Here is a 910,702-nt window from a genome sequence, read left to right as displayed (position 1 = left end):
GACGACGCTCGCCGACCTGCTGGTGGGATTGCTTCGGCCACAGTCGGGCCGCGTCGTGGCAGGCGGCTGTGTGCTCGACGAGACCACCCTGCCGGCATGGCGCACGCAGCTCGGCTACATCTCGCAGGATCCGTTTCTTTTCCACGACACGGTGCGGCGCAACCTGCTCTGGGCGCGGCCCGAGGCGAGCGAAAGCGACATGTGGGACGCGCTGACGCTGGCCGGCGCCGATGGGATCGTGCGGCGGATGGACGGCGGGCTCGACGGTGTGGTCGGCGAGCGCGGCACGCTGGTCTCGGGCGGCGAGCGCCAGCGGATCGCGCTGGCGCGGGCCTTGTTGCGCAAGCCCAAGCTGCTGGTCATGGACGAGGCGACCAATGCCATCGACATCGCCGGCGAGCGGGCGCTGCTGGAGCGCCTGCTGGCGACCGCGCCGCGGCCGACGATCGTGATGATCGCGCACCGCGCCGAGAGCCTGGCGCTATGCGACCATGTCGTGCGGATGGAGAACGGCGAGCTCCACGACGACGTGCCGGCTCAGGCGGCCGGCTGACCCGGCTTGAGGGCCTCGGTCAGGCGGCGCCAGACCCAGGACGGCAGCCGCAGGATGGGATAGAGGAAGTAGAGCGGCCGCGGCAGTTGCACGGCCTGGAAATCCGTCCAGCCGACCGATTTGCTCTGCAGTTCGGCGAGCCAGTGGCCGAAGCCGGGCGCCAGCAGGAAATGCGAGCCTTCGATCTTGAAATTGTGCAGCAGCCGCTCGCCGGTCATCGCTTCGAGCGCGATCGCCACGAGCCAGCGTGTCGCACGATCGGCCCGCATCTCTTCGGCCAGCGGCGCGGGCAGCGGCAAGCCGAACAGATCTGCGCACAACAGAAGCGCCTGCGCCGCCGCGCGGCCGGCACGATGGGCATCGGCGACCGCATAGAGTCGCGCGATCTCGGCAGGCGGCTTGCCCGACAACCAGGCGGCAAGATCGGCCAGCCATTTCATCCGCGCCCAGGCATGATGGGCGCCATGCAGGCAGAGATAGGCGAAGAGATCCTCGTCGCACAGCGTGCGCAGCGGCGGATGGCGCGGCGAAATCGCGACGCTGTTGGCGGGGGAGCGGGCGGTGACGTCGGCCAGCTGGGTGCGGTTGTCCGACAGCCGCCAATGCAGCTCGACATGGCTGTGGCGTGCCGCATTGTGGAAGATGCCTTCGCGCGCGAATTCGAGCCAGGCATGGAAGCGCTCGTCGGCGAAGCTGGCCGGCGGCATGATGCGCGTATAGCCCGCGCCTTCGAGCAGGGCGCAGGCCTGGCGGACATCGGACGGCGTCACCAGCAGATCGATGTCCCAGGCGTGTTTGATGCCGAGATTGCCGTAGGCCAGCACCGCGAGCGCGCTGCCCTTCACGAACAGCGCGGGGATTCCGGCCGTGTCGAACGCGGCCTGCAGGCGCAGAGCCTCGGAGGCGAGCTGCAGGGCCTGCTTCGCGATGGCGCCCGCCTCGATCGTGAGAGCGGCGGCGGCGTCCGGCGGGACGGCGATTTCCGCACTCTTCAGGCCGTCATTGGCAAGCCCGGCGATGCGCTGGCGCCGGACGAAGCGCAGGAAGGCGTCCCAGTCGATGGCGCCGGCCGCCGCGGCGCGGATCGCGCGATTGCGCCGCTCGCCCGGCGGCCAGATACAGCACGCGGCGCCGAGGCGGAACTCGGCCGGCAGTGCGGCGGCGTTCACAGAAACCGCGCGACTTCGACGAAGCCCTCACCCACCGGAAAGCCGGTCACCTCGACCGGCCCGGCATCGAGCCAGGCATGCGCCGCGAGCGGCGCGTCGGCCATTTTGGCGACGCCGAAATGCATCACGCTGCCGATGCCGCGCCGGCTCAGCATCGCCTTTGCCGCGATGGCCTGCGGCAGGCAGACGGCACGGAACGGCGTATAGCGCGCGGCGCGCGTCACGGCCCAGCCGATCTCCCGGGCTTTCGCGCACTGTGTTTCGGAGAGCACCGGGCCGCCTGGCGCGCCCGAGCCGGCGAGGACGCCAAAGCGCGCCGCGAGAATGCGGAAGGGCACGAAAAAGAGCGCGATCCGGGCCAGGGCGAGGCAGATCACGGCCTCGAGGACCTGCAATTTGCGGCGGACCGGCAGACGATAGAAGCGGCGCGCCATCCAGCGCAGGAAGCGCGGCCGCCAAGCTGCAAGCGGGAAGGCCCGCGGCTCCCTCTTCTGCGCGGCGGACACGTCAGGTTCGCGCGCTTCAGCCATTGCCGACGGTGACGAGACCTTGTGCGATCATCTCGTCGAGAAAGGTCTTGGTTTCTTCGCGGCAGCGCGCCTGGTCGACGTCGAACTGCTCGGTGAGGCCGTTAACCAGCCCGTCGAGCGTGATCGGCGTGTTCAGCAGGGTCCAGATCGCAGCACCGACCTTGTCGAATTCGAAATATTGCCAGTTCTGGGTGTGCAACAGCACGACTTCGCCGCCGACATCGGCTTCGATGACGTCGCTGGTTCGCGCGTACAGGCTGTCGGAAGACATTGTTCAAGGTTCCAAACGAAACGGATGCATGACCCTATACCGCAGGCCGTTGCCGGGCAAACTGCAGCACCCGGCTCCAGCAACTTCCCTGCCCGGCCCAACTCCGTTATGCAAGCCCAATGAGTCCCCAAAAGCCTGTCCCAGGCATCCCCGGCGCCGTCATCCGGCGCGTCGACGCGCTCCCGGCAGATCTGCCGGGCAGCGCGCCCGCCGGTCCGCAGATGCAGGCCAAGCCGGGCCAGCTCCTGCTGGTCTATCCCGGCATCGGAAGATTCCTGGCGCGGGACGGCGCGGTCATCGAGTTCGCGCATGACGACGACGCGGACAGCGGTGCGATCGCGCTGTTTCTGCACGGCACGGCGCGCGGCGCCCTGATCCATCAGCGCGGCGAGCTTCCGCTGCATGCGGCCACGCTGGTTCCGCCGGGCGGCGATCGTGCGCTCGCGATCTGCGGCCATTCGGGCGCCGGCAAGTCGACGCTGGCGGCGGAACTCAGCCGGCGCGGCTGGACGTTGGTGGCCGACGACACCACGCGCGTCACCTGGAACGGCGATCATCCGCTCGCCTGGCCGAGCCGCGACAGCATCAAATTGTGGAAGGACGCCTGTGAAGCCGCCGGCATCGACACCGCGGCGCTGGAACCGGTGATGAAAGATATGGAAAAGTTCTACATCCACGTCGCATCGCGCGATGAACCCATCCGGCTCGGAACGATCCTGGAACTTGCCGCCGACGCCACGGGCAGCCCTTTGTCGGCCGGCGACAAGATGGCGCTGGTCAGCCGCAACACCTACCGGCCGAGTCACATCGTGCCGCTGGGGACGCAGAACGAGCATGTGCGGATCGTTGCACGCATCGCGGCCGCCTGCGTGACCCTGCGCCTGCAAAGCGATCGCTCGCGGCCGGTGCAGGCACTGGCCGACGCGGTCGAAGCGGCGGTCCGCTGACATGACGGCGCTCGCCGGCAGATGGAATTTCGACGGCAAGCCGGACGCCGGGCGCGCCTGCGCGAACATGCTGGCGGCACAGGCGATCTACGGACCGGATGACAGCGCCCAGACCGACATGGGCACTATCGCGCTGGGGCGGCGACTGTTCCGCACGCTGCCCGAAGACGTCCACGACAACCAGCCCCTGAGCGGCGGCGAGGGACGCTTCGCCATGGTGGCCGATGTCCGGCTCGACAACCGGGACGAGCTGATCGCGGCGCTCCGCATCGCGCCCGAGCAGGCGCGGGAGCTGGCCGATTCCGCCATCCTGCTGGCGGCGTGGGCGCGCTGGGAAGACACCTGTTTCGACCGCTTGTTCGGCGACTATGCCTTCGCCCTGTTCGATTTTGCGCAGCAGAAGCTCGTGCTGGCCCGCGACCCGCTCGGCAACCGGCCCCTGCACTATCATCGTGCCGACCGCTTTGTCGCGTTCGCGTCGATGCCCAAGGGCCTCCACGCGCTGGCCGAAATCCCGCGCCAGCCGGATGAAGAGCGCGTCGCGGAGCAGCTCGCGCTCCTGCCGGAAACGGGACCGGAAACCTATTTCCGGGACGTCCGGCGGGTCGAACCGGGCTGTTTCGTCACCATCACGCCGACCAGCCTGATCGCCCGCCGGCATTGGGAGCCCGTGCGCAAACCGGTCAATCTCGCGAATGCCGACGCCTATGCCGAGGAGTTGCGCCATCGTCTCGACGAGGCGGTGCGCGTCCGCCTGCGCGGTGCGGGCGGCGAGGTCGGGGCCCATCTCAGCTCCGGCTTCGACAGCGCCATCGTCGCGACCAGCGCCGCCATCCAGCAGGCCAAGCGCGGCGGCCGGGTCGTGGCCTACACATCCGTTCCCCGCGAAGGCTATGACGGAAAGGCGCCGCGCGGCCGGCTGGGCGACGAAGGCACCATCGCGGCGCGCACCGCCGCGATATATCCGAACATGGAGCATGTTCGGATCCGCCCGTCGGGACGCACGCCGCTCGACAATCTCGACCGCAGCTTCTTCCTCTATGAGCGGCCGGTCCTCAATCTGTGCAATGCGGTCTGGTCGGACGGGATCAACGACGCAGCGAAAGCACGCAAGCTGCGCGTGATGCTGAACGGCCAGATGGGCAATATGAGCATCAGCTATGACGGGCTGACGCTCCTGCCGGAGCTGCTTCGCCGCGGCCGGCTCGTCAAATGGCTGCGGGAAGGCCGCGGCATCGTCCGCCGCCGGCACCTGCGCTGGCTCGCCGTTCTGAACGTCTCGTTCGGACCCTATACGCCGACGCCGCTGTTCCGCTGGATCAACAGGGTCCTGGAAGACCGCAATGCGACCATCGACGTCTACAGCGCGCTGAGCGCCGCGCGCCGCGAGGAACTGGATATCGAAAAGCGGGCCCGCGCACGCGGCCTCGACTTGAGCTACCGGCCCCGGACGAACGGATTCGAAACGCGGTTATGGGTGCTGCGTCGCGTCGATCTGGGCAACTACAACAAGGGGCAGCTCGCAGGATGGTCGGTCGACCAGCGCGATCCCACGGCGGACCGCCGGCTGCTGGAGTTCAGTCTCAATATCCCCGAGGAGCAGTTCCTGGCGAACGGCCAGATGAAGGCTCTCACGCGCCGCGCCTTTGGCGCGCGGCTGGTGCCGGAGGTACTCACGGACCATATCCGCGGCTATCAGGCAGTCGACTGGCATGAGGGTCTGGAGGCGGCACGCCCCAAGCTCCTCGAAGAACTCGGCCGGCTTGAGGACTGTGGCCCGGCTGCAACGGCGCTCGATCTTCAGCGCCTGCGCCAGCTGATGGCGGACTGGCCGGAGGGCGGATGGGAAAAAGTTAACGTGATGGTCCCGTATCGTTTGGCGCTGTTGCGCGGGATTTCCAGCGGTCATTTTCTCCGCCGCGCCAGCGGAAGCAATGCGTGACGGCCTTGTCGGGCAAGCGCTTGCTTTACAATGATTTTGCCCGCAAAGCTTGCGCGAGAAGCAACTATTCTGTAGTGTCTGAGTTACCATGAAGCCTTTACAGGCGGAAATTCACCAGTTTTCTGGAATTTGGGAGCAGGGGTCTACGCATGAGCGAGAATCGCAACGACATCACGGCGCAGGTCGAAACGACCTCGGCACGTGCGGAATGGCAGCGGCCGGCCTTGCGCAAGCTCGATGCCCGCGACGCTGAACTCACGGGTCTCAATCTTACGGACAACGCCGTCTTCTCGTAAGACGACGCGAAGTTGCTGCTCAAAACCGCGCACGGTTGTGCGCGGTTTTTTGCGTTCAGACCATTGCAAAGCAAAGCCGGCCTTTTGTGAGATGATCAAAAAAAAGCCTTGGGCGGAATATCCGCCCAAGGCTTCTGTTTTATTACTGCCTCCAAGAGGCAGCGTCGGTCAGTGCGTGGCCGTCGTTCCCGGCAGGGTATTGGTGCCGTTGCCGTCGATCTGGTTGTTGCCATAGGACAGCAGCGAGCCGGCGGCCTGGATCAGGCTGGTGCCGTTTCCTGTGATCGTCGAATAGCCCACCTTCACCGAAGAGCCCGAACCGGCCGTGATGATGCCGAAGCCGGCATTGTTGGAGATCCGGTCGCGGATCAGCATGGCCGTCACGGGGGTCGTACCCGCCACGGTCAAGCCGGTCTGGCTGCTGGCCAGGGTGCTGTCGCTGATCGTGGCCGTGACCGCGCCGCCGCTCATGCCAGTGCTGTTGATCGTCACGCCTTGCGCGTTGTTGACGACCTCGACCCGGTCGAGCGTCACGTTGACCGTGCCGCTGCCCGTCGGCGCGACATTGATCGCAGCGCCGGTTCCCGTGGCCCCGGTACCGGAGCCGTTGGTCGTGATGGTGGTGTCGGTGATGATCAGCTGCTGCGTCGTGGCACCCGCGGCCGGCACGAAGGAAACGCCATAGCCGTTGGGCGAGCCACCCGTGAAGTTGCGGATTTGGCAGTTCTGGATTTCCAGCACCCGTCCGGCGATGAACCTCACGCCGGCAAGCGAGTTGGAGCCGATCGGGCCGCCGTCGATCTGCAGGCCGGTCAGGATGACGACGTCGTTGGCGCCGGCATTGACCGTGATGCCATTGGTTCCGGCGACCAGGATGCCGCCCTCGCCCGCGCCCTCGGAGCATTCGAGAGTGATCGCCTTGGTGACCGTGAGGGCACCGAAGCCAGCCGGATCGAGGCAATCGATCGAACCGCCCGGCGCGGTCTTGGAGATCGCACCGGGAAACGTCTTGCACGGTGCGGTGCGGCTGCAGGGATTGACGTCGTCGCCGACGCCCGACACCCAGGTGCGCGTCGCCTGCGCCTGGGCAGGGGCGGCCCAGACCAGCGCAACGAGCGCCACAGCCGCCAAGCCGGTCAGTTTCGAGAATTTGAGCATTCTTACCTCCTCCACAGGCACGCGAAATGCGGCCTTAATTTCATTATTTCCATCGAAGTTAATGCGTGGCCGTCGTTCCCGGCAGGGTATTGGTGCCGTTGCCGTCGATCTGGTTGTTGCCATAGGACAGCAGCGAGCCGGCGGCCTGGATCAGGCTGGTGCCGTTCCCGGTGATCGTCGAATAGCCCACCTTCACCGAAGAGCCCGAACCGGCCGTGATGATGCCGAAGCCGGCATTGTTGGAGATCCGGTCGCGGATCAGCATGGCCGTCACGGGGGTCGTACCCGCCACGGTCAAGCCGGTCTGGCTGCTGGCCAGGGTGCTGTCGCTGATCGTGGCCGTGACCGCGCCGCCGCTCATGCCAGTGCTGTTGATCGTCACGCCTTGCGCGTTGTTGACGACCTCGACCCGGTCGAGCGTCACGTTGACCGTGCCGCTGCCCGTCGGCGCGACATTGATCGCAGCGCCGGTTCCCGTGGCCCCGGTACCGGAGCCGTTGGTCGTGATGGTGGTGTCGGTGATGATCAGCTGCTGCGTCGTGGCGCCCGTGGCCGGCACGAAGGAAACGCCATAGCCGTTGGGCGAGCCACCCGTGAAGTTGCGGATTTGGCAGTTCTGGATTTCCAGCACCCGTCCGGCGATGAACCTCACGCCGGCAAGCGAGTTGGAGCCGATCGGGCCGCCGTCGATCTGCAGGCCGGTCAGGATGACGACGTCGTTGGCGCCGGCGTTGACCGTGACGCCATTGGTTCCGGCGACCAGGATGCCGGCCTCGCCCGCGCCCTCGGAGCATTCGAGGGTGATCGCCTTGGTGACCGTGAGGGCACCGACGCCAGCCGGATCGAGGCAGTCGATCGCGCCGCCGCCTGCGGTCTTGGAGATCGCGCCGGCAAAGGTCCTGCAGGGTGCCGTACGGCTGCAGGGATTGGCGTCGTCGCCGACGCCCGAGATCCAGGTGCGCGTCGCCTGCGCCTGCGCCGGAGCGATCCACATCAGCGCAACGAGCGTCGCCGCGAACATGCCGGACAGTTTCGTGAATTTGAGCATTTTCGTCTCCTCCACAGGCACGCGAGCGCGGCCATGCCACCTTGTGCCATCGAATATGTCGGGGCTTTGAACGGAATCCCCCCGGATTGGGCGTTCGTCTAGCACAGGTTTGCGCCGTTAACTACTCGTTCCGCCGGGGTCCATCGCCAAATATTCGCGCGCGGTTCTCATAGTGGAGAAATAATATTGTGGGCCACAATCTAATGCCTTGAAGGTTCCGTGAATATTGGCGCGCGGACCCGGTTTCCGGGAACAATACCGAGTTCTCGCGACAGGCCGCCACGGATTTCAATCACCGCGCGAATGGGTTCCGCCGCCGCGATCTCGGCGGTTGAATAAGGCACCGCGTTCGCCGCAATGGTCGAGATGGTTCCATCGGCCCGGACGAAGATTATGTCGAGCGGCAGCGGCGTGTCCTTCATCCAGAACGCGGTCATCACGACGGTGCGGAAATCGAACAGCATGCCGGCGTCGCGTGCCAGATGGGTGCGGCGCATCAGGCCGGTCGCCCGTGACGTCTCGTCGGCCGCGACCTCCATCTGGAAAGCGTGTTCGCCATGGCCGGTCTGGATGACGACCGTCTCGACCGGCAGCCGCGGCGCCGCGCTGGCCGGAACCGCGGCCAGCAGGACGAGCGCAAAGGCGGCGAATGACATGCGCATGGCGGCGATATCCCTCGGCTGCGAGACGCTTTGTGGCGTCGCTTCCTGCGCGACCGTATAGTGCCCGGAGCGGGAGTGCATAGATGCCGGCAGGCCAGGAAGCGGTTTTGGGACAAAGCGTAGCGGCACCGTCACATCCGGTCCGCAAGGCGCTCGGCGCCCATCTGATCGCGGCGGGCAAGCTCGCGCCGGCAGGCGCGCAGCGCGCGGAACGGCTTGCGGCGGAAAGCGGCGAGCGGCTCGAACTCGTACTGGCACGGCTCGGCCTGGCATCGGAACGCGATATCGCGGAGAGCCTCGCGGCGCTGCTGGGCCTCGACCTCGCCGTGGCGGCCGATTATCCCGGCTCGCCGCTGTTCGAGGAACGGTTGAGCCGCCAATTCCTGCGCGAGGCGCAGGTGCTGCCGCTGGCGGACGGTGCGAGCGGGCTCGTCCTCGCCATGGTCGACCCTCTGAACGACTATGCCGCCGAGGCGGCGCGCTTCGCATCCGGCAAACCCGTCCTGCGGCGGGTCGCGCTGCCGGCCGATTTCGAGACGGCGTTCGCCCGGCTCTACGGCAGCGGCAAATCGGAAATCCACCAGATCGCGCACGAAACGCGCGACCGTGCGGAGGAGAGCGCCAGCGACGACGTCGACCGCATCAAGGACAGCGCGAGCGAGGCGCCGGTCATCCGCCTGGTCAACCTGCTGATCACGCGTGCCGTCGAGGTGCGTGCTTCCGACATCCATATCGAGCCGATGGACGGCGAGTTGCGGGTGCGCTACCGCGTCGACGGCGTCCTGCATGAAGTGGAGTCGCCGCCGCGCAATCTCGCGGCCGCGGTGCTGTCGCGCATCAAGGTGATGGCCAAGCTGAACATCGCCGAGCGCCGCGTCGCGCAGGATGGGCGCATCCGGCTCGCGGTGCGCGGCAAGGACATCGACTTCCGCGTCTCGATGATGCCGACGATCCACGGCGAATGCGCGGTGCTGCGCATCCTGGACCGCGGCAACCTGAAGCTCGACTTCGTCGAACTCGGCTTCGATCCGGATACGATCGCCACGATCCGCACCCTGCTGGCCCAGCCGCACGGCATCATCCTGGTGACCGGTCCCACCGGCAGCGGCAAGACGACGACGCTCTATGCCGGGCTGTCGGAGCTCAACACGAAGGACCGCAAGATCCTCACCATCGAGGATCCGGTCGAATACCAGATGGCCGGGGTCAACCAGGTGCAGGTCAAGCCGCAGGTGGGCCTCACCTTCGCGAGCGCGATGCGCGGCTTCCTGCGCCAGGATCCGGACATCATGATGGTCGGCGAGGTGCGCGACCTGGAGACCGCGCAGACCGCGGTCCAGGCCGCACTGACCGGTCATCTCATCCTTTCGACCTTGCATACCAACGACGCGCCCAGCGCGGTGACGCGCCTGCTCGACATGGGGATCGAGGACTATCTCCTGACCTCGACGATCAGCGGCGTCCTGGCGCAGCGGCTGGTGCGCACCTTGTGCCCGCATTGCCGCCGGGCCTATCAGGCCGACCCCGCCCTGCTCGCACGGCTGCAGATCGCGCCGCAGCCCGGCGGCACGACGCTTTTTGCGGCGCAGGGCTGCGCGCAATGCAACGGCACGGGCTATGCCGGCCGCACCACCATCGTCGAGGTGCTGGTGATGTCGGACGCGCTGCGCCACCTGGTGCTCGAACATGCGGAAGCCGGCGCGATCCGCCGTCAGGCCGCGACGGAGGGCATGCGCAGCATGCATGCCGACGGCATGGCGAAGGTGCTGGCGGGGCTGACGAGCGTCGAGGAAGTCCTGCGCGCGACGCGGGCCGCCTGACGATGCCGCGCTTCCGCTATCGCGCCATGACGGCCTCGGGCAGCATCGTGACGGGCGTGCTGGACGCCGCCACGGAAGCGGGCGCGATCGAGGAGATCCGCAATCGCGGACATTATCCGATCCATGCCGAGCAGGGCGTTGCCGCCGGGCGCACGTCGTGGCGCGCGCGGCTGCGCAAGGACCTGTTGCCGCGCAAGCGCTTCTCGCCCCGCAGCCTGGTGGTCGCGACGCAGGAATTGTCGGCGCTGCTGCAGGCGGGGCTCGAACTAGACCGTGCGCTGGAGATCCTGGTCAATCTCGACGAGACCAAGCCGATGCGGCCCGTCTTCGAGCGCATCCTCGCGCAGGTGCGCAGCGGCGCGACCTTCGCCGACGCGCTGGCCGAAAGTGCGGCCTTCCCGAAATTCTACGTCAACATCGCGCGGGCCGGCGAGCAGGGCGGCGATCTGCAGGCGGCGCTGGAGCAGCTCGGCGAATATCTCGGGCGCTCGCTCGCGGTGCGCGAGGCGGTGATCTCGGCGCTCATCTATCCGATGATCCTTCTGGCGACGGCGGGGCTGTCGATCATCGTCGTGCTCGTCTATGTGCTGCCCGCCTTCAAGCCGATGTTCGCGGAAGCCGGCAAGGCGCTGCCGCCCGAAACGCAGTTCGTCATCGCCGTGGGCGATTTCGTCACCACCTGGTCCTGGGCGATCCTGCTCGGCCTGGCGGCGCTCGGCCTCGCGCTGCGGCGCGGCCTGCAGGATGCGGCGTTTCGCAGGCGCTGGGACGGCGCCCTGCTGCGGATTCCCTTGATCGGGAGCCTGCTCGCCAAGATCGATGTGGAGCGCTTCGCGCGCACCTTGGGAACGTTGCTGAAGAACGGCGTTTCGCTGCCCCAGGCGCTGATCGTCACCGGCGACACGCTGGGCAACACGGTCATCGCCGGCGCGGTGCACGGCGCGGCGACGGGCCTCAAGGAGGGCGACTCGCTGTCGCGCCATCTGCGGGCAACAGGAACCTTTCCGGCCCTTGCGCTCGACATGATGCGGGTGGGAGAGGAGAGCGGGCAGCTCGACGGCATGCTGCTGCGCCAGGCGGACCTCTACGAGCGCGAGGTGCGGCACACGATCGACCGGCTGGTCGCCCTGCTGGTGCCCTGCATGACGGTCCTGATGGGCTTGATCGTCGCCGGTCTGATAGGCTCGATACTGGTCGCGATCCTGAGCGTGAACGACGTGGCGATCTGAAGGGCAAGACGATGAAGACCTGGACACGGAAAACCCGCCGCCGCGAGGAGGGCTATACGCTGGTCGAGCTGCTGGTGGTGCTCGCCATCATCGGCCTGCTGGCGACCATCGCGACGCCGATCCTGCTGCGCTATCTCGGCTCCGCCAAGATGAGCACGGCGCATGCGCAGATCGAGAGCCTGTCTTCGACGCTCGACCTCTACAAGATGGACGTGGGACGCTATCCGACGACGCAGGAAGGGCTTGCGGCGCTCAAGGCGAAGCCGCCCGGCGCCGACAACTGGAACGGGCCATATGTGAAAGCCACGACCAGCCTGAACGATCCCTGGGGCCATCCTTACGTCTATGTGACGCCGGGCAAGCACAACAACGACTACGACCTGTCGAGCAACGGGCCCGACGGAGAAGCGAGCAATGGCGCCGATCCGCCCGTCAAGAACTGGTGAGGCCGGCTTCACGCTGGTCGAGCTGCTGGTCGTCCTCGCGATCATAGGCCTGCTGGTCGCCGCGATCCCCATCCTGCTTCAGTCGGCCTTGCCGGGCACCCGCTCGCTGGCCGCGGCGCGGGCACTGGCGGGCGACCTGCGCGCGGCGCGCGGCAATGCGGTCGCCGGCGGCGGCGCGACGTCCGTCCGCTTCGATGCGGCGCATCAGGTCTATCTGATCGAGCCCGGCGACCGCCGGCGGACGCTGCCCGGCGGCGTTCCGTTCGTGCTCGTGCCGGGAAGAGCGGCAGCCGAGATCGGCTTTGCCGCCGATGGAAGCTCGACCGGCGGCGCGATCCTGGTCGGACAGGAAACGCGCAAGCATCGGGTCGCCGTCGACTGGCTCACCGGACGGGTCAGCATCGATGAATGAGCGGCGCGAGCGCGGCTTCACGCTGGTGGAACTCCTGGTCTCGCTCGCGATCCTCAGCATCGCGATGACGGTGCTGTTCGGCGCGATCTCCGATTCGCTCGACCGGACCCGCAAGGCGCGGGACGACGCCACCGCAGCGGCGCTGGCGCAATCCCTGCTGGCGCGCGCGGCCAGCGACGATGCCTTGGCGCCCGGGCAGGCGAGCGGGATCTATTCGAACGGATTCCGTTGGCGCCTGAACGTACGTCCCTATGGCGACACGGACGACGCGAAGGCATGGAAGATGTCCGCCTATGCCGTGCGCGCCACCGTCTCGTGGCGCGATGGCGAGCGCTCGCTCGCCGCACTGCGCCTCGTTGCGCCGGTGAAACCGCCGTGAAGGCACAGGCGGGATTCACGTTGATCGAGCTTCTCGTCTCGATGACGCTGCTCGGCCTGTTGTTCGTCCTGCTGCTGGGCGGCCTGCGGTTCGGCAGCCGCGCCTGGGAGCACAGCACCGCCAACGCCGACGCGGGCGATACGGTCCGTTCGGCGCAGAACCTCCTGCGCAGCGAGATCGAGCGCGCCTGTCCGCGCCGCATCGCGTCCGCCGCGCCGCCAGGCGGTCCGCCGCGCGTGCAATTTTCAGGGACGCAGGCGTCGCTGCGCTTCCTTGCGCCTCTGCCAGGCGCCGCCGGAGACCGCAGCTGCGCGAACCTCCTGGTCGCGATGCGGCCGGACGGACCGCTCAGGCGCCTGTCGATGGCGTTCGGCGCGGCCGGTGGGGATCTGTTGCGCCATGTGCAAGGCGTCGAATTCGGCTATCGCGCCACGGACGGCACCTGGACGACGGATTGGAGCGGCCGGAGCGAGCTGCCCACTGCCGTGCGGCTGCGCGTGACGTTCTCGAAAGGCGATGTGCGGGCCTGGCCCGAACTTTTCGTCGTGCCTCGCATTTCGGCCGAGGCCGATTGCACCTATGATCCCGCCACAAAATCCTGCAGAGGCCCTTGATGGACGGCGCTGAGCCCGGTCCGAGCGAATGGATCTATCGGCTGCGCGCCGGCTGGCGCTGGTGGCTGGACGAGCTCGCGTCGCTGGTGCCGCGGCGGTTGCGCGACGCGTTCGAGACCGGGCGCGACGCGATCCTGATCGAGGTCCGGCCGGCCGAGCTCATCGTGGCGCGGCGGACGACGGCGTTCGAGACGATGATCGCGCGCATCCCGCGCGATGCCTTCGCGGCCCGGACCTTGCGCCTGTCGACACCCCGCGCCACCGGCCTCGCCGCATGGCTGGCCGATCCGGTGATCCTGCAATTGCCGGCGGAGGATGCGCTGGTGCGGCCGCTGCGCCTGCCGCGCGGCGCGGCGCGCAACCTGGACGACATCCTGCGCCACGAGGTGGTGCGCCAGAGTCCCATCGGGACCGAGGACATCTATTACGACTATCGCGTGGCGAACACGGACCGCGACGGGCTCGACGTCGCGCTGCGCATCATCCGCCGCGAACCGGTGGACGATGCCGTCGCATTGTGCCGCGAGGCCGGCATCGCGCTTTCGGCGGTCGCCTTCGACGGCGATGCGCGCAAGGCCGATGGCGGGACCTTTCCCGCCGACCCCGCGGCGGCGCAACGCCTGCGCTGGGCCCCACGGATCGTGCCGATGCTCGCCGGCCTCGTGCTGCTGCTGGCGGCGGGCATGGTGGCGAGCCTCTATCTGCGCGGCGAGGCCGTCGCCGCCGACCTGTCCGACCGGGTCGATGCGGCGCGCGCAAGGGCGATGACCGTCGAGCGATTGCAGCACAGGCTCGATGCCGCCAACCGCCGCGCCGTCTTCCTCGCGCAGCAGAAGCGCAATCCCGCCGCCATCGCCGTGCTGGCGCGCGTCGCGCGTCTGCTGCCCGACGACACCTGGCTCTACGAGTTCGAGCTGAACGGCGACGAGGTCCGGCTGCATGGCTTCTCGCCGGAAGCCGCGTCGCTCATCGCACTGTTCGATGCCGCCGCATTCTTTTCCGATGCACAATTCCGCAGCCCGCTGATGCAGGGGCCGAGCCCCGGCCTGCAGCGCTTCGATCTGTCGGTGCGGCTGAAGAAGGGGGCGACGTGACGCCCGCGCGCCAACGCCTCATCGCTCTCGGCATCCTGGCGGTCGTCCTCGGACTCGCCTGGCTGGCCGTGGTGCAGCCCATCGCCGATGCCTTCGCCGCACAGCGCGATGGGATAGAACAATCGCGCCGGATGCTGGCCGCCTATGAGGGCCGCATCGCGATGCGGCCGCTCGTCGAGGCGAAGCTGGCGCAGATGCGGAGCCGCGAAACCGGCAGCACGGGACTCGTCGGCGGCACGAGCGCAGAACTCGCGGCCGCGAATATCCAGAACGTGATGAAGACGCTGATCGAAAGCGCCGCCGGCCAGATGCGCAGCGCGCAAAATCTCGCCCCCGTCACATCCGGTGGCTTCCAGCGCATCGAGATCCAGTACGACCTTTTGCTGCCCATGACCCGGCTCAAGGACATGGTGTATCGCATCGAGACCGTGACGCCTTATCTGTTCCTGGACAGCGTCGATCTGCGCGCGCCCGAGACATGGGACGCCAGCGGCCTTCAACTCGATCCGCCCAATATCGACGTGCATTGGACCGTGCGCGGCTACCGCTGGACGGGCGTGCAATGAGGCTGGCGCCGTCCGCGGGTCTGCTCGTCCTGGCGCTGCTGCTGGCCGGCGCGATCGCGTATGAGGCCATCGCACCGCTCGAACCCGTGCAGGTCGCGCCGGCGCCGCCGCTTGCGCGACCCCGGGCCGAGCTGCCGGTCCCCTTTGTTCCGCCCGCGGAGGAGAGCTTCGCAGACCTCGACGCGCGGCCGCTGTTCGCCTCGACCCGCAAGCCGCTCAACGATCCGGCGCAGGCCAATGGCGCGGCCTCGGCAGCGTCGGATTTCTCGCTGGTCGGCGTGATCATGGGCAGCGAGCGTGCCGTCGCCCTGCTGCGCATCAAGAGCACCGCGTCGACGATGAGCGCCATCGTCGGCGGAACGGTGAACGGCTGGCGTGTCGCGCGGATCGATGCGACCACGATCACGCTGCGGGCCAATGGCAGCGAGGTCACCGTGCCGCTGGAAGGTCCCGCCGACCGGCCGCCGAGCGCGCCCCTGCCGCAGGCCAGCGCACCTATCACCCAGGCACCGGCGGCAGCAGCGCCGACGCCGCCGATGACGACCGGGGCGCCGTCCGCCACCACGCCCCGCCCCGTCGCCGCGACGCCCGCCGCTCCGGCCAAGCCGCTTCGCGAAACCGTGGTGCCCGACGCGCTCAAAGGCGCCATCATCAATCCGGCGACCGGCGAACCAACCCTTTGACACTGCGACAGAAAAAGAGCCTATAGCGCCAGGAGGGGCGAGATTTCCATGGCCGTCGAATTCAGGCGCAGGAGCGTTGCCGCGGTCGTCTTGACGGGCGCGCTGTGCCTTGCCGCCTGCGCCGACCAATACGCCAAGCCGCCTGAGACCGTGCCCAGCGCGGCTGAACTGGCCCGGCATGCCAACGATCCCGCACCACCGGCTCCGCCACAAGCTGCGCCCGCAGCGGCCGCGGCGCCCCCTGCACCGGACGACGCCACGCCGCCGGAGATCATCAAGGGCACCGGCGATCTCGTCGGCCATCGGGTCCCCCACGCCGCGGAGGCCGCGACCACCGATGAGGGCGGCATCACGCTCAACTTCATCAATGCCGATGTGCGCGACGTCGCCAAGGCCGTGTTCGGCGATTTCCTGAACGTGAACTATACGATCGGCGCCGGCGTGCAGGGCACGATCACGGTGCAGACCTCCAAGCCGCTGTCGCGCGCCGAGGTCCTGCCGGTGTTCGAGCAAATCCTGCGGATGAACGGCCTCGCCATCGTCAAGAACAACGGCGTCTACAAGCTCGTGCTCAATGCCGATGCGCCGCGCGAGGTCGCGTCGCCGGCCTCCAGCGGCACGGCGGATGGCGGCGCGGAAGCGGGCTACGGCACCCAGATCGTGCCGCTGCACTACATCGCGGCGGGCGAGATGCAGCGCCTGCTCGACGGGATGGCGCCGGCGCAGGCCATCGTGCACGCCGACAGCGGCCGCAACCTGCTCATCGTGCAGGGCACGGCGCAGGAGCGCCAAGCCGTCGCCGAGGAGGTCGCATTGTTCGACGTCGACTGGCTGGCCGGGATGTCGTTCGGACTGTTCACGCCGAAATACACCGACGCGCGCGGCCTTGCGAAGGAACTGAGCCAGATCCTCGGCGGCGCCGGCGGGCCGCTCGGCGGCATCGTCAAGCTCATCCCGATCGAGCGGCTCAACACCGTGCTCGTGATCTCGCCCCAGCCGCGCTATCTCGACCAGGTGCAGCATTGGGTCGCGCGGCTCGACCGGCCGGGTGTCGGCAGCGACCGGCGCATCTTCGTCTATGCCGTGCAGAACGGACGCGCCAGCGACCTCGCCGCAACGCTGAAGAAGGTGCTTTACGGCGGCAGCGGCGGCACCAAAGACAGCGGCAACGGCGAGAGCGGCGACAATGGCGAGACCGCCGATCATCCGCCGGCTCCGTCACCGAGCGGCGGCTCCTTCGCGCCCAGCCCACCGCCCGCCGCACCCCCGCCCAGCGGCGGCGGCCTCATCACCGAGAGCGACAGCGCGGGCACGCCGCAGGGCGCCGCGACCATCACGGCGGACGAGAACAACAACGCGGTGGTGATCTACGGCACGCCGCAGGAATACGCGACCATAGAGGCGGCGCTGCGCCAGCTCGATGCCGCGCCGCTGCAGGTGCTGTTGGAGGCGGCGATCGCGGAGGTGACGCTCACCGACAAGCTGTCCTATGGCGTGCAATACGCCTTCAGCGACAGCCACAACCAGATCGTGCTGTCGAACTCGGGCTCGGCCGCGATCGGCTCGTCCTTTCCCGGATTCTCCTATGCGTTCGCGGGCAGCAATATCAAAGTCGTGCTCAACACGCTGTCGCAGCTGACGCATGTCGAGGTCCTGTCGTCGCCGCAGATCATGGTTCTCAACAACCACCAGGCCCAGCTGCAGGTCGGCGACCAAGTGCCGATCGCGACCTCCCAAGGCCAGGCGATCGTCGGCAACAACTCGCCGGTGATCAACACGATCGAATACCGGGCGACCGGGATCATCCTGAAGGTGACGCCGCGGGTGAACCAGGGCGGCATGGTGACGATGGACATCAGCCAGGAGGTGAGCGACGTCGCCTCGACCGACACCTCCTCGCTCGACTCGCCGACCATCACGCAGCGCAAGATCGACAGCACGATCGCGGTGCACGACAACGAGACCGTGGCGCTCGGCGGGCTGATCAAGGACACCCGCAGCCGCGGCTCGAGCGGCCTTCCCTATCTGTCGGAGATTCCCGTGCTGGGCGGGCTGTTCGGCACGAAGAGCCACGAGCATGACCGCACCGAGCTGATCGTGCTGATCACGCCGCACGTCGTCGACAATCTGCAGAAGTCGCGGGCCGTCACCGAAGAGCTGCGCCACAAACTTCCCGGCCTGCAGACGCTGCTCGAGCGGAAATGACCGGCCGGCGGCAGCGCGGGCTGGCGCTGGTCTCCGTCCTGTGGGGCATCGCCATCCTGTCGCTGATCGCCGCCGCGATGCTGACGGCCTCGGTGACCTCGGCGCAGCTCGACCGCAATGCCTGGAATGCCACGCGCGCCGGCAGCATTGCGGACGCGGTCGTCGGCCGCGCGATCCTGTCGCTGATGGACGGGCGCAGCGGCCGCCAGCCGCGGGTCGACGGCACCGCCGCCGCGGCCGGCTTCGACGGCGTGACGGCACGCCTGTGGATCCAGGACGAGAGCGGCCGCATCAACCTGAACTTCGCCGACAAAGTCCTGCTGGGGAGCGTCTTCGCTTCGGCCGGCCTGACGGACGACCAGGCGGCGGCGCTCGCCGATCGCGTCATCGCGCGCCGCGCGCCGCAGGTTCCGGGCGGACCGGCGCCGCCGCTGGCCTTCCGAGCCATCGACGCGCTGCTCGAACTTCCCGGCATGACCCGCGCGCTCTACGCGAAGATCGCGCCGCTGCTGACGGTGTATGGGACGACGGGTGCGGTGGACCAGACCGTCGCGCCGCCAGCGGTGCTGAAGGTGCTACCCGGCCTGGACGCGCACGCCATCGCCGACCTGTTGCGGGCGCGAGAGGACGCGTTGGCGCGGATGGCGGCGCCGGGCGCTGCACCGGCACCCCGTGCCGCATCCGGCGCGACTTTCACGATCACCGCCGAGGTTCGTGTCGGCACCGCGCGCGTCGTGCGTGTCGCAACCGTGCAATTCACCGGCGACGCGACGAAGCCCTATCTCACGATGGCCTGGCGTTAACGGCCGGGAACCAGCGGGCCGTAGAGCCACACGATCCACGTCGCGGCGGCGAGCGCGGGGCCGAAGGCGATGCGCGCCGCGGCCTGAACGGCATGGCCGGTGAGGCGGCGCGCCAGCACCAAGGCCAAGCCGGCGATGGCGGCGAACAGCACGACGCTCGGCAGCGCGCCCCATCCCAGCCATGCGCCCGACGCGGCCAGCAGCTTGGCGTCGCCCAGCCCCAGCCCGTCGCGGCCCCGCAAGCGGCGATAGGTTTCCGACAGCACCGCGAAGACGATGAAGCCGGCGGCGGCGCCGATCGCATGTTCGGCGAGCGACCCTGGATCGAGCAGATAGGCAATGGCCAGTCCGGCGGCGATCAGCGGCAGGGTCAGCACGTCCGGCAGGAATCCGGTCCGCCAGTCGATCGCGGCGAGGGTGAGCAGGGTCCATCCGAGCAGGCAGCTCGCGGCCAGAACCCAGCCCTCCGTCTCGAATGCCGCCCAGGCGGCGATCACGAAGGCCGCAATCTCCATGGCGGGATGAAGCGGGTCGATCGCGGCGCTGCAGTGCCCGCAACGGCCGCGCTGGAACGCGTAGCTCGCCAAGGGCAGGAGCTCGCGCGCTGCCAGCACGTGGCCGCAGGCATCGCAGGCGGAGCGGCCGAACAGGACCGTCCGCCCCGCGGGCAGGCGCAGCACCACGACCGCGAGGAAGCTGCCCACGAAAGGCGCTGCGATGATGACGGCGGCGGTTGCGGGCGCGATCTGGGGATTCATCGCCGCCTGTGTAGCAGTGCCGGCGCGCTCAGTCGCCGATCCCGGACGCGGCCTCCGCCGGGATGGGCTCGGGCTGCGGCCGGCGGATGGAGGCGCGGACGCGAACGAGCGGATCCTCGATGAAGCGCAGGACCAGCAGCGAAACGGCCAGCGACATCGCGCCCGCGACGAGGGCGAGGCGCGGGCTCTGATGCCAGCCGGTCAGCGCGATCGCAAAGGCGCCAAGCGGCCAATGCAGCAGGAACAAGGGATAGGACAGCCGGCCGAGCTGGGTCGCGAGCGGCCGCCACGGCCGCAACACGTCGTCCAGCGGCGCATTCCAGAGCCCGATGAGGAAGATCGCGGCGGCGGGCGCGCCGAGGAATTCGTTCAGCGTCTGCGAGTAGACGAACGGCCCCCAGGCGAGGAATTCGAACAGGGCGAGGCCGAGCGCCGCGACGACGAGAGGACGGCGCGGCTGCAGCCGCTCGCGCAGCAGGAACACCGCCGAGCCGATGAAGAACGCATCGCCATTGCCGAGCGGCGTGCCGTAGAACGAGAGCGGCGACCACCAGAAGGCGCAATAGGCCGAAAGAAGCAGCGACACCGGCAGCAGCAGGAAGGTCAGCCTTGGCCGCGCCGCGGTCAGCAGACCGATCACCAGATAGAACCAGAGTTCGGTATGCAGCGACCAGGCGGCAGGCAGGATCCGACTCGCGGTCTGCTGCGTGAGGCCGAAGACCGCGATGTTGGCGGACCAGTCGGCCGCAGTGTCCGGCAGCACCAGCGAAGGGTGCAGCACAGGGCTGGATGGAATCGTCATCACCACGACCAGGCCGACGGCGAGACAGGCCCAATAGGTCGGATAGATACGCAGGAAGCGGTTGGCGAGGAACGCGCCGGGACGGTCCGCATAGCGTGTCGTCGCGACCATGGTGATCAGGAAGCCGCTGATGCAGAAGAACGCCTCCACCGCGAGGCGGCCGGTCTGCGGCGGTTCGACGCCCGCAAGATGTTCCGCGAGCACCATGAGGGCGAGCGAGAAGCGGAACAGGCTGAGGGCGCTCGATGCGCCGGCCGGGGCGATGGGCTTGTGGTGCGATGCCGTCATGCGGTGCGATCTAAACGAGCCGAGCCATAACGTCCCAGCCACCCGTAGGGCTGCGTGTCATTCGATGGCCTCTGGAACCTTGCCTTCGATCGCGGCCAGTTCGTTGCGGACGCGGCTCATCGGATAAGCATACATCATGCGATGGCCGCCGGTATCGAGATAGCCGAAGGTGACACCGACAATTTGACCGTTCGCTGCATCGACCACCGGCCCGCCGCTGAAGCCCGGCCCGGCATCGCCCTCGAAGATGAAGGCGCCCTGGATCGAGCAGGTCGCGCAGCGCGCCTCGACCGGCGCATTCAATTGGCGGACCACGCCCTTGGCCTCGCGCACTTCGCCATGCGCACCCTGGCCGTAGGCGATCACGGGCTCGCCGACCGAGGGCCGGCCGTAAATCGGCGCGGCGGCGCGGTCGGCGCGGAAGAACAGCAGATCGTAATCGCGCGACCGGCCGATGATCGCGATATTGCCCATGAAATCGGCGTTATGAGCATTGGTGACCGCGATACCCGGGGCGATAAGGAAGGCGGCGCCACGGCTTTCCAGCAGCACATAGCTCCGCCCCTGCAAGGCGATATAGGCATGCGCCACTTCAGGGTTGACGAACGCCGCCGCCGGCTCGCCGGACGATGTAGCGCATCCCGCCAAGGCGAGCAGTGCGAGAAACCCGATGGCGAGCCGCATGCGCAGACCAGATCAGAACGGAATCTCGTCGTCCATCTCTTCGCGCTGGAACGCGGCCGGCGCCTCGCTCGTGCCCACCCGGCCGCCGCCGCTACCGCCCTCACCGCGGGTATCGAGCATCGTGAGCTCGCCGCGGAAATTCTGCAGCACGACTTCGGTCGAGTACTTCTCCTGCCCGTCCTTGTCGGTCCATTTGCGGGTCTGCAATGAGCCCTCCACATAGACCTTGGAACCCTTGCGCAGATATTTCTCCGCGACCTCGGCGAGGTTCTTGTTGAAGATCACGACGCGGTGCCACTCGGTCTTCTCCTTGCGCTCGCCGCTCGATTTGTCGCGCCAGGTCTCCGAGGTGGCGATCGAAAGGTTCACGACCGGATCGCCGCTCTGCATGCGGCGGGTTTCCGGGTCCTTGCCCAGATTTCCGACCAGAATGACCTTGTTAACGCTGCCCGCCATGACCCGTCTCCTATCTAGCTTTCTTAGCTCATCACATCCGCCGCGAACCTAAACTCCGCCGCCGCGAAGAACCACCGGCGCAGGCCCCGGCTCCTGTGGAGCATTATAGTTCATGGTTTGTTCCGATGCAACTTCGCTATTCTACGGCCATGATGCCGAGTCCCGACCCGACGATCCGCATCGCCGCCGCGCTTCTTTGCAGGCCAGGCGGGCACACACTTCTGGTCCGCAAGCGCGGCACATCCGCCTTCATGCAACCGGGCGGGAAGATCGAGACGGGCGAAGCGCCGCTTGCCGCCCTGCTGCGCGAGTTGCGCGAGGAGCTGAGCCTTGCGGTGATGCCGTCACAGGCCCGTTATCTGGGATGTTTCCGCGCGCCGGCCGCACACGAACCCGGATGGACTGTCGAAGCGGAGATTTTTCGCATCGATATCGATGCCGATGTGCAACCGGCCGCCGAGATCGAAGAGCTCGTCTGGATCGCACCATCGGCCGCATCGGCGCTGGTGTTGGCGCCGTTGACACGCGATCATGTCCTGCCGCTGCACGCGGTGCCTTAAGAGCACGAACACCGCCACGGCCATGACGATCAGCAGACGACATTTCACCGCCGCCTTATTGGCGGCGCCCGCGATCCTGCGGGGCGGGCGCGCGGCGCCGCTGGCCGCGCTTCCCAACATCGCGCCGGAAGATGCCGCGTTCGCGCTTCCGGGCAGCGCGCTTTATGCCGCCACCCTGCCCGCCTACAATTTGCGCACCGAGCAGAAGCCGGCCTTGCGCATCCTGACCAAGAGCGCGCGTGGCGTGGCGCAGGCGCTGGACTGGGTGCGCGTCAAGAACCTGCCTTTTGCACTGCGCAGCGGCGGGCATTGCTTCGAGGGCTTCTCGCAGAGCGCCGGCGTGGTGATCGACACCCGGCCGATGAAGGACATCGCGTTCGATGCGAAGACAAGCACCTTGTCGGTCGGCGCGGGAACCGCGCTGGGCGACATCTATCGCTTCGTGGGGCCGCGCGGCTTTGCGTTTCCCGGCGGCTCCTGTCCGACCGTGGGCATCGCCGGCCACACCATGGGCGGCGGCTTCGGGCTGATCGCACGGAGCCGAGGCCTCGCCTGCGATGCGCTGACCGCGATCGATCTCGTGGACCCGAACGGCAAGACGCTAACGGCCGATGCCGAGCGCAACAGCGACCTGTTCTGGGCCAGCCGGGGCGGCGGCGGCGGCACCTTCGGCGCGGCGACGCGGCTGCAGTTCCGGATCGCGCCGATCGGCCCGCTGGCGGTCTTCCATGCGAGCTGGGCGCTCAACGTGCCGCAGGCCGTCGCGCTGTTCGGCGCGTGGCAGGACTGGGCGCCGCGCGCGCCCGACACCATCACCGGGATCTTCAAGATCGCGAAGCGCCGTGACGGCCGCATCGCGCTGCACATCGCGGGCCAGTCGAGCGGCGCGGTCGCCGCGCTGCGCCGCGAGCTCGGCGCGCTCACCGCCACGGCAAGGCCGGTCGACGGTCCGGTCGTCACGAGCATGCCGTTCCTCGCGGCGGTGAATCATTTCGCCGGGACCTGGGACTACGACTCGCAGTTCTCGAAAGGAAAATCCGACTACATCACCAGACCGCTCGACAATGGCGGGATCGAAGCGCTGATCGGCGGACTGGCAGCCCTGCCGGCCGGCGAGGTGATCGCGATCTGCGACGCCTATGGCGGCGCGGTGGCCCGGACCCCGGACGATGCCACCGCCTTCGCCTATCGCGCGGGCACCGAGTTCTGCATCCAGTACTATACAAGCTGGGGAAGCACCGCCGCGGGCGAGCGCCGCCTCGCCGACATCCGCAGGCTCTACGCCGCCATGCGGCCCTGGTCGGGCGGGTCCTATGTGAACTATTGCGATCTCGACCTTGCCGACTGGCAGCAGGCCTATTGGCGCCAGAACCTGCCGCGCCTGCGCCGGATCAAGGCCAAAGCCGATCCGGGCAACGTTTTCCATCATGCCCAAAGCGTGACCTGACGCGAAGCGCACTGCTGCCAAATTCCGGCGCGTGGCCTGTTACGCTGGCAGACAATTGCCTGACCATATCGTTCTTGTTACGTTCCAGACGATTCCCGGCCATGGCCGCCTTGTGGTTTGCCGGTTCCGTCACCAGATAGGCGGGTCCGCCAATGCATTGGAAACGCGGAAACTCCAGGGGATCATGACAGGCACGCGGTTGCGGGGTTCGGGCCCGGCGGCCAAAGTGCGCGTTTCGACGAAGGTTTCGACATTCGATGCTCAAGAACATCTCCATCCGCGGCGCCCGCGAACACAACCTGAAAAACGTCGACGTCGAGATTCCGCGCGACACGCTGACCGTGCTGACGGGGCTTTCGGGTTCCGGCAAGTCGAGCCTCGCGTTCGACACGATCTATGCCGAGGGGCAGCGGCGCTATGTCGAGTCGCTGTCGGCCTATGCACGGCAATTCCTTGAGCTGATGCAGAAGCCGGACGTCGACCATATCGAGGGCCTGTCCCCGGCGATCTCCATCGAGCAGAAGACGACCTCGCGCAATCCGCGCTCGACGGTCGGCACCGTCACGGAGATCTACGACTATCTGCGCCTTCTGTTCGCGCGCGTCGGCGTGCCCTATTCGCCGGCGACCGGGCTGCCCATCGAGAGCCAGACCGTCAGCCAGATGGCGGACCGGATCCTGGCGCTGCCGGAGGGCACGCGGCTTTATCTGCTGGCGCCGATGGTGCGCGGGCGCAAGGGCGAGTACCGCAAGGAATTCGCCGAGCTGCAGAAGAAGGGCTTCCAGCGCGTCAAGGTGGACGGGAAATATTACGAGATCGGCGCGGTGCCGGCGCTCGACAAGAAGCTCAAGCACGACATCGAGGTGGTGGTCGACCGCATCGCGGTGAAGAAGGACCTGGGCAATCGCTTGCCGGATTCCATCGAGACCGCGCTCGGCATCGCGGACGGATTGATCATCGCGGAATACGCCGACGAGAAGGAGAAGGACGGTTCGGCGCGCCAGCTCCTGATGTCGTCGAAATTCGCCTGCCCGGTGTCGGGGTTCACGATCCCGGAGATCGAGCCGCGGCTGTTCTCGTTCAACAACCCGCACGGCGCCTGCCCGGCCTGCGACGGGCTGGGCACCCAGCTCTATTTCGATCCCGCGCTGATCGTGCCGGATGGAAGCCTGACCCTGCGCAAGGGCGCGATCGCGCCGTGGTCGAAGGGCTCGTCGCCCTATTACCTGCAGACGCTGGAGGCGCTGGCGCGGCACTACAAGTTCTCGCTCAACGAGGCTTGGGAAGACCTGCCGAAGAAAGCGCGGGAGATCGTGCTGCACGGCTCGGGCGAGGACGAGATCAAGTTCATCTATGACGACGGCCTGCGCCGCTATGAGACCAAGAAGGCGTTCGAGGGCGTGATCCCGAACATGCAGCGCCGCTTCAAGGAGACCGACTCGGCCTGGGTGCGCGAGGAGTTCGAGCGCTATCAGGACACCAGCCCCTGCGACGTGTGCAAGGGCGCGCGGCTGAAGCCCGAGGCGCTGGCGGTGAAGATCGGCGGGCTGCATATCAGCCAGGTCTGCGCGCAGTCGATCCGCAATGCCGACGGCTGGTTCCGCGACATCGACAAGACGCTGAACAAGCAGCAGAACGAGATCGCGGCGCGCATCTTGAAGGAAATCCGGGCGCGGCTGAAATTCCTCAACAATGTGGGGCTCGATTACCTCACCCTGGCGCGCGCCTCGGGCACGCTGTCGGGCGGGGAGAGCCAGCGTATCCGGCTGGCGTCGCAGATCGGCTCGGGGCTGACGGGCGTGCTCTATGTGCTCGACGAGCCGAGCATCGGGCTGCACCAGCGCGACAACGCCAAGCTTCTGGAGTCGCTCAAGGGCCTGCGCGACATGGGCAACACCGTGCTGGTTGTCGAGCATGACGAGGACGCGATCCGCCAGGCCGATCACGTGATCGACATGGGCCCGGGCGCCGGCATCCATGGCGGCGAGATCATCGCCGAAGGCACGCCGGCCGACATCATGCGCTCGCCCAAGAGCCTGACGGGCAAATACCTGACCGGCATCGAGCAGATTCCCGTGCCGGCAACGCGGCGCAAATCGGTGCACAATCGCTGGCTCAAGGTCGTCGGCGCCAAGGGCAACAACCTCAAGAACGTGTCGGTGGACATTCCGCTGGGCACGCTGACCTGCGTCACCGGCGTGTCGGGCGGCGGCAAGTCGACGTTGACCATCGAGACGCTGTTCAAGGCGGCCTCGCGCAAGCTGAACCAGGGCCGCGAGCATCCCGCGCCCTACGACCGGATCGAGGGCCTCGAATATCTCGACAAGGTGATCGATATCGACCAGAGCCCGATCGGGCGCACGCCGCGCTCGAACCCCGCGACCTATACCGGCGCCTTCACGCCGATCCGCGACTGGTTCACCGAGCTGCCGGAGGCGAAAGCGCGTGGCTACCAGCCCGGGCGCTTCTCGTTCAACGTGAAGGGCGGACGCTGCGAGGCGTGCCAGGGCGACGGCGTGATCAAGATCGAGATGCACTTCCTGCCCGACGTTTATGTCCAGTGCGACGTCTGCAAGGGCAAGCGCTACAATCGCGAGACGCTGGAGGTGAAATTCCGCGACCACTCCATCGCCGACGTGCTCGACATGACGGTGGAGGCGGCCGCCGACCTGTTCAAGGCGGTGCCGTCGATCGCGGAGAAGATGGAGACGCTCAAGCGCGTCGGACTGGGCTACGTCAATGTCGGACAGCAGGCGACGACCCTGTCGGGCGGCGAGGCGCAGCGCGTGAAGCTGAGCAAGGAATTGTCGCGCCGCGCGACGGGGCGGACGCTCTACATCCTCGACGAGCCGACCACCGGCCTGCACTTCCACGACGTGAAGAAGCTGCTGGAGGTGCTGCATGAGCTGGTCGACAACGGCAACACGGTGGTGGTGATCGAGCACAACCTCGAGGTCATCAAGACCGCCGACTGGATCATCGACCTCGGGCCGGAAGGCGGCGACGGCGGCGGCGAAGTGGTGGCGCAAGGCACACCGGAAGAGGTGGCGAAGGTGGCGCGGAGCTATACCGGGCAGTATCTCAAGCCGCTGCTGAAGAACCGCGTGCCGGAGAAGGTGACGGCGAAGAGGCTAAAGGCGGCGGAATAGACCGGTTGCCCTCTAGCCGTTGGGCATCAGCTCCCGGCGCCACGCCTCCAGGTCGTAATAGCCGAACAGCAGCTGCTCGATCCGGGCCAGCTGGCGTGCGTTCAGCCGCGCGCGGCCGCGGCCTTCCTCGCCGCGGTTGAAGCGATAGTCCTGCTTGTCCTTCCACGCCGCCGCGATCGCGAGCTCGCACATATCCTCCGAGCGCGGCAATCCGGAATGCGCCAGGAGCCTGTGCAATACGCCCGACGGGTCGCGCTGCAGGTCGCTGTAGCGCAGCACGCAGACGCGGTCCGGCGCCCGGTGCACATAGTCCAGCCAGGTCGCGAAGTAGCTCGCATACCAGGGCAGGATCGTGTCGATCATGAAGTCGGCCTTGGTCGCATCGCTCAGCCGCGCGAAGTCGGGCGGGATGGCGGCGTTCAGCCAATGGCTCGGAGAGGCCGGCTCGGCCGCGAGCATGTCGAGATAGGATGTGAGCATGTCGGGCACGTCGCGCAGCATGATGACGGGCTTGAGTCCCAGCGCTTCGAGGAAGTGGCGGTTCGCCGGCAGGGCCTGCATATGGACATGGGTCACCAGCGTGCTGTCCGGAAAGCCGCCGGCGAGATAGAGCACATAGACCGGCAGGTAAGGCGTGCCGTCGCGCCCGCCCTGGGCATGGACCACGCGCGTCAACTGGCCGTCGACCGCATAGATCGCCGCCGTCCGCAGGAAGGTCCCTGCGGCCTTGGGGGCGAAGGCGAGCAGGACGGAGGGCCGGCGGGCGCCGAGCGTCCTGAGATAGGCCGCCTGTTCGGGCTCGAAAGCACCGTCGCTGCCGGGAAGCAGAAACACCGCGGTGATGGCCTGCGCGTCGAGATCCTGGGACATGAAGGCGCTCCGGCTGCGGTCGCCGGCCGTTATCGGAGCGTTCGCTGCAGCGGCACCAGTTACAGGTCCGCCATTTGTCGCAGGATGTATGACGGTTTTGCGCCGTGACAAGTTGGGATGGCCGGCCCGCCGCGCATGACGGCAAATTCATGTTTGCGCGTCCGCGCGCGGGCGCGAAGTGGCCGGCCGCAACGCATGGGCCGGCCAGAGGAACTCAATGCATGTCAGGCCGCGCTTGCGTGGTGATGCCCATGGCCGCTGTGATCGTCGTGGCCGCCACCATGATGACCGTGATCGTCGTGCCCGCCATGGCCGTGATCATCATGGCTCCCGTGTCCGTGATCGCCATGGTCGCTCGACCCATGGTCGCCATGACCGGAATGACCATGCGTCTCCTGGGCGCCATGGCCGTGCCCGTCCTGATCGTCGCCCGTGTCGTCCTCGTCGTCGTCTTCGTCATGCGCATGGCCGTCTTTCGCGCCATGGTCATCATGTCCGTGATGTCCGTGCTCGCCATGACCATGGTCGTCATGACCGTGACCGCCATGATCCTCTTCATGGTGGCCATGATCCTTGTGATGTCCATGATCTTCGTGATGGTCATGGCTGTCATGGCCATGGTTGTGGTCGGGCACGGTCGGCAGCGGCTCTTCCTCGGCGGCGACCGGCGCCAGCAAAGGTGCGACAAGCGCAGAGTCGTCTTCGGGTTCGGGATCCTCATGACCGGTCACGGTGCGGTAGGCCGCAGCCGACGCGCCCGCCAGCAAGGCGCCGTTGATGATGGCGAGAACGGTGGTGAAGCCGGCCAGCAGGACGGCGTGGCCCGAGAGGAACTGCTGGATGAGCTGCGGATGATCGGCGGCCTTGGCCTTGTGCAGGGCCTGCAGCAGGGCAGCGACGTCGGCCGGACCGAGGAGGTAGTAGCCCGCCACGCCCGCGGCGATCGCCACCGGCAGGAAGGTGCCGATGAGGACGAAGAGGATGCGCAGCGTGCTGCCCCGCGTGATCTCCCAGGCGCGCGACAGGCGCGTGCGATGCTCGGCCGACGCGACAGGGGCCAGGAGGAACGCCAGACGCAGCATCGACAGCGCGAACCAGATCAGCAGGACGACTGAAAACGCGATCGCCGCCACCGTCGCGATCGGCACACCGTGCAGCGCCAGATTGGGCGCCAGCTTCGCGCCGAAGGCCTTCGCCGCGAAGAGCACGCCGAAGCACACGCCGAGAATGCCCAGATAGAGCACGATGAACAGCAACTCGAAGCGGATATAGCCGAAGAACAGGCGCAGCTCGCGCGGCCCGACGACGAAATGCGCCAGCGTCAGGTCCTTGCGCACGCCGAGCGCTTCCTGGGTCAGCGAAATGCCGATCACCGAGCGGATCAGGAGGAAGAACAACGCGCCGGCCAGCGCCGTTCCCACGGCGCCGGCGATCGCACCGGCGTCGGCGCCATGGACCGGCATCCAGGCATGCCGGTTCTGCAGCATGACGTAGTAGGCTGCACCGTAGATCAGCGCCGGCAGCCAAGCCGTTCCGATGATCTGAAAGAAACGGCCGAAGAGAAACTCGTAGGCGTGCGCGATGCTACCGCCGACCGGTACTCTGCTCATCTGATCCCCCAACCCCGAATACGCTCGGTTAACCCGGCGTTGACCTTACAGCAGGAGCGTGAACTCGATAAGACAGTTCCGGCTGGCATTTATGCAACGGCAGGTTCGGGCGACGCCGCCCGCTGCCAGTGCAGGGCCATGACAAGCGCGATGAAAAATATCGCGGCGGAGATGTAGAATGCCATGCCGGGCAGGATGAAGGGCGCGGCGGGGCTGACAAAATAGCCGAACAGGCTGGTCCAAATCAGCGGACCGCCGATGCTGGTCAAGTTTACGATGCTTGCCATCGCCCCTTGAAGCAGTCCTTGTTCGTCGGCCGGGACGGCACGTGACATCAGTCCTTGAACCGCAGGTTGCGCCACGGTCCAGCCGCTGATCACGAGCGGCATGAGGCAATAGACCATCCAGCCCCGGTCGGCGGCGCCATAGCCGATGCTCACCAATATGCTGACGCCCAGGCCGATCAGGATGGCACGGCGCTCCCCGATGCGCGGAATGAGCACGCGGGTAAACCAGCCTTGGCCCACGACGAAGGCGACGCCGAAGAGCGCGAGCGAGATGCCGATCTCCGTCGAATTCCAGTGGAAGCGATAGCCGGTGTAGAGCACCCAGATCATCTCGGAGACGCGATTGGCGAAGGTCGCGAGCACGAAGATGGCCAGCAGCGGATAGATCGAGGGATAGCGCCCGATCTCGCGCAGGGCACCGACCGGATTGGCGCGCGCGAACGAGAATCCCCTGCGGTGCTCCGGCGCCAAGGATTCGGGCAGAGCGAAAAGCCCGAAGGCCAGATTGGCGGCGCAGAGCAGCCCCGCGACGACGAAAGGCAGGCGCAGGTCGATGCCCCCGAGCAGGCCGCCCAGCACCGGACCGGTGATGAATCCGACGCCGAAGGCCGCACCGATCAAGCCGAAGCTCTGGGAGCGCTTCTCGGGCGGCGTGATGTCGGCAAGATAGGCGCCTGCCGTCGTAAAGGAGCCGCCCATGACCCCGGCGAGGACGCGTGCCAGCGCCAGCACGAAAAGTCCCGGCGCGACGGCCATCAGAAGATAGGTCAGCGCGGAGCCCGCCAGCGAGGCGAGAATGACCGGCCGCCGGCCATAGCTGTCCGACAATGCGCCGAGCAGCGGCGCGAAGACGAACTGCGCGATGGCATAAAGCGATACGAGGAGACCGAACACATAGGATGCGTTCGACACGCTGCCGTGCTGAAATTGCTCCACCAGCCGCGGCAGGATGGGATAGGCGAGCCCGACCCCCAGCATGTCGATGAAGACGACGGCCAGGACGAGAACCAGACGGATGTTGCGCAATCTCGATGCTTCCCAATGCGGCTACTCCGCCGCGATCATTCCACCTCACGCGACGAAGTCACGACCTTGCCCGACAGCGCCCGATAGGCGAAGGCCGCGGGCGCAATCATGAGACTCGACGTCAGCGGCGCCGCGACCAGGCCGATGCCGGCGAGCACGGGCATGTGCGGCAGTGTGCTGCGCAGATCGGCTGCGAATTGGCGAAGGAGGTCAGCCATCGTAGCGGGAGGCGGACCGCCTGCCGGCGCGCCCGGCCCGAGGATGACCGCGTTGGCGATGTCCAGCGCGACGAAGAGCGGGACGACGCAGGCCACCCCGATCAGGAGTATCCGCCAGAAATTGCCTTCGGTCAGTTGCCAGCTGCGGATGAGCCCGATGTCGGCTCCGCCCAGAACCGCGGGAATCAGCAGAAAGCTGAGCCGAATGACCGCGAAGACCAGCGCGAAAAGCCCGACCAGCCATAGCAGCAGCGAAACCGAGCCCAGCAGCGATGCAGCGCCGGACCGCGCGGCGACGACCGCGAGCACGCCCGTAGCCAGGCCCAGAAAAAGAAGAAACAGCATCGCCAGGACGTAGATGGCGATATATCCCGCGAAGATCTTCAGCTCGGTCCAGCCGAGCGAGAAATAGGCGAGCGCACTGCCCTCGCGCAAGCCGAGGATCTGTCGCGTGAGCGCCGCACCGTTCATCGCGAAGACCAGCAGCGACAGGAAGAAAAACGGCAGCGGCAAGAGCGCCGCCGGCCCCGTGGGCAGGCCGCCGGTCTCCAGCGCTTGCGCCAGCACGGGATAATAGGCGCGCAACACGAAGAAGCTCGCGACCGCCTGGATCAGCGTCGGAATCCAGAGCAGGCCGATGACCGTCCCGATCTCGCCGAAGGTGAAGCCATAGGCGAACCGGATGGTGGCGCCGACCGGAAGTTTGTTCATGCGGCGACCTCTGGCGCGCCGCTCTCGCCGTAACCGGTCACGGATCTGTAAGCGGCTGCCGCGGCGCCGACATTGAGCGCAGTCGTCAGAATGGACTGGATGAGCTGGAGAGCCACAAAAATCGGCAGGACCTTTCCGACCATCCGCAACATATCCTCCAGCGTCTTCTGCGCGGATTCCGGATGCGACGGCAGGGATCCCAGATCCGTGACGACGAAAATCTGCAGGATCGAGGGGAGCACGACGGATGTGACCAAGGCGAGCGGCAAGGTCACCAGCAGGACCGTGCCGACGATGCGCCAGAAATTGCCGCCGCCGAGTTGCCAGGATCGCCCAAGACCGATCCGGTTCTCGGCCACGACGACAGCAGGAAGGAAAAAATACAAACGGACGAAGCTATAGATGTAGGCGAGCGCCGCGACGATACCGAGTACGACCGCCGTAATGATGGAAGCTTGCTGCGAAACGCCGTTGAGCAGCGCTGCTGCGATGGCGACCAGGAGGACGGCAAGGATTGCGCCGCCATACGCCATGATGAAGAGCAGACAATAGGCGCCGATGAGGCGCCAGACCTGGCCGCCGAGCGAAAAGAAAATGAAGACGGGTCGCGGATGCAGCCCGAGCGCCTTGCGCATCATGCCGACAACCACCATCGCCGTCATCAGGAGCACCAGCGGCACGACCAGCGCGTAGCTGCCGAAAAAAGAAACCATGAAGGCCTGTATCTCCGCGGGATCCGGCCTCTTGCCGGCAGCCTTGGCGGCATCCGCGGCGTTCATGAAAGCGATGAAGACAGGCCACATCCGATAGAGCAAGGCACCGACGGCAGCCGACAGGATCAGATAGGGAAACCAGGCGATGCCGATGATCGAGAGGATGTTCGAAAAGGCAAATCGGTAGGCACTGGATATCGTGTTTTCGAATGGAATCTTCATGGCTTTCCCCCGCGCAGTGGAGCGATACTAGGGCGCGCGTATCCGCTCGGCAATTGACAGCCATGCTGCAATGCCGCGAAGCGGCGCCGTGACATATTCGCGACGGCTCGGCTAAGGTCGGATCGAGGCGGCAGACGAGGGTTGGATGGAGTTCGAAGCGTATGCGTCCTATGACGCGCTGGGCCTGGCGGCACTGATCAAGGCCAAGAAAATCAAGCCCGCCGAAGTCATGGAAACGGCGATCGCCCGTGCCGAGACGCTCAACCCCGCGCTCAACGCCATCGTCTTCGCCGACTATGACGGTGCGCGGACTGCGGCGAAGGGCAAGCCGGCCAAAGGCGTGTTCGCCGGCGTCCCGATGCTGCTCAAGGACATGCGCGCCAATGTCGTCGGCTGGCCGACCCGCTCGGGCTCGCGCTATGTCCCCGCCGTGGCGGCGACGGTGGAGTCGGGCACCGTCACGCGCTTCAAGGCCGCGGGGCTCATCCCCTTCGGCAAGACCAATGTACCGGAGTTCGGCATCCTGCCGACGACGGAAAGCCGGCTATACGGCCCAGCGCGCAATCCGTGGAATCGGGAGCATTCGACGGGTGGATCGTCCGGCGGCTCGGCCGCGGCCGTCGCCGCCGGAATCGTCCCCATCGCCCATGCCACCGACGGCGGCGGCTCGATCCGCATTCCCGCCTCGGCCTGCGGCCTTGTCGGGCTGAAATCGACGCGCGGCCGGATCAGCCAAGGGCCCGAAGCGGCCGATGCCACCAGCGGGCTTTCCATGGACGGCGTGGTGACCAGGAGCGTGCGCGACACCGCCGCAGCGCTCGATGCGCTGTGCGGCATCGATTATGGCGATCCCTATTGGGCACCACCGCCGGAGGGTTCCTATCTCGAGGGCATCAAGCGCAAGGGCAAGCGCCTTCGGATCGCGGTCAGCACGAAGATGATGAACGGCACGCCGCACGATCCGGAGGTCACCGCCGCGGTCAAGAGGACGGCCAAGCTGTGCGAGAGTCTCGGTCATCATGTCGAGGTAACCGATCCACCGGTCAACGCCAGCGAGCTGGTCGGAGCGTTCTCGACCATCTGGTCGGCGAATGTCGCCTATGGCCTCGCGATGCTCGAGCGGATGACCGGTCTCGCGCCCTCGCTGCAGCTTGTCGAGGGCCTGACCTGGGGGCTTTATGAGATGGGCAAGACGGTGAGCGCGGTGCAGCTGACCGAGGCGCGCCAGACGATGATGCGGGCGGGCCGGGTGATCGCGAAATGGCACGAGACCCATGATTGCTGGCTCACCGCGACGCTGGGCCGGCCGCCGATGAAGCTCGGCACGATCGACATCGACGAGACCGACGTGCAGAAGGGCTTCGCGCCCAATTTCGGCTATGTGCCGTTCACTTCGATGCAGAACGCCACCGGCACACCGGGCATCAACCTGCCGCTCAACTGGAGCAAGGACGGCCTGCCGATCGGCGTGCAGTTCACCGCGCGGGCCGGCGGCGAGATGACGCTGCTCAAGCTCGCCGCCGAACTGGAAAAGGCCGCGCCCTGGGCGCATCGCTATTCGCAAGTGAGGATCTGAGCATGGGGTTTCCGCAATACGCCGATTACGACGGCCTGGGGCTGGCGCATCTGGTGCGCAAGGGCGAGGTCACGCCGCTCGAGCTCCTGGATGAAGCGATCGCGCGGATCGAGAAGCACAATCCGACGCTCAACGCGGTGGTCTACAAGGCCTATGACGAGGCGCGCGCGGTCGCCAAGGGCAAGCTGCCCGACGGACCGTTCAAGGGCGTGCCGTTCCTGATCAAGGACATCTCGATGGAGGTCGCGGGCTGGCCGATGACGAATGGCAGCGCCCTGCTCCAGGGCTATGTCTCCGCCGCCGATTCCGAGCTGACCAGGCGCTACCGCGCCGCCGGCATGGTGCTGGCGGGCAAGACCAACACGCCGGAGTTCGGCATCCCCGGCACGACCGAGGGCCGCTTCCTCGGCAATTGCCACAATCCGTGGAATCCGGACCACAGCACCGGCGGCTCGTCGGGCGGCGCGGCGGCGGCGGTGGCGAGCGGCATCGTGCCGATGGCGCATGCTTCGGATGGGCTGGGCTCGATCCGCATCCCGGCGGCGCAATGCGGCCTGTTCGGCATCAAGCCGACGCAATTCCGCAATCCCGGCGGGCCGGACGACCGCGGCCGGGCGCATGGCCTGATCTGCGACCACATCGTGAGCCGGACGGTGCGCGACAGTGCCGCGATGCTCGACTGGACCGGCACGCCGGAGGACGACGCGCCCTATGCGCCGCCGCCGAAGACGCGGCTCTACACGGAGGAGCTCGAGACGCCGCCGGGAAGGCTGCGCATCGCCTACTGCAACCAGACGATCCAGGACACGCCGCTGCACCCCGAGGTGCAGGCCACGTTCGAGGCGACGGTGAAGCTGCTCGGCGAACTGGGGCATACCATGATCGAAAAGCCGGTGCTGGGACCCAATCTGCGCAAGCTTTACAAGGCACAGGGCTTCGTCTCCGGCGCGATGGCGGTCGTCGGTTACGAGGACTGGGCCCAGAAGATGGGCCGCGAGCTCAACGAAACGACGCTCGAATGGCTGGCGCTGATCGGCTATCGCGGCGCGAAGGAATTGAGCGCCAAGGACGCCGCCTGGGGCCTGCAGACGATCCGGCTGATCGGCCGCGAGATCCTCGCGCTCTATCGCGAATTCGACGTGCTGCTGCAGCCGATCCAGATCACGCCGCCGCCGCCGCTCGGCTTCCTCGACCCCACCATGGTGCGGGCGCGCGAGTTCAATCGCCGCCAGGGCCAGACCTTCGGGCCGACGCCGCTCGCCAATCTCACGGGCCAGCCTTCGATGTCGGTGCCGATGGGCCTGTCCACCGACGGGCTGCCGCTCGCGATGATGTTCAGCGGCCGCTATGCCGACGAAGCGACGCTGTTCCGCCTCGCGGCGCAGCTCGAACAGGCGCAGCCCTGGATCGGGCGCAAGCCGCCGATCTGGAATTGAGCGTGAAAGCGGTCGCCCTGTTCGCCGCGTTCGCCGTCGCATGGGGCGGCGCGCTGGCGGCCGGTCCGCTGAAACCGCCGCCGGCGCTCGATGCTGTACGCCAGGCGCTGGCCCGGGCGGCGGCGGCGCATGACCGCAAGGGCGTCGCCGCGCTGATCGCATTCCCGCTGACGCTCGACAATTACGGCTCCCCGCCGACCCTGAGCGAGGCAGCGTTCCTGAAGAACGGCGACTATTTCGCGATCCTGTTCGGCGGCGGCGATCCGGACGTCCTCAAATGCATCGCGACCGCGCCGCCGGCACGCCAGCTCGACGGCAAGGAGCTGGGCGCCGGCGCCTGGGTGGCGGACTGCAACGGCAACGAATTCATCTTTGCCCAGCGCAACGGCGCCTGGCGGCTCACCGCCTATCAGAACATCAACGAATAGGCTTGCGGCACCAGAAACCGTACATGCCCGCGAACAGGGTCGGATTGCTGCGCTCGAGCGCCGCCCAGGCGGAACGGTCACGAAAGTGCAGATCGTGCGGATGCGCGGCGCGGTAGCTGGCGCGGCGAGCGCGATTGGGCAGATCGAAACCGAGCAGTTCCAGGCCAAGCGCGTCGAGAGCACGGCCGATGCGCGGCACGTCGAACGGGTCTTCATGCCGGTGCAGCAGCAGGTCGTGCACGCCGGCGAGCGTGAAAAAATCGACGGAGGCGAGCGAGCGCATGGCGCCTTTTTCCATGGTGCGGCGCCGCGCCTCGCGCAGGAGATCGTCGTCCAGCGAACGGTCCAGCAGGTCGGCGAACGATCGGCGCATCGCCTGGACGCGCAGCCGCGCGATCCGGCTGTAGACCATGATGTGCATCACGCCGCCGGGCTCCAGCACCCCGGCCAGGGCCGCCCAGCCCGCCTCCGGATCGGGCAGATGATGCAGCACGCCGCTGCAGGAGATGTAATCGAACCGCCGTCCGAGCGCGGCAACGGCGTGGAGGTCCATCCGGATCAGCTCGATGCCGTGCCAGCCGGCCTGCGCCAGGCGATCGCCGGCATAGCCGAGGCTGTGCGAACTGAGGTCGATGGCCGTGATCCGCGATTCGGGATGACGCGCCGCCAGCAGGGCGATTTCCCGGCCGGTGCCACAACCCGCGACCAGGATGGACGGATTCGCCGGAATGGTGTCGGGGCCTTCGGGATCGACGCGGCGGATGACGGCGGCCAGCGGCGTCGGCGCGCGGCGCGTGACGCGGCTCCACTGCGGATAGGGCCATCGCTCGTACTGATCGGCGACGGCGACGGTCGTCGAATCCGCGAAGCCGCCACCGGTCGCCGCAGCGAGCCGCGGAACGATATAGGCGCCCGCGAGAGGCGTGCCGGACGCCGCCGCAAGACAGGCGCGCTCTTGTTCATCGAACAGCCAGGCGCCGCCATTGTGTCCGGCTTGCCGGACCAGCGCCTGCACGGCCCGCGGAAAATCCGCCGCGTGCCCGCCGAGCAGAAGCCAGCGGCGCAGCGCGGTCAGCCTGTGCTCGACGGCGAGCGTCGTGACGGGGGTTTCTTCCAGAAGCGCTTGGACAAGGTCATCGCGTGCGACGATGGCGGCAAGCGCAGGCAGTTCGGCCGCGTCGAAGGCGGGATCGGTCTGCGCGGCATGCCACCCGGCGCGCGCGACAGATGCGGGATTGACGGACGGATCGCGCACCAGGCCCAGCAGGCCTGCTCGCTGCGACGGAAGCGCAAATTGCGGCCCGGCATGGAGCAGGTCCGCGAGCAGTGCCTTGGCGTCCACCGCGTCCGGCGCCGCGGCGTAAAACGCCCAGGCGTCGACCAGCGCCAGGTCGAGGCGGCCGCCATCCCAATGGGCCAGTGCTGCGGCGTGGAGCGGCGGTTTCGGCGACATGGGAACACTGTCGCCCGGCCGGAACGGAGCAACAAGGTCGACGCCGGCGCCCGGTTTCGTGTATCAGGCCCGCATGACGAGCGAACTCCACATCATCGGCGGCGGACTGGCCGGCAGCGAGGCGGCCTGGCAGGCGGCCGAAAGCGGCACAAGCGTGGTCCTGCACGAGATGCGCCCGGTACGCGGCACCGAGGCGCATATCACCGACGGGCTGGCCGAACTGGTGTGCTCCAATTCCTTCCGTTCCGACGATTGGGAGAACAATGCGGTCGGGCTGCTGCACGAGGAGATGCGGCGCGCCGGCTCGCTGATCATGCGCGCCGCCGACGCGCACCGCCTGCCGGCGGGCGGCGCGCTGGCGGTGGACCGGGTGCCGTTCTCGCAGACCGTCACGCGCCTGCTCGAAGCTCATCCCAACATCGCGATCGCGCGCGAGGAGATCGCAGGGCTGCCGCCCGAGGCGTGGCGGTCCACGATCATCGCGACGGGACCGCTCACCTCGCCGCCGCTGGCCGAGGCGGTGCGCAGCCTCACCGGAGAGGATGCGCTGTCCTTCTTCGACGCCATCGCGCCAATCGTGAATCGCGAGAGCATCGATTTCGACATCTGCTGGATGCAATCGCGCTACGACAAGGGCGACGGCGCCGACTATGTGAATTGCCCGATGAGCCGCGACGACTATGAGGCCTTCATCGCCGCGCTGCTGGCGGGCGAGAAGACCGATTTCAAGGACTGGGAAAAGACCACGCCCTATTTCGAAGGCTGCCTGCCGATCGAGGTCATGGCATCGCGCGGGCCGGAAACGCTGCGCTTCGGGCCGATGAAGCCGGTGGGCCTGCAGGATCCGCGCACGCCGCATCGCGCCTACGCGGTGGTGCAGTTGCGCCAGGACAACGCGCTCGGCACGCTGTGGAACATGGTGGGCTTCCAGACCAAGCTCAAGCATGGCGAGCAGACGCGCATCTTCCGGATGATCCCGGGCCTGCAGAACGCGACCTTCGCGCGGCTGGGCGGGCTGCATCGCAACACCTTCATCAACTCGCCGCGCCTGCTGGACGCGCAATTGCGCCTGAAGGCGCGGCCGTCGCTGCGCTTCGCGGGACAGGTGACGGGCGTCGAGGGCTATGTCGAAAGCGCCGCCATCGGCCTGCTCGCGGGCCGCTTTGCGAGCGGCGAGCTGGCGGGCCGCGACGTCCAGCCTCCGCCGAACACGACGGCGCTCGGTGCCCTGCTCGGCCACATCACGGGCGGCGCGGACGCCAAAACCTTCCAGCCCATGAACGTCAATTTCGGCATGTTCCCGGAACCGCCGCCGAAGACCCGCGGCAAGGAACGCAAGAAGGCGCAGTCGCACCGCGCCATCGCCGATCTCGAGGCCTGGCTCGGCCATGCCAAGGTCGCGGCGGAATAGTCAGACCCGGCCGCGCACCGCCGCGGCCAGCAATCGCATCTGGCGGCGGTGGACCGCAACGTCCGGCGAATGCGCGAGCGGATCGAACCCGCGCTTTGTCACGCGCCGCAGGAAGAGCCCGGTCAGCGAAGCCGGCAGATAGGCCGCCAATTCGGCGCGCGGCTGGCGCAGCGCGCGGGCCTTGGCGAGATGCTCGCGCGCCCAGAGCGCCATCTGCGCGACGACGGCCTTGACCTTGGCGCGCTCATGGCCGTGGAAAAGCTGTTCCTTCGTCAGGTCGACAGCGTTCAGAAGGCTCTCGGGCAGGAAGCTCTTGTGGCGGGCCGCGTGATGCGGAAGCGAACGCAGGATTCCGGCCAGCGCATAGGCCGTCCCGCCCGCGCGCGCCAAGGCGTCGTCCGGCCGGCCCAGAATGCCGGCCGCGAGGCGCATCAGGTTGCCCGAGGTCGCATCGCAATAGGCCTCGACCGCGGCGCGGTCCGCGAAGATCTCGGCCGCGGAATCGAACGCGCGGGCCGCGAGCATCGCCTCGAACGGTTCGGCCGGCAGGTCGACGGCGAGGAACAGATCGGTCAGCGCCCGCGCGACGTCGTGGTTGCGCGGCATGCCCTGGCGCGCCCCGGCCAGCGTCTCGCGCCACCATTCGAGCCGGATCTCGCCCATCATCGGCTCGCGCACCGTATCGGCGACGCGCGCGATCTCCACATTGAAGGCGTAGAGCGCGAGCAGCAACGGCCGCTTGTCCGCCGGCGCGAACAGCGTCGCGAGATAGCGGTCGGGATCGGCACGGCGGACGAGCTGGGCGACGGCGGTCATCGGTTCAGCAACGAAGAAGCCGCCGGATCGCTCCGGCGGCTCGCTTCCGATCTCGGCCCGCCGTCAGGCGAAGAGATGCGTTGCACCCACCATGCAGAACAGCATGGGGATGGAAAGCAACGTGTTGATGCGGCTGAACAGGCCGGCGGTCTTGGCCGAAGCGTCCTTCGCCGGCTGGGCGAGGTCGGGATAGGCATTGGCGATGTTCAGCGCCTTCTGCTGGTTCGGCCAGATCACGAACCAGACGTTGAACCACATGATCGTGCCCAGCCACATGCCGATGCCGATGATGATGCTCTTCTCGTCGCCGAAGGCGCCCGCCGGGTCGACCGCGTCGAGCGTGTAGGCCTGGACGAGGTAGCCGTTGCGCCAGGCGAGGATGATGCCCAGCACGATCGTGCCCATCGCCGCCCAGCGGAACCAGAACAGCGCGGCCGGCGTGATGAACTTGCCGAGCGCCGGCTTCAGCTCCGGCGGGATCTTCGGCATGGTCGGCGTCGAGACGAAGTTGAAATACCACAGCAGGCCGATCCACATCACGCCGCAGATGACGTGCAGCCAGCGGATGGTGAACAGCTCGGTCGCCGCCGGGCTGAACGTCGCGCCGGCCAGTTTCCAATGCAGCACGAACACGAGGACCGCCAGCACGAAGCCCGCGATCACGACATTGCGCAAATTCCCGAAAAAGGCCGCCATGGACCATCCTCCCCTATGAGTCTGGCCGGACTCTAGGCGGTTCCCGCGGGGTTTTCAGCCCTTTTCTCCGCAGGGTGATCCGGCGCCCAGGGCTAGATGGTCAGCCGCTTGGGACGCCGGATGTTCAGCCAGGCGATGACGATCAGGCGCGTCACCATGACGGCGGTGAAGAACGAGGTCGCGATGCCGAGGCCGAGCGTCACCGCGAAGCCGCGGACCGGTCCGGACCCGAGCTCGAACAGGATCAGGGCGGCAATCACATGGGTCGAGTTGGCGTCGGTGATGGTCGTCCGCGCCCGCTGGAAGCCCTGGTCGATCGAGGCCAGCATGCTGCGGCCGTTGCGCTGTTCTTCGCGGATGCGCTCGAAGATCAGCACGTTGGCGTCGACCGCCATGCCCATGGTGAGCACGATGCCGGCGATTCCCGGCAGGGTCAGGGTGGCGCCCATCAATGTGAGCATCGCCAGCAGCAGCACGATGTTGAGGACCAGCGCGACATTGGCGAACAGGCCGAACAGGCCGTAGCGCAGCACCATGAACAGCGCGACCAGGAGCAGGCCGGCCAACGCGGACAGCCGGCCCGCCTTGATCTGGTCGCCGCCGAGCTCGGGACCGACGGTGCTTTGCGCGACGACCTTGAGCGGCGCGGGCAGCGCGCCGGCGCTCAGCAGCTGCGACAGGTCGCTGGCGCTCTGGATGCTGAAGGAGCCGCTGATCTGGCCCGAGCCGCCCAGGATCGGCTCCCGGATGGACGGCGCCGAGATGATCTCCTTGTCGAGCACGATCGCGAAGCGCTGCGTGCCGCCCGGATAGGCCTTGGTGACGTCGCCGAACTCCTTGGCGCCGACGCTGTCGAAGCGGAATTCCACCACCGGCTCGTTGTTCTGGTCGAAGCCCTGCTTGGCGGAGGTCAGGCGGTCGCCCGCGACGATGACGCGCTTCTCGACCACGATCGTGAGGCCGGAGCGGACGCCGTTCTTGTCCGCCGCCAGCGGCAGGACCTCGTCGCCCAGCGGCGGCGACCGGTGCGACGCCTCGTTGCGGTCGGCAGCTTCGTCGACCAGCTGGAAGCTCATCTTGGCGGTCTTGCCGAGCAGCCGGATCAGGCCTTGCGGATCGCTGAGACCGGGCACCTGCAGAACGATGCGGTTGTCGCCTTCGCGCTCCAGCGTCATCTCGCGCGTGCCGGTCGGGTCGACGCGCTTGCGCACGATCTCGATCGACTGGGCCACGACGTCCCGCTCGGTCTGCGCCTTGTAGGTGTCGGTCATGTGCAGGGTGTAGAGACCCTGTCCGTCGTCGGAGAAATCATAGGCCCGGGCGCCGACCGACAGCAGGCCGCCGCTGGCATAGGGATTGAGCGCCTGGATCAGCGTCTTGGCCTCGTCGCGGCGCTTGGGATCGGTGATCCGCACGGCGATGGAATCGCCGGTCACGGGCGTGAAGACATAGGCGATCTGCGGGTGCGCCTTGCGCATGGCGCGGCGGATGTCGCCGGTCAGCGATTCCAGCTTGTCCTTGATGACGACGTCTGTCTGGACCTCCAGCAGGAGGTAGGAGCCGCCCTGCAGGTCGAGGCCGAGCGCCACGGTCTGCTTGGGCAGCCAGGACGGGATATGGGCGCGCACGGAGGCGGGCAGCGCGTTCGGCAGCGCGATGGCGATGCCCGCCAGCACGATGACGGATACGAGAATGCGGACCCAGTTGGAGACCTGCAGCATCGCGCGTCAGCTCTTGTCCGACTTGGTGTCGACCGGCTGCGACTTGGCACGGATCTCGGCGAGCGTCGTCTTGACCACCTTGATCTGCACATTGTCGGCGATCTCGACCGTCACTTCGGCGTCTTCCTTGACCGGGGCCTTCACGACGCGGCCGATCACACCGCCCGCGGTCACCACCGTGTCGCCGCGGCGCAGATTGTCGATCGCCGCGCGATGCTGCTTGGCCTGCTGCTGCTGAGGGCGCAGGACCAGGAAATAGATGACCGGCGCGATCAGAATGAGCATGCTGAGCGGATTGGCGAGGAAATCTTGCATCAGGTGTCCGAAGGAGTTTGGCCCGCGCGAGCCGGGCTCACGCTTGCGCGGTTTTTCGGGCGCGAATATAGCGGTGCGGCCCTCCTTTGCAACCATGAGAAAACAAGGCCTTAGCGGATGCCCAAGCCTCGAAAACCTGTTTCCGGCGCCGGTGACGGCGCGACGCTGAAGCGGATCGCCGCGGCGCTGGAGCGGCTGGCACCGGGCGCGCTCGCGGCCGCGGCGCCCGCCGGCGGCGACGCCTTCGTCTGGGAGCCGGGCCATGGCGGGCTGATGGCGGTGGCGCATGTCGCCGCCATGCCGCTGTCGCTGCTGAAGGGCATCGAGGCGTCGCGCGACACCCTTCTGGAGAACACGCGGCGCTTCGCGCACGGCCTGCCCGCCAACAACGCGCTTCTGTGGGGCGCGCGCGGCATGGGCAAGAGCTCGCTGGTGAAGGCGGCGCATGCCGAGGTCAATCGCGGACTGAAAGGCAAGGCGCGGCTCGTGCTGGTCGAAATCCACCGCGAGGAGATCGGCAGCCTGCCGCAGCTCCTGCGCCTGCTGCGCGGCGACGGCCGGCGCTATCTGCTCTATTGCGACGACCTGTCCTTCGACCGCGACGACACCAGCTACAAATCGCTGAAGGCGGCGCTGGAAGGCGGGCTCGAGGGGCGGCCGGAGAACGTGCTGTTCTACGCGACCTCCAACCGGCGCCATCTGATGCCGCGCGACATGATGGACAATGAGCGTTCCACCGCGATCAATCCCTCGGAAGCGGTCGAAGAGAAGGTGTCGCTCTCGGACCGTTTCGGCCTGTGGCTCGGCTTCCACAATTGCGGGCAGGACGAGTATCTCGCGATGATCGACGGCTATGCCGCGCATTACGGATTGATGCTGGAGAAGAACGAGCTCTACCGGCGCGCCCTCGCCTGGGCGGCGGGACGCGGCGCCCGCTCGGGCCGCGTCGCCTGGCAGTTCATCCAGGACCTGGGCGGCGAGCTGGGGAAGACGCTTTAGGATCGAGTTGCCATCCTTCGAGGCTCCGCTTCGCGGAGCGCCTCAGGATGACGATTTCATCCAAACGTCATCCTGAGACGCCCGCCGCAGGCGGGCCTCGAAGGATGTTAGCTCGCGCGCGACGCAGCCAGCAGGCTGCGCGGGTTGACCGGCTGCACGCCCTTGCGGATCTCGAAATGGAGCTGCGGGCTCGTCACGTCGCCGGTCTGGCCGGAATAGCCGATGACCTGGCCCTTCTCCACATGGTCGCCGCGGTTGACCGTGATGCGGTCGGCATGGGCGTAGGCGGTGACATAGCCGTCGTCATGCTTGATCAGCACGAGATTGCCGTAGCCGCGCAGCTCGTTGCCGGCATAGCTGATCTGGCCGGAGGCGGCGGCATGGATCGGTGTGCCGACCGGCGCGGCGATGTCGATGCCGGCATTGCGCTCGCCGCTGACATTGCTGCCGTAGTCGGCAACGACCGTGCCGGCGAGCGGCCAGCCGAAGGCCAGCGCGCCGGCCGGCGGCGCGTAGGTCACGGGCTGGACCGCCGGCGCCGGATTGTTCGCGGCGTTGTACCAGGCGGGCGTCGAATTGGGTTTGGCCTTCGGTACCGGGCAATCGAGCGCGACGCGCTGCACCGGCGCACGATGGACGCGGCGCGGGGCCGGCGGCGCGGCGGTGGCGATGCGGCTGCGCGGCGCGTGGTGATCGGACGCCGGGTACCAGTCGAGCTGGGTGCGCGGACTGTCGGCGACGCAGCCGCTCAGCAGGCCGGCAGAGAGAAGAACGGCGGCGGCCAAGGCGCCCTTGCAGGAAATCCGATCCATATGCGTTCTCGCAACCTCACGGTAGGCCCGACAGCATCGGGACGAAGACGACAGGGATGAGGACTTCTTCCGTCATGCCTGTCCCGGTGCGGATCATCTTCGTCAAACGTTGCGAAAACCTTTCCAACGGCGCGGAACTGTCCGAATCCGGGACACCCCCTACAGGCGCAACGAGGATTCCGCCCGGCTTTAACTGTTCGATAAGGATTAACGGCACGCGTTCGGCCGCCGCCGACAGGATGATGCGGTCGAACGGCGCCTGTTCGGCCCAGCCTGCGAAGCCGTCGCCATGCCTTGTCGCGATGTTGTGCAGGCCGAGCGCCTTGAAGCGGCTCTGCGCCTGCGCCAGCAAAGGCTTGTGCCGTTCGACCGTGTAGACGCGGCGGCACAGCGGCGCGAGCACCGCGGCCTGGTAGCCGGAGCCGGTGCCGATCTCGAGCACGCGGTGGCCCGGCTGCACGTCGAGCTGCTGCGTCATATAGGCGACGACGAAGGGCTGGCTGATGGTCTGGCCGCAGGCGATGGGCAGCGCCGTGTTGTTGAAGGCCGCGTATTGCAGCGGCTCGTCGACGAAGGCGTCGCGCGGCGTGCGCTCGATCGCGTCCAGCACGCGCGGGTCGAAAATACCCTGGCCGCGCAATTCCATGATGAGCTGGATCCGGCGCGGGTCGACGGTCATCGGTTCAGGCCACCACCACCGTTGTCATGGCCCGCCGGAGTGCGGGCCATGACACCGAGGGGGTTATGACGACAGTGCCCATCTGTCTACGCCAGCGCGATGTCGCCGAGCTTCTCGCGCAGGGTCTCGACCACCTTGAACTCGGTGAGGTTGAGGTGCAGCGGCGTCACCGCGATCCGCTTGTTGTAGACCGCGTGCAGGTCGGTGCCCCGCGGCGGGTTCGAGCGGACGCGCTTGAAACCGATCCAGAAATAAGGATTGCCCCGCGCGTCGACGCGGCGCTCGAGCGCCGCGGTCTGCAGGTCGCGCTTGCCCTGGGCGGCGATGTCGATGCCCTTGACCTCGCTCGGCGCGGCGTCCGGGAAGTTGATGTTCATCAGCACGTCGTCGGGCCAGCCGGCTTCCACCAGCTTCCGGATCAGCGGCGGGCCCTGGACCTCGCCGCACTCCCAGCGCACCGCGTCGCCTTCGGTCCAGCCATAGGACTGGCTGAGCGCGATGGACGGGATGCCGAGCGCGCAGCCTTCCATCGCGCCCGCGATGGTGCCCGAATAGGTCACGTCGTCGGCGATGTTGGAGCCGCGATTGACGCCGGAGAGGATCAGGGTCGGCGGCTTGTCCTTCATCACATGGGCGCAGGCCATCATCACGCAGTCGGTCGGCGTGCCGGTGACCGCGAAGCGGCGCGGGTCGACCTCGCGCAGGCGCAGCGGCATGGTGAGAGTGAGCGAGTGCGAGGCGCCGGACTGCTCGGTCTCGGGCGCGACGATCCAGACGTCGTCGGTGAGGGCGCGGGCGATCTTCTCGGCGGCGACCAGGCCGGGGGCGTGGATGCCGTCGTCATTGGTGACCAGGATTCGCAGGGGCATCACAACATCTGGTCCTTCGATCGCGGAAAACGCAGCCGCTTGATCTTTGTTTGCCGGCTCGGCCACCGGGCTGTGTCTACGACAGGGCCGGGCGATTTCAAAATCCGCGGTTCAATTCGCCCGATTCCGGCGCAAGCGATTGAGTGGAAACGCAAATCCTGGAGGATAAGTTTTACGGCCGGGGCGCGCCGCTTCGGCAATATAATTGTTCCACCAAAATCTCGAGGGGGTACCCCCGTCTATCCTCCGTCTTTCGCCGGTCGTGGCGTGGACGAGAGAGATGGGCGCGGCGCGGACGGGTTCAAGGCGCGTGCCGTCACTTTCCTCCCCCGTGTTTACGGGGGAGGAAAGTGAGCTATTTCGTCTCGATCTTCTCGAGGCCGCCCATATAGGGCTTGAGCGCGTCGGGGATCGCGATGCTGCCGTCGGCCTGCTGGTAGTTCTCGACCACCGCGATGAGCGTGCGGCCGATGGCGAGGCCGGAGCCGTTCAGCGTGTGCACCGGGCCCTTCACCTTGTCCCCGCCTTCGCGACCGGCACCGCGGTAGCGCGTGTTCATCCGCCGCGCCTGGAAATCCCCGCAATTCGAGCAGGAGGAGATCTCGCGGAAGCGGTTCTGCCCGGGCAGCCAGACCTCGATGTCGTAGGTCTTGCGCGCGCTGAACCCCATGTCGCCGGTGCACAGCGTGACGACGCGATGGCTGAGGTCGAGACGCTTGAGGACCTCCTGCGCCGCGTCGGTCATGCGCTCATGCTCTTCGTTCGATTTCTCCGGCGTCGTGATGGAGACGAGCTCGACCTTGTCGAACTGGTGCATGCGGATCATCCCGCGCGTGTCTTTGCCCGCGGCGCCGGCTTCCGAACGGAAGCACGGTGTGTATGCGGTGAAACGCAGGGGGAGTTCGGTCTCGGAGAGGATTTCGCCGTTGACGTAGTTGGTGAGCGGGACTTCGGCGGTAGGAATGAGCCAAAAAATATCCTGATCGCTAACCATCTCGGCCTTGGCTGTCATGAGCGCAGCGCCATAGCCTTTGACTCTTTCTTCTTCAAGGAGCTTCGCAGCAGCACGGCTCAGACGCTCCCAATACTCAACACTTCGGTATGTAGGGAACAAATCGTCCTTGAACTTCGGAAGTTGCCCTGTTCCAAACATCGCAGTGTCGTTCACCAACAACGGGGGTACGACCTCTTCATAACCGTACTTCGTCGTGTGCAGGTCGAGCATGAAGCTCGCCAGTGCGCGATTGAGGCGGGCGAAGGCGCCTTTGAGATAGACGAAGCGGGCGCCGGAGACCTTCGCGGCGCGCTCGAAATCCATCAGGCCGAGCGCCTCGCCGAGCGCGAAATGCTCCTTCGGCGCGTTGATGCCGCTCGCGGCGATCCGCGTGGCTTTGTAGTGGCGCGCCGCGACCGGGACGTTGTCGTCCTCGCCGTCGCCCTGCGGCACGTCGTCGGCCGGGATGTTCGGGATCACGGCGAGGGCGGTCTTGAGCTCGGCTTCGAGATCGCGCTGGCGCTGCTCGCCCTGCTGGATCGCGTCTTTCAGGCCTGCGACCTCGGCCATCAGGGCGGCGGCGCCGGCCTCGTCCTTCTTGGCTTTCGCCTGGCCGATCAGCTTGGAGGCTTCGTTGCGCCGCGCCTGCTTCTGCTGCAACTCGGTGAGGAGCGCGCGCAGCTCCGCGTCGAGCTTGAGGAGCTGGCCGGCAATCGCCCCGCCCTCGCCGCCGCCACGCCGGTCGAGCCCGGCGACGAAGGCGTCGGGGTTGTCGCGGATGGACTTGATGTCGTGCATGGCGGGCTCCTGAGGGCGCGTAATGGCATGGGGCGCGCGACGGGTCAAAAACCTGCCTTGTCATCCCCGGCGAGGCGTGCGCCAGCACGCCGAGGGAAGGGTATCCAGGCGGGCGATACACCGCTCCACCACATCGCTGCGCGATGTGGTCCCCCCGCCGATTTCGCCGCCGCGCAATCGGCCTTCGCACGCTGTCGCTACGAAGCCCCCGCAAACACGGGGGAGGAAAAGGGCGGCGCGTTCTGGTTTCCTCCCCCGTGGTTACGGGGGAGGTGGCTCGCCGCGGCAGCGGCGAGACGGAGGGGGCAAGCGCCATGCGGCGAGGCGAGCGCAGATCGCGGCCATTCGCGAAAGACTTGCGCCGGCGGATGACCGATGCGGAAGTGATCCTGTGGTCGCGGCTGCGGCAGTCGCCCGAGCTGCGCTTCCGGCGGCAGCATCCGATCGGACCCTATATCGCGGATTTCGCCTGCGTGCCGCGCTGGCTGATGGTCGAACTCGATGGCGATACGCACGCGTCGGAGGAGGATCGCCCATGACCGCAAGCGCGATGCGTTCATGATGTCCCGCGGCTGGCGGGTTCTGCGAATTTCCAACCAGGACGTCTATCTGCGGCTGGAGGATGTGTTGGGCGGGATATTCGGTGCTCTGCGGCTCCCCCCTCCACCATCGCTTCGCGATGGTCCCCCTCCCCCGTAACCACGGGGGAGGAAACTCACGCCGCCGCCGCGTCCTTCCTGGCCTTGTCGCGTTCGATCAGGCGGACCAGGATCACCGAGATTTCGTAGAGCGCCACCAGCGGCACCAGCAGGCTCAGCATCGAGAAGGCGTCCGGCGGGGTCAGGACGGCGGCCACCGCGGTCATCCCGACGATCGCATAGCGCCGCATCGAACGCAGCTGCGCCGAGGTGACGATCCCGACCCGGCCCAGCAGCGACAGCAGGACCGGCAACTGGAAGCACAGGCCGAAGGCGAAGATCAGCGTCGTCACGAAGTCGAGATATTCGCTGACCCGCGCCTGCAGCTCGATCCCCATCGTCGCGCCCGTGCCGGTGGTCTCGAAACTGTGGAAGAAGCCGATGGCGTTGGGCAGCATCACGTAGAAGACGAACGCCGCGCCCGCGACGAAGAGGAACGGCGTCGCCAGCAGGAACGGCCAGAAGGCGTTGCGCTCGTGCCGGTAGAGGCCCGGCGCGATGAACAGCCAGACCTGCGCCGCGACGACCGGGAAGGCCAGGCAGATGCCCGCGAACATGCCGACCCGCACATAGGTGAAGAAGGTCTCGGTCAGGCCGGTCGCGATCATATGGCGGTTGGCCGGCTCCTTGATCGTGGCGTAGAGCGGCTCGGTCAGGAAGGCGAAGATCGGCTTGGCGAAATAGAAGCAGATGCCGAAGCAGACGAGAAAGGCGAGGATCGACCAGATCAGCCGCTTGCGCAGCTCGACCAGGTGCTCCATCAGCGGCGCCTTGGTCGCCTCGATGGCCGCTTCGTCATCCGCCGACGGCTTGTTCATGGCGCGGGCGGCTCATAGCCCGTGACCGCCAGCGGCTCCGGCGCCGTCGCGGCCGTCGTCACCTCGAACTCGCCGGCGCGCGGCTCGGGCCCGCCATCGGGCAGCGGATCGAGCGTGACGCCGCCGGGCGGCGGGACGTTCGAGGCCGGAGACTTCATGTCGTCGGGCACGATGGAGCGGTGCAGGTCGCGCTCGATGTCGGAGAGCGGATTGCCGACCCGCAGGCTCTCGATCTCCTTGCGCAGCTCGTCGAGCTCGGACTGGCGCGCCATGTCGTCGAAGCTCCGGCGGAACTGGTCGGCCATGGCGCGCGCCTTGCCGGTCCATTGCCCGACGATGCGCATCAGGCGCGGCAGGTCCTTCGGGCCCACCACGACGAGGGCGACGATCAAAAGGACGAGGATGTGGCTCCAGGAGAAGAAGTCGAGCATGCCCTACCGCCCGACGGTGGTCTGGTCCTTGTTCGGCGTGGGCGCGACGGGATCGCTGGCGGAGCCCTGGATGGTCTTGGCGTCCTCCGGATCGTTGAGCCCGCTGCGGAAGCTCTTGATGCCCTTGGCGACGTCGCCCATCAGGTCGGAGATCTTGCCGCGCCCGCCGAACAGCAGGACGACGACCGCGATCAGGATGATCCAGTGCAGCGGTCCGAAACTACCCATGAGATGCTCCTTCTCCCCGTCCGAACGGGTGGCCGGATGCGGTCCGGCGCGAATTCCTGCCTCTTAAAGACCCGGGCGGGGCGCAAAGGCAAGGCGGCACATCATATCGCGGCCGGATCGGACGACCAAATCTCGCCCTTGCGGCCGAAAGCGGCGGCAAGCTCGGTGAGGCGCTTGTGGACGGGATCGCCGCCGATGTCCTCGTTGCGCCGCGACAGGTTGAGCACGATCTTGGCCGGCGTCAGGCGCAGGCGGTATTGCGGCAGCGCCCCGGGCGAGGAGGCCGAGAGCGCGAAACCCAGCCGGCAGGCCAGGCCGATGACCAGGGCGCGTGCCTCGTCCTCGGCGTTGAGGAGTTCCGGGTTCACGATGTCGGGCGGGAAATCCTCGTCGCCGGAATAGCGGTGGAACACCGCCGAGGCGATCATGGCGCGGATGCGGTGGCTGGCGCCCGCGAAGGGCGCGGTCAGCACCTGCTTGAGGGCGCCCTCGGCGCGGTCGTCGGGGTGGCGGCGCCAGGCGATGTCGGAGAACAGGCAGGCGGCGAGGCGCACGCGGCGCAGCTCCGGCGTCTCGCCGGCGAACAGCACCGACATCCACTCGAACATCTCGAGCGCATGGTCCTCGTTGCGCGCGAGGCGGGCGTTGATCCCCTCGGCGAAAGCGATGAGCGGATCGAGCGCGCGCTCCTCCGGCGTCAGCCGGGCATAGAGCAGGCCTTCGCGCAGGCCATAGGCGGAGATCACGACCGATTTCAGGTCGCAGGCGAGCAGCAGGCGCTCGAGCACGATGGCGCCATAGGGCAGCGCCTCGGCGCGGCGCTTGGAGACGCTCTTCATCTTCTCGATGGATTTGCGCGACTGGTGCGCGAGCAGGTCGCACAGGCGCAGGGCGCGGCGGCGCGGGATCTCGTATTCCTGCAGCACCTTCAGCGGATAATGCGTCTCCTCCATGTCGACGCGGGCGAAGCTGCGCCAGATGCCGCCGACGGCATAGAGCGCGCTGTCCTTGAGGCCGATGAGATGCAGCCGCGCGAGATCCTCGTCGACCAGCTTGCGCGCCTTGTCGGGATCGCCCTTGGCGGCGTCCATCAGGCGCAAGGGGCCGATGGGCAGGGTGAAGGCGTCGCCGGTCTGGCCGTGGCGGACGCTCACCATGTCGAGGCTGCCGCCGCCGAGATCGGCGACCAGGCCGTCGGCATGCGGGATTCCCGCGACGACGCCATGCGCCGCGAGGCGGGCTTCTTCCTGGCCCGAGAGGACGCGCACCGGCGCGCCCCAGGCGGCCTCGGCACGGCGCACGAAATCCTGGCCGTTGGAGGCGTCGCGCGCCGCGGCGGTGGCGACCGCCTCGCGCGTCACCGTGCCCAGGCCGTCGGCCAGCATGCGGAAGCGCGCCAGCGCCTGCAGCGCCTGGCTGCAGCCCTCGGCATGCAGGCGGCCGGTCGAGACCATGTCGCGGCCGATGCCGCAGATCGATTTCTCGTTGTGCAGCGTCGCGGCGGCGCGGGTCTCGTTCTCGTAGACCACGAGACGGACGGAGTTGGAGCCGATATCGACCACGGCGAGCGGGCGGCGGCCCGACAGCTTCGGGCGCGGCCGGACGCCTTGCGGAGCCCGGGTCTCCGCGGACGGGGTCGAGGTGCCGCTCATGCTCAGCTCCGCCGCACGACGACGGCGATGGGACGCTGCTGCATCTTGAGGGCGCGGCCGCGGCCGGAGAGGGACGGATTCGTCATGAAGTAAGTATGCGCCGAAAAGGCGTCCGGCGACGAGGATTCTGCGTCGCGGATATAGGTTCCGTCGGCATGCATATGCCAGGACTGCGCCTGGTCCTTCAGCAGGGCGACCATGATCTGGTCGAGAACCTGTTGATGCACCGTGGGATTCTCGATGGGAACCAGCGCCTCGACGCGGCGGTCGAGGTTGCGCGGCATCCAGTCTGCTGAAGAAATGTAAACCTTGGCCTGGGGCGACGGCAGCCCATGGCCGGCGCCGAAGCAGACGATGCGGCCGTGCTCGAGGAAGCGGCCGATGATGCTCTTGACCCGGATGTTGTCCGAGAGGCCCGGCACGCCGGGACGCAGGCAGCAGATGCCGCGCACCACCAGGTCGATCTTCACCCCCGCCTGGCTGGCGCGGTAGAGCGCGTCGATCATGTGCGGATCGACCAGGCTGTTGAGCTTGACCCAGATCGCGGCCGGACGGCCGGCCTGGGCGTGCACCATCTCCTGCTGGATCGCGTCGATCAGGCGGCCGCGCAGGTTGACCGGCGAGATCGCGATCTTCTCCAGCGACACCGGCTCGGCATAGCCGGTGATGAAGTTGAAGAGCTGCGCCGCGTCGCGCCCGAGCGCCGGATCGGCGCTGAACAGCGACAGGTCGGTGTAGATCTTCGCGGTGTTGGGATGGTAGTTGCCGGTGCCGAAATGCACATAGGTGTGGAGCGAGCCGCTCTCGCGGCGGATCACCAGGCTGACCTTGGCGTGGGTCTTGAGCTCGATGAAGCCGTAGACCACCTGGACGCCGGCGCGCTCGAGGTCGCGGGCCCATTTGATGTTCGCGGCCTCGTCGAAGCGGGCCTTCAGCTCGACCAGCGCGGTGACGGACTTGCCGGCCTCCGCCGCCTCGATCAGCGCCGAGACGATCGGGCTGTCGGAGGAGGTGCGGTAGAGCGTCTGCTTGATCGCCACGACGTTGGGATCGGCGGCGGCCTGGCGGACGAACTGCACCACCGCATCGAAGCTCTCGAAGGGATGATGGACGATCATGTCCTTCTCGCGGATCGCCGCGAAGCTGTCGCCGCCGTGATCGCGGAAGCGCTCGGGGAAGCGCGCGACGTAAGGCTTGAACTGCAGGTCGCGGCGCTCGTCGAGGATCAGCTTGGTGAGGTCGGAGAGCCCCAGCATGTGGTCGATGATGACCATGTCGGGCGGATCGAGGTCGAGATGGTCGGCGATGAAGACGCGCAGATCGTCCGGCATCGAGGCGGCGCATTTCATGTGGATGACGTTGCCGCGGCGGCGGCGCTTGAGCAACGTCTCGAACAGCAGCATGAGGTCTTCGGCCTCTTCCTCGATCTCCACGTCGCTGTCGCGCAGGATGCGGAAGAGGCCCGAGGCGGTGGCGACATGGCCGGGGAAGAGCTTGTCGAGATGCAGCCCGATCAGGCTCTCGAGCGGCAGGAAGCGCACCGTGCCGCCGGCATCGGGCAGGCGGATGAAGCGCTGGAGCTGGGGCGGGATCGGGAGCAGCGCATTGACCTGCTTGCCGTCGCGGACCCGGGTGAGCTGCAGCGCGAGCGTGAAGCCCAGATTGGGGATGAAGGGGAAGGGATGCGCGGGATCGACGGCGAGCGGGGTGAGGACGGGAAAGACCTGCTCGCGGAAATAGGTCTCCAGATGCGGGCGGTCGGCCGCGCCCACCTCGTCCTGCTCGATGACGGCGATGCCGGCCTCGCGCAATTCCTTGCACATCGGAGTCCAGACCGATTGCTGGTCGTCGATCAGGGTCTTGGCCATGGCGTCGACCTGGGCGAGCTGCTGCGCCGGGGTGAGGCCGTCGGCCGACACGGTGGCGACGTTCTCGGCGACCATGCCCTTGAGGCCCGCGACGCGGACCATGAAGAACTCGTCGAGGTTCGAGGCGGAGATCGCGAGGAAGCGCACCCGCTCGAGCAAAGGGTGGCGGCGGTTGCGGGCCTCCTCCAGGACGCGGCGGTTGAAGGCCAGCCAGGAGAGCTCGCGGTTGACGAAGCGGTCGGGCGAGGCCGGGTCGATCGCGGGCTCGGGCGCCGCGACCTCGATCGGTTCGGGGACCGGATTCTCCGCCTCGGGGCTGACTTTAGGGTTTGACATCAGATGGTTACCGCTTCCCGCCGGGCTGCAGCCTAATGCTGCCGCGCAACCTTATCATGACAGGCCCTCGGCCAAGAGGTCGCCGACCAGCGAAACCGTGACCGGGCGCTTTTCCGCCAGGGCGCGGGCATCGGCCCGGGCGACGAAGTCGCGGACGGCGGCGGGCGACCGCTCGACGGAGTTCAGGATTCTCACGATCACAGGATCGGGCACGGCGAGTTGCCGGTCCGTGAACAATTTGCGGGTCAGGGCGGTCAAGAGCGCGTCGTCAGGAGCCCAGAGCGGGAAGGCCAGCAGGGCGGCGAAGCGGGATTTGAGGTCCGGCAGCGCGGCCGGCCAGGCGGCGGGCGGCTCCTTGGCGGTGAGGAGCAGCGGGCCGGGGTGCTGGAACAGGGCGAACAGGGCGTCCTCGTCCAGGCCGGGCGCCACGTCCTCGGCCAGCACGGCGCGGCCGGGTTCCAGCGCGGCCGCCGCGGTCTTGGTCAGGCCTGGCGCGGCGAGGACCAGGGCGCCGGCCGCCTTGGCCCAGATGCCGGCCAGATGCGACTTGCCCGAGCCGGGGGGGCCATAGAGCGCCGCGGCCGGGGCGGTCCAGCGCGGGAAGGAGTCGATGAAGGCGACCGCCTCCGCATTGGCCGGCGCGACGATGAAATCGGCACGGCCGAGGGCCGGCGGCGTCGCGAGCGGAAGGGGAAGCTGGGACGCCAAGGACGGTCAGGCCGGGCGGCGGCCGAGGAGGAAGGCCTTCAGCAGGAGCTGGCCGTAGGAGAACCACGACATCAGGGTGAAGCCGGCGGCGATGATGCCGGCCGCCTCGACCAGCACGCGCATGTCCGACTTCACCGTCAGCAGCAGCAGCACCAGGCCGATATAGCCGACCTGCACGATGGTGCTCGCCTTGCCGACGGCGAGGGGCTCCATCTTCACGGGCAGGGAGAGCAGCCGGGCGATACCGACACCCAGCACGATCGCGATGTCCCGGCCGATCACCATCGCGGTCAGCCAGAGCGGCGTGGCGCCGATCATGGTGAGGGTGACGAAGCAGGCGAGCATCAGCAGCTTGTCGGCGGCGGGATCGAGATATTCGCCGAAGCGCGAGACCAGGCCGTAGCGGCGCGCGAGGAAGCCGTCCAGCGCGTCGCTGCCGCCCGCGAAGGCGAAGACGAACAGCGCGGCGAGATCGTAATCGTGCAGCACCAGCCAAGCGGTGAGCGGCGCCAGAACGATGCGGACCGCCGTCAGGAAATTGGGGAAGTGACGCAGCAGGCCGGTCACGGCGAGGCCGAGGCGGTCGGCCGGGGCGGCGGCGCATACGCCATCTCCCAGCTATCGCCGGTCTTCGTCAGCGCGACGCCGACCGGCGCCAGCGCGGCGGCGAGCTGGTCGGTCGAGCCCTGATAGGTCAGCGTGATGTGGACCAGGCCGATGTCCATTGCCTGGACCTGCACGCCCAGGACGTTGGCGACCGGCGCGAAGGACGCCTGGATGGCGGTCCATTGCTGCAGCGAGTCGATATGGACATCGGCGGTGAGCACGCCGCGCGGCCCGAAATCGATCGCGGGCTTCTGGCGGTACATCTCCTCGATCGCATGCACCGCGGCATCGGCGGCGAGCGGATAGGTCTGCGCCGGGTTCTTGACCAGCGGCACGTCGACCGAGGTCTTCATCGGGGTCTCGGCCACGCCGATGCGCTTGAGCCAGACCTGCACCTTGCCGGTCATCTTGTCGGTGATCGAGGTCCCGCCCCTGGTCAGCGGGATCGCCAGCACCAGCACCGCTTCCGTCGCGTGGATGCGGGCGGCGACGATCTGGACGTCGGCCCAGTTGGTCGCGTCGAATTGCAGCCGGCCCAGCGCCTTCACGTCGGGCGCATCGCCCGTCGGCACCGCGAACGGCACCGCCGTGCCGGTGAAGCGCGGGCTGGAGAAGGCGCTCGACCAGGGCGAGGCGCGGTCGAAATTCGGCGACATCGGGATCAGCAGGATGCGGCGGCCGCCGACGGCGAGACGATAGGACGGCGAGACGGTCGCCATGACCCGGGCCACGGCCTCCGGGCTGAAGATATAGGTCACGTCGGCGACGTAGCGGGTGGTCGAGCGCTTCTCATGCGTGACGGTGAAGCCGCGCGCGAGACGGGCAAGCGCATCGGCATCGAGCCTGGGCTGCTTGGCCCAATCGGACTGCTTGGCGATCCGCTTGAAGAGGACGTCCCAGGCGCGCGGGCGGCCTTGGGCGATGGCGGTGGTCTGGGCCACCGTCGCGGAGGCGCCGGTCGCGTCGACATGGATGCCGCTGACCGTATAGGTCGGATCGGCGGCTCCGGCAGCCGCGGGCACGACGAAAAGGACGGCCAGCGCCAAGGCGGAAGCGAGCCGGGTGAAACCCTGTGACATTTGGAACCTTGATTGCCCGTCCAGAGTATAAAGCGCGGGCCCTGCCCACGGAAGCGCTCACTAGCGCATAAAAGCGGCAAAGGCACGGCGCCCTGGCCGTGCCTTGCGAGAAGCGGAGCGCTTGCCGTAAACGGGGCGGCAGATTTCCGGCGGCGATTCAAGATGAGCGACAAACCCGGCCGCAACGGTCTGACCTACCGGGACGCGGGCGTCGATATCGATGCCGGCGAGGCGCTGGTGGCGCGAATCGCTCCAGCGGCGAAAGCGACGCGGCGGCCGGGCGCGGATGCGGATCTCGGCGGGTTCGGCGGGCTGTTCGACCTGAAGGCGGCCGGATTCAAGGATCCGGTGCTGGTCGCGGCGACCGACGGGGTGGGAACCAAGCTGAAGATCGCGATCGACACCGGCCTGTTCGCGGGGATCGGCCAGGACCTGGTCGCGATGTGCGTCAACGACCTCGTGGTGCAGGGCGCCGAACCGCTGTTCTTCCTCGACTATTACGCGACCGGCAAGCTCAATGTCGACGACGCGGCGGTGGTGATCGAGGGGATCGCGCGGGCCTGCACGGAATCGGGCTGCGCGCTGATCGGCGGCGAGACGGCGGAGATGCCCGGGCTCTATGCCAAGGGCGATTTCGACCTCGCGGGATTTTCCGTCGGCGCGGTGGAGCGCGGCCATGTGCTGCCCAACCTCAAGGCGATGAAAGAAGGCGACGTGGTGATCGGCATCGCGTCGAGCGGGGTGCATTCGAACGGCTATTCGCTGGTGCGGCGCGTCGTGGGCGATGCGGGGCTCTCCTATGATGCGCCGGCGCCGTTCGACGCCGCGCACAGCCTGGGCGAGGCGCTGCTGGGGCCGACGCGGCTCTATATCAAGAGCGGGCTGGCCGCGATCCGCACCGGCGGCGTGAAGGGTTTCGCGCACATCACGGGCGGCGGGATCACCGAGAATCTGCCGCGCGCCCTGCCCGAGGGGCTGGACGCGCAGATCGACCTGTCGTGCTGGACGCCGCCGCCGGTGTTCGGCTGGCTGGCGAAGCAGGCGGGGATCGCGGAGCGCGAGATGCTGCGCACCTTCAATTGCGGGCTCGGCTTCATCGCGATCGTCGCGGCGGAGCAGTCGGGGCATGTGATCGACGCGTTCCAGGAAGCCGGCGAGCAGGCCTGGCGCATCGGCGCCCTGGTGCGCGGCGACGGCGAGGCGAAGGTGGTTTATTCGGGTGCGCTGAAGCTGTGAGTGTCGTGCGCGCGGCCTCCCCGCAAGAGGAAGGTGAAAGGCGCCTTTCGGGTGGGGGGAAGCCGCTCGTGACGCCGAAGAAACCCACCGCCATCCTGATCTCCGGCAACGGCTCGAACATGATGGCGTTGATCGAGGCGGCGCGCGCCCCGGGTTTTCCGGCGCAGGTCGCGCTGGTGATCTCGAATGTCGAGAGCGCCGCGGGCGTCGAGAAGGCGCGCGCGGCGGGCGTGCCGGTGACGATCCTCTCGCACAAGGGGTTCGCCGGCCGCGAAGCGTTCGACATGGCGATCGACGAGGCGCTGACGGCGGCGGGCATCGCGCTGGTCTGCGAGGCCGGCTTCATGCGCATCCATTCGGACGGCTTCACGCGCAAATGGGAAGGGCGGTTGCTCAACATCCATCCCTCGCTGCTGCCGGCGTTCAAGGGGATAAGAGTGCATCAGCAGGTGCTGGCGGCCGGCGTTCCGGAAAGCGGCTGCACCGTGCATTTCGTGGTGGCGGAGCTCGACAGCGGCCCGATCGTCGCGCAGGCGCGCGTGCCGGTGCTGCCGGGCGACACGGTGGAGACGCTCGGCGCGCGGGTGCAGGTCGAAGAGCACCGGATCTATCCGCAGGCGCTGCGCGACGTGGCGGCGGGGCGGGTGGTGCTGCGCGATGGGCGGGCGGTCACGCTTTGAAAACTCCGCTGTCATCCCCGGCAAACTCCGTTGTCATCCCCGGCTGAGCGATGCGCAGCGGCGTGAGGGGACTGCGTAGCGACAGCGTACGCAGACCCAGGCGGGAAAGACCGTGACGGTGTTTGCCGCCTGGGTCTGCGTACGCTGTCGCTACGCAGTCCCCTCACATCGCGCGCAAGCGCGCGATGTTCGCCGGGGATGACAAGGGTGTGTTCTGCCCCTGCAGCTTCTGCGCCGTAGCGAGGTTGCGCGTGGTGCCGGTCCACGCCGCGCCCGGCGCGCGCACGGCGAAGACGCCGGGCACCTGCTTGCGCTCGGCATAGGCGCGCACCAGTTCCTTGCGGCGGACTTGTCCATCACCCCACGCCCGACAGTTGGCGCGAGACCTCCCACAGGCGCGCGGCCGTCGCGTCGTCCTGCGCCGCGGCGGTCGGCTCGTCGATCTTGCACTTGTAGAAATACTTGCCGCTGATCGTCGCGACGTCGGGCGACGACGCGAGATGGATGATGGTCTTGGCGCCCTCCTCCGGCGAGATGCCGAAAAGCATGATGACGCGCTGCAGGCCCTTCATGAAAACGTTGTTGGCGTTGTTGAGGCCGAAGCGGGTGCCGACGAAGCCGGGATGCAGGCAGTTCGCCGTGACGCCGCTGCCGTCGAGGCGCTTCGCCAACTCCCGCGTAAAGAGGATGTTGCAGAGCTTCGACGTACCATAGGCGCGCCCGACGCCGAAGCCCTTTTCCAGCTGCAGATCGTCGAAGTCGAGCTTGCCGGCCTTGTGCGCGTCGGACGCGGTCGAGACGATGCGGGCGCCCGGCGTCGCCTTGAGATTGGGCAGCAGGATGTTGGTCACCACGAAATAGGCCATGTGGTTGGTGGCGAAGGTCATCTCCAGGCCGTCGGCGCTGAGCTTGCGCGACAGGAACACCGCGCCGGCATTGTTGACCAGCACGTCGATGCGCGGCTCGGCGGCCGCGACCTCGCCCGCGACCCGCTTCATCTCGGCGATCACCGAGAGATCGGCGAGGTGCGACGCGTGCTGCGCCGACGGGTTGGCGGCGCGCAGCTTCGCCAGCGTCGCGTCGGTGCGGGCGCGGTCGCGCGCGATCAGGACGATGCGGGCGCCCTTCTCCGCCAAGCGGATGGCGGCGACTTCGCCGATGCCCGAAGTGCCGCCGGTGACGACGACCGTCTTGCCTTGCATGCGGTGCTCTCCCGTTACGGCGCGAGGCGCGGCGCCCGCACGTCCCGGCCGTTCTGATGCAGTATCTGCGCGACCACCGCGCCCGATGCGTCGCGCTCGAAATCGATGGTCGCGTCGACCACCTTATAGAAGAACTTGTCGCGGGCGGCGGGAAAAACCGGCAGGGCCGGCTGGCCGGTGAGCTGCACGAAGAGGCCGCCGTCCCGCACCGTCACGTCGAACACGCGCCCGGGGGCGAACTGGTAGCGGCCGACATAGCCGGCGAGGGTCGCCGCATCGAGGGTCACGACCGGCGGGTCGGGGAGGCGCGGCGCGATGCGGTCGCCGTTCTGGTGCAGCACCAGGCCGGCGACGCGGCCCTGGGCGTCACGGGTGAAGCTGACGGAGATGCCGCCGACGCGCGCGACGAACTCGTTGCGCGCGGTCGGATAGAGCGGGAACGGCCCCTGCCCCGTCGCCTGGGCGAAGAGCTGGCCGTCGCGCGGCGCGACATTCAGGACGAAGTTGGGCTCGAGCTGATAGCGGCCGGTGTATTGCTCCAGTTCGGCGGGCGCGAGCGTGATGGACTTTTGCGCCGGCGCGAGCGGCGCCGAAGGATCGAGCGCGGCGAACGCCAGATCCTCGACTTCGACGGCCATATTGGTCAGCACCACGATGCCGCGCGTGCCGTCGGCGGTGAAGGCGATGACGCCGGCATAGCCGCCGGTCATGCCATTGTGCCAGACAACCGGGCCGGCGCCGGTCGTGCGGGTCATCCAGGCGAGGCCGATGCGCTCGCCGGGCGGGCCGTCGGTGCGCGCGGCGTGGGCCAGCGTCATCGCGGCCGACAGCGGCGAAGCCTCGCCCATATTGGCGCGCAGATAGCGCAGCATGTCGTTGCCCGTGCTGCGGATGGCGCCGGCGCCGGCCAGCGCGCTCAAATCCCAGTTCGGTTGCGGCTCGCCCCGCATGTCGTGCCCCGGCGCCATGCGGGCGGCCTGCGCCGCAGAGGTCTCAGTGTCGGTATCGCGCATGCCGAGCGGCCCCAGCACTACCTGACGGAGCAGCGTGCGGTAATCGGCGTGGGCGTTCTGCGCCAGGGCGTAGCCGAGAAGGCCAAAAGCGAGATTGGAATATTCGTAGGACGCGCCGGGATCGCGCGGCAGCGCATAGCTCGCAAGAAAAGCCTTGAGCTGCGCGGCGCCGTAATCGGCATAGGGATTTTTCGGATCGGCTGGATTGAAATTGTCCGGCAGGCGCGGCAGGCCGGAATGCTGCGTGGCGATGTCGGCCAGGGTGATGGCCTTGCCGCCGCGCGTCGGGATCGTGAAATCCGGCAGCAGCGTCGCGACCTTGGCATCGAGGCCGAGCGTGCCGCGTGTCACCGCGTCGGCGAGGATGGTCGCGGTGAAGGTCTTGGTGATCGAGCCGATCTCGAACACCGTGTCGCCATCGGGCGCCTTGCCGCCGCCCAGCGTGCCATAGGCCGCGACCTGCGTCCGGCCGTGATCGACATAGGCGATGACCAGCGCCGGATATTGTCCGGCCGCGATCCGCGCCTTGACGGCGTCGTCGACCCGCGCCGGCAGCACACCCGCCGCGGCCGCGCCGGCGGCAAACAGCGTGAGGCCCGACAACACAAGACCGGCAAGGATTTTCGGCATGGGCATTCCTCCTCTGTCGCGGCTCAAACTACTCGGCCTTCAGCCTGTCCAACTCGTGGATACGGTTCTGCAGCCTGGCCGCGACCCACAGATTCAGGAGCAGGATGATGACGAAGACCAGCGCCATGATCATAGCACCAAAGACGATGATCAGGTGATCCACGGCCAGCGAGCGGCCCGGCGTGTGGAGCTGGAAATAGCGGGCGAGCAAGATCAGAGCCATGCCCGGCACGAACGGCGCCAGGTACCAGAGCCACACGGTGCGGAGCATCTCCCGCTGGCGCACCAATTCCTCGCGATGGAACGCGAGCAGCCCCGCGGCGGCACCGTCCGGTACCGTTTGCGCCCGGCCGCGCCGGTGGAGCTGCCACACCACGAAGAGCGTGGCGGTCACGATCAGGACGCTGCCGAGCTTCATCATCCAGCCCGGCATCTGCCAGGCGAGGACGCCGAACGCGGCGATCACGACAGCGCTGGCGATATATTCGCGCCTGTTGCGGTTGCGGACACGCCGCTGGAATTGGCCGGCGCGCTTGCGGATGTCGTCGAGCGTCACGGTGGTGGACTCCGTCTCCTGGTTCTGCCAGAGGGTCTTTGCGTCCTGAGAAGCAGAATCGCTCATCGGCTCGCTCCTCGGTCGTGAAAGCGTTTCGCCAGCACCGCCTTGATCCGGTGGATCTTGTTGGCCACCGCGCCGGCCGACAGGCCGGTGATCTCCCCGATGGCGGCGGCATCGAGATCTTCGAGATACAGCAGCATCACCTGCGCGTCGGGCGGCTTGAGGGCGCGGATGATCGCCATCAGGCGCTGGAGGGCCTGGTGCTCGCCCATCGCCTCTTCGGGACTGGCGGCTGCATCCGGCAGGTCGAGGTCTTCGAGACTGGTCAGCGCCGCGGTCTTGGCCCGGCGGCGCTGCAGCACGTAGGACGCCGCGGCGTTGTGGGCGACGCGGTAGACCCAGGTGCGCAGCGAACAGCGTCCGTCGAACGTGGCCAGGCTGCGCCACAGGGCGAGGTGAAGGTCTTGCAGCAGATCGCGCCGCTGGTCCGGATCGGCTTCATAGGCGCGCGCCAGCCGGCCCAGCGCCGGGCCGAAGGCGGCCGCCGCGCTCACATACCGCTCATCCTGGCTTGCGCCGTCCATCCGCCGTCAACCCGCAACCGCTCGTCCAAGGTAGACGAGCGGGCGGCGGACTTCTTTCAGGCCGGCGGGATTATTTTTCTAAGGGACGATATCGAGGCCGGAGAAGAAGAACGCGATCTCCTGCGCCGCGGTCTCCGGGGCGTCCGAGCCGTGCACCGAATTGGCCTCGATGCTCTCGGCGAAATCCTTGCGGATGGTGCCGGCGGCGGCGTTGGCCGGGTTGGTGGCGCCCATCACTTCGCGATTCTTGGCGATCGCGCTCTCGCCCTCCAGGCACTGCACCACGACCGGGCCCGAGGTCATGAACGCGACGAGGCTGGCGAAGAAGGGACGCTCGCGGTGGACGCCGTAGAAGGCTTCCGCCTGGGCCTGGGAGAGGCGGATGCGGCGCGAGGCGATCACGCGCAGGCCGGCCTTCTCGAAGCGGTCGACGATGGCGCCCGTGAGGTTCCGGCGCGTCGCGTCCGGCTTGATGATGGAAAGGGTGCGCTCGACGGGCATCAGTCACTCCAGATTGCGGAAAGCGCGGGCCTTATGCCGTGGCCGCGGGCCCGGCGCAAGCACCCTTCGAGGCTCGCTTCGCTCGCGCCTCAGGGTGACGATTTAGCTCAAGCGTCATGCGGAGGTGCGCCGCGCAGCGGCGCCTCGAAGCATGCTATACGCCGCCGCCATGCTCGTCATCGACAACGTCCTCGTCCGCATCGCGGGCCGCGAAATCCTCAAAGGCGCAAGCGCGAGCCTGCCCGCGGGGCGGCGCGTGGGCCTTGTGGGACGCAACGGCGCCGGCAAATCGACGCTGCTGAAGGTCATCCTCGGCCAGCTCCATCCGGACGACGGCGAGGTCTCCTGGCCCAACGCCTGGCGCCTGGGCGCGGTGGCGCAGGAAGCGCCGGGGACGCAGGTCAGCCTGCTCGACACCGTGCTCGAAGCCGATCCGGAGCGCACGACGCTGCTGGCCGCCGCCGAGCACGAGACGGACGGGCAGAAGCTGGGCGACATCTATCACCGGCTGGACGCGATCGACGCCTATACCGCGCCGGCCCGGGCGGCGGAGATCCTCGCCGGCCTCGGCTTCTCGGCGGAGGACCAGCTCAGACCCTGCGCCGAATTCTCCGGCGGCTGGCGCATGCGGGTGGCGCTGGCGGCGATCCTGTTCTCCGCGCCGGACCTTTTGCTGCTCGACGAGCCGACCAACTATCTCGACCTCGAAGGCGTGATGTGGCTGGAGAACTTCCTGCTGCGCTATCGCGGCACGGTGCTGATCGTCAGCCACGACCGCGACCTGCTGAACACCGCCGCCGAGTTCATCCTGCATCTCGAGCACGGCAAGCTGACGCTCTACAGCGGCAATTACGATACCTTCGTCGACACCCGCGCGATGCGCCGGGCGCTCGACGCGGCGCAGCAGAAGAAGCAGGACCTGCAGCGCAAGCATCTGCAGAGCTTCGTCGACCGCTTCAAGGCCAAGGCCTCGAAGGCGCGTCAGGCGCAGAGCCGCATGAAGATGATCGCCAAGCTGGGGCGCATCGAGATTCCGCTCGACGAGCACGTCGCGCCGATCCGCCTGCCCAAGGCGGTGGAGGCGGCGCCGCCGCTGGTCACCATGGACCGCATGGCGGTCGGCTATGAGCCCGGCAAGCCGATCCTGAGCAACGTCTCGCTGCGCTTCGATCCCGACGACCGCATCGCGCTGCTGGGCAAGAACGGCAACGGCAAGTCGACGCTGGCCAAGCTGCTGGCCGGCAAGCTTCTGCCGATGGGCGGCGAGGTCGTGTTCTCGCGCAAGATGATCCCGGGCTATTTCGCGCAGCACCAGCTCGAAGAGCTGCAGGGCGCGATCACGCCGGTGCAGACGCTGCAGAACATGCGGCCGCGCCTGACGGTGCAGGAGGCGCGCACCCAGCTCGGCGGCTTCGGCTTCGCGGCGGACAAGCAGCTCACCCTGGTGGGCAACCTCTCGGGCGGCGAGCGGGCCCGGCTGATGCTGGCGCTCGCGACGCTGGACAAGCCGAACCTGCTGATCCTCGACGAGCCGACCAACCATCTCGACATCGACGCGCGCGGCGAGCTGCTCAGCGCGCTCAACGATTTCGACGGCGCGGTGGTGCTGGTCAGCCACGACCGGCGGCTGATCGAGGCGACCGCGGACCGGCTGCTGCTGGTCGCCAATGGCGAGGTGAACCCGTTCGAGGGCGACCTCGACGACTATCGCCGCTTCCTGCTGGCGGACGATGCACCGCTGCCGGTGGCGGCGAAGGAGGAAGCCCCGCCGCCGAAATCGAAGGAAGAGGCGCGGCGCGACGCAGCGGAGCGGCGGCGCCTCCTCAAGCCGCTCAAGGACAAGGTCGATGCGGCGGAGCACCAGATCGCGGAGCTCACCGCGGAGCTCGCCAAGCTCGACAAGGCGCTGAGCGATCCGCTCCTGTTCACCAAGGATCCCGCAAAGGGCAGCGCGGTGTCGAAGAAGCGCGCCGACGCGGCGCGCAAGCTCGAGGCGGCCGAAGTGCGCTGGCTGTCGATGAACGAGGAGTACGAAGCAGCGATGGCGGTGGAGTAACGGTCTGGATCACCGGCGCTGAGGGAACGGCCGTGGCGGCGATTGCAAAAGCGGTGCGAACTCTGTCTGATCGAGACATCCTCAAAAGGAACCTTCATGACGCGCGCGATGCTGGCACTGGCTTTTTTGACGAGCGTCATTTTTCCGAGTGCCGGCGCTCTGGCGCAAGCGGCGGGACGGAGCGTTCCGCACGGCGTCTATGACTGTTTCGGCCCCTCCAAGGCGGGCGGCCGCAGCCCGGACAGCTGGGAAGGCATCCGCAGCGTCGGAACGCAGCTCGACGCGGGCGGGAAATTCTCGGTCCTGGGTCCGGACCTGTATCTCAGTCGCGGCGGAAAGACCGGCCATTTCCGCTTCGATGGGCATACGCTGAGCATGGTGGACGGACCCTATGCCGGTATCCGCTACCACAAGGTGTCGGATTGGTCGTTCCGCATGCTGCGCGCGAACGGCGACGAGGGACCGTTCATGTGTCCCATCAACGTCGCGAAGGACCCGCGCAACCCGCAAGCCTGGTAAGCCACGCGCGGCGCGTGCGCGGGCTCGGTGTGCGAGATTTCTTGCCGGCCGTAGAGGACGAAACCGCGATCGCGTCGGCGTTTCGCCTCCCCCTTGAGAGCGTCGCCACGCTGTCGCTAGCGACCCTCGCAAGGGGGAGGTGAAGCGGTGGGCTCACCGCGCGCCGCGGCGGGCGATGTCGCCCCATTCCTTCTGCGCCTTGCGGTAGCGCGCGGGGGCGCCGTCGAGGAGCTTGAGGATCTGGCGATAAACCGTCACGGCCTCGTCCCGGGCGCCGGTCTTCTCCAGCAGCAGGGCGAAACGCGCACGCGCCTCCTCGCCCGGATAGTAAGTCACCAGGCGGCGATATTCGGCGAGCGCTTCGTCGGTCTTGCCCTGCGCCTCGAGCGCGCGGGCATAGAGCAGGTGCGCCTCGGCCGAGGCGAATTTGGGATCGGCGGCCTGCAACCGGTCGAGGCTGTGCTGCGCCCCGGCGGGATCGCCGTTCAGGAATTGCGCCCGCGCCAGGCCGAGCAGCAGGGCCGGATCGTCCGCGAACTGGCCCTGCGCCGCCTCGCGATAGATCTCGACCGCGCCGGCATAGTTGCCGCGGGACACATATTCCTCGGCCAGGGCGCGCTTGGCGTCGACGGACCCCACCATCTCCACGGCACGATGCGCCTCGCGGAAGTTGCGGTTCGGATCGGCCATCTGCCGCATGTTTGCGCCGAGCTGGGCGGCGGCACGGCTGCGAAAAAGCGACGGCCCGATGACGGCCGCCAGGTAGATCAGGCTGCCGATCGCGGGCAGGAAAATGATGATGTAGACCCATGGGAAGACGTTGCCGGTGCGCACAGCATGCACGATGCAACCGCCGATGATCAGGAGGTAGACCAGCCCCGCGGGGCTTTCGAGATAGGCGAGCGGGTTCAGCAAAAGCGGCTCCGGGCTGCGATGGAACCATCAGATGGCCCAAGAGTCGCGCGATCTCAAGCCCACCGCCCCGCGGCGGTAAGGATGTGGCCGATCGCTTTTTGCTAAGCCCCCGCAATCCCTATAGAAGGCGGTTATGACAGACGACCGATTTTTCCGCCGCGCGGGGCCGTTCGCGCTTGGCGAGATCGCGGCCCATATCGGCGCCGAGCTGTGCAATCGATCCAGTTCGGATTTTGCGGTCCGCGACGTCGCTTCGCTGGAGACCGGCGCACCCGGCGACATCAGCGTCTTCAGCGACGCGAAATTCTCGACCGCCTTCGCCCATACCGGCGCAAGTGTGGTGATCACCGACCACAAGCTGGGCGTCCACGAGCACAACGGCACCTGGCTGCTGTTCGCGCCCAATCCGCGCCTCGCCTTCGCCCAGGTCGGGCACATGTTCTATCCGCCGGATACGCTGGTCGCGGGCGTGCAGCCGCTCACCCCTGTCCACCACACCGCCACGGTCGGCACCGGAACCCAGATCAGCGCCGGTGCCGTGATCGGCGCGCAGGCGCGGATCGGGGCGCGCTGCCTGATCGGGCCCAATGCGGTGATCGGCCATGGCGTGACGCTGGGCGACGATTGCGTGGTCGGCGCGAACTGCGTCATCAACTATGCCGTGATCGGCAACCGCGTCACCTTCGCGCCCAACGTCACCATCGGCAGCGCCGGCTTCAGCTTCGTGCCCAGCGGCAAGGGCCTCTTGCGCGTGCCGCAGCTCGGCCGCGTGGTGATCGAGGACGACGTCGAGTTCGGCGCCAATTGCGCGATCGACCGGGGCGCCATCGGCGACACGGTGATCGGCACCGGCACGATGTTCGACAACCTGGTGCACATCGCCCACAACGTGAAGATCGGGCATCACTGCCTGATCGCCGGCCAGGTCGGCATCGCGGGGTCGAGCGTCATCGGGCCGTTCGTGATGATGGGCGGCCAGGTCGGGGTCAGCGACCATCTCACCATCGGCGCCGGGGCGCGGCTCGCGGCGAAGGCCGGCGTCACCAAGGACGTGGCGGCGGGCGAGACGGTGGGCGGCTATCCCGCCATGCCGGTGCGCGAATGGCACCGCCAGACGATCGCGCTCAAGAACCTCGCGAGCCGGAAAAAACCTTAACGCGATCTCTTGGTACGGTTGCCGCCGCCCGTTCTTGCGGCGCGGGGAAAATCATGGCTTTGTCCGCCTGTCGGCGGACCATAGGGGGGATTCCGCCCAGCAAGGACAGGCGAACCCGGAACGAGCATGACGGACGATCGATTTTTCCAGCGTGCCGGACCCTTTCCGCTCGGCGAGATTGCAGCCCATGTCGGCGCCGAACTGGGCAATGAGGCGGATGCCGCCTTTCCGATCCACGACGTCGCGGCGCTCGACGGCGCGAACGACAGCGACATCTCCATCTTCAGCGACGCCAAGTTCGCCGCCGCCTTCGCGGCGACGCGGGCGCGGGTGGTGATCACCAACCACAAGCTCAGCGCCCATGAGCACAACGGCACCTGGCTGCTGCTGTCGCACAATCCGCGCCTCGCCTTCGCGCAGGTCGGGCACCTGTTCTATCCGCCGCCGCCGCTGGCCGAAGGGCTGCGCGCCGATCTGCCGGTGCACGAGACCGCGCGGGTGGGCGCCGGCACGCAGATCGGGCCGGGGGGCGAGATCGGGGCGCATGCCAAGGTCGGTGCCCATTGCGCCATCGGCCGCAATGTCGTGATCGGCGCGGGCGTCACGCTCGGCGACCATTGCGTCATCGGCCCCAACACCGTGATCAGCCATGCGATCGTCGGCAGCCGCGTGACCTTCGGGCCGAACTGCTCGATCGGCAATGCCGGGTTCAGCTTCGTGCCGAGCAGCAAAGGCCTGCTGCGGGTGCCGCAGCTCGGCCGCGTGCTGATCGAGGACGACGTGGAGTTCGGCTCCAACTGTACGGTCGACCGCGGCGCGATCGGCGACACGGTGATCGAGCGCGGCGCCCGCTTCGACGCGCTGATCCATGTCGGGCACAATGTGCGCGTCGGGCATCACTGCATCGTGGTGGCGCAGGTCGGCATCGCCGGCTCGACCACGATCGGTCCCGGCGTGATGATCGGCGGCCAGGTCGGCATCTCGGATCACCTGAACATCGGCGCGGGGGCGCGGCTGGCCGCGGGCTCGGGCGTCACGCGCGACGTGGCGCCGGGCGAGACGGTGGGTGGCTATCCGGCGGTGCCGGTGCGCCAATGGCACCGCCAGGTAAACGTGCTCAAGAAACTGGCAGAGCACAAAAAGGACGAGTAACCGCGCCGTTTCGCGCCGGTGCCGCGGTATGACCCCAAGCGTTAACGCGCGTTAGTGGAACGCGCGGTGCGACCGGCCCGTTGTCAATCCATGGAACACTCAGCCACAGACGAGGCAGACAAGTGCCGCAGCCTCGCGGCGCATATGCGGGTGGATGCGACGCGCACCACCATGCCGGGTTTCGTGGAAAAGCTCCTGCGCGGCGCGGAGGATCTGGAGCGCCATGCGAGCATGCTGCTCGCTCTGGGGCCCGATGGAGCGTCCCGCCACTGACAGGATCCTTCGACAAGCTCAGGACGAGACCGGAATTTTGGTTTTCACCCTAGGACAAAGCTCTCGGCTTTCGTCCTGAGTTTTCCCGAGGATGGCAGCCATTCATTCCTGCTTCTCGAACTTTCCGCTTTCGGATTCCTTCCAGTAGGTCACCGCATGGCCCGCCGCCTTCGCGTCCTTCCAGGCGGTGCGGGCCTTGCCGAGGGCCTGGGCGTCGCGGCCGTCGAACATCATCACGATCCGGGTGAGATCGTTCACCGCGTCCCATGAATCCGGCGTGGCGCCTCCGACGAGGAAGAGCACGTTCGCGCCGGACGGGTTCTCGTCCTCGACCGTGATCAGGACGGGCTGGCGGCGGGGATCGCCGTCACCCGACTGCGCGTGCGCGAGGAAGGTCTGGTCGTTGTAGGTCCACAGCAGGGTGTCGATCGCGTCGGCGCGTTCGGAGGATTCGGCGCGGATCACCGCGCGCCAGCCGCGCTCCAGCGTCTTCTCGATCAGGCCGGGCAGCACGTCGTCGAGAGCACGGCGCTCGAGATGGTAGAAGAGGGTCTCGGTCATCGCGTTCTATTCACCTCCCCCTCGCGGGAAGGTCGGAAATGCGGCGCATTTCCGGGTGGGGGCTGGTGCAGACGGAAAGAGCCCATCACCCGGAAAATCGCTTCGCGATTTTTCGGCAGCTCTAGTCCTCATAATTCTCCGCGACCAGCGCATTGAGGATCCGCACGCCCCAGCCGGTGCCCCAGCCCGGCGCCAGCGAGCGGGATTCGCCGTCCTGGAAGGCGACGCCGGCCATGTCGAGATGCGCCCAGGGACGCTTGTCCTCGACGAAGCGCTGGAGGAATTGCGCCGCGGTGATCGCGCCCGCATTGGGGCCGCCGATGTTCTTCATGTCGGCGATCTTGGAGCGCAGCAGCTTGTCATAGGCCGGACCCATCGGCAGGCGCCACACCGGCTCGCCCACCGCCTTGCCGGCGGCGACGATGCGGTCGGCGAGCTTGTCGTCGTTGGAGAACAGGCCGGCATGTTCCGGCCCCAGCGCCATGATGATCGCGCCGGTCAGGGTGGCGAGGTCGACGACGAAGCGCGGCTTGAAGGTGCGCTGGGTGTAGGTCAGCGCATCGGCCAGCACGAGGCGGCCTTCGGCATCGGTGTTGAGCACCTCGATGGTCTGGCCCGACATCGACTTGACCACGTCGTCGGGACGCTGTGCCTTGCCGTCCGGCATGTTCTCGACCAGGCCGATCACGCCGACCGCGTTGACCCGCGCCTTGCGCGTCGCCAGCGCCTGCAGCGTGCCGACCACGGCGGCGGCGCCGCCCATGTCGCCCTTCATGCCCATCATCCCGGCGCCCGATTTGAGCGAGAGCCCGCCGGAGTCGAAGCACACGCCCTTGCCGACGAACGCGACCGGCGCGTCCTTCTTCCGGCCGCCGTTCCACTGCAGGACGACGATCTGGCTTTCGCGCTCGCTGCCCTGGCCGACGCCCAGCAGGGAGCCCATGCCGAGCTTGGCCATCTGGGCTTCGCCGAGGATCTCGACCTTGACGCCGAGCTTGCCCAGCGTCGCCTTCACGCGGCGCGCGAATTCGGCGGGGTAGAGGACGTTCGGCGGCTCGTTCACGAGATCGCGGGCGAAGAACATGCCGTCGGCAATGGCTTCGAGCCCGGCCCACGTCTTCCTGGCGCCCGCCGCGTCCGGCGTCGCGATGGTCACCCGCCGCAGACGCTGCTCGTATTCGTCGAGGTTCTTGGTGCGGTAATGGTTGAAGGTGTAGCTCTTGAGGCGGGCGCCGAGCGCCAGATGCGCCGCGAGCTCGCCGGGCTTGAGCTTGCCGCCCTTGGGCACGTCGATCTCATAGGTCACGGCGGTGTCGCCGGAGCCGTTCAGGCGGCCGTTGATCGTGGCGCTGAGCACTTCGGCGGCATTGCCGTCGAAATCGCCCGGCTTGCCGAGGCCCGCGAGGACGATGCGCGAGACCGACAGGCCGGCGGGCGCGAGGATTTCGAGCACCTGGCCGGATTTGCCGGTGAATTTGCTGAATTTGAGGCCGCGCGTCAGGGCGCCGCCGGACGCCTTGTCGGCCTTCTGGGCGGCCGGCGTCAGGACGCTGCCATCGGACGCGCCGACAACCCAGGCGCCCGACGCGACGTTTTGGGGCGCGGCAAAAGACAACTGCATGAAATTTCTCCTGGATTCTTCGGGGATTCGGTCTGGCGCTGACGTGTCTTTAAGGGGTATTCAGCCCGTATGCGAGGCAGGCGCTGGCCTGGGCCGGGTTGCCGGACCGCCATGCGAGAATGCTAGTTTAGGGCGAATCTAGGAAGGGGCGAAAGGGCTTGCACGCGATCGTGCCGGCCCGGCGCTTGGAACGGCTGGAAGCGTGAAACTGCCGCGACTGTCGCTCTACCTGCTGGGCCAGCTTGTCGGGCCGACGGCATTGTTCGCCTTCCTGCTGACGGCCGTGATCTGGCTGTCGCAGTCGTTGCGCCTGCTCGACCTGGTGATTAACCGCGGCCAGTCGGCGCCGACGTTCCTCTATCTCACCTTGCTGGTGCTGCCGAGCCTGCTGGTCATCATCCTGCCGATCGCGTTCTTCGCCGGCACGCTGTTCGCGCTCTCCAAGCTCAACACCGACAGCGAGCTGGTGGTGATGGCGGCGGCGGGCTTCAGCCGGGCGCAGATCGCGGTGCCGGTGTTCATCTCGGCCGCGATCGTCATGGCGCTGACCTATGCCTGCGGCCTCTATCTCATGCCGGCGGGACAGCGGGCGATGAAGGACAAGGTGGTCGACATCCGCGCCGACATCGGCACCGCGCTGCTCAACGAGGGCGAGTTCAACACCCCGGCGACCGGGCTCACGGTGTTCATCCGCGAGCTCAATTCCGACGGCACGATCCGCGGCGTGTTCGTGCACGACAACCGCAACCCGATGCACGCCATCACCTATCTCGCCGAGAGCGGCCAGCTGGTGCAGACCGCGGGCGGCGCGCGACTCATCATGGTCGACGGCACGATCGAGGCGAGCAGCAATGGCGGGGCGCAGCTCTCGGTCCTGAAATTCCAGCGCTACGTCTTCGACCTCGACCAGTTCGCGGGACCGGCGCGGGCCACCGACCGCGCCACCTCGGAGCGTTATCTCTCCGAGCTCTTCCATCCCGATCCCGGCCTGTCGCCCAAGGTGCGCAACGCCTATATCGCCGAGGGGCACAACCGGCTGTCGCAGCCGCTCTACTGCATCGCCTTCGCGCTGATCGCGCTGGCCGCGATCCTGCGCGGCAGCCGCGCGCGCGGCGCCAATGCGCTGCGCCTCACCTTCGCCATCGTCGCGGTCGCGGCGGTGCGCATCGCAGGCTATGGCGTGCAGGGCCTGGCGGCGCGCGATCCGTCGCTGAACGTGCTGTTCTATGCGATCCCGCTGCTCGGCAGCGCGCTGGCGCTCGCCAATCTCATGGGCGCCGACCCGATGGCGTGGCTGCGCCGCCCGGCGCCGCTGGAAGCGGCGACATGAGCTGGTCCTGGACGCTCTACCGCTATCTCGCCATCCAGTTCCTGATCGGGATCGGGATCGTCTACGGCACCTTGCTGATCCTCGCCTTCTCGATCGACATCGTGGACCTCACCAACCGCACGGGCGGACGCGGCGTGCCCACGCTGGTGGTGATCGCGATGGCGGTGCTGCAGCTTCCCGACCTCGGACAGAAGATGATGCCCTTCGCGGTCCTGCTGGGCGGGGTGTTCGCCTTCGCGCGGCTGTCGCGCAACCAGGAGCTGGTCGCGATCCGCGCCGCCGGCATGTCGGCCTGGGATTTCCTGGCGCCGCCGCTGGCGGTGGCGGCGGGTCTGGGCTTCATCGTGGTGCTGCTGGTCACGCCGCTGTCCTCGCGCATGCTGGCGCAGTTCGCGGCGCTGGAGGCGAAGTACATCAAGGGCGAGGCGTCGCAGCTCTCCATCTCGCCCAACGGCCTCTACATGCGCCAGGGCGACGAGAACCAGCAATCGGTGATCCACGCGCTGCGCGTGACCAACCAAGGCGTCCATCTCGAGAACGTCCTGGTGTTCGTCTATCGCGGGCAGGACCATTTCAAGGGACGGGTCGACGCGAAATCGGCCGAGCTGCAATCGGGCGTGTGGAAGCTCAGCGACGCCTGGGTGAGCGGGGCGGAGGGCAGTCCGGTCTATCACCGCAGCTACGACCTGCCCACGACGCTGACCCCGGTGCAGATCCAGGAGAGCTTCGCGCCGCCCTACACGCTGTCGTTCTGGCAGTTGCCGAGCTTCATCCATGCGGCGCAGACCGCCGGCTTCTCCGCGGTGCGCTATGAGCTCTATTTCTACACCCTGCTCGCCCTGCCCGCGCTGTTCGCGGCCATGGTGTTCATGGCCGCGAGCTTCTCGGTGCGCGTCGGACGCAGCGGCGGGCTGATGCGCGTGGTGTTGATCAGCGCCCTGGCGGGCTTCGGAATCTATTTCTTCAGCGAGTTCGCCCGCGCCCTGGGGCAGAGCGGCATCCTGCCCATCGCGCTGGCGGCGACGGCGCCGGCCTCGGCCGCGATCCTGATCGGCATGACCCTCGTCTTCAACCAGGAGGACGGATGAGAGCGTTCCGCGTCCTCGCCCTCGCCACCGCCTTCGGGCTGCCGCTGGCGGCGCAGGCCGCAGCGCCGCTCGCCATCAGGGGCGACGTGCTGCTGCAGGCCGACGAGCTCGACTACGACGTCGACGCCCATATCGTCACGGCGCGCGGCCATGTCGAGATCGACAGCGACGGCCGCGTGCTGCTGGCCGACCAGGTGGCCTATGACGAAGTGCACGACAAGATGGTCGCGAGCGGCCATGTGAGCCTGACCGACGAACGCGGCAACGTCGCCTTCGGCCAGTACGTCACCCTGACCGACAAGATGCGCGACGGCGCGCTCAAGGGCTTTGCGGCGCTGATCGGCAAGAACGGCCGGATGGTCGCGACGAACGCGACGCGCAGCCAGGGCCGTTTCGTCGAGGCGTTCGACGCCGCCTATACCCCTTGCAAGATCTGCAACCAGCCCGGCCAGCGCACGCCGGTGTGGAAGGTGCGCGCGGCGCATGTCGTCTACGACCAGATCAAGCATCTCATCGTGTTCCACGACGCGGCGATCGAGTTCTTCGACGTGCCGGTGTTCTACTCGCCTTATCTGCGCGAGCCCGATCCGACGGTGCGCTATGCCAGCGGCATCCTCACGCCCGACGTGGGCAACTCGACCAATATCGGCTATTTCGCGAAGGTCCCGGTCTATATCGCGTTGACGCCGTCGAGCGACGCGACGATCACGCCGACGGTGTCGACGCGCGGCGGCGAGGTGCTGGCCGGCGAATACCGCCAGCGCTGGAACGACGGCGGCATGTGGCTGCAGGGCTCGATCGCCTACAATCCGGACGGCGGCCTCAGCGGGCAGCAGGGCCAGTTCTATTCGAGCCTGTTCGGCTCGGGCCGCATCCCGATCTCGGACGGCTGGCGCACCGGCTACGACCTGCAGCTCACCAGCAACGACACCTATCTGAAGCGTTACGACGTCTCGCAGCTCGACCGGCTGGTGAGCGACCTGTTCGTCGAGGACACCGGCGGGCGCTCGCGTTTCGCGGTGACCGGCTACTTCTTCCAGGGCCTACGCGCGACGGACAGCGCCGGCGTCATCCCCTTTGCGCTGCCGCTGATCGAGTACAACTACATCCCGACCGACAAGCTGCTGGGCGGACAGTTCCGCTTCGACCTCGACACCGTCGCGCTCAACCGCGACATCGGCGAGGACGATCAGCGCGCGACGGCCGAGATGCGGATGCGCTGGCCGACCGTCCTGCCCGGCGGCCAGCTCCTGACCCTGCAGCTGGATGCGCGCGGCGACGTCTATCATGTGAGCGACTCGCTCACGCCCGGCACCGGCGACCAGTTCATCAGCCGGGGCGTGCCCTACGCCGCGCTCGACTGGCGCTGGCCGTTCATTTCCTCCACCGGCCAGGGCCGCGCCTTCATCGTCGAGCCCATCGTGCAGGCCATCCTGCAGCCCTATGGCGGCAATCCGGCCGGCATCCCCAACGAGGACAGCGCTGCGTTCGAACTCGACGACAACAACGTGCTGAGCTTCGACCAGATGCCCGGCTACGATCTCGTGGAGAGCGGACCGCGCGCCAATATCGGAATCCATGCCCGCGCGGTGTTCCCCTCGGGCTCCGTCGATGCGGTGCTGGGCCAGACTTATCGCCTCAAGCCCGATCCGATCTTCGGACCCGATTCCGGCGAGCACGGCACTGCATCGGACATCGTGGGGCGGGTGAGCATCAAATTCCTGCCCTATATCGACCTGACCGACCGGATCGATATCGACCGCGACAACGGCACGGTCCGGCGCCACGAGGTTTACCTGACCGGAGAATTCGGGCGCACCTCGCTCCAGATCAGCTATGTGCAGCTGCCGGCGGAACTCCAGACCCTGGGCCTCGGCGAGCGCGAGGAAATCAATGCCCAGGCGGACGTCAATTTCTACCAGAACTGGCAGGCCTTCGGCGCCATAAGGCGCGACCTGCTGGCGGGCCAGATGCTCGATACGGAGCTGGGCCTGGGCTATGAGGACGAGTGCCTGGGCGTCTCCATCGCCTATCGCCGCAAATTCACCACCGACCGCGACGTGCCGCCCTCGACCTCGTTCATCTTGCGCTTCCAGCTGAAAACCGGGGATCAGCCGATCGCGCCGTTTAGCTTGTTCCCACAAGACGTCTTTTCGCGGCCGTGACTTTTTGCGAGGTTCCGCCGTCCTGCCGCCAAACCGGTCGTCCGTTCGGCTTGGCGGATTGCGCTTGGGGAATTTTTCCGTATTCTCCCCGCCGGTTCGGGGGCGAGCGCGTAAACCATTGAGATTGCTGCCGAAGGTCCGACCGTTGTCCAAAAGACATCTGCAATTCGCAATTCTTGGAGGCCTGATGGCGCTCGCCGCGGCGGCACCGTCGCTCGGCCAGGCGCTGTCGGGACCCTCCGGACCGCCGCCCGGGACGCAACCGGCCACCACGCCGGCGGCCACGACGCCTCCCGACGGCACGACGCCCGCGGCCAACCCGCCGCCGGGCGCGGTCCTGCAATCCGACACCGGGCGGGCCGACGGCGTCGCCGCGATCGTCAACGACGCGATCATCACCGAATACGACCTGCACCAGCGCATCCTGCTGTTCGTCTCGACCTCCGGCATCCAGGCCACGCCGGACGTGATGAGCCGCCTGCGCGACCAGGTGCTCAAGCAGCTCGAGACCGAGCAGCTTCAGATCCAGGAAGCGCGGCGCAAGAACATCACCGTGTCGCCGACCGACGTGGACAAGTCGATCGAGCGCATCACCGGCGACAACCACATGACCAAGGACCAGCTCGCCGACCTGCTCAAGAAGACGGGCGTCGACATGGCGACGCTGCGGGCGCAGATCGCGGTGCAGATCGCCTGGCAGAAGGCGGTGCAGGACGAATTCCAGGATCGCATCAACATCACGCCGGCCGACATCGACGCCGAGATGGCGCGCCAGAACGAGGGCGCCGACAAGCCGCATTTCCTCGTCTCCGTCATCTTCCTCGGCGTCGACAATCCCGACGTCGACGCCAAGGTGCTGAAGGACGCGCAGGACGTCCGCGCGCAGCTCAACTCGGGGGCGCAGTTCCAGACCGTGGCGCGCCAGTTCAGCCAGAGCCCGACCGCGGCCTCCGGCGGCGACATGGGCTGGGTGCACCAGGGCCAGCTTCCGGCCGAGCTCGACGCCGCGCTGATGAAGATGGAGCCCGGACAGGTCTCCGATCCGATCCGCTCGACCGGCGGCTATTACATCCTCGGCCTGCGCGAGCGGCAGGAAGGCCTCGGCACCAAGCTGCCCGATCCGGCCTCGCTCAAGCCGACCGGCCCCTTGACCGTGGCGCGCCTGCTGCTGCCGGTGGGGGCCAATCCGCCCAAGGCGCTGATGGAGAACGTGATGAAGATCGCGACCCAGATCCGCGAGCACGTCAATGGCTGCGACATGCTGCCGAAGATCGCCGAGCAGGTGCACGGCCTCGTCTACCAGGACCTCGCCAAGATGGGCCTGAAGATCAGCGACCTCAGCCCCGACATCCAGGCCGCGATCAACAAGGCGGGCCCGGGCGAGGCGACGCCGCCCTTCACCTCGCCGGCCGGCGTCGAGATGATGGTCCGCTGCGACAAGCGGGCGCCGACCCGCACCGTGTGGCCGGCGCCGAACCGCCAGCAGGTCGAAGAGAGCCTGTTCGACCAGCAGATCACCATGCTGTCGCGGCGCTATCTGCGCGACCTGCGGCGCAACGCCAATGTCGAAGTCAAGTAACGCGGACGCACCGATCCTCATCACGATGGGCGAACCGGCCGGCATCGGGCCGGAGGTTGCGGTCGCGGCCTTCGCGGCGCTGGGCGGCCGGATCGGCGGGCATGCGCTGCGCCTGACCGGCGATCCGGAAGTCTTCCGCAGCGTGGGCTTCGCCGGCGACGTCCTCGCCACGACCGCGAAGGCGTCGCGCGTGCCGGGCAAGCCGGACGGCGCCAACGCCGCCGCGGTGATCGCGGCGATCGAGCTCGCCGTCGCACAGGCACAGCGCGGCGAAGCGGCCGCGGTCGTGACGGCGCCGATCAACAAGGCGGTGCTGGCGCAGGCCGGCTTCCCGCACCCCGGTCATACCGAATTCCTCGCCGCGCTCACCGGCAGTCCGCGCGCGGTGATGATGCTGGCGAGCGACGTGCTGCGCGTCGTGCCGCTGACGGTGCACATGCCGCTGGCGCAGGTGCCCGGCGCGATCACCGCGGCGGCCATCGTCGAGACGGGTGAGATCGTGCTGGCGGCGCTCAAGCGCGATTTCGGCATCGCGGCGCCGCGGCTCGCCGTGGCCGGGCTCAATCCGCATGCGGGCGAGGACGGCGTGCTGGGCGGCGAGGACGGCGCGGCGATCGCGCCGGCGGTCGCGGCGCTTCTGGCGCGCGGGCACGACGTGCGCGGACCGCTGCCGGCCGACACGCTGTTCCACGCCGAAGCCCGGGCGCGCTACGACGCGGCGCTGTGCATGTATCACGACCAGGCGCTGATCCCGATCAAGACCCTGTCCTTCTGGGACGGGGTGAACGTGACGCTGGGACTGCCCATCGTACGGACCTCGCCGGATCACGGCACGGCGTTCGACATCGCCGGCACCGGCAAGGCGGACACGCGCAGCATGATCGCGGCGATCAAGATGGCGGCGGCAATGGCGGACGCGCGCGCCCGTGGCTGACGCGCTGCCGCCGCTGCGCGAGGTGATCGCGGCGCACGATCTGCAGGCGAAGAAATCGCTGGGGCAGAATTTCCTGCTCGATCTCAATCTCACGGGCCGCATCGCGCGCGCGGCGGGCGCTGCTGCCGGCGGGACGTTCTACGAGGTGGGGCCGGGGCCCGGCGGGCTGACCCGGGCCCTGCTCGCGGAGGGCGCGGCACGGGTGGTCGCGGTCGAGCGCGATACGCGCTGCCTGCCGGCGCTGGCGCAGATCGCGGCGGCCTATCCCGGCCGGCTCGAGATCGTCTCCGCCGATGCGCTGGAGATCGACGAAGCGGGCCTGTTCGCGGGCGAACCGGTCCGCATCGCGGCCAACCTGCCCTACAATATCGGCACCGCGCTGCTGGTGAAGTGGCTGACCGCGAAGACCTGGCCGCCCTTCTGGTCGAGCCTGACGCTGATGTTCCAGCGCGAAGTCGCCGAGCGCATCGTCGCCAGGCCGGCGACCGAGCATTACGGCCGCCTGTCGGTGCTGGCGCAGTGGCGCAGCACGGCGAAGATCCTGTTCGACGTCTCGCGCAGCGCCTTCGTGCCGCCGCCCAATGTCACGTCCAGCATCGTCAGGCTGGAGCCTTTGGCCGAGCCGGTGGCACCGGCGCGGCTGGGCGATCTCGAGCGCGTCACCGCGGCGTCGTTCGGCCAGCGGCGCAAGATGCTGCGGCAAAGCCTGAGGACCCTGGCGCCCGACGCCGAGGCACGCATCGCGGCCTGCGGCATCGCGCCGACCACGCGGCCGGAGGAGCTGTCGATACCGGAGTTCGCGGCGCTGGCGCGGGCGTTTTCGCAAGCCGCTGCGGTTTAACGCTCGCTGTCATCCCCGGCGAGCACCGCGGAGCGGTGCGAGGGAAGGGACCCAGGTGGTTGGGCCAAGACCGCTCTCGCGATTCAGTGACATATTTTCCAGATACGACTTGTGTAGATACCTGGGTCCCCTTCCCTCGCGCCGCGCTTGCGCGCGGTGCTCGCCGGGGATGACAGTGGAGTTTGAATGACCGACCGCCGCACGTTTCTCAAACTCTCCGCCGCCGCGGCACTCCTTCCGCCCGCGCTGCAGCGCGTCCTCGCCGCGCCGGCCGCGCCGCGCACCGGCACGATCCGCGATGTCGAGCATGTCGTCATCCTGATGCAGGAGAACCGCTCCTTCGATCACTATTTCGGGACGCTGCGCGGGGTGCGCGGATTCTCCGATCCGCGCGCCATCACCTTGCCCGGCGGCAGGCCGGTATGGTTCCAGCCGCGGACGCCAGGCGATGCCGAGACGGTGACGCCGTTCCATCTCGACACAAGGACGAGCTTCGCGCAGGGCCTGCAGAGCCTCGACCATTCCTGGAAGAAGGCGCACCGGCTGTGGCAGCACCACGACGCCTGGATCCCGGTGAAGGGCGAGATGACGATGGGCCATTTCACCCGCGCCGACCTGCCCTTCTATCACGCGCTCGCCGACGCCTTCACGATCTGCGACGCCTATCACTGCTCGATCTTCGGGCCGACCAATCCCAACCGGCTGTTCCTGTTCAGCGGCACCAGCGGCCTGAGCGTCGGCGACAGCGGCAACCAGGTCATCGTCAATCCGCCGGACGAGGCGAACGAGACGGCCGATCCGGCCAACGACTCCAAGGGCTTCAAGAGCTATGGCTGGACGACCTATGCCGAGCGCCTCGAGGCGGCGGGGATCGACTGGCGGGTCTACCAGGAGTTCGACAATTACGGCGACAACGGGCTCGCCTATTTCACCGCGTTCCGCGGCGCGCCGTCGGCGCTGCAGCGCAAGGGGCGGAGCTGGGCCGCGGGCTCGAATGCGCAGAACGCCAAGACCTCGCGCGGCGAGCATCTGGTCGCGGCCTTCGCGGCCGACGTGCAGGCCGACCGCCTGCCGCAGGTGTCGTGGATCGTCGCGCCCTATATCCTGTGCGAGCATCCGACGGCGACGCCGGGCTATGGCGAGTCGCTGACCGCGCGGCTGCTGGAGGCGCTGGCGGCCAATCCCGAGGTCTGGGCCAAGACCGCCTTCATCCTGAACTATGACGAGAATGACGGGTTCTTCGATCACGTGCCGCCGCTGGTGCCGGCGATCCACGAGTCGATCGGCCTCAGCACGGTGGACACCAAGGCCGAGAACTATCTGTGGGAGCCGGTCGGCTTCGGGCCGCGCGTGCCGCTGATCGTGGTCTCGCCCTGGACCCGCGGCGGCTTCGTCAATTCGCAGCTCAGCGACCACACCTCGGTCATCCGCTTCCTCGAAACGCGCTTCGGCGTGATGGAGCCGAACATCAGCCCGTGGCGGCGCGCCATGGCGGGCGACCTCACCTCGATGTTCGATTTCACGCAGCAGAGCGCCTGGCCGGCGGTGGCCGGCGGCGACGCGGCGCTGGCGCGGGCCGACGCGCAGGCGGCGCTGCCGGCGGCGAAACGGCCGCAGGGCGCCGTGCTGCCGCGGCAGGAGCCGGGACAGCGGCCGGCCCGACCCCTGCCCTATGATTTCGACGCGACGTTCGACGGCGCGACGCTCGGCTTCGAGAACCGCGGCGCGGCAGGCGCCGGCTTCATCGCCTATTCGGCGCGGGCCGGCGAAGGGCCGTGGTTCTATTCGGTGGAGGCCGGCAAGACCGCGAGCCAGACGCTGGCGCTGAGCGGCGAGCCCGATATTTCCGTACACGGATCGAATGGCTTCTATCGCCGCTTCCGCGGCCGCGGGCCGCGGATCGACCTGCGCTATGACGCGGCGCAGCAGGCGCTGGTCCTGACCCTGCACAATGCGGGCAAGGTCGCGGCAGCCTTCGAGGTGCGCGACGGCCATGCCGGAGCGACGCACACCTATTCCGTGCCGGCAGGGGCGGCGGCCGAGCACCGCCAGCCGCTCGCCGCGACGGATCACTGGTACGACCTGGTCGCGACCCTGAAGGTCCCCGGCGGATTCCTGCGGCACTTCGCGGGCCATATCGAAACCGGGCGGCCAAGCCGCAGCGATCCGGCGATCGGTGCGCCAGTCCGCGGTTGAAGCTGCCCGCCCGGCCTGCCACACTGACAACAAGTCAGAACAAGAACTGTCCAAGGGAGACGCGCCATGCGCAGCCAAGCCATCACCGAATTCGGCAAGCCGCTCGAGGAAATCGAGACTCCGACGCCCGTGCCCACGGGCAAGGAGGTCCTGCTCAAGGTCCTCAACGCCGGCGTCTGCCACTCCGACGTGCATATCCATGACGGCTATTTCGACCTGGGCGGCGGCGCCAAGCTGCCGATGGCGAACATGAAGCTGCCGCACACGCTGGGCCATGAGATCGAAGGCGAGGTCGTCGCCGTGGGGCCGGACGTGACGGGCGTCGCGGTCGGCCAGCGCTTCGCGGCGTTCCCCTGGATCGGCTGCGGCAAGTGCCCGTCCTGCCTGCGCGGCGAGGAGAATCTGTGCATCGGCGGGCCGCGCCAGCTCGGCTGCTCCAATGGCTGCCCGGGCGGCTACGCGACCCATGTGATCGTGCCCGACCAGAAATACCTGATCGACTACGGCAAGACCGACCCGGCGCTGGGCGCGGCTTACATGTGCTCGGGCCTCACCGGCTATGCGGCGATGAAGAAGGTCGGCACGCTCGGCCCCGACGACCAGGTGCTGGTGGTGGGGGTGGGCGGCGTCGGCATGATGGGCGTGCAGTTCGCGCGCGCCCTGTTCGGCAAGGGACCTATCGCGGCGGACATCGACGAAGGCCGTCTCGAAGCGGCGAAGAAGGCCGGCGCCTCGGCGGTCTACAACACCAAGGAGCCGGACGCGGCCAAGAAACTGGTCGCCGACACCAAGGGCGGCGCCTATGCGGTGATCGACTTCGTGGGCTCGGAGAAGAGCTTCGCCTTCGCCAGCCAGTCGGTGCGGCGCGGCGGCAAGGTGATCATCGTCGGCCTGTTCGGCGGCGCGATGTCGATGCCGCTGCCGATGTTCCCGTTCCGCACGATCTCGATCGGCGGCTCGATGACCGGCTCGCTGCCCGAGACGCACGAGATGATGGCGCTGGTGCGCGCCGGCAAGGTCGACCCGATTCCCTATACCAGGCGCCCGATGAACCAGGCGAGCCAAACGCTGGACGACCTGCGCGAAGGCAAGATCACGGGCCGCGTGGTCCTGACGCCGTAACAGCTCGCCTGTCATCCCCGGCAGCCATCGCGCCTGAGCGCGATGGCTGGGAAGGGGACCCAGGTGGTAGGGTTGGGAAAGGTCTCGACAGAAGACCGCATAATTTCCGTGGGACCGGAGCCGTGTCGCTACCTGGGTCCCCTTCCCTCGCTGCGCTGCCGCGCAGCTCGCCGGGGATGACAAGCTGGGAGGACGTTGCACATGCCCGAGACCATTCTCGAACCCGATCTGCCGATCGTCGATCCGCATCATCACCTGTGGGACCGCCCGACCGAGATCCTGAAGAACCTGCCGCCGTCCGAGCACGGCTTCATGGACATCATCCGGAACATCCCGCGCTACCTGCTCGACGAACTGCTGGCGGATCTCCGGTCCGGGCACAATGTGCGCGGCACGATCTACATGGAGTGCGGCGCGATGTACCGCGCCGACGGGCCGGACGCGCTCAAATGCGTCGGCGAGACGGAGTTCGTGAACGGCATCGCGGCGATGACGGCCAGCGGCCTCTATGGCGAGGTGCGCGCCTGCGCGGGGATCGTCGGGCATGTCGATCTGCGGATCGGCGCCGAGGTGGTGGAAGACACGCTGCGCTCGCATATCGCGGCAGGGCATGGCCGCTTCCGCGGCATCCGCCACAGCGCCTCGCATGACGCGGACGCCGGCGTGCTGGGGCCACTGGCGGGACGCAACACGGCGGGGCTTTATCTCGACCGGCAATTCCGCGAGGGCTTCGCGGTGCTGCACAAGCTGGGGCTGTCGTTCGATGCCTGGCTGCTGGAGCCGCAGCTTCCCGACCTGATCGACCTGGCACGCGCCTTCCCGGAGACGACCATCGTGCTCGACCATGTCGGCACGCCGCTCGGCATCGGCGCCTATGCCGGCCAGCGCGAGGCGCGCTTCGCGGCGTGGAAGGCGAACATCGAGACCTTGGCAGCCTGCCCGAACGTGGTGGTGAAGGTCGGCGGCCTGCCGATGCCCTTCGCCGGCTTCAAGCTGCGCATGCACGAGGCCGACCCGCCATCGGAGACGCTGGCGGCGCAATGGAAGCCCTATATCGAGACCTGCATCGCGGCGTTCGGCGCCGGGCGCTGCATGTTCGAAAGCAATTTCCCGGTCGACCGCTTCGGCTGCGACTACGTCTCGCTGTGGAACGCGTTCAAGCGCGTCGCCAAGGATTATTCCGCCGATGAAAAGGCCGCGCTGTTCAGCGGCACCGCGAAGCGGGTGTACCGGGTGAAGCTGGATTGAGATGACCTCCCCCCTTGTGGGGAAATCGAAAATCGCAGAGCGATTTTCGGGTGGGGGCGGGTCCATCCGGATGGAGCGGTCCCCCACCCGACGTGCTCCCCCGGACCAAGTCCGGGGTCCGCGCGTCGACCTCCCCACGAGGGGGAGGTGATGGGCGCTATACTTTCTCCACGATCTTGTCCGCCACCGCATTCTTCTCCCGCTGGGGCAGCAGTTTCATCGTCAGGATGAAAGCGGAGAGCACCAGGCAGATGCCGTTCGCCGCGATCAGCGGCCACTGCATCAGCAGCAGGCCATAGGTCGTCCAGGCGGCGAAGCCGGTGACGGTGAGCAGATACATGCCGGTCGAGATGTCCTTGGTCTCGCGGGTGCGAATGATCTTCCACGCCTGCGGCACGAAGCTGATCGTCGAACACAACGCGGCAAGGGTGCCGATGATGGCGATGAGGGACATGGGGTGGTAACTGTGGGACGGCGTGTGCGTTCCGTCACTTTGTGGGGCATCCGGAGACCGCCCCCCACCCGAAAATCGCTTTGCGATTTTCGACCTCCCCACAATGGGGGAGGTAATTTTTCAGCGCGTCAGCTCCGCCACGAATTCGCCGACGCCGACCAGGCGGGTGCGGCGGGCGCGCTCGGCTTCGAGGATCGATTGGATCTGGCCCAGGGCGCGCGTCACGTCGCGGTTGAGCACGACATAGTCGTATTCCGGCCAATGGCTGATCTCGGCGGCCGCCTTGGCCATCCGCCGGGCCACCACCTCGTCGGAGTCCTGGGCGCGGGTCTTGAGGCGGCGCTCCAGCTCGTCATGGCTGGGCGGCAGGATGAAGACGCTGACGAGATCCTCGCGGGCGCCCTCCTTGAGCTGCTGGGTGCCCTGCCAGTCGATGTCGAACAGCACGTCGCGGCCGGCGTCCAGCGCATCGACCACCGGCCGGCGCGGCGTGCCGTAGCGGTGGTCGAAGACATGTGCGTGCTCGAGCAGCGCGCCGGCGCTCGCCATCGCCTCGAATTTCGTGGGCGAGACGAAGAAATAGTCGCGGCCCTCGGTCTCGGTGGGGCGCGGCGCGCGGGTCGTGGCGGAGACCGACATGAAGATGCCGGCATCGCTCGCCAGAAGGCCCTTCGCCAGCGTGCTCTTGCCCGCACCGGACGGCGACGACAGGACGAGCATCAGACCGCGCCGCTTGATCTCGTGACTCATTCGACGGGCTTACTCGACATTTTGGGCCTGCTCGCGGAACTGGTCGATGACGGCCTTGAGCGCGAGGCCCGTGCGCGTCAGCGCGATGTCGGACGACTTGCTGCACAGCGTGTTGGCTTCGCGGTTGAACTCCTGCGACAGGAAATCGAGCTTGCGGCCGACCGCGTCGCCGGACGCCATCAGCGCGCGCGCTTCCTGGACATGGGCACGCAGGCGGTCGAGCTCCTCCCGGATGTCGGCCTTCACGGCGAGCAGCGCCACCTCCTGCGCCAGGCGGTCTTCCGCCAGGGTGCCGCCGGCGAGCATGTCCTTGACCTGCGCCGCCAGCTTGTCGCGCAGCGCCGCGGGCTGGGCGGCGGCGAGCGTAGCGGCCTGCTGCGTCAGGCGGTCGATCTCGTCGATCTGCGCGGCAAGGACGGCGTGGAGCTTGCGGCCCTCGCCGGCACGGGCGCGCGCCAAGGCGTCGAAGGCGGTGGCGAGGGTTTCGAGGATCGCCGCATCGCGCACGGCGCGCTCGCGCTCATCCAGCGCCACGGCCTCGTCCTGGACGATGACGCCCTTGAGGGCGAGGAGCCCGTCGATGCGCGCCGGGGCGAGGCCGGTCTCGGCCGCGACTTCGCGCGCGATGCGGATCGCGGCGGCGAGCGCGGCGGGATCGACGCGCAGGCCCTTGGCGTCGCCATTCGCCTCCAGCGTCAGCGCCGCCTGGAGCGAGCCGCGCCTGAAGCGCTCATTGGCCAGGGTGCGGGCGGGCGGCTCGATGCCGTCGAAGCCGGGCGGGGTGCGCAGGCGCAGGTCGAGGCCGCGTCCATTGACGGACTTCACCTCCCAGCGCCAGCGCGTGCCCTCGCGGCTGCCATGCGCCTCGGCGAATCCGGTCATGCTGACGATGGTCATGGCGCGAAGATAGACCTGGGAGGGACAGAGGCAAAGGCTTGAGTTCCCACGACGTTCTTTCCCCCCCGTTACGCCGGCTTGTCATCCCAGCCGGGCGGAGCGAGAGCCGGGAGCCATCGCGCAGGCGTCCGAATGGGTCCCGGCTCTGCGCGATGCTTTCGCATCGCTTGGCCGGGATGACAGGATGTGGTCGCGGGCGCGCACGTCTACAGATGCGGGGTGGCGGGAACGGGGATCGCGGGCTTGGCCGTCTTCTGCAGGCGCTCGCGGGCGCGCAGTTCGGCGACATGCCGGGTCTGGTCCGCGATGGTGGCGGAGAAATAATGCCCGCCGCTGCCGCTTGCGACGAAATAGAGATCCTTGCTGGTGCCGGGATTGAGCACGGCGTCGATCGAATCCTTGCCCGGGTTGCAGATCGGCGTTGGCGGCAGGCCGGCGACGGCATAGGAATTGTACGGCGTGACACGCGCCAGCTCGCTGGCGCGGATGCCGCGGCCGAGCGGATAGCCGCCGGTGATGGAATAGATGATCGTCGGATCGGATTGCAGCTTCATGCCGGTGCGCAGGCGGTTGACGAAGATCGCGGCGATGTGGCGGCGCTCGGCCGGCAGCGAGGTCTCCTTCTCGACGATGGAGGCGAGGATGATCGCCTCGCGCACCGTGGTGTAGGGCAGATCGGCGTCGCGCTTCGGCCACAGCCGGGCGATCACCTGCTTCTGCGCCTTGCGCATCCGCGCGACGATCTGCTGGCGGGTATCGCCGCGCATGAAGAGATAGGTCTCGGGCAGCAGCGTGCCCTCTTCCGGCACCGCGACCGGCGGGCCCTGCAGCACCGGATCGGCATTGATCAGCCTGGCGATCATGTCGGAGGTCAGGCCTTCGGCGGCGGTGAGCTTATGCTCGATCGCCTTGCCGGCGATGAAGATCGCCATGATGTCGCGCATCGAGGCGCGCGACGGGATGGCGTATTCGCCGGCCTTCAGCTTGCCGGTCGCCTGGCGCCAGCGCACGCCGATCTGGAACAGCAGTGCGTGCTTGACGACCCCGGCGGCTTCGAGCTTCTCCGAGATCGCCTTGATGCCGTCCCCGGGCTTGATCAGGAGCACGGTCTCCTTGCCGTTCCGGGCGGCGGGCTCCGGGGCGGAGAAATTGAAGGTCTCCCACTCGAAGGCGCCCGCGACAATGACGGCCAGCAGGACGAGGACGGCGAGGATACGGCCCATGGTGGAATCAGCCTTGCGGGTGGAGGACGCTAGAGAATCGCCTCGATTCCCTTGCGCTGGATGACGTTCAGAAGCGCGAGAGCGGCGCCGGTGGGATGCTTGGTGCCGCGTTCGAGCTGGGAAACATAGCCCGGCGTGACGTTAAGGTAACGCGCGAAAACCGCTTGGCTCATATTGGCGCGTTCGCGGAGGGCGCGGATGTCTTTGGCCGAAATCGGTTTGGCCGATTCCACACGACCCAGATCGCGCTTGGTGATCTGCTCGTGCTTCTCTTTCGACAGGAGGCCGATCCGCAGCATGTCGTCGGCCGTCTCCAGCAGTGCTTCTGTCAGCCGCGATCTCGCCTTCATATTCCAATCTCCACCAGCGATCCGTCAGCAATCGCCATTTCGAGAGTCAGTGCGTTCGCGTCCAACCACTCCTGGCCCAATTCCTTCAACACACGCAACTGATCGTCCTGGATGTTGTCCAACTCGCTTTTTGCAAAGGCAAATACGAAAATCGCTCTATCCTCGCGCCGGAATGCGAGAAGCGTCCGGTACCCGCCCGAGCGCCCCTGCCCGGGACGGCCGATGCGCTGCTTGATGAGCCCGCCGCCCAAATCCGCGTCGATCAAACCTCGTTCAGCGCGTGCCGCCGCCTCTCGCAGCGGGGAATCCGCGATGCGCTCCTTGCGCGCGTAACGGGCGAACCACTTGGTCTTGAAGACCCGTATGCGTCACCCTAGAACTATAAACTATAGCACTATGGACTATGATTGCAAGACGGCCTGCTACGCGGCGGGCGCGAAGATCAGGGCGGCGTTGGTGCCGCCGAAGCCGAAGGAGTTCGACATCGTCACGTTGACCTCACGCTTCTTGGGCGTGTTGGGGACGAGGTCGAGCTGGGTCTCGCCGTCGGGATTGTCGAGGTTGATGGTGGGCGGCACGACCTGGTCGCGCATCGCCAGGAGGCAGAAGATCGCCTCCACCGCGCCGGCGGCGCCGAGCAGATGGCCGATCGACGACTTGGTCGAGGACATCGACGTCTTGGCCGCGGCATTGCCGAGGAAGCGCTCGACCGCGCCGGCCTCGATGTAGTCGGCCATGGTCGAAGTGCCGTGGGCGTTGACGTAGTCGATGTCGGACACCGAGAGGCCGGATTTCTTGAGCGCCATCTGCATCGCGCGGTAGCCGCCGTCGCCGTCTTCCGACGGGGCGGTGATGTGGAAGGCGTCGCCCGAAAGGCCGTAGCCGCGCACTTCGCCGTAGATGCGCGCGCCGCGCGCCTTGGCATGCTCGTACTCCTCGAGGATCACGGCGCCCGCGCCCTCGCCCATCACGAAGCCGGCGCGATCCTTGTCGTAAGGCCGCGAGGCTTTCTCCGGAGTGTCGTTGAAGTCGGTGCAGAGGGCGCGGCAGGCATTGAAGCCCGCGATGCCGAGGCGGCTGATCGCGGCTTCCGAGCCACCGGCCAGCATCACATCCGCGTCGTCATAAGCGATCAAGCGGGCCGCGTCGCCGATGGCATGCGCGCCGGTGGCGCAGGCCGTGACCACGGCGTGGTTCGGGCCCTTGTAGCCATGCTCGATCGAGGCATAGCCGGAGATCAGGTTGATCAGGCGGCCGGGGATGAAGAAGGGCGAGAGCCGGCGCGGCCCCTTGGTCTCGACCAGGAGCGCGCCTTCCTCGATGCCGGGGAGCCCGCCGATGCCCGAGCCCATCAGGACACCGGTGCGGTAGCGGTCTTCCTCCGATTTCGGCAGCCAGCCGGAATCGACCACGGCCTGCTTGGCCGCGGCCAACCCGAAGATGATGAAATCGTCCATCCGCCGCTGCTCCTTCGGGTCGACCCACTGGTCGGCGTTGAAGGAGCCGTCCGACCCGTCGCCGCGCGGCACGGAGCAGGCGAAGCGGGTCGCGAGGTCGTCGGTCCGGAACTTGGTAATCGGCCGCGCGCCGGATTTCCCGGCGAGCAGGCGCGACCACGTCTCTTCCACGCCGCAAGCAAGCGGCGTGACGAGGCCAAGTCCGGTGACGACGACTCTGCGCATGGCGGTGTTCGGGCGACGGCCGGTCAGGCCGCCGCGGTCTTGTCGATATATTTCACGGCGTCGCCGACGGTGACGATGGACTCCGCCGCGTCGTCGGGAATTTCGATGCCGAATTCTTCCTCGAACGCCATGACCAGCTCGACGGTGTCGAGACTGTCCGCGCCGAGATCCTCGATGAAGGACGCGTTGTCCGTGACCTTGTCGGCATCCACATTCAGATGCTCGACGACGATCTTCTTAACGCGTTCCGCCGTATCGCTCATTGTCTTGTAAGCCTCTCCTTGAGTGCCTGCCGGGGTTGGTTGGATGGCCCGCAGGTTGGGCCCGCACTGATAATGCTTTGATGGGGCGCGCGTTTCGTAACACAAAGGAACGCCGCCCGCTACAATAGGGTTAAACCCTTGATCGGGTTGTCAGATCATCGACATTCCGCCATTGACCTGGATGCTCTCGCCGGTCACATAGGCCGCTTCCTCGCTGGCCAGATAGACCACGGCGGCCGCGATCTCGGCCGGCGTTCCCATGCGGCCCGCCGGGATTCGCTGGGAAATCGTCTCTTTCTGGGCATCGGTCAGCACGTCGGTCATCGCGGTCTGGATGAAGCCCGGCGCCACGGCATTGACGGTGATGTTGCGCGAGGCGACCTCGGCCGCGAGCGATTTGCTCATGCCTACCAGGCCTGCCTTGGCGGCGGCGTAATTGCCCTGACCGGGATTGCCGGTCTCGCCCACCACCGAGGTGATGGAGATGATGCGGCCCCAGCGCTTCTTCATCATACCGCGCAGCACGGCGCGCGACAGACGGAAGGCGGCGGTCAGGTTCACCGCGATGACCTCGTCCCACTCGGCATCCTTCATGCGCAGGAAGAGGTTGTCGCGGGTGATACCGGCATTGTTGACCAAGATGTCGATCGGTGCGCCGGCGGCGGTCTCGGCGGCCTTGGGCAGCGCCTCGACCGAATCCTTGTCGCCCAGATTGCAGGGCGCGACGAAGGCGCGGCTGCCGAGCTCGGCCTTCAGCGATTCGAGCGCTTCGGCGCGGGTGCCGGAAAGAACGACGGTCGCACCCTGTGCGTGCAGCGCGCGCGCGATGGCGCCGCCGATGCCGCCGGAAGCGCCGGTGACGAGTGCGACTTTGCCGGTCAGGTCAAACATGCTCATGCCTTTCATCTCCCTCTTGCGGGGAGGTGACCAGGAGAGAGGAGATGTCGAGCAGCATCAGAGAGATTTCGCGAACGCTTCGATGTCCGCCGGGCTGTCGAGCGTGACCGTCGCGAGGTCCTTGTCGATGCGCTTGACCATGCCGGTGAGCACCTTGTTGCCGCCGACTTCGACAGTCGCCGTGACGCCATAGCCGCGGAACGCCAGCACGCTTTCGCGCCAGCGCACGCGAGCCGTCACCTGCTCAACGAGCAGGCGGCGGATTGTTTCCGGCTCGGCCGTCTCGGCCGCCGTGACATTGGCCACCACCGGCACGGCCAGCGGACGGATCGTCACCTGCGCTAGCGCCTCCGCCATCTTGTCGGCGGCGGGTTGCATCAGGGGGCAATGGAAGGGGGCGGAGACGTTGAGCGCCATGGCGCGCTTGATGCCCTTGAGCTTGGCGATCTCGGGCGCCTTGTCGAGCGCGGCCTTGCTGCCGGAGATCACGACCTGGCCGGGCGCATTGTCGTTGGCGACGACGCAGACGCCACCGGTCGCGGCGGCGCATTCGCGCGCGAGTTCTTCGGCCTGTTCGATCTCGGCGCCGAGCAGGGCGCTCATGCCGCCCATGCCGACCGGCACGGCGGACTGCATCGCCCGGCCGCGCGCCTTCAGCAGACGGGCGGTGTCGGCGAGCGAGAAGGCGCCGGCGGCGCACAGCGCGGTGTACTCGCCCAGCGAATGGCCGGCGACGAGGCGCGCATGCCGGGCAAGGTCCAGGCCGCCGTCCTTGCGCAGCACGGCCAGCACGGCGAGCGAAGCCGCCATGATCGCGGGCTGGGCGTTCTCGGTGAGGACGAGGTCGCCTTCCGGGCCTTCCCACATCAGCTTCGAGAGCTTCTGGTTCAGCGCGTCGTCGACTTCCTGGAAGACTTCGCGGGCCGGCGCGAAGGTCTCGGCAAGGACCTTGCCCATGCCGACGGCCTGGGAGCCCTGGCCGGGGAAAATGAAAGCGCGTGTCATGGCGGGGCGGTTTATAGGGCGGGCGGCGCTTGTGCAAGAAGCTCCACCGAGCTCAAAAAGAAATCCCCCGTCATCCCGACCGAGCCCTCGTGTCGGCACGAAGCGCCGCATGAGGATAAACTCCGCGAGAGCCGGGAGACAGGGAGCCGACGGCACGATGGGTCCCGGCTCTGCGCGATGCGTACGCATCGCTTGGCCGGGATGACAATTGTAGTGTTAGGTTTGGCACCTGCATCCCGGACTTCAACTATGCGCCGCAACGACATTATCCATATCGGCCTGCTGCTGGCGGCGCTGGGCGCGGCCTATGTCCTGCCGTTCGAACTCCTGCTGCTGTCCTATGCCATCCTCGGGCCGGCGCACTATTTTACCGAGATCAACTGGCTGCACGACCGCGGCTATTTCCTGCCGCATCGCGGCATCGCACTGGCGCTCGTGGCGGCGGCGCTGGGCGCCATGTTCATCGCCGATCCCTATTGGACCGGCGTGCTGCTGTGGAGCCTGTTCGTCCTCTGCGCGATCGCCGCGACAGTGAAGGACCCGCGCCGCGCCGGTCTCTATGGCGTCATCGCGTTTGCCGCGACGCTGGCGATGGTTCTCGCCGACGTGCCGTTCGGCATCGCCGGCGTGCTGCTGCCGACGCTGGTCCATGTCAGCCTGTTCACGCTGGTGTTCATGACGCTGGGCGCGGTGCGCGCGAAGAGCAAGGTACAGTTCGGCATCGTCGGGGCCTATCTGGCGGCGCTGCTGCTGATCGTCGTCGTGCCGCCCTGGCGCGGTTCGGTGGTGCCGGCGCTGGCGCGTCTGGGCGAGGATTATTTCGGCGGCGTCGCGCCGGCGCTGGGATCGCTGCTCGGCGCGCCGGACCTGCGGTTCGGCGGACGCGTGACGGGGCTGCTCTCGTTCGTCTACACCTATCACTATCTCAACTGGTTCATCAAAGCGGACGTGATCCGCTGGTCGGCGATTCCGCGGCCGCGGCTGATCGGCATCGCCCTGGCGAGCGCAGCGGCGACGGGGCTGTATTTCTACGATTATGGGATCGGCTTCCTGGTGCTGCTGCTGATCAGCTTGATGCACGTGCTGCTCGAGTTTCCGCTCAACGCGCTGAGCATGCGGCAGCTCGGCAGCGCGGTGCTGTCGCGGTCCGCGAAGGCTTGACAGGGCTGCGCGTGCGCGCCGGATGGGCTACACTTTGGCGATGAGCAATCCCCCACCGTCTCGCGCCCCGGCGCTGGCCGCCCTGCTGCGCAAGGTCGAAGGAAATCCCGAGGCGATGATTCGTCTCGCCGGGCTGATGCGCGGGGATGGGCAAGGCGACGAGGCGCACCGCCTGGTGCGCCGCGCAATGGCGCTGGCGCCCGCCGATCTGCGCATCGTGCAGCTCGGCCGCGAATTCCTCAGCGACAGCGTGCCCAAATGGCACTTCGTTCTGGTGCGCGACGAAGTGCGCAACCGCGCCTATGACGCGGCGCTGCGCCGTGCGATCCGGCCCGGCATGCGCGTGCTGGAGATCGGCACCGGTTCGGGCATCCTCGCCATGATGGCGGCGCGCGCCGGCGCCGCCGAAGTGATCACCTGCGAGGTCAATCCGATCGTCGCCGCGACGGCGCGCACCAACATCGCGCGCAACGGCTATGCCGATCGCGTGCGGGTGATCGACAAGCACTCGGGCAAGCTCGACGTCGAGCACGACCTGGGCGGGCGCATGGACCTTCTGGTCTCCGAGATCATCAGCAACGACCTGCTGGCCGAGGACGTGCTGCCGGCGCAGGAGCAGGCGATGCGCGAACTCTTGAAGCCCGGCGCGCCGGTGATCCCCGCGCGCGGCGTCATCCGTGTCGCGCTGGCGGAGAATTCGCTGCCGAAGCACGCATCTGTCGGGATCGTCGACGGCTTCGATCTCTCGGCGATGGAGGACTGGCGGGCGCCCGTGCTCACCGTGAAGAACACCGATGCGGAGTTCGCCCTGCGCAGCGCTCCGGCGGACCTGTTCACCTTCGCCTTCGATCGCGCCGAACACACACCGGCGGAACGGCGCAGCGCGACGCTGCGCGCGACCGGCGGCCGCGCCAACGGCATCGTGCAGTGGATCCACCTGACGATGGACGATGTGACGACTTACGAGAACGCACCGGGCTCGGCGCACTTTTCCTGCTGGGCGATGCGCTTTCACCCCTTCCTCGCGCCCCTCGAGACGCGCGCCGGCGACGCCGTGACGATCCACGGCGCCCACGACCGGCATCGTGTGCGGGTTTGGCTCGAGCCTTAATTCAGCGCCACGCCCGCGACCGTGATGCGGTGCATCAGGCGCTCCGCGCCGTGATAGTCGTTGAGCGCGAAGTGCCAGGTGGCGCGGTTGTCCCAGAAGGCGACCGAGCCCGGACGCCATTGGAAGCGGGACTGGAATTGCGGCTGCATCGCGTGGGCGAAGAGCCTGTGCAGCAGCGGGCGGCTCTCCTCCGCCGACTGGCCGTCGAAGCGGATCGTGAAACCGGGATTGACATAGAGCGCCTTGCGGCCCGAGAGCGGATGGGTGATCACCACCGGATGCACCGCCTGGCCGACCGCGGCGTCGTTGGCGAATTCCTTGCGCTCGGGATTGTCGTAATAGGCGTTCGAGCCGAAGACATGCGCGTTGGAATGCACCGCCCTGAGATCCGCGATCGCGGTTTTCGTCTCGCTGTCGAGCGCTTCGTAAGCGGCGTACATATCGGCGAACAGCGTGTCGCCGCCGGCCGGAGGCAGGACGCGCGCCACCAGGATCGATCCCATCGCGGGAATCCGGTCGTAGGAATGGTCGGTATGCCAGCCGCCGCCGATATTGGTCTTCTGCTCCTTCTCCTTGCGCACCGCGGCGATCTGCGGATAGCCGTCGATGTGCGGGAAGAACTTGTTGATGTCGATCGCGCCCCAGCGCTCGGCAAAGACGATGTGCTCGTCCTCGGAGAGCGCCTGGTCGCGGAAGAAGATCACGCCATGCGCGGCATAGGCCTCGCGGATGGTCTCGAGGTCGGCGTCCGTCAGATGCCTGAGATCGACGCCCAGCACTTCGGCGCCGCAGCCGCCGTCATGTCTGCGAATCTCGATGGTGCCCATGCCGTGCTCCGGTTTCCTGTCGGCCGCAGCTTAGCGCGCCCGGCTTGCAGGATTGTCACTTTCGTTACAATCTTCCGCGATGGCCGACGATGCCAAGATCCTGCTGCGCAATCCCTGGCTGGCGCGCCAGTCGCCCGCCCTGCGCGAGGCCCTGCTGGCCCAGGCCCGGACGGCGCGGGTCGACGCCGGGCAATGGATCTACGGCACGGGCGACGCGCTCAACGGATTGTACGGCGTGCTGGAGGGCTCGGTGCACCTGCTGCTGACCCTGCCGGACGGTGAGACGCGGCTGCTCGACATCGTGCAGCGCGGGCAGTTCTTCGGCCAGCCGGCGCGGTTCGGCGGCGGGCCGCGCCTGGTCACCGCGATCGCGGGGGAGCATTCGCGGCTGCTGCACGTGCCCGACGCGGTGCTGGCGCAGATCGGGCGCGGCCAGCCCGATGTGTGGCGCAACTTCGCCACCCTGCTTTATGCCCAGCTCGCCGGTGCGCTGCAGCTTGCGGGGGTGATGATCCATCTGCGCCCCGCCAGGCGCGTCGCGGCGCGGCTTGCCCTGCTCGCGCTTTCGACCGACCGGGTCGCAGTCACGCAGGCGCAGCTCGCCGAGATGACCGGCCTGTCGCGCAAGACCGTGAACGGGCATCTGCGCGAGCTGGAGCGGCGCGGCGCGATCGCACGGGAATACCGGCACGTCCAGGTGCGCGACCGCGACCGGCTTCAGGCATTGAGCCGCGTGTAGCGCTCCAGCGCCGCGGCGCGTCCGGCGAAGGTTATCGTGCGGCCGATCATGACCACCAGCACCGCCGCCGCGATCAGGCCAAGCGCCAGCACGCCGAGCCCGGCGGAAAAGTTTCCGGTCTGCGCCTTCAGCCAACCCATCATGCCGGGCCCGACGAGGCCGCCGAGATTGCTGATCGAATTGATCAGCGCGATGCCGCCCGCCGCGGCGGTGCCGCCGAGGAAGGAGGGCGGCAGGGTCCAGAACACCGACAGCGCCGCATAGACGCCGCAGACGCAGACGGTGAGCGACACCAGCACCGCGATGCGATCATGCAGCAGCGCCGCGCCGACCAGCCCGGCGGCACCGAACAACGCCGCGGCGGCGATATGCCAGATGCGCTCGCGCCGCGCGTCGCTCGACAGGCCCCACAGCACCATCGCGAAGACCGAGACGAAATAGGGCAGCGCCGAGATCAGGCTGCTGTCGAGGACCGAGAAGCCCATGCCGCGCACGATCTGCGGCAGCCACAGATTGATGCCGTAGAGCGACAGCACGATGCAGAAATCGGGCAGCGTCAGCAGCCAGACGCGCGGATCGCGGAACATCGGCCACAGGCCGGTATGGACGTGCGGCGGGTCTTCCGCGAGGGCGGCGGCGATCGTGGCGCGCTCGTCCTCGCTGAGCCATTTGGCGTCGGCGGGCGTGCTGGGCAGCCACCACAGGACGGCCAGACCGAGGAGGACCGACGGCGCGCCCTCGAGCAGGAACAGCCATTGCCAGCCATGCAGCCGGTGGACCAGCTCCATCTGCAGGATGAACCCGGAGATCGGCTGGCCGATCACATTGGTGAGCGGCAGCGCCACCATGAACAGCGCGAGCAGCCGCGCCCGCATGGGACCGGGAAACCAATAGGTCAGATAGAGCACCATGCCGGGGAAGAAGCCGGCTTCCGCAAGCCCCAGCATGAAGCGCGCGGCGCAGAAGCTCAGCGGTCCCGTCACGAACGCGGTCGCCATCGAGACCGCGCCCCAGGTCAGCATGATGCGGCCGATCCAGAGCCGCGCCCCGACCTTTTCCAGGATCACGTTCGACGGCACCTCGAACAGGAAATAGCCGAGGAAGAACACGCCGGCGCCCCAGCCATAGGCGGCTTCGCCCATCCCCAGGTCCTTGTTCATGGTCAGCGCCGCGGAGCTGACATTCACCCGGTCGAGGAAGGCGACGAGATAGAGCAGCACCATCACGGGAATCAGCCGCCATGTTGCTTTCGCAAACACCCTCGCGCCGATATCCGCCATACGCCTTGCCCCCAAGCCCTTGTTGCGACCAACTATGCGCATCGTGCGCTCCGCGGCAAAGGCGGCAATTTAAACTAAGTGACGCAAGCGTCATTCATGCTGCGTTCAGGCGCGGAAGCCGAAGATTTGGGCTGTGAGGGGCAGGGAACTTCGCGTAAACAATGTCGTTAACGGAGAGTCGTCGACGACTAGTCCAACCTGATGAGGGATCTCCCATGAAAAAGATTATCTCGGCTGCCGCGATCGCGGTGGCTTTGATCGGCGCCAGCACCGGCGTCGCAGAAGCCCGCTGGCATGGCCATCATGGCGGCTGGCATCATCACCGCCACTGCACGTCCTGGGGCTGGCACCATCACCACTCGCGGTTCTGCCGCGGCTGGGGCTGGTAAAAGCACCATCATCTGAAAGAGGGAATTGAACCATGAAAGCATTGATCGCATCCGTCTTCGCGCTGGGCCTGCTCGGCGCCGCCGTGGCTCCGGCCGAGGCCCTGTCCATCCATATCGGGGGCGGCCATCACGGCCATCGCCACTGCACGAGCTGGGGCTGGCATCACCATCACCATGACCGCTATTGCCGCGGCTGGGGCTGGTAGGCCTCCAGGCGCAAGCGTTGAGAATTGGGCGCGGAAGGCCAATGCCCTCCGCGCCTTTTCTTTGTCCGGCCGCCGGCTTGCCCTGCCCCGGCCCTTCGCCTATAAGCCGCGCCTCACAAGTGGCTGCGGTCGCCTGGGCCTGCCGTTCGGCGGGTTTGCGCATGGTGCGTTCCAGGGCGATCCAAAATGGTGACGGGTGTCCGCCCCGAGCCGTTCCGCAGGCCGAGGAAAGGACGGACATGGCTCTCTACGAGCATCTCCTGATCGCGCGCCAGGACATCAGCGCGCAGCAGGTCGACGCGCTGGCGACCCACCTCAAGACCATCGTCGAAGGCGAAGGCGGCAAGGTCGAGAAGCAGGAATATTGGGGCCTGCGCGGCCTCGCCTATCGCATCAAGAAGAACCGCAAGGGGCATTACGTGCTCCTCAACATCAACGCGCCCTCCAAGGCCGTCGTCGAGCTCGAGCGCCAGCTCAAGATCAACGAAGACGTGCTGCGCTACATCACCGTGAGCGTGGATGCGTTCGAGGTCTCCTCGAACAAGAACCGCCGCGACGATCGCCCCGAAGGCGAGCGCAAGCCCGAGGACGCCCAGCAGGAGACCGCACAATGAGCTTTGGTGGCGAACGTTCCGGCGGCGGCGGCCGCGAGGGTGGCGGCGGTGGCCGCGAAGGCGGCCGTGGCGGCGAGGGTGGCCAGCGCCGTCCCTTCTTCCGCCGCAAGAAGACCTGTCCGTTCAGCGGCGCCAATGCGCCGAAGATCGACTACAAGGACGTGAAGCTGCTGCAGCGCTTCATCTCCGAGCGCGGCAAGATCGTGCCCTCCCGCATCACCGCGGTGTCCAACAAGAAGCAGCGCCTGCTCGCGAACGCCATCAAGCGCGCGCGGTTCATGGCGCTGCTCCCCTACGTGCTGAACTAGGGGGGATACGACCATGCAAGTCATTCTGCTCGAACGCGTCGAGAAGCTCGGCCAGATGGGCGACGAGGTGAAGGTGAAGGACGGGTTCGCCCGCAACTTCCTCTTGCCGAAGAAGAAGGCCCTGCGCGCCAACAAGACCAACCGCGAATATTTCCTGAGCCAGAAGGCGCAGCTCGAAGCCCGCAATCTGGAACAGAAGAAGGAAGCGGAGGCCGTCGGCGGCAAGCTGGACGGCAAGACCTTCGTGCTGATCCGCCAGGCCGGCGACCGCGGCCAACTCTACGGCTCGGTCTCGCCGCGCGACATCGCGATGGCGATCTCCGAGGGCGGCGTCAGCGTCGAGCGCACCCAGGTGCCGCTCGACACGGCGATCAAGACCATCGGCCTGTTCAAGGTCGGCGTCCGCCTGCATCCGGAAGTCCGCGTCCAGGTGACGATCAACGTCGCGCGCAGCGAGGACGAGGCGGAACGCCAGGCCCGTGGCGAGGACGTTCTCGCCGAGCGCACCGAACAGGAAGAGGCCAAGGTCGCGGCCGAGGAACTGTTCGAAGAAGGCGCCGGCCCGAAGACGGAAGGCGGCGACGAGGTGGAAGCCGAATAGGCTCCGCGCGCGTGGCGAGGAACAGGGGCGTGCCGCGATCGCGGCGCGCCCTTTTTCTTTGGCATCAGCGCTCCGCGAGCGCCTCGGCCAAGGCGCGCTCGGTGCCCGACGGATCGTCGGCGGGCATGCGGGCGTGATTCCACTCGAACTGGAAAGCGCCGAAGATCATATCGGCCTGCGCGCCATCGTCGGACAGCGGCGTGAGCAGCGCCTCGAAGAATTTCGGGCTCTGCGCGAACCAGGCGCCGTCGCCGCTCAGGCGCAGCGGCTCGTCGCCCGCCAGCACCGCGCGATAGGCATCGAGCGTGGCGTCCACCGTCCCGGTTCCGAACGGCGCGAGCATCGCGCTCATCAACTGGCCGGTCGGCTGCACCGGAAAATAGTCGTGCAGCCGCGAGCCGACCAGGCGGTAGCGGAAATCGCGGCCGCCCTCGACCGGCTCGACCAGGATGACATAGGGAAGCAGGCTGCGGATCTCGCCCGGCTGGATGTCGCGACGCGACGGCAGCCGTCGCGAACCGCGCTTGCGCTGCCAATAGCCCCGCAACTCCGCAAGGAGCGGCGGCTCCTTGGAGACGGGATTCCATTCCAGATGCGGCGGGTTCATGCGCAGCCTCCGCGCTCGGCGCCACTGTCTGCAGCGGTCTCGCGCGATCAAGTCCCGACGACAGCCGGCGGGCAATCCTTCTCCGCCCTTCGCGGATCGGCGATATGTCTACTATCTGACAACGCCATCTTGCCAGGGTCGTTCCCGCGGAGCGGCTGCACATGGAAACCCGGATTTCTTGCACTGCGCCGCACGCGCAACCCGCAGTGGCGCCGCGGAAAGACGGCGCGGCGCGTCTCCCGATCACGACCGAGGAATTGCGGTGGTTTGGGAAATCCTTAGGATTGCGTGCTAAGGTTTGATCCCTTGCGCCGGCATTGGATTCCATGGACGGCGTCCGGCTTTTTTATGGAGAGGGACGGAACGTGAGCAAGCAAGCAGAAGGCGCCTCGGCGTTCGCGCCCGATCCGGCCAAGGCCGCCCTGCGCGCGCCGTGGCAGCAGCCGGTGCTTCGCGCCCTGTCCACCGACGAAGCCGAAACCGGCGTGAACTCCACCGCGGACGCGACCGCCACCTTCAGCTGACCGCCGGCTTGCGCGACCAGAAGCGCTCCAGCAAGTCTTCATAGCCGCGCAGCGACATCTCCGTCAGGCAGTCGTGGCGCTTGTGCCCCGCGACCGGAATCAGATCCACGCCTTCGAGGCCGGCCAGATGGGCGGCGTGCATCACGTCACGCCGGTTCGCGGCGCTGTAATAGGCGTCCACCCGCAGGCCGCCGGGCCGGGCTTGGATGAGCGGGCGCAGCGGCGCCATCATCGGCAGGACGTTCTCGCGCAGCCGGAACAGCGTATGCGCCCCGCGCGTGAGGGCCGGGTTGGCCGTCGATATCATCATCGTCGCCGGTGAGAACACCACCGCCCCGTCGGCGCCCAGATCCATCGCCGCGCGGATCGCGGTATAGCCGGTCGCGGAACCGCCGATCGTGATCAGGCGCCGCGTCCCCAGTTCCGCTGCGAGGGCGCGGATGCCGTCGATCATCGCCTGATAGCCGGGGCCGAAGCGGTCGGTGCCGGCCAGGTGAAAGAGTTGGCGACTGTCGTAGAGATAGAGCCCGTTCACCCCGTTCGACGACAGCATCGCGTGCACGGCGTTCACCGACGATCCGAGCGTGCCTTCCGGAAGCGCGAAGCCGACGACCAGCGTGTCCGAAGACGGCTCGCGCACGACGAAGGAGCTTTGCGCCGCGGACAGCCAGCCGGGGATGTCCGGCCGTCCCTTCGCCCGGTTTTGCGCCAGCCGCGCGATCGCGGCGAGATGGCCTTGCGCCAGGCCGCGGTAGTGCTTGTCGTCCAGCACCCGGGCGAAGCCGTCGCGCGCCGGCTCCAGCCGGTTCTGGGACATCAGGTAATAGGCGGAGAAGAAAAGCTTGGTGGCGGAGGATCTGGGATCGGCGACGATGGCCTCGGCCTCTGCGACGGCGGAATTCGACCGCCGCCACAGGCGGCCATAGCGCAACAGGTCGAGGTCGATGCGCTCATGTGCGATCCCGCGCGCGCGGGCGTCGAGCAGGATGCGCTCCGCGCCCTCGATATCGCCCCGCTCCTTCACGGCCTGGGCGATCTTGAGCGGCCATTCCGCCTTGCGCGGCTGTTCCTGTTCGAGGGCGCGCCAATGCGCGATGGCCGCCAGCCCGTCGCCCTTGCGCCAGGCGATGTCGGCCAGCCGCTCCTGCCGCCGGGTTCCCGACGCCGCCGCCGCAAGAACGCGCCGCCAGGCGTTGGCGAGCGGAACGACCGTCCTGGCGCGCACCCGGAGCACACCGAAGAGGGCGGCGGATTGAAGATGGGACGGCATAGGCGAAAACCCGATTGCTGGCGCCAGATGTCTCGCATATCCACGGCACCTTCGAAACGGCGCAGGACATATACGGAGGGCAGGCAGGTTTCGCGGAAGGCGGCTGTTTCGCAAGGATTTTTGCCGGCCGCGCCCGTCCCTTGGCATTCAGAAATCCGTCGTACCGTCGCACGGGATGCGCTATAGTCTCGCGCGACGGGTCAAGGACCCCCGCCGTCCACTTGGCGCCCAGCGTCGCGGACAGGCCTCGTTCCCCATCTCCTGCGAGCCAAGCGAGGAATCGCGTCCATGTCCGTCGTCACACAGGCCAAGCGCGTCACCGTTCCGGAGATCCGCGCCCACAAGAACGCCGAGCCCGTCGTCTGCCTCACCTGCTATCACGCGCACACCGCGCGGCTGCTCGACGAGCATGTCGACCTCATGCTGGTCGGCGACAGCCTCGGCATGGTGATGCATGGCATGGAGACCACGCTGGGGGTCACGCTCGACATGATGATCACCCACGGCAAGGCGGTGATGCGCGGCAGCCGGCATGCCCTCGTCGTCGTCGACATGCCGTTCGGCTCCTATGAGGAGAGCCCGCAGATCGCCTTCCGCAACGCGGCGCGGGTGATCCAGGAGACCGGCTGCACCGCGGTGAAGATGGAGGGCGGGGTGCGGCTCGCGGAGACCGTGCGCTATCTCGTCGAACGCGGCATTCCGGTGATGGGCCATATCGGGCTCACGCCGCAGGCCTTCAACGTCACGGGCGGGTTCAAGACCCAGGGCCGCACCGAGGCGGAATGGCCCGCGATCGAGGCCGATGCGGCGGCGATCGCCGGCGCGGGCGCCTTCGCGATCGTGCTCGAAGGCATGGCCGAGCCGCTGGCGGCCAAGATCACGCACCAGATCGCGATCCCGACGGTGGGGATCGGCGCCTCCGCCGAGTGCGACGGGCAGATCCTGGTCATGGAGGACATGCTGGGTCTCAATCCCAATCCGCCGAAATTCGTCCGGCAATACGCCAATCTCGGGCCGGCGATCGAGACCGCGGTCAAGGCCTATGCCGCCGACGTCCGCGACCGCAGCTTCCCGGGCCGCGAGAATGTCTACAGCATGAAGAAGACGGCTTAGGGTCCGGACTCAATTGGGATTCGCAGTGTCACTGTCATGGCCCGCAAAAGCGGGCCATCCAGGTGACGCCGCCACAATCGTCGAAAGCACGAGCGCACCAACGGGATGGCCCGCTCTCCGGCGGGCCATGACACTCATTTTATCATTGAGTCCGGACCTGGCGGACGCGGGCTTCGGTAGAGCAATGCCACCTGTCATGCCCGCAGGGGAAAGGCCATCCCGCGGGGCCCGGGAGGTGAACAAGAGGCAAGTTGCGCCCGTCCCCGCCAACGGCTAAATCATCCGCGCGGTCAATATCTTGGGCGCATCAGTATCTTGGGCGCACTGGGCGCGCCGGACCGGCACCCAAACGAGGACAGTGCATTGAGCGACATCTTCCAGGAAGTCGAGGAGGAAGTCCGCCGCGAACGCTTCGAGCAGCTCTGGAAGCAATACGGCGACTATGTGATCGCGGGCGTCGCCCTGATCTTCATCGCCCTGTCCGGCTATCTGCTGTGGGACAAGTACCAGAACAATGAGCGCCTGAAGGCCTCGGAGACGCTGATCGCCGCCCAGGAGCTGGCGGACAGCGGCGATTTCACCCGCGCCAATCCCGCTTTCGCGACCGTGGCCAAGGACGCGCCCGGCGGCTATGCCGAGATGGCCCGCCTGTCCGAGGCGGGAACGCTGCTGCGGGCCGGGCGCCGGCCCGAAGCCATCCAGCTCTACAAATCCATTGCCGCAAAAGACAGCGGTCCGATCGGCGCGGTCGCGCTGATCCGCGCCGGCTGGGCGATGGCGGGAAACGCCTCGCGCGACGACGTCGCCAACCTCCTGGCGCCGCTGACGACCCCGACCAGCGCCTGGCGCCATTCGGCGGGCGAGATCATCGCCTATGCCGACTATCACGCCGGCCAGATCCTGCGGGCACAGGCCGAGTTCCAGGCCATCGCCGACGACAAGGACGCGACGGACGCGATGCGCCGACGCGCCGACGCCATGGCGAAATTCCTCAAGCAGGGCGGCTTCGCGAATTTCGGCACCGTGCCGCCGCCGCCCGCGCCAGCCGGCCTGCCGTCGCCTGCCGTCGAAACACCGCCCGGTACGCCCCCCAAATGACCTTCAGACACGCCCGCTCCCTCGCCGTCGTCCTGGCGGTCGCGATGCTCTCCGGCTGCGCCATGACCGACATGGTCTCGGGCTGGTTCGACACCGGCGGAAAGAAATCCAAGCTGCGCGGCGAGCGCATCTCGGTGATGACCATCGACGAGACGCTGCGGATCGACGAGACGCTGCGCAACGTCCCGGTGCAGCTGCCGGCGCCCTACAAGAACAGCGAATGGCCCGAGCCCGGCGGCTATGCCTCCAATGCGATGTACCATCTGGAAGCGCCCGGCCCGCTGCGCGTGCTGTGGCAGCATGACGCCGGCAAGGGCTCGGACCAGTCCTCGCGCCTGACCGCGGCCCCGGTGGTGGGAACGGGACGTGTCTTCGTGCTCGACGCCGCGGCGCATGTCTTCGCCTTCGACGCAGGCAGCGGCAGCCCGCTCTGGGACCGCTCCATCGCGCCCGAGGGCAAGGACGACACCTGGCTGTTCGGCATGTTCGGCACGGACAACACCATCGATCCGACCAAGGGCTTCGGCGGCGGCGTCGCCTATGACGACGGCAAGGTCTTCGCGACCAGCGGCTTCGGCGAGATCGTCGCGCTCGACGCGCGCTCGGGCAAGTTCCTGTGGAAGCAGGACCTCGGCGTGCCCATCGTGAACGCGCCGACCGCCAATGGCGGGCGCGTGTTCGTCTCGACCCAGGACAACCATCTCTTCGCGCTGGCGCAGACCGACGGGCGCCGGCTGTGGGACCATCAGGGCATCTCGGAATCCGCCGGCATCCTGGAAAGCACCAGCGCCGCGGTGGCGGGCGAATATGTGATGGCGCCCTACTCCTCCGGCGAGATCTATGCGCTCAGGGTGCAGAACGGCCGCCCGGCATGGAACGACATGCTGACCCATTCGGGCGTCGCCACCGCGCTTTCGGAGCTCGACGACATCGCGGGGCGGCCGGTGGTCGATCGCGACACGGTCTTCGCCATCTCCCATTCGGGCATCATGGCGGCGATCAGCCTCAACACCGGCGACCGGCTGTGGTCGCGCGACATCGGCGGCATCCAGACGCCCTGGGCGGCCGGCGACTACGTCTATGTGCTCACCACCGAGCAGCAGCTCATCTGCCTCACCCGCAAGGAAGGCAAGGTGAAGTGGATTCACCAGCTGCAGCGCTGGGAGGACCCCGAGGGCAAGCACGGCGCCATCGTCTGGGCGGGACCCGTGCTGGTCTCGGACCGGCTGGTCGTGGTGTCGTCGAAGGGCATCGCGGCCGCGATTTCGCCTTATACGGGCGAGCTGATCGGCAAGATGGAGATTCCGTCGGGAACATTCATCTCGCCGGTCGTGGCCAACGGCATGCTCTATCTCTACACCAGCGACGCGCAATTGGTGGCTTTGCGCTAGGCACGGCGCTACAAGTCGGCGATGTCGTTCCTTCTCGCCATCGTCGGCCGGCCCAATGTCGGCAAGTCCACGCTGTTCAACAAGCTGGTGGGCCGCAAGCTGGCGCTGGTCCATGACACGCCGGGCGTGACGCGCGACCGGCGCGAGGCCGAGGCGCAGCTCGGCAACCTCGCCTTCCACGTGGTCGACACGGCGGGCTTCGAGGATGAGGCGCCCGAGACGCTTGCCGGACGGATGACGGCGCAGACCGTCGCGGCCATCGCCGAGGCCGGCGCCATCCTGTTCGTGATCGACGCGCGCGCCGGCATCACCACCGGCGACGAGGTGATCGCGGCGGCGCTGCGCAAGGCCGGCAAGCCGGTAATCCTGGTGGCCAACAAATGCGAGAGCCGTGCGGGCGACACGGGCTTCGGCGAGGCCTATGCGCTGGGCTTCGGCGAGCCCGTCGCGGTATCCGCCGAGCATTCGCTGGGGCTGGGCGCGCTCGAGGAGGCGCTGGCGGAATACATCGCGCCGATCGTTTATCCCGAAGACGAGGCGGAAGGCGGCGCGGCGCCGCACGAGACGCCGTTCGAGGACGGCGATTTCGAAGACCTTCCCGCCGACCGCGTCATCCGCCTCGCCATCGTCGGGCGTCCGAATGTCGGCAAGTCGAGCCTGTTCAACCGGCTGCTCGGCGAGGAGCGCGTGCTGACGGGGCCGGAAGCCGGGATCACGCGCGACACCATCGCGGCGCCGTGGCAGGCGCAGGGCCGCGACTTCCTGCTGCACGACACCGCGGGGCTGCGGCGCAAGGCGCGCGCCGCGGGACATGCGCTGGAGGAGATGTCGGTCGGCAGCACGCTCGACGCGATCCGCTTCGCCGATTGCGTGATCGTGATGATCGACGCGACGCAGGCCTTCGAGAAGCAGGACCTCACCATCGCCGACCTCATCGCGCGCGAGGGCCGCGCCGTGGTGTTCGTCGCGAACAAATGGGACCTGGTGGAGAACCGCGCCGGGGCGGTCGGGCAGCTGCGCCTGACGCTCGACGAGTCGCTGCCGCAGGTCGTCGGCGCGCCGCTGGTCGGCCTGTCGGCGCTGACCGGCGAAGGGCTCGACCGCATCGTGCCCGCCGTGCTGTCGGCCGATGCGGCGTGGAACAAGCGGGTCGGCACCTCGGCGCTGAACCGCTTCCTCGAGAAGGCGCTGGAGCGTCACGCGCCGCCGGCCATCAGCGGCCGCCGGGTGCGCATCCGCTACATGACGCAGGTCAAGGCGCGGCCGCCGACCTTCGCGCTGTTCGGCAACCAGCTCAAATCGCTGCCGGAGGACTATGTGCGCTACCTGACCAACGGATTGCGCGAGGCTTTCGCGCTGTACGGCACGCCGCTGCGCTTCCTGATGCGCGGCGGAAAGAATCCGTTCGCGAAGGACTAGCGGGCCTGGAGCGGCTTTGTTTTGACTGGAATCATCAAATTCCGGGGGGTAAGTCTTCTCAACCCAAAACCGCTAGCCGGGTTCGGCGCGGATCTGGCTCGTGAGGTTCGACAGTTCGGCCGGCGGGATGTCCCAGTAAGGCTGTGGAATCTGGACGCCGGCGATCAGCAGATGGTCGACCGCCGCGTCGTCGGCGCCCAGCGGCAGAAACGCGGTCTCGTGATACAGCAGCTTCGAGTTCGCGGGCTCGTGATCGACGCGGCCGCGGACGAGGAGCGGCACGGCTTGCGCACGGACCTGCTCGTACACACCTCGCAGCACATGTCCCAGCTTCGGCAGGACGGCTTCGATCTGGGTCACGCGGATACCCTTTAGCGGAACCTTGAACGCGATCCGTTGCGCCTCGCCCGCATAGCGGTATTCGAAATCGGCGCCCTCGCCGATGACGGCAACGATGACGACATAGGGAAGAATGGCGGCCATGCCGCGCAGCGTCAGGTCCGCGCGCGCGGGGAAACGCCTCTCTCCACGCACGGAGCGCCAATAGGCGACGGCCTGTTTGACGAAGGGATTCACGGCGGCATCGAGGGAAATGAGCGCCGCGTCGGCGGCCGGCACGGAAAGGATTTGAGACATCGTCGCGGCTCCGGTCCCCCCGGCCGCGTCACCTGCGGTCAAATTCGTTAACAATCGCTACGGCCCGCCTAGGCCCGGACTCAATTGGGATTCGCAGTGTCACTGTCATGGCCCGCAAAAGCGGGCCATCCAGGTGACGCCGCCACAATCGTCGAAAGCACGAGCGCACCAACGGGATGGCCCGCTCTCCGGCGGGCCATGACAAGCCTTTGAATGACTCAGGGCAATTGAGTACGGACCCAACCTAGGCCCGGAAGCCGATCAGCTCGCCGTTCTTTTCATTGGCCGGAGACAGCAGCTCGACGATCAGCGGCGCCACGGCCTCGGGCGGCGGCAGGGTCTGCGCATCCTCGCCCGGCATGGCGCGGGCCCGCATCGCGGTGCGCATCGCGCCGGGGTTGAGCAGGTTCACTCTCACATGCGTGGTGGCGCATTCCGCGGCATAGGTCAGCGCGAGGGATTCCAGCGCCGCCTTCGCCATCGCATAGCCCCCCCAGAACGGCGTGTGCTTGCGCGCCGCGCCGGAGGAGACGAACAGCACGCGCCCCGCCTCCGAGGTCCGCAGCAGCGGATCGAGCGAGCGGATCAGGCGATAGTTCGCGGTGACGTTCACCTCGACCAGCTCCTGGAAGACCTTGGGATCCAGATGGGCGAGCGGCGTCAGCACGCCGAGCGATCCCGCATTGCCGAGGAAGGCGTCGAGCCGGCCCCAGCGCTCGAAGATCGACTGGCCGAGGCGGTCGAGCGCCGCGGCATCGCGGATGTTGAGCGGCACCAGGGTCGCGCCCGCGCCGCCGGCCTTGCGGATGGCATCATCGACCTCCTCCAGCGCGCCCGAGGTGCGCGCGAGGCAGATGACATGCGCACCGGCCGCGCCCAGCGCGATCGCCGCCGCGCGCCCGATGCCGCGCGACGCGCCGGTGACGAGCGCGATCTTGTTCGAGAGGGGCTTGGTCATGGCGGGCACCATCGATTGGCGAGTAGCGAATAGCGAGTAGCGAGTAGGGATTGCAAGCGGGATCGCCCTACTCGCTACTCGCTCCTACGCCACGTCCGCCAGCAGCGAGAGCTGGCCGTTGCGGCTGCCGCCCGAGATGTCGGTGAGCTCGATCGGGTAGTCGCCGGAGAAGCAGGCGTCGCAGAATTGCGGCGCCGCGGCGTCGCGCTTGTCCTTGCCCATCGCGCGATAGAGGCGGTCCATCGAGATGAAGCCCAGCGTGTCGGCGCCGATGGCGCGGCGCATCGCCTCGACATCCGCCTTGTGCGCCAGCAGGTCGTCGGTGTTCGGGGTGTCGACGCCGTAGAAGCAGGAATGCGCGGTCGGCGGGCTGGCGACGCGGAAATGCACCTGCGACGCGCCGGCATCGCGCACCATCTGCACGATCTTCTTGGAGGTGGTGCCGCGCACGATGGAATCGTCGATCAGCACGACGCGCTTGCCCTGCAGCGTGGCCCGGTTGGGATTGTGCTTCTTGCGGACGCCGAAATTGCGGATGCCGTCGGTCGGCTCGATGAAGGTGCGGCCGACATAATGGTTGCGGATGATGCCGAGCTCGAAAGGCAGCCCGGCCTCGGCGGCATAGCCGATGGCGGCGGGGATCGAGGAATCCGGCACCGGGATCACCATGTCGGCGTCGACCGGCCATTCCTGCGCCAGCTGGGCGCCGGTGCGCTTGCGCAGCTCGTAGACGTTGCGGCCTTCGACCACCGAATCGGGGCGCGAGAAATAGATGTATTCGAAGACGCAGAAGCGGTTCGGCTGCGGCTTGAAGGGATGATAGGTCTCGATCCCTTCGGCGGTGATCACGATCATCTCGCCGGGCTCGATGTCGCGCACGAATTCGGCGCCGATGATGTCGAGGGCGCAGGTCTCCGAGGCGAGGATATAGGCGCCGTCGAGCTGGCCGAGCACCAAGGGCCGCACGCCCCAGGGATCGCGCACCCCGATCAGCTTCTTGGAGGTCAGCGCCACCAGCGAATAGGCGCCATGCACCTTCTTCAGCGCGTCGATCAGCTTGTCGACGATCGGGCGATAGGTGCTGCGCGCCGCGAGATGGATGATCACCTCGGTGTCGGAACTCGACTGGAAGATGCGGCCCTCGGCCACCAGCTCGGCGCGCAGCGCGCGGGCATTGGTCAGGTTGCCGTTATGGGCGAGCGCGAGGCCGCCGCCGACAAGCTCGGCGAACATCGGCTGGATGTTGCGCGGGTTGGAGCCACCGGCGGTGGCATAGCGGTTGTGGCCGATTGCGAAGGCGCCCTGCAGGCGGCTGACCCGCTCGCGGTTGCGGTCCCCGAAGACGTCGCCGACGAGCCCGGCATGGCGCTCCGCGACGAATTGGCCCTCGTGATAGGTCACGATCCCCGTGGCCTCCTGGCCGCGGTGCTGCAGCGCGTGCAGGCCGAGCACGGTCAGCGGACCGGCGCCGGCATGGCCGAAAACGCCGAAAACGCCGCACTCCTCGTGCGGCTTGTCGTCGTGGTGGTCCTCGGAAAGGCCGGTCATCGGTTGCCTGTCGCCTCGAAAAGTCTGTCTAGCGCGCGGCGGTCGGCGGCGCCAGCGCCCTTTTTGGTGTGCTTCTTTTTTACCGGCTTGGGCCGCGCGTGTTCCGGTTTGGGCTTCGCGGCCGGCGTGACGACGGGCGTCGATGGCGGCGGAGCGACCGAATCATGATGCTCGCCGCGATCGGGAACCAGATCGGTCAGGACCTGTGCCGAGGCCTGGATCATCGGCAGCGTCCGCGCTTCGCGCAGCCAGAGCGGCTGCTGCAGGATCGGGACGAAGGCGGTGAAGACGATATAGGCGATGCCGAGGATCGCGAGGCCGCGCACGATACCGAAGGTTGCGCCCAGCACGCGGTCGAGCGGGCCGACCGCCGAGCGCTTCACGCCTTCGGAGAAGCGGTGGCTGGCGAATTGCAGCGGGATGAAGATGATGATGAAGGCGAGGCCGTAACCCGCGACGGTGGCGATCCAGGGCGTCGCAATCAGCGCATGCATCATGCGCCCGACCCAGGGACCGAGATAGAGCGCCGCGAAGGCCGCGGCCGCCCAGGCGACGATGCCGAGCGATTCCGAGACGAAGCCGCGCCAGGTCGCATAGGCCGCCGAGCCGAGGATCACCAGCACGACCAGCAGATCGACGAAGGAAAAGGCGAGACTCATGGCCGCACTGTATCACGCCGCGGCTCGGCGCGGTCCGCCCCGGCAAGTTCGATCAGCTCGGCGACGTCCCGGATCGGCCGGAGCGCGATGCCGGAGCCCTCGACCTTGGTGCCGACCGGCACCACGGCGGTGGAAAAGCCCAGTTTGGCGGCTTCCTTGAGGCGCAGCTCGGTTTGCGGTGCCGGCCGGACGTCGCCCGAAAGACTGATTTCGCCGAAGAAAACGGTCTCCTTCGGCAGTGGCCGGCCGGCAAAAGAGGAAATCAGGGCCGCCGCGGCCGCCAGGTCGGCCGCCGGCTCCCCGACTTTGAGCCCGCCGGCGACGTTCAAATAGACGTCCGAGGCGCTGACCCCCAGGCCGCCCCGCGCGTCCAGCACGGCGAGGATCATCGCGAGGCGGCCGGTGTCCCAGCCGACCACGGCCCGGCGTGGGCTACCGTAGCCGGCGGTCGCGACCAGCGCCTGGATCTCCACCAGCAGCGGCCGCGTGCCTTCGAGGCCGGCGAACACCGCGGTGCCGGGCGAGGTGCTGTGGCGGTCGCCGAGGAACAGCGCCGAGGGATTGGCGACCTCGGCGAGGCCCTTGCCTGTCATCTCGAACACGCCGATCTCGTCGGTCGGTCCGAAGCGGTTCTTCACCGCGCGCAGCACGCGGAAATGGTGGCCGCGCTCGCCTTCGAAATAGAGCACGGCGTCGACCAGATGCTCGACCGCCTTGGGGCCGGCGATCTGCCCGTCCTTGGTGACGTGGCCGACAAGGATCACCGCGGCGCCGGTCGACTTGGCGTAGCGCACGAGATCGAAGGACGCGGTGCGCACCTGCGCGATGGTGCCGGGGGCGGCTTCGAGCGCGCCGGTCCAGATCGTCTGGATGGAATCGATGGCGACGATGTCGGGGCGCTGTCCCGCTTCGAGCGTCGCGAGGATGTCCTCGATATTGGTCGCGGCGCCCAGCGCCACCGGCATGTCCGAGACGCCCATGCGGGCGGCGCGCAGGCGGACCTGCGCCATCGCCTCCTCGCCCGAGATGTAGACCGCCTTGCCGCCGTTCTGCGCGAAGGCGGCGAGCGCCTGCAGGATCAGCGTCGACTTGCCGACGCCCGGATCGCCGCCGATCAAAAGCGCCGAGCCCGGCACGATGCCGCCGCCGGTGACGCGGTCGAACTCCGCGATGCCGGTGACGCGGCGCGGCGGCTCCTTGTCCTCGGTCTTGAGGTCTTCCAGCGCGAAGCGGCGGCCCTTCACGCGCTTGGCGGCGCCTGCGCCGATCGGGGCCGGGGCGCCTTCCTCGGTGATGGTGTTCCAGCCGCCGCAGGATTCGCAGCGCCCCGACCATTTGGGCGCGGTGGTGCCGCAGGACTGGCAGACGAAAGAGGCGGTGGAGCGGGCCATGATTCGATCATAACATGGGCGTCAAGCCCTGAACTTATCGCCGATGCACAGACAGACCGGTTAGCAGGCTGTTGAAGAAGTCTTTTGCCGACGGGCGATGAAGGGGATGTCGTCGCCGTTTTGGAGGGAGATTTCGCCTTCGAGGGAGTCGTCGGTTTTGATCTCGGCCCATCCCTCGCCGGAAGCTTCGTCCATTTCGTCGTTTCCTGACCATTCGAACTCGATGGCATCGCTTGCGCAGGCGCCCTGGAAGGAACCGGTGAGGCAATCCAGGGCGAACTCGCCCCCATCCTTATCGAACAGGATGTAGGAGCCCGGCCCGGCCATGTCATATCCCGGCGTCTCGACGACGCGCCATTTGCCCTTCAGCGTCATGCCGGCACCGCCAGGAGTTTGGGCAGGCGGATGAGGTTGTAGGCGGACAAGGCCATGACGAAGGTGGCATTGACACGCGCCAGCCCACGGACCTTGACCTTGGCCAAGCCGGCCGATGCCTTGATCCAACCGAACACCTCTTCGATGCGCTTGCGGCAGACTTGGCTCACGGCATAACCGCAATGGCGCAGCGTCCGGTTGTCGATGGCCGTCTTGCGCGGCTTGCCGGTCTTGCTCAAATGCCCATCGATGGCGACGTGCGGCGTGATCGCGCGCGCCCTAAGCGCCTCGACGAAGGCCTCCACGTCATAGGCCTTGTCGGCGCCTAGCGTGATCCGCCGTCGTCGCCGGGGACGATGGCGATCCACCAGCGTCAGCGCTTGGTCCCGTTCGGCCATGCCGTTGGCTTGGCTCGCCTGGCCTAAGACCGCCAGGCCGTGGCGGTTCTCCATCAGCGCATGCCCCATGTAGCAGAGCTTGGCCGGCTGGCCATCGCCCTTCTTGTAGAGCTTGGCCTCAGGATCGGTCGTGCTCTCATGGGTCTCGTTGGAGCGTTTCTCCTTGTGGAAGCTGCGCTCGGCGTTGCGGCCCGGACCATCCTGGTCGTTGTCGGCGCCGTCCTTCCTGCGGAAGCTCTTGAGCGAAGCCCACGCCTCGATCAGCGTCCCATCCACCGAGAAGTGCTCGCTCGACAGAAGCCGCTTCACTCGAGGCTGAGCCAGGATCGCGTTCAGGAACTTGGCCGCGATGTCACCTTGAAGCAGCCGATCCCGGTTCTTCGAGAACACCGAGTGGTCCCATGCCGGATCATCCACCCCAAGCCCGACGAACCAGCGGAACAGAAGGTCAAACTCTATCCGTTCCATCAGCAGCCGCTCCGAGCGCACACCGTAGAACGCCTGCAACAGCGTCGCCCGCAACAGCTTCTCCGGCGCGATCGAGGGACGGCCAAAGTCCGTGTAGAGCTCGTCGAAGTCCTTCGACAGATCCATCAACGCCGCGTTCGCAATTTCCCGGATCACCCGCAGAGGATGGTCATGGCGAACCCGGGACTCCAAATCCACGTAACTGAACAGCGCCCCGGACCGCTCGTCGCTTCCACGCATCGTCCATCCCTCGGCCGACCCGCCCAAAGGGAATCACGATCCCAAACGCGCCGCCAGAGACTTCTTCAACAGCCTGATAGAGCAATTTCGGCTCGAGAAAACCCACCCGTCATTGCCCGGCCCACGCGGTCGCCAGGCCTGTCCGGGCAACCCAATTGCCGTTCCGTCGGAAACAAGATGGATCGCCCGCATAAAGCGGGCGATGACGGCTTCGGTGATTCCATTCAAACCAAATCGACTCTAAGCCGCGTCGATGAAGCCGCCCATCTGCCGGTTCCACAGGCGCGAATACGGTCCGTTGTTCGCCAGCAGCTCGCGGTGCGGGCCGTCTTCGAGGATCTTGCCGTTGTCGAGATAGACCACGCGGTCCATGCCCGCGATGGTCGAAAGCCGGTGTGCGATGGCGATCACCGTGCGGCCCTGCACCAGCGTCCATAGCGCCGACTGTATCAGGTGCTCGCTCTCGGAATCGAGGGACGAGGTCGCTTCGTCGAGCACCAATATCTTCGCGTCCTTCACCAAGGCGCGAGCGATGGCGACGCGCTGGCGCTCGCCGCCGGAGAGCTTGATGCCCTGCTCGCCGACGATCATGTCGTAGCCCTCGTCGCGCTCGGCGATGAAGTCGTGGGCATGCGCCTGGCGCGCTGCACTCTCGACCTCCTCGGCCGGGGCCAGAGGGCGGGCGTAGCGGATATTGTCGCGGACATTGCGGTGGAAGACGCCGGGCATCTGCTGCACCTCGGCGATCGCCTCGTTGAGCGAATTCCAGGTGACCCGCGCGATGTCCTGGCCGTCGATGGTGATGCGGCCATGCTGCGGCTCGAACTGGCGGCGCAGCAGGCGGACCAGCGTCGACTTGCCCGCGCCGGACGGGCCGACCAGGCCGATCCGCTCGCCGGGCTGGATGTCGAGATTGAGATTCTCGAACACCTGATAGCCGTTGGGATGGCGGAAGCAGACGTTCTCGAAGCGGATATGGCCGCGGCTGACGATCAGCGGCCGGGCGTCGACCGCATCGACGATCTCGTGCGGCGCGCTCACGAGGTCGAGCGCTTCGGCCAGCGTCCCGAGCTGCTCGAAATAGTCGAGCATGCGGAAGGACAGCTCCTGCACGCCGCGCGCGATCTGGTTGGCGAGCAGGTAGATCATGGTGAAGGCGCCGAGCGAGATCGCACCGGCCACGATGTCCCGCGCGGTCACCCAGACCAGCGCCACCAGCAGGAGCAGCGTCGCGACCTGCATGAACAGCCGCATGGTGATGAGGAACCAGCGCAGGCGGCGCGAGGCGTTCATCTCGTCCGCCAGGAAATAGGAGATGAATTTGCGCTCATACACCGCCTTGGCGAAAGCGCGCACGAGGTCGGCGTTCGAAACCGCGTCGATCAGCCGGCCGGTCGAGGTCGACACCTCGTCGGACAGCGCCTTGGACAGCACCACGCAGCGCCGCGCCAGGGCGAAGACGACGCCGAGATAGAGCAGTGTCCACAGCCCGAGGATGATCGCATAGGCGGGCGCCTGGAGCGCCATCAGTACCGCCCCGATCACGACGAGGCCGAAGACACGCACCGCGTCCATGCAGACGATGCCGAGGATGCCGATGGTCGCCTGCCCGGCCTGCTTGACCTTCTGGCCGAGCTTGCCCGCGAAATTGTCCTGGAAATAGCGCGGGCTATGACCCAGCAGGTAGACGAAGAGATATTTCTGCGCGAGGCCGCGCATGCGCGGGCCGGTGTTCACGTCCACCATCTCATAGGCGCGATAGGCCAAGGCGCCGCTCAGCCAGATCGCCGCGAGGGTGAGGATCCACGGCAGCACCGTGCCGAACCCGCCATGCACCTTCACCGCCAGCGTGATCGCATTGACGAGATGCGAGAAGGCAAGCGGCGTGAAGGCCTCGATGCTGGTCGCGAGCAGCGCGAGACCCGCCATCGCGGCGACCCGGCCGGGAAAATGGGTGCGGATCAGGAACCAGATGAAGGCGAAGGGCTTGCCGGGGACGCGCGACAGCGCCACCGCCTCGTCGAGCGGCTCATCGTCCCGAAGGACGGTCTCGGTATGGATCTCACGCGGCATGACTCAATGCCCGGCTTCAAAACGGGGCGCGGAGAATAGGCGCGCAAATTGCGTTGGGAAGTGGGCGAAGCGAATTCCGGCCCGGCGTGGCAGGAATACCGCGACGCATCCGATGGGGATACGCCGCGGCCTGCAAAAAGCCTAGGCGCCGGCGGTGCTCTCGTTGTCCTGGCGCTCGGCGATACGGGCCGACTTGCCGCGGCGACCGCGCAGATAATAGAGCTTGGCGCGGCGGACGCGGCCCTTGCGGACCACCGTCACGCTGTCGACCAGCGGCGAATAGATCGGGAAGACGCGCTCGACGCCCTCGCCATAGGAGATCTTGCGGACGGTGAAGCTCTCGTTGAGGCCGGCACCCTGGCGCGCGATGCAGACGCCTTCGAAGGCCTGCAGGCGCTCGCGGCGCTTCTCGGCCTTGGCCTTCTCGTCATAGGAGACTTCGACGACCTTGACGTTGACCTTGAGCGTGTCGCCGGCGCGGAACTCGGGATGCGGCTTGGCCCGGACGGCCTTCATCTGCTCGGCTTCGAGCGTCTGCAGCAGGTTCATGTTCGTCAGTCTCCGGGCGGTCAGCGAAAGAGCGGGGCGTATAGCCTAGGTTTTTTTCTTTTCATAGAGGGTCCAGAGGTCGGGGCGCCGCGCCTTGGTGAGCGCTTCGGCCCGGGCCTGCCGCCATTTGGCGATTTCCTTGTGATTTCCGTTGTTTAGCACATCCGGAATGGCCAGCCCCTCGACCGCCTGGGGGCGGGTGAATTGCGGATATTCCAGGAGGCCGGCGGAGAAGCTCTCTTCGGCCGGCGACTCCGCGGCCCCCAACACGCCGGGGATCAGGCGGACGGAGGCCTCGATCAGGGCCATGGCCGCGATCTCGCCGCCGGCCAGCACGAAATCCCCGAGGCTGATCTCCTCGATCTCGCGGGCGTCGATGGCGCGCTGGTCCAGCCCCTCGAACCTGCCACAGAGCAGGATGGCGCCGGGCCCGGCGGCGAGGGCTGCGACCCGCGCCTGGGTCAGCGGCAGGCCGCGCGGGGACAGGTAGATGAGCGGCCGGTCGCGCCGTTCCACGGCATCGATCGCGGCGATCGCGACGTCGGCGCGCATCACCATGCCCGGGCCGCCGCCGGCCGGCGTGTCGTCGACCTTGGCGTGCTTGCCGACGCCGTGGTCGCGGATGTCGCGGACCTCGAGCGACCAGAGCTCACGCTGCAAGGCCTTGCCCAGCAGGGAAATGCCGAGCGGGCCCGGGAACATCTCGGGAAAGAGGGTCAGGACGGCCGCGGACCAGGTCATGCGGCGAACGCCGACGGATTTCCACGCGACGGCGCGACCCAATTCATTCCACGCCGTGTTCGCGTTCGGCTTCGTCGTCGCGTGGGACGGCGACCACGATGCGGCCCTTGTCGATCTCGATATGGGGAACGGTCTCGCGGGTGAAGGCGAGGAGGACGGTGTCGCCGCCCGGGATCTCGATCTCGATCACGTCGCCGGCGCCGTAATTGTGGATCGCCTTGACGGTGCCGATGACCCGGTCCTCGACATCCTCCGCACGCAGGCCGACGAGATCGGCGTGGTAGAACTCGTCGGCGTCGGGCTGCGGCAGCGCGGCGCGGGTGACGTAGAGCTCGGTGCCCTTGAGCGCCTCGGCCGCGCCGCGGTCGCTCACTTCGGCGAGCGTCAGCACCGCCTCGTCCGGCCTGGTGCCACGCGCCGCCGTCACCGTGAAGCGGCGGCCGTCCCTGGTGTGCAGCCCGCCATAGCGCGCCAGCGCTTCGGGCGCGGCGGTGAAGGCCTTCACCCTCACCTCGCCCTTGAGGCCCTGGGCGCCGATCACGGCGGCCATCAGCACGTCGCGGGACGGCCCCGCCATCGTCTTAGCCTTCCGCGGCCGCAGCTGCGGCTTCGGCGGCCTTGGCGTTCGCCGCAGCGCGTTCCTGCGCCTTCTTCTTCGGCTTGGCCTTCTGCGGGTTGTTCTTCGCCAGCGGCTCGACGAGGCCGGCATTGGCGAGGAAGCGGTGGACGCGGTCCGACGCCGTGGCGCCCTTCTTGATCCATTCGCCGGCCTTCTCGACCTCGAGCTTCACGCGGTCGGCGTGGTCCTTGGGCAGCAGCGGGTTGTAGAAGCCGATCTTCTCGATGAAGCGGCCGTCGCGCGGGCTGCGCGAATCCGCCACGACGATCGCATAATGCGGGCGCTTCTTGGTGCCGCCGCGGGCCAGTCTGATCTTGAGAGCCATAAGTCGCAGTCCTTCTTCTTCGTTCGTGTCTGTCGTCGCCCCCTCCACCGCCTTCGGCGGTTCCCTCCCCCGCTTTGCGGGGGAGGATCACGGAGAGAGCGTGAACTTCATCGTTTGGGCATCATGCCCGGGGGCATGCCGCCGCCACCGCCGAACAGGGCGCTGAGGCCCTGCATGGCGCGGCCGCCCTTGCCCATCTTCTTCATCACGTCCGACATCTGCCGGTGCATCTTGAGGAGCTTGTTCACTTCGCTCACTTCGACGCCGGAGCCTGCGGCGATACGCTTGCGGCGCGAGCCGTTGATCAGGTCGGGATCGGACCGCTCTTTCTTCGTCATCGACTGGATGATGGCTTCCTGGCGGGTGAGCAGCTTGTCGTCCATGCCCGATTGCGCGAGCTGGTCCTTCACCTTGCCGACGCCCGGCAGCATGCCGAGCACGCCCTGCATGCCGCCGAGCTTCTTCATCTGGCGCAATTGTTCGGCGAGGTCGTTCATGTCGAACTCGCCCTTCTTCATGCGCTTGGCGAGTTTTTCGGCCTGCTCCTTGTCGATGGTCTCGGCGGCGCGCTCGACCAGGCTGACGACGTCGCCCATGTCGAGGATGCGGCCGGCGACGCGGGCGGGATGGAACGGCTCGAGCGCGTCGAGCTTTTCGCCGGTGGCGAGGAACTTGATCGGTGCGCCGGTGACGGCACGCATCGAGAGCGCCGCGCCGCCGCGGGCATCGCCGTCGGCGCGGCTGAGGATGATGCCGGAAAGCGGCACGCGCTCGTTGAACGATTTGGCGATGTTCACCGCGTCCTGGCCGGTCAGCGAGTCCGCGACCAGGATGGTCTCGTGCGGCTTGACCTGCTCGCGGATCGCGGCGACCTCGAGCATCAGCTGCTCGTCGATATGCTGGCGGCCGGCGGTGTCGAGGATGACGACGTCATAGCCGCCGACCCGGGCGCTCGCCATGGCGCGCCTGGCGATGTCGAGCGGGGTCTGGCCGGCGACGATGGGCAGCGTCGCGACCTGCGCCTGCTCGCCCAGGATCCGCAGCTGCTCCATCGCGGCGGGGCGCGTGACGTCGAGCGACGCCATCAGCACCTTTTTCTTCTCGCGGGTCTGCAGCATCAGGCCGAGCTTGGCCGAGGTCGTCGTCTTGCCCGAGCCCTGCAAGCCGACCATCAGGATCGGCGCGGGCGGGCTGCCCAGGTTCAGCGAGGCGTTTTCCTCGCCGAGCGTTTCGACCAGCACGTCATGGACGATCTTGACGACCTGCTGGCCGGGCGTGACCGAGCGGATGACGTCCTCGCCGATGGCGCGGGGGCGGACCTTGTCGATGAAATCCTTGACGACGGGGAGCGCGACGTCGGCCTCGATCAGCGCGGTGCGGACCTCGGCCAGCGCGGCGTCGACATCGGCTTCCGTGAGCGCGCCGCGCCCGCGAAGCCTGTCGAACACGCCGCCGAGGCGGGACTGGAGTGAGTCAAACATCCATCATCCATCTCCGTCATCGCCCGGCTTGTCCGGGCAACCCAATTTCGGCGGCGGAGCCGGAAATTGGATCACCCGCATGCGCGGATGATGACGGGCAAGTAATACCCAAAGCAAAACGGCCCCAGGGGGCGCATCCGCGCTGCCTGGGGGCGATCCTGGGCCGAGCCCAGGACCGGAAGCGACCTCGTCTCTTCCGGAAGCGGCGGGTTTTAGGCCAGAGAGGGCGGGCCGTCAATCACAGGTCGTGCCGACGGATGACGCGCCTAGCCCGATGCGGCCGGGAGGCGGCGCGGCAGGCCGCCCAAGGCGCAGTCGATGCCGGCCAGGACGAAGCCGACGACCAGGTAGATCCCAAGCAAACCCAGGCTGTTGATCGCCACCCGGCCGGCGCCGAGCGCCGCGAGGTCGAGGAAAGGATAGGCATAATGGCCCGTGAGCGCGCCCTGGACCAGCATGAAGACGAGATAGGCAAGCGGGAAAGCCAACCAGGCGAAGGGTGCGCGCCAGCCGAGCGTGCCCTTGGGCAAGAACAGCCAGAAGACGAGGTAGAGCGCCGGCACGATGTCGTGGATCGCCGCGTCGAGCAGCATGCGCAGGCCGCCGGCTTTTGTTTCAAGCGCGCCGTGGAATTCGAGGAGATAAACCAGCGCGACGACGGTCAGATAGAGGAGGATCGCGGTGAGGATATTCGCGCGCGCCGCGCGATGCGGATCGAATGCAACCGCCGCCAGTGCCACCGCCGCGAACAGATTGGCAAGAATGGTGAAGGAGCTGACATAGCGGCCGAGCGCCGCGGCGGCACCGAGACCGTCCTGCGGCGCCGTCACGGCCAGCACCAGTTCGGTCAGCAGGACCGCCCAGACAAAGACGGCCGCGATTGCCGCGAAGATGCGCCCGAACCTGTCCATGCCGACCTCCCCGTTCGGGCACAGCATGGGGGCGGCGGCCGCTCTATTTCAATCCCAATTTCTGTTTCAGATACACATAGCTCAGCGCCCACATCTCCGCCTGCGCGGCGTTGGTGGCGCCGGGGCCGTGGCCGCCTTCGGCGCTTTCGTTGAACAGCACGTCGTGACCCTGCGCCTCCATCTTGGCCGCCATCATGCGAGCCCAGATGGGCGTGACGCGGTCGTCGCTGGTCTCGGTGATGAAGAGGATGGAGGGATAGGCCGCGTCCGGCTTCACGTTCTGATAGGCTGAGTATTTCGCCAGCCAGGCGCGGTCTTCCGGCTTGTCGGGATCGCCATATTCGTCGATCCAGGAGGCGCCGGCGCCGAAGCGGGTGTAGCGCAGCATGTCGACCAGCGGGCGCTGGCAGACCACGGCGGCGAGCAGTTCGGGATGCTGGGTCATCGTCACGGTGGTCAGCACGCCGCCGTTCGAGGCGCCGACGATGCCGAGCTGTTTGGGCGTGGCGAGCTTGCGCGTCTCCAGGTCGCGCGCCACGGCGGCGAAATCGTCGAACGCCTTCTGGCGGTTCTGCTTGAGCGCCGCCTGGTGCCAGCGCGGCCCGAACTCGCCGCCGCCGCGGATATTGGCCACCGCGATGGCGCCGCCCCGGCTCAGCCAGACCTGGCCCACATCGAGCGGGCGATGGCCGTCGTTCCAGTACCAGGGCGTCAGCGCGAGCTCGAAACCGCCATAGGAATAGAGGATGGTCGGCACCGGACCTTTCGCGGCCTTGGGGCGGATCAGGAAATACGGGACCTTGGTGCCGTCGGACGAGATGGTCCAAAGCTGCTGCGCGCTGTAGCGGCTCGCATCGAACAGCGGCGCCTGGGATTTCACCGCGATGGGCGGCGAGGTGCCGTCGGTGGCGTAAAGCGTGGGCGGGGTGAGGAAGCTCTCGAAGGCGAACTGCGCGGCGCCGCTCCAGGGGTCGGCCGGCAGCACCGCGGTCGAACCGCCTTGCGGCAGGGCGAGCTTCGTATCGCTCCAATGGCCGTTGCTCTCGCGAAAGGCATGCACCGAACCGGTGACGTTGTCGTAGATCGAGGCATAGACCGCGTCGCGGCCGGCGACGACGCCGTCCACCGCGTCGCGCGGGCCCGGCGTGTAAAGAAGCTCGAAGCGCGCCTGCATCTTCTGCAGCACGTACGGCTTGACCGCGAAGGCGATCAGCGCGCCGCGCCCGAGGGGCTTCTGCGCGCCGGGCGGCGTCCAAGGCTCGCGCAGCGTGAAGATCAGCTTGCCGCCCGTGACCCCATGCAGTTCGGCGCCGGGCGGGAGCGGCAGCTTCATCGTCGATCCGTCGGGATAGACATAACGATATTCCGCGGTGAAGAAGGTCAGGCCGCGCTCGACCAGCGCGATGGTGCCGTATGGTCCGTGGAAGACGACGGGGTTTGCCGAGATGTCGTCCGCGGTGCCTTCATAAACCGTCCTCGCGTCGGCAAGCGCTTCGCCGCGACGCCAGAGCTTCACGATGCGCGGATAGCTCGACTTGGTGAGCGTGCCGGGACCGAAATCGGTCGAGACCAGCACGGTGTTCTCATCGATGAAGGCCGCGTTGAGCTTCGAGAGCGGCAGCGCGAAGCCATCGGCCACGAAGCTTTTGGTCTTCAGGTCGAACTCGCGCACCGTCGCGGCATCGCCGCCGCCGGGCGAAAGCCGGATCAGGCAGCGGTCGCCGTCCGGCGCGCAATCGGCACCCTGCCAGACGAACTGGGCGTGCTCGCCGGCGTCGAGCGTGTCGAGGTCGAGCAGGGTTTCCCAATGCGGCGTCTTCGACGCGTAGTCGGCGGCCGTGGTGCGGCGCCAGATACCGCGCGCGTGCTCCGCGTCCTGCCAGAAATCATAGACCTTGCCATGATCGAGCTGGCCCAGCGGGATGCGGTCGGGCACGTCCAGCGATTTGAGGATCGTCCCGTAATCCTGGGCGTAGCGAGGATCGGATTTGAGCGCGGCTTCGCTGGTGGCGTTCTGCTGCTTGACCCAGGCGAGCGGCTTTTCGCCGTAGATGTCGGAGAGCCATAGATTGGGATCGTCGTCGACGGGAGCGGCGAGGGTTGAGGTGGCGAGGAGAGCGATGGAGGCGAAAAGAAGAGACTGAAAGCGCACGATGTCCTCCGTTTCCTCCCCCGTAACAACGGGGGAGGAAAGTTATTTCAATCCCAGCTTCTGCTTCAGATACACGAAGCTCAACGCCCACATCTCGGCCGCCTCTTTGTGGTTGGCGCCGGCGGAGTGGCCGCCGTCGGTGTTCTCGAAGAACAGCACGTCGTCGCCATAGCTCTCCATCTTCGCGGCCATCTTGCGCGCATGCACGGGCGTGACGCGGTCGTCGCTGGTCGCGGTGGTGAACAGCACCGGCGGATATTTCACGCCCGGCTTCACGTTCTGGTAGGGCGAGTATTTGAGGATCCATTCCCGCGCCTTCGGATCGGCGGGATCGCCGTATTCGTCGGCCCAGGACTGGCCGGCGCCGATCTGGGTGAAGCGCAGCATGTCGATCAGGGGCACCTGGCAGACCACCGCGCCGAACAGTTCGGGATGCTGCACCATCGAGGTGGAGACCAGCAGACCGCCATTCGAGCCGCCCATGATGCCGAGCTGCGGCGCGGTGGTGAGGCCGCGCCGGACGAGATCGCGCGCCACGGCGGCGAAATCGTCGAACGCTTTCTGACGGTTCTCGAACAGCGCGGCTTCGTGCCAGGCGGGGCCGAACTCGCCGCCGCCGCGGATGTTCGCGACGACGAAGATGCCGCCCTTGGCTAGCCACAGCATGCCGAAATTCGCCGAATAGGCCGGCGTCTGGGAAATCTCGAAACCGCCATAGCCGTAGAGGATCGTCGGCGCCGGACCGGCGGGCGTCTTCGGACGCGTCACGAAATACGGAATCTTCACGCCGTCGGAAGAGGCGGCCTCGAATTGCTCGGTCACCAAGCCGGCCGAGTCGAAGCGCGCCGGCAATGACTTGATCGCGCGCGGCTTGTCGTCGCCCTCGTCGAGATAGAGCGTCGCGGGTTTCAGATAGCTCTCGAACGTATACATCGCCTCGGGACCGAAATCATTGGTCGAGACGATATGCGTCGCGCCGTTGGGCGGCAGGCCGAGCTTGTCGTCGCGCCATTTGCCGTCGACGCGGCGAAAGGCATGGATGGCGCCGGTGACGTTCTCGAAGATCGAGGCATAAACCACGTCGCGGCCGGGCGCGACCTCTTCCACCGTGGCGCGCGGGCCCGGCGCATAGAGCACGTCGATGTCGCCGCCCGACGCCGCCATGGAGAGCAGCGCCCCCTGCGGATAGGTCTGGCCGCCGGTCTCCCATGCCTTGCGCAAGGTGAAGAGAATACGGTCGCCGGTCATGCCCTGGATGCTGGCCGAGAGCGGCAGGTCGAGCTTCGTCAGTGAGCCGTCGGCATTGATGCGATGATATTCGTTCTCGAAGAACGTCACGCCGCGCACGACGAGGGCGGTGACGCCGTGCTTGCCGTTGAGCGTCAGCGTCTGGACCGCGATATCCTCCGGCTTGCCCTCCAGCAGCGTCTTGGCCGCGTCGATCGGCTGGCCGCGATGCCAGAGCCTGACGATCCGCGGATAGCCCGACTTGGTCATCGTGCCGGGACCGAAATCGGTGTCGAAGACCACCGTGTCGTTGTCGATCCAGCTCGCATCGGACTTGGCATGCGGCAGGGTGAAGCCGCCGCTTATGAAAGTCTTCGTCTTGAGGTCGAATTCCCGGATGACGTGCGCGTCGCCGCCATCGCGCGAGAGCTGGACGAGGCAGCGGCTGAGGTCCGGGGTGCAGTTCGCGCCTTTCCAGATCCAGTTCTCATGCTCGTCGGCGGCGAGCTTGTCGACGTCGATGACCGTTTCCCAATGCGGGCTGCTGTTCGCGTAGTCGGCGACCGTGGTGCGGCGCCAGACGCCTTTGGGATTGACCGCGTCCTGCCAGAAATTGAACACGCTGTCCCGGACGATCGCGCCATAGGGAATGCGGTCGGTGGCGTCGAGGACCTTCAGGACCGCATCGTGGTCGGCCTGGTAGCGCGGGTCGGCCTGGAGGACGGCGCGAGTACGGGTGTTCTGGTCCGCCACCCAGGCGAGCGGCTTGGCGCCATGCACGTCTTCAAGCCAGATATAGGGGTCATCCACGCTGTCTGCTCCTCTGGCCGCGACGGCCGCCAACACGGCCATGGCCGCGATCCATTTGCCATACTTCATTCGTTGCTACCCCTCACGCGGCCGCCTATATACCGCCCATGACGCCGTTCCTGAAAATGCACGGGCTGGGCAATGATTTCGTCGTCTTCGACGCGCGAAAGCAAGAGCTTGCGCTCGATGCGGCGGCCGCGCGCGCGGTCGCGGACCGCCATTTCGGGATCGGCTGCGATCAGATCATCGTGATCGGGCCCGGGCGGGACGGCGCGGACGCGGTGATGACCATCCGCAACGCCGACGGCAGCGAGGTGGAACAGTGCGGCAACGCCACGCGCTGCGTCGCGCGGCTGCTGATGGAGGAGAGCGGTGCCGACCGCGTACGGATCGATACCGCGGGCGGCACGTTGCTGTGCAGCGACGCGGGCGGCGGACAGGTCACGGTGGACTGGGGCGCCCCCAGGCTGATGTGGGACGACGTACCGATGGCCCAGCCGGCGGACACCAACCAGTTCCAGCTCAATGTCGACGGCGCCACGCATCTGGCGAGCGCGCTGTCGGTCGGCAATCCCCATGTCGTACTGTTCGTCGACGATGCCGAGGCTGCGCCGGTCGCGGCGCTGGGCCCACGGATCGAGACCCATCCGATGTTCCCCGCGCGGACCAATGTCGAGTTCGTGAGCGTGGACGGCGGGAAGCTGCGCATGCGGGTGTGGGAACGCGGCGTCGGGATCACCAACGCCTGCGGCAGCGGCGCCTGCGCGGTGGCCGTGGCGGCGCACCGGCGCGGACTGGCGGGCCGCAAGGTCGAAGTCGTGCTGGACGGCGGCTCGCTGTTCATCGAATTGCGCGAGAGCGACGACCATATCCTGATGACCGGTCCGTCGGCGCTGGCGTTCAAGGGCGATGTCGACCTGAAGGCACTGGCGGCGTGAGCGCTCACATCGTCACCTTCGGCTGCCGGCTGAACGCTTATGAATCCGAGGCGATCCGCGCGCGTGCGGCCGAGGCGGGCTTGCGCGACGCGGTGATCTTCAACACCTGTGCCGTGACGGCGGAGGCGGTGCGCCAGTCGCGCCAGGCGATCCGCCGGGCGCGGCGCGAGCGGCCTGGTGCGAGGATCGTCGTCACGGGTTGCGCGGCGCAGAGCGAGCCGCAGACCTATGCCGCGATGGCGGAGGTCGATCTCGTCCTCGGCAATGCGGAGAAGCTCCAGACCCCGGCCTATGCCGGTTTCGGCGTGGCCGGGTCCGAAAGGGTCCGGGTCAACGACATCATGTCGGTGCGCGAGACCGCCGGGCAGATGGTCGACTGCTTCGAGGGCCACACGCGGGCTTTCCTGCAGGTGCAGAACGGCTGCGACCACCGCTGCACCTTCTGCATCATCCCGTACGGCCGGGGCAATTCGCGCAGCGTGCCGCCCGGCGCCGTGATCGACGAGGCGCGGCGGCTGACGGCGGCGGGGTTTCCGGAGCTGGTGCTGACCGGCGTGGACCTCACGGCCTATGGCAAGGATCTGCCCGGCGCGCCGTCGCTGGGGCAGCTCGTGCGCAAGATATTGAAACTTGTGCCGGCGGTACGGCGGCTCAGACTGTCTTCCATCGACTCCATCGAAGCCGACGCCGCATTGTGGCGCGCCATCGCCGAAGAGGAGCGGCTGATGCCGCATTTCCATCTCTCGGCGCAGTCGGGCGACGACATGATCCTGAAGCGCATGAAACGGCGGCATGGGCGCGGCGACACGATCGCGTTTTGCGAGCGGGTGCGGCGCCATCGGCCGGACGCCGCGTTCGGTGCGGACCTCATCGCAGGCTTTCCGACCGAGAACGAGGCGATGTTCGCGCAGACCCTGGACCTGATCGATGCCGCGGGCCTCTCGAGCCTGCATGTCTTTCCGTTCAGCGCGCGTCCGGGCACGCCGGCGGCGCGCATGCCGCAGCTGGACCGTGCCGTCGTGAAAGACCGCGCGGCGCGGTTGCGTGCCAAGGGCGAGGCGGCGACGACCGCGAGGCTGGCTTCGCTCGAGGGTACGACGCAGGAATTGCTGGTCGAACGCGGCGGGATCGGGCGCACCGCCTGCTTCGCGCCGGCCCAGATCGCAGGCGCGGCGCATGGAACGTTCGTGCGGGTCCGCGTCACCGGCGCGGCAGCCGGGCATCTCACGGTGGCGGCATGAGGGATTTCGGTGAAGCGCCGCCGCCGCCGACCTTCTTCGAGCGGCTGAAGGCCGGCCTGTCGCGCTCGACGGCCGGTCTGACCGACAACCTCGCGGGCGTCCTGACCAAGCGCAAGCTGGATGCGGTCAGCATCGGCGAGCTGGAGGACGCCCTGATCAAGGGCGATCTCGGTCCCGCATTGGCGAGCCGCCTGGCAAAGGCGGTGAGCGACAAGGGCTTCGGCGCCGACGTCAGCGACCACGACATCCGCGAGACCCTGCGCGGCGAGCTCCTCAAGGTCCTGCAGCCGATCGAGAAGCCGCTGCACGTCACCGACGATCACAAGCCCTTCGTCATCCTGGTCGCCGGCGTGAACGGCGGCGGCAAGACGACGACCATCGGCAAGCTCGCCAAGCGCTTCGCCGCCAACGGCGCCAAGGTGATGCTGGCGGCGGGCGACACCTTCCGCGCCGCGGCCATCGAGCAGCTCGCCGTCTGGGGGCAGCGCACCGGCGCACAGGTGGTCGCCAAGACGACCGGCGCCGACGCAGCCGGGCTCGCCTTCGAGGCGCTGGAGAAAGCCAAGGCCGACGGCACCGACGTGCTGCTGATCGACACGGCGGGGCGCCTGCAGAACAAGACGGGCCTGATGGCGGAGCTCGAGAAGATCGTGCGGGTGATCCGCAAGCTCGACCCCAGCGCGCCGCATGCGACGCTGCTGGTGCTTGATGCCACCACCGGGCAGAACGCGATCGGCCAGGTCGAGGCCTTCAAGGGCGTGGTACCGCTGACAGGGTTGATCATGACCAAGCTGGACGGAACCGCCAAGGGCGGCATCCTGGCGGCGCTGGCGCTGAAGTTCGGCCTGCCGGTCCACTATATCGGCGTGGGCGAAGGGGTCGACGACCTGCAGCCCTTCAACGCCGCCAATTTCGCCAAGGCACTCACGGGGGCAAGATGAGCGTTCAATTGCGGCGGCTGGCACTGGATCTGGGGCCGCTCGTCGCCTTCTTCATCGTGTTCCAGTTCTTCGGCATCTACGTCGCGACCGCGACGTTCATGGTGCTGGTGCTCGCGTCGCTCGCCGCCGGCTATGCGATGGAGCGGCGGCTGTCGCCGATCGCGATCTTCACCGCGGTCATCGTGCTGGTCTTCGGCGGCCTGACGCTCTACCTGAAGAACGACCTGTTCGTGAAGATCAAGCCGACGGTGATCTACACGACGTTCTGTGCCGTTTTGCTCGGGGGCCTGGCCTTCAACCGGCTGTTCATCAAATACGCGCTGTCCTTCGAGTTCGAGCTGCCGGAAAGCGCTTGGCGGACGCTGACCTGGCGCTGGGGACTTTTCTTTGCGGTCCAGGCGGTGCTGAACGAGATCGTCTGGCGCAACTTCTCGCTGTCGCACTGGGTGACCTACAAGAGCTGGCTGGTGATCCCGATGACGGTGATCTTCGCCGCGCTGCAAACGCCGCTTCTGCTCAAGCACATGCCGCAGGACACGTCAGACTGAGCCTCACGGTTGTGGAAAACGTCCTGTCTCGCCCGGCGGGTTCGAAAAAGGTGCAAAATTGCTCACCTCTCTGACTTCCCGCCAGTGGTTCAGCGCCCAGTGCACGCTGGGGAAAGCAATCTCCGTCCACGGAATATCGTCCCAGTCGAAGAGGGCGACGTCGAGGCTTTCCGCGCCCGCGCCGAATTGATCCGTATCAAGACGGGCGCGATACATCAGTTGCACCTGGCTGATCCCCGGGATTGAATAGATCGCAAGCAGGCCCTGCAAAACAATGTCGCAGAGCGCTTCCTCTTTCGCTTCGCGGCGGGCGCCGTCTTCCGGCGTCTCGTGCTCTTCGAGATAGCCGGCGGGCAATGTCCAGAAGCCCTTGCGCGGCTCTATCGCACGGCGGCACAGCAGCACGCGCGCGCCCCGCGCAACGACCGCGCCCACGACAATTTTCGGATTGCTGTAATAAATATGGCCGCAATCGCCGCAGACATAGCGCTCTGTTGTGTCTCCGTCCGGTACACGCCGCACGAAGCGCGCGTTCGGCGGCGGCGGAATGCCTCGCGTGCTGTCGCTCATGGGATCAGTTTGACGCGCCTGTCAGCGAAACAAAAGTGCGGTTGAAAAATCTTTGCGTTGCCAACGCCCGCGCAAACGCGATAGAGAATGTTGTGACGGGACACGGGGACGTCTAGTCTTTTCCCACAAACGCATTGCCCGCATATCGGTGCCTGACAACCGAAGCAGCGGCGCTCAGAAGCCGGCCGGTTGTTCCGGAGGGGTGTTGAATGACGAAGGCTCAGCGCAAGACGAATGGGAGCTTCGCCCTGTCGGAGTCACCATCGCATCTCCTCAAGCGCTGCTCCCAGTTCTTCGGCGACCTCTATGCGCATGAAGTCGGCTCGAGCGAACTGACCAAGCAGCAGTTCACGCTTCTCGCCGCGCTCGAGCACAATGAAGGCGCGAGCCAGACCGCGCTGGTCGAGATCACGGGCATCGACCGTTCGACGCTTGCCGAGATGGTGCGGCGGATGCTCGAGAAGGGCCTGCTGTCGCGCGAGCGCACCGAAGAGGACCAGCGCGCGAACTCCGTCGCCATTTCCCCGAGCGGTCGCAAGGCATTGCGCGCGGCACGCACGGCGTCGGACCGGGCGGAGAAGGCCCTGCTCGATCCCCTGCCGCCGGCCGAGCGGCAACGGCTGGTCAAGCTGCTGAGCACGGTGGCGGCGGCAGCCGAATCCTTTGCCGTTGACGGCCATGCCGCGCCCAAGGGGCGCACCAAGCGCCGGCGGGCCTAAGGACTTTCCCCTAAACGCGAATATCGAGATTGGCGCCGAGGCGCGTGCCGGCGTTGTAAGCCGGCGCAGGCGCTTGCGCCAACGGAACGGCCGATGGCCTCGCGGCCGTCGCCGGCTTGAAATCCATCGGCTCGAACGAGGCGGCGTCGGCGCCCTTCTCCTTCGCAAGCGCGGACGCGAACGGCGTCTGCCCGTCCGCCGGCGGACGGGCCGCGCCGCGCGAGAGCTGCTGTGCGGCGATCAGGAGATTGGCGGCGCTGAGTTGCATCGCGCCAGCATCGCAAAACATGGTTGCCGAAATCTGAAGATCAGTGTGCCGCCGCGATGGCGGGCAGCACGTCGAGTATGAGGCCGTCGGGCGTGAGCGGCCCGAACCGGCCGCGCACCACGCCATGGGAGTCGACGACGAAGGATTCCGGCACGCCCGAGATGCCCCACTCGATGCCCGCGGCGCCGGCGGCGTCGAGACCGATCCGCTCATAGGGATCGCCATATTCATCGAGGAAGGCGCGGGCCGCCTGCGGCGTGTCCTTGTAGGCGATGCCGATCAGGCGCACGCCGCGGGCGCGGGCCAGCTGGGCGAGCTGCGGCGCCTCCTCACGGCAGGGGATGCACCAGGAGGCGAAGACGTTGACGATCGTGACCCGGCCCTTCGCGGCGAGATCGGACCGGCCGAAACCCAGCGTGTGCGCATCCAGGGGCGGCAGGGCCAGCGCAGGCACGGGCTTGCCGACCAGCGCCGATTGCATCGCCGCAGCCGCCGGCGGGCGCAGGCTGGCGTGCAGGAACCAGGCGAGCCCGAGGAACGCGAGCACGGGAAGGATGTAGAAGAGGCGCTTCACGACTTTTCGAGCGCCGCGAGTTGTGCCCTGGCCCGGGCATAGGCGCGCACCGTCGTGGCGACCGCGGCGCCGAGCAGCAGAACCGAGACGCCATAGGCCGGCCAGACATAGGCGCCGTAACCGCCCATCGCGAGGAAGCCGCTCATGCCGCCGCTCCACCCAGCAGGAGCGAACGGATCCGCCGCTCGAGGATCTCGGTCCGTATACGGATGGTCCACAGCGTGAAGAACAGCAGGGTGTAGCCCGCCATGCTGACGAAGAGCGGCCAGAGGAAGACGCTCGCGATCGTCGGGCCGCCGGCGCGGAAGATGCTCTCGCCCTGGTGCAGCGTGTGCCAGTTCACCGAGAACTCGATGACCGGCAGGTTCACCGCGCCGACCAGCGCGAGGATCGCGGCGGCACGGGCGGCACGGACCTCGTCCTCGATCGCGTTCCACAGCGCCATGTAACCGAGATAGAGGAACAGCAGCAGCAGGAACGAGGTCAGCCGCGCGTCCCAGACCCACCAGGCACCCCACATCGGGCGGCCCCAGAGCGAACCGGTGACGAGGCCCAGCAGCGTGAACGTCGCGCCCAGCGGCGCCGCCGCCTTCGCGGCGACATCGGCCAGCGGATGGCGCCAGACCAGGCTGAAAAGCGACGCCAGGGCCAGCAGGCCATAGGCCATCATCGCGGTCCAGGCCGCCGGGACATGGAGATACATCAGCTTGACGGTGTCGCCCTGCTGATAATCGGGCGGGCTCGCGAAGCCCAGAACGAGCCCCGCGAAAAGCGCGGCAACCGTCGCCGCGACGAGCCAGGGCAGCACGGCCGCGCTGAGGTCCATGAAGCGCTTCGGATTGGCATAGGCGAACAGGCTGGCCATGACAGCGATCTAGGCCTCCCGCGCCAGGGTCGCAAGCATCGGGCTTATCCTGCGAGGTTGAGCCGCACGGCGGCGGCGGCCGCGAAGGGCGAAAGCAGCGTCGCGGCGACCGAGAACGCGGCAAGAAAGAGCAGCGCGCCGTTCGACAGGCCGTCGAGGACCGCCTGCACCGCACCGGCGCCGAAGATCACCGCGGGGCTGAGCAGCGGCAGCACGAGCAGCGGCAGGATCAGCCCGCCGCGGCGAACCGCGAGGGTGAGCGCCGCGCCGATCGCGCCCAGCGCGCTCACCGACGGCGTGCCGACCAGCAGCGACAGCCCGAGGACGGCGATGGCGCGGGGCGGCAAGCCGAACATCAGCCCGAGCAGCGGCGACAGCAAGGTGAGCGGCAGGCCGGTGGTCAGCCAGTGTGCCGCGATCTTCGCCGCGGCGATGCTTTCCAGCGAAAGCGGCGAGAGGGCGAGGAGGTCGAGGCTGCCGTCGTCGAAATCGGCCTGGAACAGCCGGTCGAGCGAGAGCAAGGCGGCCAGGACGGCAGCGACCCAGAGCACACCGGCCGCGATGCGCGCAAGGAGCCGCAGGTCGGCGCCGACACCGAGCGGCACCAGCGTCGCGACGGCGGCGAAGAAGGCGAGCGCCAGCGCCGCGCTGCCGCCGGCACGGCTCGCAAGGCGGATGTCGCGGAGAAAGAGAGGGATCATGTGGGACGCATGTTTTCCTCCCCCGTTGTTACGGGGGAGGTGGCTTGGCGCGCGGCGCCAAGACGGAGGGGGCCGGCGCAGGTGTCACCCCCTTCACCATCGCTTCGCGATGGTCCCCCTCCCCCGTAACAACGGGGGAGGAAAAGGATCGCGTCCGCGCTCATGCCGGCGCCCCCAGCACCAGCCGCTCGCACGCGATCCCCAGCGGCTCGTGCGTCGCCGCGATGGCGATGCCGCCGAACAGGGCATGGGCGTCGAGAAACTCGGCGGCGAGCCGCTTGCCGCCGGCATCGAGCGACGCGAGCGGCTCGTCGAGCAGCCAGACGGGACGATTGGAGATCTTCAGCCGCGCCAGCGCGAGGCGCTTCTTCTGTCCGGCGGACAGGTATTGGCAAGGCAAGCTTGCCACCGCCGCGAGACCGACCGCGGCGAGGGCGTCGGCGATCTTCGCGTCGCTGCGATAGAGACCGGCAAAAAACGCCAGGACCTCGAGCGGCGTCAGCTGCGGCTTGGCGGCGTCGTGATGGCCGAGCCAGCCGATCAGACGGCCACGCTCCTCGGCATCGTCGATCGTCGCGGCGCCCGCAGTCAGCGCGATCCTGCCGGCGGCGGGGACCAGGAAGCCCGCAAGCAGGCGCAGCAGCGAGGTCTTGCCGGCACCGTTGGGACCTTCAAGCGACAGTATCTGTCCGCCGGCGACGCGAAAGCTCAGATCGCGGAACAGGACGCGCTGCCCGCGGATGCAGGTGAGACGTTCGACGCCGAGGCTGGCAACCGTGCTCAAGCGATCCCTCATCCTTCGACAAGCTCAGGATGAGGGCCTTGGAGAAGGCCCCATCTCGAGCGCGCCGAAGGACGAGGCCGTACACGCGATCGGTTCAGCCCGCAATATACTGCGCGCCGTTCACCGTCATGGTGGCGCCGGTGATGAAGGCGGCGTCGTCGGACGCGAGGAAGCAGGTCATCTTGGCGATCTCCTCGGCCTTGCCGAGCCGGCCGACCGGGATGGTCGAGATGATGCCTTCGAGCACCTTGGGCGGCACCGCCTGGACCATCTCGGTGTCGATGTAGCCGGGGCAGATCACGTTGACCGTGATGCCCTTCTTCGCAGTCTCCTGCGCCAGCGCCTTGGTGAAGCCGATGATCCCGGCCTTGGCGGCGGAATAGTTGGTCTGGCCCATCTGGCCCTTCTGGCCGTTGATCGAGGAGATGTTGACGATGCGGCCAAAATTGCGCTCGCGCATGCCGTCGATCAGCGGCCGCGTCATGTAGAACATCGAGCCGAGATCGATGCGGATCACGTCGTCCCACTGCTCGGCGGTCATCTTGTGCAGCATGGCATCCTTGGTGACGCCGGCATTGTTCACGAGGATGTCGACCGGGCCGAGCGCCGCCTCGACCTCCTTGAGGCCGGCGGCGCAGGCGGCGGCGCTGCCGACATCCCATTTGAACACCGGGATTCCCGTCTCGGCCTTGAATTTCTCGGCCGCGGCGTCGTTGCCGCAATAATTCGCCGCGACGCTGTAGCCGCAATTCTTCAGGCCGACGGAAATCGCCGCGCCGATGCCGCGCGTCCCTCCCGTCACCAATGCCACCCGTGCCATGTCTGGTCGTCCCCGTGAGATTTTATCGTTGCGTAGCACATAGCGCGGTCGCGCGGGATGGCGCAACAAAAGACTTGCGCGACACTTCGCCGAGACATTTTCGAACTCAGCAGAAAGGGCGGCGGATCGCTCCGCCGCCCCATCCAAAGCGAGATCGGATGCTCAGCGTTCCACGCACATGGCGATGCCCATGCCGCCGCCGATGCAGAGCGTGGCGAGCCCCTTATGCGCGTCGCGGCGCTGCATCTCGTGGAGCAGCGTGACGAGGACGCGCGCGCCCGACGCCCCGATCGGATGGCCGATGGCGATGGCGCCGCCGTTCACGTTCACCTTCGAGGTGTCCCAGCCCATGTCCTTGTTCACCGCGCAGGCCTGGGCGGCGAACGCTTCGTTGGCTTCGACGAGGTCGAGGTCCGAGGCCTTCCAGCCCGCCTTCTCCAGCGCCTTGCGCGAAGCGGGGATCGGGCCCGAGCCCATCACCTTGGGATCCACGCCGGCTTGCGCCCAGGACTTGATCGTCGCGAGCGGCTTGAGGCCGCGCTTCTTCGCTTCGCTGGCGCTCATGAGGACGAGCGCCGCGGCGCCGTCATTGATGCCCGAAGCGTTCGCCGCCGTCACCGTGCCGTCCTTCTGGAAAGCGGGCTTGAGGCCGGCCATCGCCTCCAGCGTCGCGCCGTCGCGGATGTACTCGTCGGTGTCGATGACCTTCTCGCCCTTGCGCTCCTTGACGGTGACCGGCGCGATCTCGTCCTTGAACCTGCCGGCCTTCCTGGCGGCCTCGGCCTTGTTCTGCGAGGCGACGGCGAACTGGTCCTGCTGCTCGCGGGTGATCTGCCACTCGCGCGCCACGTTCTCGGCCGTGACGCCCATGTGGTAGCCGTTGAAGGCGTCCCACAGCCCGTCCTTGATCATCGTGTCGACGAGATCGAGATTGCCCATCTTCGTTCCGGCGCGCAGATAGGCCGCGTGGGTCGACTGGCTCATCGATTCCTGGCCGCCCGCGACCACAATGGCGCTGTCGCCTTGGGCGATCGCCTGGGCGCCGAGCGCCACGGCGCGCAGGCCCGAGCCGCAGACCATGTTGACCGACCAGGCGGGCGAGCCGTTCGGCACCCCGGCATTGATCGAGGCTTGGCGCGCCGGGTTCTGGCCCTGCGCCGCGGTGAGAACCTGGCCGAGGATCACCTCGGAAACCTCTTCCGGCTTGACGTTGGCGCGCTCGAGCGCCGCCTTGATCGCGATCTTGCCGAGCTCATGCGCCGGCACGCTCGCGAACGCGCCGTTGAATGCGCCGACGGGCGTGCGCGCACCCGATACGATGACGACTTCTTCCACCAAAACCTCCCGGACTTTCACGTTGTTGGGTATTTCACCAAAATGCCGCGAATGCGAGCAGCGGTAAACAGCGACTAATCCCGTGGGAATTTCAATGACTTAAGGCGTGACCGCGATGCAACCTGATGTTGCGGTTGCTCAAATGGCACTGGACAGGGGCGGAGCCATGTTGTTGTTTTAAGCACAAGGGAGCGCCCGAAAGAGGCGCGAAACACCATTTCCAGCGAGAGAAACCGCGTGCCGGAAGACAACCCCAAGGCGGAGACGCCTGTCGTCATCAAGAAATACGCGAACCGCCGGCTCTACAACACGCAGACCTCGAGCTATGTCACGCTCGATCATCTGGCGTCGATGGTGAAGGAAGGAACCGAGTTCGAGGTGCGCGACGCGCGCACCGGCGAGGACATCACCCGCTCGGTCCTCACCCAGATCATCTTCGAGGAAGAGGCCAAGGGGCAGAGCCTGCTGCCGATCAAGTTCCTGCGCCAGCTCATCCGCTTCTACGGCGACAGCCTGCAGAGCTTCGTGCCGGGCTATCTCGACATGAGCATGGACGGCTTCGCCAAGAACCAGGAGGCGATGCGCAACCGCCTGGCCGAGGCGTTCGGCGGCTCGGGCCAGGTGATCGAGAACCTCACGCGCCAGAACATGGCGATGTTCGAACGCGCGATGTCGATGTTCTCCCCGTTCGCCGCGACGCGGCGCGCGGGCGGCGACGAGGAGCCGAAGGGCAACGGCGCCGCGGCGACCGAGCCCAAGCCGAAGCCGTCGGAAGAGATCAGCGAGCTGAAGAGCGAGATCGAGGCGATGCGCCGCCAACTCGCCGAGCTCAGCCAGCGCAAATAGAGGCGTCGATCAATCGACGAGCGCGTGCTGCTGCGTGGTGACGGGCAGCAGGTAATCGGGCATGAGCGCCGACGACAGCTCCCATTCGATGATGTGGATGTCGTAGAGGTCCTGCAGGAAATGGGCGTTGGCGCCGCACAGATCGTTGGGATCGGAGATATGCAGCACGCCGGGCCCGAATTGCGTCAGACGCGGCGGCGCGGCGGCGCGCGCGTCTTCGATGTTGCGGACGCGGCCGAGTTGGGCGTGCCAGGCAGCGAAATCATGCGCCATCGCGAGTTCGGCCGGCAGCGGGCGGTCGGGCGCGGGCACGACCGCGGCCTGGACCTGCAGCACGATGCGGAAGGCCGCATCGTCCACGCCGTAGCGGCCGGCGACGAAGGCCGCGAACTGCGCATAGAACACGGTCCATTCGGCGACCGTCATGGCGGCGAAGTTTTCGCGATATTCCTCGACTGAATCGACGATCTGGGACACGGAGGCCGGATCGCTCTCCATCCGCTCCTGCAGGGCGTCAAGCACGTCGAGAGAGCGCAGGCCGTGCTCGAGCTGCAGATAGAGGAGCGGATATTTGAGCGCCCGCGCCTGCACCATGCCGGCATAGAGCTTGGAGATCCGCCGCATCCGCGCGAGGTCGGCCTGCGAAAAGCTGGCGCTCTCCACCACCCGGTTCTCGGCGTCGATCTTGATCTTGTGCTTGGCCATGTAGTCGGGATGGGCCATCGGGCTGTTCGGCAGCAGCCGCGTCGGATAGACCTTGAGGCCGACCCGGCGGTCGTAGAAGAACTGCAGGTCGCCCTTGAAGGTCTCCGGCGTGCTGCCGGGCAGTCCCATCATCAGGTCGGTCGACATCGGAAGCCGGTTGGAGCGGAACACCTCGATCAGCTCCTCGTAGCGCTGGGTGGAGATGTTCGAGCGGTTGATGGCGGTCAGTGTGTCCTCGTCGCGCGTCTGGATGGAGACGATGCCGTGCGCCATGACGCCGGCGGAGCATAGCGTGCTCACGATCGTGGCGAGCCGGGCGGTGGCGTTTTTCGCGTAGCTGAGGATGACCTGCTTGGGATAGCCGTGCGTCCGGGCGGCATCGGCGATCACCTGCGCGATGCGGACATCGCGCTCGAAGATTCCGAAATTCGCATCGGCGATCCACATGATCGGGATCTTGTGCTCGGCGACCCAGGCGATTTCCGCCTCCACCTGGTCGAGGTCGAATTTGCGGATTTTCGAGAGGGTGAGCGAGCCCCAATCGCAGAACGCGCAGCCATAGGGGCAGCCGCGGTTGGTCTCCAGCACGACGGCTTTCCAGCGCGCCACCTCCTGCGGCACGAAGTGACCGGTCAGATAGGGCGAGGGGAATGCGTCCAGCGTCCTGACCTGCGGCCGTTCGCCGGTGCGCACGATGTCCGCCCCGTTGCGAAAGGTGATGCCGGGCACCGCCGAGAGGAAACTCGGGTCGCGCGCCGCGCTCTCCAAGCCCTGCGCGGCGAGCTGTTCCAACAGCTCTGCGGTGACGATCTCGCCCTCGCCGCGCACCGCGATGTCGAGGATGGGATAGCGCGCGAAAAAGGCGCGGCAGCTGTCCTCGTATTTCGGCACGTCGGGACCGCCATGGATCACGATTGAGCCCGGCAGGCCGGATTTCAGCAGGCCGGAGAGCTGAAAATTCCTGACGGTCGTCCAAACGTAGTCGGAACAGAGAATGACCCCGGGGCGGCCCGTCAGGACTTTTTCCAAAACGGCGCGCGGGCCGTCGACATATCCGGGAACGAAGTCGAACGCCTGCTCGAGCACACCGTCCTTGTAGCGCTTGGCAAACGCTATGATCGCGGCCAGGCCGAGAGGCGAATGGCCATTGTCGGGGTAGACACTGTAAACCGGGATCTTCGCCATGCACCCAAGCACCGGGCTGGTGGCCACGGACTCGCACTTATTATTTTGCGCACTGCGGGAACAGGTGCGCTGCGGCACAAGGCATCAAATTCGGTGGCATGGTCAAGGGTGGGGAAAGTTCCGCCGGTCAGCGCTTCAGCCAGGCCGGCTCGAGTTCCGGCTCGCCGAAGAAGAAGCCCTGGAAGTAGTCGACACCGAAGCTTTCGAGCAGCTTGGCATCCTCTTCCGAGCCGACCCACTCGGCCACGACCTTGAGGTTGAAGCTCTTGGCGAGTCCGGTGAGGGTGCGCACGAAGACCTGGTTCTCCGGCGAATCCGACAGGCCCTTCACGTAGGCGCCGTCGATCTTGACCATGTCGAGATGCAGCATCTGCAGATTGCGGAACGAGGTGTAGCCGGCACCGAAATCGTCGATCGCGATGGTGCACCCCAGATCGCGCAGCTGGCTCACGAACTGCGCGTTCTCCTCGAAGTGATGCAGCGCGGCGGTCTCGGTCAGCTCGATGTTGAGGCGGGGTGCGACATCGCGATTGAGGCGCACATAGTCGAGGAAGGCGTTGAGCCAGGCGGGATTTCCCGCCGCGGTGCCCGAGACGTTGACGCCGAGATGGACCTGCGGATTGGCGCGCAGCGTCGCGATGGCGATCTCCAGGGCGCGGCGGTCGATCAGGCCGACGATGCCAAGCTGCTCGGCCGCCGGCACGAACTGTCCGGCCGTGGCCACGCTGCCGTCCTTGCGGCGCATGCGGAGCAGGCATTCATACTTGAAGACCGAGCGGTCCTTGGCATGGATGATCGGCTGATAGGCGAGCAGCAGCCTGTCGTCGTTCAGGGCGGCGACGACTTCGTCGGCGATCGCCATCATGCGCAGCCTGGCGCCTTCGCGCAGCGGCGATTTCTCGTAGGCGAAGAAGCCGTCGCGGCCGGCGCTGCGGGCGCGGTCGAGCGCTTCCTCGGCGCGCAGCATCGCTTCCTGGCTGGTTGCGGCGCCACTCGGCAGCCACACGGCGCCGACCGAGGTGGTCGCCGAAACCTGGCCGCAGCGCGTGTCGACCACGCTGCCCCGGACGGCGGAGCGCAGCCGGTCGGCCACCACGCCGATCTCGCGCTCGGAGCAATTGCGGAGGATCACGCCGAACTTGTTGCCGGCGGTGCGGCCGATGATGTCGCTCGAGCGCAGCGTCCGCGCCAAACGCTCGCCGACCGCGACGATCACCTCGTCGCCGGCATCGAAGCCATAGCCGTCGTTGATCATCGCGAGGCGGTCGATCGAGGCGACGAGGAAGGCACAATGGCGGTCCTCGGCCCGCGCCCGGTCGATCGCCTGGGTCAGCTCGGCCCGCAGCGAATTGCGGTTGAGATGGCCGGTCAGCTCGTCGCGCGTCGCCAGATAGTTCAGGCGCTGCATCTCGCGCTGCTTCTCGGTCGTCACGCGCATGAAGCCGGTGACGCGCTCGGCACGGCCGTCGGGACGCGCGATCCGCATGCCCTCGAGCGTGATCCAGAGCGAGCCCATCGCCGACGAGGCTTCGAGCACCAGGTCGAACGGACAATCCTGGGCCGAGCGCGACTCGACCATCGCGATCAGCCGGGCCCGCGATTCCGGACTGAGCCAGCCGGTAAAGGCGACGCCGCGCGCGAGGCGGGCGGGATCGGCGTGATAGGGGATGATATCGACGGCACCGTCCCAGACGATGCGGTCGTCGGCAATGGACCAGTCGAAGGCGGCAACGCCCGCGCCCAGCATCGCATAGCGCAGCCGCTCGGCCTGTTCGGTCGCTGCGAGCGACCCGAGGCCTTCGTCGGCTGGCTTCTTCTGAAGCGGCTGACTCACATCCACCATCCCTGGCCGGTTTTCGGCCTTATGCAACGCAGCATGCGCAGGGGGGGCTTAAAAAACTCGTAATTCCTCAAGTGACGAGCGGAACCGACAGGGACGGTCCGGGGTTTGCCTTAAGGACCGGTTATGAGCACAACGCAAACCCTCTTTGCTCCGACCAGCGCGCAACTCGCCCGCGCGAAGGTGATGACGCGTGGCATCGGCAAATCCAATACTTCCCGTACCTTAGACAGTGGATGCGGCGACGAGGAGCGGTTTCGCGAGCGCGCTGCCGCTTTCTCTCATCGTGCTGGAGCGTCCCAGAACGGCACGGACACGGGTGTTCCGCCTTGGAACACCATCGCCCTGCAGCCCGCTTTCGTCGCGCAGGTGATCGGCCAGGTGCTGATGCAGGCACAGCCCGTGCGCTCAAGCCTTGCGGTGGCCTATGGGCGCGTCGCGCAGGTCGGCACCGGCGCGCTCTGCGACCGCGACGCCTGAGCGCGACAGCGCAAGCGTCAATCCAAGCAAGCCGGCCGCACAGAACAGCAACAACGGGGCACCTGCGCCGTCCCGCGCGAAAGCGGCCGCTGCGGCGAGGAAGCTCAGCGCCGCGGCCGCGCCTTGCAGCCCGGCCAAGCGCGCATCGGCGAAACGGCCGGCGCAGATGAGGCCGATCGCGAAGATCGCTCCGACGCCCGGCACCAGCGCCAAAGTCGCGAATCCGGTGATCGCCGCGGCCAAGGCGGCGAGGCATATGGCGGCGAGAAGCAGGCCGCCGGCGACGGACGGCACGGCGCGCACAAAGCGGCCCGCGGCGGCGAGCGCGAGCACGCCCAGCGCCAGCGGCAAAACCAGCAGAGCGACCGCCGATGCGGCCTGCGGCGGCGCAACGGCACCAGCCGCGAGGGCCGCGAACAAGATCGCCGCGAAGCGCAGCTGCACCCGCACCGCCGGCGGCGCAGCGCGCGCGACGAACCAGACGACGAGCGTGGAAGCGAAGAGCAACAGCGCGGCAAGCACTGCGCTCATCGCCGCGTCCGCAGCTCGAGCAGGAGCGCCTTGATCTCCGCCAGGCTGCGTTCGATCCCGGTCAGCCGCGCCGCGAGTTCGCCCGTCTCGGGCACATCCTTGGGGATCGGCGTCGAGACGCCGGCGCGCGACGCGATCTCGCCGACCGGAACCGCCAGCAGCAGGCTCAGGATGCGCACATCGTCGGCCGAGAGTTCGCGCTGGTCCTTCCACATCTCGGCCACCGCCGCGTCGGGGAGACCGAGTGCCGCGGCGACGGTGGCGCGCGTCAGCCCGGCGGCTGCCAGCCGCGCGTCGAACCACTCCGAATCGAAGAACAGCGCCATCGCGCGGCGAGTTTAAGGCCTATTGGCTCGCGTAGTAATCGGGGCGGCTGATATAAGCGGCGCCGATCACATGGCCATAGCCACCCTGCTGCACCACGACCGCGATGCCGTCATGCGGCAGGTTCGCCATCGCGGCACGCGGCACGGTGATGGCGAGAGCGCGGCCCTTATAGGTCCCGATCGCCCGCAGGCCGCCGACGACATTGTGATAGACGATGGTGTGCCCTTCGTTCTCGCCCGAGGGAATCTTCACACTGACCTGCGAGCGCAAATGGAACAGCCATACCGTCGCGTCGCGCGCGCCCGGCGCGGCGCCGATGTCGATGAGAAGGTCCTGCAGCGTCTGGCGCATCGCCACCGACACGAGCGGATCCGTGTGGGGTGAGGCCGGCGGCTGGGGCAGCGGCGCCGGCAGGAGCGCGGACGCCGAACGGGCAGCGACAGGCTGCGCAGCATCCGCGGCGACAGCCTGGGCCCGCACCGCTTCAGCCGCATAGCGGGCCGCGTCGCCGCGCGCCACGACCATCGCCTGCGCCTCGGCGAGCTGGGCCTGACGCATCGCGATGGCCGCATCGACGTTCGCCACCCGGCTGCCGACCACGTCGATCACGCCATCGACGATGATCTGCGGCGTGTAAACGCCGCCATGTCCCATGGCGGCGGCATAGGCCTTTTGCCGACGGGTGTTGGCATCCGAGGCCAGCGTGTCCTTCCAGCCCAGCATGTCCCAATAGGTGATCGGCAGGCTGAGCGCGATGAGGTTCGGCCGCTGGGCGAGACGCCCGAGCAGCGCGTCGGCCGGCGGACAGGAGCTGCAGCCCTGGCTGGTGTAGAGCTCGACCACGATGGGACGCTGGGCGCTACCGGCCTCGGCGCCATGGGGGCCCAGCGCCAGGACGGCGGCAACCGACAGGACGAGGCGGAGCGATCTCATGTCCCGACCATAGTGTCAGAGCCGCGCGGTCTCCAGTCACTTCGGCTTGAAGCCGGGAACGCCGCGAAAAAAAGCCTGTGTTCTCAACGGCAACGGCGAGGGCCGTTCGGGCTTGTCCGCCCGCTGTGTCCGGGAAGGCGCAACGCGTGCGATTTTCGCGGCCGGACCCTGCGGCGCAATTGACCGCCCGACACGACCCAAACTAGGTTCCGCGCCCAATTTGGCGTGTCGAACGGTGGCGGGAAAATCCCGTCCGCCGCGATCGTGCTTGGGGGCGGAGCGATGCCATGGCGCAGATAGACGTCGAGAATCTCAGCAAGACATACACGATCGCGGCACGCGATCCCGGCCTGGCGGGCGCGTTCCGCGGCCTGTTCCGGCGGCGGCAGCGCCGGATCGTCGCGCTCGATTCGGTGAGCTTCGCGCTCGAGCGCGGCGAGCTGCTCGGCTTCATCGGGCCGAACGGCGCGGGCAAGTCGACAACGATCAAGATCCTGTCGGGCATCCTGCGGCCGTCATCCGGCCGTTGCGAGGTCGCCGGCCTGGTCCCCTGGGAGAGCCGCATCGCGCATGTCGGGCGCATCGGCGTCGTGTTCGGACAGCGGACGCAGCTGTGGTGGGACCTGCCGGTCATCGAGAGCTTCGAATTGCTGCGCGACATCTACCGCGTCGATCCCGCGTGCTTCATCCGGACCAAGGACCGGCTGGTCGAGATGCTGAAGATCGCAGGCGTGCTCGATACGCCGCTGCGCCAGCTTTCGCTCGGCCAGCGCATGCGCTGCGAAATCGCGGCGGCATTGCTGCACAGGCCTTCGATCCTGTTCCTCGACGAGCCGACCATCGGGCTGGACGCGGTGTCGAAGCTGGCGCTGCGCGCCTTCGTGAAGGACCTCAATCGCGAAGACGGCGTGACCGTCCTGCTGACCACGCACGACATGCACGACATCGAGGCGCTGGCGCGGCGGGTGATCATCATCGGCAACGGCAGGGTGCTGCGCGATTCCAGCTTCGAGTCGATGCGGACGCAGGTGCTGGGCGAGCGGCGGCTGATCGTCGACTTCGCCGGCGATGCCGACGCCATGGCGGTCGAAGGCGCGAGCATCCGCGGGCGCGACGGCCGCACCATCGAGTTCGCGTTCGATCCGACACGCATCGCGGCGCATACCCTGATCGCACGGATCGCCGCGGCGCACGAGGTGCGGGACATCCGGGTCGAGGACCCCAAGATCGAGGAGGTGATCGCGCGGTTCTACGCGCTGCACGGCGCGGTGGATGCGTGAGCGCCGCGGCCCTGCCCTATCTCGCCATCCTGCGCGCACGCTTCACGCTGATGCTGCAGTATCGCGCCGCGGCGCTCGCGGGCTTCGCCACGCAGTGCTGGTGGGGCGTGATCAAGGTCATGGTGCTGGCGGCGTTCTATGCCGGCGCCGGGGCGCAGCCGATCAGCCTGGCGCAGGCGATCACCTATGTCTGGCTGGGGCAGGCATTCCTCGCGCTGCTGCCCTGGCAGGCGGACGGGGAGATCTCCGAGGCGGTGGAGAGCGGCAACGTGGCCTATGAGCGGCTGCGGCCGGTCGACACGCACAGCTTCTGGTTCGCCCGCGCCGCGGCGCAGCGCGCGGCGGCGACGCTGCTGCGGCTCACGCCGATGTTCGCGACGGCGGGAATCGCCTTGCCGCTGCTGGGCCTCGGCGCCTGGAGCTGGCGCTTGCCGCCGACGGCGGCGGCAGCGGCGCTGTTCGCCCTGTCGATCGCACTGACCGTGCTGCTGTCGTCGGGCTTCACCGTGATCCTCAATGTCGCGGTGACGGCATTGAAGACGCGGCGCGCGTCGAATCTCGCGCCCGTGCTGGTGACGCCGCTCTCGGGGATGATCGTGCCGCTGGTGCTGATGCCCGGCTGGGCGCAGCCCTTCCTGTTCTGGCAGCCCTTCGCCGGACTCGTGGACATTCCCTATCGCATCTATTTCGGCAACCTGACCGGCGCCGCCGCGGCGGCGGGGCTCGCGGCCCAGACCCTCTGGGTCGTGCTGTCCATTGTCGTCGGCCGTGCCTGGCTGAACCGCGTGATGTCGCGCGTCGACATGCAAGGGAGCTGAGGATGAACGAATTCGCCTTGTTCCGGTGTTATGTGCGCAATTGCCTGCGGGCGCAGATGCTCTATCCGAACGCGTTCCTGTTGCGGCTCGCCTCGCAATTCCTGATCACCATCACCGAATTCGGCGGGCTCTACGCGTTGTTCGCGCGGTTCGGACATATCAAGGGCTGGACTTTCGCGGAGGTGGCGCTGTTCTACGGCGTCGTGAGCACGGCCTTTTCGCTGTGCGACATGAGCGCCCGCGGCTTCGATATGCTGGGTCCGCAATTCATCAAGACCGGCGATTTCGACCGCATCCTGCTGCGGCCGCGCTCGGCGACGGTGCAACTCGCCGGGTTCGAGTTCGGCTTCACGACGCTGGGCCGGCTGGCGCAGGGCCTGATCGCGACGGCGGTGGCGCTATCGCTGCTGCCCGTCGCGCTGAGCGCCGCCAAGATCGCGCTGCTGCTCTGGGCGGTCGCCGGCGGCTTCGCGCTGTTCTACGGCATCCTCGTCCTGCAAGGCACGCTGTCCTTCTGGACGGTGGAGAGCCTGGAGGTGGTCAACACGCTGACCTATGGCGGCGTCGAGGCGGCGCAATATCCGCTCGACATCTATGCGGGATGGCTCCGCAAATTCCTGATCTATGTCGTGCCGCTGGGCTGCGTCGTCTATTTCCCGGTCGCCGCCGTTCTCGGACGCAGCGCGTCCATCGGCGTGCCGGAATGGCTCGGCGCGGCGACCCCGCTCGCCGGCTTCGCGTTCCTGGCCGTCGCCTTCGCCGCCTGGCGCCGCGGCATCGCGCATTACACGAGTACCGGGAGCTGACCTTTTGGTCGCGCATCATACGGCTATGCGCTACGCGCTTCGCCCAATGCGCTCCTGTGCTATACGGTTTCGTATGGCGCGCGGCGAACCGAAATGGGAGACCTTCCGTTCCTTCCTGGCGGTGATGGACGAAGGCAGCCTGTCGGCCGCGGCGCGCAAATTGGCGCTGACCCAGCCGACCTTGGGCCGGCATATCGACGAACTCGAGGCCGCTCTCGGATTGTCGCTCTTCACCCGCTCGCAGACGGGTTTGATACCGACCCAGGCGGCGCGCCGATTGCTGCCGCATGCCGCGGCGATGGCGAGCGCGGCCGAGGCCCTGGTACGGGCCTCGTCCGGCGCCGACGCGGAGGAGCGCGGCACGGTGCGGCTGACCGCCAGCGTCGTGGTCGGCGCCGAAGTGCTGCCGCCGATCCTGACCGCCTTCCGCGAAAACCATCCGCATATCGCCATTGAGCTCGTGCTGTCGGACCGGACGCAGGATCTGCTGCGCCGCGACGCCGACATCGCGGTGCGCATGGTGCGGCCCAAACAGGAAGCGCTCGTCGCGAAGAAGATCGGCCGGATCGGCCTCGGCCTGCACGGCCATCGCCACTATCTGGAGAAACACGGCACGCCGCGCTCGCTCGATGAGGTCGCGCGCCACGCGATCATCGGTTTCGACAAGGAGACGCTGGTGGTGCAGGCCCTGCGCAAGATGGGGCTGACGCTGGAGCGCGAGATGTTCGCGTTGCGCACCGATGCGGACCTCGCCCAGCTTGCGGCGTTGCGCGCGGGTTTCGGGCTGGCCGTGTGCCAGTTCGGCATCGGACGGCGCGATCCCGATCTCGTGCATCTGCTGCCGGGCGCGTTCCGCTTCGAGATCGAGATGTGGCTCGCCATGCACAGGGACCTGCGTGGCACCAAGCGGATGCGGCTGCTGTTCGACCATCTGGCGGAAGGCCTCGGCGCCTACGCCGCGACCTCGCGGGCGGCTTGACGATGGCGGAGCTTCTGTGTGCAGCCCTCGACGCGGACGCGACGGAGTTGCATGTTATACGTATTTCACGTATATTACACCTACGATGAAACCAAAAGCCACAGCAACCGCAGGCGAACTGGTCCGCCAGTTTTCGCATTACAGCGACATGGCGCTGAAGGAGCCGTTGGTCGTGACCAAAAACGGCCGACCGCGGCATGTGCTGCTCTCCGTCGAGGAATATGAGCGGCTGAAGCTCCGCGACCGGCAAGTATTCCGCGCCGAGGACACGCCGGAAGAATTCATAGAGCAGCTCGAGGCGATCGCACGCGGTGAGATTCCCGAGTGACCGCGCCGAAGCCCGGCGCTGTGATCCGTTATGCTTATCTTTGGGCGGATGACGTCGACCGCGGGCAAACCGAAGCCGCCAAAGATCGTCCTGCCCTGGTGGTGACTGCCGCCGTGATCGATAACGACGGTGCGCCTTATGTCATGGTGCTCGCGATAACCCATTCGCCGCCATCGAACCCATCCGACGCGATCGAATTGCCCATCAACGTCAAAAAGCAGATCGGATTGGACGATCTGCCATCTTGGATCGTCACGATCGAGGCAAATTCCTTTCGCTGGCCAGGCCCCGATATCAGACCTTTTTCCGGCCGAGAGCCAAGCACGGCGATCTACGGACGCATTCCGCCGGCGCTGCTGTCGCGCGCCGCGCAAAGCTACCTTGAAAATCGGAAGAACCGGCGCGGACGCATCGTACACCGCGCCGATTAAATTCTACGCCGCCACCAGATTCCGCAGCACATACTGCAGAATCCCGCCGTTCTTGTAGTACGACACCTCGTCGGCGGTCAGGATCAGCAGGAAGAGCGGCATCGCGGCCGTCTTGCCGTCGGGATAGTGCACGGTCGCGGTCACTTTCATCTGCGGCTTGATCTCGCCCGAGAGGCCTGGGATGTCGATCGCCTCGCGGCCGGTCAGCGCGTAGTCGCGGCGCGTCTTGCCTTCGGCGAAGACGAAGGGCGCCACGCCCATGCCGATCAGGTTGGAGCGATGGATGCGCTCGAAGCTCTCGGTGATCACGGCGCGGATGCCGAGCAATTTGGGCCCTTTGGCAGCCCAATCCCGGGAAGACCCGGTGCCGTATTCCTTGCCGCCGACGATGACGGTGTCGATGCCTTCGGCCTTGTACTTCGCGGCCGCGTCGAAGATCGGCATCGCTTCGCCCGAGGGCGAACTCTCCGAGAAGTACAGCGTGTTGCCGCCTTCCTTGCCGCCCATCATCTCGTTGCGGATGCGGATGTTCGCGAAGGTGCCGCGCTCCATCAGCTCGAAATTGCCGCGCCGCGCGCCGTAGGAGTTGAAATCCTCCTGCCGCACCTGGCGTTCCTGCAGATAGAGCCCGGCAGGCGACGCCGTCTTGATGTTGCCGGCCGGCGAGATGTGGTCCGTCGTGATGGAGTCACCGAACAGCGCGAGGATGCGCGCCTTGGAAATCTCCTTCACCGGCTGCGGCTCGATCGTCATGCCTTCGAAGAAGGGCGGGTTCTTCACATAGGTCGATGCCATCGGCCAGTTGTAGGTCTGGCTCTTGGTCGCCTTGATCTTGCGCCAGTTGGCGTCGCCGAGGAACACATCGCCATAGCGCGCCTTGAAGCTGGAGGTCTTGATGCCCTTGCGCATCGCGGCCGAGATCTCCGCGGCGGTCGGCCAGATGTCCTTGAGATAGACCGGCTCGTTCTCCTTGTCGTAGCCGACCGGATCGCGCGTCAGGTTGATGTTGATCGAGCCGGCCAGCGCGTAGGCGACGACCAGCATCGGCGAGGCGAGGTAGTTGGCGCGCACCAGCGGATGCACCCGGCCCTCGAAATTGCGGTTGCCCGAGAGCACGGCGGCGGTGACGAGATCCGAGCCCATGATCGCGTCGGTGACGTTGTCGGGGAGCGGCCCCGAATTGCCGATGCAGGTGGTGCAGCCATAGCCGACGAGCTGGAAGCCGAGCTTGTCGAGATAGGTGTTGAGGCCCGCCTTCTCCAGATAGTCGGTGACGATCTGGCTGCCCGGCGCCAGCGAGGTCTTCACCCAGGGCTGCACCTTGATGCCGCGTTCCACCGCCTTCTTGGCGACCAGGCCGGCGCCGATCATCACGGACGGGTTGGAGGTGTTGGTGCAGGAGGTGATGGCCGCGATCACGATGTCGCCATGGCCGATGGAATGCTCGGTGCCGGCCAGCTTGGCGCGCTTGTTGGCTTCGGCTTCCTTCTTGTAGGTGTTGATCAGGGCGCTCGCGAATTCGTCCGCGGCCTTGTCGAGCGGGACGCGATCCTGCGGCCGCGCCGGGCCGGCCAAGCTCGGCTCCACGGTGGTGAGATCGAGGGCCAGCGTGTCGGTGAACACCGGGTCTTCGCTCTTGGCAGTGCGGAAGAGGCCCTGCGCCTTGGCATATTTCTCGACCAGGGCGACGCGGGCGGGCTTGCGTGCGGTGTCCTTGAGATAGCGCAGCGTCTCGCTGTCGATGGGGAAGAAGCCGCAGGTCGCGCCGTATTCCGGCGCCATGTTCGCGATGGTGGCGCGGTCCTCGAGCGACATGTCGTCGAGGCCGGGGCCGTAATACTCCACGAACTTTCCGACCACGCCCTTCTTGCGCAGCATCTGGGTGACGGTGAGCACGAGGTCCGTCGCGGTGACGCCTTCGCGCAGCTTGCCCGTGAGCCGGAAGCCGATGACTTCGGGGATGAGCATCGAGATCGGCTGGCCGAGCATCGCCGCTTCCGCCTCGATGCCGCCGACGCCCCAGCCGAGCACGGAGAGGCCGTTGACCATGGTGGTATGGCTGTCGGTGCCGACCAGCGTGTCCGGGAAGGCGTATTCGACGGACGTCTTGCCTTCCTTCTCCTTGCGCGTCCACACGGTCTGCGCGAGATATTCGAGGTTCACCTGGTGGCAGATGCCGGTGCCCGGCGGCACGACGCGGAAATTCGCGAAGGCCTGCTGGCCCCAGCGCAGGAACTGGTAACGCTCGGCATTGCGCTCATATTCGATGACGACGTTCTTCTTGAACGAGCTCTTGTGGCCGAAATTGTCGACCATCACCGAATGGTCGATCACGAGGTCGACCTCGGCCAGCGGGTTGATCTTCTCCGGATCGCCGCCGAGATTCTTCATCGCGTCGCGCATCGCCGCCAGGTCGACCACGGCCGGCACGCCGGTCAGGTCCTGCATCAGCACGCGGGCCGGGCGGAAGGCGATCTCGCGGTCCGAGGACTTCTTCTCCAGCCAGCCGACCACGGCCCGGATGTCGTCGGCGGTAACGGTCTTGCCGTCCTCGTAGCGCAGCAGGTTCTCCAGCAGGACCTTCAGCGAATAGGGCAGCCGGCTCGCGCCCTTGAGGCCGTTCTTCTCGGCGGCGGCGAGGCTGAAATAGGCGTAGGTCTTGCCGCCCACCGTCATCGTGCGGCGGGACTTGAACGAGTCGAGACTGCGGGTCACGGGGAAGCCTTTGGCAGGAATGGCGGACGCGGCGGGTTTAGTCCCGATTTCAGCAAAATCCAAGCTCCCGCAACGTCACGGTGGTCCCTTGCGACGCCTCGTGACAAACTGCGGAAAATCCAGGGGGAAGTGCCATGGGCGCCGAGCATGTCCGCGTCGAGCAGAACGGCGGCATCACGACCATCGTCCTCGACCGGCCCCATGCCCGCAACGCGGTCGACCGCGCCACCGGCGATGCGCTGGTGAAGGCCTTCCTGGCCTTCGAGCACGACAACAACCAGAAGGTCGCGGTGCTGTGGGGCGCGGGCGGCACGTTCTGCGCCGGCGCGGACCTCAAGGGCATGAGCGAGGGGCGCGGCAACCGCCTGATCGCGCCCGGCCAGCACTACGACCCGCATGCCGGCGACGCCCCGATGGGGCCGACCCGGATGCGGCTGCTCAAGCCCGTGATCGCGGCGGTGTCCGGCCATGCGGTGGCCGGCGGGCTGGAACTGGCCTGCTGGTGCGATCTGCGGGTGGTCGAGGAGGATGCGGTGTTCGGCGTGTTCTGCCGCCGCTGGGGCGTGCCGTTGATCGACGGCGGCACGGTGCGGCTGCCGCGCCTGATCGGGCAGTCGCGGGCGATGGACATGATCCTCACCGGCCGTGCCGTCGGCGCGCAGGAAGCCCATGGCTGGGGCCTCGCCAACCGCATCGTGGGCAAAGGCGAAAGCCGGCGCGCGGCCGAGGAGATGGCGCTGGAGATCTCCCGCTTCCCGGAGATTTGCATGAAGGGCGACCGTGCTTCGGTCTACGAGCAATGGGACCACGACCATCACGGCGCGATGATCCAGGAATTCAAGCTGGGCACCGCCACGCTGCAGACCGGCGAGAGCCGCGCCGGCGCGGCGCGCTTCGCGAGCGGGCGCGGCCGCGGCGGACGCTTCGACGACCTGTGATGATCGACAAAAACCATCCTGGAGCGTCCCTCAAGAACCGCCTGCGGCGGTTTCGCCGCGCGCCGCTCCAGGTCATCATGCATCGCGTGCATCGCTATCGGCGCAATCTCCTCGATGCGCCGCACGAGTGGCGGCTCGGCATCCGGACGAGCGGCGTCATCTCGCAATTCATCGATCAGAACGAACAGAATGTCCGATGCGAGTCGGTATCCTACCGCACGCTCGACGGCATCGGACGCCACATGACGGCGCATGGCATCACCGCGCCTCGTTTCGCGGATCTGGGCGCCGGCCTGGGCCGGCCGCTCTATTTCTTCGCCTCCCGGTTCGAAGAGCTCATCGGCTACGAACTCATCGCGCCGATCCATGCGATGGCGCTGGCCGAGTTCGCGCGGGTTCGGGCGCGGCGGCCGGAGTTCGCCAGGATTTCCTTTGAATGCGCCGATGCGACCACCGCGGTGCCGCTCGACCGGCCGCTGGTGGCTTTCCTGTTCAATCCGTTCGGACCCAAGCCCATGGCGCGGCTCTGCGAAAGGTTGCGCCGGGCACAGAGCGACGTGCATCTCTACTACGTCAATCCGCAATTCGCGGACGTGATCGCCGACAGCGTCGGGCCCCGCGCCGATACATTCCGCAGCGACTTCGCCGTGGCGTATTTCCACATCCGCGGCACGGGGCCGGACGCCGCCGCCGGTCCCAAATTCGCCCCATTCGCCGCCTAGCCTGAGCCTGGGGGACGTGCCGACTTCAGATCGGGACGCCAAGAGAGCGGCGCAAACACAAGAAGGCGAGAATGCCCAAGCGTGGGATCCCGATCGCGTTCGTCGCGCTGCTGGCTTTCGGCGGGGCCGTGCACGGCCAGAGCGGCCTGGGCGAGCGCTTGTCCCTCGACCGGCTCGGCGACATCCAGACGGGCATCTACACGATCAGCACCGGCACGACGTTCACGCTCGACCATGACGCCGACAAATATCTGATGCGCTTCGTGAACGAACCGGAAGTCTACGTCCTCTATGTCGATCATGCCTCGCTCGGCGGACGGGTGCTCAAATACGATTCGGGCGCCACGGCCCTGGCCGTGTCGGGCTGGGGCGCGGTGACGATCTACACCGATGCGCAGCCCGGCGGACTTCCCGCCGACCGCAGCGGCGCCAGCACGCCGCCCAGCCTGGCGCCGCTGTCGCTGAGCGACATGCAGAAGGCGGCAGCGGACGAGGCGACGCATCTCGTCTACACCCGCGGCTTGCGCATCCTGTTCAATGCCGACTGGACGGCGCTGGCCGGCGACGCGGTGTTGCGCGCCCTGACCTTCGACGCGATGCAGAATGCGGCGCGCGGCATCGATCGCTTCACGGCAAACCCCGCGGCACGCGCCGCAGTGGCGGCGAAGATGGATATGGTGCAGATGGTGAGCGGCGGGCGGCCGACCATCGCGCTGCACGGCCGCACGCTGCTGGTCACCTTCACGCCGTCACGCGGCTTCGTCGGGCGCGCCTCCAGCCACGGCATCGCACGGGCGCTGGGGCAGTTGTTCTCGATTCCGACCGAAGGCTAGCGGGGTTCGAAGCCGTCCGGCGCGAGCTCGAAGGTCGCGAAATCGAAACCCGGCGCCACGGTGCAGCCGACCAGCGTATAGGCTCCCAGCGAACGGGCGGTCTGCCAGCCGCGCGGCGGCACGACGATCTGCGGCCGCTCGCCCTTCTCGATCCGGTTGCCGAGCACATGGCGCACGGCGGGACCGCGCAACGGCGCGATGGCGAGCTCCAGCGGACTGCCGCGGTAGAAATGCCAGACCTCGGACGAGTCGATGCGGTGCCAGCGCGACACCTCGCCCTTCTTGAGCAGGAAATAGATCGCGGTGGAATGTGCGCGGCCGCGGCCGCCGGGGCGGTTGTCGCGGAACGCCTCGCGGTAATGGCCGCCTTCGGGATGGCGACGCATCTTCAGGATGCGGATCAACTCGTCGGCATCCATCGCTCAGCTGCGCTCGACGGCCACATGCTGCGGATAGAATGCCAGGTGATCCTTGATCGCCGCCATTGCGGGATAGGGCGTCTCGTAGCTCCACACCGCGTTCGCGGCGTGCGCCTCCCCGGCCGCGAGGTTGAAATAGCTCGCATCGCCCTTGTAGGGGCAGTGCGAGCTGTGCGCCGCGCGGGTGAGGTGATCCATATGCGCGTCGGCACGCGGGATATAGAGCACCGCCGGATAGGCGGCCTCCCGCAGCTCGAGCGCGTGCGTCGTATCGGCGATCACCGTGCCGGCGAAGCGTATGACGACACGGCCCTTGGCAGGCTCGATGGTGATGGGATGATCCGGACCGGGCAGCTTCATGCCGCTGTTCTAGCAGCGGCCGCCAGATCGGCAAATAGGCTCTTGGCCCCGCGCGCGACGAGGACTTTCATGCCGGCGGCGATCGACAGGCTGTCGGCGAGTGCGTTGTGCGCCCTGCCCTCGGACGGAATCCCCAGCTTCGGCGCGATATCGCAGGAATGCAGGCCGGACGTGCTGAGCCCGTTGGCGCGGAACCAGGGGCGCGCGTCGCGGAATTCCGGCGTGGGCCGGGCGGCGAGGCCGTAGAGACGCAGATTCTCGTCGAACACCAGCTCGTCGCGGCCGAAGGCGGCGCAGGGCTCGCCGCGGGCGAAGGCGAGGAACGCATCATAGCCATCGGCGAAGTCGCGGCCTTCTTCGCGCAGGATCGCGTTCGTGATGCCGGTGAGGCGTTCGAAATACGGCGAGAGCTGCGCGTTGATTCGCGGACGGATCGTGACGATGAACGTCTCCCGCACGTCGAGCGTCAGCGCGTCCACCCGCGCCGCCCCGATCTGCACGACTTCCTTGAATTCGCCGGGCCGCAACCAGCGATGGCGCATCGAGCCTTCCCAGGCGGTGAATTCGAGGTCGTAGACGACGGCCGACGTCATGGGCGCTTTGCAGTCTGTGAAGGGTCCGGACAATTCCGAATCAAAGCGTGCGGCATAATTAATACATTCTTAAGACCCACAGCGGAGCCTAAGCCCGAGATTTTCCGCTACGGAGCCGTCATGGCCGCACAGGCGCATCCGTCCTTCGATATCGTGACACCCGCCTACCCGACGGAGCCCGAGGCGGTTGCCGCGACCGGCGGCGTCGTGGCGCGGCTGGCACAGATGCATGCGGAAGCGGTCGAGACGGCGCGGCTGGCCAACCTGCTGGGCCGTTCGCTGCATGCCGCCATCGCCTTGCCCGCCATGGCTGTGCTGGCGATCATCCTGGGCGGCGGCGCGGGCTTTGCGCCGACCGGCGCCTGGGCGATCCTGGTCGCGGTCGCCGGACTGGCCATCGGGCGCGCTTACGGCCACGCCATCGGCCAGCCTTTCGAACGCGCAACGCTGCACATCTTCGCACAGGACCTGAGCGCCTGCCTGCTCTATGCGGGCTTCGCCTGGGGCGCCGGCGCGTTCCTCGCGCTGCCCACCGGCATATCGGGCGGCGCCGCGCTGCTCTATGCCAGCCTGCCCGCCATGGCGGTCGCGTGGTTGTTGCGCGAGCGGCAAGCGGTGCTGCTTTTTCTTGCGCCGGTCGCGGCGCTCACGTCATTGGCTTGCGTGATGCGGCCTTTCGCGACAGGCGCGCTCGACGCGGCCCTCGTCCTCATCGCCTGCGCCATCGTCGCCGGCGCGATCGAGCTCGCGGCGCGTGCGGATGCGAAGCGCCAGCTTTCCGCGCTGCCGCACGGCCTGATCGCCTCGTAAATATCACAATTGCCCGGTTTTCCGGTGCGGCGCGCAGGGATAAGGTCCCGCGCGCAATGCGGCCGACCGCACCCTCCTGAAGGCTCCTCATGTCGCTCAGCTCCTCCGACGATGCCGCACATGTCACGCGCCAGAACGAAGCCGATGCGGCGGCGCGGCTGGCCGCCGGCGCGAAGCTCGCCGGCGAAGGGCCGCTCGCCGAAATCTTCGCAGCGCTCTACCGCAACGCCGCGCCGGACGACGTGAACCGCTATTCGCCGGAATCGCTCGTCACGCTGGCGCGGCTGGTGCTGAAGCGCGTCGCGGCACATGCGCCCGGCGCGAGCGACGTCACGCTGTTCTGCGCCCGCGAGGAGGATCCCGGCTATGGCGAGAACGATTTCGTCCTGGTCGCGGTCAATGACGACAAGCCCTTCCTGTTCGACTCCCTCATCGCCGACTTGACGGCGAGCGGCGGGCGGCTGCGCGCCGTGTTCCATCCCATCGTGCAGCGCGACGGCCAGGCGGCAAGCGTGATCGTCGCGGTCCTCGAACCGGTGCTGAGCGAGGTGCGGCAGGCCGCCATGTTGCACAGCGCGCGTGCGACCTTCGCCCAGGTCGCCGTCGCGGTGCGCGATTGGCGCGCGATGATGGAGCGCCTGCGCGACTCCGTCGCCGGGCTCAAGACCAATCCGCCCAAGATCGGTCCCGAGGAGCTTGCCGAGAATCTCGCCTTCCTCGAATGGCTGGGCGACAACCACTTCACCTTCCTGGGGGCGCGCGACTATGCCTTCGATCCGTCCGGCGACGGCGCGCTGAATCCGGCGGAGCACACCGGCCTGGGCGTGCTCAGCGATCCCGATGCGCGGGTGATCCGGCGCGGTCCGGACCGCGCGGCGCTGACGCCGGCGGTGCGCGCCTTCCTCATGCAGCCTTCGCCGCTGATCATCACCAAGTCGAACGAGCGCAGCTTCGTCCATCGCCGCGTCCATATGGACTATGTCGGCGTGAAGATCTTCGACACGGACGGCAGGCTCGCCGGCGAGCGCCGCTTCGTCGGCCTGTTCACCTCCGGCGCCTATAGCCGGCGGCCCAGCGACATTCCCCTGCTGCGCCGCAAGGTCGCCGACGTCATCGCGCGCGCCGGCCTGCCGCCGGCCAGCCATGACGGCAAGGCGCTGGCGCACATCCTCGACAATTACCCGCGCGACGACCTGTTCCAGATCTCGGTCGACGACCTGTTCGCGATCGCGCAGGGCATCCTGCGGCTGGGCGAGCGGCCGACGGTGCGGCTGTTCCTGCGCTTCGACCGCTTCGACCGCTTCGTCTCCGCCCTCGTCTTCGTGCCGCGCGACCGCTACGACACCCAGGCGCGCGAGCGCATCCACCAGATCCTCGCCAAGGCGCTCAACGGCCGACTGTCCGCCGCGACGCCCTCGATCGACGACTCCGTGCTGGCGCGGGTGCATTTCATCATCGGCCGCAACGAAGGCGCGCGGCCGACCGTCAGCATACAGCAGCTCGAAGCCCAGATCCGCGGCGCGATCCGCACCTGGGACGACGGCTTCGCCGAAGCGATGGAGGAGATCCATGGCGAGAGCGATGGGATGCGGCTGACGCAGGAGCGGCAGGCGCATTTCTCGCCCGGCTATCGCGGCATGTTCTCGCCGCTCGAGGCGGTGCACGACCTCGATGTGATCGCCGCCCTCGCCCAGGCCGAGGACGAGCTGCGGCTGACCGCGCAGGTCTATCGCCGGCACGGCGACGCGCATGACGCCCTGCGCCTCAAGCTCTACATGCTCGGCCCGGTGATGCCGCTGTCGGCGTCGCTGCCGATCTTCGAGAATCTGGGGCTGAAGGTGATCGCGGAGGATGCGTTCCCCGTCACGCTCAAGACCGGCGACGGCTGGACGCATGAGGCCAATGTCCTCGACTTCCAGATGGAGCGCGCCGACGAAGGCGCCGCCGAGCTCGGCGCGGTGAAGGCGCCGCTGGAGGCGGCGTTCCACGCCGTCGTGCGCGGCCAGGCGGAGAGCGACGGCTTCAACCGGCTGGTGCTGGGCGCGGGTCTCGGCTGGCGCGACGTGACGATCCTGCGGACGGTCGCGAAATTCCTGCGCCAGGCGGGCTTCGCCTTCAGCCAGGACTATGTCGAGCAGGCGCTGAGCCGCAATCCGGACCTCGCCGGCCTGCTGGTCGCGCTGTTCCATGCGCAGAACGATCCCGAAGGCAGCGCGCTGGATGCCGCGGCGATCGCCAAGCGCATCGACGGCGCGCTCAACGACGTGCAGAGCCTCGACGACGACCGCATCATCCGCCGCCTGCGCAACGTGGTGGAGAACGTGCTGCGGACGAATTTCTACCAGCGCGACGCCGCCGGCGCGCCCAAGCCCTATGTCGCGATCAAGCTCAACTCGCAGAACCTCGACGAGCTGCCGCTGCCGCGGCCGCATGTCGAGATCTTCGTCTATGCGCCGGAGGTCGAGGGCGTGCATCTGCGCTTCGGCCGTATCGCGCGCGGCGGCATCCGCTGGTCCGACCGGCGCGAGGATTTCCGCACCGAGATCCTGGGCCTGGTGAAGGCGCAGCAGGTCAAGAACGCGGTGATCGTGCCGGTCGGCGCCAAGGGCGGCTTCTATCCCAAGGCGATGCCGGCCAATCCGACGCGCGATCAATCCCAGGCGATCGGCATTGCCGCCTACAAGGTGCTGATCAACGCGCTGCTCGACGTCACCGACAATCTCAATCCCGACGGCACGGTCGTGCCGCCCGCCGGCGTCGTGCGGCATGACGGCGACGATCCCTATCTCGTGGTCGCGGCCGACAAGGGCACCGCCACCTTCTCCGACATCGCCAACGGCATCGCGGAGGACCGCGGCTTCTGGCTGGGCGACGCCTTCGCGAGCGGCGGCAGCCACGGCTACGACCACAAGAAGATGGGCATCACGGCGCGCGGCGCCTGGGAAGCGGTCAAGCGCCACTTCCGCGAGTTGGGGCGCGACATCCAGAGCGAGCCCTTCACCTGCGTCGGCGTCGGCGACATGTCGGGCGACGTGTTCGGCAACGGCATGCTGCTGTCCAAAGAGACGCGGCTGCTGGCGGCGTTCGACCATCGCCACATCTTCCTCGATCCCGATCCCGATGCCGCCGGGAGCTGGGGCGAACGCAAGCGGCTGTTCGACCTGCCGCGCTCGAGCTGGGCGGATTACGACAAGAGCCTGATCTCCAAGGGCGGCGGCGTGTTCGCGCGCTCGCTGAAGGAAATCGCGCTGACGCCGGAGGTGAAAGCGGTTCTCGGGATCGCGGCGGACAGGCTGTCGCCGCAGGCGCTGATGAAGATCCTGCTGAAGGCGGAGGTCGACCTGCTGTTCTTCGGCGGCATCGGCACCTATGTCAAAGCGGCGGCGCAGAGCAATCTGGAGGCCGGCGACCGCGCCAACGACGCGATCCGCGTCAATGGCGGCGAACTGCGCGCCAAGGTGGTCGGCGAGGGCGCCAATCTGGGCGCGACGCAGCTCGGCCGCATCGAATATGCGCGGACCGGCGGCCGCATCAACACCGATGCGATCGACAATTCGGCGGGCGTCGACACCTCCGACCACGAGGTCAATCTCAAGATCCTGCTGGGCGGGCCGCAACGGCGCGGCGAGTTGACGGGCGAGGCGCGCGACGAGCTGCTGGGCGCGATGACCGACGACGTCGCGGCGCATGTGCTGAAGGACAATTACGACCAGACGCTGGCGCTCTCGGTGGCGCAAGGCCGCGCGGTGCGCGATCTCGATGCGCATGGCCGCTACATGCGCGACCTCGAGCTGCGCGGCCGCCTCGACCGCGTGGTCGAGTTCCTGCCGAACGACGTCGAACTGCAGAAGATGGAGAACGAGAGCCGCGGCTTGACGCGGCCAGAGCTCGCCGTGCTGCTCGCCTACGCCAAGCTCGATCTCGACGCCGAGATCGTGGCCAGCGACCTGCCCGACGATCCGGCCTTCGCGGCGGTGCTGGCCGGCTATTTCCCGCCCCAGGCCGTGGCGCGCTTCCCCGCCGCGCTGGAGCAGCATCGCCTCAAGCGCGAGATCGTCTCGACCGTGCTGGCCAACCGGATCGTCAATCTCAGCGGGCCGGTGTTCGTGGCACGCATGAAGGAGATGTCGGGCGCCACCGGCGCGCATGTCGCGCGGGCCTTCGTGGTCGCCGAGGGCGCGTTCGGGCTGGGCGCGCTCAAGACCCGCGTCGACGCGCTGGACGGCAAGGTCGCGGCCGAGGTGCAGACCGGGATGTACACGGATATCTCGGAGATCCTGCGCCGGCTGGGCCTGTGGTTCATCACCAATGTCCCGGGCAATGCCGATCTTGCCTCGACCATCGCGCTCTATCGCGCCGGGGTCGAGAACCTGCGCGGCACGTTCAACTCCCTGGTTTCGCCTTATGAAGCGATGGACACCGAGGGACGCATCCGGATGCTCGCCGATGCCGGCGTGCCGCTCGACGTGGCGGAGGACGTCGCGGTGCTGCCGCTGATGAGCACGGCGCCGGAGATCGCGGCGCTGGCGCGGGCGCGGGGCTGGAGCGTCGACATGGTGGCCGGCGCCTATTTCGCGATGGGCGCGACGGTCGGCATCGACCGGCTGCGCGGCCTGGCGGCGCGGATCAGCGCGACGCAGCACTGGGACCGGCTCGCGATCCGGCGCATCGCCGACGATCTGTTCGCCGGTCAGCGCGCACTGACGGCCGAGGCGCTGTCGGCGCCCGATGCCGCGAAGCCACAGGGCACGCGCGGCGACGGCGCCGCGGCGGTGAAGGCATGGGCGGAGGCCCGCGGCGAGGCGCTGGCGCGGGCCAAGAGCTTCCTCGAAGCGCTGGAGCGCGGCGGCGACCCCTCGGTGGCCAAGCTCACGCTCGCCAACAGCCAGATCAGAGAGTTGGCGGCGCGGTAATAATCCAATCGTGTCATCCCGGCCGAGCGATGCGTCAGCATCGCGTAGAGCCGGGACCCATCGCGTAGCACGCTCCATGGGTCCCGGCTCTCGCTGCGCTCGGCCGGGATGACACGCTTGTTTTATGAATAAATATTCTCGGACGAGGTTTCTTCCGCGATCCCCAGCGCCCTGCGCGTCTTCTTGGGCAACCTCGCCGCTACCAGCGTATGCGCGCGCGTCAGGTAGGCTTTCAGCTCCGCGGGCTTGAGCGGTTTCAGGCCCGTCATCTCAACCCATTTGGCGCGCCAGAAATAGGGGCATGGGCCGATGCCTGGAACCTGCGTAAGTATCTCGTAGGAATAGTCGGACGCCTTGAACCACAGGCCGATCGGCTTATGAGCGTCGTCGTGCACGATCACGGCGAACATCTTGCCACCGATCTTGAAGACGGTCGTATCGCTCCAGGGTTCCTCCCGCACCGCGCCGGGAAGCCCCAGGCAATGCCGCTCGACGTCCTTGTAGTTCATGCCGCGCCGGGTTCAGGGATGTGCAGCGCGGCGCGCGCCATGGCGCGATGCTCCTCCTTGACGTGGCGGGCGACCATGCCGAGCGCCAGCGCGATCACCGCGGCGTCGTCGGTGAAGCCGATGCCGGCGACAAAATCGGGGATCAGGTCGAAGGGCATCACGAAATAGGCCAGCGCGGCGAACAGCGTCGCCTTGACCTTTGCGGGCGTGGCCGGGTCGACGGCGCAGAAATAGGCTGAGGCCGCATCCTCCGCGAAGGGGATGCGGCCGGCAACCTTGCGCAGCTTGTTCCAGAAATCGCGGCCGACGATTTTTTCGTCGCGCGGCAGCGGCACGGGAAGTTGCACGGGTGTATCTGCGGTCATCGGGCTAATATCGCCATCGGATCGTGGCGAAAAAAGGGGTGTCATGGAGATCGGCAAGCGGATTCTGGCGAACCAGCCCTTTCCCACGCTGATGGGGGTGGAAGTCGTGAGCGCGGAACCCGGCAAGGTGCTCGCCCGGCTGACGGTGCGGCCGGACCTGTGCACCGCGGGGCACATCCTGCATGGCGGCGCGATCATGGCGTTCGCCGACGCGCTGGGCGCGATCGGCGCGGTGCTCAACATGCCGCGCGAGGCCAACACCACCACTGTCGAAAGCAAGACGAACTTCATCGCCGCGGCGAAGGAAGGCACGACCGTGATCGGCGAGAGCATGCCGATCCATGTCGGCAAGCGGACCTCGGTCTGGCAGACCCGGATCGCGCGGGAGGACGGCAAGCTGGTCGCCGTGGTCACGCAGACCCAGATGATTTTGCTGCCGTAGCGTCCGCTTTGCGTCACTGCGCGGGGCGATGTAGGAGTCCGGCCGGCCAACAGGAAGGGCATTTCCATGGAACTGAATTCTTCGATTTCCGCCGTCGTCACCGGCGGTGCCTCGGGTCTGGGCGAAGCCACGGCACGGGCGCTGCGCGCCAAGGGCGTGAAGGTCGCACTGCTCGACATGAACAAGGCGAAGGGCGAGGCCCTGGCGTCCGAGATCGGCGCCACCTTCGCCGAAGCCAACGTCACCAATGAAGAGAGCGTGCTCGCCGCCTTCGAGACGGCGCGCAAGGCCAACGGCCAGGAGCGCATCCTGGTGAACTGCGCCGGCACCGGCAACGCGATCAAGACCGCGAGCCGGGACAAGAAGACCGGCGAGACCCGCCGCTTCCCGACCGACGCCTTCAACTTCATCATCCAGATCAACCTGGTCGGCACATATCGCTGCATCGCCATTTCGGCGCAGGGCATGCTGGGCCTCGAACCGCTGGCGGGCGGCGAGCGCGGCGCGATCGTCAACACCGCTTCGGTGGCGGCGCAGGACGGCCAGATCGGCCAAGCGGCGTATACCGCATCAAAGGCCGGCATCAACGGACTCACGCTCGTCGTGGCACGCGACCTGGCGCAGGAAGGCATCCGCTGCAACACGATCATGCCGGGGCTGTTCAACACCCCGCTGCTCGGCGCCGCGCCGGAAGCGGTGAAGGCCGCGCTGGGCGCGCAGGTGCCGTTCCCGCCGCGCCTGGGCAACCCGCCGGAATACGCTTCGCTGGCGCTCGAGATGCTGAGCAACCCCTATTTCAACGGTGAGACCGTCCGCCTCGACGGCGCGATCCGAATGGCGCCGCGCTAGGACAGGCCTGTCGGGCCCGCGCAGGCGGGCTCCGGCTTGCTCGGCGAAATTGAGAGGGGTTCCCACCTCGGCCGGAGCGGGACGAGACAGGCGAACGCATCGTCCCGGGGCACAAGCGGCGCGAGCCTCGAAGGACGGTGCGCTCTGCGCTACCATCGCCCATGACCCAGGCCGCCCTCAACCTCTGGCACGACTATTTCATCACCGTGGCGCAGGTCAGCGCCACGCTGGCGGGGCTGTTGTTCGTCGGGCTCACCATCTCGCTCGGCCATGTGCTGGCGGGCAACGGCTATATGAGCCGGGCCTTCGTCTCGCTGTTCCTGCAGTTCGAGATGCTGCTGATCGGCATCTTCGGCGTCGTGCCGGGCCAGCCGGCCTGGGTGGTGGGCGGCGAGTTCATCGTCACCGGACTCGCCGTGCTGACCGGCACTTCGGTCTTCGTGGCCAACTTTCCGGAGGATCCGGGCTCGGTGCTCGGCTCGCGCGGCCCGCGCGGGGTGCGCACCGTGCTTGCCTGGACGGCCACGCTGATGCCGGTGGCGGCGGGCGGCGGCCTGATCGCGGGCTGGCCCGGGGCGCTCTATTTCCTCATCCCGGCACAGATCGCCTGTCTCTATCTGTCCATCGGCAATGCCTGGGTGTTCGCGGTCGAGATTCCGCGGCGCATGAACCAGAGACCCGAATAGCTATTTCTTCGGCGGCGGATTGGCCGTCAGGGTCGGGACAGTGCGGATCAGGTTGGAGGTCACCAGCTCCGGCAGGAAGCTGAAATTCGCCGGCACGTCCTGCGTCCCGCCCTTCTTGGCGACCAGGCGCGCCGCCGAATGGCAGGAGATGCAGGAGCCGGTGGTGAACGGCGAGTATTTGCCGCCCGGCGCCCAGAAGGTCTGCAGATAGGTCTCCAGCACCGTGTTCGACAGATAGTTGGGCACCACGCCGGGCGGACCGCTGGGCGGGTTGGTCGGCTCGAGCGAGGCGCCCCATTGGGTGCCGATCAGCATGTAGTTCGCGAACACCGACCCCACACGGCGCAGTTGCGCCTGCCATTGCGCATTGAGCGACTGGGTCAGCCGATAGAGCTGGAAGCAGCGTGTGATCTGGCTCCCGAAGCGAAGCGGCGAGCCTGGAACGCCCTGCAGATATTTCTGCGCGTAGGGCACGCCGGGATTCCAATGGAAGGCCTTGCCGCCGTCCGCCGGGAAATTGGTCTGTGCCTTGAGGCCGCGGGGATCGAAATAGGAATAGGACGGCGCGCCCGGCGGCAGGCCGGCGACCGGGCAGCCGGTCTGGTTCAGCAGGGTGCAGTCGGTCTTGCTCGGCTTGGTGATGTCGCAAGCCGCCGTCGCGAGCGGCGCATTGTCGACGTGCTCGAAGGTCGACCAGAACCATTTGGGCTCCAGCCGATTGTGGGAGTCGACGTTCTTCTGGATGATGTGCATCGCGACGAGGCCGAGATCGACCGTGGCGCAGATCGGCGCCGGCTTGGCGCCGGCCGGACGGTCGATGAGATCGGGCGCCACGCCGACCACCGCGCGCACCGCATAGTAGCGCTTGACGTTGTCGGCATGATGCGCGGGATCCAGGATGCGCCACGCCGCCTTGATCTCCATCGCGCCGTTCTGGGTGGGGCCGCTGGCGGGGAAATCGACCTGGCCGCCGCCATTGGCGAACGCGACCTGGCCGTCATAGGTGTTGAGGTTCCAGCTCGCTTGGCCTTTCACTGGCGCCGCCAGATAGGCGGCTTCGACGCCGTTCACGCGGCGCTCATACAGCGTGTAATTGCCCAGCACGTCGATCGCGGGCCGCGCCGTCGCGGCCTGGATGTATTCCTCGTTCTGCGACACCGGATTGCCCTTGCCGTCCGAGCCCATCGAGAAATATCGGTAGCCCGCGGGCACGTTGCAGTTCGCCTGTCCCGTCGCGTTGCCGAAGATCGCCGAGACCCGCTGCCAGCCTTCCCAGACGCGCGGTCCGGCATTGCCGTCCAGCCCGACCCGCGCAGGCGCCTGAACCTGGGTGCCCGCCCAGTTCAGGCCGACGAAAGTCTGCCAGGAGAAATTGTCGAACGGCGTCTCGACATCGCTCGCGGGCGCGGTCGCGACATTGCCGACCAGGCCCTGATAGCCGACGCCCTTGCCGGCCAGCAGCGGGTCGGGACTGATATCGCCGGGGATCACCGAACAAAGCGGCGAGTCCGCGGGATCGACCGTCTGCGCCTGCGGAAAGCAGTATTGCGCCTGCGGCTGGTAGGCGCCGAGCAGCGGCGCGGCAACGGCGAGCGCGGCACAGGACAGCGCGGCGAGAACGGGCAGCAGGATGCGGAGCTGGCGCATGGCGGAATCCTTCCAGTGAGGATCGCGAACACGCCACGCGCGATGGGCGGAGCCTAAGCCAATTCGCGGCAGCGGGGAATCCTGTATCGTGGACGGATCGCAGAAAGTGCGCGGCATGACTTACGACGCGATAACCAAGCATCTGCTGTCGGGCGCGACGCTGTCCGTCCAGTGGGGCGACGACCCTATCTTCAGGATCGGCGGCAAGATGTGGATGCGCGATGGTTGACCGCATCGCGGTCATCGGGATCAGCGCGGCCGGCAAGAGCATCTTCGCGCGGGCGCTGGCGGCGCGCACCGGGCTGCCCCTGCTGCATGGCGACCAGATGGAGTGGCTGGCGGGGTGGCGGGAGCGGCCGCCCGGCGAACTGAAGACGCTGCACGCCGAATGGCTCGCGCGGCCGCGCTGGATCATCGAGGGCTGGATCGATCCGGAACGGACGGCGCGGCTCGACGCCGCCGACCTGGTGATCGATCTCGACTATTCGCGCTGGCGCTGCGCCTGGCGGATGCTCCAGCGCATGCGGCGCGCGGCGCGGCGGGACGAAATGCCGGAGGGCTGCGTCGACCGCTTCCGCTGGCGGACGCTGGACACGGTGTTCTGGAAGAAGGAGCGGCCGTTCATCGATGCGGCCTTGGCGGCGGCGACGCTCAAGCGATATGTGCGATTGCGATCGCCCCGCGCCGCTGCTGCGTGGCTGCTGCATTCGTTTGAATGTCACGATGGCGTGCAGACCTAGCGCGGCGGCGAAATCGAGGCGTGGAGGTAGTCGGCGGTGGGCTTGTCGACCGTCAGGCCGACGAACTGGATGCCGATGCCGTCGCCGTGATGGCGCGCGACGCGGCCCGCGAGCTGCCCGATCAGCACGAATTCGCCGATCATCGGGCGGATCGCCGTCTTGACCGAGACCCCGCTGGGCGACAGGTCGAGCACTTCGCATTTGACGATCGTGCCGTCGTTGCGGGTGAACTGCGCCAGGCCCTTGGTCGGCGTGCGGTCGTGGGTGCGGATGACGTCCGTGCCGTCGACCAGCGCCTTGTTCATGAACAGGGTGAGCTGCTCGGCGATCTTCTCGCGCTTGAGCTGGGTGGCGTTGAAGCGCAGGCCGAAGCCGGAGCCCTCGCGCCGGACCGCCGCGCCCTCGAAGCGGCCGAAACCGTCGATGTAAAGAACGATATGGGTGCCGGCCTCGGGGAGGAAATCCGACTCGACCGACGCGCCGCCCGGCGACAGGTCGACCACCTTGCAAGACGCCTCATGCGCCGAGGCCGGAACGAACAAGCGGCCGCTCAGATCGACGCGCACGCGGCGGAAACGGCGGCGGTCCGCCTTGGCCTTCGCCAGGACGGGATCTTCGACGCGTTTCAATAAGGGCTGGCTCATTGCCCGCCGCTCCGGTCTTCAAATCACCGGTCAGTCTCGCCTGCGAGGGTCAACAGAGTGTTACCGACCGTACACTTTGGTGAAGATAATCCCGGCCCTTGCACAAAGGCTTAACCTTCCCGGGGCTGCGCGCTATAGGAAGCGGGCATTCCTCATGTCCAGTATCCGGGGGTTCCATGGCCGCGCTTCGCATCTTCCAACGCCTGACGGCGGGCTTCGTGCTCGCGGCAGCGGCCTTGGGCCTGTCGGCCTGCGTCAGCACCTCTTCGCTCGACGCGTTGGCCGGGACGACGCCGACGGGTTCGGCCTTCGCCCAGCAATTGTTCAAGAACTACAGCTATCTGGCCAATTCCTTCCACGGCGCGGCGGATGACGATGGCGGCCTGTTCGACGATGGCGGCGGCTTGTCCGCCCTGGCGGAAGCGTTCGCGACCAAGGCGCTGATCGCGGCCAAGGGCACCGAGCCCGACCCCGAACCCAGCATCGACGGCGATTCGGCCTCGGCGCGGGAGCGCCTGATCCGCGCCCTGTCGGCGGGCAAGGACCGCTATCCCTATGACGCAGCCCGGGCCCAGACCGATTTCGACTGCTGGATGCTGAACAGCGCGCTCGACGCGCAGCATGGCGCGGCGGCGCAATGCCGGGCCTCGTTCGGCAATTCGATCGCCAAGCTGGAGCAGGACCTGCACCCGGCGACGGTCGCGCCGGCACCGGCCGCGGCGGCGCCGGGCGCCGATTTCACGGTCTATTTCGACTTCGACTCCTGGACCTTGAGCGCCGAGGCGCTGGGCGTGCTGCAGCAGGCGATCACCGCGGCGCGCACCGGACTGCAGACCCATATCGCCATCGTCGGCCATACCGACACGTCGGGGTCGGCGGACTACAACCGGGCGCTGTCGCTGCGCCGCGCCAATGTCGTGAAGGAGGTCCTCGTCCAGATGGGCGCGCGGGCCGACGCCATCGACACCTCGGGCGTCGGCGAGAGCGATCTGGCGGTGCAGACGCCGGACGGGGTGAAGGAATCGAAGAACCGGCGCTCGGTGGTGACGCTGGCGCCTTAAGGCGCTACGGAGATTTGGACGGGGAGTGGCACCGGCGACGCCGCGTCCTCCGTGCCTGCGGGTAAAACCTGAAGCTCAAAAAACATCGTCATGCCCGGCCTCGTGCCGGGCACCCATGAACTCCCTGCTGCTTGGGTGTTCATGGGTGGCCGGGACGAGCCCGGCCATGACGATTGGTTTAAAAGCGGGCCAGGAAATCGTTGATCTCCCCATCCGTCGTCAGCCGCACCACCGGCACAGCCCCGCCGTGCGCCCTTGTTTCCGCTTCGATCAGCGGCCGGTTGATGCGCTCGAAACCCTCGATGAAGCGCAGGACCTTCGGCAGGTCGCGCAGGGCGTGATCGGTGCCGGGCGTCAGGGCGCGGATTGTCGCCCGCCAGGCGCAGGACCAGCGCGGACGGTCGAGCCAGACGATCATCGTCGCGCGCGGCAGGCGGATGTCGAAGCTCACCGCGGCGAAGTTGCCGTCGCTGATCCAGGCGTCGCCCACATGCATCCGGCGCAGCGTCTCGCGGAATTCCGTAACGTCAGCACCCGGCGTCCAGATCGCATCCAGACAGATCAGCGCCGCACCGGTGCGCGCCGCGTAACGCCGCGCCAGGGTGGACTTGCCGCTGCCGGCGCAGCCGAGAAGGACGATGCGTGCCATGCGCGGCAAACTTGAGCGTCCTTGACGTTACGGTCAAAGGCGACACCGGCGTCATCTTTGGTTATGTTGCGGCCAAGAAGACGGCAGGGACGGATCGCCATGAAAGCCTATGACTACGTCATCATCGGTGCGGGCAGCGCGGGCTGCGTGCTGGCCAATCGCTTGTCGGCCGATCCCGCCACCGAGGTCCTGCTGATCGAGGCCGGCGGCCGCGACAAGTCGATGATGATCCACATGCCGGCGGGCATCCCGGCGCTGCTCGGCAAGCCCAACCCGTTCAACTGGTATTACCAGACCGAGGGCCAGCAGCATCTCAACGGCCGCAGCCTCTACTGGCCGCGCGGCCGCGGCTGGGGCGGCTCGTCGTCGATCAACGGCATGATCTATATCCGCGGCCATGCGCGCGATTACGACAGCTGGCGCCAGCTCGGCCTCGAAGGCTGGTCCTTCGCCGACGTGCTGCCTTACTTCAAGCGCGCCGAGAACAACGAGAATGGCGGCGACGATTTCCACGGGCATGAAGGCCCCTTGCGGGTCTCCAACGGCCGCTCGGACAATCCTCTGTTCCGCGCCTTCGTGCAGGCGGGCGTCGAGGCCGGCTTCAAGCAGACGCCGGATTTCAACGGCGAGCAGCAGGAGGGCTTCGGGCCCTACCAGCTCACCATCCATGAAGGGGCGCGCTGGAGCGCGGCCAAGGCCTATCTGACGCCGATCCTGGGCCGCAAGAACCTCACCATCGAGAGCCATGCGCATGTCAGCCGCATCCTGTTCGACGGCAAGCGGGTCAACGGCGTCGAGTTCGTGCAGAAGAAGCAGTCGGTGCGCGTGACGGTGACGCGCGAGTGCCTGCTGTCGGGGGGCGCGGTGAACTCGCCGCAGACGCTTTTGCTGTCGGGCATCGGCGATCCGGCGATCCTCGGCCGCTTCGGCATTCCGGTGGTGGAGGCGCTCACGGGCGTCGGCAAGAACCTGCAGGACCATCTCGACGCCTCGATCCAGTACGAATCGAGCCAGCCGATCACGCTCTACAGCCAGGCCAAGCCGCTCAATGCGCTGAAGACCGGGCTCAACTACATGCTGTTCAAGAAGGGTCTTGCGACCGGCCAAGGGCTGGAGAGCGGCGCGTTCCTCAAGAGCCGGCCCGATCTGGAGAATCCCGACCTGCAGTACCACTTCATCGCAGCGCTGATGACCGACCACACGCGCAAGAAGTCGGACCGCCACGGCTTCATGGCGCATGTCTGCCAGCTGCGGCCGCAGAGCCGCGGCTATATCTCGCTCAAATCGGCCGATCCGCTGGTCGCGCCGGTGATCCAGCCCAACTATCTGGAAGCGGAGGAAGACCGCCGCGCGATGCGCGAAGGCGTGAAGATCGCGCGCGATATCTTCGCGCAGGAGGCCTTCGATCCCTATCGCGGGCCGGAGCTGTGGCCCGGCGCGCATGTCCGGACCGACGAGCAGATCGATGCCTGGGTCCGCAAGACCGCCGAGACGATCTATCATCCGGTGGGCAGCGCCAAGATGGGCAAGGACAGCGAGAGCGTGGTCGACGCGCAGCTCAAGGTCTACGGCATCGAAGGCCTGCGCGTGGTCGACGCCTCCGTCATGCCGACCCTGGTCAGCGGCAACACCAATGCGCCGACCATCATGATCGCGGAGAAGGCCGCGGACATGATCCTGGGCCGCACGCCACCGCCGCCCGAATCCGTGAAGGTGGTCGAGGATCGCGCCGTAGCCGCCGAGTAGCCGCTGCCCACACGGCCACCGACAACCGTGCCATGTGTATCCGACATGGCGGCGCCCTTGCGGGTCGGACAAATCGGACACAGTTGATCGATATCATCACGGCCCTGCGTCGCGGCGTGCTTCCTGCGCGTTGCGGCAGGGAGTAGGCTGAGAGGATGTCCGGCATGAAACGCATTTTGACGCTTGCCGCCGCGGTGGCGGCCTTCGCGCTGCCGCTGTCGGCCCAGGGCCAGCGGGTCGACGTCCAGACGATCAATTTCGATATGTGGTGCCAAGAGACACAGCACCTGCCGGCCGATCGCTGCGACAAACGCACGGCGGAGGACGAGGCGGACTTCGAGGCCTATCGCGCCAAGGTCGAGAAATACGAAGTGCCTTTCGAGCAGGGCCAGCAGAATGGCGCCCAGCTCAACCGCGTGATCCTGCACAGCGATCCGGTCGACAATCCAGTGACCCAGGACCCGTCCGCCGCGGCACAGCAGCCGACCTCGCCGAGCAGCCCGCCGAAGCCTTAAGCGCGAGCACAAGAGACGACAGCGACGGCGTCGAACTAGCCGCAAAGCGCGCTTGCGTCGTTGATGCAATCAAGACTCACAGCGAAAATCGCGTGACCGTGCCAAATCATATAATTTACTAATATCTTATAGCGAGATATAGGTAGTTATATGGACCGCAAAAAGAACCCTTATGCGCCTGGGGCGGGAACACCGCCTCCCGAACTTACAGGCCGTGATAAAATTCTGGAAGATGTCGAAGTAACTCTTGCAAGAGTTATTGCCGGTCGACCTAGCCAAGGCATGTTTTTGACCGGTCTGCGAGGGGTAGGGAAAACCGTTCTACTAAATGAATTTCTGAACATCGCCGGCCGAGAAGGCTACGTTGCCGACTTTATTGAAGCACCTGAAAACAAGTCGATCGCCGAGTTGCTCGCCGTCAGCTTGAGACAAGCGCTGTTGAAGATAAGCGCTTACGAAAAAGCAAAAGACTTGGCATCCAGAGCCCTAAGCGTCTTAAAGAGTTTCTCTCTTTCGATGAAGATCGGAGAGATGGAAGTCGGCCTCAAGCCGGCGGTTGGCACGGCCGACAGCGGAGACTTGGAGCGCGACCTTTCGGATCTCTTTTTGGCTACCGGCGAGGCCGCAAAGGCTAACAGCACTGCTGTCGCCTTTTTTATCGACGAGATTCAATATCTATCGCAGCCAGACTTGGCGGCGCTCATCGTTGCCGTACATCGGGTTGCACAACGCAATTTGCCGATTGTTGTAATCGGGGCCGGTTTGCCTCTGTTGCCAGCACTATCCGGTGACGCCAAATCATATGCCGAACGTCTATTTACATATCCAATCATCGGCGCTCTTGATGCCAAGGCTGCAAAGCTCGCACTGACAGAACCCGCACGAGACCTCGGGGTTGCATATCAAACTGACGCGCTTGATGAGATCGTGCGGGTGACAAGCGGCTATCCATACTTTGTTCAAGCTTGGGGTTCAGTTGTTTGGGACTTGGCGCCGAAATCCCCGATAAGTTTGCAAGATGTTCACAATGCCAGCGCCGAAGCGACGCGTCGACTCGACGAGAGTTTCTTTCGCGTGCGGCTAGATCGCGTGACCGATGCCGAACAGCGCTATCTGCGTGCGATGGCAGAATTTGGGGTCGGTCCATATAAGACCGGAGACATCGCCAATTTCTTTAAAAAGAAAGGGACTTCATTCGGTCCGGTGCGCGACTCTCTCATCAAGAAGGGAATGATTTACAGCCCTCGCTATAGCGAGATCGATTTTACGGTTCCCCTCTTTGATCAGTTTATGAAGCGCGTCCAGCCGGAAGCCAAGGCAAAGCCCGCCAAGTCGGGTTTATAAGGCACTATAAGGTTATATAAGCCACTACATCTGCATAATTGAACTTACATGGCTCGTCGCCGCTCAGCCTTGAACTCTGCGTCGCAGAGCTTATACTCTGCACTGCAGAGTTCTCGGTGATACAGCTGATGACGACCGAACGCGAAGAGGCTTCCGCCCTGCTCCAGGGCATCGCCGGCACGGAGAAACGTACGCGCGAGATCCTCACCTATGCCCGGGCCGGGGACTACATGATCCTGTGGGGGATCCTCTGGGTCGTCGGGTATGCGTTCGGCGACCGCATCTGGCCCTATACGCGGGCGTTGTGGTGGACCCTCGATGGCATCGGGATCGCCGGAACCGGCGTGATCACCTGGCGCGCGGTGCGCTGCATGGCGCCGCAGGCCTCGCGCTTCCTGCTGCTTCGGCCGCTCGTCGGCATCGTCGTCCTGATCGGTTTCGGGACGATGTGGACATGGCTGGCGCATTTCGGCGGGCGCGAACAATCCGCCTTCTGGCCGACCTTTTGTGCCGCCCTGCTCTTCGTGTTCGGCCTGTGGGCCGGCCGCGCCCTCGCGGCGGGCGGCGCCCTCGTCTTCGCCCTCACCATGGCGGGCTATTTCTGGAGCGGGCCCTGGTTCGACCTCTGGCTCGCGGGCACGAGCGGCGGCGCGCTGATCCTCGGCGGATTGTGGCTGAGGCGCTGAGATGGTCGACGAAGTCATCCACCAGTCGATGCGGCTGAAGATCATGTCGTCGCTCAACCTGCTCGGGCGCAGCGACTGGCTCGAATTCACCCGCCTCAGGGCGATCCTGGACACCACGGACGGCAATCTGGGAGCCCATCTCGAGACCCTGGCCAAGGCCGGCTACATCGCGGTCGACAAGCGCTTCGAGGGCAAGCGGCCGCAGACCCGCATCAAGGCGACGGCGGCGGGGCGCCGCGCTTTCGCCGATCACGTCGCCTATCTGCGCGCCATCCTGGACACATCCGACGAAGGACCATCCTCATGAGCAATCTCGCCAAGGCGTTGAAGCCGCTCGTCTCCGATCTTGCGGCGACGATCTTCTTCGCCGCGCTGTTCTGGCTGACCGACAATGTCTATCTGGCGACGGGGGTCGGCGTCGCCGTGGGCGTCGGGCAGGTCCTGCTCGACAGATGGCGCGGCAAGCCCATCGCGATCATGCAGTGGATGAGCCTGCTGCTGGTCGTGGTGTTCGGCGGCCTGACGCTGTGGCTGCACGATCCGCGCTTCATCATGGTGAAATTCACCATCGGCAAGGTCGCGATCGGCGTCGCGATGCTCACGCCCAACTGGATGAGCCGCTATCTGCCCAAGATCGTCACCGACACGCTGTCGGCAGCCGAACTCACCTTCTACAGCGCGATGTGGCCCGTGATGATGTTCGGGCTGGCCGCCGCCAATCTCTATGTCGGCTTCACGATGGGCACCGAGGCCTGGAAATGGTTCATCGCCCTCGTGCCGACCGCGGCGCCCTGGGTGCTGTTCGGCATCCAGTATCTGATGATCCGCCTGCACGTCATGAGCATCCTGCGCCGGCGCGGCGCGCTGGCGGCGGCGGAGTAGAGGTCACCTCCCCTCATGGGGAGGTGATGATTCTCCCTAGACCAGCTCCAAGCGCCCCAAGCCCTGACCCAGGGTCTTGATCAGATCCGATGCCGCCTGGTCGGCGAAGTGCACGGTGGCGGTGGCGGGACGGCTTTGCGACACGACCAGACGCAGATGCGGCGCGCGCGGATGGTTGCGCAGTGTCGTCAGGCCGTTGGACGGCGGCGGAGGCGGCGGCAGATTGTCGAAGGAGGGCAGCGGATCGTCCTCGCGGATGAGCTGCGAGGCGGCGAGGCGCTGGAAGGCGATGGGCTTGCCGGCGAGAAGGCTCTGGTCGCCGAGGATCTGGATCATGCCGACGAACCGGGTCGGCAGGCCGCCGTTGAAGCTGACCGGGCAGAGCACGGTCTCGAGCTCGACCATGCCGCAATCGGCCGAGGCGCCGATGGAGGAGAGGCAGACCGGCTGGTTCAGCGTGAGCGCCTGGCGCAGCAGCGCGGACAGCGCCTGGGCCGACTGCGCCTCCCAGTGGGCGAGGAAGCCGGTGCCGCGCAGTTCGAAGCCGAAGCGCTCGCAGAGCTGGGTGCCGGCGAGGCGGTAGATCGGGCGTTGCGGATTCTCGACATCGAGGATGAAAACCTGGGAGAGCATGCGCTTGATGGCGCGGGGATCGATGTCCGTCTGGTCGGGGACCGCGCGACCCTTGCGCAGACGACTCCAATATCCGACCAGCAGATGGCTGTTCTTGTGCTTCATGACCCCACTCATCCCGTTTGTGCTGCGCGTTCCCGTTTCGGAACGCCGGCTTGCTGCTGGACGGGGAGGAGAGCGAAACCTATGCCACCCGCCTTCGCGCTGCGCGCTCCGGCGTGGCAAGCCTATCCGTCGGCCCAGGGACCGCGGGGCTCGAAGGGGCCGAAATAGGGGATGTCGCGCGCCTTCAGCAGCGGCGTGAGGAGAAGCCCGGCCGCGAAGCCGCCGACATGCGCCCACCAGGCGGTGCCGGGCTCCGACGCCGGGGTGAGCAGGCCGCTGACGAGCTGCAGCGCGAACCAGATGCCCAGCACCCACACCGCGCGCAGCCATATCCAATAGAAGAAGAAGCCCAGCGTAAGGATCGTGTGCACGCGGGCGCGCGGATACAGAAGCATGTAGCTGGCAAGCACGCCGGAGATCGCGCCCGAGGCGCCCACGATGGGGGTCTGCGAACCGGGATCGACCAGCACCATGGCGAGCGCCGCGGCGACACCGCAGGCCAGATAGAACAGGGCGAATTTCACATGCCCCATCGCGTCCTCGATGTTGTTCCCGAAAATCCACAGATAAAGCAGGTTGCCCGCGATATGCAGGTAGCCGGCGTGCAGGAACATGGACGTGAAGATCGTGCCCCAAACCGGGATGCCGGCGCGGGGCGCCGTGCCGGGGTGGAAGAGCGCGTAGGGCGTGAAGCCGAAGGCGGCCAGCGCCTCGTCGGTCCGCGTCCCCAGCGCGAGCTCCCACAGGAAGGCGAGGCCGCAGAGCAGCATGATCGCAACGGTCACGATGGGTCTGCGGCGCGCCGGATTGTCATCCGAGATCGGGATCATGGAGACAAGCCCGGCCGCCGAACGCGGCGACATTGTGCCAGATCGGGGCAGCACGGCGCCGGGACGGAGCCCCCGGGAATGGCACGGTTCGTGAAGCGAGGGGGACCCGAGACCAAGACTTTGCCCATTTTGGTAGACTTCAAGGAGCACACCATGCCGCGCCAGACCACCCGCTTCATCGCCGCGCTCGCCAGCGCCGCCCTGACGCTCGCGCCCCTTTCGCCGGCGCTCGCCGGGAATATGGGCGGCGGCGGCAGCGGCCATGGCGGCGGCTCGATGCCGGGCTGCAAGGACAATGGCGGCGGCGGCCACGGCTCGACGCTGAATATCTACAAGCCGGTCAACATCAACAAGAACATCAATATCTATAAGCCGGTGGTCATCAACAAGAACATCAACATCAACAAGAACGTGGTGATCAACAAGAACATCGTGATCAACAAGGTCAGCGCGTTCTCATCCGCCGAAGCCTCGGCCTTCGCGACCGCCGCCTCGGCGGCGCAGGCCGGCGCCGCGGCGCAGACCATCGTCTATAGCGGCAGCTACCAGATCATCAACTACAACAACCGCGGCGGCGGCGGCGCCATCGCGATCGCCGCCGTGCGTGAAGGCGGGGCCTGCCACATGACGGAGGCGACGGTGGTCAAATCGATCCACGCGGTCTGCGTCTCCTATGAAGGGCGCGAATACGCCGCCAGCCACATGATCGGCGACACCTGGATCGACGCCAGCTATGAGGGCGAGGTCGCGCGCTGCATTCCCGGCTCGCATCTCAAGGTCGTCATCGGCGACGTGCTGCAGTCCGACCAGGGCATGGCGGGCACTTATGAGCACGGCCAGGTGCTGATGTGCGGCGAGCACGAGGCGCTGCGCCATTTCAAGGACGGCATGGTGAAGTGCGCCCCGGCGGTGCCGGTGCCGGACTGCACAGAGCGCACCAACCTGCGCCGCTATGGCGACGGCGATTTCTTCTTCTCCTTCCGCGCCAAGGTCTGCGTCACCGAAGTGCACACCGCGGACGCCGCGCCGGAAGCCGAAGTCGGCGGCATGTCGCTGGACGGCGGCGTCGGCGACGCCTCAGGCAACTGATCGGCGCGCTGCTCGTTTGCGTAACGGAATCGGTCGGCGTCCCTCCCTTCAGCGAGGATTTGACCAGGCTCCCCGTCCTGCAGGGCGGGGAGCCGAATTTTTTGCGAGCTGCTCTCCGATGTCATCCCCTTCCCTTCGCATCGGTCGCGATGCTCAGCCGGGGATGACAGTGGGGGTTTCTTAAGCAAAATCGACCAGCATGGCGGCATGTCCGCCCTCCTCACTGCGCTGCGCGACGGCTCGTATCTCACGCGCGAGCGGGTGCGGCTGTGGACCGTCGCGTTGCTGATCGGCTTCGCGCTGGGGATCGGCTGGCTGATCGCGACGTCCCATGGCGGGATCGATCGCGAAGGCCGCCCGCTCGGCAGCGACTTCTCCAATGTCTACGCCGCCGGCGTGGCGGCGCTGCACGGCGATGCGGCGAAGCCGTTCGATCCGCAGGCGCAATATCGCGCCGAGCAGGCGATCTTCGGCCCGGCGACGCCCTTCTATGGCTGGCACTATCCGCCTTACTTCCTGTTGATCGCGGCGCCGCTCGCCGCCCTGCCCTATCTCGGCGCGCTGGCGGTGTGGCAGATCGCGTCGGCGATCCTCTATCTTGGCGCCTTGTGGCTGCTGCTGCGGCACGGTCCGCTGCCGTCGCTGGCGCGGGACCGGCTCTGGCCGGCGGTGGCGCTCGGCTTCACCGCTGTGTTCGTCAACCTCACCCATGGCCATAACGGCTTCCTGACGGCCGCGCTGTTCGCCGCGGGGCTGGCGCTGCTGGACAGGCGGCCCGTGGTGGCAGGCATCCTGTTCGGCCTGCTGGCGTACAAGCCGCAATTCGCGGTGCTCGTGCCGCTGGTGCTGGTCGCGACGGGACGTTGGCGCGTCCTTGCCGCGGCGGCAGCGACCCTTATCGCGCTGACGGCGCTGGTGACCGTCCTGTTCGGCTGGGAGGTCTGGCCGGCGTTTCTCGCTTCGTCGCATTTCACGCGGGTCGTCGTGCTGGAACAGGGCGGCACGGGCTTCCACAAGATCCAGAGCGTCTTTGCCTGGGTACGGCTATGGGGCGGACCGGTGGGGCTCGCCTATGCCGTGCAGGGCGCGGTGTCGCTGGCGGTCGCCACGGGCGTGGTGGCGCTGTGGCGCAGCGCGGCGCCGATGGCGCACAAGGCCGCTTCGCTGTGCTTCGCGGCGATCCTCGTGACGCCCTACAGTCTCGATTACGACCTGATGATCCTCGCGCCCGCCATCGCGCTGCTCGCAGCGGAGGGATTGGCGCGGGGCTTCCGGCCCTGGTGGCCGACACTGCTGGCGGCGCTATGGGCGATGCCGATCGTGACGCGCACCTTTACGCAGGCGACGCTCCTGCCCCTGGGGACCGTCCTTCTGCTGGCCGGATTCGCTGCGATTTGCGCTGAAAACACACCCCGCCGGGTGCAATTGCGCGCCGCGCCAAGCATCTGAAAGGCGGCGGTCCGCCCCAAGCTTGCGCGGGGAGGGTCGGCTGCTATTGTGCCGCGCATTCCGCCATCAAAGCCCAGGATTTCCCCATGAATATCCATGAATACCAGGCCAAGGAGGTTCTCCGCGGCTTCGGCACTCCCGTGCCCCGCGGCAAGGCCGCCTTCACGGTCGAAGAAGCCGTCGCGGCCGCCAAGGAGCTCGGCGGGCCGGTCTGGGTGGTGAAGGCGCAGATCCATGCCGGCGGCCGCGGCAAGGGCGGCGGCGTCAAGGTGGTCAAATCCATCGAGGACGTGGAGAAAGAAGCCAAGCGCATGCTCGGCATGACGCTGGTGACGCACCAGACCGGCCCGGCCGGCCGGCTCGTCAAGCGCCTCTATATCGAGGACGGCTCGGCGATCGAACGCGAGCTCTATCTCTCCGCCCTGGTCGACCGCGCCACGTCGCGCGTCGCGTTCATCGCGTCGACCGAAGGCGGCATGGACATCGAAGAGGTGGCGCACAAGACGCCCGAGAAGATCAAGACCTTCCAGATCGAGCCGGCGGTCGGCTATTCCAACTATGTCGGGCTCGACATCGCGAGCGCGCTCAAGCTCAAGGGCGACCAGGTCAAGCAGCTCGGCGCCGTGGTCAAGTCGATCTACGACGCGGTGATCGCCAAGGACATGAGCCTGCTGGAGATCAACCCGCTGGTCGTGACCAAGGACGGGCACGTCATCTGCCTCGACGCCAAGATCAATTTCGACGACAACGCGCTCTACCGCCACAAGGACATCCAGGCGCTGCGCGATCTCGACGAGGAGGACCCGGCCGAGGTCGAGGCGAGCAAATACGACCTCTCCTACATCAAGCTCGACGGCGAGATCGGCTGCATGGTGAACGGCGCGGGCCTCGCCATGGCGACGATGGACATCATCAAGCTCTATGGCAGCGAGCCGGCCAACTTCCTCGACGTCGGCGGCGGCGCCACCAAGGAGAAGGTGACGCAGGCGTTCAAGATCATCGTCTCCGATCCGAACGTGAAGGGCATCCTGGTCAACATCTTCGGCGGCATCATGAAATGCGACATCATCGCGGAAGGCATCATCGCCGCCGCGAAGGAGGTCTCGCTGGGCGTGCCGCTGGTGGTGCGGCTGGAAGGCACCAATGTCGAGCTGGGCAAGAAGATCCTGGCCGAGAGCGGCCTGCCCATCGTCTCCGCCAACGACCTCGCGGATGCCGCGCAAAAGATCGTCAAAGCCGTGAAGGGCTCCAAGTAATGTCCATCCTCGTCGACAAGAACACGCGCGTCATCACCCAGGGCTTCACCGGCAACCAGGGCACGTTCCATTCCGAGCAGGCGATCGCCTACGGCACCAAGATGGTCGGCGGCACCTCGCCGGGCAAAGGCGGCTCGACACATCTTGGCCTCCCCGTCTTCGATACGGTGCGCGAGGCGGTCGAGGCGACCGGCGCCACCGCGACCGCGATCTATGTGCCGCCGCCCTTCGCCGCCGACGCGATCCTCGAAGCGATCGACGCGCAGATCCCGCTGGCGGTCTGCATCACCGAGGGCATCCCGGTGCTCGACATGGTCAAGGTCAAGCGCGCACTGCAGGGGTCCAAGACCCGGCTGATCGGACCCAACTGTCCCGGCGTGATCACCCCGAACGAGTGCAAGATCGGCATCATGCCCGGCCACATCCACCGCCGCGGCACGGTCGGCATCGTCTCGCGCTCCGGCACCCTCACCTACGAAGCAGTGGCGCAGACCACGGCGGTCGGCCTCGGACAGTCCTCCTGCGTCGGCATCGGCGGCGATCCGGTCAAGGGCACGGAGCATCTCGAAGTGCTTGAGATGTTCCTGCGCGATCCGGAAACCGAGTCGATCATCATGATCGGCGAGATCGGCGGCAGCGCCGAGGAAGACGCGGCCGATTTCATCAAGCACAACAAGACCAGGAAGCCGATGGTGGGCTTCATCGCGGGCGTCACCGCCCCGCCCGGACGCCGCATGGGCCATGCGGGTGCGATCATCTCCGGCGGCAAGGGTGACGCGAATTCCAAGATCGAAGCGATGAAGAGCGCGGGGATTCGGGTGTCGCCGAATCCGGCCGCGTTGGGGACCACGCTGGTCGAATTGCTGAAAGGTAATTGACGCGGGAGTCGAAAATTCCGGCCGCACCTGCTATGTTGCCTGTGTTCGCAGGCTGCGTGGAAGCCTCGTGCTCCTGGGAGGCCTCGTGCGGCTACCGCGCGTTTTCGCGAAGTTTCGCTCCATCCTCAGCGCCGTCTCAGCCGCCGATCCGCGCGTGAGCGGAGGCACGTCGGCCGTCCTGGGCCGGATGATCCGATGGCAGGCGACGGCGCGCCTGTGGCGGCAGCCGCTGGTGATGGATTTCGTCTCGGGCACCAAGCTTGTCGGCAAGACGGGCATGACCTCGGTGAGCGCCGAATATTACAGCGGCCTGTTCGAATTCCGTGTCGCGGGCTTCATGCTGCATGCGCTTGCACCGGGCGAGCGGCTCGTCGATGTGGGGGCGAATGTCGGCGTCTTCGCGGTGATGGGCGCCGGCGTCGCGGACGCCGACGTCATCGCCTGCGAGCCCAGCCCGGCGGCGCTGGCGGCGCTCGCGGCGAATATCGGAATCAACAACCTCGGCAACCGGGTGGAAGTCCACAAGGCGGCGATCGGCGACGCGCCGGGCATCCTCTACGCAAGACTCGACGGCGCGGCGGTCAACGAAATGCGCACCGACGCCGCCTCCGGTTACGGGGAAGTCCCGGTCATGCGCCTGGACGACATCGTGGCGGATCGGCCGGTGAGCTTCCTCAAGATCGACGTGGTGGGTTTCGAGCATCACGTCTTGCGCGGCGCGCCGCGGCTGCTGGCCAATCCGGCGCTCAAGGCGGTGGCGCTCGGTTGCCTCCGGCGGACCGTGGGATTCGGCAGTTCGCCCGAAGCCACGCTCCAGGAGATGACGTCGCATGGCTTCACACCCGTCCAGTACGACCCCGTGACGCGGAAGCTGGAGCGCCTTTCGCCGATCCCCTATGATGTGAAGGTGCTGTTCGTCCGGAACTTCGACGCCATGGCGGAAACCGTGCGCCAAGCACCCAGGTTTTCCGTCAACGGACGCTGGTACTAGGACCGGCAAATCGCGGCCCGGACCGTCGCGGCCGTCCGGTAACCGCGCCCGCTCAACCGCGCGCCGCAACGGAATCTTTCCGCTGCCCCAGACTCCGCAGCAGGATCTGCATCGGACGCTCGAAATACCGGTAGGACAGCGTCCCAAGCCCGATCAGCACGACATAGAAGGTCAGCATCACCCAGCCCTGCATGAAGAAGCGCGGCGCCAGCCCCAGCGCGGGCGCCAGCAAGGCGAGACCCAGTTGCAGCGGAAAATGGATCATATAGGTCGAGTAGCTGATGTCGCCCAGGAAGCCCAGGGCCGCATAGGAGCGTCCGCGCGCCTGCTCGTGCAGCGCAAGCGCCAGGACGGTCAGCGGACAGAGCCCGAAATCGAAGGCCAGGAGGAACAGGTTGTTGGCCTCGCCATTCGCGAGCCAGGAACTGCCGCGGTAGAGCATCGCGGCGAGGGCGAGCCAGCCCAAGACGGCGGCGGCGCCGAGCAAACGCCCGGCGGCGCGGGCATCGGCGCGGACCCTGAGCAGATCCCACACCGTGAAGACAAATCCGCCCATGAAGAAGCCGATGATGCCGCGCGCGATGTGCTCGTCATAGGGCAGCAGCAATCCGCCGAGACAGGCCAGGACGAAACAATGCAAGCCGCGCTTCAGGCCGGCGCGGCAGGCAATGAAGAAGAGCACATAGAGCAGCACCTCGACCGACACCGACCAGCTCGGCCCGTCGAAGCTCTGGGGCGACCCCGGCCACCAGTTTTGCACCATGACGAGGCTGGCCGCGAAATGCGGTGCGTCGTTCGCCTCGTAGATGAAGAACACGCCATGGGCGCGGAAGAACAGGAACTGCAATGTCGCCGCCACGACCAGCAGGACGACGTGCAGGGGATAGAGCCGCGAAAGGCGCAGGCCCGCGAAGCGCGAGGCCGCGACGGCGCGGCTGCGGATCGCCGCACCATAGAGCCAGAAGAACACGAAGCCCGAGAGCACGAAGAACAGGTCGACCGCCGCCCAGCCCTGGACATAGAACGGCTTGAGCAACCCATAGGCGGGCTGCATGTCGCGCGTCCAGCCGTCCATCCAGTCGCCGTCGAGCGCGAAGAAGTGTTGCCAGTGCCACAGGACGACGACCAGCGCGGCGAGGCCGCGCAGCGCATCGAGCGAGGTCAGGCGTTTGGGTTCCATGAAGCGGAGCTATACACGGCGGAAGCGGTCGCCCTTAAATGAATTCAGCGCAAAAACCGTACGCAAAGAAGGGTTCTTCGGTTGTCGCAATACGGTCCCATTGCACCCATATTTAACCGTGTGGAGCGTTGAATTGATGGCCCAACGGCGCTACCACGCGCAGCCTCCGGCCTCCAAGCCAAACGGATCGGCCAGGACCCAAGAAGTCCGGCCCTAACATTCTGAAATGACTGATCAATCCTCCTCTCCCCGCCTCGCCCGCAGCTCCAACGACCTGCTGGAGGCGACATCTTTCCTGACCGGCACCAACGCCGCCTTCGTCGAGTCGCTCTACGCCCAGTACCTGGAAAATCCCGACGCGGTCGATGAAAGCTGGCGTGCCTATTTTTCGAGCCTGGGCCAGAACGGCCTCGCGCCGGCCCAGCTCGGCCGCGGCCCCGAATGGCGGCGCGACAAGAAGCCGGACTATGCCAATGGCGAGCTGGTGGGGGCCCTGACCGGGCAGTGGCCGTCGCGCAAGGGCGCGAGCAGCGAAGCCGACCTGCACAAGGCGGCGCAGGATTCGATCCGCGCCATCCAACTGGTGCGCGCCTATCGCGTCATCGGCCATCTCGAGGCCGACCTCGATCCGCTGAAGATCACGCCCCGCCAGCCGCATCCGCAGCTCGAGCCGACCTTCTACGGATTCCATGCCGAGGACCTCGACCGCCCGATCTACATGGACGGCGTGATGGGACTGGAGACGGCGACGCCGCGCCGGGTCACCGAGATCCTCAAGCGCACTTATTGCGGCCGCATCGGCTATGAGTTCATGCACATCAACGACGCCGAGCAGAAGGACTGGCTGCAGCGTCGTATCGAGGGTCCGGACAAGGAAATCGTGTTCTCACCCGAAGGCAAGAAGGCGATCCTCAACAAGCTGGTCGAGGCGGAAGGCTTCGAGAAGTTCGCCAGCCTGCGCTTCCTCGGCACCAAGCGCTTCGGCCTGGACGGCGGCGAGGCGATGATCCCGGCGCTGGAGCAGATCATCAAGCGCGGCGGCCAGCTCGGCGTGAAGGAGATCGTGATCGGCATGGCGCATCGCGGGCGCCTCAACGTGCTCGCCAATGTCATGAGCAAGCCCTATCGCCAGCTGTTCCACGAATTCTCCGGCGGCAGCGCGAACCCCTCCGAAGTGCAGGGCTCGGGCGACGTGAAGTACCATCTGGGCGCCTCGTCGGACCGCGAGTTCGACAACCACCAGGTCCATCTCTCGCTGACGGCGAACCCGTCGCATCTCGAAGCGTCCGATCCGGTCGTGCTGGGCAAGGCGCGCGCCAAGCAGGCGCAGCTCGACGACACCGCCGACCGCTCCAGCGTGATGCCGCTGCTGCTGCACGGCGACGCGGCCTTCGCGGGCCAGGGCGTGGTCGCAGAGTGCTTCTCGATGAGCGGCACCAAAGGCTTCCGCACCGGCGGCACGATCCATTTCATCATCAACAACCAGATCGGCTTCACGACGTCGCCGGCCTATTCGCGCTCCTCGCCGTACTGCACGGATATCGCGTTGATGGTGCAGGCGCCGATCTTCCATGTGAACGGCGACGATCCCGAGGCGGTGGTGCATTGCGCCCGCATCGCGACGGAATTCCGCCAGCTGTTCCACAAGGACGTCGTGATCGACATGGTGTGCTACCGCCGGTTCGGTCACAACGAGACGTTGGAGCCGACCTTCAGCCAGCCCTTGATGTACAAGGCGATCAAGGATCATCCGACGACGCTGGTGCTCTATACGCAGAAGCTGGTCGACGAAGGCACGCTGAGCCAGTCCGAAGCCGACGCGATGCTGAAGAGCTTCATGGCGCGGCTCGACGACGAACTGACGGCGTCCAAGACGCACAAGCCCGAGCATGCCGACTGGCTCGACGGGCGCTGGTCCGGCATGTCCATGGCGCCCAAGGGCGACCGCCGCGGCGATACCGCCGTGCCGCTGGAGACCGTGCGCGAGGTCGGTGCCGCGCTGACCCGCGTGCCGCCGGGCTTCAACGTCCACAAGACGGTGGCGCGCGCGCTGGACGCCAAGGACGCGATGTTCGCGTCGGGCGAAGGCTTCGACTGGGCGACCGCGGAGGCGCTGGCCTTCGGCACGCTGATGCTCGAAGGCATGCCGATCCGCTTCTCCGGCCAGGATTCGACCGAAGGCACGTTCAGCCAGCGCCACGCCGCGCTGATCGACCAGGAGACCGAAGCGCGCTGGTATCCGCTGGCGAACATCCGCGACGGCCAGGCGCCGTTCGAGATGATCGACTCGCTGCTGTCGGAAGAGGCGGTGCTGGGCTTCGAATACGGCTATTCCTCGGCCGAGCCCAAGGCGCTGACGCTGTGGGAAGCGCAGTTCGGCGACTTCGCCAACGGCGCGCAGGTGATCATCGATCAGTTCATCGCGTCGGGCGAGACCAAGTGGCTGCGCATGTGCGGCCTGGTGATGCTGCTGCCGCATGGCTATGAGGGCCAGGGGCCGGAGCATTCCTCGGCACGGCTGGAGCGCTATCTGCAGCTCTGCGCCCAGGACAACATCCAGGTCGTCTATCCCACCACGCCGGCGAACTATTTCCATGCGCTGCGGCGCCAGCTGCACCGGCCGTTCCGCAAGCCGCTGATCGTGATGACGCCCAAATCCCTGCTGCGCCACAAGAAGTGCACCTCGTTCCTGGCCGATTTCGGGCCGGGCTCGTCCTTCCACCGCGTGTTGCGCGACCAGGCCGAATGCGTGCCGGGCGCGTGGACGACCAGGCTGGCCGAGGATAAGGACATCAAGCGGGTCGTGCTGTGCTCCGGCAAGGTGTATTTCGACCTGATGGAAGCGCGCGACAAGCTGAACGAGAACCGGGTGCAGATCATCCGGCTCGAACAGCTCTATCCCTTCCCGGAGAACGTCCTGGCGCTGGAGCTCAACCGCTTCCCGAAGGCCGAGATCGTGTGGTGCCAGGAAGAGCCGAAGAACCAGGGCGCCTGGGGCTTCGCCGCCCCGCGCATCGAGCAGACGGTGGCGCAGCTGGGCGGCACCGCCCGCCCGCGCTATGTCGGCCGCCCGGAATACGCCTCGACGGCGGCGGGCCTGATGAGCCAGCACAATGCGGAATTGAAGGCGTTCTTGGCCGAAGCTTTGACGTTATGAATGAGCCGTCATCACCCGGTCCGGAGCGAAGCGAAGGATCCGGGTGACCCAATTTTCTTTCCCCGAGAAGGAAAATGGGTCGCCCGCATGAAGCGGGCGATGACGAAGTGGGTTAGTGTGCAACGGTTCATGCCGAACCCCGCGTTCTCCGCGGCTTCGCGTGACCCCCTTGGTGAGAAATCACGATGACCATCGAAATCAAAGTGCCCGCGATGGGCGAGTCCGTCACCGAAGCCACCGTGGCGCGCTGGTTCAAGAAGGAAGGCGAGGCGGTTGCACGCGACGAGCCGTTGCTCGAACTCGAGACCGACAAGGTGACGGTGGAAGTGCCCTCGCCGGCGGACGGCTCGCTGCAGTCGATCACGGTGAAGGAAGGCGACACGGTCGAGGTCGGCGCCCTGCTCGGCTCCATCGCCGAAGGCGCCAAGGGCGCGCCGTCCGCGACGACGGCGAAGAATCCCCAGGCCGCTGCGCCCAAGGCACCGGCCGTCGAAGCACCGAAGCCTGCGCCGAAGGCCGAGGCGCCCAAACCTGCGCCGGCTCCCAAGGCGGCACCCATCGCCGCCGCGCCGGCACCGATGCCGTCGGCCCGCCGCATCGCGGAAGAGAACGGCGTCGACACCACCACGGTCCAGGGCACCGGCCGCGACGGCCGCGTCACCAAGGGCGACATGCTGGAGGCCCTGGAAGCACGCGCCGCCGAGCGCACCGCCGTCCGCGCTGCACCCGCACCGGTGCATGCCGGGCCGCGCCCGCGCGCCGAACGCGAAGAGCGCGTGACCATGTCGCGCCTGCGCAAGACCATCGCGCTGCGCCTGAAGGAATCGCAGAACACCGCCGCCCAGCTCACGACCTTCAACGAGGTCGACATGAGTCACGTCATGGCGTTGCGCACCGAATACAAGGACAGCTTCGAGAAGAAGCACGGCGTGCGGCTGGGCTTCATGGGCTTCTTCGTGAAGGCCTGCATCGCGGCGCTGAAGGACCTGCCGAACGTCAATGCCGAGATCGAAGGCGACGACGTGGTCTACAAGAACTATTACGACATCGGCGTGGCGGTCTCCACCGAGCGCGGCCTCGTCGTGCCTGTGGTGCGCGATGCCGACCTGCTCTCGCTGGCGGGGATCGAGGCGAAGATCCACGACTACGGCCTGCGCGCCCGCGACAACAAGCTGAAATTGGAGGAGCTGCAGGGCGGCACCTTCACCATCACAAACGGCGGGGTGTTCGGCTCGCTGATGTCGACGCCGATCCTCAACACGCCGCAATCGGGCATCCTGGGGATGCACAAGATCCAGCCGCGCGCGATGGTCGAGGACGACAAGATCGTCATCAAGCCGATGATGTATCTGGCGCTCTCCTACGACCACCGCCTGGTCGACGGCCGCGAGGCGGTGACCTTCCTGGTGCGGGTGAAGGAGAACCTGGAAGACCCGCAGCGCCTGCTGCTGGATATCTGACGGCGGCCTTCGCCGATCCCGGAGCTGCGCCTTGGCCAAGCTGCTGTCCGACTATGTGAAGGTCTATGACGGCACGCTGTCGCCCGCACGCTGCGATGCATTGATCGGGCGCTTCGAGACGGATGCCGCGCGGCACGAGCGCATGCAGGCCGAGCGTTCCTACAATTTCGCCGAACTGAACGTCAGCCGCCACTGGCCCGAGGTCGAGGCCGAGGTGCTGGGCGTGATGATGCAGGCGATCGAGCGCTACAACCAGGAGATCGGCATCGGAGCGGCGTGGCCGGACAAGGTGTGGGCCGAGAAGGTGCGCATGAAGCGCTACATGCCGGGCGGCGCCGAGGGCTTCGCGCCGCATGTCGACGTGATGAACGACGAGCAGAGCCGCCGCTTCCTGACCGCGATCCTCTATCTCAACGCGCCCGGCGGCGGCGAGACGGTGTTCCCCAGGCTCGACGTCAGCGTCGCGCCGGCGCCGGGCCGCATGCTGGTCTTCCCGCCGCTCTGGCTCTACCTGCACGCCGGCCTGCCGCCGCGCGACACGCCGAAATACATCTTGCACCGCTATCTCTGGTACCCGCCGGCGTCGGAGAGCGCACATCCGGCAAACCGGCCTCAGCCGGTGGGTTAGGGTCGCGAACAGACGGCTTTGGAAAAAGAAGAAAACGCCACGGCCCGCTGTTGCTGGTCATGGCGATAGCGCGCGAATCTTACGCCACCCTCTGGTCCATCATCTCGAGCTTGGCGATCTCGACATGGGCCCTGAGCTCGATCTCGTCGAGCACGCCTTGCAGCTTGGGGTCGTTGAACTGGTCGTGGCGGCGGGTCACCGCGTTCGCCAGGCGGTTGAGCGTGGTGCGCGGCACGCCGCCGGCCAGGAGCCCGTCGCGAATCTCGTCCAGCATGTCGAGCAGCTTCTCGCCATGCGCCGCGGCCTTGGACTTGCCGTCGGTGGAATCGTCGAGGCCCTGCAGCATCAGGATGGAGTCGAGCGCGCCGATCGGGCCGGGGCCGGCGACCACGCTGCCGCGCGCTTCGCCGGCATCGGCGACATGGAACGCGCCGCCCGCGCCGCTCGCGGGCCGGCCCGCACGGCGCACAGCCGCAGTCTCGATCCTTTTCGGTCCGTTGATCTCCATGGGGCCCCGTCCCATTGCGACACAGGAGCATCGCGGATTGTGGTTAAGGAAGGGTTAGGACGGTTCTTCGAGGCTTCGCCTTCGGCGAAGCCGGGCCTCGAAGCACGCGCTACGCCCGATGATACGGATGTCCCGCCAGGATCGTCAGGGCGCGGTAGATCTGCTCGCTCAGCATCGCGCGCACCATCAGGTGCGGCCAGGTCTGCGGCCCGAAGGCCAGGCTGCGGCCGGCCTTCTTGCCGGGGAGCGGCGCAAGGCCGTCCGGACCACCGATCACGAAGGCGAGGTCGCGGGTGCCCGCGTCGCGCAGCGCCCCCAGCATCTCGGCGAAATCCTCGCTGGTCATGCCCTTGCCCTTGGCATCGAGCAGGATGACATGCGCGCCCTCGGGCACGCGGCGGGCGAGACGCTCAGCCTCGTCCTCCATGCGCTTCTTAAGCTCGCGGTCCCTGGAGACCGCGATCTCCTCGCAAGTCACCGCGGTGAAGCCGAGGCGGCGGCCCATCTGCAGCGCGCGACCGACGAAATCGTCGGTCAGCGCGCCCTCCTGGGTGCCGCGCCCGAAACCGACGCAGAGGATGTGGAGACGCATCGGCTCAAGCCCGCGAGCGCTGCGGTTCCTCGACCGACCACATGCTTTCGAGGTTGTAGTATTCGCGCACTTCGGGGCGGAAGACGTGGACGATGACGTCGCCGGCGTCGACCAGGACCCAGTCGCCTTGTTGCGCACCGTTCACCGGCCGCGTGCCGTAGCCGGCATCTTTCAGGCGCCGCGCCAGATGTTCTGCGATCGAGGCGACATGACGCGACGAGCGGCCGGTCGCGATCACGATCGCGTCCGCGAAGGAGGAGCGGCCGGCCATGTCGATGGTCACGATGTCCTCGGCCTTGTCGTCCTCGAGCGACGCCTTGATGCGCTCGAGCAGCGCTTCGTCGACATGATAAAGCGGCTGGTTGGCCGCCTTCTTCAGCGAGGCTTTCTTCGAAACCGGCTTCTTGGCGGTGGCTTTCTTCTTGGCAGGCGCCTTGGCGGCCTTCTTGGGCGGCGCCTTTGTCTTGGTCTTGGCGGTCAGTGTTCGCACTCCATTGCGCCCCTGTCTATCATGTGGGCAGGGCGCCGACAAAGCCTTCCGCGAAGCGCTGCGATGCGCGGATCGCGGTGGCGCTTTGCGGGTTGCGCCGGCCGTCCAGGATGGTGATGGCGGGCGTGCAGGTCGTGCAGAGCCCGCGTTCGACCCGCGACCGGCCGAACCGCTGGATCGGCTTGGCCGCGAGCATCGCCATCACGGTTCCCGGGCGCTGGACGACCGCGATGGGGACACGCTGGACGAACTCCTGCCAGCGATGCCAGCGGCGGAAGATCTGCAGATTGTCGCTGCCCATCAGCCAGACGAAATCGAGCTGCGGAAAGCGCTTCTGCAGCGCGCACAGCGTGTCGAAGGAGTAATGCGTGCGGAAATCGTGTTCGATATCCATCACCACGATGCGCGGATGGCGCGCGACGCGCCTGGCGCTGCGCACCCGTTCGGCCAATGGCGCCATGCTGCTGCGGGCTTTCAGCGGGTTCTGCGGCGTCACCAGCCACCAGACATAGTCGAGGCCGAGCCGCTTCAGCGCCACTTCGCTGACATGCAGGTGGCCCTCATGCGCCGGATTGAACGAGCCGCCGAGCAGGCCGATGCGCAGGCCCGGCGCGACCGGGCCGGGCGGGCGCACCCAGTTGGCATGCGGACGTTCGAGATGCGGCTTGCTGCCGAAGTGGAATCTCATGGCCGGATCTGTCCCGTGCCGCGCACGACGTATTTGAACGTGGTGAGCTGTTCGACGCCGACCGGGCCGCGGGCGTGCAGCTTGCCGGTGCCGATGCCGATCTCCGCGCCCATGCCGAACTCGCCGCCGTCGGCGAACTGGGTGGAGGCGTTCCACAGCACGATGGCGGAATCGAGCGCGGCCAGGAAATGCTCGGCGGCCGCGGCGTCTTCGGTGACGATGCTTTCGGTATGGCGCGAGCCGTAACGCTCGATATGGGCGATGGCGTCCTCGACGCCGTCGACCGCTTTCACGGCGATGATCGCGTCGAGATATTCGGTCGACCAGTCGGCTTCGGCGGCGGGCTTGGCGGCGGGGAAGACGGCGCGCACCGCCGCGTCGCCGCGGATCTCGCAGCCGGCTTGCGCCAGATCGCCGAGCACGGCGACGCCAAGCGTCGCGAGGATCGCGCGGTCGATCAGCAGCGTCTCCGCCGAGCCGCAGACCGAAGTGCGGCGCATCTTGGCGTTCACCGCGATGGCGCGCGCCTTGGCCGCGTCGGCCGCGGCATGGAGATAGACGTGGCAGATGCCTTCGAGATGCGCGAGCACCGGCACCCGCGCCTCCGCCATGACGCGGCCCGTGAGCCCCTTGCCGCCACGCGGGATGATGAGGTCGATGGCGCCGTCCAGCCCTTCGAGCATCAGGCCGACGGCGGCACGGTCGGTGGTGGGTACACGGGTGATCGCGGCCTCCGGCAAGCCGGCGGCGCGCAGCCCTTCGAGCATCGCGGCATGGATCGCGGCCGAGGAGCGCGCCGATTCCGAACCGCCGCGCAGGATGGAGACGTTGCCGGATTTGAGCGCCAGCGCGCCGGCATCGGCCGTCACGTTGGGACGGCTCTCATAGATCATGGCGATCACGCCGATGGGCGTGGCGATGCGCGCGATGTCGAGGCCGCTGGGCACGCGCCAGCGCGCCAGTTCGCGGCCGACCGGATCGGCCAGCGTCGCGACGGCTTCGACGCCGGCCGCCATCGCTTCGATGCGCTTGGCGTCAAGCAGCAGGCGATCGCGCAGTGCCGGCGTCAAGCCGCTCGCCGCGGCGAGGTCCTGCGCATTCGCGGCGAGGATATCGCTCCCGCGCGCGCGGATCGCGGCGGCGGCGGCGCGCAGTGCCTTGTTCTTTGTTTCCGTGGACGCTTCGCGCAGCGCGCGTGCGGCGGCGCGGGCGGCGGCGCCCAAGGCCTGCATCTCCGTCGCGAGCGAGACCGGCGCGTTCATTCCGCCGTCACCGTCAGCGCGAGGTCGTCGCGGTGGATCATCTCGTCGCGGCCGCGATAGCCCAGGATGGCTTCGATCTCGGCGGTGCGTTTGCCCGCGATGCGCTCGGCGTCGGCTGCGCCGTAAGCGCAGAGCCCGCGCGCGATCTCGCGGCCTTGCGCGTCCTTCACCACCACCGCGTCTCCGCGTTCGAAGCGGCCGTCGATCTGGCGGATGCCGGCGGGCAGCAGGCTCTTGCCGTCGCACAGAGCGCGCGCCGCGCCGGCATCGATGATCAGGGCGCCTTCGGGTTTGAGCACACCCGCGATCCAGCGCTTGCGCGCCTGGGCCGGCGTGCCCGAGGCGGCGAAGCGCGTATGGCGCGCACCCTGGCGGATCGCCGCGACCGGGTTGTTCGTCTTGCCGATCGCGATGATCACGTCGCAGCCCGCGCCGGTGGCGATCTTCGCGGCGGCGATCTTGGATGCCATGCCGCCGCGACCGAGGCCGGACACGGATTCGCCGGCCATGGATTCGATCAGCGGCGTGATCGCGGGCACCTCGGGAATGTGCTGCGCATTGTGCACCCGGCTCGGGTCGGCGCTGTAGAGGCCGTCGACATCGGAGAGCAGCACCAGGCGGTCGGCGCCCATCATGCTCGCGACGCGCGCCGCGAGCCGGTCGTTGTCGCCGTAGCGGATCTCCGCCGTCGCGACGGTGTCGTTCTCGTTGATCACCGCGACCGCGCCGAGATCGAGCAGCGTGTTGAGCGTGGCGCGGGCGTTGAGATAGCGGTTGCGCTGCTCGGTATCGCCGAGCGTCAGCAGGATCTGCGCTGCGGCGATGCCTTCGCCGGCGAGGATGTCGGCATAGGCCTCGGCGAGCCGCACCTGGCCGGCGGCGGCGGCGGCCTGACTCTCTTCGAGCCTGAGGGCGCCGGATTTGAGCTTCAGGGCCCGGCGCCCGAGCGCGATGGCGCCGGACGAGACGAGCAGCACGCCCTTGCCTTCGCGCTTGAGCGCCGCGACGTCGGCACAGAGCGAGCGCAGCCAGTCCCGCCGGAGCGTGCCGCTCTGGGCATCGACCAGCAGCGCCGAGCCGACCTTCACGACGACGAGCTTGGCGGACGCGAAGGGATCAGACATCGCCGGCATCCGGGCGTGCTTCGAGGCTCCGCTTCGCGGCGCACCTCAGCATGACGAGAGGGGAGGCATGCAATACACAAGCGTCGTCCTGAGGCGTTCGACGCCGCGGCGCGGCGGCGAGCCTCGAGGGATGGGCCGCAAGGAACATCGGCGTCACGGCGCCCACGCCTTCTTCTCCGCCCGCTTGGACGCGACCGGCTTGCCGCGGCGCTTGACGATTTCCTTCGCGATGGCGCGCAGCACGTCTTCCACCCCGTCGCCCGAGACGCCCGAGATCGTGAACACCTTATGGCCGCAAGCCTTCTCCAGCGCAGCCTGCTTCTTCGCGAGCGCCGTCTTCGGGATCGCGTCGCTCTTGTTGAGCGCGACGATCTCCGGCTTGGCCTCCAGCCCGTTGCCATAGGCTTCGAGCTCGGCGCGGATGGTCTTGTAGGTCTTGGCGATCGCGGTCTCGGTGCCGTCGACCAGGTGCAGGATGACGTTGCAGCGCTCGGCATGGCCGAGGAAGCGGTCGCCCAGACCGACGCCCTCATGCGCGCCCTCGATCAGGCCGGGCAGGTCGGCGAGGACGAAATCGGTCTCGTCGATCTTCACGACGCCGAGCTGCGGCTCGAGCGTGGTGAAGGGATAGTCGGCGATCTTCGGCCGCGCCGCGGAGACACGGGAGAGGAAGGTGGACTTGCCGGCATTGGGCATCCCGATCAGCCCGGCATCGGCGATCAGCTTGAGCTTGAGGATGACGGTCTTCTCTTCGCCCGGCTGGCCCGGATTGGCATGGCGCGGCGCCTGGTTGGTCGAGCTCTTGAAATGCGCGTTGCCGAAGCCGCCATTGCCGCCGCGCAGCAGCCGGAAACGCTGCCCGGTGGTCGCGAGATCGGCGATCAGGGTCTCGCCGTCCTCTTCATAGACCTGCGTGCCGGGCGGGACTTTCATGACGGCATCGTCGCCATGGCCGCCGGTCATCTCCTTGCCCATGCCGGGCTCGCCGTTCTTGGCGCGGACATGCTGCTGGAAGCGGAAATCGATCAGCGTGTTGCGGTGGTCGACCGCCTCGACGATCACGTCGCCGCCGCGGCCGCCATTGCCGCCCCAGGGACCGCCATATTCGATGAACTTCTCGCGCCGGAACGCGACGCAGCCATTGCCGCCGTTTCCCGACTGGACATAGACCTTGGCCACATCAAGAAATTTCATGATGCGAACCCGTTCCGGCGCGTGAAGTCCCGTTTCATGCCGCCTTCTTTCGCGCAAATTGCTCTGCCGTCAACAGGACGCGGTTGGAGAGCACCTCGCAGCCCCGGGCGACGCAGTTTCGCTGCATCGTCCCGACCGTCTCGAAGCCGAGCTTTTCGAGCACCCGGCCCGAGGCCGGGTTGTCGAAGAACCACCCCGCCATCAGCATTTCCGCGCCCAGATCGTCGAACGCGAAACGCAGGATCGGGCGGCCGGCTTCGGTGGCATAGCCCTGGCCCCAATAGGGCCTGCCATACCAGTAGCCGAAGTCCCAGATTCCGCCGGCGATGCGCTCGACCGCGCACAGGCCGATCAGGGCACCGTCCATCGCCCGCGTGACGGCGAAGCGATGGCAGTCGCCCTTTTCGCGCTCGGCCGCGTCCCTTTGCAGCGCGTCGTGGAAATCCCGCTCCATGAAGGGGTGCGGAACCTGCGCCAGGTTCTTCGCCACCTCGTAGTCGCCCAGGATGGCGACGATGGCGGTCGTGTCCGCCATCATCGGGGCGCGCAGGATCAGGCGCTGGGTCGTCGGGTGAAAGCTCATGCCGCCCTCCTGCCCAGAAATGCCTCGCGGCTCAACGTCACCGTGTTGCAGCCGATGTCCATGCCGCGGGCGAGGCAGTGGCGCTTCTCGAAACTCCTGGGCACGCAGCCGAGTTTCGCCAGCACATGTCCCGAGCGCGGGTTGTCGTGAAACCAGCCGGCCCACACCGATTCCGCCTTGAGATCCTCGAACGCGAAGGCGACGAGACGCTGAGCCGCCTCGGTCGCATAACCCTGCCGCCAATAAGGCTGGCCGAGCCAGTAACCGAACTCGAACGCACCATCCTTCAGATGCAGGCCGATGCCGCCCATGAATACGCCGTCGGGTTTCCGCGTGATCGCGAAGTTGAAATCCGTGCCGGCGGCCCGCTTCTCTTCCGCATGCGCCACGAAATCCTCACCATCTTGCGCGGTGTAGGGGTGGGGAAGCTTCGAGAGATTCTTGGCGACCTCGTAGTTGTTCGCCAGCGGCACGAGTGCGGGAATGTCGCGCCGCTCGGGTCGGCGTAACAGCAGTCTGTCGGTTTCCAATAGGCACATGGCACGTCCCTCCGGGCGGAGGGACAAAAAAGGGAGATGGCGGACCATCTCCCTCCTGATAACGGGCCGCCAATTTCTTGGCGGCCTATGTCTTCAGCCGCCTATTCCGCCGCGATCTTCGCCGCCGCCGGGTTCGTCGTATTAATCACCGATACGTAGGTGCGACGCTTGTAGCCCTGGCGGAACGCGACTTGACCGTCGGTAAGTGCAAAGAGCGAATGGTCCTTGCCCATACCGACGCCTTCGCCGGCCCAGAACTTGGTGCCGCGCTGACGCACGATGATGTTGCCGCCGGCGACCTTCTCGCCGCCGAACAGCTTCACGCCGAGCATCTTGGGGTTCGAGTCGCGACCGTTGCGCGAGGAACCGCCTGCTTTCTTGTGTGCCATGCGACTAGTCCTTCGAAACTTAGGCTGCGGAAATGCCGGTGACCTTCACCTTGGTGAAGGGCTGGCGGTGACCGCGCTTGCGATGGGTGTTCTTGCGGCGCTTCTTCTTGAAGGCGATGACCTTCTCGCCCTTGCCCTGGGCCAGGATCTCGCAGGCCACCGAGGCGCCCGCGATGAGGGGCGCGCCATGCTGGAGATTGTCGCCGCCCAGCATCAGGACTTCGCCGATCATGAGGGTCGAGCCGACATCGCCGACGACCTTCTCGATGGTCAGGACATCGTCCTTGGCCACTTTATACTGCTTGCCGCCGGTGCGGATAACCGCGAACATGACCTTAAGTCCTTGAAAATGAGTGTTTTCCTGAAGAACCGGGATTCTTCGGGAGCCGCGCAATATACTGAGGGGCGTTCCCGGGTCAAGGCATGATCTCGCGGAAGGCGGATTCGGTCACAGACCGCATCCGGAGAGATGCGCATGGCGATCCGATGAACTTCTTGTAAGGATTCACCGGATGCGAAAGCCCGCGACATCCCTGTGAGCGATACCGGCGAGCTGGCCGCTGCCGGAGCGGCGCGTTCGCCCGCGCTGCGGTTGCTGGCAGATTGGATTCGGCGGAACCGGCGCGCCTTGGCCCGGGTCGTCGTGTTCGCCTTCCTCGGCGCAAGCGCCAGCCTGATTCAGCCGCTGGTCTATCGGGTCGTGGTGAACGACCTGTCGGGCCTTTATGTCTTCTCGGCGACGCGCGATGCGCTCGACGACCCCAGCGTGGCGATCGACACCAGCCATGCGCATCGCCGCGGCCATGTCGAGCCACGCACGCCCGACCAAGCGGCGCGCACGCTGTTCCTGGCGATCGGCCTGTTGCTGCTGGTCAATCTCGGCTCGCGCTATTTTGCGCTCGCCGCCGACAATCTCGCCGCGCGCACCGGCTCGGCGATCGAGCAAGGCATCATGGTGCAGGCCCTGCGCCATGTGCTGCACCTGCCCTTGCGTTTCTTCTCGAACCGGTCGAGCGGCGCCATCGCCAAGCAGGTCGACCTGACCGACCAGGTTTCGCCGGTGATTACGACGCTGGCCAAGGACATCTTTCCGGAATTCGCGCGCGTTGCCGGCGCCTTCGCCATCATGATCACGCAGCATTGGTCCCTGACCCTCGTGGCGCTCGCGACCCTGCCTGCCTATCTGTGGATCTCCAGCCGAATGGCACGCCGCTTCCAGGTCGGGCTCGACGACTACTATGAACGCTGGGAGACGGTGGGCGCCGCGATCCAGGAACCGCTGGGCGCGATCAAGACGGTCAAGCTCGCGGGCGCCGAGGCGCAGCACGTCCGGGCCTTCGACGGCGTCGCCGGCGCCGCGTTCCGCGATCATCTCGAACGCGTCCAGGTGCAAAACCGCTATCTGCTCTGGCAGGTGGCCTGCGTGCATGTCGGACAGGCGCTGGTGCTGGCTTATGGCGGCTGGAAGGTGCTCACGCACCAGCTCACGCCGGGCGACGTCGTGATGTTCGTCGCCTATCTCGATCTCATCTACAATCCCATCGATCAGCTCACCAGCGCGATCACCGCACTGCAGGACCGCTTCGCGAAGATCGGGCGCGCCGCGGTGCTGCTGGCGACCGGCGAGGAGGAAGCCGGCGGCGTGCCGTTCCCGCACGGCGACGGCAGCGTGGAATTCCGCGACGTGCGCTTCGGCTATGCGCCGGAGCGCGAGGTTCTGCGCGGCGTGTCCTTCCTGGCGCGGGGTGACCAGGTGACGGCCATCGTCGGACCGTCCGGCGCCGGCAAGACCACCACGGCCGATCTGCTGCTGCGGCTCTACGAGCCCTCATCGGGTGAGATCCTGCTGAACGGTGTGGCGCTCCACACCGTCGAACCGGCAGCGTTGCGCCGGGAGATCGGTGTCGTCACGGCGGACGGCGCGCTGTTCAGCGGCACGCTGGCCGACAACATCCGTTACACCAGGCCCGAAGCCTCCGACGCCGATGTCCAGCGCGCGGCACTGGGAGCGGGTCTCGGTCCGGCGCTGGAGCGCTTCACGCCAGGCTTGCGGACGCAAGTGGGCGAACGCGGCCTCGGCCTCTCCGTCGGCGAACGCCAGCGGGTGCAGATCGCGCGTGTGCTGGTCGGAGCGCCGAAAATCCTGCTGCTCGACGAGGCGACGGCCAATCTCGACTACGCGACGGAGCAGGAGATCGGCAAGGCGATCGCGGCGCTGCGCCGGGGCCGCACGACGCTGGTCATCGCACATCGCTACTCGATGGTACGCGATGCCGACCAGGTGATCGTGCTGGACGCCGGTCTGGTCGCGGAGAGCGGGCCGCCCCAGCAACTGGCGAGACAGGGCGGGTGGTTCGCCCGTCTGGCACAGGCGGCGAATGCGCCGCCGGCCGCGCCCGAGGACATGCGCGATCCGACCCCACAGCCCTCGCTCGGGGAAGCCACCGGAGCGCCGACCAACAGCTAGAGGCGCGGCGAAATGACCGGGCAGGCAACCGACAGCTTGTCAGCGACGTTCCCGAAGGAACGCGAAGGGGCTCTCATATGCGTAAAATCCTGTTCGGTACCACACTGGCCATGCTGGCGGCCGGCTTGCCGCAGGCCGCCGCCGCGAAAGACCCCGCCGACACGCGCTCCGGTGCCCTGTCGCTCCAGTTCGAGAACGACATCTTCTTCAACACCGACCAGCACTATTCCAACGGCATCGCGCTGTCCTACACGACCGCGCCGCAGGACACCCCCGGCTGGCTGGAGAATTTCGCGCATCACCTGCCCTTCTTCGGCGCCAAGGGCGAAGTGCGCACGAACTATCAGCTGGGACAGGACATCTTCACGCCGCGGCGCACCGGGCTGGTCGTGCCCGACCCTACCGACCGGCCTTACGCCGGCTATCTCTATGTCGGCCTCGGCATCCTCTCGAAGTCCGACACCCATCTCGACCAGGCGCAGCTCGAACTGGGCATCGTCGGGCCGTCCTCGCTGGCGGAAGACGCGCAGAACTGGGTGCACACGGTCATCGGCGACCATAAGGCGCTGGGCTGGCACTATCAGCTGCGCGGCGAGCCGATCGCCAACGTCTTCTACGAGCGCAGCTGGAAGCTCATTCCGCCGAAATCGGTGTTCGGGCTGTTCTTCGACCTGGAGCCGCATATCGGCTTCGCGGCAGGCAATGCGTATGACTATCTGAACGCCGGCGCGATGGCGCGGGTGGGCATCAACCTGCCCGACGATTTCGGTCCGCCGCGGCTGGAGCCAAGCCTGCCGGGCAGCAGCTTCTTCGAGCCGAACGGCGCGATCAGCGCCTATCTCTTCGGCGGTGTCGACGGGCGCGCGGTGGGGCGCAACATCTTCCTCGACGGCAACACCTTCGAGACCAGCCGCAGCGTCGACAAGCGCATCCTGGTCGGCGACGTGCAGGTCGGCGCGGCGGTGCAGCTCGGCGGCGCGCGGCTGTCCTTCACCCATGTCTTCCGGACCAAGGAGTTCGATACCCAGCCGTCGCCCGATCAGTTCGGCTCGGTGGATCTGACGTTCAGGATTTGAGGCTCCTTTCACCTCCCCCTTGCGGGGAGGTAAAAAGGCGCCGCCATGCCCTTCACCCACCGACTCGCCACCGCCGCCGACCTTGCCGTCCTGAAACCGCTGATGAACGCCGCCATCGGCGAACTCCTCAAGCCGTTCCTGACGCCGCAACAGGTCGCCGCATCGTTCTCGATCATGGGTCTCGACAGCCAGCTCGTCGCCGACGGTACCTATTTCGTCGTCGAGAGCGACGGCCGGATCGCGGGCTGCGGCGGCTGGAGCCGGCGCGCGACGCTGTTCGGCGGCGACCATTCGGCGGGGCGCGACGCAGCGCTCCTCGACCCGGCCAGGGACGCGGCCCGCGTGCGCGCGATGTACACCCATCCGGATTTTGCACGCCGCGGTGTCGGACGGCTGATCCTCAGTCTGTGCGAAGCGGCGGCGGCGCGCGAAGGCTTCAACCGGGTCGAGCTGGCCGCGACCATGGCGGGCCTGCCGCTCTATCGCGCCTGCGGCTATCGCGAGATCGAAGCCTTCGAGAGCGATACGCCGGAGGGCGTGAAAGTGCCGCTCATCAGGATGGGGAAGGCGCTCAGCTAATCACCCCCCTTGCGGGGAGGTGATTATTGTTCCTCTTCTTTCTTCGGCCACCACAGCTTGATCACGCCCGCGATCGCGGCAGCAAGCAGCGCCACGCCGACCGCGAAGCAGACCCATTTGATGTTGGTCGCGAGAAATGCGCTGGCGGCGCTGCCGTCGTCGGGCGTGCCGGTCAGCTGGGACAGCTCAACCGCGTTCTCATAGGCGTCGGCGATGGCCGCGACGAACGGCACATAGCCCAGATAATCCATGAACCGCCGCGCCGTGCCGCGCTTGGGCGTGAAGGCTTCGCGCGCGACCATTGCCGAGAAATAGAACGCCATCGCGTAGAGCGCCATGAAGAGATAGTCGAAGCCGAGGCTGAAGCCGGCCGTGGCGGCATGGCCGCGCGCGATCCAGGCGGCGAGGACACGCTTATAAGCAAAGGCATCGCGCGCCGCTTGCAGGTCGAGCACGCCGAAACCGGTGGCGGACTTCAGCCGGCCTTCCAGTGTCCCCAGCACCGCGAAGGCGGCAAAAGCCAGCAGCGTCGTCCAGATCCACAGGCGTATCAGTGTGCGCAGCCGCATCGACCCTCTCCCTCGCGTTTGCGGATGATAGCGTGCGCCGCTACATATCCGCCATGCGCGGCCCCGGCGACGTCCTCTACAATTTCCACTGGATCGTGCCCCGCGAAGCGGCGCGCGCGGCACAGGCCTTCGCCGGATTCCTGGGCCCCTTCCTGCGGCGCCACGGCATCCGCGCGATGATCAACCTGCGCGGTCCCAATCCCGGCTATGGCTGGTGGCGGACGGAAAAACGGGTGACGCAGGCGGGCGGCATCGCGCATTTCGACGTGGTGCTCGACTCCCGGCACCTGCCCACGCGGGCGATGCTGGTGGCCCTGCTGGATGCGTTCGACGCCGCGCCCAAGCCGTTCCTGGTCAAATGCTCGGGCGGCCAGGACCGCACCAGCCTGGCGGCGGCGCTCTACCTGATCCATCGCGGCGGCTGGGCGGCGCGCGCCGCGGCCGAGCGGCAGTTCTCGCGCTGGCCCTATCTGCATTTCCCCAAGGAGCACCAGCGCTGGCTGCGGCCGTTCATCGCCTTCGCGGCGGAGGACGCGGCCGGTCGGCCGATCGGTGAATGGGTGCGCGACAACTATGCGCCGGAGCGGCTGCGCAGCTGGCTGGTCGCGCATGATTTCGCCGGAAGCTTCAAGGGCATCTTCGAGCGGCGCTCGCCGGCCGGCAGATGGCAATGGTGAAGCCGCTGGCGCTTGCGCCGGGCGTGCTGCTGTGGCGGGGCTATTTCGATCGCATCGGCCAGGCGGCGTTATTGGACGACGTGCTGGCGCGGGTGGCCGAGGCGCCGTTCTACAAGCCCGTGATGCCGCGTTCGGGAACGCCCTTCTCCGTCGAGGAGACGAATTTCGGAACGCTGGGATGGATTTCCGACATCGCGGGCTATCGCTACGCGCCGCTGCATCCGGCGACGCGGGAACCCTGGCCGGCAATTCCGCCGCCGCTGCTCACGCTGTGGGACGACGTCGCCGCCTGCCCCGCGCGGCCGGAATGCTGCCTGGTCAACCTCTATCGCGCCGGTGCCAGGATGGGGGCGCACCAGGACCGCGACGAGACTGCGGACGCGCCGGTGGTCTCGGTGTCGCTCGGCGACGAGGCGCGGTTCCGCTTCGGCGCCGAGAGCCGCAAGGGACCGACGCAGAGCATCCTGCTGAGCTCCGGCGATGTCCTGGTGTTCGGCGGACCGGCGCGGCGGATGTTCCACGGCATCGATCGGATATTGAGCGGCAGCTCGACGCTGATCCCCGGCGGCGGGCGGATCAACCTGACCTTGCGGCGTATCGCGCAGATAAAATGACGCCCGGTTGGGGGGCCAACCGGGCGCCGGATGCGCTGTTACGCGCTGGTGTCGGGAGGGGATGACCGACACCGCGAAGGAAGTCACCCGGCTTGCGAGCGGGGGGGCAGTGCTTGCCGAGCGATGTTCTTCCTTCGAGTCCAACCTATGCATTGAAGCCACACATTGCAAGATTTTTTTCGCTGAAAGCAGATTTCGAATTATTTTTAATGACAGATGCAAATCTGCAACGGCCAAATTTGACCACAAGCGGCCGCGGAATTCCGCGAAAACGACGCGAAGGGCGACTTGGCGACGGGCAGATGAACGGCTGACGCCGACAACGCACGGCGACGTGATCGCCGTCCTCAAAGCTTGCCGCAATCCCGCGCGGTGCGGTCGATCGCGGATTTCAGCTTGGCGACGATCTCCTCGACCTCGCCTTCCGAAACGACAAGCGGCGGCGCGAGCACCATCGTGTCGCGAACCGCGCGGCTGACGAGACCGTCGTTGAAGCAGTAGTTGCGGCAGAGCGTGCCGATGGTTCCCGGATCGGGAAAGAATCTGCGCTCCGCCTTGTCACGCACGAGCTCGATCGCCGCGAGCAGGCCGATGCCGCGCACTTCGCCCACGATCGGATGGTCGGCGAAGGTCTCGCGCAGGCGGCGCTGGAGATAAGGTCCGATGGCGTCGCGCACGCGCGGCACCAGGCCGTCGCGTGCGATCACTTCCAGATTCTTGAGCGCGACCGCGCTCGCCACCGGATGGCCGGAATAGGTGAAGCCGTGGACGAGTTCCTCATTGGCGTTCAGCAAGGTCTCGTCCATGCGGGCGCCCAGCGAGATCGCCGAGATCGGCTGGTAGCCGGAAGACAGGCCCTTGGCCATCGTCATGATGTCGGGGGCGATGCGGTAGGTCTGGGCGCCGAACCATTCGCCGGTGCGGCCGAAGCCGGTGATCACCTCGTCGAGATGCAGCAGGACGTCGTAGCGGGCGCAGATGCGCTGCACCTCGTGCCAATAGGTCGCCGGCGGGAAGATCAGACCGCCCGCGCCCTGCACCGGCTCGGCCGAAAAGGAGGCGACGCGGTCGGCGCCGAGCTCGAGGATCTTCTCCTCGAGGCGTCCGGCGATCAGCAGGCCGAACTCCGCCGGCTCGATGTCGCCATAGCCGGCCGCCTTCGCGCCGTACCAATAGGGCGCCGGCACTTTCTCGAAGCCGGGCAAGGGCAGGTCCCATTGCGGATGCATCGGCGTCAGGCCCGAGAGCGAAGCCGCCGCCATGGTCACGCCGTGATAGCCATAGTCGCGCGACAGGTGGATCTTCTTCTCCGGCCGCCCCTTCAGGTTCCAGTAGTAGCGGATGAGCTTGAGCGCGGTGTCGTTCGCCTCCGAGCCGGAATTGGCGAACAGCACGCGTTCGTGCCCGTCCGGCAGCAGCGTCGCGAGCTTGGCGGCGAGCTCGATCGTCCAGGGGTTCGAGGTCTTGAAGAAGTGGTTGTAATAGGGGAGCGCCTTCAGCGCCTCATAGCCGGCCTCGGCCAGTTCGGCATTGCCATAGCCGAGCTGGACGCACCACAGGCCCGCCATGCCGTCGATGATCTTCTCGCCTTCGCTGTCCCACAGATAGACGCCGTCGCCGCGGGTGATGACGCGCACGCCTTCCCTGTTCAGGGCAGCGGTGTCGGAGAAGGGATGGATGTGATGGGCGGCATCGAGGGCCTGCCAGTGTTTCGTCTGATTGCTGCCATGCGGGGCCATGGGCGCGCACTCCTTGAAGGGGAACGAAGCGAAGGCGGCGGCCGCGCGCACGCGGCCGGCGGACTTCAAGGGTTGAACCCGATCCGCGCACATAGCACGAGAAGCGCGCGCTTGGCTGTCATGCGGCGAGCCTAGCAGCGGACGCGCCGGGTTTCACCTCTTCCGGCAGGCGTTGGGCGCCCTCTTTTCAGGGCTTGGGTGCGGGGGCGCCGGTTTCGACGAGGGATTTGAGGCGCGCGAACTGCTCGCCGAGGACACCGTCGACCGGCGCGGCCCAGCTCGCGAGGCCGTCCTTGAGATAGCCGCCGACATTATAGGTCGCGGTGAGATCGGTGCCGTCGCCGGCCGCCGTCAGCCGGATCGTCAGCGCCCCGTCGACGCCCAGCCCCTGGAGCGGCCCGAGCGCGCCGCGCAGCACCAGCGCCTTTCCCGGCGCGGCGTAGACCACGACGAGGTGCTGCACCGAGGCGCCGCCGGCCAGGGTCTCGCACCAGCAGCCGCCGGCGCGCGGATCGAGCGTGAGATTCGCAGCCTCTCGCGAAAAGGTGTGCTTCGAACTCCACCACCGCGCGGGCGCGACCAGCGCGGCATAGACCTTTTCCGGCGGCGCCGCGATATGGACGGCCTCCGCCACCGAGAAACCGTTCGCGGCGGAATCGGCCACCGCGGCATGCGCGCCCGGACAGACCAGCGCGACGGCGACGAGCAGGCCCATCGCGACATGACAGATTCGATGCATGACGGTTCTCCTCTTTGCGAGTCAGCGTTCGGCTTCGCTCTTGAACAATTCCAGAATCCCCGGCCAGCCGCCATCGACCGCGCCACGCATCTTCCCGCCACCTTCTTGGCCGAGACTCTCGAAGCCGCGATGATCGAGGTCGACGCGCGTGACGTTCGGCCCTTCCGGCGTGAAGGTCACCTCGACCTCCGACGCGACGGTCGCGTCGGGCTTCCATTGCGCATCGATCTCCCAGCTGAAGACGATGCGGACGGGCGGCTCCCACACAAGCATGTGTCCGACCACGGCTTCGCTGCCGTCCTCGTGCACGGTGTACCAGCGTCCGCCCTGGCGCGGCTCGATCACCGATCTGCGCAGCGGCGTGGCGCCGATGGAATGGCCCTTCGGCCACCAGCGGTCGATCCCGTTGGTGAAGACTTCGAAGGCGCGCGCCTGCGTGGCGTTGACGGTGAGGCTCTTCCGCACCGGTGCGATGACGATGGTCTTGCTCATGTGCCGTCTTCCCCTGTGTCCTTTTCGGCTTCCGCCTTGAAGGCGTCGAGCGCGCTCTCCCAGAATTGATCCAGCCAGGCCCGCAACTGCGCCAAGCCGTGCGGATCGATGCGGTAGATGCGGCGCGTGCCGTCCTGCTCTTCACGCACCAGCCCGGCCTTCTTCAGCACCTTGAGATGCTGCGACACCGCCGGGCGGCTGACCGGCAGGCCGTTCGCGAGCTTGCCGACGGCCGAGGGGCCGGCGCGCAGTCGTTCGAACACCTGACGGCGGGTCGGATCGGCCAGCGCTTCAAGGGCATTTCTGTAAGCCATGACTAACGGTAAGTTACGGCTTACTATAAGTCAAATCGCTCGCTGCGAGCGGTGTTGGCGCTTCGATGCGACCCAACAGAGGCCTGCTTTGGGCGCCTCACGGGCGTCCATGACGGCAGGGGATCAACGCTCCAATTGCGTACGGATTCTAGCCCCAGACTTCCTTTACGCCCTTGCGCTTGGCAGCGACCTTCACGCCGGGGGCCGGAATGTCTTCGGTGCCGGCGCCGAAATAAAAGCCTTGGCCCAGATCGAAGCCCATCGCCTTGGCGGCGGAGACCTGCTCGGCGGTCTCGAGGAATTCGGCGACCGTGACGATGCCGAGTTCGGCGCAGAGCTTCACCATACCGCCCAGCAGCACGTCGTCGCGCCGGGATTGCCCCAGCTTGGCGATCAGGCGGCCGTCGAACTTCACGAAATCGACCGGCAGCGCATGCAGATAGGTGAGCGACGCGGCGCCGGCGCCGAAATCGTCCAGCCCGACGCGGAAGCCGAGCTCGCGCAGCGCGGCCACCGCCTTGGCGGCGGCATCCAGATCGGCGATCTCGGCGCTTTCGGTGATCTCGATCAGGAGCCGGCCGCTCAAGGCGCGCTTGCGGGCCAAGAGACCCGCCAGCAATCCGAAATTCGACGGCGTGCAGATCGTCCTGCCCGACAGGTTGAAGGCGATCTGCTGATCCCGCGAAGTCTTGGCTTCGACGACGGCGACGATCTTCGCCGCGACGGCGAGATCGAACGCGTCGGAGATGCCGAGCGCCTCGATGAACTGGATGGACTCGCCGGTGGCGGCGCCTACGAAGCGGGCGAGCGCCTCGAAATGCGAGGTCTCGCCGCTCTTCAGGTCGACGACCGGCTGGAAGACGACGCCGAAGCTGCGGTCGGCGACCGTCTCGGTCAGGGCGCGCAGGCGATCCTGGGTCTCCTCCAGCATCCGGTTGAACTGCGTCGCCGCATCGGTCGCTGCGTCGCCGTTCCATTGCCCGCTGGTGAACTTGTCGACGACATAGCGCATCACGAGATCGCGCTGCGCTTCGGAAAGATCGCGCCCCTTGAGCGAGACCAGCGTCTCCTCGATGGCCAGCGCCGCGGCGCCGCTTTCGGCAAGGGCAGCGCGGATCTTGCCGGCGAGCTTGGGCATGCCGCCCACCGCGTCGGCGATGATGCAGAAGCTGGATTGCGACAGCCGTCCGGCTGCCTTGGCGCCGACCTTGGTCAGGGCCGCGCCGATATTGCCGAGCAGCTTGGCGGAATCCTCTTCGCTGAGCGTCGCGCACAGCTTCGGCAGGCCCGGAAGATTCACGAGGGCAAGCGCGTCGCCCTCGCCTGCCAGCTGCGATGCCGCCGCGAGGAAGCCGTCGCGCGTCTGAAGCCCGGTCTTGGCGTCGAGCGCGGCGAGGCCGCGGCCGCCCGGTTTCGAGAAGGTGCAGGAAACCTGGTTGCCGTTGTCGGGCAGACGGAACATCGACAGCGCGACCTCCGCACCGGCCGCGAGCTTCAGCCGGAACGGCCCCGCGCGATCGCCCTTGGCGAGCGAGCGGCTGAGGGTCGCGAATTTCGCCGTTTCCGACGTCGCGAAAAGCCTGGCGGCCGGCTTCCCCACGACGGCGCCGTCCTTCACGAAATCGCGCGCGGCGCCCGTCGCGAAGGTGACGGTGCCGTTCACGTCGACTTCGAAGAGGAAGTCGGCATTCGCGAAGGCGAAGCCCAGCAAGCGGGCGGCGTCGATCATGGGTGGGCAGCCGTGACGTGTCCGTCAGGCTCGCACGCAAAACACTAGGAAAGCGTAAAAAGCGGGCCTCAGCGCCCCGCATGCGCGCGCAGGGCGTCGCCGAACGCGGCGAAGATCGCGCGCGAAACCGGGTTTTCCGACCATGCCCATTCCGGGTGCCATTGCACGCCGAGGACGAAGCCCTCGGCGTCCGGCATGGAGACCGCCTCGATCTGGCCGTCGGGCGCCACCGCCTCGCGGCGCAGCGGGCCGGCCATGCGATCGATGCCCTGGGAATGCAGCGAGTTCACCGCAAAGCTCCGCTCACGGAGCAATTGCGCGAGCAGCCCACCCTCTTCCACCGTCACGCCATGCGCCGGGCCGTATTGCTCGGCCAGCGAGGCCTCCGTCTTCTCGCGATGGTCGCGGCGGCCGGGCACTTCGTGCACGTGCTGGAACAGCGTGCCGCCGAGCGCGACGTTGAGCTCCTGGAAGCCGCGGCAGATGCAGAGCACCGGCTTGCCGGCGGCGATCGCGGCTTTCAGCACGGCGATGGTCGTCGCGTCGCGATGGGTGTCCTGCAGCACGCTGTCGCGCGGCGGATGCCCGCCATAGAGTTGCGGCGCCACGTTGGAAGGCGAGCCGGTGAAGAGAAAGCCGTCGACGGCGGCAAGGAGATCGTCGGGCGGCACCGGCGGCTCGAGCACCGGCAGCAGGACCGGCGTGGCGCCCGCGCCCTGGCGCACCGCCTCGATATATTTCTCGCCGACCATGTGGAACGGGTGCTTGCCCACCATGCGGCGGTCGCAGGGAAAGCCGACGACGGGTCTGCGCATGGCACTAATCCTGGTGGCGACGCAGCGAATTCTTGTCGGGGAGCACAAACAGCGACGCCGGCAGCACGGCACCGGGCTGCAGGTTGCGCACCGCCACCGTCGTCGTCAGGCCCTGGTTGTCGACGACGCTCCATTGCCGCAACTCATATTCCGGCTCGGAGAACACCAGCGCGATATTCGCATTGCTGCGATTCTGGCTGGTGCGCAGCGAGATCACGAGGCTGCCCTGGGCGTGGCTGACGCTCAGGAGGCGCGGATCGTGGCGGATGTCGACCGTGTTGTTCAGGATCAGGCTGAGCGGCGTGTCGTTCAACGGATAGCGGTCGACGGTGTTCAACCGCCTGTTGGCGACCGCGACCGTGCTGCCGTCGGCGACGATCAGCGTCGGCGAGGGCGGCCGGTACTCGAAGCGCATCTTGCCGGGCTTGGAGATGTAGAACGCGCCTTCGACGACATTGCCGCTGGGATCGAGCTGCATGAAGCCGCCCTTGAGCGTGGCGATGCCGTTGAGATAGGCGCTGACGGCATCGAGTTCGGCGCGGTCGGCTTCGCTCAAATCGAGATGGCGCTGCGGCGCCACTTGCCCCGCGCCCATGAGGAGCGGCGAGGCGGCGGCGATGAGGACGGCGAGGAGGAAGCGGCGCATGGCGCTTCTTAGCCGGGGTTTGTGGCCGGAGCTAGGCGTGCCGTTGTGCGTGCTTCGAGGCTCGCCTTCGGCTCGCACCTCAGCATGACGAGATATGAGGTGCTTCGGGATCAACCCGGAGCGCCACCCCGAGGTGCTCCGCCGGAGGCGGAGCCTCGAAGGGCGACGCGTGGCTGCGCTACTCCGCCGCCTGACGCGAGGCGTTGCGGCATTCCGCGGCATGGACCGGGCAGAGGCCATCGATCAGGAGATTCATCACCCCCTCCAGCTCGCGCTCGAGCTTGGGCAGCGTCAGCTTGGTCCATAGCTGCGGATAACGGAATTTCATGGTGGCGGACTGCACCATCTCGGCGGTGAATTCCTTGTCGGCAATGGTGAACTCGCCGCGGCGCTCGGCCTCGACCATCAACTCGACGAGGATCTTGCGCTCGTTCTCGAGCATCCAATTGGCGAAGGTCGGGCGCTCCTGGCTGATCACCCGCGCCATGTCGAGGGCGCGCGGATCCTTCTCCAGCTTGTGATAGGTGCGGCGCAGCTCTTCGAACAGCAGGTCGTGCAGCCGCTCGCGGGCGTTCCTGCCCGGCGCCACGGCCAGCTTGCGCAGGTGCTCCAGATGCTTGGTGTAATCCTCGGTCGCGATCGCCTCGGCGATGTCGAGCTTGCCGGGAAAGAAGCGATAGAGATTGCCGGGCGACATCGCGCAGTCGCCCGCGACCTCGGCCATCGTGGTCTTGGCGTAGCCGAAATGCGAGAATCGTTTCTTCGCGGCTTCGACGATGCAGTCCCGGACGGAGTGTTTTTCGGCCATGTGCAGTTCCCTACCCAAGCGCAATTTCTTCTTGTACCGGAGAAGATAATGACGATTTCTGAATAATCAACAAATCGTTCAATCTTCTTACCGAGGACGGGAACTCCGATTGTGGAAAAAAGTTCCGGAATGCCAATGGTTTACAGCGCCATCACGACAATCGGAGGTGGCGCTTGGGGGACGGCCCTGGCGCTGGTCGCGGCGCAGGCGGGGCGGAAGTCCCTCCTGTGGGCACGGGAATCGGCCGTCGTCGATTCGATCAACCGGAGCCATGACAATACGCGTTATCTGCCTGGGATTCCCCTGCCGGCGACGCTGGCGGCAACCGCCGATCTGTCCCAGGCCTGCCGTGCCGACGCCCTGCTGATCGCGGTTCCGGCGCAGCATCTGCGTGCCGTGCTCGCGCAGCTGGCCCCGCACGTCGCGCCCGGCACCCCGCTCCTGCTCTGCGCCAAGGGGATCGAGCGCGGCAGCGGCCTGCTGCTCACCGAAGTGCTGCGCGAGGCGGCGCCGGACGGCGTGCCGGCGATCCTTTCCGGCCCGTCCTTCGCGCGCGACGTCGCCAAGGGCTTGCCGACCGCCGTCACCATCGCCGCGGCGCAGATCGAGATCGCACAGCGCTTGCAGGCCAGCCTCGCGCAGGCGCAGTTCCGGCCCTATGCCAGCGACGATCTCACTGGTGTGGCGCTGGGCGGCGCCGCCAAGAACGTCTACGCGATCGGCTGCGGCATCGCCGACGGATTGGGCCTGGGCGAAAGCGCCCGCGCCGCACTGCTGGCGCGCAGCTTCGCCGAATTGCTGCGCCTGGGCGAGGCGATGGGCGCGCGCCCCGAGACCCTGATGGGCCTGTCGGGGCTCGGCGATCTGGTGCTCACCGCGTCGAGCCCATCCTCGCGCAATTTCGCCTTCGGCTTGAAGCTGGGGCGCGGCGAAACGCTGCACGAACTGCGCGCGCCCGGCGCGCCGCTGGCCGAAGGCGTCGCGACCGCGCCCGCGCTGGTGGCGCGCGCCAAGCGGCACGGCGTCGAGCTGCCCATCGCGCAGGCGATAGCGGCCGTGCTCGACGGTACCTTGCCGGCGGGCGCGGCCTTGGAAAAATTGATGTCCCGGCCGCTGAGGCCGGAGTGAATTGGAGCTTGTGGGGGCTCATGCAGAAGATCTGGGGCCGCGCGCTGGTCGCGGGCGTCGTCGCGCTGTGCGCGCTCCTGCCCGCGGCCGGGCGCGAGAAGCCGGACCGCACCGACAATCCCAATATCGTCGACGACGCCTGGATCCGTCCCGCCGACGTCCTCCTGATCGGTGATTCGGAAAGCCTCGGCTATTTCGGCGCCCAGCTTTATCGCTCGCTCTCCACCGAGCCCGACCCGCACAGCGGCAGGCCGCTTACCGTCTGGAGCTTCTGGACCTGCGGTTCCGACGTCACCACCTGGATGCGCGGCGGCGTTTCCTATTGCGGCATCCGCAGCTGCAACGGCGCCGGCGACTGCGCCCGCGACCACGGCCCGCTCGACCGGCCGGGACGGGTCCGCTACCTGGCGCTCGGCGACTATGTCGCGCGGGTGAAGCCCCGGATCACCATCGTCTCGCTCGGCTCGAACATGCTGACGGCGCGGCCCGGCGCCTTCCGCGCCTTCTACGACACCTATCTGGCGCAGGCCCGGCGCCTCGCGGACGCGATCGCCGACGGACACAGCCGCTGCATCTGGATCGGCCCGCCGCAGGCCGCGCTCAAGACCAAGCCCGAAGCGGACTATGCGCGGTTCGTCGCCGATGTCGGACGCGCGGTGCGCGGCGAGGGCTGCGCCTTCATCGACTCCGCGCCGCTCAGCGACCGCAACTTTGTCCTTCGCGGCGACCCCGAAGGCATCCATTATCAGGCGGCCGGCGAGAAGGACTGGGAACGCAAGGTGTGGACCGTTCTGCGGCCTGTGTTGCTGGCGAGATTGACGCACGGACTTGATCCTCCCTAAAGGGCGGGATCGAATTGAAGGAAGACCCATATGCTGTTCGTCGTCACGGCCATCGACAAGGAAAATGCGCTCGCCCTGCGCCTGGCGACGCGCGAGGCGCATTTCGCCTATGCCCGCGAGACCGGCGTAATCCGCCTGGGCGGCCCCTTCCTCGACGCGAAGGACGAGATGGCGGGAAGCCTCATCATCTTCGAAGCCGCCGATCTCGCTGCCGCGAAGGCGTGGCACGCCGGCGATCCTTATGTGAAGGCGGGGCTGTTCGCCCATTCCGAGGTGCGGCCGTGGAAGGCGACGTTCAACCATTGCGACGCCAAGCTTTGACGGAGGGTGCCATGGCCTATTGGCTGTTCAAGACCGAAGCCGACACCTTCTCCTGGGAGATGCAGAAAAAGCGCGGCGCCAAGGGCGAGCCGTGGAGCGGGGTGCGCAACCATCAGGCGGCAGGGCATATGAAGGCGATGAAGAAGGGCGATCTCGGCTTCTTCTATCACACGGGCGACGAGAAGCAGATCGTCGGGATCGTGGACGTCATCGGCGAATATCGCCCCGATCCCACAGACGAGACCGGCAAGTTCGGGCTCGTCGATGTGAAGGCGGTCAAGGACGTCCCCAAGCCCGTGACGCTGGCACAGGTCAAGGCCGATCCCAAGCTCAAGGACATGGTGCTGGTGAAGGCCGCGCGCCTGTCGGTCCAGCCGGTCAAGCCCGAGGAATGGGCGTATATCTGCAAGCTTGGTGGGCTGAAGTAACAGCCAACAAAGATATATCCGTGTAAACATCGGAACAGGCAGACATATTGTTCGATATATCCGCTGATGTCGGATTGAATATTTCAATGCACACAGAATTCTGCTTATCCACCTGAGTTCGCTGCGATTTTGATGAATTTTTTTTGAATTGCGGTACTCACGCCACAGTGAAGTTTGTTAGCGTTCTCCCCATGGGCGACTTGGGGTCGCCCCTGCAGGGGAACATCATGACAAACAGAAACCGCCGCCAGCTGGCGGGCGTCCGGAATGCCTTCCTTGGCGCAACCGCTCTGGCCGGCTTTGCCGCACTTTCCACGCCGGCAGCCGCCATCGTGATCAACGACAACTACACGCCCGCGGACGTGGTGGACACCACCAACGTCACCGGCGTCGGCCAGATGGTAATCGACGAGCAAAACGGCTTCATCGGTCTCTGCACCGTGTCGCTGATCAATCCGCGCACGGTGATCTTCGCGTCCCACTGCGTGAACGAGAACGCCGACGAAAACGCCTTCCAGCCCGGTACGGCCTATGGCGCGAAGTTCGGCGGTTCGCCGATCGGCTTCTTCTTCAACGCCAACAACAACGCGGCCGGCAATTCGGCCATCGGCCACTGGCTGAGCGGCGTCGCCGGCGGCCCGGCGTACCAGACCGACGTCGCGAACCACGCCTACAATTCGAACTTCGTGGTCTACGACACGAATTGCTGCACCATCGGCGTCGGCAACAACTTCCTGCAGTCCGACATCGCGATGGCGGCCCTCGACACGCCGGCCCTCGACATCCCGACTTGGACGCTGCTGTTCAGCCCGCTGACCGCGCCGGCGCACGCCACCATCGTCGGCTATGGCGACAACGGCATCGGCACCAACGGCCAGGGCTCGATCGACTTCAAGCGCCGCGTCGCGGAGAACGTCGTGAGCGTGCTGGGCTCGCTGGACGACCAGGACGCGGCTCTGTTCGGCAACCCGGACGGCCTGCCCGCCAATCTCTACATGATGGATTTCAACGACCCCAAATTCAACACCGCAGACGCCAATGTCTTCGACTTCAACATCTTCCACGACACCGCCTACGACAAGGAAGGCATCACGGCGCCGGGCGATTCGGGCGGACCGCTGATCATCGACAACACCTTCGCCTCGCCGACCATCGCGGCGGTGCTCTCGGGCGGCGACCGCTTCTATGGGAGCGCGCAGCCCGGCTCGTCCTATGGCACGACCTCGTTCTACCAGCCGCTTTATCTGTATTGGGACTGGATCGTCGCCAACAACCCCTACAAATACGTCACCAACACGGGCGGCGATCATAGCTGGACCGATATCGACGCCTTCAAGATGGCGCTCGATCCGGCCTATCTGACGGTCGACGGCAACGGCAACACGATCAACGCGCTGCCGACCACCGCGGCGCTGGGCGAGGCCGACGTGCCGGCCGGCTTCGGCGAGGTCTGCTATTACGACGACTGCATCAACATCGTGACCGGCGTGGAGAACAAGCATTCGCCGGCGCCCGGGCCGAATCCGGCCGGCGGTCCGCCCTCCGACTCACAGCCTGTCGCGGGGAGCGGCTCGCGCCCGTTCGGCGGCGGTCTCGGCATCGAAGGCTTCCGTGCCCTGGTGCAATCCTTCATCGCCGCCAATGGCGGCCAGGATTGCGGCGCAGCGCAGGTCAGCGTTGCCGCGCTCAATTCGGGTGATCTCAGCGCCGTGCAGTCCGCCTGCCCGGCGGCGGGCGGCGGCGGCGGCGCTTCGGCCAGCGCCAGCGCACAGTCCGATTGGACGAATCCGGAAGGCTTCGCCCATGTCGGCGACGACGTGAACGGCGAGGACGTGCAAGGCGCGCCCGGCGCCTCGCCCGGCCGCGTGGTCGACAACACGGACGGCGACCCGACGACCGGCGCACCGGCCCGCTATTACGACGTCACGCTCTCGGCCGACGGCACGACGACGCTTTCGGGCGCCGACATCACCGTCGACAAGCTGACGATCAACGGCGCGGCCACCGGACTGACGATCGCGGCGGGCGCCAGCCTGACGACCAACATCGTCACCCAGACCTTCGCCGGCGACCTGAAAGTCAACGGCGTCCTCAACAGCCCGAACGGCGTGGTCATGTATGGCGGCATATTGGAGGGCACCGGCGTCGTGAACGGCGACACCTCGTTCCTGATCGGCGCCGTCGCGCCGGGCACGAACGGCACGATCGGCACGCTGACGATCAACGGGGCGCTGGGCCTGAGCCTGGGTTCGACGACCCTGATCGACATCACCAACAACACCACGGACGTGCTGGCGGTCAACGGCGATGTCGCGCTGGGCGGCACGCTGATGCCGGAGCCGCTGACCACGCCGCACTGGCATGACACCCATGTCTTCCTGACCGCGACCGGCGCGGTGACGGGCAGCTTCGACGAGGTTGCCGACACGTTCGTCGGCCTGCTCTATCCGAAGGTGACCCAGCAGGTCGTCGGCGGCGTGACGCAGGAGGTCCTGACGGTCGAGGCCGAGACCTTCGCCCAGTTCATGGGCGGCGCCGGCACACCCGACCAGAAGGCGATCGCCGGCGCGCTCGACGCGCTGCGCGGCTCGCATTACGACGACCTGGCGCCGATCTACCAGGCGTTGGACACGCTGTCGGACGGCGCGCTGATCCAGGCGATCGGAAACTTCGAGACCCTGGCGCCGGACACCGAACGCGCCGCGCCGCTGGTCGAGGACATGATCCAGTCCAACCTCGACAGCATGATCTGGCAGCGTCTCTACCAGGTCGGCGGAACGCCGGACGACAGCAAGAGCGCCGGCCTGAGCATCAACGCCGAGGGCCTCAAGATGGCGCTGGTCTCGGCCGGCGGCACCTCGCCGGGGTCGCAGCAGCTCGTCGCCATGGGGATGGGCATCGCAACCAATCCGGGCGCCGGCAATGCCATGCCCGGCACGGGCGCGGCGGTCTCGCCGAACGACGCGAGCGACACGTGGATGGATCTGCCGGCCGGCCTGGGCGGCTTCCTCTCGGGCAGCGCGCTGAACGGCAGCGTCGAGGTCGGCGGCGGCGGCGGCCGGGCCAAGGTGAACGGCCTGGTGATCGCCGGCGGTCTCGACATCGCGGCCGGCGGCGGCCTGACGGTCGGCGTCTCGTTCGGCTATTCGGACGCCACCGCGACGCTGTTGTCGCGTCCGGCGGTGCTGCAGACCAACGCCATCCAGGGCGCGGTCTATGGCCGCTACGACTTCGGCAACGACTACATCCTCGAAGGCTTCGCGTCCTACGGTCATCAGACCATCCAGTCGCGGCGCATCGCGATTGTGGGCGCCACGAGCTATGACCTGTCCGGTCACACCGGCGGCGACTCGCCGTCGGTCGGCGGCTACTTCGGCCGGACGTTCCGGTTCGACGCGTCCGACGCTGCGTTCAAGATCGTGCCGTCGGTCAGCCTGCAATATGCCGAGGCGGATGTGGATGCGTTCAGCGAGACCGGCGGCGCGCCGGCCTTGACCTTCGACTCCTATGGCGAGCGGACGATCCTGAGCCGGCTGGGCTTTGACGCCCAGACGACCTTCGATCTGGACATGCTGCATATCACGCCGAACTTCCATGGGTTCTGGGTGAACAATTTCGGCCACGCCAATGCGATCGACGCCGCCTTTGCGGCGGCGCCGTCCTCGATCATGACGTTCGAGATGGCCCCGCGGCAGCACTCCTATGCGGAGCTGGGCGGCGGGCTCGATTTCGATCTCGGCGACGTGCTGGGGACCGATGCGACCCTGTCGGCGCGCTACGATGCGCAGACCCGGGAAGACGTCTCCTACGGCGCCTGGACCGGCCGCCTGTCGATCAAGTTCTGATCGACGGCATAGCCAAACGGAAAAGGCCGCGGCGAAAGCCGCGGCCTTTTTTTTTGCGGTTCGCGCGCCGCCGAGCCGTCAGGTCACAGATACTTTCGCAGCTCCAGCGCATAGGGCGCGAAGCCGGCCTGCCGATAGACGTCTTGGGCGCGCGCATTGTCCGCCAGCACGCCGATCCGCAGGATGCCGATGCCGTGCTCCTTGGCCCAGGCCTCGCAGCGCGCGATCAGGTCGCGCCCCAACCCCGTGCCGCGCGCCGCCTCGACCAGGTAGAGCTCCGCGATATAGGCGAAGCGGCGCTGCGCCTCGACGACATAGATGTCGTCCTGCGCCGCATGGACCACGGCCCAGCCCAGGATCGCGCCGGCGTCCTCCGCCATGAAGACCGCGCCGCCCCGTTCGGCGAGGCGCTTGTCGAGCACGGCGAGATGGTCGGCCGCGACCGTGGCGTCGAGCCGCCGGTTGGGCTCGACTCTGTGCTCGAAAGCCTGCAGGCCATCGATGAAGGCGAGCATCGCGGGCCGATCGTCGGGCAGGCGGGCGGGACGGATCGTGGTCATGGCCGCAATCTGCCACAGCGCCGCGGCATGGCAAGGCGCGGCGGCCGAGGGAGGGCCCTAGCCCAGCGCCTTGACGATCTCTTCCGTCATCTTCTTGGCGTCGCCGAACAGCATCATCGTGTTGTCGCGGAAGAACAGCTCGTTCTCGACGCCGGCATAGCCCGAGCCCATGCCGCGCTTGATGAAGAGCACGGTCTTGGCCTTCTCGACGTCCAGGATCGGCATGCCGAAGATCGGCGACTTCGGATCGGTCTTGGCCGAGGGATTGGTCACGTCGTTGGCGCCGATGACATAGGCGACGTCGGTGTTGGCGAATTGGGAATTGATGTCCTCGAGCTCGAACACCTCGTCGTACGGCACGTTGGCTTCGGCCAGCAGCACGTTCATGTGCCCGGGCATGCGGCCGGCGACCGGATGGATGGCGTAGGAGACCTTGACGCCCTCCTTCTTGAGGATGTCGGCCATCTCGCGCACCGCGTGCTGCGCCTGGGCCACCGCCATGCCGTAGCCCGGCACGATGATCACGCTGCCCGCGTTCTTCATGATGAAGGCGGCGTCCTCGGCCGAGCCCTGTTTCACGGGGCGCGTCTCGGCCGGGCCTTTGGGGCCGCCGGTCTCGCCGCCGAAACCGCCCAGGATCACCGAGACGAAGCTGCGGTTCATCCCCTTGCACATGATGTAGGAGAGGATCGCGCCCGACGAGCCGACCAGCGCGCCGGTGATGATCAGCGCCGAGTTCTCCAGCGTGAAGCCCATCGCCGCCGCCGCCCAGCCCGAATAGGAGTTGAGCATCGACACGACCACCGGCATGTCCGCGCCGCCGATCGGGATGATCAGCGTGATGCCGAACACGAAGGAGAGAACCGCGATGGCCCAGAACGCCCAGGCCGGCTGCGCCACGGTGAAATAGACCACGAGCCCCGCAATCGCGAGGAACAGCACGGCGTTGAGCACATGCCGCGCCGGCAAAAGGATCGGCGCGCCGCTCATGTTGCCGTTGAGCTTGGCGAAGGCGATGATCGAGCCCGCGAAGGTGATCGTGCCGATGGCGACGCCGAGGCTCATCTCGATCAGGCTCTGGGTGCGGATCGCGCCCTCCGCACCGATCCCGAACGCCTCGGGCGAATAGAACGCCGCCCCCGCCACCAGCACCGCAGCCAGGCCGACCAGCGAGTGGAACGCCGCGACCAGCTGCGGCATGTCCGTCATGTGGATGCGCCGCGCGGCGAACGCGCCGATGCCCCCGCCGATGCCGAGGCCCGCGACGATCATGATCCACGTCGTGACGTCGGTGACGCCCGCGACCCACAGCGTGGTGAGGATCGCGATGGTCATGCCGACCATGCCGTTGCGGTTGCCCGCCCGGCTCGAGGCCGGCGACGACAGGCCGCGCAGCGCCATGATGAACAGGACGCCGGAGACGAGATAGAGAAGCGCGGCGATATCGGCTTTCATCTCAGCGCCCGCCGTCGTTTCGGCGCTGCCACACATGCAGCGCGAACCCGGATGCCGAAATCGCGAACCCGGCCGCCATTAGCGTCATAAGCCCGCCGCGGATGGCCTGAGGATCGGAAAGGAAATGGGCCATGGCGCTCACTTCTCTTTCTTCTTGTACATCGCAAGCATGCGCGCGGTGACGAGGAAGCCGCCGAAGATGTTCACGCTTGCCAGGATCAGCGCGCCGAAGCCCAGTCCCTTGGAGACCCACGAGCCGGAATCGAGCACCGGTACCGCGACCGCGATCAGCGCGCCGACCACGATCACCGAGGAGATCGCATTGGTCACCGCCATCAGCGGCGTGTGCAGCGCGGGCGTCACGCTCCACACCACGAAATAGCCCACGAAGATCGCCAGCACGAAGATGGTGAGGCGGAAGACGATGGGATCGACCATTTCCATGGGATTTCAGCCTTTCAGCGCCGGATGCACGACCTGGCCGTCGCGCGTCAGGCCGGCACCCTTCACGATCTCGTCGTCCCAGTTCAGCGCCAGCGCGCCGGTCTTCTTGTCGACGATCAGGGAGACGAAATTGAACAGGTTGCGGGCATAGAGCGACGAGGCGTCGATCGCCAGCCGGCCGGCGAGATTGGTGTAGCCCATGATGGTCACGCCATGGACCTCGACGACTTCATCGGCCTTGGTCAGGGGCGTGTTGCCGCCCTGCTCCGCCGCGAGGTCGACGATCACCGAGCCCGGCTTCATCGTCTTGATCATCTCCTCCGTCACCAGCACCGGCGCCTTGCGGCCCGGGATCAGTGCGGTGGTGATCACGATGTCCTGCTTCCGGATGGTCTCGGCGATCAGCGCCGCCTGCTTGGCCTGGTATTCGGCACTCATCGGCTTGGCATAGCCGGCGGCGGTCTGGGCGTTCTTGAACTCCTCGTCCATCACCGCGACGAAGGTGGCGCCGAGCGATTCCACCTGCTCCTTGGTGGCCGGCCGCACGTCGGTGGCCGAGACGATGGCGCCGAGCCGGCGCGCGGTCGCGATGGCCTGCAGGCCGGCGACGCCGACGCCCATCACCAGCACGCGGGCCGGGGCGATGGTGCCCGCGGCCGTCATCATCATCGGCATGGCGCGGCCGAACTGCGCCGCGGCATCGATCACCGCCTTGTAGCCGGCGAGATTGGCCTGGCTCGAGAGCACGTCCATCGCCTGGGCGCGGGAGATGCGCGGCAGGAGCTCCATAGCGAAGGCGTCGACGCCCTGCGCCGCCAGCTTCACCGGCGTGTCCTTGTCGGTATAAGGCGCCAACAGCGCGGCCAGCACCGCGCCGGCCTTCATCTGGGCGATCGCGCCGGCCTCCGGCGCCCGCACACCCAGCACGATATCGGCTCCCGCCAGCGCCGCGCCGGCATCGGGCGCAATGCCCGCGCCCGCCGTCTCGTAATCCGCATCGGAGATCCGCGCGCCCGCGCCCGCGCCCGTCTCCACCGCAACGTCCAGGCCGAGGCCCTTGAACTTCTTGACGGTGTCGGGCGAGGCCGCGACGCGGGTCTCGCCGCCCTGGCGCTCCTTGAGGATCGCGAGTTTCATCCGGGCCGCGTCAATGCGTCCGGAAGATGGCGAGGAAGACCATGATCAGGCCGACGAAGATCGCCGACCATTTGACGAATTTGGTGAACCCCGCCCAGGCCTTCACATGCTGGCTGATGTCCATCGTGCCGGGCTGGTAGTCGCCGTGAGAATCGCCTTGCGCGGCCATTTGAGTCCCCTGGTGAAGCGGGCGGGACTATAGCAATTGATCCCCCCGGGGCAACCGCGCATGGGGCCGCATTTTGCGGGCAAAACGACCGAAAGCCTCGGCGAGCGGTCGGCCGTAAACTTCGAGCGCCCGCTCAGGGGCGGAGCATCGTATTCCCCGTCATCGGGTCGACCAGCGTGACGTTCTCGAGCGCCTGGATGCGCCACGCGCCGCCGCGGAGCGTCACCACCGCAAGGATCAAGGTGTCGACCTGGTGCGGCCCTGCCGGATGCGCGGCGCCGGCACTGAGCCGCGTCCAGAAATGCAGGATCGCGGCCTCGTCGCCGATCGGATCGATATCGGGTGCGTCGATCGCGAGCGTGGAATCGCGATAGATCGAAGCGTGGATGCGGGCGTGGCCGGCGACGATCTGGTCCACTCCGCGCCAATAGGTTCCGAACCGGTTCACGAAGGTCGCACCCGGATGGAACAGGTCCCCGAACGCCGCCATGTCATGCGTGTTCCACGCGTCCTGGAAACGCGCGGTGATCGCTGCGGGCTCCGTCCCCGCGGTCATCATGCCCCCATCAAGGGCTTGCGCGTCGCCGTGGAGTGTTCCCAGTCGGCCAGCAGGGCGCGCAGCGCCGCGACCAGCGCCAGGGGCTGGTCCAGCATGATGTGGTGCTGAGCCTGCGGGATCTCGACCACCGGCGCCTGGCGGCCCAGCAGGTTGAACATGTATTCGCCGATCGAAGGCGGCAGCAGCACGGAATGCTCGCCGCGGAACACCGCGATGCGGCAGCGCGTGGCCTTCAGCCGCTCCGCCGTGTCGCCGATGGAGAAGCGCTGCCAGATCGCCGGGTCGAACTTCCAGGTGAAGCCGGTCTGGCCGTCGCCCTTGGGCACCTCCTTGAGCGAATACCGCGCCACCCAGTCGACCAGGTAGAGGTTGTCGCAGCTCTGCGGCGGCATCAACCGGAAGCGCGCCATCGCGGCGCCAAGCGTGGGATAGATGTTGTGCGGCTTGATCGGCCGGTCCGGCGGCCCGCCGGGGCGGTCGGGCGGATTGACCGGCGAGTCCACGATCACCACGCCCGCCAGCCGGTCGCCATAGAGCCCGCCGGTCAGCATGGTGACGAAGCCGCCGAAGCTGTGCGCCACGATCACCGGCGGCTCGTCGAGCTTGAACATGCCGGCGTCTTCGCAGACCGCGATCTCCTCCCGCGCGAAGAGGTCCATCGCATAGCCGCCGGGACGCCAGTCACTGTCACCCATGCCGGACAGGTCCATGGCGGCGACATTGTAGTCGCGGGCGAGGAACGGCGCGATGAAGTCCCACCAATGGGCATGCGCCGCGTTGCCGTGGACCAGCAGCAGGCCGGGCCGCGAACGGTCGCCCCAGCGCAGATAGTGGATCTTCGCACCGGAGACTTCGACGAACCGGCTTTCCGGCTTGATCGCAAGCGCATCCCCGAACCATTTCGGCGCCGGCGGCGGCGCGCCGTCCAGATCCGCGAGCGGCCCCTGGGTTGCCTGGATGGTGAACATCTGCTTCTCGGTGTCGGGCAACAGGCCGGGCACCGGCGGAAGGATGGGCGTGTCGCTCATGCGCCGGTCTCCGCGGGATGCGGCGTCAGGCGCGGGCCCAGCACCTTGAACACGCCGGTGCCGGTCATGATCGTGCGCGCGCCGGTCCAGATGCGGCCCTTGACGGTGTAGAAGCCGTCCGCGTCGCCGATCATCTCGCTCGTGCCCTCGACCCAGTCGCCCAGCTTGGCGGCGGCGACGAAATCGGTCGTCATCCGGGCGGTGACCCAGTAATGCGAGCGGCGGTTGGAGATCGAATGGCCCCACACCATGTCGGCGAACGCCATCAGCATGCCGCCATGGCAATTGCCCATGCCGTTGACGTGATGTTCGCCCACCTGGAAGGCGCGGATGAAGCCGCCGTCCTTCTCATCGCGCTCGTAGAACGGCCCGACCTGACGGCCGAAGCCCCGCGACCAGTTCATCGGCCTGAAGCCCGGCGGAATGCGCGTGGTCTCGGATTCGAAGAGATCGTCTGACATCGCCCCATTGTGACCTTTTAGGCGAGCCACTCAAGCCAGGTGCCGTGCGGATGGCAGTTCGCCAGCACGGCCTCCTCGCGCACCCCGTCCGCGTAGCGGATCAGCGACAGCGTGTAGAGCGCACCGTCATACTCGAACGACAGCCGCCAGACCGGCCGACGCAGCCCCGCGACGGTGAGGATGCCCTCCAGCGCGTCGCGCATCTCGCGGCTGAACTGATAGACCGCGATGGTGTGATAGACGACCGGCGCATGCTCGCGCGGCACCGCGGCGAGCGCATCGGGCAGCAGCTCCAGGGCGTCGCCGGCCAGGATCGGCGGCGCTTCCCGCGCAAAGAGCGCGATGGCGCGGTCGAGGCGCGCGAGCCGGCTCGCCTGGTCGGGCCAGATCAGCGCGCGCAGCCAGTCGCGGTCGTCGGCCTCCGACAGATCGACGGGGTTGAGCTCCAGCCCCACGCGGCCGCCGATCTGCGGCGTCGGTCCCACGGGCGGAATCTTGTCACCGCGCAATTCGCAGTCGATCACCAGCGGCGCGCTTGCGTTCACGGACGCGGCAGTCCCGCCGTCGCGCCGGTAGCGCACGCCATAGCGGTCCCAGATCAGGTTGAGGCCCGCGCTCGGACCGATCTCGATCAGCGAGAGCGGCACGGCCGCCTGCTGCGCCGCGGCGCGGAAGCCGGGATGGAGGATGGCGCTGCGGCCGACCTCGTTGGTGTTGGTCACGCGGGTCGCGATCAGCGGCGCGATGGCATCGCGATGCCGTTCGACGAAGGCTTCGAATTCGGGAAACGGATCCTCGTGCTCGGCCGACGCGGTGCCGCCGGCCGTGGGATAGAAGCGCGTCAGCGGATCGCGTGCGCCGCGCAGGATGAGGAAATGCACGGCTCCCAAAAGCAGATTGGCATGCGGCTGGCCCGCGCGGGCCTGCGCCGCCAGCGCCTTCAGCCCGGCGTCGCCGCCGATGCCGGCCGAGAGGCGCGCGTAAAGCACGCTGCCGGTGCGCGCGGCGTCCTGCGCGAAGAAGGTCCAATAGTCGATCTCGCCCGCGATGGCCTCATCCTCCCGGCAGCAGGTCGCGCGGCCGCAGCGTCGCCTGTCCGGCCCGCCCGCGCCGCACATAGTCGAACAGAATCGGCTCGTCGAACGTCGGATCGCGCAGCTTCTCGCGGATCGCGAAGAGATCGAGCGTCTCGCTCTTGCGCCGGTCGATCGCCGTGACGACATCGCCGACGCGCAGGCCCGCGACGTCCGCCGGTCCGCCAGGGATCACGTCGAACACCTCGAACAGCGCTCCATGCCGCCCAAGCCACAGACCGCCGCGATCGTAGCGGTCGGCGACCTGCGCCCCCGGCAGCAGCCAGAGGCGGTTGTGCGGATAGTCGATGAAAGTGCGGAAATGCTTGAGCACGCCGGTTCCGACGCTGCCTGCGATGTGCGGATCGGCGAAGGCGCCGGACGTCTGCAGCGAGAGGCGGGCGACGATGCCCCGTGCCTTCGCCGGACCGAAGGCGAAGAGCGGCACGCGCACCACGACGCCGCGGATCGGCCCGCCGACGCCGTAGCCGGTGAGCGCTGCGATCCCCGGCGTCAGCGTGGCGTCCAGATGGCGGGCGCGCCAGAAGGGTCCGAACAAGGTCAGCGAGGAGCGGTCGCCCAGATCGACGACGAACCGGCCGCGCACGCCCGCGACGCTGCCGCGTACCAGCGGCATGAAGCCCTGGTAGAAGGTGAAAGGCACCGCGATCGCGCCCGGCGGGGCGTGGAACGCGTTCGGCTCGATCAGCCGGAGGCGCGCCGTCGCGAAATCGATGTCGACCACGTAACGCCGGAAGACCGCCTCGCCCGCGATGCCATCGAAGCGCCGAAAGCCGATCACGTCGTTCAACGCGCCGAAGCTCTGCGCCGTCATCGGCAGGTTGCGGAACGTCGCGCGCCCGATCTGCAGCGTCGCGACATGCGTCTTCACGACCCAATCGCTGTGCTCGCCCGCGCCGCCGGCACGCGCGTGGCCTTCCACCGGTGCGCCGATGGCCTGCATGGTCCGGAGGGATATTCCGCCCGTATCGGCGCCGGTGTCGAGCAGGAGCCGGAACGGCCCCTGGCCGTTGAGCGTCGCCGGCACGAACACCCGGTTGTCGATCAGCGTGAACGGAACATCCGCCGCGACGGGCTGCGCCTTGAGCGAAAGCGGCGCCGACACGGCGAGCGCGACGCTCAGCGCGGCGAGCCGCTGCCACGATTTGCGCGCCATCCCGGTCATTTCCGTGCCGTTTACCCCTCGTTAAGCGTAATCCAATTGTCCCGCGAAAAGACAGGATTAAACGCGTCGTTTACCTGCACCGCCGACAATGCCCGCTGTTCCGTTTCGAGGCACGCCTATGGCGCAGATGATTCTGGTTGTCGATGACGATCCCGTGCAGCGCCGGCTTCTGGAAGCCGCGATCACGCGCTCCGGCATGCATGTCGTCACCGCGCCCGGCGGCGGGCCGGCGCTCGACCTGATCAACGGACCCAAGGGCGAGCAGATTTCGCTCGTGCTGCTGGATCTCGTGATGCCCGACATGGGCGGGCTCGAAGTCCTCGGCAAGCTGCGTCCATCCCATCCCGAACTTCCCGTCATCGTGCTGACCGCCAAGGGCGGCATCGATTCCGCCGTCGAAGCCATGCGGGCCGGCGCCAACGACTTCCTCGTCAAGCCGGCCAGCCCCGAGCGCATCGCGATCTCGATCCGCAACCAGCTCAAGATCGGCACGCTGACCGGCGAGGTCAAGCAGCTCAAGAAGAAGAGCGAGAACCGGCTCACCTTCGACGATCTCGTCGCGACCTCGGCCGAGATGCGGCAGGTCTTCCGGCTCGGCACCCGTGCCGCGCAATCCAACATCCCGATCCTCATCGAAGGCGAAAGCGGCGCCGGCAAGGAGCTGATCGCGCGCGCCATCCAGGGCTCATCGGAGCGCTCGGGCCGGCCGTTCATCACGGTGAATTGCGGCGCCATCCCCGAGAACCTGATCGAATCGATCCTGTTCGGCCACGAGAAGGGTTCGTTCACCGGCGCCAGCGACAAGCATCTGGGCAAATTCCAGGAAGCCGATGGCGGTACGCTGTTCCTCGACGAGATCGGCGAACTGCGCCTCGACATGCAGGTCAAGCTGCTGCGCGCGCTGCAGGAAGGCGAGGTCGACCCCGTCGGATCCAAGCGGCCCGTGAAGGTCGATGTGCGCATCATCTCGGCGACCAACCGCGACCTCGCGCAGCTCGCGCGCGAAGGCCAGTTCCGCGAGGACCTGTTCTATCGCCTGAACGTCTTTCCGATCTTCGTGCCGTCGCTGCGCGACCGGCGCGACGACATCCCGGCCCTGGCCCGCCATTTCGTCACCCGCTTCGCGGCGGAAGAGCACAAGGCGGTCGCCGGCCTGACGCCGGAAGCGGCCGCGCTGCTCGAAGCCTTCAATTGGCCGGGCAATGTGCGCCAGCTCGAGAACACGATCTTCCGCGCCGTGGTGCTGTGCGACGGCACGCTGCTCGACGTCGTCGATTTCCCGCAGATCGCCGCCGCGCTCGGCGTCGATGCGAGGGTTGCACGGGCGCCCGCGCCGTCCGCCGCGCTGCCCAGCGTGCCGCCGCAAGCGGCTTCTGCTTACGCGTCGCCCGCCGTGCCGCAGGCGCATGCCTCGCCCTACGCGCTGGCCGGTACCGACGCGGCCGGGCATATGCGCAAGCTCGAAGACATCGAGGCCGAAGTCATCCGCATGGCGATCGGGCGCTATGACGGCCACATGTCGGAGGTCGCGCGCCGGCTGGGGATCGGCCGCTCGACGCTCTATCGCAAGCTGAAGGAGCTCGGGCTTGAGCCCGATGGCGAGATTCCGGCCGCGGCCGCGGACGAGGCCGTGCAGCACGCCGTGGGCTGAGCCATGCCCGGACGCCTGAGCCATACGCGATTCTGGAGCCTCGCTCCCTGGTTCGCGGCGATCGGCATCTTCGCGCCTTACCTGTTGTCGCCGCTGTCCATGATGCTGTTCGCGCCGCTGATGATCGGTCATCACCCTTCGGGGGCGCGCGGACCGTCGACCATCGTGCCGCTTATCGCGGTGGCGTTCGTGGTGCGCGCCGCGACCTGGATACCGCTGCTGCTGCTGGCATCGCGCCGGCTGCACGATGTCGGCCGCAGCGGCGCGATCCTCGTCGGGCTGTTCGCGACCGTGGCGACGGTGCCGCTGTTCGGCTTTGCGGCCTATATGTCGATCCCGTTCATGCTGGGCGGCCGGGAGGTCGGCGTTGTCGTCGTCGCGGCGGCCGCGATCCTGTTCATTGCCGATGCGATTGCCGCCTTGATCCTGGTGGTCCAGTCCGTCCGCCTGTGCACCCGGCCCGGCGAGCCCGGCACCAATCGCTATGGCCCGGTGCCGGCCTAGCAGGCTGTTGAAGAAGTCTCTGGCGGCGCGTTTGGGATCGTGATTCCCTTTGGGCGGGTCGGCCGAGGGATGGACGATGCGTGGAAGCGACGAGCGGTCCGGGGCGCTGTTCAGTTACGTGGATTTGGAGTCCCGGGTTCGCCATGACCATCCTCTGCGGGTGATCCGGGAAATTGCGAACGCGGCGTTGATGGATCTGTCGAAGGACTTCGACGAGCTCTACACGGACTTTGGCCGTCCCTCGATCGCGCCGGAGAAGCTGTTGCGGGCGACGCTGTTGCAGGCGTTCTACGGTGTGCGCTCGGAGCGGCTGCTGATGGAACGGATAGAGTTTGACCTTCTGTTCCGCTGGTTCGTCGGGCTTGGGGTGGATGATCCGGCATGGGACCACTCGGTGTTCTCGAAGAACCGGGATCGGCTGCTTCAAGGTGACATCGCGGCCAAGTTCCTGAACGCGATCCTGGCTCAGCCTCGAGTGAAGCGGCTTCTGTCGAGCGAGCACTTCTCGGTGGATGGGACGCTGATCGAGGCGTGGGCTTCGCTCAAGAGCTTCCGCAGGAAGGACGGCGCCGACAACGACCAGGATGGTCCGGGCCGCAACGCCGAGCGCAGCTTCCACAAGGAGAAACGCTCCAACGAGACCCATGAGAGCACGACCGATCCTGAGGCCAAGCTCTACAAGAAGGGCGATGGCCAGCCGGCCAAGCTCTGCTACATGGGGCATGCGCTGATGGAGAACCGCCACGGCCTGGCGGTCTTAGGCCAGGCGAGCCAAGCCAACGGCATGGCCGAACGGGACCAAGCGCTGACGCTGGTGGATCGCCATCGTCCCCGGCGACGACGGCGGATCACGCTAGGCGCCGACAAGGCCTATGACGTGGAGGCCTTCGTCGAGGCGCTTAGGGCGCGCGCGATCACGCCGCACGTCGCCATCGATGGGCATTTGAGCAAGACCGGCAAGCCGCGCAAGACGGCCATCGACAACCGGACGCTGCGCCATTGCGGTTATGCCGTGAGCCAAGTCTGCCGCAAGCGCATCGAAGAGGTGTTCGGTTGGATCAAGGCATCGGCCGGCTTGGCCAAGGTCAAGGTCCGTGGGCTGGCGCGTGTCAATGCCACCTTCGTCATGGCCTTGTCCGCCTACAACCTCATCCGCCTGCCCAAACTCCTGGCGGTGCCGGCATGACGCTGAAGGGCAAATGGCGCGTCGTCGAGACGCCGGGATATGACATGGCCGGGCCGGGCTCCTACATCCTGTTCGATAAGGATGGGGGCGAGTTCGCCCTGGATTGCCTCACCGGTTCCTTCCAGGGCGCCTGCGCAAGCGATGCCATCGAGTTCGAATGGTCAGGAAACGACGAAATGGACGAAGCTTCCGGCGAGGGATGGGCCGAGATCAAAACCGACGACTCCCTCGAAGGCGAAATCTCCCTCCAAAACGGCGACGACATCCCCTTCATCGCCCGTCGGCAAAAGACTTCTTCAACAGCCTGCTAGAGCTTCATCCCCAGCGCGCTCAGATAGAGATCGAGCATCGCTTCCTGTTCCTGGCGGTCGGCGCTTTCCATCTTGCGCAGCCGCACGACCTGGCGCATCACCTTGGTGTCGAAGCCGGTGCCCTTGGCTTCGGAATAGACTTCCTTGATGTCGTCGGCCAGCGCCTTCTTCTCCTCCTCGAGACGCTCGATGCGTTCGATGAAGGACCGCAGATGCTCTTTCGCGAAACCCGACTTGGCCATGGGACCCACCGTTCTTGGGCCCGACAAATAGGGCGTCCGGCGCGGCGGGCGCAACCGTCGGAGCGACGTTAGCTGTGAGTCTTTTGGCGTGCCGCGAAATCGGCCTGCTGTTCCGGCGTCGCTTCCGTCTGGTAGCGCTTTTTCCACTCGGCCGGCGGCATGCCGTAGACGATCTCGCGTGCCGCATCCTTGTCGAGCGCGATGCCCTTTTCCGCCGCCGCCTCGCGATACCAGTCGCCCAGGCAGTTGCGGCAGAACCCGGCCAGAGTCATCAGGTCGATATTCTGCACGTCGGTCCGCGCCCGCAGATGCGCGACCAGGCGGCGGAAGGCGGCGGCTTCGAGCTGTTCGCGGGTGCGTTCGTCCATGGCGGTTCCGGTTGCTGGCAAGGGGCGGGTGAACTCTAGCGCGGGCGGGCCCATCGCGGCCAGCGCGCGCTCCAGGATCGGCTTCAGCCGTGCGGCGAAGGCGCGCGCCGCCGCCGCGTCGCCGATCAGGTCCTGGCGAATCTCGATCAACACGTGCGGCAAGCCCAGCATCGTCCCGTGGCGATAGAGGCAATCGCCCTCCAGCTCGCCGTCATAGGGCTCGTTGTCGCCGACCGTGAAGCCCGCGCGGCTGCATTCGGCGATCAGGGGCCGCGCCAGCCGGCCGTCGCGATCCCACAACACGCCGATCTCCCAGGGCCGCTTCCAGCCCTTCCACACCGGTGTGAAACTGTGCATCGAAACGAGCACCGGAACCGTGCCGTCTGCGCGCAAGGCCGCGATCTGCCCGGCGATGGCCGCGTGATAGGGCGCGTGGAAAGCCGCGATGCGCCTGGCCGTCTCGGCGGCATCGATCCGCGCATTGCCGGGAATCAGGCTGCCATCGGACAGTTTCATGACCAGGGTGGGATCGTCCTCGCCGCGGTTGAGGTCGACCAGCAGCCGCGACCAGCGCGCCAGCACCGCGGGGGCGCCGAAGGCCGCCGCGAGCGTCCGGGTCAGTTCCGCCGCGCCGATGTCGGACGCGATATGCGTTTCGAACAGGGCCGGCGCGAGTCCCAGGCCGCCATACGCCGCGGGAAGCGCGCTCGCGGCGTGATCGCACAGGAACAGCAGGCCGGGCCCGGGCACGGCCGGCGGAATCAACTCGAAGGGCGGAACGGTCATGGAAAAGCGATCATTGTGCGCTCTGAAGACGCCGGCAAGCGCGTTGACAGGGCCTTGGCCATGCGCGACACCGGGTCACTGCCCGGCCGCAGGGTGCGATTCGTCCGCCGACGCGCCAGCGATAGGCTCATTTACGCATGCGGTTCGCCCTCGCCGTCGTCATCCTGATCGCCGCCGCCGCGCCCGCCGACGCGGCCCTGAACCTGTGCAACAAGGGCCAGCGGCCCATCAAGGCAGCGGTCGGCCGCTTCAACGGCACCCGCTGGATCAGCGAAGGCTGGTGGCGCGTGAACCCGAAAAAATGCGCGGAACTGGTCGCCGGGAAGCTCGATGCGCGCTACTACTACCTCTACGCGACCGACGGCGCGGTGGGGACCTGGGACGGCAGCCGGGGTTTCTGCACCGGCACGGCGGAGAAGTTCGCCATCGTCGGGCGCGGCGACTGCACCGGCCGCGGCTATGACCGGCGCGGCTTCTTCGAGATCGATACGAGCAACCGCACCGACTTCACCCAATCGCTTTCGGACTGAGATTTCGGATTCCCGATGAGACGCCGCCGCAAAACCAAGATCGTCGCCACGCTGGGCCCCGCCACTTCGACGCCGGAGAAGATTCGCGCCCTGTTCGATGCGGGCGTCGACGTCTTCCGCATCAATATGAGCCACACCTCGCATGCCGCCCTGGGCGAGCTGCATGCCGCGGTCCGCGCGCAGGAGGCGGTGGTCGGGCGGCCGATCGGCATCCTGGTCGACCTGCAAGGCCCCAAGATCCGCCTCGGCACGCTGCCGGGCGGTTCGCGCGTGCTGGTGGAGGGCGAACAGGTGCGCTTCGTGCGCAAGGTGCAGGCGGACGATCCCAAGGACATCCCGATCCCCCACCCCGAAGTGTTCCAGGCGATGAAGATGCGCCACACGCTGCTGATCGACGACGGCCGCGTGCGCCTGCGCCTGCTGACGGTGAAGGACTATTATGCCGATGCCATCGTCGTGGTGGGCGGCACGATCAAGGACCGCAAGGGCGTCAACCTGCCCGACACGCTGCTGCCGGTCTCGGCGATGACGCCGAAGGACCGCAGCGATCTCGACGCCGCGCTCAATCTCGGCGTCGACTGGATCGCGCTCTCCTTCGTGCAGCGCGCCGACGACGTGGCCGAGCTGAAAAAGGTCGTGGCCGGCCGTGCCGCGGTGCTGGCGAAGATCGAGAAGCCCAAGGCGCTCGAGACCCTCAACGAGATCCTCGACATTGCCGACGCGCTGATGGTGGCGCGCGGCGATCTGGGCGTCGAGCTGCCGCTGGAAGCGGTGCCGGGGCGCCAGAAGCAGATCGTGCGCGCCGCGCGCAAGGCGGGAAAGCCGGTCGTCGTGGCGACGCAGATGCTGGAATCGATGATCACCTCCGCGGTGCCGACCCGCGCCGAGGTCAGCGACGTGGCGACGGCGGTGTTCGAAGGCGCCGACGCCGTGATGCTGTCGGCCGAGACCGCGTCGGGCGCCTATCCGATCGAAGCGGTCCAGGTGATGGACCGCATCGCGCAATCGGTGGAGGGCGACAGCCTCTACACCTCGATCCTGGAATCGCAGCGCAACGCGCCGGAGGAGACGATCGCCGACGCCATCATGGCGGCGGTGCACCAGGTCACCCACACCGTGCATGCGCGGGCCGTGGTGTGCTGGACGAAATCGGGCTCTACCGGGCTGCGCTGCGCGCGCGAGCGGCCCGAGGCCCCGATCGTCGTGCTGACGCCGCTGGTCGAGATCGCGCGCCGCCTGGCGCTCGGCTGGGGCCTGCATTGCGTGACGACCGAGGACGCGCACGACCTCGACGACGTGACGGACCGCGCGGCGCGCATCGCGCAGCAGGAAGGCTTCGCGAAGTCGGGCGACCGCGTGGTGGTGACGGCCGGCGTGCCGCTGGGCACCCCGGGTTCGACCAACCTGCTGCGGGTCGCATTCGTCGGGCCGAAGACCGGGTAGCGCTTTTCCTCCCCCGTGGTTACGGGGGAGGGGGACCAAATCGCGAAGCGATTTGGTGGAAGGGGCTGCCGCCTGCGCCGGCCCCCTCCGTCTCGCCGCTTGCGCGGCGATCCACCTCCCCCGTAACCACGGGGGAGGAAAGTTCTTCAAATCCCCTGGCCCTCGACGTCGCGGGTGAGCGCGTCGACATGGCGCTGGGCGCCTTCGAGCTGCGGGTCGAGGGCGAGCGCCCTGCGATAGAGCTTCAGCGCGCCTTCCTTGTTGCCGTAATCCTCGAGCAGGTTGCCCAGCTCGTACATCGCCGCGAATTGCCGCGGATTGAGCAGGATCACATGGCCCAGCGAAAGCATCGCGCCCCGGTCGTCGCCATTGGCATGCTGATAGGTGGCGCGCACATGCCAGCCCTCGGCATAGTCCGGCGCGACATCGGTGATCGCCTCGAGAAGCTGCTTGGCGGTGTCCTTGTCGCCCGCGGTCAACGCCGCGGTGGCGCGGGTCATCAGCAGCTCGACGCTCGCGCTGCCCGACTGCAGGAACACGCCGCCGATGCGCTCCTCGATCGGCTTGGCCTCGTCGGGGGAGCCGGCTTTCTTGAGCTGGTCGAACAGCGTCTCGAGCGGCGGCCTGGCCGGCGGCGCCGCGGCCGAAGCCGGCAACGCAAGGGACGCGAGGAGAAGGACGACGAGAAACCGCATGGTGGGATTTTAGCCCGCGTGCCGCGCCAGCGCCACCGGCAAGGGGCCGCCCTCGCTCCAGTCGAGCAGTTCCGCCAGATGGACCAGCGGCGGCACGCCGGGTCCGGCCAGATGGTTGAGACAGCCGATATTGCTGCTCGCGACGATGTCGGCGCCGAGCGGGGCGATGTTCGCCAGCTTGCGGGCGCGCAAGGCCTGGGCGATCTGCGGCTGGAGGATGGCGTAGCTGCCGGCCGAGCCGCAGCACAGATGCCCTTCCGGGATCGCCGCGACCTCGAAGCCCGCGGCGGCCAGCAGGGCCTCCGCCTTGCCCGCAAGCTTCAACCCGTTCTGCAGCGAGCAGGCCGCGTGCCAGGCGACACGCAGATGGCGCGGCGCGGCAGGCGGACCCGCCGTCGCCAGATCGAGGAAGTCGCGGCACGTCGCCGCGAAGGCCCGCGCCCGCGGCAGCCAGAGCGGATCGTCGAGGAAGAGAGGCGTGAGATCCTTGAGATGCGAAGAGCAGCCCGTCGCCGTGATCAGCACGCCATCGAAAGTCTCGGCGCCGCCGCCGCGCTCGAAGGCCTCGATCGCGCGGCGGGCCCAGTTCTTGGCGTCTTCGCTGCGTCCCAGATGATGCAGCAATGCGCCGCAGCAGCCGGCGCCTTCCAGCGGCACCAGCTCGTAGCCGCGCCGCGCGAGGACGCGCGCCGCCGCCGCGTCGATCTCCGGCGCCAGCGCCGCCTGGGCGCAGCCGGGCATCAGCGCGATGCGCTTGGCATTGGGCAGGATGGCGCGCGGCGGCGACAGCGGTCCCTGCAGCGGCGCGGCAGCACCTTTCTGCACCATGACGCGCAAGCGTCCCGGCAGCAGAGCGGCGAGCGGCCCCATCAGGCGCGCGGCGAACAAGCCGAAGCGTACCAGTGCGGGGCGCGGCAGCACGGTGGCGATCAGCCAGCGCAGCAGCTTGTCGCCGAGCGGCCGGCGGTAATGGGTCTGGATGTGCGAGCGCGCCTCGTCCACCAGCCGCGCATAGTCGACGCCCGACGGGCAGGCAGTGCGGCAGGCGAGGCAGGACAAGCAGCGATCGACGTGCAAGACGGTCTCGGAATCCGGCGCGCCGCCCTTCTCCAGCATGTTCTGCATCAGCACGATGCGGCCGCGCGGCCCGTCGCGCTCGTCGCCGAGCAGCACATAGGTCGGACAGGTCGCGGTGCAGATGCCACAATGGACGCAGGCGCGCAGGTTCTTCTCCGCCTCGACGAGATGCGGATCGGTGAGCTGGGTCGGCGTGAACGCGGTACGCATCAGACGTCTTCCATGCGCTCCGGCCACATCCGGCCGGGATTGAACAGGCCAAGCGGATCGAACGCGGCTTTCACGCGCCGCGTCATGTCGAGGCGAACGGCATCCTGCGGCTCGAACACGGCGAGGCGCTCGCGCGTCTCCTCTTCGGCGCGCAGCAGGACGCTGTGCCCGCCCACGCGGCGCACGCTCCCGCGCACGGTATCTGTGCCGGGGATGGTGCCGACCCATAGAAGTCCGCCGGCCCAGTCGGCGAGCCAGAGCGGCGAATCGATCTCCGCCGCCACTTGCGCGGCGCTCGCGGGCGGCACGAAACAGCGCCAGACGTCATAGGGCATGTCCTCGAACACCGAACCGTCGGCGATGGCGCGGAAGGCGATCTCGCCATCGGGGATTTCGAGCATCTCGCGGTCCAGCAGAATCCGCAGCGCTGCGCATTTCTCCGCCAGCGGCGCCGGCTCGCCGTCGAGCCGGATCAGCACCGTGCCGCGGCTATAGGCCAGGCCGGTCGCGTCGAGCGGCGAGGACCACACCTTGCGCAGCAGCGCGAAGCCGTCCTCGGGCGTCAGGTCGCGGATGCCCAGAACTTTGGAGAGAGACGGCCTCGGAAACACCCGCAGCGTGACTTCGGTCAGCACGCAGAGCGTGCCCATCGCGCCGCAGACCAGCTTGGGCATGTCGAAACCCGTGACGTTCTTGACCACCTTGCCGCCCGCCTTGAAGGCCTCGCCGAAGCCGTTCACGGCGCGGAAGCCGAGCAGGTGATCGCGCACCGCGCCATGGCGCAGCCGCGCCGGCCCGTTCGTGTCGGCCGAGATCGCGCCGCCGATGGTGCCGAGGCCCGGCGCGGCGCCCAGCAGCGCGCCCCAATCGGCGGGCTCGAAGCCGAGCCGCTGGCCCTTCTCCGCCAGCACGGCTTCGATTTCGCTGGTCGAAGTGCCCGGCTTGGCGGTGAGGATCAATTCCTCCGGTTCGTACGACACGATGCCGGACAGGCCGGAGACGTCGAGCGTCGAACCCATCGTCACCACGGTGCGGCCGAAATCGCGCTTGCTGCCGCCCGCCACGATCTCGAGCGGCGAGCGCCATCGGCGCGCCGCCACGACGGCATCGACGACGTCTTCCTCGGAGGAGCATATGTGGGTCGGCATTATTTCTCGCTGTCATGGCCCGCGAATGCGGGCCATCCAATTGAAGACTTCACCAATGTCGCCGTTTGATCCCGGAATCTTTCTGCCGCTCGAGCGCCCGGCATCACCTGGATGGCCCGCATTCGCGGGCCATGACAGCGGAGGGAACGTGGAGCGCGCGCCATCTAAAACCGCGGCAGCGCCGCGAAGGGCAGCCGGCCGTCCTTCACATGCATGTGCCCGCCCTCGACACAGGCCGAGAGCGTGGGGAACACCTTGCCGGGATTGAGCAGCCGCGCGCCGTCGAAGGCGCATTTGAGGCGCTGCTGCTGCGCCAGATCGGCGTCCGTGAACATCGCGGGCATCAGGTCGCGCTTCTCCACGCCGACGCCATGCTCGCCGGTCAGGACGCCGCCGACCTCGACGCAGAGCCGCAGGATCGCGGCGCCGAACGCCTCGGCGCGTTCGAGCTCGCCGGGCTTCATGACGTCGAAGATGATCAGGGGATGCAGGTTGCCGTCGCCGGCATGGAACACGTTGCAGAAGCCGAGCTTGTAGTCCTCCGCCATCGCGGTCATGCGCGCGAGCACGACCGGCAGGGCGCGGCGCGGGATCGTGCCGTCCATGCACAGCATGTCGGGGGCCAACCGCCCCATGGCCGGGAACGCGGCCTTGCGGCCGGCCCAGAGCCGCGCACGGTCCGCCTCCTCCCGCGCCTCGGTCACGGTCGCGCCATTGGCGCGCGCGATCTCGGCGATGCGGACGATGGCGTGGTCGACCTCCGCGGCAAGGCCGTCGGCGTCGATGATCAGCACGCCTTCGGCACCGCGCGGATAGCCGGGCGCGCAATGCGCCTCGACCGCCGCGATGCAGCGGCCGTCCATGAACTCCATCGCCGCGGGCACGAGACCGGCGGCGATGATGTCCGCGACGCATTGTCCCGCCGCCGGCACCGACGCGAACGCCGCGAGCAGGGTGCGCGTGCAGGGCGGCTTGGGCAGGAGGCGCAAGGTCGCCTCGACCACGACACCCAACAGGCCTTCGGAGCCGGCGACGACGCCCAGCAGGTCGAGCCCGCCGGCACCGGGCGCCTTGCCGCCCAGGCGCAGCCGCTCGCCGGTCGCGAGCACCAGCTCGACGCCGAGCAGGTTGTTGGTGGTCAGGCCGTATTTCAGGCAATGCAGGCCGCCGGAGTTCTCCGCGACATTGCCGCCGATGGTGCAGGCGATCTGGCTCGACGGATCCGGCGCATAGTAGAAGCCGCTGGCCTCGACCGCGCGGGTGATCGCGAGATTGGTCACGCCGGGCTCGGTCACGACGCAGCGATTCTCGAGATCGATCTCGCGGATGCGATTCATGCGCGTGAGGCTGAGCAGGATGCCGTCCGCGCGCGGCAAGGCGCCGCCCGAGAGCGACGTTCCGGCGCCGCGCGGCACGATGGGCACGCCATGCGCGGAGGCATAGGCCAGCACGGCGGCGACCTGCTCTGCGCTGCGCGGCAGCACTGTGACCAGCGGCTTCTGGCGATAGGCGGTCAGCGCATCGCCGTCGAATGCGGCGAGGCCCGCGGAGTCGGAGACGACGCCGTCGGGCACGATGGCGCGCAAGGCGGCGGCGATGTCCGCGCCATGGGCGATGATGTCGGTATCGGCCTCTGGAAGGTTCACGCTTGCGCCCGTCATGCCTCGAGGCTCCGCTTCGCAGAGCACCTCAGCATGACGAATAGAAGAGACGGCGTCATCCCGAGGTGCGCACGGCGTGCGCCTCGAAGGAAGACGGCAGCGCCGCGCTTAGCCCTGGCGCGCCTTGAAACGCGGGTTCTTCTTGTTGATGACGTAGACCCGGCCCTTGCGGCGGACGACGCGGCAGTCCTTGTCGCGCTTCTTGAGCGAACGGAGCGAATTGCGAACTTTCATGGTCTTATCGAAGCCCTGGATCGGGCACGAAGGCCCCGCAAAGAGGCGCGGAAGCTATTGCCCGGCCCCGTCCCTGTCAACCGGCGAAAAACCCAGGGATTCCGCCATATTCCCGCCCCCAAGCGATGGTCTATAGGTTCGACCGCCCATTCCGGGCGCGATAGGGTGGGGAATGCGGCTTTTGCTCAAGACCGGCATCAAACTGGGCCTCGGCGCGCTCCTGATGCTGGCCGGTGCCTGCGCGACCTTCGAGCCGACCGATGCCCACCGGGTGAAGCATCATCGCCACGAGCCGCCGCCGCCGCCCAAGCCGTCGCCGCAGGACCTCAAATTCGCGCAGTTCCTGGTCGACTTCCGGACGACCGCGCGTGCGGCCGGAATCGCGGGCCGGACCTATGACGCCGCCATGGGCGGTATCCGGCGCAACGAGAAGATCGAAACGCTGACCGAAGCGCAGCCGGAGTTCGTCAAGCCGGTCTGGGCCTATCTCGACACCGCCGCGTCGCCGCGCCGGGTCGCGGACGGGACCGCCGCGATGGCGGCGCAGGCCGGGCCGCTCGCGACCATCGAGGCGAAGTATGGCGTGCCGCGCGAGATCCTGGTGTCGATCTGGGGCAACGAAACCGATTTCGGCCGGGCACTGGGCAGCTTCAACATCTTCGAAGCACTCGCGACTCTCGCCTATGACGGGCCACGGGCGGAATTCGGCAAGGCGCAGCTCATCGCGGCCCTCGAGATGGTGCAGCAGGAAGGCTTCGATCCGCATCAGATGCCGTCGTCCTGGGCCGGCGCCTTCGGCCAAGCCCAGATGCTGCCGACCACCTTCCTCAAGAGCGCGGTCGACGGCGACGGCGACGGCAAGCGCGACCTGTGGCATTCCGCGCCCGACGCGCTCGCCTCGGCGGCGGTCGAGGTCGCGGGCGATGGCTGGCAGCGCGGCCATGTCTGGGGCTATGAGGTCAAGCTGCCGGCGAGTTTCGCCTATGAGGCGGCGGACGGCGAGACGCCGAAACCGGTCGCCGACTGGAGCCGGCTCGGCGTGACGCGCGCCGACGGCACCGCGCTGCCGGCGAATGCCGAGGGCGGCGCGATCTATCTGCCGGCGGGCGCGCGCGGTCCGGCTTTCCTGACCTTCGGGAATTTCCGCGTCATCTTGAAATACAACAATGCGGCGTCCTACGCGCTCGCCGTCTGCTATCTGGGCGATCTTCTCGTGGGTCGTCCTGCGATCATCGCCGGCTGGCCGCGCGACGAGCAGCCGCTTTCGCAGGACGAGCGCATCGCCTTCCAGACCGCGCTGACCAGGCTGGGCTTCAATCCCGGCAAGATCGACGGCGTGATCGGGCATGACGGCAAGGCGGCGCTGCGGCAATGGCAGAAGGCGCACAACCTGCCGGCCGACGGCTTCCCGACGATGGCCCTGCTGGCGCAGATGCTGGTCGAGGCCAAGCAGAAGGGGCTTTAAGCGTTCGCCACCGGCGTCGCGGCGTTTTCTTCGACGATCTCGACATCCGGCGGGATGATCCCGGCATTGCGCAGCGCCGGCGACAGCCACATGTAGACGAACAGGCCGGCGAGCAGTGCAGCAGCGAAGCCGTAAGGCAGATAGGGCGACAGCTCGTACATCCCGCCGATCGCGGGGCCGACGATGAAGCCGGTGGCGCTGGCGCCGCCGATCACGCCGGCCACGGCGCCCTGCTCATGCGGCGCGACCGAGAGCGAGGCGCCGGACGTGAATCCGGGCCGCGCCATGCCGAAGCCAAGGCCGGAAAGCGCCAAGCCGACCACCAGCACGATAAAATTGCCCGAGACGAGGAACACGGCGCAGGAGACGAAGGCGGTCCCGAGGCCCCAATTGGTCAGGGCCCGCGCGGAGAGACGGACATACTGGATGACCACGAGCTGCGCGAAGAGCGCGGCGAGCGAGGTCGCGAGCTGGCCGATCATGTTGTATTGCGCCGCGTGCTCCGGCCTCACATGCAGCACGTCCATGAAGAAGAAGCCCATGGTCTGGATCGGCACCGTGCTCGCGGTGGAAAGCCCGACGGCGAAGATCACGAAAGGCCGCACGCGCCGGTCGTGCCATTGCAGCGAGGCGGCGGCGGTCATGCTCGACCTGGGCGCCGTGCGCTCCGGTAGCAGGAACCAGATCGTCGCGGCGCTGAGCAGCGCCAAGCCGGAGATGAAATAGAACGGCACCAGCAGGCCGAAGGGCGTCAGCAGGCTCGCGATCGCGGGGCCGGCCACGGTGCCCAGGCCGAACGCCGAACCGATGGTGGCGACGCCCTGCATGCGTTCCTGCGGCGTGGTGCGGTCGGCGACATAGGCTTGGCTCGCCGGCGCGGTGCCCGAGCCGAACACGCCGTAGATCGAACGGGTGAGGATCATCAGCGGAAAGACCGCGACGGCCGGCAGCCAGTGGCGCAACCCGCCCAGCATCACGCTCGCGAACAAGGCGAAGGAGGCCGCGAAGGCGATCAGCCCCATCAGCATGACGGGCTTGCGGCCCCAATGGTCGCTCTTCTTGCCCCAGTAGGTCGAGGTGATCACCCAGACCAGCGCGGAGACCGAGAACACCGAGGTCGTCTGGATCTCGCTCAGATGGAGCTGGCGCGACAGCGGCGGCAGGATGTTGAACAGCACGGTTTGCCCCGCGCCCATGCAGAGCAGGCTGACGAACAGAATGAGGAAGGCGCGGCGCCGCTCGGCAAGCGAGGTGATGTGAAGAACGTCGCGGGCGGAATCTGGCATTGCGGGCCTAACCACCGCAAACGCGCGGCCGGGTCAAGGCCGTTGCTCATCCCTTCGGCTTCTTGAACCTGACCTGGGCGCTGTCGCTGCGGCCTTGGGCGTCCACCACGGTGATCCGCGCGAGGCCTTCGCCATCCGGCGTGTAGAACACCGGCTGGAAACGGTCGAAGTTGCCGAGGAGCTGGCCGTTCACCAGCCAGGTCAGCGGCGCCTTGCCGCCATCGGCCTTGAGCACGATGGAACGGTCCTTCGCCGTATCCGCCGGCAGCGGCACGATGGTGCCGTTGGGCGGGAAGGCGATGGTGGGCGGCGGCACGGTGGTTTCGCGCGGCGGCGCCGGCGCGCTCTCGCGGCGGAACACGCGCATCGAGGGGGGCAACTGGTCGTTCTCGCTGGTGAGGATGGCAGCCGCCGGCGGCGGATCGTCGGCATGACGGTCGGGCGGCAGCAGTTCGAACGTCTTGAGCAGGAGGGGTGCGGCGGATTCGCGTCCGACATGGCCGGCGCGCGGGCTGCCGTCGGCACGCCCGACCCAGACGCCGACCGTGTAGTCGTTGGAAAAACCCACCGACCAGGCGTCGCGATAACCGTAAGAGGTGCCGGTCTTGAACGCGATGGCGCGCTTGCGCGTCAGGCCCTGTCCCATCGCCCAGCCGTCCGGCAGCGCGACGCCGCGCAGAACCTGCTTCAGGTAGAACGCCGCGACCGGCCCAAACAGCCGGTGGTCGGCGGCATCGGGCGTGCCCCTGACATAGCGCAGCGCCCGCGCTTCGCCGCCATTGGCGATGCCGGCATAGAGCATGGCGATGTCGGCCAGGCTGATGCCGAGACCACCCAGCGCCACGGGCAGGCTCGGTGCCGCGCCGCCGGCCGGGAAAGCGAGACGCGCGCCGGCATTCTCCAGCGTCGTGGTGAAGGCGAGCGGGCCGACGCGGTCCAGCACCATCACGGCGGGGATGTTGAGCGACATGCGCAGCGCATCGCGCGCGCTCACCGCGCCCTGGAAGGTGCCTTCGAAATCCTTGGGCGCGTAATCGCCGAACATGGTCGGTGCATCGCTCATCAACGAGGCGGGGTGCAGGATGAGATCGTCGAAGGCGAGGCCGTAGATGAAAGGCTTGAGCGCCGAGCCCGGCGAGCGCGAGCGTTGGGCAAGGTCGATCTGGCCGGACGGTCCCCAATAGTTCACGCCGCCCATATAAGCCAGCACGTCGCGGCTGCGGTTCTCGACCACGACGATGGCGAGCGCCGTGCCATCGCCGAAATAGGGTTGTTCCTGCGCCGCGAGACGCTCGACCGCGCCCTGCAGGCCGGCGTCCAGCGTGGTGACGATACGCGTCGCGCGCCGGTCGCGCAGCTTGAGCCGTGTGGCGAGATGCGGCGCCGAGAGCGGCATGGCCTGGCGCGCGAACGGCACACCCTCGCGGCGCGCCACATCGGCATCGCCTTGCGTCACGATGCCCTCGCCCACCATGCGGGCCAACACCTTGTCGCGGCCCTTGGCGGCGCGGATCGCGTGCCGGTCGGGCCGTTGCTTGACCGGAGATTGCGGCAGGGCGACGAGCAGCGCCGCTTCGGAGAGGTCGATCTGCGCCGGATCCTTGCCGAAATAGGAGAGCGATGCCGCGCGCACGCCTTCGAGATTGCCGCCGAACGGCGCCAAGGTGAGATAGAGCGAGAGGATGTCGTCCTTGGAATAGCGTTCCTCGAGCTGATAGGCGCGCAGCATCTGGAACAGCTTGGTGCCGATGCCGCGACTTTTCGGCGGCTCCAGGATGCGCGCGACCTGCATGGTCAGCGTCGAACCGCCGGAGACGACATGCCCCGCGCCGGCGAATTGCAGTCCGGCGCGCAACACCGCCAGAGGGTCGACGCCGCCATGGTCGTAGAAGCGCTTGTCCTCATAGGCCATGAGCATGGCGAGATAGCGCGGGGAGACGTCGCGGACCCGCGTCTTCATCCGCCAGTAGCCGTCATCGGTCAGGAAGGCGCGCAGCATGGCGCCATGACTGTCGACCACTTCCGGGGAGGCATGCACCGCGCGCGTCATGTCGGGCGGATTGGCGACGTCGGCCGTCGCGACGGCACAGGCGACGCCGAAGAGAGCGAAGGCGGCAACAATCAGGCCGGAATGCCAATGCGGCGACATGTTCAATCCCTTTCCTCCCCCGTGGTTACGGGGGAGGTGGCTCGGCGCGCAGCGCCGAGACGGAGGGGGCCGGCGCAGGCGGCGCCCCCTCCACCATCGCTTCGCGATGGTCCCCCTCCCCCGCAACAGCGGGGGAGGAAAGCTCCTGCGTCATGGCGCGATCGTCACTTTGCCCAGCGTCGTGCGGCCGCGGATCGTCGGCGCGTACATGTCCTCGACCACGCCGGCCGGCATCACGAAGCTGCCCGCGGTCACCGCGCGAACGACATAGGCGATGCGGAACACCGGCTGCGGCTCGGGCTTCTTCTTGTCTTCGTCGCTGACATAAGATGAGCCGATGGTGAAGGACGCCACGAAGCGGTCGTCGCGCACATCGGTCATCGTCGTGTCGGACAGCGTGTTCAGGAAGGCGTAAGGCTTGCCGTCCTCCGCGCCGAGCGGCATCTCGATCTCGAGCCCGGCCGGCAGCATATCGATCACGCCCATCTGGCGATAGGTGTTGTGCTGCATCTGGCCGCTGAGCTCGACGATGATGCGGTCGTTCTGGTGCAGGCTGCCGAGATCGGCCGGCGTGCCGCCCATGGTCCAGAAGGTCTTGGTCAGCGTCAGGCCGCTTTGTTCCGCCGCCAGCGGCGCCGACGGCGTGCCCTGCACCGAGGTCGTGCGCCACACCGGCGCGTCGCCGCGATTGAGGAACGTGATGCCGGCATTGAGCTGCGCGGTCGACGGCGAGAGGCGGATCGCGCCGTCGCGCGGTACGCCGGGCTGGCCGTTGACCAGCACGTTCAGCGGCACCTTCTGCCGGGTCAACTCGTAGGCGGCACGCAGCATCCACGCCTTTTCCTGGGTCGTGGTGGCGTTGAGCGTCGTGTCCAGCTCGCTGCTTTTCTTCAGCAGCGCGGGAATCAACTCGGCCTGTCCGTTCTCCGCCGCCAGCGCGGTCGTGCCGGCGACGTCGCGCAGCAGCGAACCGTAATCGCCGACCGGATAGCTGAACACCTCGCCCTTGAGCGCGATCGCGCGCGCCCGGCCGAAGCCATAGGCGGCGCGGGCCCGGTCGCCGGCCTCTGCCGCCGCCGAGGCCGTGAGCGCCTCGCCGATGGCGGTGTTCATCTCCGGCCCGCGCGTGTCGGCGAAGTAGCGCAGGTCGGAGAGGTTCACCTGGCCGGTGCGGGCCAGCAGGTAGAACGCGTAGGCGCGTGTATTGTCGGTGTTGGAGTCCGTCGCCGCCGCGGTGCGCAGCCAGGCCGAGCCGCGCTTCAGCGCGTCGTTCGGCACGACATAGCCCTTCTGCTTGGCCTGGTAGAGGAAATCGAGCGCGAAGACGCTGATCCATGGATCGGCGTCCGAGCCCGGCGCCCACATGCCGAAATTGCCCGCGTAGTTCTGCATGTCGAGCACCGCATCGATCGCGTCCTGCACCCGGGGACGCAGCGCCTGGTCGCGCGGCAGGCCGGCGAGATCGGACAGGTCGTTGAACACCAGCAGCGGCATGGCGCGGCTGGTGGTCTGCTCGATGCAGCCATAGGGATATTTGTCGAGCCATTTCAGCAGGCCCGGCACGTCGCTATAGCCATGCGCCGACGATACGGTGAGGCCGACCGTCGCGGTGCCGCGGATCAGGTCCGCCACCAGCTGGCCGTTCGCCGCATAGGTCGCCTTGGGCGCGAACGGCACCGTCTCGTCGCGCGCGATGTCGAGCTGCGGCGCGCGGCTTTCGATCTGCCAGGAATGGCTGACCGCGAAACCGCCCGGGCCTTTCACATCGAGCGCGAGGGTGGCGATGCCGACGCCGCGGCCCTCGATCTGCAGCGGCAGCAGCACGCGCTGCCCGACGCGCAGGTTCTGCGTCACCGTCGTGTGGTTGGCGTTGTTCGGCAGGCCCACCGGTCCCGACGCGGTGAGCGTCGCGACATACGTGCCGGGCTTGCCTTCGACATTGTTCATGTTGAGCGCAATGGCGGCCTGGTCGCCGGGCGCCAGGAAGCGCGGCAGCACGACGTCCGCGACCACAGGATCGCGCACCGTCAGCGGTCGGTCGGCGTGGCCGAGCTTGCCGTCGGTCACCGCCACGGCCATCAGCCGGAGTTCGCCATTGAAGTCCGGCACGTCGAGCACGACGTTGGCCATGCCGCCGGGGCCGACCTTCACGAGGCCGGAGAACAGCGCCACCGTCCGCGTCGGGACCACGGCAAGCGGCCGGCCGCCGAAGCTGTCGCCGCCTTCGCGCATCGCGCCGACATCGCCCTTCTCGGGCTTGATCAGGCGGCCATAGTCGTCATGCATGCCGACGCCGAGCTGGCGTTTGCCGAAATAGTAGTCGTTGGGATTGGGGGATTCGAAATCGGTGAGCTGCAGGATGCCCTCATCCACCGCGGCGAGCGTGAGATAGGCCTGCTCGCCATCGCCGAGCCCCTTGATCGTGACGGGGATCGTGACCTTCTGGCGCGGCAGCACCTTCTGCGGTCCGCCGAGATTCACCGTCAAGGTGCGAGCCGAATTGTCGACCTGCAGCCAGGCGACGCCGATGGCACGCACCGGTTCGTGGCCGGTCGCCTCGTTCAGCGGCCGGTAGTCGGTGACCAGCACATAGGCGCCGGGGCCCCAATCGGCATCGACCTTGACATCGACGCTGGCGCCACTCGCCGGCGCATCGATCAGCTGCGACGAGAACACCTTGTCGCCGGCGACGACGACCAGCGCCTTGCCGTTCGCGGTCGGCTTGATGCGGACATGCGCAACCTCGCCGGCGCGATAGGTGGGCTTGTCGGCCGCCACCGGAATGCGGTCCGGGCGATCACCTTCCGAGCTCGCGGCCCAGCCGGAGTAGAAGCGATAAGACGAGGCGGTGCCCGAGGCCGGATCGGTGATGGTCAACCGGTAAGAGCCATAGGGGAAGTTCTGCGCCAGCTTCGCCGGCGCGCCGGCGCCGATGTCCAGCTTGCCGCTGGTGACCAGGCGGTCGCGGGTGACTGCCTGGTACTTCCAAGCGCCATCCTTCTGGTACCACTGATAGGTGGTGTCCTCGCGCACCCAGGAATAGGTGAGGTTGCCGAGCGCCGTGCGCGAGCCGTCGGCCTTCAGGGCGATAACCTCGAAACCGGCGCGCGCGTTCTCCGCCACCGAGCCGTATTGGAAATCGGGCCGGATGCCGATCAGCACGTCGTGGGTGCGCACCGGGATGGTGACGTCCTTGTCCGTGGTGCGGCCGCCGGGTTCGTGGATCGAGATCGTTACGGCCGCCTTCAGCGGCAGCGTGGTGTCGGCGAGATCGCCGACCGGACCGGTCGCTTCCGTCACGCCGGTCGCGTCGGTCTCCGGCACCGTCATCTGCACGTCGACAGCGGCAAAAGTGTCGTCGACTCGTCCGAACTGGTAGTCGCTGAAGGCGGGATAGGGATTACTGTCGGCCTGGATCTTCGCCGTACCCTCGCCCGAAAGGCCGGAAGCCGGCGCGCCATAGAGAAAGCGGCTCTCGGCGCGGATCTTGATGTCTTCGCCGCTGTGCACGACCTTGGTCTCGGGCGTCAGCGTCACCTTGAGGCGCTGCGGCACGAAGTCGGCAACGTCGAATTGCACGCGCCCCACCGCCGCGGCCTTGGGATCGATATAGGCGGCGATCTGCCAGCGGCCATGCGGCGCCCGCGCGCCGAGCTTCACCGGCCAGGTCGCCGTGCCGGCCAGCAGCGACTTGCTGTCGATCGTCGTGCGCGCGACTTCGAGTCCGTCGGGACGCGTGGCGACCAGGGTCAGCACCGCGCTCACGCCGGCACCGACGCGGTCGCGCAGCATGGTGGTGGACTGCACCGTCTCGCCGGGGCGGTAGACGCCGCGCTCGGTATAGAGGAAGGCGTCGACCGGTCCGGGCGTCTCGCGCCCGCCGACACCGCGATCGGTCAGGTCGAAGGCCGAGCGCCGCAGGTCGAGGAAGCTGAAATCGCCGTTGTTGCCATAGGCCATCACGACGACGGGCGCGTCGCCGCCGGTGGCGCGCAGCAATCCACCCGCGAAATCGGCGCGGCCATTGCCGTCCGTCGTCACGGTGCCGACGACATTATTATCCTTGGCGACCAGGGTGAGCTTCACGCCCGGCATCGCCCGCGCGGTGGCATAGGAGCGGGCAAACACGGTCAGCCCGCTGGTGCCCTGGAAGGTGGTGAGCGCGATGTCGCTGTCGACCACCCATTGGGCGGCGATGGTGCCTTCCTCGTAATAGTCCTTGGTCGCATCCTGCGCCCCGTCCATCGCGATCAGGACATAGGCGCCGGGCGGCTTGCCCTTGAGGATGTCGTGGATCGGCACCAGCGTGACCACGCTGTCGTTCTTGACGCTGTTGACGTCCATCGTGCCCTGCCAGACGACGGCGCCCTGGCTGTTCTCGAGCTCGCTGTCGCTCCAGGAATAGAGCGTGGTCTCGTCGATCGTGCCGCTTTCGATCTGCGACAGCAGGCGGTCGCCGACGCGGATCACCTTGAGCCGAAGCTTGGTGATGTTCACCGTGGTGACCGGCACGCCTTCCATGTTCTCGCGCGGCAGGATGATGCCGCCGGAGAAGCGCACCAGCGAAGGCTTGTCGCGCAGTTCGACCGGGACGGTCTCGTCCTCGGTCAGCTTCTCGCCGGTCGCGGCGGGCAGCCCCGATTTGAGGGTGACCTGGTAGGTCGCGTTGAAGGCGAGGCCGGCAAGACAGAGCCGGTCGCCCACGACATGCGAGGCAACCTTGGTCTGGGGATCGACCGAGAAGTAGTCCTCGTAATGCGTCTTGCCGGAGGTATCGAGGTCGCGGGTGAAGACCAGGCAGGCTTCGGGCTGGGATTTGGTGGTGTCGACCTCGATCCGGCGGAAGGCGAAATAAGGCGCCTCGGCCATCTGCGCGGGCGTCATGCTGCCGGTGACGGAATTGAGCCCGTTCTCGATCCGGGCGAAGAAGCCGTTGCCCAAGGGCGAGTTGCCGCCGCCGAGGAAATAGAGCGTTCCGGTCACGACCGCGATGACGGCCAGAATGCCGCCGCCGACCATCACAAAGAACCGATTGTTGCGCACCAGAATCCCCCGCAGTCGCGACGAATGACCTTACCATGCGCCCGATGCGCAGCAATTCGCCGCAACCGACATTCAGCGCCGATAAAGGCGGGATGGTGACAAACGCCCTGCGGAAGGCAACGCACCGAAAAAATAGTTTGCGAGTCGTGCGGCGGCTGAAGCCGGCTATTTCGGCGCCAGGCAGACGATGCTGCGGTTGGCATAGGTGCATTGCCTGATCGGCTTGCCGGCGGAATCGAAGAGCTGGACCGCCCAGCCCTCGCTGTCCTTCTCGCGCGTCAGCATCAGGAAGCCGAAGCCGCCGACCGAGAAGCCGGTCTTCACATGCACGCCCGAGTCGCCCTGGAAGATCGTGCCGCGCAGGTTCGCCGGCGTCACGTCCAGCGTGTCGCCGCCATGGCCGGCGACGATCTGCGGCGGGATCCTGGACACGTAGTTGATCGCCTCGAACGCATGGATGTGCCCCGACAGCATCAGCGAGACGGCCGAGAAGGCGGACAGGTCCCCCGCCGCCTCGATCATGGTCGCGTTGCCGCCCGCCGGGATTCCCATGAAGGAAATCGCGGCCCAGATCGGACGATGCGTCCCCAGCCACAATTCCCGGCCCGGACCGGCATTCGCCATCGCCTTCAGCGTTTCGAAATCCTTGGCATAGAGCGGTACGGCCTTTTCATCGACCGGCCGGTCGGATGCGTCGGCGCTGTCCAGGATCGCCAAGGTCCGGCTGCCGACCGGCACCGCATAGGGATCGAGATGGACGGCACAGGGCGCGGCAGGATCGTAGGCGACAGGCCCCAGCAGGCGCAGGAAGCCCGGTCCGGCACGGTTGCAGTCTTCGTGGTTGCCGCGGATGACGATCCAGGGCGCCGCAGCCAACAGCGGCGCGGCGGGCGTGAAGAAATCGGCATCCCAGCTTGCCCAGTTGTCGCCATAGGGCGACCCGGCGCAGCCGGCGAAATCGGCCGGACAGGGCGATTCGCGGTAAAGGTAATCGCCGAGATGGAGGATCAGGTCGGGATGCTGATCCGCCGCGGCCTGGGCCAGGCCGGCAAAGGGCCATGCCTTGGGGTCGTTGCAGGCTTGGACGAATGTACCCTTGATCCGGCAACCCGTGTCGCCGAGCACCAGGATGCGCTGCGGCTCGGCAAGCGGAATGTGGAGTTCCTGCATCGTCGTGTGTGCCGGCTCGCCCATCCGGCTCATCGCGACCGAAACCCGCTTGACGCCGGACGGGATGGGCAAGCTGCAGACGGCCGGAAAATCGGCCGTCGCCGACGCGCGTATGACCATCGGGACATCGGATTTGGCGGCGTCGCCGAACACGACGAAGGGGCAGCCGCCCGCCGATACGGCGCGAACCTCCGCCTGCCCACCAGGACCGAGCTGGATCCAAGCGGCCTGGGTGCGGTAGCCGGCGACTGGCGCGACCTGGGTATCCGCTCCTTGCGCCCCGCCGATGGCGAGGCATGCTGCAAGCGCGAAAAAGACATATCTTTTCATCGTTTTAGTATGCCGCAAAGCCGGCTGCATCCAAAATGCCCCTTGCCGGCATCTCCTCGGATAGAAACCGCCAAAGGAGTTCGCATGTACTGGATTCACGCCGATTTCTTCTGGATTTTTATCCTTGTGATCGTGCTCGTCGGGACCATTTCGCGGGTCATACGCAGCCATCAGCGCGAAAAGACGATCCGCACCGCGATCGAAAAGGGCGTGACGCTCGACCCCGCAACGCTGGCCAGTTTGCAGGCGAGTCCAGCCGGCAATCCCCGCCAGGGCCTGCTGACCGGCGCCATCGTGACCTTCTTCGTCGGCTGCGGGCTTGCCTTGATGGGCTATGTCCTGAACACCGATTCCAATGGAGAAACCTTTCGCGCGATGGCCGCGGTCGGCGCCTTGCTGTGGTGCATCAGCCTAGGACTGCTGCTCGCCGGCTTGGTGGCCAAGCGTAGCTAGGCGGGCGGCGGGTGGCGCTAGGCGATGCAACGGAGGCGCATGTGGTGATGCTGGCGGCACTGGGCGACGAGCGTGCGTTCGCCGAGCTGGTGCGCCGGCGCCAGGGAAGCCTGCGTGGGATGTTGCGCCGCCTCACGCGGGACGCCGCACTGGCCGACGATCTGGCGCAGGAGACGTTCGTGCAGGCCTGGAAGACGCTGTCGCAGCTGCGCAACGCCGCGGCATTCGGCGGCTGGCTCAAACAGGTCGCGGTGCGGACCTGGCTGCAGCATGCCCGCAAGGCGAAGCTGCCGATGGATCCGCTCGAAGATGCCGATGACGAAGCCGCGATCCCCGACAGCGCGGTCGAGCGCATCGATCTCAGCCGTGCGCTCGAGCGGCTCAATCCGGCGCAGCGCCTGTGCGTCGTGCTGTCCTACGGCGAGGGCCTGAGCCATGGGGAGATCGCGGAGACGACCGGCTGGCCGCTGGGGACGATCAAATCCCATGTTGCGCGCGGCGGGGCGCGGCTGAAACAATGGCTGGGACCATGACCGACGACGCCGACTTGATCCGCCTGTTCGCCGAGCAGCCCGTGCCGCCGGACGATGACGCGTTCGTTGCCGGCGTCGCGGCGCGGATCGCGCGGCGCGGATGGCTGATGCTGGCGCCACCCTTCGTGGTCGTATTGATCTTTGCGCTCGGCGTCTGGGCGACATGGCCGGCGGTCTTTGCCTTCAGCGCGGAGGCGTTGCGCGGCATCAGGCTGATCGCCAATGGGGTTCGCGCGGTCTTCGACTCCCCGGCCGGAATGGCCATCGCGACGGTGCTGCTCGCGACCGCGGCCTTCTGGACCTGGCTTTATGAGCGGGTACGCGGCGTTTCCTAGGCCGGCCGCCAGTTGCCGTGAAACCCAAACGGCACGCGGCGGGGCAGTTCGGCGATACCGACCGGCCCCTTGGCCACATCCGTCGCATCATAGACCGCGAAATCCGTGCGATCTTCGGCGCCGCGATAGATCAGCGCCACGAGCCAGCCGTCGCCTTCCGCGGCATCGCTGCTTCCGGGGACGAAGATCGGCTCGCCCGGCGCGTCGCCGGCAGGAAGCCGGTGCACCGCGCGCTTGCCCGTCTTGAAGTCGATATGGGCAATGGCGTTGAACAGCACCTTGCCGCTGTCCTCGGTATCGGCCGCGAAATAGCCGTGGCGGTAGGAGAGGCCGGCGCGGCGCTCGTCGAGACGCGGGAATTCACCGGCGAGGTCGTCGATCTTCGTCTGCTTGACCGTGTCGGTCTTGCCCGAAAGATCGATCTCCCAGCGCACAAGGCGAGCGGAGACCGCCTTGCCCGGAGAACCGTCGGCATTGGGGAAGAGCGGCGCCTGAGCGTATTGCATCACGTCGGCATAGAGCGTGTCGCCCTCTTCCCAGGCATTCATCGGGTGGAAGACGTAACAGGGATCGGTGGTCAGCCAACGGATGCCGTCGACGCCCTTGCCGCGTCCCATCAGGCCGATACGGCTGCCCAGTTCCGGTTCCCAGGCGAAGGCGGGCTTGCCGTTCATCGCGCGTTCGAGGCTGCCGGACAGCGGCAGGATCGGGAACAGGACATGCCGGTCGGTGACGCAGAAATCGTGGACCATGCTCGAATAGGGCGCGTCGAACTGATCGAGACGGGTGACCGCGCCAGCCCTGTCGACCACGCCATAGGCCATGCCCCTGGCGAACGGCATGGCACCGACGCCATAGCCGAAGAAAATCATCTCGCCGGTCTTGGGATCGATCTTGGGATGGGCGGTGAACCGCTTGGCCGCGCCGGCGTAATCGAGATAGCCGCGCGTCTCGAGCGTCAGCGGGTCGGCTTCGAGCGGCTGGTGCGCCTCCTCCAGCGCCAGCAGCTTGCCGGCGTGCCAGACGACATTGGTGTTGGCGACGCCGCCATCCTTGCCGACGACCGACGGATCGCTGGTCAAGGGATTGCCGAAGCTGCCGAACAGCGAGCGCCCGGCGGCGTGCTCGAGCGTGTATTTCGGGGTGTGCATATAGCGGTTCTTGTAGGAGACCCTGCCGTCCGCGACGAAGAAGCCGTGCAGCATGCCGTCGCCGGAGAACCAGTGATGGTTGGGGTCGCGCGGCGGGAATTGGGGGTTGGGGCCATTGCGGTAGAACGCGCCACGCAGGCCTTTCGGAATCTCCCCCTTGATGGTGAGTGCGGCGAAATCGTCCTCCGATGTAACCGGCGCGAAGTTTCCGACGAGATAGGGATTGATCCGGGCGGGAGCGTTCATGGCCGTCTCCTTCCTCTGTAATGTTTTACCACGTAAATTTATCGCATATAACGTTCCGGTTTGGCAAGTCTAGAAATTGACAGGGATTCTCAATGCCGCGCGTCCTGACCCAGACCGACGTTGCCGATTTCCGCGAACGGCTTTGCGAGGCCGCGACCCGGCTGTTCGACACCCGCGGCCGCGAAGGCTTCACCATGCGGGAGCTTGCGAACGAGCTCGGCGTCAGCGCGATGACGCCTTACCGCTATTTCAAGGACAAGGACGACATCCTGGCCGCGGTGCGGGCCCGTGCCTTCAACCGCTTCGCGACCTCGCTGGAGACCGCATTCAAGAATGCCGCCAGCGCACCGGAGAAGTCGGCGGCCGTTTACCGCGCCTATACGGACTTCGCGTTCGGCGAACCTGCGGCCTATCGGCTGATGTTCGATCTCTCGCAGCCCGACGAATCGGCCTATCCCGAATTGATCGAGGCCAACACGCGTGCGCGGGCGACGATGACGGATTATGTCCGCGCGCTGGTGGCGGACGGGATTCTCGAAGGCGATGCCGAACTGATCGGCCACGTCTTCTGGGCGTCGCTCCACGGCGCGGTGGTGCTCAAGCTCGCGGGCAAGCTGGGCGCGGTCTACGACTTCGATCGCGTCAACGGCGAATCGTTCCGCGTGCTGTTCGAGGGCTATCGGCGCAAGGCGTGAGCCCTATCCCGGCTCGCGCGTGCCGAGCGGCGGCGGCGCGGCAAGCGCCGGCTCGGACCCGGTCAGGCTGTCGATGACGCCCGAAGCGCCGGCCAGCGCGTCGCGTTGCGCGAGTTCGGCGCGGATGTCGTCGTGCCGCGTCGCATCGAGCTTGTAGCCCCACAGCGCGGTAGCGCCGACGAACATGGTCAACACCGGCACGAAGACATAACAGCCGATAAGTGCGTCCAGCGGCACACCGCTGTTCTGCGCCGCCTTGGCGTCGAAGCCGAAATATTCGAGCACCCCGAAGGTGACGATGACGGAAACTGCCGAGCCGACTTTCGAGGTTCCAGTGATCAGGCCATACAGAAGCGCGGCGCGGTCCTTGCCAATGTCCAGCCGCACTTCGTCCGAAATGTCGGCGACCATGGCGCGAATCAGGAAGGTGAAGCAGCTCACGACGAAGCCGGCGAGGAACATGCCCAGCACCATGAAGGCCATATTGCCGTGCGGAAGGACAAAGACCAGCACTTGCGCCAGAGCATAGAGCACGCAGCCGAGCATGACGGTCTGGTGCTTGCCGATCCGGCGCGCCAGCATCGCCCAGGCCGGCGCACCGGCCAATCCGGCCGCGATGTAGATCAGCAGCAGCGAGGTCGTCTGGTCGCGGGTAAAGCCCATCACCTGGATGAAGAAGAAGAGATAAAGCGCCGCCGTGATCGCCGGCCCCAGCGCCAGGAAGAGATCAGCGACCAGGGTGCGGATCAGCGACGGCCGGAACAGCATCGTGCGATAGTCGGCCCAGGTGATCATCTGCTCGGGCGCATTCTTCGGCTCCGGCACGGAAAAGACGCTGATCGCGATGGAGACGGGCGTGATCGCAACGATGAACCAGCCCATGCCCTGCACGCCCTGCGGGATGGTGACGTGCCACACCTTCGACAGGATCACCGGCACCGCCAGGATGACGACGGTGGCGACGACGCCCACCACCTGCATCCAGCCGTAGATGCGGCTGCGCTGGTGATATTCGGGCTGGAGCGCCGCGGCCCAGGCCTGGTGGCCGAGCGTGAGCATGGAGAAACCGGCATAGAGAACCACGAGCCATAGGACGAGATAGGATCTCGTGATCCCCGGCGAAGCCATGAAGATCATATAGGCGGCCAGCATCAGGAGCGGCACGCTGGCCAGCATCCACAGCTTGAAGCGGCCGAACCGCGTCTTCGTTGCGTTGATCGCGACGCCGATGGCGGGATCGAAGGCGATGTCAATAAGGCGCACGATGCTGAAGGCGGCGCCGACCGCGGAGAGCGACAGGCCGATGTCGTGGGCATAGTAGTTGGGAAGGTACACGGTCAGCGGAATGCCGAGCGCGGCCACGGGCATTGCGGCCAGCGAGAACAGCGCCATCTGGACGGGCGGTAGATTCTTCGGGGTCAGCGAAACCGGCGTCGGCGCGTTCATGCGGATTCTCCCTGCCACAGCCTCTTATGGGCCATTCATGACGCAGATTTCACACGGGATCGCGCAGGCCGTGCAACTGAAATCCGCGAGAGCGTCAATACGCTCTCACGGAACCGGCGCGAAAGGTTCAACCTGAATCGGCCGACTGGCCGTTCCTTTGGCGTTGCACCACGGCTCAAGCCCGCTAAGGTCGACTGTCACAATCGGGCAGGATGGGGCGTGAGCATCAGGCAGGCGGGCAAGCCGCATCCGATCGTCTACCTCATCCTCTGCATACCGTTCGGCGTCACCAGCGGTTATGTCAGCGTCACGCTCGGCTTCCTGCTGGCCCATGCCGGCGTCAGCGTCGGCGCGATCTCCGCGCTGGTGGCGTTCGGCCTTCTGCCGCAGACCTGGAAGGCCGCCTGGGCGCCGGTCGTCGACACCACGCTGACCAGCAAACAATGGTACCTGATCGGCGCCGCAGTCTCGGCCCTCGCCATGATCGCGACGGGACTGTTTCCGGTCAACGCACAGGGACTGCAGGCGATCACGGTCCTCGTCTTCCTGTTCAACGTATCGATCAGCTTTCTCGCCATGGCGGCCGAGAATCTGATGGCCCATTCGACCGGCCTCGAGGAAAAGGGTCGCGCCGGGGGTTGGTACCAGGCGGGCAATCTGGGCGGCTACGGCGTGGGCGGCGGGCTTGCGTTGTGGATCGCCGAGCATTCCACGATCGGCTGGCTGCCCGGCGCGGCGATGGGCGTGCTCTTCCTGTTGTGCTGCGCCGCGCTTTTCTTCGTCGACGAGCCCTCCGCCGAACACCGGCAGACGACCTATGCGCATACGCTGCGCGATCTGATCGCGGATCTGTGGCAGACGGCGAGGTCGCGGGCGGGCTATCTCGCGCTGCTGATCTGCTTCCTGCCCATCGGCTCCGGGGCAGCGACCAATCTGTGGGGCGCGGTGGCAAGCGACTGGCACGCCGACGCCAACACCGTCGCGCTGGCCAACGGCGTTCTGGGCGGCTTCATCTCGATGGCCGGATGCCTGATCGGCGGCTATCTCTGCGATCGCATGGAGCGCCGCTTCGCCTATGCCCTGTTCGGCATCGCGCTGGCGGTGGTGACGCTCGCCATGGCCGCGGCGGCGCGCAGCGCGACGATGTTCGTCGTCTTCACCCTCGCCTACAATTTCGTGCAGGGCTTCAACTATGCGTCGTTCAGCGCCGTCGTGCTGGAGGCCATCGGGCGCGGAGCCGCGGCGACGAAATACAATCTCTATGCCTCTCTTTCGAACATCCCGATCGCCTATATCGGATTGGCGGACGGCTGGGCGCACGACCATTGGGGCTCGATGGGATTCCTCCTCACCGATGCGCTGAGCGGCCTTGTCGCAGTGGGCGTATTCTTCGCGATCGCCGCGGCAACCCGGCCGCGCGTGGCGGCGACGGCCTGAGCCCCGCGCGACGAAGTGGGCGCAGGGCCCCGGGGCGCGCCGCCGGCGCCCGTCCGGCTAAGAATAGTTGTCGGCAGCGTCGGTATATATAAACGAACTGTTGGCTATTTGCGCCGCGCTTGCGTCGAGCTTGACGAGTACAGGGCGCTGCCAGGCGATGCGCAAACCTTCGACAGACACTTTGACGACGTCTTCGGGCTTTTCCGACACGGGGACTTCCTACGCAGCACACATCACTGTGACACGGACGCGATTTCCAGGACAAGCCGTTCGTCCGTCACACCTGCCGAATATGGATGTAACCTATGGCGCAAGCCGCGGATTTCTCTACCACCGGTTACGTACCGCAGAAGGTTTGCAGCACCACCTCATCCGGCTTGGGCGGGTCGGCATAGGCGGCGACATCCGGCTGCGCGTCATAAGGAGAAGCCAGCACCGTCATCAATTCCGCAAAAGGCGCGTAGTCGCCGCGCGCCTGCGCCGCGACGATCGCCGCCTCGACGCGATGATTGCGCGGGATGAACAGCGGATTGACCTTGCGCATCGCCGCGGCGCGCCCCGCCGGCGCGACGCCGTCGCGCGCAAGCTGGGCCCGCCATTTCGGCAGCCAGACGCTGACGGCCGCCGCATTGTCGAACAAAGCCCGCAACGCATCGTCCGCACCCTCGCCCGCGGCGCAGTCGCCGAGCCGCCGGAAGGTCAGCGTGAAATCGGCGTGGCCGTCGGCCATGTGGCGGAAGAACTCCGCCGCGAGCGTCAGGTCGTCGTCTCGCGCCGCGACAAAGCCGAACTTGGCGCGCAGCCCGGCGAAATAGGCGGCTTCGAACTGCGACGGATAGGCGTTGATCGCCTCCTGCGCCGAGGCCAGCGCGCTCTCCTCGCTGTCGCCGAGCAGCGGCAGCAGGGCCTGGGCGAAACGCACGAGATTCCAGTGGCCGATGCGCGGCTGGTTGCCATAGGCGTAGCGGCCGCCCTGGTCGATGGAACTGAACACCGTCGCCGGGTCGTAGACGTCCATGAAGGCGCACGGGCCGTAGTCGATGGTCTCGCCCGCGATCGAGGTGTTGTCGGTGTTCATCACGCCATGGATGAATCCGATGCACTGCCAGCGCGCGATCAGGCTCGCCGTGCGCGCGATCACCGCGTCGAGCAGCGCGCGATAGGGCTGCGCCGCCTGCGCCGCCTCCGGATAGAGCCGCGCGATCACGTAATCGGCGAGCGCGCGGACCGCCTCGACGTCGCCGCGATTGCCGAAATATTCGAAAGTGCCGACCCGCACATGGCTGCGCGAAACACGCGTGAGCACCGCGCCGGGCAACATGCCCTCCTGGCGCAAGATGGTCTCGCCGGTCGTCACGGCGGCCAGCGTGCGGGTGGTCGGCACGCCGAGTGCCGCCATCGCCTCGCTGACGATGAACTCGCGCAGCACCGGCCCCAGCGCGGCGCGGCCGTCGCCATTGCGCGAGAACGGCGTCGGGCCCGAGCCCTTGAGCTGGATGTCGTAGCGCAGGCCGTCATGTGCCAGCACTTCGCCGAGCAGGATGGCGCGCCCGTCGCCCAGTTGCGGCACCCAATTGCCGAATTGATGGCCGGCATAGGCCATGGCGAGCGGCTCGGCACCCTCCGGCACGCGGTTGCCCGCAAGTATTTCGATCCCTTCGGCCGTGGCGAGGCTGTCCGGATCAAGGCGCAGCTGCCGGGCCAAGCCGGCATTCACGCGGATCAGCTGTGGCGCGCCGACCGCGGTGGGCGCGAGCCGGGCGTAGAACCGCTCGGGCAGGCGGGCATAGGAATTGTCGAAGGCGAAGGGCATGGCGCCGACTCTAGCATATCGAGAGCGGCGCGCGGCGCGTCACCCCCATGCATAACCATCCGGCGCGCATCGCGCTCCGCCGCCTTAGGGTTCCCGGCGGAGGAACGCTCATGGATATCGGCTTCGTCGGTCTCGGAGTCATGGGACAGCCCATGGCGCTCAACCTGGCACGCGCCGGGACGCCCCTCATTGTGTGGAACCGGTCGGCGGATCGTTGCGCACCGTTACGGTCCGCAGGAGCCAGGGTCGCGGAATCAGCCACCGAACTCTTCGCCCGGACGCGGATCGCGATCCTCATGCTGGCGGACGATGCGGCGATCGACGGCGTGCTCGGCCGCGGCACACCGGCATTCGCCGCGAATGTCGCGCGTCACATCATCGTGCATATGGGCACGACGTCGCCCAGCTATTCGTCGGCGCTCGATGCGGACATCCGGGCGGCGGGCGGCCTCTATGTGGAGGCACCGGTATCCGGCTCGCGCAAGCCGGCCGAAGCGGGCCAGCTCGTGGCAATGCTCGCGGGCGAAGCGGACGCCGTCGGCGAAATCCGCCCCCTGCTGAGACCGATGTGCCAGGAGACCGTGGCTTGCGGCGCGGTGCCGTCGGCGCTGCGCATGAAGCTGGCGGTCAACCTGTTCCTGATCACGATGGTCACGGGGTTGACCGAGGCGGTGCATTTCGCGGACCGGCATGGCCTGGACATGCACAAGCTGCTCGCCGTGCTCGATGCCGGACCGATGGCGAGTGGCGTGTCGCGTCTCAAGGCGCGCAAACTGGTCGAGCACGATTTTGCGGTGCAGGCCGCGGCACGCGACGTCCTGAAGAACGCGCGGCTGGTCGCCGACGCGGCGCGCGAGGCCGGGCTCGCTTCGCCGCTGCTGGACGCGTGCCATGCGCTGTATCGCGAAACCGTCGCGCAGGGCCATGGCGAAGACGACATGATCGCGGTGCTGCGCGCGATCGAAGCGCGGACCGATGCCGGGTCGACGGGCGCCCCGGCGCGCAGTGCCGCGCGGCCCGCGACTTCCGGTCAAGCTTGAACCGCGATCACAGCTTCCCGAGAAGCAGGCGGCCCGACGTGCAGCCCGCACCGAAGGTGCTCAGGAGCACGAGCCAGGCCGTCGCGGTTCACCGCACGAAACGGTCGTTCACGTCGCAGAGGCAAAAGTTGCGTATCTCCCGCGCCGTCATCGCCGCCGCCTCGAGGGGCAGCATATGCCCTTCGCCTGAGAAATTGACCTCCTTGCAGAAGGAAAGCCCGAGCGCCGTCGCGTGCTGTTCGGCGGGCGGAACGACGACATCGCGAACGCCGCTGAGGACGAGTGCGGGAATCCGGATTTCACCCAGCCGCGGCGTGATCACCTGATCCGGAAAGGTCGAGAAAAAAGCTTCGTGGACGGAGCGGTCCATGATCCCGATCGAGTCGACGGCTTGGTCGATGGCGTTGCGATCGGCGTGCACATACATGGACGAAAAGAAATCGAACATCGCATCGCGGTCCCCTCCCCGCTCCGTAAGCAGCCGTCTGACCTCGACCGGCGTGTGACCGCCGCCGCTCGCGGGCGCCGTCGCCAGCAGGCAGAGCGCGGAAAAAATGCCGGGATGGCGCATCGTCGCGTACAGGCCGGTGAAGCCGCCGAGCGAGTGGCCCGCGTGGACGGCGCCTTGGAGCCCGAGCGCATCGGCGAACGCCGCCACATCGTCGGCGATGGTCGCGAGGGACCAGTTCGCCGTTTCGCCGGCCGATGCCCCGTGCCCTCGAAGATCGAGCGCATAGACCGTGAAATCTCCAGCCAGAAGAGACAGGAGTTCGCGATAGGCTGGCCCGGTGCTTCGCATCGCGTAGCCATGCACGAAAACGAGCGGCGGTCCCTTTGCGAGATCATGAACCTCGTATCCCAGTCGCGCGCCGTTTGCGTCGACGTATTTCTGTCTGTCGGCCATTCACGCAGTCCTTCCGGTCCAGGTGCTAGAAATGATAGCCGGCGGATATTCCGATCTCCCGGCCCGGGTCCAGTCCGCCGAGCGCAAGAGAGCCCAGGAGCGCCGAGACGACGATCACATGGTTCTTGATGACCGCATCGGTGGCGTTGAGCGCGAACACGCTCGCCGTCCATCTGTCGTCCTCGCTCGCATAGTTGATCGACAGATCGAGCTTTCCGGCCGGTCCTTGCGAAGACACCGGCAAATTGAACGGATCGAAGAAGAGCCGTGACTTCCAGTCGTACCGCGCGCTCAGCGTGACGGTACCGGGAACGGAAATCGGCACGTCGTAGTAAGCGGCGCCGCTCAGCGAGAATTTGGGCGCTTGCGGCAACAGATGGCCCGCGAGGTTCAGGATCCCCAGGCCAGGTCTGGCCGAATCCTCGGTATTGAACACGTCGAAATGGGCATCCAGCCAGTCTCCGGACAGTTCGAGACGGAGTTCGTCGGAGACCCGGCCCACGAATTCCGCTTCGAAGCCGTCGATCGTCGAACTTGCTGCGTTGGTGACGGCTTCCGATACGCCGTTCACCTGATTGACCTGCATATTGCTGTAGCTCATGTGAAAGGCCGCCAGGTTGGCCTGCAGCCGGCCATTCAAATAGGAGCCTTTCAGATCGGCCTCGACACTGGTGTTTTCTTCCGGACTGAAAGGACCCTGCAACGATCCGATGGAAAAGCCGCCGCTTCTATATCCGGTCGAGTATTTCAGGAATCCGGTGACGGCGTCGCTGAAGTCGTAGGACGCGCCCGCCTCGTAGGTGATGTGGTTCCAACCTTTTTGGTGGTCCAGGGTTCCCACGAAATCGTTGAATTCATCGGCGGCCTTGTGGTCGCTGGTGTATCTGAGCCCGGCAAAGACCTTCAGTCCGGGCTCGATTTCATACTGGCCATGGACATAGGCGGCGTAAGACGACGTGCCCAGAGTCCCGCCGAGGATGACGGGGATGGCCAGATAGCGGATGGGCACCGTGATCTGCTGAAATTCATTCTCGTGGAAATAGTTCGCGCCGACCACGTAGGTGAAGGGATGGGACGGATCCGACGAATACAGCACCTCGGCGTAATATTGATTGGACCTCTGGAGATACTCGGTGTGCGTGAAGTCGACGCCCGTCCCGGAGCCGTTCTGGCTTGTGAACTGGTCGTAGGAATCGACCGCGACGACGGCCTTGAGGTCGCCGCCGTCGAGGACCCAGTCGGTCGTCAGCGTCGCGCCGGCGGCTTTCAGATTGTTGACGCCCACATTCGAGTAGGTCTCGCGCTTGTCGATATTGCCCGAGGGGGCGCCCTGGATCTGGACCGGAAGCGGTGCGCCTGGAGGGACATCGCCCAGCAGGAACAGGGCGGCTCCGCTGTCGTCTTCCTTTTGATAGTCCAGCGAAAGTCGGACCGTCAGGTCGCCCGTCGGCAACCATTCCAACTGACCGCGCCCCGAATAGTTGTTCTGGCCATCAAACCGGGAGGGTCCGTCCGGAGCGAGGTTGCGCGTGTAACCGTCGTTGTAGGTTTGCTGGACCGCGAGGCGGGCAAGCCATTGGCCGTCCGATGTGAGCGGCCCGCTCACGAAGGCCGTACTGTGGTCCTGCGTGGGACCGAAGCCTACCGATGTATCGATTCCGGCGGCGAACTGCTCGGTCGGGAGATTGGGGATGACATTGACGGCGCCGCCGGTGGCGTTGCGGCCAAAGAGCGTGCCCTGCGGACCGCGCAATATCTCCACGCGGCTGACGTCGAGCATCGAGCTGATCGTCAAGCCCGACTGCGCAAGATAGACACCGTCATAGTTGAAGGCGACGCCGGGATCGGAGCCGGCGACGGTCTGCGGATTGCCGATGCCGCGGATCGTGATATCGGCATTGGTGCTGTAGATGCCGATCTGGACGTCGGGACTCGACGCGACCAGATCCGTCAGCGTCACGACGTGGTCGGCGGCAAGCTGTTTGCCGCTATAGGCGGAAACCGCGGTGGGCGTTTCCCTGACCGTCGTTTCGCGCCGCGATGCCGTTACGGTGACCGTCTCTATCTCGGAGGACTGCGCGTTCGGCGATTGTGCCGATGCGCTTGTCTGCGCCGCGACGCCGCCGGCCGCCAAGCTCCATGAAACCACTGCGCAACCGCAAAGAAGAACCGGTCTCAGCACGGCATGCCGCGCGCGAATTTGCGTCCTGTCCAAAGCTTCCTCCCCGAAACTGTTTTATTTCGAGGGATGTCGCGACCACGCCCCCCGAGCCCTGACGGGCTTGATTTGCTTCATTTTTCGGGGAGATCGGCGGATTACATAGGACGGAAAGGCTCACGCAGCCGGCGAAATGGGGACAGTTGCGCTTAAACGCACATCGCTTTGGCGAACGCCTGAATGCGCCGATGCACAGCCGGGTTCGGCCTCAGGATGTCGGCGGAGGCGTGTTCCATTCGCCATTCCAATGGAGTCCTGCCCGTCGCGCTTTTGATGAATCGCCGGAAGCTTCGCGCGTCCGAATAGCCGATCCGCGCGGCGACGGCATCGACGCTGTCCGCCGTGTTGAGCAGCAGATCGAGACCTGCGGAGACGAGCGCCTTTTCGCGGGCCTGGCGCAGACCGCCGTCGAAGCGATCCATGCGGCGTCGCAATGTGGCCTGACTGATGCCGGCGGCTTGCGCCAGTTGACGCGCGCGAAAATCGCGCATCGAGTGTTTCGGCGCGATCGCGGCGACCGCGGCCGGTTCCACGAATGCAAGCCACTCCCGGAACACATCGCAAAACAGGTCGTCCGTGCCGTTGGCCATGCGTGGGGCCAGCAAGACCGCTTTCGGAAACCGCAAGGCCGAAAGGCTGCCGAGACGGACCGGAGCACCTGCGGCCCAGTGGGTCCGTCCCAGATTCATATGCGTCGGATCGCGGGTCTCAACCGCGCTCAGCGGCAGGATTTTGCCGATGAAGTGATTCACGCACATGAACAGGAAGCTGAGATAGGCGTCTTCCAGGGACGTGGAATCCGATCCGGATTGACCGTCCTCGCAGTGCACCGCGAGAACTGCCTCGTCATAGTCGACGGTCAAGCGAACCTTCATGGTCGTCGACGCCAAGTCATACAAATGAGCGACCGCGCCGATGGCGCTTTCGAGCGTCGAACAGCCGAACATCGCCCGGATGGCAACCGTTCCCAAGCCGACGGGGATTCGGCCGCGACTGTTTCTCCGGGCTTCGTCGTCGGTGCTCAAATTGGTATGGTAGTAGAACAAGGCGAGCTGCGCCGACGAAATGCGGTCTCGATCGTCGCCAAAGCGGGGTTCGATGAGCGCCATATCGAACAAGTGATCGAGCGAGACGCCCTCTGCAACAGCGTTTGCACAGTGCCGTCTGGCCCACGATAGCGGGATGCTCTGAATTCTCATGACCGCCACAGTCCTTCAGTGCTCACGGACTGTGCATGCAGCCCCGGTGTAGTCAAGGAGCGCGCGCCGGCGAGGTCGGCGCGCGACGATAGCGGGGCGACGGCGTACCATTCTGCGTCGCCGCAAATAGGGCATGGCGCGCGGCGTCATAGGCGCCCCACAGCGCCTCGTCGTGAACCGAAGGCAACGTGATGGCTTCGCCTCTGTCGAATCCGGCAAGGGCCGCGTCGACCATGTTCTCCGCGGTCATGACCACGGCGGGATCGAACGCCGAAAGCGGGATCCCCGCCTGATCGTAAAATTCGGTCGCGGTCCCTGCCGGAAGAACGACCTGCACCCTCACGCCCGTGCCGGCAAGCTCTTCCTGGAGGCCGCGGCTGAAGTTCAGCACATAGCCTTTGGTTCCACTGTAAAGAGAGGTGATCGCAAGGGCATGGAGCGCCATCACCGACGACACGTTGATGATCGCGCCCGCATTCCTCGCAAGGAACGCCGGAAGAACCGCACGGGTCAGGCGCGTCAAGGCCGTGATGTTGAGGGCGATCGTCGAGGCCATGTCTTCGACCGCCATGTCCGCCGTGCCGCCGAGCTTGCCGTTGCCGGCATTGTTCACAAGAAGGGACATGGCGGGGTTCGTGGCGAGGATGTGTTCGACGCGCGCAATGTCGGCATCCTTGGTCAGGTCTGCGCCGATCGCGTCGACTTTGACGCCATGCGCCTGCGACAGCTTTGCAGCGAGTGTCTTCAGACGTTCGGCGCGCCGGGCGACGAGCACGAGATCGTAGCCGCGAGCAGCTAGACGTTCGGCATAGACGGCGCCGATGCCCGACGAGGCGCCCGTCACAAGCGCGACAGGCTTTCGAGAAATCATGCCTGGTCCCCAGTTGTTTAATGATCGTTATGTATCTTTGGGTTGACCCTCGCAGTCAATCCTTTATTTAACGGTCGTTATGGAACTGGCGGCAAAACATCCCGGTGGTCGGCCGCGTGGCTTCGATCGTGACGCTGTGCTGGAAACAGCGATGCGCCTGTTCTGGCGTCAAGGCTACGAAGGCGTTTCATTCCAACAACTTACGGCCGAAACGGGACTTGCAGCACCAAGCCTTTATGCAGCGTTTGGCAACAAAGCATCGCTCTATCGCGAGGCGATCGATCGGTACGCCGCGATGCGGGGTGCGTCGGACCTGTCATTCATGGGCGAGCGGTTCACGCTCGCGGAAGCGGTCCGCCTGTTGCTCGAAGGCACAGCCAAAGGGCTGCTCGACCCGGCGGGCGAGCTGGGTTGCATGCTCAACACCGGCTTGATCGCCAGCCATCCCGATCATGCCGACCTCGCCCGGGAATTGACCGAACGTCGCGCCGCGTTCCGCGATCTGCTTGCCCGGAAGCTCCGCTTCTGGGTGGACGACGAACGCGCCGAAAATCTGGCTCGCTATCTCACCACCGTGATGCAAGGCATGGCGATCCAAGCCAGGGACGGCGCGACCGCCGGCGAACTCCAGGCCATTGTGGATGAGGCCTTGCGGGCGTCCTGACCCGTGGTCCACACGTTCCGCCGGCTGTCATTCCCAATAGCGATTGCTTTGTCGCGATCGCGGATCGCCAGAATGCCTCCGCGCCGATTCCTGCGCGGCATGAGCATTCCATACGCCGTCCGACGGAGCCGCCGATTCTCGGAGCGCCCGGTCGGCTTGGCCAGCCTCGCACAGCGCGAGACGCTCGCTCAGGTCGATGGCGGCGCTCACGGGCTGGGTCCGAAGAACACCAGTGCCCGCACCTCGATGCTCTCGCGCGGCAGCGCGGTCGGCGGCGTCGTCGGATCGTCGAAGCCGGTATGCGGCGCAAAGCGGGCCGGGTTGGTGACGTCGGAGTCGAATCCCTTGATGAGGATGACCTCTTCGCGCTGCAGGCGCGGGAAGTAGAACCAGCGATGCCGCGGATTGTATTGGACGGAATAGGTCTCGCCGACCTTGTCGCGATAGATGAGGTCGCTGGGGATCAGGTCCGTCTTGTCCAGGGTGCGCCCGTCGAGCACCGCCAGCGGCGTGTCCTCCAGCGGACCCCGGATCGGGCGCCAGACATTCACCTCGATGAAGCGATAGCGCAGTCGTTCGACGGCCTCTTCCCACGTCAGGTTTTCGTGTGCGCGGCGGACACCCGAGAACTCGGTGTAATCGTTGTGAACGCGCCGGACCGGCTCGCGCATTCCGGCCACGCCCTCCTTGGCCTTCGGGACGGAGCGGATCGTATGGTCGAAGATCACGACCTTGTTGCCACCGGTCTCGCGCTTCAGGAGCGCCTCGATTTCGGGATAGTAGGTCGCGCGCAGTTCGTCCTCGTCGTAGAAATCCGACACGCGGCTTTCGTGGCGCCGCAGAGCGAAGCCCTGCTCGTCGAGCGATAAGGCATCGGCGACGGCGCGGCCGTCACGGATCAGCACGTTCTCGACACTGTTCACCTCGCCCGAACGCGGCGGCACGCCTGGTGCAGGCTCGAACGTGTAGCTGTAGGGCTTGACGCCCGTGCGGACCAGGTAGTGAAGCGTCGCCCGGACGCCGGCAAGTGCATCGATCTGCTGGATATTCACGGGGACCTCCGAAATTTCCGATTGCACGCGGGTAGTGGATCGCCGATACTCTATTGAGTCAATAGACTTTGACTTGCGTATCCTGCATGGCGTGGCCGCAAAATTGCCGGCTATCCCGCCGCGAAAGGCGGAATGGGCCATTGTCTGACAAACACAGGAGGATCGGCGTGAACCGGCAAGACGTGGCGATCTGCGGAAACGGGGCCGCCGCGGTCGCCCTGTTCCGCGCCTTGGCGCGCAACGCGCACGGCCCACTGTCCATAACCATCGTGGGACCGGAGGCGCAGTTCGCGAAAGGCGCCGCCTATGGAACATCCGATCCGGCGCATGTCCTCAACGTTCCTGCCGAGAAGATGTCGGCGGACGCGGAGGAACCGGATCAATTCGTTGACTGGCTCGGCCGCCAGCATGTCCGCATCCCGGATGGGCCCGACAGATTCGTTCCGCGAGAATTGTATGGACGCTATCTCGTCGATCTGGTCGAGAGCACGCGGCAGCAGTTTCGCGGGAAGATCGAATTGAACATCCTTTCGTCCGAGGTCGTCGGGCTGGGGCGGCAACAGGACGGGTGGTGCGTCTTTCACACTGCCGGCGTGTTGTCGGCCGGCAAACTCGTCCTGGCGACCGGGCATGGATCGCCGCGGCCGCTGGCCCGCTTGTTCGGCGGCGAGGTCGCCCACGCGGTCGTCGACGATCCTTGGGGGCCGTGGTCCGTCGAGTCCACGGCGCGCATCCTCATCGTCGGCAGTGGCCTGACCGCCGTCGACACTGCGCTGACTCGCCTGGACGAGGGACATAGAGGGAAGATCGTCATGCTGTCGCGCCATGGGCGTCTGCCGCAGATGCATGTCGCACACCAGGCGGGCGCGGCGCTTCCCGGTCCCTATCCCGACCGGGCCTCGATGCTGCTGCAAAGCCTGCGATCCGCCGTCAGGAAAGACGCACCGGCGCCGGAATGGCAGGCTTTCATCGACGCCATGCGCCCGCACTGGCGCGAGGCGTGGTCGGCGTTGCGCGAAGCCGACAAGCGCCGGGCGCTGCGCCACGGCCTCTCCATCTTCAACACGCACCGCCATCGCGTCGCGCCGCATCAGGGCCGCCAGATCGCGGACGCGATCGCCGACGGGCGCGTCGAGATCCTTCGCGGACGTCTTTTGGACCTGACGCCGCATTGCAATTCCGTGCTGGCGCACATCGCCACGGCGACCGGTCGACTTGAGGCGGTCTTCGGCCGGGTGGTGAACTGCAGCGGCCCGAACTCCGATGTCGATCGCAGCCCGGGTACCCTTCTGAAAACGCTGATCGCGCGCGGCTTGGCACGCCCGGGCCCGGCCGATCTCGGCATCGATGTCGACGATGCCGACCGCGTCCTCGACCGCGACGGCGCCCCCCAGCCGGACCTGTTCGCGATGGGCGCACTGACCCGCGGCAAGTGGTGGGAAATCACCGCAATGCCCGAGATCGCTCGCCAAGCCCGCCGGATCGCTTGGACCATATCGGCGCAAGGAACGGCAACGTCGCGGCAGGCCGCCGAAACCGCTGGACATACTCTACTTGTTGGATAGACTTTCAGCACCTTTCGCTGGAGGACCAAATGGCGGCGCAAAGCATACTGATCGTCGGCGTCGGTGCCCGTGAGGGTCTGGGCGCGGCTCTTGCCAAGCGGTTCCTTGATGGCGGGTTTTCCGTTGCGATTGCAGGCCGCAACGCGTCGAAGCTGGAAGAGACCGCGAAGGCACTGGGCGGCGATGTCGAGGCCTTGGTCGGCGACGCGGCCAATGCCGCCGATGTGGCGCGCTTCGTCGCCGCCGCCAACCGGCGCGCGCCCTTGGCAGTGGTCATCCACAATGCCGGCAGCAACCAGCCGGCGCCGTTCCTGAAAGTCACGCCGGAGACGTTCGAGCAGCATTGGCGCGAGCACGCGCTGGGCGGATTCCATGTCGCGCAGGCGGCCCTTCCGGTATTGCTCGACAATGGCGGCGGCTCGCTCTTCTTCACCGGCGCGTCCGGCAGCCTGCGGGGCAAGGCGAACTTCGCGCCCTTTGCCGCGGCAAAGGCCGCTTTACGGGCCCTGGCGCAGAGCATCGCGCGAGAATACGGACCCAAGAACATCCATGTCGGCCATATCGTGATCGACGGCGGCATCGGCGGCGAGAGGCTCCTGTCGCGTGCGCCGCAGCTACGCGAGCAGCGTGGGGTGGACGGCCTGCTCGCCATCGATGCGATCGCCGAAACCTACTGGGCTCTGCATCACCAGCACCGCAGCGCCTGGACGCTCGAGCTCGATCTGCGGCCATGGGCCGAGACCTTTTGACCTGGCTGTGCGAGGCTGAAGGTGTCCAGAGATCGTCTCTATGCCGGACTGGTCAGGGCACTCGCCGAGGCGTTCGGCCGGTCGTCCGGTACTTCGCCCCATCCGGCATACCGCCGGATGAGCGGCATCTGTCCCTGCGAATGCCAATCCGCCGGCGGCTATCAGTGGCTTTATCCTGGATTGATCATGCCCATGGGCAGCAGCGGCACGGATCGATGCAGCTGCGATAGTACCGACAGCGAGCGCGACACCCGCATATGCTAGACTTCGCTACCATCGACCGGCGACGATCCGGCGGTCGTGCTCAATCCCTGTCGGTGAACGATGTCAGATGATCCTGCGCTCACACGCCGCGTTTGGCTTGGAGGAGCATCCGCCGCCGGACTGATGCTTGGCGGCCGGGCCGGTGCCGTCGCATCTGCAAATCCCGTCCGGTTGTCGCTGAACGAGAATCCATTGGGCCCGTCGCCGCAGGCGCGCGCCGCGATCGAGCGCGAGCTTGGTCAGGTTGCCCGCTATGTGGGCGTGGAGGCGCGCGGGCTCGAACGGCAGATCGCGGCGCGGGAAGGCGTCGCGCCCGATCAGATCATCCTGGGAGAGATTCTCGACAGCTTGGGGCTCCAGCTCGCTCTCGCCGGCGGGCCGGGCGGCGAGTTCATCTATTCCCGGCCCGGCTATACCGCGTTGGTCGATGCGGTCGCGCCGGGCGGCGGCGTGGTCGTCGGCGTTCCGCTCGACGCACAGCTGGCGAATGATCTGCCGGCCATCGCCGGCCGTGTCGGGCCGCGGACGCGCGCCGTCTATCTCGTCAATCCGCACAATCCCACGGGCACGGTCGGCGATGCCGGTCGGTTCAAGGACTTCGTCCGCGGGGCCGCCGCACGAACGACGGTGATCGTGGATGAGGCCTATCTGGAGTTCGACGACGATTTCGCCGGGCGGACCGCCGTCGGCCTGACGCGGGAAGGCGCCAACGTCATCGTGTTTCGCACCTTTGGCAAGATCTACGGCCTGGCGGGTCTATCGATCGGCTATGCCGTCGCGCCAGGGCCGCTGGCCCTGTCGCTCAAGAAGAAGGGACTGGGCGATCCGCACACGCTCAATCGCCTTGCGATCGCCGCAGCATCCGCGAGTCTCGGGGACGAAGCCTATGTCGCGACGCTACGCCAGAAGGTGGCGGCGGAGCGGCGCACCTGGCATGCCCTTCTCGATCGGCTGCGCCTTCGCCGCACCGACGCACGCGGCAACTTCGTGTTCTTCGAGACCAGACGGCCGCACGCGGCGTTTGCCGCAGACATGCTGGGGCAGGGTATCGAGATCGCGCGCGCCTTTCCGCCGCTCGACGCGTGGGCCCGCATCAGCATCGGCCTGCCGGAAGAAAACGAGCGCGCGAGAGACGCGGTGCGCGCGATCCTTGGCTAGATGGTCGGCAGCGCGCAGGTGCCCGAACCGAACCCCTTCTGGCGAGGTTTGGCCGCGGGCAGGCCGGCGACAGCCTGCGCCACGCGTCGTACGGCGACATTGGCAGCGGCAAGTGCGCCCCCCAGGAGCATGAAGTCGTGGATCATATCGGCGAACCCGAGCGATTCGACCGGAACGCCGCTCTCCTGCAATCGCCCGGCATAGGCGACCGCTTCGTCGCGCAAGCGGTCGAAACCGGCATACAGGATGACCGACGGCGGCAGACGGCTCACGTCATAGGCGAAAAGCGGCGATAGACGCCACAGGCCGGGCTTGCTGTGGCCGGCAGCATAAGCCTGGCGATACCGGCGGTGCATCTGTGCCGTCAGCGGACCGTGCGCATCCGGGGTCTTGTGCGACGGCATGCAGGCCGACATGTCGAGACAAGGATAGAGCAGAATCTGGCGATGCGGCTGATAGCCCGTCGCTTCGTTGCATTCCGCCAGACAGGCTGCGGCGGCGAGATTGCCGCCCGCGCCATCGCCGGCAAGGGCGATCCGGTCGGGGTCTATCCCCAGCCAGCGGCGGTTCGCGTGGACCCAGCGCAGCGCGGCGCGCGTATCGTCGAAAGCGGCCGGGAAAGGGTGTTCGGGGGCCAGACGGTAGTGAACATAGACGACGATGCTGTCGGTCGCGTTCGCAATCTGCCGGCAGAGCGGCTCATAGATCTCGAACGTGCCGGCCGTCCAACCGCCGCCGTGCAGGAACAGAATGGCGGACATGCTTTTTCGATCCACGCTTGCGATCGGGCGGATGACACTCACCGGCGGCCCTTCGCCGGCGCGCGGGTGGACGTGGAAGACGCTATCGACCGCCTCACGGGCCGGCACAAAGGGTTTGCGACACGCCTCGTAGCGCCGACGCAGCTCCTCGATGTCGTCGAACGGTTGGGGCGCGCGGCACGCCAGCTGCGCACTCACCTGCAAGGCTTCGGCAGCTGGCTGCCCGTCACGGGCCTGCCAAGCCAGGCGCGGTTCCGCGGACGGGCCGGTGGTTTCGGGGGCTGCCTCCTTCCAGCCGGCGTCCTGCCTCATCTCAGTCTCCATGATAGTCTAGCGCATTTCTATACTAAATGACCGAATATTGCGATAGCGCCGGCAGGTGGCTATATAGAGCGCAGCTGGGGATCAAATGCTGTCCAACAAAGCCAAATACGCCTTCAAGGCGATGTTCGCGCTCTCGCGCCTCGCACCGGGGCAGCTTCTGCAGGCGTGGGACATCGCGACTGAGGAAAACATCTCCAAGAAGTTCCTCGATCTCATTCTCCTGGAGCTCCGCGGACAGGGCCTGGTCCGCACCGTACGCGGCCAGCACGGCGGCTATGCGCTCGCAAAGCCGCCGAGCGAGATTACGCTCGGACAAATCGTACGGATCATCGACGGCCCCCTGGCGCCCATCGCCTGCGCGAGCGTCACCGCCTATCGCCGCTGCAAGGATTGCAAGGACGAATCGAATTGCCTGGTCCGCCAGAGCATGCGTCGCGTGCGTGACGCCGCGTCCGACGTTCTGGACCACACGACTCTGGCGAGTGCGCTTTTGATGGAGCGGGCCCGGAAGCCCGCCAAAAAGGCGAAGCGCCGCGCCGCCTGATCACCACGCCAATAGCGCCGAGAGAGTCTCGGCGATCCAATGTGCGCGCTTCAAGTGCCAGCGTAGGACGGCACGTGCCCGGTCGTCGCGCAGATCCAAGTGGAGCAGCTCGCGCGCCATATCCTCTTCGCTACTGCCCGCGGCTTCTTCGTCCAGAAGCCGGGCGTAAAGATCGATGTTCCGCTTGTCATAGGCGGAGGGCCGTTCGCTCCACGCGGCCGGCGCGCGAACCGCCCCGCGAGGATTTCGGCCAGCCCGCCCGACAAGGCCCGGAAATGCGAGAACCTGCGCCATCCGTGAAACACCCGTGGCGGGCGGACGGGAATGCCCATCCGCCCGACCGTTTCCGTTCATTCCGCCGCGTGCTGGAGGTCTGGCGCCTTGACCTCCTTGCGACGCGTCACGCTGGACGTGCCATCGATCCCGACGGGCACGTCGCCGTCGATCGTCACGCGATGCAGCTCGCGCCTCTCGGTGAAATCGCCGATGCCGTAGTGCTGGGTGGCACGATTGTCCCAGATCGCGACGTCGCCCAGCGCCCAATGCCAGCGTACCGTGTTCTCCAGCCGCGTGATGTGGTCCTGGAAAATGGCGATGAGACGCGCGGAGTCGTCGCGGTTGAGCCCGATGATCTTCTGCGCGAAATTTCCGAGCAGCAGCGTGCGCTCTCCCGTCTCCGGATGGACGCGGACCAGCGGATGCTCGGTCTCGTAGACCGTGGAAGCAAAGACATTCCTGTGATGCTTCACGCGGTCTGCCGACGCGTCGGGGCGGGCGGCGGCATAGTCGAACGCATTGGTGTGCAGTGCCCAGAGCTTGTCCGCCAGCTCGCGCAGCGGCACCGGCAGGTGCTCATAGGCGGCGGCCGTGTTGGCCCACACCGTGTCGCCGCCCTTCGGCGGCAGATGCACGGCGCGCAGGATCGACGCGAGCGGATAAGCGTCCACGAAGGTCACGTCGGTATGCCACTGGTTCGCGGCATAGGTACCGTCGGAGACGATGTTCAGCGCGCTTTCCGTTCCCTCGATCTTTGGAACGGTCGGATGCGGCACAAGATTGCCCAGCAGCTTGCCAAAGGCTTCCTGCTGCGCATCCGTCAGATCGTGCTGATCGCGGAAAAATATCACCTTATGCTTGAACAGCGCCTTGCGGATGGCAGCGACGGTGCGCGCCTCAAGGTCGCCGCCGAGCTTGACCCCCAGAATTTCGGCGCCGATCCGCCCGGCGACGGGGCGGTACTCCAGTTCGATGTCTTCGATCTTCTCATGCAAACCCATGTCGATCTCCTAGTTGAGGGCCTGAGGGAAAGGTTCGGCTCGGCCGAGATAGTCCGCACGGCCGCGCTCTTCGAGCGCGATGCGCAGTTCGGCATGGCGGCGCTCGTCGAGCGGAAAGCGCCAGATCAGGACGGCCGAGAAAAGATGACCCAATGCCGGTCCCACCGCGAACAGGACGGCAAGAGCCGACAGCGCGGCATGCGAATTGGCACGACCCGGTGTGAATCCGAAGAAGGCGATCAGCGGATAGGCGATGCCGACGGCGGCGGCGGCCGCGGCATTGTTGGTGACGTTGAAGATCGAAAACAGAAGACCGGACTGCTCCTTGCCGGTCTTGAGCCGGTGATCGTCCGCCAGATCGCTGACGATGGAGCGCAGCATCAGATTGCCGGAGCCCTGCGCAAACCCCTGCGCGACGGTAAGCGCCAGCAGCGGCCAGAAGCGGCCCGGCGCGATGAAAAGCAGACCGAGATTGATCGCGATCTGGGCGATTTCTCCCAGCACCACGGTCTGATGCTTGCCGAAGCGGTAGCCGACACGCAGCCATAGCGGCGCGGCGAAGACGCCGAACACGAATTGCAGCAGGAATAGGAGGCTCGCCCATTTCGGCAAGCCCATATAGGCGCTGACGAAGAAGACGAAGAGCGCGCCACGGATCCCCTGCCCCGTCGCGACGAAGAAATCGGAAGCCATGACGCGCAGAACAAGCGGATTGGTGGCGAACGTCCGAAGCGCCGCCAGCGTGGAGGCGCTTGACGGCGCGGGCGGACGCGGCGGCTCGCGAAAGCGAGTCAGCAGGAACAGGACGGCCGGTACGAAAGTGACGATGGCGAAGGCGCCCATCGCCGCGATCTTCTCGAACTCGCCCCGCGCCACGAACTGGTCGACCAGCGCCGGCAGGAGCAAGGTCAAGACCAGCCCGAGTGCGCCGCCCGTTTGCAGGAAGGTCTGGACGCGGCTGCGTTCGTGATAGCCGGCGGCCAGTTCGCTCGCCCAGGCGGCAAGCGGCGTGCCGATCATCGTCCAGCCGAGATAGAGCGCAAACAGCGCCAAGCCGAGGTGAAACGCGGTCAGATGTTGCGGCGGCCAATAGACCGCGACGACCGCCGCGATGAAAATCACGGCGCCCGCCGCGATCCAGGGCTTGCGGCGCCCGAAGCGGCTGCGCGTATGGTCGGACAGGAGGCCGATCAGCGGATCGCATAGCGCATTCCACAAGCGGCTCGCCATGAAGACGATACCGACCGTGCCAAGCCCGAGTCCCATGGTCTGGGCATAAAAAGGCGGCAGATAGACGCCCAGCGGAAGGAACACGGCTGCGAGCGGTATCCCGAGCGCGGAAAAAGCGAGCAGACGCCCGACGGGTTGCCTCGCGTCCCTCTTCCACGCCGTCGTATCCACCGCGACCCTCCATGCCGGCCGGCACCATACCATTTAAACTCTATCTTTCAACTAGACTATCTTGCATTTATCTTTGAGCGGAGATATTCATCCGAACGACAAACGCGCGCGAAAGCCGCCGCAGAGGAACCATGCGCGAGTTCGGCACATTGGAATTGCTCGGCTATGCCGTGTTTGCAGCGCTGTTCCTGGCGGTGGTGGGACTGCATCCCGTGCACGCGGTCGATGTCGGATCGGCGGCGGATGCCGCCGCCGCGACACGGGCGGAAGACGCCGCTACGCCGTCACGTTGACGGCGTGCACGCCATATCCCGGTCGGCACCAAGACGAAAAATCCAGCCAGTTCTCAGTCGGTTCATCGAGGGGTTTCTGCCAACCGGTCGCAGGCGGAAAACGGCGTCTCGCGATCACCGACGTCAGTCGCCGGCACTGTGCGGATCGATCTCGCGTATCGGCAAATCCCAGTGGTTCAAGGTCAGTTCCCATCGCCTCTGCTCTTCGCGCTCCAGTACCGTTTCGTCGGGGAAAAGCCGGCGCTGGACCTCCCTCTCATGTGTGGAGGCCGCGTAGTCCGGATATGCGATGACGATGCGATAATCCCAGCGCGAATCCTCGCTCGTATGAAGGCCCGGCCTGTCCACGACATAGCTTGTGACATATCCAAGCTGCTTTTCGCGATCGAGGATGGCGATCTGATACTTCTGGAAGATCTTCCACCATTCGCTCTGGTGGCCGTATTGAATGCGATAGACCCATTCCACCCGATACGGCTTGCCCTCTTGCGCGCGGCTTGCGCCGGTCAGAGCCAACAGAGCCATGCAGGCGGTCGCCAGCGTTCTGCGGTGCATGCCTAACTCCGTTGCAAGGTGAACGGCGGCGATCGGTGCCGAATTTCGATCGCCGCGTCGTTCCTATTCCACATGCGCGTCGAACGTGACGCCGAAGGTGCGTGGATCGCCCAGCACGCCGACGACCGGCGTGATGGCCGATGCGCCGCCGATGCCGATGAGATAGCGCTGGTCGGCGAGATTCTTCGACCAGAGGAGCAGCGAGTATTTCCCATCGCTCGTCTTCACGCCGATGCCGAAATTGGTCAGGCCGTAGGCATCCTGGTAGGCGTAGGGCGAAACCGGGTTGTAAAGCGACGTCTTCGAGCGGAAGGACTGGTTGAGATAGGTAAAGGCGGTGAAATCGTCGTCCAGCGGCTGCTCGTAGTTGATGTCGAGCTGCCCATTCCATACCGGCGCCCCCGGAAGCTGATAGCCGGACAAGTCCACCGATTTGGTGACGTTCGTCAACTCGATCGGCGCCGGCGCATCGTCATAGGATACGAACGTGGCATTGTTGTAAGCGCCGCTCAGCGAAATCGTCAGGTTGTCGAGGAGAGAATAGGTGGTCTCCAGCTCGACGCCGCGCTGGCGCACCCGGGCCGCATTGGCGAGGAATATCTTGGTCGTCGGTCCCGTGGTCACGGCGGAGGACGCCTGATAGTCCGAGATGTCGTTCCAATACAGGTTGAGGTTGGCGATCAGTCGACCCTCGAGCCAAGTCGTCTTGACGCCGACTTCGTAGTCGGTGGCCCGTTCCGGTTTGATGATGACCGGGATGCCCGGCGCGGCCGTTGTGTTGATGCCGCCCGACTTCTCGCCATGGCTCACGGAGAAATAGGCGAAGATGTTGTCGTCGATCTTATAGGAAGGATTGATCAGCCAGGAGACCGAGCCGAAATCCTTCTTCTGGGCGACGGAAAACAGACCGCCGAAGCTGCCGATGACGGCATTGCGCGTGGCGAGCGGCACGCCAGTCAGCGTCGCGCCGCCGAAGGATGTGGCGTCGTCGCCGCCTGCCTTGTGCTCCCAGGTGTAGCGCAGGCCGCCGGTGATCGCGGCGGCATCGGTGACGTGCCAGGTGCCCTGCGCGAAGCCGGCATAGCTGTCCGTCGTGGCGCGACCGGCCTGGTCGTACTCCACGCCGTTCATGATCGCCGACGGTGCCGCCGGGTTACCCAACAGGAAGGCGGAGGCATCCGAGAAGAAGATGTCCCGGTTGTCGCTCAACACGCGCTCGTGCAGCAGGTAGACGCCTCCCTGGTACTCGAAGGCCTGGCCCACCGGCGACGCGACGCGCAATTCCTGTGAATATTGCGACACGTCCACATCGTAGCCGCCGCGGAAGATCGGGAGCGGCGACAGGTCGGAGTCGTTGTACGGCCGGAAGCGCAGACTGCGGAACGCCGTGATCGACGTGATCGTGTGGTCGGCGACAGTCCAGTCGAACTGGTTGGATATGCCATTGACGGACGAATGGGTGATCCCCTGCGTATCGAGGCTCGCGCCCTTGGTCAGGTCGAAGCTCGGCGTGTAGCCGAAGACGCCTTGCAGCAGCTTGGACCAGCCCACCCGCACCGCGCCATTCGCGTAGTTCGGATCGGCGACCGCGGGGTAGTAGTTGTTGATCTCGTCGGTCTGGTTGTGCTCGATGATCAGCCGATCGCGGAAATTGCTGGTGGGCGTGAACAGCAACTGGCCGCGCACCGACCACCGGTCGGTGTTGAGCAGGTGATCGTCGTTGTCGTTGTTCTTGATCCAGCCATTGCCCTTGTCGCCCGACACGGTCAGGCGAAACGCCAGTTCGTCGTCGATGATCGGCGCCGTCACATTGGCGCGGATCTGTTCCCGGTCGTGATTGCCGTAGGTGGCTTCGATATCCGCCTGCGGCGTGAAGCTCGGCTCCTGTGTCGTGATGACGACGGCACCGATGGTGGTGTTCTTGCCGAGCAGCGTGCCCTGCGGCCCGCGCAGGACTTCCACGTGATCGAGATCGACGAAGTCGAACCAGCTGAAGCCGACATGGGTGAACACGACATTGTCGACGATCAGGCCGACACCCGACTCGACGCCGTCGTAACTGGCGTTGCCGCCGAGACCGCGAATCGAGAATTGCGATACGCGGGTGTTCTGCTGGACCGCGGAAAAGTTCGGCACCTTGTCCGCATAGTCGGCGATACGGTCGGCATGCTCCAGTTTCAGCTTGTCGCCCGCGATCAGCGAAATCGGAATCGGGACATCCTGGTTGTTCTCGGCACGGTGCCGGCCGGTGACCACGATGGTCTCGATGGTTTCGGCCGACGCGGCGGCATTGGCCACCACGATCGGCGCGACGGTGTCACCGACGCCGGCATCTGCGGCATACGCCCCGGATGTCATGAACGCAGCACTGCCTGCCAGCAACGCCAACCGGATGGACGAAAGTCTTTTTGCGCCGGAGCGCATGGCCCCAGCCGAATGGAATGATGACACGCGATTTGCCCCTGCTCTAGCCAACACAACGCCACAACATTGATAGTCTATCAACTTACTAGTGTATTGATAAGAGTATCGCGGCTGGCGGTCAATAGGATTGTTCCGGACAATGCCCCTCCACAAAGACGGGACGGCGGGACGCGTCGCGGTTTCGCTGCGGGAGACGGCGCATCTACGATGCGTATGCGGCCATTCCGCGCGGCTTTCCGGAGCGCCCCGCGCCCGCCGGGCATCCCCAATGCGTCCCGAGCGATGCTTGGAGCGATCCGGAAGTATACTATATTCGCTAGATAGACTTATAGGCGCCGCATGCCACCAGCATCCCTTCTTCGCTCCCGGCCGTCGTCGGTCCGGTCTGGTTCGGCTCGCAAGCCACGGCGTGGCGCGGAAGTCGCCGTCTATGAGCCGCCTCGGGACAGCCGTGCCGTTCGCGTGATTCGGCAATGACGGGCTTTTCTGCGATCCGGGCGGCACTATCTGTAGAATTGGGTGTCCAAATGCAGGGCGGCACTGCGCCCGGAAGGAAAGCGAACGTCCCATGAGCAGCACACGGCAATTGAAGCTCGGCGCCTTCATGCGGCCCGTCGGAATCCACACCGCCTGGTGGCTCTACCCGGGCGCCTGGCCGGATGCCAATTTCAACCTGAAGCATCTGGTGCGGCTGATTCAAAAGCTCGAGCAGGGGAAATTCGACGCCTTCTTCATGGCCGATCACCTGGCGGTGCTGAACATGCCGATGTCGGCGCTGAAGCGCAGCGCGACGGTGACGTCGTTCGATCCGCTCACCCTGCTGCCGGCGCTGGCGATGGTGACGGAGCGCATCGGCCTCGTCGCCACGGCCTCGACAACCTACAACGAGCCCTATCACGTCGCGCGCAAATTCGCGTCGCTCGATCACATCAGCGGCGGACGCGCGGGATGGAACCTCGTCACGTCCGGCAACCCGACGGAAGCGTGGAATTTCGGGCTGGAGGAGCATTGGGAGCACGACACCCGCTACCGCCGCGCGCGTGAGTTCTTCGACGTGGTGACCGGGCTGTGGGACAGCTGGGCGGACGATGCCTTCATCCGCGACACGCAGAATGCGATCTATTTCGATCCCGAGAAGCTGCACGTCCTCGACCACAAGGGCGAATTCCTGAAGGTGCGCGGCCCGCTCAATGTCGGCCGCCCGATCCAGGGCTGGCCGGTGATCGTGCAAGCCGGCGCATCCGAGGCCGGCAAGCAGATCGCTGCCGAAACGGCCGAGGTGATCTTCGCCGCCGGCGGGCGTCTGGCCGATGCGCAGCGTTTCTATGCGGACGTGAAGGGCCGGCTCGACAGGCTGGGGCGGCCGCGCGACCACCTGAAAGTTCTGCCGGGCGCGCTGGTCGTGGTCGGTGACACGGACGCGGAGGCACACCGGAAACGGGAGCTGCTGGACAGCCTCGTCCATCCGGACAGCGGACTGCCGAATCTGTCGATGCGGCTGGGTACGGACGTTTCCGGCTTCGACCTCGACGGGCCGCTGCCGTCGGACCTGCCCGAGACCAATGCCAGCCAGAGCGGCCGCCAGGCGCTGATCGACCGCGCCCGGCGGGACAACCTGACCGTCCGCGAGCTGGCGCGTATCGTGGGCGCCTATGGCGGGCTTGCGTTCGTCGGCACGCCCAAGACGATCGCCGACCGGATGGAAGAGTGGCTGCTGACCAACGCCTGCGACGGATTCAACATCATGTTCCCCACGGTGCCGCAAGGGCTGGATGACTTCGTGGACCTGGTCGTGCCGGAGCTGCAGCGCCGCGGCATCTTCCGACGCGAGTACGAAGGCACGACCCTGCGCGAGAACCTCGGCCTGCCGCGGCCGGAGAACCGCTTCTTCGCCAAGCCGGCCGAGCGGGTATCAGCATGACGCAATCATGGGATCCCGACCTGCAGATCATCCAGGGCTTCCACGCCCACGTATATTTCACGCCGCAAACCAGGCCGGCCGCCGCCCGGCTGCGCGAGGCGGTCGGACAGACCTTCGCTGTGACGCTCGGCCGCTGGCATGACGCGCCGGTCGGGCCACACAGCCAACCGATGTACCAGATCGCCTTCGCACGCGAAGACTTCGGCCGACTCGTGCCTTGGCTGATGCTGAAGCGCGAAGGCTTGAGCGTCCTCGTGCATCCGGTGACGGGCGACGACTATGGAGACCATGCGACCTCCTGCCTCTGGCTCGGACCGCCGCTGCCGCTTCATCTCGATGTGTTGAGACAGGCGCGCGAGGCGTGAGACGACGGATGCCAAGACCGCTGCGGCTGCGCGCCGTCTGGACATACAATACTATTCTGATAGATTATAATTGGATTTTCAATTGAGGCCGGGGCGCGGCCGGCGATGCCGGTCGCGGTCGTTACAACATGCGAAACGCTTCTGAAGTCGCCGTTCGCGAAGGATCATCCGGACCGCGCCGCAAGGAAGGTGCGGTGGACACCGGAACGCTCGATGCCGTCGTCGCCGAACTGCGCCGATCCCGCGAGATCACCCACAACATCCGCGAGGGGGGCATCCCCCGGCGGCTTCCCTCCGCCACGGCCATCGCCGAGATCGTCGAAAGCCTGTCCGCCGTGCTTTTCCCCACGCATTACGGCCAGCCGGAGCTCACCGGCGAACGCATCGACGGCTTCGTCCGCGGCGTGCTGGAGGACACGCTGGCGGCGTTGCAGGAACAGATTCGCCGCGCCCATCCCGTTACCGGCGACGCGCCGGAGCGCGACGCGGCCGACCGCGTGACCGGCGATATCGTCAGGGCCTTTGCGGCGCGGCTTCCCGCGATCCGCGCGCTGCTGGTGGGCGATCTGCAAGCGGCTTATGAAGGCGATCCGGCGGCAACGACGGTCACGGAAATCCTGCTTGGCTATCCCGGCATGGTGGCCGTCATCCATTACCGGCTGGCGCGCGCACTCCATCTCCTCGGCGCGCCGCTCATTGCGCGGCTGATCTCCAACATCGCCCATTCCCGGACCGGCATCGATATCCATCCCGGCGCCGAGATCGGTGCGAGTTTCTTCATCGATCACGGCACCGGCGTGGTGATCGGCGAGACGGCGATCCTCGGCGACCGGGTGCGGCTCTATCAGGCCGTCACGCTGGGCGCCAAGCGCTTTCCGGTCGGCCGCGACGGCATATTGGTCAAGGGCGTCGCACGCCACCCCATCGTGGAAGACGACGTCGTGATCTACGCCGGCGCGACGATCCTGGGACGCATCACCATCGGCCGCGGCTCGACGATCGGCGGCAATGTATGGCTGACCCAAAGCGTGCCGCCGGGAAGCAACATCACCCAGGCCCAGACGCGCGATGTTTGAATATCCCTCCCGCGCCATGGCGCAACTCGACCGGAAATGACACTCCCATCGAAGGCGGAAATCCCATGACCCACGACAGCAAGTTGAACTTCTTCTGGTTCCTCCCGAGCGCCGGCGACGGCAGCTATCTCGGCTCGAACGAATTGCGCCGGCCGGCCGATTTCGGCTATCTGCGTGAGATTGCCTCGGCCGCCGACCGCCTGGGTTATGGCGGCGTTCTGTTGCCCACGGGCCATGGCTGCCTCGACGGCTGGACGCTGGCGTCGGCCTTGGCGCCGTTGACCGAGCGCCTCAAATTCCTGGTCGCGCTCCGTCCGGGAATCCAGACGCCGGCGCTCGCCGCCCGGCAAGCGGCCGCGCTGGACCAGATCTCCAACGGCCGGCTGCTGCTGAACGTGGTGACCGGCGGCAATCCGACGGAGCTTGCCTATGACGGCCTGTTCCTCGATCACGACGAGCGCTATGTGCAGACCGGCGAATTCCTGACGCTCTGGCGGCGCATCATGCAGGGCGCGCCGATCGACTTCGACGGCAAGCATCTTTCCGCGAAGGGCGGCACGCCGCTCGTCTTCCCGCCGGTGCAGACGCCCTATCCGCCGATCTATTTCGGCGGATCGTCCGCGGCCGGCGTCGCGGTGGCCGGCGAACATGCCGATCTCTACCTCACCTGGGGCGAGCCGCCCGCGCAGGTCGCCGAGAAATTCAAGGAGGTGCGCGAGGCCGCGGCCAAAGCCGGCCGCAAGATACGGTTCGGCATCCGCCTGCACTTCATCGTGCGCGAAACCGAAGCGGAAGCCTGGGAGGCCGCCGACCGCCTGATCAGCCGGCTGACGCCGGAGATCATCGCGGCGGCACAGGCGCGCATCGCCAAGCGCGTGGAGCAGTCCGAGGGCCAGCGCCGCATGGTTGCGCTGCACGGCGGCAAGACCGACAAGCTGGAGATCAGCCCCAATCTGTGGGCCGGCATCGGGTTGGTGCGCGAAGGCGCTGCGACGGCGCTGGTAGGCGATCCGCAGACCGTGGCCGAGCGCATCCGCGAATACCAAGCGCTGGGTGTCGATACCGTGATCGGATCGGCCTATCCGCATCTCGAAGAAGCCTATCGCGTCGCCGAGCTGCTGTTTCCCGCGCTCGGACTCGGCGACAGCCGGACCGAGACGCCGCTGCGCGCAGCGGCGGGGTAATTCGCTCAAGCTGGCGGCCGAGCGTTGCTGACGCGACGCTCGGCCGGGGCGGCAAGCAGCGCTAATTCACATCGCGCGCTTCAAGGAACGCCGCAACATCGCCCGCCGAACGCGCCGGAATCTCGACCTGCGGCAGGTGACCGACGCCGCGGTAGACGATCAGCTGCGCGCCCGGAATGGCGTCGGCGAATTTGTGCGCGCTTGCCACCGCGATCAGCGGATCGACGGCGCCCCACAGGACCAGCGTGGGCACCGCGATCCGCGACAGCGCCGCCTTCGTGGCGACGCTGTTCCTGCCCGGCGCCAACGACATCAGGATGTCCCGATGGCCAGGCGCGCGCTGGAATTCCGCCCAGCGCGCGATGAAGGCATCGGTGATGACCGCGGGGTTGCCGACCTCGCCGCGCAGGCCGCTGCGGATGAGCGGAGTATTGTCGATGCTCTTCAGGAAGGCGCGTCCCCAGCTGTACCGCAGAAGGCGGAAGGCAAGCGGCGGCGATTTCAGCGTCTCGCTCGGCCAGCCAGCGGCATCGACCAGGATCAGCGCGCGCACCCGCGCGGGATAACGCAGCGCGAACTGCCAGGCGACACCGCCGCCCAGCGAATTTCCGGCGATGGCGAATTTGGGTAGATTCAGCTTCGCCGCCAGCGCGTCGATCAGTGCCGTGCTCCCGTCGTCGTTCAGCACATATCCCGAGGGCGCACGCGTCAGCCCGTGACCGGGCAGATCGATGCGGATGACGCGGAAGCGGTCGTGGAGCCGCGCAGCCCAGCCGTCCCAACTGGTGAAGGAATCGCCGAAGCCGTGGACGAGCAGAAGGACCGGCGCTCGCGGGTCGCCCTCATCTCTGTAGTGCAGCCGCACGCCGCCCGGCAGGTCGGCGAAATGCGACTGCGTATCGGCGTATTTCGCCTCCAGCACAGCATAGGGAATGTCCGGTCCGCGCAGGACGAACCACCAATAGCCGGCGGCGGCCACCACAAGCACGACCAGCAGCCAACCTATGAGCTTCAGCACGGACCGCATGGCGCCCTCAGTATTTCAGGCTGAGGCGAACACCGACCGTCGCCGGCTCGCCGCGCTGCGCGATGTCGATATCCGTCAGGAAGAAGTTGCGCGTGGTGTCGTAATTCGCATTGAAGATGTTATGGCCGAACAACGCAACCGACCACGGCTGGTCCTCTGGCGTGAGCGTGAGGTTCGCATTCGCGATCCAGTAGGAGTGGACGTAGTAGACCGGGCCCAGCAGCAGCGGATCGAAATGATCGTGGAAGGCATAGTCGGCCTCCGCCTCGAGCGAATAGCCCGGCAGCAGGAACGTATAGGCGGCCGATCCGCCATAGCTCCACGGCGCGAAGCCGACGCGCGCACCCTTGCGGTTGACGTAGACCGGGTTGAGCGTGTTGCCCGGCGGCACGCAGACCGGGGCCGGCACGCACAGCGCGGTGGTGGCGGCGATGTCGAGATCGTTGTCGTATTCGTCGAACTTGCCGTCCTTCCAGCCGACCGACTGCGAAAGCTGGAGCTCGGGAATCGGCTGCCACTTGCCCTCGAATTCGAAGCCGTAGATATGCGACTTGCGCGCGTTGACGATCGCGCCGATGGCACCGAAATCGGACCAGATCGCCGACTGCACCTGCTGATTGTGGTAATCGTAGTAGAATCCCGCGCCGTTGAGCTGCAGCGTGCCGTCGGCGAGCGTGGTCTTGAAGCCCGCCTCATACGCCCACAGCGTCTCCGGCTTGAAGGCATCGACCGCGCTGGCGCTGGGCACGTTGTAGGACGTGAACCCGCCGGATTTCACGCCTTCGCTGACGCTGGCATAGAGCAGCGTCTCCTCCGCGGGCTTATATTCCAGCTCCGCCTTGCCGGAGAGGTTGGTGCCGTTGAGCGTCTTGTCGGCCGGCGCGCTGAAGCCCGCCGGCGTCGTGCCGGGCGCGTAGACCCCGGAGGTCACATAGTTCTTCTGCTCGCGGTGCTCGTTTTCGCCGCGCAGGCCGCCGATGAGCGACCACTGCTCATTGAAGCGATAATGGACCTGCCCGAACAAGGCTTCGCTCTCGACATGCTGATTGTAAGTCGTCTGGGTGACGAAGCCGAGCGACTGCCAGAAGTCGGAATCGAAGATCTCGTCCAGATCCTCATGCGAGAAGTAGAATCCGACGAGCCAGGTGAGCGGCGCCGCGTCGTCGTTCGATGCAAGCCGCAACTCCTGCGAATAAACATTCGCCTTGGTGTCGAAGTAGGTCCCCGCATAAGCCAGCGAGGACGCATCCCAATCGTTGTATTCCTTGCGGTCCAGATTCTCATAGGATGTGATCGAAGTCAGCGTAGCGAAGCCGAGATCGGCGTTCGCGCGCAGGCTTACGCCGCCACTGGTCGTGTCGTGGAACGGCTTGACGTCGGCCGGCTTGCCGATGAGTCCCGCGAACACGTCCGAGCCGCCCCACCCGGTTTGCGCCGTATTGGTAAAGGCGGGCACGACCTGCCCACCGAGATAGATGTTGGGGATGGGATCGAACAGGTAAAGGCCGGTAGGCTCGGAATCGTCGTAGCCCCAATGGCCCTCGAGCAGGAAATTGACCGTGCTCGATGCATTCCATTGCAGCTCGCCGCGAAAAGCGCTGGTGTCCTTGTCGCCGAGCGACTGACCGTTCTCGCGATTCTTCTGCCATGCGCCGCCCTGATCGGTGGTGGCGGCGAGGCGGAAGAGCAGATCGTCCGAAATCGGGCCGGAAACGAAGCCTTCCGTATGGAATTCGTCGTGGCTGTCGAAATCGGCGGTCAGGCCGGCGCTGAAATCGGCGGTCGGCTTGCCGGTGATGAAATTGATCGCACCGCCCGTGGTGTTGCGGCCGTAGAGCGTGCCCTGCGGCCCGCGCAGAACCTCGACGCGGTCGAGGTCGAACAGCAGGCCTTGTGTCTGCGCCGGCACGGGGTAGGCGACCTCATCGACATAGACGCCGACGGTCGAGCTGTTGTTGGAGCCATAGTCGTCGAAGCCGACACCGCGCAGGCGGAATTCGGGCTGGCCGCTGCCGAAAGCCGGAACGATCTCGAGACTCGGCGTGGCATATTGCAGGTTGTTGATCTGGGTGACGTTGTGCTTCGCGAGATCGTCGCCGGACAGCACCGTCAGGGCGATGCCGACATTCTGCGCGGACTCTACGCGCTTCTCCGCCGTGACCGTAACGGTCTCAATCGCCGTCGGCGATGTATCGGCCAACGCCGGACTCGATATCAGGATCAGTGCCAGCGACGCAGCAACAAACTCGGTCTTCATCATACCCCTCGAACAACGATGTTTCTTCTTACACGCGCAGGCCGCCGCGGCGAAATGCGACGACAGGCCATCTGAATCCGGGCGCGGGACGGCCAGGCGCAGCCGGCCTCCGGCCTTCGCAATGTTCAAGCACCCGCTGATGAAGATCGGCCCCCGCGTCATCGCCCCAGTCGCGCAATCGCACAATCTTGCGGCGCAGATGCCATTCGGCAAAGCTGCCATATTCGCGCTTCCATCGGCGCGCGAGGCTGTCGATGCCGTCCACCCCTAAACCCCCACGTCAAAAATCCGTCCGCCGCCGGGAAAGGGGACCGGAGGCCCACCAACAAGCAGCATCGTCTCTATACTATATCGTTTTACTAGAGTAAAGACTGGCCCGACGAGTTTTGGGTCGCGGGGCGAAGGTTGCCGACCCGCCGGAATGGTCACGAGCTTGAAGCGGGCGCTTGAGCTATCCCGGGTGCCGAGAATATAATATTTCCAATAAGTTATGCCATAAATGCCTACGAGAATTGGAAGTCTCGCCCAGCGGCGTCGCGACATCGAAGCGCTTGACCCCGCCAAGATCCGGCGGGACGTTCGCGGCGAGGGGCCATGACTCGTACCATCCGCTTCGCCGCGCTTCACGTCGCGCTTGCCGCGATGGTGCTGCGCGCACTGTTGCCGACCGGCTGGATGCCGAACCCGGCTGGAGCGGGCAGCAGTCCCTTCACGATCTGCACCATGGACGGCCCGGTCCACGTCCAGCCGCTCAAGCAGAAGCCCGTACAGGACGACAGCCGTCACCATGAGTTCTGCCCTTTTGGCGCGGCCCCGCACTTTGCCACGCCGCTTGCCGCCCAAGCAGCGCCAGCCCCGGTAAACATTGCCGGCGGGGTCGAATCCAAGTTCGTATCGGCCTCCATCGCCCAACCGGTGCGCTACGCGCCGCAATCGCCCCGCGCTCCACCCGCTTTCGCCTGAAGTATCCGAATGGCGCAGACGGGTGGAACGCGTTTCCAGCACATCGCGCCGTCTCCACACTTCAAGCGAGAACAGCCATGTCGCTCCACTTTGCGCGATCGCACATTGCCGCGCTTCTGCTCGGCGCAGCCCTGATCATCCCGTCCCGCGGCCACGCCGCCGCGATCGAAACCGTCGTCGTCACCGGCGAACGGACCGCCGGCGAACAGCCCAACAGCATCGAACACGTCACCGCGCTGAAGGCCCGCGAGCAGATCAACGCGGTCAACACCGAAGACATGCTCAAATACACCCCGTCTTTGGTGGTGCGGAAGCGCCATTATGGCGACACGCAGGATCCCATCGCGACGCGCACCTCGGGCGTCGGCGCCTCCGCGCGCACGCTGCTCTTCGTGGACGGCATCCTGATCTCCTCACCCATCGGCAACAACAACACGTCCGCCTCGCCGCATTTCGGGGTGGCGGCGCCGGAGGATGTGTCGTCCATCGACATCCTCTATGGCCCCTTCGCCGCGGAGTATGCCGGCAACGCCATCGGTGCGGTGCTCAACATCACGACACGGATGCCCGAGCGCCTCGAGATCTACGGCGACGCGCTGGGCGCGGTGCAGCCTTTCAGCCAGTATGGCACCGAACATAGCTACGGCACCTGGCAGCTTGCCGCCGGGATCGGCGACCGCGATGGCGACTTCTCCTGGCGCTTGTCGGCCAACCATCTCGACAGCACCGGCCAGCCACTGGCTTACGTCACGCTGACACGGCCTGTCGGCAACAGCACGGTGGGTACCCCCGTCACGGGCGCGTTCGACGACCTGAGCCGCACGGGCGCCCCCATTGTCGTGATCGGCGCCGGCGGCATCGAGCACCAGGTGCAAGACACCGACACGCTGAAGCTCGCCTATGACCTGCCTTGGCAGATGCAGCTCACCTACATCGTGAGCGTCTTCCATCAGGAGGACGATGCGACGGCAGAGGCCTATCTGCACACGGCCGCCGGCGCCCCTGTGTTCTCCGGCAGCACGAATATTCATGGTCAAACCTACAACATCGGCGCCACCGGCTTCTCGAACAACGTCTATGATTGGAACCAGACCCATCTTGCGCAAGCCATCTCGCTCAAATCGGGCGACAAGGGCGACTTTGCCTGGGAGTTCGTCGCCAGCGACTACAATTACCTCGACGACAATCAGCGCGTTCCGTCCGTCGCTCTGCCGGCGGCCCGACTGGGCGGCGCAGGCTCCATTACCCGCCTGAGCGGCACCGGTTGGTACACAATGGACGCCAAGGGCGTGTGGACCGGCTGGGCGGGCAACGTGCTCTCATTTGGCGCGCACCGTGATGCGGAGACATTCAGTCAAGTCAAGTTCAACACCGCGGACTGGATCGGCGGAGCGCCCACAACCCTCGCCGGCAAAGCCCAGGGCCGCACGGCGACGAACGCGCTCTGGGTGCAGGACATCTGGTCCTTCGCGCCGGACCTGAAGGCGATCATCGGCGGGCGTTACGAGGATTGGCGCGCCTATGACGGGATCAATTTCTCCGTCGCGCCGCCGCTGGACGCGTCACAGCCGAAGCTCTCGGGGAGCTATTTCTCGCCCAAGGCGTCGCTTGCCTGGCAGGTGGCGGAGCCCTGGACGCTCAGCGCCTCCTGGGGTTCGGCCTATCGCATGCCGACGGTGACGGAGCTTTACCAGGCCGTTACGACGGGCACGCAGCTCACGGTGCCCAATCCCAACCTCAAACCCGAGCATGCCAACTCTTACGAACTGGCGGCGGAACGGAACACCGGGAACGGGCGCATCCGGCTGTCGCTGTTCCAGGAAGAGATCGGCAATGCTTTGCTCTCGCAATCCGCGCCGCTGGTGACGGGCTCGACTGCGCTCTACAGCTATGTGCAGAACGTGGCGCACACCCGCGCGCGCGGCGTCGAGCTGGTCGCCGACCAGAATGATGTGCTGATCGATGGACTGGAGCTTTCCGGCGGCGTCACCTATGTCGACGGCCGCACCACAAGCGATCCCGTATTCCTCAAGGCAGTCGACAAGGTCATTCCGCAGCTTCCCCGTTGGCGCGGCGAGGCGGTGGCGACCTACCGGCCCGACGATCGGCTCGCCTTCACCCTGGCGGCGCGCTACAGCGACCGCTCCTTCGGCAGCATCGACAACTCCGATCCGGTCTCTCACACCTTCCAGGGCTTCGACGGCTATCTGGTCTTCGATGCCCGCGTGCAATACCGCGTGGACGACAATTGGATCGCATCCTTCGGCATCGACAACCTCAACGACGACAAATACTTCCTCTACCACCCCTTTCCGCAGCGCACCTTCGTGATGGAAATCCACTATGCGCGATAGGCCGGTGCCGGACGGGTTTTGCGCCGCACAGCGGCAGCCCCAAAAAGCTGCCGCGCTTACGGGCGCGTGCCCATCCACATACGGGCCGCATCGGCTCCTATTCGGCCATCGCGCTCCTCGAACCCGCCTTCACGCCGCCTTGCGTCCGGCCTGGTCGAGCGTCGCGAATTCCTCGTCGCTCAGATGCACATCGACCGCGGCCACGTTCTCCTGGAGATGGCTGACCTTCGACGTGCCGGGAATGGGCAGCATCACGGGGCTGCGCTTCAGCACCCAGGCGAGCGCGATCTGGCTCGGCGCGGCCTTATGCTTCTTTGCGATCGCGTCGAGCACCGATCCCGGCTTGGCGAGGCTGCCGGACGCCAGCGGAAACCACGGAATGAATCCGATGCCGTGCGTCTCGCAATAGTCGAGCACCGCCTCGCTGCCGCGATCAACCAGATTGTAGCGGTTCTGGACCGTGGCCACCTTGAACAGTTTCGAGGCAGCTTCGATGTCCGCGACCGAGACCTCGCTCAAGCCGGCATGTTTGATCAGCCCATCCTTCAGCAGCGACTGGATCGCGCCGAACTGCTCGCCGGCGGGCACCTTGGGATCGATGCGATGCAGCTGCCACAGGCCGATCTGCTCGACACCGAGTTGCTTGAGGCTCTTATGCACCTCCTTGATGAGGTACTCCGGCCGGCCATTGGGGTTCCAAATGTTCGGGCCGGGGCGTTCGAGGCCACCCTTGGTCGCGATCAGCATGCCCTTATAGGGATGCAGCGCCTCATGGATGAGCTTCTCCGACACGTCGGGACCATAAGAGTCCGCCGTATCGATGAAATTCACGCCGAGTTCGGGAAGGCGCTTCAGGGTGCGCAAGCTTTCTGCGCGATCCGCCGGCTCGCCCCAGATGCCGTCACCGGTGATGCGCATGGCGCCGAAGCCCAGGCGATGAACCTCGATATCGTCGCCGATTTTGAAAGTGCCGGATTGTGCTGCGTTGGCCATGACGGACTCCTGACTCACGCGTCGGCGGCCTGCCCCTCATAGGCACAACGCTCGCCGCAACTCTCGCGAAGAACCGTGACGCGCACAAGGCCCGGAACGGCAAGCTGGTCCCAAATCCAGCGCGCGATGTTCTCCATCGTGGCCGGGCCCATATCCGCGACATCATCAAGGAATTGGTGATCCAGCCTGGCGCGCACCTTGCCCAAAAGTTGCTCAAGCGCGCCGACATCCATGATCATGCCGGTGTCGCGATCGGGCTTTCCCCTTATGGTGACCTCGGCTTTGTACGAATGCCCGTGAATGCGCTGGCTGGCTTCACGATCGATCTCGCGGCGAAGGGTGTGCGCCGCCTCGAAACCGAAGGATTTTGTCAGTTCCCACATGATGGGCAGGACTCCGCAAGACAGATCGGGCCGCCTATGGACCGACGACGCAATCTAGCATCCGGCACGCACCGGTCGTTTGCAAATTTGTCACGCGTCAAACGCGGCGCATCGTCAAAAAAAACGCCGGCGCGGCTCAGCGGTCGACCATCGCCATGCCGCGCTCGGTATAGCGGGGACCGGAAACCGCAACGCTCTCCAGCTTCGCGACATCGTCGGCCGACAGGGCGAGCGACGCCGCGCCCAGATTCTCTTCCAGATATTTCCGCCGCTTGGTTCCGGGAATGGGCACAATGTGCGGTCCACGCTGCAGGAGCCATGCGAGCGCGACCTGTGATGGCTTCGCGCCATGTTTGGCCGCCACGTCAAGCACCAGATCGGCGATGCGCAGATTGGCGTCGAAATGCGGGCCTTGGAGCCGCGGATCGTTCTGCGCGCGGAAATCGCCGGGCGCGAAATCCTCCGCCCGCTTCGTTTCACCCGTCAGGAAACCACGGCCGAGCGGACTGAACGGCACAAGACCGATGCCGAGCTCATCGAGCACCGGAATGATATGGTCCTCAAGGTTGCGCTCCCAGATCGAATACTCGCTTTGCAGAGCGGCGACCGGTAGTACCGCATGGGCGCGGCGGATCGTCTTCTCGCCGGCTTCGGAGAGACCGAAGTGGAGGACCTTCCCCTCCGCGACCAGCGCCTTCACGGCGCCCGCGACATCCTCGATCGGCACGTTCGGATCGACGCGGTGCTGATAGAGAAGATCGATGCGGTCGGTCTGCAGCCGCTTCAGGGATGCCTCCACCACCTCGCGGATATGCGCCGGCCGGCTGTCGGTGCCTTGCGGCAGGCCCGCGCCGCCGATGGTGAAGCCGAATTTGGTGGCGAGCGTCACCTGATTGCGCCGGCCCTTCAGCGCGCGGCCGAGCAACTCCTCATTGGTGAACGGCCCATAGACTTCGGCGGTGTCGAGGAAGGTGCAGCCGAGCTCGATGGCACGATGGATGGTTGCAACGGACTCCGCATCATCCGGCGTGCCGTAGGCGTGGCTCATCCCCATGCAGCCGAGGCCAAGGGCGGAGACTTCGAGTTTTCCCAGTGTACGTTTGGGCAGCATGATGATTCTCCCTCAGGCCGCGTCGCGCAGCGACGCCATGTCGATGACGAAGCGATACTTTACGTCGTTCTTCAGCAGACGTTCATAGGCTTGGTTCACGGACTGGATCGGGATCATCTCGATATCGCTGACGATGCCGTGCTCGGCGCAGAAATCGATCATCTCCTGCGTCTCCTTCATCCCGCCGATGGCAGAGCCCGTGACGCTCTTGCGCCCCGCGATCAGGCCAACGCCTTTGAGTGCCGGCTCCAGCTCGGTCAGCACGCCGACCAGCGCCATGGTGCGGTCGCGCTTGAGCAGATCGATATACGGATTGAGGTCGTGGCCGACTGGAATGGTGTTGAGCAGGAAGTCGAAGCTCGCCTTGTGCGCCGCCATCGCCGCCGCATCGCGCGAGATCAGAACCTCGTCGGCGCCGAGACGCTTGGCGTCCTTGCCCTTCTCCGGCGAGGTCGTGATCATCACGACATGGGCACCCAGCGCCTTGGCGAATTTCACGCCCATATGGCCGAGGCCACCAAGCCCGATCACGCCGACCTTCTGGCCGGAACCGATGTTCCAGTGGCGCAGCGGCGACCAGGTGGTGATCCCGGCGCACAGCAGCGGCGCCACGCCCTTCAGGTCCATATGGGCCGGAACCTTCACCACGAAACGCTCCTCGACGACGATCTGCTCGGAATAGCCGCCAAAGGTCAGTTGCTCGCTGTCGCGCTCCTTGCCGTTATAGGTCACGGTCGGGCCGCCGTTCTCGCAATATTGTTCGAGATTGTCGTTGCAGGCTGAGCAATGGCGGCAGGAATCGACCATGCAGCCGACGCCGGCGTAGTCGCCGACCTTGAGCTTTTCGACGTGCTTACCGACGGCGACGACCCGGCCCACGATCTCATGCCCCGGCACCATGGGATAAAGCGAACCGCCCCAATCGTCGCGGGCCTGGTGGAGGTCGGAGTGGCAGATGCCGGCATAGAGAATCTCGATCTGAACGTCGTGCGGCCCCGGTTCACGCCGCTGGAAGCTGAACGGAACAAGCGGGGAATGGGGATCATGCGCCGCGTAGCCGCGAACCTGGGTCATGGGATTGCCTCGGATTTGATTAGCTTGGTCGGATAATAGTTAGAATTGTGCGCTGCAACAACGTTGAGTTCTGGCACGAGTTGTTGAATATAACTCAACAATGACCGCTGCACCGACGCTTGCCCACCTCACGGCTTTCGCGGCCGTCGCGCGCACGAGCAGCTTTCAGCGCGCCGGCGCCGAGACCGGCATGTCCACGTCCGCTGTGAGCCACGCGATCCGCGGGCTGGAGGAGCGTCTGGGGGTCAGCCTGTTCAACCGCACCACGCGCAGCGTCGCGCTGACGGAGGCCGGTCAGCGCCTTCTCGAACGGCTGGTTCCGGCGCTGCGCGATGTCGGCGACGCGCTGGAAGAGATGAACAGTTTCCGAGACACGCCGACCGGCACGCTCCGGATCAACGCCTCGCGCGCCGCGGCGCATCTCCTGCTGGCGCCCCTCATCCCGCAATTCCTCGCGGCCTATCCGGAGATTCATCTGGAGATCGTCAACGACGACGGCCTGGTCGATATCGTGGGGCGCGGCTTCGACGCCGGCATCCGCTTCGAAGAGCAGGTGCCGGAGGACATGGTGGCCGTACATATCGGCGCGCCGCTGCGCCTGGTCGTGGTCGGGACGCCGGATTATTTTACGCGGCATCCTGTGCCGACGCATCCTGACGACCTCCTGGCGCATGATTGCATCCGCTATCGTTTTGCCAGCGGGCGGCTTTATCGTTGGGAATTCGAGAAGGGCAACGTCAAGATCGAGATGGCCGTGCAGGGCCGCGTCGCGCTCGGCGATCAGGACCTGATGGTGGGCGTGGCGTTGAGCGGCCACTGCCTCGCCTTCGTGTTCGAGGATGTCGTGCAGGAGGCGATTGCCGACGGCCGCCTCGTCCGGGTGCTTGAAGACTGGTGCCCGCGGTTTCCCGGATTTACGCTGTACTATCCGCGGCAGCGGCGCGTGTCGTCCGCCCTGCGCGCCTTCATCGACATGGCCAAGGCCGCCCGCCCGGCGTGAAAACCCTGCTATAACCGGTGGGCATGCTTGTCCGCCATCTCGCCTATTTCGTGACCCTGGCGCGGGAGCGCCATTTCGCGCGCGCCGCCGAAGCCAGCAATGTGGCGCAGCCGACGCTGTCGGCGGCGATCCGCAAGCTGGAAGAGGATCTCGAGGCCCGCCTCGTGATCCGCAATCATCACTTCGTGGGGCTCACACCCGAGGGCGAACGGGTGCTTGCCTGGGGCCGGCAGATCCTCACCGACTACAACAGCCTGCGCGAAGATCTGTCGCGCCTGCGCAAGGGCATGGTCGGCACGCTCCGCCTCGGCGTCATTCCGGCTGCCATGCCCTCGGTGTCGTTCGTCACGGCAAAATTCTGCAAGGACCATCCGGCGGCGGACGTCGAAATCCAGTCGCTGAACTCGCGCACCATCCAGCGCGGCCTCGACACGTTCGAACTCGATGGCGGCATCACCTATCTGGAGAACGAGCCGCTGGAGAATGTGCGCCGCATTCCGCTCTATCGCGAGCACTATGTGTTCGTGACGCGGCGCGAGCATCCCCTGGCGTCGCGCCGCACCGTGACATGGACCGAGGCGGCCGCCGAGAAGCTCTGCCTCTTGAGCGAGGACATGCAGAACCGGCGCATCATCACAAATCTGCTCGCCTCCATCGGTGTCGCGATATCCCCACCGATCGTGAGCAATTCCTTCCTGGGGATCTACTCGCACCTGCAGCATGGCGAATGGTCGAGCATCGTGCCCCACACCTTCTCCTACATGTTCGGCGGCATGCGCGATCTGGTGGCCGTCGATCTGATCGAGCCGGTGCATACGCAATCCATCGGGCTGGTGCTCTCCAACCGCGAACCGCCGTCGCCGATGTCGAATGCGCTGCTCGCCTCGGTGCTGGAGGGCGATCTCGGCTTCACCTTCTCGCAACCGCGAGACGCTTGATCGGATTCGCCTATCAGTTGTTCCAAAGCTTTCATTGGATACCGCAGCGCAAGCGGGACCAGTATCGCGCCGTCCGATGCGAGACGAAGGCGCGACAAGCGCACGCTTCCGTCGGACGAGGAAACGGTCCGGTGCGCGACATTTCGATGACAATTCCCACGGCCGCCATGGACGTTCCTCTCCCGCAAAATTCGAAGCGTGAGGATTATCCAAATGGCAAAGGTGGTTTGCGTTCTCTATGACGATCCGGTCGACGGCTATCCCAAATCCTATGCGCGGGACGGCCTGCCGAAGATAGACGGCTATCCCGGCGGCCAGACACTGCCGACGCCCGAGGCGATCGACTTCAAGCCTGGCACGCTGCTCGGCAGCGTGTCGGGCGAGCTGGGCCTGCGCAAATTTTTGGAATCGCATGGCCACAAGTTTGTCGTCACCTCCGACAAGGACGGCCCCGATTCGGTGTTCGAGCGCGAGCTCGTCGACGCCGATGTCGTGATCTCTCAGCCCTTCTGGCCGGCCTACCTTACCGCCGAACGCATCGCCAAGGCGAAGAACCTGAAGCTTGCGATCACCGCCGGCATCGGCTCCGACCATGTCGACCTCAAGGCCGCGAGCGATCTCGGCATCTCCGTCGTCGAGGTGACGTATTGCAACTCGATCAGCGTTTCCGAGCATGTGGTGATGATGATCCTGGGGCTGGTGCGCAACTACATCCCTTCCTATCAGTGGGTGGTGAAGGGCGGCTGGAACATCGCCGACTGCGTGGCGCGCTCCTATGACGTCGAAGGCATGCATGTCGGCACCGTGGCCGCGGGCCGCATCGGTCTGGCCGTGCTGAAGCGGCTCAAGCCCTTCGACATGCATCTGCATTATTATGATCGCCATCGCTTGCCCGAAGCGGTCGAGAGGGAGCTGAACCTCACCTGGCATCCCAACGTCGAGGATATGGTGAAGGTGTGCGACGTCGTCACCATCAACGCGCCACTGCATCCCGAGACCGAGGGGCTGTTCAACGACAAGCTGCTATCGAAGATGAAGCGCGGCGCCTATCTGGTGAACACGGCGCGCGGCAAGATCTGCGACCGCGACGCGATCGTGCGCGCGCTGGAGAGCGGCCAGCTTGCCGGCTATGCGGGCGACGTCTGGTTCCCGCAGCCGGCGCCGAAGGATCATCCGTGGCGGACGATGCCGCATCACGGCATGACGCCGCATATCTCCGGCACCTCGCTCTCGGCGCAGGCCCGCTATGCGGCGGGCACGCGTGAGATCCTGGAATGCTTCTTCGAAGGTCGGCCGATCCGCGACGAATATCTGATCGTGCAGGGCGGCAAGCTCGCCGGCACCGGGGCGCACTCCTACAGCGAGGGCGACGCGACCAAGGGCTCGGAAGAAGCCGCCAAGTTCAAAAGATAACGACACAGGGGAAGGGCCGGCGCGTGCCGGCCCTTCGCAGTCTGGAAACACCGGGAATGTCCATACAGGACGATGCTTCAGAACTGGGGCCCGAGCCACTGCCGTCGCTTGCGCGCAAGCTCGGCTTCGCGGCGGTCTCCGGTCTCGGCGGGTTCATTGTCGTCTTCCTGCTGGCGCAGGCGACCGCAAGCCTGCACACCGTGCTGCTGATCGCGCCGTTCGGCGCGAGCTGCGTGCTGGTGTTCGCGCTGCCGCACAGTCCGTTGGCGCAGCCGCGCAATGTGATTGGCGGGCATCTGGTTTCCGCGACGGTCGGTGTTTGCGTTTGCGCATTGTTCGGAGCCGTGCCGTGGAGCTTCGGACTCGCGGTCGGTCTTGCCATCGCGCTCATGGAGTTGACCGGCACGCTGCATCCGCCGGCCGGCGCCGATCCCATCGTCGTGATCCTGGCGAAGGCGGGATGGATGTTCCTGCTCTCGCCGGTGCTCGCGGGCGCCGTTCTGATCGTGGCGACGGCCTTCGCCTATCATCGCGTCTTTTCGCAACGCCCTTATCCAATCCAATAAGATCGGGAGGACCGCTCTCATGGCCAGCACAACCATTTCCGGCACCGGAGGTTCGAACCTTCTCGCGCGCGAGCGCACCATCGCAGGTCCGGCCTTCAATCGCTGGCTGGTGCCGCCGGCGGCCCTCGCCATCCATCTGTGCATCGGCATGGCTTACGGCTTCAGCGTGTTCTGGCTGCCGATGAGCAAGATGCTGCCGGGCGCCGCGATCTGTTCGGGCGGCTTCCTGGCCGAACTGACCGCAACCAATTGCAACTGGTCGGTCGCTGACGTCACCCACATCTTCGAGACCTTTATCGCCATGCTCGGCATCTCCGCGGCGATCTGGGGCGGCTGGCTGGAGCGCGCCGGGCCGCGCCGGGCCGGCCTCTACGCCGCGCTGTGCTGGGGCGGCGGGCTGATCCTGGGCGGCTATGGCGTGATGATCCACCAGCTCTGGCTGGTCTATCTCGGCTGCGGCTTCATCGGCGGCATCGGACAGGGGCTGGGCTATATCACGCCGGTCTCGACCCTGATCAAGTGGTTTCCCGATCGCCGCGGCATGGCGACGGGCTTCGCCATCATGGGCTATGGCGGCGGCGCGATGATCGGCTCGCCGCTCGCGGTCTGGCTGATGGCACGCTTCGCGGCCGACGGCACGGCCGGCGTGTCGACCACGCTGATGGCGCTGGGCGCGATCTATTTCGTCGCCATGGCGCTCGGCGCCTTCGGCTTCCGTGTCGCGCCGGTCGGTTGGAAGCCCGCCGGCTGGACCGTGCCGGCGGCCTCGAGCGGCGGCATGATCACCGGCCGCCACGTCCATCTGGACACGGCCTGGAAGACGCCGCAGTTCTGGCTGATATGGGGCGTCTTGTGCATGAACGTCACGGCCGGAATCGCGGTGATCTCCATGGCAAGCCCGATGCTGCAGGAGGTGTTCGGCGGCCGGCTCGTCGGCCTCGACGTGCATGCCGCGCTCAGCACGGCGCAGAAGGCGGCCATCGTCGCCGCGGCGGCGGGCCTCGTCGGCCTGATCAGTCTCTTCAACAGCCTCGGCCGCATCTTCTGGGCTTCGCTGTCGGACTATCTCGGACGCAAGAACACCTATTTCGTGTTCTTCCTTCTCGGCATCGCCCTTTACGGCCTCCTGCCCACCTGGGGCCATATGGGCCTGGCGGCGGCGTTCGTCGCCTCGGTCTGCATTATCATCACCATGTATGGCGGCGGCTTCGCGACTCTTCCGGCTTATCTCGCCGACATCTTCGGCACACAGATGGTGGGCGCGATCCACGGCCGGCTCATCACCGCGTGGTCGGTGGCGGGCGTGGCGGGACCGGCCCTGATCGCCGGCCTGCGCGACACCCAGCTCGCGCATGGCGTGCCGAAGGCCCTCGTCTATGACGGAACGCTCTACATCATGGCGGGACTTCTGTTCGTCGGCCTGCTCTGCAATCTGTTCGTGCGGCCGGTCAACGAGAAGCACTACATGAGCGAAGAGCAATTGGCACGCGAGCGCGCGCTGCAGCATGAGGACCGTTCGACGGCCGATGCCGCGAGCGCGGCGCGCGGCGGATTCGGCGGGCTCGGCATTCTGGCGTGGCTGGCAGTCGGCGTTCCATTCCTGATCGGACTTTACATCGCTCTCACCAAGGCGGCGGCGTTGTTCTGAGTCCGCACAACGCCCGATGATTGTGTGATATAGATCGCGCATGACGCCATTCGGGATGTGGATTCCGCTTTCACATGGCGAACAGGCGTCGCGCCGGCGCGACGCCGCCTGCGAGGGGGAGGCCGGCCTTGATTCTTGTCCTGTTGTCCTATCTCGGCGGCGTCCTCACGATCGTCAGCCCGTGCATCCTCCCGGTCTTGCCGTTCGTCTTCGCGCGCGCCGATCAGCCCTTTGTGCGTTCGGGATTGCCTTTGCTGCTGGGAATGGCGTTGACCTTTGCCGCCATCGCAACGCTTGCCACGCTGGGCGGCAGCTGGGCCGTCCATGCGAACCAGTATGGCCGGATCGCCGCGCTGATCCTGCTCGCTTTTTTCGGGCTTACGCTGCTGTCGGATTCGCTCGCCGAGCGGCTGACGCGCCCGCTCGTGGCGCTCGGCGACCGGCTCAGCCAGGGGACCGGCGATAAGACCGGCAGCATCGGCGGCTCGCTCCTGCTGGGCGTCGCCACCGGCCTGCTCTGGGCGCCATGCGCCGGACCCATCCTCGGCCTGATCCTGACCGGCGCCGCGATCCGGGGGGCGAGCGCCAGCACGACGCTTCTGCTCTTCGCCTATGCGGCGGGTGCCGCGACATCCCTCGCCGCCGCACTGCTGGTCGGCGGCCGCGTATTCGCATTCATGAAGAGGTCGCTGGGCGCCGGCGCGTGGATCAGGCGCGGCCTGGGCGTCGCGGTGCTGCTCGGCGTGGTCGCGATCGCCTTCGGGCTGGACACCGGGCTCCTCGCGCGCCTGTCGCTCGCCCAAACCGCAGGCCTCGAACAGGCGCTCGTGGACAAGGCCTTGCCAACCCGCACCACAAAGACCGATGCCGTAGCCGGCAGCGACCTGCCAAGCGAAGGCGCGTTTCCATCGCTCGGCGGCGCCACGGCCTGGCTCAATTCGCCGCCGCTCACGCCGGCACAATTGCGCGGCAAGGTCGTGCTGGTGGATTTCTGGACCTATTCCTGCATCAATTGCCTGCGCGCGCTGCCCTACATCCGGGCCTGGGCGGCGAAGTACAAGGATCACGGCCTGGTCGTGATCGGCGTGCATGCGCCGGAGTTCGCGTTCGAGAAGGACCTCGACAATGTCCGCAACGCCGTCCGCGCGCTCGGCGTGACCTATCCGGTGGCCTTGGACGACGACCTGAAGATCTGGCAGGCGTTCAACAACGAGTACTGGCCGGCGCATTATTTCATCGATGCGCAAGGCCGCATCCGGCACCATCATTTCGGCGAAGGCGAATACGACGACTCCGAAAGAGTCATCCAGAAGCTTCTGACGGAAGCCGGCTATCGCAACGTGCCGGCCGGAATCGTCAACCCCCGGGCCGCCGGCGCGCTGGCCGCCGCGGACAATGCCGACATGCAGTCGCCGGAAACCTATATCGGTTATGCGCGGGCGGAGAATTTCGCCTCGGTCTCGCCGGTATTCGATGCGCCGCAGGCGTACGCCGTGCCGGCCACGCTCCGGCTCAACCAATGGGGCTTGGCCGGGACCTGGACCATCGCCGGCGAACATGCCGCGCTCGACCGCGCGCCGGGCAAGATCGTCTTTCGCTTCCACGCCCGCGACCTGCATCTCGTGCTGGGTCCTGGACCGGACGGCAAGCCGGTGCGGTTCCGGGTGACGGTGGACGGCGCGCCGCCCGGGGCGGCCCATGGCGCGGACACGGACGATAAGGGATTCGGCACGATCGCCGGTCAGCGTCTCTATCAACTGGTCCGGCAGAACGGCCCCGTCACCGACCGGACCTTCGCGATCGAGTTCCTCGATCCCGGCGTGCAGGCGTTCGCGTTCACCTTCGGCTGATCGGACGGCGGCAGAACGCGGCATAAAGCGAACCTGCCGCTCCCGCGCTAGGCCGCCTTGCCGCGCTTCTCGAACAGCGACCACACGCCGTTCTCGCCGTCCCAGCTGCCGCGGCTGGCGCCTTTGGAATATTCGGTGGCGCGCTGCTCGAAGAAGTTGGCGTGCTCCACGCCATTGAGGATTTCCACCAGCCAAGGCAGCGGATGCGCTTGCAGCGCGCGATAGCCGCCATCGGTCTCCTCGAAATTGCCGAACACCGGCGTTAGCTTGAGCTGCGTCAGCCGCCAATCGGCGATGTAGCGAACATAGAATTTGATGTCGTCCGCACTCATCCCCTCGATGCCGCCGATCCCGAAGGCGAGATCGACGAAACCCTCCTCCAGCTTCACCATCGTCTTGGCGACGTCGATGATGTCGTCGCGGACGCCGAGCGTGACCGCGCCGGTCTCGGCGTTCCAGGCGTGGAAGAGCTTGATGATGCCTTCGCAGTGCAGGCTCTCGTCGCGCACCGACCAGCTCACGATCTGGCCCATGCCGTTCATCTTGTTGTGGCGCGGGAAGTTGAGCAGCATCGCGAAGCTCGCGAACAGCGACATGCCCTCGGTGAAGGCACCGAACATCGCCAGCGTCCGCGCCACGTCGGCACAGGTGCCGACGCCGAAGGTGTGCATGTAGTCCGCCTTGGCGCGCAGTTCCGCATAGTCGCGGAAAGCCTCGAACTCGGCCTTCGGCATCCCCAGCGTCTTCAAGAGCAGCGCGTAGGCGTCGATGTGGACGGTCTCCATGTTGGTGAAGGCCGCCATCATCATCTGCACTTCCAGCGGCTGGAAGATCGGGATGTAGCGCTTGAGGTAGTTGTCGCCGACCTCGACGTCCGACTGGGTGAAGAAGCGGAAGATCTGGGTCAGCAGGGCCCGCTCGGCCGGGGTGACGCGGTCCGATGACCAGTCCTTGATGTCGTTGCCCAGCGGCACTTCCTCGCCCATCCAATGGGTCTGCTGCTGGCGCTTCCAGAATTCATAGGCCCAGGGATAGCGCTCGACGTCGTAGGTACCGGTCGCGGTGAGCAGCCCGATCTTGCCGGTGCCGATCAGTGAGCGCTGTAAGTCGATCAAGTGGTTGAAAATGGTGGACAACACAGGGATTGAACCTGTGACCTTCCCCATGTCAATGGAGGGCCATTCAACGATTTCGATGGCTTACGCTGGCCATCTTGTGCACGAGCGGGCTGGAAAGGCAGTTTTTGCCCCAGTTGCGTTACACCTGCGCGCCACCAGAACGCCTGTTCTCGGGCCTCGAACCGAAGTGCATGGTTCAATCCATCGACGAAGGATAGATCGAGAGTTCTGGGAACGCTGCGACCGATCGCTTCGGCTGGCCGCGGAGGTCCGGGATGTCTTTTTCGCGCCAAGCTCGCCGCGCAGGAGCATTGCCTTTCAGCGCGACGCAAGCGGCCGCATCACGGGATATGTGAGCCGTCGCGACGAGCGCGATTTGCCGTTCTCCGAGATCTAGGACGTCGAACGCGCCAGCCGGATCATATACAGGCTCGTCGTGATTTTCCGTGCCGTCATTGGCACAAGGTTGACATGGCGGGCCTGGCGACAACCAAGACTGCGCAAGCTCGGTTGTACGCCGGAACACCTTCTGGCAGAGGCGTATATTGGAGAGACGTCATATGAGCGGCATTTGCGGGATCATCCGGCTGGACGGGCGCGACGCCGCGTCCGCTGACCTGGAGCGCCAGACCCGGCGCATGGCCCATCTTGGGCCCGACCGGATCGGCACCTCGGTCGAAGGTCCTGCGGCGCTGGCGCATCTGATGATGCGGATCACGCGTGAAGACCGACGGGATGCCCAGCCTTTGCATCACGGCGATCTCAGCCTGGTTGCCGATGTGCGGCTGGACAACCGCGAAGAACTGGCGGCGTTGCTGGCTCTCGACATCACGGACATGACCGACAGCGAACTGGTGCTGGCGGCCTGGCGCAGATGGGGCGAGGGCTGCACCGAACATCTGATCGGCGATTTCGCTTTCGCGGTGTGGGATGCACGCGCCCGCACGCTGACGCTGGTGCGCGACCATATGGGCCAGCGGCATGTCTTCTATACCCAGGGTGCCGGCTTCTTCGCCTTTGCCGCCGAGATCAAGGGCCTGTGGGCGCTGCCCGACGTGCCGCGCGAACTGAACGAACAAGGCGTGATGCGCGCCTTGTTGATGGAGGAGAAAGAGCCCGGCACCACCGACTATGACAATATCCGCGCCGTGCCCGGCGGTTCGATTCTGAAGCTCGCCGCCGACGGCACCATCGCCACGCGCCGCTATTGGCTGCCGCATGCTGGCCCCGAACATCTGGGCAAGGACGAAGCCTATTACATCGCCACCTATCGCAAGGTGCTGGCGGAAGCGGTGCAATGCCGCCTGCGCCGCGCCACCTATGCCGGTGGGCTGTTCAATGGCGGCGGCTTCGATTCCAGCGCCGTCTGCGCCCTGTCGGGCGCCGCGGTGGTGCCCAACGGGCTGAAATTCATTTCCGCCTGCTCGGTGATGCCGGAGGACTACCGCGGCACCATCCGCCATGCCCGCAAATGGGTGGAGATGTGCCGCCGCGTCATGCCGCATCTGGAGGTGCGCTACGTCACCCGCGACGGGCTCGACATCTTCAGCTTCATGGAAGAGGGCTTTCTCAGCTTCGACGGCCGCCATAGCCCCAACCGCTATGTCACCCACGCCCTGTTCCAGGAAATCAAGAACGCCGGCGGCCGCATCGTGATGGACGGGCATGGCGGCGACTATACCGTCAATCCACGCGGCCAGAATGCGCTGCTGCGCCTGCTCGCGAAGGGGCGGTTGCGCCGCTTCGTGTCGGAATTCCGCGCCACCGGCCGGCATATGCGGCTGGGGCCGCTGCGAAACTTCAAGCGCAACGTCGCCGACGGCGCCATACCGCATTGGGTGACGCGGCTGCGCACGCGCTGGCGCCACGGCCTGGCGCTGTTCGGCCCGACCTTGCCGCTGTCGCGGGCCGTGAAGGCCACTCACAACGCCAAGGCCCGCCGCGACGCCGGATACCGCTCGTCCACACCGCAAAGCGAGAGCATGGCGCGCGCCCTGTGCAGCCAGCAGAACTTTCCGGCGCAAGGCTATTCCATCGCCGGCGCCCAGCACGGGCTGGAATTCACCCAGCCTTTCCACGACAAGCGGGTGGTGGAATTCGGCCTGGCGATTCCGGAAGACCTGTACATGAAGGACGGCAAGACCCGCTGGCTGGCGCGCCAGGCGCTGAAAGACTTGTATCCGCCGGAATACCAGGACCGGTTGCCCGGCAACGACGATATGGGTCCGGATTTCCTGATCCAGGCCAAGCGGATCGAGCCGCGTGTGCTGGCGGAGATCGACCGCATGGAGCAGGCGGGATACCTGAGCCGCTATTTCGATTTCCCGCGCATGCGCGCCATGCTGACCCGGCGCACGGTGGACGACCACAACTCAGGCAGCGAGTTCGACACGCGCCAGGCGCAACTGGCCTTTATCGCGGCGCGCTATATCGAATGGTTCCGCGGCGACAACCGCTGAGGCGGTTGCGATCTCGGCGATGCCGGACGGGCTCTGCGCGTTCGCCGCCCGGCGGCAAAAGGCAGTCGGGTTTATGAGGGGGTGGCGAAGTTGGTCGTCGTTGCAAAATGGCCTTCGAAAGCCTGGCTGGATGTCTTGTTTATCGCACGCCCGGCATCCAGCGTCTCATCCGCGATGGCCGGCACGGCCCAGGAGCGCTTCGCCCCGGTGGGCCCATCCTGCACGATCTGCTTATTTGCCATGCTACGCACCCTTGCCGTTCGTTTTCATACTGTAGGATATGAAATAGCCGCCGGACCACCCCCATTGCCGCGGAATCCGCAGGCCGACAACCACCCAGGCCTGGCGGCGTAGAGCGGTTTACCGGCGCCGATAGAGCTGTTTTCGAAAGCAGCACCAATCGATCGTAACGCCTCCGCCTTGCACCCACCGACGTTGCGATAGTGGCATGGCCAGACGCTCCGCGATTGGTCGCGGCATATCTTCGGGCGGGGCTACGACTCGCGCGTGATCTGAACCGTGCTTGCGAGATGAGCGTCACCGACCACGCAACAAGAACTGGACTTGGCGATAACGGTGCGGGTCCCGGGTGTTTCGTCCATGATCGACGGGGGGGACCATGGGCGTCTGTGTGCAGCAGGCATACGCAACGAGCCCGGGATCGACGACATGAGACCATCCTCAAAAAAGATAAAGGGCAATACCACAATAATTCCCATGGCAAAAGGCGCGGCTTGGCTGCGGCCATGAGACGGTGTGGAAATGCGATACCGACAAGGGCAGTGGCAGGCTTGCGTCAACTTGGCGTTACGTTACAGGCGCGCAATCCCTTGCAGACCGTGGTGACCCGGCCCTGTTTTTTCCGGCAAAAGATTGTACCGTAAATAGAGAGGCGGGGCATAAAGGGCATAGGCCTAAGGGCATGACGGTCACACTGGATACGCCGCTGCGCCGCAGTGATGACGTTCTGTACACGCCGGTCGGCAGCGACCGCGGTGTCTTCCTGAACATGAAGGCCAACCGCTATCACAGCCTCAACGCGGTGGGCGCGCGGGCCTGGGAATTGCTGGAGACGCCGCAGACCCTGGCCCAGCTCTGCGAACGCATTACGGACGAATTCGATGTCGATGCCGCAACCTGCCAGACGGCGATGACGGAATTCGTCGGCCAGCTTATGGAGCGTGGAATTCTGCATGTCGATCCGGCGTAAGCTCGCGTCCTTCCGCCGCCTTCCCGGCCGCGACCGGATGATGGTCTGCGAGGCGGCGATGCTTCTGGGTATCGCACGGGCGGTTGTGCTGACGCGGCCCTTTCGCGCCCTGGTGCCCTGGTTGTCGCGTTCGCCCGACAGCGGCAGCGCCGACGCCCTGCTGATCCGCCGTGTGCGCCGCGCCGTCACCATCGCGGCGCGCAATGTGCCGTGGAGCGCCGTCTGCCTGCCCCAGGCGATGGCCGCCAAGGCGATGCTGGCGCGGCGCGGCCATGGCTCGGCCTTTCACCTCGGCGCGACCATCGAGAATGAAAAGGTCAGCGCCCATGCCTGGCTGACGACCGGCGCGGTCGTGGTCGTGGGCGCCAAGGGCATGCCCGGCATGTCACATATGGCGCAGTTCGGTTAGAGCAGCATGTTTCACTACAGGATCAGCGGGCTCTCCGTCGCTTCGGAGACGGAGTTGCCCGGCGCCATTCCCGCCGCGCTGGCGCTGGAGCCGGACGTGACGGTCCAGTTGACCCCATTGCCGATGGAACTGGCAGGCGCCTCCACCACAGGACCGAACTGGCAGATGGACGGCGAGGCGTTTCTGCTGCACGTGCCGCGCGTGGGCCGCTTCCTGATGTCCGCCGGCAAGTCCATCACGGTGGCGCTGGATGACGGCGCGACGCCCCGCGATGCCAGCGTGTTCGTGCTGGGCAGCGCGCTGGGCATTTTGTTGCATCAGCGCGGCGCGCTGGTGCTGCATGGCTCGGCGGTCGCGCGCGATGGCCGCGCCATCGCCATCTGCGGCCATTCCGGCGCCGGCAAGTCCACTTTGGCGGCGGCGCTGTGCCAGGCCGGATGCAGTTTCGTCACCGACGATATCTGCGTGGTGGGCTTGAACAGCGCGCGCCAACCGATCGTGCTGCCCGACGGCCGGCAGTTGAAGCTGTGGCGCCAGTCGATCGAGAAGCTGGATCTGGACGGCCGCCAGGGCGAGGCGGTGCGCGAAGACCTGGAGAAATACTTCATCGCGCCTGAGGATGTGGCGGTCGAGGCGCCGCGCCTGTCGGCGATCTACGTGCTTCGCGAAAGCCGGCCCCCGTTGACGGACGGCATCGGGGAACTCGACCTGCCCGACGCCATGCGCATGCTGGAATACGAAGCCTATCGTCCCGGCTTGCGGCGCAGGCTGGGCTCGGCGCCGCAGATGCTGGCGCAGGCGGGCGCGATGTTCGGCCATGCGCGGGTCTTCCGGCTGGTGCGGCCGCTGGACTTTGCGCGCATGGGCGAGACGGTGGACGCGCTGCTGCAACACTGGGACGGACTGTGATCGCGCCGGCGGGGATCGTGTGGCTGGCCTCCTTTCCCAAATCCGGCAACACCTGGTTCCGGATATTCCTGGCCAACCTCGCCGCCGGCGAGAACGGCCCCGCCGACATCAACATGCTGGACGAGCGCGGCGGCATTGCCAGCAGCCGCCACGAATTCGAAGCCGCCACCATGCTGGATTCGAGCCTGCTTTCGCATGACGATATCGACGGCTTGCGGCCGCGCGTCTATGAGCACATCGCGGGCGAGGCGAGGGAGCAGCGCTGGATCAAGGTGCATGACGCTTATACCGCACTGCCGGATGGCGAGCCGATGCTGGGACGCAGCGCGCGCGCTGCGATCTATCTGGTGCGCGATCCCCGCGATGTGGCGGTGTCGCTGTCGCATCACAACAACATCCCCATCGACAGCGCCATCGCCAGGATGAACGACCGGGGCAGCGCCTTCAGCCGCAAGCCCAAGGATCTGGCGCAGCAATTGCGCCAGAAGCTGCTGGGCTGGAGCGGCCATGCTGCAAGCTGGATCGACCAGATGGACGTGCCCGTGCACGTCGTGCGCTATGAGGCGCTGCGCGCCGATCCGATGGCGCATTTCAGCGCCGCGCTGGTCTTTGCGGGGCGGCCCGCCACCAACGATGCAATCGCGCGTGCCATCCGCCACGCGGATTTCTCCGAACTGCAGCGCCAGGAAAGGGAGAAAGGTTTTGCCGAACGCCAGTCGCGCAGCGCGCCGTTCTTCCGCTCCGGTCGCGTGGGCGGCTGGCAGGACGTTCTCAGCGCCGAACAGGTGGCCCGTATCGAGGGTGCGCATGCGCCGATGATGTACCGGTTGGGTTATTCGATGCCTGGAGGGCGCTCACCGTGCAAGCCGGTGGGCCTATAGCATTCATCAGCGCGGGATAGCGTGGGTCAGCCTAGATGCCCCGGCGATAACGGGGCGCCGGGGGTGCGGGCCTGCAAAGAAAGTACGCTGAAAATTTGCGGTCGCTGGGGTAGCCTGTTGAACCCACTGGAAATCGTCGGCGCGACTCGCCGCCGGCGCGTCAGCGACGAGTTGATCCGCGAAGCGAACGCCTTCCGTGCGGCAGGAAGCCGAAGGCGATAGATATCGTCGAAGCGCCCGCGACCTCTTCGCCGAGCGCGGTGCGCCGATTCATATCCCTTCCGCCAACGGGCCGGAATTTGTTGCATTCGCACGTCAACTTTATGTCCGGCGATCAGCCAGCAGATGAGTTTGGAAATGTCTTGTCGAAGGGAACAGGCGCCTCGCCGGTGAATGTCGGGCCGTCGATCCGGGCAGGCTGGCCCGCGTCTCTCGACGGGACGCTCAGCTTTGCAATATAGGTGGGCTCGGCGAAATTCGTGTAATCGGCGTATTCCTGTTTCGCGTTGAAGGTCAGGAATTCGACATCGAACGATGCCGCCGTCGCGGCGCAGACGCAGATGCCGTAGGAATCCGAATCCATATAGGGGATATGCTTCAGCCGGCGTTTCGCCGGGTCGGGCCTTGCGTCTCCGCCCGCCTTGGCGTCGCGCAGGCAGCGAAGCGATTCCTCCCAGCCGAACAGCGTGGTCACCCCGGTCCAAGGCAAGGGAAGCTGTCCCTCGGGCACGGCAGGGCCTGCCACCAGGGCTTCCGCATCGGTGCCCGGCATTTTCGCCTTGAGAAAACTGCGCAGGACGCCGCCGAAGCTGGAGGAACTGATTCCGCCGGAGACAAACTCGGCGCCGACCGCCGCCCTACCCCCGTCTTCGCGATCGGGACTGAGCAGGCCGCAAAAATGCATGTGATGATCGCCGGAGAGCGAGATGTAGTTCGTGATGGCGTTGTCGCGCAGGAATTCCAGCATCTCGCGGCGCTCGGCCGGATAGCCTTCCCAGGAATCGGTCATCACGACCTCGTCCGGCACGACCGATTTTTCGGCAAACCGGAAATCGAAGCTGAGCGGCGTCTGGGGAATGGAATTGACGCAGACCTTCCATACCGCCTGCGACTCCTTGAGCTTCTCCTTGATCCATTGCTTCTGGTCGTAGCCATACATCGTGCCGACGGGCGAATCGCGGCGGGTGTTGGCGAATGTCATGCCGCGTACGTCGATCGTGTCGCGCGGATGACCGTCATGCGCCGTCTTGCCGGCGTCGAACTCCTCCACCATCGTGCGCGGCAGAAGCGCCCGCGGATGAAAGGACAGTTTCAGCCCCATTTCGCCCGGAACGGGATGCTCGGAGCGATAGGAGCGACTGTCGGTCAGGATGATGTCGACATGGCGGCCCCAGTGCAGGCGCCGCGCGATGTTGATCGAATGGATTGCCGCCAGATTATTGGGCTCGGTGCTGCGGTTGAACGCGTCCACCGCGCCGAACGGAACGTCCTCCACCGCCGCCGCCTTGAAGTCCTGCGCCGGACTCTCGCGCGGCAGATCGGACAGCATCATGGGGATGTATTCGAAATAGGCCTGGTTGGCCGCCACCTTCTTGCGCTGTGTCGGCGTTCCCGGCGGCTGATAGACTGTCATCGACTGCCAATAATCGTCGGCCATCTCGTGATCGTCGAAGACGTGGATGAACGGCCAGTTCTGCCGCGCCTTGGCCAGCCAGGGATCGGCCAGCACGCCGCGATACAGGTAGCGATATTCGTCGACCGTCTCGGCATATTGCAGCGCGATCTTGCGGCCGAAATTCTTGTTGTTGTCGTCCCAAGGCTTGTCCGGAAAAGCCAGCGCGCGGCCCGGCACGCCGGTCTCGGCGGGGAAGATGAGTTCGTAAATGAAATCGCCGACGAACAGGACGAAATCGATCTTGTCGGCGCCGCTGCCCTGCTCTTCACGCCGCAGCAGATAGCGATAGGCATGATAGTAGCCGGTCTGGAAATTCTGGCAGGACGCGAGGGCGAAGCGCGCCGCGACCTTGGCCAAGGGGTCCGGCGCCGTGCGCGTGCGGCCGACCGGCGAACTCAGATGCGTCTCGTCCACAAAGCGATAATAGTAGGTCGTGGCGGGCTCGAGGCCCATGACGACGACGCGGACCGTATGATCGGCCGCCGCCAGGGCGGTGACCCGCTTTTCCACGGCAACCGTCTTGAAGTCGCGCTGCGTGCTGAGATGGAGCGTGAGCGGAATGTCCGTCTCGCCCAGCGACGGCTCGGCCCGCGTCCACAGCACGATCCCATCCGGCAACGGGTCTCCCGATGCGACGCTGAACGGATAGCGTTGGGCGCCGAGCTGGTCGGTGCGCCGGCGGGCGGCAAAGGCGGGCGAAAACGAGGTGCCCGCGCTTGCGATGAAGGTGCCGAGCACGGCCGCCGATGATCTGAGAAAGTCCCGCCGCGTCGCCATCCGTCTACTCCGATAGGGTCATGGAACCGCCCGTCGAACCCGGTCTGCCTCCGGCTTCGACTGTCGATCTCAATAGTTGAAGGTGAGTTCGCCCATCACATTGGCCGGCGCATCGGCGTGGACATAGGCATTGCCGCCCGATGTGAGCCCCCGGTCGGCATAGCGGGCGTCGAGGAGATTGTGACCCGAGACCGAAAGCCGCCAGCGATCGAGGTTGTAGGCCACCGACGCGTTCAGCAGCGTATAGGGCTTTTGCGAAATGGAATTGGCGGAATCATATTCCATCGAGCCGAAGCGCGTGATGTCCGCCGCGAGTTCCAATCCCGTCGCCATCAGGTAATCGAAGCCGGCGCCGGCCGAAAAGTCGGGCACCTCCTCGATGCGGTTTCCGCTGTAGTCCAGGGCCGGCGTCGGGTGGAAATCGAGATATCGCGCGTTCGTGTATCCGCCCTTGGCATAGACCTGCAGACCCTCGATCGGAAGCCAGCTGACTTCGCCCTCCACGCCGTAGCTGCGCGCCGACGTGGCGTTGTCGACGACCGTGAAAATACCCGGCGGCGAGACGCTGAGGATGCTGCGTTGGACCTGCAGGTTGTTCCAATCGATATAGAACACGCTGGCCTGCAGCTGCAGATGCCCGTCGTCCAGCAGGCTCTTGTAGCCGAGCTCGTACTGCCAGGTGCCTTCCTGCTTATAGCTCGGATCGCCCGGGTTCTGCACCGCATTGCTGACGAACACCGCTCCGGCGCGGAAGCCGCGCGTGACGGACGCGTAGATCTGCGAATTCTTGTCCGGAAGATAGGAGAGCACGAATTTCGGCTGAACCGCCGGATAGGACTGGCTCGCATGCATGAGCGCCCCGCCCTTGCTCAGGACGAAATCGTATTTCTGCTGCTCGTCGGCAAGGCGCAATCCGACCGTCGTCTGCCAGTGATCCGACCAGGTGGTGACCGCTTCGCCGAACAGCGCTTCGGACTGGGTGTTCTGGTGCTGGTTTTGATAGGAAAGCAGCAGATTGACCGGATGGGCGAGATTGAGCGTGGTCAGGAACCTGTCGTTCTCGTTCATCAGGTACAGGCCGGCGATCCAGCTCGTGCTCTGGCCGAGAAGGGAGCTGGTGCCGGCGACCCGGAATTCCTGGCTCAGCGTGTCGCGGCGATCGGCCTGGCCGTTGAGCAGCGGCGCGATGACGGACGAGAAATCGAGCACCCGGCTGGCATCCGCAAAGGACGTGGTGGACGTGAAGGTGAGATCGTCGTCCTTGTAGGAGACCGTGACGATCGGCATCAGCAGGTGCCCGCCGGTCGTTCCGACATCCGGCGCGATGCTCGAATAGAGGGACGTCGCCGGCGTCAGGTCGTCCGAGTTGCCGTAATAGCGGTCATAGGTCAGCGACGCCTTCAGCATCCAGCGATCGTCTTCCCAGCCCGCGGTCGCGCGCACAGTGCCGTTCTTGCTCTGGTCGGTGTTGTCCAAATGCAGGACGCGGTTGTCTATGTAGCCGTCGGTCTGCTCGCCACGTGCGGCGACACGGAAGAAGAAGCCGGAATCCGCCACCGGTCCGCCGAACGCGGCCTGGAATCCCGCCGTGTTGAAGCTTCCGTAATAGACGTCGGCGATGGCGGGCGCCGCGACGCTGCCGTCTTGCGGAACGATGTTGATCAGACCGGCATTCGTGTTGCGGCCATACAGCGTTCCTTGCGGGCCGCGCAGGATTTCGACCTGTTGCAGGTCGAGCAGGCGATAGGCATTGCCATAGGGCACGATCGTGCCGTCATAGGCGACGTTGAAATTCTGATTGTCCGACGTGCCGGTGGCGCCGATGCCGCGATAGATGAGACGGTACTGGCCGTCGCCGAACTGCGCGACGTCCACATTGGGGACGGTCCGCCCCAGGGCCTCGACGTCCAGAACCTGGTCGCGCGACAATTGCCGAGCCCCCAGCACATCCACGCTGGCCGCGACCGACAATTCGGTTTGCGGGCGCTTGGTCGCGGTCACGATGACGGTCTCGATGGTGGCGTCACCGTCGGCGGCGCGCGCGGGCCTGACTTCGGCAAAGGCCGCGATGGCGGTGCCCGCCGCCAGCAAGGCCAGCAGGCGCCCGCGTTTCGCGGCGCCGCGCGCGGCATGGGTCATGTTCGACTCGATACGCATTTACACCCCTTCCGCCGGTTGCCGCCGGCGTCATCGAATTAGTACATTCGTCCAGTTCCGCCTTCCATCCGCGGTTCCCTGCCGCGTCTGGCGGCCGGAAGCCCGGGATAGGACATCTTGCACCAGAACATTGCTTATACTTCGTGTCAGGCCTGTGACATTCAACGCCGCAGATTGCCTATTCCCATTCGTCCTGGGTGTGGCACAATCGTCCAGTCTGGTTGTGACGGGTCGGACGTCACGCGCGGCGTTGATGGCCGAGGCGCGAAGACGCTAGGTCTCTTTCCACGGGAGAGCGGGTTGACGAATCGAATGACGGGGACGGCGGGGGCGCCCAGGCTGGAAGGCGACCGTGCCGTCGCCCGCGCCGCCGCGGCAGCCGCTCGCCTGTGGGAGCAGTCCGGCCCCGCCGCGATCACCTTCGGCGCCGTTGCCGAGACCGCCGGCCTGGCAAAATCGCTCGTGTCGCATCACTTCTCGACTCGGGAGCAGCTCGTTCGAGACGCCGCGCGGCTGCTCGTGGCCGGCGTGCAGGACGATCTCGCATCGCTTTCCGCCAGACTGGACGGGCTTGCAGCGGAGCTTCGCGCGCCCGTGGAGATTTCCGCCTACATCGTCGAACATCTCGTGACGGGTCCGGCGCGGTCCGGCACCGCCTTGCTCGAGTTCGCCTCGCTGGCGCTGACAGAAGCCCATTACCGCGAGATTTTCCTGCAATTGATCGCACAGATCGGGACGGTGTTTCCGAACGGAGATCGCCTCGAGCGCGAGAAGCATCTCATGGCTTTCGTCGTCGGCGAGCTGCTCGCCCATTGTCCGCAGCGATGCGGCCCGATCGCCTTGGCGGGCCTGCGCAAGCGCCTCGGCTGGTTCATGACGGCGGAAGATACCGACCAGGCGCGCTGGCTGTCGCGACTGCTCGTCGTGCTCGAGAGCGGCGGAGCCGTGGACGGCGACCAAGTCCCATCGGGCGTGCCGGCCGGCCTGGTCTGGGATCGAAGCCATGGACCGAGCGAGCCGGCCGAGCGGCGTGCGGTGATCGTCTCCGCGGCGCTCGAAGTCCTGGCGGAGAGCGATGCCGCCAGCGTCACCCATCGCAAGATCGCCGAGCGCGCCGAAGTGCCGCTTGCCGCGACCACCTATCACTTCGCATCGAAGATGGCGATTCTCGAAGCGGCTTACCAACGGATCATCGAGGTTGCGATGGCGGAGTCCCGGCGACTCTCGGATATCGCGATGGGCGGGGGCGAACGATCATTCCAGCACCACATCGCGATGATGCTCGACTTCTATGCCTCGGACGGACGGCGGAGCACGCTCGCGCACTTTCATCTTGCCCTGTCGGCCTGCCGCAATGACGGCCTCGCCGCGTTTGCCGTCCGCGCGCATGATACCGAAGTCGAGTTGCTGCGCGCCAGCGCGCGACAGCTTGGCGTCACGCTGGATCGAAATCTGGCGCAGGCCGTCACCTCCCTGGTCGGTGGAACGCTTCTGTTCAGGATGTTGGGATGCGGCTGACCTGCAAGTGCGCATTGCACCGTCCCCTTTTACGGTCGGCTCGCTGCGCCGGATTATCGAATCGGAACGACGTCGAAAGCGACGCTGATGCGCGCACCGTCGATGCCGGTGGGCTCGGTTGCGTGTGATACGTAGGAGGGAAATAGCACCAGCCGGCCCGGCACGGGTTCGATCGCACGCGTGCCCCAGGGCGGCTCGAAACCATGTTGCTTGGTGTCGATGGCGCCGACGATCAGCGCCCCGCGATAGGCGTTTTCACCGGGAAGCCGAGGCGCATCGACGTAATAAACGCCGCTGATCCACCCGCCCGGATGACCGTGAGGTGCGACGATGAGGGCCTCGACGGCGACGGCATTGGGTTGCCGAAGCTGCCTTGTCTGCCGACCGTCACACGTGGCCGAGCACCAGCCGGCGTCCTTCATTGTCCGGCATGTCATCGATTGCTTTGCGGGCCAGCGCCGCTGCGACCCGCGCTTTCGCTCCGCCGAATTCTGGTAGCCATTGCATAACTAATAGCGACCACTGCGTGGTGTGGCGCCCCAACGTATCAACGGACGGTCGAAACCGTCCATCAAGCCTTGGAGCGGAGCAAGCCGTCGAAACAGCCATCGGATCCAACGATGGCAAGCACGCCTTTCAGGCGAGGACGCTACTATCGGCTCTCGCAAGGGCTTTTCATATGGATTTCGCAATGTTATGGCTGAATCGCACCGGAAAAAGGGCTGACCACTGTGACAGAACGCGATAATCAGCCAGAAGACGGCGTCGGCACCGGTACGTCGGGCGGGCGTCCGGTGTGGCGGAGGCCTGAGGTCACCGTTCTCGATGTCGAAAGCGGAACGCTCACAACCGTAGGTCATTTCAGCGATGGCACGGGCAGCACCAGCTAGCTGGCCTCATCCCGCCGGAACACGATCAAAGCACAGGTCGGTATGAGTTCGTTTGTCGGGACCGTGTTGCTGGGTTCCGGCGAGTCGCTTTGCGTTCCACCTTCTTCGCCGCCAGACGAGCCCGGCCTGGAGTCCTGTACGCGACACGAGGGCTTGGGCTGGGCCATCCGCCATCGACTGCGCGTGGTCACACCGGAAGACCGCCTCGAAGACCAGCCTTTGCCGGCCTGGGGCGACGGCTGGGTTTGTTTCGCCGGCCGGCTGGACGGCCTGCCGCATCTGGCCTCTGCCCTGAATATGCGATCCGCCGGAATGGCCGACGGCGCGCTTGCCTGCCGGGCACTGGAGCGCTGGGACTGTGACGCGCCGGCCCGCCTGATCGGCGACTATGCGCTGGCGGCCTGGCATCCCGCCGAGCGAAGGCTGATCCTGGCCGCCGATCCCCAGGGCATGCGCAGCATGTATTACTGGCGCAAGGACGACACGGTCATTTTCTCGACAACCCTGCACGGCCTGCTGGCAATGCCGCAGGTGTCGCGCGCGATTGATCAGCGCCACGTCGCCGACTATCTGGCGATGAATTACGGCGACGCCGATACGACCTTTTATCGCGACATCCGCAAAGTCATCCCTGGCACCTGTGTCGTCATCACCCAAGGCTCGATTCGCACCGTTGAGGCCCACCGCTTCGATCCCGAACGTCGAATCCGGTTGAAGGACGATGGCGCCTATGTCGAGACCGCACGCGCCCTGCTCGACCAGGCGGTCGCGGACCGTCTGCGGGCCGTGGGGCCGGTCCCGATTTCCGTCAGCGGCGGCCTCGATAGCGCCTGCGTCGCAGCCAGCGTTCACACACGGGCCCCTTCGACAAAGTTGCTGACGGCGATGGCGGGACCGGGCGCCATAGGGATCAGGAAAGGCAGGGGCTATGCCGACGAACGCCCCCTTGTGGAAATTCTGGCGCGCGCCCTTCCCGGCCTCGATGCCGAATTTCATGTGGCATCCCCCAATACGGATTGGAGCCCGGATTCGCATCTCTCCACGGCGCACAGCGGGGCGCCCTATCGAAATCCCGCGCATCTCGCCTGGTTTGGCGGCGTCTACCGCCGCGCCGCGGCGTTGGGCGCGCACTCAATACTGACCGGAAACGCCGGCAACATGACGCTGACATGGGATGGCCGCCGCGGACTTCTTTCGGCATTGCGCCAGGGCAGGATTGTCCGTCTGGCGCGCGAACTGGCGATGGGATCGCGCGGCAGTCCAAGAACGCTGGCGGGCACCATCTGGAAACATCTTGTTCTTCCGTTGAAGGGGCAACAACAACTTTCGGGAGAACTGAGATCTTATTCAGCGCTTAGTCCGCAAGCGATGCGCGAATTCGACATCCTGGACAGGATGCGCGCCCGCGGAAACGACACGGGGTTCGTGTTGCAAGGCGACAGCCGCAGGATGCGCATTCAGTCTCTGCTACGAAGCCGCCACGCGCGGTCCGACGTGATGAATATGCTGCGGGGGCTGTATGGGCTGGATATTCTGATACCGCTCAACGATGTCCGCCTGGTGGAATTCTGCCTGGCGATCCCCGAAGAGCAATTCCTGAAGGATGGAACAGACCGCTATCTTGCAAGGCGCCTGCTGCGGAAGGCGGGCGTACCCCACGCGATCACGGAAAACCGCCAGCGCGGCCGCCAGCATCCCGAATGGTTCGCCCACATGACTGAAGCCGCGCCCTCATTTCCAGCCCAGATGGAACGGCTGCGCCGGTCCCCTACCGTGGGCCGCCTGATCGATCTGGATCGTCTTGATCACCTGATCGGCGCATGGCCGGCGAACGCGCAGGCGGCCGAACGCCAGCGCAAGACATATGGCGCCCTCATGAATGCGGCGCTCAGCGTGGGCGCTTTCATTGCCTGGACGGAAGGCACCAACTGAAAGCCGCAAAATCAAAGATAACCCAGGCGGTCCATCACCGCGCCATGACGTTCGACTATCGCGCGAGCCTGGGCTGAAGACAGCCGATCGCGCCAACCGCCGGCACGGCCTGTTCGAAAGAAGACGTCCGTCGATTCGCTTTGACGCTCGCGAAATCCGCGAATCCTCTCCTGCCCCGCCAATGTCTCGAACCGGGTGGCGGCCACCGCCGAACCCAGCATCGCATCGGTAACGGCGATGCCCAGATGCGATGCCACCTGCGCCAAGAGGCCATGGGGGTCGCGCAGCATGTCTTCATATCGGATGACCAGAGGGGACAGCGACGCCTGGTCCAGCCAGGACAGGACGTGACCGCTCCACGAACCCAGCGGCTGCGGCAACTGGATCTTCGCGCCGCTAGCGGCATCGGCCATGAACGCGCCGTCATTCGCCATGAATTCTATGGTCCTGTCGATCGCTGTCCCGCGATGATGGGAAAAAGAGACCGCCACGTCACGCGGGTCGCGCACGAGATATACCGCGCCCTGACTGATCTGCGGCGGAAAGGCTGCCTCTCCCACCCCGGTGCGCCAAAACCGGTCATGGACCTTTCGCAGCAGCAACCGGCCATCGGCATCGGCGGCAAGGGCGGCGCAAAGCGCGGGCCGCAGATCTGCGATCTCCTCACCGGTAAGCTCGCTTGCCTCCACGCCGAACAATTCGTCTACCTCGGCGAAAGTCGCGACACTCGAATCGTCCTGGAGCGCGTTGATGTCGACGGGCTTTCCGCCGGACTGGAGGCTGGAGAGCATCATCCGCAGCCAGGTGTTTCCAGACTTCGGATATGAGACCAACCATCCGAACCGCGCGGCGGTCATGGATGAGCTTGAAGTGCCGACGCGGCAAGGCGCACCAGATCCGGCAAATCCGCCACATTGCCAGTTCGGGTCAGGGAAAAGATGGGCACGAGCGTCGCCAGGCGCGTCAGGTCCTGAAACTGCCCTTCACGCCTGCCAAGATGGCGCCCCAAACGCGCGCGATAGAGCATCTCAGTCGCCGGCATGACAGATACCGGCCCCGACAGCCGGATCATGGTTGGTGTCTTCAGGCGGGGATCGACGCCTAAACGAACGATAGCGCCCAGCGGAGCGGGCTCACAACGGCCTGGAGACAGGACGAGCAGGCGTTTGGCATGGCCCGGACGCCCGGCCAAGAGCGATTCCGGTGGATGGGACAGGGCGCGCGCCGCGTCGGGCCACAACCGTAGCCGCAACGGTCCGGGAAAGGCGTGTGCCCGACCATCCCTGACCACGATCCGGCAGATGTCATCTGTCATCGCCTCGTACCCGTGCGCCACAAGGCAAGCAGCCAAGGTGGATTTCCCACGTCCCGACAACCCGGCGATGGCGACCGCGCCGTCCCTGCCATGAACGCAGCTGGCATGCAGGATGAGATCGCCGCGCTGGTGCAGAAGCACGCCCGCCACAGTGCCCTGCAAAAAAGTCTCGACGTCCTGGATCGGGCAGTTGGGGCCGAGATCGGCAACCACGTCGCGTCCATCCCGGATCAAAAAGCGCAATTGCCCGGAAGCCTTCAACAAAAGGCAGCCATCCGTGTCGACCTCGATGAAAGGGCTCTTCCAGACAGGAGCGTCCAGGCTTTGCGGCACGTCCCCGAGCCGCAACACAATGTCTGCGGCGCCTTCGCGCAGCAGCGGCGGAAAGCTGGCGATTGGCAACTCCGTGCGGAGCCGATAGCCGTAGAAATATCTGTCTTCCGCCGCGTCTGGGGCCATCGCGCTATTCGGCGCCGCCCGCTTCGATGTCGATAAGGCCATACTCGCGGAGCCGCGAAATCAGGTCGATGGTGTCCTGCGCGATCACGGCGCCGTCGCCGTCGAAGTCCCGCACCAGCCCGTCGCACAATTCCGACACGGTTTGGGGGCGCTCCAGACGGCGCCAGATTTCGGACGCCACACCGTCAAATCCGACATATTTGCCCTGAAGCAACCCCATCACCACCATCTGTCCGTCGATCTCTGCGGTTAGCTGATCGGCATGCCACTTCACGCGCGTACCTGGACCGATCTGACCCGTTCTTTGCATCTCAATCTCCGTAACGTCTTTGCCGCGTCCGCTCGGCCCGGTCTTGTCAGTTTGAAGTCACGTCAGCCATGGATCCACATATTGACCGCGAAGCGGCGGTCCGCGAAAGCCCCATCACGGCAAAGAATGGGCTCGACCGAATGGGGTGCAATCGAAGGGAAGGCGACCATGAGGTTGTGGTCGGGAAGGATGTCCCTGGTTTGAGAAGTGCCCACCGCGTACATCCGCAGGGCCCCGCCCGTAAAGCCGGCCGGCCGACGGTTCAGATAGAGAACCAGGGTCAGTATGCGCGGCCTTCGCTGTCGAACTGGGCCGAGGAAGGTATCGACATGCCGACGGAAATGCGCGCCGTCCCCGTGCGACACCATTTCAATCTCCACCTGCGTGGCCTCGAACGGGTTCATCCCGAATGCCTGCTGGAGTTCGCTCTTGATATCCAGAGCGCGGGATCTCAGCAATGCCTCGAAAGGGCCGAGGCTCGGCAATTTCAGCGCGCTGCGAAGATTGGCATCGACGCGGACCGCACCTTCATGGAGCACGGCGGCGGGCTCGTAGCACATCTCCCGCTCAATTGCGTAGCGCAACAGCGCGTCCGCCGCCTCGGGGCCCAGCCAGTCCGGCTTGACGAGCATCGGCAGAAAGCCGCCGCGGCCACGATCGCCGGCAGTTGCGCTCATCGGCTCCACGACGGTCTCGATGCTCCTGTCACGATTTCACGCCGCAATCATTCAACCTCGGGGCCGGGCGCGTAGTTCACCGTGGGCTGCACAAGATCGCGGCCGCCATTGAAATCCTTGTACGTCTCGTCACCGATGCGATAGGCCGTCCTCGTCATCTGCGCCAACGCAAGTGCGTTGCGGATTTCTCTTGTGAACCGCAGGACGGGCGCCACGAACCAAGTGGCGAGCGTCGCTTCGAGCGGCTCAAGCCGCGGATCAAAGGTATATTTGTCCGACGGACCACATCTATGCTCGTAGTTGCTGCAACCGCGCTTGACGAGCATCTTGGTATCGGGGCCTAAAGACGAGTGCTGATCGATTTTCTCGCGCACCTTGCGGTAATAGGCCTGCGCGACACCCAGCCCGGTGAGATACAGATAGGTTCCATAGGGACTGGAATTTTGCGGGTTGTCCACTTCCGGACCGCTCTTGGACGCACAGGGCAATGATTTGACGATGTCGCGGACCGCCATCAACTGCCGCATGGATCGTGACACCACCTTGACCTTGTAGCAGTCACGACACCCGAACGGCACAGCCGTCTCCCCATACGCCTGGCGAAACAGGAAGTGATTGAGGAAGGCACATGGGGGGAAGGTGCCTTGCGGGCCATCTTTGATGAAGGGATCCAGCCGGGATGGCTTACCGGGATGACTGACGAAGTCCGCCAGCTCGAGCCGGCCGTCTGCTCTCCGCACAAGCGCGCCGCTCTCCGCCGCCTGTTCCAGGTTTTCGGCGACGGACCTGCCGTTGGCAAGTACCATAGAAGGCAATGTTTCGATCGCCCTCGCCATTCCCGATACCTTTCCTTTTTTTACCTTCCAGCCATCCCCCTTGACGCTAGCATTGGATTCCGGGAATGCACAGACGTGCGAGGGGCGATATCCATACCGGGTAAACACAAGCATCGGGACGATACCGATCCTCGTCATGCGTCATTTTCACATGATCCCCATGGCTCGCTGACGTATCTGTTGTCACTGCAGACCAATTGCAAACGCGCCCTCTGGATATCGCATTCAAGCGCTCTGCAGTCGCCCCTTGTCAGCATGCCTGATCATCAAACCGCCGTGCCCGGTCGATCCGGTACTGGATCGACACAAAGCTCGCGACTTGGCTTTTGAGCCTCAAGATCGCCATTGCGGCACTTTTATGCGAGTGCACGCGTCATGAAACATCTCCGCGGCGCACGGCGCATTCGCGGGTCGTGACCTGAGCGTCGCGCTGCTGCAAGGCCCAGGGGCAATTGGGAGGGCATGGTGACGTGAGCACTAAGGACGAGACCATTTTGCCTGGCCCGTCGCAAGCTACGAAGCCGGCGACCTCCATCCGTATTTCATTTCCACCGATCGAGAACGATTGATGCCGGCCAATCGAGATCAGGCGGCTCGACGATGACGCCGATCAGACTTCTTTCAATCCAAGCGCGGCGTACGAGTTCCTCCACCGCGGGCTCACGGCCCCGGAAGCGGTGCTCCCGTCCGGTCTCGGACAGCAACGTGAAGCCTTCGAAGTCTCCAAAACGATCATAGCGGATGCCGATGATCTTTCCCGTATAACGATGCTCGCCCGCGGGCTTGCCGGGATGGAAGGAAGGAGGCTGATACCCGCCCGGGGACGGTGGAATCTTGGACGCGTTGCCGCCCATTCCGTTGATCCGGCCCGAGAGGTAGCTGATGTAACGCAACAGCACCTTGTACCAGCGGTTGCCGGAACCGATCAGGCCGAGTCGCCATTTCAGTATCGCAAGCAAGTTTTCGTCCGCTGGAACAATCCTGCTTTCGCGCTCCACGGAAATCTTTGCAAGGAAAGCGCCCGACACGTAACGCCAGACCATAGGTTCGCGCTCGGCCGTATCGATGCTGGATGCCGCCAGGAACAGCCGATCGTTGGCGCGCTTTTCTCTCGTCCGGACCTGCTTGGTGGAGATGCGGCGCACGAGCACGTTGAATTCATTGCCTTCCCGGACCGAGGCTGGAAGGTCGATCGTCATCAACCCCGCGAAGCTGCCTCCGGCGCCAAAAGGAATCGGTATGTAGGTGACCGGACCCACCACCTCGCACTGAATCGTGTTGGCATCGGCGGCCGAGAGGGTGTTGGTGGGATACAGCCGTTTTGCGAGATCCAGGACCCGCTCGGCGCTCAGTTCCGGCCAATAGATCTTCGCCACACTGCCGCGCGGCGTGGTGCCCCAATCGATCATGATCTCGTCGGGGTAGCTCAGAATGCTGCGCCGGTCGGTGGACTGCGGCGGCGGGCTCGGACGGACATCGATTGTCTGGGGAACGCGATGAGTCGTGGGGAATCCCGGGTTGCCGGATGTCGTGACCTGAAGATTGCGCTGCGCCAACTTGTCGGAGTTGCCAGGGTATTCGATCACGCCGTTGGCATTTTCGATCGGCGCGAATTCATACGCGATCTGCGCGACGAGGCAGTTGTGGGCGCTGCCCGCGAGCCAATATTGGACGGGGTGGCGGCCGTACGGACTCGCCGCGTCACCATATTGATTCGTCGCATCATTGACGTTGAGGAAGCAGCCGTAGAAGGCCCAGGCATTTTGGCCGTTGGGAATCGTGATCGTCTGATTGTTCGCTCCCGTCGCAGCATAGTCGGTGGGAGAGTCGCTGAAATTGGCAGTGGCGAAAAAGGGCAGCGAACAGCCATTGATCGCGCCATTGCCGTCGGTCCCGGGCAGCGGGCTCGAAGGATTCGATCCGCCGGGAGGATAGGTCACATTGGGGTCCGCGCTCGAGACCGCGGCCGTGGCGTTGATGAAGTCCGTGTCGAACGTCTGCGTGGTGAACATCCGGAAGAACACTTTGACGTTCGGCGCGGGGTCGGCCGGGCCGGAAGAGCCCTGCAGGCGGACGCGCGCGACGGCGAAGTTGTAATTGATATTCGATCCAGTCTTCGGGGTGGCCGAAGAATCGCCCAGCAGGGCCCCGGTCTGTTGCGGCAGCACGGTGTCCAGAGGATCGGATATGTTGGTGTCGGGCGGCGTGTAACCCGGGTCCGTATTCAAATAGCCATAGGTCTTGTTGAGCCAGGTGATCAGCTCCTGGATGTAGGTGTAGGCCGCGCCCGTGTCCTGCGTGGCCGGACCGCCGGTCTGGAATTGGAATGGCACGGGCGGGACCGGCGACAGGGGATCGACGATCGGCGTCTGGTTGTCGCCCGTCGGCGTGACCGTGAAAACCCGGAGATCCTGACTGAGATAGAAGTGATTGTCCGCGGCCACGTTGATGTTGGTGAAATAGGGATCGGCGCCGCCCAGCAGGAAGAACTCACCCGTCGTGATCGGGTGGAAATAATCTCCGATAGCGATGCTGGCATCGAGCGTAAAAGGATTGGGCGGATCGCCCGGATCCGGGAAGGCGCTGAGGGACGCCATGTCGAACGTGATCGCATATTCAAAGCGGATGCGCTGCTTCACGTTGGCGTTCGTGCCGGTATTGCCGAGCTCATAGGTGATGGTAGGAGGATGGGAGATCTGAAGTCCGGGGATGTCGGTCGTGAAGCCCCCCGACAATTGGGGAAGGATATTTCCCAACACGTTCGGAGTGAACCCCTCCAGAAACAGGTAGAACGCGTCCCCGATGGGGGTGGAAAGTTGATCGGAAACCTCGTCGCGCCCGTAGTTGTTCTTTCCGAGGCCGAAATAGAACTTGCGATCGGTCCAGGCGAGCCACGTCGCGAGATTGGCATAGAACGCCTCGAGCTCCTTGAGCACGGCCTTGCCGCTCGGCGAGGCATTGAACCCTTGCTGCTTCGTGGTGACGAGGCTGCACGGATCGCCCAGCAGATTCAGATCGAGGAAATGGTGAAAGGACGAGTCCGTCGCGACCCGGCCGACATTCACGTTGTGCCCATCATAGGCCGCGAGCGTATTGTTGGCGTTGGCCCCGCTTCTGACGTTGCAGGGAGATGTATCGGCGCTGAAATTCTTGTTTTCGCAGACCACGTCTTCCAGATTCATGCCTTGCGGGACCTCGGTGACATGGCCGATCAACGTTCCGCCGGGACCGGGCGTGCCCACGGTGCTTTGCGCCAGGATGATCACGGGTTCCTGGTAGCCGCCGACCGTGGGGAATTCCACGAAACCCGCGCCCGCGAACGACAGCGTGGCATCTGAATTGAATGTCTGCGTCAGTTGAGCCCCCGCGGGCACCATGACCTCGCCTTCATGCATGTGATCCGGATAGACCGTCAGGGGGCCCGTCGCGCCCTGGATCGCCGGATGCGAGGAGACCAATACGGTAAGCTGCTGCGGAATATCGTCGGACTGATCGTCGAAGAAGAAAGTCGTGCCGGAATCCGTCGCGCCTTTTTGCAGGGTGTCCACGCGTGCCGGGCCGCCACCTGGCCAATTGGCGACCCAATTGGGCGGAAGCCCTGTGCTCGAATCCCCCTGCTCGAACCATTTGCGCATGTAGCGCACCCGAGGAATGAAGCCGGACAGTGCCGCGCCCAGGCCGGAATGGTCGCCGGTGGCGAACACGCCTCCGCCCATGTTCATGAACTCGGTGATCTTCGTCAATTCACCGTCGGAAAGACGGCCGGGTTCCAAAGTCCCCGACACCGGACCGACCGCGAGCGTGCCGCCGTCGTAACCTTCGAAACCGAACAACCAGATCTCGTCATAGTCCAGGAGATTCAGGCCCGGATCGTCAAAATGAAATGGCGTCGGATTGCTCGGATCCGGCCCTTTTATAGTGGCATCCGGATCGGGAATCGAATTGGTGACGATTCCGGCGTCGAAGTCCTGAGATGCATTGAATCCGCGGCTGGCGGTGTCGACCGTGAACGTCGGCGACGGCCAATTGCGCAAGGTGTTGATCAAATGGGACAGCGTGAACCACGCGTCCGGGCCATAATCCGTATCGCTTTCGGGCCCAAAGGGAGGCACGGTCGGATCGATGGGATACGTGGTTGTAAGCGAAAAAATACCGTCGACGACAATCAGGACTTTGATATCGGACATGCCATCGTCCCCATTATTTTAGAGGCGATAATACAATAAAAGGAACTTTCTACTTCTAATATGTCAAGTAAATGTTTCGCGCCAACATGATGAAGAGGGCCGCGCTTTCAGTCTATGCTCTTGCTTGTAAGCAAATACTTTCCGGCAAAAGAAGATTTGCCGGAATAAAGGCGCCGGTGCCTGGAACGACAGGCGATTGAATCATCAATTTCCTGGATACTGCCTAGGTATTTAGTCCCGGCATTTGATGGAGAAGATCGAACGTGAATCGTTCGGACTCTGTCCAGAGCTTGCCGATGTGTTCGTAAGGCGTGACCTACGGGGTGATCACAACGCACGCCGCGACGCCATCTTTCAGGCCGAGCTGTTTCGCCTTGCTCGATCGAAATCTTAGATGCCCATGGCATCTTGACCCCGATGTAGATAGTGAGCTTACGCAGCCTCCGCCTTGGAGGGTTCGTGGAATGGGCATCCATTTTTGGACAAACGGAATTTTGCCGATTGCTCATAGGTCTCTTTGCGCGCGCGCATAATGGAGCCGAGCGGCCGATGCACTGCCAGCCCGTGCCACGGACTGAACGCCATGGCGGTGTCGATCTTCTGATAGCTCTCGTCGGAATAGGCCTCCTGGACGGGCACTTCGATCCGGGCGACGGTGATATATGGACTCTTGTCCTCCGGCCAAGGCTTGGATGCGTCCTCGACGGGCATATCTTCCAGGTTGGTGCAAAGCTGCACACGGATATCCCAGGCGCCTCCGTTCCTGGAGAAGAAATCCCGCACGGCAGTGCGAAGCGCGTCGTGATCGTGACTGAAGTCCAGCGGCGTGTCGGTAAGACGCGTCAGTTCGGGCGCCACCGGGAAGACGCCGATTTTGGCGATATAACTACCATAACGGATTGGCACCTGACTGAAGAAGCTTTCCCCAGTATGTGCGTCTCGGGATAACCACCCAGCGACTTCAGCTTGGCGCTTTCCCCACCCAACGCTTCGACAGCCGATTCGGTAAAGCGCAGGACTGCGGAAAGCGCGACTTTGAGGCCTTCCGCCTTATCTGTAGTGCCGGCCAGCAATTTGAGGTTGCCCAAAAATTGCTTGGCATTCGCAACCGGAAACTCCTTGCCGGTGACCAACAGAAAGTCCTGCGTATTGTCGCCCTCGGAGCCGGGCAAGCGCTCGCCTTCCACGCCGACCAATTTCAGCGCAAGGCCCCGCGGCGTCGAAACGCTGTCCGGCAAAATGTCGCCTGGGCTCGTGGAAAAGCGCATAGCCAACGGGTACTGGCCAGGGTTCGCGAATACTCCCTGCGCCAGGACGGCCGGCAGATCGTCGGACACGGTCAAAGTACCACGGAGCAGACCATGGGGCTTGGCATGGACGGCACGAAGCGCATGTCCGCCGTCCTCGTAGGTGGTCTTGCTGATCTTGAGCAGAGTCTCAATGAGTTCGGCGAGAACCTTCGGTTCATCGGCGTCCGGCTTTTCCACGGAGGGCGTATAGCGCAGCGGCATGCTCGGAGCATTTGTCATTGTGAGGCCTCTGGGATCGCCATGGTTGGATTGGGCTAAGGAGAACCCAACAGCGCCCAAGGAGAGTACGCGCCTGTGACGGATCGGTTGCTTCATTGCTTGGCGCCGGTTCAAGCCGCGCGGTCGTTGGCAAGTTTCCCGCTCGAGCTCAACCACCCAAGGTCGTCATGGCGATGAGCGGCTTTCCATCACGATCGGAGGCTTCGGCCTGGGCAAGAGCGGTCGACAATTCACTGGCTCGGTAGATTTTCGCGGGTGGCAGCTGTAGCTGCCCGGTTGCCAGACGATCGAGGACGCGACGCAGGGCGGCGGAGGTCTCCGCGATCGGCGTGACGTCGAGCCAGTGAAACAAAAACCATCCCTGCACGCTGGACGCCGCGTAAATCAGCCGTGGCACAAAGATCGGCATCTCGAAGGCCGCCGGATCGGACTGCCGGTGCGAGGAGAGCGCGCCGTAAACCAGGAGTCTGCCGCCGGTCTGCAGTCCTCGCGCCACGACGGCACCGACCCGGCCGCCGACGCAATCGATCGCCTTTCCGAGCCGGCCGCTCTCGGCGGCGTGCGCAAACTGAGCCGGCCAATCCGCATCTTCCGTGCACAAGGTCAGATCGCCGCCCAATTCCGCGATCTCTGCGACCTGCGCAGACCGCCGCACCATGTTAAGCGTGCGAAATCCCTCGCTTCGCGCAAGCTGCAGCACCAGGCGGCCGACGGTGGATCCGGCGGCGGTCTGGGCGAGCCATTCGCCCGGGCGAAGGTGTTCCGGACAGGGCCGGCGTCGGTAACCCTAGCCCGCAGCCGCCATCAGCACGTGCTGCAACTCCTCGTCGAGTTCGCACCCCGTTTTGGCCACCTCCTCGTTTCCAAACTGGTTGAACAGGGAGGACGGCAAATCGTATTCGAAGACCGCGCGTCGCTGCTCGTCTTCGTAGAGAACGATGCGCAGCGGTGCGTATAGACCCGCGGCCAGGCGGTGGCGCGTCATGCGCTCGGCGGTCAGCGGATTGCCGATCTCGAATTGGATCGCCTTCCTCGCCTGTCCCTCCGCTGCAACGAGCGCTCCATGATCGCGCGTCTCGAACAGCCAGAGTTTCGGCCCGGTGGCGCGTCGTTGCTCGATCTCTGCGGCATTCGCACCTATCAATAGTTCGACGAGATGGGGATCGAGCGCCGGCACGTCTTTGATGAGTGCATCGCGCACAGCTTCAAACGGCCGTCCGCATGCGATCGTGACGTGAACGACCTCAACGATCGAAGTGCGCATAGTGGCTTGCGACATTGCCTGCTCCTCCTACGATTTCAGGAAGGCCAGCAGATCGGCATTCACCTTGTCCTTGTGCGTGGCGAGCAAGCCGTGCGGCGCGCCCTCATACACCACGAGCTTGGCGTTCTTGACGATCTTCGCCGTCAAGTTACCGGAAATTTCGATGGGAGCGATCTGGTCGTCGCTGCCATGCAGGATCAACGTCGGCACGGTTACCTTCTTCAAATCGTCCCTGAAGTCGGTTTCCGAGAATGCCCCGATTGCCTGGTAAGCCGCCAGGATTCCGGTGGTCATGCCTTGCCGCCAGTATTCGTCGCGCACGCCCTGGGACATCTTGGCGCCGTCCCGGTTATAGCTGTAGTAGGACATCGATACGTCCTTGTTCCACTGCGAGCGATCCGCCCGTACGGCGGCGCGCATGCCGTCGAAAACTTCGATCGGCGCCCCGTCGGGGTTCGTCGTGGTCTTCAGCAGGAACGGCGTAACGGCAGCGACGAATGCAAGCTTGGACGCACGCTTTTCTCCGTGACGTCCGATATAGCGGGCCACCTCGCCGCCACCCATGGAATGGCCGATGAAGGTAACGGCCGCCAGATCGAGGGTTTCGACCAGGGCGGCCAGATCGTCGGCAAATGTGTCGAAGTCGTAGCCCTGGCTTGGCTGGCTGGAACGGCCGAAGCCGCGCCGGTCGTGAGCAACCACGCGATAGCCGTGCTGCAACAGGAACATCATCTGGTTTTCCCAGGCGTCCGACGACAGCGGATAACCGTGGCTGAAGACAACGGCCGGGCCGGTGCCCCAGTCCTTGTAATAGAGGACGGTGCCGTCCTTTGTGGTGAATGTACTGGAGGTCATCTATTTCCAACCGTATGGTTCGAGGTAGCAACGCTTCAACCGTCCTGGCGCCCAAAAGAAAAACGGCTCCGCTTTGTTTGATCATCACATCCGTTGCACACGGTAGACAGATTGAGATCCACTTCACGATCTGCCGCCGTGATGAAGCCGAGGCCAACCAGGCCTTCATTGGCAATGGTCAGGCGAAGACTTTCGGCAGGCGGTTGTGGACTGCGGTAGCGGCGGTCGCCGCTTCGCCCTCGGCGACGACGATTTGATTGAGGCCGCGCACGAGATCTCCAGCCGCATACAGTCCATCGACCGAGGTTGCCTGGTGCGCGTCTACGAACAACCGGTTGGAACTGTCCATTCGTGCGCCCAATCCCGTCGCCAGCATCGTCTGGGATGTCGTGCCGAAAGCGGAATAGATGGCGTCAAACCGGTGGGTCTTGGCATCCTCGACGCTCAATACCGTCACCCCATCATTGCCCATGCTGACGGAGCCGATGACCACATGGGCCACGCCGATACCCGCCGCTTGCAATGCGCGCTGGGTATCTTGTGAAAGCGGCGCGGTCTCGGTCGCCATGAGAAGGAGAGACAATCTGTCGGTATAGGTGCGAAGAAACAAAGCCTCCGCAGCGGCATGCTCGCCGTCGCCCAATACGGCTATGTGTTTGCCGATGCTTTCGTAGCCATCGCAAATCGGGCAGGTCCGGATGAGTCCGCGCTTTACGGCGTCGGCCACGTGTGCGACGGGCGGTTTGTTCTCGATCACGCCGGTCGCGAGAATGACCGTGCGCGCGACCAAGGTCGCGGTGTCGGTTTTCGCGCTGAACATTCCATTGGCATCACGCAGCAAGGCGTCAACGACCCCTGCTTCCAAGACCGCGCCATAGAGCCGGGCCTGTGCCCGAAGGTTTCCCAGCAACGCGGAGCCCGCAATACCATCCGGAAAGCCCGGCAGATTGTGGCTTTTCGCGATCCACTCCGCGCGGCTCCAGCCCTTGTCCATCACCAGCACGCGGCGCCGAAATCGCCCCAGGTAGATCGCTGCGGTAAGGCCCGCAGGCCCACCGCCGATCACAAGGCAGTCCAAGACGTCGCTCATGGCTGTGCAGACGGGCGAACAGTCCGCACGCATCGCCTGAGAGAGCGATTGGCCTCAGGCCTCGGCATAGGCTTTTGCCATAGCCTTCAACGGCTCTTCCTTCGCGGCATTTCTGCCGGCTATGCGACCAAACGCGAAGCATTCACCGATATTGCCGCCGCCCTGATAGAGAAAAGGATAGATCGAACCAAGCTCGCCCGCCGAGTAGAGCCGACCTATGGGTGCGCCGTCGACGCCAACGATCTGCGCCTCCTTGTTCCGGCGCGGGCCGCCTTGGGTGTTCACGAAGGCCGGCGTCAATTCCATGGCGTAAAACGGTGGCGTATTCACCGCCGCCATGGTGGCGGCCGCCCGGCCCCATTCGGCATCTTTGCCATCCACCGCGAAACTGTTGAAGCGAGCCACGGTCGCGTCCAGCGCAGCGGCGGGTATGTTGATCAGGGCTGCCAACTCTCGAACCGTGTCGGCCTTCTTTATCCAGCCCTTCTCCACCTCGCGGAGGTTGTCGTCGCTCCAATCGTAGCGATTGCCATGGACGACATCCCAATCCGCCGTTGCGCGACCGATATGGCCGGACTTGCGATAGGTTTCATCGAAGATCATGTGAATCGGGACTGGCAGCACCTGCTGTGCCCAGGCGCCGTGCCGCTTGACCTTGCCGTGGAGATCGCCGGTGACACAGGGATCACCCTCCATCGTAAAGCGCGTGCCGTCGCCGGCCACGAAGATATAGCTTCTGCCGTGCGGAAGATTGAGCCACTGGGCCACCGGAATCTCGGGCGCCTTGAAGGACAGCAACGGACCGGAAATATTGTTCATGTGCCAGAGATCGGCGCCGACCTCGATCCCCATGCGGATGCCGTCACCGGTATTGTAAGGCGTCCCGTGGGGGTAGATGTTCGGCAACCCGTCTACATAAGTGCGGACCATGACCGGGTTGTTCTCGAAGCCGCCGCAGGTGAGCACCACGGCCCGATTGGCCTTGATGGCAATGCGCTTGCCTCGACTTTCAGCGAGAACCCCGGCGATCGCCCCTCCCTTCTTTACCAGGCCGACTGCCGGCGTTTCATAAAGAACGCGGATCGGACGTTTGGAAACCGCCGTTTCGACCACGTGCCACAGGCGTTCGCCGCCCATCGGCCCTTCGCCGTTCATCAGCACATGCACGCAATCGGAGCCTTCGAACTCGGGGAACTCAATGTATGGGATCTCGGCCGTCTTCATGCCGAGGTTCTCCAACCACGCTCGATTGGCATACATTTCCTCGGCCCAGACTTGCAGCATTTCTTCCGGCAAATTGTCCATGTAAGGCCCGGCCATCGCCCTGAAATAGGCTTTGGCCTTCGCGATATCGTCCGGCCAAAACACGAGATTGGCGGACACGCGGCTATTTCCACCCTTGTGCTTTTCGGGAGCTTTTTCCAGCAGCAGGACTTTGGCTCCGGCGTCATGGGCCGTGATTGCCGCCGTGGCACCGGCAAAGCCATAGCCGATAACAATGACGTCGGCCTCTTCGTCCCATTTCGGGGTCGCGTCAGTCATGGTCGATGTCCTTCACGAGAACGGCCTGGGCTTCACATCGCGCGCGAAAGCGAAGACCACGCCAATTCGGTGCACGGATGAGGTCCGGCTCCTGCTGGATGTTAGGCCAATGGGGGCAGAGAGGACTGAGCAAGACGGATCACATTCGCCCACGGGCACGGCAAATCGGTTCTTTCAGAACTGCTATCAGAGAGGATCAGAGCCTGAAGCAGTTGCGGACCGCCTCCGCCGCCATGGTCTACTATCGTAACGCGCGGATGGCCGGATGGTCTCTAACTGTGCGTCGCTATTGGAAAGTTGCTAAGGCCATGCGTTATGGACCGTCCGTCCGGGAACAGTTCTAATGGCCACCCCTTCGAAAATCTCGATCTACTCCGCGCTGGCCGGCAATGTCGCGGTTGGCTTGGCGAAGCTGCTGGCGTTCTTTTTCAGCGGCAGCTCTTCCATGTTGGTGGAGTCGATCCATTCCGCCATCGATACGCTGAATCAAGGTCTGTTGCTGTTCGGCATGAGTCGCGGCGCCCGGCCGCCGGATGCCCGGCATCCCTTCGGCTACGGCCTCGAGGCCTATTTTTGGACCTTTGTGGTCGCGCTCATGATCTTCGCGGCCGGCGGCGTCGCGGCGATATATGAAGGCGTGGAAAAGCTTCGGCACCCGACGTCGGTCGATCACGTCCCGCTGACCATTTTGGTCCTTGGAGTTTGCGCTGTCTTGGAGATCGTATCGCTTGTCGTCAGCGTGCGGCAGTCCGAGAAAGGACGCTCCAATGCCTCGCGCAAGCGCTTTCCCTCGGTGTCGTTTCTGCAGCGCGTACATCTCAGTCCCGATCCGGGCGTGTTCGAGGTGTTGGCTGAAGGCGCCGCGTCGATCCTTGGGCTGATCCTGGCCTTTCTTGGTGTTATCGGATCGGCCTGGTTCCACTGGCCGCCGGCCGACGGAGCGGCAGCCCTGGCGATCGGAATGCTCCTGATTGCGCTTGCGGGTGTTGTCATCGCCGAAACACACAGTCTTTTGACTGGCGAGGCCGCATTGCCGTCGACGATAGATGCGGCACGCGCGCTCTTTGAAGCCGACCCACGCGTCTATTCGGTTTGCGAGATTCTCACCATGCATCTGGGGCCGGAAGAAATCCTCATGGCCGTGACGCTGGATTTTCAGGACGATCTGTCAGGCCCGGGTCTTGAAGAAGCGGCTGACGAACTGACCGGTAAGCTGCAAGCAGCCGATCCACGCATCACCCGCCTGTTTCTCAGGCCGGGTCGGGCAAGGCCGCCATCGTAGTTTCGTTTGGACATCGGCGGGTCAACCATGTCGTTGTCGCTCCTGTCCATGCCGTCACGGACGTGAAATCGTCAGGGCACGAGCACGATCTTGCCATGCGTGTGACGCCGCGCGAGATCGCGATAGGCCTCGCGCACATCATCCAGGCGATAGATCTTGGCGATCGGGATCTCGAGGCGGCCGGTGTCGATCAGGCCGGCGAGTTCGGCGAGCACTTCGGCCCTCGCCGCCGTGCCGTTGCCATCCGTCTTGACCTTGTACTTGGCGGCGGCCGCGAAATCGATGATCGTATCGATCCGGTCGGGCGCGACGCCGAGCTGGAGCGCCAGCTCGACATAGCCGCCGCCGAACGTATCGATGAAGGCATCGACCTTGCCGCCGGACGCGGCGCGAATGCGGTCCGCGACGCCGTCGCCATACGCGACGGGGATCACGCCATGCTTGGCGAGCCAGGCATGGTTCTCTGCACCGGCAAGACCCAGCACCTTGGCGCCGGCGATCCTGGCCAGTTGAACGGCAATCGAGCCCACGCCGCCCGCGGCGCCGGAGACCACCACGGTGTCGCCCGCCTTCAGCGAAACGGCGTGCACGGTCGCATAGGCGGTCGTGCCCGCGACGAACAGGGCCCCCGCCTGCTCCCATGAGACATGCGCGGGGCGAGGGGTGAGATTGCCGGCATCCACGACGACCAGTTCGGCCTGGCTGGCTCGATTATTGGTGAACCCGATGATCTCTTCGCCGACCGTGACGCTCTTGACGGCGTTGCCGACCTCCTCGACGACGCCGGCAAGGTCGCTGCCTTGGCCTGACGGAAATGTTGCGGGCCACCGCTCGGCCATGGCGCCCTCGCGAATGCCAGCCTCACCCGGATTGATGCCTGCAGCCTTGACGCGGACGAGAACCTGATCGGGACCCGGGACCGGCCGGTCGACTTCCACGACGCGCAGGACATCGACGTCGCCATATTTGTCAAATCTTACCGCGCGAGGCATGGACTTCTCCCTGAGATCGCTGCGGCGGTCATGCTATGCGCGCACGTCGTGCAATGCCATGAACGCCCTGTAAAGGACACGCGGGTCGAACTTGCCGTGGTAGACCGCGGGCGGTTCGCGCTTCAGGCCAAGCAGCGCATAGACGCCCGCCTGCGCCGAACGGATCGAATATTCGACGGTGAACACCACGTCCTCCGGCAGTTCGCAGAATTGGCCCATGAAGGCGAGGTTTTTCCAGCCCTTCGGCACGACCTGCGGCCGGTCGCCGGCGCTGCGCGGCAGGAACTGGCTGGTGATGAACGGCATCATGCAGGGGATGCAGGTCGAGGTCTCCAGGATTTTCGGCAGCTCCGCTGCGATGCGCAGATGACCGAGCACCTCCGTCATGATCTCGCGGCCGGTGCAGGCCGCCATCGGCTTCTTGACGAAATCCCCGGGCTTGTCGACGGCGAGGCCGTAGCCCCAGAAGACGGCGACCCCGTCGGGTTGGCCGATGAAATGCGGCTGATATGGGATGACGATCGAGGCGAGCCACGCGGAGTCTGCGAAGGTGATCAGACCGCCTTCGCCGGGCACGTTGCCGGTGAAGTCTCGGATGAGACGCAGGAACGTCGGATCGCGCAGCGTCGTGGTGAACGATATCCATTTGGACTGGTCGATATGGTCGGCGAAAACCGACGGTCGTCCGAAATCGGGCCGACCCGCGGCGATCCTCTCCCACAGCGTCCACGCGCCGCCATCCGTCTTGCTGCGCAGGACCGGCGCGGCGTCCATGCCGCCGAGGCTGGACGCTTCGGTCATCGAGCCGAGGGTGACCAGGACATAGTCTCCCTCGCCGACCGCGATCTCCGCGGCCTTGCCGGCCCGCTCATAGGCGATGCGCGTCACGGCCTGTTTCCCGTTGCGCTCGCCATAGCCGAGATCGGTCACGCAGGTGTTCAGTTCGAACACCACGCCGCGCTCGTCGAGCCATTTGCGCAGCGGCCGCACCATCGAATCGTACTGGTTGTAGACGGTCCGCATGATCCCCTCCAGCCGGTCGAAGCCCGAGACCATATGGGCGAACCGCACGAGGTAGCGCTTGAACTCGACCGCACTGTGCCAGGGCTGGAACGCGAAGGTGGTGCACCACATGAACCAGAAATTGGTCTCGAAGAACGCGGCGTCGAACTGATCGGCGATGGTGGTGCGGCCGAGCAACGCTTCCGGCTCGATCGCCAGACGCTCGATCGTCAGGATGTGTTTTTCGCTGAGGCCGAATTCGGGTGCGGTCTGCCGGCGGCCATCGCGCACGAGACGCGATTTGGACGAGGTCTTCATCGTCTCGTTCCATGCGAAAATCTCCTGCGTCACCGTCCTGCTTCCGTCGAGCGTGGGGATCGACGAGAACAGTTCATAGGTGCAGAGATATTTGCTTTCCAGCATCCGGCCGCCGCGCAGCACATAACCGTCTTGCGGCGAACCGGAGCCGTCGAGGCTGCCGCCGATCTCGTCGAGCTCTTCCAGGATGGTGATGTTATGACCGAGGACGTCGCCATCGCGGATCATGAAGGCCGCCGCGGCCAGCGATGCGATGCCGCCGCCGACGAGATAGACCTTGGTCGTGCTCCGGTCGGAGCCGTGACCTGCAGTTGCCATGGAAGGGAGTCCTCATGTTGCGGTGGTGCGGCCGACGCAGCGAACGCTCGTGCCGCCGGGCGCCTTACGTCTTTTTCGGCTTCGGTTGGGGATCGATGGGTTCGCTGCCTTCGACATGCGCGCCGAAACCGAAGCGCATGGCCGAGAGCATCTTTTCGCCGAAGCTGTGCTGCTGCCGCGAACGGAAACGGGTATAAAGCGCCGAGGTGAGCACATTGGCCGGCACCGCCTCCTCGATCGCGGCCTCGACGGTCCAGCGGCCCTCGCCCGAATCCTGGACGAAACCCGTGAAGCCTTCGAGCTGCGGATCGCTCGCCAACGCCGAGGCACCGAGATCGAGCAGCCAGGACGAAATCACGCTGCCGCGCCGCCACACCTCCGCGATGTCCGGCATGTTCAGCGTGAAGCGCTCTTCCTCGGGCAGGTCCTTCGAGTCCTTGTTGCGCAGGATATCGAAGCCTTCGGCATAGGCCTGCATCAATCCGTATTCGATGCCGTTGTGCACCATCTTGACGAAGTGCCCGGCGCCGACCGGACCGGCATGGATGTAGCCTGCCTCGGGTCTTGGATCGGCACCCGCCCCGCGCTTGGTGCGCGAGATGCTTCCGACACCCGGCGCCAGGGTTTTCAGGATCGGATCGAGCGCATCGACGGCGCGCTTATCGCCGCCGACCATCATGCAGAAACCACGCTCAAGACCCCAGACGCCGCCGGACGTGCCGATATCGACATAATCCAAATCCTTGCTCTTCAGCGTCTTCGCGCGGCGAATGTCGTCCCGATAGAACGTGTTGCCGCCGTCGATGATCGTGTCTCCCGGGCTGAGCAACCCGCTGAGGGCGGCGATGGTTTCTTCGGTCACCTTTCCGGCCGGGAGCATGATCCAGACGGCGCGCGGCGGCTTGAGCTGGCGGACAAGGTCGCCCAGATCCTTGGCCGCTGCCGCACCTTCCTTCACCAGCGTCGCGACCGGTTCGGGATGGCGGTTGTAGACCACACACGCATGATCGCCGCGCAACAGGCGGCGCGCGATGCCCATGCCCATCCGGCCGAGTCCGATTATTCCGATTTGCATGATCTGTTCTCCTGGTAGACGATTTTCCGGGTCACGGCACGAGCACCGCGGCGCCATCGAAGCGGCCGGCGCGCAGATCCGCGAGCGCCTGGTTTGCCTGCTCGAGCGGATAGCGTGTGGTCTTGGTGACGACGCCGATCTGCGGCGCCAAGCGCAGGAAATCGAGCCCATCCTGCCGCGTGAGATTGGCGACGGAAACAAGCTGCCGCTCTTCCCAGAGCAGTCCATAGGGAAAGCCGGGGATGTCGCTCATATGGATGCCCGCGCAAACAACGCGACCGCCCTTGCGCACCGCCTTCAGCGCCACCGGCACGAGATCGCCGACGGTCGCAAAGATGATCGCGGCATCCAGCGGCTCCGGCGGCATCTCGTCCGACCCGCCGGTCCATGCCGCGCCGAGGCTCCGGGCAAATGCCTGCGTGGCGACGTCTCCCGGCCGCGTGAAGGCAAACACCGATCGTCCCTGCCACTTCGCGACTTGCGCCACGATGTGGGCCGCGGCGCCAAAGCCGTAAAGGCCGAGCTTCCTGCCCTCGCCCGCGATCCCCAGCGCGCGCCATCCGATCAGTCCGGCGCAGAGCAGCGGCGCGAGCGCCTCGTCGCTCCCGTCTTCGCCGAGCGGAAATGCGTAGCGCGCATCGGCGATCGCGGCCGTCGCGAAACCACCGTTGCGCGTGTAGCCGGTAAAGAGCGGATGATCGCAAAGATTTTCCCGACCGCCGATGCAGTAAGGGCAGATACCGCATGTGTGGCCGAGCCAGGGAATGCCGACGCGCTGGCCCAGATGCAGCCCTTCCACCCCGCTTCCGAGCGCGTCGATCCGGCCGACGATTTCGTGGCCCGGAATGATAGGCACTTTCGGGTCGGGCAGTTCGCCATCGACGACATGCAGATCGGTGCGGCAGACGCCGCAAGCCGACACCTTCACCCGTATCTCGCCCGGCCCAGGTTGCCGGTCGGCAAGCTCCGTCCATTCGAGATCGGTTCCAAGCTTCTTGAGCACCATGGCCTGCACGGTATTCTCCGCTCTAACTCGCCGCGAAATCGAGAACCACGCGGGAGGGAACATCACCATGCTCAAGTCGGTCGAAAATCTTATTGATCTTCGACAAGGATTGCAGCTCGATATCGGCCTTGACTTTGCCTTCGGCCGCAAAGGCAAGCGCTTCCGCCATGTCCTCCCGCGTGCCGACGAACGAACCGCGGATGGTGATGCAGTTCGCCACCACGTCGAACAGCGGGACGGGGAACTCGCCCGGCGGCAGTCCGACCAGAACGCAGGTGCCGCGCTTGCGGGTCATAGCGACGCCCTGTTTGAATGCCGGCAGCGACGGCGCCGTGATCAGGACGCCATGCGCGCCCCCACCTGTCGCCGTCTTCAATGCCACTGCCGGATCGCCGGACTTGGCGTTGAACACAAGGTCGGCACCGAGCCGCTTGGCATGATCGAGCTTTCCGTCATCGATATCGACGGCGCAAACCTTGAGGCCCATGGCCTTGGCATATTGGATCGCGAGATGCCCGAGGCCGCCGACGCCGGAGATGGCGATCCACTCGCCCGGCCGCGCCTGGGTCTCCTTGATCCCCTTATAGGTCGTGATGCCGGCGCAGATAATCGGCGCGGCATCCTTTGCTGCAAGACCGGCCGGAATATGCGCGACATAGTTGGGATCGGCGAGAATATATTCGGCGAAGCCGCCGTTCTTGGTGTAGCCGCCGAATTGCGCCTCCGGGCACACCGTTTCCCACGCCGACAGGCAATACTCGCAATGCCCGCAAGCCGAGTAGAGCCACGGCACGCCGACGCGATCGCCTTCCTTCACGATCGTCACACCGGAACCGAGAGCGACGACGCGCCCAATGCCTTCATGCCCGGGAATGAACGGAAGCGTGGGCTTCACAGGCCAGTCGCCGTGCGCGGCATGGAGATCGGTGTGGCAGACGCCGCAGGCCTCCGTCTTGACCAGAATCTGGCCTGGGCCGGGCGTCGGAATATCCCACTCCCGCAGCACCAGAGGCTTTCCGAATTCTTCGACGACTGCGGCGTGCATTGTACGGGTCATGAGGCATTCCTGTTTTTGAAACTGGATTTGGTCGATTTCGGCGGGACCGCCTGCGGTCGGCCTCGATCACTCACCGGCGTTTTCGGTCCGGATCGATGCTTCGCCCTTATGATGGTGCAGACGCCCCAGGGTCGACTCCAGCAGATGCGCCATCTTCCCGCCGGCTCCCTCGAGCGCGGCCAGCAAGGTCGGCGCGTCGTGGCTGGCGGTCAGCGGCTGGTGGCCGGCCGGCCGTGCCTCGATAAGGCATCGCTTGTCTGCGCCGCCCGATTTGCCCCCGTTTTCATCGCTGAGATATACCTCGACCCGCGTGATCTGATCTGCATATCGATGCAGCGCGGTACGCACCTCGGCCTCGACTTGGTGCGTGAATTTCTCGGACCCTTCGATATTGTGGTCCGTATCGACCAGGATTTGCATGGGCATTCTCCTTTGGGCTTTGGTTCAGGCGGCGGCGGACAATCCCAGCCCCTTCACCGCCTCTATCATTTGCGCCATGACGGCAGCGGCATCGCCGTAGACCATTTCGCAGTTGTCGGCGTAGAACAGCGCATTCACGACGCCCGAATAGCCTTTGCCCTCGCCGCGCTTCACGACGTAGACCTTCTTGGCTTTGTCGGCGTTGAGGATCGGCATGCCGAAGATCGGCGAGGATTTGTCGGTACGCGCCGCCGGGTTCACCACGTCGTTGGCACCGATGACGAGCGCGACATCGGTCGTCGCGAAGTCGTCGTTGATGTCTTCGAGCTGGAAGATCATGTCGTAGGGAACGCCGGCCTCGGCCAGCAGCACGTCCATCTGGCCCGGCATGCGTCCGGCAACGGGATGGATCGCAAATTTGACATCGACACCCGCCGCCTGCAGCAGCTTCACGAACTCGTAGAGCTTCTGCTGGCCCTGCGCAGCGGCGAGACCGTAGCCGGGCACGATGATGACCTTGCTGGCATAGCGCATGAAGATGCCGGCGTCGCCGGCCTGCACCGGCTTGAGGCTGCCGCTGATGGCGCCGTGCTTGTGCTTGGCGGGCGCGCCGAAATTCGTGAAGATGACATTGCTGACCGAACGGTTCATCGCCTTGGCCATGAGCAGGGTTAAAAGCGTGCCGGCGGCGCCGACGACCGTGCCGGCGATCATCAAGGCCGGGTTCTGCAGCACAAAGCCTTCGAGACCGACCGCGAGGCCGGTGAGAGCATTGTAGATCGAGATCACAACCGGCATGTCTGCGCCGCCGATCGGAAGCGTCATCGCAATCCCGAAGACCAGGGCGCAGCCAAAGAACAGAGTGATGAGACTGGGCATCGCGATCGGGGGCACCGTGCCGCTCTGGATCACGTAGATGATGTAGCCGCCGACCGCGAGCGTCGCGAGCATGACGACTCCGTTGAAAGCCTGCTGACCCCATACGCGCAATGGCTTCTCGATGACGCCGTCGAGCTTCGCCCACGCGATCAGCGAGCCGGACAGCGACACGGCGCCAATCAGCGCGCCTATCAGCGTCATGACGAGCTGGGTCGCTCCCTGTGCCTTGCCGCCGAACAGCTCCACCGCGGCGATCGCGCCGGCCGCGCCGCCGCCCATGCCGTTGTAGAGCGCCACCATCTGGGGCATGGCGGTCATCGCGACCTTCCGGCCGCTCCACCAGGCGATGCCGCCACCGACGACGAGAGCGATCAGGGCCAGTCCGATATTCATGGGCAGAAACGGCCTGGCTGCCGCGCCGACGCTGAACACGTAGAGAAAGCTCGCCAGGATCGCGACCAGCATGCCCATGCCGGCGACAAAGATGCCCGACGGCGCCGTCACCGGCGACGACATGCGCTTAAGGCCGTAGAGAAAGAGAAAGGCCGCGGCGAGATCGACTGCGCCGATCGTCAGTTGCGGAATCATTGCGAGCATATCTCAGCCCTTCTTCGCATGCTTGGGTTTGGCGTGAGAGGGCTTCCCGTGGTGGCCTTGTCCGCTTGTCTGGAACATCGCGAGCATACGATCGGTGACGGCGTAGCCGCCTGCCGCATTGCCGGCACCGAGCAGTACGGCAAAGAAGCCAATCACCTGTTCCAGCACCGTGCTGGCGTTGAGCAAGGCAAATATGCCGCCGACCACGACGATGCCGTGAACGAAATTGGAGCCCGACATCAGAGGCGTATGCAGGATCGCCGGCACCCCACCGATGATCACCCAACCGGCAAAGCCGGCGAGCATGAAGATGTACAGCGCCAGGAAGCCCGTCATCGCGATCTGGAATTCCATTTCGACCTTTCGTTCCGGCTTAAGCCGCTTTCGCCGGCGGCTTGGCCGCGTGAGGCTTGCCGGCCGATTTCGGCGCTCCCGGCTTGGCGTCGGCGTCACAAAGCATTCCGGCATGAGTAAGCGCCGTCTTGGCGAGCACCTCGTCGTCCCAGTCGATCTTGATGATGTTGTCCTTCATCATCAGGGCGAGCAGGTTGTATTGGTTCTTCGCATAGAGTTCGCTCGCATCTTCGCCGAGCAGCGATGGCACGTTCAGCGGTGCGATGATCGTCACCTGACCGACCTCGATGGTTTCGCCCGGCTTTGTATCTTCGCAGTTCCCTCCGCCCTCGGCCGAAAGATCGACGATCACGGCACCGGCCTTCATGCCCGCGACCTGCGCCGTGCTGATGAGCTTCGGCGAGGCCCTGCCGGGAATGGCGGCTGTCGTAATGATAAGGTCCGCATCCTGGATGTGCTTCGTCAGCACGGCGGCGACTTTGCTCTTTTCTTCCGCGCTCAGTTCGCGGGCATAGCCGCCCTTGCCGCGTGCGTCGACGCCGGTCTCGACGAATTTCGCGCCCAACGATAGCGCCTGTTCCTCGGTTTCCGGGCGCACGTCATAACCCTCGACGACGGCGCCGAGCCGATGGGCTGTGGCGAGTGCTTCGAGACCGGCCACGCCAAGTCCCATTACAAGAACCTTGGCCGGGCCGATCGCTCCGGCGGCCGTCGTGACCTTCGGAAGGATGCGTGCCAGATGGGTCGAGCCGAGTTGTACGGCGTAATAGCCCGCCAAGGCGGATTGGCTCGAAAGCGCGTCCATGGCCTGAGCCCGCGAAATCCGCGGAACGCGCTCCATGGCGAAGCAGGTGATCTTTTTTTCCAGAAGGCGCTGCACCAGCGCCTTCTCCTTGTCCGCATAGACGAAGCAGATGAGGATCGCGCCTTCCTTCATCGCATCGATCACATCCATCGCAGGCGGCTGCACGGAAAGGACTACATCGGCGTCGCTGACCAAGGCATTGCGATCATCCATGAACACGACGTCTTTGAAGGCCGCGTCTCCCAGCTTAACGGCGTCGCCCGCGCCAGACTGCATATGCAGCCTGGCGCCGAGTTTGATCAGCTTGGGCACAACGGATGGCACCAGCGCCACCCGCCGCTCGTGCGGCTGAGTTTCCTTCAGGACGGCGACGTTCACATACATCGCCGCGCCTATACCGGCGCTTCGGCAGCCACGTAGCGGACGAGCTTCTTGTTCACGAACTCCTGGATCCCCATGTCGCCGAGCTCGCGCCCATAACCGGAGTCCTTGATCCCGCCGAACGGCAGTTCGGCGTCAGACCAAGAAATGTTGTTGATGAACATCATGCCGGTCTCGACACGGCTGGCGACGCGCTTCCCGCGGGCGATGTCCCTGGTGAAAACAGAGCCTCCCAGGCCGAAGTCGGAATCGTTGGCGAGCGCTACGGCCGCGTCCTCGTCCTTGACGCGGAAGAACAGCGCGACCGGACCGAAGAATTCTTCGCGGAAGGCGGGATTGCCTGGCTTGATGTCCGTCAGGATCGTGGGCTCCATGTAGGAACCCGGACGATCGATACGCTTTCCGCCCATCAGCAGCTTTGCACCATGGGAGACCGCGCCATCGACCTGTTTCAAAAGATCGAGCAAAGCTTGTTCCGAGGACAACGGCCCCAGTGTCGTCTTCTCGACGAGCGGGTCTCCCGGCTTCAGTGCCGCAAGCGAGGCCTGAAATTTCTCAAGGAATTCGTCGGCGAGCTTGTCGACCACGACAAACCGCTTGGCGGCACAGCAGGTCTGGCCTGTATTGTACATCCGTCCCCAGACCGCCCATTTGATGGTGTGTTCGAGATCGGCGTCTTCGAGGACGATGAACGCGTCGCTGCCGCCCAGTTCCATCGAGGAGGGTTTGAGATTCTTTCCGGCCCGCGCCGCGACGCTCCTGCCGGCGGCGACGCTGCCGGTCAGCGCCACGCCCTTCACGCGCGGATCATCCACGACGGCGTCCGACTGATCGTGCGAGATCAAAAGATTGGTATACAGGCCGGCCGGCGCGCCCGCGTCGGTCAACAGCTTCTCGAAAGCAATCGCGCATTGCGGCACGATGCCGGCGTGCTTCACCAAGAGGACGTTGCCCGCCATCAGATGCGGGCCGGCAACCCGGGCGAGCTGATAATAGGGAAAGTTCCATGGCTCCACGCAGAAGATCACGCCGATCGGACTGCTCTCCATGTGGCCTTCGCCGAGAGATGGATGGAGTTTGACCGGGGCCAGGAAACGTTCGGCGTTCTTGGCGTAGTAGGAAAGGATGTTCGAGCTGAACTCCACTTCGCCGAGCGCTTCGCCGATGCGCTTGCCCATTTCGAGCGTCATGATGTGCGCGAAATCGGCCGCCTTGGCATGCAGCAGTTCCGCCGCCTTGGCGATAATGACCGCACGTTCGGCGTAGGTCTTGTGGCGCCATGTCTTGTAGCAGGTCTCTGCTGCCGCGATCTTGGCTTCAAGCTCCTTGTCGCTCAGACTCTCGAACTTCTTCAGGATTTTTCCGGTCGCGGGATTGGTGCTCTGGTACTCGGCGGATTTAACGTTTTGGATGTTCACGTCTTTGCCCTTTTCGAAATTGCGCCGCGGAAAACCCGCGGCATCGGTGCTTAAGCCTCGATGATGACTTTGAGCGCTTTTGTCTTGGCGGCATTGCCGAACGTCTCGTAAGCCTCGAGAATGTCGTCGAGCTTGAAGCGATGCGTGATCAGCTTCTTGGGGTCGATCTTGCGCGACGAAACCGTCTTGAAGAGCATCGGGATGGTCGCCGTATCGACCAGCCGCGTGGTGATGGAGATATTGCGGTCCCAAAGGCTCTCCAGATGAAGGTCGACCTTCTTTCCGTGGACGCCGATATTGGCGATGTGGCCGCCGGCCGTGACGATTTTCTCGCAGAGCTCGAACGTGGCGGGAATGCCGACCGCTTCGATGGCGGAATCGACGCCGCGCTTGCCGGTCATCTTCATGACCGCTTCGGCTGCTTTACCGTCAGTGCTGTTGATCGTGCTCGTCGCACCAAACCGCTTGGCGACGTCGAGCCGGTTGTCATCGAGATCGATCATGATGATCTCGGCCGGCGAATAGAATTGGGCGGTCAGCAGCGCCGCGAGTCCGATCGGTCCGGCGCCGACGATAGCGACCACACTTCCCGGCTCGACCTTCCCGTTAAGCACGCCGCATTCGAAGCTTGTCGGCAAGATGTCGCTAAGCATCACCAGCGCCTCTTCATCGGCGCCCGCAGGGATCGGATAGAGGCTCATATCCGCATGGGGAATGCGCACGAACTCGGCCTGTGTACCGTCGATTGTGTTGCCCAGAATCCAGCCGCCGGTGGTGCAGTGCGAATACATCTGTTTGCGGCAGTAGACACATTTGCCGCAGGCGCTGACGCAGGAAATCAGAACGCGATCGCCCGGCTTGAACACCGTGACCGCGGGACCGACCTGATCGACGATGCCAACGCCTTCGTGGCCCAGAATGCGGCCGGGCTGACAGGACGGCAGATCGCCCTTTAGAATGTGAAGGTCGGTGCCGCAAATGGTGGTTTTCGTGATCCTGACGATCGCATCGGTCGGCGCGGCGATCTCCGGCTTTGGCCGGTCTTCAAGGGCTTTCTTGCCTAATGCCTGATAGATAAGCGCCTTCATTGTCGGCTTTTTTGTCTTTGCTGGTTGGTCACCCGTTGTCGGTTTTGGAATCGTCGCGAGCGTCATGGATCAGTCACCTTTCGGCTGAGTTGTTGAACATCGAGCACGAGTTGGTGAACTGCTACGCCGACCGGCGAGCGGTCCGCATTCAGGTCAGCTTGTGGGTAGTGCGGGTACAACGGGCGATGCGCCCAGGCGTTCCAACCCGATAGCGGCGGTGGAGCGCGATAAAAGCAGAACGCGCTCACAAATGATTCATGGCCTCGGGCGGAGGACGAACCTGGCGTTTCGGCGCATCGCGGAAAGATCAGCAATTGCGCGGTTGCGTGAAGTCCCGATTCCCCCTTTTTCTCGTGGAAGCGAAGTAATGAAGCGCCACGAAACTTTGTTGCCTGCCGGGCATTCCTTCATCGCGTGACAAGTGGTCCACCGCGCTTGCCGCTCTCGCGCCACGCATGATCTTGCGGCGCCGCTCAAGGATGAATGGGATGAAATCGAAGAAGACATATCGGACCGTTCACGATCTGCGGGACATCGATCCCACGAAAATCGCAGTCCCAGACGTCTCAGGTGAGTTTGCCGGCCTGGAAGCCTCACACGGAGCCAAGGACACGCGCGTCGTCTCGCCCGGTATCGGCGTTCAGACGCCCGGTCAGACGACGCACGAATAAAGCCGAATTGTAACTCGCGAAATTTCTTTCCAGAGCAACGCCTCGGATACGACGCTGCTTTTCTTCCTCGAAAGGCGCAGCGACATGCTCTTTCTCACTCCATTTATCATCCCGACTGTCGCGGTCGTCGCGCTCATTCTGATCACGGTGAGCGTGAAAATCGTGCGCCAATACGAACGCGCGGTGGTGTTCACGCTCGGACGCTTTCAGGGAGTCAAAGGACCCGGCCTCGTTCTGCTGATCCCCTTCATCCAGGAAATGGTCCGCGTGGACCTGCGCATCCAGGTGATCGAGATACCGACCCAGGACGTGATCTCGCGCGATAACGTCTCGATGAAGGTCGATGCGGTGCTCTACTTCAACGTCGTCAATCCCGAGCGGGCCATCATACAGGTGCAGCATTATCTTCCCGCGACGAACATGCTCGCACAGACGACGCTGCGCGCGGTCCTGGGCCAGCATGAGCTCGACGAGATGCTCTCCGATCGCAAGAAGCTCAGCACCGACGTCCAGAGCATCATCGACGCCCAGACCGAGACCTGGGGAATCAAGGTGAGCAATGTCGAGATCAGGACCGTCGAACTGACCGAGAACATGGTGCGCGCCATCGCCAAGCAGGCCGAAGCCGAACGCGACCGTCGCGCCAAGATCATTCACGCGGAAGCAGAATTCCAGGCCTCGCAGACGCTCGTCAACGCGGCCAAGATCCTCTCCAGTATCCCGGCTGCCATGCAGCTGCGCTACCTGCAAACCCTGACCGAGATCGGCGCGGAACAGAATTCCACGATCATCTTCCCGATGCCCATCGACATCATCAAGCCGTTCCTCGATCTGGTCGAGAAAACCGGCAAGCCGTCAGGCGCCAATGGCGCCGCCCATGTCGCCACCCCGGATGACTCGCGCGCGAACGCATAAACCGTAAGGCGGGCCGAGAATTTGCAACTCTTCCCGCGAGCCATATCGAACTGAGGATCACCAAATGCTAAGGCATGAATCGGAAATCGACGGGTATGCCATTCATGCCAGCGATGGCCTTATCGGCACCGTCAGCGACTTCCTGTTCGACGACGCCACCTGGCTGGTTCGCTGGCTGGTGGTCGATACCGGAAATTGGCTTCCCGGCCGTCGAGTCTTGCTTCCGCCCCGCGCCTTGGCGGACGTCAATCATATGGGGCGCCAGTTCTCGGTCAGGTTGACAAAGCAGCAGGTCAAAGAGTGCCCCGACATCGAGTCTGATAGACCAGTGTCGCGGCAGTCGGAAGCCAGCATCTACGACTACTACGGCTGGTCGCCTTATTGGGGCGCGGGCTCCTATATGGGAATGGTTGGCTATGGAGGTGGCTATCTGCCCGGCGCGGCGCCGCCGTCGCCGGAATTGATGCAGAGGGAAAAGGCAATCGACGATGCCCAGCGAAACCGGGACGATCCTGCCCTGCGCAGCGCCAATGAGGTCACCGGCTATCACATTCTCGCCAGCGACGGCGAGATCGGGCATGTCGCGGACTTCCTCGTCGAGGACGACGACTGGAGCATCCATTACCTCGTCGTCGATACGAAGAACTGGTGGCCAGGCAGGAAGGTGCTCATCTCGCCGATGTCGGTACGAAAGATCGAATGGGCCGAGAGGCGGGTGAACCTCGGCGCGGGTCGCCAGAAGGTCAAGGACAGCCCGGCATACGACCCGTCGATGACGATCGACCCGCTCTATGAAAAGAATTTCCACGAACACTATGGCGATCTGCGATTGCGGGAAGCGTCCTAGGCGGCGGCAAGCGCCGCAATCGGTATCTCGAAGAGGATTTCGACGTTGAGGAAAATCAAATGAATCACGGCGGTTTGAACGATTGGTTCTTCGGTTGGGGCTGGTTTATTTGGCTCGGTTTCATTTTTTCGATGTTCTCAAGTATTGGAAATTGGGGCTACACCTATCGCGCGCATCGGAAATACGACGGGCAACCTCGCAAGGAAGCGCGTGATATCCTCAACGAGCGGTATGCCCGCGGAGAAATAACCCGGGAATAGTTCGGTCAGTTGAAATCCGACATTGGGGGTGCCTGAGGATGATGGTGAGACCGCGATACGCGATCCAAAATGAGAGGGTCGGCGCATGAATGCGCATGGCCATCACGGGGACTCGCCAAAGCCTGCGCATCGACGCGACTGGCGGCGCATCCACCATTCACCGCTGTTCTGGGTCGGCCTTTTGCTGTGTCTGGGTGCGATCACGATCTATGTATTGACCGAGGATCTCTCATGGCGGCCGTTCTAACGTGCGTGCGCCAAGTCCAGAAAATCAGCCCTCTGCCGGCAAACTGACCGCCGCCGGCTATCCCACTTGCCTGTAAGCTCCGAGGTTGCAGCCTTGGTGAATGCAGACAGGAAACCACCGGGCTGAGCGGCGTTCCACCGTGGGAGGTCCAAAGCATGTTGGGACACAAGGCCGCTGGACTGCGGACGACGGAGATCTACGCCAAATACGATCCGAGCTATCTGCGTGCGGCACGGCTCGCCATTGACGAGGTCATGGCGGACATCAACGCAAGAACGACGAAGCGCAATATCGTTCTGCCGAGCCAGCCGAAACTGGTCGTTGTGGGTTCTGTAAGTTGAACTAAGTGCTTGAAAATGGTGGGCAATACAGGGATTGAACCTGTGACCTTCCCCATGTCAACGGAGGGGCCATCGAGCAATTTCAATGGCTTAGGTATGCCAGCGTATGCAGAAGAAGGCAGAAAAAGGCCGGATTTTCCCACCGGCGCGTTACACCTGCGTGCCACCAGAACATTTGTTCTCGGTATCGGGTGGGCTGTCCAAATTCACAACGGGTTCTAGTCACCACGCGTGGAAAAGACCGTGCAGTGGCCCCTTCACGTTCGGGAAGAGGTCCGGGTCCAGTAGGTTGGTGTCGATCCGCCACTCAGCCGAAGTCATATGCGTCCTCGTTTCACTGGGTGAACCGCTCATGTGCGGGGCGGAAACCGCCCAAGTGCGACCCGGCGGACCTGCTCGCTATCGGTCGGCTGATGGCCGACGTCGTGTGTGGGCGCGGGCACCTCCTGCACTGTGTTGCTGAGGCGGCCGATGCCCGTAACCTCGATCTCCACCACATCGCCCGGCTGCATCGGGCGCGAGTTAGCCGGCGTGCCCGTCAGAACCACATCGCCGGGCAGAAAGGTGATATGCCGGGACAGGTCGGCCATAATGTAGGGGATATCGAAGGTCATCTCCGAAACCGGACCGTCCTGCACGACCTTACCGTTGATATAGGTACGAACGCGCGATTCCCGAATATCGACGCCTCTCACAATGCCCGGACCGATCGGGCAGAAGCCGTCCTGGCCTTTGACGCGCAGCATCGAACCGGCATCGGTGTCCCGGAAGTCCTGCGCGCCGACATCGTTGGCGGCGGCGAAGCCCGCGAGATGGTCCCATACCTCGGCGGGCGCCACGTTGCGCATCGGCTTGCCGACGATGGCCGCGATCTCGCCTTCGTAGTTGAGATACTGGCAGTTGGCCGGACGGTTGAGCTTGCCACGGTGCGAATTCAGGGTCGTTAGGGGCTTCTGAAAGTAGGTCGGCGTTGTCAGCGGCGGAGCGCGGAATTCGACCCGGCGCGATTCATAGTTCAGGTGAATGCAGATGATCTTGCTGGGATCGCAGGGCGGCAAATAGATCGCCTCGGCGTCCCCCACGGTGCGCCCGTCGGCCAGGCGCAGCAAGTCACCCTCGGGCTTGACCCAATGCGGCGTGCCTTCAAACAGAATGCGGCGCAGCTCTTCGCGCGGACCGGTCAGGACGGACATTTTTGATGTTCCTTGCTTGTTGATTCTGCCGCGTGTCGCTTAGGGCGTCCCCGTCACACCGGCTCCATGTTCGGCGCGACGACACCGGCGACCGTGTCGTGCCCGGAGATGTCACGTTGATAGTATTCGGACTGGTGCGTCGACGAGCGCGCGCCCCAGCCGATCTCGGACATGAAGCCCGACGGGTTCATGAAGTAGAACGAGTACATCTGGTCGTTCGCGTGACGGCCCGGCTGGATGCCGACGGAGATCCCCGCCTTCTTGACGGTCTCGTAGGCGAGACCGACATCGTCGAAATTCTCGACCTCGAACATCAGATGGTTGATGCGCTTCTTGCCGGGACCGCTGAACGCCAGCGTGTGGTCTCGGTCGTTGCAATGCAGGAACACCAGGTCGGCGGGACGATGCAGGCCCGGCACCGGCACGCGGTATTCGACGCCGCCACGCATGCCGAGCAGCTTATAGAAGGCATAGGTCTTTTCCTGCCCGACCGTTTCGCGGATCATCGCGTGCCCCAAGCCGCCGCTGCCGGTCTTGAATCGCCCGTGCATGCGGCGGCCGGGATGGAAGGGCTTGTCCGCCAAAACATGCGGCCCGTGGAAAATCTCGATCTCGTAGCCGCTGGGGTCCTGGAGCATCATTACTTCGAGCACATGGCGCTCATATGCCTCCTCGAACGATCCGACGCGGACGCTTGCCCCTGCCGCTTCCAGCCGTTTCGCGATCTCGCGGAACTCATCCTGTCCGGCGACACGGAGGCCGAGCGACATCAGGTCGTCCGCCCCGTTTTCTTCAAGGACGATCCGGTGATGCCAATAGTCCATGCGGAGGTAGCAGCGATCCGGCCTGCCACCATCGGCGACTTCGACGCCCAGGACTTCGCCCGCGAAGGACTTCCAGCGACCGAGATTCTTTACGCCGAGCGTGAGGTATCCAAGCTCCGTGACTTGCACCATGTCAGCCTCCCGCCTGCGCGAATGAGCCTTTGCGGACCGCGACGTTCTTGATGTCGCAATAGAAGTCGAAGCTCCACGTCCCGCCCTCGCGGCCGATGCCGGAATGGCGCGCGCCACCAAACGGCGCGGCAAGCTCACGGACGAAAAAACAATTCACCCAGACCGTGCCGGCGACCACGCCTGACGCGATGCGTATCGCGCGCGCTTCGTTGCCGGTGAACAACGTAGCCGCAAGGCCGTATTTCGTGGCGTTGGCGATCTCAATGACTTCGTCGTCGCTCCTGAACGTATTCCAGGTCAGCACCGGACCAAACACCTCCGATTGGAAGATTTCCTGGTCACGGCGTGCCCCGGCGATGAGCGTGGGCTGGAAGTAGAGCTCGCCTTGATCGTGACGCTCACCGCCCCACAGCAGTTCCACGCCTTCCTTGCGGGCGCGGGCGACAAAGCCCTGTACGCGCTCGAAATGCTCGGGATGGATCAGCGGACCCACGCGCGTCGTCGCTTCGCGCGGATCGCCCACCGTCATATGGGCGACGGCCTCCCGCAGATGGCCGAGGAACACATCGGCGATCGGTTCCTCCACGAGCACCCGCGTGCCGGCGAGGCAGACTTGGCCGGCATTGACGTACTGGCCGGCCACTGTCTGGGCAGCAGCCATGAGATCGGCATCCGCGCAGACGATGAAGGGCGACTTGCCGCCCAGCTCCATGCTGACGGGCGTGATGCTGTGCGCGGCGGCCTTGCCGATGAGCTGCGCGGTTGCGGTCGAGCCGGTGAAGCTGATGCGGTCGACATCGAGGCGCTGCGCGAGGGCGGCACCAGCGTCTTCGCCAATGCCTTGCACGACATTGAGGACGCCCGCTGGAAGACCCGCCTCATCCGCGATGTCGGCGAGCAGCGAACAGGTGAGCGGTGCCCATTCCGGTGGCTTGATCACGATGGTGTTGCCGGCCGCGAGCGCCGGGCCGACCTTCCAGGTGGTCAGCATCAGCGGCGCGTTCCAAGGCGTCACCAGCACGGCGACACCAGCCGGATCGTAATGGACGTGGTTCACGACTTCCGGCGAGTCGATGGTGTGCCCAGGCAGCGTCAAAGCGTGTTCCGCAAAATAGGAGAGATTGAGCGCCGCCCGCGGCACGACACGGTGCTGGTTGCCGGCAAGAAGCGAGCCGTTGTCGAGCGTCTCCACCGCCGCAAGCTGGGCGACGCGTGCCTGGATGCCGGCGGCGAAGCGGCGCAGGATCGGCGCGCGGCCTTCCGGCCCCAGCGCCGCCCAGGCCGGAAACGCCCGGCGTGCTGCTGCAACCGCGATCTCGGCTTCCGCCTCTCCGCCCGCCGCAATCTCGGCGAGTGCCGAGCCGTCGATTGGGGAACGATCCAGAAACCGGTCCTTTGATTTCACGCGCTTTCCATTGATGTAGTGGTCCGGCGAGATCTCAACACCAGCGACGTTTACGCGGCCTTCTGACATGACTCGCCTCCTTTACTTGCAGGTGCGTCGGACTTGGTAAGAAATTGATCGACGAGCCGGTTTGCGCGTGTGGAATCGCCAAACATCTCCGCCATCTGGCGGTTGCGCGCGCCGGAGGCGAGATAGAACCGCTCGTACTGCTCGTTGCGGCTTGCGAGCGCACTGCCGACGAAATCCCACGCGAGCCGGAACACGCGCACGCGATCCTCGGCGGTCACGTCCTTCGCGCCCCGCAGATACTTGTCGAGCAGCGGCTTCAACTCAGGATCCTGCATTTGGGTCTGAGTCGGAGCGGCGAACATGTTGTGCGAGCCCAGCAGCCGAATGATTTCGTTCACCCTCGGAAACCAGAACGGAAGTGTCGACCGCAAGGCGTGCAGCGGACGAACGTCTGGGAACCAGGTGCCCGCGGGCGATTCCTGCGCCTGCATCTCGGAGGCGTAGATCGCGGCGCGGGCGAACTCGCAGAATGTCCAGATTTCGCCGAGCATTTCGGCATTCGCCGGTTGCTTGCCGTTGATGCTTTGCAGCATGCGGTTCGCGAGTCCCCAGGCGAATTCGAGCTTCGTCTGCGCCCGGATCATGGTCTGCTGCATGATATTGGGCGACCACGACGTGCGCATGACCTGGTTGTAGGCGGCGAGGGTTGCGTTGATGAAGAGGCGATCCTTTGGGACTTCAACGTCGTCGAAGATGACGAACGCATCCTGCTCGTCGAACCGGCCCGAGAGCGGATGGTCGTAGGCGTTCGTCGGCGCAGAATAGCTGTCGCGGCAGATGAGCTTGAGCCCCGGCGTCGTCATCGGAATGGAGAAGGCCAGCGCATAGGCGTCCGCGCCCTCGGGCAACGGATGGCCGGGATACACCGCCATCTCGTCCGCGAACGGCGCCAGCGTTGCGAGGATGCGGGAGCCCCGCACGACGATACCGTGCTCCGTCTCGCCGACCTTGTGCAGAGCCACGTCGTTGCCCGCTCGGGGGACGTCGCCCTGGGCCTTGTCTGTCGTCGGATGGATGATGGTATGCGTGAGGGACCAGTCGTTCCGCCGCATCGCCTTCTGATAGGCAACGAGGTTTTCCGCACCCTGCTCGTTGCCGCCGGCGGACCACTCGTCCGGACGCGCGGCGAAGCCTGCAAAGGTGACGTTCATATAGTCGGGCGTGCGACCCATCAGGCCGACGCTGCGCTCGGCCGTGACTTCCAGCGCCACGTGGCGTTTGAACAGATCGTCGCGCGAGCGCGGCACGATATGGCTGGCGTTGATCGGCTCGCCGGTCTCGGGGTCCGGCACAAGGCAGCGATCCGCCTCCTGGTGCTGAAGATCGAAGATCGCGGCAAGCTCCCGCGCGCCGCCCGCGAACGCGGGATGGCTGGTGACATCTGCCACCTTCTCGGTCCCGACCCAAATGCTTCGGGGCGGCTTCAGGCCTTCGAGAAACTGTTTTCCGGTCCGCGCGGACATGTCTCTTCCTTCCCGGCGACCATGGTCGCCCAGCTGTGCGTTTCTATAGTTGGTGTTCACGGAGCTTCAGGCCCCGCTTGCGTCTACGTCATCGGAGCCCTGCCATCAGCACCAACAACTGCCTTGGCAGGTCCCGATCAAACCGCTCGCGGTCGATATAGCCATTCAGAAGCATTCCGAGCGCGTGGTAATAGATGGCGAAGACGGCTTGTGCTCCGGCCATGAGAGCCGTGGATTCCGCGACTTCGCCGCGTACTTTTGCACCGTCGATGAGCATCGCGAGACGCCGCAACAGTCCGTTCATCAGATCGGTAACGGCGGCGCGCTGCTCGTCGTTCTGCACGTAGCCAAGCTGGCGCATGAGAGCCTGAGCAAGGGACCGGTCACGCTCGTGATACGCGACGAGCGTTTGGAAAAAGGTCGTGAACTGATCGATCAGCGTCTTTTTCAGACGCGCAGCCTGATAGGCGCGCTCCACCATCTCGACCATTTCCTCGTGGAAGACCTGAATGAGAAGGTCTTCTTTGGTCTTGGCGTAGATGAAGACGGTGCCGACGGCGACATTGGCGGCATACGCGACCTCCTGGGTGGTCGTCGCGTCGAAGCCTTTGTGAGCGAACAGCGCGCGGGCCGCCGCGATGATGCGGGCTCGCTTTTCGAGCTTGTTCTGCTCACGACGACTGACGGCAGTGTGCGCCACGGCCCGTTCCTGTTGTTTTTCTTCCCTGCCCTCGAATTAAGCCGGCTGCATACTCAAGTCAAACAAAAAATGAGTGTAGTCACTTTTTTCTTGAACCGGAGACCCGGACGTTGCACAGAGTAGCCCAGATAACGGGCAGAAAGCCCGAATCTTCACTCGGAAAATTCCTGAGTGCAGTCCAAATCCTCGGAAGGTCACCATGAAGGCTATTCGCGTCCGAACGTTGCTTTCCGAAGGAAAAACGGTCTTGAACGGCTGGTCCGTGGTGCCCGGCGCATTCGTCGCCGAGATCATGGGATCGCTCGGCTGGGACGCACTGACCATCGATGCGCAGCACGGCATCATCGGGTATCCCGAGATGGTGGCGATGCTCCAGGCGGTCTGCCGCTTCGACCTCACGCCCATGGTCCGCCTCGCGGGCAATGATCCGGTGCTGATCGGCCAGGCGCTCGATGCGGGCGCAATGGGCGTCATCTGTCCCCTCGTGAGCTCTCCCGAAGAAGCCGCGCGCTTTGTTTCCGCATGCCGCTATCCACCGCTTGGATGTCGCAGTTCGGGTGCGACGCGGGCAATGATCTACGCCGGCTTCGACTACGGCGGACATGCTGACAAAGAGATTCTCAAATTCGCGATGATCGAGACGCGCGAGGCGCTCGACCGCGTCGAGGAAATAGCGGCCGTCGAGGGCCTCGACGGATTGTATGTCGGACCGTCCGATCTGTCGCTGGCTCTGGGCGGATCGCAGGGTTTCGACAAGGCCGAGCCCGCGATGATCGCGGCGTATGAGCGGATCGTCGCGGCATGCCGGCACCACGGCCTCACCGCAGGCATCCACACCGCATCGCCCGCCTTCGCCAGACGCACGGCGCAAATGGGGTTCCGTTTCATCACCCTCGTCGGCGACCTCAACTTTCTGCTGGCCGGTCGCGTCGTCGTAACCGAAGCACGCAAGCAGCTTGCTTCCGTCTGAACGCCCACAGCGAGGTCACTCCTATGCCCTTTACGCCCGAAGAAATCTCCAGCATCGCGGCCTCCTTGCACGAGGCCGAGAAAACCAAGAAGCGCATTCCGCAGATCTCCAAAAGTCATTCGGAAATGTGCATGGACGATGGCTACGCGATCCAAACCGCTTGGCTTGAACTCAAGGGTAAGGAAGGACGGCGCACAATCGGTTACAAAATCGGGCTTACATCGCGGGCGATGCAGATAAACGCACAGATCGATGAGCCCGATTACGGGTCATTGCTTGACGACATGCTTTATCCGGAGTCTTCGGATATTCCGGCGAGCCGCTTCATTTCTCCCCTCATCGAGGTCGAACTGGCCTTCATGCTTGGAAAGCCGCTCAAGGGTCCGGGCGTCACGATCTTCGACGTGCTGGCCGCCACGGAGTACGTAACGCCGGCTCTCGAAATCATCGATTTGCGCGTTCAGCCTGTCGATCCCGATACGGGCTCGAACCTCAAGGCACTCGATACAATCTCCGATAACGCGGCTTGTGGCGGCGTAGTGCTGGGCGGACGTCCGGTTAAACCCGATGCATTCGACCTGCGCTGGATCGGATGCCTATTGAGCCGAAACGGCGTCATCGAGGAAACAGGTCTGGCAGCTGGCGTACTGAACCACCCTGCGACCGGTATCGCGTGGCTCGCCAACAAACTGGCCCCCCACGATGTCAACCTTGAGCCCGGGCAAATACTGCTGTGCGGATCTTTCACGCGACCTGTATTCGCACGGCCGGGCGATGTCTTTCACGCGGATTATGGCGTCCTCGGAAGCATCGGTGTGCGATTTGTCTAAGAATTATTATTACGGATTTGCGTTCGTCGTTTTCTCGCAAGAAAAGCTCGCGTAGTTTTCGCGCCGACCGGTCGAGAGCCGGTCGGCGGTCACGGCGCCGGTCTTTCCGTCGAGAACAAATTCCAGCGTCCCAAGAGCGCGCGGCATCGACCATTTGAGCGAGTCGCTCACCCGCTGCGCGGGGAGGGTGTGGATTCCCTGCGGTGCGATGAACGAACTCGGCGTCGGCTCCAGCGTGACGGTGGAGTTCTGTGGATCGGTGCGCAGATGAAACGCAGGCTCGTTCAGGATCGGATCCTTGCAGTCGAGCGCTTCCGCCTTTGCAGGTTGAATGGCCGCCACCGTCAAGAACAGAAGCGCCGCCACTGCCGTGATCAGCTTGTCCACCAATGCGCGCATCGCTTGCTCCTGAGGCTGGTCAAGCTTGCAGATGATGCGCCGTCGCGGTCCGCAAGGGCGAGGCGCGGTCTCTACCGGGCATTGTCAGGATCGTCGAAGCCCCGCGAGATGCGAGTGCTTCGTCTTGGATGTAGGACTTGCGGTCCAATTGCGTCAGCGCGTCCATGACTGCCGAGAACGTCACCGGAAAGGTCGTACCCGGCAGCATTCGCAAGGTCGGGAACGAGGGGACCGCGCAGGCGTCGGAGGCCCACTCGCAGAGAATGGAGCGCTTTTCTCCCATACTGAGGGATGGATCGTCGATCACCTCTTGCGGAAAGGCGAAGTGGCGCTCTGGCACGATAGTGCTGTCGCGAGGAAGCTTGTTCAGGATCGGGTCGGTCGCGACCAACTCGCGCCTGTTGTTGCGCGCGCCGGGACCGACGGAGACGACTTCGACTTCCTCCGTTTTTTCCTGCGCCGTGTCGGGGATGAAGATGCCGCCGGCGGTCTTCCGATCGGCCTCGATGCGGCGCACGACCACGCGGTCGTGCAAGGGACGGAATTGCATGCAGTCCTCCAATTGCAAAACAACGGTGTCCAGAGCCCGGCTCCGCGCCGGGCGATTTTCGATTTAGCGCGCCTCTTGGCACTTTCAAGAGTGGATTGCCAAAAAATTCCTCCGACAGTTATTCCAACGATTACAATATGTTAATCGGTAAGATGGCGTTCGGAACGGACGTATTACGGGCGTGCGGGTGGCACGCGAATATGTGGCGTGCCACCGACGCGGACGTCATTCGCGATTGATCGCGATGCGCTTGACGCTGCTCTGCGCCTCAGGCCGTTTCGACAGCGTGATCGTCAGCACGCCCTTGTTGAACGCGGCCTTGACCTTCTCGGGATCGACTTCCGCGCCCAGCTGGATCGAGCGGGCGAACTGCCCGTGCCAGCGCTCGCTGTAAACGGCGCCGTTGCTCTCGTGCTTCTTCTCGCCCCTGAGCGTCAGAATGCCGTCGCGCAACGTGATGTCGATGTCCTTCTCGTCTAGCCCGGGAAGCTCGGCCACGACCGTCACCTCCTTGTCGCCTTCGCTGACCTCGACGCTCGGCCAGCCCGCGGACCAGCCGCGCGCAAGCGGCGCATCGAAGTCGCGGAAGAAATCGTCGAACAGCCGGTTCACCTGCCGGTGCAGCGACAGGAACGAGCTGGGCTCGTCGGTGGAACGGTTGGCGGGCAACGCCGTTTCGCGTGCCCAGGGAATGAGACTGCGCATATTCATGGTCTTCTCCTTCATTGATGGGCGGGCGGCGCGCTCCGCGACGCCCGCCGATTTCGTCTTGCCGGTGCTGGTCAGGCCGCGCGCTTCGCAGCCGAAGCATTGGTCTCGCCGCCGATTGCGATGCGCCGCGGTTTCATCGCCTCGGGCAACTGGCGTTCGAGCTCGATGGTCAGCAATCCGTTGGCCAGTTTGGCCTCGCGAACCTGGACGTAGTCGGCGAGACCGAACTGCCGCGTGAAGGGCTGCCCGGCGATCCCCTGATGGAGGAACGTACCGCGCTTCGGCGCCTCGTCTTTCCGTCCCGTGACGGTCAGCCGGTTCTGTTCCTGCGTGACGCTCAGCTCGCTGTCGGCGAAACCGGCCACGGCCACCACGATGCGGTAGCGGTCCTCGCCGGCCTTTTCGATATTGTAGGGCGGATAGCTCTCGCCGGGATCACCCGGATTGCTCCGCAGCAGGTCGAGCATGCGCTCGAAGCCGATCGCCGACCGGCCGAAATTGGTGATGTCGATCGTGTCTCTCATAGCCACATCCTCCTTTCGAGCAACACGGATACGAGTTTCGTCCTGGAATAAGAACTGTCCGGACCCCACGACGGGCGTCCGGCGGGATTCGATCTAGAAGTCCGGCCGATCTCTTCAAGGTCTTTGCCGCAGAAAAATTCTGCGCCTGACATGAAAACTTCGGCGCTCCGACGCGTTGTTTTCAATTCGTCCGGCCACCGTCGACAGCGAACCCTTCAAAAATTTCACGGCGGAACAGACGCTTGGATCTTGAAGGTCCGATTTCCCGCGCTAGATTTCCGGCCGTCTGAAACCCAAAGCCAGGGAGACAGCCATGAAATCAATCCTTCCCGTCGTGGTGGCCGGCGCGGGCGCGCTGCTGCTAGCAGGGTCGGTTGCTTTGGCCGCCAGCCGTCCCGCCGTCCACGACATCACGATCCAGTTGCCAGATGGCGGCGTCGAGCATGTTCAGTATACAGGCGACATCGCGCCGAAGGTCGTCTTCGACGCGCAGCCGTTTGGGATGGTCGCGGCCGACTGGACGCCGTCCTTTGCGGCCTTCGATGCGCTGGACGCGGCGATGGACCGGCAGATGGAGGCGATGCTGCGGCAGGTCCGGGCGCTGCAAGCCGCGAACGGCGGTCCGAACGACGCGGTGCTGCGCGCTCTGCCGCCGGGCACCAGCAGCTATAGCAGGATCATGACCACGAACGGCGCGCGCTCCTGCGTCCGCACGATCCAGGTCCGTGCGCCCGAAAGCGGCGGCAAGCCGCAGGTCGTATCGCAGACGAGCGGCGATTGCGGCGACAGCGCCGCGGCAAGGCCGATCCAGGCCAAATGGAGCGCCGCGCCGGAAGCAAAGAACGGTTCAACGCTTTAATGCGCGTTGCGGGCCGGTTGCCGGCCCACTTCGCTCTTCCCAAGGAAAGGGGGGGGAGAAACCGGGAGGCTTCGATGTTCGACGAATGCAAAGATACAAAAACCAGGCCGCCCTGCCGGCCTTACACCGGCGACGACGACCTCGACCGGCTGTTGACGCCAGCGCGGTATTTCTCCCGCCCGAAAGACGTTCTGGCGGACGCGACGCTCTCGCTTTCGGAGAAGCGAGCCGTCCTTTCGTCCTGGGCGTCGGATGCATGTGCGGTCAAGTGCCTGCAGGACCTGCGGCTCGCCCCAGGCGGCTCGGTGCCGGTATCGTTCGACGCCATCGTGGATGCGCTGCAGCGTCTCGACGGCCTTCGGGACGCCGCGCTTCGCGCGCCGTTTGAGCGGCAGCGGGGCAGCGGCAGCCACAGCGCATCGGCGTGACGGTGGCGATGAGTCTTTCGCTCAGCCTTTGGTCGGCTTTTGTGACCCTGTTCGTCACGATCGGCCCGATCGAGACCGCGACGGTGTTCGCCAGCCTGACAACCGGGGTGCACCGATCGCGTCGCACGAGCCTCGCCGCGCGTTCGGTCAGCATTGCCGGCGTCATGCTGCTGCTGTTCGCACTTGGAGGCAATCTGCTGCTCGGCCTGCTGCATGTCACGCTCCCGGCTTTCCAGATCGCCGGCGGCATCCTGCTTTTTCTGCACGCGCTGACGCTGACCTTCGCGAGCCCCGGCCTGTCGTCCATCAGCGAAGGAGAGCATCGCGAGGCCGAACGTCCGGGCGACATTGCCGTTCTACCGCTGGCCTTTCCGATGATCGCCGGACCCGGAAGCCTTTCTGCTGTCGTTCTCCTGATGAGTCGTCTGGAACGCTGGTCGGACGAGCTTGCAGTGCTGGTCCTCCTCGCGGCCTGCCTGGCGCTAACCTTCGTCGCCATGCTTCTTGCGGACGTGCTCCAGCGCTGGCTGGGCCAGACCGGTTCGGACGTCGTAGGGCGTATTTCCGGCGTCCTGCTGGCCGCTCTCGCGGTTCAGTTCGTACTCGATGGGCTGCGCCAAAGCGGTCTTGTCCATTGAACGGTTCCCCCCCGCCAAGCCTCGAACCCACTGCGGGAGCGGCGTTTGAGGACAAGTCTGGTCCGCTGCGATCGCCTCATGCGTCCCGGCGATCCGGGCCGTCACCGGCAACAATATCGGCCGAAGGATTCCTGCGATATTTGCGTTTTGCCCCCTCGCGGGGCTTTCGCGGTCGAGCGCGAGAAGCGGGTCGCCAAGAACCTGACGAAGCCTCGCAAGTTGCGCTGAAAGTGCCGGTTGGTTGGTGTTCAGACTGGCCCGCCGCACGGGTACATTGGCTTCTTCGATGAGCGCATCGAGCGAAATCAGGGGATTGAGGTCGACGCCAGTGAGATCACCCACAGTTATATCATCCTGATCGATAGTTGCGCCGGCAATGACAAGCCCCCCCAAATCGCGCGCTTCCATCGGTTGAAGCTGCCATTTCTCGATCGGCTGCATGACGCCGGAGAGCGTGGATTACGTGCGCGCTCGCAGTGGTGCGAATTCCAGTTCAACTAACAGCGACCCTTTCCTGCTGTCTCAACTGACGTTGTCGCAGACGCCGCAGTCGGCATCCGTGCTCACTTCGATTTGTAGCGTTGTATGTTCGATGCCGAATGCGTGGCGCAATTCCTTGGCGATAGCGACGGTGAACGTATCACCAGGGTGTCTCCCTGGCATAACCAGATGGCAGGTCAATGCCGTTTCGGTGGTACTCATCGGCCAGATATGCAGGTCGTGAATGCGCGTGACGCCGGGCACTGTGCCGAGATAGGCGCGCACTTTCTCAGGGTCGATGCCGCTCGGCACGCCAGCGAGCGCCATGCTCACGGAATCGCGCAGCAGCCGCCACGTTCCCCAGAAGATGACGACGACCACGACAAGCGTCACAGCAGGGTCCAGCCATAGCCATCCGGTAAGGACGATGAGGCCGCCTGCGACCAGTACGCCGAACGACACCACCGCATCGGATAACATGTGGAGGAATGCGCCACGGACGTTGATGTCGCCTTTGCTGCCGGATGCGAATAGCCACGCGGAGATGCCATTGATGACGATGCCCGCCGCGGCGACGATCATGACGATTCCGCCCTGCACCGGAGCGGGATCGGAGAGGCGTTGAATGGCCTCCCAGGCAATACCGCCCAGCACCACCATCAAGAACACGGCATTGAAGAGCGCGGCGATGATGGACGAACCGCGCAAGCCATAGGTATAGCGCGTGGTCGCCGCACGGCGGGCAAGACCAGCCGCGCCCCAGGCAATAAGCAGACTCAATACGTCGCTGAGATTGTGCCCCGCATCGGCCAGCAAGGCGGTCGAGTGAGCGATGATACCGTAAGTGGCTTGCAAAACGACAATGCCGACATTCAACAGCGTCCCGAGCAGGAACATCGTGCCGAAGTCTTTTGGCGGCGCGTGATGATGACCGTGGTCGTGGTGATGGTGATGGTCGTGCTGGTCAGCCATTGCGCTCGCTCTGCGGTTAACATCCTCAGCATACAGCTTTCGAGGCACTGCGAATGACGGTGGTCGGCCACCATTTCAGCGATGCTGCAATCCCGCGCACGCCCCTGTTTTGTGCGGCGGATCATGCGATGCGACTCTGACATAAATCCGTTCTAGAAATACGGCGGGAGTTGGGCAATTTATCTTTCACCTTGACCCACTGTTGGCTTTAGGATTTAGGTTCGGGTGTCATGCAATCCACTGCTTCATTGTCCATGCGCAGCCTCTCGGACCGTTTGTCCGTGCAGGTGCTTGCCCTGCTCGGCATGCTGCTGGTGTTGCTGCTGGCGGCGCATGTCACGCAATGCGCCGATGAGACCGACAATCACGGCGTGGTCCGCTCAATGCGCAGCGCTGAACGGCTGATCGATTTCGTCTCCGTGCACCTGGAACTGGAGACCGACAGGGCCGCTGGAAGCGACGGAAAATCCCAAATCGATGCGGCGCTCGCCGTTGTCACGTTGCTGGTGCTGGCGATCTGCGCCGCGCTCTTCCAGCGCGCCGATGGCGCACCGCTGTTGCTGGCCACCGCGCGCAATACCGCGCTGGCGCACCGCAAACTCACCGCTTTGCTGATCTAACCGCCGTTTCGATGACGTTCGTCGGGCGCGCCTCCGCGCGCTCATTCGTCATTCATCGGCGCGCTCAACCCTCGTTGACGCGCAGCAACGGCACACCATGAATCGCAAATCACAATGCAGGTCTTTGACCTGGTTCATTCAACGTGCAGCGCTTGGAGCATGGCTATGCGTCTCGCCGATGGCGTCGGCCAGCGCGGCGGCTCCGCAGGCTCCCGGCACGCCGGCCTTGACCGTCCGCGAAGCGGTGCAGCGCGCGCTCGCAGCGTCGCCGCGCCTCGATGCGGCGCGTGCGGGGGTCGCGGCGGCGGCGGGCACGGAATTGCAAAGCCATCTGCTGCCCAATCCCGAACTCTCGGTCGAGGCGGAGAACATCATCGGCACCGGCCCCTATCGCGGCCTGTCGGGTTCCGAGTTCACCTACGGCGTCGCGCAGCTTATCGAACTCGGCGGCAAACGAGACGCGCGCCAGCAGGCAGCCGCCGCCAATCGCCGTGCGGCCGAGACCGAACTCAGCGCCGCGCAACTCGACCTCGTGCGCGATGTCACGCTGGCCTATATGGATGCCGTCGCCGCCGAAGAGGGCGTGCGGCTGGCCAAAGACCTCGAAGGCACGGCGCGCAGCGTTTTTGCCGATGTGTCGCGCCGCGTCGCCGCCGCGCGCGATCCGCTGTTTCAGCGCAGCCGCGCCGAAATGGCGCTGACCAATGCCACCATTGCGCGCCAGCGCGCCGAATCGGCGTTGGTGACGGCGCGGCAGAAACTCGGCCGCTATTGGGGCGAGCCCATCGTGACGGAGTCGCTGGCAGGCAATGTGTTCTTCGTGGCGCAAGCACCGGATGCGCTGGCCGACTATGAGGCCAAGCTGAAGGACGCGCCGGACCTCGTGCGGTTTGCGCGGTTGCGGGACGCGCGCGAAGCCGATCTTGCGCTTGCGCGCGCCGGCGCGGTGCCGGACGTTCGGGCCAGCCTCGGCGTCCGCCAATTCGCAGGCCGCGATGCCGCGCTGGTGGCAGGAGTCTCCATCCCGATCCCGGTCTTCAACGAGAACGAGGGCGAGATCGCGCGCGCAGGCGCGGAAGTCACGCGCATTTCGAGCGAGCGGCGGCAGGCCGAACTGGAACGCTCGCAACAGCTCGTGGATGCCTTGGGCCGCTGGAAGAGCGCCTTTGCCGAGATCAAATCCCTGAAAGACGCCGCGCTGCCGCAAGCCCAGCGCGCCTTCACGCTGGCTCTGGCCGGCTACCGCGTCGGCGGCTTTCAATATCTCGACGTGCTGGACACCCAGCGCGCGCTGTTCGAGACGCGCGGCGCGCTCAACGCGGCCCTGACGCGGCTGCATGCGGCACGCATCGAAGTGGAGCGCCTGACGGCGCTTGGTTCCTCCGACATTACAGGTTCGCCATGAATATATTTCGCGCATACAGACCGTGGGTCTGGCTCACGGTCGCCGCTATCGCGGCACTGATCGTGTTGCTGGTGGTAGTGCGTCCTTGGCGCGAGGATGCGGCCACCGCCGAGCAAGCCGCGCCCGTGCAGGCGCCGCCGAACGAAGTGGCGATGAGCGCCGGGATGGCGCGCGATTCCGGCATTACTATCGAGACGGCTGGCCCGGCCGCCATCGGCGAGACGGTCACCCTTTACGGCACCATCAAGCCCAATGCCGAGCGCGAGCAAGAACTGCGCGCGCGCTATCCCGGCGTGGTCCGGTCGGTCACCAAGCGGCCCGGCGAAACGGTGGCGCGCGGCGAGACGCTGGTCACCGTGGAATCGAATGAGAGTTTGCAGACCTACGGCATTCCGTCGCCGATCGCGGGCAGCGTCCTCGAACGTCACGCAAACCCCGGCGAGTCGGTCGGCAGCGACACGGTGCTGATGAAGGTCGCCGATCTCGGCACGGTGTGGGCCGAGTTTGCGGTGTTTGCACACGACCTCGGCCGGGTGCGTCCGGGATTGAAGGTGCGGGTCAGTGGTTCGGACGCCGGACAGGTGGCGCACAGCACGATTGCCTATGTTGCGCCGGCCGGCAGCGCCGACAGCCAGACGGTTGCGGCCCGCGCGGTGCTCGACAATGCCGATGGCCGCTGGGTGGCCGGGGAATTCGCGACGGCGGACGTCGTGCTCTCCGAGGTGTTGGCCCCGGTCGCCGTCAATCCTGCCGCCCTTCAGAACGTCCATGGCAAAGTGGTGGTATTCGTGCGGACCGCGCAAGGATTTGAGGCGCACGCGGTGACGATCGGCAAACGGTCGGGCGATGCGGTGGAGGTGACGCAAGGCCTGCGCGCCGGCGAGCGCTACGCGTCGGCCAACAGTTACATCATCAAGGCCGACCTCCTCAAAGGCGAAGCGGAGGAGGAATAGTGATCGACCGCATCATCAAGGGCGCCATCGCCTATCGCTGGCTGGTCATGGCGGCGGTGCTGGGCTTCGTGGCCTTCGGCATCTACGAATACCGCCGGCTTGCCATCGACGCGGTGCCGGACATCACCAATACGCAGGTGCAGATCAACACGACGGCGCCGGGCTATTCCCCGGCCGAAGTCGAGCAGCGCGTGACCTTCCTTATCGAGACGGCGATGGCCGGCATTCCGCATTTGAGCTACACGCGCTCGACCTCGGCCTATGCGCTGTCGCAAGTCACCATCGTCTTCGAGGACGGCACCGACGTCTATTTCACCCGCCAGCTCGTCAATGAGCGGCTGCAGGAGGTGCGCAGCCAGCTTCCTGCGGGTGTCGAGCCCGAGATCGGTCCGGTCTCGACCGGCCTCGGCGAAATCTATCTCTACACCGTCAATGCCCGGCCCGACGCGCGCAAGCCGGACGGCGCGGCGTACACGCCGACGGATCTGCGCGCCATCCAGGACTGGATCATCCGGCCGCAATTGCGGCAGGTGGCGGGTGTCTCCGAAGTGAACTCGATCGGCGGCTACGCCAAGCAATATCAGGTCGCACCGGACCCGGCGCGGCTGCTCGCCTTCAAGGTTACGCTGTCGGATTTGATCGCGGCGCTGCAAGCCAACAACCTCAATGTCGGCGCAGGCTATATCGAGCGCAATGGCGAGCAATATCTTGTGCGCGTGCCCGGCCAGCTTGCCGACGAAGAGGCGATCCGCCGGGCGGTCATCGCCACGCGCGATAACGTGCCGATCACGGTAAGCGACGTGGCCACGGTCGGCATCGGCAGGGAGCTGCGCACGGGTGCCGCGACGCAGGACGATCACGAAACGGTCCTCGGCACGGCGATGATGCTCATCGGCGAGAATAGCCGCGTGGTGAGCGAGCGCGTTGCCGCGCGGCTTGCCGACATCAACAAGCGACTGCCGCCCGGCGTGACGGCGACACCGATCTACGACCGCACGGTGCTGGTCAACAAGACCATCGAAACGGTGCAAAAGAACCTGCTGGAAGGCGCGGTGCTGGTCATCGTCGTGCTGTTCCTGTTTCTGGGAAACCTGCGTGCCGCTTTGCTGTCCGCCGCCGTCATTCCGCTTTCGTTGTTCGCGACGTTCACCGCGATGGTGGAGGGCGGGGTCAGCGGCAATCTGATGAGCCTCGGCGCGCTGGATTTCGGGCTGATCGTCGATGGGGCACTTATCATCGTCGAGAACTGCATGTTCCGGCTGGCGCAAGCACAGCACGAACATGACCGGCTGCTGACGAAGGGCGAGCGCTTCGACACGGTATTCCATGCCACGCGGGAGGTGTTCCGCCCCAGCCTGGTCAGTGTCGTGGTCATCGTGCTGGTGAATCTGCCGATCTTCGCGCTGTCGGGCGTCGAGGGAAAGATGTTTCACCCGATGGCCTTTGCCGTGGTCGCCGCGCTGGTCGGCGCGCTGATCTTCTCCATCACCTTCGTCCCGGCCGCCTGCGCCTTGCTGCTCAGCGGCAGAATCAAGGAGAAGGACAACTGGCTCGTGGCCGGGGCCAAGCGCCTTTATGAGCCGCTGCTCACCCGCGTGCTGCGCGTCCGCCGCCTGGTCGTCGCGGCGGCAGTGATCCTTGTCGTGCTCTGCGGCGTCCTTGCCGCGCGCATGGGCGCGGAGTTCATTCCGAACCTCGATGAAGGCGATCTGGCGATCGAGACGGTGCGCCCCGTCAGCACGGGCATCGAAACGGCGGTGGCCATGCAGCGCCAGCTCAACCGGACGCTGGGCAGGCTGCCGGAAGTGCTGACGGTGTTCGCCCGCAACGGCACGGCGGAAGTGGCGACCGATTTGATGCCGCCCGGCCGTTCCGACACCTATGTGATGCTCAAACCCAGCAAGGATTGGCCGGACCCGAGCAAGCCCAAGGCGCAGCTGGTTCGCGAGATCGAGACGGCGGCGCATACGGTGCCGGGCACGGTGTATGGCTTCAGCCAGCCGATCCAGCTTCGGTTCAACGAGCTGATCTCCGGCGTGCGCAGCGATGTTGCGCTGAAAATCTTCGGCGACGATCTCGACGAGCTGGTGCGGCTTGCCGCCCAGGGACAGCGCATTCTGGCCGCCATCCCCGGCGCGCAGGACGTGAAGACCGAGCAAGCCTCGGGCCTGCCGCTGCTCACCATCGCGCCGCGGCGTATCGCATTGGCGCGGTACGGCTTGAGCGTCGCAAATGTGCAGGACGTGGTTGCCGCCGCGCTGGGCGGCAAGGAGACCGGCCTTATCTATGAGGGCGATGCGCGTTATCCGCTCGAAGTGCGCTTGCCAGAGCAGATGCGTACCGACCCGGACTTGCTGAGGCGCCTGCCGCTGGCACGGCCGAATGGCGGCTATGTGCCGCTGGCGGAAGTCGCAGATATACGATCGAGCGAAGGACCCAACCAGGTCAGCCGCGAGAACGGCAAGCGCTTTATCGTGGTGATGGCCAATGTGCGCGGCCGCGATCTGGCCGGTTTCGTCAACGATGCGCGCAAGCAGGTGAGCGACAAGCTCCAGCTGCCGCCCGGCTACTATGTCTCGTATGGCGGCACCTTCGAGCAGTTGGCTTCGGCGTCCGAGCGCCTGACCGTGCTGGTGCCGCTGGCGCTGTTGCTCATCCTCGGGCTGCTGATCCTGACGTTCGGCTCACTGAAAGACGCGCTGCTCGTGTTTTCCGGCGTGCCGCTGGCACTGACGGGTGGCGTGCTTGCGCTTCTGCTGCGCGGCATCCCGCTGTCGATCACGGCCGGAGTGGGGTTCATCACCCTCTGCGGCGTGTCGGTGCTGACCGGCGTGGTGATGGTCTCCTATATCCGCGATCTGGTCCGCGAGGGACTTCCCGTCGATCAGGCCATCATCCAGGGCGCGCTGACTCGGCTGCGCCCCATCCTGATGATCGGCCTGGTCGCCTCGCTGGGCTTCCTGCCGATGGCGCTCAATACGAGTACGGGCGCCGAGGTGCAGCGTCCGCTGGCCACCGTCGTCATCGGCGGCATCGTTTCGGCGACGCTGCTGTCCCTGTTCGTGCTGCCGGCCCTCTACCGGATGTTTCACCGGGAGGAGCCGACCAACGAGGCGGGCTAAGCACGCAACCGAGGGGGTGGCCGGGAAGAGGCAACCGGCGCGTGACGCGTGGCTGCCACGACCAAGCGTTCTGTCGTGAGCAGATCTGTCCCCTGACGATTGCCGTCTGATGTCCTCGCCAAAGCTCGCGGTCATAGCGGAATATCCTGCAACGGGGGGAGCCATGTGATTCAGATAGCTGCGCCGGCGCCATAGTTGTTTCGGCATTGCACCGGACTTGAGAGCCGGGGCCTCAGAGGCCGTCTGTCTGCGTCACGCGGATTTCTCCCGCAAAATAAAAATATACCGGGAGAACACGATGTCAGGATTGAGAGGCGCAAATTGCGTCCGCACCTTAGCGTTTCAGCCGGCCGTTAGCCGGGTCCAACGCCGTTCGCTGCTGGTGGCGGCACTGCTTTCGACCGCGTCCGCGATCTGTCCTGCCCACGCAGCGGATATCGAGACGGTCGTCGTTACCGCCGAACGGCACGAAGCGGACATCAACAAGGTCGGCATGTCGATTCAGGCCTTCAGCGGGGCGGCGCTGAAGGCACAGCGTGTCACCAATGTGACGGATTTGGGCACCGTCGTCCCAAGCTTCAACGTCTCGCAAAGCTATGAAGGCGTGCCGACCTTCACGCTGCGCGGCATCGGATTCAACACGGTCGATCTGTCAGCGACCTCCACTGTCGGCACCTATGTCGACGAGGTCGCCTATGCCTACCCCTTCATGATGTCGGGGCCGCTGTTCGATGTGCAACGCGTCGAAGTGCTCAAAGGGCCCCAGGGCACGCTCTATGGCCGCAACACGACGGCCGGCCTGATCGACCTCATCACCAACAAGCCGACGGACGATTTCGCGGCCTCTGTGACCGCCGAAGGCGGCAACAACGGGACATACAATTTCGAGGGCTTCATCAGCGGCCCGCTGACGGACACGTTGAAAGCCCGCCTCGCCTTCCGCACGGAAGACAGCGCCGACGGCTGGCAGCACAGCAATACGCGTCCGGGCGACACGCTCGGCAGGAAGCACAATTATGGCGCGCGCGGCGAATTGGAATGGCAGCCGACACCGCAATTGACCGTCAACCTGACGGTCGATGGCTGGATCAACCGGTCGGACTCCGTCGCGGCGCAGGCGACCGGCCTGACCGTTGCGGCAGGCCCTCCGAACGCCCAATCCTGCCTGCAATTGTCCAGCGTCTTTACGGCGGCCTTCGTGCCCGGCTTTACCCCGGGCGGCGTCTGCCCGGCGACGACCTTGCCGATCGGCGGATTGGTGCCGGTCGCCGGCCTGCCGATCGACACCCGTCTGCAAAATTACCTGGCGGCCAATCAACCGACAAAGGGTTCGCAAGCCGACTGGGAGCCTGCGGCCCAGCGCGGCGCCGATATCGGCACCGGCCTGGGAATGAACCGGCCGCTCGCCGAGAACGACAATTTCTATTCCATCGCCGGACGCGTCGATTACAGGTTCAACGACAATAATTTCGGCAACCTCGCTGACGGCGTTCAATCATGTCAAGCGTGACGGCGTCAACGACTGGTCGGGAGCCCCTTACGAGATTCTCGTGCAAAACGAGGTCGGGCATATCGGATCGTTTTCCGAGGAGCTCCGCCTGCAGGGCGATACCGATGCGGTTCACTGGATGGTCGGCGGCTACTACGCCAACGACACCATCTTCGACGGCGACCGGACCATGCTGGGCCAGAACAGCAGCGCCTTGCTGATCCGCTCGCTCGGCGAGGTTTTGCTGGCCACGCCGCCGTTCAACGCGATCAACACATTCGGCACCACGCCGACGGAGATGGCGGAGGCGTTCCGCACGTTCGGCGACCGCGGCACGATCGACTCCAACACATGGAGCGCCTTCGTCAACGCGGACTGGCAACTGACCGATGCGCTCAAGCTCACGGGCGGAATTCGCTATACGCAGGATCACCAGACCTTCGCGGGCTGCTCCTTCGACGTGAACGGAAACCTCGCGACGAGCGTCAACATCGTGAATCGCACGTTGTTCCCGCTGATCTATGGCGTGGCGACACCCGCCCCGATCGCCCCCGGTGACTGCGTTTCATTCAATCCGGTCACCGATTCGTTCGGCGTGATCAACGAGAAGCTCAACGAGGACAACGTGGCGTGGCGCGCCGCGGCGGACTGGCAGGTCGAGCCCGATACGTTGCTCTATGCGTCCGTGTCCGAGGGCTACAAGGCCGGCAATATCCCGATCATCGCCGCGAACATCGCCAGCCAAGAGGTCCCGGCCAAGCAGGAACGCCTGTTGTCCTATGAAGTGGGCGTGAAGACGGGGCTGGCGGATGGAAAGGTTCAGCTCAACCTTGCCGCGTTCTATTACGATTATGGCGACAAGCAGCTGAGCGTCCTGTTCGCGGATCCGATCTATACCGTTCTCGGCCGGGTAGCGAATATTCCGACGTCCAATGCCAAAGGCCTGGACGGCGACGTGACCTGGGCGATCACCGATCATCTGACGGCGATGCTGGCGGCGACCTATGTCGAGACCTATGTCGGCAATTATCTCGGCGTGGACGAAGCCGGCAACCCGGCGAATTTCAAGGGCGGCCGGTTCCCCTATAGTCCGCATTGGCAGGGCGCGTTGACGCTCAATTACGACACGCCCATCACCGATACGCTCGGTCTGCAGGCGACCGTCAACGAGCATTGGCAGTCGAAATCCTGCGCCGATCTGTGCACGGACGCCGTCTATGCGATCAAGTCCTACGGCCTGCTGAACGCCAGCATCGGGCTCCATAGCCTGGACAATAATTGGCTGCTTTCCATCTGGGGCCGCAACCTCACCAACCAGTATTATTGGACCTCGGTGGCCAACAACACGAACACCTATGTGCGCTTTCCGGGCATGACCATGACCTACGGTGCATCCCTGACCTACAATTTCAATTGAGAACGCGCTGCCCGCCCCGAATTTTTTGGGACGGGCACGCCATGCGTCTATATCAGCGCGTATAGAGATAGAACGAGGAAAGCCCCATGCGCCGGCAGGATTGCGAAGGTGGGCTGGACAGCACCGGAATGCGATCCGCCAGCGCGCCGGCGATGCGTATAAGCCTGGCCTCCCACGGTTTCAAACTCCATTCCGGCCCCAGGCCCAGAATATCGCGAACCCATTGCGGGGTGATCTCGACGGCGGCGCGTACCAGCATCCGCTGAACGGGCTTCAGCGGCCCGGGGAGGATCGGCGTGCGCAGCATGATGTCGAGGAATTCGAACACGATGTCGGAGCGTTCGAGCTTCGGCCGTATCGCTTCAAATTGGGCGTTCAATTCCGCCCGAGAGGTCGGGGCGCCCGTTGCGCCGTACAGACGCGCCGATGGCGCCGCTTCGGCATAAAATTTATCCTTGTCCGCATCGCTGACCGGCCGCACGAAAGCGCTATAGGCCTCGAGGAAGCCGAAGCTCGCTGTCGCCTGCACCCAGTCGAGCAGTTGGGTATCATTGGCATGATAGGGCGTGCCGTCCGGCGTCGTTCCCACGACGCGCGCATGCATGCGGCGGACGCCGGCGATCATCGCCTCGGTCTTGCTGCGCGGCCCGTAGACGGTGAGCATCGCGGCGAGGCCCGTGCGCTGCATGCGCGCCAGGGGCTCACGGCGGAACGAGGAATGATCCCAGACTCCCGAGCGCACGCCGGGCTCGGCGAATTCGAGCAGCACGGCCGTGATGCCGCCAATGAACAGCGACACCGGATTCTTGAACACCTGCCAGGAAACCGAATCCGGCGCGGTCAGGGCCGGCTCGCCCTTCGGCGTTGTGAAATCGATCTTGCCGTAGCTGGATGGCCTCTGCTTGGCGGTATTGGAAGAGATCGTTGCGGCTGTGTCGGTCATGCGGTGTTGCACTCCTGTCATGATAACGGCGGGCCGGGCATCGGGTTCAATTCACCCGCCGCTCGCGGCTCGCCCAATAGGGCTCGCGCAACTGGCGGCGCAGGATCTTGCCCGAAGCGTTGCGCGGCAGGGCAGCGATCACGTCGATGCTCTTGGGCGCCTTGAAATGGGCTATGCGCGAGCGGGCGAAGGCGATGACATCGGCGGCATCGACGGTGCGGCCGGGCTTGGGGACCACGACGGCCTTTACCGCCTCGCCCCATCTTTCATCGGGCACGCCGATCACCGCGACTTCGGCGATGTCGGGATGGCCGTAGATCGAGCTTTCGACTTCGGCGGGATAGATGTTCTCGCCGCCGCTGATGATCATGTCCTTGACACGGTCCTGGATGTAGAGATAGCCGTCGGCGTCGAGATAGCCGGCGTCGCCGGTCCGTAGCCAGCCCTCACTGTCGACCGTCTTGGCCGTCGCCTCCGGCAGGTGCCAATAGCCGGCCATGTTCGCCACCGAGCGGATCGCGACTTCGCCGATGACGCCGGGCCCCAACGTTTTTCCAGCTTCGTCCATCACCTTCAATTCCACGCCCGGCATTGGGATGCCGGCGGAGCGCATGCGCGGATTGCCGGCCGGATCGTGATCCTCCGGCGGCAGATAGGCGACCGTGCCGCAGGTTTCGGTCATGCCGTATTGCTGGCAGAAGCCGCAGCCGAACACCGCCATGCATTCGCGCAAGAGGTCGAGCGGAATGGGCGAGGCGCCATAGAGGATGTATTTCAGGCGGCTGTAATCGACCTCGCGGGCGCGCGGCTGGCTGACGACGATCTGCAGCGCCGCCGGCACCATGAACATTTTCGAAATCCTGTCGCGCTCGATGAAATCGAGCACCTTGGTCGGATCGAACTCGCGCGCCACGACGCCTTTGGCGCCGTTGTAGAGGCCGACGATGCCCCAGCCGGTGCCGCCGATATGCGCGACCGGCATCGCCACGAGGCTGACATCGCCCGGACCCCACTGGTTCCAGTCGAGCCCGGCTTCCGCGGCCAGGCGCCGTCCGCCGAGCAGATTGACGTGCCGCAGCATCGCGCCTTTGGGATTACCCGTGGTGCCGGAGGTGTAGAGTTGCAGGGCGATGTCCGTTTCCCGGATCGGCCGTGCGGGATCGGTGTCGCTTTGTCGATCGCGCCACGCCTCATAGAGCGGAAATTCTGCCGCGTCGTCTTCCATGGCGACGATTTGTTCGACTTTATCGAGCTCGCCGCCGATCTGGCGAACCAGCGCCATCGACTCCGGGCCGACGAAAAGGAATCGGGCCTCCGCATCATTCGCCATAAAGGCGACTTCGCGCGGCGCCAGCCGCCAGCCGATCGGCGTCATCACCACCCCGGCCTTCGCCGCACCGAGCAGCAGTTCGAAATAATGGTCGCTGTTCTTGCCGACATAGCAGATGCGGTCGCCCGGCCGCGCCCCGGCCTCGATGAGCGCGTGGGCGACCTGGTTGCTGTGCCGGTCGAGCGCATCGAAACTCGTGTCGCGGCCCTCGAACGACAGGGCGATGTCGTCGGGCCGAACGCGCGCGTGGTAACGCGGGATATCCGCAAGGGTCGGAATCTGTGCGTGATCGAGCGGGGCAGCCGATTGCGATGAACTCATGCTCCTGATCCTTCAGAGGCGCAGCACATGGCGGGCGATGATGTCGCGCTGGATTTCGTTGGAGCCGCCATAGATCGACGCCGCGCGGTTGTTGAGATAGCGCGCCATTGTGTGGAGGCTGTGCGCCGGGCCGACCGGTTCTATATTCGAGCCCGGCATGCGGGCTTCGGGCTGCTCTACCAGCGCATAGTGGCCCGCCACTTCGATGCCGATTTCGTCCAGGCGCTGCATGGCCTCGGTGCTCTGCATCTTCAGCATCGAGGACGCCGGACCCGGATTGCCGCCGGAGGCCAGGGCGCACATGACGCGGTGCTCCGTCATCTCGATCGTCTCGATCCGAATCGCGGCTTCAGCCAGCTTGCGGCGAAAATCCGGATCGTCGCGCAGGGCGTCGCCGCCGCCGGCGGGTTCGGCTTCCGCCATCTGGCGCAGCCGCTCCAGCGCGACCTTCAGGCCGGCCGCCGCGCCGCCACCGCGTTCGAATTCGAGGAGATATTTGGCGACCGTCCAGCCGTCATTCTCCTCGCCCAATCGGCCCGCCTTGGACACGCGCACATCGGTGAAGAACACCTGGTTCAGCTCGTGCTCGCCCGCCAGCGTGATAATGGGGGCGACGGTGATACCTGCGCTCGCCATGTCGAGCAGCAGGAAGGTGATGCCAGCCTGGGGCTTGCCTTCGGCCCGGGTGCGCACCAGGCAGAACATTTTGTTCGCCCAATGGGCGTGCGTGGTCCATATCTTGGAGCCGTTCAGCACGTAATCGTCGCCGTCGGAGATCGCGCGCAGAGACAGCGATGCCAGATCCGAGCCAGAACCCGGCTCGGAATAGCCCTGGCACCAGTAATCCTCGCCGGAAAGGATGCGCGGCAGGTAATGCGCCTTCTGCTCCGGCGTGCCATAGCCCATGATCACGGGACCGACCATCCTGAGCCCCATCGGCGCCAGGCCAGGCGCACCCGCACGGGCACATTCCGCGGCGAAGATGTAGCGCTGCATTTCCGTCCAGCCGGTGCCGCCATATTGCTTCGGCCAGCTTGGCGCGACCCACCCCTTGGCGTGCAGGATTTTCTGCCAGGCGATGCTGAAAGCCTTCGGCGTGAAGACGCTGGTCGTGGCGCGTCCCGCCGCGCGCAGCTCGGCCGTCAGATGCTCGTCCAGGAACGCGCGCACCTCGCGGCGGAACAGCAACTCTTCAGACGTCAACGCAAGATTCACCACCGGCCTCGTGAAATCGTAAAATGCGCGCCCGCGCTGCGTGATTCTGGTGCATAGCTCAGGTCCCGGCTAGGACGCGCCTGTGCAACAAGACCGGGACAAATTCGATCACGGCAATCGCCGCAGATGAGAATTTCCGTAACGGAATGCTGCCGCGCGCCGTTCCGGCTGTCGCAAGAGCCGGGTGATTGTGATGAAATAGCAGCTGGATAAACGGCGCTCGTCACGTTGGTGCCAGGGAGAAAAGGCGTGAATCTCGCCGTCCACATCCGCCGTCCCGAAGGACCTGGGCATTTCACGGCGGCAGGCTTTCATGTGCCGAGAGATTACTTGGTTCTGCTTCTGGGGTCCGTCGTGGCCACGCGGCTGCTGGCGAAATCCGGCGCGCACGGCAGTGGCCGTCCGGATTGCGACGAATTCATACCCTCGACCGTATTTCTGAAACTGTGCCTCGAACAGATGCGCATAACCGACGACGAATCCTTCGGCATATCGGCCAAACCCATCCCCAAAGGCACGCTCGGCATCCTCATGGCCGCCGCCGGCCAGGGCAACAATCTGGGTGAGGCTCTGAAACGTTTCGCCGCTGCCGCGGTGCTTTTGAGGCCGGATATCAAGGTCGCCGTAAGGCGGAACAGGCGGGGGCTCAGCATCGCCTTGAGCTATGAAGGCAAGCGAACCGCGCGCATGGAATTGTTCGTCGAGACCTTCGCGCTCACGATCCATTGCGCCTTTCGCTGGCTCACGGGCCGCCGCTTGCGGCCGCTGCAGGCGATATTGGCCGAGCCGATCGGTCGATTCCGGAAGACCATGCTGAAGAGCGTTCTTCGCTGCCCAACAATCGTGAAAGGTAGCGGGGCGACGCTGTCCTATCGGGCAAGTGACGCGGCGGCGCCCCTCGCGCCGGTCAAATACAATACCTGGGCGGCGCATGAATTCGTCGAGTTCATGCGCCTGCTCGAGGAAGCGGCAGCCGACCGCAACTCACGCACGACCGAGGGCGCTCCGGCAATTGTCAGGGATGTTCGCGAGGCGATTTACGGCGGACTGCACGGTGAGACGGCGGTGGCGCGACATCTGCGGATGAGCTCGGCCACGCTACGGCGGCGGCTTGCGGATGCTGGCAGCTCGTTCCGCGCCTTGCTGGACGATGTTCAGCGCGGCACGGCCGCGACGCTGCTGATGACCGACAAATCCTTCGAGGAGATCGCCGCCGAAATCGGCTATTCCGACGCGCGCAGCTTCCGGCGCGCCGGCCAGCGCTGGTTCGGCATGACGCCCAGCGCCTATCGGCGAGGACAGGCACCGCGCCACAAGCGGCCAGTGTAACGGTCGCGCCAACCGTATCTGCTCGTACCTCTCCGCGCGCTCGCGCACACATCGCATGCTTTGCCGACATAGAGAATTTCGCGCACGCCGGAACGAGATAGGCGTGGAAGGTCGCAAGCAGACAAAGAAGTGTCGGCCGACGGTTCCGATGACCAACACGCTGCTGCCATGGTTACAGAAAGTGAAGTCCAATTACGTCGTCACCTATCACGGTGACCGTGTCTTCTCGGTCAAGAAGGCCTTCCAGCGCCTGCTCAAGATAGCCAAAGGCTTGCCAGAGCGGATTTCGCCCTACTGCATCCGGCACACCATGGCGAAAGAACTCAGGCGTCGCGGCGTTCCGCCCCGGGAGGTCCAAGGCATGTTGGGACACAAGGCCGCTGGACTGCGGACGACGGAGATCTACGCCAAATACGATCCGAGCTATCTGCGTGCGGCACGGCTCGCCATTAACGAGGTCATGGCGGACATCAACGCAAGAACGACGAAGCGCAATATCGTTCTGCCGAGCCAGCCGAAACTGGTCGTTGTGGGTTCTGTAAGTTGAACTAAGTGCTTGAAAATGGTGGGCAATACAGGGATTGAACCTGTGACCTTCCCCATGTCAAGGGGACGCTCTCCCGCTGAGCTAATTGCCCGCGCGATGCCGGTACCGGCGGGGCGGCAGCTATAGCCTCGACTGCCCAGGGGGGCAAGCGAGCTTTTCAAGCGGCAAAGCCCGACCCGTCCAAGCAAAAAGCCCCGCAGTGCGTCGTGGCTCTGCGGGGCCGGCAATTGCGGTGGCCGTTAGCGATGGGCCTGTGTCAGGTCGAACTTCACTGCCGCCAAGGTTCGGCTCGCCACGGCATTGCCGCTCTCAAGGGCCGGCTTGTACTTCCAGTGTCCGACCACCCAGGCGATGGCGGCCTGATCCAGTTCGGGGAAACCGCTCGACTGCGCGACGCTGGCCGAAGCCACGTTGCCGTCCGGCGCCACCATGACGGTCAAAGTCACCGTACCCGTATGGCCCAAGCGGCTTTCGAGCGCCGGATAAGGCGGCGTCGTATGGGTGCCTGCAACGGCGACAGCGCCCCGGTCGACCGGCAAGGCGGTCGGCTCGGTCGGCTGGAGCGGACGCGGGTCATGCTGCGTCGCCTGGATCACCGGCTCGTCCCGCGCGATGTCGAATTTGGGTTCAGGCACGTAGACCTGCTTCTCGACCGGGACCGCAAGCACCGGCGTCGGCGGGATGGGGACCGGCTTCGGCGGAACGGTCCTTTCCGTGAGATCGACCGTGAGGGTGTGATCGACATTCGCGATGATGTGCTGCGCCATGCCGCTGACGAGCATATAGGCCGCCCCCACATGCAGCAGCGCCACCGTGCCGATGATCGCCGCGCGCCGCGGCGTCATCCCAGAGGGCCGTGTGCTCAGTATGTCGTGTCGTGCAATCTGCATCGATGCCTCCCGCTTTCGCCGACGCCCAAGCGCGCCGGCGGCCGGCTCCCCGATCAGCTCGGACTTGCCGGACGGCGGAATGGGAGCGCAGAAATCCGGCGGCGTGCAGGCGCCAATGGGGCGCGGCGGCCTCATTGACCGCGCAAAACGGCCTCATTTCGGATGGCGCGTGGCGCCTTACGCCGCGATCATGCGGTCGACTTCGGCGACGATCTCGCGCAGATGGAAGGGCTTCGACAACACCTTCGCCTGCTTGGGTGCGTTCGCCGAGGGATGCAGCGCGACCGCCGCGAAGCCGGTGATGAACATGATCTTCAAGGCCTGGTCCATCTCGGCCGCGCGCTTGGCGAGTTCGATGCCGTCCATGCCCGGCATCACAATGTCGGTGACCAGAAGATCGAAGCGGAAGCCCTTCAGGCACTCGTAGGCATCGCCGCCATCGCCGAAATCGGTGACCGCATGGCCGGCCTTCACCAGCGCCTGCGCGAGGAACTTGCGCAAGCTTTCGTCGTCTTCTGCCAGAAGAATATGCGCCATGGGCCCGCTCTTGCCCCTCCACTTAAGCCTATAACGGGCAAACGGTAAACGACGGTTAACGGCGGGGCCGGGACGGAGACCGACCCCGGCAAGGCGCGGCCCTTTCGCCGCTTGATCGGGCTGGCGCGTTAATGGTCCACTGAAGGCAAGGACGGCGAATCGCATGGCGCAGGCGGGATCAGGCAGGACGGGTGACGGCGACGCCGAGCTGGCCGGACTGTATGCCGAACCCTTTCGCATCCATCGCCCGTTCCGCCAGACGGTGCCCTTCGTCTTCGCCTCGCCCCATTCGGGCCGCGCCTACCCCGCCAGCTTCGTGGCGATGAGCCGGCTCAGCGCGCTTTCGTTGCGCCGCTCGGAGGACGCCTTCGTCGAGGAGCTGTTTTGCGGTGCGGTGGCGCTGGGCGCGCCGATGATCGCCGCTCGCTTTCCGCGCGCCTTCCTGGACGCCAACCGGGCGCCGGCGGAAATCGACAGCGCGATGTTCGAGGGCGCCCTTGCGGTCACGGTCGACACGCCGACACCGCGCGTGGCGGCGGGGCTGGGCGTGATCCCGCGGATCGTGCGCGATGGGGCGGAGATCTACCGCGCCAAGCTCCCGGCGCGCGACGCCGAGGAGCGGCTGACCCGGCTTTATCGGCCTTATCACGCCGCCTTGAGGGAATTGGTGGAGGAAACCCGCGCGCTGTTCGGCGTGGCCGTCGTCATCGATTGCCACTCGATGCCGTCCGCCGCCGCCATCCCCGACGTGGTGCTGGGCGACCGCTACGGCATGGCCGCGGCGCCGCTCGTGACCCGGGCCGCGGAGCTCGCCTTCGAATCGCAGGGCTTCCGGCATGCACGCAACACGCCCTATGCCGGCGGCTACACGACGCATCTGCACGGACGACGCGACCAGGACGTGCATGCGCTGCAGGTCGAAATCAACCGCGCGATCTATCTGGACGAGGAGCGGATCGCCAAAGGGCCGCATTTCGAGCTGGTCCATGCCCGGCTGACCGAGGTGATCACCCGCCTGGTCGGCATCGAGCCGGGCCTGTTGGCCCGCAGCCGCCGGCATAGCCTGGCCGCCGAGTGAACCTTCCGTTTCCGTGATGCCCAGAATTCGGACTTGCGCGGCGCCAGCGGCGTCCGGTGCGATAGCGATGCAGCAGAAGCTGGGGAAGAAAAAAGGCCGCTCCAGAGGAGCGGCCAAGTTCAGGGAGGAAACGCCCAGGAAGGGCAGGCGGCATGACTAACGGGAGGTCGGTCATACCGCGCTGCAACAATATGGACTCCTGCCTTGCTCCGCGCAAGTCCAAAGATTCGGCAATTTCGTGAAAAACCCAGCAAATCGGCGCCAATTAGCCTGATTTGCAGGCATTCTCGAAACTTCCGACTTTATTGTGCGGCGCAAAATCACAGGCTGATCCGCGGGGTGATCCCTAACGAATCCTTACCAAGTCATGCCGCTGTCGCTGCACCGCAACAAAAGATTCGCAGACCTTCCGCAAAAGATTCGCACGCTTAGCGCAAAAGATTCGTGCGCCACCGTTACGCAGTCGGCTTCAGAAGGGACGCAGATTCGCGTCCGCTTTTGAGGAGCGCGACGAATGGCCCGTATCTCCTGGCTGGTATCGCCGCCGGTGTCTTTCAAGCCGCCGCGCGTCGCGTCGCCGCCGGCCCGGCCGACACGCTTCCACCGCACGATCTTCGTCTCCGACATCCATCTGGGGACACGGGGCTGCAAAGCCGAGCAGCTGCTGGACTTCCTCGAGCAGAACAGCTGCGAGACCCTTTATCTGGTCGGCGACATCGTCGACGGCTGGCAGCTCAAGCGCCGCTGGTTCTGGCCCGAGGCGCATAGCCGCGTGGTCCATGAGATCCTGCGCAAGGTCGACGAGGGCACCCGGGTGATCTTCGTTCCGGGCAATCACGACGAATTCCTGCGCGGCTTCTGCGGCCGCACCTATGCCGGCGTGGAAGTGGTGCGCGAGACCGTGCACGAGACGGCGGACGGCAAGAAGCTGCTGGTGCTGCACGGCGACCAGTTCGACGGCGTGATCGAGTTCGCCAAATGGCTCGCCCATCTGGGCTCCTGGGCCTACGACAAGGCGCTGGCCGCCAACGAGGTGCTGCACGGCATCCGCCGCAAGCTCGGCCTGCCCTATTGGTCGCTCTCCAACTGGCTCAAGCATGCCGTCAAGGACGCCGTCGAATATGTCTGCCGCTTCGAGGAAGTGGTGGCGCGGGCGGCCGAAAGCAAAGGCCTCGACGGCGTGATCTGCGGCCACATCCACCAGGCGGCGATCCGCCGGATCGGCAACGTCCTCTACCATAACGATGGAGACTGGGTTGAAAGCTGCACAGCCCTTGTCGAAGATGCCAGCGGACATCTGGAGATCATTCGTTGGGCCGCTCCCGTTTCAGCCCAAGCCACAGGATCCCAAGAGGGGGCCGTCGCCGGCGAAGCCGCGCCTGTACCCGCGTAGGGTCCGGCGGCTCTGGCCGGACGCGGTGAGGCCGCTCGGCCGCTTTCCTGTGCCCGGCAAGGAACACCTCAAGATCCTGATCGTCACCGATGCGTGGAAGCCGCAGGTGAACGGCGTCGTCACGACGCTGGAGATGCTGGGCCGCGAGCTCAAGGCGCTCGGCCACGAGGTGCGCTATGCGACGCCCGAGGGCCGGTTCAGCCTGCCGCTGCCGACCTATCCCGAGATCCGTCTTGCGATCTTCCCACGCCAGGGGCTGGAGAAGATCATCCGCGAATTCGCCCCCGATGCGGTGCATATCGCGACTGAGGGTACGATGGGGATGAGCGCCCGGGCGATCTGCATCGAGCACGGCATCGAGTTCACCACCGCCTTCCATACCCGCTATCCAGAATACGTCCATGCCCGCTTCCCTTTCATCCCGGAGCGCTGGGTGTGGGCGTGGGAGCGCTGGTTCCATGCCCGGGGCGTTGCCACCATGGCGCGCACCCCCGCGATGAAGCGCGAGCTGGAAGCCCAAGGCTTCAAGAACGTCCGGCTGTGGGAAGGCGGCGTCGACGTCGAGCGCTTCCGCCCCATCCCGGACGCGACCCTGCCCTATCCCAAGCCGATCTTCCTTTATGTCGGCCGGGTGTCGATCGAGAAGAACATCGAGGCGTTCCTCACGCTCGACCTGCCAGGCACCAAGGTCGTCGTCGGCCCCGGCCCGGCCCGCGAAGCCCTGGCGGCGAAATACCCGCAGGCGAAATTCCTCGGCCCCAAGTCCGGCGAGGAGCTCGTACGCTGTTTCGCGGCCAGTGACGTGAACGTCTTCCCCAGCCTGACCGACACGTTCGGCCTGGTGATGCTGGAGTCGCTGGCCTGCGGGACGCCGGTGGCGACCTTCCCGCGCGACGTGATGCTGGACGTGGTGGGCAATTGCGCCGCCGCGGCGCTGGATGAGGACCTGGGAGCCGCCTGCCGCCGGGCCTTGACCTTGCCGCGCGAACTGGCGCGGCATTATGCCCTTAACCATTCGGGCGTGGCCTCCACGCGCCAATTCCTGAACAATCTGGAAATAGAGCAGCCGCAGGAAGGGTAGGCGCTAAGCCCTATGGCTGCCGCCTTCCGGTACGGGAAATCCCGTTTCGCCGCGGCTGGATGCCCGCATGGGCGGGCATGACAGGCACAACGCCTTGCTCTAGAACCGGCTCGCCTTCTTCGAGCGCGCGCCCCTAGCCCATGTCTGTAGCCAGTGTCGATTCGCGCGCGCTCCGGCTCAGCCGGAATGAATGGCTGTTCCTGTGCCTCACCATCGCGTTCTGGGGCGGCTACGTCCTGTGGCTGGGCAAGGACACGTCCTGGGACTTCCGCAATTACCATTGGTACATCCCCTACGCCTTCCTGAACGGGCGCGAGCCCATCGATATGCTCGTGGCGCACCAGGCGAGCTACTACAACCCGTTCCAGGACATCCCCTTCTACCTGCTGGCGACGCATACGCCGGCATGGTTCGCGCTGTTCGTGCTGGGCTGCGTACAGGGCGCCAATGTCGTGCCGCTCTACATCCTGGGACGCCAGACCCTCGCGATCGACGAGTACAAGCTGGGCGCGGCGGGACTGGCGCTGCTGGGGCAGACCGGCGGCCTCGGCCTCAACATGTTCGGCACGACCTATCACGACAACACGATGAGCGTCCTGATCCTGTCGGCGATCGCGGTCCTGGTCGTGAACCGCCGGCGGCTGCGCGAAGGGCCGCTCTGGCAGGCCGCGGCGATCGCGGGCGGCGCCGGGCTGCTGGTGGGCTCGACGGTCGGCCTCAAACTGCCGGAATTTCCCTTCGCCATCGGCTTCGCGGCGGCGCTGGTCGCACTGGGCGGGAGCTGGAAGCACCAGTCGGTGCGCCTTTTGGCCGGCGGCATCGCGGGCCTGGTCGGCGTCGCGGCGATGATGGGCTATTGGACGCTGCATCTCGAGCACATCACCGGCAACCCGCTCTTCCCCTATTTCAACGAGTCGTTCAAATCGCCGCTCGCGCTGCCGGCGCCCTATCGCGACATGCGCTTCCTGCCGACGCATTTCTGGATCGCGGCGACCTTTCCGATCCGCTTCGCGCTCGATTGGCGCATCGCCGACGACATCCCGTTCCGCGACATCCGGGTGATGCTGGCCTATGTCACGAGTCTCGCCGCGATCGTCGTCTGGCTCCTCGGGCGGCGCTCCAAGGCGCCGCTGGTGTCGCCCGCCGCGGCGGCCGTCACCCTGGCCTTCGCCGGCGCGTCCTATCTCGTCTGGCTCAAGATGTTCGCGATCTACCGCTACATCGTCGGGCTCGAGATGCTCGGACCGCTGCTCGTCGCGATTGCCATCGGATTGCTGCCGCTCCCGCGACGGGTGCAGCTCATCGTGCTGGCCGTGCTGTTCATCGCCACCGCGGCGACGACGCATGTGGAGTATATCGAGCGCTCGCCGGTCAGCGACCCCTTCGTCCAGGCCGACCTGCCGAAGATCGAGCACCCCGAGAAGGCGATGGTCCTGCTGACCGGAGACGGACCGCTGGGGTTCATCGCCCCCTCCTTCCCGCGCCGCATTCCCTTGCTGCGGATCGACGGCTGGATGGTGCAGCCGCAGGATGGCACCAGGCTCACCAAGATGATGAAGGGCCGGGTATGGGAATGGATCGCCCGCAGGCGCGACCTCTACGTCCTGTCCGACGCCTATGACATGGGCCGGACCCGCGAAGCACTGGCCGAATACGGCCTCAGGATCGACTGGCTGAAATGCACGGTGTTCGACACCAACATCATCGGCGACTATGAGTTCTGTCCGGTGTTCAAATGGCCCCGCCAATGACCGATCCGAAAATCGCCGTCCTCCTGCCCTGCTACAACGAGGAAGCCGCGATCGGGAAGACCGTGCGCGACTTCCGCACCGCGCTGCCGGCGGCCGACATCTTCGTCTACGACAACAATTCGAAGGACCGCACGGCGGAGGTCGCCCGGGAGGCGGGCGCCATCGTGCGCAACGAGCCGCGCCAGGGCAAGGGCAACGTCATGCGCCGGATGTTCGCCGACGTCGAGGCCGACATCTATGTGCTGGCGGACGGCGACGACACCTATGACGCGACGCAGGCGCCGGCGCTGATCGCCAAGCTGACCAGCGAGGAGCTCGACCTCGTCACCGGGCGGCGGGTGCATACCGAGGCCGCCGCGTACCGCGCCGGCCATGTCCTGGGCAACAGGATGCTGACCGGCTTGACCGCGCTGATGTTCGGGATCGAACTGAAGGACATGCTGAGCGGCTATCGCATCATGTCGCGGCGGTTCGTGAAGTCGTTTCCCTTCACGGCCGAGGGCTTCGGCATCGAGACCGAGCTGACCGTGCATGCGGTGCGCCTGCTGATGCCGATGGCCGAGGTCGACACGGCGTACAAGGAGCGGCCCGCCGGCTCGGCGAGCAAGCTCAACACCTATCGCGACGGATTCCGCATCCTGTTCACCATCGCCAAGCTGATCCGCGAGGAGCGGCCGCTGTTCTTCTTCAGCGCGATCGCGGCCTTGCTCGCGGTGATCTCGGTCGCCCTGGGCTGGTCGCTGCTGGTGGAATATTACCACACCGGCCTGGTGCCGCGGCTGCCGACCGCGCTGCTGGCGACGGGCCTGATCATCATCGCCTTCCTCTCGCTGATGAGCGGGCTGATCCTCGACACCGTCACGCGCGGCCGCTGGGAAGCCAAGCGCATGGCCTATCTGTCGCTGCGCGGCCCGCAAGACCGGCGCAACTCGTGAGCCTGGCCGAGCGTATCGGCGCCCTGCTGCGCCTGCGGATCGTGCGCTTCGGCGCGGTCGGTGGCGCCGGCTTCGTGGTCGACGAGGCGGTGCTGTGGACCTTCCATCATCTGCTGGGCCTCGACCCCTACAGCGCGCGGGTGATCTCCATCTTCTGCGCCGCGACCTTCACCTGGTGGGGCAACCGCAACCTCACCTTCGCCGAGCACGCGGCCACCGGCGGCGCCGGAGCGCTGGCGCGGGAATGGCTGAAGTTCATGCTGGCCAACGCCGTCGGCGCGCTGGCGAACTATGGGACCTATGTGCTGTGCGTACGCTTCGCACCGCTGCCGCTCGGCAATCCGCTGATCGCGACCGCGGTTGGCGTGGCCGTCGGGCTGGTGTTCAATTTCACTCTGTCGAAGCGGTTCGTGTTCCGGCCCGGCTGATCACCAGATCTTCACGCGGTCCTTCGGGGCCCGGTACATCCGGTCGCCGGGCTTCACGCCGAAGGCGGCGTACCACGCGTCGATGTTCTGCAGCGGGATGTTGGTCCGGGCGCCGGCCGGGGCGTGGGGATCGCTGACGATGCGCTGGCGCGCCGCGTCGTCGCGGATCTTGTAGCGCCAGACCTGGGCCCAGCCGAGGAAGAAGCGCTGATCGCCGGTCAGGCCGTCCAGCACCGGCGCCGGCTTGCCGCCGAGCGACGTGTGATAGGCGTCATAGGCGATCAGCAGGCCGCCGAGATCGGCGATGTTCTCGCCCATGGTGAGGTCGCCGTTGACGTGCAGGCCGGGCAGCACCTCATAGGCGTCGTATTGCGCGCCAAGCGCCTTGATGCGGCGCGCGAAGATCTTCGCGTCGGCCGGCGTCCACCAATCGGCGAGACGGCCTTGCGCGTCATATTGGCGGCCCTGGTCGTCGAAATTGTGCGTCAGCTCATGCGACATCAGTCCGGCCGCGCCGTAATTCACCGCCGGATCGGCGCCGGGATCGAAGAACGGCGCCTGGAGATAGGCGGCGGGGAAGGCGACGAGATTCATCACCGGGTCTTCGTAATCGTTCACCGTCTGCGGCGACTCGGCCCATTCGAGGCGATCGACCATCTTGCCCGGCCGTGCCGCGAGGCGTGCCCACTCGAATTCGCCGATCCGCTGCGCATCGCCGAACAGGTCGTCGGGGGTCACGGCCAGCTTCGAATAGTCGCGATCATCGACCCCCGAACCGATCAGGATCGTCAGGGTCTTGAGCTTGTCGAGCGCCTTGGCCTTGGTCGCCGGGCTCATCCAGTCCAGTCTTGCGATGCGGGCGCGCAAGGCCTCCTTCAGATTGGCCATCTGGACCTGCGCCTTGGCCTTCACCGCCGGCGGGAAGTGCCGCGCCACATAGAGGTCGCCGGTCGCCCAGACCAGGCAGCCATAGATCTCGCTGCGCAATCCGAACAGGATGTCGCCGCCCGCCACGGTGTGCACGCCGCGCTTCCAGCGCGGCCGCTGCTCCGTCGCGCCGGTCAGCGCATGGGCGTGGAATTCGAAGCTCGCATCGGTGAAGGGCTTGGAGAGGTAGTTCGCCGCGTTGTCGGCGATGTTGAACGCCATCCAGGCCTTCAGCGTGTCCAGATCGGCGGCGGCGAACAGCGCCGCGATCTTCGGGATCGCCGTCTTCTCGACCACGACGATCTTGTCCGGCGCGCCGAGGCCGGCACTTGCGAAGAAGCCGTCCCAGTCGAAGCCGGGCGCCATTGCCTTCAGTTCCGCCAGCGACATCGGGTTGTAGGTCTTCACGACGTCGCGTTCTTCGACCCGGCTCCAACTCGCCTCTGCGATCCGTGTTTCGAGCGCGACGATGTCGGCCGCGTTCTTCTCGGCATCCGGCCAGCCCGACAAATCAAGCAGCTTCGCGATGTAGGTCTGATAGGCCGCCTTCTTCGCGGCGAACGAATCCTGAAGGTAGTAGTCGCGGTCCGGCAGGCCGAGGCCCGACTGGCTGAGGCCGATCGCGTAATGCGCCGGGTCCTTGGCGTCGGGCTGCACGAAGACCGAGAAGAACGTACCGTAGAAATCGGCATTGGCCCTGCCCATCAGCGCCGTCAGCGCCTCCCGCGAGGCCGCGCCGCGCACCGCGTCGAGCGCGGGCTTGAGCGGCGCGGCGCCAAGCTGTTCGACCCGTGCCTCGTCCATGAAGGCCGCGTAATAGGCGCCGACCTTGCCTTCGACGGTGTTCGGATCGGCCTTGCCGGCGTCCTCCATGATGCTGCGCAGCTGCAGCAGCACGCGCTCGGCGAGCTGGGCGTGCATGCCCCAGTTGGAGCGGTCGGCCGGAATTTCGGTGCGGGCCTTCCAGGCGCCGTTGGCATAGGCGGCGAAGTCGTCGCCGGGCTTTACCTGCGTGTCGCGCGCCGTGAGATCAAAGCCCCAGGCGCCGAACGGCGCTTCGCTCGCCGCCTGCCCGGCACAAATTGCGATCGCGACCGCCAAGCCCGTCAAAGCCGCATGGAACCGTCTCATGACCAACCCTCCGATGGCCGCCTCTCTTACAGCGAGGCCCGCGCAAGGCCAATCACAAGCGCGGGAGGGGGGCGGCCGGCTGGCCGACCGTCACCGATTTCACGATGGCGAATATGGGCTTGCCGGGCGCCAGCGCCAGCCTTGCGGCGGACGCACGGGTGATGCGCGCGACGAGGCGGGTGGCGCCGCAGGCGAGCTGAATATCGGCATGGCTCGCCGTCTCGGCAATGCCCGACACCAGGGCGGGCAGCACGTTGTTCGCGCTGATCCCGCGCGGCGCCTCCAGCGCGAGCAGGATCTCCTCGGCCCGGATGCGCAGGCGCAGGCGGGCGCCGACGGGCTCGCCCAGCTGCGAAACCAGCAGCGTGCCGCCATCGAAGGCGAGCGCGGTGAGGCCGTCGTCGCGATGGGCGGAGACCGTCGCGGCGATTACCGCGCCGAGCGGCGGCGCACCCGCCAGCGCCGGCAGTTCGAGGCCCGTCAGCACGTCGAAGACCGAACCCTGCAGCGCGACGCGCCCGTCCTTCACCACCACGATGTCGTCGGCCAGCCGTGCGACCTCGTCGAGCGAATGGCTGACATAGAGCATGGGCAGCTTCGCCGCGTCGCGCAGCTGTTCGAGATAGGGCAGGATTTCGGCCCGCCGCTCCGCATCCAGCGCCGCCAGCGGCTCGTCGAGCAGCAGGATCTGCGGCGCGGACAGCAGGGCGCGGCCGAGCGCGACGCGGCCCTTCTCGCCGCCGGACAGCGCATGCGGGCGCCGCGCCAGCAGGTGGGACAGGCCGAGCAGCGCGATGACGCGATCGATCTCCGCCGGCGGCGCCTTCAGCGGGGCGCGGCGCCAGCCGAACAGGAGATTGTCGCGCACGCTCATATGCGGGAACAGCCGGGCGTCCTGGAAGACATAGCCGGCGCGGCGCTGCTGCGGCGGCACGAAGATGCCGGCGGCGGTGTCGAGCACGGTCCGCCCTGCGATGACGATGCGGCCTTGGCGCGGCCGGAACGTGCCGGCAAGGGCGTTGACGATGGTGGTCTTGCCGGCGCCCGATGCGCCGAACAGCGCGGTGACGCCGGTGCGCGGCAGGGTGAAGGCGATGTCGAGCGCGAAGCCGGGGAATGCGTGGCGCAGCGAAAGCTCGACGCTCATGGGCGCGGCCGCATGCGGCGCTGCGCCAGCTCGGCCAGGACCATGAAGACCAGCGCCAGCGCGATCGACATCAGCGACAGGCGCAGCGCCTCCGCCTCGCCGTCCGGCGTCTGCAGCGCGGTATAGATCGCGAGCGGCAGGGTGCGGGTCTCGCCCGGGATGTTGGAGACGAAGGTGATGATGGCGCCGAATTCGCCGAGGCTCGCGGCGAAGGCGGTGATGACGCCGGCCGCGATGCCGGGCAGCGCCAGCGGCAGCGTGATGTTGAGCAGGCGGTCCCACCAGACGGCACCTAGCGTTTGGGCCGCCTCGCCGAGGCCCTGATCGATGGCTTCCAGCGACAGGCGAATGGCACGGACCTGGAATGGGAAGGTGATGATGGCCGAGGCAAGGGCCGCGCCGGTCCAGCTGAACACCAGGCGGATGCCGAAGCTGTGGAGCAGGAAGGCGCCCGGCCCGGCCCTCGTCCCGAAGGCCATGAGCAGCAGGAAGCCGATCGCCACCGGCGGCAGGACCAGCGGCACATGGATCAGACCGTCGACCAGCGTCTTGCCGGGAAAGCGGGTGCGCGCGAGCAGCAGCGCAGCCGCGAAGGCGAAGGGCAGCGCGCCGAATACGGCCGTCGCCGAGATGCGCAGCGACAACAGCAGCGCCTCGCTCTCGGGCGGGGTGAGGATCGCGTCCATGCAGGCGGTGACCGGAATGTTACGCAAGCCTTATATCGGCCAGCCGCCCGCCCGGCCACGCTTCCCGGCTCCGGCGGCGTCCTCTACCGTTCCGGCAAAAAGGGGGAGCCGTGGGGACGTCCAGGTTGGCCATTGCCGTGCTCGCAGCGCTGCTGCTGGGCGGCGCCGGCGCGTCGGGGGACGAGGCGCCGATCGTCGCGGTCACGCCGCCGCCCGTGCTCGCCGCGCTCTATGTGGTGCGTTTCGACCACTGGAGCGCGGCAGACGAGCGCGGCTTCGGCGAGTTCCTGACGTCGCTGGGCGATTCGAACTGCAATACGGTGGACCGCTGCCTGCACGGCCCCGGCAATCCGTTCCGCGCCTCCGACCCGGAGGGGATCTATTTCCGCTCCGACTGCGCCGACCTGCCTTACGTGCTGCGGTTCTACTATGCCTGGAAGCGCGGCCTGCCTTTCGCCTATGTCAGCGACGTCGAGCCCCGCGGCCACACCCGCGATATCCGCTACACCGCGAAAGGCAATGCGGTTTCCGAGCGCGTCATGGTGCCGAGCGGCGAACAAAGCGGCTATGCGGTGATCGACACGCTGCGCGACACGATCTCGTCGGCGACCTATCGCGTCCATCCCGAGCTCGAGGCGCCGCTGCCGCAGGATTTCTATTCGCCGGCGATCGGGCCCCGATCGATCCGGCCGGGCACGGTGATCTACGACCCCAACGGCCATCTGGCGACGGTCTATCGTGTCGATCCCGACGGGCGCATCCATTATCTCGATGCCCATCCGGACAATGCGATGACGCGCGGCTTCTACGATCTGCGCTTCGTGCGCGCGTCGCCGGGGATGGGGGCCGGCTTCAAGAACTGGCGGCCGGTGACGCTGGTCGGCGCGGTGAAGCAAGCGGATGGCAGCTTCGCCGGAGGCCATGTCGTGCTGCCGATGAACCGTCAGATCACGGACTATTCGGTGGAGCAGTTCTTCGGCAATGGGCCGCGGCCCGACGACGACCGCGACTGGCGGGGCGGGACCTTCACGCTGAACAAGGAGACGATGGATTATTACGACTATGTCCGGGCACGGCTGGCCGGCGGCAGGCTGGAATTCGATCCGCTCAAGGAAGTGCACGACATGGTCGAGTCCAATTGCGCCGACCTGCACTACCGTGCCGATGCGGTGACGCTGGCGCGCAATGCCGGGCTGACGGACATGCCCCAGCCGGCTCGGCTGCCGCCCAACATCTACGGCACCGAAGGCGACTGGGAGACCTATTCGACGCCGTCGCGCGACGCCCGGCTCAAGACGGCGTTCAAGGCGCTGCGCGACCAGGTCGCGCGCTTCATGGCGATGTACCAGGCCGGCGATCCGCGCCTCAAATATGCGGGGCCGGGCCTCGCAGTCGACATGCTGACCATGTACGACCGCACCGCTGCGGCCTGCCGCATCTCCTATGCGCGGAGCGACGGCGCGACGGTCGGCTTCGGCTATGAGGATGCGCGCAAGCGGTTGTTCCTCTTTTCCTTCGATCCTTATCATTGCGTCGAGCATCGGTGGGGCGCGTCGGACCCGCGCGAACTGGCGACCTGCCGCGACGGCGCGGTCAAGCGGGCCTGGTATGTGGCGGAGCAGCCGCTGCGCAACCAGATCGCGCGGACATACGACGTGCAGATGGGTTTCGCGCTCGGCGAGCTGACCGCACATGCGCCGGGCTCTGGCGTCGCGGCAGCGCCGGATACGGATGTGCGGACCTATCTGTGGCTGAACAGAACCGCGCCCCGCGGCAAGCCGAAGCCCAAATAGAAAAAGGCCGGAGCGGGCTCCGGCCTTTTCGATTCATGCGCCGGGACGCGCCTCAGCGCGTGCGGGCGTAGATTTCCCAGAGATGCGCGACGACTTTTTGCTTGGGGTCGCTCACCTTGGCGAAGGCGCGGATGGCCTGCTCCTTCTGGCCGGCGCCGAGATAGGCCATGCCGAGGCGGATCTGGGCATTGTCGCTGTCGCTCACGCCCTTGGCGATGCCGGCCTGGACCAGCGCCAGCGCATCCGGGAAGCGCCCCTGGCCCCAGGCATCTTCGCCCAGCTTGACCAGCGCATCGCCGTTGGCGGTCGCCCGCTGCCGCGCAAAGCCCGCGGCATTGGCGCCGGCCTGCCCTTTGGCCATGTTCAGCAGGCGCACGCTGCGGTCGTCGGTCAGGACCTTGGCCGTGATGCCCTTCTGGACCACGTTGGCCGACTCCGCCGCGAAGCCAAGCTGCAGCGCGAGCTGCGCCAGGAGGGTGTAGTCGTCCTTCTTGGTCAGCGTATTGGTCAGCAATTTGAGGCGGTAGATGTCCAGCGTGCCGTGGTCGGAGACACCCTTGGTGCCCTCGGCGGTGCTGAGAAGCTGGGTCCAGTATTCCGGCTTGTTGGTGCGCTGCACGAGCTGCTCGAGCGCGATGCGCTGGCCCTCATTGTCGCCGCTCTCGAAGGCGCAGCGCTGCTGCATCTGCAGGATGCTTTCGCCGGCGCCGCCGCCGAAATTGTTGCGGATGTAGCTGGTGCAGCCCTTGTAGTCGTGCGTGAGGTAATAGGCCTGCGCCACGAGCTGCATCGACTGCGCGTCGAGGCCGCCCTTGCGGCCGGCGGCGATCACGGCGCCGTAGCGGCCGGCCGTGTAGTCGGTGACCAGCCCGCCCTTGCCGCCCGCGGCACCCGACTTCTGGGCGATATAGGAGCGCACCTGCTCGATGGCGGCGTGGTCGCCGGAGGTGAGACCGCCGACGGCCTCGGCCTGCGCCACCGCGGCACGTGCCGCGCTGTAATTGCCGGCACCGGCCTCGCGGATCGCCGTCTGAAGCGCCTTGCCCACGGCAGGACGCGCGGCCGCCTCTGCGGACACGGTGAGCGAGAGGGTGGCGGCCGCGAGGGTTGCGGTGCCGAGGAGAAGCGCCGTTGCGGCGGCGCGAAGCGACTTGGACAGCATTCTACAGACCTCTACTTCAAAAAACGTGGACCCAGAGGCATGCTGGCGCATGCACCTGGGATCCCCGGGACGTCCCTCACTTACTGCATATTCTCGATGCCGGTGAACCCGATGTGAGTCACCCCGATGCGCTGCGCATCGGCCAACACCATCGCCACCTGGTTGTACTTGGCCAGGCGGTTGGGCTGGAGATGGATTTCCGGCTGCGGATCGTCCGTCGCGGCCGAGGACAGGTAGCTGTCCAGCGTCGCGCGGTCGACCTGGGTGCCGTTCCACAGGATCGAGCCGTCGAAGTCCACCACGAGCGTCACCACGACCGGCGGCGTCTGCGGCGGCTTGTTGTTCTTCTGCGGCATGTCGAGCTTCACGGCGTGCGTCTGGATGGGAAGCGTGATGATGAGAAGGGTGAGGAGAACGAGCATCACGTCGATCAGCGGCGTGGTGTTCATCTCCACCATCACCTCGCCTTCGCCGCTCTCGTTGCCGACATTCATTGCCATGTGGCGATACCTTTACTCTGCTCGCGTTACTGCGGCTGATCGTTGCGCGGTTCGGTCAGGAAGCCGACTTTCTGGATGCCGGCAACCTGGCAGGCAAACACCACCCGGCCGACCGCCTGGAAGCGGACATTCTTGTCGGCCCGGATGTGGACCTCGGGAAGCGGCTTGGCGGTCGCGAGGGCGCGCCGCAGCGCGTCCTCCAACTTGTCCTTCAGCTCCGACGGATCGATCGGCTGGTTGTTGTAATAGATGTTCTCGTCCTTATCGACGGCGACGACGATGTTTTCCGGCTTCGTGATGGTCGCGATGTTCTTATAGTTCGGAAGCTGGACCGGAACCGTCTTCACGATCACCGGAATGGTGACCAGGAAGATGATGAGAAGCACGAGCATCACGTCCACGAGAGGCGTGGTGTTGATGGTCGTGTTCAGATCCGGATCTTCGCCGTGATCGTCCTGCTGAACGTTCATAGCCATGGATGAAATCTCCGCGCCGTTCGGCGTCCCTGGCTTACTTGGCGCTCTTGGTGATCAGATAGGTCTGCAGGTCGCCCGCGAAGCCGCGAAGCTTCTCGTTGATGACCTTGTTGCGGCGGACGAGGTAGTTGTAGATCAACACCGCCGGCACCGCGACCATCAGGCCGATGGCGGTCATGATCAGCGCCTCACCGACCGGACCCGCGACCTTGTCGATCGAGGCCTGACCGGCGACGCCGATCGCGATAAGGGCCTGCAGAATGCCCCACACCGTGCCGAACAGACCGACGAAGGGCGCGGTCGAACCGACCGAAGCGAGGAAGGCGATCGAACCCTGCAGACGCGAATTGGCGTCTTCGAGCTGGCGGGTCAGCGACATCGCGATCCAGTCATTGAGACCGACGAGGCTGGTGCCGCCCTGGCTGGCGCGGATGCCGGCATCGGCCACCGAACGGAACATCGAGTTCTTCGGCAGCTTGTCGACGCCCTCGGCCAGCGTGCCCGAGGTCCAGAAGCGCTTCTCGACCGTGCGCGCCTGGGTCAGGATGCGCGACTGCTCGAAGAACTTCATGAAGAAGATGTACCAGGTGCCGGCGGACATGATCGCCAGAAGGCCGAGCACGGTCAGCGAGACCGGGTTGCCCTTCTTGATGATGTCCTCGAGGCCATAGGGATTGTCGGTCGATGCCGCGGGCTTGGGCGCCGGCGCGGAAATCGCAGGCGCGGCGGGAGCCGGTGCCGGCGCGGCGGCCGGTGCCGCGGCGGACGCTGCGGGGTCGGCAGGCGGCGTGGACTGGGCGAAGGCCTGGCTAGCGCCAAGGCCCGAAATCAGGACGAAGGCGGCTGCGATCGTCAGGTGCTTCAAGTTCATTGTCGTACTACTCCGTGTAATCCGGGAAAAATGGACGTGATGGTCAGTGGAAGACAAAGCGGATGATGGCCTGATGATTCGGCGAAGCCACGGGCGAGCCGCCCTGCATGGCGGGCGTATTGCGCCAACGGGAGGAAACGCACGAAAGCGCCGCCTGGTCCAACCGGTCGAAGCCGCTTGATTTGGTCAGGCCCACATTGCTGATGGAGCCATCGACGCCCACATCATAGTGCACCGCGACATCGCCCTGCTCGTTCAGGCGGCTGGACAGCGGCGGATAATAGGACTGGCAGTCATGGGTGCGGCCGACAGCCTTGGAAGGCGTCGGAGGCGGCTCGGCGGCCTGGACCGGCGCGGGCGGAGTCGCCACGGTGTTCTGCACCGCGGTAATCGCATTGGTCGGCGCCGCGTCCGTCTGGATGTTGATCTCCGGCGGCGGCACGAAGGGCGGCGGCGGCTTGACCAGATCCGGCGGCGGCGGCGGCGGCGGCTTCACCTCATCCTTGGGCTGAACGACTTCCGCCTTCAATTCTTCGGGCAGCTTGTCGAGCATGCCGGATTTGAGGCCTGCGATCAGCGCGAAGCCAAGGCCGACATGAATGAGTGCAACAACGGCAAAGCTGATCGTGCGCCGACTGGTATTCTCGGCGACGGTCGTGGGATGGGTTCGTAGATCGTGTGCTGGTTGTTCCATGGGTCTTCCGTCGCCTACACAAAACTAATCCCGGCGCGCTCGCACCGGGATTGGCGGATTTGGGCCAAAGTACGCGTCCCCCTCCCGGCACCGGTTACCGCCCGATGCTCCCTTTTTCTTAAAGCCAACGTAATCACGGTTCGCAAGGGGGGTCTAGTCTCCGATTTTGGTAAACGCAACTTCGTGAACAGCCTAGTTAATTCGCAAGCGCCGCGCTTTTGCGCAGCAATCCCTCCGATGGGTTGGCGCGAATGGCATATCCGGCGCGGGACCCCGGCAAAATCGCGGGATTCCTTAATCCACTTTGCCAGGAGGTGATAACGCATAAACCGCTGCTCCGCATGCATTGCACGATGATCGTTCAGATGCGGCTAATCGTTCCACCGCGCTTTGCTGACACGACAACATTCTTTTTCAACGTGGCGAAAATGCGCCTCTCGCGCTGCAACATGACAAGTGATTCCGTCTTGTGATCATTCGTCAGCATCGATTTCATTGATAACATAAGCCATTAGGGCTGCGGATGGCCGCACCGGCCGCCGCATAGGGAAGATCACGATGCGCTATCTCCACACCATGGTTCGTGTCGGCGACCTCGACGCCGCGCTGGAATTCTATTGCGCGAAGCTCGGCCTGAAGGAGCTCAGACGCGTCGACAACACGATGGGCCGCTTCACGCTGGTCTTCCTGGCGGCGCCGGAGGATGCGGAAAAAGGCAGCGGCGACGCAATCCCGATGGTCGAGCTGACACACAATTGGGACGAGAAAGACTATGCCGGCGGACGGAATTTCGGTCATCTCGCCTATCGGGTCGGCGATATTTACGCGGTATGCAAGCGGCTGATGGAAGGCGGGGTCACGATCAACCGGCCGCCGCGTGACGGAAATATGGCATTCGTCCGTTCGCCCGACGGGATCTCGATCGAGCTGCTTCAGGACGGCACCGCGCTGCCGCCGCAAGAGCCCTGGGCCTCGATGCCCAATACCGGCACGTGGTGAGCACCGCGATGAATTTCGCCAGCGACAATCAATACGGCGCCTCGCCGGAAATCCTGCGCGCACTGGCCGCGATCGGCCAAGCACCGGCCGCGGCCTATGGCGACGACGCGGTCACCGCGCGCGTGCGGCGCCGCCTGAGCGAGGTCTTCGAACGCGAGGTGGCGGTCTATCCGGTGATCAACGGCACCACCGCCAACAGCCTTGCGCTGGCGACGCTGACGCCGCCGCATGGCGCGATCCTCTGCCATGCCGAGGCGCATATCGCGGTCGACGAGTGCGGCGCGCCGGAATTCTTCACCCACGGCGCCAAGCTGGTGCCGATCGCCGGCAGCGACGGCAAGCTGACGCCGGCGGCCGTCGAACAGGCGCTCCGGAATTTTCGCGCCGGCTCGGTCCACCAGGTCCAGCCTTGCGTTCTGAGCCTGACCCAGGCGACCGAGCTCGGCACGGTCTACACGGCGGCCGAGACCGCGGCGCTCGCGGACCTCGCACAGGCGCGCGGGATGAAAGTGCATGTCGACGGCGCGCGTTTCGCCAACGCCCTGGTGGGCCTGGGCTGCACGCCCGCCGAGCTCACCTGGAAGAGCGGCGTCGACGTGCTCTCCTTCGGGGCGACCAAGAACGGCGCGCTGGCGGCCGAGGCGGTCATCTTCTTCGATCCCGAAGACGCGCGCGATTTCGAATACCGCCGCAAGAAATCCGGTCATCTGCTGTCGAAGATGCGGTTCGTCTCGGCGCAGCTCGACGCCTATCTGGCGGACGATCACTGGCTGGACAATGCGCGCCGCGCCAATGGGCTGGCACGGCGCCTTGCCCAGGGGCTGGCCGAGATCCGTGCGATCGAGATCGCCCATCCGGTATCGGCCAACGCCGTGTTCGCGCGGATGCCGCAGGCGCTCGCCGCCAGGCTGCGCGAAGCGGGGGCCGTGTTCTACGACTGGGGTGCGCCGCAGGACGGTTTCGTGCTGGCGCGGCTGATGCTGTCCTTCGCGACGCCCGAGACGGATGTCGCGAAGCTGATCGACGCGGCACGGTGAACGGCCCTCCCCCGCGGAGGGCCGGCCTCAGATCCGGCCCAGCAGCGAGAGCGTCCCGACCTGCTCGGTCGCGTTGTTCGAGCCGCGCACGAAGTCGTAGTTCAGGCCGATGGTCCAGTTCTCGGTCGTGGCGTTGAGCGCCGCGCCCGCGACGTAGTTGCCGCGCGCCGGGTCGGGGCCCTGGATCGCGAAGGGCGTGCCGGGCTGGTTTCCGGTCTGCGTCGGATCGGTATCGGCGAACTGCGCATGCAGCTTCACCGGATCGTTCAGGAAGTCGAAGCGATAGCCGAGGCGTCCCGCGGGCTGCAGGAAGAAATCGCCGAGGTCGATGTCGGTGCGGAATTCGCTGCCGAGGAAGGCGCGCAGCGAGTTTGCGTAGTAGGGTTTGACCGCGAGGTCGAAGCCGGTGCCGCCGCCGCTCTCCGTGAAGCCTTCCTCGCGCATGGTCATGCCGTCGAGCGAGAGCTGCGGGATCATCGTCAGGCCGCCGGCATGCATCTGCGCGCCCATGGTGAGGCCGATCGAGGCCAGGAGGCCGGCGCGCTTGCTGTCCGCTTCGCGGGTGAAGGTCGTGCCGCCGGCGGTGCTCGGGATCGTGAGGTCGAGGATGCGCTTGCCCTTGAAATTGCCGTAGCCGAGCGAGGCCTGGCTTTCGATGAACAGGCCGCGGCCGCGCCATTCGGTATAGCCGGTGAGCATGTACCACAGGGTCGAGGTCTTGGAGATGCGGTCGCCGCCCTCCGACACGTCGCCGGTGTAGAAGGTGAAGGCCGCGCCGTACCAGCCGCCCGAGGCCGAGCCCTCGTCGAGGCCAAGCGAGAAGCCGAAGCCGTGATCCTTGAAGCCCGGCGCGGCGCCGGAGTTCAGCGTCGGATCGCTGGGCGAGACGTTGCCGCCCTTGGTGCTGAAATATTCGCCGAACTCGTTGCCCCACAGGGTCAGGTCGCCCTGTTCCTTGCCGAAGATGCGAAGCTCGCGGTTGCGCGCGGCGACCACGCCGGTCCCCTGGTCGGTCAGCGAGATCGCGATCTGGCGCACGCCGCCCGAGACGTCCGGCGCGAAGGCGTCATAGGCCTTCTGGGCATCGGACTGCGAATTGATGCCGGCGATGAGCGCGGCGCCGAGCAGCGTGTCCTTGGCCACCGCCTGGTTGGCGATGGGGAACATGTGCTCGGCGTAGCCGGTGATCCCGAGCGCCTGCACGGTTTTCGGCACGACGTTCAGCACCAGCTCGTCCTTGCCGGCCACATGTTCGATATCGATCGCGGCGCTGTCGAACAGATAGGGCAGATGGTCGGGGCCGCCGACCTCGTCCGAATAGGCATCGACATCGGTCTGGTCGATGTTGAGATGGCCGGTCGGCGCAGAAAGCAGGACGAATTTTCCGTTGCCGGTGAGCGGAATGAAGCTGCCATATTGCACGGTGAGCTTGGCGCCGGTGCCGAACGTCACGGCATCCGAGGCCGCGATGACGGCCGTCGTGCCGAGCCCCTGCGAGACCGTCAGGTTCAGCGTGCCGGCCGTCGTCACGCCGCCGCCCGCCAGGGTCAGGTCGCGCACGTTCAGCGCCGTGTCGACGTTCTGGACCGACAACGCGCCGTAATTGTCGATCCGGATGTCGAGCGTGCCTTCGGAGGTGATGGAGCCCGCGACATTGGCGAACTGCCCGACATGCAGCACGTCGAGATCGGCGGTGTTGGTGAATGTGTTCGTGCCGCGCGAGCTCGCGCCGAAATCGATCGCGCCGGTGTGCGTCGCCGTGCCCGTCGTCGAGCTGTCGGTACCGACGACGTTATACGTGTCGCTGCCGTCGCCGAAGATCACATCGCCCTTCACCGTGCCGGTATTGTTGAAGGTCAGGCCGTTGCCGATCGGGCCGCTCGCGAATACCGCCGTGGCGTGCGCGGTCTGGCCGTTGGTAAGCGTGGTGGCGAAGGCGCTGATCGTGCCGTGGTTGGTGAGCGTGGTCAGCGTCCCCGTGTCGTCCTCGATCGCCACGGCCGAAAGCGCGACGGTGGGAAGGCTGGGGTCGGTCGCAATGGCGTTGGCGGCGACGGTGGCGCCGGCATCGATCGTGATCGTGGGAACCGAAACGCTGCCCGTGCCGCTGTCATGGATGTAGATCGCCTGCGCCGTCCCTCCCATGGGACCGGAGATCTGCGCGAGGACCGTGCCGCCGCTGCCGGCCTGGGCCGAAATCTCGATCGCGGGAACATTGGCATAACCGGCGATCTCGATCGCCGTGGCGCTGACCGCGGTGCCGGGATCGATGCTCGTCGTCGAGGCGGTGATCGTGCCGGAGCTGAAGATGCCGCCGGTGAAGTTGACCGAACTCGTCGAGCTGCCCGCGATGAAGATCGCGTGCGCCTGCTCATTGGGGTCTTCGGGCGACGCCGAGATGATGCCGCGATTGATGAAGCCATAGGTGCCGTTCGCGTCGCCGGTGACGGCACCGATGACCATCGGCGCGCTCAGCGTGGCGCCGGGCGTGAACAGGATGGTCGCCGTGGCCTGGGTCGAGCCATTGCCCTGGATCGTGGCGGCGACGGTGCCGTCGCTGGCGCTGAGCGGTCCGTTGTTCACGAATCCGCCGGCCAGCCCGTTCTGCACGATCACGGCCGAACCGGAATTGGCGTTGCCCTTGTTGGACGAGCGCGTCGCGACGCCGGCCACGGCGATGGTGCCCGAGTTCGCGAAGGTGCCGATCTCCGCGCACGACGCCACCGTACAATGCTGCAGCGCGCCGCCCAGCAGGAAGCCGACCGCGCCATTGCCGATCGCGGTCATGGTCGACGAGGTCCCGATGAGGATATTGCCGTTGGTGATACCCTGCAAATTGGCGAGCACCACCTGCGACGACGAGGATTCATTGTCGCTGCTCGGCTGCACCGTGACGGCGCCGGCAAGCAGCCAGTCGCCGTTCAATATCGCCGTGGCATCGCTCTTGAGGGCGACGGACTGGTCGCCGACGATGGTGACCGCCGACGAGCTTTCCAGATCGATGTTGCCGGTGAAGGAGCTCGTTCCGGCCAGGTAGATGCCCGTCTTGGCCGTACCGGAACCGCCCAGGCTGATCGAGCCCGTGTTGGTGAAGCTGCCCGCAAGCCCGTTCGCGTCGATCTGGACCGCCGTCGCCGTGGCCTGGTCGGACGCCGAGATGCTGCCGCCATTGTTGACGTTGTTGCTCGAATCGATGGTGAGCATCGGAACGGTGGCGGACTTGAAACTGATACCGCCACCCGCATCGATCAGGATGTCGCCCGGGCCGGTTCCCGCAGTGTTGGACGTGCTCGTCTTCTGCGCTGTCGAGACGACCGTCTTGATTTCGTTGGTGTCGGTGGCCAAGGCCGGGCCGGACAACAAAGCCGTCACGGCAGCCGAAAGCATAAGAGCGCGCTTGTTCAAGTCGAACCTCTTGTAACCATGGCCAAATTGGAACCGAAGGGGGCTAGCCCGGGGCCCTCTCTTCGTATCACCCTCGCTTATGCCGCAAGGCCCCACCCCGGAAACCAGCCGCAGCGAGGGCACCATAACCGATTTTCTCGGAAGTCACCTACCCATAGGCTGCGAAGAAGGCAAATTTCCGCTTCTTAATCAGCTATTAGGCCGCCGGCGCCACACTGGGCCCGCGCCAAAGTTAACGCTCTTCCGGTGTCCCCATGACCGCCCATAGCCGCACGAGCTTCGCCAAGCTCAGCCAGAAAGAGGCTTCGGCCGCCGCGGCGCGCCACGAGATGCTGTATTCCGGCCGGATGGGCGGGGCACGCGCGGTCTTCGCTTTCAGCGACCTGTCCGGCCTCGACCTGTCGGGGCGGAACCTGGCGGACGCGGATTTCACGGGCGCGATCCTGGAAGAGGCGAATTTCTCGGGGGCCCGGCTCGACTCCTCGAGCTTTTTCGGCGCCGATCTGCGACGCGCCAATCTTAGCAGTGCCAGCATGCGGCGCGCCGACCTGCGCGGCGCCTGCCTGAAGGGCGCCAACCTGATCAGTGCCGACCTGTTCGAGGCCGATCTGCGCGAAGGCACGATCGCCGAGAAGGACAAGTATGGCGAGCTGCGGGTTTTGAACCATGACATCGGCCCGTCCGAGATGCCGGCGGCGCTGATGCATTCGGCCAATCTGGAGCGGGCCAAGATGTCGGGCACCATCGCGGTACAGGCCGATTTCACCGACGCGATCATGAAGGGCTGCCGCCTGATGCGCGCGAATCTGCGCCAGGCGAAGCTGTCGGGCGCCAATCTGGAGAACGCCGACCTGTCGGGCTGCAACCTGACGGGCGCGGATCTGAACGGCGCAATCCTGGTCGGCTGCAAGCTCGATTTCGCCGTGACGCAGGGCGCCGATTTCAGCGAGACGCTGACCGAGCAGGCGATGGGAAAGCTCCCCGCCGAGCTCACGGTCCCGATCGAGGACCTGCTCGACTCCCACGCCCGCTGGGTCGAGAGCGAAGGCCGCGAAGGCAAGCCGGCCGATCTGTCCAACATGGACCTGCGCGCCGTCGCGGCGCTTGGCCGCAAGCCGCTGACGGCGCTGATCGCGCCGGGGGCGTCGCTCTATGGGCTGAATCTCGAAGGGGCATCCCTGCAGGGCAGCAATCTCGCGGGCGCCGACCTGCGCTCGGTCAAGCTCGGCGGTGCCGATCTGCGCGGGGTGAACTTCGTCGGGGCACGTCTTGGCCATGCCGATTTCCGCGACGCGCGGATCGGGCCGCTGATGCTCTCGGACGCAAGGCTGCTGCCCGCGCGGATGGACCGCGCCGTCGCGCGCTATGCCGATTTCCGCGGTGCCGATCTGCGCCGCATCCGCTTCACCGGCGCCGATCTCGCCTATGCGAATCTGAGCGACGCCGATTTGCGCGACGCCGACCTGACCGATGCCGACACGAGCGGCACCAAGCTGCCGATGGTGTTCGCGGACAACGTCCAGACGGCCGCGCAATAGCGGACGGCCCTTCGTTCGCGTCCCGGAGAGGCGCAGCTACTGCGCCGCGCTGGCCTGCGCGGTGGTCCGCGTGCGGATGAACTGGCCGAGCCGTTGCAGGCTCACCTTCGCTTCGGGCACGTGGCGGTTGGCCTGGAAGACGTGTTGCATGCCGTCATAGATCTCCACGCTGACCGGCACACCGGCGTCGGCGGCGCGGTCGCCGAGCCGCGAGGCGTCGTCGCGCAGCATTTCGAGGCTGCCCGCATGGACCATGATCGGCGGGAAGTCCTTGAAATTGGCGAACACCGGCGAGGCATAGGGATCGGAGGGATTCGTCTTCTTCAGATAGTGCCGTGCACTGACGAACAGCAGCTCCCAGTTCAGCGCATTGTCGGACTTCGCGTTCTGCAGCACCGACCAGCCGCCGAGCGACAGGTCGGCCCAGGGCGACATCGCCACGCAGCCCGCCGGCATCGGCAGGTTGGCGTTGCGCGCCGCATGCAGCACCGCGAAGGCCAGGCCGCCGCCCGAGCCGTCGCCGGCCAGCACGAGCTGCTGCGGCGAGACGTTCTTGGCGATGAGGTGGCGGTAGGCGTCGATGCCGTCGCGCACCGCGGCCGGGAAGGCGAATTCCGGCGCCAGGCGATAGGCGAGCGAGAAGGCCGTCGCGTCGCTGGCCTGTGCCAGACGGGCGACCAGCGCGCGATGGCTCTGGGGCGAACCGGCGATATAGCCGCCGCCGTGGAAATAGAGGATCAGCCGGTTGGGCGAGGAATTGGGCAGCCTGACCCATTCGCCCTTGAGCGGCCCGACCTGGGCGGGCTCGAACACCGCCTCGCGCGGCGGGGCGCCGAAGCGCTCGGACAGATAGGTGTACTGGCGGCGCAGCTCGGCGATATCGGTCTCGACGCCGGCGCCCTTGGGTCGGCCCAAGCGGCGCAGGCGATCGACAAAGGAGCTTTGCCAGCTTGGCATGATCTATCGGGTTGTTATTACGAAGCCATCCCTACGCCCAACGCACAGGGGTGTCATCCGGGGCCAGAAAACGTGGTTAGGACGGGAACCGGGCGGCGACAGGGCGATCCGCGCCTGCACGCACACCTCCAAACGGAAAGGCCGGACACCTTCCGGCATCCGGCCTTTCCCATTTCACGCGAAGCCTCAGGCTGCCTTGGCCTGGCCTTCGATGGTCGCCAGCGCCGGCGCGTTGATCGCGATGCGGCGGGGCTTCTTCTCTTCCGGGACGACGCGCTCCAGATCGATGTGGAGCAGACCGTTCTGCAGCTTCGCGGCGCGGACTTCCACATGCTCGGCGAGCTGGAAGCGGCGCTCGAAGGCGCGGCCGGCGATGCCCTGGTAGAGATAAGCCTGCTTCTCACCTTCCTCGCGCTTGCCGATGACCGTCAGGACGCCATCCTTGACCTCGACATTGAGATCCTTCTCGGCGAAGCCGGCGACGGCGACGGAGATCACATAGTGGGTCTCGTCGGTGCGCTCGATGTTGTAGGGGGGATAGCCGTTGCCCGCGTCGACGGCCTGCTCAAGGCGATGGAAGAGCTGGTCGAAGCCGACAGTGGAACGGAAATAGGGGGAAAAATCACGCATGGTTACAACCTCCTGAAAGCGTTGCGGTTTGACCCCGTCCGCAGGGACCGGGGCCGGTTTTGTGATGCCGAACGCCACGATGGGCCGCTCGACAAGCACTAGGTAGGAAGGAGTGCCAGGGCGTTCAAGGGCCGCCAAATGGGAACTTTCACCACCAAAGCAGGTGGCCGAGTCCGGCGCTCCACAACACCAGGAGAACGAAATAGGTGAAGAGGTCGATCTGCCAGGGCCGGAACGGGTAGCCGAACAGGCCGGTCGCCAGCGTCAGCAGCCAGGCGCCCTCTTCCTTGTTGTGCGGATCGCGCCATTGCCCGGACCGGATCAGGGATTCGAAATTGTTCAGGACGCAGGAGTTCTTGTTGAACTGCCATTGGAGCGCGACGGCGGGCAGAAAGCCCAGATAGAAGATCAGCGCCGCGTGCCACGGTACGACCCAGCCGATGACGATGTAGAGCATCACCGCGAAGTGGAAATAGAAGCAGAAATTTCCCAGCGCATCGCGCTTTTCTGCGGCATGCGACGGCAGCGTGCTGGCGGCCGCCGGACTTTCGTCGTCGTTCGCGAGGCTCATGCGCGGCGTCCGCTGCGGTGCAGTTTGACGGACATATTCTTGCCCTTCCCGGTTTGTGAAGGTTCTGCTTATTGGATGCGCAATGCAAACCGCGGCGGCCGGCGGTTGTCTCCGGGCGTACCGGTGCTAATAATCCCCACAATTCCCCGGCTGTTCGGCACAGGGGCTTTCGGGAAGGACACGGCATGACCTCGGCGGTCGTACAGCAGATCATCACGCAGATGGGCACGGCGCTGGGTGCCAATTCCGGACTGGGCGGCACGCTCAAATTCGATTTCGGCGACGATGGCAGCGTCCTGCTCGACGGCAAGTCGAGCCCCAATGCGGTCACCGATGGCGCCGGGCAGGTGGCGGACACCACGATTTCCATCTCGCTGGCCGATTTCGAGAAACTGGCAAACCAGGAACTCGACCCGACCTCGGCCTTCATGCAGGGCAAGCTGCGGGTGGCGGGCGACATGGGACTCGCGATGAAACTCGGTCCCGTCCTGCAAAAGGCCCGGGGCTGAGCGCCCTAACGGTCCCAGCGGTCGAAGCGCGGCAGCAGCGCGAACAGCGCCAGCAGCAGCAGGACGAAGGCGATTGCGTTCCACGCCATGGGATCGATAACCCGCGAACGCGCCACTCGTGCCATATATCCCGATGAGCGATCCCGTCTTCTCTCCCCATTTCATCAATACGCCAGGGGGCGCGCGGCTGCGCACGGCGGTCTTCGCGCCGGCCGCCGGCGGGCCTGACCGCGGCGTCTGCGTGCTGCTGCACGGCCAGACCGAATTCATCGAGAAATACGGCGAGGTGATCGGCGAGCTTCGGGCGCGCGGCTTCTGCGTCGCGACCTTCGACTGGCGCGGCCAGGGCGCCTCCAGCCGGGCGCTGGCGGACGGGCGCAAGGCGCATATCCGCGACTTCGCCGAATATGACGAGGACCTCGCGGCGTTTCTCGAACAGATCGTCAAGCCGCTGGGCGCGGCCAAGCCGCCGCTCGCGCTCGCCCATTCGATGGGCGCGCATATCCTGCTGCGCACGCTGCATGACCGGCCGACAAGCTTCTCCGCCGCGGTGTTGAGCGCGCCGATGATGGCGATTTCGACGCGCGGCCAGCCGGCCTGGATCGCCAAGCTGGCGACCGCGGTGATGAACGCGCTCGGCCGGTCCGAGGACTGGGTGCTGGGGATGGAGGGGCGCGACCCGCTCAAGCTGCGCTTCGAGGACAATCTGGTGACATCCGACCGCCGGCGCTGGGCGCAGGCCCAGGCACTGCTCGCCAAGAATCCCGATATCCGTTTGGCCGGCCCGACCTGGGGCTGGCTCAAGGCAGCAGCGGAGTCGATGGCGCTGGAAATGTCGTCCGGCTATGCCGAGGCGATCGAGACGCCCGTGCTGGTGTGCGGCGCGGGCAAGGACCGCATCTGCCTGACGCCGGCGGCGCGCGATTTCGCACACCGGCTGCAGCGCGGGACATATGTCGAGTTCGAGGATGCCGAGCACGAGATCCTGATGGAGAACGACTCCATCCGCGCGCGGTTCTGGACCGCGTTCGACGCATTCGTGGCCGCGAATACCGTTTAGCGTATCTTTCTTCCCCCCCGTGGTTTCGGGAGGAAAGATCGGCGCTCAGACGTTCAACAACGTCATCGCCGCCTGGTGCAGCTCCGGCGTCGCGGCGGCGAGGCATTGGCCGCCTTCGGCGCAGGAGCCGCCCTGCCAGTTGGTGATGACGCCGCCGGCGCCTTCGACCACCGGGATCAGCGCCGCCACGTCCCAGCGATGGAAGGCGGATTCGATGATCAGGTCGGTGAAGCCCAGCGCCATCGTTCCGAAGATGTAGCAATCGCCGCCCCAGCGGGTCATCTTCACGGCGCGCTGCACGCGGCGGAAGGCGTCGCGCTCTTCCTTCTGGAAATAGCCGTCGGGATGGGTAGCGCAGAGGATCGCTTCGGAAAGCTGCGTGCATTTGCGCACCTGCAGCGGGACAACCGCGCCACGGAAATGCAGCTCGGCCTTGCCATTGGCGCCGATGAAGCGCTCGCCGATCCAAGGTTGGTCGATGATGCCCAGCACGGGCTTCAGGTCGTCTTCCAGCGCGATCAGCGAGCCCCATTCGTGGCGGCCATTGATGAAGGCGCGCGTGCCGTCCACCGGATCGAGGACCCAGCGCAGGCCGGTCGTGCCCGGCTTCTCGCCGTACTCCTCACCCAGGATGCCGTCGTCGGGCCGCTCGGCATCGATGATGGCCCGGATCGCCTTTTCGGCGTTCTTGTCGGCTTCGGTCACCGGGTCGAAGACCGGCTGGCCGTGGATGACGGGACGCTTGTCGGTGACGTCCAGGCGCTGACGAAAATAGGGGCGGATGACCTCCCCGGCGGCGTCGGCGAGGCGATTGGCGAAGGCGATGGCGTCGGGGGATACGGTCATGCGCTCTTTTACCTCCCCGGCACGGGGAGGTCGATCCGTCGAAGACGGATCGGGTGGGGGCATGGCGAAGGGCGTGCATTCACGGATAGAGTTTCCCCACCCGACGCGCTTTGCGCGTCGACCTCCCCGTAGGGAGGTGAACCATCGAGGTCTCCCATGAAATCCGTCGTCGTCACGGGATCGTCCACCGGCATCGGCTGGGGGATCGCCAAGGTTCTCATCGAGAAGGGCTTCCGGGTGTTCGGGAGCGTGCGCAAAGCGGCGGACGGCGAGCGCCTGAAGACGGAGTTCGGCGCCAATTTCGTGCCGGTCCTGTTCGACGTGACCGACGAGGGCGCCGTCGCGCGCGGCGCCGAACAGGTCGCGGCGGCGCTGGGCGGCGCCACGCTGGCGGGGCTGGTGAACAATGCCGGCATCGCGGTGGCGGGTCCGCTGCTCTATCTCAAGCTCGACGAGTTCAAACAGCAGATCGCGGTCAACCTCACCGGGCAGCTCATCGTCACCCAGGCCTTCGCACCGCTGCTCGGCGCCGATCGCTCGCGCCAGGGCGCGCCGGGGCGGATCGTGATGATCTCGTCGGTGGGCGGCAAGAACGCCAATCCGTTCCTGGGCCCTTACAGCGCATCGAAATTCGGGCTGGAGGGCTTGAGCGAAGCGTTGCGCCGCGAGCTGATGCTGTTCGGGATCGACGTGATCGTGGTCGCGCCGGGTGCGGTCGCGACGCCGATCTGGGACAAGGCCGACCAGGTCGACGCCAACATCTATGCCAACACGCCCTACTTCAAATCGCTGACCCTGGTGAAGGACTACATGGTCAAGAACGGCAAGAAGGGCCTGCCGCCCGAGCGGCTCGGCGAGGCGGTGTGGATCGCGCTGACCACGCCCAAGCCGAAGGTGCGCTACACGGTGACGCCGGGGCCGTTCCAGAATTTCCTGATGAACGCGCTGCCCAAACGCATGGTGGACAAGCTGATAGCGGGACAGCTTGGGCTGAAAAAGAACGCCTAAGCCACTTCCGTCCGCGAGGCGCGCTTGCGGTCGTGCGGCGAGAGCTGCTTCTTGCGGATGCGGATCGACTGCGGCGTCACCTCGACCAGCTCGTCGTCCTCGATATAGGCGATGGCCTGCTCCAGCGTCATCGGCACGATGGGCGTCAGGCGCACCGCCTCGTCCTTCGACGTGGTGCGGATGTTGGTGAGCTGCTTGGCCTTGAGCGGATTGACCTCGAGGTCGTTGTCCTTGGCGTTCTGGCCGATGATCATGCCCTGATAGACCTTGGTGCCGGGCACGACGAACAGCTTGCCGCGTTCTTCGAGATACCAAAGGGCATAGGCCACCGCCTCGCCGTCGCCGGTGGCGATCAGGACGCCGTTGACGCGGCCCTGCACCGGCCCCTTGTGCGGCGCGTAGTCGGAGAACATGCGGTTCATCACGCCGGTGCCGCGCGTGTCGGTGAGGAACTCGCCGTGATAGCCGATCAGGCCCCGCGACGGGGCGCTGAACACGATGCGGGTCTTGCCGGCGCCGGTCGGACGCATGTCCTGCATCTCGCCCTTGCGCTGGCTGATCTTGTCGATCACCACGCCGGTATAAGGATCGTCGACGTCGACGGTGACTTCCTCGATCGGCTCGAGGCGCTCGCCCTTCTCGCCGGTCTTGAACAGCACGCGCGGGCGGCTGATGGAAAGCTCGAAGCCTTCGCGGCGCATGTTCTCGATCAGGACGCCGAGCTGGAGCTCGCCGCGGCCCGCGACTTCGAAGGCGCCTTCGCCGGTTTCCTTGACCTTGATCGCGACATTGCCCTCGGCTTCGCGCAGCAGGCGGTCGCGGATCACGCGGCTCTGCACCTTGTCGCCCTCGCGGCCCGCCAGCGGCGAGTCGTTGACCGACACGGTCATGGCGAGCGTCGGCGGATCGATCGGCTGCGCCTGGATCGGCTCTTCCACCGTGATGTCGCACAGCGTGTCGGCGACGGTTGCGTCGGTCAGGCCGGCGATGGCGACGATGTCGCCCGCCTCGACGCGCTCCACCGGCACCCGGGCGAGCCCGCGGAAGGCGAGCAGCTTGGTGGCGCGGGCGCGCTCGACGACTTCGCCCTTGCCGTTCAGCACCTTGATCTGGCGGTTGACGGTGATGGCACCGGATTCCACGCGACCGGTCAGGATGCGGCCCAGATAGTTGTCGGCCTCCAGCGTCGTCACCAGCATCTTGAAGGGATGGTCGTCGCCGGCGAGCGCCAGCGGCTTGGGCAGCGGGACATCCTCGACGACGCGCTTGAACAGCGGGTCGAGATTCTTGTTCTCGTCCGAAATCTCGGTGAGCTCGTTCACCGCCCAGCCGTTACGGCCGGAAGCGTAGAGATAGTGGAAGTTGAGCTGGTCGTCGTTGGCCTCGAGCGCGAGGAAGAGATCGAAGATCGACTCCAGCGTCTCCTTGGGCTGGGCGTCCTGGCGATCGATCTTGTTGATCACCACGATGGGCTTGAGGCCGAGCTTGAGCGCTTTCGAGAGCACGAACTTGGTCTGCGGCATGACGGACTCGGCCGCGTCGACCAACAGAACGACGCCGTCGACCATCGAGAGGATGCGCTCCACCTCGCCGCCGAAGTCGGCGTGGCCGGGGGTGTCGACGATGTTGATCCGGGTTCCGTGCCAGTCCACCGACGTGCACTTGGCCAGGATGGTGATGCCGCGCTCCCGCTCCAGGTCGTTGGAGTCCATGGCACGCTCGTCCATGTGCTGGTTCTCGCGGACGGAACCGGACTGTTTGAGGAGCTGGTCGACCAGCGTGGTCTTGCCATGGTCGACATGGGCGATGATCGCGATGTTGCGTATGTCCATGGATTCGGGCGCCTGGCTGGAAAGCGCGGGCTTATATAGGTGCCCATGCCGCAGAGCAACACATTGCATTTTCGCAAGGAAACTCAAGGCGAATTGAGCGGTTAACGCTCCGCATGCGAAGCTTCGATGACGGTTTGCGCGCCGAATGCTGCGGCGCGACAGTTTAAGACATTGCCGGTCTGGCAATTGGCGAAGGCCATGCTAGGACAGGCTTGGAAGCGCGGCCCGGCAGCGAATTGCGGGGGTGATGTCCTTTGGCCCAGGGACCACGCCTTGAATCCAGGCCGACGGACCGCTCTATGAACATCCGCATGCCCAGTTCCTTCGACGCCGCGACCGGCGCTGCCCAAGACCTTCCGGGTCGGGTGCGCGAGACCTATCAGCAGACCGGCACGCGCACGCGTCTGATCCTAGGCATCCTCGGCGTGCTGCTGGTGGCCGCCATCGTCGCCTGGTTCTTCATGGGCGGAACGGCACCCAAGAAGACCCCGGCACCCCCAGTGGTCGTCCAGAAAGTGACGCGGCAGGATCTCACCGTGGCCGAGCACACGATCGGCACCGTAGTTTCCGACGCGACGGTACAGATCACCGCGCGGGTTCAGGGCGAACTGCTCAAGGCGTTTTTCGTCGAGGGACAAACCGTCCATAAAGGCGACCTGCTGTTCCAGATCGATCCCAAGCCTTATCAGGCGGCTTACGACAACGCGGCGGCCACGCTGACCTCGGCCAAGGCGAAGGCCGAGCGCTATGCCCGGCTGCTGGAACAGAAGGCGGTCGCGCCGCAGGATGCCGACGATGCCAAGGCCGCCTATCTGGTGGCCGTGGCGAATGTCGACGCGGCGCGGCTCAACCTCGGCTACACCACCATCCGCTCGCCGATCGACGGCAAGACCGGGCCGATCCTGATCCAGCCCGGCAACCAGATCACGGCAGCCGGCAGCACGGGCAATGGACCGACCACGGTCGCGCCGGGCGGCAATCCCCTGGTGACGATCACCCAGATCACGCCGATCAAGATTTCCTTCGCCCTGCCCCAGGCCGACCTGCCGCGCATCCAGAGGCGCATGGCGTCCGGCATGGCGGTGACGCTGATGCAGCAGAACGCGCCGGACGCCCAGCCGCTCACCGCGACGGTGAACTTCGTCGGCAACCAGGTGAACGACCAGACCGGCACCATCGAGCTGCGTGCCAGCTTCGGCAACGAAGCCGGCACGCTGGTGCCGGGCCAGCTGGTCGATGTCGGGGTCGTGCTGGACACGGTCAAGAGCGCCCTCGCGGTGCCGCACGACGCGATCAATCTGGGACCCGACAAGAACTTCGTCTACCTGGTCAAGGACGGCAAAGCCGTGATGGTGACGGTGAAGGTGCTGCATGACGACGGCACGACCGCCGCGATCGAGGGCAAGGTCAAGCCCGGCGACACGGTGATCGTCGACGGCCAGCTGAAGGTCGTTCCGGGCAAGCCGGTGACCGTCGCCAAGCCGCAGAAGAAATAGCGCGGCCATGAACATCTCGGCGCAATTCATCGAAAAGCCGGTGATGACGACGCTGCTGATGGCGGCGCTCGTGATCTTCGGCCTGTTCGGCTATTCGAGCCTGCCGGTCAGCGAGCTGCCCAACGTCGACTTCCCGACCATCACGGTGTCGGCGAGCCTGCCGGGTGCCGATCCGGACACGATGGCATCCGCGGTCGCGACGCCGCTGGAGAACCAGTTCTCGACCATCGCCGGCATCAGCTCGATGACCTCGTCGAGCTCGGCGGGCTCGACCTCGATCACGCTGCAATTCGACCTCGACCGCAACATCGACGCGGCGGCGCAGGACGTGCAGTCCGCGATCTCGGCCGCGGGCCGCCAGCTGCCGACCAACATGCCGACGCCGCCGACCATCCGGAAGGTCAATCCGTCGGACCAGCCGGTGATCTTCATCGCGCTGCATTCGCCGGCCCTGCCGATGTCGGAGGTCGACAAATATGCCGAGACCCTGCTGGCGCGGCAGATCTCGACGCTGAACGGCGTGGCGCAGGTCAACGTCTACGGCTCGCAGAAATACGCGGTACGGGTCCAGATCGATCCGGCGCAGCTGGCGGCGCGCGGCATCGGCATCGACCAGGTCGCCGCGGCGCTGCAGAACGCCAACGTCAACCAGGCGACCGGCCAGCTCAACGGCCCGACCCAGGCGACGCTGATCCATGCCAACGGCCAGCTGATGACGGGCGCGGCCTTCAACAACCAGGTGATCGCCTACCAGAACGGCGCGCCGGTGCGGGTGCGCGACGTCGGCCGCGCCATCGACAGCGTGCAGAACAACCTCGCCTATAGCTGGTTCAACGGCCAGCCGGCCGTCGTGCTGGCGGTGCAGCGCCAGCCCGGCTCCAACACCATCGCCGTGGTCGACGAGATCAAGGCCATCCTGCCGGCCTTTTCCAAGCAGCTGCCCGCCTCGCTGTCGCTCGACATCATCTACGACCGCAGCCAGCTGATCCGCAGCTCCGTCGCCGACGTGCAGAGCACCCTGCTGATCGCCGCGGTGCTGGTGGTGCTGGTGATCTTCATCTTCCTGCGCAACCTGTCCGCCACGGTGATCCCGTCGCTGGCGCTGCCCATCGCGGTGATCGGCACCTTCGCGGGCATGGCGCTGTTCGGCTACAATCTCGACAACCTGTCGCTGATGGCGCTGACGCTGTCGGTCGGCTTCGTGGTCGACGACGCTATCGTGATGCTCGAGAACATCGTGCGCCACATCGAGGAGGGCGAGCAGCCGCGCGAGGCGGCGATGAACGGCTCGCGCGAGATCGCCTTCACCATCCTGTCGATGACCGTGTCGCTGGCGGCGGTGTTCATCCCGCTGGTCTTCATGGGCGGCATCGTGGGGCGGCTGCTGCACGAATTCGCGGTCACCATCGTGCTCGCCATCGTCGTCTCCGGCATCGTGTCGGTGACGCTGACGCCGATGCTGAGCGGCCGCTTCCTGAAGGCCGCCAAGGCGCACAAGCCGGGCGGCTTCTACGAGCGCAGCGAAGCGATCTTCGACCGCGTCCAGGGCGGCTATGAGCGCTCGCTGGGCTGGAGCATGGCGCATCGCGGTTTCATCCTTTTCCTCTTTTTCGCCAGCCTGGCCGCGACCGTCGGCATGTTCTACCTGGTGCCGCTGGATTTCATCCCGACCGAAGACCAGGGGATGATCCGTGCCCAGACCGAGGGCGCCGACCGCACCTCCTTCCTCAAGATGGCGCAGTACCAGCAGCGGGTTGCGGCGATCGCGGCGAAGAATCCCGGCGTGAAGACGGTGATGTCGTTCGTCGGCGGCGGCGGCTCGCGCACGGGCACCAACACCGGCACGCTGCTTCTGACTCTGAAGGATTCGGGCGACCGCGATTCCGCGGACGAGATCATCCGCCAGCTGCGGCCCAAGCTGGGCGCGGTGCCGGGCATCAACACCTATATGCAGAACCCGCCCGCGATCCAGATCGGCGGCCGTCAGTCGAAATCGATGTACCAGTACACGCTGCAGGACCTCGACCAAGGCGAGCTGCAGACGTCCTCGCTCAAGCTGATGAACGCGCTGGCGACCACGCCGGGGTTCCAGGACGTGACGACCGACCTCGACCTGGCGGCGCCCTCGATCAACGTCGCGATCGATCGCGACAAGGCGGCGGCCCTGGGCATCACGCCGGCCAAGATCGAGACCGCGCTGGGCGCGGCCTTCGGCACCGAACAGGTGTCCACCATCTACGGCTCGGCCGACCAGTATTTCGTCATCATGGAGCTCCTGCCGCAATACCAGTTCAAGCTCAGCGACCTGTCGCGGATCTACCTGTCGGCGGCGGACGGCACGACGCTGGTGCCGCTGACCTCGGTGGTCAAGCTGACGCCGGGCACCATGCCGCTGACGGTGAATCACCAGGGCCAGCTGCCGGCGGTCACGATCTCCTTCAACCTCGACAAGGGATACTCGCTGGGCGATGCGCTGAGCTCGATCGACCGGGTCAAGGCGCAACTGCACCTGCCCGACACGGTGAGCGGCTCGGCCCAGGGCACGGCGCAGGCCTTCCAGAGCTCGCTGAGCAATATGGGCCTGCTCCTGCTGATCGCGCTGATCACGGTCTACATCATCCTGGGCATCCTGTATGAGAGCTTCATCCACCCGCTGACCATCCTGTCGGGCCTGCCTTCGGCGGCGGTCGGCGCGCTGATCACGCTGTGGCTGTTCCACCAGCTCTTCACCGCGGGCATCACCGGATCGGACACGCCGCTCAGCGTCTATGCCTTTGTCGGCATGATCATGCTGATCGGCATCGTGAAGAAGAACGCGATCATGATGATCGACTTCGCGCTCCACCGGCAGCGCAGCGAACACGTGCCGCCGGAGAAGGCCATCGTCGAAGCGGCGCTGGTGCGGTTCCGGCCGATCATGATGACGACGATGGCGGCGCTGATGGGCACGCTGCCGATCGCGATCGGCTTCGGCGCGGGCTCGGAGTCGCGGCGGCCGCTGGGCCTGGCGGTGGTGGGCGGCCTGCTGGTCTCCCAGCTCCTGACGCTCTACATCACGCCGGTGATCTACACCTATCTCGATCACCTCGGCGAGCGCGCCGGCCATTTCCGCTGGCGCAGCCTGTTCGGCGGCGGAGCGCGGACGCAGCCGGCGGAGTGAACCTGTGTGCTTCGAGGCTTGGTTCGCGGCGTTGCCGCGAACCAAGCACCTCAGCATGACGCGGTCGGTAAATGCGGCAAAAATGAAACCGCCATCCTGAGGTGGCCGCACAGCGGCCCTCGAAGGATGGCGCAGCGCCGACCTAAGCCGTTTTCTGCGTGATGCGATCGACTTCGGCGACCTCGCCGGCGGACAGTTTCCAGCTTGCCGCGGCGGCATTCTGGTCGATCTGCTCGGGCCGGGTGGCGCCGGCGATCACGCTGGGCAGCCAGGGATGCGCCAGCAGCCAGGCGAAGGCGAGATCGAGGACCGTGCGGCCCCGCGCCTCGGCGAAGGCGGTCAGCGCCTCGACGATGGCCCAGTTCTCCTCGGTCATGTAGGTGTCGGCGAAACGGCCGGCGCGGGCATAGCGCGTTCCGGCCGGCGCCGCTTCGCCCTTCTTGTACTTGCCGCTGAGCAGGCCGCTGGCGAGCGGGAAATAGGGCAGCAGGCCCATGCCCTCGCGGGTCAGTTCCGGCAGCAGCGCGGTTTCGACGTCGCGAACGACCAGGCTGTACTGGTCCTGCGCCGTGACATAGGCCGCAAGGCCGTGCTTGCGCGAGGCCGCATGTGCCGCGGCCAGCTGGTCGGCAGGCAGGTTGGAACAGCCGATGGCACGGACTTTCCCCTGTCTCACCAAGTCGTCGAGCGCCCGCAGGGTCTCCTCGATCGGCGTGTCCGGATCGGGGCGGTGCTGCTGGTAAAGGTCGATCCAGTCGGTCTTGAGGCGCCTCAGGCTCGCCTCGCAGGCCTCGCGGATATAGGCGGCCGAGGCGCCGGATCTGGCGCCCGCGTCGTCCATCGGCATGGCGAATTTCGTGGCGAGCACGATGTCCTTGCGGCGGGCGCCCAGGATATCGCCCAGCTGCTCCTCCGAGCCGCCGCGATTGCCATAGACGTCGGCGGTGTCGAAGAGGGTGATGCCCAGGTCCAGGGCGCGATCGACCACGCGGCGCGAGGCGTCCACCTTCAGAGTGCCGAAATTGTTGCAGCCGAGGCCGACGACCGAGACCTCTATGCCGGACGTGCCGAGCTTGCGCGTTTCCATGGTTGGCTCCTGGGCGGCCGGTTGGATACCGAAGGCTAGTCCATCCGGCGCGGGCGCGGAACGGCGGGCGCCGGCCAGCGACATCGGCGACCGCCGGCGGCAAAGAAAAAGGGCGCCGCTGCCGGCGCCCTTTTCCGGGAAAGACGGTCCGAAGCCTACCAGCTCGCGCCCAGCGAGATGCCCACGACCCGCGGGTCTTCGGAGAACACGTTGGTGTACAGCGCCGAGGTCGGATCCGTCAGATAGACGCCCGTCGGATTGCGCTTGTCGAACACGTTGGTGGCGAACACCTTGGCGTACCACGCGGCGTCCGGCGCGTTGAGCTGGATTTGGGCGTTCATCGTGTCCCAGCCGTCCACCCGGTCGATGTTCGCGTCGTTCCAGACGCGCGACTGGAAGCTCGACTGCCAGTAGTAGTCGACGCGCGGCACCAGGGTGTAGTCGCCCAGATGCGCCGTCCACTGCGCGCCGAAGCCGATCTGGGCATTCGGCACCTGCGGCAGCTGATTGCCATGCAGGTTGACGACATTGCCGTTGCCGTCGTGGAAGGTGCTGCCCGTCGAGTCGACGGCCAGGGCACCGGTCTTGGCGTTGACGGCAAAGGTGTATTGGAAGCCCTGCGCCTCGAGCGCGTCTTCGTAGGTGTAGACCGGATGCGCCGGCGTCGGCGTGAACCCCGCGGGAGCCCCGCCGGCATATGCCGTCGTCGGAGCGCACACGCCGTAATTGACCAGCGGAATGCCGTAGGGGGCATCGATCGCGGCGTTGCCGCCATTCGGCAGGTAGAAGTTGGCGATATGAAGCGCGGACGATTCGCCCGGAGTATGACCCGTCGCGGCGACGCCGAGCGCATTCGCGGTCGGCACGATCACGCAGTTCGAACCGTTGGTCAGGTCCTTGACCAGGATCGAGTTCGGCACGTTCGCCGTGGGATTGCGCTGGTCGGCGACAAAGGAGTTGCCGGCCGCCGATTGCGTCAGCGACAAGGTCAGGTTGAAAGCCAGGTCTTCCTCGGGCTGCCACACGATCTCGCCTTCCAGGCCGTAGAGATGGGCCGGGATGTTGAGGGTGAGCGCCTGGCGGTTGGCGATGATGCCGACCTGGTAGTTCTCGTAATTGTAGTACCAGACGTCGAGGTTGGCCTGCAGCGAGCCGTCCAGCAGCGTGTTCTTGGTGCCCAATTCGAGCGCATCCACCGTCGCCGGCACATAGACCGTCGGCACGACGGCGGCCGCCTGCGCATTGTTGGCGACGTTGATGCCGCCGGCCAGCTCACCGCGCGACGCGGTGGCGTAGACCAATGTCTGATCCGTCCAGGAGAGCTTCGGCGACCAGTTGAGGGTCGCGCGGCCCGTCCACAGGTCGGTCACGCTGTTCTGCTGCCCCGTAACGAGGGTGGGCGAGCGGTTCGTGACGTCGAGATTGACCTGGGCGCCGATCGGCGCGAAGCCGTTGGTCAGCAAGGCGCCGCCGACCGGGATGGTCGTGCGCAGCAGGCTCTGGCGATCGTCGTTGTAGCGCGCACCGGCGATGAACCGCAGATCGTCGGTGATGTCGTAGGTGCCTTCGAGGAAGATCGAGCGCGACTGCACGTCGTCGCGGCGCGATTCCGAATCGAAGGTCGGATCGGCCGCGACGAGCGGCACGGGCGAGCCCGTCAATCCCGTGACGAGACCGCCGATCGCGATCGCTTCGAAATCGAGCGCCGAGGACGCGACCCAGTACTGGTTGCGCGACTGGAACGACATCCAGAACGCACCCGCCGAGAAGTTGAGCGGACCTTCGAAGCTGGTCTGGAACCGGATTTCGCCGGTCAGCTCGCGGCTGCTGAACGAGTCTTCGTCATAGGTCGTGAAATAGGGCGTGTTCATCAGCACGCCGCCGCGGCTGTTGTCGATGATGCCGCCATAGGAACCGAACTTGCCGTTGTAATAGGTGTTCGAGATCGGAATGGTGCCGATCGGCGCGCCGCCGGGCGCGAAATAGGCGTTGTTGTAAGGCGTGGGATCGGCGCCAAGCAGGGCAAGGGCCCCGTTGAAGCCGAGGACGGAGGGCACGATCAGCGAACTGATATTGGTCGGCGGCCCGTCATTGTAGTCCTGCTGCGTGAACTGATAGCCGTTGGAATAGCCGAAATCGACGGTGGATTTCAGCCAGGGCGTGACGGTCTGGGTCCAGTTGAAGGTGTAGACCGCGTCGCTGCCCTTGAATTTCGGGTTATAGGCGGTGTTCGAGGTCAGCAGGTCCGGCGAGACCACGCCGCCGAAGCCCGAGCCGATCTGGTTGACCTGGGCCGGACCGGGGCTGCCCGGTCCGAGGAAAAATACGCCGGCCGGGCCGGCCGGGTCCCCCGGGCCGCCATTGCCGCCGAGATTGAACAGGCCGACCGTGTTGCCGAGCAGCACCGAGAGGCCATAGGGCGCGCCGATGGTGTTGCTCAGCAGCGCCGTCAGGCCCTGCTTGGAGCCGAGGGTCGCGCCGAGGGTGGCGTTCAGGTTGATCGGATCGAAGCCGAGGCGGTCGGGCAAGCAGCCGATCACGCCCGACGGATCGCGATGGCATTCCTGCTTGTCGCCGCGGACGCGGGTGTCGTTCTCGTAGCCGATCTCGGCCGTGAGATCGATCAGCGTATCGGCGCTCGGCTGCCAGCGGATCGAGCCGCGGCCCGAAGCCGTGCCCTGGCCGTTGACGCGGCTGTCGACCGGGCCGGCATTGGTATAGACGGTCGGGCCGGCATATTCGTTCTTCTCATAGCCGTCATGGAAGACGCCGAGTGCGGCGAAGCGGACGCCAAGCTCGCCGTCGATGAGCGGGACGTTGACCATCAGCTCCGGCTTCATCGTGTTGTAGGTGCCGTAGTCGAAGGAGGCGCGGGCCTGGAACTCGTCGAGGTTCGGCTTGTTGGTGTTGATGTTCACCGCGCCGCCGGTCGCCGCGCGGCCATAGGAGGTCGATTGCGGGCCGCGCGCCACTTCGACGTCCGCGACGTCGAAATACTGGCCGGTCACGAGCGCCGGGGCTTCGAGATAGATGTCGTTCTGGTTCTGCGCGATGGCGGCGCCGAGACCGAACTGGGTGGTGATGCCGCGGATCTGGAACTGCGCGCCGCCGAAGTTCGACTTCGTGTAGGTCACGCTCGGCACGTGGAATTGCAAATCGCGGAAGCTGTTGACCTGCTTCGCCTTGAGGTCGGCGCCGCTCAGCGCGGTGACGGCGACCGGCACGGTCTGAATGTCTTCGGCCTTGCGCTCGGTGGTCACCACGACGGTCTCGATCTGCGCGAAGGCAGGAACCGTGAAAGCGGTCGACATCAACAAAGCACTGATGAACGTAGCTGACCGTGCGGTCGCGACTGAACGCATTGCAGGCATGATTTGAGCTCCCCGTTGCGGCACGGCATAGACGCGTGCCTTGATGCCCATTGCGCCCCACTCGCTCTCCAAGTGGACCCAGACCGACGCAATTTGGCATTGGAACGATATGAGCAAGCTCAAGCAGCGAGCAAGAAGATTATCGAGTAATGGCGAAGACACGCACGAAATCGGAAAGTGTTTGTGCCCGTTTTGTCACAGCAAAACGCGCTGCAATGCACCCTCGCATTTGCACAACAATGTTCATTCAACGATGAATAAACGAATATTCCGCGTACGGATGAGTACTTAGATGTGCTTGGGGAAGGGGCCGACCGGGAAGGGCATCTCGTCGCGCGCGAACACGATATAGGCGAGCAGCTCCCACTCGTATTGGATCAGCGTGCTGCAGAAGGACTTAATCTCCTCATGCACGCGGCCGTTGATCGCGATCATCACAAACTGCACGACGGCCAGCACGAAGATCACATGCATGACGAACCAGGCGACCAAGCCGTAGCCGATGGAATAGAGCAGCCGCAGGAACGGAAAAGGCGGATGCACGACGACGGGAATCTGTCCGGGCGGGATTCCGCTGGCCTGATTGGATGTGTCGGACATGACGGCCTCCTCGGACGGCGCGACGGATGCGCCTCACGCTATATCTAAGGTGGCTGCGGCCGGCTTCAAGAACCGCAGCGTCCCAGCCGGTGCAAATCCCGCAAAATGCCGGGACAAATTGCAGTTCCCGCCCAGGGGCTCAGCGCAGCAGCGCCGCCTCGACCAGTTCCAGGCGGTCATTGCCGAAATACATGTCGGCGCCGCCGACGAATATGGTGGGCGAACCATATCCGCCCCGCGCGATCAGTTCGTCGGTGTTGGCGCGCAGGCGACCCTTGATCTCCTCTGTCTGGCCCCGCGCCAGGATGTGCTCGCCGTCGAGATCGGCGGCCACGCAGACCTCCAGCAGGACATGCGGCAGGCTGATGTCCTTCAGATCGGACCAATAGGCCTGGAAGCAGGCGCGGGAATATTCGACCACCTTGCCCTCTTCCTGGGCCGCCAAGGCGCAGCGCATCGCCAGCGTCGCCTTCACCGGAAAGACCGGCGGCGGCATCACGATCGTGATCCCGACATGCCTGGCCCAGTCCTGGAGGTCCTTGGCGCCGTAGGCGGCCTTGCGCGGCTCGGGATTGGCCCGGCGCTCATAGACCTCCTGGTTGACGGCGTTGAAGACGCCGCCGACCAGGATCGGCTTCCACACGATGTCGGCCCCGGTGCGCTGCGCCATCGGCTGGACCCGGGTGAAGGCGAGATAGGTCCAGGGCGAGGAACAGTCGAAGAAGAACTCGAGCGTAGCCAAGCGGGCCTCCGGCAGTTGGTGACGATCCAAAATAACGCAGGCCCGTGCCGCTTTGGAACACGCGGCCGCGGCCAACGCGGTACTGACCGGCCGGATGGCTGGCACGGCGGTTGCTCATGGGTGGTGCGAGACACCTTTGCACATGAGACATCCCATGGCCGTCCATAGCACGATCCGCTTCGCCGCCGCGCTCCTTGCCGGAGCCGCCTTCGCGGGCACCGCCCAGGCCGGGGATTACAGCAATTCGTCCAGCTACAACGCGCCCTACGGATTGCAGGCCGGCCAGGAAAACCAGGCGCCGACGCCCTCGCTGCGCGACGCCAACGGCAATCTCACCGTGGTGAACGGCCAGTTCACCAGCGCGAATTTCGGCGGCATGGCCGGCGCGGGCGCCTCGGCCTCGGGCGCGGCCTCGGCCGGCGGGGTTGGCACGAGCGGTGCAGGGACGGCTTTCGGAAGCGCCACGGCGATCGGCAACCAGCTCAACGTCGTGACGCTCGGAAACAACAACACGGTCATCGTCAACGCAACGCAGACCAACAACGGCAACCAGACGGCCACCAACACGATCAACGGCCACTAACTTTCGAACTCCAGAGGGAAGCCCCATCCCATGACTCGCCGCGGAAGAAAACACCTCATCAAGCCGTTGATCCTCGCGATCGCGGCGGTCTCGCTCGCCGGCTGCATCAGCCCGCAGGCCGACAGCACGACCGGCCGCTACACGGCGCCGATCGGCGGCTCGCCGGTGATCTCGAACGAGACGCCCTACTCCGCCGCCCTGCGCTGCATGGCCGGCTATACCGGACAGCGCCCGCTGAAGATCGCGGTCGGCCAGATCGCCGACTACACCGGCAAGGCGGAAAGCGACAATTCCGGCCGCAAGATCACCCAGGGCGCCGCCCTGATGGCGATGAGCGCGCTGAGCAAGGCCGGCGTCCAGCTGGTCGAGCGCTTCGACACCTCGGTCGCCGAGATGGAGCTCAAATACGCCAACAACAAGCTGATCGGCGCGGATGCCGGCCCGAACGGCCAGGGCGGCAACGACTACCGCCAGATCATCGCGGGCTCGATCCCGGGCTCGGACTACTACCTGGTCGGCGGCATCACCGAGCTGAACTTCAACATCCGCTCGGTCGGCGCCTCGGCCGATGGCGGCGAGACCGCCACCAACGGCATCAAGGGCCAGACCGGCGGCAACATGTACGTCATGAATGTCGGCCTCGACCTTCGCCTGGTGGACACCAAGACGCTGCAGGTGGTCGACGTGATCTCCTACCAGAAGCAGATCATCGGCCGCCAGGTCTCGGTCGGCGTGTTCGACTTCCTGGGCGCCAATTTCTTCGACGCATCGGTCGGCGAAAGCGCGCTGGAGCCGATCCAGCTCGCGGTCCGCTCGGTGATCGAGCGCGCCGTGCTCGAGATGACCAGCCGGCTCTACCACACCAGCGGCTCCTGCGCCGCCAGCACCGACCCGCTGGCCGACGGCAGCGACCGCAATCCACCGCCGGTTCACACCAACAACAACCCCGTCACCGCCCGCAACGAGGACCACCACAATGACGACGCGTCTCGCCAAGCTCCTTATCGCTTCTACGGTTCTAGCGACCCTGTCGCTGACACCGGCCTGCGCGGGAGCGAATAACGGCAGCGGTCCGGACCAGGTCGCGCCGACGGCCCAGGGGAGCACGATCCTCAACGGCCAGCTCACCTTCGGGGCGCAGTGGTCGACGGTGACGACGAATGCCAGCCATGTCGCCGGCGACGTCGTCATCCAGAGCCAGGGCGCAGGCAACACCTTCGAGGCCGTGACCTTCGACAACACGCATGTCACGAGCACGCAGGACGACGAGAGCACCAATATCGGCTCGACCGTCAACGCGAACGTCAACGGCGTGGGCGGCAGCGTCTCGATCTCGGGCCTCGCGGTCTGCAACTCGACCGACGTGTCGACCGATCCGGACGTCACGGCGGTGAACAGCAAGCAGACCTGCCATGCGCAGGATCCGGGCTCGGAAGTGACCGCGGATGTCCGCAACGTGACCGGCGACGTGGCGGTGCAGTCCACCGCCTACGGCAACACCTATACGGAAGACACCAACGCGCTGAACGCGCCCACCGTGCTGCAGCAGACCAACACCTCCAACGTGTTCAGCACCGCCAATGTCGCGGTCCGCAATGTCGGCGGCAGCGTCGGCGTGACGTCCTCGGCGGTCGGCAACAGCACCCAGGTGGTCCACTACTCGACCACGCCGTAAACCGGTTCCGCGTCGGCACCACCGGGGGCAAACGGTGGTGTCCGGAAGGGGGGAGGGCTTCGTGCCCTCCCCCCTCTTTTTTTTGAAAAATTGCCCTATCGCTTCGCTGCATGAGGGCAATTTTTCGCAGAGCGCGCCGCTAGAGGTGCAAGTACGCGCGTACGACATTCGGCGTCCGCGCGCTGCGGCTGAACGCGAAGCCCATGTCGCGCGCGAGGCCGAGGGAGGCGCGGTTCTCGGGCAGGATGTCGGCGAAGACATCGTGGGTCCCGCGGTCGCGAGCATGGTCGAGCAGTCGGCGCATCAGCAGGCGGCCGAGGCCGCGGTGCTTGAGGTCGGAGCGGACGGTGATCGCGGTCTCGCCCTCGACAAGGCGGGCGCCGCCGAGCAGCGCGCCCGTTCCGGCGTCGGCGCCAAGCAGGACCAGGTCATGCTCGAAATCCGCCTGTGCCAGACGCTCGACATAGCCGGGCGGCGGGCCGTGGCGGCCGGCAAAGAAGCGGGCGCGGATGTCGGCGGGATCGAGGGCTTCGAAGAAGCGGGTCAGCGCCGGGGCGTCGCACCGTCCAACGGGGCGCAGCAGGACGGGGCCGAAACCGGCGAGGACCGTCAGACAGGGAAAGCCTGCTGCCATATCCATAGTGTCGGGCGTCGCGGGCGCGGTTGCCAGCGCGGATCGCGAAGACCCCGATGCGCGATTGTGCATGGCTGACGGAGGGGCCTGACGGAAGATATCTCTTCTTTCGCCTCCCCCTTGCGGGGAGGCCGAAAAATCGCGAAGCGATTTCGGGTGAGGGCGGTGTGAGCGGGGAGAGACCCCCACCCGAAATTCTTGGGATTCTTTGCGCTCCCGCGCCGTCGTGTAAGTTGGGCGGGCTGTCTTTCGATTTGAGGGCCATGACCACTTCTTCCATCCGCCCCGCGGCGGAGCTCACCGTTCGCGGCCTCATCCTCGGCGTTCTCATCACGCTCGTGTTCACGGCGGCCAATGTCTATCTCGGTCTGAAGGTCGGCCTGACCTTCGCGTCGTCGATTCCCGCCGCGGTGATCTCCATGGCCGTGCTCAGCGTCCTGCGCGGCTCGACCATCCTCGAGAACAACATCGTGCAGACGGTGGCCTCGGCGGCCGGGACGCTGTCGTCGATCATCTTCGTGCTGCCGGGCCTCGTGATCGTGGGCTGGTGGACCGGGTTTCCATTCTGGACCTCGTTCCTGATCTGCCTGTCGGGCGGCGTGCTGGGCGTGCTGTTCACGATCCCGCTGCGCCGGGCGCTGGTGACTCATTCCGACCTGCCCTATCCTGAAGGCGTCGCGGCGGCCGAGGTGCTGAAGGTCGGCGCAGGCGTCCGCGACGACGGCACGCCGGCCGATCCGGCCGAGGCGCGCGAAGGCTTCCTGGCGGTCATCCTGGGCTCGGTCGCATCGCTGGGCATGATCGCGCTGGCGGCGACGCAAGTCGCAGCAGGCGAATTCCAGCGTTTCTTCTCGACCGGCAAGGGCGGCACTTCGTTCGACTTCTCCTTTTCGCTGGCGCTGATGGGCGCGGGACACCTGGTCGGGCTTTCGGTCGGCATCGCCGGACTATTGGGCATCGTGATCGGCTGGGGCGTGGCGGTGCCGCTGCTGACCGCCGCGATGCCGGCGGCGGGCGACCTGGGCACGCATGTGATGGCGATCTGGCAGCACCAAGTGCGCTTCATCGGCGCCGGCGCGATCGCCGTTGCGGCGATCTGGACGCTGATCAAGCTCGCCAGGCCGGTGGTCGGCGGGCTGGTCAGCACCCTGGCCTCGGCGCGGTCCAAGATCGCCGCCGGCGGCGACCAGCGCGAGCGCGATCTGAGCGCCGGCTGGATCCTGGGCCTGACGATCGCCGGCCTGGCAGTCGCGGCCTTCGTCATCTGGCGCTTCGCGAACGAGGCGGGACTGGGCGCGCAGGCCGCGGTGCTGACCGCGGTCTCGCTGCCCTTCGTGCTGGTCGTGGGTTTCCTGATCGCGGCGGTGTGCGGCTACATGGCGGGCCTGCTGGGATCGTCGAACAGCCCGATCAGCAGCGTCGGCATCCTCACCATCGTGGCCTGCGCGGGGCTTCTGCTGCTCGTCGCGGCGCCGGGACCGACGCAGCCGGTGGTGGCGTTCGCGCTGATCGTGACCTCCGTCGTCTTCGCGGTGGCGACGATCTCCAACGACAATCTCCAGGATCTCAAGACCGGCCAGCTGGTCGGCGCGGCGCCGTGGCGGCAGCAGATCGCGCTGCTGGTCGGCGTGGTGGCCGGCGCGGCGGTGATCGCGCCCGTGCTGAACCTGCTGGTGCATGCCTATGGCATCGCGGGCGCACCGCATGCGACGGCCAAGGCGCTGAACGCACCGCAGGCGACGCTGATCAGCGCGCTGGCGCAGGGCGTGATCGGGCACAATCTGAACTGGGCGATGATCGGGATCGGGGTGGCGGTCGGGATCGGGCTGGTCGTCATCGACGAGCTTCTGGGACGCGCCAAGTGGCTGCGCCTGCCGCCACTGGCGGTCGCGATCGGCATCTATCTGCCGATGTCGGCGACGCTGCCGCTCACCCTGGGCGCGGTGGTCGGCCATTGGTATGACGGCCGCGCCAAGCGGGCCGCCAATCCGCAGCGGGCGACGCGGCTCGGCGTGCTGGTCGCGTCGGGGATGATCGTGGGCGAGAGCCTGTTCGGGGTGCTGAACGCGGCGCTCATCGTGGGCCTGACGAAGGACGCGCCGCTGGCGCTGGTGCCGGCGGATTTCGCGCTCGCCAACCCCATTGCGATCGTGGTGTTCGTGGCGCTGGTCGCCGGGCTTTATGCCTGGATGCTCAAGCGCAATGCCTCGACGAGCGCCAGCACATGACGCGCCTGCTTGAGGTGCGGCTGGTCGAGCATCTTGCCGTCGAGCGACGCGACGCCGGCGCCTGAAGCAAAGGCGGCGACGACCTTCGTCGCGTGCTCGACATCGGCGGCCGAGGGCGTGAAGGCGGCGTTGATCGGCTCGACCTGGTCGGGATGGATCGCGAGCATGCCGCTGAAGCCCTCGCGCTGGGCGAGGCGCGCGGCGCGCTCGAGACCCGCGCGGTCGCGGAAATCGGCGTGCAGCGTCTCGACGGCGGCGACCCCGGCCGCCTTGGCGGCGATCAGCACCAGGGCGCGCACCATCTTGTGCACGAAGAGGAATTCGCCCGTCTCGTCGCGGTTGGTCGCGGCGCCAAGCGCGGCGGACAGGTCTTCGGCCCCCCAGCTCAACGCGGCGAGGCGCGGCGGCGGCGAACGGTAGTCCTGCAGCGACAGCACGGCGGTCGGCGTCTCGGTCGCGACGGGCAGCAGCTTGATCGCACGCTGCGGCAGGCCGGCCTGGGTCTCCAGCGTGATGAGATGGGCGTCGAGGGTGAGCAGGTCCTGCGGGCCGTCCGGCTTGGGCACGACGAGGCCGGCGGGCGCGGCACCGACCACCGCCGCCATGTCGTCGACGAAATCGGCGGAGCCGACCGGGTTGATGCGGACCCAGACGGATTGGCGGTTCTTATCGCGCAGGAAGTCGGCGGCCATGGCGCGGGCGCGGGGACGGTTCTCGGCAGCGACCGAATCCTCCAGGTCGAGGATCAGCGCATCGGCCGGCGACGACTTCGCCTTGGCGAGCTTCTTGTCGCTGTCGGCGGGGACGAAGAGGAAGGAACGGAGGATCATGTCAGTTCAAGCCTTTGGCGGCTGTGCCGAGTCTGGAGGCGAATTCCTTCAGCTTCTTATCTCTCGTCCAGAGCAAGCAGTCGACGGTGAGAAGGCTCGACGCCAAAAGATGAGCATCGACATAGCCCAATCCCGAACCCGTGAGTTGATATCGGTCGATCAATTGAACCACTTCGCCGTCGGCCGCAATTATCGCCGACGGGAGTATCTTCAGGCCTGCGAGCACGGCGTCGCGCGGCCGTATGTGCCCCAGCGCGACTTCGCCGATGATAAAAGGATGGCAGGCGACTTCGTTTGCGTCCAACAGCGGCTGCAACGATGCATCCGGTGATCGGATATGATCGATCCAGATCGAGGCATCGACGAGAATCACGCAGGTTTCGGCCGCCGACGCGGCGCCGCACGCGCATGCGGATCGCTGCCGCCAAGACGCGCGAGTCGGCGGGCCGCCTGCTGCTGCACGAAAGACTTCAAAGCCTCGTGGACAATGGCCGATTTTTCTTCGAGACCGCTATATTCACGCGCCTTCGCGATCAGGTCGTCGTCAAGCGACAAAGTTGTTCGCATATGTGTCTCCTGCCGCACGGAATATAGCATCATATGATGCTGTTTTCAATGCGCGGGCATCCTATGCATCAGCGCGCTGCGCTTGCACTGGGCGACCGTCTCGCCGCGCTGGTTGATCGCCTTGTGCTCGAAGACCACGATGCCTTGCGTCGGGCGCGATTTGCTTTCGCGGATCTCCAGCACCGCGGTCTCGACGTGCAGCGTGTCGCCGTGGAAGACGGGTTTGGGGAACACCACGTCGGTCATGCCGAGATTGGCGACGGTGGTGCCCAGCGTCGTCTCGTGCACCGAGATGCCGATCATCAGGCCCAGCGTGAACAGCGAGTTGACGATGCGCTGGCCGAACTCGGTGCCCTTGCCGTATTCCTCGTCGAGATGCAGCGCCGCCGGGTTGTGCGTCATGGCGGTGAAGAGGACGTTGTCGGTCTCGGTCACGGTGCGCCGGATGGCGTGCGCGAAGGTCTGGCCGACGGAGAACTGCTCGAAAAAGAGACCGGGCATGGTGCACTCGTGCTGTTGCGGCGGGAGATATAGAACGCGCCTAGGGCTCGCGATAGAGCATGACCGTCGGATCGCCCTTGTAGGTCGTGCGCGCGACTTCGCGGAAGCCGGTCTTCGCCGCGACGTTGAGCGAGGCGGCGTTCTGCGGCGCGATGATGCAGGCGAAACGCGTCTGGCCGAAGCATTGCTCGCCCCAGGCGAGCGCGGCGCGGACGGCTTCGGTGGCATAGCCTTTGCCCTGCGCGGCTTTGGCAAAGGCCCAGCCGACTTCGGGGATGCCGTGCATCGAAGGGCTGATGTCGCGGCGGGCGTCGAGGAAGCCGACCTCGCCGACGCGCGGGCCGCCGGTCTCGTGCACCGACCAGAAGCCGTAACCGGCCAGGGCCCAATGGCCGAAGATGCGCATGAACTTGGCCCAGGCCTCTTCCTCCGTCAGCGGCATGCCGCCGATGAAGCGCGTCACGGCGGGATCGGCCCACATCGCGGCATAGGCCGGGAAATCTTCCGCCCGATGGCCGCGCAGGATCAGGCGCTCGGTCTCGAGGACCGGGACGTCCACCTATTCCACCGTGCGGAAGGCATCCGCGTCGCGGTCCAGCACCTCGAGCCGGCCGTCGGCGATGCCGAAACGGGCGCCGGCGAGCGCGAGGCGGCCGTCGCGCACGCGCTCCGCCACAAAGGGAAAGGTCAGCAGGTTGTCGAGCGACAGGCGCACGCAATCGCGCTCCATCGCGACATGGCGCTCGGCCGCGTCGTGGATATGTTCGGAGTGCTCCAGCGCGGGCTTGAGGAGCGCGATCCAGCTGCCGATGAAGGGCACGCCGGCGACCAGGCTGCCGTCGAGCGCCGCGGCGATGCCGCCGCACTGGGCATGGCCGAGCACCACGACATGCTTGACGCCCAGCTGCATCACCGCGAAGGCGAGCGCCGCGCTGGTGCCGTGATAGCCGCTGTCCTGCTCGAACGGCGGCACGATCCCGGCGACGTTGCGCACGACGAAGAGTTCGCCCGGGGCGGCGCTGAAGATCGTCGCGGGGTCGGCCCGCGAGTCCGAGCAGGCGATGACGAGATAGTCGGGGTTCTGGCCCTTGCGCGCCAGTTCCTCGTAATGCGCATGTTCCTCCGGCCAGCGGCCGGCGCGGAAGGCGCGATATCCTGCGATGAGACGGTCCATGCGCCGGTTATAGCGCAGACCCCGGCAAAATCACGGGGCCACGGGCCGGATATCGCCGCCGCCCGCGGCGCGACGGCCGCTGCCGAACCAGCGGGACAGCAGCGGCGGGCGCTCCACCGGCTCGAAGTTGCCGCTGTCCGGATCGAGCACTTCGAGCACGCCATTGGCGATGTCGAACCGCAGGCCGTCGACATGCAGGGCGCCCGTCTTCTCGCGCTCGGCGATGAAGGGATAGCTGCGGAGCCGCTCAATCGACAGCTTGACCGCCGCGCGCTCGGCATCGGCATTGCCGTGCCCATGTGCGTGACCCTTGGGAATCTTGCTCTCGACCGCCGGCTTGAGGAGGCTGACCCATTGCTTGAGGAACGGAATGCTGTCCGCGACCTTGCTGTCCATCGCCGCGGCGACGCCGCCGCATTGCGCGTGACCCATCACCACGACATTGCGCACATTGAGCGCGAGGACCGCATAGGCGATGGCGGCGCGCGTGCCGTAAAAGCCGGCGTCGTCGCCATAGGGCGGCACGACGGCGGCGACGTTGCGCACCACGAAAAGCTCGCCCGGATTGGCGCTGAACACGGTCGCCGGATCGGAGCGCGAGTCGCTGCAGGCGATCAGAAGATATTCGGGACGCTGGCCGCGCTTGGCCATGCGCGCGTAATTCGCGCGCTCCTCCGGCCAGCGTGTCTTGCGGAATTCGCGATAGCCGCGAATGAGACGATCCATGGCACACCCCCAACACGTGTCATGGCCCGCCTCGCGGGCTCATTTTACCCTGGTTAACGATGGCGGAGTTCCGGGGATTTTGACAGGGGCCTGCTGGATTTATTTGGTGAATCCCTGCGCGAAAACTGCGCAATGCGATGGGTTTGCGGTCACCGCCTGCTCAATGACACGGCAAATGCATTTGGATGAACCTTTCAATACGATTTCGGCAATCCCAGCACGTTCTCGCCGATGAAGCTGAGGATCAGCTGCTCGCTGACCGGCGCAAGGCGCGGGATCATGCTTTCGCGGAGCAATCTTTCGATCTGGTATTCCTTGGCATAGCCCATGCCGCCATGGGTCATCATCGCGCGGGTGCAGGTGTCGAAGGCGGCGCGGGCGGCGAGCAGCTTCGCCGCATTGGCTTCGGCGCCGCAGGGCTGTTTCGCGTCGTAGAGCGACGCCGCGCGCAAGGTGAGCCACCAGGCGCTTTCGAGCTGGGCCCAGCTTTCGGCCAGGGGATGCTGGATGCCCTGGTTCTGGCCGATGGGACGGCCGAACACGACACGCTCCTTGGCGTATTTCGCGGCGCGGTCGAGGGCGTCGCGGCCCAGGCCGATCGCTTCTGCGGCGATGAGAATCCGTTCGGGATTGAGGCTGTCGAGCAGATAGCGGAAGCCCTTGCCCTCTTCGCCGATGCGGTCTTCGTCGGGGACGAAGAGGTCGTCGATGAAGACGGTGTTCGAGTCCACGGCGGCGCGGCCCATCTTCGGGATGCGGCGGACCTCGACCTTGGCGCGGTCGAGGTCGGTGTAGAACAGCGTCATGCCGTCGGTCGGCTTCCGGCCGTCTTCCTTCTTCGCGGTGCGGGCGAGGATGAGGATCTTATCGGCTTCCTGGGCCGTGGTCGTCCAGATCTTGCGGCCCTTGAGGATGTAGCCGTCGTTCGTGCGGCGCGCGAAGGTCTCGATGCTGGTGGTGTCGAGGCCGGCGTTCGGTTCGGTGACGGCGAAGCACGCCTTCTGTTCGCCCCTGATCAGCGGGGGCAGCATGCGGCGCTTCTGTTCGTCATTGCCGTGCACGACGATGGCATGCGGCCCGAAGATGTTGAGATGGATCGCGCTCGCCGCCGCATAGGCGCCGCCGCCGCGCGCCACGGTGTGCATCAGGATGGCCGCTTCGGTGACGCCGAGGCCGGCACCGCCATACTCCACCGGCATGGCGATGCCGAGCCAGCCGGCCTCCGCCATCGCCTTGTGGAATTCGATGGGGAATCGCGGCGCCTGATCGCACGCGGTCCAGTAGGCGTCGTCGAAGCGGGCGACGACGCGGCCGACGTTCTCCTCGATGGCGCGGTGGTCGGCGGAAAGGGTGATATCCATGTCCCCACTCTCTGGGGAACCACGTAAATGTGCAAGAAATCAAAGGCTTGAGGAGGTAACCACAGGCCGTGAAGGGATAGAGGGAGCGGTTGCGCTCGCTATCTCCCTGACTAAACTCGAAAAATGAGGGGAAATGCCGGTCCGACGGGTCTATAAGGTCGCCGCCTTTAAAGGGGCGCCTCACGTAAAATCGCGGGCAAGAGCGCTGTCTTGGAGATCACGTACATAACATGAGTGTCACGGCTGATGGGCGCCCCGCAGCGGTGCGCCGCCCGGGAATGGCGCCGACCAACGTTTCCGATCCGAACTACTTCCACAAAGTCGTCGACTGCCAATGGGCGTGTCCGGCGCACACGCCGGTGCCGGAATACATAAGGCTGATCGCGGAGGGCAAATACTCCGACGCCTATATGATCAACTGGCAGTCGAACGTGTTCCCGGGTGTGCTGGGGCGGACCTGCGACCGGCCGTGCGAGCCGGCGTGCCGGCGCGGACGGGTCGAGGAAGACCCCGTCGCGATCTGCCGCCTCAAGCGCGTCGCAGCCGACAACAAGGACGATGTGAAGGGGCGCATGCCGCGGCCCGCGTCGCAGAAGAACGGCAAGCGCATCGCGCTGATCGGGGCGGGGCCGGCCTCGCTGACCGTGGCGCGCGACCTGCTGCCGCTCGGCTATCACGTGACGATCTATGACGCCGACGCCAATGCCGGCGGCATGATGCGGACGCAGATCCCCAAATTCCGCCTGCCGGAGCATGTGCTGGACGAGGAGTGCAACTACATCCTCGCGCTGGAGCCCGAGACCAAGTTCGGCCAGCGCATCGACAGCCTGAAAGCGGTGCTGGACCAGGATTACGACGCGGTGTTCGTCGGCTGCGGCGCGCCGCGCGGGCGCGATCTCGACATCCCCGGCCGCACCGAAGCGGCGGCGAACATCCATATCGGCATCGACTGGCTGTCGAGCGTCTCGTTCGGCCATACGACCTCCATCGGCAAGCGCGTGATCGTGCTGGGCGGCGGCAACACCGCGATGGATTGCTGCCGGACGTCGCGCCGCCTGGGCGGCGAGAAGGTCGACGTTGTGGTGCGTTCCGGCTTCGAGGAGATGAAGGCGTCTCCCTGGGAGAAGGAGGACGCGATGCATGAGGACATCCCGATCCACAATTTCCTGGTGCCCAAGGAATTCGCGCATACGAACGGCAAGCTCACAGGCGTGGTGTTCGAGAAGGTGAAAGCCGAGCGGGACGCCAAAGGCCGCCGCAACCTCGTGCCGAGCGGCGAGCCGGACGTGCTGATGGAATGCGACGACGTGCTGGTGGCGGTGGGGCAGGAGAACGCCTTCCCGTGGATCGAGCGCGACCTGGGCCTCGAATTCGAGCCCAAATGGGATATGCCGATCGTCGACACAGTGACCTTCCAGTCGACCAATCCGAAGGTGTTCTTCGGCGGCGACGCGGCGTTCGGGCCCAAGAACATCATCTGGGCGGTGGCGCATGGCCACGACGCGGCGGTCTCCATCGACCTCTTCTGCAACGGCGAAGACGTGAAGGTGCGGCCGTCGCCGCTGGTCAACCTCGCCAGCCAGAAGATGGGCATCCATGAGTGGTCCTACGACAACGACGTGTCGCTCGACCTGCGCTTCAAGGTGCCGCATGCGCCCAAGGAGATCACGCTCAAGGACGTGAACATGGAGGTGGAGCTGGGCTTCAGCCGCGAGCTCGGCTTCAAGGAGGCGCAGCGCTGCCTCAATTGCGACGTCGAGACGGTGTTCGCGGAGAATTTGTGCATCGAGTGCGACGCCTGCGTCGACATCTGCCCGGTGGACTGCATCACCTTCACGGCGAACGATCCCGAACCGGTGCTGCGCACCCATCTGCAGGCGCCGGCGGTGAACCTGACGCAGGACCTCTACATCTCCGACATCCTCAAGACCGGCCGGATCATGGCGAAGGACGAGGATGTCTGCCTGCATTGCGGGCTGTGCGCCGAGCGCTGCCCGACGGGCGCCTGGGACATGAAGAAATTCTATCTCGAGACGGCGAAAGCAGGCTCATGTCACAAGTGATGACCAACCAGCCGGCGACGCAGCCGGCGGCCGCGACCAACGATTTCGTCGTCAAATTCGCCAACGTCAACGGCTCCGGTTCGGCCTCGGCCAACGAGTTGTTCGCGCGCGCCATCCTGCGGATGGGCGTGCCGGTGTGTTCGCGCAATATCTTCCCCTCGAACATCCAGGGCCTGCCGACCTGGTACGAGGTGCGCGTCTCGGGCGAGGGCTGGCTGGGGCGGCGCGGCGATACCGTGGACCTGATGGTCGCGATGAATCCGCAGACCTGGAACAAGGACGTCGACAGCATCGAGCCCGGCGGCTACCTGTTCTACGATTCCACCAAGCCGCTGACGACGCAGAAGCTGCGCGCCGATGTGAACCTGCTCGGCGTGCCGCTGACGCAGCTCTCCAACACGCTGGAGGGCACGATTCCGCGCGAGCGGCAGCTTTTGAAGAACGTGATCTATCTCGGCGCGGTCGCGCAGCTGCTGGACATGCACCTGGAGACCATCGAGGGGCTGATCACCGAGCAGTTCAAGGGCAAGGACAAGCTCATCAAGCTCAATTTCCGCGCGATGAAGATCGGCTACGACTATGCGGCGGCCAATCTCGCCGGAAAGTGCAAGCTGAAGGTCGAGAAGTCGGACCTGGTCGGCGACCGCATCTTCATCCAGGGCAATGACGCGGCGGGGCTGGGCGCAGTCTATGGCGGCGCGACGGTGTGCGCCTGGTATCCGATCACGCCCTCGACCTCGCTGGCCGAAGCCTTCACGGCGCATTGCAAAAGCTTCCGCATCGATCCGGCGACGGGGAAGAACAATTTCGCCATCGTGCAGGCGGAGGACGAGATCGCCGCCATCGGCATGGTGATCGGCGCCGGCTGGAACGGCGCGCGCTCGTTCACCGCGACCAGTGGCCCCGGCATCTCGCTGATGCAGGAATTCTTCGGCCTCGCCTATTTCGCCGAAGTGCCGGCGGTGATCTTCGACATCCAGCGCGGCGGGCCTTCGACCGGCATGCCGACCCGTACCCAGCAATCGGACATCCTGCTCGCGGCTTATGCGAGCCATGGCGACACCAAGCATCCCCTGCTGTTCCCGGAGGACCCGCATGAGGCGTTCGAGTTCGCCGCTCAGGCTTTCGACCTCGCGGAGCGGCTGCAGACGCCGGTGTTCGTGATGCTCGACCTCGACATCGGAATGAACGACTGGCTTTGCAAGCCCTTCACCTGGGACGACAGCCGCACATACGACCGCGGCAAGATCATGACGGCGGAGGAGCTGGAGGCCGGCACGTTCTTCGGCCGCTATACCGACGTCGACGGCGACGCGATCCCCTACCGCACCCTGCCCGCGACGCATCCCAGCAAGGGCGCCTATTTCACCCGCGGCTCGAGCCGCAACACGATGGCGAAGTATTCGGAAGAGGGCGCCGACTACGTCTACAACATGCAGCGCCTGTTGCGGAAATTCGAGACCGCCAAGGGCCTCGTGCCCGGCCCGGTGCGGCGCGACGCGCGCGAGAAGACCCGGTTCGGCGCGATCTATTTCGGCTCGACCTCGGCGGCAATGGACGAGGCGCTGGCCGCGCTCGAGCAGTCGGGCGTGCATCTGAACACGCTGCGGGTCCGCGCCTTTCCGTTCAACGACGAGGTCGTCGAGTTCATCAACGCGCATGACCAGATCTTCGTGGTCGAGCAGAACCGCGACGCGCAGCTCCAGAAGCTGATCGTCAACGAATGCGCGATCGATCCGGCGCGCTTCACCGCCATTCTGCATTACGACGGCACGCCGATCACGGCGCGCTTCATCACCAAGGCGATCGGCGACCACCTGCAGATGCTGCAGGTCGCGCCGGGCCGCAAATCGTAAGGCGGCGCGCACGATGCGGCTGGCGCTGCTGACCTACGACACCCAGCACCGCAAGACGCAGGAGGTGTTCTTCCGCCTGCGCCGCCGCGGCTTCGCCGATATCGGCCTGGTGCTGACGCCGTTCAAGCCGCGGGCGCCGCGCGCGATCGCGGTCAACCACCGGCCGTTCCAGTTCACCGGCCCGAGCGCGCAGGCGCTGGCCGAGCGCTACGGCCTGCGGCGCGTGATGCTGGACGACTGGCGCAGCTTCCGCGACGACTACGACTATTACCTGATCTGCGGCGCCAACCTGATCGACGGCGAGTTCTGCAACAGCGCGAAGGTGGTGAACTGCCATCCCGGCCTCGTGCCGCAGACCCGCGGACTCGATTCCTTCAAATGGGCGATCCACAAGAACCAGCTTGCCGGCAACACGCTGCATCTGCTGGACGACCGGGTCGATCTGGGCACGGTGTTCCACCAGGAGCCGACGCCGGTGTTCGCGGAGGACGATTTCGCGACACTGGCGGCGCGCCACTACGATAACGAGATCGACCTGCTGGCGAATTTCGACCGCTACCTGGGCGGCGCCGGCACGGTGCTCGGCCTGGCACAGGGCGAAGCGACCAAGCGGATGCCGCCCGATCTCGAGCCGCAGATGATGACGAATTTCGAGACCTTCAAGACGACCTATGCGAAAGGCGTTGCGCCATGACCTATATCGCCAAGCCGAAGCTGCATCATCCCGGGCTGGTCCCCAACAAGCTGGGCTTCACGCACCGCGACTATGAAGGCTCGATCTCGACGCTGTGCGCCGGCTGCGGGCATGACTCGATCTCGGCGGCGCTGATCCAGGCGGCCTATGAGCTCGACATCGAGCCCTATCGCGTCGCCAAGATGTCGGGCATCGGCTGCTCGTCGAAGACGCCGGACTATTTCCTGGGCGGGGCGCATGGCTTCAACAGCGTGCACGGCCGCATGCCGAGCGTCTTGACCGGCGCCAATCTCGCCAACCGCGACCTGATCTATCTGGGCGTCTCGGGCGACGGCGACAGCGCCTCCATCGGGCTGGGCCAATTCGCCCATTGCGTGCGGCGCGGTGTGAACATGGTCTATATCTGCGAGAACAACGGCGTCTATGGCCTGACCAAGGGCCAGTTCTCGGCGACGGCCGACAAGGGCTCGAAGTCGAAGGCGGGCGGCACCAACACCGACAATCCCATCGACCTGGTTTCGCTGGCGCTGGTGCTCGGCGCGACCTTCGTGGCGCGCTCCTTCTCCGGCGACAAGAAGCAGCTGGTGCCGATCCTCAAGGCGGCGATCCAGCACCAGGGCTCGGCGGTGATCGACGTGATCAGCCCCTGCGTGCAGTTCAACAACCATGCGGGCTCGACCAAGAGCTTCGACTTCGTGCGCGAGCACAACGAGGCGGTGAACCGGCTCGACTTCATCGAGGACCGCGCGCCGGTCCTGGCGGATTACGAGCCCGGCACGGTGCAGGTGGTGCAGCAGCATGACGGCTCCTTCCTCAAGCTCTCCAAGCTGCAGGCCGACTACGATCCGACCGACCGCGCCGCGGCGATGGCGTTCATCCAGCATCATCACAGCAAAGGCGAGGTGCTGACCGGGCTGCTCTATGTCGAGCCGCAGGCCGACGACCTGCATGCCGAGCTCAAGACGGTGCCGACGCCGCTCAACAAGCTCGGCGTGCGCGAGCTGTGCCCCGGCTCGGCCAAGCTCGCCGCGCTCAACGCCGACTACCGCTGATGGCGGCGCTGCCCATCGACGTCGCGGCGGTGACGCGCGCGGCGGTGGCGCGCGAGCCGTTCCCCTATTTCATGGTGCCGGGCTTCGTGAGGCCCGAGGCGCTGGACGCGATCAATGCGGATTTCCCGGCCGTGACGCATGCCGGCAGCTTCCCGCTGCCGACGTTATCCTATGGGCCGGCGTTCCGCGCCTTCATGGAGTCGATCCAGGGGCCGGACTTCGCGCGCGCGGTGGGCGAGCGGCTGGGCCTCGACCTTTCGGTGCGGCCGACCATGGTGACGGTGCGCGGGATCTCCGCGCCGCGCGATGGGCAGATCCACACCGACAGCGTGACCAAGCTGGTCACGGTGCTGATCTACATGAACGGAAAGTGGGAGGCGCCGGGCGGGCGGCTGCGCCTGCTGCGCTCTCCGGACAATCTCGACGACATGATCGCCGAGGTGCCGCCGGACGAGGGCACGCTGCTGGTGTTCGAGAACAAGCCGAATGCGTGGCACGGCTTCGAGGCCTTCGACGGGCCGCGGCGGGTGATCCAGCTCAACTGGGTGACCAACGGGCGCGTGGTGTGGTGGGAGCAGACCCGGCACAAGGTGAGCGCGTTTTTCAAGGCGCTGCGCGGGCGCTAGCCCTTCTAACTCCTCTGTCATCCCGGGCGAGCGCAGCGAGACCCCGGGACCCATCGCGCGTGCGGCAGGATGGGTCCCGGCTCTGCGCGATGCTGACGCATCGCTTGGCCGGGATGACAGCTGTGTTTTACGCGTCCGAATACTCGTGCCATGCGCCCGCGTGATCGCGGATGCGCCAGTGGCCGGGTGCCGTCTCTTTCACATCGTCGCTCAGCAGCGGGACCTTGGCGTGGCCGCCGGGGATGTCGAGGACGTAGGTGGGCAGCGCCAGGCCGGAAAGCTCGGAGCGCAATTGGCGCATCAAGGCGCGACCCTTCGCAATGCTCACACGGAAATGCCCGGTGCCGGGCGCACGATCGGGATGGTGCAGGTAGTAGGGCTTGATGCGGGTCTCGACGAAGGCGCGCATCAACGCGGCCAGCGTTTCGACATCGTCGTTGACGCCTCCGAGCAGCACCGACTGGCTGACCAGCGCAATGCCGGCATCGACCAGGCGCGCGATGGCGCGGCGCGCGGCGGGCGAGAACTCGGCGGGATGGTTGGCATGCAGCGCCACCCAGCTCGTGACGCCGGGGGCGCTGAGGGCGGCGACGAAATCGTCGGTGATGCGCGACGGATCGACCATCGGCACGCGGGTGTGCCAGCGCACGATCTTCACATGCGCGATGGCGGCAAGCCGCTGGGTGATCTCCTGCGCGCGGCGGGACGACAGGATGAAGGGATCGCCGCCGGTGAGGATGACCTCCCAGATCTGCGGCTGCGCCGCGATATAGGCGAAGGCGGCATCGAGCGCCTCGGGCGACAGGGCGTTGGGACTCTTGGGGCCGACGCTCTCGCGCCGGAAGCAGAAGCGGCAATAGACCGGGCAGGCCGCGACCGCCTTGAACAGCACACGGTCGGGATGGCGGTGGACGATGCCGGGAACGGGGGAATGCACGCCGTCGCCGATCGGGTCGGCGGTTTCGTCGGGACGCGCGACCAGCTCAGCTTCGCTGGGGAGGAACTGGCGCGCGATGGCCGGATGATCGAGCAGCGCCTCGATCTGCGGCGTGATGGCGTAGGCGTAGCGGGCGGTGACGGCATCGAGGCTCACGGCGCCGGCGTCCACAGCACGTCGTCGATCCGAGGCGCGCCGGTGGCGAGCATCACCAGGCGGTCGAAGCCGAGCGCGACGCCGCTCGCCTCGGGCATGTGGTCCAGCGCGGCGAGGAAGTCCGCGTCGATGGGATAGCGCTCGCCGTAGATGCGCTGCTTCTCGTCCATCTCGCCTTCGAAGCGGGCGCGCTGCTCGACCGGATCGGTGAGCTCGCCGAAGCCGTTCGCCAGTTCGACGCCGCAGGCATAGAGCTCGAAGCGCTCGGCGACGCGCGGGTCGGACGGCACGGCACGGGCCAGCGCCGCTTCGCAGCGCGGATATTCGACCAGCAGCGTCGGCGCGCCGAGGCCGAGGCGCGGCTCAATGGCGGCGGCCAGAACCTTGCTGAAGATGTCGGACCAGCCGTCCTGGGCGGTGATCTCGAAGCCGGCGCGGCGGGCCTTGGTGGCCAGCGCGTCGCGGTCGCCTTCGCCGCCGGGCGAGAGCGTCGCCATCAGGTCGATGCCGGCGTGGTAGGTGAAGGCCTCCGCAACGGTGAGGCGCTGCGGCGTGGCGCGCGGGTCGCAGCGGCGGTCGCGGTAGACGAGATCGCCCGGCGCGGCGAGGCGCAGCAGGTCGAGGCAATCCTGCTGCACGGTCTCGTAGCGCGCGCCGGCGCGGTACCATTCCAGCATGGTGAACTCGGGGGCGTGCAGCGGCCCGCGCTCGCGGTTGCGGAAGACGCGGGCGAAGTCGAAGATCTTCGTCTCGCCCGCCGCCAGCAGCTTCTTGGCGGCGAATTCGGGCGAGGTGTGCAGATAGAGGGTGCGCGGCTCGCCGGCGACGGTCAGCGCTTCGGTGCGGAAGGCGTGCAGATGCGCCTCGTTGCCCGGCGAGACGGCCAGCGCGCCGCATTCGACCTCGGTGAAGCCCTGGGCCTCGAGATGGGCGCGGATCGCAGCCTTGATGGCGGCCCGGCGCAGCAGCAGCGGACGGCGGTCGGCGTGGCGGTGGGGCGACCACCAGGGGGTGTCAGGCATGGGCGGTTCCGGGCCGGCCGGCCGGGTCTGGCGCGGGGCGGGCCGGGCTGCTATTAGCCCCGGTCTTCACGCCAATCCAGAGGTTCTTCGTGGTTTCGGTCATCGCCAGCTCCGTGCGCAAGGGCAACGTCCTCGAGAAGGACGGTAAGCTCTATGTCGTCATCACCGCCGAGAACATCCATCCCGGCAAGGGCACGCCGGTGACCCATCTGGAGATGCGCCGCATCCCGGACGGCCTCAAGACCGTCGAGCGCCTGCGCACCACCGACAGCGTCGAGAAGGCGTTCGTCGAGTCGCAGCGCTTCAACTATCTCTACCAGGACGGCGAGCACTGGGTGTTCATGCAGCCGGAGAATTTCGACCAGGTGCATGTCGGCAAGGATGTGGTCGGCGACTTCGCGCCTTATCTGATCGAGAACATGGAAGTGCAGTTCCAGCTCTATGAGAGCATTCCGATCTCGATGGAAATCCCGCAGCGCGCGACCTTCGAGATCGTCGACACCGAGCCGGTGGTGAAGGGCCAGACCGCGTCGGGCTCGTTCAAGCCCGCGATGCTGTCGAACGGCGTCAAGACCATGGTGCCGACCCACATCACGACCGGCACGCGCGTCGTGGTGATGACCGAGGATGGGTCCTATGTCGAGCGCGCGAAGGACTGAAGCCCGTCGCGGCCGGAGTGTGTCGCCAAAGCACCGGTTTGGGCTGCATCGATTCGAACGGCCGGTTTTCTAGCCGGCAAACTTCGCGCGGATCGCCTGGCCGAAGGTCCGGCTCATGGTGACGGGACAGCGCGGCTGCGGGACGGGCTGGTGCGCGGCGTGCTGTCATCTTCGGGTGCCGTCGCCACATTGAGAGCGGAACGAGGGGACGACCGCGCATGACCTCACCTTGGCGTATCGCAATCTTTGCCGTGCTCCTGCTGGCCGGCTCCGTGGCGGCAGCGGCGCAGCCGGTGCGGACCGATGCCGGGCTGGTGGCGGGAACCGAAGAGGGCGTGCTGGCCGTCTATCGCGGCGTGCCCTATGCCGCGCCGCCCTTGGGCGCGCTGCGCTGGCGGCCGCCGCAGGCGGTGACGGCCTGGCACGGCGTGCGGGCGGCCAAGGCGTTCGCGCCGGCCTGCATGCAGAAGGACGTCTCGATGCCGGGCGAGACGATGCCGGCGGTCGGCGAGGACTGCCTCTATCTCAACATCTGGGCGCCGCGCGGCGCGGCGCATCTGCCGGTGATGGTGTGGATCCATGGCGGCGGCTATGCCAGCGGCTCGACGGCGATGCCGCTCTATTGGGGCGACCGGCTAGCGCGGCGCGGCGTGATCGTGGTCACCATCGCCTACCGGCTTGGGCCTTTGGGATATCTCGCACATCCCGAACTGACGGCGGAGTCGCCGGAGCACAGCTCGGGTGATTACGGGCTGATGGACCAGGTCGCGGCGCTGCAATGGGTCCGGCGCAACATCGCGGCGTTCGGCGGCGATCCGGCGCGGGTGACGATCGCGGGCCAGTCGGCCGGCGCGATGGCGGTCGGCATGCTGATGGCCTCGCCGCGGGCCAAGGGGCTGTTCCAGGGCGCCATCGCGCAGAGCGGCGGGCTGTTCGAGCCGCTGGCCCTGGCGCCGAACTATCTGCTGCCCAATGCCGAGCGCGACGGCGTGGCCTATGCCGCGTCGCTGGGCGCGCCCACGCTGGCGGCGCTGCGTGCCCTGCCCGCACAGGCGCTGCTGGGCGGCAAGGCGGCGCTGGTGACGCATCCGGTGATCGCGCCGGGCGTGCTGCCGCAGGCGCCGTACGACGTGTTCGCGGCCGGCCGGCAGAACGACGTGCCGATCCTGGTCGGCTCCAACGAGGAGGAAGCGCGATCGCTGGCCAAGCTGGACGGCGTCACGGCGGCGAATTTCAACGACGACCTCGCGAAGAATTTCGCGCCGCTGCCGCCGGCGATCGTCGCGGCCTATCCGTACAAGACCGATGCCGAGGCGCGGGCGGCGCGCGCCGACCTGGAGCGCGACATGCGGTTCGGCTGGGACATGTGGACCTGGGCGCGGCTGGCGGCGGCGACGGGGCGGCAGAAGGTGTTCTATTACCACTTCACGCGGAAGCCGCCTTTTCCGGCCGGGTCGCCTTACGCGGGCTGGGGCGCGAGCCATTATGCCGAGCTTTGGTACATGTCCGATCATCTCGATCAGGACGCGTGGGCATGGACGGCGGCCGACCGCCGCCTAGCGGATGCGATGGCGACCTATTGGACGAATTTCGTGAAGCGCGGCGATCCGAACGGCGCCGGCGTGCCGCGCTGGCCGGTGTTTGCGGGCGGCGACGCCGGCGTGCTTTATCTTGGCGATCCCATCTCGGCAGGCGGCGTGCCGGACCGGCGCACGCTGGCGGCGGTCGACGCGGTCTATGCCGCGCTGCGCGGCTCGACGGTGCCGGAGCGGTAGGGGCTGCGCATATATTTGTCATCCCCGGCGAGGCGCGCGATAGCGCGCCGAGGGAACGGGACCCAGGTGGGAGGGACCGTCACCGTGTTTGGCGCCTGGGTCCCCTTCCCTTCGCACCGCTCCGCGGTGCTCAGCCGGGGATGACAAGGATGGCGGCTTCGGCGTCTCAGCGGTTTTTTACCGCGTGCTTGCGCTTGCCGGCGAAGTGCTTGTTGCTTTTTTTGAAGGGGGGCTTGGCCGGGCGGTCTTGCGGCGGCGCGTCCGGCGCGGGGGCGGTGTCGACGCTGGGGCCGTCGGGGGCGGGGAAGATGCGGACGCCGCCTTTCTTGCGGTCGGCGACGCGGAGCGCGAAGGCCTCGGCGACATCCGGTGAGACCTCGAAGCGCGTTTCGCGCTCGTAAACGCGGATGGCGCCGATGTCCTTCTTGGCGACCTCGCCCTGGCGGAGGATCTCGGGCAGCAGCCATTTGGGATCGGCGTTGCGCTCGCGGCCGACGGTGATCTTGAACCACACGCCGTTCTGCATGTCGCCGGGGCGCGGGCGCGGCTCGGATGGCGCGTGTCTGCCCGGAGAGTCCGGACGCGGTGCGCGCGGGCCTCGGGTTTCGTGTGCGCGATGCTTGCCGCGCGGCTCGAACACCTCGGCGATCTCTTCGGGCGCGGGCAAGGTCGCGCGGTACATCTTCACGAAAGCGGCGGCGATGTCCTGCGGATTGTGGGCGGCGAGGAGGCTGTTGGCCATCGCGAGCTCGTCGTCGGTGCTGGGCTCGGTGAGGATCGGGTTCTGCAGCAGGCGGTCCTGGTCGAGCTTGCGGATGTCCTCCGCCGACGGCGGATCGGTCCAGGTGAACTGCACGCGGGCGCGCGACAGCATCTCCTCCGCGCGGCGGCGGCGCGAATTGGGCACCAGCAGGATGCTGACGCCCTTGCGCCCGGCGCGTCCGGTCCGGCCGCTGCGATGCTGCAGCACCTCGGCGTCGTTCGGCAGGTCGGCGTGGATGACGAGGCCGAGATTGGGAAGGTCGAGGCCCCGCGCCGCGACGTCGGTCGCGACGCAGACGCGGGCGCGGCCGTCGCGCAGCGCCTGCAGCGCGTGATTGCGCTCGCCCTGGCTGAGTTCGCCCGAGAGCGCCACGGCCGCGAAGCCGCGCTCGCGCAGGATCGCCTCCAGGTGGCGCACCGCCTGCCGCGTGGCGCAGAAGACGAGCGCGTTGGGCGGGTCCAGGAAGCGCAGAAGATTGACGATGACGCTCTCGGCCTTGTCGTGCGCGGTGCGGATGGCGCGGTATTCGATATCGGCATGGCCTTCCGTCGCGCCCAGCGTCTTGATGCGCAAGGCATCGCGCTGATAGTGCTGCGCCAGGGTGACGATGGCCTTGGGCAGGGTCGCCGAGAACAGCAGCGTGCGCCGCGTCGCGGGCGTCGTCTCCAGGATGAATTGCAGGTCCTCACGGAAGCCCATGTCGAGCATCTCGTCGGCCTCGTCGATCACGACGGCCTTCAGCGCCGAGACCTTCAGCGCCCGGCGCTCCAGGTGATCGCGCAGGCGGCCGGGCGTGCCGACCACGATGTGCACGCCGTTCTGCAGCTGGCGCCGCTCGACGCTGGGGTCCATGCCGCCGACGCAGGCGACGACGCGCGCGCCGGCATAGTGATAGAGCCAGCTCAGCTCGCGCTGCACCTGCAGGGCGAGCTCGCGGGTCGGCGCGATGATGAGCGCGAGCGGCTCGCCCGGCGGGCCCAGCGTGTCGGCGCCGTCGAGCAGCGTCTGCGCCATCGCGATGCCGTAGGCGACGGTCTTGCCCGAGCCGGTCTGGGCGGAGACCAGAAGGTCGCGCGCGCCGGTGCTCTCTTCGAGCACCGCGGCCTGCACCGGGGTGGCTTCGTTGTAGTCGCGTTCGGCGAGAGCGCGGGCGAGCGCGGCAGGGGTCTTGGAGAATGCCAAAATGGAACCTTTGGGAGGACGCGCTTCATGGCGCGCCCCTCTTTATCGCGATTGGGCGGAAAAGACAGCAAAAGGGTGGACCGTGGGGTAACTCGCCAACTATTCCCGCTTGTCATCCCCGGCCGAACGCCGCGCAGCGGCGTGAGGGGACTGCGTAGCGACAGCGTACGCAGACCCAGGCGCCAAATACCGTGACGGTTCCTCCCACCTGGGCCCCCTTCCCTCGCCGCGCTGCGCGCGGCTCGCCGGGGATGACAAGGGATGATTAATCAAACAAAAAAAGGCCGCCGCTTTCGCGACGGCCTTTTTCATTTCCTGCCGCGAAGCGGCTTAAGCGGCCTTTGGCGTGTAGCCGAGGACGGCCTTGGTCTCGAGGAATTCCTCGAAGCCGTGGTCGCCCCATTCGCGGCCGTTGCCGGACTGCTTGTAGCCGCCGAACGGCGCGCCGAAATCGGCGCCGGCGCCGTTGATGTGCACATTGCCCGAGCGGATGCGCGAGGCGACCTTGCGGGCGTGGTCGATGTCGCCCGACTGCACATAGCCCGACAGGCCATACACGGTGTCGTTCGCCATCGCGATGGCGTTCTCTTCCGTGTCATAGGTCAGCATGGTCAGCACCGGCCCGAAGATCTCCTCGCGCGCGATGGTCATGTCGTTGGTGACGTTCGCGAAGACCGTGGGACGGACATAGTAGCCGCGGTTGAGGCCTTCGGGACGGCCGAGGCCGCCGGCGACCAGCGTGGCGCCTTCGTCGATGCCCTTCTTGATGAGGGCCTGGATCTTGTTGAACTGCACTTCCGACACGACGGGGCCGATCGTGCCGGGCGTGGACTCGGCGGAGTCCGGCGGCGCGACCTTGACCTTCTCGGCGGTCGCCTTGGCGATCGCGATGGCCTGGTCGTTCTTGGCCTTGGGCACGAACATGCGCGAGGGCGCGTTACAGGACTGGCCGGAATTGGTCATCATCTGCAGCACGCCGCCCGACACCGCCTTGGTGAGGTCGGCATCGTCGAGGATGATGTTGGCCGACTTGCCGCCCAGCTCCTGCGCGACGCGCTTGACGGTCTCGGCGGCGGCCTTGGCCACCGCGATGCCGGCGCGGGTCGAGCCGGTGAAGGACATCATGTCGATGCCCGGATGCGAGGAGAGCGCCTCGCCCACCGTCGGGCCGTCGCCGTTGACGAGGTTGAAGACGCCCGGCGGGACGCCCGCCTCGTGCAGCACGTCGGCGAAGAGCATCGCGTTCATCGGCGCGACTTCCGAGGGCTTGAGCACCACGGTGCAGCCGGCGGCGAGCGCCGGCGCGACCTTGCAGACGATCTGGTTGATCGGCCAGTTCCACGGCGTGATGAGGCCGCAGACGCCGACCGGCTCCTTGACGATCGCCGTCGTGCCACGGGTTTCTTCGAACTGGTAGGTCGAGAGGATCTTCACGGTCTCGGCGAGATGGCCGAGGCCCGTGGCGGCCTGGGCCGCCTTGGACAGCCACATCGGCGCGCCCATCTCCTCGGAGATCGCCTTGGCGATCTCTTCATATTTGGACTGATAGACGGCCATCACCTTCTGGAGCAGCGCGATGCGCTCTTCCTTGGTGGTGCGCGAGAAGGTCTCGAACGCCTTGCGGGCGGCGGCGACGGCCTTGTCGACATCGGCCTTGGAGCCCAGCGAGATGCGGGCGAAGGCTTCTTCGGTGGCGGGGTTGATGACGTCGATGGTCTTCGGCGTGACGGGATCGACCCATTTGCCGTCGATGTAGAATTGAAGACGTTCCTGCATGTCCCTGAACTCCTTTTGCTTGTGGCGTGTCGAATAGGCGGGCGGAACCTAACGGCTTTCCGCGAATGGCGTTGACATAAAATCACATCGCCGGGGCGGCGGCAAAGCGGTCGCGACGTCGCGAAAATCCGCGTCCGGCCTGTGGAATTGGCAACGCCGCCGCGCGATGCGCGTTCTGGTTTCAAGGCGATACCGAAGCGGCATCCGACGACCAGGGAGCACACCATGAAACTCAACAAAACGCCGGTCTGGGCCGCCGTGCTGCTGCTGTCGAGCGCCACGCTGGCCTATGGCCAGGCGACGCAGGTTCCGGCGCCGGGCGGGACAGTGCCGCCAGTCGCCACGCCCAGGCCGGAGCCCACGCCGCCGGGACCGACACCGCAATCCGCCACGGGCCAGAACGCGGTCGTGCCGGCACCGGGCGGCAACCCGCCACCGGTCGTAACGCCGGTCAATCCCGCAGCGCCGACGGGGCCGACACCGCAAGGCGGGACGGTGAAGCCCTGAACGGGCAGTGCTAAACATCCGTCCCGCATTGGGGACGGAGATGCAACGTCGGCTACACCTCGGCGATCAACCTTCCGTTGCGCGCGGCCATGGCAGCGCTGGGCATGACGCGGAATCCGGTCGACGATTTCTTCGACTCCACCGTGCCGGCGGACGATCCGGCGGCACCGCATGTGCTTTATCGGATCGGCAATCCGCGCCGCGACGTCAGGTCCGGAAATTGAGTTCGATCAGGATGCCGTCGGGATCGTTCACGAAGATTTGGCGCAGCCGACCGCCGGGGACACCGGTCTCGCGGAAGCGCAGACCGCGGGACTGCAGGGTTGCGCGCGTGGCCTCGATGTCGCGGCTGCGGAAGGCTATGTGATCGAGCGCCGCCGTATCGCCGGCCTGGCGCGGGCCGTCGCGGCCGGCGCTCTCCCCCGCATCGACCAGATGCACGATCGGCACGCCGCCGAGATAGAGCCAGTAGCCCTTGAACGGAAAGGCCGGACGGTCGCCGACGGCGAGGCCGAGGACATCGCGATAGAAGTCGCGGGTGCGCTCCAGATCGGCGCAGCGGATCGTGTAGTGCTCGAGCGTTTCGACGGGCATGGCGAGGCAGATTACGCAATCGCCCGGACATACTCCACCGCGAAGATCGGCGTAACATGGCGCGCGAGTCGGCGGAGGTTGAGCCATGCAGTTCGTCTGCGATGCACCCGGGCGGCGGACCTGGTTCCGGATCGAGACCGAAGCGGAAGCGACGGCGGAGTCCGAAACGATGCGCCACGCGGTGGAGAAGTATTTCCGGCGTGCATACGAGGCGGCGGTGCGCAGCTACCGCCCCGCCAGCACGATCAGCTATATCGAGCGCGACATCGGGCTCGGTGCGCATGTCCGGCGCAGCATGCCGCTGTTCCTCACGCTGCGCGAGCACGACGGCACGCCGCTGGCGACCGCGATGCTGCCGCCCGGCGGGACGGAGGACGCGGTCTTCCGCACCATCATCGTCGCCGCCGCGAATGGCGATCCGTTCGCCACCTTCGGCGAGGCGATCGCGGCGCTGGGGAGCCATTTCGACCTCAGCCTCACGCGCGAGCGCTGCTATCCGTATCAGAGCTATGGCGTGTGAGCGGGCCTTGAGCAGGGCGCGGCCCTGCCTCACCAGCGCGTGGACATAGCTGCGCAGCGCGCGGTTGCGCGCGGTGTAGGCGCCGTGTTTGCGCGCACGCGTATTGCCCCGCGGGGCGCCGCGGCCACTCAATCTTGCGGGTCCTGGGACGCGGCAACACCACGTACTGTTTTCGCGGGCGGCGTCGGATCGACTTTCTTGGCGATGGCGATGTTGAGCTGGACGAGCTTGGCGAGCGCCGAGATCGCGAGGCTGCGCGTGTCCAGCGAGGCCGAGTCATTGACGACATCGCCCATGACGTGGCGCGCGGCCTTGACGATCTGGGCGGCATGCTCCGACAGCGCGGCGCCGAAATCCTCGAGCGGCGGCGGCGCCTGGCGCACGAGACCCCCGGGCCCGATGAGCTCGTCGAGGAAGGCGTGTCGCCTGGCGCAGGCTTCCTGAAATTCGAGATGTTCGCGCGCCTCGCGGGTTTCGCGTTCTTCCTCGGTCTCGTAATGCATGTCGATTCTCCTTGGCGAGACCGGATTATCCGCCCGCTTCGGGGGTGGGGGGACAAGTAAACGGCGTAAATCTTCGAAGGCGTGTATTTCGAGGGGCTTGCGCATGACTTTGGCGCCGCGCCGCGGATATTATCCACGCCACTTTCCGGGAGACCCGACATGACTCGCTTTGCCGCCGTTTGCCTTGCCGCCGCGCTGCTCGGCGCAAGCCCTGCGCTCGCCACCCTGAAGCCGGGCGACAAGGCGCCCGACTTCACCGCGCCGGCCGCGCTGGGCGGCGGGGAGTTCACCTTCTCGCTCCGCGATGCGCTGAAGAGCGGGCCGGTGGTGGTCTATTTCTATCCCAAGGCCTTCACCAAGGGCTGCTCGCTGGAGGCGCATGCCTTCGCCGAGTCGATCGACAAGTTCAAGGCGCTGGGCGCGCGGGTGATCGGCATCAGCCATGACGACATGACGACGCTGCGGGATTTCTCGGCCAAGGACTGCGCGGCCAAATTCCCCGTCGCCTCGGACGCCGACCAGCACATCATGAAGGCGTATGACTCGATCCTGGACAAGAACCCGCAATTCGCCAGCCGCACCTCTTACGTGATCGCGCCGGACGGGCATGTGATCTACGAATTCACCGACATGGATTATTCCAAGCACGTCGAGAACACGCTGGCCGCGCTGGCGAACTGGAAGGCAGGGAAGAAGTAGCGGGGCGGCGCCCATGGCGGAGGCCGGCGCGACACCGTACTTCCGGCGTTTCGTGCATCCGGATCCGGCGGCTTTGGCCGCCGAGATCGTGCAGCGGCGCGCGGCGCTGGCGCAGGCGCGCGCGGGCGGCGCCGGGGTCGCACTGATCGAGGCGATCGGCTGGCTCGGCGCATCTCTGGTAATGGCGGGAGAGGAAGCGGAAGCGGCGCCGCTTCTGGAGGAAGCCTTGGCGCTGTCGCGGCAGGTCGGAGACCAGGCGACGGAGATCGACGGGCTGCTGGCGCTGGGCACCGCGGCGCAATATCTCGGCGATCGCGCGCGGGCGCAGGCGCTGTTCGCGCAGGGTCTGGCGCTGTGCCGGCAGAGCGGGATTGCGCGGCAGGAGCATTTCCTGCTGCAGCACAGCGGCCGCTGTTACGTCGAGCAGGGCGAGATCGCCAAGGCGCGAGCGGCGTTCGAGGCGGCGCTGGCGATCCGGAAGGCGCTGGGCGAGCCGCGCTTCATCGCGGCGACGCAAGGCGCGCTGGATGAGATCGCGGGGATGGAGGGCCATCGCGCTTGAGAGCCTTTCCGGATCCTGCCGCGTCATCCTGAGGTGCCGAACATGCGTGCTTCGAGGCGCCGCTCTGCGGCGCACCTCAGCATGACGAGCGTGGGCCGCATTCCCTGCGTCAGCCGCGCTCGAGCAGCTCCAGCACGTTGCCGAAGGGATCGCGAAAGGCGGCGTAGCGGCCGAACTCGTTCCGTGCCGGGGTCTCGTGAAGGAAAGGGACGCCTTTGGACGTCAGGTCCCGCATCGCGGCGGCGAGCGACGGGACGGCGAAGACGAAGGTGGTCGATGCGGCTTGCCCATGTATGGCGGGCGGCGCGCCGGTCGTGCCCCGGAAGATCACCAGGTCGGCGCCGCCCTGCGCGAAGATGAGGCGCTCGGACGTCTCGCTCTTCAGCGCGAAGCCGAGCGTCGCGCCGTAGAAGTCTTTTGCGCGGGCGAGGTCGGGCACGATGATGAGGAGGAGGGCGAGATTCATGGCGTGACGCTATCGCGCCAAGCGCGGCTCCCCCCACCCGAAAAAGCTTCGCCCGTGGAGCGAATCTTTTTCGACCTCCCCGCGAGGGGGAGGTGATTCATGTCAGTAGTCCTGCTTGCCCTTGTGGGGTTTGCGGACGAGCTGGGGCTCGACATAGGCGGGGGCCTTCAGCGTCGTCGCCGGCGCGCCGCCGCCGGGCTTCTTGTCGGACTTGGGCTTCTTCTTTTCCTTGTTGCCACGCTGTTCGCGATTGGCCATGGGAGTCTCCTTTGGGCGACGGCGATGCCGATTCGCGCATCGCGCATTATACTGCAACGCCGGCGCCGGAAAAATCGGGCGATCGCGCCGGCATTGGAGAGCAGGACGAGCGGATGGACGGAACGGAAAAGGCCGAGCTGGAAGCTATACGCGATGCGGTGCGCCGCCGGTTCCCCGTCGCGACGATCATCGAAGCGCTAGGCTCGGGCGACAAGCCGGCGAACGCCGTGCTGGGCGCTGCCGTCCTGCTCGCGGCCGAGATCGCGCCGGCCCTGTTGGCCGCCGTCGAGCAGGCTGCGACAGGCGAGGCGCTGAGCCCACGTCAATCCTGGCTGGCGTTTTACGGCCTACACATCCTGGGCGGCGCGCGTGATGCTCGCGTCTTCGCGCCGCTCATCCGCATCCTGCACCTGCCCGAGGATACGCTGTACACGCTCCTGGGCGACGCGCTGACGGAGACGGTCAAGCACGTCGCCATCGGAGCATTCGACGGGCGCGCGCACTTGCTGTTCGACCTGATCGCCGATCGGAGCGCCAACGAATATGCACGTCGGGAGATGTTCGGCGTCTTGGCGTTCCTGGCGTTCGAAGGCCGCATCGAGATCGCCGAGGCCAAGCGCTTCATCCTGCGCTTCGACGAAGAGCGCCTGGCGCCGGAGGGCGACATGGCCTGGTGCGGCTGGGAGGAGGCGATCGCGCTGCTTGGGTTTCGCGATCTCGTGCCGCGCGTGGAGGCCGCCTGGCGCGACAGGCGGCCTCCCCAAGGTTTCTCGGAGCCGAAATATTTCCTCCGGGATCTCAAGCGGGCCGAAACCGCGTGGGGCAAGGTCGACCGGTTCGTGGACGGGCACAATCTCAGATACATCGAAGACATCGCGGAAGAACTGGCGTGGGTTTCCCATGCCGACGGCGGTACCGAGGATGCGTCCGGTCGCGATGCCGACGACTTCGGCGCTGTGGAGAATGGCGGCGAACCTTACGTCAATCCGCTGCGCGGAATCGGGCGCAACGATCCTTGTCCATGCGGCAGCGGCAAGAAGGCCAAGCGCTGCTGCCTGGGCGGGTGACGGCCCAGATCAGCTGTGCCAGCGCAGCGACATGCAGGAGAGTCCGGCGTCGAGCTTGCCGATCTCGGTCACCGGAAGGGGCACCACGGCATAGCCGCGCCGCGCCAGACGGTCGGCGGTGCGCGGGAAATGCGCCCCGAGGAAGACCGTGCCGTTGACGCGCAGCGCGTTGGCGGCGGCGTCTTCCCCGTCCGCCGTCGTGACGATGTCGAAGCCGGCGAAAGGTCCGGCCGCGGCCATCGGTGCGGTCGCCAGCAGGGTCCGGTCGTCGAGCAGCGAGACGGCGGTCTTGAAATGGAGGATGCCCGGCGGGGTCGCGACGATGCGGCCCCTGGCGCCGAGCGTTTCGAGATGCGCGACCAGGGCGGCGGCGCCGCGCGCAGTGGTGCGGGCCGAAAGACCGATGAAGACGGTATCGGGCGTGACGAGAACGTCGCCGCCATCGGCGAATTCGCCGTCGCCGAGCGCGAGCAGCCGGGGAAAGCGGCCCGCCAGCGTGGGACGCAGCGCGTCGGCCTCGCCCAGGCGCGTCGGCGCGCCGGGGCGCAGCAGGATCGCGCCGGCGCCGAACGCCAGGGCGGGATCCTCGACGAACATCGAATCGGGGAAAGCCTCGAGCGGCGGCAGGATCTCGACCGCGACGCCGGCGGCGCCCAGGGCGGCGACATAGGCGGCGTGCTCGGCGAGGACGCGATCGTAATCCGGCACGGCGCGCGGATCGTCGCGCAGGCCGTGGACGACGCTGCGGCCGGGCGTGCGGACGATCGCGGAGTCGAAATCGAAGACGCGCATGGATGGCCCTATCTCGTTAGAGCCATCGCGATTTTCTTCATGATTTTCGCGATGTCGTCATGCTTGGTTATGTGAGTTTTTGCCTGTTTTGCTATGCGGACCGAATCTGGCCGAGAAAAGCGACAGTCGAAAATCAGCCTATACGCCTCCTGCCAGATCGCCGCTTCGGACATATGTGACAACAGCGATTCGATTTCTGTCTCGGTTGGCGAGCGATTCTCGGCTGACCGTTGATCCCGATGAGCCATTGGCAATCTGTGCGCTGCGAGCTTGGCTCGGAAAGCTAAAACTAGATTCAGCGCCTCTTCTTCGCCGAACTCTTCGATGATTCGGGCCAGCTCTCGCAACGGATTTGCATACGCTTTCGAACCCATCGCCAAAGAGTAAGCACGGAGGATCAAAAGCAAAAAGCCCCGCGCTTGCGCGCGGGGCTTTTCGAGGTTTGTGAAGGCGTGTCCAATGGACCTCACGCTTTCGCGTATGGTCTGTTTTGCAGGCGTCCTTGGCAGGACTGGCAGCGACCTACTCTCCCGCGGCTTGAGCCGCAGTACCATGGGCGCTGGAGGCTTTAACGGCCGAGTTCGGAATGGGATCGGGTGGAATTCCTCCGCAAGGACCACCAGTCCGGCGAAGGACGCCTGCAAATTGGAAAATACGACACTTGTTTGCTGATTTACGGGCTTCGCGCCTTCGCGCGAGGCCTTGAGCCTTCGAGATCCCGCTCGTTGCTGACGGGACATTCGAAGGGCGTGATGCCTGGCTTTGTTTCCAGACATGGAACGGTGCTGCTTGCGATCAAGCCAATCGAGCGATTAGGACCAGTCAGCTCAACACATCGCTGTGCTTACACATCTGGCCTATCGACGAGGTAGTCTTCCTCGGCTCTCAAGCGAAACCTAGTTTTGAAGTGAGTTTCCCGCTTAGATGCTTTCAGCGGTTATCTCGTCCGTACATAGCTACCCGGCAATGCGGCTGGCGCCACAACCGGTCCACCAGAGGTACGTTCCTTCCGGTCCTCTCGTACTAGGAAGAAGTCTTCTCAAGTTTCGAACACCCACGGCAGATAGGGACCGAACTGTCTCACGACGTTCTAAACCCAGCTCACGTACCACTTTAAATGGCGAACAGCCATACCCTTGGGACCGGCTACAGCCCCAGGATGTGATGAGCCGACATCGAGGTGCCAAACCGCACCGTCGCTATGGACGCTTGGGTGCGATCAGCCTGTTATCCCCGGCGTACCTTTTATCCGTTGAGCGATGACCCTTCCACTCGGGATCACCGGATCACTATGACCGACTTTCGTCTCTGCTTGAGCCGTCGCTCTTGCAGTCAGGCAGGCTTTTGCCATTGCACTCAACAACCGATTTCCGACCGGTCTGAGCCTACCATCGCGCGCCTCCGTTACTCTTTGGGAGGCGACCGCCCCAGTCAAACTGCCCACCATACGCGGTCTCGGACCCCGTTTCGGGGTCGCGGTTAGACATCAGGATCACAAAGGGTGGTATTTCAAGGGTGGCTCCATCCGAGCTAGCGCCCGAACTTCAAAGCCTACCACCTATCCTACACATCGCAGTCCTAATGCCAGCGTAAAGTTGCAGTAAAGGTGCACGGGGTCTTTCCGTCTGACCGCGGGAACCCCGCATCTTCACGGGGAATTCAATTTCGCTGAGCTGGTGTTGGAGACAGTGGGGAAGTCGTTACGCCTTTCGTGCAGGTCGGAACTTACCCGACAAGGAATTTCGCTACCTTAGGACCGTTATAGTTACGGCCGCCGTTTACCGGGGCTTCGATTCAACGCTTTCACATCTCCTCTTAACCTTCCGGCACCGGGCAGGCGTCAGACGCTATACGTCATCTTTGGATTTCGCAGCGCCCTGTGTTTTTAGTAAACAGTCGCCACCCCCTGCTATGTGCCCCCTGCCAATGCTTGCGCAAAGACAGGGCCCTCTTCTTCCGAAGTTACGAGGGCAATTTGCCTAGTTCCTTCAACACCATTCTCTCAAGCGCCTTAGCATACTCTGCCAGTCCACCTGTGTCGGTTTGGGGTACGGACTGAACGTGGGAGCTATTTCCTGGGACCTCTTCCCGGCCCACCCAATCCAGTAAGGGTGAACAAGTTGCAAGATCCGTCACTTCCCACAGGCCCACGAATATTTACGTGGTTCCCATCGGCTACGCCTTTCGGCCTGGCCTTAGGGTCCGGCTAACCCTGCGCAGATTAACTTGACGCAGGAACCCTTGGACTTCCGGCGAGAGGGTCTCTCACCCTCTTTATCGCTACTCATGTCAGCATTCTTACTTCCGATACCTCCAGGCTCGCTCACGCTCACCCTTCGCAGGCATACGGAACACTCTGCTACCATTCCACCTTACGGTGAAATCCTAAGCTTCGGCTCATGGCTTAATCCCCGATACATTTTCGGCGCAAAGTTCCTTGTTTAGATCAGTGAGCTGTTACGCTTTCTTTAAATGATGGCTGCTTCTAAGCCAACATCCTGATTGTTTTGGGAACCTCACATCCTTAACAACTTAGCCATGAATTGGGGGCCTTAGCTGTAGGTCAGGGTTTTCATCCCTCTTCACGACGGACGTTAGCACCCGCCGTGTGTCTGCCACACTCAGCACTCACCGGTATTCGGAGTTTGGTTAGGTTTGGTAAGCGGTGAAGCCCCCTAGCCCATCCAGTGCTCTACCCCCGGTGGTGATATGTGACGCGCTACCTAAATAGCTTTCGCAGAGAACCAGCTATCTGCAAGTTTGATTGGCCTTTCACCCCTAGCCACAACTCATCCCCGACTTTTTCAACAGGCGTGGGTTCGGTCCTCCAGTGCGTGTTACCGCACCTTCAACCTGGTCATGGCTAGATCACTTGCTTTCGGGTCTCATCCGTCTAACTCACGCGCCCTATTCAGACTCGCTTTCGCTGCGCCTCCACCTGACGGCTTAGGCTTGCTAGACAAACGAACTCGCTGACCCATTATACAAAAGGTACGAAGTCACGGGCTCGCCGATGGCGAGCGCTTCTCCGTCGTTCCTCGAGAACAAGCGAATAGCGAATAGCGAGTAGCGAGTAGGGAATCTCGAACGACCGGCCGGAGCCAACCATTCGCTATTCGCTACTCGCTATTCGCCACTCATCATTCGCGTTGTCAGCAAGGTAGACGAAGCTGCTCACCATCGGTGAGCCCGCTCCTTCTGTTTGTAGGCGTCCGGTTTCAGGTCTCTTTCACTCCCCTCGCCGGGGTGCTTTTCACCTTTCCCTCACGGTACTAGTTCGCTATCGGTCACACACGAGTACTTAGGCTTGGAGGGTGGGCCCCCCATCTTCAGACAGGATTTCACGTGTCCCGCCTTACTCAATAGTTCCGTTCTTTCTACCCGTACGGGGCTATCACCCGCTATGGCTGCCTTTTCCAAGGCATTCCGGTTCTTAAACGGAGTTTCATGGCCTGGTCCGCGTTCGCTCGCCACTACTAACGGAGTCTCAATTGATGTCCTTTCCTACGGGTACTGAGATGTTTCAGTTCCCCGCGTTTGCCTCTCTCCCCTATGTATTCAGGGACAGATAATGCTTGCGCATTCGGTTTCCCGATTCGGAGATCTGCGGGTCAAAGGGTGCTCGCCCCTCACCGCAGCTTATCGCAGCGTGCTACGTCCTTCATCGCCTGTGTGTGCCAAGGCATCCCCCAGACGCCCTTGCTTTAACGCTTGATCGCTCAGCATTCGTTCCATGCCCAGAAAGAAAGCCAGCGTACGAGCGACCCCGTACACCGCGTTCAACCTGGTATGGTTTTCATGCGATCAGTTTTAAGTGTCGTATTAAGATCTCACCGGTCGTGCAAACCGGCTCAATCCCGCCTTCACAATGTCAACGCTCCAAAGCGGAGCTCCTTGCGAACATCGCCGGCGCCGTAGCGCCAACGCGTTCGAAGTCGATTGTTCGTTTCCGTCGTCTTGTTGCTGTCTGCCGGATGATCCCGAGGCTTGCCGGCCAAAGCTGCGAAGCAGCGAAGGCTGGTGGAGCCAGACGGGATCGAACCGACGACCTCATGCTTGCAAAGCACGCGCTCTCCCAACTGAGCTATGGCCCCGTTGGAGCTCAAACGTCCGACACCCGCTCGCTTCGCTCGCAGAGCGCCAGCTTTTGTAAGCTCGCTAGCGCTCGCTAACAAAAGCTAGGCGTGGTGGGCCCGGGACGAGTTGAACGTCCGACCTCACGCTTATCAGGCGTGCGCTCTAACCACCTGAGCTACGAGCCCGATTGAGGTTCAGCAACGTTCCGCGCGCGATCGCGCAGAACATTCGACGGAAAGGAAGGGAAACGAGGACGGCGGCAAGACGCCAATTGTCTAGTGACGATGTTTGGGATGGCTCGTGAGAGATCCGAAAACATCGATCCTTAGAAAGGAGGTGATCCAGCCGCAGGTTCCCCTACGGCTACCTTGTTACGACTTCGGCCCAGTCGCTGATCCTACCGTGGTCAGCTGCCTCCTTGCGGTTAGCGCACTGCCTTCGGGTAGAACCAACTCCCATGCCGTGACGGGCGGTGTGTACAAGGCCCGGGAACGTATTCACCGCAGCCTGCTGTTCTGCGATTACTAGCGATTCCACCTTCATGTACTCGAGTTGCAGAGTACAATCTGAACTGGGACGGTTTTTTGGGATTAGCCGCTCCTCGCGAAGTAGCTGCCCACTGTCACCGCCATTGTAGCACGTGTGTAGCCCAGGGTGTAAGGGCCATGAGGACTTGACGTCATCCCCACCTTCCTCCGGCTTGTCGCCGGCGGTCCCTCTAGAGTGCCCAACTTAATGATGGCAACTAAAGGCGAGGGTTGCGCTCGTTGCGGGACTTAACCCAACATCTCACGACACGAGCTGACGACAGCCATGCAGCACCTGTCTCTGAGTCCCTTGCGGGAAAACTCCTATTAAGGAGCGGTCTCAGGATGTCAAACCCTGGTAAGGTTCTGCGCGTTGCGTCGAATTAAACCACATGCTCCACCGCTTGTGCGGGCCCCCGTCAATTCCTTTGAGTTTCAACCTTGCGGCCGTACTCCCCAGGCGGAGTGCTTAATGCGTTAGCTGCGCCACTGAACAGCAAGCTGCCCAACGGCTAGCACTCATCGTTTACGGCGTGGACTACCAGGGTATCTAATCCTGTTTGATCCCCACGCTGTCGTGCATGAGTGTCAGAAACGAGCCAGTGAGCCGCCTTCGCCACCGGTGTTCTTCCCAATATCTACGAATTTCACCTCTACACTGGGAATTCCACTCACCTCTCTCGTCCTCAAGTTTCACAGTTTCAATGGCAATTCCGGAGTTGAGCTCCGGGCTTTCACCACTGACTTGGAAAACCACCTGCGCACGCTTTACGCCCAGTAATTCCGAACAACGCTAGCCCCCTTCGTATTACCGCGGCTGCTGGCACGAAGTTAGCCGGAGCTTATTCTCCCGGTACAGTCATTATCTTCCCGGGTAAAAGAGCTTTACAACCCGAAGGCCTTCATCACTCACGCGGCATGGCTGGATCAGGGTTTCCCCCATTGTCCAAGATTCCCAACTGCTGCCTCCCGTAGGAGTCTGGGCCGTGTCTCAGTCCCAGTGTGGCTGATCTTCCTCTCAGAACAGCTATCGATCGTTGCCTTGGTGAGCCATTACCTCACCAACTAGCTAATCGAACGCGGGCTAATCCTTCGGCGATGAATCTTTCTCCGCTAGGACGTATACGGTATTAGCTGCAGTTTCCCGCAGTTGTTCCGTACCGAAAGGTATATTCCCACGTGTTACGCACCCGTCCGCCGGTGATGCATTGCTGCACCCCCTAGACTTGCATGTTTGAGGCCTGCCGCCAGCGTTCGTTCTGAGCCAGGATCAAACTCTCAAGTTATGATCCTGAACAGACGACGCGCCGATTGCTCTTAACGCGTTTGTTCGCATGACATTTTGACAAGGGTTGGTCGTGTCCGGTCCCGTCACAGGCCCGAACCCGACCATTCATGTTTTATGTCTTGCAGAGAAACGCGAGCAATCTTTACGTCGCTGCTCGATTAGTTAGCCCGAAGCCGAAGCTTCAGGCATGGCTGTCGAACCGCCGCCCACGTTCCCCTTCCTTAAATCACAATGTCAAAGAGCGCTTCCGGCAGACAAACCTTTGTCTTCCGGCCGCAACACCGTTCGCGAGCTCGTCACCCGCGTTCGGCGTGGGCGCGGTGTATAGGCGGAGGCCCAAAGCCTGTCAAACGGTAAAAGACCGGAAAAACACGATTTTTTCAGGGCCCTGTGGATAGGTGCGCGAAGGCGGCCCTGCGGGGCATTCCCAGACACATCATGTAGAGGTTCGCAGGTGCGGCGTAACTTTATGTCGAAATTCACCTTACACGATGCGGCGCTGCGGGCGTGCTAAAGTTTCTCCCGGTGTGCATGCAGGCGTGAAAGAAGGCGGAAATGGCCGACGGGACAAAAAAAGCCACGAGCCGGCGGGCTTTGCTGGGAGCAGCGACCGCGGCGCTGGCGGCGCTGCCGGCGCAGGCGCAAGGCGCGGGAACGCGGATCGTGGTGGAGCTGGGCGGCGTCGAGCTGCCCCGCGCGATCGCGGATGCGCTGGAGCGCGACATCCGCCGCGCCGTGCTGATGGCGGTGACCAAGGCGCGGCCGCATACGAAATTCCGCAGCCTGCCGCTGCCGCACGGGACGCGCGGGATCGTGCTGCAGATGGCGGAGATGTGAGCTCGTCCGTGGGCGGAGAATAACGCCGAGGCAGCCCGGCGTTGCGTTCCTTGAAATCCAACGCACAATTGTCATCCCCCGCCGAGCACCGCGAAGCGGCGCGAGGGGAAGGGGACCCAGGCAGCGAACACCGTCACGGAATTTCCCACCTGGGTCCCCTTCCCTTGCATCGCGCGCCATGCGCGCGATGCTCGCCGGGGATGACAATTGTGCGTTGGAGGAAAGCATATGGATTGCAGCGGCACGGTCGCCCCGGGTTTCGAGCGCGTGGGCGCGGCGTTCGCGGCGGCGCAGGCGGGCGATGCCGGCGGGGCGCAGCTTTGCGTCTACCGCCATGGCGAGCCCGTCGTCGACCTGTGGGCCGGGCGCGACAAGGTCCATGACCGTCCCTATACGGACGAAACCCTCGTCATCCTGATGTCGGCGAGCAAGGGCGTCACCGCGACGCTGGCGCATGTGCTGGCGGACCGCGGCCGCCTCGACCTCGACGCGCCGGTGGCGCGCTACTGGCCGGACTTCGCGCAGAACGGCAAGGCCGACATCACCGTCTCGCACCTGCTGACGCACAGCTCCGGGCTGGTGAATTTCGAGGCCGACAGCGGCTTCGCGGTCGAGGACATGTGCGACTGGGACAAATGCGTCGGCCTGCTGGAGCGCATGGCGCCGCTGTGGGCGCCGGGCACCGCCTTCGCCTATCACGCACTGACCTATGGCTTCCTCGTCGGCGAGACGATCGCGCGCGCCATGGGTAAGCCGTTCGCACAGGTCTTCGCGGACGAGATCGCCGGGCCGCTGGGCATCGAATTGTGGTTCGGGCTGCCGGCGCGCGAGGAGCATCGCGTGGCGCCGCATTTCCTGCCGGGAAAGCCGTTCGACATGGCGCGGCTGGTGGCGCGGCAGAAGGAATTGGGCGTCGATTTCGACACCCGGCTCGGACGCGCGATGGCGGCGCAGAGCCTGCGGACCTTTCCGGACTTCGACGTGCTGAACACGCGCGCGGCCCACGCCGCCGTCATCCCGGCGGGCGGCGGGATCGGGACGGCGCGGGCGCTTGCCAGGCTCTATGCGGCGACCATCGGCGCGGTCGACGGCGTGCGGCTGTTCGGGGCCGACACGATGGAGCGGGCGCGCGCCTGGCGCACCGAGGGACTCACCGCTCCGGGCGATTTCGCCAAGCTGCCGGGCGCGGGCGCGATGCGGCTGGGGCTCGGCTATGAGCTCGACGGCCCGGTCTCGCCGAAGCTGGGGCCGGGCTCGTTCGGACATTCGGGCGCCGGCGGACGGCTGGGCTTCGCGCATCCGGAAAGCGGCTTCGCGGTGGGCTATGTCTGCAATCACATGCTGTGGGATTCGATGAAGCCCGACCCGCGCTGGGTGGGATGGCACGCGGCGCTGGGGGAGATCGTAGCGGGCTGACCCCACCCGAAACGCTTCGCGTTTCGACCTCCCCCGTTGGGGGAGGTGGGATGATGCCTTATGCTTGTCGCAGAGCCATCTTCGGGGAGATCCATGGATATCGACGGTACCGTCGCAAAGGGCTTCGAGAAGCTTCGCGATGCTTTCGCGGAAGGCCAGGCGGCGGACGAAGGCGGGGCGCAGCTTTGCGTCTATCGGCGCGGCGAGAAGGTCGTCGACCTGTGGGGCGGCCGCGACACCGCGCGGGACCGTCCGTATACGGACCTCAGCCTCACGGTCTGCTTCTCGGTCAGCAAGGGCGCGACGGCGACGATGGCGCATATGCTGGCGGAGCGCGGCCTGCTCGATTTCGACGCGCCGGTGGCGCGCTACTGGCCCGAGTTCGCGCAGAACGGCAAGGCGCAGATGCCGGTGGCGGACCTGCTGGCGCATCGCGCGGGACTGTTCGGCTTCGATCCGGCGGCGGGGATGGGGCCGCGCGACCTGCTGGACTGGGAGCGCTGCACCACCGCGCTGGCGGCGATGGCGCCGCTGTGGGAGCCGGGCACGGCGTATATGTACCACGCGGTGACCTATGGCTTCCTGGTCGGCGAGGTCATCCGGCGCATCACCGGCAAGATGCCCGGCGATTTCTTCGCCGAGGAGATCGCCGGGCCGCTGGGGCTCGACCTGTGGATCGGCCTGCCGGCCGGCGAGGAGGCGCGGGTCGCGCCGCATTTCTCGAGCCGCAAGGGGCTCGATCCCGAGCAGATGAAACTGCTGGCGGCCGGACTCGGCATCGACGCGGAAAGCGCTGTGGCACAGACGTTTTTCGCGGCGATGACCAGCATGACGGAGGGCATGGCGCTGCTCAATTCGCGCGACGGCCACGCAGCGCAGATCCCGGCCGCGAACATGATCGGCAATGCCGCGTCGCTGGCGCGGATGTATGCCGCGACGATCGGACCGGTCGACGGGGTGCGGCTGCTCAGGCCGGAAAGCATCGCGCGTGCGACGGTGCCGCAGACCGACGGGCTGAGCGCCCCGGGCGACTTCGCGCTGCTGCGGAGTCCGTCGCCGCTGCGCTACGGGCTGGGCTATCAGCTGACGCGGGCCTTCGCGCCGATGCTGGGCGAGGGCTCGTTCGGCCATGACGGAGCGGGCGGACGGATCGGCTTCGCCCATCTGGGACGCGGCGTCGCCGTCGGCTATGTCGGAAACAACATGCTGTGGGACGGGATGAGCGGCCCCGATGCGCGCTGGCTGCCCTGGACCGCGGCGCTGCGCGAAGCGATCGGGATGTAGCGTCTACCGCGCGTCGGCGACGGCGATGGCCGGGGCGTGCACGTCGTGGGCGATGATCACGTCGTGCGCACGGCTGTAGACCAGATCGTCGCGGTCCAGCCAGATCTGCTCCGACGGCATGTCGCTGAGCGCGACGCGGATGCGCTGCACCCGGCCCGCGCCATTGGTCGAGACCGCGACGACACGGCCGAAGGTCTTGCCCGAATTGAACTGGACGGCGACGTCGCGGAAGGCGCGCTGCGGATCGGCGATGGCGGCGATCGGGGTGGTGCGGACGGTGGCGCTCGCCTGCTCGCCGGCGGCGGCACTGGCGTCGTTGCCGGCAAGGCCCGCCGTGGCACCGCCGGCAAGGATGGCGGCGACAGCGGCGACGGCGAATTTCGAGATGGCCATGACAGCAGCGCCTTCAGGTTCATTTCAAGAACGCGGGCCGGAGGCCGCCGTTCCGTGACAAAAGCGAAAGGCCGGCACGATGGCCGGCCTTTCGTGCTTCTTACGCAACACTCCTAGAAGCGCGGAGATGGGGTATGCGACATGTCGTAGACCTGGTCGCGGGTGAGGTCGGTGACCGCGACGCGCGCCGCGGGATCGAATCGCAGATCGTCGGGATCGAGCCAAGCGACATCGCCGCCGCGCAGATGGACGGCGACCCGGGTCACATGGCCGTCCCGGTCGACATCGACGTCGCGGATGCGTCCGACCGCTATGCCGGCACGGGCATTGACGCGCAGGCCCACCAGATCGCTCTCGGACATGCCGTCGACGCCGCGGAAGCGGCTATAGCCGTAGAATGCGTCCCAGCGATGGACATAGCCTGCGCGCTCGGCGTGGTAGCGGGCACGGTCGCGTTCATAGGCGGCGCGGTCGGCCTGGTTCTCCTGGATCTTGCGGTCGTAGTCGGAGCGGGCGGCGTTGTAGTCTGCATTCGGCTTCGCCGTGGTGGCGGCGTTGTCGTCCGCATCCGTGTCGTCCGCATCCGTCGCGTCGTCGGCGGCATCGCTGTTGAGCGTGTTGGTCTGCGTGCGCTCCGCCGGCGTCGGATTGGTGTGATAGACGTTTTGCGCGAAAGCCGGCGCGATCAGCGCGAGGGTTCCGGCCAGCGCAGTACCGAGTAGCAAGCGGTTCATGAAGCACTCCAAAGTTTGACTGGTCCTACAACGCAGCGCTCCGGCGGCCGTTCCGGGAACCGCAGCGCCGGTGCGCCTATGGGACGCGATTGGCCGGACAATTGGTCGAGCCGGGCAGCGTCGCGGGCGCGCCCGCCTGCGGTGCCGGACCCGGCGCGCAGAGCGGGCTGGGCGTCGGGCAGGACGGGACCGCACCCGGCACGCAGCTGGTGGTCGGCGACGGCATCACCGTGCCCGTCGTCCCCGCCGTCGTGCCGTCCGGCAGGGCGGTGCCGTCGGGGCTGACACGGGTGCCGGGCGTCGCGCTCGGAGTCCTGTTGGAGCCTTCCGGCGTCTGGTTGGCATTCGGCATCGCGGTGGTGCCATTGGACTGCACGGGCGTCTGGTTGGCATTCGGCATGGTCTGGGCGGTCGCGGCGCTCAGCACCATGGCCAAGGCGGCGCCCGCAAAAACGGCGTGTTTCATGTTTTTCTCCCGTTGTGGAAGAGCAACGCCGCGACCGAGACCCTGTTCCGCTTGTTCCGGGAACTAGATCCGCACCGTCACCTCCAAGCCGCCTTCGAAAGGCAGCGTCATGCTGCGCAGCCGGTTCGCGGGATCGGCGATGAAAGCGAAATAGGCGTCGTAGCCGCGGCGGGCGGACACGGTGTTGTCGGCGACGACGACCGAGCCCGGCCGCAGATGCGGCGCGATCCGCGCCATCGCGGGCATCACCGCCTCGGTCCAGATGTCGAGCAGCACGAAATCGACCGGGCCTGGGATCGCGCGCAGCGTCTCCCTGAGATCGCCTTCGCGCAGATCGACGAAGGCGGCAAGTCCCGCGGTTTCGAAATTGCGGCGCGCGGCCCGCGCCTTCACCGGTTCGTATTCGGTGGCGATGACGACGGCGCCCGATCCGTCTTCGGCACCGGACGCGGCGGCGTTGTCGCGCAGCGCGGCGGCGAGATAGAGCGTCGAGACGCCGAAAGAGGTGCCGCATTCCACGACGCGCCTTGCGTTCAGCGCCCGGCAGAGCAGATAGCAATACTCCGCCTTGACCTTCTCCAGCGCCACCATCTTGTCGGCGAAGAAGGCGTTGCTCTCGCCGTCGAAACCGTCCCAGCTCAGCGTGCCGTCGGCGATGCGGCGGCGGAAATAGCCTTCGATCGCGTCGGTCTGGCCTTCGCTTCGGGCGTGCAGCGCGTCGAGGAAGGCTTCCAGCGCCGGATCGTCCAGCACGCTCACGACGCGCGCCGCTGCGCTTCGTAGGCGGCGTCGTATTTCATCGCGCCGACCCGGTTGCCCTCCGGGTCGTCGAAGTAGAGCAGCTCGCCCACCGTCTCGATGCGCATCTTCGGCATGGTGATGGTGCCGCCCGCAGCGCTCACCCGGCGCGCGATCTCGTCGACGTCGTCGACCCCGACGGTGATCTCGAAGGCGCGGTAGCCGGTGCCGGTGAGCGGCTCCCGCCGCGTGTGCAGCGAGCCTTCGAGGCCGGCGCCGCGGATCAGGTAGAAGCCGGGCGGCCCCCAATCCTCGAAGCGCCAGCCGAACACGGTTTCGTAGAATTTGCGGGCGCGGACATCGTCGTCGACCATGATGGAGAAGAACTTCACGTGGTTGGGCATGGGGCATCTCCTGTTTCCTCCGCCGGGTCACGGGGAGGTTGCCGAGCAAAGCGAGGCGGAGGGGCCAACGTCGGCATCTGCCCCCTCCACCATCCGCCTACGCTGAAGCTCCGGCGGATGATCCCCCTCCCCCCGTAACCACGAGGGAGGAAAAGATCGAGGTGGAGATTAGCCGCCCAGCCGCCCGGCGCGATACAGCACTCCTGACAGGTTCTGTCGAAAATGCGACAGTGGCGCCATGGGATATGCGCTGCGCAGCGTCGGACTGACTTATGGGGACGGGCACGTGCTCGAACCCCATGCCCATGACTGGGGCCAGCTGATCTTCGCGAGCAGCGGGACGATGCGGGTCGCGGCGGCGGCCGCGCTGTGGTTGGTGCCGCCGGGCCGGGCGCTGTGGGCGCCGCCGGGCGTCGTGCATGCCATCGCGATGCGCGGCACCGTGGCGATGCGCACGATCTATGTGCCGCCGGAGCGCGCCGCCGCCCTGCCCCCGCAATGCGCGGCGCTCGAGGTCGATCCGCTGCTGCGCGCGCTGATCCTGCACATCGTCGAACGCGGCATGCTGCGCGAGGACGCGGCGGCGGATGCGCGGCTGGCCGGCGTGTTCCTCGACCGGCTGGGCGCGGCGCGCGGGTTGCTGCTGCAGCTGCCGATGCCGCGCGACGTCCGGCTGCGGGCGCTGGCGGAGCGGCTATGGGCCGATCCCGCCGACGGGCGCACGCTGGCGGCGCTGGCGCGCGCCGCCGGGATCAGTGTACGGACGATCCAGCGGGGCTTCCTGGCCCAGACCGCGATGCGCTTCGTCGCATGGCGCCAGCGCCTGCGCCTGATCCATGCGGTCACGGCGCTGCATGGCGGCGCGAGCGTCACCCAGGCCGCGGCGCAGGCGGGCTATGCCAGCACCAGCGCCTTCATCGCCGCCTTCCGGCAGCAGATGGGCGAGACGCCGGCGCGCTATGCGAAGCTCAGGCCGCGGTGATGTATTCGCGCAGGGAGGCGGCTTCCTGCACCGTTTCGGCGATGCGGGTCTTCACCACGTCGCCGATCGAGACGATGCCGGTCACCAGGCCGTTGTCGAGCACCGGGACATGGCGGAAGCGGCCGATGGTCATCATCTCCATCAGGTCCTGGACCGTGTCGCAATCGCTGCAGGTGGCGACGGCGCGGGTCATATAGGCGCTGACCGGACGGGCGAGCGCCGAGACGCTCTCCTCCGCGACGGCACGCACCACGTCGCGCTCCGAGATGATGCCGGCGAGCGCGCCGGCGGCATCGCGCACCACGACGGCGCCGATGCGCTTGCGCGCGAGCAGGCGGGCCGCCTCCGACAGGGTGGCGTCGGCGCTTATGGCGATGACCTCGCGGCCCTTTTCGCCCAGGATGTGTTTGACCAGCATGTGTCGCTCCTCCAAGACGGTGTTGCCGACCGCATCGAGGACCCGCGGCAAATCCGGAGCCGCAGGATGCGGGGCGGAGCTGCGGCGGGGCTGGCGCCCGATGGGTCTGCCCCCGCTGTGGCAGAATGCTGCGCCTGTCGGGCGGTTGCCGCAAGCTTTGAATCGCGGCACCGCCGGACTTTGCACGCGACGGCTACCGCAAGTGCGAGATGGGCGGTGCGCAGGCCGGCGAGGCGAACGGCAGAGACGAGATCGCCGCCGGCTCCGTCGAGCAGCACGAGGTCGCCCTCGATGTCACACAGCGTTTGGCGGGCGTCACCTTCGCGGATATCGACCAGGCCGGGAAAGGCCGGCCGCCTCCAGGTCGGAGCGCGCCTTTGCAACCTTCGAGGACACGAATCCGGTGCCGGCCAGCTGCCCGCCGCCATCGTCACGGCGCCTCGCGCCGGTGTGGGCGAACGCATCGTTGACGAGATCAGGAGACTTGTTCGGCACCCGACACGGTCGACCAGCGAACATCAGGTTCATCCGGACGCGCTCGGTGCGTGGATTCCACGCAAGAAAAAAGGCTTGCGTTGAGGAACAAAAAAGGGCCAGAAGTCTGAATTCCTACAACGGAATGTCTGAAAAGACGCGGGAGCTGTGGCCGAGAGGCTGAAGGCGGCGGTTTGCTAAACCGTTATACGTTTGTAAAGACGTATCGAGGGTTCGAATCCCTCCGGCTCCGCCAGTCTACCGTTCGCCGGTGTTCGCCGTTGCCCGCGATATCCTAGAAGACACAAGCACTTACGCTCTAATGTGCGTCCGTGGTCGTTCTCCAATGTTCGGCCAAAACCGCGTCAAGCTGGTGGGTAGAGTGGTGGGTACAGATGACAGCGGGTTTGGCGGAAGACATGGGATTCGAACTCGGGTGGCACCGAGGTATGTATGGTGCTCCTGCTTCATCGACTGTCTGCCCTCAAAGTATCGAAGCTCTGCGAACCTGGCTACTACGCCGACGGTGACGGGCTCTATTTGCAAGTAACCGCGGGCAATGGCGGACCTGCCAAATCGTGGTTGTTCCGTTACTCGCTGAACCAGAAGCGACGCGAGATGGGGTTGGGTCCGCTCGGGACCTACTCGCTCGCGGAAGCGCGCGATCTCGCAAAGGTGTGCCGGAAATCGGTAAACCAGGGCGTCGATCCGATCGATGCACGACGCGCGACACGTATGAAAACCGCGCTCGATGCCGCCAAGAACGTGACCTTCAAGATCTGTGCCGAGAAATACATCGCGTCGCATAAGGCGGCTTGGAAAAACAAAAAACACGGCGCGCAATGGACAGCCACGCTTGAGACCTACGCCTATCCGACGATCGGCGATCTGCCGGTACAGAGCATAGAAACCGGACACATCGGCGATATCCTGGAACCGATCTGGTCGACCAAAGCCGAAACCGCTGGCCGCGTGCGTGGGCGCATTGAAGTGATTCTTGATTGGGCAAAGGTGCGCGGCCTCCGCACGGGCGACAATCCCGCGCGCTGGCGTGGCCATCTCGACAAGCTCTTGCCGGCGCGCTCGCGCGTGCGCAAGGTCAAGCATCATGCGGCGCTTCCGTATGCCGAACTGCCGGCATTCATGACCCTGCTTAGAGACGAGAACGGCGTCGCGGCGCGCGCATTAGAATTCCTGATTCTGACCGCGGCACGCACGTCGGAAGTTCTCGACATGCCCGACACCGAGATCAAGGAGGGTGTCTGGATCGTTGACGCGTCTCGAATGAAAGCCAGCCGCGAACACCGCGTGCCGCTATGTACCCGAGCGCTAGATATCATCGCGGAGATGAAGCGGTTCTATACAGGACCTTACGTATTTCCTGGGCTCAAACTCAACAAGCCGCTGAGCAACATGGCGCTGCTCGTACTCCTGGAGCGAATGGGCCGCCCGGATCTCACAGCGCACGGTTTTCGCTCAACGTTCAAGGATTGGGTGTCGGAATGCACCGATTATTCCGGTGAACTTTCGGAGATGGCACTCGCGCACGCCGTTGAAGACAAGGTCGAGGCCGCATACCGGCGCGGCGATCTATTCAACAGGAGAATCGGGCTGATGCGGGATTGGGCAACATATTGTGAGGGGAGATTACTCCCGCCGCGCGCCAGTTGAACTTTCAACATCTCGTTATGAGCGGTGTGTTCGAAAGAGGAAAACGGCGGAAATGCTAACTTTTGCATTCAATATCGTGCAATCGCGTTTGATGAAGATACAAGGGGTTATATCGAAGTGCGTGCCGTTTGCGTGCCGCAGCTTTATGGGGCCCATGCCTCGCCACTGCGTGGATTTACAATCCTCTCCGAAAAGCCATTTGGCGGGATCCCTAGTTTTTGGACTTCTATGGCGCCGCCGTGGCGCCCTCAAAAGCTTCCAGACCTTTGCAAGCCATCATGCATCAGCACAGGCAAAAATATTGAACCTCCGCCGCTTATAGAGGCAATTCTACCTCGTGCGCCACGTTCCCCGGTCTAGTCGATAGAACCATTCCGTCACTTAAGTCGTGGGGTGACCCGCATGGCTGGCACCTCGAGCTGAAAAGGACCGCGAAGGAGCTTTCCGCCGCTTGCTGAGATTTGATACTCTTCCGACCTCATTTTCCGGACAGGGGCAGTTCGACACCACCGCGATCAACCGCGCCACGGCCATGGCGGCCGCAAGCGCGCTGACATAGGGAACGGCGGTGCTGGCTCCGCCGATTTCGCTGGCGCCGCAGCGGCCGATGTCCGCTTCCAATTCCTTATATGTGTCTCTCTCCAGGATCTTTTCGTCCTTGGGCTCGTCTTCCTGCTTCGCAAAATGCCGGTCGATCGGGCTGTGTTGGTCAAAGACGGTGACGCGGAATCGGTCGGCTTGATCGGCAGTGCGTCCGAGGCCGGCGTCAATGATGCAATCAAAGCCGGTGCTGGCCATCCCCTTGCGCGCCTCGACCCGATCCACGCCCGACAGGGCCATGCGAGGATCGTCATCTTCAAGTCTATCGTTCTGAAGGAGCCGCCGGTCCACCCGCCGCACATTGAACCCGCGCGCCGTTGTGAAGGCTTCGGCCGCCTTGGTCTTGAGCTGGCCAAAGACCTCTTCATGCACGAGAACCGACGTTCCCCAGTTGTCCTCGCTGATGCGGTCGCGATCCTGAAGGACGAGCTCGAGCTTCTGGGGGTCTTCGTAAGGCAACGATGCCAGGGCCCAGATATATGCCTGCCCAAGATTGCCAAGGCCGATCATCCAGAGCGCGCCGGGCAAGAACACCTCGGCAAAATCCGGCGGTGTTTCGGTTTCACTAACGGGCCAAAGATCAATCTCGCGGTCGGTCGTTACCTTCAACCCGCGTTCCGCGTCAAAGGCGGCGCCAACGGCCATCGCCCCTGCGGCGATGCCGGTGAGCGGATTGTGTCCAGCGTCAGAACCCGTGCGCGGGTGGGCGTCGACACCGGCACGCCATCCGCTCCACCAGGGGAAGAGCGCACCTTCCACCGCATTTTCGGCGCCCATGCCGATCTCGATCCGTTGACGGGGCGGCCCGTCGAAGGTTCTCGCACCAACGAGCCGGGCTGCTCCGCCGATCGTTTTTGCGGCCAGCGGAAGACAGGATTTCAAGGGCAGGTCGAGAGAGCCCGTGACCTTGACGCCGCCGGCGAAGGTGCGGCTGCCGACCGACACCGCCGTGAGAATCGCGGCATGCGCCACGGGCGAGGTCGCCTGTGGGCCGATCGCGATTTCGAGGGTCAAGGCCTTGAGGCGCGCTTCCGCATCCGGAAAGCCGATATCGTCGGCGTCCACGAGGATCTTGCTCACCCGCGACAGGCGGCGGTCTAGCGCCATGGCCACCATCCGACATGAAGCGGCGGTGCGGCCTTGAAGCTGTTGTCGCGCCACCGGCGATTGCCCTGGTATTCGTAGATGCCGATCTGGCCTGGCCTCGTTCCCTCCGCGGCGTAATCGGGCAGGATGAAGGCGATGTGACCGGCCTCCGCCATGATGGGATTGCCTTGGTCCGACGGGCTCTGGCCAAAGCCGTAGGGGTGGACATGCACATCCGCGACGACTTCGCGCTTCGTCCGGCGGCAATGCTCCCAGAGCTTGCCCAGCCTGCGGCCGTCGATCACTACGATGCCCGTCGCGAGTGCGTCGGGGTCGATATCGTCGTAATAGACAAATTCCTCGATACGTCGCGGCCTCGCTTTCGAGCCGAGCAGAAAGGCGCCGCTTTCCCGCCAGCCGCCCGCGCGGCGCCGGAGTTCGGCGACGCCGGCGTCCCAGACGGCCGCGTCACAGAGGATGTCAGGCGGCGGCCCGAAGGCGGAGCGTACGAGCGTTGCTATTAAGGATGCCATGGAGATCTTCGAAGATGAAAAGGAGGCTGCGGTCCGGTCGCCAACAGAGGCTCGGCATGTTTGGCGTATTGGCGTCATGGGGACCGGTTTTGCGGTCCCACGGACGATAGACGGTGTCCTCGCCCCAGTGCTGAAAAGTCTTCTGGAGTCGCGGTCCGCCTTTCGGGCGGAGCGCGGGCGCGAGGGGCGCATCGCGGCCCAGGTCCCAGATGCGGACCATGGGATTCTGGGCGGGGAAGTTGGAAAGCTCCGCCCAGAAGCCGTACTCGGTCTCGCTGCCGTCAGGCTCCGTCGCCGAAACTGCAAACCGCAAGATCGGCGCCTGCCAGGAAACGATGCGCCAGCGCCCACCCCTGCAACCCGCCAGGAAGGCGGGTTGCGCGAGGTCGGCCTCGACCTTGGCGGTGCTAGGATCGGTGATCATCGTCTTAGCCGTTCGAGATCTTGCCACGGATGAGATCGAGCGCCAGCGTCTTGTGCTTGCCGGCGAGGTGGCCGACATGCTCGTCGCCGGGCAATTCAGTTTCTGAGCCATGCAGGGCCAGTTCCATTTCGCTGGCCATCGACGGGTCGATGCAGAACTCCTTTATCGACCATTCGAGGACGTGATCGATGGTGGCGCGACGCTTGAACTCCTTCGCCCGCTCCTGGCCACCGTAATAGACTGTGACCAGCACCCGCTCTTTGCGGTGAACATGATGCGTGTGGTGGTGCGGATAGGCCTCGTTCACGATAACGATATCAGTGAGGGCTTCGAGCTCATCGCCCCTGAAGATCTCGATCTCCTCCACGGTGACGCCCTGCTTCAGGGCGATCTCGGCGAGGACGACGGAGATGCTGTGGCCATGGGCGATCGGGACCACCTCAAAGACCTCAACGCCGGCCTTGACCGAAATTTCACATTCACCGGCGCGGGCCTGGTGCCCGCCCGCCCCGCCCTCGACAGGCGCTTTTTCGACAACATCACTCATGACAGGCCTCCAAGGCTGGTTGCTATCGCTAAAATCCAAATACTTGGCCAGATTGCGATATCGCAACCAGTTCGAGTAATCTAATCAGGAAGTGCTTCGATTGCAATATCGCAATTGGTTTAATTTTCACAATGGAGTGCCCATGCCAGAAGACCGTTTCGACAGCGAGGCCTTCTACGCTGCCTTGAACGCCGCCCGACTGAGCAGACAAAAGACTTGGAAGGATGTTGCTGAAGAAGCCGGCGTAAATGCCTCCACCCTCTCCAGAATCGGGCAAGGGGCCAAGCCCGACGTCAACGGATTAGCCTCGTTGCTCACTTGGGCCAACCTTAAAGCAGAGACATTCATACGTGGCGCCAACAGGAAGAAAGGTGAGCCGCTCGCCGAGATTACCGCCCTGCTGCGCGCCGATCCAAATTTGAGCAAGACAAACGCCAAGATCATCGAAGATATCGTAATTGGCACCTACAGCAAATTGCGGAGCACGTAAGTGGGATTTCGGCGGGGTTTCAAAGCCGAAGCAAATCGGATCGCCCTGCGCATTCGCGAGGGGATGGGCCTGGACGCTATTGCGCCCATCGACCCCGAGGCCGTTTGCGCGCGCTTTGAAATCCAGCTCATCAAGCTCAGCGAACTAGATCCGCGCTGCCCGCTGCTTCGCAATAGTTCAGAATTCTCGGCGGTAACTGTTCCACGCGGGCACGTTACTGCTATCATCCACAACGACCGGCACCATCCGCATCGCCAACGCAGCAACATTTGCCACGAGCTGAGCCACTGCTTTCTAGGCCATAAATGTACCCCGCCCCTAACCGAGGACGGGAACCGCACTCGCGATGGCGGCATCGAGGCAGAAGCCAACTTCCTAGCCGGCGTTCTGCTCATTCCCAACGAAGCCGCGATCCATATCGTCCGAGAAGGGTTGGTTTCTCAGGCGCAAAATCTCTATGGCGTGAGCGGACCTATGCTTACCTATCGGCTGCGGGTCAGTGGAGCGCACGTCATTCACGAGCGTCGGATGAGACAGGTGCGTCCCAATCGCCGTGCTTGAGTTCGAGTGCTCAACTCATAATTCTGTGTGACCGATGATGGGTGGCAGCGATAGATATTCTAATTCAAGCCATTGCGGCACGTCATGTGTAATTCGTGTGCACAAAGAGATCCGCAATCACCAATCTAGATTCAGTTTGAGGAGTGTAGAGCCAGCGCGACCTACGACCAGATCACGCGAGACAATGCATAACGACAAACGCGCGCAGAAACCGCAAAGAGCGTACCGCGACCATCTAATTCAGGTTCTTTCATCGCAATTTTTCCTTTCGAAGTTGAATCATTTCACCACATGCAAGAAAGAACGCTGATTACCTGGCTGAATGCCATAAAGATCGCGCAGATCATTTATGTCGATATGAAAAAGTCCTGCCACGTCTTCGGGCTTGTATTCTAAATCGGTCGTATGAAGGTTGAGCAGAGCGGGAAAGAGATCGGCCTGTTCGGGCTCAAAATCTGTATCGGCCGGCTCTCTGGTACGCCACCCCAGTTGAGAGATGCGCCGCCACAACCGATCGGCTGGATAATGCCCCAACACGCCGACCTCCTTTGCTTGGTACAAAAGGGATTGCATTGAGACACGCCAATAGGCTTTCGCGCGCGCCAGTGTTTCCAGCGTGATTTTGCGCCCGATAAAATAGCGATAGAGCTCTTTAGCCGGCGTCAGTAATTCGCCCGCAAAAGTATTGGCCTCTTCTTCCATGGTATCGGTCGGCACGCGATGCATGATCACATGGCCGATTTCATGCGCGAGTGAGAAGCGCATGCGGTCGGCGGGAACGTTCTTGTTCAAGAAGATGCAGGGCGGCAAGTCACGCTCCTGCATCGTCACGCCATCGATCTTCGTGTCCAAATCGCACATCACCACCAAAATGCCAGCGCGTTCTGCATAATGGATCAGATTGTCAATTGGACCAGGCGGAATCATCCATGCGCTTCGGACCTTACGCGCGATCTCACGCGGGCCGCCGGCATCATCAACGTCATAGCGTGGCCGAGGCAATTCCTCCTCGGTCTCCGTCGCCTTCAAGAGACGGCGGACATGCATGAGGCGGATATTCAATTCTGCGTGGAGCCGCTTCACGGTTTTCTCGCCGACACTCTCCTTCTTGCGATGCATAGGATGCATGCTGAGAGGCAGTCCTGCCATGTGATCCGGCTGATAGAAGAAGCTGACTGGGAATGCCAAGGTCTTGGCAATGCGCCCGACGTTCTCCTCAGCGGGATCGCCCTGGAGCAGACCGCTCTCGATGCGGGAATAATGTGGCTGGGTGAGGCCCGCGCCGGTTGCGACCGACGCCTGACTCCTCTCCCGATACTGCCGCGCGAGCAGCAGCAGATGATGATTGAACTGATCAGGCATGTTACTCGCCCGACTTTTTCTTCTTCTCGGCGTCCGGTTTCTTGACCTTCGCCAGCTTCGCAGTGGACCTCTTTTCGGTAGCAGGGCGCAGGACCATCGGCTTGGCATCTTCGTCGAACTCGAACTTCCAGATCACCTCGTCGCCATCGCGGGCCACAACGCCCGTCCATACGATCTCGGTGTTGTACTGGTTGAGGACGTACACCGCCTCGACGCGCTGCTCCCCGGCATAGCCAAACAGGTCGGGTGTCACTTCATGAAATAATTCGGCGAGTAGGGTCGGGTAGTTGCTCGAGTGGAGCTTGGCGTCGGCCTTCTTAAAGCGCACCAGTACCAGTCCGTCGAAGATGAAGGAGACCGTATCAAAATGCTCGTCGACATGGACGCCATGATCGCCAGCGAACAATTCGATTGCCTTCTCGACGGTGGCTTCCCACATCAAGCTCGCCCGGGTGCAGCCCCGGCGGAACTTCAAATGATCGGGATGGGCTTTGGCTCGCGCCCAGCCATATTCGATGGCGGCCTGCAGCTTGGACACGCGGCCATTGTCGGCCAAGGTGTTTCTTACGATGCTTTCGACCGGTTTTGCCATTGAATCTTCCCGCCCTTACCGTATATATATCAGATACTTAAGCGAAAAACACACGAAGATACACACAAAATATGCGCCGAGTTATACGTCTCGTCAACCGACGGCGATGCGAGCAACTCCAAGCAGGGCTTCGGACATTTGGATGTTCTATTCACGCAAACTGAACAGAGAAACCGGGCAGGTCGAGGTCTGGGAATGTGAATGGTCCAATCCCGGTACCGGGATGGCAAAGAAAGAATTCATTCGCAAGCACGCCGACGAAAGCGATGTCGAATTTGAACATGAGCAATACTCGGCGGCGGCGGCCGTGTGTTGGGCGCCCGGTCGGACAATCGGGAACATCGCGGTCAGCTCCGAGGAGGTGTTTGGTCATTTCGAGGGAAAATCTGGCAACAATGCCCTTCTCCCATGCCACATCGTTCCCTGTGGGAAATTTCGCAACGGGGCATCACGCTGGTATTGCAAAACGCACCAAATTCACTGGGGGACGAATGCGGATATAGCCGCGTTGCCGGAATCTGGCGAGGTCTTGTGCAGCAACCATCTCACTGAGATGAGTTATGTCGTTGATCCCCTCGAAGTTTCGTTCAACGAGTACGAAGAGATAGGTATTTGGTGTTCATTGCCCCCTGCCCTCTCTAGCCGGCCGATCGAGAGGCGTGCACCGAAGATTCATGTGCACAAGCGATTTTCTGGTGCCGAGAAGAAAGTCTTGGACCGCGACTTTGATGCGATCGTGTGTTCTTACAACCAGGATGCCGGTCTTTTCGTCAGCACCGAAATCACCATGATTCAAATCACGCCGCCGGCGGCGTTTGAGTTTGTTCGGTCCATTGAAGAGCAGTACGAGACAGCCTGCGTCACCTGCAAGAAATGCGGCTATCCTCACCTGGACCTGGGAAGCTTTGCACGCACGCCCCATTCCAAACATTTCTGCGGCAACTGTGGTAACGATAGCATCTGGAGTAGCAAGAAAATCGTTTCAACTCCGCTCAAGCCGCTCCACGACCAGTTCAGTAATAGCAATACTTACGTGCCGCCCGATCGGCGGCTCAACCTTGATGAATACCCCGACCACCACTTCGACATGTGGTCATCGACGCCGGCGGTGCTTTGGACGGCAAATCGGCCGCAGGAACTGGGCATCCATGTGCATGTCTACGATGGCGAAACTACCCGTCGGGTCGTCGACGACACATTCGCGGACGTGACGCTGAACGGGCAATCGCTGGATCGCAAGGATCTGTGGCAGCGCATGACCGCCAATACGGTGTACTAGTAGGGGGCGGAACCTGCTGACTCGGGTTAAACTCGGTTCCTTGTTCTTGGGTCTTCTACGGTTGCGGATCGTCTGAGCCGCCTCGGATGATCGTTACCTGCTTAAGTCTAATGCCCTGTTTCAGTGCGTATTCGCTTAGAGCATCGCACACATCGATAGCTTCGTGGCTTGCCATATAAGTGATCTCGGCAAGGTCCATTGCGGTCAACCGGATACGTTCCCCCACCCTCCAGCGACGCTCGCGCACCGGCCTTTCGTGCCGAAGAGGTTCGACGAATTGCGCGCCCGCTGGCAGTTTATTTGCCTCGTACCGATTACCGTCAGAAGCCAACAAACTGGGGTCCAAACCGAGCCAGGTGATGACCAATTCATCGCCATCGGTGCAGTGCTTCTGCCGGACAACCCCCGAGCCGTGAGCTAGCGCGTTGCGCGCCGACACAAAACTTTCAAAATGGCGGGCGTAGATTCCTTCGACCTGGAATTCATCTTTGAGGATTTTGACCTTCGCACCAAGCGACACCCGCTCGAATTTCTTCATGCGTTTGGCTTGATCGACCGACGGCGCGAGAGTCAGGCCCGAGTCGTAGATTTGGTCGAGGAAATGCGCGAAGGCTTCAACAAGGTCGCGCAGACCATTTCCTAGAATCCAGGAAACGTACTGCTCATTATATTCCTTGAGTACGTGCTCCGGCATTGGCTCCGGCACTACCAATATTCGAAGGCTTCCGGGCAACTCCGTTTCGTCAAAATGCCAGAGCGACACGCCCCGATGGCCGAGGCGCATAAACACGAAAGCGCGGTGCACTTCGGCGAGCACCTCCCGATAGATCCTATCGAGGTCGATAGCCGGGCTGACGCAGGTCTGGCTCATTGGTTCTGCGAAATCTGCGCGGCTGTGCTACGGATTGCTGCCGCCACGGCGCCAGGTTTCTCGCGCTTGGTGTTGATGATGACGAGCTGCGCGTTATGGCTGGCTGCGAACCGCTGGACGTAGCCGAGCGTAACGCCTTGCGACTTAGAAGCGCAAACGATCACATCCCAGTTGTGCTGGTCAATGAAAGTAAGGCTCCTGCTTACGACACTCAGATTGTCTCCGCCTGTCGCGATTCCAAGGACGCGCTTCTTTCCTGCAGCGAGCGGCGGAACGACAAGCACAAGGTCGCCATTGTGCTTGTCGTGAAAAATTCCGAGGTTTTCCAAGAATAGCCGGATGGATTTCGTCTTGCCTGTATTGGCTGTGCCGGCGATGAGTATGACCTTTGGCATGGGTCGCTCTGAGTTAGTGGATGATTGGCACCTAGACCGAACCTGGGAAAGCACACCTTCGGTATCGCATTTTGAGTAAGTGCAGTTTAACGGTGCCGAGAAAAATAAGCGTCAACCAAGTACTTTCAGAAACCGCATAGCGACATCGGCAGCCTGGCGTTGTCGCAACAAGCGGTTCTCCCGGGCCTCGTCGCCATCGTCGAACTCGAACCTTGCGACGGCGACCGGTCCCACCTTTCGATATCCTTCGGTTGTTGCGTCATCGACAAAATGACGTTGGATGATGTCGACGGCCTTCCCAATGGCGTCTCGGTGCTTTCCTTCACGGGCGGCGGCGAAATGCTTGGCGGCTTGCTCTGGTCCTCCTTGGCCGAACTCCAGGCAATAGACGAGATCATGCGCGTCCTTCGGTTCATTGCGGTCGTCGAAAGCAAAAGCCTTCAGGCAAGTAAAGCTGACGATATCGGCATATCGAACGATTTCTTTGGTGACGCCGCGATCATCGAGGAGTTCCGCCTCGACCTCCAACTCGTTATGATGATCAAAGACCATGGACGAATGAGGAATATTTAGAGCGGAGATCTTACCCTTGGTCGGTAGCTCTCGCACCTTTCCGCCCGAGAGACCGGGATTGTCGGCCAAGAGTTCTAAAATGATGGTCGGCCCTCCCTTGGGACGAATCTGCCAGCGCCAAGAGACCTTGTTCCCTTTGCTGTTTTCGGCGCGTTCGAAGCCAAGCCTTTGCAGGTTCTCCTCAAGCGTATGATACGCCTCGGTGTCTTCCAAAATCGCAAGCTCGACGACGACATCGACGTCGCCGGTGCCAGCGTGCGGCGGGACTTTCGGCGGGCGATCGGGAACAAGATAGCGTGGCGTCAGACCGCCAATGAGGAAGATCGACTTCTTCCACGGCCCGAGATTGCGTAGAAGGGTGACCAGCACCCGCTCACAGGCATCGGTGACGCGCGTGTCGTAGCCAGCTGCTTTTTGGGGTTTCATCGTCAGAAACCTATTATCTCTTGGCGCAGATGTTCGGCCTGTTCTTTGGCGCGACCGGGCCTGCGTAGAAGATCAAGATAAACTTGTACCGGGCTCGCGAGGCAAATATCGCGTTTGGATTGGGTGAAAAGAAAATCCCCTTCATCGCGCGTTTCGATCACATTGAGATTGGCGCCTTCATTGACGATGCGCGCTTGCAGCGCCACCACGACATCGTTGGCAGCCCTGCTGGTACGCATACGGCAGGACACTTGGGACACATGCGTCAGGTAAGCAGCATAATATTGTGCAGCGGCTTCCTCGGTGATTGCATATTGGACATGACGTTCGCGACACAACTCCGCGAGACGTTCAACGAGATTTTCGGTGTTGCCGCTCGATACGAAATAGCGCCTATAGGCGGGAGGCCGTGAGGCGGCTAGAATCTGCCTCCGCCACTCGTCTAGGAGGGCTGCAGGCTGCATAAGCCGGCGTTCCTTCGACGGACCCTGTCCTTGAGAACTCAGCCAATCGAATCGGTCCAACGCGCTGAGCGTCTCTGATGCCGTTGCGGGAGACACTTTTGCGAGCGCTGCGAGCTCGAGGACGCCGAACCATTGCTCACGATGCGTGAGGAGTGCGAGCAGGATTTGGGAGCGTTTGCCGCGGAACAGATTGCGGACGGGTTTTTCGAGCGCTTTTGGCGGCGGCTTCTCGATGTAGACGTAAGACCCTCGGCCGGGGATGAAGAGGCTGCCGCCCGTATCATAGTAGCCGACATTCTCCTTCCTCAGCAGATCCTTTGCGCCCGGCGATATCGACTCAGCCGCGACTAGCGGAATGGCGTTGGCTTGGCGCCTTTCAAAGTGATGGAGCTGCCATAGGAGTTGAGGGACATCGCGTGGGAAGATCGACTTCTTCACTTCAATGAGGAGAAGGTATTTCTTGCCGGCGACGTCGAGGCCCAACGTGGCATCGATTTCGCGCCCTAATTCGGGTGCTGAGACCTCCCAGGAAGGCATGCTCGGCCGCACTTCAGGAATTTCCCTGAGGTCGTCGATCAACCGAGAGACGACCTCATGCGCGAGGTCGTGCTCGTAATTTGCCTTATGGTCCATATTTTGTGCGCAGCGAATTTAGGTCTTATAGCGAATATTCGCCAGAAAAGCAATATTCACTGTTCAGCAAAGTTGCCGCTTGCGGCGATTAACTTAGCTGAAGCTTCTGATATAACTAGCTTTTTTCATTTCTTAGCTCTTAGGACGGCGGCTCGGCCGCGTAGGCGCTATTGAGGCGGAACCCCCTCCGGACCGTACGCTCCATTCGCCGACAGCATCATCCCGACGTTGCTGCGATCAAGGCTGCGAGCAGACCAAGCCCAATCAAAAGCGCTGCCGGATTCACCGCTTTCACATCCGGAACGGATACGCCGCTCGCCTCAAGCTGGCTTGCGTAGTTGTCGGCCTCCGCAAGAAGCTGACTTGGAGCGAGCCCCAGTGACCTGGCGACTGGGCGAAGCTGGGAAAGCGTCATTGACGTATCGCCGCTCTCAATCCGCGAATAGGCCGATCTGCTCAACCCGATCGCAGTGGCAATCTGGCTTTGGTGGAGCCCTAATTGATCACGGTGGGATTGAATGATCTGACCCACCAGAACTGGATAAGGGACGATCGGAGGTACCTGGGACATTGACCGCCTCGTGCACATGTGCATACCATGCACCTGTGCGAATCATGCAGGTGTGCACTATGCAAAACAACCATATTTCGCCGCAACTATTACGCTCCGGCGGCATGGTCAAGGTACAAATTCAAGGCCTTCTTGGCCTCTATTGGCATTTCGGCATCGTCTCGGACCGGCGCGATTGGCGAGGCTTTCCCTACGTGATCTCGAATTCGTCAACGAATGGAGGGGTCCGTGAAGAATCCTGGGAAACCTTCTCCGGTGGTCAAGACGTTCGCGTCCTTGGCTTCCTCAGCTCCCTCCAACCGCACGACGTGATTGCAAACGCGCGCCGCCTCTCGTCAAAGCCCTACAATCTAATCTTCTGGGATTGCGAGCGTTTCGCGCGAGCCTGCCAGGGCCTGCCCCCGCGAAGCAGCCAGTTCGAGATGACACTGCTCGCCGCTTTCGTGGGCGCTCTCTTTCTAGCAGCACAGAGTTAAACGGCCGACGTCAATCGGATACCAATGACCTCTGACGACTCCACACCAACGTCGCCTGCCGTCCGTCTTCAGCTTCAAACAGTGCGGCCGACATAGCGTCCGTCAAACTTGGGTCTTCAAGCCTTAGACTGAGATAGTCGCGCGGGTTGTCGCCTTGCGACCGTGCCTTCCACGCAGCGCCAACCTCTGACTTGCCAGCAAATACACGAAACGCTGGTGCCTTCTCGCTCGACAGGTTGTCGTTCGGCACGAGCCGCACTTTCGTGTTGATGGTGAGTGTCTGGATCGTCCCTTCCCATCCGCCGTCTTTGGACGCCGTGAAATGTCCGATGATCGCCATGCTACGACTCCTCTTCCGTGGTTCTTGCATCGGCGCCCTTGCGGGCCTTCTGAAATCCTTTGTCCGCCTCCATGAAGGTCTGCAGCATGTAGGGACAGAGCTCGGCGACAGCTTCTTCGCTGCCATAGGTTTTGGTATAGAACGCGGCATACTCCTGCAGCATCCGGTGCAACTCCGGGCTCACCGTCATGGTGACCTTGACCGGTGTGCGATCGGGAAGCTTGGCAAGCCGCAGCGCCATGGCAATCATCCGCTGTAAGGTTTGAGGACGAGGTCCTTGTGCACGATGACGCGCAATGGCCAGCCGGGCCGCACGGTGATGGTGGGCTGGATGTTCAGGTCCTTTTCGACTAGCGCCTGGCCCGCCTGGTTGGTGCTTTCCTGCGTCGACTCGCGGATCACCTGCACCAGATCGCTGTTGCTACTACCGAACGCGACTTGGCCGCCAACACCAAGCAGGGTCGACATCGCGATGCCCTTGAGCAAGGTCCAGGTGTGATAGTCGACGTCATCCTCGAGCCCCGCATAACCGCTGGTGTCCGACGCCGGCAGGTTGTCGATCTGGATCGACATGCCGTTGGGCATGATGATCCGCTGCCATACAACCAGTGCCCGGCTCTGCCCGAATGCGATCACGCTATCGTAGCTGCCTATGAGGCGCGAGCCCTGCGGAATACAAACCGCGGCGGTATCCAATGAGCAGTACACCGGTTCTGTTACCTGTGCGATGACCAGGCCCGGCAAATCAGAATTCAAACCCGAGATCAGGCTTGCCGGGATGATCGATCCGGCCATCACCTCATAAGGCGACAACGGCTGCTGCAGCGCGTGCTGATTGTAGACCGAGTCGTCGGTCTTGCCGTTCAGGACGTCCAGCTTGCGCCCCTGATTGTTCGGGTCCTTCGTCGGATCGAGCGACAGCGCCGCTGTTGGATTGGTCGGGGCCGACTCCGACGCCGGGAGGGTCGGCGCCACTGTCGCATTGGCGGCGCCGGCAAGCGCCGACTTCTCTGCGATCTGGAAGAACACGCCCGCTTCCATCGCCTGCCGCTGTTGCTGCGCCAGGCGAATACGCTCGGCCCGTGCCGCGTCGTCTTCCGGATTGGGATGAAAGCTCTGATCCGCGGGCGACAGGCCCAAGCTCCGCTCGCGATCCACCACCGGCTTTCCGAGGTCACCAGGCAGCGGTGCGCCCAACCGGATCTTGTCGTAGCTGGGCGGCAGGGCCGCAAGCCCTTCGGGCGTCGGTTTGCGATCGGTGTTGTAGAGCTCGTCGGAACCCGGGCGGTGCAACAGGTTCGTGTTGCGCAATGCAAACCAGGTTGTCCCGAAGATCGCGACGGCCCCGACGGCGGCGATGCCGATCAGGAGATTGCGCTTGAAGCGTACGACCTTACGCGGGGAGGCGCGCAGGACCAGGGTTTCGGGATCGACCTTGGGAGGGGGATTTGGCTCCGCCATGGTCAGCCTCCGAACAATCCGGCGAGCCCGCCCTTGTGCGGCTTGTCTTCGCTCCGCGTGATGCGCACGACCTGTTGTGAGTCTTGGCCCAGGCGCAGTTCGGCTCTGCTGAATAGCCGGTCCACGACATAGAAGTTGCCGCGCATTCGATAGTTGACGAGCTCGCTCCGGCCATCCTGGCCCACGACAAAGAGCGGCGGCGCCTCGCCGCGATCGATCTGCTCCGGAAACTGGATGTAGACCTTCTTGCCGTCGTCGAAGACGCGCACCGGTTTCCAGGGCGGGCTGTCCCCGCTGATCGCGTAGCGGAATTTGAGATCGTCGAGCTGCAGGCCGGTGTCGATGGTCGGCGGCCCCTGTTCGGCCGCGGCGCGTGCCACAATGAGCGCTTCCTGCGGATAGCTCCAGGATAGAGCCGCCATCGCGGTGCGCTCGGTGCTGGCAAGCTGAAGGTGGTAGGCCCGCTTGTCGGTAAGGATCACGAGGTTCGTCGTCAGCCCGGCCGCGAACGGTTTGACCATCACATGCACCTGCCGCGATGTGCCGGCGCCGCTCGCGGTATCGCCCACCGCCCAACGCACCGTGTCGCCGGCAGAGATCGCACTCAGCGTCTCGCCCGGTTCTAGGGCGATATCCGTCACCTGTCCCGGCGCGGCATAGAGCCGGTACAGCGCGTTGTCCGAGAAGGGGTAGATTTGGGCCGCGTTGATGTAGCCAGCGCTGGTCGGCTCGCGCAGCGCGAGATGGTTGGCGACGTCGACCCGCGCGGTCGCCGGCTCGGCTTCGCGAACGGGCTGAATGTGCAGTTGCGGCCCAATGACCGCACCCGCTTGTACGACCGGTGCCGGCGAAGCGGGCGCCGGATCACGCTGCAGCGCGGCCGGGACCAAAGGCGTAGGCGGCGCCGCGGCACCAGTGGTGGCAGCACAGCCACCGAGCAGCAAAGCGACCGCGGTCGACAGCAGAACATGTTTGCGAACAGACATGAGGTTCTCCTTCAGTGGGTGTCGGGCGCGAGTTCGCGCGACCAGTTGATGCCGTTGACGTAGAGACCGAGCGGGTTCTTGCGCAGCACCTCGGCGTTGGGCGGATCCTTGGTCACGACCGACAGGATCGCAGTCCAGTGCTCAGTCTTGGCGAGCGCGTCATGGTCGTAGGTCTGCTCGACCCACTTCACCTGAAACGATCCGTCCGACACGCGCACAACGCTGGAGACCTGCACCGAGACGGTGCGCGCACCGACCTGTTTGAACGGATCGTTTATGCGGGCGTACTCGTTGAGGAACACCGCGCCGTGATCTGTCGCGAAGTCATAGGCCTCGAGCCAGTCATTGCGCACGACCACCGGATCGATGGAGAGCGACCGCACATCGGTGACGAACTTCGCCAGGAAGTAAGCGATCTCGGTGTCGTCGGGTTGATAGTTGGCAGTCGCAGGGGCAACCGCTTGAGCCACACCCAGACGATCGACGCGCACGACATACGGAATGACCCTGCTCTGTAGCGACTGCCAGATGAGACCACCAGCCAGCGCGCCGGAGAGCACGAGCGAACCAAACGCTATCAGCCGCCAGTTCTTCGCCTGCACGCGTGACGAGCCTATGCGGTCGTCCCAGAGCTGGGCCGCTTTCTGGTAGGGCGTCACAGGTTCGGGTGTCAGGCCGTAGCGTTGGACAGTGCGTTTAAACATGCTCACTCCTGTTCGAGATCGGGCGCGGCGCCCTGGGCTGGGCGATCGCCTTCCTTGATGGCTTGTTGGACGGCTTGGCTGTGGCCGCGCCGTTGTTGCTGGGAACGGAGACGGCGGGCCCAGGCGGGTGGCGTCGCACTGGACCCGCCGCCATCGGTCGCGCCGCGGGGGGACGGCTGACCGTTTGCGGATGGCAATGGTGTGGTTGATCTGGTCGCACCCGACGGCGGCGCGCCGGCCGGGCCTCCGGGACTGCCAGGATTCGATGGCCCAACGGCATTTGCAGCGCTCGCAGTCATCGCCGAGCCAGCCCGAATAGCCGCCATGCCGCCGCCGGCCACCGCGCGCGCGGCACCCGCGGCCGCCGCGCCGCCAAGCGCCGCGCCGCCGATCAGGGCGCCCGTCGCGCCGATGGCGGCGCCCGCACCCAGCTGTGGGCCGCCGGAAACAAGGCCGCTTGCGATGCCGGGGCCGAAGATGCCGAGGCCGAAGAGCGACAGTGCCGCGAGCACCAAGGTCATGGCGCTTGAGAGCGTCGGCTCCTGGCTGCCGAGGGCATTGATGAACTGGCTGAAGAAGCTGGATCCGATGCCGATGATGACGGCCAGCACCATCACCTTGACGCCGGTCGAGACGACGTTGCCAAGCACGCGCTCGGCGAGGAACGAGGTTTTGTTCCAGAGCGCGAACGGCACCAGCACGAATCCGGCGAGCGTGGTGAGCTTGAACTCCAGGATGGTGATGAAGAGCTGGACAGCGAGAATGAAGAACGCCAGCACGACGATGAACCAGGCGCCGACCAGCACCAGGATGGTCACGACGTGGTTGAAAAACGACGTGAAGCCCATCAGCTTGCCGGCTTCCTGCAGGAGCGGCCATGCCGCCTGGAAACCGGTGCCGGCAAGCTTGCCGGGCCGCAACAGATCTTGTGGGCTCAGATTGTTTGCGCTCGCCTGCAGGCCGAGCTGCGAGAACGAGTTGTAGACGATGGTCGCGAGGTTGGAGAAGTTGTTGATGATGAAGGCGAAGGCGCCGACATAGAGCACCTTCTTGATCAGCCGCGCCATGACATTGGCTTCGCCATCGAGCAGCCAGAACACGGCTGCCAAGGTCACATCGATCGCCACCAGGATCGACGCCAGCCCCGCAACGCTCCCTGACAACAAGCCAAAGCCGCTGTCGATGTACCGAATGAAGGTCTGCAGGAAATTGTCGATGACGTTGAAGTCGTTCATGGCGACAACAAAACCCCTATTGGGCGGTGTAAGCCTGACCGTTGCCGATGAAGGTGGTGAAGGCGCTCTGTGCGGCCGTCTCGTCCTCGGCCTTGCGGGCGGTATCGAGCGAGTTGGCGCGGTACTGTGCGGCCATCAGGTTTTGGACCTGCAGTTGCTGCTTGGTGGCCAGCGCTAGCAGCTGGTTGGTCGCCTGCAGCGCCTGCAGGTTGCCGATAGCGCCTTGGCTGGTGTTGACCAGAGACGCGAGCGTCGTCGCATCGGCTTGCACGTTCTGGGCGACCTGGGCCTGCACTTGCAGCGTCTGTTGATAGGCCGCCATCGCCTCCTGCCAACGGGACAACGCGGTCGATGCCAGCGTTGTCGACGAGGTGCCGAGCGGATAGCTGCCGGGAAACGATGAACTCCAGAAGCTGTTGGTGGCGTTGAGGTTGAAGGCGATGCCGTTGCCCTGGTTCATCAGGCTGCTGATCTGGCTGAGCGCCGAGATCATGGTGGAAAGCTGCGACGTGTTGAGCGACGTCAGGTTCTTCCCCATGTTCTGCAACATGGCGGCTTCGTTCTGCAGTTGCTGGATCTGGTTGTTGATCTGCTGGAGGGCACGCGCGGCCTGGAGCACGTTCTGCGAGAAGTTCGAGCCGTCGAACACGGCCATCTGCGCGTGGGCCGGTAACGCAATTGCGCCGACTCCGAGTGTCGTGGCGAGCAGGATCGAGAGAAGCCTACGTTTCATGGGTGGTCTCCTTGAGGTTGCTGGTGAACTCCCCCAGTAACGGCACGGCCCATTCGAGGCCGCGCGCGAACAGAAACTCCGCGGCGAACGCCTGATCGGATGGCTTGACCAGGATCGCGTCGATCAGGGTCTGGCTGGCCGGATCGGACACGCCGCAAAAACTGAGCGCGATCGGACCTAGCCCCAGCTCGAACAGCCGGTTGCCGCGGCGCGATTGCAGGTAGTAGTGCCGCTTGGGTGTGGCCCGCGCGATGAGGTCGATTTGGCGCGCGTTCAGGCCAAAGCGCGCATAGGCCTCCTGCGCCTGCGGTTCGACGGCACGGTCGTTGGCCAGGAAAATGCGCTGCGGGCAGGACTCGATGATCGCCGGCGCGATCGAGCTGTTGGCGATGTCGGCCAGCGACTGTGTGGCGAAGACGACGGAGACGTTCTTCTTGCGTAGGGTCTTCAGCCACTCGCGGATGCGGGCAGCGAATAGCGGGTCGTCGAGAAATACCCAGGCCTCGTCCAACACGAGCAGCGTCGGGCGGCCATCAAAGCGCTCTTCCAGCCGGTGGAAGAGATAGGTGAGCACCGGCATGACCGCGCTTGCCTCATGCATCAGGGTCTCGGTCTCGAAGCACTGGATGTCGGCCAGCGCGAGCGCGTCGCTGTCGGCGTCCAGCAAGCGGCCGAACGGTCCCTCCAGGGTGTAAGGCATCAACGCGGACTTCAGCGCGTTCGACTGCAGCAAGACTGACAAGCCCGTCATGGTGCGTTCGGGCTTCGGCGCGCTCGCGAGATTGGACAGCGCCGACCACACGGTTTCCTTCACCTCCGGCGTGACGTGGACCTTCTCATGCGCCAGCAGCGAGGCGATCCATTCCGCGGCCCAGCTGCGCTCGGCTGGATCGTCGATCCGCGCCAGGGGCTGGAAGGCCAGCGATCCGTCCGAACCCAAGGCGTGATGCGCGCCGCCCATGGCGAGCACAGCCGCACGCGCCGAATTGCCCTTGTCGAAGATGGTGATCTGGGAGTCCGGATAGCGCCGGAATTGCAAGGCGATGAGCGCCAGCAACACCGACTTGCCGGCGCCGGTAGGTCCGACGATCAGGGTATGGCCGACGTCACCGACATGGATGGCGAAGCGGAACGGCGTCGACCCGGAGGTCTCGGCCACGAACAAGGGCGGTCCGTTGAGATGGGCGTCTTTTTCCGGCCCCGCCCAGACCGACGACAGCGGCAACAGATGCGCCAGATTGAGGGTATGGATCAGCGGCTGGCGGACATTGGCGTAGACATGCCCCGGCAGAGAGCCGAGCCACGCTTCAACCACGTTGATGCTCTCGCGGATGGTCGTGAAGCCAGCGCCATGGATCACGCGCTCGACGGCACGGATTTTGTCGTCGGCGCGATCGCGGTCCGTGTCGAGCACCACCACCGTGGTGGTCAGATAGCCAAAGCTGACGTGATCGCCGCCCAACGCCTGGAGCGCGAGATCAGCGTCTACCACCTTGTTGTCGGCGTCCGAGTCCAGGAGCTGGACCGGTTCGTTGTACAGCACTTCGCGCATTAGCGCGGTGATGGACTTGCGCTTGTTGAACCACTGCCGGCGCAGCTTGGTCAGCGCCTTGGTTGCCTCGGTCTTGTCGAGGGCGATGAAACGCGTCGTCCAGCGATAGGGAAAATCCAGATGATTGAGACCGTCGAGGATCCCGGGCCGCGTGCTGTTGGGGAAGCCGAGCATCGTGAGCGTGCGGACATAGTGGTTGCCCAACATCGGCTCGAGGCCTGTGCTCAGCGGCTCGTCCGGCAGAATGGAATCGAGATAGATCGGCGCGTTCGGTGAGGCGAGCTGGAAGCGCTTGGTCGAGATCGTGCCGTGCAGGTAGGTGAGTGTCTCGGCATCATCGAGTTCGGCGATCTCCGGCATGATGCCGGAGAGAAGATCGAAGACCCGCGCGCACTCGGCGGTAAAATTGACCAGCTCCTGATGCCAGTCCCGCGCCTTCTCTTCCTCGGCGCGTTCCAGCAGTGCCCGTTCTGCACCGGATGCTGCGTCCGGCGTTGGCATATATATAAGTGTCAGCGTGTAGCTGTTCTCGTAGTGTTCGCCAGAGCGGAACGCGGCCTGCGGGGACGCTTCGTAACCCGCGCGCTGGAACTGGGCGCGGCGTTCCTCGTTCACCAGCCAAGACGCGGCCTCCGGAAACTCCGAACTGGGATAGTGCGGCGCCTCATGCCGCTCGGCCTCGAAGAACAGCGCCCATCCGGAGCCGAACCGCCGCAGCACGTTGTTCAACCGCGCGCAGGTCGAGACGAGTTCGGCTTGCGTGGCGCTTTCGAGATCGGGTCCACGAAACCGAAAACTCTTCTGAAACGAGCCGTCCTTGTTCAGCACAATGCCCGGGCCGATGAGCAGCGCCCAGGGCAGATGATCGGCGAGGCGGTGCGGATGCGCGCGATACTCGGAGAGATTCAGCATGCGAGATAGGCCTTCTGACGCAGATGGCGGATGAGGACGGTCGCGAAATCGGGATCGCGCTTGGCCGCAAACACCGCGAGCGAGTGCCCGACGATCCAGAGCACCACGCCGGCCAGCCACATCTGCAGACCCAGTCCCAGCGCCGCCGCGATCGTGCCGTTGACGATGGCGATGGCGCGCGGCGCGCTGCCCAACAGGATCGGCTCGGTCAGCGAGCGGTGCAGCGGCACCTCGAAGCCCTCGATGTCGCCCTGCATCAGACGAGCGCCCCGCCACCGAAGGAGAAGAAGGAGAGGAAGAAGCTCGACGCGGCGAAGGCGATGGAGATGCCGAACACGATCTGAATCAGGCGGCGGAAGCCGCCCGAGGTCTCGCCGAAGGCCAGCGTCAGGCCGGTCACAATGATGATCAGCACTGCGATGATCTTGGCGACGGGTCCCTGTACCGAGTCCAGAACCTGCTGCAGCGGCTGCTCCCAGGGCATGTTGGTCCCGGAGGCCCAGGCCGGTCTGCACACGAACAGTGTAAGCGCCGCGCCTGCGATGAAGGTGCGAAGGGCGGAAGCGAATTCACAAAGGCGCATGAAGGTCTCCTCTAGAGCGCTTGCAGTCGGATGGATGAGAGTTCTTTGACGGCGTAGTCGCCGTCTGTCTCGAGGCCGGTCAGTTCGGCGATGGTCTCGATGCGCCGTGACAGTCCGCGGCCCTGGATGAACACCAGGATGTCGATGGCCTCGGCGATCAGTCGCCGCGGCACGGTGACGACGCTTTCCTGGATGAGCTGTTCGAGCCGGTAGAGCGCGGCGCGCGCCGAATTGGCATGCACCGTGGCGATGCCGCCCGGATGACCCGTGTTCCAGGCCTTGAGCATGTCGAGCGCTTCGGCGCCCCGCACTTCGCCGACGATGATGCGATCGGGACGCAGGCGAAGGGTCGAGCGGACCAGGGCGGCGAGATTGACGACGCCCGGCTTGGTGCGCAGGGACACGCAGTCCGGCGCGGCGCATTGCAGCTCGCGCGTATCCTCGATCAGGATCACCCGTTCGTCGCGCGTCGCCATCTCGGCCAGAAGCGCGTTGGCGAAGGTGGTCTTGCCGGAGCTGGTACCGCCCGCGACCAGGATGTTCTTGCGGTCGTGGACCGCGCGCTTCATCAGGTCGGCCTGCGCGGGAAGCAGGATGCGGTCCGAGACGTAGTCTTCCAGCGTGTATATCTTGGCGGCCGGCTTGCGGATCGAGAAACACGGTGCACTGGAGACGGGCGGCAACAAGCCCTCGAAGCGCTCACCCGACTCCGGCAGCTCGGCGCTGACAATCGGATTGCCGCCATGCACTTCCAAGCGGATGTGCGAGGCGACCATACGGATGATGCGTTCCACCTCCGCTGCGCCGAGGCGGACGCGCGTGTCTATGCGGCCCTCGCCCAGCCGATCCAGCCGGAGTGCGCCGTCCGGGTTGACCATGACTTCAACCACCAGCGGATCGGCAAGGGCCGCGGCGATCTCGGTGCCCATAGCGGTGCGCAGCATGGTGCGGCGGCGTTCGTTCGATTGCGGGTGGGTGACGCTCATTGCGGCGTCTCGCTTTCCGCCATACGGCCGAAGACGTCGTCGACGACGCTCTTGCCACCGGCGACGCGACGGCCGACCTGGTCGATGAAGGCCTGGAAGCGGTCGGCGGCGAGCGCCCGGCCCGCCGCTTGATCTGCTTCGGGCAATGGCGGCAGGATCGAGAAGTGGAACCGGATATAGAGCGCGAGGCTCTCGATCAGCACCCGCTGGTTGCGTTCGATGCGGTTGAGCTGATGGGACAGCTTGTCGAGTCGGGGCTTGAGCTTGTCGTCGAGCTCCTTCGATCCCTTGCGCTCGAACAGGGTCTTGAGCGCTTCGGCGACGATCGCCGATTTTGACGTGCCGGGCTTCTTGGCCAGGCGTTCTAGCTCTGCTGAGAGGTCTTCATCCAGATACAGATTCTGCCGGGGCTTCATCGTCAGAACTCCGGCAACAGATCGTGCGAGGCATGTTTGTGCAGATCGCCTTCGTTCATCGCGTGCGCGCGAGCGACGGCATCGAGGGTCTGCTTGTCCGATTGCGGGTCATCGTCCTCGAACAGGGCCGTCTCGACTGTCGGTGCGTCGTCACGCTTCGGTTCACTTTCGTCGGGTGCCCAGGGCTGGCGCTGAAGATCGCCGCCGCCGGCGTCGGCGGTGCCGAACTCGCGGTCGAGCGGACGCGACAGATCGATATGCACGCCGCGGATCTGCCCGCTCCAATCGTCGCGCCGCGGGGGTGGGCGATCGCGATAGACCGTCGCGGACAGGTCCGGGGTCGCTTCGACGCGACGCAGGAAATTGCTGTCTTCGTAATAGCGAAGCTTCTTGGCGCGGATCGGCGCCAGGCCCGACACCAGCACCAGTTCGTCGGCGGGCGGCAGCTGCATCACTTCGCCGGGGGTCAGAAGCGGACGCGCCGTCTCTTGCCGACTGACCATGACGTGACTGAGCCAGGGCGACAGGCGGTGACCGGCATAGTTGCGCTGCGCGCGCAGCTCGGTGGCCGTACCCAGCGCATCGGAAATACGCTTGGCGGTGCGTTCGTCGTTGGAGGAGAACGCGATGCGGACATGGCAATTGTCCAGAATGGCGTTGTTCTCGCCATAGGCCTTGGAGATCTGGTTGAGCGATTGGGCGATGAGGTACGCCCGGATGCCGTAGCCGGCCATGAAGGCGAGCGCGGTCTCGAAGAAGTCCAACCGCCCCAGTGCCGGAAACTCGTCCAGCATCATCAGCAGCTTGTGGCGGCGCGACTTGCCGGGATCGCCTTCCAGCCGCTCGGTCAGATGCCGCCCGATCTGGTTGAGCACCAGGCGCACCAGCGGCTTGGTGCGCGAGATATCGGACGGCGGCACGACCAGGTAGAGCGAGACCGGGCGTTCGGCATCGACCAGATCGGCGATCCGCCAGTCGCAGCCTGCCGTGGTGCGCGCGACGACCGGATCGCGATAGAGACCCAGAAACGACATGGCGGTCGACAGCACGCCGGAGCGCTCGTTCTCGGACTTGTTTAGGACTTCGCGCGCGGCCGAGGCCACAACGGGATGTACGAAGGGTTCATCCAGCGTGCCCAGATGGTTGGTCTCCATCATCTTGCGCAACGTGTGCTGGAAGGAGCGCTGGGGGTCGGAGAGGAAGGTCGCGACCCGTGCGAGAGTCTTCTCTTCCTCGGCATAGAGAACGTGGAGGATCACCCCGACCAGCAGGGAGTGACTGGTCTTTTCCCAATGGTTGCGCTTCTCCAGCGCACCCTCGGGATCGACGAGGATGTCGGCGATGTTCTGCACATCGCGGACCTCATTGGGACCTTTGCGGACTTCAAGCAGCGGGTTGTAGCGGGACGAGCGCGGATCGGTCGGATTGAACAACAAGGCGTGCGAGAACTTGGCACGCCAGCCGGCGGTCAGCTGCCAGTTCTCGCCCTTGATGTCGTGCACAACGGTGCTACCTGTCCAGGACAACAGCGTGGGAATGACAAGACCAACGCCTTTGCCGGACCGCGTCGGCGCAAAGGCCATGACGTGTTCGGGCCCGTCATGGCGCAGATAGCGACCCTCGAGTTGGCCCAAGAATACGCCCGCCGCCCGAAACAGTCCGGCATGCGCGATCTCCCGGTCACGTGCCCAGCGCGAAGAGCCGTAGGTCGTGACCAGCTTGTTTTGCCGGGCGCGGTAGAGCGAGCCGATGATCGCAACCGCGATGCCCGCGAAGCCGCTGCCCGCCGCAATGGCACCGGCATGGTTGAACAGCGACGGCGCGTAGGCCTCGTAGGCGTACCACCACTCGAACAGCCGCCACGGCAGATAGATCGGCCAGCCGTGCACAAGGAACCAAGGCGCGCCGAGGCGTGGCTGGAAGTCGAGATGCCAAGCGCACCATTCAGTGGCGAACCAGACGCCGAAGATCACGACCGCAAAGACGATCGCTATCTGTCCCACAAGAAACTTGGTCGGCGTCATGGAAGGTGCTGCCCGCGTTTGTGCGCGAGCGACTCTTCGGACGAACACGTCTTCCGCTCAATCGGCCTTGTGATGGACCAAGATGGATTGTGTTTGCTTTGGCGTCGCGACCATCACGATTTGCGCGAACGGCAGAAAATTCTCTGGCATTGCGAAGCTGTTGGAATAGAATTCGGGTGTCCCTTCGCGAAGCGCAGAGCGCCGCCCAGGCTCCCAACCCCAGCACTGATCGCCGCGCCTCCGGGTGCGCTAGGAGGATTCGATGTTTCTGTTGATGGCGATCGGCGCTGTGTTGGCCCTGTGTGGGCTGCTGTGGCGGGTCGCAGTCCACGCATTGCCAGTGTTTGTCGGATTCACCGCGGGCTGGTGGGCGCTATCGCTCGGTGCGGGTGCGGGCTCCGCCGTCGTCGGGCTAGCAGCGGGAATGGCGAGTTGGGCCTTGGCGGGCTGGGCCTCCCGCAGCGAATGCCGGGCGCTCAGGATCGCGGCGGCGATCACATGCGCACTTCCTGCTGCTTATGTCGGCTTCACGATCGTCTGGCAAATCACGGAGTTGGGGATATCAAACGCGGGTTGGCGTATCCTCTTCGCAGTGGTCGCGGGCTTGGCCGCCGGGCTCACAACCGTTGCACGGCTGGATCACGCGACCACTGCAGAAACGCCTTAGCGGCAGGCCTGCAGTTCGGCCCTTCAGTGCTAGGCTTGTGCAGCAGACAGAAGGTCCGGGCCGTTGGATATTGCTCCCATCCGAGAAGCGGTGCAGCGCGCGATCGCGCCCTTGACCGCCGCCACGCCACAATCCTCCGCCGCGAAGGACTTTCTCTTCACGGGAAGGCGGATGGCCGCACGTTTGCCAGAGTACTATCTGGTCTACTTCCTGCTCGTGGATTTGCTGGGATTCAAGAACCTCGGCCAATTCGAGAAGATCGCCTGGTCGGTTCCCGTGGACCTGCGGGGCCGCGCGTTCCTGATCGAGCATCGCAAATTTGGAATCGGCGTGTTCGGGGGCGACGCACCTACCGACGAGAACGACGCGGCCGAGGTGGCGGAACTGATCCGGCGCGGCGTCAAGGCGGCTGAGCCCTATTTCACTTGGCGGGCTGCGGAGGCGGTGCGGGCATCCCAACTCAACGTCGTGAACAAGGCCGGAGAATTGTTCGAGCGCTACCGCTATTTTGCTGACCGTTACAAAGAGGTCCGCGCGGAGGCCGAACGCCGCAAGGATGAAACCATTCGGACCGATATTCGTCCGAATGCCTGGACCATCTCGCGACCAAGCGTTGCCTTGCGGCGACAGGCAAAATGGCTGGCACTTTCGACCATCGAAAGCTTCTTTAGCTGGACCGAGCACGTGTTCATTCTCTTGGCGATCCTGCAGAGCCGCTGCACGACCGGCGACGAGGTCGCCAAGCTCGCCTCGGCGAACTGGGCGACGAAGTACAAGGCAGGCCTCGACCTCACAGACGTGGAAGACAAGCGCTTCTACGGTGAGCTGATCGCGATCCGTCGGCAGCTGCGTAATTTCGTGGCGCACGGCGCTTTCGGCAAGGATGGCGAAGCTTTCCTGTTCCATTCCAATTGCGGCACCGTCCCGGTTCGGCTACCGCACCAAGAGGACGCGGCGTCTTTTCGCTTCGGTCGCGGCATCGAATTTGTCGATCACGATGCGATCGAATTGTTGGAGGCCTTTGTCGCCCATCTGTGGTCGGGCGCCCGCGCGCCTGCCAAGCTCTACATCCAGGACCACGGCATGCCGCTGATCCTGACCATGGCACAGAGCGGCGAGTATCAGGCCGCGATGGTTTCGGAGGAAGCCATGACAGCGTTCTCCGATCACCTCGGTCAGCTGATGGATCGCTACTCCAACATGGATTTCTAGCGGCGTCTGGCCCCGCGTTTGCGGTGGCGTCAGTCAACGATGCGCGGACTAATTGCGGCGATTGCGCCCCGCCCGGACACCGGCGACGAGCTGGTCTCGTTCGTGCTTCTTGCGAAGGGCCGTGACCATCCGCGCCATCTGCCGTTCTTTACGCAGCACGGCGATGTTGGCGCCTGCGAAGTCGATGAGCGACTCCGTGGTTGGAGCTGTGCGGGTGTACTCATGGGAGACACCAAAGGTCGTGGGTCCAATACCGAACTGCAGCTCTGCGACGGACATGTGCGCGCGCATGAGCTCGATCTGAAAAGGCGATTGCAGCTGGCGCAACAAATCTTTCGGGGTCGGCACATCGCCCTCCCAGTAGGATTTCAGCACCGAGCGATGGAGGAGACGGTGTTCCTTCGGCAGCCGGTGCGCCGCCACCTGCCGCAGCGTTCCATTTTCGAAGAACCACTTCAGCGCCGACGCATCGGTGAAGTACACGCCATCGATTCCACCTGGAACTGCAAAAGGTAGCGAGTTCACCACGCAGGGGACGACCTCCAGCGTCAGAGCATGCGCCCCGATATGCGTCTCCAAGATGTCGGGATACGTCTTCAGCGCCTGCACGAGGCGCTGAACCTGACGGACATGCGATCGTGTCTCGCGGTCGAAATAATAGGCTTGCATCGGATCGTGGCCCGATAGGCTGCGGTTCTTGCACTCCAAGACAAAGAGATAGTCGCCACACACCACAACGGCATCGTACTCAAACTCCTCGCCGCCCCGGTTGGCTTTGAACGCATACACCGAGAGCCCAGGCTGCGCCTTCAGGCGACGCCTTGTGTCTTCCTCGAAGGCCTTGCCCTTGCGGGCGAGAGACACGCCCAGATTGGCGATGGCGGAGAGCGTAATGCGCGCGAGGTCGGCCGGCATGATCGCGGCACCGAACAGGAGGTAGTTGCCATCGGCAGTTCGCAACAGCGGGTGGTCGAAGAGATCCCAACTCTTGCGACCGAAGGTGACACGGTTGACGAAGACGTTTGCCGCCTTTGCCGACAGACCGCAGCGTTCGAGCACCGCCAGCAGCTCTGCCGCGTCGAACATGGGCAGATAGATGGGGTTTGCCTTTTGCGCTTCGCGCTCGGCCAAAGCGTGCAGCACCGCATAGCCGCGTAGCCACTCGACGACACGGAGACCGCCCGGCCGTTCGTCGCTCGCCAGAATGTCATAGGCGAGGATTTCACAGAGCGAGACAGCGGCATGGCCCTCGCGTTCCGATACCATACTGCCGCGGCCAATCGGCAGCGGGTTGTCGATCCCCTTGCCCGCCGTCGCCAGCGGTGTCTGGGTCATCATCTCCATGAACGTCTGCACCAGGCGGTCGTTGAGCCGTTCGTTGGCGATGTAATCCAGCTCTTCGGCGACCGAGCCTGCGGGCATATACTCGACCACCGCGGTCAGACCGTTCGCCGCCGAGGTCATGTCATGCTCGCTCAGCTCACCACCCCAGTAGCGAAACCGCGTCTCCGTGCGCAGCCAGCGCCGCCACCAGTTCGCCAGGTGGGCGGTGACGTCCGAGAGGCGAACAAGGTCCTCGGAGGCCACCGGCAGGGCGGGCAGCACCAGCCGACCCTGGAGATCGAACCACCCCGCGCCATGCGCCTCCATCTTGAGAGTCATGCCCATGACATCCACCATCGCGGACAGCGCGCCGTCCGCGTTGAAGGAAATGCCCTGATCGTCCTGCAGCATGAACGTCGGCGAAAAGGTCTTGCCCTTGCGCATCGCGCGATCACTCGCGGCGACCACCTGCTTGTAGAGCTGCTCCACCGTTCTGAGCAGTCCGGCAATCCGCTCCGCTGGGGTGAAGATCGCCACCGGGCTCATCGCCAGAGTCGTCAGGATGCCGCGATAGCCCGCTTCGATGCGGCGGAGATCGTGCTCCAACGCAGCGGCTTTCTCCGCAAAGTCCTTTCCCTGACCGGCCGCGAAGGCGCGCAGCCCAGCGAGAAAGGCGTCTCGCCGCAATTCGCGCGCCTTGTCGGGCCTCTGCACGATGAGCGCCGCGCACCGCCGCAGGTGTCCGAGCAACTCTCCGAAGCAGGCGTCATCGATGGCACTCGCCAATCCGGCCTCCAGCAGCGGCCAGGACAGTTTGTTCAATGCCTCTTTGACGAGCGCTTCCATCACCGAGCCTCCGACCCGGGGTTGCCTTAAGGGGCGCGGGTGATAGCCGATGGCGACGACTCATTCAATGGCGGGGCCGCCACGCTGCCGACCCAGGGTCCAAGAGATTGTTTCCCCGCGCGAAATCCCCGAGACCGTCTGTCCGAGTCTGCGTTCCAGGACCGGGCGCCACGGGACCAACGTGAAATCCCGTGCCTTCTCGATCAGTGCGAATCGGCCACTCGCCAGGTCCACCGCGCGGCGGTAGACGCCCTCGATGCGGTCACCCGGTTTGGTTTCGCTGTACATCAGGCCAAGCTCGGCGGAGAGCTGGCCCGCCACACGCGTAAGCTCGCGCCGCTGCAGCGACGCTAGCAGGTCGGCGCGGACCGTGAACGCGCCGTTGTCCTGGCGCGCCAGGTCTTCCGCCATCAGCCATTGGCGCCGGCGCTGGAGCGCGTCGCGCACCTCGCGCCCAAACCCGATGGTGGTCACCGCTTCCGGCTCGCGGGCCACGATCTGCTTGTCGAGCCAGGTGACGCCGTCGGCGCCGATCTGCTGCACCAAGGGAGCACGAGACAGGGTTTCGATACGGACCGGGACCAGCCGGGCGCGGTCATGTTCGTACGCCTCGACCTTCGCCAGATGGTCAGGCCCTATCTGCCAGCTACCGTCTTTTTCCCGGATGGCAAATCCGCCGGCGCGGCGCATCGCCTCCAAGCGCCGAACATGGGCTTGCGCGAACTCCACGGAGGCGGACGGATCGCTCCGCAGATGATGGTCGACGCTGTACCGGCCAGCATTGTCGGCAGCGATCTGCGCGACCGTCCGGTCGACGTCGCGAATTCCGCCATGCGTAGGCTCGATCGCGACCAGCATCCCGCGGCGAATCTCTGCCGCTTCGTCCGCCCGTCCAATGTCGACGTAGTGCGCCCGGCCGTCCGTGCCGTTGAGCACCAGATAGGAGCGGTCATTGATCTCATCGGAGAGACCACGCGCGACCACCTCCCCGACCAGTCTTTGCGAGACGCCCGCGTCCTGCACGGAAAGCTGAGAAGGATCGAGCGCCACGCCGTGCGCCTGCAACGCGTGCTGAAGGGTCTTGATGATGTCGCCGCGCTCGCCAATCCGGCGCAGTACGTCTTCCATATTCGGCGCCAAGCGCCAGCGACCCGTCTCGATCTCGTCCGCGAGTTCCAGACGCGCGAGTTTCTGAAGGCGAGCGACGAGAAGCGTTCGCTCCAACGGCGAACCGCGTCCGCTTGACGCGTCGAGAATGCCTTCGTCGTTCGTGAGACGCAGGAGGCTTCGGTCCAGGCTGGTGAACCGGTCCTGTTCGACCTCGTTGCTCAGCCTGGCTTCGATCTCGTGGTCGGGGCGCGGACCAAGGTCGAAGGCCACAATCTCCGCTGCGCGCTCGCGCATACCCTGGCTGATGTAGTCGCGGGCGATGATCAGATCCTCGCCTTTGTTGTCCTTGCCGCGCAGCATCACATGGGTGTGGGGATGGCCGGTGTTGAAATGATCGACGGCCACCCAGTCGAGCTTGGTGCCCAGATCGGTCTCCATCTGTGCCATCAGGCGGCGTACGAAAGGCTTCAGGTCTTCGTACTCGGCGCCATCCTCGGCCGAGACGATAAAGCGAAACTGATGACGGTCGCCCGCCCCGCGCTCCAAGAACGCCTTGCCGTCGGCCCCGACCCGCTCGGCGTCATAGAGCTGCCCCGGCTGACCGTCGCGGGTCACGCCGTCGCGCTGGATGTAGCGTAGATGCGCTTTGGCCGCCGCCAGCCCCTTGCCGGCCAGTTTGACGATGCGCGATTTGATGATCACCCGGCGGGACCGGAGCGCCGCATAGCGGTCGCGGGTCGAAAGCATTCGGCCGATGCCGCTGCCCCGCCCCATCCGGCTTCCGGTGAACGCCCGCGCGGCGCTTCGCGGGCCAGCTAAGACGGATGCATGCAGGACACGCTGCAAATAACTGCGCCCGCGCTTGGACTGGCGGTTGCCGATCTTGCCCGGCCTCGGCTCGAAGTCGTCGTCGCGCATCGCAGTCATTCCTGTCGTCGCGACCGACGCTGCGCGCTTTCGGCCTTGCGTCCAATCGGTGCCATTGCGGTGAGCGTTCTCAAGAGCTTGCGACGGCGTGGTGCCATGACGGTTCTTGTTGGCACTACGGATTCTCGATGTGCAGACTGGCAAAACGGTGCCGATGGTGCCGTTGCTTTATCTTGCCTTCGCGTCGACCTCTCCGCTTCGGTTCCTGACTGTTGCTCACGATGGATGTCGTTTCTGGCTCAGCGCTGCGCGGCGGACAGCATCACAAATAGAGAGGACGCCGAAGCCCCAGCTGTAGTGTTTGTTTCATGGGCGCGATTGACAACGAACAGCGCACTGGGTGGCGTGTTCGGAGCGCCGCCTTCAGAAAGAGGTGACGACGCTCTACCGCTTAAATTCGTGCCGGTAATCCCTGCCACATACGTCGAGGTCGCGTGCGGAAGCGGCCGTCCGCGGTTCAAGAAGTCGTCGAGTCGCGACGGCCCGGCGTTATAGGCCGCGAACAGATTGGGGTAGCCGTAGCGCTGATAGAGTTCATGAAGATAGGCTGCGCCTGCGAAGACATTGTCATGGGGATTGTAGGCGTCGGCTCCGAATCCATAGCGCGCACGCAGCGCTTCGTAAGTCTGTGGCATGATCTGCATCAGCCCCATTGCGCCCGCGCTTGATGTGATGGGACGACCATTCAGCGTGGTCATGCCACCACTTTCCGTTGCCATCACGTGGGCGATCCACGGCTCGGGAACGTCAAAACGACCCGACGCGGCCGCGATAATGGGCTCCCAGTGCGCGATGGCAGGTGGCAAATCGCTGGGCTGCGCGGCACACAAAAGACAGCCCAAAACTGTGCTCAATGCGTCCATAGCGGCACCAACTTTCCGAGGATGGCGGTGGTGGAGATCGGCCCGAAATAGCGTCCGTCGAAAGATTGCGGCACGTCGGGATTGAGCAGCAGAACGGACGATTGTGTGAGCGTCTGACACCCCGTCCATGCCGGCAGCGGACGATGATTCCCGTCGGCAGTGAGGCGAATGACGGCGACATGACCGTTGATGGTGATCGTGTCGCCACGCGCGCAGATGCGATCATGCGCGAGAGCCGCAACGTGTTTGACCAATGGTACGCCGAACGGGAGATAGCCGCGACTTGCCGCGAACTGCTGGATTGACCGTGATGGCAAGGCGAGAACGAGATCGCCGCGGTGAAGCGTTTCGCCTCTCGCGGCTCGGTAGAGACCGATGGGTGCGCTGGCGGTCGCGTTCCAGACAAGACGCGGTGTCTTCGGTCCGCCGTCTGCGATCAAAGCACAGGCCGCAAGGGTGGCGATGACGGTTTGGCGCGCGCTCATTTGGATTGCGCCTTCGACCAGGCTTCGAGATCGTCGATGTGATAGAAGATGTAGCGTCCGTGATGACGATGGCTGGGACCGCGCCCTTCCATACGCATCTTGACCAGCGTGTGCGGCTTCAAACCGAGGAAGTACGCGGCCTCCTTCGTCGTAAGAAACGGAGAACCTTTTCTCGCCTTCGCTGCGCGGAGGGCGGTATCCTGCGCCGTGTCGTCCATCGTCGCCTCGTCGTGTCTGTCGCGAGTGGACGACGGAGGACCGCCATCCCCCGAAGACGACGATAAGTTCTCCCGCGTGGCACGCGTACCGGCGAACGACATGGCCCTGCGGTTCGCCGGATGATGGGTGAAGAAGGATCAAGCGCGACGAAACCCCGCGCCCGTTGCCGGACGCGGAGCTTCGTGAGAGTGCCGATCAATCGACCGGATTCCAGATGACTGCGAACACGTCGTCGTCATCCTGTCCGGCGGCGCGGCCGAGATTGGCGTAAAGCTTCGAGCGTCCCAGAGCGGGATCGGCAAAGCTCAGCGACACGTAGTTCTCGCCGCTGGTCTGGCCCTTTTTGATCCAGCCCGCGCCGATCTCGACGTTGCCGGAATACACGCGATAGTCGGGTTGCGTGTCGCCATTCTTGCTCGGATTGAGCAGGATATCGATGGGGGCGCGGAACGACAGCGTCTTGAGCTGACCCTTGAAGTTGCCGTCTTTCTGCTTCGTGACATGACCGATGGCAGGCATTGTTCGTCTCCATTTGCTCGCGGGAGACTATTCTCCCTTGCGATGGCGGACCGTTGATGGGCGGGAGACGGGCACCCGAACCCAGTTGGGCCGCAGCGCAGCGGAGGACCGGAGCGAACGGGAAATTTGGAGCGCAGCGTCCGCGAGGAGCGCGTGAAACGCGCGGGGAAATTTCTTAGGCGCGATGGTTTCGGAAGGACCGGACCCGCCCATAGGTCTTGCGCCACAGCTAAGGGAGAAGATGGTCCCGCGATCCGGAGACGATCACAATGCGCTCCGGTTTGTTGCGGCAGAAGGCAACGTTGGGCGTCGAACGAGCGGTATCAATAACGCGTCCATTGCTGCGGAAATCCGAGGTGGTGACGCGGCCTATCGCAGTTTTCCGGTGCCGACAGGCTGCGCGGGATAGAAAGGGTCGGACCCACGGCGAATGTCGCCAGCGCATACGGCCCTCACGCACTCGATATGCCAATCCGGCTGCGCCGACGGACACCGCAAAGACCGTTCGCGATCTTGGGTCCGGGCGGTGACCCGGGCTAGAACAAGCTCTCCTGCGAGATCGGCGGGGCCTTCTTCGGCGTGTTCGGGTTCGGCTCTTTGGAGGCCCTACCTGCGCACTGGCCCGAGATGTTGGCCCCCGGCGCCATCGTTTCAGACGTACTCGGGCACTGAAACCGCCGCCGCAACGCCGAATCAGGAATGGGCACGCGCGGATTCTTGACAGCGCATGGAATTGTGGCAGAACCAGTGCCGTCACGTTTCGTGCGTGACGCCGCGTGACGATGTCATTCGCATCGCACGCCTATGATCGCAAACCGGACACTGTCCATGACCACATCGCACCGCGATGGGATGACCGCGCATCCCATCAACAAAGTCATCCAGCTCAAGAACGCGACCTGTCCCTATTGCGGACGGCCCTTCTCGGACGATCTGCCCTTCACCAAGGAACATGTGGTCGGCCGCAGATTTGTGCCCAACGGCACGCTGCACGGCATGCCCAATCTCCTGCTCAGGGCCTGTGCGCCGTGCAATGGCGCCAAGTCCGATCTCGAAGACGATATCTCGGTGATTTCGATGCATCCGGATGCGCATGGCCGCTTCGCGGTCGACGATGCGCGGCTGCGCGAGGCCGTGCAGCGCAAGGCGAACAAGGCGATCAGCCGGCGAACGCGCAAGCCGGTCGCCGCCGGCGATCCGCCCCTCATCATCAAGGGAACGATGGGACCATCCGTCAGCATGACGTTCACGATGCATGCGCCGCCGCAGGTGGATGAGGCTCGTCTGTTCGCGCTGGCGCGCGCGCAATTAATGGGATTCTTCTATTGGCTGACCTACCAGCCCGCAGAGGCGCGCGGCCATTGGTGGGTGGGTGAGCATTTCCCGCTGCTGGCGATCCGACGTCCCGACTGGGGCAATCCGCAACTGCGCTGGTTCGAAACGCACACCAAGACCTGGGCAGGCCGCCTGATGTTCGTCACGGCGGACGGCTTCTACAAGGTGTGGATACGCCGCGAAACCGAGACCAGTCTGGTGTGGGCATGGTCCATGGAATGGAACCAGAACTTCCGTCTGGTGGGCTTCTTCGGCGATCCCGAGGCGATCCAAACGCATATCGCGGCGATGCCCGCCCTGGCGATGGACACGCTGCATGAAGCGCCCGGCCGATCCTTGCGGATGCGGCTCGACACGCCCTTGGCGCAGAGCGACGATACACTCTTTGCGTGGGACTTGGACGAACCGCTGGAAGCGGCCTGAACGAAGACGGGGCGGCGCGGACGCCGCCCCGTCTGTCGTCGCGTTGCTATTCTGCGGCGATGGGCATGGCGTCCATGCCCACATCGTTCTCATGGGTGACGCTGCCGAACTGCATCCAGCGCGGCAGCCAACCTTCCACTTTCGCGCGGCCATTGGTGCCGGTCAGGTAATCCCGCACGATCTGCTTCTGGGTCTTGGCCTTCTCCGCGACATTGGCCTTGGCAACCGCGTCACCGGCGATTTCGGTGAGAAGCGCATTGACCGTAGCGCGGTCGCGGATGAGTTCGAAGAACACATCATCGGGTTGCCAATGCGTGCGTGCGTCCACGGCAAGCCGCGCACCCACATCCTCCACCACATCGCTGCCCGATTGCAGCGAGCGCGCCATGAAGAACGCGGCCACGCGCATCACGTCCGCATCGGACAAGCCGACCAACGCGCCGAACACATCGCAGGTTTCGCGGCGGACGAAGACCTCTTCGTCGTCGCCTTCCTGCCAACCCAGCAACGCAGTGACAGCGCGTTCCTCGCCCGCGAACGCGGCTTGGGCTGCGCTGGCCTCGATGGTGGCGCGGATAGCCGGATTGCGGGTCGTCTGCGGATCGGGTTTGACGCTCCAATTGCCCGCCGACGCGGCCATATGCGCCACTGCCAAGCGAAACGCCACGCTTGGATGGGCGATCAAAGCCAGCCGGACCACGACATGGCGATGCAAGTCCAGATAGTTCTGCAATGCTTGGGTGATCACGGCACCACCGTTCGGCGCGCCCTCCTTCTTCTCGCGCTTGTTGCTGTCGCCCTCGGCCTGTTTTGCGAGCTTCTTCGCCTCCTTCTGGCTCAGCCAGCCGTCGAAGATTTCGACGGCACCGTCATGGCTGACGGCGATGAACACCTTGCCGCCCTTCTTCTTGGGCACCTTCACATGTTCGTATTGGGCGAAGCGTGAACCGACTTCGAGGATCACGACTTCGCTCCAACCAGATTTGAGCAGCGCCTCGCGCTTGTCCGCGATGGCGCGGTTCTGCAACGCCCAGAACAAATCCGCATCAGCAAAGAAGCTGTCCTCCCCGAACAAATCCTCCACGATCTGGCCCGTGTAGTCGGCCAGCTTGAACAGCGCATGGGACGTGGCGATCTGCTGGCCTCCGAACAACCATTGCTTCAACTGCCAGCCGCGCGGGGCATGTTGGTGCGGATCGTTGTAGAGCCGCAGCCATTTCCGCTGCTGCGTCGGGGACGCCATGGTCAAGTGACGCACGGTCTCGTCATCAATGTCCTCGGCGCGATAGGCATCCCGGATTTTGGGAAGCAAATTGCCGAGCGCCAGACGCTGGTTCACCTGTGTCTTGGTCAGGCCGAACGTGGCGGCGATGCCATCCACGGTGCGGCCTTCCTTGATCAGGCGCACGAAAGTTTCGTATTCGCGCATGGGATCGGGATCGCGGCGGGCGACATTCTCCAGAAGCGACAGTTCAATCGCTTCGGCGTCGTCGCCGTCCTCCATGATGGCGCAAGGCGGGGCGTCCACCTCGCCCAGCTTCTCGCGCTTGGCCTTGAGCGAGAACCAGCGCCGCCGACCCGCGACAACGCCAAATTTGCCGTCCTCGGGCCGCACGATGAGGGGTTGCAACACGCCCTTGGTCAGGATCGACGGCAGGATGTCGGAGACATCCGGCGCGGGATCGCGGTAGCGCATATTGGTCTTGCTGATTTTCAGCTTGCTGAACTCGATGTGCTGCAGTTGCATGATGCTCTGTCCTTCTTCTGGAGATGGACCGGCTTCGTCCGTCGGTTTCGAGATCGGGCGGGCGAAGCCGGGCGGTGCGAGGGCACCTATCCGGCCACGCCCGTGGCAGGAATTTCGTTGTCGTTCCTATGCATGAAGGCGAGGATGAACTCGCTCGCTTTGCTGGCTTGGCTGGCGGCATGAAAGATCGCGCGGGAATCCTCTTTGAGGATTTGCAGCCAGTGACACAGATACCCCGCATGGCGGATTTGCGGGACGATGGTCAGATGCGCGCACAGGAACGCACTGGTGAGTTCGGCAATGAGTTCTTCGCGCGCATAGGCCGATGAGCCGAAGCGGTGTTTCAGGTCGCGATGGAGCCGTGTGGGATGCGCCGTCCAGTGCCCAAGCTCATGCAGGGCGGTGCAATAGTAGTCGGCGGGCGTAAGGAACGTCTCGCGAAACGGCAGGCGGATAAAATCTTCGCCCTGATGGTAGAAAGCGTCGCCGCCGCCTTCGACAAATCGCGCGCTCGTGGCAGCGATAAGCGCATCCGCTCCGGCGTTCAACTCGGACGGCGGAACGGGCTTGGGCTTCGCCACGATGTGCGATGGGAGACCATCGCACTGTTCGATATTGAACACGACAAACCGCTTGAGGAACGGCACGACATTCGCCGCCTCGCCCGTTTCGGCAACGCGTTCGCGTTCAGCCTTCGGGACAAAATTGTCGGCGTGGCAGATGGTGGTGCCCTTCTCGCCCCGGCGCACATGCCCGCCGAGGTTCAAGGCTTGGCGAAAAGTCAGCCACTCCTGCGCGGCGTAGCCGCGTGTCAGCACCGCATCCCAGAGGATCAGCACATTGATGCCGGAATAAAATTTGCGGCTCGCGGCACTGCGCGGCATGCCGAGCGGCGCGGTATTGGCTGTCCACGGTTTCACCCATGGCACTGCGCCTTTTTCCAGTTCGCGGGCGATGGCGTCGGTGACGTCTTGGTAGAGATTGGCGCGGGGTGCGCCGTTGTTCGGCTGCTGGGAATGCTGGCTCATCTGTTGCCTCCGGCTCAGACCTCCCGCCCGCAATTCCCCCAAAGCGGGGGTGGGCGGCGTCTTCGACCGGAGAGGCCTGCCGTCAGAGGCGGCGCGCATCCGTCAGGAGCGGAGCGAAGCGGAGCACCCGAAGCGCAGCGAAGGGTTGCGCGCCGCCGCGGCAGGCCTAGAAGGGAGCGCCGCCCACTACCGCGACGGGGAATTGCCCACAAACGACGTCATCGGCCCGCAGGCCGATGGCCGAACCCCTTGCGCCAAGGATCGAAGCCCGAAGGGCCGAGACTGCTGGCAGGCTCGGTTCACGAGAGCCTGGCCGCGGGCAAAGCCCGCGGGGCGCCCCCAAGAATCTGTGCGATTCGCAGAAAACGCCCTTGCGTCCAAGGCCGCCGGGCCTAAATTCCCGCTCCCTTTTCCCCGATTCTGGAGCGTGCCCGTTTCTGCCAAGCATGTTTGACCATCTTTGACGGTGCTACGACACCGGACTTGCGAGGTGCCGGATGAACAATGCCGCGCCTTCCCTGCAGGCGATCTTCGAAATGATGGGCGCAGGTCAGCTTCAGCAAATCGCCGACATGATGGATGCGCAGCGAGCGGTGGCGGAGCCTGTCCTCGCGTTCCAGGTCGGCAATCTGCAGATCGACAAGACGAGCCTGCTTATGCAGGAGGACGCGCGCCTCTTCGATGCCGGCGGCCCCCGACAGCGCGGCATTCCATGCCACGTCCGGCGTCGGGACAGGTCCCTGGCGAGCGATGCCGTCGGCAGTCATCGGCGGCCCCCACAGGCGCGTTGCGTTTCTGAGAGCCGGTTCGGCCGGCCACGAGGCCGCTCAGCTTTCACCGGGAAAAGACGCGCCGAACATGGGAAGACCGCTCTTCGAGGCGGCGCGGGAGGCCTCGTCCTGGATCACATCCCAATGCTCGACCAGGACGCCGTCCACCATGCGGACGATGTCCACGGCGATCCAGTTCGGGGACGATCCGCGCCCCGAGAAACGTCCGTGCATCATCACCATGTCGCCGTCCGCCATCACCAGGCCCGGTTCGTACCTTGCCGACGGCGGCAAGCTCTTGACCAGATTGAACAGGCCCTCGCGGCCCTGTGGAACATGCGCGCTGTGCTGAACGTAGTCCGGCGACCAGGACTTCTCGGCGGCTTCGAAATCGCGCCTGTTGAACAGTGCGTCGAACGCCTCGAGCGCGCGTGCCTTGTTGCTCTGCTCCAACGTTCCCTTCATAGCCCTCTCCATTGCGTTGAACGTGCGTGCCGGCGCGTCATTGCCGCTCGGTACTCAGATACAGAAGTCCGAACAGCGGCAGCGCGCCGCCGAGCGCGACAATGCCCGGCCAGCCGAACCGAAAATACATCCAGCCGCTCAACGCGGACGCGATCGCGCCCCCGACAAAAAAGGTCGTCATGAAGAGGCTGTTGACCCTGCTGCGCTGATCGGGCGCGAGCGCGTAGATCGCGCGCTGTCCGAATACGAGGTTCGCGGACACCGCGAAGTCGAGAACGATCGCGCAGAGCGCAACAACCACGACGTCGGCGAGTGATCCTCCGCGAACCAGCAGGGTCGCCAGGACGGCACCGGCCGCCAGCAGCATTGCCGCGATCGTGCCGCTCCGCGTGAAGCCGTTGTCCGCCATGCGGCCGGCCAGCGGCGGCGCCACCGCCCCCGCGACGCCGGCCAATGCCACCAGAGCGACCCCGCGCTGCGACAGGTTGAATTGCGGACCAGTCAGCCAGAGCGGCACGGCGGTCCAGAACACGCTGAAAGCGCCGAACATGAGGGCGTGGTAGAAGGCGCGGCGGCGCAGAATGGGCGTCGTCGCGAAGATGCGGCCCATGGAGATCAGCAAGTTGCCATAGCGGACATCCGCGGCGGGTTGACGGTTCGGCAAGGCGAGCCATAGCGCGGCGAAAAGCACTGTCAGAAGCCCTGCCGAAATCCAGAAAATCGCCCGCCACGACCACATATCGGAGACGAAACTCGACAGCGGTCGTGCGAGCATGATTCCCAGCATGACGCCGCTCACCACCTTGCCGACCGCCTGGCCGCGCATTGCCTCGGGAGTGACATAGGTGACATAGGGCACGAGCACCTGGACGGCGGAGGCCAGAACGCCGGTGGCGAAGGCCGCGCCGAGAAAAAGTTCGGGTCGCGAAAGAAGCGCGAGCAGCAGGACACAGACCGCTTCGCCCGCAACCAGCGCCAGGACGAGGCGGCGATTCTCGAACAGATCCGCCAGCGGCACCAGCATCAGCATGCCGGCGCCGTAGCCGGCGAGCGGCAGCGTGACCAGAAGACCGACACTCTGCGGTGGAATGCCGATGGCTCCGCCTATCAGACCGGTCAAAGGCTGGGCGTAGTAAAGGTTGGCAATCAGGGCCGCGCAGGCCGTGCCCAGCAGCCATTGCAGGCGAACGATGCTCTCGGCGCTCATCGACGGCGCGGCCGCGGTCATCGCTCAAAGAACTTCAAAGACGCTGTAGACCGGACCGTTCGGCAGGCGGTAGCCGGCGCCGATCGCGAAAACCCGGTTGAGCCAGCCATATTCCGGCGATGCCGTCTCGAAGCGCGGATTGATCCGGAAATAGTATTGTGCGGGATCCACCGGCTCGCCCTTGTCGACCCTGGCCATCAGCTCGGGCGGTCCATGGCGGATGCCTTGATAGGTCATCGCGATGAGCACCCCGTCGGTTGTTCTGAGCACCAGGCGAACGTCCAGCGTCGTCGCACCGTCGTCGCGTATCGTCTGCCAGTCGTTGCCGCCGTCCAAGACCTCGCCCGACAGGCGGTCGCCTTCGAACGTGCCGCCCTGCACGATGCCGACCCGCCGAAACGCCTCGGGCGTCGCGCCGACCACGACGGTCGCCTTGACGTCCGGGCGTACGACAAAGAGCAGCCGCGTGCGGATGGTCTTGAGAGCTTCCGGCAGCTCGATGTTCCGGCCTATCGACATGAGATCACTCCTCCGAGCGGTTGCCTATTGTGCCGCCGCGGCGCGTTCGATCACTTCCGCGACTTCGTCGGGATGGCTGATCATCGCAACGTGCGACGCGCCGGTGATGACCTTCACCTCGCGTGCATGCGCGCGCTCCGCGAAGAAGGCGTGCAAGGCGGGCGCAATGCAAAGATCACCCGAGCCATAGACGAACCAGCTCGGGATCGTCTTCCAGGCAGGTTCGCCCGACGGTTCGATGAAAGCCGCCTGGGTGATCGCCCGCTGCGTTTCCGCCATGAACTTGGCTTCGGCCGGATCGACATCGGCGGCGAACACCGCGTGGAAGCGGTCGGCACGGATATAGAGGTCAACGCCGGAGGTCAGCGGCGCCGGCGCCAACGAATCGGCACCGATGCCGCCGGGAAACTTCGCGCCCAGCGCCGCCGCGCTCTCGCCCTTGTCAGGCGCGAAGGCATCGACATAGACCAGTGCCTTCACATTCGCGATGCCCCTGGCCGCGTTCGTGATGACCATGCCGCCATAGGAATGGCCGACCAGGACGACCGGTCCCTTGATCGTCTTCAGGAGGCCGGCAACGACGTCGGCGTCCGAGCCGACGCTGCGCAGCGTGTTGGCCGGGGCGACGACGGAATAGCCGTCGGTCTCGAGACGCTTCGTCACGCCGCGCCAACCCGACCCGTCGGCGAAGGCGCCATGAACCAGAACGATCGTAACGGCCGCCACGGCGGCGATGCTTGCAGGCATTTTGCTCTCCTGTTGGAACGGGACTCTCTTCTCCCATGTCCCGGGGACCTGTTATCGGATCGCCCGACCGCCTTTGGTACGATTCCAACTTGGACCGCGTCGGTTAGCTAAGCGCCCGCGCAGCGGCATTCAGATCGGCGAATTCATCGTCGGAGAGCGCCACGCCAGCAGCCGCAACGTTGTCCTCCAGATGGGAGACCCGGGAGGTGCCCGGAATCGGCAGGATCACAGGGCTGCGCTTCAGCAGCCATGCAAGCGCGATCTGTCCCGGCGTCGCGCCGCGCGTCTTGGCAATCTTGTTGAGCAGCGAGCCGGGCCGGGCGAGATCGCCGGCCGCGAGCGGGAACCACGGTATGAACCCAATACCGTTCGCCTCACAATAGTCGAGCACCGCTTCGCTGCTGCGATCGACCAGATTATAGCGGTTCTGAACCGTGGCGACATCGAACACGCGCGACGCCGCCTGGATTTGCGCGACCGAAACCTCGCTCAGGCCCGCGTGACGGATGAGGCCGCTGTCGAGCAGCGCCTTGATCGCACCGAACTGCTCGGCTGCGGGCACCTTGGGATCGATACGATGGAGCTGCCAGAGCGCAATCTGCTCCACGCCCAGGCGGCGCGCGCTGCTCTTGGCTTCTGCGATCAGATAGTCGGGACGGCCATTGGGCACCCAATTGTTCGGGCCCGGCCGCGTCAAGCCGGCCTTGGTCGCGATGAGCATGCCCTTGTAAGGGTGCAGCGCCTCGCGGATCAGCCGCTCCGAGACGCCCGGTCCATAGGAATTGGCCGTATCGACGAAGTTCACGCCGAGTTCCGGCAGGTGCCGGAGCATCCGCAGGCATTCGTCGGGATCCGCGGGCTCGCCCCAGAAGCCATCGCCGGTGATGCGCATGGCGCCGAAACCGAGCCGGTTCACGGCGACCGTGCCGCCGATTCTGAACGTGCCGGCCTTTGCCGCGTCGGGAGTCGTCATCGCCAAATTCCTGTTGCAGGCTCAGCTGTCGACCAGTCTACACGGGATACGGCACGCGGATTGGACGAAGCCGCTGCCCTTTAACGTTCCGACACGCTAACGGGAACCGGAAACGCCTTCGCCGAACAGACCGCTCTGGCCGTGGGGCCGGGCGCGCCAATACTGCGGCGGAGCCTGCACCGTGCCGCCGAGCTCCGCCGCGGCATGCCAGGCCCAGCGCGGGTCGTAGAGCATGGCCCGCGCCAGCGCGACGAGATCGGCCTTGCCGCTGGCGATGATCTCTTCGGCCTGGCGCGCGCCGGTGATGAGCCCGATCGCGATGGTTTCGACATTCGCGCCCACCTTGATGCCTTCCGAAAACGGCGTCTGGTAGCCGGGGCCTTCGACGATCTTCTGAAGCGGCGAGATGCCGGCGGACGAGGCCGTGACCCAATCCACGCCCCGCGCCTTCAGCGCCTTGGCATATTCGACGGATTGCACGAGGTCCCAGCCGCCTTCCATCCAGTCGCTGGTCGAGACTTTCACGCCGATGGGCTTGGCGGGCGGGAACGCTGCACGCACCGTTTCGAATATCTCGAGCGGAAAGCGCATGCGGTTCTCCAGCGATCCGCCATAGTCGTCGTTGCGGCGGTTGGCGATGGGCGAGAGGAACTCATGGATGAGATAGCCATGTGCGCCGTGGATCTCAATTGCGTCGATGCCGAGACGTTCGGCACGCTGCGCGGCCTCGGCAAATGCCAGACGGACGCGGCGCATGCCGTCGGCGTCGAGCGCCGCCGGGGCCCTCTCTCCGTCCTTGTGCGGAACCGCGGACGGCGCCGGCGTGGTCCATCCTCCCGACGAGAGCGGCAATTGCTGTCCGCCCTCCCATGGCACGCGGCACGAGCCTTTGCGCCCGGCATGGGCAAGCTGCAGTGTCACGGCGATCCCGGAATGCTTGCGAATGGCGGCGAGCGCCGGGCGGAAGGAATCCTCGGTCTCATCGTCCCACAGGCCGAGGTCGCCGGGTGTTATGCGCCCCTCGGGCACCACCGCCGTCCCCTCGATGCACAGCATGCCGGCGCCGGAGAAGGAGAGGCCGCCCAGATGGACCAGATGCCACTCGTTCATCGCGCCGTTCTTGGCGGAGTATTGGCACATCGGCGCCACCACGATCCTGTTGGGCAGCGTGAGGCCGCGCAGCTTTAGGGGCGAGAACAGTGGGCTCATGGGGACCTCGTGATTGCGATTTCCTTCGGGTCGATGGGCATGCGGGTGAGTTGCTTGCCGGTGGCCGCATAGACGGCATTGGCAACGGCCGGCTGCACGACGACCGTGCCCGGCTCGCCGATGCCGCCAGGCGCCTCCTCACTGGGCATGAGGTACACCTCGATCTTCGGAATCTCGTCTATCCGCAGCACGCGATAGTCGTTGAAGTTGCCCTGCTGCACGCGGCCTTTCTCGATCGTGATCTGTCCGTGGAGTATGGCGCTGAGGCCGAAGATCATGCCGCCCTGCACCTGCGCCAAGACGCCATCGGGATTGACGATCGTGCCGCAATCGACGGCGCAGACGATGCGTTTGAGCCGGACCTCCCCGTCATCGGTCACCGCGACGTCGGCGACCGCCGCGAGATAGCTGCCGAACGCCGACAGCATCGCGATGCCGCGACCGAACCGCCCGCCGCCGGGAACGGCGCGGGGCAGGGTCGTCCATTCCGCCTTCGCCGCGGCATGATCAAGCGCCGCGAGGGCGCGGCGGTTCTTCGCCAGCATCCGCTGCCGCAGGACGAGCGGATCGATTCCGTGTTGCCGCGCCAGCTTGTCGATGAAGCATTCCGCCGAGAAGATGTTGCTGTTCGGCCCGACGCCGCGCCAGAAACTGGTCGGCACCGGCGCCAGCTCGTGCCGGGTGAACTCGACCTGCAGATGCGGAAAGTCGTAAGGTTGATCGACTGCGCCGTCGACGCCATCCAGATCGACGCCTTTGACGAAGGCCGGCGGGAGATAGCGCGCCAGGATCGCCGGACCGACCACGCGATGACGCCAGGCCGTTATGCGGCCGCCTTCGAGCTTTGCCGACATGCGGTCGTGATAGACCGGCCGGTACATCTCCTGCTGGATATCCTCCTCGCGCGACCACACGACCTTGACCGGCCCGTCGACATGCCGGGCGATGCGGACGGCCTTGCCGATGCCGTCGACTTCCAGCCGCCGGCCGAAGCCGCCGCCGATCAGGTGATTGTGGATGACGATCTGCTCGGCACGCAGGCCGCTCTCCTTGACCGCGATGGCCTGTGCCTTTCCCATCGCCTGGGTGCCGACCCAGATTTCGCAAGCGTCCTTGCGCAGGTGTACGGTGCAGTTCATCGGCTCCATGGCGGCGTGCGCCAGGAAAGGCAGCTCGTAGTCGCCTTCGATCACCGTTCCACTGCGCAATTGCCCGATCGCATCACCGGTCTTCTGCGCCACGACGCCTTCGCGGCCGGCGGCCTCTCCCAAGCCGCGCCAGATGTCGGCTTGCGAAAGGTTGCCATGCGCACCGTCCCATTCGACCACCAGCGCCTCGAGGCCCAACTTCGCCGCCCACGTGTGGTCGCCGACGACCGCGACCAGATCGTCGAGCACGATGATTTGGCGGACGCCCTGTACCGCGCGTGCCGCCCGATCATCGACATGCGCAACCCGGCCGCCGAATACCGGGCTGGACGCAAGCGTCGCGAATTTGACGCCGGGCGGCATGGCGTCGATGCCATAGACGGCCGTGCCGTTCACCTTGGCCGGCGTATCGAGCCGCTTCAGCGAACGGCCCACCAGCTTGAAGGTTTTCGGATCCTTGAGCTTCGGATTGACCGGCGGCGGGATCAGCGCGGCATGGGCTGCAAGCGAGCCATATGTCGCCGAACGCTTGGTCGGATCGTGGAAAACCGTTCCATCGGCGGTACGGCAGCTCGCCGGATCGACGCGCCACATCGCGGCTGCCGCGCCGACCAGCATGGCGCGGGCGCTGGCGCCGGCCTTGCGCAACGGCATCCACCAGCCGCGGATCGTCGTCGAACCGCCCGTCATTTGGATGCCGTATATGGGATTGCCGTAGTATTTCTGGTCGGGCGGCGCGGCTTCGAGCTGCACGCGCGTCAGCGGAATGTCGAGCTCTTCCGCCAGGATCATCGGGACCGACGTGTAGGTGCCTTGCCCCATCTCGACCGACGGCATCACCAAAGTCACCATGTCGTCGGGCGCGATACGAATATAAGCGTTGGGCGCAAAGGCTTTTGCGCCGGTCGCGGCGCCGGCTGCGCCCGACAATTCGAACCCCAGGAGCAACGCGCCCGTGCCGCCGGCCTGCAGCACGAACCGACGCGACAACGCGCGCGGATCGTCCCGTGGCGCGTCCGCCGTCCCCTCCGTGTGTTTGCCGTCGCTTACGGACACACGGCCTCCTCTCCGGCGTGCCGCATCGCCGGATCGCCGAGCGCCGTTCGGCGCCAGGCTGCCGGCGTCGTGCCCGCACACTTCGAAAATACGCGCGTGAAATGGCTTTGATCGGTGAACCCGCAGCGTGTCGCGATGTCGTGAATCGGGATGCTTCGGACAGCCAGCAAGGCCTTCGCGCTGTCGATGCGCCGGCGCTGAAGCCACTGATAGGGCGCCAATCCCGTGGTCTCGCGGAAAGCCCTCGAAAAATGCGCGACGGAGATTCCGCATTCATCGGCGATCTCCTGCAACGACACCCCGCAGCTAAGACCGGCGGAAATCCGCTCCTTGGCGCGCCGTTCCTGCCAGGGCGCCAGGCCGCCGCGTCGAACGGCCTTGGGGACCGCGCCGCCATACGCCACCGCGAGATGGGTGCAGACCGCGTGCAGGATACTGTCCACGAACAGCGTCGAGGCTTCCGCCGGCGATTCCAGCGCCGGCAGCATCGCCAAGCCGAAATTCCGGATCGTATCGTCAGCCAGCGACTCACCCGGCGCGAATTGCAGGACCGGACGCGTGCGAAGGCCGGCATCCTCCGCCCAGCGGCGCAAGCCGGCCGAGGGAATGCGAAAATCGATGCGGTCCATGGGATGGGTGACGCGCCAGACGACCGGCACGCGCAGGTCTTCCATCGCGCTCTCGAGCGCCTGCCGCGGACGCGCGGTCTGTGTCCGTCCGTCGCGTATCGACTCCAAGGCAGGCGTGTTCCGCAGGTAGAGCTCGGCGCAGTCCGCGTCGACGCCATGCCAGCGGACTTCGCGGTCCGCGCCATCGCAACGGATGCGAACGGCGCGCAACGCTTCGTCCGAGTCCGGGCAGCCGGATTGAACCAGTGCCGCGACAATCCGGAAATCGAGCAGGGCCGATGCTTCGTCCGTCATGTCACTGCTCGCTCCATGCGCCGGGACTGACGCCCGCGAAACGCAAAAACACGCGGCAGAAATGACCCTGATCGGCAAAGCCGCAACGGAGCGCGATCTCCGCGAGCGGAAGCGAGCGGGCGCACAGGAATTCCTTTGCCCGCTCGACGCGCGCGACCATGAGCCAGCGATGCGGCGATTGTCCGGTCGACTTGCGGAACGCCCGCGTGAAATGACTATTCGACAGGCCACACGCCTTCGAGAGGAGTGCCAGCGAAGGCTTGGACTCCATGCGCGACAGCATCAGGTTCTTGACGGTGCGCAACTGCCAATCGGCCAGCGCACCGGCGACCGGGCGCCGCTCGGCCTTCGATTTGCCGTAGCGCTTCGCGACATGGGCACAGACCGCGTGAAGGATATCATCCAGAATGATCTCCCTTCCCGCGGCGGCACGGTCGTCGAGGTGCTTCATGGCCGTCGATCCGAGATGGCTCAGGACCGGGTCTGTCCGATCCGGACCCGCCAGTTCGTTGATGCAGGCGCCACCCTCCCTCTGCGAAGCCGCCGAAAGCGCCGCACGCGGCAGGTAGAATTGAAGCGAGCGGTGCAAATCCGGCGCCGCAGGGGCGCGACCGCTTCGCAGATCGAAGAAAGCCAGCTCGCCATTGTTGTCCGCCTCGGGATCGTCGCCCCGAAGCCCGACCGTCAGGAGATAGGCGTCGTCACAGCCGTGCGTTCCACGCGACGCTGGAGCGACCGGGGGCAAATCGATGACGGCGAGAATGCCCGAACCTCGCGTGCGGGTCAGGTGGACCTTCGAGCCTGATGGGGCGTGGAACTGGGCTGGTTCGGGCATGCCGGCAAACCAATGGATTGCCTGGAGATATTGGACCGGGCGCCCGGCCTTCGCGCGTTAAGTGTCGTTAGGCGGCGTTTTGTGCCCAAAGCCGGACCCTGTAATGTTCGCTCGGTTTCACCCTGGGCGAGCCGGAGACCGCAGCGCGGCGCGCGGATGGCTCACGCCGAGCGTTTCCAGCAGCGCAAAACATGCCTGGAAATCCGGCGTGTCGAATCCCTCGGTGATTTTGTCGGCAATGGGCTGCAGGATGCCGACGGCGTCGGACGGGCGGCCCTGGCCCAATCGCAGCCTTGCGAAGCTGACGGCAGTCCTGGCCTGCCACCCGAGCGTTGCCTGCGCGGACGCCTGCGCCATGGCGGCCTGAAACAGCGCCTCGGCCTCCTCCTGCGCGCCCGGACGGCCCGAGGCCAGGATCAATTCGGCCTTGACCCGCCGCAGCTCCGGAAGAACCACCTCGGTGGGATTTGCGCCCAGGATCGTGAGCGCCCCGTCGACGATCTCCATTCCGCCCGCGATGTCTCCGGTCGCGCCCAGCGCCGCCGGGACACGGCCGGCGATCGTCGAGAATTTCGCAATGAAATAGATCCGGTATTCCCGCTTCACGGCGCGCAGGGCTTCGGCGACGTCCCGGAAGCTCTTGCGTTCGCCCGCGATGATGCCGCGGACGAGCCCTACCTCGCCTTGCCGCATGGGGCTGTGGACATTGGCGGAGAATGCCGACATCCGGGCGATGGCGCCCTCCGCCGCTGCGAGGTCGCCCACCAGGATCGCCGTCTGCGCCAACCCTTCAAGCAGTGCCCAGCCCATCGTTATGCCGTGCTCCGTCGCCTCGGCCGCTTTCACGCCTTCAACGGCGTGCTGCAGCGCCTGCTCGGGGAAGCCCTGGAGCCAAAGCACCAGCGCCAGCAGCGTGCGCCCCGAGACGACCTGATCCAACTGGAACCGGATGACACCCGTCTGCTGGACGGGCGTAACGTGATAGGCAAGCAGCTGCTCCATCCGCTCACGCGATTCTTGCAGGTTGCCGAGCTGATAATGGGCAATGCTCAGCATGCGTTCGGCTGCGATTCTGTGCGCCACGGGCTGTTCGGTCGCGGCGAGCGCCTTGAACCGCTCGGCGAGCGCAAGAAGCTTCTGCGGTTGGCCCTTGAACAGAAGACACTGCCACTGGCCCCAGAGCGTCAACATGAGATGTTCGTTGTCGCCGAGCGCCGTCGCGAGCGACTCGATCCGGTCCCAGAGCGGCATGTCGTGGATCCCCGAATAGCTCTGCACGACGCCGAGCGTCGCCTTGAGCTTCATCTCCCGGCGCGCGTCCGGGAGCCTTGTCCGCGTCAGCGCTTCCAACATCGCCTCGGCGTATTTCCTGCCTTCGTACAACAACGAAAGGCGAAACCAGACGGCTGCCGAATTCCAGGTGACGTCGGTGGCAAGCTCGAGATCCAGGCCCGACGAAATCGCCCAATCGAGCACGGCGCGGACATCGTCCACGATCCGCGCGTAGCGCTCGACCCAGACCGCGCGCGGCTGGCCGATCCAGTCCGCTTCGCAGCCCTCGAGCCACCCCAGCACGAGTTGGGCGTGCCGGCGGCGCGTCGGGTGGTGTTCCGGCAGCTTCCCCAACCGTTCCAGGCCGAAGGCACGGGGGACGGCCAGCAGGCGGTAATATATCTCTCCGCCGCGATGGCCGATTTCGACAAGGGACTTCGCCGCCAGCTCCTGGAGACATTCCGTGACGGATGTCGCGTCGAGTCCGTCATGCGCCGCAACGGCGATGGCGGCATCCAAGGCAAACTCGCGCCTGAATACCGCGAGCCTGCGAAACAGCACCTGCTGCCCGGCGTCCAGACGCCGATGGCTCCAGTCGAGCATCGCTTGCAGCGTGCGGTGTCGCGCCTGCGCCGTCCGCTGGGCACTTGCCTCCAACAGCAGATGCCCGTCCAATTGTTGCGCAAGCGTTTTCGGGGGCACCGCTCCGACCCATGCTGCCGCCAATTCCAGCGCCAACGGAATGCCGTCCAACTGGCGGCAGATATCGGCGACATAGGGTGCATCGGCATCTTCCAAGCGAAAGGCTGCGCCGCTGGCTTCGGCGCGCTCGACGAAGAGCTGCACCGCGGGCGATTTCAAGGCTTCGTCGGCCGAGATGCGTGCGCCACCATCCGGCATATCGAGCGGCGCCAGTTTCTCGATCTGCTCGTCGTCCAATCCCAGCCGCTCGCGACTCGTGCACAGGATGTGCACATCGGCGACCCGGCCGAGGATCGCTCCCGCAAGCCGCGAGGCTTCGTCGAGGACATGCTCACAGCTGTCGAAGATGAGCAGCGTTCTGCGGTCGCGAAGGAGTTCCTGCACGCCAGGCAGTACGTCCGCCGTCATATCCGGGCTTCCCAATGACGTCGCCAGGACGCGCGATGCCTTCTCCGGGTCGTCGGCAAGACTCAGATCGACGAAGCAGATGCGATCGAAATCGTCCAACAGCCTGGTGGCGGCCGCGAGTGCCACGCTCGTCTTTCCGATGCCGCCGGTACCCGTCACGGTCACGAGGCGGTTCGCACGCGCGGATTCGGTGAGATGCGAAACGATCTCCTCGCGGCCAATCAATCGAGACAGCCGCGACGGGAGATTGTGAACGGCGCCGCCATACGGCGCGCGTCGGCCCGCTGCGCCGGATTCGGCGTGATCCCAGGTGACCGGCGCCACCAGGCAGTAGCCGCGGCCCGGCACATTCTCGATGTAGCGAACGTCGTCGCCCAGAACGCGACGCAGCCCGGCGATGTGGACGCGCAAGGCGCCCTCTTCGACCGTCATGTTCGGCCAGACACGCAAGATCAGATCGCGCCTGGAGACGATCTGGCCGGCGCCCTCCGCCAGGACGATCAGGATCTCCAGCGCGCGCGCGCCGATGCGCACCAGCTCGCCGTCTTTGCGCAAGGCGCGTTCCTGCGGCGACAGACGAAACGAGCCGAACGCCATCGTTGTCGGAGCCACAATCACCCCCTCAGGAATTCAGCGCCGGACCATCGCAACGGTCGTCTGCGATCGTCTGCCGGCGTGCTGCAGGCCCCTACGGTCCAACGGAATACGGGCGTGAGCATCAGCCCGAACGCCGTGGCCAACGCCGTCATCATGCTCGCGCCGGCAGCGTCGCTCTGGGACAATCGGCGCGGCTTTTGCACGATTCCGGTACCGCGGCGGCACGCCGGCACGGAAGTTCGTCACTGCGGAAAGTTGACCGCGACCACCGTGCCCGATGGGCTCGAGCGGATTTCGATCCGGCCGCTCAAGGCGCGCACGAGCATGTCGAGTATCCGCGATCCGGTCCCCGCCGTGCCGCCGGAGAACCCCACGCCGTCGTCGGACACGATGCAGTGCCAGACTTCCATGCGTTCGAAAAGATCGATGCGCACCTTGCCGCCGGCGGCGCCGGGGAATGCGTGTTTCGCGGCGTTGGTGACCAGCTCCGCGATCATCAATCCGACCGACTCGCATTTTGCGCTGGGCAGGGCGCCCTCACCGATGAACGCTTCGCAGCGGACGCCGAGCGGGGCGAGCATGGCATCGACCAGCCCCTCGCAGAGCGGCCGGACATAGTTCTCTACGGCGATCACCCCCATGCCGGGAGCCGTCGAAAAATGGCGATGCAGATTGCCGAAACCGACGATGCGGCGCTCATGCCCGCGAAGGATCGCCCGGACGTCCGGGTCGGTGACGGCGGACAGATCGCGCCGCAAGGCGCCGGCGAGCAGCGCGAGCGTGTTCGCCATGCGGTGATGGGCCTCGCGCAGCGCGAAGGACGAATCGGAATCGTCGTTGGCGGCATGGAGGATCGCATTCACCTGCTTGTCCGAAACGAGTTCCGCCATAGCACCAGCCTTCGACGCGACATGCGCGGACCCGCTCGCGTGGGGGAGGTCGAACGGGTCCGCGCTTTGAGGGCAAGTCCCTATGCCCGATCGCGAACCTAAGGATGTGGCGCCACCCGCGCTTGGACATTCGTCTCGCATTTGGATCGATCCAGCGGTCATACCGCCGATGCACGACATGGTTGCACTTCGGGCGGAAACCCGGCTGCCTCGCGCGAGGTCGGTCACGGATTCGTCGTGCGTCGGATCGAAGAATGGCGCTGATAGCCGCCGCTTCGCGATTTCGGCCAAAGACCGCTATGATGATAGCGGTACAAACCGTTCCTTGGGGCAACCCTGTGGCTGCTCTCCCCGACAAGATCATTTCATTCGAACAATTCGAATTCTTGCCGGGGCGCCGGCTGCTCATCGAACAAGGCGTCCCGCTGCCCCTGGGCGCCCGCGCCATTGCCATTCTCCAGGTTCTGCTGGAGCGGCCGGGCGACCTGGTGAAGAAGGAAACCCTTCTCGCGCAGGTCTGGCCCGATACGCTCGTGGGAGACGGCAGCCTGCGATACCACATCGCCGGCCTCAGACGAGAGTTGGGTGACGGACGATCGGGCCGCCGCTTTATCGTCAATGAAGCAGGAATGGGATACAGATTCGTAGCGCCGGTCTCGATCCGGCACGAGACATCCGCCCATGCGAACGCCTCTCGAAACACCTTCCACAACCTCCCGCCGCGCGAACTTCCCATCCTGGGCCGCGATCGGTTCATAGAGGAGCTGGTCGGGCTCCATCCGCTGCAGCGGCTCATGACGATCACCGGTATCGGCGGCATCGGCAAGACGACGGTCGCCACCGCCGTCGCGCGCCGGCTGACGGATCGTTATGCGGACGGCACGGTTTATGTCGATCTCGCGCCGCTGACCGACCTCAAACTGGTGCCCGTGACGCTGGCGTCGCTTCTGGGCGTGCAGATCGCGGCGCAGGACCCCACTTTGGATATCGTGGAATTCCTGCGCGACAAGCAAATGCTCCTGGTGATCGACAATTGCGAGCACCTGGTCGATACGGCTGCGCGGATGGCGGAGGCGGTGCTACGGGCCGCGCTCAACGTCTCCATCATCGCAACCAGTCGCGAGCCTCTGCGCATCCCCGGCGAGTATCTGCACCGGATGGTACCCCTCGACGTTCCGGGTAGTGAAAAGACCCGCCAGGAGATCTCGGCCTTCCCCTCGGTGCAGTTGTTTGTCGCGCGCGCCACCGCGAACGTCGCGCGCTTCGCGCCGGACGACGAGGAAATGCGCGCCGTCGCAGACATTTGCCGCCGGCTCGACGGGCTGCCGCTGCCGCTTGAACTCGCGGCCGCCGCGGTCGAGGCTTTCGGCGTGCGCGAGCTTGCCATCCGGTTGAACGACAGATTCTCCGTTCTCATTCATGGCCAGCGCACCGCGCTTCCCCGCCACCAGACGCTCCGAGCCATGATCGACTGGAGCTTCGAGGCGCTCTCGCCGGACGAGAGGACCGTCCTGGCGCGCGTCTCGATCTTCAGCGGCGAGATGAGCTACGCCGACGCGACGGCCGTCTGCGCGCTCGGGGGCATGAGCCAGAACGCGGTGTATACGCACCTGCTGTCCCTGGTGGCGAAGTCGCTCGTCACCGTGCATGTCCGCAACTCCGAGGCGAAATACCGCCTGCTCGAATCCGTTCGCGCCTATGCGCGGGAGAAGCTGAGAGCGTCGGGCGAATACAATACGTTGTCGCGTATCCTGGCGCGGCATTGCGACAAGGCCATCGTTGCGCGCGACGTGGCCTCGCGCACCAGCGGACGCATCGCCTATGCCAGCCAACTGGACGACCTTCGCCAATCGATCGCCTGGGCATTTTCCGATGGGAACGATATTGCGCTCGGCATCTCGCTCGCCGTCGTGAGCACGCCACTGATGCTCCTGCTCGGGCTGGAAATGGAGTGCACCAACACGCTCGAAATCGCGCTGGAGCACATCGACGACACGACACCGATGCGGAGCGTTACCGGCGTCTACGCCGCGCTTGGGTCCGTCATCATGTTTTCGACGGGAGACGGTCCGAGGCTGGTAAGGACATGGGGACACCTGCTCGATCTGGCCAAGCGCATCGACGACAGGCCGCTGAAGCTGAACGCGCTGTTTGGAATTCATGTCGGATACGCCTTTTCGGAGCGCATGGATCTTTCCCATATTCACGCGCGGCAGATGCTGGAGGAGGCGATCGAAGCCGGCGATGCCGGTGCGGCGGACATCGCCAGCACGATGCTGTCCAACACCCAGCAGTCCTGCGGCGACTCGGGAGCGGCGCTGGAGACCTTGGCGCTTCACGTAGCCCCCCGCGAGCTTTCCGTCGTGACGCGCGAGAGATTCATCTTCGATCCCACGGTCGTTCGGATGACAGGAAAGGCCCGCGCGCTTTGGATCGTCGGAAAGCTCGACCAGGCGCTGTTTTTCGCCCGCGCCGCGGTCGAGGAAGCGCTCGAAATTCGCCACGAGCCCTCGCTCGTCTATGCGCTCATCCAGGTTTCCTGCGCCGTGGCCATTGCGATCGGCGACTTCGAGACAGCGGAGCAGTTCGTCTCCTATACGCAGGACATCATCGGCGACAATCCGATGCGGCGCGATCTATGCACGCTCCATGAAGGGGCGTTCCTGTCGCGGCAAGGCCGCGTCGACGACGGCCTGAAGCTCATCGAGTCCTCGGTCGAAAGGCTCGGCAAATCGCTCAACAACATCATGCCGACCAAACCTTTCTTCGTCGCGGCGCTCGCCGAATCGCAATTTCGAGTCGGAAGATTCGATGATGCCGAGGAAACCGCGGACATGGGCCTGCAGACGTCGCGTGACGGCGGCGGAACATGGGTCGATCCCGAATATCTGCGGATCAAGGCGAATGCGATGATCGGACGGGCGAGGCCGGTCGCCGACGTCCAGGCGGTGCTCGAAGAGTCGCTCGCATTGTCCCGCCGGCAAGGCGCGCTCTTCTGGGAGCTTCGCGCGGCGACCGACTTGTCGCGTCTGTTCGCGCGACAGGCCCGGCTGCGCGAGGCGGACGGCCTGCTGAGCGTCGTTCTTGAGAAGTTTTCCGAAGGCTTCGATCGGCCGGACGTTCGAGAAGCGATCGAATTGCAGGCGCAGATCAGAGCCTGAGACGGGCCAGCCGACATGGCTTCCCTCAGCTGAAGACAAGTCTTCCGAAATCGAGGGAGACGAGCAGAGGTTCGGGCACTTTGCGCCGCGCCTCGTCATAGGCGTAGATTCGCCTTCTGGTGGGCATCATGATCCCTTGGACGTCGCGATAGCCGTCCGGGTAATTGGCGCCAGCCGCGCCACCCAGGATGTCCACGGTGTAGTCGTGGCGGCGCATGATGCCGTCCGGGCCGAAATGCACGATCTGAACCTTGGTGTGGCTCGCGATGCGGTTGGGGAACGTCACGCGCAGTCTTCGCCACGTCTCGCCGTTCTCGCACCATGGCTCGATTTCCTCGCTCTGGAAACCGGGATAGGTGTAGAGGAACGGCGAAGCGAGGTAGGTCCACAGCGCCTCGCTCGCGAAATAGGCAACGTGGAATTTGTCCCACGGCGTTTCGCGCCTGTGCCCGGCGAACGCGGCGCACGGATTGTTGCGCGCGGCGACGATCTTGCCGGTCAAATCTTCCAGTACCAACCGCCGCCCGGTGAACACGCTGCGGGTCTCGGTGCCTGCAAAAGGTGCGATCGTCAAACGCTGCTCGTGCGTATCGATCGTCACGCGCTTGTCGGCGAGCAGGCCCGGCTGCTGCTTGATGTGCCAAATCGCGCCGTCGATCGTGACCTCGGCTTCGAGCCTGTTGAAAGCGTTCCAGCGCCCAAGGCCCCCATGCGCGTTGACGGCAAATGCAAGCAGATCGTTCATCGGTTTTTCCGTCGCTCCCCAGAGCCCGGGGCCGCCGAGGCGCAGGGCGCCGGAGCCCCGCCGGTCGATCGCACCACCGGTCCCGAACGCAAGCGATCTGGCCGCGATGGCTGCCATCCGGCTGGCCTCCCGTACTTTGTCGGCAAGGACGCTACGGGCCTGTTCGCCTCCGGTCTTTGCAGCGATGGCTGCTTTTGCGCTTTCTGACCATTGCGGCGTGCGAAGGCCGGAGGGCATGATCGGGACGGCGCGGACGGGGCCTTCCTGGCGTCGGTCAGGACCAGAATTGCATGGGCGATAGCGGAGTTTCAGCGGGAGGCGGGTATCGGCACCCGGGCGACATCGCCGGCGCCTTCGGGCAAAATCTCGCCACCATCTTCCATCTTCGCGAGAGCGAGCAAATCGTTACACCCTGGCCGGGCAAAGACGCCTTCGCGGTGACACGGCTTCGCTCGGACACCGGCATCCCCGACCGGACGACCAGCGTGCCGAGCGAGCCGGCGCTTCACATCTCGGTCGCGATCCTGCCGGTCGAGCTGCGCAGCTATGAACTGTGGATCGACGACAAGGCGGTGCCTGTGCCGTACATACCCGCGTTTCACACAAGCGTCATGGACCTGCAGTCCAACCCGATTTGCTGGGTCGGCAGCGGTTTCGACTATGTCCACTTCCACGTTCCGCGTGCCGGGCTGGACGAGATCGCGCACGATCACGGCGTCGAGCCGATCGGGGATTACAGGTTCGTCATGTGCGAGAACGACATCGTGCTGGCGCAGCTCGCGCGTTTCATCCTGCCGCTCATAGGCTCGCGGGACTGGACGGAGTCGTTGTCGCTCGATCAGTTCAGCCTGATTCTCGGCGCGCATGTGCTGAAAACCTACGCCGGCCTTCGGGCGTGGCGGGCGGTTGCGCGAGGTGGGCTGGCACCCTGGCAGCAAAGGCGGGCGGCGGAGATGATTGGGGCAAACCTGGACGGGTCGATACGCCTTGCCCAGTTGGCGCAGGCGTGCGGGCTCTCGGTGAGCCATTTCGCCCGCTCGTTCAAGAAGAGCTTCGGAATGACGACGCATCGCTGGCTGATCGAACGGCGCATCGATCGCGCCAAGGGGCTTCTGATCGCGGCGAACCTGCCTCTCGCCGATGTCGCGATGCAAGCGGGTTTCTCCGATCAGGCCGCGTTCACGCGAAGCTTCCATAAGATTGTGGGAGACAGCCCCGGCCGATGGCGCCGCGCGGCTGCCCGGCGCTGGTTCTATGGTCCCTTCGAGAAGGCCGATGGCTCAACCGGGACGAAGTAAGTCCGCGCGCGGCCAGGCCGGCACCGGATCGTGCCGCGCGCCGGAATGGCGACACAAGTCCGTCACGGCAACGTCCATGTGGGGATAGAACGGCAGCGACATCGGAATATCGTGCGTCTCGGCCGGCCTCCGACCGCGAAGACGCCGATGTCAAAGAAATGGGAAGCGGGAACGTTGCGGCGGGTCGTCATGCGCGGCTCGCGATCACAAATTCCATCAATCGACGCGACGCGAGGCTGAGACCGCCACCGCCGTCGCCGCGGTCTTCGATCCCGTGTGACGAAATCAGGTTCCGCAATCCACCCTCTCGGGCCAGCCGCGAGCTGTAATGCGGCACCTCGGGCGGCGCATCGCCTGTCGTCCCGGTCCAACCGATCGTGTCCGGGTGGGAATTGGGAATCCCCGGCGCGCCATGCAGCATCGAAGGCGTATGGCTGAACGCGACGGCCGGCGCGAGCCTGGTGAAGGTGCCGTGCGGTGACGGCTGGTCCACGCCATGCTCCATCATGTCGCGCATCGTGAGCGGGGCATATTGTTCGGCCTCCCTCGGCTGCACGAACTCCGTCGCCATTGTGGCACAGCGCGACAATGCGGCCTCGACGTTCCAGAAGCCGCCCTTCACCTCCCGCTCGCTGAGCGCCGCGATCGTCCCGATCGCCCCGATATAGCCGGTGAGATAATCGTTGAGCAGGACCGAGATCACCGTGGGATCCGGCAGACCGTCGGAATTGGCATCCATCATGCCGCTGACCGACTGCGCGATCTGTTCAAAGCCGCGCCTGCCCTGCCAGGGCGTGCCGGCCGCACAGTAGGCGACGCTTGTGTAGACAAGGTTGGGATTGAGCGCCTGGAGCGATGCCCGATCGAAGCCGATATGGTCGAGCGCGCCGCGCCGCTGGCTGCTTATCAGCACGTCCGCGCCGGCGAGAAGCGCCGCGAGCCTGTGCTTGCCGAAACGGCTTTTGATGTCCAGCAGCATCGTCTTCTTGCCCCAGCCCGTATCGAGCCACAGGGCCATGACCAAGTCCGCAATCGGAGGCTGGATCTTGATGACCTCCGCGCCCTGCTCCGCCAGAAGCCGTCCGATCGTCGGTCCCGCGACAAGATTCGCCAGTTCGACGACCCGAACACCTTCGAGAGGGCGGTGCTTCGCTTTCCCGAGCTTTCGCCCATGGGCATTTCCCGAATGCTCAAGATCGACCATCGATCGCTTGACGGTGGCTGCGCCCTGAGGATGGCTCCGCCACTCCTGCGCAGTCCGCACGATTCCAGCCGGAAGATTCAGGACCGCGAGTTCGTCCTCAATCTGCCGGGCATCTTTCTTCTCCGCCGACGCCTGAATCGCCTTGGCGGAATTCTGACACCGGAAATAATCGAGCAGCCCATCGCGAAGATGCGGATGCAATCCGATTATCGTTATGTAGCGGCCGTCCTTCGTCCGGTATGTGCCATTGTCGGGACCGATCGGCCACGTATCCATCAACATGCCGTAGCCGTTGAGAAACTGCATCTGCCCGGAATTCAGGAGAAGACCGCAACGGCGCCGGTTCAGCGTCATCCTTTGGGCGGCCAGCCCACGCATGACGCCCAACCGCTCCACCACACAGCCATAGGCCGCCATGATGCCGGCAGCGTAGTCATGCGCTTTTATCGGGCTGCGGGTGTAGGAGAGTCCCGGCTCGACCGTCACTCTGCTCCAGTCCAGGACAAAGGGGAGCGCGCCGGCGACGGCATCGAACGCCTTGCGCTGCAATTGCCCGGGCGAATTTGGCTCCGGCTGAGAAGCCACACCTGGCTTCGCGGACGCTGTTTCCTTCCGAGGGGACTCGGGGCTGCGCCTTCCGGCTTTGAAGGAATTCCAAAATATCGGCATTCGCGGATTCCTAAAGCGCCAGGGTCAGCCGAAGGTCGAAGAGCTCGGCCGACTTCTGATCGAGCGCGACCTTCGCCGTGAGCGGATTCCATATGTGTTGATAGCCGGGGATCACGCGGATCGCCGGCGTCAATGCGAAATCGTAGAAGACTTCAACGCCCTGCTCGTTCTTCAGACCGGCAAGCCCGCCGCTGAGCCGCCCGACATCCGCCTTCAAATCGCTGCTGATCTCGTCGTAATAGTAGCCGACGCCGAAGCTGTCGTAGTTGCGCGTCGGGACGATGCCGTGCGCGAACAGCCCGATGCTCGCGTCGCGCGCGACGGTGTTGGTCCGTTCCGGCGCGAAACCGAAGCGTCCGACGACACCGACGCCGTCGATCACTTCGCCCGATTTGAGATCGGCAGCGACCTGCTCGGGCGTGTCGGTGACGTAGAGATACTGCGAAAAATTCCCGATGAAGAACCAGCTCCGGTTCTGGTAGTTGACCGGCAGTCCTGTCGAGGGCGCGACGCCGAGGAGATTGCCGATGGCCTGCGTGGCCTGTCCCGGCGTGATCGGTCCGTATGGATCGCGGTAGTCGTTCTGCAGCTGGTTGGACCAGTTGAACGCCGGTCCGAATTGACCGGGCAGGCCGTCGATCGCGTAGGAGACGATGGCCAGGCCGTAGAGGTTCACGCGATCGAACGCTTTTGAGGAGAAATTGCTGGAATCCGTATTGGGATCCAGCACGCCGCCGGCCAGCGTGAGCCAGGGCGCCGGCAGCCAGGCGGCCAATGCCGCATTGGCGGTCGGGTGATAGAAATTGACCGTCATCGGGTTCTTGTTGAAGTTGAAATTCGCGAAGTAGTACTTGTAGCTGTTGCCCATCAGCGTCTCGTCGGGGATGAAGACGTCGCTGATACGCCCCAGCACGAGAAAGAATTTCGGGCTGAGCGCCTGCAGCAGGAAATATTCCGACGGATAGGTGCGGTTGGTTTCGAGCGGGCCGGGCTCGACCAGGCCCGTATATTGTGGAAAGGCACTGCCGGCGTTGAAGCTACGCGTTGTGTCGGCGCCGTAGCGCGATTGCACCGTGACGTGGATCAGGCCGCCCGACCACAGCCCCGCCCGGCCGGTGTCGAGATTGATCGACAGCTGGGTGTTCTGGACGAAGGAGTCTCCGGTCGACAAACCGCCGCTCGTGACGTCCTGATAGGTGCTGGTGGAATAGAGGTCGATGAACAGGCCCTCATCGACGAGCCGCGAGCGCGCGCCGCCCCAATCGCCCGTCACTTGGGTCTGCCGCCAGAAATCGCCGGTCACCGTACCCGGCGTGCCGAACACGGGCCCATTGTTGAAGAACGGCAGCAGCGCCGGCGCCGCGTCGGCGATCGAAAGCTTCGCCGGCGCCGCTTCGACCTGGTGCAGGCTGGCGAGACCCTCCTCCGCTCTGGCGCCGTGGGCGACGAGGGCGGCAGCCACAAGGACGGTCGTGCCGAGCATCATCCGGAACGTCCTGTCGCGCATTTTGGCCTCGGCCGCGCACGCGTGCTTCTTCGTCATGATCATCACCCCGGAAGGAAGAACTGAACCTGGACCTGCAATTGCCATTTCGGCGCGAAGCTCGGCCGCTCGACATTGTTCAGGTATTGGACGCGCGCATTGATCGGCAGCGGACCGACGGTGAACAGGCGGCCGAAGCCGCCGCCGACCGGGACGGTCCATTGCTGTCCGCCCCGCGCCGTCCAATCCGCCGTCATGATGCCGGACGAGACGAGGTACCAGCCGTCGCTGAAATTTCGGAACACGAAGGGATTGAAGGTCATCTGATTGACCCGCGTTCCTCTCTGCGAACCCGCCCAGACATTGTCGGCGAGCACGCCGAACGTCCACGGACCCTGGAAGGTCAGCGCGGCAAAGGCCGGACCGGCGCCCCATTTGCTGACACCGAGCCGGCTGTCGGTTTCCGTCGGCAGATAGAACTTCACGCCGGCGCCCCAGAGGATTTCGCCGGGGTGAGCCGGCGAGAGATAGAAGGCCGGCTGCATGTTGCCGAGGCCGAACTGCGTGCCTTGGGACGGCGCAAGACCCGGCGCCGACACGATCGGCGTCACGAAGCGCGCAATCAGATTCCAGTCCTGATCGATGTGGAACGGCACCACCGGCTCGAACACAAGGATGTTCGCCGTTTTTCGTTCCGGTCCGTCGCTGAAGAACGTGTTGTTCTGGAACGGCACCGAAATGACGTTGGCGAGCGGATTCTGCGCGTCGTGGACGCTCGCGTTTCCGCCTGCAGCGTCCTCGGCCGCGGCGGCCGACGATCCCAAGACCATCGCGGCAAGGATCGCGCAACACGCGGCGCGGCGTCGAGATGCGGCCGTGAGCCTCTCGCGCATGTCAGTAGCCCAACCAGGCCGGTTCGGAGGCGCCGCGGACCGTCAAGGCCGGGCGACCCGGCACCTCCCAATAGGCGGGAGTCTTGGCATAGGCGATACCGGGTTCGAGCCGGACGACGGGTCCATAGGGACTGTCCAGACGCAGGCCTTGCGGCGGGATGACCTGGTGGCCGGGCTTTCGGATCGTTTCGCCGACATAGACCGGATCGAAGACGCCAAGCTCCGAATACCACATGGAGAACCGCGCCAGCGACGTGCGCACGTGATAGCTGCCGCCCTGCCTGGCGCGCAGGACCAGCGCCGCGAGCACGCCCATCGCGGTGAGATACCCGGCCAGGAAGTCGTTGAGGACGATGGTCGGCGGCAGCCGCGGACGGTCTCTCGAGCCTTCGAGCACCGTGTAGCCCGAGCAGCAATTCGCATCCATGTCGAAGCCGCCGCGGTCCGACCAGGGGCCTTCCCAGCCGAAGGCGCGCACCGAGGCGTAGATGATTCCGGGACGCAGACGCGCGAGATCTTCCGCCGAAAAGCCGCGGCGCGAGATCGAGCGGTGACGGAAATTCTCGACCACCACATCGGCCGACCCGAGCAGCTTTTTCGCGACCGCGACATGCTCGGGTTTTTCCAGATCCATCCATGTCGAGCGCGTGCCGACGGACGTATCCTGATAGAGGGCGTCGTAGTCGTATTCCGGCCGCGCCAGGTGCAGCACTTCGGCGCCCTGCTCCGCCAAGGTCCGCCCGACCACCATGCCGGCGATGACATGGGTGAAGGATGCCACCTTGAACCCGGACAACGGCCGTTGCGGGTTCACGAGCTTGGGCAGCTCCGGCGCGCTGTCGCCGATCTTGACGATTTCGATCAGCGGCACGCCGGCGAGGATGCGTCCCTGCGGGTGCTCGCGCCATTCCTGCGGCGTACGGCAGATCGAACCGATCATGCCGCGCGCGGCAGCGGCGTCTTCGAGGTCCTGTGCGTTCCACCGGGAAATCGCCTCGCGAACGCTCTTCTCGTTCAGATCGCAGCGCAGAAGGCTGATCCAGTCGGGGATCATCTTGGGATAGGCGGCGGTCGGCAGATAGTGGCGCCCGTCCTTGGTCGGATAAATCCCGAAGCCCATCGGATTGTAGGACGGCGCCACGAACAACGTCTGATAGGGATAGCCGTTGACCGTCGGATGGAAGAACGCCATCGGGTTGATGTGCGCCACCGCGCGGCGCAGATCGACCGACAGATCCTGGCCGTCGCCGCCGCGCATCCGGTAGAGGATCTGGGTCGCCGCCGCGGCTCCCATCATCCCCATCGCCATGATGGCGCCCAGGCGGTGATTGCTCGGGAGGATCGGATCCTCACCGGTGAAGGCGATCGCACCGCCGGTATCTTCGGGCTTCAGATGCACGACACCGAGCAGATCGGCGAACGCCCCGTCGATATCGAATTGCGCACTCATCTTGTCATCCTTCTTGTCGTCGCTCCCGGCGTCGACGGCTTTCCCACGTGTGTCGCCGCTTGCAGCGGCACCGGCGCGTTTCTTTCGCGAGGTCGAAAACAACGTCATCGTCACGACTCTCCAGCCGATAGGGGCGCCACATCGATGGCAGATGCATCGCATCGGTCGCGACCATGCTGTCGTCGGCATGAAGCGCGTTAGCCGCCGCGTGCCGCGGTTTGCGCGCGCGTGCTGCTTTGGCGCGACGTTCGATCACGCCCATGCCAGCGACAGCACACGGCTTCAAAAGACGGCGCGATACCGGATCGCAGGCGACGCGGAGCGCCAGCCATGGCAGCCATTTGCACAAATGTGCTGCGTTTGAAGGGTGAGGCGTCTTGCCGTCGCGGCAATTGCGGGCCTGTGCTATTCTTCGTCCATATGTTGTCTAGTCACGCCGGTCGCATGGGCCGCGGCGGAGGGGAGTTGCGGTGGCCTCGCCCAACTATTTCGAGCAGATCAGCAATACGATGGCCCTGGAGGCGCCGCCGGTCGTCGCGACCCGCCCGCTGGGTACGTCGCTCGTGCATTTCGCGCAGATGTCGTCCTTGCGGGACGATCACGGCATGTTGCCCACGCCGGTCGACGACGCCTTCCTGCTGACGGTGGAGATGATGGCGCTTCCCGCGGTCAATGTGTGGGTCAATGGCAGGCATCAACTCAAAAGCGCGCAGCCTGTCGGCAATTTCACGCTCGTGAACTTGAATGTCGAAACCGTGCTTGAGATGAACATGCCGTTCGACAGCGTGGAACTGTACATCCCGCGATCGGTGTTGAACTCCGTGGCGGCGGAGCAGGGCATTCCGGAGATCACCGCCCTCGACGTCGATTTTCTGACGTCGACCGAGGATCCCGTCGTATGCAGCTTGGCGCACTGCCTGCTGCCGGCGTTCGCCTCTCCCGAGCGTGCGAGCCGGCTTTTCATGGACCACGTCGCCATGGCGGCGTTGAGCCATCTGACCCAAAACTATGCCGGCTTTCCGGTGCCGCGCCGGGTGGCGCGCGGCGGGTTGGCGCCCTGGCAAGCCAAACGAGCCAAAGACATCCTCTCCGCTCACATCTGCGGCGACATCTCGATTGAAGAACTGGCAGGCCAATGCGGGCTTTCGCGCAGCCATTTCGCCCGGGCCTTCAGGAAATCGACCGGCAAGCCGCCGCACCGTTGGCTCATGGAATTGCGCCTCGCGCGGGCGCGCGACCTGTTGGTGAATTCCACTCTTTCGCTCGGAGAAATCGCCGAACGATGCGGCTTCGTCGACCAGAGCCATTTCACCCGCTCCTTTTCCGCAGCCATGGGCGTCGTGCCGAGCGCGTGGCGCCGACTGCGGCGGTCGTGATCGCACGCTCGAGCAAGCAGCCGGCACCGTGTCGCAGGACGCGGTTCGCCTGCGGCGTTTGCACATGCGTGCTCCAATCGGTCGCGTGAAGCGCCCTCGGCTCTGTTCCGGCGCCGGACGCAATCCTAAAGTCGTGGCAACCGGTGTCCTGCCACGAGCAGATTGGCCTGCGACATGGACGATGCCTGATTGCGGCGCCGGCGCGCCAGCCTGGGAGAATCTCTTTGCCAGGACGCGGACATCTGTGGCCTGCCGATACGGAAAAGAGCGACGGGGCACCCCCGACGCTGATCGCCCGCCCGTCGCGCGAAGCCGGGTTTTCGGTGACGCGAATGACGAACGAAGCCCAGGCGCCGGGCACGCTTGTGACCTCGCCCCGCGTCGACAGTTTCGGCTTGACCGTCTTTCTGGCGGACTACCCGGCCTTCGACCTGTCCGTCGACGGAAAAGCCATCCGCGCCGCGCCGGCACGGGTGGGAGAGTTCCACCTTCACGATCTCAACGCTGGAATCTTCGCCGATCTCCATCAGCCGCTCGACGTGCTGTTTTTCCATATTCCACGACAGGTCCTGAACACCGTATCCGAGGAATGCAGCCTGCCGCGCCTCGATGGATCGCCTATGATACCCGGTCTCGGCGTGCCGGACGCCGTCGTGCAGGACCTCGGCGCCAGCCTGCTGCCGTCGCTGCGGCGTATGCATGGCGCCCATCGCCTGTTCATGGACCATATCGGCACGGCGTTGCTCGTCCATCTGGCGCGGACCTATGGCAACGCCCGCACAAGACCGAGGGAATCGGAGAGCGAGTTGGCTCCCAGCCAGCTACGGCGCGCCGACGAGATGATGGTCGCGCGGCTGGACGGCGATATCACCCTGGAGGAATTGGCGAGCGAATGCGACATGCCGCGGCGGGACTTCGCGCGCGCGTTCAAAAAGATCACGGGTCGGCCGCCGCATCGATGGCTGCTCAAGCGCCGTGTCGAGCGGGCCCGCGACATGCTTCTCAACACCGACCTGGGGCTCGCCGAAATCGCCGTCGCGTCGGGGTTTGCCGATCGTAGACACTTCGTCCGCATTTTCGCGCGGGCAACAGGCACCGCACCGGCCGATTGGAGGCATCATTGTCGACCGTCGCGAAAGGACCATCCGCGGCCGGGCGTGTGAACTTCGAAAGACGCGTCACCCTGGGCCGTCTTGCGCGCGCACACCGCCCGCACCGGTCGCGGCCTAGTTCGACAAATGCTCCTGGAAATAGGCATCCGTCGCCCGGAACAGCGCGATCCACGATCCATATCGCGCCAGGTCGTGGATCTCGTTGGGTATCATGATCTCGTCATGCGCGATGTTGTGGCTGCGCAGATCCTCGATCAAATGGGACGCTTCCTCCGACGGCACGTTGCGGTCGTCGTCCGCCTGGACGATCAGCACCGGCGAATGCCACTGATCGATCGTCGCGACCGGCGAGGATGCGACGGCCTTCTGCGTCGCCGCGCCCGCGTCGACCGGCGCGCCGATGGCGGAAAGAAACGCCGCCCAATCGTAGAGGCCGGCATAGTCGACGCCCGCGGCGATCTCCTTGGAATCGCGCGCCAGGCCGAGCGCGGTCATGAGGCCGCCATAGCTCGCGCCGTAGATCCCGATCCGCCTGGCATCGACATCCGTCCGGGATTTCAGATAGGTCACGGCGCCGAGGAGATCGTTCAGCTCGCTGCCGCCATCCGGTCCGAAATCTTTCGGCTCGCGATAGTTCAGGCCATAGCCGATGCCGCCGCGATAGTTGACCGAGAGGACGATGTAGCCCTCCGAGGCAAGATACTGGTTCATCGCATAGGTCCAGTTGTAGGCGCCCATCGGGTGGAAGCCGAGATATATCTGGCGCTGCGGCCCGCCGTGGAAAAACAGGATCGCGGGATGGCTTGCCGCGCCGTCCTTGGGCACGAAGAGCTGAGCGTGGGCTTGCTGGCCATCCTTGGCCGTGAAGACGACCGCCTGCGGCGTCACGAGCTGCGCCGACGGGAAGGACGCACCGACGGCATCGGGGGCAAGCGGTTGCCAGCGCCCATCGGACAGAACGACCGGACGGAGCGGTACGGTCGCTTCGCTGCGCAAGGCGAAGGCGGTGCCGTCGGCGGCGAGCTCAGGATAGTCCTCGATCGCAGCATCGGCCGCCAGTCGCGCCGCCGCACCGCTCTGCACATCGAAGGACCAGACATGGATTCCGTCGATGTCGTCCTGGTTGGAGGATACGAGGAGGTGCCGCCGGTCGGAGCCGAACCCCATATGCGCGACTTCGAACGCGCCGGATGTGAGCGGCCGGACGTCGCCGCCCCGCGCACCGACCGAATAGAGCTGCACCCAGCCGGTCTTCTCCCAGGGAAAGACGAGCCGATTGTCCGCCGTCCACAAAAGGTTTTGCGTGGAGAGGGTCGGGCGAAACGCGCTTCCCACGCCCGCGTCGGCGAGGAAAATGCGACGGCCGGCGCCGGTCACCGTGTCCGCGACCCAGATCGACCAGGGCTGGCCGACGCGCCGGCTCACGAATTCGAGACTCTTCTCGGACGGAACGCGAATGAAGGCGAGTTGCGATCCATCCGGCGAGAACGCCGCCGATGCGTCGTGATCGAGGCTGGGACTCATCCAGGCGATCGTCTTGGCGACGGTATCGTAGACGCCGATGAGGGTATGGCTGCCGCGATGGCTCGAGAAGGCAAATCGCCTCCCGTCCGGCGACCATGTCACGGACGACAAACTCCACTTGTCGACGACCAGCGGCTGGGGCGGCGCCTTGCCGTCGACCGGCGCGGCCAGGATCGTGGTCCGGTCGGCAAAGATCACGCGGCCGCCATCGGGCGCGAAGCTGGGCGCGTGGCCGCCGGCGATCTTGCGGGCGGTGCCGCCGGCCACCGGTACGATCCAAACGTCGCGACCCGACGGGCCGTCGGGCGAATTGTTGACGTTTGCCGGCGACGGATCCTCCAGCGTTTCGGCGCGCGTGAAGGCGATCCATTTGCGGTCGGGCGACCACGCGATCTCGCCGATATCGACGCCATCCTGCGCGAAGCTCGTGATCGCGTGCGCGCGGCCGGTCGGGCTTGCGGGATCGGCGATCCAGACATTGCGGACGCCCTTGGTGTCGAACACCCAGGCAACGGCGCGGCCGCTCGGGGCCACCGTCAGATCGGACGGATAAGGGGCCTCCATCACCTGCTCGATCGTGAATTGCGCCGGATGGGCGGCGGCGGCGAAAGCGGTCGCGAGGCTCAGCGCCGCGCCGAGAAGATAGGTCCTGGCATTGAACATCATCGTCTTGGTTCCTGCTTGAGCATTGGCTTAGGGCGCCGCTTTGCGCATGTCGTCATTGGCGAGGTCGACCTCGATCGCCGAGGGATAGCGGACCGAATGGAAGACGGAGTGGGTCTGCGCCGTGTATCGATCTGCCTGGGCCTTGAAGATGTTGGGCACGAAGACCTGAGGGTTGCGGTCGATCAGCGGGAACCAGGTGCTCTGCACCTGAACCGCGATCCGGTGGCCTTTCTTGAAGACGTGCGACGCCGAATGCAGGTCGATCGCGTAGTCGAGCACCTTGCCGGGCACGATCGCCTGGGGATGCGCAAAACTCCTGCGGAAACGGCCGCGGAACACATCGTCGGCAATGATGAGCTGGCGGCCGCGCAAGCCTGGCGGCGTCGCGGCATCCGATGGATAGACGTCGATCAGCTTGACGATCCAGTCGGCGTCGCTGCCCGTCGTGCGGGCGAAAAGCTTGGCGAGGACGTCGCCACGGACCGTGACGTCGTGCGTCAACACATCCGTCTGCCAGGACAGGACGTCGGGGCGCCGGGCGAAGGGCGCCTGGTCGTCGGCCAGCCATTCGGACCAGGTGCTCTTGCGGCTTTCCATCGGCACGATCGGGCGGGCGCGATAGGGCACGGGATGGGCGGGATCGGAACGGAAGGTGTCGGGCGCGTCATCGCCCGGCTTCGGCGGATCGAAGGACAATCTGCCGCCGGCATGGAAATAGAGGGCGCGGCGCGCAACGCCGTCGCGCGGTGGCCACGCTGCGTAGCGATGCCAGCGATTGCTCCCGGTTTCGAAGATCAGCGCCTTGGGCTGGTCGAGCCTGCCTTCGCCTTTGAGCCAGTACCGGAACCACGGCACCTCCACATTGGAGCGGAAGAAATCGCCCGTCGGCGCACCGAAGTCGAACGGCCCGTAGGTGCGGCCGTCGCCCTTCGCCCAGCCGCCGTGATTCCAAGGGCCGATCACGATGGAACTGAGATTGCGCGGATCACGCGCCTGTTCGCGGCGAAAGATGGTCAGCGGTCCGTAGAAATCTTCCTGGTCCCACCACCCCGCGACGATGAGATCGGGCACCGTCACATGTGCCGGCATCTGCGCCGTCGTCACCTGCGTTCGCCAGAAGGCGTCGTAGTTCGGATGCGTGGCGAAATTCCGCCAGGTGGGCAGGACAACGCCGACATTGCGGACATCGAGATCCGCGAGCGGCGACTGTTTCAAATACCAGTCGTAGGGATCGTCCGGGCCGAAGGAAAACGGCTTCATCGTGCGGCCGTCGCTCTCGAGAGCCGCCGCATATTCCCAGCCATAGTCGAGACGGAAGGCGCCGTTGTGATGGAAGTCGTCGCCGATGAACATGTCCTCCGGAGAGGCCTGTACCGAAATCGCCTTCAGCGCCGGATGCGGGTGGATCGTCGCCATCGCGGTCGTCCAGCCGAGATAGGACACGCCGAAAATCCCGACCCGGCCGTTGTTGTTTGCAACGTGGTGGATGGCCCAGTCGATGGTGTCGTAGGTATCCGTCGCCTCGTCGATGCCGCCCGGCTTCGACGATTTGGGACGCAGCATGACGAAGCTGCCCTGCGAACCGAAGCGGCCGCGGATGTCTTCCAGCAGGAAGATGAAGCGCTCGGCCATCAACTCCTTGAATTGCACGCCGAAATAGCGCTGGACTGTGGGCAGCTCAAATCCGTAGGGCGAGCGTTGCATAAGAATGGGGAGCGGCCCCTTGGCCCCCTTCGGCCGCCAGATTTCGGCATGCAGCGCCACCCCGTCGCGCATCGGAATCATGACGTCTTGGGCAACGTAGTTTCCGATCTGGGAATCGGCCGGCAGAAACCCGGTCTTCGGTGTCGGCGCCGCGGAAGCGATTGTCGCGAGCGCAAGCGATGCCAATAGAATATGCAGGGTCCCCCTTCTCACCGTCCTGTCGTCCCCTCGATCATGGCTGTCTAGCGGTGCCGCGATCAACTTACGTTCCTTGTCAGGCATAATTTAGCCTGATAGGAGAAATAGTGTCAAATTCTAGTGCGCCAGTGAGGGTTTTGCGGTGGTGGATCGTAGCGACGGTGGGGCAATCGCCTGGTTTCTGGTCTTGGTCGTTGCGCTGAGCGCAATCTTTTGGACGCTCATGATTTCCGCCGGTCACGTTGGTGCCGGAGGCGGGCGTTATGTCGAAGGGCTGATGTGGTGCCCGGCGATCGCGGCCTTTCTCACCATCACGATCCGCGGCCTCGACATCGGATCGCTCGGACTGTCGTCCGTCGGCGGTCGCTACGCCATCTTCGCCTATCTCACGCCGCTGATCTATGCCGCGATCGCCTATGCGCTGGTGTGGACGCTCGGCTTCGGCTTCTTCCCCAACCCGCTCGCCGTCGCCAAGCTGTCGGAACGGCTCGGCTGGCACCTGAACGGTACCGCGACGTTCGTGACGCTCTATTTCCTGTTGATGGCTACAACCGGGATGGTCTCGGCGACCGCACACGCCCTGGGCGAAGAGATCGGCTGGCGCGGCTTTTTGGCGCCTCGGATGGTGCGGCAGCTCGGGTTTACCTGGGGCGCCATCGTCACCGGCGCGATCTGGACGGCCTGGCACATGCCGATCCTGTTGTTCGCCGATTACAACAGCGGCACACCCTGGTGGTTCGCGTTGCCCTGCTTCGCCGTCTTGGTGATCAGCATCAGCGTGATGCTCACCTGGATCCGGCTTCGCTCCGACAGTGTATGGCCCTGCGCCATATTCCATGCCAGCCACAACCTCTTCATCCAGGGCGTCTTCACGCCTCTGACCGGACCGCGTGGTGCGGTCACCAGCTACGCCGTCGACGAATTCGGCGTCGCGGTCCCGCTGATCGCATTGGTCTTCGCGGTCATGTTCTGGGCTTACCGCGAGCGCGCTGTGGGCGGCGAGCAGCTTCAGCCCAGCTAGTTTGAATGGACGCCGGCGGCGCAACGCAGATGCGCCGGCGCGCCACGACCCAACCGTTTGACAATTCTCCATATAGAGACAGAATGTCCTGATAGTACCAGTCAGGGGTGAGGCAATGGGTGGCGTTCGGTGTATTTCGCTGGCGGGAGCGGTCCTGGCGGCCGCGCTAACCGCGGTTTCAATCTCGCCCGCGCAGTCCGATCCCGCGATCGCGCCCCCGGTGCTGACCAAGACCGACCTTGATACCTGGCTGGACGGCTTTATGCCCTATGCGCTGAAGTCGGGCGGTGTGGCCGGCGCCGTCATCGCCGTCGTCAAGGACGGCAAGGTCCTGACCGAAAAAGGGTTCGGCTATTCGGATGTCGCCGCGCAGCGTCCCGTCGATCCACAAACTACGCTTTTTCGGCCCGGCTCGGTTTCGAAGCTCTTCACGTGGACCGCCGTGATGCAGCAGGTGCAGGCCGGCAGAATCGACCTCGATCAGGACGTCAACGTCTATCTCGACTTCAAGATTCCGCCCTACCAGGGCAAGCCCGTCACGATGCGCGAGATCATGACTCATAGCGCAGGTTTTGAAGAAGCGCTCGGCGGCTTGATCACAAGCGGTTCGCAAGTTCCCTCCCTCGGCGAGGTCGTGAAAAAGTGGATTCCGGAACGGATTCATGCGCCCGGATCGACGCCGTCTTATTCAAATTATGGTGCGATGCTCGCAGGATACATTGTTCAACGCGTGTCCGGCGAGCCTTACGACGCCTATATCCAGAACCACATCTTCCATCCGTTGGGCATGATGCATTCGACGATGAGCGAACCGCTGCCGGCCAACCTCGCGCCTTTGATGTCCAAGGGATATTCGGTTCCCTCCAGCCCGCCAATGCCATTTGCGATGGTGACGTTCCGGCCAGCGGGCAGCGCGACGTCCACTGCCGATGACATGGCGCGCTTTATGATCGCGCATTTGAACGAAGCCAATAACCCGCTGCTCGACCCCGCGACATCGAGGGAAATGCACACGACGGCGCTCACGATTCTTCCCCCTCTGGACCGGGCGGAGCTCGGGTTCTTCGAATCCAATCTGAACGGCCACCGCATCATTGGCCATGGCGGCGACCTTCTGGCCTTCCACAGCGACCTCTGGCTAATCATGGACCAGAATGTGGGGGTATTTTTCTCCGTGAACAGCGCGGGCCGCGGCGCGACATCGATTACGCTTCGGGCTGCCCTCATCGCCAATTTCATGAATCGCTACTTCCCAACGCCCAAAGCCGCTCCATCGACCTTCAAGCCGCAAGCAGCGGATGCGGAAGCGATGACCGGGACCTACCTTGTATCGCAGCATTCGGAATCCGGGCCGCGCGCGGCACTTAACTTTTTCACGCAAACTTCGGTCAGCCTCGATGCGCAAGGCCATCTTCAGGTTCCCGGATTTGTTTTCGTCGGTACCGACGGCGCGGCGCGGGACTGGGTGGAAGTTGCGCCCTTCGTCTGGAAGGACCGCTTCGGCAGCGAGCGACTGGCCGCCCAGGTGGTTGATGGCAAAGTCGTCCGGTTTTCTGTCGATGCAGTTTCGCCATTTCAGGTTTTCGAGCGCGCCCCTTGGTATAAATCGACGGCATGGCTGCAGCCAGCGTTGATTGTTAGTCTGCTCCTTCTTCTCATCGCGGTCTTGTCGCTTCCCTTCGGCTGGCTCGTGCGCCGGTATTACGGTACCGACCGCATCGTCCAAAGATCCGAACGTACCGCTTACCTGGCGCAGTCGTGGTTCGCACTCGGCTCACTCGTCATCCTGGGTCTCTGGATGTCTGTACTTCTCACGCTGACCTTCAATCCGCTGGGCAGCTGGGTCTATGTGCTTGAAGTGGCGACGATCGTCGCGCTGCCTCTGCTCTGTGCCGCAAGTGTTTGGCTATTTTGGGCGAGCGTCCAGGCACGGCGCGGGATCCTGGCGCTCATCTGGCGCGGCGCGCTCGTGCTCGCATCGGTCTGCGTGCTGTGGTTTGCAGTGGCGTTCAATCTCACCCATATCGGACTCGACTACTAGGTGAGCACGCAACCCCAACCGCGTCCGAGCTGGCTGCAGCGCTACATCCTGCCGGGGCTTGCCTTCAAGGCTGTCGTGATCGGCGGCGGCTATGCGACCGGGCGCGAGCTCGCGCAATTCTTCCTGCCGAGCGGGCCGACCGGCGGGCTGCTCGCCATCCTGGTGGCGACGCTCGTGTGGAGCGTCGTCTGCGTCCTGACCTTCGCCTATTCGCACGCCTATCGGCTGCTCGACTACCGCGCCTTCTTCGGCAAGCTCCTGGGGCGCGGATGGATCGTGTTCGAAGTCACCTATCTTTTGTTCGTGCTGCTCATCATTTCCGTGTTCGCCGCGGCGAGCGGCGCGATCGGCCAGGCGCTGTTCGGCTGGCCGACGCTTGCCGGCGCGCTGTTGCTGCTGGTGGCGATCGCGGGGGTCGTCGCCATAGGCCCCAAGGCGGTCGAGCCGCTCTTCAAATATGTCTCGATCCTGCTCTATCTGACCTATGCGCTGTTTCTGGGCTTGAGCCTGTCGAAATTCGGCGGCCAGATCCTGTCGCATCTGGCCACCGCGCCGGTCGGCAGCGGCTGGCTCCAAGGCGGCATCACCTATGCCGGCTACAATTCGGTCGCGGCCGTCGTCATTCTTCCCGTTCTGCGCCACCTGACCAGCCGGCGCGACGCGATCGTCGCGGGACTTATCGCCGGACCGCTCGCGATGCTGCCGGGACTGTTCTTCTTCCTGTCCATGATCGCGTGGTACCCGCAGGTCGGCGCCGTCACACTGCCCTCCGATTTCCTGCTGATGAAGATCGACATCCCGGTGGTCCGTCTTCTGTTCCAGGGCATGATCTTCTTCGCGCTGCTCGAGAGCGGCACCGGAGCGGTCCACGCCATCATGGAGCGGGTCCGCCACGCCTTGCATGCGCGGACGGGCATCGACGCGAACCTGCCGGCGCGCGGCGCGATCACCCTGGCGGTGCTGACGATTTCCGTCTTTGCGGCGCAGGGTATCGGCCTCGTGGACCTGATCGCCAAGGGCTACACGGTGATGTCCTGGATCCTGATCGCGATCTTCATCCTGCCGATGATCTTCGTCTCCCTGACGAAGGGCGCGTTCCTGCGGGCCTGACCGCGAGAGCCATCATTTCGGCGGCACGTTCAACGCGGCGCGATTCTACGACCGCCCTGCGGACGATCTCGCGGCACGGCATTCGGGGCCGCGGCGCCACGAGCGTCAGGCGGTCTGCTTGGCTTCGCTCTCGGCCAGACTGATCAGCTCGCCCGCCAGATTGGGATCCTCGCTCGAGCAGACCGCGAGAACCACCGCGCTGTCGCAATCCTTTGCGATGTAGGCATGGCCCATCGAGCTGTCTATGTAGATGCCCTGACCGGCCTTGAGCGTCACCGGGCTGTAGAATTGCAGATGCACCTCTATCGTGCCTTCCAGGACGAAAATGAACTCCTCGCCCTGGTGGCGGACGGTCTCGCCGAATTGCGCGATGTCATGACTGCGGATTCGCGTGATGATCGGCACCATGCGCTTCTCGCGCAAGTCGGCACAGAGGTACTCGTAGTCATAGTTCGGCGTGGAAATCTGGATCGAGTTCGCGCTCGAAGTGAGGCTACGCCGTGCGGTGAAGATCTTCGGCCTGCCGCCATCGACCGGCGCCTCGCCGAGTGCCAGGAACTCGGTCATCGTCAGGCCGAGCCGCGAGGTGAATTGCTGCAGCTTATCGTAGGTCAGCGAGAGCTTGTCGGCCTCGACCTTGGCCAGGGTCGACAACGGAATGCCCACCTTTTCGCTCATCTGGCGCAAGGTCCAACCCTTGCGCTGCCGCAGCAGCTTGATGAGACTGCCTAACGTGCTGTTCTGCTTGGACATTTTATGGTACTCTCGCTGCCTTCGTGGATGACGCTTCATCGGCGCATGTTGGCACGACTCGCGATCGCTTCAATTTCCACACGGGCATTTGCTAGCACAAGCTGAGAAATCACGCACGAGCGTGCCGGATAGGGCGGCTTCAGGCGTTTCAGGTAGACGGCGTTGAAGGCGGCGAAGTCGGCTGGATCGCAAAGCCAGACAGTGACTTTCGCGACATTGTCCAGGGTCAGGCCGGCCTCGGCGAGGACGTCCGCCATCGAAGTGAAGATGCGGTCGGTCTGTTCGGCGATCCCACCAGGAACGGTGCCATCGACCATCGCGATCTGCCCTGACAGGAACACAAGCCCGTTCGTCTCGATCGCCGCGGAAAGGGGGATAGGATTTCCGGCAGGGCCAATCGGGGCAGGACCAAATGTCTTCATGTGCGTCACATCGGTCAACCAACGATCGGGATCGGCGCCGGGTCGAACAAGCGACGCCGAACCGGTCCCACACGCCGCCAAGGGAGTGTTCGGCGTGTGGGACTAGGACCGGCGACGTCTAGTATTTGAGGTCGAAAGACAGACCGATCGTGCGCGGTTGAAGGACATAAGACGATATGGCGATCGGAGCGCCGCCACCCAGACCGAATGCGCTGCTCAACACCGCCTGTTGCAGATAGACGCGCTCATCCGTCAGGTTGTGAACATAGAAGTTGATCTGATAATTGTCGTTCGACAATCCAGCTCTGAGATCGATTCTCGTATAGGCGGGATCCATCGTGTTGAAACTCGTGTCGGTCGGAGACGCCACCAATTCCGAATCCGTGTAGTGAATGCTGCCGCCGACATTCGCTTGCCAGTTCTCGAATGCGGCCCATGTGTATTCCGCATTCAATCCGCCAGAAAATTTCGGAACGCCGGCCAACTGGTAGCCCAACAGGAAATTTGTTCCGCCGGCCCCAATGCTCGCAATTTCTGCATCGGTGTACGCTCCGTCGAATCCGACGCGCAGTCCGTCGAGCGGTATGACGGAACCTTCGAGCTCGACGCCGCGGCTGTACGCGCTACCGGCGTTTCCGAGATAAGACTGGCTGTTGACCGTCACATTGGTCTGGAAGTTGCTCCATTCGACATCGAATGCCGCAATGTCCAAAACAGCCTTCCCATCGAGGAACGTGGCTTTGAGTCCCACTTCATAGTTGATCAACGTGTCGGACTGTGCCGGCGGCGGGACCGGCCCGCCGGGAAGAGCTGCATTGGGACTTCCCGGACGATAGCCGGATGCGATGCGTACATAGGCCATCGTGTTGTCGTCGAAGTGGTAACGGGCGTTGCCCTGCCACGTCCAATTTGATTCTCCCGATTTGCCCGGCGCGTCTATGGCCGTTACCCCGTTGATCGCGACGATCTCGTGGAACTGCTGGTCGTTGCGCGAGAAACGCACGCCGCCCGTGACATCGAATTTGGAGCTGAAATTGACGGTGACGTCGCCAAACAGCGCGACTTCCTGGTAATTCAGCGGCAATTGCACGCCTTCGTAAGGTGTACCAGCAAGGTCCAGCGGCAAAGGCTGAACCAGGCCGCTGAACAGCGCCTGGTCAAACTTGCTGATTTCCCGCGTGTAGTAGGCGCCAGCCAGCCACGCGACCGTTTGATCGGTCGGCGATGCAAGGCGGACTTCCTGCGTGAATTTGTCGAGCGAGAAGTTGTAGCCAAGATAGGCGGGTATGTCGCCTGCCATGCTTCCAAACGTATCGGTTCGGTCCGACGGCTGAAGTGTCGTGGTCTTTGCATAGCTCGTCGCAGACGTTGCCTGCGCCCAGCCAAGATCCCAATTCACCGTACCGGAATAATAATTGATGTTCTTCTTGAGAGGAGCACGGAAGAAATTGTTTTCCGCCAGCGAGCCCAGCGTCGGCGAGCCGGTATAGAAAACGGTGCCGCGCGAATCCGTGTGCGTCACGAGATTGTCGAGGCGCACGAGATTCGGGTCGTCGGAATCCTGCCGATACCAGATGGCGTTGAGATTGACGGTCACGTTTGAAGCGGGAAGCCATGTCACGGCGGCGCGGCCGCCATATTGCTGATCGCCGTTGACGCCCTTCAAACCGAGCCGGACGTTATTGATATAACCTTGGTCTTGCTGATCAAAACCACTCACGCGAATGGCGAGCGTGTCGTCCAGCGGGATGTTCACCGCTGCGCGGAAAGAATAACCGGGCGCGCCTGAGTCCCCGGTCGAATTGATTTCCGCCCCGGCTCGCACGCTGAACCCGCTTGGATCCGCTTGCGTCAGGACATATTTGATCAGGCCGCCCATGGCGCCAGCGCCATAGAGCGTCCCCTGGGGACCTCGCAGCACTTCCAGTCTGTCCACGTCGTAAGGCAGCAAGTCGAGCGAGAACTGGTCGGCGTCCGCGTAGTTGCCGCTGGATCCGAGCGGCGTGTCGTTGATGTAATAGCCGACGAGCGACCCTTGGCCGCCAAGGCCGTCGGAAATGCCGCGGAGCGTTACGCTCCCCTGGCCCGGCGAGCCCGTCTGGTGAATCTCGAGGCCAGGAACATACTGCGCGTAGTCGTCCAGACCTTTCAGGCCCAGCCTTTGAAGTTCGGCGCCAGGCACTGCGCTGACCGATGCGGGCACTTGCTGGATATCCACTGCCCGCTTTTCCGCCGTCACCACCACGGTCTCGATCGTGTTCGGCGAACTCGCCGTATCCGCCAAAGCCGCCATCGGGCTGAGCGCTGTGGTCATCAACAATGCGGCAATTCCGAACCTGCGGTTACGCGTGACTGATCGATACGCCATGTAAGGCCCCCGGTTTCGATTTGTGACAAAATTCTATTCGTTTCCCTCTATTGCCTGTCAAGAGAATATGTTTCTTAATGTAGAAATATGCGGGCGTTTCGGTCTCTTTTGGCATAATTTCTTCAGAGTGAGCCATTAGAGGCACAGATGGAGATTGGCGGGTGAGACGGATCGGGCCCGTCCGACCCGGCCAGAGCAGCGCAACCAGTGCGCGGTGGGAGACATATGTACGACATAATAATCGTCGGAGCCGGGATCGCCGGGGCGTCCATCGCTTACGAACTGGCGAACCGGCACAGCGTCTGCATCCTCGAGGCCGAGCCGCAGCCGGGCATGCATGCGACCGGGCGTTCGGCCGCGCTATTTGCCCCAAGTTATGGCGGCAGCGAGATCCGTGCGGTCACGCGGGCCAGCCGCGCCTTCTTCGACAATCCGCCGCCCGAATTCGGCGACCGACCGCTTTTGGGGCAGAGAGGTTGCCTCTATCCCGCGCGAGGTGATCAGCGCGAACGGTTGGGCCGGACCTTCGACGCAGTCCGCGCCTCGGGCGGCGAGGTCGAGCTGATCGCGCCGGCGGACGCGATCGCGTTGATCCCCTTGCTTCGCGAGAGCTATGTCGCGGCCGCGATGCTCGACCGCGGCGCCATGGACATCGACGTCAACGCGCTTCACCAGGGGTTTCTCAGAGGTGCGCGCGCCTCAGGCGCCGTGCTGCGGACCGGCAGCAGGGCATCCAAGATACAGCGGCGCAACGGCGCATGGTTCATCGAGCTCGGCGGCGACGTCATTGCGGCACCGACCCTCGTCAATGCCGCCGGCGCCTGGGCCGATCAGGTCGCCGAATCCTGCGGAGCCCGCGCGATGGGACTGCAGCCTTTGCGCCGTACCGCCATGCTGGTCGATGTTCCGGAAAATACGGATGTTCGCCGCTGGCCGGCGGTGATCGACGTCGACGAGCAATTCTACTTCAAGCCCGATGCGGGAAAGCTTCTCCTGTCGCCGGCCGACGAGACCCCCGACCAACCCGGCGACGCCCAGCCGGAGGAGCTGGATATCGCGATCGGAGTCGATCGCGTACAGGCGGCACTCGCCATCGACGTTCGCCGCGTCAGCCACAGCTGGGCGGGCCTGCGGACCTTTGCGCCGGACCGCGTGCCCGTGGTGGGGTTCGATCCGGACGTCCCGGGACTGTTCTGGTGCGCCGGCCAGGGCGGCTATGGCATCCAGACCGCGCCCGCAATGGCGCGGCTGTCCGCCGCGCTCATACAGCGGCAGAGCACGCCGCCCGATCTCATCGGCGAGGGGCTGTGCACCGAAAATCTCTCGCCATTCCGCTTCGGCCGCGCCGCCGCCGCAAAGCGCCAGCGAGACGCCTGATCATGGTGGACCGGCGCCCGCCATCCCGAAAGGACAAGGACACCGCGTCGGCGCCACGCATCCCCGCCTCGACGCATATTGCGGGCGACACGATGCGGGTGTCCGCCGGCCGCTTGCCGATCGACGACATGGATCTGCGCCTGTTGGACGCATTGCAACGTTGGGGACGATCCTCGCTGTTGTCCCTTGCGAAGCATACGGGGCTGACTTCGCCGCCGACATTGCGGCGCGTCCGCAAGCTTCAGGAGAGGGGCATCATTCGCGGCTACCATGCGACGATCGATCGTTCGAAACTCGGTTACGACTTGCTCTGCTTCGTGACGGTGCAGTTGGTGTCCCAGTCGGACCGCAATCTCCGGGCTTTCGAGTCGCTGGTACGGGAGTGGCCGAATGTCCGCGAGTGTCTCGCGCTCTCCGGACATCACGATTTCCTCCTGAAATGCGCATTCCGCGATGCGCGCGAGCGTGACGCATTCGCCGCCGATGCTCTCGGCAACACGCCAAACGTCGAGCGGATATCGGTCCTGAGCTGCGTCCGCGTCGGCAAGGAAGAACCCGGCCTGCCGCTCCGGGAGAACAGGATCGCGGATGACTAAGCACATGCGCCGGATGATGCCGGGTGCCGCACTCTTCAGATTTGTACCGGGGACGTAATCCACATGTTTCGCCTCACAGCTTTGACCACGTCACTCTTGCTGATTGCGACCTCGGCGGCGCCCACGCCGGCGGGGTTCGACCAGTCTGCTCTCGAAGCGGCGTTCGACGCCGCCGTCCGACCGGCCGAGATGGCTGCTTGGAACAAACAGATGGCGTCGGAGCCCAACAATGTCGGCTCGCCGCACGACCGCGCGAACGCCGAATGGGAGCTGGCGCAATTCCGCAAATTCGGCTGGGATGCGCGCATCGAAACGTTCCAGGTCCTTTACCCGACGCCGATCCGCGAGACCGTGGCGCTCCTCGGATCGAGGCCCTTCACGGCCACGCTCACGGAAAGGCCGGTCGCCGGCGATACGAGCGCAACGGCGCATTCTCCGGGACTCCCCGCCTATTTCGCCTACCAGGGCGATGGCGACGTAACCGCGCCGCTCGTCTATGTGAATTACGGCATGCCCGACGATTACAAGGCGCTCGAGCGCATGGGCGTCAGCGTCAAGGGCAAGATCGCGATCGTGCGCTACGGCGCCGGCTGGCGCGGCCTCAAGCCGAAGCTCGCGCAGGATCACGGCGCATTGGGCTGCATCGTCTATTCCGATCCAAAGGACGACGGCTATGCCGTCGACACGCCCTATCCGGAAGGGCCGGCGCGCCCGTCGCAGGGCATCCAGCGCGGGTCGGTGATCGACCTGCCGATCTCGCCCGGCGACCCGCTGACGCCCGGCATCGGATCGGTGCCCGGCGCGAAACGGATCGCACGCGCCGACGCCGCGGTGATCCTGAAGATTCCCGCCATCCCGATCTCCTATGCCGACGCGCGTCCGCTGCTCGCGGCGCTCGACGGGCGGGTCGTGCCGCCGGGCTGGCGCGGCGCGCTGCCGATCACCTATCGGGCGGGCCCCAGCCGGGCGATGGTCCATCTCGTGGTGAAATCCGATTGGAGCCAGAAGACGATCTACGACGTGATCGCGACGATGAAAGGCAGCGAATATCCCGACCAGTGGATCCTGCGCGGCAATCATCGCGACGGCTGGGTGTTCGGCGCCAGCGATCCGCTTTCCGGACAGGTGTCGCTGCTCGAGGAAGCCCGCGTCATCGGCGATCTCGTGCGTCGGGGCTGGCGTCCGAAGCGGACCCTTGTCTATGCCAGTTGGGACGGCGAGGAAGCGGGCCTGCTCGGCTCTACCGAGTGGGTCGAGGAACACGCCGACGAGCTGCGGCGCAAGGCGGTCCTCTACATCAATACCGACGACACGGGACGCGGTTTCTTTCATGCCGGCGGCAACCAGGATCTTACCCACTTCGTCAATCTGGTGGCGGCCGGGGTGACCGATCCGGAAACCCATGTCTCCATCGGCACGCGCGCCCGTGCGGAAACGCGGTCGCAGGCGAGTGAAGCTGGAGCAAATGCCGAGATAAAGACCGCAGCCAAGCTCGCCGCCGATGCCGCCAGGGACCTGCCCATCGAGGCGCTGGGCTCCGGCTCCGACTACTCGGCCTTTCTCGAACACCTCGGACTGCCGGCGCTCGATTTGGGATTCGGCGGGGAAGGCGGCGAGGGCGGCGTATACCACTCGCGATACGACACCTACGAATACCGCGCCCGATGGATCGATCCCGGCTTTGTCTACACGGCGTTGCTGGCAAAGACCGTCGGACGCGTCGTTCTGCGGCTCGCCGATGCCGATCTTCCGATCGCGCGGGAAGCCGAATTTGCCGACGCCGTGGAGAACTATGTCGCCGACCTGAAGGTGCTGACTGCCGGCAAACGCGAAGCGGCCGCAAATCAGGCGCAGCTCATTGCCGACCACGTTTTCGCGCTGGCCGCCGATCCGACCAAGACGAGCGGGCTTCCCGAAGCGCTGGAGCCGGTTCCGGATCTCGACTTCGCGGCCCTCGACGACGCCGTGAAAACGCTGAGAAAAGCCTCTGGCGACTATGACATTGCGCTCGAGAAGAACGCCTTGCGTCTTTCGCCTGAGGCCCGGGCAAGATTGTGGGCGCTCATGCAAATGCTTCCGCAAACCCTCGCGTCGTCCGCCGGCCTGCCCGGCCGCACCTGGTACCGGAACCTTGTTTACGCGCCCGGCCGTTACACCGGCTACGGCGTCAAGACGCTTCCGGGCGTGCGCGAGGCCATCGAGGAACAGCGTTGGAGCGATGTGCCGACCTATGTGCGGCGCACGGCGGATGCTCTGAACGCCTATAGCGCCCTGCTCGAGCAGGCGACAGAGGTCTTGAACGGCGGCTGAGTCTCGCGATCACCGCCGGCCTCAGCGCCGAGTCGGCTCGGCAGCGCCGGGATGCGCGCCCGCGCGCCGGGGCATGAGCGCGACGAGAGCGATCATGACGACCGCGATGATGGCGGAGGCGACAGGCCTGCTCACATTCAGCCCGCCCTGCGCGAACGGCTTGTCGAAAAAATCGCCGACCGTCGCGCCAAGCGGCCGCGTGAGGATGAAGGCCGCCCAGAACAGCGCAACGCGCGAGATCCCGCTCGCGTAATATGCGACCGCGACGAGCGCGAGCGCCGCGGCGAAGACGGCGGCGGCTCCGAGATAGCCGAGCCCCGACGTGTCCGCCATCCAGTCGCCCAACGCGGTGCCCAGGGTTTGCGAGAGGGTGATCGTGGCCCAATAGAACGCCTCCACCCGCGGCCTGTTCACGGTCTCGACCGAGACGGTGCCTTCCGTCCGATACCACAATGCGAGCATCGCCAGGACGCATAGAAGCAGCACCGCGGACCCGCCGGTATAGCCGATGCCCAGCGAGCGATCGGCGAAATCCGCCATCGTCGTCCCCGCCGTCGTCGAAGCGACGATCGTCGCCCAATAGAGCACGGGATGGAACGTCTTCGCCGCGATCTGCAGCACGACGAGCACGACGAGAAGCGCGAGGAAGATCGCCGTGCCCAGGAGATAGCCGAGATCCATGGTCATGGTCACGGTGTCTCCCCCGGTCTCGCCGAGGGTCGTCGCCAGGATCTTGACGATCCAGAAGCCGAGCGTGACGGCGGGCACCTTGCTCAGCGCGGATTCGATTTTCGCCATGGATCGGCAGCCTCAAAGCGTGAACGGAACGGACGCGTGCCCGGAGCGGCATGGGCCGGCGGATGGTAGCGGTCGTCGAGATCGCAGACGAGGCCGCCGCGCCGTCCAGACCAGGCGCCGGCACCACGCGCGCAAGCACCGCACAATCGGCCGGATCGTCCATCGGCAAGCGCGCGCAAAGCGCGATTCGAGCGTGGCGGCGGCGGGCATAATCGACCGGCCTTTGCGGACATCCGATATGGTAGACCGCTGTCTTGTATGTCAGGGCGCCGGCTATGCGCAATTCCGCCGGGGGCGTCCGTTCAAGCGGTCGCGGGACGCAATTGAGGGCCGAACCGGGCGACCAGGTCGAAGCCGGTGCCGCAGAAGATCTGGCGCACATAGGTGATGTGCTGGTCGCCGCGCCAAGTCTTGCGCTCCAGGGCCAGGCAAGCCGCGCCTGCGGCCAGCGCCAGCAGTCCGGCGACCTTGCCGTCGGCGTTGATGGCGGTGATGCGATGTTCCGCTTCGGTCCAGGCGACATGCCCGAGCAGCCAGGTGCCCGGCGGCACGATAGCGAAATCGGCGGCCGCGGCGTCGGGCACCGCGTCGAGATTGATCAGGCGCTGTTCGAGGGCGAAGGGCGTGCCGCTCGCCAGATGCAGGCAGCGCAGCGCAAGGAGTTCGGCACCATCGAACATCTGCTCCTCGGGCATCGTGCGCCTGGCGGTGTAGCGGCGGCGCGACAGCAGCTTGAGGCCGTAACTGTCGCCTCGCGCCAGGATGTCGGCCTGGATATCGGGAATATCGAGGACGGCGGAATGCACCCGCGGCTGGGCGACGAAGGACCCCGCGCGGCGGCGGCGTACGATCAGCCCCGCCTCGGCGAGACTGGCCAGCGCCTTGCTGACGGTCATGCGGGCGCAGCCATAGCGCGCCATGAGCTCGTGTTCGTACGGGATGCGATGACCCGGCGCCCAGGCGCCCGAGCGGATGCGCGCCTCGATATTCGCGCGGATGCGGTCGTGCAACGTCGTATCGCTCATGCCGCCAGCAACCTGTGCAGCACGGCCCGGTATCGCGCGATCACGGCGCCGCGCGCGCGGTGTTCGCCCCCCGAGACCACGTGTTCGCCGCCCGCCCATACGTCGGCGATGCGCGCATGGGCGAAGATCAGGCTGTCGAGCAAGGCGTCGCCTTTCCTGCCCACCAGGGCGGGTTGATCGATGGACAGACCGACGATGTCCGCCCGGGCACCGACGCGCAAGCCGGCGGCGCAGCCCAGCGCCCTGGCGCCGCCGGCGACCGCGCCGTCGAACAGCGAGCGGCCGACGGACGGCACGGAAGCGAGCACATTGCGCGAGCGGGCGTGCAGGCGCTGGCCGTATTCCAAAAGGCGCAGCTCCTCCCGCATGTCGATGAGGACGTTCGAATCGCTGCCGATGCCGAACGAGCCGCCGGCCGCGAGATAGCGCGGCGCCGCGAAGAGCCCATCGCCCAGATTGGCTTCCGTGATCGGACACAGGCCGGCGACCGCGCCGCTGGCGGCGAGCCGCGCGCTTTCCGCGTCGTCCATATGCGTCGCATGCACCGCGCACCAGCGCGGGCCGACATCGGCGTGGTCCATCAGCCATGTCACGGGACGGGCGCCGAACCAGGCAACGCAAGCCTCGACCTCCAGCATCTGCTCGGCGATGTGAATGTGGATGGGACCGTCGCCGGCGAGCGGCAGCAGCGCGGCGAGCTCGTCCGGCGTCACCGCGCGCAGGCTGTGCGGCGCGATGCCGACGACGCCGTCGCGCAGGCCGGCGACCGCCTTGCGGCTGCGCGCCACCAAATCCGCATAGCTGTCGAGGCTGCTCGCGAAACGCTTCTGCCGCTCTTGCAGCGGCATTCCGCCGAACCCGCCATGGGCATAGAAGACGGGCAGCAGCGTCAGGGCGATGCCGGTGTCCTGGGCCGCCGCGGCGATGCGCGCCGCCATCTCGGCCGGATCGTCATAGGCGCCGCCGTCGGGCCGGCGATGGAGATAGTGGAATTCGCCGACCCGGGTGAAGCCGGATTCGAGCATCTCGACGAAGGCCAAGGCCGCGATGGCTTCGAGATCGTCGGGCGTGATCGCCGCCACGAAGCGGTACATCGTCTCGCGCCAGGTCCAGAAACTGTCGGCGCTGCCGCCGCGACTTTCGGCGAGCCCGGCCATGCCGCGCTGGAACGCATGGCTGTGGAGATTGGGCAGGCCGGGAAGCCCGACGCCCGACCGCGCGTCGCCGGAGCGCGACGGTGCTGCCGGCTGAATCTGCGTGATCACGCCGGCCGCGACGGCGATGCGCACGTCGTCGGCCCAGCCCCCGGGCAGGAGCGCGGTCTCGAAATGCAGCCAGGCGTCGTCCTGGTGCGCGCTGCGGGACTCCACTGGACAATCCCTCCGGGGCGGTCTTTATATGTCTAGACATAATGGGCTCCGCCGCCAAGGTGGAAATTTCGTCCGGAGGGACGCGTGCGCTGCGACCGCCTTTGGCGCCATGCCAGACTGGCCACGATGGTGCCGCCGGGGCTCGGTCTCGTGGAGGACGGAATTGTCGCCTGCCGGGACGGGCGGATCGTCTTCGCAGGCGCCGCTGACGACGCGCCGGCCGGACTCGATGCCGCCGAGACCGTCGATTGCGAAGGCCGCTGGATCACGCCGGGCCTGATCGACTGCCACACCCATCTCGTCTACGCGGGCGATCGGGCGCACGAATTCGAATTGCGCCTGGCCGGCGCATCCTATGAAGAGATCGCGCGCGCCGGCGGCGGGATCGCGTCGACGGTGGCGGCGACGCGGGCCGCGACGCAGGAGGAACTGGTGCGGGCCGCCTTGCCCCGGCTCGATGCGCTGATCGCCGAAGGTGCGACGACCATCGAGATCAAGTCGGGCTACGGTCTGTCGCTCGACGCGGAGCGCAAGCAGCTTTGCGCGGCGCGCGCATTGGCGACGCAGCGCGCCGTCGACATCACGACGACGCTGCTCGCGGCGCATGCCCTGCCGTCCGAATATGCCGGCGATGCAGACCTCTATATCGACAACGTGTGCCACGGCTTGATCCCGGCGCTTGCCGCGGAAGGGCTTTGTGACGCCGTGGACGCGTTCTGCGAAACCATCGGCTTTTCGCCGGCGCAGACGCGGCGCGTCTTCGAGGCGGCGCGAAAGGCCGGGCTGCCGGTGAAGCTGCATGCGGAGCAGCTTTCCAACCAGCATGGCGCGGCGCTCGCCGCCGCGTTCGGCGCGCTGTCGGCGGATCATCTCGAACATGCCGATGCGGACGGCATCGCCGCGATGGCCGGCGCGGGCACCATCGCCGTTCTGCTGCCCGGTGCGTTCTACTTCCTGCGCGAGACCAAAATGCCGCCGGTCGATCTTCTGCGCCAACATGGCGTCGGCATCGCGCTGGCGACCGACTGCAACCCCGGCACCTCGCCGCTCACCTCGCTGCTTCTGGCGATGAACATGGCGGCGACGGAATTCCGCCTGACGGTCGAGGAATGCCTGGCCGGGGTGACACGCGAAGCGGCCAAGGCGCTGGGGCGGGCGCGAAGCATCGGGATGCTGGAAGCCGGGAAGTCCTGTGACCTGGCGATCTGGGACATCGCGCGGCCGGCGGAGCTTGTCTATCGCATGGGGTTCAATCCGCTGCAGATGCGGGTGTGGAGAGGCCGATGAGCACGATCATCCTGCAACCGGGCGCGGTGGCCCTGTCGCAATGGCGCGCGATCTATCGCGGCGCGCACGCCGTGCTGGATCCCGCCTGCGGCGCGGCGGTCGCCGAAAGCGCGGCCGCGGTGGGCCGCATTCTGGCAAAGGGCGAGCCGGTCTACGGCATCAACACCGGTTTCGGAAAGCTCGCGAGCGTGCGCATCGCGGAGGACGACCTGGCGATCCTCCAGCGCAATATCGTCCTGTCGCATGCCGCAGGGGTCGGCGAGGTCACGCCGGTGAACACGGCACGGCTGATGATCGCGCTCAAGCTGGCGAGCCTCGCCCAGGGCGCGTCCGGCATCGCGCCCCAGACGCTCGCCCTGCTCGGCGCGATGCTGGAACGCGGACTGACGCCGGCGATCCCCGCGCAGGGGTCGGTCGGCGCCTCGGGCGACCTGGCACCGCTCGCCCATATGGCGGCGACCATGATCGGCGTCGGCGAGATCATCAGCGACGGCCGCCGCCTTCCCGCCGCCGAAGCGCTGGCGCGCGCGGGACTGCAGCCCGTCACGCTCGGGCCGAAGGAGGGGTTGGCGCTGCTGAACGGCACGCAATTCTCCACCGCGGCGGCGCTGGCCGGATTGTTCGAGGCGGAGACGCTGTTCCAGGCGGCGCTGGTGACCGGTGCGCTTTCGACCGAAGCGGCGAAAGGCTCCGACACGCCGTTCGATCCGCGCATCCATGCCTTGCGGCGCCATCGCGGCCAGATCGAGACGGCGCGGGCGCTGCGCGATCTCATGGCGGGCTCGGCGATCCGCGCCTCGCACCTGACCGGCGATCCGCGGGTGCAGGACCCATACTGCCTGCGTTGCCAGCCCCAGGTGATGGGCGCGGCGCTCGACGTGCTGCGCCAGGCGGCACATACGCTCGCCATCGAAGCCAATGGCGTGTCGGACAACCCCCTCATCTTCGCCGAGACCGACGAAGCGCTGTCGGGCGGCAATTTCCACGCCGAGCCGGTCGCCTTCGCCGCCGACATGATCGCCATCGCGCTATGCGAGATCGGCTCGCTGGCGGAGCGGCGCGTCGCGATGCTGGTCGATCCCGCGCTGTCGGGATTGCCGGCGTTCCTCACGCCGAAGCCGGGGCTGAATTCCGGCTTCATGATGCCGCAAGTGACCGCCGCCGCGCTGGTGTCGGAGAACAAGCAGCGCGCCTATCCGGCCAGCGTGGATTCGATCCCGACTTCGGCCAACCAGGAAGACCATGTCTCGATGGCGGCGCATGGGGCGCGCCGGCTCCTGCCGATGGGCGAGAACGCGTCCGGCGTCATCGGCATCGAATTGCTGGCGGCGGCGCAGGGCTGCGACTTCCATGGCGCGATGCGGTCGAGCGCGGCGCTGGAAGCGGCGCGAGCCCTGCTGCGGGCACGCGTGCCGACGCTCGAGGACGATCGCTATATCCATCCCGACATGGACGCAGCGATCAGCCTGGTGCGTTCGGGCGCGCTGGCGGACGCGGTCGGCCCGCTGCCGGACGTCTGCGGTGACCTGCGATGACAGGTTTCCTCAACATCCATCACGGCGAGGCGCCGCTTATCGTGAGCTTCCCCCACACGGGCACCGACATTCCGCCGGACCTTGAAGCGCGGCTCGCATCGCCCCGGCAGGCGCGCGAAGATGCCGATTGGTGGGTGGACCGCCTGTACGATTTCGCGCGCGACCTGGGTGCGACCACGATACGGACGACGATTTCGCGCAGCGTGATCGACGTGAACCGCGATCCGTCGGGCGCATCGCTCTATCCCGGCCAGGCGACCACGGCGCTTTGCCCGACCACGACCTTCGACGGCGCTCCGCTTTACCGGGCCGGCGCAGAACCCGACGCGGACGAGATCGCGGCGCGGCGGACGGCGTATTTCGAGCCCTATCACGACACCCTCGAAACGGAGATCGCGCGCCTGCGGGCGGACCACGCCAAAGTGGTGCTCTACGACGCGCATGCCATCCGCTCGCGCATTCCGCGCCTATTCGACGGCCTGCTGCCGCATTTCAATATCGGCACGAATGACGGCGCGACCTGCGATCCGGCCCTGGCCGAGGTTGTCGAAGAGGCGTGTGCGCACTCGTCGTTCACGCACGTCATGAACGGCCGCTTCAAGGGCGGCTGGACGACGCGGCATTACGGCCGGCCGGCGCAGGGCGTACACGCCATCCAGATGGAGCTCGCCTGCCGCGGCTATATCGACGAGCCGGAGGCGCCTGACGACGCCAACTGGCCGACGCCTTATGGCGAAGACAGGGCCGCGCCGCTGCGCGCGGTGCTGCGCGACGTCCTCCGATCCTGCATCGCATTCGCCGGGAGCCCCGCATGACCCGCATCGACAACAGCCGCGTCATCCGCGCCGCGCGGGGACCGGAGCTTTCGGCCAAGAGCTGGCTCACAGAAGCGCCGCTGCGCATGCTGATGAACAATCTCGATCCCGACGTCGCGGAGCGGCCGGAAGAACTCGTCGTCTATGGCGGCATCGGCCGCGCCGCGCGCGACTGGGAGAGCTTCGACAGGATCGTCGCGACGCTGAAGCGGCTCGAAGACGATCAGACCCTGCTGGTGCAGTCGGGCAAGCCGGTCGGCGTCTTCCGCACCCATGCGGATGCGCCGCGCGTGCTGATCGCGAACTCCAACCTCGTGCCGCGCTGGGCGACCTGGGACCATTTCAACGCGCTCGATAAGAAGGGCCTGGCGATGTACGGCCAGATGACCGCGGGGTCGTGGATCTATATCGGCGCGCAAGGCATCGTGCAGGGCACCTACGAGACCTTCGTCGAGATGGGCCGCCAGCACTATGCCGGCGACCTGTCGGGCCGCTGGCTGCTCACCGCGGGGCTCGGCGGGATGGGCGGCGCGCAGCCGCTGGCGGCCGTGATGGCAGGCGCCTCCTGTCTCGCGGTGGAGTGCCAGCGCTCGCGGATCGAGATGCGCATGCGCACCGGCTATCTGGACCAGGCGACCGAGAGCATCGACGAGGCGCTGGCGATCGTCACGCGGGCCGGTGCCGACAGGACGCCGGTGTCGGTCGGGCTGCTCGGCAATGCCGCGGAGGTCCTCCCGGAATTGTTCCGGCGCGGGGTGCGGCCGGACCTGCTGACGGACCAGACCTCGGCGCATGATCCGACCAATGGCTATCTGCCCATCGGCTGGTCGCTCGAGCAATGGACGACGGCGCGCGAGCGCGATCCCAAAGCGGTGGAGCGCGCGGCGCGCGCCTCCATCGCACTGCATGTGCGAGCGATGCTCGACTTCCAGGCGGCCGGCGTGCCGACGGTCGACTACGGCAACAACATCCGGCAGATCGCGCTGGAGGAAGGCGTGGCGAACGCGTTCGATTTCCCGGGCTTCGTGCCGGCCTATATCCGGCCGCTGTTCTGCCGCGGCATCGGGCCGTTCCGCTGGGCAGCGCTTTCGGGCGATCCGGAGGACATCTACCGCACCGACGCCAAGGTGAAGGAGTTGATGCCAGACGACGCGCATCTCCACAACTGGCTCGACATGGCGCGCGCCCGGATCAAGTTCCAAGGCCTGCCGGCGCGGATCTGCTGGGTCGGGCTGGGCGACCGCGACCGGCTCGGGCTCGCGTTCAATGCGATGGTGGCGAGCGGAGAACTCAAGGCGCCCATCGTGATCGGCCGCGATCACCTGGATTCCGGCTCCGTCGCCTCGCCCAATCGCGAGACGGAGGCGATGCGCGACGGCTCGGACGCGGTGTCGGACTGGCCACTGCTCAATGCCCTGCTCAACACCGCGTCGGGCGCGACCTGGGTGTCGCTGCATCATGGCGGCGGCGTCGGCATGGGTTTCTCGCAGCATGCCGGCATGGTGATCGTCTGCGACGGCACGGCTGCGGCGGCGAAACGCCTGGCACGCGTGCTGTGGAACGATCCCGCGACGGGTGTGATGCGGCATGCCGATGCGGGCTATGACATCGCGCTCGCGACGGCGCACGAGAAGGGCCTGGACCTGCCGGGCATATTGGGCTGAGCGTGGCCCGCCTCCTGCGCGCCGGCGAGCGGATCGCCAAGCCCTGGAAGAACGGCGGCGGCGTCACCACCGATGTCGCCGTCCATCCGCCGCTGGCGGGGCTCGACGATTTTCTGTGGCGCGTGAGCATCGCGGAGGTGCGGAGCAACGGACCGTTCTCGCGCTTCCCGGGCATCGACCGGACGCTGGCGGTGCTGGACGGCGCGATGCGGCTTGCGATCGGGGATCGGGAGCCCGTGATGCTCGCCGCCGACTCCGACCCCATCGTATTCTCCGGCGACGCGCCGGCCGACGCGGTGCTGATCGGAGGACCGCTGACCGATCTAAACGTCATGACACGGCGCGGCGTTTTCGACGCGCGCGTCACGCGGCATCGCGCGCCGGCGACATTCCGCTCTGCAGGCGGGCCGATATTGCTGATCGCCCGCACCGGACTTTCGGTCTCGCTCAGCGGTGACGCCTTCGATCTGCGCACGCGCGACGCCCTGTCGATCGGCGATGAAGATGGCGAGGTTCGCGTGGCTTCGCCGGAGCCGGACTTCCATCGCGTCGAGATCCTGCGCGCCCGATAGGGCGCTCGCCCTAGCCGCGATAGCGGACCAGCGCGTCGCCCAGCGCCGCTTGGAGCGGAGTGAGCCATGGCTTGTATTTCGTCCATTGATCGAGCCCATCGCGGAAGATGGGCCGCCGCACCTGCTCGGAGCTCGGCGTATGCACGTTGCGGTCCGTCTCGTGGAACGCCATGCAGGCCGGCTCGAAGGCGAGCCCGCAATGGTCCAGCATCCGCCGCACGCTGCCTTCCAGATCGGCGACCACGTCCTCATAGTGCACCCGCAGGATGCGGCCCGGCAGGACCTCGTCCCAATGCCGCATCAATTCGAGATAGGCCCGATAGTAGCGCGCGACATCCGTTGCGCTATAGGCGAACTCCTGGCCGTCGGCGAAAAGCTGCTTCAGGTTGCTGAAACAGCAGGACATCGGTTCGCGCCGCACGTCGATGATCCGCGCATTCGGCAGCATCAGGTGGATGAGGCCGATATGGCGGAAATTGTTCGGCATCTTGTCGATGAAGAAGGGCTTGCCGGTCCGATAAGCCTGCGTATCGGACAGATACGCCTCGCCCAGGCGGCGGACGTCGTCTGATGTCAGCGTCTCCAGCATGGCTGGATAGCGCGGCTTGGCCGGATCGTGGCCCTGAAGATCGCGGACCATCCGCGGGATCTCCGCCAGTTCCTGCGTCCCCTCGACCTGCGAATGCGAAGCCAGGATTTGTTCCAGCAGCGTCGAGCCGGAGCGCGGCAGGCCCAGGATGAAGATCGGGTCGCGGCGCGCAGTGCCCCATCCCGTCCGGCGCGCGAAGAAATCGCGGGTGCAGACCTCGATCTGCTCGGCGGTGCTGGCCTCGATGCGCTCCGGGCGGTAGCGGTTTTCCGAACGCATCAGTGCATTGCCGCGCGCGTAATATTCCCATGACGCGGCGACGTCGTCGCGATCCTCCAGCGCCTTGCCCAGCGCGAAGCAGAGATGGATGCGATCGACGGGCGAGGTGGCCGGCGATGCTTCGGCGGCGCGCATCCGCGCGATCTCGCCGTCGCCGAAGCGATAGGTCTTGAGATTGGCGAGGCTCCAATAGGCGTCGCCGAAATCGGGGCGCGCCACGGCGGCCGCGCGATAGGCGGCGATCGCCTCCGGCACCCGTCCGACCGTCTTCAACGCATGGGCGAGCCGGAGATGGAGATCGGGGGATCGCGGCTGCTCGGCGATCAGCTCGCGATAGAGTGCGGCCGCCCGGGTGTGATCGCCGAGGCCTGTCGCAACGGTGGCCGCGAGAATGCGGTAATCCGGATTGCCCGGCTCCAGCATCAGAAGCGGCTCGACCTGCTCCGACGCCAGCTTGTATTTGTGCCGCCTTGCGAGCGTGTCGGCATAGTCGCAGCGCGCTGCGTGATAGCCGGGCGACAGCGTCAGGACGGCGCTCAACAACCGCTCCGCCTCGTCGAGGACGTCATGCGCGAGAGCGATCCTGGCCAGCAGCCGCATGGCTTCGGGATGATCGCCGTGGCGCAGAAGATAGGCGCGGACGATGTTTTCGGCGGGCGCCAGTTCGCCATCCGAAAAGAGCGAGGTCGCGATCATCACGTCCGGCGGCAGGCGCTCGAGCAGCCCGACATGGGCCGCAGACGCATCTGCGTTTTTCGCGTCGCCGTTTGCGCGATAGAGACCCTCAAGCAGGCTCCAGCTTGCCGGCAGCGCGGGGTTGATGCGCACCGCGCGGCAGAACGCGTCGATCGCCCCTGCCGCGTCCTTGAGCGCCAGATGGCAAAGACCGCGCTCCTGATAGAGGCGGCTGAAGCGGGGCTGCGACCGTTCGAGGCTTTCGAGCGCCGCAAGCGCCTCGCCGACGCGGCCGAGATTGCGCAGCCCGATGGCGACGATCAACGCAAGATCGCGGTTCTCCGGCCGGTCGCGCAGCAGGTGCCGTGCGTCCCGCAGCGCCTCCGCATGCCGACCGGCCCTTTGCCATTCGCGCAGGCGCCGGATCTCCCGGTCGACCGGAGAGGCAGGCGCGGCGGCGGCGGCGGTTTCCATGGAGCCCATCACGAACGGGTGGCCCTGGCCGCCCGCGGCAGGGATGCTACGCCCCTATTCCCCGCTTACCAGTCCTTCGTTACGGACAGGCTGATGAAACGGCCGAGCGGCGATGCATTGGTCGAGTCGTAGCCGCTCGAGAAATACGACGCCTGGAAGCCGCTGCTGTTGAGGGCGGGCGGGTCGGTGTCGAACAGGTTGTGCACCGACAGGCCGAGCCGAAGTCCCTGCATGTATCCCGTCCAGTCCGCGGTGTTGTAGCTGACCTGGAGGTCCGCGGTCGTCCAGACCGGGACGTGGACCGGATAGCCCAGGCTGACATCGGTTTCGCCGCTGATGTGATTGACGATGGCGGTGACCGACCAGTTGGTGTCCGACCATGTCAGGCCGGCGCGCGCCTTGAACACGGGCGGATTGAAGATCGTGCCGCTGAGGATCTGCGTCGGCGACGTCTTGGTGGCGTGCTCCGCGAAGCGAAGCCAGGAACCGTTGCCGAAAAGGTCGAAGGCGCCGACATTGGCATCGATGTGGTAGCTCGCCGTCAGGTCGACGCCCGACGCATTCTCCGCGCTCACATTCTGATACTGGTTGTCGACGATGGCGTAGACGCGGGACGGATTGTAGGGACCGCCCGGCGTACCCGCCGTGAAGTCCGTGAAGGTGTCCGAATTCGCGACAAGCGCCGCCTGCTGCGCGGCGGACGGAGAAAAGGTCAGGAACGGCGCGTCGGCGGGGGTGACGAACGCGAGCTGACGATTGACGATCGGCGTGATGATGCGGTCGCGATAGCCGATCCCGAACACCGTCACGCCGAGCTTCAGATCGGGAAGGATGTCGGGATTGATGTCGGCGCCGGCGGTCCAGGTCTCCGATTTCTCGGGCACGAGATTCGGATTGGAGCCGTATTGCAGCATGAGCTGCGCATTGGCGGGCGTGCCGGGATAGTTGGTGGTGGGATAGATGTAGAGCTGGCGCGGCCCATCCTCGATATAGAGGCCCGGCGCACGGAACGACGTGCCCCAGGTCGAGCGCAGGGACAGGCCGTGGACGGGAACATAGAGAAGGCCCAGCTTCGGATTGGTGGCGGATCCGAAATCGCTGTAGTGCTCCCAGCGGCCCGCGAGCGAAAGCTCGAGCCGCTCCAGGCCCGCGCGATCCTCGGACGCCGTGACGAGCGGCACGTGCATCTCGCCGAAAGCATATGCGACGCCGCGGTCGAAGCCGCCCGGCGCCGTGCTGTCGTGGAAGTTCTCGGCGCGATAGCCGCCGCCGAGCGCGACCGATACCGCACCCGTCGGCAATTCCGCGACCGTGCCGTTCACCAGCGCTTCGACGGCATACATGCCGTTGTCGTAGTCGATCTGCCCCGCCTCGGGGCCGCCAACATTGATGTAGGTCGCCGCGTTCGAATGATCGTGGGAGACCGTTCCGGTGACGTTGGCATGCCAGTCGTCGTCGATCTGCCAATTGGCGCCGAAGTTGAACCCGTAGATCTGCGACCGGTAGCGATTGTAGTAGGAGAAATAGCCCGGAATGGTCTCGATGTCGCTGCCGGTGCGGGAGGTGTAGAGCCCTTCGGCGAAGACGGAGACGTCGTTCCCCAGATCCTGGTGAACGGTGCCGAACAGCGAGTTGCGGTCCTCTTCCGGGATGAGCGAGAAGGGTTCGGGCGTGGCGGCGGAGAATGCCCGATGACCGCCGAACAGGAAGTTCTGCCGGGAGTATTCGTAGTTCAGCAGGCCGCCGCCCGATCCCCAATCCTTGCCGATCAGCTGCGAGCCTTCGTATTGCGTGCCGCCGCCCTGCGTCGAGGTGCCGATCTGGCCGCTGCTCTGGGCGCCGTCATAGCCCTGGCGCAAGATGAAGTTCACCACGCCGCCGACCGCGTCGGCGCCATAGATCGCCGACGCGCCGTCGGTCAGGATCTCGACCCGGTCGACCGCCGCGAGCGGGATGGCGGAGATGTCGACGACGCCGCCGACGAAGCCGTCGGAGGCCAGCCGGTGCCCGTCGATGAGGGTGAGGGTCGATTCGGCGCCCAGGCCGCGCAGGTTCACGGTCGAGGCGCTGGACACGTTGTTGGTGGACTCGCCCAACGTTCCGAGAGTCTGCGGGTTGATGCCGCCGCCGAAATTCTGCGGCAAGGTGCGCATCAGGTCGGCCGTGTTGGCATAGCCGGAATTGAGGATGTCGGAGCGATCGACCGTGATCACCGGCGACACCGGCGGGGCGCCGGGCACATGACTGCCGGTGACCGTCACCATCTCGATGGAAGCCGCCCCGTCAGCGGAGGCGGCTTCGCCGTTTTTTGCGTGCACTCTCAGAATGATCGTCTGGCCATCGTCGGAGGCGATCTCGATTCCGGTGCCGGCGAGAAGCTGCTCGAGCGCGGCGTGCAATCCGAGCGTGCCGTTGATGGCGGGGGTGCGGACGCCCTTGAGCTGGTCGCCGGGGGCGACGATCTGGATACCCGCCTGGCGGGCGAATTCCGGTATCGCCTTGACGGCGTCCTCGGCCGGAACGTCGAAGGTCCGGGTCTGCGCCAGCGCGCCGCCGTTCCAGCCAAGCACGACCAGCATGGCACTCGATGCCAACAATGCACGCCTGAAATCCATGACGGATGCCCCTTGTTCAGACCCTGCCCCTGCTTGGGTCTCTGCGGGACTAGACGTGCAGCACTTCGCAAATCCCCTACTCCCGCGACGCAAAAACGTCACGGCCGGATATGCACCGCGTCGCCGGCAAGCTCCGTATGCAGATCGAGCGACAGCGCCACCGCGTTCGAGAAGCCGACGGGATCGTTGGAGACGTACAGCCCGGTGATCGTCTTGTTTGCAATCGCGGGGTCGTCGATCACGATCCGGGTTTCGCTGTAGCGCGCGAAGATGGCGGCCGCCTGTGCCAGCGTTTCGCCTTCGAACGCGAGCCGGCCGACCCGCCACGACAGCGCACGAACGACCTCGGCGCTGGCCACTCTTTGAGCAACGATAGGCGCATCCTTAGGCGTAACCGCCCGCGTGTTTGCCGGAAGCCTGACGGGCGGCGCGGCGGGCTGATCCGGACGTTTGACCTCGACGATGCCTTCGCGGACCAGGACCTGGACCGGCTGTTCGGGGAGCAGTTCCACCGTGAAGCTGGTGCCCACCGCGCGCACCGACGTGCCGTCGGCGTTCACGATGAAAGGCCGCTTGCGGTTCTTGGCGACATCGAACAAAGCCTCGCCCCGCAGAAGCCGAACCATGCGCGCGTCATCGGTGAAGTGGATGGCCACTTCGGAATTGGTGTTCAGGGTGACGATCGAGCCGTCTTCCAGGGGCACGACCCGGGTCTCGCCGATCCGCGTCGAATAGCTGCGGCCGGCGACCGCCAGCCAGGCCGCGCCGCCGGACAGGACGACCGCCGCGGCGCTCGCGGCCACGCCGCCCACCCAGAGCGCACGGCGACGCGAGACCGGCGCGGACGGCGTTTGGTGGTCCCCGCCGCGGGCGGGCACGAAGGAATCCGGATCGAAATTCGGGCCAAGCGCCCGCGCCCGCTCGCTGTGCAGGACGATGGCGCGCGCCTTGGCGAAGGCGCCGAGATGGCGCACATCGGCATCGAGCCACGCCGCGAGCTGTGCCTCTTCCTCCGGCCGAAGCTCGCCGGCATCGACCCTGGCGGCCCATTCGGCCGCCCGGTCGTCAATCTCCGGGCTCTTGGTTCTTGACTGCATTTCGAGTCTTGGTCTCTCCCGTTACGTCCTTGGACGCGCCGACCCGTGGTTTCCCCCCACGGCCATACCGATCCATGAGGAAGCGGATGGCCTGGGTCATGTAATTTTCCACGGTTTTCTCGCTGATCCCAAGATGTTGCGCGACTTGGCGTTGGGACAGGCCGTCGACCCGGCGCAGCAGGAAGGCGGTGCGGCAGCGGGTCGGCAGGCTGGCCAGGGCGCCCGCCAGCTCGAGGAGCTCGTCGCGCGCCTCCAGGATGTCCTCCGGCGTCCCGTCATGGGCCGGGATCGACATCTCGCTGAGGTCGGCGCTCGCCTGGATCGGCACGATCCGCGCCCGCCGGATCCGGCTCACGAAGATCGAATGCGCCACCTGGAACGCATAGCTCTTGGGATCGCGAATGGCGTCGACCGAGTCCAGCGTGATGAATTTCGCGTAGGTCTCCTGCACCAGATCGTCGACGTCGAAATCCGACAGCCCCCGCCGGCGAAGCCACGCGCGCAAGGCGGGTTCGACCGGCAGGACATGGCGCGCGAGCCAGAGCGCACGCGCATCGGAGACGCGACACATGCCGGCCAGCAAAGGTCACCGAGGATGCGTTTGCAAGCGACGAATTGCCCGGTGTGGCGGCCAGGACCCGGAGCGGAAAATCCCGCATGCAGGCGATAGGGGAAATGACGTTGCCGAGCGTCTATGTGCCCGGCGCGGGGGTCATTCCTTCACCGGCGCATATTTCCCGATCCACGCCATGATGCGGGCCAGGAAATCGGCCTGGTTCACATGCTGCTGAATGCCGTGCCCCTCGCCCTCGTAATAGAGGAACTGTGCGTCGATCCCGCGAAGCCTGAGGCTGTTGTAGATCAGCGGCGACGAGGCGGAATTGATCCCATGTTCGCCATTGACCAGCATCATCGGCGTCGACGCCGTGCGAAGCGCCGGAACGACCGAGTTCGCCATATAGGTGGGAAGCCGATCGAACGGCGTGCCGCCCATCTCCCATTCGACCGAGACGTTGTGGTCCGGCCATTCCGGCCGACCGCCCCAATCGGTGAGATAGTCCAGCCCCTCATAGGTGATGGCGGCACGGAACATCGTCGAATGGGTCGCGATGTAATTGGTCATGGCGCCGCCATAACTGAGGCCGATGAGGATGAGGCGCGTAGGATCGACCGAGCCGCCGTCGATCAGCATCTGCACGCCGCTTTCGATGTCGGCGCGGTCGTCGGCGAATATCCGGCCCGCGTTCTTGGAACGGATATAGGGGCCCCAGCCCAGTTCGCCGCTCGCGCGATAATCGGGCCGCAGCACCATATAGCCGCGCGATGCGAGCAGCGCATCGAAATAGCCGTCGCCGGGCCAGCCGTAATCGGTCATCTCGACGCCGCCTTGCGGCCCCCCATGGACCTGCACGACCAGGGGATATGTCCTGTGCCTGTCATAACCGGGCGGCACGGTGAGCAATCCGTCGATCACGGTGCCGTCCGGGCTCTTCCAGGTCAGCGCGGTCGTCGTGCCGAACTCCGGACCGAACGAGGCCGGCTGGACATCGAGCGTGCGGGTCGCCTGCAACGGCGCGGGAAGCGTGCCGGGCGCGACATGGATGACGAACGCCTCGAACGGCTTGTGGACGGTCCATGCCGCCCATCTTCCGTCGTCCGACTGCGACAGGCCGAGCGTCTGGCCGAGTTCGGTGCTGAGCACGACGATCCGACCGTCGGCGAGAACCGCCTTCAGCTGCCGCTGCGTCGACATACCGTCGGTGAAATACAGCGTCCGTCCGTCGTCGGACCAGCGCGGCGATTGGATCGCGGCGTTTTCCGTGAGGACCTTGACGGCATGCGTCCTGACGTCGAACACCGCAAGCTCGCGCCGCCCGGGCGTGAAGACCGGCTCGCCCGGATCGGCGATGAACGCGATCCGCCCGCCGTCCGGACTTGCCGCGGGCCTGTAGGTGACCTGCCGGCCGAAGCCGTCGAAGAGTTTTTCTTCACGGCCGCTTTGGATGTCGAAGGCGTACACCGCCGCGTGCGCCGTGAAGACGGGACGGCCGTCGGTGCGGCTGTAGACGAGCGCGCCATTGCCGAGCCATTCGACATCCGGCACGGCCTGCTTGACCGTCCATTTGCGCAGCAGATCGCCCGCCGCCGAAAATACCGCGATCTTCGAGGCCAGACGCGAATCCTGCGACGTATCGATCGGATAGGCGTGCACCGTCGAGGTTTCACCGCTGGGCTTCACATTCGCAAGCTGGTTGAGCGACAGCGCCATCCGGAAGAAATGGCGGCCGTCGGGCGACCAGTGATAGGACGTCCAGGTCACATATTGCGCGCCCGTGGGATCGACCCGATCGCCGCTATCGACCATGTGCCGTCCGGTGCCGTCGGTGCCCATCATCCATAGGACGGTGCCTTTCCCGTCGGCGCCATGCGCCAGGAAGAGCATGCTGCGGCCGTCCGGCGACACGGCGGCGCCCTGCCCCTCGCCAAGCGGCGCGGCACGGCCCGTATCGGCGTCGAAGTCGACCAGCTTCCCCGTGCCGCCGTTCATCTCGCTGTAGATGAAGCGGTGGGTATGCGCGATCCAGGAGGGGATCATGTTCTCGGTCGCAAACAGCGGCTTGTCGGCCCAGGCTCTATCGAGCACGTCCTGCTCGGTCAGGACCGATGCGAGCGCATGCTGCGACCACAGGAACAACGAAACCCATCCGACTGCGATACGCGCGAGCGGCGTCTTCCTGATCATCTCATATCCCCGGCGCGGCATCGATCACCGCCGTCCGCGCGCAATCTCACGGGATAGACGCGTGCGCGGCGGAAATCCCCCACAGCGGGGCCGGAAGGCGATGGCGATGGCGTGGCGCACCGAAACCCGCGGCGCGCCTAGGAAGACCGCGCGATCTTTCTTACGGCTTGAACTTCTTCGGGATCGCGGCAGCTTCTTCCGCCGTCAGCTCCGTCATCGTCTTGACGATGCAGGGTGTGGCCGCGCCGGGAAACCCTTGGCTGACCTTCAGGTCCCAGTCGAGCGCCGAGCAGACCGAACTGGAGCCCCGCCATTTGGTGATGAGGTGAGAATCCGGCATCAGCAGCGCCGAACAGGAGTTCGCGAGATCGAGGCGGTAATAGCGGTGCAGATTGACCCGGATATAGATCGTCCTGGCATCCGGCGCCTTCCAGTTCTCGAAGCCGTTCACGAAGAAGCACTGCGAGTGCCGTGCCGCCGGATCGGCGGCTGCCGGCGCGGCTGCCAGAAGCAGACCGCAAACCGACGCCAGGATAGGAAGGGACAGGCGCATCGCCATCTCCAGAAGGAACCTCAAGCGCCATCCTACGCCAGATCGGGGATTACCGCATCAGTCGTAGACGCTGTTCGCCGGCGGCCGATCTTCCCAGAACAACCTTTGCTCACGGTTCGGATCGTTTGCTACCTGGATCGTCTCGTCGAAGATCATCGTCGCACGGCGATGGGCATCGAATCTCGGCCATTGGGGAATGTTGGCATTGTTCGGATCGCCGGTGGCGGCGAATGCCGCCCAGGCGGAGACAAGGGCCTTGCACAGCCTGCGGCCGGGTTCGGCGCCGCCGCCCATGATCGCATCGCGGCTATTGCCGAACGACGCGGACACGTCGGTGGCATGCGCGGCGCCCCAGCGGCCGTCGAACGCGGGAGTCGCCCAATCCCATTGATAGAAATAGACCGGCGCACGCGCCTGCTCGGCCTTCCGTTCCGCCTGCGCATAGGCGAAGCGGCGGAAGCCGTAATCCGTCATGATCTGCGCAAAGGTCAGGAAGGGCGATTTCGCGGGCCATTTTTCCCGGTACAGACGCAGCATCGTATCGGCGATATCGCCATGCCGGCCGCGCAGCTTCGCCTTCAGGCCGGCCTCATCGAGATCGAAATCGGCGAAGAACAGGCCGGCATCGTCCAGCGTGGTCGATATGACGAGCGGTATGTCGGCGCTCTCTTCCGGCGCCTTGGGGTCGAAGGGATGGTGCGGCAGGTACCGCCCATCGAGAACGGGGCTGAAATTCAGCGCGCCGATCTTGGTCTGTGCGGCGAGCAGGACTTGCCAGGGAACGTCCCGGATCCTGTCGGCCGTCGCCTTGGCGAGTCCGAGCTCGGCGATGAGCGCAGCCGCGACGGCGGCGGACTGTTCGCGCGTCTGCAATCTGAGCTGGGAGCCGCTCTGGATGCCGGCGCGATGGAACAGGCCTTTCGCGGCCGGCGTGGCGAGCAGCGTGCTCACCTTCCAGCCGCCGCCGGATTGCCCGAAGATCAGCACCCGGTTCGGATCGCCGCCGAAGCCCGCGATGTTGTCGCGCACCCATTCGAGCGCGAGCACGAGGTCCATGATCCCCGCATGGCCGGCGGCAGCGTCGTCATCGCCGCCGCCGCCGGCGTCGCGGAGGTTGAGATAGCCGAAGCTTGCCAGCCTGTGGGTCACCGACACGACCACGACATCGCCGAGACGGGCGAGCTCGGCGCCGTCATACATCCGGCCATTGCCCGAGCTGATGCCATAGCCGCCGCCATGGATGGAGACGATCACCGGCCGCTTTGCGCCGTCGCGCAGTCCCGGCGTCCAGAGATTGAGGTGCAGGCAATCCTCGCCCATGCCGCCCTCGGACACGGCGACGTCGTATTGAATGAGCTGGCCGTAGGAATTGGTCAGGTCGGTCGGAACCTGCGGCGAGACCGGCCCGTAACCGAAACACTCGCGCGTTCCGGTCCAGGGCACCGCTTTCCGCGGCGCCCGGAAGCGGCCCGCGCCCGCGGTCGAGGCGCCATAGGGGACGGCCTTGAACTGCCTTATGCCGCCGCTGACGAGTCCCTGGATGCGGCCCGACGTCGTTTCGCCGACGCAGAAAATGCCAGTCTCGATGTCGGTCATATCGGGTCGATCCGCTTCGCGCAGCTTATGGGCCGATGGCAGCCTTCAGCACCAATCCGACCGTGCGCGGCTGGGACAGCGTGACCGGCACCGGCGCGGTGGGATCGTATTCGTTCGCCAGCGTCGACGCCGAGACCTGCCCCGCTTCGTCGAACACGTTCTTGATATAGGCGTCGAGTTCGAGGCCGTGCGGCATCACCACCGCCAGATCGATATCCAGCGAATTGTAGCCCGGCAGCTTGTAGAGCGGGCTGATCGGGCTTCCGGCATAGCCGGAGGTGCGGTCGCCGATATAGCGGTCGGTGACGTTGAGGTCGCCGACATAGTCCTGTGCGATGTCGAAGGTGTAGTTCGCCGACAGCGCGAAATTGTAGCGCGGCGACAGCGGCAGGCGCACGCCGCTATGCGCCAGGCCGAGCGCCGGCGCCGGTGTGGTGAGTTTCGCGTCGGTATAGGCGGCCGAGCCCGCGACGGACAGCGCATGGTCGACCTGATAGGCGAAGCTGACTTCGGCGCCCTGGACCCGCGCATTGCCGCCATTCTCGATCTGGTTGATGCCGCCATTGTTGACGGTCAGCTGGATCTGCGACCACTCGATGTCGTAGATGTCGGCGTTGAGGGTCAGCCGCTTGTCGAACAGCGTCGCCTTCTCGCCGATCTCGTAGTTCCAGAGCGAATCGGGCTGGAAGGTCGGTGCGCCGCCGCCCAGCGCCAGGACGAAGTTGGGGCCGCCCGGGCGGTAGCCGCTCGCCGCCTTGGCGTAGAGCATCACGTCTTCGTTGATGTGCCAGCGCGGGTTGACGAGATAAGTCACCACGTCCTGATTGGACTTCGCATCCTCATGCGTGACCTCGGCCGGATCGGCCGGCACGACCAGGATGCCGTGGGCCAATTGCTGATAGTGCTGCTCGTTGTTGCTGTAGCGGATGCCGAGCCCGATATCGAAATCGTCGGTGACGAAATAGGTCCCGTCGCCGAAGATCGCAAACTCCTGATAGACGCTGGGCAGGGTTCCGAGAAACGCCGCCGAGCCGAAGAACAGGTGATCCGGACTTGCATAGTTGCGCAGGTCGATGTTCTCCAGCGTCGACTCGCTCGTGAAATAGCCGCCGACGAGCCACTCGAAGGTCGTGTTGTCGGGAGAGGCGAGACGGACTTCCTGCGTGAACTTGCTGGTGTTCGTATCGACGAACAGGCCATAGGGCAGCACGCCGAAGACGCCGGCGAGCAGCGGGTTGTAGACGTCGCTCACGTCGGACAGATATTCGCCGTGATTGACCTGATAGCCGGTGACCGAGGTCAGCGTCGCCCATTGCAGGTTCCAGTCGGCGACGCCCGAATAGAGCGTGATCTGCGCGGCCGAGGGCTGGCGGAGCGCGAAGCCCTGCTCATATTCGCCGGCGACCGGCTTGCCGGTGGCGAAATCGCGGAAGTCCGCATTGACGCCGAGGCCGTCGATGTTCTGCGCAAACACGCCGAGCCGTACATCGAGGTCGGGCGTGACCTGCCAGAGCAGCGAGGCGCGGCCGTTGAAGCTGTTCGACGAGCCCTGGTTCTTCGCTCCGCGACCCGGATCGTCGATATAGCCGGAGTTGAACTCCTGCACGCCGTCGATGCGGATGGCGGCGGTGCCCGGATCGATCGGCAGGTTCGCCATCAGGCGCAGCCCGTCACTGAAAGAGCCATGATCGGTATTGGAACCTTCGGCCTCTGCCAGCGCGCTGTAGCTGTCGAGATTGGGTGCCGCAGTGATGTACTTGATCGTGCCGCCGAGCGCGTTCGAGCCGTAGAGCGTGCCCTGCGGTCCGTTCAGGACTTCGACGCGCGAGAGGTCGAAGGTGTTGACCGACAGCGTCTGGAACGCGAGGCCGAACGACGAGCTCGCGCCCACCGGCACCTGGTCGACATACATGCCGACCGCGCCGCTGAGCTGCGAGCCGCCCGTCGTGACGCCGCGGATCGCAATAAGATCGCTGGTGGGGCCGGTGTTCTGGAAGCTCAGGCCCGGGACATAGGCCGCGAAATCCTCGAAGCTCTTGGCGTGGATCTGATCCAGGTTGGAGCCGGTCATGGCGGTGACCTGGCCTGGAACGTCCTGTACGGATTCGGAGCGCCGCGATGCCGTGACGACCACCGTCTCGATCGTATCGGGGTTCTGGGCGGCAGGCGCCTGCTGCGCCCATGCGCCGGCCGGCCAGGCCAGTGCGGAAATTGCCAAGCTGCCGCACAGCGCGGCCTTTTGCGAAAGACGCATCGTCATTTCTCCCGGCGTCCGCGTTATGTTCGGCGTTTGCAGCCGATTATCCGACGCGGACTTAAAGTTTCCTCGACCCTGTCGGGTCATCACACGACATTAAGAACCGGCAATCTTCGCCGATGCCATGACGGCGAGGCACGCAGCCGCGCTGCGTTCCGACTCCCTCGACATGCGAGCGGACCGTAGGCAGATGATGCGGGCAAAGGCAGGACGGGACTGCGAAATCACCAGCGGATAAATTCGCTCATTGACAGACCGGTCCCGGCGCCCGATGACTGCCGCAACGAACCACGAAGCGTGCACACTCTCGATGCAAGCCGTCCGCCTCGAATATCTGTCGACCTTGATCGGGCGCGATGCGACCGCAAGGCTGATCAGCCGGTCCGGTCTTGCGCCGCGCGGGGTGCTGCCGGGATCGGTCGATCTCCCGACGTTCTGGCGGCTTTGCACCGAAAACATTCAACTCCGCAACGACGAGACGCATGGCGTCGCGGCAGAACCGGTTCCGCGCGGCAGCCTGTCCGTCCTGTTCACGGCGGCCAAGGAGGCGGACACGCTGCTGGAAGCGCTCAAGCGGTTCACGGCGACGGCCCGTCTGATCCGCAAGGAATGCCGGATCACCCTGCGCAGGAGCGGGGAAACGATTCATCTGACGACGGTGCCTCGCGACGGAAACAGCCTGCGTGCCGAAATCTATGTCGAATGTTTCACGGTGGTGACGCATTGTGCGTTGCGCTGGATGACGGGACGACGCCTCGATCCGGTCCTCGTCCGCGGCTCGGCCACGCTGCGGGGCGTCGATGACGCGCTGCTTGCCTCGCTGCATGCGCCGATGGTCCGTCGCGGCGCCGGCGCGACCATCGTCTACAGTCTGGAAGACATGCAGGCGCCGATCCTCGCCCAGAAGTACAAAGCCTGGGGCGACCAGGAATTCGAGAGCTTCCGGGCCATGCTGGAAGAGCATGACGGGCAGGCGCTCGACGGCGCCGCGACCGGATTTTCCGTGCGGCAACATTTGCGCAAGGGGCTGCGCTCGGAAAAAGACGTCTCGGATGCCCTGCACTGGAGCGTGGCGACGCTGCGCCGACGCCTCACCGACGAGGGCATGAGCTTTCGCCGCCTGTCGGCTGAGGTCCGCAGCGCGCAATTGCAGGATCTGCTCGCGACCGAAACGCCGATCGCTGACATCGCCGAGAAGATGGGCTTCTCCGACGACCGCAGCCTTCGCCGCTTCTGCCGGGACAATTTCGGCCGGGCGCCGAGCCAGTACCGCCAGTTGCTGCGCGGCCTCAAAGCCTGAGTTCGGCGCGCCCCTGCAAGGGCGGCGGATTTCGGGAATTGTCCCCTTCGCAATTGTGATTTTTCCGGGATCGGCTCTGCGCTAGCATGGGCGGAACGCATGGGGCCGAGGTCATGCAGAACTACGAATTGCGGCTGCTGGCGACGGACGGTCGGACGATTGCGATGTATGGCTTCGAGGCGGCAGACGACGAGAACGCCATGGCGAGCATCTTCGCCGTCGGCGACGTCGCGTATGACCGATATGAAGTCTGGCGCGGCATGGTGATGATCAACGAAGGTGCGCGGTTCATCTGCGCCAATCGCGTGGATTCGGCGTTCAACATGTCGGGACTGCCGCACTAACCCCCGGCCGGCCACGGGATGGATATGGTTCCGCCCCCAACTCGACACAATGGCGTTCGACGATCCGTCAACGGCGTGGGATTGGCGCACGCCGGGTCTGGGGGAGTTGTCATGGACATTCGCACAAAGATGTTCGCCGCGCTGTTTTTCACGGCCGGTCTGTTCCTCGGTGGGGTGGCGGCCGCAGCGGCGCCGCAAAATCCCGAACTCGTGGCGCATGTCGGCGAAGGCGACGATCCGGCGGCGAAATCCGCCGCGCTGGCGATCGGCAAGCTCGATATCGATGTCGACATCGTCGGCGACACGGCCCACACCACGGTCACCGCGCAGTTCCTCAATGCGAGCCCGCGGGCATTGGAGGGCGATTTCGTCTTCGACATGCCGCCGGGCTCGGTCGTCACCGGCTATGCGCTGGACATCAACGGCGCGATGGTCGACGGCGTGCTGGTCGGCCAGCGGCAGGCCAAGCTGACCTTCGAGTCGCGCGAGCGCCGCGGCATCGATCCGGGCATCGCCGAGGTCACGCGCAGCGGCGCGTTCATGACGCGGGTCTTTCCGATCTTCGAGAACCGGGGCCGCACCGTGCGGCTCGAATTCGTCACGCCGCTGGAGCCGGGCAAGCCCCTGGTGCTGCCGCTGGCGACGCAGCAGGCGGTCGGCGCGGTCTCGATCCATGTGCACAGCGATGCGGCGCACGCGCCTGCGCTGCGCGGTCCCGACGGCATCGCGCTTGCCTGGACGCAAAGCGGATCGGGCTTCGAAGCGCACGGTGCGGCGGCGAACCTCGTTCTTGCCGGCGGACTGACCGTTGGACCGGCGGACGCCCCCGCCCTGCTGCTTGCGCGGCACGGCAGCGGCGCCGCGTTCTTCGAGATCGACGATGTCGCGGCGGCCGCGAGCGATGCGCCGGTGCATCCGGCGCGGTTGCGGCTTTATTGGGACAGTTCGTTGTCGCGGCGCGACGCCGACCTGTCGAAAGAGATCGATCTCGTCGGGCGCTATATCGCCGCCGCGCACCCCGAGATCGTCGACATCGTCTTCTTCTCGTCGGATGCGCCGCATCTGCGCAGCTTCCGCGCCCCCAGCCCCGAGGCCATCGCCGCGGTGCTGAAGACGACGGATTACCAGGGCGGCACCTCGCTGAAGCCGCTGCTCAAGGCCGACTGGCCGGCGGCCGATGCCTGCCTGCTGTTCTCGGACGGCAATGTCACGGTCGATGCCTATCGCGCGGTGCGGCTGCCTTGCGTGCTGTCGACGCTGTCGAGCGCGGCGGACGCCAACCGCGCTCTGCTGACCGCGCTCGCGCACAAATCGGGCGGCGACTATATCGATCTCGGCGTCCAGAGCCCGGACGAGGCGCTGGGCCGCCTGATGCACCGCGCGGCAAGAGCGGTCGAGGTGCGCGGCACGGACGGCCAGGCGATCGACTTCGTATTGCTGCCGGCCGCGGCAGGGCGTTTTCGAGTCGTCGGGCCGCTGCCCGCGTCGGGCGGGATCGTCGTCACCCTGACCGGTGCGGCCGTGAACACGCGCCACTATGACGTCCCGCGCAACGACATCGCAGAGGGCGACACGCTCGGCGCGCTGTGGGCGGCACGGCATATCGACGAGATGAACGGCGCGGACCGGCCGGACCGCGACGCGATGCTGGCCCTGTCGCGGCGCTATTCGATCGCGAGCACCGTCGCCTCCTTCGCGGTGTTCGAGAACCTCTCCGACTATCTGGAAGCCAAAGCCGAGCCGCCCGCCACGCTGGGCAAGGCGGCGCTGGCGCAATACGCGCGGATGAAGGCCCAGGCGGATGCAGACGCGGCCAAGGCGCAAAAGGCGCGGCTGGACGTCGTCCTCAAGATGTGGACGGACGAGAAGCTGTGGTGGCAGCGGGACTTCAAGCCCGTTGCGGTCAAGAAGCCGGGCGGCCGGACCCAGGGCGCGCCGTTCGTGCCGCCGCCGGATGTGAGCATGCCGCCGCCGCCACCGCCGCCTCCGCCGGCGCCGGCACCGGTATCGAACCGCGCCGACAGCAGAGGCGGCAGCGCGGTGGAATCGGTCGTGGTCACCGGCAACAGGGTACCGGCGCCGCGAGGACCGCAGATGAGCGTCACCATCGCGCCATGGAATCCGGACCGCCCTTATATCGCGGCGCTCAACGCCACAGGGCCGGAGACCTATTGGAGCGTCTATCGCGCGCAGGAAAAGCAATATGGCGCGCTGCCGGCGTTCTATCTCGACGCGGCGGAGTTCCTGTTCCGGCATGGGCGCGCGGACGACGCGGTGAAAGTCGCGCTCAACGCGCTCGAACTGCCGTCGGCCGATGCGACGACGATGACCATCCTGGCCGACCGGCTGATGCGCTATGGCGACGAGGATCGGGCGCTGTGGCTCTATGAGCGCCTGCTCTATCTGGAGCCCGACCGGCCGCAGCCGCGGCGCAATCTCGCGCTCGCGCTGGTGACGCGGGCCGAGCAGGGCGGCGCCCTCGCCGAGCCGCCGGCCGCGCGGCGCCGCGACTATGAGCGCGCCCTGGGCCTGCTCAACGAGATCGTGACGCATGACTGGCAGGAGGCGTTCGACGGCATCGAGGTGATCTCGCTGATGGAGGCGAACCGCATCGTCGTCAAGCTGCACAAGCTCGGCGCCAAATCGGTGGCGCTCGATCCGCGCTTCGTCGCGATGCTCGACGAGGACCTGCGCATCATCCTGGAATGGAATACCGACGAGACCGACATGGATCTGTGGGTCGACGAGCCGACCGGCGAACGGGCGATCTACAACCATCCGCGCACCGCGATCGGCGGCCGGCTGTCGAACGACATGACCAACGGCTACGGCCCGGAGCAGTATCTGCTGCATCACGCGCCCAACGGGACCTATACGGTGCGGGTGAACGTCTATGCCGCGGACCGGCTGAACCCGAACGGCGCAACGACGGTGCGGGCGCATATCTTCCGCAATTACGGCCGCGCCGACGAGCGGGAGCAGACGCTGGAGCTCGAGCTCAAGCGCGGCGCAGTGCGCGACGACGCGCATCTGGTCGGCACGGTGAAGGTGACAGGTGGATCGTAAGCCGGCGGCGATCCCGGGTGATCGGCTACATCAAGGTGACCGAAGCGGGCGATTCCGGCACGGGCGACATGACGGGCAAGTGCCTCGATACCCGGTGACGCGGTGCGTCAGTCGGCGGCGCGCAGGCGGTAGCCGACGCCCTGCTCCGTCAGGATATGCGCCGGCCGCTCGGGATCGGCTTCGAGCTTCTGGCGCAGCGAGCGGATATAGATGCGCAGATATTGCACGTCGGTGGCGGCGCCCCAGACTTCCTTGAGCGCGAATTTGTGCGTCAGGACCTTGCCGGCATGGCGCACCAGAAGCGCCAGCAGGTCGTATTCGCGGCGCGACAGCTTCACCTCGTGGCCGCGCACAATGACGATGCGGCGCACGAGGTCGACCGACAGGTCGCCGCTCCGGAAAACCGGCTGGGTGCCTTCGGCCTGCAGGCGGTGGCGCAGCGCGGCACGGATGCGCGCCATCAATTCGTCGGCGCCGAACGGCTTGGTGACGTAGTCGTCGGCGCCGAGATCGAGGGCGCGGACCTTGCCGGCCTCGTCGTCGCGGCTGGAGAGCACGACGATCGGGACGCTCGAGCCCTCGCCGCGCAGGGTTTCGATCACGGAAAAGCCGTCCATGCCCGGCAGGCCGAGATCGAGCACGACGACATCGGTATCGCGGCGCCGCAGGATCGCGAGCGCGGCGGCCCCGTCGCCCGCTTCCTCCACGCGATAGCCCGCCGCCGCGAAGCTGGTTTTCAGCAGGCGGCGGATCGGCGGCTCGTCGTCGACGACCAGGATACGCAGCGGCGCGCCGCTCATGCCGAGACCTCCGTGCTTGGCGCCCCGGGAAGCGCGATGGTGAAGATCGCGCCGCTGCCGCCGTCGCGATTGCCGGCCGTGATCGTGCCGCCCATCGCCTCGACGAAACCGCGCGCGATCGCGAGGCCCAGGCCCGTGCCGGCACGCTGGCTGTCGCCGGCATGGACGCGGTAGAATTTGTCGAAGATGCGTTCGCGTGCATCGCCGGGCAGGCCGGGCCCTTCGTCGGCGACCTGCAACAGGATGCGGCCCTTGTCAGGTCGCGCCGAGATACGCACTGCGGTGCCGGCCGGCGTATACTTCGCGGCGTTGTCGAGAAGGTTGAAGAGAACCTGCTCCAGGAGCACGGAATCGCCCTGCGCGAGCGGCAGCCCCGGTGCGATGTCGAGCGTGACCGCGTGACCGGCGAGGATGGCCGTGCCGCGGCGCAGAGCGCTGCCGACGACATCGCCGATATCGACCGGCTCGCTGCGCGGCTGGATCGCGCCGGATTCCAGCCGCGTCATGTCCAGCAGGTTGGCAATGAAGCGGTTGAGCCGTTCGGCCTCCTCGGCGATGACGCCGATCAATTCGTCCTGGCCCTGCGCATCCAGCGTCGCGCGGTAGCTGCGCAGGCCGGTCGCGGCGCCCAGGATGGAGGCGAGCGGTGTGCGCAGATCGTGGCTGATCGAGGTGAGAAGCGCGTTGCGTAGACGCTCCGTCTCGGCGGCGAGACGGGTCTTGTCGATATCCGAAACCAGATTGATGCGCTCGATGGCGAGCGCCGCCTGGTCGGATAGCGCATCCAGCAGGCGGCGCTGGTCGGGCGAGAGCAGCGGTCCGGCGCGGTCGCTGTCGAGACCGATCACGCCGACGATGCCGCGGCCGGTCTTGATCGGCAGGAAGAGGCGCTTGGCGCCGGGCAGCGTGTCGGCACCGCGGCCCGCGGCCTGGGCATGCTGCCAGCTCCATTTCGCGGCGGCGAGGTCGGCATCGTCGAGCATGTCCTCCGGGGGATAGCCGGCGCGCACCGCGATGCTTTCGCCTTCGGGCAGGAGCAGCACGACGCGCAGCTTCAGCATCTGTGCGATCTGGTGCGCGGTAGCCCAGAGCAGGTCGTCGAGCTGGCTGACGCCGGCGAGCTTTCGGGCGAAGAGATAGAGATCCTCCGTCATCTTGGCGCGCTGCCGCGCGACCAGCGCCTGGGCGCGGACATTGGCCGTCAGGTTGCTCGCGATCACCGCGATGATCGCATAGGCGACGAGCGCGACGACGTTCTCCGGCGCCGCGATGGTGAAGGTATAGAGGGGCGGCAGGAAGAAGAAATTGTAGGCGAGGACGCTGACCAGCGCCGCGAACAACGCCGGCCACAGGCCATAGGCGACGGCGCTCGCGAGAACGGCGGTGAGAAAGACCAGCGCGACGTTGGAGACGCCGAGGAGGCGCTGCAGCGCGAGGCTCAAGCCCAGCGCGGCCACGACCATCGCAAGGCTCCAGCCATAGGCGGCGAGATCGCGCGGCGGCGGCGCAGCCGCATCGCGGGACACCGGCGCATCCTCGGCCGCGCCGGGCTTCGGATCGGGGATGACATGCACGCTGACCTCGCCGCCGCGGCGGATGATCTCATGCGCTGCCGAGCCGCGAAGGAATTCGAGCCAGCGCGAGCGCTGCTGGGTCGAGACCACGATATGGGTGAAATTGTTGGCATGGGCGTAGTCGACGATTCCGTCCGCGACCGACGCGGCGGGCAAGGTGACGGCCTCGCCGCCAAGCCGCTCGGCGAGGCGCAACGCTTCGGCGACGCGGTCGCGCGCGTCCTCGCTGGCCCGCCCGGCGCTCGAGGTCTCGACATGGATCGCGGTCCAGGAGGCGCGCAGCCGGTCGGCGAGGCGGCGGGTGTAGCGGACCAGCGCCGCATTGCCGGGGCGCGCGTCGACGCAGACGAGGATGCGCTCGCTCGCCTCCCAGGGACCCTGGATCGCATGGGCGCGCATATAGTCGACCATCTGCGCATCGACCCGCTGGGCGGTGCGGCGCAACGCCAGTTCGCGCAGGGCGGTGAGGTTGCCGGGCATGAAATAGGCGTGGATCGCGCGCTCGGCCTGTTCGGGGACATAGACCTTGCCCTCCTTCAGACGCTGGATCAGGTCCTCCGGCGTCAGGTCGATCAGCTCGACCTCGTCGGCGCGGTCGAGGATGGAGTCGGGCACGGTCTCGCGCACCCGCACCCCGGTGATGCGCGCGACGACGTCGTTGAGGCTCTCGATGTGCTGGACGTTGAGCGTGGTGTAGACGTCGATGCCGTGGCCGAGGATCTCCTCGACGTCGAGATGGCGCTTGGGATGGCGGCTGCCGGGCGCGTTGGTGTGGGCGAGCTCGTCGACCAGCACCAGCTTCGGCTTGCGCTGCAGGATGGCGTCGAGGTCCATTTCGGCCAGCACATGGCCCTTATAGGGGAGCCGGCGCTTGGGGATCTTCTCGAAGCTCTTGGTCAGCAGGTCGGTCTCGACCCGGCCATGGGTCTCGACCACGCCGATCACCGCGTCTACGCCGTCCAGACGGCGCTGGCGGCCCTGCATCAGCATCTCATAGGTCTTGCCGACGCCCGGCGCCGCGCCGAGGAAGACCTTCAGCCGCCCGCGCCCCTCCTGCCCCGCCTCGCGCAGCAGCGCTTCGGGAGAGGGACGGTTGTCGCGGTCCAGCCGGTCATCGGTCATGCGGCCGCGAGTCTACCCCGTTCATGCCCACACGTCAGCGCAGTGCGTCGAGCGCCATATTGAGCTCGAGGACGTTCACATGCGGCTCGCCGATGAAGCCCAGCAGGCGGCCTTCGATATGGGCTTCGACCAGCCGGTGCACGCGGTCCTCGGAGAGGTGGCGCGCCTTGGCGACGCGCGGGACCTGGAAATAGGCGCCGGCCGGCGTGATGTCGGGGTCGAGGCCGCTGGCCGAGGTCGTGACGAGGTCCGCCGGGACGGGGACGCCGGGATTGTCCTTCTGCAGCGTCGCGGCGTCGGTCTTCACGCGGTCGATCAGCTTCTTGGAGGTCGGGCCGTAGTTCGAGCCGGAAGAGTTCGCGGCGTCATAGCCGTTGCCGGCGGCGGATGGCCGGCCGTGGAAATAGCGCGGGCTGGCGAATTGCTGGCCGATCAGCTCCGAGCCGACGGTCTTGCCGTTCACGACGACGAGGCTGCCATTCGCCTGGTGCGGGAAGAGCGCCTGGGCGAGGCCGGTCATGCCGAGCGGATAAGCGAGCCCGGTGAGCAGCGTGAGCAGGACGAGCAGGAGGATGGCGGGACGGATCTGGCGGAGCATAGCGGTGTCTTTCAGGCAAGACCGGCGGCGGTCACGATGATGTCGATGAGCTTGATCCCGGCGAAGGGCACGAGGATGCCGCCGAGGCCGTAGATCAGCAGGTTGCGGCGCAAGATCTGGGCGGCGCCGACGGGCTTGTACGTCACGCCCCGCAGGGCGAGCGGGATCAGCGCGACGATGATCAGCGCGTTGAAGATGATCGCGGAGAGGATCGCGCTCTGCGGCGAATGGAGCCGCATCACGTTCAGCGCCTGGAGCTGCGGATAGAAGGCGAGGAACATCGCGGGGATGATCGCGAAATACTTCGCGACGTCGTTGGCGATGGAGAAGGTGGTCAGCGCGCCGCGAGTCATCAGCAATTGCTTGCCGATCTCCACCACCTCGATGAGCTTGGTCGGATCGCTGTCGAGGTCGACCATGTTGCCGGCCTCGCGCGCCGCCATGGTGCCGGTGTTCATCGCGACGCCGACATCGGCCTGGGCGAGCGCCGGCGCGTCATTGGTGCCGTCGCCGCACATCGCGACCAGCTTGCCCTTGGCCTGTTCCTCGCGGATCAGCTTGAGCTTGGCTTCCGGCGTCGCCTGGGCGAGGAAATCGTCGACGCCGGACTCGGCGGCAATGGCGGCCGCGGTCAGCGGATTGTCGCCGGTGATCATCACGGTGCGGATGCCCATCTTGCGCAGCGCCGCGAAGCGCTCGCGGATGCCGCCCTTCACGATGTCCTTCAGGTGGACGACGCCGAGCAGCTTGCCGTCGCGGGCGACGGCGAGCGGCGTGCCGCCGGACTTGCCGATGCGCTCGGCGAAGGTCATGAGCTGCTGGGCCGCCTCCGCGCCGACCGCCTGCACCGCGGCGGCGACCGCGCCGTCGCGGGTCGCAGCGGCCGGGATGCCGGCCTGGGCGCGGACATGATCGAGCACCGCGTCGACCGCGCCCTTGCGGATCACGGAGCCGTCGATGTCGATGCCGCTGATGCGGGTCTGGGCGGTAAAGGGCACGAAGGTCGCGGAAAGGCCGGCCATCTCGCGGCCGCGCAGGCCGTATTTCTCCTTGGCGAGCACGACGATCGAGCGGCCTTCCGGCGTCTCGTCCGAGAGCGAGGAGAGCTGCGCCGCATCGGCGAGATCGCGCTCGCCGACGCCGGCGAGCGGCAGGAACTCGGTCGCCTGGCGGTTGCCGAGCGTGATGGTGCCGGTCTTGTCGAGCAGCAAGGTGTCGACGTCGCCGGCGGCCTCGACCGCGCGGCCCGACATGGCGAGCACGTTGAAGCGCACCAGGCGGTCCATGCCCGCGATGCCGATGGCGGAGAGCAGCGCCCCGATCGTGGTCGGGATCAAGGTCACGAACAGCGCGACCAGGACCAGGATGGAGATCGTGCCGCCGGCATAGGCGGTGAAGCTCGGGATCGTGGCGACGGCGAAGACGAAGATCAGCGTCATGCCGGCGAGCAGGATGTTGAGCGCGATCTCGTTCGGCGTCTTCTGGCGCTCGGCGCCTTCGACCAGCGCGATCATGCGGTCGATGAAGGTCGAGCCCTGGGCGGCGGTGATGCGGACCTTGATCTGGTCGGAGATCACCAGCGTGCCGCCGGTCACCGCCGAGCGGTCGCCGCCGCTTTCGCGGATCACCGGCGCGGATTCGCCGGTGATGGCGGCCTCGTTGACCGAAGCGACGCCTTCGATCACGTCGCCGTCGGAGGGGATGAGATCGCCGGCCTCGACCAGCACGATATCGCCCTGCTTGAGCTGGGTCGCGGGGATGAGGCTCCATTTGCCCGCCTTGTCGAGCAGCTTGGCGGCGGCTTCGGTCTTGGTCTTGCGCAGCGACGCAGCCTGCGCCTTGCCGCGGCCTTCGGCCACCGCCTCTGCGAAGTTCGCGAAGATCACGGTGAACCAGAGCCACAGATTGATCTGGAAGGCGAAGCCCAGATGCGGCGCGCCGACGGCGAGGTCGCGGAAGAACAGCACGGTGGTGAGGGTGGCGACGATCTCGACCACGAACATCACCGGATTGGCGATCATGTGGCGGGGATCGAGCTTCTTCACCGAATCCCAGATCGCGGGAAACAGGATGGCCGGATCCGTCAGCGTGGCGGCGGACGAGCGGGTGCGGGATTTTGCGATGTCCATGGTCAATCTCAGAACAGGTTGCCGGCGTTCATCGCGAGATGCTCGACGATGGGGCCGAGGGCGAGCGCCGGGAAGAAGGTGAGGCCGCCGACGATCAAGACGACGCCGATGACGAGGCCGACGAACAGCGGGCCGTCGGTCGGGAAGGTGCCCTCCGAGGGCGGAACGATCTTCTTGGCGGCGAGCGAGCCGGCCGCGGCGAGCATCGGCACGATCATCAGGAAGCGCCCGATCAGCATCGCGAAGCCCAATGTCGTGTTGTAGAACAGCGTGTTGGCGGTGAGGCCGGCGAAGGCGCTGCCATTGTTCGCAGTGGCGGAGGTGTAGGCGTAGAGAATCTCGCTGAAGCCGTGCGGGCCGGAATTGAGCGGCCCCGCAAGCCCGTCCTTGAGCACGACCGCGAGCGCCGTGAAGCCCAGCATCGCGAGCGGCAGGACGAGGATGGCCAGCATCGCCATCTTCACTTCCTTGGATTCGATCTTCTTGCCGAGATATTCCGGGGTACGCCCGACCATCAGGCCGGCGACGAACACCGCCACGATGGCGAAGAGCAGCATGCCGTAAAGGCCGGAGCCGACGCCGCCGAAGATGATCTCGCCCAGCATCATGTTGATCAGCGGGATCATGCCGGCGAGCGGCATCAGGCTGTCATGCATGGCGTTGACCGCGCCGCAGGAGGCGTCGGTGGTGATGGTCGCGAAGAGCGCCGAGTTGGCGATGCCGAAGCGGACCTCCTTGCCCTCCATGTTGCCGCCGGCCTGCAGCGCGCTCGCGGCCTGGTCGACATGCAGCGCCGCGAAGGCGGGATTGCCCGGCGCTTCGGCGGCATAGGTCACGACCACACCGGTGAAGAACAGCGCGAACATCACTGCGAAGATCGCCCAGCCCTGGCGCTGGTTGCCGACCATGCGGCCGAACATGTTGGTGAGCGCGGCGCCGAGCGAGAAGATCAGCACGATCTGGATCAGGTTGGTCAGCGCGTTCGGGTTCTCATAGGGATGCGCGGAGTTGGCGTTGAAGAAGCCGCCGCCATTGGTGCCGAACATCTTGATGACTTCCTGGGACGCGACCGGGCCCTGGGCGATGGTCTGCTTGACGCCCTCCAGCGTCGTCGCATCGACATAGGCATTGAGATTCTGCGGCATGCCCTGCCAGACGAAGACCAGGCCGACGACGATCGAGACGGGCAGCAGGATGTAGAGCGTGCAGCGGGTCACATCGACCCAGAAATTTCCCAGGCTCTTGGCCGAGCGGCGGGCGAAGCCGCGCACGAACGCGACGGCCAGTGCGATGCCGGCGGCGGCGGAGACGAAGTTGTGCATCGTCAGTCCGGCCATCTGGGTCAGGTAGCTCATCGTCGTCTCCGGCACATAGGACTGCCAGTTGGTGTTGGAGACGAAGCTCACCGAGGTGTTGAAGGCGAGATCGGGGCCGACGGCGGCGAGATGCTGCGGATTGTAGGGCAACACGTCCTGCAGGCGCTGCAGCGCATAGAGGAAGACGAAGCCGACGATGCTGAAGATCAGCATCGCGACGCCATAGATGACCCAATGCTGCTCCTCGCGCTCGTCGATGCCGCTGATCGCGTAGAGGACCCGCTCGACCGGGCGCAGCACGGGCGACAGGAAGGTGCGCTCGCCATTGAAGACGCGCGTCATATAGGCGCCGAGCGGCTTGGTGATCGCGATCAGGATCGCGCAATAGAACGCGATCTGGATCCAGCCATTGAGGGTCATCAGAATTTCTCCGGCCGGATCAGGGCGTAGACGAGGTAACCGAGGATGAAGAGCGTCACCGCGCCGGCGAGGGCATAGTCGAAGATCATGGCGGGCTCAGAGCTTGTCGCAGGCGACCGCATAGGCGATCGACGCGAGGAAAAAGAGGACGCAAGAGGCGACGAAGATGGTGTCCATCATGGGCGTCAGGCTCCAAACGCCGCAGAGAACAGCGCCGCGAGCGCGAGCGGAACGGCGAAGACGAGGCCCATCTCGAAAAAGACCCGTCCGGCATCATTGCCGGACGAGGCCGCGCGGGGCGGCAGCGCGACATCCGTCTCGCCGGCGAACCAAGCCCAGCGTTCGGAATCGGAAAGGCTGCGGAGGAAGTGCATGTCTGCTCCAGACCGTGAATGTCAGGACGCAGAGATAGGGTTGGGAGCCGTATAAAATCGAGGCGCCGGGGGCAGGCGCTTATATAGCAATTCCATATAAACCGCGCTCTCAGGCGGCCGGGACTAGCCCGTCGGGCCGCACGGGCGTCGCTTTTCGAGGCGGCGGAACGCCGGTCGCGTGCGAGTCATCGGCTGCAACTACACGCCGCCGTTCAGGCAGACGCCGGCCGATGGTCTTGCGCCGGCGCGGCGATATCTTGAGTCACGGCGAAGGTCCCTGGCGGTCCGGAACCGACGGTAGGAACGCGCAGAGCCGAACAATCGCTGCGATCGGGCGTCAGAAAACGAGCCGCGCCACGACGAAGCCGAAGGCCGCAGCCAGCGCCAGGGCGGTCAGGGGACGCGCGGCGATGAATTCGTCCAGACTCTCGGCTTCGCGCTCGAAACCGTCGGCACTGTCGATGAAGTGGTCGCGGTCGTCGTCGTCCGGGGTGGTGGACATGGCGCTCTCCAGGTGTGTGGGGCGGTAACGGCCGGCCGGCAAAGCAGTTGCCTGACGAGGCAGCTCAACCGCCGACCACCGGCTCCAGGGGCCGCTCGCGATGGGTTCGCAGCCAGCGCTCGTTCTCGGCCAGGGCCTTCTTGCCGAGTTCCAGCAGGATCTCGTCGCGGCGGGCGAGCCCGGTCCGCGGATCGAGGATCGTGTCGCGGGCCCGCTTGAAGAATTCGAGGGCTTCCTCATAGCCGCGCAACTCTGCCTCCCAGGACAACTTCTCGGCGGCATAGCGGGCGGCGCCGACCGTGGCGGCCAAGGCGATCGCGAAGGTGGCCGCGAGGTCCTCTGCCAGAGTCGGATCGCCCCGCGACGCATCGAACGCGCCGAGCGCGATGACGACGCCGGTGACGAGGCCCGCGACCACTTGCCAATGCGTGTCGCCATGCCCTTCGACATGACGCTTGCGCGTGAGGACGAAGAACAGGCCGAGAAGGACGAAAGCGGCCACGCCGAGCCCGAGCGGGATGCCCGGCGGGAGATGGCGGTCGTACCAATCGGCCAATCCGCCCAGCGGCCGGGGCGCGGGGAACTGATGCAAGGCGACGACGGCGACGGCGCCCAGGCTGCCGGCGAAGGCGGACCAGCCGCTGGTCTCCAGCGCGACCAGGCGGGCGCGGCGCCGTGCGATGCGATCGGTGTAGTAATCGACCTGGCTGGCGATCCACACGCCATGGCCGCCGCCCGAGCCGGGACTGGTCGAAAGGATGCGCGCCGCGCTGATCGCGGCACGCACCGCCTCGCGCACCAGGGTGAGCGGGCCGCGGACGCCTTCGAGATAGAAGCGGTCGGCACGGGCGGTCGCGAGGCCGGCATCCCACCAGGCCTGCTGCACGCGCAACACCTCGGCGACGGCGCGATATTCCTCCGCGATCGGCTGCCAGTTGTTCAGCCGCGCCACCCAATAGACCGCAAGGGCGGCCGTGCCGAAAGCGACGTAGAGCACGACGAACCAGTGCAGCAGCGGAATGCCGCCCCGGGCCGAGAACAGCTCGAAACACAGCACCGCGACCGCCGAGAGCAGTGCAAGCGCCCACACCGAACGGCGCAAGCGGCGGTTCGCAGCGCCTTGCAGCTCGGACAGGCCGCGCTGCTGGCATTCGAGGATGGTCCGCGCGTCCTGCGCGCCGAAGCGCGGTGCCGCCGGCGTCCTGCCCAGCGCCCGTTCGGCCGCGATCGTCCGGCGGTTGAACTCCTCGATCTGGCCGGCGAGCGGCAGGCTGCGGTCGGTGCCGGACTCGCGGCCGGCCATGTTGCTGCGGACCTGGACGGGGGCTTGCGGCGCGCCCAGATCGACCACCCAGACCGTGCCGGCCGGAACGACATCGAGCGGACAGGGCTCGTCGACCACGCTGCTGCGCGCCGCGACGGTCGCCGCGTCTTCGTCGAAATGGCCGCGGAGCTTATAGGCCACGATGCGCGCGGTGCCGCCGAGACGGCCAGGCGTCTCGTCTGCCGCCATGACCGCGATCAGCAAGGTGCAGCAATCGGCGATATATTGTCCGACCTGTTCGTAATGCGCCGCGCGGCTGGTGTCCTCCGCCAGCGCCGGCAACGCGAAGCTCGCGACGCCGGGACGCGCGAGAAACGCGTCGAACCACGCCTGGCCGGCGGCGTCGAAATCCTCGGCATAGGCCGCTCGCGGCAGGGGCAAGGGGGCGACGACCTGCCAGCCGGGCCGGCCGGCCGCCTCCTCGGCCGCGAGACGGTCGGCGCCTTCGGCCAGCGCGCTCAGCATGATCCGGGGCGAGTGGGGATAGGCGGCATCGAGCCGGTCGAGCACGGCGGCGAGCGCCGAACGCACCGCAGCGTCCCGGCCCCGCAGGTCGCGCTTGCCGGTGATCCCGATGACGAGCGGGATGAGGGAGGGGGGCTGTTCGGCGGCCATCATCGCAACGACAATAGCGTGCCTGCAGCCTCAGCCCAAGACGACCTGCACCAGATGCTCGATCCCGTCATCGGCCAGAGCGATGCGGTTGCCGGGAAGGATTTTCCCGTCGAGTTTCAGGGAGAGGACGGAGCGGCAGACGCCCAGCGGGTTCTCGACCGCGATCCTGTAGGTCGCGCCGCCATGGCGATAGACGATCTCGAAGCCCGGCCACGCCCGCGGAATGCAGGGATCGATGAGCAGTTCATTGCCCTCCTTGCGGAAGCCGAGCAGGTGCTCGAGCGTCACGCGATAGAGCCAAGAGGCCGAGCCGGTATACCAGGTCCAGCCGCCGCGTCCGACATGGGGCGGCATGGAATAGACATCGGCGGCCACGACATAGGGCTCCACCTTGTAGCGGTGCATGGCGGCCGGGTCGCTCGAATGGTGGATCGGATTGAGCATGGCGAGCAGTTCATAGGCGCGGTCGCCATTGCCGAGCAGAGCATAGGCGAGCGCGGCCCAGACCGCGCCATGGGTGTACTGGCCGCCATTCTCGCGGATGCCGACGGGATAGCCCTTGATATAGCCCGGATCGTGCGACGGATGGTCGAAAGGCGGCGCGAAGAGCAGCGACAGCTTCTGGTCGCGCTGCACGAGATATTTGTCGACCGCCGCCATCGCGCGCGCGGCACGTGCGGGATCGGCGGCGCCGGAAATCACCGACCAGGACTGCGCGATGGAGTCGATGCGGCACTCCGTGTTCTCGACCGAGCCCAGCGGCGTGCCGTCGTCGAAGAAGGCCCGGCGATACCAGTCGCCGTCCCAGGCTTCGTCTTCGAGCGCCTCGCGCAGCCGGCCGGCGTGCTGCATCCACGTCTCGCCATGCGCGCCGTCGCCGCGCCGCCGCGCGACCGGGGTGAAATCGATCAGTGCACGATAGAGGAACCAGCCCAGCCAGACGCTCTCGCCCTTGCCGCCGGCGCCGACATTGTCCATCCCGTCGTTCCAGTCGCCGGTGCCCATCAGGGGCAGGCCATGCGCGCCGAGGGCCAGCGCGCCGTCGAGCGCGAGGACGATATGCTCGTAGAGGCTGGCGGTCCGCTCGGACACCGCCGGCTGGAAGAACGAGTCGTGCTGGTCCGGGCTGAGGATCGGTCCTTCGAGGAACGGCACCTGCTCGTCGAGCACGCCGTCATCGCCGGTGGTGCAAACATAGTGCGCGGCGACATGCGCGAGCCAGATGCGATCGTCGGCGATGCGGGTGCGGATGCCGCGGCCGGTCTCGGGCAGCCACCAATGCTGGACGTCGCCTTCGGGAAATTGCCGCGCCGCGGCGCGCAGCAGATGCTCGCGCGCGATATCCGGACGGCTGACGCAAAGCGCCATGACGTCCTGCAACTGGTCGCGGAAGCCATAGGCGCCGCTCGCCTGGTAGAAGCCGGCGCGCGCCCAGATGCGGCAGCCGAGCGTCTGATAGAGCAGCCAGCGATTCATCAGGATGTCGAGGGCGCGGTCGGGCGTCTTGACCTGCACGGCGCCGAGGATGTCGTCCCACTGGCCGGTCGCGGCGGCGAACACCGCGTCGAGATCGGCGGCGCGGTATTTCTTCACCAGCGCTTCGGCGTCCGACTTCGACGCGGTCTGCCCGAGGAAGATCACGACCTCCGCCGTGCCGATGGGATTGAGGCGCACCCGCGTCTGCACTGCGCCGCAAGGATCCATGCCGGCGCCGCAGCGGTTCGACAACACGGCGCCGTGCAGCAGGCCGACGGGACGGTCCCGCGCGCCGTCGCGTCCGATGAACTCGGTGCGGTCGCCGGTCCATGCGGTCTGCTTGCCGGCGAGGTCGAGGAAGGCGACGCGCTCGCCGAGCTCGTTGTTCCAGCGGTTTTGAGCGAACATCGCGCCGGTGCCGGAATTGATCTCGGTCGCGATGACGGTGCGGCCCTGGCGCTGGGCCGATCCCAGGACCCATTCGACATAGGCCGTGACGGACAGCCGGCGCTCGCGGCCGGACAGGTTGGTGAGCTTGAGGCGCGCGATCTTGATGCCGTCGTCGACGGCGACGAACTGGGTGAGCTCGGCGCCGATCCCGTGCGCCGCATGCTCGAAGCGGCTGTACCCCTGGCCGTGGGCGACGCTGTAACGCGTATTCCGCTCGCGGATCGGCGCGGAGGCGGGCGTCCAGAGCTGGCCGGTATCCTCGTCGCGCAGGTAGAGGATTTCGCCCGGCGCATCGCCGACCGGATCGTTGGCCCAGGGCGTGATCTGGTTCTGCTGGCTGTTGACGCTCCAGGTATAGCCGCCGCCGCCGGTCGAGGTCTGGAAGCCGAGCTCGCGATTGGCGATGACGTTGATCCAGGGCGCCGGCGTGCGGTCGCCGTCATCGAGGATGGTGAGATACTCGCGGCCCTGCTTCGCGAAGCCGCCGAGGCCATTGAAGTATTCGGTCTCCGGACGCGGCAGCGGGACTTCGGGCGCGGCCAGCGGAAGCGGCCGGCGCACCGGCGGGGCCGGCTGCGAGCGGTTGTCGCGGGCGCGGTTGACCTGGTCGGCGAGCGATCCGTTCTGGCCGCGCAGCACGGCGCGGGCCACGCTCAGCAACAGCTCGTTGGCTTCGGCCGGAATGAGATCGCTGCGCAGGACGAAAACCCCGCCCTTCACGTCGGGATGCGAGATGCGCGGCATGGACTGGTTCATCCGCACCAGCGAGTCGATCGCGTTCTGGAAATCCTGGATGTAGGACGAAGCCCGCTCGTTGAGGATCACGAGGTCGACGGCGAGCTGCTTGGAGCGCCAATATTCGTGCGCCCGCAAGAGCTGGCGGACGAGGAGCAGATCGTCGTCTTCCGCGATGCGGACCAGCACGATGGGATAGTCGCCGGAGATGCCGTGGGCCCACAGGGTCGAGGCCTTGCGCACGCCGCGCTTCAGGCTCTCCGGCGGTGGCCGCAGCGTGTTGTCGGAGTACAAGACATGGTTGGCGAGACGCTGGTAGAGATGGGCTTCGCCGGTCTTGAGGCCGAGATGCTGGAGCTGAACCTGGGCCTGCGTCCACGCAAGCGTCCGGACGCGGTCGAAGGCGCCTTCATCGTGATATTTCTCGGCGAGCTCGAGGACGTCCTCGCGGCTCTCCGCCACCATGGTCCAGAACGCGACCGTCACCGTCGCGCCGCGCGGCACGCGCACGCGGCGGCGCAGCGAGAAGATCGGATCGAGCACCGGACCCGCGGTGTTCGATAGCGGCCAGCCTTCGGCGATCGCCTCGGGGTTGCGGATGACCTGGCCGCGGCCGAGGAAGCGGGATCGGTCGGTCTCGAATTGCGGCTCGCTGGTGACGGCGCCCTCGACCACGGCGAGATGCGCGGCCCAGACGAGCGGATCGGCGTCGGAGCGGCGGCGGCGCGTGGCGAGGATCACGCCGGGATGCGGCACGAACTCGGTCTGCACGAACATCTTGGCGAAGGTCGGATGGGCCTGGTCGTCGGCCTGGCGGGCGAGCGCGAGCTCGGCATAGGAGGTCAGCTCGATATCGCGGGCGCGCGGTCCGTGATTGGTGATGCAGACGCGGCGCACCTCGGCGTTGTCCTCGGGCGACACGATGACTTCCAGAAGGGTCGAAAGCCCGTCGTCGCGGCGCACGATCTCGGCGCGATCCTCCGAGAAGCTCGCCGTATACTGATCGGGCGTCGCGGCCGTCGGCTGATAGCCGGCGGACCAGACCTCGCCGCTCTGCACGTCGCGCAGGAAGCAATAGCTGCCCCAATTGTCGCAAGTGGGGTCCTCACGCCAGCGCGTCACCGCGATATCGCGCCAGCGCGTATAGCCCGAGCCCGCGGCCGTCAGCATCACGCAGAAATCGCCGTTCGACATCAGGTGCGTGCGCGGCAGCCGGCTATAGGGCGAAACATAGCGGCGCTCGACATCCGGCACGATGGTCCCGATCTCGATGGTCTCGGCGACATGGTCCGGCGGCGGCCGCGCCACCACGACATCGCGCGGCATGCGTTCCTGCAGCAGCAATTCGGCGGCGCGGACGATCGGCTCGGCATGGAAGCGCGAGCGCATCTGGCCGTCATGCAGCGCATTGGCGATCGCGATGAGGCTCATCGCCTGGTGATGCGCCATGTAGCAGCGCACGACAACGACCTTGACTCCCTCGGGCAGACGGGAGCGCGTGTAGTCCAGGGCCTCGTACCACCCATAGGTACCGCGGCCGCCGGCATCGGCGAGGCGCTCGAGATTGCGGGCGGCATGGGCCGGATCGACCATCGCGGCGAGCGCGGTGGCATAGGGCGCGATGACCGTGTTCTCGGCGAGGCCGCGCTTGTAGCCGAGATCGGGAACGCCGAAGCTCGAATATTGATAGGTACGTTCGATGTCGCGGGCGCTGAAGGCGGATTCGGAGATTCCCCAGGGCACGCCCAACTCGTCGCCATAGGCGCGCTGGCGCCGCACGACGAGGCGATTGGTCTCCGCCAGCAGGCTGCCGGACGGCGCGCGCATCACCAGCGATGGCATCAGATATTCGAACATCGATCCCGACCAGGAGATCAGGGCTGAGCCGCCCGGCAGCGGCGTCAGGGTACGGCCGAGGCGGAACCAGTGACGGGCGGGCACGTCGCCTTTGGCGATGGCGATGAAGCTCGCGAGACGCGCCTCCGACGCGAGCATGTCGTAATAATTGGCGTCCAGCGCCCCTTCACCGGCCCGGTAGCCGATCGAGAAGAGCTGGCGGCTGGAATCGAGCAGGAAGCCGAATTCCATTGCGTCGAACATCTCGGTGGCCTGCTCGGCGAGCTTGGTCAGCCGATGGCGCAGCCGCACCGCGTCGGGCGCTTCGGCATCGAGCGCCTGTACGTCGCGCTTGTGCGAATGCACCGTGTTGCGCAGGGCGCCCGCCCAGATGACGGCTTCGGGCCCGACATCCTCTGCCAGCGCGAGGACACGTTCGGCCTTGATCTCCAATTGCGTGAGAAGCTCGGAAAGACCAGCCTCCTCGTTGCCCAGCAGCCCCACGAATTCATCGAGCGTGCTGGCGAAAGACGAATAGGACGGAGCACGGCCGCCGCCTTTCGCGATCTCGCGCAACAGGGCGACCGCATCCTCCAGCCCGTGACGCCAATGCAGCGCGAGCGGCTGCAGGCAGAATTCGCGGCTCGCGTGCGCGAGCGCGATCAGATGGCCCGCAAGATTTCCGCTGTCGACCGAGGATATGTAGCGCGGTTCGAGCGGACGCAGATCGCGCGTATCATACCAGTTGAAGAAATGGCCGCGCTGACGCTCGAGCTTCTCAAGTGTCGCGAACGTATGCTCCAGCCGCTCGACCGCTTCGGTCGAGCCGATCCAGCCGAAATCGCGCGCCGCGATCACCGACAGCAGGTAGAGACCGATGTTGGTGGGCGAGGTCCGGTGCGCCACGACCGGCTCGGGATCCTCCTGGAAATTGTCCGGCGGCAGGAAATTGTCGTCTTGCGTCACGAAGGTCTCGAAGAACCGCCATGTGCGCCGGGCGACGAGACGAAGGGCGTGATCGTCGGCGGGGCTGACCTCCAGCTCGGTCTCGGAACTGGGCGGCAGGCTGGCCCAGTGGGCGATCAGCGGGGACAGCAGCCACAGCGCGCCGAACGGCACGGCGAGCGGCCAACCGCCCCGCCCGGCATAATAAAGGACAGCGCCGGCGGCGGCGAGAAAGACGACGCTGGCGACGATCTGGGTGAAGAGCGCGCGATTGTCGAAGCCGTGCTCGTCGGTGGTCTGCGCCGTCGTCACCCATTGCAGGAGGTTTCGGCGCCGCACGAACAGACGCCAGATCGTGCGGCCGATGGCGTCCACCATCAACCAGGCCTGGTGCGCGAGGAAGGTCAGCGAGAACGCGCTCTGCACGATGCCGAGCTGGACATCGCGGGCGATGCCGCGCCAATGGCTGCGGACGGAAATGCCGACCCGGCGGGGCAGCAGGCCGGCAAGCGCGGGAACCAGCGTGGGCAGCACCAGGAGGAGCAATACGAACGCGGTCCACGCGACCGCAGCCGGCCAGTTGAGCATCCAGCCGAGCAGCAAGGTGAGCAGCGTCGCGGGCGCGGAGAGCGAGCGGCGCAGGTTGTCGATCAGCTTCCAGCGGCCGGTCAGCGGGATCGACGTGCGCCGCCGCGAGGCGCGCGGACCGTTGGCGAATATCCACGGCAGAAGCTGCCAGTCGCCGCGCACCCAGCGATGCTGGCGCGAGGCGGCGACGTCGTAGCGCGAGGGGAATTCCTCGACGACCTCGATGTCCGAGACCAGGCCGGCGCGGGCGAAGATGCCCTCGAGCAGGTCGTGACTGAGCACGGTCTCGACCGGAAAGCGCTGCTCCAGCGCCGCCTCGAAGGCATCGACGTCGTAGATGCCCTTGCCGAAGTAAGACCCCTCTTCATACAGGTCCTGATAGATGTCGGAGACCACGATGGCATAGGGATCCAGGCCGTTGGGGCCGGAGAAGACGCGCTGGAACAGCGAGCCGCCGTCCTGCAGCGGCAAGGACGGCGTCACGCGCGGCTGGAGGATCGCATGGCCGCGCACGACACGGCCAAGGCGCGCGTCGAAGCGAGGCCGCATCAGCGGATGCGCGATCTTGCCGACCAAGCGGCGCGCCGCCCCGATCGGCAGCCTTGTGTCGGCGTCCAGCGTGATCACATAGCGCACATCGGCGGGGATGGTGGGCGCCTTGCCGCCTGCGGGAATGAACGTCGTGTCGGTGGCGCCGCGCAACAAGCGGTTCAGCTCATGCAGCTTGCCGCGCTTGCGCTCCCAACCGAGCCATCTGCCTTCGCCCTCCGTCCAGACCCGGCGGCGATGCAGGAGAAGAAACCGGTCGCCGCCACGGGGGCGGGGATATTTCGCGTTGAGCTGCGCGATCGCCTGTGCCGCCGCATCGAGCAGGGCGTCGTCGCCTTCGGCATGTTCGGTGGGCGCGTCCTTCCAGTCCGAAAGCAGCGCGAAGCCGAAATTCTCGTCGAGGTTGGCGAGATAGTGGACTTCCAGCTGTTCGACCTGCCCTTCGATCGCGCTCGCCGAGGTCAGAAGCGTGGGCACCGCGATCAGGGTGCGGAGTTCGGCGGGAACCCCGTCGCGCAGCTCCAGACCCGGAAGCTGCATCGCACCCACGCGATGGGTGATCACCCGGTTGACGATGGCGATCGCGAGATCGGATGCCGGGACGATCGCGGTGACCGCCAGCACGGCCAGCAACAGACCCGCGATGCCGTAGGACGCAACCGCGACCAGCCCTGCGCAGACAAGCAGCGCGGTGAGCAGGGCGAGCATCGCCACATAGCTGAGGACACCGGCTGCGGAGAAACGGCGATAAAGGCCGGTCTTGGGATGGACCCGGCAACCGAGGTCGGTCTCGAACGCCCGGCGGCCCTCCGCGATCAGATAAAAGCCCGGATCGCATTCGCGGCGTGTGACGCGCTCCGCCGCAGGCACGCTCTTGCCGGCGCGCACGGCAGCAGCGGCGGCCCGTTCGGCAACCTCGGCCTCGTCGCGCCCCGATTCATGCGCCAGGGTTTCGATGGCGCGCCGGTAGAGATCGCGGGTGGCGAAATCCATCGCCGCGAAATTGGTGTTTTGACGCAGCGCGGCGTCGACCAGGCTGACGCTTTCGAAGAATTCGGGCCAGTTGATCGCCGAGATCAGCCGCATTGCCGTGATGATGTTGCGGACCGTCACGTTCATCGCGCTCTGGCGCTGGACCTCCTGGCGGACGATCTCATCGGCCGTCGTCCCTTCCGCGGCGAGCCGGTCGTTGAGCCAGCGCAAAGCCGGCGTGACGTCGGGATCGCGGTCCCGCATGCGCTGCGCGAGCTGGACGGCGAAAGGGCCGGACCATTTCTTGCGCTGCAGATCGGCCAGGACCGTGGCGATCGGCTCCTTCACGTCCTCGCCGAACATCCGCTCGGCCAGCGCTTCGGCGTCCTCGCTCGCGGACAGGCGGGTGAGCAGACCTTCGGCGACCCGGCGCAGATTCTCCACCAGCGTGATGCGCAGCGTGATGGCGATAGCCCAGAGCTCGCCGATGGTGAGCGGCTGGACGCGCTGATAGGCCTCGACGAAGCGGGTGAGCTTGGCGACGTCGAGCGCGCTGTCGGTATGGGCGATCAAGGCCCAAGCGATGCCGAAGACGCGCGGATAGCCTTGAAGATGGCCTTCGATGAGCTTGGGTAGCTTGCGGTAGAAGCCGGGCGGCAGGTCGTCCTTGATCTCGCGAATCTGCTCGTCGACGATGTGGTAATTGTCGAGCAGCCATTCGGCGGCCGGCGGCACCGAACGGCGGTCCCGTGTTGCCTTGACGATGGCGCGATAAGCTTCGGCGATGACGCGCGCATTGTCGTCCAGCCGCGTGACGAGCGGCTTGCCGCGTTCGATGTCGGGAGAAACGCGCTGCGCCGCCGCCAGGCTAGCGGCGTGCTGCTCCAGCCGTTCGACGCTGAACAGCTCTGCCCGGATGGGGCCTTCGGCCGGCTCCTGCGCCCGACGCCAGGACGCGCGGCTGCCGATTTCGGAATAATTCATGGCGTGACGCCCTTAATCCACGCGCAATGTTGACGCTCGCAGACCGCGCCCAGTCCCGCCGTTCAACAGATGATGATGTCTTCAGGCACAACGCGGCTGCACCACGCGAGTTCCCGGAACCCGCGTGGCGTCGCCATGGCTTTCATTCAGAAATCAGCTGCTGCGGCCGTATTTGTCGTAAAGGCCGTGCGCCATGCCGAGATGCTCGGCGACCGGCGTCGCGGTTTTCTCGGCGAAGGCCTTGACGGCCGGATTGTCGCCGTTCTTCGCATAGCCGCGCATCAGGAGCAGCGCCTCATTGTGCGCGTCGACCTGTTGACTGAGATAACGGCCGTCGAAATCGACGGCCTTTGCGCCGCGCAACTCGTCGAGCATGCCCTGACGGCGATTGTCGACATGGGCCGGCGCGGCGGGCGAGCTGGGAAGCTTCACCAGAATGAGCTTGAGCGCGTTCGTGGTGCCGGTGTGCGCCTCGATCATTTTCTGCGCGAAATCCTTCACTTCGGGATTTTGCGAGCGCTTCAGCGCGATGCGGGCGGCTTCGACCTCATACATGTCGCTGATCGCGGCGGCCTCGACGAAGCCCTGCAGCGTGGTCGTGGTCGCGGCATCGACGGTGCCGACGGCGTGACCGGCAGCATCCGTCAGCGTGCTCAGCGTGTCGTTCGCGGTTCCCGGCGTGGGCTTGGCATGTCCCGGCTGATCGGGTGCGGCGTTCGCGGCGGTCAGCAGCGCGACCAGCGCCGTGGCGCCAAGAAGAAGTTTCGTGTTCATGGCGTGCCTCGTGCAATTCGCTTGCCGTAAACCAAACGGCCAGCCTTTGGTTCCGGTGTTGCAGAGGCTGCGAGCGTGCCTATTCTGCTGCCATGCGCTCCGGCGCAGGCAAGGCGACCGGATGCGCCTTGGCGAACCGCAGCGTGCCGTCATTCACCTTGCCGTAGCGCAGCGTCACCATATCCAGTGCGTAGTTCTGGTAGAGCTTCCACGGCTTCTTCGAACCCTGCTTGGGCAGGACGTCGAGGGCGCGCTGGACATAGCCGGACGAGAAATCGAGCCAGGGCAGCTCCTGCACCGTCGGATCGTCATTGTGCGGCGTGGCGATCGCGACGCCCTTGCGGTCCATGTAGTTCAGGATGCGGCAGACATATTCGCAGGTCAGGTCGCATTTCAGCGTCCAGGACGCGTTGGTGTAGCCGAAGGACGAAGCGAGGTTCGGCACGTCGGAATACATCATGCCCTTGTAGGACATCGACTTGGAGAGATCCCTGGCGACGCCGTCGACCGCGATCTGCAGACCGCTCAGAAGCTGCATCTTCAGGCCCGTGGCGGTGACGATGATGTCGGCTGGGATTTCCTTGCCGGTTTCGAGCGCAATGCCGGCCGGCGTGAAGCGCGCGATCCGGTCGGTGACGACTTCGGCCCTGCCGGTCTTGATCGCCTGGAACAGATCGCTGTCGGGGACGAGGCAGAGACGCTGGTCCCAGGGATTGTAGCGCGGCGTGAAATGGGTCGCCACGTCGTAGCCGGGCCCCAGCTCCTTCTTGACCATGTCGATCAGGCCGGCCTTGGTCTTCTCTGGATTCTTGCGCGCCATGTTGAAGAAGAACATGCCGAACAGCACATTGCGCCAGCGCGTGATGTTGTAGGCCAGCATCGGCGGCAGCTTGGTGCGCAGCCAGTTGGCGAAAGCGTCTTCGGCGGGACGCGAGACGACATAGGTCGGCGAGCGTTGCAGCATCGTGACATGCGCCGCATCCTTGGCCATCTCGGGCACCAGCGTCACCGCCGTGGCGCCGGAACCGATCACCACGACGTTCTTGCCGCGATAATCGAGGTCTTCCGGCCAGAACTGGGGATGGACGATCTTGCCGGCGAAGCTGTCGCTGCCCAGGAAATCCGGCGCATAGCCTCCCGCGTAATCGTAATAGCCGCTGCACATGAAAAGGAAATTGCAGGTGAAGCGCACAAGCTGCTTCTGCGGGCCGGTCTCCGCTTCGACGGTCCAGCGCGCATCGGCGCTCGACCAGTCGGCGCGCTTGACCTGGTGGTGGAAGCGGATGTGCGTGTCGATGCCGTTCTCGGCGGCGGTGTCCCGGACATATTTGCGGATCGAAGGGCCGTCGGCGATCGCCTTGGCTTCGCGCCACGGCTTGAAGGAATAGCCCAGCGTGTACATGTCGCTGTCGGAGCGGATGCCGGGATAGCGGAACAGGTCCCAGGTGCCGCCGATGGCGTCGCGGCCTTCGAGGATCGCGTAGCGCTTGGTCGGGCAATTGGTCTGCAGATGGTAGCCCGCGCCGATGCCGCTGAGGCCCGCGCCCACGATGATGACGTCGAAATGCTCGAGAGCCATTTGGCTTTCCACCCTTGTTTTGTGCGGTGATGCCACAGTTCAGCAGAAATGACAAGTTGTCAGTTCGTGGCCGCCAATCTGCCGCCGATGGCGGCGTGCGCGACGGAGCGATCGCGGCGATCCTGCCCGACCTACTCTCGGCCTTCCTCGATGGGGTGTGCGTGCATGCGGCCGGCACGCGAGGATGAAGGCTCGGTATCGCGGCAATCGGAGACTTTCGAAGCATCTCTAAGCCGGATCGTCACGGCGCGTTGACGCGCAAAGCGGCCGCCTTCCCCGTGGGAAGCGGTGGCAGCGGGGACGCTCTTGGCTCTACAGTCCGCGCCATCATCATCCAGGGAAGGAAAAGACAATGGCCATCGACTTCGAGATTCCGGCGGACGCCAAGGCGATCCGCGAAAAGGTCCGGCAATGGGTGCATGACGAATGCATTCCGGCGCAGGAGAAACTGCTTGCCGGCGCCGATTACAAGACGACGCTCGGCGAGCTGCGAAGCAAGGCGCGGGCACAGGGCCTGTGGTGCCCATTCATTCCCAAGGAATATGGCGGCATGGGATTGGGGCCGCTCGCCAATGCACTGGTGCAGATGGAGCTGGGCGAGAGCTATCTCGGCGCGCTGTCGATGAACACGCAGGGACCCGACGATGCGACCATGCTCACGCTGCTGCAGAACGGCACGGAGTTCCAGAAGGAGAAATTCCTCAAGCCGCTGCTGAACGGCGAGAAGCGCATCTGCTATTCGATGACCGAGAAGGCGGCGGGCGCCGACGCCACCGGCATGCAGACGCGGGCGGAGAAGAAGGGCAATTCGACCTATGTGCTGAACGGCGAGAAATGGTTCTCGTCCGCCGCGTCTGTGGCCGACATCGCGCTGGTGATGGCCAAGACCAATCCCGATGCGCCGCGGCACCAGCAGTTCTCGACCTTCCTCGTCGAGCTGCCGAACCCCGGCTACAAGATCAAGCGCGACATCAAGACGATGGCCGTCGAGGGGCCGCTCAGCCACATCCTGGGCGGCGGGCATTCGGAGATCGAAATCACCGATCTCGAAGTCCCGGCGGAGAACCTTCTGGGCGGCGAGGGCAACGGCTTCAACATGGGGCAGCACCGCCTCGCCTATGGAAGGTTGCGGCACGGCATGCACAACGTCGCGATGGCGCAGCGCGCGCTCGATCTCGCCGTGGCGCATGTCACCAAGCGCTCGACCTTCGGCAAGCCGCTGTCGGACCGCCAGGGCGTGCAGTTCATGCTCGCCGAATGCGCCAGCCAGCTCTACATCGCGCGGCTGATGCTGATCCACATCGCCTACAAGGCGGAGAAGGGTCTCGACCTGCGCAACGAGAACGGCATCGCCAAGGTGTTCCTCGCGAACATGGTGCACAAGGTCGTCGATACCGCGATCCAGCTGCACGGCGCGCTGGGCTATTCGATGGATACGCCGCTGGCCGCCTGGTACACCCATATCCGCTCGCAGCGCCTGGTCGACGGGCCGGACGAAGTCCACAAATGGACGACGGGCCGCAACGTCATCAAGGCGTACAAGGCACATGGCACGACGGCGTCGGCGACGGGTGGCGATATCCTGTAGCCGGATGGGAAAAGCGGGCGTCGGGTGGCGGCAGCCTACTCGACGTTGCGCGCCCGGTAATAGCCGCCCATCTCGCCCTTCGCAGCGCTCTCGCGCGCCCGCCGGAGTTCGGCGACGATCTTCTCGACCGTGTCGCGGCCGCAAACCGGCCCAAGCTTATCGAACAGCCTGTCTTCCGGATGCTTGCCGATAAGCCCGGAAAGCCCGCGATATTGGTCGCCGTACAGCATCGACAATTGTTCGCTGCGGGCGCGCTGATCCTCGCTGAGAGATGCCTTCAGCGCCGTGATATCCTTCGCTTCGGGAACAGCGCAGCCGCCGACCGGACCGGCGATCGAAAAATCGTCCGCGCTGCCGGTGGTGATCACGCCATAGGCTTCCTTGGCCCGCTTGGTCCGCTCATGCGCCGGGCTCGGCAGCCACCAGGTCATGGTCAGCACCTTCGATGCGTCCACCCGGTTGCCGATGAAGTTGATCGCGTTGGCCGTCTCCACGACACGGCCGCGATAGGTCTGGTTGCGCGAGCCGCTGCCGGCTTCTCCCGAACGCGAACGCAGCGAGAAATGCGGGATCGCGGTATGGACCGCTTCGTCCACCTCTTCCGACAGCCGCATGTAACGAAGCTCCTGCACCATGAGCAGCGAGACGTTGTAGACCGAAGGACCGGTGCCGGGACTTTCGTCCGTGGAGTAGCGCACCAGGAACCAGTAGCCGCCGATCCGCTCCAGCAGCGAAACCGGCTTCTGGTCCTCGATCTTCATATTCATCGCGCGGAAGAAATCGCGATCGAGATGGACCTGGTCGTCTTCCACCGTGAAATGCCGCCGGTCGAGGCCGAGCTCGGCGAGCAGGGCACGCATCAGGCGCAGGTCGCCCATGATCGTATGGTCGCCTTGCTGGGCCGTGATCTCGTCCACCACGATCCGGCGCAAGACGTGGAATGCGGCATCCGGCAGATTTGCTCCGCCTGCCAGGAAATTATCGAAGCGGGCCCGCTTGATCCCGCCCTCCCCTTGCAGTTCGGCATTGATGCGGTCCAGCAGCTTCTGGACGTAGAAGCTGGCGCCCAGGCGCTTGAGCCCCACGACGGTCAGCAGGCTAAGGGCACGATTCTGATCGTTCGCCTGCCCGATCTTGGCCGGCGGGGCGGGCGCTTTGCGCACGTCCGTCGGAGCGGGCGTACGATTGGCGGAATTGCGTGGCCTCCCCACCGGATGTTCTTTCTGCTCGTCGGACAAAATTATTCGTCCCGTTTCCGGAAAAATAACGATCAAGCAAAAATTATTGTGCGGCCTTCCGATTATTGCAACAGCAATCGAAATTCTTGCAGTGCGTTACGAATTCTTTCGGAATTCATCAAAAGAAACAAACGGCAGACGACAACCGCCGGCCGGCCGCACGTTTGGCGGGCACTGCCTGTTTCTCCGGCGGCCGGCGAATTTTGCCGCCCATGTTCCAACAACGCCGTCCGCGCGCCAATTCCGCCTTGCGCAAAGCACTTCGAATGCACCACCGCCGATTCGTGTGACAAAGCGGAATTTTTGTCCCGGTATCGCCAAAAAATGGCACCCTAAACCTCTGTTTTGTAAAGATAAATTCGCGGATTTGCAGCTTTTGTGACACTCGCATGCAGGAGACTTGCAGCACTGGGAAGTCGTAAGGAAAGAGGTGTTCCCATGACTCGTCTTCTGATCGGTTTGGTCCGCCTGGCATATCAGGCCCTCCGCTATGTCGCGCTGGTCGCGCTCGTGCTCGGTTGGCTGTGCTTCGATGGCGTCGTCATCGCGCATGGCCTGCCGGGGACCGGCGCGTTCTGGCAGCACTGCCTGGGTCACGTCGCCGCGACGGTGATGGGCGTCGTCGATTATGTGATAGCACCGGTCGTCGGCGCACGGCATCTCGGGGCCGATGCCCTGCACCTTTACCGCGTGACGGTCCGCCCGTTCCGGCGCATGCCGGACGTCACCGACGGTGTCGACTAAGCAGCGTCACCAGACCGAACAACGCCAGGGCGGTCGACATCGCCGCGGCCCACCAGTTCTCGCCGATGACGCTGAAGACCGCGGCAAGCACGCTGAGAAGCGACAGCGGCCACAGCAAGGGCCTCAAAAGGCGCTCAAGACTCCGGTTGCCAGATTCAAGATCGTCGGCGGCGTGCTCGATGCGCTGGGCGGTTCGCTCCAGTTTCGACCGCCAGCCGTCGGACATTGCGCGCTCCGTCTTTGCCGGTGCTTCGATCTTATGGTCTTTGTATACGACTTTCGGGATTGCGGCCCACGGCTTTTGTCGCAAAAAATCTGTCACAATCCAGCACACTCGTTGCATCCCACCGTCTGCGCGCTCTGGAGTCCGCCATGCTCTACCTCCTGCTGACTCGCTACCTCTTCGATCCCCTCGCCTGGGTGCTGTATCTGCTGATCGGCGGACTGGTGGCGGGGCATTTCCAGCAGGCGGCGCTGCAGCGCGGCCTGACCATCGGCGCGACGGTGCTGCTCCTGTGCCTGCTGGTGCTGCCGCTGGACCAGATGCTGGCGCGGCCGCTGGAGAACCGCTATCCGCGGCCGCCCCTGCCCGCACAGGTCGACGGCATCGTGATCCTCGATGGCGGCCTCAACCCGCGCATCTTCCGCAGCCGCGGCGTGACGGGCGAGAATGCGAGCACGATGCGCATGATCGCCGGGGCGGATCTCGCACGGCGCTTTCCGGCGGCCAAGCTGGTGTTCTCCGGCACCTCGGGCCGGACGCCGCTGCAGCAGGAGGTGGAACACGAGACGGCCGAAGCGCTGCTGCTGTCGCTCGGCGTCGCGCCGGGGCGCACGATCTTCGAACGGACATCACGCGATACGGGAGAGAACCTCGTCAACTGCAAAGCGCTGCTGCACCCGAAGGACGGCGAGACCTGGGTGCTGGTGACCTCGGCGATCCACATGCCGCGGGCGATGGCGATCGCGCAGAAGCTCGGCTGGAAGATGGTACCGTGGCCGTCGGACTACATATCCGCCACCGGCGGCGGCGCGCTGCGGATCGGCTATCCTTCGGAAGGATTGACCGATATCGACCGTGCGCTGCATGAATGGATCGGGATGGTGAGCTACCGGCTGCGCGGCAAGGCCGAGTGAAGGCCGGCGCTGTTCCGCGCGGCCATTTGCGATAAGGTGCCGCGCGTTTCGAAAGACGAGCGATTCACCATGCATATCCTGAAGAGCGTCGCGTCGCTGGCGGTGGCCGGCCTCCTGCTGTCCGCCTGCGGCAAGAGCACGGAAGAACGGCACTACGATCTGTCGGCGGAATCCAACCAGAAATTCCTCGCCGACAACGGCGCGCGCAAGGATGTGGTGACGCTGCCCGATGGGCTGCAATACCGCGTCATCACGTCCGGGCACGGCAAGCAGGTCGCGAGCCCGGCCGATGTCGTGACGGTGACCTACAAGGGCTGGACGATCGACGGCCATGTCTTCGACCGCACCAAGCCGGGCGACACGGCGAGCTTTCCCGCCGGCCGCCTGATCCCGGGTTGGGTCGAGGCACTCAAGCTCATGCATGCGGGCGACGAATGGCAGATCGTGGTCCCATCCGATCTCGGTTATGGCGCGGAAGGCGCGGGGGCGGACATCGGACCGAACCAGACGCTGGTGTTCAACATGCAGCTGATCTCGGTCGCCCCCGCGTCGTAATCGCCGGCGCCGTCAGGCCTGCGCCGGCAGGACTTTGGGATTGCGCAGCAACGCAGCCGAGATGACTGCGATGACGAGGCCGACCGGGAATATCTCCAGGAAGGTCATCGGCAGGCGGAACAGCGGGTTGCCATATTGCGCCTTCATCGCGTCGAGCTGCGCGATCTGGGCGGCGAGCGCGGCGCCGGACACCCCTTGCGCCCGCTTCGCCCGGATGATGCCCGCCACATAAGCGTCCATGAAATGATAGCCGGTCGAGGCCAGGTAGGCCTCCCAGGCCGCCGTGTAGATGACGCCCGCCACGACGGCGATCCCCAGGCCGAGAAGAAAAGCCGGAACGAATTTAATGACCCCGCCCAGGTCCCGGTCGCGGTAGCGCCGGACGCCGAGGAAGATCATGGACAGGGCCACGATCATCGAAAGATAGCCGAACCATTCCGTCGACAGGAAGCTCTGGCCTCTGAGGACGGTGATGCCGGCGATCAGCACGCCGATGACGATGAAGCCCGCAATGGAGCCGTAAAGCAGCGAAGTCCTGAACATGAACGGTAATCCCCCTGGTTGAACGACGCACGACGCTAGCGGCAGGACCGGGGCTTTTGATATCGCCCGAAAGGGTGAAATGGCGGAATTCGCCCGTTCTTGGGCCGCCTAGGGGACAAGACGAAGTTCGCGGGCCTTGTGAATGGCCTGGGTGCGGCGCTGCACCTCCAGCTTTTCGAACAGCCGCAGGATGTGGGATTTGACCGTGTTCGGCGACACGCCGAGGCTGCGTGCGATCTCCTTGTTCGATTGGCCGGTGGCGAGCAACGCGAGCACGTCATATTCCCGGTCGGTGACGCCCAGCGAACGGAGCGCCGCGGTGTTCCGCTCGAACCGCGCAGCGGCACCCCGGGGGGTGAGGCGATAGCCCGTCCACAAGCCGAGCCCGGCGAAGCCCAGCGCGATCAGGACGACATAGACCTCCGTCGCGAAGACCCGCGTGACATATTTGTATTGCAGCCATTCGAGCGCGAAGGCGCCGGCGGCGAGGAGGACTGCATAAACGAAGATAGCCTTCCACATCGCCGTGGAGCTTGCCAACAACAGGCGCGGCGCGCCAGCCCCGCAAGCGCGGTCTCGACGGCGGGGATTTTCTGATATGGTCCGCGCCCCATGACGAACGGATTTTCCATTGGCGGCGTCGCGATCGCCGGACGGGTCCTGACCGCGCCGATGACCGGCGTGTCGGACCTGCCGTTCCGACGTGCGGCGTCGCGGCTGGGCGCGGCCTATGTCGCGACCGAGATGGTGGCCTGCGAACTGCTGGCGGGCGGACGGCCCGATGTGGTGCGGCGCGCGGCGGTGGGCGATGGGCTGCCGCTGACGGTGATCCAGCTCGTCGGGCGGCGCGCCGACTGGATGGCGAAGGGCGCGCGCATGGCGGAGGCGGCCGGCGCGGACATCATCGACATCAACATGGGCTGTCCGGCAAAGGAAGTGACGGGCGGAGCGTCGGGCTCGGCCCTGATGCGCGACATGGCGCTGGCGGAACGGCTGATCGGCGAGACGGTGAACGCGACGTCGCGGCCGGTGACGCTGAAGATGCGGCTGGGCTGGGACGATGCGTCCAGGAACGCGCCCGAGCTGGCGGCCCGCGCCGAGGCGCTGGGCGTGAAGGCGATCACCATCCATGGCCGCACGCGGATGCAGTTCTATGGCGGCCGCGCCGACTGGCGCGCCGTCGCGGACGTGAAGGCAGCGGTGCGCGTGCCGGTGATCGTCAATGGCGACATCGTCGATGCCGCGCATGCGCGCGCCGCGCTGGCGCAATCGGGCGCGGACGCGGTGATGGTCGGACGCGGCGCTTACGGAAAGCCCTGGATCGCGGCGGCGATCGAACGCGCGCTGCGCGAGGGCGGCGCAGTCGTCGAACCGGGGCTGGAGATGCGGCTGAGCATCGTGCTGGAGCATTTGCGCGATTCGCTACGCTTCTATGGCGACACGCTCGGCCTCAAGATCTTCCGCAAGCATCTGGGCTGGTATGTCGAGGGCGCTCCCCTGCCCGCTTCGCCGGAGGCGCGGCGCGCCGCGAAATCGCGGCTGTGCCGGATGACCCGCGCCGGCGAGGTCGAGACCGCACTGACCGCGCTATGGCGCGCGGGCGAGCTCAAGCACGCGGCCTGACGATGGCGGCGTTCGTCTATGTCCTGCTCAGCAAGAAAGCGCCGAAGCGGACCTATGTGGGCTGGACGCTCGACCTGGCGCGACGGATCGCACAGCACAATGGCGGCACCGGCGCGAAGTTCACCCGCGGCGGCAAATGGGTTCTGATCTATGCCGAGCGCCATCGCACCCGCAACGGCGCGATGCGGCGCGAGATTTTCCTCAAGCGGGACAGGGCGTTTCGCGCGCTGCTGCGAGAGAACGGAACGGCTCGCCTCTAACCCCGCCCCACGAACGGCATCCTGGTGGCCATCACGGTCATCGACAGGACGTTGGCGTCGAGCGGCAGGCTGGCCATGTAAAGCACCGCCTTCGCCACCGCATCGACGTCCATCACCGGCTCGGGCATCAGCGTGCCGTCGGGCTGGGGCACCCCGCGGGCCATGGCGGCGGTCATCGGCGTGCCGGCGTTGCCGATATCGATCTGGCCGCAAGCGATATCGAAGGCGCGGCCGTCCAGCGCGGTCGCCTTGGTGAGCCCCGTGATGGCGTGCTTGGTCGCGGTATAGGGCGCGGAATAAGGCCGCGGCGCATGGGCCGAGATCGAGCCGTTGTTGATGATGCGCCCGCCGCGCGGGTCCTGCGCCTTCATCAGGCGTATGGCGGCCTGGGTGCAGAGGAACGGAGCCGTCAGGTTCACATCCACCACCGCCTGCCACTGCGCAAGCGTCACATCCTCCATCGGCACGGGCGGCGCGCCGGTGCCGGCGTTGTTGAAGAGCACGTCGAGACGGCCGAAGCGGGCTTTCGTCGCCCCGAACAGCGCCGCGACCGCGTCGGCATCCACCACATTCGTGGGCACGGCGAGCATGGGCTTGCCGGGCGCCAGCGCGGCGGTCTCCTCCAGCGCACCGGCCCGCCGGCCCGCGAGGACCACCGCATATCCGTCGGCGGCGAAGGCCAGCGCCACGGCGCGGCCGATGCCGCTGCCGGCGCCCGTTATCAATGCAACTCTATCCATGACGAAACCATTCCTTAACCAGCCCGGGATTCTGCCACAAATTGTGGTTAGAATGTTTCCGGGGCGTGTCCTTTGGAGGTAGCCGTGGGGATTTTCTGGTGGATCATACCGGCACTGGTCGCGGTGTTCGGCGGCCTCTTCATCGTGAGCGGCGCGGGGCATCTGTTCCGCGGCCATGTCGGGCGCGGCGGACGGCATGTCGTCGGCGGCACCACGATCGGCGCGATCGGCCTGGCGCTGAGCCTCGTCGGCCTTAACATGCAGCTCTTCTCCCGGCTGACATACGAAAAACCGGTCGCCGAGGTGAGCGTCAAAGCGGTCAATCCCGCGCAGAGCCTCTACCAGGTCACGGTCAAGCGGCTGGACGGCAACATTCCGACGCAGACCTGCACGATCCAAGGCGACGAGTGGCTGATCGGGGGACGGGTGCAGAAGTGGAAGGCCTGGGCGAACGTGCTGGGGCTGGACGCGACCTACACGCTGGACCAGGTGTCCAACAAATATTCGACGGCCGAGCGCGGCAACGGCAAGCCGATCACGTCCTGCGATCTCGCGGGCAAGCCCGCGGTCGACAGATACATGCCGGAGAGCTGGGTGAACTGGCTGTTGGCGAATTTCTACACCGAAGACCGGCGCTTCGGCTCGGCGAACTACATGCCGCTCGCAGAGGGCGCGACCTATAAGGTCGTCATCACGCAGGCTGGGTTCAACGCCGAGCCGGCGAACGACGCCGCGAAGGCCGCGAACGAGGCCACGCCGTAGCTCAATTTTCCTCGGCGGCGAGCACGACCGGTGCCGCGCCGAGACCGCCGACGAGCGCCGCCTCGCCGAGCGCCGCGGCGTCGCGGGCATCGAGCTCCTTGCAGATCTGCGCATGGCGCGCGGCATCGAGACGCCAGCCCAGGACGCAGACGCCGCCCAGCATCACGAACAGGATCGGACCGACGACGAATATCCATTCGAGCGCGCGTATGGCGGACGGCGTGTTGTGCGCGCCCTCCGCGGCGGTGTAACCGAAGAATTGCAGCAGGGGGAGCGACAGGCCGATGGCGAAGGCGGCCGTGAGCTTGGCGGCGAAGGTAAGCAGCGAATAGAGCAGGCTCACCCGCTCCTTGCCCTGGTGGAGGCGGATCTCGTCGCCGACATCGGCCATCATCGCATTGATGGTGAGCCCGAAGCCGGCCGCCATGAAGCCGCACCAGGCCATGATCGGGATCGCCGCATAGAGATTGCCCCACGGCACCAGCGGGATGGTGAGCAATGCCAGCGAGAAAGCGATGGTGGTGAATATCAGCGCGCGATGCTTGCCGATGCGGGCCGAGAGCTTCGCGGTGAGCGGCGCGCCGGCGACGCCGATCAGGATATAGACAAGCAGCAGGATCGAGGACTGCTGAAGCGTGTAGCCCCGCGCATCGTGGAAATAGAAGAGATACATCGCGCTCATCCAGCCGGGACCGAGAGTCAGCGCGACCTGGGCGAGGAACAGACGGACGACTTCGGGCTTGGAAACGATCTCCCAATAGTCCTTCAGCTCGAAGCGGTGATCGAGCGTCCGGTTGATCCGCTCGGGCGTGCGCCACACCGCCAGCCAGACCGAGACCGGCGTCAGGACGACCATCGCCAGCCCCATCGCCTGCACGCCCTGCGCGTTGCTGAGGCCGAAGAGCGGCGCCAATGTCGGGATCAGGATCGTGGCGACCGTGGCCACCACGCCGACCGCGACGCCGATGCCGAAAACGCGGCTGCGCTCGTCATAGGCGGTCGCCAGCGTCGCGCTCCAGGCCTGCTGCGACAGCGTGAGCACCGAATTGCCCAGGTAATAGACGAACAGCCAGACGAACAGATAGACGCGGCCGATGCCCTTGGGCGCCAGGAACAGCATGTAGGTCGCCAGCATGAAGACCGGCACGCCGGCGGCGAGCCAGACGCGATAGCGGCCGAAGCGGGTCTGCGTGCGGTCCATGAGATGACCGAGCAGCGGATCGACGAACAGATCGGCGATGCGCACCGAAGCCCAGATGGCGCCGACGGCGCCGAGCGACATGCCGAGATGACCGGCGAGATAGGGCGGCAGATAAACGAACAGCACGACGCCGAGCGAGGCCACCGGCATTATCGAGAACGAGAAGACGACAATGGTCGGCAGGGGCAGCCGCCGCGTCGCCAGACCTTCACCGCTCATGCGCCCTCGCCTTGAAAATCAATTCGCCAGCCGCGCCAGCAAAGAAGCCGCGAATTGCGACAGCGTGTCGTCGCGCGCACCCATGATCACGATGCGGTCGCCGTCGGCCGCCAATTCGAGCAGCTTGGGCAGGCACGCCTCGCGATCGGCGAAGACGTAAGCCTCGCGCCCCGCCGCTTCAACGCCGCGCACGATGTCGACCGAGGAAACGCTGCGGTCCGCCGTGCCGCCGAAATAGACCGGCTCGGGCATGAGGAGGACGTCGGCAGGCCCCAGATTGCTGGCGAAAACCGCGATGAACTGATCCTTCATGAGCTTCAGGGGTCCAAAGCCATGCGGCTGAAACATGACGAGCAGGCGGCCCGGGAAGTCATGCAAAGTAGCCAGCGTGGCGGCGATCTTGTCCGGGTTGTGCGCGAAATCGTCGATCACCGTGACGCCGCCGGCGGTTCCGGCGACTTCGAGACGGCGGCGGATCCCGGCGAAGCGCGACAGCGCTTCGGCGGCCTCGGCCAGCGCGACGCCGGCGGCGCGCGCCGCGCCGAGTGCCGCCAATGCGTTGGAGACATTGTGACGGCCGGGCACTTCGAGGCGGACCGGCACGGCGCTGGCGCCGTTGCGCTCGCTGACGGTGAAGGCGATGCCGTCCGGCAGCGGCTGGACGTCCTGTGCCAGGAGATCGGCCTTGGTGTTGGCGATGCTGTAGGTCAGGCGGCGCGCCGCCGGCAGCTCCGCGGCGAGCGCCGCGGTCTCCTCGTTGTCGAGATTGAGGATCGCGATCTCCGATCGCGCGACGAACGCGCGGAACAGCGCGCGCAGTTCGTCCATCGATTTGTGGTCGAGCGCGATGTTGTTGAGCACGGCGATGCGCGCATGATAACGGGCGATCGAGCCGTCGCTTTCGTCGACCTCGCTGACGAAGAGATCGCCATGGCCCACCAGGGCGCTGGCGAAGGGCGCTTCGGGCGTCGCGAAATTGCGCATCACCGCGCCGTTCATCACCGTGGGATCGAGGCCGCAGGCCGAAAGGACCCAGCCGATCATGCCGGTGGTGGTGGACTTGCCCGAGGTGCCGGCGACGCCGATCGCGTTGGGCGCTTCGTTGAAGAGCTGCGACAGCAGCTCGGCCCGCAGCATCAATCCGGCGCCGATGCGGCGCGCCGCCTGGACGTCGGGGATCGTCTCCTCGACCGCGGCGGAGGTGACGACGATGGTGTCGGCACCGGTCACGCCGCTGCCGTCCTGCGGGAAAAGTACGATGCCGGCGCGGCGGATGTAGTCGAACTTTTCGGCGAGGCGGCCCTGGTCGAGGGCGCGGTCCGAGCCGCGGACCGTGCGGCCGCGCGCCTTGAGGATCAGCGCCAGCGGAAGCATGCCGCTGCCGCCGACGCCGCAGAAAAAGTAGGGCCTGTCTGAGGTCATCGCCGGACGCTATAAGCCGAAGGCAGCGATGACAACAAGGGCATGGGCGGATCGGATTTGGCGAAGGTTAGGATCGGCATCGTCGCACCGGCGGCACGGCTGCATCCCGATACGGCCGGCCAAGTGGCCGCGCTTGCGCGCGACGCTTTCGGCGACCGCGCAGACGTTGTCTTCCATCCGCAGTGCTTTCTATCGTCGGGGCATTTCGCCGGCGACGACGCGGCGCGGGCGGCAGCGTTCCTCGAATATGCCAACGACCCGGCGTTCGACGCGCTGTGGTTCGCGCGCGGCGGCTACGGCTCGGGCCGCATCGCGGAGACGGTGTTGGCCGGATTGTCGCCGGTCGCGCGGGACAAGACCTATCTCGGCTATAGCGACGGCGGCTTTCTGCTGGCGGGTCTGTACAAGCACGGCTTTCGCGCCGCGCATGGACCGATCCCTCACGACATGCGGCGATCGCATGGCGAGACGGCTGTGAAGCGTGTCTTGTCGTGGCTGGTCGACAAGGAAAGAAGTACCCTGGAGCCGTCGCTGGACGGGACGCGGCCGGCCGTCGCGCTCAATCTCACCATCCTCAGCATGCTGGTCGGCACGCCGCTGATGCCCGATCTTGCGGGACATGTGGTGATGGTCGAAGAGGTTTCGGAGCATCTTTATGCCCTCGACCGTCTGATGTTTCATGTGACGTCGACGGCGGAGATGCGCAAGGTCGCCGGGATCCGCCTGGGGCGGGTCAGCGACATACCGCCCAACGATCCGGAATTCGGCCAGACGCCGGAAGAGATCGTGCGGCATTGGTGCGATGTTTCGGGCATCGCCTATCTCGGCGCCGCCGATATCGGACACGACGCGGGCAACAAGATCGTGCCGTTCGGCGCCTAAATGCGGCGCCGCAGCGTTTGCGCCCCGAATTATGGCGCGCCGCAGTCCTCCGTGCAGCCGCCGCCCAGCGCCATACAGCCGCAGCCGCCATATTCGCGCTTGAGGCGCTCCAGATGCGCATCGAGCGCGACGTGCAGGATCTGATGCCGGGTCACGCCCTTTTTCACCGCGGCGATGCCGAGCTTTTCGAAGTCGGCAGGGCTCAGCGTCACCATCATGCGGTGCGGCTTGCCGGCCGGCGGCGGGTCGGCGAGCGGTGGTTCGCGGGTCCAAAGCAGGGACGGCTTGGCCTGGACGGCCGACGGCGTCGCGTCGCCCTTGCGGGCGAACAGGGCGGAGGTGATGGGCGCAAAGCGTTGCGAGCTCACACGGGTCTCCTATTGCGGGCGGTCGCTGGCGCGGCGGCCGAAGGGATGGGCGCGGCGGTCGGCACCACCGAACGGCGCCAGGCTGGTGCGGCGCTCGCCGACGAAACGGCGTTCGGGCAGCAGCGGCGGCGGGATCGACGAGGTCTCTTCCGCGCGCTCCGGCACAAGGACCGGCGGCGGGCGGATTTCGTCGGAGGGCGACAAGGCGTCGATCGCGAAATGGACGGGACGTATCTCGGGCAGCAGCTTGGGATCGCCGGTAAGCCGCGAGAGACGGTCCTGGATATAGAGCCACAGATCGCGCACTTCCTTGGCCGATTGCGACTTTGCGACGACCTCGCCGACGGTGCGGCCGTCCACCATGCTGGCGGCGAAATCCACCCGATGATGCAGCGTGACCGGCGCGACGGTGCCGTGCTGCGAGAGCGCGACCGCCGCCTCGCCGGTGATGCGGGCCCGCGGCGTGGCCGCATTGATGACGAAGATCACCGGCTTGCCATGGCGCTCGGCGATGTCGACCGTGGCGCCGACGGCGCGCAGGTCGTGCGGGCTCGGCCGCGTCGGCACCGCGACAAGATCGGCAAAGGCGACCACCTGCGAGATCGAGGCGGTGATCGCGGGCGGGGTGTCGATCACGGCGAGGCGGATGCCGGAATTGCGCAGCTGCGCCAAAGCTTCGCCCAGCTCGAACAGGCCGACCTTGGCGAAATGCGGCGTCGGCGACTGGCGCGCGTTCCACCAATGCGAGAGCGAGCCTTGCGGATCGGTGTCGATCAGCGCCACCGGACCGATGCCCGCCGACACCGCTTCGACCGCGAGATGGCCCGACAGCGTGGTCTTGCCCGAGCCGCCCTTTTGCGACGCCAATACCAGGACATGCATGTCGCCCCCTTGGCCGGACGCGCCGGCCGGATATGCTGGCTTCGACGCTAGAGCGGCAGGCGTTACGCCGGGTTGAAGGCAAAGCCGCGCAATTGCATCTGTTTGGCGTCGAATTTTCTTCGAAATGCGCGTGGAGGAGCCATGAAACTTCGTGTTGCCGCTCTCGGACTCGCGGCCGTGTTCGCTCCGGCGCTGGCCCAGGCGCCGAGCGGCGCGCCGGTGCAGGACTGGTCGAATGTCGAGACGGTGGTCGTCACGCCCGGCAACGGCGGGCCTGCGCTCTGGCATGTCGCGAGGAACAGTGCCGAGGTCTGGATCCTTCCGACGGTCTCGCCGGTGCCGAAGGACATGAAATGGGACAGCAGCCAAGTCGCGGCCCTGCTGAAAGGCTCGAGCGCCATGCTGCTTCCGCCGCGCGCCGAAGTGGGCATCGTCGAGGGGCTGTGGTTCTGGACTTGGCACATGGACACGCTTGAGCAGCCGGATGGCACGACGCTGGAGTCGACGCTGCCCGAGCCGCTCAGGACGCGCTTCATCGCCGCGCGCACCCGCATCGGACGCGACGCGGACCGCTATAGCGAATTTCTTGGCGGCGTCGCGGCACTCCGCCTGGAAAGCGACTATTGGGATTTCGCGCAGCTCACGGCAAACGGCCCGCAAAAGACGATGGAGAGCCTCGCCAGCCACGAAGGCGTGCCGACGCAGACGGTCGCGGTATACCCGGCGATGGGCGTCGTCCACGACATCCCGAAGATGACGCCGGAGGCCCATCGCGCCTGCCTCGACTTCGCGATCAATGACGTCGATACCGCTTCGACGCATGCCGTGGCGGCCGCCAATGCCTGGGCGGTCGGCGACCTCGCCGGCGTCAAGGCGCATTACTTCGAGACGCGGCTGGACGATTGCCTGGGGCAGAACGCGGCCTACAGCGTCCTGCGCGAGACCGCGAACCGCGACATGGCGAAAGCGATCCTCGCGGCGCTGAACAAGCCGGGCAAGACCTTCGCGGTGCTACCGATGGGCTTCTTCCTGCGCAAGGGCGGCGTGCTGGAGCGGCTAGAAGCAGCCGGCCTGACCGTAAGCGGACCATGAGCGCAGGCATTGCGTAAGATTTTAATGGAACGGTTAATTATACAGGCGTTATCCGTGTATTAACACAACTACAGGTAGCAGTACTGCATATGGACAACCCATAAGGAGATCCTCATGCAGACGAAAATCCAGTCGCCACTGGCGACATCGGCCAACCGCAATGGACCGCAGGCAAGGCTGCCTTGGGCCAGTCCCAGCCTACGCGTCGTACCTGCCCGGACGGCTGAATCGGGTCTCTTGCTGGGACCGGAGATCATCCTGCTTTTGTCGTGAAGCGCGCCTCTGGCGACGCTACCGGACCAGCGTCGCCTGCGTCTTCGCCGTGATCTCGTCCTGCGTCACGCCGGGCGCGAGCTCCGCGAGCTTGAGGCCGCCCGGCACCACGTCGAACACGCCGAGATTGGTGACGATCCGGTGCACGCAGCGCTGGCCTGTGAGCGGCAAGGTGCAGGCCTTGAGCAGCTTGGAATTGCCCGCCTTGTCGGTGTGGTCCATCGTCACGACGCAGCGCTTGACGCCGGCGACGAGATCCATCGCGCCGCCCATGCCCTTCACCAGCTTGCCCGGCACCATCCAATTGGCAAGGTCGCCGGTCTCAGACACCTCCATCGCGCCGAGGATCGACAGATCGATATGGCCGCCGCGGATCATCGCGAAGCTGTCGGCGGAGGAGAAATACGAGGTGCGGTCGAGCTCGGTGATGGTCTGCTTGCCGGCGTTGATGAGGTCGGCATCGACCTCGTTCTCGCGCGGGAACGGTCCCATGCCGAGCATGCCGTTCTCCGACTGCAGCGTGACGTCCATGCCGGCCGGGATGTAGTTCGCCACCAGTGTCGGGATACCGATGCCGAGATTGACGTAGAAGCCGTCGCGCAATTCGCGCGCGGCCACCTTGGCGAGATCGTCGCGGGTCCAGGGCATCAGGCGTTCTCCCGCACGGTGCGTTTCTCGATGCGCTTTTCGTAGGCCGCACCGGCCAGGATGCGCTGCACGTAGATGCCCGGCGTGTGGATCGTGTCGGGATCGAGGGATCCGACGGGCACGATCTCCTCGACCTCGGCCACGGTGACCTTGCCGGCCGTCGCCATCATCGGGTTGAAGTTGCGCGCGGTCTTGCGGAAGACGAGGTTGCCCTGGGCGTCGCCCTTCCAGGCCTTGACGATGGAGAGGTCGGCGACGAGGCCGGTCTCCAGGATATAGGTCTGGCCGCCGAACTCCTTGTGCTCCTTGCCCTCGGCGATCAGCGTGCCGACGCCGGTCTTGGTGTAGAAGCCGGGGATGCCGGCGCCGCCCGCGCGGATGCGCTCGGCGAGGGTGCCCTGCGGATTGAATTCGAGCTCGAGCTCCTTGGCCAGGTATTGCCGCTCGAAGGTCGCGTTCTCGCCGACATAGGAGCTGACCATCTTCTTGATCTGGCGGGTCTGCAGCAGCAGGCCGAGGCCGAAATCGTCGACCCCGGCATTGTTCGAGATCACGGTGAGGTCCTTGACCCCCGACGCGACCAGGGCGGCGATCAGCGTTTCGGGGATGCCGCACAGGCCGAAGCCGCCCGACATGATGGTCATGCCGTCGAACAGCAGACCGTCGAGCGCGGTCTTCGCATCGGGATGGATTTTCTTCATGATGGGTCCGGATCAGGAGCGGCCCGCACTATAGCGGGACGTGCGGCGCTTCGCGCGCGTCATTCCGTCCAGGAAAGTCCGACCCGCAGGATGCGCGGCGATGCATAGTTCGTCACAAGGTCCGCGCTCTCGGTGGTCGCGACGCGGGCGTTGAGCAGATTGTCGCCCGCTACATACGCACTGAGCCCGTCCCACAACCGGTAGGCGATCCGGGCATCGACCGTGGTCGCTGCGGGCAGGACCAGCGTGTTCTGGTCGTCGGCATAGCGCAGGGTCTCGTAGCGCAGATCGGCGGTGAGCGTCAGACGCGCGAACGGCACCGCCGTGACGCCGCCGGTGAGGGTGAAGCGCGGCGCCTGGGACGGCCGCTTGCCGGTGAGCTGCGCCGCGGCCGCACCGCCTTCGACATGGGCGTCGACATAGTCGAAGGCCGCATGCAGCGACAACCCGTCCGCGACATGCCACTGCGCGTCGGATTCGATGCCGTAGGCGAGGATGTTGCCGGCGTTCTGGCGCTGGATCAGCGTGCCGCCATTGGTGACGGTGCCGACGCCCGGCACCACGATGGGGCAGACCACCGCCGGATCCGGCGACGGGCAGCGGCCGACCGTGACATTGGTGATGGCGCCGTGGAGCTGGTTGTAGAAGCCCGTCGCGTCCCAGGAAAAAGTCTCGCCCTCCTGGCCCAGGCCGATCTCGGCGCCGTAGAGCTTTTCGGGCGCGAGCGATGGATTGGCCTCGGTGAGATTGTTGCCAAGGCGGAACGGGCGGTAGAGCTCGTTGAGGGAGGGCGCGCGGAATCCGCCATAGGCCGCGGACCGGACATAAAAGCCCGCGCCCAGATCCTGGCGCAACCCGAGGCGTGCGGTCGGCACGATGCCGCTGCGCGACGGCGTCGTCTGGTTCACCGACACGATGCCGGTCGCGAGGGTCGTCTGGATCAGATGGCCGCCGGTCGAGGCCCATTGATCGGCGCGCAGACCCGCGGTCAGCAGCAGGCCGTCCAGATGCAGGGCGCTTTCGACGTAGACGCCGCCGACGAAGGTGCGGCCGCCGCTGATGCGTCCCTGGGTCGGCGAACCCGCCACGAAGGAAAAATGCTCCTTGGAATCGCCCTGGGCGAAGCGGGCGTCGCTGCCGATCTCCCAGTCGAGCCGCGACCAGCTTCCGCGCAACGCCGCGTTGAAGCCCCAGCCCAGGGACGGCGTCGAATACTGGTCGTTGCTCACGGTCGTCGAGGCGCGATGCGGCGGATTGACGGTCGCGGAGATGTTCGAGAAATCCGAATTGCGCAGCCAGGCCTGCAGGCGCCAGCCGAGATCGTCGCCGCTTTCGGGATGCGCCACGGTCAGGCTGGCCGTCACGCCGTCGGCCGACGAGGTCGAGCCCACCAAGCCCGAATCGCGGTTCTCGCCATAGGCGCCGAGGCGCAGCGAGACCAGCGTGTCGGTCCAGGGCGTCGCTTCGGCGCGCAGCGAGGCGTTGCGCGCGTGATAGGTCACCGCATCGTCGGCGGCGCCGCGATCCGGCAGCAGGACCGGGATCCAGCCATCGCTGTCCTCGTCCGAGGCGCTGGCGAACAGCGTGACCGGTCCGACGGTCGTGCCGCCCGCGGCGGCGAGGCGCCGTCCATTGCGTTGCGCCAGCGAGGCGTCGGCAGCGACGAGGCCGTCGCCGCGCGCTTCGTTCAGGGCGATGACGCCGGTGAGCGCCCCCGCGCCATAGGGGCCGGCGCCGGCGCCGCGCACGATCTGAGCGCCGCCGATGTCTTCGGGCGGCAGGGCGGACCAGATCACCCAGCCGCCGAAGGGATCGTTCTGCGGCACGCCGTCGAGCGTGACCAGGGCGCGCCCCGCGCCGGACGGCGCGATGGAGCGCAGGCTGACGCCTTGTGTCGTCGGATTGGCCGAAAGCGAGGAGTCGCGGCGGAAGAGCGAGAGACCCGGCACCTGCGACAGCGCGCTGTCGAGCTCGGTGGAATTGTGCAGGTCCCTGGCATCCAAGGTAACGACAGAGAAAGCGGCGTTGCCGACGGGATCGGGCGGTGCCGCCGTGACGACGACGGTCTCGACATCGGCGGCGCGCGCCGCGGGGACGATGACGGCGAGGACGGCGCTGAGGAGAATCCGGCGGACGATCATGATTCGAAACTACGCGGGCGGGTCCCAAAAAATAAGGCGGGCATCGCGTCGCGCAGGCGTCGAAAGATGATGTTTGCGCAAGGCACGAGCCCGCCCCGGCTTCAAAGCTCGACAGGCCGGCAGGCGGAAGACCGGACGGCCGACCGCAAGCACCTTCGCTTCGCCACCCTGGGCATTGCGGCATCCGGTTCGGGCGGCCGGGAGAGCACCCTCATGCTCCCGCGGCCACCGTGCCGTTCACCGCACGGGCGCAGCGAGGCGCGCGCCCTTGCCCTGTATGCTCGCGGTCTTCCTGGCGGTGTCGCTCGCCTCGCGCCCTTCTGGCTGGCCTGCCGCCGGGGTGATGTTGCTCCTTGATCACAACTGTTACTTGTATACAACAGTCCGATGCAACGCAAGCGGGAATTTTCCAGTCTCACGCTGCGACGGCTCACGCGGAGATTGCGGAGCGGTGATCCTCCGCGGCTCTACGTGCACCAGGGTCTGGACTCAATTCAATTTCAAAAGAGGTCGTCATGGGCAGGTTTAACCCGCCCATGACGGTGGTGAAGAAGCTGGCAGGGATGTTGACTGCCTGCACAGTCTCGTACAAGGTACGCGTACGCTGTACGAGACTCCATGCCCAAAGAGCTGTCCTCCGAAGACTTCGAAGCGGTGCGTGCCAAGATCGGCGCGGCGGCGACGGCGCTTTATGCGGCAGGCGGGGTCGGCGCGATCACCATCCGGGACATCGCGCGCAAGCTCGGGCGCAGTCCGATGGGGCTCTACCGCTATTTCGCGGATCGCGAAGAGATCCTCGCCTTTGCGCGGGCCGATGCCTTCGACCGGTTCTCCGATGCGCTGGAGGCGGCCTTCGCCTCGGGCGACGACGCCTTCGCGCGGGCCCGCGCCGTGGGCCGCGCCTATCTCGATTTCGCGCTGAAGAATCCCAACGCCTACCGGCTGATGTTCGACCTCGATCCGCCGGACGAGGCCAAGCATCCCGAGCTGCGCCGTGCCGGCAAGCGCGCCGGCGAGACGGTGACCCGGCATGTGAAGGACCTCGCTGCGGCGGGCGTGGTGCGCGGCGATCCCAAGATCATCGGCAATGCGCTGTGGGCGGCGTCGCATGGCGTGATCGTGCTGCATCTGGCCGGCCGGCTGCCGCCCGGGATGAAGGTCGAGGAGCTCTATTTCGAGACCATGCGGCTGACCTTCCGCGGCGCCCGCGTGCCCGCATCCGCAAAGACGCCGCTCGGGCGGCCCATGACATTCGCATCGCAACCGTAACCGGAGACAACACCATGGCCCTCAAAGGCGCATTGACCAAGAAGCTTTCCCTGCCCGTGATCGGCTCGCCGCTGTTCATCATCTCGGGCCCCGAACTGGTGCTGGCGCAGTGCAAGGCGGGCATCATCGGCTCGTTCCCCTCGCTCAATGCGCGGCCGCTGTCGCAGCTCGACGAATGGCTGGCGCAGATCACCGAGGAGCTCGCGGCGTGGGACCGGGCGCATCCGGACCAGCCGAGCGCGCCTTTCGCGGTCAACCAGATCGTGCACCGCTCCAACGACCGGATGGAGCAGGACCTCGAGCTCTGCGTGAAATACAAGGCGCCGGTGGTCATCACCTCGCTGGGCGCGCGCGAGGACGTCAACGCGGCGGTGCATTCCTATGGCGGCGTCGTGCTGCACGACGTGATCACCAACAAATTCGCCCACAAGGCGGTCGAGAAGGGCGCCGACGGCGTCATCGCGGTGGCGGCGGGCGCGGGCGGCCATGCCGGCGTCCTGTCGCCCTTCGCGCTGATCTCCGAGATCCGCGAATGGTTCGATGGGCCGCTGGCCTTGTCCGGCGCGATCGCAACCGGACGCGCCGTGCTGGCGGCGCAGGCGATGGGCGCGGATTTCGGTTACATCGGCTCGGCCTTCATCGCGACCCGGGAAGCCAATGCGATGGAAGGCTACAAGGAGATGATCGCGCAATCGGCCGGCGACGACATCGTCTACACCAACCTGTTCACCGGCGTGCACGGCAATTATCTGCGCCCGTCCATCGTGGCGGCGGGGCTCGATCCCGACAACCTGCCGGTCTCCGATCCCTCGAAGATGAATTTCGGCTCGGGCGGCAATACCAAGGCGAAGGCGTGGAAGGACATCTGGGGCTGCGGCCAGGGCATCGGCGCGGTGAAGGGCGTGCTCGGCGCGGGCGAGTTGGTGGCGCGGCTGAAGCGCGAATATGACGAGGCGCTGGACGCGCTCACGGCGCAACGGATGAAGATCGCGGCCGAATGACGACGGTCGAGACGCTCGGCGCGGCGACGATCCGCGGTTCGGAGAGCTTTGCGCTCGGATCGGCGCAGGTGGACGAGACGTTCCTCGTCGACGTCGCGGCGCCTTTGAACCACAGCGGCAAAGCCTTGCCGGTCATCTATGTGCTGGACGGCAGCCAGGGCTTCGGCCTGGCGGCGCAGACCGTGTCGCAGCTGCAATTGGGCCGGCTCCTGCCCGCCGCCATCGTGGTCGGCATCGGCTATCGCGCGGAGATGTCGCGCGTGCGCAGCCTGCGTCTGCGCGATTTCACGCCGGATGCCGATGGGGCCTATCTCGCACGGGTCGCGGGCACGCCGGACGCGCCGGCCGACGGCGTCGCGCCGGGCGGCGCGGCGGCCTTCCTGCGCTTCGTCCAGGAAGAATTGAAGCCCTTCATCGAGTCCCGCTATGCGGTCGACCGGACCGACCAGACGCTGGTGGGCATGTCGCTGGGCGGCTTGTTCGCGCTGCACACCCTGTTCGACGCGCCGCGGAGCTTCCAGCGCTACCTCGCGCTCAGCCCGTCGATCTGGTGGCACGATCGCGCCATCCTGGCCCGGGAGAGTGCGTTCGCGCGGCAGGCGCCGGATCTGCCGGTCAACCTGTTCCTCTCGATCGGCGCGCTCGAGGAGGCCGAGTACGCGTCGGCGCGGATGGTCTCGAACCTCTATGAGCTGCATGCGCGGCTGGCGCAGCGCCCATACAAGACGCTGCGGCTGGCGATGGAGGTGTTCGCGGGCGAGACGCACGGCTCGGTCTATCCGGCGGCGCTGTCGCGCGGCTTGCGCACGGTGTTCGGGACCGCGCCGGGCTTTTCCGATTGGGCGACGCCCCCCGGATAGAATATGCTCGCGCAGGGAAAACGGGCGCGAGCATGATACGGGCGGGCATCGGCGGATGGAATTTCGAGCCGTGGCGCGGCGTGTTCTTCCCCAAGGGCACGTCGAAGGCCAAGGAGCTGCACTATGCCAGCCGCCAGGTCACCTCGATCGAAGTGAACGGCACCTTCTATTCGACCTTCAAGCCACCGACGTTCCGGAAATGGCATGACGAGACACCGGACGGTTTCGTGTTCGCGCTCAAGGCGAACCGCTTCGCGGTGAACCGCCGCGTCCTGGCGGAAGCGGGGCCGTCGATCGCGCGCTTCCTGGAAAGCGGCGTGTCGGAGCTGAAGGGCAAGCTCGGGCCGATCCTGTGGCAGTTCATGCACACCAAGAAATTCGATCCGGCGGATTTCGAGGCGTTCCTCGCGCTGCTGCCCGCATCGATCGACGGCGTGAAACTGCGCCATGCCGTCGAGCCGCGGCATGAGAGCTTCCTCACACCCGCGTTCGTGACGCTGGCGCGCAAATACGATGCGGCCATCGTGTTCGCCGACTCGAAGAAATATCCCGCCATCGCCGATCCGACCGCCGACTTCGTCTATTGCCGGCTGCAGGAGAGCCAGGAGGACGTGCCGAACGGCTACAAGCCAGCCGCGGTCAAGACCTGGGCCGCGGCCGCCAAGGCGTGGGAAGCGGGCGGCACGCCGAAAGGCTTCGCGCTCCTCGGCAAGGCACCCGCGAAGAAGAAGCGCGACGTCTTCGTCTATTTCATCGCCGGCGCGAAAGTGCGCAATCCGGCCGCGGCGGCGGCGTTCCTCAAGGCGCTGTAGCGCCCCGCCGCGATTTCCGATGACCGGCGGTGCCGTTCAGGCGGAAAATCAGCGTGCGGATCATGGCTTGGCTTGAGGCGCCGGCGGGCGCGTGGTCCCCGCTTGCCCCGGCGGCGCGGCGGAAATGCGGCGTATACGGTGCAAATATCCCGCCCCGGCGGCGGCTTTTTGCGCTATAGTCGAGTCTAAGAAGACCACTCCGCAGAGCCCCTGCCCGCGCCCGGCGCGGACCCGGACCCCGCGCCCAGCAGAGGAGTCCTTCATGCCCGATGCCATCCGCGATCTCGCCCGCCGCAAGACCGGCGCGACGTTCACCGCGTCCGAAGCGCGCGACGCGCTGGTGAAAAAGGAACTCGAAGCCGAGCGCAACGCCTTCGAGGCCAAGACCGCCAAGCTGCGGGCGCTGCGCCTTGCCAAGGAAGCCGCCGACCGGGCCCTGGCGGTCAAGCTCGCGGCGGAAGCGCCGGCGCGGAAATCCGCCGCGAAAAAGAAGACCGCGAAGGCGCCCTAAGGCGGGGCCGCAGTTTCTTCACGGCGCCGATTGCGATAAGCTCGGCGCAACGTAGACGGCGTTCCGTCAGAGAAAGCGCACGACTGGTCCCTGCTCCTTCCGCATCGCGCCTGGACGACACAGCCTCCCTTCCTCTCCCGACACCCGTCATCGCGTTCCGGACCGGCGCGTCGCCGGTGCGGGATTCTTGTGAGCAGGACCCAAAGACATGACGATCGGAACCGTGAAGTTTTTCAACACCGCGAAGGGCTATGGCTTCATCGCGCCGGATGGCGGCGGCAAGGACGTGTTCGTCCACGCCACCGCGGTCGAGGCGGCCGGCCTGCGCAGCCTCAGCGACGGGCAGAAGGTCTCCTTCGACGTGCAGCCCGATGCGCGCGGCTCGAAAGCCGTGAACCTGAAAGCGGTCTGAGCCGCGTCGCGTTCTGAAGACGAGCGGCCGGCGGCGACGCCGGCCGTTTCCATTTGGGCCGCGCCTATTTGTGGCAGGCCATGTCGGCGTCGAGCGCGAAGCCCGAATCCGGATAGTCGGCGGTCATCTCGCGGTAATGGCCGGTCGTGCCGAGATCGTAGATGCGGACCAGGAGCTCGACCTTGAAGTTCTTGCTGCAGTCGACCGCATACCATTGCGGCGTCGGGTCCTTGCACATCTTCACCGCATATTGCGTGAGGCCGTCGGCGCCCGGCTTGACGCTGTCCTTGTCGAAGCACATGGGCAGGCCGCCGCCATTGTCCCTCGTGTGAACCCAGGTCTCGGCCCGTGCGCCGCCGGTGAGCAGGATCGCGGCGGCAAGAACGGAAAGGGCAAAGCGCATCACGGGTCTCGGCAAGGGTTCCGGCACCGGCGATTATAGCCGAGCCGGCGATTTGCCAAAGGGGCCGGCGATGCCCAAAATTGCAGCATGGCTCCCGACACCGATTCGCCGCCGGAAATTCCGGGCGAGGCGACACGACGCACCGCGGCCGACGGGGCAGACACGGCCCTGCGCGGCGGTCCCCGCGGCTTCGGCGGACGGGCGTTCGATCCGCGCCTGCTGGAGGGGCCGATCCCGCGCTCCCTCTTCCTGCTCGCCATCCCCATCATGGGCGGCAATATCCTGCAGATCGCCTATCAGCTGGTCGACGCGTTCTGGGTCGGCCGCCTGGGCGCCGCCGCGGTGGCGGCGGTCTCGGTCTCGATGCCGCTGATGTTCCTGATGATGTCGATCGGCATGGGCTTCACCATCGCGGGCTCGACGCTGATCGCGCAATATGTCGGGGCGCGCAACCGCGCGATGGTCGACCATGTCGCCGGCCAGACCCTGCTGACCGTGGTCGCGGTGTCGCTGGTGCTGGGGCTGTTCGGCTTTGCCGTCGCGCCCTACCTGCTGGAGCTGCTGGAGGTCGCGCCCGACGTCTATCACAACGCGCTGGGCTTCCTGCGGGTGCAGTTCCTCAGCCTGCCGCTGATGTTCGCCTATTTCTGCTTCCAGTCGCAGATGCGCGGCGTGGGACAGGTGACGGTGCCGCTTTACATCATCGCGGGCACGGTGCTGGTCAACTTCGCGCTCGATCCGCTTTTCATCTTCGTGCTGCATTGGGGCGTGACGGGCGCGGCGCTGGCGACGATGGTGAGCCAGTTCCTCTCGGCGGCGGCGGCGATCACCCTGCTGCTGCAGGGCCGCTACGGCATCCAGCTCAAGCTCGAGGCCTTGAAGCCGGACTTCGCCTTCATCAAGCGGGCATTCAATCTCGGCTATCCGGCCGCGATCGAGGGCTCGGCCCGCGGCCTGGGCGTAACGATGATGATGTTCCTGATCACCAGCTTCGGCACGGTGACGACCGCGGCCTATGGCGTCGGCGGCAATGTGCTGCAATTCGTGGTGATCCCGGCGATGGGCTTCTCCATGGCGACGTCCACGCTGGTCGGGCAGAATATCGGCGCCGGCAACCTGCCGCGCGCGGAAGCCGTCGCAAGGCTGGCGGCGCTGATAACCTTCTCCGTCCTGACGGGTTTCGGGCTGTTCGCGCTGGTCTTCGCCAATCATATCGCCGCGTTCTTCGTGCCGGGCGACAAGGCGGTGATCCATGAGGCGGCGGTGTTCATCCGCACCATCTCCTGGAGCTTCGGCTTCGTCGGCGTGCAGTTCGCGCTGATGGGCGTGCTGCGCGCCTCGGGCAACATGTTCGCGGCCATGGTGATCAGCCTGGTCTCGCAATGGGTGCTGACCTTTCCACTGGCCTTCGTGCTGTCGCACCGCGCCCATCTGGGCGCACACGGCATCTGGTGGGCCTTTCCGGTGGCCAACGTCATCACCGCCATCGTGAGTTTCCTGTGGTTCTCCCGCGGCGACTGGAAGAAGCGGCGGATCCTCGACCAGACCGAAGCCGAGGAAGAGGAGGAAGAGGTCAGCGAGCAGGTGATGGTGTGAGAGACGAGCTCCACGCCTTCCTCGCGGCGCAGCGCTACGGCGTCGTCGCGACGATCCAGCCGGACGGCGCGACGCAATCGGCGCTGGTCGGTATCGCGGTGTCGCAGGCGCTCGAGATCTATTTCGACACGACAGGTGATACGCGCAAGGCGCGGAATCTGCGGCGCGATCCGCGCCTCTCGCTGGTGATCGGCTGGGAGAACGAGCGCAGCGTGCAGCTCGAGGGCGTGGCCGACGAACCCAAAGGCGCGGCGCTGGCGGCGCTCAAGGCGATTTATTTCGCGGCGTGGCCCGATGGGCCTTCGCGCGAGAACTGGCCGCAGATCACCTGGTTTCGCGTCCGCCCGCGCTGGATCCGCTTCAGCGATTTCAACCGGACGGACGACGCCGTCCGGGAAATCACCCTGTAGCTATTCGTTCGCCTGGAAATCGGGGAAGCGCAGGACGACCCGCTTCTGCGCGCCCGTGCCGAGCGAGAAGGTCGCGGTCGCGGGCTTGGCGCCCGAACCGTTGATCGCGGCGGTGACGCCATAAGAACCCGGCGTGCCCTTCACCAGCACCCAGGGCCCGGCGCAATTGAGATCGGCGACGTCCTTGCCGCCATTGCGCAGCGTGACATGCGCGCCGGAGAGATATTGCGCGCCGCCATTCGAGAACTCGATGCGGATCGGATAGGACGACCATTGCGGATCGTCCTTGGCCGAGCCGACGCCGGTGCATACGGTCTGCAGGCTGCCATAGGCCACCGGGGTGTCCATCGCCATCGGCTGCGGCAGCTGCGGAGCGGCCATGGCTGCGGCCATCACGATTGCCGCCGTGGGGAACATCATCATCATCGTCTCCTGGAAATCGGGCGCAGCCTCGCCGGGCAGCACGGCGGAAACGTCGGGGAAATGCGTTTGTTCCGCCGGCCCTAGGAGAACCGCTCCCACGCGGCCTGGCGCGAGACGTTGAGCGCTCCCGCGATGTCGGCCCAGCTCACCGCCCGGCCGCGCAGGATGTCGACGGTTTCCTGCACCCGGTCGCGGACCTCGCGGTACATCGAATCCTGGCTTGCCAGGATGGTCAGGAGCTGTGCCGTGGGCATGTCGGCCATTGTGTTGATCCTGGCCGGCGCCTCCGGCGTGGGATCCGGCGTCTCGGCAACGATCTTCTCGCAGAGCGCGACGCATGTGTCGCAGATCAGCACGGCCGGTCCGGCGATGAGTTTTTTCACGTCGTGCTGGGATTTGCGGCAGAACGAACAGTAGAGCGTGCTGGCTGGGCGCGCGGAGGGCTTCGCGTTCATGTTCGGACTCTGTCAAGCCTACCCTGACAGTCAAGCAGGGCTTGACAAATTCGTCAAGGCGAGCCTGACGGACATTTCTGTCGGGAGTTGTATTCTGCAACCGGGACGATCTGGAGGCGGGAATGAATCGCGCATTTTTCTGTGTTGCGTTGGGTGCCGTGCTGGCGGTGACGACACCGGTGCTGGGCGCAGCGTCGAAGGCGCGCGCCATCGCCAAACTGTCGGGCGCCGATGGCGGCGCGCTGGGGACGGTCAGCTTCGCGGCGACCTCGCATGGCGTGCTGATCCAGTACGACCTCAAAGGCCTGCCGCCCGGCGCGCATGCGATCCATCTGCACACATCCGGCAATTGCGATCCGAAGGCGGGGTTCGCCGCAGCCGGGCCCGACCTCTCCTTCGACGCGAGCAAGATGCATGGCTTTTTCGCGCAGCACGGGCCACATGCCGGCGACCTGCCGAACGAATGGGCCGCGGCCGACGGCACGCTGAAGGCCAGCGTGATCGACAACGCGTTCTCGCTCGGCAACGGCAAGAAATCGATCTTCGACCGCGACGGCGCGTCGATCATCGTGAACGCGCGGGGCGACGACTATGTCAGCCAGCCGGCCGGCAATTCCGGCGACCGCGTCGCTTGCGGCGTGGTCATGCGCACGGTGGGGCCGGCAGCGCGCAAAGCCGGCAAGCGCAAGGCGCATAAGTAAGCACCGCCCACCTCGGGCATGATCGTCCTGCGCGACGCGGAGGGACCATCATGCTTGTGCTTCACCAGATGCACGTCTCGGGCAATTGCTACAAAGTGCGCCTGACGGCACGCCAGCTCGGCATCCCGCTCGCGCTGAAAGACTATCCGCTGCATGGCGGTTCGACGCGGGAGCCGGCGTTCCTCAAGCTCAACCCCAATGGACGGGTGCCGCTGCTGGAATTCGAGGACGGACGCACGCTGGCGGAATCCGACGCCATCATCTCCTACCTCGCCGACGGCACGGCGCTGATGCCGGAGAGCCGCTGGGACCGCGCCCAGGCGCTGCAATGGATGTTCTTCGAGCAGTACAGCCACGAGCCCTATATCGCGGTGGCGCGGTTCTGGCTGGGCTATGCGCCGAAGGATCAGCTCGAGCCGAAGCAGCACCTTGTTCCGGAGTGGCACGCCAAGGGAAATGCCGCGCTGGGCGTCATGGAAACCCATCTCGAGGCGCATGATTGGTTCGCCGGGAACCGCTACTCGATTGCGGATATTGCGCTCTACGCCTACACGCATTGCGCGGCCGAGGGCGGTTTCGAACTGTCGTCCTATCCGGCCGTTTCCCGCTGGCTGGCACGCGTGGCCGAGCAGCCGGAGCACGTTCCGCTGCGTGAACGGTGGTGACTTGCCTTGGGTAAGGCGACCCCCTATATGCCCGCTTAATTGAGGCCGCGCAGCCTTTAGAGAAGTTTCTTGTGCCCATGCGAGGCTCCATTCCACCGGAGCGCAGTGCTGGCGTGACGACGACGCTTTTCCTGAAACAAGTCGCGACTTCGATCATCGCGATGGGCGTGGTGCCCGAGCGATAACGCAAATGCTTTCAGGAGAAAGCCGTAATGATCGGTCAAGTTAAGTTCTTCAACACGACGAAGGGTTTCGGATTCATCGCCCCGGAAGACGGCGGCAAGGACGTGTTCGTCCATGTCACCGCAGTCCAGGCGGCGGGCCTTCGCGGCCTGAACGAAGGCCAGCGCGTCAACTTCGACGTCGAAGCGGACAAGCGCGGCCCGAAGGCCGTCAATCTGAAGCTCGTCTGAGTTTTAGAACCGAAGAATGCGGAAACGGCGCGGGAGAGATCCCGCGCCGTTTTCGTTTGTGTGGGATTTTCGATCACGCGGGTTCAAGCACCGCTGTCATCCCCGGCCGAGCATGAGCGAAGCGAATGCGAGGGGAAGGGGACCCAGGCGCCAACCACCGTGACGGCATCTCCCACCTGGGTCCCCTTCCCCTCACGCCGCTTCGCGGCGTTCGGCCGGGGATGACAATGGGAGCTTGATCGCAGAACCCCACTCCCGTCACACCACCGTCGCTGCCGCGCTGCACAATCGGCTTTATCGGCCCAAAGACTTATGGACAGGCCCGGCCGACGCACCTCACACTGCGCGCAACTTCTGTGACTTCCTGAAGGGGGACGCACATGGACAACTCCAAGAAAATCGCCGCTGAATTCCTCGGTACCTTCTGGCTGGTGCTGGGCGGCTGCGGCAGTGCCGTCCTCGCCTGCAACATCGAAGGCGTCGGCATCGGCTATGCCGGCGTGGCGCTCGCCTTCGGCCTGACCGTGCTGACGGGCGCCTATGCTTTCGGGCACATCTCCGGCGGGCACTTCAATCCGGCGGTGACCTTCGGGCTGTTCGTGGCGGGACGTTTTCCCGCCAAGGACATTCCGGCCTATTGGATCGCGCAGCTCCTGGGCGGCATCGCGGCGGCCGCCGTGCTCTATGTGATCGCCAGCGGTACCGGTCCGATCAACATGGACACCGCCGGCTTCGCCACCAACGGCTATGGCGCGCACTCGCCGCAAGGCTATTCGCTGGCGGCCGGCGCGGTCTCGGAGACCGTGCTCACCTTCATGTTCCTGATCATCATCCTGAACGTGACGCTCGCCGCGCCGAGCTATGCGCCGATCGCCATCGGACTGGGCCTGACGCTGATCCACCTGATCTCGATCCCGGTGACCAACACCTCGGTCAATCCGGCCCGCTCGACGGCCGTCGCGGTGATCCATGGCGGCTGGGCGCTGGAGCAGCTCTGGCTGTTCTGGGTGGCGCCGCTGATCGGCGCGGGCCTGGCCGGCGCGGTGCAGCGCTGGTTCGCGGGCGGCTCGGAACGCCAGACCTCGTCTAAGCTCGCGTCTTAGAGCGGCGATTTTCCTCCCCCGCGGTTACGGGCTTGGCACGCTGTCGCCACCAAGCCCCTAACCACGGGCGGAAAGCATGACGCCATGGCCCGCCCGTGATATGCGGGTTCATGGGTTATGAAGCACCGGCGATCGGCGAGCTTTTGGATGGCGATGCGCTGCGGCGCGCGCTGACCGCGCTCGCCCAGGCGGCGGGCGACAGGGCCAAGCTGCGCGCCGAAGCCCTGGGCCTGATCAAGGGCGCATTCCAGGACGGCCGCGCCCAGGTCAAGGACAAGGTCGACGGTGGGACGCTGAGCGGCCTGGCGGCGGCGCGCGCGCTGTCCGCGCTGCAGGACGTCACGATCCAGGTCATCTACGATTTCGCGGTCAAGCATTTCTACTACGCGCAGAACCCGACCAGCGCGGAACGCATCGCGGTGGTGGCGACCGGCGGCTATGGCCGCGGCGAGCTGGCGCCCGGATCGGACATCGACCTGCTCTTCGTGCGTCCCTTCAAGCAGACGCCGTGGGGCGAGAGCGTCATCGAATTCATCCTCTACATGCTGTGGGACCTCGGCCTGAAGGTCGGACATGCGACGCGCTCGCTGGGCGAGTGCGTGCGGCTCAGCAAGCAGGACGTCACGATCCGGACCGCGATCCTGGAAGCGCGCTATCTGTGGGGCGACGCCAAGCTTTATGAGGAGCTGCGCAAGAAGTTCTGGAACGAGGTCGCCACCGGCACCGGGCAGGATTTCGTCGAGGCCAAGCTGGCCGAGCGCGACGAGCGGCATGCGCGCCAGGGCGAGAGCCGCTACCTCGTCGAACCGAACATCAAGGAAGGCAAGGGCGGCTTACGCGACCTGCAGACGCTCTACTGGATCGGGAAATACGTCTACCACGTCGAAGACGCGGCCGATCTCGTGCAGCACAACGTCTTCACCCGCGACGAGTACAAGGTGTTCCAGAAGGCCGAAGCCTTCCTCTGGGAGGTGCGGGTCAAGCTGCACTATCTCGTCGGGCGGGCGGAGGAGCGCCTGTCGTTCGACGTGCAGCCCGAGCTCGCGGCCCGCATGGGCTTCACCGGCGATTCGCCGCGCCGCGCCGTCGAGGCCTTCATGAAGGCCTACTTCTTGGTGGCCAAGGATGTCGGCGACCTCACCCGCATCTTCTGTGCCGCGCTGGAGGACCAGAACCGCAAGCGCCGGCCATCGCTGGCCGCGATGCTGCCGGGCTTCCTGCGTCCGCGCACCAGCGGCGACGATTTCTACGTCGAGAACGGCCGGCTGAACGCGCGGCCGACGCTGTTCCGCGGCGACCCGGTCAACATGATCCGCATCTTCCACATCGCGGACGCCAAGAAGGTCGACGTGCATCCGGACGCCTTGCGGCGGATGACGCGCAATCTCGCGCTGATCAACGACGACGTGCGGCACAATCCCGAGGCCAACAAGCTGTTCCTCGAGATCCTGTCGTCGCGCACCGATCCCGAGCGGGCGCTGCGCCTGATGAACGAGGCCGGCGTGTTCGGCCGCTTCGTGCCGGAATTCGGCCGCGTCGTCGGGCTGATGCAGTTCAATATGTACCACCACTACACGGTGGACGAGCACCTGATCCGCGCCGTGGGCTATGTCGCCTCGATCGACCGCGGCGAGCACCGCAGCGAGCATCCGCTGGCCACCGACATCATCAAGCGCATCAAGTCGCGCGAGGCGCTCTATGTCGCGATGCTGCTGCACGACATCGCCAAGGGGCTGCCGGGCGACCATTCCGACGTCGGCGCGGCGATCGCGCAGAGCCTGTGCCCGCGGCTGGGCCTGTCCCCCGAAGACACGACGGCCGTGATGTGGCTGGTGAAGAACCATCTCGTCATGAGCGACATGGCGCAGAAGCGCGACATCTCGGACCCCAAGACGGTGAAGGACTTCGTGAGCCAGGTGCAGACGCCGGAGATGCTGCGGCTGCTGCTGGTGCTGACCGTGGCCGATATCGCCGCCGTGGGCCCTGGCGTGTGGAACGGCTGGAAGGGCCAGCTCCTGCGCGAGCTCTATTACGAGGCCGAGGGCCTGATGTCGGGCGGCGACGGCGCGCCGGCGCGCATCGCGCGGGTCGAGCAGGCGAAGACCGCGTTGGCGCGGCGGATCGGCGATCTTCCCAAAGCCGCGCAGGAGCATGCGCTGTCGCGGCATTACGATCACTACTGGCTGGCCTTCGACGACGCGGCGCATGAGCGTCACGCGCGGCTGATGGCCGAGGCGGACGCGCGAGGCGAGTTGTTCAGCCTGTCGGCGGAGAGCAATGCGTTCCGCAGCGTGACGGAGATCGTACTCTACACGCCCGACCATCCGGGCCTGTTCTCGCAGCTCGCCGGCGCGGTGTCGGCCTCGGGCGGGACCATCGTCGACGCCAAGGCCTTCACCACGACGGACGGCTTCGCGCTCGACGTGTTCTCGGTGCAGGACGCGGAGGGCGGCACCTTCGGCGACATGGAGCGGGTGACGCGGCTGCGCCAGTCCATCGAGAAGACGCTACGCGGCGAGATGACGCCACGGCAGGCGATCGCGCGGCGGCCGGGCAAGAAGCGCAGCAGCGCCTTCAAGGTCACGCCGCGGGTCAATTTCGACAACGAGGCCTCGGCCCGCGCCACGGTGGTGGAGGTCGAAGGGCTCGACCGGCCGGGACTGCTCTATGAAGTGACCGACGCGCTGTTCCAGTCGGGCCTGTCGATCTCCTCCGCCATGGTCTCGACCTATGGCGAGCGCGCGGTCGACGTCTTCTATGTGCGCGACGGCTTCGGGCACAAGGTGCGGCATGAGGAGCGGCTGAAAGCGGTGCGCGAGCGGCTGATGCGCGCGCTGGCACCGGATGCGGCGGCGACCGCCTAAAGTTGCTTCGGCCCAAACCATCCATCTTCGTCATGGCCGGCCTCGTGCCGGCGATGACGGTTTGGGACAAATCCGATCAACTTGAAAAAGCGCAAATCCCTTTCACTCGCCCCCCCAAGCGGTTATACCGGCGCGCAAGCATGCGATGGGAAAGCGCCGCGATGGTCCGGCCGTTGTCAGTTCTGTCCGGTTCGCTCCTGCTCTGGCGGGGCTGGCGACGCGCGTAAACCGCGCCCATCCGACAACCCGTTTCCCTCTTCGCCTTCGGACACTCCCATGACCACAAGCCATCGCCAGCGCGTCCTTTCCGGGATGCAGCCGACCAATACCCTGCATCTGGGCAACTATCTCGGCGCGCTCAAGAACTGGGTGCGGATGCAGGACGAGATGGAGTGCCTGTTCTGCGTCGTCGACATGCACGCGCTGACGCAGGAATCCGGCTACGCCAAGCCGGCCGACGTGGCGCGCGCGACCCGCGAGGTGACGGCCGCCTATATCGCGGGCGGCATCGATCCCGCGAAGTCGCCGATCTTCAACCAGTCCCGCGTCCCGGCGCACGCCGAGCTGGCCTGGATCTTCAACTGCGTGGCGCGGCTCGGCTGGCTCGACCGCATGACCCAGTTCAAGGAGAAGTCGGGCAAGCACAAGGAGCGCGCCTCGGTCGGGCTCTACACCTATCCGGTGCTGATGGCGGCGGACATCCTCGTCTACAAGGCGACGCATGTGCCGGTGGGCGAGGACCAGAAGCAGCATCTCGAGCTGGCGCGCGACATCGCGCAGAAGTTCAACAACGACTTCGCGGTGCCGGACTTCTTCCCGCAGCCCGAGCCGGTGATCGCGGGTCCGGCGACGCGGGTGATGAGCCTGCGCGACGGCCTCAAGAAGATGTCGAAGACCGACGAGTCGGACAATTCGCGCATCAACCTGACCGACGACGCCGACACGATCGCGCAGAAGATCCGCAAGGCGAAGACCGATCCGCATCCGTTGCCCGCGAGCGCGGACGAGCTCAAGGGCCGGCCGGAGGCGGAGAACCTGCTCAACGTCTATGCCGCGCTGGCGGACGAGAAGGTGGCCGACGTGATGGCGCGCTTCGCCGGCCAGCAATTCTCGGCGTTCAAGAACGAGCTGGCGGATCTGGCGGTGGCGAAGCTGGGGCCGATCACGGTGAAGATGAACCGGCTGATGGCGGACACGGCCGAGATCGACCGCATCCTGGCGGACGGGGCGCAGAAGGCTGCGGCGATCGCGGAGCCGATCGTGACCGAGGTGAAGAAGATCGTGGGGTTTGCGGTTTAAGTACCGCTGTCATCCCCGGCCGAGTGCGAACGAAGTGAGCGCGAGGGGAAGGGGACCCAGGCGTCAATGACAAGCACCATTAGCGCGGAGATACCTGGGTCCCCTTCCCTCACGCTCGCGTTGCTCGCGCTCGCCGGGGATGACAGTTATTGCTTGCCCACCGGTGCATCCGGCAGGATTCCATAGCTGAACATCACGTCGCGGGTGCGTGGCTGGAGGTGCTGGCCGCCGTCGACGATGATGGTCGTTCCGGTGATCGACGGCACCTTCACGAGGAAGCTCAGCGTCTCCGCGATGTCCTCCGGCTTGCTGCCGAAGCCGAGCGGCGTGGCGGCATGTGCGGCCTCGAAGCCTTCCTGCGTCTGCTCGCCGCTGCGCAAGGTGAGGCCGGGCGCCAGACCGCAGACCCGGATGCGCGGCGCCATCGCCTGGGCGAGCAGCTGCGTCGCGGTCTCGAGCGCGGCCTTGGTCAGCGTGTAGGACAGGAAGTCCGGATTGAGGTTGAAGACCTTCTGGTCGAGGACGTTGACCACCAGACCTTTCGCGCCCTCGCGCAACTGGGCGGCGAAGTCGCGCGCCAGCAGGATCGGAGCGTGGAGATTCACCGCGAACAGCCGCTCGAGACTGGCGCGGGTGACGCTGCCGATGTCGTCATATTCGAAGGCCGAGGCGCTGTTCACCAGCAGCGAGCAGAAGCCCCAGCCGGCGTTCACCCGGCCGAACAGATCGGCGAAGTCGTCGAGCGCACCGAGATCGCCGCCGACGATCACTGCCCGGCCGCCGCCGTCCTGGATCTCCCGCGCCAGCGCTTCGGCATGTCCGGCCGAAGCCTTGTGATGGATCGCGACGCGCCAGCCGTCGGCGCTGAGCCGGCGCACCATCGCGGCACCCAGGCGCGTGCCGCCGCCCGTGACCAGCGCATAGCCGCCCTGATGCGGGATCGCGCTCATCCGCGCAGCCGATAGATTTCGACGCCGGCCCCGGCGGCTTCGTTGTAGATGTCGGGCTTGAAGATCGAGACCCGGCAGGCCTGGACGCGCTTGTCCTTGAAGCAGAGCTTCACCAGCTCGTCGAGCAGCGTCTCGATGAACACGGTGTGCTTGCGCCGCGGCCATTTGCGCAGGGCATCGCGGATATAGTCGTAGTCGACGATGGCGGAGACGTTCTCGAATTTCCTGGTTTGCGGCGCGGCGTAGAGCTCGACATTCACCACGATGCGCTGGGGCTTCTCGGGATGGCGTTCCCAGGGGTGCAGGCCGAGCCGGACCTCGGTCACAAGGTCGCGGATCATCATCCGGACATAGCCTTTGTCGGCGGACCAGGCCGGAGCGGGCACGGGCGGCGGCGCTTTCTTCATGCCGGCTGCTTTAGCATTCGGCGCGGAACGGGTACAACCGGCGGGTCATGAGCAATGTCTCCCGCCTTCCCCTAGCCAGCGCCGCGCTCGCGGTGCGGCATGTCTTCATCCGCAACCTCGAAGTGCTGGCGCATATCGGGGTGCATGGCCATGAGCAGGGCAAGCTGCAACCGGTGCGGATCAATGTCGATCTCGCAGTCGAGGATGCGGCGGTGTTGGGCGACAAGCTCGATCTCGTCGTGGACTATGAAGCCATCAGCCAGAAGATCCGCGCGCTGATCGCGGCGGGACACATCAACCTGGCCGAGACGCTGGCCGAGCGCATCGCGGACGGCTGTTTCGGGGACGCGCGGGTCAAGACGGCGCGGGTGCGGGTCGAGAAGCTGCACGCCCTGCCCGGCGCCGAAAGCGCGGGCGTCGAGATCGAGCGCCAAAGGGCGTAGCGGCAGCCGCCGGCGCAGGGCTCGAGAAAGTTCCGGGCCGGTCGTTTTATTTGCTGCGCGGGCGGAGTATTGTCGCACCTGTAAATAATCGCCACGTCTCATTCGATGGAGCGGTCGTGGATACCACCTATATCAGGCTTGTCATTGGCGCATCTGTTGGATTTGTTGCTGTCCTGATCGCCCATCTGGGCTTTGGACTTGGCATCGAAGGCTGGCTGGCCGCCTTGATCCCGACGGCGACGGCGCTCATCGCGAGCGCCATCGGCGGCTCCGGCACGACGGGCATCACCGTCGCGGAGGACACGACGGTCGCGAGCGGCCCGCCGGCCGGGGCCGCCTGAGATGGCGGGCGGAGCAAGGAAGGGCGCCAACGCAGCCTTCGGCGGCGGCCTGGGCGGCGCGGTTGCCACGATAGCGAGTTGGGGTGCCCGTCAGTTCTGGCACGTCGAACTGCCGGCCGAAGTGGCGTCGGCAATGGCATTCATCCTGATCACGACAGGCGGCTGGATAGGCCAGCGGCTCGACGCCTAGCGATTCGCGGTCATGAAGTGCGTCGTCGGCGCCGGCGGCGGAACAACTGTCATGAACCGGTTGACGCCCGTGCTAAACTGGCCCCGACATGAGTTCCGATTCCGACACCGACGTGCCCCTGCGCGGCGCCGAGCGCATCCAGGCTTACCTCAAGACCCTGCCCGACGGGCCGGGCGTCTATCGCATGCTCGATGCCAAGGGCGACGTGCTTTATGTCGGCAAGGCCAAGAGCCTGAAGAAGCGCGTCGCGGCCTATGCCAGCGGCCGGCCGCATTCCGACCGGCTGACGCGGATGATCGCCGATACGGCGGAGATGCTGTTCGTCTCGACCAACAGCGAGATCGACGCGCTGCTGCTCGAATCCAACCTGATCAAGCGGCTGAAGCCGCGCTACAACGTCTCCTATCGCGACGACAAATCCTTCCCCAACATCCTGCTGCGCGAGGACCATGCGTTTCCGCAGCTGCTGAAGCATCGCGGCGCCAAGTCGACCAAGGGCAGCTATTTCGGGCCGTTCGCCAGCGCGCGGGCGGTGGTCAACACGCTGAACACGTTGCAGCGCGCCTTCCTGCTGCGCTCCTGTTCGGATTCGGTGTTCGAATCGCGGACGCGGCCCTGCCTGCTGTTCCAGATCAAGCGCTGCAGCGCGCCCTGCGTCGGGCGGATCGACCAGGCCGGCTATGCCGAGCTGGTGCGCGAGGCCGAGCAGTTCCTCACCGGCAAGAGCCGGATGGTGCAGGACATGCTGCTGGCGGAGATGAACAAGGCGGCGGAGGTCACGCGCTATGAGGAGGCGGCGCGCCTGCGCGACCGCATCCGCGCGATGAGCCATATCCAGCTCAACCAGGGGATCAATCCCTCGACCTTCTCGGATGCCGACGTCTTCGCGCTGCACAACCAGGGCGGCGAGACCTGCATCCAGGTGTTCTTCTTCCGGGCGGGGCAGAACTGGGGCAACAAGCCCTATTTCCCGCGCGGCGGCGTCGAGCTCAGCGACGGCGAAGTGCTGGAGGCGTTCCTCGGGCAGTTCTACGACGAGCGGCCGGCGCCGGCGCTGGTGCTGCTGAGCCATGCGATCCCGAGCGCCGAGCTGCTCGGCGAAGCGCTGGCTCGGCGCGCGGAGCACAAGGTCGAGATCTCGGTGCCGCAGCGCGGCGAGAAGCGCGAGATCGTCGAGATGGCGGCGACCAATGCGCGCGAGCAGCTCGGCCGCCGCATGGCGGAGAACTCGGCGCAGCGCGAATTGCTGGAAGGCGTCGCCGGTGCGTTCGGGCTGGAGCAGCCGCCGCGGCGCATCGAGGTCTACGACAACTCCCACATCATGGGCGCCCATGCGCTGGGCGGGATGATCGTGGCAGGCCCCGAAGGCTTCGAGAAGGGCGAGTACCGCAAGTTCAATATCAAATCGACCGAGCTCACCCCCGGCGACGACTACGGCATGATGCGCGAGGTCCTGACGCGGCGCTTCGCCCGGCTGGTCAAGGAAGGCGACGATCCGAAGACCAAATGGCCCGACCTCGCGCTGATCGACGGCGGGCCGGGGCAACTCTCGGTGGCGTGCCAGGTGTTCGCCGATCTCGGCGTCGAGGACGTGGCGCTGGTCGGCATCTCCAAGGGACCGGACCGCGACGCGGGGCGGGAACATTTCTACCGGCCGGGCAAGGAACCTTTCCGGCTCGATCCCAAGGATCCCGTCCTCTACTATCTGCAGCGGTTGCGCGACGAGGCGCATCGCTTCGCCATCGGCAGCCATCGCAAGAAGCGCTCCAAGGCGATCGGCGCCAGCCCGCTGGACGAGATCGCAGGGATCGGGGCGGCGCGCAAACGGGCCCTGTTGCAGCATTTCGGCTCGGCCCGGGCGGTGGCGGCGGCCGGGATCAGCGACATCGAGGCGGCGCCGGGCGTCAGCAAGGCGATGGCGAAGAAGATCTACGACTTCTTTCATCCGAACCCGTGACTGTGTCGAGAGCAGGCGTGCTTCCGCCGTCGCTCCTTCGGAGCCATGGCGGGACAAGTCGAGGCCGCTTCGCGGCACATCAACATGGCGAGAGGGGTGAAAGCGTCATCCTGAGTCGCGAGCTTCGAAGAGGGCGCGGCTGCCTTGCCGAAAACGGCGTGCCATCGGCCCCGGACTTGTTCTAAGTTCGGGTGATGCTGCAGATCCCCAACCTGATCACGCTGTCGCGCATCCTGCTGGTGCCGGTGTTCGCCGTGGCCTTCGTGCTGCCCAGCGAGGCGTGGCAGGTGACCGCGTTCGTGGTGTTCGTCATCGCCGGGGTGAGCGATTTCTTCGACGGCTTCGCGGCCCGCAAGCTGAACCAGCCGAGCGATTTCGGGCGCATGCTCGATCCCATCGCGGACAAGATCCTGGTCGGCGTCGCGCTGATGATGCTGGTGTGGAAGGGCTCGGTGCAGGAGTTCAGCCTGGCGCCCAGCCTGTCCAGCCTGCTGCGGCTGGTGCCCGCGCTGATCATCCTGGCGCGCGAGATCCTGGTGTCGGGCCTGCGCGAATTCCTCGCCGGCGCCTCGGTCAGCGTGCCGGTGACGTTCCTCGCCAAGATCAAGACCACGATCCAGCTCGTCGCGATCGGCGCGATGATCCTGGGACCGATCGCCGACCGCTGGGTGCCCGGCTCGCTGGCGCTCGCCTATATCGCGCTGTGGGTTGCGGCGGGACTCACGGTCTACACGGGATACGCGTATTTCCGCGCCGGCGTCGCCTATGCGCAGCGCCGGCGCCGCGAGGGCGCGGCATGAACGTGCTCTATTTCGCCTGGGTGCGGCAGAAGGTCGGGCGGAGCGAAGAGACCGTCGAGCACACGCCCGCGCTGCGCACGGTCGGCGACCTGGCGGCGATGCTGCAGGGGCGCGGCGGCGGCTATGCCGAGGCCTTCGCGGATATCGCCCGCCTGCGCGCGGCGGTGAACCAGGTGCATGCCGGACTCGACGCGATCCTCGCGCCGGGCGACGAGATCGCGTTCTTTCCGCCGGTGACCGGCGGATGATCGTCAACATCCATATCCAGGCCGAGGATTTCGACCTCGGCGACGAGGTCGCGGCGCTGGGCGACGACGGCGCCGGCGCGGTGGCGAGCTTCGTCGGGCTGGTGCGCGGCGGCGGCGGGCTGACCGCGCTGACGCTCGAGCATTATCCCGGCATGACCGAGCGCGAGATCGGCCGCATCGTCGACGCGGCCGCGGCGCGCTGGACGCTCACCGGCGTCACGGTGATCCACCGCGTCGGGCGGCTGGAGGTCGGGGCGCAGATCGTGCTGGTCGCGGTCGCGGCGGCGCATCGCGGCCAGGCTTTCGAGGCCTGCCAGTTCCTGATGGACCATCTCAAGACGCGCGCGCCGTTCTGGAAGCAGGAAGAGCGCGGCGGCGAGAGTACCTGGGTCGAGGCGCGCGAGAGCGATGCGGCGGCGGCGGAGCGCTGGCGCCGGAAATGAGTTTCCTCTGGGTGATCTTCACCGTCGTCGCGGCGGCAGGCCAGACGGCGCGCAACGCCATGCAGCGCGAACTGACGCAAAGCCTCGGCGCGGTCGGCGCGACGCATGTGCGCTTCCTGTTCGGCTTTCCCTTCGCGCTGGTTTTCCTCGCCCTCGTCGCGCTCGGCACCCACACCGCGCTGCCGGCGACCCATGCCGCATTCTGGCTGTGGGACATGCTGGGCGCGCTGGCGCAGATCGGCGGCACCGCGCTGATGCTGGTGGTGATGACCGAGCGCTCCTTCGTGGTGACCGCGGCCTATCTGAAGACCGAACCGCTGTTCGTCGCGGCGCTGGGCCTCGCCGTCCTGCACGATCCGCTGACGCCGGGCATGGTGGCGGCGATGCTGCTGGCGATCGCGGGCGTGGTGCTGATTTCGCTGCGCCGCGGCACCGCGGTGGCGGGCGGCGGCTGGCATTCGGCCGTGTACGGATTGTCGGCTGGGGCGCTGTTCGGCATCTCGGCGATCGGCTATCGCGGCGCGATCTTGAGCCTGCACCTGCCCGGCTATGTGATGGGCGCGACCTTCACGCTCGCGGTCGGTCTGGTGATCCAGGCGGCGCTGCTCAGCGCCTGGCTGGCGCTGCGCGACCCCAGGGTGCTGCTCGCGATCGCGCGGCTGTGGCGGCCGTCGCTGTTCGCGGGCTTCATGGGCGCGGCGGCGAGCGAGTTCTGGTTCCTCGCCTTCGCGCTCGCCAGCGCGGCGAGCGTGCGCACGCTGGGCCTGATCGACGTGCTGTTCGCGCAGATCGTGAGCCATGTCGTGTTCCGGCAGAAGACGACGGCGCGCGAGGCGGCGGGGATCGCGCTGCTGGTGGCCGGCGCGGTGCTGCTGGTGTGGGCGCACAAATAGAAGGCGCGGGACGTTGGGGAGCGGGGTGCGAACCCCTATATTCTCCGGTGGATAGCGATGGAGAGCGCCATGGGATTTCTCGATGGGATGATCGGCGGGATGGTCGGGGCGGCCATGATACCGGTCGTCAACAACCTGCTGGCGCAGCATGGCGGCGTGCAGGGGATCGTGGATTCGTTCGAGAGCAACGGGCTCGGGCCGACGGTCAGCAGCTGGGTGCAGGACGGGCCGAATGCGCCGGTCTCGCCCGAGCACGTACATAAGGCGTTCGGCGAGCAGACCATCAACGAGCTTGCCGCCAAGGCCGGGATGACGCCGCAGGAGCTGGCGGCAAAGCTCGCACAGGTCCTGCCGCATGCGGTGGACGCGCTGACGCCGGAGGGTGTGGTGCCGGGGCAGGGATAGCGTACTCTCACCCGGAGCGTGCTTCGCGAGACCGTCCGCGTTGATATGCCTGGGTCCCCTTCCCTCGCATTGCGCGTCACGCGCGCAATGCTCGCCGGGGATGACAGCGGCGCAGGCGGCTTATCCCATCTTCGGCAGCACCACGCGGCTCTTTTCCGCGCGGACGTCGTCGGCGTAGTCGTTCATCAGGGTTTCGCTGATCCGGCCGGGCGTGAAGCGGTAGGGGCCGATCTCGCTCACCGGCGTCACTTCCGCCGCCGAGCCGGTGATGAAGCATTCGGTGAAATGGATCAGCTCCTTCGGCTCGATGTGGCGGACGTTCACCTCGATCTGGCGGGCCTTGGCGAGTTCGATCACCGATTGCCGGGTGATGCCGTTCAGGAAGCAGTCCGGCGTCGGCGTGTGCAGCGCGCCGTCCTTGACGAAGAAGACGTTGGCGCCCGTCGCCTCCGCGACATAGCCGCGATAATCGTACATCAGCGCGTCGGCGTACCCCATCGCCTCCGCCGCGTGCTTGGACAGGGTGCAGATCATGTAGAGGCCGGCGGCCTTGGCCTGGGTCGGCGCGGTGTCGGGCGCCGGGCGCTTCCAGTCGGCGATCGCCAGGCGGATACCCTTGAGCTTCTCCTTGGGATCGAAATAGGACGGCCATTGCCAGCAGGCGATGGCGACATGGATGTGGCTGTTCTGCGCCGAGACCGCCATCTGCTCCGAGCCGCGGAACACCACCGGGCGGATATAGCCGTCGACGATGCCCTGGACCTCCGCCGCGTCGCGGCAAGCCTTGTTGATCACCTCCTGGCTGAACGGGATGTGCATGCCGAGGATCCTGGCCGAGGCGAAGAGGCGCGCCGTATGCTCCTCCAGCTTGTAGATGCGGCCATTGTAGATGCGCTCGCCTTCGAACACGCAGGACGCGTAGTGCAGGCCATGGGTCAGGACATGGGTCTGGGCCGAGGTCCAGGGCACCATATGGCCATCATACCAGAGATGGCCCTCGCGCTGATCGAAGGGCAGGATGTCGGCCATGGCGGTCCTTTCGCCCTTGCCCGCATCCCGGGTTTGGGCCTAGTTATTGCAAGGGGTTAGCGTACCTCGCCTGCCATTATAACGGCCGGGCGGGACTTGCAAACAAGGCGCCCGGAATAGCTGCCATGACCGCCAGCCAATCGTCCATGGAGGATCCGCATCTGCTCGTGGTCGACGACGACGAGCGGCTGCGCGCGCTGCTGCAGCGCTATCTCACCTCCAACGGCTACCGCGTGACGGCGGCGGCCGACGCGGCGGACGCCCGCACGCTGATGAAGAGCTTCGCCTTCGACCTTCTGGTGCTGGACGTGATGATGCCGGGCGAGAGCGGCTTCGACCTGACCCGGGCGGTGCGGGAGAATTCGGCGGTGCCGATCCTGATCCTCACCGCGCGCGGCGAGGCGGAGGACCGCATCCAGGGGCTGGAGCTGGGCGCCGACGACTACCTGCCCAAGCCGTTCGAGCCGCGCGAGCTGATCCTGCGCGTCAACGCCCTGCTGCGCCGCGCCACGCCGCCCGCGCAATCGGCGCATGCCGAGGTGAAGATGGGCGACGCGACCTACGATCCCGAGCGCGGCCAGCTCCGGCGCAAGGACAAGCTGGTGCATCTGACGAGCTCCGAGGCGGCGCTGCTGAAACTGTTCGCGGCGAATGCCGGGCGGTCGTTCTCGCGCAGCGATCTGTGCACGCGGCTGGGCGTGGCGCTGGAGCGCTCGATCGACGTGCAGGTCACGCGGCTGCGCCGCAAGATCGAGGAAGACCCGAAGCTGCCGCTCTATCTGCAGACGGTGCGCGGGGTGGGCTACGTCCTGGTCCCGGACCGTGTCACCTGAAGCGCCGCGCGGGATCGCGCGCCTCGACCCGTTCCGGTTCCTCAAGCGCTACCTGCCGCGCGGACTGTTCTGGCGCTCGCTGCTGATCATCGTGGTGCCGATGGTGCTGCTGCAGGGCGTCGTCACCTATGTGTTCTTCGAGCGCGACCTCGACAGCACGACGCATTGGATGGCGCGCGACATCGCGGCCGACGCCGCGTTCCTGGTGGCGCTGGAGGACAGCCATGCGCCGGCGGAGCGGGCGCGGCTGCGGCAGATGGCGAGTCTGCGGCTCGACTATCCGGTGAGCTTCGAGGCCGGGCGCAAGATCGATCCGCCCTCGGCGCGGCACCGGCCGTCCACCATCGACCGGGCGCTGGACGCGGTGATCGGCCAGCTTGCCGGCAACCGCAATTTCGAGGTCCAGAGCACCCATCGCGTCATCGAGATCCGCATCGAGGTGCATGACGGCGTGCTGCGGATGATGGTGCCGCGCAGCCGGGTGACGGTGACCAGCCCGGACATCTTCATCGTGTGGATGGTGGGGTCGGCGCTGATCCTCCTGGCGGTCGCGGTGCTGTTCCTGCGCAACCAGGTGCGGCCTATCGAGCGGCTGGCGCTGGCCTCGGAGGCGTTCGGCAAGGGGCGCATCGTGCCGGACTTCAAGCCCTATGGCGCGAGCGAGGTGCGGCGCGCGGCGCGGGCCTTCCTCACCATGCGCGAGCGCATCGAGCGGCATGTGCAGCAGCGCACCGAGATGCTGGCGGGGGTGAGCCACGACCTCAAGACGCCGCTGTCGCGCATGAAGCTGGCGCTGGCGATGATGGGCGAGACCGCCGACATCCGCGCGATGCGCGCCGACATCGTCGAGATGGAGCACATGCTGGACGAATATCTCGACTTCGCGCGCGGCGAGGGCGGCGAGCAGTCGGCGGTGGGCGATCTGAGCGATCTCGCCCGCGACGCGGTGTCGGCGGCCGCGGCGGCGCGCGGCGCGGCCGCGCGGGTGACGGTCGAGGCGCCGGGTGCGGTCGTGGTCGACATGCGGCAGAAGGCGATGCGGCGCTGCGCCACCAACCTGATCGAGAACGCGCTCAAATACGGCAAGCTCGTGCGGGTGTCGGTGCTGCGCGACGAGCGCTTCGCGCGGCTGATCGTCGACGACGACGGCCCGGGCATCCCGCCCGAGCGGCGCGAGGAAGCATTCCGGCCGTTCCACCGGCTCGACGAGGGCCGCAACCTGCAGGCGGGCGGCTCGGGCCTGGGGCTCGCCATCGCGCGCGACGTCGCGCGGGCACATGGCGGGGAGATCGTGCTGGAGACCAGCCCGATGGGCGGCCTGCGCGCGACGATAAGGCTGCCGGTGTAGCGCCGTTGTCATCCCCGGCCGAACATCGCGAAGCGATGTGAGGGAAAGGGAACCCACGCGCCGGGGATGACAGGCGCGCTTTATTTACGAGCCCAGCTCCTTCGCGCGTTTGCGGGCGGCGGCGACGGCGCGGCGCATCAACGGGGCCAGGCCCTTCGTGGACATCAACACCTTCAATGCGGCTTCTGTGGTGCCATGCGGGCTGGTGACGTCGCGGCGCAGGGTCTCCGGCGGCGACGGATCGCCGTCGAGCAGCGCACCCGCACCGGTGATGGTGGCGCGTGCAAGAGTCTGCGCCAGGGCCCGCGGCAGGCCTTCGGCCTGTGCGGCGGCCGCCAGTGTCTCGACCAGCAGGAAGACATAGGCGGGACCGGAGCCCGAGACCGCGGTCACCGCATCGATATCGGCTTCACGTCCCACCCAGACGGTTTCGCCCAGCGCGGCGAGCAGGCTGTCGGCCAGCGCGCGATCCTTCGGCGTCGTGCCGGGTGCGGCGAACAGGGCGGTGATGCCGCGGCCGACCGCGCCGGGCGTGTTGGGCATGGCCCGGATGAGGCGGGCCTTGGCGCCCCATGCTCCGCGCATCGCCTTGAGGCTGGTGCCGGCCGCGATCGAGAGCATCAAGGCGCCCGACTGCGCGATGGGCTTCAGCGACGCGATCTCGGTCTTCAGGATCTGCGGCTTGAGCGCGACGACGCAGGCGCGGGCGGCGAGGGAGTCGATGTTCGCCGTGCGGGCGAAGAGCGCGATGTGATGTTTCTTCGCCAGCGCCTTCAGCTCGGGCGACGGGTTGGGCTCGACGGCGAGGACAGGCCCGAGGTCGCGCGCGACCCAGCCCTTGAGCAGCGCGCCGCCCATGCGCCCGGCACCGATGAGGAGGATGGGTTGGGTCATGGGGAATATCCTTTACCTCCCCCTTGCGGGGAGGTCGACGCGCGGAGCGAAGCGAGCACGTCGGGTGGCGGGAGTTCTATCCGGAGAGACTCACGCCTGGCCCGCGCACTCCAGCACGGCGGCGGCGACGGCCTCCTCGGCAGTCTTGTTGCCCCACAGCACGAACTGGAAGGCGGGATAGTAGTGTTCGCAAGCCTCGAGCGCGAGATTCAGCAACGCTTCGCATTGCGAGGCGGAGGCGCGTGCATCGGGAAAGATCATCGCATGACGGAAAACGATGGTGCCATCCTCGGGCCAGAGGTCGAAATGGCCGATCCAAAGCCTGGCGTTCACATACATCAGCAGGTCGGCGACGTTAGAGCGCCGCACGCCTTCGGAGATCCGCATGTCGAAGGCGCTGGAGAGATGCAGCGATTGCAGGTCGTCGCGCCAGGAGAAGCTGAAATGATGGTCGCTCCAGCGGCCGGCAACGGACAGGCTGAGCTCGTCGCGCCCGGCGCGCTCGAACGCCCAGCCATTCTCTTCCACCGCCCGCTCGAGCATGTCGATCGGATGCGGGGTGGCGGGTGCCTCGTCGAGATGGATGACGGTCATCAAGTGCTCCGGATTCACGGCCGCGACGCAACGCGAAGCAGTCGTGAATCAAACTGGCACAAGATTTTGTGGTGGCACAAGAGTCTGACTCTACAAGACCCTGAACAGTCCGCGGCATCCACAGGCTTGGCGGGTGCGGCGATTTGAATCGGATGTTGGCTGCGCTTATGCCGACCGGGCAGGCGGAGAATCGGTCGCTTTCGCCTCGAGCGCCGCGATCCGCGCCGCGAGCGCCTCGTTCTCGGCGCGGGCCTTGGCCGCCATCGCCTTGACCACCTCGAATTCCTCCCGCGGCACGAAATCCATGTCGGCGACCAGCCTTTCGAGGCGCTGCTTCACGAAGGTGTCGATCTCGTCGCGCACGCTCTTGGCGGCGCCGGCCGCGTCGGTGAAAAGGCGGGCCATGCCGTCGAGAAAAGGATTGTCGGTCTGGGCCATGCGGGTCTCCTGCTATTCCCTATATGGCGAGTGCGCCGCGGCCCGGCAAGGCGGCGGCTTGACAGGAACCGGCGAACCAGACGTGGTTCGCCCATGAGCCTGGGCCTCTTGCAGTTCCCGAACATCAATCCGGTCATCCATATCTGGTTCGTCACCATCCACTGGTATGGGCTGGCCTATCTCGCGGGCCTGCTGGCGGGCTGGTGGGTGGCCGCCCGCATGACGCACGAACGCCGGTTGTGGAAGAACCCGACCTTCTCCGGCAAGCCGCCGATCACCGCCGACCAGATCGGCGATTTGGTGGTCTGGGCGACGCTGGGCGTGATCCTGGGCGGCCGCATCGGCTGGATCCTGTTCTACGGCATCATCCTGTGCAGCGTGTCGCCCGGGACCGCGATGTGCCTGGCCCCACAGGGCGGAGCGCCGCTGCCGCTGGGCTTCGTCGAGGATCCGATGCGGCTGATCACCATCTGGGAAGGCGGGATGTCGTTCCATGGCGGGCTGGCCGGCGTGGCGCTGGCCGTGTGGCTGTTCTGCCGGAAGAACCGCCTGCCGCTGCTGCCCGTGGCCGACATGCTCGCGGTGGTGGCGCCGATCGGGCTGTTCTTCGGGCGGCTGGCGAACTTCGTGAACGGCGAGCTGTGGGGCAAGATCACCGACGTGCCCTGGGCGATGGTCTTTCCGCATGCCGGGCCGTACCCGCGCCATCCCAGCCAGCTCTATGAGGCAGCGCTCGAAGGCGTGCTGTTGTTCCTGATCCTGCAATTCGCACTGCGCCGCCTGCAACTGCAGGAGCGGCCGGGTCTGCTGACCGGGCTGTTCTTCGCCGGCTATGGCGTGTTCCGCTTCTTCGTCGAGTTCTTCCGCGAACCCGACGGTCCGTTCATCGGCTGGTTCAGCATGGGCATGGCGCTGTCGATCCCGCTCTGGGTCGCGGCGGGGGCGTTCTTCTGGGTCTCGCTCCGGCCCCATGTCAACGCGCGCGCATGATCGGCGCGCGTATCGCCGGGCTCATCGCGAGCCAGGGACCGATGCCGCTGGCCGAGTTCATGGCGCTCGCGGCCGGCGACTACTACGCGACACGCGATCCGTTCGGCGGCGGCGGCGATTTCGTCACCGCGCCCGAGATCAGCCAGATGTTCGGCGAGCTCCTGGGGCTGTGGATCGCGCAGAGCTGGCACGACCAGGGCAAGCCGGCGCGGCCGCTGCTGATGGAACTGGGGCCGGGACGCGGAACCCTGATGCGCGACGCCTTGCGGGCGATGAAGCTGATGCCGGAGTTCCACGACCAGCTCGCAGTCGTGCTGGTCGAGGCGAGCCCGGTGCTCGAAGAGGCGCAACGCGCCGCGTTGAAGGATTGCGGCGTGCCCATGCGCTGGTCCCGCAGCTTCGCGGCGGAGGGCGATCGGCCGCTCTATCTCATCGCCAACGAGTTCTTCGACGCGCTGCCGATCCATCAATATGTGAAGACCGGGCGCGGCTGGTGCGAGCGCATGGTGACCCTGGACGCGCAGGACGGGCTCGTCTTCGCGTTGGCGCCCACGCCCTTGCCGGACAGCCGCGTGCCGGCCAATCGCGACGGCGCGCCGCCCGGCGGGTTCTTCGAAGCCTCGCCCATGGGCGAGGCGCTGGCGGAAGAGATCGCGCATGCCGTGGCGCGGCGCGGCGGCGCGGCGCTGATCGTCGACTACGGCTATGCGGTGCCGGGCTTCGGCGAGACCCTGCAGGCGGTCAAGGGGCATGGCTTCGGCGCGGTGCTGGAGACGCCGGGCGAAGCCGACCTCTCGGCGCATGTCGATTTCACCGCGCTGGGCGACGCGGCGGTGCGCGGCGGTGCCTCGGTCTGCGGCCCGGTGGAGCAAGGCGCCTTCCTGCAGAGCCTGGGAATCGCGCACCGCGCCGGGGTGCTCGGCCAGTTGGTCGAGTTGGAGCGGCTGACCGGTCCGGAGCAGATGGGTATGCTGTTCAAGGCGCTGGCGATCGTGCCGAAGGCCGCACCGACGCCGCCGGGGTTTGGGTGAATTCGTTCCATGAAGCCTCGTCATCGCCGCGCGAAGAAAATTGGATTGCCCGCATGAAGCGGGTGATGACGGTTGTGTAGAAGAATGTTGCATCTAAAAGCCGCGTCTCTCTCCGCCCTGCCCGGCATCACGCACGGCTTCTTCGGCCGCACGGGCGGGGTGTCGAGCGGACTCTATGACTCGCTCAATTGCGGGCCGGGCTCTGGCGATGCGCGGGCCAATGTCGCCGAGAACCGGCGGCGGGTCGCGGCGGCGCTGGGCGACGCCGCGCTCGTCACGCTGGGTCAGATCCACAGTCCGGATGTCGTGACCGTTACAAGGCCATGGCCGATCGGCGAGACGCGGGCGGAGGATGCGCGCCACATCCCGCTCGGCGATGCGATGGTGAGCGCGGTGCCGGGCATCGCGCTGGGCATCCTCACCGCCGATTGCGCGCCCGTGCTTTTCGCCGATGCGCAGGCGCGCGTGATCGGCGCGGCGCACGCGGGATGGAAGGGTGCGCTGGGCGGCGTGCTGGCGAACACGCTCGACGCGATGGAGGCGCTGGGCGCGCGGCGCACGCGCATCGCCGCCGCGATCGGGCCCTGCATCGGCCAGGCGAATTACGAAGTCGGGGCGGAATTCCAGGCGCGGTTCGTCGCCGAAGATATGGCGAACGCGACATTATTCGTCCCGAGCCAGCGGGCCGGACATCACCATTTCGACCTCGAGGGCTTCGTCGCGAACCGCCTGCACGCGGCGGGTGTGGATAGAATCGAACGGTTGTCCGCCTGCACCTATGCGCGCAGTGCCGATTTTTTCAGCTTCCGGCGTGCAACCCATCGCGGCGAAGGCGATTACGGACGCGAAATTTCCGCGATCGTGCTCCGCTGACACTTTCCGGGCGCGGGCGCGCTTGCTACAAGCCCGTCATCAAAGCATCACATCAGCGGTGGGCAGCGTCATGACCGAGACCAACGGATCGCGTGGCATGAAGCTGCTGGCCGGCAATTCCAACGGCGAGCTCGCCAAGGCGATCGGGGCGCATCTCAAGCTGCCCTTCATCAAGGCCATCGTGCGGCGCTTCGCCGACATGGAGGTGTTCGTCGAGATCCAGGAGAACGTCCGCGGCGAGGACATCTTCGTCATCCAGTCGACGAGCTTTCCCGCCAACGACAACCTGATGGAGCTGCTGATCATCATCGACGCGCTGCGGCGCGCCTCGGCGCGGCGCATCACGGCGGTGCTGCCCTATTTCGGCTATGCCAGGCAGGACCGCAAGGTCGGGCCGCGCACCCCGATCTCGGCCAAGCTGGTGGCGAACCTGATCACCGGCGCGGGCGCCAGCCGCGTGCTGACGGTCGACCTGCATGCCGGGCAGATCCAGGGCTTCTTCGACATCCCGACCGACAACCTGTTCGCCATGCCGGTGATCGTGCGCGACATCCAGGACTATCTGGGCACCGGCGATCACCTGATGGTGGTCTCGCCGGACGTCGGCGGCGTGGTGCGGGCGCGGGCGCTGGCCAAGCGGCTGGGCACCGAGCTCGCCATCGTCGACAAGCGCCGGGAGCGCGCCGGCGAATCCGAAGTGATGAACATCATCGGCGACGTCGAGGGCCGGAGCTGCATCCTGATCGACGACATCGTGGATTCGGGCGGGACGATCTGCAACGCCGCCGAGGCCCTGCTCAGGAACGGTGCCAAGGACGTCTGCGCCTATGCCACGCATGGCGTGCTGTCGGGCGGCGCGGTGGCGCGCATCGCGGGCTCCAAGCTCAAATCGATGGTGGTGACGGACTCGATCAGCGCGACGGAAGAGCAGCGCAAATGCGCCACCATCCGCCGCATCTCCATCGCGCCGCTGCTCGGCGAAGCGATGCGCCGGATCAACAACGAAGAGAGCGTGTCGAGCCTGTTCGATTGACCTGAGCCGATCGCGTCTTCACCGCGCGTCATGCTGAGGCGCTCCGCGAAGCGGAGCCTCGAAGCACGCACATTCGGCGCCGTCATCCTTCGAGGCTCCCCCGCCCTTCGGACGGGGTCGCACCTCAGGATGACGCGGTGCCAGCCCCTAACGCCGCTTCCCGAACAGCGCGCTCTCATGCGCCATGTCCGGCAGGCGGCGGTTGGCGGGATCGTATTGCGGCGTGTCGGTGTAGCGGTGGACGTTCAGCACGGTCTCGAACGACGCCGCCGCCGCCGTGTCCTTGAAGCGGAAATTGCTGTGGCGCAGCGCCAGCAATCCGCCCGGCTTCAGGCAGCGCGCGAAATCGGCGACGGTGCGCTCGAAATCGGCGAAGCGGATCAGGTGATCGCAGCGCGGCGGCCGGCTGCGCGCCAGATCGCCATGGCGCAGCACCGCCATGCAGAAGATCGCGTCATAGGAGGCGTCCGCCTCCTGCGCGGTGGACCCGGCGACGGCGAAGGCGAGGTGTGGATCGCCGCCCAGGGCGGCCCGGCAGACCGCGATGCTCTGCGGATTGATGTCGATCCCCTTGATGAAGGCCCGCGGGAAATAGCGGCGCAGGGTGGCGACCTCCTCCCCCGTCGCGCAGCCGAAGGAGAGCAGGCGCAGCGCCGGGCCGTCGCCGAGACGCGCGCGCGCCGCGCCGAAGATCGTCGGATAGCGGTCGGGGCGCGCGGCGCTGTAGGGCTGGAACCGGTTGCGCGGGCGGCGCAGCGCGAGCAGCAGCATGCCGCGATAGGCCGGATCGGCCACGAACCGCGCGAGGGCGCGGGCGCCGCGCCGCAGGGGCGCCAGGATCCGCTTGACCGGGCTGCTGGCAGGCAAGGGATTCGCGCTCCCGATGGACAGAAGACCTATAGCACGAGGCCGGCCGATGCCGACGAAACGGGGAAAGACCGCGCGCTGCACGCGCCCCGAATCAATGCGCGGCGATGAAGGCCAGCATGTCCGGGTAGAGCGTCGTGTTGCCGCGCAGGCCCGGCGCCAGCGACAGGATGATGCCCAGATGGCTGACGCCGGCATATTCCTTCAGCTCGACCGTGTTGCCGGCGGCACGCAGGCGCTGGGCCATGCGGCGCGAATTGCCCGCGCCCACCGTCGTATCGGCGGTGCCGTGCGCCAGCAGCATCGGAGGATGGCGGCCGGCGGCGTATTTGATCGGCTGCGTCGCCATCACGCGGTCGCCGCCGAAGATGTCGATCAGCGCGGGGTCGGCAAGCGGCAGGAAATCGTAAGGCCCGGCAAGGCCGATGGCGCCGCGGATCCAGGCCGGATCGGCATGGGCGGCCTTGAGATAGGTGTCGTTCACCGCCAGCATCACCGCGATGTAGGCGCCGGCGGAATGGCCGGAGACGAACAGCCGGCCGGGATCGCCGCCATAATCCGCAGCATGTGCGTGCACAAAGGCGACCGCGGCGGCGCCGTCCTCGAGGAAGGCGGGATATCTCACCTGCGGATAGACGCGGTAGTCGGCGACGACGGTGACGATGCCCCTGCTCGCGAAGGCCTGGCCGAAGGCGCGGTAGATGTCCTTGGAACCGCTCTGCCAACTGCCGCCATAGAAGAACAACAGCACCGGCGCGGACGCCTTCAGATGGTCGGGGATATAGACGTCGAGCGTCTGGCGCGGATCGCTGCCATAGGCGACGTCGGCGCGGATCGAATAGCCCGCGCGCGGCACCGCAAGGTTGAGGAGCGGCACGCAGCCGGCCAGGAGGAGGCCTCCGGCGGCGGCGAACCAGTGCGACAGCTTGCGGGTCAAAGCGCCGATCATCCTTTTGGTGATATACGAAGTGCGGGCGCGATTGGACCGGCACCCCGATGGCGGGTGCCGTCTTGTGTTGGTCCCGCGCTTCCGCTAAAAGCCACGCCTTTCCGGGACCTTTTGGCTCGTGCGGCCTCTAAAAAGTGCCGATCAATCAAGGACTTGACTATGCGTGAGACCCAGGAATTGCGCGCCGAGCCGCGCGACGGCACCGGCAAGGGCCCGGCCTTCCAGATCCGCGTGAAGGGCCTCGTGCCCGCCGTGGTCTATGGCGGCGACATCGCGCCCGAGAACGTCGCGGTCGACTTCCGCGCCCTGGAGCGCCATTTCCAGACCGGCAGCTTCACCACGCAGCTCGTGATGCTCGACATCGCGGGCAAGAAGACCCGCGTGATCCCGCGCGAAGTGCAGGTCGATCCGGTCACCGACCGTCCCGTCCATGTCGATTTCATGCGCCTGGGCGAAGGCGCCAAGGTGCGGCTCGCCATTCCCGTGCATTTCCGCAACCAGGGCGACTCGCCGGGCCTCAAGAAGGGCGGCGTGCTGAACATCGTGCGGCACGAGATCGTGCTGCTCTGCCCTGCCGAGAGCATCCCGGAAGAGATCGTCATCGACCTCTCGGGCCTCGACATCCACGACTCGGTCCACATCGACGACGTCAAGCTGCCGGAAGGCGTCAAGCCGATCATTCGCGGCCGCGATTTCACGATCTGCTCCATCGTCGCGCCGACCAGCGTGCTGGAAGAGCAGCGCGCCGCCGCAGCAGCGGCCACCGCCGCCGCATCGGCTCCGGCCGCCGAGGAAGCGGCTGCCGCGCCGGCCGCCGGCGCCGCGCCCGCCGCCGCGCCCGCGAAGAAGTAATCCTTCGCAGCTCCGATGTCGGACACGCCGCTTCTCATCGCCGGGCTCGGCAACCCCGGCGCGGAGTATGCGCGCAACCGGCACAATGCCGGCTTCATGGCGGTCGACACGATCCACGAGAGCTACAAGTTCGGACCCTGGCGCGGACGTTTCCAGGGCGCGATCAGTGAAGGGCTGCTGGGCGGGCGCAAGACATACCTGCTGAAGCCCGGCACCTATATGAATCTCAGCGGCGACAGCGTCGGCGCCGCCATGCGCTTCTTCAAGCTGCCGCTGAACGCCGTCGTCGTGATCCATGACGAACTCGACCTGCCGGCCGGCAAGCTGAAAACGAAAACCGGCGGCGGCGACGCCGGCAACAATGGGGCGCGCTCCATCACCGCCGCCATCGGCTCCGACTACCGCCGCGTGCGCATCGGCGTCGGCCATCCGGGCGGCCGGGAGCGGGTGACGGGCCATGTGCTGGGCAATTTCAGCAAGGCCGACGAGAAGGAATGGCTGGGGCCGATGCTGTCGGCGATCGCCGAGGCCGCGCCGCTGCTTGCCAAGGACAACGACATCGGGTTCATGAACAGGATCTCGCTGGCGCTGAACCCGCCGCGGCCCAATGCACCGCGGCCGCCGCTCAAGCCGGCCAAGGTGCCGCCGCCGAAAACCGAACAGAAAGATGACGAATAATGGGCTTCAAATGCGGCATCGTCGGACTGCCCAATGTCGGCAAATCCACGCTTTTCAATGCGCTGACCCAGACCGCCGCGGCGCAGGCCGCGAATTATCCCTTCTGCACCATCGAGCCCAATGTCGGCGACGTCGCGGTGCCGGACCCGCGGCTCGAAACGCTGGCGAAGGTCGGCAAGTCGGCGGAGATCATCCCGACCCGCATCACCTTCGTGGACATCGCGGGGCTGGTGCGCGGCGCCTCGAAGGGCGAAGGGCTGGGCAACCAGTTCCTCGCCAACATCCGCGAGGTCGACGCCATCGCGCATGTGCTGCGCTGCTTCGAGGATGACGACATCACCCATGTCGAGGGCAAGATCGATCCCGTCGGCGACGCCGAGACGGTCGAGACCGAGCTGATGCTCGCCGACCTCGACAGCCTGGAGAAGCGCATCAAGCCGCTCGAGAAGAAAGCCAATTCCGGCGAGAAGGAGGCCAAGGAACAGCTCGCGCTGATGATGAAGGCCATCGTGCTGCTGCGCGAGGGCAAGCCCGCGCGGGATGCCGAACTCACCGCGGAGGAGCGCACGCCGTTCTCGCAGCTCGGACTGATGACCTCCAAGCCCGTCCTCTATGTCTGCAATGTCGACGAAGGTTCGGCGGCGGCGGGCAACAAATTTTCGGCCGCGGTCGAAGCGATGGCGAAGCGCCAGGGCGCCGGCACGGTGACGATCTCCTGCCGCATCGAGGAGGAAGTCGCACAGCTCGCGGCGGCGGAGCGCGAGGAATTCCTTTCGAGCCTGGGGCTCGAGGAGCCGGGCCTCAACAAGCTGATCCGCGCGGGCTACGCGCTTTTGGGCCTGCTCACCTTCTTCACGGTGGGTCCGAAGGAGACGCGCGCCTGGACGGTGACCAAGGGCTCGCGGGCGCCGCAGGCGGCGGGCGTGATCCACACCGATTTCGAACACGGCTTCATCCGGGCCGAGACCATCGCGTTCGCCGACTACATTGCGGGCAACGGCGAAGCGGGCGCGCGCGACGCGGGAAAATTCCGGCTCGAAGGCAAGGACTATGTCGTCGCCGACGGCGACGTGATGCATTTCCGGTTCAACGCGTAGCGCCAATTGTCATCCCCGGCCGAACGCCGCGTAGCGGCGTGAGGGGAAGGGGACCCAGGTGGGCAAGACCGACACCGGTCTATCCACCTGGGTCCCCTTCCCTCGCGCGGCTTGCGCCGCGCTCGCCGGGGATGACATCCTTGCCTTAAGTGGCACCAGACAAAACGGAGAATCACATGGCCCTCAAAGGCAAGATGGAAAAGATGACGATGAGCGATGGCGCCGAAATCGGCGTCTATCGCGTGCAGGCGCAGGGCGCGCGGCGCGGCGGGCTGGTGCTCATCCAGGAGATCTTCGGCGTCACCGAACACATCATGGAATTGTCCGACGGCTATGCCGCGGAGGGCTATGAGGTGCTGGCGCCTGCGCTCTACGACCGCGAGCATCCCGGCTTCCAGGCGAGCTATTCGCCGGAGGACATCCAGGTCGCGATCAAGCTGGCGCGCGCGGAGCATCCCTTCGACCTCTCCGTCGCCGACACGCAAGCCTGCATCGACGACCTGAAGGCGCGCGGGCCTGTGTTCATCACCGGCTATTGCTATGGCGGCAGCGTGACCTGGGCGGCAGCGGGGAGGTGCACGGGGCTGAGCGCGGCCTCGGGCTATTATGGCGGCAATATCGGACAGATGATCGACCTACAGCCGAGATGCCCGACCATCCTGCATTTCGGCGAAAAGGATCACGGCATCCCGCTGGAGACCGTGCGCAAGATCGAAGCGGCGCATCCCGAGGTGAAGGTCTATGTCTATCCCGCGGGCCATGGATTCAATTCGGATCGCCGGACGGATTACGACGAGGCTTCCGCCAAGCTCGGCAAGCAGCGCACGCTGGAACTGTTCCGCGCCCATGGCGGGTGACGCACGGAACGGGTTTTCGCGATAGCCGTTTTGGAACAGGGTTCGCCAACAGGGGCGAATGTCGAAGGCGCCAATCGAGGAGTTGCGCCATGTTCCGTTCTTTCCGTTTCGCCCTGATGGCCGGTGCCGTCGCCCTTGCCGCGGCGGTGCCCGCCGCCGCACAGGACTACGGCCGCCATGACCGTGATGGCCGCTATGACAATGCCGCTTATGGTCCGGACGACACCGAGCGGGTGATCGTCATCTCGCCGCGTGGCGAGCGCTGGGTCGACCGCAACGGCGTCGAGAAATTGTCGCGCGAGGTGTCCTATGCCGATCTGGATCTCGGCACGCGCGAGGGCGCGCATGCGTTTCGCGAGCGGATTCGTGCGACGGCCCGCGACGTCTGCCATGAACTCACCAACCACGATTCCGCGGCCGACCAGGGCTATGAGGCCTGCTATACGGCCGCGGCGCGCGATGCGCTGAACGAAGCGGACGATGTGATCGCCGACGCGCGGGACTAACCCAACAAGGAACGGTGTCGCGCCGGCATGGCGCGGCGCCACCACCCAACGGGAACGAATCGGCGTCACCGACTGTTAGCTGAGGACCGTTCCCATTTCATAAGGACATATTTCATGAAAACGCTGATCGCGACGGTGTTCGCGCTGACTCTCCTGGGTGCCCCCGCCGCCAGCGCCGAGGGCATCGGCCTTGGCGTCCATGTCGGCGGCATCGGCGTGGGCGCTCATGTCGGCGGCCATGGCCGCAACCATCACCGCCATTGCCGGTCCTGGAGCCATCACCGCCACTATTGCCGCGGCTGGTACTGACAAAAGAGGGCCGGGCGGATACGTCCGGCCCCTTTGCTCGTCAGCGTAGCGCCGCCTCGATGTTGCCGCCGTCGACCGTGATCACGGCGGCGGTCGTCTTTTCGGCGTGCGCGAGATAGACGAAGGCTTCGGCGACTTCGCTCGCATAGACTTCGCGGCCCAGCAGGTTGCCCGACATATAACTCTCTTCGCTCACGCCCCGCGCCTTGGCGCGGGCGGCGACCATGTCGTCGGTCAGCAGGCCCGTGCGGATGCGGTCGGCGTTCACGGCGTTGGCACGGATGCCGTCCTTGCCGTGGTCGAGCGCGTATTGACGGACCAGGAAGAGCGTCGCCGCCTTGGGCAGGCCGTAGGGGCCGAAATCCTTGCCGGGGTTCACCGCCTGCTTGCTCGTGTTGAACAGCAGGCAGCCATAGGTGCCCTGCAGCTTCATGACGTGCACGGCGTTCTGAGCCACGCTCTGATGCGCGAAGAAGTTCAGCTCGAAGCTCTTGCGCAGCACCGCGTCGTCCACCGTGCCGATATTGCCCTGCCAGGCCGCGCCGGCGTTCGAGACGACGATGTCGACGCCGCCGAAGGCTTCGACCACCTTGTCGAAGGCGTGGCGGACGGAGGCCGGATCGGTCACGTCGCACTGGATCGCCAGCGCCTGCTTGTGCACCGCCTTGGCGGCCTTGACCGCCATGTCGTGGTCGCGATCGAGGATCGCGATCTCCGCCCCCTCCGCCGCCATCGCCTTGGCGGTCGCGGCGCCGATGCCGGAGCCGCCGCCGGTGATGACGCAGACCTGGCGGGCCAGCGGCTTCTCGGCGCCCTTGCCGAGCTTGGCCTGCTCCAGCGACCAGTACTCGACCTCGAACATGTCGTTCTCGGTGATGCATCTGTATTCGCCGATCGCCTCGGCATCGGTGATGACGTCGATCGTGTTCTCGGCGATGTCGGCGGCGATGGCCGCGTCCTTGGCGGTCTGGCCGATCCCGAACATGCCGATGCCGGGGACCAGGATCACGCGCGGGAGGGGATCGAGCTCTTTCTTCTTCGGATTCGAGGTCGCGTTGTTGCGCTCGAAATACTCGTGGTAATGCGCGACGAAGGCGTCGACCGCGGCGGTCACGTCCGTCTTCCAGTCTTCGAGCCTGTGCGCATCGGGCGCCGGCACGACCAACGGCCAATTCTTGGTGCGGATCGTATGGTCGGGCGTGACGACGCCGACCTGGCTGTAGCGCGAAAGCTCCGCGCCATTGACGTAGTCGAGGATCGCGGGACTGCTGCGGAAGCAGAGGATCTGGCGCTTGACCGTGCCGGCCATCGCATTGCGCTCGATGGCGACGGCGCCGCGCAGGATGGGCGCGATCTGCGGCACCGTAGCGAGATGCGCCGGCAGCGCTGCGGCCTTGCGGACCTTGCGCTGACGGCTGAGGCGCTCTTCCGCCAGGGTCACGAATTCGATCATGCGCTCATAGGCCTGCTTGGCGTTCTCGCCCACGGTGAAGATGCCGTGCTGGAGCAGGACGAGGCCTTCGACCTTCGGGTTCGCGTCGAACACGTCGGCGACTGACTTGGCGAGCGCGAAGCCCGGGATCGTGTAGGGGACATAGGCGACACGGTCGCCATAGACCTCACGCACCACCGCTTCGCCGTCGGGCTGGTCGGTCAGGGCGAGGACGGCGGTCGAGTGCGTGTGGTCGATGAATTTGTGCGGCAGGAAGGCGTGCAGCAGGGTCTCGACCGACGGGTTCGGCGCCGAGGAGTCGAGCAGGTTGATGCGCTGGAAGTTGACCATGTCTTCGTCGGAGAGCTTGGGCAGCTTGCGCAGGCGGCGCAGCTCCTCCAGGCGCACGGCGGGCAGGCCGGCGGGCTCGATATTGCCCATGTCCCAGCCGGAGCCCTTGACGCAGATCACCGCGACCTCCTCGCCGAGCTGGTCCCTGGCCGTCGTCTTGACCGAGGTGTTGCCGCCGCCGTGGAGGACGAGGCGCGGGTCCGAGCCCAGGAGGCGCGTGGTGTAGGTGCGCAGCGCGAGGTCGGCGCCCACGCCCTTCTCGGTGTAGCGCTTCACGAAATCGTCGGCTTCGGATTCAACCCAGCGGGACTTCATCGTCGTTCAACCACCATATCTTGCATGCCATCGGCAGCATGGGCCACAGCGTATTGTTTTCGCGTTCCGGAATGCGAATAACGAGTGGCGAATAGCGAGTAGGGAGGCGCCGAGCAACCCCATTCGCAACTCGCCACTCCCTATTCGCCGGGGAGTAGCCCCGCCGCCCAACACAGGGCCATCAGGCGGCGGGGAAGAGGCTGCGTAGGCCCTGCTCCGTTGCCGCGCAAGTCCCGCGTTCGGTGATGAAACCGGTGACGAGACGTGCGGGCGTGACGTCGAAACCCGGGTTCGCCGCTTGAGAACCGGGAGCCGCGATCTCGACCGTCTGGATGGTTCCAGATGGGGTGCGGCCGGTCATTTTCAAGACCTCGTCGGAAGAGCGTTCCTCGATCGGGATGTCACGGCCCGATGCCAGCGTCCAGTCGATGGTCGAAGAGGGCAGCGCGACATAGAAGGGCACGCCATTGTCCTTGGCGGCGAGCGCTTTGAGATAGGTGCCGATCTTGTTGGCGACGTCGCCGTTTGCGGTCACGCGGTCGGTGCCGACGATGCACATGTCGACCTGCCCGTGCTGCATGTAGTGGCCGCCCGCATTGTCGGCGATGATGGTGTGGTTCACGCCATGGGCGCCCAGCTCGAAGGCGGTCAGCGCGGCGCCCTGGTTGCGCGGGCGGGTCTCGTCGACCCAGACATGCAGCGGGATGCCTGCGTCATGCGCCATGTAGAGCGGCGCCAGCGCGGTGCCCCAATCCACCGTCGCCAGCCAGCCGGCGTTGCAATGGGTGAGGATGTTGAGCGGCGCGCCCTTCTGCTTGTGGAGATCGCGGATGATCTCGAGCCCGTTCCTGCCGATGGCTTCGCACATCGCGGCGTCTTCGTCGGCGATGGCGGCGGCCTCCTGCCAGGCGAGGGCGGCGCGCGCGTCGCGCGGCCGGTTGCGGATGGCGTCGCACATCCGCTTCAAGGCCCAGCGCAGATTGATCGCGGTCGGACGGGTCTCGGCGAGCATGTCGTGGGTCGCGGCCAGGTTCTCGTCCGACGGGTCGGCACGGACGGCGAGCGCGAGGCCATAGGCGGCGACGGCGCCGATCAGGGGCGCACCGCGGGTCTGCATGGTCTTGATCGCGACCGCGGCGTCATCCGCCGATTTGAGTTCCAGCGTGACGAATTCGTGCGGCAGCCGCGTCTGGTCGATGATGCCGAACGCCGTGTCGCCGACGGGCCAGACGGAGCGGTAATGTTTGCCGTGGATTTTCATGGGGCGAATCTGTCGTTGAAGTCGGCCAGCAGCGCATCCCGGAGGTGCCGGTCAAGGCCCATAACGAAAATTGTGCCGCTGGCGAGCGCTGGCGGGGTCAGGTCCAGCACCACGCGGCCTTTATATTCGAGCACGATCCTGCGGTTCCCGCCTGCGGTTGCGCGCGCAAGACGAGCGGCGCCCTTCGTATCCAGGCGGATCAGCACGCCCGAGTTCCGACCCTGGCCTCCGGAAGAGCGCAGACTCACGATGTCGCGGCGATTGAAGATGACGTTGATCGACCCACAGACGGGAACGGCTTGCCCCTTGTCGTAGGACGTTATTGCATCTTTGAGAAGCGCCGTGCCGGGGGCGCAAGGGACGACGATGCGGGCATCCAGCATGCCCGACGCCAAGGCGGGAAAGACCGGCAAGACTGCAAAAAGGATGGTGGCAACAACGGATTTCATAGCGCGGCTTTTAGCGGGAAATCGGCGGCGGCTCTAGCCCAACGCTGTCGTCCCCGGCAGAGCGATGCGACAGCATCGCGAAGGGAAAGGGATCCAGGCGGCAAAGGCCGTCACAGTGTTTGCCGCCTGGATCCCCTTCCCGTCTCCGACCGCCTCCGGCGTTCTGAGACGCCGGGGATGACACCGGTTCAGTGCGGCGCGGTCGCCAGCATGGACGGGAATTGCGCGAACTTCGCGAACCATTCCGCCAGCTTCGGGTGGCCGTCACGCCAGGCGATGTCGGGGTAGCGGAAATCGAGATAGCCGAGGGCGCAGCCCGTCGCGATCTCGCCGATGGTCGGCACCGCCGCGAACTTCACACGCTCCAGCGCGTTCACCCCGGCGTCGATGGTGGCGCGGTAGCGCGCCATGTGGTCGGGATTGCGCTTGTCCTCGCCGGTGCTCTCGTAGCGCAGCGCCACCGCCGCATCCATGATGCCGTCGGCCAGGGCATGCAGGCCCATCGCCTTCCAGCGGCCGGTGGAGTTGCTGAAGAGGTTCATGCCCGGGAAGAACTTCCCGCCGCCCATATGGTTGAGGTATTCGCAAATCACCCGGCTGTCGAACAGCGCCGAGCCGTCGTCGAGGACGAGGACGGGGATCTTCTTGAGCGGATTGACCTTGCGCAGCGTCTCGTCGTTGCGCGCGTCGACCACGATGACCTCGAGCTTGAGGTCGAGTTCATGTGCCACGATCTTGCACTTGCGGCCGAAGGGCGAGATGGGATGGGAGTAGAGTTTCATGCGCGCGCGCACGCCCCCACCCGAAAAATCGCTGCGCGATTTTTCGACCTCCCCACGAGAGGGAGGTGATCAGTGCCCCTCATAGGCCACCAGGGTCGTGACCCGCTTGCCCAGGGCACGGATCTTGTCGGCACCGCCGAGCTCGGGGAGATCGATCACGAAGGAACAGCCCACGACGTTGGCGCCGGCGCGCTCCAGGAGCCTGATCGCGGCGACGCAGGTGCCGCCCGTGGCGATCAGGTCGTCGACCACGATGACGTTCTCGCCCGGCTTCACCGCATCGGTATGGATCTCGACCCGGTCGGTGCCGTATTCGAGCGCGTAATCCTCGCCCAGCACGGTGAAGGGCAGCTTGCCCTTCTTGCGCACCGGCACGAAGCCCGTGGAGAGCTGATGCGCCACCGCGCCGCCGAGGATGAAGCCGCGCGCCTCGATCCCCGCGACCTTGTCGATCGCCAGGCCGGCATAGGGCTGCACCAGTTCGTCGACCGCCCGGCGGAAGGCACGCGGGCTGCCGAACAGCGTCGTCACGTCGCGGAACATGATGCCGGGCTTGGGATAGTCCGGGATGGTGCGGATGACGGTCTTGAAGTCCATGGCGGGTCTCCTGCGTGGGGCTCCCCCCACCCGAAAAATCGCCTTGCGATTTTTCGACCTCCCCGCGAGGGGGAGGTGATTACTTTTTGCGCTTCGTCGATTTTTTCTTCGTGGGCGTCTTCGCTTTGGTTTTCTTCGGCAACACGCGGCCGGCAACGGCGTCGAGCTTGCGCACCAGGCGGGCGTCGCGCTTGTCCGGCGCGGTCATCACGGCGGTGTCGAGGACGGTTTCGATCGCCGGCGTGGGCGTGCGGGCGGGACCGAGCTTCTGCGCCACGTTCATGATCAGCTTGCGGGCGTGGTCGGCGTTGGCGTGCATGATCTTGACCACCGCGTCGACCGTCACATGGTCGTGGTCGGGGTGCCAGCAATCGTAGTCGGTCACCATCGCGACGATGGCATAGGGCAGCTCCGCCTCGCGGGCGAGCTTGGCCTCGGGCATCGCGGTCATGCCGATCACGCTGCAGCCCCAGGAACGGTAGAGATTGCTCTCCGCCAGGGAGGAGAATTGCGGCCCTTCGATGCAGATATAGGATCCGCCGCGGGCGTAGGCGATGCCTTCTTCCGCGCAGGCGGTGTTCAGGGCGTGCGCGATGCGGCCGTCGACCGGATGGGCCATCGAGACATGCGCGACGAAGCCGGGGCCGAAGAAGCTCTTTTCGCGCGCGAAGGTGCGGTCGATGAACTGGTCGGCGATCACGAAGGTGCCGGGCGGGAGTTCTTCCTTCAGCGAGCCGCAGGCGGAGACGCTGATCAGGTCGGTGACGCCGACGCGCTTGAGGACGTCGATGTTCGCGCGGTAGTTGATCGAGCTGGGCGTCTGGACATGGCCGCGGCCATGGCGCGGCAGGAAGACGAGATCGGTGCCCTTGTAGGTGCCGAAGAGGAGCGCGTCCGACGGGGCTCCCCAAGGCGATTTCACGGACTTCCAGCGCGGATTCTCGAGGCCGGGAATGTCATAGACGCCGCTGCCGCCGATGACGCCGAGGATGGTCTTGGTCATGGGCGGGCTTTTAGCATGCGTGCGATGTCAGGCCAGAGACTTTCCTCCTCCGTAACAACGGGGGAGGAAAATCCGCCGCGCTCGACAGCTCTAATGCGGCGTGTCTTTCCAGACCTTGCGATAGCTCAGATAGAGCAGGCCCGAGAGCACGATCAGGAAGATCATCACGCCGACGCCGATGCGGTGGCGGTCTTCGAGATGGGTCTCGCTGGTCCAGGCGAGGAAGGTCGCGACCGCCTTCGCCTCGTCGGCGATCTTGTTCGGCGCGCCGTCGACGAAGGTCACCTGCCCGTCCTGCAGCGGCGGCGGCATCGAGATGTTCCAGCCGATGAAATAGGGATTGAAATACTTGCCCTCGGTCACCTTGAAGCCGGGCGGCGGCGTCTCGTGGAAGCCGGTGAGGATCGAGTAGACGTAGTTCGCGCCGCCGGCGCGCGCCTTCTCGATCAGCGACAGGTCGGGCGGCAGCGCCCCGCCATTGGCGGCGCGGGCCGCCTGCTCGTTCGCGAAGGGACCCGGGAAGACGTCCGCCGGGATGCCCGCACGGGTCAGGGGGTTGCCCTTGTCGTCCGTCGTCTCGCCTTTGTCGTTGGGGTCGGCCGGGACGTGATAGCCGGCCGCCAGCGCTTTCATCTGCGCGTCGGTGAATTCCGGGCCGCCGGATTCCGCCAGGGCGTGGAAGGCGACGCGCTTGAGGCTGTGACAGGCCGAGCAGACCTCCTTATAGACCTGGAAGCCGTGCTGCAGGTCGGCGCGGTTGTAGGTGCCGAACGGGCCGTCGAACGACCAGTCGAGCGTCTTGAGCGGCTTTTGCTCGCCGTCCGCGGCGAGCGCCGGCGCGGCAACGGCAAGACCCAGGGCAAGTCCGAGCGAGAGAGCGAAGCGCATGGATGTCCTCACGCGGATGGCGCGGCGGAGTCGCCGAGCACGGATTTGGCGATGGAATCGGGCAGCGGCTTGGGCTTTTCGATCAGGCCGATGACCGGCATGAGCACCCAGAAGAAGCCGTAGTAGTAGGCGGTGGCCAGACGCGCGACCCAGACCAGCGGCACGCCGAACTTCACCGCATCGGCCTGCTGCGCACCCAGCCAGCCGAGCAGGATGCAATCCAGCACGAACAGCCAGAAGAGCTGCTTCATCAGCGGCCGGAAGCGGTTGGAGCGGACCGGGCTGGTGTCGAGCCAGGGGATGAAGGCCAGCGTCACGATGGCGCCGCCCAGCACCAGCACGCCGATCAGCTTCTGCGGGATGGAGCGCAGCATCGCGTAGAACGGCAGCAGGTACCATTCGGGCACGATGTCGGCCGGGGTCACGCTCGGATTGGCCGGGATGTAATTGTCCGGATTGCCGACGAAGTCGGGCGCGAAGAACACCAGATAGGCGAACAGGATCGCGAAGAGGCCGACATAGAACGCGTCCTTCGCCGTGTAGTAGGGATGGAAGGGCACGGTGTCCTGCGGCCCCTTCACCTCAATGCCCAGCGGGTTGTTGTTGCCCGGCACGTGCAGCGCCCAGATGTGCAGGCCGACGACGCCGGCGATCACGAAGGGCAGCAGGTAGTGCAGCGAGAAGAAGCGGTTGAGCGTCGCATCGCCGACCGCGAAGCCGCCCCACAGCCAGTGGGCGACATGGGTGCCGACCTGGGCGTGGCCGGTGACCTGGTCCAGCGAGGAGAACAGGTTGGTGATCACGGTCGCGGCCCAGAACGACATCTGGCCCCAGGGCAGGACGTAGCCCATGAACGCCGTCATCACCATCAGCAGGTAGATGATGACGCCGAGGATCCAGAGGATCTCGCGCGGCGCCTTGTAGGAGCCGTAATAGAGGCCGCGGAACATGTGGATGTAGACCGCGAGGAAGAACATCGACGCGCCATTGGCGTGGATGTAGCGCAGCAGCCAGCCATAGTTCACGTCGCGCATGATGCTTTCGACGCTGTCGAACGCCAGGCTCGAGCCCGGCACGCCGCCGGCCGCCGCGACCGGCGCGTAATGCATCGCCAGCACGATGCCGGTGACGATCTGCACGCCGAGGCAGAAGGTCAGGATGGCGCCGAAGGCGTACCAGAAGTTCAGGTTCCGCGGCGTCGGGAACGTCAGCATCGTATCGTGGGCGAAGCGCACGAGCGGCAGGCGGGAATCGAGCCAGCGGGTGAGGCCCGTCTGCGGCACGTAGGTCGATGGACCGGACATGTATGGGCTCCTCAACCGACTTTGATGCGGGTGGGCGACAGGAAGGAATAGAGCGGAATCTCGAGGTTCTGCGGCGCAGGACCTTTGCGGACGCGGCCGGCGACGTCGTATTGCGAGCCGTGGCAATGGCAGAGCCAGCCGCCGAAATCGCCCTGCGGCGCCTGCGGCGTCGAGATCGTCGGGATGCAGCCCAGATGGGTGCAGACGCCCGAGACGATCAGCCATTCCGGCTTGGTCGCGCGGTTGGCGGCGGTGGCCGGCGCGTCGTCCGGCAGGTTGGCGTTGCGCGCCACCGGATCGATCAGCTCGGAGACCGGAACGGCGTTGGCGGTCGCGATCTCGGCCGGGGTGCGGCGGCGGATGAAGAGCGGGTGGCCGCGGAACACCGCGGTGATCGCCTGGCCGGGCTGGATCGCCGACAGGTCGACCTCGATCGAGGCGAGCGCGAGAACCGCCGAGCTGGGATTCATCTGATCGATGAACGGCCAGGCAGCGGCAGCGGCACCGACCGCGGCAACCGCGCCGGTGGCGATGTAGAGAAAGTCGCGCCGCGTCGGTTCGGCGGTCGTGCTGGTGGCCAAGGCTTCACCTTTGAATTCGGTTATGACGCTCCGGGCGGGAAGGATGGTCGTGCGCGCTCTCCCCGGAATCTCAATAGCGCGCCGCTTTGCGGTGCGCAAAATAGAGCGCTGGGTCTGTAGGGTCTTGCGGCACGATGACGCAGAAAATGCCGGAGATTCACGGGGTTGCGGCAGGTTGGCGCGTCAGCACGCGACAACGGCGAGATGGCCCTCGGCGCCATAGGCCAGCAAAGCGCGGTCGGATGTGAGAACCGCATAGCCATATTCGCGCGCGGTGGCGGCGATGATGCGGTCATAGGGATCGTTGTGGATGTTGCCGGGCAAGAGCGCCGATTCGATGAGAAGCTCAGGCGGCATGGCAGCAACGACCATGCCCGGCTGTCCGACGAGCGCAGCGAACCAGCGCTGCGGCGTGAGAACCGATTTGAACCGCCCTTTTCGGGCCGATGTTCCAATCTCCAAGGCCGTGACCGGTGAAACATAGAGCGGCAGACCGGAGGAGTAGGAGTCAGCCAACGCCTTCTCTGCCTTGTCGGTGAGCTCGCCCCCCATAAGCCAAAGACACGCGCAGGTATCCAGCAACAGGGGCTGCTTCACTTCGTGCTGCGTCCGGCTTCGTACAACGCGGCGTGGCGGTCGATTGCCGCCTCCCATTCCGCAACCTCGTCGGGATCGGAACTGGCGATGTCGTAGCCGGGTTCGATCGTGAACATGCCCTTCAGAGCGCCGCTTGCAGGATGACGATCCACCTTCTGTCCGAGCAACGGGAATCTCGCGGGTTCGGCAGGGGCGAACATGCGCGGCTCCTCATCTAGGCCGGACGACCTATCGATCTTCCTGAACACCAACTTCTTTCCAGCGACATCGACCTGTTCGGTGCGATAGCCGGCGTCCAGCCAGACCTTGGTCATCACATTGTTCGATGTGGAGTTACTCCACCACGACTGGTGGTTCTGGGATTCAGGCAACGCGAAGCCAACGATCCGTTCGACCTGGGCAAATGTCATCGGGATGTGGCGTGTACCCTGCTCACGCAGCCAAGTCCCCAAGCGATCATATTTTCCCATAGCCTTCTCCCAAGGATTTCCTGTAAAGGAAATCATAGTTCCTGTCAAAGGAATATTATATGCGCCTGGTCCTGTTCGAGCCCGATATTCCCCAGAACTGCGGCAGTCTGCTGCGGCTGGGGGCTTGCCTGGGCGTGCCGGTCGAAATCGTCGAGCCGTGCGGCTTCGTGTTCGGAGAGGCGCAGATGCGGCGGGCGGGGATGGACTATCTGGCGCAGGCCGACTTCACCCGTCACGCCTCGTGGCGCGCGTTCCTGGCGCAGCATGCGGGCGGCCGGTTGGTGCTGCTCACATCGAAGGGCGCCCAGCCCTATACGGACTTCGCCTTCGCGCCGGATGACTGCATCGTGCTCGGGCGCGAGAGCGCCGGCGTGCCGCAGGCGGTGCATGCCCGGGCCGAGGCGCGCTTGCTTATCCCGATGACATCGGGCTTGCGTTCGATCAACGTGGCACAGGCGGGGGCGATGGTGCTGGGGGAAGCGCTGCGCCAGACAGGGATGTTTCCATGACGACGACGGACGTCGCCGAAGATCGCAAGACGCGGGCCCGTGCCTGGTTCGAGAGCCTGCGCGACAGGCTCTGCGCCGAATTCGAGGCGATCGAGCGCGAGCATGCGGGCCAGCTCGCGGATCGTCCGCCGGGCATTTTCGAGCGCCGGAGCTGGTCGCGGCCGGGCGAGGATGGCGGCGATGCGGGCGGCGGCGTGATGAGCGTGATGAAGGGCCGCGTGTTCGAAAAGGTCGGCGTCAACGTCTCGACCGTGTACGGAAAATTCTCGCCGGAATTCGCCAGGACCATCCCGGGCGCGGAGGAAGACCCGCGCTTCTGGTCGTCGGGCATCTCGCTGATCGCGCATATGCAGAACCCGCACGTGCCGGCGGTGCACATGAACACCCGCCACATGGTGACGACCAAAGCCTGGTTCGGCGGCGGCGCCGACCTGACGCCGATGTTCCCGGAGCGCAGTGCCGAGGATGCCGGCGACTTTCATGCTGCGTTGCAGCAGGCCTGCGATGCGCATGGCGCCGACTACTACGCCCGGTTCAAGAAATGGTGCGACGAGTATTTCTACCTGCCGCACCGCGGCGAGCCGCGCGGGGCGGGCGGAATCTTCTACGACCGTCTCGACAGCGGCGATTGGGAGCAGGATTTCGCCTTTACCCGCGACGTGGGACTCGCATTTGCGGGCATCTATCCCCAAATCGTAAGGAGGCGAATGGAGTTGCCCTGGAGCGCGGCGGACCGCGACCATCAGCTCATCCGCCGCGGTCGCTACGTCGAGTTCAACCTTTTGTGGGACCGTGGCACCCAATTCGGCCTGAAGACCGGCGGGAATATCGATGCCATCCTGGTATCGATGCCGCCGGAGGCGCGCTGGCCGTAAGCACCAAGAGGTAGAGTCGTTTGGAGTTTCTGATCAGCCACGGCGGGTTCTTCGCGCTCCTGCAGGTCGTGCTCATCGATATCGTGCTGGCCGGCGACAACGCCGTGGTCATCGGCATGGCGGCGGCGCGCGTCCCGCAGATGATCCGCCGCAAGGTGATCTTCTGGGGCCTGGTGGCGGCGGTCGTGCTGCGCGTCATCCTGGCGGCGGTCACGGTGGAGCTGCTCGAGATCATCGGCCTGATGTTCGCCGGCGGCGTCCTCCTGCTCTGGGTATGCTGGAAGCTCTACCGCGACATCCGCGATGCGGCGGAGGAACGCAAATGCTCGGTCGATGCGCTGGGCCATGTCGCCGACAAGCTCGGCGGGCCGTTCAGCCATGAAGCGACCGCCGCGATGGTGCGCAAGGCGGTGGTGCAGATCGCGGCGGCGGACCTCTCCATGTCGCTCGACAACGTGCTCGCGGTCGCCGGCGCGGCGCAGAAACATGTCGTGGTGCTGGCGGTCGGGCTGATGCTGTCGATCGGGCTGATGGGCGTTGCGGCCAGCGTGATCGCGCGGGTGCTCAACCGCTATCCCTGGATCAGCTATGCGGGCCTGTTCATCGTGCTCTATGTCGCGATCAAGATGATCCTGCAGGGCGGCGCGCAGGTCTGGCCCTATGCGATGGAGCACGTCGTGCCCTATCTGGGCGGGTAGAGTCCGTCGTTTTCAAGTTGATGCAACCCAACCCGGTGTCATGGCCCGCTTTTGGGTGACTCCTTCTGATGGCAACAGACTCCAGGGCCTGTTCGCTATGCCAGCCGGAGCAGCACCGCGGTCGCGTCGTCGCTTTTCTTGAAGCGCGGATGCTTGTGGCCTTGCGGGTCGGCCTCCTCGATCTCGCGCAGTTCGTCGGCGAGGATGCCCAAGCCCTTGGCCATCGCCTTGTGCATCAGCGTGTGCGGCGTGTAGCGGCCGTAATCGGTGGCCAGCGCGAGAAAGCCGTCCGAGGCCAGCAGCAGCGTGGCGCCCTTGGGCGCCGCGACGCGCTTGTGCGCGACGTGATCGGCGGCACGGACGTCCGGCGAGAAGACCCATTTGGTGCCGGAGTTGATCCGGCTGCGCGCGGCGCGCAGAGCGGGAATGAATTCCGGAAGGTTGGCGCCGGAGGCGGGCGCGACGCCTTTTTCCTTGGCGAGCTTGGCGGCGCGATCGGCTTCGGAAGCCTTGTGCGCGAAGGATTCGCCGAGCACCTCGACCGTGTCGGCGGCGAAGAGGAGGCCGGCGCAATCGCCGAACCATAGGAAGTCGAAGCCGCCGCGCGCCTCGGACGCGAAGGCCATGGAGGCGAAGGGAATCTGCCAGGGCTCCTGCGGTGGATGGCGGCGCAAGGCCTCGAAGGATTTCTGCGCGTCGGCGAGGGTGTGGCGGAGCGCGTCGTGCGGATTGTCGCCGTCCTTCACATGCGCCATCAGGCGGCGGGCGCCGAAATGCGCGATCCAGGCGGCGTCGCTGTCGCCCGGCATCAGCGAGTCGCCGAGGCTGGTCGCGCCGTCCAGCACCACCGCGGCGGAGTCCGCATGGCCGAAGGCGTCGTCGTTCGGCTTCAGGGGGTCGCCGGGGAGGGAGATTGTGTCGAGGACTTCAAAGGGCATCTTCTGACTCAGTTAAAACGTCATCGCCGGCCCCGTGCCGACGACCCATCATCACAAACGGACATGGGTGTTCATGGGTGGCCGCCACGAGGGCGGCCATGGCGATGTTACAGGAGTACGCAATTGCGGCGAAACTAGTACGCCGTCGCCTGAACGACCGCTTTTAACCGCTCCGCCAGCGAGAACTCGTCCTCGATGAAATCGGCGTCGATCCACCAATCCTCGACCTCTTCGAGGATACGGCCGATCAGCGGGCCTTGCGGCACGCCGGCCAGCATCACTTCGCGGCCCGTCAGGGGGAAAAGCGGCCGCTGCCAGGCATCGGCGACGGCCAGCAGCATGCGCCACTGGATCGCGTTGGACTCCTTGGGATCCTCCGCCCATTTGAGGAAGACGCGGTCCTTGAAGCGTGCCGCGTCCAGCCGGTAGAGCAGCTTGCGCACCTCTTTCACGGACAGATAGGAGACGATCTTCTCCCGCGCCCCCGCGATGTCGGCGAGGCGGTCGGCCTGGGCGTTGGAGAGCCGCCATTCCTGTGCGACGCGGCGCGCCTCCGCGACATCGGCCGGCAGCAGCGCGGCGAGCCGCAGCAGCGGATCGGGCTTGAAGAAAGCCTCGGCATCGATCCGCACCAGCCGTTCGAGCCGGTGGACGTCGAGACTGCCGGTCAGCACGTCGGAGAGGATGCCCGTGGCGGCCATCTGGCGCAGCACCGGCACCGGATCGTCGGCCTCCAGCAGGCGCAGCATCTCCTTCTGCACCCGTTCGCCGGCGAGCAGAGTGAGGCCGCCCTTCTCCGCCGCGGCGGCGTGCAACGCATCGCCGTCGAGCGCGCCCTTGCCGTACCAGGCATGAAAGCGGAAGAGGCGCAGGATGCGCAGGAAATCCTCGCGGATGCGCGTCACCGGATCGCCCACGAAGCGGACGCGGCCGGCCTCGAGATCGGCGACGCCGCCGACCGTGTCGAGGATCTCGCCATCGGCATCGGCATAGAGCGCGTTCATCGTGAAGTCGCGGCGCTGCGCGTCTTCGGCCCAGTCCGTGGTGAAGGCGACGGTGGCGCGGCGGCCGTCGGTCGCCACGTCGCGGCGCAGGGTGGTGATCTCGAAGGGCCGGCCGTTCGCGATCGCCGTGACCGTGCCGTGCGCGATGCCGGTGGGCACGGCGCCGAGACCGGCGGCGACCAGGCGCTTCGTCACCTCATCGGGGAGCAGCGGCGTCGCGATGTCGATGTCGGCGACGGGCTTGCGCAGCAGGGCGTTGCGCACCGCGCCGCCGACGAAGCGGCCTTCGCCGCCGAGCGCCGCCAGCACCGCGCGCGTCTCCGCGGCGGTCATCCAGGGATGGCGGATGGGATCGAGCTTCACTTCCTGGTCTCCGGCGGCTCAACATAGCCCGGAACGACCTTGCCGTTCACCATATGCGGCGCGACATAGATGCCGGTGATCGGCTCGACGCTGGTGGCGCGCCAGATCAGGAAGCTGAGCGCGACCAGCACCAGGCCCGCGATGGTCAGCGCCATCCAGGGATGGGCGCGCGCCTGGCGCGGCGGAAACAGCTTTGCCCAGACCAGATAGAGGCCGTAGAGCGCGAACGGCACCGCGAACAGGGCCAGGCGTTCGACGAGGGTGCGCATCATGGAGCCGTGATCCGTTCGCTGAAATTGATCAGCATCGCCGCGGTGGCGCCCCAGATATAATGCCCGTCATAGGTAAAGGAATAGAAGGTGCGCTGCGTGCCCTGGAATTCGCGGTTCTGGCGCTGGCGGTTGGCGGGATCGAGCAGGAAGGACAGCGGGACCTCGAAGATCGCCGCGACCTCCCGCACCTGCGGCTTGAGCGCGAAGCCTTGGCTGAGGACGCCGACCACCGGCAGGACCGCGTAGCCGGTGCCCGTCTCATACGCGTCGAGGAAGCCGGCGACGGTGACGAAGGCCGGTTCGATGCCGGTCTCCTCCTGGGTCTCGCGCAGCGCGGTCTCCACCAGGGTGAGATCGCCCGGATCGGCGCGCCCGCCGGGAAAGGCGACCTGTCCCGCATGGCGGGTGAGGGTGTCGGTGCGCTGGGTCAGCAGCACCATGGGCTCGTCGCGCAGGATGAGCGGCAGCAGCACCGCGGCGGGCGTGAGATCGCGCGGGCCGGCGGGACGATTCTGGGGATTGAGATCGAAGTCGCCCCATGTCGGCGTCAGCGGCAGGAGCGGCGGGGTGTGCAGCAGCCGGGACCGCAGTCCCTCGAGCCCGCCGGTGACGATGCCATGGCCGATATCCGCGGGCGACTTGCCGTCGACGGGTCCGCTCATGCGGGACGGCCGAGGCGGAAGAAGGCGCCGCCGCTCCAGACGCCGAGAAAGCCTTCGTGCGCGCCCGCGCCCGGGACACTCAGATCGGCGAGCTGGTAGAAGACCGCGCGCGCGATGCGGGCTTCGAGGCCCTTGCGGACATGCACGTAAGGCGCCGGTTCGGCGGTCTGCGGATCGGTTTCGACGCGGATCGGGTTGTCGGGACCGGCCACGCTCTGGTCTCCGACATTGGTGGTGAAGGTGAGGACCTGATCGCGGCCCTGGCCGACGACATCCAGCAGAACGGCGAGGAAGGGCGCGTTCTCGACCACGATGCGCATCTTCTCGCCCGGGGTGACGAGGACGAAGCCGTCCGGATCCTTGCGCAGGATGGTGGAGAACAGGCGCACCAGTTCCTGGCGCCCGATCGGGCTGCCCTCATGGTACCAGGTGCCGTCGCGGGCGATGCGGATGTCGATATCGCCGCAATGCGCCGGGTTCCATTTCTCCACGGGCGGCAATGCGCGGCCCGCCGCCGCGTCGCGCTGCAGACTCGCCAGGCCGAGGGGGAAACCGCCGCTGCTCATGTCCGTTAAGCCACTTCCATCACAGCCCTGTGCGGCCGGGGGCTTTTCCTTGTTGTGCCTGGGCGCCCAAGGTACATAAGTCCCTTCCCGGCGTATGACACAAGGATAGGGTTCGGCGTCCGGACCGGCAACCGCAACCACCCGCGAGATTCCATGAACGACACCGTGGCTGAAAGTTCGAGCGCCGCCCCGAGCGCCGCGGCGCATGTCGAGCGCGCCGCCGCCACGCTCACCCGGGTGCGCGAGGCGGTGGGCCGCGCGATCTTCGGCCAGGACGCGGTGATCGAGCAGACGCTGGTGACGCTTCTTGCCGGCGGCCATGGCCTGCTGATCGGCGTGCCGGGCCTGGCCAAGACCAAGCTGGTGGAGACGCTGGGGATCGTGCTGGGGCTGGACTGGAAGCGCATCCAGTTCACCCCCGACCTGATGCCGACCGACATCATCGGCTCCGAAGTGCTGGAGGAAGGCGGCGACCACAAGCGCGCCTTCCGCTTCCTGCCCGGGCCGGTGTTCACCCAATTGCTGATGGCCGACGAGATCAACCGCGCCAGCCCGCGCACCCAGAGCGCGCTGCTGCAAGCGATGCAGGAGCGGCATGTCACGGTCGCGGGGCAGCGCTATGACCTGCCCAAGCCATTCCATGTGCTGGCGACGCAGAATCCGCTGGAGCAGGAAGGCACCTATCCGCTGCCCGAGGCGCAGCTCGACCGCTTCCTGCTGCAGATCGACATCGGCTATCCCGACAAGGAGTCGGAGCGGCGCATGCTGGCGGCGACGACCTTCGGCGACGAGGAGAAGCCGGTCGCGGTGTGCGGCGCGCAGGACCTGATGCTGGCGCAGCAGATCGTGCGGCATATCCCAGTGGGCGAGAAGGTGGTGGATTCGATCCTCAAGCTGGTGCGCGCGGCGCGGCCCGGCGAAGAGGGCGCCAAGGACGTGCGCGATGCGATCGCCTGGGGACCGGGGCCGCGCGCGAGCCAAGCCTTCATGCTGGCGGTGCGGGCACGGGCGCTGATCGAGGGACGGCTGGCGCCGTCGACCGACGACGTCGAGGCGCTGGCCTTGCCGATCCTGCGGCACCGCATGGCGCTCACCTTCCCGGCGCGCGCCGAAGGCATGACGGTCGGCTCCGTCATCGAGCGGCTGTGCCGGAGCCATCTTTGAGTCGAACCGACAATCTTCAATACGAAGCCGAAGCGCTCGGCGCCGGATTGCCGCCGCTGCTGCTGGATGCCGAGCGGCTCGCCGCCGCCGTGAGCCTGGGCGTGCACGGCCGGCGCAAGGCGGGAATGGGCGAGACCTTCTGGCAGTTCCGCCGCTATCGCCCCGAGGATCCCTCGGCCGCGATCGACTGGCGGCAATCGGGCAAGTCGCAGCATCTGTTCGTGCGCGAGCGCGAATGGGAGGCGGCGCAGTCGGTCTGGCTGTGGTGCGACGGCTCGGCCGGGATGCAGTTCGCGAGCGGCGCGGTGACGAAGGCGGCGCGGGCCAGGCTGCTCGGGCTGGCGCTCGCCTCGCTGCTGGTGCGCGGCGGCGAGCGCGTGGCGCTCTATGGCGAAGGCGAGGCGCCGGCCGCGTCGCGCGCCGCGCTGCGGCGGATCGGACATACGCTGCTGGAGACGCCGCAAAGCCCGGCGGCGCTCCCGCCCGACGCGGTGATCGCCAAGAACGCGCAATTCGTCTGGTTCAGCGATTTCCTCTCGCCGCTGGAGGCGATCGAGGCGACGCTGCGCCGTCTCGCCCATTCGGCGGTGACCGGCCAGCTCGTGCACATCATCGATCCGGCGGAGGAGGATTTCCCCTATGCCGGACGCATGCGCTTCGAAGACGCGGCAGGCGCGGCGAGCGAAACCATCGGGCGCGCCGAAAGCGTGGCGCAGGCCTATCGCGCGCGCTTCAAGGCGCATGCCGAGACGCTGGGCGCGCTGGCGCGGCGGCTGGGCTGGTCCTATATCGCGCATCGCACCGACCGGCCGCCGCAGACCGCGCTGATCGCGCTCTATGCCGATATGAGCGGTGCCTGACGTGGCCGGGCTGCTCGCGGGATTGAGCTTCGGCGCGCCTTACATCCTGGGCGCGCTGATCCTGTTGCCGGCGATCTGGTTCCTGCTCCGGGTGACGCCGCCCCTGCCGCGCCGCATCGTGTTCCCGCCGCTGCGGCTCTTGCTCGGGCTTTCGGGAAAAGAAGAGACGCCGGCGCGCACGCCGTGGTGGCTGCTGCTGCTGCGCCTGGTCGCGGCGGCAGCGGTGATCGTCGCGCTGGCCGAGCCGCTGCTGGGCAAAGGACCGCAGATCGCGGGCACCGGGCCGGTGGTGCTGTTCGTCGACAATGGCTGGACCGCGGCGGCAAACTGGGACGCGAGACAGGCGTTGATCGCGGACGTGCTGCGCAGCGCCGCGACGCAGGGACGCGCCGTCGCCATCGTGCCGACGGCGGACGTGCCGGAGGTCAATCTGATGGATGCGGGGCGCGCGGCCCGGCTCGCGCAGGCGCTGCAGCCTGAGCCCTGGCTGCCCGATCGGGCGCGCGCGGCGAAGGCCGTGGCGAGCGCGAGATTCGCGCAGGCGCCGCAGATCCTGTGGCTGAGCGACGGGATCGAGGACGGCACGGCCGGGGCGACGGTGGAGACGCTGTCGCGCGTCGGCAGCCTGAAGGTCTATGGCGAGGCGCCGGGCGCCGGCGTGCTGGCGCTTCTGCCGCCGGCCAACAAGGCCAATGGTTTCGATGTCGGCGTGCTGCGCGCCGGGAGCGACGGGGCGCGCGGCGGCGAGGTCGCGGCGCTGGGACGCAATGGCGAGATGCTGGCGACGGGACGTTTCCGCTTCGCCGACGGCGACGGCAAGGCGAGCGCGCATATCAGCCTGCCGCTGGAAGTGCGCAACGAAACGACGCGGATCGCGATCGCCAATGACGATGCGGCCGGCGCGGTGCAGCTTCTGGGCGGCGGCGGGACGCGGCGCGCGGTCGGGCTGGTGGCGGCCGACACGCAGGAGGACCAGCAGCCGCTGCTGTCGGACACCTATTACCTGCAGCGTGCGCTGGCGCCCTATGCCGAAGTGCGGCGCGGCTCGGTGGGCGACCTGCTGGCGCACAGCATGTCGGTGCTGATCCTCGCCGATGTCGGGCATGTCACGGGCAGCGACTACGACCGGATCGTCCAGTTCGTGAAGGATGGCGGGCTGCTGATCCGTTTCGCGGGCGGCCGCATGACCGGCGGGACGGACGATCTGGTGCCGGTGAAGCTGCGGGTCGGCGGACGTTACCTCGGCGGCGCGCTGGCCTGGGCGGAGCCCCAGAAGCTCGCGCCGTTCGGCGATGCCAGTCCCTTCGCGGGTCTCGCGGTTCCGCCCGACGTGGCGGTGAGCCGCCAGGTGCTGGCGGAGCCGTCGGTCGAACTCGCCGACCGGACCTGGGCCCGGCTGGCGGACGGCACGCCGCTTGTCACCGCGCAAGGCCGCGGCAAGGGATACATCGTCCTGTTCCACATCACGGCGGGGCCGAGCTGGTCGTCGCTGCCGCTCTCCGGCCTCTATGTCGACATGATGCGGCGGCTGCTGGCGCTGTCGGCGGGGGCGCGGCCCAGCGACATGCGCAGCGCGACCACGCTGCCGCCGGTCGCGACGCTGGACGGCTTCGGCCATCTGCGCCAGCCGCCGGCCGAGGTGCTGCCGATCCGCGCCGCCGATCTGCCCGCCACCGTGCCGTCGCGCAGCCATCCGCCCGGACTCTATGGCGTGGCGGGCGCCGAGGACGCGCTCAATGCGGTGAGGGGCGACGCCGTGCTGTTGCCGCTGGGCAATATCGGCGCCTCCATCGAAGCCTATCCGCAGGCCAAGGTGCAGGATCTCGCGCCCTGGCTGCTCGCGGTCGCCGCGGCGCTGCTGTTCCTCGATGCCCTCCTGTCGCTGTGGCTGCGCGGCTATCTCTCGCGCCTGCGGCTGGCGCGGATCGCGGGCGTGACACTGGCCTTGACGCTGATCGCGCAGGCGCCGCGGGCGCGGGCCGACGATGCGTTCGACCTGAAGGCCGCGACCGACACGCGGCTCGCCTATGTGGTGACGGGCTTGCCGGACGTCGACGACATGAGCAAGGCGGGGCTCACGGGCCTCGGCCTGCAATTGCGCCAGCGCACGTCCTACGAACCGCAGGATCCGATGGGCGTCGACGTCGCCAAGGACGACCTGTCGTTCTTCCCCCTGCTCTACTGGCCGATGGACCCGCGCGAGAAGGATCTGTCGCCACAGGCGCTGTCGAAGATCACCGATTATATGCGCAATGGCGGCACGATCCTGTTCGACACCCGCGATCTCACCCTGGGCGCGGCGCGCGGCGCGAATTCGCCGGGCGAGCAGACGCTGCGCCGGCTGGTCGCGCGGCTCGACCTGCCGCCGCTGGAGCCGGTGCCGCACGACCATGTGCTGACCAAGACGTTCTACATCCTGCAGGACTTTCCCGGACGCTGGACGGGCGGGAAAGTATGGGTCGAGGCATTGCCGCCGGCCGATCCGGGCGCCGGGCCGGCGCCGGCGCGCGGCGGCGACGGCGTCTCGCCGGTGATCATCGGCGGCAATGACTGGGCCGCGGCCTGGGCGGTGCGGCCGGACGGCGCGCCGCTGGTCGACGTGGTGCCGGGCGGCGAACGGCAGCGCGAGATGGCCTATCGCTTCGGCGTGAACCTCGTGATGTACGCCTTCACCGGCAACTACAAGGCCGACCTGGTGCATTGGCCGGCGCTGCTGGAGCGCTCGGGCAAATGAATCTGAGCCTCGACTTCGCGCCGCATGTGCCGCTCACCCTGTTGTGGATCGCCGCCGGATTGGCAGCGGCGCTCATCGTCGCGTCCTTCGCGCTGCGGGCGCGCGGCGCCTGGGCGCGGGCGCTGGTCTTCGCAGCGCTGCTGTTCGTCATCGCCAATCCCCTGATCGTCAACGAGACGCATGCGCCGCTGCCCGACGTGGCGGCGATCGTGATCGACCGGTCCCAGAGCATGGGGATCGAGGACCGCCGGGCCCAGGAAGACGCGGCGCTGGCGGCGATCCGCAAGCAGCTCGCGGGCGACAAGAGCCTCGAAGTCCGCGAGAGCGTCGTGACCACGACCGCGACGGGGGAAGACAACGGCACGCAATTGTTCGCAGGGCTCAACAGCGCGCTGGCCGACGTGCCGCCGGAGCGCATCGCGGGCGCGATCCTGATCACCGACGGCCAGGTGCATGACGCGCCGCCGGCCGACAAGCTGAGCCTCCATGCGCCGATCCACGCGCTGATCGCCGGGCATCGCGGCGAGAAGGACCGCAAGCTCACCGTGCTCAACGCAGCACGCTTCGCCATCGTCGGGCAGAACGCGGCGATGGAGATCCGGGTCGACGATTTCGGCGCGCCGCCGGGCGGTGACGCGCAGGTCGAATTGCGGATCGACGGCACCAGCCTGGGCGCCACGACGGTGCCGGTCGGGCGCAGCATCGTACTGCAGGTGCCGGTCAAGCATGGCGGCGAGAACGTCGTCGAGATCGAGGCCCGGCCCGGCCCCGCCGAGTTGACGCTGCAGAACAACCGCGCGGTGGTGACGGTGTCGGGGGTGCGCGACCGGCTGCGCGTGCTGCTGGTGTCGGGCGAGCCGCATGCCGGCGAGCGGGTGTGGCGCAACCTGCTCAAATCCGATCCCGCGGTTGATCTCGTCCACTTCACCATCCTGCGGCCGCCGTCCAAGCAGGATTCGACGCCGGTCAACGAGCTGTCGCTGATCGCCTTTCCGACCCGCGAGCTGTTCAGCGAGAAGCTCGACAGCTTCGACCTCGTGATCTTCGACCGCTACAGCGAGCGCGGCATCCTGCCCCTGCTCTATTTCGAGAACCTCGCCAACTATGTCGAGAATGGCGGCGCGCTGCTGGTCGCGTCGGGGCCGGAATTCGCGCAAGGCATGAGCATCTCGCGCACGCCGCTCGCCTCGGTGCTGCCGGCGCAGCCGACCGGCGAGATCCTCGCGCAGGGCTACAAGCCGATGGTGACGCCGCAGGGCCTGGCGCACCCGGTGACGCGCGACCTGCCCGGCGCGAACACCGCGACGGCACCGCCGAGCTGGGGCCGCTGGCTGCGCATCATCGGCGCGACCAAGATCGCGGGCGAGACGGTGATGAGCGGTCCGGGCGACCGGCCGCTGCTGGTGCTCGACAGCGTCAAGAAGGGGCGCGTCGCGGAGCTGCTCTCCGACCAGGCGTGGCTGTGGGCGCGCGGTTTCGAGGGCGGCGGGCCGCAAATGGAGCTGCTGCGCCGCTTGGCGCACTGGCTGATGAAGGAGCCGGAACTGGAAGAGGAGCGGTTGTCGGCGAACATCGCCGAAGGGCTGATCACCGTCGAGCGCCGCACCATGGCGGACGCCGCCAAGCCGGTGGTGCTGACCTATCCGTCGGGCAAGCATGCGACGCTGGACATGAAGAAGATCGAGCCGGGCATCTGGCGCGCGAGCGCGAAGGCCGACGAGCTCGGGCTCTACCGCCTGACCGACGGGACGCTGACCGCGGTGGCGGCGGCCGGGCCGCTGAATCCGAAGGAGGTCGCCGATATGCGCGCGACGGAGGCGGTGCTGGCGCCGATCGCCGATGCGAGCGGCGGCTCGGTGCACTGGCTGGCGGACGGCGTGCCGGACGTGCGCCGGGTGGGCGAAGGCGGCAATGCGGCGGGCGGCAACTGGATCGGCCTGCGCAGCAACGGCGCCTATCGCGTGACCAGCGTCGAACAGCGCCCCTTGTTGCCGGCCTGGGCGGCGCTGCTTCTGCTGCTGGGCACGCTGCTGATCGCGTGGCGCGTCGAGGGGCGATAATAGCGGCGAAATTGGCCGCCTTTTCTTGAAACGCGGCAGAATGTGCCGTATAATCTGGTCTGGAATGCCGACGCTTGCGCGCTTCGCCGGTTTCGAGATCGCGATGTACTTCGAAGACCACAACCCGCCGCACGTTCATGTGGTGGGGCGGGACTTCGAAGTGCTGTTGGCGATCCGTGACGGCGCCGTCCTGGCCGGCGAGGGGCCTGCCCGGGCGCGGCGGATCGGCGCGAAATGGATCGCGAATAATCGCGCCATGCTTTTGACGAGATGGGACGCATATCACTGATGCAGCCAAGCCATTCTTTACCCCGTGTGAAGTCCGTCGAGGCCGCCAAGGCGCCGTTGTCACTCAATATCGTGTGGGTGGACGGAACGAAGTCTCGCGTCGACCTGACGGGACTCGTGCACAGTTCGCGGCATTTCAAGGTCTTCGCCGACGATGCCGTCGCGTTCCGGCGGGTAAAGCCTGTGGGCCATGGCACGGGCATCGGATGGGACAACGGGCTGGACTACAGCGCCATGACGCTCAGGATTCTTGCGGAGCAGCAGCGGACATTGTCAGGCAAGCATCTTACCGCGTTCGAGGCGCGACATGGTCTGAACACGGCCGAAACCGCCGCGCTACTGGATGTGGCGGAGCGTACCGTGCGGAGCTACCGCGGCGCCCATGCATTGCCCGAGCCGGTTGCCATCGCCCTGCGAGCACTCGACAGCGATCCGACGGTCTTTGCCGCACATTACCGTCCCGTCGCGCGGCGCGAACGCGGCAGGCCCAGGAAGCTCGCGGCGGCATAGAGCAATTCCAGGAAAAGTGCGAAGCGGTTTTCCGCCGGGAATTGCGACCAACCAATACCTTAGAGCGGATCACCGCTTCCGTGAAACGGTGATCCGCTCTAGCGCGCTCTACGCCAGAACCGGCGCCAGCGGCGCGCCGTCGGCGCAGACGCTCTCGCTCAAGGGGGCGCGGCGGATGTTGCCGTTGAGCGCGAGCAGCGCGCCCGGCTTGAGCGACAATCCCAGGACGCGCGACGGATCGACCGGGCCGGGGAAGCGGATGCGGCCCGGCGGCAGCTTCGAGAAGCCGACGCGGGCATAATAGGGCTCGTCGCCGACAAGGATCACCGCTTCGTGGCCGCGCGCCTGGGCTTCCCCTAAGGCACGCTCCATCAACGCGACGCCGATGCCGCGGCCGCGCTGCGCCTGCACCACGGCGAGCGGTCCCAGCATCAGCGCCGCATGGGCGCCGATCATCACCGGCCAGAAGCGCACGGAACCCTTGAGCTGCGCCGTCTCGATCGCCACGAAGGCGAGCGCACCCACCTGCGATACGCCTTCGCGCAGGCGATAGGCGGATTTCGCGAAACGCCCCGGACCGAAGGCGGCCGCGTTCAGCGCGTCCACCAAAGGTGCGTCTTCGGGGCGCTCGGGCCGGATGGTCCAGCCGGGTTCGCTTGCGTCGCTCAACAGGGGCTCGATAATCTCAAGAACAGACAAACGCGATGGAGGAAACATATGGGCGTGCTTGATGGCAAGGTCGTTCTGGTGACGGGCGGTGCCAATGGCATCGGCAAGGAGTGCGCGCTGCTGGCCGCCCGGGAAGGCGCGGCGGTGGTGGTGAACGACCTGGGCGGCGCGGTGGCGGGCGGCGACGAAGGCTCCGCCGGGCCGGCCGAGCAGGTGGCGCAGGAGATCCGCAACAGCGGCGGACGCGCCGTGGCGAACTCCGACAGCGTGAGCGACCGCAAGGGCGTCGGGCATATGATCGAGAACGCGATGGATGCGTTCAAAGGCCTGCACGCGGTGATCAATCCCGCCGGCATCCTGCGCGACTCCATGTTCCACAAGATGACGGACGCCGACTGGGACATGGTGGTGAACGTCCACCTCAACGGCGCCTACAACGTGACGCGCCAGACCATCAACCATTTCCGCGAGCAGGGCGAAGGCTCCTATGTGCTGTTCACCTCGACCTCGGGGCTGATCGGCAATATCGGGCAGGCGAACTATGCCGCGGTGAAGATGGGCGTGGTGGGCCTGTCGCGCATCATCGCGATGGAAGGCGCGGCGAAGAACGTGCGCTCCAACACCATCGCGCCCTTCGCCTGGTCGCGGATGATCGCGACCATTCCCGTGAAGGACGAGGCGTCGGCCAAGCGCGTCGACCGGATGAAGAACTTCATGCGCGCCGACCAGGTGGCGCAGCTTGCGGTGAGCCTCGCCTCGCCGGCCTGCAAGGACGTCAACGGGCAGATCTTCGTGGCGCGCGGCAACGAGGTGTTCCTGATGAGCCAGCCCCGGCCGGTGCGCGGCATGGCGAAGCTCGAGGGCTGGACGCCGGCCACCATCGCCGAGCACTGCATGAGCGCGATGAAGCCGAGCTTCACCGATCTGCTGCCGACGACGGGCACGTTCGGGTGGGATCCGGTGTGATCACACACCGCTGTCATCCCCGGCCGAGCGCCGCGTGAGCGGCGCGAGGAGAAGGGGACCCAGGCGGTGACAGAAAGACGGTGACGAAGAAAAAACACGATATCTCGCGACAGCGGCAAGACCGCGGATATGTCGCGACCTGGGTCCCCTTTCCGCTCATCGCTTCGCGATGAGCGCCGGGGATGACAGGGGAGTTTGAAAAACAGCAACGGAGGAAACAATGGGCATTCTCGAAGGCAAGGTCGTCTGGGTGACGGGCGCCGGCAACGGGATCGGCAAGGATTGCGCGCTGATCGCGGCCAAGGAAGGCGCGGCGGTCGTGGTCAACGACCTGGGCGGCGGCATCCATGGCGACGACGAGGGCTCGGCCGGGCCGGCGGAGCGGGTCGCGCGCGAAATCCGCGCCGGCGGCGGCAAGGCGATCTCGAACTCGGACAGCGTGACCTCGCTGACGGCGATGGAGGCGTTGCGCGACCGGACGCTGAAGGAATTCGGCGGGCTGCATGGCGTGATGAACCCGGCGGGCATCCTGCGCGACGCGATGTTCCACAAGATGACCGAAGCCGACTGGGACAAGATCATCGAGGTGCACCTCAAGGGCCACTTCAATGTCTGCCGCGCGACCATCGAGCATTTCCGCGAGCAGCAGGACGGCTCCTATGCGCTGTTCACCTCGACCTCGGGGCTGATCGGCAATATCGGGCAGTCGAATTATGCCGCGGCGAAGCTGGGCATCATGGGGCTGTCGCGCGTGCTGGCGATGGAGGGCGCGAAGTACAATGTGCGCTCCAACATCATCGCGCCGGTGGCGTGGACGCGCCTGACGCAGTCGGTGCCGATCCGCGACGAGGCGCAAGCCAAGCGCCGCGAGCAGATGGCGCAGGCGATCCGGCCCGACCAGCCGGCGAAGCTCGCGGTGGCGCTGGTCAGCGACCTGGCGAAGGAGGTCTCCGGCCAGATCTTCGGCGCGCGCGGCGACACGATCGAGCTCTACAGCCAGCCGCGGCCGATCGTGAACCTCACCAAGGAGGGCGGCTGGACGCCGGAAGGCATCGCCACCGAGGCGTTCGGTCAGATGAAAGAGAAATTCTTCCCGGTCTCGCGCTCGGCGACCTCGCCACAGCCTGAGGCCAAGGTAGGCTGAGGGTCACCAAAATGGGGTGGGTGGCGTGTGGCCGACATATTCGGCCAGGCGCCGCAGCGTTCCGAAAGAGGCGGATGGCGGCGGCGCGGCGGGATCGACGAACACGAGATCGCGCACTTCCAGGCTGGGACGGAACGCGACCTGGACATTCTTGAGAAGATAAAGCGCGATCAGGTTGGTCGCCCAGCCCGACGGCCGCGTATAAAGGCCGAAAAGCACGGGCGGATCGCTGCGGACGGCGCCGAGCTCCTCCGAAAGCTCCCGGAGCACGGCATGCTCGGGCGGCTCGCCCCGTTTCACGCCGCCGCCCGGAAAAGACAAGCCACCGCGGTAGGAATGGCGCGCGAGGCCGACCCGGCCCTCGCCGTCGATGAGCATCGCATGCGCCCCGAACGCGACCGGCGCGAGCAACGCCTTTGCGCCCATCGCAAGGGAGCCGAAGGCGAATTGTCCCACCTCTCGGCGAATCCATGAAAGCATCTCGGTACCCTTGGACTTTGTGAAACCGTCTTATAACGGGCTTCTTCTAGCGTGCCCCGTCCAGCAGAGCGAAGCCAATCGTGACGTTGCTGGATACGTCTTTTCGGCCGAGTGCCGTGTTCGCAGCGGCGGACGGCTTCGGGAAGGCGCCCGCCATGGCGGTCCGCCGAGCCTCGCGGTGACGGCCGATCTGGACGCCCCGCTCTGTGCGGCGCGGACGCCGGACGACGCGATTAAGGATTCGGCAAGGGCCTGCGCCTTGCCCTTCAGCGCTTCTTAAGCCCTCTCGTTAATGATGTCCGCTCGTTATCCTTTCGGGCGGGCCATGCTTCAGATCGGCGGCATCGTAGTTCTCTTCGCTTGCGTGTTCGGCGGCTATCTGATGACCGGCGGCTCGCTGGGCGTCGTGTTCGAGGCGTTGCCGCACGAGATGCTCACCATCTTCGGCGCCGCGATCGCCGCCATGCTGATCGCCGGCTCGATGTATTCGATCAAGAAGGTCGCCGGCTCGCTCGGCAAGGTGATCTCCGGCCCGCAATGGAAGCCGGGCGACTACCGCGACCTGCTCTGCCTGCTGTTCCTGCTCACCAAGACGATGAAGTCCAAGGGCCTCATCGCGCTCGAGGCGCATATCGAGAAGCCCGAGGATTCGCCGATCTTCAGGCGCTACCCGAAGATCATGAAGGACCATTTCGCGCTCGACTTCATCTGCGACACGCTGCGGATGATGACCATGAGCCTGGAAGATCCGCACCAGGTCGAGACCGCGATGGAGAAGCAGCTCGATAAGCATCATCACGAGGCGCTGGTCGGCGCCAATGCGCTGACCACCATGTCGGACGGCTTGCCGGCGCTGGGCATCGTCGCGGCGGTGCTGGGCGTGATCAAGACCATGGGCGCGATCAGCGAGCCGCCGGAAGTGCTGGGCGGGATGATCGGCTCGGCGCTGGTCGGCACCTTCCTCGGCGTGTTCCTCGCCTATGGCATCGTCGGCCCGATGGGCGCGCGCCTCAAATCGATCGTCGACGAGGACGCGCAGTTCTATCACGTGATCCGCGACATCCTGGTGGCGCATCTGCACGGCAATGCGGCGCAGGTCTCGGTCGAGATCGGCCGCGGCAGCGTGCCGAGCGAGGCGCAGCCGTCCTTCGCGGAGCTGGAGACCGCGCTCAACAACATCCCGCCGGACAACGGCTAGGAACGCGCCTTCACCGTTTCGAGCTGATCGGCCAGTGCGACGAAGAAAGTCGCGAGGGCGCCGGCCAGGATGCCCAGCGGCATGGCGCAGTAGACGTCCATGTCCGTGCCGAACACGATGATCGACGTGACCACGATCCCGGTGAATTGCGCCACGCTTTTCGGCATCCCCAAACGTCCCTGGAAGAACGCATGGACGCTAAGACATGGGTGCGGGCCGCGAAAGGACGTGGTGAAGGAAGCGTTAACGCGTCAGCCGCCGAGATCCTGCTTCTTCTGGAGATATTCCTCGCGCTGGATCTCGCCGCGGGCGTAGCGCTCTTCCAGCGTCGCGAGCGCACCGGAGCGGCCGGGCGTGTCGCGCCAGCCCCAGGGGTGATGATAGTAATAGTAGCGCCGGCGGCCGAAGATCAGGCCCAGGATCAGCACCAGAAAAAGCAGGCTGAACAGCCCGTGGAACGGCGACCAGATGAAGAACGGCCAGAACAGGATCGCATGCAGCATCGACGGGGCCCTTCCAGGCTGACCCCTCCGATATGGTGTGTGTGGCTTAGGATTCCAGAGCGAGCTGGATTGAACCTATCCCCAAAACCCGTCATTGCCCGGCCCACGCTGTCGCTAGGCCTGTCCGGGCAACCCAATTTCATCGCATGAAGAAAAATGTGTCGCCCGCATAAAGCGGGCGAATGACGATCTTTTTGTTTGGCTCAGACAAAGCGCGGCGCCCTCACACCCCGAATTCGATCCCCTGGGCCAGCGGCAGGGCATTGGAATAATTGATGGTCGCGGTCTGACGGCGCATATAGGCCTTCCACGCGTCGGAGCCGGATTCGCGGCCGCCGCCGGTCTCCTTCTCGCCGCCGAAGGCACCGCCGATCTCGGCGCCGCTGGGGCCGATATTCACATTGGCGATGCCGCAATCGCTGCCCGAGGCGGCGATAAAGCGCTCGGCCTCCTGCATGTCGAGGGTGAAGATGCAGGAGGACAGCCCCTGCGGCACGGCGTTGTGCAGCGCCAGCGCGTCGTCGAGCGCCGCATAGCGCATCACATACAGAATGGGCGCGAAGGTCTCGCGGCAGACGGTCGGCGTCTGCGCCGGCATCTCGACGATCGCGGGATGGGCGTAGAACGCGCCCGCGAAGGTCTCGCCCAGCGCCCGGCCGCCGCCGGTGACCGCGCCGCCGTCGTCCTTCGCGGCCGCGAGCGCGCGCTGCATGGCGTCGAACGCCGCCTTGTCGATCAGCGGTCCGACCAGCGTCCCCGGTGTCAGCGGATCGCCGATGGGCAGTTTCGCATAGGCGGCTTTCAGCGCCGGCACGAGCGTGTCGTAGATGCTGTCATGCACGAAGAGGCGGCGCAGCGTGGTGCAGCGCTGGCCCGCCGTGCCGACCGCCGCGAACAGGATGGCGCGGACCGCGAGGTCGAGCTTGGCCGACGGCGCCACGATCATCGCATTGTTGCCGCCGAGCTCGAGGATCGACTTGCCGAAGCGGGCCGCGACGACCGGCGCGAGCTCGCGGCCCATGCGGGTCGAGCCGGTGGCGGAGACCACGGGAATGCGCGCGTCCTTCGCCAGCGCTTCGCCCGCATCGCGCAGGCCGAGGATCACCTGCGAGAGATCGGCCGGCGCGTCGCCGAAGCGCTGCGCCGCGCGCGCGAACAGCGCCTGGCAGGCGAGCGCGGTGAGCGGGGTCTTCTCGCTCGGCTTCCAGATCACGCTGTCGCCGCAGACCAGCGCCAAGGCGGCGTTCCATGCCCAGACCGCGACGGGAAAGTTGAAAGCGGAGATCACCGCGACGGGGCCGGCCGGGTGCCAGGTCTCCATCATGCGATGGCCCGGCCGCTCCGAGGCGATGGTGAGGCCGTAGAGTTGACGCGAGAGGCCGACCGCGAAGTCGCAGATGTCGATCATCTCCTGCACTTCGCCGAGGCCTTCCTGCACGATCTTGCCGGCCTCGAGCGTCACCAGGCGGCCGAGCGCGTCCTTGCTGGCGCGCAGCTCCTCGCCGAACAGGCGCACCAGCTCGCCGCGGCGCGGCGCCGGCACGTCGCGCCAGGCGCGGAAGGCGGCGGCGGCGGCGGCGATCTTCGCTTCGATGGCCGGAGGCGCATCGTAGGAGACACGGCCGATCTGCGCGCCGTCGATGGGCGAGCGGACGATATGGTCGCCGGCAGCGGCGGAGACGCCGAGCGTCTCGAGGAGATCGGTCACGGTCATGGGCGGATTCCTGTCTTCAGCGCACGGTATGGTACCCCGACGCGAGGCGCCGCATGTCGGGGACGGCCTTGGCGGCGACATACCAGACGTTGAGCGCCACGATAAGCAGCACGACGGCATAGGTGACAAGCGGCCAGAACCGGGCGCCGGCGCGCCAGGTCCGGCTGGCGCTGTTCCAGATCCCGACTAGTTGCCAGAACGCGAAGAGGAACCCGACCATCGACACCACGATCAGGGCGCGGACGAAATCGGCGCCGCCGGAAAGTCCCAGCTTGCGCACCAGCAGCAGGGCCGCGAGCTGCAGCGCCAGGGCCGGGATGAACAGGACGACCCCGTTCACCCAGAAGGATCGCGCCAGCGAATAGCCGCCGCGCCAATGCCGCGCCACAAATCCCATCCCCGTTCCCTCCCCGGCCGCTGGGGCATTATTGGGGCGGGCATTATAGCGGAAATAAGACCTGCTTAACCCTGCACGGCTAGGCTTCGCGCTCGCCGCGCCCGGATCCGCCATGACTGCTTTGGACCTGCCAGCCGTTTCGCCGCGCGCCGCCGCGCCCGGACGGCTGGTTCCAGCCGTCGTCTATGCCGCGACCGTATTCCTGTCGGCGGGGCTGCTGTTCTTCCTGGAGCCGATGTTCTCGAAGATGGCGCTGCCGCTGCTGGGCGGCTCGTCGGCCGTATGGTCGGTGGCGATGGTCGTGTTCCAGGGCCTGCTGCTGGCGGGCTATCTGTATGCCTATCTGCTCACCCGCACCCTGCCGGTCCGCCTGGCCGCGATCGTGCATGCCGGCGTGCTCGCCGCGGGATTGCTCAGCCTCCCGATCGCGGTGCAGAGCGGCTTCGGCGCGCCGCCCGCGCAAGGCGTCTCGCTCTGGCTGATCGGCCTGTTCCTTGCCTCGGTGGGGCTGCCCTGCTTCGCGCTGTCGGCCAATGCGCCGCTGCTGCAGGCGTGGTTCGCGCGGCGCGGCGCGGCGGAGTCGACGAAGGCGTATTTCCTGTATCGCGCCTCCAATCTCGGCTCCTTCGCGATCCTGCTCAGCTATCCCTTCGCGATCGAGCCCAATATCGGGCTGGCCGGCCAGTCGCGGCTGTGGAGCATCGGCTACCTGCTTTTGGCCGTGGCGGTCGCCGCATGCGGCGTGCTGGTCTGGCGGCTGCCGGCGACTTTCGCTGCTGCGGCGGCGCCCGTATCGGCCGCGGCGATACGCTGGCGCGACCGCATCGCCTGGATGGCGTTCGCCTTTGTGCCGTCCGGCCTGCTGGTGGCGGTCACCGCACATATCGCCACGGACGTCGCCTCGGCACCGTTCCTGTGGATCGTGCCCTTGGCGCTCTACCTGCTGACCTTCGTCTTCGTGTTCACCGACAAGCCGACCATCGGGCCGCGCGCGATGCTCGCGCTCCAGCCGGCCACGGTGGCGGGCCTCGTGCTGCTGTTCCTGTGGACCACGCATGTGCCGTGGGGGCTGGCGCTGCTTGGCCACCTGGCGGCGTTCTTCGTCGCGGCGATGGTGTGCCATGCCCGGCTCTATGCGCGGCGTCCGGATGCGGCGGAGCTCACCCAGTTCTATGTCTGGATGTCGCTGGGCGGCGTGCTGGGGGGAATCTTCGCCGCGCTGGTCGCACCGCAGATATTCCATAGCGTGGCCGAATATCCGTTGCTGGCCTTCGCGGCGCTGCTGCTGCGGCGCGACGTGTGGACCACGCCGCGCGCGGCTTGGCTGAAGGACGGCATCTTCGCGCTCGGCATCGCGGGCGCGCTGGCGGCCGCGTTCTTCCTGCTGGGCAAGCCGGTGGCGCTGTTCGCCGTGGGCATCATGGCGCTGGCGGCACTGCTGGCGCTGTCGGGGACGTCGCCGGCGCGCTTCCTGCCGCTGGCCGCGCTGCTGCTGGCGGCGAGCCATTTCTACGACCCGTCGCAGAGCATCGTCTATCGCGGCCGCTCGTTCTATGGCGTCTACAAGGCGGTCGACATCGATGGCGGCCGCTTCCGGGTGCTGTTCCAGGGCACGACCGCGCATGGCGGCGAGCGGCTGCGCAACGATGACGGCTCGCCCACGACGGGACGGCCCGATCCGCTCACCTATTATTATCGCGGCGGCCCGTTTTCGAGCGCGATCCAGGCGCAGCGCGCGCGCATGGGGGGCACGCTGCACGACGTGACGCTGGTCGGCCTCGGCATGGGAGCGCTGACTTGCGATGCGCGGCCGGGCGAGCGCTGGACGCTCTACGAACTCGATCCGCTCAGCGTCGCGATCGCGCATGACACGGCGCTGTTCCGCTCCGTGTCGGCCTGTGCGCCGGCCGCGCCGGTCGTGCTCGGCGACGGCAGGCTCACGCTGCGCGACGCCCGGCCGGGCGTCGAACTTCTGATCCTCGACGTGTTCTCGTCCGACGCGGTGCCGACCCATATGCTGACGCGCGAGGCCTTCGCGCTCTACAAGGCGCGGCTGGCGCCGCATGGCACGATCGCGATCAACATCTCCAACCAGCATCTGCGGCTGGCCGAGGTCGTGGCGGCGTCGGCGGAGGCGAACGGCATGGTCACGGCGGTAAAGCGCGACCCGCAGAAGACCGATCGCGCCAAGCTTCACATGCAGGCGGAGATCGCCGTGGTCGCGCGCGACGCGGCGGACATGGCCGCGCTCAAGCTGGGCCCGGACTGGCGGATCGTGCGCGGCGACGGAACGCGGGTGTGGACCGACGACTACTCCGCCATCCTGGACGCGATCACCGCCAAGCTGCGCGAATAGCGGAGCATCGTGCGGTCAGGCGCCGTCACGCATAGTAGCGCCCGAAACGGTTGGCGAGGAAGTCGGGGAGCGCCGCTTCCTCCTGCCGCACGAAGCCCTTCTGCGGCAGCTTGCCGGCGGCGAGCATGTCGCACATGGCGCAGATTCCGGCGGCGGTGGTGATCTGGATCGCGCTCATCAGGCGGCCGCCGACGGTCTGGGCGTAGATCTTCTTGGCGTAGCTTTCCTGCGTCAGCCTTCCGTCGCGCAGGCCCGAGACGGTGACGAAGATCAGCACCACGTCCTGGTAAGTGATCGGGATCGCCGCCTCCAGCACATCCTTGAAGATGTCGCGGCGGGTCCCGAGATGCAGGTCGCGCACCAGCATCTTGACGATGTCGCGATGGCCGGGATAGCGCGCGGTCTTGTAGTTCAGGTTGTCGACCTTGCCCTCGAGCGTGTCGCACAGCGTGCCGAGGCCGCCCGAGGTGTTGAAGGCCTCGTACTGCACGCCGTCGAGGTCGAAATGCTCGAGTTCCTCCAGCGAAGGCACCTCGACACGGCGGCCGTCGCGCACCGCTTCGCACGGGTTGCAGTACTCGTTGATCAGCCCGTCGGTCGACCAGGTCAGATTGTATTTGAGCGCATTGTGCGGGAACACCGGCAGGGCGCCGACGCGCATCTGCACGTCGCGCAGCGTGTCGAATTTCTTCGCCAGATCATAGGCGACGATCGAGATGAAGCCGGGGGCGAGGCCGCATTGCGGGATGAAAGCGGTATCGGCGCCCTGCGCGAGCTGCTTGATGACGCGGGTCGATTCGACGTCCTCGGTCAGGTCGAGATAGTGCGCCCCGGCCCGCTTGGCCGCCGCGGCGACCGTGGCGGTCAGGTGGAAGGGCGTGGCGGAGAGCACGATATCGTGGCCCTGCACCTCGCGCGCGAAGCTTTCGGGATCCGCGATCTCGACGGTGCGGGTCTCGACATTATGTTTGGGCATGCGGGCGAGCGAGGCGGCGTCGCGGTCGACCACCGTCACGCGATAATCGCCGGTGGCGCCGAGCAGTTCGGTGATGGCGATGCCGATCTTGCCGCCGCCGACGAGCATGACGTTCTTCATTTCGTTTCCTTCCCGACCGTCATCGCCCGCGCCTGCGGGCGATCCAATTTGTCCCAGCAAAAACGGGTCGCCCGGACAAGCCGGGCGATGACGAGTTTGGGGGAAGAAACGTGCTTTTCGCAGGCGGCGAAGCGCCGGACGGTGTAGAAAGCTCCGGCGAATCGCAGGGGGAACCGGCGGAATGACGGTACGTGACGGCGATGCCCCGCTTCTCACCCTGCTGCGCGCCAATGCGCGGGAGCCGACCGCGTCGCTGGCGCGCAAGCTGGGCCTCGCGCGTTCCACGGTGCAGGAACGCATCGCGCGGCTGGAGCGCGAAGGCACGATCAGGGGCTATACGGTGCGGCTGTCGGACGCGGTCGACGCGGCCAAGCTGCGCGCGGTGGTGATGATCGAGACCGATCCCAAGCGCGCCGACCGCGTCGCCGCCGAACTCAAGAAGATGCCGGAGGTGCGCTCGCTTGCAGCGGTCGCCGGGACTTTCGATCTGATCGCGACGGTGGAGGCCGAGACACCGGCGCGGATCGATGCGCTGCTCGACCGGATCGGGAGGAGCGCGGGGGTGGCGCGGACGGTGTCGTCGATCGTGCTGAGCGAGAAGTTTTCGCGGTAGAAATTACGCTCAGTTGTCATGGCCCGCCGGAGTGCGGGCCACCCAGTTGGGCATGGAGCACAATCGTCAACGGAAGAGGCTGCGCCGCCTGGGTGGCCCGCATTCGCGGGCCATGACAAGGGGGATTAAAAGCTCGACGGCCGCAGCGTGAAGCCTGCGCCGGTCAGCGCGCCGCGGATTTCGTCGGCATGGCTGCTGTCGCGTGCTTCGACCACCATGCCGAGCGTCGCCGATTTCACCGGCATGTCGGTCATCATCCGGTTGTGGCTGACTTCGAGGATATTGCCGCCGGCATCGCCGACCAGCGTGGCGACGCGCGCCAGCAGGCCGGGGCGGTCCTCGATCTCGATCTCCAGCGACATGAGCCGGCCCTCGCGCGACAGCTCGCGCAGGATCACGTTCGAGAGCAGGCGCATGTCGATATTGCCGCCCGACAGCACGATGCCGATCTTGCGGCCGTGGAAGAGCTGCTTGTTCTCCAGCACGGCGGCGAAGGCCGCGGCGGCGGCGCCTTCGACCACGGTCTTCTCGATCTCCAGCAGCGCGGCGAGCGCCTGTTCGATCTGCGGCTCGTCGACCAGCAGGATGTCGTGGACATGGGCGCGCACGATCTCGCGGGTGATCTTGCCCGGATCCTTGACCGCGATGCCTTCGGCGATGGTCTGGCCGGCGGAGGGCAGATTGGCCCCCTTGTAGCTGTCGTACATCGAGGGATAGGCGCGGGTCTGGACGCCGTAAATCTGGATCGCAGGATTGATCGCCTTGGCGGCGATCGCGATGCCGGAGATCAGGCCGCCGCCGCCGATCGGCACGACCAGCGTGTCGAGCGGCTCCTCCGCGTCGGCCAGCATCTCCAGCGCGACGGTGCCTTGGCCCGCGATCACCGCGGGATCGTCGTAAGGATGGACGAAGGTGAGGCCTTCGTCGCCCGCGATCTGCAGCGCACGGGCGTAGGATTCGCTCAGCATGGCGCCTTCGAGGATCACGCGGGCGCCGAAATCCTTGGTGTGCTTGACCTTGGTGAAGGGTGTGCCTTCGGGCATCACGATCGTCGCGGGGATGCCGAGGCGGCCGGCGTGATAGGCGACGCCCTGGGCATGGTTGCCGGCCGACATGGCGGCGACGCCGCGCTTGCGCTGGTCTTCGCTCAGGGAGAGCAGTTTGTTGAGCGCGCCGCGCTCCTTGAAGGAGGCGGTGTATTGCAGATTCTCGAATTTCAGGTGCACCTCGGCGCCGGTCATGCGCGAGAGCGTGTCGGAATGGCGGGTCGGGGTGCGCTCGACGGCGCCGTGGATGGCGCGCGCCGCGGCGCGGATGTCGTCGATGGTCACGGGAAGGGCTGCGGAGGCGGGGGTTGTGGTCAACGCGTCACCTCATCGAACGGATTGGTAGCAGCGGAGGGATTTGAACCCCCGACCAAGGGATTATGATTCCCCTGCTCTACCACTGAGCTACGCTGCCAAAGCCATCGCGGGCGGGCATGTAAGGGAGGGGGTCGAAGCCTGTCAAGCGAGAGCCGCCGACATGGCCTGGCGCGGGCGCCGTGGCATAATGTGGCCTGCCATGACCGCTCCCCGCAGCAAAAAGCCGCCCAAATACGCCCTGATGCAGCGGCTCGCGCTCGCCCTGCCCGGCACGCAGGAGATCCAGGATCGCCACGGGACCTGGTTCAATATCGGGAGCAAGACCTTCGCTCTGCATGGGATGCGGTCGGACCGGTGGATCCTGCGCCTGCCAAAAGAGCAAGTGACGATGCTGGTGGAGGCGGCGCCGGAGACCTTCTCGCCGATGCGGAGCGGGGCGCTGCTCTGGGCCTATGTCGATGTGACGAAGCTCGGCGCCGGGGAGTTGCGCGGCTATGTCGAGGCCGCGTGGCGCTACACCGCGCCGAAGAAATTGCAGGCGGCTCAGCGGTCGTAGAGCGCCTTCAATTCGGTCTTGGCGCGCTCGAGAATCCTGCGGCGGCTCGCGGGCAGGTTCTTGCCGGCGCGGTTGATATAGAAGGTCAGCATCGAGGCGGCCGAGCGGTAGGGCGAGGATTTGCGGGCCGTACTGGCCTCCGCCGAGCGCTTCAGCGAGCGCGCGATCGCCTTCGGATCGGGCAGCGTGAAAACGTCCTGCTGCAGCGACAGCGCATGGCTCGTGCGCGTCACCCGCGCCGACCAGCGCTTGCCGCCGGTCTTCTTCGTGGCTGTCTTCCGGACGGATGTCTTCTTCGCGCGCGTCGCCATGGGGGCAGAACGCATGAGCCGCGCTTGGGTTCACCGGTGGCTACGGTTTGGCGCTCCAGGGCTCCACGGTTCCCACGATCGAGAGCGGCGCGGCCGACCGGATAGCGGCCAGCACGCCGGCGGAAATCTCCTCGTTGCGCAGCCAGCGCGACCGGCCGCCCTCCACGACGAAGCCGAGCACCACGGCCTGGTAGTCGATCGGCAGATCGTCGGCCGCCTCGGCCATCTCGGCAAGACGTTCGGGATGAGCGGGATCGCCATGGGCGCTGCCCAGGACTTGCAGGAAGCGGCCCTCCGCCGCCACGCACTCCGCCAACGCACGGCGGGCATGCGGCGCGCGGCCATGGATCCAGGCGATGACGAGATCCGGCGGATCGAGCGCGCCCAGCGTCTCGGCCAGGGCGACGCCGTTGTTGTAGTCGCAGGCAACGGGAACGATCTCGGGTGCGATGGCGCGGATGCGACGTTCGTTGCGCGCCAGGACCGAGACGCGCCCACCGCCGTCGCAGAGGGAGCGGCAAAGACCGGCGAGCATTCCGGAGCCGCCGACGATCAGGGAATGTTGGAACGTCGTCACGCGCTTGAGCGTCCGTCAGGCCTCGATCAGGTCGAGGCAGGTTTTGTTGTCGGGCTCGCCGCTCATTCCGGAAACATAACAGGAACGGCCCCAAATGCCAATGACGTCAGGCGGCGGCGGAGGCCATTTGCGTCTTCGCGATCCAGCCGCCGCCGCGCACGCGCGAGCCGTCGCGGTCGTAGAACACGCAAGCCTGGCCCGGCGCGATGCTGTCTTCGGGCGCGAGCAGCTCGACGCGCGCGCCGCCGTCGTGGAGCGGCGTGACGCGCGCCGGCACGGGCGGACGCATGGAGCGCACCTTCACGGCGCAATCGAAGGGTGCGGCGGCGGGCACGAGCCAGTTCACGTCGCGCAATGCCACGGTGCGGGTCGCGAGCGCGGCGCGCGGACCGACCACGACGCGCGCATTCGCGGCATCGAGCGCGACCACGAAGAGCGGCTCGACATTGCCGGAGAGGCCGAGCCCCTTGCGCTGACCCACCGTGAAATGGACGACGCCGTCGTGGCGGCCGACCACCGCGCCGGAGAGATCGACGACCTCGCCGGGACGCACCGACTCCGGCTGCAGCTTTGCGACGATGTCGGCGTATTTGCCGTCGGGCACGAAGCAGATGTCCTGGCTGTCCGGCTTCGCCGCCACGCCCAGGCCGAGCTCGGCCGCAAGGGCGCGAACCTCCGGCTTCGGCAGGCCGCCGAGGGGAAAGCGCAGATAGGAAAGCTGCGCCGGCGTGGTCGCGAACAGGAAATAGCTCTGGTCGCGAACAGGATCGACGGCGCGATGCAGCTCGGGCCCCTGCGGACCGTCGAGCCGCCGGACATAGTGGCCGGTGATGAGTGCCTCGGCGCCAAGCGCGCGCGCGGTGTCGAGCAGGTCGGCGAACTTCACCCGCTCGTTGCAGCGGACGCAGGGAATCGGCGTCTCGCCGCGCCCGTAAGAGGCGGCGAAATCGGCGATCACCCGCTCCTTGAAGCGCTGCTCGTAGTCGAGCACGTAATGGGGAAAACCGAGTTGTTCGGCGACCCGGCGCGCGTCGTAGATGTCCTGGCCGGCGCAGCAGGCGCCTTTGCGCCTGGCGGCGCCCGCATCGTAGAGCTGCAGCGTCACGCCCACGACGTCATAGCCCGCGCGCTTGGCGAGCGCGGCGGCGACGGAGGAATCCACGCCGCCCGACATGGCGGCGACGACGCGGGTTCCGGAGGGCAGGCCGAGGTCCATGCGCGGCCCTATAAGCCCGCCCCGGCGCCGCCGCAAGGTTTCAGCTTTGCGGCAGGTAATTCAGCAGCGAAACCTGGTTGAGCTGGGCCGTCACCTGGACGGCGGCCTGGAGCGCGACCTGGTTCTGGTTGAGCTGGGTGATCGCAGTCGGCATGTCGACGTCTTCGATGTTGGAGACGAAGCCCTGATACATCGTGGCGAGCGACGACTGGTTGTCGGACGCGTCCTTGAGCTGGTTGTAGACGAAGCCGTTCGACGCCGCCGCCGCGTTCACATTGGTCGCGGCGGTGATGGCGCTCGGCAGTTCGTTGCTCAGGAAGGTGCTCTGCGCCTGCGTCAGATTGGTGCTGCCGGCGAAATTGCCCGACGAGCCGGCGTCGAATTGCGCGATGTCCTGCAGCGTCTGCATCAGGTCGCCGCCGATATCGGAGGCGAGCACGCCGACCTGGACGCTCTGGCCGTCCGCCACCATCACCGACTTCTGCTGCGTGCCGTTGGAGAAGGCGCCGGCGGCGGAGGGCAGCGCCGCAAGCTGGCTCAGCGACGAGACGTTGAGCGGCGGTACGTTGTCCTTGTCGCCGCCATAGAGGTAGTTGCCGTTGGCGTCCTTGGTGTTCAGGATCTGGCTCGCCTGGTCGAAGATGCCCTGCGCCGTCGCCATCAGCGTCGAGCCGTCGCCATTCGCGATGGATGTGGTGAGCGCTTGGCGCAGCTGGCCGGCAAGATCGGACAGCGAGCTCAACTGCGAATCCTGCAGGTCGGCCTGGTTCACCGCGGCGGTTGTGTTGGTCTGATAGGCGGTCGCCTTGTTCGCCGCGGTCCGCGCCGCCTCCAGCACCGCGACCTTGTCGCCGAGGCCGGCATAGTCGGTCGAGACCTTGCCGCTGGCGACCTGCGCCTGGGTCTTGTCGAGCTGGCTGGCGGCGGCCTGGACCTGGGTCAGCAGGAACTGCGACTGGCCGGCGGAGGATGTGCGTTCGATGGTCATGGGTCAGCCCTATTGGATCTGCAGCAGCGTGTCCCAGAGCTGCTGGACGACCGACAGCATGCGGGCGCCGGCGCTGTAGGCCTGCTGGTAGCTCATCATATGCGTCAGTTCCTCGTCGAGGTTGACGCCGGAGTTCGACGACAGGCGCGTCTGCGCCTCCTGCAGGCGATCGTCCTGCGTGGTCTGGTTGGCCGTGGCGGTCGAGCCGCGCGTCGCGACGTCCTGATAGAAGGCCGCGGCGTAGTCGCTGAGCGATGCGGTTTCGGCCGCCATGCCGCCGGCCTTGGCGAAGCTCTGGGTCGCGGAGGCGACGTTCTGCAGCGCCAGGGCGCCGGAATTGTCGCCATGGGTGACGATGGAATCGCCGACCGTGCTGGTCGCGGTGATCTGCGGCTTGGCGAAGGCGAGGCGCTGCGGCGACGACGCGACCTGCGGGTTGACCGCGAAGCTGGTGGCCTGTTGCGCAATCTGGTTGTCGCCGATGCCGAAAAGCTGCGTGAAGCTCATGCCGGTCGTGCCGCGCTGCGTCGTGTCGGCGGTGACGTTGAGCGCATAGCCCGCCAGCGGGGTCGACTGGGTCTGGCTGATCGAGCCGTCGGCGTTGAGGCTGAAGACGGCGGAGCCGCCCATGGCGGTGTTCAGCGCGCCGACCACGTCGCCGATCGTCATGCCGGCGGTCAGCGTGACGGTGGCGGAGCGCGCGACGTCGCCGTCCGGTCCCTTCAGCTGCAGGCTGATCTGGCTGCCGGCGGCGAACCCGCCGGCATCGCCGGCCGAAAGACCGGTCGCGAGGATCGAAGGCGTCGCCGAGCGGAAGAGATCGTTCAGCCCGAAAAACTGCGAGAAGCCCGAGCCGCCGCGGCTGGCCGGCGTGGTCGCGTCGTCCTGGGTGACGATGCCGTTGCCGCCATTGGCCGACAGCGTCAGGACGCCATTGGCGAAACTCGCCGAGCCATTGCTACCGAGCGCGCCGTTCAACGCGGCGGTGAAGCCGCCGACCGTGCCGCTGAACGATGTCGCGGCACCGCCGTTGACCGACAGCGTGCCGGCGGAGAAGTCGACGTCGATACGCTGCACCAGCGCGCCGCTGGAATCGGCGACTGCGATGGTCGTCTTGCCGGAGAAGTTGAGCGCGTCCGCGGCGCCGAGGCCGGTGTTGCGGCCGCTCAGGGAGGCCGGCGGCGGGAAGGCGGCGTTGGTATTGCTCACGGCGTTGTAGGCATTGGCGGTGGTGCGCGCCAGATTGCCGACCTCCTGGCCGAGATCGGCCAGCGTGCCGTCGCGCATGTCGATCAGGCCCTTGATCGTGCCCGAGGCGAGATGGGAATCGAAATTCTGCGCCGGGCCGATCGCGGCGCCGGACGAGGGATTGACGTTCTGGATGGAGATCGCGCCATAGGTGCCGTTGTTGGCGCCGGGCGTGTAGGCGAGCTGCGCATAGGAGCTGCCGACGAGGCCGACGCCGTCCTCCGTCATCACGTTCACGCTGCCGTCGGGCTGGTCGACCGTGCGGATGCCGACCTGCTGCGCGAGACTGCCGAGTGCGACGTCGCGCTGGTCGAGGAGGGCGCTCGAATCGTCGCCACCGATCTGCGAGGTCCTGATCTGCGTGTTGAGATCGTAGATCTGCTTGACCAGCGTGTTGACGCTGCTGACGGAGGTGGAGACCTGCTGGTCGACCTGGTTGCCGAGGCTGGAAATCTGCGACGACAGGTTCGAGAGCGTCGAGGCGAGGTTCTGCAAGCCGTTCAGCGTGCCGATCTGACTGGCGGTGGTCGAGGGGCTGAGCGCCGCCTGGCCGAGCGCGGTCGAGATGTTGGTGAGCTGGGAGGTCAGGCTCGTATTGTCGCCGGGCTGGCCGAGGAGGCCGTTCAACTGGTCGAACACCGTCGCCTGGGTGTCGTAGCGCGCGGCCGACGAGCCGGCCGAGAGCGCCTCGGCGCCGAGGAACTGATCGGTGACCCGCTGGATGTCGCCGACGCTGACGCCGCTGAGGGCGCCGCCGGAGCTCACCGTCTGTTCGTTGACGACGCGGCGGGCATAGCCCTGCGTGTTGAGGTTCGCAACGTTGTTGGAGACCACCCGCAACGCGGTGGAGTTGGTCTGGAGGGCGCTGAGCGCCACCGATGCGATTCCGTTCAGGCTCACGCGAGTGGGTCCGCAGATGCTTTTGTGCCGAGCAGGAGTTCGCAAGCGCCGTGCCATGCGAAAGCGGCGGTTTCCCCGCGATATCGGCGGCGGCACAGGGCAATCCGCGCCGTGGCGACCGGCAGAGTTTGCCGCGCGGCTGCAGTTCGTGCCCGTCCCGGGCCGCCGCAAAATTCCGTTTCCACAGGGAAGGCGCGAAAACATCTTAAAAAAAATCTGGTCCGGGGCTTGCTACGACGGGCGACGGAAACCTGCGGGCCTGCTCGTGACATCGATCGCCGCCAACCCTGTGACGAACGGACAGAGCATCGGCGCGACCGCCGGTGCCGCCGCGACTGCGTCCGCGGACGGCGATACGTTTTCCGCGATGCTGGACGATGCCGTGCAGGGCGGCGCGACGGCAAAGCCTGTTGACACGACGAGCGGCCCGACCGCGAAACCGTCCAAGGATACCGGCAAGACGGACGACGCGCGCGATCCGGCGCAGCCACTTTCGACGCCACCGGCATCCGACCCTTCCGTTCCGCCGCCGCGGGCGGATCAGGCAGCCGCCAAACCGAGCGACGACGATCCGGCCCTGCGCCCGATGGCGGGGCTCGATACCGACAGCGACACGCCGCCGAACGACCCGCCCGCCGCGACGCCGATGGCGACCACGGCCCGCGGCGCAGACACGCGGATGCGCGACGGCCGGACATCGGATCCGGCCCGCCTGCGCAGCGATACCGCCGACACACCGGACGATCCGAACGCAGTGCAGGCTGCACCGCCGCCGCAACCGGCAGTGGCCGGCGCAGTTGCGCTTGTCCCGCCGGCCATCGTCGTGCCCGCGGCGCCAGCGGATCGTGATGGCGAAGCCGAAACGACCGCGCCGATCGCACAAGCGGCCGCAGCGCCCGCGACCGATGTCGCAGCGGCAGCGATCCAGCCCAAGGGCACGGTCGTCAAACCGGGCAAGCCCGGCGATGCCAAAGCCGCCGGCGATGACGGCAAGGCGCAAAGTCGCAACAGCGCGGCCGCAACGCTGGCCGATGCCGGCACCACGGCGACGCGCAGTTTCACCGATTCCAAGACGGCGGCCGCGCCGGCGATTCCGCTGCATGGCGCGCTGGACGTGCCGAAGAACGGTTCGCAGCCGGCCGATGCGCGTCCCGCACAACAGGATCGGCCCGACACGGCGACCGCGCCCCCGGCCGAGACGCGCACGCGCGTGCCGACCGACGACCTGACAGAGCTGGCCGGCGCGACGCCGGCACCGGATGCGCGGGTGACCGCGAGCCTGCAGGCCGCTGGCCTCGCACCAACCGCCGGCCCGGCGGGCACCGCCGCAGCGACGCGGGTCTCGGCGCAGCTGCAGATCTCGCATCCGTCCGCGGAGCCCGACATCAACGCGCTGGCGTTCAATATCGCCTCGAAGTCGGACGGCGGGACCAAGCATTTCGATATCCGCCTCGATCCGGCGGAGCTGGGCCGCGTCGATGTCCGCCTGACGGTCGACGATGCCGGCAAGGCGCAGGCTTCGCTCACCGTCGAGAAGCCGCAGACGCTGGAACTGCTGCAGAAGGACCAGGGGCATCTCGAGCGCGCGCTGAAAGACGCCGGCCTCGACCTGACGCAGAACGGCCTCAGCTTCTCGCTCAAGGGCCAGCAGCAGCAACAGAGCAACAATGGCGGCAATGCCACGCCGCGCGGCCGCGGGTTCGCCGCCCGCGCCGTCGCGGCCGTCGACAGTGCCGCGTCCACAGTTTCCCTGGGCCATGTGCGCGCAAGCGACACCCGGCTCGACATCCGGGTCTAGAGGTCAACATGACAACCGTTCCCAGCACCACCAACACGCCGACCACGCCGCAGCCCAACGCCGCGCAGCAGCAGCTGAGCAGCAATTTCAGCACCTTCCTCACGCTGCTCACCACACAGCTGCAGAACCAGGATCCGCTGAGCCCGATGGACTCCAACCAGTTCACCCAGCAGCTCGTCGAGTACAGCCAGGTCGAGCAGCAGATCGACACCAACACCAACCTCAACACCCTGATCACCCAGGGCTCGAGCCAGACCGGGTCCTATGCCGTGTCCTATCTCGGCAAGGCGGTCACCGTGGCGAACGGCCAGGCGCCGCTCGCCAACGGCCAGGCAATCTGGGCCTACAACCTGAATGCCGCAGCCGCCACGACGCAGCTGAGCGTCACCGACGCCAATGGCAACGTCGTCTATAGCGGCGCCGGCGAGACCGGTGCGGGCGCGCATCTGTTCAACTGGAACGGCCAGAAGACCGACGGCACACAGCTGCCCGACGGCACCTACAAGCTGACCGTGACGGCCGCGGCCTCGGACGGCACGGCCGTCACCAACAGCGTCACCTCCACCGGCGTGGTCAGCGAAGTCGACATGACCGGCGCCTCGCCCGTCCTGATGGTCGGGCCGATGTCGGTGAACCTCGCGGACGTCGCGGGAGTCGAAACACTTTGATGTGAAACCCGCGCCCGAGAAACGGGCGCTCGAGATCCGCTCGCGGCAGGCCAGAAGCCGCGCGAGCCCCCAAGGAAAGACAGACAATGAGCATCTATGGCGCAATGATGATCGGCGTCTCGGGCCTCGACGCCAACAGCCGGGCCCTGAGCGTTGCATCGTCCAACATCGCGAACGTCAACACCATCGGCTACAAGGCGTCCGGCAACGCCTTCGCCACGCTGCTCGCCTCGGCGGTCGGCTCCGGCGACGTGTCCTCGGCCGGCGTGGTCGCCAACCAGGCGCAGAACATCACCGAGCAGGGCGGCATCACCTCGACCCAGTCGCCGACCGACCTGGCGATCTCGGGCAACGGCTTCTTCGTGGTGAGCCCCAATCTCGCCGCGACCAACGGCACCAGCCAGTCGCTCTGCTATACCCGCGCCGGCAATTTCACGCCGGACTCCAACGGCAACCTGCAGAACGCCTCGGGCTTCTACCTGATGGGCTGGCCGCTCTCCGCCGACGGCTCGGTGCCGACCGACCGCAACGACCTGACCAACATCAACGTCAACGATCTCGCCGGCAAGGCGGAGGCGACGACCTCGATGTCGATCAAGGCCAACCTGCAGGCCTCGACGGACATCACCTCCACCTATACGCCGGGCGACATGGCGGCCGGCAATGTGAAGGCCGACTTCCAGCGCACCATCAACGTCTATGACAGCCAGGGCGGCACGCAGCCGCTACAGGTCTCCTACGTCAAGACCGGCGCCAACACCTGGTCCTATGAAGTGACCTACCAGGGCGCGGGCGCCAATATCGGCAGCCCGACCAACAACGTGCTGAAGACCGGCACGATGTCGTTCAATGCCGACGGCACGCTGAAGACCGCCGACACCTCGGCCGCGTCGCCCACCGGCGACATCAGCGTCACCATCCCCTGGGCGCCCTCGGCCTCCGGCCTCAATCCACAGACCATCAGCATCGACATGGGTTCGGTCGGCGGCTCCGACGGCATCACCCAGGCCGACAATCCCTCCGCGCTCGTGTCGTCCACGGTCGACGGGGCGCTGTTCGGCTCGCTGTCCGGCATCTCGATCGACTCCGACGGTTTCGTCACGGCGCAGTTCTCCAACGGCCTGTCGCAGAAGGTGTTCAAGATCCCGGTCGCGACCTTCGCGAACCCCGACGGCCTCTCGGCGGTGTCGGGCAACGCCTATGTCGCGTCCAACGCATCGGGCTCGCCGACCATCGGCGAGGCGAATCTGGGCGGTGCGGGCGTCATCCAGTCCAAGGCGCTAGAAGGCTCGACGGTCGACCTCGCCAACGAGTTCACCAACCTCATCACCACCCAGCGGGCCTATTCGGCATCGGCCCGCATCGTCACCACGGCCGATCAAATGCTGCAGACGCTGGAACAGATCCAGTAACGCAGCGCGCGGAACTTCCGCGCCGTGCGAGGGCGCGGCGCGGAAGTTCCCGAGATGTGTCCAGTTGGAGCGGAAATCATGACGGTTCGTTTACCACGCCCCTCAGCCAAATTTTAAAGCCGGCAGGACTAGGTTGCGCGTGAGTAATGAGGTTGGGAGTCCAGATAAATGGGCGAAGAGAGAAAAGGACGCGTGAGCTACGTCATCGGGCCGGATGGCAGCCCGCTGACGCTTGCCGATCTTCCGCCGCCGGGAACACGGCGCTGGGTCATCCGGCGCAAGGCCGAAGTCGTCGCCGCGGTGCGCGGCGGCCTCCTGAGCCTGGACGACGCCTGCAAGCGCTATACGCTGACGGTGGAGGAATTCCTCGCCTGGCAGCGCGCGATCGACCGATTCGGCATGCCGGGCCTGCGCGCGACGCGGGTGCAGCAGTATCGCAACTGAGCGAGCAAGTAGCGAACAGGGAGAGCCGAGGCGCAAAGGTTACCCAATCCCTACTCGCTACTCCCCTCTCATCGTTAAGCGCGCCTTTACCAACGACACGGCAATGTTTGCCTAGCACGGCGCGAGACCTCTTCGCGTTCGAGAGCGGAGGGCACATTGCCGGAGTTCGTCAAAGCAATCGGGGCGGCGCGGTTCGGCGTCATGGCGGGCGTGGCCGCGGCGCTGACCGCGTTCTTCCTCTATGTCGCGGGCGCACTGACCGAGCCGCCGAAGGCCATCCTGTTCTCCGGCCTCGAGGCGCGCGACGCCGCTTCGGTCACCGCCAAGCTCGACTCGCTCAACGTCAAATACGAAGCCAAGGGCGACGGCGGCACCATCCTCGTCCCCGCCGACGACGTCACCAAGCTGCGCATGGAATTGGCGCAGGACAACCTGCCGGCGGCCGGCGTCGGCTACGAGATCTTCGACAAGTCGGATGCGTTCGGCGCCACCGCCTTCGTCCAGAACATCAACCGCCTGCGCGCCCTGGAAGGCGAGCTGGCGCGTTCCATCCAGACCATCCAGGGCGTCGACGGCGTGCGCGTGCACCTCGTCATCCCCGAGCGCCAGATCTTCAGCCATGACGACCAGTCGCCGACCGCCTCGGTCGTGCTCAAGACGCGCGGCGTGCTGGGCCGCGGCCAGGTGCAGGCCGTCCAGCACCTCGTCGCCGCCGCCGTCGCCGGGCTGACCGCCGAGCGCGTCGCCGTGGTCGACGACAAGGGCGACCTGCTGGCCGGGGGCGACGACAAGAACGGACCCAACGCCGCATCGATCGGCGAGGACAACCAGACGACCGAATTCGAGGACCGGCTGCGCCAGCGCATCGAGTCCATCGTCGCCAGCGTCGTCGGCCCCGGCCATGTCCGCGTCCAGGTGACGGCCGACATGAACTACAAGCACGAGAACACCGTCGCCGAGCATTTCGACCCCGACAGCAAGGTGGTGCGTTCGACCCAGACCGTCGAATCCAACAACACCGACACCAATGGCGCCGGCGCCGCGGCGGTCTCGGTGGCCAGCGCGCTTCCCGGCGGCGGCACCGCGCCGGGCGCGGACGGCTCCAAGTCCGACGCCGCCCGCACCGAAGAGACGACCAACTACGAGATCGACCACACCACCACGACCAGCGCGGTCGACGGCGGCACGGTGAACAAGCTGTCGGTCGCGGTCGTCGTCGACGGCACGCCGGGCGCGACGGCCGCCGCCTACAAGCCCCGCAGCCCGGCCGAGATGAAGCAGATCGACGCGCTGGTGAAGTCCGCCATCGGCTACGACGCCAAGCGCGGCGACATCGTGGCTGTCGACAACATGCCTTTCGCGCGCATGGACGTGCCGGACGGCACGCCGGCACCCGCGCCGCTGCTCGGCCTCGACGGCCAGGACTGGTTCAAGATCATCGAGGTGGCGATCTTCTCCGTCACCGCGCTGCTGATCGGCTTCTTCGTCGCCCGCCCGCTGATCAGCCGGATGTTCGCCCCGAACAATTACGCGCTCGCCCCGCAGGCACCGGGCGGCGTCGTGGCGGGCCAGCTGTCGCCGCCCTCCCCGGTCCCCGCATCGGCGACGCCGCAGCTCGACGCATCCGGCCAGCCGGTTGCGATCTCCGCGCCGTCGCGCCCGTCGATCGACATCTCGCAATTCGAGGGCCAGGTCCGCGAATCCTCCATCAAGAAGGTCGGCGAGGTCGTGCAGACGCATCCCGAGGAAGCGCTCGCGATCATCCGCACCTGGCTCCACGAACCGGCATAAGCGACCATGGCACCGCGCAGCAAACCGACCGTCAAGGAAGACATCCGCCAGCTCACCGGCGCCGAGCGCTCGGCGATCATCATGCTGTCGCTGGGCGAGGAGCATTCCGCCAAGCTCTGGCAGATGATGGACGAGGAGGAGGTCAAGGAAGTCTCCCAGGTCATGTCGACGCTCGGCACGGTGTCGTCGGGCCTGGTCGAGAAACTGCTGGTCGACTTCGTGTCGCAGATGTCGGGCACCGGCTCGCTGATGGGCTCCTACGAATCCACCGAGCGCCTGCTGTCGCGCATGATGCCCGAGGAGAAGGTCGGGCAGATCATGGAGGAGATCCGCGGCCCCGCCGGGCGCACCATGTGGGACAAGCTCGCAAACGTGAACGAGACGGTCCTCGCGAACTACCTGAAGAACGAATATCCGCAGACTGTTTCGGTCGTGCTCTCGAAGATCAAGCCGGAACATGCGGCGCGGGTGCTCGGCGCCCTGCCCGAGGAATTCGCGCTGGAGGTCGTGCAGCGCATGCTGCGCATGGAATCGGTGCCCAAGGACATCCTCGACAAGGTCGAGCAGACCCTGCGCGTCGAGTTCATGTCGAACCTCGCGCGCACCGCGCGGCGCGACAGCCATGAGCACATGGCGGAGATCTTCAACAATTTCGACCGCCAGACCGAAAGCCGCTTCGTCACCGCGCTGGAAGAGCGCAGCCGCGATTCGGCCGAGCGCATCAAGGCGCTGATGTTCACCTTCGAGGACCTCGGCAAGCTCGATCCCGGCTCGATCCAGACGCTGCTGCGCCATGTCGAGAAGGACAAGCTGGGCCTCGCGCTCAAGGGCTCGACCGACACGCTGCGCGACGTCTTCTTCTCCAACATGAGCGAGCGCGCCGGCAAGATCCTGCGCGAGGACATGGAAGCGATGGGGCCGGTGCGCCTCAAGGACGTCGACGAGGCGCAGATGCGCATGGTCAACGTCGCCAAGGACCTCGCCAACAAGGGCGAGATCATGATCGCCAACGGCAATGCCGAAGACGAGCTGGTGTATTGATGGGCATGTCGGCGAAATACACCTTCGACACCGAGTTCCGCCCCGAGGGCGATCTCGTCTCCAATGCCGCGCGGGCGCGCCAGAAGAAGGCGTACACGACGGACGAGATCGACCAGCTCTCGGCCCGGGCCCGCGAACAGGGCCTGAAGGCCGGCCAGGTGCGCGCCGCCGAGGCCCAGGCGCAGGAGATGGCGCGGCTGGTCGAATCCCTGCGTGCGGTCGTCACCCGCTCCGCCAAGGCGACGGAGGAGGTCCGCCGGGAAGCCGCGATGATCGGGCTCGCCGCCGCCCGCCGCCTCGCCGCCGCCGCGGTCGACGCGCTGCCCGTCGCCGATGTCGAGGAGACGCTGCGCCAGGCGCTGCACCAGGCGTTGGGCGAACCGCGCGTCGTCCTGCACGCCAGCGCCGCCGTCGCGGAGCTCCTGCGCTCCCGGCTGGCCGAGATCGCCCAGGAGGAAGGTTTCGAAGGCCGCATCGTCGTCTCGAGCGATCCCGCGATGAACGGCGCCGATTGCCGCATCGAATGGCGTGGCGGCGGAACCGAGCGCGCCGGCGCCGCCATCGAAACCGCCATCGCCGAATTGATCGCGCGCCGCTTTTCCCATCCCGCGTCGGAGGACTGAACCATGGCCCCCAATGATGTCGACCTGCCCGATCTGGGACATGAAGGGCGCGGCGCCAGCGCCGCCCTGCTGACCGGCGACAGCTCGCAGGACGCCGAGATCAAGCGCACGGCGCAGGACCTCGAAGCGGTGTTCGACGTTCCGGTCACGGTGTCCGCGGTGCTCGGCAAGTCGTCGATGGAAGTCAGCCAGCTTCTCAAGCTCGGCAAGGGCACCGTGGTCGAGCTGGACCGCAAGGTCGGCGAGGCGATCGACATCTATGTCAACGACCGGCTGGTCGCGCGCGGCGAGGTCGTCCTCGTCGAGGACCGGCTGGGCGTCACCATGACGGAAATCATCAAAGCCGGTCAGTCGTAAGCGGCGGCGAGAAGGAAACAAGCCATGCGTCTACTCATCGTCGGCCAGCTCCAAGGGCAGCTCAGCACCGCCACCAAGATCGCGATGGATCGCGGCGCCAAGGTCACGCACGCCATCGATATCGAGCAGGCCCTTGCCAGCCTGCGCGGCGGCAAGGGCGCCGACCTCGTGCTCTGCGACGTCAAATGCGACATCGCGCTCCTGGTGCGCGGGCTGTCGACGGAGCGCATCTGCACCCCGGTCGTCGCCTGCGGCATCAACACCGACGCGCGCAGCGCGGTCGATGCGATCCGCGCCGGCGCCAAGGAATACCTGCCGCTGCCGCCCGATCCCGAGCTGATCGCCGCCGTCCTCGCCGCCGTGGCGGACGAAAGCCACCAGATGATCTTCGAGGACGAGGCGATGGAGGCGGTGATCTCCCTCGCCGACCAGGTCGCGCCGTCGGAAGCCTCTATCCTGATCACGGGCGAGAGCGGCACCGGCAAGGAGGTGATGGCACGCTACATCCACCGCAAGTCGCAGCGCGCCGACAGGGCCTTCATCTCGGTCAACTGCGCCGCGATCCCCGAAAACCTCCTCGAATCCGAATTGTTCGGCCATGAGAAGGGCGCTTTCACCGGCGCCATCGCCCGGCGCATCGGCAAGTTCGAAGAAGCCAATGGCGGCACGCTGCTGCTGGACGAAATCAGCGAGATGGATGCCCGGCTGCAGGCCAAGCTGCTGCGCGCGATCCAGGAGCGCGAGATCGACCGCGTCGGCGGCACCAAGCCGGTCAAGGTCGACATCCGGATCATCGCGACCTCCAACCGCGACCTCGCCGATGCGGTGAAGCACGGCATCTTCCGCGAGGACCTGTTCTATCGCCTGAACGTCGTGAACCTGCGGCTGCCCGCCCTGCGTGAGCGGCCGAAGGACATCCAGGCGCTGGCGCGGCACTTCGCGCACAAATACGCCCAGGCCAACGGCGTCGCCTATCGCCCGATCGCGCCGGTGACCGAGCGCCTGCTGGCCGGACATCCCTGGCGCGGCAATGTCCGCGAACTCGAGAACACCATCCATCGCGCCGTGCTGCTGGCGAGCGGGCCCGACATCCAGCCCGAGGCGATCCGCCTGCCGGACGGCACGCAGGTGGCCCATGGCCGCCCCGGCGACCTGCCGGCGCCGGTGCAGGCGGCGGTGAGCAACGCGGTGGCGGTGACGCGCGGCCTGGTCGGCCGCACGGTGGCCGACGTCGAGCGCGACCTGATCCTCGACACGCTGGACCATTGCCTGGGCAACCGGACGCATGCCGCGAACATCCTGGGCATCTCGATCCGCACGCTGCGCAACAAGCTGCGGGAATATTCGCAGTCCGGCCTGGCGATCCCGAGCCATGGCGAGCAGCGCGTGGTGAACGGGTGAACACATGAACTCCGTTGTCATCCCCGGCCGAGCGAAGCGAGGGGAAGGGGACCCAGGCGTCGAAACCGTCACGGTTTTTCCGACCTGGGTCCCCTTCCCTCACACCGCTTCGCGGCGCTCGCCGGGGATGACAACTTTTATTTTGGTGGCAATTGGACATGGCTGACGTCACCACCGCCGCATCGCCCGCCTCCGGCTTCGGGCTGAATCTCGCGACGCTCGCCGACATCCTCAAGCGCTCCGACCTGGCGCTCGCCATCGGGATCATGGCGATCCTCGTCGTGCTGCTGCTGCCGCTGCCGCCCTGGCTGCTCGACATCTGCCTGGCGCTGTCGCTGTCGTTCTCGATCCTGATCCTCATGACGGCGGTGTTCATCCGCAAGCCGCTCGAGTTCAGCTCGTTCCCCACCATCCTGCTGATCACCACGATGATGCGGCTGGCGCTCAACCTCGCCTCGACGCGGCTGATCCTCGGGCACGGCTCGGAAGGCACTGCCGCCTCCGGCTATGTCATCCAGGCCTTCGGCAAGCTCATCATGGGCGGCAATTTCATCATCGGCCTGATCGTCTTCGCGATCCTGGTGCTGGTGAACTTCGTCGTCATCACCAAGGGTTCGGGGCGCATCGCGGAAGTCGCGGCGCGCTTCAGCCTCGACGCGATGCCCGGCAAGCAGATGGCGGTCGACGCCGACCTGTCGGCCGGCCTGATCGATGAGAAGGAGGCCAAGCGCCGCCGCAAGGACCTGGAGGCCGAGAGCAATTTCTTCGGCGCGATGGACGGCGCCAGCAAGTTCGTGCGCGGCGATGCGATCGCCGGCCTGATGATCGTCGCGATCAACGTGATCGGCGGCATCATCATCGCGGTGGCGCAGAAGGGCATGAGCTTCGTCGATGCCTCGCAGACCTTCACGCTGCTGACGGTGGGCGACGGCCTGGTCAGCCAGATGCCGGCGCTGATCGTCTCGACCGCGGCGGGCCTGATGGTCTCCAAGGCGGGCGTCGAAGGCGCCACCGACAAGGCGCTGATGGCGCAGCTCTCCTTCTACCCCCAGGCGCTCGGCATGGCCGCCGCGGTGATGGGCATCATCGGCGTACTGCCCGGCATGCCGACCTTCGTGTTCATGGGCCTCGCCGCCGGCGCCGGCAGCCTCGCCTATTTCGCCTACAAGAAGAAGGACGCAACCGAATTCCAGGCGCGCGCCGAGGAGGCGAAGGCCAACGGCGAAGACAAGGCCAAGGAGGAGCCGATCTCGACCGCGCTGGCGCTCGACCTGCTGCGCGTCGAGCTGGGCTATGGCCTGCTGCCGCTGATCAACGACGTGAAGGGCCATCGCATCACCGACCAGATCAAGGCGTTGCGCCGCCAGCTCGCCACCGAGATGGGCTTCGTGATGCCGGCGGTGCGCATCCTCGACAACATGCAGTTGGGCGCCAACGAGTATCGCATCCGCGTCAAGGAAGTGGATGCGGGACGCGGCGACCTCTATCCCGGCTCGCTCCTGGTCATGGATCCGCGCGGCCTTCCGATCGACCTGCCCGGCACGCACACCACCGAGCCGGCCTTCGGCCTGCCCGCGACCTGGATCAACGCCGCGCTGCGCGAGGAGGCGAGCTTCAAGGGCCTCACCGTGGTCGATCCCGGCACCGTGCTGACCACGCATCTGACCGAGGTGCTCAAGTCGCACATGGCGGAGCTGCTGTCCTATGCCGAAACCAAGAAGCTGCTGGACGACCTGCCGCCCGAGAACAAGAAGCTGGTCGACGAGCTGATCCCGTCGCAGATCTCGGTCACCGGCGTGCAGCGCGTGCTGCAGACCCTGCTCAACGAACGTGTCTCGATTCGGGACTTGCCCGCGGTCCTGGAAGGCATTGCCGAGGCGGTCGGCCACACCAAGAACGCCATGTACATCACCGAGCATGTCCGCGCCCGGCTGGCGCGCCAGCTCTGCCACGCGAACCTCGCGCCCGGCGGCTATCTGCCGCTGATCGCGCTGTCGCCAGCCTGGGAGCAGGCATTTGCCGAATCCATCGTCGGACAGGGCGAAGACCGCCAGCTCGCCATGGCGCCGTCGCAGCTCCAGGCTTTCATCCAGTCGGTGCGCGACCGCTTCGACGAGGCGAGCGGCAAGGGCGAGGTGCCCGTGCTGCTGACCAGCCCGCAGATCCGGCCCTTTGTGCGCTCCATCGTGGAGCGCTTCCGGTCGCAGACCGTTGTGATGTCGCAGAGCGAGATCCATGCTTCGGTGAAGCTGCGCACCATGGGACAGGTATAGCGTCATGCAGCTTCGCACCTTCCTGGCCAAGGATATGAGAGAGGCGCTCGCGCATGTGCGCGCCGACATGGGCCCTGACGCCGTCATCATCGCGTCGGAGAAGGCCAAGAGCGGCGGCGTCATCGTGCGCGCGGCGCTCGACGGGCCGGACGCGGCGGACGACATCGCCGAGCCCGCGCCGGAGACGACACCGGTCGCGGATTTCGAAACGCATTATCGCGACGGCTTGCTGCGCCGGCTGCGCCATGCCGGCGGCGAGACGGCCAAGCGGATCGGCTTCGACCGCACCGAGCTGCTGGCGGCGCTCAACCGGCAGCGCCTGCCCGACGGCCTCGCGCACGCGCTGGCGGAAAGTGCGGCGAAGGCCCAGCTCACCGACATGACGCTGGCGCTCGCCTCGGCGCTCGACAAGAGATTGAAGACCGCGCCGATCGACATGGAGACGGTCGCGGCGCTGCTGCTGGTCGGGCCGAACGGCGCGGGCAAGACCGCTGTGGCGGCGAAGATCGCAGCGCATGCGCGGCTGGCGAACCGGCGCACCACGCTGGTGGCATCGGACTCCGCCGGCGCCGGCGCGGTGGCGCGGCTGGAAACCTTCGCCAAGCATCTGGACTGCGCGGTCACGACCACGGACAGCGCGGCCGAGCTGAGCGTGCTGGTGGGCGAATGCGTCGCCAAGAAGACCTTCGTCATCGTCGACACCGCCGGTTTCGATCCGCGCGACGCGCGGGCGCGCACCGCCTTCGCGGCGCTGGCGCGGATCGCGAAGCTGGAAACCGTCGGCGTCGTCTCCGCGCTCAACGACGCCGAGGAGATCTCCGAGATCGTCGAGGCCCTGTCGGCGCTGGGTGCCGGACGGCTGGTCGTCACCGGCCTGGATCTCGCGCGGCGGGCCGGCGCGCTGACCGCGGCGGCGACGCAGGTCGTCCCCCTCGCCCATGTCACCCGCTCGCCGTTCATCGCCGGCGGACTCGATACGCCGTCCTCGCTCTCGCTGGCGAGGCTTCTGCTCGACCAACCCCGGAGCGCGCAATGACCCATCTCACCGCCATCGGCTCGGGCAAGGGCGGAACCGGCAAGACGCTGATCGCGGTCAGCCTGGCGCATGCCTTCGCGCATCAGGGCGAGCGCGTGTTGCTGTGCGACGCCGATCTGGGGCTGTCCAATGCCGGCGTGCATCTGGGTTTGAGCGAGACCGGCGATCTCGCCGGACTGATCGCAGGCCGCAAGATGCTGAAGGACGCCGTGGTGCGCGTCGCCAGCGGGCCGCATGTGAGTTTCGATCTTCTCGCGGCGCCGTCCGGTTCCGGCGCGTTCGCCAATGCGAGCGAAGCGGCGGTGGAAGCGCTCGTTTCGATCCTGGCGCGGGCGGCGCAATACGACCGCGTGCTGATCGACCTGGGCGCCGGGGTCGACGCCGCCGTCATGAGCTTCGCGGCCCATGCCGACGACGTCCTTCTGATCGTGACGCCCGATCCGGCCTCGCTCACCGACGCTTACGCATTTGCGAAGCTTTTGTTGCGGCGCACCACCAGCCGTGTGCCACAGATCCTGGTGAATCAAGCGCTCAACGCCACCGAAGGACGCCGCGTCGCCGAAGCACTGATCGCGTCGGCCAACGCCTTCCTCAAGCGCAGTCCCGATTATCTGGGCTTTGTCCCCTGCGACGCGCGCGTAGCGGACGCGGTGCGCCGGCAGAGCCCGCTCCTCACCCTGTTCCCGCAAGCACCGGCCGCCGTGGCGATCGAGAACATCGCGCGCCGCCTGCATGGCGAGGCACCTGCGCCGTTTGCCGCGACGGGCCTGCGTTAACCCTAGATCGTCATTGCCGCGCGTTTCCCCGCTGCCCGAATTCTCGGCAGCATGGAACTGGTGTATGCTTTCTTAATAAGCGGCGCAGATGCCTATCCGCGCCGCGCGGGAAGCGTCTGTCGAAAACTGGGGGACTTATGCCTATTCTCATGGATATCTGGCACGCCATCCACGATGTGGTGCTGTCGGCAAACTGGGTGACCTTGGCCATCATGGCCGTGATCGCGCTCGGCGCGGGCTATCTGATGCAGAGCTTCGGCTCGGTGATCTCGACGACGGTCGTCGCGCTGGTCGCCTTTGCGCTGGTCGAATATGCGGTCGCGGTCACCGTCGGCAAGCAGAACCCGTCGGCCTATGCCTCCGCCGACTGGCAGGCCTTCCAGAACCTGCACATGCTGACCCTGCTCGCCTATGGCGTGGTGTTCGGGGTGGCGATCGCGGTGGCGCATACCGCGCGGACGCTGATCCTCGACCGCTAAGTCCCGCGCCGGCGGGATAGACGCCGTGCGGCGAAGCGGCTAGCTTCGCGGCATGGTGCTTTACATCGTCATCGCCGTCGTCGTCCTGATCGTCCTTTGGGGCATCATGACCTACAATGGGCTCGTCAGCCGCCGCGCCATGGTCGCGGAGGGGTGGAGCGGCATCGACGCGCAGCTCAAGCGCCGCGCCGACCTGATCCCCAACCTGGTCGAGACCGTGAAGGGCTATGCCACGCATGAGCGCACGACGTTCGACGAGCTGGCGCGGCTGCGCTCGACCGCCGGCGTCAGCCAGGACCCGGCCCAGCGCGCCGCGGCCGAGACCGCGATCACCGCGGCGATCGGCAAGGTGATGGCGGTGGCGGAAGCCTATCCCGAGCTCAAGGCTTCGGCGAATTTCCAGCAGCTCCAGACCGATCTCGAGAATCTCGAGGACCAGATCCAGCTCGCCCGCCGCTACTACAATGGCGCGGTGCGCAATTATAACGTCAGCGTGCAGCAATTCCCCTCCAATCTCGTGGCGGGTGCGACGGGCTTCACGACGGCGCAGTTCTTCCAGCTCGACAACGCCGCGGACCGCAACGCGCCGAAGGTCTCGTTCAGCTGATGCTGCGCGGCGTTCTCGCGCTGGTCACGGTGCTGGCGCTTGCCGTCATGCCGTCCGCCGCGCAGGACGAGCAGAGCAGCGAAGCCCGGCACCAGGGCTCGCCGCCGGCCGCAGCAGCCGAGGCCCCGGCCGGCGACGCGGCCGCCGACCTGCGGCCCGACGAAGAGCGCATCACGGATTTCGACAGCGACATCACGGTCGCGAAGAACGGCACGCTGACCGTCACCGAAAGCATCGCGGTCAACGCGACGGGCGAGCAGATCCGCCACGGCATCTATCGCGATTTCCCCACCCTCTACACCGATCCGCACGGCGTCCGGGTGCGGGTGCGCTTCGACGTGATGGGGGTGACGCTGGACGGCGCGCCGGCGCCCTACGACACCGAATCGATCAGCAACGGCGTGCGGGTCAAGATCGGCGACAAGGACAGCATGGTGTCGCCCGGGCGGCACATCTATGCGCTGAGCTACATCACGGCGCGGCAGATCGGGTTCTTCGACAAGTACGACGAGCTCTACTGGAACGTCACAGGCGTGGGCTGGATCTTCCCGATCGACAAGGCCGCGGCGACGATCCACCTGCCCAAGGGCGCGAAGATCCTGCAATCCGCGGTCTATACGGGGCCGCAGGGATCGTCGGCGCATAATGGCAGCGCCGAGCCGCTCTCCGGCGACACGATCCGCTTCGTCACGACGGAGCCCCTGGGATCGCATGAAGGCCTGACCGTCGCGGTCGGCTTCGCGAAGGGCGCGGTGGTGCCGCCGTCGGATGCCGAACTGAAGCGCGATTTCATCATCGACAATGCGAGCGCGATCGTCGCGGTGCTGGGCGTGCTGGCGCTGGCGATCTTCTATCTCGCCGCGTGGTGGCATTATGGCCGGGATCCCAAGCGCGGCACCGTGATCCCGCTGTTCGCGCCGCCCGCCGGGCTGTCGCCCGAAGCGGTGCGCTACATCCACAACATGGCCTATGACCGCAAGGCGTTCGCCGCGGCGCTCATCAACATGGCGGTGAAGGGCTATCTGACCATCGCCGAGGCCGGCGGCACCTATACGCTGACGCGCACCGGCAAGAGCGAGGCCGCGGCGCAGCTCTCGGCCAGCGAAAGCGCGATGGGCAAGGAGCTGTTCGACGGACCCGAGGATTCGATCGAGCTCAAGCAGACCAATCACAGCGCCGTCCAGAGCGCGATCAGCGCACTGAAGATCGCGCTGAGCCGCGAGTGCGAACGGCATTATTTCGTCACCAACAGCGGCTGGTTCTGGGGCGGGCTGGGCATCCTGGCGCTGACCGGCGGCGCTGCGGCGCTGCTGAGCGACGACGCGCAGACCACCGCCGTGATGCTGGGCATCGTCGCGCTCTGGGCGGCCGGCGCGAGCTATCTGCTGCATGCGGCATGGCGCAACTGGGTCAGCCTGTTCGTCGATCACGGCTCGCGCGTCACGCATTTCTTCGTTGCGCTGCTGGCGAGCGTCTTCGCCGTGCCGGTCGCAGGATTGCTGATCGCCGCGCTGTTCTTCCTGAAGGAGGTGCCGTGGCCGGCCTTCGCCGCGCTGCTGACCGGCGGCGTCCTCGCCTATGTGTTCTATTACCTGCTGAAGGCGCCGACCGTGTCGGGCGCCGCGATCATGGACCAGATCGACGGCTTCAAGCTGTTCCTCGAAACCGCGGAGAAGGACCGGCTGGAGATCCTGAACCCGCCGCAGGTCACGCCGGCGGTGTTCGAGAAATTCCTGCCCTATGCCATCGCGCTCGACTGCGAGAACCAGTGGAGCCGGAAGTTCGAGGCGGAAGCCGCGGCCGCGGGCCTCGGTTCGGATCAGAATTACGGCTATGTGCCGCTCTGGTATGTGGGCTCGAATTTCGGCCAACTGGGGACGGCGGGGCTCGTCTCCTCCATCGGCTCGTCGCTCGGCAGCGCGGCGGCGTCCGCGTCGGTCGCGCCCGGATCGAGCTCGGGCAGCGGCGGCGGCGGATTCTCCGGTGGGGGCGGCGGCGGTGGCGGCGGCGGCGGCTGGTAGCACGCGGCGTTCACGGGCCGGCCGCGCATGCGGACGCCTGGCGCGCCTCTTCGCATGTCTGATCGCGGCGGCGGCCCCGACCGCCGCGACAGCCGACGACATCGAGCGCGTGACCGATTACCGCCAGGACGTGACGGTCGCGCCGGACAGCCGGATCGATGCGACCGAGACCATCACGGTCAACGCCCAGGGCGATTCCATCGTCCACGGCATCTACCGCGATTTCCCGACGATCTATCCGGGCCGCGTCCATGTTGCGTTCGAGGTCTCGCATGTGACGCTCGACGGCGTGGACGCGCCTTACGCGGTGCTCGACATCGCGAACGGAAAGCGGGTGCGGATCGGCGACAGCGACACGACGCTCAGCCATGGCCGGCACGTCTTCACGCTGCACTTCGCGACCGACCGCCAGATCGCGTTCGGCAAGGACCACGACGAGCTCTATTGGAACGTCACGGGCAATGGCTGGGATTTCGCGATCGATCATGTGCGTGCCGTCGTCCATCTGCCCGCGAACGGCAGGCTTATGGGCTGGGACTTTTTCACCGGGCCGCAAGGCGCGCACGGCAGAGCCGCGAGGGCCGAAAAGCTGGCCGGCAACACGATCGCGTTCGAGACGACCGAGACGCTCGATCCCAATGACGGCCTGACCGTCGATGTGCGTTTCGCCAAGGGCGCGGTGACGGCGCCGGCGCGCAACTACCTGCTGCGCGACAATCGCGGGCCGTTCGCGGCGTTGGCGGGATTGATCGTCCTGCTGCTCTATTTCAGTGCGGTGTGGCTGCTGGTCGGGCGCGATCCGGCGCGCGGCAACGTGATCCCGCTCTATGCCCCGCCGCACGACCTGTCTCCGGCCGCGATGCGCTTCATCCGGCACATGCATTTCGACCGCAAGGCGTTCGCGGCGACGCTGGTGGACCTGGCGGTCAAAGGCGTGCTGACGATCGGTGAGACCAAGCATGTCCTGGGACCGACCTATGCGGTGACGCGGACCGGCGCGGCGGAGGTGACGCTGCCCAAGGCCGAAGCCGGCGTGGCGGAGAACCTGCTGGGCTGGGACAGCGAGCCGGTCGAACTGACCCAGGCGAACCGTTCGCGCATCGCCGCCGCCGTCGCGACGCTGAAGAAGGATCTCGGCGACGCGTACGAGACGGTCTATTTCCGCCAGAACCACGCTTGGTTCTGGCCCGGGCTCGGCCTCATCGCGTTGAGCGCGCTGGGCGCCGCGGTATTCTCCGACGATCTGGGCGGCGCGTTCCTCACCTATCTGTGGAGCGGGCTGTTCGGTGTCGCGACGAGCCTCTTCGGCTTCTATGCCTTCCGCGCCTGGCAGGCCGTGTTCGCAGGTCCCGGTGCGCGGGCCGTGCATCTCGGCATCGCGCTGCTCCGCACGCTGGCGGCGCTGCCTTTCGCGGCGACCTGGATCGGCGTGACCTTCTTCATCGAAGACGCGCTCCAGCCGGTCACCATCGCCATCCTCGCTGCGGAAGGCGTGGTCGCCGCGGCGTTCTATGTCCTGCTGCGCGCGCCGACCTTGCTGGGCGCCAGGCTGCGCGACGAGATCGACGGCTTCACGCTCTACCTCAGGACCGCCGAGCAGCCGCGGCTCGAGGCGGCAGCGCCGCCGCAAGTGACGCCGGCGCTGTTCGAGAAATTCCTTCCCTATGCCATCGCGCTCGATTGCGAGACGCAGTGGAGCCGCAAATTCGAAGCCGCGATGGCGGCGGCCGGCGAGGGCGCTGCGGCTGCCGATCACCACTTCTATGTGCCCATGTGGTACCAGGGCGACGCGTTCGGCCAGCTCGGCACTGCAGGCTTTGCGTCCTCCATCGGCCTGTCGCTGGGCGGCGCCGTTGCGGCGGCTTCCGTCGCGCCAGGCGGCGGTTCGGGCGGCGGCGGCTTCTCGGGCGGGGGCGGTGGTGGCGGCGGCGGCGGCGGCTGGTAGTTCAGCGCCGCGGCTTGGGCTTGATGCTGTCGATCGCGACCGGGCCCGGCCCCATCCCCACGAGCAGGAGCAAGCCGCCCGCGATGGCCATGTTGCGCGCGAAGATCGCGTAATCCGCGGCGCGATCGATCGCCGTGCCGATCAGCCAGAAATCATGCATCGCGATCGAGACCACGATGGTGAAGCCAAACAGCAGCATCGCGCCGTGCCGGGTCTGGAAGCCGAAGACCAGCGACAGGCCGCCCAGCGTCATCACGATCAGCGCCAAGGCGAGCAGGACCGGCGCCGCCGGAATGCCCTTGAGCGCCATGAGCTGGATCGTGCCGTCCCATTGATTGGCATAGGCGAGGGCCTCGCCGAGGAAGAACCAGGCGAGGATCAGGCGGCCGACCAGCGGCGAGATGTATTCGGAAAAGGACATTTGCCGCGCCTGGACGAATCAGCCGTGCTATTCTAGCGCAGGCCCGCGGAGGGACGGATATGGCGGAAATGTCCAACGCGATCGCGGGTCGCGCGGCGGCGAGGCGCCTCCTGCTCGCGGTCATGGCCGGCGCGGCCTGCCTGTTTTCGCATACTGCGGACGCGGGCGATCCGGCCGTCATCCCGCAATTTTCCGCCTCGCAGGCTTGTCCCGGGGACGGAAGCCCGGAGATGCAGTACGACTGCAAATTCCTCGACGATGTGGGCGCGAAGGCGCTGCAGGCGCCCGCGGGATCGAGGGTCTATCGCGAAAGCTGGATGGGACCGTTCGCGTCGCCGATGCATGATGGCAGCATCGTGCTCATCATCGCGCCGGACGGAACGCGCACCTTGCAGACGCCGTGGCGCAGGCGGCCCTATCGGCTGAGGCCGGGCGAGCTTCCGGATTTCGAAGCCGCGTTGGCGAAGTCGGCCTTCTCCCGCCGGACCGTCTACAACCGCATCGAAGGCTTCTGCGTCGACGGCGTGGCCACCGCGCTGGAGGCGGTGGTCGACGGGCGCTATCGCATGGTCCTGTACGACTATTGCGGCGGCGTGTTCGACGAGGACGTCGCGCAGGCCCTGGACCAGCTCTTCGTCTTCGCGGCCGGGCTGTCGGGACTGCACTATCCGGTCAATCCCGACCATCCGACCTATCGCGGCTGACGGATCAAGCGCCGCGCATCGCATGCTTCCGCAGATGGCGGACCAGCGCCATCTCGTCGAGGCGGGACTGGGCGCGGCGGGACTCGATCTCGGCGGTGCGCTTGGCCTGCTGCTCCGTGGCGAATTCGAGGCTCTTGAGATCCTGGAACGCGGTGTTCAGGTCGGTCTGGGCGGTGATGCGCTCGCGCTCGATGTCCTTCAGCGTGGCGCGCAGATTCTCGCGCCGCGTCTCGATGGAGCGCAGGAAGGACGGGAAGGCCAGGCGCCCGATGTCGGAATCGCCGGCCCGCTGGCGCTCACGCGCCACGCTCTCCTCGAGATCGGCAAGCTTGCGCTCCGCATCGGACTTCATGCCGTCGAGCGTCGCCATCCGGCGCTTCATCTCGTCGACGCGGAAGCGCCGCAAGCGGATCAACGTATCCCCACGCTTCATGCTCCATTACCTTTCCCCGGTGCCGTGCCGACGATCTTCTCAAGAGCGGCATAGCATTCGGTAAACGACGAGCACTCGTCCTTCTTCTGAGACAGGAAGGCTTCGAGTTGCGGATAAACCTTTACGGCCAGATCCACTTCAGCATTCGTGCCAGATTTGTAGGCGCCGAGCCGGATCAGCTCTGCCATGTCGTCGTAAACCGCGAGCGGCGCGCGGGCCCGCTGCACAAGCACTTGTTCCTCCTTGGTATTGCAGCCCGGCATGGCGCGCGAGACCGATTTGAGGATGTTGATCGCCGGAAAGCGGCCGCGCTCGGCGATGTTCCGTTCCAGCACAATATGGCCGTCCAGGATGCCGCGCACCGCGTCGGCGACTGGCTCATTATGATCGTCGCCCTCCACGAGGACGGTGAACAGGCCGGTGATCGAGCCGCCTTTCCCCTGCAGGCCCGGGCCGGCGCGTTCCAGAAGCCGCGGCAGCTCGGCGAACACGGTGGGGGTATAGCCCTTGCTCGCCGGCGGCTCGCCGGCGGAAAGACCGACCTCGCGTTGCGCCATCGCGAATCGCGTGACCGAGTCCATCAGCAGCAGGACATGCAGGCCCCGGTCGCGCAGCTGCTCGGCGATCGCCATGCCGACATAGGCGGCCTGGCGGCGGACCAGCGGCGGCTCATCCGAGGTGGCCGCGACGACGATGGAACGCCGGAGGCCTTCCTCGCCCAGGTCGTCCTCGACGAATTCCTTCACCTCGCGGCCGCGCTCGCCGACCAGCGCGATGACGATCGCGTCGGCGTCGGAATTGCGCGCGAGCATCGCCAGCAGGGTCGATTTGCCGACGCCCGAGCCGGAGAAGATGCCCATGCGCTGTCCCCGGCAGCAGGTCGTGAACGCATTCATCGCCCGCACGCCGAGGTCGAGCTTGCCGCCGACCCGTGCCCGATGGCCGGCCGGCGGCGGATTGGCCTTGAGCGGATAGGGTTCCGGACCGGTGGGGAGCGGCCCCTTGCCGTCGGTGGGATTGCCGAAACCGTCGAGCACCCGGCCGAGCCAGGCTTCGCTGGGGAAGATCACCGCCGGCCGGTCGTCGAAATCGGCCCGTGCCCCGAGCGTCATGCCGTCGAGGCTGCCGAGCGGCATGACTTGCGCCCGTCCGTCCCGGAAACCGACCACCTCGCACGGAATTGTCTTGCCGGAACTTGAGGTTAGGCGTACCTGACCGCCCAGGCTGACGGCCCCGGCGGCGCCGGTGACCTCGACCAGCAAGCCCTCGATCCGGGCCACCCGTCCGAAACGGCGGACCGGCGCGATGGCGGCGATGTCTCTCAATAAAGCGTGCATGGGGCCCTTTGGGGGCGTTCTGCCCCGCGAAGCCCCGATAATGCCGCGAAGGTTTTAAGTGGCGGTAAACTTAACAATGCGAATCAAGGGGATGACCCCGGGCCGGGAACGGTTTCTTAAGCCGGGGTTCGCGGAAGCTGATCGGGCATTAATCAATGCAACGGGATGTTAACCAGTTAAGCATAGGGTCGGTTAATCAACGACCGCAGCCTGCCTGAAGAGGGGTTCTTTGATATGCGTGTTCTCCTGATCGAAGACGACAGCGCCATGGCGCGAAGCATTGAATTGATGCTCCGCAGCGAGGGCCTGAACGTCTACACCACGGATTTGGGCGAAGAGGGCATCGACCTCGGCAAGCTCTACGATTACGACATCATCGTGCTCGATCTGCAGCTGCCCGACATGAGCGGCTTCGAGGTCTTGAAGGCCCTGCGCGTCGCCAAGGTGCAGACGCCGGTGCTGATCCTCTCGGGCAACGCGATCGTCGAAGCAAAGGTCAAGGCGCTGGGCTTCGGCGCCGACGACTACATGACCAAGCCGTTCCACAAGGACGAGCTGGTCGCGCGCATCCAGGCCGTGGTCCGCCGCTCCAAGGGCCACAGCCAGTCGGTCATCACGACCGGCAAGCTGATCGTGAACCTCGACGCCAAGACGGTCGAGGTCGACGGCAGCCGCGTGCACCTGACGGGCAAGGAATATCAGATGCTCGAGCTGCTCTCGCTGCGCAAGGGCACGACGCTGACCAAGGAGATGTTCCTCAACCATCTTTATGGCGGCATGGACGAGCCGGAGCTCAAGATCATCGACGTCTTCATCTGCAAGCTGCGCAAGAAGCTCGCGGCGGCGACCAATGGCGACAACTATATCGAGACCGTCTGGGGCCGCGGCTATGTGCTGCGCGATCCGCAAGGCGAGGAAATCGTGGCGGCGTAAGACGCGCCATACGATGCGATTGGAAAAGAGCGCCGCGACGGCGCTCTTTTCGTTTCAAGGCGCCAGCCGGCAATCGAGGATGTGATTGTCCAGCGGCGAGCCGATCAGCATCCGGTTGCCGCTGACCGCCGCGACGCTGGCGCCGCCGATCTGGGCGCCGGTGTCCGCGTAGACGAGATTTGCGCTCTGCGGCAGTCCGTTCGCGAGCGTCACCTTGAAGATCTCCGACGGCGCCGGCTTCGCCGGGTCGTGGCGGAAGGCGTTCATCGCGAAGACCTTGGGATGGCTGCCCACCCACAAGCGGCCCGATGCGTCGAAGCGCAGATTGTCGAGATTGGTGGAGAGCGGCAGCGTCGCGGCTTCTTCCAGTCCGCCCGAGAAGGGATTGCGGTTATAGGCGACCAGCCGCCGGCCATAGGCCTCCGCCACATAGACGAACCGGCCGTCCGGCGAGAGCGCGATCCCGTTGGGGTACGCCAGGCGGTCGGCAACCGGCCGGAACACGGTGCCATCGTAATACAGGACATTGGCGCGCGGCAGGATGAAGAGGTCGTCGAGCTGGCGGCCGAAATGCGTCCGGCTCGCGTGATCGTTGGTGACGTAGAACCGGCTGCCATCCGCCGCGGCGATGGCGTTGGGGCTGACCAGCGCGTCGCTCTGGATGCTGCCGGTCTCATGGAGCGCCGTCGCCGCGCCATGGCCCAGTACCGCGAACATATCGACGCTGTGGGTGCCGTCGCTGCGATGGTTGATCGCCATCAGGGTAAGGCTGCCGTCCGGCGCGCGGTAAAGACCGATGCCGTGGGGGTGGAAATCGGACGGCGCGCCCGCGAGCTTGCGGGGGTGCAGCGCACCGTCGCGCAGGGAGATCGCATAAAGGCCGTCGGTCTTCGATGGATGCCCGGCCGCCTTGGCGCGGCGATCGAGGGTGGAGATGAAGGCGAGGCCCGTCGTCTCGTCGATCGCGATGTCGCCGGGACCGTTCGCCGTCGGCACGGCGGTGCAGATGCCGGAAAAACCCGGCGTCACGTCTGTGAAGACGCCATAGGCCGACAAGGTGCGGGCGGCGAGCGCCAAGGCCCCGACCAGGATGACGGACCCGGCGGTGAGCGCGGCGCGCGTCGCGGGCCGCATCAGCTTGCCAGCGCCAGGGCGCCGGTGAATTGCAGATCGGCGAGATGGGCATAGAGGCCGCCGCCGGCGACGAGCTCGGCATGGCTGCCTTCGCCCACCACGCGGCCCTGATCCATCACCACGATGCGCTTGAGGCGCTGGATGGTCGCGAGGCGGTGCGCGATCACGATCGTGGTGCGGCCGGCCATGAGGTTGTCGAGCCCGATCTGCACCAGGCGTTCATTCTCGGCGTCCAGCGCGCTGGTCGCTTCGTCGAGCAGCAGCAGCGGCGCATCGCGCAGGATGGCGCGGGCGATCGCGACGCGCTGGCGCTGGCCGCCGGAGAGCGTGACGCCGCGCTCGCCCACCAGCGTGTCGTAGCCGTTCGGCAGGCGCTCGATGAATTCGGCCGCGGCGGCGGCCTCGGCGGCGCGGCGGACGTCGGCGTCGCTCGCATCGGGCCGGCCGTAGCGGATGTTGTCGGCCAGCGAGCCGGAGAAGACCACGCTGTCCTGAGACACCACCGCCATGTTGCCGCGCAGATCGGTGGGGTCGAGATCGGCGAGATCGATGCCGTCGAAGGTCACCGCGCCGGCCTGGGGCGCGAAGAAGCGCAGCAGGAGCTGGAACACCGTCGACTTGCCGGCGCCGGAGGGCCCGACCAGCGCCACCGCCTCGCCCGGCGCGATGTCGAGCGTGAAGCCGTTCAGTGCCTTGAAGTTCGGGCGCGAGGGGTAGTGGAAGGTGACGTCCTTGAACGAGACCGCGCCCTTGACCGGCTTGGCGATGGCGCGCGGATGCAGCGGCGCGGCGATCTGCGGCACGGTGTGCAGCAATTCCATCAAGCGCTCGGACGCGCCGGCGGCGCGCTGCAGATCGCCCCAGGTCTCGCTCATCGCGCCCATGCCGCTGACGAAGATGATGGCATAGCCCGCGAACTGGGTGAGCGTGCCGATGCTCATGCGCTCGGCGACCACGTCATGCGCGCCGACCCAGAACACGCCGACCACGCAGCAGGTCACCGCCGCCATCACGACCGCGGTCATCACCGCGCGGGCGCGGGTGCGCAGGATCGCGACGGTGAAGGAGGACTCCACCGCGGCACCGAACAGCTGCCGCTCGGCAGCCTCGCGGGTAAAGGCCTGGACGGTCTGCACCGCATTGAGCGTCTCGCTGGCGCGGGCGCTGGTGTCGGCGATCCTGTCCTGGCTCTTGCGGCTCAGCGTGCGCACCCAGCGGCCGAACAGCAGCAGCGGGATCAGCACCAGCACCACGATGCCCATCACCAGGCCGGTGAGCTTGATCGACGTGATGAAGAGGAGGACCAGTGCGCCGACCAGCATCACGAGGTTGCGCGCCGCGACCGAAGCCGAGGAGCCGATCACCGTCTGGATCAGCGTGGTGTCGGCGGTCAGCCGCGACAGCACTTCGCCGGTGCGGGTCACTTCGAAGAAGGCCGGGGTCAGGCCGATCACGTGATCGAACACCGCCTTGCGGATGTCCGCGATCACCCGCTCGCCCAGCCAGGTGACGAAGTAGAAGCGGATCGCGGTCGCCACGGCGAGCGCCAGCGCGATCCCGATCAGGGGAAAGAAATAGGCGTCGATATGCGCCGCGAGGGCCTCGCTGAAGCCGTGCTGCACCAGCTGGCCCAGCGCGGGCGGGATCAGGAGGCTGGCGGTCGAGGAGCAGATCAGAGCCAGGGTCGCGATGGCGATGGCCGCGCGATAGGGCTTCAGGAAGGGGACGAGCTGGCGCAAGGGGCGCAGCGACCGGGCCTTTGGCCGGGCGGCGGCGGCGAATTCCACCTGCTCCGCGTATTCTTCCCCGTTCTGCGCCACGACTCTCGCCCGGTTTGCTCTGGTTCCGGGTGGTATATAGGACGCTTCGGCAGCGACCTAAGAGACCCTTCGCCGCGCTTGTGCGATTGCCGGATATCTCAGAATATTACAGCAATAATCCGTGGGGACGGAACATTCTCATCAGCGAGGGGCCGATGTATGAGATAAACGCGTGGAAGAAATTCTTCTCGCAGTCATGGCTTCTTGGCGGAATTGGAGTTCTGTTCCTTCTTCTTTCGGTGATCCTTGACCAAGGATTATTGCTGGACGGGCATGTGAATGAAAGTACGCTGTGGTACCGAAATCCATTCGTACTTGTCGAACTCTTAAGAGAAACTGGGTTCGCAGCAATAATAGCACTGGTTGTAAGTACACTTGTTGAAAGGACTGCCAGAATAGAGCAGCAGGAGCGTACGAATTCCGATTTGCAGAAAATCAGCAAGAACGTGATTGCCGCCACCTTTGGACTGCAAATCCCAAATAGGATCGTAAACAACGTCATTTACTCTGTATTATCTTCCAAAATAATCAGAAGCAGGATGAAGGTGACGTTCATACTCCTGGATATTCCAGAAGAAGTAGAGATAAAGCACGGAATACCAAAGGGTAAATTTCGAATACTGCAAATGCAGTCCGATTCTGAGATGACGAATGTCAGTGCTACTGCAATAGACCATCCAATTAGGCTTTTTGTCCCGATAATCGACAGCACGCTGAACCACTTGGTCGGACTGAGGTCCGGAAGCATCGGCTCGGAGAAGCTCTCCGAAGCATTGATTCGACAGGGTTCAGAGGCGATTCCCGATACTGCGTATGAGAAGAGATACGAGTGGTCGAGGCGTATCGCTCCGATGGAGACAATAAGAGTAGCCTTTAACTATCAGCTACTTAAGGAAATATCCGACAACGAAGTCTGGACAAGCCTTCTTCCGACTGAGAATTTGGAAGTGACTGTTGATATTCAGTGCAATGATGTAGAATGGGGGTTGGATGCGAGGTGTATGGGCCAGTTTCGGCCAGCCTACGATCCGCTGAACGAGGTTTTCGATGTCGATCCGGATTCTGCACCAAAACGAAGTGGGCGATTCAGGTTCACTCCAATCGACACTTTGTTGCCTTACCAAGGAATGACGCTTTGGTGGAGGCCGGCGAGGAATATTCCCGTTGGCCCTGTCCCGGCGGCGTCCATGCGAGAGGCGTTTGAATAACTACTCTTGTGTGCGGGGAAGTGCTCGCCTATAAGCGCGCCTCCGAGCGCCAATGCGAGTTTTCGGCCATGAAAAAGGGCATCCACCCCAACTACCATTTCGTCGAGGTTCGTCTTAACGACGGCTCGACCTACAAGACCCGCACGACCTGGGGTGAGGCCGGCCAGCAGCTGACCCTCGACATCGACCCGACCACGCACCCCGCCTGGACCGGCGGGCAGCAGCAGCTGATGGACCGCGGCGGCCGCCTGACGCGCTTCAACAAGAAGTTCGCCGGTTTCGTGAAGTCGTAGGACTTCGGTTCTCGTCATCCCTATCCCAAGCCGTGCTCCGCGAGCACCGCGGCGATCGTGCGCGCGGCGTACTTCGCCAGCGGCGGATTGCTCGTCCTGTAGTAGGGCAAGGCCATCAGCGCGACCGATAGGGCCCAGCCGCGGCCACGTGCCCAGGTGGCATCGTCGACACCCATGGCCCGGCGGAAGATTTCGCGCGCTTCGCCGGAAAATAGACTCCAGGCAAGGATCAGGTCGACGGCAGGATCGCCGACCGCAAGGCCTTCGAAATCGAGCACGGCGCCGAGCCGTCCGCCGCGCAGCAGCAGATTGCCCGCGTTCAGGTCGCCATGGATCCAGACCGGCGCGGCGGATGGCGGCGCGGCGCGCAGGTCCTTCTCCCAGGCGGCCGTTGCCGCGGCGATATCCAGCAAGCCTTCCGATTGCGCGATGGCCTTGCGGGTGATCCGGTCGCGCGCGGCCAACGCCATGCCGCGGCCGAAATTGTGCGCCCCGGGCGGCGGTCCCTCCGCCGGATCGATGCGCTGCAGGGCGAGAAGGAATTGCGCGAGATCGGTTGCCACGCGGTTCGGATCGGGCAATCGGTCGGGCAGCGGATTTTCGCCCTCGAGCCAGCGGCAGATCGACCAGCTCCAGGGATAGCCCTCGCCGGGCACGCCGCGGGCGAGCGGCAGCGGCACGGGCAGCGGCAGATGCTGCGCCAGGCGTGGCAGCCACCGCCACTCCTTTTCCACCGCGGCCACGGCCCAGGCGATGCGCGGCAGGCGCACCGACATGTCCGCGCCCAGCCGGTACATCGCATTGTCCGTACCTCCCGAGGGGACGCGCGCAACGGGAAGCTCCGCCCAATGCGGGAATTGCGCGGCGAGCAGGCGGTGGACCAGCGCGGCGTCGCTGGCGATCTCGCCGTCATGCAGCCTGGGCACGGACATGACGCTCTCCTTCGCAGTAACGGATCGCCGCTTCGGCGGCCGGCGTGTCCGGCACCGAGACGCCGGCGCGCAGGAGCAAAGCGAGAATGAACACCTGCCCCACGCCTTGGGCGAAGGCCTGGATGGCGGAATGCAGATTGACGCGATTGATCGCGGCATTGCCCACGAATGCCGTGGGCCGTGGAAGGGACACGGGGAATTCCGACGGAGCGTGCGGGAGGGAACCGGCCCCTCAAGGGTCGGTCAGCGGCGTCGCGCTATGAATTATTCTTACGCATCGGAAGGCTCCGTCGATGTCCGGAGTATGCGAGCGGACTTGCCCGACTGCAAGGCAGAGGCGCTCAGGCGTCGCTGCCGAAGGCCTTTTCAAGACGGTTGAATTGCGCATGCACCGCCGAGTGCGCCTTCAGGCCGTCGGCGAACAGCACGTCATCGAGCCGCGCGATGCGGCGATAGAGATTGTCGCTGCGTTCCAGCAGATCGCGCAGCGTGGCGGGCAGCAGCTCGACGCCTTCCGTCCCGCCGCCGAGGCAGATCTCCTTCGAGCCCAGGCGATAGCGCTCTTCCTGGGCGTCCCGTGCCTCCATGTCGCCTTCATGCACCGCGCGCTGGACCAGCAGCCAGCTCGCCGCCTGCATCAGACGCGTGGTCACCCGCATGCTTTCGCCGGCATAGAGCAGCGCCGCCTTGCGCGGCAGGTCGCGCGATTCCTGGCGGCCGCGGCCGTCGAGATATTTCGCGGTCTCCTCGACCAGCGACATGCCTTCCTCGAAGGTGCGGTCGAACAGGGCCGAGCCGGTGAAGCTCTGGATGGTGACGCCGCGAAGCGCGTCGTCGTCGGCTGCACTGTTGCTCATCTGCGTTCGCCGCTGTCCATGTCGAGAGAACCGCACGCTATCAACTGCCGCGCCCGGCGCAAGCCGCAATCGCCGTCGTGTTACGCATAAACCAAACGAATGGTTGCGCGAGGGCAACGTTCGGCTGTGCGTATTAATCTTGATGAGAGGCGTCGTCGCCGCAGTTAACGCTTAAACACGGCATCGGCCGCCGATTTCGTCGCGTTGCGCACCAGGATCGCTTCGCGGCAGCGTGCGATCTCGGATTCGAGCGCGGCGATCCGTGCTTCGAGCTCATGCGCGGAGAGGGCCGAGATGTCTTCGCCCAGCGCGATGTCCGGCCGCTTCTTGCGCGGCTGCAGTTCCTCGGGGTCGATCGGCATTTCCGCCTCCGTTCGTTCCTGCGCTATCTTCGTTAGCGGTACATCGGCGCGCAAGCGCAAGGAGACGTCATGAAGGCCATCGAAGTCGCCAATCCGGGACAGGGCTATCGGCTCGAGCTTGCGGAACTCGCCACGCCGACGCCGGGCGCCGGCGAAGTGCTGATTGAAGTCGCCGCCGCCGGCCTCAACCGCGCCGATCTTGCCCAGGCCATGGGCGGCTATCCGCCGCCGCCCGGCGCATCGTCGACGCTCGGCATGGAAGTCTCGGGCACGATCGCCGCGGTGGGTGCGGGCGTCGCACAATGGCGCGCGGGCGATGCGGTCTGCGCCTTGATACCCGGCGGCGGCTATGCGGAGTACGCTGTGGCATCGGAAAAATGCCTGCTGCCGGTACCGGCGGGCGTGAGCCTCGTCCATGCGGCCGCCTTGCCGGAGGTGCATTTCACGGTCTGGACCAACCTGATCGACACGGCGCGGCTCAAGGCGGGCGAGAGCGTGCTGATCCATGGCGGGACAAGCGGGATCGGCACCGCGGCGATCCAACTTTGCGCGGCGCGCGGACACAAGGTGTTCTCGACCGCGGCATCGGACGGGAAGTGCGCCGCGATCACCGCGCTCGGCGGCTACGCGATCAACTACAAGACGCAGGACTTCGTCGAGATCGTGAAGCGCGAGACCGGCGGACGCGGCGTCGACGTGATCCTCGACATGGTCGGCGGCGACTACATCCAGCGCAACATGAGCGCGGCAGCGATATGGGGACGGATCGTCAACATCGCCTATCAGGGCGGCATGCAGGCGAGCGTGAATTTCGCGCCGATGCTGATGAAGCGCTTGTCGCTGCTCGCGACGACCCTCAGGGCACGCAGCAATGACGAAAAAGGCGCGATCCGCGACGCGGTGCGGCGCGAGGTCTGGCCGCTGATCGAGGCCGGCCGCGTCAAGCCGGTGGTGGACCAGACCTATCCACTGGCGGATGCGCAGGCGGCACATACGCGCATGGCCGGAAGCGGGCATATCGGGAAAATCCTGCTGACGCCGTGAGCGGCGGTGTCGGCGCTGCGCGCGGGCAGATTTCGCGCGGTTTTGCCAGCATTCCCCGGCCTTTCCAGCCTCGAAAGACCACCGGCAGATAATCCTTCCCCTTTTTGGCCCTTTCGCTTAAAACCCCTGCTATTCCTCGAAAGGCAAGCCTTGAGAGGTCGGTGGGACCGGTGAACGGCCCCCCGGCAAGGGAGAAGATTTATGGCCGTTGATACCAAGCCCCTGATGCCCAAGGCGACCGCCGTCTGGCTGGTCGACAACACCTCGCTGACCTTCGAGCAGATCGCCGATTTCTGTGGTCTTCATCCGCTTGAAGTGAAGGGCATCGCCGACGAGGACGTGGCCAAGGGCATCAAGGGCCAGGATCCGGTGTCCTCCGGCCAGCTCACCCGCGAGGCGATCGAGGCGGCGGAGAAGAACCCCAAGGTGCGGCTCAAGATGGCGCCGCCCAAGCACAAGATGCCGGCCGTCCGGCAGAAGAAGGCGCCGCGCTATACGCCCGTGTCCAAGCGCCAGGACAAGCCGGATGCCGTGTACTGGATCCTGCGCAACCATCCCGAATTCGCCGATGCCGACATCATCCGCCTGATCGGCACGACCAAGGCGACGATCCAGAAGATCCGCGAGCGCTCCCATTGGAACGCGACCAACATCAAAGCGGTCGATCCGGTGACGCTGGGCCTGTGCTCGCAGCTCGAGCTCGATCTTGCGGTGAGCCGCGCCGGCGCCAAGCGCGACCGCGCCGAACAGCGCGCCGTCAAGCGCGGCGAGACGCTGCGGCCGGTTTCGGAGACGACCGCGGCGGAATCGCAGCCCGGGGCCGATCCCGACCCGCTCGAATTCCCGCAGGAAGACGACAGCCCGGGCTGAACACGGAGTCGCTAAGCCGCACGTATCCGGTCGGCGCCGCGCGGATCGAGTTCGGCTTCGCCCGGCGTTCCCTGCGGCGGCACGGCCTCGTAGGACTCCCGGCCGGACAGCGGCGCGGCGTCCTTCAGCGTGATGCGCAGGATCGCGAAGCCCGCCATCGCGGCATGGATCGCGGCCGTGTAGAAGAACAGCGCGCTCGTGCCGAAGCGGTTCATCACCAGCGCGGCGATGGTCGGTCCGCCGACCGACGCCATCGCATTGATCATCAGCAGGGTCGCGGAGGTCTCGACGAATTCGTCCCGCGCGATCCGGTCATTGGCATGGGCCACCGACAAGCCGTAGAGCGGCAGCGCCATCAGCCCGAAGCAGCCGATCAGCGGCAGGATCAGCCAGCGATGCGCGCCGCCGAACGCGCCGAGCGCGACGCCCAGCGCCGCCGCCATGACGCAGACGAACGCGATGATGATGCGCCGGTCCATCCGGTCGGAGATGCGGCCCAGCGGCAGCTGCACGAGCGCGCCGCCCAGCGTGAAGACGCTCATGAAGACGGCGATCCAGCCCTTGTTGAGGCCATGCGCCTGGGCATAGACCGGACTCAGCGACCATATCGCACTGTTGGCGAAGCCGACCGCGATGCAGCCCATCACGCCCACCGGCGACAGGCGGTAGAGCCAGCGCGGCCGCAGCACCGGCACCGCTGCGGCATGGGGCTGGGGCAGGCGCGTCAGGCCCATCGGGATCAGGCACAGGGCGTAGAACACCGCCGCCAGGCTGAACAACGTGAAGCTCTGCGGCCGGGCGGTGCCGAACAGCATCTGCCCGACGATGATCGCGGAGAAATTGACGGTGAGATAGGCGGAGAAGATGCGGCCGCGATTCTCGTTGGTGGCGCGGTCGTTCAGCCAGCTCTCGATCACCATGTAGATGCAGGCCGCCGCGACGCCGAAGCCGCCGCGCAGCACGATCCACAGCGGCACCGAGACGAACATCGACTGCAGCAGGATGGTCGCGGCGGAGAGGCCGGCGCCGATGCCGAAGGTCCGGCTGTGCCCGACCCGGGCGAGCAGGCGCGGACCGGCGAAGCAGCCGAGCACGAAGCCGGCGAAATAGAACGAGCCGATCACGCCCAGCGCGAGGTTGGAGAAGCCCTCCATATGCGCGCGGACGGGGATGAGCACGCCGATCAGGCCGTTGCCCATGATGTAGAGCGCGGTGGAGAAGAGGATGGCCCCGACGGCCAGTATCTGTTTGCGCATCAGCCTCTCGCAGCCAGCGGTATGGCGCCCGCCATGGCGCAAGTCAAAGCAGGGCAGCGTTGCACGGGCGGGAGGCGCTTCGCCTCAGCAATGCCCGAATCGGCGCGTGGAATGAGGGTTCGCGCCGGCTTCAGAAGAGGTAACGCACCGCCACGAAGCCGAGGACGACCAGCGCCAGGAAGGCGGTCAGCGCGAGGGCCATGTATTTCTCGAGGACGGCCTGCACCGGCGCGCCGAAGAAATAGAACAGCGCCGAGACCAGCGTGTAGCGCACGCCGCGGGTGATCGCCGAGAACAGCATGAATTGCGCGAAGGGCACGCTGGCGAGGCCGGCCGAGATGGTCACCAGCTTGTACGGGATCGGCGTCAGGCCCTGGACCAGGATCATATAGGCATGCGCGCTGTATTCCTGGCGGAGGGCATCGACCTTTTCCAGCGGGATGTGGAGCGCGTGGATGATCCAGAGACCCGCGGTGTCCCAGAACAGCGCCCCGATCGCATAGCCGAGCGCGCCGCCCAGCACGGAAAACAAGGTGCACCAAGCCGCCAGGGCGAAGGCGCGGTTGCGATTCGCCAGCACCATCGGAACCAGCATCACATCCGCGGGAATCGGGAAAAACGACGCCTCGGCGAAGGCGAAGGCCGCGAGGCCCGCCCAGGCATGCGGCCCCTGGGCATTCTCCATCATCCAGTCGTAGAGGCGGCGCAGAAGGCCACGGCGCGGCGCGGGCTGGACCTGTTCGGACATTTTGCATTCCACTGGAGCACATCTTCCTAGCAACCGGCCTGCGCGCCGTCCATCGCGAGCCTTGCTGGTTAATGCGGCATTCTTTAGCGTTCGGCCGCTGTCGAAACCGCTTATCCAAAGACCGTCATGGCCAAGCCGAAGAAGAAAAAGCCGTCCAAGCCCGCCAAGGCCAAGGCGCCCAAAAGATCCGTCAAAAAGACGACGAAGAAGAAGGCCGTCGCCAAGCCCGTGCGCGTGCCGCCGCCGGCCCCGGCCAAGTCCGCCTCGCGGCGGCGCGCCACGAAATCGCTGGTGCGCCGTGCGGTGGAGGGTGCGATGCGCGCCATGCCGCGCCTGGCGCCGCGCTTGCGCGGCGGCAAATACGAGGCCGACCTCGAGCGCAATCCCGCGAACTACCAACCGCTCACGCCGCTGACGTTCCTGGAGCGCGCCGCATCGGTCTTCCCGGACCGCACCGCGATCATCCATGGCGGCCAGCGTTTCAGCTATGCCGACTATTATGCGCGCGCGCGCCGTCTGGCATCGGCGCTCGCCCGGGCCGGAATCCGCAAGGGCGACACGGTGGCGGTGATGCTGGCCAACACGCCGCCCATGCTGGAAGCCCATTATGGCGTGCCGATGACGGGCGGGGTGCTGAATGCGCTGAACACCCGCCTCGATCCTGCCGCGCTCGCCTTCATCCTCGACCATGGCGAAGCCAAGCTGCTGATCACCGACCGGGAGTTCTCCGACACGATGGCCCAGACGCTCAAGCTCGCCAAGGTGAAGCCGATCGTCGTCGATTACGACGATCCGGAATTCCCGCAAAGCGGGGCGCGGCTCGGCAGTATCGATTACGAGGCGTTCCTCGAAAGCGGCGATCCGGATTTCGCCTGGGCGCCGCCCGGCGACGAATGGGATGCGATCGCGCTGAACTACACGTCGGGCACGACGGGCAATCCCAAGGGCGTGGTGTTCCACCATCGCGGCGCGGCGCTGATGGGCTACGGCAACATCCTCGCGGCGCGGATGCCCTACCATCCGATCTATCTGTGGACGCTGCCGATGTTCCATTGCAACGGCTGGTGCTTTCCCTGGTCGCTGTCGGTCGTCGCGGGCACGCATGTCTGCCTGCGCTGGGTGCGGGCCAAGGCGATGTACGATGCCATCGCGGACCACAAGGTCACCCATCTGTGCGGCGCGCCGATCGTCATGTCGGCCTTCATCAATGCGTCCCCGGAAGAACGCCGGCCGCTGCCCCATCAGGTGGAGTTCGTCACCGCCGCGGCGCCGCCGCCCGAATCGGTGCTGGCCGCGATGGGCGATGCCGGCTTCAATGTCACGCATGTCTACGGCCTGACCGAGACCTATGGGCCCGCCGTGGTCAATGAATGGAGCGAGAGCTGGGACGCGCTGGAGAAAGGGCCGCGCGCGGCGAAGAAGGCGCGGCAGGGCGTGCGCTATCATGCGCTCGACGCGCTCACCGTGATGGATCCGGAGACCATGGAGCCGGTGCCGGCCGACGGCGAGACGCTGGGCGAGGTGATGTTCCGCGGCAATGTCGTGATGAAGGGCTATCTCAAGAACGCCAAGGCGACGAAGGACGCCTTCGCGGGCGGCTGGTTCCATTCCGGCGATCTCGGCGTGATGTATCCGGACGGCTATGTGCAGCTCAAGGACCGCTCGAAGGACATCATCATCTCGGGCGGCGAGAACATCTCCTCCATCGAGGTCGAGGACGTGCTGAACAAGCATCCGGCGGTGATGTTCGTCGCCGTCGTGGCGAAGGAGGACGAGAAATGGGGCGAAACGCCCTGCGCCTTCGTCGAACTGAAGACCGGCTTCGACCACGTCACGGCCGACGAGCTGATCGCCTATTGCCGCGAGAATCTCGCGCGCTACAAATGCCCGCGATTCATCGCCTTCGTCGAATTGCCCAAGACCTCCACCGGCAAGATCCAGAAGTTCAAGCTGCGCGAAATGGCCAAGGACGTGACGTGAGCGCGGCTGCGGAATGCGCCTATATGTTCGTGGTGTCTTAAGTTGCATTTCGCAACTTTGGTATCCGATGTGGGGTACCCCCGATTCAGCGGGGTTGGCCGCGGTGTTGCGGGAAGACGATCCTCCGTTCCTTTGGGCAGGTAGAGGAACATCGGTGACATCGAAGCTTATACGACACGGCACGGGCACAGCACGCCCGCGCCCGGCGACGAAGCACAGCCCCGACAACGACCTGCTCGCGCGCCTCCAGGCCATGCTCTACGAATTCCACGCCATGGGCCGCTTCGAGGACGCGCGCCCGCACCTGCTGCGGCTGATGGAAATCGCCGAAGGCGCGCCACTCGCGGCGGCGCCATCCGGCCGGCCGTCCTAGGGCCCGCGCAGGCCGCAGAGTCCCGGCCAGGCCGGAAAATTTCCCCAAGACGGACGGAACGGCGCGCTCTAGGCTGCCGCCCGATCCGCTTCGGGGGAATGTGTGAGCGAGCCGGCGTCCGCGCCCGCCAGCCGTACGGCGCTGGCCTTCATCTTCATCACCATGCTGATCGACACGATCGGTCTGGGAATCATCATTCCGGTCACGCCGGCAATCATCAAGCACCTGACCGGGCAGGAGCTGGGCGGCGCCGCGAGCTGGGGCGGTTGGCTCCTGTTCGTCTATGCGCTGATGCAGTTCTTCAGCGCGCCGGTGATCGGCAATCTTTCCGACCGCTATGGCCGCCGGCCGGTCCTGATCCTGTCCCTCGTCATGCTCGCGGTCGACTACGCCATCACGGGGTGGGCGCCGACCATCGGCTGGCTGTTCCTGGGACGCATCCTGTCGGGCGCCGCCGGCGCCTCCTATCCGACGGCGAACGCCTATATCGCCGATGTCTCGCCGCCAGAGCAGCGGGCGGCGAATTTCGGCCTCACCGGAGCGGCCTTCGGCATCGGTTTCGTGCTCGGACCGCTCCTGGGCGGCTATATCGGCGAGCTCTGGGGACCGCGGGCACCGTTCTTCGTCGCCGCCGGATTCGCACTCGCGAACGCCCTGTTCGGCCTGCTGGTGCTGAAGGAATCGCTGCCGCCGGAGCGGCGCCGCAAATTCGAGCTGTGGCGCGCCAATCCGATCGGTTCGCTCGCGGTGCTGAACCGCTTTCCGATGATCCTCAGCCTGTTCGGCGTCGCGATCCTTTTGCGGCTGGCGCATGACGTCAATCCATCCACCTGGAGCTACTACGTGATGCTCAAATTCCACTGGACGAGCGCCCAGGTCGGCTATTCGCTCACTGCGGTGGGCGCGCTCACCGCCGTGTCCTTCGGCGTGCTGCCGCGGATCATCGTGCCGCGGATCGGCGAGACGCGGGCGGTTTATGTCGGCTTGTTCTTCACCGGCCTGGGTTATGCCGGCTATGCCTTCGCGGCCACGCCCTGGCAGCTCTATGCCTGGATGGTGGTGTGGGCGCTGGGCGGGATCGGCGGGCCGGCGCTGAACGCGATCATGTCCAGGCAGGTCCCCGCCAATGAGCAGGGCGAACTCATGGGTGCGCTCGGCAGCGCCGACGGGATCACGTCCATCATCGCGCCCCTGGTGCTGACGGGCCTGTTCTCGTACTTCACCAGCGGGCATGCCTTCATCTACTTCGCGGGCGCGTCTTTCCTGGCGGCGGCGCTGCTCGAATTCAGCGCGCTGGGCCTGTTCGCCCTCCGTCAGCCACGCATATCGGCGCAGCCTGCGGCGTAGATCAGACGTGACCGGCTAATTCAGTGAATGCTGCCTCGGAGGCGTTCCAGCTCGTCCTTTATTCGGAGCTTTTCTTTCTTGAGGGCCGCGACCTGGGTCTCATCCCAGTCCGGATGCGCCATCTCGTCGTGGATGCGCTCTTCAAGCTTCTTGTGTTTTTCGGACAACTCGTCGATATGCCCTTGCAGTGCCATGCTTGCACCTCTCTCTTAGGCCTTGGAAGTAGATCACTGTCGCCAGGACCTGTCACGCCCTCTTCCGCCCTTGGACAACATTCTGTAAACGGACCGTCATGGCGAGGGTTGCGCAACTCCTTGAAAAAGAACGGCTAGTCGTGGGCATCAGCGGTGCCTCCGGCGTCGCTTACGGCATCCGCCTGCTTGAGGCGTGCGTGCAACTTGCTGTTGAGTCGCATCTGGTGATCACCAAGGCGGCCGAGATGACCATCGCGCTCGAGACCGATCTCAAGCCCAAGGCGGTTGCCGCCAAAGCACATCGCGCCTACGCGCCCAGCGACATCGGGGCGCCGATCGCATCGGGCACGTTCAAGACCAAAGGCATGATCGTCGCGCCCTGTTCGGTGCGCAGCTGGTCCGAGATCGCGACCGGCGTGACGACGGGTCTGCTGACGCGCGCCGCCGACGTCACGTTGAAGGAGCGCCGGCCGCTGATCCTGATGATCCGCGAGACGCCGCTGCATGTCGGGCATCTGCGCACGCTGGCGCAGCTCGCCGAGATGGGCGCGACGATCCTGCCGCCGGTGCCGGCCTTCTATGACGAGCCGCACAAGATCTCCGATTTCGTCGACCAGATCGTCGGGCGCGCGCTCGACCTGCTCGGCTATGACTGGCCGGCGCACAAGCGCTGGGACGGCGGACGCAAACCGAGATGAGCAGCGAGGTCACGCGTCCCGACGAGGTCGTCCTGCGCGCCAAGCTCGCCGAGCTGACGCAGGAGCATCGCGACCTCGACAATGCGATCGCGGCGCTGACCGACACCGGCGCGCGCGATCAGCTTTCGCTCACGCGGCTGAAGAAGCGCAAGCTGCAGCTGAAGGACGAGATCGCCAAGATCAACGACCAGCTGCTGCCCGACATCATCGCTTAGCCCGGCGCGGCGGCATTCCGCCAGAGGAAGCGCAACGTCGCCTTGGCGAAGGGCGACTGGATGATGCGGAACGAGACGAAGCCGTTCTCGTCCTTGCGTTCCGGATTCAGCTCCTCCACCGCGTTCTGCTTGATCAGGTAGACGTCCATCTCCGGCGGTATGCGGCTGACCGGAAACTTGATGGTCACGTCGACATTGCTCACCGGATAGAGGAGCGATTCGAGGGAGAACACGCCCTGCGGGCCGTTATATTCGTTGTCGTTCTGCGTCGTCGCGTTGCGCCGGGCGATCGTGCTGCGGAACACATTGGCATGCTTGAAGAGCAGGAGGACCACCATGTCCGGCAGTAGCGTCGCGAGAAAATTCGTCGGCAGGGGCGCGTCGAACACCTCCATGATCTGGACGCTCTTCTTCGGATTGCCCGTCATCACGAGCTTCTTGGTGATCTTCCGGTTGTTGATCCAGGACTTGATGTGGATGCCGTTGTCGGAGATCGTTCCGGTGTCCGTGCTGCTCTTGATGTGGTAGGCGGTCTGCCCCGCGCGGTTGGCGTGATAGATCTGCTCGCGCGTGAGCGTCGAGTGCGACAGGTCGGCGGAGAACTCCAAGGTCAGCTTGGTCTCCAGCACCGAAAGCGGCACCGTCGCATTCTCCCAATAGATCACCACCGAGCGGCCGAGCGAAACCAGGAAGACCAATCCGCCGAATGTGGTGAGGAGAAAGAAATAGCCGCCCAACGGCACGGAATAGTACCGGCTGTGGATTTGCAGCAGATCGCCGAAGACCACCCAGGCCGACGTTCCTTTGAAGAGCGCCATGACGGGCGGACCGACGAGTTCGACCCAGCCGAACAGGGATGCCAGCCCCAGGAAATAGGGAATCAGTCTTCTGCCCGTCATTCGCACACGCCCCCATGCGACGAAGTCAAAAAAAAGAGGCGTGGTTCTTCACCACGCCTCTTACAATTGGACTGAGGAAAACCTCAGATGGTCTCGGTAGAGATCGACATGTGTGCTCCTCGGGGGATCACCCCTGGCTTCCAGCCTAAGATAGGCACAAAACCCTAAAATTCAAGCCCTACGACAGGCGCGCGGCATGCCGGAAGGCACTGCCGTACAACTATCTAGACGGGATGCCGTTTCCCTTCAATACGCGATTGCGTGCGCCCCAGGGCCGAATTCCGGGATTCCGGTGGAAAATCCCAGGAGCCGCCCGTCCTCAACGCCCGCCGCCGCGCTTGTTCGCGTACATCGCCTCGTCGGCGCGGGCCATGGCGAGATCGGCGTCGTCGCCGGCTTTGAGCTCGAAGGCGCCATAGGCGAAGCTGACGGGGATTGCGGTGCCCTTCCATTGCGCCGGCGCGGCTCGGAGCCTTTCGGCGAGGATGTCGGCCTTCTTATGCGCTTGGTCCTGGTCGGCATGGCTGAGCAGCACGCCGAACTCGTCGCCGCCGAGACGGCCGACGCAGTCGCTGTCGCGCACATTGCCCGACAGCACCGCGGCGAAATTCTGCAGCACCGCGTCGCCGCCGGCATGGCCGTGGGAATCGTTGATCGCCTTGAACCCGTTGAGGTCGAAATAGATCAGGCTCGACGGCGTGCCGTAACGGCCAGCGAAGCCGATATAGCGCGTCAGCTCGCGCACGAAGGCGCGGCGGTTGAGGAGCGGCAGCAGCTGATCCTGGTCGGCGTTCTTCTCCGCCACGTCGAGCCGCTCGCGCGTCGCCACGAGCTCCCGGCGCAGGTTGTCGACCTCTCCCATCAGCGTGACGATGGCGTCGCGCACCCGAGGGGTGAATTCGCTCTCCGGAATGCCCAGGACGCTGGCGGTGGCGCCGATCGTCGCGGCGGCGAGCGGTGCGGCGACCGCCTCGGCCTGGCGCGCATAGGCGGCAACGCCGACGGAGCGCGTCCCCCGCGTTGAACTCGTCCGCTCGACCTTCATGATCGCCCCCGGCCATTCTGGCGCCAAAAACAATACTAAGATTGCTTTAACAATTCCTTTATGAAGAAAACCAATTGGTAAACAAGCGGCAAAGAGACCCTTTTCCGCAGGCATTTCAGGGCTATACTCCGGCGCTTCCCGGCGGGTGATTTGCCCGCCTTCCTCGCCCCCAAAAGGGAAGCATGCCCGCGAACCCGAAGCCTTTGGTCGGCCTGATCATGGGGAGCCAGTCGGACTGGCCCACCCTCAAGCCGGCCTCGGAACTCCTCGACAGCCTCGGCGTCGCGCATGAGGCGCGGATCGTCTCGGCGCATCGCACGCCCGACCGGATGCGCGACTATGCCAAGGCGGCGGCGGGGCGCGGGCTGAAGGTCCTCATCGCGGGCGCCGGCGGCGCGGCGCATCTGCCGGGCATGACGGCGTCCTTCACCACTCTGCCCGTGCTCGGCGTGCCGGTGGAGTCCAAGGCGCTCAAGGGCATGGATAGCCTGCTCTCCATCGTGCAGATGCCTGGCGGCGTTCCGGTCGCGACCTTCGCCATCGGCGAGAGCGGCGCCAAGAACGCGGCGCTGCATGCGGCGGCGATCCTCGCCCTGTCGGACAAGGCGCTGGCGCGGCGGCTGGCGGCGTGGCGCGCCCGGCAGACCGACTCGGTCGCGGAAGCGCCGTCCGACAAATGAGCGAGATGCGGACCTTGGCCGCGCCCGTGGCGCCGGGCGGCACGATCGGGATTCTCGGCGGCGGACAGCTCGGCCGCATGCTGGCGCTCGCCGCCGCAAGGCTGGGGTTGAGGGCGCATATCTTCTGCGACGATCCCGGATCGGCCGCGTCGCAGGTCGCCGACGCGCACACCGTTGCGAAGTTCGACGATGCGGCGGCGCTCACCGCCTTTGCGCAAGGCTGCGATGCGATCACGCTCGAATTCGAGAACGTCCCGGCCGAGACCGTGGCGCAGCTCGCACGGCTGAAGCCGGTCCACCCTTCGGCACAAGCCCTGCGCCGCACCCAGGACCGCTTCGACGAGAAGACGTTCGTCCAGTCGCTCGGGCTGACGACGCCGCGCTTCGCCGCGGTGGATTCGGCGGCGGACGCGGCGGCCCTGTTCGAGGCCTTCGGCCGCCGCGCGATCCTCAAGACCCGGCGCCTGGGCTATGACGGCAAGGGCCAGGCCAAGCCGGCGAGCGCCGCCGAGGCGGCGGAGGCCTTCACCCGCTTCAAAGGCGCGCCGGCGATCCTGGAAAGCTTCGTCGATTTCGTGTTCGAAGCCTCGGTGATCGCGGCGCGCGGCCAGGACGGCGCCTTCGCGGCCTACGATCCGCCGGAGAACGCGCATGAGCATCACATCCTCCGGCGTTCGACCGTGCCGGGGCGGCTGACAGCGGCGCAATGCGATGCGGCGAAAGCGATCGCGCGCAAGATCGGCGACGCGCTCGGCTATGTCGGCGTGTTCGCCGTCGAGCTGTTCGTGATGGCGGATGGCGCGCTGGTGGTGAACGAGATCGCGCCGCGGGTGCACAATTCGGGACACTGGACGCTGGAAGCCTGCGCCGTCAGCCAGTTCGAGCAGCATATCCGCGCCGTCGCCGGCTGGCCGCTGGGTGATCCCACGCGCCATGCCGACGCGGTGATGGAGAACATCCTCGGCACCGAAGCGCTCGACTGGCAGACCTATGCGGCACGGCCGGGCGCGCTGCATCTCTACGGCAAGGGCGAGGCGCGGCCGGGACGCAAGATGGGACACTTCACCACGCTCGGGCCGTTGACGAAGCCCTGAGCGGACAATAGGGTCCGCCGCGATGCTGACGATTTTCAAGCGCAAGACGACCACGACGAAGCCCGGCCGGGCTTCGGAGAGCGCGCGCGCGTAGGAAACCAACGCATCGCCCGATCCGAAGCCCCGCGACAAGGTCCGGGGCTTTTTTGTTGCCTGGAGACGAAGACATGAAGAGCAATCCCACCGTAGCGATCGTCGGCGTGACCGGCGCGGTCGGCGCCGAATTCATCGCCTGCCTCGACACGCGCAAGTTTCCGGTCGGTACGCTGAAAGCGCTGGCGAGCGCGCGCTCCGCCGGCCAGACCGTCGACTTCCGCGGCGAGCGCGTCGTCATCGAAGAGCTCACCGCACAGTCCTTCGACGGCGTCGACATCGCGCTGTTCTCGGCCGGCGGATCGATCTCGAAGACATTTGCGCCGGTGGCGGTGAAGGCCGGCGCGGTCGTGGTCGACAACTCGTCGGCCTTCCGCATGGATCCGGACGTGCCGCTGGTGATCCCCGAAATCAATGCGCGGCGGATCGGGGACCACAAGGGCATCATCGCCAATCCGAACTGCTCGGCGATCACCGCGCTGGTGCCGCTCTGGCCGATCCACCGCAAGAATCGCATCAAGCGCCTGATCGTGTCCACCTATCAGGCATCGAGCGGCGCGGGCGCCGCCGCGATGCGCGAGCTGGAGGATTCGACCCGCGCCCATCTGGACGGCAAGCCCTTCGCGCAGAAGGTCCTGCCGCATCCCTATGCCTTCAACCTCTTCAGCCACAACACGGCGATCGATCCCGCGACCGGCTACAACGACGAAGAGACCAAGGTGATCCAGGAGACCCGCAAGATCTTCGAGGACGACAGGATCGCGATCGGCGTCACCTGCATCCGTGTGCCGGTGCTGCGCGCCCATAGCGAGTCGATCACCTTCGAGTGCGAGAGCCCGATCACCGAAGACGAGGTGCGTGCGATCCTGTCCGATGCGCCGGGCGTGCGCATCGTCGACGACCGCGCGAAGAACTATTTCCCAATGCCGATCGACGCGTCGGGCCAGGGCGACGTGCTGGTGGGCCGCATCCGCAAGGATCTGAGCGATCCCAGCGGCCATTCCATCGCGATGTTCGTCGCCGCCGACCAGTTGCTCAAGGGCGCGGCGCTGAACGCGGTGCAGATCGCGGAGCATCTGCTGTGATTTTCCTCCCCCGTAACAACGGGGGAGGAAAAGTTCAGCGACAGCCTTCTTACCCTCTTCGCACGTTGAATGCGGCCAGCACGTCCGCGAGCGGCGGCAAGCGGTCGAAGGCGGTTTTCGCCTGAGCCTTGGCCTTCTCGAAGGTCATCACGTTCTCGATCCGCTCGGCGAGGAAGGCCGTGGTCTCGCTTTCGTCGGCGCTCTGGTCGGTGAACCAGCGCATCATCGTGGCGGCATAGACGCCGGCGAGAATCCCCCGCTTGGTGTAGAAATTGAAATCGGTCGCGGTGTCGCCGGCGGCGCGCCACATCGCATCCGCCGTGTTCCAGACGAGCCTGGCGCCGAGCGCGGCGTGCGGCGGCAGCGTCAGGAAGGCGGCGGCACGGCGCGCGGCTTCCTTGTGCGGGCGCAGCGCGGTGATGCGGGCCATCACCGCGGCGGCGATCCGGGCGCGGATCTTCATGGCTTTGAGGTCCATCGCGGCGAGGCTCGTTTCCATTTCCGCGTCGGCGGCCTGCGAGAAGGCCTCGACCAGGCTCGACGCGCCGCCGGGAAAGAGTCGCGCCAGCGTGTCCTTCGCCACGCCGGCCTCCTTGCCCGCCACCGCCAGGGTCTTGTCGGTGAAGCCGTCGAACACGGCGTGCTCGAGCGCCGCATCGAGCACCGCGGCCTTGCGCGCCGTATCGTCGGGGGATTTCTTGCGCGGCGCCATGGGCGTCCTTAGGGCGAAGAGGCGGCTGCGAGTATCGGCCCCGCGGCGGCAAAAGTCATTGCGACATCCAGTGTTTGGCTTCGCTCTCGAAGATGAGCTTGCCGAGATCGGCCATGCGGCCGGGATAGAGCCGGCCGTCGAGATGGTCGCATTCGTGCTGCACCACGCGGGCGTGGAAGCCCTTGGCGGTGCGCTCGATGCGCTTTCCGTCCAGATCGAAGCCGCGATAGCGGATATGGAAAGGCCGCTCCACGAAGCCGCGCAGGCCGGGTACCGACAGACAGCCTTCCCAGCCGCCCTCGATCTCGGCGCCGACGATCTCGATCTGCGGATTGACCAGCACGGTGAGCGGCGCGGTGTGGTCGAAACGCTCCTCCTCCGAAAGACCGGGATCGCTGCGGCCGTCGGGCGCCTGGAAGACCACCACGCGGAGCGGGACATGGACCTGGGGCGCGGCGAGGCCGGCGCCATTGGCGTCGATCATGGTCTCGATCATGTCGGCCACCAAGCGGCGGATTTCGGGCGCGCCGGGATTGGCGACCGGCTGGGCGATCTGGGCGAGGACCGGATGGCCCATCTTGGCGATTTTCAATATAGCCATGATTTCCGAGGCTTACCTTATATGCCCAATTGAACCTAATATTCGGAGGGGGGTACCCTTCTTCAGCTTCGCCGGCCCAGGCGGACCTTGCCGCCGCAGCCGTCTCGCACATATAGGAATGCTGTCATTTTCGCGCAAGTGCGGTGGACAGGCCGGAGCCCGTCTGGTATCACCCGCGCCTCCCAAAATTGGGCCAAGGAGAGCCAGTTGCAGATCATCGTTCGCGACAACAATATCGACCAGGCGCTGAAGGCGCTGAAGAAGAAGATGCAGCGTGAAGGCATCTTCCGCGAAATGAAGCTGCGCGGCCATTACGAGAAGCCGAGCGAGAAGCGCGCCCGCGAGCGGGCCGAGGCGATCCGCCGCTATCGCAAGCTGCAGCGCAAGCGCCTGCAGCGCGAAGGGCTTCTGCCGCGGTAGTTTTCGGCCTGCCGCTTCGCAGCTTGAGGCCGCGGTCGTTTTCGGCACCGAGATTTCGAAAAGGCCGCCCAGCGACGGGCGGCTTTTTGTTGCCCGGGCGCCAGTGCGGACGGCTTGAAGGATCGCGCCTGGGGCGCTTAAAGTTGCGCGGGGCAAAGCTGCGCGCATCGATTGGGACGCGCGGCACACGGGGGCGTGCATGTTTTTCATATCGTGGGGCAGCCGGGTTTGCCGGCGGATTTTCGGCGAGCCGTCGGTGCACGATTGCGACATCTGCCGCGAGCAACGCACCTTCCGCAACATGGTGATCTACAAGGTCTATCACGTCTGGTGGCTGTTCCGCTGGGTGGTCAACAAGGACTTCATCCGCGTCTGCACGGTGTGCAACAACGGCGTGCGGATCGACGAGCACGACGTCGTACCGAAGGGCGCCAAATCGCCGATTCCCTTCATGGATCGGATGGGCTGGGCCGCGGGCCTGGGCGGCGTCGCCGCTTTGGCCGCGATGGTCTCGGTTGCCGGCGCGGCGCAGAGCCATCGCGAAGACGCTTGGCTCAGCCAGCCGGAAGTCAACGACGTCTACGAGGTCGACCTCGCCAAGCTGACCACGAACCCGGAGGCGAGCGTCATGTACTCAACCCTCGAAGTCGTGCGGGTGTCGGGCGGCGCGGTGGATGTCCGCCTGCCCAAGACCTATTTCGACAAGATGAGCGGCGTCGCCAGCGCCGTCCGCGACGGACGGGCGAAAAGCCCGGACTTCTACAGCGACAAGGTCATGAGCATTCAGGTCGCGGCGTTGCACAAGATGCACAACGACGGGGCGATCCTCTCGGTGGATAGGTAAGCGACGCGACGACCAAAGCCGCGCGGTTTTCCGGGGGCTTTTTCTTTCGCACCCTCCAGCGTCCTCCTTTCACCATGGCCGGGCTTGACCCGGCCACCCATGGCGCCTCAAGACTCGCTGCGCGCGCGGACGCGCGCTTGCTGGATGGCCGGCTGAAGGGCCGTGGTGAAAGGTGGGTTTGGTGACCGACATCTCCGATCGCGTGCGGATCGAAAAGACCGAGATCCTCTCCGACAATTGGTACGTGCTGCGCAAGATCACCTTCGCGTGGCGGCGCGGCGACGGAAGCTGGCAGAGCAGCGCGCGCGAGGCCTATGACCGCGGCAATGGCGCGACGATCCTGCTCTACGATCCGGCGCGGCGCACCGTGGTGCTGACGCGGCAATTCCGCATGCCGGCCTATCTGAACGGCTATCGCGACACGCTGATCGAGGCGGCGGCGGGACTGCTCGACGACGCGACGCCGGAGGACCGCATCCGCCACGAAGCCGAGGAAGAGACCGGCTATCGCGTCTCCGATCCGCGCAAGATATTCGAGGCGTTCATGAGCCCCGGCTCGGTGACGGAGAAGCTGCATTTCTTCGTCGCGGAGTATTCGCCGGCGTCGCGCGCCGGCGCCGGCGGCGGGCTGGCCGAGGAAGGCGAGGACATCGCGGTGCTCGAACTGCCCTTCGACACGGCCTACGCGATGATCGCGGGCGGCGAGATCGTCGACGCCAAGACCATCCTGCTGCTGCAATGGGCGAAGCTGGAGCTGTTCCGCCCTTGACGCGCCTCTAACTGGGCCTTCCGAACAACCGTCCCACCAGCGCGCCCAGTGTCGGCGGCCGCTCGGTTGTCAGGACGTGGCGCGCGAAGACGCGGCCGGTCCAGACGATCATCAGCGCCGTCGTCGCCAGCGCCAGCGCCGTCGTGCCCCAGACCTGCCAGGCCGGCGGATGCGAGGCGAGGCGCAGCATCATGAAGAACGGCGTGTAGACCGGCACCCAGGACAGCGTGCTGGCGAGCACGCCATTGGGATCGCGGATCACGCCGCTCAACATCAGGTTGGGCAGCATCAGGATCAGCATCGACGGACCCAGCAGAGACTGCGCGTCGGCCAGGCTGTTCGCCATGCTGCCGATGGCGAGGAACAGCGAGCCGTAGATCAGAAGACCGCAGAGGAAGAAGATCAGCAGCAGCGGCAAGGTGTCGAGCGAGGCCACCGCCTTCAGCGACGCGAAAACCAATCCCACCGTCTCGCGGTCGGCGAGCGCCATCAGCGCGAACAGCACCAGGGCCCAGATCACGAGCGTGGTCAGCGCCACCGCGATGACGCCGACCAGCTTGCCGGTGGTGATCTCGCGCGGCGTGGCGCAGGACAGCAGCACCTCGATCATGCGGGTGGATTTCTCCTCGACCACGCCCTGCAGCAGGACGGAGGAGTTCATCACCGAGATGACGAACAGGATGATCGCGAGGGCGACCGGCACGATCGAGGCCAGCGAATCGTTTCGCGGCGCGCCGGCGGGCTCGTGCGCCGTCAGCGCCGCGGTGCGGTCGAGGGCATCGACATCGGCGAAGCCCGGCGCGGTCTGCCGGATCGCCGCCAGGCGCAGCGCCCGGGTGACCGCGGCTTCGAGGAAGCGGCGGAACGGCGCGTCGAGCGGATAGCGGGTCCAGATCTCGGCAGTGCGGCCCTCGCGCCCGAAGCCGGGCGGAACGACGACGATCGTGTCGAGGAAGGGCGGGTTGTCCGCATATCCCGTCTCGTAAAGCTGTTCATAGGCGCGCTGCCGTGCCGCCGGGAAGTGTGCGGCGTCAGCGCCGGCAAGCCAGTCCGGCGCGGCGACATAATCGCCATAGGGCGTGCCCTGGATGAGCCGCCCGCCACGCGTCAGCGGTGCCAGGATCGCATCGCGCGCCGCCCCGCCGGTGCGGTCGACGACGGTGAAATAGTGATGCGCGACCGGCTCTTCCTTCGGGCCGCTGCCGCCGGTCCATTTCGGGATGAAGATCACGATCATGATCCACAGCGGGAACATCAGGATCGACAGCAGGAAACCGCGCCGCGTCACGTATTTGATGAATTCCTGCCGCGCGATGAGGAAGGCGTGTCTCATGCCGCGTCCGCCTGTCCGCCGACCAGCGAAACGAACACGTCGTGCAGGCCGGGCGGCGCGACGTCGAAATGGGTGAGCGGCACGCCGCGCTCGAAACAGGCGGCGAGCAGGCCGCGCCCGGCCTCGCCTTCCTTGAGATCGACGATCCACCAGGGCTGGCCCGGCGCCGGCGGCGAGGCGTGCGCGACGCCGGGCAGGCTCGCGACGAAGCCCAGATCCGCATCGGCGGCCAGGCGGGCGCGGCGCGGCAGCAGGTTGCGCGCCGCGTCCAGCGAGCCTTCGAAGCGCTTGCGCCCCTTGGCCAGGACGATGATGCGGTCGCACAGCCGCTCGGCATGCTGCATCGTGTGGGTCGAGAACAGGATCGTCTTGCCCTGCCCCGCCAGGTCGCGGATGAAGGTCTCGAGCTCGCTCTGGTTCACCGGATCGAGCCCGGAAAAGGGCTCGTCGAGGATCACGAATTCGGGATCATGCGCGATGGCGGCGAGAATCTGCACCTTCTGCGCCATGCCTTTGGACAGGCCCTCGATGCGCACCCGTGCGAAGGCGCCCAGGCCGAAACCGTCGAGCAGCGTGCGGGCGCGGGCCAGCGCATCGGTGCGGTTCAGGCCCTTCAGCGTCGCGATATAGGCAATGGCGGCGTCGGCCCGCATCCGGCGGTAGAGGCCGCGCTCTTCCGGCAGATAGCCGATGCGGTCGCGCACTGCGCCGATACTGCGGCCCAGCACCCGGATCTCGCCCGTGTCGGGCGGCATGATGCCCAGCATCATGCGCAGCGTGGTGGTCTTGCCCGCGCCATTGGGTCCCAAGAACCCAAGGATGGAGCCGCGGCCGAGCGCGAAGCTCAGGTCGTCCACCGCAGTGAAGTCGCCGAACCGTTTGGTGACGTGGGAAAGTTCGACGATGGTATCGGGCATGCCGCCCGACTGTAGGCGATCCTCCCGCTGCAAGGGAGGGGGTCGCTGCAGCGGGAGGTCGCTCAGGCCCGGCGCGGGAGGGGGTCACGCGCCGGGCACTGCTCGGATGCTTAGTGGAACCCGCCGGAGGCCGAGATGCGCTCGCCGGTCAGCCACTGGGAGTCCTCGGAGGCGAGGAACACCGCGACGCGCGCGATGTCGTCCGGCTGGCCGAGGCGGCCGAGCGGCGTGCCGGCGACGATGCGCTTTTCGAAATCGCTGCCGACCATGCCGACGGCAATGGAGCCTTCGGTCTCGACGCCGCCGGGCGCGATGACGTTGACGCGGATCTTGCGCGGCGCAAGTTCCAGCGCGAGCGCGCGGGTCAGGGTGTCGACGGCGCCCTTGGTCGCCGAATAGACGATGCTGCCGGGCGGCGGGCTCTGGCTCACGACCGAACCGATATTGATGATGCTGCCGCCATTGCCGTTGAAATGCTTCACTGCTTCCTGGGTGGCGAGCAGCGTGCCCAGCACGTTGATGTTGAATTGGCGGTGGAATTCCTCCTCGCTGACGTCTTCAAGCGGGAAGAAGCTGAACACGCCCGCATTGTTGACGAGGATGTCGGGGGCGCCGAACGTCTTGCGCGTCTCGGCGAAGAGGCGTTTCACGTCGGCGGATTTGGCCACGTCGCCCTGGACCGCCGCCGCCTTGCCGCCCTTGGCGAGGATCTCGGCGACCACCTTGTCGGCGCCTTCGCGGCTGGACGCGTAGTTCACCACGACGGCGGCGCCTTCGGCTGCCAGGCTCCTGGCGATGGCGGCGCCGATGCCCTTGGAGGCGCCGGTCACGACGGCGATCCTGCCCTTCAACTTGCTCATGAAACTGCCCTTGGGTTGATGCTTCGATAGTTAGATAATTGTCTAACTGTCGGGTTCAAGGGGTGGCGCGCGTTTCAATCCTCCCCTTCGGGGAGGGTCGGGCACTCAGATCTTTCCCAGATGGCTCAGATAGGCGTCCAGCACGTCGCGGCGCAGGGTGAGGTTCATGAACTTGCCGTCGCGCGTGCTCTCGACCAGGCCGGCGATCTCCAGTTCCTTGAGATGGTGAGACAGCGTCGCGGCCGTGATCTGATGGCAGTCGCGCAGCACGCTGCATTGCATGGGCGTCTTCGAGGCGCCGATCTCCCGCAAGAGCTGATAGCGGCGCGGTTCCGCCAGCGCCCGGGCGATACGGGCGATATCCTTGTCGGTGAGCTTGATCTCTTTGGCCATGACGCAAAGGTAATGCGTGAGGCCGCCGACTTAAAGCGGCGCGATGCGGCAGGCGCCGGCGCAGCGCGTCACGGCGTGCCGCAATCGGCGCAGATCGCAACTTCCACCGTGACATGGCTGAGGTCGGGGAAATGCTGCCGCAGGCCCGCCTTGACCGCTTCGGCGTCGGTGATCGCGGGACTGACCAGCGAGACGATCAGGCCGCGATGGCCCGGCCCCAGGCGCCACAGATGGAGGTCGCACACCCGGGTGCCGGCGGCGCGTTCCAGATAGCCGCGAATGTCGCCCGCGAGGCGCGGATTGTCCTCGGCGTCGAGCAGGACCAGGGCGCTGTCGCGGATCAATCCATAGGCCCAGGAGGCGATGACGCCGGCGCCGATCACGCCGACCAGCGGATCGAGATAGGCGATGCCGAAGAACAGCCCCGCCGCCAGCGCGGCGATGGCGAGCACGGAGGTGGCGGCATCGGCCAGCACATGCACATAGGCGGCGCGCATATTGTGATCGGCATGGCCGTGCGCCGCATGCTGGTGATCGTGACCATCATGCGCATGGCCGTGATCGTGGCGATGCGAATCCTTGAGGATGAAGGCGCTGACGATGTTCACGACGAGGCCCAGCGTGGCGATGGCGAGGGCGTCGCGATAGTTCACCGCCACCGGCGCCAGCAGGCGCTGCATCGACTCGACGGCCACGGCGACGGCGATCAGGCCGAGGACGATGGCGCTGGTGAAGGCGGCGAGATCGCCGAACTTGCCCGAGCCGAAGGTGAACCGCGTATCCTTGGCGTGGCGCCGCGCCAACCAGTAGGCGCCGGCCGCGAGCCCCAGCGCGCCGACATGCGTCGCCATGTGGAAACCGTCCGCGAGCAGCGCCATGGAGCCGAAGCCGAGACCGGCGACGATCTCCACCACCATGAAGACCGCGGTGACCAGGGTCGCGAGGCGCGCCCGGCTTTCCGCGCGCGCATGGCCGGCGCCGAGGAACACATGGTCATGTGTCCAGATGCCGTGCTCGTGCGCGTCGTGACCGGGGATCGCCATGGAGGCAGCTTACGCCATCGGCGCGGCAAAAGCAGATGACAAAGAAAAAGGGTCGCGTCGGAACGCGGCCCTTTTCTTACGTCGAGAGGAGGAGATGCCCAGGCCTTAGTGGCTGAGCACGACCTTGTGCTGGTCGGCGACCGTCGAGCCCTCGAGCTGCTCGCCATGCGGCTTGAGCAGCGCATAGGTCTCGCCCGAGGCGGAGATCAGCTGGTAGCCGGTGGAGGTCGGGGCCCATTTGGTGAGCGTGACGCCGTTGGCGCAATCGGCGCCCTGGGTGACCGCGCCCTCGGCGGTGATGGTCAGATCGCAAGCGGCCCTGGAGCCGACCGCGAGCTTGTAGCTGCCGGCCGCGAGGGCCGGAGCCTGCGCATAGGCCGTGCCGAAGCCGGAGATCGCCAGAAGGAAGGAAAGGGTGATGAAGCGGGACTTGTTCATGTGAATAATTCCTTCAAGGTTCAACGTTCAGAAAATTAGTATCAGCCGCCGTAATTTCAAGGACAATTTGTTCGCAGATGCAATAAATCGTTCGGATAAAATTAATGCCCCGGAATTTTCCCAATGATATCAAAGCTATATGTATAGAAAAAATTTCCGCCGATGCGGCTGATTTTGCTGTGATGCGGGGTGGAAGGCTGCACTGCAGCACGCATGTTGCGGGTGCTTTGTACAAGTCCGACAAATTGTCAGTTGAAAGAAGGGCTTAGTTGTCGCGCCAGCGATTCGCGCTCTGTCGCGCCTGGCGAGGACAGGCGAGCGGCCTGGATGCCCGCTTTCGCGGGCATTGGCAGGGCGAAAAACCATGACCTTCGAAGCATCCCGCGCCTAATCCGGCTGGGGCACGATCCGCAGATAGGGCTTGGGCGCCTTCCAGCCGCCCGGATAGGCTTTCTTCGCATCCTCGTCGTTCACCGAGCCCGCGATGATCACGTCGTCGCCGGGCTTCCAGTTCGCCGGCGTGGCGACCTTGTGCCTGGCGCCGAGCTGCAGCGAGTCGATCACCCGCAGCACCTCGTCGAAATTGCGTCCGACCGTCATCGGATAGACGAGGATGAGCTTGATCTTCTTGTCGGGGCCGATGATGAAGACGTTGCGCACGGTCTGGTTGTCCGCGGCGGTGCGCTTGGCCGGATCGCCCGAGGCTTCGGCCGGCAGCATGTTGTAGAGCTTGGAGACGTTGTAGTCGGTGTCGCCGATCATCGGATAGTTGGGCGCGGTGCCCTGCGTCTCGGCGATGTCCTTCGCCCAATCGGCATGCTTCTCGACCGGATCGACCGAGAGGCCGATGATCTTCACGTTGCGCTTGTCGAATTCGGGCTTGAGCTTGGCCATGGTGCCGAGCTCGGTGGTGCAGACCGGCGTGAAATCCTTGGGATGCGAGAACAGCACGCCCCAGCTGTCGCCCAGCCAGGGGTGAAAATGGATCGGGCCTTCGGTGGTGTCGGCGGTGAAGTCGGGCGCGGTGTCGCCGATGCGCAGGGACATATGAACCTCCAAATCGTTCCTGGGGAGATGGGAACGGTGGAGAGTTTAGCCAAGTTTCTTTGCGCTTTTCACCGCGAAGTACGGTGTGGTTTCCCGTGCCGGACGCGCGGCTATATCTCCGTTGACTCTACCGGCTTTATAGAGTTTAAACGGGATGCCGGGTGATCCGGCGTTTCCTCCCTGAACTTTGCGGGCCGGGGATCAGGAATTGGGGTGGGGCGCTTTTCCCCTTTTGCGCCTTGGCTCCCGACGGACTTACACTCCGGCCCGCAGCTTTTTGTTCCGAGCGGAGAGAGCCATGACCAAGATCGCGACCCGCAGTCTGACCCCCGCCATCGGCGCGGTGGTGGAGGGCGTCGACCTGTCCCGGCGGCTCGAGGACGAGGAGATCGCGGCGATCCGCGACGCCCTGCTCAAGCACAAGGTGATCTTCTTCGAGGACCAGAACCTCACGCCGGTGCAGCACCGCGATTTCGCGGCGCGCTTCGGCCGGCTGCACACCCATCCGCTCTATCCCGGCGTGCCCGAGGCGCCCGAGATGTTCATCCTCGACAACCATGCCAGCAACCCGACCGACAACGATGCCTGGCACACCGATGTCACCTTCATCGAGACGCCGCCGCTGGGCGCGATCCTTTATGCCAAGCTGCTGCCGCCCGAAGGCGGCGACACCTGCTGGGCCAATATGCAGGCGGCTTATGACGGCCTGTCCAAGCCGCTGCAGCGCTTCCTCAGCGAACTCGACGCGGTGCACGATTTCGCGCGCGGTTTTCCGGCGCGCGGCACGGTCGCGGGACAGGCCGGAGCGGAGAGGCACGCCAAGGCGGTGGAGGAGCATCCGCCGGTGATCCATCCGGTGGTGCGCACCCATCCCGAGACCGGCGCGGACGGATTGTTCGTGAATTACGGCTTCACCGACCGGATCAAGGGTCTGCGCCGCGAGGAGAGCGCCGCGCTGCTCAACATGCTGTTCGTCCATATCCAGAAGCCGGAATTCCAGGTGCGCTGGAAATGGAAGCCGAATTCCATCGCCTTCTGGGACAACCGGATCACCCAGCATTATGCGGTGAACGACTACCTGCCGCATCGCCGGATCATGAACCGCGCGACGATCCTGGGCGACCGGCCGTTCCACCGCGCGCGCAAGCCGGCCAAGGCGAGGATCGCGGCGGAGTAGGCCACCGCTTTTCTCCGGCGGCGGTGTTTTGTAGAGTCCCCGCCGGGGCCAAGGGGACATCCAGTATGTACAAGGACAACGTGGCAGCGAAGCGCTTGCCGTGGCAGACGCCACGCCTTCGCGCGATCGCGGCAAGTGCGGCGCAGATGCCGGTGGGCAAGACCAATCCTGGTTCCGACGGCATCTCGATGTCGTGACGCCTTGGCCGGTCAGGCCGGTGGCGGGCGCATCAGGGAATTCTGGCGCCGGCGCAGCATGAAGATGCCCGCCTCGATCGCCAGCGCGGCGATGAAGGGCGACCACGCCACGGCGGGGCCGTCTTCCTCTTCTTCGAACTTCCACAAGGCGCCCAGGGCGCACAGGCCGATCGCGGCCAACAGCCATTTCTGCATGTCACTCGAACGCCAAGGCGACCGGTAAGGTTCCGCGATGTCAGCGCGGCTCGAGCAGGACGCTCTGGCTGGCGCGGCCGAAGGTCCCGTTGAGGTCTGCCAGGCGCGCAAACGCAATCGCCGCACCCTCCGGCCCGGCCCAGGTCTCGGAATCGAGCAGGATCCAGTCGCCCACCGGATAGCGCGCCAGGCTGAGCGTGAGGTCGGCGTTGATGAAGGTCCAGGCGTCGAAATCGACCACCGCCGAGGTGCCGTTGCAGAAATCGGCGGCGACGACGGCGCGCATCACCGGCGAGATGTCGAAGCCCTCCACCGGCGGCCGCAGCAGGCGATACCAGACCGCCGCCGGACCGGGCGTGCGGAAGCTGCCCCGCGCGGGCCGCGAGTCGATGCCGGTGAGGAACGGCGTGGTGGTGAGACGCATCGCGTCGGGCACGGTGCAATCGTCCGGATGCGGCGCGCCGAGCGGCGTCTCGCGCACGGTGCCGGGCAACGGCGCGGCGCCGGCGCGGATCTTCAGCACGCTGGCGCGCAGGCATTCCTTGCCCTGGGCGAACAGGCTCACGGCACAGAGCTGGATCTTGGCGCCTTCGCGCACGACCTCCGCCTTGTAGGTCAGCGGCGCCACCGGCACGGGCTTGAGCAGGTCGACCGTCACGCGTGCGATGCGCATCGGGACACGGCTGGCGATCCGCTCCGCCGCCCAGACCACCAGCGACGATGCGGCGCCGCCATGCTGCATGCTGGGGTCCCAGGGACCGCCGGCATGCTCGCGGGTCTGGATATCTGGGCCGTCGACCCGGAAAATCGCTTCCATCAGCCGTTCTTTGTCCTTGCGGCCGTCACCGGCATCCGAGGGATGAGAATCGCCACTATTTCCCCTCGAATGTCGGGGGCCGCTTCTCGACGAAGGCCAGCATGCCTTCGCGCGCGTCGGCGGTGCGCAGCAGCGGCAGGAGCTGGAGATAGACGTGATGGACATGCGCGTTGAACGGCTCCGACAGGCCCATGCGCATCATCCGCTTGGCGGCCGCGACGGCGAGCGGCGCGTTGGCCGCGATCTCCGCGGCCAGGGCGCGGGCGCGCGGGATGAGCTCCGCGTCAGGCACCACCTCGCTGGCGAGGCCCATCTCGACGCACTCCGCCGCCGAAAGGGTGCGGCCGGTGAAGATGATCTTCGCCGCCTTCTCCCAGCCCAGCAGGCGCGGCAACAGCCAGGTGCCGCCGCTCTCGGGCAGGATGCCGCGCTTGGCGAAGGAGAGCGCAAGCTTGGAGGACGCGGCCATGATGCGGATGTCGCAGCCGATCGCGGTATCGGCGCCATAGCCGGCCGCGCCGCCATTCACCGCGCAGATCACCGGCGTGTCGATGGCATGCAGCACGGTCGGCGGCGTGTTGCGCAGGTCGATGTCGGTGGCGCCGGCGCCGCTGCCGATCGCCATGCCGACGCCCTGCGTCGCCTGGCGCAGGTCGAGGCCGGCACAGAAGGCACGGCCGCTGCCGGTGAGGATGATGCAGCGGACCTCCGGATCCTTGTCGGCCGCCAGCAGGCATTCCGAAAGCCGCGCCAGCATCGGGCCGGAGATCGTGTTCATCCGCTCCGGCGCGTTGAGCGTGATCGTCGCGATGTGCTCGGAGACCTCGTAGAGGACTTCGTCGGTCTTGACGTGCTGGTTCACGGCGTTCTCCCAAAAGTCTTCGGGAGAATCTAGGCGCGAACCGCGCGGCTGGCGAGGCTTACGTAGGTGGAGGCGCGTGGAGATAGCTCTCCACCAGCGAACCGGCGACGAGGCGCCAGCCGTCCACCAGCACGAAGAAGATCAGCTTGAACGGCAGGGAGATGACCACGGGGGGCAGCATCATCATGCCCATCGACATCAGGATCGAGGCCACCGCCATGTCGATGATGAGGAACGGCACGAAGATCAGGAAGCCGATCTCGAAGGCGCGCTTGAGCTCGCTGAGCATGAAGGCCGGCGCCACGGTTGCGATCGGGGTGTCCTCCGCCTTGGCCGGCACCTTGGTGTGGCCCATGTCGAGGAAAAGCTTGAGATCCGCCTGGCGGACATGCGCCAGCATGAACTTCTTCATCGGCGTGGCGGCGCGGTCGAAGGCCTGCTCGGTGGTGATCTGGTTGTTCACCAGCGGCACGACGCCCTGGTTGTAGGCGTCCTTCAGGGTCGGCGTCATGACGAACAGGGTGAGGAAGAGCGACAGCGAGATGATCACGCTGTTGGGCGGGCTCTGCTGCAGGCCCATCGCGGTGCGCAGCAGCGAGAGCACGACGACCATGCGCACGAAGCTGGTCATCATGATGAGGATGGATGGCGCGATGGAGAGGATCGTGATCAGCGCCACGATCTGCATCAGGTGGTCGGTGAAGAGGCCGCCGCCGGAAAAGTCGATGTTGAGGCCGCCCGGCGCCGTCGCAGTGGCGCCGGCGCTCGTGGCGGCGACGGCCTTCACTGCGGGCGATGCGGCATGCGCCGCGCCGGGAACGAGCAGGAGCGCGACGAACAGCGCGACGAGGACGAGGGAGAACGTCTTCACGACGACGCCTCCGGCGCCAGAAGCGCGGCGGTGATCGGCAGGGGCGCGGCGGGAATGCCGGTCTCGATGACCGTGGTGCCTTCGGGACCGCTCAGCACGAGATGCTCGACGCCGTCGCGGCGGATGATGAGAAGGCGCTGGCGGGGCCCCAGGCCAAGCGTCTCGACGACCGCCAGCCGGCGCGCCGCGCTCGGCTTGACAAGGCCGTTCAGGCCGCTGACGCCGAAGCGGCGCGCCGCGAGACCGGCCGCGCCGACCAGGCCAAGCACGAGAAGCAGGGCGCCGATATAGCGCGCGAAATCGATCAGATCCATGCGCCAAACAAAACCGATCAACCTTAATCGCGCGTTAAAGAGCGGCAAGAACGGCCCGGCAAAAACTTCCATGTCGTTAAGCGGCGTTTAATCGTTCGGGCGCATCCTCGGCGTCGTTAGGGATAATTTTCCGTATACGGAGGGCACCGCCATGGCAATGGACGTCGACAGCATGCCGCTTCTGGCGATGCTGAAGCAGCGCATGAGCTGGCTGGGCGCGCGGCAGAACGTGCTGGCGCAGAACGTCGCCAATGCCGACACGCCCGGCTACACCGCCAAGGACCTCAAGCCCGTCGAGTTCGCCGACATGCTCAAGGGCGCGACGTCGCCGTCGCAGTTCCAAGGCGGCATGAGCGTCACCGATCCGCGGCATATCTCGCTGGCGCCGCAGGGCCAGCCCGAATTCGCCGACTTCAATTCGCCCGACACCGAAGCCAGCCCGACGGGCAATTCGGTCAGCCTCGAGCAGGAGATGATCCGCGTCTCCGACACCCAGGCGGAATACCAGGCGGCGAGCAATCTCTACGCCAAGGCCGTCGGCATGATGAAGACCGCCATCGGACATGGCGGCTGAAGGAGCGCAATATGGATTTCACGACATCGCTGATCGTCGCCGCGTCGGGCATGCGGGCCCAGTCGGATCGCATGAAGACCATCGCGGAGAACATCGCCAACGCCAATTCGACCTCGGCGACGCCGGGCGGCGATCCCTATCGCCGCAAGATCTCGACGGTGAAGAGCGCGTTCGATCGCGAGCTGGGCGCGACGCTGGTCACCCCGGGCAAGCCGGTCGCCGACGCGTCCGAATTCCGGATGCAATACGATCCGGGCAATCCGAACGCCGACGCCAAGGGCTACGTCAAGCTGCCCAACGTCAACGCGCTGGTCGAGATCATGGACATGCGCGACGCGCAGCGCTCCTACGAGGCCGACCTGACGGTGATGGACGCCTCCAAGTCGATGCTGGCGCGCACCGTCGACCTGCTCAAGGGCTGAATTTTTTGGCGCGCAACGCGGGTTGCGCGCAAGGGGGATAGAACATGGCAGTCCTACCGGCCGCAGCGGCCGCCGCCTATCAGGCGATCTCGAACATCGGCGCAAGCGCGGGCGCGACCGGCGCCAGCGGGGCCGGTTCGCTTGGCGCCGGCGCCGGCGACTTCTCCAACTTCCTCTCGACCGCGCTGAAAGACGGCATGGGCACGATGAAGCAGGGCGAGGCCATGGCGACGCGCCAGGTCGCCGGCCAGGCCAATATCGTCGACGTGGTGAGTGCGGTGAACCAGGCGGAGATCACCCTCGATACGGTGGTCGCCGTCCGCGACAAGGTCGTGCAGGCCTACCAGTCGATCATGAACATGCCGATCTGACGATCACGGCCGACACGCTCATCCTTCGACGATCCGGGATGACGGTTCGCGCAAGAGACACAACGGAACACAGATGACACCCGCCGATTCCATCGATTTCGCCCGTTCCTCCATCCTCGTGCTGCTCGAGATCATCACGCCGGCGATGCTGACCGCGCTGGTTGTCGGCCTGGGCATCGGATTGCTGCAGGCGCTGACCCAGATCCAGGAAATGACCCTGGTGTTCGTGCCCAAGATCGTCGCGATCTTCGTCGTGCTGCTGATCACCCTGCCCTTCGCCGGCGCGGCGATGAACAGCCTGATGGTCGATATCGCCCAGCGCATCGCTGCGTATTAGCGATGGCGGGCGGCGACAGCCCCCTCCGCCATCGCTTCGCGATGGTCCCCCTCCCCCGTAACCACGGGGGAGGAAGGCACTAGCCATGCACATCCACCTTCCCGCCCTGTCGGGCATGATCCTCACCTATCTGCTCGTGTTCTCGCGGGTGGGGTCGATGGTCATGCTGCTGCCGGCGCTGGGCGACGGCGGGATCCCGTCGCGGGTACGGCTGGTGCTGGCGCTGGCGATCACCGTGGCGCTGGCACCGACCGTGCAGGGCGCCTATCCGGCACAGGCGCCGGCCAACACGCTGCAGCTGGGCCTGCTCATCGCGCAGGAAGTCACCGCCGGCATGCTGGTCGGCGGGATGTCGCGCATCATCATGAGCGCGCTCCAGGTCGGCGGCTTCCTCATCGCGACGCAGACCGGCCTCGCCTATGCCCAGACCGTCGACCCGACGCAGCACGAGCAGGGCGCGGTGATCGGAAACTTCTTCTCGCTGCTGGGCGCGGTGCTGATCTTCTCGACCGACCTGCACCACGTCGCGATCGGCGCCATCGCCGGCAGCTACAGGATGATCCCGCCGGGCGCGGCGCTGCCCACCGCCGACATGGCCGAGCTGACGATCAGGCTGGTGAGCGCCGCCTTCGTGCTGGGCTTCCAGCTGGCGGCGCCGTTCATCGTGTTCGGCTTCGCGCTCTATGCCGCGCTGGGCATCCTGGCGCGGCTGATGCCGCAGTTGCAGGTGTTCTTCGTCGCCATGCCGATCAACATCATGTTCGGCTTCGTGCTGCTGGCGCTGATCCTCGGCTCGATGATGACGCTGTTCCTGAATTTCTACGCGGCCCAGATGGCGCAGTTTCTCTGACCCATGGCAGACGATCGCGACCCATCCCAGCAGACCGAAGCGCCGACGCAGAAGCGGCTGGAGGAGGCGCGCGAGCACGGCGACATCGTCAAGAGCCCGGAGGTCTCCGCCTTCGTGCTGCTGCTCGGCGGCACCTTGACGATCATGATGTTCGGCGGCTCGACCATGCAGGGCATCGCCACCGCGATGCGCGTCTTCCTGGAGCAGCCCGAGCAGATGGGCGTCTCGTCCTCCGCCGACGCGATGGGGCTGGCGCGCCAGGTCGTGATGACGCTGGGCGGCATCTTGGGGCCGGTGTTCGCGACCATGATGGCGTTCGCTCTGGCCGGGCATGTGTTGCAGGCGCGGCCGGGCTTCAGCTTCGAGAAGATCAAGCCGGATTTCGCCAAGCTGTCGCTGATCGCCGGCCTCAAGCGGATGTTCGGGCCCGAGGGGCTGATGAACCTCGTCAAGGGCCTGCTGAAGATGGGCGTGGTCGGCGTCGCGGTGTGGACGCAGATCTGGCCCGAGCGCACCATGCTGCAATCGGTGCTCGACCAGTCGCCGATGGGCGTGATCGGCGACATGGGCCAGCTGCTCTACAAGGTGCTGCTGGCGGCGCTGGTCGCGCTCGCCGCGATCGCGGCGGCCGATTACATCCTGCAGCGCTACCGCTTCCTGCAGCGCAACAGGATGTCGAAGCAGGAGATCAAGGAAGAGTACCGCCAGAACGAAGGCGATCCGCAGATCAAGGCCAAGATCCGCCAGATCCGGCTGGAGCGCGCCAAGAAGCGCATGATCGCCGCGGTGCCGGAGGCGACGGTGATCATCACCAACCCGACGCATTACGCGGTCGCTCTGAAATACGAGGCCGGCAAGATGGCGGCGCCGATCTGCGTCGCCAAGGGCGTCGACGCGCTGGCGTTGCGGATCCGCGAAGTGGCGAAGGCCCACGACGTGCCGATCGTCGAGAATCCACCCCTCGCACGCGCGCTGCATGCCTCGGTCGAGGTCGACGAGGTCGTGCCCGCGGAGCACTTCAAGGCGGTGGCGCAGGTGATCGGCTATGTCTACCGCCTGACCGGCAAGATCAGGGCGAACTAGCAAACCGGTCCAGCGCGCCGACGATGCTCTCGCGCATGCCGGGCGTGCGGGTCTCGTGGCCGGCGTCGTGCACGACGATCAGTTCGCTGCCGCGCCAGGCACGCGACAGTTCCCACGCGGTGTCGAGCGGCGAGCCGAGATCGAGCCGGCCATGGATCAGGACGCCGGGAATGCCCTCCAGCCGGGAAGCATCGCGGAGGAGCGCGCCTTCTTCCAGCCAGGCGCCGTGCCGGAAATAGTGCGTGACGATGCGCGCGAAGGCCATGCGGAAGCGGGGGTCGGCGTAGCGGACGCCGGGCTTGCGCCCGGGCGCAGTCGAGACCACCGCATCTTCCCAGTCGCACCACGCCGTCGCGGCGGCGTCGCGGACCGCCGGAGCGGGATCGGCGAGCAGGCGATGATAGTCCGCGACCAGATCGCCCGCCGCTGGACCGGCGGTCGCGCGGAAGCGGGCATGCTCTTCGGGGAAGAGCCGGCCGGCGTCGTGATAGAGCCAGTGGATCTCGCTGCGCCGCGTGGTGGTGACGCTGGAGAGCACCAGCGCGGCGACTCTGGTCGGATGGGCTTGCGCATAGGCAAGCGCCAACGTGGTGCCCCAGGAGGCGCCGAAGATCACGAAGCGCTCGATCTGCAGATGCATGCGCAGCCGCTCGATATCGGCGATCAGATGCGCCGTCGTGTTGGCCGCCAGGTCCGTCGCAGGATCGCTCGCATGCGGCGTGCTGCGGCCGGCATTGCGCTGGTCGAACAGCACGACGCGATAGCGCGCGGGATCGAACAGGCGGCGCATGTCCGGCGTGCAGCCCGAACCGGGACCGCCATGCAGCGCCAGTGCCGCCTTGCCGTCGGGATTGCCGCAGATCTCCCAATAGAGACGATGCCCCTCGCCCACATCGAGCATGCCACGATCGTAGGGCTCGATCTTCGGGTAGAGGTCCGGCATGCGCCGAGATTAGCACTCAGCGGCAGAGCGTGTCGAAGGGCGGCAGCGGCACGCCGTGGCCGGCATAGGTCACGCCCTGCGCGCTCATCGCCTGTTCCAGCGTCACGGGCGTCGGCGGCAGCATCGGGTTGTTGTCGGCGGCGTAGAACGGATCGCGCTCCGCCTCGTCCAGCGAGACGAAGCTGACGCCCTTGGCGGCATAGAGCGCCAGCAGGCGCGGCAGCATGCGGGCGTCGAAGGCGCCCAGATGCATCAGCAGGACATAGGGGATGTCGCGGCCGTAAAGCGCCAGCGAAAGCTTGTGCTCATAGTCGAGCGTGTCCGCGGCCGCCGCGAGATAGGCCGCTTCCATCTGCGCGATGGCGGCGTCGTTGCCTTTCGCCACGCAGCGCGCATAGGGCTCGTTCCACATGAAATCGCCGAAGCTCATCGTCACGCCGGCGATGCGATAGCCGTTGGCCGCGAGGAACTGGCGCACCGCGACATGCTTGGCCGGAGTCTCGCCCTCCGCGAGATAGGGAAAGCGCAGCCAGTGCCAGTCGCCCCCCGCCATCAGCGGCGCCAGCACGCTCTCGTTCTTCTGCGTATCGGCCTCCCATTCCGCCACGCCGTGCTGGCCGAGGTTCATATGCGACCAGGTGTGGTTGCCCAGCGGGAAGCCGGCGTCGCGCCACTGCTGGAGCACGGGGGCGGAGCCCGGATCGTCCTCGAGCCGGATGCCGTTCATGAAGCCGTAGACCGGCGGGGTCTGCGCGTCCTTGAGCGCCGCGATGATCGCGGTCGCGATCCCGACGCGCGTCTGCCCCGGCGGCAGGGCGCTATGCGAGGGCAGGTCGTCGAAGGTCAGCGCGATCTGGACCGCCGACGCCGGCGAGGCGACGACGCAGATCAGCATGGCGAGGACAAATCGCTTCATCTGCGACGAGCCTTGCGCGGCTGCGCGAAGAAAGCGAGCGGAATCGCATCCGCCATCGCCTGGTAGCCGGCCGGCGAAGGATGCAGGTGGTCGCCGGATTCGAATTGCGGCAGCAGGCGCCCGGGAGCCGCAGGATCGCGCAGCACGCGGTCGAAATCGACCACGGCATCGAAATTCCCGGGCGTGCGGATCCAGGCATTCAGCGCTTGGCGGTCCGCCTCGTTCAACGCATCGGGATGATAATAGGTGAAGCCCAGCCAGGGCAGCAGCGTCCCCGCCATCACCGCGATGCCATGGGCATGGGCGCGCAGGGCGATCTGGCGATAGGCGGCGACCAGCCGTGCCACCAGTGCCTCGTGCTCGGCGGGCGATACCGGCGCGTCGCGCGTCAGCACGCCCAGATCGTTGATCCCCTCGAGCAGGATCAGCCAGCGCACGCCGGGCTGCGCCAGCACATCGCGGTCGAAGCGCGCCAGCCCGTTGGGTCCGAGACCGTCGAGCAGCAGGCGATTGCCGCCGATCCCCATGTTCAGCACGCCGATGCCGCGGCTCGCCGGCGCGGCCTGGAGCCGCCGGGCGAGATCGTCGGGCCAGCGATTGTTCGCGTCGGGGACGGAGCCGCGGCCGTCGGTGATCGAATCCCCGAAGGCGACGACCGTGCCGCGCAGCGCAGGCCCCGATACTTCGACTCCGGCGAGCATGTACCAGTGCGCCAGCGCGACGGCTTGCGACAGAAGCGGCACCGCGGCGTCGCCGTCCGACGCCAGAAACGACGTGGCGCGCGAGCCCGGATGGCCGGTCGGCTGTCCCGCGAGACTCGCATAGCGCAGCGTGACCGCGAGATCGGACAACGGCGCGACCGGGACGTCGAGCGGATCGGAGACATAATCTGCGCCGGCCGGGACCGTGACCTCGGCATTGCCGGAGAACCGCAGCAGCCGGTCGCTTCCGTCCACGATCGCGCCCGGCGTGCCGGGCAGCGGCCGCGCGACATGCACTTCGGCGAGATGCAGCGGCGCGGTGCCGTAAGCGTTTGAAATCCGTACACGGATCATGCCGCCGCCGGCGGAGAGATGCACGACTTGCCGCAACAGGCCGCCCTGCAATGCCGCATCGGGAAGCTGATTGGCCGGCTCGGGAAGCTGCTGGGCGGCGGACCAGCTTCCGACCCAGCGCGGCGCCGGCGGCGCGGCGGCGGCGGCGGCCACGACGCCGACGGCGGCCAGAGCGATGACTGCCCGGATTCCCCTCAAGCCCTGCCTCACAAGAATTGGTAACGATACCAACAAACTAGCCGATCGCGATTTCCCAATGCAACGCGGCTTCCGGCATGACGACATCGGCAGATAGGCCGAAGGCGGAAAAAAGCCTACCGTCCCCCTTATCCGAATCATGATGGCGACCCGCAGTTTGAACAGCAGTCTCGGCATCCCGGCGGGCGCATGGCGCTGGGCGGCGCTGGGCTTCGTCTTCCTCGCTCTGGCCTCGGCGGGTCTCGCCGTGATGTCAGCGGACAAGGTCGGCTGGGCCGGCGTCATGCTGCTGGCGGCGATCGGCGCGGTGGCGAGCCTGTTCCTCTTCGCGGTATGGCCCAAGGACAAGGTCAGCGCGGCCGATGCGCGGCGGATCGCCGAAGCGGCGGCGCGCGCGAACATCGCCTGGGCGATCACCGGCGCCGATGGCGTGGTCGCCGATTGCAACGACGTCTATCGCCGCATGGCAGGCGCCAAGGCGGGTGAGGCCGCACCGCCGCCCGAGCTGGCGCTGGCGGGCGAGCCTTCCGCAGCCGTGCTCTATCGCCTGACGCGCGGCGCGGCCGAAGGGGTGCCGCGCGAAGAGAGTTTCGCGGTCGGCCCCGGAATCGAGCTGGTCGCGGCGGTCCGGCCGCTGTCGAACGGACAGACCGCGTGGTGGTTCACGCCGCGGCTTTCGACGCCCATGCCGTCCGCCGTCACGGCGCCGCCGGCCGCCGCCGCGCCCCTGGCGGCCGCGCCGCTCCCGGTCGCGGTGGCGCCCGCCGGCATCGCCGATATCTTCCGCGACGCACCCGTCGGCGTCGCCTTTGCGGGCGGCGACGGCAAGCTCATCGACGCCAATCCCGCCTTCGCGAAATTCTTCGGCGTCGCCGGCGGCTTGGCCGGCCGGCTGCTGGGCGAGCTGGTCGAGGGGGCCGACCGCGGCCGCATCGGCGAGCTGGTGACGCAGGCGGCGCAGGGCACGCACAACGTCGCGAGCGCCGAGCTGCGCGCCGCCGGGATCGACGAGCGCACCGCCGAGCTGTTCGCCAGCCCGATCAGCGGCGGCCGTGCGATCCTCTATCTCGTCGACGTCTCGGAGCAGAAGGCGCTGGAGACAAAATTCGCCCAGAGCCAGAAGATGCAGGCGGTCGGCCAGCTCGCGGGCGGCGTGGCGCACGACTTCAACAACCTGCTCACCGTCATCATCGGCAATTCCGAATTCCTCCTGATGCGCCACCAGGCGGGCGATCCGTCGTTCAAGGAGATCAACGAGATCCACCAGAACGCGCTGCGCGCCGCGACGCTGGTGGGGCAGCTCCTGGCCTTCTCGCGCAAGCAGACCATGCAGCCCCGCGTCCTGGCGGTGCGCGACGTGGTCGGCGAACTGGCGCTGATGCTGCGACGCCTGCTGCGCGAGGGCGTCGAACTCAAGCTCGAGCATGGCACCGACGTCTGGCCGATCCATGCCGACGAGGCGCAGCTTTCCAACGCGATCATCAATCTCGTGGTCAATGCACGCGACGCCATGCCCAAGGGCGGCACGGTGACGATCCGCACCGCCAACGAGACCGTCACGACCGCGGCGGCGCTGGGCACCGCGACCATGCCGGCCGGCGATTATGTGCGGATCGACGTCGCCGATACCGGCACCGGCATCGCGCGCGAGCATCTGGGCAAGATCTTCGATCCCTTCTTCACCACCAAGCCGGTGGGCCAGGGCACCGGGCTGGGCCTCGCCACGGTGTACGGCATCGTCAAGCAGACCGGCGGCTTCATCATGGTCGACAGCGAGATCGGCAGGGGCACGACCTTCCGAATCTACCTGCCGCGCCACCGCATCGACGCCAACGCGCCGGCCCCCGAGCCGGAACGCGCCGGGCCGCGCGACGTGACGGGCCAGGACACCATCCTGCTGGTCGAGGACGAAGAGGCGGTGCGCAGCTTCGCGGCGCGCGCCCTCAAGATGCGCGGCTACAGCGTGCTGGAAGCGGCCGGCGGCGAAGAGGCGCTCGAGATCGTCAAGCGCGCCACGTCGCCGATCCACCTCCTGATCACCGATGTGGTGATGCCCAACATGGACGGCCCGACGCTGGTGCGAGCGGTCAAGCGGATCAAGCCCGAGATGGCGGTGATCTTCATGTCGGGCTACGCCGAGGAAGCCTTCCGGCGCAACGACGAGAAGGCCGAGGACCTGCACTTCCTGCCCAAGCCGTTCGGGCTCAAGCAACTCGCAGCCAAGGTGAAGGAAGTCCTCGCCGGCATGCCGGCATCGAAGACCGGCCACTGACCAGTTGTGTTTCGTGACCACATTCCTATATTGCCCGCGGAGTAGGCCGGTTATTTGAGCGGGGAATGAAGATCGCTGTCGTTGGGAACGCACCGCTGGTCGGCGATTGCGGCCCGCAAATAGATGGCTCGGACATTGTCGTCCGGTTCAACCCATGCCCGAATTACGCCGTGAACACGGGGACGAAGACGACCGCGCTGGCAGTGTCGAACGCCGGGAAACCCGGGCGCCGCATGGGCGGCGACGTCGCGCTGTTCGGCTTCACGCATCGGGGAAATTCCTGGCATTCCTGGGACGCGGAGCGGCGCTATGTCGACGAGAAGATCCGGCAGGGACTTCTCAGGCGCGGCGAAGCCGTGACCGCCAATATCGGAGATTGATTTGCAGACCTATGTCATAAACCTGGCCCGCAGGCCGGACCGCATGTCCGCCATGACGGCGCAGCTCGAAGCCCTGCAGATACCGTACACGCGGATCGACGCCGTCGACGCCAAGGACGAACACATCCCCGACATCGAAACCCGGATCGCGCGGACCGGACCGCTCGGCCCGATCGCCCGTGGCGATGCCTGTTGCAGCCTCTCCCATATCCTGTGCTGGGAGTTGTTCGTGGCCAACTCGACGGAGCGCTATGCCCTGATCCTCGAAGACGACGTCACGCTGCGCCGCGACTGCCTGAAGCTGTTCGCCGAGCTGGCGCGCCTGCCCGAAGAGGTCGACCTGCTGAAGCTCGAATGCTATGGCGGCGCGTCGCGGCAAATCCTCGTGGGCAAGGAGACGCGGATCCTGCCGGAATTCCGCGTGGCGCCGCTGCATTCGCGGCATACCGGATCGGGCGCCTATCTGATCTCCAGAACGCTGGCGGCGCGGCTGCTCGAGGACAAGCGGCTGTGGCCCTTCACCATCGACCACATGCTGTTCAATCCCGACATTTCGCCGATGACCGCCGTCGCGCGGCCCTACCAGCTGATCCCGGCCATCGCGCGGCAAATCGAGCTGAAGACCGATTCGGATATCGAGGAGTGGCGCATTCCGTTCCGTGCCTTGAGCTGGTTCTATATCCGGCGGGAATTGCGGCGGACATGGACGGGCCTGGCATTGTTGCCCAAGCAGATCCTGGACGTCGTTTCCGGCAAGTCCCGCGTCATCCAGGTCGGATTGGCGCCGGAGTAGAGTTGCCGGAGTCGCGGGCCTTGGCTGGAAGCGGCTGCGAATATCCTTAGGCTGCTCTCCGAATTGTGCCGGAGCATGCGTGCAGATTCCCGTCATCGACATCGCGCCATTCGCTTCGGGCGACCGGCAGGCCGCGCAGGAGGTCGCACAGGCCTGGAACGACGCGTTTTCGACCGTCGGCTTCGCGGCCGTTGCGGGGCACGGCATCGCGCCGGAGCTGCTTGACGGAATCTATGCCCAGGCGATGCGCTTCTTCGAACGCCCGGCCGCGGAAAAGAACAGGTTCGACTTTCCCGACCGGGGACGCGGCCAGGGGTACCTGCCGATGGGCCGCGAGACGGTGGGCGCGGGCCGCGATCCGGCAGCACAGCCCGATCTTTGCGAATCCCTGACCTTCGCCAATCCGCGCTTCGATACCGCGGCACCGGACGGCGCATGGGACGCCCGGCTCTATGCGCCGAATCTCTGGCCCGACGACATGCCGGGCTTCCGCGAAACGGTGGAGGCCTATATCGCGGCCGGCCGCGCCTTGGCGCTCGAGCTGATGCGATTGAGCGCGGCAGCCCTTGGCCTGGCCGACGCGCATTTCACGCCGTTCTTCGACCGGATGGAGCTGAACCTGCGTTGCGTGCTCTATCCCGACCAGCCCGAGCCGCCGCCGCAAGGGGCGCTGCGCTATGCGCCGCATACCGATTTCTCCGGCTTCACGATCCTGCGCCAGGATGCGGCGCCGGGCGGGCTGCAGGTGAAGACGGAGGATGGCTGGATCGACGTGCCGTCCGTGCCGGGCACGCTGGTGATCAACGCGGGCGATCTGATCCGGCGCTGGACCAATGACCGCTGGCGGTCGAACCTCCATCGCGTCGTCAATCCGCCGCGCGATCGGACGATGGGGACGCGGCGGCTCTCCGTCGTGCTGTTCACCGGGCCCAATTCGGACGCCGAGATCACCTGCCTGCCCGGTTGCGGTGTGGCCGGATATCCGCCGATCCTGGCCGGGCTCCATTCGGAGGAAAGGATGCGCCAGACCTATGGGCAGATGCCTTAGCCTTGCCGCGATCGCGTTCGCCGCGCTTGCCGCTGCGTCTCGGGCCACGCCGCCGCATGAGGCGCAGGTCGCGGCCCTCGTCGCGCGCTATGCGGCGACACCGCCGCAATTGCGCGTGCTGCTGCAGCCCATGCCCAAGGGCGGCGACCTGCACAATCATCTCGACGGCTCGGTCTATGCCGAGGATTATCTGCGCTGGGCGAGCGCGGACGGCGACTGCGTCGATCCCGGGACGCGCGCGATCGCGCCGCCGCCCTGCGCGTCCGGCCAGGTGGCCGCGAAGGATCTCGTCAGCCGCGATCCGAAATTCTATCAGGAGACCATCGACGCCCTGTCGATGCGCAATTTCGTGCCGGGGACCGGCACGGGCGAGACCAACGGCCACGACCACACCTTTGCGACCTTCCGCCGCTTCGGGGCGGTCGCCGCAGCGCATCTGGCGGACATGCTGTGGGCCACGCGTTACCAGGCGGCGCTGGACCATGTGCTCTACATCGAACAGATCGCCGATCCGTCGCAGGCGTTTTCGCCCCTGCTTCTGGATGCCGATCACAATTTCGGCGCGCGCGAGGACGCGTTCGCGCAGGATCTCGGCGCCCTGTCGGCGGTCGTTCCCGCCCTTGTCGCAGGAGCCAGGAAAGAGTTCGACGCGGCCGGCGACCGGGACCGGTCGTCATGCGATGCCATCGTGTCGACGCCGGAAACCGGCAGGACGTGTCAGGTGCGCGTGCGCTATCTTTTTTTCGTCCTGCGGACCCTGCCGCCGCAGCAGGTCTTCGCGCAGATGGCGCTGGGCTTCGCGCTCTGCGCCGCCGATCCGCGGTTCGTCGGCGTCAACCTGGTGGCGCCGGAGGACGATCCGGTGGCGCTGCGCGATTTCGACCTGCAGATGCGGATGTTCCGGTTCTTCCACCAGCGCTATCCGCAGGTGAAGCTGTCCTTGCATGCGGGCGAGCTGGCGCTCGGACTCGTGCCGCCGGCGGCGCTCGGCTTCCACATCCGCGACACGGTCGAGATCGCCGGCGCCAGCCGCATCGGACATGGCTATGAGCTGCCCTATGAGCACGACGCTTCCGCGCTGCTGAAGGAGATGGCGGCGAAGAAGATCGCGGTCGAGATCAACCTCACCAGCAACGCGATCACCCCAGGCGTCGTGGGCAAGGACCATCCGCTGGCGCTGTATCGCGCGGCGCATGTGCCGGTGACGCTGTCGGCCGACGATGAGGGCGTGTTCCGCATCGACCTCACCAACGAATATGTCCGCGCCGTGACCGAGCAGCATCTGGGGTATCGCGACCTCAAGCAGATCGCCCGCAACGGCCTCGAATACAGCTTCCTGCCGGGCGCGAGCCTGTGGCGGGACGGCAGCTATCGCCGCACCGTCCCGGCCTGCGCCCGCGACCGGCCGCAGGCGATGGCGGTCTCGGCGGCCTGCGCCGCCCTCCTGCGGGGAAGCGAGAAGGCGGCGCTGCAATGGCGGTTCGAGCGGGAGATCGCCGCGTATGAAGACGCGGTGCTGGCGGGGCCGCTCGCGCGACCGTGATCGCGGGCGCCGTCGCCTGACGCGATTGTGCCTCCGCCCCGGAACGGCGCGGCGCTAGACTGCCGCGAACGCCCTGGGGAATTTTGCGATGAACAGACATCTTCTTGCCGCGGCGGCGCTGGCCGTCCTGCTCGGCGGCGCGGCGCTTGCGGCCGAGGTGCCCGACTATGTCGCCGCCGCGGTGGCCGACACGGCGCGCCCGAAGGACGATCGCGCCTCCGACGCGCTGCGCGATCCGGCCGCGACGCTCGCCTTCGCGGGCGTGAAGCCCGGCATGGTGATCGGCGAGCTGTTTCCAGGCGGCGGCTATTTCAGCCGCATGCTGAGCGACGTCGTGGGGCCCGGAGGCAAGGTCTATGCGCTCGAGACCACGCGTTGGAAGGGCTCGGTCGAGGCCGACCAGAAGATGGCGGCGGAGCCCGGACGCGGCAATATCGTCGTGAGCGGGACCGCGTTCGGCGCGTTCGACCTGCCGGAGAAGATCGACCTGTTCTGGATCACCCAGAACTATCACGACCTGCACATCGCCAAATATGGCAGCGTCGACCTGGCGGCGTTCAACCGGCACGTCTTCGAGTCGCTGAAGCCGGGCGGGACCTATTTCATCCTCGACCACGAGGCCAATCCCGGCACGACCGCGGACCAGATCGCCGTCCTGCACCGCATCGAGAAGGCGCAGGTGATCCGCGAGGTCACCGCGGCCGGCTTCAAGCTGGTCGCGGAAGGCGGTTTCCTGCGGCGCGCCGGCGACGACCACAGCAAGCCGATCTTCGACGAGAGCATCCGCGGCAAGACCGATCAGTATGCGCTGAAATTCGTCCGGCCGCTTTAGGGCCGCCGCCAGGTCTCGGAGCGGCACAGCAGGAAGCGGCAGCCCTCGACCTCCAGCGTGCCCTGCGACGTGAGCGTGAGGGTCGAATCGTTTGACAGATCGCCGGTCTGGGGATCGTAGACCGTTCCGCCGCGCCACGCCGCAGGACCGCCGCGATAGCCGTCGAGGATGCGCAAATCCTTCACCGGGCGCGTGCGCTTGGCCGGATCGGGATTGTTGACGTCGGCCTGGGCCGGATTGGCGCGGAGCTGGTCGCCGTCCGCGATGCGCGCGCACACCGCATCGCCGCAGGGCTCGACGATCACCCGGCCATGGTTCTTCGGGGTGAGCCAGAGGCCCAATATGCCGGCCGCGTGCGCCGAAGCGGTGATGCAGGCCAGGGCGAGCAGCGCGACAGGGGTCCGATTGCGCATCAGCCTTGGGCGTAGCTCGGCTGCAGCTCGCGGTCCGCCGCGGCGGTGAGGGCGCGGTCGTCGACGTGCCAGGGATGGAAGCCCGGCCGGTAATAGGTCGCATAGCGCCCCATGACCCGGCGCAGCATGCCCGGCCGGACGAAGGCGAAGTGCAGCCAGCGGAGCCAGGTGCGCCCGCCGCGGATGCCGTCCTGCGCGAACAGATCGCCCAGGCCGAAGGCCAGGAAGCGGAAGAACAGGATCGTGGCCGCCAGCATCCCATAGCTGCGCAGCGCCCAGCGCCGCCAGGCCGAAAGATCGTCGGTGACGAAGAGGAAGGTGTCGTAGGCGACGGCCTTGTGCTCGATCTCCTCGATCGCGTGCCAGCGCCACAAACGCCTGGCCTCCGGCGGCGCCTGCGCCAGGTGGCGCGGATCGGCGAGGAGCTCATGGGCGAGGATCGCCGTGAAGTGCTCCAGCGCCGCGGTCGCGGCGAGCTGCTCGACGGGCTTGCGGCTGCGCGCCCAGCCCAGCACGCCGCGCAGATGGGCTTCGATGCGCGCCAGATCGTAGCCGCCGGCCTCGATCTGCCGGTTGAAGACGATGTGCTCACGGGTGTGCAGGGCTTCCTGGGTCAGGAAGCCGGCGATCTGCGCCTGCAGCGCGGCCGGCGCGCGGTCGCGATAGTGGCGGACGCTGTCCATGAAGAACCGCTCGCCCTGCGGAAAGGACGCCGACAGCACGTCGTAGAAGATGCTGGCGACGGGGTCCCGGCCCATCCACCAGCGGGCGCCGCCGGCGGTGCGCCCGATGGACAGGTCGCGGGGGCGGATGGTCAGGTCGGGCGGGGTTTGCATTTTCGAAGCCAAGGTATGAACCTCTCCGTATGGACACTCCTGTAATTTGAACTGACACTAATGTCAATAAAGCCTGTTGCAAAATCCCGGGCCAAGCCGGCGGTGCGCCGGCGCCGTTCGGCCGACGAGGCGAAGAGCGAGGCCATCGCCTCGGCGCGCCGGCTGCTGCTGGAGGACGGACCCAATGCCGTGACGCTGAAGGCGGTGGCGGCGGATCTTGGCACCAGCCACACCAACCTGCTGCACCATTTCGGATCGGCGGCGGAGCTGCAATCGGCCTTGATGAGCGCGATGGTGCGCGACCTCGCCGTGGCGCTGGAAAAGGCCGTGGAGCATCTGCGCTCCGATATCGGGGCGCCGCGCGAGCTGATCGACATGGTGTTCGATGCGTTCGAGAAAGGCGGCGCAGGCCCGCTGGCGGCCTGGATCATGCTGTCCGGCAATGCGGATCATCTCGCCAGCGTCGGCGAGGCCGTCACCGAACTGGTGAAGGCGATCGAAGAGAAATTCGCGCATGAGGCGGGCGATCCGCACCAGGGCGTGACCTCCGCCGTCCTCTTCCTGGCGCTGATCGCGTTCGGCGATTCGATGATCGGCGCGCCGCTCAAGGACATGCTGGAGCGCGAGCGCGCCGCCGCGCGCAAGATCGCAGCCTTCCTGCTGCCGAAGTTCTTTCTCTAGCCTTTCCGCGTCGTGCCGATCCTGCTGTTGCGGCCGGAACACGCCGTCGCGCTTTTCCGCCGGAATAACTGACACTTATGTCAATCTATATTGACAGCATTGTTAGTATCTGGAACCGTCATCGACAATGACAAGGCGGCCCGAGCGCCGACCAGGAAGCAAACGGCTGCCGATCCAGCCGCAGGGGAGGTTTCATTCATGCGTTTTTTCTCACGCCATAAATCCGTGTTGTGTGCCGGCGCCTGCGCCGCCGCGATGGTCGCGGCCTTTCCGGCAATCGCCGCCGATGCCGGCGGCGGCGTCGAGACCGTCGTGGTCACGAGCCAGAAGGTCCAGGGCGACGTCCAGACCCTTCCGATCGCGGTCACGGCGCTGTCGCAGACCCAGTTGACCACCCAGCAGATCGCCGGCGGCCCCGATCTCGTGAAGTCGGTTCCGAACCTGACTTTCTCCAAGACGAATTTCACCGGTTACAACATCGAGATCCGCGGCATCGGCACGCAGGCGGTATCGGCGACGACCGATCCGGCGGTGGCGATCGGGATGAACGACATCGCCTTCATCCGCAATCATTTCTTCGAACAGGAATTCTTCGACCTCGACCAGGCCCAGGTACTGCGCGGACCGCAAGGCACGCTCTATGGCCGCAACGCCACGGCCGGCGTGGTCAACCTGATCACCGCCAAGCCGACCGACCAGTTTCAGGCGATGGCCTCAGTCGATGTCAGCAATTATTCCGGCCGCCGCCTGGAAGGGATGCTCAACATCCCCATCATCGGCGACAAGCTCGATCTCCGCGTGGCGGGGGAATGGACCGTGCGCGACGGCTATACGTTCGACCAGACGACGGACAAGGCCGTCGACGGGCGCGATCTGTGGTCCGGCCGCGCCTCCCTGCTCTTCCATCCGATCGAGGATCTGACCGCGACCCTGGTCTGGGAGCATTTCTCCGAAGACGACGACCGCATGCGTTCCGCCAAGCAGCTTTGCGAGAAGGATCCGGGCCCGGATTCCGTCGGCGGCGTCGACCTGGACGATCCCGGCCTGTCGGGATTCTACAAGAACGCACTGAGCCAGGGCTGCAAGCCGACCTCGCTGTATTCGGCGAGCGCCTATGAGACGCCCAACGGATTCGCGATTCCGTTCGTCGAAGGGGGCGCGTTCATGTTCAACGGATCGGGACTGGGCGGCGGCGGCGCGGGCGGCTTTGTCCTCAACCCCATCGATCCCTATGCCAGCCAGACGCAGCCGCGGAATCTGCGCGTCATCCAGTCCGCGATCGAGCCGAACTATCGCGCCAAGTCCGACGTTCTCGAACTGAACGCCGACTACAACATCACGCCCACCCTGACGCTGACCTCGCAGACCGGCTACGACAACGACCAGCTCCGCTCGACGGAGGATTACAACCGGTTCAACACGGCGCCGGGACTGTTCGCGACGGCCGGGGCGAGCCAGTATGTGGTGACCACCCCGGTCGTCAACGGCGTCTATTGCGATCCGCAGCTCGGCTGTTCGAGCAGCATGGTCGCCGAGGACCTGTCGCAGGAACGCTCCTCGCAGTTCACGCAGGAGCTGCGTCTCACATCGAGCTTCGATGGACCGCTCAATTTCAGCGTCGGCGCCAACTACACCCATTATCAGACGCTCGACGACTACTACACCTTCTTCAATCTGCTCTCGCTCGAAGCTCAACTTAGCAATGGGTCCGGTCCCAAGGATTACGGAAACTGCTATGCGCTAGGCACCATAGCGCCGACGCCGTACCCCATATCGCCAACACCCTACTACGTCGATTTCGGGAACGGGCCGGTCGCCACGCAAGGCTCACTCGGCTGCATTCCGGGATATAGTCCCGGCACGTATATCGATCCCAATCCGATCTCCAGTCTCAACGGCAATGGCCACAACTACTTTCGCAGCGAGAACCCCTACCACCTCAACTCCTGGGCCGGCTTCGGCGAGGTGTATTATCAGATCCTGCCCGATCTGAAGCTCACGGGCGGATTGCGCTGGACCGAAGACCAGAAGAAGTTCTGGGACATCCCGAGCTGGACCTTCCTGCAAGGCGGCGGCTATCCGGTCGCGGGAATCGTCAAGCAGAGCTGGGGGGAAGTGACCGGTCGCTTCAATGCGAGCTGGTCGCCCAAGCTCGATTTCACCGACGCGTCGATGTTCTATGCCTCCTATTCGCGTGGTTACAAGGGCGGCGGCGCCAATCCGCCCGGTCCCGAGCCGGCTTTCCTCGGGCTGGGAAGTTTCGTCACGCATCCCGCAACCTTCGCGCCGGAATTCGTCGATGCTTTCGAGCTCGGCACCAAGAACACGCTGCTCGACGGCAGCCTGACGCTGGACGCCGATGTCTTCTACTATGCCTACAAGGGCTATCAGATCTCGCAGATCGTGGATCGGACCTCGGTCAACCTGAACTTCGACGCCAAGGTCAAGGGCGCCGAGCTCGAAGCGACATGGCAGCCGCTCCCCGGGCTGTCGTTCAACCTCACGGGCGGATATGAGGACAGCTCGATCGACAAGGGCCAATCCGCGGTCGATCTGATGGATCGTACGGCCGGCCAGCCGGGCTGGGTGGTCGTCAAACCCTATGTCTCCGGCACATCGAATTGCATTCTGCCGGCGAGTGTCGTGGCGACGCTGGTGAACACGTACACCAGCGGGCCGGGCGTCAGTACGCTCTTCGCTCCGCTGGCTACGGCGTGCAATGCCGCTTACGGCGGAGTGGGTTCCACAGGCATTTCACAGCCGCTCGACGATTTCAGCGAATACGGCGTCACCGGCTTCGATCCGGCCAGCGTGCCCAATGGCGGTGCCGGCTTCTCGAAGAACCTGGGGGGCAACAAGCTGCCCAACATGCCGCCCTTCACCCTGTCGCTCGGCGCGCAATACACGATGCCGCTGAACGAGACCTGGACGGCGACGTTGCGCGGCGACGGCTATTGGCAGGGCAATTCCTTCGCCCGCGTGTTCAACGACCGGCCCTATGACCAGATCCACGGCTACACCAATGTGAACCTGTCGGTGACCCTCGCCGATCCGGATGGCTGGCAGGCGATGTTCTACGTCAAGAACCTGTTCGACACGACGGCGATCACCGGCGCCTTCCTCAACTCCGACGATTCGGCGCTGACCACCAATGTGTTCCTGACCGATCCGCGGCTGTTCGGGGTGCGCATCAACAAGTCCTTCTGATCCCTGCCCAGGGGACACTGCGACTGGCGGCGGAGGCGACTCCGCCGCCTTTTTTTTGCGCCATCGGCCGCGGGCTTGCCGCGGCCGCAGCCTTTTTGCGCGCTGGGGCGTTTTGTCGGAGCGATCCTCCGGAGCCTTCCATGCGCGAACCCGACAGCTCGAACACGGCGCAGCAGGATTCGGACAAGGCCAAGCGGGCGCCGGTCAAGCGCGATCCCCTGGGCAACAGCACGACGGATATCCCGGACGGCGCCGTCCATGGCGGGGAGGACACCAAGCCTGGCCAGATGGACGGCGACGAGGACCTCTCGCCCAGTGCGCCCCAGGCGGAGGTCCGCAAACTGCCGCTCACCCCGCCCGACTGATACCGCTCTCCGATTCGCTTCGGGACGCTTTCGACACGCGGCGTGGCAACAGCGGAACATGGCACGAACAAGATGTTGTATTTCGCTGTGAAATCCTCGCTTTAGCCAGCGTCTTGCAAACGAGAACAAAGCGTGTACTTTTGCTGCCTCGGATCGGCGGCTTGGGTTTTCCGTGCCGCTCTGGAATAAGGAGGCGGTTCTCATGGCACAGGCGGCATTGCGGGTTGTGGGCAAGGAAGACAATTCGGATCGCAAGCGGGCGCTCGACGCGGCGCTGAGCCAGATCGACCGGGCCTTCGGCAAGGGCTCGGTGATGAAGATGGGGGCGCGCGATCTGGGCGTCGCCACCGATGCGGTCTCGACCGGCTCGCTCGGCCTCGACATCGCGCTCGGCATCGGCGGGCTGCCGCGCGGCCGGGTGATCGAGGTCTATGGCCCGGAAAGCTCGGGCAAGACGACCCTGGCGCTGCATGTCGTGGCGGAGATCCAGAAGAAGGGCGGCATCGCGGCCTATATCGACGCCGAACATGCGATGGACCCGGGCTATGCCAAGAAGCTGGGCGTCGACATCGACGAGATGCTGATCTCCCAGCCCGACACGGGCGAGCAGGCGCTGGAGATCACCGACACGCTGGTGCGCTCGGGCGGCGTCGACATCGTGGTGATCGACTCGGTCGCGGCCCTGACGCCCAAGGCGGAGCTGGAGGGCGAGATGGGCGATTCGCTGCCCGGCCTGCAGGCGCGGCTGATGAGCCAGGCGCTGCGCAAGCTGACGGCGTCGATCTCCAAATCCAACACCATCGTGCTGTTCATCAACCAGATCCGCATGAAGATCGGCGTGATGTTCGGCAATCCGGAGACCACGACGGGCGGCAATGCGCTGAAATTCTATTCCTCGGTGCGTCTCGACATCCGCCGCATCGGCGCGATCAAGGACCATGACGAGGTGATCGGCAACCAGACCCGCGTGAAAGTGGTCAAGAACAAGGTCGCGCCGCCCTTCAAGCAGGTCGAGTTCGACATCATGTACGGCCAGGGCATCTCCAAGACCGGCGAGCTGCTGGACCTCGGCGTCAAGGCCGGGGTGGTGGAGAAGTCGGGCTCCTGGTTCTCCCATGACGGCAACCGGATCGGCCAGGGTCGCGAGCAGGCCAAGACCTTCCTGAAGGCCAATCCCGCCGTGGCGGACACGATCGAGGCCGCGATCCGCGGCAGTGCCGGCCTCCTGGCCCAGAACCTGGCGCTCGGCGGCGAAGGCAAGGATGACGAGGACGACGAGGGCTGATCCCCTCGAAAAGACAGCGTTCGTTCCTTTACTGGCATGAAGGAACGACTCCGGCGAAGGGGCGCTCCCGGCAACGGGCGCGCCCCTTCGTTTTGCCGGGCCGGGCGGAAAAGGCCGGCGGGCCGCTATTCCGCACGCCGGGGATGACAGAAAATGTCGCGAACGCTACATAAATCCCCATGACCAGTCTCGCAGACGTCCGCAGCTCCTTCACCGATTTCTTCCGGGACCGCCAGCACGCGGTGGTGCCGTCCTCGCCGCTCGTGCCGCGCAACGACCCCACCTTGATGTTCACCAATGCCGGCATGGTGCAGTTCAAGAACGTCTTCACCGGCGCGGAGAAGCGGCCCTACAAGCGCGCCACCTCGGTGCAGAAATGCGTCCGCGCCGGCGGCAAGCACAACGACCTCGACAATGTCGGCTACACGGCGCGGCACCACACCTTCTTCGAGATGCTGGGGAATTTCTCGTTCGGCGACTATTTCAAGGAAGACGCCATCGCCTATGCCTGGGATTACATCTCGCAAACCATCGGCCTGCCCAAGGACCGGCTCTGGGTGACGGTCTACCCGACCGACGAGGTGGCGCGCGGGCTGTGGAAGAAGATCGCCGGCATCCCCGACGACCGGATCGTCGGCCATGAGAGCAATCTGTGGGCGATGGGGCCTCTAGGGCCCTGCGGCTATTGCTCGGAGATCTTCTACGACCAGGGCGACGGCGTCGCGGGCGGGCCGCCCGGCAGCACCGACGAGGACGGCGACCGCTTCCTGGAATTCTGGAACCTCGTCTTCATGCAGTTCGAGCAGGTGGACGCGACCACCCGCATCGAGTTGCCGCGCCCCTCGATCGACACCGGCATGGGGCTGGAGCGCATCACCGCGATCCTGCAGGGCGTCACCAACAATTACGACGTCGACCTGTTCCGCCACCTGATCGAGGCCTCGGTCGAATATTCCGGTGCGAAGAATGCCGGCGAGGCGGTGTTCAGCCACCGGGTGATCGCCGACCATCTGCGCGCGACCTCCTTCCTGATCGCCGACGGCGTGCTGCCGTCGAACGAGGGCCGCGGCTATGTATTGCGCCGGATCATGCGCCGCGCGATGCGCCACGCCCATCTGATCGGGTCGAAGGATCCGCTGATGTACCGGCTGGTGCCGGCGCTGGTGGCCGAGATGGGCTCGGCCTATTCCGAACTCAAACAGGCCGAGACCACGATCCGGGACACGCTGAAGCTCGAGGAGATCCGCTTCCGCGATACGCTGGCGCGCGGCCTCAAGCTGCTCGACGAGGCGAGCGGCGGCCTCAAATCCGGCGACCGGCTGGCCGGCGAGACCGCCTTCAAGCTCTACGACACCTATGGCTTCCCGCTCGACCTCACCCAGGATGCGCTGAAGGCCAAGGGCATCGCGGTCGACACGGACGGGTTCGACGCGGCGATGGCGCGCCAGAAGGCGGAGGCGCGCAAGGCCTGGGCCGGCTCGGGCGAGTCGGCGACCGACACGCAATGGTTCGCGATCAAGGACGAGCTCGGCTCGACCGAATTCCTCGGCTACGACACGGAAAGCGCGGAAGGCAATATCGTCGCGCTGCTCAAGGACGGCGCGCGCGTGCCCTCGGCCAAGGCGGGCGAGACGGTGCTGCTGCTCACCAACCAGACGCCGTTCTATGGCGAATCCGGCGGCCAGGTCGGCGACGCGGGATCGCTCGCCGCGGCGAAGGGCGAGGGCATCGTCACGGACACCGAGAAGAAGCTCGGCAGCCTGCATGTGCATGTCGTGACCGTGACGAGTGGCGTGCTCGCGGTCGGCGACACGGTCGACCTGAAGGTCGACGGCGAGCGCCGGCGCGCGACCCGCGCCAACCACTCGGCGACGCATCTGCTGCATGCCGCGCTCAAGCGCGTGCTGGGGCCGCATGTGCAGCAGAAGGGTTCGCTGGTCGCGCCCGAGCGGCTGCGCTTCGACTTCAGCCATCCCAAGCCGGTCAGCCATGACGAGCTCGAGCGCATCGAACAGCTGGTCAATGACGTGATCCGGCAGAACTCCGACGTGACCACGCGCCTGATGGCGACGGAGGCGGCGATCGAGGCCGGCGCGGAGGCGCTGTTCGGCGAGAAGTACGGCGACGAAGTGCGCGTGCTGAGCATGGGCAGCGACCTGGACGCGGACAAGACTTATTCGGTCGAGCTGTGCGGCGGCACCCATGTCCACCGGCTGGGCGATATCGGCCTCTTCACGATCCTCGCCGAGAGCGCGGTCGCCGCGGGCGTGCGCCGCATCGAGGCGCTGACCTCCGAGGGCGCGCGCAAATATCTCTCCGGCCAGGCCGAGCTCGCGCGCGAGGCCGCCGCCACGCTCAAGACCAGTGCGGCCGACCTGCCGGCCCGCGTCGCGGCCTTGTCGGATGAGCGCCGCAAGCTGGAGCGCGAACTGACCGAGGCGCGCAAGCAGCTCGCGCTCGGAAAGGTCGCACCGGCGTCGGCCCCCGCCCGGGCGGCGGCCGATCCGAGCGGCAGCCCGGCGCTGGATGCCCGGATCGTCGAAGGCGTCGCGGCGAAGGATCTGAAATCGCTGGTCGACGGCGCCAAGGCGCAGCTCGGCTCGGGCATCGTCGCTTTTGTGGCGGTGGCGGATGGGCGGGCCTCGCTGGTGGTCGGCGTGACCGACGACCTGACGGCCCGGATCAGCGCCGTGGATCTCGTCAAGCTCGGCGCCGAGGCGCTGGGCGGCAAGGGCGGCGGCGGCCGGCCGGACATGGCGCAGGCCGGCGGACCGGACAGCGGCAAGGCGGAAGCGGCGCTTGAGGCGATCCGGGGCCGCGTAAAAGCGCTGCCGCCCGCGGCGTGACATCCCGCCCCGGCGAGAGCTTGCGCCGGCGTGCCTATCTCGCGCTGGAAGGCGGCCGGGCCGGCGGTCCGGCCGGCGCGATCGTCGAAGTGACGCTGATCGCATTGATCGTGCTCAACGCCGCGGCCTACACGCTGCAAAGCGTGCCGCAGATCGCGCACGACTATGCCGGCGCGCTGGCGATCTTCGAGCTGATCTCCATCGTGGTCTTCGCCGCCGAATATGTCCTGCGACTTTGGACGGCACCCGAGGACCCGGCGGCGGGCGAGCGCGGGCCGGTCCTGGGACGGCTCTATTTCGCCACGCGGGCGCTGATGGTCGTCGACTTCATCGCGGTGGTTCCGGCCTTCGTGGCGCTGTTCGTGCCGTTCCTCGACTTGCGCGTGCTGCGCCTCGTGCGGCTGTTGCGGCTGCTCAAGATCGCGCGCTATTCGCCCGCCCTGTCGGCGCTGTCGCGCGCCCTGGTCGACGAGCGCCGGGCGCTCTATGGCAGCCTGCTGATGTTCCTTTGCGCCATGCTGCTCTTCGCCGCCGCGATGCACGCCGTCGAAGGCGCCGCCCAGCCCAAGGCGTTCGGCACGATACCGGACGCGATGTGGTGGGCGGTCACGACCCTGACCACGGTCGGCTATGGCGATGTGGTGCCGCAGACCGCGCTCGGCCGCCTGCTGGCCGGCGTGGCGATGATCGTCGGCCTGGGCCTGGCGGCGCTGCCCGTCGGCATCATCGCGACCAGCTTCGCCAGCTCCATCCACCGCCGCGACTTCGTGGTGACCTTCGGGATGCTGGCCCGCGTCCCGCTGTTCCGCGGCTTCGACGCCCACACCGTCTCCGACATCATGAACCTGCTGCGCGCCTATACGGTGAGCGCCGGCGATGTCATCTCGGTGCCGGGCGAGCGGGCCGCCGCGATGTACTTCGTGGTCGCGGGCGAGGTCGAGGCGCAATTGCCGCATGCGCGGCTGCGGTTTCGGGCCGGCGACTTCTTCGGCGAACTGGCGCTGCTCGAACATCCCATGCGCGACGCGAGCATCGTGGCCGTGACCGGCACGCGCCTGCTCGAATTGTCGGCGACGGACTTCGAAGCATTGCTGCGCCGCCGGCCGGATCTCAAGCAGACGCTCGAAAGCTTCGTCCTCCGTCCGGCCGGGGAAGACGGCCTGACGGAAGAGGAAGTGGCCGAAGCGCATGACGTGCGGCCGGCGGACTGAGCCGCACTACGGCGTGAAGAACACCGCGATCTTGTTGCCGGTCGGATCGCGCAGATAGGCGCCATACCAGCCTTGCCTGTCCGGCGGACGATAGCCGGGCCGACCTTCGCATGTGCCGCCGTTCGCCAGGCCGGCAGCGTGCGCGGCGTCGACCGCAACCTCCGAATGCGCCTTGAAGGCGATCATCATGCCATTGCCGTGACAGGCCGGCTCGCTGTTGTAGGGCGGACAGATATAGACGCAGTGCGCGTCGCTGCTTTGCGGGCCGTAGCCGATCCAGCCGCCATCGGCGAATTTGCGTTCGTTGCCGCAAGCCTCCATGACCGCGTCATAGAATTTTCCCGACGCCTCACTGTCCCTGGCGCCGATGGTCACATAGCCGATCATGGTCCCCTCCCCATTGGCGCGAAACCATACCAAAACCGCCGGAACGGATAAAGAACCGAGGCCCGCAGCCCGGCCAGGAAGCGGCCTAAAGCGTATCCAACGCCGGCACCGGGCGGCCGGACAGAAACGCGGCGAGGTACATCTTCCCCGCAATATGGATCGTCTGCCGTGTGCCAGGCGCCAATCGCCCCTCGCGCCGGGCGCGGCGGAAATCCGCCAGCGACGGCGCTGCCAGATCGGTGTCCGGCGCCTCTCGCGGCAGCGTCGCGGACGCACTGAGCAGAACGCCCGCATAGTAGAGGCGGGTGAGCGAACGCAGCAGCGCAAGGCGGGTGTACACGGCCTCGTCAGGCGCGCGGCCGAGCCAGGCTTTCAGAAATACCGCTTCCAATTCCGGCGTTGGGGCGAAGTTGTCGAGCAGGATCGCGACATCGGCGAAAGGATCGTTGCGATAGGCCGACTCCCAATCGATCAACCAGAGCCGCTCGCCGTCGAACAGGATGTTGCGCGGATTGGGATCGTTGTGGCTGGAGACCAGTTTTGCCGGATCCCAGGGATGGGCCTCGCTGAGCCGCGCGAGGTGCTCCATGTGGCTGTCGAGCAGACCGGCGGCGAACAGTCCCGTCCGATCCACATGCGCCAGCAGGCGGCGAACGAGGTCGGGATAGTCGATGAAGGCCGGGAAGGCCGGCGTGGCCTGCAGCCGGGCCAGCAACACGCCCAGCGCCTGGGCCAACGCACCCGGGCCGCCCGGATAGGCCGACAAGGGCTGCTGCACAATGAAATCGGTTATCGCGATGCCGGCTGCCGCGTCGACGTGGAAGAGCTTGGGCGCGAGGCCGGCCTCCGCCGCCAGGCGCATCGAGACATATTGGTGCGGATTGCGCAGCGGACTGGGCGGACCCTCGACCCGCAGCAGCAGCAGCCGCTTGCCGGACTCGACGCGAAAGATCAGCGCGCCCGACGCGCCGCCGGAAAGGGGCGTGACGACAGCGACCGGTGCGGCGCCCAAGACCCCGGCGAGCGCCGCGTCCACGATCGCGCGACGGGCCGCAGGAACGGCATCCAAAATTTTCGCGTCCATGCCGCCGCTCCACACATGCCCGATGCGGCGCCGTTCTTATTCGGAAATGACGGGCATTTGAAATGTGGAGACGGGCCGCCCCGCCCTCACATGGGCGTCGCGGCGCCGTCGGCATCGCCCGCGATCGGCAAGGTGAAGAAGAACACCGTGCCGGCCGGAGCGTTCCTGTCCGCCGAGAGCTTCCCCCCATGCTCTTCCAATATCTGCCGGCAGATCGGAAGACCGAGGCCGAGGCCGCCGGTCCTGCCGGCTTCGTAGGGATGGAGGAGCCGGGCAGCCGCTTCGGGCGGCAGGCCAACTCCCGTATCGGCAAGATCGACGCGCACCCCGCCCGTGTCTGCGCGGGCCGAGACGACGATGCGCCGCTCCGCACAGCCGCGCACCGCCTCCGCGGCATTGGCGATCAGATTGACGAGCACCTGCTGGATCTGGACGCGGTCGATCCGCACGTCGGGCAAGATCGCGTCGACATGTATTTCGACCGTGGCACCGGCATCGCGGATCGCACCTTGCGAGAGGCGCACCGCGTCCGCCACGACCACCGCGAAGCCCTCGCGGCGCAACGCCGACCGGCCGCTCTCCATGTAGCGCCGGAGGCTCTTGACGACGTCGCCGGCACGGTCGATCTGCGCGCTGAGCTTTTCGGCGATCTCCGAAACCTTGTCGCCGGCGTCGGGCTCAGAGAGGTAGCGCTTGAGTGCGGCAAGGTAGTTCCGTGCCGCGGCGAGCGGTTGCGCGACCTCATGGGCGAGCGCCGACGCCATCGTCGCGACCGTGCTCAGACGCGACATCCGGAGCAGGCCCGCGCGCAGCCTGTCGATGCTTGCCAGTTCCTCGTTGGCTGCCCGCAACCGCGCGATGGTGGCTTCCTGATCGCGGGCGAGGCGCGCGACCGGCGACAGGCTTTCGGGATCTTGGACCGCGCGGGTGATGTCGCGGATCCGGTGAAGAATCCAGCGCACCGCACCGCCCTCGTCGAGGATCGGCGAATGCATGACGCTCCAATAGCGTTCGAGAAAGCCGCTCTCTTCAGGCCAGATCGGATCGAAACGCCGGGTCGCCATCGCGTCGGGCCGCTGCAGCCTGAGGGTCCGCTCCAGCGATGCGGTCAGCTTTTCGATGGCGTCGGTGCCGGGACGTTCGGGCAGATCGGCGAACATCTCGAAGATTCGGCGACCGAGGACCTCGTCGCGCCGGACGCGGGCGAGGTGGCAATAGGCATCGGTGATCGCCAGCACGCGGAAGTCGATGTCGAGAACCATGAACAGACCCGGCGCCTGCTCGAACAGCACCCGGTAGTCGACGGCGTGTGCGGCATCGGACGGCATCGCAAACCGATCTTCAGTCAATCCACAACCGGATTGTCTTCCGCGCGCGGCAGGTCGGCGATACGTAAGAGCCCTGATGCCGCTTTCACGCAGCATGAAACGGCAGAATCGGACTCTTCGATTCCAGGACGCGGCAATTCAACCGGCGGCAAGAATTTTCCGCGTCGATTCAACCGCAGGATGCACTCCGTGCCGGAGCGTCAGGCCATCGCCGCTTTGAGATTCTCGTCGACCTTGTCGAGGAAGCCTTCGGTGGTGAGCCACTTCTGGTCCGGACCGACGAGCAGCGCGAGGTCCTTGGTCATGAAGCCCTGCTCCACCGTGTCGACGCAGACCTTCTCCAGCGTGTGCGCGAATTTGTCGAGCGCCGGATTGCTGTCGAGCTTGGCGCGGTGGCTGAGGCCGCGGGTCCAGGCGAAGATCGAGGCGATGGAGTTGGTCGAGGTCGACTTGCCCTTCTGATGCTCGCGGTAATGGCGCGTGACCGTGCCGTGTGCGGCTTCCGCTTCCACCGTCTTGCCGTCGGGCGAGAGCAGCACCGAGGTCATCAGGCCGAGCGAGCCGAACCCTTGCGCCACGGTGTCGGACTGCACGTCGCCGTCGTAGTTCTTGCAGGCCCAGACATAGCCGCCGCTCCACTTGAGCGCGGAGGCCACCATGTCGTCGATCAGGCGGTGCTCGTAAGTGATGCCGAGCTCCTTGAACTTGGCGGCGAACTCGGTCTCGTAGACCTCCTGGAAGATATCCTTGAAGCGGCCGTCATAGGCCTTGAGGATGGTGTTCTTGGTCGACAGGTAGACCGGATAGTTGCGCGCGATACCGTAGTTCAGCGAGGCGCGCGCGAAGTCGCGGATCGAATCGTCGAGATTGTACATCGCCATCGCGACGCCGGCGCCCGGCGCGTCGAACACCTCGTGTTCGATCACCTGCCCGTCCTCGCCGACAAATTTGATCGTCAGCTTGCCCTTGCCGGGGAAGCGGAAATCGGTGGCGCGATACTGGTCGCCGAAGGCGTGGCGACCGACCACGATGGGCTGGGTCCAGCCCGGCACCAGGCGCGGCACATTCTTGCAGATGATCGGCTCGCGGAAGATCACGCCGCCCAGGATGTTGCGGATCGTGCCGTTGGGCGACTTCCACATCTTCTTGAGCTTGAACTCCTCGACCCGCGCCTCATCCGGCGTGATGGTGGCGCATTTGACGCCGACGCCGTGCCTGGCGATGGCGTGCGCCGCGTCGACCGTGACCTGGTCGTTGGTGGCGTCGCGATGCTCGATCCCCAGGTCGTAATATTCCAGCTTCACGTCGAGATAGGGGAGGATCAGCTTCTTCTTGATGAGGTCCCAGATGATGCGGGTCATCTCGTCGCCGTCGAGCTCGACGACAGGGTTGGCGACTTTGATCTTGTCCATGGGGGCCTCGAAAGTGCTGCTGGCGCGGGGTATAGCGACGGGACAATGACAGGTCAAAGCGGCATCCAGGCTCTCCTTCACCTCCCCGGCACGGGGAGGTCGGAACGCGCAGCGTTCCGGGTGGGGCAATCCCCCATCGGCACGTCCCCACCCGACGCGCTATGCGCGTCGACCTCCCCGTGCCGGGGAGGTGAAAAGTGATGGCCCCCGCCATCATCCTCAGCCATCCCCAACTGGGCGAGAACATCGGCGCGGCCGTGCGGGCGATGAAGAATTTCGGGCTGTCGGACCTGCGGCTGATCCAGCCGCGCGACGGCTGGCCCAACGAGAAGGCGCGGCATATGGCGGCGGGGGCGTCGGACCTGCTCGACGCCGTGCGCCTGTTCGACGACGCCCAAAGCGCCCTGGCCGACCTGCAGCTGGTCTTCGCCACCACGGCACGCGAGCGCGGCGTCGCCAAGCCGGTCGTCACGCCACCGGAGGCCGCGGCGCAGTTGCACGTCGCGGTTGCGGCCGGCACGCGCTGCGGCATCCTGTTCGGCGGCGAGCGCGCCGGGCTCGACAATGACGAAGTGTCGCTGGCGACGGCCATCGTCACGATCCCCACGGCGAAGTTCTCCTCCCTCAACCTCGCGCAGTCGGTGATGATCCTGTGCTGGGAATGGTTCCGCGCCGCCGACCAGACGCCGGCTGTGCGGATCGACCATGGGCCGATCGCCAAGACGGCGACGCGCGAGGAGATGTTCCATCTCTTCGAGCATCTGGAGCGCGAGCTGCTGCGCTCGGGCTTTCTCTATCCGCCCAGCAAGGAGACGCCGATGATCCGCCATATGCGGGCACTGCTGAACCGGGCCGACCTGACAGACCAGGAGGTGCGCACGATCCGCGGCATGATCGTGGCCCTGGCGAAGGGCAAGTTCAGACGGCCGCCGCCGGAGTAGATCGGTTGCGAACGGCGGAGTGTGGTCGGCGGCATTCCCCCACCCGAAATTTGCTTCGCAAATTTCGACCTCGCCGCAAGGGGGAGGTCAAGTTTCGTCCGATATGCTAACGCCTGGGTTCATGACCACCCTCGCCTATCTCCTTTTCGTCCTGATCGCGCTGGCCGCGGCCGGCTTTGCCGCCGGGCCGGTGCTCTGGCGGCTGACGGGACGCGGCCGGTTGCTGCTGGGTGCCGCCGTGGCGCTTCTGGTGCTGGGGATCGGCGGCGGGCTTTATCTCTATCTCGGCCAGCCGGCGCTTGCGGTGCGCGCGCTCAAGGGCGCCGACGACCGGAGCCCGAACGCGCTGATCGGCCGGCTGGGAATCGCGGTGCGGACCCACCCGGCCGATCCGCGCGGCTGGGCGTTGCTGGGCCAGGCCTATGCCGCAGCCCACGACTACCAAGACGCCGCCAATGCCTTCGGGCGCTCGATCGATGCGGCAGCGGGGCTGGGACGGCATTACTCCTTCCTCTATTCGGCCTATGGCGAGGCGCTCACCCAGGGCGCGGCCGGGGCGGTGACGCCCGAGGCGGAAGCGGCCTTCGGGCAGGCCATCGCGCTCGATCCCAAGGACGTGCCGGCACGCTATTTCCTGGGCCTTGCCGAGGCGGCACGCGGCAATGCGCCGGCGGGCCTGCGCTATTGGAACAGCCTGCTGGGCGACACGCCGCCCGATTCGCCGCTGCACGCCGAACTGGTGGACCGGATCGCGGCGCTGACCGCGCGGGGCGGAGGCGGCCCGCCGGATGTCGCGGCGATGGTCGCCGGCCTCGCGGCGCGGCTGAAGGCCGAGCCCGACGATCCCGCGGGCTGGCAGCGGCTCATCCGCGCCTATGCCGTGCTGGGCGACAAGGACAAGGCGCTCGCCGCATTGGCGGATGCGCGCAAGGCAGCGGCCGGGCGCAGCGATCAACTCGCCGCGCTCGCCGCCGAAGCAAAGCAATTGGGACTTTAGTTGTTGGCGTGCTTGGCGCGAAGCTTGGCCCAGTCGTCGTCGCTCTCTTCCACCACGATGGTGATGTAGCAATAGTTCATCACATAGCGGAACAGGCGCGACCGGACCTTGCCCTTGAGCGGCACGTTGCGCATGCCCGGATCGTCGCCCGGGATGTCCACGAAATCGCCGACATTGGGGATCAGCGCGAATTGGTCGTGATCGACCTCGACATCCACCGGCTGGGTGTTGTCCACCGGCGTGGCGCCGCCCTTGGGCAGGTAGCGATAGTCGATTCCGTATTTCACCTGGCCGTCTCCATGCGTGTGCTGAACCGCATACTTACCGGGCGCGACGGCAAGTCAAGACACCGCCACAAACGAAAACGGCGGCCTTCCGGCCGCCGTCGAAAATCCGAATTCTGCAGCGTTCAGCCCGAAATCCGGCCCTGCCAGACCGGCCAGCAATTGGTTTTGCCGGCGCGCTTTTCCTGAGTGTAGAGCTTGATCTGCGCGTCCGCCGCGCTGGCGCCGTTCTGCATCGCCATGAAGTCGCTGCCGCCGGCGCACCAGACATAGAACTGATGCCGCCCGGAGGCGAAGAAATCCGCCTGTTTCGACGATGTCAGGTTCGCCGCCAACGCGACGCCGGCCACCGCCACCACGATGCCGCCAACCGCAGCCCCCAGAACCCGCTTCATCGTCATCTTTGTCGCTACTCCAAGGTCAAAACGCGTTGCGAGCCCTTGGCACGGGCCCCAGTCCTTTCGTCGGGCCGCAGCCCATTCGTTCGTAGTTTCCGCCCCAGGGGCGCGCCGTTCGTCGCGGCTTCGCCTCTCTTCGGAGGACGCTACACAAGGCACCCTGCCTTGTCATGCTTAATGTCAAGAAAACCGGGCTCCGGCCAAAACAGCCGAAACGGCTCAAGTGGTTACCCTTGTGCCCGGGGCGCCCAAATCGCGAAGCAGAGCCTCGATCTTCCGGGCCGCGGCTTCGACATCCTCGGGATCGCGACCGCGCGCGACCAGTTGAACGCCGTTTCCGCCTTCGCGGTAGAACGGATAGCTGCCGATTGCGACGTCTTTATGGTCGCGCTGGATGGCCGCCAGCCCCTCGGCAAGACGGCCTTCGGGAACCTTGGTCTGCACCGTCGCGCTGTGGACGACGGCGCCGCGCGCCAGCCGCGGTTCGATCGCATCCATCATCGCGCGCATGATCATCGGCACGCCGGCCATCACGAACACGTTGCCGATATGGACGCCCGGCGCGGTGGAGACCGTGTTCTGCACGAGCTCCGCACCGATCGGGATATACGCCATGCGCTTGCGCGCGTCGTTGAACTCGCCCGGCTTGTAGCGCGCCGCCATCGCTTCCATCGCCTCGGGATGGAAATGGCAGCCGACCCCGAACGCAGCGGCCACCGCCTCGAAGGTGATGTCGTCATGCGTCGGGCCGATCCCGCCGGTGGTGAAGACATAGGTGTAGCGGGCCCGCAGCGCGTCGAGCGCGGCGACGATCTCGTCCTGCACATCGGGCACCACGCGCGCCTCGCGCAGGTCGATCCCCAGCGCGCCGAGGAAGCGCGCGATATAGGCGGTGTTGGTGTCCTGGGTGCGGCCCGAGAGGATCTCGTCCCCGATCACGAGGACGGCGGCGGTGGGATTTGAACTCATGGGCTCGTTTTTAGCGCATCGGCGGCGCAAAGGGCCATGGCTCGGAACCGATCCGGTTCCGGCAGGGAAAAGTCCAAGAGATTCAACAGCCTCCGCCGAAGCGGCCAAGAAAGCCATTGAGAATGGGGCGGGAGCTTCTATATCTTCCTGCCATGATGTCCTTCATGCCCGACGCCGAACAGTTCGAAGCCACCCGCAAAGCCCATTTCGCGGTGACGGTGCACGATCCGTCGGATTTCGACGGCATGCGCCGCGCGGGGCGATTGGCGGCCGAGGTGCTCGACCTGCTGGTGCCGGAAGTGAAGCCCGGCGTCACAACCGAATATCTCGACAAGCTGGCCTATGACTACGTCGTGAGCCATGGCGCGGTGCCGGCCTGCCTCGGCTATCGCGGCTATCGCCACACGGTCTGCACCTCGATCAACCACGTGGTGTGCCACGGCATCCCGAACGACAAGCCGCTGCGCGATGGCGACATCATCAATATCGACGTGACGGTGATCCTGGACGGCTGGCACGGCGACACCAGCCGGATGTACCTGGTGGGCGACGTCAAGCTCAAAGCCAAGCGGCTGGTCGACATCACCTATGAATCGATGATGCGCGGCATCGCCGTGGTGAAGCCCGGCGCGACGACCGGCGATATCGGGCACGCGATCCAAAGCTATGCCGAGGGCCAGGAGCGCTGCGCGGTGGTGCGCGATTTCTGCGGCCACGGCCTGGGGCGCATCTTCCACGCGCTGCCCAACATCGTGCATTATGGCAAGCCCGGCCACGGCATCGGCCTGAAGCCGGGGATGTTCTTCACCGTCGAGCCCATGATCAATCTCGGCGGCTACGGCGTAAAGGTTCTCAACGACGGTTGGACGGCCGTGACACGCGACCGTTCGCTTTCCGCCCAATTCGAACATTCCGTGGGTGTGACCGAGAATGGCGTCGAGATCTTCACCAAGTCGCCCAAGGGCTGGGACAAGCCTCCCTACATCTGAGCCGACCGCCCTCGCGGACATGGGCCGGCTGTTCGCGCCGGCGCCGGACGCGGCGACCGCCGCGGCATCGCATCAGCTCGGCCATCGCGAGCGGCTGCGCGAACGCTTCCTCGACGGCGGCGCGGGCGCGATGCCGGACTACGAGCTGATGGAGCTGGTGCTGTTCGCGGCGATCCCGCGGCGCGACGTCAAGCCCCTGGCCAAGGACATCATCGCGCATTTCGGCAGCTTCGCGGAGGCGATCCAGGCGCCGCGGGCGCGGCTGCTGGAAGTCGAGGGGATCGGCGAGGCCGCCGTGACCCAGCTCAAGATCGTCGAGGCCGCGGCGCTGCGCCTGTCGCGCGCCGCCATGCTGAACAAGCCGGCGCTGAGCTCCTGGGCCGCCCTCATCGATTACTGCACGGCGGCGATGGCGCGCAGTCCCACCGAGGAATTCCGCGTCCTGTTCCTCGACCGCAAGAACATCCTGGTCGCGGACGAGGTACAGACCAGGGGCACCGTGGATCATGCCCCGGTCTATCCGCGGGAGATCGTCAAGCGGGCGCTCGAGCTGGGCGCGAGCGCCGTGATCCTGGTGCACAACCACCCCAGCGGCGACCCGACGCCGAGCCGTGCCGACATCGAGATGACGCGCGACGTCTGCGCCGCGGCCAAGGCGCTGAAGATCGCGGTCCACGACCACCTGGTGATCGGCCGCAGCGGGCATGCGAGCTTCAAGGCGCTTGGGCTGCTCTAACGCGGCGGCATCAGGCGTTGCGTTGCGTCCCGGTCGCCAAGAGCTGACCGGTTCCGCCGCCGCATTAATCTTCCGCCAAGCAGGCGCGGATTACAGACGAATGGCCTTGCCGGGGGGCGCTGGTATAGTTGCCCGAGATCGGGGACTTCATGCTGCGTTTCGTGCTGCGCGAGGCCGGGAGACTGGCGCTGGGATTGCTGGGCGCCGTCCTGCTGGCCGCTGCGATCTCCGGACTGGCGCGGCCGCATGCCGGCGACGGGCCGTGGCCCTTCCTGGTCGCCTGGGGACGGGCACTGGGGGGCTTCGGGCACCTGGATTTCGGACATAGCGCGATGAGCGGCGAGACGGCGGTCGCAGAACTGGCGGCGCATCTGCCGCTGACCCTCGGGCTGGTGCTGGAAGGTCTCGCCGTCGCGCTGCTGGTCGGCGTCCCGGTGGGTGTCCTGTTCGGGGCCGGTCCGGCGCGCCGCGCCGCGGCACCGCTGATCCAGGTCGTCTCGGCTGCGCCGATCTTCTGCGCAGGCCTGGCGCTGGCGTTCGTCGCCGCCAACCTGCTGCATTGGCCGGTGCCGGGCGGAACCGGCACCGCCACGGACCTCCGCCTCATCCCACACAGCGCCGGCGAAATCGAAACTTTGCTGCTTCCCGTGCTGACGGTCGGCCTCGCCGGCGCGGCGGCGGCGCAGTTGGCGCTTCGGCGGGCCGGCGCCGAAGTCGCGCGCCAGCCCTGGCATGTCCAGCTTCGCCGCATGGGGCTTTCGGCGTGGGAAGTCGAGACCGTTTACGGCGTGCCGAGAATTCTCGCGGGGCTGCTGGCCAGCCTGGGCGACGTCATGCTGGCGCTGTTCTCCGCCGCGGCGGTCGCGGAATGGGTGTTCAACTACGCCGGCGCCGCCGATCTGTTCGTGAAGTCGGTGGCGCTGCACGACTGGGCCGTCGTCGCGCCGATCCTGCTGGTGTTCGCCGCCCTGACCATGATCGCGGCCTTCATCGGCCGCTGCGCCGCCTTTCCGCTCGCCGGGGCTGCGGCATGAGCGTGAGCAGCGCGGCGCCCGCGACGCAATCGCTGCACGCCGCCCTGCGCGCGACGGGCTGGATCGGGCTTGGCCTTATCGCGGTGGCGGTGAGCCTGTCGGACTTCCTCGCCACCGCGCCGGCCAGCGCCACGGGGATCGGGCCGCTGCTCGCCGCTCCATCGATGGATTTCCGCTTCGGCACCGACATCCTGGGTCGCGACATGCTGAGCGAGACCCTGCACGGACTGAGCGCGACGGTCCGCAGCGCCTTGCCCGCAACCCTCACCGCGCTGGTCGCCGGTTCGCTGTTCGGCTTCGTCGCGGCGCGCTTGCCGCGCGGGCTGGCGCTGACCCTGCGCGGCGCGATGGGGATTTTCGCTGCGCTGCCGGCGCTCCTGCTGGCGGTGCTGGCGATCGGGCTCTCGGCGCGCGGCTGGGGCGGCATCGCCGCGGGCCTTTCCGCCGCGCCCTTCGCCTTCGTGCGCGCCTTCGAGCAGGCACGGTCGCAGGCACGCGCGACGCATTCCGAATATGCCCGCGCCACCGGGATTTCCGCCTCGACCCTGATGCGGCGCGATCTCACCTATGAATTCACCGGCACGATCCTGTCGAGCGCCGCCCGTGCGCTGGCCGCGGTCTCGATCATCCTGTCCACCGTGAGCTTCCTGGGATTCGGCGCGGTGCCGCCGCACCGCGACCTCGGCCTGATGATCGCGGCCTCCAAGCCTTATTTCCTCCACGCCTGGTGGACGGCGGCGTTTCCCGCCCTGGCGCTGACCTTGCTGATCCTGTTCGCACGCCTCGCGGCCGGCCTGGACGAAGGCGAGCGGGCATGAGCGAGGCGCGGCGCATCGTCGAAGTGTCCGAACTGGGCGTGGCGCGCGGCGGTGCCGTCGAGCTCGACAAGCTGTCGTTCCGCCTCGATGCCGGCGAGACGCTGGTGGTGCTGGGCGACGACAATAGCGGCAAGGATGCGCTGCTGCGCGTGCTGGGCGGCTATGCGCCGCGCGGCGACGAGCTTTCCGGCACAGTCCGGTTCGCCGAAGGCGCGCCCCTGCCGGCGTCGGCTCGGACGCGACCCGGCCTGCGCGTCGTCTATCTCGCCGGCGCCGAGGCGGCGCCGCTCAATCCGCATGCCAGCGTCGTCTCGCAGCTGACGCGGGTCGTCGCGCGCCGGCACGGCAGCCCGCGCGCCAGCGCGCGCGAGGAGCTGCGGCTCGCGCTGGAGCGCTTTCCCGGCGCGCCGGCTTTCGCCGAACTGAACAAGATGCCGGGCGAGATGGGCGTCATGGCGCTCAGCTGGGCGCTGCTGGCGGCGGCGATGGCGCAGGCGCCGGACCTTCTGATCGCGGACCACGCCTTCGCGGAGCTGACGCCGCGCGCGATCCGCACCATCGTGGATGCCCTGGTCGCGGAGCAGGCACGGCTGGGCTTCGCGCTGCTCTATGCGGCGCGCGGTCTTCGGACCGCGGCGCGGCTGAACAGCCGCGTGCTCGTGCTGCGCCGGGGAAAGGTCGTCGAGGAAGGTCCGTTCGCCAAGCTCGCCGGCGGCCAAAGCCATGCCTATACGCGCACGCTGTTCAAGGCGCTGCGCACGCCGGTCGAAGCGCCGCCGTCGCGCAGCGTCCGCGGCGAGCCCTTGCTGCAGGTCCAGGCTCTCGACCTGCTGGGGGCGAAAGAGCCGCGCGCGCGGGGACGCGACGGCATCTCCTTCGAGTTGCGCCGCGGCGCGGCGCTGGCGCTGATCGGCGAGGAAGGTTCTGGACGCCGGGCGCTGGTGCGCGCGCTGCTGGGTCTCGATCCGGTCGCGGGCGGCCGCGTGGTGCTCGATCAGGTCGACATGAGCATCCTGTCGGCGGCGATGACGTCGCGCCTGCGCCGCCGCATCGCCTTCATCACAGGCGCCGACGACGCGCTCGATCCGCGCATGACGCTGTGGGACACGGTGGACGAGCCGCTGCGGGCGCATCTGCGGCTGCCGCGCGAGATGGTCGCGGGGCACCGCGAGACCGCGCTCAAGCGCGTCGGCCTCGCCAGCCATGATGGGCGGCGGGCGGTGGCGACGCTTTCGCCCTTCGATAAGCGGCGGTTGCAGGTGGCACGCGCCATCGTGGGGGCGCCCTTCCTCGCGGTGATCGACGAACCGTTGCGGGGGCTGGACGCCTTTGCCCAGTCGATCCTGATCGAATTGCTGGAATCCTTGCGGCGACAGGAAGGGCCCGCCTTCCTGGTGATCACCGCCGATATGAGCGTGGCGCAGGCGCTGGCCGACGACGGGATGGTGTTCAAGGACCGCCGGGTGGTGGAGCGCGGGCCGCTGCGCGACATCCTCAAGAATCCCAAGGATGCGGAGACCCGCGCGCTGATTGAGGCGGCCGCCCCCGGGGCGTATAAGGCGGCGTAACAAACCGGTCGCAAGATGATCCCCCGCTATTCCCGCCCGCAGATGGTTTCGCTCTGGTCGGACGAAACCAAATACCGCATCCATTTCGAGATCGAGGCGCATGCCGCCGACGCGCTCGCCGAACTGGGCGTGATCCCCAAGGACGCCGCCGCCGAGATCTGGAAGAAGGGCAATGCCGCAACCATCGATCCCGACCGCATCGTCGAGATCGAGAAGGAGACGCGGCACGAGACCATCGCGTTCACCACGCATCTCGCCGAGCTGATCGGGCCGGCGGCGCGATTCGTGCACCAGGGCATGACGTCGTCGGACGTGCTCGACACCACGACGGCGGTGCAGCTGGCGCGGGCGACGGACATCCTGATCGGCGATGTCGATCTGCTGCTGGCGGCGCTGAAGACGCGGGCGCTGGAGCACAAGTACACGCCGACCATCGGGCGCAGCCACGGCATCCATGGCGAGCCGACGACGTTCGGCCTGAAGCTCGCGGGCTATTATGCCGAGTTCACCCGCAACCGGGCGCGCCTGGTGACGGCGCGCGCGGAAGTCGCGACGGCCATGATCTCCGGCGCGATGGGAACGTTCGCCAATGTCGATCCGCGCGTCGAGGCGCATGTCGCGGGCAAGCTCGGCCTCGAGGTCGAGACCATGTCGACGCAAGTGATCCCGCGCGACCGCCATGCGGCCTATTTCGCGGCGCTGGCCGTGGTGGCGAGCTCGCTTGAGCGGCTGGCGACCGAGGTGCGGCACCTGCAGCGCACCGAGGTGCTGGAGGCGCAGGAATTCTTCGCGGAAGGGCAGAAAGGCTCCTCCGCCATGCCGCACAAGCGCAATCCGATCCTGAGCGAAAACGTCGTAGGCCTGGCGCGCGTCATCCGATCCTATGCGATACCGGCGTTCGAGAACGTGGCGCTGTGGCATGAGCGGGACATGTCGCATTCCTCGGTCGAGCGGTTCATCGCGCCGGACGCGACCATCACGCTGGACTTCGCGCTGGTGCGCATGGCGGGGATCATCGACAAGCTCCTGATCCGCGCCGACCGGATGCGGAAGAATCTGGAATCCACGCAAGGCATCATCCATTCGCAGCGCGCCTTGCTGGCGCTCACCCAGGCCGGCATCGAGCGCGAGGCCGCGTACAAGCTGGTGCAGGGCCATGCGATGCGCGCCTGGGCGGGCGAGGGCACGCTGCTGGAGCTTCTGAAGGCGGATCCGAACGTGGCGAGCGTGGTGCCGGCCGCGGCACTCGAGGCGATGTTCGACCTCGACTACCATACCAAGCATGTCGACACGATCTTCGCGCGGGTTTTCGGCGCATGATCTCGGCCCGCCTCGCCTATCGCATCAGCCTGGGCGGCGGCATCGTCGTGCTTCTTCTGGCGCTGTTCGCGCTGTTCCAGGCACCGCTCGTCCCCTGCGGCGGCCTGGCGAAGGGCTATGCGCCGGTGATCGGCGAGGAACTGGCGCGCAACCTCGCCGACCTGCGCGCGATCTTCGGGGGCGGGCCTAGCGCCTGCCGCAATGCGCTGGCGGCGCAGATCAACGCGATCACCTGGATCGACAGCCTGGTCTTCATTCCCGCCTATGGCGTGTTCCTGCTGTTCTTCTTCCTCGCCATGGTGCCGCGCGACGACCGCTCGGCGCTGATCGGCTTCCTGCTCTCGGCGCTGGCGCTGCTCGGCGACTATGTCGAGAATGTCTGCCTGTTCCAGATCACGGCGGCGCCCGACATGATGGGCTTTTCGCTGGCGGTGCTGCCCTGGGCCACCGGACTGAAATGGCTGACGCTGGGATTGGGCGCCGCGGTGGGCGGGACGATCCTGATCCGGACGGGCCGGCTCAACTATCCGGCGGCGGCACTGTGCGGCCTGGCCTTCCTCGGAACGGTGCTCGGCATCGCCAATCCGCGCCTGTTCGGACCGTTCATCTCCAATGCCGTGACGCTGGCCTGGGTGGTGTTCCTGATCGTCGATATCCGCGGCGCGCTGGGCAGTGGCTCAGCCGTGGCGCAGCTTGAAGTAGAGAATGGTGCCGGATAGCAGGAAGGTCGCGCCATTGGCCGCGATCAGCGGCACATCGCCGATGATGGCGCCATAGATCAGCCAGAGAAAGATGCCCGTCGTGAACACGGCGAACATGGGCAGCGACAAATCCTTGGTCGAGCGCGTCCGCCAAGTCTGGATGACCTGCGGCAGGAACGCAACCGTCGTGCAGAATGCCGCAGCAAGGCCGATGAGGGTAACGGGATCCATGCCGCAGCCGTCTTCGATTCGGCGTCTACCCTACCCTCTCGTCGGCGGTGGGTCGAAGCTCAAGCCGCGCGCAGCTTGTAGCGCACCGGCAGCGTCTTCAGGCCGCTCACGAAGGTCGACTGCACGCGCTTGGACTCACCGGTCATCTCAATGCTGTCGAGGCGCGCCAGGAGCTCCTTGAAGAAGGCCCGGATCTCCATCTTGGCGAGATGCTGGCCGAGGCACAGATGGGCGCCGTAGCCGAAAGCGACATGCCGGTTGTTCTCGCGATCGACGCGGAATTCGTCGGCATCGGGCCACACATCCTCGTCGCGATTGCCCGAGATATAGAGCAGCTGCACGGCCTGGCCCTTCTCGATCGTCTTGCCGCGCAGCGTATAGGCCTCGCCCATATTGGTGCGCATGAAATGCTGTACCGGCGTGACCCAGCGGATGATCTCGTCCACCGCGCCGCCCAGCAGCTCCGGATTGGCCTGGAGCTTGGCCAGCTGGTCGGGGTTCTCGATCAGCGCGCGCAGCCCGCCCGCGATGGACGAGCTCGTCGTGTCATGGCCCGCCGTCGCGACGATGATGTAATAGGACGCGGTCTCGACCGGTCCGAGCGGGCAGCCATTGACCTGACCGTTGGCGATGACGGTGGCAAGATCTTCGCCCGGGCATTTGCGCCGCTCCTCCGTCACGGTGTTGAAATAGGCGAAGAAGTCGGCGATCACATTGGTGTTGGGATCGCGCTCCTTGCGCTGCATGTCGGGGTCGCCGCCGCCGAACAATTCCTGGGTCAGCTGCAGCATGCGGGGCTCGTCGCTCTCCGGCACGCCCATGATCGACATGATGACATGCAGCGGATAGTAGACCGCGATGTCCTTGGCGAAGTCGCATTCCGAGCCCATCGCCTGCATCTTGTCGACATAGCGCTTGGCGAGCTCGGCGGTGCGCGTCTCCAGGTTCTTGCGCAGGTTCGGCGGCATGAACCAGGCCTGCGTCAGGCCGCGATAGGCGCGATGGTCGGCGCCATCCATGTCGATCAGCGTGCGCAGCGGCGAGACGCGGCCGGTCTTGGGATCGGGGCCGCCCCACATCGCCGCGAGGTCGTGCTCGGCCTGCCGGTTCATCAGCACCGAGCGCGGCTCGTTCTGGAACTGGTCGTTGAGCTTCTCGATCTCGAGGATGTCGGCATGCTTGGTGAGCGACCAGAAGGGACGGTAGCCTTCCGGCTGGGTCCAGTGGACGGGATCGTTCTTGCGCAGCTCGGCCAGCAGGCCGTGGATCTTCGCTTCGTCGCCATAGGTGACGTTCGAAACCAGCGCGTTGTCGAGCTCGGCGGTCATCGCATCCTCGCGGAAAATCGGTGCCGCTAACTGCGCCGATTTCCGTGGGGGAAGTCAATTCGGCAGCGCGAAGGCCATCACCGTGTCGCCGCGTTTGGTCCCAAGCTTGGAATGGCCGCCGGCGGCGATCACCACATATTGGCGGCCTTTCCACACATAGGTCATCGGCGTCGCCTGTCCGCCGGCCGGGAGGCGGCCCTTCCACAGTTCCGCGCCGCTTTTCGCATCGAAGGCACGCAGGTAGTCGTCCATCGTCGCGCCGATGAAGACGAGGCCGCCGGCGGTCGCCATCGGGCCGCCGAGATTGGGCGTGCCGGTCTTGCCCAGCAGATATTCGCTGAACGGCGCGAGGTCTTCGGTGCTGCCCAGCGGCACCGACCACAGGATCCGGCCGGTATGCATGTCGATGGCATGCAGCTGGCCCCAGGGCGGCGGATTACATGGCAGGCCGAGCGGCGACACCAGCGTCTCGCGTTTCATGCCGAAAGGCGCCCCTTCATTGGGCGAGACCTCCTTGTCGAAGAACCGCTCGCGAGCCTCGGCGAAATCCTTCTGGCGGATCAGCGTCACCAGATGCATCGCGCTCGATGTGTTGACGTAGACGACGTCGCGCGCCGCGTCGAAGGCGAGGCCGCCCCAGTTCGTCCCGCCGCCGGTGAAGGGATAAAGGATCGTGCCTTGCGTGCTCGGCGGCGTGTAGAGCCCGTCATGGCGCACGGCCGCGATCATCGCGCGACACTTGCCGCGATCCCAGAAGGTGAGGCCGAAGGCATCGTCCGGTGTGATGCGGTTGGGCGCCAGCGGCCCCGGCGCGACGGGAAAGGGCTGGGTCGGCGAAAGCGTTTCGCCCGGCGCGCCACCTTGCGGGACCTTGCGCTCCACCACGGGGATGAGCGGCACGCCGGTCTCGCGGTTCAGGGTGAAGAGGAGGCCCTGCTTGGTCGGCTGCAGCACCGCCGGCGCCGTGTTGCCGCGATAGGTCACCGTGCCCAGCGTCGGCTGGGCGGGAATGTCGTAATCCCAGACGTCGTGATGCGTGGTCTGGAACGACCACGCCACCGTGCCGTCGGCGATGTGCAGCGCGACGACGGAATTCGCATATTTGCCGCTGCCCGCGCGCAAGCCGCCGAAGAAGTCGGGACTGGCGCTGGAGACCGGCAGGACGACCAGGCCGCGCCCCTCATCCACGCTCATCGGCGCCCAGACATTGGCGGCGCCGCCGCGGATATGCGCATTGGCGAGCGGATCGAAGGCCCAGCGTTGCGCACCGCTCACCGCGTCATAGGCGTGGACGGTGCCGCGCAGCTCGTCGACCTTCTGGTTGTCGTCGATCGCGGAACCGACGACCACCACGCCATGGCTGACCACCGGCGCGGAGGTGGTGTGAATGCGGCCGAAGCGCCTGGTCTTGCCCTCGCGCACCGCGCCTTCGCCGATCACCACCGTTCCGTCCTTGCCGAAATTCGCGCAGGGCCTGCCGGTGCGCGCGTCGAGCGCGATCAGGCGGCGGTCGGCGGTGTTGAGGTAGATGCGCGTGGCGCAAGCGGTGCCAGCCCTGGCCAGATTGGACGCAAAGGCGACGCCACGGCAGACATAGTCGTTGGGATAGCGGATGGCCGTGTCGAGCTTCGGGTCGAAGCGCCAGAGCAGCGCACCCGATCCGGGATCGAGCGCGCTCACTTCGTTGAACGGCGAGCACACATAGAGCCGGCCCTCTGCGAGGATCGGCGTGTTCTCGAACGAGGCGCGCTCGATGACGTCGCCATGGGTCGCGAGATCGCCGGTGGAGTAGCGCCAGGCTTCCGCCAGCCCGCCGACATTGGCCGGCGTGATCTGGCGCGCCGGCGAAAAGCGCTGGCCGCCGGGATCGCCACCATAGGTCGGCCAGCCGGGGTCCTTGCCATGCGCCAAGCCCGGCAGGAGGAAAAGGACGGCGGCGGCCGCCCCGAAGATGACATTGCGCATTTTGTCCCTCCGGTCTGGAGCCCGGCGCCCTATATTGCGGCAATGGCTGAGCCTGGCTCCGACACGCTCCAATCTGGTTCGCGCCCTCTTTCGGTGAAAGAGGGCTGGGGCGGAATGCGCCGAATCGGTGATATCTGGCAGAGGCTTGGGACGAACGGCGCGCGCTCCGGGACGAGCGGCTCAGGCTGGCGAACCTTCCTCTACGCCGCCGCACCGATCGGGGTGCTCGTTGCCCTGATCAACACCCTCAACATCATCACCACGCTTCACAATGCGCCGCGTTATGGCCTGCTCGCCCCGGTGGTCTGGGAGGGTTCGAGCTGGATATCGCTGATGGCGTTCCTCTGGATCCCCTGGACCGCCTTCCGGCTGGCACCCCTGACCGAGCGGCCCTATTGGCGCGCCGCCCTGGTGCATCCGGCTGGCGCCGTGCTGTTCGCGCTCGCGCATGTCCTGGGCTTCATCGCGCTGCGCAAGCTCGCCTACGCGGCGGCCGGGCAAAGCTATGTGTTCGGCGCCTTCGGGCCCAATTTTCTCTATGAGTTCAGCAAGGATGGTCTGGGTTACATCCTGATGATCGGAGGCTTCACGCTCATCGCGCGGCTCTTGCAGACGCCGCGAACCGCAAACGACACGACCTTCACGATCCGCGACGGCGCGCGGATCGTGCGCATCCCCATCGACGACATCCTGGCGGCCAGCTCGGCGGGCAATTATGTCGAGTTCGCGCTGCGCGACGGACGCAAGCCGCTGATGCGCTCCCCCTTGAGCGCCATCGAATCGGAGCTCGCGCCACATGGCTTCGTGCGGGTGCACCGCTCCTGGCTGGTCAATCCAGCGCGGATGACGGGCCTGACGCCGAATGGGAGCGGCGATTACACGGTGGAACTGGGCGCGCTCAGCGTGCCGCTGTCCCGCCGCTTTCCTGGGGCGCTGGCGAGACTGCGGGCGGCTTAGCGCTCTACTTCCCCTCGCCCTGGACCTGTTCGGCGGCGGTCTCCAGCAGGTCGAGCATCTTGTGGCGAATCACCTGGTCGGCGATCTGCGGGCCGAGGTCCTTGCGCAGCTTGCGGAAGACGTCCTCGTCGCCCGCTTCCTCGAAATCGGCCGCAATCACCTCCTTGGCGTAGGCGGCAGCCTCGTCGGCGCTCTTGCCCATCTCGCCGGCCGCCCACAGGCCCAGCAGCTTGTTGCGGCGGGCCATGATCTTGAACTGCATGTCGGCGTCATGCGCCCATTTGGCCTCGAAGCCCTTGCGGCGATCATCGAACGAGCCACTCATCTCTTAACCTCTTGAATATAAATCGTTAAATCGCCATCTGGCGGCATCCTGGGCGCCCATCAGCGTAAGCTTGTGGACAGCGCATGGATAGGGGCGTATGCGCGCTTTCGCAACGTTGCCGCTAAGGCGTGCGCTGGCTATTTTGCCGCTTCTGACGGGGCGGCGGGCAGGCTCCCGATTCGCGTCTACGGCGACGATCTAAGGACAACACGATGAAGCGCCGGCGCATGATTTATGAAGGCAAGGCCAAGATCCTCTATGAGGGGCCCGAGCCCGGCACGCTGATCCAGTATTTCAAGGACGACACCACCGCGTTCGACGCCACCAAGAAGGCGGTGCTGGACGGCAAGGGCGTGCTGAACAACCGGATCAGCGAATACCTGATGACGCAGCTCAACGCGATCGGGGTGCCGACGCATTTCGTCCGCCGCATCAACATGCGCGAGCAGCTCATCAAGGAAGTCGAGATCATCCCGCTCGAGGTGATCGTGCGCAATATCGCGGCCGGCTCGATGTCCAAGCGGCTGGGGATCGAGGAGGGCACGGTGCTGCCGCGCTCGATCATCGAATATTGCTACAAGAACGACGCACTGCACGATCCGCTGGTCAGCGAGGAGCACATCACCGCATTCGGCTGGGCCAGCCCGCAGGACCTCGACGACATCGTCAACCTCACCATCCGGATCAACGATTTCCTCTCCGGCCTGTTTCTCGGCGTCGGCATCAAGCTGGTCGACTTCAAGGTCGAGTTCGGCCGGCTGTGGGAGAACGACTATATGCGCATCGTCCTGGCGGACGAGATCAGCCCGGATTCGTGCCGCCTGTGGGACGTGACGACCAACGACAAGATGGACAAGGATCGCTTCCGCCGCGACCTCGGCGGCGTGGTCGAGGCCTATTCGGAAGTCGCCCGCCGGCTCGGCATCATGCCCGAATCGACCCAGGGCGAGAGCAAGGGACCGCAGCTAGTCCGATGAGAGCGCGCGTATTCGTGACGTTGAAGACCGGCGTCCTCGACCCGCAGGGCAAGGCGATCGGCCACGCGCTGAACGGGCTCGGCTTCGGCGCGGTCGGCGAGGTGCGGCAGGGCAAGGTGATCGACATCGACCTGGCCGAGACCGACGAGACGAAGGCGCGCAGCGACCTCAGGGCGATGTGCGAGAAGCTTCTGGCCAACACCGTGATCGAGAAATACGAGATCGAGATCCCATAGGAGATCGCCATGCGTCATCGGATCGTCATCGCGCTCGCGGCAATTCTGCTGTCGCCGCCGGCCTGGGCGGCGGAGGACGGTTCGGCGGCCGTCTGCAGCAAGAACGGCGCGACGGCCGATGCGGGCGACCTGGACGTCGCCCGCGGCATCCTGAAGACCACGCATGCGACGGACAACGTCGTGACGGCGATCGACGCGATGATGCCGCCGATGATGGACCTGATCCACAGGGCGGCGCCGCAGATACCCGACAACGCGATGGCCGACCTGAAAAACGCGCTGCATGACGAGATGATCAAGCAGCTTCCGGACCTGATGAACGCGGAAGCGTGCATCTACGTCCAACACTTCTCGCATGACGAGCTGCAGCAGCTGGCCGCGTTCTACGCCGGGCCGCTGGGCAGCAAACTGCTGTCGGAGAACCCTGCGATCCTCAAAGAGAACATCGCGATCGGCCAGGCCTGGGGCCAGCGCGCCGCCACCACCGCCGTGCAGCACATCATCGCGAAATACCGCAAGGACGGCAACAAAACGTGAAATCCGCCGTCGTCGTTTTTCCAGCTTCCAATTGCGACCGCGACGCGGCCGTCGCCTTGAAACAGATGACGGGCAAGGACCCCCACATGGTCTGGCACCAGGACGCCGACCTGCCGGAGGTCGATCTCGTCGTGCTGCCAGGCGGATTCTCCTATGGCGATTATCTGCGCTGCGGCGCGATGGCGAGCCAGTCGGCGGTGATGCGCGCGGTGAAGGCGCATGCGGAGCGCGGCGGTGCGGTTCTGGGGATCTGCAACGGCTTCCAGGTGCTGACTGAGAGCCATCTGCTGCCGGGCGCGCTGATACGCAATGCCGATCTCAAATTCGTTTGCCGGCCGGTGGCGCTGGCGGTCGAGGAGACGCAGTCGACCTTCACGCGCAAATACGAGAAGGGCCAACGCCTCTCCTTCCCCGTGGCGCATGGCGAGGGCAATTTCGTCGCCGATGCGGAGACGCTGGACCGGCTGGAGGGCGAAGGCCGCGTCGTGTTCCGCTATACCGAGGGCGACAATCCGAACGGCTCGGCGCGCAACATCGCGGGCATCCTCAGCGAGAAGCGCAACGTGCTGGGCCTGATGCCGCATCCCGAGCGCGTGGTCGATCCGCTGCTGGGCGGGACGGATGGGCGTGCGCTGTTCGAGAGCCTGATCGAGACCTTGTCGTGAGTTTCCTGGCATGACCGAGATCACGCCGCAGCTCGTTGCGGAACACGGCCTCACGGACGAGGAATACGGTCGCATCAAGCGGCTGATGAATCGCGAACCGAGCTTCGTCGAGCTCGGCATCTTCTCGGTGATGTGGTCCGAGCACTGCTCGTATAAATCCACCCGCATCCACCTGGCCAAACTTCCCACCAAGGCGGCCTGGGTGATCCAGGGGCCGGGCGAGAATGCCGGGGTGATCGACATCGGCGACGGCGATGCCTGCATCTTCAAGATGGAGAGCCACAACCATCCGAGCTTCATCGAGCCCTACCAGGGCGCGGCGACCGGCGTGGGCGGCATCATGCGCGACGTCTTCACCATGGGCGCGCGGCCGATCGCGATGATGAACGCGCTGCGCTTCGGCGAGCCGGCGCATCCCAAGACCCGGCATCTGGTGAGCGGCGTGGTGAGCGGCATCGGCGGCTATGGCAATTGCATGGGCGTGCCGACGGTCGGCGGCGAGGTGAATTTCCACAAGAGCTACAACGGCAACATCCTGGTCAACGCGATGTGCGTCGGCCTGGCACGGACCGACAAGATATTCCTCTCCGCCGCCAAGGGCGCGGGCAATCCGGTGGTCTATATCGGCTCCAAGACCGGACGCGACGGCATCCATGGCGCCACGATGGCGAGCGCGGAGTTCGACGATGCGTCGGAGGAGAAGCGGCCCACCGTGCAGGTCGGCGACCCCTTCACCGAGAAGCTGCTGCTGGAAGCCTGCCTCGAGCTGATGGCAACGGACGCGATCATCGCGATCCAGGACATGGGCGCGGCGGGTCTCACCTCCTCCTCGGCCGAAATGGCGGACAAGGGCGGCAGCGGCATCGAGCTCGATCTCGATCATGTGCCGCAGCGCGAGGCCAATATGACCGCCTACGACATGATGCTGTCGGAGAGCCAGGAACGCATGCTGGCCGTGCTCAAGCCGGGGCGCGAGGCCGAGGCCGAACGCATCTTCAAGAAGTGGGAGCTCGATTTCGCGGTGATCGGCGTGACCACCGACACCGGGCGGCTGGTCGTCAAGCACAAGGGCGCGGTCGTCGCCGATATGCCGGTGACCGCGCTGTCGGACGAAGCGCCGAAATATGAGCGGCCGTGGCGCGAGCCGGCCGCGGCCACCGGTTCGCCGGCGTTCGACGCGTCGCGGCCGGTGTTCGAATCGCTCAAGACCATCCTGGCGGCGCCCGACATGTGCTCGCGGCGCTGGGTGTGGGAGCAGTACGACCACACGGTGATGGCCGACACGGTGCAGCACCCGGGCGGCGACGCCGCCGTGGTGCGGGTGCACGGCACCAACAAGGGCCTCGCCATCACCACCGACGTGACGCCGCGCTATTGCTTCGCCGATCCCTTCGAGGGTGCCAAGCAGGCCGTGGCGGAGGCGTGGCGCAACCTCACCGCGGTAGGCGCCAAGCCGCTGGCGGTGACCGACAACCTCAACTTCGGCAACCCGCAGAAGCCCGAGATCATGGGCCAGATCGTGCGCGGCATCGACGGGATCGGCGAGGCCTGCCGGGCGCTCGACTTCCCGGTGATCGGCGGCAATTGCTCGCTCTACAACGAGACCAATGGCGAAGGCATCCTGCCGACGCCGGCGATCGGCGGCGTGGGCCTGATGCGCGATGTGAGCAAGATGGCGACCGTCGCCTTCAAGCGGCCCGGCGACGTGATCATGCTGGTCGGCGAGACCAAGGGCCACCTCGGCCAGTCGATCTATCTGCGCGAGATCGAAGGGCGCGAGGACGGCGCCGCGCCGCCGGTGCATCTGCCGAGCGAGCGGCGCAATGGCGACTTCGTGCGCCTGCTGATCGAGGCGGGCGGGATCGACACCGTGCACGACGTGTCGGATGGCGGCCTCCTGGTCGCGCTGGCCGAGATGGCGATGGCGGGCGGCATCGGCGCGAATATCGCGCTACCGGCGGGAAGCGCGCCGATCCCCTTCCTGTTCGGCGAGGACCAAGCGCGCTATGTCGTGGCCATGCCGTCCGCACTGGCGATGCGGGTGGGCGAAACGGCGCGCAATCACGGTGTGCCGCATGTCCTGATCGGCTGCACCGCGCCCGGCAAGCTGCTGGTCGAGGGGGTTGGCGAGGTCGCGCTACCCGACCTCAAGCGCGCGCATGAAGACTGGTTTCCGCGTTACATGGGCGGCGAAGAGCTGCCGCCGAGGAATTGAACGATGGCGATGAAGGCCGCAGAGATCGAGACGTTCATCAAAGAGGCGTTCCCCGACGCGGAGGTCACGATCACCGACCTCGCCGGCGACGACAACCATTGGGCCGCAGTGGTGACTTCGGCCGCGTTCCAGGGCAAAAGCCGGGTGCAGCAGCACCAGATGGTGTATGCCGCGCTGAAGGGTAATATGGGTGGCGTGCTGCATGCGCTGCAGCTCACCACGCAAGTGAAATAGTAAAATCAAATAGCACCCGGCTGAGTTGCCGGCCTTTCCGATGGAGGTCGCCATGCTCTCGCGTGTTCTTCTGGCTTTTTCTCTTCTCGTCGCAAGCGGCATCGGCGCAGCCGCCGTGCCGGCCCGCATCATCATCTTGCGCCATGGCGAGAAGCAGGACGGCTTCGCGCTCTGCAGCGTCGGGGTGCAGCGCTCGCTGGCGCTGTCGACGCAATATCTCGGCAAGGGCGCGGCGGACTCGCTGTTCGCAAGCGGCGAGACGCCGGCCGCCTTCGTGACCATCACCCTGCACACGCTCGAACTCGCAAGCCCGGCGGCCCAGACCTGGAGCCTGCCGCAGAGCCTGTATTCGGCCGTGCCGATCTCCGGCAGCCCGCTCGGCGATTCCACCGCCGTTCTCAATATGCGGACACAGGAGGCGGTTGCCGACGTGCTCACCAACCCGCTCTACAACGGCAAGACCGTCGTCATGATCTGGGAGCACAAGCACATCGCGAACAAGAAGCTCGAAGCCGCCTATCCGGGCCAGAAGATCACATTGCGCCAGCTCCTCGGTCTCGACGCGCTCGGCAGCCAGGTGCCCGACACGTGGAAGGGCGACAATTACGATTACTTCTGGATCGTGACCTATGGCACCGCCGGCTCGCCGGTGCCGACCGCCTTCACGGCACAGAAGCAGCACTTCACCGCCTCGGCTTATGCCGCCGTGCCGCACAATGACTGGGGCAAGAAAGAGAAGCTGCCGGCGAATTCGGGCTGCAAGTCCTAGACGACGTCGCCCCAGTCGGCCTTGCGGACGCCGGCAAAAGCTCCGGCGTCGCGCTTGGCGACGAAGCGTGCTTGCAGTCCGTTCGGCGTGCAGAGCTTCAGTTCGATGCCGGGCTTGGTCGCGTGCGGCGGTGCCAGGACGCGCGCAAGGCCGTCGAACGCCGAGCGGCGCGTGCGGCTGACCGCGACCCAGGCATAGCGCTCGTCTTCATAGGGAACGCTGGCGCTTTTCGCCTGCATATGGTCGCGCGAGCGCGGCAGGCGCTGCGAGAAGTGGCACCAGTCCGGCGCCACCATCGGGCAGGCATTCGCATGCGTGCAGGGACCAAGGACGTGCGCGCCCTGTCCGATCAGCACTGCGCGCGCGGCGCGAATGCGTTCGAAGCCTTGCGGCGTTCCGGGTTCGATCAGGACCAGGACGTCTCGCGCGGCCGCAAAGAGCTTCTCGACGACCGGCACCTGCGACGCTTGCGCGATCTCGGCGAGGACGAAGCTCGCGAGCACCAGGTCGGCTTTCGGCAATTCGTCCCGCGTGAGGTCGCGGGCGAGGAAAGCGGCATCGCGCGACGGCGCCAGCTTGCGCGCGAGATCGAGGAAATGCGCGTTGGAATCCGTCAGCGTGAACGCGGTCAGCGCCGGCCAGGTCTCATGTGCCGCCCAGCTCGCCGTCGCAGGCCCGGCCCCCACGTCGAGCAGCGAGACCGGTGCAAAGTCCGGGACGGCGGCATGGATTTGCGCCAGTGCCGCAGCCGCCACGGCATAGGTCGCGGGCAGCCGCGCGATGAGATAGGCCAGCGTTTCCGCGGCACCGGTGACTGCGGCGGCGGAACTGCGGCCGCTGCGGTAATGCCCGGAAATCGCCTGCGCATGCCCGGCCAGAGCCTTGCGCGAGACGCCCTCGAGCAGCGCATCGGCGGCGGCTTTGAACGGCGGCGGAAGCGCGGGATTCACGCTATCGCGCACGTAGTATGATGCGCCGCGGGCGACCGAACCTTGACGCCTTGCGGTGCCGGGCATACATGGAAATCGTCCTATCATCGCGAGGGCGCCACGCGGCGCGACACAACATGACCGACATCCGCACGCGCATCGATGAAGAAGTCAAAGGCAACCCCGTGGTGCTGTTCATGAAAGGCACCCCCGTCTTCCCGCAATGCGGCTTTTCCGCCGCGGTGGTGCAGATACTTTCGCATCTGGGCGTGAAGTTCAAAGCGATCGACGTGCTGAAGGATCCGGAGATCCGCCAGGGCATCAAGGAATATTCCGAGTGGCCGACCATTCCGCAGCTCTACGTCAAGGGCGAATTCGTCGGCGGCGCCGACATCCTGCGCGAGATGTTCGAGAATGACGAGCTCGCGGCGTATTTCGCCGAGCACGGCATCGCGCTCGAGAACGCCTGATCAGGCGTAGCCGGAACTCTTCAGGACATCTCGCAAAGGCCGGCGCGGCGAAAGCGGCGCCGGCTTTTCCGCGTAGCCCAGGCGAAAGATGAAGGTCGGCTGCCAGCCCGGCGCGTTCGCCATCCGCACCAGCGCATCCTGATAGCTATCGCGGCGGCCGAGCATCGCAGCGCGGTCGACGCACTCGACCGGCTGATTGAGCGGCTGGGCCGCAAGGCCCAGATGGGTCGCGGCGAGATGCAGGCGCTGCCAGACGCGGCCGGCGGCGATCGCCTGCGCCATCTCCAGCCGGTCCTTCACCAGGATCACGCCCAGCACCGGCGCGTGGACCTGCGTGTCGCGCGTGGCGGCAAGCCAATACCGGTCCTGCGATGCGGCGCTCAGGTCGGGGGCGAGCTTGGCGAACATCACGGTCGCGGGCGACAAGCCGGCGGCGTCGACGGTGACGCCGTCGCGATGCGCCGCGACCTCGCGGCGGCCGGTGCGGACCCAGCGCGCACTGTCGGCGGACATTTGCGGATCGGCGATGATGCGCTGGGTCGCATCGACGATCAGCGCGCCCAAATCCCGGCGGGCGGCCGGATCGATCACGAACGCGAGGCGCACCGGATCGGCCGCGGCGAGATCGGCAAGACCGCGCAACGCTTCCGCCGCGATGGGCTTGTCCCGATAGAAGCCGCGATGGGTGTGGCGGTCGGGAATCGCCTCATAGAGCAGGTCGCGTCCGGGCGCGCCGGGATCAAGCGTGATGTGCGCCGCGATGGTCGGCACATCCGGCGGCGACGCGGCCAGCCGGCCCGCGACCGGGCGTACATAGGGCGTAAAGCCATAAACGCCGGCGGCGCGCACGAGATTCTCGATCGCGGCGCCCAGGCCCAGATGCATCTCGCGGCGGAACGGATCGAAGCTGCCGAGATTGCGGGCGCGGTCGGCATAGACGGTGATGGACTCGTCGCCGACCTCGAACAGCCAGGGCTGGGTGTCGTGCGGACTGGCGGCGAGGATCGCCGCATTCAGCGGGCGCGCGACGCCATCGACCACGCTGCCGCGCCAGCGGCCCCAAGGCGCATAGGCGTCACCGCCCGGCGCCGCGAACACGCCGCGATCCCAGATGCGGTAGCCGAGGCCCGCAACCAGCGCCGCGCCGGCACCGCCGGCGATCATCGTCCTGCGCGAAACCATCCCCGCCTCCGCCGTTCCCAAGGCAGAGATAGTAGCGCGTATCCGGGGCGGAAGAGCGGCGGATTCAACGAAACCGTGGCGCCGCCGAACGCGGATGAATGGCCTCAGGCACCGAAGTGCCTGGCCCAGACCGGGGCAATGGCGGGACGCGCCGCAAGCCCCGCGGCGATGCCCGAGAGCTTGGGGATGTGCCCCTGCTCCAGCCAGTCGCGCCCGATGCTGCCGCGCCAGCGCGTGAACATCGAGGCGTAGATGTCGAGGATCGAAAAGCCCGAGGACAGAAACCACGGGCCATCCGCGAAGCGCTCGACGATCAGCAGGCGCTCGCGGATGCGGGCGCGCGCCTTGGCGCGCAAGGCCTCGGCGTCGGTGCCGTCCGGCGTGAAGCGCTCCGGATAGTCGGAGATCTCGACCATGGGATAGATCTCCGACGCCATGAAGGCGAGCCAGCGATAGGCTTGGGCCCGCGCGGCGCTGGCCTGCGGCGGCAGGAGGCGCGCATTGGGGAAATGATCGGCGATCGCCAGGAGGATCGCGGCCGATTCGGTGACGATCTCGCCCTCGGGAAGGCGCAGGGCGGGGATCTTCCCGCTCGGATTGATGCTGAGGAATTCGGGCTTCTTCTGCTCGTGCTTCTCCAGCGAGACCGGATAGAACTCGTAGGGCGCGCCGGCCTCCGCCAGCACCGCTTCCGCCGAGAACGCGCCCGAGCCCTTGTCGCCGAAAATCGTATAGGTCATGCCGGCAAGCTAAGACCGCAGGCGCCGATTACAAGGCAAAAGACCGCAGAACGGACCTGCGGCCTTTTCCATCGGCGGCATGGGGTTTACCGCGCCTTCGCCTGGTCCTTGGGCGTCTGTCCGATCGACCAGCTCACGCCGAAGGGATCGCGCAACCGGCCGTAGAGATCGCCCCAGAACTGCTTGCTCACCGGCATCAGGACGGTCGCGCCGGCCGCGACCGCGCGCCTGAACCAGGCGTCGATATCGTCGACCTGCAGATGCAGGGTGAAGGCGGCGGGTGTTTGTGCCGGATGGCCGTGCTCCGGGAACGGGTCGCTGAGCATGAGCGAATTGCCATTGAGCACGAGATGGCAGTGGATCAGCCGGCCATCGGCGGCGCCGGGCATGCGCGCGATCTCGTCCGCGCCGAAGGCCCGCTTGTAGAAGTCGGCGGCTTTGCCGGCGCCGTCGAGGTTGAGATAGGGCACGATGCCACCGCGCAAGGCGGCGGCGGAGTTCTGGCCGAGTTCGGTATCCATGCAGGTCTCCTTGCGGTCGCGACGCTTGCCGCTTCACGGGCGAAGGACGCGCGGGCGGCGCCATCCCCGACAATGCGCGGGACAATCCTATGGGACCTGTTCGAGCCGATCCAAATGCATGCGGATATGGGCGGCCTCGGCCGGCGTGCCGGCCAGGGAGATGGCCCGGCCGAAGGCCTCGCGGGCTTCCAGGGCCCGGCCGAGTTGGAGCAGCAGCGCACCCTGCAGGCCGTGGAAATGGAAATAGTTGCGCAACGGCGCCGCCAGCGGCGCGATGAGCGCCAGCGCCGCCTCCGGGCCGGCGACCTTGGACACCGCGACGGCGCGGTTGAGCGTGACCACCGGCGACGGCTGCAGGCGCTCGAGACTGGCATAGAGCAAGGCGATCTGCGCCCAGTCGGTATCGGCAGGCGCAGCGGCCCGCCCATGCAGGGCGGCGATGGCCGCCTGGATCTGATAGGCGCCGGGACGCGCGTGGCGCATCGCTTTGTCGATCAGCGCGAGGCCTTCGGCAATGGCTTGCCCGTTCCAGCGTGTGCGATCCTGGTCGTCGAGCAGCACGATGGCGCCGGCCGCGTCGAAGCGCGCCGCATGGCGCGCATGCTGGAGCAGGAACAGCGCGAGGAGACCCATGATCTCCGGCTCCGCCGGGAACAGGGCGAGCAGGAGACGGGCGAGACGGATCGCCTCTTCGCAGAGCGGCGCGCGCACCTCGCTCTGCACCGCATCGGCCGCGGAATAACCTTCGTTGAAGACGAGATAGAGCATCGTCGCGACCGCGGCGAGGCGTTCGGCGCGTTCGATCGGACTGGGCGCCTCGAAGGAGGCGCCGCGCCTTGCGATACGCGCCTTGGCACGGGTGATGCGCTGCTCCACCGCCGCCTCGGAGGCGAGGAAGGCGCGCGCGATCTGCTTCACCGTGAGGCCGCTGACGATGCGCAGGGCGAGCGCGATCTGCTGCGTGTCCGGCAGGTCGGGATGGCAGCAGACGAACAGCAGGCGCAGGATGTCGTCGCGGTAGTCGGCATTGTCGAGGCGCTCGGCCAGCGGGGCCTCCACATCGTCGATATCCGAGATGCGGTCCTCATCGGGGAGCGACTCGAGCCGGCTCGTGCGGCGGACCCTGTCGATGCCGGCGTTGCGACCCACCATGATCAGCCAGGCGGCGGGATCGCGCGGCGGACCATTGCGCGGCCAGCTCTTCAGGGCGCGCAGCGAGGCTTCCTGGAAAGCCTCTTCGGCGGCGTCGAGATTGCGGAAATAGCGGAGCAGCGCGCCGACCGCCTGGGGACGGGCAGAGGTCAATGCCACGTCGAGCCAGGCCAGGTCGCTCATCCGGGAAGCGTTCCCTTGTCGAACATCAGCAGCGGACGGATCTCATGAGCGCCGCCCGGATTGACCGCGCCCAATTCGCGCGCGAAGCCGAGCGCCTCTTCCAGATCGGCGCAATCGACGACGTAGAAGCCGAGCAATTGCTCCTTGGTTTCGGCGAAAGGGCCGTCGAGCACCAGCGGCGTGTCGCCCTTGCGCAGCGTGATGGCGGCGGTCGTCGGCATCAGACGCGCGACGGGGCCGAGCTTGTTGACCTTGGACAGGCGCGCCTGCACCGCGGCGAGGTCGGCCATGACCTTGTCCTCCTGCGCCTTGGACCAGGAGAAGACGGCGTTCTCGGAATTGTAGCAGAGGATGGCGTAGAGCATCGGAAGACCTCGTTCGATCCAAGGACGGGCCGGTATGCCCGACGCCGACAGCGGGGCGGAATTTGTTGCACCCCAAATTGTGGACCGCGGCGGCGCGAAGACCCCAACCGATTGATCATTGTTTGCACGCGCCGGCCTTTGCGACGGCCCAGGCAAAGAAAAAGGCCGCGGATCGCGCCGCGGCCTTTTTCCAAACGGTTCGCGCCGGTCTCAGCGCGAATAGAATTCGACGATCAGATGCGGCTGCATCTGGCTCGCGTAGGGCACGTCCGACAGCTTGGGCGTGCGCAGCAGCTTGGCCGTCATCTTGTCATGGTCGACGCTGACATAATCGGGCGTGTCGCGCTCGGCGCTCTTGGTCGCCTCGAGCACCAGCGCCATCTCCTTGGCCTTGGGCGACAGCTCGATCGCATCCTTGTCGCTCACCTGGTAGGAGGCGATGGTGACGCGGCGGCCATTGACCTTCACATGGCCGTGGCTGACGAGCTGGCGGGCGGCGAAGGGCGTCGGGACGAACTTGGCCCGGTAGACGACGGCGTCAAGACGGCGCTCGAGCAGGCCGATCATGTTCTCGCCGGTGTCGCCCGGACGGCGCGAGGCCTCCGTGTAATACTTGCGGAACTGGCGCTCCGTGATGTTGCCGTAATAACCCTTGAGCTTCTGCTTGGCCTGGAGCTGGGTGCCGTAGTCCGACAGCTTCTTGGCGCGGCGCTGGCCGTGCTGGCCCGGGCCGTAGGAGCGCTTGTTGACCGGGCTCTTGGGACGGCCCCAGATGCTCTCGCCCATGCGGCGGTCGATCTTGTACTTGCTTTCAGCGCGCTTGCTCATGCTTCGTCCGGATTTCGAGTTTGCGGAATGGGTCCGCGAAGGCGGCGCACTATAGTCAGGGACTTCGCCCTGTCAACGGCCGGAAAATCCGGCTTAAGCCTTGGAAATATTTGGCTTTCTGCCTGACGCTCAACCGGAGATTGAATCTATTTTCCGCGCCGGTAGGCCAGAATCTGGACGATCAGCGCCAGAACACCGATCACGAATCCGCCGGCGGTCAGGAAAAAGCTCAAGGCATGACCGTGCATCGGCGGGCTCGGCGCTTGCGGCGAGGGCAAGATTACCGGCGGCGCAAGGTGGCGGCAAGGCGGCTTGACGCGACAGCGCCAAGCGCACCAGTTTGCCCGCTTCCAGGCCCCGTGGCGGAATCGGTAGACGCACCGGACTTAAAATCCGTAGCTGCGAAAGCGGCGTGTCCGTTCGAGTCGGACCGGGGCCACCAGTCTTCGCTGCGCAGCGACGGAGACTGCCGTGCCGAAGCCGCCGTTTACAGCCCCGATTCACTGCGCCCGTCATCGGCTTCCGCCATTGTCCAGGCCAAGGTCAGCAGCGAAATGCCCGCCGTCACCAGAAGCAGGGTGACCGCCGACGCGGATCGTTCGCCCGACAGCCAATCGCGCCAGCCGATACGAAGGAGCGGCGAAGACAGCAGGCTTAACCAGCAGACAGTCACGCCCGCCACGACTCCCGCCGCCAACGGCCACGCAGGGTCGTGGCGCCGGGGCGGCAAGCGTTGCATCACGCCATCGCAAAAACCTTCGTCAGGCACCGGTCCTTCGAACCGTTCCAGCAGCAGGGCATCGACGGGATCGTCTTCGCGTTCGCTCATGATGGGTATTCCTTTCGCTCCGTCTCTTGCCAGTCCGCGAGCAGCGCGCGCAATTTCGCCTTGCCCTGCGCCGCATGGGTTTTCACCGTGCCGAGCGGCATCGCCAGCACATAGGACGTCTCGCTGTGGCTCATGCCCAGCTGAACGCAATGCAGCAGCACCGTCTGCTCGGCGGCGGACAGGCGTTGCATCGCGCTCTCGATATCCAGATGCAGATCCATCGCCTGCGGCGCTTCCGCCTGTAGGCCGGCGCCGTGGTCGTCGGCGTCGGATGACCATGACGGCTTGCGGCGCGCCTGAAGAAAGCAGGTATAGGCGATCCGGTGAAGCCAGGTGGAGAACCGTGCGTCGCCCCGGAACTGATGGAGCTTTCGCCAGGCCAGCAGAAATGTCTCCTGCGCCAGATCGTCGGCCCGGGCATGATCGCCCTTCAGCAAGCGGCGCAATTGGGCGCGCACCAATCCCTGGTAGCGTCGCAGCAGCTGTTCAAACGCGCGCCGATCGTCCGCCAGCAGCACACGGACCACCAACGCCTGATCGACACGCGCTTGGGCGGCGCTGTCAGTCACCCATGCCACCGCGCCGGTTCAGCCACCAGCTTGCGAGATAGCCCAGGCCTGTCATCAAAGGCAGCAGGCCGAGACCCCACAGGCTGCCGACGCTCTGGCCCTTGTCGAATTGCAGCGGCAGCGCCAGGAACACCGCGATCACCCCAAGTCCGCCGCTCATCAGCACCAGCGCCCTGCGAAGGTCGGAGTGCACGGCATGGGGATCGGCAAGCAGCTCGGGGGGCAGCGTCACGTTCTTGTCGGCGAGCTGCAACAACATCCGGTAGCGCGCCTGCGTCTGCAGATAGCGGTATCGCAACAGGACGAGAATGGCGGCCACCGGGGCCAACATGACCATGAAGGGGATGAAGATTTCTGGTGCCATAGCGATGCTCCTGGAAAGTTGGCTCGAATTTCAGATGAATCGACTTGCTGTGCAGCCGCGCCGCGTCACGGCTTCGCGCCCTCGGCGGCGAGCAGGTCGGCGACGCGTTCGGCCAGCAGCATTGCCGTCTGCGAGTCGCCTTCGTTGCTCGTGACGGCGACCGCGGCGCCGGTTTCCCATACGATGGCGAGGTCCGCGTTCATGCCGTCCGCGCCGCCGGCATGTCCACGGATATGGCGGCCATGCGACGGGCGGTCACCGAAGCCCGCGGCGTATCCGCCCGGCCCTGCCGGCACCTCGCCGTCGAACATCTTTTGCAGCGTTTCGCGCTTCATCAGCTTGGCATCGCGCAGCGCCGCGGCAAACCGCAGGAGATCGGTGTTGGTGGAATAACCGCCGCCGGCCGGGCTTCCCTTGAAGGGCAGCGTCATCGCGTTCGCTTTCCAGGCGGTCGCGAATACGCCGTCGTGGAAATATCCGGTCGCAAGGCGCGGCGTGACATCCTCCTGGCTGTCGAACCCGCTGGAGGTCATGCCGGCCGGCGCGAACACATGGCGCTGGATGTAATCGAAATAGTTTTCGCCGGAAGCCTTTTCGACGATGCGGCCCAGCAGGATGTAGCCGGCATTGCTGTAATTCCAGTCGCCGCCGGGCTCACCGGCTTTGGGCTGGCGGGCGATCAGATCCAGATAGTCGCCCGGATCGACGAACTTTTGGCGATTCTGAAAGAACTCCGGAACGAAGAAATCGCCGAGACCCGCGGTGTGGTGCAGGAGTTGCCAGACTGTGATCTTCCGCGCCGTGTCCTGATCCGGATATTCGGGCACCAGCTGGGCCAGCGTGGAGTCCCACGACAGCTTGCCAGCGTCGACAAGCTGGGCGATGGCGACGGCGGTGAACATCTTGTCCATCGAACCGATGTGGAAGCGTGTCTGGCGGGTGGCGACGGTGCCGAAATTGCGCTCGGCCGCGCCGCGGCATTCGTCGAAAATCGTGGCGGCGCCGTCGGAGACGGTCAGGCAGCCGGAGAAATCGGACGCGCGCACCAAGTGATCCAGGGCGTCGTGCGCAAGGCGCGCGATTTGCGTATGCGGCACGGCCTCTTTCGGCCAGGCGGCGTAGAGCGCGGGATCGTCAACCGGCACCAGGCCCGCGACCGCCAGCTTGCCGGGCTGCGCCGGATCGGGGGCCAGGAAGAGGGCCGCCCGCTGCCCGGTGCGGCGCGCCTTGATCGTGACGGCGATCATCCCCGGCCCTTGTTCGCGCACATCGACCAGATCCACTCCGCCGCTGTCGCGCGCCGCGGATGCCAGGCCCTTCAGGAAGTCTGCCCTGTCGCCGTCCGGGACCGCGGGCGACAGGATGGACGGTGCCCATAGCTGAATGCGTTCGGCGGTGTCGGCATTGATGTGCTGGATCAGCGCGCCGCCCAGCTTGCCCGCGGTGCTGTCGGGCAGCGTGGTCGATAGCGAAGCGGCCATCGCAGTGGACGCAGAAAGAGCCATGGAGAACGCGAATACCGGTGCGCGCAGGCGGCTGCCCGGTTTCGTCTGGACGCAAAAGCGCATGGTCGATAATCCCTCGGTTGCCGCAGCGTGCATGGCTGCGGCTTCGAAGGGTTAGATGCATCCCTCGACCGAATTGGATGGATGGAGTCGATTCTGATTCAGGTCCCTCGGCGCTCCGGCGCGGCCCGGTGGGGCATTCGCTTATCACAAAGACATTTATTCTAATGAAAACAACGTGTTGGCTTCCTCGCCGGACTTAAGATTTACAGCCGCAAAAGCGGGTGTCCGTTCGAGCCTGACCGGGCACCAGTCCCCTCCGGGCTGCCGCCGGGATGGCGCGCGACTCGCAAAGATCCGGCTGAACTCAGACCCGTCATTCCAATCCTGATTTCCACCAATATTTCTGTTTGTTCTTATAATACTGTATTACACTGCCTCAGAGACGTTGCGTTTCCTGCTCTCATCTTTCGGGGGATTCGCCATGGGCTGGTTTCGCAGATCTCTGTTCGCTGTTGCATTGCTTGCGCCGCTGGGGGTGCTGCTCGCCGGACCGGCGGCCGCCGCCGCGCCGGCCAAGCCGCATGCGGCCGTCTTCAAGGGCAAGAACGCCGCGCGGGCCGTGCGGCCGCATCAGATGGCCATGCCGGTGCGGGCGGCCGCGCCGGTCACGCCCGGCTGCGCCTATCAGGACATCGACCTCCAGAAATACGGCATGCAGCCCTTCGCCGACGCCCCGGTGATCCGCTCGGACGCGAACCATGTGCTGACCGCGACGCTCGCCATCGCCTATACCGATCCCGCGACGACGTCGATCGCCGGCTGCCCGGTGCATCTGCGCACCTATAACGGCCAGCTCATCGGCCCGACGCTGCGCGTCCGGCCCGGCGACACGATGAAGATCACGATCCGCAACGACCTGCCGCGCGAGGCAATGCCTTGCCCGATGGCGCACTCCAACACGATGCAGGCGCTGAACACGACCAACCTGCACACCCACGGGCTGCATGTCTCGCCGTCCGGCAACAGCGACAACGTCTTCATCGAGATCTGCCCGGGCACGTCGCAGGATTACGATATCCACGTGCCGCTCGACCATCCGGCGGGGACCTTCTGGTATCACGCGCATGTCCATGGCTCGACCGCGGTGCAGGTCTCGAGCGGCATGGAAGGTGCGCTGATCGTCGAGGGCGGGCTCGACGACGTGCCGGCCATCCGGATCATGAAGGAGCGCATCTTCCTGATGCAGCAGATCTCCTACAACGAGCAGGGCGAGATCGAATCCCTGACGCAGTTCAGCCCCGGCAGCTGGGCCGATTCCAAGCGCGTCATCACGGTGAACGGCCAGATCGCGCCGGTCGTGACGATCGCGCCCGGCGAGATCCAGCACTGGCGCTTCATCCATGGCGGCGTGCGCGAGACCATCAAGATGTACCTGCAGGGCAGCGGCATGCCGCTGAACGAGGTAGCGACCGACGGCAACACGCTCGGCCGCATCGACGCGTGGAGCACGCCGCTCGAGTTCGATCCGGGCTATCGCAGCGATATCCTGTTCAAGGCGCCGAGCCAGGCCGGCCGCTACTATCTGACCAGCGCGCCGCTGACCGGCCTGCAGCTGCTGGAGACGCGGCTGCCCTCGCCGGCGCTCCACGGCAAGAAGGTGAGCGCGGACCTGTTCGCCGCAAAGCTGACGGCGGTCCTCAACCAGGTGCAGCCCGCCAATGTGATCGCGGTGATCGACGTGCGCGGGCCGTTCACGATCATGCCCATGCCGACCAATGCGGAGCTGGCACCGCTTGCGCCCTACAAGACGATCACCGACGGCGATCTCAACGGGGCGCCGCAGAACGTCGCCTTCTCGATCGAGAACATGGTGTGCGCCGGTCCGGGGCCGTGCACGCCCTGCACCTCAGGTCCGACCTGCGACATCCGGTTCATGGTCAACGACTACCCTTACCCCACCGGACCGGTGCGGCAGATGAAGCTCAACACCGCCTCGCAATGGACGCTGACGGTGGCGCCGACCTCGCTGGCGCTGACGCATCCCTTCCACATCCACGTCAATCCGTTCGAGATGAAGCGGCCCGGACCGGACGGACAGCCCGAGATCGTGTGGAAGGATACGGTGCTGGTGCATCAGGGCACGCCGATCCCGGTGCGCAGCCGCTACACCGAATTCACCGGCGCCTTCGTCCTGCACTGCCATATCCTCGACCATGAGGACCAGGGCATGATGCAGAAGGTCGAGATCGTTCCCTGATCGGCGCAGGCGGAGCGCCTTTCAGGGCGCTCCGCCACGCAGCAGGACGATCTCGAGCGGACGATGCGGCTGGTGCCGCGAGGCGTGGACCGCGACGGTTATGCGCTCCTCCCAGGCCCGGCGCACGATCGCCAGGACGCGCGGCTCGCTGCTGTCATAGCGGTGGAATTCGCCGGCCTCGGTCTCGATGACGAACGCCTCGAAGTCGCCGAAATGGTTGAAGACCAGGGCGTCGATCTTGCCGGTGACGGCGAGCCTCTCCAGTTCGTGCAGCGGATGGCCGTCCTGTGAAGCCGGTTCGCCGTGCCCGGTCGGATAGGCCGGCGTCTTGCCGGCGCCGCCGATGAGCGTCAGGCCCGGCCATGTTCCATCCGGCGTCGGCGGCACCGAAGCCGGATCGCCGCCCAAGCCCTCGAAGCGCGCCGCCAGCACGTCGAGATAGCGCTTGAAGACGGGATACCAGCGGCTGTTCGCGGACAGCGCCGCGGCGCGCCAGCGCAGGATCGACAGGATGCGCGCCTCCGGCACCAGCATGTCGGCCTTGGTGCTGACGGGAATCGCGATCTGGAAGCCGCCATAGACCTTGCGCCAGTCCGCGCGCGGCGCGGCGCTCTTCGCCCCGAGCCGTGCCTCGAAGATCTCGGCGCGCGCCTTGCGCGCCTCGTGCGAGCGGCCGCTTGGCGCGTCGGCGGCCTTTGCAGTCAGAGCAGCGGCTGCGACGGCCTGCAGGCCGGCCGTCGTGATCTGGCGGAGCGCGACGTCGAAGCGTTGGCCTTTGACGATGCCGGCGGGAAGGTCGAGCGTGAACAGGCCGGCGAAATTCGCCAGCCCTGCGGTCGGAAGCGGGACATAGGTGATGCCGCCGACCGGGACCTGCAGCGTGTGCGCGTCGAGCGCGGCGAGGCCGTGCGTCGCGTACATCTTGCCCGCGAGCGCCACGACATCGGCGGCCGCCACGGCGGGAAGATACAGCGCGGCCGTCGCGCCACGCGGGACGTTGCGCCAATCGATCATCAACTCGTCGGGCCGGTGCGTCCCGTCGAGACCGACCGGCGAGGGCCGCACCTCGAAGGTGTGCGTCGCGGTGCGCGAGCTCGGCGTGCCGGGATTGGCGACGGTCGTGTAGGCGATATTGCGCTGCGCCAGCTTGTCGGAATTTCCGGGATTGGAATTGTTGGGGATCGGCGCGCCGTCGAACACGATCTCCGCTCCCAGGCATTGATGCACGCCAGCCAGCAGCGCGGTGAGGATGGGCTGCAAGGGGCCGCTATAGGGCCCGTCGCGATGCGCCTGGCCGACCGGCGTCGCAGGAAAATAGCCCGTCGTCTGGTTGGTATCGAGCCAGGCGCCGTAGAAGAACTGCTTCTCGCCGCCGCCCGGCACCAGGTTCTTGGCGTTCAGGTCGTCATGCTGTGTCGTCATGTTATTGCCGGTCGCCGTATTCGTCGCGCGCACCGCCGCGAAGCAGGGCAGCGAGAGATACTCCGAGCCATCGGCGCTGATTCCGACCAGCGGGACCTTGCGGCCGCCCGTGCCGCCCGTCGCGAACTGCGCATAGCCGAGCGTCGGGTTGCCCGAGCCGTCGGTCTGATAGGTGAGCGCGGCCGTGGTCGGCGCCTGGAAGACGCGGAAGAACACCCGCGCCGGGTTGGCGGGCAGCGAGACGCCGTTCAGCCGGACCCGCGCCAGCGCGAAATTGAAGATCGACTTGCCGTCGGTGGTTTGCGTGGTGAGGCTGAGCGCCGAGGTGTTCTCGTCCGTCGGCAGGGCGTCGAACTGGGACGGCGTCATGCTCGCCATGGCGTTCTGGATGAAGATGCGGGCGTCGGCGGCGGTATGGCCGAGCACGAAGCCGAACGGCGCCTCCCCCTCGATCACCTTGAAGACGCGCAGGTCCGAGCTCAGATAGCCGACGGTGTTGCCGTTGGCATAGTTCGAGAAATAGGGATCGGCATCGGTGATCAGCTCGATCTGCGCCATCGCCGGCGCAGGCGCGGGGCTGACGCCGAGCGCTGCGGCGATCGTCAGCACCTTGGCGCCGCCGGCGAAGTTGAACACCGTCAGGTCGGTGAAGGTCGCGCGGTAGACGAACGTGAAGCGCTGCACCCGCGCCGGCAGCGTCGCATCGTCCGAGGAAACGCCGATGGCGGTGAAGGTGATGCCGGCCCCGCCCGCCGGTGTCGGGATGTGCGGCGCCCAGTTCGCGAGCTTGGCCAGTTGCGCCGCCGTGGGCGCCGCCGGATCGATGAGCTCGTCGAGCGGACCGCCCGGAAAATCGGCCGGGGCCAGGCCGTCGACGATGACGTAGAGCGCCGAATCGAAGCGGCCCATCGGATGGGCCTGCGCCTCGTCCTTGCCGTAGGTGCTCTTGTCGATCACCAAGGTCAGCGTGCGCACCGGGCGGGCGAGCCAGGCAACGGTGTTGTTGAAGAAGGCGCTCATGTCGGCGAGCATGCCGGGCGTGCCGTTGAAGCCGGCATGGGTCTCCGCCGAATTGCCGCCGCCGAGATCGCCGCCTTCCGGATCGCCGATCAGGTTGATGTCGAGCAGGTGATGGAAGGATCCGTCGGTCACGACGCGCCCGACGCCGGCCTTCCATCCGTCATAGGTGCAGAGTATCCCGATGGGCGGATGGACCGCGGTATCGCTGTTGTCGTTTCCGCCGCTGGGGCCGGTGAAGTTGGGCGAATTGACCGTGGTGTGCCCGGGGATCACCGTGCCGGTCGCGAGCAGCTTGGGGGCCTCGAGCGGCTGCGCCGGCAGAGCGGGATATTCCGGCCGCGGCGCCGATCCGAGGAAACTGTAGGTCGCGGAGGTCGTCCAGGGCACGACGGTCATGCCCTCATGCATGTGGTCGGGATAGCGGTTCAGCACGCCGCTCGGCACCTGCAGGATGGGATGGGTGGAATCGTGCACCTGCAGCGGCTGCGGCACGCGGTCGGACTGGCTGTCGAAGAAGAAGCCGCCGCCCACCGAGGGCTGGAGCGTATCGGCGCGCTGCGGACCCAGCACCGTCCAGTTCGCCTGGCCGCCGGGCGGCACGTCGGCGGGAATCGCCGAGACGTCCCAGTACCAGTTGCGCATCGTGCGCAGGCGCGGGATGCGGCCGCACATCTGCGAGCCGATGCTCTCGTGATCGCCCGTCGCGAAGACGCCGCCGCCGCCATCCATGAAATGCGCGATCGCGAGCAGCTCGTCGTCGCCGATCGGGCTGCCGCCATCGGTGCTGCCGAGACCTTCGTCGCCGATCAGCCAGAGCACGTCGAACTGGGTGAGATCGGTGGCGGCGAAATTGAATGCGGGGAAGTCGAGCGGCGCGCCCAACGGATCGGCCGGCTTGCGGTACGCGGTCTTCACCTGGAAGGCCGGATTGGACTTGAGCGCGCCCACCAGGAAGGAGATCGTGAACTGCTCGTTCGGCTGTACGCCCGCGAAGCTGAAGCGGTCGCCGTCGCACACGATGAGAACGCGCGTCGTCATGGAATCCTCCTCCGGAATTTCTCGGTTTCACAGCACTGGAACGCCGAGCGCAGGCATGCTGCCGACATTGCCGGCAGGCCGCACGAATAAGACTACAAATGAAATACGGGAAATGCGCACCCGTTACGCGTTCTACTATGGTATCAATATATCGCAATTACTTGATGGAGGCGAGCCAATACTTTGGATCGCCTCCGAGAACTTCACAAGGCGCGCCCTACCAGACGCGGACGCGGTGCGCCGGATCGAGATAGAGCTTCTGGTCGGGCGTGACGGCGAAGGCGTCGTACCAGCCGTCGATATTGCGCACCGCCTGCGCGCGATACATCGCCGGCGCATGGCCGTCGGTCAGGACCTGCTCGCGCAGCGCCGCATCGCGCGTCGCCTGCTGCCGGGTCTGGGCATAGGCGAGGAAGAAGCGCTGCTCGCCGGTGAGGCCGTCGATCACCGGCGCCGGCTTGCCGCCGAGCGAGGCGCGCCAGCCGTCAAACGCGGCCGACAGGCCCGCGACGTCGGCGATGTTCTCGCCCAGCGTCTGGTTGCCGTTCACGGTCACGCCGGGAAAGGGGCTGTACTGCGAATACTGCGCCGCCAGGCGTTGTGCCGAGTCGCGGAAATGCGCGAAATCGGCGGGCGTCCACCAGTCGATCAAGCGGCCCTGGGCATCGAACTGGCTGCCCTGGTCGTCGAAGCTGTGGCTGATCTCGTGGCCGATGATCGAGCCCATCGCGCCGTAGTTGAAGGCCGGATCGGCCGCGGCATCGAAGAAGGGCGGGTCGAGGATCGCAGCGGGGAAATTCAGCGCGTTCTGCAGCGGCAGGTTCACGGCGTTCACGGTCTGCGGCGTCATGCACCAGGTGCTGCGATCCACCGCCGTGCCGAGCAGCGCGATGTTGCGGCGGTACTCGAACGCCTCCGAACGCTGCTGGTTGCCGAGCGCATCGCCGCGCACGACGGAAAGCTTGCCGTAGTCGATCCATCTGTCGGGATAGCCGATGCCGACATAGAGCGTCGTGAGCTTGGCCTTCGCCCTGGCCTTGGTCGCCGGGCTCATCCAATCGAGCGCGTCGATGCGGCGGCCGAAGGCGGCCTTGATGTTGTCGACCATCGCCTGCGCCTCGGTCTTGAAGGCCGGCGGAAAATAACGCGCGGCATAGAAGCGGCCGACCGCCCAGCCGAGCGCGGCGTTGGTGGCGGACACCGCGCGCTTCCAGCGCGCCTGCTGCTGCGGCGTGCCCGACAGCGTCGCACCGTAGAACGCAAAGCGCTCCTCGGCGAAGGCCTTGGGCAGCAGCCCCGAATAGTGATTGAGGACGTGGAAGGCGAGATAGTCCTTCCACACGGCCAGCGGCGTATCGCCGACCGCGGCGGCGACGCCGGGGACCGCGCCCTGCTGCCAGACCGTGATGGTCTGCTGGTGGCCCAGCGAAGCGCCCGCGAAGAACGCGTCCCAATCGAGGCCGGGCGCCTTGGCCGCGAAGTCGGCACGGCTCCAGCTGTTGTTGGCCTTCAGCACGTCTTCGCTGTCGGCGCGGGAGCCCTGGATCTGCGCGATGCGGGTCTCCAGCGCCACGACGGCCTTGGCGCGCGTCTCCGCGTCGGCGAACCCGGCGAGGGTGAGGAGCTTCACGACATGCGCCTGATAGGCCGCGAGGATCTGCAGACTGTTGGGATCGCCGGCGACGTAATAGGAGCGGTCCGGCAGGCCGAGGCCGCCCTGCAGGAGATAGGCGGTGTAATGATCGGGATCGCCGAAGCCCGGCGCGACCCACAGGCCGAAGATGTTCTCGGTGTAGAAATTGGTGTTATTCAACGCGTCGACGTCGGCGCGCACCGAGCCGCCGAGGGCGCCGGCCAGTTCGTGCTTGTCGGCGATCGCGGCGATGGCATCGAGCTCGGATTTCACGGGTGCAAGGCCCTTCGCCTCGATCCCCGCCTCGTCCATGACGCTGGCATAGAAGTCGGCGATCTTCCGCGCGTCCGTGCCGGGCGCGGCTTTCTTCTTCGCGATCGCGGCGATCAGATCGGCGGTGCGCTTGGCGGCCTTGTCGCGCAGGGTCGAGAACGAGCCCCAGGCGGCCTGATCGGGCGGGATCACCGCCGTCTTCAGCCAGGCACCATTGGCGTAGAGATTGAAATCGTCGCCGGGCCGGACGGCGGTGTCCATGTTGGCGCGCTGCACGCCATGCGGTTCGGCGGAGGGTGCTGCGGCCAGCGCCGCGGCACAAGCGAGCGGAAGAGCGAAGAGGATGGAACGCAGCGCCATGGATTTCCCCCGTCGACGGTCCGCGTGGGCGCGGAACATATGTTTCGGGAGTCGTCCTAGCACAGCCGGACGGCGGCCACGATCACAGCCGCGTGGGCGGCAGAAACAAAGAAGGGCTGCCCCGTGGGGGACAGCCCTTCCATTGTCTTACTGCGGTCCGTGAAGGCCGCAAGGGCGTCGCTTACGCGAAGCTGACCTCACCAGAGGCGAGGATCCAGGTCGCGGCTTTCGACGTCCGCAGGTAATGACAATGAGACACTGGATCACCTCCTTTCAAAGATTGTTGCGTCGCGAGATATAGGGCAATCCGGCCGATATTGTAAGGGGCACGAATGCAACAGCCCGGTGAAATGGCGATGAAGGGGCCTTGAGCGGCGGCGGCGGCCGGGCGAGTTTGCGCTCCGTTCCTTGGGTTGCGCCGCATGAACCGAATCATCCTTGCACTCTGCGCGTTGTTGTTTGCCGGCAGCGCCCACGCGGCCGGCGACGCGCCGGTTGCAGCACCGCCGGTCGCGGCGCCCACCGCCGAGACGCCTGCGCATGTCGCGCTGTGGAAGGTGAGCGGCAAGGCGAGCACCGTCTATCTGCTCGGGTCGGTCCATCTTCTGTCGCCGACCCTGCAATGGCGCGATGCGCGGATCGACAAGGCGATCGGCGAGGCCGATGCGTTCTTCTTCGAGACCGCGCTCGACCAGGATGCGATCAAGCAATATGTCGCGGCGAGGGGCACGCTGCCGCCCGGCCAGTCGCTGCGCGCCATGCTGCCGCCGGACTCGCAGAAGGATCTCGACGACGACATGGTCCTGCTCGGCATGCCGGAGGCAGCGATCGACGGACGGCGCCCCTGGCTCGCGGGCCTTGCCATGATCGGCATCAAATACATGAAGACCGGCCTGTCGGCGCAGGCCGGAGTCGATCTGGCGGTCATCGCCGAGGCGCAGGCACGCGGCAAGCCGCTGCGCTATTTCGAGACCGCGGGGCAGCAATTGGCGCTGCTGGCGCCGGACGACCCGAAACTGGAGCTCGAGTCCTTCGAGATGCTGCTGAAGGACTTCAAGAGCGAGACGGACGACGTCGGGCCGATGGTCGAGGCCTGGGCCGCAGGCGACACCGCCACGCTGGACAAGCTTTTCAACAAGGGTTTCGACAATCATCCCGTCGCGCGCAAGGCCGTGCTCGACGACCGCAACAAGGCCTGGGTGGATGTCCTCAAGAGCGTGCTCGACACGGAGAACGGCACGTTCTTCGTGACCGTCGGCGCCGGCCATCTGGTGGGAAGGCGCGGCGTCCCGGTCCTGCTCGGCCATGCGGGCTATAGGGTCGAGCGGCTTTAAGCGCGGACTTGGAACTGTGCGGCGGCGGCGAGCGGCGCCTCGTCCGGGACCGCCACGACCAAGTGAACCGATCTGGTCGCGGAGAGGAACGCATCTTGAGCCGCGTCGACCCCGCGCCTAGCCTCCGACGGTGGATACGCTTTCGACCCATTGCATAATCGCCGGCGGCGGCCCGGCCGGCATGATGTGCGGATTGCTGCTCGCGCGGGCCGGCGTCGATGTCTGGGTGTTGGAGAAGCACAAGGACTTCCTGCGCGATTTCCGCGGCGACACGGTGCATCCCTCGACCTTGCAGATCCTCGACGAGCTCGGCCTGCTCGAGCGCTTCCTCAAGAAGCCGCATGACGAGGTGCGCGAGATCCGCGCCGAGATCGGCAAGGAGAGCTTCAAGGTCGCCGACATGTCGCGGCTGCCGACGCGGGCGAAATTCGTCGCGCTGATGCCGCAATGGGATTTCCTCGACTTCCTCGCGGAGGAAGCCCGCCGCTATCCGGCCTTCCATCTCGCGATGGAGGCGGAGATCACCGAATTGCTGGTCCGCCGCAAGCGCATCGTGGGCGTGAAGGTGAAGACGCCGGAAGGGACCGGCGACATGCTGGCGCGGCTGGTGATCGGCGCCGACGGACGCCGCTCGCGCGTGCGCGAGCGGGCGCGGCTGACAGTGAAGGATTTCGGCGCGCCGTTCGACGTGCTGTGGCTGCGCCTGCCGACCGAGCCGTCCGACCCGCACGAGCCGGTCGCCCGCTTCATCGGCGGAAGCCTGTTCGTGATGCTCCATCGCGGCGACTATTGGCAATGCGCGCTGGCGATCCCCAAGGGCGGCTTCGCGGCGTTGAAGGCCGAAGGCCTGTCCGCCTTCCTCGCGCGGCTGCGGACGGCGGCCGGCTTCGCGCGCGACCGCGTCGAAACGATCAAGAGCTTCGACGACGTCAAGCTGCTCACCGTCACCATCGACCGGCTGACGCGCTGGGCCCGGCCCGGGCTTCTGTGCATCGGCGACGCGGCACATGCGATGAGCCCGGTCGGCGGCGTCGGGATCAATCTCGCGATCCAGGACGCGGTGGCGGCGGCGAACATCCTCAGCCCCGTCCTCGCACGGCGGCGCCCTTCGCTGGCCCGGCTGCGCCGGGTGCAGCGGCGGCGCGAATGGCCGACGCGGGTCGTGCAGCGCTTCCAGGTAATCGTGCAGAATGCGGTGCTGGCGCCGACCATCCGCTCGCAGCAGACGCCGAGGCCACCCCTGCCGCTCTACCTGCTCGACCGCTGGGCGTGGCTGCGGCAATGGCCGGCGCGCTTCATCGGCATGGGCGTGCGCCCCGAGCATGTGCGCTCGAAAGCCATCACGCCAACCGATAGCGCGCCCAGCTGATTCCGAAATCGTCGACGCCGAGATCGTCGAGCCCCGTCATGCGCTCCCAGCCCGTCGCCTCATAGAAGGCGATGGCGCGGCGGTTGGGCACGTCGAGCTTGAGCGTCAGCGGCGCGCCCGCGATCCGGCGGACATGCGCGACCAGGGCGCGCCCGACGCCGAGTCCTTGCGCATCGGGATCGACGTAGAGGCAATGCACGAAGTTCTCGGGCTTGAACAAGGACAGGACGCCGACCGGCGCCTCGCCGAGAAAGGCGAGCCAGACCTCCTCGTCGAGCGCGAACATGCGGAAATCCGCGGCGCGGAAATGGTCGGGCCCGCGCCAGGTGAAGGCGGCCCGGCCGCTGCGGACATAGAGCGCGGCGGCTTCGTCGATCTCCGCGGCGTCGCGCGCCAGGCGGATGGTGAGGCTGAGGGTCGAGCAGACGGGCCGGGACATCGCCGGATATTACATCTGCATCGCCCAGCCTTCGACGGCCATGGCGGCCTGGCGGACGGCTTCGCTCAGCGTGGGATGCGGATGGCTGGTGCGGGCGATATCCTCGGAGGAGGCGCCGAACTCGATCGCCAGCGCCGCTTCCGAGATCATGTTGCCGGCCTCGGCCCCCAGGATGTGCACCCCCAGCACCCGGTCGGTCTTCGCGTCGGCGATCACCTTGGCGAAGCCCTCGGTCGCCGCGATGGTCTTGGCGCGGGCATTGGCGGTGAAGGGGAATTTTCCGATCTTGTAGGCGATGCCGGCGGCCTTCAGCTCTTCTTCGGTCTTGCCGACGCTGGCGACTTCCGGCGCGGTGTAGACCACGGCGGGGATCGCGTCGTAATTCACATGGCCGGCCTTGCCCGCGATGCGCTCGGCGCAGGCCACGGCTTCGTCTTCCGCCTTGTGCGCCAGCATCGGGCCTTCGCGGCAGTCGCCGATCGCCCAGATGCCGGGGACGTTGGTCGCATAATGCGCGTCGGTGACGACGCGGCCGCGCGGGTCGAGCGTCACGCCGGCGGCGTCGAGGCCCAGCTTGTCGACGAAGGGCCGCCGCCCGATGGAGACCAGCATGATGTCGGTCTCGAGCGTCGTCTTCTCGCCGCCCGCCGCCGGCTCGACGGTGACGCGGAGCGCGTCGCCCGTCTTCTCGACACCGACGACCTTGGTCGAGAGCTGGAACTTGATGCCCTGTTTCTGCAGGATGCGCTGGAACTGCTTGCCTACTTCGCCGTCGAGGCCGGGCGTGATGCGGTCGAGGAATTCGACCACCGTTACGTCGCTGCCCAGGCGCCGCCACACCGATCCGAGCTCGAGCCCGATATAGCCGCCGCCGACCACGAGCAGGCGCTTGGGGACAGCCGTCAGCGCGAGCGCGCCGGTCGAGGAGACGATCCGCTGCTCGTCGATTGTGACGCCCGGCAGCATCGCGACCTCGGAGCCGGTCGCGATGACGATATGCCGAGCCTCGAGGTCGCGGACGGAACCGTCCTTGGCCTTCACTTCGACTTTTCCGGGCGCGACGATACGGGCCTCGCCGACGATGGCTTCGGACTTCGCCTTCTTGAGGAGGAATTCGACGCCGCGGGTCAATTCGCCGACGACTTTGTCCTTGTGGGCCATCATCGCCGGAAGATCGAGCGACACCGTCGCCTGGATGCCGAGCTTGGCGAAGCCATGGCCGGCCTCGTCGAAACGCTCGCTGGCATGCAGCAGCGCCTTGGACGGAATGCAGCCGATGTTGAGGCAAGTGCCGCCGAAGCTGCCGCGCTTGTCGATGCAGGCGGTCTTGAGGCCGAGCTGGCCGAGCCGGATCGCCGCGTTGTAGCCGCCAGGGCCGCCGCCGATGACGACAGCATCGAAAGTGTCCGCCATAAATCGCTTTCCTAGAATTTTGGAACCGCGTTATGCGCCCTGCGCCTGCGCGAGACAATCGGGACCGGACGACGCGGCTGGCATGCAAAAAGACCGGCCCTTTCGGGCCGGTCCCTTCGCGGATCTGCGGCGCGCGGCGCTAGTGACGGCCCGCCTGCTGCCCGGTCCGATCCTGATTTTGCTTGCGCCCGCCGGCCTGATCCGGATCTTGCCGGCCGGCCGCCTGTTTGCGGTCGCCGCCCTGATCCTGCTGCTGCGGCTGCTGCCGCATGTCGTTTTTCTGACCCGTCTGGCGGGTGTTGTCCTGGTTGGTCATTGTTCTTCTTCTCCAACGTTCGAGGTTTCCCGGCGCGCTGTCTGCGCGTCGTGGAGAAAACGGCGTCTTCGCGGCGGCGTTGCCTTTGTTCCGGCAGGAACTGCAAGAAACCTAGGCAGTTGCCTCGCCCAGCGGATCGCGGAACGTCACCTCCACGGTCGTGCCTTTGCCCGGCTCGGAGCAAAGGGACGAGGAGCCCCCGATCTGGGCGCCGAAGGTGCGGATCAGGCGCGTTCCGATGCCCGTGCGCTGCGCCTGCGTGTCGAAACCCGTGCCGTTGTCGGAGATGGTGAGGCGCAACCTGCCGCCTTCGATCTCGGCAAGCGTGATCTTCACCACCCCGCTCTGGCCCGGCGCGAAGGCGTATTTGAAGATGTTGGTCAGCGCCTCGACCGCGAACAGCGCAAGCGGCACGGCGACGTCGCCGGCGACGTCGCGCGGCACCAGATCCTCCTCGATCCGGATCGGCATCGCCTCGCTGCGCATGCCTTCGGTGATCTGGAACGCCAGTTCGTGCAGGAGCCGCTTGAGGTCGATGGTCGTCTGATCCTCGATCTCGTGCAGGATGCGATGCACCAGCGCCAGCGCGTTGATCCGCACCTGGGCCTGCATCAGCGCGTCGCGCGCGACCGGGTCCTTGAGCTGGCCGGCCTGCAGGCTGAGCAGGCTCATCACGATCTGCAAATTGTTCTTCACGCGATGGTGGATTTCGCGGATCAGGAGGGACTTCTGGGTCAGCGCATCGCGCAGTTTGCGGTCGCGATCCTGGATCGCCTCGGCCATGTCGGACATCCCGCCACCCAAGGCGCGAAACTCGCGCGGCGCATCCTCGAGCTGCGGCCGGATCGTGTAATGGCCGCTGCGATAGGCGGCCGAAATGCGGCGCAGATAGGCGATCCATTGCGTGACCTGACGCTCGGTGGCGAACCAGATGCCCGCCCAGGCCAGGCCGATCATCAGGATCGGCATCAGGAAATCGGTGCCGACATGCAGGTAGGTCGGGCCGAACAGGCGGCTTTCGCGCATCGCGAAGGCGACCCGGATCGTGCTGCCGCGCAGCGGCGACGAGGCATAGGTCCAGTTGTTGCCTTCGGCGTCGGAGGCCGAGCGTATGCCCGGCCCGTCGCTGTCGCGCCCGGCGCCGGCCGAGAGCGCGCGCGCCACGGCCGGCTCGCTGGAGGCGAGCACATTGCCGTCGTGATCGTAGACGAAGATGACGGCGCCTTTCGGCAGGTCGTGGCCGCGCACCATGAGGTCGAGCCAGTGGAGCTGCAGGACGACCGACACAACGCCCTCGAACCTGCCCGTCTTCTTGTGATGCAGGGGCAACATGCCCACGATGACCGGCTGATTGAGGACCGCGCTCCGGATCTGGTCGCTCACCACGAAACCCTTCGCCGTGCGCGCCCGCCGGAAGACCGGACGATTGAACGCGTTGGCCCCCTTGGCGCGCGGCAAGGCGGAGCACACATTCGTACCGCTCGCATCGAGCCGCGAGATATTGGCGAAATAGCTGACGCCGATCAGGGCGTCGTTGAGAACGGCGTCGCAGTTGCGGGTGACGTCGCGGACATCGCCGATATTGGACAGGGCGCGTGCGATCTGCTCGGCGGAGGACAGCAGATTCTCCTCGTCGCTGGCGGCGGCATGCGCCGACTGGACCAGCCGGTCATGGACCTCGCCGACGTCGATGCGCGCGCGCTCGACGCCTTGAAGGATGCTGACCACGGCGATGGGGAGAAGCGCGATGGTGACGGCGACGAGCAGGGTGACGCGAAGGGGCCAGCCCCGCTCAGTCGTCGGATCCCTTGCGTCGTCTGCGGACGGCGTCGGAATCCGGCGGCGCGAGGCGATCCAATTGCGCCATGATGTCACGAGCAGCCTCTCCTTCGGGCGGACGGTCGGATTGCGGCAATGCCTCGTCCCCGTCGAGAATGGCGATCAGCGCCTTTCGCGCCCGCGCGACCCTGCTCTTCACCGTGCCCACAGCACAATTACAAATTTCCGCGGCGTCCTCATAGGAGAAGCCCCCGGCGCCCACGAGAATCAAAGCCTCGCGTTGCTCGTCGGTCAGCGCGCGCAACGCACGTGCCGTATCGGAAAGCTCGGCCGACCAACCCTGGTCCTGGCCGCCACCCGGAATCTTCTCGGCAGCATCCTGGTCCCAAGGCGCCTGGCGCCAGGCGCGCCGGCGGTCGGAATAGAACTGGTTGCGCAGGATGGTGAACAGCCAAGCCTTGAGGTTCGTGCCCGGCACGAAGGAGTCGCGCGACTGCCAGGCCTTGACCAGCGCTTCCTGCGCCAGATCGTCGGCGCCTTCATGGCTGCCGCAAAGTGATCGGGCGAAAGCGCGAAGGAACGGGACCAGGCCGAGCAATTCGGTCTTGAAGTCGTCGGTGTCCGCATTGGACGGATTGTGGGGCGCCGGAGCGGCGTGGGGGGCGGTCATGACGACTTCTTCCCCTCTTCGTTGCTGTCCATCTTGCGCAGCAATTCGAGGAAGTCATCGGGCACCGGTTCTTGCGCCACGCCGTCATAAATGCGGCGAAGCTCCCGGCCGATAACCCTCTGCCGCGCCCGGATGGCGCGCGCTTTCTCGCGATTGGGGTTCTGCTCTTTAGACAAATTCCAATTCCGTTGTTGCGGCGCGCCTGACAAAGCCATTCTCCAATAAGGGGCGAAAATTAAACAAAGTCAGCCCCTTAGTTCGGTTCATCCGCCCACCTGTTCCCTTCAAGGGTGCCAACGCCCGCGCCCTTTGTTGGTTCCGCTCCTTATGGAACTTTTCCCGGACAGGAGCATTCCTTGGGTGTATCGATCACCGTGACAGCCCCGTCGAAGGAGCTTCTTTTTCATGAGCATGTCCCAGACGCTTGCGCCGCATCTGCCCTATCTGCGCCGGTATGCGCGCGCCTTGTGCGGATCCCAGGCCAGCGGCGACACCTATGTCCGCGCCGCCCTCTCGGCCCTCCTGGCCGGCGACCAGACGCTGGTCGAGGGCGTGGCGCCCCGCGTCGGCCTTTACCGCGTCTTCCACGCCATCTGGCAATCGGCTTCGGGTCGCATCGAAGATTCGGCGCCGCGGCCCACCGAGTCCAAGACGTCGCCCGAAGGGCGGCTGAGCGCGCTGGATTCGAACAAGCGCGCCGCCCTGCTTCTGACGGCGGTGGAGGCGTTCAGCCTCGAAGAGGCCGCCTTCATCCTCGACGAGACGGCCGAGGAGGTCGAACGCGCCATCGTCGACGCGCAGCAGACGATCGACCGCCAGCTCGCTTCGCGTGTGCTGATCATCGAGGACGAGCCGATCATCGCGCTCGACCTGGAGAATCTCGTCACCGAGCTCGGGCACAAGGTGGTGGCAACGGCTGCGACCCGCGACGAAGCGGTCGCCAAGGCGCATTCGGAGCGTCCCGGCCTGGTCCTGGCGGATATCAATCTCGGCGAAGGCGGTTCGGGCATCGACGCCGTGGCCGAAATCCTCAACAGCTTCGACATCCCGGTGATCTTCATCACGGCCTATCCGGAGAAGCTGCTGACCGGCGAGCGGCCGGAGCCGACCTATCTGATCGCCAAGCCGTTCCTGCCCGAGACGGTCCAAGCGACAGTGGGTCAGGCGCTGTTCTTCCATTCGGCGGCCAAAAAAGCCGCATAAGCCAAAGTTTCCTCGGACGAGGCTTTGAGGCATTGTGTGGGGGTTCTCTCGCGAGAGCGCCCCACGTTCTTGAGATTTATGGAGGAAGACATGGCCGCGAACAGCAAGGCCGCCGCTGCGGGCGATATCGATACGAGACTGTCGGCGCTGCGCACCGATCTGGAGACGTTGCAGAAGGACCTCAGGGCCCTCGCAGGGGATGTCGGCGGCGTCGCCACGGCCCAGGCCAAGGATGCCATGAAGAAAGCCGAAGCCGTTGCCGAACGGGCCTATGCGCTGGCCGAAGAGGCTGCCGCCGATGCCAGCAAGCGCGCCTTCGAGGCCGCCGAAGACATCGAAGAATGGACGGCGGAGAACGCCGAGACCCTGCGCACCACGGTGCGCGAGCAACCGCTGACGTCGCTTGCCGTCGCCGCCGGCGTCGGCGCGTTCCTGGCCCTGCTGCTGCGTCGCTGACGTGGGGGGCATTGGGGTGAAAATCGCCGCCTCGGCGGTGCTGGGGCTGATCGGGCTGCTGCTTCTGGTCTTCGGCGTGGGCTTCCTGGCCTATGCGTTGGCGGCGGCGCTCGCCCCATCCCTGGGCGTCGCAGGCGCCGCCGCCGTGACCGGTGGCGTGCTGGTCGCGCCCCCCGTCCTTTGGGCGATCATCGTGCTTCTGCTGCGCTCCGCGCCCAAGCCGAAGCCGGCAGCCGCGCCGATGGGCGGGCTGTGGACCGTGCTCTTCGCGGCGATCGCGAAGGAGACGCCGTGGATCGCCATCGCCGGTGCGGCCCTCGTTGCTGCGGCCGAGATATTCCTCAGCAGCCGCAAGCGCAGCTGACCGGAACCGGCGGAACGCGCTGACGTTTCTTTCCCAGCGGAAAGGAACCCCAACATGCTCGGATACGCCCTGATGTTTCTCCTGCTGGCCCTGGTGGCCGGCTATCTCGGATTCTTCGGATTGGCCGGACTCGCGGCCGTCATCGCGAAGGTCCTGCTGATCGTCTTCGTGGTGCTGCTGATCGTCAGTGCCTTCTCCGGCGCGCTGCGCGGCCGGCCGCCGGTCTGAACACCGCCGGATTGGCCTTGAAACGCGGCGGCCTTGGAGCCGCCGCGTTTTTGTTTGGATAGATCTAGAAAAACAATGGCTTAGGCATCGAGCCCGTCCGACCAAAAGTTTTTCCAAAAAAAACGGCGCGACATGCAACCCAATTTGGGAGGGCACGTTATCTGATCCGAGCGGACGTCCGATCCGGAACGCCCCAGCCCCTTCGACAGCCCGCATCGGGTGTCCGCTCGTCTTTCCCCAAACCCGGAAATTTACGGCTCGCGTCCCAGTGGCACGCCGCGCCATCCCTCGACCCGATAAACGATGTAGTGCGCGATCGGCACGCCGTGACGGAGCCGGTCGAAGGACGCAGCCGGGCGCACCTGCGTGAAGCTCGCGGCAAGCGCCGTGTGCCGGTCGAGGCGCCGCTCCACCACATACAACAAGGGCCGGTTCAACAATCCTGCACCGGGCACCGGTGAGTCGGGATAGCGATAATCCTCGCCCACCGGAATCACCGGTGCGGGGAGATAAAAGGCGAGCCAGGCGGTCGAAGCATAATCCGTGGTGAGAATCGCCGCCGCGCCATTCGCGCGCTGCGCCGCTTCGACCTGGCCGGCCACCCCGTCGAACCCGACCGCGAGAAGCCGCGCCAGGGGATCGCCACGCCCCAGCGGAACGACACCGAACAACGCCTGCGCATAGACGGCCAGCAGCAGCACCGCCGCGACGGGCGTCGCCAGCCGGCGCGACACGCGCCAGACCGGCGCCGTCCAGCCGGACCAGTCGGGCTGGAGAAAGGCCTCGGTGGCGGCCACGGCCAGCATGGGAAAGAGAAAGGACGGCCAATTGCCCTGGATGCGATCGTGCAGGGAATGGACGAGGAAATAGAGCGCCGACGGGAAGACGAGCGCGGCCAGCAGGAAGGTGGCGCTGTCGCGGTCGCGGGCGCGAAACGCCAGCGCGAGCGCCGCCAGCGCGAAGATGAAGGGCGAGGCCAGCAGGATCTGGGCGCCGAGGAATTCGAACAGGAAGCGCAGGGTGAAGCCGCCGCCCGCGATCCGGCCGAACTGGAAGACGAAGGTCGCCCAGCCATGCTGCGCGTTCCACAGAAGATTCGGCAGGAAGATCGCGAGCGCGAGGGCGCCGCCGGCCCAGGGCCACGGGGTGAACAGCCAGCGCCGCGCTTTGGGCGACAGGAGGAGCCACACCGCCATGCCGGCGCCGAGGAAGAAGGCGGTGTATTTGGACAGCAGGCCGAGGCCCGCAGCGGCCCCCACGGCCAGCCACCACCCGCCCTTGCCCGTCTCATCGAGCTTCGCGAGCGCGTACAGCACGGCGGCCGCAGCCGCGACCGCGGGCGCGTCCGGCGTGGCGGCCAGGGTCTCGACCGAGACCATCAAGGTGAGATTGAAGAACAGCGCGGCGCGGGCGCCGGCATCCGCGCCGCGCAACAGGCCTTGCGCGGCCCGCCAGACGAAGACGGTGGCGAGCACCGACAGGAGGATGCCGCCGAAGCGCACGCCGAAAGGCGTGGCGCCGAACAGCAGCGTGCCGGCGCGGATCGCATAGGCGACGACCGGCGGATGGTCGTAATAGCCGGCGGCAAGGTGGCGCGACCACAGCCAGTAATAGGCCTCGTCCGCCGAGAGCGGCAGGACCGCGGCGGCGACGGCGCGCAGAATCGTCAGCAGCGCGATCGCCGCGAGGAAGCGCTGCGCCGTCCGCGTCATCGCGTGCGCCAGACGAACAGGCTGGACATCGCGTAATTCCACAGCGCCCCCATCACCGCGCCCGCGGCGCCCGCGACCCACCACACCGGATCCTCGGAATAGAGCCAGGACGCGAGGCCGACATTGGTCAGCGCGCCGACGCTGCCGATGAGGCAGAAGGCGATGAAGCCCAGCAGGATCGAGATGCCCTTGAGGCGGCGATCGCGATAGGTGAGCTCGTTGTTCAGGAAGAAATTGCTGGTCAGCGCGACCAGGGTGGCGATGGCCTGCGCGACGGCGAAAGGCTGCGCCCCGGCGACCAGCGCGATCTTGAGCACGCCGAGATGGACCACCAGGCCGATGGCGCCGACCAGCGCGAAGAAGATGAAGCGCGGATCGACCAGGTCGCCGGTCAGCTTGGCGAGGATCAGGCCGAGAAACTCGACCCCGATCTGGACGTTGAACTTGCTCTCGCCCTGCTCGCGCTTGCCGAAGACGAAAGACTGTTCCGCGACGCGCAGCGACGGGCCCGCCGTCGCGACGATGTCGAGCAAGATCTTGAACCCGACCGGCGACAGCCGTTCGGCGATCGCGTCGAACCGGTCGCGCCGAAGCATGAAAAAGCCGCTCATCGGATCGCTGAGCGGCACGTCCAGCACCCTGCGCGTCAGGGTGGTGGCGAGGCGGCTGATGCGCCCGCGCGACTTGTCGAAGGACTCGGCGCTGCCGCCAGCGATGTAGCGGCTGGCGGCGACGAGGTCGGCCGTGCCCTCGCGCAGCTTGTCCAGCATGGCGGCGAGCGCCCGCTCGTCATGCTGGAGATCGGCGTCCATCACCGCCACGAAAGGCGCGCTGGAGGACAGGATGCCTTCGATGCAGGCGCCCGCGAGGCCGCGGCGTCCGACCCGGCGCAGGCAGCGCACCCGTGGGTCGCGCGCCGCAATGGCCTTGGCGGTCTCCGCCGTGCCGTCGGGCGAATTGTCGTCGACGAAGATCGCTTCCCAGGCGATTCCAGCCAAAGCGGCGTCGAGCCGGCGCACCAGCTCGGCGACATTGCCCCGCTCCTTGTAGGTGGGGAGGACGACGGACAGTTCGAGGGGACAGGCGGGGGCGGGCAACGCGGCACTCCTTGACGGCCGCCTTGGTGGCAACAGCACCGGGCGGCGTCAAGAGAGCAATCGAAACCCGCGCCTCACATGATGTGAATGACGTACAGGACGATGCCGGCGAGCACCGCCAAACCCAGACTGAACATCAGGACTTTGCGGACATGGCCGGAGGTTTCTCCCTGACGGGCTTCTTCCGTCGGAACCACGATTTTTGGCGGCGTTTCATCGGTTGCCGGATAGGCCATTTTACGCTCCTTATTGGCCGGCGGGGCGATGCCGGCGCTCGATTTCTTCGCGGGCGCTGCCGACGAGCTGCAGGCGCTGCGATTCGCCCTCGCCGTCCTGCTCGCGGATTTCCCGCTCCCAGGCGCTGAGGATTTCCAGTCGCTCGTCATCGTTGAAGCGGCGGTCACGCACGACATCGAGCGGGGCACGGTGGAAACGCAGCGGGGTCTGTACGATGTCTTCGATCAGTTTCTTTTTGGTCATGGCCGCGTCCCGCGCGCTAGAACCGTCCCAAAAGGACGAGAACCAGGATGATGATGAGGACGAGGCCAAGTCCGCCGGAGGGGTAGTAGCCCCAACTCCGGCTATAGGGCCAAGCCGGCCAAGCACCGAACAGAAGCAGCAGCAGTACGATGATGAGAATAGTGCCGAGCATCGAAAATGTCCTCGAAGGATCGCTGGTAGGAACACTTCGGACGGGCGCGGGTTCCGCATCGCCGTCGGCCGCAAGTTCCGGTGCCCCTTAAGGATCGGAACAATCGGAACGGCCCCATGGGCAAGACGTTCTTTAGGTCTCACGAACCGTCCTTCCGAAGGAGATCCCATGAAGATCCATACTCTCGCATTCGGCGGCGCCGTGGCGTTGGCAAGCATGCTCGGCACCACATCCGCGTTCGCGTTCACGCATCATCCGGCCACCCCGGAGGAGATCCAGCAGACCGACGCGCTCAATGCGCAGGCGCTGGCGAACGCGCATGGCACGTCGACCAACACGACATTGAGCGGCTCGGCTACCGCACCCGCGGGTTCGGCCAACACCGACACCAATGCGAATGGCGATGCGACGACCAACGGCACGACAGCCAATGGCGCAGCGAACGGCAGCGTTCCGACGCCGGACACCACCGCTCCGGCGCAGCCGGCGCCCAGCACGACGCCTTAGCCGGCATCCAATATCTGCTTGAAAGGGCCGGCGGTCACGACCGCCGGCCTTTTTCATTGTCCGGGCCGATAGTCGCGCGCGATATGGCCCTTCAAGGCATCTTCCGTGAACCACACCGGCTTCATCTGCATCTTCACGAACAGCGGCGTCTGGTCGGCATAGTGCGGCGAGTTCACATCGAGGGTCGCCGAGCCGTATTGGTGGATGCTTTGCGATGAAAGCTTTCCCTGCCTGTCCCAGGTGACGAACATGATGAAGGTGTCGCCGTCGACCGCGGTCAAGGTGCCGTCATCCTGCTGGGTGCCGTAGACCGCGCGATAGACGTCCGGTCCGCCATCGACCGGCAGGTCGAGCTTGCCGCGCCGGAAGCGGTTGACTTGGCCCCATTCGGGATCGAGCCGCCCGAAATGCGCCTTGAGAATCCCGATCGCTTCCTTGAGCGCGACCAGCGGCTTCTCCTTCCAGGGACCGTTCTCGCGCTCCGGCGCCGCCCGCACGCCCATCAGGACCGCGAGCGCGGCGCCGCGGCTGTGGATGTCGGTGCGGCGATCCCAGCTCCGCAAGATCCGCTGCGCCTGCTTGAGATCCGCGTCATCGCCCGGATCCGCCGCCAGGACCTCCGCGATCATCCGCGTCACCGGCGAATGGGCGCTGTAGCTCAGGTCGAACTTGTAGCGGCGAAACTCCTCGGGCGTGATCGAGGGATCGGCCCCGAAGGTCTCGAGCGCCCGCATCGCGCGGTTGGTCATGTTGGTCTGGATACCGAGCGTCGGTGAGAAATCCGAAGGCTTGAGATCGTCCTGCGGCGCCGTCGCCTGGAACGGCGTGTTGTTCGAATTGAACACGAAATCCGATTTGGGATTCCAGATCTGCGGGATCTTCTCGAACGGCAGATAGGCGTGCCAGATGAGATCGGAGCGGTCGCCGGGAAGGAAGCCGCGCCAGTTGACGCCTTCCTTCCGGACCGGAAACTCCGCGTTGTAGACATAGCCGATCGTGCCGTGCTCGTCGGCATAGACGTAGTTGATGCTGGGCAACGCCTGCAGCCGCATCGCGGCCTTCCACTCCGCCAGGTCGCGTGCCTTGTTCAGGCGGTAGTATTGCAGCACCTGCCGGATCTCGTTCATGCCCGCGAAGCGGACCGCAAAGACGCCATGGTCCGTCTTGAAGACCGGCCCCTGCGCCGACCACAGCACGTCGCGATGGAAGGTCCAGTAGAGTGGGCCCAGCAGCTTCACGCGGATCGCCGCGTCGCTCTTCTCGAAGTCGCGCCACTTGCCGTCGAGCCGATACTGGTTCTCGTTCGCCGGGTTGATGACGAGCTTGTAGATGTCGGCCAGATCGGGATCATTGACCGTATTGGCCCAGCCCAGATGCGCGTTGTGGCCGTGCAGCATGAAGGGGGAGCCGGGGAACAGGCCGCCGGCGACATGCCAGCCCTCGCCGGATTCGAGCACGACCTCGTACCACGACACGGGACCGTCATAAGGCTGATGCGAATTGACCAGCAGGCGCGTCGCGCCGTCGGCGGAGCGGCGTGGCCCGACCGCAAGGCCGTTCGACCCGATCTCCGGCAAGGGCTTGCCGCCGGTCTCGGCGTTGAGGCGGCGGAGCGTATTGTCGAGCCCGTAGAACAACGGCGTCTTGAACACGAAGCCCGCGACGACATCGCGTCCGGTCAGCGGCAGCAGCGCGCCCTTGACCTTCTCCGGATGCAGTGCGGCATAGTAGTTGACGCCATCGGCATAGGCTTCGACCACACGGCGCACATCGGGCGGCAGGTCCGTCTCGTAGCGCGCATTGACGTTCTCCCAGACGCGGAAGAGATGCACCAGGTAGTCGGTCGTCGCCCCTTTGAGGCCATTGACGGCCGCGAGCATGCCGCGGCTGGCGAGGCTGACGTCCTGGATGGTCGCGAAATCGTCCTCCGAATGCGCGAAGCCGAGGCCGAAGGCGACGTCGGCGTCCGTCTTGCCCAGGACATGCGGCACGCCCCAGGAATCGCGGCGGATATGCACGTCGTATCTGGCGGCCCGAGCGATGAAGATGGCCGGGTCGGGCGGCGCGGGCTGGGCAAGACGGTCCGCGACGATGATCGCCGTCAGCGCCACAATGACGAGCACCACAAGCGTCAGCGCGCCATATTTGACGAACCGCATATCTCCTCCCGGACCCTTTTATGGCGCCGGACGCTAGAGCGCGCATGGCAGCCTGTCGAGGTGGCGCGATTGCCTCGGCCGGCGCCGGGGCTCATCATCGCCGCATCATGAGCGAGCCCGCCGAACCATCGCCTGCCCGCCCCGCGGCGTTCGGCTTCATCTTCGTGAGCGCCGTCGCCTGCGCGATGTCGATCGGCCTGATGGTGCCGGTGCTGCCGAACCTCCTGAAGCAGTTCAATGGCGGCGACACCGCGTCCGCGGCGGATTGGAACGTCACGTTCCAGGTCTTCGGCGGCATGATGAGTTTTCTTGCGGGCCCGGTGCTCGGCCTGTTGTCGGATCGCTTCGGGCGCCGGCCGGTCTTGCTGGTGTCCCTCAGCGGCCTGGGCCTCGACTTCCTGTTCATGGCGTTCGCGCCGAGCCTGGGGTGGCTGTTCATCGGTCGGCTGATCAGCGGCGCGACCTCGGGCGTGTTCTCCACCGCCAACGCCTATGTCGCGGACGTCACGCCGCCGGAGGGGCGCGCCCGCGCCTTCGGCTGGATGGGCGCGGCATTCAGTGTCGGCTTCCTTGCGGGGCCGGCGCTGGGCGGCTTCCTCGGCGATATTGATCTGCGCCTGCCCTTCCTGGTCGCCGCGGCGCTGACGCTGGTCAACGCGCTCTATGGCCTGTTCGTCGTGCCCGAATCGCTGCCGGAGTCCAAACGGGCCACGGCATTCCATTGGCGCCGCGCCAACCCGCTGGGCTCCTTGCGCCTGCTGCGCTCGCATCACGAGCTGCTGCCGCTGGCGGGCGCGGGCTTCCTCAACCAGCTCGCCAACATGGTATGGCCGGCGGTCTTCGCGCTCTATGCCGGCTATCGTTTCCATTGGACGCCCGGGCTGATCGGCCTTTTCATGGCGGGCATCAGCGTCGTCAATGTCGCGGTGCAGAGCCTGATCGTGGGGCCCTTCGTGCGGCGTTTCGGCGAGCGCGCCTGCCTGATTACCGGCGCGGCGCTGCCGATCATCGGCCTGTCCTGGGTCGCTTACGCGCCGAATGGCTGGCTCTACCTGATCGGCGTGCCGTTCAACGCGTTCTGGCAATTGCTGGTGCCGGGACTGCAGGGATTGATGACACGGCGCGTCGGGCCGTCGGAGCAGGGCCAGCTCCAGGGTGCCAATCAGAGCATCATGGGCATGGCGTCGATCGTCGGGCCGCTGCTCTATGGCTTGTCTTTCGCCTGGGCGGTGCGGCATCCGCAATGGCATGTCCCCGGCCTGCCCTTCCTGCTGGCGGCGCTGACCATGGCGGCCTGCCTGGGCATCGCGATCTGGTCCGGCCGGGCGGCACGGGCTCACGACATGCGCGAAGCCGCCAGATAGCCGGCCGTCGCGGCGGCGCCGGTGACCAGCGTGCCCCAGACGATGTCGAGCGCGGCGAGATGCACCGGCCAGACCTTCAGCGTCGCCATATTGGTGAGGTCATAGGTCATGTAGGCGAAGAAGCCGAAACCGGCGCCGAACAGCAGCGCCGTGACCCAGTGGCCGCTGCGCAGGGCCGGCGAGACCGCGAAAACCAGCAATCCGGCGACATAGAGGAGATAGAACAGCAAGGTCGCGCCGAGACCGGTCTTCGGCGCCAGAAGCGACCCGACGGAGGCCTCGAAGATGTGCTTCATGACCAGGGTGAGCCAGGCGAGGTCGAGCGCCACCATCACGGCGGCCGCGGCCAGGTAAGCAACCAGATAGCGCGCCATCTCGGTTCTCCTATGAGACGATGTTACGGGCGCCGGGCCGTGTCGGATCACGGCTGATCCGCCGCCCCGCGCCTTGCGTATCACTCGCTGAACCCAGCGGGCGGCCCATGGCGAAGATCGCGATCATCGGAACGGGAATTTCAGGCCTGGGCGCGGCCTATCTGCTGAGCCGCCAGCACGAGGTGACGGTTTACGAGAGCACGGCGCGGGTCGGCGGCCATGCCCGCACCGTGACCGTCGACTATGACGGCACGCCCATTCCGGTCGACACCGGCTTCATCGTGTTCAACGAACAGAACTATCCGCAGCTGAGCGCGATGTTCCGGCACCTGGGCGTTGCGACGCATAAGAGCGACATGACCTTCGCCGCGTCGATCCGCGACGGCTGGCTGGAATGGGGCGCCAAGGACCTCAACGCGGTGTTCGGCCAGCGCCGCAACCTGCTGCGGCCCAGTTTCGCGCGGCTGGCGCGCGACGTGTTCCGGTTCAATGCGCGCGCCGAACAGATTGTCGAACGGCTGCCCGATCTCACGCTGGGCGAGATGGTCGACGCGCTGGGGCTCGGCACCTGGTTCCGGCGCTACTACCTGCTGCCGATGTCGAGCGCGATCTGGAGCTGTCCGCCGTGCGAGATGTTGCGGTTTCCGGCGCACACGCTGATCCGCTTCATGGCGAACCATCACCTGCTGCGCGCGAGCGGCCAGCCGCAATGGTACACGGTGACGGGCGGCAGCGCGCAATATGTGCAGCGGCTGACGGCATCGTTCCGCGACCGCATCCGCGTGGATTGCGGCGCGACGCGCGTCCTGCGCGGTCCGGCGGGCGTGACGGTCGGCGATACGCGCGGCGGACAGCACGCGTTCGACCACGTGATTTTCGCCTGTCACGGCGACGAGGCGTTGCGCCTGCTGGGCGACGCGGATGTTCGCGAGCGCGATGCGCTCGGCGCCTTCCGCTATCAGAAGAACACCGCCGTGCTGCATCGGGACGCCGCGGTCATGCCCAAGAACCGCCGCTGCTGGGCAAGCTGGAATTATGCGTCCGACGGCCAGGGCGAGGAGCCGGCCCTGTCGATGACCTATTGGATGAACCGGCTGCAGGGCATCCCAGACAAGACGCCGCTGTTCGTCACGCTGAACCCCAAGACGCCCATCGCGGCCGAAAAGATCTTCGACGTCGCGCAGTTCGATCATCCCGTTTTCGACCGCGAAGCGGTGGCCGCGCAAGGGCGCGTGCAGGCGATGCAGGGCGCCCGCAACAGCTGGTTTTGCGGGGCGCATTTGCGCTATGGTTTCCATGAAGACGGATTGGCCAGCGCGGTCCATGTCGCCCGGCTTCTCGGGGCCGGAACGCCCTGGCAGGCGCCGCGACCGGCGTTCGGGGAACCTGACGCGCCTTTCGTCGTTCAAGACGAGGCGGCGTGACCATGAACCTGATCCCCAACAGTCTGATTGAAAGAAAATGGCGCAAGGCGGCCGAAAACCTCGCCTATGGCACCCTCCGCTTCACGGCGCCGGACGGCGGCGTCATGGTGTTCGAAGGCATGCAGGGCGGCCCGACCGGCGACTTCAAGGTCCATGACTGGGAGGTCTTCCGGATGTGCCTCGCCCGCGGCGATGTCGGGCTGGGCGAGGCCTATATCGACGGATTGTGGGACAGCGACGACATCGAGACCCTGATCAACCTGTTCCTGCTGAACATGGACGGCCTGGGCAGTTTCGCCGACGGCAGCCTGCTGCAGCGCATCGGGTTCGTCATCCATGACGCGTTCGTCCGGCGCAATTCGTTGTCCGGCGCGGCGCGCAACATCAGAGATCATTACGACGTCGGAAACGACTTCTATTCGCTGTGGCTCGACCCCAGCATGACCTATTCCTCGGCGCTCTACGCCGGCGAAGACAAGGCGCTGGAGCAGGCACAGGGCAGCAAATATCAGCGCATCCTCGACCGGCTCCCGGGCCGCAACTCGTCCATCCTCGAAATCGGCTGCGGCTGGGGCGGGTTCGCCGAGCGCGCGACCGCGGACAATCACCGCGTCACCGGCCTGACGATCTCGCCGGCGCAGCACCGCTATGCGACTGCCCGACTGGCGAACCGCGAGGCCGATGTCCGCCTCGAAGACTATCGCAAGGTGCGCGGCACGTTCGACAACATCGTCTCCATCGAAATGTTCGAGGCCGTCGGCGAGCATTACTGGCCCGCCTATTTCGCGACGGTGGCGGAACGGCTGAAGCGCGGCGGCCGCGCCGTGATCCAGACCATCACGATCCGGGACGAGCTGTTCGCCGGCTATCGCCTGCGCAGCGATTTCATCCGCCATTACGTCTTTCCAGGCGGGATGCTGCCGTCGCTGGTGCGCTTCCGCGAGGAAGCGGATCGCGCGGGCCTCAAGGTCGCGGGCGCCTTCGCCTTCGGCAAGGATTATGCCCGGACCCTGCGCGAATGGTCGGCGCGCATGATGGCGGCGAAGGACGACATCTTCGCGCTCGGCCATGACGCCAAATTCCTGCGCAATTGGGAGTTCTACCTGGCGATCTGCGCCGCGACCTTCGCCGCCGCGCGCACCGACGTCGTGCAGGTCGAGCTGGCGCACACCTAAAGACGCTAGACGTCGGTTCCAGGCCCCATCGCCGAGCTGCGGATGCGGCGCATGAAGGGCAGCACCAGCAGCGACAGCGCGAACAGCACGCCGATGGCGATCCAGGCCTCGTTGAAGGCCTGCACCATCGCGGCCTTCTTGATCAGCGGCTCGGCGAAGGCGCGCATGGTCTCGTCCACCGGCATGTCCTGGCCGTGGAAATATTCGACCGGCAGGCCGACGAAGCGTGCCGCGGCCGGATCGCCATGCTGCAGCCGCGCCGCCAGCGCCCGCGCGTGCACGGGCGTGCGCTGATAGAGGATCGTGTCGACCAGCGCGATGCCGATGGCGCCGCCCAGATTGCGCATCAGGTTGAACAGCGCGCTGCCGTCGGCCACCTGCCCCGGCACCAGCGTGTCGAGCGCCAGCCGCGTCGCCGGCAGGATGCAGAGCATCACGCTGGCGCCGCGCATCACCTGCGGCCAGAACAGCCCGGCATAATCGGTGTTGATGTCGGCGAACCCGTTGGCGATGAGGCCGATGGCGAACAGGGTGTAGCCGAAGGCGGTGAGCAGGCGGGGATCGGTCTTGCTCTCGAGCAGCGCCGCGACCGGCGCGGTCAGGAGCTGGGCCGCGCCCGAGACGATCATGATCGTGCCGATCTCGAGCGGCGAATGCTCGCGGACGAGACCGAGGAAGAGCGCCAGGAGATACACCGAACCGTAGAGCCCGAGGCCCAGCACGAAGCTGAGGATGCAGCCGAGCATGAAGGTGCGTTCGCGGAAGCGATAGAGATCGAGAAAGGGATGCGGGCTGTAGAGGCTGCGCCAGATCGCGCCGCTGCCGGTGACGACGCAGACGACGATGCAGGCGACGACGAAAACGCCCTGCCAATCGTATTTCGGCGCCTCTTTCAGCACCAGTTCCAGCGTCGCGAGAAAGACGGCCGCAAGGGCGATGGCGAGGAAGTCGATGCGCCGCAGCTCCGAAAGGTCCGGCGCGCCGAGGCGCACGAAGCCGATCACCACGCCGGTCACCAGCAGGCCCGGCGCCAGATTGATCAGGAAGATCCAGTGCCAGCTGTAGTGCTCGGTCAGATAGCCGCCGATCGCCGGACCGATGGTCGGCGCGACGACCGCCAGCGTGCCGGCCAGCGCCGTCGCGGCGATACGATGCTTCTCCGGCATCATGACGAACACCGAGGTGAACACGCCGGGGATCAGCATGCCGCCGCAGAAGCCCTGCACGACCCGCAAGGCGATGAAGGGCGGCAGTGTCGTGCAGAGCGCGCAGCCCAGGCTCGCGAGGGTGAAACCGAGCGTGGCGGCGGCGAACAGCCAGCGCAGCGAGAGCGCCCGGGTCAGCCACCCGGTCAGGGGAATGGCGATGACCTCGGCCATCAGATAACCGGTCTGGATCCAGCTCAACTGGTCCGACGTGACGTGAAAGGAGCTTTGGATCGTCGTGAAGGAGCTCGCCACGATCTGGATGTCGAGCACCGCCAGCGCCATGCCGAGGCACATGGCCACGAAGCCGATCCAGGTTCGCAAAATGCTCTGCATGGGTCTCTAGATCGCGCTGCCTTGCGCAGTGTGCAGATTTTGGACGGCCGGGTCCATGACGCGGCGCCATAGCGGCGGGACCAGAGCGAGGAGGATGCTGCCGGCGTAGCCGGCCGGAAGCTCCGGCGCGGCCGGGCGCCATTTGAGGCTCTCATAGGACGAGGCCGGGCGCGCGTGATGCCAGGAATGGCGGCCCATGTTGAAGATCAGCGTGTTGGCGAGCGCATTGCTGGAATTCCAGCTATGGCGCTCGCCGAACGGCTCGCCCGGCGCGCGGCATAAGCCGTAATGGGCGATATAATTGAAAAGCTCGAGGACGAGGATGCCCACCGCGCTTTGCGCGGCGAACAGAAGCGCGCCCCGCCAGCCGGCGAAGACGAAGAGCGCCGCATAGACCGCGAGCATCGCCGCGACGTCGCGGGCGATGCGGTTGTCGGCGAGCGTGCCGCCCTTGGCCGCGACCCGGCGCCGCTCGATGGACCAGGCATCGGCGAACTGGCCCGCGACGGTGCGCAGTGCGAAGGCATAGAAGCTCTCGCCCAGGCGCGCGCTGGCCGGATCGAGCGCCGTCGCGGCGTGGCGATGGTGGCCGAAGATATGCGCCACGCGAAAATGCCGATAGGTCATGCCGGTCAGCATGACGAGGCCGACCAGCCGTTCGGTGCGGTCGTGGCCATGCACCAGCTCGTGCGCCGCCAGCACGCCGAACACGCCGGTGGTCACGCCGACACTGATCGCCAGGGCGGCAAAGCTCCAGCCGTCGCCGTCACCTGCCACGGCGGCGGCCCAAAGGATCACGCCGAGCTGCAGCGGCACGTAGAGATTGGGCAGAAGGCGGAACAGCCGGGCCTTCGGCGCGACGGCCGGCCCATCGCCGCGCGGCGAGATCGACTCGGCACCGATCAACGCGAACAGCAAGGCGACGACCGTCAGGATCGGTGCGTGCGGACCGGCCAGGTAGTAGAGCGCGGGGATCGACAGCGCGAAGAGGAAGGGACTGGAGAAGCGAAGCGCGCCCATCGCGTCACGCCGCATTGGCCGGCAGGCGCGCCCGGCGGGCGGACAGGGCCGCGTCCTCCTGGCGGATCCGCCAGGCGAGCATGGCGGCGTTCAGCGCCGTGAACACGATCGCCACCGCGATTTCGCCGAAGGCCAGCGGCAGCGCCGCGATCTCGCCCGCGACCACGAGATAGTTGGGGTGGCGCACGAAGCGGTATGGCCCCTTGCGCACCAGCGGCGCACCTTCCAGCGTGATGATCCGCGTCGTCCAGTAGGGGCCCAGGGTCGCGAGCACCCAGACGCGGCAGAGCTGCAGCACGATGAAGGCGGCGAACGGAAGCCAGTGGATCGTCGCATCGGCCGGAAGCAGCAGCACGATGGCCGCCAGCCAGGCGGCATGGAGCAGGACGATCAGCGGATAGTGCGCCCGCCCGACCTCGACCGCGCCGCGTGCCAGAAGCGCGCGCGTATTGCGCTCGGCATAGGCGACCTCCGCCAGCCGCTGCAGCGCGACGAGCGCGAGGATGATGTAGATCGCGAGCCTCACCGGCCGATCATCAGGAAGACGGCGGAGAAGCCGGGACCGAGCGCCGTCATCAGGATGCGCCGCGCGCGCCAATCCATCCGCTCCAGGACGAACAGCGCCGTGACGGCGGACATGTTGCCGTAGTCGCGCAGCGTCTCGCGGCTTTCGACCAGCGCGCCGCGCCCGAGGCCGATCGTGTCCTCCAGCGCGTCGAGCACCTTGGCGCCGCCGGGATGGCAGGCGAAGCCGTCGATCTCGGCGAGCCTGAGATCATGGGCGGCGAGGAAGCCGCGCAGGATCGGCTGGAAGTCGTTGGCGACGAGCGACGGGATGCTCTGGCTGAAGATCGCTTTCAGTCCGTCTTCTTCCACGTCCCAGCCCATGATGCCGAGCGAGTTGGGCCAGGTGTATTCGCCGCCCGGGCCGATCTCCGGACCGTCGCCTTCGGTCGAGAGGATCGCACCGGCCGCGCCGTCGCCGAACAGCGCGGTGGCGACGATGTTGCTCTTGGAGATGTCGTCCTTGCGGAAGGTGAGCGCGCAAAGCTCGACCACCAGGAACAGGACGCGGCTGCCGGGATGCGCCTTGGCCAGTTCGGACGCCCGGGTGAGACCCACGACGCCGCCGGCGCAGCCGAGACCGAAGATCGGCAGACGCCGGATGTTGCGGTTGAGGCCCAGCCGCTCGACCACCAGCGCGTCGAGGCTTGGCGTCGCGATTCCGGTGGTGGAGGAGACGACGATGGCGTCGATGTCGCCGCGCACAAGGCCCGCTTCTTCGAGCAGGTCGAGCGTCAGCTTTTCGAACAGATCGACCGCGTTCTCGATATACAGCGCGTTGCGATCGGTCCAGCCATGCGGTTCGTTGTACCAATCGATCGGGACGCAGGAGTAGCGCCGCTCGATACCCGTGTTCTCGAACACCGGCATCAGGCGGGTCATGTCGCGGCGGCCCTGGAACAGGGCTCCGGCACGCTTCGCGACATCGGATTGATCGAGAATATGCGGTGGAACCGCGCTTTTCAGCGCCAGCAAACGCGGCTGCATTCTTGCTCCCGATATGACACGCGCAACGCCCGATCGGAGGCGAGTATAACGGTTGTGCCCTGAAACGCTATCAGCCCGTTTACGGCGTATCCGAGACGCCTATTCGGCCGCTGCGAGGGGGAAGCGCGGAATCTGTGCGGACGCCAGCGACAGCGGATCGCCTGCCGGGGCACCGACATGGTGCACCAAAGGTTCCATGACGTTCAGCGCCAGGCGGAGCGTGTCGAGCACCTCCTGCGTGACGGTCGCGATGACGGCGAGCTGGGAACCGCCATTGTACTCGGTCGCAAGGCCGAGCGGCTTGATGTCGAGCCCGATCAGGAGATGGCGGAACAGGACGTCGGGCGGCATCAGGAGCGTGACCTTGCGATAGCCGGCGCGGACACAGAATTCCAGCAGGCCGACCACGATATGCTTGCGCGCCAGTTCGAGCGCCGGACGGCCGAGCCTTTCCTCGTCGACGACGAGACGCGAGACCTCGAGGATATCCGGGCCTCGCTGCACGCCGCGGACGGCACAAGACGCCGGAAGGATTTCAGAAAAGACGTGCGGCCCCGTCGTCGGCAGCAGGCGCAACGCGCCGCTCACCGTGCCGTCATCCTCCGTCAGCAGCAGATAGATCGCATCTTCGGTGTCGAAGCGGTCCTTCTGCAGCCCGTCCAGACTTCGCAGACGCAGGAATCCCCGCGTTTCCACCAGCATGCGGTGGCGCAGCCGGAACATGTCCTCCAGGGCGTCCTGGTACAGGAGGGCGTTGCCGCTGGTCACCACTTCGATCACGAACACCTCCGGCTAGGGTCGGGGAAGCGTCGCGCCAGATGACGGCCCTGTCATCCCCCCGGTATAGGGGGACGCCGCGCCGCACGATCAGGCGATGATCTGCTTGGTGAAGATCGCGATGGCGACGGCCTGGGCGCGGGTCGTGGCGTTCAGCTTGGTCATCGCGTTCTGCACATATTCGTGCGCCGTCTGCTCCGCGATGTGGAGGATCTGCGAAATCTCCCAGTCGGTCTTGCCGGCCGCGACCCAGGAAAGGCATTCCCGCTCGCGCGGCGTGAGCTTGGGGCCGCGCGGCGGCGGCGCGTTCTTGGCCCGCAACCGCTCCAGCTTGGTATGCAGGAACATCGACGCCATGTGCAGCAGCGTCTCTTCGGTCTTGCTGATCTCGTAGTGCTCGGCGCTCATCGAGATCGCGAGCAGGAAGCCCTCGCGGCTGTAGATGGGCAGCGCGAAGCCATCCTTCATGCGGAATTCATGGGCTTCCTCGAAGATGCGCGAGCCCGTGGCGTTGCTGGCACCCAGCGCCTCGCTCCAGCGCACAGGCTCGTTCTTGGCGAGCAGCCGCCGCGAGACCGGATCGACGTAGAGATATTGCTGCGACGACCAGTGATCCAGCCATTCCTGCGGCCACGTCGTAGCCCATAGCCGGTCGTCCCGCGGCATGCCGGGCCGGTCGGGATTGCCGACCATGAAATGCAGCATGCCGAAACGACCGATCAGCGTCTGGAACGCCCCGACCAGCGATGGGATATCCTCCTGCTGGGCGAGGGCATCGATGAAGTCGAACGTCGCGTTCGTCAGAAGCATGAACTGATCTTGCGGTTCCCTCTGCCGGTCGCCCGACAGAGGGAACCGACGAGATCAGCCTATCACAGAGCCCGTGCTCTGGCTCGCCCTGAATTCCGCGAGCAATCCAAGCTGGTTGCTGGTGAGGCCGTCGACCGAATGGATGTATTCGGGCAGGTCGTCGCGCAGCAGGATCGAAGGGCACTGGCCCTCATAGTTGCCCAAATTGGGCCGGTGCAGCTTGTAGCCCACGAGCCGCGCCAGTTCCGGCGAGAAGGTCTTGGCGACCTCGGGCGGATAGCAGAGGAACTGGTTTTCGAACTGCTTCAGCCAGCCCAGCCCGAAGCCGATGATCATGCCCGTGCGCGGCTTGTCCGTGCGGTTGGCGCCCGCGGCGTGCTGGGTCGAGCCGAGATAGACCATGGCGTCGCCCGGATCCATCTCGGCCGAGATGGCCTCGGCGCGATCGATCACCAGCTCGTCCTGGCGGCGGTTGCTGCCCGGCCAGATCAGCGTGGCGCCGTTCTCCGCGCGGTAGGGCGTGAAAGGCCACATCACGTTGAACATGTATTCGATCTGGCCGACCGGAGCCTGCCACATGTCCTGGTCGCGGTGCGGAACCTGCTCGGGCGCGCCCGGCCAGATCTCGAGCGCCTGGGTCGTGTTGAGCTGGAAGTTGTCGCAGAACGGCGCGAAAACCGCTTCGGCGATGTCGAGGATCGTCCGGTTCTGCACGAACTCCGCGGCGAGCGGCGAACGCTTGAGCAGCGAGCCGAAGCGCTTGGTATGCGGCCCGTAGAAATCGCCTTCCGAGAAAGGCGTCTTCTCGAAGCGCTCCCGCATATCGGCATGGATCTGCGCGACCTTCGTCTTGGGCATGAGGCCGCGGATGATGACATAGCCCTGCTCCTTGAGGATGCCGACATAGTCGGGCTCGGGCTGATGGGCGAATGCGACGGACATGATCGGGTTCTCCTGTTCGAGGGGGTCAGGCGGCTTTTGCGATGGCGTCGAGTTCGAGCACGGGATGGCGCCAGCCCATCTTCATGCGGAAGAGCTGCAGGGTCGCGGGCGTGACGTTGATGATCAGCGCGCCGACCGACTCGCCGTTGATGTCCTGCGGCAATCCCAGGGGCTCGCATTCCCAGCCGACCGCCATGATCGAGGACAGCCAGGAGGTTTCGGCGACGCAGGTGTATTTGTTGATGCCGTAGAGCAGCGCGAATTCCACCATCCCGACGGCGAGATAGGAGCGCGCCAGCCAGGCGGCGCGGCCGCGCAATTGCGGCGCGGTGCACAGCCGGGTGATCTCCCAGATGTCGTCGCCGCGCGGCACGCCGGCGTCGCAGAGCGCCGGGAAGACGTCGCCCAGCAGATGCGGCTTGGACGAGGGCAGGAGCCGGACGGAGCCCAGATGGGTCTCCTTCTGGGCGTCGAGGGCAAGCAGATAGACCGCATCGTCATTGTCGAACTGATCGATCTCGTACTGGCCGTCGACGACGGGGATGTCCCATTTGAGGGTATCGACGAAGATCTTCTTGCGGTCATTGTGCATGGCGTCGACCATGCTGCGGAACTTGTGCCGATTATTGGCGGTAACCACGTCAACCATGTCTCGCTCCTCGTGAATACGAGGGGCAGAGTTGCATCGAACGCGGAGCGCTACATTCCCCTGATTGGGGGATGCGTCATTTGAAAAGGTCGACGAAGGCGAGCTGGCTGTCGAACAGGGCGCGGACCACGAGCTCCATGCGGGTCGTGACTTCGTATTTGCGCTTGGCGTCCTCGAGATGCTGGTGGACGGTCTGGTCGCTGATCCCGAGCTCGCGCGCCACGGCCTTGTCGCTCTTGCCGCGGCCCGCCAGGACCACGCATTCGCGCTGGCGCCGCGTGAGCTTGGGCGGGTGGGCGGACGCCGAAGACGACGTCTTGACGCTCTTGCGCTGTACCAGGCGGCGGGCCGCCTCGAACGCAAAGCTGCCGACATAGTGGGCGGCCGGCAGCGCCGATTCGGGCAACGGGCGGCCGATCTTGGTGCTGAAGGAACAGGCGCCCATGATCTCGCCGGGGATGTGGACCGGCACGGTGAAGCCGGCGCCGAGCCCGGCATGACTGGCGGCGCGCAGGATCTCTTCCTGGCGCTCGCTCATCGAGATGAGTTGAGGGACCTTCTCCCAGACGAAGGGCGCGCCGGATTTCTGGCAGGCGACGAGCACGGGATCGTCGGTGAAATAGCCCTGACGGTCGACGAGATCCGTCCAGGCCTTGGGGAAATCGAACATGTGCACGACTTCGGCGTCGGTGCGGTGGATGTCGACGAAATGTACAAGCGCGTAATAGTCGAAGCCGAGCTTTTGCACCGTCCCCGAGAGCAGTTTTTTCAAATCCTCGATATCTGAAACCCGATTTGCATCGCTGACGAACGCCTGCACGTCTTCCAGCAGACCCATCTACGCCTCCACCAAGCTCAAGGCGTCATGCGATGCTCCACCATCGCCCTGACATCCAACGCGAGCCATCCCCGTCCCGTTAACTATCGCAGTGCGTGCAGGAGAAGACGAGTCTTTCACGACGTCGCGTGCGCAGCCGTCCACAGGCCTGCAATTAAGCAAGCCAAATCATCGCGTTACAGGGTGGTGCGGCAGGATATCCCGCCGCCGATGCAACCTAGGGAAACAAAAGCACCCGGCCGACGGCCTTGCGGCTTTCGATATAGGCGTGCGCCGCGGCGGCTTCCGAGAGCGGGAAGGTCTTGTCGATGAGCACCTTCAGCTTGCCGTCCGCGACCTCGTTCACCAGCGTCTGGATCATGTCGTGCACGCGATCGGTCGCGAGCTCCGCGCCGAGGAACACGCCGGTGAGCGAGCGGTTGCCGCCCATCATGGAGCCGACATCGACCCGCATCGGCTCACGTCCCGCCGCGCCCACCATCGAGACCCGGCCGCGATAGCCGAGCGACAGGATCGAGCCCTGCAGCGTCGAGCCGCCGACGGAATCCACGACGAGGTCCACACCCTTGTTGTCGGTGAGCTTCATCACCGACTGCACGACGTCGGAGGTCTTGTAATTGATGCCCTCGTCGAGGCCGAGCGGCTTCAGCCTCTCCAGGCGCTCGTCGCTCGACGCGGTGGCGAGCACGCGCGCGCCGGCGCGCTTGGCGAGCTGGATCGCGGCCACCCCGACGCCCGAGGCGCCGGCCTGCACCAGCGCGGTCTCGCCGGCCTTGAGCCTGCCGAACTCGAACAGGCAGTCATGCGCGGTGCCGAAGGGCACGGGGACGACGGCGGCTTCCTGCACACTCGCGCCCTGCGGAATCTTCCACGCGGTGCGCGCCGCGACCGAGCGCAGCTCGGCATGGCTGCCGTTGAAGCCGGTGGTGACGGCCTTGTCGCCGATCCGGAAGTCGGTCACGTCGGCGCCCACCGCGACGACCTCGCCCGCCGCCTGATAGCCGACGATGTGCGGATGCGAAGTCAGCGCGCCACCCTGGCGGTTCAGCGTGTCGCCGCCTTCGATCGACACCGCTTCGACCTTGATGATGATGCCGTTGGACATCAGCGTGGGATCGGGCACTTCCTCATACTTGAAGACCGAAGGTGGGCCGTTCTCGTAATACACAGCGGCTTTCATGGCATTTCTCCCGATGGCGTCGAGAACAGGCTATCGCTAGGTTACGCGCAAAGACAATCCGGGGAGTTTCATGTCCGCATCGAAAGAGGCTTTCATCTGCGACGCGGCGCGCACGCCGATCGGGCGTTATGGCGGCGGCCTCGCTTATGTGCGCACCGATGATCTGGCGGCAATTCCGATCAAGGCGCTGATAGCGCGCAATGCGGGCGTCGACTGGAGCCAGGTGGAGGAGGTCTATCTGGGCTGCGCCAACCAGGCCGGCGAGGACAACCGCAATGTCGCGCGCATGGCGGTGCTGCTGTCCGGTTTGCCGGAGACCGTGCCCGGCACGACGATCAACCGGCTCTGCGCCTCGGGGCTCGACGCGGTGGGCAGCGCGGCACGCGCGGTGAAGACCGGCGAGATCGGCCTTGCCATCGCGGGCGGCGTCGAAAGCATGACCCGCGCACCCTTCGTGATGGGCAAGGCGGAGAGCGCCTTTCCGCGCGCGGCGGAGAATTACGACACCACCATCGGCTGGCGCTTCGTCAATCCGAAGATGAAGCAGGTCTATGGCACCGATTCGATGCCGGAGACGGGCGAGAACGTCGCCGAGGCCTATCAGATTTCGCGCGCCGACCAGGACGCTTTCGCGCTGCGCAGCCAACGAAAGGCCGGGCGCGCCATCGCCAGCGGCTTCTTCGCGGAGGAGATCGTCGCGGTGGAGGCGAAGGACGGCAAGGGCAAGCCCGTGCCGTTCACCGCGGACGAACATCCCAGGCCGCAGACCACGGCGGAAGACCTCGCCAGGCTGAAGACCCCGTTCCGCAATCCGGGCACGGTGACGGCCGGCAACGCCTCCGGCGTCAATGACGGCGCGGCGGCGATGATCATCGCCTCGGAAGAGGCGGCGAAGGCGAGCGGCCTGACGGTACGCGGCCGCATCCTCGGCATGGCGACGGCGGGCGTGGCGCCGCGGGTGATGGGCATCGGTCCGGTGCCGGCGACGCAGAAGCTGTTGGCGCGCTTAAGCCTCAAGATCGGCGATTTCGACGTGATCGAACTCAACGAGGCCTTTGCCAGCCAGTCGCTGGCGGTGCTGCGTGGACTGGGGCTACCCGACGACGCAGATTTCGTGAATCCGAATGGCGGTGCCATCGCGCTCGGCCATCCCCTGGGCATGAGCGGCGCGCGGCTGGCGCTGACCGCGCTGCACCAGCTCGAGAAAACCGGCGGCAAGCGCGCGCTGGCGACATTGTGTGTCGGCGTAGGACAAGGAGTGGCATTGGCAATCGAAAGGATATGACCATGAAGATGGCGATAGCGGCAGCGGTTCTCCTCGCAAGTTTCGTCGCAGCACACGCCGCCGATCCGCCGAAGGTGCAACCGACCCCGGTAGCGAACATCGACACCACGATCACCGGCCAGCGCATTGTGGTGCCGACAAAGCCCGACGTCATCGTCGCTACCGCGTTGTTCCCGCCGGGCGCGCGGCTGCCGGTGCACAAGCATCTTTACCCGCACTACGTCTATGTGACGCTGGGAACGCTGACGGTGGTGAACATCGAGACCCACACGACCCGCCGGTTCCAGGCCGGAAGCTTCATCGCGGAGCCGGTGAACACCTGGCACTACGGCGTCAACAATGAAAATGGGCCGCTGACCGTGCTGGTGATCGACCAGGTGCCGCATGGCATGAAGGGCAATATGGTAACGAAGCCGTGAGCACCGCAGTGGCGCCGAAATGAAAAAGGCCGATGCGGTTGCTCCGGCCTTTCGCATTTCTTTGCGCGCCGGCGCTTAATACCCCAGCAGCGTCGCGTAGCGGTCGCGGTGGTAGCTTGCGCCGCCGAAGGTGGCTTCCTGGGCGCGGGCGCGCTTGAGATAGAGGCCCGCGTCGTGGGCGTCGGTCATGCCGATGCCGCCGTGCATCTGCACCATCTCGTTCGATACGAGATGGACGAGATCGCCGACCTTGGCCTTGGCCAGCGAGGCAAGCTGCGCCACGTCGTTGGCGTCGCGGTCGATGGCGGCGAGCGCGCCTTCGACGCAGGAGCGGCCGAGCTCGAGATCGGTGAACATCTTGGCAGCGCGGTGCTGCAGCGCCTGGAAGGTGCCGATCTTCTGGCCGAACTGCTCGCGGGTCTTGAGATAATCGAGCGTGATGTCGAAGGACTGCATCGCCTGCCCCAGCATCTCGGCCGCGAGGCCGGCGCGGGCACGGTCCAGCGTGGATTCGAGCACGCCATAGCCCTGGCCGAGCGTGCCGAGGACTTCGCCTTCGACATCCTTGAAGGTGAGATTGGCATAGCCCCGCGAGTCGACAGTCTTGAGCGTCTCGCGCGTCAGGCCTGCGGCCTCACCGTCGACCAGCACCAGCGTGATGCCCGACTTGTCGCCCGTCTTGCCCGAAGTACGAGCCGCCACGATGATCAGATCCGCGGTGCCGCCGTCGAGCACGAAAGTCTTTTTGCCGTTCAGCGTCACCTTGCCGCCCGACGTCGTGCCGGCGAGCGCGATCTTCTCGGGCGCGTGGTGCGGGCCTTCGTCGACGGCGAGCGTCGCGATCAGCTTTCCTTCGGCTATGGCAGGCAGGTATGTCTGCTTCTGCGCGTCGGACGCGGCCAGCAGCAGCGCGGTGGTCGCGGTCAGCGCAGTCGAGATCAGCGGCGAGGCGGTCAGCGTGCGGCCGGTCTCTTCCAGCACCAAGCCGAGCGTCAGATAGCCCAGCCCTGTGCCGCCGAACTCTTCCGGCACCAGGATGCCGGCCCAGCCCATCTCGGCCATTTCCTTCCAGGCGGCGCGGTCGAAGCCGTCCGCATTGCCGCTGTCGCGCAGCTTGCGGAACGCCGTGACCGGCGATTTCTCCTGCACCCACGACTTCGCGCCGTCGCGGATCATCGTCTGTTCTTCGTTCAAGGCTGCCATTGTTTTCTTCCCTAACGTTCCGGTTCCGATTTCAACTTTTCCTCCCCCGTTGTTACGGGGGAGGTGCCGAGCGAAGCGAGGCGGAGGGGGCTGGCGCGGTGGCTGCCCCCTCCACCATCGCTTCGCGATGGTCCTCCTCCCCCGTAACCACGGGGGAGGAAAGCGCCGGCGCATTCCTCATTGGTGATCCAGCAACCCCAAAATGCGCTTGGCGATGATGTTGTTCTGGATCTCCTGGCTGCCGCCATAGATCGTCGTGGCCTTGCCGCCGAGCCAGCCGCGCACCGTGTCGAGCTCGTCGCGGGTGAAGCCGGCGCCTTCCCAGCCCAGGCCCTGGAAACCCATCATCTCGATCAGCAGCTCGGCGCGCTCCTGGCCGATGCGCGAGCCGGCATTCTTCATGATCGAGGTGGTGGCCGACGGGCCTTGATTGCCCTTGGCCTCGCCCATCGCGCGCTGCACGGTGAGCATGAAGGCGCGGGCGTCCATCAGGTGGTTGGTGATGCGGGCGCGCAATTCGGCGTCGGCCACCTCGCCATTGTCGTTGGCCCCGACATAGGCCTTGGCCACCTGGTCGAGGCTGCGCGTTTCGCCCCCGCGATTGAGGCCGCCGCCGGCGATGCCGCCGCCCAGGCCCTGGCGCTCGAACTGCAAGAGGCGCTTGCCGATGGTCCAGCCGCCATTGAGCGGACCCATCAGGTTTTCCTTCGGCACCTTCACGTCGGTGAAGAAGGTCTCGCAGAACGGCGAGTTGCCGGAGATCAGCTTGATCGGGCGCACTTCGACGCCCGGCGATTTCATGTCGATCAGCAGGAACGAGATGCCCTCATGCTTCCTGGTGTTGTCGGTGCGGACCAGCGCGAAGCACATGTCGGCGTATTGCGCACCGGAGGTCCAGACCTTCTGGCCGTTGACCAGGAAGTGATCCCCCTTGTCGACGCATTGCGTGCGCAATGAGGCGAGGTCGGAGCCGGCGCCCGGTTCGCTATAGCCCTGGCACCACCAGGTCGTGCCCTGCACGATGCCCGGCACATATTTCTTCTTCTGCTCCTCCGAGCCGTATTCGAGCAGCGTCGGCCCGAACATCATCACGCCCATGCCGCCGATCGGATTGAACGCGCCGATGCGGTTCAGCTCCTGGTTCACGATGCGGGCCTGCGGGGTGGAGAGCCCACCGCCGCCATATTGCTTCGGGTAAGTGGGCGTGCCCCAGCCCTTGTCGCCCATCGCCTTCTTCCACTTGGCGAAGTCGCCGCCGTCTGCCGGGCCGCCATCCTCGCGCAGCATCATCGCGCTCTTGCCCTTCAGGGAGGGCGGGAAATTGGCCTCGATCCAGGCCCGCGCCTCGGCGCGAAAGGCTTCAAGGTCGGTGTCGGCGGATGCAGCGGCACTCATGTTTTCTTCCTTCATAGAGCGAATAGCGAATGGCGAGTGGCGAATAGGGGCACCCTACTCGCTATTCGCCATTCGCTATTCGCTTTTGCGCTCATTGGTGATCGAGAAGTCCCAAGATTCTTTTGGCGATGATATTGCTCTGGATTTCATTGGAGCCGCCATAGATCGGCTGCGCCTTGCCCGAGAGCCAGTTGCGCGTCGCGTTCAGCTCGGTCTCCGAATAAGTCGGGCCGTCCTTGCGCTTCAGCGATTTGGGAGAATGCGCATCGATGAAGGCGCGCACTTCGGCACGGACGGATTCAAGCTCGCTATCGTTGGCCAATGCAGCGGACATCTGCTTCTCCCCGTGGCGGCGGAGAGGTACGCGCCTCTCCGTCTCGCGCATCCTCCTTATTGGTGATCCATCAGGCCGAGCACGCGCTTGGAGATGACGTTGAGGTTCACCTCGGACGTGCCGCCCTCGATCGAATTGCCCTTGGCGCGCAGCATGCCGCGCATCGCCGCGATCTCGCCGGGCTTGTAGGAATCGCCCTCCCAGCCCAGCGCCTGGGTGCCGAGAGCCTCCACCATCAGCTCGGTGCGCTCCTGGTTTATCTTGGCGGCGGCGTATTTGATGATCGAGGTCGCGGCCGACGGGCCCTTGCCGGTCTTCGATTCTTCCTCGGCGCGGCGCACGGTCAGCGCGAAGGCGCGCGCCTCCATCTTGTGCGCGGTGATGCGGGCGCGCAGATCGGCGTCGGCGAGGCGGCCGTCGTCCTTCTTGCCCACAGAGTCGAGCGCCGCGTGCTCGAGATCGTAGGCGCCACCGCCCCCGCCGCCGAAACCGCCCGCGGAGATGTTCTGGCGCTCATACTGCAGAAGCCGCTTGGCGATGTCCCAGCCGCCATTGAGCTTTCCGACGAGCTGCGCCTTGGGCACCTTCACGTCGGTGAAGAAGGTCTCGCAGAACGGGCTCTGGCCGCTGATCAGCTTGATCGGCCGCGGCTCGACGCCCGGCGAGGTCATGTCGAACAGCAGGAAGGAAATGCCTTCGTGCTTCTTGGTGTTGTCGGTGCGGACCAGGCAGAAGATCCAGTCCGCCTTGTCGGCGTAGGAGGTCCAGATCTTGGAACCGTTGATCAGGTAGTGGTCGCCCTGGTCGACCGCCTGGGTGCGCAGGCCCGCGAGGTCGGAACCGGCGCCCGGCTCCGAATAGCCTTGGCACCAGCGGATTTCGCCGCGCACGATCTGCGGCAGGAATCTCTTTTTCTGCTCTTCATTGGCATATTCGAGCAGCACCGGGCCCAGCATCCAGATGCCGAAGGACATCAGCGCCGGCCGCGCCTTGAGGCGGCCGAGCTCCTGGCCGAGCACGCGGGCCTCAGCGCTCGACAACCCACCGCCGCCATATTCCTTGGGCCAGGTCGGCGCAGTCCAGCCCTTGGCCGCCATGCGGTCGAGCCAGAGCTTCTGATCCGGATTCTTGAAAGTCGCGCGGCGGCCGCCCCAGATGGAGTCGTCGCCATCGTCGGTGACCGAAACCTCGCCGGCCCGCATGGTGGGTGGGCAATTGGCTTCCAGCCAGGCGCGCGTTTCGGTCCGGAATGCTTCGAGATCGCTCATTCGTCCTCACCCGTCCGGGTTCTTGACGACCCGGCACGCTGCAACTGTAACGGTGTATGGAAGGAGTGCAACGTCTCCATACCGTCCGTTCGAAGCATAGGCTCTATTCCGGCACTGCACCGCAAGTCCATGTTGCCGCAGCGATAACTGCGGCGGCTTGGAACCTCACGGATGCAGCTTGGGCGGCGTAAAGCCCGCAGGCACGACGACCAGCCGGTAGGCTTTGTCGTCCTTCAGCCAGTCCTTCGCAGCCTTCTGGACGTCTTGCGCCGTGACGCTTTTGAGATCGGGGATGGTGCTGCGGATCACGTCCAGCCGGCGCGGCTCCTGCTGCGCGCCTGCCAGCAGCGCGACCCAGTACTCGTTGGTCTGCTGCTGCTTCTGGATGTCCTCGATGCGCGGCCCGCGGGCGCGCTCGAGCTCGTCGGAGCTTACCGGCTTGGCGGCGAGGTCGGCCGCGACCGCATCGACCTCGGTATAGAAGTCGGCGAGCTTGTCGGGCGGAATCTGCGCCCTGGCATAGAGGAAGCCGTAATCCTTCGTCGAGAGCGAGGCATAGCTCGAAGCGCCGGGTGTGTAGGTGATGCCTTCGCGCGTGCGCAGCTCGTCCAGCAGGCGCTGGGAGAAGATCTCCGACAGCACCCGCAGCGTGCGCTGCTGCTTCATGTCGGGGAAAAGGCCCGTGGTCGGGAAGGCGATGAGCGCGACGGCCTGGTTGGCGGCGCCGCGATGCGTCAGCACCACCGGCTCGGGCGTCGGGGCCGGAAAGCGCTCGTCGCCGGCCGGCGGCGCGGCATCCGGGCGCGGCGGCAACGCGCCGAAGGTGGCGGCGACGGACCGGATCGCCTGCTCCACCGTCACGTCGCCGACCATCACGATGTCGATCGGGGCATTGGCCAGCGCCGGCGCGAGCAGCGCCTTGGTGTTGTCCAAGGTGGCGCCCTGGATTTCCGCGAGGCTTGGGGCGCGCCAGCGCGGATCGTTGCCGTGCACCAGGCCGTAGAATTCGCGCGACAGGACCGCGGCGGGCGAGGCCTGCGTCATCTCGAAATTGCCGGCATAGCCGACCTGCATCTGGCCGAAGGCCTGCGGCGCCCAGGCCGGGTCGGTTACATAGGCCGTGAGCACCTGCAATTCCGTGTCCAGATCGCCCGATCGGGCCTGGCCGCGCAGGGTGAAATCGTCGTCGTCGACCGAGAGCGAAGCGCCCCAGGATTTGTCCGCCATGTATTTCTGCAGGTCGTCGATGCCGTAACGCTTGAGGCCGCCCGGCACGAAGCCGGCCAGGCCCCAGACCGGCGTCACCGCGCCGCGCGGCAGGCCGAGCCGCCCGGCGCCGAGCCGCACATCGACCAGGATCTGCGCCGCGCGGAACGCCGTCGGCTTGACCGTCAGCGTCACGCCGTTGGCGAAGCGCACGAAGGTCACACCGAGATCGTCCACCGTCGAGGTCGCCGCGACCGTCCCCGGCTTGCCATAGCCGGTATAAGGCCAGGGCGGCAGCGTTGCCGCCGCGCCGGCGGCAAGCGGGGCTGCGTCGGCGTCGGCCAGCGCAGACCTCACCGCGGCATCCCCGCCCGGGAAAGGCACGCCGCTGGCGGTGAAGACGAGAGGGCCATCGCCGCCGAAAAGATATTGAAGCGTCTGCGAGACCCGCGCCGCGGTCAGGTCCTTGACGATGTCGCCATACATCGCCAGATCGGCGGCCGGCGCGGTGAAGACATCCTTCTTGTCGACCGAGCGCAGCAGCAGATTGATCATCTGCGTCGATTGCGTGCTGTCCGCCGCGGCGGCGGCGTCCTGCAGAAAGGTGCGCCATTGCGCGACGACCGGATCGACCTCGTCCTGCCGGACGCCGTGCGCGACGATGTCGCGCCAGGCGCGCTCGGCCGCCTTCAGCCCGTCCACGCCCTGGCCGGAGCGGTAATTGACCACGAGTTCGGTCACGTCGGCGATGTCGGCCATGTTCTCATAGCTGGCGGACGCCGCGATGAAGGGCGGATTGGCGCTGTGCGCCAGGGCCGCGAGGCGCTGGTTGAGCACATCCAGCGCGATGAAGCGCAGCACGTCGCGCGTCTCGACCGCCTTGCTGTCCGGCGTGGCGTCGAAGGGCCGTGCCCAGCTGAAGATGAGATAGGTCGGCGACCCGGATTCGTCGAACAATTTGACCTTGTCGGGATGCTGCGCCGGAAGGCGGTACAGCGGGGCCTTGCGCGGCGGCGCTTTCGCCCGCCAGTTCGAGAAGCGCGTCTTGATCTTGGCTTCGACCTGCGCCGGATCGACATCGCCGACGATCAGCAGGGTCGCGCGTTCCGGCCGGTACCAGGCTTGATAGAAGCCGCGGACCAGTTCGGGCGTGGCATGCGCGATGACGTCCTCACGCCCGATCGGCGTCAGCGCCGCGGCTGTGCGATCGCCATAGAGAAAAGCATAGCCCGACTTGACGAGATGCGACACCGGGACATCGCGTAGATGCGCCTCGGCGAGCACCACGTTGCGCTCGGTATCGAGCGCCTCCTGGCGGATATTCAGTTCGCCCGCGATCTCCCGCATCAGCATCAGCGCGGTGTCGATCGACTCCGCGTCGTTCTTGGGCATGTCGAAGGAGTAGACCGTCTGGGTCGCGGCGGTGAACGCGTTGGTGTCGGCGCCGAAGGCGAGCCCCAGGCTCTGCAGCTTCTTGACCGTGTCGCCGTCGGCGACATGGACCGAGCCGCGGAAGGCCATGTGCTCGAGCATGTGCGCGATGCCCTGCTCGTCGTCGCGCTCCATCAGCGAGCCCGCAGCGATGCGGAACCGCACCGAGACCGCGCCGGCCGGTGTCGTGTTGCGCTTGATGGCATAGCGCATGCCGTTGGGCAGGGTGCCGAAGCGCACCGCCGGATCGGCGGGAAGATCGCTGTGGCTCTGTGGCCAGGGTGTGGCGCGGACGACGGCCTGTGCGGCGGGCGCCAACAGAAAAAGAGCCGCGAGCGCAGCAAGCGCCTGGCGCGAAAGCCATGTCATGAGAGGTCCTTGGACAAGAACAGCGTATGAGCCTGTACCGACGCCACGATAGTCGCGAGCCGCCGCGCCCGGTTCAAGCCCGGCAAGATAAATAGAACGTCAGAATGGGGCGTTAACGCGGCAGTTCCGAGGATCCCATCAGGAACTCGTCCACCGCGCGCGCCGCCTGGCGGCCTTCGCGGATCGCCCAGACCACCAGCGACTGGCCGCGGCGCATGTCGCCGCAGGAGAAGACCTTGGGCACGGTGGTCTTGTAGTCCAGCGTATTGGCCTTGACGTTGCCGCGGCCGTCGACGGCCGCGCCGGATTGCGCCACCAGGCCGTTATGCCGGGCGCTGAGAAAGCCCATGGCGAGCAGGACGAGATCGGCCTTGAGAAGAAAACTGCTGCCTTCGACTTCGCGCATCTCGGTGCGGCCGTCGGCGCCTTTCACCCATTCGACGCGAACGCATTCCAGCGCCACGACCTTGTCGTTCTCGCCGATCGCGCGCCGTGTCACCACCGAGAAGTCGCGTTCGGCGCCTTCCTCATGGCTCGACGAGGTGCGCAGCTTGAGCGGCCAGTCGGGCCAGGTGAGCGCCTTGTTCTCCTTCACCGGCGGTTTGGGCATGATCTCGAGTTGGGTCACCGAGGCGGCGCCATGGCGGTTCGATGTGCCGATGCAGTCCGAACCCGTATCGCCGCCGCCGATCACGACGACATGCAGGCCTTTGGCGGAGATCGTGCCGGCCGGCGCGGCTTTCGACTCCGGGTCGCCCGCAACGCGCTTGTTCTGCTGGGTGAGGAAGTCCATCGCGAAATGGATGCCCTCCAGCGTGCGGCCTTCGATGTCGAGATCGCGCGGCAGCTCGGCGCCGCCGGACATCACCACCGCATCGTAGTCCTGCAGCAGCTGCGTCACCGAGCGGCCGGCGCCGATCTCGACGCCCGCCTGGAAATGGACGCCCTCGGCCTCCATCTGCCGCATGCGGCGGTCGATGAGATGCTTCTCCATCTTGAAGTCGGGAATGCCGTAGCGGAGGAGCCCGCCGATGCGGTCGCTCTTCTCGAACACCGTCACGCCGTGCCCGGCGCGCGCGAGCTGTTGCGCGGCCGCGAGCCCCGCGGGGCCGGAGCCGACCACGGCGACGTTCTTGCCCGTCTTGCGGATCGGAAGCTGCGGCTGGATCCAGCCTTCCTCCCAGCCGCGGTCGACGATCTGGCATTCGATGGTTTTGATCGTGACCGGATTGTCGGTGATGTTGAGCGTGCAGGACGCCTCGCAGGGCGCCGGGCAGACGCGGCCGGTGAACTCCGGGAAATTGTTCGTCGAATGCAGCGTCTCGAGCGCGGTGCGCCAGCCATCGCGATAGACGAGGTTGTTCCAGTCGGGGATCAGATTGTTGACCGGGCAGCCATTGTGGCAATAGGGGATGCCGCAATCCATGCAGCGCGACGCCTGCTGCTGCACCTCGGTATAGGGCAGCGGACGGACGAATTCGCGATAGTTGTGCGTGCGCTCCGCCGGCTTCTCGTAGCCGCGGTCGTGGCGCTCGATTTCGAGGAATCCGCTCGGGTTCGCCATGTCTATTCCGCCGCCACGGCGTCGAGAGCCGTCTTTTCGCGCCGCAGATCCGCCAGCGCCTTGGCGTAATCGGACGGCATGACCTTGACGAAGCGCGAGAGCGCTGCGTCCCAATTGTCGAGGATCTCCTTCGCCCGCGCGCTGCCGGTATAGAGATGGTGCCGCTCGACCAGGATGCGCAGCCGTTCCGCGTCGAAGCGCAGGGGATCGCCCATGCCGCTGTCGACGGCGCTGACGGACCGCTGGCGCGGCGCGTCGGGGTCCTCGCCGGCGGGCGCGGCCGCGATAGGCTCCAGCCGGACCATGGCCTGGTTGCAGCGCTCGGCGAACCTGCCCTCGACGTCGTAGACATAGGCGATGCCGCCCGACATGCCGGCGGCGAAATTGCGTCCGGTCTTGCCAAGCACCACCACGACGCCGCCGGTCATATACTCGCAGCCGTGATCGCCGGTGCCTTCGACCACGGCGACGGCGCCGGAATTGCGCACCGCGAAGCGCTCTCCCGCCACGCCTTCGAAATAGGCTTCGCCCGCGATGGCGCCGTAGAGCACGGTGTTGCCGACGATGATGTTCTCGGTCGGCTCGCGCCGCGTCGGCTTGGGCTGGCGCACCACGACGCGGCCGCCGCTGAGGCCCTTGCCGACATAGTCGTTGGAGTCGCCGGTGAGCTCCAGGCTGACGCCGCGCGACAGGAAGGCGCCGAAGCTTTGTCCGGCGGTGCCGGTGAAGCGCACCACGATGGTGTCTTCGGGCAGGCCGGCATGGCCGTGGCGGCGCGCCACCTGGCCCGACAGCATCGCACCGACCGTGCGGTCGAGATTGCGGATGCCGCGCTCGATCCGCACCGGCTGGCCGCTCTCGATCGCCGGCCGCGCCGCCTCGATCAGGTCGCGGTCGAGCACGGTCTTGAGATCGTGGTTCTGCTGCTCGACCTGATAGATCGCGATGCCGGGCTTGGGCGTCGGCTGATGGAGCAGGCGCGAAAGATCGATGCCCTTGGCCTTCCAGTGGCCGATTGCCTCGACCATGTCGAGCCGGTCGGAACGGCCCGTCATCTCCGCCAGCTTGCGGAAGCCGAGCTGGGCCATGATCTCGCGCAGCTCTTCGGCGACGAAGAAGAAGTAGTTGATCACATGCTCGGGCTGGCCGGTGAAGCGCTTGCGCAGCACCGGATCCTGGGTCGCGACGCCGACCGGGCAGGTGTTCAGATGGCATTTGCGCATCATGATGCAGCCGGCGGCGATCAGCGGCGCGGTGGCGAAGCCGAACTCATCGGCGCCGAGCAGCGCGCCGATCGCGACATCGCGGCCGGTGCGCAGCCCGCCATCGACCTGCACCGCGATGCGGCCGCGCAAGCCGTTGAGGACCAGCGTCTGCTGGGTCTCGGACAAGCCGATCTCCCACGGCGAGCCGGCATGGGTCAACGAGGTCAACGGTGAGGCGCCGGTGCCGCCTTCGAAGCCGGAGATCGTCACATGGTCGGCGCGGCATTTGGCGACACCGGCCGCGACGGTGCCGACGCCCACTTCCGAGACCAGCTTGACCGAGATGCGCGCCTCTTCATTGACGCTCTTGAGGTCGCGTATGAGCTGCGCCAGGTCCTCGATGGAATAGATGTCGTGGTGCGGCGGCGGCGAGATCAGCCCGACGCCCGGCGTCGCGTGACGCACCTTGGCGATGTTCTTGTCGACCTTGTGGCCGGGAAGCTGGCCGCCCTCGCCGGGCTTGGCGCCCTGCGCCATCTTGATCTGGATGTCGTCGGCGTTGACGAGATATTCGGCGGTGACGCCGAAGCGGCCGGAGGCGACCTGCTTGATCTTCGAACGCATCGAATCGCCATTCGGGAGCGGCACATAGCGGTCCGATTCCTCGCCGCCCTCGCCCGTGTTGGAACGGCCGCCGATGCGGTTCATCGCGATGGCGAGCGTGGTGTGCGCCTCGCGCGAGATGGAGCCGAAGCTCATCGCGCCGGTGGAGAAGCGCTTGACGATCTCCGCCGCCGGTTCGACCTCGGAGAGCGGGATCGGCTTGTCGGCGAATTTGAACCGCATCAGGCCGCGGAGGGTGAGCAGCCGCTCGCTCTGCTCGTTGATGCTTTGCGCGAAGACCTTGTAGTCGTCCGGCAGGTTGCCGCGCACCGCGTGTTGCAGCTTCGAGACCGATTCCGGCGTCCAGGCGTGGTCTTCGCCGCGCAGGCGGAAGGCGTAGTCGCCGCCGGCGTCCAGCATGGAGCGATAGATCGGGTTGTCGCCATAGGCGTCGCGATGCCGGCGCACGCCGTCCGCCGCGACGTCCTTGATGCCGATGCCTTCGATCGTGGTCGCGGTGCCGGTGAAGTATTTCTCGACGAAGGCCGACGACAGGCCGACCGCGTCGAAGATCTGCGCCCCGCAATAGGACTGGTAGGTCGAGATGCCCATCTTGGACATCACCTTCAGCACGCCCTTGCCGATCGCCTTGATGTAGTTCTTCTGAACGTCATAGGGCTTGAGCTTCAGCCCGCGCTGGACGCGGATCTGCTCCAGCGTCTCGAAGGCGAGATAGGGATTGATCGCTTCGGCGCCATAGCCCGCAAGCGCGCAGAAGTGATGCACCTCGCGCGCCTCGCCGGTCTCCAGCACCAGGCCGGTCTGCATGCGCAGGCCGAGCCGGACGAGGTGGTGATGCACCGCCGCGGTCGCGAGCAGGGCCGGCACCGCGATGCGCTCGGACGAGACCGCGCGGTCCGACAGGATCAGGATGTTGGCGTCGAGCAGGACGGCATTCACGGCCTCGTTGCAGATCCGCTCGACCGCCTTCTCCAACCCCGCCGCGCCTTCGGCGGCGTCCCACGTGATGTCGAGCGTCATGGTGCGGAAAGCGCCGTCGAGCAGCGTCTCGATGGAGCGGATCTTCTCGAGATCGGCATTGGTCAGCACCGGCTGCGCGACTTCGAGCCGTTTGTGCACGCCGGCCTGGCGGCCGTAGAGATTGGGGCGCGGCCCGATCATCGAGACCAGGCTCATCACCAATTCCTCGCGGATCGGGTCGATCGGCGGATTGGTGACCTGGGCGAAATTCTGCTTGAAATAATTGTAGAGCAGCTTGGGTTTCTTGGAGAGCACGGCCAGCGGCGTGTCGGTGCCCATCGAGCCGATGGGATCGTCGCCCGCTTGCGCCATCGGCTCGAGGAAGAACTGAATGTCCTCCTGCGTGTAGCCGAAGGCCTGCTGGCGATCGAGCAGGGCGGACGCGTCGTTGGACGGCGCCGACTGCTCCTCCGGCATGTCTTCGAGGTCTTCGAGCTTGAATTGGGTCTTCTTCAGCCATTCCTCATAGGGCTTGGCGTCGGAGAGCTTCTGCTTGATCTCCTCGTCCTCGATGATGCGGCCCTCTTCGAGGTCGATCAGCAGCATCTTGCCCGGCTGGAGGCGCCATTTGCGCACGATCTTCTCGTCCGGCACCGGCAGCACGCCGGATTCGGAGGCGAGGATGCAGACATCATCGTCGGTGACGATGAAGCGCGCCGGACGCAGGCCGTTGCGGTCGAGCGTCGCGCCGATCTGGCGGCCGTCGGTGAAGGCGATGGAGGCTGGGCCGTCCCATGGCTCGATCAGCGCGGCATGGTATTCGTAGAAGGCGCGGCGGCGCACATCCATCTGCTTGTTGCCGGCCCACGCCTCCGGGATCAGCATCATCACCGCATGGGCGATGGGATAGCCGCCCGCGATCAGCAATTCGAGCGCGTTGTCGAGGCTGGCGGTGTCGGACTGGCCGTGCGGGATCAGCGGCCACATCTTGTCGAGGTCGGGACCCAGAAGATCCGACTCCATGGTGCGGCGGCGCGCATTCATCCAGTTGACGTTGCCGCGCACCGTGTTGATCTCGCCATTATGGGCGATGAAGCGGTAGGGGTGCGCCAGCTTCCAGGATGGGAAGGTGTTGGTCGAGAAGCGCTGGTGCACCAGCGCGATCGCCGACTTGGTCAGCGGGTTCTTGAGATCGACATAGAAACGGCCGACGTCCGGCGCCAGCAACAGGCCCTTATAGACCACGGTGCGGGTCGAGAAGGACGGCATATAGAATTGCTCGATGCTCGGCAGCTTGTGGCGCTTGGCGAGCGCCTGGAGCGGATTCTGGGTCTGCTTGCGGATCGCCAGCAGCTTGCGCTCGAAGGTGTCCTGGTCCTTGACCTCCGGACCGTGCCCGACGATCGCCTGGCGGATCAGCGGCATCTGGTCGAGGACGGTCTGGCCCAGCCCGGTCGGATCGACGGGCACGTCGCGCCAGCCGATCAGGCGCTGCCCCTCGTTCTTGATGAAGCGCTCGAACTGCTTGACGACGATGTCGCGCGCCTTGGCCTCCGGCGGCAGGAAGCACATCGCCACGGCATAATGACCCGGAGCCGGAAGTTCGACGCCCGCCCCTTTTGCCCAGTCGCGCAATAAAGCGTCAGGCGTCTGAATTAGGCAGCCAGCGCCATCGCCAACCAAAGGGTCGGCACCCACGGCGCCGCGGTGATCGAGATTGATGAGAAGCTGAAGGCCTTGGGCAATGATTTCATTGGATTTTTCGCCCTTGATGTTGGCGACGAAGCCAACACCGCACGAGTCGTGCTCATTGCGGGGGTCGTATAGACCCTGTTTCGGCGGCAGTCCGGACATCGCGCTTCAAACCCAAACCCAATAGAGCAGAGCAATCAACGTGCTCTTTCAGCAGTCCAGTAGACCATAAATTTCGCGGGGGCAAAATGCGAAATTGCCGCGCTGCAATACATGCCTGTTGAGCGTTCGGTGCGGGTCCGTGCCGTCAGGCGGCGGCTTCTTCCGTGGCCGAGCGGCGGGCCAGCCGCACGGTGATCTTCGTGCCATGGCCGGCCACGCTCTCGATGTCCAGCACGCCGCCATGCAGGTCGACGAAGCTTTTCGCCAGCGGCAGGCCCAGGCCGGTGCCCTCATATTTTCGTTCCAGCCGGCTGTCGACCTGACCGAACGGCGTAAGCGCCACCTGCACGTCGTGCGGGGACATGCCGATTCCGGTGTCGGCGACGGTGACGGCGACCGTCTGTCCGTCGTCGGCGGCGCTCAGCTCCACCGTGCCCCCGGCTTCGGTGAATTTGACCGCGTTCGACAGCAGGTTGAGGAAGATCTGCCGCAGCTTCGCGCCTTCGCCCATCACCGGCAGCTCGCGATCGAGCCCGCACAGGACGAAGTGCAGGCGGGCCTCGCGGCATTGCTCCTCGATCATCCGGACGCACTCGCCCAGCACATCGGCAAGGTCGACCGATTGGGGCCGCAGCTCCATCTTGCCCGCCTCGCTCTTGGAGAGGTCGAGCACGGAATTGATCACCGCCAGCAGATGGCGGCCGGCCCGCATGATGTCGCTGGAATATTCGACATAGCGTGGGTTGCCCAGCGTCCCGAAGACTTGGCCGGAAAGCACTTCCGAGAAACCGATGATGGCATTGAGCGGCGTGCGCAGTTCGTGGCTCATATTGGCGAGGAAACGCGACTTGGCCGCGCTGGCCGCTTCGGCTTCCTTCTTGGCCTGCTTGTAGCTCTGTTCGCGTTCCTTGATTTCCGTGAAGTCGCTCACGAAGATGATCCGGCCGCCATCGCTGGTCGGGCAGACCGTGATGCGGACCCAGCGTCCGTCCGGCAGCCTCTGCTCGCCGGCGACGCCATGCGCCGTGACGATGGCATTGGCACCCGGACGCTCGGGAAACCTGACTTCGTATTGCTGCAGCAGCCCGGCGAAGGACGCGCCGGGACCAAGCCCGGCCGCCTCCGGAAAGAACGCCTTGAGCTGGCTGTTCACGGTCACGACGCGGCCGTCGGCGCCGACCAGCATCACGCCTTCGTCGGAGGTCTCCAGCGCGTCCGTCAGGCGCACCTCGGCCGAGGCCGCGCGCCGCGTCTCGCGCTCGACCATGGCCCGGATATTGTCCTGCATCACGGCCATGGAACGGAGCAGCGCGTCCGTCTCGCGCAAGCCGCCCGGCGGCAGCGGCGTGTCGAACGCGCCGCGCGCGATGCGGTCGGCGGCTGCCGCGGCCTGCGCCAGCGGCCGGCCGATGCGGCGCGACAGGAGCACGGTGATCGCGAAGGCCAGGAACAACGCTGCGACCATGCCGCCGACAAGCACATATCCGAAGCGCGAGATCGCGCTCACCGCCTGGCGCCGGGCGACAAAGCTGTGATCGGTGTTGAACTCGATCAGCAGGTCGAAGGCGCCGTCGATCTTTTCCGACAGTGCGGCCATCGCCGCATCGTCGCCGGCCCTGCGCGCAACGCTCCACTGCTTGACCAGGGTCTTGATGGTCTCGATCTGCTTGCGCTCGTCGGCTTCGTCCGAACGGTCCTCCGCCACGCCCAGGTCGTCTTCGAAGGTGGAGGCCAGCGCATCGATCTCCGATTCCAGACGGGCGCGCTCCGGACGCGAGGCACGGTCGCGCTCCAGCTCCTTGCGCTCGATCTGTGCGAAGTCGAAATTGGCGGCACGGGCATAGTTCACCGCCATCAAGGGGCGGTCGAAGGTGTCGACCACGATCTGGCCCGCAGCCCTGAGCACGCTGAATCCGAAATAGCCCTGCACCGCTATGATGATGCAGATCGCGAAGAAGGCGCCGAACAGGATCGCGCCGATGGACTTGCGGAACACGACCATGGGCGCAGGCGCCCGGCGTTGCGGGCGAACTCGAGGATTTCGGGGCGAGTTTGACGGCCCTGTGGTTGCCGGAGCCTTAAGCGCACGGTGACGGAGCCCGCCTATTTCACGTGGACAATCAAGGCCATCTTGGGGTGGATGTGGCAGTGCACCTCGAAAGTTCCCGCCGCGGGGAATTTCAGCAGGACATCCTCGCCCGGCGGCTGCTCGTCGGAATCGAAATTCAGCGCATCCGATTTGACGTAGATCTGATGGATGAACGCGTCGCGATTGGCGAAGGTCAGCGTCTCGCCCGGCGCGATCGTCACCTCTGCCGGGTGGAAGGCGCGCCCGTTCTGCACGATCGTGTGGCTGTCGTCGGCAAACCCCACGACGCCGCCGAGCGAGAACATCGCGGCGGCGACCAGGGCATGGCGCCGGATCATTTGGTCACGACGTCGTGCTGCATCGGTGCCAGCCGGGCGAGAAAGCGGTTCTGCACGGCGAACGGGATGCCGGCCTTGTCCATCGCGTCCTGCAGGTCCTCGACCACTGCGTTGAAGTCGGCATTGCGCAGGCCGAGTGCCTTGTGCGCCTCCCGCATCGAGCGGCCCTTGTAGGTGCACGGTCCGCCGGCCACGACGCAGAACTGGTCGGAGAGCAGCCTCTCGAAGCGCTCCATATTGGTGTTGTCGAAGGTCGTCCTGGTGCGCGGATCGGCCAGGAGATTCGCGGTGGTGTATTTCGCGATGGTCGCAATGCCTTCGCGGTCGCCGAGGTCGCGGTAGAGCGCGTCGTCCGCCGCGAAGGCGGGGCCGATCCGCGCGGCAAGCGCGGTCACGGCGCAAGCCAGCACGACGGCGCGAAGGGCGTGGATCGCGAGCCTGTGCATGGTCACAGCCCTCCTTGCAGCGAGAGATAGATGCCGTGCTGCCCGTCATGGAGCACGATATTGCCCAGATCGGCATAGGCCAGCGTCAACGAGACGTTCTTGTCGAGGAAATAGGCGGCGAAGACGTCGAAGGCATTGTCCTCACGCGCGATGGAGAGATTGTCGGGCTTGGTGCGGTATTCGGCGCCGACTGCGAAATTGCGGCTGAACAGATAGGCGGCCGAACCTTCGAATTGCGTGGAATAGCCGTCGTCCTTGTCGCCGCCGAAGCCGAGGATGCCGAACTGGTTGGCACGGGTTTCGCGCAACGTGGCGTCGACGAGCAGGCTCTGCGCCAGGAACAGCTTGGTGCCGGAAAGGTAGAAATCGACGCCGTCGGACGACCGTCCGCCGATCGCCGCGATGACCGCGCCGCGGTCGTTGCTTTTATATTGAAGGCCGGCGGCGACCTGCGGCCACCAGGAATCCTGATCATAGACCGCGTCGCCGAAAAGCTTCACCTTCAGCCCGACGATGTTCTCGTGGAACGTGAAGCCCTTGCCGAGCCCCAGCGCGGCGCCTGTCTGCTGCGTGTCGAACGCAGCCCAGGCATAGGAGAGCTCCACCCGGTCCAGGATGCCGATCGCGATGCCGGGTGCCTGCAGGTTGTAGTCGGGCAAGCCGACATAGGTGTAATGCGCGTCGATGCCGATGCCGTCGCGCGAGCCGTAGCCGGTGATCGTCGCCCAGCTCGCCAGACCGCCGCCGCCGGCCCCCTCGACGGTGCTGACACCGCCGGTCGCGAGCAGCTTGCCGCTGTCGAACAGCGCCAGCCCCTTGTCGAGCATCCCGCCGCCGTCTTCGGCGTGGGCGGTCGAGGCGGCTATGGCCGTGCCCGCGACAAGCGCGGACGCGAGGAAGGCGCGGGACAGCGACAAGGATAGGTCCTTCCGGTGCGAGACACGGACCGGGCACCCTATAGGTGGCGAGGTTAAGCGATTATAAAATCTGGCGAAATCGGCCCGGCCGCACGGTCACAACGACCGGCGGCGGCGGTGGGATGCGTGGCCTGCCGGGGGTAGACAGGCCGGAGGCGATGGCCTATATCCGCGCACCCTTCGCCACTGCGAAGGCCCTATGACGCGGGGTGGAGCAGCCCGGTAGCTCGTCAGGCTCATAACCTGAAGGTCACAGGTTCAAATCCTGTCCCCGCAACCAATGAAAACAACGGGTTAGAGGATTCCTCTAGCCCGTTTTTTCGTTCAGAATCCCTCGCACAAGACTCACACATTCTCGCACGCGAGTTTCGTGCGCCGAGGAGGTCGAGGGATGTCCGAATGGCACGATCTGATGGGCGGCAAGCTTCACGTCTATAGGCGTGGCGACGGTCGCTACTGGCAATGCTCGACGTATCTCAAAGGCAAAGAGTGGCGGCAGAGCACGAAGCACGACAGCCTCGGGCTTGCAAAGGAGTTCGCGGAAGATTGGTATCTCTCGCTTCGCGGCAAGGAGCGCGCTGGGCTGCTGTCGGTCGCCAAGCCCTTCCACATCGCGGCTGACCAGTTCGAGAAAGAATACGAGGCCATCACCGAAGGGCAACGGAGCCCCAAATGGGTGCAAGGGCACAAAGATCGCCTTCGCCTCCACCTCCTCCCGTACTTCGGCAACAAGGCCCTCACCGAAATCACGGCTGGTACCGTGCAGGAATACCGCGCGCATCGCATGGCAGAGGTGAAGGAGCGCGAACTGAAGCGCGTGAAGGAGAAGGCAAAGCGCGACGGTACGCCTGAGGAGAAGCCCAAGCTCCTGGCCCGCAGCACGCTTCATGATGAGGTTGTCACGCTCCGGCAGGTACTAAAGACCGCCGTTCGCCACCGCTGGCTTGATCACCTGCCCGACCTGTCGCCGCCGTATAAGACCCAGGGCAAGATCGTGCATCGCCCGTGGTTCAGCCCCGAGGAGTACGTCGCGTTCTACAAGGCGACTGGCGAGTACGCGAAGAAGCCGTTCCGCGAGATAGACCGGTGGGCGGCGGAGCAGGTGCATGACTTCGTGCTGATCATCGCCAACACCGGGCTTCGGCCGGATGAAGCGAAGAACTTGCAGCACCGCGACGTTCAGATCGTGACCGACGAAGCAACAGGCAAGGAAATCCTTGAAATCGAGGTTCGCGGCAAGCGCGGTGTCGGGTACTGCAAGAGCATGCCGAACGCCGTCTACCCGTATCGACGCTTGCTTGCGCGTGCCAAGCCGCAGGACGTGGAGGAACCGAGCGGCAAAGCAAAGAGGGCCTTGGAGCCGAAATACCCGCAGCCGACCGATCACGTCTTCCCCGGTAATCACGTGAAGCTCTTTAACGGCGTGCTGCGCAGAGCGACGCTCAAACTCGACCGCGACGACAACCGGCGCACGGCATATAGCCTCCGCCATACCTACATCTGCATGCGGCTCATGGAGGGTGCGGACATCTATCAGGTGGCGAAGAACTGCCGTACCTCGGTAGAGATGATCGAGAAATTCTATGCGGCGCACATCAAGAACACCCTTGATGCTGCGGCAATAAATGTTCTTCGCAAGCGTGCATCGCCTAAGACTGAGAACGGGCAGGATAGTCAGGAAGCAGAACCGGAACTACAATCGGCGTATGGCTGACGGCGAATTCTCAAAACAGACCATTGAAACACTAACGAAGCGAGCAGGAAACCTCTGTTCGAATCCCGATTGCGGCGCGCTTACGTCAGGTCCCGCGGATGTCTCTGACCGTTCAGTGACGATCGGTGAAGCGGCGCACATCTACGGACGGCTGCCCGCCTCCGCTCGTTACCGCAAAGAGATGACCAACGCGGAGCGCGCGGACAGCACGAATGCGATTTGGCTCTGCCGAAATTGTCATAAGCTCGCGGACGCCGACGCCGGGAGGTTTCCCGCCGACGTCTTGTTTGAATGGCGACGCGGCCATGAAAGGCATGTAGCCGAACAGATAGGTCAACGGAGTGAAATTGTCCGACAGCGCATACTTGATCGCCAACTTGCGGCATTCAAGGACGCCAGCTACCTCGCGCAGCAAATCGTTATCGACAAGCCCGAGCACTGGGAGTTCAAGCTAGCGATTGAACTCCTCCGAACCGGTCTCGGTCGCATACAGAAGCGCATGGCGGCGATTGATCAGGGCCTTTATGCTAAGCCGTATGTGGTCGTCGCTGCCGAACAGATGGCCGATTGGAATCGGGCGCGAATGGATGATCTCGTGGGACAGATCGGCGCGTTGAAAAAACTTGCGACTGTCGAACTTGCGGAAGCTTTTGGTCCACCGGGCACGCCCGGCGATGAGCTGAAAATTCTCAGTACATGCAATTTGCTCGCGGAGTCCTGCGAACGGCTACTTGAATGGGAAGAGACAGTAAGGTTCGCAACGCTGCCTCAATCGTTCAAAGAGTATCGGTCGATCTTGATCGGTGCGGGTGCGCGCTTTTTTCGCGTCGTGTATCGCATTCCTCAGGAAATGGCCCAAATCTTTGCTGACGATGCGCCTAGTGGCAATCATGACATCAACTTGGTTTTCGACTTGCCCGACGGTTTCGGCGACCGCGCCACAGCCGCATTCCTCCGGGGCGTTAAGGGAAGTCGCGCGCGGAGTTGGCGTTGGTGACGGCGGTATGCGAATGCGCTTGCCGCAAAGCGCAGGCACAGCGATTACCGAAACTGCCTAGAGCTAGGAGATGGCTCTCATGCCGCGCACAGCTCGGATAATCCCCTACGCGACTTGGATTTTGCTTCCCAATTGGCGCGAAAATATTCGGAAGGCCATTCTGTTCTTGGTGTCATCGCCGATGGTTGGCGTGGGGGTCGTTGCCACAACGCTTTCGATAATGAACTTGCTGGAGAAATATCTGGGCCATTCATTTTATCACTTCGTCACGGATGTCGTACAAACCTATCGAAAGATTTTCTTCTATCCGTTTCACCTCTTGGACCGCTTTCTGCACGTGCATATTGGTGACCCGTATCGAGATATCATTGTCATCTGGCTCTGCGTCGCCGCGATCTATGCGCGATCATATATCTATCTCACAAAAGCGAGCAGCGAGCTGTTCAAAGACGATAGATCGAAATACGACAGCAAGACCGAACATCGAAGGGTGAATTACACCAACCTTCAATGGGGATACAAACTCAGCGGCTTCCGCTTAAGGCTGTTTCGATTTCTGAATCACAGGTTTGTATGGTGGACAAATGCTCTAGACTTCACCCACCCAAAATCCCCGTTTCTATATGAGGTGTACGTATTTTTCTGGGTCTTACCTTTCGCGCCGCTCTTATTCCTGTTCACTGCATTCTTCGACGACATGATGATCTCGGTAACGTGGTGGATGGTCCGGGATGGGAAGCGGCTTGATTATGACGACCCTACGTATGAGCACTTTTCACAAGAGGACGCCGACACCGAGGAAGAGTTTAAGGTGGAGGTTAGTCTGAGATCGTTTTTCTGGGTGCAACTATTGTTTCTCCTGAGCGCCATCGTGCTTTCAACGGCCTACTGACGTCCTGTAACAGCGAAAGGTGCGGATGGCGACCGCGTCGAGGCAGCCACCTAATCCGCACGTCAGAAATTTAGGGCTTCCGACTGGAAGCGCGATCATCAGGGATCAGCACCCTGCGCATCCTTCACCATTTCTCCAATTAGAGCGCTTTGAAATTCGGAGCGGTGATCACGCAACACGTTCTGCGCGTTATCTATCCCTTCTTTATAGATATTAAGCTTGAGGACGAAATCCGGATCGCGCTCGCCCCTCGTGAGCCATTCGATGATCTCCGCCTCCGCGAGTTGAATTGCGCCTTTGATATGATGCACAAATTGCACCACCAACATCGCGTCGCGCCCTGATCGCGCGTTCAATTCAGCGTACGCGGATTGAACATCTTTTATGGCATGGCTGAGTCGGCTGCGTATCCGATCCTGATCAACGGACTCGGGGTAATGCACATAGTCGTGAATGTAGCTGAGGGAGTCCTTGAACTCCTGAAACGCCTTTATTAGGACTTCGATGCTTTGAAGCGATTTTAGATTTTCGTCGAGGAGCTTGCTACCGATCAGCGCGCTCCTTGCGAAGCGCCGTTCAAGTTCAAGTGTCTCCAACTTCAGCCGCCGGTCAGCAGTTGTGCGAAGGCGGCCTTCGCGCAAAGTGAACCACGCGTTGAGCGCTGCGACAACAATAGTTATCGTTGCCGCGATATATGGAGCAACATCTATTGGCTTCTCGATCATGGGCGTTGTCATGTAGCTGCGCGCGTAGTCATCTACGCATGCGGTGGGAAAAAGTAGAGAAGCGCAAAGATCGCAGCGGCTCCGCCGGCTGAAATAACCACCTGCGTACCAAGCTTGATGTCTGCCTTTATAAATCCCGAAATGACGCCGCCAAAAGCACCGCCACCAATGGAAAGGACCGCGAGCAGAATGTGAGTCTGAATAGGCGATGGATTTGCGAACGCGAACCCAAGCACGACAACTAACAAAATGAGAGCCAACCCAACGATAGCCGGTAGCTGTTTCACGACTGTCTCCAGCCACGTTGGACGCACTGTCAGATCGAAGTGAAAATCGTACCAGGTCTGATCGGAACTCAAAGTAACAGGGCCCAATACGATGCCGTCGTACTCGGAGCGCACAGAAACGACCGCATCACTCATTAGCTCATACGAGCTAAGACCATCAGTGTAGCTACTTTCGCCACCGTCTTGGCCATTCAAGAACCATTGAAACTTCGTGCCTTTAATGAGTGCACCGGACGCATCTAGTGCTCTGACTGCGATCCTTCGACTAAAGAGTTGATCTGTCATACGCAGATGCGCACAGCGCGATCTTGAACATTACAGATCACGCACGGTATCCCAGTCGGCTTGCCGCCTGGACACCTAGCTTCCCTCTGGCGGGTTTGTGCGGGAATAAACGGGACGACAATCGTAACCGTGTGCTGGCCTCGGGGTACTGGGCCTGAACCCACGTTGAATGTTGGGCCTAGGGCGGCGGCGGCAAAGATCGCATTCGGGTCACGCGCTTCTACGAAAGCTTCGCCAGTCGGTCCTAAAATCGCCGTGCCTGCACGCGTACTATTCACGAATATTTCGATTTCGATTCCCGCGCCTTGATTACCCGCAAGGTCAACGACTGAAATCTCCAAATAGCTGTCGCCAAAGTTAGGCAGAATTCCTAACGGCATATGCGCCCCCAATTTGTTAGCCTAAAGATGAAAGATTATTTCCTGGTGTCAAGAATTGGCTCTGTAATCACATAACAATCGACCCGCCAATTATGAATTGGCTGGGTTGCTCAGCTCGGAAGTTGAGCAAAGCCGTTGCTTCGCAACGGAAATTCCCCCCGCAACCGTCGGCCGATTACGCCCGACTTCGACCGTTCCCCACCGCTTATCGCATGTTCATGCTCCTGCGGATGGCTCACCACCGCGCATCGGAATGCGCTCCGGTTCGGGGTTCGCCGGCTACCACTAGGTAATGACGCCGCTCACCCGAAACGCTCGAAGTCGGGCCTCTCGCTGCCGCAGCCAATCGCCTCAAGCGAGTACGCAAGAGGCTCTTGGGCGGACAGCGGCGTCCGACGGTTGCGGGGGGGGTGAATGCAAAAAACAAATCGTCCGCGCCAGGTCGCGGACGAGTTTCGGAGGCCGCATGGCGGCGGGGCATCGCGGAGGCGATGCCCTCGGTTTGCAGACGCGAAGGCGTCTGCCCGCTTTTTCTTCGTGCCGACCGAAGGGGCGGCACAGGTCGCGCGAAGGCGCTACTTTTCTTCGTCGTCTATCCCGAGCGTGCGTTTAAGGTCGACTTGGCTTTCGGCGATTTCGGCGTTCTGACGGTCAACTTCTTCCCATATCTCGTCGACTACATCCTTGGGATAGTGAGCGCGCGCGAAGCGTTTGAGCTCGGCGGCATCTTCTTTCGCCATACCCACGAGTTTTGCTCGAAGCACAGCAGTCGAAAATTCAAAGCGGTCTCTTGCAGATTCTCTTCGCCGTGCGGCGTCGTTCAAAAGCGCCTGAGCCGCGTTAAGATCAGCCCGAGTGTCCTTAGGGTCCGAACTTTCGGGTTTCGGAGCCTTCTTTCCCAACCATCTTTCGAATGGGTTTTTTGGCAGATAGGTGAGCGCATTGGGCGCTGACTAAACTATACGCGAAAGTTGCATTTCTGCACGGAGTGGCTAGGTGCGAAGTGTGCACAGCTCGATTAGCTAGTGACTTGCAACTAGCACGCGTGCACCATCCTGTTGGGGAAACTTGATTCGTCGAGGCCGATGTGTCGTGCGAACTGGACTCTGCATAGCCGTCATCGCCACTGGATTGCTCCTGGGGACCTCAAGCGCATGCGCTTCTCCACCGGACGAAATGCAACCGTTCGATAATTCAGACTTTGCCACACCAAATGCCGTTGCTGATGCCGTTGGCTCTGTCTCGATCAATCCGAATTGCGCCGGTGGCACCGGTTCGACGCGCAGAGAACTATCGGCTCGTGTGAACGTTGATCGGTCGGGCGTCTCTGCGCCAGGCGTTGCCTCGGCGCTCGTACGCGATGCGCTTAAACAACTATGGATTCAGTGCGAACTCGATGAACCAATTACGGGGACGCGCATACCACAGTACCTATCCGGCAGAGTTCTGTTTACCGTCCAAATCGTCCAACCAAGCTTGGACGGGGAGCATGACGAAGTTGCATTAACCGCAACCGATTTTGAGATTGCGACGGCGCGTTGGCTCACGATCAATCGGAGCTGGCCTGAAACTGATCAGACAGCGCCCAAAGCCGATTCGACGCAGCACATCGCAGGATCACGATCCGAGCAAAGTGCGCCTACGATGCAGGCATATCCGTCGGCACGCACGCTCCAGTCTCCAGCTGCGCCTTCGCTGCCGCCTGCGAAAAGCGTCGCTACCGCGAATCCTCAATTCGCAGATATGACGAGCGAGCCCTTGATCAAAATCTTAATCGTGGGACTTGCCATCATCGTTCTAATTGTCATGGCGCGCGGACTGTTCTCTGGAGAGTTTTGGTACTCGGTGTTCCGCGTTTTGCCACTGAGTTCGTCATCGGAGTTAAGTGCTCGAGCTATACGCCAACAAGCAGCCCAACTCAGTCACGCTGCAAATCGAGACTCAAGAAATGCAGACATAGCGGACGCGCTTGTCGCACACGCTCGCGCGAGTGCAGCGCGCCGCGTAAGGAGACCGTGATGTTTGGACGAAAGCGCAAGCAGAACTTTATGCTGGCTGACGAACAGTCCGCTTTCTCAGCGCCACTCGGGACGCCGCTCGGCATACCTGCTCTTGGCATACAGCGATACCGGGCGTTTCGCGAGTTACAAAGCCACGCAATACCGGCGCTACGAGATGCCACAGAATTCGAAGACGCCATTAGCGATTTTCTCGACGCAAGGGCGAAGCGCGCGCAAGCATATGTCAGGTTCACGAAGAGTAATGAGCTGCTGGATAATCTAGACCTCATATGTGAAGGCGTGCGTATGCAAGTGCTCGCCGAATATCACGAGCAGCGACGGCGGCTTAAAGACGCCACAACATATTTGGAGGTAGACGATGAATCATCAGTCGAGGATGCTGCGCAAGACGTTGTGGCCGTTGCCGAGCTTACCAACGCTGCGCGCAAGGCCAAGGCGCGGATTATCGACGAGGCGGGCGGCGAAGACTACTTGGCCGATGTTGACCGCGACGCACTCGATACAATCGATGCATACGTAACAGCCGCTGCAACGGGGCAGCTTAGCCGTCGCCTTCGATAATGCTTCAGCTTGGCACGCTCGCGTCCGGCTCGCGCCTCGCCCTCAGCGACCACGAACGCGCGCGGCACGTCCACGTCGTCGGGAGCATTGGGACCGGCAAGTCAAAGATGCTCGAAGGCTACGTCCGGCAGGATATCACTGCCGGTCGCGGCCTCATGCTCATCGACCCGCACGGCGAACTCGTCGATGGCATCGAGGAGTGGTGCGCCCTTCGCGGCCTTGACCGCATCCGCAGCATCCATGTGCTGCGGCCCGGAAGTGACCGGCTGATTCCGGGTTTCAATCCGCTCGGCGGCGAAGCGGGCAGGGATGTGACGACGCGCGTGGACTACATGGTCGCCGCGTGCGCGCAGGCCTGGGGCGCGAAGAATCTTGGCGAGACGCCGCGCCTCGAGAAAATTCTTCGCGCACTCTTTTACGTCATCGCCCACCATGGCCTCACGCTTGCCGAGGCCCCTGCACTTCTCTTGCCGCACGACCCCAAGGGACTGCGCCGCGCCCTTACCGACGGCCTTCCAAACGAGAGCATGCAGCTCGTTTGGGAGCAGCTGAACGCGCTTCCGCGGCGCGAATTTGCCGAATACGTCGAGAGTACCGCCACCCGCCTCACTAAGTTCCTAGCCTCGCCCGCCATGCGGCTCATCGTCGGCCAGAAGACCCGCGCGATCGACTTCCGCGCCGCTATGGACGAGAGCCAAGTCGTCCTCGTCGATTTGAGCGCCGCCCGCTCGTTCTCGCACGAGAACGCCCGGACACTTGGCGGCCTGCTCGTGAGCGACCTGTTCTATTCGTCGCTCGGGCGTGACCTCGCCATTGCGCGCCAGAAACCCTTCACCCTCTACATCGACGAAGCCTATGACTACCTCTCCGGGAGCGTCGAGCGGCTGCTCGACCAGTCCCGCAAGTTTGGCCTTCATGCCGTGCTTTCCCATCAGCGCATCGGACAGCTCCGGGCGCAGGGCGAGTCCGTATACAACGCCGTCATGGGCTGCACGCAGACCAAGATCGTGCTTGGCGGCCTCTCTGATGACGACGCCGAAATCATGGCGCGCGAGATCATGCGAAGCGATATCAACCTCGCAGTACCGAAGCCTGGCCTCACCATGCCCGTTGTCGTCGGCGAAGAGCGCGTTCGGCTCCGTTCGGGAAACGTGAGCAACGCCCGCTCGCGCGGGGCGTCGCGCACCTCGTCGTTTGGCACGACCGGCGGCGTAACCACGACGCTTGGCGCGTCGGAAGATGAGTTTGGCGAGAATATCCGCGCTGTCGCGAGCAGCGCTCTAAGCGGCGGGTGGAGCGATAGTGTCGGGGAAGCAGAAAGCCACGGCGAAAGCAGCAGCGAGACAAGCGGTTGGTCCGAGACGTTCCGATCTATCCGTGAGGAACGGCCGGTCCAGCTCTACACGCTTGAAGAGTCCTTCCACCTCGCCATGCGCCGTATCAGGGACCTTCCCGACCGGACGGCGCTCGTGAAGCGGCGCGGGCGGCCGGTAGATGAAATTCGGACGCTCGATATTGCGCGGCAGCTCTCCGTGCCCGGGATCACACGGCGCGCCCGCGAGCGGGCCGAGCACCGCGCCGTCTACCAAAGCAGCGTCGCGGCGGCCGAGGCGGAAATCGACGTCCGGCGGACAGCGCTTCTCCCCGCGCGCCCTAGCGAGTCGTTCTGGCAGGCCGAGGATGACCGAGACGCTTGAACCGAGCCGTTCGCGCGCATCCCGACCCCGCTTCAAGCGGGTCGGGGAGCCCGAGCGCATCGAGCTTACCGACGATGATATCGCCATACTCAAATGGGTCTGGAAACTCCGCTTCGTCCGCGCCGACGACTTGCACCGGCTCTTTGATGGGCGGAGCAGTGACAAGCTCTCACGCCGCCTCATGCGCCTCTATCGCAGCGGCATCCTCGACCGCCCGCTCGCGCAGATCGACCGGTATCATCAGGGCGGCTCCAAGGCGCTCGTCTACGGGCTCGACAATGCGGGAGCGAAGTACCTCAAAGACGAGCTCGAAGTTCCAGTTACCGGCTCCGACTGGCGCGGCCGCAACCGCTCCTACACGCGCGAAAACCTCGATCACACGCTAGCCGTATCGCGCTTCATGATTGACCTGGAACTCCTGTGCAGGAAGCGGCCGGAGCTGTCGGTGATTTCATTCGAGGAGATACTGGCGAGGGCTCCCGAAAGCACGCGGAGATCATCGCACCCGGGCAGATGGCGCGTGGATCTCCGCTATCGGAATGTGCACGGCTCCGTGCATATCATTCCCGACGCAATCTTTGGGCTTCGGATACGGAAAGCGGAGGGACGTTCGCTCACAAGCTACTATTTCCTTGAAATTGACCGAGGCACGATGACGATAGCACCATCGCGCGCCGTCCAGGAAAGCGATGCCTTCCTCTACCGGGCTACGATGCTTCGCAAATTCGTCACCTATGCGGAGAGCTTTCGACAAAAGCTCCATGAAGCGCAGTACGGCATTCACATGCCGAAGGTTCTCACGCTCACCACAAGCCAGATTCGCGCGGAAGCGATGCGAAAGGTCGCCAAAGCCGTTGCCGCCGAGCTTGGCGTACCGGAGGAGCTGTTTGCGTTCGGGCTCGACGAGGTGTCGTCAAGAGTAAGTTGAACCAATGCCGTTTACTTGACATATTACAAGTATTTGATAATACATGGGAATCTCCTTTGAGCGTTAGGGTGACTCGCTTGGGGTCATCCTTAGCTCATGGGAGAAATGAATGAGAATACGATTGTCCCTGCGGGGCCTGGTCATTTTCGGGTGCGTCGTGCTGACGCTCAATCTCGCGCTCAACGCAGCCTATTGGCTGGAGAAGCCCGGCCACTGGCCGTGCCCGGCACAGCCAGCGCAAAAAGTACAATACGGCCCGCCCCACTAGGGGGCGGGCTTTGTATAATGTATTTGACACTACTAATGGCTTACGTGGGTGCGGGGGCACATTGAGCAATTTTAACAGGTGGCTATGGGGCGGGATTGGTGGAGGCGTCGTCGCAATAGCGGTCGCACTTCTGACCTCTCCACTTGTTGACCATTTTGTTTTTGGAAAAGATTCTAATAGCAAGCCTCAAGCGCCGGTCACCGTAAGCCCAAAAATTACAGTCCAAGTTGGTGTACCGACTGCATCTGCACCTCGGGACTTTACGGCGGCGATCTCCGGCCTATGGCGGATCAAGCAACTTCCCTGCCGCAATGGCATCCGATTTTTCATCGCTGATAATGTCCTGGTCGTTCGTCCCGTCGAGGGCAATGTTCTCCGCAAATACCAAATCGTCAGAAACGACAGCAATCAGCTCGTTGTTACCAGTGCCGACGGACAAACCACCTATTGGCTCGAGGACAACAGACTGCATTTCTCGTCGCAATCAAGTTCGGGGGAATTCATCCGATGCGAATAGTACTCCGCGTTTGTGCGATAGTTGCCTCGGTTTGCTTTCTGATCCAGGCACGTGCTGACGACACCTCGGTCATCTGCTTAGCGCCGGCGGCGAAATGGCATGAGGAAGGCGCGCAAATGTCGGTCGCAGAGCTAAAGCGAATCGCAGGCGCTGTTAGCCTTGAATGCCCCCAACTTGCAGGTGACCTAAAGGCCGAGATTGCTCGACGAACTGCTCCCGCAAACAAGCCTTTCGCACAAAGCAACGCGCGCAGCGTTAGAGCCACCAATCGGCCGCAGACGCTTCAAGAACCAAACCTTTCTCTCGATTCAACTGACGAGATCGCCGCGAAGTCTCGCCTTTCTGAGCGGTACGGCCTTCTTCTTGAGGGCGCGAACCGAGGGGATTCGGTTGCGGCTCTACTTGTCGGGATTGCGAACGAGAAAGGGCTTGGGACACCTCAAGACGAGAACCAAGCAGTCATTTGGTATCTCGAAGCTGCGAATCGCGGCCTGGCGAGAGCTCAGGTTGAAGTTGGCAGAACGCTCGCAGATGGCATCGGGGTCCCAAAAGACTTACCAGCAGCTGTATCGTGGTATCGAAAAGCGGCAGATCAAAGTGACGCGCAGGGCGAATACGCGCTAGGGCACGCCTATGAACTCGGTTTGGGCGTCGAGACAACACCTTCGATTGCATTTGCTGACTACATGAAGGCCGCAACGCAGGGGCTACCAATAGCCGAAGCGGCCATTGGCTATTGCTACATAAAAGGGGTCGGAGTGACTGCGGACCCAGCGCAGGCTCTTATATGGTTGAACAAATCCGAGACAACTCCGAATTCCACGGCCGAACGTGGCATGGGATACCTTTATTCAGAGGGGCTCGGTGTTCCGCGAGATAACGCACAGGCGATAGTCTGGTATCGAAAGGCGGCGGACAGAGGCGATCCAAGGGCCGAGTACCAAATCGGCCTGCATTTTGAACAGGGACTCGGTGTTACTCGTGACCTAAACGAGGCTTTGAGCTGGTTTCACAAAGCTGCAATTCAAGGAAACGTCGATGCCGAGCAAAGTCTCGGAGATTTATACGGCGGGAGCCGAGAAACACGAGATCAAATTACTCCAAACACGGGAGAAGCTGTTTCGTGGTGGCGGCGAGCAGCTGAAGGAGGGAGTAAGGCAGCCATTATTCCGCTTACCCATGCATGTCTCGATAAATCGAATGCTGATATATTTTCCGAGGGATGCGTGACTTGGATCAAGCAAGCTGCCGATTCGGGAAACGATGCCGCTCTCTATGATCTTGGTCTTGCATATGAGCTCGGCATCAAGCCGCTGACAGCTGATATCGATAAAGCCATAGCGCTCTATCAACGTGCATCAGACAAGGGCAGTTGGAGCGCAAAAAGTCGACTAGGCTGTATGTACTACAAAGGACTCCACGTACCGAAAGACGAAGCACGCGGACTTGCTCTCATGCAACAGGCATTCAATCCACCGGTTGAAACCGGCATATTTGGATATGATAAATGCGACGAAGTCATAAGCGATACGAATTATGAAAACGTCGGCAGCTACTACTGATGTCTTATCGGGACCATAACCGATTTACTCTTCATCCACGCCGTATGCCGAAGGTTCTCGCTTACCGCGAGCCCGGCGGGGGCATCGACGGTGGTGTCTCGATCAGGACCGAAAAGATTCGCGCACGGCCGGCCGGTATCAAGCGCGTGCCGAATACTCTGCAAAATCACCTAAGAGCTTCAGTAGTCGAATCCGCTCACCAGAAGAGCTTGAGAACTTCCCAAACAACATTGACCAGCAGCGCAAGAACAATCGCGCCCCAGACAGCTCTGTGCGAGATGCTCGTGTCGTTGTTGTCCGCAAGTTCGACAAGCGGGAATGTCCACTTCGTGTAGCCAAACAACGCCCGATAGCCATTCAGCAGGAAGAAAAACAGATAGACATATGCTGCGGCGGAGAGAAACGGGTTGATAGAACCTAGGTGATGCTCGATCCAACCAGAGAGCCGCCAGCACACGTATAGCGTGAACGGCACGCCAAATAGTAGTAACCCGGCATCGTATAGTTGGCCACGGTGAAGCCATCGACGGTTAGTCTTCCGCGCCTCGGTGGTCTGCGTGACCGCATTCGTTATCGCCGCCACCCACGCGTCTCTGCTACCGTCAACAAAGAGCTGGCTGCTATTTGCCGTGGGGGCAGAAACCGGGACCGTAAAGTCGATGAGACGCGGCTTCGAGAAATCGAGCGTCAGTTCGAACGAGTGGAGCGGGCGCTGATGGGCAAATGACTGATACGCAGTGATGTTGGTCATGAAAATCGACGCGATCTTGTCAGGACGGTTCGGTGCCGAGAACACGGCATCATCGGCGCCAAACAGCGTCTGCCCATCTCGTCCAATCAGCGACGTTGTCACCTTAAATGCTTCGGTCCTCGCTCGCTCCTTCACTTCAGCGAACTGCTGATCAGTCTGGTTATCGAGCTTCTTCAATGCCGCAATTTCGATATCGGCTTGCTCGGCGAGTTGGGCCTGCAACCTTCTGCAAATTGTTGCCACGTCCGTGAGATCGAGTCTCACGGCTCTAATCGGCACTGTCTTGCGCAAATGATTCGCCATCACCGAATCAAAATGAGGACCGAAGCGAAAGTTAGCAGCAACCCTTGATCACGTCAGCATGATTTGGAATTCCGAGCCAATGCCCCGACGATATTGCATGAAGCGTCGCTACGCACTGGCCCACCAAATCCAGCGTGCTCGGGACGAGCGAAATTCAACTCGGCATGATTGCCGAAATTCTCTACTCGTCTTGGAGTTACTGCTACAATTGAGAACCGTTCTACACACGGTCGATAGGTGCGCAGTTGGTAGAAGATCGCTTCCCAAATGATCCCTTTTTTAGGCGCAACCCCGATATCACCTGGAATGCCTGTATTGGCGTACAAGGCGACGAAGAGAACTACATCGAGGGATACATCGAAGCCGCCACCGAACTCGCGTCATCGGTCATTGGCAAGAATATGCCGGAGCGGCGCGACACGCTGGTGCTGCCGATACTCTATAACGCCCGGCACGCTATCGAATTGGTACTGAAGTTCTGCCTCTCGCGCCTTGCAAGGGCGAAGCTTCTCAAACGCGAGTTCGTTCGAAACCACAACATCCGATCGTACTGGATGATGCTCGATGAGGCAGAGTTGGGCGACAGGGCGCTTAGTCGCCACATCGCGGCACTAAAGCCATTTATCGATAGCCTATCGGCCATAGATCAGGACGGCCAGGAACTCCGCTATCACCGGAATAAATCGGACGACACGAGCATGGCGAACTACTCCCTCGCCAACCTCGTGGTCATCCGCGAAAGCCTTCTCGTCCTCGCGAAAGCGATCTCGGACCTTAGATATCGTCTCGTCGACTACTTCAATGAACGGGCTACCGGCACGTTCACCAACGAGTGCTCGCGTTCCGATCTGCTAGCCATAACAAAACTGCTTCCGCCGATTGCGGCATGGAACGAGCCGAAATTTGACGAAGCAAAAGATGCCATCAAGACGTCGTTCGGGTTGAGCGGAAAAGCGTTCTGTCGGGCTATTGACGCCATCAAAGGTAGCCGAGAAATGCGCACTATGCTCGGCACGGAAACACCGCTCTTGTATATTTCGGATGAGAAAATCGAAGCCGTCATCTCAAAGTGGAATGGCCTGCGGCGGCACAACGTAGGATCGGGATTTCTCGGTGATGCTCGAAAGATCGAGTGGCACGCAGGCGCCGAAGACAGGCGGAAAATAATCAATGACCTCTGTGCGATGCTTACGCCCGAGGAGCTAGCCGACCTGCATGCTGTCTTCTATCTCGGCCGCGATAGATCATTTTTCCCCGAGAACTACGAAGCGGAGGCGGATCGCGTGCTGCATCAAATCAAGGCACGCAGCGATTTCGTGTCAGATGCTGTGTACCTGTTCGACAAGGGCAATCTGCAATCTGCGCTGGCAATAGGACTTTTGAAGCTTGGCCGACTAACGCTTGCGAGGAAGCTGACATAACTTGAATAGGTAGTCCGCTCACGGACCCTTATCGGGCTTGCTCTCCAAATGCGTTTGAAACGCGAACGTCACCAACGCACTTGCCGCGCCAACACAAAGCCTCGCGTGCCGCGCGCTGACGCCCCGAACGCGACCGTCCTTGCCGTGGCCTGTGCCATACAGACCACGGATTTCGGCAAGCCCTTGGACGACTGTCGCTAGATTGCTGAGAAGCCGCTTAATGCTATCGGCACCCTTCGCTGCGTCCGGCACATCGTCTGGCAGCAGCTTCAGTTCCTTGAACACCTTGCGTCCGAGCTGCGGCAAGTCATCCCCTTTCGCATACTCAACGCCTCGCTCTCCCAAGATGGTCTTGAAGCAACTCTCCGTCAGCTCCTTCGCGGTACCGATGGCAAGAGCCGGGTCCGTATCAATCGATGCTTCGATACGCTGGATTTGCTCGCTCATATGCGCGGCATCAAAGCCCTGTGCGATGGACTTGGCATCAGCAAGTCGCGCGGAAGCGGTGACGCCGTGAATCGCAGCGTCCTTGTATGTATATCCATCCTTCGTGAGCTGGTCGGTGAATTGAACGAACGTGGTGGTGTCGGCAGACTGTTTGGCGTAGATTTCCATCCGCCGAATAAAAACCGCCAACACATTCAGGAATTTCCGGGCGTCACTGGCGTTCTTTAAATCTAGGTTATTGAGATATCCCTGCACCATCGTTCGGCGTTGGCCGCCTGCGGCCTGAGTTGGCGCGGAATAGCGCACGCCTTCCGCCTCAAATTCGTTCTCTATCTCACGCAATACGGAATTACTCGACAGATAGTCTGTCAGCATGATTCGTAGGCGGCGGCTGATAAGCTCGTTGGTCACGATAGACTCGTCTCATGCATCGTCACGTCTAGCATAATACAGCCCGAATAGCTCATCGGATTGACCACCGACCGCTTCAAGAACCGGCGACGTGCATGGCATTACGGTTGAGATTCAACCATCATCAGCAATCAAGAATTTCTCGACGGCCTCCCTATGGAAGCAGTAGACAGCCGTGACCGATCCATGCCGTTGCAGCAAGCGCTATGTGGGCGTCGGCGCGGGCGGCGAAAGCGCCGCGATCCAGAATTGGGGCGGGACCGGCAACCGATAGTGCCGACACGCGGCTAGTATCACTGGCCAAAAGCCGCAGGAGTTCGCACTCAACGCCGTAAAGCCATCATTTGCAGCACATGCATCAACGATAGTCTGTAGCAACTCGCTACCATCGCCACCAAGCGGCAAGTCTGCGAGGGCATCGCCGTGGCTATCGTCATTAAGGTACAGGTGATCCTCGCTCTCTTTGCCGGGAAGCCAAAGCTGAAGCGTGCAGTCCTTGAGAGCGTCCGACTTCAAAGCCACCAATTTCTCGAGCATCGCGTGATCCTTAAAGGCCGACAGCCACGCAGCCAGGAGCGGAACGAGGGTGCTACCGGCAAGCGCGTCGCTTCGATACTCGGGGGTGTTGCTTTTAGGATGATCGATCAAGTCCTGATAATCGCTGAGATTGCAGGGGTACTTTCCGTTTGAACGGACCGCAATCTCGAGTCTCTTACTCATCTCGCCAAGCCAGACGTGGATATCGCTGTGTGATGCTGTTGTACGTACCGCGAAGATGAGAAAAAGCGCCACTTCGATTGCTTGGTCATCTTGAATCGGCAGAAATAGTGCGGGATTGTTGTTGATCATCTGCATGCCGACCGCGACGGTCCTGTCGAGAACCACCTGCACGCTAGGTTCAATGGGCTGGCCGCCGAGCGTGGCGACCCAAAACATCCAATGCCCGGTCATCGCAAGACGGCCCAGCATATCAAACAGCTTCAAGTTGATGTCGACAGACGTTCGCGTCGCCACAGCTACCGAGAGCGCATTTCGACGATTTGCATGTGGCGATATCTTGTTTCCAAGATGCGCGCCGATTTGGATGTGCAGATTGATTACGTGCTGCACAACGGTGATCACGGCACGCGCATTAGCTGACTTCTTGCCAATGAAGGGCTTGACCATCTGCCAGAGGTTAAGAAGCGCCAATTCGCTGGCGCGATAAGGTGCGTCAAGATTGTCGATATCACGCGCCCAGACGAACAACACCCATAAACAGATATAAATCTGGCGGGCTACCCGGACGGCACCCTTCTCCGTCTTCGCTCGCGACCGAAAGGCGATCAGAAGCCGTGCGAAATGCTCATAAGCGATCTCCGGCTGATCGACCATCGCGACCGCCTTTTGAAAGCTCGAACGCAGCTCTTTAGGCAGCAATTCTTCACGAAGCACGCCAGTTAGAAGCAGCTCGGCAATCTTGTCGCCGTTCCACTCTTCAAAAGATACTTTCCCTTTAGTGTGCCTCTTCGTGAACTGCGTAACCAACGAGCGTGCGCTCTCGTGAACATCGCCGCCAAAGCAAAGAACAATGACGACCTTAAGCTTTCGATACGCAGCCGGGATTCGTGTCGGGATGTAATCGTCAATGATTTCGTTGAGTGATGGCCGCAGCTTTTGAGAATTGCCGTCCCACTCTTGCCGCGTAAGATCGCCGGGCTTCACGCTGAAGAGGTAGAGCTTTGGCTTCCCCCCTCCAAGGTTGCCCACCGCCGCCACGTCAACGCCACGCTGTGCCGTCCCCCGTCCAGGGCGGGAGATCACATTGAAGCCCAGTTCACTAAGAAGGTCGGGAAGAATCGCATCTAGCTCTTCGCGCTCTTTGAGCGAAGCCACGTAGTCGCGGATCAGGAGCTTCATTTGCGGCGCGTTCTCCGGAACGTCAGAAGCGTCAAGCCGAGGCCAACGGGGTCGATCACTTCCTGTCTTGGCAATTCGAATGAATGGCTGATGGTATGCAGGTCCATGCTCACCGGACGCGCCTTTTCACCCGGAAGGTGCACAAACGTGATTGAGCGTCGGCCGTGAAGCAGCGTCGAACGATGGACCAAATTGAAGAAAACAGACTGCTTCTCGGCATCCTTGCGCACCTTGCGCACCTTGCGCATCATGTCGTGCGCGTGCCGCCGCTCGACGCTGCGCTGATATTCGGAAGGGCGCAGCTCCTTAATTTCCGGGCTGATGTCTAAACCTTTTACGTAGGCTTCGCCCGATTTAAGTGCTGCGCGGACGTGCGGGTAAGCCGCATCGCCCTTCTTGATACTCTTTAGGTAGTCACGAAGCTTGCCGCCGTAGTTGATAAGAAACGGGTCGAAAAGAAGCCCGCCAATATATTTGGCTGCATCCGATCCGCTACCGCGCACGCAAGCAACTAGTATCGAGGCTGCCGTAACCTCGTTGGTGAATAGCCAGCCCAGCGCCTTATAGGCGAGCAATACCTGGTCGTCGTCCGTTAGACCAAGGCCCGCGGTAGAGGTATCAAATGGGACGGCACGCTCGCCGGTTACGAGCATGTCGGACGCTGCTTCGCAGAGTTTCCTGTCTCCGCTAAGCAGCCATCGGACCAATAGCTTAAAGAGCCTGTCGCGATCACCTCCAGCAAGCGCGTGCTGCGTGCTCTTAAACTGATCAAGGTCGAGGCTGCGGTCGCCGGTAGCCAGGGCGTCCGTCAGATAGTCGACAGCAAGATCGCTATCATCTGTTTCCAAGAGATTCTTTAGCGCAAGGTCTAAGCTTCCGATGATTTTCCCCAAAGTCGGATCGGTCATCCGAAGCGCCGTTAGAGCGCGCTCAATGGACGCTCGATCGAATTGCTTCTGATGAAGCCAGAGGGCCTGCGCGAGATTATAGAGCAATGCTGGAGTCGGATTCGTACTTGCTGCAGCAATCGCGCTAAAAAAGTACTTCGGCCCAATCGCAGGAACCGCCTCACAGATTTGCAGAGCTGGCATTAGGGAATTGCATCGCGTGAGTTCATCAAACGCAGAATCGATAAATGGCAAGAGTATCTGTAGGGACTTCTCCGCATCCTCATCGTTCTTCGGCACGATCCGCCCGAGAGAAAACAAGGCGGAGAGTCGCCGTTCATCGGAGTACTTTGCCACGATAGATCGTGCCAATTGCGCGTCGTTCAATGCAACCAACGCAAACGTCAGAAATGCTATGGATTGTACGTCGCCGCTCTCCGCTCCCGTAACAATGCTTTCGGCGCGACGGAGATCGACGGAGCACCACTTTCGGAATGCATCGTTTGGCGTGCTAGCCATAAGATCGGCTCCGCCCTTCGACACCAGAGTACTAACGGCCTTCATAAGCGGCTCAACGGGCGTTTGGAGCCTTGGAATAGCTTCGCAAAAGAAGTGCTGCGAAACGAAGAACATCGATGCGGACAGCGCGCCGAATTGCGCTGATTCGGTAAGCGCCAAAAGATCAATTTGGCCATCGTTGTGAAGCACCACACAGCGACTCAACAGTGAGTTAGGATCGGACCCGTCTGGATCAGAGCGGTTGATGTCCTCGATCAATTCGCCGGATCGACATCGAGCGATGATTTCTGCGTCGGTAGGCGTCATAGTTGTTCAGCGAATCTTCGTGCGTCTGAGTCATATCACAACTTCGACGTCTACTGAGACTTCGCTTTGGTGCACCGTTGAGAAGGACGCAAGCACCAGATTATCTGTATACATGGAAACTATGCGGATTCTGTTCAGTCAAACGGCAATTACTCGCATATCACAGCATAAATAATAGGACTGCTCGGGTAGGACAATCAGGCTGCTCCGGGTGCCAAATCATCGGTAGCTGCTTTTGGCTCTGCGTGTTCCCATATTTTACGAGCATTGGCTGCAATATCATCTAGAAGCTTCGACAGCCAACCAGCAATCTCTGCATCGTTTGATAGGTCAAAACCCAAGCTTGGCAGCGTGTCTAACCGCCTCTGTATTAGTTCGTGGTAATCGCCAATGGTCGCGCGCTCCACGCGTTGACAAGACATCCCCAACGCCGAGAAATGCTCGATGCAACCTTCCGCCCACTCTTTGGTTACTCCTTCGAGGAAGCCGCCGGTCATATCGATTTCGCTTAGCGGTCTGCGCGATCTGTCGAGGCCAGCTACCCTCAATGCAAAGTACTCCCTTCCGAGAAACAGCTGGCGAGGAGTGCGCCGCTCTGACCGCTGAAGATTGAATGGTGTAAGCGCGATATCGACCGCATCAACAATTGCGCCAAGCGCAGATGCCGATGAACGCCGCATTCCATGAAGATTAAGCAATGGTACAAATTGCGAGATGCGCCTAAGAACGAAGGGTTCATCGTCATCGTCGGTCGACATGTACCAACGTCGATAGGCGTCAAACATTAGCGTATCGCCGGTAACTAGCACTGTGCGGACACCGAGTTCGTTATATCGGGCAGCATGACAAACAAGCGCAAGCGATTTTGCATCATTCCATAGCGATGCCTTTTGGCGCGATTTGGTCACGCTCAGCGGCAAATGCCGCCGATACCGTTGCTCCTCCAGAAGCCGGACCATCCAAGCATTCGCATCCCTCGCGATGTCATTGTCCATAGCGCTGCTTGTCGTGCCAAAAGGAACAAAGTGTTCGATTATACCACCTGAAAAAATACGCTGTATCTGCCGCAAGCACTCAATGCCGTCATCGTCAGCTAATGCTTGTGCCGCATATCGCGTCCACAGATATTGCCTTAGAGCGCCTTGTCCTACTCCGAAATTCCGTAACTCACGCAAATCTATCGAGACGTCGAGATCGTCTTCAACTTGTGTCTCGTTAAGCCGCTTATCCAGGTCGAGGTCCGCAAGATCACGAAGCTCACCCAAGTAGACTTCAGTCGGCAAAACAAGATGGCTGGCGGCAGAGGAAGCTTCGCGCATGATGCTGAAAATGCGTTCACCAAGCTCGCCGTAGTGCCACTCGGTCATATGAAAGCGTTTGCCGATTTGCCCCGGCAATTTGCCCGAGAATAGGTATTCCGACGTGATCAAGGCAGTTTGGCTGTTAATTCTGTCGCTTTCCGACGCACCAGTTAGCTGCGGCCAATGGGCGGAATAGAACGTCGACGCAAAGTCACGATACAATTTGGGCCGCGCGAAAAGTTCGAATACGTTTTCGTCGAACACATACTCGATCCTGCCGCCACCTTCACTAAACCACATGTCGTCTCGTTGCCGGTACATGTCGTTGCTGGCTTCGACCATGCGCCATAATTGCCTAATCGCTTTATCCTTCGTGGAAGTATCTCGGCGCGCGCGAGCAGCTGGCCGTTCCGCGCTTGGAAGTAGTGTGTATCCCTGGGATACGCGTGGGCCGCTTTGTGCAGGCACTGCCTGTTTGTCCTTTTGCGCCTTTATCTCGGCTGCTGCATTCCGAATTGACTGAGCAACATCGAGAAACGCGCGATCACGGTCCGACCAAGAGCGTATCGGCTTACCGTCCTTGGGTGCAGCCTTCAGACGTCCAAAGGGAGCCTCATGCCACTCGCATGCGCGCAAAATTACAGGAATTACGCGCAGCTTGCCTCTCCGGTGGAGTTGCATGGCGCGCTTTACTTCGATGCCATAACAATACGCTGAGGCGAGAAAATCGGGCGAAACAAGAAACAGCACAATGTCTGCGCTGTTCAGGTGCTTGTTTATTTTGAGATCAAGCTGGTCGCCAACGATGATTTTAGCGTCATGCCAAGTCTCGATGATGCTCTGGTGTTTTAGCATCGCGAGATGCGTCTCTAGCTGATCTCTGAGCGCAGTGTCCTTATGGGAATAAGAAAAGAATAGCTTTACCACTGCACATCCTGTCACCAGTATCTACAACTCAACCCGAAGAAATCTACTCAAATTACCATCAGTCGGTATACTAGTGAAACAATATGCCGAATTTTGTTTCAATTCACTTAGGCAAGTCAACTCACAAGATTAGGCGCTGGCCTTTCATTGCTTATTGAAGCGCCATGAAGTGGTCGCTTTACGATGCAAGAGGCAGAAGAAAGTATCTCGTCCCTATTGAGCGAGATGCGTTTCTCGGTGCGGCAGTTCGGATCGGCGGTCCAACCTCGACATTCTGCGCCGTCCTTGTGTTCACGGGCGCCCGGATCACTGAAGTGCTCTCACTCACAGCCGAAATGATCGACGACGCCAACGGCGCGATCAATTTTCACACGCTAAAGCGCCATCGGAGAAAGAGCGGCGAGCCGCCGCCGCCCACCGTTGTCGTCCGCAGCGTGCCGGTGCCAATGAGGCTTCTTCGGCACATCGAGTTAGTGCATCAGCACCGCGAGCGGCAACGCAGCCCACGACTAGCGACAACCAGATTATGGGAGTGGAGCCGGACAACAGGATGGCGGCGAGTGAAGGTGGTTATGTTGCTTGCACGTGTGCCGGGCTTCATCGCAATGCCAAAAGCGGTTCGACATGCGTTCGGTGCTGCCGCAACGACGAGAAATATTACCCTATCGATGACCCAAAAGTGGCTAGTGTCCTGATTCAGAAGTTCTAGCGTTTTTGGCTTGGTAGTTGGCGATCTTCAGGGTTGCGAGACAGAAGCGCTTGATGGAGGCCAGGATGTCGTCTGCGGTCTTTGTCCACCGGAAGGGCTTTGGGTCGTCGTTGACGCATTTGATGTAGTCGCGGATCGCGGCTTCGAGCTGGCGCGTCGAGCGGTGGGCGCCACGGCGGATTTTGCGTTCGCTCAGATCGGCGAAGAAGCGTTCGACCTGATTGATCCAAGAGGCGGAAGTGGGCGTGAAGTGGACATGCCAGCGCACACGCTTGGCCAGCCAGCGGCGGATCGCCGGCGTCTTGTGCGTGGCGTAGTTGTCCATCACCAGGTGGATGTCGAGATCGTCCGGGACATTGGCCTCGATCTCGCGCAGGAACTTCAAGAACTCGCTGCCGCGATGGCGCGCGAAGCATTTGCCGATCACCGTTCCGCTTGCCGTATCGAGGGCCGCGAACAGCGACAAGGTTCCGTGGCGGGTATAGTCGTGACTGCGCCGCTCGGCTTGTCCGGGCCGCATCGGCAGCAAGGGTTGCGTGCGATCCAGCGCCTGGATTTGGCTCTTCTCGTCGACGCACAGAACCAGCGCCCGCTCCGGCGGAGCGAGATAAAGGCCGACGATGTCGCGAACCTTCTCCACAAACAGCGGGTCGCCGGAGAGCTTGAAGGTCTCGCTGCGGTGCGGCTGAAGACCGAAGGCCTGCCAGATGCGGTGGATCGTCGAGGGCGCATGACCAACCGCCCGCGCCATCGAGCGCAAGCTCCAATGGGTCGCGTTCGCCGGTGCCGCCTCCAGCGTCAGACGGATCGTCTCGGCAATCTCGTCGTCACCGATCTGGCGCGGTGCGCCCGGACGCGGCTCGTCGTAAAGCCCCTCCAGGCGCTTGGCCGCATAGCGCCGACGCCACGATCCCACCGTGTTCTGGCTCGCCCCAAGCCGCTCCGCGATGACTTGGTTCTCAACTCCGTCCGCCGCCATCAGGACAATTTGCGCACGACGCGCCAGTCCCTGTCCCGTCTTGCGCCGCCGCGCCAATCCCTCAAGCTCTCGCCGTTCCGGCGCGCTCAACTCAATCGCGGGTGCAGGCTTGCCCATCCATCATGCCCTCCGAATCACTCAGACATGATCTCAGAAACTTCTCGATCAGGACACTAGGGCATGCCGACATCAGGACAACGACGATATATACAACTGTCGTTGGGCGGGAGGAGCGCGCACTGGCTAGAAAGGCATGGGGGAGCCTTGAGCGAAGGCTGTAATCCAATCTAGCTCCAGCTTCTGAGCTTGTTAGTCGGGGCTGATTTCGCGTAGCGAAGCCGCCGCCCCACTCATACAATTCATACGAGAGCGCTGATTCACCGCTCGTCGACAATTCGAAGAACTGCCGATAGAGATCTCCCAATGTGGCAGGCATTCAAAGGATTTGTAGACGCGAACGTAAACGTGTTCGTAGTCGTGGGCACCGTACTCACGGCGCTAACACTATTTAGCTCGTCCGTTCGGGGCATCATAGCTCGGTGGGCGCATATTGCTGGTTCTCGAGCGGTTGTACGGCCACCTAACGACACAATACCCGAGGCGAAGAAAATAGAGCCTGCTGTCGCGGTGGACGGAAAGCGGGCGATACTGACATTCGACCTATGGCTGGCGCGCCTTTGGTTTGCGGCGCTATCAAATCTTTACTATTGGGTACCTCGGCTTCCATATCAGGTGCCGGAGGGATCGCCCGTCGTAGACAATGGGATATATAATGGAATGCGTAATTCCGCCGACTTTTTCTCACATCGATTCCAAGAGGCGTTTCCCGCAGTACGAAGTAATACGTCGTTTACGTCCCCATCAGACATTTCGCATCGCCTATCTCTCCTGCTTAAGCAGCCCTTGTCCGCGTCAAAAGATGACACCGAAGTCTATCGTACTCCGCTCTGGTGGTTTCATGGCCGGGGAAACTTGCACATCAAGCGGTTTGTACGAATAAAGCCACGCGTTTTTCTGCTTCGGCCATATGGAAATGGATATTGCAAAGATTGTTGCGGTGCCCGGCGCAGATTATTGGCAGAACTTTGTATACGTCGAGTGCCGCCCGCTGCCGCAAATTGGCTTATATAACGACACGCCAGAGGATATCGAGCGACGGAGAAGGCTCGGGTTGGCGTATGAAGAATATGCAGTGTGTGGCCATCAAGTTTTTACGCGCGATCAATATGACGATGGGGGCTACGTAGCAAACGGACGCGTGCGACGGTTCAGGCGAGACCCCGATATCCGCCTTCGGTATGTCGCTCCATACAATTTCATAATCTCCTCAAAAATGTTTCCGGCGAATGTCGCCTCGTTGGATGACAGACTTACGAGAATGTTGGATGCTTGCCTCGAAAATCCGGCGGCGTTTAACAAGCTCGTTGCTTGGATTTTGACCCTCCCGAAACGCCCTGATCGCGGCGAGGACTAACGTTTAACTGGCGGGCCAGTTGAAACAAAATTCGGCATATTGTTTCAATCTTGGGGGCAGCTATGCGGGCAAAAGCCTGGGTGTCGGTAATAGTGGCCTGCGTGGCGGCCGGTGTGCCGCCTGCAAATGCAGCCTTCCCAAAATGCGCGGACGTGGAGCGGACAGTCTCAGTAGACGTTGCCAGATTTGGCGTCCTGACCTGCGTAACGTCGCGGGGAGCCGCCATCCGCGGGTCGCAAACACTCTTGTTTGCGGACAATTTCCTCATGGTGACCGCCCAGGTATCTCTCCCGACCGGACCCGGGATGATCCGTTCGTCGGCAGTCGTGAAGGACTTCTCGTCCGTCACTATCGGCGCTGCCGAAGAATGGTGTCCCGGTATGTTCGAGGTGCAATTGACGTGCGCGCGGCCTGCCTGCGCGATCATGTCGAACGGAAACGCCGAGCACCCCTTTCGCAATCACGTTGACCACATCGGCATACCGCTAAGCGATCCGCTCGCACGCATTCGCGTGTCGGGAGCTTTGCGGCAGATCATCGAGGGCCGGTGCGCGTCGTGATGCGGTATGGGGCGGTGGCACTGGTGGGGCTGATTGCGCTTGCCGGATGCGGGCCGAGGCAGGCCGAGCTTTCAGATTCGGATGCCGCTGCTCAAATCCGTGCGCGGCTGGAAACAGCCCAGTTCACGTTCTATGACGGCAAGCAATATCCCTGCTCCGATACCTTCACCATCGAATCCGTCACGGTTACGGACAAGTCCGTGACGGACTCCTCGGCCACCGTCGAGGTCGAGGCCGCACTCGTTTCGAAGAAGCCGCTTGATGGAGGCGCGCTTATCGAAAGCCTATGCTTTGGCGTTACGTGGAACGCGCCGTTCGTGGCCGGACAGCGAGGGACGTGGAAAAGCAGATATACCTTCGAGCGTTGGCAATCCGGTTGGAGGCTTTCGTAGCGTGGGAGCTTTGGCTTGGCCGATTGAGAACGACCCCGGCGAAGCGCCGGGGTCGTGTTGTTAAGGGTCGTCGTTTCGCGTCGCAAGGTACGCCAAGTACTCGAACGCCTCCTGTGCCTTGCTCGCGGCTGTGAAGATCGCCTTGGGGTCGCGCTTCAAGACCGTGAGCCAGGTGGAGACATAGGCGGCGTGGTCGAGCCGGGGCTCGCTAACGACTCCTAACGCCGAACACGCAAACGCAGCCCCAATCTCCGCAACAAGCTCCTCCATCGCATACGCTTCGCTTCCGAAGCGTTTCCCCATATCTCGCCCAAGGCGATGCGAGGCACCGGTCCAGTGCGTGAGTTCGTGGAGGAGGACGCCGTAATAGGCTTCGAGCGGCGAGCTGGTGTCCGTGCCGACAAACCACGCGCGCATGGGCATCTCGATACGGTCCATGTCGCTTCGGTACTTTGCCATCCCATATCCATGCTCGATGCGAGCGCCAACGGCCTCGATGAATGCCTCGGCCTGCTGGTGGGCTTCGAACGGGTCAACCTTAGGAACGGCTGAGGGAACGAAGCCGTCCACCTGTTCGGCATTGAATACGTGGGACCTCTTTGCGACGAACCGCTGCCGATCCTCGCCCTCGCCGCCCTGCGCGCCCGCATCTCCATCAAGGCGCTTGTAGAAGACGATGGGTGCGCCACGTTCGCCTTTTCTGACCTGGGCGCCGAGCTGCTGCCACTGCCTGTAGCTGGCCCATTGGCTGCTTAAATATCCGCGCTCCATGGCTTCAATCACAACGCCAGAATGTTGACGCCCCGATAGTATGCGGTCGTCGCGGCGTTGATTGGGGCACCAAGGCCGGGCGCGTGCCATGGTCGTTCGAATTTATCGGCGCCTGCTTCGACCGCAGCGACAATCTTGGCGGTTACGGACTCGTATACGTTCGATCTTGAATGAACTTCGCTCATGAACATCTCCCGTGCACCGCGGGAGCGCCGGACCATTCCGACGCTCCCAAATGCGCGGGAGCGCCAGTCAGCCCAGGTAGTAGCGGGCAACGTAGTAGGTGATCGCAACAGCGGCTGCGTTGAACAACGACTGCGAATACCCCTCGGGCATCCACGGTTTGCGTTCTGCTGGAAGCCGCGGCCGAAGCGCTGGAATCTCGTCAGCCACGGCGCGCGCGACCTCTGCTCGCGTCGTTGCTCCGCGAGCAGCAAAGCAAGCGCGCACGGCCGAGCGCGGAAACACGCTCGTCCTCATTCCTGCGCAGTGCGCTAGGTGCAGCATCGAGCGGCTTAGCTCCGTTGCGCGAACGCCCCGGCTCTCGCTCGCGTCATCAACATCTTCAAGAACGAGCGTTTCGGGATGGTTTCGCGCGAGAATTCGTTCGAACCGGGTCAAGAGGCGGGTCGAGCGCGATCGTCGTATGCTCACGATCCCCCAATCGAGTGCGGACCCTGGGCCGTCGAACAATATCCAGCCATAGCCGCGTGTCGTGGGGTGAACCGCAAGAACGAGATTTGGCGTGAGCGCGGGATTCATGCGGCTGGCGTGCTATCGCCGCAGTCCTGAAGGGCGCGAAGGAAGGCCAGCTTGTGTGCGCTGTCCCGATAGGGCCTGCGGCGGAGTTCGGTATCGAGTTCGGCGGCTCGCCGAACCACTTCCTTATGTACTTGGGCAAAGCTGTCGGGGAACGCGTCGCGCGGGCTCACATCGAATATCGCTTGAAGGGCGAGCAGGAAGTTGAAGGTGGGACGGACGCCTTGCGCTTCGAATTTGCTGATGGAGCTCTTGGTCGTGCCAAGAAGCCTCCCAAGCTCCTTTTGCGAAAGGCCAGCGTGACGCCTGCGCTTAACGAGATGGGCAGGAATATCTTTGATTTGTGACATGGGAATGCGCTGTTTATTAGAGGTGGCGCAGGCCCATGATTCCAGCGAGGAGAAAACCGCTGTAGAAGTGAAAAGTGGAATGCCGCGATACCACGCGACAGTGTCCGAGCACCATACCGGGCGCAGATGAGATTTTGCTAAAGTTTCCGTGATGGATTGCTCAAACCGAGCGCTGGATTATCCCGTGCCGCTCGGCAAGGCTTGCGACGCGGGGACGCTCGCTCGCCGGCACGACGTATATGCCGCCCGAGCGTCGTGTCGATAGGTGAAGGCGCGCGCGGATCGTGTAGCCGACCCACTTGCTTGAGACGGGCGCGCCATACTCGTCCTGGTGCTCGGCGTTGAATCGTTCCGCAATAGCGCGGACCGGAACATGACCGCTCGTCGCCATAAACGCTGCCCAGGTAGCGGCAAGAACGCGGACTTCGGGAGAGGCGTGGCGCTCGGCATCGAAGTCCGCATAACGGGCAAGAATTTCGCCTTCGACGAGCGCCCAGTCGCGCGGATCCTCGATTAGGGCCAGGAGTGCAAGCGCCGTCTGGTTGAGGCGAGGATTAGCGCTCGGAATTGCCCGTGCGCTGTCGCCGTCGATGGCGAAGAACTCGCTGAGCCGGAAGTGCAGAAGCCGGTTACGAAGCGCGAGCGCTTCCTCGGCAAACGAGGACGGCAGCTGCACGGGAATGTCGTCCCGCAACGTCCGCATGCCGGTGTCCTCCGTGATGAATCGGCTTTCGAGGGCGCGGTCCTGAAACGTGCCGCGCATGGCAATGAGCTTCGGACCGAATACCCTGAAGGCGTGCGGATTTAACTCTTTGTGCCGGTTTTGGATGGTGCGCAGTACGGGAAGACCGGCGGTCGTGCCGTTGTTGAGTATCTTGGTGAGGTCTGCCCGCGCGTCGCTTTGGGGAAAGTCCGCTTCATCGAGGATGAGCGTGCCGCCAAAAGTATCGAGGATGTGAAATATCGGCGACGTGGTGGACGCGCCGGATGCGAAAAACGGGCGGTAGCAGAGGGAGCCGATAACGAGGAGCGCGCGGGTCTTGCCTGTGCCGTAGTCGCCCCGAAGGCGTAGATAGCCAAGCTCCCGGAAACGGTCGTGCACCCAGGTTAGCAGGATGTAGTAGGCGGCGATTGTCTCGAATCCCGGACTCACATCGAGGTAGCGCCGCACGAACGCCCTGATATCCGCGATCAGCTCCGCCTGCGTACCATACGGCTCGGGTGCAGACGGAAGAAGGACGCACCCGCTCGTCAGGAGGTTGTTCGATGCGGCGTAGGGGACAAGCACCTCGCCCGTCTCAATGCGGACCTCCTGCTCGGCATTCCAGAGCCCGCCAAAGCGCGAGACGACGAGCGCCGTCTGCCGTTTGCGCTGATCATACGTCAGTTCGACCAGCGTGTCGGCAAGGACGCGCGACACCGTTGGCACTCTCGTTGGTTCGTTCATGCGCGAACTCTAAATGACGCATGAGATTGCGGCAGAAGTGACAAGTGGTGGGCCGTTCAACATCACGTTTCTGCCGTATCCGTCTCCTACGTCGCACGATCGGCATATGGCTATTTCGCCCCGGAAGCCCGGTGACGACATTCTTGATCGGTATATGCCAGGCGCAAGCGCTGAGGAACGCGAGATTGCCCGGGCAAACCTCTATCAATTCATCGCAATGATTATCCGCATCGTCGAGCGCGAGAACACAGCTGACTCAACGATTCGCGCCGATGACGACGGGCATGTAGAATTGGCCGATATCCCTACTGTATGAAGCGCTATCTCGGTTATCTCCGCGTCTCAACCAAGCGCCAAGGCGAGCATGGCGTTTCGCTGCAAGAGCAGAAGCGGTTGATAGAAGCCAGCGCGGCTAAGCTTCAAGGAGAAATAGTCGAGTGGTTTGAAGAGCGCGAAACGGCTGCCAAGCGCGGCAGGCGCGAGTTTATGCGCATGATGCAGGCGCTTAAACGAGGGAAGGCCGATGGCGTCATCCTGCACAAGATCGATCGGGGCGCCCGCAATCTGCACGACTGGGCGCAAATTGCCGAGCTGACCGAGCAAGGCATCGAAGTCCACTTTGCGCACGAAGCGCTCGACATGACATCGCGCGGGGGCCGTTTGGCCGCCGATATTCAAGCGGTCGTCGCAGCAGATTTCATTCGCAATTTGAGGGACGAAGCAAAGAAAGGAATCATGGGCCGCCTTCGTCAGGGCGTCTATCCGTTTCGCGCGCCGCTTGGCTACGTCAACAAAGGAAAGGGCAAACCAAAAGAGATCGACCCCATCGCTGGTCCGCTTGTGCGGTTGGCATTTGAGCTCTATGCGACCGGAGAATGGAATTTCTACCAGCTAGCCGACGAAATGTATCGGCGCGGAATTCGCAACGTGCATGGGGCACGCGTCTCGCTCAACAGCTTGACGCTGATACTCAACAATCCCTTCTACATAGGCCTCATGCGCATTGATACGCTGGATGAGACTTTCGAGGGTAGGCACGAGCCCCTTATTACCCGCGCTACATTCGATCAAGTGCAGCAGGTCCTTAGGGGCAATCGACCAACGCCCGGCACGCTAAAACACAACTTCGCTTGGCGTCGGATGATTCGCTGCGAGCGATGCAATCGTTCCCTCATTGGAGAGAAAGCCAAGGGTCGCTACGTCTATTATCGCTGCCAGACAAATGGTTGTCAGGGCACGTTGCTTGCTGAGACAGAGCTTCGGCAGAAGTTTGACGGGCTCTTTCAACGGCTGCGGCTGGACGAACAGGACTTCAGTGACATTAGGAGAATGGCTGATGTGCTCCTTTCTGAACACACGAAGGAGGCCGCACACCGAGGCCGTGGCTTAGATTTACAGGTCAGGAAGTGCGACGAACGATTAGGACGCCTAGCTGATCTCCTGCTTGATGGCAGCATAGACACTCGTACCTATCACGCTAAACAACGGCAGTTTCTCGAGGATAAGCGCGCGCTTCTCGACCGTCTATCGACGGCCGCCTCAGAACAGTCCGTTGCCGAGAAGGTCCACAATTACCTCGAACTCGCAAATGTGGCGCACTTGCTTATCCGTTCGGAGAATTCAGACGAAAGACGCGAGATTGTCTCAACCGTCACCTCGAACTTCTCGACGAACAAGAAAGACCCAGTAATTACACTGAAATCTCCTTACGAAGAGATCGTTAGACGACGCATCTCTGATGAATGTGCGCTCTCTCGGGATGCCACTCGAACTTCGGCAAGGGAGATTTTCGAGATCATGAAGCGAGCGGCTAACGCAGAGCTAGGGCTGGAAAGTCACCAAAGTCCTGATGTCCCAGGCCAGGTCAAATAGCAGTATCCAACCGTTCGACTTTTCACTCCTCTCGGCGTTGCATCGTGCTCGGCATAATCGGGAAGAATGCAAAGCGACGCCTTATCTTATCTCGCGCGGTCTAATTTTCGAAATTCCCACAAACTCGTCGGCATCAAGCAGGCCGACCGCCTCCTGCATCTCTACGTCATCGGCAAGACCGGAGTCGGCAAGTCCACACTTCTTGAAACGCTCGCGCTCCAAGACCTCGAAGCCGGTAGAGGCTTCGCCCTCATAGACCCCCATGGCGACTTGGTAGAGCGGGTGTTCGCCGCAGTGCCCGAGGACAAACAAGAGCGCGTTGCCTATCTCAACGCACCCGACGCTTCCCAGCCATACGGGTACAATCCGCTCAGGAGGGTACGGGCAGACAAGATACCCCTCGCCGTCTCCGGCCTCATCGAAACGTTCAAGAAGCTATGGCCCGATGCCTGGGGCGTGCGCATGGAGCACATCCTTCGCAACTCCCTCTATGCGCTCCTAGAGCGGGACGGCTCGACGCTTCCCGACATCCTGCGGCTCTATCGGGACGAGCGGTTCCGCACGGCCGTTACGCGAGGCATTCGTAACGAGACGGTCCAGCGCTTCTGGCAACACGAATTCGAGAACTATCATTTCCGCATGAAGGCGGATGCTGTCGCGCCGATTCAAAACAAGCTCGGAGCGCTCCTATCGGACCCGACCCTGCACAGAATCCTCGTCAACCCAGACATTGACCTTAGCTTCCGCTCGATCATGGACGAGGGAAAGGTGTTGCTCGTTAATCTGGCGAAGGGGCAGCTTGGCGAGGAGAGCTCGGCGCTCCTTGGCGGATTGATCGTCTCAACGCTTGGCCTCGCGGCCTTCAGCCGTGCGGAAGTCGAAGGTAGCTCTCGGCGGCCGTTCTTCGTCTACATGGACGAATTCCAGTCCTTCACGACACTCATGCTCGCCAACATGATGTCGGAGCTTAGAAAGTATGGCGTTGCCCTTACGCTCGCTCACCAGCACCTGCACCAGCTCGAACCGGACATTCGGCACGCAGTTCTCGGAAATGCTGGGACGATCATGAGTTTTCGCGTCGGGGCTGAGGATGCAGCGTATCTAGCAAAAGAGTTTCAGCCGACGTTTGATGTGCAAGACCTCATCAGCCTGCCAAACTACAACGCCTATCTGAAACTCATGATCGACGGGGAGCCGAGCGGGGCTTTTAGCGCGAGGACGGCTCGGTATGACGAGTTGCATGACGCGGGACCCGAGCCCTCACCGCACTTGATGATCAACGGCGATACATCCCCATCGGACTTCATGACGGAATAGCAGAAAGCGTGAATTGCGATCTACGCCTACGACGCACTCGGCCGTATGACGTAGAGCATCACGTTGCTGCGCTTCCACAACTACATGCTGGGCGCAAATGAGGCCGTTTGCTTCAACAACTTATGGCGCTTCGAGTTTTTCGCTGGCTTGGGTGGTTCTTTGGGGTGGTACAGGGATTGGACCAACCAGCCGGAGCGCCCCTTGATCTGAGGAGCGCGAAGCACGTCATAATATGGGGAAACGTATTCCGACTTGGATTGCAGCCAATCGCGGTGGAGGCGCATGAGTATGTCGAAGGCGTCGGAAAAATTGGCGTCAAGCTGGCGTGACAGGTTGCTCGTGGCGGGTGCTATTACCAGTACAATTGCCTCGGTGATCTTCACGATCGACTATTTCGCCCGTCACCTGATTCTCGGCTGGCGTTGGTAACGCGCAAGCTTTTTCGAAATTCAGCGCGATGTGAGGAGCGACTTGGCATCTTCCCATGAAGTAGTGACGGTGAACGAGCGCCGCTCGGCAACCTGAGCCGGATGACGAAGGGGCATACATCGCGCGTGTCAGCAACTTGATGAAGATCAGAGGACCCGTCGGTTGGATGGGCGTGATAGCGGGTTTCGGTCTTGTCGCATGTGACCTCTTGAAAGCCCATTGGTTTACGCCCCGCATTCTTCCTGAGCACCGCTGCGGAATAAGGGTTGCCAAGGGCAGGAAAAACTGGACAGATTCTTTTGCTTGGGATCGCACTTTAATGGAGTGCTTTGCCCGTGGCACATCGAGCTTCAAAAAAAGCATGCCGTAGCTGGCGCGAGTTTTGGCTATACGCTGCCGCGATCACCGGCACGATTGCCTCGACGCTTATTATCGCGGACTACTTCTTTCATCACGTCACGATCATCATTCGCTGACGATGGCGCCTATTGACCGCGATATCTGGCTGTCCGCCCTTGCGCTACCGCCTCACTCGGCGGCTCACAACTGCTTAACCTGCTCTTGATGCTTGCGGTAGAGGGCAAGCGGCATGGCGGCGAATCCCCGGAGCCCTCGGATAACGGCCTGCTCCATGAGATCGCGTTCGGCGTCAGCGCGCTTCACATAGTCGGAGGTGATTGGTTCGGGCGAGCATTCCTGCCGCTCCGCATCCACCAGGACGAGCTTCCAGCCTGTTTCGTGATGCTCGAAGTGATAGCTCAGGCCCGCCCGACAGCAGACCTCGGCGAAGGCCCTCGGGAGCGGGATGCCCGTCCCCGCGCGACCGACAATCTCGTCCTCGTTCTCTGCCACCACGACCCATACGGCGTACTCCTGCCAAAACCCATATGAGAACAATTTGAGAACAAACGGCGTAAGAGTCCAGCCGCTAGGGGTTGAGGTTCTACGCACAAGCTCTAGTGGAGCGTGCCGAAGGCGGCTTGCACCAGCGTCGGCTCCCACCAGAAGGGCATCGCCCTCGTATCGCACTGCGTAATCCAAACCTGCGAACGCAGGATGAGCCTCGGGCGGCGTCCGTTTCCGCCGGGCTGGCATTTTCGCACAAGGTCAAACGGCAGCTCGATGCCGTGCTGTAGGCCCTCAAGCTCAAGCAGGAACGAGTGATCGGTGACGGCCTTCACAATCCACGGGATGCCCCCACGGTCGATCCAGAACCCTTCCGGAAAGACACTGCGGGTTCTCGGCCACACAAGGACGCGCTGCCATTGCAGCGCTTCGAACACGTCGTTGTTCATGGCTCACTCCACTCAGGTACACGCCACGCGGAGCAAGCGTAGCGCTCGGATGGAGAGTTCCAAAGGGTGCGCCTCTGCACCAATAATGCTGCGGCGAAACGGCACAGACGCATCAGCAAGCGCCTGTTTATCTCGCACAAACTCTCACACAGAGGGCTGCGAAATGAAAAATACCTATATACTTTCAAATAGATAGAACGTCGGCGTTTAGTCTCATAACCTGAAGGTCACAGGTTCAAATCCTGTCCCCGCAACCACTATCAAGACGTCCTCTTAGGCCCGGCCCTGTGCCGGGCCTAAGTCGTTTTGGTGCGCTGCGACGACTACTTGCCCACGGGACCGATCTTCAGCGTGTAGGCGATGTAGAGGCCCAGATCGAGCGGGCCCTTCTGGTACCAGTTCACTTGGCGCTCCAGCCCCTCGATGCTCACGCCATAGCCCGGCCCGAGCGCGTCGGCGCTGCGCTTGGCGTCGGCGAGGATCAGGGCGACGAGCTGATCGTGATATTGCTCCGGCCCGACGATCGTCAGATCCCAATTGCCTTCCCGAAGGACCTGGGTGCGGCCCGCCCGCGGCACGCCGCGGATGAAATCGGTAAGCCGGCGCGTCGCGGCGTTGAGCGTGTCGTTCGCCGCGACCTTGGTCTTGACGATGACGATGGCGCGGCTGGTATCCGGCCGGACGTCCGGCGTGATGATGTCGTCGAAATTGGCTTCGTTCAGTTCGCCCACGATGCGGTCGCCGACGCCGAGCGAGATCGAACCGGATGCGGCCCGCATCATGTTGCGCAGGGTCTCTTTCAGCTCGTTCAGGCGCTGCGGCGCCTCGCGCGTATCGCAGGTCACGTTGACCCGCGTGATCAGGTGATCGGCGCGCTTGACGATGGAGAGATGCGGCGCCTCGGCCTCCTCGCGCAACGAGGCGGTGACGACGACGGTCTCGACCTGCGCCCGGGCGGCGGCGAGAGACAGCAGGACGAGCGCCGGAATGGCGATGCGCAGGAATGGTCTGGACATTGTCCCCCCAAGTCCGATCTGCGGGTAGTTTAGCGCAAAGGCGCGGTCGACGCTGCGAATGACTTTCCGTCAAGCGCGATTTTCGCCTTGACGCGCGACGGCGCAGCTTCGCAGCCCTGCCCAGGCCGCATGACTCGCCGCGCCGATTGCGCGCTAGCGTGACGCGCAGGAGGATGCCACATGACCGTCACGATCCGGCCCGTCACGCAGGCCGACTATGCGCAATGGCGCCCGCTGTGGGACGGCTACAACCGGTTCTACGAACGCGTCGGTCCGGCCGTGCTGCCGGAGGAGATCACCGCGACCACATGGTCGCGCTTCTTCGATGCCGCCGAACCGGTCCATGCCCTGGTCGCGGAAGAGGACAACCGGCTGGTCGGCATCGTGCATTATCTCTTCCACCGCAGCACGACGCTGCTGAACGACACCTGTTACCTGCAGGATCTGTTCACCGACGCGACCTGTCGCGGCAAGGGTGTCGGCCGCAAACTGATCGAAGCGGTCTATGCCGCGGCGCGGGCGAAGGATTCGGCGCGGGTCTATTGGGTGACACACGAGACCAATGCGCGGGCCATGGTGCTTTACAACCAGGTCGCCGAGCGTTCCGGCTTCACGGTCTACCGCAAGCTTTTCTAGCCCACCATACATTTTCGAATAGCGACGCGACGAACTCGGCGATTCCTGTTTCTGAGCGCCCGGCGCATGCTGCCGGCGTCGTCGAACAGGAGACGGGACGTGGCGGACAGCATTCCGGGAGCGGCCGAAGGCGGTGTGAGGACGCTGCTGCGTCTGGAAGGCCTGGCGGTCCTGGCGGCGGCCGGCTGGTTCTACTGGCGCGCGGGCTTCGACGGAGGATGGTTCGCAATCCTCTTTCTCGCGCCCGATCTGAGCTTCCTTGCCTATCTGGGCGGGCCGCGCAGCGGCGCCATCGCGTATAACGCGGCCCATTCCATCCATGGCGCGCTGGGGCTCGGCGTCGCGGCTCTCGCGCTGGGCCAGCCCGGCCTGCTCGCGGTCGCGCTGATCTGGTTCGCCCATATCGGCTTCGATCGCGCCCTCGGCTACGGCCTGAAATATGGCCGCGGGTTCGGTTTCACCCATCTCGGCGGGTTCGGCCGCCAGGCAAAGGAGATCTAGATGTTCATCGGACATTACGGCGTTTCGTTCGCCGCCAAGGCGGCGCAGAAACAATTGCCGCTCTGGCTGCTGTTCATCGCGGTGCAATGGCTCGACATCGTCTGGTCCGGGCTCGTGATGCTCGACGTCGAGAAGCTGCGCATCGTGCACAATCTCGCGGAGGGCAGCGCACTCGACCTGTATTACATGCCCTATACGCATGGATTGATCGGCGCGCTGGCGCTCGCGGCGGCGCTGGGTGCGTTGACCGCGCTCTTCTTCCGCGATGCGCGGGTGGCGGGCGGCGCGGTCGTGGCCGGCGCGGTGTTCTCGCACTGGCTGCTCGACCTCGTCGTCCACCTGCCCGACCTGCCCCTGCTGGGCGACGGATTCAAGGTCGGCTTCGGGCTGTGGCGCCATGTCTGGATCAGCTTCCCGCTGGAGATCGCGATCCTGGTCGCCGGCGCCGCCGTCTACAGCCGGGCCGTGCCGAGCCGGACGCCGAGGGGCGACGCAACCTTGTGGATGTTCGTCGCGGCGATGGCGGCGCTCCAGGCTTACATCTCGTTCGGACCCGATCCGGCCTCGCCGCTCGCCATGGCCCAGATGGCGCTCGGCGCTTATGTCGTGCTCGCGGGGCTGGCCGGACTGGTCGACTGGATGCGGGGGACCACCAGCACTCGCCAGGCCGCCGCGGCGACGCCTTAAGTTCCCGCGCTAACGACGTTAACGAATTGCGATTGACGGGCTGGGGCGCATCGCTATAACCCCGGCCGTCTGGACACGCGTTCCATGTCGAAGGGAGTGCGCATGGGTACCCAACTTCCAGCCGGCTACAAGCCGTCTGAGAGCGAACCCTTTATGAATGAGCGGCAGAGGGAGTATTTCCGCCGCAAACTCAACACCTGGAAAGACGAGATCCTTCGCGAAAGCCGCGAGACGATCCAGAACCTGCAAGCCGAAACCGTGCCGCATGCGGACCTGGCCGACCGCGCCTCGACCGAAGCCGAGCGCCAGCTCGAGCTGCGGACCCGCGACCGCCAGCGCAAGCTGATCGCCAAGATCGACGCGGCGCTCCGCCGGCTGGAGGACGGATCCTATGGTTTCTGCGAGGAGACCGGCGAGCCGATCTCCCTCAAGCGCCTCGACGCCCGTCCGATCGCCACCCTGTCGCTGGAAGCGCAGGAGCGGCATGAGCGCCGCGAGAAGGTCTACCGGGACGACTAGGTCCGACGGCGCCGGACGTGAAGACAGCGGCCGAATCCCTTCGGACCCGGCCGCTGCTCCAGCCCCCTCGCCCGCCTGGGGCGAAGCTCAGAACGGCATGAGGATGTCGAACAGCTGCGAGCCGTAGCGCGGCTGCTGCATGTCGCTCACCGTGCCGCGGCCGCCATAGGAGATGCGGGCCTCGGCGATCTGGCTGAGATCGACCGTGTTGGCGCTCGTGATGTCCTCGGTGCGGACGATGCCGGCGACCTGCAGATCGCGCAGCTCGTTGTTCACCCGCACCTGCTGATGGCCCCCGATCACCAGATTGCCGTTGGGCAGCACCTGGGTCACCAGCGCGGCCATGGTGAGGTTGATCGCCTCGGACCGATCCACCGAGCCCGAACCGACATTCGACGTATCCGATCCCATCTTGACGATGCTCGCCGGGTTCATCCCGGTGCCGGCCGCGATCGGCGCTTCCAGGCCGAAGAAATTGGTCAGGTTGGCGTTGTCGGAATTGGTGCGCGCCCGCGTCGTCGTGTTCGATATCTTGGCGGTGTCGGCGACGGTGATGTTGACCGTGATGATGTCGCCCGGACGGCTGGCCCGCGGATCGTGGAAGAAGCTGCGCGAGCCCACCACCCAAAGCGAATTCACGCTGCGCGACGGCTCCGGCGGCGGCGGCATCGGCACGGGCGGCGTCGGCGCATTCACCGGCGAATTGGGATCGGCCAATCCCGCCAGGCGCGGCGGATCGCCGATCTCCTTGATGCGGTCGACCGCCGTGCAGCCGGCGAGGAGGGACAGGCTTGCGCTCAGCACAAGCGCCTTGGGGATGGAGCGGCTCATGGCGGGTATCCTCTCAATGCGCGGATGCGGTGCGGGTGGAAACGGCGAGCGCCGACGTGGCGGCGCGTACCGCGCCGGGCCCGGTGACGACCGCGCTGACCAGGCGGAAGGACGCGGGATTCTGGACCGTGACGGTATCGCCGACGCCGCCTTCGTTCATGGCGCGCCCCGAAGCGGTGAGCGTCACGCCCGGCGCTTCGAAGGTCATGGTGACCATCTCGCCCTTGGCGATCACGAGCGGATGACGGACATCGTCGGTGCGCACGACCTGGTTGGCGCGCAGCATGCGCCGCGCCTCCATGCCGCTGAGCTGGCCGGCCGCGGTGACGATGCCGGAGAACACGGTGTTCGACGGGATCGTGCCGTAGGCGAGGTCGGATTCGCCGATGATCTCGCCGCGCGCGATGTCGCGGTTGGGGACGACGACGCGCATGGCGCTGTCGGCGAAGGCGGGATAGGCGATCAGAAGCGCCGAGATGAAGATCATGAGACGCAGAACCATGGCTATGAACCTCCCAGGCGCGCGGTTTCCTGCAGCATGTCGTCGGCCGCGGTGACGACTTTCGAATTCATCTCGTAGGCCCGCTGGGCGGTGATCAGCGACGTGATCTCTTCCACCGAGTTGACGTTCGAGGTCTCGAGAAAGCCCTGCTGTATCGTGCCGTAGCCCGCGGAGCCGGGGACACCGGCCTGCGGCGAGCCGGAGGACGGCGTTTCGAGATAGAGATTGTTGCCGACCGGCTCGAGGCCGGCCTCGTTGGCGAAGCGGGTGAGCTCCAGCGTGCCGACGACTTGCGGCGCGGTCTGGCCCGGCACGGTGACCGAGACCTGGCCCTGCGCATTGACCGCGACGGCGAGCGCGTTGGTCGGAACCGCGATTCCGGGCGCCACGGTATAGCCCTGGTCGGTGACGAGCTGCCCCTGTGGCGATAGGCCGAAATCGCCGGCCCGTGTGTACGCATCGGTGCCATCGGGCTGCTGCACGCGGAAGAAGCCGGGCCCCTGGATGGCGAGGTCGTAGGGGTTGGAGCTGTTCTTGAGGTCGCCCTGCGTCGTCACGCGATAGACCGAAGCGGTCCGCACGCCGGCGCCGATCTGCACGCCGCTGGGCAGGACCGTTCCGGAATCCGACGAGTTGGCGCCGGGCATCGAGACGTTCTGGTAGAGCAGGTCCTGGAATTCGGCCCGCTGCTCCTTGTAGCCCGTGGTGTTCATGTTCGCGAGGTTGTTCGCGATGACTTCGACATTGGTCTGCTGGGCCAGCATTCCGGTCGCAGCGATGGAGAGAGCGCGCATGGTCCTGGTCCTTTAATTCGGCATCGCGCCAAGCTTGTCGATCGCCTGGCGCATGAGGTCTTCCTGGGTCTGGGTCAGCGTCGCGGTCGCCTGATAGGCGCGCATGACCTCGATCATGTGGCTGATCTCGATCACGGGCTCGACATTCGAGGTCTCGAGCATCCCCGATTGGAGCGCGAAGCTGTCGGCCGTGACCGGCGACTGGCCCGCCGCGGCGTAGAGGCTGGCGCCTTCCTTGGTCAGGGCGCGCGGATCGGCGAAATCGACCACGCGGATCCGGCCGATCTGGCCGTTGGCGCCGCTGACCGTGCCGTCCTGCGCGATGTGCACCTCGCCGTCGTCGGGCGTGATGGCGATCGCGCCGCCGTCGCCCTGCACCGCATCGCCGTTCGAGGTGACGATCTGACCCGACGCGTCCAGCCCGAAATGGCCATTGCGGGTGTAGCGCTCGCCAGTGGGGGTCTGCACCACGAAATAGCCTTTGCCGTGGATCGCCATGTCGAAGGGCGCGCCGGTCGTCTCGAGCCGGCCTTCGCTCATGTCGCGCACGACGCCGCTGTCCTGCACGAAGCTCAGGGTCTGGGTGCCGCTCTGGCCCTCGGCCGGCGGGACATGCGCGAGATATTCCTGGAAGCTCGGCTCTTCCCGCCGGAAGGCCGGCGTCGAGACGTTGGCGATGTTGTTCGCGATCACGTCCATCGAGCGATAGGCCGCGATCTGGTGCGAAAGACTTATAAGAAGCGAATTGTCCATGTCGGGGCCCTTCAGACCTTTCTGGTCCTTGCCGTGCCCTTGCGATTGCAGCCGCCGTGCCAAGGCGAATTCCGCGGAAGCGCCGGGTTTTTCGCGCAGCGGGCCGGCCCCGGGGGCGTCGCTTGCCCGGCAGATTTTTCCGCTTGGGCGCTTCCAGGCCGTCAATCTGAACCGGTTCTTAACCACGTCCGCCTAATTTGCGTCCGGGATTGAAGGGCGGCGGGCGTGGCGAAGAAAGAGACTCGGGCGGACGACGCCGAGAAGACAGACGGCGACGCCGCGGAAGGCGACGCCCCGAAGCAAGGTCTCGTCAAGAAACTGCTCGGCAACAAGCTCGTCCTGTTCGGCGCCGCCGGGCTGATCGTGCTGCTGCTGGCCGGCGGCGGCGCCTACTGGTTCTTCTTCACGGCGGCGGACAAGCCGACCGAACTCGCCGCCGGGGCGCCGGAGCCTTTGCCGGCCACGCCGCCCAACGTCACCTTCTACGACGTCCCCGACATCATGGTGAACATCCAAGGCGCCGACGCCGCGCCGGCCTATCTCAAGCTCTCGGTCTCGCTCGAGCTCGACGGTCCCGAAGAAGAGGCCGGCCTCAAGGCGCTGATGCCGCGGGTGGTCAACGAATTCCAGGGCTATCTGCGCGAGCTGCGGCTCGACGATCTCAAAGGCTCCGCCGGCATCGCGCGGCTCAAGGAAGAGCTCCTGCGCCGCATCAACATGTCCGCCGCGCCCTATCGCGTTCGCGACGTTCTCCTCAAGCAAATGCTCGTCCAGTAGCGGATACAACATGACAGACGACACCGCAGAATCCTCCGAAGCGGCCGAGACCATTCCGGTCGCGGCCAGCAACGGCACCGCCGAACGCATCCTGAATCAGGAGGAGATCGATTCCCTCCTGGGCTTCGACGTCAATTCCGACCAGCTCCAGGACAAGTCGGGCGTCCGCGCCATCATCAACTCGGCGCTGGTCTCCTATGAGCGCCTGCCGATGCTCGAGATCGTGTTCGACCGCCTGGTGCGGCTGATGACGACGTCCTTGCGCAACTTCACCTCGGACAATGTCGAGGTCAGCCTGGACAGCATCACCTCCATCCGCTTCGGCGACTATCTCAACTCCATCCCGCTGCCGGCGATCCTGGCGGTGTTCCGCGCCGAGCAGCTCGACAATTACGGCCTCTTCACCGTCGACTCGAACCTGATCTACTCCATCGTCGACGTCCTGCTGGGCGGGCGCCGCGGCTCCTCCGCCATGCGCATCGAGGGCCGGCCCTACACGACCATCGAGCGTACCCTCGTCCAGCGCATGATCGAGGTGATCCTGCAGGACATGTGCGCCGCCTTCGAACCCCTGGCGCCGGTGAATTTCGGCCTCGACCGGCTCGAGACCAATCCCCGCTTCGCCGCCATCGCGCGGCCCGCCAATGCCGCGATCCTGGTCAAGCTGCGCATCGACATGGAAGACCGCGGCGGGCGGACCGAGCTTCTGCTGCCCTATGCGACGCTGGAGCCGATCCGCAAGCTGCTGCTGCAGCAATTCATGGGCGAGAAATTCGGCCGCGATTCGATCTGGGAAAGCCATCTCGCCACGGAATTGTGGTCGACCAATGTCGAGATCGCCGCGATCCTGGACGAGCAGACCCTGCCGCTGAACCGCGTCATGAATCTGGAAGTCGGACAGACCATCATGCTCAACGCCACGCCGGATTCGAAGATCGAGATGCGCTGCCGCGGCGTGCCGCTGCTGAAAGGCCGGATGGGCCGGGTCGGTGCCTCGGTCGCCGTACGCATCGAGGAAGCCGTCGAGCGCACCGACGCGTCGCGCGGACTGTAGGAGACAGACATGCATTTCAATCTCGCCCTGATTGCCGATTGCGCGCTGACCGGGCTTCTTGCGGTCACCCTCATCTACTGCATCGTGCTGGAGCGCCGCCTCGCGGCCGTGCGGCGTGGGCAGGAGAGCCTCAAATCCACCATCGGCGAGCTCGACAGCGCGATCACCCATGCCGGCGCCGCGATGCGCGCACTCAAGGCGGCCGCCAGCGGCGCCGCCGACACGCTGGACGAGCGGCTTAACCGCAGCCGCGCCGTCATCGACGAATTGTCGCTGCTGACCGCCTCGGGCGAGCGTATCGCGGAGCGTTTCGACCGCGCCTCGGCCGCCGCGCGGCCGCAAGCGGTCGGCGGCGATCTGCCCTCGAACAACATCATGCGGCGGCTCGATGCCTTGAGGGCCGTCCGGTGAACGGTATTCCACGCTATCTGCGCCTGCTGCCCGCGGTGGTCATCGTCGGCACGGCGGTGCTCGCCTTCAAGGGCTTCGACATCGCGCGCGCCGCACAAGCCGCCGCCGCGACCGCCGATCCCGACCTGCCGGACAATTCCGGCCTGGCGCCCACCGACAATCGCGGCGCGGCCGCAACGCCGGACTACGCCAATGCCGACGGCACCTCGCCGAGCGCGGCGGAAGTCGATGTCCTTTCCAGCCTCACCCACCGCCGCGCCGAACTCGACGCGCGCGCGCGCGCGCTCGACATGCGCGAGAACCTGCTGAACGCCGGCGAAGGCCGGGTCGACCAGAAGATCGCCGCCCTCAAAGCGCTTCAGACCCAGATCCAGGCGCTGCTGGCACAGCGCGACGCCAAGCAGGACGCGCAGATCGCATCCCTGGTGAAGACCTATTCGACGATGAAGCCCAAGGACGCGGCGCGCATCTTCAACACGCTGAGCGACGATGTGTTGCTGCCGGTCGCCAAGGGCATGAAGTCCGACGTGCTGGCGCCGGTGCTGGCGGCGATGAATCCCGATGCCGCGCAGAAGCTGACGGTCAAGCTGGCCGCGCTCCTCAAATTGCCGGACAACGCGCCGGCCGCGATCTGTCCGACAAACACGGCCGATGCCGGCACGGCTGTGCCGGTGGCCGCCGGCGCGCCCGCGGCACCGCTGCAGACGGCCGCGCTCGGCTCGCCACCGGTGACGCTGGCGCCGCCGCCGGCCGCCACGCCGCTGCCGACGCCGCCCGCGCCTCCGGCCCCCGCACCGGCGCCACCGCCGGCCCAAGCAACCACGGCCCCCGTCCCAGCACCGAACAAGCCGGCGCCACGGCATGACGCGTCCGTCAAACCCGCGGCGCCGGGCAAGCCTGTCGCCGCGCCGGCGACCAAGGAAACTGCCGCCGCGACGCCGCCTGTGAAACCGGCGGCCCCCACGCCCGCACCGACTGCGGTGCCGGCGACGGGCACGCCGACGGCCCTGGCGCCACCACAGACGAAGTGACGGGATGCCGGGCGCCGCGACTCGCATGACCTTGATCCGCCTGATGGTGGCGGCCTGGGCGTTCGCCCTGGCGGTCGCGCCGGCCAAGGCCGATTCGCTGAATGTCGGCACCGCCGATGGATATGCGCGCCTGCTGTTCGGTTTCACGCCGCACGGGCACGTCACAGCAGCCGTCGATGGCGGCGTGCTGACGCTCGGCTTCGATCGCAAGCCCGGTGTTGCGGCGAGTGCGCTCGCCCAGAATGCACCCGCCTATGCCGGCGCCGCCCGCGTCGATCCTGACGGCAAGACCTGGCGTATCGCGCTGGTCCAGCCGGTGCGTCTCCATCAAAGCGAATCCGCCGGCCGGATCGCGATCGACCTGGTGCCCGCCAGCTTCCCCGGCACGCCGCCCGATCTGCCGCCGCCGCCGCCACCGGCGCCCACCACGCTCGACGTCGCAGCCCTGCCCCAGATCGCGGTGCGCTCCGGCAGCTACCAGAACTTCACGCGGCTGGTCTTCGACTGGCCGCACCCCGTCAAATATGCGGTGTTCCCGGGCGCGGGAAAGCTCGGCATCCGTTTCGAGGCGCCGGCGCGCGTCGATGTCTCCGCCATCGCGCGCTTTGCGCCGCCTTGGGTCAAGAATGCGAGCTGGCGGGTCGACGGCAAGGGCACGGTCGTCGAGTTCGATATCGACCAGGCCTCGGGCTTTCACGACTTCCGCGACGGGACGAAAATCGTCCTCGACGTCTTGGCGCCCAAGACGGACGCCGATTCCTATCATCCTCCGGGCGGCGGCAAGCCGACCGTCACCGCGCTGAACGCCGCGCCGCGGAGAACCTCTGCCATGTCCGGCGCACAAGCGGCGGAGATCGCCGCGACGGCCCAGAAGCTCGCCGACGCCGGAAAGCCTGTTGCAGCACCAATCCCTGCCGCCGCGCCGCAACCGCCAGCCGCAACGCCGCCATCCGCGCCGGCAACGGCAGTCGCAGCGGCACCTGCACCGACGGCAGACGCGGATGGGCAAGTCACCCGCACCGGCGCGGTCCTCACCTTCAACGGCGCCGCCAATCGCGGCTCGGCCGTTTTCATCCGCGGCATGACCGCGTGGATCGTGCTCCAGGGCGCGCCGCCGCTGGACGCGGTGAGGCTGAAGGCGGAACTGCGCGACTATCCCGCCGCGGTCGAAGCAGCCTCGGCCGACGGCGTCAGCGTGCTTCGCATCACATTGAAGGGTCCGGCACAGATCGGCGCCCATGCCGACGGCTCGAACCTCAAAGTCGTCATCGGACGGCAAGTCAGCGAATCGCCGATCGCCATCGGCTTTTCCCGCAACCAGGACGATGCGACCCATTCCTCGCTGAGCACGCTGCTGCCCGGCGCGACGCATCCGGTGACGCTGACCGATCCCGTCGCCGGCGACCAGCTCGTCCTTGTTCCCGCCGCGGCGGGACGGGCGATGCTGGCGCCGCATGACTATGTCGAGTTCGGCGTGCTGCAGACCGCGTCCGGCCTCGTGCTGCTCCCCTATGTCGACGATCTGGCCGTCACCATCGACCGCACGCGCGTGACGGTCACGCATCCGGGCGGGCTCGCCCTCACGCCGCCCACGATGCCAGTCGCGGATTCGCCGGCGGCCGTCGCCGCCCGCGGCGGCAGCCCATCCTTCCTCGATTTCGCCGACTGGGCGAAATTCACCGGCGGCAGCTTCCTCAATACCGAGCGCCGCCTGCGGGCGGCCACGGCACGCCTCAGCCCGGGCGACGCCACCCACGCCCGGCTGGTGCTCGCGCGTTTCTATCTCGCCAACGGCTTCTCCGCCGAAGCGCTGGGCCTGATCAATCTGATGCAGTCCGAAAATCCCGCGCTGCAAAGCGACCGCCAGCTCCTCACCATGCGGGCGGCGGCAGACTTCATGATGGGGCGCTATCGCGATGCCCACAACGACATCGCCGGCGCGGCCTTCGACGCGGATCGCCATGCCGCCTTCTGGCGCGGCCTGATCGAGGCAGCACAGGAAGACTGGGACACGGCACGCGCCGATCTCGACCGCGCCGAGCCGGTGCTGGGACAATACCAGCCGGACTGGCAGGCGCGTCAGCGCATCGCCAAGGCACAGGCCGCGCTCGGCCAGGGACATCTGGAAGTCGCGGACGCAGCCATCGCGCGCATGCCGCAGGCGACGGACCGCCGACTTGCGATCGCCGCCGATATCGTGCGTGCGCGTCTGCTCGCCGCCGAAAATCGCGGCCATGATGCGGGACGCCTGTTCGATGCCGTCGACAAGAGCGGCGACGAGCGGGCCGCAGCGGAAGCGATCTACTACCGCACCGAAGCTGCGCTGAAGGCTGGCGTGATGACGCCCGATGCCGCCATCGCGGCCTTGGAGCGCCTGCGCTATCGCTGGCGCGGCGACATGCTGGAGATGCGGACATTGCGCAAGCTCGCCGCGCTCTATTTCGGGCGGCAGCGCTGGCGCGACGGGCTGCACGCGCTGCGCGTCGCGGCGCAGGCCTTCCCGAACGACGATCTGGCGCGCAAGGCGCAGGACGACATGCGCGCGGCCTTCGCGGCGCTGTTCATCAAGGGCAGGGCGGACAAGATCCCGCCGGTCGAGGCGCTGGCGATCTTCTATGACTTCGTCGACCTGACCCCGATCGGTCCGGACGGCGACGAGATGATCCGGCGGATGTCGGACCGGCTGGTCGGGGTCGATCTTCTCGGCCCGGCGGCGGACCTTCTCAACTACCAGATCACCAAGCGTCTCGACGGCATAGCGCGCGCCCAGGTCGCGACGCGGCTCGCCATGATCTACCTGATGGACCAGAAGCCGCAGAACGCACTGGACGCCATCCGCACGACCCAGATCAGCACCTTGCCCGACGATGTGAACCACCAGCGCCTGCTGCTGGAAGCGCGCGCCTTTGCGGCCCTCAAGCAGTGGAACAACGCGCTCGATCTCATCGCCGTCGATCCGGCGGCGGACACCGCACGGCTGCGCGCCGATATCTATTGGGAGAGCGGCAATTGGGCCGTCGCCGGCCAAAAGGCCGAGGAGATGCTTGGGACGCGTTACGGCGACGCCGCGCCGCTCAATCCGACCGAGCGGGAAGACGTCATGCGCGCCGCCGTCGCCTATTCGCTCGCCAATGACGAGCCGAGCCTCGATCGCCTGCGGGCGAATTTCGGCCCGAAGATGAAGGCGAGCCCCGATGCGAGCGCCTTCGCGGTGCTGGCGCAGAGCATCGACGCGCATGGCGTCGCCTTCCGCGACCAGGCGGCGCAGATCGCCTCGGTCGACACGCTGCAAACCTTCATGACGGATTTCCGCAAGCGCTACGCCGCGCCCGCGACGAACTGATCTGGTGCCACCGACGGTATCGCGGATCCTGCGCGAGGCTATGCTTTTTTGCGCAGGCCAAACCAGCCGCGCTTTGCAGTGGACGCGCTTTCAGCCCGGAGTCCCGCGTCGGCGAGATAAGCCTCCAACGCATCCGTATTCCCGGACGATACGATCGCGCCGACATAACCGTCCGGCCGCACGAGCACCCAATCGCCCTCGGCCAAGCCATAGGCCGTTCGGAAATGACCTCCATCGTCCGAGATGTCGCCGCGCGAACCGACCGCGTGGATGTGAAGGCCGGGGCGCGGCTTCACGGAGAGCCGCTCGACACCATAGCCCAGCAACGTCCAGTGCGGGCCCTGGAACAGTTCGAAGAGGCGCGTCGGCAACCCGGCGGCGCCACGCAGGGGCGCATCCGGCGCACGATCGCCGGCAAGTACGCCGTCCTTGCGTGCCGGCTTCTCCAGAACGAGGGACGACTGCGGATAGCCGATGTCGAGTTGCTGGACTTCGCGGCCGCGCCGCATCGAGCCCTGCTTGGCGGCTTCGAGCAGGCCGGTTGCCAGGCCGAGCATCTGCGCCGCGATGGGCCTGCGTTCTTCTTCATAGGTGGCGAGCAGTTTGTCGGGCGCGCCGCGCAGGACCGCGCCGAGTTTCCAACCGAGATTGTAAGCGTCCTGGACGCTCGTATTCAGTCCCTGGCCGCCCGTCGGCGGATGAATGTGCGCCGCGTCGCCGGCCAGAAAGACGCGCCCGGCGCGATAGCGGTCGGCGATCCGCGCATTCATATTGAAGGCAGAGGCCCACGCCACCGAGCGGACGACGATATCCGTTCGTCCGGTGCGTTCGGTGAGAAGAGTGGTCAGCCCGCCTGGCGAGAGATCGATGTCGCCTGCGAGCGGAATGGGGCCTTGGAGCTGGAACAGCGAAGTTCCGGCGAGCGGGCACAGGGAAATCTGGCCGGCCGACCCTTCACCCCAACGATGCCAGAAGTCCCGGCTTACGCCATCGACGGACACGTCCGCGACGATCGCGCGAACGCCGAGCGTCTTGCCGGCAAAGTCGATCTCCAAGGCATGGCGGACGAAGCTGCGCCCGCCATCGGTGCCGACAAGATAGCGCGCGCGAACCGCCTGTCGGCCCCGCGGCGTGGAAACGGTCGCCGAGACGCCTTGGCCATCTTGTGTGAAGGCGACGAGCTCGCGCGCATATTCGACACGATGCCCCAGCTCCAGCAGGCGTTCGCGCAGGACGGCCTCGGTCAGGAATTGCGGGACCATCAACGGGATCTGATAGGGCTCGGCGGGGGTCGGCTCGCCGAGTTCGATGACGACCGAGTCCTCGAAGCCGCCGTCGGGACGATAGGCGCGCTGCGGTGGATAGAGACCGCCGACGGAGACGATGCGGTCGATGACGCCGAGATCCTCGAAGACCTCCTGGCTGCGGGGCTGGATGCCCTTGCCGCGCGAGCCGACGAACGGCGTGGGCGCCTTTTCGATGAGGCGGAATGCGACTCCGCGGCGCGCAAGGTCGATCGCGAGCGTGAGACCGGCGGCGCCGGCGCCGCAGATCAGGACGTCCGTCGAAAAAGGCCTGGCCATACCGACCTCGCGTTATGTGTAATATGCACGTAATCGCGGCCCGCGCCCGGGTCAAGAGGGTATGTGCAAAATGCACTGAATAGGCTATTCGGCTGTCCGGTGGATCAGGCAGCGGGACTCGCAATGCAGGACGGTCGCAGGAAGGCGCAGATCCGGGATTTGCATGCCGCCATGATCGACCTCATGGCCTTGATGAACCGTCCGCAGCGCGACGACATCGTGCTGAAGGAAGCCGGCGTTTCCCTGGATCGCGCCCTCTTTCCGCTTCTGTCGGGCATCGAGAGATTCGGGCCGGTCGGCGTCGTCGATCTGGCCGACAGAGCAGGCCGCGATCACACGACGGTGAGCCGGCAGGTCGCGAAGCTGGTCGCCTTGGGCCTTGTCGAGCGCCGCCCGAGTGCGGCCGACGCACGCATTCACGAGACGATGCTGACAAAGAACGGGCGCAAGATGACGGAGGCGCTGGCCGCCGCGCGCCAGAGGCTCGCCGGTCCGGTGCTGGCCCGGTGGAGCGAACGCGACGTCGACAACCTCGTACGCTTGATGCGCCGTTTTGTCGACGATCTGGCCGGCCTGGAATAGAAGCTCAGCCGGCCTTTGCCCGCTTGCCGGCGGTGCCCAGGATGTCGCCGAGCCAGCCCAAGGCCCGCGCCGCGATCGTCTCCCAGCCCGGCTCCCCGACCAGCCAATGGCTGTGGCCTTCGATCTCTTCGTAGATCGCGCGGCCTTTATAGCGCTCGGCGATGCGGCGAACGGTCGACGGCGGATTGATGCGGTCATGGCTGCCGGTCAGGCAGAGGATGGGACAGACGACGTCCTGCGCATGCACCAGCGCGGCACGCTTGAGATCGAAGGCCCAATGCATGATCTCGAAGGTCGCCAGGCCGGATTCCGGGACGAAGCGCGCGAACACCTTGTGGCGTTCGGCGGGCGGCAGCCGGTCGAGGGAATTGGCCGCCGCGACCCAGTAATCCGGCTTGAGCGGCTGGTTCCAGAAATCGCCCGCCAGCAGCATCGTCTGCGCCGAGGCGATCTCGAACAGCGTGGAGGGCAGGACGCCCCAGGGCGGGCACGGCGCCAGCAGCACCAAGGCGCGCGCCAAGCCCTTTGCCGCCAGCATCTGTGCGAGGAGCCCGCCCAGCGAGTGACCGAGCAGCACCGGCGGCGCATCGAGCTTGGCGATGAACGTCGCCAGATCGGCGGCATAGTCGACGAGGCTCGTCGTGCCGAGCGCACGCGGGACCGGCGCGCCATGTGCGTGGTGGCGCAGCATCGGCGCATGGACACGATAGCCCGCGGCCTCGAAGGGCCTGCGGAACCGCTCGAATACCCACGGACCGCAGAACGCGCCGTGGATCATCACAATCTCGGGACGTTTTGCCGTCACGCCACCGGCCCGGCGACGTCACGGAACGCCGCTATGACCTTGGTGTAGGTGTCGCGCTTGAACGGCACGATCAGGCGCGGCAGCGCCTCCAGTGCCAGCCATTTCCAGGCGGCGAATTCGGGATCGTGCGTCTTGATGTTGATGTCGCCGTCCTCGCCGGTGAAGCGCATCGCGATCCATTTCTGGCGCTGGCCGCGATAACGCCCGTGCAGTGCGACACCCAGCAGGTGCGCCGGCAGGTCGTAGGTCAGCCACTCGTCCATCTCGGCCAGCACCACCGCCTTGTTGGTGCCGGTTTCCTCTTCGAGCTCGCGGAGCGCGGCCTGGGCCGGGGTCTCGCCGTCGTCGATCCCGCCTTGCGGCATCTGCCAGCCTTCGACGGTCTGGTCGATGCGGCGGCCGACGAACACCAGCCCCTCCCCGTTGACCAGCATGATGCCGACACAGGGACGATAGGGCAGGTCATCGTGCTTGAGGAATCCGCCGGCGCGGGCCATGGGCAATCGGGTGCTACTTCTTCGGAGCAACTATGGCCGATGCGGGCACCAGAACAAAGCCCCGCCCGGGCAGGCTTTGGGCCCATTGCCGGACGCGGTCGACCGTGACCGGATGCAGGAAGCCGGCGCCGGAGGCCGAGCCATGGGCGCGCGCTTCGCTCTCCAGCTCCGACAGCTCGCGGTCGATCTCCATCGCGGTCTCGATCTTGTCGATGGTGGCGGTGGCCTGCGCGAAGGGCGTGCCGGTGCGCGCGGCGACGTCGGGCGCCGCCGAATGGCTGGCCGTGCCGTTGTCGTAGAACAGAAGTCCGCGGCGCGAGAGATAGGTCATCACCGGCTCGAGCGAGTCGGAATCCGACATCAGCCGCCCGCCCAGCAGGTTGGTCACGCCGGTGTAGCCGGTGAACCGGGTGAGCGCCCAGACCAGGCGCTCGGTGTTGGCGTCCTCGCCGACGCCGGAGCGCAGCGTATGCGGGCCCGGATCGCTGTCGGGAAAGTCGAACGGTTCCATCGGAACTTCGAGCAGCACTTCGTGGCCCTCGCGGCGCGCTTCGGCGACCCAGCGCTGTACGTCGGAGGCATAGGGCGCGAAAGAGAGCGTGACGCCGGGCGGCAGGCTGGCGAGGGCGGCGGACGTCATCTTGGCGCTGATGCCGAGGCCGCCGATCACGATGGCGATGCGCGGCCGGCCGGTGTCGAGCGTGACGCCCGCATAGGCGCGCAGCGGCGGCGTGCCATCGGCGCCGATCCGGGGCAGCGGACCATTGGGCGTCGCCTCGATCAGGGCGGGATCCGCGACGAGGGCGCGGCCGGCATAGATGCGCTGGCTGATCGTCGCGGGCACGATGGCCGGCGGCGGGACGACATCGCCCGGATTCTGTCCCGGCTGCGGTGCGGCGTTGGCGGCGCCAGCCTGCGGCACGACCGGCACCGCCGCGATCTTCTGCGCGATCTCGGGCATGGCGAAATGCAGCACAGGCTCGCCGGCGCGCGGATCGCCGAACAGGACGGCCGTGATGCCGAAAAGAATCAGAAGCGCCAGGACGACGAAATAGCCGAGCGCGAGCAGGCGCGGCCCGCGCGGCTGCCGGGCATCCGCGGGCGATCCGTCACCGGTCATGCTGCTCGCAGCCATGAGCGGAGGATAGCGCGATTTACCGTTACGGAGTTGTTAACGATCCGCATTCAGGCGTGGCTGGGGGTGTTTCCGTCGACGGCCAGCGTCTTGTGCAGGAAGGCGAGCGCCATCGCGAGCTGGAAGTCGTCATAGGTCTTGCCCGGCGCCGGCTCGAGCGCCTTGCCGAGCGGCTTGGCGGGTGGACCTTCGGCGAGGAGATGATGCGGCAGCTCCTCCTCCCGCTCATAGTCCGGCGCGTCGGGTCCGCCCGAGACCACGACGTCGGGCACGATGCCCGTCACCTGGATCGAGCGTCCCGCCGGCGTGTAGTAGCGCGCCGTCGTCATGTGCAGCGCGCCGCCGGCGCCATTGTCGAGCGGCATGATCGACTGCACCGAGCCCTTGCCGAAGGAGAGCGTGCCAAGGATCGTCGCGCGGCGGTGATCCTGCAGCGCGCCCGCGACGATCTCCGAGGCCGACGCCGTGCCGCCATTGATCAGCACCACCAGCGGCCTGCCGCCCGTGATGTCGCCGTAATGGGCGTCGTAGCGCTCGATGTTGTCGCGATCGCGGCCGCGCACCGAAACGATCTCGCCGCGGTCGAGCAGATCGTCCGCCACGTCGATGGACGCCTGCAGCACGCCGCCGCCATTGTCGCGCAGATCGATGACGAAGCCTTTGAGCGAGGGGCCGATCTGGCGCTTCAGCGCCGCCACGGCGAGTCGCAGATCCGGATCCGTGCGGTCGGAAAACGCGACGATCTTGATGTAGCCGACGTCGCCCTCGCGGTGCCAGGTCAACCGTTCCACCTCGATCTGCTCGCGTTTCAGCGTCAGGTCGAGCGGCTTGGCGCTGTCGCGCGCGATGCTGAGCGCCACCGTCGTGCCGATCGTGCCGCGCATGCGCGAGGAGACGTCGTCGAGCGTATGACCTTTCATCGCCACGCCGTCGATCGAGACCAGGACGTCGTCCTTCTTGATGCCGGCGCGGCTGGCCGGCGTATCGTCGATCGGCATGACGACCTTGGCGACGCCGTCTTTCACGGTGACGATCAGACCGATGCCGCCATAGGCGCCGGCCGCCTTGGTCTCCATCGCCTCGAAGGTACGCGGATCGAAATAGCTCGAATGGGCGTCGAGATTGGTCAGCATGCCGCCGATCGCATGCTCGACCAGATCGCGATCGTTCGGCTTCTCCAGATAATCGCTGCGCACCAGCTGCAGCGCCTCGCCGAAGCGGCCAAGCGCCGGCTCGCCCGGGGCGAAGGGATTGATCGCGCCATAGGCGAAGTGCGACGCGGCGAAGGCGAGGCCGAAGCCCGCCACCGCACCCAGCGCAACCAGACCCAGCCTGTTCATCGCCCCGAACGTCCGCCCTATTGGTTCGCTGCGACCTTGCCGTGCAGCATGTTCAGCGCATAGGTGAGCTGGAAGTCGTAAGGCTTGCCGTCCGTTCCCGTCTTCGGCGCGGTCGCCGGGGGACGGATGACCGTCTGGTTCGCCTTCTTGACGACCGGCTCGCCCGCGAGATGGCCCGGAAGGTCGGCCTCGCTCGGGCGCGCGATCTTCGGGATGTCGTCCTCGTTCCCCGCCGCCACCATCACATCGGGGACGATGCCCTGCGCCTGGATCGAATGGCCGGACGGCGTGTAGTAGCGCGCCGTCGTCAGGCGCAGCGCGCCGCCCCCATCGCCCAGCGGGATGATCGTCTGCACCGAGCCTTTGCCGAACGACGTCATGCCGAGGATCGTCGCGCGATGATGATCCTGCAGCGCACCGGCCACGATCTCGGACGCCGAGGCGGTGCCGGCATTGACCAGCACGATCACCGGCTTGCCGTCGGTGACGTCGCCGGCATGGGCGTCGTAGCGCTGCGTGTCGTCGGCATGGCGGCCGCGCGTCGAGACGACTTCGCCGGAGGTCAGGAAATCGTCGGAGACCTGGACCGCCTGGTCGAGCAGGCCGCCCGGATTGTTGCGCAGGTCGAGGATGTAACCCTTGATGCCGGGGCCGATTTGCTTCTTCAGGTCGCGCACCGCGCTCTCGAGGCCGCTCGCGGTGTTCTCGTTGAAGCCCGGCATGCGGATATAGCCGACATCGCCCTCGCGGTGCCAGCGCACCTCGTCCACCGCCACGACGGCGCGCATCAGCGTCACGTCGAAGGGCTTCTTCGGCGCCGTCTTGTCGCCGGTGCGCAGGATGGTGAGCGTGATCTTGGTGCCGACCGCGCCGCGCATCTTGTCGATCGCGTCGTTGAGGTTGAGGCCCTGCACCGAGCCGCCGTTGATCGCGGCGATATAGTCGCCCGCCTTGATGCCGGCCTTTGCGGCCGGCGTGTTGTCGATCGGCGAGATGACCTTCACCAGGCCGTTCTCCATCGTCACCTCGATGCCGATGCCGCCAAAGGAGCCCTTGGTCTGGATCTGCATGTCGGCGAAGGCCTTCGCGTCCATGTAGCTCGAATGCGGGTCGAGGCTCGAGACCATGCCCTGGATGGCGGCGTCGATCAGCTCGTTCTCGTCGACGGGGCGCACATAGTTGGCGCGGACCCGCTCGAAGGCGTCGCCGAACAGATTGAGCGGGCGGTAGATGCTCGCGTCGCCGGCGCCATGGGCGGCGGGCAGGACGCCGAGCGCCACGATGAAGCCGGAGACGACGCCGAGGCCGGCATATGCAAAACGCTTCATGTTCTTTTTGCCTTCCTTAAGTCCAGACCCAGCAGAGGTGCCGGACTGGCCGCCCGCCCGTTCTGACGCAATTCGAAGTAAAGCTCGCCATTCTGGCCCATTTGCGGCCCGTTACCGCCCGCCTGGGGCATGACGCCGACCGGTTCGCCAGCCAGGACCTGATCGCCCGGCTTCACCATGACCCGGTCCAGCCCCGCGAGCACGAGATCGTACCCAGTCGTGACTTCCAGGATCAAGACTTGTCCGTTCTTATGGTAAGGACCTGCAAAAAGCACCTCACAGTCGGCAGGTGCGACGACCTGCGCGCCGGCAGCGGCGGCGAAGCTCACGCCGGGACCATGGCCTGCGCCGGGGCCGGACAGCATGGTTCCGACCACGGGCTGGAGCAACGCGGGGCGCGAGCCGCCATCCCCGGCGTTTTGCGCGGTTACAACCACGACAGATTGCTGCGCCGGCCTCGCCCGCAGCACCGCGACCTTGGCGAGCAGCGCCGCCAGATCGGCGGCCTGGCCGGCAGCCGCCTCCAACCTGGTGCGCAAGACGGCATAGGTTGCGTCGGCCGTCACCGCCTCGCGGTTCTTGATCGCGAGGAGTTGATCGAGTTCCACCCGCGCATGGGCCAGCGCCGCCGCGTTGCGAATGCCGTCGCGCCTGCGGGCGACGAGGTCGCGCCGGGTCCGCTGCAAGGCCTCGATCCGCCGCGCCAACGCCGCCGCCTTGCCGTAGACGTCGGGCAGCGAGGCGCCGACCAGCATCGCGCCGCGCGCCGCGCCCAGCGCATCGTCGGGACGCATCGCGATGGCCGGCGGCGTGTCATGCTGCAGCCGCTCGATCACTGCGAGCAGACGGGCGACGCCGACGCGGTCGCGTGTGAAGCTCGCCGAGAGTCTTCGGTCTTCCACCACAAGCCGCGCGATCTCGCGGTCGAGGACGATCTTCTCGCGCTCCAGCGTCTGCACCATGCGCGCGGTGTCGATCAGTCGTCGCTGCAAGGCGCGCGCTTGCGCCTTCAACGCAGCGCTATGCGCCTTGGCCGAATCCACCGCAGGTCTGGTTTTCGCGATGTCGCCTTTGAGGTGCTTGAACTGGTCTGCAGTCGACGGCAAGCGCCCGGCGTCGCGCGCCGGCAGCGCATGGGACAGATCCGGCAGCGGTTCGACCGTCGGCTCGATAACAGGGGGCGCCGGCGCAGTCTGCACGGCTTCGGGCTTGGCGCGGGGCCGCAGATGCGGGCTCGTGTGCGGCGGCTTGCGCGCGCCCGCAAGGAGGACAGCGGCCGCCAGCGCCACGACCAGCAAGGCGCGCGGGCGCAAGGCCGTCAGGCGGCGCTCTCCGTCGCATGCCGGACGAGGGAACGCCCCGTCATCTGCGGCGACCGCGGCAGGCCCATCAGCTCCAGCAGCGTCGGCGCGACGTCGGCGAGACGGCCATTGCCGAGTTTCGTTCCGGACGGCGCGTTGATCGCGATGATCGGGACGTCGAGCGTGGTATGCGCGGTGTGCGGCGCATGCGTCACGGGATCCTTCATCAATTCGACATTGCCGTGGTCGGCCGTGACCAGCAGCACGCCACCGGCGCGTTCCACCGCGGTGCGCAGACGGCCGAGACAGGTGTCGATGGTGTCGACGGCTTCGATCGCTGCCGCCATCACGCCGGTGTGCCCGACCATGTCGGGATTGGCGAAGTTCACGACGATGAGATCGTAGATCCCCGAGGCAATGGCGTCTTCCAGCCTGGCCGTCACCTCGAAAGCGCTCATCTCTGGCTTGACGTCGTAGGTCGCGACGTTGGGACTGGGGACGAGGATGCGGTCTTCGCCGTCGAACTTATCCTCCCGCCCACCATTCAGGAAGAAGGTGACATGGGCGTATTTCTCGGTCTCGGCGATGCGCAGCTGTTTGAGGCCGCGCGCCGCGACGATCTCGCCCAGCGTGCCGGTGATGTTCTCGGCCGGGAACAGCGCGGTCATCAGCCTGTTCAGGTCGTCGGAATATTCGGTCATGCCGGCCGCGGCGCTGAACGCCACCATGCGCTCGCGCGCGAAGCCGGCAAATCCCCTGTCGAGCAGCGCCAGCGAAATCTCCCGCGCCCGGTCGGCGCGGAAATTCGCGAACAGCAAGGCATCGCCGTCCTCCATGCCGGCATAATCGCCGATCACGCAAGGCAAGACGAATTCGTCGGTCACATCGCTCTCGTATGACGTCTCGACGGCGCGGAGCGCATCGGCGAATTTGTCGCCCCGCGCATCGACCAGCGCCTCATAGGCCTTGCTCACGCGATCCCAGCGCTTGTCGCGATCCATCGCGTAATAGCGGCCCGACACCGTGGCGATGCGGACGCCCGCGAGACCCGCGATCGAATCGAGGAAGGTCCCGAGATAGCCCTCCGCGCTCTTGGGCGGCGTGTCGCGGCCGTCGAGGAAGGCGTGGACGAAGACCGGCAGTTCGGCGGCGGCCAGCGCGTGGACCAGGGCGGTGATGTGGGACTGGTGGCTGTGCACGCCGCCCGGCGAGAGCAGCCCCATCACATGCACCGCGCCCTTCGCGGCACGCGCCCCGGCGATGAGATCGACCAGCGCGGGGCGCCGCGCGAGGCTGCCGTCCTCGATCGCCAGATCGATGCGCGGCAGGTCCTGGCTCACCACGCGGCCGGCGCCGATGTTCATATGGCCGACTTCCGAATTGCCCATCTGGCCCGCCGGCAAGCCGACGGCATGGCCGGAGGTCGCGAGCAGCGCATGCGGCGAATCGGCGAGCATCCGGGTGTAGTTGGGCGTGCGCGCCGCCGCGATGGCGTTGTCGGTGGGATCGGGCCGCCAGCCCCAGCCGTCGAGAATGCACAGAACCGCCGGACGCGGACGCGAAGAGGATGGGGCGGCGGACATCAAGAGTTCCCATTACGGA

The 910,702-nt window shown here is 65.8% G+C and carries 888 protein-coding genes, 7 tRNA genes, 3 rRNA genes and 2 pseudogenes (1 of these 900 cut by a window edge); 393 read left to right on the top strand and 507 right to left on the bottom strand.

All coding sequences use genetic code 11. The features are described 5' to 3' along the window. Positions 1-553, top strand: partial view of an ABC transporter ATP-binding protein gene (locus tag WDM91_21780; GenBank protein MEI9997242.1) — the 3' portion only. 1,223 nt of this gene lie to the left of the window's left edge; the window shows 553 of its 1,776 coding nt (coding positions 1,224-1,776); its start codon lies beyond the left edge, outside the window; it ends in the stop codon at positions 551-553. On the opposite strand, the gene WDM91_21775 is transcribed toward WDM91_21780, so the two are convergent. From WDM91_21775 to WDM91_21765, 3 genes are read right to left on the bottom strand one after another with little or no spacing between them, the layout of a single operon-like run. Further along, a complete protein-coding gene (locus tag WDM91_21775) occupies positions 538-1,722 on the bottom strand; it encodes a nucleotidyltransferase family protein (GenBank protein ID MEI9997241.1) in 1,185 nt (394 codons plus the stop codon). The genes WDM91_21780 and WDM91_21775 overlap by 16 nt on opposite strands. Then, positions 1,719-2,228: a lasso peptide biosynthesis B2 protein gene (locus tag WDM91_21770; protein MEI9997240.1), complete on the bottom strand. Its 510-nt coding sequence runs from the start codon at positions 2,226-2,228 to the stop codon at positions 1,719-1,721. The genes WDM91_21775 and WDM91_21770 overlap by 4 nt, the downstream gene beginning before the upstream one ends. A gap of 16 nt (positions 2,229-2,244) precedes the next feature. Beyond that, complete coding sequence (locus WDM91_21765) at positions 2,245-2,523, bottom strand: PqqD family peptide modification chaperone (protein MEI9997239.1); 279 nt, start codon at positions 2,521-2,523, stop codon at positions 2,245-2,247. Positions 2,524-2,642: 119 nt separating this feature from the next. On the opposite strand from WDM91_21765, the gene WDM91_21760 reads away from it, so the two are divergent. From WDM91_21760 to WDM91_21750, 3 genes are all read left to right on the top strand, one after another. Continuing rightward, positions 2,643-3,470, top strand: coding sequence for a hypothetical protein (locus tag WDM91_21760; GenBank protein ID MEI9997238.1), 828 nt, complete (start codon positions 2,643-2,645; stop codon positions 3,468-3,470). Between the two features lies 1 nt (position 3,471). Next, positions 3,472-5,412, top strand: coding sequence for an asparagine synthase-related protein (locus WDM91_21755; GenBank protein ID MEI9997237.1), 1,941 nt, complete (start codon positions 3,472-3,474; stop codon positions 5,410-5,412). A gap of 149 nt (positions 5,413-5,561) precedes the next feature. Next, positions 5,562-5,708 (top strand): hypothetical protein, encoded by a 147-nt coding sequence (locus WDM91_21750; GenBank protein MEI9997236.1) that lies wholly within the window; start codon positions 5,562-5,564, stop codon positions 5,706-5,708. A gap of 168 nt (positions 5,709-5,876) precedes the next feature. Here the strand turns inward: WDM91_21750 and WDM91_21745 are convergent, their stop codons facing one another. From WDM91_21745 to WDM91_21735, 3 genes are all read right to left on the bottom strand, one after another. Then, complete coding sequence (locus tag WDM91_21745) at positions 5,877-6,866, bottom strand: hypothetical protein (GenBank protein ID MEI9997235.1); 990 nt, start codon at positions 6,864-6,866, stop codon at positions 5,877-5,879. A gap of 58 nt (positions 6,867-6,924) precedes the next feature. Next, complete coding sequence (locus tag WDM91_21740) at positions 6,925-7,914, bottom strand: hypothetical protein (protein MEI9997234.1); 990 nt, start codon at positions 7,912-7,914, stop codon at positions 6,925-6,927. 200 nt (positions 7,915-8,114) lie between these two features. Further along, positions 8,115-8,576 carry a DUF192 domain-containing protein gene (locus WDM91_21735; protein ID MEI9997233.1) on the bottom strand — a complete coding sequence of 154 codons (462 nt, stop codon included), beginning with the start codon at positions 8,574-8,576 and terminating at the stop codon, positions 8,115-8,117. A gap of 83 nt (positions 8,577-8,659) precedes the next feature. On the opposite strand from WDM91_21735, the gene gspE reads away from it, so the two are divergent. From gspE to WDM91_21680, 11 genes are read left to right on the top strand one after another with little or no spacing between them, the layout of a single operon-like run. Beyond that, positions 8,660-10,396, top strand: a complete 1,737-nt coding sequence (gene gspE, locus WDM91_21730; GenBank protein MEI9997232.1) for a type II secretion system ATPase GspE — start codon at positions 8,660-8,662, stop codon at positions 10,394-10,396. A 2-nt stretch (positions 10,397-10,398) separates the two neighbouring features. Then, complete coding sequence (locus WDM91_21725; protein MEI9997231.1) at positions 10,399-11,625, top strand: type II secretion system F family protein; 1,227 nt, start codon at positions 10,399-10,401, stop codon at positions 11,623-11,625. Between the two features lie 11 nt (positions 11,626-11,636). After that, a complete protein-coding gene (gene gspG, locus WDM91_21720) occupies positions 11,637-12,071 on the top strand; it encodes a type II secretion system major pseudopilin GspG (protein ID MEI9997230.1) in 435 nt (144 codons plus the stop codon). Further along, positions 12,040-12,483, top strand: coding sequence for a GspH/FimT family pseudopilin (locus tag WDM91_21715; GenBank protein ID MEI9997229.1), 444 nt, complete (start codon positions 12,040-12,042; stop codon positions 12,481-12,483). The genes gspG and WDM91_21715 overlap by 32 nt, the downstream gene beginning before the upstream one ends. Further along, a complete protein-coding gene (locus tag WDM91_21710) occupies positions 12,476-12,862 on the top strand; it encodes a prepilin-type N-terminal cleavage/methylation domain-containing protein (GenBank protein ID MEI9997228.1) in 387 nt (128 codons plus the stop codon). Before WDM91_21715 ends, WDM91_21710 begins: the two co-directional genes overlap by 8 nt. Then, positions 12,859-13,476, top strand: coding sequence for a prepilin-type N-terminal cleavage/methylation domain-containing protein (locus tag WDM91_21705; protein MEI9997227.1), 618 nt, complete (start codon positions 12,859-12,861; stop codon positions 13,474-13,476). Before WDM91_21710 ends, WDM91_21705 begins: the two co-directional genes overlap by 4 nt. Next, a complete protein-coding gene (locus WDM91_21700) occupies positions 13,476-14,570 on the top strand; it encodes a PilN domain-containing protein (protein MEI9997226.1) in 1,095 nt (364 codons plus the stop codon). Before WDM91_21705 ends, WDM91_21700 begins: the two co-directional genes overlap by 1 nt. Next, the gene (gene gspM / locus WDM91_21695; GenBank protein ID MEI9997225.1) at positions 14,567-15,136 is read left to right on the top strand and encodes a type II secretion system protein GspM; all 570 of its coding nucleotides are present in this window, start codon (positions 14,567-14,569) and stop codon (positions 15,134-15,136) included. Before WDM91_21700 ends, gspM begins: the two co-directional genes overlap by 4 nt. Beyond that, positions 15,133-15,819: a hypothetical protein gene (locus WDM91_21690; GenBank protein ID MEI9997224.1), complete on the top strand. Its 687-nt coding sequence runs from the start codon at positions 15,133-15,135 to the stop codon at positions 15,817-15,819. Before gspM ends, WDM91_21690 begins: the two co-directional genes overlap by 4 nt. A gap of 48 nt (positions 15,820-15,867) precedes the next feature. Then, a complete protein-coding gene (gene gspD, locus WDM91_21685; GenBank protein ID MEI9997223.1) occupies positions 15,868-18,024 on the top strand; it encodes a type II secretion system secretin GspD in 2,157 nt (718 codons plus the stop codon). Further along, positions 18,021-18,827: a hypothetical protein gene (locus WDM91_21680; GenBank protein MEI9997222.1), complete on the top strand. Its 807-nt coding sequence runs from the start codon at positions 18,021-18,023 to the stop codon at positions 18,825-18,827. Before gspD ends, WDM91_21680 begins: the two co-directional genes overlap by 4 nt. On the opposite strand, the gene WDM91_21675 is transcribed toward WDM91_21680, so the two are convergent. Genes WDM91_21675 through ssb form a run of 4 tightly spaced genes read right to left on the bottom strand, consistent with a single transcriptional unit; the run spans position 18,824 to position 21,815 of the window. Continuing rightward, positions 18,824-19,585: an A24 family peptidase gene (locus WDM91_21675; GenBank protein ID MEI9997221.1), complete on the bottom strand. Its 762-nt coding sequence runs from the start codon at positions 19,583-19,585 to the stop codon at positions 18,824-18,826. The two genes, WDM91_21680 and WDM91_21675, sit on opposite strands and share 4 nt — an antisense overlap. Positions 19,586-19,613: 28 nt before the next feature. Then, a complete protein-coding gene (locus WDM91_21670; GenBank protein ID MEI9997220.1) occupies positions 19,614-20,675 on the bottom strand; it encodes an acyltransferase in 1,062 nt (353 codons plus the stop codon). 57 nt (positions 20,676-20,732) lie between these two features. After that, a complete protein-coding gene (locus tag WDM91_21665; GenBank protein ID MEI9997219.1) occupies positions 20,733-21,359 on the bottom strand; it encodes a hypothetical protein in 627 nt (208 codons plus the stop codon). 12 nt (positions 21,360-21,371) lie between these two features. After that, positions 21,372-21,815, bottom strand: coding sequence for a single-stranded DNA-binding protein (gene ssb / locus WDM91_21660; GenBank protein MEI9997218.1), 444 nt, complete (start codon positions 21,813-21,815; stop codon positions 21,372-21,374). A gap of 125 nt (positions 21,816-21,940) precedes the next feature. Between ssb and WDM91_21655 the strand changes: the two genes are divergently transcribed. The 3 genes from WDM91_21655 to uvrA all read left to right on the top strand — a co-directional run bounded on the left by WDM91_21655 (position 21,941) and on the right by uvrA (position 26,971). Continuing rightward, entirely contained in the window at positions 21,941-22,375 is a 435-nt protein-coding gene (locus WDM91_21655) for an NUDIX domain-containing protein (protein MEI9997217.1), read from the top strand. 22 nt (positions 22,376-22,397) lie between these two features. Beyond that, positions 22,398-23,822: an FAD-binding oxidoreductase gene (locus WDM91_21650; GenBank protein MEI9997216.1), complete on the top strand. Its 1,425-nt coding sequence runs from the start codon at positions 22,398-22,400 to the stop codon at positions 23,820-23,822. Positions 23,823-24,079: 257 nt separating this feature from the next. Further along, on the top strand, positions 24,080-26,971 hold the full coding sequence (uvrA, locus tag WDM91_21645; GenBank protein MEI9997215.1) for an excinuclease ABC subunit UvrA: 2,892 nt from the start codon (positions 24,080-24,082) through the stop codon (positions 26,969-26,971). Between the two features lie 12 nt (positions 26,972-26,983). Here the strand turns inward: uvrA and WDM91_21640 are convergent, their stop codons facing one another. From WDM91_21640 to WDM91_21620, 5 genes are all read right to left on the bottom strand, one after another. Beyond that, positions 26,984-27,841, bottom strand: coding sequence for a sulfotransferase domain-containing protein (locus WDM91_21640; GenBank protein MEI9997214.1), 858 nt, complete (start codon positions 27,839-27,841; stop codon positions 26,984-26,986). Positions 27,842-28,065: 224 nt separating this feature from the next. Continuing rightward, positions 28,066-29,451 (bottom strand): hypothetical protein, encoded by a 1,386-nt coding sequence (locus tag WDM91_21635; protein ID MEI9997213.1) that lies wholly within the window; start codon positions 29,449-29,451, stop codon positions 28,066-28,068. A gap of 89 nt (positions 29,452-29,540) precedes the next feature. Then, complete coding sequence (locus WDM91_21630) at positions 29,541-30,764, bottom strand: TCR/Tet family MFS transporter (protein ID MEI9997212.1); 1,224 nt, start codon at positions 30,762-30,764, stop codon at positions 29,541-29,543. Positions 30,765-30,799: 35 nt separating this feature from the next. After that, complete coding sequence (locus tag WDM91_21625) at positions 30,800-31,693, bottom strand: hypothetical protein (GenBank protein MEI9997211.1); 894 nt, start codon at positions 31,691-31,693, stop codon at positions 30,800-30,802. Next, on the bottom strand, positions 31,690-32,628 hold the full coding sequence (locus WDM91_21620) for a hypothetical protein (GenBank protein MEI9997210.1): 939 nt from the start codon (positions 32,626-32,628) through the stop codon (positions 31,690-31,692). The genes WDM91_21625 and WDM91_21620 overlap by 4 nt, the downstream gene beginning before the upstream one ends. A gap of 145 nt (positions 32,629-32,773) precedes the next feature. Here WDM91_21620 and WDM91_21615 point away from each other — a divergent pair, with 145 nt between their 5' ends. Genes WDM91_21615 through WDM91_21605 form a run of 3 tightly spaced genes read left to right on the top strand, consistent with a single transcriptional unit; the run spans position 32,774 to position 36,068 of the window. After that, positions 32,774-34,204 carry an amidase family protein gene (locus WDM91_21615; protein MEI9997209.1) on the top strand — a complete coding sequence of 477 codons (1,431 nt, stop codon included), beginning with the start codon at positions 32,774-32,776 and terminating at the stop codon, positions 34,202-34,204. Between the two features lie 2 nt (positions 34,205-34,206). After that, positions 34,207-35,640 carry an amidase family protein gene (locus tag WDM91_21610; GenBank protein MEI9997208.1) on the top strand — a complete coding sequence of 478 codons (1,434 nt, stop codon included), beginning with the start codon at positions 34,207-34,209 and terminating at the stop codon, positions 35,638-35,640. A gap of 2 nt (positions 35,641-35,642) precedes the next feature. After that, positions 35,643-36,068 carry a hypothetical protein gene (locus WDM91_21605; protein MEI9997207.1) on the top strand — a complete coding sequence of 142 codons (426 nt, stop codon included), beginning with the start codon at positions 35,643-35,645 and terminating at the stop codon, positions 36,066-36,068. Here WDM91_21605 and WDM91_21600 read toward each other — a convergent pair. Further along, positions 36,058-37,521 (bottom strand): class I SAM-dependent methyltransferase, encoded by a 1,464-nt coding sequence (locus WDM91_21600; protein ID MEI9997206.1) that lies wholly within the window; start codon positions 37,519-37,521, stop codon positions 36,058-36,060. The two genes, WDM91_21605 and WDM91_21600, sit on opposite strands and share 11 nt — an antisense overlap. Positions 37,522-37,594: 73 nt before the next feature. Between WDM91_21600 and trmFO the strand changes: the two genes are divergently transcribed. Continuing rightward, entirely contained in the window at positions 37,595-38,932 is a 1,338-nt protein-coding gene (trmFO, locus tag WDM91_21595; GenBank protein MEI9997205.1) for a methylenetetrahydrofolate--tRNA-(uracil(54)-C(5))-methyltransferase (FADH(2)-oxidizing) TrmFO, read from the top strand. Here the strand turns inward: trmFO and WDM91_21590 are convergent, their stop codons facing one another. The 4 genes from WDM91_21590 to yajC all read right to left on the bottom strand — a co-directional run bounded on the left by WDM91_21590 (position 38,933) and on the right by yajC (position 42,480). Beyond that, positions 38,933-39,748 (bottom strand): phytoene/squalene synthase family protein, encoded by an 816-nt coding sequence (locus tag WDM91_21590; GenBank protein ID MEI9997204.1) that lies wholly within the window; start codon positions 39,746-39,748, stop codon positions 38,933-38,935. A gap of 63 nt (positions 39,749-39,811) precedes the next feature. Further along, complete coding sequence (locus WDM91_21585; GenBank protein MEI9997203.1) at positions 39,812-40,444, bottom strand: urate hydroxylase PuuD; 633 nt, start codon at positions 40,442-40,444, stop codon at positions 39,812-39,814. Positions 40,445-40,536: 92 nt separating this feature from the next. Further along, positions 40,537-42,165, bottom strand: a complete 1,629-nt coding sequence (secD, locus tag WDM91_21580; GenBank protein ID MEI9997202.1) for a protein translocase subunit SecD — start codon at positions 42,163-42,165, stop codon at positions 40,537-40,539. A 6-nt stretch (positions 42,166-42,171) separates the two neighbouring features. Further along, positions 42,172-42,480 carry a preprotein translocase subunit YajC gene (yajC, locus tag WDM91_21575; protein MEI9997201.1) on the bottom strand — a complete coding sequence of 103 codons (309 nt, stop codon included), beginning with the start codon at positions 42,478-42,480 and terminating at the stop codon, positions 42,172-42,174. A 117-nt stretch (positions 42,481-42,597) separates the two neighbouring features. On the opposite strand from yajC, the gene WDM91_21570 reads away from it, so the two are divergent. After that, positions 42,598-43,479, top strand: coding sequence for an ATP-binding protein (locus WDM91_21570; protein ID MEI9997200.1), 882 nt, complete (start codon positions 42,598-42,600; stop codon positions 43,477-43,479). Positions 43,480-43,586: 107 nt separating this feature from the next. Here the strand turns inward: WDM91_21570 and WDM91_21565 are convergent, their stop codons facing one another. The 4 genes from WDM91_21565 to serS all read right to left on the bottom strand — a co-directional run bounded on the left by WDM91_21565 (position 43,587) and on the right by serS (position 47,631). Further along, positions 43,587-44,291, bottom strand: coding sequence for a M23 family metallopeptidase (locus WDM91_21565; protein MEI9997199.1), 705 nt, complete (start codon positions 44,289-44,291; stop codon positions 43,587-43,589). Between the two features lie 16 nt (positions 44,292-44,307). Then, positions 44,308-44,970: a protein-L-isoaspartate(D-aspartate) O-methyltransferase gene (locus WDM91_21560; protein MEI9997198.1), complete on the bottom strand. Its 663-nt coding sequence runs from the start codon at positions 44,968-44,970 to the stop codon at positions 44,308-44,310. Positions 44,971-45,056: 86 nt separating this feature from the next. Then, entirely contained in the window at positions 45,057-45,839 is a 783-nt protein-coding gene (gene surE / locus WDM91_21555; GenBank protein MEI9997197.1) for a 5'/3'-nucleotidase SurE, read from the bottom strand. A gap of 355 nt (positions 45,840-46,194) precedes the next feature. After that, entirely contained in the window at positions 46,195-47,631 is a 1,437-nt protein-coding gene (serS, locus tag WDM91_21550; protein ID MEI9997196.1) for a serine--tRNA ligase, read from the bottom strand. 143 nt (positions 47,632-47,774) lie between these two features. Between serS and WDM91_21545 the strand changes: the two genes are divergently transcribed. Then, complete coding sequence (locus tag WDM91_21545) at positions 47,775-48,170, top strand: DUF559 domain-containing protein (protein ID MEI9997195.1); 396 nt, start codon at positions 47,775-47,777, stop codon at positions 48,168-48,170. Between the two features lie 176 nt (positions 48,171-48,346). On the opposite strand, the gene tatC is transcribed toward WDM91_21545, so the two are convergent. From tatC to WDM91_21505, 8 genes are all read right to left on the bottom strand, one after another. Further along, on the bottom strand, positions 48,347-49,147 hold the full coding sequence (tatC, locus tag WDM91_21540) for a twin-arginine translocase subunit TatC (protein MEI9997194.1): 801 nt from the start codon (positions 49,145-49,147) through the stop codon (positions 48,347-48,349). After that, positions 49,144-49,578 (bottom strand): Sec-independent protein translocase protein TatB, encoded by a 435-nt coding sequence (tatB, locus tag WDM91_21535; GenBank protein MEI9997193.1) that lies wholly within the window; start codon positions 49,576-49,578, stop codon positions 49,144-49,146. Before tatB ends, tatC begins: the two co-directional genes overlap by 4 nt. Before the next feature lie 3 nt (positions 49,579-49,581). After that, a complete protein-coding gene (locus tag WDM91_21530; GenBank protein ID MEI9997192.1) occupies positions 49,582-49,806 on the bottom strand; it encodes a twin-arginine translocase TatA/TatE family subunit in 225 nt (74 codons plus the stop codon). Between the two features lie 101 nt (positions 49,807-49,907). Continuing rightward, entirely contained in the window at positions 49,908-51,458 is a 1,551-nt protein-coding gene (locus WDM91_21525; GenBank protein ID MEI9997191.1) for a Ppx/GppA family phosphatase, read from the bottom strand. A 2-nt stretch (positions 51,459-51,460) separates the two neighbouring features. Continuing rightward, positions 51,461-53,662 carry an RNA degradosome polyphosphate kinase gene (locus WDM91_21520; GenBank protein ID MEI9997190.1) on the bottom strand — a complete coding sequence of 734 codons (2,202 nt, stop codon included), beginning with the start codon at positions 53,660-53,662 and terminating at the stop codon, positions 51,461-51,463. A gap of 54 nt (positions 53,663-53,716) precedes the next feature. Continuing rightward, positions 53,717-54,370 carry a hypothetical protein gene (locus WDM91_21515; protein MEI9997189.1) on the bottom strand — a complete coding sequence of 218 codons (654 nt, stop codon included), beginning with the start codon at positions 54,368-54,370 and terminating at the stop codon, positions 53,717-53,719. A gap of 6 nt (positions 54,371-54,376) precedes the next feature. Continuing rightward, positions 54,377-54,937, bottom strand: coding sequence for a CDP-alcohol phosphatidyltransferase family protein (locus tag WDM91_21510; GenBank protein ID MEI9997188.1), 561 nt, complete (start codon positions 54,935-54,937; stop codon positions 54,377-54,379). Further along, positions 54,934-56,055 (bottom strand): hypothetical protein, encoded by a 1,122-nt coding sequence (locus WDM91_21505; protein MEI9997187.1) that lies wholly within the window; start codon positions 56,053-56,055, stop codon positions 54,934-54,936. The genes WDM91_21510 and WDM91_21505 overlap by 4 nt, the downstream gene beginning before the upstream one ends. Before the next feature lie 162 nt (positions 56,056-56,217). Here WDM91_21505 and purM point away from each other — a divergent pair, with 162 nt between their 5' ends. Next, entirely contained in the window at positions 56,218-57,291 is a 1,074-nt protein-coding gene (gene purM / locus WDM91_21500; protein ID MEI9997186.1) for a phosphoribosylformylglycinamidine cyclo-ligase, read from the top strand. Between the two features lie 68 nt (positions 57,292-57,359). Further along, positions 57,360-57,971 carry a phosphoribosylglycinamide formyltransferase gene (gene purN / locus WDM91_21495; GenBank protein ID MEI9997185.1) on the top strand — a complete coding sequence of 204 codons (612 nt, stop codon included), beginning with the start codon at positions 57,360-57,362 and terminating at the stop codon, positions 57,969-57,971. A gap of 163 nt (positions 57,972-58,134) precedes the next feature. Here purN and WDM91_21490 read toward each other — a convergent pair whose 3' ends face one another. From WDM91_21490 to ndk, 6 genes are all read right to left on the bottom strand, one after another. Further along, on the bottom strand, positions 58,135-58,302 hold the full coding sequence (locus WDM91_21490; protein MEI9997184.1) for a hypothetical protein: 168 nt from the start codon (positions 58,300-58,302) through the stop codon (positions 58,135-58,137). A gap of 25 nt (positions 58,303-58,327) precedes the next feature. Further along, entirely contained in the window at positions 58,328-59,173 is an 846-nt protein-coding gene (locus tag WDM91_21485) for an SDR family oxidoreductase (GenBank protein MEI9997183.1), read from the bottom strand. 14 nt (positions 59,174-59,187) lie between these two features. Beyond that, positions 59,188-60,816: a serine hydrolase gene (locus tag WDM91_21480; GenBank protein ID MEI9997182.1), complete on the bottom strand. Its 1,629-nt coding sequence runs from the start codon at positions 60,814-60,816 to the stop codon at positions 59,188-59,190. Between the two features lie 28 nt (positions 60,817-60,844). Then, a complete protein-coding gene (locus WDM91_21475) occupies positions 60,845-61,438 on the bottom strand; it encodes a hypothetical protein (protein ID MEI9997181.1) in 594 nt (197 codons plus the stop codon). Next, positions 61,435-61,929, bottom strand: a complete 495-nt coding sequence (locus WDM91_21470; protein ID MEI9997180.1) for a sigma-70 family RNA polymerase sigma factor — start codon at positions 61,927-61,929, stop codon at positions 61,435-61,437. The genes WDM91_21475 and WDM91_21470 overlap by 4 nt, the downstream gene beginning before the upstream one ends. A 108-nt stretch (positions 61,930-62,037) precedes the next feature. Next, the gene (ndk, locus tag WDM91_21465; GenBank protein MEI9997179.1) at positions 62,038-62,460 is read right to left on the bottom strand and encodes a nucleoside-diphosphate kinase; all 423 of its coding nucleotides are present in this window, start codon (positions 62,458-62,460) and stop codon (positions 62,038-62,040) included. Positions 62,461-62,611: 151 nt separating this feature from the next. Between ndk and WDM91_21460 the strand changes: the two genes are divergently transcribed. Together WDM91_21460 and WDM91_21455 are read left to right on the top strand one after the other, a co-directional pair. Continuing rightward, positions 62,612-64,516, top strand: coding sequence for an ABC-F family ATP-binding cassette domain-containing protein (locus WDM91_21460; protein ID MEI9997178.1), 1,905 nt, complete (start codon positions 62,612-62,614; stop codon positions 64,514-64,516). A 96-nt stretch (positions 64,517-64,612) separates the two neighbouring features. After that, positions 64,613-65,035: a hypothetical protein gene (locus WDM91_21455; protein ID MEI9997177.1), complete on the top strand. Its 423-nt coding sequence runs from the start codon at positions 64,613-64,615 to the stop codon at positions 65,033-65,035. Between the two features lie 153 nt (positions 65,036-65,188). Here the strand turns inward: WDM91_21455 and WDM91_21450 are convergent, their stop codons facing one another. Next, entirely contained in the window at positions 65,189-65,950 is a 762-nt protein-coding gene (locus tag WDM91_21450; protein MEI9997176.1) for a tetratricopeptide repeat protein, read from the bottom strand. A 133-nt stretch (positions 65,951-66,083) separates the two neighbouring features. Here WDM91_21450 and lpxD (WDM91_21445) point away from each other — a divergent pair, with 133 nt between their 5' ends. From lpxD (WDM91_21445) to WDM91_21435, 3 genes are all read left to right on the top strand, one after another. Beyond that, entirely contained in the window at positions 66,084-67,106 is a 1,023-nt protein-coding gene (gene lpxD, locus WDM91_21445) for a UDP-3-O-(3-hydroxymyristoyl)glucosamine N-acyltransferase (protein ID MEI9997175.1), read from the top strand. Between the two features lie 126 nt (positions 67,107-67,232). Further along, positions 67,233-68,258, top strand: coding sequence for a UDP-3-O-(3-hydroxymyristoyl)glucosamine N-acyltransferase (lpxD, locus tag WDM91_21440; GenBank protein MEI9997174.1), 1,026 nt, complete (start codon positions 67,233-67,235; stop codon positions 68,256-68,258). Between the two features lie 90 nt (positions 68,259-68,348). Beyond that, positions 68,349-68,531, top strand: coding sequence for a hypothetical protein (locus tag WDM91_21435; protein MEI9997173.1), 183 nt, complete (start codon positions 68,349-68,351; stop codon positions 68,529-68,531). A gap of 102 nt (positions 68,532-68,633) precedes the next feature. On the opposite strand, the gene WDM91_21430 is transcribed toward WDM91_21435, so the two are convergent. Then, positions 68,634-69,092: a DNA polymerase III subunit chi gene (locus WDM91_21430; protein ID MEI9997172.1), complete on the bottom strand. Its 459-nt coding sequence runs from the start codon at positions 69,090-69,092 to the stop codon at positions 68,634-68,636. Between the two features lie 121 nt (positions 69,093-69,213). Next, positions 69,214-70,713 carry a leucyl aminopeptidase gene (locus WDM91_21425; GenBank protein MEI9997171.1) on the bottom strand — a complete coding sequence of 500 codons (1,500 nt, stop codon included), beginning with the start codon at positions 70,711-70,713 and terminating at the stop codon, positions 69,214-69,216. 202 nt (positions 70,714-70,915) lie between these two features. On the opposite strand from WDM91_21425, the gene lptF reads away from it, so the two are divergent. From lptF to WDM91_21380, 9 genes are all read left to right on the top strand, one after another. Beyond that, complete coding sequence (gene lptF, locus WDM91_21420; protein MEI9997170.1) at positions 70,916-72,043, top strand: LPS export ABC transporter permease LptF; 1,128 nt, start codon at positions 70,916-70,918, stop codon at positions 72,041-72,043. Then, on the top strand, positions 72,040-73,131 hold the full coding sequence (gene lptG / locus WDM91_21415) for an LPS export ABC transporter permease LptG (GenBank protein MEI9997169.1): 1,092 nt from the start codon (positions 72,040-72,042) through the stop codon (positions 73,129-73,131). The genes lptF and lptG overlap by 4 nt, the downstream gene beginning before the upstream one ends. Continuing rightward, positions 73,128-75,296 (top strand): LPS assembly protein LptD, encoded by a 2,169-nt coding sequence (gene lptD, locus WDM91_21410; GenBank protein MEI9997168.1) that lies wholly within the window; start codon positions 73,128-73,130, stop codon positions 75,294-75,296. Before lptG ends, lptD begins: the two co-directional genes overlap by 4 nt. Positions 75,297-75,483: 187 nt before the next feature. Beyond that, positions 75,484-76,875, top strand: coding sequence for a peptidylprolyl isomerase (locus WDM91_21405; GenBank protein ID MEI9997167.1), 1,392 nt, complete (start codon positions 75,484-75,486; stop codon positions 76,873-76,875). Continuing rightward, positions 76,859-77,809, top strand: a complete 951-nt coding sequence (gene pdxA, locus WDM91_21400; GenBank protein ID MEI9997166.1) for a 4-hydroxythreonine-4-phosphate dehydrogenase PdxA — start codon at positions 76,859-76,861, stop codon at positions 77,807-77,809. Before WDM91_21405 ends, pdxA begins: the two co-directional genes overlap by 17 nt. Beyond that, positions 77,802-78,650 (top strand): 16S rRNA (adenine(1518)-N(6)/adenine(1519)-N(6))-dimethyltransferase RsmA, encoded by an 849-nt coding sequence (gene rsmA / locus WDM91_21395; protein ID MEI9997165.1) that lies wholly within the window; start codon positions 77,802-77,804, stop codon positions 78,648-78,650. The genes pdxA and rsmA overlap by 8 nt, the downstream gene beginning before the upstream one ends. A 186-nt stretch (positions 78,651-78,836) precedes the next feature. Beyond that, a complete protein-coding gene (locus tag WDM91_21390; GenBank protein MEI9997164.1) occupies positions 78,837-80,846 on the top strand; it encodes a phospholipase C, phosphocholine-specific in 2,010 nt (669 codons plus the stop codon). A 66-nt stretch (positions 80,847-80,912) separates the two neighbouring features. Then, positions 80,913-81,968, top strand: a complete 1,056-nt coding sequence (locus tag WDM91_21385) for an alcohol dehydrogenase (GenBank protein MEI9997163.1) — start codon at positions 80,913-80,915, stop codon at positions 81,966-81,968. Positions 81,969-82,169: 201 nt separating this feature from the next. After that, the gene (locus WDM91_21380; protein ID MEI9997162.1) at positions 82,170-83,216 is read left to right on the top strand and encodes an amidohydrolase family protein; all 1,047 of its coding nucleotides are present in this window, start codon (positions 82,170-82,172) and stop codon (positions 83,214-83,216) included. Between the two features lie 157 nt (positions 83,217-83,373). Here WDM91_21380 and WDM91_21375 read toward each other — a convergent pair whose 3' ends face one another. From WDM91_21375 to fabD, 10 genes are all read right to left on the bottom strand, one after another. After that, positions 83,374-83,670, bottom strand: coding sequence for a SemiSWEET transporter (locus tag WDM91_21375; GenBank protein ID MEI9997161.1), 297 nt, complete (start codon positions 83,668-83,670; stop codon positions 83,374-83,376). A 120-nt stretch (positions 83,671-83,790) separates the two neighbouring features. Beyond that, positions 83,791-84,420, bottom strand: a complete 630-nt coding sequence (gene gmk, locus WDM91_21370; GenBank protein MEI9997160.1) for a guanylate kinase — start codon at positions 84,418-84,420, stop codon at positions 83,791-83,793. A gap of 9 nt (positions 84,421-84,429) precedes the next feature. Beyond that, positions 84,430-85,317: a YicC/YloC family endoribonuclease gene (locus WDM91_21365; protein ID MEI9997159.1), complete on the bottom strand. Its 888-nt coding sequence runs from the start codon at positions 85,315-85,317 to the stop codon at positions 84,430-84,432. Positions 85,318-85,523: 206 nt separating this feature from the next. Next, complete coding sequence (gene mltG / locus WDM91_21360) at positions 85,524-86,540, bottom strand: endolytic transglycosylase MltG (protein MEI9997158.1); 1,017 nt, start codon at positions 86,538-86,540, stop codon at positions 85,524-85,526. A gap of 29 nt (positions 86,541-86,569) precedes the next feature. Beyond that, positions 86,570-86,890: a helix-turn-helix domain-containing protein gene (locus tag WDM91_21355; GenBank protein MEI9997157.1), complete on the bottom strand. Its 321-nt coding sequence runs from the start codon at positions 86,888-86,890 to the stop codon at positions 86,570-86,572. After that, positions 86,887-87,255: a type II toxin-antitoxin system RelE/ParE family toxin gene (locus tag WDM91_21350; protein ID MEI9997156.1), complete on the bottom strand. Its 369-nt coding sequence runs from the start codon at positions 87,253-87,255 to the stop codon at positions 86,887-86,889. The genes WDM91_21355 and WDM91_21350 overlap by 4 nt, the downstream gene beginning before the upstream one ends. A gap of 57 nt (positions 87,256-87,312) precedes the next feature. Further along, a complete protein-coding gene (gene fabF / locus WDM91_21345) occupies positions 87,313-88,572 on the bottom strand; it encodes a beta-ketoacyl-ACP synthase II (protein ID MEI9997155.1) in 1,260 nt (419 codons plus the stop codon). A 23-nt stretch (positions 88,573-88,595) separates the two neighbouring features. Next, positions 88,596-88,835, bottom strand: coding sequence for an acyl carrier protein (locus WDM91_21340; protein ID MEI9997154.1), 240 nt, complete (start codon positions 88,833-88,835; stop codon positions 88,596-88,598). Positions 88,836-88,985: 150 nt separating this feature from the next. Next, a complete protein-coding gene (gene fabG / locus WDM91_21335; GenBank protein MEI9997153.1) occupies positions 88,986-89,732 on the bottom strand; it encodes a 3-oxoacyl-[acyl-carrier-protein] reductase in 747 nt (248 codons plus the stop codon). A 57-nt stretch (positions 89,733-89,789) separates the two neighbouring features. After that, complete coding sequence (gene fabD, locus WDM91_21330) at positions 89,790-90,737, bottom strand: ACP S-malonyltransferase (GenBank protein MEI9997152.1); 948 nt, start codon at positions 90,735-90,737, stop codon at positions 89,790-89,792. Positions 90,738-90,986: 249 nt separating this feature from the next. Here fabD and WDM91_21325 point away from each other — a divergent pair, with 249 nt between their 5' ends. Next, on the top strand, positions 90,987-91,898 hold the full coding sequence (locus WDM91_21325; GenBank protein ID MEI9997151.1) for a hypothetical protein: 912 nt from the start codon (positions 90,987-90,989) through the stop codon (positions 91,896-91,898). A 40-nt stretch (positions 91,899-91,938) separates the two neighbouring features. Further along, positions 91,939-93,009: a 50S ribosomal protein L11 methyltransferase gene (locus WDM91_21320; GenBank protein ID MEI9997150.1), complete on the top strand. Its 1,071-nt coding sequence runs from the start codon at positions 91,939-91,941 to the stop codon at positions 93,007-93,009. Here the strand turns inward: WDM91_21320 and WDM91_21315 are convergent. After that, positions 93,006-93,836, bottom strand: a complete 831-nt coding sequence (locus WDM91_21315; GenBank protein ID MEI9997149.1) for a TauD/TfdA family dioxygenase — start codon at positions 93,834-93,836, stop codon at positions 93,006-93,008. The genes WDM91_21320 and WDM91_21315 overlap by 4 nt on opposite strands. Before the next feature lie 79 nt (positions 93,837-93,915). Between WDM91_21315 and WDM91_21310 the strand changes: the two genes are divergently transcribed. Beyond that, complete coding sequence (locus WDM91_21310) at positions 93,916-94,575, top strand: Crp/Fnr family transcriptional regulator (protein ID MEI9997148.1); 660 nt, start codon at positions 93,916-93,918, stop codon at positions 94,573-94,575. Here WDM91_21310 and WDM91_21305 read toward each other — a convergent pair. Next, positions 94,554-95,855 carry an MFS transporter gene (locus WDM91_21305; protein ID MEI9997147.1) on the bottom strand — a complete coding sequence of 434 codons (1,302 nt, stop codon included), beginning with the start codon at positions 95,853-95,855 and terminating at the stop codon, positions 94,554-94,556. The genes WDM91_21310 and WDM91_21305 overlap by 22 nt on opposite strands. Before the next feature lie 215 nt (positions 95,856-96,070). Between WDM91_21305 and WDM91_21300 the strand changes: the two genes are divergently transcribed. The 5 genes and pseudogenes from WDM91_21300 (at position 96,071) to rplI (ending at position 97,973) form a co-directional block, all read left to right on the top strand. Continuing rightward, positions 96,071-96,244: a hypothetical protein gene (locus tag WDM91_21300; GenBank protein MEI9997146.1), complete on the top strand. Its 174-nt coding sequence runs from the start codon at positions 96,071-96,073 to the stop codon at positions 96,242-96,244. Positions 96,245-96,276: 32 nt separating this feature from the next. Then, positions 96,277-96,450, top strand: coding sequence for a hypothetical protein (locus WDM91_21295; GenBank protein ID MEI9997145.1), 174 nt, complete (start codon positions 96,277-96,279; stop codon positions 96,448-96,450). Between the two features lie 239 nt (positions 96,451-96,689). Then, positions 96,690-97,064 (top strand): 30S ribosomal protein S6, encoded by a 375-nt coding sequence (gene rpsF, locus WDM91_21290; protein MEI9997144.1) that lies wholly within the window; start codon positions 96,690-96,692, stop codon positions 97,062-97,064. 86 nt (positions 97,065-97,150) lie between these two features. After that, positions 97,151-97,372: pseudogene (rpsR, locus tag WDM91_21285) on the top strand (30S ribosomal protein S18). 13 nt (positions 97,373-97,385) lie between these two features. Then, entirely contained in the window at positions 97,386-97,973 is a 588-nt protein-coding gene (gene rplI / locus WDM91_21280; protein MEI9997143.1) for a 50S ribosomal protein L9, read from the top strand. Between the two features lie 64 nt (positions 97,974-98,037). Here the strand turns inward: rplI and WDM91_21275 are convergent, their stop codons facing one another. Next, entirely contained in the window at positions 98,038-98,580 is a 543-nt protein-coding gene (locus WDM91_21275) for a PAS domain-containing protein (GenBank protein ID MEI9997142.1), read from the bottom strand. A 365-nt stretch (positions 98,581-98,945) separates the two neighbouring features. Between WDM91_21275 and WDM91_21270 the strand changes: the two genes are divergently transcribed. Continuing rightward, a complete protein-coding gene (locus tag WDM91_21270) occupies positions 98,946-99,104 on the top strand; it encodes a hypothetical protein (protein MEI9997141.1) in 159 nt (52 codons plus the stop codon). Here WDM91_21270 and WDM91_21265 read toward each other — a convergent pair. Continuing rightward, entirely contained in the window at positions 99,097-100,374 is a 1,278-nt protein-coding gene (locus WDM91_21265; protein MEI9997140.1) for a hypothetical protein, read from the bottom strand. The two genes, WDM91_21270 and WDM91_21265, sit on opposite strands and share 8 nt — an antisense overlap. A 288-nt stretch (positions 100,375-100,662) precedes the next feature. Here WDM91_21265 and panB point away from each other — a divergent pair, with 288 nt between their 5' ends. From panB to der, 4 genes are all read left to right on the top strand, one after another. Further along, positions 100,663-101,487 (top strand): 3-methyl-2-oxobutanoate hydroxymethyltransferase, encoded by an 825-nt coding sequence (gene panB, locus WDM91_21260; GenBank protein MEI9997139.1) that lies wholly within the window; start codon positions 100,663-100,665, stop codon positions 101,485-101,487. 363 nt (positions 101,488-101,850) lie between these two features. Next, the gene (locus tag WDM91_21255; protein MEI9997138.1) at positions 101,851-102,585 is read left to right on the top strand and encodes a tetratricopeptide repeat protein; all 735 of its coding nucleotides are present in this window, start codon (positions 101,851-101,853) and stop codon (positions 102,583-102,585) included. Continuing rightward, on the top strand, positions 102,582-103,976 hold the full coding sequence (locus WDM91_21250; protein ID MEI9997137.1) for a PQQ-binding-like beta-propeller repeat protein: 1,395 nt from the start codon (positions 102,582-102,584) through the stop codon (positions 103,974-103,976). The genes WDM91_21255 and WDM91_21250 overlap by 4 nt, the downstream gene beginning before the upstream one ends. A gap of 21 nt (positions 103,977-103,997) precedes the next feature. Beyond that, complete coding sequence (gene der / locus WDM91_21245) at positions 103,998-105,395, top strand: ribosome biogenesis GTPase Der (GenBank protein MEI9997136.1); 1,398 nt, start codon at positions 103,998-104,000, stop codon at positions 105,393-105,395. Between the two features lie 72 nt (positions 105,396-105,467). Here the strand turns inward: der and WDM91_21240 are convergent, their stop codons facing one another. The 16 genes from WDM91_21240 to WDM91_21165 all read right to left on the bottom strand — a co-directional run bounded on the left by WDM91_21240 (position 105,468) and on the right by WDM91_21165 (position 123,025). Continuing rightward, positions 105,468-106,031 carry a PAS domain-containing protein gene (locus WDM91_21240; protein ID MEI9997135.1) on the bottom strand — a complete coding sequence of 188 codons (564 nt, stop codon included), beginning with the start codon at positions 106,029-106,031 and terminating at the stop codon, positions 105,468-105,470. A 244-nt stretch (positions 106,032-106,275) separates the two neighbouring features. Continuing rightward, the gene (locus WDM91_21235; GenBank protein MEI9997134.1) at positions 106,276-106,989 is read right to left on the bottom strand and encodes an SDR family NAD(P)-dependent oxidoreductase; all 714 of its coding nucleotides are present in this window, start codon (positions 106,987-106,989) and stop codon (positions 106,276-106,278) included. 84 nt (positions 106,990-107,073) lie between these two features. Further along, on the bottom strand, positions 107,074-108,537 hold the full coding sequence (gene purF, locus WDM91_21230; protein MEI9997133.1) for an amidophosphoribosyltransferase: 1,464 nt from the start codon (positions 108,535-108,537) through the stop codon (positions 107,074-107,076). After that, a complete protein-coding gene (locus tag WDM91_21225; GenBank protein MEI9997132.1) occupies positions 108,534-109,196 on the bottom strand; it encodes a CvpA family protein in 663 nt (220 codons plus the stop codon). The genes purF and WDM91_21225 overlap by 4 nt, the downstream gene beginning before the upstream one ends. Next, positions 109,193-110,587 (bottom strand): DNA repair protein RadA, encoded by a 1,395-nt coding sequence (gene radA, locus WDM91_21220; GenBank protein MEI9997131.1) that lies wholly within the window; start codon positions 110,585-110,587, stop codon positions 109,193-109,195. Before radA ends, WDM91_21225 begins: the two co-directional genes overlap by 4 nt. A gap of 60 nt (positions 110,588-110,647) precedes the next feature. Then, positions 110,648-110,962 carry a hypothetical protein gene (locus WDM91_21215; GenBank protein MEI9997130.1) on the bottom strand — a complete coding sequence of 105 codons (315 nt, stop codon included), beginning with the start codon at positions 110,960-110,962 and terminating at the stop codon, positions 110,648-110,650. Further along, positions 110,959-112,068 (bottom strand): IS5 family transposase, encoded by a 1,110-nt coding sequence (locus WDM91_21210; protein MEI9997129.1) that lies wholly within the window; start codon positions 112,066-112,068, stop codon positions 110,959-110,961. The genes WDM91_21215 and WDM91_21210 overlap by 4 nt, the downstream gene beginning before the upstream one ends. A 240-nt stretch (positions 112,069-112,308) precedes the next feature. Continuing rightward, positions 112,309-114,141, bottom strand: a complete 1,833-nt coding sequence (locus tag WDM91_21205) for an ABC transporter ATP-binding protein (GenBank protein ID MEI9997128.1) — start codon at positions 114,139-114,141, stop codon at positions 112,309-112,311. A gap of 141 nt (positions 114,142-114,282) precedes the next feature. Beyond that, complete coding sequence (gene rplS, locus WDM91_21200) at positions 114,283-114,690, bottom strand: 50S ribosomal protein L19 (protein MEI9997127.1); 408 nt, start codon at positions 114,688-114,690, stop codon at positions 114,283-114,285. Positions 114,691-114,735: 45 nt separating this feature from the next. Further along, positions 114,736-115,431 (bottom strand): tRNA (guanosine(37)-N1)-methyltransferase TrmD, encoded by a 696-nt coding sequence (gene trmD, locus WDM91_21195; protein MEI9997126.1) that lies wholly within the window; start codon positions 115,429-115,431, stop codon positions 114,736-114,738. A gap of 43 nt (positions 115,432-115,474) precedes the next feature. Continuing rightward, positions 115,475-116,008: a ribosome maturation factor RimM gene (gene rimM / locus WDM91_21190; GenBank protein ID MEI9997125.1), complete on the bottom strand. Its 534-nt coding sequence runs from the start codon at positions 116,006-116,008 to the stop codon at positions 115,475-115,477. Between the two features lie 4 nt (positions 116,009-116,012). Further along, entirely contained in the window at positions 116,013-116,375 is a 363-nt protein-coding gene (rpsP, locus tag WDM91_21185) for a 30S ribosomal protein S16 (GenBank protein ID MEI9997124.1), read from the bottom strand. A 107-nt stretch (positions 116,376-116,482) separates the two neighbouring features. Further along, positions 116,483-117,856: a signal recognition particle protein gene (gene ffh, locus WDM91_21180; GenBank protein ID MEI9997123.1), complete on the bottom strand. Its 1,374-nt coding sequence runs from the start codon at positions 117,854-117,856 to the stop codon at positions 116,483-116,485. A gap of 266 nt (positions 117,857-118,122) precedes the next feature. Next, the gene (locus WDM91_21175) at positions 118,123-118,767 is read right to left on the bottom strand and encodes a Pr6Pr family membrane protein (GenBank protein ID MEI9997122.1); all 645 of its coding nucleotides are present in this window, start codon (positions 118,765-118,767) and stop codon (positions 118,123-118,125) included. A 43-nt stretch (positions 118,768-118,810) separates the two neighbouring features. Next, a complete protein-coding gene (locus WDM91_21170) occupies positions 118,811-120,919 on the bottom strand; it encodes a prolyl oligopeptidase family serine peptidase (protein MEI9997121.1) in 2,109 nt (702 codons plus the stop codon). Positions 120,920-120,961: 42 nt separating this feature from the next. Continuing rightward, positions 120,962-123,025 (bottom strand): prolyl oligopeptidase family serine peptidase, encoded by a 2,064-nt coding sequence (locus tag WDM91_21165; protein ID MEI9997120.1) that lies wholly within the window; start codon positions 123,023-123,025, stop codon positions 120,962-120,964. Positions 123,026-123,063: 38 nt separating this feature from the next. Here WDM91_21165 and dapF point away from each other — a divergent pair, with 38 nt between their 5' ends. From dapF to WDM91_21145, 4 genes are read left to right on the top strand one after another with little or no spacing between them, the layout of a single operon-like run. Beyond that, positions 123,064-123,894 carry a diaminopimelate epimerase gene (gene dapF, locus WDM91_21160; GenBank protein ID MEI9997119.1) on the top strand — a complete coding sequence of 277 codons (831 nt, stop codon included), beginning with the start codon at positions 123,064-123,066 and terminating at the stop codon, positions 123,892-123,894. After that, positions 123,891-125,135: a tRNA (N(6)-L-threonylcarbamoyladenosine(37)-C(2))-methylthiotransferase MtaB gene (mtaB, locus tag WDM91_21155; protein ID MEI9997118.1), complete on the top strand. Its 1,245-nt coding sequence runs from the start codon at positions 123,891-123,893 to the stop codon at positions 125,133-125,135. Before dapF ends, mtaB begins: the two co-directional genes overlap by 4 nt. After that, positions 125,132-126,076: a signal recognition particle-docking protein FtsY gene (gene ftsY, locus WDM91_21150; protein ID MEI9997117.1), complete on the top strand. Its 945-nt coding sequence runs from the start codon at positions 125,132-125,134 to the stop codon at positions 126,074-126,076. Before mtaB ends, ftsY begins: the two co-directional genes overlap by 4 nt. Further along, positions 126,073-126,624: a septation protein A gene (locus WDM91_21145; protein MEI9997116.1), complete on the top strand. Its 552-nt coding sequence runs from the start codon at positions 126,073-126,075 to the stop codon at positions 126,622-126,624. The genes ftsY and WDM91_21145 overlap by 4 nt, the downstream gene beginning before the upstream one ends. Positions 126,625-126,627: 3 nt before the next feature. Here the strand turns inward: WDM91_21145 and WDM91_21140 are convergent, their stop codons facing one another. Further along, positions 126,628-127,194 carry an NUDIX hydrolase gene (locus WDM91_21140; GenBank protein MEI9997115.1) on the bottom strand — a complete coding sequence of 189 codons (567 nt, stop codon included), beginning with the start codon at positions 127,192-127,194 and terminating at the stop codon, positions 126,628-126,630. Positions 127,195-127,403: 209 nt separating this feature from the next. Between WDM91_21140 and WDM91_21135 the strand changes: the two genes are divergently transcribed. Next, positions 127,404-127,913, top strand: a complete 510-nt coding sequence (locus tag WDM91_21135; protein ID MEI9997114.1) for a MarR family transcriptional regulator — start codon at positions 127,404-127,406, stop codon at positions 127,911-127,913. Positions 127,914-127,923: 10 nt separating this feature from the next. Here WDM91_21135 and WDM91_21130 read toward each other — a convergent pair whose 3' ends face one another. From WDM91_21130 to WDM91_21095, 8 genes are all read right to left on the bottom strand, one after another. Beyond that, on the bottom strand, positions 127,924-128,181 hold the full coding sequence (locus tag WDM91_21130) for a hypothetical protein (GenBank protein MEI9997113.1): 258 nt from the start codon (positions 128,179-128,181) through the stop codon (positions 127,924-127,926). 40 nt (positions 128,182-128,221) lie between these two features. Then, the gene (locus tag WDM91_21125) at positions 128,222-128,755 is read right to left on the bottom strand and encodes a DsbE family thiol:disulfide interchange protein (GenBank protein ID MEI9997112.1); all 534 of its coding nucleotides are present in this window, start codon (positions 128,753-128,755) and stop codon (positions 128,222-128,224) included. Beyond that, positions 128,752-128,901, bottom strand: a complete 150-nt coding sequence (gene ccmD, locus WDM91_21120; protein MEI9997111.1) for a heme exporter protein CcmD — start codon at positions 128,899-128,901, stop codon at positions 128,752-128,754. The genes WDM91_21125 and ccmD overlap by 4 nt, the downstream gene beginning before the upstream one ends. After that, entirely contained in the window at positions 128,898-129,620 is a 723-nt protein-coding gene (gene ccmC / locus WDM91_21115) for a heme ABC transporter permease CcmC (protein ID MEI9997110.1), read from the bottom strand. Before ccmC ends, ccmD begins: the two co-directional genes overlap by 4 nt. 44 nt (positions 129,621-129,664) lie before the next feature. Further along, positions 129,665-130,321 carry a heme exporter protein CcmB gene (gene ccmB / locus WDM91_21110; protein ID MEI9997109.1) on the bottom strand — a complete coding sequence of 219 codons (657 nt, stop codon included), beginning with the start codon at positions 130,319-130,321 and terminating at the stop codon, positions 129,665-129,667. 160 nt (positions 130,322-130,481) lie between these two features. Beyond that, positions 130,482-131,105 carry a heme ABC exporter ATP-binding protein CcmA gene (ccmA, locus tag WDM91_21105; GenBank protein ID MEI9997108.1) on the bottom strand — a complete coding sequence of 208 codons (624 nt, stop codon included), beginning with the start codon at positions 131,103-131,105 and terminating at the stop codon, positions 130,482-130,484. Between the two features lie 94 nt (positions 131,106-131,199). Beyond that, entirely contained in the window at positions 131,200-131,925 is a 726-nt protein-coding gene (phbB, locus tag WDM91_21100; GenBank protein MEI9997107.1) for an acetoacetyl-CoA reductase, read from the bottom strand. 162 nt (positions 131,926-132,087) lie between these two features. Then, positions 132,088-133,260 carry an acetyl-CoA C-acetyltransferase gene (locus WDM91_21095; GenBank protein MEI9997106.1) on the bottom strand — a complete coding sequence of 391 codons (1,173 nt, stop codon included), beginning with the start codon at positions 133,258-133,260 and terminating at the stop codon, positions 132,088-132,090. Positions 133,261-133,497: 237 nt separating this feature from the next. Between WDM91_21095 and phaR the strand changes: the two genes are divergently transcribed. Continuing rightward, on the top strand, positions 133,498-134,106 hold the full coding sequence (gene phaR / locus WDM91_21090) for a polyhydroxyalkanoate synthesis repressor PhaR (GenBank protein MEI9997105.1): 609 nt from the start codon (positions 133,498-133,500) through the stop codon (positions 134,104-134,106). 9 nt (positions 134,107-134,115) lie between these two features. Here the strand turns inward: phaR and WDM91_21085 are convergent, their stop codons facing one another. Both WDM91_21085 and WDM91_21080 read right to left on the bottom strand, forming a co-directional pair. Beyond that, positions 134,116-135,996, bottom strand: a complete 1,881-nt coding sequence (locus WDM91_21085) for a radical SAM protein (protein MEI9997104.1) — start codon at positions 135,994-135,996, stop codon at positions 134,116-134,118. Between the two features lie 127 nt (positions 135,997-136,123). Then, positions 136,124-137,830 (bottom strand): bifunctional diguanylate cyclase/phosphodiesterase, encoded by a 1,707-nt coding sequence (locus WDM91_21080; protein ID MEI9997103.1) that lies wholly within the window; start codon positions 137,828-137,830, stop codon positions 136,124-136,126. Positions 137,831-137,962: 132 nt separating this feature from the next. Between WDM91_21080 and WDM91_21075 the strand changes: the two genes are divergently transcribed. Then, entirely contained in the window at positions 137,963-138,316 is a 354-nt protein-coding gene (locus tag WDM91_21075; GenBank protein ID MEI9997102.1) for a hypothetical protein, read from the top strand. Here WDM91_21075 and WDM91_21070 read toward each other — a convergent pair. The 3 genes from WDM91_21070 to WDM91_21060 are packed head-to-tail and all read right to left on the bottom strand — an operon-like array spanning position 138,245 to position 140,107. Beyond that, a complete protein-coding gene (locus WDM91_21070; protein ID MEI9997101.1) occupies positions 138,245-138,847 on the bottom strand; it encodes a hypothetical protein in 603 nt (200 codons plus the stop codon). The two genes, WDM91_21075 and WDM91_21070, sit on opposite strands and share 72 nt — an antisense overlap. Continuing rightward, positions 138,844-139,173, bottom strand: coding sequence for a hypothetical protein (locus WDM91_21065; protein MEI9997100.1), 330 nt, complete (start codon positions 139,171-139,173; stop codon positions 138,844-138,846). Before WDM91_21065 ends, WDM91_21070 begins: the two co-directional genes overlap by 4 nt. Before the next feature lie 19 nt (positions 139,174-139,192). Beyond that, positions 139,193-140,107, bottom strand: coding sequence for a DUF1223 domain-containing protein (locus tag WDM91_21060; protein ID MEI9997099.1), 915 nt, complete (start codon positions 140,105-140,107; stop codon positions 139,193-139,195). Positions 140,108-140,394: 287 nt separating this feature from the next. On the opposite strand from WDM91_21060, the gene WDM91_21055 reads away from it, so the two are divergent. From WDM91_21055 to WDM91_21030, 6 genes are all read left to right on the top strand, one after another. Next, positions 140,395-141,387, top strand: coding sequence for an ABC transporter ATP-binding protein (locus tag WDM91_21055; protein MEI9997098.1), 993 nt, complete (start codon positions 140,395-140,397; stop codon positions 141,385-141,387). Beyond that, complete coding sequence (locus tag WDM91_21050; protein ID MEI9997097.1) at positions 141,384-142,205, top strand: hypothetical protein; 822 nt, start codon at positions 141,384-141,386, stop codon at positions 142,203-142,205. Before WDM91_21055 ends, WDM91_21050 begins: the two co-directional genes overlap by 4 nt. A gap of 2 nt (positions 142,206-142,207) precedes the next feature. Further along, positions 142,208-143,011: an ABC-2 family transporter protein gene (locus WDM91_21045; GenBank protein ID MEI9997096.1), complete on the top strand. Its 804-nt coding sequence runs from the start codon at positions 142,208-142,210 to the stop codon at positions 143,009-143,011. A gap of 73 nt (positions 143,012-143,084) precedes the next feature. Further along, on the top strand, positions 143,085-143,990 hold the full coding sequence (locus WDM91_21040; protein ID MEI9997095.1) for a LysR family transcriptional regulator: 906 nt from the start codon (positions 143,085-143,087) through the stop codon (positions 143,988-143,990). Between the two features lie 85 nt (positions 143,991-144,075). Further along, the gene (locus WDM91_21035; GenBank protein MEI9997094.1) at positions 144,076-144,318 is read left to right on the top strand and encodes a type II toxin-antitoxin system prevent-host-death family antitoxin; all 243 of its coding nucleotides are present in this window, start codon (positions 144,076-144,078) and stop codon (positions 144,316-144,318) included. After that, positions 144,315-144,749 (top strand): type II toxin-antitoxin system PemK/MazF family toxin, encoded by a 435-nt coding sequence (locus tag WDM91_21030; protein ID MEI9997093.1) that lies wholly within the window; start codon positions 144,315-144,317, stop codon positions 144,747-144,749. Before WDM91_21035 ends, WDM91_21030 begins: the two co-directional genes overlap by 4 nt. Positions 144,750-144,752: 3 nt before the next feature. On the opposite strand, the gene acnA is transcribed toward WDM91_21030, so the two are convergent. Further along, complete coding sequence (acnA, locus tag WDM91_21025) at positions 144,753-147,464, bottom strand: aconitate hydratase AcnA (GenBank protein ID MEI9997092.1); 2,712 nt, start codon at positions 147,462-147,464, stop codon at positions 144,753-144,755. A gap of 134 nt (positions 147,465-147,598) precedes the next feature. Here acnA and WDM91_21020 point away from each other — a divergent pair, with 134 nt between their 5' ends. The 3 genes from WDM91_21020 to WDM91_21010 all read left to right on the top strand — a co-directional run bounded on the left by WDM91_21020 (position 147,599) and on the right by WDM91_21010 (position 149,957). After that, positions 147,599-148,402: a crotonase/enoyl-CoA hydratase family protein gene (locus WDM91_21020; protein ID MEI9997091.1), complete on the top strand. Its 804-nt coding sequence runs from the start codon at positions 147,599-147,601 to the stop codon at positions 148,400-148,402. Continuing rightward, positions 148,402-149,124, top strand: coding sequence for a hypothetical protein (locus tag WDM91_21015; protein ID MEI9997090.1), 723 nt, complete (start codon positions 148,402-148,404; stop codon positions 149,122-149,124). The genes WDM91_21020 and WDM91_21015 overlap by 1 nt, the downstream gene beginning before the upstream one ends. A gap of 71 nt (positions 149,125-149,195) precedes the next feature. Beyond that, positions 149,196-149,957, top strand: a complete 762-nt coding sequence (locus WDM91_21010) for a DUF4908 domain-containing protein (protein MEI9997089.1) — start codon at positions 149,196-149,198, stop codon at positions 149,955-149,957. Here WDM91_21010 and WDM91_21005 read toward each other — a convergent pair. From WDM91_21005 to WDM91_20995, 3 genes are read right to left on the bottom strand one after another with little or no spacing between them, the layout of a single operon-like run. Continuing rightward, positions 149,954-150,376: a cupin domain-containing protein gene (locus tag WDM91_21005; protein MEI9997088.1), complete on the bottom strand. Its 423-nt coding sequence runs from the start codon at positions 150,374-150,376 to the stop codon at positions 149,954-149,956. The genes WDM91_21010 and WDM91_21005 overlap by 4 nt on opposite strands. A gap of 3 nt (positions 150,377-150,379) precedes the next feature. Then, positions 150,380-150,736 carry a DUF427 domain-containing protein gene (locus tag WDM91_21000; GenBank protein MEI9997087.1) on the bottom strand — a complete coding sequence of 119 codons (357 nt, stop codon included), beginning with the start codon at positions 150,734-150,736 and terminating at the stop codon, positions 150,380-150,382. Next, complete coding sequence (locus WDM91_20995) at positions 150,733-151,329, bottom strand: exonuclease domain-containing protein (protein MEI9997086.1); 597 nt, start codon at positions 151,327-151,329, stop codon at positions 150,733-150,735. The genes WDM91_21000 and WDM91_20995 overlap by 4 nt, the downstream gene beginning before the upstream one ends. 120 nt (positions 151,330-151,449) lie before the next feature. On the opposite strand from WDM91_20995, the gene WDM91_20990 reads away from it, so the two are divergent. After that, entirely contained in the window at positions 151,450-152,139 is a 690-nt protein-coding gene (locus WDM91_20990; protein MEI9997085.1) for a hypothetical protein, read from the top strand. Between the two features lie 89 nt (positions 152,140-152,228). Continuing rightward, positions 152,229-157,052: an NAD-glutamate dehydrogenase gene (locus tag WDM91_20985; protein ID MEI9997084.1), complete on the top strand. Its 4,824-nt coding sequence runs from the start codon at positions 152,229-152,231 to the stop codon at positions 157,050-157,052. A gap of 122 nt (positions 157,053-157,174) precedes the next feature. On the opposite strand, the gene WDM91_20980 is transcribed toward WDM91_20985, so the two are convergent. Next, positions 157,175-157,561: an MmcQ/YjbR family DNA-binding protein gene (locus WDM91_20980; GenBank protein ID MEI9997083.1), complete on the bottom strand. Its 387-nt coding sequence runs from the start codon at positions 157,559-157,561 to the stop codon at positions 157,175-157,177. Next, positions 157,558-157,908, bottom strand: coding sequence for a YkvA family protein (locus tag WDM91_20975; protein ID MEI9997082.1), 351 nt, complete (start codon positions 157,906-157,908; stop codon positions 157,558-157,560). The genes WDM91_20980 and WDM91_20975 overlap by 4 nt, the downstream gene beginning before the upstream one ends. 61 nt (positions 157,909-157,969) lie before the next feature. On the opposite strand from WDM91_20975, the gene WDM91_20970 reads away from it, so the two are divergent. The 3 genes from WDM91_20970 (at position 157,970) to WDM91_20960 (ending at position 159,903) form a co-directional block, all read left to right on the top strand. After that, the gene (locus WDM91_20970; GenBank protein MEI9997081.1) at positions 157,970-158,368 is read left to right on the top strand and encodes a PaaI family thioesterase; all 399 of its coding nucleotides are present in this window, start codon (positions 157,970-157,972) and stop codon (positions 158,366-158,368) included. 66 nt (positions 158,369-158,434) lie between these two features. Then, positions 158,435-159,217 (top strand): SDR family NAD(P)-dependent oxidoreductase, encoded by a 783-nt coding sequence (locus WDM91_20965; GenBank protein ID MEI9997080.1) that lies wholly within the window; start codon positions 158,435-158,437, stop codon positions 159,215-159,217. A gap of 161 nt (positions 159,218-159,378) precedes the next feature. After that, complete coding sequence (locus WDM91_20960; protein ID MEI9997079.1) at positions 159,379-159,903, top strand: hypothetical protein; 525 nt, start codon at positions 159,379-159,381, stop codon at positions 159,901-159,903. Here the strand turns inward: WDM91_20960 and WDM91_20955 are convergent, their stop codons facing one another. Beyond that, entirely contained in the window at positions 159,904-161,550 is a 1,647-nt protein-coding gene (locus WDM91_20955; GenBank protein MEI9997078.1) for a hypothetical protein, read from the bottom strand. Positions 161,551-161,638: 88 nt separating this feature from the next. Between WDM91_20955 and WDM91_20950 the strand changes: the two genes are divergently transcribed. Continuing rightward, positions 161,639-161,779: a hypothetical protein gene (locus tag WDM91_20950; protein ID MEI9997077.1), complete on the top strand. Its 141-nt coding sequence runs from the start codon at positions 161,639-161,641 to the stop codon at positions 161,777-161,779. Continuing rightward, positions 161,772-162,290 (top strand): hypothetical protein, encoded by a 519-nt coding sequence (locus tag WDM91_20945; protein ID MEI9997076.1) that lies wholly within the window; start codon positions 161,772-161,774, stop codon positions 162,288-162,290. The genes WDM91_20950 and WDM91_20945 overlap by 8 nt, the downstream gene beginning before the upstream one ends. Here WDM91_20945 and WDM91_20940 read toward each other — a convergent pair. Further along, on the bottom strand, positions 162,287-162,919 hold the full coding sequence (locus tag WDM91_20940) for a PilZ domain-containing protein (GenBank protein ID MEI9997075.1): 633 nt from the start codon (positions 162,917-162,919) through the stop codon (positions 162,287-162,289). The genes WDM91_20945 and WDM91_20940 overlap by 4 nt on opposite strands. Positions 162,920-163,110: 191 nt before the next feature. On the opposite strand from WDM91_20940, the gene WDM91_20935 reads away from it, so the two are divergent. Next, positions 163,111-163,995 carry an OmpA family protein gene (locus WDM91_20935; protein ID MEI9997074.1) on the top strand — a complete coding sequence of 295 codons (885 nt, stop codon included), beginning with the start codon at positions 163,111-163,113 and terminating at the stop codon, positions 163,993-163,995. Positions 163,996-164,173: 178 nt separating this feature from the next. On the opposite strand, the gene WDM91_20930 is transcribed toward WDM91_20935, so the two are convergent. Further along, positions 164,174-164,644, bottom strand: coding sequence for a hypothetical protein (locus tag WDM91_20930; GenBank protein ID MEI9997073.1), 471 nt, complete (start codon positions 164,642-164,644; stop codon positions 164,174-164,176). A gap of 99 nt (positions 164,645-164,743) precedes the next feature. On the opposite strand from WDM91_20930, the gene WDM91_20925 reads away from it, so the two are divergent. The 6 genes from WDM91_20925 to WDM91_20900 all read left to right on the top strand — a co-directional run bounded on the left by WDM91_20925 (position 164,744) and on the right by WDM91_20900 (position 169,817). Next, positions 164,744-166,390 (top strand): choline dehydrogenase, encoded by a 1,647-nt coding sequence (locus tag WDM91_20925; GenBank protein MEI9997072.1) that lies wholly within the window; start codon positions 164,744-164,746, stop codon positions 166,388-166,390. A gap of 164 nt (positions 166,391-166,554) precedes the next feature. After that, a complete protein-coding gene (locus WDM91_20920) occupies positions 166,555-166,905 on the top strand; it encodes a hypothetical protein (protein ID MEI9997071.1) in 351 nt (116 codons plus the stop codon). A gap of 150 nt (positions 166,906-167,055) precedes the next feature. Continuing rightward, a complete protein-coding gene (locus WDM91_20915; protein ID MEI9997070.1) occupies positions 167,056-168,249 on the top strand; it encodes an ATP-binding protein in 1,194 nt (397 codons plus the stop codon). Positions 168,250-168,377: 128 nt separating this feature from the next. Further along, on the top strand, positions 168,378-168,935 hold the full coding sequence (locus WDM91_20910; GenBank protein ID MEI9997069.1) for a hypothetical protein: 558 nt from the start codon (positions 168,378-168,380) through the stop codon (positions 168,933-168,935). 1 nt (position 168,936) lies between these two features. Beyond that, on the top strand, positions 168,937-169,242 hold the full coding sequence (locus tag WDM91_20905; GenBank protein MEI9997068.1) for a transcriptional regulator: 306 nt from the start codon (positions 168,937-168,939) through the stop codon (positions 169,240-169,242). Then, on the top strand, positions 169,239-169,817 hold the full coding sequence (locus WDM91_20900; GenBank protein MEI9997067.1) for a septation protein IspZ: 579 nt from the start codon (positions 169,239-169,241) through the stop codon (positions 169,815-169,817). Before WDM91_20905 ends, WDM91_20900 begins: the two co-directional genes overlap by 4 nt. A gap of 36 nt (positions 169,818-169,853) precedes the next feature. Here the strand turns inward: WDM91_20900 and WDM91_20895 are convergent, their stop codons facing one another. Together WDM91_20895 and WDM91_20890 are read right to left on the bottom strand one after the other, a co-directional pair. Further along, the gene (locus WDM91_20895) at positions 169,854-170,555 is read right to left on the bottom strand and encodes a PAS domain-containing protein (protein MEI9997066.1); all 702 of its coding nucleotides are present in this window, start codon (positions 170,553-170,555) and stop codon (positions 169,854-169,856) included. 122 nt (positions 170,556-170,677) lie between these two features. After that, positions 170,678-171,385, bottom strand: a complete 708-nt coding sequence (locus WDM91_20890; protein ID MEI9997065.1) for a rhomboid family intramembrane serine protease — start codon at positions 171,383-171,385, stop codon at positions 170,678-170,680. A gap of 153 nt (positions 171,386-171,538) precedes the next feature. Here WDM91_20890 and WDM91_20885 point away from each other — a divergent pair, with 153 nt between their 5' ends. The 5 genes from WDM91_20885 (at position 171,539) to WDM91_20865 (ending at position 177,048) form a co-directional block, all read left to right on the top strand. Beyond that, the gene (locus WDM91_20885) at positions 171,539-172,474 is read left to right on the top strand and encodes a hypothetical protein (GenBank protein MEI9997064.1); all 936 of its coding nucleotides are present in this window, start codon (positions 171,539-171,541) and stop codon (positions 172,472-172,474) included. Positions 172,475-172,681: 207 nt separating this feature from the next. Beyond that, a complete protein-coding gene (locus WDM91_20880; protein MEI9997063.1) occupies positions 172,682-173,923 on the top strand; it encodes a glycosyltransferase family 87 protein in 1,242 nt (413 codons plus the stop codon). Positions 173,924-174,009: 86 nt separating this feature from the next. Then, positions 174,010-175,179, top strand: a complete 1,170-nt coding sequence (sucC, locus tag WDM91_20875; GenBank protein ID MEI9997062.1) for an ADP-forming succinate--CoA ligase subunit beta — start codon at positions 174,010-174,012, stop codon at positions 175,177-175,179. Then, entirely contained in the window at positions 175,179-176,057 is an 879-nt protein-coding gene (gene sucD / locus WDM91_20870; protein ID MEI9997061.1) for a succinate--CoA ligase subunit alpha, read from the top strand. The genes sucC and sucD overlap by 1 nt, the downstream gene beginning before the upstream one ends. 154 nt (positions 176,058-176,211) lie before the next feature. Further along, positions 176,212-177,048 carry an FkbM family methyltransferase gene (locus tag WDM91_20865; protein ID MEI9997060.1) on the top strand — a complete coding sequence of 279 codons (837 nt, stop codon included), beginning with the start codon at positions 176,212-176,214 and terminating at the stop codon, positions 177,046-177,048. Between the two features lie 52 nt (positions 177,049-177,100). Here the strand turns inward: WDM91_20865 and WDM91_20860 are convergent, their stop codons facing one another. Continuing rightward, positions 177,101-178,228 carry an acyltransferase gene (locus WDM91_20860; protein MEI9997059.1) on the bottom strand — a complete coding sequence of 376 codons (1,128 nt, stop codon included), beginning with the start codon at positions 178,226-178,228 and terminating at the stop codon, positions 177,101-177,103. A 226-nt stretch (positions 178,229-178,454) separates the two neighbouring features. Between WDM91_20860 and WDM91_20855 the strand changes: the two genes are divergently transcribed. From WDM91_20855 to WDM91_20845, 3 genes are all read left to right on the top strand, one after another. Further along, on the top strand, positions 178,455-181,385 hold the full coding sequence (locus WDM91_20855; protein ID MEI9997058.1) for a 2-oxoglutarate dehydrogenase E1 component: 2,931 nt from the start codon (positions 178,455-178,457) through the stop codon (positions 181,383-181,385). Positions 181,386-181,570: 185 nt separating this feature from the next. Continuing rightward, entirely contained in the window at positions 181,571-182,845 is a 1,275-nt protein-coding gene (odhB, locus tag WDM91_20850) for a 2-oxoglutarate dehydrogenase complex dihydrolipoyllysine-residue succinyltransferase (GenBank protein ID MEI9997057.1), read from the top strand. Positions 182,846-182,876: 31 nt separating this feature from the next. Then, complete coding sequence (locus WDM91_20845) at positions 182,877-183,473, top strand: 2OG-Fe(II) oxygenase (GenBank protein ID MEI9997056.1); 597 nt, start codon at positions 182,877-182,879, stop codon at positions 183,471-183,473. Between the two features lie 79 nt (positions 183,474-183,552). Here the strand turns inward: WDM91_20845 and WDM91_20840 are convergent, their stop codons facing one another. From WDM91_20840 to rplU, 11 genes are all read right to left on the bottom strand, one after another. Continuing rightward, complete coding sequence (locus WDM91_20840) at positions 183,553-183,981, bottom strand: flagellar assembly protein FliX (protein MEI9997055.1); 429 nt, start codon at positions 183,979-183,981, stop codon at positions 183,553-183,555. Between the two features lie 109 nt (positions 183,982-184,090). Continuing rightward, the gene (gene rlmH / locus WDM91_20835) at positions 184,091-184,573 is read right to left on the bottom strand and encodes a 23S rRNA (pseudouridine(1915)-N(3))-methyltransferase RlmH (protein ID MEI9997054.1); all 483 of its coding nucleotides are present in this window, start codon (positions 184,571-184,573) and stop codon (positions 184,091-184,093) included. A gap of 4 nt (positions 184,574-184,577) precedes the next feature. Then, on the bottom strand, positions 184,578-185,063 hold the full coding sequence (gene rsfS / locus WDM91_20830) for a ribosome silencing factor (protein MEI9997053.1): 486 nt from the start codon (positions 185,061-185,063) through the stop codon (positions 184,578-184,580). A 19-nt stretch (positions 185,064-185,082) separates the two neighbouring features. Further along, entirely contained in the window at positions 185,083-185,751 is a 669-nt protein-coding gene (nadD, locus tag WDM91_20825) for a nicotinate (nicotinamide) nucleotide adenylyltransferase (protein ID MEI9997052.1), read from the bottom strand. Then, the gene (locus WDM91_20820; GenBank protein MEI9997051.1) at positions 185,748-187,013 is read right to left on the bottom strand and encodes a glutamate-5-semialdehyde dehydrogenase; all 1,266 of its coding nucleotides are present in this window, start codon (positions 187,011-187,013) and stop codon (positions 185,748-185,750) included. The genes nadD and WDM91_20820 overlap by 4 nt, the downstream gene beginning before the upstream one ends. Then, positions 187,010-188,137 carry a glutamate 5-kinase gene (gene proB / locus WDM91_20815; protein MEI9997050.1) on the bottom strand — a complete coding sequence of 376 codons (1,128 nt, stop codon included), beginning with the start codon at positions 188,135-188,137 and terminating at the stop codon, positions 187,010-187,012. Before proB ends, WDM91_20820 begins: the two co-directional genes overlap by 4 nt. Before the next feature lie 153 nt (positions 188,138-188,290). Further along, positions 188,291-189,331: a GTPase ObgE gene (gene obgE, locus WDM91_20810; protein MEI9997049.1), complete on the bottom strand. Its 1,041-nt coding sequence runs from the start codon at positions 189,329-189,331 to the stop codon at positions 188,291-188,293. A 34-nt stretch (positions 189,332-189,365) separates the two neighbouring features. Next, complete coding sequence (locus WDM91_20805; GenBank protein MEI9997048.1) at positions 189,366-189,914, bottom strand: GNAT family N-acetyltransferase; 549 nt, start codon at positions 189,912-189,914, stop codon at positions 189,366-189,368. Next, complete coding sequence (locus WDM91_20800; protein MEI9997047.1) at positions 189,911-190,453, bottom strand: GNAT family N-acetyltransferase; 543 nt, start codon at positions 190,451-190,453, stop codon at positions 189,911-189,913. Before WDM91_20800 ends, WDM91_20805 begins: the two co-directional genes overlap by 4 nt. A gap of 101 nt (positions 190,454-190,554) precedes the next feature. Beyond that, on the bottom strand, positions 190,555-190,842 hold the full coding sequence (gene rpmA, locus WDM91_20795; protein ID MEI9997046.1) for a 50S ribosomal protein L27: 288 nt from the start codon (positions 190,840-190,842) through the stop codon (positions 190,555-190,557). A 19-nt stretch (positions 190,843-190,861) separates the two neighbouring features. Then, positions 190,862-191,173, bottom strand: a complete 312-nt coding sequence (gene rplU, locus WDM91_20790) for a 50S ribosomal protein L21 (protein ID MEI9997045.1) — start codon at positions 191,171-191,173, stop codon at positions 190,862-190,864. 204 nt (positions 191,174-191,377) lie between these two features. Between rplU and WDM91_20785 the strand changes: the two genes are divergently transcribed. From WDM91_20785 to WDM91_20775, 3 genes are all read left to right on the top strand, one after another. After that, positions 191,378-193,309, top strand: a complete 1,932-nt coding sequence (locus WDM91_20785) for an ABC transporter ATP-binding protein (protein MEI9997044.1) — start codon at positions 191,378-191,380, stop codon at positions 193,307-193,309. 77 nt (positions 193,310-193,386) lie between these two features. Continuing rightward, on the top strand, positions 193,387-194,385 hold the full coding sequence (locus WDM91_20780) for a lipid A deacylase LpxR family protein (protein ID MEI9997043.1): 999 nt from the start codon (positions 193,387-193,389) through the stop codon (positions 194,383-194,385). Between the two features lie 45 nt (positions 194,386-194,430). Further along, positions 194,431-194,964: a GNAT family N-acetyltransferase gene (locus tag WDM91_20775; GenBank protein MEI9997042.1), complete on the top strand. Its 534-nt coding sequence runs from the start codon at positions 194,431-194,433 to the stop codon at positions 194,962-194,964. Between the two features lie 23 nt (positions 194,965-194,987). Here WDM91_20775 and WDM91_20770 read toward each other — a convergent pair whose 3' ends face one another. Further along, positions 194,988-195,533, bottom strand: coding sequence for a hypothetical protein (locus tag WDM91_20770; GenBank protein ID MEI9997041.1), 546 nt, complete (start codon positions 195,531-195,533; stop codon positions 194,988-194,990). Between the two features lie 32 nt (positions 195,534-195,565). On the opposite strand from WDM91_20770, the gene WDM91_20765 reads away from it, so the two are divergent. Together WDM91_20765 and WDM91_20760 are read left to right on the top strand one after the other, a co-directional pair. After that, complete coding sequence (locus WDM91_20765) at positions 195,566-196,210, top strand: hypothetical protein (protein ID MEI9997040.1); 645 nt, start codon at positions 195,566-195,568, stop codon at positions 196,208-196,210. Next, positions 196,204-196,824 (top strand): alpha-ketoglutarate-dependent dioxygenase AlkB, encoded by a 621-nt coding sequence (locus tag WDM91_20760; GenBank protein MEI9997039.1) that lies wholly within the window; start codon positions 196,204-196,206, stop codon positions 196,822-196,824. Before WDM91_20765 ends, WDM91_20760 begins: the two co-directional genes overlap by 7 nt. A gap of 347 nt (positions 196,825-197,171) precedes the next feature. On the opposite strand, the gene WDM91_20755 is transcribed toward WDM91_20760, so the two are convergent. The 8 genes from WDM91_20755 to WDM91_20720 form a co-directional block, all read right to left on the bottom strand. Beyond that, entirely contained in the window at positions 197,172-198,563 is a 1,392-nt protein-coding gene (locus WDM91_20755) for an aminotransferase (GenBank protein MEI9997038.1), read from the bottom strand. Positions 198,564-198,750: 187 nt separating this feature from the next. Next, the gene (locus tag WDM91_20750; GenBank protein MEI9997037.1) at positions 198,751-199,302 is read right to left on the bottom strand and encodes an SRPBCC family protein; all 552 of its coding nucleotides are present in this window, start codon (positions 199,300-199,302) and stop codon (positions 198,751-198,753) included. Positions 199,303-199,323: 21 nt separating this feature from the next. Then, positions 199,324-199,794 (bottom strand): SRPBCC family protein, encoded by a 471-nt coding sequence (locus tag WDM91_20745; GenBank protein ID MEI9997036.1) that lies wholly within the window; start codon positions 199,792-199,794, stop codon positions 199,324-199,326. Further along, positions 199,791-200,108, bottom strand: coding sequence for a metalloregulator ArsR/SmtB family transcription factor (locus tag WDM91_20740; protein ID MEI9997035.1), 318 nt, complete (start codon positions 200,106-200,108; stop codon positions 199,791-199,793). The genes WDM91_20745 and WDM91_20740 overlap by 4 nt, the downstream gene beginning before the upstream one ends. Before the next feature lie 148 nt (positions 200,109-200,256). Further along, complete coding sequence (locus WDM91_20735; GenBank protein MEI9997034.1) at positions 200,257-201,837, bottom strand: EAL domain-containing protein; 1,581 nt, start codon at positions 201,835-201,837, stop codon at positions 200,257-200,259. 68 nt (positions 201,838-201,905) lie between these two features. Further along, positions 201,906-202,652, bottom strand: a complete 747-nt coding sequence (locus WDM91_20730) for a gamma-glutamyl-gamma-aminobutyrate hydrolase family protein (protein ID MEI9997033.1) — start codon at positions 202,650-202,652, stop codon at positions 201,906-201,908. Positions 202,653-202,656: 4 nt separating this feature from the next. After that, complete coding sequence (locus tag WDM91_20725) at positions 202,657-203,298, bottom strand: outer-membrane lipoprotein carrier protein LolA (GenBank protein MEI9997032.1); 642 nt, start codon at positions 203,296-203,298, stop codon at positions 202,657-202,659. Between the two features lie 178 nt (positions 203,299-203,476). Continuing rightward, the gene (locus tag WDM91_20720) at positions 203,477-204,106 is read right to left on the bottom strand and encodes a TetR/AcrR family transcriptional regulator (protein ID MEI9997031.1); all 630 of its coding nucleotides are present in this window, start codon (positions 204,104-204,106) and stop codon (positions 203,477-203,479) included. 135 nt (positions 204,107-204,241) lie between these two features. Here WDM91_20720 and WDM91_20715 point away from each other — a divergent pair, with 135 nt between their 5' ends. From WDM91_20715 to WDM91_20695, 5 genes are all read left to right on the top strand, one after another. Beyond that, entirely contained in the window at positions 204,242-205,234 is a 993-nt protein-coding gene (locus tag WDM91_20715; GenBank protein ID MEI9997030.1) for an NAD(P)H-dependent glycerol-3-phosphate dehydrogenase, read from the top strand. A 20-nt stretch (positions 205,235-205,254) separates the two neighbouring features. Beyond that, complete coding sequence (locus WDM91_20710) at positions 205,255-206,076, top strand: SGNH/GDSL hydrolase family protein (GenBank protein ID MEI9997029.1); 822 nt, start codon at positions 205,255-205,257, stop codon at positions 206,074-206,076. 30 nt (positions 206,077-206,106) lie between these two features. After that, positions 206,107-206,397: a YciI family protein gene (locus tag WDM91_20705; protein MEI9997028.1), complete on the top strand. Its 291-nt coding sequence runs from the start codon at positions 206,107-206,109 to the stop codon at positions 206,395-206,397. A gap of 11 nt (positions 206,398-206,408) precedes the next feature. Beyond that, positions 206,409-206,825 carry an EVE domain-containing protein gene (locus WDM91_20700; protein ID MEI9997027.1) on the top strand — a complete coding sequence of 139 codons (417 nt, stop codon included), beginning with the start codon at positions 206,409-206,411 and terminating at the stop codon, positions 206,823-206,825. A gap of 227 nt (positions 206,826-207,052) precedes the next feature. Next, positions 207,053-210,670, top strand: coding sequence for an autotransporter domain-containing protein (locus tag WDM91_20695; protein ID MEI9997026.1), 3,618 nt, complete (start codon positions 207,053-207,055; stop codon positions 210,668-210,670). A gap of 83 nt (positions 210,671-210,753) precedes the next feature. Here the strand turns inward: WDM91_20695 and WDM91_20690 are convergent, their stop codons facing one another. From WDM91_20690 to WDM91_20640, 11 genes are all read right to left on the bottom strand, one after another. Further along, the gene (locus WDM91_20690; GenBank protein MEI9997025.1) at positions 210,754-211,230 is read right to left on the bottom strand and encodes a GNAT family N-acetyltransferase; all 477 of its coding nucleotides are present in this window, start codon (positions 211,228-211,230) and stop codon (positions 210,754-210,756) included. 57 nt (positions 211,231-211,287) lie between these two features. Continuing rightward, positions 211,288-212,685 carry an NAD(P)(+) transhydrogenase (Re/Si-specific) subunit beta gene (locus WDM91_20685; protein ID MEI9997024.1) on the bottom strand — a complete coding sequence of 466 codons (1,398 nt, stop codon included), beginning with the start codon at positions 212,683-212,685 and terminating at the stop codon, positions 211,288-211,290. A 1-nt stretch (position 212,686) separates the two neighbouring features. Next, complete coding sequence (locus WDM91_20680; protein MEI9997023.1) at positions 212,687-212,827, bottom strand: hypothetical protein; 141 nt, start codon at positions 212,825-212,827, stop codon at positions 212,687-212,689. Further along, on the bottom strand, positions 212,824-213,111 hold the full coding sequence (locus WDM91_20675) for a proton-translocating transhydrogenase family protein (protein MEI9997022.1): 288 nt from the start codon (positions 213,109-213,111) through the stop codon (positions 212,824-212,826). Before WDM91_20675 ends, WDM91_20680 begins: the two co-directional genes overlap by 4 nt. Positions 213,112-213,135: 24 nt before the next feature. After that, positions 213,136-214,266, bottom strand: coding sequence for a Re/Si-specific NAD(P)(+) transhydrogenase subunit alpha (locus WDM91_20670; protein MEI9997021.1), 1,131 nt, complete (start codon positions 214,264-214,266; stop codon positions 213,136-213,138). Between the two features lie 10 nt (positions 214,267-214,276). Continuing rightward, a complete protein-coding gene (locus WDM91_20665) occupies positions 214,277-214,435 on the bottom strand; it encodes an aa3-type cytochrome c oxidase subunit IV (protein ID MEI9997020.1) in 159 nt (52 codons plus the stop codon). 133 nt (positions 214,436-214,568) lie between these two features. Next, complete coding sequence (locus WDM91_20660) at positions 214,569-214,991, bottom strand: SgcJ/EcaC family oxidoreductase (protein MEI9997019.1); 423 nt, start codon at positions 214,989-214,991, stop codon at positions 214,569-214,571. Then, positions 214,991-216,022, bottom strand: coding sequence for an alpha/beta hydrolase (locus WDM91_20655; GenBank protein ID MEI9997018.1), 1,032 nt, complete (start codon positions 216,020-216,022; stop codon positions 214,991-214,993). The genes WDM91_20660 and WDM91_20655 overlap by 1 nt, the downstream gene beginning before the upstream one ends. Continuing rightward, a complete protein-coding gene (locus WDM91_20650; GenBank protein MEI9997017.1) occupies positions 216,019-216,483 on the bottom strand; it encodes a PaaI family thioesterase in 465 nt (154 codons plus the stop codon). The genes WDM91_20655 and WDM91_20650 overlap by 4 nt, the downstream gene beginning before the upstream one ends. Positions 216,484-216,500: 17 nt before the next feature. Further along, positions 216,501-217,601 (bottom strand): DUF2332 domain-containing protein, encoded by a 1,101-nt coding sequence (locus tag WDM91_20645; protein MEI9997016.1) that lies wholly within the window; start codon positions 217,599-217,601, stop codon positions 216,501-216,503. Beyond that, positions 217,537-218,733, bottom strand: a complete 1,197-nt coding sequence (locus tag WDM91_20640) for an aspartyl protease family protein (protein MEI9997015.1) — start codon at positions 218,731-218,733, stop codon at positions 217,537-217,539. Before WDM91_20640 ends, WDM91_20645 begins: the two co-directional genes overlap by 65 nt. A gap of 127 nt (positions 218,734-218,860) precedes the next feature. Here WDM91_20640 and WDM91_20635 point away from each other — a divergent pair, with 127 nt between their 5' ends. From WDM91_20635 to WDM91_20620, 4 genes are all read left to right on the top strand, one after another. After that, positions 218,861-220,393 carry a sigma-54 dependent transcriptional regulator gene (locus tag WDM91_20635; GenBank protein MEI9997014.1) on the top strand — a complete coding sequence of 511 codons (1,533 nt, stop codon included), beginning with the start codon at positions 218,861-218,863 and terminating at the stop codon, positions 220,391-220,393. A 3-nt stretch (positions 220,394-220,396) separates the two neighbouring features. Then, the gene (locus tag WDM91_20630) at positions 220,397-220,897 is read left to right on the top strand and encodes a DUF805 domain-containing protein (GenBank protein ID MEI9997013.1); all 501 of its coding nucleotides are present in this window, start codon (positions 220,397-220,399) and stop codon (positions 220,895-220,897) included. Positions 220,898-220,973: 76 nt separating this feature from the next. Further along, a complete protein-coding gene (locus tag WDM91_20625) occupies positions 220,974-222,083 on the top strand; it encodes an IS5 family transposase (GenBank protein ID MEI9997012.1) in 1,110 nt (369 codons plus the stop codon). Next, entirely contained in the window at positions 222,080-222,394 is a 315-nt protein-coding gene (locus WDM91_20620) for a hypothetical protein (protein MEI9997011.1), read from the top strand. Before WDM91_20625 ends, WDM91_20620 begins: the two co-directional genes overlap by 4 nt. Here the strand turns inward: WDM91_20620 and WDM91_20615 are convergent. Together WDM91_20615 and WDM91_20610 are read right to left on the bottom strand one after the other, a co-directional pair. Continuing rightward, on the bottom strand, positions 222,391-222,636 hold the full coding sequence (locus WDM91_20615) for a DUF2312 domain-containing protein (GenBank protein ID MEI9997010.1): 246 nt from the start codon (positions 222,634-222,636) through the stop codon (positions 222,391-222,393). The two genes, WDM91_20620 and WDM91_20615, sit on opposite strands and share 4 nt — an antisense overlap. 68 nt (positions 222,637-222,704) lie before the next feature. Further along, positions 222,705-223,790 (bottom strand): DUF1244 domain-containing protein, encoded by a 1,086-nt coding sequence (locus WDM91_20610; protein MEI9997009.1) that lies wholly within the window; start codon positions 223,788-223,790, stop codon positions 222,705-222,707. A 137-nt stretch (positions 223,791-223,927) separates the two neighbouring features. Between WDM91_20610 and WDM91_20605 the strand changes: the two genes are divergently transcribed. Both WDM91_20605 and pyk read left to right on the top strand, forming a co-directional pair. Further along, the gene (locus WDM91_20605; GenBank protein MEI9997008.1) at positions 223,928-224,320 is read left to right on the top strand and encodes a DUF1036 domain-containing protein; all 393 of its coding nucleotides are present in this window, start codon (positions 223,928-223,930) and stop codon (positions 224,318-224,320) included. A gap of 15 nt (positions 224,321-224,335) precedes the next feature. After that, the gene (pyk, locus tag WDM91_20600) at positions 224,336-225,763 is read left to right on the top strand and encodes a pyruvate kinase (protein ID MEI9997007.1); all 1,428 of its coding nucleotides are present in this window, start codon (positions 224,336-224,338) and stop codon (positions 225,761-225,763) included. Positions 225,764-225,909: 146 nt separating this feature from the next. Here the strand turns inward: pyk and WDM91_20595 are convergent, their stop codons facing one another. From WDM91_20595 to ykgO, 5 genes are all read right to left on the bottom strand, one after another. Then, on the bottom strand, positions 225,910-226,458 hold the full coding sequence (locus WDM91_20595; protein ID MEI9997006.1) for a tetratricopeptide repeat protein: 549 nt from the start codon (positions 226,456-226,458) through the stop codon (positions 225,910-225,912). A 9-nt stretch (positions 226,459-226,467) separates the two neighbouring features. After that, positions 226,468-227,745: a glycolate oxidase subunit GlcF gene (gene glcF, locus WDM91_20590; GenBank protein MEI9997005.1), complete on the bottom strand. Its 1,278-nt coding sequence runs from the start codon at positions 227,743-227,745 to the stop codon at positions 226,468-226,470. Continuing rightward, complete coding sequence (locus tag WDM91_20585) at positions 227,745-228,893, bottom strand: FAD-binding protein (GenBank protein ID MEI9997004.1); 1,149 nt, start codon at positions 228,891-228,893, stop codon at positions 227,745-227,747. The genes glcF and WDM91_20585 overlap by 1 nt, the downstream gene beginning before the upstream one ends. 164 nt (positions 228,894-229,057) lie before the next feature. Continuing rightward, on the bottom strand, positions 229,058-230,554 hold the full coding sequence (locus tag WDM91_20580; GenBank protein MEI9997003.1) for an FAD-linked oxidase C-terminal domain-containing protein: 1,497 nt from the start codon (positions 230,552-230,554) through the stop codon (positions 229,058-229,060). A gap of 108 nt (positions 230,555-230,662) precedes the next feature. Further along, complete coding sequence (gene ykgO / locus WDM91_20575; protein ID MEI9997002.1) at positions 230,663-230,788, bottom strand: type B 50S ribosomal protein L36; 126 nt, start codon at positions 230,786-230,788, stop codon at positions 230,663-230,665. A gap of 172 nt (positions 230,789-230,960) precedes the next feature. On the opposite strand from ykgO, the gene WDM91_20570 reads away from it, so the two are divergent. Continuing rightward, positions 230,961-232,253 carry a lytic murein transglycosylase gene (locus WDM91_20570; protein ID MEI9997001.1) on the top strand — a complete coding sequence of 431 codons (1,293 nt, stop codon included), beginning with the start codon at positions 230,961-230,963 and terminating at the stop codon, positions 232,251-232,253. Here the strand turns inward: WDM91_20570 and WDM91_20565 are convergent. The 4 genes from WDM91_20565 to WDM91_20550 form a co-directional block, all read right to left on the bottom strand. Then, the gene (locus WDM91_20565; GenBank protein ID MEI9997000.1) at positions 232,250-233,539 is read right to left on the bottom strand and encodes an MFS transporter; all 1,290 of its coding nucleotides are present in this window, start codon (positions 233,537-233,539) and stop codon (positions 232,250-232,252) included. The two genes, WDM91_20570 and WDM91_20565, sit on opposite strands and share 4 nt — an antisense overlap. 46 nt (positions 233,540-233,585) lie before the next feature. Further along, the gene (gene pbpC, locus WDM91_20560) at positions 233,586-235,688 is read right to left on the bottom strand and encodes a penicillin-binding protein 1C (GenBank protein ID MEI9996999.1); all 2,103 of its coding nucleotides are present in this window, start codon (positions 235,686-235,688) and stop codon (positions 233,586-233,588) included. A gap of 150 nt (positions 235,689-235,838) precedes the next feature. Then, positions 235,839-240,731 carry an alpha-2-macroglobulin gene (locus tag WDM91_20555; GenBank protein MEI9996998.1) on the bottom strand — a complete coding sequence of 1,631 codons (4,893 nt, stop codon included), beginning with the start codon at positions 240,729-240,731 and terminating at the stop codon, positions 235,839-235,841. A gap of 165 nt (positions 240,732-240,896) precedes the next feature. Next, the gene (locus WDM91_20550) at positions 240,897-242,231 is read right to left on the bottom strand and encodes a metallophosphoesterase (GenBank protein ID MEI9996997.1); all 1,335 of its coding nucleotides are present in this window, start codon (positions 242,229-242,231) and stop codon (positions 240,897-240,899) included. Positions 242,232-242,315: 84 nt separating this feature from the next. On the opposite strand from WDM91_20550, the gene WDM91_20545 reads away from it, so the two are divergent. Genes WDM91_20545 through WDM91_20535 form a run of 3 tightly spaced genes read left to right on the top strand, consistent with a single transcriptional unit; the run spans position 242,316 to position 243,552 of the window. Then, positions 242,316-242,684, top strand: coding sequence for a DUF6249 domain-containing protein (locus WDM91_20545; protein ID MEI9996996.1), 369 nt, complete (start codon positions 242,316-242,318; stop codon positions 242,682-242,684). An 11-nt stretch (positions 242,685-242,695) separates the two neighbouring features. Further along, positions 242,696-243,217: a sigma-70 family RNA polymerase sigma factor gene (locus WDM91_20540; GenBank protein MEI9996995.1), complete on the top strand. Its 522-nt coding sequence runs from the start codon at positions 242,696-242,698 to the stop codon at positions 243,215-243,217. Continuing rightward, positions 243,214-243,552 carry a hypothetical protein gene (locus WDM91_20535; protein MEI9996994.1) on the top strand — a complete coding sequence of 113 codons (339 nt, stop codon included), beginning with the start codon at positions 243,214-243,216 and terminating at the stop codon, positions 243,550-243,552. The genes WDM91_20540 and WDM91_20535 overlap by 4 nt, the downstream gene beginning before the upstream one ends. Here WDM91_20535 and WDM91_20530 read toward each other — a convergent pair. Next, entirely contained in the window at positions 243,549-244,949 is a 1,401-nt protein-coding gene (locus WDM91_20530) for a carotenoid oxygenase family protein (protein ID MEI9996993.1), read from the bottom strand. The two genes, WDM91_20535 and WDM91_20530, sit on opposite strands and share 4 nt — an antisense overlap. A 92-nt stretch (positions 244,950-245,041) precedes the next feature. Between WDM91_20530 and WDM91_20525 the strand changes: the two genes are divergently transcribed. Further along, entirely contained in the window at positions 245,042-245,644 is a 603-nt protein-coding gene (locus WDM91_20525; protein ID MEI9996992.1) for a TetR/AcrR family transcriptional regulator, read from the top strand. A gap of 3 nt (positions 245,645-245,647) precedes the next feature. On the opposite strand, the gene WDM91_20520 is transcribed toward WDM91_20525, so the two are convergent. Beyond that, positions 245,648-247,090 (bottom strand): MFS transporter, encoded by a 1,443-nt coding sequence (locus tag WDM91_20520; GenBank protein MEI9996991.1) that lies wholly within the window; start codon positions 247,088-247,090, stop codon positions 245,648-245,650. Between the two features lie 219 nt (positions 247,091-247,309). On the opposite strand from WDM91_20520, the gene WDM91_20515 reads away from it, so the two are divergent. Then, positions 247,310-248,527 (top strand): MFS transporter, encoded by a 1,218-nt coding sequence (locus tag WDM91_20515; GenBank protein ID MEI9996990.1) that lies wholly within the window; start codon positions 247,310-247,312, stop codon positions 248,525-248,527. A gap of 57 nt (positions 248,528-248,584) precedes the next feature. On the opposite strand, the gene WDM91_20510 is transcribed toward WDM91_20515, so the two are convergent. Beyond that, positions 248,585-248,737: a hypothetical protein gene (locus tag WDM91_20510; protein MEI9996989.1), complete on the bottom strand. Its 153-nt coding sequence runs from the start codon at positions 248,735-248,737 to the stop codon at positions 248,585-248,587. Between the two features lie 127 nt (positions 248,738-248,864). Further along, a complete protein-coding gene (locus tag WDM91_20505) occupies positions 248,865-250,340 on the bottom strand; it encodes a YdiU family protein (protein ID MEI9996988.1) in 1,476 nt (491 codons plus the stop codon). A gap of 110 nt (positions 250,341-250,450) precedes the next feature. On the opposite strand from WDM91_20505, the gene WDM91_20500 reads away from it, so the two are divergent. Beyond that, positions 250,451-251,380 (top strand): NAD(P)-dependent oxidoreductase, encoded by a 930-nt coding sequence (locus WDM91_20500; protein MEI9996987.1) that lies wholly within the window; start codon positions 250,451-250,453, stop codon positions 251,378-251,380. 88 nt (positions 251,381-251,468) lie between these two features. Here the strand turns inward: WDM91_20500 and WDM91_20495 are convergent, their stop codons facing one another. The 4 genes from WDM91_20495 to WDM91_20480 form a co-directional block, all read right to left on the bottom strand. After that, positions 251,469-252,284 (bottom strand): alpha/beta hydrolase, encoded by an 816-nt coding sequence (locus WDM91_20495; protein ID MEI9996986.1) that lies wholly within the window; start codon positions 252,282-252,284, stop codon positions 251,469-251,471. Positions 252,285-252,309: 25 nt separating this feature from the next. Then, positions 252,310-254,433 carry a TonB-dependent receptor gene (locus tag WDM91_20490; protein MEI9996985.1) on the bottom strand — a complete coding sequence of 708 codons (2,124 nt, stop codon included), beginning with the start codon at positions 254,431-254,433 and terminating at the stop codon, positions 252,310-252,312. A 218-nt stretch (positions 254,434-254,651) separates the two neighbouring features. Then, positions 254,652-255,701 (bottom strand): helix-turn-helix domain-containing protein, encoded by a 1,050-nt coding sequence (locus WDM91_20485; GenBank protein MEI9996984.1) that lies wholly within the window; start codon positions 255,699-255,701, stop codon positions 254,652-254,654. Positions 255,702-255,753: 52 nt separating this feature from the next. Beyond that, a complete protein-coding gene (locus tag WDM91_20480) occupies positions 255,754-256,572 on the bottom strand; it encodes an SDR family oxidoreductase (GenBank protein ID MEI9996983.1) in 819 nt (272 codons plus the stop codon). A 79-nt stretch (positions 256,573-256,651) separates the two neighbouring features. On the opposite strand from WDM91_20480, the gene WDM91_20475 reads away from it, so the two are divergent. Beyond that, the gene (locus WDM91_20475; protein MEI9996982.1) at positions 256,652-257,236 is read left to right on the top strand and encodes a helix-turn-helix domain-containing protein; all 585 of its coding nucleotides are present in this window, start codon (positions 256,652-256,654) and stop codon (positions 257,234-257,236) included. Between the two features lie 206 nt (positions 257,237-257,442). Here WDM91_20475 and WDM91_20470 read toward each other — a convergent pair whose 3' ends face one another. Beyond that, positions 257,443-258,288, bottom strand: coding sequence for a CmcJ/NvfI family oxidoreductase (locus tag WDM91_20470; GenBank protein MEI9996981.1), 846 nt, complete (start codon positions 258,286-258,288; stop codon positions 257,443-257,445). A 167-nt stretch (positions 258,289-258,455) separates the two neighbouring features. On the opposite strand from WDM91_20470, the gene WDM91_20465 reads away from it, so the two are divergent. The 3 genes from WDM91_20465 (at position 258,456) to WDM91_20455 (ending at position 262,024) form a co-directional block, all read left to right on the top strand. Beyond that, complete coding sequence (locus tag WDM91_20465) at positions 258,456-259,853, top strand: FAD/NAD(P)-binding protein (GenBank protein ID MEI9996980.1); 1,398 nt, start codon at positions 258,456-258,458, stop codon at positions 259,851-259,853. Between the two features lie 29 nt (positions 259,854-259,882). After that, positions 259,883-260,602, top strand: coding sequence for an SDR family NAD(P)-dependent oxidoreductase (locus WDM91_20460; GenBank protein MEI9996979.1), 720 nt, complete (start codon positions 259,883-259,885; stop codon positions 260,600-260,602). Between the two features lie 324 nt (positions 260,603-260,926). Then, the gene (locus tag WDM91_20455; protein ID MEI9996978.1) at positions 260,927-262,024 is read left to right on the top strand and encodes a histidinol-phosphate transaminase; all 1,098 of its coding nucleotides are present in this window, start codon (positions 260,927-260,929) and stop codon (positions 262,022-262,024) included. Here the strand turns inward: WDM91_20455 and WDM91_20450 are convergent. Continuing rightward, on the bottom strand, positions 262,021-263,097 hold the full coding sequence (locus tag WDM91_20450) for an alpha/beta hydrolase fold domain-containing protein (protein MEI9996977.1): 1,077 nt from the start codon (positions 263,095-263,097) through the stop codon (positions 262,021-262,023). The two genes, WDM91_20455 and WDM91_20450, sit on opposite strands and share 4 nt — an antisense overlap. Before the next feature lie 97 nt (positions 263,098-263,194). On the opposite strand from WDM91_20450, the gene WDM91_20445 reads away from it, so the two are divergent. After that, on the top strand, positions 263,195-263,653 hold the full coding sequence (locus tag WDM91_20445; protein ID MEI9996976.1) for an Rrf2 family transcriptional regulator: 459 nt from the start codon (positions 263,195-263,197) through the stop codon (positions 263,651-263,653). On the opposite strand, the gene WDM91_20440 is transcribed toward WDM91_20445, so the two are convergent. The 3 genes from WDM91_20440 to WDM91_20430 are packed head-to-tail and all read right to left on the bottom strand — an operon-like array spanning position 263,654 to position 266,364. Continuing rightward, positions 263,654-263,947: a hypothetical protein gene (locus WDM91_20440; protein MEI9996975.1), complete on the bottom strand. Its 294-nt coding sequence runs from the start codon at positions 263,945-263,947 to the stop codon at positions 263,654-263,656. Positions 263,948-264,003: 56 nt separating this feature from the next. Continuing rightward, positions 264,004-264,930 (bottom strand): TauD/TfdA family dioxygenase, encoded by a 927-nt coding sequence (locus tag WDM91_20435; GenBank protein ID MEI9996974.1) that lies wholly within the window; start codon positions 264,928-264,930, stop codon positions 264,004-264,006. A gap of 9 nt (positions 264,931-264,939) precedes the next feature. Beyond that, positions 264,940-266,364, bottom strand: coding sequence for an MFS transporter (locus WDM91_20430; GenBank protein ID MEI9996973.1), 1,425 nt, complete (start codon positions 266,362-266,364; stop codon positions 264,940-264,942). A gap of 98 nt (positions 266,365-266,462) precedes the next feature. Here WDM91_20430 and WDM91_20425 point away from each other — a divergent pair, with 98 nt between their 5' ends. Further along, positions 266,463-266,624, top strand: coding sequence for a hypothetical protein (locus WDM91_20425; GenBank protein MEI9996972.1), 162 nt, complete (start codon positions 266,463-266,465; stop codon positions 266,622-266,624). Between the two features lie 123 nt (positions 266,625-266,747). On the opposite strand, the gene WDM91_20420 is transcribed toward WDM91_20425, so the two are convergent. Together WDM91_20420 and WDM91_20415 are read right to left on the bottom strand one after the other, a co-directional pair. Then, positions 266,748-267,179, bottom strand: a complete 432-nt coding sequence (locus WDM91_20420; GenBank protein ID MEI9996971.1) for a hypothetical protein — start codon at positions 267,177-267,179, stop codon at positions 266,748-266,750. 63 nt (positions 267,180-267,242) lie between these two features. Further along, positions 267,243-269,537, bottom strand: coding sequence for a TonB-dependent receptor (locus WDM91_20415; protein MEI9996970.1), 2,295 nt, complete (start codon positions 269,535-269,537; stop codon positions 267,243-267,245). A gap of 634 nt (positions 269,538-270,171) precedes the next feature. On the opposite strand from WDM91_20415, the gene WDM91_20410 reads away from it, so the two are divergent. From WDM91_20410 to ssuD, 4 genes are all read left to right on the top strand, one after another. Beyond that, positions 270,172-271,524 carry an LLM class flavin-dependent oxidoreductase gene (locus tag WDM91_20410; protein MEI9996969.1) on the top strand — a complete coding sequence of 451 codons (1,353 nt, stop codon included), beginning with the start codon at positions 270,172-270,174 and terminating at the stop codon, positions 271,522-271,524. Then, positions 271,521-271,889 (top strand): DOPA 4,5-dioxygenase family protein, encoded by a 369-nt coding sequence (locus WDM91_20405; GenBank protein MEI9996968.1) that lies wholly within the window; start codon positions 271,521-271,523, stop codon positions 271,887-271,889. The genes WDM91_20410 and WDM91_20405 overlap by 4 nt, the downstream gene beginning before the upstream one ends. Before the next feature lie 194 nt (positions 271,890-272,083). Further along, on the top strand, positions 272,084-272,965 hold the full coding sequence (epsC, locus tag WDM91_20400) for a serine O-acetyltransferase EpsC (protein MEI9996967.1): 882 nt from the start codon (positions 272,084-272,086) through the stop codon (positions 272,963-272,965). Between the two features lie 65 nt (positions 272,966-273,030). Beyond that, on the top strand, positions 273,031-274,149 hold the full coding sequence (gene ssuD / locus WDM91_20395; GenBank protein MEI9996966.1) for an FMNH2-dependent alkanesulfonate monooxygenase: 1,119 nt from the start codon (positions 273,031-273,033) through the stop codon (positions 274,147-274,149). 61 nt (positions 274,150-274,210) lie between these two features. Here the strand turns inward: ssuD and WDM91_20390 are convergent, their stop codons facing one another. Genes WDM91_20390 through WDM91_20380 form a run of 3 tightly spaced genes read right to left on the bottom strand, consistent with a single transcriptional unit; the run spans position 274,211 to position 277,698 of the window. Then, on the bottom strand, positions 274,211-275,176 hold the full coding sequence (locus tag WDM91_20390) for an alpha/beta hydrolase (protein MEI9996965.1): 966 nt from the start codon (positions 275,174-275,176) through the stop codon (positions 274,211-274,213). A gap of 7 nt (positions 275,177-275,183) precedes the next feature. Continuing rightward, positions 275,184-277,433 (bottom strand): TonB-dependent receptor, encoded by a 2,250-nt coding sequence (locus WDM91_20385; protein MEI9996964.1) that lies wholly within the window; start codon positions 277,431-277,433, stop codon positions 275,184-275,186. A 28-nt stretch (positions 277,434-277,461) separates the two neighbouring features. Beyond that, positions 277,462-277,698, bottom strand: coding sequence for a hypothetical protein (locus WDM91_20380; protein ID MEI9996963.1), 237 nt, complete (start codon positions 277,696-277,698; stop codon positions 277,462-277,464). 329 nt (positions 277,699-278,027) lie between these two features. On the opposite strand from WDM91_20380, the gene WDM91_20375 reads away from it, so the two are divergent. After that, positions 278,028-278,396, top strand: coding sequence for a DUF2946 family protein (locus tag WDM91_20375; protein ID MEI9996962.1), 369 nt, complete (start codon positions 278,028-278,030; stop codon positions 278,394-278,396). A gap of 77 nt (positions 278,397-278,473) precedes the next feature. Beyond that, positions 278,474-280,750 carry a TonB-dependent receptor gene (locus WDM91_20370; protein ID MEI9996961.1) on the top strand — a complete coding sequence of 759 codons (2,277 nt, stop codon included), beginning with the start codon at positions 278,474-278,476 and terminating at the stop codon, positions 280,748-280,750. A gap of 129 nt (positions 280,751-280,879) precedes the next feature. Here WDM91_20370 and WDM91_20365 read toward each other — a convergent pair whose 3' ends face one another. From WDM91_20365 to WDM91_20350, 4 genes are all read right to left on the bottom strand, one after another. After that, on the bottom strand, positions 280,880-281,743 hold the full coding sequence (locus tag WDM91_20365; GenBank protein MEI9996960.1) for an aldo/keto reductase: 864 nt from the start codon (positions 281,741-281,743) through the stop codon (positions 280,880-280,882). A 14-nt stretch (positions 281,744-281,757) separates the two neighbouring features. Beyond that, positions 281,758-282,126, bottom strand: a complete 369-nt coding sequence (locus tag WDM91_20360) for a 6-carboxytetrahydropterin synthase (protein ID MEI9996959.1) — start codon at positions 282,124-282,126, stop codon at positions 281,758-281,760. A gap of 136 nt (positions 282,127-282,262) precedes the next feature. Next, on the bottom strand, positions 282,263-283,237 hold the full coding sequence (locus WDM91_20355; GenBank protein MEI9996958.1) for an aldo/keto reductase: 975 nt from the start codon (positions 283,235-283,237) through the stop codon (positions 282,263-282,265). A 12-nt stretch (positions 283,238-283,249) separates the two neighbouring features. Continuing rightward, complete coding sequence (locus WDM91_20350; protein ID MEI9996957.1) at positions 283,250-284,311, bottom strand: NAD(P)-dependent alcohol dehydrogenase; 1,062 nt, start codon at positions 284,309-284,311, stop codon at positions 283,250-283,252. Positions 284,312-284,411: 100 nt separating this feature from the next. Here WDM91_20350 and WDM91_20345 point away from each other — a divergent pair, with 100 nt between their 5' ends. The 6 genes from WDM91_20345 to WDM91_20320 all read left to right on the top strand — a co-directional run bounded on the left by WDM91_20345 (position 284,412) and on the right by WDM91_20320 (position 291,726). Beyond that, positions 284,412-285,311, top strand: coding sequence for a LysR family transcriptional regulator (locus tag WDM91_20345; GenBank protein MEI9996956.1), 900 nt, complete (start codon positions 284,412-284,414; stop codon positions 285,309-285,311). Positions 285,312-285,334: 23 nt separating this feature from the next. Next, positions 285,335-286,249 carry a LysR family transcriptional regulator gene (locus tag WDM91_20340; protein MEI9996955.1) on the top strand — a complete coding sequence of 305 codons (915 nt, stop codon included), beginning with the start codon at positions 285,335-285,337 and terminating at the stop codon, positions 286,247-286,249. A gap of 213 nt (positions 286,250-286,462) precedes the next feature. Further along, positions 286,463-287,662 (top strand): NAD-dependent formate dehydrogenase, encoded by a 1,200-nt coding sequence (locus WDM91_20335; GenBank protein MEI9996954.1) that lies wholly within the window; start codon positions 286,463-286,465, stop codon positions 287,660-287,662. Positions 287,663-287,718: 56 nt separating this feature from the next. Further along, positions 287,719-288,228, top strand: a complete 510-nt coding sequence (locus tag WDM91_20330) for an HPP family protein (GenBank protein MEI9996953.1) — start codon at positions 287,719-287,721, stop codon at positions 288,226-288,228. 19 nt (positions 288,229-288,247) lie between these two features. Then, positions 288,248-289,876, top strand: a complete 1,629-nt coding sequence (locus WDM91_20325; protein MEI9996952.1) for an OFA family MFS transporter — start codon at positions 288,248-288,250, stop codon at positions 289,874-289,876. Between the two features lie 128 nt (positions 289,877-290,004). Further along, entirely contained in the window at positions 290,005-291,726 is a 1,722-nt protein-coding gene (locus tag WDM91_20320) for a cytochrome c biogenesis protein DipZ (protein MEI9996951.1), read from the top strand. A 47-nt stretch (positions 291,727-291,773) separates the two neighbouring features. Here WDM91_20320 and WDM91_20315 read toward each other — a convergent pair whose 3' ends face one another. Further along, entirely contained in the window at positions 291,774-292,862 is a 1,089-nt protein-coding gene (locus WDM91_20315) for a ribonucleotide-diphosphate reductase subunit beta (GenBank protein ID MEI9996950.1), read from the bottom strand. Between the two features lie 542 nt (positions 292,863-293,404). On the opposite strand from WDM91_20315, the gene WDM91_20310 reads away from it, so the two are divergent. Then, positions 293,405-295,303: an asparagine synthase-related protein gene (locus WDM91_20310; protein ID MEI9996949.1), complete on the top strand. Its 1,899-nt coding sequence runs from the start codon at positions 293,405-293,407 to the stop codon at positions 295,301-295,303. A gap of 71 nt (positions 295,304-295,374) precedes the next feature. On the opposite strand, the gene WDM91_20305 is transcribed toward WDM91_20310, so the two are convergent. After that, positions 295,375-295,545 (bottom strand): hypothetical protein, encoded by a 171-nt coding sequence (locus WDM91_20305; GenBank protein ID MEI9996948.1) that lies wholly within the window; start codon positions 295,543-295,545, stop codon positions 295,375-295,377. Positions 295,546-296,225: 680 nt separating this feature from the next. Between WDM91_20305 and WDM91_20300 the strand changes: the two genes are divergently transcribed. The 4 genes from WDM91_20300 to WDM91_20285 are packed head-to-tail and all read left to right on the top strand — an operon-like array spanning position 296,226 to position 298,712. Then, complete coding sequence (locus WDM91_20300; protein ID MEI9996947.1) at positions 296,226-296,513, top strand: PqqD family protein; 288 nt, start codon at positions 296,226-296,228, stop codon at positions 296,511-296,513. Continuing rightward, positions 296,497-296,922, top strand: coding sequence for a lasso peptide biosynthesis B2 protein (locus WDM91_20295; GenBank protein MEI9996946.1), 426 nt, complete (start codon positions 296,497-296,499; stop codon positions 296,920-296,922). The genes WDM91_20300 and WDM91_20295 overlap by 17 nt, the downstream gene beginning before the upstream one ends. A gap of 6 nt (positions 296,923-296,928) precedes the next feature. Next, positions 296,929-297,831 (top strand): hypothetical protein, encoded by a 903-nt coding sequence (locus tag WDM91_20290; protein MEI9996945.1) that lies wholly within the window; start codon positions 296,929-296,931, stop codon positions 297,829-297,831. Next, the gene (locus WDM91_20285) at positions 297,828-298,712 is read left to right on the top strand and encodes a sulfotransferase domain-containing protein (protein ID MEI9996944.1); all 885 of its coding nucleotides are present in this window, start codon (positions 297,828-297,830) and stop codon (positions 298,710-298,712) included. Before WDM91_20290 ends, WDM91_20285 begins: the two co-directional genes overlap by 4 nt. 334 nt (positions 298,713-299,046) lie before the next feature. On the opposite strand, the gene WDM91_20280 is transcribed toward WDM91_20285, so the two are convergent. Both WDM91_20280 and WDM91_20275 read right to left on the bottom strand, forming a co-directional pair. Beyond that, positions 299,047-301,164 (bottom strand): alkaline phosphatase D family protein, encoded by a 2,118-nt coding sequence (locus tag WDM91_20280; GenBank protein ID MEI9996943.1) that lies wholly within the window; start codon positions 301,162-301,164, stop codon positions 299,047-299,049. Between the two features lie 69 nt (positions 301,165-301,233). After that, the gene (locus tag WDM91_20275; protein MEI9996942.1) at positions 301,234-303,321 is read right to left on the bottom strand and encodes a TonB-dependent receptor; all 2,088 of its coding nucleotides are present in this window, start codon (positions 303,319-303,321) and stop codon (positions 301,234-301,236) included. A gap of 312 nt (positions 303,322-303,633) precedes the next feature. On the opposite strand from WDM91_20275, the gene WDM91_20270 reads away from it, so the two are divergent. Further along, positions 303,634-304,839, top strand: coding sequence for a TetR family transcriptional regulator (locus WDM91_20270; GenBank protein MEI9996941.1), 1,206 nt, complete (start codon positions 303,634-303,636; stop codon positions 304,837-304,839). Positions 304,840-304,892: 53 nt separating this feature from the next. Here WDM91_20270 and WDM91_20265 read toward each other — a convergent pair whose 3' ends face one another. Further along, complete coding sequence (locus WDM91_20265) at positions 304,893-305,261, bottom strand: putative 2OG-Fe(II) oxygenase (GenBank protein MEI9996940.1); 369 nt, start codon at positions 305,259-305,261, stop codon at positions 304,893-304,895. Positions 305,262-305,882: 621 nt separating this feature from the next. Here WDM91_20265 and WDM91_20260 point away from each other — a divergent pair. Beyond that, positions 305,883-307,661, top strand: a complete 1,779-nt coding sequence (locus WDM91_20260) for an asparagine synthase-related protein (protein MEI9996939.1) — start codon at positions 305,883-305,885, stop codon at positions 307,659-307,661. An 11-nt stretch (positions 307,662-307,672) separates the two neighbouring features. Here the strand turns inward: WDM91_20260 and WDM91_20255 are convergent, their stop codons facing one another. The 13 genes from WDM91_20255 to WDM91_20195 all read right to left on the bottom strand — a co-directional run bounded on the left by WDM91_20255 (position 307,673) and on the right by WDM91_20195 (position 321,725). After that, positions 307,673-308,518, bottom strand: coding sequence for a sulfotransferase domain-containing protein (locus WDM91_20255; GenBank protein ID MEI9996938.1), 846 nt, complete (start codon positions 308,516-308,518; stop codon positions 307,673-307,675). Beyond that, a complete protein-coding gene (locus WDM91_20250; protein ID MEI9996937.1) occupies positions 308,515-309,435 on the bottom strand; it encodes a hypothetical protein in 921 nt (306 codons plus the stop codon). Before WDM91_20250 ends, WDM91_20255 begins: the two co-directional genes overlap by 4 nt. Before the next feature lie 4 nt (positions 309,436-309,439). Then, a complete protein-coding gene (locus WDM91_20245) occupies positions 309,440-309,709 on the bottom strand; it encodes a PqqD family protein (GenBank protein MEI9996936.1) in 270 nt (89 codons plus the stop codon). 98 nt (positions 309,710-309,807) lie between these two features. Then, a complete protein-coding gene (locus tag WDM91_20240; protein MEI9996935.1) occupies positions 309,808-310,422 on the bottom strand; it encodes a 2OG-Fe(II) oxygenase in 615 nt (204 codons plus the stop codon). A 47-nt stretch (positions 310,423-310,469) separates the two neighbouring features. Continuing rightward, positions 310,470-311,396: a hypothetical protein gene (locus tag WDM91_20235; protein MEI9996934.1), complete on the bottom strand. Its 927-nt coding sequence runs from the start codon at positions 311,394-311,396 to the stop codon at positions 310,470-310,472. A gap of 404 nt (positions 311,397-311,800) precedes the next feature. After that, entirely contained in the window at positions 311,801-315,445 is a 3,645-nt protein-coding gene (locus WDM91_20230) for a hypothetical protein (protein MEI9996933.1), read from the bottom strand. A 432-nt stretch (positions 315,446-315,877) separates the two neighbouring features. Next, complete coding sequence (locus tag WDM91_20225) at positions 315,878-316,303, bottom strand: hypothetical protein (GenBank protein ID MEI9996932.1); 426 nt, start codon at positions 316,301-316,303, stop codon at positions 315,878-315,880. Next, positions 316,288-316,956 (bottom strand): hypothetical protein, encoded by a 669-nt coding sequence (locus WDM91_20220; GenBank protein ID MEI9996931.1) that lies wholly within the window; start codon positions 316,954-316,956, stop codon positions 316,288-316,290. The genes WDM91_20225 and WDM91_20220 overlap by 16 nt, the downstream gene beginning before the upstream one ends. Positions 316,957-317,122: 166 nt before the next feature. Next, the gene (locus WDM91_20215) at positions 317,123-317,674 is read right to left on the bottom strand and encodes a zinc-binding dehydrogenase (protein ID MEI9996930.1); all 552 of its coding nucleotides are present in this window, start codon (positions 317,672-317,674) and stop codon (positions 317,123-317,125) included. Between the two features lie 87 nt (positions 317,675-317,761). Then, positions 317,762-318,253 (bottom strand): DUF302 domain-containing protein, encoded by a 492-nt coding sequence (locus WDM91_20210; protein MEI9996929.1) that lies wholly within the window; start codon positions 318,251-318,253, stop codon positions 317,762-317,764. Positions 318,254-318,265: 12 nt separating this feature from the next. Continuing rightward, complete coding sequence (locus WDM91_20205) at positions 318,266-319,093, bottom strand: alpha/beta hydrolase (GenBank protein ID MEI9996928.1); 828 nt, start codon at positions 319,091-319,093, stop codon at positions 318,266-318,268. A gap of 178 nt (positions 319,094-319,271) precedes the next feature. Next, complete coding sequence (locus WDM91_20200) at positions 319,272-320,183, bottom strand: NAD(P)/FAD-dependent oxidoreductase (GenBank protein MEI9996927.1); 912 nt, start codon at positions 320,181-320,183, stop codon at positions 319,272-319,274. Positions 320,184-320,237: 54 nt separating this feature from the next. Next, the gene (locus WDM91_20195; GenBank protein MEI9996926.1) at positions 320,238-321,725 is read right to left on the bottom strand and encodes an FAD-dependent oxidoreductase; all 1,488 of its coding nucleotides are present in this window, start codon (positions 321,723-321,725) and stop codon (positions 320,238-320,240) included. Between the two features lie 343 nt (positions 321,726-322,068). On the opposite strand from WDM91_20195, the gene WDM91_20190 reads away from it, so the two are divergent. Beyond that, the gene (locus WDM91_20190) at positions 322,069-323,007 is read left to right on the top strand and encodes a cation diffusion facilitator family transporter (protein ID MEI9996925.1); all 939 of its coding nucleotides are present in this window, start codon (positions 322,069-322,071) and stop codon (positions 323,005-323,007) included. A gap of 71 nt (positions 323,008-323,078) precedes the next feature. Here WDM91_20190 and WDM91_20185 read toward each other — a convergent pair whose 3' ends face one another. The 11 genes from WDM91_20185 to WDM91_20135 form a co-directional block, all read right to left on the bottom strand. Continuing rightward, a complete protein-coding gene (locus tag WDM91_20185) occupies positions 323,079-323,999 on the bottom strand; it encodes an NADP-dependent oxidoreductase (protein ID MEI9996924.1) in 921 nt (306 codons plus the stop codon). A gap of 33 nt (positions 324,000-324,032) precedes the next feature. After that, positions 324,033-325,637: an oleate hydratase gene (locus tag WDM91_20180; protein ID MEI9996923.1), complete on the bottom strand. Its 1,605-nt coding sequence runs from the start codon at positions 325,635-325,637 to the stop codon at positions 324,033-324,035. 64 nt (positions 325,638-325,701) lie between these two features. After that, positions 325,702-326,712 carry a decarboxylating 6-phosphogluconate dehydrogenase gene (gene gnd / locus WDM91_20175; protein ID MEI9996922.1) on the bottom strand — a complete coding sequence of 337 codons (1,011 nt, stop codon included), beginning with the start codon at positions 326,710-326,712 and terminating at the stop codon, positions 325,702-325,704. 31 nt (positions 326,713-326,743) lie between these two features. After that, positions 326,744-327,718, bottom strand: coding sequence for a zinc-dependent alcohol dehydrogenase family protein (locus WDM91_20170; GenBank protein ID MEI9996921.1), 975 nt, complete (start codon positions 327,716-327,718; stop codon positions 326,744-326,746). A 22-nt stretch (positions 327,719-327,740) separates the two neighbouring features. Beyond that, positions 327,741-328,775, bottom strand: coding sequence for an alcohol dehydrogenase AdhP (adhP, locus tag WDM91_20165; protein MEI9996920.1), 1,035 nt, complete (start codon positions 328,773-328,775; stop codon positions 327,741-327,743). A gap of 66 nt (positions 328,776-328,841) precedes the next feature. After that, complete coding sequence (locus WDM91_20160; GenBank protein ID MEI9996919.1) at positions 328,842-329,195, bottom strand: HPF/RaiA family ribosome-associated protein; 354 nt, start codon at positions 329,193-329,195, stop codon at positions 328,842-328,844. 24 nt (positions 329,196-329,219) lie between these two features. After that, on the bottom strand, positions 329,220-330,671 hold the full coding sequence (locus WDM91_20155; protein ID MEI9996918.1) for an NAD(P)(+) transhydrogenase (Re/Si-specific) subunit beta: 1,452 nt from the start codon (positions 330,669-330,671) through the stop codon (positions 329,220-329,222). Positions 330,672-330,674: 3 nt separating this feature from the next. Then, positions 330,675-331,025: an NAD(P) transhydrogenase subunit alpha gene (locus tag WDM91_20150; protein ID MEI9996917.1), complete on the bottom strand. Its 351-nt coding sequence runs from the start codon at positions 331,023-331,025 to the stop codon at positions 330,675-330,677. Positions 331,026-331,044: 19 nt separating this feature from the next. Further along, positions 331,045-332,208 (bottom strand): NAD(P) transhydrogenase subunit alpha, encoded by a 1,164-nt coding sequence (locus WDM91_20145; protein MEI9996916.1) that lies wholly within the window; start codon positions 332,206-332,208, stop codon positions 331,045-331,047. A gap of 14 nt (positions 332,209-332,222) precedes the next feature. Next, positions 332,223-333,629: an NAD-dependent succinate-semialdehyde dehydrogenase gene (locus tag WDM91_20140; GenBank protein MEI9996915.1), complete on the bottom strand. Its 1,407-nt coding sequence runs from the start codon at positions 333,627-333,629 to the stop codon at positions 332,223-332,225. A 50-nt stretch (positions 333,630-333,679) separates the two neighbouring features. Then, positions 333,680-334,783, bottom strand: a complete 1,104-nt coding sequence (locus WDM91_20135; GenBank protein MEI9996914.1) for a zinc-dependent alcohol dehydrogenase family protein — start codon at positions 334,781-334,783, stop codon at positions 333,680-333,682. A gap of 422 nt (positions 334,784-335,205) precedes the next feature. Between WDM91_20135 and WDM91_20130 the strand changes: the two genes are divergently transcribed. The 5 genes from WDM91_20130 (at position 335,206) to WDM91_20110 (ending at position 337,998) form a co-directional block, all read left to right on the top strand. Continuing rightward, entirely contained in the window at positions 335,206-335,388 is a 183-nt protein-coding gene (locus WDM91_20130; protein MEI9996913.1) for a hypothetical protein, read from the top strand. A gap of 84 nt (positions 335,389-335,472) precedes the next feature. Continuing rightward, entirely contained in the window at positions 335,473-336,303 is an 831-nt protein-coding gene (locus WDM91_20125) for a slipin family protein (GenBank protein MEI9996912.1), read from the top strand. A 64-nt stretch (positions 336,304-336,367) separates the two neighbouring features. Then, positions 336,368-337,150, top strand: a complete 783-nt coding sequence (locus WDM91_20120; GenBank protein MEI9996911.1) for a PRC-barrel domain-containing protein — start codon at positions 336,368-336,370, stop codon at positions 337,148-337,150. 59 nt (positions 337,151-337,209) lie between these two features. After that, entirely contained in the window at positions 337,210-337,410 is a 201-nt protein-coding gene (locus WDM91_20115; GenBank protein MEI9996910.1) for a hypothetical protein, read from the top strand. Between the two features lie 402 nt (positions 337,411-337,812). Beyond that, complete coding sequence (locus WDM91_20110) at positions 337,813-337,998, top strand: hypothetical protein (GenBank protein ID MEI9996909.1); 186 nt, start codon at positions 337,813-337,815, stop codon at positions 337,996-337,998. Between the two features lie 350 nt (positions 337,999-338,348). Here the strand turns inward: WDM91_20110 and WDM91_20105 are convergent, their stop codons facing one another. The 5 genes from WDM91_20105 to WDM91_20085 all read right to left on the bottom strand — a co-directional run bounded on the left by WDM91_20105 (position 338,349) and on the right by WDM91_20085 (position 343,784). Then, positions 338,349-339,191 carry a fumarylacetoacetate hydrolase family protein gene (locus tag WDM91_20105; GenBank protein ID MEI9996908.1) on the bottom strand — a complete coding sequence of 281 codons (843 nt, stop codon included), beginning with the start codon at positions 339,189-339,191 and terminating at the stop codon, positions 338,349-338,351. Between the two features lie 53 nt (positions 339,192-339,244). Further along, on the bottom strand, positions 339,245-340,147 hold the full coding sequence (locus WDM91_20100) for a VOC family protein (protein MEI9996907.1): 903 nt from the start codon (positions 340,145-340,147) through the stop codon (positions 339,245-339,247). Between the two features lies 1 nt (position 340,148). Beyond that, positions 340,149-341,552: an aldehyde dehydrogenase gene (locus WDM91_20095; protein MEI9996906.1), complete on the bottom strand. Its 1,404-nt coding sequence runs from the start codon at positions 341,550-341,552 to the stop codon at positions 340,149-340,151. Between the two features lie 50 nt (positions 341,553-341,602). Then, complete coding sequence (locus tag WDM91_20090) at positions 341,603-343,084, bottom strand: 4-hydroxyphenylacetate 3-hydroxylase N-terminal domain-containing protein (GenBank protein ID MEI9996905.1); 1,482 nt, start codon at positions 343,082-343,084, stop codon at positions 341,603-341,605. 88 nt (positions 343,085-343,172) lie between these two features. After that, entirely contained in the window at positions 343,173-343,784 is a 612-nt protein-coding gene (locus WDM91_20085; protein MEI9996904.1) for a TetR/AcrR family transcriptional regulator, read from the bottom strand. Between the two features lie 223 nt (positions 343,785-344,007). On the opposite strand from WDM91_20085, the gene WDM91_20080 reads away from it, so the two are divergent. Continuing rightward, complete coding sequence (locus tag WDM91_20080) at positions 344,008-344,754, top strand: aldolase/citrate lyase family protein (protein ID MEI9996903.1); 747 nt, start codon at positions 344,008-344,010, stop codon at positions 344,752-344,754. Positions 344,755-344,777: 23 nt separating this feature from the next. Further along, complete coding sequence (gene hpaH / locus WDM91_20075) at positions 344,778-345,584, top strand: 2-oxo-hepta-3-ene-1,7-dioic acid hydratase (protein MEI9996902.1); 807 nt, start codon at positions 344,778-344,780, stop codon at positions 345,582-345,584. Between the two features lie 9 nt (positions 345,585-345,593). Here the strand turns inward: hpaH and WDM91_20070 are convergent, their stop codons facing one another. The 4 genes from WDM91_20070 to WDM91_20055 all read right to left on the bottom strand — a co-directional run bounded on the left by WDM91_20070 (position 345,594) and on the right by WDM91_20055 (position 347,768). After that, the gene (locus WDM91_20070) at positions 345,594-345,971 is read right to left on the bottom strand and encodes a hypothetical protein (protein MEI9996901.1); all 378 of its coding nucleotides are present in this window, start codon (positions 345,969-345,971) and stop codon (positions 345,594-345,596) included. Positions 345,972-346,002: 31 nt separating this feature from the next. Beyond that, on the bottom strand, positions 346,003-346,518 hold the full coding sequence (locus WDM91_20065; protein ID MEI9996900.1) for a co-chaperone GroES: 516 nt from the start codon (positions 346,516-346,518) through the stop codon (positions 346,003-346,005). A 240-nt stretch (positions 346,519-346,758) separates the two neighbouring features. Continuing rightward, on the bottom strand, positions 346,759-347,244 hold the full coding sequence (locus WDM91_20060; protein ID MEI9996899.1) for an Hsp20/alpha crystallin family protein: 486 nt from the start codon (positions 347,242-347,244) through the stop codon (positions 346,759-346,761). 71 nt (positions 347,245-347,315) lie between these two features. Continuing rightward, on the bottom strand, positions 347,316-347,768 hold the full coding sequence (locus tag WDM91_20055; GenBank protein MEI9996898.1) for an Hsp20 family protein: 453 nt from the start codon (positions 347,766-347,768) through the stop codon (positions 347,316-347,318). 313 nt (positions 347,769-348,081) lie between these two features. On the opposite strand from WDM91_20055, the gene WDM91_20050 reads away from it, so the two are divergent. The 4 genes from WDM91_20050 (at position 348,082) to WDM91_20035 (ending at position 350,194) form a co-directional block, all read left to right on the top strand. Further along, entirely contained in the window at positions 348,082-348,627 is a 546-nt protein-coding gene (locus WDM91_20050) for a hypothetical protein (protein ID MEI9996897.1), read from the top strand. 74 nt (positions 348,628-348,701) lie between these two features. After that, complete coding sequence (locus tag WDM91_20045) at positions 348,702-349,055, top strand: hypothetical protein (protein ID MEI9996896.1); 354 nt, start codon at positions 348,702-348,704, stop codon at positions 349,053-349,055. An 8-nt stretch (positions 349,056-349,063) separates the two neighbouring features. Beyond that, entirely contained in the window at positions 349,064-349,693 is a 630-nt protein-coding gene (locus WDM91_20040; GenBank protein ID MEI9996895.1) for a MarC family protein, read from the top strand. Positions 349,694-349,930: 237 nt separating this feature from the next. Continuing rightward, positions 349,931-350,194: a hypothetical protein gene (locus WDM91_20035; GenBank protein ID MEI9996894.1), complete on the top strand. Its 264-nt coding sequence runs from the start codon at positions 349,931-349,933 to the stop codon at positions 350,192-350,194. Positions 350,195-350,215: 21 nt separating this feature from the next. On the opposite strand, the gene WDM91_20030 is transcribed toward WDM91_20035, so the two are convergent. Then, positions 350,216-351,145: a cation diffusion facilitator family transporter gene (locus WDM91_20030; GenBank protein MEI9996893.1), complete on the bottom strand. Its 930-nt coding sequence runs from the start codon at positions 351,143-351,145 to the stop codon at positions 350,216-350,218. Between the two features lie 230 nt (positions 351,146-351,375). Here WDM91_20030 and WDM91_20025 point away from each other — a divergent pair, with 230 nt between their 5' ends. The 6 genes from WDM91_20025 to WDM91_20000 all read left to right on the top strand — a co-directional run bounded on the left by WDM91_20025 (position 351,376) and on the right by WDM91_20000 (position 360,151). Further along, positions 351,376-351,765, top strand: coding sequence for a hypothetical protein (locus WDM91_20025; protein ID MEI9996892.1), 390 nt, complete (start codon positions 351,376-351,378; stop codon positions 351,763-351,765). Between the two features lie 178 nt (positions 351,766-351,943). Further along, positions 351,944-353,170 (top strand): TolC family protein, encoded by a 1,227-nt coding sequence (locus tag WDM91_20020; GenBank protein ID MEI9996891.1) that lies wholly within the window; start codon positions 351,944-351,946, stop codon positions 353,168-353,170. Continuing rightward, a complete protein-coding gene (locus WDM91_20015) occupies positions 353,167-354,123 on the top strand; it encodes an efflux RND transporter periplasmic adaptor subunit (protein MEI9996890.1) in 957 nt (318 codons plus the stop codon). Before WDM91_20020 ends, WDM91_20015 begins: the two co-directional genes overlap by 4 nt. Then, entirely contained in the window at positions 354,123-357,245 is a 3,123-nt protein-coding gene (locus WDM91_20010; GenBank protein MEI9996889.1) for a CusA/CzcA family heavy metal efflux RND transporter, read from the top strand. The genes WDM91_20015 and WDM91_20010 overlap by 1 nt, the downstream gene beginning before the upstream one ends. A 382-nt stretch (positions 357,246-357,627) precedes the next feature. Further along, on the top strand, positions 357,628-358,755 hold the full coding sequence (locus tag WDM91_20005) for a TonB-dependent receptor plug domain-containing protein (protein ID MEI9996888.1): 1,128 nt from the start codon (positions 357,628-357,630) through the stop codon (positions 358,753-358,755). Between the two features lie 40 nt (positions 358,756-358,795). Beyond that, on the top strand, positions 358,796-360,151 hold the full coding sequence (locus WDM91_20000; GenBank protein ID MEI9996887.1) for a TonB-dependent receptor: 1,356 nt from the start codon (positions 358,796-358,798) through the stop codon (positions 360,149-360,151). A 52-nt stretch (positions 360,152-360,203) separates the two neighbouring features. Here WDM91_20000 and WDM91_19995 read toward each other — a convergent pair whose 3' ends face one another. Genes WDM91_19995 through WDM91_19985 form a run of 3 tightly spaced genes read right to left on the bottom strand, consistent with a single transcriptional unit; the run spans position 360,204 to position 363,960 of the window. After that, complete coding sequence (locus tag WDM91_19995; GenBank protein ID MEI9996886.1) at positions 360,204-361,094, bottom strand: oxygenase MpaB family protein; 891 nt, start codon at positions 361,092-361,094, stop codon at positions 360,204-360,206. Positions 361,095-361,140: 46 nt separating this feature from the next. After that, positions 361,141-362,745: a fatty acid--CoA ligase gene (locus tag WDM91_19990; GenBank protein MEI9996885.1), complete on the bottom strand. Its 1,605-nt coding sequence runs from the start codon at positions 362,743-362,745 to the stop codon at positions 361,141-361,143. Positions 362,746-362,757: 12 nt separating this feature from the next. Beyond that, positions 362,758-363,960 carry an acyl-CoA dehydrogenase family protein gene (locus tag WDM91_19985; GenBank protein ID MEI9996884.1) on the bottom strand — a complete coding sequence of 401 codons (1,203 nt, stop codon included), beginning with the start codon at positions 363,958-363,960 and terminating at the stop codon, positions 362,758-362,760. 231 nt (positions 363,961-364,191) lie between these two features. Between WDM91_19985 and WDM91_19980 the strand changes: the two genes are divergently transcribed. Both WDM91_19980 and WDM91_19975 read left to right on the top strand, forming a co-directional pair. After that, the gene (locus WDM91_19980; GenBank protein ID MEI9996883.1) at positions 364,192-365,289 is read left to right on the top strand and encodes a helix-turn-helix domain-containing protein; all 1,098 of its coding nucleotides are present in this window, start codon (positions 364,192-364,194) and stop codon (positions 365,287-365,289) included. Between the two features lie 148 nt (positions 365,290-365,437). Beyond that, on the top strand, positions 365,438-365,836 hold the full coding sequence (locus WDM91_19975) for a tyrosine-type recombinase/integrase (protein ID MEI9996882.1): 399 nt from the start codon (positions 365,438-365,440) through the stop codon (positions 365,834-365,836). 16 nt (positions 365,837-365,852) lie between these two features. Here WDM91_19975 and WDM91_19970 read toward each other — a convergent pair. The 3 genes from WDM91_19970 to WDM91_19960 form a co-directional block, all read right to left on the bottom strand. Further along, positions 365,853-365,927, bottom strand: a tRNA-Val gene (locus WDM91_19970). A gap of 148 nt (positions 365,928-366,075) precedes the next feature. Continuing rightward, on the bottom strand, positions 366,076-366,726 hold the full coding sequence (locus WDM91_19965; GenBank protein MEI9996881.1) for an energy transducer TonB: 651 nt from the start codon (positions 366,724-366,726) through the stop codon (positions 366,076-366,078). Between the two features lie 177 nt (positions 366,727-366,903). Continuing rightward, complete coding sequence (locus WDM91_19960; protein MEI9996880.1) at positions 366,904-367,263, bottom strand: response regulator; 360 nt, start codon at positions 367,261-367,263, stop codon at positions 366,904-366,906. 163 nt (positions 367,264-367,426) lie between these two features. Between WDM91_19960 and WDM91_19955 the strand changes: the two genes are divergently transcribed. The 6 genes from WDM91_19955 to WDM91_19930 all read left to right on the top strand — a co-directional run bounded on the left by WDM91_19955 (position 367,427) and on the right by WDM91_19930 (position 373,929). Then, positions 367,427-368,341, top strand: coding sequence for an N-formylglutamate amidohydrolase (locus WDM91_19955; protein ID MEI9996879.1), 915 nt, complete (start codon positions 367,427-367,429; stop codon positions 368,339-368,341). A gap of 514 nt (positions 368,342-368,855) precedes the next feature. Next, positions 368,856-369,734, top strand: a complete 879-nt coding sequence (locus WDM91_19950) for a UDP-2,3-diacylglucosamine diphosphatase (GenBank protein ID MEI9996878.1) — start codon at positions 368,856-368,858, stop codon at positions 369,732-369,734. A gap of 25 nt (positions 369,735-369,759) precedes the next feature. Beyond that, positions 369,760-370,815, top strand: a complete 1,056-nt coding sequence (locus tag WDM91_19945) for a glycosyltransferase family 1 protein (GenBank protein MEI9996877.1) — start codon at positions 369,760-369,762, stop codon at positions 370,813-370,815. 140 nt (positions 370,816-370,955) lie between these two features. Then, positions 370,956-372,566: a hypothetical protein gene (locus WDM91_19940; protein MEI9996876.1), complete on the top strand. Its 1,611-nt coding sequence runs from the start codon at positions 370,956-370,958 to the stop codon at positions 372,564-372,566. Beyond that, the gene (locus tag WDM91_19935) at positions 372,563-373,501 is read left to right on the top strand and encodes a glycosyltransferase family 2 protein (GenBank protein MEI9996875.1); all 939 of its coding nucleotides are present in this window, start codon (positions 372,563-372,565) and stop codon (positions 373,499-373,501) included. The genes WDM91_19940 and WDM91_19935 overlap by 4 nt, the downstream gene beginning before the upstream one ends. Continuing rightward, positions 373,498-373,929 carry a GtrA family protein gene (locus tag WDM91_19930; protein MEI9996874.1) on the top strand — a complete coding sequence of 144 codons (432 nt, stop codon included), beginning with the start codon at positions 373,498-373,500 and terminating at the stop codon, positions 373,927-373,929. Before WDM91_19935 ends, WDM91_19930 begins: the two co-directional genes overlap by 4 nt. Here WDM91_19930 and WDM91_19925 read toward each other — a convergent pair whose 3' ends face one another. Genes WDM91_19925 through modB form a run of 3 tightly spaced genes read right to left on the bottom strand, consistent with a single transcriptional unit; the run spans position 373,930 to position 377,847 of the window. Then, the gene (locus tag WDM91_19925; protein MEI9996873.1) at positions 373,930-375,987 is read right to left on the bottom strand and encodes a M13-type metalloendopeptidase; all 2,058 of its coding nucleotides are present in this window, start codon (positions 375,985-375,987) and stop codon (positions 373,930-373,932) included. Positions 375,988-376,039: 52 nt separating this feature from the next. Then, positions 376,040-377,134 carry a molybdenum ABC transporter ATP-binding protein gene (gene modC / locus WDM91_19920; protein ID MEI9996872.1) on the bottom strand — a complete coding sequence of 365 codons (1,095 nt, stop codon included), beginning with the start codon at positions 377,132-377,134 and terminating at the stop codon, positions 376,040-376,042. Continuing rightward, positions 377,131-377,847, bottom strand: coding sequence for a molybdate ABC transporter permease subunit (gene modB, locus WDM91_19915; protein ID MEI9996871.1), 717 nt, complete (start codon positions 377,845-377,847; stop codon positions 377,131-377,133). Before modB ends, modC begins: the two co-directional genes overlap by 4 nt. Before the next feature lie 98 nt (positions 377,848-377,945). Between modB and WDM91_19910 the strand changes: the two genes are divergently transcribed. Continuing rightward, positions 377,946-379,613 carry a hypothetical protein gene (locus WDM91_19910; GenBank protein MEI9996870.1) on the top strand — a complete coding sequence of 556 codons (1,668 nt, stop codon included), beginning with the start codon at positions 377,946-377,948 and terminating at the stop codon, positions 379,611-379,613. 52 nt (positions 379,614-379,665) lie between these two features. Here the strand turns inward: WDM91_19910 and WDM91_19905 are convergent, their stop codons facing one another. The 5 genes from WDM91_19905 to WDM91_19885 all read right to left on the bottom strand — a co-directional run bounded on the left by WDM91_19905 (position 379,666) and on the right by WDM91_19885 (position 383,175). Further along, a complete protein-coding gene (locus tag WDM91_19905) occupies positions 379,666-380,775 on the bottom strand; it encodes a hypothetical protein (protein ID MEI9996869.1) in 1,110 nt (369 codons plus the stop codon). Positions 380,776-380,855: 80 nt separating this feature from the next. Beyond that, entirely contained in the window at positions 380,856-381,275 is a 420-nt protein-coding gene (locus WDM91_19900) for a biopolymer transporter ExbD (protein MEI9996868.1), read from the bottom strand. A 26-nt stretch (positions 381,276-381,301) separates the two neighbouring features. Then, positions 381,302-381,751, bottom strand: coding sequence for a biopolymer transporter ExbD (locus WDM91_19895; GenBank protein ID MEI9996867.1), 450 nt, complete (start codon positions 381,749-381,751; stop codon positions 381,302-381,304). A 34-nt stretch (positions 381,752-381,785) separates the two neighbouring features. Continuing rightward, on the bottom strand, positions 381,786-382,622 hold the full coding sequence (locus WDM91_19890; protein ID MEI9996866.1) for a MotA/TolQ/ExbB proton channel family protein: 837 nt from the start codon (positions 382,620-382,622) through the stop codon (positions 381,786-381,788). A 43-nt stretch (positions 382,623-382,665) separates the two neighbouring features. Then, positions 382,666-383,175 carry an energy transducer TonB gene (locus WDM91_19885; protein ID MEI9996865.1) on the bottom strand — a complete coding sequence of 170 codons (510 nt, stop codon included), beginning with the start codon at positions 383,173-383,175 and terminating at the stop codon, positions 382,666-382,668. Between the two features lie 699 nt (positions 383,176-383,874). Between WDM91_19885 and WDM91_19880 the strand changes: the two genes are divergently transcribed. Then, a complete protein-coding gene (locus tag WDM91_19880) occupies positions 383,875-384,315 on the top strand; it encodes a VOC family protein (protein ID MEI9996864.1) in 441 nt (146 codons plus the stop codon). 8 nt (positions 384,316-384,323) lie between these two features. Continuing rightward, positions 384,324-385,352 carry a low specificity L-threonine aldolase gene (locus WDM91_19875; GenBank protein ID MEI9996863.1) on the top strand — a complete coding sequence of 343 codons (1,029 nt, stop codon included), beginning with the start codon at positions 384,324-384,326 and terminating at the stop codon, positions 385,350-385,352. 27 nt (positions 385,353-385,379) lie between these two features. Here WDM91_19875 and WDM91_19870 read toward each other — a convergent pair whose 3' ends face one another. Beyond that, complete coding sequence (locus WDM91_19870; protein ID MEI9996862.1) at positions 385,380-388,757, bottom strand: autotransporter outer membrane beta-barrel domain-containing protein; 3,378 nt, start codon at positions 388,755-388,757, stop codon at positions 385,380-385,382. A 254-nt stretch (positions 388,758-389,011) separates the two neighbouring features. On the opposite strand from WDM91_19870, the gene WDM91_19865 reads away from it, so the two are divergent. Next, positions 389,012-390,295 carry a pentapeptide repeat-containing protein gene (locus WDM91_19865; GenBank protein MEI9996861.1) on the top strand — a complete coding sequence of 428 codons (1,284 nt, stop codon included), beginning with the start codon at positions 389,012-389,014 and terminating at the stop codon, positions 390,293-390,295. Positions 390,296-390,331: 36 nt separating this feature from the next. Here the strand turns inward: WDM91_19865 and WDM91_19860 are convergent, their stop codons facing one another. From WDM91_19860 to WDM91_19850, 3 genes are all read right to left on the bottom strand, one after another. Then, positions 390,332-391,252, bottom strand: coding sequence for an alpha/beta hydrolase (locus tag WDM91_19860; GenBank protein MEI9996860.1), 921 nt, complete (start codon positions 391,250-391,252; stop codon positions 390,332-390,334). Between the two features lie 186 nt (positions 391,253-391,438). Continuing rightward, on the bottom strand, positions 391,439-391,882 hold the full coding sequence (locus tag WDM91_19855) for an Hsp20 family protein (GenBank protein ID MEI9996859.1): 444 nt from the start codon (positions 391,880-391,882) through the stop codon (positions 391,439-391,441). 148 nt (positions 391,883-392,030) lie between these two features. After that, positions 392,031-392,453 (bottom strand): hypothetical protein, encoded by a 423-nt coding sequence (locus tag WDM91_19850; GenBank protein MEI9996858.1) that lies wholly within the window; start codon positions 392,451-392,453, stop codon positions 392,031-392,033. Positions 392,454-392,638: 185 nt separating this feature from the next. Here WDM91_19850 and WDM91_19845 point away from each other — a divergent pair, with 185 nt between their 5' ends. Further along, positions 392,639-392,962: an SCP2 sterol-binding domain-containing protein gene (locus WDM91_19845; GenBank protein MEI9996857.1), complete on the top strand. Its 324-nt coding sequence runs from the start codon at positions 392,639-392,641 to the stop codon at positions 392,960-392,962. A gap of 133 nt (positions 392,963-393,095) precedes the next feature. Then, on the top strand, positions 393,096-394,022 hold the full coding sequence (locus WDM91_19840) for an alpha/beta hydrolase (protein MEI9996856.1): 927 nt from the start codon (positions 393,096-393,098) through the stop codon (positions 394,020-394,022). A 45-nt stretch (positions 394,023-394,067) separates the two neighbouring features. Here the strand turns inward: WDM91_19840 and hisN are convergent, their stop codons facing one another. Continuing rightward, the gene (gene hisN, locus WDM91_19835; GenBank protein MEI9996855.1) at positions 394,068-394,868 is read right to left on the bottom strand and encodes a histidinol-phosphatase; all 801 of its coding nucleotides are present in this window, start codon (positions 394,866-394,868) and stop codon (positions 394,068-394,070) included. A gap of 156 nt (positions 394,869-395,024) precedes the next feature. Between hisN and WDM91_19830 the strand changes: the two genes are divergently transcribed. Next, positions 395,025-395,876, top strand: coding sequence for an SDR family NAD(P)-dependent oxidoreductase (locus WDM91_19830; GenBank protein ID MEI9996854.1), 852 nt, complete (start codon positions 395,025-395,027; stop codon positions 395,874-395,876). Here the strand turns inward: WDM91_19830 and typA are convergent. Then, positions 395,873-397,708, bottom strand: a complete 1,836-nt coding sequence (gene typA / locus WDM91_19825; protein MEI9996853.1) for a translational GTPase TypA — start codon at positions 397,706-397,708, stop codon at positions 395,873-395,875. The two genes, WDM91_19830 and typA, sit on opposite strands and share 4 nt — an antisense overlap. A 311-nt stretch (positions 397,709-398,019) precedes the next feature. Between typA and WDM91_19820 the strand changes: the two genes are divergently transcribed. After that, on the top strand, positions 398,020-399,204 hold the full coding sequence (locus WDM91_19820) for an efflux RND transporter periplasmic adaptor subunit (GenBank protein MEI9996852.1): 1,185 nt from the start codon (positions 398,020-398,022) through the stop codon (positions 399,202-399,204). A gap of 7 nt (positions 399,205-399,211) precedes the next feature. Beyond that, positions 399,212-402,364 carry an efflux RND transporter permease subunit gene (locus WDM91_19815; GenBank protein MEI9996851.1) on the top strand — a complete coding sequence of 1,051 codons (3,153 nt, stop codon included), beginning with the start codon at positions 399,212-399,214 and terminating at the stop codon, positions 402,362-402,364. A 142-nt stretch (positions 402,365-402,506) separates the two neighbouring features. Here the strand turns inward: WDM91_19815 and WDM91_19810 are convergent, their stop codons facing one another. From WDM91_19810 to WDM91_19795, 4 genes are all read right to left on the bottom strand, one after another. After that, positions 402,507-403,451 carry an aldo/keto reductase gene (locus WDM91_19810; GenBank protein ID MEI9996850.1) on the bottom strand — a complete coding sequence of 315 codons (945 nt, stop codon included), beginning with the start codon at positions 403,449-403,451 and terminating at the stop codon, positions 402,507-402,509. A gap of 155 nt (positions 403,452-403,606) precedes the next feature. After that, complete coding sequence (locus WDM91_19805) at positions 403,607-406,762, bottom strand: TonB-dependent receptor (protein MEI9996849.1); 3,156 nt, start codon at positions 406,760-406,762, stop codon at positions 403,607-403,609. Between the two features lie 348 nt (positions 406,763-407,110). Further along, the gene (locus WDM91_19800; protein ID MEI9996848.1) at positions 407,111-407,422 is read right to left on the bottom strand and encodes a DUF4389 domain-containing protein; all 312 of its coding nucleotides are present in this window, start codon (positions 407,420-407,422) and stop codon (positions 407,111-407,113) included. A gap of 139 nt (positions 407,423-407,561) precedes the next feature. After that, entirely contained in the window at positions 407,562-408,164 is a 603-nt protein-coding gene (locus WDM91_19795) for a 2-hydroxychromene-2-carboxylate isomerase (protein ID MEI9996847.1), read from the bottom strand. Between the two features lie 154 nt (positions 408,165-408,318). On the opposite strand from WDM91_19795, the gene hfaA reads away from it, so the two are divergent. Genes hfaA through WDM91_19780 form a run of 3 tightly spaced genes read left to right on the top strand, consistent with a single transcriptional unit; the run spans position 408,319 to position 410,422 of the window. After that, positions 408,319-408,747 carry a holdfast anchoring protein HfaA gene (gene hfaA, locus WDM91_19790; protein ID MEI9996846.1) on the top strand — a complete coding sequence of 143 codons (429 nt, stop codon included), beginning with the start codon at positions 408,319-408,321 and terminating at the stop codon, positions 408,745-408,747. A 30-nt stretch (positions 408,748-408,777) separates the two neighbouring features. Continuing rightward, on the top strand, positions 408,778-409,809 hold the full coding sequence (gene hfaB / locus WDM91_19785) for a holdfast anchoring protein HfaB (GenBank protein ID MEI9996845.1): 1,032 nt from the start codon (positions 408,778-408,780) through the stop codon (positions 409,807-409,809). Beyond that, a complete protein-coding gene (locus WDM91_19780; protein ID MEI9996844.1) occupies positions 409,724-410,422 on the top strand; it encodes a hypothetical protein in 699 nt (232 codons plus the stop codon). The genes hfaB and WDM91_19780 overlap by 86 nt, the downstream gene beginning before the upstream one ends. Positions 410,423-410,561: 139 nt before the next feature. Here the strand turns inward: WDM91_19780 and WDM91_19775 are convergent, their stop codons facing one another. Further along, complete coding sequence (locus WDM91_19775) at positions 410,562-411,062, bottom strand: GNAT family N-acetyltransferase (GenBank protein ID MEI9996843.1); 501 nt, start codon at positions 411,060-411,062, stop codon at positions 410,562-410,564. 257 nt (positions 411,063-411,319) lie between these two features. On the opposite strand from WDM91_19775, the gene WDM91_19770 reads away from it, so the two are divergent. Beyond that, the gene (locus WDM91_19770; protein ID MEI9996842.1) at positions 411,320-413,284 is read left to right on the top strand and encodes an oligopeptide transporter, OPT family; all 1,965 of its coding nucleotides are present in this window, start codon (positions 411,320-411,322) and stop codon (positions 413,282-413,284) included. On the opposite strand, the gene WDM91_19765 is transcribed toward WDM91_19770, so the two are convergent. The 8 genes from WDM91_19765 to WDM91_19730 form a co-directional block, all read right to left on the bottom strand. After that, complete coding sequence (locus WDM91_19765; protein ID MEI9996841.1) at positions 413,236-414,114, bottom strand: CoA ester lyase; 879 nt, start codon at positions 414,112-414,114, stop codon at positions 413,236-413,238. The two genes, WDM91_19770 and WDM91_19765, sit on opposite strands and share 49 nt — an antisense overlap. Before the next feature lies 1 nt (position 414,115). Further along, entirely contained in the window at positions 414,116-414,487 is a 372-nt protein-coding gene (locus WDM91_19760; protein MEI9996840.1) for a PIN domain-containing protein, read from the bottom strand. Further along, entirely contained in the window at positions 414,484-414,669 is a 186-nt protein-coding gene (locus WDM91_19755; protein ID MEI9996839.1) for a type II toxin-antitoxin system VapB family antitoxin, read from the bottom strand. Before WDM91_19755 ends, WDM91_19760 begins: the two co-directional genes overlap by 4 nt. 57 nt (positions 414,670-414,726) lie before the next feature. Then, positions 414,727-415,182: a MaoC family dehydratase gene (locus WDM91_19750; GenBank protein MEI9996838.1), complete on the bottom strand. Its 456-nt coding sequence runs from the start codon at positions 415,180-415,182 to the stop codon at positions 414,727-414,729. A gap of 40 nt (positions 415,183-415,222) precedes the next feature. Further along, a complete protein-coding gene (locus tag WDM91_19745; GenBank protein ID MEI9996837.1) occupies positions 415,223-415,741 on the bottom strand; it encodes a GNAT family N-acetyltransferase in 519 nt (172 codons plus the stop codon). After that, the gene (locus tag WDM91_19740; protein ID MEI9996836.1) at positions 415,742-416,356 is read right to left on the bottom strand and encodes a carbonic anhydrase; all 615 of its coding nucleotides are present in this window, start codon (positions 416,354-416,356) and stop codon (positions 415,742-415,744) included. Between the two features lie 30 nt (positions 416,357-416,386). Further along, the gene (locus WDM91_19735) at positions 416,387-417,082 is read right to left on the bottom strand and encodes a carbonic anhydrase (GenBank protein ID MEI9996835.1); all 696 of its coding nucleotides are present in this window, start codon (positions 417,080-417,082) and stop codon (positions 416,387-416,389) included. 194 nt (positions 417,083-417,276) lie between these two features. After that, the gene (locus WDM91_19730) at positions 417,277-418,443 is read right to left on the bottom strand and encodes an acyl-CoA dehydrogenase family protein (protein MEI9996834.1); all 1,167 of its coding nucleotides are present in this window, start codon (positions 418,441-418,443) and stop codon (positions 417,277-417,279) included. A 230-nt stretch (positions 418,444-418,673) separates the two neighbouring features. Here WDM91_19730 and WDM91_19725 point away from each other — a divergent pair, with 230 nt between their 5' ends. From WDM91_19725 to WDM91_19705, 5 genes are read left to right on the top strand one after another with little or no spacing between them, the layout of a single operon-like run. Further along, the gene (locus WDM91_19725; GenBank protein ID MEI9996833.1) at positions 418,674-420,506 is read left to right on the top strand and encodes an FAD-dependent oxidoreductase; all 1,833 of its coding nucleotides are present in this window, start codon (positions 418,674-418,676) and stop codon (positions 420,504-420,506) included. Beyond that, positions 420,494-422,362: a 2-oxoacid:acceptor oxidoreductase subunit alpha gene (locus tag WDM91_19720; GenBank protein MEI9996832.1), complete on the top strand. Its 1,869-nt coding sequence runs from the start codon at positions 420,494-420,496 to the stop codon at positions 422,360-422,362. Before WDM91_19725 ends, WDM91_19720 begins: the two co-directional genes overlap by 13 nt. 13 nt (positions 422,363-422,375) lie before the next feature. After that, complete coding sequence (locus tag WDM91_19715) at positions 422,376-423,056, top strand: formyltransferase family protein (protein MEI9996831.1); 681 nt, start codon at positions 422,376-422,378, stop codon at positions 423,054-423,056. Then, a complete protein-coding gene (locus WDM91_19710; GenBank protein ID MEI9996830.1) occupies positions 423,053-424,108 on the top strand; it encodes a 2-oxoacid:ferredoxin oxidoreductase subunit beta in 1,056 nt (351 codons plus the stop codon). The genes WDM91_19715 and WDM91_19710 overlap by 4 nt, the downstream gene beginning before the upstream one ends. Continuing rightward, positions 424,108-424,734, top strand: coding sequence for a 2OG-Fe(II) oxygenase (locus WDM91_19705; protein ID MEI9996829.1), 627 nt, complete (start codon positions 424,108-424,110; stop codon positions 424,732-424,734). Before WDM91_19710 ends, WDM91_19705 begins: the two co-directional genes overlap by 1 nt. A 127-nt stretch (positions 424,735-424,861) precedes the next feature. Here the strand turns inward: WDM91_19705 and WDM91_19700 are convergent, their stop codons facing one another. Both WDM91_19700 and epmA read right to left on the bottom strand, forming a co-directional pair. Continuing rightward, complete coding sequence (locus WDM91_19700; GenBank protein MEI9996828.1) at positions 424,862-425,827, bottom strand: lysine-2,3-aminomutase-like protein; 966 nt, start codon at positions 425,825-425,827, stop codon at positions 424,862-424,864. Then, positions 425,824-426,849: an EF-P lysine aminoacylase EpmA gene (gene epmA / locus WDM91_19695; GenBank protein MEI9996827.1), complete on the bottom strand. Its 1,026-nt coding sequence runs from the start codon at positions 426,847-426,849 to the stop codon at positions 425,824-425,826. The genes WDM91_19700 and epmA overlap by 4 nt, the downstream gene beginning before the upstream one ends. A gap of 89 nt (positions 426,850-426,938) precedes the next feature. Between epmA and efp the strand changes: the two genes are divergently transcribed. Together efp and WDM91_19685 are read left to right on the top strand one after the other, a co-directional pair. Beyond that, a complete protein-coding gene (gene efp / locus WDM91_19690) occupies positions 426,939-427,508 on the top strand; it encodes an elongation factor P (protein MEI9996826.1) in 570 nt (189 codons plus the stop codon). 218 nt (positions 427,509-427,726) lie between these two features. Further along, positions 427,727-429,283, top strand: a complete 1,557-nt coding sequence (locus tag WDM91_19685) for a carboxylesterase family protein (GenBank protein MEI9996825.1) — start codon at positions 427,727-427,729, stop codon at positions 429,281-429,283. Between the two features lie 166 nt (positions 429,284-429,449). Here the strand turns inward: WDM91_19685 and WDM91_19680 are convergent, their stop codons facing one another. Together WDM91_19680 and WDM91_19675 are read right to left on the bottom strand one after the other, a co-directional pair. After that, positions 429,450-431,228, bottom strand: a complete 1,779-nt coding sequence (locus tag WDM91_19680) for a DEAD/DEAH box helicase (GenBank protein ID MEI9996824.1) — start codon at positions 431,226-431,228, stop codon at positions 429,450-429,452. A gap of 330 nt (positions 431,229-431,558) precedes the next feature. Beyond that, on the bottom strand, positions 431,559-433,004 hold the full coding sequence (locus WDM91_19675) for an aldehyde dehydrogenase family protein (GenBank protein MEI9996823.1): 1,446 nt from the start codon (positions 433,002-433,004) through the stop codon (positions 431,559-431,561). A gap of 225 nt (positions 433,005-433,229) precedes the next feature. Here WDM91_19675 and WDM91_19670 point away from each other — a divergent pair, with 225 nt between their 5' ends. Together WDM91_19670 and WDM91_19665 are read left to right on the top strand one after the other, a co-directional pair. Continuing rightward, positions 433,230-433,511: a hypothetical protein gene (locus tag WDM91_19670; protein ID MEI9996822.1), complete on the top strand. Its 282-nt coding sequence runs from the start codon at positions 433,230-433,232 to the stop codon at positions 433,509-433,511. 89 nt (positions 433,512-433,600) lie between these two features. Further along, on the top strand, positions 433,601-433,735 hold the full coding sequence (locus WDM91_19665) for a hypothetical protein (GenBank protein MEI9996821.1): 135 nt from the start codon (positions 433,601-433,603) through the stop codon (positions 433,733-433,735). Here WDM91_19665 and WDM91_19660 read toward each other — a convergent pair. After that, positions 433,719-434,105: a VOC family protein gene (locus WDM91_19660; GenBank protein MEI9996820.1), complete on the bottom strand. Its 387-nt coding sequence runs from the start codon at positions 434,103-434,105 to the stop codon at positions 433,719-433,721. The genes WDM91_19665 and WDM91_19660 overlap by 17 nt on opposite strands. An 85-nt stretch (positions 434,106-434,190) precedes the next feature. Here WDM91_19660 and WDM91_19655 point away from each other — a divergent pair, with 85 nt between their 5' ends. After that, positions 434,191-434,625, top strand: coding sequence for a hypothetical protein (locus WDM91_19655; protein ID MEI9996819.1), 435 nt, complete (start codon positions 434,191-434,193; stop codon positions 434,623-434,625). A gap of 128 nt (positions 434,626-434,753) precedes the next feature. Here WDM91_19655 and WDM91_19650 read toward each other — a convergent pair whose 3' ends face one another. Further along, the gene (locus tag WDM91_19650) at positions 434,754-435,233 is read right to left on the bottom strand and encodes a hypothetical protein (GenBank protein ID MEI9996818.1); all 480 of its coding nucleotides are present in this window, start codon (positions 435,231-435,233) and stop codon (positions 434,754-434,756) included. A gap of 54 nt (positions 435,234-435,287) precedes the next feature. On the opposite strand from WDM91_19650, the gene WDM91_19645 reads away from it, so the two are divergent. Together WDM91_19645 and WDM91_19640 are read left to right on the top strand one after the other, a co-directional pair. Further along, positions 435,288-435,827: a peroxiredoxin gene (locus WDM91_19645; protein ID MEI9996817.1), complete on the top strand. Its 540-nt coding sequence runs from the start codon at positions 435,288-435,290 to the stop codon at positions 435,825-435,827. 13 nt (positions 435,828-435,840) lie between these two features. Further along, the gene (locus WDM91_19640; GenBank protein ID MEI9996816.1) at positions 435,841-436,389 is read left to right on the top strand and encodes a hypothetical protein; all 549 of its coding nucleotides are present in this window, start codon (positions 435,841-435,843) and stop codon (positions 436,387-436,389) included. A gap of 109 nt (positions 436,390-436,498) precedes the next feature. On the opposite strand, the gene WDM91_19635 is transcribed toward WDM91_19640, so the two are convergent. Both WDM91_19635 and WDM91_19630 read right to left on the bottom strand, forming a co-directional pair. Further along, the gene (locus WDM91_19635; GenBank protein ID MEI9996815.1) at positions 436,499-436,855 is read right to left on the bottom strand and encodes a VOC family protein; all 357 of its coding nucleotides are present in this window, start codon (positions 436,853-436,855) and stop codon (positions 436,499-436,501) included. Positions 436,856-436,957: 102 nt separating this feature from the next. Further along, positions 436,958-437,113, bottom strand: a complete 156-nt coding sequence (locus tag WDM91_19630) for a hypothetical protein (protein MEI9996814.1) — start codon at positions 437,111-437,113, stop codon at positions 436,958-436,960. 11 nt (positions 437,114-437,124) lie between these two features. Here WDM91_19630 and WDM91_19625 point away from each other — a divergent pair, with 11 nt between their 5' ends. Next, entirely contained in the window at positions 437,125-438,180 is a 1,056-nt protein-coding gene (locus WDM91_19625; protein MEI9996813.1) for a DUF1186 domain-containing protein, read from the top strand. Between the two features lie 9 nt (positions 438,181-438,189). On the opposite strand, the gene WDM91_19620 is transcribed toward WDM91_19625, so the two are convergent. The 7 genes from WDM91_19620 to WDM91_19590 all read right to left on the bottom strand — a co-directional run bounded on the left by WDM91_19620 (position 438,190) and on the right by WDM91_19590 (position 444,862). Beyond that, entirely contained in the window at positions 438,190-438,972 is a 783-nt protein-coding gene (locus WDM91_19620; GenBank protein MEI9996812.1) for an arginine deiminase family protein, read from the bottom strand. Positions 438,973-438,980: 8 nt separating this feature from the next. After that, positions 438,981-439,442: a hypothetical protein gene (locus WDM91_19615; protein ID MEI9996811.1), complete on the bottom strand. Its 462-nt coding sequence runs from the start codon at positions 439,440-439,442 to the stop codon at positions 438,981-438,983. A 39-nt stretch (positions 439,443-439,481) separates the two neighbouring features. After that, positions 439,482-439,596, bottom strand: a 5S ribosomal RNA gene (rrf, locus tag WDM91_19610). A gap of 167 nt (positions 439,597-439,763) precedes the next feature. Further along, positions 439,764-442,689 (bottom strand): 23S ribosomal RNA (locus WDM91_19605). A gap of 301 nt (positions 442,690-442,990) precedes the next feature. After that, a tRNA-Ala gene (locus WDM91_19600) sits at positions 442,991-443,066 on the bottom strand. Positions 443,067-443,157: 91 nt separating this feature from the next. Next, positions 443,158-443,234, bottom strand: a tRNA-Ile gene (locus WDM91_19595). A gap of 144 nt (positions 443,235-443,378) precedes the next feature. Then, positions 443,379-444,862, bottom strand: a 16S ribosomal RNA gene (locus tag WDM91_19590). The 16S, 23S and 5S rRNA genes sit together here with 2 tRNA genes alongside, the layout of an rRNA operon. A 557-nt stretch (positions 444,863-445,419) precedes the next feature. Here WDM91_19590 and WDM91_19585 point away from each other — a divergent pair. The 3 genes from WDM91_19585 (at position 445,420) to WDM91_19575 (ending at position 448,401) form a co-directional block, all read left to right on the top strand. Then, entirely contained in the window at positions 445,420-445,701 is a 282-nt protein-coding gene (locus WDM91_19585) for a hypothetical protein (protein ID MEI9996810.1), read from the top strand. Positions 445,702-445,929: 228 nt separating this feature from the next. Beyond that, entirely contained in the window at positions 445,930-447,117 is a 1,188-nt protein-coding gene (locus WDM91_19580) for a serine hydrolase domain-containing protein (GenBank protein MEI9996809.1), read from the top strand. Positions 447,118-447,210: 93 nt separating this feature from the next. Continuing rightward, entirely contained in the window at positions 447,211-448,401 is a 1,191-nt protein-coding gene (locus WDM91_19575) for a serine hydrolase domain-containing protein (protein ID MEI9996808.1), read from the top strand. A gap of 3 nt (positions 448,402-448,404) precedes the next feature. Here WDM91_19575 and WDM91_19570 read toward each other — a convergent pair whose 3' ends face one another. The 5 genes from WDM91_19570 to WDM91_19550 form a co-directional block, all read right to left on the bottom strand. Continuing rightward, positions 448,405-448,794 carry a hypothetical protein gene (locus WDM91_19570; protein ID MEI9996807.1) on the bottom strand — a complete coding sequence of 130 codons (390 nt, stop codon included), beginning with the start codon at positions 448,792-448,794 and terminating at the stop codon, positions 448,405-448,407. A 113-nt stretch (positions 448,795-448,907) separates the two neighbouring features. Next, positions 448,908-449,528, bottom strand: a complete 621-nt coding sequence (locus WDM91_19565; protein ID MEI9996806.1) for a hypothetical protein — start codon at positions 449,526-449,528, stop codon at positions 448,908-448,910. Between the two features lie 76 nt (positions 449,529-449,604). Beyond that, a complete protein-coding gene (locus tag WDM91_19560; GenBank protein MEI9996805.1) occupies positions 449,605-449,994 on the bottom strand; it encodes a hypothetical protein in 390 nt (129 codons plus the stop codon). Between the two features lie 63 nt (positions 449,995-450,057). Continuing rightward, on the bottom strand, positions 450,058-450,753 hold the full coding sequence (locus tag WDM91_19555) for a class I SAM-dependent methyltransferase (protein ID MEI9996804.1): 696 nt from the start codon (positions 450,751-450,753) through the stop codon (positions 450,058-450,060). Then, positions 450,750-451,136 carry a VOC family protein gene (locus tag WDM91_19550; GenBank protein ID MEI9996803.1) on the bottom strand — a complete coding sequence of 129 codons (387 nt, stop codon included), beginning with the start codon at positions 451,134-451,136 and terminating at the stop codon, positions 450,750-450,752. The genes WDM91_19555 and WDM91_19550 overlap by 4 nt, the downstream gene beginning before the upstream one ends. Before the next feature lie 238 nt (positions 451,137-451,374). Between WDM91_19550 and WDM91_19545 the strand changes: the two genes are divergently transcribed. Continuing rightward, positions 451,375-452,118 carry a helix-turn-helix transcriptional regulator gene (locus tag WDM91_19545; protein ID MEI9996802.1) on the top strand — a complete coding sequence of 248 codons (744 nt, stop codon included), beginning with the start codon at positions 451,375-451,377 and terminating at the stop codon, positions 452,116-452,118. Here WDM91_19545 and WDM91_19540 read toward each other — a convergent pair. Next, the gene (locus WDM91_19540) at positions 452,105-452,536 is read right to left on the bottom strand and encodes a CBS domain-containing protein (protein MEI9996801.1); all 432 of its coding nucleotides are present in this window, start codon (positions 452,534-452,536) and stop codon (positions 452,105-452,107) included. The genes WDM91_19545 and WDM91_19540 overlap by 14 nt on opposite strands. Positions 452,537-453,172: 636 nt before the next feature. Here WDM91_19540 and WDM91_19535 point away from each other — a divergent pair. Together WDM91_19535 and WDM91_19530 are read left to right on the top strand one after the other, a co-directional pair. After that, positions 453,173-453,266: transfer RNA gene (locus WDM91_19535), tRNA-Ser, on the top strand. A gap of 197 nt (positions 453,267-453,463) precedes the next feature. Continuing rightward, positions 453,464-454,681 carry an integrase arm-type DNA-binding domain-containing protein gene (locus WDM91_19530; GenBank protein MEI9996800.1) on the top strand — a complete coding sequence of 406 codons (1,218 nt, stop codon included), beginning with the start codon at positions 453,464-453,466 and terminating at the stop codon, positions 454,679-454,681. A gap of 381 nt (positions 454,682-455,062) precedes the next feature. Here the strand turns inward: WDM91_19530 and WDM91_19525 are convergent, their stop codons facing one another. Genes WDM91_19525 through WDM91_19510 form a run of 4 tightly spaced genes read right to left on the bottom strand, consistent with a single transcriptional unit; the run spans position 455,063 to position 457,871 of the window. Further along, on the bottom strand, positions 455,063-456,388 hold the full coding sequence (locus WDM91_19525; GenBank protein MEI9996799.1) for a hypothetical protein: 1,326 nt from the start codon (positions 456,386-456,388) through the stop codon (positions 455,063-455,065). Next, a complete protein-coding gene (locus WDM91_19520) occupies positions 456,379-456,900 on the bottom strand; it encodes a hypothetical protein (GenBank protein ID MEI9996798.1) in 522 nt (173 codons plus the stop codon). The genes WDM91_19525 and WDM91_19520 overlap by 10 nt, the downstream gene beginning before the upstream one ends. Then, positions 456,848-457,324 carry a hypothetical protein gene (locus WDM91_19515; protein ID MEI9996797.1) on the bottom strand — a complete coding sequence of 159 codons (477 nt, stop codon included), beginning with the start codon at positions 457,322-457,324 and terminating at the stop codon, positions 456,848-456,850. The genes WDM91_19520 and WDM91_19515 overlap by 53 nt, the downstream gene beginning before the upstream one ends. Before the next feature lie 4 nt (positions 457,325-457,328). Beyond that, on the bottom strand, positions 457,329-457,871 hold the full coding sequence (locus tag WDM91_19510) for a hypothetical protein (protein ID MEI9996796.1): 543 nt from the start codon (positions 457,869-457,871) through the stop codon (positions 457,329-457,331). A 142-nt stretch (positions 457,872-458,013) separates the two neighbouring features. On the opposite strand from WDM91_19510, the gene WDM91_19505 reads away from it, so the two are divergent. Both WDM91_19505 and WDM91_19500 read left to right on the top strand, forming a co-directional pair. Further along, entirely contained in the window at positions 458,014-458,361 is a 348-nt protein-coding gene (locus WDM91_19505) for a helix-turn-helix domain-containing protein (GenBank protein MEI9996795.1), read from the top strand. Continuing rightward, positions 458,362-458,922, top strand: a complete 561-nt coding sequence (locus tag WDM91_19500) for an ImmA/IrrE family metallo-endopeptidase (protein ID MEI9996794.1) — start codon at positions 458,362-458,364, stop codon at positions 458,920-458,922. 279 nt (positions 458,923-459,201) lie between these two features. Here the strand turns inward: WDM91_19500 and WDM91_19495 are convergent, their stop codons facing one another. Continuing rightward, positions 459,202-460,284, bottom strand: coding sequence for an XRE family transcriptional regulator (locus WDM91_19495; GenBank protein MEI9996793.1), 1,083 nt, complete (start codon positions 460,282-460,284; stop codon positions 459,202-459,204). 1 nt (position 460,285) lies between these two features. Further along, on the bottom strand, positions 460,286-460,876 hold the full coding sequence (locus WDM91_19490; protein MEI9996792.1) for a hypothetical protein: 591 nt from the start codon (positions 460,874-460,876) through the stop codon (positions 460,286-460,288). A 142-nt stretch (positions 460,877-461,018) separates the two neighbouring features. Here WDM91_19490 and WDM91_19485 point away from each other — a divergent pair, with 142 nt between their 5' ends. Continuing rightward, entirely contained in the window at positions 461,019-462,155 is a 1,137-nt protein-coding gene (locus WDM91_19485; protein ID MEI9996791.1) for a hypothetical protein, read from the top strand. Positions 462,156-462,210: 55 nt separating this feature from the next. On the opposite strand, the gene WDM91_19480 is transcribed toward WDM91_19485, so the two are convergent. The 5 genes from WDM91_19480 to WDM91_19460 form a co-directional block, all read right to left on the bottom strand. Continuing rightward, a complete protein-coding gene (locus WDM91_19480) occupies positions 462,211-463,026 on the bottom strand; it encodes a hypothetical protein (protein ID MEI9996790.1) in 816 nt (271 codons plus the stop codon). Beyond that, positions 463,023-463,421, bottom strand: a complete 399-nt coding sequence (locus tag WDM91_19475; protein ID MEI9996789.1) for a hypothetical protein — start codon at positions 463,419-463,421, stop codon at positions 463,023-463,025. The genes WDM91_19480 and WDM91_19475 overlap by 4 nt, the downstream gene beginning before the upstream one ends. Positions 463,422-463,532: 111 nt before the next feature. Next, complete coding sequence (locus WDM91_19470) at positions 463,533-464,420, bottom strand: nucleotidyl transferase AbiEii/AbiGii toxin family protein (GenBank protein ID MEI9996788.1); 888 nt, start codon at positions 464,418-464,420, stop codon at positions 463,533-463,535. Positions 464,421-464,422: 2 nt separating this feature from the next. After that, positions 464,423-465,463, bottom strand: coding sequence for a type IV toxin-antitoxin system AbiEi family antitoxin (locus WDM91_19465; GenBank protein ID MEI9996787.1), 1,041 nt, complete (start codon positions 465,461-465,463; stop codon positions 464,423-464,425). A 271-nt stretch (positions 465,464-465,734) separates the two neighbouring features. Further along, on the bottom strand, positions 465,735-466,088 hold the full coding sequence (locus WDM91_19460; GenBank protein MEI9996786.1) for a helix-turn-helix transcriptional regulator: 354 nt from the start codon (positions 466,086-466,088) through the stop codon (positions 465,735-465,737). 59 nt (positions 466,089-466,147) lie between these two features. Here WDM91_19460 and WDM91_19455 point away from each other — a divergent pair, with 59 nt between their 5' ends. After that, entirely contained in the window at positions 466,148-466,564 is a 417-nt protein-coding gene (locus WDM91_19455; protein ID MEI9996785.1) for a hypothetical protein, read from the top strand. Positions 466,565-466,574: 10 nt separating this feature from the next. Here WDM91_19455 and WDM91_19450 read toward each other — a convergent pair whose 3' ends face one another. The 13 genes from WDM91_19450 to WDM91_19390 are packed head-to-tail and all read right to left on the bottom strand — an operon-like array spanning position 466,575 to position 478,496. Continuing rightward, positions 466,575-466,904, bottom strand: a complete 330-nt coding sequence (locus tag WDM91_19450) for a DUF736 family protein (protein MEI9996784.1) — start codon at positions 466,902-466,904, stop codon at positions 466,575-466,577. Position 466,905: 1 nt separating this feature from the next. Continuing rightward, complete coding sequence (locus WDM91_19445) at positions 466,906-467,145, bottom strand: DUF2274 domain-containing protein (protein MEI9996783.1); 240 nt, start codon at positions 467,143-467,145, stop codon at positions 466,906-466,908. A 5-nt stretch (positions 467,146-467,150) separates the two neighbouring features. Further along, on the bottom strand, positions 467,151-468,365 hold the full coding sequence (locus WDM91_19440; GenBank protein MEI9996782.1) for a TrbI/VirB10 family protein: 1,215 nt from the start codon (positions 468,363-468,365) through the stop codon (positions 467,151-467,153). A 2-nt stretch (positions 468,366-468,367) separates the two neighbouring features. After that, on the bottom strand, positions 468,368-469,351 hold the full coding sequence (gene trbG / locus WDM91_19435; GenBank protein ID MEI9996781.1) for a P-type conjugative transfer protein TrbG: 984 nt from the start codon (positions 469,349-469,351) through the stop codon (positions 468,368-468,370). A gap of 11 nt (positions 469,352-469,362) precedes the next feature. Continuing rightward, on the bottom strand, positions 469,363-470,055 hold the full coding sequence (gene trbF, locus WDM91_19430) for a conjugal transfer protein TrbF (GenBank protein MEI9996780.1): 693 nt from the start codon (positions 470,053-470,055) through the stop codon (positions 469,363-469,365). A gap of 2 nt (positions 470,056-470,057) precedes the next feature. Beyond that, positions 470,058-471,290 carry a P-type conjugative transfer protein TrbL gene (gene trbL / locus WDM91_19425; GenBank protein ID MEI9996779.1) on the bottom strand — a complete coding sequence of 411 codons (1,233 nt, stop codon included), beginning with the start codon at positions 471,288-471,290 and terminating at the stop codon, positions 470,058-470,060. A 16-nt stretch (positions 471,291-471,306) separates the two neighbouring features. Beyond that, positions 471,307-472,023: a P-type conjugative transfer protein TrbJ gene (gene trbJ, locus WDM91_19420; protein ID MEI9996778.1), complete on the bottom strand. Its 717-nt coding sequence runs from the start codon at positions 472,021-472,023 to the stop codon at positions 471,307-471,309. Then, positions 472,013-474,487, bottom strand: coding sequence for a conjugal transfer protein TrbE (trbE, locus tag WDM91_19415; protein MEI9996777.1), 2,475 nt, complete (start codon positions 474,485-474,487; stop codon positions 472,013-472,015). The genes trbJ and trbE overlap by 11 nt, the downstream gene beginning before the upstream one ends. After that, on the bottom strand, positions 474,481-474,744 hold the full coding sequence (locus WDM91_19410) for a VirB3 family type IV secretion system protein (GenBank protein ID MEI9996776.1): 264 nt from the start codon (positions 474,742-474,744) through the stop codon (positions 474,481-474,483). Before WDM91_19410 ends, trbE begins: the two co-directional genes overlap by 7 nt. Next, the gene (locus tag WDM91_19405) at positions 474,744-475,070 is read right to left on the bottom strand and encodes a TrbC/VirB2 family protein (protein ID MEI9996775.1); all 327 of its coding nucleotides are present in this window, start codon (positions 475,068-475,070) and stop codon (positions 474,744-474,746) included. Before WDM91_19405 ends, WDM91_19410 begins: the two co-directional genes overlap by 1 nt. Positions 475,071-475,081: 11 nt before the next feature. Beyond that, positions 475,082-476,056, bottom strand: a complete 975-nt coding sequence (gene trbB / locus WDM91_19400) for a P-type conjugative transfer ATPase TrbB (GenBank protein MEI9996774.1) — start codon at positions 476,054-476,056, stop codon at positions 475,082-475,084. Further along, positions 476,053-476,472: a CopG family transcriptional regulator gene (locus WDM91_19395; GenBank protein ID MEI9996773.1), complete on the bottom strand. Its 420-nt coding sequence runs from the start codon at positions 476,470-476,472 to the stop codon at positions 476,053-476,055. The genes trbB and WDM91_19395 overlap by 4 nt, the downstream gene beginning before the upstream one ends. 2 nt (positions 476,473-476,474) lie before the next feature. Beyond that, positions 476,475-478,496, bottom strand: a complete 2,022-nt coding sequence (locus WDM91_19390) for a conjugal transfer protein TraG (protein MEI9996772.1) — start codon at positions 478,494-478,496, stop codon at positions 476,475-476,477. Positions 478,497-478,758: 262 nt separating this feature from the next. On the opposite strand from WDM91_19390, the gene WDM91_19385 reads away from it, so the two are divergent. Both WDM91_19385 and WDM91_19380 read left to right on the top strand, forming a co-directional pair. Next, positions 478,759-479,163 carry a hypothetical protein gene (locus WDM91_19385; protein MEI9996771.1) on the top strand — a complete coding sequence of 135 codons (405 nt, stop codon included), beginning with the start codon at positions 478,759-478,761 and terminating at the stop codon, positions 479,161-479,163. A gap of 63 nt (positions 479,164-479,226) precedes the next feature. After that, positions 479,227-480,375: a hypothetical protein gene (locus WDM91_19380; protein ID MEI9996770.1), complete on the top strand. Its 1,149-nt coding sequence runs from the start codon at positions 479,227-479,229 to the stop codon at positions 480,373-480,375. Between the two features lie 48 nt (positions 480,376-480,423). On the opposite strand, the gene WDM91_19375 is transcribed toward WDM91_19380, so the two are convergent. The 6 genes from WDM91_19375 to WDM91_19350 form a co-directional block, all read right to left on the bottom strand. Continuing rightward, positions 480,424-482,544 carry a nuclease-related domain-containing protein gene (locus tag WDM91_19375; GenBank protein MEI9996769.1) on the bottom strand — a complete coding sequence of 707 codons (2,121 nt, stop codon included), beginning with the start codon at positions 482,542-482,544 and terminating at the stop codon, positions 480,424-480,426. A 60-nt stretch (positions 482,545-482,604) separates the two neighbouring features. Beyond that, positions 482,605-484,572 (bottom strand): relaxase/mobilization nuclease RlxS, encoded by a 1,968-nt coding sequence (gene rlxS, locus WDM91_19370; protein MEI9996768.1) that lies wholly within the window; start codon positions 484,570-484,572, stop codon positions 482,605-482,607. 248 nt (positions 484,573-484,820) lie between these two features. Then, entirely contained in the window at positions 484,821-485,444 is a 624-nt protein-coding gene (locus WDM91_19365; protein ID MEI9996767.1) for a lytic transglycosylase domain-containing protein, read from the bottom strand. Further along, positions 485,432-485,929, bottom strand: a complete 498-nt coding sequence (locus WDM91_19360; GenBank protein MEI9996766.1) for a S26 family signal peptidase — start codon at positions 485,927-485,929, stop codon at positions 485,432-485,434. Before WDM91_19360 ends, WDM91_19365 begins: the two co-directional genes overlap by 13 nt. Continuing rightward, positions 485,926-486,147, bottom strand: coding sequence for a helix-turn-helix domain-containing protein (locus tag WDM91_19355; GenBank protein MEI9996765.1), 222 nt, complete (start codon positions 486,145-486,147; stop codon positions 485,926-485,928). The genes WDM91_19360 and WDM91_19355 overlap by 4 nt, the downstream gene beginning before the upstream one ends. Positions 486,148-486,343: 196 nt before the next feature. Next, positions 486,344-486,667, bottom strand: coding sequence for a DUF736 family protein (locus WDM91_19350; protein ID MEI9996764.1), 324 nt, complete (start codon positions 486,665-486,667; stop codon positions 486,344-486,346). 828 nt (positions 486,668-487,495) lie between these two features. Here WDM91_19350 and WDM91_19345 point away from each other — a divergent pair. Next, positions 487,496-488,425 (top strand): hypothetical protein, encoded by a 930-nt coding sequence (locus tag WDM91_19345; protein ID MEI9996763.1) that lies wholly within the window; start codon positions 487,496-487,498, stop codon positions 488,423-488,425. Between the two features lie 46 nt (positions 488,426-488,471). Here the strand turns inward: WDM91_19345 and WDM91_19340 are convergent, their stop codons facing one another. From WDM91_19340 to WDM91_19275, 14 genes are all read right to left on the bottom strand, one after another. Next, positions 488,472-490,172, bottom strand: a complete 1,701-nt coding sequence (locus WDM91_19340) for a ParB/RepB/Spo0J family partition protein (GenBank protein MEI9996762.1) — start codon at positions 490,170-490,172, stop codon at positions 488,472-488,474. An 86-nt stretch (positions 490,173-490,258) separates the two neighbouring features. Next, a complete protein-coding gene (locus WDM91_19335; protein MEI9996761.1) occupies positions 490,259-491,200 on the bottom strand; it encodes a zincin-like metallopeptidase domain-containing protein in 942 nt (313 codons plus the stop codon). Positions 491,201-491,592: 392 nt separating this feature from the next. Next, entirely contained in the window at positions 491,593-491,967 is a 375-nt protein-coding gene (locus WDM91_19330) for a hypothetical protein (GenBank protein ID MEI9996760.1), read from the bottom strand. 60 nt (positions 491,968-492,027) lie between these two features. Continuing rightward, a complete protein-coding gene (locus WDM91_19325; protein ID MEI9996759.1) occupies positions 492,028-492,435 on the bottom strand; it encodes a nuclear transport factor 2 family protein in 408 nt (135 codons plus the stop codon). Positions 492,436-492,472: 37 nt separating this feature from the next. Then, positions 492,473-493,663, bottom strand: coding sequence for an MFS transporter (locus tag WDM91_19320; GenBank protein ID MEI9996758.1), 1,191 nt, complete (start codon positions 493,661-493,663; stop codon positions 492,473-492,475). A gap of 3 nt (positions 493,664-493,666) precedes the next feature. After that, entirely contained in the window at positions 493,667-494,161 is a 495-nt protein-coding gene (locus WDM91_19315) for a DUF3237 domain-containing protein (protein MEI9996757.1), read from the bottom strand. A gap of 24 nt (positions 494,162-494,185) precedes the next feature. Further along, positions 494,186-494,908, bottom strand: a complete 723-nt coding sequence (locus tag WDM91_19310; protein MEI9996756.1) for an alpha/beta hydrolase — start codon at positions 494,906-494,908, stop codon at positions 494,186-494,188. A gap of 103 nt (positions 494,909-495,011) precedes the next feature. Then, positions 495,012-495,881: an aldo/keto reductase gene (locus WDM91_19305; GenBank protein MEI9996755.1), complete on the bottom strand. Its 870-nt coding sequence runs from the start codon at positions 495,879-495,881 to the stop codon at positions 495,012-495,014. Positions 495,882-495,977: 96 nt separating this feature from the next. Continuing rightward, positions 495,978-497,090, bottom strand: coding sequence for an NADH:flavin oxidoreductase/NADH oxidase (locus tag WDM91_19300; GenBank protein ID MEI9996754.1), 1,113 nt, complete (start codon positions 497,088-497,090; stop codon positions 495,978-495,980). Then, positions 497,087-499,294, bottom strand: coding sequence for a molybdopterin cofactor-binding domain-containing protein (locus WDM91_19295; protein MEI9996753.1), 2,208 nt, complete (start codon positions 499,292-499,294; stop codon positions 497,087-497,089). Before WDM91_19295 ends, WDM91_19300 begins: the two co-directional genes overlap by 4 nt. Further along, the gene (locus WDM91_19290; GenBank protein ID MEI9996752.1) at positions 499,285-500,217 is read right to left on the bottom strand and encodes an AraC family transcriptional regulator; all 933 of its coding nucleotides are present in this window, start codon (positions 500,215-500,217) and stop codon (positions 499,285-499,287) included. The genes WDM91_19295 and WDM91_19290 overlap by 10 nt, the downstream gene beginning before the upstream one ends. A 1-nt stretch (position 500,218) precedes the next feature. Further along, on the bottom strand, positions 500,219-501,052 hold the full coding sequence (locus WDM91_19285) for an AraC family transcriptional regulator (GenBank protein ID MEI9996751.1): 834 nt from the start codon (positions 501,050-501,052) through the stop codon (positions 500,219-500,221). Positions 501,053-501,169: 117 nt separating this feature from the next. After that, positions 501,170-504,031 (bottom strand): winged helix-turn-helix domain-containing protein, encoded by a 2,862-nt coding sequence (locus WDM91_19280; protein ID MEI9996750.1) that lies wholly within the window; start codon positions 504,029-504,031, stop codon positions 501,170-501,172. 242 nt (positions 504,032-504,273) lie between these two features. Continuing rightward, a complete protein-coding gene (locus tag WDM91_19275; protein MEI9996749.1) occupies positions 504,274-504,921 on the bottom strand; it encodes a sensor histidine kinase in 648 nt (215 codons plus the stop codon). Positions 504,922-505,025: 104 nt separating this feature from the next. On the opposite strand from WDM91_19275, the gene WDM91_19270 reads away from it, so the two are divergent. Then, positions 505,026-508,082 (top strand): winged helix-turn-helix domain-containing protein, encoded by a 3,057-nt coding sequence (locus WDM91_19270; GenBank protein MEI9996748.1) that lies wholly within the window; start codon positions 505,026-505,028, stop codon positions 508,080-508,082. Positions 508,083-508,107: 25 nt separating this feature from the next. Here WDM91_19270 and WDM91_19265 read toward each other — a convergent pair whose 3' ends face one another. Continuing rightward, complete coding sequence (locus WDM91_19265) at positions 508,108-509,064, bottom strand: hypothetical protein (protein MEI9996747.1); 957 nt, start codon at positions 509,062-509,064, stop codon at positions 508,108-508,110. Between the two features lie 53 nt (positions 509,065-509,117). On the opposite strand from WDM91_19265, the gene WDM91_19260 reads away from it, so the two are divergent. After that, positions 509,118-510,125: an AraC family transcriptional regulator gene (locus WDM91_19260; GenBank protein MEI9996746.1), complete on the top strand. Its 1,008-nt coding sequence runs from the start codon at positions 509,118-509,120 to the stop codon at positions 510,123-510,125. A gap of 187 nt (positions 510,126-510,312) precedes the next feature. Here the strand turns inward: WDM91_19260 and WDM91_19255 are convergent, their stop codons facing one another. The 5 genes from WDM91_19255 to WDM91_19235 form a co-directional block, all read right to left on the bottom strand. Then, a complete protein-coding gene (locus tag WDM91_19255) occupies positions 510,313-511,914 on the bottom strand; it encodes a CoA transferase (GenBank protein MEI9996745.1) in 1,602 nt (533 codons plus the stop codon). Positions 511,915-512,008: 94 nt separating this feature from the next. Continuing rightward, positions 512,009-513,541, bottom strand: a complete 1,533-nt coding sequence (locus tag WDM91_19250; protein MEI9996744.1) for a carbohydrate porin — start codon at positions 513,539-513,541, stop codon at positions 512,009-512,011. 5 nt (positions 513,542-513,546) lie between these two features. After that, complete coding sequence (locus WDM91_19245; GenBank protein MEI9996743.1) at positions 513,547-514,374, bottom strand: hypothetical protein; 828 nt, start codon at positions 514,372-514,374, stop codon at positions 513,547-513,549. 1 nt (position 514,375) lies between these two features. After that, positions 514,376-515,824, bottom strand: a complete 1,449-nt coding sequence (locus WDM91_19240) for a CoA transferase (GenBank protein ID MEI9996742.1) — start codon at positions 515,822-515,824, stop codon at positions 514,376-514,378. A gap of 4 nt (positions 515,825-515,828) precedes the next feature. Further along, positions 515,829-516,086, bottom strand: coding sequence for a hypothetical protein (locus WDM91_19235; protein MEI9996741.1), 258 nt, complete (start codon positions 516,084-516,086; stop codon positions 515,829-515,831). A 247-nt stretch (positions 516,087-516,333) separates the two neighbouring features. Here WDM91_19235 and WDM91_19230 point away from each other — a divergent pair, with 247 nt between their 5' ends. Beyond that, a complete protein-coding gene (locus WDM91_19230; GenBank protein ID MEI9996740.1) occupies positions 516,334-517,200 on the top strand; it encodes an AraC family transcriptional regulator in 867 nt (288 codons plus the stop codon). A gap of 143 nt (positions 517,201-517,343) precedes the next feature. Then, positions 517,344-518,363 carry a helix-turn-helix domain-containing protein gene (locus WDM91_19225; protein MEI9996739.1) on the top strand — a complete coding sequence of 340 codons (1,020 nt, stop codon included), beginning with the start codon at positions 517,344-517,346 and terminating at the stop codon, positions 518,361-518,363. A gap of 63 nt (positions 518,364-518,426) precedes the next feature. Here WDM91_19225 and WDM91_19220 read toward each other — a convergent pair whose 3' ends face one another. Together WDM91_19220 and WDM91_19215 are read right to left on the bottom strand one after the other, a co-directional pair. After that, complete coding sequence (locus WDM91_19220) at positions 518,427-520,502, bottom strand: prolyl oligopeptidase family serine peptidase (GenBank protein MEI9996738.1); 2,076 nt, start codon at positions 520,500-520,502, stop codon at positions 518,427-518,429. Positions 520,503-520,529: 27 nt separating this feature from the next. Then, positions 520,530-522,287, bottom strand: coding sequence for a CocE/NonD family hydrolase (locus WDM91_19215; GenBank protein ID MEI9996737.1), 1,758 nt, complete (start codon positions 522,285-522,287; stop codon positions 520,530-520,532). A 340-nt stretch (positions 522,288-522,627) separates the two neighbouring features. Between WDM91_19215 and WDM91_19210 the strand changes: the two genes are divergently transcribed. The 3 genes from WDM91_19210 to WDM91_19200 all read left to right on the top strand — a co-directional run bounded on the left by WDM91_19210 (position 522,628) and on the right by WDM91_19200 (position 526,576). Then, entirely contained in the window at positions 522,628-523,425 is a 798-nt protein-coding gene (locus tag WDM91_19210) for a type II CAAX endopeptidase family protein (GenBank protein ID MEI9996736.1), read from the top strand. Positions 523,426-523,540: 115 nt separating this feature from the next. After that, entirely contained in the window at positions 523,541-525,466 is a 1,926-nt protein-coding gene (locus WDM91_19205; protein MEI9996735.1) for a serine hydrolase domain-containing protein, read from the top strand. Further along, on the top strand, positions 525,467-526,576 hold the full coding sequence (locus WDM91_19200) for a hypothetical protein (protein MEI9996734.1): 1,110 nt from the start codon (positions 525,467-525,469) through the stop codon (positions 526,574-526,576). Positions 526,577-526,681: 105 nt separating this feature from the next. On the opposite strand, the gene WDM91_19195 is transcribed toward WDM91_19200, so the two are convergent. From WDM91_19195 to WDM91_19185, 3 genes are all read right to left on the bottom strand, one after another. Further along, positions 526,682-527,329 (bottom strand): cupin domain-containing protein, encoded by a 648-nt coding sequence (locus WDM91_19195; GenBank protein MEI9996733.1) that lies wholly within the window; start codon positions 527,327-527,329, stop codon positions 526,682-526,684. A 35-nt stretch (positions 527,330-527,364) separates the two neighbouring features. Beyond that, entirely contained in the window at positions 527,365-527,760 is a 396-nt protein-coding gene (locus tag WDM91_19190; protein ID MEI9996732.1) for a RidA family protein, read from the bottom strand. A gap of 109 nt (positions 527,761-527,869) precedes the next feature. Then, a complete protein-coding gene (locus WDM91_19185) occupies positions 527,870-530,065 on the bottom strand; it encodes a TonB-dependent receptor (protein MEI9996731.1) in 2,196 nt (731 codons plus the stop codon). A 279-nt stretch (positions 530,066-530,344) separates the two neighbouring features. Here WDM91_19185 and WDM91_19180 point away from each other — a divergent pair, with 279 nt between their 5' ends. The 3 genes from WDM91_19180 (at position 530,345) to WDM91_19170 (ending at position 534,402) form a co-directional block, all read left to right on the top strand. After that, positions 530,345-531,496: an FAD-dependent oxidoreductase gene (locus WDM91_19180; protein MEI9996730.1), complete on the top strand. Its 1,152-nt coding sequence runs from the start codon at positions 530,345-530,347 to the stop codon at positions 531,494-531,496. Positions 531,497-531,498: 2 nt separating this feature from the next. Beyond that, entirely contained in the window at positions 531,499-532,092 is a 594-nt protein-coding gene (locus WDM91_19175) for an Lrp/AsnC family transcriptional regulator (protein MEI9996729.1), read from the top strand. Between the two features lie 63 nt (positions 532,093-532,155). Then, a complete protein-coding gene (locus WDM91_19170) occupies positions 532,156-534,402 on the top strand; it encodes a M28 family peptidase (protein ID MEI9996728.1) in 2,247 nt (748 codons plus the stop codon). 21 nt (positions 534,403-534,423) lie between these two features. On the opposite strand, the gene WDM91_19165 is transcribed toward WDM91_19170, so the two are convergent. From WDM91_19165 to WDM91_19155, 3 genes are all read right to left on the bottom strand, one after another. After that, positions 534,424-535,200, bottom strand: a complete 777-nt coding sequence (locus WDM91_19165) for a hypothetical protein (protein MEI9996727.1) — start codon at positions 535,198-535,200, stop codon at positions 534,424-534,426. A 302-nt stretch (positions 535,201-535,502) separates the two neighbouring features. After that, positions 535,503-536,225, bottom strand: coding sequence for a histidine utilization repressor (gene hutC / locus WDM91_19160; protein ID MEI9996726.1), 723 nt, complete (start codon positions 536,223-536,225; stop codon positions 535,503-535,505). Continuing rightward, positions 536,222-537,595, bottom strand: a complete 1,374-nt coding sequence (locus tag WDM91_19155; GenBank protein ID MEI9996725.1) for a formimidoylglutamate deiminase — start codon at positions 537,593-537,595, stop codon at positions 536,222-536,224. The genes hutC and WDM91_19155 overlap by 4 nt, the downstream gene beginning before the upstream one ends. A gap of 84 nt (positions 537,596-537,679) precedes the next feature. Here WDM91_19155 and hutI point away from each other — a divergent pair, with 84 nt between their 5' ends. The 5 genes from hutI to WDM91_19130 are packed head-to-tail and all read left to right on the top strand — an operon-like array spanning position 537,680 to position 543,468. Further along, a complete protein-coding gene (hutI, locus tag WDM91_19150; protein ID MEI9996724.1) occupies positions 537,680-538,882 on the top strand; it encodes an imidazolonepropionase in 1,203 nt (400 codons plus the stop codon). Continuing rightward, positions 538,879-540,417, top strand: a complete 1,539-nt coding sequence (hutH, locus tag WDM91_19145; protein ID MEI9996723.1) for a histidine ammonia-lyase — start codon at positions 538,879-538,881, stop codon at positions 540,415-540,417. Before hutI ends, hutH begins: the two co-directional genes overlap by 4 nt. After that, positions 540,414-541,232 (top strand): N-formylglutamate deformylase, encoded by an 819-nt coding sequence (gene hutG / locus WDM91_19140; protein MEI9996722.1) that lies wholly within the window; start codon positions 540,414-540,416, stop codon positions 541,230-541,232. Before hutH ends, hutG begins: the two co-directional genes overlap by 4 nt. Further along, positions 541,229-542,896 (top strand): urocanate hydratase, encoded by a 1,668-nt coding sequence (gene hutU / locus WDM91_19135; protein ID MEI9996721.1) that lies wholly within the window; start codon positions 541,229-541,231, stop codon positions 542,894-542,896. The genes hutG and hutU overlap by 4 nt, the downstream gene beginning before the upstream one ends. Before the next feature lie 2 nt (positions 542,897-542,898). Continuing rightward, positions 542,899-543,468: a HutD family protein gene (locus tag WDM91_19130; GenBank protein ID MEI9996720.1), complete on the top strand. Its 570-nt coding sequence runs from the start codon at positions 542,899-542,901 to the stop codon at positions 543,466-543,468. A 10-nt stretch (positions 543,469-543,478) separates the two neighbouring features. On the opposite strand, the gene WDM91_19125 is transcribed toward WDM91_19130, so the two are convergent. The 8 genes from WDM91_19125 to WDM91_19090 form a co-directional block, all read right to left on the bottom strand. After that, positions 543,479-545,485 (bottom strand): sulfotransferase, encoded by a 2,007-nt coding sequence (locus WDM91_19125; protein MEI9996719.1) that lies wholly within the window; start codon positions 545,483-545,485, stop codon positions 543,479-543,481. Between the two features lie 65 nt (positions 545,486-545,550). Then, a complete protein-coding gene (locus tag WDM91_19120) occupies positions 545,551-548,100 on the bottom strand; it encodes a TonB-dependent receptor (GenBank protein MEI9996718.1) in 2,550 nt (849 codons plus the stop codon). A gap of 98 nt (positions 548,101-548,198) precedes the next feature. Further along, positions 548,199-549,197, bottom strand: a complete 999-nt coding sequence (locus WDM91_19115; protein ID MEI9996717.1) for a FecR domain-containing protein — start codon at positions 549,195-549,197, stop codon at positions 548,199-548,201. Next, the gene (locus WDM91_19110) at positions 549,166-549,768 is read right to left on the bottom strand and encodes a sigma-70 family RNA polymerase sigma factor (GenBank protein MEI9996716.1); all 603 of its coding nucleotides are present in this window, start codon (positions 549,766-549,768) and stop codon (positions 549,166-549,168) included. Before WDM91_19110 ends, WDM91_19115 begins: the two co-directional genes overlap by 32 nt. Before the next feature lie 141 nt (positions 549,769-549,909). Continuing rightward, on the bottom strand, positions 549,910-551,940 hold the full coding sequence (locus WDM91_19105) for a prolyl oligopeptidase family serine peptidase (GenBank protein MEI9996715.1): 2,031 nt from the start codon (positions 551,938-551,940) through the stop codon (positions 549,910-549,912). A 160-nt stretch (positions 551,941-552,100) separates the two neighbouring features. Further along, positions 552,101-552,493, bottom strand: a complete 393-nt coding sequence (locus WDM91_19100) for a DUF6491 family protein (GenBank protein ID MEI9996714.1) — start codon at positions 552,491-552,493, stop codon at positions 552,101-552,103. 57 nt (positions 552,494-552,550) lie between these two features. Continuing rightward, positions 552,551-554,089 carry a carboxylesterase family protein gene (locus tag WDM91_19095; GenBank protein ID MEI9996713.1) on the bottom strand — a complete coding sequence of 513 codons (1,539 nt, stop codon included), beginning with the start codon at positions 554,087-554,089 and terminating at the stop codon, positions 552,551-552,553. A gap of 25 nt (positions 554,090-554,114) precedes the next feature. After that, positions 554,115-556,343: a TonB-dependent receptor gene (locus WDM91_19090; GenBank protein MEI9996712.1), complete on the bottom strand. Its 2,229-nt coding sequence runs from the start codon at positions 556,341-556,343 to the stop codon at positions 554,115-554,117. A 313-nt stretch (positions 556,344-556,656) separates the two neighbouring features. Between WDM91_19090 and WDM91_19085 the strand changes: the two genes are divergently transcribed. From WDM91_19085 to WDM91_19075, 3 genes are all read left to right on the top strand, one after another. After that, positions 556,657-557,646, top strand: a complete 990-nt coding sequence (locus WDM91_19085; protein ID MEI9996711.1) for a helix-turn-helix domain-containing protein — start codon at positions 556,657-556,659, stop codon at positions 557,644-557,646. A gap of 113 nt (positions 557,647-557,759) precedes the next feature. Beyond that, entirely contained in the window at positions 557,760-557,990 is a 231-nt protein-coding gene (locus WDM91_19080; protein MEI9996710.1) for a hypothetical protein, read from the top strand. Positions 557,991-558,101: 111 nt separating this feature from the next. Continuing rightward, positions 558,102-561,056 (top strand): VIT domain-containing protein, encoded by a 2,955-nt coding sequence (locus WDM91_19075; GenBank protein ID MEI9996709.1) that lies wholly within the window; start codon positions 558,102-558,104, stop codon positions 561,054-561,056. Between the two features lie 107 nt (positions 561,057-561,163). Here WDM91_19075 and WDM91_19070 read toward each other — a convergent pair whose 3' ends face one another. From WDM91_19070 to WDM91_19015, 12 genes are all read right to left on the bottom strand, one after another. Next, positions 561,164-561,856: a response regulator transcription factor gene (locus WDM91_19070; protein MEI9996708.1), complete on the bottom strand. Its 693-nt coding sequence runs from the start codon at positions 561,854-561,856 to the stop codon at positions 561,164-561,166. Further along, on the bottom strand, positions 561,853-564,552 hold the full coding sequence (locus WDM91_19065) for a sensor histidine kinase KdpD (GenBank protein ID MEI9996707.1): 2,700 nt from the start codon (positions 564,550-564,552) through the stop codon (positions 561,853-561,855). Before WDM91_19065 ends, WDM91_19070 begins: the two co-directional genes overlap by 4 nt. A 34-nt stretch (positions 564,553-564,586) precedes the next feature. Continuing rightward, positions 564,587-565,150, bottom strand: coding sequence for a potassium-transporting ATPase subunit KdpC (kdpC, locus tag WDM91_19060; protein ID MEI9996706.1), 564 nt, complete (start codon positions 565,148-565,150; stop codon positions 564,587-564,589). An 11-nt stretch (positions 565,151-565,161) separates the two neighbouring features. Next, positions 565,162-567,279 (bottom strand): potassium-transporting ATPase subunit KdpB, encoded by a 2,118-nt coding sequence (gene kdpB, locus WDM91_19055; GenBank protein MEI9996705.1) that lies wholly within the window; start codon positions 567,277-567,279, stop codon positions 565,162-565,164. Positions 567,280-567,287: 8 nt separating this feature from the next. Further along, on the bottom strand, positions 567,288-569,015 hold the full coding sequence (kdpA, locus tag WDM91_19050) for a potassium-transporting ATPase subunit KdpA (protein ID MEI9996704.1): 1,728 nt from the start codon (positions 569,013-569,015) through the stop codon (positions 567,288-567,290). Beyond that, on the bottom strand, positions 569,015-569,104 hold the full coding sequence (gene kdpF, locus WDM91_19045) for a K(+)-transporting ATPase subunit F (protein ID MEI9996703.1): 90 nt from the start codon (positions 569,102-569,104) through the stop codon (positions 569,015-569,017). The genes kdpA and kdpF overlap by 1 nt, the downstream gene beginning before the upstream one ends. A gap of 96 nt (positions 569,105-569,200) precedes the next feature. Further along, positions 569,201-569,389: a hypothetical protein gene (locus WDM91_19040; GenBank protein MEI9996702.1), complete on the bottom strand. Its 189-nt coding sequence runs from the start codon at positions 569,387-569,389 to the stop codon at positions 569,201-569,203. A gap of 337 nt (positions 569,390-569,726) precedes the next feature. Then, positions 569,727-569,891 carry a hypothetical protein gene (locus WDM91_19035; GenBank protein ID MEI9996701.1) on the bottom strand — a complete coding sequence of 55 codons (165 nt, stop codon included), beginning with the start codon at positions 569,889-569,891 and terminating at the stop codon, positions 569,727-569,729. A gap of 64 nt (positions 569,892-569,955) precedes the next feature. Beyond that, entirely contained in the window at positions 569,956-571,830 is a 1,875-nt protein-coding gene (locus WDM91_19030) for a hypothetical protein (protein MEI9996700.1), read from the bottom strand. Between the two features lie 30 nt (positions 571,831-571,860). Then, positions 571,861-580,365 carry a glucoamylase family protein gene (locus WDM91_19025; GenBank protein ID MEI9996699.1) on the bottom strand — a complete coding sequence of 2,835 codons (8,505 nt, stop codon included), beginning with the start codon at positions 580,363-580,365 and terminating at the stop codon, positions 571,861-571,863. Between the two features lie 153 nt (positions 580,366-580,518). Beyond that, positions 580,519-581,139 carry a DUF4142 domain-containing protein gene (locus tag WDM91_19020; protein MEI9996698.1) on the bottom strand — a complete coding sequence of 207 codons (621 nt, stop codon included), beginning with the start codon at positions 581,137-581,139 and terminating at the stop codon, positions 580,519-580,521. A 79-nt stretch (positions 581,140-581,218) separates the two neighbouring features. Beyond that, the gene (locus WDM91_19015; protein ID MEI9996697.1) at positions 581,219-582,718 is read right to left on the bottom strand and encodes an NAD(P)/FAD-dependent oxidoreductase; all 1,500 of its coding nucleotides are present in this window, start codon (positions 582,716-582,718) and stop codon (positions 581,219-581,221) included. Between the two features lie 352 nt (positions 582,719-583,070). Between WDM91_19015 and WDM91_19010 the strand changes: the two genes are divergently transcribed. Further along, positions 583,071-584,306, top strand: a complete 1,236-nt coding sequence (locus WDM91_19010; GenBank protein ID MEI9996696.1) for an acyl-CoA dehydrogenase family protein — start codon at positions 583,071-583,073, stop codon at positions 584,304-584,306. Between the two features lie 35 nt (positions 584,307-584,341). Here WDM91_19010 and WDM91_19005 read toward each other — a convergent pair whose 3' ends face one another. Continuing rightward, positions 584,342-585,469 (bottom strand): hypothetical protein, encoded by a 1,128-nt coding sequence (locus WDM91_19005; GenBank protein MEI9996695.1) that lies wholly within the window; start codon positions 585,467-585,469, stop codon positions 584,342-584,344. Here WDM91_19005 and WDM91_19000 point away from each other — a divergent pair. Both WDM91_19000 and WDM91_18995 read left to right on the top strand, forming a co-directional pair. Next, the gene (locus WDM91_19000) at positions 585,462-585,926 is read left to right on the top strand and encodes a hypothetical protein (GenBank protein ID MEI9996694.1); all 465 of its coding nucleotides are present in this window, start codon (positions 585,462-585,464) and stop codon (positions 585,924-585,926) included. The two genes, WDM91_19005 and WDM91_19000, sit on opposite strands and share 8 nt — an antisense overlap. Positions 585,927-585,982: 56 nt before the next feature. Next, positions 585,983-586,288: a hypothetical protein gene (locus tag WDM91_18995; GenBank protein ID MEI9996693.1), complete on the top strand. Its 306-nt coding sequence runs from the start codon at positions 585,983-585,985 to the stop codon at positions 586,286-586,288. Here the strand turns inward: WDM91_18995 and WDM91_18990 are convergent. After that, a complete protein-coding gene (locus WDM91_18990; protein ID MEI9996692.1) occupies positions 586,269-586,514 on the bottom strand; it encodes a hypothetical protein in 246 nt (81 codons plus the stop codon). The genes WDM91_18995 and WDM91_18990 overlap by 20 nt on opposite strands. Positions 586,515-586,660: 146 nt before the next feature. On the opposite strand from WDM91_18990, the gene WDM91_18985 reads away from it, so the two are divergent. Further along, positions 586,661-587,425: a YdcF family protein gene (locus WDM91_18985; GenBank protein MEI9996691.1), complete on the top strand. Its 765-nt coding sequence runs from the start codon at positions 586,661-586,663 to the stop codon at positions 587,423-587,425. A 69-nt stretch (positions 587,426-587,494) separates the two neighbouring features. Next, complete coding sequence (locus WDM91_18980; GenBank protein MEI9996690.1) at positions 587,495-587,980, top strand: FKBP-type peptidyl-prolyl cis-trans isomerase; 486 nt, start codon at positions 587,495-587,497, stop codon at positions 587,978-587,980. A gap of 12 nt (positions 587,981-587,992) precedes the next feature. On the opposite strand, the gene WDM91_18975 is transcribed toward WDM91_18980, so the two are convergent. Together WDM91_18975 and WDM91_18970 are read right to left on the bottom strand one after the other, a co-directional pair. Next, complete coding sequence (locus WDM91_18975; GenBank protein ID MEI9996689.1) at positions 587,993-588,523, bottom strand: DUF4199 domain-containing protein; 531 nt, start codon at positions 588,521-588,523, stop codon at positions 587,993-587,995. A 108-nt stretch (positions 588,524-588,631) separates the two neighbouring features. Next, the gene (locus tag WDM91_18970; protein ID MEI9996688.1) at positions 588,632-589,045 is read right to left on the bottom strand and encodes a response regulator transcription factor; all 414 of its coding nucleotides are present in this window, start codon (positions 589,043-589,045) and stop codon (positions 588,632-588,634) included. A gap of 90 nt (positions 589,046-589,135) precedes the next feature. On the opposite strand from WDM91_18970, the gene dusB reads away from it, so the two are divergent. Beyond that, the gene (gene dusB, locus WDM91_18965) at positions 589,136-590,146 is read left to right on the top strand and encodes a tRNA dihydrouridine synthase DusB (GenBank protein MEI9996687.1); all 1,011 of its coding nucleotides are present in this window, start codon (positions 589,136-589,138) and stop codon (positions 590,144-590,146) included. Between the two features lie 2 nt (positions 590,147-590,148). After that, entirely contained in the window at positions 590,149-590,406 is a 258-nt protein-coding gene (locus tag WDM91_18960; GenBank protein ID MEI9996686.1) for a GIY-YIG nuclease family protein, read from the top strand. Here WDM91_18960 and WDM91_18955 read toward each other — a convergent pair. Continuing rightward, positions 590,403-591,146, bottom strand: coding sequence for an SDR family oxidoreductase (locus WDM91_18955; GenBank protein MEI9996685.1), 744 nt, complete (start codon positions 591,144-591,146; stop codon positions 590,403-590,405). The two genes, WDM91_18960 and WDM91_18955, sit on opposite strands and share 4 nt — an antisense overlap. Before the next feature lie 84 nt (positions 591,147-591,230). On the opposite strand from WDM91_18955, the gene WDM91_18950 reads away from it, so the two are divergent. Further along, on the top strand, positions 591,231-591,908 hold the full coding sequence (locus WDM91_18950; GenBank protein MEI9996684.1) for a hypothetical protein: 678 nt from the start codon (positions 591,231-591,233) through the stop codon (positions 591,906-591,908). Between the two features lies 1 nt (position 591,909). Here WDM91_18950 and WDM91_18945 read toward each other — a convergent pair whose 3' ends face one another. Next, on the bottom strand, positions 591,910-593,328 hold the full coding sequence (locus WDM91_18945) for an MFS transporter (GenBank protein MEI9996683.1): 1,419 nt from the start codon (positions 593,326-593,328) through the stop codon (positions 591,910-591,912). Positions 593,329-593,346: 18 nt separating this feature from the next. Further along, positions 593,347-594,750, bottom strand: coding sequence for a Mur ligase family protein (locus WDM91_18940; GenBank protein MEI9996682.1), 1,404 nt, complete (start codon positions 594,748-594,750; stop codon positions 593,347-593,349). Between the two features lie 57 nt (positions 594,751-594,807). Here WDM91_18940 and WDM91_18935 point away from each other — a divergent pair, with 57 nt between their 5' ends. Continuing rightward, positions 594,808-595,632 (top strand): LD-carboxypeptidase, encoded by an 825-nt coding sequence (locus WDM91_18935; protein MEI9996681.1) that lies wholly within the window; start codon positions 594,808-594,810, stop codon positions 595,630-595,632. A gap of 29 nt (positions 595,633-595,661) precedes the next feature. Here WDM91_18935 and WDM91_18930 read toward each other — a convergent pair whose 3' ends face one another. Then, positions 595,662-596,000, bottom strand: coding sequence for a hypothetical protein (locus WDM91_18930; GenBank protein MEI9996680.1), 339 nt, complete (start codon positions 595,998-596,000; stop codon positions 595,662-595,664). Between the two features lie 9 nt (positions 596,001-596,009). Beyond that, positions 596,010-596,882, bottom strand: coding sequence for a ParA family protein (locus tag WDM91_18925; protein ID MEI9996679.1), 873 nt, complete (start codon positions 596,880-596,882; stop codon positions 596,010-596,012). Positions 596,883-597,023: 141 nt separating this feature from the next. Between WDM91_18925 and WDM91_18920 the strand changes: the two genes are divergently transcribed. Then, positions 597,024-597,974, top strand: coding sequence for a TraB/GumN family protein (locus WDM91_18920; protein MEI9996678.1), 951 nt, complete (start codon positions 597,024-597,026; stop codon positions 597,972-597,974). Positions 597,975-598,265: 291 nt separating this feature from the next. On the opposite strand, the gene WDM91_18915 is transcribed toward WDM91_18920, so the two are convergent. From WDM91_18915 to WDM91_18905, 3 genes are read right to left on the bottom strand one after another with little or no spacing between them, the layout of a single operon-like run. Continuing rightward, positions 598,266-598,895, bottom strand: coding sequence for a CoA transferase subunit B (locus WDM91_18915; protein ID MEI9996677.1), 630 nt, complete (start codon positions 598,893-598,895; stop codon positions 598,266-598,268). Continuing rightward, entirely contained in the window at positions 598,895-599,599 is a 705-nt protein-coding gene (locus WDM91_18910; GenBank protein MEI9996676.1) for a CoA transferase subunit A, read from the bottom strand. Before WDM91_18910 ends, WDM91_18915 begins: the two co-directional genes overlap by 1 nt. Positions 599,600-599,655: 56 nt before the next feature. Then, positions 599,656-601,737 (bottom strand): TonB-dependent receptor, encoded by a 2,082-nt coding sequence (locus tag WDM91_18905; GenBank protein ID MEI9996675.1) that lies wholly within the window; start codon positions 601,735-601,737, stop codon positions 599,656-599,658. A 618-nt stretch (positions 601,738-602,355) separates the two neighbouring features. Here WDM91_18905 and WDM91_18900 point away from each other — a divergent pair. The 6 genes from WDM91_18900 to WDM91_18875 all read left to right on the top strand — a co-directional run bounded on the left by WDM91_18900 (position 602,356) and on the right by WDM91_18875 (position 606,602). Then, positions 602,356-603,006 carry a TetR/AcrR family transcriptional regulator gene (locus WDM91_18900; protein MEI9996674.1) on the top strand — a complete coding sequence of 217 codons (651 nt, stop codon included), beginning with the start codon at positions 602,356-602,358 and terminating at the stop codon, positions 603,004-603,006. Positions 603,007-603,020: 14 nt separating this feature from the next. Further along, complete coding sequence (locus tag WDM91_18895; protein MEI9996673.1) at positions 603,021-604,007, top strand: nitronate monooxygenase family protein; 987 nt, start codon at positions 603,021-603,023, stop codon at positions 604,005-604,007. After that, positions 604,004-604,867, top strand: coding sequence for an alpha/beta hydrolase-fold protein (locus WDM91_18890; GenBank protein MEI9996672.1), 864 nt, complete (start codon positions 604,004-604,006; stop codon positions 604,865-604,867). The genes WDM91_18895 and WDM91_18890 overlap by 4 nt, the downstream gene beginning before the upstream one ends. A 32-nt stretch (positions 604,868-604,899) precedes the next feature. Further along, on the top strand, positions 604,900-605,679 hold the full coding sequence (locus tag WDM91_18885; GenBank protein ID MEI9996671.1) for a DUF72 domain-containing protein: 780 nt from the start codon (positions 604,900-604,902) through the stop codon (positions 605,677-605,679). A 262-nt stretch (positions 605,680-605,941) separates the two neighbouring features. Beyond that, complete coding sequence (locus WDM91_18880; GenBank protein MEI9996670.1) at positions 605,942-606,190, top strand: hypothetical protein; 249 nt, start codon at positions 605,942-605,944, stop codon at positions 606,188-606,190. Positions 606,191-606,398: 208 nt separating this feature from the next. Next, entirely contained in the window at positions 606,399-606,602 is a 204-nt protein-coding gene (locus WDM91_18875) for a cold-shock protein (protein MEI9996669.1), read from the top strand. A gap of 64 nt (positions 606,603-606,666) precedes the next feature. Here the strand turns inward: WDM91_18875 and WDM91_18870 are convergent, their stop codons facing one another. Further along, entirely contained in the window at positions 606,667-607,005 is a 339-nt protein-coding gene (locus tag WDM91_18870) for a hypothetical protein (protein ID MEI9996668.1), read from the bottom strand. An 87-nt stretch (positions 607,006-607,092) separates the two neighbouring features. Here WDM91_18870 and WDM91_18865 point away from each other — a divergent pair, with 87 nt between their 5' ends. Next, positions 607,093-608,601 carry an MATE family efflux transporter gene (locus WDM91_18865; protein ID MEI9996667.1) on the top strand — a complete coding sequence of 503 codons (1,509 nt, stop codon included), beginning with the start codon at positions 607,093-607,095 and terminating at the stop codon, positions 608,599-608,601. Further along, positions 608,598-609,011 (top strand): pyridoxamine 5'-phosphate oxidase family protein, encoded by a 414-nt coding sequence (locus WDM91_18860; protein ID MEI9996666.1) that lies wholly within the window; start codon positions 608,598-608,600, stop codon positions 609,009-609,011. The genes WDM91_18865 and WDM91_18860 overlap by 4 nt, the downstream gene beginning before the upstream one ends. On the opposite strand, the gene WDM91_18855 is transcribed toward WDM91_18860, so the two are convergent. Together WDM91_18855 and WDM91_18850 are read right to left on the bottom strand one after the other, a co-directional pair. Further along, on the bottom strand, positions 609,012-609,533 hold the full coding sequence (locus WDM91_18855) for a hypothetical protein (protein ID MEI9996665.1): 522 nt from the start codon (positions 609,531-609,533) through the stop codon (positions 609,012-609,014). Continuing rightward, a complete protein-coding gene (locus WDM91_18850; GenBank protein MEI9996664.1) occupies positions 609,515-609,889 on the bottom strand; it encodes a ClpX C4-type zinc finger protein in 375 nt (124 codons plus the stop codon). The genes WDM91_18855 and WDM91_18850 overlap by 19 nt, the downstream gene beginning before the upstream one ends. A 122-nt stretch (positions 609,890-610,011) precedes the next feature. Here WDM91_18850 and WDM91_18845 point away from each other — a divergent pair, with 122 nt between their 5' ends. The 6 genes from WDM91_18845 (at position 610,012) to trpS (ending at position 616,934) form a co-directional block, all read left to right on the top strand. Further along, positions 610,012-610,590 (top strand): superoxide dismutase family protein, encoded by a 579-nt coding sequence (locus WDM91_18845; GenBank protein MEI9996663.1) that lies wholly within the window; start codon positions 610,012-610,014, stop codon positions 610,588-610,590. 50 nt (positions 610,591-610,640) lie between these two features. Further along, the gene (locus tag WDM91_18840; GenBank protein MEI9996662.1) at positions 610,641-611,255 is read left to right on the top strand and encodes a glutathione S-transferase family protein; all 615 of its coding nucleotides are present in this window, start codon (positions 610,641-610,643) and stop codon (positions 611,253-611,255) included. Between the two features lie 212 nt (positions 611,256-611,467). Next, the gene (locus WDM91_18835; GenBank protein ID MEI9996661.1) at positions 611,468-611,668 is read left to right on the top strand and encodes a cold-shock protein; all 201 of its coding nucleotides are present in this window, start codon (positions 611,468-611,470) and stop codon (positions 611,666-611,668) included. A 380-nt stretch (positions 611,669-612,048) separates the two neighbouring features. Next, the gene (aqpZ, locus tag WDM91_18830) at positions 612,049-612,771 is read left to right on the top strand and encodes an aquaporin Z (protein MEI9996660.1); all 723 of its coding nucleotides are present in this window, start codon (positions 612,049-612,051) and stop codon (positions 612,769-612,771) included. A 110-nt stretch (positions 612,772-612,881) separates the two neighbouring features. Then, positions 612,882-615,635, top strand: coding sequence for a [protein-PII] uridylyltransferase (locus WDM91_18825; protein MEI9996659.1), 2,754 nt, complete (start codon positions 612,882-612,884; stop codon positions 615,633-615,635). Positions 615,636-615,911: 276 nt separating this feature from the next. Next, positions 615,912-616,934, top strand: coding sequence for a tryptophan--tRNA ligase (gene trpS, locus WDM91_18820; protein ID MEI9996658.1), 1,023 nt, complete (start codon positions 615,912-615,914; stop codon positions 616,932-616,934). A 146-nt stretch (positions 616,935-617,080) separates the two neighbouring features. Here trpS and WDM91_18815 read toward each other — a convergent pair whose 3' ends face one another. Together WDM91_18815 and WDM91_18810 are read right to left on the bottom strand one after the other, a co-directional pair. Further along, positions 617,081-617,884, bottom strand: coding sequence for an SDR family oxidoreductase (locus tag WDM91_18815; protein MEI9996657.1), 804 nt, complete (start codon positions 617,882-617,884; stop codon positions 617,081-617,083). Next, the gene (locus WDM91_18810) at positions 617,881-618,291 is read right to left on the bottom strand and encodes a dihydroneopterin aldolase (GenBank protein MEI9996656.1); all 411 of its coding nucleotides are present in this window, start codon (positions 618,289-618,291) and stop codon (positions 617,881-617,883) included. The genes WDM91_18815 and WDM91_18810 overlap by 4 nt, the downstream gene beginning before the upstream one ends. Positions 618,292-618,338: 47 nt before the next feature. Here WDM91_18810 and folB point away from each other — a divergent pair, with 47 nt between their 5' ends. The 9 genes from folB (at position 618,339) to WDM91_18765 (ending at position 624,011) form a co-directional block, all read left to right on the top strand. Beyond that, positions 618,339-618,734 (top strand): dihydroneopterin aldolase, encoded by a 396-nt coding sequence (folB, locus tag WDM91_18805; GenBank protein MEI9996655.1) that lies wholly within the window; start codon positions 618,339-618,341, stop codon positions 618,732-618,734. Between the two features lie 116 nt (positions 618,735-618,850). After that, positions 618,851-619,075 (top strand): hypothetical protein, encoded by a 225-nt coding sequence (locus WDM91_18800; GenBank protein ID MEI9996654.1) that lies wholly within the window; start codon positions 618,851-618,853, stop codon positions 619,073-619,075. A gap of 1 nt (position 619,076) precedes the next feature. Next, the gene (locus tag WDM91_18795; protein MEI9996653.1) at positions 619,077-619,265 is read left to right on the top strand and encodes a hypothetical protein; all 189 of its coding nucleotides are present in this window, start codon (positions 619,077-619,079) and stop codon (positions 619,263-619,265) included. Between the two features lie 88 nt (positions 619,266-619,353). Continuing rightward, a complete protein-coding gene (gene uvrC / locus WDM91_18790) occupies positions 619,354-621,222 on the top strand; it encodes an excinuclease ABC subunit UvrC (GenBank protein MEI9996652.1) in 1,869 nt (622 codons plus the stop codon). Positions 621,223-621,416: 194 nt separating this feature from the next. Beyond that, positions 621,417-622,022, top strand: coding sequence for a CDP-diacylglycerol--glycerol-3-phosphate 3-phosphatidyltransferase (pgsA, locus tag WDM91_18785; GenBank protein MEI9996651.1), 606 nt, complete (start codon positions 621,417-621,419; stop codon positions 622,020-622,022). Beyond that, a complete protein-coding gene (gene moaD / locus WDM91_18780) occupies positions 622,019-622,270 on the top strand; it encodes a molybdopterin converting factor subunit 1 (GenBank protein MEI9996650.1) in 252 nt (83 codons plus the stop codon). Before pgsA ends, moaD begins: the two co-directional genes overlap by 4 nt. Further along, a complete protein-coding gene (locus WDM91_18775) occupies positions 622,267-622,713 on the top strand; it encodes a molybdenum cofactor biosynthesis protein MoaE (protein ID MEI9996649.1) in 447 nt (148 codons plus the stop codon). The genes moaD and WDM91_18775 overlap by 4 nt, the downstream gene beginning before the upstream one ends. Continuing rightward, positions 622,710-623,606: a hypothetical protein gene (locus WDM91_18770; GenBank protein MEI9996648.1), complete on the top strand. Its 897-nt coding sequence runs from the start codon at positions 622,710-622,712 to the stop codon at positions 623,604-623,606. Before WDM91_18775 ends, WDM91_18770 begins: the two co-directional genes overlap by 4 nt. A 69-nt stretch (positions 623,607-623,675) precedes the next feature. After that, complete coding sequence (locus WDM91_18765; GenBank protein ID MEI9996647.1) at positions 623,676-624,011, top strand: YidB family protein; 336 nt, start codon at positions 623,676-623,678, stop codon at positions 624,009-624,011. Positions 624,012-624,131: 120 nt separating this feature from the next. On the opposite strand, the gene WDM91_18760 is transcribed toward WDM91_18765, so the two are convergent. Continuing rightward, positions 624,132-625,040 (bottom strand): branched-chain amino acid aminotransferase, encoded by a 909-nt coding sequence (locus tag WDM91_18760; protein MEI9996646.1) that lies wholly within the window; start codon positions 625,038-625,040, stop codon positions 624,132-624,134. Positions 625,041-625,165: 125 nt separating this feature from the next. Between WDM91_18760 and WDM91_18755 the strand changes: the two genes are divergently transcribed. Then, positions 625,166-625,873 carry a response regulator gene (locus tag WDM91_18755; protein MEI9996645.1) on the top strand — a complete coding sequence of 236 codons (708 nt, stop codon included), beginning with the start codon at positions 625,166-625,168 and terminating at the stop codon, positions 625,871-625,873. Next, entirely contained in the window at positions 625,863-627,221 is a 1,359-nt protein-coding gene (locus WDM91_18750) for an ATP-binding protein (GenBank protein MEI9996644.1), read from the top strand. The genes WDM91_18755 and WDM91_18750 overlap by 11 nt, the downstream gene beginning before the upstream one ends. Positions 627,222-627,305: 84 nt before the next feature. Here WDM91_18750 and proC read toward each other — a convergent pair whose 3' ends face one another. From proC to WDM91_18735, 3 genes are all read right to left on the bottom strand, one after another. Continuing rightward, positions 627,306-628,115, bottom strand: coding sequence for a pyrroline-5-carboxylate reductase (gene proC, locus WDM91_18745; GenBank protein ID MEI9996643.1), 810 nt, complete (start codon positions 628,113-628,115; stop codon positions 627,306-627,308). Positions 628,116-628,205: 90 nt separating this feature from the next. After that, entirely contained in the window at positions 628,206-628,709 is a 504-nt protein-coding gene (locus WDM91_18740) for a YbjN domain-containing protein (protein ID MEI9996642.1), read from the bottom strand. Between the two features lie 165 nt (positions 628,710-628,874). Beyond that, positions 628,875-629,147, bottom strand: a complete 273-nt coding sequence (locus WDM91_18735) for an accessory factor UbiK family protein (protein MEI9996641.1) — start codon at positions 629,145-629,147, stop codon at positions 628,875-628,877. Between the two features lie 93 nt (positions 629,148-629,240). On the opposite strand from WDM91_18735, the gene lgt reads away from it, so the two are divergent. The 4 genes from lgt to WDM91_18715 all read left to right on the top strand — a co-directional run bounded on the left by lgt (position 629,241) and on the right by WDM91_18715 (position 633,074). Then, positions 629,241-630,137 carry a prolipoprotein diacylglyceryl transferase gene (gene lgt, locus WDM91_18730; GenBank protein ID MEI9996640.1) on the top strand — a complete coding sequence of 299 codons (897 nt, stop codon included), beginning with the start codon at positions 629,241-629,243 and terminating at the stop codon, positions 630,135-630,137. Further along, complete coding sequence (locus WDM91_18725) at positions 630,134-631,168, top strand: SAM-dependent methyltransferase (GenBank protein ID MEI9996639.1); 1,035 nt, start codon at positions 630,134-630,136, stop codon at positions 631,166-631,168. Before lgt ends, WDM91_18725 begins: the two co-directional genes overlap by 4 nt. 84 nt (positions 631,169-631,252) lie before the next feature. Beyond that, positions 631,253-632,041: a peptidoglycan editing factor PgeF gene (pgeF, locus tag WDM91_18720; protein MEI9996638.1), complete on the top strand. Its 789-nt coding sequence runs from the start codon at positions 631,253-631,255 to the stop codon at positions 632,039-632,041. Positions 632,042-632,111: 70 nt separating this feature from the next. Continuing rightward, positions 632,112-633,074, top strand: a complete 963-nt coding sequence (locus WDM91_18715) for a ribose-phosphate pyrophosphokinase (GenBank protein MEI9996637.1) — start codon at positions 632,112-632,114, stop codon at positions 633,072-633,074. Positions 633,075-633,221: 147 nt separating this feature from the next. On the opposite strand, the gene WDM91_18710 is transcribed toward WDM91_18715, so the two are convergent. Both WDM91_18710 and WDM91_18705 read right to left on the bottom strand, forming a co-directional pair. Next, positions 633,222-633,941, bottom strand: a complete 720-nt coding sequence (locus tag WDM91_18710) for a class I SAM-dependent methyltransferase (protein ID MEI9996636.1) — start codon at positions 633,939-633,941, stop codon at positions 633,222-633,224. Between the two features lie 94 nt (positions 633,942-634,035). Continuing rightward, positions 634,036-634,878, bottom strand: a complete 843-nt coding sequence (locus tag WDM91_18705) for an alpha/beta hydrolase (protein ID MEI9996635.1) — start codon at positions 634,876-634,878, stop codon at positions 634,036-634,038. 171 nt (positions 634,879-635,049) lie between these two features. On the opposite strand from WDM91_18705, the gene WDM91_18700 reads away from it, so the two are divergent. The 6 genes from WDM91_18700 to WDM91_18675 all read left to right on the top strand — a co-directional run bounded on the left by WDM91_18700 (position 635,050) and on the right by WDM91_18675 (position 639,189). After that, positions 635,050-635,742, top strand: a complete 693-nt coding sequence (locus WDM91_18700; GenBank protein ID MEI9996634.1) for a 50S ribosomal protein L25/general stress protein Ctc — start codon at positions 635,050-635,052, stop codon at positions 635,740-635,742. A gap of 15 nt (positions 635,743-635,757) precedes the next feature. After that, positions 635,758-636,420 (top strand): aminoacyl-tRNA hydrolase, encoded by a 663-nt coding sequence (gene pth, locus WDM91_18695; protein ID MEI9996633.1) that lies wholly within the window; start codon positions 635,758-635,760, stop codon positions 636,418-636,420. Continuing rightward, the gene (gene ychF, locus WDM91_18690) at positions 636,420-637,517 is read left to right on the top strand and encodes a redox-regulated ATPase YchF (protein ID MEI9996632.1); all 1,098 of its coding nucleotides are present in this window, start codon (positions 636,420-636,422) and stop codon (positions 637,515-637,517) included. Before pth ends, ychF begins: the two co-directional genes overlap by 1 nt. Positions 637,518-637,693: 176 nt before the next feature. Continuing rightward, complete coding sequence (locus WDM91_18685; GenBank protein MEI9996631.1) at positions 637,694-638,374, top strand: dienelactone hydrolase family protein; 681 nt, start codon at positions 637,694-637,696, stop codon at positions 638,372-638,374. Between the two features lie 89 nt (positions 638,375-638,463). Further along, positions 638,464-638,880 carry a UrcA family protein gene (locus WDM91_18680; protein ID MEI9996630.1) on the top strand — a complete coding sequence of 139 codons (417 nt, stop codon included), beginning with the start codon at positions 638,464-638,466 and terminating at the stop codon, positions 638,878-638,880. A 114-nt stretch (positions 638,881-638,994) separates the two neighbouring features. Further along, on the top strand, positions 638,995-639,189 hold the full coding sequence (locus WDM91_18675; GenBank protein ID MEI9996629.1) for a hypothetical protein: 195 nt from the start codon (positions 638,995-638,997) through the stop codon (positions 639,187-639,189). 40 nt (positions 639,190-639,229) lie between these two features. Here WDM91_18675 and WDM91_18670 read toward each other — a convergent pair whose 3' ends face one another. From WDM91_18670 to WDM91_18620, 11 genes are all read right to left on the bottom strand, one after another. Beyond that, entirely contained in the window at positions 639,230-641,287 is a 2,058-nt protein-coding gene (locus WDM91_18670) for a bifunctional aldolase/short-chain dehydrogenase (GenBank protein MEI9996628.1), read from the bottom strand. 181 nt (positions 641,288-641,468) lie between these two features. After that, positions 641,469-642,548, bottom strand: a complete 1,080-nt coding sequence (gene mtnA, locus WDM91_18665; protein MEI9996627.1) for an S-methyl-5-thioribose-1-phosphate isomerase — start codon at positions 642,546-642,548, stop codon at positions 641,469-641,471. Further along, positions 642,545-642,997 (bottom strand): hypothetical protein, encoded by a 453-nt coding sequence (locus WDM91_18660; GenBank protein ID MEI9996626.1) that lies wholly within the window; start codon positions 642,995-642,997, stop codon positions 642,545-642,547. The genes mtnA and WDM91_18660 overlap by 4 nt, the downstream gene beginning before the upstream one ends. Positions 642,998-643,185: 188 nt before the next feature. Continuing rightward, a complete protein-coding gene (locus WDM91_18655) occupies positions 643,186-643,779 on the bottom strand; it encodes a glutathione S-transferase family protein (protein MEI9996625.1) in 594 nt (197 codons plus the stop codon). Between the two features lie 69 nt (positions 643,780-643,848). After that, positions 643,849-644,376: an adenine phosphoribosyltransferase gene (locus WDM91_18650; protein MEI9996624.1), complete on the bottom strand. Its 528-nt coding sequence runs from the start codon at positions 644,374-644,376 to the stop codon at positions 643,849-643,851. Positions 644,377-644,455: 79 nt separating this feature from the next. Beyond that, positions 644,456-645,379 carry an S-methyl-5'-thioadenosine phosphorylase gene (locus tag WDM91_18645; GenBank protein ID MEI9996623.1) on the bottom strand — a complete coding sequence of 308 codons (924 nt, stop codon included), beginning with the start codon at positions 645,377-645,379 and terminating at the stop codon, positions 644,456-644,458. 90 nt (positions 645,380-645,469) lie between these two features. After that, the gene (locus tag WDM91_18640) at positions 645,470-646,267 is read right to left on the bottom strand and encodes a cytochrome c1 (protein ID MEI9996622.1); all 798 of its coding nucleotides are present in this window, start codon (positions 646,265-646,267) and stop codon (positions 645,470-645,472) included. An 8-nt stretch (positions 646,268-646,275) separates the two neighbouring features. Then, entirely contained in the window at positions 646,276-647,571 is a 1,296-nt protein-coding gene (locus tag WDM91_18635; GenBank protein ID MEI9996621.1) for a cytochrome b N-terminal domain-containing protein, read from the bottom strand. Between the two features lie 11 nt (positions 647,572-647,582). Then, positions 647,583-648,152, bottom strand: coding sequence for a ubiquinol-cytochrome c reductase iron-sulfur subunit (petA, locus tag WDM91_18630; protein MEI9996620.1), 570 nt, complete (start codon positions 648,150-648,152; stop codon positions 647,583-647,585). A 183-nt stretch (positions 648,153-648,335) separates the two neighbouring features. Then, positions 648,336-648,749 carry a type II toxin-antitoxin system VapC family toxin gene (locus tag WDM91_18625; GenBank protein ID MEI9996619.1) on the bottom strand — a complete coding sequence of 138 codons (414 nt, stop codon included), beginning with the start codon at positions 648,747-648,749 and terminating at the stop codon, positions 648,336-648,338. Then, a complete protein-coding gene (locus tag WDM91_18620; protein MEI9996618.1) occupies positions 648,746-649,219 on the bottom strand; it encodes a hypothetical protein in 474 nt (157 codons plus the stop codon). Before WDM91_18620 ends, WDM91_18625 begins: the two co-directional genes overlap by 4 nt. A 59-nt stretch (positions 649,220-649,278) precedes the next feature. Here WDM91_18620 and WDM91_18615 point away from each other — a divergent pair, with 59 nt between their 5' ends. The 3 genes from WDM91_18615 to WDM91_18605 are packed head-to-tail and all read left to right on the top strand — an operon-like array spanning position 649,279 to position 651,301. Then, positions 649,279-649,728: a tRNA (cytidine(34)-2'-O)-methyltransferase gene (locus WDM91_18615; protein MEI9996617.1), complete on the top strand. Its 450-nt coding sequence runs from the start codon at positions 649,279-649,281 to the stop codon at positions 649,726-649,728. Next, positions 649,725-650,603 carry an oxygen-dependent coproporphyrinogen oxidase gene (hemF, locus tag WDM91_18610; protein MEI9996616.1) on the top strand — a complete coding sequence of 293 codons (879 nt, stop codon included), beginning with the start codon at positions 649,725-649,727 and terminating at the stop codon, positions 650,601-650,603. Before WDM91_18615 ends, hemF begins: the two co-directional genes overlap by 4 nt. A 20-nt stretch (positions 650,604-650,623) precedes the next feature. Continuing rightward, positions 650,624-651,301 (top strand): TerC family protein, encoded by a 678-nt coding sequence (locus WDM91_18605; GenBank protein MEI9996615.1) that lies wholly within the window; start codon positions 650,624-650,626, stop codon positions 651,299-651,301. A 95-nt stretch (positions 651,302-651,396) separates the two neighbouring features. Here the strand turns inward: WDM91_18605 and WDM91_18600 are convergent, their stop codons facing one another. From WDM91_18600 to WDM91_18580, 5 genes are all read right to left on the bottom strand, one after another. Continuing rightward, a complete protein-coding gene (locus tag WDM91_18600; GenBank protein MEI9996614.1) occupies positions 651,397-652,239 on the bottom strand; it encodes a protein phosphatase 2C domain-containing protein in 843 nt (280 codons plus the stop codon). A gap of 134 nt (positions 652,240-652,373) precedes the next feature. Next, complete coding sequence (locus tag WDM91_18595; protein MEI9996613.1) at positions 652,374-653,606, bottom strand: CCA tRNA nucleotidyltransferase; 1,233 nt, start codon at positions 653,604-653,606, stop codon at positions 652,374-652,376. Continuing rightward, the gene (locus WDM91_18590) at positions 653,603-653,878 is read right to left on the bottom strand and encodes a DUF6111 family protein (GenBank protein MEI9996612.1); all 276 of its coding nucleotides are present in this window, start codon (positions 653,876-653,878) and stop codon (positions 653,603-653,605) included. Before WDM91_18590 ends, WDM91_18595 begins: the two co-directional genes overlap by 4 nt. Next, complete coding sequence (locus WDM91_18585) at positions 653,875-654,540, bottom strand: CoA pyrophosphatase (GenBank protein ID MEI9996611.1); 666 nt, start codon at positions 654,538-654,540, stop codon at positions 653,875-653,877. Before WDM91_18585 ends, WDM91_18590 begins: the two co-directional genes overlap by 4 nt. Beyond that, positions 654,537-655,106: a DUF1285 domain-containing protein gene (locus WDM91_18580; GenBank protein ID MEI9996610.1), complete on the bottom strand. Its 570-nt coding sequence runs from the start codon at positions 655,104-655,106 to the stop codon at positions 654,537-654,539. The genes WDM91_18585 and WDM91_18580 overlap by 4 nt, the downstream gene beginning before the upstream one ends. A 153-nt stretch (positions 655,107-655,259) precedes the next feature. Here WDM91_18580 and WDM91_18575 point away from each other — a divergent pair, with 153 nt between their 5' ends. The 6 genes from WDM91_18575 to WDM91_18550 all read left to right on the top strand — a co-directional run bounded on the left by WDM91_18575 (position 655,260) and on the right by WDM91_18550 (position 662,722). Beyond that, entirely contained in the window at positions 655,260-656,270 is a 1,011-nt protein-coding gene (locus WDM91_18575) for a MoxR family ATPase (GenBank protein ID MEI9996609.1), read from the top strand. Beyond that, a complete protein-coding gene (locus tag WDM91_18570; protein MEI9996608.1) occupies positions 656,267-657,130 on the top strand; it encodes a DUF58 domain-containing protein in 864 nt (287 codons plus the stop codon). Before WDM91_18575 ends, WDM91_18570 begins: the two co-directional genes overlap by 4 nt. Continuing rightward, a complete protein-coding gene (locus WDM91_18565) occupies positions 657,123-659,864 on the top strand; it encodes a DUF4159 domain-containing protein (GenBank protein ID MEI9996607.1) in 2,742 nt (913 codons plus the stop codon). Before WDM91_18570 ends, WDM91_18565 begins: the two co-directional genes overlap by 8 nt. Then, positions 659,861-661,924, top strand: a complete 2,064-nt coding sequence (locus WDM91_18560; protein MEI9996606.1) for a hypothetical protein — start codon at positions 659,861-659,863, stop codon at positions 661,922-661,924. The genes WDM91_18565 and WDM91_18560 overlap by 4 nt, the downstream gene beginning before the upstream one ends. 64 nt (positions 661,925-661,988) lie before the next feature. Next, positions 661,989-662,213 (top strand): DUF4160 domain-containing protein, encoded by a 225-nt coding sequence (locus WDM91_18555; GenBank protein ID MEI9996605.1) that lies wholly within the window; start codon positions 661,989-661,991, stop codon positions 662,211-662,213. Next, complete coding sequence (locus WDM91_18550; protein ID MEI9996604.1) at positions 662,213-662,722, top strand: hypothetical protein; 510 nt, start codon at positions 662,213-662,215, stop codon at positions 662,720-662,722. Before WDM91_18555 ends, WDM91_18550 begins: the two co-directional genes overlap by 1 nt. 108 nt (positions 662,723-662,830) lie before the next feature. Here WDM91_18550 and WDM91_18545 read toward each other — a convergent pair whose 3' ends face one another. Next, the gene (locus tag WDM91_18545; GenBank protein ID MEI9996603.1) at positions 662,831-663,391 is read right to left on the bottom strand and encodes an N-acetyltransferase; all 561 of its coding nucleotides are present in this window, start codon (positions 663,389-663,391) and stop codon (positions 662,831-662,833) included. 48 nt (positions 663,392-663,439) lie between these two features. Between WDM91_18545 and WDM91_18540 the strand changes: the two genes are divergently transcribed. Then, positions 663,440-664,357 carry an SDR family NAD(P)-dependent oxidoreductase gene (locus tag WDM91_18540; protein MEI9996602.1) on the top strand — a complete coding sequence of 306 codons (918 nt, stop codon included), beginning with the start codon at positions 663,440-663,442 and terminating at the stop codon, positions 664,355-664,357. A 220-nt stretch (positions 664,358-664,577) separates the two neighbouring features. Next, positions 664,578-665,501 (top strand): SDR family NAD(P)-dependent oxidoreductase, encoded by a 924-nt coding sequence (locus WDM91_18535; GenBank protein MEI9996601.1) that lies wholly within the window; start codon positions 664,578-664,580, stop codon positions 665,499-665,501. A gap of 3 nt (positions 665,502-665,504) precedes the next feature. Here the strand turns inward: WDM91_18535 and WDM91_18530 are convergent, their stop codons facing one another. Continuing rightward, the gene (locus WDM91_18530) at positions 665,505-665,981 is read right to left on the bottom strand and encodes an NUDIX domain-containing protein (GenBank protein ID MEI9996600.1); all 477 of its coding nucleotides are present in this window, start codon (positions 665,979-665,981) and stop codon (positions 665,505-665,507) included. Between the two features lie 325 nt (positions 665,982-666,306). Here WDM91_18530 and motA point away from each other — a divergent pair, with 325 nt between their 5' ends. Further along, positions 666,307-667,179: a flagellar motor stator protein MotA gene (gene motA, locus WDM91_18525; protein ID MEI9996599.1), complete on the top strand. Its 873-nt coding sequence runs from the start codon at positions 666,307-666,309 to the stop codon at positions 667,177-667,179. On the opposite strand, the gene WDM91_18520 is transcribed toward motA, so the two are convergent. The 4 genes from WDM91_18520 to WDM91_18505 form a co-directional block, all read right to left on the bottom strand. Then, a complete protein-coding gene (locus WDM91_18520) occupies positions 667,176-667,346 on the bottom strand; it encodes a hypothetical protein (protein MEI9996598.1) in 171 nt (56 codons plus the stop codon). The genes motA and WDM91_18520 overlap by 4 nt on opposite strands. A gap of 84 nt (positions 667,347-667,430) precedes the next feature. Next, on the bottom strand, positions 667,431-667,682 hold the full coding sequence (locus WDM91_18515; protein MEI9996597.1) for an SHOCT domain-containing protein: 252 nt from the start codon (positions 667,680-667,682) through the stop codon (positions 667,431-667,433). 223 nt (positions 667,683-667,905) lie between these two features. Beyond that, entirely contained in the window at positions 667,906-669,396 is a 1,491-nt protein-coding gene (locus WDM91_18510) for an aldehyde dehydrogenase family protein (GenBank protein MEI9996596.1), read from the bottom strand. Positions 669,397-669,412: 16 nt separating this feature from the next. Further along, a complete protein-coding gene (locus WDM91_18505; protein MEI9996595.1) occupies positions 669,413-669,793 on the bottom strand; it encodes a hypothetical protein in 381 nt (126 codons plus the stop codon). Positions 669,794-669,905: 112 nt separating this feature from the next. Here WDM91_18505 and WDM91_18500 point away from each other — a divergent pair, with 112 nt between their 5' ends. Then, positions 669,906-672,149, top strand: coding sequence for a fused MFS/spermidine synthase (locus WDM91_18500; GenBank protein ID MEI9996594.1), 2,244 nt, complete (start codon positions 669,906-669,908; stop codon positions 672,147-672,149). Between the two features lie 25 nt (positions 672,150-672,174). Here the strand turns inward: WDM91_18500 and WDM91_18495 are convergent, their stop codons facing one another. Next, entirely contained in the window at positions 672,175-673,245 is a 1,071-nt protein-coding gene (locus WDM91_18495) for a saccharopine dehydrogenase family protein (protein MEI9996593.1), read from the bottom strand. A 181-nt stretch (positions 673,246-673,426) separates the two neighbouring features. Here WDM91_18495 and WDM91_18490 point away from each other — a divergent pair, with 181 nt between their 5' ends. Further along, positions 673,427-673,858 carry an Lrp/AsnC family transcriptional regulator gene (locus WDM91_18490; GenBank protein ID MEI9996592.1) on the top strand — a complete coding sequence of 144 codons (432 nt, stop codon included), beginning with the start codon at positions 673,427-673,429 and terminating at the stop codon, positions 673,856-673,858. Positions 673,859-673,983: 125 nt separating this feature from the next. Here WDM91_18490 and WDM91_18485 read toward each other — a convergent pair whose 3' ends face one another. Beyond that, the gene (locus WDM91_18485) at positions 673,984-675,222 is read right to left on the bottom strand and encodes a threonine ammonia-lyase (protein ID MEI9996591.1); all 1,239 of its coding nucleotides are present in this window, start codon (positions 675,220-675,222) and stop codon (positions 673,984-673,986) included. Between the two features lie 22 nt (positions 675,223-675,244). Beyond that, positions 675,245-675,319: transfer RNA gene (locus tag WDM91_18480), tRNA-Met, on the bottom strand. 102 nt (positions 675,320-675,421) lie between these two features. Between WDM91_18480 and WDM91_18475 the strand changes: the two genes are divergently transcribed. Beyond that, a complete protein-coding gene (locus WDM91_18475; GenBank protein ID MEI9996590.1) occupies positions 675,422-675,778 on the top strand; it encodes a hypothetical protein in 357 nt (118 codons plus the stop codon). Here WDM91_18475 and WDM91_18470 read toward each other — a convergent pair. The 5 genes from WDM91_18470 to flgK form a co-directional block, all read right to left on the bottom strand. After that, positions 675,766-676,104: a DUF3175 domain-containing protein gene (locus WDM91_18470; GenBank protein ID MEI9996589.1), complete on the bottom strand. Its 339-nt coding sequence runs from the start codon at positions 676,102-676,104 to the stop codon at positions 675,766-675,768. The two genes, WDM91_18475 and WDM91_18470, sit on opposite strands and share 13 nt — an antisense overlap. A gap of 25 nt (positions 676,105-676,129) precedes the next feature. Then, positions 676,130-676,666: a hypothetical protein gene (locus WDM91_18465; GenBank protein MEI9996588.1), complete on the bottom strand. Its 537-nt coding sequence runs from the start codon at positions 676,664-676,666 to the stop codon at positions 676,130-676,132. 106 nt (positions 676,667-676,772) lie between these two features. Beyond that, positions 676,773-677,882 (bottom strand): tRNA 2-thiouridine(34) synthase MnmA, encoded by a 1,110-nt coding sequence (gene mnmA / locus WDM91_18460; protein MEI9996587.1) that lies wholly within the window; start codon positions 677,880-677,882, stop codon positions 676,773-676,775. Positions 677,883-677,922: 40 nt separating this feature from the next. Next, complete coding sequence (locus tag WDM91_18455) at positions 677,923-678,870, bottom strand: flagellin (GenBank protein ID MEI9996586.1); 948 nt, start codon at positions 678,868-678,870, stop codon at positions 677,923-677,925. Positions 678,871-678,879: 9 nt separating this feature from the next. Beyond that, positions 678,880-681,018: a flagellar hook-associated protein FlgK gene (flgK, locus tag WDM91_18450; protein MEI9996585.1), complete on the bottom strand. Its 2,139-nt coding sequence runs from the start codon at positions 681,016-681,018 to the stop codon at positions 678,880-678,882. Positions 681,019-681,283: 265 nt separating this feature from the next. Between flgK and WDM91_18445 the strand changes: the two genes are divergently transcribed. From WDM91_18445 to WDM91_18370, 16 genes are all read left to right on the top strand, one after another. Beyond that, positions 681,284-682,816, top strand: a complete 1,533-nt coding sequence (locus tag WDM91_18445; protein ID MEI9996584.1) for a flagellar hook-length control protein FliK — start codon at positions 681,284-681,286, stop codon at positions 682,814-682,816. Positions 682,817-682,824: 8 nt separating this feature from the next. After that, positions 682,825-683,484, top strand: a complete 660-nt coding sequence (locus tag WDM91_18440; protein MEI9996583.1) for a flagellar hook capping FlgD N-terminal domain-containing protein — start codon at positions 682,825-682,827, stop codon at positions 683,482-683,484. Positions 683,485-683,570: 86 nt separating this feature from the next. After that, complete coding sequence (flgE, locus tag WDM91_18435; GenBank protein ID MEI9996582.1) at positions 683,571-684,896, top strand: flagellar hook protein FlgE; 1,326 nt, start codon at positions 683,571-683,573, stop codon at positions 684,894-684,896. A gap of 168 nt (positions 684,897-685,064) precedes the next feature. Continuing rightward, entirely contained in the window at positions 685,065-685,340 is a 276-nt protein-coding gene (locus WDM91_18430) for a DUF1153 domain-containing protein (GenBank protein ID MEI9996581.1), read from the top strand. A gap of 156 nt (positions 685,341-685,496) precedes the next feature. Further along, positions 685,497-687,131 (top strand): flagellar basal-body MS-ring/collar protein FliF, encoded by a 1,635-nt coding sequence (fliF, locus tag WDM91_18425; protein ID MEI9996580.1) that lies wholly within the window; start codon positions 685,497-685,499, stop codon positions 687,129-687,131. A 6-nt stretch (positions 687,132-687,137) separates the two neighbouring features. Next, positions 687,138-688,172 carry a flagellar motor switch protein FliG gene (gene fliG, locus WDM91_18420; protein MEI9996579.1) on the top strand — a complete coding sequence of 345 codons (1,035 nt, stop codon included), beginning with the start codon at positions 687,138-687,140 and terminating at the stop codon, positions 688,170-688,172. Further along, complete coding sequence (locus WDM91_18415) at positions 688,172-688,795, top strand: FliH/SctL family protein (protein ID MEI9996578.1); 624 nt, start codon at positions 688,172-688,174, stop codon at positions 688,793-688,795. Before fliG ends, WDM91_18415 begins: the two co-directional genes overlap by 1 nt. Before the next feature lie 3 nt (positions 688,796-688,798). Next, positions 688,799-689,152: a flagellar motor switch protein FliN gene (fliN, locus tag WDM91_18410; protein ID MEI9996577.1), complete on the top strand. Its 354-nt coding sequence runs from the start codon at positions 688,799-688,801 to the stop codon at positions 689,150-689,152. Between the two features lie 24 nt (positions 689,153-689,176). Then, positions 689,177-690,553: a sigma-54 dependent transcriptional regulator gene (locus WDM91_18405; GenBank protein ID MEI9996576.1), complete on the top strand. Its 1,377-nt coding sequence runs from the start codon at positions 689,177-689,179 to the stop codon at positions 690,551-690,553. Between the two features lie 158 nt (positions 690,554-690,711). After that, complete coding sequence (flhA, locus tag WDM91_18400; protein MEI9996575.1) at positions 690,712-692,826, top strand: flagellar biosynthesis protein FlhA; 2,115 nt, start codon at positions 690,712-690,714, stop codon at positions 692,824-692,826. Positions 692,827-692,830: 4 nt separating this feature from the next. Beyond that, the gene (locus WDM91_18395) at positions 692,831-693,862 is read left to right on the top strand and encodes a hypothetical protein (GenBank protein MEI9996574.1); all 1,032 of its coding nucleotides are present in this window, start codon (positions 692,831-692,833) and stop codon (positions 693,860-693,862) included. Continuing rightward, positions 693,859-694,638 (top strand): P-loop NTPase, encoded by a 780-nt coding sequence (locus WDM91_18390; GenBank protein ID MEI9996573.1) that lies wholly within the window; start codon positions 693,859-693,861, stop codon positions 694,636-694,638. Before WDM91_18395 ends, WDM91_18390 begins: the two co-directional genes overlap by 4 nt. 137 nt (positions 694,639-694,775) lie before the next feature. Beyond that, positions 694,776-695,117 (top strand): hypothetical protein, encoded by a 342-nt coding sequence (locus tag WDM91_18385; protein ID MEI9996572.1) that lies wholly within the window; start codon positions 694,776-694,778, stop codon positions 695,115-695,117. A 52-nt stretch (positions 695,118-695,169) separates the two neighbouring features. Next, positions 695,170-695,724, top strand: a complete 555-nt coding sequence (locus WDM91_18380) for a LemA family protein (protein MEI9996571.1) — start codon at positions 695,170-695,172, stop codon at positions 695,722-695,724. Then, positions 695,724-697,745, top strand: coding sequence for a DUF2207 domain-containing protein (locus WDM91_18375; protein MEI9996570.1), 2,022 nt, complete (start codon positions 695,724-695,726; stop codon positions 697,743-697,745). Before WDM91_18380 ends, WDM91_18375 begins: the two co-directional genes overlap by 1 nt. Further along, positions 697,708-699,690 (top strand): DUF2207 domain-containing protein, encoded by a 1,983-nt coding sequence (locus WDM91_18370; protein ID MEI9996569.1) that lies wholly within the window; start codon positions 697,708-697,710, stop codon positions 699,688-699,690. Before WDM91_18375 ends, WDM91_18370 begins: the two co-directional genes overlap by 38 nt. A 1-nt stretch (position 699,691) precedes the next feature. Here the strand turns inward: WDM91_18370 and WDM91_18365 are convergent, their stop codons facing one another. Continuing rightward, positions 699,692-700,111, bottom strand: coding sequence for a DoxX family protein (locus WDM91_18365; GenBank protein MEI9996568.1), 420 nt, complete (start codon positions 700,109-700,111; stop codon positions 699,692-699,694). A 68-nt stretch (positions 700,112-700,179) separates the two neighbouring features. On the opposite strand from WDM91_18365, the gene WDM91_18360 reads away from it, so the two are divergent. Next, on the top strand, positions 700,180-700,815 hold the full coding sequence (locus WDM91_18360; protein ID MEI9996567.1) for a hypothetical protein: 636 nt from the start codon (positions 700,180-700,182) through the stop codon (positions 700,813-700,815). Between the two features lie 4 nt (positions 700,816-700,819). On the opposite strand, the gene WDM91_18355 is transcribed toward WDM91_18360, so the two are convergent. Together WDM91_18355 and fliI are read right to left on the bottom strand one after the other, a co-directional pair. Beyond that, positions 700,820-701,248, bottom strand: coding sequence for a flagellar FliJ family protein (locus WDM91_18355; protein MEI9996566.1), 429 nt, complete (start codon positions 701,246-701,248; stop codon positions 700,820-700,822). Beyond that, positions 701,245-702,573: a flagellar protein export ATPase FliI gene (gene fliI / locus WDM91_18350; protein MEI9996565.1), complete on the bottom strand. Its 1,329-nt coding sequence runs from the start codon at positions 702,571-702,573 to the stop codon at positions 701,245-701,247. Before fliI ends, WDM91_18355 begins: the two co-directional genes overlap by 4 nt. Positions 702,574-702,819: 246 nt before the next feature. Between fliI and WDM91_18345 the strand changes: the two genes are divergently transcribed. Continuing rightward, complete coding sequence (locus WDM91_18345; GenBank protein MEI9996564.1) at positions 702,820-703,518, top strand: response regulator transcription factor; 699 nt, start codon at positions 702,820-702,822, stop codon at positions 703,516-703,518. 54 nt (positions 703,519-703,572) lie between these two features. On the opposite strand, the gene WDM91_18340 is transcribed toward WDM91_18345, so the two are convergent. Next, positions 703,573-704,652: an SMP-30/gluconolactonase/LRE family protein gene (locus WDM91_18340; GenBank protein MEI9996563.1), complete on the bottom strand. Its 1,080-nt coding sequence runs from the start codon at positions 704,650-704,652 to the stop codon at positions 703,573-703,575. Then, positions 704,652-706,472, bottom strand: coding sequence for an ABC transporter transmembrane domain-containing protein (locus tag WDM91_18335; GenBank protein ID MEI9996562.1), 1,821 nt, complete (start codon positions 706,470-706,472; stop codon positions 704,652-704,654). Before WDM91_18335 ends, WDM91_18340 begins: the two co-directional genes overlap by 1 nt. 155 nt (positions 706,473-706,627) lie before the next feature. Here WDM91_18335 and WDM91_18330 point away from each other — a divergent pair, with 155 nt between their 5' ends. Next, positions 706,628-707,680 (top strand): hypothetical protein, encoded by a 1,053-nt coding sequence (locus tag WDM91_18330; GenBank protein MEI9996561.1) that lies wholly within the window; start codon positions 706,628-706,630, stop codon positions 707,678-707,680. 68 nt (positions 707,681-707,748) lie between these two features. After that, positions 707,749-707,973 (top strand): 50S ribosomal protein L31, encoded by a 225-nt coding sequence (gene rpmE, locus WDM91_18325; GenBank protein MEI9996560.1) that lies wholly within the window; start codon positions 707,749-707,751, stop codon positions 707,971-707,973. 20 nt (positions 707,974-707,993) lie between these two features. On the opposite strand, the gene WDM91_18320 is transcribed toward rpmE, so the two are convergent. The 4 genes from WDM91_18320 to WDM91_18305 all read right to left on the bottom strand — a co-directional run bounded on the left by WDM91_18320 (position 707,994) and on the right by WDM91_18305 (position 710,124). After that, positions 707,994-708,905: an aminoglycoside phosphotransferase family protein gene (locus WDM91_18320; GenBank protein ID MEI9996559.1), complete on the bottom strand. Its 912-nt coding sequence runs from the start codon at positions 708,903-708,905 to the stop codon at positions 707,994-707,996. Next, complete coding sequence (locus tag WDM91_18315; GenBank protein MEI9996558.1) at positions 708,883-709,098, bottom strand: hypothetical protein; 216 nt, start codon at positions 709,096-709,098, stop codon at positions 708,883-708,885. The genes WDM91_18320 and WDM91_18315 overlap by 23 nt, the downstream gene beginning before the upstream one ends. 148 nt (positions 709,099-709,246) lie before the next feature. Continuing rightward, on the bottom strand, positions 709,247-709,762 hold the full coding sequence (locus WDM91_18310) for a DUF1465 family protein (protein MEI9996557.1): 516 nt from the start codon (positions 709,760-709,762) through the stop codon (positions 709,247-709,249). A gap of 164 nt (positions 709,763-709,926) precedes the next feature. Beyond that, entirely contained in the window at positions 709,927-710,124 is a 198-nt protein-coding gene (locus tag WDM91_18305; GenBank protein ID MEI9996556.1) for a DUF1192 domain-containing protein, read from the bottom strand. Between the two features lie 69 nt (positions 710,125-710,193). Here WDM91_18305 and WDM91_18300 point away from each other — a divergent pair, with 69 nt between their 5' ends. Beyond that, on the top strand, positions 710,194-711,168 hold the full coding sequence (locus tag WDM91_18300; GenBank protein MEI9996555.1) for an NAD(P)H-quinone oxidoreductase: 975 nt from the start codon (positions 710,194-710,196) through the stop codon (positions 711,166-711,168). 201 nt (positions 711,169-711,369) lie between these two features. After that, on the top strand, positions 711,370-712,038 hold the full coding sequence (locus WDM91_18295; GenBank protein ID MEI9996554.1) for a cell cycle transcriptional regulator TrcR: 669 nt from the start codon (positions 711,370-711,372) through the stop codon (positions 712,036-712,038). A gap of 11 nt (positions 712,039-712,049) precedes the next feature. On the opposite strand, the gene WDM91_18290 is transcribed toward WDM91_18295, so the two are convergent. Together WDM91_18290 and WDM91_18285 are read right to left on the bottom strand one after the other, a co-directional pair. Then, on the bottom strand, positions 712,050-713,294 hold the full coding sequence (locus WDM91_18290) for an MFS transporter (GenBank protein ID MEI9996553.1): 1,245 nt from the start codon (positions 713,292-713,294) through the stop codon (positions 712,050-712,052). A gap of 130 nt (positions 713,295-713,424) precedes the next feature. Beyond that, a complete protein-coding gene (locus tag WDM91_18285) occupies positions 713,425-714,042 on the bottom strand; it encodes a hypothetical protein (protein ID MEI9996552.1) in 618 nt (205 codons plus the stop codon). A gap of 126 nt (positions 714,043-714,168) precedes the next feature. On the opposite strand from WDM91_18285, the gene WDM91_18280 reads away from it, so the two are divergent. The 3 genes from WDM91_18280 to WDM91_18270 all read left to right on the top strand — a co-directional run bounded on the left by WDM91_18280 (position 714,169) and on the right by WDM91_18270 (position 717,742). Then, on the top strand, positions 714,169-716,022 hold the full coding sequence (locus WDM91_18280) for an acyl-CoA synthetase (protein MEI9996551.1): 1,854 nt from the start codon (positions 714,169-714,171) through the stop codon (positions 716,020-716,022). Positions 716,023-716,176: 154 nt separating this feature from the next. Further along, complete coding sequence (locus WDM91_18275) at positions 716,177-716,395, top strand: hypothetical protein (protein MEI9996550.1); 219 nt, start codon at positions 716,177-716,179, stop codon at positions 716,393-716,395. 102 nt (positions 716,396-716,497) lie between these two features. After that, positions 716,498-717,742 (top strand): TCR/Tet family MFS transporter, encoded by a 1,245-nt coding sequence (locus tag WDM91_18270; protein MEI9996549.1) that lies wholly within the window; start codon positions 716,498-716,500, stop codon positions 717,740-717,742. A gap of 20 nt (positions 717,743-717,762) precedes the next feature. Here the strand turns inward: WDM91_18270 and WDM91_18265 are convergent, their stop codons facing one another. Next, positions 717,763-717,936: a DUF465 domain-containing protein gene (locus WDM91_18265; GenBank protein MEI9996548.1), complete on the bottom strand. Its 174-nt coding sequence runs from the start codon at positions 717,934-717,936 to the stop codon at positions 717,763-717,765. 98 nt (positions 717,937-718,034) lie between these two features. Between WDM91_18265 and WDM91_18260 the strand changes: the two genes are divergently transcribed. After that, positions 718,035-718,634, top strand: a complete 600-nt coding sequence (locus WDM91_18260; protein ID MEI9996547.1) for a UbiX family flavin prenyltransferase — start codon at positions 718,035-718,037, stop codon at positions 718,632-718,634. Next, the gene (locus WDM91_18255) at positions 718,631-718,849 is read left to right on the top strand and encodes a DUF465 domain-containing protein (protein MEI9996546.1); all 219 of its coding nucleotides are present in this window, start codon (positions 718,631-718,633) and stop codon (positions 718,847-718,849) included. Before WDM91_18260 ends, WDM91_18255 begins: the two co-directional genes overlap by 4 nt. Here the strand turns inward: WDM91_18255 and WDM91_18250 are convergent. Together WDM91_18250 and WDM91_18245 are read right to left on the bottom strand one after the other, a co-directional pair. Next, positions 718,846-719,748 carry a hypothetical protein gene (locus WDM91_18250; GenBank protein MEI9996545.1) on the bottom strand — a complete coding sequence of 301 codons (903 nt, stop codon included), beginning with the start codon at positions 719,746-719,748 and terminating at the stop codon, positions 718,846-718,848. The two genes, WDM91_18255 and WDM91_18250, sit on opposite strands and share 4 nt — an antisense overlap. Positions 719,749-720,067: 319 nt before the next feature. Further along, positions 720,068-720,793 carry a GGDEF domain-containing protein gene (locus WDM91_18245; GenBank protein MEI9996544.1) on the bottom strand — a complete coding sequence of 242 codons (726 nt, stop codon included), beginning with the start codon at positions 720,791-720,793 and terminating at the stop codon, positions 720,068-720,070. Positions 720,794-720,975: 182 nt separating this feature from the next. On the opposite strand from WDM91_18245, the gene purE reads away from it, so the two are divergent. From purE to WDM91_18230, 3 genes are all read left to right on the top strand, one after another. After that, positions 720,976-721,473: a 5-(carboxyamino)imidazole ribonucleotide mutase gene (gene purE, locus WDM91_18240; GenBank protein ID MEI9996543.1), complete on the top strand. Its 498-nt coding sequence runs from the start codon at positions 720,976-720,978 to the stop codon at positions 721,471-721,473. Further along, positions 721,470-722,567 carry a 5-(carboxyamino)imidazole ribonucleotide synthase gene (locus WDM91_18235; protein ID MEI9996542.1) on the top strand — a complete coding sequence of 366 codons (1,098 nt, stop codon included), beginning with the start codon at positions 721,470-721,472 and terminating at the stop codon, positions 722,565-722,567. Before purE ends, WDM91_18235 begins: the two co-directional genes overlap by 4 nt. 167 nt (positions 722,568-722,734) lie before the next feature. Next, on the top strand, positions 722,735-723,745 hold the full coding sequence (locus WDM91_18230; protein ID MEI9996541.1) for an aspartate-semialdehyde dehydrogenase: 1,011 nt from the start codon (positions 722,735-722,737) through the stop codon (positions 723,743-723,745). A gap of 49 nt (positions 723,746-723,794) precedes the next feature. Here WDM91_18230 and WDM91_18225 read toward each other — a convergent pair whose 3' ends face one another. Both WDM91_18225 and def read right to left on the bottom strand, forming a co-directional pair. Next, entirely contained in the window at positions 723,795-724,457 is a 663-nt protein-coding gene (locus tag WDM91_18225; protein ID MEI9996540.1) for a COQ9 family protein, read from the bottom strand. A 55-nt stretch (positions 724,458-724,512) separates the two neighbouring features. Beyond that, a complete protein-coding gene (gene def, locus WDM91_18220) occupies positions 724,513-725,058 on the bottom strand; it encodes a peptide deformylase (GenBank protein ID MEI9996539.1) in 546 nt (181 codons plus the stop codon). A gap of 207 nt (positions 725,059-725,265) precedes the next feature. Here def and rpsU point away from each other — a divergent pair, with 207 nt between their 5' ends. From rpsU to WDM91_18205, 3 genes are all read left to right on the top strand, one after another. Then, the gene (gene rpsU / locus WDM91_18215; protein MEI9996538.1) at positions 725,266-725,478 is read left to right on the top strand and encodes a 30S ribosomal protein S21; all 213 of its coding nucleotides are present in this window, start codon (positions 725,266-725,268) and stop codon (positions 725,476-725,478) included. 199 nt (positions 725,479-725,677) lie between these two features. Next, entirely contained in the window at positions 725,678-726,322 is a 645-nt protein-coding gene (locus WDM91_18210; GenBank protein MEI9996537.1) for a hypothetical protein, read from the top strand. Positions 726,323-726,503: 181 nt separating this feature from the next. Then, entirely contained in the window at positions 726,504-727,091 is a 588-nt protein-coding gene (locus WDM91_18205; GenBank protein ID MEI9996536.1) for an NUDIX domain-containing protein, read from the top strand. A gap of 7 nt (positions 727,092-727,098) precedes the next feature. Here WDM91_18205 and WDM91_18200 read toward each other — a convergent pair whose 3' ends face one another. The 7 genes from WDM91_18200 to WDM91_18170 form a co-directional block, all read right to left on the bottom strand. Continuing rightward, a complete protein-coding gene (locus WDM91_18200; GenBank protein ID MEI9996535.1) occupies positions 727,099-728,424 on the bottom strand; it encodes an ABC transporter permease in 1,326 nt (441 codons plus the stop codon). Then, positions 728,421-729,341: an ATP-binding cassette domain-containing protein gene (locus WDM91_18195; GenBank protein MEI9996534.1), complete on the bottom strand. Its 921-nt coding sequence runs from the start codon at positions 729,339-729,341 to the stop codon at positions 728,421-728,423. Before WDM91_18195 ends, WDM91_18200 begins: the two co-directional genes overlap by 4 nt. Positions 729,342-729,451: 110 nt before the next feature. Then, on the bottom strand, positions 729,452-730,201 hold the full coding sequence (locus WDM91_18190; GenBank protein ID MEI9996533.1) for a glucose 1-dehydrogenase: 750 nt from the start codon (positions 730,199-730,201) through the stop codon (positions 729,452-729,454). Between the two features lie 105 nt (positions 730,202-730,306). Next, positions 730,307-730,594, bottom strand: a complete 288-nt coding sequence (locus WDM91_18185) for a helix-turn-helix domain-containing protein (protein MEI9996532.1) — start codon at positions 730,592-730,594, stop codon at positions 730,307-730,309. 68 nt (positions 730,595-730,662) lie between these two features. Further along, positions 730,663-731,637: a CDF family Co(II)/Ni(II) efflux transporter DmeF gene (gene dmeF, locus WDM91_18180; GenBank protein MEI9996531.1), complete on the bottom strand. Its 975-nt coding sequence runs from the start codon at positions 731,635-731,637 to the stop codon at positions 730,663-730,665. Positions 731,638-731,742: 105 nt separating this feature from the next. After that, positions 731,743-732,075, bottom strand: a complete 333-nt coding sequence (locus tag WDM91_18175) for a hypothetical protein (GenBank protein ID MEI9996530.1) — start codon at positions 732,073-732,075, stop codon at positions 731,743-731,745. Between the two features lie 387 nt (positions 732,076-732,462). Next, positions 732,463-733,122 (bottom strand): peroxiredoxin, encoded by a 660-nt coding sequence (locus tag WDM91_18170; protein MEI9996529.1) that lies wholly within the window; start codon positions 733,120-733,122, stop codon positions 732,463-732,465. 298 nt (positions 733,123-733,420) lie between these two features. On the opposite strand from WDM91_18170, the gene tauD reads away from it, so the two are divergent. Further along, the gene (gene tauD, locus WDM91_18165) at positions 733,421-734,299 is read left to right on the top strand and encodes a taurine dioxygenase (GenBank protein ID MEI9996528.1); all 879 of its coding nucleotides are present in this window, start codon (positions 733,421-733,423) and stop codon (positions 734,297-734,299) included. 65 nt (positions 734,300-734,364) lie between these two features. Next, positions 734,365-734,496 carry a hypothetical protein gene (locus WDM91_18160; GenBank protein ID MEI9996527.1) on the top strand — a complete coding sequence of 44 codons (132 nt, stop codon included), beginning with the start codon at positions 734,365-734,367 and terminating at the stop codon, positions 734,494-734,496. Between the two features lie 12 nt (positions 734,497-734,508). Here WDM91_18160 and WDM91_18155 read toward each other — a convergent pair whose 3' ends face one another. From WDM91_18155 to WDM91_18135, 5 genes are read right to left on the bottom strand one after another with little or no spacing between them, the layout of a single operon-like run. Then, positions 734,509-734,691, bottom strand: a complete 183-nt coding sequence (locus tag WDM91_18155) for a hypothetical protein (protein ID MEI9996526.1) — start codon at positions 734,689-734,691, stop codon at positions 734,509-734,511. A 40-nt stretch (positions 734,692-734,731) separates the two neighbouring features. Further along, a complete protein-coding gene (locus tag WDM91_18150) occupies positions 734,732-735,508 on the bottom strand; it encodes a thioesterase family protein (protein ID MEI9996525.1) in 777 nt (258 codons plus the stop codon). A 55-nt stretch (positions 735,509-735,563) separates the two neighbouring features. Then, on the bottom strand, positions 735,564-736,370 hold the full coding sequence (locus WDM91_18145; GenBank protein MEI9996524.1) for an enoyl-CoA hydratase-related protein: 807 nt from the start codon (positions 736,368-736,370) through the stop codon (positions 735,564-735,566). A gap of 58 nt (positions 736,371-736,428) precedes the next feature. Continuing rightward, entirely contained in the window at positions 736,429-737,241 is an 813-nt protein-coding gene (fliP, locus tag WDM91_18140) for a flagellar type III secretion system pore protein FliP (protein ID MEI9996523.1), read from the bottom strand. Beyond that, on the bottom strand, positions 737,238-737,555 hold the full coding sequence (locus tag WDM91_18135; GenBank protein MEI9996522.1) for a flagellar biosynthetic protein FliO: 318 nt from the start codon (positions 737,553-737,555) through the stop codon (positions 737,238-737,240). The genes fliP and WDM91_18135 overlap by 4 nt, the downstream gene beginning before the upstream one ends. A gap of 151 nt (positions 737,556-737,706) precedes the next feature. Between WDM91_18135 and flgB the strand changes: the two genes are divergently transcribed. From flgB to flhB, 6 genes are all read left to right on the top strand, one after another. Next, entirely contained in the window at positions 737,707-738,129 is a 423-nt protein-coding gene (flgB, locus tag WDM91_18130) for a flagellar basal body rod protein FlgB (protein ID MEI9996521.1), read from the top strand. A gap of 11 nt (positions 738,130-738,140) precedes the next feature. Continuing rightward, entirely contained in the window at positions 738,141-738,551 is a 411-nt protein-coding gene (gene flgC, locus WDM91_18125; GenBank protein ID MEI9996520.1) for a flagellar basal body rod protein FlgC, read from the top strand. A 44-nt stretch (positions 738,552-738,595) separates the two neighbouring features. Next, a complete protein-coding gene (locus tag WDM91_18120; protein MEI9996519.1) occupies positions 738,596-738,922 on the top strand; it encodes a flagellar hook-basal body complex protein FliE in 327 nt (108 codons plus the stop codon). Between the two features lie 73 nt (positions 738,923-738,995). Next, positions 738,996-739,259 carry a flagellar biosynthetic protein FliQ gene (locus WDM91_18115; protein ID MEI9996518.1) on the top strand — a complete coding sequence of 88 codons (264 nt, stop codon included), beginning with the start codon at positions 738,996-738,998 and terminating at the stop codon, positions 739,257-739,259. 85 nt (positions 739,260-739,344) lie between these two features. Beyond that, complete coding sequence (gene fliR, locus WDM91_18110; GenBank protein ID MEI9996517.1) at positions 739,345-740,109, top strand: flagellar biosynthetic protein FliR; 765 nt, start codon at positions 739,345-739,347, stop codon at positions 740,107-740,109. Positions 740,110-740,112: 3 nt separating this feature from the next. Further along, positions 740,113-741,192, top strand: coding sequence for a flagellar biosynthesis protein FlhB (flhB, locus tag WDM91_18105; protein MEI9996516.1), 1,080 nt, complete (start codon positions 740,113-740,115; stop codon positions 741,190-741,192). On the opposite strand, the gene pip is transcribed toward flhB, so the two are convergent. The 3 genes from pip to WDM91_18090 are packed head-to-tail and all read right to left on the bottom strand — an operon-like array spanning position 741,179 to position 744,304. Continuing rightward, positions 741,179-742,135, bottom strand: coding sequence for a prolyl aminopeptidase (gene pip, locus WDM91_18100; GenBank protein MEI9996515.1), 957 nt, complete (start codon positions 742,133-742,135; stop codon positions 741,179-741,181). The two genes, flhB and pip, sit on opposite strands and share 14 nt — an antisense overlap. A 16-nt stretch (positions 742,136-742,151) precedes the next feature. Then, positions 742,152-743,051 (bottom strand): polysaccharide deacetylase family protein, encoded by a 900-nt coding sequence (locus tag WDM91_18095; GenBank protein ID MEI9996514.1) that lies wholly within the window; start codon positions 743,049-743,051, stop codon positions 742,152-742,154. Further along, on the bottom strand, positions 743,048-744,304 hold the full coding sequence (locus WDM91_18090) for an SGNH/GDSL hydrolase family protein (GenBank protein MEI9996513.1): 1,257 nt from the start codon (positions 744,302-744,304) through the stop codon (positions 743,048-743,050). Before WDM91_18090 ends, WDM91_18095 begins: the two co-directional genes overlap by 4 nt. 157 nt (positions 744,305-744,461) lie before the next feature. Here WDM91_18090 and WDM91_18085 point away from each other — a divergent pair, with 157 nt between their 5' ends. From WDM91_18085 to WDM91_18060, 6 genes are all read left to right on the top strand, one after another. Beyond that, on the top strand, positions 744,462-746,576 hold the full coding sequence (locus WDM91_18085) for an ATP-binding protein (protein ID MEI9996512.1): 2,115 nt from the start codon (positions 744,462-744,464) through the stop codon (positions 746,574-746,576). A gap of 170 nt (positions 746,577-746,746) precedes the next feature. Then, positions 746,747-746,956, top strand: coding sequence for a hypothetical protein (locus tag WDM91_18080; protein MEI9996511.1), 210 nt, complete (start codon positions 746,747-746,749; stop codon positions 746,954-746,956). A gap of 1 nt (position 746,957) precedes the next feature. Then, a complete protein-coding gene (locus tag WDM91_18075; GenBank protein ID MEI9996510.1) occupies positions 746,958-747,749 on the top strand; it encodes a glycosyltransferase family 25 protein in 792 nt (263 codons plus the stop codon). 79 nt (positions 747,750-747,828) lie between these two features. Then, positions 747,829-748,797, top strand: coding sequence for a 2-oxoglutarate and iron-dependent oxygenase domain-containing protein (locus WDM91_18070; protein MEI9996509.1), 969 nt, complete (start codon positions 747,829-747,831; stop codon positions 748,795-748,797). Next, complete coding sequence (locus tag WDM91_18065) at positions 748,781-750,340, top strand: hypothetical protein (protein ID MEI9996508.1); 1,560 nt, start codon at positions 748,781-748,783, stop codon at positions 750,338-750,340. Before WDM91_18070 ends, WDM91_18065 begins: the two co-directional genes overlap by 17 nt. Before the next feature lie 88 nt (positions 750,341-750,428). After that, complete coding sequence (locus WDM91_18060; protein MEI9996507.1) at positions 750,429-751,172, top strand: hypothetical protein; 744 nt, start codon at positions 750,429-750,431, stop codon at positions 751,170-751,172. On the opposite strand, the gene WDM91_18055 is transcribed toward WDM91_18060, so the two are convergent. After that, complete coding sequence (locus WDM91_18055) at positions 751,169-751,585, bottom strand: DUF2147 domain-containing protein (GenBank protein ID MEI9996506.1); 417 nt, start codon at positions 751,583-751,585, stop codon at positions 751,169-751,171. The genes WDM91_18060 and WDM91_18055 overlap by 4 nt on opposite strands. Further along, the gene (locus tag WDM91_18050) at positions 751,585-752,421 is read right to left on the bottom strand and encodes a metal-dependent hydrolase (protein MEI9996505.1); all 837 of its coding nucleotides are present in this window, start codon (positions 752,419-752,421) and stop codon (positions 751,585-751,587) included. The genes WDM91_18055 and WDM91_18050 overlap by 1 nt, the downstream gene beginning before the upstream one ends. Before the next feature lie 102 nt (positions 752,422-752,523). On the opposite strand from WDM91_18050, the gene WDM91_18045 reads away from it, so the two are divergent. The 6 genes from WDM91_18045 to WDM91_18020 all read left to right on the top strand — a co-directional run bounded on the left by WDM91_18045 (position 752,524) and on the right by WDM91_18020 (position 762,016). Continuing rightward, the gene (locus WDM91_18045) at positions 752,524-753,102 is read left to right on the top strand and encodes a TetR family transcriptional regulator (protein ID MEI9996504.1); all 579 of its coding nucleotides are present in this window, start codon (positions 752,524-752,526) and stop codon (positions 753,100-753,102) included. 198 nt (positions 753,103-753,300) lie between these two features. Continuing rightward, on the top strand, positions 753,301-756,309 hold the full coding sequence (locus tag WDM91_18040; protein MEI9996503.1) for a TonB-dependent receptor: 3,009 nt from the start codon (positions 753,301-753,303) through the stop codon (positions 756,307-756,309). 140 nt (positions 756,310-756,449) lie between these two features. Then, on the top strand, positions 756,450-756,674 hold the full coding sequence (locus WDM91_18035) for a hypothetical protein (GenBank protein ID MEI9996502.1): 225 nt from the start codon (positions 756,450-756,452) through the stop codon (positions 756,672-756,674). A gap of 202 nt (positions 756,675-756,876) precedes the next feature. Continuing rightward, a complete protein-coding gene (recA, locus tag WDM91_18030) occupies positions 756,877-757,959 on the top strand; it encodes a recombinase RecA (GenBank protein MEI9996501.1) in 1,083 nt (360 codons plus the stop codon). Between the two features lie 179 nt (positions 757,960-758,138). Continuing rightward, complete coding sequence (alaS, locus tag WDM91_18025) at positions 758,139-760,805, top strand: alanine--tRNA ligase (GenBank protein MEI9996500.1); 2,667 nt, start codon at positions 758,139-758,141, stop codon at positions 760,803-760,805. Further along, positions 760,802-762,016 (top strand): cyclic nucleotide-gated ion channel, encoded by a 1,215-nt coding sequence (locus WDM91_18020; GenBank protein ID MEI9996499.1) that lies wholly within the window; start codon positions 760,802-760,804, stop codon positions 762,014-762,016. Before alaS ends, WDM91_18020 begins: the two co-directional genes overlap by 4 nt. Before the next feature lie 6 nt (positions 762,017-762,022). On the opposite strand, the gene WDM91_18015 is transcribed toward WDM91_18020, so the two are convergent. From WDM91_18015 to WDM91_18000, 4 genes are all read right to left on the bottom strand, one after another. Further along, positions 762,023-762,403, bottom strand: coding sequence for a VOC family protein (locus WDM91_18015; GenBank protein ID MEI9996498.1), 381 nt, complete (start codon positions 762,401-762,403; stop codon positions 762,023-762,025). Positions 762,404-762,488: 85 nt separating this feature from the next. Next, positions 762,489-763,487 (bottom strand): phosphotransferase, encoded by a 999-nt coding sequence (locus WDM91_18010; protein MEI9996497.1) that lies wholly within the window; start codon positions 763,485-763,487, stop codon positions 762,489-762,491. A gap of 86 nt (positions 763,488-763,573) precedes the next feature. Beyond that, positions 763,574-764,815, bottom strand: a complete 1,242-nt coding sequence (locus WDM91_18005) for an ATP-binding protein (GenBank protein ID MEI9996496.1) — start codon at positions 764,813-764,815, stop codon at positions 763,574-763,576. A gap of 200 nt (positions 764,816-765,015) precedes the next feature. Further along, positions 765,016-766,227, bottom strand: a complete 1,212-nt coding sequence (locus tag WDM91_18000) for an NADP-dependent isocitrate dehydrogenase (GenBank protein ID MEI9996495.1) — start codon at positions 766,225-766,227, stop codon at positions 765,016-765,018. Positions 766,228-766,427: 200 nt separating this feature from the next. On the opposite strand from WDM91_18000, the gene WDM91_17995 reads away from it, so the two are divergent. Together WDM91_17995 and WDM91_17990 are read left to right on the top strand one after the other, a co-directional pair. After that, positions 766,428-767,168 (top strand): RNA methyltransferase, encoded by a 741-nt coding sequence (locus tag WDM91_17995; GenBank protein ID MEI9996494.1) that lies wholly within the window; start codon positions 766,428-766,430, stop codon positions 767,166-767,168. Between the two features lie 121 nt (positions 767,169-767,289). Then, on the top strand, positions 767,290-768,165 hold the full coding sequence (locus tag WDM91_17990) for a tetratricopeptide repeat protein (protein ID MEI9996493.1): 876 nt from the start codon (positions 767,290-767,292) through the stop codon (positions 768,163-768,165). Here the strand turns inward: WDM91_17990 and WDM91_17985 are convergent. From WDM91_17985 to WDM91_17975, 3 genes are all read right to left on the bottom strand, one after another. After that, positions 768,162-768,452: a hypothetical protein gene (locus WDM91_17985; GenBank protein ID MEI9996492.1), complete on the bottom strand. Its 291-nt coding sequence runs from the start codon at positions 768,450-768,452 to the stop codon at positions 768,162-768,164. The two genes, WDM91_17990 and WDM91_17985, sit on opposite strands and share 4 nt — an antisense overlap. A gap of 122 nt (positions 768,453-768,574) precedes the next feature. Continuing rightward, positions 768,575-768,844: a hypothetical protein gene (locus tag WDM91_17980; protein ID MEI9996491.1), complete on the bottom strand. Its 270-nt coding sequence runs from the start codon at positions 768,842-768,844 to the stop codon at positions 768,575-768,577. Positions 768,845-769,066: 222 nt separating this feature from the next. Then, a complete protein-coding gene (locus tag WDM91_17975) occupies positions 769,067-769,816 on the bottom strand; it encodes a competence/damage-inducible protein A (GenBank protein ID MEI9996490.1) in 750 nt (249 codons plus the stop codon). Between the two features lie 164 nt (positions 769,817-769,980). Here WDM91_17975 and map point away from each other — a divergent pair, with 164 nt between their 5' ends. The 7 genes from map to WDM91_17940 all read left to right on the top strand — a co-directional run bounded on the left by map (position 769,981) and on the right by WDM91_17940 (position 777,000). Then, positions 769,981-770,805, top strand: coding sequence for a type I methionyl aminopeptidase (gene map, locus WDM91_17970; GenBank protein ID MEI9996489.1), 825 nt, complete (start codon positions 769,981-769,983; stop codon positions 770,803-770,805). Positions 770,806-770,824: 19 nt separating this feature from the next. Further along, on the top strand, positions 770,825-771,541 hold the full coding sequence (radC, locus tag WDM91_17965; protein MEI9996488.1) for a DNA repair protein RadC: 717 nt from the start codon (positions 770,825-770,827) through the stop codon (positions 771,539-771,541). A 128-nt stretch (positions 771,542-771,669) separates the two neighbouring features. After that, the gene (locus tag WDM91_17960; GenBank protein MEI9996487.1) at positions 771,670-772,575 is read left to right on the top strand and encodes an ABC transporter permease subunit; all 906 of its coding nucleotides are present in this window, start codon (positions 771,670-771,672) and stop codon (positions 772,573-772,575) included. After that, complete coding sequence (locus tag WDM91_17955; protein ID MEI9996486.1) at positions 772,572-773,393, top strand: ABC transporter permease subunit; 822 nt, start codon at positions 772,572-772,574, stop codon at positions 773,391-773,393. The genes WDM91_17960 and WDM91_17955 overlap by 4 nt, the downstream gene beginning before the upstream one ends. Next, a complete protein-coding gene (locus WDM91_17950; GenBank protein ID MEI9996485.1) occupies positions 773,390-774,961 on the top strand; it encodes an ATP-binding cassette domain-containing protein in 1,572 nt (523 codons plus the stop codon). Before WDM91_17955 ends, WDM91_17950 begins: the two co-directional genes overlap by 4 nt. Positions 774,962-774,976: 15 nt before the next feature. Further along, positions 774,977-776,281 (top strand): adenylosuccinate lyase, encoded by a 1,305-nt coding sequence (purB, locus tag WDM91_17945; protein MEI9996484.1) that lies wholly within the window; start codon positions 774,977-774,979, stop codon positions 776,279-776,281. Beyond that, positions 776,278-777,000, top strand: coding sequence for a hypothetical protein (locus WDM91_17940; GenBank protein MEI9996483.1), 723 nt, complete (start codon positions 776,278-776,280; stop codon positions 776,998-777,000). The genes purB and WDM91_17940 overlap by 4 nt, the downstream gene beginning before the upstream one ends. On the opposite strand, the gene WDM91_17935 is transcribed toward WDM91_17940, so the two are convergent. The 3 genes from WDM91_17935 to WDM91_17925 are packed head-to-tail and all read right to left on the bottom strand — an operon-like array spanning position 776,959 to position 780,506. Next, positions 776,959-777,213, bottom strand: coding sequence for a SemiSWEET transporter (locus WDM91_17935; GenBank protein ID MEI9996482.1), 255 nt, complete (start codon positions 777,211-777,213; stop codon positions 776,959-776,961). The two genes, WDM91_17940 and WDM91_17935, sit on opposite strands and share 42 nt — an antisense overlap. Positions 777,214-777,272: 59 nt before the next feature. Beyond that, the gene (locus tag WDM91_17930) at positions 777,273-778,541 is read right to left on the bottom strand and encodes a cytochrome P450 (GenBank protein ID MEI9996481.1); all 1,269 of its coding nucleotides are present in this window, start codon (positions 778,539-778,541) and stop codon (positions 777,273-777,275) included. 54 nt (positions 778,542-778,595) lie between these two features. Continuing rightward, positions 778,596-780,506 (bottom strand): pyrroloquinoline quinone-dependent dehydrogenase, encoded by a 1,911-nt coding sequence (locus tag WDM91_17925; protein MEI9996480.1) that lies wholly within the window; start codon positions 780,504-780,506, stop codon positions 778,596-778,598. A gap of 114 nt (positions 780,507-780,620) precedes the next feature. Here WDM91_17925 and WDM91_17920 point away from each other — a divergent pair, with 114 nt between their 5' ends. After that, positions 780,621-781,463, top strand: coding sequence for a LytTR family DNA-binding domain-containing protein (locus WDM91_17920; protein MEI9996479.1), 843 nt, complete (start codon positions 780,621-780,623; stop codon positions 781,461-781,463). Positions 781,464-781,467: 4 nt separating this feature from the next. On the opposite strand, the gene WDM91_17915 is transcribed toward WDM91_17920, so the two are convergent. Then, positions 781,468-781,788, bottom strand: a complete 321-nt coding sequence (locus WDM91_17915; GenBank protein MEI9996478.1) for a DUF1476 domain-containing protein — start codon at positions 781,786-781,788, stop codon at positions 781,468-781,470. A gap of 212 nt (positions 781,789-782,000) precedes the next feature. Here WDM91_17915 and purC point away from each other — a divergent pair, with 212 nt between their 5' ends. From purC to WDM91_17880, 7 genes are read left to right on the top strand one after another with little or no spacing between them, the layout of a single operon-like run. Then, positions 782,001-782,765 carry a phosphoribosylaminoimidazolesuccinocarboxamide synthase gene (purC, locus tag WDM91_17910; protein ID MEI9996477.1) on the top strand — a complete coding sequence of 255 codons (765 nt, stop codon included), beginning with the start codon at positions 782,001-782,003 and terminating at the stop codon, positions 782,763-782,765. Beyond that, the gene (gene purS, locus WDM91_17905; protein ID MEI9996476.1) at positions 782,762-783,001 is read left to right on the top strand and encodes a phosphoribosylformylglycinamidine synthase subunit PurS; all 240 of its coding nucleotides are present in this window, start codon (positions 782,762-782,764) and stop codon (positions 782,999-783,001) included. Before purC ends, purS begins: the two co-directional genes overlap by 4 nt. A gap of 9 nt (positions 783,002-783,010) precedes the next feature. Next, positions 783,011-783,538, top strand: a complete 528-nt coding sequence (locus WDM91_17900; protein ID MEI9996475.1) for a DUF2059 domain-containing protein — start codon at positions 783,011-783,013, stop codon at positions 783,536-783,538. Further along, positions 783,535-784,203, top strand: a complete 669-nt coding sequence (purQ, locus tag WDM91_17895; protein MEI9996474.1) for a phosphoribosylformylglycinamidine synthase subunit PurQ — start codon at positions 783,535-783,537, stop codon at positions 784,201-784,203. The genes WDM91_17900 and purQ overlap by 4 nt, the downstream gene beginning before the upstream one ends. A gap of 10 nt (positions 784,204-784,213) precedes the next feature. Then, on the top strand, positions 784,214-786,418 hold the full coding sequence (purL, locus tag WDM91_17890; protein ID MEI9996473.1) for a phosphoribosylformylglycinamidine synthase subunit PurL: 2,205 nt from the start codon (positions 784,214-784,216) through the stop codon (positions 786,416-786,418). A gap of 3 nt (positions 786,419-786,421) precedes the next feature. Further along, complete coding sequence (locus tag WDM91_17885) at positions 786,422-786,652, top strand: BolA family transcriptional regulator (GenBank protein ID MEI9996472.1); 231 nt, start codon at positions 786,422-786,424, stop codon at positions 786,650-786,652. A gap of 52 nt (positions 786,653-786,704) precedes the next feature. Next, on the top strand, positions 786,705-787,421 hold the full coding sequence (locus WDM91_17880; GenBank protein MEI9996471.1) for a hypothetical protein: 717 nt from the start codon (positions 786,705-786,707) through the stop codon (positions 787,419-787,421). Here WDM91_17880 and WDM91_17875 read toward each other — a convergent pair. Beyond that, entirely contained in the window at positions 787,418-788,371 is a 954-nt protein-coding gene (locus WDM91_17875) for a small ribosomal subunit Rsm22 family protein (GenBank protein ID MEI9996470.1), read from the bottom strand. The genes WDM91_17880 and WDM91_17875 overlap by 4 nt on opposite strands. Before the next feature lie 116 nt (positions 788,372-788,487). Here WDM91_17875 and grxD point away from each other — a divergent pair, with 116 nt between their 5' ends. After that, positions 788,488-788,820: a Grx4 family monothiol glutaredoxin gene (gene grxD, locus WDM91_17870; GenBank protein MEI9996469.1), complete on the top strand. Its 333-nt coding sequence runs from the start codon at positions 788,488-788,490 to the stop codon at positions 788,818-788,820. Here grxD and WDM91_17865 read toward each other — a convergent pair whose 3' ends face one another. The 6 genes from WDM91_17865 to rpsD all read right to left on the bottom strand — a co-directional run bounded on the left by WDM91_17865 (position 788,821) and on the right by rpsD (position 793,791). After that, positions 788,821-790,002 (bottom strand): nitroreductase family protein, encoded by a 1,182-nt coding sequence (locus WDM91_17865; GenBank protein ID MEI9996468.1) that lies wholly within the window; start codon positions 790,000-790,002, stop codon positions 788,821-788,823. Between the two features lie 104 nt (positions 790,003-790,106). Next, positions 790,107-790,742, bottom strand: a complete 636-nt coding sequence (locus tag WDM91_17860; GenBank protein ID MEI9996467.1) for a glutathione S-transferase family protein — start codon at positions 790,740-790,742, stop codon at positions 790,107-790,109. 86 nt (positions 790,743-790,828) lie between these two features. After that, positions 790,829-791,263, bottom strand: a complete 435-nt coding sequence (locus WDM91_17855) for a glyoxalase/bleomycin resistance/extradiol dioxygenase family protein (GenBank protein MEI9996466.1) — start codon at positions 791,261-791,263, stop codon at positions 790,829-790,831. An 87-nt stretch (positions 791,264-791,350) separates the two neighbouring features. Beyond that, a complete protein-coding gene (locus WDM91_17850; GenBank protein MEI9996465.1) occupies positions 791,351-792,598 on the bottom strand; it encodes an RNA polymerase sigma factor in 1,248 nt (415 codons plus the stop codon). Beyond that, entirely contained in the window at positions 792,595-792,963 is a 369-nt protein-coding gene (locus WDM91_17845; GenBank protein ID MEI9996464.1) for a YciI family protein, read from the bottom strand. Before WDM91_17845 ends, WDM91_17850 begins: the two co-directional genes overlap by 4 nt. A 210-nt stretch (positions 792,964-793,173) precedes the next feature. After that, on the bottom strand, positions 793,174-793,791 hold the full coding sequence (gene rpsD / locus WDM91_17840) for a 30S ribosomal protein S4 (protein MEI9996463.1): 618 nt from the start codon (positions 793,789-793,791) through the stop codon (positions 793,174-793,176). A gap of 353 nt (positions 793,792-794,144) precedes the next feature. On the opposite strand from rpsD, the gene WDM91_17835 reads away from it, so the two are divergent. Further along, positions 794,145-794,233, top strand: a tRNA-Leu gene (locus tag WDM91_17835). A gap of 45 nt (positions 794,234-794,278) precedes the next feature. Here the strand turns inward: WDM91_17835 and WDM91_17830 are convergent. From WDM91_17830 to WDM91_17815, 4 genes are all read right to left on the bottom strand, one after another. Next, complete coding sequence (locus tag WDM91_17830) at positions 794,279-794,620, bottom strand: hypothetical protein (GenBank protein MEI9996462.1); 342 nt, start codon at positions 794,618-794,620, stop codon at positions 794,279-794,281. Continuing rightward, entirely contained in the window at positions 794,617-795,138 is a 522-nt protein-coding gene (locus WDM91_17825) for a sigma-70 family RNA polymerase sigma factor (protein MEI9996461.1), read from the bottom strand. Before WDM91_17825 ends, WDM91_17830 begins: the two co-directional genes overlap by 4 nt. Before the next feature lie 43 nt (positions 795,139-795,181). After that, positions 795,182-795,553: a DUF6249 domain-containing protein gene (locus tag WDM91_17820; protein ID MEI9996460.1), complete on the bottom strand. Its 372-nt coding sequence runs from the start codon at positions 795,551-795,553 to the stop codon at positions 795,182-795,184. A gap of 65 nt (positions 795,554-795,618) precedes the next feature. Next, a complete protein-coding gene (locus WDM91_17815) occupies positions 795,619-797,058 on the bottom strand; it encodes a serine hydrolase domain-containing protein (protein ID MEI9996459.1) in 1,440 nt (479 codons plus the stop codon). A 484-nt stretch (positions 797,059-797,542) separates the two neighbouring features. Between WDM91_17815 and WDM91_17810 the strand changes: the two genes are divergently transcribed. After that, positions 797,543-799,318: a multicopper oxidase domain-containing protein gene (locus WDM91_17810; GenBank protein MEI9996458.1), complete on the top strand. Its 1,776-nt coding sequence runs from the start codon at positions 797,543-797,545 to the stop codon at positions 799,316-799,318. A gap of 21 nt (positions 799,319-799,339) precedes the next feature. On the opposite strand, the gene WDM91_17805 is transcribed toward WDM91_17810, so the two are convergent. After that, positions 799,340-802,798, bottom strand: coding sequence for a hypothetical protein (locus WDM91_17805; GenBank protein ID MEI9996457.1), 3,459 nt, complete (start codon positions 802,796-802,798; stop codon positions 799,340-799,342). Positions 802,799-803,015: 217 nt separating this feature from the next. Continuing rightward, complete coding sequence (locus tag WDM91_17800) at positions 803,016-805,064, bottom strand: M13 family metallopeptidase (protein ID MEI9996456.1); 2,049 nt, start codon at positions 805,062-805,064, stop codon at positions 803,016-803,018. Positions 805,065-805,486: 422 nt separating this feature from the next. Here WDM91_17800 and WDM91_17795 point away from each other — a divergent pair, with 422 nt between their 5' ends. Together WDM91_17795 and WDM91_17790 are read left to right on the top strand one after the other, a co-directional pair. Next, the gene (locus WDM91_17795) at positions 805,487-806,398 is read left to right on the top strand and encodes a TraB/GumN family protein (protein MEI9996455.1); all 912 of its coding nucleotides are present in this window, start codon (positions 805,487-805,489) and stop codon (positions 806,396-806,398) included. A gap of 130 nt (positions 806,399-806,528) precedes the next feature. Further along, the gene (locus WDM91_17790) at positions 806,529-807,767 is read left to right on the top strand and encodes an FAD-dependent oxidoreductase (GenBank protein ID MEI9996454.1); all 1,239 of its coding nucleotides are present in this window, start codon (positions 806,529-806,531) and stop codon (positions 807,765-807,767) included. Here the strand turns inward: WDM91_17790 and WDM91_17785 are convergent. The 6 genes from WDM91_17785 to WDM91_17760 all read right to left on the bottom strand — a co-directional run bounded on the left by WDM91_17785 (position 807,739) and on the right by WDM91_17760 (position 812,560). Beyond that, positions 807,739-808,206: a GNAT family N-acetyltransferase gene (locus WDM91_17785; protein MEI9996453.1), complete on the bottom strand. Its 468-nt coding sequence runs from the start codon at positions 808,204-808,206 to the stop codon at positions 807,739-807,741. The two genes, WDM91_17790 and WDM91_17785, sit on opposite strands and share 29 nt — an antisense overlap. Before the next feature lie 9 nt (positions 808,207-808,215). Continuing rightward, positions 808,216-809,619, bottom strand: a complete 1,404-nt coding sequence (gene lpdA / locus WDM91_17780) for a dihydrolipoyl dehydrogenase (GenBank protein ID MEI9996452.1) — start codon at positions 809,617-809,619, stop codon at positions 808,216-808,218. Positions 809,620-809,758: 139 nt separating this feature from the next. Then, complete coding sequence (locus WDM91_17775; GenBank protein ID MEI9996451.1) at positions 809,759-809,935, bottom strand: hypothetical protein; 177 nt, start codon at positions 809,933-809,935, stop codon at positions 809,759-809,761. A 111-nt stretch (positions 809,936-810,046) separates the two neighbouring features. Further along, positions 810,047-811,810 (bottom strand): sensor histidine kinase, encoded by a 1,764-nt coding sequence (locus WDM91_17770; GenBank protein ID MEI9996450.1) that lies wholly within the window; start codon positions 811,808-811,810, stop codon positions 810,047-810,049. Further along, entirely contained in the window at positions 811,728-812,384 is a 657-nt protein-coding gene (locus WDM91_17765) for a sigma-70 family RNA polymerase sigma factor (protein MEI9996449.1), read from the bottom strand. Before WDM91_17765 ends, WDM91_17770 begins: the two co-directional genes overlap by 83 nt. Beyond that, positions 812,381-812,560, bottom strand: coding sequence for a NepR family anti-sigma factor (locus WDM91_17760; GenBank protein ID MEI9996448.1), 180 nt, complete (start codon positions 812,558-812,560; stop codon positions 812,381-812,383). The genes WDM91_17765 and WDM91_17760 overlap by 4 nt, the downstream gene beginning before the upstream one ends. A gap of 229 nt (positions 812,561-812,789) precedes the next feature. On the opposite strand from WDM91_17760, the gene WDM91_17755 reads away from it, so the two are divergent. The 4 genes from WDM91_17755 to WDM91_17740 all read left to right on the top strand — a co-directional run bounded on the left by WDM91_17755 (position 812,790) and on the right by WDM91_17740 (position 814,635). Further along, entirely contained in the window at positions 812,790-813,587 is a 798-nt protein-coding gene (locus tag WDM91_17755) for a response regulator (GenBank protein ID MEI9996447.1), read from the top strand. Between the two features lie 90 nt (positions 813,588-813,677). Further along, positions 813,678-814,043, top strand: coding sequence for a hypothetical protein (locus WDM91_17750; protein ID MEI9996446.1), 366 nt, complete (start codon positions 813,678-813,680; stop codon positions 814,041-814,043). A gap of 16 nt (positions 814,044-814,059) precedes the next feature. Next, entirely contained in the window at positions 814,060-814,407 is a 348-nt protein-coding gene (locus tag WDM91_17745) for a hypothetical protein (GenBank protein MEI9996445.1), read from the top strand. Positions 814,408-814,461: 54 nt separating this feature from the next. Further along, positions 814,462-814,635: a DUF1328 family protein gene (locus WDM91_17740; GenBank protein MEI9996444.1), complete on the top strand. Its 174-nt coding sequence runs from the start codon at positions 814,462-814,464 to the stop codon at positions 814,633-814,635. Positions 814,636-814,886: 251 nt separating this feature from the next. Here the strand turns inward: WDM91_17740 and WDM91_17735 are convergent, their stop codons facing one another. The 5 genes from WDM91_17735 to WDM91_17715 all read right to left on the bottom strand — a co-directional run bounded on the left by WDM91_17735 (position 814,887) and on the right by WDM91_17715 (position 818,096). Next, positions 814,887-816,347, bottom strand: a complete 1,461-nt coding sequence (locus WDM91_17735; protein ID MEI9996443.1) for a glycosyltransferase family 39 protein — start codon at positions 816,345-816,347, stop codon at positions 814,887-814,889. Beyond that, entirely contained in the window at positions 816,344-817,444 is a 1,101-nt protein-coding gene (locus WDM91_17730; GenBank protein ID MEI9996442.1) for a glycosyltransferase family 2 protein, read from the bottom strand. Before WDM91_17730 ends, WDM91_17735 begins: the two co-directional genes overlap by 4 nt. 74 nt (positions 817,445-817,518) lie before the next feature. Then, positions 817,519-817,680, bottom strand: coding sequence for a hypothetical protein (locus WDM91_17725; GenBank protein MEI9996441.1), 162 nt, complete (start codon positions 817,678-817,680; stop codon positions 817,519-817,521). A 10-nt stretch (positions 817,681-817,690) separates the two neighbouring features. Beyond that, positions 817,691-817,924, bottom strand: coding sequence for a hypothetical protein (locus WDM91_17720; GenBank protein MEI9996440.1), 234 nt, complete (start codon positions 817,922-817,924; stop codon positions 817,691-817,693). Positions 817,925-817,940: 16 nt separating this feature from the next. Further along, a complete protein-coding gene (locus WDM91_17715; protein ID MEI9996439.1) occupies positions 817,941-818,096 on the bottom strand; it encodes a DUF3309 family protein in 156 nt (51 codons plus the stop codon). A gap of 168 nt (positions 818,097-818,264) precedes the next feature. Between WDM91_17715 and WDM91_17710 the strand changes: the two genes are divergently transcribed. Beyond that, positions 818,265-818,603: a hypothetical protein gene (locus WDM91_17710; GenBank protein ID MEI9996438.1), complete on the top strand. Its 339-nt coding sequence runs from the start codon at positions 818,265-818,267 to the stop codon at positions 818,601-818,603. Positions 818,604-818,656: 53 nt separating this feature from the next. Here the strand turns inward: WDM91_17710 and WDM91_17705 are convergent, their stop codons facing one another. After that, on the bottom strand, positions 818,657-820,762 hold the full coding sequence (locus WDM91_17705; GenBank protein MEI9996437.1) for an acylase: 2,106 nt from the start codon (positions 820,760-820,762) through the stop codon (positions 818,657-818,659). Between the two features lie 107 nt (positions 820,763-820,869). On the opposite strand from WDM91_17705, the gene WDM91_17700 reads away from it, so the two are divergent. Continuing rightward, a complete protein-coding gene (locus WDM91_17700) occupies positions 820,870-822,126 on the top strand; it encodes a TCR/Tet family MFS transporter (protein ID MEI9996436.1) in 1,257 nt (418 codons plus the stop codon). On the opposite strand, the gene WDM91_17695 is transcribed toward WDM91_17700, so the two are convergent. Further along, a complete protein-coding gene (locus WDM91_17695) occupies positions 822,099-822,500 on the bottom strand; it encodes a DUF2177 family protein (protein MEI9996435.1) in 402 nt (133 codons plus the stop codon). The two genes, WDM91_17700 and WDM91_17695, sit on opposite strands and share 28 nt — an antisense overlap. Before the next feature lie 107 nt (positions 822,501-822,607). Here WDM91_17695 and WDM91_17690 point away from each other — a divergent pair, with 107 nt between their 5' ends. Beyond that, on the top strand, positions 822,608-823,924 hold the full coding sequence (locus tag WDM91_17690) for an FAD-dependent oxidoreductase (GenBank protein MEI9996434.1): 1,317 nt from the start codon (positions 822,608-822,610) through the stop codon (positions 823,922-823,924). A gap of 2 nt (positions 823,925-823,926) precedes the next feature. Then, positions 823,927-825,099 (top strand): cyclopropane-fatty-acyl-phospholipid synthase family protein, encoded by a 1,173-nt coding sequence (locus WDM91_17685; GenBank protein ID MEI9996433.1) that lies wholly within the window; start codon positions 823,927-823,929, stop codon positions 825,097-825,099. A gap of 5 nt (positions 825,100-825,104) precedes the next feature. Here the strand turns inward: WDM91_17685 and WDM91_17680 are convergent, their stop codons facing one another. The 10 genes from WDM91_17680 to WDM91_17635 form a co-directional block, all read right to left on the bottom strand. Beyond that, entirely contained in the window at positions 825,105-826,640 is a 1,536-nt protein-coding gene (locus WDM91_17680) for a DHA2 family efflux MFS transporter permease subunit (GenBank protein MEI9996432.1), read from the bottom strand. 6 nt (positions 826,641-826,646) lie between these two features. Further along, complete coding sequence (locus tag WDM91_17675) at positions 826,647-827,660, bottom strand: alkane 1-monooxygenase (GenBank protein ID MEI9996431.1); 1,014 nt, start codon at positions 827,658-827,660, stop codon at positions 826,647-826,649. 4 nt (positions 827,661-827,664) lie between these two features. After that, on the bottom strand, positions 827,665-828,186 hold the full coding sequence (locus WDM91_17670) for an isoprenylcysteine carboxylmethyltransferase family protein (protein ID MEI9996430.1): 522 nt from the start codon (positions 828,184-828,186) through the stop codon (positions 827,665-827,667). Then, positions 828,183-829,211: a hypothetical protein gene (locus WDM91_17665; GenBank protein ID MEI9996429.1), complete on the bottom strand. Its 1,029-nt coding sequence runs from the start codon at positions 829,209-829,211 to the stop codon at positions 828,183-828,185. Before WDM91_17665 ends, WDM91_17670 begins: the two co-directional genes overlap by 4 nt. 99 nt (positions 829,212-829,310) lie before the next feature. Further along, positions 829,311-829,991 carry an acyl-homoserine-lactone synthase gene (locus WDM91_17660; GenBank protein ID MEI9996428.1) on the bottom strand — a complete coding sequence of 227 codons (681 nt, stop codon included), beginning with the start codon at positions 829,989-829,991 and terminating at the stop codon, positions 829,311-829,313. A gap of 87 nt (positions 829,992-830,078) precedes the next feature. After that, the gene (locus WDM91_17655; GenBank protein ID MEI9996427.1) at positions 830,079-830,798 is read right to left on the bottom strand and encodes a LuxR family transcriptional regulator; all 720 of its coding nucleotides are present in this window, start codon (positions 830,796-830,798) and stop codon (positions 830,079-830,081) included. Between the two features lie 54 nt (positions 830,799-830,852). Further along, entirely contained in the window at positions 830,853-831,740 is an 888-nt protein-coding gene (locus tag WDM91_17650) for a phytanoyl-CoA dioxygenase family protein (protein ID MEI9996426.1), read from the bottom strand. A gap of 25 nt (positions 831,741-831,765) precedes the next feature. Continuing rightward, complete coding sequence (locus tag WDM91_17645; protein ID MEI9996425.1) at positions 831,766-832,389, bottom strand: acyl-homoserine-lactone synthase; 624 nt, start codon at positions 832,387-832,389, stop codon at positions 831,766-831,768. A 76-nt stretch (positions 832,390-832,465) separates the two neighbouring features. Beyond that, the gene (locus WDM91_17640; GenBank protein ID MEI9996424.1) at positions 832,466-833,227 is read right to left on the bottom strand and encodes a LuxR family transcriptional regulator; all 762 of its coding nucleotides are present in this window, start codon (positions 833,225-833,227) and stop codon (positions 832,466-832,468) included. Between the two features lie 217 nt (positions 833,228-833,444). Then, on the bottom strand, positions 833,445-834,407 hold the full coding sequence (locus WDM91_17635; protein MEI9996423.1) for a zinc-binding alcohol dehydrogenase family protein: 963 nt from the start codon (positions 834,405-834,407) through the stop codon (positions 833,445-833,447). Positions 834,408-834,477: 70 nt separating this feature from the next. On the opposite strand from WDM91_17635, the gene pcaF reads away from it, so the two are divergent. Together pcaF and WDM91_17625 are read left to right on the top strand one after the other, a co-directional pair. After that, a complete protein-coding gene (gene pcaF, locus WDM91_17630; GenBank protein ID MEI9996422.1) occupies positions 834,478-835,692 on the top strand; it encodes a 3-oxoadipyl-CoA thiolase in 1,215 nt (404 codons plus the stop codon). A gap of 2 nt (positions 835,693-835,694) precedes the next feature. Then, the gene (locus WDM91_17625; GenBank protein MEI9996421.1) at positions 835,695-836,111 is read left to right on the top strand and encodes a cupin domain-containing protein; all 417 of its coding nucleotides are present in this window, start codon (positions 835,695-835,697) and stop codon (positions 836,109-836,111) included. Between the two features lie 75 nt (positions 836,112-836,186). Here WDM91_17625 and WDM91_17620 read toward each other — a convergent pair whose 3' ends face one another. The 11 genes from WDM91_17620 to WDM91_17570 all read right to left on the bottom strand — a co-directional run bounded on the left by WDM91_17620 (position 836,187) and on the right by WDM91_17570 (position 853,314). Further along, positions 836,187-837,314 carry an acyl-CoA dehydrogenase family protein gene (locus WDM91_17620; GenBank protein ID MEI9996420.1) on the bottom strand — a complete coding sequence of 376 codons (1,128 nt, stop codon included), beginning with the start codon at positions 837,312-837,314 and terminating at the stop codon, positions 836,187-836,189. Positions 837,315-837,491: 177 nt separating this feature from the next. Further along, positions 837,492-838,709 (bottom strand): acyl-CoA dehydrogenase family protein, encoded by a 1,218-nt coding sequence (locus WDM91_17615; protein ID MEI9996419.1) that lies wholly within the window; start codon positions 838,707-838,709, stop codon positions 837,492-837,494. Between the two features lie 91 nt (positions 838,710-838,800). Beyond that, positions 838,801-839,043 carry a hypothetical protein gene (locus tag WDM91_17610; protein MEI9996418.1) on the bottom strand — a complete coding sequence of 81 codons (243 nt, stop codon included), beginning with the start codon at positions 839,041-839,043 and terminating at the stop codon, positions 838,801-838,803. 56 nt (positions 839,044-839,099) lie between these two features. Continuing rightward, positions 839,100-840,311 (bottom strand): acyl-CoA dehydrogenase family protein, encoded by a 1,212-nt coding sequence (locus WDM91_17605; protein ID MEI9996417.1) that lies wholly within the window; start codon positions 840,309-840,311, stop codon positions 839,100-839,102. A gap of 165 nt (positions 840,312-840,476) precedes the next feature. Continuing rightward, the gene (locus tag WDM91_17600; protein ID MEI9996416.1) at positions 840,477-843,317 is read right to left on the bottom strand and encodes an insulinase family protein; all 2,841 of its coding nucleotides are present in this window, start codon (positions 843,315-843,317) and stop codon (positions 840,477-840,479) included. Between the two features lie 112 nt (positions 843,318-843,429). Then, positions 843,430-844,881: a glutamate synthase subunit beta gene (locus tag WDM91_17595; protein ID MEI9996415.1), complete on the bottom strand. Its 1,452-nt coding sequence runs from the start codon at positions 844,879-844,881 to the stop codon at positions 843,430-843,432. Positions 844,882-844,883: 2 nt separating this feature from the next. Then, the gene (gene gltB, locus WDM91_17590; protein MEI9996414.1) at positions 844,884-849,524 is read right to left on the bottom strand and encodes a glutamate synthase large subunit; all 4,641 of its coding nucleotides are present in this window, start codon (positions 849,522-849,524) and stop codon (positions 844,884-844,886) included. A 145-nt stretch (positions 849,525-849,669) separates the two neighbouring features. Continuing rightward, positions 849,670-851,526, bottom strand: coding sequence for an ATP-binding protein (locus WDM91_17585; protein ID MEI9996413.1), 1,857 nt, complete (start codon positions 851,524-851,526; stop codon positions 849,670-849,672). A gap of 101 nt (positions 851,527-851,627) precedes the next feature. Then, complete coding sequence (locus WDM91_17580; protein MEI9996412.1) at positions 851,628-851,951, bottom strand: plastocyanin/azurin family copper-binding protein; 324 nt, start codon at positions 851,949-851,951, stop codon at positions 851,628-851,630. Then, positions 851,948-852,397: a group 1 truncated hemoglobin gene (locus tag WDM91_17575; GenBank protein ID MEI9996411.1), complete on the bottom strand. Its 450-nt coding sequence runs from the start codon at positions 852,395-852,397 to the stop codon at positions 851,948-851,950. The genes WDM91_17580 and WDM91_17575 overlap by 4 nt, the downstream gene beginning before the upstream one ends. Before the next feature lie 2 nt (positions 852,398-852,399). Continuing rightward, on the bottom strand, positions 852,400-853,314 hold the full coding sequence (locus WDM91_17570; protein ID MEI9996410.1) for a DUF3034 family protein: 915 nt from the start codon (positions 853,312-853,314) through the stop codon (positions 852,400-852,402). Between the two features lie 203 nt (positions 853,315-853,517). On the opposite strand from WDM91_17570, the gene WDM91_17565 reads away from it, so the two are divergent. The 4 genes from WDM91_17565 to WDM91_17550 all read left to right on the top strand — a co-directional run bounded on the left by WDM91_17565 (position 853,518) and on the right by WDM91_17550 (position 856,917). Then, a tRNA-Met gene (locus tag WDM91_17565) sits at positions 853,518-853,594 on the top strand. A gap of 111 nt (positions 853,595-853,705) precedes the next feature. Next, entirely contained in the window at positions 853,706-855,028 is a 1,323-nt protein-coding gene (locus WDM91_17560; GenBank protein ID MEI9996409.1) for a hypothetical protein, read from the top strand. Continuing rightward, positions 855,021-856,025: a hypothetical protein gene (locus tag WDM91_17555; protein ID MEI9996408.1), complete on the top strand. Its 1,005-nt coding sequence runs from the start codon at positions 855,021-855,023 to the stop codon at positions 856,023-856,025. Before WDM91_17560 ends, WDM91_17555 begins: the two co-directional genes overlap by 8 nt. Positions 856,026-856,095: 70 nt before the next feature. Continuing rightward, entirely contained in the window at positions 856,096-856,917 is an 822-nt protein-coding gene (locus WDM91_17550) for a hypothetical protein (GenBank protein ID MEI9996407.1), read from the top strand. 98 nt (positions 856,918-857,015) lie between these two features. Here WDM91_17550 and WDM91_17545 read toward each other — a convergent pair whose 3' ends face one another. The 3 genes from WDM91_17545 to WDM91_17535 all read right to left on the bottom strand — a co-directional run bounded on the left by WDM91_17545 (position 857,016) and on the right by WDM91_17535 (position 859,496). Beyond that, positions 857,016-857,642: a hypothetical protein gene (locus tag WDM91_17545; protein MEI9996406.1), complete on the bottom strand. Its 627-nt coding sequence runs from the start codon at positions 857,640-857,642 to the stop codon at positions 857,016-857,018. 32 nt (positions 857,643-857,674) lie between these two features. Then, positions 857,675-858,214, bottom strand: a complete 540-nt coding sequence (locus WDM91_17540) for a hypothetical protein (protein ID MEI9996405.1) — start codon at positions 858,212-858,214, stop codon at positions 857,675-857,677. Between the two features lie 955 nt (positions 858,215-859,169). Next, positions 859,170-859,496: a hypothetical protein gene (locus WDM91_17535; GenBank protein ID MEI9996404.1), complete on the bottom strand. Its 327-nt coding sequence runs from the start codon at positions 859,494-859,496 to the stop codon at positions 859,170-859,172. Between the two features lie 1,116 nt (positions 859,497-860,612). Between WDM91_17535 and WDM91_17530 the strand changes: the two genes are divergently transcribed. The 3 genes from WDM91_17530 (at position 860,613) to WDM91_17520 (ending at position 863,801) form a co-directional block, all read left to right on the top strand. Beyond that, positions 860,613-861,176 carry a hypothetical protein gene (locus WDM91_17530; GenBank protein ID MEI9996403.1) on the top strand — a complete coding sequence of 188 codons (564 nt, stop codon included), beginning with the start codon at positions 860,613-860,615 and terminating at the stop codon, positions 861,174-861,176. Between the two features lie 107 nt (positions 861,177-861,283). Continuing rightward, positions 861,284-862,873 carry a type IV secretion system DNA-binding domain-containing protein gene (locus WDM91_17525; GenBank protein MEI9996402.1) on the top strand — a complete coding sequence of 530 codons (1,590 nt, stop codon included), beginning with the start codon at positions 861,284-861,286 and terminating at the stop codon, positions 862,871-862,873. Further along, positions 862,857-863,801 carry a replication-relaxation family protein gene (locus WDM91_17520; protein MEI9996401.1) on the top strand — a complete coding sequence of 315 codons (945 nt, stop codon included), beginning with the start codon at positions 862,857-862,859 and terminating at the stop codon, positions 863,799-863,801. The genes WDM91_17525 and WDM91_17520 overlap by 17 nt, the downstream gene beginning before the upstream one ends. A gap of 548 nt (positions 863,802-864,349) precedes the next feature. Here the strand turns inward: WDM91_17520 and WDM91_17515 are convergent. Next, positions 864,350-864,541, bottom strand: a complete 192-nt coding sequence (locus tag WDM91_17515; protein ID MEI9996400.1) for a hypothetical protein — start codon at positions 864,539-864,541, stop codon at positions 864,350-864,352. A 161-nt stretch (positions 864,542-864,702) separates the two neighbouring features. Between WDM91_17515 and WDM91_17510 the strand changes: the two genes are divergently transcribed. Next, positions 864,703-866,148, top strand: a complete 1,446-nt coding sequence (locus WDM91_17510; GenBank protein MEI9996399.1) for a tetratricopeptide repeat protein — start codon at positions 864,703-864,705, stop codon at positions 866,146-866,148. A 196-nt stretch (positions 866,149-866,344) separates the two neighbouring features. Here WDM91_17510 and WDM91_17505 read toward each other — a convergent pair whose 3' ends face one another. Next, complete coding sequence (locus WDM91_17505; protein MEI9996398.1) at positions 866,345-867,163, bottom strand: hypothetical protein; 819 nt, start codon at positions 867,161-867,163, stop codon at positions 866,345-866,347. A 284-nt stretch (positions 867,164-867,447) separates the two neighbouring features. Between WDM91_17505 and WDM91_17500 the strand changes: the two genes are divergently transcribed. Further along, positions 867,448-868,623, top strand: coding sequence for a hypothetical protein (locus tag WDM91_17500; GenBank protein ID MEI9996397.1), 1,176 nt, complete (start codon positions 867,448-867,450; stop codon positions 868,621-868,623). A gap of 18 nt (positions 868,624-868,641) precedes the next feature. Here the strand turns inward: WDM91_17500 and WDM91_17495 are convergent, their stop codons facing one another. The 4 genes from WDM91_17495 to WDM91_17480 all read right to left on the bottom strand — a co-directional run bounded on the left by WDM91_17495 (position 868,642) and on the right by WDM91_17480 (position 875,320). Beyond that, positions 868,642-869,481: an abortive infection family protein gene (locus tag WDM91_17495; GenBank protein MEI9996396.1), complete on the bottom strand. Its 840-nt coding sequence runs from the start codon at positions 869,479-869,481 to the stop codon at positions 868,642-868,644. 204 nt (positions 869,482-869,685) lie between these two features. After that, entirely contained in the window at positions 869,686-871,380 is a 1,695-nt protein-coding gene (locus tag WDM91_17490; protein MEI9996395.1) for a hypothetical protein, read from the bottom strand. Beyond that, the gene (locus WDM91_17485) at positions 871,377-873,092 is read right to left on the bottom strand and encodes a hypothetical protein (protein MEI9996394.1); all 1,716 of its coding nucleotides are present in this window, start codon (positions 873,090-873,092) and stop codon (positions 871,377-871,379) included. The genes WDM91_17490 and WDM91_17485 overlap by 4 nt, the downstream gene beginning before the upstream one ends. Positions 873,093-873,289: 197 nt before the next feature. Then, positions 873,290-875,320 (bottom strand): toll/interleukin-1 receptor domain-containing protein, encoded by a 2,031-nt coding sequence (locus WDM91_17480; protein MEI9996393.1) that lies wholly within the window; start codon positions 875,318-875,320, stop codon positions 873,290-873,292. A 164-nt stretch (positions 875,321-875,484) separates the two neighbouring features. Between WDM91_17480 and WDM91_17475 the strand changes: the two genes are divergently transcribed. Then, positions 875,485-876,015, top strand: a complete 531-nt coding sequence (locus WDM91_17475; GenBank protein MEI9996392.1) for a hypothetical protein — start codon at positions 875,485-875,487, stop codon at positions 876,013-876,015. Here the strand turns inward: WDM91_17475 and WDM91_17470 are convergent. Beyond that, complete coding sequence (locus tag WDM91_17470) at positions 876,004-877,125, bottom strand: IS630 family transposase (protein MEI9996391.1); 1,122 nt, start codon at positions 877,123-877,125, stop codon at positions 876,004-876,006. The two genes, WDM91_17475 and WDM91_17470, sit on opposite strands and share 12 nt — an antisense overlap. A gap of 916 nt (positions 877,126-878,041) precedes the next feature. Here WDM91_17470 and WDM91_17465 point away from each other — a divergent pair. From WDM91_17465 to WDM91_17455, 3 genes are all read left to right on the top strand, one after another. Continuing rightward, the gene (locus tag WDM91_17465; GenBank protein MEI9996390.1) at positions 878,042-878,482 is read left to right on the top strand and encodes a hypothetical protein; all 441 of its coding nucleotides are present in this window, start codon (positions 878,042-878,044) and stop codon (positions 878,480-878,482) included. 266 nt (positions 878,483-878,748) lie between these two features. Then, positions 878,749-879,042 (top strand): hypothetical protein, encoded by a 294-nt coding sequence (locus tag WDM91_17460; GenBank protein MEI9996389.1) that lies wholly within the window; start codon positions 878,749-878,751, stop codon positions 879,040-879,042. Continuing rightward, a complete protein-coding gene (locus WDM91_17455; GenBank protein ID MEI9996388.1) occupies positions 879,030-879,434 on the top strand; it encodes a hypothetical protein in 405 nt (134 codons plus the stop codon). Before WDM91_17460 ends, WDM91_17455 begins: the two co-directional genes overlap by 13 nt. Positions 879,435-879,494: 60 nt before the next feature. On the opposite strand, the gene WDM91_17450 is transcribed toward WDM91_17455, so the two are convergent. From WDM91_17450 to WDM91_17430, 5 genes and pseudogenes are all read right to left on the bottom strand, one after another. Further along, positions 879,495-880,004: a zincin-like metallopeptidase domain-containing protein gene (locus WDM91_17450; protein ID MEI9996387.1), complete on the bottom strand. Its 510-nt coding sequence runs from the start codon at positions 880,002-880,004 to the stop codon at positions 879,495-879,497. Positions 880,005-880,076: 72 nt separating this feature from the next. Then, positions 880,077-880,390: pseudogene (locus tag WDM91_17445) on the bottom strand (ArdC family protein). A 67-nt stretch (positions 880,391-880,457) separates the two neighbouring features. Next, positions 880,458-880,967: a hypothetical protein gene (locus tag WDM91_17440; GenBank protein MEI9996386.1), complete on the bottom strand. Its 510-nt coding sequence runs from the start codon at positions 880,965-880,967 to the stop codon at positions 880,458-880,460. Further along, a complete protein-coding gene (locus tag WDM91_17435) occupies positions 880,964-881,314 on the bottom strand; it encodes a helix-turn-helix transcriptional regulator (GenBank protein ID MEI9996385.1) in 351 nt (116 codons plus the stop codon). Before WDM91_17435 ends, WDM91_17440 begins: the two co-directional genes overlap by 4 nt. 160 nt (positions 881,315-881,474) lie before the next feature. Then, positions 881,475-882,761 (bottom strand): hypothetical protein, encoded by a 1,287-nt coding sequence (locus tag WDM91_17430; GenBank protein MEI9996384.1) that lies wholly within the window; start codon positions 882,759-882,761, stop codon positions 881,475-881,477. A 13-nt stretch (positions 882,762-882,774) separates the two neighbouring features. On the opposite strand from WDM91_17430, the gene WDM91_17425 reads away from it, so the two are divergent. From WDM91_17425 to WDM91_17415, 3 genes are all read left to right on the top strand, one after another. Further along, positions 882,775-883,077, top strand: coding sequence for a hypothetical protein (locus WDM91_17425; protein MEI9996383.1), 303 nt, complete (start codon positions 882,775-882,777; stop codon positions 883,075-883,077). Further along, positions 883,074-884,633 carry a recombinase family protein gene (locus WDM91_17420; protein ID MEI9996382.1) on the top strand — a complete coding sequence of 520 codons (1,560 nt, stop codon included), beginning with the start codon at positions 883,074-883,076 and terminating at the stop codon, positions 884,631-884,633. Before WDM91_17425 ends, WDM91_17420 begins: the two co-directional genes overlap by 4 nt. Before the next feature lie 66 nt (positions 884,634-884,699). After that, entirely contained in the window at positions 884,700-885,950 is a 1,251-nt protein-coding gene (locus tag WDM91_17415; protein MEI9996381.1) for a type IV secretion system DNA-binding domain-containing protein, read from the top strand. A gap of 80 nt (positions 885,951-886,030) precedes the next feature. On the opposite strand, the gene WDM91_17410 is transcribed toward WDM91_17415, so the two are convergent. The 4 genes from WDM91_17410 to WDM91_17395 form a co-directional block, all read right to left on the bottom strand. Further along, positions 886,031-886,333, bottom strand: coding sequence for a hypothetical protein (locus tag WDM91_17410; protein ID MEI9996380.1), 303 nt, complete (start codon positions 886,331-886,333; stop codon positions 886,031-886,033). A 586-nt stretch (positions 886,334-886,919) separates the two neighbouring features. Further along, positions 886,920-887,231 carry a hypothetical protein gene (locus tag WDM91_17405; protein MEI9996379.1) on the bottom strand — a complete coding sequence of 104 codons (312 nt, stop codon included), beginning with the start codon at positions 887,229-887,231 and terminating at the stop codon, positions 886,920-886,922. 104 nt (positions 887,232-887,335) lie between these two features. Continuing rightward, positions 887,336-887,674, bottom strand: coding sequence for a hypothetical protein (locus WDM91_17400; GenBank protein MEI9996378.1), 339 nt, complete (start codon positions 887,672-887,674; stop codon positions 887,336-887,338). Between the two features lie 323 nt (positions 887,675-887,997). Next, positions 887,998-888,690 carry a hypothetical protein gene (locus tag WDM91_17395; protein ID MEI9996377.1) on the bottom strand — a complete coding sequence of 231 codons (693 nt, stop codon included), beginning with the start codon at positions 888,688-888,690 and terminating at the stop codon, positions 887,998-888,000. A 180-nt stretch (positions 888,691-888,870) separates the two neighbouring features. Between WDM91_17395 and WDM91_17390 the strand changes: the two genes are divergently transcribed. From WDM91_17390 to dksA, 4 genes are all read left to right on the top strand, one after another. Continuing rightward, positions 888,871-889,326, top strand: a complete 456-nt coding sequence (locus WDM91_17390) for a GNAT family N-acetyltransferase (protein ID MEI9996376.1) — start codon at positions 888,871-888,873, stop codon at positions 889,324-889,326. A 99-nt stretch (positions 889,327-889,425) separates the two neighbouring features. Then, a complete protein-coding gene (locus WDM91_17385; GenBank protein ID MEI9996375.1) occupies positions 889,426-889,827 on the top strand; it encodes a DUF4260 domain-containing protein in 402 nt (133 codons plus the stop codon). Continuing rightward, positions 889,828-890,514 carry a hypothetical protein gene (locus tag WDM91_17380; GenBank protein ID MEI9996374.1) on the top strand — a complete coding sequence of 229 codons (687 nt, stop codon included), beginning with the start codon at positions 889,828-889,830 and terminating at the stop codon, positions 890,512-890,514. A gap of 153 nt (positions 890,515-890,667) precedes the next feature. Beyond that, positions 890,668-891,033: an RNA polymerase-binding protein DksA gene (gene dksA / locus WDM91_17375; GenBank protein MEI9996373.1), complete on the top strand. Its 366-nt coding sequence runs from the start codon at positions 890,668-890,670 to the stop codon at positions 891,031-891,033. Between the two features lie 87 nt (positions 891,034-891,120). Here the strand turns inward: dksA and flgH are convergent, their stop codons facing one another. From flgH to flgF, 4 genes are read right to left on the bottom strand one after another with little or no spacing between them, the layout of a single operon-like run. Next, the gene (gene flgH / locus WDM91_17370) at positions 891,121-891,864 is read right to left on the bottom strand and encodes a flagellar basal body L-ring protein FlgH (protein ID MEI9996372.1); all 744 of its coding nucleotides are present in this window, start codon (positions 891,862-891,864) and stop codon (positions 891,121-891,123) included. A gap of 13 nt (positions 891,865-891,877) precedes the next feature. Next, complete coding sequence (gene flgA, locus WDM91_17365) at positions 891,878-892,366, bottom strand: flagellar basal body P-ring formation chaperone FlgA (GenBank protein MEI9996371.1); 489 nt, start codon at positions 892,364-892,366, stop codon at positions 891,878-891,880. A gap of 2 nt (positions 892,367-892,368) precedes the next feature. Next, a complete protein-coding gene (gene flgG / locus WDM91_17360; protein ID MEI9996370.1) occupies positions 892,369-893,160 on the bottom strand; it encodes a flagellar basal-body rod protein FlgG in 792 nt (263 codons plus the stop codon). Between the two features lie 12 nt (positions 893,161-893,172). Then, complete coding sequence (gene flgF, locus WDM91_17355) at positions 893,173-893,976, bottom strand: flagellar basal-body rod protein FlgF (protein MEI9996369.1); 804 nt, start codon at positions 893,974-893,976, stop codon at positions 893,173-893,175. Positions 893,977-894,138: 162 nt separating this feature from the next. Between flgF and WDM91_17350 the strand changes: the two genes are divergently transcribed. Genes WDM91_17350 through WDM91_17330 form a run of 5 tightly spaced genes read left to right on the top strand, consistent with a single transcriptional unit; the run spans position 894,139 to position 900,529 of the window. Next, positions 894,139-894,690 (top strand): flagellar basal body-associated FliL family protein, encoded by a 552-nt coding sequence (locus tag WDM91_17350; GenBank protein ID MEI9996368.1) that lies wholly within the window; start codon positions 894,139-894,141, stop codon positions 894,688-894,690. Positions 894,691-894,700: 10 nt separating this feature from the next. Continuing rightward, positions 894,701-895,744 carry a flagellar motor switch protein FliM gene (fliM, locus tag WDM91_17345; protein MEI9996367.1) on the top strand — a complete coding sequence of 348 codons (1,044 nt, stop codon included), beginning with the start codon at positions 894,701-894,703 and terminating at the stop codon, positions 895,742-895,744. A gap of 9 nt (positions 895,745-895,753) precedes the next feature. Beyond that, entirely contained in the window at positions 895,754-896,155 is a 402-nt protein-coding gene (locus tag WDM91_17340) for a DUF6468 domain-containing protein (protein MEI9996366.1), read from the top strand. Continuing rightward, positions 896,152-897,186, top strand: a complete 1,035-nt coding sequence (locus WDM91_17335) for a hypothetical protein (protein MEI9996365.1) — start codon at positions 896,152-896,154, stop codon at positions 897,184-897,186. Before WDM91_17340 ends, WDM91_17335 begins: the two co-directional genes overlap by 4 nt. Before the next feature lie 25 nt (positions 897,187-897,211). Beyond that, positions 897,212-900,529 (top strand): hypothetical protein, encoded by a 3,318-nt coding sequence (locus WDM91_17330; GenBank protein ID MEI9996364.1) that lies wholly within the window; start codon positions 897,212-897,214, stop codon positions 900,527-900,529. A 38-nt stretch (positions 900,530-900,567) separates the two neighbouring features. Here the strand turns inward: WDM91_17330 and WDM91_17325 are convergent, their stop codons facing one another. After that, complete coding sequence (locus WDM91_17325) at positions 900,568-902,112, bottom strand: FAD-dependent oxidoreductase (protein MEI9996363.1); 1,545 nt, start codon at positions 902,110-902,112, stop codon at positions 900,568-900,570. A 123-nt stretch (positions 902,113-902,235) separates the two neighbouring features. Here WDM91_17325 and WDM91_17320 point away from each other — a divergent pair, with 123 nt between their 5' ends. Beyond that, entirely contained in the window at positions 902,236-902,694 is a 459-nt protein-coding gene (locus WDM91_17320) for a MarR family transcriptional regulator (GenBank protein ID MEI9996362.1), read from the top strand. Between the two features lie 4 nt (positions 902,695-902,698). Here the strand turns inward: WDM91_17320 and WDM91_17315 are convergent, their stop codons facing one another. From WDM91_17315 to gpmI, 7 genes are all read right to left on the bottom strand, one after another. Then, a complete protein-coding gene (locus WDM91_17315) occupies positions 902,699-903,499 on the bottom strand; it encodes an alpha/beta hydrolase (protein ID MEI9996361.1) in 801 nt (266 codons plus the stop codon). After that, entirely contained in the window at positions 903,496-903,996 is a 501-nt protein-coding gene (locus tag WDM91_17310) for an RNA pyrophosphohydrolase (GenBank protein MEI9996360.1), read from the bottom strand. Before WDM91_17310 ends, WDM91_17315 begins: the two co-directional genes overlap by 4 nt. A gap of 13 nt (positions 903,997-904,009) precedes the next feature. Further along, positions 904,010-905,116, bottom strand: a complete 1,107-nt coding sequence (locus WDM91_17305) for a divergent polysaccharide deacetylase family protein (GenBank protein ID MEI9996359.1) — start codon at positions 905,114-905,116, stop codon at positions 904,010-904,012. A 65-nt stretch (positions 905,117-905,181) separates the two neighbouring features. Beyond that, positions 905,182-906,471: a S41 family peptidase gene (locus WDM91_17300; protein MEI9996358.1), complete on the bottom strand. Its 1,290-nt coding sequence runs from the start codon at positions 906,469-906,471 to the stop codon at positions 905,182-905,184. Between the two features lie 17 nt (positions 906,472-906,488). Next, positions 906,489-907,799 carry a S41 family peptidase gene (locus WDM91_17295; GenBank protein MEI9996357.1) on the bottom strand — a complete coding sequence of 437 codons (1,311 nt, stop codon included), beginning with the start codon at positions 907,797-907,799 and terminating at the stop codon, positions 906,489-906,491. Beyond that, positions 907,796-909,112: a peptidoglycan DD-metalloendopeptidase family protein gene (locus WDM91_17290; protein ID MEI9996356.1), complete on the bottom strand. Its 1,317-nt coding sequence runs from the start codon at positions 909,110-909,112 to the stop codon at positions 907,796-907,798. Before WDM91_17290 ends, WDM91_17295 begins: the two co-directional genes overlap by 4 nt. 5 nt (positions 909,113-909,117) lie before the next feature. Next, entirely contained in the window at positions 909,118-910,683 is a 1,566-nt protein-coding gene (gpmI, locus tag WDM91_17285; GenBank protein ID MEI9996355.1) for a 2,3-bisphosphoglycerate-independent phosphoglycerate mutase, read from the bottom strand. Positions 910,684-910,702 lie beyond the last annotated feature (19 nt).

The organism is Rhizomicrobium sp. (assembly GCA_037200385.1).
Lineage (GTDB): Bacteria > Pseudomonadota > Alphaproteobacteria > Micropepsales > Micropepsaceae > Rhizomicrobium.
The sequence above is the reverse complement of the archived record's forward strand: the minus strand, read 5'-3'. Positions and strand labels throughout refer to the sequence as shown.

Coding starts and splice junctions, on each gene's coding strand:
- dmeF (MEI9996531.1), bottom strand. CDS start 731,637: ATGGCGATCCCCGGTCACGACGCGCACGAGCACGGCATCTGGACACAT.
- WDM91_18945 (MEI9996683.1), bottom strand. CDS start 593,328: ATGAGCGGTGAAGGTCTGGCGACGCGGCGGCTGCCCCTGCCGACCATT.
- WDM91_19040 (MEI9996702.1), bottom strand. CDS start 569,389: ATGCACTTCCTCCGCAGCCTTTCCGATTCCGAACGCTGGGCTTGGTTC.
- WDM91_18250 (MEI9996545.1), bottom strand. CDS start 719,748: ATGACGGGCAGAAGACTGATTCCCTATTTCCTGGGGCTGGCATCCCTG.
- WDM91_20640 (MEI9997015.1), bottom strand. CDS start 218,733: ATGGCGCGCAAATCGTGGCAGCGGCTCGCCGCGCTGAGCGTCGCGCTC.
- WDM91_18550 (MEI9996604.1), top strand. CDS start 662,213: ATGCAGCCAAGCCATTCTTTACCCCGTGTGAAGTCCGTCGAGGCCGCC.
- WDM91_18845 (MEI9996663.1), top strand. CDS start 610,012: ATGAATCGCGCATTTTTCTGTGTTGCGTTGGGTGCCGTGCTGGCGGTG.
- hemF (MEI9996616.1), top strand. CDS start 649,725: ATGACGACGACGGACGTCGCCGAAGATCGCAAGACGCGGGCCCGTGCC.
- WDM91_19180 (MEI9996730.1), top strand. CDS start 530,345: ATGTACGACATAATAATCGTCGGAGCCGGGATCGCCGGGGCGTCCATC.
- WDM91_19815 (MEI9996851.1), top strand. CDS start 399,212: ATGAACATCTCGGCGCAATTCATCGAAAAGCCGGTGATGACGACGCTG.
- WDM91_20155 (MEI9996918.1), bottom strand. CDS start 330,671: ATGCTCGCAATGATTCCGCAACTGACGATCGGCGCAGTCGATCTCGCC.
- WDM91_20450 (MEI9996977.1), bottom strand. CDS start 263,097: ATGAGGCAGGACGCCGGCTGGAAGGAGGCAGCCCCCGAAACCACCGGC.
- WDM91_19715 (MEI9996831.1), top strand. CDS start 422,376: ATGCGGCTGGCGCTGCTGACCTACGACACCCAGCACCGCAAGACGCAG.
- WDM91_18850 (MEI9996664.1), bottom strand. CDS start 609,889: ATGAACGCGAAGCCCTCCGCGCGCCCAGCCAGCACGCTCTACTGTTCG.
- WDM91_20860 (MEI9997059.1), bottom strand. CDS start 178,228: ATGGAACCCAAACGCCTGACCTCGCTCGATGCGCTGCGCGGCCTCGCC.
- WDM91_21565 (MEI9997199.1), bottom strand. CDS start 44,291: ATGGATCGGATTTCCTGCAAGGGCGCCTTGGCCGCCGCCGTTCTTCTC.
- WDM91_21725 (MEI9997231.1), top strand. CDS start 10,399: ATGCCGCGCTTCCGCTATCGCGCCATGACGGCCTCGGGCAGCATCGTG.
- WDM91_20130 (MEI9996913.1), top strand. CDS start 335,206: ATGAAATCGAAGAAGACATATCGGACCGTTCACGATCTGCGGGACATC.
- WDM91_17695 (MEI9996435.1), bottom strand. CDS start 822,500: ATGGCGCGCTATCTGGTTGCTTACCTGGCCGCGGCCGCCGTGATGGTG.
- WDM91_20015 (MEI9996890.1), top strand. CDS start 353,167: ATGAATATATTTCGCGCATACAGACCGTGGGTCTGGCTCACGGTCGCC.
- WDM91_18735 (MEI9996641.1), bottom strand. CDS start 629,147: ATGGCCCAGACCGACAATCCTTTTCTCGACGGCATGGCCCGCCTTTTC.
- WDM91_17930 (MEI9996481.1), bottom strand. CDS start 778,541: ATGACCGCCGAGCTCGACAACGCGCTGGTTTCGAACGTCACCTATGGC.
- flgH (MEI9996372.1), bottom strand. CDS start 891,864: ATGAGCCGCTCCATCCCCAAGGCGCTTGTGCTGAGCGCAAGCCTGTCC.
- trbL (MEI9996779.1), bottom strand. CDS start 471,290: ATGAACGACTTCAACGTCATCGACAATTTCCTGCAGACCTTCATTCGG.
- WDM91_19950 (MEI9996878.1), top strand. CDS start 368,856: ATGGCCCGTATCTCCTGGCTGGTATCGCCGCCGGTGTCTTTCAAGCCG.
- WDM91_21320 (MEI9997150.1), top strand. CDS start 91,939: ATGAGCAATCCCCCACCGTCTCGCGCCCCGGCGCTGGCCGCCCTGCTG.
- WDM91_21750 (MEI9997236.1), top strand. CDS start 5,562: ATGAGCGAGAATCGCAACGACATCACGGCGCAGGTCGAAACGACCTCG.
- WDM91_19185 (MEI9996731.1), bottom strand. CDS start 530,065: ATGACCACAGCGCTCAGCCCGATGGCGGCTTTGGCGGATACGGCGAGT.
- WDM91_17850 (MEI9996465.1), bottom strand. CDS start 792,598: ATGAGCGACCTGGCCTGGCTCGACGTGGCATTGACCTCTGCCCGTCCC.
- WDM91_19905 (MEI9996869.1), bottom strand. CDS start 380,775: ATGCTGTCCAAGTCGCTTCGCGCCGCCGCAACGGCGCTTCTCCTCGGC.
- WDM91_18330 (MEI9996561.1), top strand. CDS start 706,628: ATGTATGAGATAAACGCGTGGAAGAAATTCTTCTCGCAGTCATGGCTT.
- WDM91_19215 (MEI9996737.1), bottom strand. CDS start 522,287: ATGATTCCGATGCGCGACGGGGTGGCGCTGCATGCCGAAATCTGGCGG.
- WDM91_19995 (MEI9996886.1), bottom strand. CDS start 361,094: ATGACCGACACAGCCGCAACGATCTCTTCCAATACCGCCAAGCAGAGG.
- WDM91_21315 (MEI9997149.1), bottom strand. CDS start 93,836: ATGGGCACCATCGAGATTCGCAGACATGACGGCGGCTGCGGCGCCGAA.
- WDM91_20655 (MEI9997018.1), bottom strand. CDS start 216,022: ATGAGCGACACGCCCATCCTTCCGCCGGTGCCCGGCCTGTTGCCCGAC.
- WDM91_20250 (MEI9996937.1), bottom strand. CDS start 309,435: ATGGCCCCAGACGCGGCGGAAGACAGATATTTCTACGGCTATCGGCTC.
- WDM91_20110 (MEI9996909.1), top strand. CDS start 337,813: ATGTTGGGACACAAGGCCGCTGGACTGCGGACGACGGAGATCTACGCC.
- rlmH (MEI9997054.1), bottom strand. CDS start 184,573: ATGCGTCTCCACATCCTCTGCGTCGGTTTCGGGCGCGGCACCCAGGAG.
- WDM91_19125 (MEI9996719.1), bottom strand. CDS start 545,485: ATGGAAACCGCCGCCGCCGCCGCGCCTGCCTCTCCGGTCGACCGGGAG.
- WDM91_21485 (MEI9997183.1), bottom strand. CDS start 59,173: ATGCAAGGCAAGACGGTCGTCGTCACCGGCGGCACTTCGGGCATCGGC.
- WDM91_21700 (MEI9997226.1), top strand. CDS start 13,476: ATGGACGGCGCTGAGCCCGGTCCGAGCGAATGGATCTATCGGCTGCGC.
- WDM91_20460 (MEI9996979.1), top strand. CDS start 259,883: ATGGCGGCGCAAAGCATACTGATCGTCGGCGTCGGTGCCCGTGAGGGT.
- WDM91_20500 (MEI9996987.1), top strand. CDS start 250,451: ATGGATATCGGCTTCGTCGGTCTCGGAGTCATGGGACAGCCCATGGCG.
- WDM91_18490 (MEI9996592.1), top strand. CDS start 673,427: ATGACGGTACGTGACGGCGATGCCCCGCTTCTCACCCTGCTGCGCGCC.
- WDM91_18925 (MEI9996679.1), bottom strand. CDS start 596,882: ATGCATGTCCTGGTATTGGCGTCGCAAAAGGGCGGCTCGGGCAAGACC.
- WDM91_20255 (MEI9996938.1), bottom strand. CDS start 308,518: ATGACCGCCGCGCGGTTCGGATGGTTGGTCTCATATCCGAAGTCTGGA.
- WDM91_18385 (MEI9996572.1), top strand. CDS start 694,776: ATGCCTATTCTCATGGATATCTGGCACGCCATCCACGATGTGGTGCTG.
- WDM91_20505 (MEI9996988.1), bottom strand. CDS start 250,340: ATGCCCTTCGCCTTCGACAATTCCTATGCCCGCCTGCCCGAGCGGTTC.
- rpsF (MEI9997144.1), top strand. CDS start 96,690: ATGGCTCTCTACGAGCATCTCCTGATCGCGCGCCAGGACATCAGCGCG.
- WDM91_18135 (MEI9996522.1), bottom strand. CDS start 737,555: ATGGATCTGATCGATTTCGCGCGCTATATCGGCGCCCTGCTTCTCGTG.
- panB (MEI9997139.1), top strand. CDS start 100,663: ATGTCCGTCGTCACACAGGCCAAGCGCGTCACCGTTCCGGAGATCCGC.
- WDM91_20090 (MEI9996905.1), bottom strand. CDS start 343,084: ATGTCCGCGCGGACCGGAAAACAGTTTCTCGAAGGCCTGAAGCCGCCC.
- WDM91_18540 (MEI9996602.1), top strand. CDS start 663,440: ATGGGCGTGCTTGATGGCAAGGTCGTTCTGGTGACGGGCGGTGCCAAT.
- WDM91_20430 (MEI9996973.1), bottom strand. CDS start 266,364: ATGGTATGGTGCCGGCCGGCATGGAGGGTCGCGGTGGATACGACGGCG.
- WDM91_20670 (MEI9997021.1), bottom strand. CDS start 214,266: ATGAAACTCGCGATCCTCAAGGAGCGCCAGGGCGGCGAGACCCGCGTC.
- WDM91_18155 (MEI9996526.1), bottom strand. CDS start 734,691: ATGCAGAAATGGCTGTTGGCCGCGATCGGCCTGTGCGCCCTGGGCGCC.
- WDM91_17550 (MEI9996407.1), top strand. CDS start 856,096: ATGGCTCTCATGCCGCGCACAGCTCGGATAATCCCCTACGCGACTTGG.
- WDM91_21740 (MEI9997234.1), bottom strand. CDS start 7,914: ATGCTCAAATTCACGAAACTGTCCGGCATGTTCGCGGCGACGCTCGTT.
- WDM91_20960 (MEI9997079.1), top strand. CDS start 159,379: ATGACCCAGGCCGCCCTCAACCTCTGGCACGACTATTTCATCACCGTG.
- WDM91_20820 (MEI9997051.1), bottom strand. CDS start 187,013: ATGAACGCGCCGGTCTCGCTCGCGACGGAGATGCAGGCCTTGGGCGCC.
- WDM91_17750 (MEI9996446.1), top strand. CDS start 813,678: ATGGCCGCGAACAGCAAGGCCGCCGCTGCGGGCGATATCGATACGAGA.
- gspD (MEI9997223.1), top strand. CDS start 15,868: ATGGCCGTCGAATTCAGGCGCAGGAGCGTTGCCGCGGTCGTCTTGACG.
- WDM91_19540 (MEI9996801.1), bottom strand. CDS start 452,536: ATGCTGGTCAAACACATCCTGGGCGAAAAGGGCCGCGAGGTCATCGCC.
- uvrA (MEI9997215.1), top strand. CDS start 24,080: ATGCTCAAGAACATCTCCATCCGCGGCGCCCGCGAACACAACCTGAAA.
- WDM91_21650 (MEI9997216.1), top strand. CDS start 22,398: ATGACGATCAGCAGACGACATTTCACCGCCGCCTTATTGGCGGCGCCC.
- pgeF (MEI9996638.1), top strand. CDS start 631,253: ATGTTGCATCTAAAAGCCGCGTCTCTCTCCGCCCTGCCCGGCATCACG.
- WDM91_20700 (MEI9997027.1), top strand. CDS start 206,409: ATGGCCTATTGGCTGTTCAAGACCGAAGCCGACACCTTCTCCTGGGAG.
- WDM91_17725 (MEI9996441.1), bottom strand. CDS start 817,680: ATGGCCTATCCGGCAACCGATGAAACGCCGCCAAAAATCGTGGTTCCG.
- WDM91_21675 (MEI9997221.1), bottom strand. CDS start 19,585: ATGAATCCCCAGATCGCGCCCGCAACCGCCGCCGTCATCATCGCAGCG.
- WDM91_17530 (MEI9996403.1), top strand. CDS start 860,613: ATGTTTGGACGAAAGCGCAAGCAGAACTTTATGCTGGCTGACGAACAG.
- WDM91_20415 (MEI9996970.1), bottom strand. CDS start 269,537: ATGACATCCGGGGCGTATGCCGCAGATGCCGGCGTCGGTGACACCGTC.
- WDM91_19570 (MEI9996807.1), bottom strand. CDS start 448,794: ATGGCCATCTCGAAATTCGCCGTCGCCGCTGTCGCCGCCATCCTTGCC.
- WDM91_21755 (MEI9997237.1), top strand. CDS start 3,472: ATGACGGCGCTCGCCGGCAGATGGAATTTCGACGGCAAGCCGGACGCC.
- WDM91_19565 (MEI9996806.1), bottom strand. CDS start 449,528: ATGAACCGCTTGCTACTCGGTACTGCGCTGGCCGGAACCCTCGCGCTG.
- kdpA (MEI9996704.1), bottom strand. CDS start 569,015: ATGACCCTCAATGGCTGGATCCAGATCGCGTTCTATTGCGCGATCCTG.
- hfaA (MEI9996846.1), top strand. CDS start 408,319: ATGGCCGTCCATAGCACGATCCGCTTCGCCGCCGCGCTCCTTGCCGGA.
- WDM91_19270 (MEI9996748.1), top strand. CDS start 505,026: ATGTGGCGCCACCCGCGCTTGGACATTCGTCTCGCATTTGGATCGATC.
- WDM91_20630 (MEI9997013.1), top strand. CDS start 220,397: ATGCCCGGACGCCTGAGCCATACGCGATTCTGGAGCCTCGCTCCCTGG.
- WDM91_17575 (MEI9996411.1), bottom strand. CDS start 852,397: ATGCACAGGCTCGCGATCCACGCCCTTCGCGCCGTCGTGCTGGCTTGC.
- WDM91_17380 (MEI9996374.1), top strand. CDS start 889,828: ATGTTCATCGGACATTACGGCGTTTCGTTCGCCGCCAAGGCGGCGCAG.
- WDM91_17915 (MEI9996478.1), bottom strand. CDS start 781,788: ATGAGTGGCTCGTTCGATGATCGCCGCAAGGGCTTCGAGGCCAAATGG.
- WDM91_17990 (MEI9996493.1), top strand. CDS start 767,290: ATGACCACCCTCGCCTATCTCCTTTTCGTCCTGATCGCGCTGGCCGCG.
- WDM91_17815 (MEI9996459.1), bottom strand. CDS start 797,058: ATGGCTCTTTCTGCGTCCACTGCGATGGCCGCTTCGCTATCGACCACG.
- WDM91_21520 (MEI9997190.1), bottom strand. CDS start 53,662: ATGTCAAACCCTAAAGTCAGCCCCGAGGCGGAGAATCCGGTCCCCGAA.
- WDM91_19840 (MEI9996856.1), top strand. CDS start 393,096: ATGAGCGATCCCGTCTTCTCTCCCCATTTCATCAATACGCCAGGGGGC.
- WDM91_19820 (MEI9996852.1), top strand. CDS start 398,020: ATGCCCAGTTCCTTCGACGCCGCGACCGGCGCTGCCCAAGACCTTCCG.
- adhP (MEI9996920.1), bottom strand. CDS start 328,775: ATGACCCGTACAATGCACGCCGCAGTCGTCGAAGAATTCGGAAAGCCT.
- WDM91_17845 (MEI9996464.1), bottom strand. CDS start 792,963: ATGCTCTACGCCATCCTCTGCTACAATTCCGAGAACGCCGTCTTCTCC.
- WDM91_21455 (MEI9997177.1), top strand. CDS start 64,613: ATGACGCGCGCGATGCTGGCACTGGCTTTTTTGACGAGCGTCATTTTT.
- WDM91_17625 (MEI9996421.1), top strand. CDS start 835,695: ATGAAGATGGCGATAGCGGCAGCGGTTCTCCTCGCAAGTTTCGTCGCA.
- WDM91_21300 (MEI9997146.1), top strand. CDS start 96,071: ATGAAAAAGATTATCTCGGCTGCCGCGATCGCGGTGGCTTTGATCGGC.
- WDM91_19965 (MEI9996881.1), bottom strand. CDS start 366,726: ATGCAGATTGCACGACACGACATACTGAGCACACGGCCCTCTGGGATG.
- WDM91_19800 (MEI9996848.1), bottom strand. CDS start 407,422: ATGTCCGACACATCCAATCAGGCCAGCGGAATCCCGCCCGGACAGATT.
- WDM91_21620 (MEI9997210.1), bottom strand. CDS start 32,628: ATGAAGATTCCATTCGAAAACACGATATCCAGTGCCTACCGATTTGCC.
- WDM91_19550 (MEI9996803.1), bottom strand. CDS start 451,136: ATGCCCAACCACGTGAAGTTCTTCTCCATCATGGTCGACGACGATGTC.
- rpsP (MEI9997124.1), bottom strand. CDS start 116,375: ATGGCTCTCAAGATCAGACTGGCCCGCGGCGGCACCAAGAAGCGCCCG.
- ftsY (MEI9997117.1), top strand. CDS start 125,132: ATGAGGGATTTCGGTGAAGCGCCGCCGCCGCCGACCTTCTTCGAGCGG.
- WDM91_17470 (MEI9996391.1), bottom strand. CDS start 877,125: ATGGGCAAGCCTGCACCCGCGATTGAGTTGAGCGCGCCGGAACGGCGA.
- dusB (MEI9996687.1), top strand. CDS start 589,136: ATGACGAACGGATTTTCCATTGGCGGCGTCGCGATCGCCGGACGGGTC.
- WDM91_21475 (MEI9997181.1), bottom strand. CDS start 61,438: ATGAGCGATTCTGCTTCTCAGGACGCAAAGACCCTCTGGCAGAACCAG.
- WDM91_18675 (MEI9996629.1), top strand. CDS start 638,995: ATGAAAACGCTGATCGCGACGGTGTTCGCGCTGACTCTCCTGGGTGCC.
- WDM91_17415 (MEI9996381.1), top strand. CDS start 884,700: ATGCAAAGCGACGCCTTATCTTATCTCGCGCGGTCTAATTTTCGAAAT.
- WDM91_20895 (MEI9997066.1), bottom strand. CDS start 170,555: ATGAAGCACAAGAACAGCCATCTGCTGGTCGGATATTGGAGTCGTCTG.
- WDM91_20595 (MEI9997006.1), bottom strand. CDS start 226,458: ATGCGGTTTCTCGTCGTCCTTCTCCTCGCGTCCCTTGCGTTGCCGGCT.
- WDM91_21405 (MEI9997167.1), top strand. CDS start 75,484: ATGGCGCTCGCCGCGGCGGCACCGTCGCTCGGCCAGGCGCTGTCGGGA.
- ccmC (MEI9997110.1), bottom strand. CDS start 129,620: ATGGCCAGCCTGTTCGCCTATGCCAATCCGAAGCGCTTCATGGACCTC.
- motA (MEI9996599.1), top strand. CDS start 666,307: ATGCTTCAGATCGGCGGCATCGTAGTTCTCTTCGCTTGCGTGTTCGGC.
- WDM91_20365 (MEI9996960.1), bottom strand. CDS start 281,743: ATGGCCAACGCAGCACAATCCGGCACTTTCAAAATCGGCGACGATATC.
- WDM91_19245 (MEI9996743.1), bottom strand. CDS start 514,374: ATGCGCGAGAGGCTCACGGCCGCATCTCGACGCCGCGCCGCGTGTTGC.
- tatB (MEI9997193.1), bottom strand. CDS start 49,578: ATGCTCGACTTCTTCTCCTGGAGCCACATCCTCGTCCTTTTGATCGTC.
- WDM91_18700 (MEI9996634.1), top strand. CDS start 635,050: ATGCGTGAGACCCAGGAATTGCGCGCCGAGCCGCGCGACGGCACCGGC.
- WDM91_18305 (MEI9996556.1), bottom strand. CDS start 710,124: ATGCCGATCGACCCCGAGGAACTGCAGCCGCGCAAGAAGCGGCCGGAC.
- glcF (MEI9997005.1), bottom strand. CDS start 227,745: ATGCGTACCGCGTTCACGCCGACCCAGCTCACCGATCCGCATCTCGTC.
- WDM91_20375 (MEI9996962.1), top strand. CDS start 278,028: ATGACTCGTACCATCCGCTTCGCCGCGCTTCACGTCGCGCTTGCCGCG.
- WDM91_20585 (MEI9997004.1), bottom strand. CDS start 228,893: ATGCCGACCCACATATGCTCCTCCGAGGAAGACGTCGTCGATGCCGTC.
- WDM91_21075 (MEI9997102.1), top strand. CDS start 137,963: ATGAGCACAACGCAAACCCTCTTTGCTCCGACCAGCGCGCAACTCGCC.
- WDM91_19660 (MEI9996820.1), bottom strand. CDS start 434,105: ATGCCCGTCGAAACGCTCGAGCACTACACGATCCGCTGCGCCGATCTG.
- WDM91_17435 (MEI9996385.1), bottom strand. CDS start 881,314: ATGTCACAAATCAAAGATATTCCTGCCCATCTCGTTAAGCGCAGGCGT.
- WDM91_20270 (MEI9996941.1), top strand. CDS start 303,634: ATGACGGGGACGGCGGGGGCGCCCAGGCTGGAAGGCGACCGTGCCGTC.
- WDM91_17995 (MEI9996494.1), top strand. CDS start 766,428: ATGGCCCCCGCCATCATCCTCAGCCATCCCCAACTGGGCGAGAACATC.
- rpmA (MEI9997046.1), bottom strand. CDS start 190,842: ATGGCACACAAGAAAGCAGGCGGTTCCTCGCGCAACGGTCGCGACTCG.
- WDM91_20930 (MEI9997073.1), bottom strand. CDS start 164,644: ATGGCACGCATCGTCCTTCTCGGCTGCGCCGGCAGCGGCAAGTCCACC.
- WDM91_18040 (MEI9996503.1), top strand. CDS start 753,301: ATGCGTTTTTTCTCACGCCATAAATCCGTGTTGTGTGCCGGCGCCTGC.
- folB (MEI9996655.1), top strand. CDS start 618,339: ATGAGCAATGTCTCCCGCCTTCCCCTAGCCAGCGCCGCGCTCGCGGTG.
- WDM91_20405 (MEI9996968.1), top strand. CDS start 271,521: ATGACGCAATCATGGGATCCCGACCTGCAGATCATCCAGGGCTTCCAC.
- WDM91_20135 (MEI9996914.1), bottom strand. CDS start 334,783: ATGACGCTCGCGACGATTCCAAAACCGACAACGGGTGACCAACCAGCA.
- WDM91_19110 (MEI9996716.1), bottom strand. CDS start 549,768: ATGTGTCGCGTCTCCGATGCGCGTGCGCTCTGGCTCGCGCGCCATGTC.
- WDM91_18295 (MEI9996554.1), top strand. CDS start 711,370: ATGGCCGTTGATACCAAGCCCCTGATGCCCAAGGCGACCGCCGTCTGG.
- WDM91_21085 (MEI9997104.1), bottom strand. CDS start 135,996: ATGGCGAAGATCCCGGTTTACAGTGTCTACCCCGACAATGGCCATTCG.
- WDM91_19450 (MEI9996784.1), bottom strand. CDS start 466,904: ATGGCGATCATCGGACATTTCACGGCGTCCAAAGACGGCGGATGGGAA.
- WDM91_18245 (MEI9996544.1), bottom strand. CDS start 720,793: ATGAAGGTCGAGCGGACGAGTTCAACGCGGGGGACGCGCTCCGTCGGC.
- mtnA (MEI9996627.1), bottom strand. CDS start 642,548: ATGAAAATCCACGGCAAACATTACCGCTCCGTCTGGCCCGTCGGCGAC.
- fliN (MEI9996577.1), top strand. CDS start 688,799: ATGGCCCCCAATGATGTCGACCTGCCCGATCTGGGACATGAAGGGCGC.
- WDM91_17420 (MEI9996382.1), top strand. CDS start 883,074: ATGAAGCGCTATCTCGGTTATCTCCGCGTCTCAACCAAGCGCCAAGGC.
- lgt (MEI9996640.1), top strand. CDS start 629,241: ATGAGCCTGGGCCTCTTGCAGTTCCCGAACATCAATCCGGTCATCCAT.
- WDM91_19015 (MEI9996697.1), bottom strand. CDS start 582,718: ATGGCTCTCGAGCATTTCGACGTCATCATCGTGGGCGCGGGCCTCAGC.
- dapF (MEI9997119.1), top strand. CDS start 123,064: ATGACGCCGTTCCTGAAAATGCACGGGCTGGGCAATGATTTCGTCGTC.
- WDM91_20480 (MEI9996983.1), bottom strand. CDS start 256,572: ATGATTTCTCGAAAGCCTGTCGCGCTTGTGACGGGCGCCTCGTCGGGC.
- WDM91_21235 (MEI9997134.1), bottom strand. CDS start 106,989: ATGACCAAGCCCCTCTCGAACAAGATCGCGCTCGTCACCGGCGCGTCG.
- WDM91_19230 (MEI9996740.1), top strand. CDS start 516,334: ATGGCCCTGGAGGCGCCGCCGGTCGTCGCGACCCGCCCGCTGGGTACG.
- WDM91_17690 (MEI9996434.1), top strand. CDS start 822,608: ATGGCGAAGATCGCGATCATCGGAACGGGAATTTCAGGCCTGGGCGCG.
- radA (MEI9997131.1), bottom strand. CDS start 110,587: ATGGCCCGCTCCACCGCCTCTTTCGTCTGCCAGTCCTGCGGCACCACC.
- WDM91_20710 (MEI9997029.1), top strand. CDS start 205,255: ATGCAGAAGATCTGGGGCCGCGCGCTGGTCGCGGGCGTCGTCGCGCTG.
- WDM91_18775 (MEI9996649.1), top strand. CDS start 622,267: ATGATCGTCAACATCCATATCCAGGCCGAGGATTTCGACCTCGGCGAC.
- WDM91_20295 (MEI9996946.1), top strand. CDS start 296,497: ATGTCGATCCGGCGTAAGCTCGCGTCCTTCCGCCGCCTTCCCGGCCGC.
- WDM91_19850 (MEI9996858.1), bottom strand. CDS start 392,453: ATGAGCCTCGCGAACGACGACGAAAGTCCGGCGGCCGCCAGCACGCTG.
- rplI (MEI9997143.1), top strand. CDS start 97,386: ATGCAAGTCATTCTGCTCGAACGCGTCGAGAAGCTCGGCCAGATGGGC.
- WDM91_20475 (MEI9996982.1), top strand. CDS start 256,652: ATGGAACTGGCGGCAAAACATCCCGGTGGTCGGCCGCGTGGCTTCGAT.
- WDM91_18005 (MEI9996496.1), bottom strand. CDS start 764,815: ATGCCGTCCGATGCCGCACACGCCGTCGACTACCGGGTGCTGTTCGAG.
- WDM91_18590 (MEI9996612.1), bottom strand. CDS start 653,878: ATGATGCGCACCCTCGTCGAACGCCTGGCCCTGTTCGCGGTGCCGTTC.
- WDM91_18725 (MEI9996639.1), top strand. CDS start 630,134: ATGATCGGCGCGCGTATCGCCGGGCTCATCGCGAGCCAGGGACCGATG.
- rpsD (MEI9996463.1), bottom strand. CDS start 793,791: ATGAGCAAGCGCGCTGAAAGCAAGTACAAGATCGACCGCCGCATGGGC.
- WDM91_20385 (MEI9996964.1), bottom strand. CDS start 277,433: ATGAAGACCGAGTTTGTTGCTGCGTCGCTGGCACTGATCCTGATATCG.
- WDM91_19445 (MEI9996783.1), bottom strand. CDS start 467,145: ATGGCGCTGCGGCTTGCCAAGCTTCCCGATCGCACACCGGTCAAGGTC.
- WDM91_20150 (MEI9996917.1), bottom strand. CDS start 331,025: ATGGAATTCCAGATCGCGATGACGGGCTTCCTGGCGCTGTACATCTTC.
- WDM91_19935 (MEI9996875.1), top strand. CDS start 372,563: ATGACCGATCCGAAAATCGCCGTCCTCCTGCCCTGCTACAACGAGGAA.
- WDM91_19770 (MEI9996842.1), top strand. CDS start 411,320: ATGACCACTTCTTCCATCCGCCCCGCGGCGGAGCTCACCGTTCGCGGC.
- WDM91_18955 (MEI9996685.1), bottom strand. CDS start 591,146: ATGGATAGAGTTGCATTGATAACGGGCGCCGGCAGCGGCATCGGCCGC.
- WDM91_18885 (MEI9996671.1), top strand. CDS start 604,900: ATGATACGGGCGGGCATCGGCGGATGGAATTTCGAGCCGTGGCGCGGC.
- WDM91_17860 (MEI9996467.1), bottom strand. CDS start 790,742: ATGACCTATACGATTTTCGGCGACAAGGGCTCGGGCGCGTTCTCGGCG.
- WDM91_21045 (MEI9997096.1), top strand. CDS start 142,208: ATGAACGAATTCGCCTTGTTCCGGTGTTATGTGCGCAATTGCCTGCGG.
- WDM91_19080 (MEI9996710.1), top strand. CDS start 557,760: ATGCAGAACTACGAATTGCGGCTGCTGGCGACGGACGGTCGGACGATT.
- WDM91_18985 (MEI9996691.1), top strand. CDS start 586,661: ATGCTCTACCTCCTGCTGACTCGCTACCTCTTCGATCCCCTCGCCTGG.
- WDM91_17715 (MEI9996439.1), bottom strand. CDS start 818,096: ATGCTCGGCACTATTCTCATCATCGTACTGCTGCTGCTTCTGTTCGGT.
- WDM91_19725 (MEI9996833.1), top strand. CDS start 418,674: ATGAGTGTCACGGCTGATGGGCGCCCCGCAGCGGTGCGCCGCCCGGGA.
- WDM91_17540 (MEI9996405.1), bottom strand. CDS start 858,214: ATGACAGATCAACTCTTTAGTCGAAGGATCGCAGTCAGAGCACTAGAT.
- WDM91_18635 (MEI9996621.1), bottom strand. CDS start 647,571: ATGTCCGGTCCATCGACCTACGTGCCGCAGACGGGCCTCACCCGCTGG.
- WDM91_20345 (MEI9996956.1), top strand. CDS start 284,412: ATGACCGCTGCACCGACGCTTGCCCACCTCACGGCTTTCGCGGCCGTC.
- WDM91_21265 (MEI9997140.1), bottom strand. CDS start 100,374: ATGCCGTCCCATCTTCAATCCGCCGCCCTCTTCGGTGTGCTCCGGGTG.
- WDM91_21250 (MEI9997137.1), top strand. CDS start 102,582: ATGACCTTCAGACACGCCCGCTCCCTCGCCGTCGTCCTGGCGGTCGCG.
- WDM91_20740 (MEI9997035.1), bottom strand. CDS start 200,108: ATGGCTTACAGAAATGCCCTTGAAGCGCTGGCCGATCCGACCCGCCGT.
- WDM91_20690 (MEI9997025.1), bottom strand. CDS start 211,230: ATGACCACGATCCGTCCCGCCCGCCTGCCCGACGATCGGCCCGCGATG.
- WDM91_18280 (MEI9996551.1), top strand. CDS start 714,169: ATGGCCAAGCCGAAGAAGAAAAAGCCGTCCAAGCCCGCCAAGGCCAAG.
- WDM91_18870 (MEI9996668.1), bottom strand. CDS start 607,005: ATGCGCTTTGCCCTTTCCGTTCTTGCCGCCGCGATCCTGCTCACCGGC.
- WDM91_20660 (MEI9997019.1), bottom strand. CDS start 214,991: ATGACCGCGGGGACGGAGCCCGCAGCGATCACCGCGCGTTTCCAGGAC.
- WDM91_19090 (MEI9996712.1), bottom strand. CDS start 556,343: ATGCGTCTTTCGCAAAAGGCCGCGCTGTGCGGCAGCTTGGCAATTTCC.
- WDM91_17610 (MEI9996418.1), bottom strand. CDS start 839,043: ATGTCCGCTGCATTGGCCAACGATAGCGAGCTTGAATCCGTCCGTGCC.
- WDM91_19440 (MEI9996782.1), bottom strand. CDS start 468,365: ATGGCGGAGCCAAATCCCCCTCCCAAGGTCGATCCCGAAACCCTGGTC.
- surE (MEI9997197.1), bottom strand. CDS start 45,839: ATGCCCCTGCGAATCCTGGTCACCAATGACGACGGCATCCACGCCCCC.
- WDM91_20205 (MEI9996928.1), bottom strand. CDS start 319,093: ATGACCTCCAGTACATTCACCACAAAGGACGGCACCGTCCTCTATTAC.
- grxD (MEI9996469.1), top strand. CDS start 788,488: ATGACCGACATCCGCACGCGCATCGATGAAGAAGTCAAAGGCAACCCC.
- WDM91_18835 (MEI9996661.1), top strand. CDS start 611,468: ATGATCGGTCAAGTTAAGTTCTTCAACACGACGAAGGGTTTCGGATTC.
- WDM91_17650 (MEI9996426.1), bottom strand. CDS start 831,740: ATGTCCGTCGCATTCGCCCATCAGCCCGAGCCCGACTATGTCGGCATC.
- WDM91_17555 (MEI9996408.1), top strand. CDS start 855,021: ATGGCTGACGGCGAATTCTCAAAACAGACCATTGAAACACTAACGAAG.
- WDM91_19560 (MEI9996805.1), bottom strand. CDS start 449,994: ATGAAACACGCCGTTTTTGCGGGCGCCGCCTTGGCCATGGTGCTGAGC.
- epmA (MEI9996827.1), bottom strand. CDS start 426,849: ATGCCTGACACCCCCTGGTGGTCGCCCCACCGCCACGCCGACCGCCGT.
- purC (MEI9996477.1), top strand. CDS start 782,001: ATGAAGCGCCGGCGCATGATTTATGAAGGCAAGGCCAAGATCCTCTAT.
- WDM91_17640 (MEI9996424.1), bottom strand. CDS start 833,227: ATGGGTCTGCTGGAAGACGTGCAGGCGTTCGTCAGCGATGCAAATCGG.
- hutC (MEI9996726.1), bottom strand. CDS start 536,225: ATGAGCGATACGACGTTGCACGACCGCATCCGCGCGAATATCGAGGCG.
- WDM91_17920 (MEI9996479.1), top strand. CDS start 780,621: ATGCGCCGAATCGGTGATATCTGGCAGAGGCTTGGGACGAACGGCGCG.
- WDM91_18520 (MEI9996598.1), bottom strand. CDS start 667,346: ATGCCGAAAAGCGTGGCGCAATTCACCGGGATCGTGGTCACGTCGATC.
- WDM91_20370 (MEI9996961.1), top strand. CDS start 278,474: ATGTCGCTCCACTTTGCGCGATCGCACATTGCCGCGCTTCTGCTCGGC.
- WDM91_19675 (MEI9996823.1), bottom strand. CDS start 433,004: ATGCAGGAACGTCTTCAATTCTACATCGACGGCAAATGGGTCGATCCC.
- WDM91_18975 (MEI9996689.1), bottom strand. CDS start 588,523: ATGTTCAGGACTTCGCTGCTTTACGGCTCCATTGCGGGCTTCATCGTC.
- WDM91_19650 (MEI9996818.1), bottom strand. CDS start 435,233: ATGCGCAAGCCCCTCGAAATACACGCCTTCGAAGATTTACGCCGTTTA.
- WDM91_19285 (MEI9996751.1), bottom strand. CDS start 501,052: ATGCCCGAACCAGCCCAGTTCCACGCCCCATCAGGCTCGAAGGTCCAC.
- WDM91_20300 (MEI9996947.1), top strand. CDS start 296,226: ATGACGGTCACACTGGATACGCCGCTGCGCCGCAGTGATGACGTTCTG.
- WDM91_21655 (MEI9997217.1), top strand. CDS start 21,941: ATGCAACTTCGCTATTCTACGGCCATGATGCCGAGTCCCGACCCGACG.
- WDM91_18620 (MEI9996618.1), bottom strand. CDS start 649,219: ATGGGAAAATATGATCGCTTGGGGACTTGGCTGCGTGAGCAGGGTACA.
- WDM91_20885 (MEI9997064.1), top strand. CDS start 171,539: ATGCCGCGCCAGACCACCCGCTTCATCGCCGCGCTCGCCAGCGCCGCC.
- WDM91_20970 (MEI9997081.1), top strand. CDS start 157,970: ATGGAGATCGGCAAGCGGATTCTGGCGAACCAGCCCTTTCCCACGCTG.
- WDM91_18825 (MEI9996659.1), top strand. CDS start 612,882: ATGGGTTATGAAGCACCGGCGATCGGCGAGCTTTTGGATGGCGATGCG.
- WDM91_20330 (MEI9996953.1), top strand. CDS start 287,719: ATGTCCATACAGGACGATGCTTCAGAACTGGGGCCCGAGCCACTGCCG.
- WDM91_18170 (MEI9996529.1), bottom strand. CDS start 733,122: ATGTCCCTGCGCATCGGCGACACCGCGCCCGACTTCACCGCCGACACC.
- WDM91_17305 (MEI9996359.1), bottom strand. CDS start 905,116: ATGACCGGTGACGGATCGCCCGCGGATGCCCGGCAGCCGCGCGGGCCG.
- WDM91_18555 (MEI9996605.1), top strand. CDS start 661,989: ATGCCGACGCTTGCGCGCTTCGCCGGTTTCGAGATCGCGATGTACTTC.
- WDM91_18210 (MEI9996537.1), top strand. CDS start 725,678: ATGTTTTTCATATCGTGGGGCAGCCGGGTTTGCCGGCGGATTTTCGGC.
- WDM91_19975 (MEI9996882.1), top strand. CDS start 365,438: ATGACCAACACGCTGCTGCCATGGTTACAGAAAGTGAAGTCCAATTAC.
- WDM91_17400 (MEI9996378.1), bottom strand. CDS start 887,674: ATGAACAACGACGTGTTCGAAGCGCTGCAATGGCAGCGCGTCCTTGTG.
- WDM91_20990 (MEI9997085.1), top strand. CDS start 151,450: ATGGCCGCACAGGCGCATCCGTCCTTCGATATCGTGACACCCGCCTAC.
- WDM91_20900 (MEI9997067.1), top strand. CDS start 169,239: ATGAGCAATCTCGCCAAGGCGTTGAAGCCGCTCGTCTCCGATCTTGCG.
- WDM91_18505 (MEI9996595.1), bottom strand. CDS start 669,793: ATGGGATTTGTGGCGCGGCATTGGCGCGGCGGCTATTCGCTGGCGCGA.
- WDM91_19305 (MEI9996755.1), bottom strand. CDS start 495,881: ATGACGACTCCCGACGCGGCAAAGGCCGGCACGTTCAGAATCGGCGGC.
- WDM91_20200 (MEI9996927.1), bottom strand. CDS start 320,183: ATGAGCGACGTCTTGGACTGCCTTGTGATCGGCGGTGGGCCTGCGGGC.
- WDM91_18740 (MEI9996642.1), bottom strand. CDS start 628,709: ATGACCGTCATCCATCTCGACGAGGCACCCGCCACCCCGCATCCGATC.
- WDM91_20050 (MEI9996897.1), top strand. CDS start 348,082: ATGAAATCAATCCTTCCCGTCGTGGTGGCCGGCGCGGGCGCGCTGCTG.
- WDM91_18365 (MEI9996568.1), bottom strand. CDS start 700,111: ATGTCCTTTTCCGAATACATCTCGCCGCTGGTCGGCCGCCTGATCCTC.
- WDM91_18760 (MEI9996646.1), bottom strand. CDS start 625,040: ATGGCCGACATCCTGCCCTTCGATCAGCGCGAGGGCCATCTCTGGTAT.
- WDM91_18015 (MEI9996498.1), bottom strand. CDS start 762,403: ATGATCGGCTATGTGACCATCGGCGCCAGGGACAGTGAGGCGTCGGGA.
- WDM91_20725 (MEI9997032.1), bottom strand. CDS start 203,298: ATGCGCCGCTTCCTCCTCGCCGTCCTCATCGCCGCCGCCTCGCCGCTC.
- WDM91_19990 (MEI9996885.1), bottom strand. CDS start 362,745: ATGAGTTCATCGCAATCGGCTGCCCCGCTCGATCACGCACAGATTCCG.
- WDM91_20610 (MEI9997009.1), bottom strand. CDS start 223,790: ATGACCGTTCCGCCCTTCGAGTTGATTCCGCCGGCCGTGCCCGGGCCC.
- WDM91_17795 (MEI9996455.1), top strand. CDS start 805,487: ATGAACCGAATCATCCTTGCACTCTGCGCGTTGTTGTTTGCCGGCAGC.
- WDM91_17740 (MEI9996444.1), top strand. CDS start 814,462: ATGCTCGGATACGCCCTGATGTTTCTCCTGCTGGCCCTGGTGGCCGGC.
- WDM91_18645 (MEI9996623.1), bottom strand. CDS start 645,379: ATGACCAAGACCATCCTCGGCGTCATCGGCGGCAGCGGCGTCTATGAC.
- WDM91_19505 (MEI9996795.1), top strand. CDS start 458,014: ATGCCAGAAGACCGTTTCGACAGCGAGGCCTTCTACGCTGCCTTGAAC.
- WDM91_17775 (MEI9996451.1), bottom strand. CDS start 809,935: ATGACCAACCAGGACAACACCCGCCAGACGGGTCAGAAAAACGACATG.
- WDM91_19630 (MEI9996814.1), bottom strand. CDS start 437,113: ATGGCCAATCGCGAACAGCGTGGCAACAAGGAAAAGAAGAAGCCCAAG.
- WDM91_17615 (MEI9996419.1), bottom strand. CDS start 838,709: ATGAGTGCCGCTGCATCCGCCGACACCGACCTTGAAGCCTTTCGCGCC.
- WDM91_21590 (MEI9997204.1), bottom strand. CDS start 39,748: ATGACCGCCGTCGCCCAGCTCGTCCGCCGTGCCGATCCCGACCGCTAT.
- WDM91_20915 (MEI9997070.1), top strand. CDS start 167,056: ATGGACCGCAAAAAGAACCCTTATGCGCCTGGGGCGGGAACACCGCCT.
- WDM91_19860 (MEI9996860.1), bottom strand. CDS start 391,252: ATGCCAAGCTGGCAAAGCTCCTTTGTCGATCGCCTGCGCCGCTTGGGC.
- WDM91_18875 (MEI9996669.1), top strand. CDS start 606,399: ATGACGATCGGAACCGTGAAGTTTTTCAACACCGCGAAGGGCTATGGC.
- WDM91_19035 (MEI9996701.1), bottom strand. CDS start 569,891: ATGTCCACCACCCCGGACGACGACGACCGCGACCACTTCATCGACAGT.
- WDM91_19585 (MEI9996810.1), top strand. CDS start 445,420: ATGGCCGACGGGACAAAAAAAGCCACGAGCCGGCGGGCTTTGCTGGGA.
- WDM91_21375 (MEI9997161.1), bottom strand. CDS start 83,670: ATGTCCCTCATCGCCATCATCGGCACCCTTGCCGCGTTGTGTTCGACG.
- WDM91_19705 (MEI9996829.1), top strand. CDS start 424,108: ATGGCGGCGCTGCCCATCGACGTCGCGGCGGTGACGCGCGCGGCGGTG.
- WDM91_21035 (MEI9997094.1), top strand. CDS start 144,076: ATGAAACCAAAAGCCACAGCAACCGCAGGCGAACTGGTCCGCCAGTTT.
- WDM91_19315 (MEI9996757.1), bottom strand. CDS start 494,161: ATGTCGATAGGCCGGAACATCGAGCTGCCGGAAGCTCTCAAGACCATC.
- WDM91_20340 (MEI9996955.1), top strand. CDS start 285,335: ATGCTTGTCCGCCATCTCGCCTATTTCGTGACCCTGGCGCGGGAGCGC.
- WDM91_19925 (MEI9996873.1), bottom strand. CDS start 375,987: ATGAGACGGTTCCATGCGGCTTTGACGGGCTTGGCGGTCGCGATCGCA.
- WDM91_19865 (MEI9996861.1), top strand. CDS start 389,012: ATGACCGCCCATAGCCGCACGAGCTTCGCCAAGCTCAGCCAGAAAGAG.
- pcaF (MEI9996422.1), top strand. CDS start 834,478: ATGTCCGCATCGAAAGAGGCTTTCATCTGCGACGCGGCGCGCACGCCG.
- obgE (MEI9997049.1), bottom strand. CDS start 189,331: ATGAAATTTCTTGATGTGGCCAAGGTCTATGTCCAGTCGGGAAACGGC.
- WDM91_20955 (MEI9997078.1), bottom strand. CDS start 161,550: ATGCGCCAGCTCCGCATCCTGCTGCCCGTTCTCGCCGCGCTGTCCTGT.
- WDM91_20025 (MEI9996892.1), top strand. CDS start 351,376: ATGCAATCCACTGCTTCATTGTCCATGCGCAGCCTCTCGGACCGTTTG.
- WDM91_19365 (MEI9996767.1), bottom strand. CDS start 485,444: ATGGACGCATTGAGCACAGTTTTGGGCTGTCTTTTGTGTGCCGCGCAG.
- WDM91_21130 (MEI9997113.1), bottom strand. CDS start 128,181: ATGCAACTCAGCGCCGCCAATCTCCTGATCGCCGCACAGCAGCTCTCG.
- WDM91_21505 (MEI9997187.1), bottom strand. CDS start 56,055: ATGTCACAGGGTTTCACCCGGCTCGCTTCCGCCTTGGCGCTGGCCGTC.
- WDM91_20780 (MEI9997043.1), top strand. CDS start 193,387: ATGCGTAAAATCCTGTTCGGTACCACACTGGCCATGCTGGCGGCCGGC.
- WDM91_17950 (MEI9996485.1), top strand. CDS start 773,390: ATGAGCGAGGCGCGGCGCATCGTCGAAGTGTCCGAACTGGGCGTGGCG.
- WDM91_20770 (MEI9997041.1), bottom strand. CDS start 195,533: ATGCGGCTGCGCACACTGATACGCCTGTGGATCTGGACGACGCTGCTG.
- fabF (MEI9997155.1), bottom strand. CDS start 88,572: ATGCGCAGAGTCGTCGTCACCGGACTTGGCCTCGTCACGCCGCTTGCT.
- WDM91_20535 (MEI9996994.1), top strand. CDS start 243,214: ATGACCGACGACGCCGACTTGATCCGCCTGTTCGCCGAGCAGCCCGTG.
- WDM91_20525 (MEI9996992.1), top strand. CDS start 245,042: ATGCCGCGCGTCCTGACCCAGACCGACGTTGCCGATTTCCGCGAACGG.
- def (MEI9996539.1), bottom strand. CDS start 725,058: ATGGCTATATTGAAAATCGCCAAGATGGGCCATCCGGTCCTCGCCCAG.
- WDM91_18150 (MEI9996525.1), bottom strand. CDS start 735,508: ATGGAAGCGATTTTCCGGGTCGACGGCCCAGATATCCAGACCCGCGAG.
- gpmI (MEI9996355.1), bottom strand. CDS start 910,683: ATGTCCGCCGCCCCATCCTCTTCGCGTCCGCGTCCGGCGGTTCTGTGC.
- WDM91_20420 (MEI9996971.1), bottom strand. CDS start 267,179: ATGCACCGCAGAACGCTGGCGACCGCCTGCATGGCTCTGTTGGCTCTG.
- WDM91_19635 (MEI9996815.1), bottom strand. CDS start 436,855: ATGAATCTCGCCCTCCTCCTCATCATCGTGCCCGACCTCGCCCGCGCA.
- WDM91_18285 (MEI9996552.1), bottom strand. CDS start 714,042: ATGTCCGAACAGGTCCAGCCCGCGCCGCGCCGTGGCCTTCTGCGCCGC.
- WDM91_19490 (MEI9996792.1), bottom strand. CDS start 460,876: ATGGCAAAACCGGTCGAAAGCATCGTAAGAAACACCTTGGCCGACAAT.
- WDM91_21710 (MEI9997228.1), top strand. CDS start 12,476: ATGAATGAGCGGCGCGAGCGCGGCTTCACGCTGGTGGAACTCCTGGTC.
- WDM91_20980 (MEI9997083.1), bottom strand. CDS start 157,561: ATGAACTACAAGGACGTCGAGCGGCATTGCCTGGGGCTTCCCGGCGCG.
- flhA (MEI9996575.1), top strand. CDS start 690,712: ATGGCTGACGTCACCACCGCCGCATCGCCCGCCTCCGGCTTCGGGCTG.
- aqpZ (MEI9996660.1), top strand. CDS start 612,049: ATGGACAACTCCAAGAAAATCGCCGCTGAATTCCTCGGTACCTTCTGG.
- ssuD (MEI9996966.1), top strand. CDS start 273,031: ATGACCCACGACAGCAAGTTGAACTTCTTCTGGTTCCTCCCGAGCGCC.
- WDM91_17685 (MEI9996433.1), top strand. CDS start 823,927: ATGAACCTGATCCCCAACAGTCTGATTGAAAGAAAATGGCGCAAGGCG.
- WDM91_17885 (MEI9996472.1), top strand. CDS start 786,422: ATGGCGATGAAGGCCGCAGAGATCGAGACGTTCATCAAAGAGGCGTTC.
- WDM91_17595 (MEI9996415.1), bottom strand. CDS start 844,881: ATGGCGAACCCGAGCGGATTCCTCGAAATCGAGCGCCACGACCGCGGC.
- purS (MEI9996476.1), top strand. CDS start 782,762: ATGAGAGCGCGCGTATTCGTGACGTTGAAGACCGGCGTCCTCGACCCG.
- moaD (MEI9996650.1), top strand. CDS start 622,019: ATGAACGTGCTCTATTTCGCCTGGGTGCGGCAGAAGGTCGGGCGGAGC.
- WDM91_19475 (MEI9996789.1), bottom strand. CDS start 463,421: ATGCCAAAGGTCATACTCATCGCCGGCACAGCCAATACAGGCAAGACG.
- WDM91_19030 (MEI9996700.1), bottom strand. CDS start 571,830: ATGGCCGCCGAACAGCCCCCCTCCCTCATCCCGCTCGTCATCGGGATC.
- WDM91_19265 (MEI9996747.1), bottom strand. CDS start 509,064: ATGCCCTCCGGCCTTCGCACGCCGCAATGGTCAGAAAGCGCAAAAGCA.
- mnmA (MEI9996587.1), bottom strand. CDS start 677,882: ATGGACCTCGGCCTGCCCTCCGGAACCCGCGTCGTCGCCGCCATGTCG.
- WDM91_18660 (MEI9996626.1), bottom strand. CDS start 642,997: ATGAAATCCGTTGTTGCCACCATCCTTTTTGCAGTCTTGCCGGTCTTT.
- WDM91_19955 (MEI9996879.1), top strand. CDS start 367,427: ATGGCGCAGGCGGGATCAGGCAGGACGGGTGACGGCGACGCCGAGCTG.
- trmD (MEI9997126.1), bottom strand. CDS start 115,431: ATGACCTGGTCCGCGGCCGTCCTGACCCTCTTTCCCGAGATGTTCCCG.
- yajC (MEI9997201.1), bottom strand. CDS start 42,480: ATGCAAGATTTCCTCGCCAATCCGCTCAGCATGCTCATTCTGATCGCG.
- WDM91_17785 (MEI9996453.1), bottom strand. CDS start 808,206: ATGTCCCGGCCCGTCTGCTCGACCCTCAGCCTCACCATCCGCCTGGCG.
- WDM91_19010 (MEI9996696.1), top strand. CDS start 583,071: ATGGCCATCGACTTCGAGATTCCGGCGGACGCCAAGGCGATCCGCGAA.
- WDM91_21365 (MEI9997159.1), bottom strand. CDS start 85,317: ATGACCATCGTCAGCATGACCGGATTCGCCGAGGCGCATGGCAGCCGC.
- WDM91_18065 (MEI9996508.1), top strand. CDS start 748,781: ATGGGCAGATGCCTTAGCCTTGCCGCGATCGCGTTCGCCGCGCTTGCC.
- WDM91_17460 (MEI9996389.1), top strand. CDS start 878,749: ATGGTGACCGCCCAGGTATCTCTCCCGACCGGACCCGGGATGATCCGT.
- WDM91_20645 (MEI9997016.1), bottom strand. CDS start 217,601: ATGTGCGGCGCGGGCGGGCCGGACAGGCGACGCTGCGGCCGCGCGACC.
- WDM91_20520 (MEI9996991.1), bottom strand. CDS start 247,090: ATGAACGCGCCGACGCCGGTTTCGCTGACCCCGAAGAATCTACCGCCC.
- WDM91_18495 (MEI9996593.1), bottom strand. CDS start 673,245: ATGAAGAACGTCATGCTCGTCGGCGGCGGCAAGATCGGCATCGCCATC.
- WDM91_20240 (MEI9996935.1), bottom strand. CDS start 310,422: ATGAGCGCAACTGCCGGCGATCGTGGCCGCGGCGGCTTTCTGCCGATG.
- WDM91_18345 (MEI9996564.1), top strand. CDS start 702,820: ATGCGTGTTCTCCTGATCGAAGACGACAGCGCCATGGCGCGAAGCATT.
- WDM91_21240 (MEI9997135.1), bottom strand. CDS start 106,031: ATGTCTCAAATCCTTTCCGTGCCGGCCGCCGACGCGGCGCTCATTTCC.
- WDM91_18360 (MEI9996567.1), top strand. CDS start 700,180: ATGTCCAACGCGATCGCGGGTCGCGCGGCGGCGAGGCGCCTCCTGCTC.
- WDM91_20745 (MEI9997036.1), bottom strand. CDS start 199,794: ATGAGCAAGACCATCGTCATCGCACCGGTGCGGAAGAGCCTCACCGTC.
- WDM91_20935 (MEI9997074.1), top strand. CDS start 163,111: ATGGCCGCGCTTCGCATCTTCCAACGCCTGACGGCGGGCTTCGTGCTC.
- WDM91_17440 (MEI9996386.1), bottom strand. CDS start 880,967: ATGAATCCCGCGCTCACGCCAAATCTCGTTCTTGCGGTTCACCCCACG.
- WDM91_21020 (MEI9997091.1), top strand. CDS start 147,599: ATGGGCGCCGAGCATGTCCGCGTCGAGCAGAACGGCGGCATCACGACC.
- WDM91_21070 (MEI9997101.1), bottom strand. CDS start 138,847: ATGAGCGCAGTGCTTGCCGCGCTGTTGCTCTTCGCTTCCACGCTCGTC.
- WDM91_18995 (MEI9996693.1), top strand. CDS start 585,983: ATGACTCGTCTTCTGATCGGTTTGGTCCGCCTGGCATATCAGGCCCTC.
- WDM91_17940 (MEI9996483.1), top strand. CDS start 776,278: ATGATCTCGGCCCGCCTCGCCTATCGCATCAGCCTGGGCGGCGGCATC.
- WDM91_17955 (MEI9996486.1), top strand. CDS start 772,572: ATGAGCGTGAGCAGCGCGGCGCCCGCGACGCAATCGCTGCACGCCGCC.
- WDM91_20160 (MEI9996919.1), bottom strand. CDS start 329,195: ATGCAAATCCTGGTCGATACGGACCACAATATCGAAGGGTCCGAGAAA.
- WDM91_19730 (MEI9996834.1), bottom strand. CDS start 418,443: ATGGATATCACCCTTTCCGCCGACCACCGCGCCATCGAGGAGAACGTC.
- WDM91_18670 (MEI9996628.1), bottom strand. CDS start 641,287: ATGAAGTCCCGCTGGGTTGAATCCGAAGCCGACGATTTCGTGAAGCGC.
- WDM91_21135 (MEI9997114.1), top strand. CDS start 127,404: ATGACGAAGGCTCAGCGCAAGACGAATGGGAGCTTCGCCCTGTCGGAG.
- purB (MEI9996484.1), top strand. CDS start 774,977: ATGATCCCCCGCTATTCCCGCCCGCAGATGGTTTCGCTCTGGTCGGAC.
- WDM91_19385 (MEI9996771.1), top strand. CDS start 478,759: ATGTTTCTGTTGATGGCGATCGGCGCTGTGTTGGCCCTGTGTGGGCTG.
- WDM91_19805 (MEI9996849.1), bottom strand. CDS start 406,762: ATGTCGACCGCTTTCACGGTTCCTGCCTTCGCGCAGATCGAGACCGTC.
- WDM91_19340 (MEI9996762.1), bottom strand. CDS start 490,172: ATGCAACTGCAGCACATCGAGTTCAGCAAGCTGAAAATCAGCAAGACC.
- WDM91_17300 (MEI9996358.1), bottom strand. CDS start 906,471: ATGAACAGGCTGGGTCTGGTTGCGCTGGGTGCGGTGGCGGGCTTCGGC.
- WDM91_20695 (MEI9997026.1), top strand. CDS start 207,053: ATGACAAACAGAAACCGCCGCCAGCTGGCGGGCGTCCGGAATGCCTTC.
- WDM91_20760 (MEI9997039.1), top strand. CDS start 196,204: ATGGTGAAGCCGCTGGCGCTTGCGCCGGGCGTGCTGCTGTGGCGGGGC.
- lpdA (MEI9996452.1), bottom strand. CDS start 809,619: ATGGCGGACACTTTCGATGCTGTCGTCATCGGCGGCGGCCCTGGCGGC.
- WDM91_21000 (MEI9997087.1), bottom strand. CDS start 150,736: ATGAAGCTGCCCGGTCCGGATCATCCCATCACCATCGAGCCTGCCAAG.
- WDM91_20115 (MEI9996910.1), top strand. CDS start 337,210: ATGAATCACGGCGGTTTGAACGATTGGTTCTTCGGTTGGGGCTGGTTT.
- WDM91_20425 (MEI9996972.1), top strand. CDS start 266,463: ATGCGCGAGTTCGGCACATTGGAATTGCTCGGCTATGCCGTGTTTGCA.
- WDM91_19095 (MEI9996713.1), bottom strand. CDS start 554,089: ATGACCGACATCGAGACTGGCATTTTCTGCGTCGGCGAAACGACGTCG.
- WDM91_18395 (MEI9996574.1), top strand. CDS start 692,831: ATGCAGCTTCGCACCTTCCTGGCCAAGGATATGAGAGAGGCGCTCGCG.
- WDM91_20530 (MEI9996993.1), bottom strand. CDS start 244,949: ATGAACGCTCCCGCCCGGATCAATCCCTATCTCGTCGGAAACTTCGCG.
- WDM91_20235 (MEI9996934.1), bottom strand. CDS start 311,396: ATGACGAGGATCGGTATCGTCCCGATGCTTGTGTTTACCCGGTATGGA.
- hfaB (MEI9996845.1), top strand. CDS start 408,778: ATGACTCGCCGCGGAAGAAAACACCTCATCAAGCCGTTGATCCTCGCG.
- WDM91_17330 (MEI9996364.1), top strand. CDS start 897,212: ATGACCTTGATCCGCCTGATGGTGGCGGCCTGGGCGTTCGCCCTGGCG.
- WDM91_21570 (MEI9997200.1), top strand. CDS start 42,598: ATGCCCAAGCCTCGAAAACCTGTTTCCGGCGCCGGTGACGGCGCGACG.
- WDM91_18810 (MEI9996656.1), bottom strand. CDS start 618,291: ATGAAGAAAGCGCCGCCGCCCGTGCCCGCTCCGGCCTGGTCCGCCGAC.
- WDM91_19165 (MEI9996727.1), bottom strand. CDS start 535,200: ATGGCGAAAATCGAATCCGCGCTGAGCAAGGTGCCCGCCGTCACGCTC.
- WDM91_19280 (MEI9996750.1), bottom strand. CDS start 504,031: ATGGCGTTCGGCTCGTTTCGTCTGTCGCCGCAGGAACGCGCCTTGCGC.
- WDM91_18840 (MEI9996662.1), top strand. CDS start 610,641: ATGCTTGTGCTTCACCAGATGCACGTCTCGGGCAATTGCTACAAAGTG.
- WDM91_18940 (MEI9996682.1), bottom strand. CDS start 594,750: ATGACCTCAGACAGGCCCTACTTTTTCTGCGGCGTCGGCGGCAGCGGC.
- tauD (MEI9996528.1), top strand. CDS start 733,421: ATGACCAAGATCGCGACCCGCAGTCTGACCCCCGCCATCGGCGCGGTG.
- hutU (MEI9996721.1), top strand. CDS start 541,229: ATGACCCGCATCGACAACAGCCGCGTCATCCGCGCCGCGCGGGGACCG.
- WDM91_17925 (MEI9996480.1), bottom strand. CDS start 780,506: ATGCGCAATGTCATCTTCGGGGCGGCCGCCGCCGTCCTTTTCCTCCTG.
- WDM91_18160 (MEI9996527.1), top strand. CDS start 734,365: ATGTACAAGGACAACGTGGCAGCGAAGCGCTTGCCGTGGCAGACGCCA.
- WDM91_17800 (MEI9996456.1), bottom strand. CDS start 805,064: ATGGCGCTGCGTTCCATCCTCTTCGCTCTTCCGCTCGCTTGTGCCGCG.
- WDM91_20060 (MEI9996899.1), bottom strand. CDS start 347,244: ATGAATATGCGCAGTCTCATTCCCTGGGCACGCGAAACGGCGTTGCCC.
- WDM91_17560 (MEI9996409.1), top strand. CDS start 853,706: ATGTCCGAATGGCACGATCTGATGGGCGGCAAGCTTCACGTCTATAGG.
- WDM91_19300 (MEI9996754.1), bottom strand. CDS start 497,090: ATGAGCCCACTGTTCTCGCCCCTAAAGCTGCGCGGCCTCACGCTGCCC.
- fabD (MEI9997152.1), bottom strand. CDS start 90,737: ATGACACGCGCTTTCATTTTCCCCGGCCAGGGCTCCCAGGCCGTCGGC.
- WDM91_19510 (MEI9996796.1), bottom strand. CDS start 457,871: ATGAGTGATGTTGTCGAAAAAGCGCCTGTCGAGGGCGGGGCGGGCGGG.
- WDM91_19765 (MEI9996841.1), bottom strand. CDS start 414,114: ATGATCCTCCGTTCCTTCCTCTTCGTCCCCGCCGACAGCGACAAGAAG.
- WDM91_18990 (MEI9996692.1), bottom strand. CDS start 586,514: ATGTCCGACGGCTGGCGGTCGAAACTGGAGCGAACCGCCCAGCGCATC.
- uvrC (MEI9996652.1), top strand. CDS start 619,354: ATGAGTTCCGATTCCGACACCGACGTGCCCCTGCGCGGCGCCGAGCGC.
- WDM91_20325 (MEI9996952.1), top strand. CDS start 288,248: ATGGCCAGCACAACCATTTCCGGCACCGGAGGTTCGAACCTTCTCGCG.
- WDM91_20220 (MEI9996931.1), bottom strand. CDS start 316,956: ATGCCGCTGCGCTATACGCCCTCCGTGGAAAAGCCGGACGCCGATGAA.
- WDM91_19575 (MEI9996808.1), top strand. CDS start 447,211: ATGGATATCGACGGTACCGTCGCAAAGGGCTTCGAGAAGCTTCGCGAT.
- WDM91_21560 (MEI9997198.1), bottom strand. CDS start 44,970: ATGACCGTCGACCCGCGCCGGATCCAGCTCATCATGGAATTGCGCGGC.
- WDM91_18120 (MEI9996519.1), top strand. CDS start 738,596: ATGGCAGTCCTACCGGCCGCAGCGGCCGCCGCCTATCAGGCGATCTCG.
- WDM91_20910 (MEI9997069.1), top strand. CDS start 168,378: ATGACGACCGAACGCGAAGAGGCTTCCGCCCTGCTCCAGGGCATCGCC.
- ychF (MEI9996632.1), top strand. CDS start 636,420: ATGGGCTTCAAATGCGGCATCGTCGGACTGCCCAATGTCGGCAAATCC.
- WDM91_20580 (MEI9997003.1), bottom strand. CDS start 230,554: ATGACGGGCGCAAGCGTGAACCTTCCAGAGGCCGATACCGACATCATC.
- WDM91_20685 (MEI9997024.1), bottom strand. CDS start 212,685: ATGAAAGCCGATATCGCCGCGCTTCTCTATCTCGTCTCCGGCGTCCTG.
- WDM91_21340 (MEI9997154.1), bottom strand. CDS start 88,835: ATGAGCGATACGGCGGAACGCGTTAAGAAGATCGTCGTCGAGCATCTG.
- fabG (MEI9997153.1), bottom strand. CDS start 89,732: ATGAGCATGTTTGACCTGACCGGCAAAGTCGCACTCGTCACCGGCGCT.
- WDM91_20275 (MEI9996942.1), bottom strand. CDS start 303,321: ATGCGTATCGAGTCGAACATGACCCATGCCGCGCGCGGCGCCGCGAAA.
- WDM91_18375 (MEI9996570.1), top strand. CDS start 695,724: ATGCTGCGCGGCGTTCTCGCGCTGGTCACGGTGCTGGCGCTTGCCGTC.
- gspG (MEI9997230.1), top strand. CDS start 11,637: ATGAAGACCTGGACACGGAAAACCCGCCGCCGCGAGGAGGGCTATACG.
- WDM91_18290 (MEI9996553.1), bottom strand. CDS start 713,294: ATGCGCAAACAGATACTGGCCGTCGGGGCCATCCTCTTCTCCACCGCG.
- WDM91_20665 (MEI9997020.1), bottom strand. CDS start 214,435: ATGGCCGCGCAAGGCGATTCTCACGGCGACTACCAGCCCGGCACGATG.
- flgA (MEI9996371.1), bottom strand. CDS start 892,366: ATGGTTCTGCGTCTCATGATCTTCATCTCGGCGCTTCTGATCGCCTAT.
- WDM91_19320 (MEI9996758.1), bottom strand. CDS start 493,663: ATGACCGCGGCCGCGCCGTCGATGAGCGCCGAGAGCATCGTTCGCCTG.
- WDM91_20605 (MEI9997008.1), top strand. CDS start 223,928: ATGCGGTTCGCCCTCGCCGTCGTCATCCTGATCGCCGCCGCCGCGCCC.
- WDM91_17935 (MEI9996482.1), bottom strand. CDS start 777,213: ATGGATCCCGTTACCCTCATCGGCCTTGCTGCGGCATTCTGCACGACG.
- WDM91_19890 (MEI9996866.1), bottom strand. CDS start 382,622: ATGAACTTGAAGCACCTGACGATCGCAGCCGCCTTCGTCCTGATTTCG.
- WDM91_17425 (MEI9996383.1), top strand. CDS start 882,775: ATGACGCATGAGATTGCGGCAGAAGTGACAAGTGGTGGGCCGTTCAAC.
- WDM91_18175 (MEI9996530.1), bottom strand. CDS start 732,075: ATGAACAAGTCCCGCTTCATCACCCTTTCCTTCCTTCTGGCGATCTCC.
- WDM91_20440 (MEI9996975.1), bottom strand. CDS start 263,947: ATGGCGCAGGTTCTCGCATTTCCGGGCCTTGTCGGGCGGGCTGGCCGA.
- WDM91_19085 (MEI9996711.1), top strand. CDS start 556,657: ATGCAAGCCGTCCGCCTCGAATATCTGTCGACCTTGATCGGGCGCGAT.
- WDM91_19940 (MEI9996876.1), top strand. CDS start 370,956: ATGTCTGTAGCCAGTGTCGATTCGCGCGCGCTCCGGCTCAGCCGGAAT.
- WDM91_21060 (MEI9997099.1), bottom strand. CDS start 140,107: ATGAGATCGCTCCGCCTCGTCCTGTCGGTTGCCGCCGTCCTGGCGCTG.
- WDM91_18560 (MEI9996606.1), top strand. CDS start 659,861: ATGAATCTGAGCCTCGACTTCGCGCCGCATGTGCCGCTCACCCTGTTG.
- WDM91_21145 (MEI9997116.1), top strand. CDS start 126,073: ATGAGCGTTCAATTGCGGCGGCTGGCACTGGATCTGGGGCCGCTCGTC.
- WDM91_20775 (MEI9997042.1), top strand. CDS start 194,431: ATGCCCTTCACCCACCGACTCGCCACCGCCGCCGACCTTGCCGTCCTG.
- WDM91_17675 (MEI9996431.1), bottom strand. CDS start 827,660: ATGGGCGCGCTTCGCTTCTCCAGTCCCTTCCTCTTCGCGCTGTCGATC.
- WDM91_18755 (MEI9996645.1), top strand. CDS start 625,166: ATGACCGCCAGCCAATCGTCCATGGAGGATCCGCATCTGCTCGTGGTC.
- WDM91_20840 (MEI9997055.1), bottom strand. CDS start 183,981: ATGGAGATCAACGGACCGAAAAGGATCGAGACTGCGGCTGTGCGCCGT.
- WDM91_21735 (MEI9997233.1), bottom strand. CDS start 8,576: ATGCGCATGTCATTCGCCGCCTTTGCGCTCGTCCTGCTGGCCGCGGTT.
- WDM91_18535 (MEI9996601.1), top strand. CDS start 664,578: ATGGGCATTCTCGAAGGCAAGGTCGTCTGGGTGACGGGCGCCGGCAAC.
- WDM91_19355 (MEI9996765.1), bottom strand. CDS start 486,147: ATGGACGACACGGCGCAGGATACCGCCCTCCGCGCAGCGAAGGCGAGA.
- WDM91_19220 (MEI9996738.1), bottom strand. CDS start 520,502: ATGATGTTCAATGCCAGGACCTATCTTCTCGGCGCGGCGCTGAGCCTC.
- hpaH (MEI9996902.1), top strand. CDS start 344,778: ATGCCCTTTACGCCCGAAGAAATCTCCAGCATCGCGGCCTCCTTGCAC.
- WDM91_19720 (MEI9996832.1), top strand. CDS start 420,494: ATGTCACAAGTGATGACCAACCAGCCGGCGACGCAGCCGGCGGCCGCG.
- WDM91_19880 (MEI9996864.1), top strand. CDS start 383,875: ATGCGCTATCTCCACACCATGGTTCGTGTCGGCGACCTCGACGCCGCG.
- WDM91_18960 (MEI9996686.1), top strand. CDS start 590,149: ATGGCGGCGTTCGTCTATGTCCTGCTCAGCAAGAAAGCGCCGAAGCGG.
- WDM91_19520 (MEI9996798.1), bottom strand. CDS start 456,900: ATGGCATCCTTAATAGCAACGCTCGTACGCTCCGCCTTCGGGCCGCCG.
- WDM91_17475 (MEI9996392.1), top strand. CDS start 875,485: ATGAAGTGGTCGCTTTACGATGCAAGAGGCAGAAGAAAGTATCTCGTC.
- WDM91_19895 (MEI9996867.1), bottom strand. CDS start 381,751: ATGGCTATGAACGTTCAGCAGGACGATCACGGCGAAGATCCGGATCTG.
- trpS (MEI9996658.1), top strand. CDS start 615,912: ATGACCACAAGCCATCGCCAGCGCGTCCTTTCCGGGATGCAGCCGACC.
- WDM91_19250 (MEI9996744.1), bottom strand. CDS start 513,541: ATGACGAAGAAGCACGCGTGCGCGGCCGAGGCCAAAATGCGCGACAGG.
- WDM91_17465 (MEI9996390.1), top strand. CDS start 878,042: ATGGATATTGCAAAGATTGTTGCGGTGCCCGGCGCAGATTATTGGCAG.
- WDM91_21635 (MEI9997213.1), bottom strand. CDS start 29,451: ATGAGCAGAGTACCGGTCGGCGGTAGCATCGCGCACGCCTACGAGTTT.
- WDM91_19810 (MEI9996850.1), bottom strand. CDS start 403,451: ATGGAAACGCGCAAGCTCGGCACGTCCGGCATAGAGGTCTCGGTCGTC.
- pdxA (MEI9997166.1), top strand. CDS start 76,859: ATGTCGAAGTCAAGTAACGCGGACGCACCGATCCTCATCACGATGGGC.
- WDM91_21765 (MEI9997239.1), bottom strand. CDS start 2,523: ATGTCTTCCGACAGCCTGTACGCGCGAACCAGCGACGTCATCGAAGCC.
- WDM91_18010 (MEI9996497.1), bottom strand. CDS start 763,487: ATGGACGCGAAAATTTTGGATGCCGTTCCTGCGGCCCGTCGCGCGATC.
- WDM91_19710 (MEI9996830.1), top strand. CDS start 423,053: ATGACCTATATCGCCAAGCCGAAGCTGCATCATCCCGGGCTGGTCCCC.
- WDM91_20310 (MEI9996949.1), top strand. CDS start 293,405: ATGAGCGGCATTTGCGGGATCATCCGGCTGGACGGGCGCGACGCCGCG.
- sucC (MEI9997062.1), top strand. CDS start 174,010: ATGAATATCCATGAATACCAGGCCAAGGAGGTTCTCCGCGGCTTCGGC.
- WDM91_18440 (MEI9996583.1), top strand. CDS start 682,825: ATGACAACCGTTCCCAGCACCACCAACACGCCGACCACGCCGCAGCCC.
- WDM91_21380 (MEI9997162.1), top strand. CDS start 82,170: ATGCCCGAGACCATTCTCGAACCCGATCTGCCGATCGTCGATCCGCAT.
- WDM91_20890 (MEI9997065.1), bottom strand. CDS start 171,385: ATGATCCCGATCTCGGATGACAATCCGGCGCGCCGCAGACCCATCGTG.
- recA (MEI9996501.1), top strand. CDS start 756,877: ATGGCACAGGCGGCATTGCGGGTTGTGGGCAAGGAAGACAATTCGGAT.
- WDM91_20040 (MEI9996895.1), top strand. CDS start 349,064: ATGAGTCTTTCGCTCAGCCTTTGGTCGGCTTTTGTGACCCTGTTCGTC.
- WDM91_19390 (MEI9996772.1), bottom strand. CDS start 478,496: ATGACGCCGACCAAGTTTCTTGTGGGACAGATAGCGATCGTCTTTGCG.
- WDM91_19025 (MEI9996699.1), bottom strand. CDS start 580,365: ATGAATTATTCCGAAATCGGCAGCCGCGCGTCCTGGCGTCGGGCGCAG.
- gspE (MEI9997232.1), top strand. CDS start 8,660: ATGCCGGCAGGCCAGGAAGCGGTTTTGGGACAAAGCGTAGCGGCACCG.
- mltG (MEI9997158.1), bottom strand. CDS start 86,540: ATGGGCCGTATCCTCGCCGTCCTCGTCCTGCTGGCCGTCATTGTCGCG.
- WDM91_17585 (MEI9996413.1), bottom strand. CDS start 851,526: ATGGTCGTGTTCCGCAAGTCCATCGGCGCGATCCTGTTCGGCGCCTTC.
- WDM91_19350 (MEI9996764.1), bottom strand. CDS start 486,667: ATGCCTGCCATCGGTCATGTCACGAAGCAGAAAGACGGCAACTTCAAG.
- WDM91_18415 (MEI9996578.1), top strand. CDS start 688,172: ATGGGCATGTCGGCGAAATACACCTTCGACACCGAGTTCCGCCCCGAG.
- alaS (MEI9996500.1), top strand. CDS start 758,139: ATGACCAGTCTCGCAGACGTCCGCAGCTCCTTCACCGATTTCTTCCGG.
- WDM91_20435 (MEI9996974.1), bottom strand. CDS start 264,930: ATGGGTTTGCATGAGAAGATCGAAGACATCGAACTGGAGTACCGCCCC.
- WDM91_21010 (MEI9997089.1), top strand. CDS start 149,196: ATGCCCAAGCGTGGGATCCCGATCGCGTTCGTCGCGCTGCTGGCTTTC.
- WDM91_18770 (MEI9996648.1), top strand. CDS start 622,710: ATGAGTTTCCTCTGGGTGATCTTCACCGTCGTCGCGGCGGCAGGCCAG.
- WDM91_20495 (MEI9996986.1), bottom strand. CDS start 252,284: ATGGCCGACAGACAGAAATACGTCGACGCAAACGGCGCGCGACTGGGA.
- WDM91_21690 (MEI9997224.1), top strand. CDS start 15,133: ATGAGGCTGGCGCCGTCCGCGGGTCTGCTCGTCCTGGCGCTGCTGCTG.
- WDM91_18115 (MEI9996518.1), top strand. CDS start 738,996: ATGACACCCGCCGATTCCATCGATTTCGCCCGTTCCTCCATCCTCGTG.
- WDM91_18600 (MEI9996614.1), bottom strand. CDS start 652,239: ATGCCCTTTGAAGTCCTCGACACAATCTCCCTCCCCGGCGACCCCCTG.
- WDM91_17430 (MEI9996384.1), bottom strand. CDS start 882,761: ATGAACGAACCAACGAGAGTGCCAACGGTGTCGCGCGTCCTTGCCGAC.
- WDM91_17310 (MEI9996360.1), bottom strand. CDS start 903,996: ATGGCCCGCGCCGGCGGATTCCTCAAGCACGATGACCTGCCCTATCGT.
- WDM91_21665 (MEI9997219.1), bottom strand. CDS start 21,359: ATGCGGCTCGCCATCGGGTTTCTCGCACTGCTCGCCTTGGCGGGATGC.
- WDM91_21760 (MEI9997238.1), top strand. CDS start 2,643: ATGAGTCCCCAAAAGCCTGTCCCAGGCATCCCCGGCGCCGTCATCCGG.
- WDM91_18575 (MEI9996609.1), top strand. CDS start 655,260: ATGAACGACACCGTGGCTGAAAGTTCGAGCGCCGCCCCGAGCGCCGCG.
- WDM91_21165 (MEI9997120.1), bottom strand. CDS start 123,025: ATGAAGTATGGCAAATGGATCGCGGCCATGGCCGTGTTGGCGGCCGTC.
- gnd (MEI9996922.1), bottom strand. CDS start 326,712: ATGCAAATCGGAATAATCGGACTCGGCCGGATGGGCATGGGCATCGCG.
- WDM91_18920 (MEI9996678.1), top strand. CDS start 597,024: ATGAAACTTCGTGTTGCCGCTCTCGGACTCGCGGCCGTGTTCGCTCCG.
- WDM91_19620 (MEI9996812.1), bottom strand. CDS start 438,972: ATGCGCGTCTTCGATTTCGACTCCGCGATCGTCCGCACGCCCGGCCGC.
- trbG (MEI9996781.1), bottom strand. CDS start 469,351: ATGTCTGTTCGCAAACATGTTCTGCTGTCGACCGCGGTCGCTTTGCTG.
- WDM91_19655 (MEI9996819.1), top strand. CDS start 434,191: ATGCAGTTCGTCTGCGATGCACCCGGGCGGCGGACCTGGTTCCGGATC.
- WDM91_17710 (MEI9996438.1), top strand. CDS start 818,265: ATGAAGATCCATACTCTCGCATTCGGCGGCGCCGTGGCGTTGGCAAGC.
- WDM91_20650 (MEI9997017.1), bottom strand. CDS start 216,483: ATGTCAGACGATCTCTTCGAATCCGAGACCACGCGCATTCCGCCGGGC.
- WDM91_19740 (MEI9996836.1), bottom strand. CDS start 416,356: ATGGACCGTCTCATCGCAGGATATCGCGCCTTCCGCGCCGGCCGCTGG.
- ffh (MEI9997123.1), bottom strand. CDS start 117,856: ATGTTTGACTCACTCCAGTCCCGCCTCGGCGGCGTGTTCGACAGGCTT.
- WDM91_20280 (MEI9996943.1), bottom strand. CDS start 301,164: ATGGCGACGCGGCGGGACTTTCTCAGATCATCGGCGGCCGTGCTCGGC.
- WDM91_21055 (MEI9997098.1), top strand. CDS start 140,395: ATGGCGCAGATAGACGTCGAGAATCTCAGCAAGACATACACGATCGCG.
- WDM91_19495 (MEI9996793.1), bottom strand. CDS start 460,284: ATGCCTGATCAGTTCAATCATCATCTGCTGCTGCTCGCGCGGCAGTAT.
- flgC (MEI9996520.1), top strand. CDS start 738,141: ATGGATTTCACGACATCGCTGATCGTCGCCGCGTCGGGCATGCGGGCC.
- WDM91_20190 (MEI9996925.1), top strand. CDS start 322,069: ATGGCCACCCCTTCGAAAATCTCGATCTACTCCGCGCTGGCCGGCAAT.
- WDM91_17545 (MEI9996406.1), bottom strand. CDS start 857,642: ATGATCGAGAAGCCAATAGATGTTGCTCCATATATCGCGGCAACGATA.
- WDM91_19335 (MEI9996761.1), bottom strand. CDS start 491,200: ATGAGCCAGCATTCCCAGCAGCCGAACAACGGCGCACCCCGCGCCAAT.
- trmFO (MEI9997205.1), top strand. CDS start 37,595: ATGACGAGCGAACTCCACATCATCGGCGGCGGACTGGCCGGCAGCGAG.
- WDM91_19900 (MEI9996868.1), bottom strand. CDS start 381,275: ATGGCAATGAATGTCGGCAACGAGAGCGGCGAAGGCGAGGTGATGGTG.
- WDM91_19410 (MEI9996776.1), bottom strand. CDS start 474,744: ATGCAGGGCGACATCGAGGGCTTCGAGGTGCCGCTGCACCGCTCGCTG.
- WDM91_21430 (MEI9997172.1), bottom strand. CDS start 69,092: ATGACCGAGACCCTCTTCTACCATCTCGAGCGCCGTGCTCTCGACGAC.
- trbF (MEI9996780.1), bottom strand. CDS start 470,055: ATGTTTAAACGCACTGTCCAACGCTACGGCCTGACACCCGAACCTGTG.
- WDM91_18470 (MEI9996589.1), bottom strand. CDS start 676,104: ATGCGTTCTGCCCCCATGGCGACGCGCGCGAAGAAGACATCCGTCCGG.
- sucD (MEI9997061.1), top strand. CDS start 175,179: ATGTCCATCCTCGTCGACAAGAACACGCGCGTCATCACCCAGGGCTTC.
- WDM91_17705 (MEI9996437.1), bottom strand. CDS start 820,762: ATGCGGTTCGTCAAATATGGCGCGCTGACGCTTGTGGTGCTCGTCATT.
- WDM91_21615 (MEI9997209.1), top strand. CDS start 32,774: ATGGAGTTCGAAGCGTATGCGTCCTATGACGCGCTGGGCCTGGCGGCA.
- WDM91_19070 (MEI9996708.1), bottom strand. CDS start 561,856: ATGAGCGGCGCGCCGCTGCGTATCCTGGTCGTCGACGACGAGCCGCCG.
- WDM91_19470 (MEI9996788.1), bottom strand. CDS start 464,420: ATGAAACCCCAAAAAGCAGCTGGCTACGACACGCGCGTCACCGATGCC.
- WDM91_17320 (MEI9996362.1), top strand. CDS start 902,236: ATGCAGGACGGTCGCAGGAAGGCGCAGATCCGGGATTTGCATGCCGCC.
- ccmD (MEI9997111.1), bottom strand. CDS start 128,901: ATGAGCGGCTTCCTCGCGATGGGCGGTTACGGCGCCTATGTCTGGCCG.
- WDM91_20290 (MEI9996945.1), top strand. CDS start 296,929: ATGTTTCACTACAGGATCAGCGGGCTCTCCGTCGCTTCGGAGACGGAG.
- WDM91_18500 (MEI9996594.1), top strand. CDS start 669,906: ATGACTGCTTTGGACCTGCCAGCCGTTTCGCCGCGCGCCGCCGCGCCC.
- WDM91_20170 (MEI9996921.1), bottom strand. CDS start 327,718: ATGGTGCTCAAGAAGCTTGGAACCGATCTCGAATGGACGGAGCTTGCC.
- WDM91_18475 (MEI9996590.1), top strand. CDS start 675,422: ATGACCGCTCCCCGCAGCAAAAAGCCGCCCAAATACGCCCTGATGCAG.
- flgE (MEI9996582.1), top strand. CDS start 683,571: ATGAGCATCTATGGCGCAATGATGATCGGCGTCTCGGGCCTCGACGCC.
- WDM91_21625 (MEI9997211.1), bottom strand. CDS start 31,693: ATGAACAAACTTCCGGTCGGCGCCACCATCCGGTTCGCCTATGGCTTC.
- WDM91_17855 (MEI9996466.1), bottom strand. CDS start 791,263: ATGGATACCGAACTCGGCCAGAACTCCGCCGCCGCCTTGCGCGGTGGC.
- WDM91_18390 (MEI9996573.1), top strand. CDS start 693,859: ATGACCCATCTCACCGCCATCGGCTCGGGCAAGGGCGGAACCGGCAAG.
- WDM91_20485 (MEI9996984.1), bottom strand. CDS start 255,701: ATGAGAATTCAGAGCATCCCGCTATCGTGGGCCAGACGGCACTGTGCA.
- proB (MEI9997050.1), bottom strand. CDS start 188,137: ATGTCTGATCCCTTCGCGTCCGCCAAGCTCGTCGTCGTGAAGGTCGGC.
- rimM (MEI9997125.1), bottom strand. CDS start 116,008: ATGGCGGGGCCGTCCCGCGACGTGCTGATGGCCGCCGTGATCGGCGCC.
- WDM91_19405 (MEI9996775.1), bottom strand. CDS start 475,070: ATGCGCCTTTGTGAATTCGCTTCCGCCCTTCGCACCTTCATCGCAGGC.
- WDM91_18190 (MEI9996533.1), bottom strand. CDS start 730,201: ATGAGCAAGTTGAAGGGCAGGATCGCCGTCGTGACCGGCGCCTCCAAG.
- WDM91_21215 (MEI9997130.1), bottom strand. CDS start 110,962: ATGACGCTGAAGGGCAAATGGCGCGTCGTCGAGACGCCGGGATATGAC.
- WDM91_18640 (MEI9996622.1), bottom strand. CDS start 646,267: ATGCGCTTCGCTCTCTCGCTCGGACTTGCCCTGGGTCTTGCCGTTGCC.
- WDM91_18765 (MEI9996647.1), top strand. CDS start 623,676: ATGGGATTTCTCGATGGGATGATCGGCGGGATGGTCGGGGCGGCCATG.
- WDM91_17680 (MEI9996432.1), bottom strand. CDS start 826,640: ATGCAGAGCATTTTGCGAACCTGGATCGGCTTCGTGGCCATGTGCCTC.
- WDM91_19105 (MEI9996715.1), bottom strand. CDS start 551,940: ATGATCAGGAAGACGCCGCTCGCGCGTATCGCAGTCGGATGGGTTTCG.
- hutG (MEI9996722.1), top strand. CDS start 540,414: ATGACAGGTTTCCTCAACATCCATCACGGCGAGGCGCCGCTTATCGTG.
- ssb (MEI9997218.1), bottom strand. CDS start 21,815: ATGGCGGGCAGCGTTAACAAGGTCATTCTGGTCGGAAATCTGGGCAAG.
- WDM91_21295 (MEI9997145.1), top strand. CDS start 96,277: ATGAAAGCATTGATCGCATCCGTCTTCGCGCTGGGCCTGCTCGGCGCC.
- WDM91_18430 (MEI9996581.1), top strand. CDS start 685,065: ATGGGCGAAGAGAGAAAAGGACGCGTGAGCTACGTCATCGGGCCGGAT.
- WDM91_20195 (MEI9996926.1), bottom strand. CDS start 321,725: ATGACTGACGCGACCCCGAAATGGGACGAAGAGGCCGACGTCATTGTT.
- WDM91_19845 (MEI9996857.1), top strand. CDS start 392,639: ATGACCTCGGCGGTCGTACAGCAGATCATCACGCAGATGGGCACGGCG.
- WDM91_21385 (MEI9997163.1), top strand. CDS start 80,913: ATGCGCAGCCAAGCCATCACCGAATTCGGCAAGCCGCTCGAGGAAATC.
- WDM91_20945 (MEI9997076.1), top strand. CDS start 161,772: ATGGTTGACCGCATCGCGGTCATCGGGATCAGCGCGGCCGGCAAGAGC.
- WDM91_17325 (MEI9996363.1), bottom strand. CDS start 902,112: ATGGCCAGGCCTTTTTCGACGGACGTCCTGATCTGCGGCGCCGGCGCC.
- WDM91_20125 (MEI9996912.1), top strand. CDS start 335,473: ATGCTCTTTCTCACTCCATTTATCATCCCGACTGTCGCGGTCGTCGCG.
- WDM91_19115 (MEI9996717.1), bottom strand. CDS start 549,197: ATGCAGTCAAGAACCAAGAGCCCGGAGATTGACGACCGGGCGGCCGAA.
- WDM91_20180 (MEI9996923.1), bottom strand. CDS start 325,637: ATGGCAACTGCAGGTCACGGCTCCGACCGGAGCACGACCAAGGTCTAT.
- WDM91_19210 (MEI9996736.1), top strand. CDS start 522,628: ATGATTTCCGCCGGTCACGTTGGTGCCGGAGGCGGGCGTTATGTCGAA.
- WDM91_17645 (MEI9996425.1), bottom strand. CDS start 832,389: ATGGTTGACGTGGTTACCGCCAATAATCGGCACAAGTTCCGCAGCATG.
- WDM91_17900 (MEI9996475.1), top strand. CDS start 783,011: ATGCGTCATCGGATCGTCATCGCGCTCGCGGCAATTCTGCTGTCGCCG.
- WDM91_18655 (MEI9996625.1), bottom strand. CDS start 643,779: ATGAAACTCTACTCCCATCCCATCTCGCCCTTCGGCCGCAAGTGCAAG.
- WDM91_20735 (MEI9997034.1), bottom strand. CDS start 201,837: ATGATCGACGCCGCCCGCTTGCTGGGCTTCGCCTTCGCGAATGCCGAC.
- WDM91_20805 (MEI9997048.1), bottom strand. CDS start 189,914: ATGAGCTTTCACCCGACGACCCAGCGCCTGATCCTGCGCGCCCCGATG.
- WDM91_19780 (MEI9996844.1), top strand. CDS start 409,724: ATGACGACGCGTCTCGCCAAGCTCCTTATCGCTTCTACGGTTCTAGCG.
- WDM91_17635 (MEI9996423.1), bottom strand. CDS start 834,407: ATGAAAGCCGCTGTGTATTACGAGAACGGCCCACCTTCGGTCTTCAAG.
- WDM91_19260 (MEI9996746.1), top strand. CDS start 509,118: ATGGGCGATAGCGGAGTTTCAGCGGGAGGCGGGTATCGGCACCCGGGC.
- WDM91_19685 (MEI9996825.1), top strand. CDS start 427,727: ATGACCTCACCTTGGCGTATCGCAATCTTTGCCGTGCTCCTGCTGGCC.
- WDM91_21210 (MEI9997129.1), bottom strand. CDS start 112,068: ATGCGTGGAAGCGACGAGCGGTCCGGGGCGCTGTTCAGTTACGTGGAT.
- WDM91_18455 (MEI9996586.1), bottom strand. CDS start 678,870: ATGACCATCGAACGCACATCCTCCGCCGGCCAGTCGCAGTTCCTGCTG.
- WDM91_17340 (MEI9996366.1), top strand. CDS start 895,754: ATGCATTTCAATCTCGCCCTGATTGCCGATTGCGCGCTGACCGGGCTT.
- WDM91_19515 (MEI9996797.1), bottom strand. CDS start 457,324: ATGATCACCGATCCTAGCACCGCCAAGGTCGAGGCCGACCTCGCGCAA.
- WDM91_18890 (MEI9996672.1), top strand. CDS start 604,004: ATGACGACGGTCGAGACGCTCGGCGCGGCGACGATCCGCGGTTCGGAG.
- WDM91_18585 (MEI9996611.1), bottom strand. CDS start 654,540: ATGAGCGGACCCGTCGACGGCAAGTCGCCCGCGGATATCGGCCATGGC.
- gmk (MEI9997160.1), bottom strand. CDS start 84,420: ATGAGTCACGAGATCAAGCGGCGCGGTCTGATGCTCGTCCTGTCGTCG.
- WDM91_17510 (MEI9996399.1), top strand. CDS start 864,703: ATGTCGGTCGCAGAGCTAAAGCGAATCGCAGGCGCTGTTAGCCTTGAA.
- WDM91_19325 (MEI9996759.1), bottom strand. CDS start 492,435: ATGAAGGGAACGTTGGAGCAGAGCAACAAGGCACGCGCGCTCGAGGCG.
- pbpC (MEI9996999.1), bottom strand. CDS start 235,688: ATGTCGCCGCATTGGCATTCCGGCCTGATTGTTGCCGCCTTCGCTCTC.
- WDM91_21480 (MEI9997182.1), bottom strand. CDS start 60,816: ATGCCGAAAATCCTTGCCGGTCTTGTGTTGTCGGGCCTCACGCTGTTT.
- lptG (MEI9997169.1), top strand. CDS start 72,040: ATGAGCTGGTCCTGGACGCTCTACCGCTATCTCGCCATCCAGTTCCTG.
- WDM91_20550 (MEI9996997.1), bottom strand. CDS start 242,231: ATGAAAAGATATGTCTTTTTCGCGCTTGCAGCATGCCTCGCCATCGGC.
- ccmB (MEI9997109.1), bottom strand. CDS start 130,321: ATGATCCCTCTCTTTCTCCGCGACATCCGCCTTGCGAGCCGTGCCGGC.
- WDM91_18865 (MEI9996667.1), top strand. CDS start 607,093: ATGGCTCCCGACACCGATTCGCCGCCGGAAATTCCGGGCGAGGCGACA.
- WDM91_17520 (MEI9996401.1), top strand. CDS start 862,857: ATGACCGAGACGCTTGAACCGAGCCGTTCGCGCGCATCCCGACCCCGC.
- WDM91_18580 (MEI9996610.1), bottom strand. CDS start 655,106: ATGAGCAGCGGCGGTTTCCCCCTCGGCCTGGCGAGTCTGCAGCGCGAC.
- WDM91_18235 (MEI9996542.1), top strand. CDS start 721,470: ATGAGCGAGATGCGGACCTTGGCCGCGCCCGTGGCGCCGGGCGGCACG.
- dksA (MEI9996373.1), top strand. CDS start 890,668: ATGAATGAGCGGCAGAGGGAGTATTTCCGCCGCAAACTCAACACCTGG.
- WDM91_19830 (MEI9996854.1), top strand. CDS start 395,025: ATGAAATCCGTCGTCGTCACGGGATCGTCCACCGGCATCGGCTGGGGG.
- lpxD (MEI9997174.1), top strand. CDS start 67,233: ATGACGGACGATCGATTTTTCCAGCGTGCCGGACCCTTTCCGCTCGGC.
- WDM91_21140 (MEI9997115.1), bottom strand. CDS start 127,194: ATGAGCGACAGCACGCGAGGCATTCCGCCGCCGCCGAACGCGCGCTTC.
- WDM91_20350 (MEI9996957.1), bottom strand. CDS start 284,311: ATGACCCAGGTTCGCGGCTACGCGGCGCATGATCCCCATTCCCCGCTT.
- WDM91_21525 (MEI9997191.1), bottom strand. CDS start 51,458: ATGAGCGGCACCTCGACCCCGTCCGCGGAGACCCGGGCTCCGCAAGGC.
- WDM91_19120 (MEI9996718.1), bottom strand. CDS start 548,100: ATGGATTTCAGGCGTGCATTGTTGGCATCGAGTGCCATGCTGGTCGTG.
- WDM91_20995 (MEI9997086.1), bottom strand. CDS start 151,329: ATGACGTCGGCCGTCGTCTACGACCTCGAATTCACCGCCTGGGAAGGC.
- WDM91_21205 (MEI9997128.1), bottom strand. CDS start 114,141: ATGCCGCGTGAGATCCATACCGAGACCGTCCTTCGGGACGATGAGCCG.
- WDM91_19455 (MEI9996785.1), top strand. CDS start 466,148: ATGCAAAACAACCATATTTCGCCGCAACTATTACGCTCCGGCGGCATG.
- WDM91_20615 (MEI9997010.1), bottom strand. CDS start 222,636: ATGGCCAAGTCGGGTTTCGCGAAAGAGCATCTGCGGTCCTTCATCGAA.
- trbE (MEI9996777.1), bottom strand. CDS start 474,487: ATGCTGAATCTCTCCGAGTATCGCGCGCATCCGCACCGCCTCGCCGAT.
- WDM91_18815 (MEI9996657.1), bottom strand. CDS start 617,884: ATGAGCGCGATCCCGCATCAGGGCGGCTATGCGCTGGTCACGGGCGGC.
- WDM91_20410 (MEI9996969.1), top strand. CDS start 270,172: ATGAGCAGCACACGGCAATTGAAGCTCGGCGCCTTCATGCGGCCCGTC.
- WDM91_18320 (MEI9996559.1), bottom strand. CDS start 708,905: ATGTCCGTGCCCAGGCTGCATGACGGCGAGATCGCCAGCGACGCCGCG.
- WDM91_19175 (MEI9996729.1), top strand. CDS start 531,499: ATGGTGGACCGGCGCCCGCCATCCCGAAAGGACAAGGACACCGCGTCG.
- WDM91_19065 (MEI9996707.1), bottom strand. CDS start 564,552: ATGACCGATGACCGGCTGGACCGCGACAACCGTCCCTCTCCCGAAGCG.
- WDM91_18185 (MEI9996532.1), bottom strand. CDS start 730,594: ATGGCCAAAGAGATCAAGCTCACCGACAAGGATATCGCCCGTATCGCC.
- WDM91_20925 (MEI9997072.1), top strand. CDS start 164,744: ATGAAAGCCTATGACTACGTCATCATCGGTGCGGGCAGCGCGGGCTGC.
- pth (MEI9996633.1), top strand. CDS start 635,758: ATGTCGGACACGCCGCTTCTCATCGCCGGGCTCGGCAACCCCGGCGCG.
- WDM91_19205 (MEI9996735.1), top strand. CDS start 523,541: ATGGGTGGCGTTCGGTGTATTTCGCTGGCGGGAGCGGTCCTGGCGGCC.
- WDM91_20965 (MEI9997080.1), top strand. CDS start 158,435: ATGGAACTGAATTCTTCGATTTCCGCCGTCGTCACCGGCGGTGCCTCG.
- WDM91_18195 (MEI9996534.1), bottom strand. CDS start 729,341: ATGCCCGATACCATCGTCGAACTTTCCCACGTCACCAAACGGTTCGGC.
- WDM91_20635 (MEI9997014.1), top strand. CDS start 218,861: ATGGCGCAGATGATTCTGGTTGTCGATGACGATCCCGTGCAGCGCCGG.
- nadD (MEI9997052.1), bottom strand. CDS start 185,751: ATGAGATTCCACTTCGGCAGCAAGCCGCATCTCGAACGTCCGCATGCC.
- ykgO (MEI9997002.1), bottom strand. CDS start 230,788: ATGAAAGTTCGCAATTCGCTCCGTTCGCTCAAGAAGCGCGACAAGGAC.
- WDM91_20445 (MEI9996976.1), top strand. CDS start 263,195: ATGCTGTCCAACAAAGCCAAATACGCCTTCAAGGCGATGTTCGCGCTC.
- WDM91_19480 (MEI9996790.1), bottom strand. CDS start 463,026: ATGAGCCAGACCTGCGTCAGCCCGGCTATCGACCTCGATAGGATCTAT.
- rplU (MEI9997045.1), bottom strand. CDS start 191,173: ATGTTCGCGGTTATCCGCACCGGCGGCAAGCAGTATAAAGTGGCCAAG.
- WDM91_20210 (MEI9996929.1), bottom strand. CDS start 318,253: ATGTCGCAAGCCACTATGCGCACTTCGATCGTTGAGGTCGTTCACGTC.
- WDM91_19195 (MEI9996733.1), bottom strand. CDS start 527,329: ATGTCCAAGCAGAACAGCACGTTAGGCAGTCTCATCAAGCTGCTGCGG.
- WDM91_17655 (MEI9996427.1), bottom strand. CDS start 830,798: ATGCTTCTGACGAACGCGACGTTCGACTTCATCGATGCCCTCGCCCAG.
- WDM91_19670 (MEI9996822.1), top strand. CDS start 433,230: ATGAAACTCAACAAAACGCCGGTCTGGGCCGCCGTGCTGCTGCTGTCG.
- flhB (MEI9996516.1), top strand. CDS start 740,113: ATGGCAGACGATCGCGACCCATCCCAGCAGACCGAAGCGCCGACGCAG.
- WDM91_18355 (MEI9996566.1), bottom strand. CDS start 701,248: ATGAAGCGTGGGGATACGTTGATCCGCTTGCGGCGCTTCCGCGTCGAC.
- hisN (MEI9996855.1), bottom strand. CDS start 394,868: ATGACCGTATCCCCCGACGCCATCGCCTTCGCCAATCGCCTCGCCGAC.
- WDM91_21310 (MEI9997148.1), top strand. CDS start 93,916: ATGGCCGACGATGCCAAGATCCTGCTGCGCAATCCCTGGCTGGCGCGC.
- WDM91_19360 (MEI9996766.1), bottom strand. CDS start 485,929: ATGAGCGCGCGCCAAACCGTCATCGCCACCCTTGCGGCCTGTGCTTTG.
- hutH (MEI9996723.1), top strand. CDS start 538,879: ATGAGCACGATCATCCTGCAACCGGGCGCGGTGGCCCTGTCGCAATGG.
- radC (MEI9996488.1), top strand. CDS start 770,825: ATGGGCCGGCTGTTCGCGCCGGCGCCGGACGCGGCGACCGCCGCGGCA.
- WDM91_20030 (MEI9996893.1), bottom strand. CDS start 351,145: ATGGCTGACCAGCACGACCATCACCATCACCACGACCACGGTCATCAT.
- WDM91_20045 (MEI9996896.1), top strand. CDS start 348,702: ATGTTCGACGAATGCAAAGATACAAAAACCAGGCCGCCCTGCCGGCCT.
- WDM91_20570 (MEI9997001.1), top strand. CDS start 230,961: ATGCGGCTTTTGCTCAAGACCGGCATCAAACTGGGCCTCGGCGCGCTC.
- flgB (MEI9996521.1), top strand. CDS start 737,707: ATGGCAATGGACGTCGACAGCATGCCGCTTCTGGCGATGCTGAAGCAG.
- WDM91_17805 (MEI9996457.1), bottom strand. CDS start 802,798: ATGACGACGCGCGTTCTCATCGTGTGCGACGGCGACCGCTTCAGCTTC.
- gltB (MEI9996414.1), bottom strand. CDS start 849,524: ATGTCCGGACTGCCGCCGAAACAGGGTCTATACGACCCCCGCAATGAG.
- WDM91_17665 (MEI9996429.1), bottom strand. CDS start 829,211: ATGCAGCCGCGTTTGCTGGCGCTGAAAAGCGCGGTTCCACCGCATATT.
- WDM91_19855 (MEI9996859.1), bottom strand. CDS start 391,882: ATGCGTGATTTTTCCCCCTATTTCCGTTCCACTGTCGGCTTCGACCAG.
- WDM91_17830 (MEI9996462.1), bottom strand. CDS start 794,620: ATGAGCGAACGCGAAGACGATCCCGTCGATGCCCTGCTGCTGGAACGG.
- WDM91_21305 (MEI9997147.1), bottom strand. CDS start 95,855: ATGGCGGATATCGGCGCGAGGGTGTTTGCGAAAGCAACATGGCGGCTG.
- typA (MEI9996853.1), bottom strand. CDS start 397,708: ATGGACATACGCAACATCGCGATCATCGCCCATGTCGACCATGGCAAG.
- trbB (MEI9996774.1), bottom strand. CDS start 476,056: ATGAGCGTCACCCACCCGCAATCGAACGAACGCCGCCGCACCATGCTG.
- fliM (MEI9996367.1), top strand. CDS start 894,701: ATGACAGACGACACCGCAGAATCCTCCGAAGCGGCCGAGACCATTCCG.
- WDM91_21460 (MEI9997178.1), top strand. CDS start 62,612: ATGCTATACGCCGCCGCCATGCTCGTCATCGACAACGTCCTCGTCCGC.
- WDM91_18715 (MEI9996637.1), top strand. CDS start 632,112: ATGACCGAGACCAACGGATCGCGTGGCATGAAGCTGCTGGCCGGCAAT.
- WDM91_21325 (MEI9997151.1), top strand. CDS start 90,987: ATGCGCCGCAACGACATTATCCATATCGGCCTGCTGCTGGCGGCGCTG.
- WDM91_18230 (MEI9996541.1), top strand. CDS start 722,735: ATGAAGAGCAATCCCACCGTAGCGATCGTCGGCGTGACCGGCGCGGTC.
- WDM91_20715 (MEI9997030.1), top strand. CDS start 204,242: ATGGTTTACAGCGCCATCACGACAATCGGAGGTGGCGCTTGGGGGACG.
- WDM91_17600 (MEI9996416.1), bottom strand. CDS start 843,317: ATGACATGGCTTTCGCGCCAGGCGCTTGCTGCGCTCGCGGCTCTTTTT.
- WDM91_20750 (MEI9997037.1), bottom strand. CDS start 199,302: ATGCATCGAATCTGTCATGTCGCGATGGGCCTGCTCGTCGCCGTCGCG.
- WDM91_18980 (MEI9996690.1), top strand. CDS start 587,495: ATGCATATCCTGAAGAGCGTCGCGTCGCTGGCGGTGGCCGGCCTCCTG.
- WDM91_20020 (MEI9996891.1), top strand. CDS start 351,944: ATGGCGTCGGCCAGCGCGGCGGCTCCGCAGGCTCCCGGCACGCCGGCC.
- WDM91_19290 (MEI9996752.1), bottom strand. CDS start 500,217: ATGACGGACGAAGCATCGGCCCTGCTCGATTTCCGGATTGTCGCGGCA.
- WDM91_20105 (MEI9996908.1), bottom strand. CDS start 339,191: ATGTCCGTCCTGACCGGTCCGCGCGAAGAGCTGCGCCGCATTCTGTTT.
- kdpB (MEI9996705.1), bottom strand. CDS start 567,279: ATGGACATCGCAAAATCCCGCACCCGCTCGTCCGCCGCCACGCTGACG.
- WDM91_17525 (MEI9996402.1), top strand. CDS start 861,284: ATGCTCGAAGGCTACGTCCGGCAGGATATCACTGCCGGTCGCGGCCTC.
- WDM91_20545 (MEI9996996.1), top strand. CDS start 242,316: ATGTACTGGATTCACGCCGATTTCTTCTGGATTTTTATCCTTGTGATC.
- flgG (MEI9996370.1), bottom strand. CDS start 893,160: ATGCGCGCTCTCTCCATCGCTGCGACCGGAATGCTGGCCCAGCAGACC.
- WDM91_20855 (MEI9997058.1), top strand. CDS start 178,455: ATGACTGATCAATCCTCCTCTCCCCGCCTCGCCCGCAGCTCCAACGAC.
- WDM91_17765 (MEI9996449.1), bottom strand. CDS start 812,384: ATGACCGCCCCCCACGCCGCTCCGGCGCCCCACAATCCGTCCAATGCG.
- WDM91_19580 (MEI9996809.1), top strand. CDS start 445,930: ATGGATTGCAGCGGCACGGTCGCCCCGGGTTTCGAGCGCGTGGGCGCG.
- WDM91_21585 (MEI9997203.1), bottom strand. CDS start 40,444: ATGGCGGCCTTTTTCGGGAATTTGCGCAATGTCGTGATCGCGGGCTTC.
- WDM91_17735 (MEI9996443.1), bottom strand. CDS start 816,347: ATGACGCGGACGGCGCAGCGCTTCCTCGCGGCGATCGCGCTGCTGACG.
- WDM91_20985 (MEI9997084.1), top strand. CDS start 152,229: ATGTCGCTCAGCTCCTCCGACGATGCCGCACATGTCACGCGCCAGAAC.
- WDM91_19665 (MEI9996821.1), top strand. CDS start 433,601: ATGGCAGCGCTGGGCATGACGCGGAATCCGGTCGACGATTTCTTCGAC.
- purL (MEI9996473.1), top strand. CDS start 784,214: ATGACCGAGATCACGCCGCAGCTCGTTGCGGAACACGGCCTCACGGAC.
- WDM91_20055 (MEI9996898.1), bottom strand. CDS start 347,768: ATGAGAGACACGATCGACATCACCAATTTCGGCCGGTCGGCGATCGGC.
- WDM91_18680 (MEI9996630.1), top strand. CDS start 638,464: ATGTTCCGTTCTTTCCGTTTCGCCCTGATGGCCGGTGCCGTCGCCCTT.
- WDM91_18895 (MEI9996673.1), top strand. CDS start 603,021: ATGGCCCTCAAAGGCGCATTGACCAAGAAGCTTTCCCTGCCCGTGATC.
- WDM91_17620 (MEI9996420.1), bottom strand. CDS start 837,314: ATGGCAGCCTTGAACGAAGAACAGACGATGATCCGCGACGGCGCGAAG.
- WDM91_19530 (MEI9996800.1), top strand. CDS start 453,464: ATGGTGCTCCTGCTTCATCGACTGTCTGCCCTCAAAGTATCGAAGCTC.
- WDM91_18255 (MEI9996546.1), top strand. CDS start 718,631: ATGAGCAGCGAGGTCACGCGTCCCGACGAGGTCGTCCTGCGCGCCAAG.
- WDM91_17580 (MEI9996412.1), bottom strand. CDS start 851,951: ATGATCCGGCGCCATGCCCTGGTCGCCGCCGCGATGTTCTCGCTCGGC.
- WDM91_20880 (MEI9997063.1), top strand. CDS start 172,682: ATGTCCGCCCTCCTCACTGCGCTGCGCGACGGCTCGTATCTCACGCGC.
- WDM91_18060 (MEI9996507.1), top strand. CDS start 750,429: ATGAACAGACATCTTCTTGCCGCGGCGGCGCTGGCCGTCCTGCTCGGC.
- WDM91_18225 (MEI9996540.1), bottom strand. CDS start 724,457: ATGGCGCCGCGCAAGAAATCCCCCGACGATACGGCGCGCAAGGCCGCG.
- WDM91_18650 (MEI9996624.1), bottom strand. CDS start 644,376: ATGGACTTCAAGACCGTCATCCGCACCATCCCGGACTATCCCAAGCCC.
- WDM91_17490 (MEI9996395.1), bottom strand. CDS start 871,380: ATGAAGCTCCTGATCCGCGACTACGTGGCTTCGCTCAAAGAGCGCGAA.
- WDM91_18050 (MEI9996505.1), bottom strand. CDS start 752,421: ATGCAAACCCCGCCCGACCTGACCATCCGCCCCCGCGACCTGTCCATC.
- kdpF (MEI9996703.1), bottom strand. CDS start 569,104: ATGATCTTCGACTATGCCCTCGCCGGCGCGGTGACGCTCTTCATCCTC.
- WDM91_21425 (MEI9997171.1), bottom strand. CDS start 70,713: ATGCAGTTGTCTTTTGCCGCGCCCCAAAACGTCGCGTCGGGCGCCTGG.
- WDM91_21670 (MEI9997220.1), bottom strand. CDS start 20,675: ATGACGGCATCGCACCACAAGCCCATCGCCCCGGCCGGCGCATCGAGC.
- WDM91_19075 (MEI9996709.1), top strand. CDS start 558,102: ATGGACATTCGCACAAAGATGTTCGCCGCGCTGTTTTTCACGGCCGGT.
- WDM91_17515 (MEI9996400.1), bottom strand. CDS start 864,541: ATGCAGTCTGTTGTCCTCGAGCCAATAGGTGGTTTGTCCGTCGGCACT.
- WDM91_18900 (MEI9996674.1), top strand. CDS start 602,356: ATGCCCAAAGAGCTGTCCTCCGAAGACTTCGAAGCGGTGCGTGCCAAG.
- purF (MEI9997133.1), bottom strand. CDS start 108,537: ATGACCGGCCTTTCCGAGGACCACCACGACGACAAGCCGCACGAGGAG.
- WDM91_19375 (MEI9996769.1), bottom strand. CDS start 482,544: ATGGAAGCGCTCGTCAAAGAGGCATTGAACAAACTGTCCTGGCCGCTG.
- WDM91_19170 (MEI9996728.1), top strand. CDS start 532,156: ATGTTTCGCCTCACAGCTTTGACCACGTCACTCTTGCTGATTGCGACC.
- WDM91_17700 (MEI9996436.1), top strand. CDS start 820,870: ATGAGCGAGCCCGCCGAACCATCGCCTGCCCGCCCCGCGGCGTTCGGC.
- WDM91_21175 (MEI9997122.1), bottom strand. CDS start 118,767: ATGGACAGGTTCGGGCGCATCTTCGCGGCAATCGCGGCCGTCTTTGTC.
- WDM91_21435 (MEI9997173.1), top strand. CDS start 68,349: ATGGAACACTCAGCCACAGACGAGGCAGACAAGTGCCGCAGCCTCGCG.
- WDM91_21355 (MEI9997157.1), bottom strand. CDS start 86,890: ATGAAGGCGAGATCGCGGCTGACAGAAGCACTGCTGGAGACGGCCGAC.
- WDM91_21715 (MEI9997229.1), top strand. CDS start 12,040: ATGGCGCCGATCCGCCCGTCAAGAACTGGTGAGGCCGGCTTCACGCTG.
- map (MEI9996489.1), top strand. CDS start 769,981: ATGCCCGACGCCGAACAGTTCGAAGCCACCCGCAAAGCCCATTTCGCG.
- trbJ (MEI9996778.1), bottom strand. CDS start 472,023: ATGAAACGTAGGCTTCTCTCGATCCTGCTCGCCACGACACTCGGAGTC.
- WDM91_19775 (MEI9996843.1), bottom strand. CDS start 411,062: ATGGATATGGCAGCAGGCTTTCCCTGTCTGACGGTCCTCGCCGGTTTC.
- WDM91_19960 (MEI9996880.1), bottom strand. CDS start 367,263: ATGGCGCATATTCTTCTGGCAGAAGACGACGAAAGCTTGCGCAAGTTC.
- WDM91_18200 (MEI9996535.1), bottom strand. CDS start 728,424: ATGAGACACGCCTTCCTCATCGCGCGGCAGGAATTCATCAAATACGTG.
- pip (MEI9996515.1), bottom strand. CDS start 742,135: ATGCCGGACCTCTACCCGAAGATCGAGCCCTACGATCGTGGCATGCTC.
- rpmE (MEI9996560.1), top strand. CDS start 707,749: ATGAAAAAGGGCATCCACCCCAACTACCATTTCGTCGAGGTTCGTCTT.
- WDM91_20265 (MEI9996940.1), bottom strand. CDS start 305,261: ATGAAGGACGCCGGCTGGTGCTCGGCCACGTGTGACGGTCGGCAGACA.
- WDM91_19275 (MEI9996749.1), bottom strand. CDS start 504,921: ATGGCGGAACTCGTTTCGGACAAGCAGGTGAATGCGATCCTCCATGCC.
- WDM91_19100 (MEI9996714.1), bottom strand. CDS start 552,493: ATGCGCCTGTCCCTTCCTATCCTGGCGTCGGTTTGCGGTCTGCTTCTG.
- WDM91_20730 (MEI9997033.1), bottom strand. CDS start 202,652: ATGCGCAGACCCGTCGTCGGCTTTCCCTGCGACCGCCGCATGGTGGGC.
- WDM91_20230 (MEI9996933.1), bottom strand. CDS start 315,445: ATGTCCGATATCAAAGTCCTGATTGTCGTCGACGGTATTTTTTCGCTT.
- WDM91_19485 (MEI9996791.1), top strand. CDS start 461,019: ATGTTCTATTCACGCAAACTGAACAGAGAAACCGGGCAGGTCGAGGTC.
- WDM91_20355 (MEI9996958.1), bottom strand. CDS start 283,237: ATGCTGCCCAAACGTACACTGGGAAAACTCGAAGTCTCCGCCCTTGGC.
- WDM91_20905 (MEI9997068.1), top strand. CDS start 168,937: ATGGTCGACGAAGTCATCCACCAGTCGATGCGGCTGAAGATCATGTCG.
- WDM91_19545 (MEI9996802.1), top strand. CDS start 451,375: ATGGGATATGCGCTGCGCAGCGTCGGACTGACTTATGGGGACGGGCAC.
- WDM91_21225 (MEI9997132.1), bottom strand. CDS start 109,196: ATGAGTCTCGCCTTTTCCTTCGTCGATCTGCTGGTCGTGCTGGTGATC.
- WDM91_17395 (MEI9996377.1), bottom strand. CDS start 888,690: ATGTCCAGACCATTCCTGCGCATCGCCATTCCGGCGCTCGTCCTGCTG.
- WDM91_21530 (MEI9997192.1), bottom strand. CDS start 49,806: ATGGGTAGTTTCGGACCGCTGCACTGGATCATCCTGATCGCGGTCGTC.
- WDM91_18265 (MEI9996548.1), bottom strand. CDS start 717,936: ATGGCACTGCAAGGGCATATCGACGAGTTGTCCGAAAAACACAAGAAG.
- WDM91_19330 (MEI9996760.1), bottom strand. CDS start 491,967: ATGACTGCCGACGGCATCGCTCGCCAGGGACCTGTCCCGACGCCGGAC.
- WDM91_20390 (MEI9996965.1), bottom strand. CDS start 275,176: ATGCGGTCCGTGCTGAAGCTCATAGGTTGGCTGCTGGTCGTGCTTGTG.
- WDM91_20565 (MEI9997000.1), bottom strand. CDS start 233,539: ATGCCAGATTCCGCCCGCGACGTTCTTCACATCACCTCGCTTGCCGAG.
- WDM91_19640 (MEI9996816.1), top strand. CDS start 435,841: ATGGCGGAGGCCGGCGCGACACCGTACTTCCGGCGTTTCGTGCATCCG.
- serS (MEI9997196.1), bottom strand. CDS start 47,631: ATGCACGACATCAAGTCCATCCGCGACAACCCCGACGCCTTCGTCGCC.
- WDM91_19885 (MEI9996865.1), bottom strand. CDS start 383,175: ATGCTCGACAAGCTGCCCGAAGAATTGAAGGCGGAAGTCGTTCAGCCC.
- WDM91_19020 (MEI9996698.1), bottom strand. CDS start 581,139: ATGAACACGAAACTTCTTCTTGGCGCCACGGCGCTGGTCGCGCTGCTG.
- WDM91_20360 (MEI9996959.1), bottom strand. CDS start 282,126: ATGTGGGAACTGACAAAATCCTTCGGTTTCGAGGCGGCGCACACCCTT.
- WDM91_20455 (MEI9996978.1), top strand. CDS start 260,927: ATGTCAGATGATCCTGCGCTCACACGCCGCGTTTGGCTTGGAGGAGCA.
- rlxS (MEI9996768.1), bottom strand. CDS start 484,572: ATGCGCGACGACGACTTCGAGCCGAGGCCGGGCAAGATCGGCAACCGC.
- WDM91_17605 (MEI9996417.1), bottom strand. CDS start 840,311: ATGAGCGATCTCGAAGCATTCCGGACCGAAACGCGCGCCTGGCTGGAA.
- WDM91_21390 (MEI9997164.1), top strand. CDS start 78,837: ATGACCGACCGCCGCACGTTTCTCAAACTCTCCGCCGCCGCGGCACTC.
- ndk (MEI9997179.1), bottom strand. CDS start 62,460: ATGCCCGTCGAGCGCACCCTTTCCATCATCAAGCCGGACGCGACGCGC.
- WDM91_18685 (MEI9996631.1), top strand. CDS start 637,694: ATGGCCCTCAAAGGCAAGATGGAAAAGATGACGATGAGCGATGGCGCC.
- WDM91_17810 (MEI9996458.1), top strand. CDS start 797,543: ATGGGCTGGTTTCGCAGATCTCTGTTCGCTGTTGCATTGCTTGCGCCG.
- WDM91_21065 (MEI9997100.1), bottom strand. CDS start 139,173: ATGGCGCTGTTCTTCGATTCGGAGTGGTTCGACGCGCGGCTGGCAGCC.
- WDM91_19395 (MEI9996773.1), bottom strand. CDS start 476,472: ATGAAGCCCCGGCAGAATCTGTATCTGGATGAAGACCTCTCAGCAGAG.
- WDM91_17485 (MEI9996394.1), bottom strand. CDS start 873,092: ATGACGCCTACCGACGCAGAAATCATCGCTCGATGTCGATCCGGCGAA.
- WDM91_20920 (MEI9997071.1), top strand. CDS start 166,555: ATGAAACGCATTTTGACGCTTGCCGCCGCGGTGGCGGCCTTCGCGCTG.
- lpxD (MEI9997175.1), top strand. CDS start 66,084: ATGACAGACGACCGATTTTTCCGCCGCGCGGGGCCGTTCGCGCTTGGC.
- fliR (MEI9996517.1), top strand. CDS start 739,345: ATGCACATCCACCTTCCCGCCCTGTCGGGCATGATCCTCACCTATCTG.
- WDM91_19235 (MEI9996741.1), bottom strand. CDS start 516,086: ATGGGCGTGATCGAACGTCGCGCCAAAGCAGCACGCGCGCGCAAACCG.
- WDM91_21745 (MEI9997235.1), bottom strand. CDS start 6,866: ATGCTCAAATTCTCGAAACTGACCGGCTTGGCGGCTGTGGCGCTCGTT.
- WDM91_20185 (MEI9996924.1), bottom strand. CDS start 323,999: ATGCCTCGCGCGGTAAGATTTGACAAATATGGCGACGTCGATGTCCTG.
- WDM91_18095 (MEI9996514.1), bottom strand. CDS start 743,051: ATGAAGCGATTTGTCCTCGCCATGCTGATCTGCGTCGTCGCCTCGCCG.
- pyk (MEI9997007.1), top strand. CDS start 224,336: ATGAGACGCCGCCGCAAAACCAAGATCGTCGCCACGCTGGGCCCCGCC.
- WDM91_18915 (MEI9996677.1), bottom strand. CDS start 598,895: ATGCCCTGGACCCGCGACGATCTCGCCAAGGTGGCCGCGCGCGAATTG.
- WDM91_20720 (MEI9997031.1), bottom strand. CDS start 204,106: ATGGCCGAAAAACACTCCGTCCGGGACTGCATCGTCGAAGCCGCGAAG.
- WDM91_21600 (MEI9997206.1), bottom strand. CDS start 37,521: ATGTCGCCGAAACCGCCGCTCCACGCCGCAGCACTGGCCCATTGGGAT.
- WDM91_17975 (MEI9996490.1), bottom strand. CDS start 769,816: ATGAGTTCAAATCCCACCGCCGCCGTCCTCGTGATCGGGGACGAGATC.
- WDM91_20625 (MEI9997012.1), top strand. CDS start 220,974: ATGCGTGGAAGCGACGAGCGGTCCGGGGCGCTGTTCAGTTACGTGGAT.
- proC (MEI9996643.1), bottom strand. CDS start 628,115: ATGACCCAACCCATCCTCCTCATCGGTGCCGGGCGCATGGGCGGCGCG.
- kdpC (MEI9996706.1), bottom strand. CDS start 565,150: ATGCTCCGCCAGATCCGTCCCGCCATCCTCCTGCTCGTCCTGCTCACG.
- WDM91_18380 (MEI9996571.1), top strand. CDS start 695,170: ATGGTGCTTTACATCGTCATCGCCGTCGTCGTCCTGATCGTCCTTTGG.
- WDM91_18905 (MEI9996675.1), bottom strand. CDS start 601,737: ATGATCGTCCGCCGGATTCTCCTCAGCGCCGTCCTCGCCGTCATCGTC.
- WDM91_18530 (MEI9996600.1), bottom strand. CDS start 665,981: ATGCTTTCATGGATTCGCCGAGAGGTGGGACAATTCGCCTTCGGCTCC.
- WDM91_18035 (MEI9996502.1), top strand. CDS start 756,450: ATGCGCGAACCCGACAGCTCGAACACGGCGCAGCAGGATTCGGACAAG.
- WDM91_19875 (MEI9996863.1), top strand. CDS start 384,324: ATGAATTTCGCCAGCGACAATCAATACGGCGCCTCGCCGGAAATCCTG.
- WDM91_20620 (MEI9997011.1), top strand. CDS start 222,080: ATGACGCTGAAGGGCAAATGGCGCGTCGTCGAGACGCCGGGATATGAC.
- der (MEI9997136.1), top strand. CDS start 103,998: ATGTCGTTCCTTCTCGCCATCGTCGGCCGGCCCAATGTCGGCAAGTCC.
- WDM91_18510 (MEI9996596.1), bottom strand. CDS start 669,396: ATGACCGTGACCGATCTCCTCGAGACGCTCGGCGTCTCCGCCGCTGCC.
- WDM91_18405 (MEI9996576.1), top strand. CDS start 689,177: ATGCGTCTACTCATCGTCGGCCAGCTCCAAGGGCAGCTCAGCACCGCC.
- WDM91_18795 (MEI9996653.1), top strand. CDS start 619,077: ATGGCGGGCGGAGCAAGGAAGGGCGCCAACGCAGCCTTCGGCGGCGGC.
- WDM91_19460 (MEI9996786.1), bottom strand. CDS start 466,088: ATGTCCCAGGTACCTCCGATCGTCCCTTATCCAGTTCTGGTGGGTCAG.
- WDM91_19750 (MEI9996838.1), bottom strand. CDS start 415,182: ATGCCCGGTCTCTTTTTCGAGCAGTTCTCCGTCGGCCAGACCTTCGCG.
- purE (MEI9996543.1), top strand. CDS start 720,976: ATGCCCGCGAACCCGAAGCCTTTGGTCGGCCTGATCATGGGGAGCCAG.
- WDM91_20335 (MEI9996954.1), top strand. CDS start 286,463: ATGGCAAAGGTGGTTTGCGTTCTCTATGACGATCCGGTCGACGGCTAT.
- WDM91_21610 (MEI9997208.1), top strand. CDS start 34,207: ATGGGGTTTCCGCAATACGCCGATTACGACGGCCTGGGGCTGGCGCAT.
- fliG (MEI9996579.1), top strand. CDS start 687,138: ATGGCACCGCGCAGCAAACCGACCGTCAAGGAAGACATCCGCCAGCTC.
- WDM91_18310 (MEI9996557.1), bottom strand. CDS start 709,762: ATGAGCAACAGTGCAGCCGACGACGACGCGCTTCGCGGCGTCACCATC.
- WDM91_18615 (MEI9996617.1), top strand. CDS start 649,279: ATGCGCCTGGTCCTGTTCGAGCCCGATATTCCCCAGAACTGCGGCAGT.
- WDM91_17295 (MEI9996357.1), bottom strand. CDS start 907,799: ATGAAGCGTTTTGCATATGCCGGCCTCGGCGTCGTCTCCGGCTTCATC.
- WDM91_20120 (MEI9996911.1), top strand. CDS start 336,368: ATGCTAAGGCATGAATCGGAAATCGACGGGTATGCCATTCATGCCAGC.
- WDM91_20100 (MEI9996907.1), bottom strand. CDS start 340,147: ATGGTGCAAGTCACGGAGCTTGGATACCTCACGCTCGGCGTAAAGAAT.
- WDM91_19525 (MEI9996799.1), bottom strand. CDS start 456,388: ATGGCGCTAGACCGCCGCCTGTCGCGGGTGAGCAAGATCCTCGTGGAC.
- tatC (MEI9997194.1), bottom strand. CDS start 49,147: ATGAACAAGCCGTCGGCGGATGACGAAGCGGCCATCGAGGCGACCAAG.
- pgsA (MEI9996651.1), top strand. CDS start 621,417: ATGCTGCAGATCCCCAACCTGATCACGCTGTCGCGCATCCTGCTGGTG.
- WDM91_21275 (MEI9997142.1), bottom strand. CDS start 98,580: ATGAACCCGCCGCATCTGGAATGGAATCCCGTCTCCAAGGAGCCGCCG.
- WDM91_18300 (MEI9996555.1), top strand. CDS start 710,194: ATGAAGGCCATCGAAGTCGCCAATCCGGGACAGGGCTATCGGCTCGAG.
- modC (MEI9996872.1), bottom strand. CDS start 377,134: ATGAGCGTCGAGCTTTCGCTGCGCCACGCATTCCCCGGCTTCGCGCTC.
- WDM91_18970 (MEI9996688.1), bottom strand. CDS start 589,045: ATGTGGAAGGCTATCTTCGTTTATGCAGTCCTCCTCGCCGCCGGCGCC.
- phbB (MEI9997107.1), bottom strand. CDS start 131,925: ATGGCACGGGTGGCATTGGTGACGGGAGGGACGCGCGGCATCGGCGCG.
- WDM91_18515 (MEI9996597.1), bottom strand. CDS start 667,682: ATGCTGCATGCGATCCTGTTCTGGCCGTTCTTCATCTGGTCGCCGTTC.
- WDM91_17720 (MEI9996440.1), bottom strand. CDS start 817,924: ATGACCAAAAAGAAACTGATCGAAGACATCGTACAGACCCCGCTGCGT.
- WDM91_20305 (MEI9996948.1), bottom strand. CDS start 295,545: ATGGCAAATAAGCAGATCGTGCAGGATGGGCCCACCGGGGCGAAGCGC.
- WDM91_21680 (MEI9997222.1), top strand. CDS start 18,021: ATGACCGGCCGGCGGCAGCGCGGGCTGGCGCTGGTCTCCGTCCTGTGG.
- WDM91_17980 (MEI9996491.1), bottom strand. CDS start 768,844: ATGAAGCGGGTTCTGGGGGCTGCGGTTGGCGGCATCGTGGTGGCGGTG.
- lptD (MEI9997168.1), top strand. CDS start 73,128: ATGAGAGCGTTCCGCGTCCTCGCCCTCGCCACCGCCTTCGGGCTGCCG.
- WDM91_21640 (MEI9997214.1), bottom strand. CDS start 27,841: ATGTCCCAGGATCTCGACGCGCAGGCCATCACCGCGGTGTTTCTGCTT.
- WDM91_18880 (MEI9996670.1), top strand. CDS start 605,942: ATGCCCGATGCCATCCGCGATCTCGCCCGCCGCAAGACCGGCGCGACG.
- WDM91_20800 (MEI9997047.1), bottom strand. CDS start 190,453: ATGTGCCTATTGGAAACCGACAGACTGCTGTTACGCCGACCCGAGCGG.
- WDM91_20705 (MEI9997028.1), top strand. CDS start 206,107: ATGCTGTTCGTCGTCACGGCCATCGACAAGGAAAATGCGCTCGCCCTG.
- WDM91_18340 (MEI9996563.1), bottom strand. CDS start 704,652: ATGCGGCCCGCGACGCGCGCCGCGCTCACCGCCGGGTCCGTCATCCTG.
- WDM91_17880 (MEI9996471.1), top strand. CDS start 786,705: ATGCTCTCGCGTGTTCTTCTGGCTTTTTCTCTTCTCGTCGCAAGCGGC.
- WDM91_19735 (MEI9996835.1), bottom strand. CDS start 417,082: ATGGATCGTCTCATTCGCGGCTATCGCGAATTCCGCAAGACACGCTGG.
- WDM91_17755 (MEI9996447.1), top strand. CDS start 812,790: ATGAGCATGTCCCAGACGCTTGCGCCGCATCTGCCCTATCTGCGCCGG.
- WDM91_18000 (MEI9996495.1), bottom strand. CDS start 766,227: ATGGACAAGATCAAAGTCGCCAACCCTGTCGTCGAGCTCGACGGCGAC.
- WDM91_21005 (MEI9997088.1), bottom strand. CDS start 150,376: ATGGATGCCGACGAGTTGATCCGCATCCTGAAGATGCGTCGCCATCCC.
- WDM91_17865 (MEI9996468.1), bottom strand. CDS start 790,002: ATGGTTTCGCGCAGGACGATGATCGCCGGCGGTGCCGGCGCGGCGCTG.
- WDM91_19310 (MEI9996756.1), bottom strand. CDS start 494,908: ATGCCTGCAAGCATCGCCGCCGTGGCGGCCGTTACGATCGTTCTGGTT.
- WDM91_19345 (MEI9996763.1), top strand. CDS start 487,496: ATGACCACATCGCACCGCGATGGGATGACCGCGCATCCCATCAACAAA.
- WDM91_21015 (MEI9997090.1), top strand. CDS start 148,402: ATGATCGACAAAAACCATCCTGGAGCGTCCCTCAAGAACCGCCTGCGG.
- WDM91_21040 (MEI9997095.1), top strand. CDS start 143,085: ATGGCGCGCGGCGAACCGAAATGGGAGACCTTCCGTTCCTTCCTGGCG.
- WDM91_19240 (MEI9996742.1), bottom strand. CDS start 515,824: ATGAGTGCGCAATTCGATATCGACGGGGCGTTCGCCGATCTGCTCGGT.
- WDM91_19645 (MEI9996817.1), top strand. CDS start 435,288: ATGACTCGCTTTGCCGCCGTTTGCCTTGCCGCCGCGCTGCTCGGCGCA.
- WDM91_18260 (MEI9996547.1), top strand. CDS start 718,035: ATGGCGAGGGTTGCGCAACTCCTTGAAAAAGAACGGCTAGTCGTGGGC.
- WDM91_20755 (MEI9997038.1), bottom strand. CDS start 198,563: ATGGCCCCGCATGGCAGCAATCAGACGAAACACTGGCAGGCCCTCGAT.
- odhB (MEI9997057.1), top strand. CDS start 181,571: ATGACCATCGAAATCAAAGTGCCCGCGATGGGCGAGTCCGTCACCGAA.
- WDM91_17820 (MEI9996460.1), bottom strand. CDS start 795,553: ATGGCACCAGAAATCTTCATCCCCTTCATGGTCATGTTGGCCCCGGTG.
- WDM91_17390 (MEI9996376.1), top strand. CDS start 888,871: ATGACCGTCACGATCCGGCCCGTCACGCAGGCCGACTATGCGCAATGG.
- WDM91_21545 (MEI9997195.1), top strand. CDS start 47,775: ATGTGGTCCCCCCGCCGATTTCGCCGCCGCGCAATCGGCCTTCGCACG.
- rplS (MEI9997127.1), bottom strand. CDS start 114,690: ATGAACCTGCTGCAGACGCTCGAAGCCGAGCAGATGAAGGCCGTCCGG.
- purM (MEI9997186.1), top strand. CDS start 56,218: ATGAGCGACAAACCCGGCCGCAACGGTCTGACCTACCGGGACGCGGGC.
- secD (MEI9997202.1), bottom strand. CDS start 42,165: ATGCTGCAGGTCTCCAACTGGGTCCGCATTCTCGTATCCGTCATCGTG.
- WDM91_18055 (MEI9996506.1), bottom strand. CDS start 751,585: ATGCGCAATCGGACCCCTGTCGCGCTGCTCGCCCTGGCCTGCATCACC.